825 protein-coding genes, 7 tRNA genes, 2 rRNA genes, 16 pseudogenes and 3 riboswitches (2 of these 853 running past the window's edge) are annotated in these 895,966 nt (G+C 64.7%); of the genes and pseudogenes, 372 read left to right on the top strand and 478 right to left on the bottom strand.

All coding sequences use genetic code 11. From position 1 onward, the window contains the following. From OKQ63_RS04820 to glpD, 4 genes are all read left to right on the top strand, one after another. Positions 1 to 650: the 3' portion of an imelysin family protein gene (locus OKQ63_RS04820; protein WP_264212833.1), read on the top strand. 346 nt of this gene lie to the left of the window's left edge; only the last 650 of its 996 coding nucleotides appear in the window; its start codon lies beyond the left edge, outside the window; it ends in the stop codon at positions 648 to 650. Next, the gene (locus OKQ63_RS04815) at positions 650 to 1,729 is read left to right on the top strand and encodes a DUF1513 domain-containing protein (RefSeq protein WP_264212832.1); all 1,080 of its coding nucleotides are present in this window, start codon (positions 650 to 652) and stop codon (positions 1,727 to 1,729) included. Before OKQ63_RS04820 ends, OKQ63_RS04815 begins: the two co-directional genes overlap by 1 nt. 139 nt (positions 1,730 to 1,868) lie before the next feature. Beyond that, on the top strand, positions 1,869 to 2,654 hold the full coding sequence (locus tag OKQ63_RS04810) for a DeoR/GlpR family DNA-binding transcription regulator (protein WP_264212831.1): 786 nt from the start codon (positions 1,869 to 1,871) through the stop codon (positions 2,652 to 2,654). Next, positions 2,647 to 4,224 carry a glycerol-3-phosphate dehydrogenase gene (gene glpD, locus OKQ63_RS04805; RefSeq protein WP_264212830.1) on the top strand — a complete coding sequence of 526 codons (1,578 nt, stop codon included), beginning with the start codon at positions 2,647 to 2,649 and terminating at the stop codon, positions 4,222 to 4,224. The genes OKQ63_RS04810 and glpD overlap by 8 nt, the downstream gene beginning before the upstream one ends. Positions 4,225 to 4,315: 91 nt before the next feature. On the opposite strand, the gene cobO is transcribed toward glpD, so the two are convergent. After that, on the bottom strand, positions 4,316 to 4,951 hold the full coding sequence (gene cobO, locus OKQ63_RS04800; RefSeq protein ID WP_264212829.1) for a cob(I)yrinic acid a,c-diamide adenosyltransferase: 636 nt from the start codon (positions 4,949 to 4,951) through the stop codon (positions 4,316 to 4,318). 51 nt (positions 4,952 to 5,002) lie between these two features. Continuing rightward, positions 5,003 to 5,217, top strand: a riboswitch (cobalamin riboswitch). A gap of 97 nt (positions 5,218 to 5,314) precedes the next feature. On the opposite strand from cobO, the gene OKQ63_RS04795 reads away from it, so the two are divergent. The 7 genes from OKQ63_RS04795 to cobJ all read left to right on the top strand — a co-directional run bounded on the left by OKQ63_RS04795 (position 5,315) and on the right by cobJ (position 13,449). Beyond that, positions 5,315 to 5,725, top strand: coding sequence for a DUF1636 domain-containing protein (locus tag OKQ63_RS04795; RefSeq protein ID WP_264212828.1), 411 nt, complete (start codon positions 5,315 to 5,317; stop codon positions 5,723 to 5,725). 2 nt (positions 5,726 to 5,727) lie between these two features. Continuing rightward, positions 5,728 to 6,762 carry a cobalamin biosynthesis protein CobW gene (cobW, locus tag OKQ63_RS04790; RefSeq protein WP_264212827.1) on the top strand — a complete coding sequence of 345 codons (1,035 nt, stop codon included), beginning with the start codon at positions 5,728 to 5,730 and terminating at the stop codon, positions 6,760 to 6,762. Between the two features lie 169 nt (positions 6,763 to 6,931). Further along, on the top strand, positions 6,932 to 10,177 hold the full coding sequence (gene cobN / locus OKQ63_RS04785) for a cobaltochelatase subunit CobN (RefSeq protein WP_264212826.1): 3,246 nt from the start codon (positions 6,932 to 6,934) through the stop codon (positions 10,175 to 10,177). Beyond that, positions 10,174 to 11,337: a precorrin-3B synthase gene (gene cobG, locus OKQ63_RS04780; protein ID WP_264212825.1), complete on the top strand. Its 1,164-nt coding sequence runs from the start codon at positions 10,174 to 10,176 to the stop codon at positions 11,335 to 11,337. Before cobN ends, cobG begins: the two co-directional genes overlap by 4 nt. 1 nt (position 11,338) lies before the next feature. Beyond that, positions 11,339 to 11,968 (top strand): precorrin-8X methylmutase, encoded by a 630-nt coding sequence (locus OKQ63_RS04775; RefSeq protein WP_264212824.1) that lies wholly within the window; start codon positions 11,339 to 11,341, stop codon positions 11,966 to 11,968. Between the two features lie 3 nt (positions 11,969 to 11,971). Then, a complete protein-coding gene (gene cobI / locus OKQ63_RS04770; RefSeq protein ID WP_264212823.1) occupies positions 11,972 to 12,688 on the top strand; it encodes a precorrin-2 C(20)-methyltransferase in 717 nt (238 codons plus the stop codon). After that, positions 12,685 to 13,449 (top strand): precorrin-3B C(17)-methyltransferase, encoded by a 765-nt coding sequence (gene cobJ, locus OKQ63_RS04765; RefSeq protein ID WP_264212822.1) that lies wholly within the window; start codon positions 12,685 to 12,687, stop codon positions 13,447 to 13,449. The genes cobI and cobJ overlap by 4 nt, the downstream gene beginning before the upstream one ends. Here cobJ and OKQ63_RS04760 read toward each other — a convergent pair. Next, entirely contained in the window at positions 13,446 to 14,186 is a 741-nt protein-coding gene (locus OKQ63_RS04760; RefSeq protein WP_264212821.1) for a cobalt-precorrin-6A reductase, read from the bottom strand. The genes cobJ and OKQ63_RS04760 overlap by 4 nt on opposite strands. Between OKQ63_RS04760 and cbiE the strand changes: the two genes are divergently transcribed. The 10 genes from cbiE (at position 14,185) to cobF (ending at position 21,580) form a co-directional block, all read left to right on the top strand. Further along, entirely contained in the window at positions 14,185 to 15,384 is a 1,200-nt protein-coding gene (gene cbiE, locus OKQ63_RS04755; RefSeq protein WP_264212820.1) for a precorrin-6y C5,15-methyltransferase (decarboxylating) subunit CbiE, read from the top strand. The genes OKQ63_RS04760 and cbiE overlap by 2 nt on opposite strands. Then, entirely contained in the window at positions 15,381 to 15,758 is a 378-nt protein-coding gene (locus OKQ63_RS04750) for a cobalamin biosynthesis protein (RefSeq protein WP_264212819.1), read from the top strand. The genes cbiE and OKQ63_RS04750 overlap by 4 nt, the downstream gene beginning before the upstream one ends. After that, positions 15,755 to 16,549, top strand: a complete 795-nt coding sequence (gene cobM, locus OKQ63_RS04745; protein ID WP_264212818.1) for a precorrin-4 C(11)-methyltransferase — start codon at positions 15,755 to 15,757, stop codon at positions 16,547 to 16,549. Before OKQ63_RS04750 ends, cobM begins: the two co-directional genes overlap by 4 nt. A 4-nt stretch (positions 16,550 to 16,553) precedes the next feature. Beyond that, positions 16,554 to 17,873 carry a cobyrinic acid a,c-diamide synthase CobB gene (locus OKQ63_RS04740; RefSeq protein WP_264212817.1) on the top strand — a complete coding sequence of 440 codons (1,320 nt, stop codon included), beginning with the start codon at positions 16,554 to 16,556 and terminating at the stop codon, positions 17,871 to 17,873. Continuing rightward, the gene (gene cobA, locus OKQ63_RS04735; RefSeq protein ID WP_264212816.1) at positions 17,870 to 18,592 is read left to right on the top strand and encodes a uroporphyrinogen-III C-methyltransferase; all 723 of its coding nucleotides are present in this window, start codon (positions 17,870 to 17,872) and stop codon (positions 18,590 to 18,592) included. Before OKQ63_RS04740 ends, cobA begins: the two co-directional genes overlap by 4 nt. Beyond that, positions 18,589 to 18,930, top strand: a complete 342-nt coding sequence (locus OKQ63_RS04730) for a DUF1636 domain-containing protein (RefSeq protein ID WP_264212815.1) — start codon at positions 18,589 to 18,591, stop codon at positions 18,928 to 18,930. Before cobA ends, OKQ63_RS04730 begins: the two co-directional genes overlap by 4 nt. An 87-nt stretch (positions 18,931 to 19,017) precedes the next feature. Further along, a riboswitch (cobalamin riboswitch) is annotated at positions 19,018 to 19,235 on the top strand. 34 nt (positions 19,236 to 19,269) lie between these two features. Further along, a complete protein-coding gene (locus OKQ63_RS04725) occupies positions 19,270 to 19,440 on the top strand; it encodes a CbtB domain-containing protein (protein WP_264212814.1) in 171 nt (56 codons plus the stop codon). Between the two features lie 4 nt (positions 19,441 to 19,444). After that, positions 19,445 to 20,143 carry a CbtA family protein gene (locus tag OKQ63_RS04720; RefSeq protein WP_264212813.1) on the top strand — a complete coding sequence of 233 codons (699 nt, stop codon included), beginning with the start codon at positions 19,445 to 19,447 and terminating at the stop codon, positions 20,141 to 20,143. A gap of 65 nt (positions 20,144 to 20,208) precedes the next feature. Beyond that, positions 20,209 to 20,712, top strand: a complete 504-nt coding sequence (locus OKQ63_RS04715; protein WP_264212812.1) for a hypothetical protein — start codon at positions 20,209 to 20,211, stop codon at positions 20,710 to 20,712. Positions 20,713 to 20,785: 73 nt separating this feature from the next. Then, positions 20,786 to 21,580 (top strand): precorrin-6A synthase (deacetylating), encoded by a 795-nt coding sequence (gene cobF, locus OKQ63_RS04710; protein ID WP_264212811.1) that lies wholly within the window; start codon positions 20,786 to 20,788, stop codon positions 21,578 to 21,580. A gap of 5 nt (positions 21,581 to 21,585) precedes the next feature. Here cobF and OKQ63_RS04705 read toward each other — a convergent pair. Continuing rightward, a tRNA-Ser gene (locus tag OKQ63_RS04705) sits at positions 21,586 to 21,675 on the bottom strand. 241 nt (positions 21,676 to 21,916) lie between these two features. Here OKQ63_RS04705 and OKQ63_RS04700 point away from each other — a divergent pair. The 7 genes from OKQ63_RS04700 to OKQ63_RS04670 are packed head-to-tail and all read left to right on the top strand — an operon-like array spanning position 21,917 to position 28,432. Then, on the top strand, positions 21,917 to 22,834 hold the full coding sequence (locus tag OKQ63_RS04700; RefSeq protein WP_264212810.1) for an SPOR domain-containing protein: 918 nt from the start codon (positions 21,917 to 21,919) through the stop codon (positions 22,832 to 22,834). Between the two features lie 16 nt (positions 22,835 to 22,850). Continuing rightward, complete coding sequence (locus tag OKQ63_RS04695) at positions 22,851 to 24,032, top strand: D-alanyl-D-alanine carboxypeptidase family protein (RefSeq protein WP_264212809.1); 1,182 nt, start codon at positions 22,851 to 22,853, stop codon at positions 24,030 to 24,032. Next, entirely contained in the window at positions 24,029 to 24,676 is a 648-nt protein-coding gene (gene tmk, locus OKQ63_RS04690) for a dTMP kinase (protein ID WP_264212808.1), read from the top strand. The genes OKQ63_RS04695 and tmk overlap by 4 nt, the downstream gene beginning before the upstream one ends. After that, entirely contained in the window at positions 24,673 to 25,791 is a 1,119-nt protein-coding gene (locus OKQ63_RS04685; protein WP_264212807.1) for a DNA polymerase III subunit delta', read from the top strand. Before tmk ends, OKQ63_RS04685 begins: the two co-directional genes overlap by 4 nt. A 40-nt stretch (positions 25,792 to 25,831) precedes the next feature. Then, positions 25,832 to 26,653: a TatD family hydrolase gene (locus OKQ63_RS04680; RefSeq protein WP_264212806.1), complete on the top strand. Its 822-nt coding sequence runs from the start codon at positions 25,832 to 25,834 to the stop codon at positions 26,651 to 26,653. Then, positions 26,653 to 27,450 (top strand): MBL fold metallo-hydrolase, encoded by a 798-nt coding sequence (locus OKQ63_RS04675; RefSeq protein WP_264212805.1) that lies wholly within the window; start codon positions 26,653 to 26,655, stop codon positions 27,448 to 27,450. Before OKQ63_RS04680 ends, OKQ63_RS04675 begins: the two co-directional genes overlap by 1 nt. Positions 27,451 to 27,499: 49 nt before the next feature. After that, on the top strand, positions 27,500 to 28,432 hold the full coding sequence (locus tag OKQ63_RS04670; protein ID WP_264212804.1) for an AEC family transporter: 933 nt from the start codon (positions 27,500 to 27,502) through the stop codon (positions 28,430 to 28,432). Positions 28,433 to 28,556: 124 nt separating this feature from the next. On the opposite strand, the gene OKQ63_RS04665 is transcribed toward OKQ63_RS04670, so the two are convergent. The 3 genes from OKQ63_RS04665 to OKQ63_RS04655 all read right to left on the bottom strand — a co-directional run bounded on the left by OKQ63_RS04665 (position 28,557) and on the right by OKQ63_RS04655 (position 30,991). Continuing rightward, entirely contained in the window at positions 28,557 to 29,291 is a 735-nt protein-coding gene (locus OKQ63_RS04665) for an aspartate/glutamate racemase family protein (RefSeq protein WP_264212803.1), read from the bottom strand. A 9-nt stretch (positions 29,292 to 29,300) separates the two neighbouring features. Next, positions 29,301 to 29,993 (bottom strand): GntR family transcriptional regulator, encoded by a 693-nt coding sequence (locus OKQ63_RS04660; protein ID WP_264212802.1) that lies wholly within the window; start codon positions 29,991 to 29,993, stop codon positions 29,301 to 29,303. Between the two features lie 95 nt (positions 29,994 to 30,088). Further along, positions 30,089 to 30,991: a LysR family transcriptional regulator gene (locus OKQ63_RS04655; RefSeq protein WP_264212801.1), complete on the bottom strand. Its 903-nt coding sequence runs from the start codon at positions 30,989 to 30,991 to the stop codon at positions 30,089 to 30,091. 102 nt (positions 30,992 to 31,093) lie between these two features. On the opposite strand from OKQ63_RS04655, the gene OKQ63_RS04650 reads away from it, so the two are divergent. From OKQ63_RS04650 to OKQ63_RS04625, 6 genes are all read left to right on the top strand, one after another. Then, on the top strand, positions 31,094 to 32,221 hold the full coding sequence (locus OKQ63_RS04650) for an enolase C-terminal domain-like protein (protein ID WP_264212800.1): 1,128 nt from the start codon (positions 31,094 to 31,096) through the stop codon (positions 32,219 to 32,221). Then, a complete protein-coding gene (locus OKQ63_RS04645) occupies positions 32,218 to 33,471 on the top strand; it encodes an NAD(P)/FAD-dependent oxidoreductase (RefSeq protein ID WP_264212799.1) in 1,254 nt (417 codons plus the stop codon). The genes OKQ63_RS04650 and OKQ63_RS04645 overlap by 4 nt, the downstream gene beginning before the upstream one ends. 49 nt (positions 33,472 to 33,520) lie before the next feature. Continuing rightward, a complete protein-coding gene (locus OKQ63_RS04640) occupies positions 33,521 to 34,495 on the top strand; it encodes a TRAP transporter substrate-binding protein (protein WP_264212798.1) in 975 nt (324 codons plus the stop codon). A 74-nt stretch (positions 34,496 to 34,569) separates the two neighbouring features. Then, positions 34,570 to 35,103 (top strand): TRAP transporter small permease, encoded by a 534-nt coding sequence (locus OKQ63_RS04635; RefSeq protein ID WP_264212797.1) that lies wholly within the window; start codon positions 34,570 to 34,572, stop codon positions 35,101 to 35,103. Positions 35,104 to 35,109: 6 nt separating this feature from the next. Further along, positions 35,110 to 36,420: a TRAP transporter large permease gene (locus tag OKQ63_RS04630; RefSeq protein WP_264212796.1), complete on the top strand. Its 1,311-nt coding sequence runs from the start codon at positions 35,110 to 35,112 to the stop codon at positions 36,418 to 36,420. Positions 36,421 to 36,424: 4 nt separating this feature from the next. Beyond that, on the top strand, positions 36,425 to 37,363 hold the full coding sequence (locus OKQ63_RS04625) for a hypothetical protein (RefSeq protein WP_264212795.1): 939 nt from the start codon (positions 36,425 to 36,427) through the stop codon (positions 37,361 to 37,363). On the opposite strand, the gene OKQ63_RS04620 is transcribed toward OKQ63_RS04625, so the two are convergent. The 7 genes from OKQ63_RS04620 to OKQ63_RS04590 form a co-directional block, all read right to left on the bottom strand. Further along, complete coding sequence (locus OKQ63_RS04620) at positions 37,347 to 38,249, bottom strand: hypothetical protein (protein ID WP_264212794.1); 903 nt, start codon at positions 38,247 to 38,249, stop codon at positions 37,347 to 37,349. The two genes, OKQ63_RS04625 and OKQ63_RS04620, sit on opposite strands and share 17 nt — an antisense overlap. Before the next feature lie 55 nt (positions 38,250 to 38,304). Beyond that, complete coding sequence (locus OKQ63_RS04615; protein ID WP_264212793.1) at positions 38,305 to 39,678, bottom strand: hypothetical protein; 1,374 nt, start codon at positions 39,676 to 39,678, stop codon at positions 38,305 to 38,307. 108 nt (positions 39,679 to 39,786) lie between these two features. Next, positions 39,787 to 41,355 carry a class I SAM-dependent methyltransferase gene (locus tag OKQ63_RS04610; protein WP_264212792.1) on the bottom strand — a complete coding sequence of 523 codons (1,569 nt, stop codon included), beginning with the start codon at positions 41,353 to 41,355 and terminating at the stop codon, positions 39,787 to 39,789. A gap of 110 nt (positions 41,356 to 41,465) precedes the next feature. Next, positions 41,466 to 43,742, bottom strand: a complete 2,277-nt coding sequence (locus OKQ63_RS04605; RefSeq protein ID WP_264212791.1) for a glycosyltransferase family 2 protein — start codon at positions 43,740 to 43,742, stop codon at positions 41,466 to 41,468. Between the two features lie 207 nt (positions 43,743 to 43,949). Then, a tRNA-Leu gene (locus OKQ63_RS04600) sits at positions 43,950 to 44,036 on the bottom strand. 172 nt (positions 44,037 to 44,208) lie between these two features. Continuing rightward, positions 44,209 to 45,789 (bottom strand): caspase family protein, encoded by a 1,581-nt coding sequence (locus OKQ63_RS04595; RefSeq protein WP_264212790.1) that lies wholly within the window; start codon positions 45,787 to 45,789, stop codon positions 44,209 to 44,211. A 206-nt stretch (positions 45,790 to 45,995) separates the two neighbouring features. Then, on the bottom strand, positions 45,996 to 47,612 hold the full coding sequence (locus OKQ63_RS04590; protein ID WP_264212789.1) for a peptidoglycan-binding domain-containing protein: 1,617 nt from the start codon (positions 47,610 to 47,612) through the stop codon (positions 45,996 to 45,998). A gap of 129 nt (positions 47,613 to 47,741) precedes the next feature. On the opposite strand from OKQ63_RS04590, the gene lipB reads away from it, so the two are divergent. Then, entirely contained in the window at positions 47,742 to 48,392 is a 651-nt protein-coding gene (gene lipB / locus OKQ63_RS04585; protein ID WP_264212788.1) for a lipoyl(octanoyl) transferase LipB, read from the top strand. On the opposite strand, the gene OKQ63_RS04580 is transcribed toward lipB, so the two are convergent. Further along, positions 48,389 to 50,080, bottom strand: a complete 1,692-nt coding sequence (locus tag OKQ63_RS04580) for an alpha/beta fold hydrolase (protein ID WP_264212787.1) — start codon at positions 50,078 to 50,080, stop codon at positions 48,389 to 48,391. The two genes, lipB and OKQ63_RS04580, sit on opposite strands and share 4 nt — an antisense overlap. Positions 50,081 to 50,437: 357 nt before the next feature. After that, positions 50,438 to 50,863, bottom strand: coding sequence for an HIT family protein (locus tag OKQ63_RS04575; protein WP_264212786.1), 426 nt, complete (start codon positions 50,861 to 50,863; stop codon positions 50,438 to 50,440). A gap of 236 nt (positions 50,864 to 51,099) precedes the next feature. Between OKQ63_RS04575 and ctaD the strand changes: the two genes are divergently transcribed. Both ctaD and OKQ63_RS04565 read left to right on the top strand, forming a co-directional pair. After that, on the top strand, positions 51,100 to 52,773 hold the full coding sequence (gene ctaD / locus OKQ63_RS04570) for a cytochrome c oxidase subunit I (RefSeq protein WP_264212785.1): 1,674 nt from the start codon (positions 51,100 to 51,102) through the stop codon (positions 52,771 to 52,773). Positions 52,774 to 52,926: 153 nt separating this feature from the next. Then, complete coding sequence (locus tag OKQ63_RS04565) at positions 52,927 to 53,409, top strand: DUF2244 domain-containing protein (protein WP_264212784.1); 483 nt, start codon at positions 52,927 to 52,929, stop codon at positions 53,407 to 53,409. A 108-nt stretch (positions 53,410 to 53,517) separates the two neighbouring features. Here the strand turns inward: OKQ63_RS04565 and OKQ63_RS04560 are convergent, their stop codons facing one another. After that, entirely contained in the window at positions 53,518 to 53,991 is a 474-nt protein-coding gene (locus OKQ63_RS04560) for a GatB/YqeY domain-containing protein (RefSeq protein ID WP_264212783.1), read from the bottom strand. Between the two features lie 180 nt (positions 53,992 to 54,171). Here OKQ63_RS04560 and carA point away from each other — a divergent pair, with 180 nt between their 5' ends. Beyond that, a complete protein-coding gene (gene carA, locus OKQ63_RS04555; RefSeq protein WP_264212782.1) occupies positions 54,172 to 55,332 on the top strand; it encodes a glutamine-hydrolyzing carbamoyl-phosphate synthase small subunit in 1,161 nt (386 codons plus the stop codon). A 206-nt stretch (positions 55,333 to 55,538) separates the two neighbouring features. Further along, the gene (locus tag OKQ63_RS04550; RefSeq protein ID WP_491546752.1) at positions 55,539 to 57,374 is read left to right on the top strand and encodes a glycosyltransferase; all 1,836 of its coding nucleotides are present in this window, start codon (positions 55,539 to 55,541) and stop codon (positions 57,372 to 57,374) included. Here the strand turns inward: OKQ63_RS04550 and OKQ63_RS04545 are convergent. Further along, on the bottom strand, positions 57,337 to 57,978 hold the full coding sequence (locus tag OKQ63_RS04545) for a GntR family transcriptional regulator (protein ID WP_264212780.1): 642 nt from the start codon (positions 57,976 to 57,978) through the stop codon (positions 57,337 to 57,339). The two genes, OKQ63_RS04550 and OKQ63_RS04545, sit on opposite strands and share 38 nt — an antisense overlap. Before the next feature lie 142 nt (positions 57,979 to 58,120). Between OKQ63_RS04545 and OKQ63_RS04540 the strand changes: the two genes are divergently transcribed. From OKQ63_RS04540 to OKQ63_RS04530, 3 genes are all read left to right on the top strand, one after another. Further along, positions 58,121 to 58,765 carry a pyrimidine 5'-nucleotidase gene (locus OKQ63_RS04540; RefSeq protein ID WP_264213876.1) on the top strand — a complete coding sequence of 215 codons (645 nt, stop codon included), beginning with the start codon at positions 58,121 to 58,123 and terminating at the stop codon, positions 58,763 to 58,765. A gap of 162 nt (positions 58,766 to 58,927) precedes the next feature. Next, positions 58,928 to 59,176: a hypothetical protein gene (locus OKQ63_RS04535; RefSeq protein WP_264212779.1), complete on the top strand. Its 249-nt coding sequence runs from the start codon at positions 58,928 to 58,930 to the stop codon at positions 59,174 to 59,176. 98 nt (positions 59,177 to 59,274) lie between these two features. Next, complete coding sequence (locus tag OKQ63_RS04530) at positions 59,275 to 60,471, top strand: UbiH/UbiF family hydroxylase (RefSeq protein ID WP_264212778.1); 1,197 nt, start codon at positions 59,275 to 59,277, stop codon at positions 60,469 to 60,471. Positions 60,472 to 60,541: 70 nt separating this feature from the next. On the opposite strand, the gene OKQ63_RS04525 is transcribed toward OKQ63_RS04530, so the two are convergent. The 3 genes from OKQ63_RS04525 to OKQ63_RS04515 all read right to left on the bottom strand — a co-directional run bounded on the left by OKQ63_RS04525 (position 60,542) and on the right by OKQ63_RS04515 (position 62,775). Continuing rightward, positions 60,542 to 61,666, bottom strand: coding sequence for an aminotransferase class V-fold PLP-dependent enzyme (locus OKQ63_RS04525; protein WP_264212777.1), 1,125 nt, complete (start codon positions 61,664 to 61,666; stop codon positions 60,542 to 60,544). 198 nt (positions 61,667 to 61,864) lie between these two features. Then, entirely contained in the window at positions 61,865 to 62,323 is a 459-nt protein-coding gene (locus OKQ63_RS04520) for an Lrp/AsnC family transcriptional regulator (protein WP_264212776.1), read from the bottom strand. Next, on the bottom strand, positions 62,320 to 62,775 hold the full coding sequence (locus OKQ63_RS04515; RefSeq protein ID WP_264212775.1) for an Lrp/AsnC family transcriptional regulator: 456 nt from the start codon (positions 62,773 to 62,775) through the stop codon (positions 62,320 to 62,322). Before OKQ63_RS04515 ends, OKQ63_RS04520 begins: the two co-directional genes overlap by 4 nt. Positions 62,776 to 62,907: 132 nt before the next feature. On the opposite strand from OKQ63_RS04515, the gene ilvC reads away from it, so the two are divergent. The 4 genes from ilvC (at position 62,908) to OKQ63_RS04495 (ending at position 66,441) form a co-directional block, all read left to right on the top strand. After that, positions 62,908 to 63,930 (top strand): ketol-acid reductoisomerase, encoded by a 1,023-nt coding sequence (gene ilvC, locus OKQ63_RS04510; protein ID WP_264212774.1) that lies wholly within the window; start codon positions 62,908 to 62,910, stop codon positions 63,928 to 63,930. 157 nt (positions 63,931 to 64,087) lie between these two features. Continuing rightward, positions 64,088 to 64,996 carry a DMT family transporter gene (locus OKQ63_RS04505; protein WP_264212773.1) on the top strand — a complete coding sequence of 303 codons (909 nt, stop codon included), beginning with the start codon at positions 64,088 to 64,090 and terminating at the stop codon, positions 64,994 to 64,996. 93 nt (positions 64,997 to 65,089) lie between these two features. Next, on the top strand, positions 65,090 to 65,533 hold the full coding sequence (locus tag OKQ63_RS04500) for a hypothetical protein (RefSeq protein ID WP_264212772.1): 444 nt from the start codon (positions 65,090 to 65,092) through the stop codon (positions 65,531 to 65,533). Beyond that, the gene (locus OKQ63_RS04495) at positions 65,530 to 66,441 is read left to right on the top strand and encodes a DMT family transporter (RefSeq protein WP_264212771.1); all 912 of its coding nucleotides are present in this window, start codon (positions 65,530 to 65,532) and stop codon (positions 66,439 to 66,441) included. Before OKQ63_RS04500 ends, OKQ63_RS04495 begins: the two co-directional genes overlap by 4 nt. A 16-nt stretch (positions 66,442 to 66,457) precedes the next feature. Here OKQ63_RS04495 and glmM read toward each other — a convergent pair whose 3' ends face one another. From glmM to OKQ63_RS04455, 8 genes are all read right to left on the bottom strand, one after another. After that, entirely contained in the window at positions 66,458 to 67,804 is a 1,347-nt protein-coding gene (gene glmM / locus OKQ63_RS04490) for a phosphoglucosamine mutase (RefSeq protein ID WP_264212770.1), read from the bottom strand. A gap of 24 nt (positions 67,805 to 67,828) precedes the next feature. Further along, on the bottom strand, positions 67,829 to 68,824 hold the full coding sequence (gene folP / locus OKQ63_RS04485) for a dihydropteroate synthase (protein ID WP_264212769.1): 996 nt from the start codon (positions 68,822 to 68,824) through the stop codon (positions 67,829 to 67,831). Next, complete coding sequence (locus tag OKQ63_RS04480) at positions 68,821 to 69,741, bottom strand: dihydroneopterin aldolase (protein ID WP_264212768.1); 921 nt, start codon at positions 69,739 to 69,741, stop codon at positions 68,821 to 68,823. Before OKQ63_RS04480 ends, folP begins: the two co-directional genes overlap by 4 nt. Positions 69,742 to 69,870: 129 nt before the next feature. Then, the gene (locus tag OKQ63_RS04475; RefSeq protein WP_264212767.1) at positions 69,871 to 70,524 is read right to left on the bottom strand and encodes a cell wall hydrolase; all 654 of its coding nucleotides are present in this window, start codon (positions 70,522 to 70,524) and stop codon (positions 69,871 to 69,873) included. Between the two features lie 172 nt (positions 70,525 to 70,696). Further along, complete coding sequence (locus OKQ63_RS04470) at positions 70,697 to 73,273, bottom strand: pyruvate, phosphate dikinase (protein ID WP_264212766.1); 2,577 nt, start codon at positions 73,271 to 73,273, stop codon at positions 70,697 to 70,699. A 175-nt stretch (positions 73,274 to 73,448) separates the two neighbouring features. Continuing rightward, positions 73,449 to 75,590, bottom strand: coding sequence for a glycine--tRNA ligase subunit beta (gene glyS, locus OKQ63_RS04465; protein ID WP_434086053.1), 2,142 nt, complete (start codon positions 75,588 to 75,590; stop codon positions 73,449 to 73,451). A gap of 121 nt (positions 75,591 to 75,711) precedes the next feature. Continuing rightward, positions 75,712 to 76,266 carry a DUF6446 family protein gene (locus tag OKQ63_RS04460; protein WP_264212764.1) on the bottom strand — a complete coding sequence of 185 codons (555 nt, stop codon included), beginning with the start codon at positions 76,264 to 76,266 and terminating at the stop codon, positions 75,712 to 75,714. A 17-nt stretch (positions 76,267 to 76,283) separates the two neighbouring features. Beyond that, positions 76,284 to 77,225 (bottom strand): glycine--tRNA ligase subunit alpha, encoded by a 942-nt coding sequence (locus tag OKQ63_RS04455; protein ID WP_264212763.1) that lies wholly within the window; start codon positions 77,223 to 77,225, stop codon positions 76,284 to 76,286. Positions 77,226 to 77,481: 256 nt separating this feature from the next. Between OKQ63_RS04455 and OKQ63_RS04450 the strand changes: the two genes are divergently transcribed. Further along, positions 77,482 to 79,257 (top strand): trypsin-like peptidase domain-containing protein, encoded by a 1,776-nt coding sequence (locus OKQ63_RS04450; RefSeq protein WP_264212762.1) that lies wholly within the window; start codon positions 77,482 to 77,484, stop codon positions 79,255 to 79,257. A 289-nt stretch (positions 79,258 to 79,546) separates the two neighbouring features. Here the strand turns inward: OKQ63_RS04450 and OKQ63_RS04445 are convergent, their stop codons facing one another. From OKQ63_RS04445 to OKQ63_RS04430, 4 genes are all read right to left on the bottom strand, one after another. Next, complete coding sequence (locus OKQ63_RS04445; protein ID WP_264212761.1) at positions 79,547 to 80,188, bottom strand: SDR family oxidoreductase; 642 nt, start codon at positions 80,186 to 80,188, stop codon at positions 79,547 to 79,549. 13 nt (positions 80,189 to 80,201) lie between these two features. Beyond that, complete coding sequence (locus OKQ63_RS04440; protein WP_264212760.1) at positions 80,202 to 80,711, bottom strand: DUF1178 family protein; 510 nt, start codon at positions 80,709 to 80,711, stop codon at positions 80,202 to 80,204. A 67-nt stretch (positions 80,712 to 80,778) separates the two neighbouring features. Next, positions 80,779 to 81,549, bottom strand: a complete 771-nt coding sequence (locus OKQ63_RS04435; protein ID WP_264212759.1) for an EcsC family protein — start codon at positions 81,547 to 81,549, stop codon at positions 80,779 to 80,781. Between the two features lie 47 nt (positions 81,550 to 81,596). Continuing rightward, positions 81,597 to 82,103, bottom strand: coding sequence for a GNAT family N-acetyltransferase (locus tag OKQ63_RS04430; protein ID WP_434086036.1), 507 nt, complete (start codon positions 82,101 to 82,103; stop codon positions 81,597 to 81,599). Positions 82,104 to 82,192: 89 nt separating this feature from the next. Here OKQ63_RS04430 and OKQ63_RS04425 point away from each other — a divergent pair, with 89 nt between their 5' ends. Further along, entirely contained in the window at positions 82,193 to 82,798 is a 606-nt protein-coding gene (locus OKQ63_RS04425) for a flavin reductase family protein (RefSeq protein WP_264212757.1), read from the top strand. 8 nt (positions 82,799 to 82,806) lie between these two features. Beyond that, entirely contained in the window at positions 82,807 to 83,448 is a 642-nt protein-coding gene (locus OKQ63_RS04420) for a CatB-related O-acetyltransferase (RefSeq protein WP_264212756.1), read from the top strand. Positions 83,449 to 83,553: 105 nt separating this feature from the next. Here OKQ63_RS04420 and OKQ63_RS04415 read toward each other — a convergent pair whose 3' ends face one another. Further along, entirely contained in the window at positions 83,554 to 85,197 is a 1,644-nt protein-coding gene (locus OKQ63_RS04415) for a SulP family inorganic anion transporter (RefSeq protein ID WP_264212755.1), read from the bottom strand. Positions 85,198 to 85,453: 256 nt separating this feature from the next. On the opposite strand from OKQ63_RS04415, the gene OKQ63_RS04410 reads away from it, so the two are divergent. The 3 genes from OKQ63_RS04410 (at position 85,454) to OKQ63_RS04400 (ending at position 88,869) form a co-directional block, all read left to right on the top strand. Then, on the top strand, positions 85,454 to 86,410 hold the full coding sequence (locus OKQ63_RS04410; RefSeq protein ID WP_264212754.1) for a PRC-barrel domain-containing protein: 957 nt from the start codon (positions 85,454 to 85,456) through the stop codon (positions 86,408 to 86,410). A gap of 356 nt (positions 86,411 to 86,766) precedes the next feature. After that, positions 86,767 to 87,630, top strand: coding sequence for an S-methyl-5'-thioadenosine phosphorylase (locus OKQ63_RS04405; protein ID WP_264213875.1), 864 nt, complete (start codon positions 86,767 to 86,769; stop codon positions 87,628 to 87,630). A 699-nt stretch (positions 87,631 to 88,329) separates the two neighbouring features. Continuing rightward, on the top strand, positions 88,330 to 88,869 hold the full coding sequence (locus OKQ63_RS04400) for an adenine phosphoribosyltransferase (RefSeq protein WP_264212753.1): 540 nt from the start codon (positions 88,330 to 88,332) through the stop codon (positions 88,867 to 88,869). Between the two features lie 217 nt (positions 88,870 to 89,086). Here OKQ63_RS04400 and OKQ63_RS04395 read toward each other — a convergent pair whose 3' ends face one another. From OKQ63_RS04395 to coxB, 11 genes are all read right to left on the bottom strand, one after another. After that, the gene (locus OKQ63_RS04395) at positions 89,087 to 90,505 is read right to left on the bottom strand and encodes an FAD-binding oxidoreductase (RefSeq protein WP_264212752.1); all 1,419 of its coding nucleotides are present in this window, start codon (positions 90,503 to 90,505) and stop codon (positions 89,087 to 89,089) included. A gap of 41 nt (positions 90,506 to 90,546) precedes the next feature. Beyond that, positions 90,547 to 91,371 (bottom strand): MBL fold metallo-hydrolase, encoded by an 825-nt coding sequence (locus OKQ63_RS04390; RefSeq protein ID WP_264212751.1) that lies wholly within the window; start codon positions 91,369 to 91,371, stop codon positions 90,547 to 90,549. 285 nt (positions 91,372 to 91,656) lie between these two features. Continuing rightward, entirely contained in the window at positions 91,657 to 92,247 is a 591-nt protein-coding gene (locus OKQ63_RS04385) for a GNAT family N-acetyltransferase (protein ID WP_264212750.1), read from the bottom strand. Next, positions 92,247 to 93,509, bottom strand: coding sequence for a M16 family metallopeptidase (locus tag OKQ63_RS04380; protein WP_264212749.1), 1,263 nt, complete (start codon positions 93,507 to 93,509; stop codon positions 92,247 to 92,249). The genes OKQ63_RS04385 and OKQ63_RS04380 overlap by 1 nt, the downstream gene beginning before the upstream one ends. After that, positions 93,506 to 94,894 (bottom strand): threonine synthase, encoded by a 1,389-nt coding sequence (thrC, locus tag OKQ63_RS04375; protein WP_264212748.1) that lies wholly within the window; start codon positions 94,892 to 94,894, stop codon positions 93,506 to 93,508. Before thrC ends, OKQ63_RS04380 begins: the two co-directional genes overlap by 4 nt. Positions 94,895 to 94,913: 19 nt before the next feature. Then, positions 94,914 to 95,582, bottom strand: coding sequence for an SURF1 family protein (locus tag OKQ63_RS04370; RefSeq protein ID WP_264212747.1), 669 nt, complete (start codon positions 95,580 to 95,582; stop codon positions 94,914 to 94,916). A 115-nt stretch (positions 95,583 to 95,697) separates the two neighbouring features. Further along, positions 95,698 to 96,507, bottom strand: coding sequence for a cytochrome c oxidase subunit 3 (locus OKQ63_RS04365; protein WP_264212746.1), 810 nt, complete (start codon positions 96,505 to 96,507; stop codon positions 95,698 to 95,700). Between the two features lie 24 nt (positions 96,508 to 96,531). Continuing rightward, positions 96,532 to 97,119 carry a cytochrome c oxidase assembly protein gene (locus tag OKQ63_RS04360; RefSeq protein WP_264212745.1) on the bottom strand — a complete coding sequence of 196 codons (588 nt, stop codon included), beginning with the start codon at positions 97,117 to 97,119 and terminating at the stop codon, positions 96,532 to 96,534. Further along, positions 97,119 to 97,283: a cytochrome c oxidase system small membrane protein gene (locus OKQ63_RS04355; RefSeq protein WP_264212744.1), complete on the bottom strand. Its 165-nt coding sequence runs from the start codon at positions 97,281 to 97,283 to the stop codon at positions 97,119 to 97,121. The genes OKQ63_RS04360 and OKQ63_RS04355 overlap by 1 nt, the downstream gene beginning before the upstream one ends. 1 nt (position 97,284) lies before the next feature. Further along, on the bottom strand, positions 97,285 to 98,226 hold the full coding sequence (gene cyoE / locus OKQ63_RS04350; protein ID WP_264213874.1) for a heme o synthase: 942 nt from the start codon (positions 98,224 to 98,226) through the stop codon (positions 97,285 to 97,287). Between the two features lie 96 nt (positions 98,227 to 98,322). After that, a complete protein-coding gene (coxB, locus tag OKQ63_RS04345; protein ID WP_264212743.1) occupies positions 98,323 to 99,168 on the bottom strand; it encodes a cytochrome c oxidase subunit II in 846 nt (281 codons plus the stop codon). Positions 99,169 to 99,362: 194 nt separating this feature from the next. On the opposite strand from coxB, the gene tldD reads away from it, so the two are divergent. The 3 genes from tldD (at position 99,363) to topA (ending at position 105,006) form a co-directional block, all read left to right on the top strand. Then, positions 99,363 to 100,784 (top strand): metalloprotease TldD, encoded by a 1,422-nt coding sequence (gene tldD / locus OKQ63_RS04340; protein ID WP_264212742.1) that lies wholly within the window; start codon positions 99,363 to 99,365, stop codon positions 100,782 to 100,784. Between the two features lie 241 nt (positions 100,785 to 101,025). Continuing rightward, positions 101,026 to 102,204 (top strand): DNA-processing protein DprA, encoded by a 1,179-nt coding sequence (dprA, locus tag OKQ63_RS04335; protein ID WP_264212741.1) that lies wholly within the window; start codon positions 101,026 to 101,028, stop codon positions 102,202 to 102,204. A 195-nt stretch (positions 102,205 to 102,399) separates the two neighbouring features. Beyond that, a complete protein-coding gene (gene topA, locus OKQ63_RS04330) occupies positions 102,400 to 105,006 on the top strand; it encodes a type I DNA topoisomerase (protein WP_264212740.1) in 2,607 nt (868 codons plus the stop codon). On the opposite strand, the gene OKQ63_RS04325 is transcribed toward topA, so the two are convergent. Further along, on the bottom strand, positions 105,003 to 105,623 hold the full coding sequence (locus OKQ63_RS04325) for a TetR/AcrR family transcriptional regulator (protein ID WP_264212739.1): 621 nt from the start codon (positions 105,621 to 105,623) through the stop codon (positions 105,003 to 105,005). The genes topA and OKQ63_RS04325 overlap by 4 nt on opposite strands. Before the next feature lie 32 nt (positions 105,624 to 105,655). Here OKQ63_RS04325 and OKQ63_RS04320 point away from each other — a divergent pair, with 32 nt between their 5' ends. The 3 genes from OKQ63_RS04320 to OKQ63_RS04310 all read left to right on the top strand — a co-directional run bounded on the left by OKQ63_RS04320 (position 105,656) and on the right by OKQ63_RS04310 (position 107,574). Beyond that, positions 105,656 to 106,081 carry a VOC family protein gene (locus tag OKQ63_RS04320; protein ID WP_264212738.1) on the top strand — a complete coding sequence of 142 codons (426 nt, stop codon included), beginning with the start codon at positions 105,656 to 105,658 and terminating at the stop codon, positions 106,079 to 106,081. A gap of 141 nt (positions 106,082 to 106,222) precedes the next feature. After that, on the top strand, positions 106,223 to 106,945 hold the full coding sequence (locus OKQ63_RS04315; RefSeq protein ID WP_264212737.1) for a CoA transferase subunit A: 723 nt from the start codon (positions 106,223 to 106,225) through the stop codon (positions 106,943 to 106,945). Further along, positions 106,945 to 107,574, top strand: coding sequence for a 3-oxoacid CoA-transferase subunit B (locus OKQ63_RS04310; protein ID WP_264212736.1), 630 nt, complete (start codon positions 106,945 to 106,947; stop codon positions 107,572 to 107,574). Before OKQ63_RS04315 ends, OKQ63_RS04310 begins: the two co-directional genes overlap by 1 nt. Before the next feature lie 63 nt (positions 107,575 to 107,637). Here the strand turns inward: OKQ63_RS04310 and OKQ63_RS04305 are convergent, their stop codons facing one another. Further along, the gene (locus OKQ63_RS04305) at positions 107,638 to 108,114 is read right to left on the bottom strand and encodes a hypothetical protein (protein ID WP_264212735.1); all 477 of its coding nucleotides are present in this window, start codon (positions 108,112 to 108,114) and stop codon (positions 107,638 to 107,640) included. 140 nt (positions 108,115 to 108,254) lie between these two features. Further along, positions 108,255 to 109,058: a lytic transglycosylase domain-containing protein gene (locus OKQ63_RS04300; RefSeq protein WP_264212734.1), complete on the bottom strand. Its 804-nt coding sequence runs from the start codon at positions 109,056 to 109,058 to the stop codon at positions 108,255 to 108,257. Between the two features lie 357 nt (positions 109,059 to 109,415). Here OKQ63_RS04300 and OKQ63_RS04295 point away from each other — a divergent pair, with 357 nt between their 5' ends. The 16 genes from OKQ63_RS04295 (at position 109,416) to OKQ63_RS04220 (ending at position 125,626) form a co-directional block, all read left to right on the top strand. Further along, a complete protein-coding gene (locus OKQ63_RS04295; RefSeq protein WP_264212733.1) occupies positions 109,416 to 109,595 on the top strand; it encodes a hypothetical protein in 180 nt (59 codons plus the stop codon). Positions 109,596 to 109,996: 401 nt separating this feature from the next. Next, a complete protein-coding gene (locus OKQ63_RS04290; RefSeq protein WP_264212733.1) occupies positions 109,997 to 110,176 on the top strand; it encodes a hypothetical protein in 180 nt (59 codons plus the stop codon). Positions 110,177 to 110,585: 409 nt separating this feature from the next. After that, complete coding sequence (cpaB, locus tag OKQ63_RS04285; protein ID WP_264212732.1) at positions 110,586 to 111,443, top strand: Flp pilus assembly protein CpaB; 858 nt, start codon at positions 110,586 to 110,588, stop codon at positions 111,441 to 111,443. Positions 111,444 to 111,658: 215 nt separating this feature from the next. After that, positions 111,659 to 113,065, top strand: coding sequence for a type II and III secretion system protein family protein (locus tag OKQ63_RS04280; RefSeq protein WP_264212731.1), 1,407 nt, complete (start codon positions 111,659 to 111,661; stop codon positions 113,063 to 113,065). 15 nt (positions 113,066 to 113,080) lie between these two features. After that, positions 113,081 to 113,710: an OmpA family protein gene (locus OKQ63_RS04275; protein WP_264212730.1), complete on the top strand. Its 630-nt coding sequence runs from the start codon at positions 113,081 to 113,083 to the stop codon at positions 113,708 to 113,710. Positions 113,711 to 113,864: 154 nt separating this feature from the next. Next, positions 113,865 to 115,094 (top strand): CpaE/TadZ family protein, encoded by a 1,230-nt coding sequence (locus OKQ63_RS04270; protein ID WP_264212729.1) that lies wholly within the window; start codon positions 113,865 to 113,867, stop codon positions 115,092 to 115,094. Positions 115,095 to 115,118: 24 nt separating this feature from the next. Next, on the top strand, positions 115,119 to 116,555 hold the full coding sequence (locus OKQ63_RS04265) for a TadA family conjugal transfer-associated ATPase (RefSeq protein WP_264212728.1): 1,437 nt from the start codon (positions 115,119 to 115,121) through the stop codon (positions 116,553 to 116,555). Further along, positions 116,555 to 117,523 (top strand): type II secretion system F family protein, encoded by a 969-nt coding sequence (locus OKQ63_RS04260; protein WP_264212727.1) that lies wholly within the window; start codon positions 116,555 to 116,557, stop codon positions 117,521 to 117,523. The genes OKQ63_RS04265 and OKQ63_RS04260 overlap by 1 nt, the downstream gene beginning before the upstream one ends. Positions 117,524 to 117,533: 10 nt before the next feature. Beyond that, positions 117,534 to 118,514: a type II secretion system F family protein gene (locus tag OKQ63_RS04255; protein WP_264212726.1), complete on the top strand. Its 981-nt coding sequence runs from the start codon at positions 117,534 to 117,536 to the stop codon at positions 118,512 to 118,514. Between the two features lie 2 nt (positions 118,515 to 118,516). Beyond that, positions 118,517 to 119,107 (top strand): tetratricopeptide repeat protein, encoded by a 591-nt coding sequence (locus OKQ63_RS04250; RefSeq protein WP_264212725.1) that lies wholly within the window; start codon positions 118,517 to 118,519, stop codon positions 119,105 to 119,107. A 29-nt stretch (positions 119,108 to 119,136) separates the two neighbouring features. Further along, complete coding sequence (locus OKQ63_RS04245) at positions 119,137 to 119,985, top strand: tetratricopeptide repeat protein (RefSeq protein ID WP_264212724.1); 849 nt, start codon at positions 119,137 to 119,139, stop codon at positions 119,983 to 119,985. A gap of 3 nt (positions 119,986 to 119,988) precedes the next feature. Then, a complete protein-coding gene (locus OKQ63_RS04240; RefSeq protein ID WP_264212723.1) occupies positions 119,989 to 120,486 on the top strand; it encodes a prepilin peptidase in 498 nt (165 codons plus the stop codon). Between the two features lie 171 nt (positions 120,487 to 120,657). After that, positions 120,658 to 121,965: a DUF8689 domain-containing protein gene (locus tag OKQ63_RS04235; protein ID WP_264212722.1), complete on the top strand. Its 1,308-nt coding sequence runs from the start codon at positions 120,658 to 120,660 to the stop codon at positions 121,963 to 121,965. 76 nt (positions 121,966 to 122,041) lie between these two features. Further along, positions 122,042 to 124,459 carry a ligase-associated DNA damage response DEXH box helicase gene (locus OKQ63_RS04230; RefSeq protein ID WP_264212721.1) on the top strand — a complete coding sequence of 806 codons (2,418 nt, stop codon included), beginning with the start codon at positions 122,042 to 122,044 and terminating at the stop codon, positions 124,457 to 124,459. 37 nt (positions 124,460 to 124,496) lie between these two features. Continuing rightward, positions 124,497 to 125,147 (top strand): ligase-associated DNA damage response endonuclease PdeM, encoded by a 651-nt coding sequence (gene pdeM, locus OKQ63_RS04225; protein ID WP_264212720.1) that lies wholly within the window; start codon positions 124,497 to 124,499, stop codon positions 125,145 to 125,147. A 71-nt stretch (positions 125,148 to 125,218) separates the two neighbouring features. Then, entirely contained in the window at positions 125,219 to 125,626 is a 408-nt protein-coding gene (locus OKQ63_RS04220; RefSeq protein WP_264212719.1) for a PaaI family thioesterase, read from the top strand. A gap of 89 nt (positions 125,627 to 125,715) precedes the next feature. Here the strand turns inward: OKQ63_RS04220 and folD are convergent, their stop codons facing one another. The 18 genes from folD to ruvC all read right to left on the bottom strand — a co-directional run bounded on the left by folD (position 125,716) and on the right by ruvC (position 142,561). Beyond that, complete coding sequence (gene folD, locus OKQ63_RS04215; RefSeq protein ID WP_264211508.1) at positions 125,716 to 126,606, bottom strand: bifunctional methylenetetrahydrofolate dehydrogenase/methenyltetrahydrofolate cyclohydrolase FolD; 891 nt, start codon at positions 126,604 to 126,606, stop codon at positions 125,716 to 125,718. Positions 126,607 to 126,702: 96 nt separating this feature from the next. Further along, positions 126,703 to 127,008: a chorismate mutase gene (locus OKQ63_RS04210; RefSeq protein ID WP_264211509.1), complete on the bottom strand. Its 306-nt coding sequence runs from the start codon at positions 127,006 to 127,008 to the stop codon at positions 126,703 to 126,705. 59 nt (positions 127,009 to 127,067) lie between these two features. Continuing rightward, on the bottom strand, positions 127,068 to 128,744 hold the full coding sequence (locus OKQ63_RS04205; protein ID WP_264211510.1) for a formate--tetrahydrofolate ligase: 1,677 nt from the start codon (positions 128,742 to 128,744) through the stop codon (positions 127,068 to 127,070). A 188-nt stretch (positions 128,745 to 128,932) separates the two neighbouring features. Continuing rightward, the gene (locus OKQ63_RS04200) at positions 128,933 to 129,508 is read right to left on the bottom strand and encodes an MOSC domain-containing protein (RefSeq protein ID WP_264212718.1); all 576 of its coding nucleotides are present in this window, start codon (positions 129,506 to 129,508) and stop codon (positions 128,933 to 128,935) included. 235 nt (positions 129,509 to 129,743) lie between these two features. Continuing rightward, entirely contained in the window at positions 129,744 to 131,657 is a 1,914-nt protein-coding gene (gene ftsH, locus OKQ63_RS04195; RefSeq protein ID WP_264212717.1) for an ATP-dependent zinc metalloprotease FtsH, read from the bottom strand. A gap of 78 nt (positions 131,658 to 131,735) precedes the next feature. Continuing rightward, positions 131,736 to 132,887, bottom strand: coding sequence for a tRNA lysidine(34) synthetase TilS (tilS, locus tag OKQ63_RS04190; RefSeq protein WP_434086052.1), 1,152 nt, complete (start codon positions 132,885 to 132,887; stop codon positions 131,736 to 131,738). A gap of 98 nt (positions 132,888 to 132,985) precedes the next feature. Next, a complete protein-coding gene (gene ybgF, locus OKQ63_RS04185) occupies positions 132,986 to 133,819 on the bottom strand; it encodes a tol-pal system protein YbgF (RefSeq protein ID WP_264212715.1) in 834 nt (277 codons plus the stop codon). A gap of 4 nt (positions 133,820 to 133,823) precedes the next feature. Then, positions 133,824 to 134,330: a peptidoglycan-associated lipoprotein Pal gene (gene pal / locus OKQ63_RS04180; RefSeq protein ID WP_264212714.1), complete on the bottom strand. Its 507-nt coding sequence runs from the start codon at positions 134,328 to 134,330 to the stop codon at positions 133,824 to 133,826. A 90-nt stretch (positions 134,331 to 134,420) separates the two neighbouring features. Next, positions 134,421 to 135,746, bottom strand: a complete 1,326-nt coding sequence (gene tolB, locus OKQ63_RS04175) for a Tol-Pal system beta propeller repeat protein TolB (RefSeq protein WP_264212713.1) — start codon at positions 135,744 to 135,746, stop codon at positions 134,421 to 134,423. Further along, positions 135,743 to 136,888: an energy transducer TonB gene (locus tag OKQ63_RS04170; RefSeq protein ID WP_264212712.1), complete on the bottom strand. Its 1,146-nt coding sequence runs from the start codon at positions 136,886 to 136,888 to the stop codon at positions 135,743 to 135,745. The genes tolB and OKQ63_RS04170 overlap by 4 nt, the downstream gene beginning before the upstream one ends. 15 nt (positions 136,889 to 136,903) lie before the next feature. Then, positions 136,904 to 137,389, bottom strand: coding sequence for a protein TolR (gene tolR / locus OKQ63_RS04165; RefSeq protein ID WP_264212711.1), 486 nt, complete (start codon positions 137,387 to 137,389; stop codon positions 136,904 to 136,906). A 3-nt stretch (positions 137,390 to 137,392) separates the two neighbouring features. Continuing rightward, on the bottom strand, positions 137,393 to 138,088 hold the full coding sequence (gene tolQ, locus OKQ63_RS04160) for a protein TolQ (RefSeq protein WP_264212710.1): 696 nt from the start codon (positions 138,086 to 138,088) through the stop codon (positions 137,393 to 137,395). A 106-nt stretch (positions 138,089 to 138,194) separates the two neighbouring features. Then, positions 138,195 to 138,578: a tol-pal system-associated acyl-CoA thioesterase gene (gene ybgC / locus OKQ63_RS04155; RefSeq protein WP_264212709.1), complete on the bottom strand. Its 384-nt coding sequence runs from the start codon at positions 138,576 to 138,578 to the stop codon at positions 138,195 to 138,197. Between the two features lie 61 nt (positions 138,579 to 138,639). Then, positions 138,640 to 139,182, bottom strand: a complete 543-nt coding sequence (gene thpR / locus OKQ63_RS04150) for an RNA 2',3'-cyclic phosphodiesterase (RefSeq protein WP_264212708.1) — start codon at positions 139,180 to 139,182, stop codon at positions 138,640 to 138,642. Beyond that, positions 139,182 to 139,850: a hypothetical protein gene (locus tag OKQ63_RS04145; RefSeq protein WP_264212707.1), complete on the bottom strand. Its 669-nt coding sequence runs from the start codon at positions 139,848 to 139,850 to the stop codon at positions 139,182 to 139,184. Before OKQ63_RS04145 ends, thpR begins: the two co-directional genes overlap by 1 nt. 338 nt (positions 139,851 to 140,188) lie before the next feature. Then, positions 140,189 to 141,220 (bottom strand): Holliday junction branch migration DNA helicase RuvB, encoded by a 1,032-nt coding sequence (gene ruvB, locus OKQ63_RS04140; protein WP_264212706.1) that lies wholly within the window; start codon positions 141,218 to 141,220, stop codon positions 140,189 to 140,191. Positions 141,221 to 141,363: 143 nt separating this feature from the next. Further along, entirely contained in the window at positions 141,364 to 142,050 is a 687-nt protein-coding gene (gene ruvA / locus OKQ63_RS04135; RefSeq protein WP_264212705.1) for a Holliday junction branch migration protein RuvA, read from the bottom strand. Positions 142,051 to 142,063: 13 nt separating this feature from the next. Beyond that, positions 142,064 to 142,561, bottom strand: coding sequence for a crossover junction endodeoxyribonuclease RuvC (gene ruvC / locus OKQ63_RS04130; RefSeq protein ID WP_264212704.1), 498 nt, complete (start codon positions 142,559 to 142,561; stop codon positions 142,064 to 142,066). 326 nt (positions 142,562 to 142,887) lie between these two features. Here ruvC and OKQ63_RS04125 point away from each other — a divergent pair, with 326 nt between their 5' ends. Further along, entirely contained in the window at positions 142,888 to 143,106 is a 219-nt protein-coding gene (locus tag OKQ63_RS04125; protein WP_264212703.1) for a DUF1127 domain-containing protein, read from the top strand. 173 nt (positions 143,107 to 143,279) lie between these two features. Here the strand turns inward: OKQ63_RS04125 and OKQ63_RS04120 are convergent, their stop codons facing one another. From OKQ63_RS04120 to OKQ63_RS04110, 3 genes are all read right to left on the bottom strand, one after another. Further along, complete coding sequence (locus OKQ63_RS04120) at positions 143,280 to 143,624, bottom strand: hypothetical protein (protein WP_264212702.1); 345 nt, start codon at positions 143,622 to 143,624, stop codon at positions 143,280 to 143,282. A gap of 103 nt (positions 143,625 to 143,727) precedes the next feature. Further along, positions 143,728 to 144,600 (bottom strand): 50S ribosomal protein L11 methyltransferase, encoded by an 873-nt coding sequence (locus OKQ63_RS04115; RefSeq protein ID WP_264212701.1) that lies wholly within the window; start codon positions 144,598 to 144,600, stop codon positions 143,728 to 143,730. A gap of 99 nt (positions 144,601 to 144,699) precedes the next feature. Further along, on the bottom strand, positions 144,700 to 145,935 hold the full coding sequence (locus tag OKQ63_RS04110) for an MFS transporter (RefSeq protein WP_264212700.1): 1,236 nt from the start codon (positions 145,933 to 145,935) through the stop codon (positions 144,700 to 144,702). A 165-nt stretch (positions 145,936 to 146,100) separates the two neighbouring features. Between OKQ63_RS04110 and OKQ63_RS04105 the strand changes: the two genes are divergently transcribed. Further along, a complete protein-coding gene (locus OKQ63_RS04105; RefSeq protein WP_264212699.1) occupies positions 146,101 to 147,162 on the top strand; it encodes a YeeE/YedE family protein in 1,062 nt (353 codons plus the stop codon). A gap of 136 nt (positions 147,163 to 147,298) precedes the next feature. Here OKQ63_RS04105 and OKQ63_RS04100 read toward each other — a convergent pair whose 3' ends face one another. After that, entirely contained in the window at positions 147,299 to 149,494 is a 2,196-nt protein-coding gene (locus OKQ63_RS04100) for a primosomal protein N' (RefSeq protein WP_264213873.1), read from the bottom strand. A gap of 81 nt (positions 149,495 to 149,575) precedes the next feature. On the opposite strand from OKQ63_RS04100, the gene fsa reads away from it, so the two are divergent. From fsa to OKQ63_RS04080, 5 genes are all read left to right on the top strand, one after another. After that, positions 149,576 to 150,229: a fructose-6-phosphate aldolase gene (fsa, locus tag OKQ63_RS04095; protein WP_264212698.1), complete on the top strand. Its 654-nt coding sequence runs from the start codon at positions 149,576 to 149,578 to the stop codon at positions 150,227 to 150,229. A 305-nt stretch (positions 150,230 to 150,534) separates the two neighbouring features. After that, complete coding sequence (locus OKQ63_RS04090) at positions 150,535 to 151,242, top strand: DUF484 family protein (RefSeq protein WP_264212697.1); 708 nt, start codon at positions 150,535 to 150,537, stop codon at positions 151,240 to 151,242. Continuing rightward, positions 151,239 to 152,159 (top strand): tyrosine recombinase XerC, encoded by a 921-nt coding sequence (locus OKQ63_RS04085; RefSeq protein ID WP_264212696.1) that lies wholly within the window; start codon positions 151,239 to 151,241, stop codon positions 152,157 to 152,159. Before OKQ63_RS04090 ends, OKQ63_RS04085 begins: the two co-directional genes overlap by 4 nt. Before the next feature lie 17 nt (positions 152,160 to 152,176). After that, a complete protein-coding gene (locus tag OKQ63_RS26035) occupies positions 152,177 to 152,389 on the top strand; it encodes a GDCCVxC domain-containing (seleno)protein (RefSeq protein WP_350356294.1) in 213 nt (70 codons plus the stop codon). Positions 152,390 to 152,687: 298 nt separating this feature from the next. Next, positions 152,688 to 153,398: a CDP-alcohol phosphatidyltransferase family protein gene (locus tag OKQ63_RS04080; RefSeq protein WP_264212695.1), complete on the top strand. Its 711-nt coding sequence runs from the start codon at positions 152,688 to 152,690 to the stop codon at positions 153,396 to 153,398. Positions 153,399 to 153,510: 112 nt separating this feature from the next. On the opposite strand, the gene OKQ63_RS04075 is transcribed toward OKQ63_RS04080, so the two are convergent. Then, on the bottom strand, positions 153,511 to 153,963 hold the full coding sequence (locus OKQ63_RS04075; RefSeq protein WP_264212694.1) for a methylated-DNA--[protein]-cysteine S-methyltransferase: 453 nt from the start codon (positions 153,961 to 153,963) through the stop codon (positions 153,511 to 153,513). A 190-nt stretch (positions 153,964 to 154,153) separates the two neighbouring features. Here OKQ63_RS04075 and OKQ63_RS04070 point away from each other — a divergent pair, with 190 nt between their 5' ends. Then, the gene (locus OKQ63_RS04070) at positions 154,154 to 154,537 is read left to right on the top strand and encodes a hypothetical protein (protein WP_264212693.1); all 384 of its coding nucleotides are present in this window, start codon (positions 154,154 to 154,156) and stop codon (positions 154,535 to 154,537) included. A gap of 21 nt (positions 154,538 to 154,558) precedes the next feature. Here OKQ63_RS04070 and OKQ63_RS04065 read toward each other — a convergent pair whose 3' ends face one another. The 6 genes from OKQ63_RS04065 to OKQ63_RS04040 form a co-directional block, all read right to left on the bottom strand. Further along, entirely contained in the window at positions 154,559 to 155,581 is a 1,023-nt protein-coding gene (locus tag OKQ63_RS04065; protein ID WP_264212692.1) for a transporter substrate-binding domain-containing protein, read from the bottom strand. Between the two features lie 14 nt (positions 155,582 to 155,595). After that, positions 155,596 to 156,675 carry a transporter substrate-binding domain-containing protein gene (locus OKQ63_RS04060; RefSeq protein WP_264212691.1) on the bottom strand — a complete coding sequence of 360 codons (1,080 nt, stop codon included), beginning with the start codon at positions 156,673 to 156,675 and terminating at the stop codon, positions 155,596 to 155,598. A gap of 146 nt (positions 156,676 to 156,821) precedes the next feature. Beyond that, positions 156,822 to 157,565: a hypothetical protein gene (locus OKQ63_RS04055; protein WP_264212690.1), complete on the bottom strand. Its 744-nt coding sequence runs from the start codon at positions 157,563 to 157,565 to the stop codon at positions 156,822 to 156,824. A 234-nt stretch (positions 157,566 to 157,799) separates the two neighbouring features. Continuing rightward, a complete protein-coding gene (gene ileS, locus OKQ63_RS04050; protein ID WP_264212689.1) occupies positions 157,800 to 160,802 on the bottom strand; it encodes an isoleucine--tRNA ligase in 3,003 nt (1,000 codons plus the stop codon). Positions 160,803 to 161,029: 227 nt separating this feature from the next. Continuing rightward, positions 161,030 to 161,518, bottom strand: a complete 489-nt coding sequence (locus OKQ63_RS04045) for a DUF2269 family protein (RefSeq protein WP_264212688.1) — start codon at positions 161,516 to 161,518, stop codon at positions 161,030 to 161,032. Between the two features lies 1 nt (position 161,519). Then, positions 161,520 to 162,827: an SDR family oxidoreductase gene (locus tag OKQ63_RS04040; RefSeq protein WP_264212687.1), complete on the bottom strand. Its 1,308-nt coding sequence runs from the start codon at positions 162,825 to 162,827 to the stop codon at positions 161,520 to 161,522. A gap of 156 nt (positions 162,828 to 162,983) precedes the next feature. Here OKQ63_RS04040 and OKQ63_RS04035 point away from each other — a divergent pair, with 156 nt between their 5' ends. Beyond that, positions 162,984 to 163,406 (top strand): group III truncated hemoglobin, encoded by a 423-nt coding sequence (locus tag OKQ63_RS04035; RefSeq protein WP_264212686.1) that lies wholly within the window; start codon positions 162,984 to 162,986, stop codon positions 163,404 to 163,406. A gap of 103 nt (positions 163,407 to 163,509) precedes the next feature. On the opposite strand, the gene OKQ63_RS04030 is transcribed toward OKQ63_RS04035, so the two are convergent. The 3 genes from OKQ63_RS04030 to OKQ63_RS04020 are packed head-to-tail and all read right to left on the bottom strand — an operon-like array spanning position 163,510 to position 166,363. After that, positions 163,510 to 164,499, bottom strand: coding sequence for a YcjF family protein (locus OKQ63_RS04030; RefSeq protein WP_264212685.1), 990 nt, complete (start codon positions 164,497 to 164,499; stop codon positions 163,510 to 163,512). Then, complete coding sequence (locus OKQ63_RS04025; RefSeq protein WP_264212684.1) at positions 164,496 to 164,951, bottom strand: GNAT family N-acetyltransferase; 456 nt, start codon at positions 164,949 to 164,951, stop codon at positions 164,496 to 164,498. Before OKQ63_RS04025 ends, OKQ63_RS04030 begins: the two co-directional genes overlap by 4 nt. Then, the gene (locus tag OKQ63_RS04020) at positions 164,948 to 166,363 is read right to left on the bottom strand and encodes a YcjX family GTP-binding protein (RefSeq protein ID WP_264212683.1); all 1,416 of its coding nucleotides are present in this window, start codon (positions 166,361 to 166,363) and stop codon (positions 164,948 to 164,950) included. The genes OKQ63_RS04025 and OKQ63_RS04020 overlap by 4 nt, the downstream gene beginning before the upstream one ends. A gap of 112 nt (positions 166,364 to 166,475) precedes the next feature. Between OKQ63_RS04020 and truA the strand changes: the two genes are divergently transcribed. The 3 genes from truA to OKQ63_RS04005 all read left to right on the top strand — a co-directional run bounded on the left by truA (position 166,476) and on the right by OKQ63_RS04005 (position 169,224). After that, the gene (gene truA, locus OKQ63_RS04015; RefSeq protein WP_264212682.1) at positions 166,476 to 167,243 is read left to right on the top strand and encodes a tRNA pseudouridine(38-40) synthase TruA; all 768 of its coding nucleotides are present in this window, start codon (positions 166,476 to 166,478) and stop codon (positions 167,241 to 167,243) included. A gap of 206 nt (positions 167,244 to 167,449) precedes the next feature. Beyond that, positions 167,450 to 168,184: an NYN domain-containing protein gene (locus OKQ63_RS04010; RefSeq protein ID WP_264212681.1), complete on the top strand. Its 735-nt coding sequence runs from the start codon at positions 167,450 to 167,452 to the stop codon at positions 168,182 to 168,184. A gap of 104 nt (positions 168,185 to 168,288) precedes the next feature. Then, positions 168,289 to 169,224: a 2-hydroxyacid dehydrogenase gene (locus OKQ63_RS04005; protein WP_264212680.1), complete on the top strand. Its 936-nt coding sequence runs from the start codon at positions 168,289 to 168,291 to the stop codon at positions 169,222 to 169,224. 188 nt (positions 169,225 to 169,412) lie between these two features. Here the strand turns inward: OKQ63_RS04005 and OKQ63_RS04000 are convergent, their stop codons facing one another. From OKQ63_RS04000 to OKQ63_RS03990, 3 genes are all read right to left on the bottom strand, one after another. Beyond that, positions 169,413 to 170,129, bottom strand: a complete 717-nt coding sequence (locus tag OKQ63_RS04000) for a flavodoxin family protein (protein ID WP_264212679.1) — start codon at positions 170,127 to 170,129, stop codon at positions 169,413 to 169,415. A gap of 126 nt (positions 170,130 to 170,255) precedes the next feature. Next, entirely contained in the window at positions 170,256 to 170,615 is a 360-nt protein-coding gene (gene gcvH / locus OKQ63_RS03995) for a glycine cleavage system protein GcvH (protein WP_264212678.1), read from the bottom strand. Between the two features lie 202 nt (positions 170,616 to 170,817). Further along, the gene (locus tag OKQ63_RS03990) at positions 170,818 to 172,266 is read right to left on the bottom strand and encodes a glutamine synthetase family protein (protein WP_264212677.1); all 1,449 of its coding nucleotides are present in this window, start codon (positions 172,264 to 172,266) and stop codon (positions 170,818 to 170,820) included. Between the two features lie 215 nt (positions 172,267 to 172,481). On the opposite strand from OKQ63_RS03990, the gene OKQ63_RS03985 reads away from it, so the two are divergent. From OKQ63_RS03985 to OKQ63_RS03975, 3 genes are all read left to right on the top strand, one after another. Continuing rightward, positions 172,482 to 173,258 carry an IclR family transcriptional regulator domain-containing protein gene (locus tag OKQ63_RS03985; protein ID WP_264212676.1) on the top strand — a complete coding sequence of 259 codons (777 nt, stop codon included), beginning with the start codon at positions 172,482 to 172,484 and terminating at the stop codon, positions 173,256 to 173,258. A 68-nt stretch (positions 173,259 to 173,326) separates the two neighbouring features. Continuing rightward, positions 173,327 to 173,641 carry a hypothetical protein gene (locus OKQ63_RS03980; RefSeq protein ID WP_264212675.1) on the top strand — a complete coding sequence of 105 codons (315 nt, stop codon included), beginning with the start codon at positions 173,327 to 173,329 and terminating at the stop codon, positions 173,639 to 173,641. A 120-nt stretch (positions 173,642 to 173,761) separates the two neighbouring features. Further along, complete coding sequence (locus OKQ63_RS03975; RefSeq protein WP_264212674.1) at positions 173,762 to 174,745, top strand: type I glyceraldehyde-3-phosphate dehydrogenase; 984 nt, start codon at positions 173,762 to 173,764, stop codon at positions 174,743 to 174,745. Between the two features lie 52 nt (positions 174,746 to 174,797). On the opposite strand, the gene OKQ63_RS03970 is transcribed toward OKQ63_RS03975, so the two are convergent. Next, on the bottom strand, positions 174,798 to 175,406 hold the full coding sequence (locus OKQ63_RS03970; RefSeq protein ID WP_264212673.1) for a hypothetical protein: 609 nt from the start codon (positions 175,404 to 175,406) through the stop codon (positions 174,798 to 174,800). A gap of 60 nt (positions 175,407 to 175,466) precedes the next feature. Next, entirely contained in the window at positions 175,467 to 175,733 is a 267-nt protein-coding gene (locus OKQ63_RS03965) for a hypothetical protein (RefSeq protein ID WP_264212672.1), read from the bottom strand. Positions 175,734 to 176,278: 545 nt separating this feature from the next. On the opposite strand from OKQ63_RS03965, the gene OKQ63_RS03960 reads away from it, so the two are divergent. Beyond that, positions 176,279 to 178,081 carry an autotransporter assembly complex protein TamA gene (locus OKQ63_RS03960; RefSeq protein WP_264212671.1) on the top strand — a complete coding sequence of 601 codons (1,803 nt, stop codon included), beginning with the start codon at positions 176,279 to 176,281 and terminating at the stop codon, positions 178,079 to 178,081. Further along, positions 178,078 to 181,704 (top strand): translocation/assembly module TamB domain-containing protein, encoded by a 3,627-nt coding sequence (locus OKQ63_RS03955; RefSeq protein WP_264212670.1) that lies wholly within the window; start codon positions 178,078 to 178,080, stop codon positions 181,702 to 181,704. Before OKQ63_RS03960 ends, OKQ63_RS03955 begins: the two co-directional genes overlap by 4 nt. Before the next feature lie 30 nt (positions 181,705 to 181,734). Here the strand turns inward: OKQ63_RS03955 and OKQ63_RS03950 are convergent, their stop codons facing one another. Further along, positions 181,735 to 182,685, bottom strand: a complete 951-nt coding sequence (locus OKQ63_RS03950; protein WP_264212669.1) for a glucokinase — start codon at positions 182,683 to 182,685, stop codon at positions 181,735 to 181,737. 152 nt (positions 182,686 to 182,837) lie between these two features. On the opposite strand from OKQ63_RS03950, the gene OKQ63_RS03945 reads away from it, so the two are divergent. Together OKQ63_RS03945 and OKQ63_RS03940 are read left to right on the top strand one after the other, a co-directional pair. After that, positions 182,838 to 183,887: a glycosyltransferase family 2 protein gene (locus tag OKQ63_RS03945; RefSeq protein ID WP_264212668.1), complete on the top strand. Its 1,050-nt coding sequence runs from the start codon at positions 182,838 to 182,840 to the stop codon at positions 183,885 to 183,887. Next, the gene (locus OKQ63_RS03940) at positions 183,884 to 184,834 is read left to right on the top strand and encodes a glycosyltransferase family 2 protein (RefSeq protein WP_264212667.1); all 951 of its coding nucleotides are present in this window, start codon (positions 183,884 to 183,886) and stop codon (positions 184,832 to 184,834) included. Before OKQ63_RS03945 ends, OKQ63_RS03940 begins: the two co-directional genes overlap by 4 nt. 99 nt (positions 184,835 to 184,933) lie before the next feature. Here the strand turns inward: OKQ63_RS03940 and OKQ63_RS03935 are convergent, their stop codons facing one another. After that, positions 184,934 to 185,686 carry a WecB/TagA/CpsF family glycosyltransferase gene (locus OKQ63_RS03935; protein WP_264212666.1) on the bottom strand — a complete coding sequence of 251 codons (753 nt, stop codon included), beginning with the start codon at positions 185,684 to 185,686 and terminating at the stop codon, positions 184,934 to 184,936. A gap of 193 nt (positions 185,687 to 185,879) precedes the next feature. Between OKQ63_RS03935 and OKQ63_RS03930 the strand changes: the two genes are divergently transcribed. The 8 genes from OKQ63_RS03930 (at position 185,880) to OKQ63_RS03895 (ending at position 204,571) form a co-directional block, all read left to right on the top strand. Continuing rightward, complete coding sequence (locus tag OKQ63_RS03930; RefSeq protein WP_264212665.1) at positions 185,880 to 187,343, top strand: hypothetical protein; 1,464 nt, start codon at positions 185,880 to 185,882, stop codon at positions 187,341 to 187,343. Positions 187,344 to 187,589: 246 nt separating this feature from the next. Beyond that, complete coding sequence (locus tag OKQ63_RS03925; RefSeq protein WP_264212664.1) at positions 187,590 to 194,036, top strand: type I polyketide synthase; 6,447 nt, start codon at positions 187,590 to 187,592, stop codon at positions 194,034 to 194,036. 4 nt (positions 194,037 to 194,040) lie between these two features. Continuing rightward, on the top strand, positions 194,041 to 195,057 hold the full coding sequence (locus tag OKQ63_RS03920; RefSeq protein ID WP_264212663.1) for a glycosyltransferase family 2 protein: 1,017 nt from the start codon (positions 194,041 to 194,043) through the stop codon (positions 195,055 to 195,057). After that, positions 195,054 to 199,616: a MupA/Atu3671 family FMN-dependent luciferase-like monooxygenase gene (locus tag OKQ63_RS03915; RefSeq protein WP_264212662.1), complete on the top strand. Its 4,563-nt coding sequence runs from the start codon at positions 195,054 to 195,056 to the stop codon at positions 199,614 to 199,616. The genes OKQ63_RS03920 and OKQ63_RS03915 overlap by 4 nt, the downstream gene beginning before the upstream one ends. After that, positions 199,613 to 200,302, top strand: a complete 690-nt coding sequence (locus OKQ63_RS03910; RefSeq protein ID WP_264212661.1) for a 4'-phosphopantetheinyl transferase family protein — start codon at positions 199,613 to 199,615, stop codon at positions 200,300 to 200,302. The genes OKQ63_RS03915 and OKQ63_RS03910 overlap by 4 nt, the downstream gene beginning before the upstream one ends. Continuing rightward, the gene (locus OKQ63_RS03905; protein WP_264212660.1) at positions 200,299 to 201,237 is read left to right on the top strand and encodes a hypothetical protein; all 939 of its coding nucleotides are present in this window, start codon (positions 200,299 to 200,301) and stop codon (positions 201,235 to 201,237) included. Before OKQ63_RS03910 ends, OKQ63_RS03905 begins: the two co-directional genes overlap by 4 nt. Next, complete coding sequence (locus OKQ63_RS03900) at positions 201,234 to 203,738, top strand: hypothetical protein (RefSeq protein WP_264212659.1); 2,505 nt, start codon at positions 201,234 to 201,236, stop codon at positions 203,736 to 203,738. Before OKQ63_RS03905 ends, OKQ63_RS03900 begins: the two co-directional genes overlap by 4 nt. Next, positions 203,735 to 204,571, top strand: a complete 837-nt coding sequence (locus tag OKQ63_RS03895) for a glycosyltransferase family 2 protein (protein ID WP_264212658.1) — start codon at positions 203,735 to 203,737, stop codon at positions 204,569 to 204,571. The genes OKQ63_RS03900 and OKQ63_RS03895 overlap by 4 nt, the downstream gene beginning before the upstream one ends. Positions 204,572 to 204,736: 165 nt before the next feature. On the opposite strand, the gene OKQ63_RS03890 is transcribed toward OKQ63_RS03895, so the two are convergent. Then, complete coding sequence (locus OKQ63_RS03890; RefSeq protein WP_264212657.1) at positions 204,737 to 205,942, bottom strand: glycosyltransferase; 1,206 nt, start codon at positions 205,940 to 205,942, stop codon at positions 204,737 to 204,739. Between the two features lie 237 nt (positions 205,943 to 206,179). On the opposite strand from OKQ63_RS03890, the gene OKQ63_RS03885 reads away from it, so the two are divergent. Continuing rightward, a complete protein-coding gene (locus OKQ63_RS03885; RefSeq protein WP_264212656.1) occupies positions 206,180 to 207,550 on the top strand; it encodes an oligosaccharide flippase family protein in 1,371 nt (456 codons plus the stop codon). Positions 207,551 to 207,684: 134 nt separating this feature from the next. Here the strand turns inward: OKQ63_RS03885 and OKQ63_RS03880 are convergent, their stop codons facing one another. From OKQ63_RS03880 to OKQ63_RS03865, 4 genes are all read right to left on the bottom strand, one after another. Next, positions 207,685 to 208,926 carry a GumC domain-containing protein gene (locus tag OKQ63_RS03880; protein WP_264212655.1) on the bottom strand — a complete coding sequence of 414 codons (1,242 nt, stop codon included), beginning with the start codon at positions 208,924 to 208,926 and terminating at the stop codon, positions 207,685 to 207,687. Positions 208,927 to 209,048: 122 nt separating this feature from the next. Then, positions 209,049 to 209,966 (bottom strand): CpsD/CapB family tyrosine-protein kinase, encoded by a 918-nt coding sequence (locus OKQ63_RS03875; RefSeq protein WP_264212654.1) that lies wholly within the window; start codon positions 209,964 to 209,966, stop codon positions 209,049 to 209,051. A gap of 75 nt (positions 209,967 to 210,041) precedes the next feature. Beyond that, on the bottom strand, positions 210,042 to 210,845 hold the full coding sequence (locus tag OKQ63_RS03870; protein WP_264212653.1) for a sugar transferase: 804 nt from the start codon (positions 210,843 to 210,845) through the stop codon (positions 210,042 to 210,044). 398 nt (positions 210,846 to 211,243) lie between these two features. Then, positions 211,244 to 212,260, bottom strand: a complete 1,017-nt coding sequence (locus OKQ63_RS03865; RefSeq protein WP_264212652.1) for an AraC family transcriptional regulator — start codon at positions 212,258 to 212,260, stop codon at positions 211,244 to 211,246. A 378-nt stretch (positions 212,261 to 212,638) separates the two neighbouring features. Here OKQ63_RS03865 and OKQ63_RS03860 point away from each other — a divergent pair, with 378 nt between their 5' ends. Beyond that, entirely contained in the window at positions 212,639 to 213,472 is an 834-nt protein-coding gene (locus OKQ63_RS03860) for a 2-dehydro-3-deoxygalactonokinase (RefSeq protein WP_264212651.1), read from the top strand. A 246-nt stretch (positions 213,473 to 213,718) separates the two neighbouring features. Here the strand turns inward: OKQ63_RS03860 and OKQ63_RS03855 are convergent, their stop codons facing one another. Then, positions 213,719 to 214,519 carry a TIGR03084 family metal-binding protein gene (locus OKQ63_RS03855; RefSeq protein WP_264212650.1) on the bottom strand — a complete coding sequence of 267 codons (801 nt, stop codon included), beginning with the start codon at positions 214,517 to 214,519 and terminating at the stop codon, positions 213,719 to 213,721. A gap of 88 nt (positions 214,520 to 214,607) precedes the next feature. After that, the gene (locus tag OKQ63_RS03850) at positions 214,608 to 215,621 is read right to left on the bottom strand and encodes a hypothetical protein (RefSeq protein ID WP_264212649.1); all 1,014 of its coding nucleotides are present in this window, start codon (positions 215,619 to 215,621) and stop codon (positions 214,608 to 214,610) included. Between the two features lie 363 nt (positions 215,622 to 215,984). On the opposite strand from OKQ63_RS03850, the gene OKQ63_RS03845 reads away from it, so the two are divergent. Next, entirely contained in the window at positions 215,985 to 217,409 is a 1,425-nt protein-coding gene (locus OKQ63_RS03845; RefSeq protein ID WP_264212648.1) for a hypothetical protein, read from the top strand. Positions 217,410 to 217,475: 66 nt separating this feature from the next. Here the strand turns inward: OKQ63_RS03845 and OKQ63_RS03840 are convergent, their stop codons facing one another. Continuing rightward, positions 217,476 to 218,594 (bottom strand): THUMP domain-containing class I SAM-dependent RNA methyltransferase, encoded by a 1,119-nt coding sequence (locus OKQ63_RS03840; protein ID WP_264212647.1) that lies wholly within the window; start codon positions 218,592 to 218,594, stop codon positions 217,476 to 217,478. Positions 218,595 to 218,871: 277 nt separating this feature from the next. Here OKQ63_RS03840 and OKQ63_RS03835 point away from each other — a divergent pair, with 277 nt between their 5' ends. The 9 genes from OKQ63_RS03835 to OKQ63_RS03795 all read left to right on the top strand — a co-directional run bounded on the left by OKQ63_RS03835 (position 218,872) and on the right by OKQ63_RS03795 (position 228,546). Further along, the gene (locus OKQ63_RS03835; protein ID WP_264212646.1) at positions 218,872 to 220,605 is read left to right on the top strand and encodes an ABC transporter substrate-binding protein; all 1,734 of its coding nucleotides are present in this window, start codon (positions 218,872 to 218,874) and stop codon (positions 220,603 to 220,605) included. Positions 220,606 to 220,762: 157 nt separating this feature from the next. Beyond that, positions 220,763 to 221,839, top strand: coding sequence for an ABC transporter ATP-binding protein (locus OKQ63_RS03830; protein WP_264212645.1), 1,077 nt, complete (start codon positions 220,763 to 220,765; stop codon positions 221,837 to 221,839). Between the two features lie 7 nt (positions 221,840 to 221,846). Next, positions 221,847 to 222,941: an ABC transporter ATP-binding protein gene (locus OKQ63_RS03825; protein WP_264212644.1), complete on the top strand. Its 1,095-nt coding sequence runs from the start codon at positions 221,847 to 221,849 to the stop codon at positions 222,939 to 222,941. Next, complete coding sequence (locus tag OKQ63_RS03820) at positions 222,941 to 223,804, top strand: carbohydrate ABC transporter permease (RefSeq protein WP_264212643.1); 864 nt, start codon at positions 222,941 to 222,943, stop codon at positions 223,802 to 223,804. Before OKQ63_RS03825 ends, OKQ63_RS03820 begins: the two co-directional genes overlap by 1 nt. 11 nt (positions 223,805 to 223,815) lie before the next feature. Beyond that, the gene (locus OKQ63_RS03815) at positions 223,816 to 224,613 is read left to right on the top strand and encodes a carbohydrate ABC transporter permease (protein WP_264212642.1); all 798 of its coding nucleotides are present in this window, start codon (positions 223,816 to 223,818) and stop codon (positions 224,611 to 224,613) included. Next, positions 224,613 to 224,891 carry a DUF2160 domain-containing protein gene (locus tag OKQ63_RS03810; RefSeq protein ID WP_264212641.1) on the top strand — a complete coding sequence of 93 codons (279 nt, stop codon included), beginning with the start codon at positions 224,613 to 224,615 and terminating at the stop codon, positions 224,889 to 224,891. The genes OKQ63_RS03815 and OKQ63_RS03810 overlap by 1 nt, the downstream gene beginning before the upstream one ends. Before the next feature lie 334 nt (positions 224,892 to 225,225). Beyond that, a complete protein-coding gene (locus OKQ63_RS03805) occupies positions 225,226 to 225,642 on the top strand; it encodes a BlaI/MecI/CopY family transcriptional regulator (protein ID WP_264212640.1) in 417 nt (138 codons plus the stop codon). Next, positions 225,632 to 226,774: a M56 family metallopeptidase gene (locus OKQ63_RS03800; protein ID WP_264212639.1), complete on the top strand. Its 1,143-nt coding sequence runs from the start codon at positions 225,632 to 225,634 to the stop codon at positions 226,772 to 226,774. Before OKQ63_RS03805 ends, OKQ63_RS03800 begins: the two co-directional genes overlap by 11 nt. A gap of 419 nt (positions 226,775 to 227,193) precedes the next feature. Next, entirely contained in the window at positions 227,194 to 228,546 is a 1,353-nt protein-coding gene (locus OKQ63_RS03795; protein WP_264212638.1) for a hypothetical protein, read from the top strand. Between the two features lie 47 nt (positions 228,547 to 228,593). On the opposite strand, the gene OKQ63_RS03790 is transcribed toward OKQ63_RS03795, so the two are convergent. The 10 genes from OKQ63_RS03790 to OKQ63_RS03745 all read right to left on the bottom strand — a co-directional run bounded on the left by OKQ63_RS03790 (position 228,594) and on the right by OKQ63_RS03745 (position 240,558). Beyond that, entirely contained in the window at positions 228,594 to 229,691 is a 1,098-nt protein-coding gene (locus tag OKQ63_RS03790) for a GNAT family N-acetyltransferase (RefSeq protein ID WP_264212637.1), read from the bottom strand. Between the two features lie 13 nt (positions 229,692 to 229,704). Further along, positions 229,705 to 230,640, bottom strand: coding sequence for a sulfotransferase family protein (locus OKQ63_RS03785; RefSeq protein ID WP_264212636.1), 936 nt, complete (start codon positions 230,638 to 230,640; stop codon positions 229,705 to 229,707). Continuing rightward, on the bottom strand, positions 230,637 to 231,749 hold the full coding sequence (locus OKQ63_RS03780; RefSeq protein ID WP_264212635.1) for a lipid II:glycine glycyltransferase FemX: 1,113 nt from the start codon (positions 231,747 to 231,749) through the stop codon (positions 230,637 to 230,639). Before OKQ63_RS03780 ends, OKQ63_RS03785 begins: the two co-directional genes overlap by 4 nt. Continuing rightward, a complete protein-coding gene (locus OKQ63_RS03775; RefSeq protein WP_264212634.1) occupies positions 231,746 to 232,921 on the bottom strand; it encodes a GNAT family N-acetyltransferase in 1,176 nt (391 codons plus the stop codon). The genes OKQ63_RS03780 and OKQ63_RS03775 overlap by 4 nt, the downstream gene beginning before the upstream one ends. Further along, positions 232,914 to 234,077, bottom strand: coding sequence for a glycosyltransferase (locus OKQ63_RS03770; protein ID WP_264212633.1), 1,164 nt, complete (start codon positions 234,075 to 234,077; stop codon positions 232,914 to 232,916). Before OKQ63_RS03770 ends, OKQ63_RS03775 begins: the two co-directional genes overlap by 8 nt. Then, entirely contained in the window at positions 234,074 to 235,297 is a 1,224-nt protein-coding gene (locus OKQ63_RS03765; protein ID WP_264212632.1) for a glycosyltransferase, read from the bottom strand. Before OKQ63_RS03765 ends, OKQ63_RS03770 begins: the two co-directional genes overlap by 4 nt. Before the next feature lies 1 nt (position 235,298). Further along, complete coding sequence (locus OKQ63_RS03760) at positions 235,299 to 236,735, bottom strand: O-antigen ligase family protein (RefSeq protein WP_264212631.1); 1,437 nt, start codon at positions 236,733 to 236,735, stop codon at positions 235,299 to 235,301. Beyond that, the gene (locus OKQ63_RS03755) at positions 236,732 to 238,018 is read right to left on the bottom strand and encodes a polysaccharide deacetylase family protein (RefSeq protein WP_264212630.1); all 1,287 of its coding nucleotides are present in this window, start codon (positions 238,016 to 238,018) and stop codon (positions 236,732 to 236,734) included. Before OKQ63_RS03755 ends, OKQ63_RS03760 begins: the two co-directional genes overlap by 4 nt. A gap of 16 nt (positions 238,019 to 238,034) precedes the next feature. Beyond that, on the bottom strand, positions 238,035 to 239,492 hold the full coding sequence (locus OKQ63_RS03750) for a GumC domain-containing protein (RefSeq protein WP_264212629.1): 1,458 nt from the start codon (positions 239,490 to 239,492) through the stop codon (positions 238,035 to 238,037). 61 nt (positions 239,493 to 239,553) lie between these two features. Next, positions 239,554 to 240,558, bottom strand: coding sequence for a sugar transferase (locus tag OKQ63_RS03745; RefSeq protein ID WP_264212628.1), 1,005 nt, complete (start codon positions 240,556 to 240,558; stop codon positions 239,554 to 239,556). Positions 240,559 to 241,190: 632 nt separating this feature from the next. Here OKQ63_RS03745 and murJ (OKQ63_RS03740) point away from each other — a divergent pair. After that, positions 241,191 to 242,696 carry a murein biosynthesis integral membrane protein MurJ gene (gene murJ, locus OKQ63_RS03740; RefSeq protein WP_264212627.1) on the top strand — a complete coding sequence of 502 codons (1,506 nt, stop codon included), beginning with the start codon at positions 241,191 to 241,193 and terminating at the stop codon, positions 242,694 to 242,696. Then, positions 242,693 to 243,790 carry a DegT/DnrJ/EryC1/StrS family aminotransferase gene (locus tag OKQ63_RS03735; protein ID WP_264212626.1) on the top strand — a complete coding sequence of 366 codons (1,098 nt, stop codon included), beginning with the start codon at positions 242,693 to 242,695 and terminating at the stop codon, positions 243,788 to 243,790. Before murJ (OKQ63_RS03740) ends, OKQ63_RS03735 begins: the two co-directional genes overlap by 4 nt. Before the next feature lie 9 nt (positions 243,791 to 243,799). Here the strand turns inward: OKQ63_RS03735 and OKQ63_RS03730 are convergent, their stop codons facing one another. Further along, a complete protein-coding gene (locus OKQ63_RS03730) occupies positions 243,800 to 244,567 on the bottom strand; it encodes a hypothetical protein (protein ID WP_264212625.1) in 768 nt (255 codons plus the stop codon). A gap of 86 nt (positions 244,568 to 244,653) precedes the next feature. Here OKQ63_RS03730 and OKQ63_RS03725 point away from each other — a divergent pair, with 86 nt between their 5' ends. Both OKQ63_RS03725 and OKQ63_RS03720 read left to right on the top strand, forming a co-directional pair. Next, positions 244,654 to 245,817 carry a glycosyltransferase gene (locus OKQ63_RS03725; protein ID WP_264212624.1) on the top strand — a complete coding sequence of 388 codons (1,164 nt, stop codon included), beginning with the start codon at positions 244,654 to 244,656 and terminating at the stop codon, positions 245,815 to 245,817. A 41-nt stretch (positions 245,818 to 245,858) separates the two neighbouring features. After that, positions 245,859 to 247,829: an SDR family NAD(P)-dependent oxidoreductase gene (locus tag OKQ63_RS03720; RefSeq protein WP_264212623.1), complete on the top strand. Its 1,971-nt coding sequence runs from the start codon at positions 245,859 to 245,861 to the stop codon at positions 247,827 to 247,829. Between the two features lie 37 nt (positions 247,830 to 247,866). Here OKQ63_RS03720 and OKQ63_RS03715 read toward each other — a convergent pair whose 3' ends face one another. Beyond that, a complete protein-coding gene (locus tag OKQ63_RS03715) occupies positions 247,867 to 249,096 on the bottom strand; it encodes a polysaccharide biosynthesis/export family protein (RefSeq protein WP_264212622.1) in 1,230 nt (409 codons plus the stop codon). Positions 249,097 to 249,123: 27 nt separating this feature from the next. After that, positions 249,124 to 250,254, bottom strand: a complete 1,131-nt coding sequence (locus OKQ63_RS03710) for a GNAT family N-acetyltransferase (protein WP_264212621.1) — start codon at positions 250,252 to 250,254, stop codon at positions 249,124 to 249,126. A gap of 374 nt (positions 250,255 to 250,628) precedes the next feature. Between OKQ63_RS03710 and OKQ63_RS03705 the strand changes: the two genes are divergently transcribed. Then, positions 250,629 to 250,877, top strand: coding sequence for an EF-hand domain-containing protein (locus tag OKQ63_RS03705; RefSeq protein WP_264212620.1), 249 nt, complete (start codon positions 250,629 to 250,631; stop codon positions 250,875 to 250,877). 118 nt (positions 250,878 to 250,995) lie between these two features. Here OKQ63_RS03705 and OKQ63_RS03700 read toward each other — a convergent pair whose 3' ends face one another. The 6 genes from OKQ63_RS03700 to OKQ63_RS03675 are packed head-to-tail and all read right to left on the bottom strand — an operon-like array spanning position 250,996 to position 255,880. Further along, positions 250,996 to 251,220 (bottom strand): NnrT protein, encoded by a 225-nt coding sequence (locus tag OKQ63_RS03700; RefSeq protein WP_264212619.1) that lies wholly within the window; start codon positions 251,218 to 251,220, stop codon positions 250,996 to 250,998. Further along, positions 251,217 to 251,390 (bottom strand): hypothetical protein, encoded by a 174-nt coding sequence (locus tag OKQ63_RS03695; protein WP_264212618.1) that lies wholly within the window; start codon positions 251,388 to 251,390, stop codon positions 251,217 to 251,219. Before OKQ63_RS03695 ends, OKQ63_RS03700 begins: the two co-directional genes overlap by 4 nt. A gap of 1 nt (position 251,391) precedes the next feature. Then, entirely contained in the window at positions 251,392 to 253,269 is a 1,878-nt protein-coding gene (locus tag OKQ63_RS03690) for a nitric oxide reductase activation protein NorD (RefSeq protein WP_264212617.1), read from the bottom strand. A 4-nt stretch (positions 253,270 to 253,273) separates the two neighbouring features. Then, on the bottom strand, positions 253,274 to 254,068 hold the full coding sequence (locus tag OKQ63_RS03685; RefSeq protein WP_264212616.1) for a CbbQ/NirQ/NorQ/GpvN family protein: 795 nt from the start codon (positions 254,066 to 254,068) through the stop codon (positions 253,274 to 253,276). A gap of 3 nt (positions 254,069 to 254,071) precedes the next feature. Beyond that, the gene (locus OKQ63_RS03680; RefSeq protein ID WP_264212615.1) at positions 254,072 to 255,415 is read right to left on the bottom strand and encodes a cbb3-type cytochrome c oxidase subunit I; all 1,344 of its coding nucleotides are present in this window, start codon (positions 255,413 to 255,415) and stop codon (positions 254,072 to 254,074) included. A 12-nt stretch (positions 255,416 to 255,427) separates the two neighbouring features. Then, positions 255,428 to 255,880 (bottom strand): c-type cytochrome, encoded by a 453-nt coding sequence (locus OKQ63_RS03675; RefSeq protein WP_264212614.1) that lies wholly within the window; start codon positions 255,878 to 255,880, stop codon positions 255,428 to 255,430. A gap of 124 nt (positions 255,881 to 256,004) precedes the next feature. Between OKQ63_RS03675 and OKQ63_RS03670 the strand changes: the two genes are divergently transcribed. The 4 genes from OKQ63_RS03670 to OKQ63_RS03655 all read left to right on the top strand — a co-directional run bounded on the left by OKQ63_RS03670 (position 256,005) and on the right by OKQ63_RS03655 (position 257,287). After that, a complete protein-coding gene (locus tag OKQ63_RS03670; protein ID WP_264212613.1) occupies positions 256,005 to 256,217 on the top strand; it encodes a hypothetical protein in 213 nt (70 codons plus the stop codon). Positions 256,218 to 256,398: 181 nt separating this feature from the next. Next, positions 256,399 to 256,605: a cold-shock protein gene (locus tag OKQ63_RS03665; RefSeq protein ID WP_264212612.1), complete on the top strand. Its 207-nt coding sequence runs from the start codon at positions 256,399 to 256,401 to the stop codon at positions 256,603 to 256,605. 97 nt (positions 256,606 to 256,702) lie between these two features. Further along, a complete protein-coding gene (locus tag OKQ63_RS03660) occupies positions 256,703 to 256,978 on the top strand; it encodes a DUF982 domain-containing protein (protein WP_264212611.1) in 276 nt (91 codons plus the stop codon). 108 nt (positions 256,979 to 257,086) lie between these two features. After that, the gene (locus tag OKQ63_RS03655) at positions 257,087 to 257,287 is read left to right on the top strand and encodes a hypothetical protein (RefSeq protein ID WP_264212610.1); all 201 of its coding nucleotides are present in this window, start codon (positions 257,087 to 257,089) and stop codon (positions 257,285 to 257,287) included. Positions 257,288 to 257,442: 155 nt separating this feature from the next. On the opposite strand, the gene OKQ63_RS03650 is transcribed toward OKQ63_RS03655, so the two are convergent. Further along, positions 257,443 to 258,138, bottom strand: a complete 696-nt coding sequence (locus OKQ63_RS03650) for a Crp/Fnr family transcriptional regulator (RefSeq protein WP_264212609.1) — start codon at positions 258,136 to 258,138, stop codon at positions 257,443 to 257,445. Positions 258,139 to 258,380: 242 nt separating this feature from the next. Between OKQ63_RS03650 and OKQ63_RS03645 the strand changes: the two genes are divergently transcribed. From OKQ63_RS03645 to OKQ63_RS03615, 7 genes are all read left to right on the top strand, one after another. Then, positions 258,381 to 259,619 carry an NnrS family protein gene (locus tag OKQ63_RS03645; RefSeq protein WP_264212608.1) on the top strand — a complete coding sequence of 413 codons (1,239 nt, stop codon included), beginning with the start codon at positions 258,381 to 258,383 and terminating at the stop codon, positions 259,617 to 259,619. A 77-nt stretch (positions 259,620 to 259,696) separates the two neighbouring features. Then, a complete protein-coding gene (locus OKQ63_RS03640; protein WP_264212607.1) occupies positions 259,697 to 260,698 on the top strand; it encodes a cytochrome-c peroxidase in 1,002 nt (333 codons plus the stop codon). 25 nt (positions 260,699 to 260,723) lie between these two features. Next, positions 260,724 to 263,102 carry a hybrid sensor histidine kinase/response regulator gene (locus OKQ63_RS03635; protein WP_264212606.1) on the top strand — a complete coding sequence of 793 codons (2,379 nt, stop codon included), beginning with the start codon at positions 260,724 to 260,726 and terminating at the stop codon, positions 263,100 to 263,102. A gap of 188 nt (positions 263,103 to 263,290) precedes the next feature. Then, complete coding sequence (locus OKQ63_RS03630; RefSeq protein WP_264212605.1) at positions 263,291 to 265,378, top strand: peroxidase family protein; 2,088 nt, start codon at positions 263,291 to 263,293, stop codon at positions 265,376 to 265,378. A 242-nt stretch (positions 265,379 to 265,620) separates the two neighbouring features. Continuing rightward, complete coding sequence (locus OKQ63_RS03625) at positions 265,621 to 267,552, top strand: acyl CoA:acetate/3-ketoacid CoA transferase (RefSeq protein ID WP_264212604.1); 1,932 nt, start codon at positions 265,621 to 265,623, stop codon at positions 267,550 to 267,552. Positions 267,553 to 267,850: 298 nt separating this feature from the next. Then, positions 267,851 to 267,925, top strand: a tRNA-Gln gene (locus OKQ63_RS03620). Between the two features lie 259 nt (positions 267,926 to 268,184). Further along, positions 268,185 to 269,624: a hypothetical protein gene (locus tag OKQ63_RS03615; protein ID WP_264212603.1), complete on the top strand. Its 1,440-nt coding sequence runs from the start codon at positions 268,185 to 268,187 to the stop codon at positions 269,622 to 269,624. Here the strand turns inward: OKQ63_RS03615 and OKQ63_RS03610 are convergent. Together OKQ63_RS03610 and OKQ63_RS03605 are read right to left on the bottom strand one after the other, a co-directional pair. Further along, positions 269,608 to 270,150, bottom strand: coding sequence for a hypothetical protein (locus tag OKQ63_RS03610; RefSeq protein ID WP_264212602.1), 543 nt, complete (start codon positions 270,148 to 270,150; stop codon positions 269,608 to 269,610). The genes OKQ63_RS03615 and OKQ63_RS03610 overlap by 17 nt on opposite strands. 9 nt (positions 270,151 to 270,159) lie before the next feature. Next, positions 270,160 to 270,303: a hypothetical protein gene (locus OKQ63_RS03605; RefSeq protein WP_264212601.1), complete on the bottom strand. Its 144-nt coding sequence runs from the start codon at positions 270,301 to 270,303 to the stop codon at positions 270,160 to 270,162. Positions 270,304 to 271,347: 1,044 nt separating this feature from the next. Between OKQ63_RS03605 and OKQ63_RS03600 the strand changes: the two genes are divergently transcribed. The 9 genes from OKQ63_RS03600 (at position 271,348) to OKQ63_RS03560 (ending at position 277,914) form a co-directional block, all read left to right on the top strand. Further along, on the top strand, positions 271,348 to 271,752 hold the full coding sequence (locus OKQ63_RS03600; RefSeq protein WP_264212600.1) for a YegP family protein: 405 nt from the start codon (positions 271,348 to 271,350) through the stop codon (positions 271,750 to 271,752). A 68-nt stretch (positions 271,753 to 271,820) separates the two neighbouring features. Then, on the top strand, positions 271,821 to 273,068 hold the full coding sequence (locus OKQ63_RS03595; protein WP_264212599.1) for an IS256 family transposase: 1,248 nt from the start codon (positions 271,821 to 271,823) through the stop codon (positions 273,066 to 273,068). After that, positions 273,068 to 274,084: a hypothetical protein gene (locus OKQ63_RS03590; protein ID WP_264212598.1), complete on the top strand. Its 1,017-nt coding sequence runs from the start codon at positions 273,068 to 273,070 to the stop codon at positions 274,082 to 274,084. Before OKQ63_RS03595 ends, OKQ63_RS03590 begins: the two co-directional genes overlap by 1 nt. A 152-nt stretch (positions 274,085 to 274,236) precedes the next feature. Next, positions 274,237 to 274,359, top strand: a complete 123-nt coding sequence (locus OKQ63_RS03585; protein WP_264212597.1) for a hypothetical protein — start codon at positions 274,237 to 274,239, stop codon at positions 274,357 to 274,359. After that, positions 274,359 to 274,544 (top strand): hypothetical protein, encoded by a 186-nt coding sequence (locus OKQ63_RS03580; protein WP_264212596.1) that lies wholly within the window; start codon positions 274,359 to 274,361, stop codon positions 274,542 to 274,544. Before OKQ63_RS03585 ends, OKQ63_RS03580 begins: the two co-directional genes overlap by 1 nt. Before the next feature lie 42 nt (positions 274,545 to 274,586). Next, entirely contained in the window at positions 274,587 to 274,949 is a 363-nt protein-coding gene (locus tag OKQ63_RS03575) for a DUF6538 domain-containing protein (RefSeq protein WP_264212595.1), read from the top strand. Positions 274,950 to 275,039: 90 nt separating this feature from the next. After that, positions 275,040 to 276,287: an IS256 family transposase gene (locus tag OKQ63_RS03570; RefSeq protein ID WP_264212594.1), complete on the top strand. Its 1,248-nt coding sequence runs from the start codon at positions 275,040 to 275,042 to the stop codon at positions 276,285 to 276,287. A gap of 180 nt (positions 276,288 to 276,467) precedes the next feature. Further along, positions 276,468 to 277,289, top strand: a complete 822-nt coding sequence (locus OKQ63_RS03565) for a site-specific integrase (RefSeq protein ID WP_264212593.1) — start codon at positions 276,468 to 276,470, stop codon at positions 277,287 to 277,289. A 406-nt stretch (positions 277,290 to 277,695) separates the two neighbouring features. Beyond that, entirely contained in the window at positions 277,696 to 277,914 is a 219-nt protein-coding gene (locus tag OKQ63_RS03560) for a hypothetical protein (protein ID WP_264212592.1), read from the top strand. A 138-nt stretch (positions 277,915 to 278,052) separates the two neighbouring features. Here OKQ63_RS03560 and OKQ63_RS03555 read toward each other — a convergent pair whose 3' ends face one another. Further along, a complete protein-coding gene (locus OKQ63_RS03555; RefSeq protein WP_222506855.1) occupies positions 278,053 to 278,274 on the bottom strand; it encodes a helix-turn-helix domain-containing protein in 222 nt (73 codons plus the stop codon). A 166-nt stretch (positions 278,275 to 278,440) separates the two neighbouring features. Here OKQ63_RS03555 and OKQ63_RS03550 point away from each other — a divergent pair, with 166 nt between their 5' ends. The 4 genes and pseudogenes from OKQ63_RS03550 to OKQ63_RS03535 all read left to right on the top strand — a co-directional run. Then, positions 278,441 to 279,046, top strand: a complete 606-nt coding sequence (locus OKQ63_RS03550; protein WP_264212591.1) for a DUF805 domain-containing protein — start codon at positions 278,441 to 278,443, stop codon at positions 279,044 to 279,046. A 797-nt stretch (positions 279,047 to 279,843) separates the two neighbouring features. Beyond that, on the top strand, positions 279,844 to 281,940 hold the full coding sequence (locus OKQ63_RS03545; RefSeq protein WP_264212590.1) for a tyrosine-type recombinase/integrase: 2,097 nt from the start codon (positions 279,844 to 279,846) through the stop codon (positions 281,938 to 281,940). Between the two features lie 162 nt (positions 281,941 to 282,102). After that, positions 282,103 to 282,378, top strand: a complete 276-nt coding sequence (locus tag OKQ63_RS03540) for a hypothetical protein (RefSeq protein WP_264212589.1) — start codon at positions 282,103 to 282,105, stop codon at positions 282,376 to 282,378. 62 nt (positions 282,379 to 282,440) lie between these two features. Beyond that, positions 282,441 to 283,290: pseudogene (locus OKQ63_RS03535) on the top strand (IS3 family transposase); the annotation flags it as partial. A 202-nt stretch (positions 283,291 to 283,492) separates the two neighbouring features. On the opposite strand, the pseudogene OKQ63_RS03530 reads toward OKQ63_RS03535, so the two are convergent. Beyond that, positions 283,493 to 284,821 (bottom strand): annotated as a pseudogene (locus OKQ63_RS03530) (IS110 family RNA-guided transposase). Between the two features lie 137 nt (positions 284,822 to 284,958). Between OKQ63_RS03530 and OKQ63_RS03525 the strand changes: the two are divergent. Both OKQ63_RS03525 and OKQ63_RS03520 read left to right on the top strand, forming a co-directional pair. Further along, a pseudogene (locus tag OKQ63_RS03525) lies at positions 284,959 to 285,231 on the top strand (integrase core domain-containing protein); the annotation flags it as partial. A gap of 177 nt (positions 285,232 to 285,408) precedes the next feature. Continuing rightward, positions 285,409 to 286,796 (top strand): annotated as a pseudogene (locus OKQ63_RS03520) (IS3 family transposase). Positions 286,797 to 287,004: 208 nt separating this feature from the next. Here OKQ63_RS03520 and OKQ63_RS03515 read toward each other — a convergent pair. The 3 genes and pseudogenes from OKQ63_RS03515 to OKQ63_RS03505 form a co-directional block, all read right to left on the bottom strand. Continuing rightward, positions 287,005 to 287,139, bottom strand: a pseudogene (locus OKQ63_RS03515) (transposase); the annotation flags it as partial. 271 nt (positions 287,140 to 287,410) lie between these two features. Beyond that, the gene (locus OKQ63_RS03510; RefSeq protein WP_264212588.1) at positions 287,411 to 288,508 is read right to left on the bottom strand and encodes a DegT/DnrJ/EryC1/StrS family aminotransferase; all 1,098 of its coding nucleotides are present in this window, start codon (positions 288,506 to 288,508) and stop codon (positions 287,411 to 287,413) included. Continuing rightward, positions 288,505 to 288,915 (bottom strand): sugar 3,4-ketoisomerase, encoded by a 411-nt coding sequence (locus OKQ63_RS03505; protein ID WP_264212587.1) that lies wholly within the window; start codon positions 288,913 to 288,915, stop codon positions 288,505 to 288,507. The genes OKQ63_RS03510 and OKQ63_RS03505 overlap by 4 nt, the downstream gene beginning before the upstream one ends. 109 nt (positions 288,916 to 289,024) lie before the next feature. Between OKQ63_RS03505 and OKQ63_RS03500 the strand changes: the two genes are divergently transcribed. Genes OKQ63_RS03500 through OKQ63_RS03485 form a run of 4 tightly spaced genes read left to right on the top strand, consistent with a single transcriptional unit; the run spans position 289,025 to position 292,545 of the window. Next, a complete protein-coding gene (locus tag OKQ63_RS03500) occupies positions 289,025 to 289,699 on the top strand; it encodes an acetyltransferase (protein WP_264212586.1) in 675 nt (224 codons plus the stop codon). 1 nt (position 289,700) lies between these two features. Beyond that, entirely contained in the window at positions 289,701 to 290,627 is a 927-nt protein-coding gene (locus tag OKQ63_RS03495) for a hypothetical protein (protein ID WP_264212585.1), read from the top strand. A 4-nt stretch (positions 290,628 to 290,631) separates the two neighbouring features. Further along, positions 290,632 to 291,573, top strand: a complete 942-nt coding sequence (locus tag OKQ63_RS03490) for a GNAT family N-acetyltransferase (protein WP_264212584.1) — start codon at positions 290,632 to 290,634, stop codon at positions 291,571 to 291,573. Positions 291,574 to 291,609: 36 nt separating this feature from the next. Continuing rightward, a complete protein-coding gene (locus OKQ63_RS03485) occupies positions 291,610 to 292,545 on the top strand; it encodes a glycosyltransferase family 2 protein (RefSeq protein WP_264212583.1) in 936 nt (311 codons plus the stop codon). A gap of 92 nt (positions 292,546 to 292,637) precedes the next feature. On the opposite strand, the gene OKQ63_RS03480 is transcribed toward OKQ63_RS03485, so the two are convergent. From OKQ63_RS03480 to pcaQ, 5 genes are all read right to left on the bottom strand, one after another. Then, on the bottom strand, positions 292,638 to 295,301 hold the full coding sequence (locus tag OKQ63_RS03480; protein WP_264212582.1) for a methyl-accepting chemotaxis protein: 2,664 nt from the start codon (positions 295,299 to 295,301) through the stop codon (positions 292,638 to 292,640). A 241-nt stretch (positions 295,302 to 295,542) separates the two neighbouring features. Further along, positions 295,543 to 296,001 (bottom strand): hypothetical protein, encoded by a 459-nt coding sequence (locus OKQ63_RS03475; protein WP_264212581.1) that lies wholly within the window; start codon positions 295,999 to 296,001, stop codon positions 295,543 to 295,545. Between the two features lie 161 nt (positions 296,002 to 296,162). Beyond that, positions 296,163 to 297,821 carry a transcriptional regulator gene (locus OKQ63_RS03470; RefSeq protein ID WP_264212580.1) on the bottom strand — a complete coding sequence of 553 codons (1,659 nt, stop codon included), beginning with the start codon at positions 297,819 to 297,821 and terminating at the stop codon, positions 296,163 to 296,165. Positions 297,822 to 298,195: 374 nt separating this feature from the next. Further along, positions 298,196 to 299,107 carry an MBL fold metallo-hydrolase gene (locus tag OKQ63_RS03465; RefSeq protein ID WP_264212579.1) on the bottom strand — a complete coding sequence of 304 codons (912 nt, stop codon included), beginning with the start codon at positions 299,105 to 299,107 and terminating at the stop codon, positions 298,196 to 298,198. A gap of 131 nt (positions 299,108 to 299,238) precedes the next feature. Next, positions 299,239 to 300,147, bottom strand: a complete 909-nt coding sequence (gene pcaQ, locus OKQ63_RS03460) for a pca operon transcription factor PcaQ (protein WP_491546751.1) — start codon at positions 300,145 to 300,147, stop codon at positions 299,239 to 299,241. A 106-nt stretch (positions 300,148 to 300,253) separates the two neighbouring features. Here pcaQ and pcaC point away from each other — a divergent pair, with 106 nt between their 5' ends. Genes pcaC through OKQ63_RS03440 form a run of 4 tightly spaced genes read left to right on the top strand, consistent with a single transcriptional unit; the run spans position 300,254 to position 302,848 of the window. Beyond that, positions 300,254 to 300,646, top strand: coding sequence for a 4-carboxymuconolactone decarboxylase (gene pcaC / locus OKQ63_RS03455; protein WP_264212577.1), 393 nt, complete (start codon positions 300,254 to 300,256; stop codon positions 300,644 to 300,646). A gap of 10 nt (positions 300,647 to 300,656) precedes the next feature. Beyond that, positions 300,657 to 301,385 carry a protocatechuate 3,4-dioxygenase subunit beta gene (gene pcaH, locus OKQ63_RS03450; RefSeq protein WP_264212576.1) on the top strand — a complete coding sequence of 243 codons (729 nt, stop codon included), beginning with the start codon at positions 300,657 to 300,659 and terminating at the stop codon, positions 301,383 to 301,385. Then, positions 301,385 to 302,005, top strand: coding sequence for a protocatechuate 3,4-dioxygenase subunit alpha (gene pcaG / locus OKQ63_RS03445; RefSeq protein WP_264212575.1), 621 nt, complete (start codon positions 301,385 to 301,387; stop codon positions 302,003 to 302,005). The genes pcaH and pcaG overlap by 1 nt, the downstream gene beginning before the upstream one ends. A gap of 12 nt (positions 302,006 to 302,017) precedes the next feature. Beyond that, positions 302,018 to 302,848, top strand: a complete 831-nt coding sequence (locus OKQ63_RS03440) for a 3-oxoadipate:acetyl-CoA acetyltransferase (protein ID WP_264212574.1) — start codon at positions 302,018 to 302,020, stop codon at positions 302,846 to 302,848. 51 nt (positions 302,849 to 302,899) lie between these two features. On the opposite strand, the gene cueR is transcribed toward OKQ63_RS03440, so the two are convergent. Then, entirely contained in the window at positions 302,900 to 303,289 is a 390-nt protein-coding gene (gene cueR, locus OKQ63_RS03435; protein WP_264212573.1) for a Cu(I)-responsive transcriptional regulator, read from the bottom strand. Continuing rightward, entirely contained in the window at positions 303,286 to 305,796 is a 2,511-nt protein-coding gene (locus OKQ63_RS03430) for a heavy metal translocating P-type ATPase (protein WP_264212572.1), read from the bottom strand. The genes cueR and OKQ63_RS03430 overlap by 4 nt, the downstream gene beginning before the upstream one ends. Positions 305,797 to 306,140: 344 nt before the next feature. Between OKQ63_RS03430 and OKQ63_RS03425 the strand changes: the two genes are divergently transcribed. After that, on the top strand, positions 306,141 to 307,253 hold the full coding sequence (locus OKQ63_RS03425) for an S-(hydroxymethyl)glutathione dehydrogenase/class III alcohol dehydrogenase (RefSeq protein WP_264213872.1): 1,113 nt from the start codon (positions 306,141 to 306,143) through the stop codon (positions 307,251 to 307,253). Between the two features lie 114 nt (positions 307,254 to 307,367). On the opposite strand, the gene OKQ63_RS03420 is transcribed toward OKQ63_RS03425, so the two are convergent. Genes OKQ63_RS03420 through OKQ63_RS03410 form a run of 3 tightly spaced genes read right to left on the bottom strand, consistent with a single transcriptional unit; the run spans position 307,368 to position 312,159 of the window. Further along, positions 307,368 to 308,882, bottom strand: a complete 1,515-nt coding sequence (locus OKQ63_RS03420; RefSeq protein WP_264212571.1) for a SpoVR family protein — start codon at positions 308,880 to 308,882, stop codon at positions 307,368 to 307,370. Further along, a complete protein-coding gene (locus tag OKQ63_RS03415) occupies positions 308,869 to 310,206 on the bottom strand; it encodes a YeaH/YhbH family protein (protein ID WP_264212570.1) in 1,338 nt (445 codons plus the stop codon). Before OKQ63_RS03415 ends, OKQ63_RS03420 begins: the two co-directional genes overlap by 14 nt. Positions 310,207 to 310,224: 18 nt before the next feature. Beyond that, positions 310,225 to 312,159, bottom strand: a complete 1,935-nt coding sequence (locus tag OKQ63_RS03410; RefSeq protein WP_264212569.1) for a PrkA family serine protein kinase — start codon at positions 312,157 to 312,159, stop codon at positions 310,225 to 310,227. 733 nt (positions 312,160 to 312,892) lie between these two features. Between OKQ63_RS03410 and OKQ63_RS03405 the strand changes: the two genes are divergently transcribed. From OKQ63_RS03405 to OKQ63_RS03390, 4 genes are all read left to right on the top strand, one after another. Then, the gene (locus OKQ63_RS03405; RefSeq protein ID WP_264212568.1) at positions 312,893 to 315,424 is read left to right on the top strand and encodes an Ig-like domain-containing protein; all 2,532 of its coding nucleotides are present in this window, start codon (positions 312,893 to 312,895) and stop codon (positions 315,422 to 315,424) included. Between the two features lie 72 nt (positions 315,425 to 315,496). Beyond that, positions 315,497 to 316,789 carry a TolC family protein gene (locus OKQ63_RS03400; RefSeq protein ID WP_264212567.1) on the top strand — a complete coding sequence of 431 codons (1,293 nt, stop codon included), beginning with the start codon at positions 315,497 to 315,499 and terminating at the stop codon, positions 316,787 to 316,789. After that, positions 316,786 to 319,098 carry a type I secretion system permease/ATPase gene (locus OKQ63_RS03395; protein ID WP_264212566.1) on the top strand — a complete coding sequence of 771 codons (2,313 nt, stop codon included), beginning with the start codon at positions 316,786 to 316,788 and terminating at the stop codon, positions 319,096 to 319,098. Before OKQ63_RS03400 ends, OKQ63_RS03395 begins: the two co-directional genes overlap by 4 nt. Further along, positions 319,095 to 320,273 (top strand): HlyD family type I secretion periplasmic adaptor subunit, encoded by a 1,179-nt coding sequence (locus tag OKQ63_RS03390; protein WP_264212565.1) that lies wholly within the window; start codon positions 319,095 to 319,097, stop codon positions 320,271 to 320,273. The genes OKQ63_RS03395 and OKQ63_RS03390 overlap by 4 nt, the downstream gene beginning before the upstream one ends. Positions 320,274 to 320,338: 65 nt before the next feature. Here OKQ63_RS03390 and OKQ63_RS03385 read toward each other — a convergent pair whose 3' ends face one another. Beyond that, positions 320,339 to 321,052, bottom strand: a complete 714-nt coding sequence (locus tag OKQ63_RS03385) for a trypsin-like serine peptidase (protein ID WP_264212564.1) — start codon at positions 321,050 to 321,052, stop codon at positions 320,339 to 320,341. Positions 321,053 to 321,657: 605 nt separating this feature from the next. Here OKQ63_RS03385 and OKQ63_RS03380 point away from each other — a divergent pair. The 5 genes from OKQ63_RS03380 (at position 321,658) to OKQ63_RS03360 (ending at position 329,781) form a co-directional block, all read left to right on the top strand. Further along, positions 321,658 to 324,030, top strand: a complete 2,373-nt coding sequence (locus OKQ63_RS03380; RefSeq protein WP_264212563.1) for a methyl-accepting chemotaxis protein — start codon at positions 321,658 to 321,660, stop codon at positions 324,028 to 324,030. A gap of 1,110 nt (positions 324,031 to 325,140) precedes the next feature. Beyond that, complete coding sequence (locus OKQ63_RS03375) at positions 325,141 to 325,872, top strand: response regulator (protein ID WP_264212562.1); 732 nt, start codon at positions 325,141 to 325,143, stop codon at positions 325,870 to 325,872. A 93-nt stretch (positions 325,873 to 325,965) separates the two neighbouring features. Further along, positions 325,966 to 328,227, top strand: a complete 2,262-nt coding sequence (locus OKQ63_RS03370) for a sensor histidine kinase (protein ID WP_264212561.1) — start codon at positions 325,966 to 325,968, stop codon at positions 328,225 to 328,227. Further along, complete coding sequence (locus tag OKQ63_RS03365; protein ID WP_264212560.1) at positions 328,224 to 328,718, top strand: response regulator; 495 nt, start codon at positions 328,224 to 328,226, stop codon at positions 328,716 to 328,718. The genes OKQ63_RS03370 and OKQ63_RS03365 overlap by 4 nt, the downstream gene beginning before the upstream one ends. Further along, complete coding sequence (locus OKQ63_RS03360; RefSeq protein ID WP_264212559.1) at positions 328,690 to 329,781, top strand: sensor histidine kinase; 1,092 nt, start codon at positions 328,690 to 328,692, stop codon at positions 329,779 to 329,781. The genes OKQ63_RS03365 and OKQ63_RS03360 overlap by 29 nt, the downstream gene beginning before the upstream one ends. A gap of 770 nt (positions 329,782 to 330,551) precedes the next feature. On the opposite strand, the gene OKQ63_RS03355 is transcribed toward OKQ63_RS03360, so the two are convergent. Together OKQ63_RS03355 and OKQ63_RS03350 are read right to left on the bottom strand one after the other, a co-directional pair. Next, positions 330,552 to 331,220 carry a GntR family transcriptional regulator gene (locus OKQ63_RS03355; RefSeq protein ID WP_264212558.1) on the bottom strand — a complete coding sequence of 223 codons (669 nt, stop codon included), beginning with the start codon at positions 331,218 to 331,220 and terminating at the stop codon, positions 330,552 to 330,554. Between the two features lie 102 nt (positions 331,221 to 331,322). After that, positions 331,323 to 331,937, bottom strand: a complete 615-nt coding sequence (locus OKQ63_RS03350; RefSeq protein ID WP_264212557.1) for a helix-turn-helix domain-containing protein — start codon at positions 331,935 to 331,937, stop codon at positions 331,323 to 331,325. 173 nt (positions 331,938 to 332,110) lie between these two features. On the opposite strand from OKQ63_RS03350, the gene lpdA reads away from it, so the two are divergent. The 7 genes from lpdA to OKQ63_RS03315 all read left to right on the top strand — a co-directional run bounded on the left by lpdA (position 332,111) and on the right by OKQ63_RS03315 (position 341,432). Next, positions 332,111 to 333,493 carry a dihydrolipoyl dehydrogenase gene (gene lpdA / locus OKQ63_RS03345; RefSeq protein ID WP_264212556.1) on the top strand — a complete coding sequence of 461 codons (1,383 nt, stop codon included), beginning with the start codon at positions 332,111 to 332,113 and terminating at the stop codon, positions 333,491 to 333,493. A gap of 18 nt (positions 333,494 to 333,511) precedes the next feature. Continuing rightward, positions 333,512 to 334,462, top strand: a complete 951-nt coding sequence (lipA, locus tag OKQ63_RS03340; protein WP_264212555.1) for a lipoyl synthase — start codon at positions 333,512 to 333,514, stop codon at positions 334,460 to 334,462. A gap of 19 nt (positions 334,463 to 334,481) precedes the next feature. Beyond that, positions 334,482 to 335,852, top strand: coding sequence for an alanine/glycine:cation symporter family protein (locus OKQ63_RS03335; RefSeq protein WP_264212554.1), 1,371 nt, complete (start codon positions 334,482 to 334,484; stop codon positions 335,850 to 335,852). Between the two features lie 69 nt (positions 335,853 to 335,921). After that, positions 335,922 to 337,019 (top strand): glycine cleavage system aminomethyltransferase GcvT, encoded by a 1,098-nt coding sequence (gene gcvT / locus OKQ63_RS03330; RefSeq protein WP_264212553.1) that lies wholly within the window; start codon positions 335,922 to 335,924, stop codon positions 337,017 to 337,019. A gap of 22 nt (positions 337,020 to 337,041) precedes the next feature. Continuing rightward, complete coding sequence (gene gcvH, locus OKQ63_RS03325) at positions 337,042 to 337,407, top strand: glycine cleavage system protein GcvH (protein ID WP_264212552.1); 366 nt, start codon at positions 337,042 to 337,044, stop codon at positions 337,405 to 337,407. Between the two features lie 60 nt (positions 337,408 to 337,467). Next, positions 337,468 to 340,326 (top strand): aminomethyl-transferring glycine dehydrogenase, encoded by a 2,859-nt coding sequence (gene gcvP / locus OKQ63_RS03320; protein WP_264212551.1) that lies wholly within the window; start codon positions 337,468 to 337,470, stop codon positions 340,324 to 340,326. 101 nt (positions 340,327 to 340,427) lie between these two features. Further along, positions 340,428 to 341,432 (top strand): helix-turn-helix domain-containing protein, encoded by a 1,005-nt coding sequence (locus OKQ63_RS03315; RefSeq protein WP_264212550.1) that lies wholly within the window; start codon positions 340,428 to 340,430, stop codon positions 341,430 to 341,432. A gap of 69 nt (positions 341,433 to 341,501) precedes the next feature. Here the strand turns inward: OKQ63_RS03315 and OKQ63_RS03310 are convergent, their stop codons facing one another. From OKQ63_RS03310 to OKQ63_RS03280, 7 genes are all read right to left on the bottom strand, one after another. Beyond that, positions 341,502 to 342,797 carry an ABC transporter permease gene (locus OKQ63_RS03310; protein ID WP_264212549.1) on the bottom strand — a complete coding sequence of 432 codons (1,296 nt, stop codon included), beginning with the start codon at positions 342,795 to 342,797 and terminating at the stop codon, positions 341,502 to 341,504. Continuing rightward, positions 342,794 to 343,714 (bottom strand): ABC transporter permease, encoded by a 921-nt coding sequence (locus tag OKQ63_RS03305; protein ID WP_264212548.1) that lies wholly within the window; start codon positions 343,712 to 343,714, stop codon positions 342,794 to 342,796. Before OKQ63_RS03305 ends, OKQ63_RS03310 begins: the two co-directional genes overlap by 4 nt. A gap of 13 nt (positions 343,715 to 343,727) precedes the next feature. After that, positions 343,728 to 344,840, bottom strand: coding sequence for an ABC transporter ATP-binding protein (locus OKQ63_RS03300; protein ID WP_264212547.1), 1,113 nt, complete (start codon positions 344,838 to 344,840; stop codon positions 343,728 to 343,730). A 171-nt stretch (positions 344,841 to 345,011) separates the two neighbouring features. After that, the gene (locus OKQ63_RS03295) at positions 345,012 to 346,136 is read right to left on the bottom strand and encodes an extracellular solute-binding protein (RefSeq protein ID WP_264212546.1); all 1,125 of its coding nucleotides are present in this window, start codon (positions 346,134 to 346,136) and stop codon (positions 345,012 to 345,014) included. A 344-nt stretch (positions 346,137 to 346,480) separates the two neighbouring features. Next, positions 346,481 to 347,545, bottom strand: a complete 1,065-nt coding sequence (locus OKQ63_RS03290; protein WP_264212545.1) for a quaternary amine ABC transporter ATP-binding protein — start codon at positions 347,543 to 347,545, stop codon at positions 346,481 to 346,483. A 9-nt stretch (positions 347,546 to 347,554) separates the two neighbouring features. Further along, positions 347,555 to 348,586 (bottom strand): ABC transporter permease, encoded by a 1,032-nt coding sequence (locus OKQ63_RS03285; protein WP_264212544.1) that lies wholly within the window; start codon positions 348,584 to 348,586, stop codon positions 347,555 to 347,557. Between the two features lie 69 nt (positions 348,587 to 348,655). Next, the gene (locus OKQ63_RS03280) at positions 348,656 to 349,618 is read right to left on the bottom strand and encodes an ABC transporter substrate-binding protein (RefSeq protein WP_264212543.1); all 963 of its coding nucleotides are present in this window, start codon (positions 349,616 to 349,618) and stop codon (positions 348,656 to 348,658) included. A 178-nt stretch (positions 349,619 to 349,796) separates the two neighbouring features. On the opposite strand from OKQ63_RS03280, the gene OKQ63_RS03275 reads away from it, so the two are divergent. After that, positions 349,797 to 350,771, top strand: a complete 975-nt coding sequence (locus OKQ63_RS03275) for a LysR family transcriptional regulator (protein ID WP_264212542.1) — start codon at positions 349,797 to 349,799, stop codon at positions 350,769 to 350,771. 27 nt (positions 350,772 to 350,798) lie between these two features. Here OKQ63_RS03275 and OKQ63_RS03270 read toward each other — a convergent pair whose 3' ends face one another. Continuing rightward, positions 350,799 to 352,316: a trimethylamine methyltransferase family protein gene (locus OKQ63_RS03270; protein ID WP_264212541.1), complete on the bottom strand. Its 1,518-nt coding sequence runs from the start codon at positions 352,314 to 352,316 to the stop codon at positions 350,799 to 350,801. Between the two features lie 189 nt (positions 352,317 to 352,505). Here OKQ63_RS03270 and OKQ63_RS03265 point away from each other — a divergent pair, with 189 nt between their 5' ends. Next, entirely contained in the window at positions 352,506 to 354,941 is a 2,436-nt protein-coding gene (locus tag OKQ63_RS03265; RefSeq protein WP_264212540.1) for a GcvT family protein, read from the top strand. Between the two features lie 149 nt (positions 354,942 to 355,090). Here the strand turns inward: OKQ63_RS03265 and OKQ63_RS03260 are convergent, their stop codons facing one another. The 3 genes from OKQ63_RS03260 to OKQ63_RS03250 all read right to left on the bottom strand — a co-directional run bounded on the left by OKQ63_RS03260 (position 355,091) and on the right by OKQ63_RS03250 (position 358,233). After that, positions 355,091 to 356,356, bottom strand: a complete 1,266-nt coding sequence (locus OKQ63_RS03260) for an ABC transporter permease (protein ID WP_264212539.1) — start codon at positions 356,354 to 356,356, stop codon at positions 355,091 to 355,093. Then, entirely contained in the window at positions 356,353 to 357,159 is an 807-nt protein-coding gene (locus OKQ63_RS03255; protein WP_264212538.1) for a taurine ABC transporter ATP-binding protein, read from the bottom strand. The genes OKQ63_RS03260 and OKQ63_RS03255 overlap by 4 nt, the downstream gene beginning before the upstream one ends. A gap of 78 nt (positions 357,160 to 357,237) precedes the next feature. Continuing rightward, positions 357,238 to 358,233 carry a taurine ABC transporter substrate-binding protein gene (locus tag OKQ63_RS03250; RefSeq protein ID WP_264212537.1) on the bottom strand — a complete coding sequence of 332 codons (996 nt, stop codon included), beginning with the start codon at positions 358,231 to 358,233 and terminating at the stop codon, positions 357,238 to 357,240. Positions 358,234 to 358,404: 171 nt separating this feature from the next. Between OKQ63_RS03250 and OKQ63_RS03245 the strand changes: the two genes are divergently transcribed. Next, complete coding sequence (locus OKQ63_RS03245) at positions 358,405 to 359,385, top strand: LysR family transcriptional regulator (RefSeq protein WP_264212536.1); 981 nt, start codon at positions 358,405 to 358,407, stop codon at positions 359,383 to 359,385. Between the two features lie 155 nt (positions 359,386 to 359,540). Continuing rightward, the gene (hisD, locus tag OKQ63_RS03240) at positions 359,541 to 360,818 is read left to right on the top strand and encodes a histidinol dehydrogenase (protein ID WP_264212535.1); all 1,278 of its coding nucleotides are present in this window, start codon (positions 359,541 to 359,543) and stop codon (positions 360,816 to 360,818) included. A 29-nt stretch (positions 360,819 to 360,847) separates the two neighbouring features. Here the strand turns inward: hisD and OKQ63_RS03235 are convergent, their stop codons facing one another. The 11 genes from OKQ63_RS03235 to OKQ63_RS03185 all read right to left on the bottom strand — a co-directional run bounded on the left by OKQ63_RS03235 (position 360,848) and on the right by OKQ63_RS03185 (position 372,168). Then, positions 360,848 to 361,366: a nitrous oxide reductase accessory protein NosL gene (locus OKQ63_RS03235; protein WP_264212534.1), complete on the bottom strand. Its 519-nt coding sequence runs from the start codon at positions 361,364 to 361,366 to the stop codon at positions 360,848 to 360,850. Beyond that, positions 361,363 to 362,184 (bottom strand): ABC transporter permease, encoded by an 822-nt coding sequence (locus OKQ63_RS03230; protein WP_264212533.1) that lies wholly within the window; start codon positions 362,182 to 362,184, stop codon positions 361,363 to 361,365. Before OKQ63_RS03230 ends, OKQ63_RS03235 begins: the two co-directional genes overlap by 4 nt. Further along, positions 362,181 to 363,083, bottom strand: coding sequence for an ABC transporter ATP-binding protein (locus OKQ63_RS03225; protein ID WP_264212532.1), 903 nt, complete (start codon positions 363,081 to 363,083; stop codon positions 362,181 to 362,183). Before OKQ63_RS03225 ends, OKQ63_RS03230 begins: the two co-directional genes overlap by 4 nt. Then, positions 363,076 to 364,344 (bottom strand): nitrous oxide reductase family maturation protein NosD, encoded by a 1,269-nt coding sequence (locus tag OKQ63_RS03220; RefSeq protein ID WP_264212531.1) that lies wholly within the window; start codon positions 364,342 to 364,344, stop codon positions 363,076 to 363,078. The genes OKQ63_RS03225 and OKQ63_RS03220 overlap by 8 nt, the downstream gene beginning before the upstream one ends. 1 nt (position 364,345) lies before the next feature. Continuing rightward, positions 364,346 to 366,256 carry a TAT-dependent nitrous-oxide reductase gene (nosZ, locus tag OKQ63_RS03215; RefSeq protein WP_264212530.1) on the bottom strand — a complete coding sequence of 637 codons (1,911 nt, stop codon included), beginning with the start codon at positions 366,254 to 366,256 and terminating at the stop codon, positions 364,346 to 364,348. 11 nt (positions 366,257 to 366,267) lie between these two features. Beyond that, complete coding sequence (locus OKQ63_RS03210; protein WP_264212529.1) at positions 366,268 to 368,460, bottom strand: NosR/NirI family protein; 2,193 nt, start codon at positions 368,458 to 368,460, stop codon at positions 366,268 to 366,270. Continuing rightward, complete coding sequence (locus OKQ63_RS03205) at positions 368,451 to 368,915, bottom strand: hypothetical protein (RefSeq protein ID WP_264212528.1); 465 nt, start codon at positions 368,913 to 368,915, stop codon at positions 368,451 to 368,453. Before OKQ63_RS03205 ends, OKQ63_RS03210 begins: the two co-directional genes overlap by 10 nt. A 139-nt stretch (positions 368,916 to 369,054) precedes the next feature. After that, a complete protein-coding gene (locus tag OKQ63_RS03200; protein WP_264212527.1) occupies positions 369,055 to 369,816 on the bottom strand; it encodes an ABC transporter permease in 762 nt (253 codons plus the stop codon). Then, entirely contained in the window at positions 369,813 to 370,559 is a 747-nt protein-coding gene (locus OKQ63_RS03195; protein WP_264212526.1) for an ABC transporter permease, read from the bottom strand. The genes OKQ63_RS03200 and OKQ63_RS03195 overlap by 4 nt, the downstream gene beginning before the upstream one ends. 9 nt (positions 370,560 to 370,568) lie before the next feature. Beyond that, positions 370,569 to 371,333 carry a transporter substrate-binding domain-containing protein gene (locus tag OKQ63_RS03190; RefSeq protein WP_264212525.1) on the bottom strand — a complete coding sequence of 255 codons (765 nt, stop codon included), beginning with the start codon at positions 371,331 to 371,333 and terminating at the stop codon, positions 370,569 to 370,571. Between the two features lie 37 nt (positions 371,334 to 371,370). Then, complete coding sequence (locus tag OKQ63_RS03185) at positions 371,371 to 372,168, bottom strand: ABC transporter ATP-binding protein (protein WP_264212524.1); 798 nt, start codon at positions 372,166 to 372,168, stop codon at positions 371,371 to 371,373. Between the two features lie 96 nt (positions 372,169 to 372,264). On the opposite strand from OKQ63_RS03185, the gene OKQ63_RS03180 reads away from it, so the two are divergent. The 4 genes from OKQ63_RS03180 to OKQ63_RS03165 are packed head-to-tail and all read left to right on the top strand — an operon-like array spanning position 372,265 to position 376,481. Continuing rightward, positions 372,265 to 372,912: a TetR/AcrR family transcriptional regulator gene (locus tag OKQ63_RS03180; RefSeq protein WP_264212523.1), complete on the top strand. Its 648-nt coding sequence runs from the start codon at positions 372,265 to 372,267 to the stop codon at positions 372,910 to 372,912. Continuing rightward, complete coding sequence (locus OKQ63_RS03175) at positions 372,909 to 374,093, top strand: pyridoxal phosphate-dependent aminotransferase (protein WP_264212522.1); 1,185 nt, start codon at positions 372,909 to 372,911, stop codon at positions 374,091 to 374,093. The genes OKQ63_RS03180 and OKQ63_RS03175 overlap by 4 nt, the downstream gene beginning before the upstream one ends. Continuing rightward, entirely contained in the window at positions 374,090 to 375,694 is a 1,605-nt protein-coding gene (locus OKQ63_RS03170) for a 5-guanidino-2-oxopentanoate decarboxylase (RefSeq protein WP_264212521.1), read from the top strand. The genes OKQ63_RS03175 and OKQ63_RS03170 overlap by 4 nt, the downstream gene beginning before the upstream one ends. Before the next feature lie 4 nt (positions 375,695 to 375,698). Next, positions 375,699 to 376,481 carry an arginine deiminase family protein gene (locus OKQ63_RS03165; protein WP_264212520.1) on the top strand — a complete coding sequence of 261 codons (783 nt, stop codon included), beginning with the start codon at positions 375,699 to 375,701 and terminating at the stop codon, positions 376,479 to 376,481. Between the two features lie 155 nt (positions 376,482 to 376,636). On the opposite strand, the gene OKQ63_RS03160 is transcribed toward OKQ63_RS03165, so the two are convergent. Then, positions 376,637 to 376,933 carry a hypothetical protein gene (locus OKQ63_RS03160; protein WP_264212519.1) on the bottom strand — a complete coding sequence of 99 codons (297 nt, stop codon included), beginning with the start codon at positions 376,931 to 376,933 and terminating at the stop codon, positions 376,637 to 376,639. A gap of 171 nt (positions 376,934 to 377,104) precedes the next feature. On the opposite strand from OKQ63_RS03160, the gene OKQ63_RS03155 reads away from it, so the two are divergent. Further along, a complete protein-coding gene (locus OKQ63_RS03155; protein WP_264212518.1) occupies positions 377,105 to 377,275 on the top strand; it encodes a DUF1328 domain-containing protein in 171 nt (56 codons plus the stop codon). 125 nt (positions 377,276 to 377,400) lie between these two features. After that, on the top strand, positions 377,401 to 377,898 hold the full coding sequence (locus OKQ63_RS03150; protein WP_264212517.1) for a Dps family protein: 498 nt from the start codon (positions 377,401 to 377,403) through the stop codon (positions 377,896 to 377,898). Between the two features lie 152 nt (positions 377,899 to 378,050). Here the strand turns inward: OKQ63_RS03150 and OKQ63_RS03145 are convergent, their stop codons facing one another. Next, positions 378,051 to 378,866: a response regulator gene (locus tag OKQ63_RS03145; protein ID WP_264212516.1), complete on the bottom strand. Its 816-nt coding sequence runs from the start codon at positions 378,864 to 378,866 to the stop codon at positions 378,051 to 378,053. Between the two features lie 91 nt (positions 378,867 to 378,957). On the opposite strand from OKQ63_RS03145, the gene OKQ63_RS03140 reads away from it, so the two are divergent. Genes OKQ63_RS03140 through OKQ63_RS03125 form a run of 4 tightly spaced genes read left to right on the top strand, consistent with a single transcriptional unit; the run spans position 378,958 to position 382,942 of the window. Then, positions 378,958 to 379,161, top strand: a complete 204-nt coding sequence (locus OKQ63_RS03140; RefSeq protein ID WP_264212515.1) for a NepR family anti-sigma factor — start codon at positions 378,958 to 378,960, stop codon at positions 379,159 to 379,161. Then, positions 379,154 to 379,711, top strand: a complete 558-nt coding sequence (locus tag OKQ63_RS03135) for an RNA polymerase sigma factor (RefSeq protein WP_264212514.1) — start codon at positions 379,154 to 379,156, stop codon at positions 379,709 to 379,711. The genes OKQ63_RS03140 and OKQ63_RS03135 overlap by 8 nt, the downstream gene beginning before the upstream one ends. Then, on the top strand, positions 379,708 to 381,480 hold the full coding sequence (locus tag OKQ63_RS03130) for a sensor histidine kinase (RefSeq protein ID WP_264212513.1): 1,773 nt from the start codon (positions 379,708 to 379,710) through the stop codon (positions 381,478 to 381,480). Before OKQ63_RS03135 ends, OKQ63_RS03130 begins: the two co-directional genes overlap by 4 nt. Then, on the top strand, positions 381,458 to 382,942 hold the full coding sequence (locus tag OKQ63_RS03125; RefSeq protein WP_264212512.1) for a phospholipase D family protein: 1,485 nt from the start codon (positions 381,458 to 381,460) through the stop codon (positions 382,940 to 382,942). Before OKQ63_RS03130 ends, OKQ63_RS03125 begins: the two co-directional genes overlap by 23 nt. A gap of 115 nt (positions 382,943 to 383,057) precedes the next feature. Here OKQ63_RS03125 and OKQ63_RS03120 read toward each other — a convergent pair whose 3' ends face one another. From OKQ63_RS03120 to OKQ63_RS03095, 6 genes are all read right to left on the bottom strand, one after another. Then, complete coding sequence (locus OKQ63_RS03120) at positions 383,058 to 383,249, bottom strand: PLDc N-terminal domain-containing protein (RefSeq protein ID WP_264213871.1); 192 nt, start codon at positions 383,247 to 383,249, stop codon at positions 383,058 to 383,060. A gap of 211 nt (positions 383,250 to 383,460) precedes the next feature. Continuing rightward, positions 383,461 to 383,586, bottom strand: a complete 126-nt coding sequence (locus OKQ63_RS03115) for an entericidin (RefSeq protein WP_264212511.1) — start codon at positions 383,584 to 383,586, stop codon at positions 383,461 to 383,463. 10 nt (positions 383,587 to 383,596) lie between these two features. Then, positions 383,597 to 384,085, bottom strand: a complete 489-nt coding sequence (locus OKQ63_RS03110; protein WP_264212510.1) for a hypothetical protein — start codon at positions 384,083 to 384,085, stop codon at positions 383,597 to 383,599. Positions 384,086 to 384,515: 430 nt separating this feature from the next. Continuing rightward, positions 384,516 to 385,073 carry a PRC-barrel domain-containing protein gene (locus OKQ63_RS03105; RefSeq protein WP_264212509.1) on the bottom strand — a complete coding sequence of 186 codons (558 nt, stop codon included), beginning with the start codon at positions 385,071 to 385,073 and terminating at the stop codon, positions 384,516 to 384,518. Between the two features lie 315 nt (positions 385,074 to 385,388). Continuing rightward, positions 385,389 to 386,411 (bottom strand): AI-2E family transporter, encoded by a 1,023-nt coding sequence (locus OKQ63_RS03100; RefSeq protein ID WP_264212508.1) that lies wholly within the window; start codon positions 386,409 to 386,411, stop codon positions 385,389 to 385,391. 11 nt (positions 386,412 to 386,422) lie between these two features. Further along, on the bottom strand, positions 386,423 to 386,761 hold the full coding sequence (locus tag OKQ63_RS03095) for a hypothetical protein (RefSeq protein ID WP_264212507.1): 339 nt from the start codon (positions 386,759 to 386,761) through the stop codon (positions 386,423 to 386,425). A gap of 189 nt (positions 386,762 to 386,950) precedes the next feature. On the opposite strand from OKQ63_RS03095, the gene OKQ63_RS03090 reads away from it, so the two are divergent. From OKQ63_RS03090 to OKQ63_RS03080, 3 genes are all read left to right on the top strand, one after another. Next, a complete protein-coding gene (locus tag OKQ63_RS03090; protein ID WP_264212506.1) occupies positions 386,951 to 387,148 on the top strand; it encodes a CsbD family protein in 198 nt (65 codons plus the stop codon). Positions 387,149 to 387,818: 670 nt separating this feature from the next. Continuing rightward, on the top strand, positions 387,819 to 388,343 hold the full coding sequence (locus OKQ63_RS03085) for a GNAT family N-acetyltransferase (protein ID WP_264212505.1): 525 nt from the start codon (positions 387,819 to 387,821) through the stop codon (positions 388,341 to 388,343). 188 nt (positions 388,344 to 388,531) lie between these two features. Next, a tRNA-Arg gene (locus OKQ63_RS03080) sits at positions 388,532 to 388,608 on the top strand. 171 nt (positions 388,609 to 388,779) lie between these two features. Here OKQ63_RS03080 and OKQ63_RS03075 read toward each other — a convergent pair. Further along, entirely contained in the window at positions 388,780 to 389,067 is a 288-nt protein-coding gene (locus OKQ63_RS03075) for a hypothetical protein (RefSeq protein ID WP_264212504.1), read from the bottom strand. Between the two features lie 248 nt (positions 389,068 to 389,315). Here OKQ63_RS03075 and OKQ63_RS03070 point away from each other — a divergent pair, with 248 nt between their 5' ends. Then, positions 389,316 to 390,068, top strand: a complete 753-nt coding sequence (locus OKQ63_RS03070) for a Crp/Fnr family transcriptional regulator (RefSeq protein WP_264212503.1) — start codon at positions 389,316 to 389,318, stop codon at positions 390,066 to 390,068. A 338-nt stretch (positions 390,069 to 390,406) separates the two neighbouring features. On the opposite strand, the gene OKQ63_RS03065 is transcribed toward OKQ63_RS03070, so the two are convergent. The 3 genes from OKQ63_RS03065 to OKQ63_RS03055 form a co-directional block, all read right to left on the bottom strand. Further along, on the bottom strand, positions 390,407 to 391,039 hold the full coding sequence (locus tag OKQ63_RS03065; protein WP_264212502.1) for an alpha/beta family hydrolase: 633 nt from the start codon (positions 391,037 to 391,039) through the stop codon (positions 390,407 to 390,409). Between the two features lie 170 nt (positions 391,040 to 391,209). Then, a complete protein-coding gene (locus tag OKQ63_RS03060; protein ID WP_264212501.1) occupies positions 391,210 to 391,521 on the bottom strand; it encodes an ETC complex I subunit in 312 nt (103 codons plus the stop codon). Between the two features lie 80 nt (positions 391,522 to 391,601). After that, positions 391,602 to 392,288 (bottom strand): glutathione S-transferase family protein, encoded by a 687-nt coding sequence (locus OKQ63_RS03055; protein WP_264212500.1) that lies wholly within the window; start codon positions 392,286 to 392,288, stop codon positions 391,602 to 391,604. 86 nt (positions 392,289 to 392,374) lie between these two features. Between OKQ63_RS03055 and OKQ63_RS03050 the strand changes: the two genes are divergently transcribed. Continuing rightward, positions 392,375 to 392,824, top strand: a complete 450-nt coding sequence (locus tag OKQ63_RS03050; protein ID WP_264212499.1) for a MarR family winged helix-turn-helix transcriptional regulator — start codon at positions 392,375 to 392,377, stop codon at positions 392,822 to 392,824. A gap of 91 nt (positions 392,825 to 392,915) precedes the next feature. After that, the gene (gene uvrB / locus OKQ63_RS03045; RefSeq protein ID WP_264212498.1) at positions 392,916 to 395,114 is read left to right on the top strand and encodes an excinuclease ABC subunit UvrB; all 2,199 of its coding nucleotides are present in this window, start codon (positions 392,916 to 392,918) and stop codon (positions 395,112 to 395,114) included. A gap of 52 nt (positions 395,115 to 395,166) precedes the next feature. On the opposite strand, the gene OKQ63_RS03040 is transcribed toward uvrB, so the two are convergent. Beyond that, the gene (locus OKQ63_RS03040; RefSeq protein ID WP_264212497.1) at positions 395,167 to 395,787 is read right to left on the bottom strand and encodes a hypothetical protein; all 621 of its coding nucleotides are present in this window, start codon (positions 395,785 to 395,787) and stop codon (positions 395,167 to 395,169) included. 500 nt (positions 395,788 to 396,287) lie between these two features. Here OKQ63_RS03040 and OKQ63_RS03035 point away from each other — a divergent pair, with 500 nt between their 5' ends. Beyond that, positions 396,288 to 396,647, top strand: coding sequence for an SPW repeat protein (locus tag OKQ63_RS03035; protein ID WP_264212496.1), 360 nt, complete (start codon positions 396,288 to 396,290; stop codon positions 396,645 to 396,647). A gap of 213 nt (positions 396,648 to 396,860) precedes the next feature. After that, positions 396,861 to 397,328 carry an aminoacyl-tRNA deacylase gene (locus OKQ63_RS03030; protein WP_264212495.1) on the top strand — a complete coding sequence of 156 codons (468 nt, stop codon included), beginning with the start codon at positions 396,861 to 396,863 and terminating at the stop codon, positions 397,326 to 397,328. Positions 397,329 to 397,388: 60 nt separating this feature from the next. On the opposite strand, the gene OKQ63_RS03025 is transcribed toward OKQ63_RS03030, so the two are convergent. After that, positions 397,389 to 397,646 carry a TFIIB-type zinc ribbon-containing protein gene (locus OKQ63_RS03025; RefSeq protein WP_264212494.1) on the bottom strand — a complete coding sequence of 86 codons (258 nt, stop codon included), beginning with the start codon at positions 397,644 to 397,646 and terminating at the stop codon, positions 397,389 to 397,391. A 153-nt stretch (positions 397,647 to 397,799) separates the two neighbouring features. Between OKQ63_RS03025 and OKQ63_RS03020 the strand changes: the two genes are divergently transcribed. Beyond that, positions 397,800 to 398,405 carry a hypothetical protein gene (locus tag OKQ63_RS03020; protein WP_264212493.1) on the top strand — a complete coding sequence of 202 codons (606 nt, stop codon included), beginning with the start codon at positions 397,800 to 397,802 and terminating at the stop codon, positions 398,403 to 398,405. A gap of 12 nt (positions 398,406 to 398,417) precedes the next feature. Here OKQ63_RS03020 and OKQ63_RS03015 read toward each other — a convergent pair whose 3' ends face one another. Next, positions 398,418 to 398,825, bottom strand: a complete 408-nt coding sequence (locus OKQ63_RS03015) for a universal stress protein (protein ID WP_264212492.1) — start codon at positions 398,823 to 398,825, stop codon at positions 398,418 to 398,420. 107 nt (positions 398,826 to 398,932) lie between these two features. Beyond that, entirely contained in the window at positions 398,933 to 399,256 is a 324-nt protein-coding gene (locus OKQ63_RS03010) for an antibiotic biosynthesis monooxygenase family protein (protein WP_264212491.1), read from the bottom strand. A gap of 154 nt (positions 399,257 to 399,410) precedes the next feature. Here OKQ63_RS03010 and OKQ63_RS03005 point away from each other — a divergent pair, with 154 nt between their 5' ends. Next, positions 399,411 to 400,070 carry a hypothetical protein gene (locus OKQ63_RS03005; protein ID WP_264212490.1) on the top strand — a complete coding sequence of 220 codons (660 nt, stop codon included), beginning with the start codon at positions 399,411 to 399,413 and terminating at the stop codon, positions 400,068 to 400,070. Between the two features lie 27 nt (positions 400,071 to 400,097). Further along, a complete protein-coding gene (locus OKQ63_RS03000; protein WP_264212489.1) occupies positions 400,098 to 400,583 on the top strand; it encodes a HugZ family pyridoxamine 5'-phosphate oxidase in 486 nt (161 codons plus the stop codon). Positions 400,584 to 400,586: 3 nt separating this feature from the next. Here OKQ63_RS03000 and OKQ63_RS02995 read toward each other — a convergent pair whose 3' ends face one another. From OKQ63_RS02995 to OKQ63_RS02985, 3 genes are all read right to left on the bottom strand, one after another. Further along, entirely contained in the window at positions 400,587 to 402,872 is a 2,286-nt protein-coding gene (locus OKQ63_RS02995) for a glycosyl hydrolase family 28-related protein (protein WP_264212488.1), read from the bottom strand. Between the two features lie 160 nt (positions 402,873 to 403,032). Then, the gene (locus OKQ63_RS02990; protein ID WP_264212487.1) at positions 403,033 to 403,512 is read right to left on the bottom strand and encodes a DUF4864 domain-containing protein; all 480 of its coding nucleotides are present in this window, start codon (positions 403,510 to 403,512) and stop codon (positions 403,033 to 403,035) included. A gap of 21 nt (positions 403,513 to 403,533) precedes the next feature. Next, entirely contained in the window at positions 403,534 to 405,177 is a 1,644-nt protein-coding gene (locus OKQ63_RS02985; protein WP_264212486.1) for a lysine--tRNA ligase, read from the bottom strand. Between the two features lie 453 nt (positions 405,178 to 405,630). Here OKQ63_RS02985 and OKQ63_RS02980 point away from each other — a divergent pair, with 453 nt between their 5' ends. Continuing rightward, on the top strand, positions 405,631 to 406,053 hold the full coding sequence (locus OKQ63_RS02980) for a tellurite resistance TerB family protein (protein ID WP_264212485.1): 423 nt from the start codon (positions 405,631 to 405,633) through the stop codon (positions 406,051 to 406,053). A gap of 63 nt (positions 406,054 to 406,116) precedes the next feature. Here the strand turns inward: OKQ63_RS02980 and OKQ63_RS02975 are convergent, their stop codons facing one another. Next, positions 406,117 to 406,614: a lactoylglutathione lyase family protein gene (locus OKQ63_RS02975; RefSeq protein ID WP_264212484.1), complete on the bottom strand. Its 498-nt coding sequence runs from the start codon at positions 406,612 to 406,614 to the stop codon at positions 406,117 to 406,119. 101 nt (positions 406,615 to 406,715) lie between these two features. Between OKQ63_RS02975 and OKQ63_RS02970 the strand changes: the two genes are divergently transcribed. Then, entirely contained in the window at positions 406,716 to 407,606 is an 891-nt protein-coding gene (locus tag OKQ63_RS02970; protein WP_264213870.1) for a LysR family transcriptional regulator, read from the top strand. 15 nt (positions 407,607 to 407,621) lie between these two features. Here the strand turns inward: OKQ63_RS02970 and OKQ63_RS02965 are convergent, their stop codons facing one another. Further along, the gene (locus OKQ63_RS02965; protein ID WP_264212483.1) at positions 407,622 to 408,344 is read right to left on the bottom strand and encodes a GNAT family N-acetyltransferase; all 723 of its coding nucleotides are present in this window, start codon (positions 408,342 to 408,344) and stop codon (positions 407,622 to 407,624) included. A 104-nt stretch (positions 408,345 to 408,448) separates the two neighbouring features. Next, complete coding sequence (gene dacB / locus OKQ63_RS02960) at positions 408,449 to 409,936, bottom strand: D-alanyl-D-alanine carboxypeptidase/D-alanyl-D-alanine endopeptidase (RefSeq protein ID WP_264212482.1); 1,488 nt, start codon at positions 409,934 to 409,936, stop codon at positions 408,449 to 408,451. Between the two features lie 132 nt (positions 409,937 to 410,068). Between dacB and OKQ63_RS02955 the strand changes: the two genes are divergently transcribed. Next, the gene (locus OKQ63_RS02955; RefSeq protein ID WP_434086032.1) at positions 410,069 to 410,875 is read left to right on the top strand and encodes a DMT family transporter; all 807 of its coding nucleotides are present in this window, start codon (positions 410,069 to 410,071) and stop codon (positions 410,873 to 410,875) included. On the opposite strand, the gene OKQ63_RS02950 is transcribed toward OKQ63_RS02955, so the two are convergent. Beyond that, on the bottom strand, positions 410,855 to 411,469 hold the full coding sequence (locus OKQ63_RS02950) for a nicotinate-nucleotide adenylyltransferase (protein WP_264212480.1): 615 nt from the start codon (positions 411,467 to 411,469) through the stop codon (positions 410,855 to 410,857). The two genes, OKQ63_RS02955 and OKQ63_RS02950, sit on opposite strands and share 21 nt — an antisense overlap. 157 nt (positions 411,470 to 411,626) lie before the next feature. Here OKQ63_RS02950 and OKQ63_RS02945 point away from each other — a divergent pair, with 157 nt between their 5' ends. The 5 genes from OKQ63_RS02945 to OKQ63_RS02925 all read left to right on the top strand — a co-directional run bounded on the left by OKQ63_RS02945 (position 411,627) and on the right by OKQ63_RS02925 (position 416,305). Beyond that, positions 411,627 to 412,694, top strand: coding sequence for a peptidoglycan-binding domain-containing protein (locus OKQ63_RS02945; RefSeq protein WP_264212479.1), 1,068 nt, complete (start codon positions 411,627 to 411,629; stop codon positions 412,692 to 412,694). A 410-nt stretch (positions 412,695 to 413,104) separates the two neighbouring features. Continuing rightward, positions 413,105 to 414,760 (top strand): energy-dependent translational throttle protein EttA, encoded by a 1,656-nt coding sequence (ettA, locus tag OKQ63_RS02940; protein WP_264212478.1) that lies wholly within the window; start codon positions 413,105 to 413,107, stop codon positions 414,758 to 414,760. Positions 414,761 to 415,176: 416 nt separating this feature from the next. Further along, positions 415,177 to 415,548, top strand: a complete 372-nt coding sequence (locus tag OKQ63_RS02935; protein ID WP_264212477.1) for an eCIS core domain-containing protein — start codon at positions 415,177 to 415,179, stop codon at positions 415,546 to 415,548. A 116-nt stretch (positions 415,549 to 415,664) separates the two neighbouring features. Then, positions 415,665 to 415,898, top strand: a complete 234-nt coding sequence (locus tag OKQ63_RS02930; RefSeq protein WP_264212476.1) for a hypothetical protein — start codon at positions 415,665 to 415,667, stop codon at positions 415,896 to 415,898. Positions 415,899 to 416,053: 155 nt separating this feature from the next. After that, positions 416,054 to 416,305, top strand: a complete 252-nt coding sequence (locus tag OKQ63_RS02925; protein ID WP_264212475.1) for a hypothetical protein — start codon at positions 416,054 to 416,056, stop codon at positions 416,303 to 416,305. A 31-nt stretch (positions 416,306 to 416,336) separates the two neighbouring features. On the opposite strand, the gene trxC is transcribed toward OKQ63_RS02925, so the two are convergent. Beyond that, positions 416,337 to 416,762 (bottom strand): thioredoxin TrxC, encoded by a 426-nt coding sequence (gene trxC / locus OKQ63_RS02920; protein WP_264212474.1) that lies wholly within the window; start codon positions 416,760 to 416,762, stop codon positions 416,337 to 416,339. A gap of 208 nt (positions 416,763 to 416,970) precedes the next feature. Between trxC and OKQ63_RS02915 the strand changes: the two genes are divergently transcribed. Together OKQ63_RS02915 and OKQ63_RS02910 are read left to right on the top strand one after the other, a co-directional pair. Continuing rightward, a complete protein-coding gene (locus OKQ63_RS02915; RefSeq protein WP_264212473.1) occupies positions 416,971 to 417,543 on the top strand; it encodes a L,D-transpeptidase in 573 nt (190 codons plus the stop codon). A gap of 209 nt (positions 417,544 to 417,752) precedes the next feature. Continuing rightward, positions 417,753 to 417,962, top strand: a complete 210-nt coding sequence (locus OKQ63_RS02910; protein ID WP_264212472.1) for a cold-shock protein — start codon at positions 417,753 to 417,755, stop codon at positions 417,960 to 417,962. A 59-nt stretch (positions 417,963 to 418,021) separates the two neighbouring features. Here OKQ63_RS02910 and OKQ63_RS02905 read toward each other — a convergent pair whose 3' ends face one another. Further along, positions 418,022 to 418,663: an arylesterase gene (locus tag OKQ63_RS02905; protein ID WP_264212471.1), complete on the bottom strand. Its 642-nt coding sequence runs from the start codon at positions 418,661 to 418,663 to the stop codon at positions 418,022 to 418,024. A gap of 48 nt (positions 418,664 to 418,711) precedes the next feature. Here OKQ63_RS02905 and OKQ63_RS02900 point away from each other — a divergent pair, with 48 nt between their 5' ends. Continuing rightward, positions 418,712 to 419,416 (top strand): ABC transporter ATP-binding protein, encoded by a 705-nt coding sequence (locus OKQ63_RS02900; protein WP_264212470.1) that lies wholly within the window; start codon positions 418,712 to 418,714, stop codon positions 419,414 to 419,416. Further along, on the top strand, positions 419,413 to 421,938 hold the full coding sequence (locus OKQ63_RS02895) for an ABC transporter permease (protein ID WP_264212469.1): 2,526 nt from the start codon (positions 419,413 to 419,415) through the stop codon (positions 421,936 to 421,938). The genes OKQ63_RS02900 and OKQ63_RS02895 overlap by 4 nt, the downstream gene beginning before the upstream one ends. Positions 421,939 to 421,955: 17 nt before the next feature. Here OKQ63_RS02895 and OKQ63_RS02890 read toward each other — a convergent pair whose 3' ends face one another. Beyond that, entirely contained in the window at positions 421,956 to 422,405 is a 450-nt protein-coding gene (locus OKQ63_RS02890; RefSeq protein ID WP_264212468.1) for an RrF2 family transcriptional regulator, read from the bottom strand. 101 nt (positions 422,406 to 422,506) lie between these two features. On the opposite strand from OKQ63_RS02890, the gene OKQ63_RS02885 reads away from it, so the two are divergent. Then, on the top strand, positions 422,507 to 423,079 hold the full coding sequence (locus OKQ63_RS02885; protein WP_264212467.1) for a gamma-glutamylcyclotransferase family protein: 573 nt from the start codon (positions 422,507 to 422,509) through the stop codon (positions 423,077 to 423,079). Next, positions 423,076 to 424,269 (top strand): DUF2254 domain-containing protein, encoded by a 1,194-nt coding sequence (locus OKQ63_RS02880; protein WP_264212466.1) that lies wholly within the window; start codon positions 423,076 to 423,078, stop codon positions 424,267 to 424,269. The genes OKQ63_RS02885 and OKQ63_RS02880 overlap by 4 nt, the downstream gene beginning before the upstream one ends. Before the next feature lie 260 nt (positions 424,270 to 424,529). On the opposite strand, the gene gltX is transcribed toward OKQ63_RS02880, so the two are convergent. The 4 genes from gltX to OKQ63_RS02860 form a co-directional block, all read right to left on the bottom strand. Further along, positions 424,530 to 425,855, bottom strand: coding sequence for a glutamate--tRNA ligase (gene gltX / locus OKQ63_RS02875; RefSeq protein ID WP_264212465.1), 1,326 nt, complete (start codon positions 425,853 to 425,855; stop codon positions 424,530 to 424,532). Between the two features lie 115 nt (positions 425,856 to 425,970). Beyond that, positions 425,971 to 426,399: a DUF1801 domain-containing protein gene (locus OKQ63_RS02870; RefSeq protein ID WP_264212464.1), complete on the bottom strand. Its 429-nt coding sequence runs from the start codon at positions 426,397 to 426,399 to the stop codon at positions 425,971 to 425,973. Positions 426,400 to 426,535: 136 nt separating this feature from the next. Further along, the gene (locus tag OKQ63_RS02865; RefSeq protein ID WP_264212463.1) at positions 426,536 to 427,867 is read right to left on the bottom strand and encodes an NAD(P)/FAD-dependent oxidoreductase; all 1,332 of its coding nucleotides are present in this window, start codon (positions 427,865 to 427,867) and stop codon (positions 426,536 to 426,538) included. Between the two features lie 180 nt (positions 427,868 to 428,047). After that, a complete protein-coding gene (locus OKQ63_RS02860) occupies positions 428,048 to 429,706 on the bottom strand; it encodes an NAD+ synthase (protein ID WP_264212462.1) in 1,659 nt (552 codons plus the stop codon). A gap of 182 nt (positions 429,707 to 429,888) precedes the next feature. Between OKQ63_RS02860 and OKQ63_RS02855 the strand changes: the two genes are divergently transcribed. Continuing rightward, positions 429,889 to 431,292 carry an MORN repeat-containing protein gene (locus OKQ63_RS02855; RefSeq protein WP_264212461.1) on the top strand — a complete coding sequence of 468 codons (1,404 nt, stop codon included), beginning with the start codon at positions 429,889 to 429,891 and terminating at the stop codon, positions 431,290 to 431,292. A gap of 43 nt (positions 431,293 to 431,335) precedes the next feature. Here the strand turns inward: OKQ63_RS02855 and OKQ63_RS02850 are convergent, their stop codons facing one another. Next, complete coding sequence (locus tag OKQ63_RS02850; protein ID WP_264212460.1) at positions 431,336 to 432,001, bottom strand: pyridoxamine 5'-phosphate oxidase family protein; 666 nt, start codon at positions 431,999 to 432,001, stop codon at positions 431,336 to 431,338. A gap of 96 nt (positions 432,002 to 432,097) precedes the next feature. Here OKQ63_RS02850 and pdxR point away from each other — a divergent pair, with 96 nt between their 5' ends. Both pdxR and OKQ63_RS02840 read left to right on the top strand, forming a co-directional pair. Beyond that, positions 432,098 to 433,471 carry a MocR-like pyridoxine biosynthesis transcription factor PdxR gene (gene pdxR, locus OKQ63_RS02845; protein ID WP_264212459.1) on the top strand — a complete coding sequence of 458 codons (1,374 nt, stop codon included), beginning with the start codon at positions 432,098 to 432,100 and terminating at the stop codon, positions 433,469 to 433,471. Between the two features lie 243 nt (positions 433,472 to 433,714). Next, positions 433,715 to 435,301 carry a 2-isopropylmalate synthase gene (locus OKQ63_RS02840; protein WP_264212458.1) on the top strand — a complete coding sequence of 529 codons (1,587 nt, stop codon included), beginning with the start codon at positions 433,715 to 433,717 and terminating at the stop codon, positions 435,299 to 435,301. Between the two features lie 72 nt (positions 435,302 to 435,373). On the opposite strand, the gene OKQ63_RS02835 is transcribed toward OKQ63_RS02840, so the two are convergent. Then, positions 435,374 to 437,110 (bottom strand): adenylate/guanylate cyclase domain-containing protein, encoded by a 1,737-nt coding sequence (locus OKQ63_RS02835; protein WP_264212457.1) that lies wholly within the window; start codon positions 437,108 to 437,110, stop codon positions 435,374 to 435,376. Between the two features lie 125 nt (positions 437,111 to 437,235). Beyond that, positions 437,236 to 438,030: a 23S rRNA (adenine(2030)-N(6))-methyltransferase RlmJ gene (locus OKQ63_RS02830; RefSeq protein ID WP_264212456.1), complete on the bottom strand. Its 795-nt coding sequence runs from the start codon at positions 438,028 to 438,030 to the stop codon at positions 437,236 to 437,238. 119 nt (positions 438,031 to 438,149) lie between these two features. Here OKQ63_RS02830 and OKQ63_RS02825 point away from each other — a divergent pair, with 119 nt between their 5' ends. The 7 genes from OKQ63_RS02825 to OKQ63_RS02795 all read left to right on the top strand — a co-directional run bounded on the left by OKQ63_RS02825 (position 438,150) and on the right by OKQ63_RS02795 (position 445,771). Beyond that, complete coding sequence (locus tag OKQ63_RS02825; protein ID WP_264212455.1) at positions 438,150 to 438,938, top strand: lysozyme family protein; 789 nt, start codon at positions 438,150 to 438,152, stop codon at positions 438,936 to 438,938. Between the two features lie 219 nt (positions 438,939 to 439,157). Further along, the gene (locus OKQ63_RS02820; protein ID WP_027257685.1) at positions 439,158 to 440,204 is read left to right on the top strand and encodes a rod shape-determining protein; all 1,047 of its coding nucleotides are present in this window, start codon (positions 439,158 to 439,160) and stop codon (positions 440,202 to 440,204) included. 53 nt (positions 440,205 to 440,257) lie between these two features. Continuing rightward, positions 440,258 to 441,199, top strand: coding sequence for a rod shape-determining protein MreC (mreC, locus tag OKQ63_RS02815; protein WP_264212454.1), 942 nt, complete (start codon positions 440,258 to 440,260; stop codon positions 441,197 to 441,199). Beyond that, on the top strand, positions 441,192 to 441,731 hold the full coding sequence (locus OKQ63_RS02810; RefSeq protein ID WP_264212453.1) for a rod shape-determining protein MreD: 540 nt from the start codon (positions 441,192 to 441,194) through the stop codon (positions 441,729 to 441,731). Before mreC ends, OKQ63_RS02810 begins: the two co-directional genes overlap by 8 nt. Next, positions 441,728 to 443,674 carry a penicillin-binding protein 2 gene (gene mrdA / locus OKQ63_RS02805; protein ID WP_264212452.1) on the top strand — a complete coding sequence of 649 codons (1,947 nt, stop codon included), beginning with the start codon at positions 441,728 to 441,730 and terminating at the stop codon, positions 443,672 to 443,674. The genes OKQ63_RS02810 and mrdA overlap by 4 nt, the downstream gene beginning before the upstream one ends. Further along, positions 443,671 to 444,822, top strand: coding sequence for a rod shape-determining protein RodA (gene rodA / locus OKQ63_RS02800; RefSeq protein ID WP_264212451.1), 1,152 nt, complete (start codon positions 443,671 to 443,673; stop codon positions 444,820 to 444,822). Before mrdA ends, rodA begins: the two co-directional genes overlap by 4 nt. A 16-nt stretch (positions 444,823 to 444,838) precedes the next feature. Then, positions 444,839 to 445,771 carry a 2-hydroxyacid dehydrogenase gene (locus tag OKQ63_RS02795; protein ID WP_264212450.1) on the top strand — a complete coding sequence of 311 codons (933 nt, stop codon included), beginning with the start codon at positions 444,839 to 444,841 and terminating at the stop codon, positions 445,769 to 445,771. A gap of 134 nt (positions 445,772 to 445,905) precedes the next feature. On the opposite strand, the gene OKQ63_RS02790 is transcribed toward OKQ63_RS02795, so the two are convergent. From OKQ63_RS02790 to OKQ63_RS02760, 7 genes are all read right to left on the bottom strand, one after another. Then, on the bottom strand, positions 445,906 to 447,921 hold the full coding sequence (locus tag OKQ63_RS02790) for a M3 family metallopeptidase (protein ID WP_264212449.1): 2,016 nt from the start codon (positions 447,919 to 447,921) through the stop codon (positions 445,906 to 445,908). A 507-nt stretch (positions 447,922 to 448,428) separates the two neighbouring features. Further along, a complete protein-coding gene (locus OKQ63_RS02785) occupies positions 448,429 to 448,779 on the bottom strand; it encodes a hypothetical protein (RefSeq protein ID WP_264212448.1) in 351 nt (116 codons plus the stop codon). Positions 448,780 to 448,800: 21 nt separating this feature from the next. Then, positions 448,801 to 449,850, bottom strand: coding sequence for a HesA/MoeB/ThiF family protein (locus tag OKQ63_RS02780; RefSeq protein ID WP_264212447.1), 1,050 nt, complete (start codon positions 449,848 to 449,850; stop codon positions 448,801 to 448,803). Next, a complete protein-coding gene (gene dut, locus OKQ63_RS02775; protein ID WP_264212446.1) occupies positions 449,850 to 450,305 on the bottom strand; it encodes a dUTP diphosphatase in 456 nt (151 codons plus the stop codon). Before dut ends, OKQ63_RS02780 begins: the two co-directional genes overlap by 1 nt. 31 nt (positions 450,306 to 450,336) lie before the next feature. Further along, a complete protein-coding gene (gene coaBC / locus OKQ63_RS02770) occupies positions 450,337 to 451,539 on the bottom strand; it encodes a bifunctional phosphopantothenoylcysteine decarboxylase/phosphopantothenate--cysteine ligase CoaBC (protein WP_264212445.1) in 1,203 nt (400 codons plus the stop codon). Between the two features lie 226 nt (positions 451,540 to 451,765). Beyond that, entirely contained in the window at positions 451,766 to 452,602 is an 837-nt protein-coding gene (locus OKQ63_RS02765) for a ChaN family lipoprotein (protein ID WP_264212444.1), read from the bottom strand. Further along, complete coding sequence (locus tag OKQ63_RS02760) at positions 452,599 to 453,477, bottom strand: RNA polymerase factor sigma-32 (protein WP_264212443.1); 879 nt, start codon at positions 453,475 to 453,477, stop codon at positions 452,599 to 452,601. Before OKQ63_RS02760 ends, OKQ63_RS02765 begins: the two co-directional genes overlap by 4 nt. Before the next feature lie 277 nt (positions 453,478 to 453,754). On the opposite strand from OKQ63_RS02760, the gene cobU reads away from it, so the two are divergent. The 4 genes from cobU (at position 453,755) to OKQ63_RS02740 (ending at position 457,215) form a co-directional block, all read left to right on the top strand. After that, a complete protein-coding gene (gene cobU / locus OKQ63_RS02755) occupies positions 453,755 to 454,273 on the top strand; it encodes a bifunctional adenosylcobinamide kinase/adenosylcobinamide-phosphate guanylyltransferase (RefSeq protein WP_264212442.1) in 519 nt (172 codons plus the stop codon). Continuing rightward, a complete protein-coding gene (locus tag OKQ63_RS02750) occupies positions 454,273 to 454,851 on the top strand; it encodes a histidine phosphatase family protein (RefSeq protein WP_264213869.1) in 579 nt (192 codons plus the stop codon). Before cobU ends, OKQ63_RS02750 begins: the two co-directional genes overlap by 1 nt. 58 nt (positions 454,852 to 454,909) lie before the next feature. Then, the gene (locus tag OKQ63_RS02745) at positions 454,910 to 455,593 is read left to right on the top strand and encodes a glutathione S-transferase (protein ID WP_264212441.1); all 684 of its coding nucleotides are present in this window, start codon (positions 454,910 to 454,912) and stop codon (positions 455,591 to 455,593) included. A 113-nt stretch (positions 455,594 to 455,706) separates the two neighbouring features. Further along, entirely contained in the window at positions 455,707 to 457,215 is a 1,509-nt protein-coding gene (locus OKQ63_RS02740; protein WP_264212440.1) for a YifB family Mg chelatase-like AAA ATPase, read from the top strand. Here the strand turns inward: OKQ63_RS02740 and OKQ63_RS02735 are convergent. The 4 genes from OKQ63_RS02735 to rsmI all read right to left on the bottom strand — a co-directional run bounded on the left by OKQ63_RS02735 (position 457,204) and on the right by rsmI (position 460,354). After that, positions 457,204 to 458,112 carry an alpha/beta hydrolase gene (locus OKQ63_RS02735; protein ID WP_264212439.1) on the bottom strand — a complete coding sequence of 303 codons (909 nt, stop codon included), beginning with the start codon at positions 458,110 to 458,112 and terminating at the stop codon, positions 457,204 to 457,206. The two genes, OKQ63_RS02740 and OKQ63_RS02735, sit on opposite strands and share 12 nt — an antisense overlap. Next, the gene (gene gshB, locus OKQ63_RS02730; protein WP_264212438.1) at positions 458,112 to 459,047 is read right to left on the bottom strand and encodes a glutathione synthase; all 936 of its coding nucleotides are present in this window, start codon (positions 459,045 to 459,047) and stop codon (positions 458,112 to 458,114) included. The genes OKQ63_RS02735 and gshB overlap by 1 nt, the downstream gene beginning before the upstream one ends. A 71-nt stretch (positions 459,048 to 459,118) precedes the next feature. Continuing rightward, on the bottom strand, positions 459,119 to 459,493 hold the full coding sequence (locus OKQ63_RS02725; RefSeq protein ID WP_264212437.1) for a YraN family protein: 375 nt from the start codon (positions 459,491 to 459,493) through the stop codon (positions 459,119 to 459,121). A 3-nt stretch (positions 459,494 to 459,496) separates the two neighbouring features. Continuing rightward, positions 459,497 to 460,354: a 16S rRNA (cytidine(1402)-2'-O)-methyltransferase gene (gene rsmI / locus OKQ63_RS02720; protein WP_264212436.1), complete on the bottom strand. Its 858-nt coding sequence runs from the start codon at positions 460,352 to 460,354 to the stop codon at positions 459,497 to 459,499. A gap of 87 nt (positions 460,355 to 460,441) precedes the next feature. Here rsmI and OKQ63_RS02715 point away from each other — a divergent pair, with 87 nt between their 5' ends. Genes OKQ63_RS02715 through murJ (OKQ63_RS02705) form a run of 3 tightly spaced genes read left to right on the top strand, consistent with a single transcriptional unit; the run spans position 460,442 to position 465,955 of the window. Beyond that, the gene (locus OKQ63_RS02715; RefSeq protein WP_264212435.1) at positions 460,442 to 461,608 is read left to right on the top strand and encodes a penicillin-binding protein activator; all 1,167 of its coding nucleotides are present in this window, start codon (positions 460,442 to 460,444) and stop codon (positions 461,606 to 461,608) included. Further along, positions 461,568 to 464,408 carry a [protein-PII] uridylyltransferase gene (locus tag OKQ63_RS02710; RefSeq protein WP_264212434.1) on the top strand — a complete coding sequence of 947 codons (2,841 nt, stop codon included), beginning with the start codon at positions 461,568 to 461,570 and terminating at the stop codon, positions 464,406 to 464,408. Before OKQ63_RS02715 ends, OKQ63_RS02710 begins: the two co-directional genes overlap by 41 nt. Next, positions 464,405 to 465,955: a murein biosynthesis integral membrane protein MurJ gene (gene murJ, locus OKQ63_RS02705; protein WP_264212433.1), complete on the top strand. Its 1,551-nt coding sequence runs from the start codon at positions 464,405 to 464,407 to the stop codon at positions 465,953 to 465,955. The genes OKQ63_RS02710 and murJ (OKQ63_RS02705) overlap by 4 nt, the downstream gene beginning before the upstream one ends. A 14-nt stretch (positions 465,956 to 465,969) precedes the next feature. Here the strand turns inward: murJ (OKQ63_RS02705) and OKQ63_RS02700 are convergent, their stop codons facing one another. After that, a complete protein-coding gene (locus OKQ63_RS02700) occupies positions 465,970 to 466,656 on the bottom strand; it encodes a rhomboid family intramembrane serine protease (RefSeq protein WP_264212432.1) in 687 nt (228 codons plus the stop codon). 102 nt (positions 466,657 to 466,758) lie between these two features. Here OKQ63_RS02700 and trpS point away from each other — a divergent pair, with 102 nt between their 5' ends. Continuing rightward, positions 466,759 to 467,787 carry a tryptophan--tRNA ligase gene (gene trpS / locus OKQ63_RS02695; protein WP_264212431.1) on the top strand — a complete coding sequence of 343 codons (1,029 nt, stop codon included), beginning with the start codon at positions 466,759 to 466,761 and terminating at the stop codon, positions 467,785 to 467,787. A gap of 143 nt (positions 467,788 to 467,930) precedes the next feature. Beyond that, the gene (locus OKQ63_RS02690) at positions 467,931 to 469,832 is read left to right on the top strand and encodes an OmpA family protein (RefSeq protein ID WP_264212430.1); all 1,902 of its coding nucleotides are present in this window, start codon (positions 467,931 to 467,933) and stop codon (positions 469,830 to 469,832) included. A 58-nt stretch (positions 469,833 to 469,890) separates the two neighbouring features. On the opposite strand, the gene OKQ63_RS02685 is transcribed toward OKQ63_RS02690, so the two are convergent. The 5 genes from OKQ63_RS02685 to paaG form a co-directional block, all read right to left on the bottom strand. Next, complete coding sequence (locus OKQ63_RS02685; RefSeq protein ID WP_264212429.1) at positions 469,891 to 470,103, bottom strand: hypothetical protein; 213 nt, start codon at positions 470,101 to 470,103, stop codon at positions 469,891 to 469,893. 62 nt (positions 470,104 to 470,165) lie between these two features. Continuing rightward, positions 470,166 to 470,762: a TetR/AcrR family transcriptional regulator gene (locus OKQ63_RS02680; RefSeq protein WP_264212428.1), complete on the bottom strand. Its 597-nt coding sequence runs from the start codon at positions 470,760 to 470,762 to the stop codon at positions 470,166 to 470,168. Between the two features lie 16 nt (positions 470,763 to 470,778). After that, the gene (paaK, locus tag OKQ63_RS02675; protein WP_264212427.1) at positions 470,779 to 472,089 is read right to left on the bottom strand and encodes a phenylacetate--CoA ligase PaaK; all 1,311 of its coding nucleotides are present in this window, start codon (positions 472,087 to 472,089) and stop codon (positions 470,779 to 470,781) included. 15 nt (positions 472,090 to 472,104) lie between these two features. Next, complete coding sequence (gene paaI / locus OKQ63_RS02670) at positions 472,105 to 472,530, bottom strand: hydroxyphenylacetyl-CoA thioesterase PaaI (RefSeq protein ID WP_264212426.1); 426 nt, start codon at positions 472,528 to 472,530, stop codon at positions 472,105 to 472,107. Positions 472,531 to 472,532: 2 nt separating this feature from the next. Beyond that, a complete protein-coding gene (gene paaG, locus OKQ63_RS02665) occupies positions 472,533 to 473,318 on the bottom strand; it encodes a 2-(1,2-epoxy-1,2-dihydrophenyl)acetyl-CoA isomerase PaaG (protein WP_264212425.1) in 786 nt (261 codons plus the stop codon). Between the two features lie 128 nt (positions 473,319 to 473,446). Here paaG and paaZ point away from each other — a divergent pair, with 128 nt between their 5' ends. The 4 genes from paaZ to OKQ63_RS02645 all read left to right on the top strand — a co-directional run bounded on the left by paaZ (position 473,447) and on the right by OKQ63_RS02645 (position 477,108). After that, positions 473,447 to 475,477 (top strand): phenylacetic acid degradation bifunctional protein PaaZ, encoded by a 2,031-nt coding sequence (paaZ, locus tag OKQ63_RS02660; RefSeq protein ID WP_264212424.1) that lies wholly within the window; start codon positions 473,447 to 473,449, stop codon positions 475,475 to 475,477. A gap of 84 nt (positions 475,478 to 475,561) precedes the next feature. Beyond that, positions 475,562 to 476,362, top strand: a complete 801-nt coding sequence (locus OKQ63_RS02655; RefSeq protein ID WP_264212423.1) for a PaaX family transcriptional regulator C-terminal domain-containing protein — start codon at positions 475,562 to 475,564, stop codon at positions 476,360 to 476,362. 191 nt (positions 476,363 to 476,553) lie between these two features. Then, positions 476,554 to 476,630 (top strand) — tRNA-Met (locus OKQ63_RS02650). Positions 476,631 to 476,889: 259 nt separating this feature from the next. Continuing rightward, on the top strand, positions 476,890 to 477,108 hold the full coding sequence (locus tag OKQ63_RS02645; RefSeq protein WP_264212422.1) for a helix-turn-helix transcriptional regulator: 219 nt from the start codon (positions 476,890 to 476,892) through the stop codon (positions 477,106 to 477,108). A gap of 544 nt (positions 477,109 to 477,652) precedes the next feature. On the opposite strand, the gene OKQ63_RS02640 is transcribed toward OKQ63_RS02645, so the two are convergent. After that, a complete protein-coding gene (locus OKQ63_RS02640; RefSeq protein WP_264212421.1) occupies positions 477,653 to 479,143 on the bottom strand; it encodes a hypothetical protein in 1,491 nt (496 codons plus the stop codon). 185 nt (positions 479,144 to 479,328) lie between these two features. Between OKQ63_RS02640 and OKQ63_RS02635 the strand changes: the two genes are divergently transcribed. Further along, complete coding sequence (locus OKQ63_RS02635; RefSeq protein ID WP_264212420.1) at positions 479,329 to 479,514, top strand: hypothetical protein; 186 nt, start codon at positions 479,329 to 479,331, stop codon at positions 479,512 to 479,514. A 143-nt stretch (positions 479,515 to 479,657) separates the two neighbouring features. Further along, positions 479,658 to 479,777 (top strand): annotated as a pseudogene (locus OKQ63_RS02630) (IS3 family transposase); the annotation flags it as partial. 179 nt (positions 479,778 to 479,956) lie between these two features. On the opposite strand, the gene OKQ63_RS02625 reads toward OKQ63_RS02630, so the two are convergent. The 5 genes from OKQ63_RS02625 to OKQ63_RS02605 all read right to left on the bottom strand — a co-directional run bounded on the left by OKQ63_RS02625 (position 479,957) and on the right by OKQ63_RS02605 (position 488,828). Then, positions 479,957 to 482,029 (bottom strand): AIPR family protein, encoded by a 2,073-nt coding sequence (locus OKQ63_RS02625; RefSeq protein ID WP_264212419.1) that lies wholly within the window; start codon positions 482,027 to 482,029, stop codon positions 479,957 to 479,959. A gap of 14 nt (positions 482,030 to 482,043) precedes the next feature. Beyond that, a complete protein-coding gene (locus OKQ63_RS02620) occupies positions 482,044 to 482,994 on the bottom strand; it encodes a PD-(D/E)XK motif protein (RefSeq protein ID WP_264212418.1) in 951 nt (316 codons plus the stop codon). Next, positions 482,978 to 485,692 carry a Z1 domain-containing protein gene (locus OKQ63_RS02615; RefSeq protein WP_264212417.1) on the bottom strand — a complete coding sequence of 905 codons (2,715 nt, stop codon included), beginning with the start codon at positions 485,690 to 485,692 and terminating at the stop codon, positions 482,978 to 482,980. Before OKQ63_RS02615 ends, OKQ63_RS02620 begins: the two co-directional genes overlap by 17 nt. Next, complete coding sequence (locus tag OKQ63_RS02610) at positions 485,689 to 487,077, bottom strand: ATP-binding protein (RefSeq protein ID WP_264212416.1); 1,389 nt, start codon at positions 487,075 to 487,077, stop codon at positions 485,689 to 485,691. The genes OKQ63_RS02615 and OKQ63_RS02610 overlap by 4 nt, the downstream gene beginning before the upstream one ends. Positions 487,078 to 487,235: 158 nt before the next feature. After that, positions 487,236 to 488,828: a DNA cytosine methyltransferase gene (locus tag OKQ63_RS02605; RefSeq protein WP_264212415.1), complete on the bottom strand. Its 1,593-nt coding sequence runs from the start codon at positions 488,826 to 488,828 to the stop codon at positions 487,236 to 487,238. A 69-nt stretch (positions 488,829 to 488,897) separates the two neighbouring features. Here OKQ63_RS02605 and OKQ63_RS02600 point away from each other — a divergent pair, with 69 nt between their 5' ends. Continuing rightward, positions 488,898 to 489,365, top strand: coding sequence for a very short patch repair endonuclease (locus OKQ63_RS02600; RefSeq protein ID WP_350356293.1), 468 nt, complete (start codon positions 488,898 to 488,900; stop codon positions 489,363 to 489,365). Positions 489,366 to 489,897: 532 nt separating this feature from the next. Here the strand turns inward: OKQ63_RS02600 and OKQ63_RS02595 are convergent. Together OKQ63_RS02595 and OKQ63_RS02590 are read right to left on the bottom strand one after the other, a co-directional pair. Next, positions 489,898 to 491,373, bottom strand: coding sequence for a tyrosine-type recombinase/integrase (locus tag OKQ63_RS02595; RefSeq protein ID WP_264212414.1), 1,476 nt, complete (start codon positions 491,371 to 491,373; stop codon positions 489,898 to 489,900). A 357-nt stretch (positions 491,374 to 491,730) separates the two neighbouring features. Beyond that, positions 491,731 to 492,294 (bottom strand): TetR/AcrR family transcriptional regulator, encoded by a 564-nt coding sequence (locus tag OKQ63_RS02590; RefSeq protein ID WP_264212413.1) that lies wholly within the window; start codon positions 492,292 to 492,294, stop codon positions 491,731 to 491,733. Positions 492,295 to 492,500: 206 nt separating this feature from the next. On the opposite strand from OKQ63_RS02590, the gene OKQ63_RS02585 reads away from it, so the two are divergent. Beyond that, on the top strand, positions 492,501 to 492,974 hold the full coding sequence (locus OKQ63_RS02585; protein ID WP_264213867.1) for a nuclear transport factor 2 family protein: 474 nt from the start codon (positions 492,501 to 492,503) through the stop codon (positions 492,972 to 492,974). A 69-nt stretch (positions 492,975 to 493,043) separates the two neighbouring features. Here OKQ63_RS02585 and OKQ63_RS02580 read toward each other — a convergent pair whose 3' ends face one another. The 3 genes from OKQ63_RS02580 to OKQ63_RS02570 all read right to left on the bottom strand — a co-directional run bounded on the left by OKQ63_RS02580 (position 493,044) and on the right by OKQ63_RS02570 (position 498,119). Continuing rightward, positions 493,044 to 494,027: a GlxA family transcriptional regulator gene (locus OKQ63_RS02580; protein WP_264212412.1), complete on the bottom strand. Its 984-nt coding sequence runs from the start codon at positions 494,025 to 494,027 to the stop codon at positions 493,044 to 493,046. Between the two features lie 22 nt (positions 494,028 to 494,049). Then, complete coding sequence (locus tag OKQ63_RS02575) at positions 494,050 to 496,524, bottom strand: GcvT family protein (RefSeq protein ID WP_264212411.1); 2,475 nt, start codon at positions 496,522 to 496,524, stop codon at positions 494,050 to 494,052. Between the two features lie 74 nt (positions 496,525 to 496,598). Further along, positions 496,599 to 498,119, bottom strand: coding sequence for a trimethylamine methyltransferase family protein (locus tag OKQ63_RS02570; protein ID WP_264212410.1), 1,521 nt, complete (start codon positions 498,117 to 498,119; stop codon positions 496,599 to 496,601). Between the two features lie 85 nt (positions 498,120 to 498,204). Here OKQ63_RS02570 and OKQ63_RS02565 point away from each other — a divergent pair, with 85 nt between their 5' ends. Next, entirely contained in the window at positions 498,205 to 499,128 is a 924-nt protein-coding gene (locus OKQ63_RS02565) for a LysR substrate-binding domain-containing protein (RefSeq protein ID WP_350356292.1), read from the top strand. A gap of 1 nt (position 499,129) precedes the next feature. On the opposite strand, the gene OKQ63_RS02560 is transcribed toward OKQ63_RS02565, so the two are convergent. The 4 genes from OKQ63_RS02560 to OKQ63_RS02545 all read right to left on the bottom strand — a co-directional run bounded on the left by OKQ63_RS02560 (position 499,130) and on the right by OKQ63_RS02545 (position 502,787). Beyond that, positions 499,130 to 499,990, bottom strand: coding sequence for a metal ABC transporter permease (locus OKQ63_RS02560; RefSeq protein ID WP_264213865.1), 861 nt, complete (start codon positions 499,988 to 499,990; stop codon positions 499,130 to 499,132). Continuing rightward, positions 499,990 to 500,868, bottom strand: a complete 879-nt coding sequence (locus tag OKQ63_RS02555) for a metal ABC transporter permease (protein WP_264213864.1) — start codon at positions 500,866 to 500,868, stop codon at positions 499,990 to 499,992. Before OKQ63_RS02555 ends, OKQ63_RS02560 begins: the two co-directional genes overlap by 1 nt. After that, a complete protein-coding gene (locus OKQ63_RS02550) occupies positions 500,868 to 501,785 on the bottom strand; it encodes a manganese/iron ABC transporter ATP-binding protein (protein WP_286672688.1) in 918 nt (305 codons plus the stop codon). The genes OKQ63_RS02555 and OKQ63_RS02550 overlap by 1 nt, the downstream gene beginning before the upstream one ends. A 99-nt stretch (positions 501,786 to 501,884) precedes the next feature. Next, a complete protein-coding gene (locus OKQ63_RS02545) occupies positions 501,885 to 502,787 on the bottom strand; it encodes a metal ABC transporter substrate-binding protein (protein WP_264212409.1) in 903 nt (300 codons plus the stop codon). Between the two features lie 285 nt (positions 502,788 to 503,072). On the opposite strand from OKQ63_RS02545, the gene OKQ63_RS02540 reads away from it, so the two are divergent. Further along, complete coding sequence (locus tag OKQ63_RS02540) at positions 503,073 to 503,477, top strand: hypothetical protein (protein WP_264212408.1); 405 nt, start codon at positions 503,073 to 503,075, stop codon at positions 503,475 to 503,477. A gap of 27 nt (positions 503,478 to 503,504) precedes the next feature. Next, the gene (locus tag OKQ63_RS02535) at positions 503,505 to 506,417 is read left to right on the top strand and encodes a M57 family metalloprotease (RefSeq protein WP_264212407.1); all 2,913 of its coding nucleotides are present in this window, start codon (positions 503,505 to 503,507) and stop codon (positions 506,415 to 506,417) included. Positions 506,418 to 506,507: 90 nt separating this feature from the next. Here OKQ63_RS02535 and OKQ63_RS02530 read toward each other — a convergent pair whose 3' ends face one another. The 18 genes from OKQ63_RS02530 to miaB all read right to left on the bottom strand — a co-directional run bounded on the left by OKQ63_RS02530 (position 506,508) and on the right by miaB (position 525,981). Next, complete coding sequence (locus OKQ63_RS02530) at positions 506,508 to 508,079, bottom strand: alkaline phosphatase family protein (RefSeq protein ID WP_264212406.1); 1,572 nt, start codon at positions 508,077 to 508,079, stop codon at positions 506,508 to 506,510. Between the two features lie 140 nt (positions 508,080 to 508,219). Beyond that, on the bottom strand, positions 508,220 to 508,978 hold the full coding sequence (locus tag OKQ63_RS02525; protein ID WP_264212405.1) for a maleate cis-trans isomerase family protein: 759 nt from the start codon (positions 508,976 to 508,978) through the stop codon (positions 508,220 to 508,222). A gap of 13 nt (positions 508,979 to 508,991) precedes the next feature. After that, positions 508,992 to 510,158 carry a M24 family metallopeptidase gene (locus OKQ63_RS02520; RefSeq protein ID WP_264212404.1) on the bottom strand — a complete coding sequence of 389 codons (1,167 nt, stop codon included), beginning with the start codon at positions 510,156 to 510,158 and terminating at the stop codon, positions 508,992 to 508,994. Beyond that, complete coding sequence (locus tag OKQ63_RS02515; protein WP_264212403.1) at positions 510,151 to 511,341, bottom strand: diaminopropionate ammonia-lyase; 1,191 nt, start codon at positions 511,339 to 511,341, stop codon at positions 510,151 to 510,153. The genes OKQ63_RS02520 and OKQ63_RS02515 overlap by 8 nt, the downstream gene beginning before the upstream one ends. Before the next feature lie 2 nt (positions 511,342 to 511,343). Next, positions 511,344 to 512,489: an amidohydrolase gene (locus OKQ63_RS02510; RefSeq protein WP_264212402.1), complete on the bottom strand. Its 1,146-nt coding sequence runs from the start codon at positions 512,487 to 512,489 to the stop codon at positions 511,344 to 511,346. Between the two features lie 166 nt (positions 512,490 to 512,655). Further along, complete coding sequence (locus OKQ63_RS02505) at positions 512,656 to 513,180, bottom strand: polysaccharide deacetylase family protein (protein ID WP_264212401.1); 525 nt, start codon at positions 513,178 to 513,180, stop codon at positions 512,656 to 512,658. Positions 513,181 to 513,491: 311 nt separating this feature from the next. Further along, the gene (locus OKQ63_RS02500; protein ID WP_264212400.1) at positions 513,492 to 514,121 is read right to left on the bottom strand and encodes a (d)CMP kinase; all 630 of its coding nucleotides are present in this window, start codon (positions 514,119 to 514,121) and stop codon (positions 513,492 to 513,494) included. Positions 514,122 to 514,619: 498 nt separating this feature from the next. Beyond that, positions 514,620 to 515,972: a 3-phosphoshikimate 1-carboxyvinyltransferase gene (gene aroA / locus OKQ63_RS02495; protein WP_264212399.1), complete on the bottom strand. Its 1,353-nt coding sequence runs from the start codon at positions 515,970 to 515,972 to the stop codon at positions 514,620 to 514,622. Between the two features lie 272 nt (positions 515,973 to 516,244). Continuing rightward, on the bottom strand, positions 516,245 to 517,021 hold the full coding sequence (trmB, locus tag OKQ63_RS02490) for a tRNA (guanine(46)-N(7))-methyltransferase TrmB (protein WP_264212398.1): 777 nt from the start codon (positions 517,019 to 517,021) through the stop codon (positions 516,245 to 516,247). A gap of 69 nt (positions 517,022 to 517,090) precedes the next feature. Beyond that, complete coding sequence (locus tag OKQ63_RS02485; protein WP_264212397.1) at positions 517,091 to 517,756, bottom strand: COG3904 family protein; 666 nt, start codon at positions 517,754 to 517,756, stop codon at positions 517,091 to 517,093. Between the two features lie 263 nt (positions 517,757 to 518,019). After that, on the bottom strand, positions 518,020 to 519,201 hold the full coding sequence (gene metK / locus OKQ63_RS02480; protein WP_264212396.1) for a methionine adenosyltransferase: 1,182 nt from the start codon (positions 519,199 to 519,201) through the stop codon (positions 518,020 to 518,022). A 7-nt stretch (positions 519,202 to 519,208) separates the two neighbouring features. Continuing rightward, a riboswitch (SAM-SAH riboswitch) is annotated at positions 519,209 to 519,258 on the bottom strand. A 61-nt stretch (positions 519,259 to 519,319) separates the two neighbouring features. Then, positions 519,320 to 520,819 carry an apolipoprotein N-acyltransferase gene (gene lnt / locus OKQ63_RS02475; RefSeq protein ID WP_264212395.1) on the bottom strand — a complete coding sequence of 500 codons (1,500 nt, stop codon included), beginning with the start codon at positions 520,817 to 520,819 and terminating at the stop codon, positions 519,320 to 519,322. Continuing rightward, a complete protein-coding gene (locus tag OKQ63_RS02470; RefSeq protein ID WP_264212394.1) occupies positions 520,816 to 521,715 on the bottom strand; it encodes a hemolysin family protein in 900 nt (299 codons plus the stop codon). Before OKQ63_RS02470 ends, lnt begins: the two co-directional genes overlap by 4 nt. Before the next feature lie 22 nt (positions 521,716 to 521,737). Further along, the gene (gene ybeY / locus OKQ63_RS02465; RefSeq protein WP_264213862.1) at positions 521,738 to 522,250 is read right to left on the bottom strand and encodes an rRNA maturation RNase YbeY; all 513 of its coding nucleotides are present in this window, start codon (positions 522,248 to 522,250) and stop codon (positions 521,738 to 521,740) included. 80 nt (positions 522,251 to 522,330) lie between these two features. Then, a complete protein-coding gene (locus OKQ63_RS02460; RefSeq protein ID WP_264212393.1) occupies positions 522,331 to 523,341 on the bottom strand; it encodes a PhoH family protein in 1,011 nt (336 codons plus the stop codon). A 141-nt stretch (positions 523,342 to 523,482) separates the two neighbouring features. Beyond that, positions 523,483 to 523,788 (bottom strand): hypothetical protein, encoded by a 306-nt coding sequence (locus OKQ63_RS02455; protein ID WP_434086031.1) that lies wholly within the window; start codon positions 523,786 to 523,788, stop codon positions 523,483 to 523,485. Positions 523,789 to 523,801: 13 nt separating this feature from the next. Continuing rightward, a complete protein-coding gene (locus tag OKQ63_RS02450) occupies positions 523,802 to 524,386 on the bottom strand; it encodes an OmpA family protein (RefSeq protein ID WP_264212391.1) in 585 nt (194 codons plus the stop codon). Between the two features lie 272 nt (positions 524,387 to 524,658). Then, positions 524,659 to 525,981, bottom strand: a complete 1,323-nt coding sequence (miaB, locus tag OKQ63_RS02445; RefSeq protein WP_264212390.1) for a tRNA (N6-isopentenyl adenosine(37)-C2)-methylthiotransferase MiaB — start codon at positions 525,979 to 525,981, stop codon at positions 524,659 to 524,661. A 127-nt stretch (positions 525,982 to 526,108) separates the two neighbouring features. Between miaB and OKQ63_RS02440 the strand changes: the two genes are divergently transcribed. Both OKQ63_RS02440 and hutC read left to right on the top strand, forming a co-directional pair. Continuing rightward, positions 526,109 to 526,978 carry a glycosyltransferase family 2 protein gene (locus OKQ63_RS02440; RefSeq protein WP_264212389.1) on the top strand — a complete coding sequence of 290 codons (870 nt, stop codon included), beginning with the start codon at positions 526,109 to 526,111 and terminating at the stop codon, positions 526,976 to 526,978. A gap of 144 nt (positions 526,979 to 527,122) precedes the next feature. Continuing rightward, positions 527,123 to 527,827, top strand: a complete 705-nt coding sequence (gene hutC / locus OKQ63_RS02435; protein WP_264212388.1) for a histidine utilization transcriptional repressor HutC — start codon at positions 527,123 to 527,125, stop codon at positions 527,825 to 527,827. Positions 527,828 to 527,866: 39 nt separating this feature from the next. Here hutC and OKQ63_RS02430 read toward each other — a convergent pair whose 3' ends face one another. From OKQ63_RS02430 to OKQ63_RS02415, 4 genes are all read right to left on the bottom strand, one after another. Further along, positions 527,867 to 528,568: a hypothetical protein gene (locus OKQ63_RS02430; protein ID WP_264212387.1), complete on the bottom strand. Its 702-nt coding sequence runs from the start codon at positions 528,566 to 528,568 to the stop codon at positions 527,867 to 527,869. Between the two features lie 15 nt (positions 528,569 to 528,583). Further along, positions 528,584 to 529,588, bottom strand: coding sequence for an LLM class flavin-dependent oxidoreductase (locus tag OKQ63_RS02425; RefSeq protein ID WP_264212386.1), 1,005 nt, complete (start codon positions 529,586 to 529,588; stop codon positions 528,584 to 528,586). A gap of 62 nt (positions 529,589 to 529,650) precedes the next feature. After that, positions 529,651 to 530,646, bottom strand: a complete 996-nt coding sequence (locus OKQ63_RS02420) for a 3-oxoacyl-[acyl-carrier-protein] synthase III C-terminal domain-containing protein (RefSeq protein WP_264212385.1) — start codon at positions 530,644 to 530,646, stop codon at positions 529,651 to 529,653. Next, positions 530,643 to 532,169 (bottom strand): class I adenylate-forming enzyme family protein, encoded by a 1,527-nt coding sequence (locus OKQ63_RS02415; RefSeq protein WP_264212384.1) that lies wholly within the window; start codon positions 532,167 to 532,169, stop codon positions 530,643 to 530,645. The genes OKQ63_RS02420 and OKQ63_RS02415 overlap by 4 nt, the downstream gene beginning before the upstream one ends. A gap of 159 nt (positions 532,170 to 532,328) precedes the next feature. Between OKQ63_RS02415 and OKQ63_RS02410 the strand changes: the two genes are divergently transcribed. Beyond that, positions 532,329 to 532,976 carry a 4'-phosphopantetheinyl transferase superfamily protein gene (locus OKQ63_RS02410; RefSeq protein ID WP_264212383.1) on the top strand — a complete coding sequence of 216 codons (648 nt, stop codon included), beginning with the start codon at positions 532,329 to 532,331 and terminating at the stop codon, positions 532,974 to 532,976. On the opposite strand, the gene OKQ63_RS02405 is transcribed toward OKQ63_RS02410, so the two are convergent. Both OKQ63_RS02405 and OKQ63_RS02400 read right to left on the bottom strand, forming a co-directional pair. After that, positions 532,973 to 536,593: an SDR family NAD(P)-dependent oxidoreductase gene (locus OKQ63_RS02405; protein ID WP_264212382.1), complete on the bottom strand. Its 3,621-nt coding sequence runs from the start codon at positions 536,591 to 536,593 to the stop codon at positions 532,973 to 532,975. The two genes, OKQ63_RS02410 and OKQ63_RS02405, sit on opposite strands and share 4 nt — an antisense overlap. Beyond that, positions 536,590 to 537,423, bottom strand: coding sequence for a thioesterase II family protein (locus OKQ63_RS02400; RefSeq protein WP_264212381.1), 834 nt, complete (start codon positions 537,421 to 537,423; stop codon positions 536,590 to 536,592). The genes OKQ63_RS02405 and OKQ63_RS02400 overlap by 4 nt, the downstream gene beginning before the upstream one ends. 222 nt (positions 537,424 to 537,645) lie before the next feature. On the opposite strand from OKQ63_RS02400, the gene OKQ63_RS02395 reads away from it, so the two are divergent. Then, positions 537,646 to 537,924: a hypothetical protein gene (locus OKQ63_RS02395; protein WP_264212380.1), complete on the top strand. Its 279-nt coding sequence runs from the start codon at positions 537,646 to 537,648 to the stop codon at positions 537,922 to 537,924. Positions 537,925 to 538,012: 88 nt separating this feature from the next. Here OKQ63_RS02395 and OKQ63_RS02390 read toward each other — a convergent pair whose 3' ends face one another. The 14 genes from OKQ63_RS02390 to OKQ63_RS02325 form a co-directional block, all read right to left on the bottom strand. Continuing rightward, positions 538,013 to 538,936 (bottom strand): beta-ketoacyl-[acyl-carrier-protein] synthase family protein, encoded by a 924-nt coding sequence (locus OKQ63_RS02390; protein WP_264212379.1) that lies wholly within the window; start codon positions 538,934 to 538,936, stop codon positions 538,013 to 538,015. Next, complete coding sequence (locus tag OKQ63_RS02385) at positions 538,926 to 539,768, bottom strand: beta-ketoacyl-[acyl-carrier-protein] synthase family protein (protein WP_264212378.1); 843 nt, start codon at positions 539,766 to 539,768, stop codon at positions 538,926 to 538,928. The genes OKQ63_RS02390 and OKQ63_RS02385 overlap by 11 nt, the downstream gene beginning before the upstream one ends. Then, positions 539,752 to 540,879 (bottom strand): acyl-CoA dehydrogenase family protein, encoded by a 1,128-nt coding sequence (locus tag OKQ63_RS02380; RefSeq protein WP_264212377.1) that lies wholly within the window; start codon positions 540,877 to 540,879, stop codon positions 539,752 to 539,754. The genes OKQ63_RS02385 and OKQ63_RS02380 overlap by 17 nt, the downstream gene beginning before the upstream one ends. Continuing rightward, positions 540,872 to 542,161, bottom strand: a complete 1,290-nt coding sequence (locus OKQ63_RS02375; protein WP_264212376.1) for a type III PLP-dependent enzyme domain-containing protein — start codon at positions 542,159 to 542,161, stop codon at positions 540,872 to 540,874. Before OKQ63_RS02375 ends, OKQ63_RS02380 begins: the two co-directional genes overlap by 8 nt. Before the next feature lie 11 nt (positions 542,162 to 542,172). Beyond that, a complete protein-coding gene (locus tag OKQ63_RS02370; RefSeq protein ID WP_264212375.1) occupies positions 542,173 to 543,150 on the bottom strand; it encodes a 3-oxoacyl-[acyl-carrier-protein] synthase III C-terminal domain-containing protein in 978 nt (325 codons plus the stop codon). After that, positions 543,147 to 544,526, bottom strand: a complete 1,380-nt coding sequence (locus tag OKQ63_RS02365; protein ID WP_264212374.1) for an MATE family efflux transporter — start codon at positions 544,524 to 544,526, stop codon at positions 543,147 to 543,149. Before OKQ63_RS02365 ends, OKQ63_RS02370 begins: the two co-directional genes overlap by 4 nt. Next, complete coding sequence (locus OKQ63_RS02360) at positions 544,523 to 545,044, bottom strand: hypothetical protein (RefSeq protein WP_264212373.1); 522 nt, start codon at positions 545,042 to 545,044, stop codon at positions 544,523 to 544,525. The genes OKQ63_RS02365 and OKQ63_RS02360 overlap by 4 nt, the downstream gene beginning before the upstream one ends. Position 545,045: 1 nt before the next feature. Then, a complete protein-coding gene (locus tag OKQ63_RS02355; RefSeq protein ID WP_264212372.1) occupies positions 545,046 to 546,155 on the bottom strand; it encodes an acyl-CoA dehydrogenase family protein in 1,110 nt (369 codons plus the stop codon). Then, positions 546,152 to 546,787 carry an acyl-CoA dehydrogenase family protein gene (locus OKQ63_RS02350; RefSeq protein WP_264212371.1) on the bottom strand — a complete coding sequence of 212 codons (636 nt, stop codon included), beginning with the start codon at positions 546,785 to 546,787 and terminating at the stop codon, positions 546,152 to 546,154. Before OKQ63_RS02350 ends, OKQ63_RS02355 begins: the two co-directional genes overlap by 4 nt. Before the next feature lie 9 nt (positions 546,788 to 546,796). Next, positions 546,797 to 547,057 carry an acyl carrier protein gene (locus OKQ63_RS02345; protein ID WP_264212370.1) on the bottom strand — a complete coding sequence of 87 codons (261 nt, stop codon included), beginning with the start codon at positions 547,055 to 547,057 and terminating at the stop codon, positions 546,797 to 546,799. A gap of 98 nt (positions 547,058 to 547,155) precedes the next feature. Beyond that, positions 547,156 to 548,352: an ABC transporter permease gene (locus OKQ63_RS02340; protein ID WP_264212369.1), complete on the bottom strand. Its 1,197-nt coding sequence runs from the start codon at positions 548,350 to 548,352 to the stop codon at positions 547,156 to 547,158. A gap of 5 nt (positions 548,353 to 548,357) precedes the next feature. After that, positions 548,358 to 549,497, bottom strand: a complete 1,140-nt coding sequence (locus tag OKQ63_RS02335; protein ID WP_264212368.1) for an ABC transporter permease — start codon at positions 549,495 to 549,497, stop codon at positions 548,358 to 548,360. After that, a complete protein-coding gene (locus OKQ63_RS02330; RefSeq protein WP_264212367.1) occupies positions 549,494 to 550,201 on the bottom strand; it encodes an ABC transporter ATP-binding protein in 708 nt (235 codons plus the stop codon). Before OKQ63_RS02330 ends, OKQ63_RS02335 begins: the two co-directional genes overlap by 4 nt. A gap of 5 nt (positions 550,202 to 550,206) precedes the next feature. Beyond that, positions 550,207 to 551,385: an efflux RND transporter periplasmic adaptor subunit gene (locus OKQ63_RS02325; RefSeq protein ID WP_264212366.1), complete on the bottom strand. Its 1,179-nt coding sequence runs from the start codon at positions 551,383 to 551,385 to the stop codon at positions 550,207 to 550,209. A 357-nt stretch (positions 551,386 to 551,742) separates the two neighbouring features. Between OKQ63_RS02325 and OKQ63_RS02320 the strand changes: the two genes are divergently transcribed. Next, positions 551,743 to 552,009 (top strand): acyl carrier protein, encoded by a 267-nt coding sequence (locus tag OKQ63_RS02320; RefSeq protein WP_264212365.1) that lies wholly within the window; start codon positions 551,743 to 551,745, stop codon positions 552,007 to 552,009. After that, on the top strand, positions 552,006 to 553,577 hold the full coding sequence (locus OKQ63_RS02315) for an AMP-binding protein (RefSeq protein ID WP_264212364.1): 1,572 nt from the start codon (positions 552,006 to 552,008) through the stop codon (positions 553,575 to 553,577). Before OKQ63_RS02320 ends, OKQ63_RS02315 begins: the two co-directional genes overlap by 4 nt. A 10-nt stretch (positions 553,578 to 553,587) precedes the next feature. Here OKQ63_RS02315 and OKQ63_RS02310 read toward each other — a convergent pair whose 3' ends face one another. The 9 genes from OKQ63_RS02310 to OKQ63_RS02270 all read right to left on the bottom strand — a co-directional run bounded on the left by OKQ63_RS02310 (position 553,588) and on the right by OKQ63_RS02270 (position 563,480). Beyond that, positions 553,588 to 554,640, bottom strand: a complete 1,053-nt coding sequence (locus OKQ63_RS02310) for a helix-turn-helix domain-containing protein (protein ID WP_264212363.1) — start codon at positions 554,638 to 554,640, stop codon at positions 553,588 to 553,590. A gap of 378 nt (positions 554,641 to 555,018) precedes the next feature. After that, entirely contained in the window at positions 555,019 to 555,939 is a 921-nt protein-coding gene (locus OKQ63_RS02305; RefSeq protein ID WP_264212362.1) for a nucleoside hydrolase, read from the bottom strand. A 16-nt stretch (positions 555,940 to 555,955) separates the two neighbouring features. Beyond that, positions 555,956 to 556,633, bottom strand: a complete 678-nt coding sequence (gene pth / locus OKQ63_RS02300; RefSeq protein WP_264212361.1) for an aminoacyl-tRNA hydrolase — start codon at positions 556,631 to 556,633, stop codon at positions 555,956 to 555,958. Between the two features lie 75 nt (positions 556,634 to 556,708). Then, entirely contained in the window at positions 556,709 to 557,950 is a 1,242-nt protein-coding gene (locus tag OKQ63_RS02295) for an NAD(P)/FAD-dependent oxidoreductase (protein ID WP_264212360.1), read from the bottom strand. A 134-nt stretch (positions 557,951 to 558,084) separates the two neighbouring features. Continuing rightward, the gene (locus tag OKQ63_RS02290) at positions 558,085 to 558,723 is read right to left on the bottom strand and encodes a 50S ribosomal protein L25/general stress protein Ctc (RefSeq protein ID WP_264212359.1); all 639 of its coding nucleotides are present in this window, start codon (positions 558,721 to 558,723) and stop codon (positions 558,085 to 558,087) included. Between the two features lie 149 nt (positions 558,724 to 558,872). Next, positions 558,873 to 560,615: a di-heme-cytochrome C peroxidase gene (locus OKQ63_RS02285; protein ID WP_264212358.1), complete on the bottom strand. Its 1,743-nt coding sequence runs from the start codon at positions 560,613 to 560,615 to the stop codon at positions 558,873 to 558,875. A gap of 98 nt (positions 560,616 to 560,713) precedes the next feature. Further along, positions 560,714 to 561,880, bottom strand: a complete 1,167-nt coding sequence (locus tag OKQ63_RS02280; protein ID WP_264213861.1) for an alpha-hydroxy acid oxidase — start codon at positions 561,878 to 561,880, stop codon at positions 560,714 to 560,716. A gap of 227 nt (positions 561,881 to 562,107) precedes the next feature. After that, entirely contained in the window at positions 562,108 to 562,899 is a 792-nt protein-coding gene (trpA, locus tag OKQ63_RS02275; protein WP_264212357.1) for a tryptophan synthase subunit alpha, read from the bottom strand. Positions 562,900 to 562,982: 83 nt separating this feature from the next. Then, complete coding sequence (locus OKQ63_RS02270; RefSeq protein WP_264212356.1) at positions 562,983 to 563,480, bottom strand: acyloxyacyl hydrolase; 498 nt, start codon at positions 563,478 to 563,480, stop codon at positions 562,983 to 562,985. A gap of 205 nt (positions 563,481 to 563,685) precedes the next feature. On the opposite strand from OKQ63_RS02270, the gene ychF reads away from it, so the two are divergent. From ychF to OKQ63_RS02245, 5 genes are all read left to right on the top strand, one after another. Further along, the gene (gene ychF / locus OKQ63_RS02265; RefSeq protein WP_264212355.1) at positions 563,686 to 564,783 is read left to right on the top strand and encodes a redox-regulated ATPase YchF; all 1,098 of its coding nucleotides are present in this window, start codon (positions 563,686 to 563,688) and stop codon (positions 564,781 to 564,783) included. Between the two features lie 204 nt (positions 564,784 to 564,987). Continuing rightward, positions 564,988 to 565,365, top strand: a complete 378-nt coding sequence (locus OKQ63_RS02260) for a DUF2237 family protein (RefSeq protein WP_264212354.1) — start codon at positions 564,988 to 564,990, stop codon at positions 565,363 to 565,365. 454 nt (positions 565,366 to 565,819) lie between these two features. After that, on the top strand, positions 565,820 to 565,966 hold the full coding sequence (locus OKQ63_RS02255) for a hypothetical protein (RefSeq protein ID WP_264212353.1): 147 nt from the start codon (positions 565,820 to 565,822) through the stop codon (positions 565,964 to 565,966). A gap of 181 nt (positions 565,967 to 566,147) precedes the next feature. Next, positions 566,148 to 567,761 carry a thiamine pyrophosphate-binding protein gene (locus tag OKQ63_RS02250; protein WP_264212352.1) on the top strand — a complete coding sequence of 538 codons (1,614 nt, stop codon included), beginning with the start codon at positions 566,148 to 566,150 and terminating at the stop codon, positions 567,759 to 567,761. A gap of 145 nt (positions 567,762 to 567,906) precedes the next feature. Continuing rightward, a complete protein-coding gene (locus OKQ63_RS02245) occupies positions 567,907 to 568,140 on the top strand; it encodes a DUF6429 family protein (RefSeq protein ID WP_264212351.1) in 234 nt (77 codons plus the stop codon). Between the two features lie 72 nt (positions 568,141 to 568,212). Here the strand turns inward: OKQ63_RS02245 and OKQ63_RS02240 are convergent. Then, positions 568,213 to 568,379 (bottom strand): annotated as a pseudogene (locus OKQ63_RS02240) (IS66 family transposase); the annotation flags it as partial. A 250-nt stretch (positions 568,380 to 568,629) separates the two neighbouring features. After that, positions 568,630 to 569,835, bottom strand: a complete 1,206-nt coding sequence (locus OKQ63_RS02235) for an MFS transporter (RefSeq protein WP_264212350.1) — start codon at positions 569,833 to 569,835, stop codon at positions 568,630 to 568,632. Positions 569,836 to 570,133: 298 nt separating this feature from the next. Here OKQ63_RS02235 and OKQ63_RS02230 point away from each other — a divergent pair, with 298 nt between their 5' ends. The 3 genes from OKQ63_RS02230 to speB all read left to right on the top strand — a co-directional run bounded on the left by OKQ63_RS02230 (position 570,134) and on the right by speB (position 573,448). Beyond that, a complete protein-coding gene (locus OKQ63_RS02230; RefSeq protein WP_264212349.1) occupies positions 570,134 to 571,570 on the top strand; it encodes a DUF6880 family protein in 1,437 nt (478 codons plus the stop codon). A 45-nt stretch (positions 571,571 to 571,615) separates the two neighbouring features. Then, a complete protein-coding gene (locus OKQ63_RS02225; protein WP_264212348.1) occupies positions 571,616 to 572,080 on the top strand; it encodes a hypothetical protein in 465 nt (154 codons plus the stop codon). Between the two features lie 426 nt (positions 572,081 to 572,506). Then, positions 572,507 to 573,448, top strand: a complete 942-nt coding sequence (speB, locus tag OKQ63_RS02220) for an agmatinase (RefSeq protein WP_264212347.1) — start codon at positions 572,507 to 572,509, stop codon at positions 573,446 to 573,448. A 615-nt stretch (positions 573,449 to 574,063) separates the two neighbouring features. Here speB and trpB read toward each other — a convergent pair. From trpB to OKQ63_RS02190, 6 genes are all read right to left on the bottom strand, one after another. Continuing rightward, positions 574,064 to 575,323, bottom strand: coding sequence for a tryptophan synthase subunit beta (gene trpB, locus OKQ63_RS02215; protein WP_264212346.1), 1,260 nt, complete (start codon positions 575,321 to 575,323; stop codon positions 574,064 to 574,066). 505 nt (positions 575,324 to 575,828) lie between these two features. Beyond that, positions 575,829 to 576,482: a phosphoribosylanthranilate isomerase gene (locus tag OKQ63_RS02210; RefSeq protein ID WP_264212345.1), complete on the bottom strand. Its 654-nt coding sequence runs from the start codon at positions 576,480 to 576,482 to the stop codon at positions 575,829 to 575,831. Between the two features lie 7 nt (positions 576,483 to 576,489). Further along, positions 576,490 to 576,840, bottom strand: coding sequence for a LapA family protein (locus OKQ63_RS02205; RefSeq protein WP_264212344.1), 351 nt, complete (start codon positions 576,838 to 576,840; stop codon positions 576,490 to 576,492). Then, on the bottom strand, positions 576,840 to 577,124 hold the full coding sequence (gene ihfB, locus OKQ63_RS02200; protein WP_264212343.1) for an integration host factor subunit beta: 285 nt from the start codon (positions 577,122 to 577,124) through the stop codon (positions 576,840 to 576,842). Before ihfB ends, OKQ63_RS02205 begins: the two co-directional genes overlap by 1 nt. A gap of 333 nt (positions 577,125 to 577,457) precedes the next feature. Further along, a complete protein-coding gene (gene rpsA / locus OKQ63_RS02195; protein WP_264212342.1) occupies positions 577,458 to 579,137 on the bottom strand; it encodes a 30S ribosomal protein S1 in 1,680 nt (559 codons plus the stop codon). Positions 579,138 to 579,411: 274 nt separating this feature from the next. Continuing rightward, positions 579,412 to 580,053: an NAD(P)H-dependent oxidoreductase gene (locus OKQ63_RS02190; protein WP_264212341.1), complete on the bottom strand. Its 642-nt coding sequence runs from the start codon at positions 580,051 to 580,053 to the stop codon at positions 579,412 to 579,414. 124 nt (positions 580,054 to 580,177) lie between these two features. On the opposite strand from OKQ63_RS02190, the gene OKQ63_RS02185 reads away from it, so the two are divergent. Then, positions 580,178 to 580,558, top strand: a complete 381-nt coding sequence (locus OKQ63_RS02185; RefSeq protein ID WP_264212340.1) for a winged helix-turn-helix transcriptional regulator — start codon at positions 580,178 to 580,180, stop codon at positions 580,556 to 580,558. 39 nt (positions 580,559 to 580,597) lie between these two features. On the opposite strand, the gene OKQ63_RS02180 is transcribed toward OKQ63_RS02185, so the two are convergent. After that, complete coding sequence (locus OKQ63_RS02180) at positions 580,598 to 581,461, bottom strand: LysR family transcriptional regulator (RefSeq protein WP_264212339.1); 864 nt, start codon at positions 581,459 to 581,461, stop codon at positions 580,598 to 580,600. Positions 581,462 to 581,587: 126 nt separating this feature from the next. Between OKQ63_RS02180 and OKQ63_RS02175 the strand changes: the two genes are divergently transcribed. Further along, complete coding sequence (locus OKQ63_RS02175; RefSeq protein WP_264212338.1) at positions 581,588 to 583,066, top strand: sulfatase-like hydrolase/transferase; 1,479 nt, start codon at positions 581,588 to 581,590, stop codon at positions 583,064 to 583,066. A gap of 230 nt (positions 583,067 to 583,296) precedes the next feature. Here the strand turns inward: OKQ63_RS02175 and OKQ63_RS02170 are convergent, their stop codons facing one another. Beyond that, a complete protein-coding gene (locus tag OKQ63_RS02170) occupies positions 583,297 to 586,494 on the bottom strand; it encodes a 2Fe-2S iron-sulfur cluster-binding protein (RefSeq protein ID WP_264212337.1) in 3,198 nt (1,065 codons plus the stop codon). Positions 586,495 to 586,511: 17 nt separating this feature from the next. Further along, positions 586,512 to 586,964: a MarR family winged helix-turn-helix transcriptional regulator gene (locus OKQ63_RS02165; RefSeq protein ID WP_264212336.1), complete on the bottom strand. Its 453-nt coding sequence runs from the start codon at positions 586,962 to 586,964 to the stop codon at positions 586,512 to 586,514. Between the two features lie 234 nt (positions 586,965 to 587,198). On the opposite strand from OKQ63_RS02165, the gene OKQ63_RS02160 reads away from it, so the two are divergent. The 9 genes from OKQ63_RS02160 (at position 587,199) to OKQ63_RS02120 (ending at position 594,697) form a co-directional block, all read left to right on the top strand. Beyond that, entirely contained in the window at positions 587,199 to 589,487 is a 2,289-nt protein-coding gene (locus tag OKQ63_RS02160; protein WP_264212335.1) for an arginine/lysine/ornithine decarboxylase, read from the top strand. A 136-nt stretch (positions 589,488 to 589,623) separates the two neighbouring features. Continuing rightward, entirely contained in the window at positions 589,624 to 590,043 is a 420-nt protein-coding gene (locus OKQ63_RS02155) for a group III truncated hemoglobin (protein ID WP_264212334.1), read from the top strand. A 97-nt stretch (positions 590,044 to 590,140) separates the two neighbouring features. Continuing rightward, positions 590,141 to 590,878 (top strand): DUF2189 domain-containing protein, encoded by a 738-nt coding sequence (locus tag OKQ63_RS02150; protein ID WP_264212333.1) that lies wholly within the window; start codon positions 590,141 to 590,143, stop codon positions 590,876 to 590,878. Next, positions 590,879 to 591,169 (top strand): TehB-like domain-containing protein, encoded by a 291-nt coding sequence (locus OKQ63_RS02145; protein ID WP_264212332.1) that lies wholly within the window; start codon positions 590,879 to 590,881, stop codon positions 591,167 to 591,169. It begins immediately after the preceding gene. After that, a complete protein-coding gene (gene ccoN, locus OKQ63_RS02140) occupies positions 591,159 to 592,781 on the top strand; it encodes a cytochrome-c oxidase, cbb3-type subunit I (RefSeq protein WP_264212331.1) in 1,623 nt (540 codons plus the stop codon). Before OKQ63_RS02145 ends, ccoN begins: the two co-directional genes overlap by 11 nt. A 6-nt stretch (positions 592,782 to 592,787) precedes the next feature. Further along, on the top strand, positions 592,788 to 593,519 hold the full coding sequence (ccoO, locus tag OKQ63_RS02135) for a cytochrome-c oxidase, cbb3-type subunit II (RefSeq protein ID WP_264212330.1): 732 nt from the start codon (positions 592,788 to 592,790) through the stop codon (positions 593,517 to 593,519). Further along, a complete protein-coding gene (locus OKQ63_RS02130; RefSeq protein WP_264212329.1) occupies positions 593,516 to 593,683 on the top strand; it encodes a cbb3-type cytochrome c oxidase subunit 3 in 168 nt (55 codons plus the stop codon). Before ccoO ends, OKQ63_RS02130 begins: the two co-directional genes overlap by 4 nt. Continuing rightward, positions 593,674 to 594,546, top strand: a complete 873-nt coding sequence (gene ccoP / locus OKQ63_RS02125; RefSeq protein ID WP_264212328.1) for a cytochrome-c oxidase, cbb3-type subunit III — start codon at positions 593,674 to 593,676, stop codon at positions 594,544 to 594,546. The genes OKQ63_RS02130 and ccoP overlap by 10 nt, the downstream gene beginning before the upstream one ends. Next, a complete protein-coding gene (locus tag OKQ63_RS02120; RefSeq protein WP_264212327.1) occupies positions 594,533 to 594,697 on the top strand; it encodes a hypothetical protein in 165 nt (54 codons plus the stop codon). The genes ccoP and OKQ63_RS02120 overlap by 14 nt, the downstream gene beginning before the upstream one ends. Before the next feature lie 65 nt (positions 594,698 to 594,762). Here the strand turns inward: OKQ63_RS02120 and OKQ63_RS02115 are convergent, their stop codons facing one another. Beyond that, positions 594,763 to 595,218, bottom strand: coding sequence for an RrF2 family transcriptional regulator (locus tag OKQ63_RS02115; RefSeq protein WP_264212326.1), 456 nt, complete (start codon positions 595,216 to 595,218; stop codon positions 594,763 to 594,765). Positions 595,219 to 595,324: 106 nt separating this feature from the next. On the opposite strand from OKQ63_RS02115, the gene OKQ63_RS02110 reads away from it, so the two are divergent. From OKQ63_RS02110 to OKQ63_RS02095, 4 genes are read left to right on the top strand one after another with little or no spacing between them, the layout of a single operon-like run. Continuing rightward, complete coding sequence (locus OKQ63_RS02110) at positions 595,325 to 595,834, top strand: cupredoxin domain-containing protein (protein WP_264212325.1); 510 nt, start codon at positions 595,325 to 595,327, stop codon at positions 595,832 to 595,834. Then, positions 595,835 to 597,295, top strand: coding sequence for a cbb3-type cytochrome c oxidase subunit I (locus OKQ63_RS02105; protein ID WP_264212324.1), 1,461 nt, complete (start codon positions 595,835 to 595,837; stop codon positions 597,293 to 597,295). Then, positions 597,295 to 597,894 (top strand): SCO family protein, encoded by a 600-nt coding sequence (locus OKQ63_RS02100; protein WP_264212323.1) that lies wholly within the window; start codon positions 597,295 to 597,297, stop codon positions 597,892 to 597,894. The genes OKQ63_RS02105 and OKQ63_RS02100 overlap by 1 nt, the downstream gene beginning before the upstream one ends. Beyond that, positions 597,891 to 598,451, top strand: coding sequence for a hypothetical protein (locus OKQ63_RS02095; protein WP_264212322.1), 561 nt, complete (start codon positions 597,891 to 597,893; stop codon positions 598,449 to 598,451). Before OKQ63_RS02100 ends, OKQ63_RS02095 begins: the two co-directional genes overlap by 4 nt. 49 nt (positions 598,452 to 598,500) lie before the next feature. On the opposite strand, the gene OKQ63_RS02090 is transcribed toward OKQ63_RS02095, so the two are convergent. From OKQ63_RS02090 to OKQ63_RS02060, 7 genes are all read right to left on the bottom strand, one after another. Next, positions 598,501 to 599,853: an NAD(P)/FAD-dependent oxidoreductase gene (locus tag OKQ63_RS02090; RefSeq protein ID WP_264212321.1), complete on the bottom strand. Its 1,353-nt coding sequence runs from the start codon at positions 599,851 to 599,853 to the stop codon at positions 598,501 to 598,503. Positions 599,854 to 599,881: 28 nt separating this feature from the next. Next, the gene (locus OKQ63_RS02085) at positions 599,882 to 601,309 is read right to left on the bottom strand and encodes an aldehyde dehydrogenase family protein (protein WP_264212320.1); all 1,428 of its coding nucleotides are present in this window, start codon (positions 601,307 to 601,309) and stop codon (positions 599,882 to 599,884) included. Between the two features lie 29 nt (positions 601,310 to 601,338). Next, a complete protein-coding gene (locus OKQ63_RS02080) occupies positions 601,339 to 602,157 on the bottom strand; it encodes an ABC transporter permease (RefSeq protein WP_264213860.1) in 819 nt (272 codons plus the stop codon). Continuing rightward, positions 602,157 to 603,053: an ABC transporter permease subunit gene (locus OKQ63_RS02075; protein ID WP_264212319.1), complete on the bottom strand. Its 897-nt coding sequence runs from the start codon at positions 603,051 to 603,053 to the stop codon at positions 602,157 to 602,159. The genes OKQ63_RS02080 and OKQ63_RS02075 overlap by 1 nt, the downstream gene beginning before the upstream one ends. 10 nt (positions 603,054 to 603,063) lie before the next feature. Beyond that, positions 603,064 to 604,227, bottom strand: a complete 1,164-nt coding sequence (locus OKQ63_RS02070; RefSeq protein ID WP_264212318.1) for an ABC transporter ATP-binding protein — start codon at positions 604,225 to 604,227, stop codon at positions 603,064 to 603,066. A gap of 92 nt (positions 604,228 to 604,319) precedes the next feature. Further along, positions 604,320 to 605,411, bottom strand: a complete 1,092-nt coding sequence (locus tag OKQ63_RS02065) for an extracellular solute-binding protein (protein ID WP_264212317.1) — start codon at positions 605,409 to 605,411, stop codon at positions 604,320 to 604,322. Between the two features lie 42 nt (positions 605,412 to 605,453). Then, a complete protein-coding gene (locus OKQ63_RS02060; protein ID WP_264212316.1) occupies positions 605,454 to 606,866 on the bottom strand; it encodes an aminotransferase in 1,413 nt (470 codons plus the stop codon). 193 nt (positions 606,867 to 607,059) lie between these two features. On the opposite strand from OKQ63_RS02060, the gene OKQ63_RS02055 reads away from it, so the two are divergent. Beyond that, on the top strand, positions 607,060 to 607,686 hold the full coding sequence (locus OKQ63_RS02055) for a TetR/AcrR family transcriptional regulator (RefSeq protein ID WP_264212315.1): 627 nt from the start codon (positions 607,060 to 607,062) through the stop codon (positions 607,684 to 607,686). A gap of 17 nt (positions 607,687 to 607,703) precedes the next feature. Here OKQ63_RS02055 and OKQ63_RS02050 read toward each other — a convergent pair whose 3' ends face one another. The 12 genes from OKQ63_RS02050 to OKQ63_RS01995 all read right to left on the bottom strand — a co-directional run bounded on the left by OKQ63_RS02050 (position 607,704) and on the right by OKQ63_RS01995 (position 618,932). Beyond that, positions 607,704 to 608,609 (bottom strand): RDD family protein, encoded by a 906-nt coding sequence (locus OKQ63_RS02050; protein WP_264212314.1) that lies wholly within the window; start codon positions 608,607 to 608,609, stop codon positions 607,704 to 607,706. Continuing rightward, on the bottom strand, positions 608,606 to 609,634 hold the full coding sequence (locus OKQ63_RS02045) for a stage II sporulation protein M (protein ID WP_264212313.1): 1,029 nt from the start codon (positions 609,632 to 609,634) through the stop codon (positions 608,606 to 608,608). Before OKQ63_RS02045 ends, OKQ63_RS02050 begins: the two co-directional genes overlap by 4 nt. Continuing rightward, positions 609,634 to 610,923 (bottom strand): DUF58 domain-containing protein, encoded by a 1,290-nt coding sequence (locus OKQ63_RS02040; protein WP_264212312.1) that lies wholly within the window; start codon positions 610,921 to 610,923, stop codon positions 609,634 to 609,636. The genes OKQ63_RS02045 and OKQ63_RS02040 overlap by 1 nt, the downstream gene beginning before the upstream one ends. A gap of 19 nt (positions 610,924 to 610,942) precedes the next feature. Next, positions 610,943 to 611,899, bottom strand: a complete 957-nt coding sequence (locus OKQ63_RS02035) for an AAA family ATPase (RefSeq protein ID WP_264212311.1) — start codon at positions 611,897 to 611,899, stop codon at positions 610,943 to 610,945. After that, the gene (locus OKQ63_RS02030) at positions 611,886 to 613,184 is read right to left on the bottom strand and encodes a hypothetical protein (RefSeq protein ID WP_264212310.1); all 1,299 of its coding nucleotides are present in this window, start codon (positions 613,182 to 613,184) and stop codon (positions 611,886 to 611,888) included. Before OKQ63_RS02030 ends, OKQ63_RS02035 begins: the two co-directional genes overlap by 14 nt. Continuing rightward, on the bottom strand, positions 613,177 to 613,932 hold the full coding sequence (locus OKQ63_RS02025; RefSeq protein ID WP_264212309.1) for a hypothetical protein: 756 nt from the start codon (positions 613,930 to 613,932) through the stop codon (positions 613,177 to 613,179). The genes OKQ63_RS02030 and OKQ63_RS02025 overlap by 8 nt, the downstream gene beginning before the upstream one ends. Before the next feature lie 18 nt (positions 613,933 to 613,950). Further along, positions 613,951 to 614,400 carry a DUF805 domain-containing protein gene (locus OKQ63_RS02020; protein ID WP_264212308.1) on the bottom strand — a complete coding sequence of 150 codons (450 nt, stop codon included), beginning with the start codon at positions 614,398 to 614,400 and terminating at the stop codon, positions 613,951 to 613,953. A 168-nt stretch (positions 614,401 to 614,568) separates the two neighbouring features. Further along, the gene (locus OKQ63_RS02015) at positions 614,569 to 615,342 is read right to left on the bottom strand and encodes an IclR family transcriptional regulator (protein WP_264212307.1); all 774 of its coding nucleotides are present in this window, start codon (positions 615,340 to 615,342) and stop codon (positions 614,569 to 614,571) included. A 7-nt stretch (positions 615,343 to 615,349) separates the two neighbouring features. Continuing rightward, entirely contained in the window at positions 615,350 to 615,643 is a 294-nt protein-coding gene (locus OKQ63_RS26225; protein WP_434086030.1) for a hypothetical protein, read from the bottom strand. Positions 615,644 to 615,883: 240 nt separating this feature from the next. Further along, a complete protein-coding gene (locus OKQ63_RS02005; protein WP_264212306.1) occupies positions 615,884 to 616,915 on the bottom strand; it encodes an ABC transporter substrate-binding protein in 1,032 nt (343 codons plus the stop codon). Beyond that, positions 616,885 to 618,270, bottom strand: coding sequence for a sensor histidine kinase (locus tag OKQ63_RS02000; protein WP_264212305.1), 1,386 nt, complete (start codon positions 618,268 to 618,270; stop codon positions 616,885 to 616,887). The genes OKQ63_RS02005 and OKQ63_RS02000 overlap by 31 nt, the downstream gene beginning before the upstream one ends. Then, positions 618,267 to 618,932: a response regulator transcription factor gene (locus OKQ63_RS01995; RefSeq protein WP_264212304.1), complete on the bottom strand. Its 666-nt coding sequence runs from the start codon at positions 618,930 to 618,932 to the stop codon at positions 618,267 to 618,269. Before OKQ63_RS01995 ends, OKQ63_RS02000 begins: the two co-directional genes overlap by 4 nt. 128 nt (positions 618,933 to 619,060) lie before the next feature. Between OKQ63_RS01995 and OKQ63_RS01990 the strand changes: the two genes are divergently transcribed. The 4 genes from OKQ63_RS01990 to OKQ63_RS01975 all read left to right on the top strand — a co-directional run bounded on the left by OKQ63_RS01990 (position 619,061) and on the right by OKQ63_RS01975 (position 623,414). After that, positions 619,061 to 620,044, top strand: a complete 984-nt coding sequence (locus tag OKQ63_RS01990; RefSeq protein ID WP_264212303.1) for a tripartite tricarboxylate transporter substrate binding protein — start codon at positions 619,061 to 619,063, stop codon at positions 620,042 to 620,044. A gap of 278 nt (positions 620,045 to 620,322) precedes the next feature. After that, positions 620,323 to 620,817 carry a tripartite tricarboxylate transporter TctB family protein gene (locus OKQ63_RS01985; protein WP_264212302.1) on the top strand — a complete coding sequence of 165 codons (495 nt, stop codon included), beginning with the start codon at positions 620,323 to 620,325 and terminating at the stop codon, positions 620,815 to 620,817. 1 nt (position 620,818) lies between these two features. Then, on the top strand, positions 620,819 to 622,336 hold the full coding sequence (locus OKQ63_RS01980) for a tripartite tricarboxylate transporter permease (RefSeq protein ID WP_264212301.1): 1,518 nt from the start codon (positions 620,819 to 620,821) through the stop codon (positions 622,334 to 622,336). A gap of 58 nt (positions 622,337 to 622,394) precedes the next feature. After that, positions 622,395 to 623,414, top strand: a complete 1,020-nt coding sequence (locus OKQ63_RS01975) for an AbrB family transcriptional regulator (protein ID WP_264212300.1) — start codon at positions 622,395 to 622,397, stop codon at positions 623,412 to 623,414. A gap of 82 nt (positions 623,415 to 623,496) precedes the next feature. Here the strand turns inward: OKQ63_RS01975 and OKQ63_RS01970 are convergent, their stop codons facing one another. Continuing rightward, complete coding sequence (locus OKQ63_RS01970; RefSeq protein WP_264212299.1) at positions 623,497 to 624,894, bottom strand: ammonium transporter; 1,398 nt, start codon at positions 624,892 to 624,894, stop codon at positions 623,497 to 623,499. A gap of 692 nt (positions 624,895 to 625,586) precedes the next feature. Between OKQ63_RS01970 and OKQ63_RS01965 the strand changes: the two genes are divergently transcribed. The 8 genes from OKQ63_RS01965 to OKQ63_RS01930 all read left to right on the top strand — a co-directional run bounded on the left by OKQ63_RS01965 (position 625,587) and on the right by OKQ63_RS01930 (position 634,602). Next, entirely contained in the window at positions 625,587 to 627,020 is a 1,434-nt protein-coding gene (locus tag OKQ63_RS01965) for a mannose-1-phosphate guanylyltransferase/mannose-6-phosphate isomerase (RefSeq protein WP_264212298.1), read from the top strand. Between the two features lie 122 nt (positions 627,021 to 627,142). Beyond that, a complete protein-coding gene (locus tag OKQ63_RS01960) occupies positions 627,143 to 627,400 on the top strand; it encodes a spike base protein, RCAP_Rcc01079 family (protein ID WP_264212297.1) in 258 nt (85 codons plus the stop codon). Then, positions 627,400 to 628,755: a hypothetical protein gene (locus OKQ63_RS01955; protein WP_264212296.1), complete on the top strand. Its 1,356-nt coding sequence runs from the start codon at positions 627,400 to 627,402 to the stop codon at positions 628,753 to 628,755. The genes OKQ63_RS01960 and OKQ63_RS01955 overlap by 1 nt, the downstream gene beginning before the upstream one ends. A gap of 267 nt (positions 628,756 to 629,022) precedes the next feature. Then, complete coding sequence (locus OKQ63_RS01950) at positions 629,023 to 630,189, top strand: nucleotide sugar dehydrogenase (RefSeq protein ID WP_264212295.1); 1,167 nt, start codon at positions 629,023 to 629,025, stop codon at positions 630,187 to 630,189. 78 nt (positions 630,190 to 630,267) lie between these two features. After that, positions 630,268 to 631,317 (top strand): SDR family NAD(P)-dependent oxidoreductase, encoded by a 1,050-nt coding sequence (locus OKQ63_RS01945; protein WP_264212294.1) that lies wholly within the window; start codon positions 630,268 to 630,270, stop codon positions 631,315 to 631,317. Next, positions 631,314 to 632,051: a sulfotransferase family protein gene (locus tag OKQ63_RS01940; protein ID WP_264212293.1), complete on the top strand. Its 738-nt coding sequence runs from the start codon at positions 631,314 to 631,316 to the stop codon at positions 632,049 to 632,051. Before OKQ63_RS01945 ends, OKQ63_RS01940 begins: the two co-directional genes overlap by 4 nt. 19 nt (positions 632,052 to 632,070) lie before the next feature. Then, positions 632,071 to 633,135: an acyltransferase family protein gene (locus tag OKQ63_RS01935; protein ID WP_264212292.1), complete on the top strand. Its 1,065-nt coding sequence runs from the start codon at positions 632,071 to 632,073 to the stop codon at positions 633,133 to 633,135. 3 nt (positions 633,136 to 633,138) lie between these two features. Beyond that, positions 633,139 to 634,602: an oligosaccharide flippase family protein gene (locus OKQ63_RS01930; RefSeq protein ID WP_264212291.1), complete on the top strand. Its 1,464-nt coding sequence runs from the start codon at positions 633,139 to 633,141 to the stop codon at positions 634,600 to 634,602. 45 nt (positions 634,603 to 634,647) lie between these two features. Here OKQ63_RS01930 and OKQ63_RS01925 read toward each other — a convergent pair whose 3' ends face one another. The 9 genes from OKQ63_RS01925 to OKQ63_RS01885 form a co-directional block, all read right to left on the bottom strand. Next, a complete protein-coding gene (locus tag OKQ63_RS01925; RefSeq protein ID WP_264212290.1) occupies positions 634,648 to 635,649 on the bottom strand; it encodes a sulfotransferase in 1,002 nt (333 codons plus the stop codon). An 80-nt stretch (positions 635,650 to 635,729) separates the two neighbouring features. Continuing rightward, positions 635,730 to 636,722: a sulfotransferase family protein gene (locus tag OKQ63_RS01920; protein WP_264212289.1), complete on the bottom strand. Its 993-nt coding sequence runs from the start codon at positions 636,720 to 636,722 to the stop codon at positions 635,730 to 635,732. Positions 636,723 to 636,780: 58 nt separating this feature from the next. Then, positions 636,781 to 637,872: a glycosyltransferase family 4 protein gene (locus tag OKQ63_RS01915; protein WP_264212288.1), complete on the bottom strand. Its 1,092-nt coding sequence runs from the start codon at positions 637,870 to 637,872 to the stop codon at positions 636,781 to 636,783. Then, the gene (locus tag OKQ63_RS01910) at positions 637,869 to 639,044 is read right to left on the bottom strand and encodes a glycosyltransferase (protein ID WP_264212287.1); all 1,176 of its coding nucleotides are present in this window, start codon (positions 639,042 to 639,044) and stop codon (positions 637,869 to 637,871) included. The genes OKQ63_RS01915 and OKQ63_RS01910 overlap by 4 nt, the downstream gene beginning before the upstream one ends. A gap of 135 nt (positions 639,045 to 639,179) precedes the next feature. Next, positions 639,180 to 640,487, bottom strand: a complete 1,308-nt coding sequence (locus OKQ63_RS01905; RefSeq protein WP_264212286.1) for an oligosaccharide repeat unit polymerase — start codon at positions 640,485 to 640,487, stop codon at positions 639,180 to 639,182. A gap of 69 nt (positions 640,488 to 640,556) precedes the next feature. Beyond that, positions 640,557 to 641,690, bottom strand: coding sequence for a GumK N-terminal domain-containing glycosyltransferase (locus OKQ63_RS01900; protein WP_264212285.1), 1,134 nt, complete (start codon positions 641,688 to 641,690; stop codon positions 640,557 to 640,559). 137 nt (positions 641,691 to 641,827) lie between these two features. After that, positions 641,828 to 643,243, bottom strand: a complete 1,416-nt coding sequence (locus OKQ63_RS01895; RefSeq protein ID WP_264212284.1) for a polysaccharide biosynthesis/export family protein — start codon at positions 643,241 to 643,243, stop codon at positions 641,828 to 641,830. Continuing rightward, on the bottom strand, positions 643,233 to 643,874 hold the full coding sequence (locus OKQ63_RS01890; protein WP_264212283.1) for a YjbF family lipoprotein: 642 nt from the start codon (positions 643,872 to 643,874) through the stop codon (positions 643,233 to 643,235). The genes OKQ63_RS01895 and OKQ63_RS01890 overlap by 11 nt, the downstream gene beginning before the upstream one ends. Next, positions 643,871 to 645,943, bottom strand: coding sequence for a YjbH domain-containing protein (locus tag OKQ63_RS01885; protein WP_264212282.1), 2,073 nt, complete (start codon positions 645,941 to 645,943; stop codon positions 643,871 to 643,873). The genes OKQ63_RS01890 and OKQ63_RS01885 overlap by 4 nt, the downstream gene beginning before the upstream one ends. A gap of 372 nt (positions 645,944 to 646,315) precedes the next feature. On the opposite strand from OKQ63_RS01885, the gene OKQ63_RS01880 reads away from it, so the two are divergent. Further along, positions 646,316 to 646,579 (top strand): hypothetical protein, encoded by a 264-nt coding sequence (locus OKQ63_RS01880; RefSeq protein WP_264212281.1) that lies wholly within the window; start codon positions 646,316 to 646,318, stop codon positions 646,577 to 646,579. 85 nt (positions 646,580 to 646,664) lie between these two features. Here OKQ63_RS01880 and OKQ63_RS01875 read toward each other — a convergent pair whose 3' ends face one another. The 9 genes from OKQ63_RS01875 to OKQ63_RS01835 all read right to left on the bottom strand — a co-directional run bounded on the left by OKQ63_RS01875 (position 646,665) and on the right by OKQ63_RS01835 (position 656,507). Beyond that, complete coding sequence (locus tag OKQ63_RS01875; protein WP_264212280.1) at positions 646,665 to 648,830, bottom strand: GumC family protein; 2,166 nt, start codon at positions 648,828 to 648,830, stop codon at positions 646,665 to 646,667. Positions 648,831 to 648,943: 113 nt separating this feature from the next. After that, positions 648,944 to 649,630, bottom strand: a complete 687-nt coding sequence (locus tag OKQ63_RS01870; protein WP_264213859.1) for a sugar transferase — start codon at positions 649,628 to 649,630, stop codon at positions 648,944 to 648,946. Positions 649,631 to 650,059: 429 nt separating this feature from the next. Next, positions 650,060 to 650,791 carry a metallophosphoesterase gene (locus OKQ63_RS01865; RefSeq protein WP_264212279.1) on the bottom strand — a complete coding sequence of 244 codons (732 nt, stop codon included), beginning with the start codon at positions 650,789 to 650,791 and terminating at the stop codon, positions 650,060 to 650,062. A gap of 119 nt (positions 650,792 to 650,910) precedes the next feature. After that, entirely contained in the window at positions 650,911 to 651,414 is a 504-nt protein-coding gene (locus OKQ63_RS01860; RefSeq protein WP_264212278.1) for a hypothetical protein, read from the bottom strand. A gap of 382 nt (positions 651,415 to 651,796) precedes the next feature. Next, positions 651,797 to 653,080 carry a TRAP transporter large permease gene (locus tag OKQ63_RS01855; RefSeq protein WP_264212277.1) on the bottom strand — a complete coding sequence of 428 codons (1,284 nt, stop codon included), beginning with the start codon at positions 653,078 to 653,080 and terminating at the stop codon, positions 651,797 to 651,799. Further along, on the bottom strand, positions 653,077 to 653,631 hold the full coding sequence (locus tag OKQ63_RS01850) for a TRAP transporter small permease subunit (RefSeq protein WP_264212276.1): 555 nt from the start codon (positions 653,629 to 653,631) through the stop codon (positions 653,077 to 653,079). Before OKQ63_RS01850 ends, OKQ63_RS01855 begins: the two co-directional genes overlap by 4 nt. A gap of 22 nt (positions 653,632 to 653,653) precedes the next feature. Continuing rightward, positions 653,654 to 654,691, bottom strand: coding sequence for a TRAP transporter substrate-binding protein (locus tag OKQ63_RS01845; protein ID WP_264212275.1), 1,038 nt, complete (start codon positions 654,689 to 654,691; stop codon positions 653,654 to 653,656). Continuing rightward, positions 654,688 to 655,533 (bottom strand): putative hydro-lyase, encoded by an 846-nt coding sequence (locus OKQ63_RS01840; protein ID WP_264212274.1) that lies wholly within the window; start codon positions 655,531 to 655,533, stop codon positions 654,688 to 654,690. Before OKQ63_RS01840 ends, OKQ63_RS01845 begins: the two co-directional genes overlap by 4 nt. 86 nt (positions 655,534 to 655,619) lie before the next feature. Further along, complete coding sequence (locus OKQ63_RS01835; protein WP_264212273.1) at positions 655,620 to 656,507, bottom strand: LysR family transcriptional regulator; 888 nt, start codon at positions 656,505 to 656,507, stop codon at positions 655,620 to 655,622. A 519-nt stretch (positions 656,508 to 657,026) separates the two neighbouring features. On the opposite strand from OKQ63_RS01835, the pseudogene OKQ63_RS01830 reads away from it, so the two are divergent. After that, positions 657,027 to 657,463 (top strand): annotated as a pseudogene (locus OKQ63_RS01830) (integrase core domain-containing protein); the annotation flags it as partial. 296 nt (positions 657,464 to 657,759) lie between these two features. On the opposite strand, the gene OKQ63_RS01825 reads toward OKQ63_RS01830, so the two are convergent. The 8 genes and pseudogenes from OKQ63_RS01825 to OKQ63_RS01790 form a co-directional block, all read right to left on the bottom strand. Continuing rightward, complete coding sequence (locus tag OKQ63_RS01825) at positions 657,760 to 658,359, bottom strand: ATP-binding protein (RefSeq protein WP_264212272.1); 600 nt, start codon at positions 658,357 to 658,359, stop codon at positions 657,760 to 657,762. A 92-nt stretch (positions 658,360 to 658,451) separates the two neighbouring features. Next, entirely contained in the window at positions 658,452 to 658,622 is a 171-nt protein-coding gene (locus OKQ63_RS01820; RefSeq protein ID WP_264212271.1) for a hypothetical protein, read from the bottom strand. Between the two features lie 7 nt (positions 658,623 to 658,629). After that, positions 658,630 to 658,857, bottom strand: a pseudogene (locus OKQ63_RS01815) (IS3 family transposase); the annotation flags it as partial. A 212-nt stretch (positions 658,858 to 659,069) separates the two neighbouring features. Next, a pseudogene (locus OKQ63_RS01810) lies at positions 659,070 to 660,317 on the bottom strand (AMP-binding protein); the annotation flags it as partial. A gap of 4 nt (positions 660,318 to 660,321) precedes the next feature. Further along, entirely contained in the window at positions 660,322 to 661,122 is an 801-nt protein-coding gene (locus tag OKQ63_RS01805) for an enoyl-CoA hydratase (protein ID WP_264212270.1), read from the bottom strand. A gap of 22 nt (positions 661,123 to 661,144) precedes the next feature. After that, positions 661,145 to 661,594, bottom strand: coding sequence for an OsmC family protein (locus tag OKQ63_RS01800; protein WP_264212269.1), 450 nt, complete (start codon positions 661,592 to 661,594; stop codon positions 661,145 to 661,147). A 32-nt stretch (positions 661,595 to 661,626) separates the two neighbouring features. After that, the gene (locus OKQ63_RS01795; RefSeq protein WP_264212268.1) at positions 661,627 to 662,769 is read right to left on the bottom strand and encodes a glycine cleavage T C-terminal barrel domain-containing protein; all 1,143 of its coding nucleotides are present in this window, start codon (positions 662,767 to 662,769) and stop codon (positions 661,627 to 661,629) included. A gap of 162 nt (positions 662,770 to 662,931) precedes the next feature. Next, positions 662,932 to 663,423 carry an Lrp/AsnC family transcriptional regulator gene (locus OKQ63_RS01790; RefSeq protein WP_264212267.1) on the bottom strand — a complete coding sequence of 164 codons (492 nt, stop codon included), beginning with the start codon at positions 663,421 to 663,423 and terminating at the stop codon, positions 662,932 to 662,934. A 318-nt stretch (positions 663,424 to 663,741) separates the two neighbouring features. On the opposite strand from OKQ63_RS01790, the gene OKQ63_RS01785 reads away from it, so the two are divergent. Further along, positions 663,742 to 664,773 (top strand): IS110 family RNA-guided transposase, encoded by a 1,032-nt coding sequence (locus OKQ63_RS01785; protein WP_264212266.1) that lies wholly within the window; start codon positions 663,742 to 663,744, stop codon positions 664,771 to 664,773. 358 nt (positions 664,774 to 665,131) lie between these two features. Here the strand turns inward: OKQ63_RS01785 and OKQ63_RS01780 are convergent, their stop codons facing one another. The 4 genes and pseudogenes from OKQ63_RS01780 to OKQ63_RS01765 form a co-directional block, all read right to left on the bottom strand. Then, positions 665,132 to 665,377 carry a hypothetical protein gene (locus tag OKQ63_RS01780; RefSeq protein ID WP_264212265.1) on the bottom strand — a complete coding sequence of 82 codons (246 nt, stop codon included), beginning with the start codon at positions 665,375 to 665,377 and terminating at the stop codon, positions 665,132 to 665,134. 12 nt (positions 665,378 to 665,389) lie between these two features. Further along, the gene (locus tag OKQ63_RS01775; protein WP_264213858.1) at positions 665,390 to 665,926 is read right to left on the bottom strand and encodes an aminotransferase class I/II-fold pyridoxal phosphate-dependent enzyme; all 537 of its coding nucleotides are present in this window, start codon (positions 665,924 to 665,926) and stop codon (positions 665,390 to 665,392) included. Between the two features lie 107 nt (positions 665,927 to 666,033). Further along, positions 666,034 to 666,558 (bottom strand): annotated as a pseudogene (locus OKQ63_RS01770) (pyrroline-5-carboxylate reductase family protein); the annotation flags it as partial. A 165-nt stretch (positions 666,559 to 666,723) separates the two neighbouring features. Next, on the bottom strand, positions 666,724 to 667,761 hold the full coding sequence (locus tag OKQ63_RS01765; protein ID WP_264212264.1) for a zinc-dependent alcohol dehydrogenase family protein: 1,038 nt from the start codon (positions 667,759 to 667,761) through the stop codon (positions 666,724 to 666,726). Between the two features lie 141 nt (positions 667,762 to 667,902). Here OKQ63_RS01765 and OKQ63_RS01760 point away from each other — a divergent pair, with 141 nt between their 5' ends. Together OKQ63_RS01760 and OKQ63_RS01755 are read left to right on the top strand one after the other, a co-directional pair. Continuing rightward, positions 667,903 to 668,382, top strand: a complete 480-nt coding sequence (locus tag OKQ63_RS01760; protein ID WP_264212263.1) for an Lrp/AsnC family transcriptional regulator — start codon at positions 667,903 to 667,905, stop codon at positions 668,380 to 668,382. A gap of 305 nt (positions 668,383 to 668,687) precedes the next feature. Further along, the gene (locus tag OKQ63_RS01755; RefSeq protein ID WP_264212262.1) at positions 668,688 to 670,715 is read left to right on the top strand and encodes an NADH:flavin oxidoreductase; all 2,028 of its coding nucleotides are present in this window, start codon (positions 668,688 to 668,690) and stop codon (positions 670,713 to 670,715) included. Positions 670,716 to 670,878: 163 nt separating this feature from the next. Here the strand turns inward: OKQ63_RS01755 and OKQ63_RS01750 are convergent. Beyond that, positions 670,879 to 671,640, bottom strand: a pseudogene (locus OKQ63_RS01750) (IS91 family transposase); the annotation flags it as partial. 82 nt (positions 671,641 to 671,722) lie between these two features. On the opposite strand from OKQ63_RS01750, the gene OKQ63_RS01745 reads away from it, so the two are divergent. Next, a protein-coding gene (locus OKQ63_RS01745; RefSeq protein ID WP_434086029.1) for an IS3 family transposase occupies positions 671,723 to 672,876 on the top strand; the annotation gives its coding sequence in 2 pieces (ribosomal slippage) (positions 671,723 to 671,984 and positions 671,984 to 672,876; 1,155 coding nt in all). Positions 672,877 to 672,947: 71 nt separating this feature from the next. On the opposite strand, the pseudogene OKQ63_RS01740 reads toward OKQ63_RS01745, so the two are convergent. After that, positions 672,948 to 673,157, bottom strand: a pseudogene (locus tag OKQ63_RS01740) (tyrosine-type recombinase/integrase); the annotation flags it as partial. Between the two features lie 78 nt (positions 673,158 to 673,235). Between OKQ63_RS01740 and OKQ63_RS01735 the strand changes: the two are divergent. After that, positions 673,236 to 674,167, top strand: a pseudogene (locus OKQ63_RS01735) (transposase); the annotation flags it as partial. 202 nt (positions 674,168 to 674,369) lie between these two features. On the opposite strand, the pseudogene OKQ63_RS01730 reads toward OKQ63_RS01735, so the two are convergent. Then, a pseudogene (locus OKQ63_RS01730) lies at positions 674,370 to 675,698 on the bottom strand (IS110 family RNA-guided transposase). A gap of 137 nt (positions 675,699 to 675,835) precedes the next feature. Between OKQ63_RS01730 and OKQ63_RS01725 the strand changes: the two are divergent. Continuing rightward, positions 675,836 to 676,108: pseudogene (locus OKQ63_RS01725) on the top strand (integrase core domain-containing protein); the annotation flags it as partial. A gap of 712 nt (positions 676,109 to 676,820) precedes the next feature. Here OKQ63_RS01725 and OKQ63_RS01720 read toward each other — a convergent pair. From OKQ63_RS01720 to OKQ63_RS01695, 6 genes are all read right to left on the bottom strand, one after another. Further along, the gene (locus tag OKQ63_RS01720; RefSeq protein ID WP_264212260.1) at positions 676,821 to 678,239 is read right to left on the bottom strand and encodes an SNIPE associated domain-containing protein; all 1,419 of its coding nucleotides are present in this window, start codon (positions 678,237 to 678,239) and stop codon (positions 676,821 to 676,823) included. A 331-nt stretch (positions 678,240 to 678,570) separates the two neighbouring features. Next, on the bottom strand, positions 678,571 to 683,175 hold the full coding sequence (locus OKQ63_RS01715; RefSeq protein ID WP_264212259.1) for an NACHT domain-containing protein: 4,605 nt from the start codon (positions 683,173 to 683,175) through the stop codon (positions 678,571 to 678,573). 1,036 nt (positions 683,176 to 684,211) lie between these two features. Then, positions 684,212 to 684,288: transfer RNA gene (locus tag OKQ63_RS01710), tRNA-Arg, on the bottom strand. 100 nt (positions 684,289 to 684,388) lie between these two features. Further along, positions 684,389 to 685,774: a sensor histidine kinase gene (locus OKQ63_RS01705; RefSeq protein ID WP_264212258.1), complete on the bottom strand. Its 1,386-nt coding sequence runs from the start codon at positions 685,772 to 685,774 to the stop codon at positions 684,389 to 684,391. Between the two features lie 15 nt (positions 685,775 to 685,789). Further along, positions 685,790 to 687,208, bottom strand: coding sequence for a dihydrolipoyl dehydrogenase family protein (locus tag OKQ63_RS01700; RefSeq protein ID WP_264212257.1), 1,419 nt, complete (start codon positions 687,206 to 687,208; stop codon positions 685,790 to 685,792). 2 nt (positions 687,209 to 687,210) lie between these two features. Then, the gene (locus OKQ63_RS01695) at positions 687,211 to 687,987 is read right to left on the bottom strand and encodes a TVP38/TMEM64 family protein (protein WP_264212256.1); all 777 of its coding nucleotides are present in this window, start codon (positions 687,985 to 687,987) and stop codon (positions 687,211 to 687,213) included. 340 nt (positions 687,988 to 688,327) lie between these two features. Between OKQ63_RS01695 and rpmH the strand changes: the two genes are divergently transcribed. Genes rpmH through yidD form a run of 3 tightly spaced genes read left to right on the top strand, consistent with a single transcriptional unit; the run spans position 688,328 to position 689,200 of the window. Then, a complete protein-coding gene (gene rpmH, locus OKQ63_RS01690) occupies positions 688,328 to 688,462 on the top strand; it encodes a 50S ribosomal protein L34 (RefSeq protein WP_008554144.1) in 135 nt (44 codons plus the stop codon). Positions 688,463 to 688,485: 23 nt separating this feature from the next. Beyond that, positions 688,486 to 688,911: a ribonuclease P protein component gene (rnpA, locus tag OKQ63_RS01685; protein WP_264212255.1), complete on the top strand. Its 426-nt coding sequence runs from the start codon at positions 688,486 to 688,488 to the stop codon at positions 688,909 to 688,911. A gap of 55 nt (positions 688,912 to 688,966) precedes the next feature. Beyond that, the gene (gene yidD, locus OKQ63_RS01680) at positions 688,967 to 689,200 is read left to right on the top strand and encodes a membrane protein insertion efficiency factor YidD (protein WP_264212254.1); all 234 of its coding nucleotides are present in this window, start codon (positions 688,967 to 688,969) and stop codon (positions 689,198 to 689,200) included. 315 nt (positions 689,201 to 689,515) lie between these two features. On the opposite strand, the gene OKQ63_RS01675 is transcribed toward yidD, so the two are convergent. Beyond that, complete coding sequence (locus tag OKQ63_RS01675; protein ID WP_264212253.1) at positions 689,516 to 690,436, bottom strand: LysR family transcriptional regulator; 921 nt, start codon at positions 690,434 to 690,436, stop codon at positions 689,516 to 689,518. 85 nt (positions 690,437 to 690,521) lie between these two features. Here OKQ63_RS01675 and OKQ63_RS01670 point away from each other — a divergent pair, with 85 nt between their 5' ends. The 9 genes from OKQ63_RS01670 to OKQ63_RS01630 all read left to right on the top strand — a co-directional run bounded on the left by OKQ63_RS01670 (position 690,522) and on the right by OKQ63_RS01630 (position 700,605). Beyond that, the gene (locus OKQ63_RS01670) at positions 690,522 to 691,697 is read left to right on the top strand and encodes a CaiB/BaiF CoA transferase family protein (protein ID WP_264212252.1); all 1,176 of its coding nucleotides are present in this window, start codon (positions 690,522 to 690,524) and stop codon (positions 691,695 to 691,697) included. Next, complete coding sequence (locus OKQ63_RS01665) at positions 691,694 to 692,830, top strand: acyl-CoA dehydrogenase family protein (RefSeq protein WP_264212251.1); 1,137 nt, start codon at positions 691,694 to 691,696, stop codon at positions 692,828 to 692,830. The genes OKQ63_RS01670 and OKQ63_RS01665 overlap by 4 nt, the downstream gene beginning before the upstream one ends. A gap of 626 nt (positions 692,831 to 693,456) precedes the next feature. After that, a complete protein-coding gene (locus OKQ63_RS01660; protein ID WP_264212250.1) occupies positions 693,457 to 694,440 on the top strand; it encodes a TRAP transporter substrate-binding protein in 984 nt (327 codons plus the stop codon). Next, on the top strand, positions 694,440 to 694,976 hold the full coding sequence (locus OKQ63_RS01655) for a TRAP transporter small permease (protein ID WP_264212249.1): 537 nt from the start codon (positions 694,440 to 694,442) through the stop codon (positions 694,974 to 694,976). Before OKQ63_RS01660 ends, OKQ63_RS01655 begins: the two co-directional genes overlap by 1 nt. After that, complete coding sequence (locus OKQ63_RS01650) at positions 694,973 to 696,253, top strand: TRAP transporter large permease (RefSeq protein WP_264212248.1); 1,281 nt, start codon at positions 694,973 to 694,975, stop codon at positions 696,251 to 696,253. Before OKQ63_RS01655 ends, OKQ63_RS01650 begins: the two co-directional genes overlap by 4 nt. A 79-nt stretch (positions 696,254 to 696,332) precedes the next feature. Further along, entirely contained in the window at positions 696,333 to 697,085 is a 753-nt protein-coding gene (locus OKQ63_RS01645) for an aspartate/glutamate racemase family protein (RefSeq protein WP_264212247.1), read from the top strand. Then, entirely contained in the window at positions 697,069 to 697,812 is a 744-nt protein-coding gene (locus tag OKQ63_RS01640) for a GntR family transcriptional regulator (RefSeq protein ID WP_264212246.1), read from the top strand. The genes OKQ63_RS01645 and OKQ63_RS01640 overlap by 17 nt, the downstream gene beginning before the upstream one ends. Then, a complete protein-coding gene (gene hydA, locus OKQ63_RS01635) occupies positions 697,805 to 699,220 on the top strand; it encodes a dihydropyrimidinase (RefSeq protein ID WP_264212245.1) in 1,416 nt (471 codons plus the stop codon). Before OKQ63_RS01640 ends, hydA begins: the two co-directional genes overlap by 8 nt. 194 nt (positions 699,221 to 699,414) lie before the next feature. Beyond that, the gene (locus OKQ63_RS01630; RefSeq protein ID WP_264212244.1) at positions 699,415 to 700,605 is read left to right on the top strand and encodes a pyridoxal-phosphate-dependent aminotransferase family protein; all 1,191 of its coding nucleotides are present in this window, start codon (positions 699,415 to 699,417) and stop codon (positions 700,603 to 700,605) included. A gap of 64 nt (positions 700,606 to 700,669) precedes the next feature. Here the strand turns inward: OKQ63_RS01630 and OKQ63_RS01625 are convergent, their stop codons facing one another. Then, positions 700,670 to 701,401, bottom strand: a complete 732-nt coding sequence (locus tag OKQ63_RS01625; protein WP_264212243.1) for a GntR family transcriptional regulator — start codon at positions 701,399 to 701,401, stop codon at positions 700,670 to 700,672. A gap of 169 nt (positions 701,402 to 701,570) precedes the next feature. On the opposite strand from OKQ63_RS01625, the gene OKQ63_RS01620 reads away from it, so the two are divergent. Beyond that, on the top strand, positions 701,571 to 702,332 hold the full coding sequence (locus tag OKQ63_RS01620) for a 2-keto-4-pentenoate hydratase (RefSeq protein ID WP_264212242.1): 762 nt from the start codon (positions 701,571 to 701,573) through the stop codon (positions 702,330 to 702,332). A 52-nt stretch (positions 702,333 to 702,384) separates the two neighbouring features. Here OKQ63_RS01620 and OKQ63_RS01615 read toward each other — a convergent pair whose 3' ends face one another. From OKQ63_RS01615 to OKQ63_RS01595, 5 genes are all read right to left on the bottom strand, one after another. Beyond that, positions 702,385 to 703,779, bottom strand: a complete 1,395-nt coding sequence (locus OKQ63_RS01615) for an amidase (RefSeq protein WP_264212241.1) — start codon at positions 703,777 to 703,779, stop codon at positions 702,385 to 702,387. Between the two features lie 3 nt (positions 703,780 to 703,782). After that, positions 703,783 to 705,090, bottom strand: coding sequence for a TRAP transporter large permease (locus tag OKQ63_RS01610; protein WP_264212240.1), 1,308 nt, complete (start codon positions 705,088 to 705,090; stop codon positions 703,783 to 703,785). A gap of 54 nt (positions 705,091 to 705,144) precedes the next feature. Continuing rightward, positions 705,145 to 705,699 (bottom strand): TRAP transporter small permease subunit, encoded by a 555-nt coding sequence (locus OKQ63_RS01605; protein WP_264212239.1) that lies wholly within the window; start codon positions 705,697 to 705,699, stop codon positions 705,145 to 705,147. Positions 705,700 to 705,760: 61 nt separating this feature from the next. After that, complete coding sequence (locus OKQ63_RS01600; protein WP_264212238.1) at positions 705,761 to 706,792, bottom strand: TRAP transporter substrate-binding protein; 1,032 nt, start codon at positions 706,790 to 706,792, stop codon at positions 705,761 to 705,763. A gap of 79 nt (positions 706,793 to 706,871) precedes the next feature. Next, positions 706,872 to 707,603: a maleate cis-trans isomerase family protein gene (locus OKQ63_RS01595; protein WP_264212237.1), complete on the bottom strand. Its 732-nt coding sequence runs from the start codon at positions 707,601 to 707,603 to the stop codon at positions 706,872 to 706,874. 474 nt (positions 707,604 to 708,077) lie between these two features. Here OKQ63_RS01595 and OKQ63_RS01590 point away from each other — a divergent pair, with 474 nt between their 5' ends. Both OKQ63_RS01590 and OKQ63_RS01585 read left to right on the top strand, forming a co-directional pair. Beyond that, on the top strand, positions 708,078 to 708,560 hold the full coding sequence (locus OKQ63_RS01590) for a GlcG/HbpS family heme-binding protein (protein ID WP_264212236.1): 483 nt from the start codon (positions 708,078 to 708,080) through the stop codon (positions 708,558 to 708,560). Between the two features lie 65 nt (positions 708,561 to 708,625). Then, on the top strand, positions 708,626 to 709,297 hold the full coding sequence (locus OKQ63_RS01585) for an ankyrin repeat domain-containing protein (protein ID WP_264212235.1): 672 nt from the start codon (positions 708,626 to 708,628) through the stop codon (positions 709,295 to 709,297). A gap of 183 nt (positions 709,298 to 709,480) precedes the next feature. Here the strand turns inward: OKQ63_RS01585 and OKQ63_RS01580 are convergent, their stop codons facing one another. The 9 genes from OKQ63_RS01580 to OKQ63_RS01540 form a co-directional block, all read right to left on the bottom strand. Continuing rightward, on the bottom strand, positions 709,481 to 710,923 hold the full coding sequence (locus OKQ63_RS01580) for an amidohydrolase family protein (protein ID WP_264212234.1): 1,443 nt from the start codon (positions 710,921 to 710,923) through the stop codon (positions 709,481 to 709,483). Next, positions 710,920 to 712,410 (bottom strand): amidohydrolase family protein, encoded by a 1,491-nt coding sequence (locus tag OKQ63_RS01575; RefSeq protein WP_264212233.1) that lies wholly within the window; start codon positions 712,408 to 712,410, stop codon positions 710,920 to 710,922. The genes OKQ63_RS01580 and OKQ63_RS01575 overlap by 4 nt, the downstream gene beginning before the upstream one ends. Then, positions 712,410 to 713,609, bottom strand: a complete 1,200-nt coding sequence (locus tag OKQ63_RS01570) for an amidohydrolase family protein (RefSeq protein WP_264212232.1) — start codon at positions 713,607 to 713,609, stop codon at positions 712,410 to 712,412. The genes OKQ63_RS01575 and OKQ63_RS01570 overlap by 1 nt, the downstream gene beginning before the upstream one ends. Positions 713,610 to 713,616: 7 nt before the next feature. Beyond that, positions 713,617 to 714,240: a flavin reductase family protein gene (locus tag OKQ63_RS01565; protein WP_264212231.1), complete on the bottom strand. Its 624-nt coding sequence runs from the start codon at positions 714,238 to 714,240 to the stop codon at positions 713,617 to 713,619. Then, positions 714,240 to 715,337: an ABC transporter ATP-binding protein gene (locus OKQ63_RS01560; protein ID WP_264212230.1), complete on the bottom strand. Its 1,098-nt coding sequence runs from the start codon at positions 715,335 to 715,337 to the stop codon at positions 714,240 to 714,242. The genes OKQ63_RS01565 and OKQ63_RS01560 overlap by 1 nt, the downstream gene beginning before the upstream one ends. Next, positions 715,334 to 716,326, bottom strand: a complete 993-nt coding sequence (locus OKQ63_RS01555; RefSeq protein WP_264212229.1) for an ABC transporter ATP-binding protein — start codon at positions 716,324 to 716,326, stop codon at positions 715,334 to 715,336. The genes OKQ63_RS01560 and OKQ63_RS01555 overlap by 4 nt, the downstream gene beginning before the upstream one ends. An 11-nt stretch (positions 716,327 to 716,337) precedes the next feature. Then, the gene (locus OKQ63_RS01550) at positions 716,338 to 717,270 is read right to left on the bottom strand and encodes an ABC transporter permease (protein ID WP_264212228.1); all 933 of its coding nucleotides are present in this window, start codon (positions 717,268 to 717,270) and stop codon (positions 716,338 to 716,340) included. Between the two features lie 12 nt (positions 717,271 to 717,282). Then, the gene (locus OKQ63_RS01545; RefSeq protein ID WP_264212227.1) at positions 717,283 to 718,251 is read right to left on the bottom strand and encodes an ABC transporter permease; all 969 of its coding nucleotides are present in this window, start codon (positions 718,249 to 718,251) and stop codon (positions 717,283 to 717,285) included. Positions 718,252 to 718,338: 87 nt separating this feature from the next. Then, positions 718,339 to 719,919: an ABC transporter substrate-binding protein gene (locus tag OKQ63_RS01540; RefSeq protein ID WP_264212226.1), complete on the bottom strand. Its 1,581-nt coding sequence runs from the start codon at positions 719,917 to 719,919 to the stop codon at positions 718,339 to 718,341. A gap of 193 nt (positions 719,920 to 720,112) precedes the next feature. Here OKQ63_RS01540 and OKQ63_RS01535 point away from each other — a divergent pair, with 193 nt between their 5' ends. Then, on the top strand, positions 720,113 to 720,841 hold the full coding sequence (locus tag OKQ63_RS01535) for a GntR family transcriptional regulator (protein WP_264212225.1): 729 nt from the start codon (positions 720,113 to 720,115) through the stop codon (positions 720,839 to 720,841). Positions 720,842 to 721,127: 286 nt separating this feature from the next. Here the strand turns inward: OKQ63_RS01535 and ttcA are convergent, their stop codons facing one another. Then, on the bottom strand, positions 721,128 to 721,997 hold the full coding sequence (ttcA, locus tag OKQ63_RS01530) for a tRNA 2-thiocytidine(32) synthetase TtcA (protein WP_264212224.1): 870 nt from the start codon (positions 721,995 to 721,997) through the stop codon (positions 721,128 to 721,130). 312 nt (positions 721,998 to 722,309) lie between these two features. Between ttcA and OKQ63_RS01525 the strand changes: the two genes are divergently transcribed. The 6 genes from OKQ63_RS01525 to OKQ63_RS01500 all read left to right on the top strand — a co-directional run bounded on the left by OKQ63_RS01525 (position 722,310) and on the right by OKQ63_RS01500 (position 729,098). Beyond that, on the top strand, positions 722,310 to 723,854 hold the full coding sequence (locus OKQ63_RS01525) for a putative bifunctional diguanylate cyclase/phosphodiesterase (protein ID WP_264212223.1): 1,545 nt from the start codon (positions 722,310 to 722,312) through the stop codon (positions 723,852 to 723,854). Between the two features lie 204 nt (positions 723,855 to 724,058). Beyond that, positions 724,059 to 725,864 (top strand): membrane protein insertase YidC, encoded by a 1,806-nt coding sequence (gene yidC, locus OKQ63_RS01520; RefSeq protein WP_264212222.1) that lies wholly within the window; start codon positions 724,059 to 724,061, stop codon positions 725,862 to 725,864. Beyond that, complete coding sequence (locus OKQ63_RS01515; protein ID WP_264212221.1) at positions 725,861 to 726,613, top strand: MOSC domain-containing protein; 753 nt, start codon at positions 725,861 to 725,863, stop codon at positions 726,611 to 726,613. The genes yidC and OKQ63_RS01515 overlap by 4 nt, the downstream gene beginning before the upstream one ends. Beyond that, the gene (gene yihA / locus OKQ63_RS01510; RefSeq protein WP_264212220.1) at positions 726,613 to 727,260 is read left to right on the top strand and encodes a ribosome biogenesis GTP-binding protein YihA/YsxC; all 648 of its coding nucleotides are present in this window, start codon (positions 726,613 to 726,615) and stop codon (positions 727,258 to 727,260) included. The genes OKQ63_RS01515 and yihA overlap by 1 nt, the downstream gene beginning before the upstream one ends. Before the next feature lie 5 nt (positions 727,261 to 727,265). Then, the gene (locus OKQ63_RS01505) at positions 727,266 to 727,631 is read left to right on the top strand and encodes a DUF2946 family protein (RefSeq protein ID WP_264212219.1); all 366 of its coding nucleotides are present in this window, start codon (positions 727,266 to 727,268) and stop codon (positions 727,629 to 727,631) included. 69 nt (positions 727,632 to 727,700) lie between these two features. Further along, positions 727,701 to 729,098 (top strand): PepSY-associated TM helix domain-containing protein, encoded by a 1,398-nt coding sequence (locus OKQ63_RS01500; protein WP_264212218.1) that lies wholly within the window; start codon positions 727,701 to 727,703, stop codon positions 729,096 to 729,098. A gap of 207 nt (positions 729,099 to 729,305) precedes the next feature. Here OKQ63_RS01500 and OKQ63_RS01495 read toward each other — a convergent pair whose 3' ends face one another. Then, positions 729,306 to 730,034, bottom strand: coding sequence for an SDR family NAD(P)-dependent oxidoreductase (locus OKQ63_RS01495; protein ID WP_264212217.1), 729 nt, complete (start codon positions 730,032 to 730,034; stop codon positions 729,306 to 729,308). Positions 730,035 to 730,169: 135 nt separating this feature from the next. On the opposite strand from OKQ63_RS01495, the gene argB reads away from it, so the two are divergent. The 6 genes from argB to OKQ63_RS01465 all read left to right on the top strand — a co-directional run bounded on the left by argB (position 730,170) and on the right by OKQ63_RS01465 (position 734,535). Next, positions 730,170 to 731,030, top strand: a complete 861-nt coding sequence (gene argB / locus OKQ63_RS01490) for an acetylglutamate kinase (protein WP_264212216.1) — start codon at positions 730,170 to 730,172, stop codon at positions 731,028 to 731,030. A gap of 183 nt (positions 731,031 to 731,213) precedes the next feature. Then, positions 731,214 to 732,008: a sterol desaturase family protein gene (locus OKQ63_RS01485; protein WP_264212215.1), complete on the top strand. Its 795-nt coding sequence runs from the start codon at positions 731,214 to 731,216 to the stop codon at positions 732,006 to 732,008. Positions 732,009 to 732,116: 108 nt separating this feature from the next. Then, the gene (locus tag OKQ63_RS01480) at positions 732,117 to 732,818 is read left to right on the top strand and encodes a ferredoxin (RefSeq protein WP_264212214.1); all 702 of its coding nucleotides are present in this window, start codon (positions 732,117 to 732,119) and stop codon (positions 732,816 to 732,818) included. Then, positions 732,815 to 733,312, top strand: a complete 498-nt coding sequence (locus OKQ63_RS01475; protein WP_264212213.1) for a SixA phosphatase family protein — start codon at positions 732,815 to 732,817, stop codon at positions 733,310 to 733,312. The genes OKQ63_RS01480 and OKQ63_RS01475 overlap by 4 nt, the downstream gene beginning before the upstream one ends. 205 nt (positions 733,313 to 733,517) lie before the next feature. Continuing rightward, positions 733,518 to 733,946 carry a GNAT family N-acetyltransferase gene (locus tag OKQ63_RS01470; protein WP_264212212.1) on the top strand — a complete coding sequence of 143 codons (429 nt, stop codon included), beginning with the start codon at positions 733,518 to 733,520 and terminating at the stop codon, positions 733,944 to 733,946. 136 nt (positions 733,947 to 734,082) lie between these two features. Next, positions 734,083 to 734,535, top strand: coding sequence for a DUF411 domain-containing protein (locus OKQ63_RS01465; protein WP_264212211.1), 453 nt, complete (start codon positions 734,083 to 734,085; stop codon positions 734,533 to 734,535). A gap of 55 nt (positions 734,536 to 734,590) precedes the next feature. Here the strand turns inward: OKQ63_RS01465 and OKQ63_RS01460 are convergent, their stop codons facing one another. The 8 genes from OKQ63_RS01460 to crcB all read right to left on the bottom strand — a co-directional run bounded on the left by OKQ63_RS01460 (position 734,591) and on the right by crcB (position 742,155). Further along, on the bottom strand, positions 734,591 to 735,382 hold the full coding sequence (locus OKQ63_RS01460) for an amino acid ABC transporter ATP-binding protein (protein WP_286672687.1): 792 nt from the start codon (positions 735,380 to 735,382) through the stop codon (positions 734,591 to 734,593). Between the two features lie 12 nt (positions 735,383 to 735,394). After that, positions 735,395 to 736,714 carry an amino acid ABC transporter permease gene (locus OKQ63_RS01455; protein WP_264212210.1) on the bottom strand — a complete coding sequence of 440 codons (1,320 nt, stop codon included), beginning with the start codon at positions 736,712 to 736,714 and terminating at the stop codon, positions 735,395 to 735,397. A gap of 1 nt (position 736,715) precedes the next feature. Next, positions 736,716 to 737,984, bottom strand: coding sequence for an amino acid ABC transporter permease (locus OKQ63_RS01450; RefSeq protein WP_264212209.1), 1,269 nt, complete (start codon positions 737,982 to 737,984; stop codon positions 736,716 to 736,718). Positions 737,985 to 738,110: 126 nt separating this feature from the next. Beyond that, positions 738,111 to 739,127, bottom strand: a complete 1,017-nt coding sequence (locus OKQ63_RS01445; RefSeq protein ID WP_264212208.1) for an amino acid ABC transporter substrate-binding protein — start codon at positions 739,125 to 739,127, stop codon at positions 738,111 to 738,113. A 231-nt stretch (positions 739,128 to 739,358) separates the two neighbouring features. Beyond that, on the bottom strand, positions 739,359 to 740,063 hold the full coding sequence (locus tag OKQ63_RS01440; RefSeq protein WP_264212207.1) for an ATP12 family chaperone protein: 705 nt from the start codon (positions 740,061 to 740,063) through the stop codon (positions 739,359 to 739,361). 3 nt (positions 740,064 to 740,066) lie between these two features. Beyond that, the gene (locus OKQ63_RS01435; RefSeq protein ID WP_264212206.1) at positions 740,067 to 740,735 is read right to left on the bottom strand and encodes an HAD-IA family hydrolase; all 669 of its coding nucleotides are present in this window, start codon (positions 740,733 to 740,735) and stop codon (positions 740,067 to 740,069) included. Next, the gene (locus tag OKQ63_RS01430; protein ID WP_264212205.1) at positions 740,732 to 741,778 is read right to left on the bottom strand and encodes an RluA family pseudouridine synthase; all 1,047 of its coding nucleotides are present in this window, start codon (positions 741,776 to 741,778) and stop codon (positions 740,732 to 740,734) included. Before OKQ63_RS01430 ends, OKQ63_RS01435 begins: the two co-directional genes overlap by 4 nt. Then, positions 741,775 to 742,155, bottom strand: a complete 381-nt coding sequence (gene crcB / locus OKQ63_RS01425) for a fluoride efflux transporter CrcB (protein WP_264212204.1) — start codon at positions 742,153 to 742,155, stop codon at positions 741,775 to 741,777. Before crcB ends, OKQ63_RS01430 begins: the two co-directional genes overlap by 4 nt. A 118-nt stretch (positions 742,156 to 742,273) precedes the next feature. On the opposite strand from crcB, the gene OKQ63_RS01420 reads away from it, so the two are divergent. After that, the gene (locus OKQ63_RS01420) at positions 742,274 to 743,317 is read left to right on the top strand and encodes a serine hydrolase domain-containing protein (RefSeq protein WP_264212203.1); all 1,044 of its coding nucleotides are present in this window, start codon (positions 742,274 to 742,276) and stop codon (positions 743,315 to 743,317) included. Between the two features lie 71 nt (positions 743,318 to 743,388). Here OKQ63_RS01420 and OKQ63_RS01415 read toward each other — a convergent pair whose 3' ends face one another. From OKQ63_RS01415 to rpsL, 44 genes are all read right to left on the bottom strand, one after another. Then, positions 743,389 to 744,714, bottom strand: a complete 1,326-nt coding sequence (locus OKQ63_RS01415) for a replication-associated recombination protein A (protein ID WP_264212202.1) — start codon at positions 744,712 to 744,714, stop codon at positions 743,389 to 743,391. Then, complete coding sequence (locus OKQ63_RS01410; RefSeq protein ID WP_264212201.1) at positions 744,714 to 746,105, bottom strand: trypsin-like peptidase domain-containing protein; 1,392 nt, start codon at positions 746,103 to 746,105, stop codon at positions 744,714 to 744,716. The genes OKQ63_RS01415 and OKQ63_RS01410 overlap by 1 nt, the downstream gene beginning before the upstream one ends. Before the next feature lie 246 nt (positions 746,106 to 746,351). Beyond that, positions 746,352 to 747,431, bottom strand: coding sequence for a 3-deoxy-7-phosphoheptulonate synthase (locus tag OKQ63_RS01405; protein WP_264212200.1), 1,080 nt, complete (start codon positions 747,429 to 747,431; stop codon positions 746,352 to 746,354). A gap of 282 nt (positions 747,432 to 747,713) precedes the next feature. Next, entirely contained in the window at positions 747,714 to 750,122 is a 2,409-nt protein-coding gene (locus tag OKQ63_RS01400) for a CHASE3 domain-containing protein (RefSeq protein WP_264212199.1), read from the bottom strand. Positions 750,123 to 750,291: 169 nt separating this feature from the next. Continuing rightward, positions 750,292 to 750,714 (bottom strand): 50S ribosomal protein L17, encoded by a 423-nt coding sequence (rplQ, locus tag OKQ63_RS01395; protein WP_264212198.1) that lies wholly within the window; start codon positions 750,712 to 750,714, stop codon positions 750,292 to 750,294. A gap of 136 nt (positions 750,715 to 750,850) precedes the next feature. Then, complete coding sequence (locus OKQ63_RS01390) at positions 750,851 to 751,867, bottom strand: DNA-directed RNA polymerase subunit alpha (protein ID WP_264212197.1); 1,017 nt, start codon at positions 751,865 to 751,867, stop codon at positions 750,851 to 750,853. A 113-nt stretch (positions 751,868 to 751,980) separates the two neighbouring features. After that, the gene (gene rpsK / locus OKQ63_RS01385) at positions 751,981 to 752,370 is read right to left on the bottom strand and encodes a 30S ribosomal protein S11 (RefSeq protein ID WP_264212196.1); all 390 of its coding nucleotides are present in this window, start codon (positions 752,368 to 752,370) and stop codon (positions 751,981 to 751,983) included. 15 nt (positions 752,371 to 752,385) lie between these two features. Continuing rightward, the gene (rpsM, locus tag OKQ63_RS01380) at positions 752,386 to 752,754 is read right to left on the bottom strand and encodes a 30S ribosomal protein S13 (protein WP_264212195.1); all 369 of its coding nucleotides are present in this window, start codon (positions 752,752 to 752,754) and stop codon (positions 752,386 to 752,388) included. Positions 752,755 to 752,979: 225 nt separating this feature from the next. Beyond that, a complete protein-coding gene (locus tag OKQ63_RS01375; RefSeq protein ID WP_264212194.1) occupies positions 752,980 to 753,375 on the bottom strand; it encodes a hypothetical protein in 396 nt (131 codons plus the stop codon). A gap of 71 nt (positions 753,376 to 753,446) precedes the next feature. Next, a complete protein-coding gene (locus OKQ63_RS01370) occupies positions 753,447 to 754,094 on the bottom strand; it encodes an adenylate kinase (protein WP_264212193.1) in 648 nt (215 codons plus the stop codon). Then, a complete protein-coding gene (gene secY / locus OKQ63_RS01365; RefSeq protein WP_264212192.1) occupies positions 754,091 to 755,455 on the bottom strand; it encodes a preprotein translocase subunit SecY in 1,365 nt (454 codons plus the stop codon). Before secY ends, OKQ63_RS01370 begins: the two co-directional genes overlap by 4 nt. A 111-nt stretch (positions 755,456 to 755,566) precedes the next feature. Next, complete coding sequence (gene rplO, locus OKQ63_RS01360; protein ID WP_264212191.1) at positions 755,567 to 756,037, bottom strand: 50S ribosomal protein L15; 471 nt, start codon at positions 756,035 to 756,037, stop codon at positions 755,567 to 755,569. A 588-nt stretch (positions 756,038 to 756,625) separates the two neighbouring features. Continuing rightward, positions 756,626 to 756,847: a DUF1127 domain-containing protein gene (locus OKQ63_RS01355; RefSeq protein WP_264212190.1), complete on the bottom strand. Its 222-nt coding sequence runs from the start codon at positions 756,845 to 756,847 to the stop codon at positions 756,626 to 756,628. 269 nt (positions 756,848 to 757,116) lie between these two features. Then, on the bottom strand, positions 757,117 to 757,329 hold the full coding sequence (locus tag OKQ63_RS01350; protein WP_264212189.1) for a DUF1127 domain-containing protein: 213 nt from the start codon (positions 757,327 to 757,329) through the stop codon (positions 757,117 to 757,119). 224 nt (positions 757,330 to 757,553) lie between these two features. Continuing rightward, positions 757,554 to 757,742 carry a 50S ribosomal protein L30 gene (gene rpmD, locus OKQ63_RS01345; RefSeq protein ID WP_019298002.1) on the bottom strand — a complete coding sequence of 63 codons (189 nt, stop codon included), beginning with the start codon at positions 757,740 to 757,742 and terminating at the stop codon, positions 757,554 to 757,556. Between the two features lie 13 nt (positions 757,743 to 757,755). After that, positions 757,756 to 758,325: a 30S ribosomal protein S5 gene (gene rpsE / locus OKQ63_RS01340; RefSeq protein WP_259968213.1), complete on the bottom strand. Its 570-nt coding sequence runs from the start codon at positions 758,323 to 758,325 to the stop codon at positions 757,756 to 757,758. 130 nt (positions 758,326 to 758,455) lie between these two features. Then, on the bottom strand, positions 758,456 to 758,815 hold the full coding sequence (gene rplR / locus OKQ63_RS01335; protein ID WP_264212188.1) for a 50S ribosomal protein L18: 360 nt from the start codon (positions 758,813 to 758,815) through the stop codon (positions 758,456 to 758,458). Between the two features lie 11 nt (positions 758,816 to 758,826). Next, on the bottom strand, positions 758,827 to 759,360 hold the full coding sequence (gene rplF, locus OKQ63_RS01330; RefSeq protein ID WP_264212187.1) for a 50S ribosomal protein L6: 534 nt from the start codon (positions 759,358 to 759,360) through the stop codon (positions 758,827 to 758,829). A gap of 12 nt (positions 759,361 to 759,372) precedes the next feature. Further along, positions 759,373 to 759,765: a 30S ribosomal protein S8 gene (rpsH, locus tag OKQ63_RS01325; RefSeq protein WP_264212186.1), complete on the bottom strand. Its 393-nt coding sequence runs from the start codon at positions 759,763 to 759,765 to the stop codon at positions 759,373 to 759,375. A 13-nt stretch (positions 759,766 to 759,778) separates the two neighbouring features. Beyond that, entirely contained in the window at positions 759,779 to 760,084 is a 306-nt protein-coding gene (rpsN, locus tag OKQ63_RS01320; RefSeq protein WP_019297997.1) for a 30S ribosomal protein S14, read from the bottom strand. Between the two features lie 20 nt (positions 760,085 to 760,104). Next, positions 760,105 to 760,668 carry a 50S ribosomal protein L5 gene (gene rplE / locus OKQ63_RS01315; RefSeq protein ID WP_264212185.1) on the bottom strand — a complete coding sequence of 188 codons (564 nt, stop codon included), beginning with the start codon at positions 760,666 to 760,668 and terminating at the stop codon, positions 760,105 to 760,107. Next, positions 760,661 to 760,972, bottom strand: a complete 312-nt coding sequence (gene rplX / locus OKQ63_RS01310; protein ID WP_264212184.1) for a 50S ribosomal protein L24 — start codon at positions 760,970 to 760,972, stop codon at positions 760,661 to 760,663. The genes rplE and rplX overlap by 8 nt, the downstream gene beginning before the upstream one ends. 2 nt (positions 760,973 to 760,974) lie before the next feature. Further along, complete coding sequence (gene rplN / locus OKQ63_RS01305) at positions 760,975 to 761,343, bottom strand: 50S ribosomal protein L14 (RefSeq protein ID WP_005621870.1); 369 nt, start codon at positions 761,341 to 761,343, stop codon at positions 760,975 to 760,977. A gap of 99 nt (positions 761,344 to 761,442) precedes the next feature. Then, positions 761,443 to 761,673 (bottom strand): 30S ribosomal protein S17, encoded by a 231-nt coding sequence (gene rpsQ / locus OKQ63_RS01300; RefSeq protein WP_005621877.1) that lies wholly within the window; start codon positions 761,671 to 761,673, stop codon positions 761,443 to 761,445. 11 nt (positions 761,674 to 761,684) lie between these two features. Then, entirely contained in the window at positions 761,685 to 761,885 is a 201-nt protein-coding gene (rpmC, locus tag OKQ63_RS01295; RefSeq protein ID WP_264212183.1) for a 50S ribosomal protein L29, read from the bottom strand. Between the two features lie 197 nt (positions 761,886 to 762,082). Continuing rightward, positions 762,083 to 763,126: a succinylglutamate desuccinylase/aspartoacylase family protein gene (locus OKQ63_RS01290; protein WP_264212182.1), complete on the bottom strand. Its 1,044-nt coding sequence runs from the start codon at positions 763,124 to 763,126 to the stop codon at positions 762,083 to 762,085. Between the two features lie 479 nt (positions 763,127 to 763,605). After that, on the bottom strand, positions 763,606 to 764,226 hold the full coding sequence (locus OKQ63_RS01285) for a TIGR02466 family protein (RefSeq protein ID WP_264212181.1): 621 nt from the start codon (positions 764,224 to 764,226) through the stop codon (positions 763,606 to 763,608). Between the two features lie 148 nt (positions 764,227 to 764,374). Further along, on the bottom strand, positions 764,375 to 765,016 hold the full coding sequence (locus tag OKQ63_RS01280) for a sulfotransferase family 2 domain-containing protein (protein WP_264212180.1): 642 nt from the start codon (positions 765,014 to 765,016) through the stop codon (positions 764,375 to 764,377). A 186-nt stretch (positions 765,017 to 765,202) separates the two neighbouring features. After that, the gene (locus OKQ63_RS01275; protein WP_264212179.1) at positions 765,203 to 765,532 is read right to left on the bottom strand and encodes a hypothetical protein; all 330 of its coding nucleotides are present in this window, start codon (positions 765,530 to 765,532) and stop codon (positions 765,203 to 765,205) included. A 247-nt stretch (positions 765,533 to 765,779) separates the two neighbouring features. Then, positions 765,780 to 766,193, bottom strand: coding sequence for a 50S ribosomal protein L16 (gene rplP, locus OKQ63_RS01270; RefSeq protein ID WP_027235542.1), 414 nt, complete (start codon positions 766,191 to 766,193; stop codon positions 765,780 to 765,782). 12 nt (positions 766,194 to 766,205) lie between these two features. Beyond that, a complete protein-coding gene (rpsC, locus tag OKQ63_RS01265) occupies positions 766,206 to 766,916 on the bottom strand; it encodes a 30S ribosomal protein S3 (RefSeq protein ID WP_264212178.1) in 711 nt (236 codons plus the stop codon). Next, positions 766,916 to 767,296 (bottom strand): 50S ribosomal protein L22, encoded by a 381-nt coding sequence (gene rplV, locus OKQ63_RS01260; protein ID WP_264212177.1) that lies wholly within the window; start codon positions 767,294 to 767,296, stop codon positions 766,916 to 766,918. Before rplV ends, rpsC begins: the two co-directional genes overlap by 1 nt. Positions 767,297 to 767,299: 3 nt before the next feature. Continuing rightward, positions 767,300 to 767,578, bottom strand: a complete 279-nt coding sequence (rpsS, locus tag OKQ63_RS01255; RefSeq protein ID WP_008554066.1) for a 30S ribosomal protein S19 — start codon at positions 767,576 to 767,578, stop codon at positions 767,300 to 767,302. 3 nt (positions 767,579 to 767,581) lie between these two features. Further along, on the bottom strand, positions 767,582 to 768,424 hold the full coding sequence (gene rplB / locus OKQ63_RS01250; RefSeq protein WP_019297986.1) for a 50S ribosomal protein L2: 843 nt from the start codon (positions 768,422 to 768,424) through the stop codon (positions 767,582 to 767,584). Positions 768,425 to 768,679: 255 nt separating this feature from the next. Further along, positions 768,680 to 769,597 (bottom strand): hypothetical protein, encoded by a 918-nt coding sequence (locus OKQ63_RS01245; RefSeq protein WP_264212176.1) that lies wholly within the window; start codon positions 769,595 to 769,597, stop codon positions 768,680 to 768,682. Positions 769,598 to 770,041: 444 nt separating this feature from the next. Further along, on the bottom strand, positions 770,042 to 770,338 hold the full coding sequence (locus OKQ63_RS01240) for a 50S ribosomal protein L23 (protein WP_058285583.1): 297 nt from the start codon (positions 770,336 to 770,338) through the stop codon (positions 770,042 to 770,044). After that, entirely contained in the window at positions 770,335 to 770,952 is a 618-nt protein-coding gene (gene rplD, locus OKQ63_RS01235) for a 50S ribosomal protein L4 (protein WP_008553333.1), read from the bottom strand. Before rplD ends, OKQ63_RS01240 begins: the two co-directional genes overlap by 4 nt. Continuing rightward, positions 770,949 to 771,674: a 50S ribosomal protein L3 gene (gene rplC / locus OKQ63_RS01230; RefSeq protein ID WP_264212175.1), complete on the bottom strand. Its 726-nt coding sequence runs from the start codon at positions 771,672 to 771,674 to the stop codon at positions 770,949 to 770,951. The genes rplD and rplC overlap by 4 nt, the downstream gene beginning before the upstream one ends. A 19-nt stretch (positions 771,675 to 771,693) precedes the next feature. Next, the gene (gene rpsJ, locus OKQ63_RS01225; RefSeq protein ID WP_019298501.1) at positions 771,694 to 772,008 is read right to left on the bottom strand and encodes a 30S ribosomal protein S10; all 315 of its coding nucleotides are present in this window, start codon (positions 772,006 to 772,008) and stop codon (positions 771,694 to 771,696) included. A gap of 267 nt (positions 772,009 to 772,275) precedes the next feature. Beyond that, entirely contained in the window at positions 772,276 to 772,758 is a 483-nt protein-coding gene (locus tag OKQ63_RS01220; protein WP_264212174.1) for a hypothetical protein, read from the bottom strand. A 383-nt stretch (positions 772,759 to 773,141) separates the two neighbouring features. After that, positions 773,142 to 774,317 carry an elongation factor Tu gene (tuf, locus tag OKQ63_RS01215; protein ID WP_264212159.1) on the bottom strand — a complete coding sequence of 392 codons (1,176 nt, stop codon included), beginning with the start codon at positions 774,315 to 774,317 and terminating at the stop codon, positions 773,142 to 773,144. Between the two features lie 63 nt (positions 774,318 to 774,380). After that, the gene (fusA, locus tag OKQ63_RS01210) at positions 774,381 to 776,498 is read right to left on the bottom strand and encodes an elongation factor G (protein WP_264212173.1); all 2,118 of its coding nucleotides are present in this window, start codon (positions 776,496 to 776,498) and stop codon (positions 774,381 to 774,383) included. An 18-nt stretch (positions 776,499 to 776,516) separates the two neighbouring features. Next, on the bottom strand, positions 776,517 to 776,987 hold the full coding sequence (rpsG, locus tag OKQ63_RS01205) for a 30S ribosomal protein S7 (RefSeq protein ID WP_264212172.1): 471 nt from the start codon (positions 776,985 to 776,987) through the stop codon (positions 776,517 to 776,519). A 15-nt stretch (positions 776,988 to 777,002) separates the two neighbouring features. Beyond that, positions 777,003 to 777,374 (bottom strand): 30S ribosomal protein S12, encoded by a 372-nt coding sequence (gene rpsL, locus OKQ63_RS01200; RefSeq protein ID WP_005621086.1) that lies wholly within the window; start codon positions 777,372 to 777,374, stop codon positions 777,003 to 777,005. Positions 777,375 to 777,739: 365 nt separating this feature from the next. Between rpsL and OKQ63_RS01195 the strand changes: the two genes are divergently transcribed. Beyond that, entirely contained in the window at positions 777,740 to 778,546 is an 807-nt protein-coding gene (locus OKQ63_RS01195; RefSeq protein ID WP_264212171.1) for a putative rhamnosyl transferase, read from the top strand. Positions 778,547 to 778,553: 7 nt separating this feature from the next. Here OKQ63_RS01195 and OKQ63_RS01190 read toward each other — a convergent pair whose 3' ends face one another. The 11 genes from OKQ63_RS01190 to secE all read right to left on the bottom strand — a co-directional run bounded on the left by OKQ63_RS01190 (position 778,554) and on the right by secE (position 793,987). Beyond that, complete coding sequence (locus tag OKQ63_RS01190) at positions 778,554 to 779,429, bottom strand: DMT family transporter (protein ID WP_264212170.1); 876 nt, start codon at positions 779,427 to 779,429, stop codon at positions 778,554 to 778,556. After that, a complete protein-coding gene (locus OKQ63_RS01185) occupies positions 779,426 to 780,241 on the bottom strand; it encodes a glycosyltransferase (RefSeq protein WP_264212169.1) in 816 nt (271 codons plus the stop codon). The genes OKQ63_RS01190 and OKQ63_RS01185 overlap by 4 nt, the downstream gene beginning before the upstream one ends. A 132-nt stretch (positions 780,242 to 780,373) precedes the next feature. After that, positions 780,374 to 784,618 carry a DNA-directed RNA polymerase subunit beta' gene (gene rpoC / locus OKQ63_RS01180; RefSeq protein ID WP_264212168.1) on the bottom strand — a complete coding sequence of 1,415 codons (4,245 nt, stop codon included), beginning with the start codon at positions 784,616 to 784,618 and terminating at the stop codon, positions 780,374 to 780,376. A gap of 52 nt (positions 784,619 to 784,670) precedes the next feature. Beyond that, positions 784,671 to 788,804: a DNA-directed RNA polymerase subunit beta gene (rpoB, locus tag OKQ63_RS01175; protein WP_264212167.1), complete on the bottom strand. Its 4,134-nt coding sequence runs from the start codon at positions 788,802 to 788,804 to the stop codon at positions 784,671 to 784,673. A 249-nt stretch (positions 788,805 to 789,053) separates the two neighbouring features. Continuing rightward, complete coding sequence (rplL, locus tag OKQ63_RS01170; RefSeq protein ID WP_259967561.1) at positions 789,054 to 789,428, bottom strand: 50S ribosomal protein L7/L12; 375 nt, start codon at positions 789,426 to 789,428, stop codon at positions 789,054 to 789,056. Between the two features lie 80 nt (positions 789,429 to 789,508). Then, a complete protein-coding gene (rplJ, locus tag OKQ63_RS01165; RefSeq protein ID WP_264212166.1) occupies positions 789,509 to 790,027 on the bottom strand; it encodes a 50S ribosomal protein L10 in 519 nt (172 codons plus the stop codon). A 368-nt stretch (positions 790,028 to 790,395) separates the two neighbouring features. Continuing rightward, positions 790,396 to 791,094 carry a 50S ribosomal protein L1 gene (gene rplA / locus OKQ63_RS01160; RefSeq protein ID WP_264212165.1) on the bottom strand — a complete coding sequence of 233 codons (699 nt, stop codon included), beginning with the start codon at positions 791,092 to 791,094 and terminating at the stop codon, positions 790,396 to 790,398. Position 791,095: 1 nt separating this feature from the next. Then, positions 791,096 to 791,521, bottom strand: a complete 426-nt coding sequence (rplK, locus tag OKQ63_RS01155) for a 50S ribosomal protein L11 (RefSeq protein WP_264212164.1) — start codon at positions 791,519 to 791,521, stop codon at positions 791,096 to 791,098. A 308-nt stretch (positions 791,522 to 791,829) separates the two neighbouring features. Next, positions 791,830 to 792,684 carry an alpha/beta fold hydrolase gene (locus OKQ63_RS01150; RefSeq protein ID WP_264212163.1) on the bottom strand — a complete coding sequence of 285 codons (855 nt, stop codon included), beginning with the start codon at positions 792,682 to 792,684 and terminating at the stop codon, positions 791,830 to 791,832. A 357-nt stretch (positions 792,685 to 793,041) separates the two neighbouring features. Beyond that, complete coding sequence (gene nusG / locus OKQ63_RS01145) at positions 793,042 to 793,575, bottom strand: transcription termination/antitermination protein NusG (protein WP_264212162.1); 534 nt, start codon at positions 793,573 to 793,575, stop codon at positions 793,042 to 793,044. Between the two features lie 214 nt (positions 793,576 to 793,789). Then, a complete protein-coding gene (gene secE / locus OKQ63_RS01140) occupies positions 793,790 to 793,987 on the bottom strand; it encodes a preprotein translocase subunit SecE (RefSeq protein WP_019298606.1) in 198 nt (65 codons plus the stop codon). Between the two features lie 208 nt (positions 793,988 to 794,195). Between secE and OKQ63_RS01135 the strand changes: the two genes are divergently transcribed. Then, positions 794,196 to 796,352 carry an O-linked N-acetylglucosamine transferase, SPINDLY family protein gene (locus OKQ63_RS01135; protein WP_264212161.1) on the top strand — a complete coding sequence of 719 codons (2,157 nt, stop codon included), beginning with the start codon at positions 794,196 to 794,198 and terminating at the stop codon, positions 796,350 to 796,352. Positions 796,353 to 796,418: 66 nt separating this feature from the next. Here OKQ63_RS01135 and OKQ63_RS01130 read toward each other — a convergent pair. Beyond that, positions 796,419 to 796,494: transfer RNA gene (locus tag OKQ63_RS01130), tRNA-Trp, on the bottom strand. Positions 796,495 to 796,669: 175 nt separating this feature from the next. On the opposite strand from OKQ63_RS01130, the gene OKQ63_RS01125 reads away from it, so the two are divergent. After that, positions 796,670 to 797,380: a lysophospholipid acyltransferase family protein gene (locus OKQ63_RS01125; RefSeq protein ID WP_264212160.1), complete on the top strand. Its 711-nt coding sequence runs from the start codon at positions 796,670 to 796,672 to the stop codon at positions 797,378 to 797,380. Between the two features lie 201 nt (positions 797,381 to 797,581). Here the strand turns inward: OKQ63_RS01125 and tuf (OKQ63_RS01120) are convergent, their stop codons facing one another. The 3 genes from tuf (OKQ63_RS01120) to OKQ63_RS01110 form a co-directional block, all read right to left on the bottom strand. Further along, a complete protein-coding gene (tuf, locus tag OKQ63_RS01120; protein WP_264212159.1) occupies positions 797,582 to 798,757 on the bottom strand; it encodes an elongation factor Tu in 1,176 nt (391 codons plus the stop codon). Positions 798,758 to 798,881: 124 nt separating this feature from the next. After that, on the bottom strand, positions 798,882 to 799,481 hold the full coding sequence (locus OKQ63_RS01115) for a hypothetical protein (RefSeq protein WP_264212158.1): 600 nt from the start codon (positions 799,479 to 799,481) through the stop codon (positions 798,882 to 798,884). Between the two features lie 127 nt (positions 799,482 to 799,608). Further along, positions 799,609 to 801,957: a DNA topoisomerase IV subunit A gene (locus tag OKQ63_RS01110; RefSeq protein WP_264212157.1), complete on the bottom strand. Its 2,349-nt coding sequence runs from the start codon at positions 801,955 to 801,957 to the stop codon at positions 799,609 to 799,611. Positions 801,958 to 802,194: 237 nt separating this feature from the next. Between OKQ63_RS01110 and OKQ63_RS01105 the strand changes: the two genes are divergently transcribed. The 6 genes from OKQ63_RS01105 to OKQ63_RS01080 all read left to right on the top strand — a co-directional run bounded on the left by OKQ63_RS01105 (position 802,195) and on the right by OKQ63_RS01080 (position 806,514). Then, complete coding sequence (locus tag OKQ63_RS01105; protein ID WP_264212156.1) at positions 802,195 to 802,818, top strand: SH3 domain-containing protein; 624 nt, start codon at positions 802,195 to 802,197, stop codon at positions 802,816 to 802,818. A 34-nt stretch (positions 802,819 to 802,852) separates the two neighbouring features. After that, a complete protein-coding gene (locus tag OKQ63_RS01100) occupies positions 802,853 to 803,683 on the top strand; it encodes an SDR family NAD(P)-dependent oxidoreductase (RefSeq protein WP_264212155.1) in 831 nt (276 codons plus the stop codon). Positions 803,684 to 803,758: 75 nt separating this feature from the next. Continuing rightward, positions 803,759 to 803,962, top strand: coding sequence for a twin transmembrane helix small protein (locus OKQ63_RS01095; RefSeq protein ID WP_264212154.1), 204 nt, complete (start codon positions 803,759 to 803,761; stop codon positions 803,960 to 803,962). Between the two features lie 6 nt (positions 803,963 to 803,968). Further along, positions 803,969 to 804,541 carry a cob(I)yrinic acid a,c-diamide adenosyltransferase gene (locus OKQ63_RS01090; protein ID WP_264212153.1) on the top strand — a complete coding sequence of 191 codons (573 nt, stop codon included), beginning with the start codon at positions 803,969 to 803,971 and terminating at the stop codon, positions 804,539 to 804,541. Between the two features lie 285 nt (positions 804,542 to 804,826). Beyond that, on the top strand, positions 804,827 to 805,585 hold the full coding sequence (locus OKQ63_RS01085; RefSeq protein WP_264212152.1) for an electron transfer flavoprotein subunit beta/FixA family protein: 759 nt from the start codon (positions 804,827 to 804,829) through the stop codon (positions 805,583 to 805,585). Next, entirely contained in the window at positions 805,585 to 806,514 is a 930-nt protein-coding gene (locus tag OKQ63_RS01080) for an electron transfer flavoprotein subunit alpha/FixB family protein (RefSeq protein ID WP_264212151.1), read from the top strand. The genes OKQ63_RS01085 and OKQ63_RS01080 overlap by 1 nt, the downstream gene beginning before the upstream one ends. A gap of 74 nt (positions 806,515 to 806,588) precedes the next feature. On the opposite strand, the gene OKQ63_RS01075 is transcribed toward OKQ63_RS01080, so the two are convergent. Further along, positions 806,589 to 807,413: a DUF6473 family protein gene (locus OKQ63_RS01075; RefSeq protein ID WP_264212150.1), complete on the bottom strand. Its 825-nt coding sequence runs from the start codon at positions 807,411 to 807,413 to the stop codon at positions 806,589 to 806,591. Between the two features lie 153 nt (positions 807,414 to 807,566). Between OKQ63_RS01075 and OKQ63_RS01070 the strand changes: the two genes are divergently transcribed. Then, complete coding sequence (locus OKQ63_RS01070) at positions 807,567 to 808,442, top strand: 3-hydroxybutyryl-CoA dehydrogenase (protein ID WP_264212149.1); 876 nt, start codon at positions 807,567 to 807,569, stop codon at positions 808,440 to 808,442. A 93-nt stretch (positions 808,443 to 808,535) separates the two neighbouring features. On the opposite strand, the gene OKQ63_RS01065 is transcribed toward OKQ63_RS01070, so the two are convergent. From OKQ63_RS01065 to OKQ63_RS01035, 7 genes are read right to left on the bottom strand one after another with little or no spacing between them, the layout of a single operon-like run. Continuing rightward, on the bottom strand, positions 808,536 to 809,429 hold the full coding sequence (locus OKQ63_RS01065) for a lysophospholipid acyltransferase family protein (RefSeq protein WP_264212148.1): 894 nt from the start codon (positions 809,427 to 809,429) through the stop codon (positions 808,536 to 808,538). A 33-nt stretch (positions 809,430 to 809,462) separates the two neighbouring features. After that, on the bottom strand, positions 809,463 to 809,732 hold the full coding sequence (locus OKQ63_RS01060; protein ID WP_264212147.1) for an HPr family phosphocarrier protein: 270 nt from the start codon (positions 809,730 to 809,732) through the stop codon (positions 809,463 to 809,465). Next, positions 809,733 to 810,140 (bottom strand): PTS sugar transporter subunit IIA, encoded by a 408-nt coding sequence (locus tag OKQ63_RS01055; RefSeq protein WP_264212146.1) that lies wholly within the window; start codon positions 810,138 to 810,140, stop codon positions 809,733 to 809,735. Positions 810,141 to 810,149: 9 nt separating this feature from the next. After that, the gene (gene rapZ, locus OKQ63_RS01050) at positions 810,150 to 811,028 is read right to left on the bottom strand and encodes an RNase adapter RapZ (RefSeq protein ID WP_264212145.1); all 879 of its coding nucleotides are present in this window, start codon (positions 811,026 to 811,028) and stop codon (positions 810,150 to 810,152) included. Further along, positions 811,021 to 811,458 (bottom strand): HPr kinase/phosphorylase, encoded by a 438-nt coding sequence (locus tag OKQ63_RS01045; protein WP_264212144.1) that lies wholly within the window; start codon positions 811,456 to 811,458, stop codon positions 811,021 to 811,023. The genes rapZ and OKQ63_RS01045 overlap by 8 nt, the downstream gene beginning before the upstream one ends. A 2-nt stretch (positions 811,459 to 811,460) precedes the next feature. Continuing rightward, positions 811,461 to 813,176: a sensor histidine kinase gene (locus OKQ63_RS01040; protein WP_264212143.1), complete on the bottom strand. Its 1,716-nt coding sequence runs from the start codon at positions 813,174 to 813,176 to the stop codon at positions 811,461 to 811,463. 51 nt (positions 813,177 to 813,227) lie between these two features. Next, positions 813,228 to 813,932 carry a response regulator transcription factor gene (locus OKQ63_RS01035; protein WP_264212142.1) on the bottom strand — a complete coding sequence of 235 codons (705 nt, stop codon included), beginning with the start codon at positions 813,930 to 813,932 and terminating at the stop codon, positions 813,228 to 813,230. 341 nt (positions 813,933 to 814,273) lie between these two features. Between OKQ63_RS01035 and OKQ63_RS01030 the strand changes: the two genes are divergently transcribed. Beyond that, a complete protein-coding gene (locus tag OKQ63_RS01030) occupies positions 814,274 to 815,872 on the top strand; it encodes a phosphoenolpyruvate carboxykinase (protein WP_264212141.1) in 1,599 nt (532 codons plus the stop codon). 174 nt (positions 815,873 to 816,046) lie between these two features. Continuing rightward, positions 816,047 to 816,724 carry a methyl-accepting chemotaxis protein gene (locus OKQ63_RS01025; RefSeq protein WP_264212140.1) on the top strand — a complete coding sequence of 226 codons (678 nt, stop codon included), beginning with the start codon at positions 816,047 to 816,049 and terminating at the stop codon, positions 816,722 to 816,724. On the opposite strand, the gene dgt is transcribed toward OKQ63_RS01025, so the two are convergent. From dgt to OKQ63_RS01010, 3 genes are all read right to left on the bottom strand, one after another. After that, positions 816,721 to 818,076 carry a dGTP triphosphohydrolase gene (gene dgt / locus OKQ63_RS01020; RefSeq protein ID WP_264212139.1) on the bottom strand — a complete coding sequence of 452 codons (1,356 nt, stop codon included), beginning with the start codon at positions 818,074 to 818,076 and terminating at the stop codon, positions 816,721 to 816,723. The genes OKQ63_RS01025 and dgt overlap by 4 nt on opposite strands. Positions 818,077 to 818,139: 63 nt before the next feature. Then, positions 818,140 to 819,036: a cation diffusion facilitator family transporter gene (locus OKQ63_RS01015; RefSeq protein ID WP_264212138.1), complete on the bottom strand. Its 897-nt coding sequence runs from the start codon at positions 819,034 to 819,036 to the stop codon at positions 818,140 to 818,142. A 24-nt stretch (positions 819,037 to 819,060) separates the two neighbouring features. Beyond that, complete coding sequence (locus OKQ63_RS01010) at positions 819,061 to 819,828, bottom strand: sulfite exporter TauE/SafE family protein (RefSeq protein ID WP_264212137.1); 768 nt, start codon at positions 819,826 to 819,828, stop codon at positions 819,061 to 819,063. On the opposite strand from OKQ63_RS01010, the gene OKQ63_RS01005 reads away from it, so the two are divergent. The 3 genes from OKQ63_RS01005 (at position 819,728) to OKQ63_RS00995 (ending at position 822,521) form a co-directional block, all read left to right on the top strand. Continuing rightward, positions 819,728 to 819,970, top strand: a complete 243-nt coding sequence (locus OKQ63_RS01005) for a hypothetical protein (RefSeq protein WP_264213971.1) — start codon at positions 819,728 to 819,730, stop codon at positions 819,968 to 819,970. The genes OKQ63_RS01010 and OKQ63_RS01005 overlap by 101 nt on opposite strands. A gap of 3 nt (positions 819,971 to 819,973) precedes the next feature. Next, positions 819,974 to 821,659: an acyl-CoA dehydrogenase family protein gene (locus tag OKQ63_RS01000; protein WP_264212136.1), complete on the top strand. Its 1,686-nt coding sequence runs from the start codon at positions 819,974 to 819,976 to the stop codon at positions 821,657 to 821,659. Between the two features lie 187 nt (positions 821,660 to 821,846). Beyond that, a complete protein-coding gene (locus OKQ63_RS00995) occupies positions 821,847 to 822,521 on the top strand; it encodes an SGNH/GDSL hydrolase family protein (RefSeq protein WP_434086051.1) in 675 nt (224 codons plus the stop codon). Positions 822,522 to 822,901: 380 nt separating this feature from the next. Here the strand turns inward: OKQ63_RS00995 and recO are convergent, their stop codons facing one another. The 3 genes from recO to era form a co-directional block, all read right to left on the bottom strand. After that, positions 822,902 to 823,627: a DNA repair protein RecO gene (gene recO / locus OKQ63_RS00990; RefSeq protein WP_264212134.1), complete on the bottom strand. Its 726-nt coding sequence runs from the start codon at positions 823,625 to 823,627 to the stop codon at positions 822,902 to 822,904. A gap of 70 nt (positions 823,628 to 823,697) precedes the next feature. Continuing rightward, positions 823,698 to 824,027, bottom strand: a complete 330-nt coding sequence (locus OKQ63_RS00985) for a DUF1491 family protein (RefSeq protein WP_264212133.1) — start codon at positions 824,025 to 824,027, stop codon at positions 823,698 to 823,700. A gap of 88 nt (positions 824,028 to 824,115) precedes the next feature. Then, positions 824,116 to 825,021 (bottom strand): GTPase Era, encoded by a 906-nt coding sequence (era, locus tag OKQ63_RS00980; protein WP_264212132.1) that lies wholly within the window; start codon positions 825,019 to 825,021, stop codon positions 824,116 to 824,118. 202 nt (positions 825,022 to 825,223) lie between these two features. Here era and OKQ63_RS00975 point away from each other — a divergent pair, with 202 nt between their 5' ends. After that, a complete protein-coding gene (locus OKQ63_RS00975) occupies positions 825,224 to 826,606 on the top strand; it encodes a multicopper oxidase family protein (protein WP_264212131.1) in 1,383 nt (460 codons plus the stop codon). Positions 826,607 to 826,611: 5 nt separating this feature from the next. Here the strand turns inward: OKQ63_RS00975 and rnc are convergent, their stop codons facing one another. The 9 genes from rnc to folK form a co-directional block, all read right to left on the bottom strand. Further along, positions 826,612 to 827,289, bottom strand: a complete 678-nt coding sequence (gene rnc / locus OKQ63_RS00970) for a ribonuclease III (RefSeq protein ID WP_264212130.1) — start codon at positions 827,287 to 827,289, stop codon at positions 826,612 to 826,614. Further along, a complete protein-coding gene (gene lepB / locus OKQ63_RS00965) occupies positions 827,286 to 828,122 on the bottom strand; it encodes a signal peptidase I (protein ID WP_264212129.1) in 837 nt (278 codons plus the stop codon). Before lepB ends, rnc begins: the two co-directional genes overlap by 4 nt. Before the next feature lie 58 nt (positions 828,123 to 828,180). Then, positions 828,181 to 828,612: a holo-ACP synthase gene (acpS, locus tag OKQ63_RS00960; protein WP_264212128.1), complete on the bottom strand. Its 432-nt coding sequence runs from the start codon at positions 828,610 to 828,612 to the stop codon at positions 828,181 to 828,183. Then, positions 828,609 to 829,028, bottom strand: coding sequence for an ABZJ_00895 family protein (locus OKQ63_RS00955; RefSeq protein ID WP_264212127.1), 420 nt, complete (start codon positions 829,026 to 829,028; stop codon positions 828,609 to 828,611). Before OKQ63_RS00955 ends, acpS begins: the two co-directional genes overlap by 4 nt. A 7-nt stretch (positions 829,029 to 829,035) precedes the next feature. Next, a complete protein-coding gene (locus tag OKQ63_RS00950) occupies positions 829,036 to 829,782 on the bottom strand; it encodes a pyridoxine 5'-phosphate synthase (protein ID WP_264212126.1) in 747 nt (248 codons plus the stop codon). A 105-nt stretch (positions 829,783 to 829,887) separates the two neighbouring features. Further along, a complete protein-coding gene (locus OKQ63_RS00945; protein WP_264212125.1) occupies positions 829,888 to 830,529 on the bottom strand; it encodes a DUF2062 domain-containing protein in 642 nt (213 codons plus the stop codon). 42 nt (positions 830,530 to 830,571) lie between these two features. Then, the gene (locus OKQ63_RS00940) at positions 830,572 to 832,704 is read right to left on the bottom strand and encodes a RelA/SpoT family protein (protein WP_264212124.1); all 2,133 of its coding nucleotides are present in this window, start codon (positions 832,702 to 832,704) and stop codon (positions 830,572 to 830,574) included. A 36-nt stretch (positions 832,705 to 832,740) separates the two neighbouring features. After that, positions 832,741 to 833,094: a DNA-directed RNA polymerase subunit omega gene (gene rpoZ, locus OKQ63_RS00935; RefSeq protein ID WP_019296607.1), complete on the bottom strand. Its 354-nt coding sequence runs from the start codon at positions 833,092 to 833,094 to the stop codon at positions 832,741 to 832,743. Between the two features lie 93 nt (positions 833,095 to 833,187). Further along, positions 833,188 to 833,757, bottom strand: coding sequence for a 2-amino-4-hydroxy-6-hydroxymethyldihydropteridine diphosphokinase (gene folK, locus OKQ63_RS00930; RefSeq protein WP_264212123.1), 570 nt, complete (start codon positions 833,755 to 833,757; stop codon positions 833,188 to 833,190). 137 nt (positions 833,758 to 833,894) lie between these two features. Between folK and OKQ63_RS00925 the strand changes: the two genes are divergently transcribed. The 6 genes from OKQ63_RS00925 to OKQ63_RS00900 all read left to right on the top strand — a co-directional run bounded on the left by OKQ63_RS00925 (position 833,895) and on the right by OKQ63_RS00900 (position 838,093). Then, the gene (locus OKQ63_RS00925) at positions 833,895 to 834,464 is read left to right on the top strand and encodes a LabA-like NYN domain-containing protein (RefSeq protein ID WP_264212122.1); all 570 of its coding nucleotides are present in this window, start codon (positions 833,895 to 833,897) and stop codon (positions 834,462 to 834,464) included. A gap of 241 nt (positions 834,465 to 834,705) precedes the next feature. Continuing rightward, entirely contained in the window at positions 834,706 to 835,656 is a 951-nt protein-coding gene (gene ispH, locus OKQ63_RS00920; protein WP_264212121.1) for a 4-hydroxy-3-methylbut-2-enyl diphosphate reductase, read from the top strand. Positions 835,657 to 835,753: 97 nt separating this feature from the next. Next, positions 835,754 to 836,368, top strand: coding sequence for a LysE family translocator (locus OKQ63_RS00915; protein WP_264212120.1), 615 nt, complete (start codon positions 835,754 to 835,756; stop codon positions 836,366 to 836,368). A gap of 28 nt (positions 836,369 to 836,396) precedes the next feature. Further along, a complete protein-coding gene (locus OKQ63_RS00910) occupies positions 836,397 to 836,996 on the top strand; it encodes a class I SAM-dependent methyltransferase (protein ID WP_264212119.1) in 600 nt (199 codons plus the stop codon). Then, on the top strand, positions 836,989 to 837,453 hold the full coding sequence (gene rnhA / locus OKQ63_RS00905) for a ribonuclease HI (protein ID WP_264212118.1): 465 nt from the start codon (positions 836,989 to 836,991) through the stop codon (positions 837,451 to 837,453). Before OKQ63_RS00910 ends, rnhA begins: the two co-directional genes overlap by 8 nt. A gap of 16 nt (positions 837,454 to 837,469) precedes the next feature. After that, a complete protein-coding gene (locus OKQ63_RS00900) occupies positions 837,470 to 838,093 on the top strand; it encodes a trimeric intracellular cation channel family protein (protein ID WP_264212117.1) in 624 nt (207 codons plus the stop codon). On the opposite strand, the gene OKQ63_RS00895 is transcribed toward OKQ63_RS00900, so the two are convergent. Further along, a complete protein-coding gene (locus tag OKQ63_RS00895) occupies positions 838,090 to 839,004 on the bottom strand; it encodes a LysR family transcriptional regulator (RefSeq protein WP_264212116.1) in 915 nt (304 codons plus the stop codon). The genes OKQ63_RS00900 and OKQ63_RS00895 overlap by 4 nt on opposite strands. Positions 839,005 to 839,093: 89 nt before the next feature. Here OKQ63_RS00895 and OKQ63_RS00890 point away from each other — a divergent pair, with 89 nt between their 5' ends. Further along, complete coding sequence (locus OKQ63_RS00890) at positions 839,094 to 839,930, top strand: TauD/TfdA dioxygenase family protein (protein WP_264212115.1); 837 nt, start codon at positions 839,094 to 839,096, stop codon at positions 839,928 to 839,930. A gap of 41 nt (positions 839,931 to 839,971) precedes the next feature. On the opposite strand, the gene OKQ63_RS00885 is transcribed toward OKQ63_RS00890, so the two are convergent. From OKQ63_RS00885 to def (OKQ63_RS00860), 6 genes are all read right to left on the bottom strand, one after another. Beyond that, positions 839,972 to 840,964, bottom strand: coding sequence for a glycosyltransferase family 2 protein (locus OKQ63_RS00885; RefSeq protein WP_264212114.1), 993 nt, complete (start codon positions 840,962 to 840,964; stop codon positions 839,972 to 839,974). 130 nt (positions 840,965 to 841,094) lie between these two features. Then, entirely contained in the window at positions 841,095 to 841,331 is a 237-nt protein-coding gene (locus OKQ63_RS00880; RefSeq protein WP_264212113.1) for a GlsB/YeaQ/YmgE family stress response membrane protein, read from the bottom strand. A gap of 10 nt (positions 841,332 to 841,341) precedes the next feature. Next, positions 841,342 to 841,578, bottom strand: a complete 237-nt coding sequence (locus OKQ63_RS00875; protein WP_264212112.1) for a hypothetical protein — start codon at positions 841,576 to 841,578, stop codon at positions 841,342 to 841,344. Positions 841,579 to 841,591: 13 nt separating this feature from the next. Next, the gene (gene fmt, locus OKQ63_RS00870; protein WP_264212111.1) at positions 841,592 to 842,497 is read right to left on the bottom strand and encodes a methionyl-tRNA formyltransferase; all 906 of its coding nucleotides are present in this window, start codon (positions 842,495 to 842,497) and stop codon (positions 841,592 to 841,594) included. A 44-nt stretch (positions 842,498 to 842,541) separates the two neighbouring features. Beyond that, entirely contained in the window at positions 842,542 to 843,039 is a 498-nt protein-coding gene (gene def, locus OKQ63_RS00865; RefSeq protein WP_264212110.1) for a peptide deformylase, read from the bottom strand. 13 nt (positions 843,040 to 843,052) lie between these two features. Then, the gene (gene def, locus OKQ63_RS00860; RefSeq protein ID WP_264213856.1) at positions 843,053 to 843,571 is read right to left on the bottom strand and encodes a peptide deformylase; all 519 of its coding nucleotides are present in this window, start codon (positions 843,569 to 843,571) and stop codon (positions 843,053 to 843,055) included. A gap of 99 nt (positions 843,572 to 843,670) precedes the next feature. Here def (OKQ63_RS00860) and OKQ63_RS00855 point away from each other — a divergent pair, with 99 nt between their 5' ends. Together OKQ63_RS00855 and OKQ63_RS00850 are read left to right on the top strand one after the other, a co-directional pair. Next, positions 843,671 to 844,843 carry a MalY/PatB family protein gene (locus OKQ63_RS00855; protein ID WP_264212109.1) on the top strand — a complete coding sequence of 391 codons (1,173 nt, stop codon included), beginning with the start codon at positions 843,671 to 843,673 and terminating at the stop codon, positions 844,841 to 844,843. Next, complete coding sequence (locus OKQ63_RS00850) at positions 844,844 to 845,374, top strand: L,D-transpeptidase family protein (protein ID WP_264212108.1); 531 nt, start codon at positions 844,844 to 844,846, stop codon at positions 845,372 to 845,374. Between the two features lie 9 nt (positions 845,375 to 845,383). Here the strand turns inward: OKQ63_RS00850 and OKQ63_RS00845 are convergent, their stop codons facing one another. Continuing rightward, on the bottom strand, positions 845,384 to 845,752 hold the full coding sequence (locus OKQ63_RS00845; protein ID WP_264212107.1) for a hypothetical protein: 369 nt from the start codon (positions 845,750 to 845,752) through the stop codon (positions 845,384 to 845,386). A 215-nt stretch (positions 845,753 to 845,967) separates the two neighbouring features. Between OKQ63_RS00845 and OKQ63_RS00840 the strand changes: the two genes are divergently transcribed. The 4 genes from OKQ63_RS00840 to OKQ63_RS00825 all read left to right on the top strand — a co-directional run bounded on the left by OKQ63_RS00840 (position 845,968) and on the right by OKQ63_RS00825 (position 850,179). Next, a complete protein-coding gene (locus OKQ63_RS00840) occupies positions 845,968 to 846,942 on the top strand; it encodes a glutathione S-transferase family protein (RefSeq protein WP_264212106.1) in 975 nt (324 codons plus the stop codon). A 150-nt stretch (positions 846,943 to 847,092) separates the two neighbouring features. Continuing rightward, positions 847,093 to 848,055 carry a threonine-phosphate decarboxylase gene (locus OKQ63_RS00835; RefSeq protein WP_264212105.1) on the top strand — a complete coding sequence of 321 codons (963 nt, stop codon included), beginning with the start codon at positions 847,093 to 847,095 and terminating at the stop codon, positions 848,053 to 848,055. Beyond that, entirely contained in the window at positions 848,052 to 848,963 is a 912-nt protein-coding gene (cbiB, locus tag OKQ63_RS00830; RefSeq protein ID WP_264212104.1) for an adenosylcobinamide-phosphate synthase CbiB, read from the top strand. The genes OKQ63_RS00835 and cbiB overlap by 4 nt, the downstream gene beginning before the upstream one ends. 46 nt (positions 848,964 to 849,009) lie before the next feature. Then, positions 849,010 to 850,179 carry a lytic murein transglycosylase gene (locus OKQ63_RS00825; protein WP_264212103.1) on the top strand — a complete coding sequence of 390 codons (1,170 nt, stop codon included), beginning with the start codon at positions 849,010 to 849,012 and terminating at the stop codon, positions 850,177 to 850,179. Here OKQ63_RS00825 and OKQ63_RS00820 read toward each other — a convergent pair. The 4 genes from OKQ63_RS00820 to OKQ63_RS00805 form a co-directional block, all read right to left on the bottom strand. After that, the gene (locus OKQ63_RS00820; protein WP_434086028.1) at positions 850,176 to 850,520 is read right to left on the bottom strand and encodes a hypothetical protein; all 345 of its coding nucleotides are present in this window, start codon (positions 850,518 to 850,520) and stop codon (positions 850,176 to 850,178) included. The two genes, OKQ63_RS00825 and OKQ63_RS00820, sit on opposite strands and share 4 nt — an antisense overlap. A gap of 70 nt (positions 850,521 to 850,590) precedes the next feature. Continuing rightward, positions 850,591 to 851,058 (bottom strand): YbjN domain-containing protein, encoded by a 468-nt coding sequence (locus tag OKQ63_RS00815; RefSeq protein ID WP_264212101.1) that lies wholly within the window; start codon positions 851,056 to 851,058, stop codon positions 850,591 to 850,593. 63 nt (positions 851,059 to 851,121) lie between these two features. After that, positions 851,122 to 854,577: a chromosome segregation SMC family protein gene (locus tag OKQ63_RS00810; protein WP_264212100.1), complete on the bottom strand. Its 3,456-nt coding sequence runs from the start codon at positions 854,575 to 854,577 to the stop codon at positions 851,122 to 851,124. 154 nt (positions 854,578 to 854,731) lie between these two features. Next, complete coding sequence (locus OKQ63_RS00805) at positions 854,732 to 855,940, bottom strand: aminotransferase-like domain-containing protein (RefSeq protein WP_264212099.1); 1,209 nt, start codon at positions 855,938 to 855,940, stop codon at positions 854,732 to 854,734. 158 nt (positions 855,941 to 856,098) lie between these two features. Here OKQ63_RS00805 and OKQ63_RS00800 point away from each other — a divergent pair, with 158 nt between their 5' ends. Both OKQ63_RS00800 and OKQ63_RS00795 read left to right on the top strand, forming a co-directional pair. Then, positions 856,099 to 856,869, top strand: a complete 771-nt coding sequence (locus OKQ63_RS00800) for a FadR/GntR family transcriptional regulator (RefSeq protein WP_264212098.1) — start codon at positions 856,099 to 856,101, stop codon at positions 856,867 to 856,869. A 152-nt stretch (positions 856,870 to 857,021) separates the two neighbouring features. Further along, positions 857,022 to 857,438: a VOC family protein gene (locus OKQ63_RS00795; protein WP_264212097.1), complete on the top strand. Its 417-nt coding sequence runs from the start codon at positions 857,022 to 857,024 to the stop codon at positions 857,436 to 857,438. 138 nt (positions 857,439 to 857,576) lie between these two features. On the opposite strand, the gene OKQ63_RS00790 is transcribed toward OKQ63_RS00795, so the two are convergent. From OKQ63_RS00790 to OKQ63_RS00765, 6 genes are all read right to left on the bottom strand, one after another. Continuing rightward, positions 857,577 to 858,134: a F0F1 ATP synthase subunit B gene (locus OKQ63_RS00790; RefSeq protein ID WP_264212096.1), complete on the bottom strand. Its 558-nt coding sequence runs from the start codon at positions 858,132 to 858,134 to the stop codon at positions 857,577 to 857,579. 4 nt (positions 858,135 to 858,138) lie between these two features. Next, a complete protein-coding gene (locus OKQ63_RS00785; RefSeq protein ID WP_264212095.1) occupies positions 858,139 to 858,687 on the bottom strand; it encodes a F0F1 ATP synthase subunit B' in 549 nt (182 codons plus the stop codon). An 82-nt stretch (positions 858,688 to 858,769) separates the two neighbouring features. Beyond that, the gene (locus OKQ63_RS00780) at positions 858,770 to 859,006 is read right to left on the bottom strand and encodes a F0F1 ATP synthase subunit C (RefSeq protein WP_008553903.1); all 237 of its coding nucleotides are present in this window, start codon (positions 859,004 to 859,006) and stop codon (positions 858,770 to 858,772) included. Positions 859,007 to 859,093: 87 nt separating this feature from the next. After that, on the bottom strand, positions 859,094 to 859,894 hold the full coding sequence (locus tag OKQ63_RS00775; RefSeq protein WP_264212094.1) for a F0F1 ATP synthase subunit A: 801 nt from the start codon (positions 859,892 to 859,894) through the stop codon (positions 859,094 to 859,096). Between the two features lie 40 nt (positions 859,895 to 859,934). Then, positions 859,935 to 860,279: an AtpZ/AtpI family protein gene (locus tag OKQ63_RS00770; RefSeq protein WP_434086050.1), complete on the bottom strand. Its 345-nt coding sequence runs from the start codon at positions 860,277 to 860,279 to the stop codon at positions 859,935 to 859,937. Positions 860,280 to 860,474: 195 nt separating this feature from the next. Next, positions 860,475 to 861,371 carry a DMT family transporter gene (locus tag OKQ63_RS00765; protein WP_264212092.1) on the bottom strand — a complete coding sequence of 299 codons (897 nt, stop codon included), beginning with the start codon at positions 861,369 to 861,371 and terminating at the stop codon, positions 860,475 to 860,477. Positions 861,372 to 861,457: 86 nt separating this feature from the next. On the opposite strand from OKQ63_RS00765, the gene OKQ63_RS00760 reads away from it, so the two are divergent. Next, on the top strand, positions 861,458 to 861,802 hold the full coding sequence (locus tag OKQ63_RS00760; RefSeq protein ID WP_264212091.1) for an ArsR/SmtB family transcription factor: 345 nt from the start codon (positions 861,458 to 861,460) through the stop codon (positions 861,800 to 861,802). Here OKQ63_RS00760 and OKQ63_RS00755 read toward each other — a convergent pair. The 3 genes from OKQ63_RS00755 to OKQ63_RS00745 form a co-directional block, all read right to left on the bottom strand. Continuing rightward, a complete protein-coding gene (locus OKQ63_RS00755; RefSeq protein ID WP_264212090.1) occupies positions 861,799 to 862,209 on the bottom strand; it encodes a universal stress protein in 411 nt (136 codons plus the stop codon). The two genes, OKQ63_RS00760 and OKQ63_RS00755, sit on opposite strands and share 4 nt — an antisense overlap. Before the next feature lie 93 nt (positions 862,210 to 862,302). Beyond that, positions 862,303 to 863,199, bottom strand: a complete 897-nt coding sequence (locus OKQ63_RS00750) for a DMT family transporter (RefSeq protein WP_264212089.1) — start codon at positions 863,197 to 863,199, stop codon at positions 862,303 to 862,305. After that, on the bottom strand, positions 863,196 to 864,074 hold the full coding sequence (locus OKQ63_RS00745; protein ID WP_264212088.1) for a LysR family transcriptional regulator: 879 nt from the start codon (positions 864,072 to 864,074) through the stop codon (positions 863,196 to 863,198). The genes OKQ63_RS00750 and OKQ63_RS00745 overlap by 4 nt, the downstream gene beginning before the upstream one ends. A gap of 125 nt (positions 864,075 to 864,199) precedes the next feature. Between OKQ63_RS00745 and OKQ63_RS00740 the strand changes: the two genes are divergently transcribed. Both OKQ63_RS00740 and OKQ63_RS00735 read left to right on the top strand, forming a co-directional pair. Next, on the top strand, positions 864,200 to 864,781 hold the full coding sequence (locus OKQ63_RS00740; protein ID WP_264212087.1) for an FMN-dependent NADH-azoreductase: 582 nt from the start codon (positions 864,200 to 864,202) through the stop codon (positions 864,779 to 864,781). A 122-nt stretch (positions 864,782 to 864,903) separates the two neighbouring features. Next, positions 864,904 to 865,656 (top strand): aspartate/glutamate racemase family protein, encoded by a 753-nt coding sequence (locus OKQ63_RS00735; RefSeq protein WP_264212086.1) that lies wholly within the window; start codon positions 864,904 to 864,906, stop codon positions 865,654 to 865,656. Here OKQ63_RS00735 and OKQ63_RS00730 read toward each other — a convergent pair. Together OKQ63_RS00730 and OKQ63_RS00725 are read right to left on the bottom strand one after the other, a co-directional pair. Continuing rightward, complete coding sequence (locus OKQ63_RS00730; protein WP_264212085.1) at positions 865,653 to 866,180, bottom strand: prolyl-tRNA synthetase associated domain-containing protein; 528 nt, start codon at positions 866,178 to 866,180, stop codon at positions 865,653 to 865,655. The two genes, OKQ63_RS00735 and OKQ63_RS00730, sit on opposite strands and share 4 nt — an antisense overlap. A 142-nt stretch (positions 866,181 to 866,322) precedes the next feature. After that, on the bottom strand, positions 866,323 to 868,230 hold the full coding sequence (locus tag OKQ63_RS00725) for an elongation factor G (protein ID WP_264212084.1): 1,908 nt from the start codon (positions 868,228 to 868,230) through the stop codon (positions 866,323 to 866,325). Positions 868,231 to 868,836: 606 nt separating this feature from the next. Between OKQ63_RS00725 and ffh the strand changes: the two genes are divergently transcribed. The 10 genes from ffh (at position 868,837) to OKQ63_RS00675 (ending at position 875,855) form a co-directional block, all read left to right on the top strand. Beyond that, positions 868,837 to 870,360, top strand: a complete 1,524-nt coding sequence (gene ffh, locus OKQ63_RS00720; protein WP_264212083.1) for a signal recognition particle protein — start codon at positions 868,837 to 868,839, stop codon at positions 870,358 to 870,360. Positions 870,361 to 870,363: 3 nt separating this feature from the next. Then, complete coding sequence (locus OKQ63_RS00715; protein ID WP_264212082.1) at positions 870,364 to 870,915, top strand: GNAT family N-acetyltransferase; 552 nt, start codon at positions 870,364 to 870,366, stop codon at positions 870,913 to 870,915. Positions 870,916 to 871,061: 146 nt separating this feature from the next. Continuing rightward, positions 871,062 to 871,628 carry a GNAT family N-acetyltransferase gene (locus OKQ63_RS00710; protein ID WP_264212081.1) on the top strand — a complete coding sequence of 189 codons (567 nt, stop codon included), beginning with the start codon at positions 871,062 to 871,064 and terminating at the stop codon, positions 871,626 to 871,628. 61 nt (positions 871,629 to 871,689) lie between these two features. Beyond that, positions 871,690 to 872,292, top strand: a complete 603-nt coding sequence (locus OKQ63_RS00705; RefSeq protein WP_264212080.1) for a GNAT family N-acetyltransferase — start codon at positions 871,690 to 871,692, stop codon at positions 872,290 to 872,292. Positions 872,293 to 872,418: 126 nt separating this feature from the next. Beyond that, on the top strand, positions 872,419 to 872,727 hold the full coding sequence (locus OKQ63_RS00700; RefSeq protein WP_264212079.1) for a chorismate mutase: 309 nt from the start codon (positions 872,419 to 872,421) through the stop codon (positions 872,725 to 872,727). A 60-nt stretch (positions 872,728 to 872,787) separates the two neighbouring features. Continuing rightward, positions 872,788 to 873,156 (top strand): 30S ribosomal protein S16, encoded by a 369-nt coding sequence (gene rpsP, locus OKQ63_RS00695; protein ID WP_264212078.1) that lies wholly within the window; start codon positions 872,788 to 872,790, stop codon positions 873,154 to 873,156. Positions 873,157 to 873,214: 58 nt separating this feature from the next. After that, complete coding sequence (bluB, locus tag OKQ63_RS00690) at positions 873,215 to 873,799, top strand: 5,6-dimethylbenzimidazole synthase (protein WP_264213855.1); 585 nt, start codon at positions 873,215 to 873,217, stop codon at positions 873,797 to 873,799. A 153-nt stretch (positions 873,800 to 873,952) separates the two neighbouring features. After that, positions 873,953 to 874,456 (top strand): ribosome maturation factor RimM, encoded by a 504-nt coding sequence (gene rimM, locus OKQ63_RS00685; protein ID WP_264212077.1) that lies wholly within the window; start codon positions 873,953 to 873,955, stop codon positions 874,454 to 874,456. 133 nt (positions 874,457 to 874,589) lie between these two features. Next, on the top strand, positions 874,590 to 875,396 hold the full coding sequence (gene trmD / locus OKQ63_RS00680) for a tRNA (guanosine(37)-N1)-methyltransferase TrmD (RefSeq protein ID WP_264212076.1): 807 nt from the start codon (positions 874,590 to 874,592) through the stop codon (positions 875,394 to 875,396). A gap of 123 nt (positions 875,397 to 875,519) precedes the next feature. Further along, positions 875,520 to 875,855, top strand: a complete 336-nt coding sequence (locus OKQ63_RS00675) for a YegP family protein (protein ID WP_264212075.1) — start codon at positions 875,520 to 875,522, stop codon at positions 875,853 to 875,855. Between the two features lie 99 nt (positions 875,856 to 875,954). Here OKQ63_RS00675 and OKQ63_RS00670 read toward each other — a convergent pair whose 3' ends face one another. Together OKQ63_RS00670 and OKQ63_RS00665 are read right to left on the bottom strand one after the other, a co-directional pair. Continuing rightward, the gene (locus OKQ63_RS00670) at positions 875,955 to 876,458 is read right to left on the bottom strand and encodes a hypothetical protein (protein WP_264212074.1); all 504 of its coding nucleotides are present in this window, start codon (positions 876,456 to 876,458) and stop codon (positions 875,955 to 875,957) included. Beyond that, positions 876,452 to 876,841, bottom strand: coding sequence for a hypothetical protein (locus tag OKQ63_RS00665; protein WP_264212073.1), 390 nt, complete (start codon positions 876,839 to 876,841; stop codon positions 876,452 to 876,454). The genes OKQ63_RS00670 and OKQ63_RS00665 overlap by 7 nt, the downstream gene beginning before the upstream one ends. A gap of 353 nt (positions 876,842 to 877,194) precedes the next feature. Here OKQ63_RS00665 and rplS point away from each other — a divergent pair, with 353 nt between their 5' ends. From rplS to OKQ63_RS00645, 4 genes are all read left to right on the top strand, one after another. Continuing rightward, a complete protein-coding gene (gene rplS / locus OKQ63_RS00660) occupies positions 877,195 to 877,569 on the top strand; it encodes a 50S ribosomal protein L19 (RefSeq protein WP_264212072.1) in 375 nt (124 codons plus the stop codon). Between the two features lie 11 nt (positions 877,570 to 877,580). Continuing rightward, the gene (gene rpmE / locus OKQ63_RS00655) at positions 877,581 to 877,802 is read left to right on the top strand and encodes a 50S ribosomal protein L31 (RefSeq protein WP_027257237.1); all 222 of its coding nucleotides are present in this window, start codon (positions 877,581 to 877,583) and stop codon (positions 877,800 to 877,802) included. A gap of 112 nt (positions 877,803 to 877,914) precedes the next feature. Further along, complete coding sequence (locus OKQ63_RS00650) at positions 877,915 to 879,960, top strand: DEAD/DEAH box helicase (RefSeq protein WP_264212071.1); 2,046 nt, start codon at positions 877,915 to 877,917, stop codon at positions 879,958 to 879,960. 110 nt (positions 879,961 to 880,070) lie between these two features. Continuing rightward, on the top strand, positions 880,071 to 880,880 hold the full coding sequence (locus OKQ63_RS00645; RefSeq protein ID WP_264212070.1) for a division plane positioning ATPase MipZ: 810 nt from the start codon (positions 880,071 to 880,073) through the stop codon (positions 880,878 to 880,880). Positions 880,881 to 880,896: 16 nt separating this feature from the next. Here OKQ63_RS00645 and OKQ63_RS00640 read toward each other — a convergent pair whose 3' ends face one another. Both OKQ63_RS00640 and OKQ63_RS00635 read right to left on the bottom strand, forming a co-directional pair. Beyond that, positions 880,897 to 882,129 carry an adenylate/guanylate cyclase domain-containing protein gene (locus tag OKQ63_RS00640; protein ID WP_264212069.1) on the bottom strand — a complete coding sequence of 411 codons (1,233 nt, stop codon included), beginning with the start codon at positions 882,127 to 882,129 and terminating at the stop codon, positions 880,897 to 880,899. Positions 882,130 to 882,180: 51 nt separating this feature from the next. After that, on the bottom strand, positions 882,181 to 882,621 hold the full coding sequence (locus OKQ63_RS00635; protein WP_264212068.1) for a MarR family winged helix-turn-helix transcriptional regulator: 441 nt from the start codon (positions 882,619 to 882,621) through the stop codon (positions 882,181 to 882,183). A gap of 71 nt (positions 882,622 to 882,692) precedes the next feature. Here OKQ63_RS00635 and hmgA point away from each other — a divergent pair, with 71 nt between their 5' ends. From hmgA to maiA, 7 genes are all read left to right on the top strand, one after another. Beyond that, positions 882,693 to 884,048, top strand: coding sequence for a homogentisate 1,2-dioxygenase (gene hmgA, locus OKQ63_RS00630; RefSeq protein WP_264212067.1), 1,356 nt, complete (start codon positions 882,693 to 882,695; stop codon positions 884,046 to 884,048). Positions 884,049 to 884,155: 107 nt separating this feature from the next. Next, a complete protein-coding gene (gene fahA, locus OKQ63_RS00625) occupies positions 884,156 to 885,412 on the top strand; it encodes a fumarylacetoacetase (RefSeq protein ID WP_264212066.1) in 1,257 nt (418 codons plus the stop codon). 83 nt (positions 885,413 to 885,495) lie between these two features. Next, positions 885,496 to 886,446 carry an MBL fold metallo-hydrolase gene (locus OKQ63_RS00620; RefSeq protein WP_264212065.1) on the top strand — a complete coding sequence of 317 codons (951 nt, stop codon included), beginning with the start codon at positions 885,496 to 885,498 and terminating at the stop codon, positions 886,444 to 886,446. 149 nt (positions 886,447 to 886,595) lie between these two features. Continuing rightward, a complete protein-coding gene (locus tag OKQ63_RS00615) occupies positions 886,596 to 888,206 on the top strand; it encodes an FAD-dependent oxidoreductase (protein WP_264212064.1) in 1,611 nt (536 codons plus the stop codon). Positions 888,207 to 888,211: 5 nt separating this feature from the next. Then, positions 888,212 to 888,430: a DUF2783 domain-containing protein gene (locus OKQ63_RS00610; RefSeq protein WP_264212063.1), complete on the top strand. Its 219-nt coding sequence runs from the start codon at positions 888,212 to 888,214 to the stop codon at positions 888,428 to 888,430. Then, on the top strand, positions 888,427 to 888,969 hold the full coding sequence (locus tag OKQ63_RS00605) for a VOC family protein (RefSeq protein ID WP_264212062.1): 543 nt from the start codon (positions 888,427 to 888,429) through the stop codon (positions 888,967 to 888,969). The genes OKQ63_RS00610 and OKQ63_RS00605 overlap by 4 nt, the downstream gene beginning before the upstream one ends. Before the next feature lie 61 nt (positions 888,970 to 889,030). Then, on the top strand, positions 889,031 to 889,663 hold the full coding sequence (gene maiA / locus OKQ63_RS00600) for a maleylacetoacetate isomerase (RefSeq protein ID WP_264212061.1): 633 nt from the start codon (positions 889,031 to 889,033) through the stop codon (positions 889,661 to 889,663). A 20-nt stretch (positions 889,664 to 889,683) separates the two neighbouring features. On the opposite strand, the gene OKQ63_RS00595 is transcribed toward maiA, so the two are convergent. The 4 genes from OKQ63_RS00595 to OKQ63_RS00580 form a co-directional block, all read right to left on the bottom strand. Further along, positions 889,684 to 890,379, bottom strand: a complete 696-nt coding sequence (locus tag OKQ63_RS00595; protein WP_264212060.1) for a hypothetical protein — start codon at positions 890,377 to 890,379, stop codon at positions 889,684 to 889,686. Positions 890,380 to 890,462: 83 nt separating this feature from the next. Then, positions 890,463 to 892,862, bottom strand: coding sequence for a calcium-binding protein (locus OKQ63_RS00590; RefSeq protein WP_264212059.1), 2,400 nt, complete (start codon positions 892,860 to 892,862; stop codon positions 890,463 to 890,465). 515 nt (positions 892,863 to 893,377) lie between these two features. Then, positions 893,378 to 893,492 (bottom strand): 5S ribosomal RNA (rrf, locus tag OKQ63_RS00585). A 199-nt stretch (positions 893,493 to 893,691) separates the two neighbouring features. After that, a 23S ribosomal RNA gene (locus tag OKQ63_RS00580) occupies positions 893,692 to 895,966 on the bottom strand; it runs 556 nt beyond the window's last position.

Here is an 895,966-nt window from a genome sequence, read left to right as displayed (position 1 = left end):
ACCCGGCGCAATTCGCCGGCTACTCGATCGCCGCACGCGGTTTCTACGCGCTGGAGTACCTGCTTTACGATCCGCAGCTTTCTGCTGCAGGCAGCGCGGACTACCGCTGCACCCTGACCCGCGCGATCAGCACTGATATCGCGGCCACAGCAGCGGCCATCAGCCAGGACTGGACAGAAGACTACGCCGCCGAAATGCGCAGCCCTGCCAGCCGCTATCAAAGCGAGGGCGAAATCGCCCAGGAACTGCTCAAGGCCCTCACTACGGGCCTGCAGGTGCTGGACGACGTCCGCCTCGGCCGCCCGCTGGGCACCTTCGACACGCCGCGGCCCAACCGTGCCGAGGCCCGCCGCTCCGGCCGCAGCCTTCATCACGTGCTGGTCTCGCTGCAGGCGCTCGAGCGGCTGGCGCTGGCTCTGGCGCAGGAGGACGCCGATCTCGCAGCTGACCTCTCGCATGGGTTCGAAAAGGCCCGCACCCGCGCGGAGGCGCTGGACGACCCCGTCCTTGCCGGCGTCGCAGAGCCGGCCTCCCGCATCCGCATTGAAGCGCTGCGCCAGGATGTCAGGGACCTGCGCGCACTGATCTCCGAACGGCTCGGCCCGGCACTTGGCGTCGCCGCGGGTTTCAACGCTCTGGACGGGGACTGATGACCTGCCGCCGCGGATTTCTGGCAGGCCTGCTGGCCAGCTCTCTTGCCCCGCATGCCACCTGGGCCAGCGCAGGCAGCCCGTCCTTTCTGTCGGCAGGCAGGGACCGCAGCGGAAGCTTTATCCTTGCCGGCCTCTCGGACACAGGCGGAATCCTGTTCCTCCACCCGCTGCCCGGCCGCGGCCATGCGGCAGCCGCGCACCCGGTCCGGCCCGAAGCCGTCGCCTTTGCCCGCCGCCCGGGCCGCTTTGCCGATGTGATCGACTGCCGCACAGGAGCTGCCATCGCCCGGCTGCAGCCCCCGGCGGGCCATCACTTCTATGGCCACGGCACATTCTCTTCCGACGGCAGATGCCTTTTCACCACCGAAAATGACTTCGAAGGCGCCCGTGGCGTGATCGGCGTCTGGGACGCGGCAGGCGGCTACAAGCGCATCGCGTCTTTCCCGTCGGGCGGCATCGGCCCGCACGACATGATGCTGCGCCGCGATGCGCCGGGGCTGGTCATCGCCAACGGCGGGATCGAGACCCACCCCGACAGCGGCCGTGCCAAGCTGAACCTGCCGGACATGCGCCCGAACCTCAGCTACCTGAGCGTTGACGGCACCCTGCAGGAGCAGGTGGAGCTGCCCCCGGAACTGCACCTGAACTCGATCCGGCACCTTGCCATGCGCGATGACGGCACCGTCGGGTTTGCCATGCAATGGCAAGGCGATCTGGGCGAACAGGTCCCCACTGCCGGCCTGCACCGCCCCGGTAGCGCCCCGCGCCTGCTGGCGGAAGACGACGCGCGGGTGCTGAACATGCAGGGCTACGGCGGCTCCATCGCGTTTTCCGCCGATGGCTCGCAGATCGGCGTCACCTCCCCGCGCGGCGGGGTGCTGCAAGTGATGGACACGGTGTCCGGCGCGCTGCTGCAGGAGCACCATATGACTGATGTCTGCGGCCTCTCCGCCTCCGCCGGCGGCTTCACTGCCAGCACTGGCAACGGCCAGTTTTTCGCAATCTCGGACAAGGGCAATCAGCCGCTGCTCCGCGCAGGCCCCGCCTGGGACAACCACCTGATCCCGCTCACCTGAGCCCTGCCGGATAGTGTCGTCCAAGGCGCGCCTCGAAGGGCGCGCCTTTTTCGTTTTAAGTGCTGACGAAACAGTTACGAAAACATATCGTGACTCTCCGCGCGCATTACGCTATTGAATCGCACCGAAAGGAAAGCAAATGGATGCCTCCAGCCGTCAGAACGAAATTGTCTCGCTGCTGAACCGGCAGGACCGGGTCGAGGTCGAGGATCTCTCCCGCCGCTTTGGCGTGTCCTTGCAGACGGTGCGGGCGGACCTGCGGGACCTGTCGGCGCGCGGCGCGCTGTCCCGCGTGCATGGCGGCGCGGTCCGGCTCAGCTCCGCGGCCAGCCAGGATTACGCCGACCGGCGCAAGCTGAACGCAAGCGGCAAACAGATGATGGCCGCCGCGGCCGCCGAGCTGATCCCCGACAACTGCTCGCTCACCCTCAATATCGGCACTTCCACCGAACAAGTGGCGCGGGCACTCTCCGGCCACCGCGGGCTGACGGTTCTGTCCAACAACATCAACATTATCAGCATGATGATGGGCGGCCAGGCCAAGGAGCTGATCCTGGCCGGCGGCACCGTGCGGCAAAGCGACGGCGCCATTGTGGGCGAGGACGCGGTGGAGTTCATCTCCCGCTACAAGGTCGATTTTGCGGTCATCGGCGCCTCTGCGCTGGATGCCGACGGTGCGGTGATGGACCACGACGCCCGCGAAGTCTCGGTCGCCCGCGCGATCCTGAAGAACGCCCGGCAAAAAGTGCTCGTCTGCGACGGCAGCAAGTTCTCCCGCTCCGCCCCGGTGCGCATCTGTGACGTGGCAGAACTGGACGTGGTGATCACCGACCGCCCGGTGCCGGACGAATTCGCCGAGGCAGCGCAGGCCGCCGGCACCCGGATTCTAACCGCCGCGCAAAACGAAAGCAGCGAAAATGACTGACACGCCCGTTACGGATCTTTTCATCATCGGCGGCGGCATCAACGGCTGCGGCATCGCCCGCGACGCCGCCGGCCGCGGCCTTTCGGTGATGCTGGCCGAGATGAACGATCTCGCCTCCGCCACCTCCTCCGCCTCGACCAAACTGTTCCACGGGGGGCTGCGCTATCTGGAATATTTCGAATTCCGGCTGGTCCGCGAGGCGCTGATCGAGCGCGAGGTGCTCTTGAAGGCAATGCCGCACATCTCCTGGCCGATGCGCTTTGTGCTGCCGTTTCACACGGACATGCGGTTTGACAGCGAAACGCCGACGTCGAAACTCCTGACAACCTTCATGCCCTGGATGAAGGGCCGCCGCCCGGCCTGGCTGATCCGTCTGGGGCTGTTTCTGTATGATTCCCTTGGCAAACGCGGCATCCTGCCCGGCACCGCCAAGCTGGACCTGGCAGCCGATCCGGCAGGCAGACCGCTGAAAGACAAGTTCAAAACCGCATTTGAGTACTCTGACTGCTGGATCGAGGACGCCCGCCTGGTGATGCTGAACGCCCGCGACGCGCAGGCCCGCGGCGCCGAAATCCTGACCCGGACCGAGGTGCTGTCAGCGGAGCGCCATGCAGGCCACTGGGTGATCCGCACCAGGGACCACGCCAGCGGCGAGGAGCAGGAACACCGCGCGAAGATGCTGGTCAACGCGGGTGGTCCCTGGGTGGCCGACGTGCTGCATCAGAAGCTGGGCCAGAACAGCCGCGAAAACGTGCGCCTGGTGCGCGGCAGCCATATCGTGGTGCCGAAACTTTTCGACCACGGCCGCTGCTATTTCTTCCAGGGAACGGACGGGCGGATCATCTTTGCCATTCCCTATGAGCAGGATTTCACCCTGATCGGCACCACTGACGCCGACCACCCGGATCCGGAGACAAGACCGCAGTGCACCGAGTCCGAGCAGGATTATCTGATTGATTTTGCATCGCAATATTTCGAGAAGCCATTGAGCCGCGAAGATATCGTATGGACCTATTCCGGCGTCCGCCCTCTGTATGACGACGGTGCCAGCTCCGCCACCGCGGCCACCCGGGAATACGTGCTGACGCTGGATCAGGCGCAGGCGCCTTTGCTCAACGTCTTTGGCGGCAAGATCACCACCTACCGCAAACTGGCCGAGGCGGCACTGGCCAAGATTGGCGAGGTATTCCCGCAGCTGCCCGGCGACTGGACCGCAGGCGTCGCCCTGCCCGGCGGCGATTTCGCGGTGGCGGATGTGGAAACGTTGAAGACCAGACTGGCTGCGGACTACCCGTTCCTGACGCCCTATTGGGCGGGCCGGATGATCCGCGCCTATGGCACCGAGGCCTGGGAGGTGCTGGGCGATGCCAAAACCGCCGCTGATCTGGGGCAGGACTTTGGCGCGACCATCACCGCGCAGGAGCTTGACTGGGCCATTGCCCGCGAATGGGTGCGCGCGGGCGATGACTACCTGTGGCGGCGCACCAAGCTGGGCCTGCGACTGGATGAGGCCCAGCGCGCAGCGGTGGATGCCTACATTCAAGGCAAGGCCGCACAGCTCGCCGCATAAATGATGAGCTGCCCGGCGGCACCGCCGGGCGGCGCCTGCCTGCCCCCGGCAGGCGCTTTTGCGCCTACCCAGGCAGGCTTCGCCCTCAGCTTTAAAACTCGACGCCCTTCTGCGCCTTTACTCCGGCGCGGAACGGATGCTTGATCTGGCCCATCTCTGTCACCAGATCGGCGATCTCGATCAGCTCTTCCTTGGCGTTGCGGCCGGTCAGCACCACATGGGTCATCGGCGGCTTCTGCTCCACCAGGAACTCCAGCACCTCCTCGAGATCCAGATACTCATAGCGCAGCGCGATGTTGATCTCGTCCAGCAGCACCATGGTGTTGCGCTCGTCCAGGATCATCTCCTTGGCCTTTTCCCAGCCTTTCTGGGCGGCGGCAATGTCACGCGCCTTGTCCTGCGTCTCCCAGGTAAAGCCTTCGCCCATCGCATAGAACTGGCACAGATCGCTGAAGTTCTCCTCGATCAGCGTGCGCTCGCCGGTCTGCCAGGCGCCCTTGATGAACTGCACCACGGCGGACGGCATCCCGTGCGCGATGCAGCGCATGATCATGCCGAACCCGGACGAGGATTTCCCCTTGCCCGGCCCGGTGTGGACGATGATCAGGCCCTTCTCGCCTTCCTTCGTCTTCATCATCCGGTCGCGGGCGGCTTTCTTCTTGGCCATCTTCGACGCGTGGCGGGCGGCTTCCGCTTCCGAAATGCCGGTTTCGGGCTTTTCGCTCATAAGGGCTCTCCAGCTGTTTGACCCCATGTCTTGACAAAGAAGGGCACGATAGCGCAAGGGGGTTTCGCTGGTTCCTGCAAATGCAGGCGAAGAGGGAATGTGAAGGCCCCCATATCCGATGGGTGCTCAAGCACAGCCGCCCCCGCGACCGTGACCGGATGAGGCCGCCATGCCACTGGGAGAGACCCCGGGAAGGCAGGATGGCCGGCAAGGCGCTGGCCTTGGCATCCGCAAGCCGGGAGACCTGCCAGCGTGTGAGAGATCAACGGGCGGGCGGGGTGTTCCGCGACCGGTTGAGGGGCTGGCACGCTGCCGCCCCTTTTCGGCCATCCCGCACGCCCTGCCGCGACAGGAGACGCGCCGATGGCTGACGATCAGGCGGTTACCCCCGCCAGCACCCCGGGACCGGTCACGCTGACCGTATGCCTCACCTGCCGCCGCGACGGCGCCGATCCCGAGGCTGCCCGTCCGGGCGCTGTCCTGCACGCCGCGCTGGAAGAGGCCGGAATGCCCGCAGGCGTCGCCTTGCGCGGTGTTGAATGCCTGTCCTCCTGCAAACGCGGCTGTGCCGTTGCACTGGTCGGCGGCGCGGAGCGCTGGACTTATGTCTACGGCGACCTCGACCCGGACCAGCATGTTCCCGAAATCCTGGAAGGCGCTGCAGCCTATGCCGCCACCGCCGACGGCCTCGTGCCCTGGCGCGAGCGGCCGCAGACCTTCCGCAAGCAATCCGTTGCCCGCATCCCGCCGGCCAAGTTCTTCTCCGAGGAGTAATCATGAGCGACCTCAACAAGATCCCCGTCACCGTCATCACCGGCTTCCTTGGCGCAGGGAAAACCACGCTGATCCGCCACCTGATGCAGAATCCCCAGGGCAAGCGCCTGGCGGTGGTGGTGAACGAGTTCGGCACTGCCGGAGTCGACGGCGACATCCTTAAATCCTGTGCCGACGACAACTGCCCGGCGGAGAACATCATGGAGCTGGCCAACGGCTGCATCTGCTGCACAGTGGCGGATGACTTCATCCCCACCATCGAGCAATTGATGGCGCTGCCGGAAAAGCCCGATCACATCGTGATCGAAACCTCCGGCCTGGCCCTGCCCAAGCCGCTGCTCAAGGCCTTTGACTGGCCCGCGATCCGCTCCCGCATCACCGTCGACGGCGTGATCGCGCTGGCGGACGCTGAAGCGGTCGCCAAGGGCCAGTTTGCCCCCGATCTCGACGCCGTGCAGGCCCAGCGCGAAGCGGATGACAGCATCGACCACGAAACCCCGCTCAGCGAGGTATTCGAGGACCAGATCTCCTGCGCCGACATCGTGCTGCTGTCCAAGGCCGACCTGGCCGGCGACGAAGGCGTCGAGAAGGCCCGCGCCGTGATCGAAGCCGAGGCGCCGCGCAAGCTGCCGATCCTGCCGATGAGCGAAGGCGTCATCGACCCGCGCATCATCCTGGGCCTCGGCGCGGCGGCTGAGGACGATCTCGACGCCCGCCCCAGCCACCACGACGGCCACCACGACCACGAGCATGACGATTTTGAAAGCATCGTTGTCGAATTGGGCGAAGTCTCCGACCCGGAAGCGCTGCAGAATGCCATCGTGAAACTCGCCCGCGAACGCAATATCCTGCGCGTCAAAGGCTATGTCGCGGTGGAAGGAAAGCCGATGCGGATGCTGGTTCAGGCCGTGGGCGAGCGTTTGCGCGCCCAGTACGACCAGCCCTGGGGCGCGCAGCCGCGCAAGACCGCCCTGGTGGTCATCGCCGAGCATGACAACATCGACGAACAGGCCATCCGCGCCGAGCTGGGGGCGTAAGCAGATGCGCCAAAGCGAAACTTCAAACGTTTCGCCCGGCGGCAACGCCGGGCAGCGCCCGACCTCCCCGTTTTGCCAGGGGCAAACCTTTGGTTTGACGGGAGGGCGCTTCGCTTCCTCCCGAGGCCGGGCGCTGCCCTCTGCTCTTCTTTCCGAAAGGGCCTGACCCATGCACGTCGTCTTCCGCGAAAGCCACGGCCTTGACGAGACCGACACCCCGCAGGACCTCGGGCAGACGCCTGCGGACCTTGTGGTGCTGTCCTTCTCCGACAGCGACCTCGGCGCCTTCGCGGCGGGCTGGCACCGCGCGGACGGCAAGCTGCCCTCCCTGCGCCTCGCCAATCTGGTGGCGCTGAAGCACCCGCTGTCGGTCGACGTCTACGCGGAACAGACGCTGGAGGGCGCCAAGGGCATCCTCGTCCGCCTGATCGGCGGTGAAAGCTATTGGTCCTACGGCCTGGCCACCCTGCAGGATCTGGCCCGCCGCAAGGGCATTGCACTGGCCATCCTCCCCGCCGACGGGCGCGAGGACGCGCGGCTTGATGAGCTGTCCACCCTGCCCGTTTCCACCCTGCGCCGGCTGCAGGCGCTCTGCGATGCAGGCGGTGCGGTTGCGGCGCAGGCTGCACTGGCGCAGCTGTCGCTGGCAGCCGGCCTTTACGCAGGCCCGGTGCTTGGCCTCAAGTCCATGCCCGAGCATGGCTTCTACGACCCATCCAAGGGCGTTCTGGCAGACCTGTCCGCACAGGACAAACCGCTGGTGCTGGTGAGTTTCTACCGCTCCTACCTCACAGCTGCCGATACCGCCCCGGTCGATGCCCTGATCGCGGAACTGCGGGGCCGCGGCTACGCGGCTTACGGCGTTTTTGCCGCCAGTCTCAAGACGCCCGCCGCCGCAGACTGGCTGCGCGCAAAGCTCCCGGAACTGGCCCCGGCCGCCATCGTCAACGCCACCGCGTTTTCAGCGCAGGGCACCGACGGCAGCACCTCGCCGCTCTCCGCCACCGGCTGTCCGGTCTTTCAGATCGCCCTCTCCACCGCCCGCAAGAAGGACTGGGCCGAGGCCGGCCGCGGCCTCTCTCCGGCTGATCTGGCCATGCATGTGGTTCTGCCCGAGGTCGACGGCCGCATCTTTGCAGGCGTCGTCAGCTTCAAATCGCCGGGCAGGAAAGACCCGGACCTGCAATACTCCCGCTTCGCCCACCGCGCCGATGCGGACCGCATCAAGGCTGCAGTCGACCGCGTCGAGGGCTGGCTGCGTCTGGCAAGACTGCCGAATGCGGATAAGCGCCTCGCCCTGATCCTGTCGACCTATCCAGGCCGCGACCACAACCTCGCGCATGCCGTGGGGCTGGACGCGCTGGCCTCCTGCGACGAGATCCTGCGCGCGCTGGCGGCACAGGGCTACGCTGTAGGCGCACTCGAAAACACCGGGCTGCGGCTGATGGAGGAGACGCTGAGCGTCCCCCTTTCTGACTACAAGGCTGCGCTCGCCGCCCTGCCGCAAGACCTTCAGGGCATGCTGGCCGAAGCCTGGGGCAGCCCGGAAGAAGACGCGGACTGCCGCGATGGCGCCTTTCATTTCAAGGCCCTGCGCGCAGGCAACGCATTGGTCGCGCTGCAGCCAGAGCGCGGCGAGGTGAAAACCCGCGTCGATGACTACCACGACCTCGACCGCACCCCGCGCCACGCCTATGCGGCCTTTTACCTGTGGCTGCGCTCCCAGGCAGACGCCCTCGTCCACATCGGCGCCCACGGCACGCTGGAATGGCTGCCGGGCAAAGCGGTGGCGCTGTCGGGGCAATGCTGGCCCGAGGTGCTGACCGGGCCGCTGCCCGTTGCCTACCCCTTCATCGTCAACGACCCGGGCGAGGCCGCCCAGGCCAAGCGCCGCATCGGCGCCGTCACCCTCGGCCACCTGCCGCCCCCCCTGGCGCAGACCAGCCTGCCTGAGGGCATGGCGCGTCTTGAAAGCCTGCTCGACGAATACTCTACCGCCGACGGCCTTGATCCGGCCCGCCGCGACCGCCTGATCGGCGATATCCGCGCCGAGGCGCAGGGCACCGGCGTCGAGGCCGACCTCGGCCTCACTCCCGATGCCTCCCCTGCCGAGGCGATCACCCGCATCGACGCCTTTGTCTGTGACATCAAGGAAAGCCAGTACGGCGAGGGCCTGCACATCTTCGGCACCGGCCAGTGCGGGGCGGAGGAACGCGCCGGGCTGATTGCGGCCTTAGACGGCAAGATCGTCCCCCCCGGCCCCTCCGGCTCGCCGTTCCGCGGCCGCTCGGACGTGATCCCAACGGGGCGCAACCTCTTTACCACCGACCCGCGGGCGGTGCCGTCGCGGGCGGCGCATGCGCAAGGGGTCAAACTGGCAGAAGAGCTGCTGCGCCGCCACCTTCAGGACCACGGCGACTGGCCCAAGGGGCTGGTGATCGACCTCTGGGGCTCCGCCACCATGCGCACGGCGGGCGAGGAATTTGCGATGGCGCTGCACCTTGCCGGGCTGGCGCCCAAGTGGGACGAAGGCTCCGAACGCGTCTCCGGCTTCGAGGTGCTGCCGCTCTCGATGCTGAACCGCCCGCGCATTGACGTGACCCTGCGGGTGTCCGGCCTGTTCCGCGACGTCTTCCCCGGCCTCGCCCAGATGTTCGAAACCGCCGCTGCCGCCCTCGCCCGGCGCGAGGAGGCCCCGGCGGACAACCCCTACCTCACCGAGACCCCGCGCGTGTTCGGCCCCAAGCCGGGCCAGTACGGCCTGTCGATGAACCCGCATCTGGACGACTACACCGACGAGGCCCGCGCCGCGGCAGGGGAAGCCTGGCTCAATGCCTCTTCGCACGCGATCGACGCCAAGGGAGCAATCAGCGATGCGCGCGAGGCGCTGGAAACCCGGCTGCAAGGCGCTGACAGCTTCGTGCACCTGCAGGATCTGCCGGAAACCGACCTGCTGGTCGCCTCGGACTACGCCGCGCATGAGGCCGGCTTTGCCGCCGCCATGGCCCGCATCGGCCAGGCTGCGCCCGCGCTCTATCACCTCGACGCCACCCGTCCGGACAAGCCGCAGGCGCGTTCGCTGGGCGAGGAAATCGCCCGCGTCACCCGCGCCCGCGCCGCCAACCCGGCCTGGGCCACCTCGATGATGAACCACGGCTTCCGAGGTGCTGCCGAGATCGCCGCCACCCTCGACCACATGGCCGCCTTTGCGCATCTGGCGCAGGTGGTGCAGCCGCATCTGTTCGACCTCTACTTCGAGGCCACTTTGGGCCGCGGCGATCTGGTCGACTTCATGGAGCGCGAAAACCCGGCGGCGCTGCAAGCGATGCGCGACCGCTTCCGGGCGCTGTTTGATGCGGGCCTCTGGAGCACCCGGCGCAATTCGATCATGGCCGATCTGGAGGGCGCCGCATGAGTGGCGCCGCTGAACCCAAGGTCTACGGCTGGTGCCCCGGCGCCCTGCGCCCGATGATGTCCGGCGACGGACTGGTTGTGCGGATTCGTGCGCCGCTTGGTAAATTGTCGGTTAACCAAGCGCGCGGTGTGGCAAGGCTTTCGCAGGAATTCGGTAACGGCCTCCTCGACATCTCCGCCCGTGCAAACCTGCAAATGCGCGGTATCCGCGAGGACGCCCATGAGGAATTGATCGCAGGGCTGCGCGATCTCGGCCTGATCGACCCGGATGCAAATGCCGAAGCCCGGCGCAACGTGCTCCTCGCCCCCTTCTGGACCGGGCATGATGACACCCGCGCCGTGGCCACGGAGCTCAGCGCCGCATTGACCGCGGACACCGGCCTGTCCCTGCCGGGAAAATTCGGACTCGCCGTGGACTGCGGTGAAACACCCGTGCTGCAGGACACCTCCGCCGATATCCGCATCGAACGCACAGGCGGAACCCTGATCCTGCGCGCCGACGGTGCGGAAACAGGCAAGCCCGTCACACGTGAATCCGCCGCCGGCGAAGCCCTCGCACTGGCCCGCTGGTTCCTTGACCAGGGCGGCGCGCCCGAAGGCCGTGGCAGGATGCACCGTCTCATCGCGCGCCGCGGCCCGCCGGCGGCGCATGCCGCACCGGTGGCAAAGGCCAGCTTCCGCGCAAAACCGGGCGCTGTTGCCGCTGGAACACTCGCCGCTTTGGAGTTCGGCCAGATGCCCGCGGCCACGCTCGAACAGCTGGCGGACCACGGCGGCATCCGGCTCACCCCGTGGCGGATGCTGCTGGTGGAAGGCGCCGGAACCCTCCCGGCCCTGCCCGGCCTGATCCTTGACGCCACGGATCCGCGCCTGCAAGTGGTCGCCTGCACCGGAGCCCCCGGCTGCCTGCAGGCGCTGTCCGCCACCCGCGACCTCGCCCGCGAACTCGCGCCGCATGTCCCGGCAGGCACCAAGCTGCACCTGTCCGGCTGCGCCAAGGGCTGCGCCTGCCCCGGCCCCGCCCCGCTCACCCTGACCGCCACCGGCACAGACGACTTCTCCCTGATCCGCAATGGCACAGCCGCGGATCAGCCGCTAAAGACCCACCTGAGCGCCGCTGACCTGCGCGCCGCTCCCGAACTTCTGACAGAGGGCAGCTGACATGCTCCACACCTATGAAACCAACGGCGCCGCGATCTACGCCGAAAGCTTTGCCACCATCCGCCGCGAAGCCGACCTCGCCCGCTTCAGCAAGGACGAGGAAAGCGTCGTCGTGCGCATGATCCACGCCGCCGGCATGGTGGGGCTGGAAGAGCACGTGCGCTTTTCCGAGGGCATGGCCGAAACCGCCCGCGCCGCACTCGCCAAGGGTGCGCCGATCCTGTGTGACGCCTATATGGTTTCCGAAGGCATCACCCGCCCGCGCCTGCCCGCGGACAACGAGGTGATCTGCACCCTGCGCGACCCCAAGGTGCCGGACATGGCCAAGGAAATGGCCAACACCCGCTCGGCGGCGGCGCTGGAACTGTGGCGCCCGAAACTGGACGGCGCCGTGGTCGCCATCGGCAATGCCCCGACCGCGCTGTTCCATCTTTTGAACATGCTCAAGGATCCCGCCTGCCCCCGCCCCGCCGCCATCATCGGCTGCCCGGTGGGCTTTGTCGGCGCGATGGAATCGAAAGAGGCGCTGATGGAAGACCTGCCGGTACCGTCGATGATCGTAAAAGGCCGCCTTGGCGGGTCCGCCATCACCGTCGCCGCGGTCAACGCGCTTGCGAGCTGGAAAGAGTAACCCATGGGCACAGTCATCTGCGCAGGGCTTGGCCCCGGGGATCCCGACCTGATGAGCGTCCGCTCGCACCGGCTGATCGGGGCTGCGCGCCACATCGCCTATTTCCGCAAGGCCGGCCGCCAGGGCCAGGCCCGCGCCATTGTCGAGGGCATGCTGGCCGAGGGCGTCACCGAACACGCGATGGAATACCCGGTCACGACCGAGATCCATTTCGCGGACCCCGAATACAACCGGGTGCTGGCAGAATTCTATGACCAGTGGGCCGATACGCTCGCCGAAATCGCCAAATCCGAGGACGTGGTGGTGCTGTGCGAGGGCGACCCGTTCCTCTATGGCTCCTACATGCATCTCTACACCCGCCTGCAGGGCCGCGCCGCGCAGGAAATCATCCCCGGCATCACCGGCATGTCGGGCTGCTGGACTGCCTCCGGCCAGCCGATCACCTGGGGCGACGATGTGCTGACCGTGGCGATGGCCACCCTCAGCGAGGATGAGCTGGCCGAGCGCGCAGCGAACACCGATGCGCTGGTAGTGATGAAAATCGGCCGCAACCTGCCCAAGCTGCGCCGCGCGCTGGAGCGGGCGGGCCGCGCCGAAGACGCCTGGCTGGTCGAACGCGGCACCATGCCGGGGCAGACCGTGCAGAAGCTCTCGGAGATCACAGGCGAGGTGCCCTATTTCTCCATCGTACTGGTTCACGGACAGGGACGCCGGCCATGAAGCTATCGCAAAACGGATGGGTGGTGATTGCGGGCCTCGGCCCCGGCAACGAGGCGCTGGTAACGCAGGAAGTGCGCGATGCCATCGGGGACGCAACCGATATCGTCGGCTATATCCCCTATGTGAAACGCATCGAACCGCGCGAGGGCCTGACCCTGCACGCCACGGACAACCGGGTCGAGGTGGACCGCGCCACCCACGCGCTGGAAATGGCCGCCGAGGGCAAGCGCGTGGTCGTGGTTTCCTCCGGCGATCCCGGCGTGTTCGCCATGGCCTCAGCCGTGTTCGAGGCGCTGGAGACCAGCGCCGCAGCCCACCCGGACTGGCTGAACCTGGAGATCAAGGTGCTGCCCGGCATCACCGCGATGCTGGCCGCCGCGGCTGCTATCGGCGCGCCGCTGGGGCATGATTTCGCGGCCATCAACCTCAGCGACAACCTGAAGCCCTGGAGCCTGATCGAAAAGCGCCTGCAGCTGGTGGGTGAGGCCGGACTGGCAATGGCGTTCTACAACCCGCGTTCCAAATCGCGGCCGCATCAGTTTGCCCGCGCGCTGGAAATCCTGCGCGAAGCCTGCGGCGCTGACACGCTGATCACCTTTGCCCGCGACGTGACCAAACCGGGACAGGAGCTGCTGACAGTGCCATTGAAGGACGCCACGCCCGAGATGGCTGACATGCGCACCGTGGTGATCGTCGGCAACCGCGACACGCGAAGGGTTGGCAGTTACGTCTACACCCCCCGCTACGCCGCCGAAGCCTAGGCCGCGGGATGAGACAGCCAGGCCATAACCTCTGCCACGCTGCCCAGAACGGGCCGCGCGGGCACCTGCGGCCTGCCGATCATGATGACCGGCAGGCCGAGGCTGCGTGCGGCGGTGAGTTTGGCCGCGGCACCCGCGCCGCCTGCGTTTTTGGCCACCACATGGGTAATGCCCTGGCGCTGCATCAGCGCGGTATCTCCCGCAACATCAAACGGCCCGCGGGCAATCTCGACCGTGGCGTGCGGCAGCGGCAGGGGCGCTTGCGGTTCGTCCACCAGCCGCAGCAGGTAGTGATGCTGGGGCTTGGCGGCGAACTGGGCGAGGTTCTGCTTGCCGATCGCCAGGAACACCCGCGCCGGAGCGTCCGGCAGAGCCTTGGCGGCATCTTCAATGCTGCCCGCATGCACCCATTGGTCTCCCTCCTCCGGCTGCCAGACCGGGCGCTCAAAGGCGCAGAGCTTCACGCCCGCCGCTTCACAGGCATGCACCGCGTTGGTGCTCATCTGCGCCGCGAACGGGTGAGTCGCATCGACCACACGGGCAATGCCTTCACCTCTCAAGTAGGCTTCCAGCCCTTCGACGCCGCCAAAGCCGCCGACGCGGGTGGGCAGCGGCTGGCTGACGGGCTTGGCGGTGCGGCCCGCGTAGGAAAACACCGCATCCGCACCCGCCTCCGCCAGCGTTCTCGCCAGCGCCGAGGCCTCGGTGGTGCCGCCCAGCAAAAGGATGCGTGTCATGTCTGATGGCCTCTCGGAACACTGGCTTACAATCATCGGTCTGGGCGAAAATGGACTGGAAGGTGTGAGCGATGCAAGCCGGAAGGCGCTGGCAGAGGCCGAGGCAGTATTCGGCGGCCCGCGGCATCTGGAGCTGGCAGGTGCAGGCAGCAAGGGCCAGCCCTGGCCGGTGCCGTTCTCGATCAACCCGGTGCTGGAAATGCGCGGGCGGAAGGTTGCGGTTCTGGCCTCTGGCGATCCGTTCTGGCACGGCGCCGCCGGCTCTCTGGCGCGTCACCTGGAGGCAGGCGAGTGGATCTCGCACCCGGCGCCCTCCACCTTTGCGCTGGCGGCCAACCATCTGGCCTGGAAGCTGGAAGAGGTGCTGTGCCTCGGCCTGCACGCGGCGCCTTATGCGCGGCTGCGCCCTCTGCTTGGGAACGGCACGCGCGTCATTTGCACCATGCGGGACGGGGCTGCCCCCGCGGAGCTGGCGGAGTGGCTCTCCGCTGAGGGTTTTGGCGCCTCGCAACTGACCGTGATGGAATGCCTCGGCGGGCCGCGTCAGAAAGTGCGCTCTGTGCGGGCGCAAGGCTTTGATCTGCAGGACATTCAGGCGCCTGTTGCCGTGGCAGTCGAAGCCGCGGGCCACAAGGGGCTGCCGCAGGCCTCCGGTCTGTCCGATGATCTCTTTGCCAGCGACGGGCAGATCACCAAACGCCCCGTGCGGGCGCTGACACTGTCGGCGCTGGCACCGCGGGCTGGCGAGCTGCTGTGGGACATCGGCGGCGGCTCCGGATCGGTCTCAGTGGAGTGGTGCCTGGCGGCCCGTGGGGCACGGGCGATCACCTTTGAGCCGCGCGAGAGCCGTCTGGAGAACATCCGTGCGAACGCCGCGGCCTTCGGGCTGGATCACCGGATGACGCCGGTTCTGGGCAAGGCCCCGCAAGTGCTGGAGGGTCAGCCCCGGCCCGACTGCGTATTCATCGGCGGCGGCGGCTCGCAAGAGCTGCTGGACCACCTGTGGGATATCCTGCCCGAGGGCACGCGGCTGGTTGCCAATGGCGTCACGCTGGAGACCGAGACGCTGCTGATGCGCGCCCATGCAGCGCGCGGCGGCCACTTGCTGAAGGCCGAAATTGCCGAGGCCGGCCCCTTGGGCAGCATGCGCGGCTGGGAACGGGCGCGGCCTGTCATCCAGTGGAGTGTCACGCGATGAAGGTGGCAGGCATCGGCTTTCGCGCAGCTGCCACTGATGCAGACCTGCAAGCGGCGCTGGCGCTGACCGGCGTGCAAGTGGATGCACTGGCCTCCATCGCGGAGAAAGCTGCGGCGCCCGCCATGCAGGACTTGGCGCGCAGCACCGGCCTGCCGGTGATTTCCTTGCAGGAACAGGACATTGCCGGGGAGCAGACCCTGACCTGCTCCCCCCGGATCAAGGCGCGGTTCGGAACCGGGTCGCTGGCGGAAGCCGCGGCGCTGGCCGGGGCGCGCCACGGGGTGCCGGGCGCAAGATCGCGCCTGCTCGCCCCCAGAGTTGTCACCGCGGATGGGCTTGCCACCGCGGCCATAGCAGAAAGACTTGAGCCATGACCGTTCACTTCATTGGCGCCGGACCGGGCGCTGCCGACCTTCTGACCCTGCGCGGGCGCGACATCATCGCGTCCTGCCCGGTGTGCCTCTATGCAGGCTCATTGGTGCCGGAGGAGATCCTGAGCCACTGCCCCGAGGACGCAAAGATCGTAAACACCGCGGCGATGGACCTCGACGCCATCGTGGCGGAGATCAAGGCCGCGCATGCGGCAGGCCAGGACGTGGCGCGGCTGCATTCGGGTGATCTGTCGGTGTGGTCGGCGATGGGCGAGCAGATCCGCCGCCTGAAGGCCGAGGGCATTCCGGTCAGCGTCACCCCCGGCGTGCCGTCCTTTGCTGCCGCCGCGGCGGCGTTGGGCACTGAACTCACCCTGCCCGGCCTCGGCCAGTCGGTGGTGCTGACCCGCACCCCGGGGCGCGCGTCCTCGATGCCCGAAGGCGAGTCGCTGGAGAACTTCGCGCGCACCGGCACCACGCTGGCGATCCACCTGTCGATCGGCAATCTGGACCATGTGGTCGAGAGCCTGACACCGCATTACGGCGCCGATTGCCCGGTGGCCGTGGTCTACCGCGCCAGCTGGCCGGACCAGCAGATCATCCGTGCGACCCTCGAAACCCTGAAAGAGTCGCTGGACGAGAAGATTTCGCGCACGGCGCTGATCCTGGTGGGCCCGGTGCTGAAGGGCGAGGGCTTTGACGAAAGCTGCCTCTATTCCACCGACTACGACCGCCGCTACCGGCCGCAAAGCGCCGACAGCCCGTGGTCCAGCTGGAGCCACGGGGACGACTAAGGCCATGACAAACTTGACCCCTCCCGGACTGATGATTTCGGCGCCGTCCTCGGGCACCGGCAAGACCACCGTGATGCTGGGCCTGCTGCGGGCACTGGCCGAGGACGGTCTGACCGTCCAGCCCTACAAAAGCGGCCCGGACTACATCGACCCCGCCTTCCACCTGGCAGCGGCCAGGCGGCCGAGCTTCAATCTCGACACCTGGGCGATGGACGGCGGGCTGCTGGACGCGGTCGCGGGCCAGTCGGCAGGTGCGGAAATCTGCATCGGCGAAGGCTCCATGGGGCTATTTGACGGCGTGGCGACACGCGGCCAGTCGGGCTTCGGCTCCTCCGCCGAGACCGCCAAGCGCATGGGCTGGCCGGTCGTTCTGGTCGTCGATGTGGGCGGTCAGGCGCAGTCGGCTGCGGCAACCGCGCTGGGGTTCAAAAACTACGACCCGGAGCTGCCCTTTGCCGGCGTCATCCTGAACCGGGTGGCCAGCCCGCGGCACGAACGGCTGACCCGGCTGGGGATGGAGAAGGCCGGCATCAAGGTGCTTGGCTCCCTGCCGCGGCGCGGCGACCTCACCCTGCCGGAACGCCATCTGGGCCTCATTCAGGCAGTGGAGCATCCCGATCTGGAAGCTGCGATTGCGGGCTATGCGGCCTTCCTGCGTGAACATGTGGATCTGGAAGCGATCAAATCCGCAGCCCTGGCGGGCCCGGCACCTGCTGCGGCCAGCCTGCCGGAACCGCCCGCCCAGCGGATTGCGCTGGCGCGCGATGCGGCGTTTTCCTTCACCTACCCGCACCTGCTGACCGGCTGGCGCGCGGCCGGCGCCGAGATCCTGCCGTTCTCGCCGCTGGCGGATGAAGCCCCGGCGGCGGACGCTGATCTGGTCTGGCTGCCCGGCGGCTACCCGGAGCTGCACGGCGGCACCCTGGCGGCGGCGGAAACCTTCCGCAGGGGCCTGCGCAGACATGCGGAAACCAAACCGGTGCATGGCGAATGCGGCGGCTACATGGCCCTGGGCGAGGCGCTGATCGACAAGGACGGCAACCGCCACCGGATGCTCGGGCTGCTGGGCCTTGTGACCTCTTACGAGAAGCGCAAGTTCCACCTCGGCTACCGCCGCGCGGTGCTGCAGGCCGGTATGCCCGGTTTCGCTGCGGGCACCGCCCTGCGCGGGCATGAGTTCCATTATTCCACCATCCTCGAAGAACCCGACGCACCGCTGGCCAATGTCATGGATGCCGACGGCGGCCCGGTGCCCGAGACCGGCTCCATCAAAGGCAATGTCACCGGCACCTTCTTCCACCTGATCACCGGAGAGCGCGCATGAGCGGTTTCGTCAGCTTTGTCTCTTCCGGCCCCGGCGACCCGGAACTCTTGACCGTCAAGGCGGTCAAGCGGCTGGAGGCGGCGGATGCGATCCTTTTCGATGATCTGTCCTCCGGCCCGATCCTGAGCCACGCCCGCGCCGATGCGGATCTGGTCGGCGTCGGCAAGCGCGCCGGGCGCCCCTCGCCCAAGCAGGACCACGTGAGCCAGCTGCTGGTCGATTACGCGTCTTCCGGCCTCAGCGTGGTGCGGCTGAAATCCGGCGATTCCGGCGTTTTCGGCCGTCTGGAGGAAGAAATCACTGCCCTGCGCGAAGCCGGCATCGGGTTTGAAATCGTGCCGGGCGTCACCGCGGCCTCGGCAGCAGCGGCGGCGGCCAACATCCCGCTCACCCGGCGCCAGACGGCGCGGCGGCTGCAGTTCATCACCGGCCATGACGTGACCGGCGGGCTGCCGGACGACCTCAACATGGCGGCGCTGGCGGACGGCGAGGCCACCACCGTGGTCTACATGGGCAAACGCACCTTTGCCGACCTGTCGGAAAAGCTGATGGAGGCCGGCCTGCCTGAAACCACCCCCGCGCTGGTGGCGCTCGGCGTCTCGACACCCGAACAATCGCTGCACCGGCACACCGTCGGCGAGCTGCCCGCCCTGCTGCGGCAGATGGAGACCACGGCGCCTGTGCTCATCCTCTACGGGCCGCTGGCCGAGCCGGAATGAGCCTGCCCACCCTCACCCTCACCCTCTGCCGCACCTGCCGCGGCGCCGACCCTGCCCTGCCCGGGCAGGTTTCGGCGGCGCTGGAGGCGGCAGGGGTGGACGCCCGGCTGCAACAGGCGGACTGCATGTCCGGCTGCACCCGGCCGCAGACGCTGGCGGTGCGCCAAACCGGCAAGACCGCCTATCTGTTCGGGGAGATCAGCGCCGCGGACCTGCCGGACCTGCTGACCTTCCTGCAGATGTATCACGAAAGCCCGGACGGCAATTTCGCCGATGCCCGTCCCCTGGGGGGGCTGCGGTTCAAGGCGATCGCCCGGATACCGGCCGGTCTGTCCTGATCCGCCAGCAGCGGGATTTCCCGCCGGTCATGACGCGGAAGGACCGGAACTTGGCGGTTTCTTCCTTGACCGGACGCTCCCGCGCGGGGCACAACACTCCGATATGGTGTCTGATAGTGCCTAAGCACTGGGACTGAAACGGGAATGAGGACGGTGGACCAAATCGCGGCACCGAAGCCTCAACCGCCCCCGCGACTGTGAGCGGCGAGCGGCCTTCCACTATCCACTGGCGCGCAAGACGCCGGGAAGGAGGAAGGCAGCAGCGACCCGCGAGTCAGGAGACCGGCCGTATGGGAACGCAAACTTACGCCGTCGGGTGTGACGGCAAGGAGGACGACAATGACGACCAAGACGCTTAAGGCTTCTGCCGCCGGCACCACTGTAATTCCGGCGCTGTTTGCCGTGGTTCTGGGCCTGGGGATCATCACGCTGACCGGCCATGTGCAGGCATCCGCCCTGCATGACGCCGCTCATGACGTGCGCCACGCAACCGGCTTCCCCTGCCACTAAGGCCATGTTCAGTCGCATTCTGACCAGCGGCCTGTTCGCTGGCGCTGCAGCAGGGCTGATTACCGCCCTGCTGCAGCTGTATTTCGTGCAGCCCGTGCTGCTCCACGCCGAACTCTACGAGGGCGGCGAGCTGGTGCATTTCGGCGCTGCCCCCGTAACTGCCCACCCCGATCTGCCCGGCCTGTTCGCCGAGCCCATGCGCGACGGTCTCAGCATCATCTTCACCATGCTGACCTATACCGGGTATGCGCTGGTGATGGCGGCGCTGATGTCCGTGGCCGAGCGCCAGGGGCATGTGATCAATGCCCGCACAGGCCTTCTGTGGGGATTGGCGGGGTTCATCACCTTCCACTTCGCGCCCGGCCTGTCGCTGGCGCCGGAAGTGCCGGGTGTCGCGGCCGCAGACGTCGGCGTGCGCCAGGTCTGGTGGACCGTCACCGTCGCAGCGGCCGGTGTTGCCATGTGGCTGATTGCCTTTGGCGGCAATCTGGTCAGCTACCTGGTCGCGGCGCTCCTGCTGATGGCCCCGCATATCGTCGGCGCACCTGAGCCGGAAACGTTCTCGGGCCCGGTTCCGACCGAGATCGGCGCGCTGTTTGCCGCCCGTGCATTCGGCATCGGCATGGCCGCCTGGGTGCTGCTGGGCAGCTTTGCCGGCTACTTCTGGCAGGCCGAAGGCAAGCGCGAAGCCGCGGCAGCCTGATCCCGCTCCGCATTGCTCCCCGCCGGCTCTGTCCGGCGGGGGTTTTCTTTTCCGAGGATGACAAGATGTCCCGCTCTCTCGCTCTCTTCGCGATCGGCCTGATCTTTGGCGGCGGCGCCGGTTTTGTGATTGCCGCCGGCAATGGCGTCACCTTTGACGGCCACGACCACGGCGACCCGGCCCATCACGGCGGCACTCATGCCGAGGCCATGGCCCATGATCACTCCACTGCTGTCGACCTGCCCGCGGGCAGCGATGCGCCCAGCGTTGCGATTCAGCTGATCAAGGATCCGATGGCCGGCTGGAACCTGCAAGTGCTGCCGCAGAACTTCCGGTTTGCCCCCGAAAACGCCTCCGCCGCGGATGTGCCGGGCGAAGGCCATGCGCATATCTATGTGAACGGTGAAAAACTCGCCCGGCTTTATGCCGGCTGGATGCATATCCCATCGCTGCCCGAAGGGGCCGAGGTGAAGGTCTCGCTCAACACCAACAGCCACAGCCCGCTGATGGTCGCGGGCGAACCGGTCGAAGCCAAGACCACCGCTCCCGCGGACGGCGGAGGCTCCTGACCGCAACTGCACACTTGCAAGACCCTCAGCGCGGCCCCATAGGGGGCCGTGTTTTCACGTGAAAGGCCCCGTCATGATTGAGCTTTCCCTGATCGGCATCGGCACCGGCAACCCGCAGCACATGACACTGCAGGCGATCGACGCGCTGAACGCGCAGGATTTGATCCTGATCCCCAACAAGGGCGCGGGCAAGGACGACCTGGCGGGCCTCAGGCGCGCGATCTGCGACCGGACGATCAAGGGCGATGGCCCGAAGATCGTCGAATTCGCCCTGCCGGTGCGGGATGAGGCCACCAAAAGCTACCGCCAGCGGGTCGACGACTGGCACGACGCCATCGCGGAGATCTGGTGGCAGAACATCACCGCACACCTGCCCGCGGGCGGCAAGGCCGGGTTCCTGGTCTGGGGCGATCCCTCGCTCTACGACAGCACCATGCGGATCGCCGAGCGGCTGAAGAAACTGGCGGAGATCAAGCTGACGGTCATTCCCGGCATCACCTCGATTCAGGCGCTGACCGCGGCGCATGCGATCCCGGTCAATGAAATCGGCGCGCCGTTCACCATCACCACAGGACGGCGCCTGCGTGAAGACGGCTGGCCGGACAGTGCCGATACGCTGGTGATCATGCTGGACGGGGAATGCTCGTTTCAGTCCATCGATCCGGCTGGGGTAGAGATCTTCTGGACCGCCTATGCCGGCATGGAAAACCAGATTTCCGTTGCGGGACCGCTGTCCGAGGCCGCCGAGCAGATCATCGAAGCCCGGGCCAAGGCGCGGGCCGCGCATGGCTGGATCATGGATATCTACCTGCTGCGCAAGGGCGGAAACGCGGGCCATCCAGCAGACGGCGGTTCTGAGGCCGGCTGAGTGAGTGGCGGGGAGACAGGGATTCGAACCCTGGGAACGCTCTCACGTTCAACGGTTTTCAAGACCGCCGCATTCGACCACTCTGCCACCTCCCCGGTCCGACCAGCGGTTTAGGGCGCAAAAACGGGCGAGGCAAGGGGAAATCCGTGCCGCAAGGGAAATCTGCGGACCGCGGTCCGCCGCGCGGATTTATGCCGCCGCTGCGGGTTTCCCTTGTGCCGCTGCCCCACAGGGTTTTCATGGCCGGATGCGCAGGCTATCATGCCGCCAAATCAAGAAGACCGGGCATTCCGGCGGGGGCGCACAGGCGCCGCGGGCACAGGCAAGGATGAAAGCATGACAGATACCGTGTCGAGAGCAATGACGGCCCCGCGGCTCGCCGCGGCGGTCGCAGGACTGCTGGTTCTGGCCGGCTGCGAGGACGGGCCGAAACTGGGTTTTCTGGAACCAAAACCAAAGACGGAAGGCGCCGTTCAGGCCTCCAGCAGCACCAAGCTGGTGGAGCGCGACGTGGAAGCGCCCGATGTGTTCCAGGTGACCGAAGCGGGCCTTTGGGACGGCCGCCCATCGATCGGCGGCGTCTGGGTGGCGCACCCGGACACCAAGGATCCTGAGCGGGTGATCATCCGCAACAACGCCAATGGCCAGTTCGTGATCGGTGCCCTGTTCCGGCGCGAGCGGGAAATTCCCGGGCCGCGCCTGCAGGTCTCCTCGGATGCTGCTGCCGCGCTTGGACTGCTGGCAGGCGCGCCGGTGGAACTGAACGTGACCGCCCTGCGGCGTGAAGAGGTCAGCAACGAGCTGCCCGCCGCGGATCAGGCGGCTGAACCATCCGCGGAAGACACGGATGCAGTGCAGGTCCTGGCCTCCGCCGCTGGCCAGGACATCTCGGAAACGGCACTTGATCCAATTGCCGGCGCTGCAAGCGCGATCGAGGCATCGGCCGCTGCCGCCGCCCCGGCACAAGCGGCTCCGGCCAAGGCAGAGCCCGCCGCGGCCCCGGCGCCTCGGAATTCCGCACTGGGCAAACCTTTCATCCAGATCGGCATCTTCAGCGTCGAGGCCAACGCCAAGCGCACCGCCAACATGATGCGCAGCGCCGGCATGGTGCCCGTGGTGCGCGAGCAGTCCTCCAGCGGCAAGACGTTCTGGCGGGTGCTGGTCGGCCCGGCGCAGAACAAGTCCGAACGCAGCCAGCTGCTGAAAAGCGTGAAGGAAACCGGATTTGCGGATGCCTATGCTGTCACCAACTGAATTTGAAACCCGTCGCATGGGCCATGCCCTGAGATCCGCATTGCGGCTGGCCCTGGCTGCCGGTCTGGCGGTCAGCCTTTCAGCGCTCTCCGCCGCCGCCTTTGATACCAAGGCGCGTGCCGCCTATGTAGTGGATGCGGGCACTGACACGGTGCTTCTGTCCAAGAACGCTGATGTGCCGCTGCCGCCGGCCTCGATGTCCAAGCTGATGACGCTCTATGTGGCGTTCGAAGCGCTGCGCGACGGACGGCTGACGCTGGACGAACGGCTGCCGGTCAGCGAGCACGCGATGAGCTACAAGGGCTCTACCATGTTCCTGGACACCCAGGACCGGGTCCGCGTCGAGGACCTGCTGCGCGGCATCATCGTCTTGTCCGGCAATGACGCCTGTGTGGTGATTGCCGAGGCGCTGAGTCCGGACGGCACCGAGGCCGGCTTTGCCCGCTACATGACCAAGCGGGGGCAGGATCTTGGCATGACGGCCTCGACATTCGCCAATTCCAACGGCTGGCCTGCTGCCGGACACCGGATGTCGGTGCATGACCTGGCCGTTCTGGCTGAGCGGATGATCGAGGATTTCCCCGAGTATTACCCGCTGTTCGCCGAAACCCAGTTCGAATTCGACGGCCGCGCACCCTCCAACATCCGCAACCGCAACCCGCTGCTGAAGCTCGGGATCGGCGCCGACGGGCTGAAGACCGGCCATACCGAGGAAGCGGGCTATGGCCTCGTCGGCTCTGCCAAACAGGGCGACCGGCGGGTGATTTTTGTGGTGTCCGGCCTCGACAGCGAGCGCGGGCGCGCAGAGGAGGCAGAAGCCCTTGTTAACTGGTCGTTTCGCCAATTTACCAAAAAGACCGTCGCCAAAGAGGGTATTGCCATCGCCGAAGCCGAAGTTTGGCGGGGCGCGGAACGATCGGTAGGGCTGGTGCCGTCCAAAGACCTGGAAATCCTGCTGCCATCGCTGGCGGCCAGCACCATCCAGGGCGAGGTTGTCTATAACGGCCCGATCGAGGCGCCGGTGAAACAGGGCCAGCGCCTGGCAGAGCTGGTGCTGCAGCCCGATGAGCTGCCGGAAGTGCGGCTGCCGCTGGTGGCGGAAAGCGACGTGCCCGCGGGCGGTTTCGTGGTGCGCGTGAAGACCGCGGCGCAGGTGCTGATCAAGCAATTCCTGACCGGTCCCGAGGGGGCGCTGTGACGGCAGACGGCAAGCGCGGCCTGTTCATCACCTTCGAAGGCATCGACGGGTCCGGCAAATCGACGCAATGCCGCCTGCTGGCGGAAGCCCTGCGCAGCGCGGGCCGCGACGTGGTGCTGACACGGGAGCCGGGCGGCTCGCCGGGCGCCGAGGAAATCCGCCGCCTGGTGCTGGAGGGCGATCCCGACCGCTGGTCGGCAGAGACCGAGCTGCTGCTGTTCATGGCGGCGCGGCGCGACCACCTGGAGCGCACCATTGAACCTGCCCTGGCAGCGGGCAAGGTGGTGATCTGCGACCGCTTTGCCGACAGCACCCGGATGTACCAGGGCCTGTCGCGCGGCGATCTGCGCGCGGCGGTAGACCAGATGCACAGGCTGATGATCGGCCGCGAGCCCGATCTGACCCTGCTGATCGACATGGACCCGGCCGAGGGCCTGGCCCGCGCCAAGGGACGGCAGGGCAAGGAAGAACGGTTCGAGGACTTCGGCGTCGGGCTGCAGGAGAAGATGCGCGCGGGATTCCTCGCGCTGGCGCAGGAATTCCCGGACCGCTTCCGGGTGGTTGACGGCGCCCGCCCCATCGCGGCGGTGACGGCTGACGTGCGCAGGCTGGCGGACGAAGCCTTAAGGGGAACCGGGGCATGAGCGCTGACGAAGACCTGCCCCGCGCCGACCAGGCCGAAGGCGCCCCGCATCCGCGCGAGACCCTGCGCCTCATCGGCCAGGAGGCGGCGGAACGCGATTTCCTGACCGCTTATAACTCCGACCGGCTGCACCACGGCTGGCTGCTGACCGGCCCGCAGGGCGTGGGCAAGGCCACGCTGGCCTGGCGGATCGCCCGTTTCCTGCTGGCCACGCCGCCGGCAGAGGACGGGCTGTTCGGCGCGCCGCTGCCGCCGGACACGCTGGACATCAGCCCCGAACACCCGGTCTCGCACCGCGTGCAGGCGCTGGCAGAGCCGGGACTGGCACCGATCACCCGCTCCTACGACGACAAGGGCAAGCTGCGCAGCCAGATCGTGGTGGATGACATCCGCAAGCTGAACCGCTTCTTCGGGCTGTCGGCGACCGATGGCGGGCGCCGGGTGGTCATTGTGGATGCTGCCGACGACATGAACATCAGTGCTGCGAACGCGCTTCTGAAAATGCTCGAGGAGCCGCCGGCGCGGACCACCCTGCTGCTGATCTCGCACCAGCCCTCGCGGCTGCTGCCCACCATCCGCTCGCGCTGCCGCACCCTGCGGCTGGGGCCGCTGGCGGCGCCGGACATGGAGGCCGCGCTGGCGCAATCCGGTGTTGGGCTGCCGGAGAACACGGAACACCTTGCCGCCCTGGCCGGCGGCTCCGTCGGCGCCGCGCTGCGGCTGATCAATCTGGGCGGGCTCAAGATCTACGCCGAACTGGTCCGGATCCTCGATTCGATGCCGCGGCTGGACCGCCAGCGCGCCATGGCGCTGGCCGAGGCGGCCGCCCAGCGCGGCGCGGCGGAGCGCTTTGAGCTGCTGCTGTCGCTGACCGAGATGGCGCTGGCCCGGCTGGCGCGCACCGGCGCAACCGGTGCGCCGCCAGCGCCGGAAGCGGCACCCCAGGAGGCGGCGATGCTGTCGCGGCTGTCGCCTGACCCGCGCAAGGCGCGCGCCTGGGCCGACCTCGCCGCAGAAGTGACAGCGCGCGCCCGCCACGGCCAGGCGGTGAACCTTGACCCCGCAGCACTTGTCCTAGATACGGTTTTCAAGATGCAGGAAACCGCGTCGCGCTGAGGCCCGAAGGCCCGCGCGGCACAGTGGCACCAGAGGATTCATGACCGAGACCGCTTCCCAGACTACGCCTCAGATCACGGACAGCCATTGCCATCTGGACTTCCCCGATTTCGAGGGACGGCTGGATGAGGTGATCGCCAGCGCGGCTGAGGCCGGCGTGACCCGGATGGTGACGATCTGCACCAAGATGAAGAACGAGCCGTCCGTGCGCGCCATTGCCGAGGCGCACGCGCCGGTGTTCTATGCCGCGGGCACCCACCCGATGAGCGCCGCGGACGAGCCGCTGGTTTCGGTGGACGAACTGGCGGCACTGGCGAAACACCCGAAATTCGTCGGTATCGGCGAGACCGGGCTGGACTACCACTACACCGCCGACAGCGCCGCCGTGCAGCAGGAGTCCTTGCGCATCCACATCGCCGCCGCCCGCGAGACAGGCCTGCCGCTGATCATCCACGCCCGTGCCGCCGACAGCGACATGGCCCGCATCTTAAGCGAAGAGATGAAGAACGGCGCATACAGCTGCGTCATGCACTGTTTCTCCTCCTCGGCGGAACTGGCCAGGGCGGCGCTGGACCTGGGCTTTTACCTGTCGATGTCCGGCATCGCCGCCTTCCCCAAGAGCCAGGAGCTGCGCGATATCTTCGCCGCCGCCCCGGTGGAGCGCATCCTGGTCGAGACCGACGCCCCCTACCTGGCGCCGCCGCCCTACCGCGGCAAGCGCAACGAGCCCGCCTATACCGCCTTTACCGCCAAGATTGGCGCCGAGGTGTTCGGCATGGACTACGCCGATTTTGCGGCGCAGACGCAGGCGAACTTCGACCGGCTGTTCTGGAAAGCCGCCCAGTATGAGGCGGCGGCCTGATGGCGGAGATACGTTTCACCATCCTCGGCTCGGGGTCCTCGGGCGGGGTGCCGCGGATTGGCGGCCATTGGGGCGATTGCGATCCCAAGAATCCCAGGAACCGCCGCCAGAGATGTTCGATGCTGGTGGAGCGCGACGGGCCGGACGGCACCACCTCGGTGCTGATCGATACCACCCCGGACATGCGCAGCCAGCTTCTGGATGCAGAGGTCAGCCGGCTGGACGCGGTGGTCTACACCCATTCGCACGCAGACCACCTGCATGGCATCGACGATCTGCGCATGGTCTATTTCAACATGCGCGAACGCATCCCGGTCTACGCTGATGGCCCCACTCAGAACGACCTTCTGAACCGCTTCGGCTATGCCTTTGCGCAGCCGGACGGCTCGCCCTATCCGCCGATCCTGGATTTGAAAACCATCGACGGGCCGTTCTCGGTCGGCGGCCCCGGCGGCGAGATCCCGTTCCGCCCCTTCGAGGTCAGCCATGGCTCCATTGATGCGCTGGGGTTCCGCATCGGCGGGCTCGCCTATCTGCCGGATGTGTCCGCCATACCCGACAGCGCCCTGCCGGAGCTGGAAGGGCTCGACATCTGGATTCTGGACGGTCTGCGCCGCACCCCGCACCCGACCCATTTCAGCTATCAGGAGGCGCTGGAGTGGTTCGGCAGGATGGCGCCCAAACGCGGCATCATCACCAACATGCATATCGACATGGATTACGCCACGGTCGAGGCCGAAACCCCGGACCATATCACCCCCGCCTATGACGGCATGGTGATCCGGATGGAGGTCTGAGGGGCGCGGTTCAGCGCCCTTTTTCTTTTGCGCGATTTGAGGAAGCACCGTGTTTCAGAGCCTTATTGACGTCATCCTGCCGGTGTTCCTGGTTGTCGGCGCGGGCTACGCAGCCACGGCACGGGGGGTACTGGGCCAGGACCATATCGAAGGGGTGATGAAGTTTGCACAGGGCTTCGCCATTCCCTGCCTGCTGTTCAAGGCGATGGCGGAATTGGACCTCTCTGCCAGTTTCGATCCGCGCTTGCTGGCGAGTTTCTATACCGGTGCCTTCACCTGCTTCCTGATCGGCGTATTCGGTGCCCGCACCCTGTTCAAGCGGGACTGGGAAGACTGCATCGCCATCGGCTTCTGCTGCCTGTTCTCGAATTCAGTCCTGCTGGGCTTGCCCATCACCGAGCGCGCCTTTGGACCGGAGAACCTGACCGGCAATTACGCGATCATCGCCTTCCACTCGCCGTTCTGCTATGGCGTCGGGATCACCGCGATGGAAATTGTGCGCAACCGCGGCGCGGGCGGGTTCAGGACCGTGACCTCGGTCCTGAACGCGATGTTCCGCAATGTGCTGATCCTGGGCATTGCACTGGGGTTTGCGGTGAACCTCTCAGGCTTTTCCATTCCCCTGGTGGTGGATGAGGCGCTGTCGCTGATCATTCGTGCCGCCCTGCCTTGCGCGCTGTTTGCCCTGGGCGGGGTGCTGGTGAAATACCGCCCCGAAGGCGACATGCGGGCGATCCTGTTCGTCTGTTCCACCTCGCTGATGATCCACCCCGCGATCGTCTGGACCATGGGGTCCGCACTGGCGCTGCCGCTGGATCTGTTCCGCTCCGGCGTGCTGAACGCGGCGATGGCGACCGGGTTCAACGGCTATATCTTTGCCAATATGTACGGGCGGGCCAAGCGGGTGGCGGCGTCCTCGGTGCTGATCGCCACCGCGTCGAGCATTTTCACTGTCTGGTTCTGGCTGCTGGTGCTGAGCTGAACCGGGCTGCGTAAAAAAGGTCAGACCTTCTGCCCAAATGTTTCGCGCGCGAAACATTCCGGCAGCAATGCTGACCTTAAACTTAGGGTTTCATTAATGAATTTTCAGGTGCTTCGATAGCGCCTCACCACCGCGGATCATCCAATTCCAGCGGGAACCCTTGGGGCAAGAGGCCGGCCTGGAACCAGGTGATAAAGGAATGGATCGAGAACACCGGCAGGCCGGTGGCTTTGCGCACGTCACGGGCATAAGGCACCATATTGGTGCATTCCAGCACGATGGCGCCGAGGTCCGGGGTGTCCGCCACCATCGCCCGGGCGGCGTCGATCATATCCAGCCGGCAGGACTCGAAGTCGATGTCCGGCGCGTCGCCCAGGATATCGCGGGTAAAGCAGCGGAGGCCGTCGGTGCCGGCAACCGGCGTGTCCTGCGGCACCCCTGCGGCCTGCAGATGGGCAGGTGTCAGGGTGGCCTTGGAGATGGTCAGGATGCCGCAGCGCTTGCCCGCGGGCAGCAGGGTCTGCACCATCGGCACCTGCATCAGCGACGACGTTGCCACCGGCACCCCCAGCGCTTGTTTCACTTCGTCCTGGATCAGCGCCAGGAAACCGCAGTTGGTGGTGATCCCGTCAGCGCCCATGGCAACCAGATCGCGGCCCGCCTCGACAAACAGTTCCACCAGCTCCTTGGGGTTGCCGCGCACCACGTTGTCGGGATTGGCGCCGCGCACCACCTTGTAATGCACCGGGAAATCCCAGGTCATCGCGTTGCCCATGTCGCCTTGGATGCGGGGGAAACGCGTTTCCAGCATCAGGATGCCAACCGTGGCTCCAAAAACTGTCTTGCCACCGTGTTCCATGGGGTCCCCCTACTCGTCCGGAACGTAGAGCTGGGAGAACGCGATGCGGACGGCCTCCGTCGCCTCCTCCCGGCGTTTTTCGATATGGCTGCGCATCGCGGCTACCGCTGCGTCCGTATTGCGGGCGGCGATGCCTTCGACGATCTGGAGGTGGGCCGAGATATCGCCCGGCGCCTTGCCCCCTGCCCGGTCGCCCATGCGTTTGAGGTCGATCAGCCGGATATAACGGATCCGGCCATTGAGGTTGTTGAGAATGCGCTGCAGCTCGCTGTTGCCCGAAAGCTGCGCCAGACGGGTGTGGAAGCTTTCATCCATCGCCAGCAGCGCCTCCGGGCCGGTGGCGCTTTGATACTCCGGCTCCGTCCGGTGGAGGTAATCCGCCAGCGCCGCGATATCCTCGTCAGAGGCACGGGTACAGGCCAGCCGCGTGGCCTCGCATTCCACCGCCACCCGGGCCTCGTAGAGGTCCATGATGTAGCTCGGGGTCAGCGGGCGGCAGAAAAAGCCGCGGTTGTTCTGGAAGGTCAGAAAGCCCTCGGCCACCAGCCGGTTCAGCGCTTCGCGCAGCGGCGTGCGGCTGGCCCCCAGCACCTCGGACAGGGCGCTTTCGTTGATCCGCTGGTCGGGCTTGAAGGCAAAATCCGCCGCCATCCGGCGCAGCGCCTCATAAACCCGGTCCACATTGCTCTCGCGTTTGGCCATTGCCCTGCCATCTGTTCAATCCGCCGTGCAGACTAGGCGAGCCGGCAACCCTGCGCAAGATTGAATTCGGAACTGCATACGATTTCCCGGAATGGTCAATCGTTCGTTATCGAATAAGGGGCCAGCTCCTGTTTCAAGAGCGCCAGGAACTCCTGCCCCACGACCGACAGCGGGCGGGACTTGGAGGTTATCACCGCCATTTCCATCGTGATCCGGGGGCGGAACGGGCGCGAGACAAAACCGCCGCCACCCTCGAAATCCAACACGAAGGGGTCGAGGATCGAAACCCCCATCCCCTCCTGCACAAAACTGAGGAGGTTCTTGAACAGATGCGAATGCACCCGGGTCTTGAGCGGAATACCGGCCTGCTGGAACACCTCGCGGGTGCGGCGGTGGGTCATGTGCTCCGGCCCCATCACGATGAATGGCACGCCCTCCAGCAGTTCCGGCGTCAGTACCTCGTGGTCTGCCAGCGGGCTGTCTGCCGGAATCGCCAGCCGGGTTTCGACGGTGATCGGGTGCGCCTCCAGCCCGTCATGGATCAGCGGCATTTCGCAGATGCCGATTTCGAACAATCCCGAAATCACCCACTCCTGGATCTTCAGCGAATACTGCGCCTGAAAGGAGATCGACAGATCCGGGCGGGTGCGGGCAAAGCGGGCAATCAGCGCGGGCATGAAACCGAAGGACAGGGAATGCTGCGAAGCCACCTGCAACTGGCCCGCCTGCTTGTTCTGCAGGTCGGTGACCGCCTGCGCCACATGGTCGAGGCCGCGCACCACGGTGTCGACCTCCTGAAACAGCACCCCGGCCTCGGGCGTCGGGATCAGGCGGCCCTTGCTCCGCTCGAACAGTTTGAGGCGGGTCTGGCGTTCCAGCTGGTAGAGCAGATTGGAGATGCCCGGCTGGGAAATGCCCAGCTGCTCTGCCGCGCCGGTGACGGTCCCGGTCTCGACAATGGCGTGGAAAGCCTGCAGCTGGCGGAAGCGGAGAGACATCGGTAGCTCATCACTTTTCATGATACTCTATCGAATTCTTTGTATTGGTAATGATAATCAAGTCAAGGCAGGCTTCCGCTCGCACCTGTGAGGAAGATCAAAGTGCTGGAAGAAAAGATTGCCGCAATGGACCTGTGGCATCTCGCGTTGCCCGTTTTGTCGCGCCGCGACCACGGGATCGGGTCTGTTGAAGGCTCCTGCGAGGTTGTGATTGTGCGGCTGCGCAGCGAAGGCGGTGCCGAGGGGTTTGGCGAGGCCTCGACCTGGTCAGTGTTCACCGGCACGCCGGAAGCCAGCCTGGCGGCGCTGGACCGTTACATCCGCCCGCTGGTGGAGGGGCGCCGGGTGGCGGATCGCGCGGCGATCATGGAGGATGCGTCCAAGGCCGTGGCCCATTGCACCGAGGCCAAGGCGGCGCTGGAGAGCGCCCTGCTGGATCTGACCGGGCGGATTGCCGGAGTGCCGGTCTGGGCGCTGCTCGGCGGCAAGTGCCGTGACACCATCCCGCTCAGCTGTTCGATTGCCGATCCGGATTTCGGGAAGGACATTGACCTGCTGCACCGGCTGCGTGCCGACAAGGTGGGGCTGATCAAGCTGAAGACCGGCTTCAGGGATCATGCCTTTGACATCATGCGGCTGGAGCGGATTGCCGAGGATTTCCCCGAGTTCCGGGTGCGGGTGGACTATAACCAGGGCCTGAGCATCGAGGATGCGCCTGCGCAGGTGCGCGATGTGGCCCGGTACAAGCCGGATTTCATCGAGCAGCCGGTGCGGTTCCATCACTTCGGCATGATGGCCAGGCTGCGGGAGATGATCGACGTGCCGCTGCTGGCGGACGAAAGCGTATTCGGCCCCGAGGACATGGTGCGTGCCGCGCGCGAGGGCATTTGCGACGGCGTGTCGGTTAAGATCATGAAGTCCGGCAGTTTGACCCGCGCCCAGACGGTGGCGCGGATTGCGGCGGCAAACGGGCTGTCAGCCTATGGCGGCGACATGTTCGAGGCGGGGCTGGCGCATCTGGCGGGCACCCACATGATTGCGGCCACGCCGGAGATCAAGCTGGGCTGCGAGTTCTACCAGGCGAGCTATTTCCTGAAGGAGGACATTCTGGAGACCCCCTTTCAGGTCGTGGACGGCCAGGTGGTGGTGCCGGAAGGGCCGGGGCTGGGCATCAAGCCGGACGTTGGAAAACTGGACCGTTACGCGGTCGCCAAGAAGGTCGCGGCATGACGGCCGGGAAGAAAACCGTCGCCATCATTGGCACTGGCATAGTCGGCGTCTCAACCGCCATCGAGCTGCAGCGCGACGGGCATCAGGTGATCCTGATCGACGGCAAGGGGCCGGGCGAAGGCACCAGCCACGGCAACGGCGGTATTCTGGCGTCCTGCTCCATCGTGCCCGTCACCGGCCCGGGGCTGTGGAAGAAGGCGCCGAAGATGCTGCTGGACCCGGAGCAGCCCTTGTTCCTGCGCTGGGGGTATCTGCCCAGGCTGGCCCCCTGGCTGATGAAATACATGGGCCATGCCAATGCCGAAGACACTGCCCGGATAGCCGCGGCACTGGCGCCCATCGTGGGGGACTCGCTTGCCGATCATCAGGCACTGGCGGCAGGCACCGGGGCGGAGCGGCATCTGAAGCCCTCGGATTACCTGTTCCTCTACAATGACCGGGCGCATTTCGGCGAGGATGCATTCGGCTGGGGCCTGCGGAGGAAACACGGGTTCCAGTGGGATGAATTGGAGGGCGCGGAGGTCCGCGCTTATGACGGGATTTATGCTGAGGAATTCGGCTTTGCCGCGCGGTTGAAGAACCACGGCATCATCACCGACCCGGGCCGGTATGTGAAGGATCTGGCCGCCCATGTGACGGCCAATGGAGGCCGGCTGATCCAGGCTTTTGCCGAGGATGTCGCCCGCGAAAACGGCCAAGTGACCGGCGTGCGCGCAGGCGGCGAGACCATCCCTTGCGACGCTGTCGTTATCGCGACTGGCGTCTGGTCCAAACCGCTGGCGGAGAAGTTGGGAATTTCCGCACCACTGGAAGCAGAACGCGGTTATCATCTTGAATTGTGGGAGCCTTCGGCGATGCCGAAAGCGCCTGTCATGGTGGCGGCGGCCAAATGCGTGGTGACCCCGATGCAGGGACGGATCCGGATTGCGGGCATTGTCGAATTCGGCGGGCTGGAGGCCGGGCCGTCCAAGGGTCCGCTTGAACTGTTGCGCAGGAACGCGCGGCGTATCCTGCCCGGCGTCGCCTGGAAGCATGAAGAGGAATGGATGGGCCACCGTCCGGCGCCTGCGGATTCAATTCCGGTGATTGGCAAGGTGCCGGGCCTGTCCGGTGCCTATGTTGGTTTTGGCCACCATCACATCGGCCTGACGGGAGGGCCAAAGACGGGCCGCCTCTTGGCGCAGATGATTTCGGGCCGCAGCCCGAACATGGACGTGAGCGCCTATGACCCGGCGCGCTATGCGATTTGAAAACAACCAGTGCCCCATAAGGGGCCGAAACTGAAACAGGGAGAAGACCATGAAGAACCTGACCAGACTGCTGGCCGCCACTGCACTGACTGCGGCTGCCGCCCTGCCCGCCACGGCGGAAACCTGGGATATGCCGATGGCCTATTCGGCCTCCAATTTCCACTCGGCCACCGGAGCGGAGTTTGCCGAATGCGTGACCACCGGCACCGGCGGCGAGGTTGAAATCAAGACCCACCCGTCGGGCTCGCTGTTCAAGGGCGCCGATATCAAGCGCGCGGTGCAGACCGGCCAGGCGCCGATCGGCGAGCGGCTCTTGTCCGGCCACCAGAACGAAAACCCGCTGTTCGGCTTTGACTCGATCCCGTTCCTGGCGACCTCGTTCGATGACAGCGACAAGCTGTGGAAGGCCGCCAAACCCGCCATCGAGAAGCTGCTGGCCGAGCAGAACCTGACCCTGCTTTATGCCGTGCCGTGGCCGCCGCAGGGGCTTTATTTCAAGAACGAGGTGAACTCGGTCGCCGAGATGAAGGGCATCAAGTTCCGCTCCTACAACAACGCCACTTCGCGGCTGGCGGAGCTGACGGGCATGCTGCCGGTGACCATCGAAGCGGCTGAAATCAGCCAGGCCTTTGCCACCGGGGTGGCGGAGTCCATGGTCTCCTCCGGCTCCACCGGCTATGACCGCAAGGTCTGGGAAAGCCTGAACTATTTCTACGAAGTGGATGCCTGGCTGCCGCGCAACTATGTGTTTGTGAACACCGAAATCTGGAACGGCACTTCCGAGGCTAGCCGGAACGTGATCAAGGGCTGTGCCAGGCTGGCCGAATACGCGGGCAATTGGCGCGCCAAGGAATACACCGGGTTCACCCTGCAAGGGCTGCGCGATGGCGGCATGACCGTCGGCCCGGCGTCGGAGCAGATGACCGGTGAGCTCAAGGAAATCGGCGTCACCATGACCGATGAATGGCTAGAAGCGGCCGGTGACGAGGGCAAGGCCATCGTCGATGCATTCCGCGCAGAATAATCAGCATGCCTGATACGGGCGGCGCGACAGGTACCGCCCGTATTCTCATACTAAAATAAGCCGATGGGGATGCTATGACTGTGCTCAGGGGGCTGCGCTCCGGTCTCGATTTTCTGTACCTCGCGGCGGGGGTGCTGGCCGCCCTCTGCCTGATTGCCATATTGGGCCTGATCGTTGTCCAGATGCTGGCCCGCTGGACCGGTGAAGTGTTTCCCGGTGCGCCGGATTACGCAGGATATGCAATGGCGGCGGCGTCGTTCCTGGCCTTTGCCAATGCGCTGAACCGCGGCAGCCATATCCGGGTGTCGATCCTGCTGAATGCCGTGCCCGAAGGTTTCCGCCGGATGCTGGAGATCTGGTGCTTTGGCATCGGCACTGCGGTGATGTGGTACTTCACCTATTACGCCTACCGCTTTGTCTACTGGAGCTGGAAGTTCAATGATGTGAGCCAGGGCCAGGACCGCACGCCTTTGTGGATGCCGCAAAGCGTGATGCTCATTGGCGCCGCCGTTCTGGCCATCGCCCTCACCGACCACCTGATCCATGTGATTTTCCGCGGCGGCCACCGCATCACCCGGGATCTGGAAGACCAGAGCCACGCGGAGTAAGGGCACATGGAAAATATCTCAGTCATCATTCTCTTTCTCTTTGTGCTATTCACCCTGCTGGGCAGCGGCGTCTGGGTTGGCCTGGCGCTGATGGGCGTGGCATGGGTCGGCATGGAGCTGTTCACCACAAGGCCTGTCGGCGATGTGATGCTGACCACGGTCTGGTCGGCATCGTCCAGCTGGACCCTGACGGCGCTGCCGATGTTCATCTGGATGGGGGAGATCCTGTACCGGACCCGCCTGTCCGAGGACATGTTCAAGGGGCTGTCGCCCTGGATGGCCCCCCTGCCCGGCGGGCTGGTGCATACCAATATCGTCGGCTGCACGGTGTTTGCCGCGGTTTCCGGTTCTTCCGCTGCGACGCTGACCACGGTCGGCAAGATGTCGATCCCGGAGCTGCGCAAGCGCAACTATCCCGAGCGGATGGTGATCGGCACGCTGACCGGTGCGGCCACGCTGGGGCTGATGATCCCGCCGTCGCTGACGCTGATCGTCTATGGCGTCACCATCAATGAATCGATTACCAAGCTGTTCTTTGCCGGCATCCTGCCGGGGCTGGTGCTGGCGGCGATGTTCATGGGCTATGTGGCGATCTACTCCAAGGTGGGCAAGGACTGGAACCCAACCCCCGAGGCCAAGCTGAGCTTTGCCGAGAAGGTGAAGAACTCCCGCTTTCTGGCGCCGGTGATTGCGCTGATCGTGGTGGTGATCGGCTCGATGTACCTGGGCTTTGCCACCGCGACCGAGGCGGCAGCGTTTGGCGTCATCGGCTCGCTGCTGCTGGCATTGGGGCAAGGCTCGCTGACCTGGAAGACCTTCACCGAAAGCCTGATGGGCGCCACCCGCACCAGCGCGATGATCGCGCTGATCCTGGCAGGCGCGGCCTTCCTGTCCTTGTCGATGGGCTTTACCGGCCTGCCGCGCGGGCTGGCGGACCTGATCGCGGGCTGGGAGCTGAGCCGGTTCGAGCTGCTGATGGTGCTCTTGGTGTTCTACGTCGTGCTGGGCTGTTTCCTCGACGGCATCTCCTCGGTGGTGCTGACCATGGCGGTGGTGGAGCCGATGATCCGCCAGGCGGGCATCGACCTGATCTGGTTCGGCATCTTCATCGTGGTGGTGGTGGAAATGGCGCAGATCACCCCGCCGATCGGCTTCAACCTGTTTGTGATGCAGGGCATGACCCGCCACGAGATGAGCTATATCGCCCGCGCTGCGGTGCCGATGTTCCTGATCATGGTGCTGATGGTGTTTGTGCTCATCGCCTTTCCGGACCTGGCGACCTATCTGCCCAACAACCTGCGGCCGGGCCCGGTCTGACCCCATGCTGCGCGCGCTCGCATTTGCGGCCCGGCACGGGCGGGCCGCCTTGGTGACGGGGCTGCTGGCCGGGCTGCTGCTGCCCGGGGCAGCCGCCGCTCTGCAGCCCTGGCTGCCGGAAATGGTGGCCGGGCTGTTGTTCCTGAACGCCTTCCGGATCGGCCTGCACAAAGCCGCGGGCGGGCTGGCAGACGGGATCGGCACGCTCAAGGCAATTGCCCTCTTGCAGATGGGATTGCCGCTGCTGGCACTTGGGCTGGCGTCAATGCTCGGCGTCGCCCAGACGCCTGCCGCGGTGGCGCTGATCCTGATGCTCAGCGCACCATCCGTCACCGGCAGCCCCAACATCACCGCGCTGATGGGGCACGCGCCGGAGCCTGCGTTCCGCCTGCTCATCACGGGGACCGCATTGATGCCGCTGACGGTGATCCCGGTGTTCCTGCTGGCCCCCGGCCTCGGCGACCTCGGCGACGTGCTGCGCGCTGCCGGACGGCTGATCGGAGCGATAGGCATCACCGTGACGGCGGCCTTCCTGCTGCGCCGCCTGACATTGCCGGAACTGCGCGAGGATCAGGCCAGGGCCATCGACGGGCTGACGGTGATTGCGCTGGCGGTGATTGTGGTGGGGCTGATGGCGGCGCTGGGACCTGCGCTGCGCCAGAACCCGATGCTGGTTGCGCAGTGGCTGGGCTTTGCGCTGGCCGCCAATCTCGGCCTGCAGGTGCTGGCCTTTGCGGTATTGCGCCGCCGCGCGGGCAGTGGCGCCGTGCCGTGTGCCGTTGTCGCCGGCAACCGGAACTTCGCCCTCTTCCTGATCGCCCTGCCCGCAGCCACCACCGATCCGCTGCTGATATTCCTCGGCTGCTACCAGATTCCGATGTATTTGACCGCGATCCTGATGAAGCCGCTCTACGGCCGCGCGGCGTTCAGCACAGGAAGGTGACCCCGGGCATCCCACGGATCAGCTCGGTATCGGCCAGATAGGCTTCGCTCATCTTATCCACCAGCCCCTGCGACCAGCCCGGCAGATCGATTTCCTCTTCCACCGCCTCTTCGGAGTGGAAATAAGTCAGGAACAGCGCCCGTACCCGTTCGCGCTGGTCCTCGGACAGGCCTGGGCGGCTTGCCAGATAGGCCTCCAGCCGTTCATAGCCGGACTCGGAAATGATGCCGCGGGTAATGTCCAGCTCACCGCTGAACCGGAAGCCGCCGCCCAGACCGGTCACATGGCCCAGAATGCCGGGCCAGATCACCGGAGTTTCCTCGTTGCACCAGACGGTGATGCGGCAGCCAGGGTTGCTCTGCAGGATGTCCGCGACCACGTCGGACCAGCGCAGGTTCAGGAAATCCGCGCCCGCGGCGAACTGCTCCCAGCTCCTGCTGGACTGCGACTTGAAAACCGGCCCGATCAGGGTCGCCGGGTTGCGCAGGCCAAGGAAGAACTCACAAGGGTTGCCGGGAAACAGACCCCGCAAGGCCGCTGTGTTGCTGCCGGCATTGCGGAACAGCCGTCCGCCGCTGAGCATCCAGCCCGGAACGCCGAGAAAACCGGAATTGGTCAGGATGATGCGGCTAACATCCTGATCCTTGACCATACCGGACAGCAGCGCCCCGCGCTCCTGATCGCCCGCGAGTTCCTGCTCCTGCTTGCGCAGGAGCTGGTTGATCGCCTTCATGTAGGTGCCTGGGCGGCGGATCATGACCCCGCGCTCCAGCAGCGGCAACGCGTCCTTGCGCAGTGACCAGGTCAGCTGGCCGTTGTCGGTGTTTGGAGCCCCGATGTGAAAGGCGAGAGTTATGTCCCGCATGCTGCTGTCTGTCTGTTTCATCGTCCTGTCCGGCCTCTGACCGGGCTCCGCCCCGCCGCGCAACCGCCTGCGCCGGTCACAGCCGCGCCTTCATCCGACGGAAGAACCGGTCTTCCCGCTGGCGCAGAATATAGTCGCAGACCTGTTTCGCAAGCCGTGGATGGCCGCGGTCCAATGCCAGGTTGGCAAGCTCTCGCTGGAACCGCGGGAAACTGTGCCGCCGGCGCAGCAGACGGTGGAACTGCTGCGGCAGAAGCTCACCGGCTATTGCGCCGCGGGCGATCTCCTGCAGGACGCCCATCTGCTGCAGTGATGAGCCCAGACGGTGCCCCAGCAAGGGGCAGCGCCAGAAAGTGACATTGGCACCGCCGAAACGGGCCGCATGGGCGGCATCGGGAGCCACGTAGGGGTCGAACAAGATGTGCACATCGCCTGCGGCCTGGCTGGCCTGCGCGGCATCGCCGAACGGCCCGGAAAAATCACGGTCCCAGACTTTCTTGTAGCGCATCTCCCAAGGCACAAGGGTCTTGTCGAGGGTCGACTGCGGGCTGATCGCAAAGACCGTCGCCCCCGGCGCCGCCGCAGCATAGGCCGCTGCCGCATAGCCGCCCATCGAGGCGCCGTAGAAGACCACACGAGAAAACTGCGCAAAGAACCCTTCGTCGCGCAGCTCCTCGAACTTGCGGCTGACCTCCTGGTGCCGGAACCAGGTCCAGCCGTTGGCCATCACGCCCAGCATCGACCAGCCCTGCGCCTCGATGAAGCTGAACCCCCAGGGGCGCCGGTCGTCCCGCTTGGTCATCGCGATGTCGAGATTGTCGAAGGTGACCACCAGCGTGCCGCCGCGCGGCATGAACAGAAAGGAATGCTCCTCCAGTTCGTCAAAGAAGCCGGCCTTGCCGGCCAGCCGGCGGGCCACTTTGGACCATTCGCCCGAGGGCGGCAGCATCTCCTGCGGCTCGGCTGAGAGGATCGCCAGGCCGTTCCTGCCAGCCTCGGGCGGCACCAGGGTGTTGCAGCTGCCATAGGCCTTGAGGAACGGGTAGCTGCCCGACCCCTTGCGAATCTCGATAACAAGGCGGCTGAGCGGATGCAGTACGCGGTCCAGCACCGGTTTGAAATTCTGGATCTTGTGGCGGGCGCCATAGCTGTTCAGCGCCAGGATCACGTCGTAGCTGTCCAGGCCGCGAGACTGATCCGCGACCCGGATCGCGTCCCGGTCCACACCGCCCTGTTCAAGCCGGGTCAGCCAGTTCTGCAGCCCCGTCTCATCCGGGCGGGCCTGCTGTCCCTTGCGGTCAAGGCTGATCAAGTCAATGCTGCAGCCAAAGCGCTGATGCAGCAGAATGCAAAGTTCAGGGGCCTGACCGTTGACATCGGCGACCGTGCGGACTTCGTCCACATCCAGCACTGGCAGAATAGCCTTGAAATCAAACTCTTGACTTAGCATGCGCCTTCAATTTCCTTCCACGGGCCTGCCGGTTGCGGCAAACTCCGGGGCCAGACAGCCCCCCGCGGCCCTGCCCTACCCGAAAAGGGTTAAGGATCCGGCTACCGGTCACGGCTCCTGCCCGGCCCGGGTAAGAACCGTGGAGTATTTTCCGTGCTTGGCCAAGACGTCGACGGTGCCAAAGCTCTTCATGGCACCAATGCCGCCGGAGCCCTTGCGGATATCCAGGACGATGCCGCCGCCGCTGCTGATCTGATGGCGGAACAGATCCTCGTATGTGCCGACAGGATAATGGAACCCGCAGGACGCCAGACTGATCACAAGATCGAAACTCCCCAGCGCCGCGGTATCGCCGGTCTTGGGGTTGACGGTGGTGATCTTCTCTGACGCCACGCCGTTCCTCTCCAGAAACGCGCGGGCGGTTGCCAGACTGGTGTAGCCTGCACCCTCCCCCTGAAAGCCGAAGTGGCGGCCGTTGCCCTCTTCGATATCGATCAGCACGATCTCGCATCCATAGCGGCGGTGCAACAGCAAGCTGGCAAAGGCATAGCCGCAGCCGATATCCGCCGCCCGCTTGGGGGCGATGGCATCGGTGGACTTCAGGAAGAAATCGCACTCCCGTTCGGCAATCCGGACCGACTCCTGCAGGATATGGTCCCGCTGCGCCCGGGCCTCCTGCAGCAGGAGTGCCTCGTCGCCCGCCATCCAGTCCTTGATGGTCTGGCCGGAGCTTGCCAGTTCGGAGCGCTGCAGCAGGATGTTGGCAACATCCTGATCGCTGAACATCGAATAATCCAGCGCGGCCGGATCAATTTTCTCCGATGCCGCTTCTTCCTGCCCGGCGGCGGGCTGCAGCAGGTGCCGGGTCTTCTCCGCATTGATCCCGTGCTTGGCCAGCAACGCGTGCACATAGCAGCCCGCCGCCGGCACACCGCCGTATTTGGCGGCGATATTGCGGAAGCGGCGCCCCCAGAAATGGATCGACAGCGTATCACTGCGGATATAGCCGTGCGCTTGGTTCGGGCGGTTCGGGTTCAGCACGACGCCAGCCCGTTTGAATGGCACCGGATAGATCACGTGACCGGGGCGGGAATTGGACACCTCGCCAGTTTTCTGCAGGAACCAGGTCAGCGCGTCCGGCCCCCAGACGCCCCACGGCAGGAGCGACACATGAACCCCCTGCCCGCTGTCCTTCAGCGCCTGCAATTCGGCCTGTTTTTCCGCGCTGTACCAGGGCGGTATGGGATATTCATCACTGGTGAACCGCAGCATTTCCGCCAGCGTCTTGGATGTCTTGGGCAGCCGCAGCACACCGTTGTTGACCATCGGTTTATCGTCGGAAATCCAGCCGTGGAAATGCTTGCCCTTGATATCCCAGGGCTGGCAGCAATAAGCATCGGTATCCGCCCAGATGTAATTGGTCCGGCGCAGCAAATGCAGCCGGAAAACATCGGCGTGATAGGCCGGGCTGCCCGTGCGTGCGTGGCGGATGATGCGGTCGGCCGGCAGGATTTCATTGGCATCCGCCAATTGCACCCCATCAGGCACCCCGCTGACCCTGTCATAGGTGAACAGGACCACTTCGTGACCGTTATCGAGAAAGGACTGCAGACAGAGCTGTTCCAGCCAGCTGAGCTCCGCGCCCACCCATAGCGACGCAATAGCCGGAAGTGCCATGATTTCTGCCCCTCAAAAAACCAATTAATGCAGCTGTTTAACCGCGCTTTTTTGTTAACGAATTTTAACCCGGCCTCTTGAGTCCTGTCAATGTGCAGGGCCGCTGAGCGTCAATGAGTGGTCTCGCCCCGCTCAACAGTGAACCAGAAGTCGCTGCCAGGCTCCTTTTCGGCAATTTCATCCGGGATCACGCCGGGACCGCTCAGGAAGACATTGGCGCCGAAATGCGCATGCATCCGCGACAGCTTGCGCAGTTTGTCCCCGGTCAGCTCGCGGAACAGCGCCAGCATGTCATCGCGGGTCTTCAGCTCCCCGATCTTCTCGCGGTGCTTGCGGCTGGCGAATTCATGCGCGGCGGCGATCTCCGGGTCGGCCAGCAGCCGCGCCATCTCTGCCTCCAGCGCCGGGATCATCCGCTGGATCGAGCGCTCCTCCTCGGCGTTGTTGTTCATGCGGAACCAGTAGGACAGTCCCTGATCCCGGTCGACGTGGTTCACCCGGCCGCGGTCGCGCTTGACCAGAAAACTCTCGGCGCTGCGCACCGCGTAATGGTTGAGCTGCACGAGATCATAGCCGTAGGTGCTCATCGACGAGCGCCAGCCGTTTCGGAACATCCCGCGCGGCATGTCCCGGCCGGAGCCGTTGACCCAGCGGATGTCCTCCCACAACTGCGGCTTCAGCCCCTTGGGCCGGTGGACCCCCAGCTTTTTGAAGATGCCGCTGTTGCGGAACAGGGTCTTGAACCCCCAGGCCTGATGCGGCTTGCGGGTGACCTCAAAGGCGCAGCGGGTGAATTCGCGCAGAATCAGATCGCCGGTGAAATCACGCACATCATTGTTGCCGAACAGCCGCCAGGTCATCGAGATCATGTTGGCGCCGCCCACTGCCTGGAACAGGTCCTCCAGCCGGCCCGCGCCGCATTTGATGTTGATGAATTCATCCACATCCATACAGACCAGCCAGTCGGCGTTCTGAATGACCGGCTCTTCCTCCGCTGCCTGCAGTGCCGCGTGCTGCGGCTTCAGCCCGGTGCCTCGGAACGGGTTTTCCCGGTGCTGGACAATGCCCTTCTCCTGCAGCATCTGCAGCATGGTGTCGGTGCCGTCGGTGCAGTCATTGGTGTAGACGAGGAAATCATCCACCCCGATCGCCCGGTGATACGCCAGCCATTCCAGGATGAAGGGGCCTTCGTTTTTCATCGTGGTGACAATAGTGGTCTTGGGCTTGCCGCCGCTTCGCTTGATGGCTTGTTCTTCGGGAATGCGCACTGGCTTGGCCTTGAAATAGCCCGTGGCCAGCGCCAGCAGTTCCGGCGTTTCCACCAGGCTGGTTTTCGGCACGATCTTGGAGACGGTGTCAGCCGGGTGGCGCAGTGCCATGCATCGGTAGAACCTCGCGTCAGACGCTGGATCGGGGTCCGCCCCGACCACCCGGATCAGCCGCCAGATACAGTCCTCCGCGGCCTTGGCCGGCGCCAGGCACCAGCGCGGCCGCAGCCCGGCGGCGTCGAATTGCGTGCAGATGTGATCCGCAAAGGATACCTGATCCCCCTTGCGCACCCGCCAAGGGTACGCCTGCACCCCGCCCAGGCGGAGACAACCGGAGGGCGCCTCGACGGCGCGGTCAAAGACATTCGGACCCTCGCCCGGTGCCAGCAGATCGAACAGGTCGATATTGGCCACCGCCCGGGCGCGGCCCAGGAAGCGGGCGCGCAGGATCTCGTAGACCAGGAATTCCCCCAGCGGCGCGCGCCAGGGATCGGCTGGCGGGATTTCCATCCGGTCCTTGCCCGGCGCCCCGGGAGCATTGAAAGGGTGCGCCTCCTCTGGCAGGCCCTCCTTGCCCAGCGGCAGCTTGCAATGCACCACCACAACCCGTTCGAGTCCCTTGATCGATCCAGCCTGCTCCTGCAGGTCCTGGAAAAAGCGGCGGCTGTCCGGCGGCGGCGCCCGGTCAAAGATGACTGCGCCTTGCGCACCGTGCTGTGTCACATGATAACGCAGCCAGTCAGCCGCAGATTGGGCCGTTTCGCCATTGCGAACCGCCGCCAGCGCATTGAGACCGGCGAACAGCCCCGTTTCATCCGGGTGCAGCGGCACATTGTAAAGCGCGCCATCAACGGATACCGCAACCGCAGCACGTCCTTTTTCGATCGCCGTCTCCAGAACCGGCGCCCCGCCGTAATTGCGCCAAACTGTTCTGCCATCCGGAGAAGGGACATCAAGCCGTTCGCGCGGCGTACCGGATTTGAAGAAGAGGCGGGCAAAGCGGCCATTGCTGCCAGGCATATCCACGGCATCCAGCAGCGCAGCCTGTGCAAGGGACAGCGCGCTGAACTCGCGTTCAAGGATCTTGCCGTCGCAACTGCCGGGGTCTGGATTGGGCATACTGCTGCTTCACGTTATGGCATTCTTGGTCCCGGATGCCGCGCACCCGGAGCAAATGCCCTTATAGCCGGCCGGCAGATGCGCCGGAACCGGGAAACACCAGGGCCTGCCGGCAAAGCCTGCGGCCGCTGATATTCCCGCAACAGGGCAGCGTGGCGCGGTGCCGCAAACGGCTGCTCAATCTGCACTTGGATTTTCGGGAAAGTATGGTGCGGTCGAGAAGACTCGAACTTCCACTCCGGTTAAGGAACAGCGACCTCAACGCTGCGCGTCTACCAATTCCGCCACGACCGCACTGTCTTAGGCTTGGTGTAGGGGCGTATAGACCAGCCCGGAAGCGATGTGAAGATGAAAATCATCTTTTTTGGGCCGAATGTTTGCCGCCGCGGGAAAGCGCTCTTAAGCGCAGGAAAACAGCCGGTTAATCCGGCTGTTTCTGTATCAGGCCCGGCGGCATCAGGTGGGATCAGTTGCCCTGGGCAGCCATTTGGCGGCGCAGCACCATCTCCCCGGACATCTGGTCGTAATAGGCCGGGAACTGATCGTGGTTCACCGTTGCCGCCAGGTCCTGCACATCGCGGCGCACCTGCTTGGCAAGCTGGTGCAGTGTCATGCCGGGTTCGTTCAGGCGCGACAGCAGCGCACGGGTGAAGACCGAATTCGGATCGGCGTCATTGTCCGACAGCCGGTCCAGCGCGGTCTGGCCTGCGCCCGCGGAGTAAAGGATGAAGGCGCCCTCGGGCGGCTCCATCCGCACCAGGCCGCGGCTGCCGCCGACCGAGCGCTGGCCATCCTGCGGGAACGGGTTGTTGCGGCAGGCGTCCAGAATCATGATGGTCGAGCGCGCACCCTTGCGCTGGAAGGTGCCCAGCACCCGGTCGGCAGCGATGCTTTCGCCGGTCAGGAAGCTTTCATCGCCGAAATTCACCATCGGCACGTCCGACGGCAGCAGGTAATTGCGCCCGTCCACCTCGACCCCGTGGCCGGCAAAGTAGAACAGCACCTCGTCCCCCGGCTTGATCTGGTTGGCAAAGGTGGAGACCGCGCCGTTGATGTCGCGGCGGCCGGCGTCATAAAGCGTCGTCACCTCAAAGCCAAGCGCCGCCAGGGTGCTGCTGACCGCCTGGGCATCGTTGCGCGCCTTTTGCAGCGCCGCGAGGTTCTGGTAGCCGTCGACCCCGATCACCAGAGCACGGCGGCTGATCTGCGGGGCGGCGATGTCGTTCTGCTGCAGCAGCACCGGCGTTGCCGCGGCGCCGCTGCCCTGGATGAAGGTGCCACTCTGGATCGGTGCCTGCCCTTGCGCAGCCGCCGCCATCTGGCCCTGCGGCACAAACTGACCCTGCTGCGGAAGCCGGCCCTGAGGGAGCTGGCCCTGCGGCAGGAGCTGGCCCGGCTGGCCCTGGTACTGCTGCTGCGGCACGCCGTAGGCCTGGGGCGCGGCGGCAAATCCCATCTGCTGCTGGCCGTAGGGCTGCTGCGGCGCCTGCCCGTACTGCTGCGGCACCCCGTAGGTGCCCGCGCCCGCCCCGGCCATCACCGCCTGCGGCGTGCCGTAGGGCTGCGGCTGCGGCGCCATCCGTTCCGCCAGGTAAATTTTCAGCAGGCCGCGCGGGCCGTCTGGATGCGCCATCGCCTGCTGGCTGGCCAGGTAACCGCTGGCTTGCGCCCGCTGGAACGAGCTGATCAGCAGATCCTTTTCGAAATCGTTCAGCTGGCCGGTGACGGGATAGCCCATATAGGCCTGATAGGTTGAGACCGCCTCGCGCGATTTGCGGCCCAGCTGGCCGTCCACCGTGCCCGCCGGAAAGCCGAAGTAGTTCAGCGATTCCTGGATCTGGCGCCCCTCTTGCGTTGAGGGCAGCCGGGAACGCCGGGGAGCCTTGCTGCCGGAGCGGCGCTGCTGATTCTTGGTCAGAGCGCCGCCGATGATGCCGCCGATTATCGCTCCGGCGGCAAAATCGCCCGCGTCAGCAGACACGCGGGCCGCCGGCGCCATGGCCAGCGACAGACTCAATGCGAATGTGGAAAGCAGCTTGAACCGCATGAAACCCCCTAAGAGAATGCACTTTCTGATTGCGCCGAATTTACCTGGAAACACGCCGCGTCAAAGACTGGATTCCAGCACTTAAACGTAAAAATTCTGCCAAAACCGCCGGGATGCCGCACAATTTCAACTTTTTTCCGGCCACAAAAAAAGGCAGCCGGCAATTCAGCCGGCCGCCTGACTGGTCTGAAACCAGGTCTGCGCCGTCAGTCAGTGCTGAAGGAGGGCAGCGCCGCCGCGCCGCCGGACGCCTGCACCGGCTGCACCCGGCCGCCCGCCAGCTTGGCCGAGGCGGCCTTGATCAGCTCTGCGCGCCCGGGCTGGCCGGGGGCAAAGACCGGCGGGGTGCCGCTTTCCAGCGAGATCACCGCCATGCCGTACCACTCCTGCGCCCTTGCGGAGGCAACCGGAGCGCCAAAGCCCAGCGCCAGGTGGTGGCCGATCAGCTCGGCATAGGGCCGCTGGCCGGTGCCGGTCAGGATCAGGGCAGCCCCCAGCGCCACATCCATGTCATCGCGGCGGTACCCCGAAAACAGGCAGATGCCTGCGGTATTGGCCAGCTGTTCCAGCGACATGCCGGATTGCAGCACGAACTTCTGCACATCCCCCATCACCTCGCCGCTGCCGGCGGTGCCGAGCTTGGCCAGGAACGGCGCCACCGCCGGGCCGAAGGCATCGCACTGGCTGTCGATCTGCGCCTGGCTGACGCCCTGCACCTTGCCGGCCCGGGTCTCGCCCGCGTTGATGGCATAGGTGCGCGCAAGGCAGAACTGCTCGCCCAGCGCCAGTTCCGGGTCGGTCATGCTGTCCGTCGTCATGAAGCCGCCGTTCGAACTGGTCAGCAGGCTCACCTTGCTGCAATAGCTGGTGAGCGAGGCGCTTTGCTCAGGCTGGTCGAACAGGGTGATACCGCCCAGCGAAGTATTCTCCTGCCCGGAAAATGCAGCCACCGTGCTGCGGTTCTGCTGCACCGCCTGCACCGGAGCGGCTTCACCGGGGTCCGCCATGCGGCAGGCGCCCTGGTCGCAGGCAAAGCTGGCCGGGGTCACGCCGCGGGCCAGAAAGTCGTTGCGCTGGTACCCTTGCGGGGTGGAGGCAAAAACCATCACTGAGCAATTCGACGCGCCGCACCAGAACGAACTGCCGGAAACCGAGGTGTCCAGCACATAGTCATTGCGGCCGTCACCGTTGAGATCGGCCAGCTGCATGAAGCCGGTGCGCTGCAGCAGCTGCTCGCCCGAGGGTTCGGAGCTGGCGGCGACCTCGTCCACCGCGTGGCTCACCTCGGGCGGCAGGCCGCCATAGGTGTTGCCGCCGTAGCTGCTGCCGGCGGTGCGCAGGCCTGCGGCCTCATCGCGCCAGGCATGCAGCAGGCCGCGCACGCCGTGCGGGCCCTGCATCGCCTTGATCACCTGCGGGCCGCCGATTTGCGCCCGGTTGTAGGAACTGACCAGGAAATTGCGCTCATAAGGCGCCAGGTAGCCGGTGGCGGGATAACCCATGTGGACCTGGTACTGGGTGATGGCCCCGCGCGAGCGGCGGCCCAGCACCCCGTCCGCAGTGCCCGCAGGGAAGCCGAAATAGTTCAGCGCCACCTGGGTCTCGCGGTTCTCGGCCCTTGCGGCGGAATAGACCGGCGCCCGCCGGTAGGTCCGGGTGGTGCTGCGCTGGCGCTGCTTGTTCTTGTGAATTTCATTGACGATCACGCCGCCAATGACGCCCCCGACAATTGCGGCGCCCAGATCGTCCGCGATGGCAGGGCCTGTGGCCGAGGTTGCCAGAAATACGGCAGTCAGGGCCGGCTTGAGCGGCTTGGTAAACATGATACTCGCCCCCTATGGATACTCGTTACGGAATCAGGATACTCCACAGGCAGCGCAGGCACCTAGGAGTTTTACGGCCGTTTAACCGGGCCGGCTCCGCCGGAAGGACGGAAAAGGACAGCAACGGCCATGGTTGAGTGGATCACATCGGACGGTCTTGTTGAATATGATCAAGCGGTTGCCTTCATGGAGGAGCGCGCCGCAGGGATTTCTGCGGGCACCGCGGAAGAATGCATCTGGCTGGTCGAGCATCCGCCGCTTTACACCGCCGGCACCTCGGCCAGGCGCGAGGATCTGACCGATCCGGACCGGTTTCCGGTTTTTGAGAGCAAGCGAGGCGGCCAGTACACCTACCACGGCCCGGGCCAGCGGGTGGTCTATGTGATGCTGAACGTCGGCCAGCGCGGCCACGACGTGCGCCGGTTCGTGCAGCAGCTGGAAAACTGGGTGATTGCCGCGCTGGACGAGTTCAACATCAAGGGCCATATCCGCGACGGCCGGGTCGGCGTCTGGGTCGAGCGCCCGGACAAGCCGCGCACCGCCAGCGGCGCCATGGCCGAGGACAAGATCGCCGCGATCGGCATCCGCCTGCGCAAATGGGTGAGTTTCCACGGCATCTCGATCAACGTGGAACCGGAGCTGGAGCATTTCACCGGCATCGTGCCCTGCGGCATCACCGACTACGGGGTGACCAGCCTGGTGGACCTGGGGCTTCCGGTCAGCATGGCGGATGTCGATGTCGCCCTCAAGCGCAGCTTTGAGCAGGTGTTCGGCAGCTAGGCCACATCCCGCGCTGCAGCGGCGCAATCCTGCAGCGCGGTCAGAACCAGCTCCGGGAAGGTGTAGAACAGCAGCGCGCCGGCTTCCTGGCTGACGCACAGCTGGGCGTTGCGCATGCCGCTGAGGGCCTCGCGCACCACCGGCAGCGGAGCCACATGGTCCTCGCCGCCATGCACGAAGACCGCGCGGGTGTCATGGGCCAGCGCCATTTTCTGAAACCCCTGCCGCAGCATCTGCACATCGGCCAGAAACCCGGTGCCGCCCTGCTGCAGGAACAGCGCCTGGCTTTGCCGCAGCAACGGCAGCAGCTCCATCCGGCCGAGCATCTCCCGCTCGCGGCTGCCGCGGGCGGTCTGAACCTGCAGCAACGCCTTGTGCCCGTACCAGTGCAAGGCGCCGGACCAGACCCTCACCAGGGCAGGCAGCAGCCAGCGGGCGCGGGCGGCGGCAAAGGCCACCATCCAGGCATAGCCGCTGAGGCCGGAAAACTGCCGCGGCGAGCTGATAGCGCAGTTGGACGCCGCCGCCACCAGGCCGGAGATCCGGCTGTGCAGGCGGTTGGCTGCCAGGCAGCCATAGAGCGCGCCGCCGCGGTGGCTGAGCAGAACCGGCCGCTGCAGGTTCTCCCGGGTGATCAGCGCATCGAGCTGCCGCACAAAGGCATCCGCCGGGTCCTGCCCGCGCGGCAGCGGCGCCGATCTGCCGTAGCCGGCCCGCATCGGCGCATAGACCCGGAACCCCAGCCTCCGCAGCTGCGGCTGCAGCCTCTGCAGCGGCGCAAGGCCGTCCAGGATCCCGTGCACATAGATGACCGGCTGGCCGGTCTCTGCTCCGAACCGGAAATACTGGCAGCGCTGCCCGCTGCTGTCGCGGAATTCCTCCGCGGGCGGCAGCAGTGCGCCCCGGGCGATTTTCAGATCCCGGGTGTGCTCGGTCATCAAGAAGGCGGTCAGGCGGATCAGCTCGGCGGTGCCCGGCGCCCCGGTCCTGGCCGCCACCTGCTGCAGCCCGGCGGGCACCCGGCCGCCGGCGCCGCTCATCACCGCCATCAGCGGCTCGATGCCGGAGTTCTGCAGACCCAGGGCTGCTGCAACCGGGCCGCAGGCTTCGCTGGTCCATTCCCAGTCCAGCCGCTCCGCCATAACCGCCGCCGTGCTGCCGCTGCCCTCCAGCCGGACCGGCCGGACCAGGAACCGCTCGCCGGAGCGGCGGGTGCCCAGGAGCAGGACATCCGTCCAGCAGAAAGCCCCCCCGCGCACCTGCTCCAGAAAATTGCGCCACCGGTCCGCTGCCCCGCGGGTCAGCCCCATCGCAGCAGGCAGGTCCGCACCGCCGCTGAGCTGCCGCGCCGCCCGCGGCGAGGCATTGAGCAGCCCGCCCGCCGGCCCGGCACCGGCCAGCAGCCAGAACCGGCTGCAATTGCCGGAGTATCCGCATGGATGCGGCCGCCCTTCACGATCCCACTGCTGCTCCTGGATTTCACCCGCGCGGGCGAAATGCGCCTGCAGCACCGGCGCCGTCCTGAGCCGGTCCAGCGGCTGCCCGGCACCGGACGCCTCTGCCCCGCCGGCTCCTGCCTGCGGCCCGGTGCAGAACCGGTCGAATTGCTCCGGCCGGATCATCGTCTCGTAAATTGCGGCGACGACCTGGTCCTGCGACAAGGCCTGCGCGCGGCACAAGAGCGTCACTGCGCCCCTCCAATACTGCTTTCCACGTCAAAGAGGCAGCGTGCCCTGCAATCCTGCGCAGAGGTGCGGGCCATCCGGCCCGGATGTTTCAGGCAGCCAGCCTGTCAACTGAAAATTCCCGGCTGATGCCACCCTGAGCAGAGCTGGCATACCATGCCGGATCACCCCCAATTCTTGGGGCCCCATACGCTTGGGCGCGCGCGCCCTCTTTGACCTACAACTAATTTGGGAAACAGCTATGATCAAATTCAACTAAAATTCAACATTTAATTCAAAAGCCCATATTCATGGGTGGGAACGCCGCCTTCTGCAAAGGCGGCGTTTGCCGGTTATCCGCAAAGCAATGCGGAGCGGGCATTACTCTTCGGAAAGGGCTGCGCGGATCTTTTCCGCCTGTTCCCCGATCAGCGCCATGTCCCCCATCTGCCCCGGCGGGCGCAGGCGGTCGCCTGCGCGGCGCGGCAGCACATGCATGTGCAGGTGGAACACTTCCTGCCCGCCTGCTGCCTCGTTGAACTGCTGCACGGTGACACCATCGGCACCAAACGCCTTGACCACCGCCTGCGACAGTTTCTGCACCGTCAGCATCACTGCCGCCAGCTGCGCAGGGCTGGCATCCAGCAGATTGCGGCAGGGTGTCTTTGGAATCACCAGGAGGTGCCCGTCGGCACGCGGCATGATATCCATGAAAGCCAGCGTCTCGCCGTCCTCATAGACGCGGGTCGCGGGGATCTCGCCGCGCAGCAGCTTGGCAAAGATATTGTCGGGGTCATAAGCGGGCATGCGCCGGGCCTCCTTTTTCTGGCGTTCCCCCGGTTGTGCGCGCGCCGCCCGGCCAGGTCAAGCACCCCCCTCCGCAGGGCCCGGAATGGCGTTCAAGTCCCTGCGGCAATAAATCTTGATCCAGATCAAACTCCGCCATTGAAGGCCCCGGCGGGCCGCTCTAATACTCCCAAGGAATCCAGGCCGCCCGGAGTCCGTCTCCGGGGGCCTTTCGTTATGCAGCAGGAGGCACCTAAATGGCAGACGCAGCCATTCATGGTCACGGCCACGAGGACGAGCGGAGCTTTTTCACCCGCTGGTTCATGAGCACGAACCATAAGGATATCGGCATTCTTTACCTGATCGTCTCGGCGATTGCAGGTCTCATCTCCGTCATCTTCACCGTCTATATGCGGCTCGAGCTGATGGAACCCGGCGTTCAGTACATGTGCCTGGAGGGTGCGCGCCTTGTCGCCGATTCCGCCGCGGAATGTACCCCGAACGGCCACCTCTGGAACGTGATGATCACCGCCCACGGCATCCTGATGATGTTCTTCGTGGTGATTCCCGCGCTGTTCGGCGGTTTCGGCAACTATTTCATGCCGCTGCAGATCGGCGCACCGGACATGGCCTTCCCGCGCATGAACAACCTGTCGTTCTGGATGTATGTCGCAGGCACCTCGCTGGCGGTCCTCTCGGTTGTCTCCCCGGGCGGCAATGACCAGCTGGGCTCCGGCGTCGGCTGGGTTCTGTACCCGCCGCTCTCCGTGAACGAGGGCGGTTACTCGATGGACCTGGCGATTTTCGCCGTGCACGTCTCGGGCGCTTCGTCGATCCTGGGTGCGATCAACATGATCACCACCTTCCTGAACATGCGCGCGCCGGGCATGACCCTGTTCAAGGTGCCGCTGTTCTCCTGGTCGATCTTCGTCACCTCCTGGCTGATCCTGCTGAGCTTGCCGGTTCTGGCCGGCGCCATCACCATGCTGCTGATGGACCGCAACTTCGGCTTCACCTTCTTTGACGCAGCCGGCGGCGGCGACCCGATCCTGTATCAGCACATCCTGTGGTTCTTCGGCCACCCGGAAGTGTATATCGTGATCCTGCCCGGCTTCGGCATCATCTCCCACGTCATCGCCACCTTCGCACGCAAGCCGGTGTTCGGCTACCTGCCGATGGTCTGGGCGATCATCGCCATCGGCGTGCTCGGCTTTGTCGTGTGGGCGCACCACATGTACACCGTCGGCATGTCGCTGAACCAGCAGGCCTACTTCATGCTGGCCACCATGGTGATCGCGGTGCCCACGGGCGTGAAGGTGTTCTCGTGGATCGCCACCATGTGGGGCGGCTCGATCGAGTTCAAGGCACCGATGATGTTCGCCTTCGGCTTCCTGTTCCTGTTCACCGTTGGCGGCGTGACCGGCGTGGTTCTGTCTCAGGCCTCCGTGGACCGTGCCTATCATGACACCTACTACGTTGTGGCCCACTTCCACTACGTGATGAGCCTCGGTGCCGTGTTCGCGATCTTCTCGGGCGTCTACTTCTACTTCGGCAAGATGACCGGCCGCCAGTACAACGAGCTGGGTGCCCAGATCCATTTCTGGATGTTCTTCATCGGCGCCAACCTGACGTTCTTCCCGCAGCACTTCCTGGGCCGCCAGGGCATGCCGCGCCGCTACATCGACTACCCGGAAGGCTTTGCCTACTGGAACAAGATCTCCTCCTACGGCGCGTTCCTGTCCTTTGCCTCGTTCCTGCTGTTCTTCGGCGTGGTGATCTATTCGCTGCTGCGCGGTGCCCGTGTCACCCAGAACAACTACTGGAACGAATACGCGGACACCCTGGAGTGGACCCTGCCCTCTCCGCCGCCCGAGCATACCTTTGAAATCCTGCCCAAGCAGGAAGACTGGGACCGCTCGCACTCGCACTAAGCGGCTGAGATCGTGACATCGGCAAAAGGCCCCGGCGCAGATGCTCCGGGGCCTTTTTCATGCGGCCTGCCTGCGGTAATGGCCCGCAGTGGAAATCCGCCATTTCCGCCACATCTTTCACTAAGACCACTCTTCTTCCGCAGGCGCAATCCAATGCCCTACAACTGGACCCGCCCTGAAACCGGCGCCGAGCGCGAGCTGCATCTCTGGCCGCATCAGTCGCTGCCTGCCCAAGGCTATGCACGCTTCCTCGGACTGACCGCGGCGCTGATCTGCGTGCCGCTGGTACCTGTGCTGGGCTCGACCCTGCTGTGGGGGGTGCTGCCGTTCCTGCTGCTGGCGCTGTTCGGGATGAAGTTTGCCCTCGACCGCAGCCGCCGCGACCACCAGATCCTCGAAGTGCTGACCATCGGACCCGAGGAGGCCCGGCTGGAGCGCATCAACCCCGACGGCGGGCGGCAAAGCTGGCACTGCAACCGCTATTGGGCCAGCGTCGAGATGCATGACGATGACGGGCCGGTGCCGCATTATGTCACCCTGCGCGGCTGCGGCCGCGAGGTGGAGATCGGCGCCTTCCTGTCAGAAGACGAACGGGTGGCGCTGTACGGCGATCTCAAAACCGCCTTTTCCCGCTGAGCAAATGGAAAAGGCCCGCCAAAGCGGGCCTGCTCTCTTCATCTTTCCGGCAATACTTCCGCCGGAGGCACCGCGCATCAGCGCGGTTCCCGCCCGCCGGAAAAGACCTCAGCAGCCGCCCTTGCTGCAGAGCTGGTCCTTGACCATCGGGCCTGCTTTGCCAAAGTCCATCTGGCCGGTGTATCTCGCCTTCAGGGCGCCCATCACCTTGCCCATGTCGCGGATCGATTCGGCACCGGTTTCCGCCACCGCCGCGGTGATCGCCTCATCGACTTCATCGTCGCTCAGCTGCTGCGGCAGGAATTCCTCGATGATGGCAATCTCGCCCAGTTCCCGCTCCGCCAGGTCCAGCCGCCCGCCTTCCTCGTAGGCGCGGGCGCTTTCCTTGCGCTGCTTGGTCATCTTGCCCAGGATGGCAAGGATTTCTCCTTCATCGATGCCGCCCTCCTCGCCATCGGCGCGGGCGGCAATCTCCCGGTCCTTGATCGCCGCATTGATCAGCCGCAGCGTGCACAGCCGCTCGGCCGCCTTGTCTTTCATCGCCTGCTTCAGGGCCTGATTGACCCGTGTGCGCGTATCCATATTCAAAAGCATCCCCATGGTTGCCGGACACTGATGGTTATCCATTCTGCGGCCCCTGTGCAAGTTTGCTGTAAATTTTCAATTCCGGACCCCGCGTCAGCCCGTCCCGCCTTGCAGGCTTGACCCGCTACTGCGCTCCCCTTACAAGCCCATGAATTTCACCGCATGGAGACTCGCGCAATGGCCGCTTCCGCCCCGTCCAAGCCCACCGCATGCCTGGCGCTCGCAGATGGCACCGTCTTTTACGGCACCGGTTTCGGCGCCACCGGCGACACCGTGGCCGAGCTCTGCTTCAACACCGCAATGACCGGCTATCAGGAGATCATGACCGACCCCTCCTATGCCGGCCAGATCGTCACCTTCACCTTCCCCCATATCGGCAACACCGGCGTGACGCCCGAGGATGACGAGACCGCCGACCCCGTCGCCGCAGGCATGGTGGTGAAATGGGATCCGACGCTGGCCTCCAACTGGCGCGCCACCGAGGAGCTGAAGGACTGGCTGACCCGCACCGGCCGCATCGCCATCGGCGGCATCGACACCCGCCGCCTGACCCGCGCGATCCGCCAGCAGGGGGCACCGCATGCTGCCCTGGCCCACGACCCGGAGGGCAACTTCGACGTCGAGGCGCTGGTTGCCAAGGCGCGGGAATGGTCCGGCCTGGTCGGTCTCGACCTGGCCAAGGAGGTTTCCTGCGCCCAGAGCTACCGCTGGGACGAGATGCGCTGGGCCTGGCCGGAGGGCTATGCCCGCCAGGAAGCGCCCAAGCACAAGGTTGTGGCCGTTGACTATGGCGCCAAGCGCAACATCCTGCGCTGCCTCGCCTCCGCCGGCTGCGACGTGACCGTGCTGCCCGCCACCGCCACCGCGGAAGAGGTGCTGGCCCACAGCCCCGACGGCGTGTTCCTGTCCAATGGCCCGGGCGACCCGGCCGCCACCGGCGAATACGCGGTGCCGATGATCCAGGAAGTCCTGAAGACCGGCCTGCCGGTCTTTGGCATCTGCCTGGGCCACCAGATGCTGGCGCTGGCCCTGGGGGCCAGGACCGTCAAGATGAACCACGGCCACCACGGCGCCAACCACCCGGTCAAGGAACACGCCACCGGCAAGGTCGAGATCACCTCGATGAACCACGGTTTTGCGGTTGACGCGCAGACCCTGCCGGAAGGCGTGGAAGAGACACACGTGTCGCTGTTCGACGGCTCCAACTGCGGCATCCGCGTTTCCGGCCGCCCGGTCTATTCGGTTCAGCACCACCCCGAGGCCAGCCCCGGCCCGCAGGACAGCTTCTACCTGTTCGAACGCTTTGCCGAGGCGATGGCCGCGCGCAAATCTGCGTAAAAAATCTGTTAACCATGCCGTCCAGCGGCATGGTTAACACTGAATTTACCAATTCTTAAAGCACCGCCGCCAGCCTGAGCGCCTGTAGGGTTCCTAGGTGCGGGCAGCCAATGGGTTTTGTGTCACAACCGTTGCGGCAGTTTCGGCAGCCGCAAACTGCCGGGAAACGGACTCCGGCTTTGCCGCAGCCGGTGGATGGCGGCAGCATGATGAAGGCGCTGGTGCTGCGCCAGCACCAGAAGGCGGCGCTGGGACGGGTGCTGGTGGCCGAAGGGCTGGCCAGCGAAGACCAGGTCCAGGACACGCTGGCCCGGCAATACCGGATGCAGCGCGCCGACCTGAACGGCCAGGTCGCCAATGCCCGGCTGCTGGCCCGAAAACCCGCTCAGTTCTGGCTGCGCCACTCCGCGCTGCCCTGGATGCAGCTGGGCCAGACCGTGACCGTCGCGATTGCCCATCCGGACCGGTTCGAAGAGTTGCTGAGCGAATTGCACGGCAGTTTTGCCAGCATCACCCCGGTACTGGCCAGCGAGGCGCAGATCACCGCGCTTCTGACCGCACATTTCAGCCCTGCCCTGGTGCGCCAGGCCAGCTGCAGCGTTATCCCGAGGCTGAGCTGCCGCACCCTGCAGCCCGCCAGGGGCCGTGCGCTGCTCGCCGCCTGCACCCCGCCCGCGCTGTACCTGGCTTGGACTGCACCGGCAGCAGTCTTCACCACTCTCAGCCTGCTGGCGCTGCTGTCGGTGCTGCTGTTCACGGTGCTGAAACTCTGCGGGCTTGCTGCCTACTGGTCCACCCGGTTCCGCCGCCGCGGCTTGCCCCGATGGCGGCCTGCCACCTGTCCTGCGCGGCCCGTCCGGCCAGTCATTTCGGTCATGGTCCCGCTGTTTAAGGAAGCCGAGATCAGCCGCGCGCTGCTTTCGCGCATTCGCAAACTCAGCTACCCGCGGGCATTGACCGACGTGATCCTGGTGCTGGAGGAACATGATGCTGTCACACGCGCTGCGCTGGCCGCCACCCGTTTGCCGCCCTGGATCCGGGTGGTGGAGGTTCCGGCGTTCGGCGGGCTGACCACCAAACCAAGAGCCATGAACTATGCGCTGAACTTCTGCCGCGGCTCGATTATCGGGGTCTGGGACGCGGAGGACGCACCGCAGGCGGATCAGCTGGACCTTGTGGCCGAGGCCTTTGCCCGTGCGGACAAGAGCACCGCCTGCTTTCAGGGCGTTCTCGACTATTACAACCCCGGCACCAACTGGATTTCCCGCTGTTTCACGCTGGAATATGCCAGCTGGTTCCGCATCGTGCTGCACGGCATCGCCAGCCTGGGCCTGGTGGTGCCTCTGGGCGGCACCACCATGTTTGTCCGCCGCTCGGTGCTGGAGGACCTCGGCGGCTGGGATGCCCACAATGTTACCGAGGACGCGGATCTGGGCGTCAGGCTCTACCGCGCGGGCTACCGCACCGAAATGCTGCCCAGCACCACATTCGAGGAAGCCAACTGCCGGCCCTGGCCCTGGGTCAAGCAGCGTTCACGCTGGCTGAAGGGGTTCATGGTGACCTACCTTGTGCATATGCGGCAGCCGCTGCGGCTGCTGGCGGAACTCGGCTGGAGGCGGTTCCTGGGGTTCCAGGCGTTTTTCCTTGGCACGGTCGGGCAGTTCCTGTTTGCACCGGTGCTGTGGTCCTTCTGGCTGATCGCCCTGGGACTGCCGCATCCCAGCGCAAGCACCGTGCCGCCGCTGCTTCTGTCACTGGCGGCGGCGGCTCTGGTGTTTTTCGAACTGCTCGGACTGGTCATCAGCATCACCGCGGCCTCTGCGATGGGGCGGCCCTGGCTGGCGGCCTGGGCACCTGCGATGATCTTCTATTTTCCGATGGGGGCAATCGCCGTGGCCAAGGCAGCGCATGAACTGCTCGCCCGCCCCTTCTTCTGGGACAAGACGGCGCATGGCGTGAAACCCGCGGCGAAACGGTGCCGCAAGCGCCGCCTGCTGCACAGCGTCACCGCCCTCTGGCGTCCTGCTTCAACCGGGTCATGAAGGCGATGGAGATGTGTTCCTTCAGCGCCTCGCCCGCAGCCCCCTCATCGCGGCGGCTGATCGCTTCGACAATGCCCTTGTGCTCGGACTGGGCAATCTCGCTGCGTCCCTCGGCGGCCAGAGAGGTGGTCGCCATCAGCGCCATCGTACGGTGCACCAGGTCCAGCTGCTGCACCAGGTAGCGGTTATGCGAGGCCAGGTGGATCTGCTCGTGAAAGCGGCGGTTGGCCTTGGACAGTGCCGCCGGATCGCCGATCAGCTTGTCATCCGCCTCGACCATCTCCTTCAGCACCTTGATCTCTTCCTCGGTGGCATGGCGCGCCGCCAGCCGCGCCGCCAGCCCCTCCAGCTCGCGCCGCACCACATAGAGCTCGGCCATCTGGTTGTGGTCCAGCGAGGCCACGATCAGCGAGCGCCCGTCGCGTTCCAGCAGCGATTGCGTCTCCAGCCGCTGCAGCGCTTCGCGGATCGGGGTGCGCGAAACGCCAAAGCGTTCGGCCAGGTCGCTTTCCACCAGCCGGTCGCCGGGCTTGTAGATCCCCGAGTCGATCGCCTCGAGGATCAGCGCATAGGCATCTTTCTGGTTGCTGCGGCTCTGGCTCATGGTCGTTCCTGTCTTTTCCGGTTTGCCAATCTCTACAGCCCGGCGGGCAGCAATCAACCCTGATGGCGCCAATGTGCTGAAAACCCGCAGGCAAAATGCGCTTTTGATTGCAATCGCGGCACGCCCGTCCTACTCCGGCACCATGCCCAAGCAGTCCTTTTCGCATGTCACCCAATGGGTGTTTGATCTCGACAACACCCTGTACCACCCATCCGCGCGGCTGTTCGACCAGATCGAGGTCAGGATGACGGCCTATGTGATGGACGCCCTCAAGGTGGATCGGGCCGAGGCCGACCGCCTGCGCAGCCATTACTGGCGCACGCATGGCACCACCCTGGCTGGGCTGATGCGCGAGCATGACCTGGACCCGGAACCCTATCTGGCGGCGGTGCATGACATCTCGATGGACCACCTGCAAAAGGACGCGCCGCTGGCCGCCGCCATCCGCAGCCTGCCGGGCAAGAAGATCGTCTACACCAACGGCTCCGCGCCTTATGCCGGGCGGGTGCTGGCCGCGCGCGGGCTGTCGGGGCTGTTCGACGGGGTCTTTGGCGTTGAGCACGCGGATTACCACCCCAAGCCGGAACGCCGCGCCTTTGACCGGGTCTTTGCCCGCGCCGGCGTGATCCCGCAGCAGGCGGCGATGTTCGAGGATGACGAACGCAACCTCGCCGCCCCGCATGCGATGGGGATGCGCACGGTGCATGTGGCGCCGGAGCCTGTGACAGCGGACCATATCCACCATCACTCCGATGATCTGGCCGGTTTCCTGGCCGCTCTGACCTGATTTCGCCCCTTGCCGGCGGCGCGTTCAGACGCCATCCGCCGCATATCCGAATGTGCACAACCGCATGCCGGCATTTCTTTGCACCTGCGGCAAAATGGACCTGTTTGCTGCATGTTTTCCTCCCTATATGCGCCGCGGAACCGTTCTTCTGGAGACCGACTCATGAGCGCATATGCCCTTCCCGAACGCCTGACTCTGTGGCAGCGGATGCTGTTCGCCGTGCCGCTGCTGGGGCGGATGATCAAGGAGGTCGCCTACGGCCCGGAAGAGAACCTCTATTATGCCATTGCAACCCTGGTCAGCCTGTGGGGCTGCTCAATCCTGCTGTTCGGAATTCCCGGCCTCTACATCCCTGCGGTCTGCATGGTGCCGGTGGTATTCACCCTGCTGATCACCATCACCCGCGGCTAAGGGGCACGCAGCCCGCGCCGGCCCCCTGCGGCCAGGTATCCGCTTGTCTTCCCCCTCCTTGCGGGCCTATTTCTGGCGGCAGAACGGAGGGCTGAAACATGGCCGAGACCTGCGACATCCTGATTTCCGGCGGCGGCATTGCGGGATTGACCGCAGCCGCCGCTTTTGGCTCCAGCGGTTTTTCCGTGATCTGCGCCGACCCGGCCCCGCCGGTGACAGAGCGCGACGCCGAAGGCTCCGACCTGCGCACCACCGCCTTTCTGCAGCCTGCTAAAGGACTGCTGGAACGCTGCGGCATCTGGGCGCGGCTGGCGGACCACGCCGCCCCCTTGCAGATCATGCGCATTGTCGATGCCGGAGGCGCCCGGCCGGAGCCGCGGGTAATCAAGGATTTCAACGCCGCCGATATCTCCGGCCAGCCCTTCGGGTGGAACCTGCCCAACTGGCTCTTGCGGCGCGAGATGATTGCCCGGCTGGCAGAGCTGCCCAATGCGGAGCTGCGGTTCGGCACCGGCACCACCACCCTGTTTACCCGCACCGGCGAGGCACGCGCCGGCCTCAGCGACGGCAGCCAGGTGACGGCCAAGCTGGTGATCGCCTGCGACGGCCGCAATTCGCCGATGCGCGAAGCCGCGGGCATTGCAGTCAAGACCACCCGCTACGGACAGAAGGCGCTGGCCTTTGCCGTCACCCACCCGGTGCCGCATGAGAATGTCTCCACCGAGATTCACCGCTCCGGCGGGCCGTTTACACTGGTGCCGTTGCCCGACTATCAGGGGCAGCCGTCGTCGGCGGTTGTCTGGATGGAACGCGGCCCGAAGGCGCAGGAACTGCTGAACCTGGCGCCGGCAGCGTTTGAGGCCGCCATGACCAGGCGCAGCTGCGGGTTGTTCGGGGATCTGAAGCTGGCCTCGCGCCGCACCATCTGGCCGATCATCAGCCAGTCGGCGGAGCGGCTGATCGGAGAGCGGCTGGCGCTGATGGCCGAGGCCGCCCATGTGGTGCCGCCGATCGGCGCGCAAGGTTTGAACATGTCGCTGGGCGACCTGCGCTGCCTGCTCGACCTGGCAGAGGCCCGCCCCGAGGGCCTGGGCGATGCGCAGATGCTGGCGGTCTATCACAAGGCCCGCCACAGCGAGATCCTGCTGCGGGTGAAAGGCATCGACCTCTTGAACCGCACCTCGATGCTGGCGCCGCGCCCGCTGCGCGATCTGCGCGCCTTTGGCCTCAACGCGCTATATTCGCTGGCGCCGGTGCGCAAGACGCTGATGCAGATGGGGTTGGGTGTGAAGTAAAAGCGGCTTTCCCAAGGGAAAGCCGCTGCCTCCGGCGGGAGTATTTTTACAAAGAAGAAGACTGGTGCCTTTACAGCACCTGATCCGCGACGGTTTTCAGCCGTGCGATGGTGGCATCCACATCATACAGCTTGTCCAGGCCGAACAGGCCGAGGCGGAAGGTGCGGAAATCCGCGGGCTCGTCGCACTGCAGCGGCACGCCGGCCGCGATCTGGGTGCCCAGCGCGAGGAACTTCTTGCCGTTCTGCACGTCCGGATCGCTGGTATAGCTCACCACCACACCCGGCGCGCCAAAGCCCTCTGCGGCGACCGAGGTGATGCCCTTGTCCTTCAGCATCGCCCGCACGCCGTTGCCCAGCGCCCATTGTGCGTCGCGCAGCTTCTCAAAGCCGTACTCCCGGGTCTCCAGCATGGTGTCGCGGAACGCCTTCAGCGCATCGGTCGGCATGGTGGCGTGATAGGCGTGTCCGCCGTCCTCATAGGCCTTCATGATGGTGCGCCACTGTTTCAGGTTGAGGGCGAAGCTGTCCGAGGCGGTCTCTTCCAGCCGTGCCAGCGCGCGCTGCGAGAACATCACCAGACCGGCGGAGGGCGAGGCGCTCCAGCCCTTTTGCGGGGCGGAGATCAGCACGTCGACGCCTGTCGCCTTCATGTCGATCCAGGCGCAGCCGCTGGCGATGCAATCGAGCACCATCAGCGCGCCGGCCTCATGCGCCGCTTCGGCCATCGCGGTCACGTAGTCGTCGGGCAGGATCACGCCGGCCGCGGTTTCCACATGCGGGGCAAAGACGATGTCCGGCTTCTGCTCCTTGATCGCGGCCACAACATCGGCAATCGGCGCCGGTTCGAACGGCGAGGCGGATTCATTGCCGGTGCGGCGCGCCTTCATCACGGTGGAGGAGGACGTAAAGCCGCCCGCCTCGAAGATCTGACTCCAGCGGTAGGAGAACCAGCCGTTCCTGACCACCAGCGCGCTGGCGCCGCGGGCGAACTGGCGCGCCACCGACTCCATCGCATAGGTGCCGCCGCCGGGCACAAGCGCCACCGCTTCGGCGTTGTAGACCTCTTTCAGCATCTCATTGATGTCCAGCATCACGGCCTGAAAAGCCTTGGACATGTGGTTGAGCGAGCGGTCGGTGAAAACCACCGAAAATTCATCCAGACCCTGCGGGTCGACGGTATCGAGCAATGCCATTGCGGCCTCCCTGAAATGTCTCATGAAACGGCTAGCCGGTGCTGCAGGCTTTGGCAAACCCTGACTTGGCATCCACCGGAGCGGCCGTTCTCCGAGGGGTGATATTGACGGCAGCCCGGCAAAAAGACAGCCCAGTCACGACAGAAACCACCCGTATTTGCGCCAAGCCGGTTTCACATCGGCAACAAAAGGGCTGCTTCAGCCCAGCGGCCCGGGACGGCGCTCCTCGCTCAACAGAACATTGGCCTCCACATTGCCGACGCCTGGCAGGGTCATCACCCGGCGGCGCAGCACGCGCTCGAAGTCGGAGATGTCCCGCGCTGTCACCCGCAAACGGTAGTCATACATGCCCAGCACATGCTCCACCGTCTGCACTTCCGGGATGGCCGAGACCGCACGTTCGAAATCCTCTAAGGAAACGCGGCCCTTGGTGGCCAGTTTCACGCCGAGAAAGACGGTGACGCCGAACCCCAGCTTCTCCTTGTCGAGCTCAAGTTTGCGGCCTGCGATGATGCCCGCCTCCTGCAACCGCCTGATCCGCCGCCAGGCGGCGGGCTGGCTGAGGCCCAGCTGCCGCCCCAGAGCACCCGCCGACCGGGTAGCATCCTCCGACAAGGCCCGCAGCAGGGCAAAATCGAGATCATCCAGGGAGGTCATACCGGCAGCACCTCATCCGACTTGATCCGCGCCACATGCATCAGCGCCTCGATATCGGTGATATGCGGCAGGTTCAGAATGCCCGCGCGGTAGATCTGCTGGTAATGCGGCATGTCGCGGGAGATCACCGAAAGCCGCACATCGACCTGGCCCAGAAAGGTCTGGATCTCGATCACTTCGGCAATGCCGCGGGCGGCCTCGATGAACTCGTCAAAGGCCCGCGGGTTGGTCTTGTCCAGCGTTACCCGCAGCGAGACCTCGACCTCATATCCCAGAGCGCGCCAGTCGATCACCGCGCGCTGGCCCAGGATCACGCCGGTATCGCGCAGCTTCTCCAGCCGCCGCGACAGGCGCGAGGCGGTCATACCCAACCGTTCGGCCAGATCCGGAATCGGTTGCCCCGGCTCGCTTTGCAGATGGCGGAGAATGCGCCGGTCGAGATCATCAAGCATGAATTTGTCACTATCATGTAAAAACACGAATAACTATCACAAAGATACCGCGTAATTCATGCGGAATGGCAATCGCCTTCCCTGCCCGCTTCCCTATGATGCCCTCAAACACCTAACGAAAGGACGTGGATCATGCGCGTTTATTACGACCGCGATTGCGATGTGAACCTGATCAAGGACAAGAAAGTGGCCATCCTGGGCTATGGCTCCCAGGGCCACGCCCACGCGCTGAACCTGCGCGACAGCGGCGCCAAGAACCTTGTCGTCGCGCTGCGCGAAGGCTCCCCCTCGGCGAAGAAAGCCGAAGGCGAAGGCCTGAAGGTCATGGGCATCGCGGAAGCCGCGGCCTGGTGCGACGTGATCATGTTCACCATGCCCGACGAACTGCAGGCTGAGACCTACAAGAAATACGTCCACGACAACATCCGTCCGGGTGCCGCCATCGCATTTGCCCACGGCCTGAACGTGCACTTCGGCCTGATCGAGCCGAAAGAAGGCGTTGACGTCATCATGATGGCGCCCAAGGGCCCGGGCCACACCGTGCGCGGCGAATACACCAAAGGCGGCGGCGTGCCCTGCCTGGTCGCGGTGCACACCGACGCCACCGGCAAGGCGCTGGAAACCGGCCTGTCCTACTGCTCCGCCATCGGCGGCGGCCGCTCCGGCATCATCGAGACCAACTTCCGCGAAGAATGCGAAACCGACCTGTTCGGCGAGCAGGCAGTTCTGTGCGGCGGCCTGGTTGAGCTGATCCGCTGCGGTTTCGAAACCCTGGTCGAAGCCGGCTACGCCCCGGAAATGGCCTACTTCGAGTGCCTGCACGAAGTGAAGCTGATCGTTGACCTGATCTATGAAGGCGGCATCGCCAACATGGACTACTCGATCTCCAACACTGCCGAGTACGGCCAGTACGTCACCGGCCCGCGCATTCTGAAGTACGACGAGACCAAAGCGCGCATGAAGGCGGTTCTGGAAGACATTCAGCAGGGCAAGTTCGTCCGCGACTTCATGCTGGAAAACCAGGTTGGCCAGCCGACCCTGAAAGCCTCGCGCCGTGCCAACGACGAACACCTGATCGAAGAGACCGGCGCCAAGCTGCGCGGCATGATGCCCTGGATCTCGGCCGGCAAGATGGTCGACAAAGAGAAGAACTAAGGCGCCCGCGGAAACTTCTGCTGACCTTACCTCTGCAGGGCGCTCCACATTGGGGCGCCCTTATTCATTTCAAATTGTGCAACTTCTGCCCGGCCGAAAGGCCGGGCAGCGCAGTCTTTCAGCAACCGGAATAGCTGCGTGTGATTGAGGAATTGTGATGCCCGACTCCCCCGGCACCGCCAATTGGGCCAAGCTTCTGTTCCTCGGCGTGATCTGGGGCGCCTCTTTCATGGCGGTGTCGCTGGCGCTCCGGGGTTTCCCGCCGATGACCATCGCCGCGCTCAGGATCTCGATCGGCGCCATCTGCCTGCTGGCCGTGGTCTATGCCATAGGCATCGGCCTGCCCTCCCTGCGCACGCGTGATGGCCGGATTATCTGGGCCTGCGCCATTGGCATGGGGTTCTTCACCAACGCCCTGCCCTTCACCCTGCTCAGCTGGGGGCAAACTTATGTGACCAGCGGCTTTGCCGGGGTCTGCATGGCGGTGGTGCCGCTGTTTGTGCTGCCGCTGGCGCATCTGCTGGTGCCGGGCGAGCATATGACCCTGCGCCGCACCATCAGTTTCCTGATCGGCTTTGCCGGCGTGGTGGTGCTGATCGGGCTCGATGCCTTCCGCTCCGCCGGCACCGACTTTGAATCTCTTGCCCGCCTGGCCTGCCTTGGCGCCTCGCTCTGCTACGCCATCGGCTCGATCATCACCCGGCTCTGCCCGCAGGTGAACATGCTGTCGCTCTCCGCCGCCGCCCTGCTGTGCGGTGCTGGCATGATGACCCCCGCCGCGCTCTGGGCCGAGGGCGTGCCGGAGCTGCCCGCCGCCATACCGCTGGGGGCCGTCATCTACCTCGGCCTGCTGCCCACGGCCCTCGCCCAAGTGCTGCTGGTCCAAGTCGCCCGCAGCGCCGGCCCTGCGTTCCTGTCCACCGTTAATTATCAAGTGCCGGTCTGGTCGGTGATCTTCGGCGCGGCCCTCCTGGGGGAATCCCTGCCGCCGCAGCTGTTTGCCGCGCTGGCACTGATCCTCGGCGGCCTCCTCCTCAGCCGCAGCCGCCGCCCGCGCATTGCCTGAGGCAAAAACACTTCGATAGGTAACAAAGCAATTCCCATTGACCCCGCCCGCCCGGCGGGGTCTTGTCGCGCGGAGACCCGGCACGAGGACCCCATGCCCGATATCGCACCTCGCGACACTCCCAAGCAATGGCTGAAGGCAATTGTGATCTGGGCCTTTCTGGGCTTTTGGATCTACTTCTTCTCCTTCAGCCTGTATGCATCCGGGTGCCACAAGTTCACTCGCCCGGCGGAGGAACGGCTACGCAAGTGCGAGAACAGCCTGCGGTTTACAGGTTTTTTGTATACCAGCTACCAGCGCGCCACCAACCTGATCAACCAAGGTATAGCACAGGCCGATCTTGGCGAAGATGCAAAGGCCATATCCCTGTTCACCAAGGCCATTCCCCTCCTCACAGGTGGCTCCTCGTCTCAACACCATCGCTTGCAACCGCAGCTTGAAGCACTGGAGCGCGTATTAAAGGACCCGGCAGTCCTGCCGCGAGCGCATGGCCTTTTCCAAACTGCCATTGATCAATGGGCCAAGGAGCAGTCATGACCAATAGCAGCGTCGCACCGCGCTACTGGCTGATGATTGCCACGCTGGGCTTTGTCTGGGGCGCGACCTTTCTGCTGATCAAGCTGGCGCTGGACGGGATCACCCCGTTCTGGCTGGCCGCCGGGCGGATCGGATTTGCCGCGCTGCTGCTGTGCGCGGTGTGGGGCTGGCGCGGGTTCAAGCTGTTTAAGGGCGAGGCCAACTGGCCCTCGCTGGTGATCATCGGCATTCTCAGCACCGCCCTGCCCTTCATGCTGATCTCCTGGGGACAGCAGTATGTCTCTTCCGGCTTTACCGGCGTCAGCATGGCGGCGATCCCGCTGATGGTGCTGCCGCTGGCGCATGTCTTTGTGCCGGGCGAGCAGATGACCCTGCGCCGCCTGATCGGCTTTGCCATCGGCTTTGCGGGCGTCGCACTGCTGATCGGCGGCAAGGCGTTTGAGACCAGCGGCGCCGCGCTGGAGGCCTATGGCCGCGCCGCCTGCCTGTCGGCGGCGGCCTGCTACTCGGTCAGCTCGATCCTGACCCGCCGCCTGCCGCCGGTGGATCCGGTAGGGCTGGCTGCCATCCTGCTGGTGATCGGCTGCTTCATCATCTTCCCGGCCGCCTGGGCCGCCGAAGGCCCGCCGGTGATGCCGGACACCCGCACCTTAATGATAGCCGCCATCCTCGGCCTGATCCCCACCGCCGGCGCCAATCTGCTGCGCGTCATAGTGGTGCGGGAAGCCGGGCCGACCTTCATGACCCTCACCAATTACCAGGTGCCGGTCTGGGCGGTGGTGCTGGGCGCGGTGTTCCTGGGAGAAGATCTGCCGCCCTCGATGCTGCTGGCAATGGCGATGATCCTGGGCGGCCTTGGCCTCAGCCAGCTCGGCAGGCTGAAGCGGCTGTTCGGCAGAGGCGGCTGACCAGCTCCCTGCCGGGCTATTCGGCGACCGCCGCCTCGACGGCGGCGACCACGCTGTCCACCGCCAGCGTCATCAGACCCGCATCCTCGCATTCCGCCATCACCCGCACCAAAGGCTCGGTGCCGGACTTGCGGATCAGCAGCCGCCCCTGGCCGTTCAGCGCCTTCTCAGCGGCAGCGATGGCGTCCTGCACCCGGGCATCCTCCAGAGGCGCCTGACCGGCCTCGAACCGCACGTTGCGCAGCCGCTGCGGCACGGTCTCGAACTGATGCGCCAGCGCGGAGGCTTTGTTGCCGGTCTGCACCATCTCGGCCAGGAAATGCAGCCCCGCCATCAGCCCGTCGCCGGTGGTGGCATAATCCGTCATCACGATATGGCCCGACTGCTCGCCGCCCAGGTTGAAGCCGCCCTCGCGCATCCGCTCCACCACATAGCGGTCGCCCACCGCTGTGCGCTCCAGGCCCAGGCCCTTGCGGTTCAGAAAACGCTCCAGCCCGAGGTTCGACATCACCGTGGCCACCAGCGCACCGCCCGCCAGCAGGTCCTGCTCGGCCCAGCGGCTGGCCAGCAGTGCCATCAGCTGGTCGCCATCGGCCACAGTGCCGGTCTCGTCGATCAGGATCACCCGGTCGGCATCGCCGTCCAGGCAGATGCCGACATGGGCGCCGTGTGCGACCACCGCCTCAGCCGCCGTCTGCGGTTGGGTCGAGCCGCAGCCGCGGTTGATGTTCAGCCCGTCCGGCGCCACGCCGATCGGGATCACATCCGCCCCCAGCTCCCACAGGACTTCCGGTGCCGCCCGGTGGGCCGCGCCATTGGCGCAGTCGATCACCACCTTCAGCCCGTTGAGGCCGAGATTGCGGGGCAGCGAGCTCTTGACCCGCTCGCCATAGCGGAAGCGGGCATCGTCGATCCGTTTGGCACGGCCGATATTGGCAGCCTGGGCCGGCTCAACGCCTTCCTCGACCAGCGCCTCGATCTCCATCTCGGCGCTGTCCGACAGCTTGAACCCGTCGGGGCCGAAGAACTTGATGCCGTTGTCCTCGGAAGGGTTGTGGCTGGCCGAGATCATCACGCCCAGATCCGCCCGCATGGAGCGCGTCATCAGCCCCACCGCCGGGGTCGGCACCGGCCCCAGCAGCAGCACGTTCATGCCGGTCGAGGTCAGCCCCGCCGTCAGCGCGTTCTCGAACATGTAGCCGGACAGCCGGGTGTCCTTGCCGATCACCACCCGGTGCACCCCGGTGCCGTCGCGCCGGAAATAGCGCCCGACAGCGGCGCCGATCCGCAGGGCCATCTCGGCGGTCATGGGGTGGGTATTGGCGGTGCCGCGCACGCCATCGGTGCCAAAGAGTTTCCGCATTATGCTTTTCCTGCCCAAAAGGCGTTAACGGACGGCCTGCCAAAGGCGCAGCGCCTGGACCGTCTCGGCCACGTCATGCACCCGCAGGAATTGCACGCCTTGCGCCAGCGCCGCAAGCCCCACCGCGATCGAGCCCGGCGCACGGGCATCAGCGCGCGGCTCCCCGCCGATCCTGCCAATGAACCCCTTGCGGGACACGCCCAGCAGGATCGGGCAGCCCAGCCCGTGGAACAGGCTGAGATTGCGCAGCAGAGTCAGATTGTGCTCCTGCGATTTGCCAAAGCCGATGCCGGGGTCGATCACGATCTGCTCGCGGATCACCCCGGTCGCCTCCAGCCGGTCGATCTGCTGTTCGAGGAAATCATAAACATCCAGCAGCACGTTGGCATAGTGCGGATCGTCCTGCATGGTGGCCGGGTCGCCCTGGGCATGCATAATGCAGACCGGCACGCTGGCCTGCGCGGCCAGCGGCGCCAGCGCCGGATCAAAAGTGAAGCCCGAGACGTCATTGAGCAGATCCGCCCCCGCCTCCAGCGCCTCCAGCCCGACAGTGGCCTTGCGGGTGTCGATTGAGATCGGCACGCCGCTTTCGGCCCGGATCGCTGCAATCAGCGGCGCGGTGCGGGCGATTTCGTCGGCTTCGGAAACCTCGGCTGCACCGGGCCGGGTCGATTCGCCGCCGACGTCGATGATCGTCGCGCCTTCGGCCACCATCCGCAGCGCAGCCGCCTTGCCCGCCTCGGCACCGGCATGCCTGCCGCCATCCGAAAAACTGTCAGGGGTCGCATTCAGAATGCCCATGATCTGCGGCTGGGTCATGTCCAGCCCGGCAATCGAAGCCCGGCGCGCGCTCAGGCGGCGGCGCAGCGGTTCCGGCACCAGTCCGGCCGGGGCAATCCGCGGCGGTGCGTCGCGGCTCAGGATCTCAACCTCGGTGAACCACAGGGCACTGCCCGCCAGCGGAACCGCGCCCTCTGGGCGCGCCTCGCCATGCTGAACCAACGGCCGGTAATATGTCACAGTTGTGCTTGCTCCACGCTGACGGCCCGCAAGGGGACGCCGGGATTATCAGGCAAATCCCCGCCAAGCACAATCATTTCACCCGCCTCGAAGGTGGAGGCGAACCAGGCCGCCAGCGCCACCGAATTCGACGGCGGCGCCGAGGGGCCTTCCACCGCATCCAGCACGATCTTGGAGGGCGCCCAGACGCAGATCTGGCCGTTCTTCATCGCCCAGTGCAGCTCGGTCCGGGTCGAGACCACCACGCAGCGGTCGTCCTTGGCCGCCAGCCGCCAGGCGTTCTGTTCGATCGCCAGCAGGTCGATGCGGCGCTGGGTCCATTTGTGGCCGGTGGTGGGCACTTGCAGAAGGTGGGTGCCGACGCACAGGATCAGCGGCCGCTTGCGGCATTGCATCTGATCGATCCAGGTGGTCAGGTTTTCGCTGTCGATGGCGTCATTGGACAGGTACATCAGCCGCGGGTGCGGGCGCTCTTCCTCATCCACCGGATGGGTGATCTGATCCTTCGACCGCACCACCTCGACTCCCAGCGCACCGGGACCGCGGTCCAGCTTCTCGATCCGCACAAAGGCGCGCACCGCCTGGTGCTCCAGCAGGATCCGCTCGGCCACGCGTTCGGCCAAGGTCTCCAGCAGGTTCAGCCGTTCCGCTGCCAGCTCATGGGCTATCGCCTCGGTCACCTTGTCATAAGACAGGATCCGGTCGACGTCATCGTCGAGGTCCTTGGGCAGCGGTGCCACTTCGACCACCACGTTGAAACAGATCCGCTGGGTAGTGCCGCGCTCGGCCTGAAAGGCACCGATCTCCACTTCGACAGTGTGATCGCGCAGGGAAATGCGGTCCAGCGGGCCCGGTGCGGCCGTGGCCACGGAACGTTCGGACGGGTGCGCAAAGGCAAGGCGGATTTCAGAGGGCATGGGAAACGGGCCTTTGGCTGGCTGTGTCGAGTGATGGGACCCAACAATAGTCTTTCGGCACCTTCATAACAGGCCCGCAAACGCCACGCCAGCAGCTGAAAGCGGCACTGCGATGCCGCGTTCAGGCGGTCAGTTGCTCATCGCAGTCTGATAGCGATCGTCACGGTAGAACAGGTGCACACCGATACGCGTGGTGTTTGTGAATGTACGGCTCCAGCGCGGGCGCACCGCGGTGGTATGATAATAGGTCGCGCCCTCTGTCAGCTCGGTCCTGAGCCCGTCCAGCGCCGCACGCGCCACCTTGGCCACCCGCTGATAGGCCTTCTTCTCGTTGATCACTTCCTTGTAGCCGTCGCAGGTATAGGTGAATTGGCACTGGTACTTGCGCCCGGTCCCCTGCTTGATCACCCCGCACAGCGTATTCGGGAACTGCGCGCTCTTGACCCGGTTCAGAATTACCTCGGCCACGGCAAACTGGCCTTTGACAGTCTCGCCGCGCGCCTCGAAGTACAGCGCCTCGGCCAAGCAGGCAAACTGCTCTCCGCCTTCGGCCTTCGGCTGGGTATCCAGCCAGGTCTTGGAGTACTCCACCTGCGGGTCGGACCTGCGGCTCTTGAACGGATTGGTGCGGAAACCGAAGAATCCGCTGAATTTCCGCGCAGGCACCGCGCTCAGACTAGCCTGTTCACGCTCGATCAGCGAATCCAGACCGGTTTCGGCAGCAACACTCTTACCCATCGTGATGGTGGCAGCCATCACGGCAATCATAGTCAACAATTTCATTCAGGGTTCCCCCGTCCTAGCAGCCCGCGCCCGGTTACCCCTGGCACATGCGGTCGCATCCCTTAATGGATAAGGCCCGAAACGTCCAGCTTTGGGGCAAGCCCATCAACCCGGAGACGCACACATAGGCCGCCGGCCTTGCACCGGCAGCGGCTGGATGCCCTGAATTTTCTTAATATTTTGCGTACGTTGGCGCGATCTGCCCGGTTCGTCCGGAAATTGCCAGCTGGGCGGCGGCCAAACGCGCAACCGGCACACGAAACGGCGAACACGAAACGTAGTCAAAGCCCGCATCGCGGCAGAATGCAATCGATTCGGGGTTGCCGCCATGCTCGCCGCAGATCGACAGGGTGATGTCCCCGTTTTCCGCCCGGCCGCGCTGCACCCCCAGCTTCAGCAGCTCCCCGACCCCATCGGTATCCAGCACGTGGAACGGGTCCTCCGGGAAGACCCCCTGATTGACGTAATCCGACATGAACCGCCCCGCGTCATCGCGCGACAGCCCATAAGTCATCTGGGTGAGGTCATTGGTGCCAAAGCTGAGGAAGGCGGTGTGCGGCGAGATCTCCCCCGCCCGCAGGGCCGCCCGCGGGGTTTCGACCATGACGCCCAGCCGGTAGGTGAAATCCTCGCCGCGCTCCGATTTCACCGCCGCCGCCACCGCATCAATGCGGGCCTTGACCAGTTCCACCTCGCGCTTGGCAGAAACCAGCGGAATCATGATCTCAGGCACCACCGGCTCGCCCCATTTGGAGGCTTCCAGCGTGGCCTCGAAGATTGCCCGCGCCTGCATGTCATAGATCTCCGGCACGGTGACTCCCAGACGGACGCCGCGCATACCCAGCATCGGGTTGTATTCGTCCATCTCTTCAACCCGCCGGGTCACATCGCTGACCGGAATGCCCAGCGCCTCGGACAGCTCCCGCTGACCGGTTCTGGTCGCCGGCAGGAACTCGTGCAGCGGCGGGTCGAACAGCCGGATGCAGACAGGCATCCCTTCCATGATCCGGAACAGCTCGCGGAAGTCGTCGCGCTGCATCGGCAGCAGCCGCTCCAGCACCGCCGCCCGCCCGGAAGGCGTCTCGGCAAAGATCATCTCCCGCATCACCGTCAGGCGGCCGGGTTCAAAGAACATGTGCTCAGTGCGGCAGAGACCAATGCCTTGGGCATTGAATTTTCGCGCCATTTCAGCATCTTCAGGCGTGTCGGCGTTGGCGCGGATACCAATGTCGCGGGCTTCGTCGGCCCAGCTCAGCAGGGTCAGCAGCGCCCCATCCTCGGCGGCCTCCAGCATTTGCGGCTGGCCCGCCAGCACCTGTCCGCTGCTGCCGTCGATGGTGATGATGTCGCCTGCCTTGAACACCCGGCCGTCCGCCGCTTCCAGCATCTTGCGCTTGCTGTGGAACTTCATGTTCAAGGCGCCGACGATGCAGGGCAGCCCCAGGCCGCGGCCGATCACCGCAGCATGGCTGGTCATGCCGCCCTTCTCGGTCAGAACCCCGGCGGCGGCATGCATGCCGCGCACATCCTCCGGCGAGGTTTCCCGCCGCACCAGAATGCAGGGCTCACCGCGCGAGGCGCTGGCCTGCGCCCCGGCCGCGGTGAACACCAGCTTGCCGGTGGCGGCCCCGGGGCTGGCGGCAATGCCTCGGCCGATCACATCGCGCCGCGCGTCCGGCGCCACCTGGCGGTGCAAAAGCTCATTCAGGATATGCGCATCCACCCGCATCAGCGCTTCTTCCTGCGGGATGATGCCATCCTCCGCCAGCGCCACCGCAATCCGCACCGCAGCCTGCGCCGAGCGCGCCACCCGCACCCCGTCCAGGATGTGCACGCGGCCGTTCTCGATGACGAATTCCAGCTGCATTTCCTCGCGCAGCTTGCAGCGCATCAGCGCGGCGTGGGTCTGGAGTTCCTCGAATGCCTCAGGCGCCAGTTCTTCCAGCGACAACCCCCGCGTGTCCCGGGCCAGATACAGCGCCTTGGCCCCGGCCCCCAGCGCATCGCGGCCCTGGCTTTGGCTCAGGTAGCGGCCGGTCAGCTGCCGCATGCCGGTGGTCGTGTTCACCAGCTGCAAAACGCCCGATCCGCATTCCCCCTGGCCGACACCGGGGATCATCTCCTGCACCACCAGCCCAAGGCCTGCGTCGGCCGGTGCGCCTTTGGCCTGGCGCAGGATCCGTGCGGAAGTCCCCTCCCAGGCCCGCGCCATCGACCGCAGCACCGCCGCCAGCTGCTCGCCCGGGTCCTGCGGGAACGGCTCGTCGGTCTCCGCCTCGTAGGCATGCAGGATCTCGCTCAGCGCATCCGGGCCGCCGTCCTCGACATCGTCGAACACATCCGGGTCCAGCCGCGCCACATGCACCGCGTAGGACTGCACGAACCGCAGGTACAGCGCGGCGGCGGCATCGCGCCCCAGGCTGTCGCACAGATCCACATAGCGCGCGTCATTCATGCCGATGTTCAGAATCGCCCCCGGCCCGCCCCAGTCGGGGTCCTCGGACGAGGGCCGCACGCACAGCAGCGCCTCAGGATCGAACTGGCTCAGCACCGCGGACAGATCCGGCATCTGCCCTTCGGCAATGGCATGCACCGCCGCAAAGGACAGCGCGACTGTGTGCGGCACCGGCAGGTCCAGCCGCACCAGCCGCTGCAGGCATTTCGCCCGCCCGCCGTGGGTCGCGGTGGCAATGGGGGCGGTGGCGGTGATCAGCGACGCCGGCGGGATCTGTTCGAAATCTTTCTGCACTGCAGCACGTCTCCTTTGAAAGTCACCATAAGGAGAAGACGCGCCCACGCAAGGGTCTTGTAACAGCCCGGTGACGCCAAGGACCCGTCCGGAAATGAAAAACCGGCCTTTCCTCGCGGAAAGGCCGGTGCTTCCGGCGGGTGTCGTTTCCGGAACGATGAAAGCGTGCCGGAAGTCAGCCTTCGACCCTGGTGAGGTCGGCAACCTGGCCGCAGACCTGGCGGATCTGGCTGAGAAGGTTCAGCCGGTTGCGGCGGACAATTTCGCTCTCCGCATTCACCTGCACCGCCTCGAAGAACGCATCGATGGGCGCGCGCAGGGCGGCCATGCCGCGCATGGCTGCCGCGAAATCCTCGGCCTCGATAGCCGGGGAGATCGCCGCCCCGCCTGCCTCCAGCGAATCGAACAGCGCCTGTTCCGCGGGATCCTCGGCAAACTTGCGGTCGGCGCCGTATGAGTATTCGACCCCGTCCTTTTCCTCTTCTTTCGAGAGGATGTTGTTGGCGCGTTTGAAGCCCTGCAGCAGGTTTTCGCCATCCTCGGTCTTCAGGAAGTCCTCCAGTGCGCGGGCGCGTTTCACCAGCAGGGTCAGGTCGTCGTTGCCCTCCATCGCGATGCAGGCGTCGATCACGTCGTGGCGGATGCCCTGATCGCGCAGAAAGACCTTGAGGCGGTCGTGGAAGAAGGAGAGGAGGTCTACCGGGATTTTCAGCGCATGCTCCAGTTCTTCGGAGGCTTCGCTATCCGCTGTGGGCAAATCCCTAGAAAGAAGTTCATTGAGACGCTCTTTGAACCTAGCAAGCAAATCAGACTCAGACCCGTCCTTGACTACGTGCTGAGAAAAGCCACGCAAGTTTAGCTTCCAAAGCGAACCACGTACATCATTCTCCAGCACCAGCCGGATCACCCCCAGCGCGGCGCGGCGCAGGGCGAAGGGGTCTTTCGAGCCGGTCGGCTTTTCATCAATCGCCCAGAAGCCGGTCAGCGTGTCCAGCTTGTCGGCCAGCGCCACCGCTACCGAAACCGGCTCCGACGGCACGTCGTCGCCCGGCCCCAGCGGCGAATAATGCGCTTCGCAGGCGTTCGCCACCTCTTGCGGCAGGCCAGCCGCCTCGGCGTAGTACCGGCCCATCAGCCCCTGCAGTTCCGGGAATTCATAGACCATTTCAGACGACAGATCGGCCTTGGCCACCCGGGCGGCCTGCTCTGCCAGATCCGCATCGGCCCCCACCACAGGCGCGATCTCGCGGGCCAGTGCCGCGATGCGGTCAATGCGCGCCGCCTGGGTGCCCAGCTTGTTGTGGAAGGTCACGTTGCCGAGGTTCTCCACCCAGGCGCTCATGCCCGCTTTGGACTTCGCCGTGCGCAGGTCGTTCTCCCAGAAGAACTTGGCATCCGCCAGACGCGCCGACAACACCTTTTGATTGCCCGCCAGGATGGTCGCGCCGTTGTCGGCGGTCTCGCGGTTGGCCACGGTGATGAACTTCTCGATCCGGCCGGTCTTGGGGTTCTTCACCGAGAAGAACTTCTGGTGTTCCTTCATGGAGGTCTGCAAAACCTCCGGCGGCAGCTGCAGGAACTCTTCATCAATCGCGCCCATCAGCACCACCGGCCATTCCACCAGACCCGCGACCTCGGCCAGCAGGCCCTTGTCCTCGACCACGTCCAGCCCGCTGGCAAAGGCCTGATTGGTCGCCTCCTGCCAGATCGCCTCGGCCCGTTCGCGGGGGTCCAGCACCACAAAAGCGCGTTTCAGCTTGGCGGCGTAGTCATCAAAACCGGTGACGGTTATCTTTTCCGGCGCCATGAAGCGGTGGCCGCGGGTGGTGTTGCCCGCCTTGATCCCGTCGATGTCCAGATCCACCACGGACGCGCCCGCCTCATCCGACAGGATGCACAGGATCGAATGCAGCGGCCGAACCCAGCGCAGGGATCCTGCGCCCCAGCGCATGGATTTCGGCCAGGGAAAGTTGCGGATACAGTCTTCCAGCACCTCGGCGATGATTTCGGCCGCCGCCCGTCCCGGCTTTTCGATCATCGCGAAATAGACCGCGCCCTTGGGGGTGTCGCGCTCCTCCAGCTGGTCGCGGCTCAGGCCAGCGCCGCGCAGGAAACCCTCGATCGCCTTGTCCGGCGCACCGACCTTGGGGCCCTTGCGCTCTTCGCGGAGGGTGGGGCTTTCGCCCAGCAGGCCATCCACCGCCAGAGTCAGGCGGCGCGGTGTCGACAGCGCCGCGGCGCCGGCATAGGTGAGGCCCGCCTCGACCAATCCGTCGGTCACGCGCTTTTTCAGGTCCTCGGCGGCGCGCGCCTGCATGCGGGCCGGGATTTCCTCGGAAAACAGTTCAATCAGCAGATCGGGCATCAGGTGTCCTCACGGGTGGCCGCGCGGGCGGGCGCAGCAGAAATTCGGGAAAGAGCCGGTGCAGCGGAGAATGTCATTCTTCCGCCTGCCCGGCTTCGGGTGCCTCGCCTGCCCCGGGACGGGGCGGGCATTCCTCGCCCACCACGGTGCCGTCATAGGCTTTCTGGCCGCAGTCGTTCAGCTCGTGCCAGACATAGCCGCGGCCGTCGCCGGTGACGGCAACAATCCGGTCAACGCCATAGGAGATGTTCTTGACCGACAGGAAGGACTTGGCGGTGCCCTCCGCCAGTTTGCCGCCGATTGCTGCGGCATCAAAGCAGGTGAACCAGTCCGGAGCATTGCGCGGCTCGGTCTTGCCGGACAGGGTAAAAACCTGTGCCAGCTCGTCCGGTGTGACCTTGGTCTGGAAACAGGCCCGGTAGCGGATCGGCGAGCTGTCCGCGTCGATGGCTTCAAAGCCGGAATAGGCAATCGGCTGCGCTTCACCGCCGCCCAGCGGCACCAGCACCACGTCGCGGCCCGGCTGCAGCTCGACCTCGTCGTAGAAGCCATAAACCTGCAGATAATACATTGCTCCCCCAGCGGCGAGGGCGGAGACGATCAGGATCAGAGCGAGGAACTTTCCCATAACTATCAGCTCCCTGCTCAGGCAGCACTTTCGGCCGCATGGCCGCCGGCTTCGGTCAGCACGAATGCATCGGCGCATTGCTTGGCCAGTGCGCGGACCCGGCCGATATAGGCCTGCCGCTCGGTGACCGAAATCACCCCGCGCGCATCCAGAAGGTTGAAGATGTGCGAAGCCTTGATGCACTGGTCATAGGCGGGATGCGCCATGATGATGCGCTTGCCTGTCTTGGGATCCATGTGCTCCTGCGCCAGAATGGCGGCGCATTCGGCCTCGGCTTCCTCGAAATGGCGCAGCAGCACTTCGGTGTTGGCCACGTCAAAGTTCCAGCGGGCGTATTCTTCCTCGGTCTGCCTGAACACATCGCCATAGGTCAGCGGGATCACCGCGTCCGGATCGTTGAACGGCATATCCATGACGTGATCAACGCCAAGGATGTACATCGCCAGACGCTCCAGCCCATAAGTCAGCTCGCCGGACACCGGATGGCAGTCATGGCCGCCGACCTGCTGGAAATAGGTGAACTGGGAAACTTCCATGCCGTCGCACCAGACTTCCCAGCCGAGACCCCAGGCCCCCAGCGTCGGCGACTCCCAGTCATCCTCGACAAAGCGGATGTCATGCATCGCCATATCGACGCCGATTGCCTCCAGCGAGCCAAGGTACAGCTCCTGCAGGTCCGGCGGGCTGGGTTTGATCAGCACCTGGTACTGGTAATAATGCTGCAGCCGGTTCGGGTTCTCGCCATAGCGCCCGTCGGTGGGGCGGCGCGACGGCTGCACATAGGCCGCAGCCCAGGCCTTGGACCCCAGCGAGCGCAGCGTGGTTGCCGGGTGAAAGGTCCCGGCGCCGACTTCCATATCATAGGGCTGCATCACCGCGCAGCCCTTGGCGGCCCAGTAATTCTGAAGCCTCAGGATAATCTCTTGGAAGGAGCGCGGCGCGCCATTGGTCTGGGTCATTTCTCATCCCTTTAGGGGCAGCTGGGGCAGCAATTGCGGGGATCTTCCTATGCAAGCCTATGGTCAGGGTCAACGCCCTCTGGCCCCTGCGCCGCCGCCTCCGGGCCCCTGCCCGCCCTGCATCGGCGCAAAAGTTGAGGAAATGCGGCAACGGGCCGGCAATTCCCCCCGTGATGAGGAGTTCCCTTTGCCGCCGCAAAATGCTTAACCTCCGCGGCAAAGAACAAGAGTACTTCCGGGATACGAGGCCCTGACAATGAAAAAACTGATTGCCGCTCTGGCCCTGCCGCTGATTGCGCTGGCCATAGCGTTCACTGCGCCGGTTGCGGCGCAAAGCAGCCGGGACGCGGTCTGGATCCAAATCGCCGCCCGTCCCTCGCTGCGCGAGGCCGAAGGCGAAGCCCGCACCTATGCGGCGCGCCTGCCTGACGTGTCGGGCTATGCGCTTGGCGGCGGCTGGTACGGGGTGGTTCTGGGCCCCTACGCCCGCGACGACGCCGAACGGGTGCTGCAGGTCTACCGCGCCGAGGGCCAGATCCCGCGCGACAGCTTCATCGCCTTTCAACGCAACCTGCGCGGCCAGTTCTACCCGGTGGCCGCAGATGCTGCTGCATCGGCGCAGCCAGCCCCTGCCCCGCCGGAACCTGCAGCCCCGGCAACGGCAGAGCCCGCACCGCAGCAACAGGCGGCCTTGCAGTCGAACCTGCCTGATGAAACACCCGCCCAGGCACGGCGCAGCGAAAGTGCGCTCAGCCGCGAGCAGCGCATGGATCTGCAGGTCGCACTGAAGGCGGCAGGCTTTTACGACTCCGGCATCGACGGCGCCTTCGGCCGCGGCACCCGCGCTTCGATGAGCGACTGGCAGGCTGCCCGCGGCTTTGAGCCGACCGGTGTGCTGACCACGGCTCAGCGCCAGGTGCTGATGGATGAATACAACGCCCCGCTGATCTCCGTCGGCATGGCCCGTGTGGAGGACGCCAAGGCCGGCATCGGCCTGCAGATCCCCGCAGATGAAGTGGCTTTCGACCGTTATGAATCGCCCTTTGCCCACTACGCCAGTTCCGGCGAGTTGGGCGCCCAGGTCCTGCTGATCAGCCAGCCCGGCGACAAGCGCACCCTGTTCGGCCTCTACGACATCCTGCAAACGCTGGAGATCGTGCCGCTGAACGGCCCGCGCCAGCGCGGCAACGACAGCTTCACCATCGAAGGCCGCAACAGCAAGATCGTCTCCTTCACCCAGGCCAGCCTGAAGAACGGCGAGGTCAAAGGTTTCACCCTGATCTGGCCCGCCGGTGACGAAGACCGCCGCGCCCGGGTGCTGGCCGCCATGCAAGCCAGCTTCGCCCGTCTGGATGGGGTGCTGGACCCGGCGGCAGGCGGCGATGCGGTGCAAAACATCGATTTGGTCTCCGGTCTGGAAATCCGCAAGCCGAAACTGTCGCGCTCCGGGTTCTTCGTGGACGGCGAGGGCAGCGTTCTGACCACTTCGGACGTGGTGGCCGGCTGCACCCGGATCACTCTGGACCACGGTTATCAGGCAGCAGTGGCGGCCAACAACACCGCGGACGGCATCGCAATCCTGCGTCCTGCCGAGCCGCTGGCGCCTGCTGCGGTTGCCGAACTCAGTGCCGCCTCGCCGCGGCTGCAATCCGAAGTGGCGGTCTCCGGCTTCTCCTACGAGGGCGTACTGGGAGCCCCCAGCCTCACCTGGGGCCGGATCGCTGACGTCAAGAGCCTGGATGGCAGCACCGGCGTGGCCAGGCTCGAACTGGCACCGCAGCCCGGCGACGCCGGCGGCCCCGTGCTCGACAGCACCGGCACCGTTCTGGGGATGCTGCTGCCGCGCCAAATCGAGGGCAAGCAACTGCCCGAAGGCGTGAGCTTTGCCGTCAATGCCGAAGCCATCCGCAGCGCGCTGAGCGCCGCCGGCCTGACCCCTGCGGCACAGAGCGCACCGGCAGGCAGCCTGCCCAATGCGGCGATGGCCCGGCTGGCCTCCGGCATGACCGTGCTGGTCAGCTGCTGGGAGTAACCGGCCGCCGGCTCTTGATGGGCCTGATCAGACAGCCAGCAGCCGGCGCGGTACCCGCGCCGGCTGTTCCATGCGCCGCGTCCGCAACGCCCGGCAGCTTGGGAACAGGCAGGCACTCCCGCCCGGCTTCAGGCATTGCTGTGCCTTCAGCCCGTTGGGCATGGCACCGTGCCTGCGCACGGTGCCGCGCCGCGCATCCGCGCGGCGCCCGGCCCAAGACAGCCAATGGGACAGGCGCAGCCCGGCCCCTGCGGGCGCGGGAGCCTCTGCCTGCTGTGCTTCAATCACTTCAGTAGGGGTGAATGCGGCCGTCCCAAGTGTGGAAACAGCCGGTGGTGTCCAGGTTCAGCACCGCAAACTCATCGATCAGCCCGGCGACGGACTCTGCCACCGTGATATCGCCATCGCAACCGCCCATATCGGTGCGCACCCATCCCGGATGGTAGATGCCCACGGCAATTCCCTCGGGCTTCAGATCCGTGGCCAGGTTGCGCCCGATATTGAGCGCCGCCGCCTTGGAGGCGCGGTAGGCATAGCTGCCGCCCGGTGCGCGCGACTGGCTGGCCATCTGCGACGACAGAATGGCAATCTTCGGCTCTTCCGCCAGCCGCAGATTGGGCAGCATCGCCTGCACGGTCAGGAACACGCCGGTCACATTGGCCGCCAGGGTCTTCGCCCAGACCTCGGCCGAGTAGTCCTCAAGCCCCATCGCCTTGTCGATATAGACCCCGGCATTGCAGACCAGCAGATCCACCGGCCGGTTCCGGATCTGGGCAGCGAAACGCGCCTGCTGGCCGGGGTCGGAGACATCCAGCTTCACCCCGGAGGAATGATCCCGGGACGTGCCCGTCACCTCATACCCCGCCTCCTGCAGCCGTTTCACCAGCTCTTTGCCGATGCCGCGGCTGGTTCCAGTCACAACTGCATGCATTTTGCCCTGCCCTTCAGTTCGATTTGCGCCCGGGCCGGAACGGCAGCGGCATCACCGGCACGCCGTCCTCGATCAGTTCCCGCGCGTCTTCCAGCTTTGCCTCGCCATGGATCGCCCGCTCCGGCGCTTCGCCGAGGTGCATGGCCCGTGCCTCCTGCACAAAACGGCCGCCGACGTATTCGGAGTTTTCCTCGACCTTCCTGCGCAGCTCTGCGATCGCTTTTTCCACCTCTCCCGAGGGGCGGCTCAGCATGCCGGGTTCCCGGCGCCCTGCCGCGACAGCTGCCGGAACCGGAGCCGGAACGGCAGGCGCGGCTGCCTGCGGCTCTGGTTCCCCCACCGCAGACACTGCCGTGCGTCCCGGCCGCACCCGTGGCGCCATGACGGCTTTCTCCACCCGGCTGCCGCCGCAGACCGCACAGGACACCATCCCGGCCGCCGCCAGCTTGTCAAAAGCCGCAGCCGACTGGAACCAGCTGTCAAAGCTGTGGCCATCGGCGCATTTGAGGCTGTATTGAATCATGCTTTCCCTCTTAGCAGGAAGCGATGATTAAATCTCCCTTCCCGGCAAGTGCAAGCGGTCTCTGCATCTACCCGCTGTCCGCGCGCTGCAGCCGCTGCCGCAGCCGGGCGGCCAGTTCGTCCTGCGGCCGGTCCGCCTCGATGGCCAGGCGGCGCAGCCCGAAATGCACATGCGCCATTTCCCGGTAATATCCCGCAAAGACGTAATTCACCGCAGCCCCGGCAACCGCGCCGGCAATCGGCACCGCCTGGGCTGCCAGCTTTTGCCCCAGCACCGCGCCCAGTTTGGGTGCGACCTGGGCAATCAGCTTGTGCAGCCCGCCCGGCAGCCCCAGCCGCACCGAGACAAAGCCCAGATCCGCGCCATCGTCCTCCGCCAGCGGGCCCGCCGCCGCAAACACCTGGATGCAATCGAAAACCACGCTTTCGGCCTCCGGGTCAAACCCCTCAGCCGCAGCAGCGCCCTGAATGGTCCGCAGCAGAAAGGCCGTGGTCGCAGGCAGTTCCACCAGCGCCCCCGGCAGACCTGCCGCCCCGCCGGCGGCCCCCATGGCGGCACTCAGCACCCGGTCGACGCCGGGTTTCTGGTCCGGCACCAGGCGGCGTGACCGGCTGGCGCCCTTCATTGCCAGCCGCAAGGCGGTTTCCGTGGCGCCGGTCAGCCCGGCGCGCACCGGCGCCGGCAGCCGCTCCAGCAGGCTCTCGCCGCTGCCGCCCAGCCGGTTCAAAAGGCCGACGCCAGCCCCTCCCGCTGCGCGGTGCCGCTGTGCCAGCGCGTCCAGTTCGGTATCGATTTCCTGCGCGGTGATCTTCCGCGCGCCTATCAGTACATCTGCCACAACCGTCTCCTCTGCCCTTTCAAAGATCGGCAGCAGGATCAGCGATTTCAACCCTGCCAGCGGCTGACCTGGCCCTGAATGCCCTCCCAGGCGCCCGCTTGCAACGCAAGCCCCAGCACCCGGTCGGGGTTGGTCGGCGGCGGCATCTCCGCACCATCAAGCCGGGAGAATCCGAACCGCTGGTAATAGGGCGCATCGCCCACCAGCATCACTCGCGCCCAGCCGGTTTCCGCCGCCTTGGCCAGGCTGTCGCGAATCAGAGACCCGCCCAGCCCCTCGCCCTGGCGGGTCGGGTGCACCGCAACCGGCCCCAGCAGCAGCGCCGGCGCGGTGCCGACCAGAACCGGCCAGAACCGGATCGCCGCGGCCAGGATGCCGTCGCTGTCGCGCGCCACCTGGCTGAGGCCCTCAACCGGAAGCACCCCGTCGCGCAGACGGTAGGACGACAACGCCTCGCGGCCCGGCGCAAAGCACAGGTCATACAATGCCTCAACCTCCCACCGGTCGTCCGGCTGCTCTGCCATCAGTTCGATCACGCTGCCCTGCCTCCGCATTCTTCCCCTGCAGGCTGGCATTCGGCCTAACACGCGCGTAAGCCTTGGGCAAACACCTAAGACCCTGACCCCCAGAGCAGGAAGCACGAATGTTCTACCGACCCGAAGACGGCCACGGCCTGCCCCACAACCCGTTCAACGCCATTGTCACGCCGCGGCCGATCGGCTGGATCTCCTCGCGCTCCGCTGCCGGGGTGAACAACCTGGCGCCCTATTCCTTCTTCAACGCTGTGGCCTACACGCCGCCGCAGGTGATGTTTGCCTCCACCAGCGCCAAACCGGACCAGGACGGCACCAAGGACAGCGTGGCCAATATCGAGGATACCGGCGTGTTCTGCGTCAACGTGGTGTCCTATGCGCTGCGCGATGCGATGAACGCCAGCTCCGGTGCGCTGCCCAAGGACGTGGACGAGTTCGCCCATGCGGGCCTGACTGCCGCCGAATGCGAGACCATTGCCTGCGCCCGCGTCGCCGAAACACCCGCTGCCTTGGAATGCAGGCTGACCCGAATCGTGACCCTGCCGGGCGAAGCGAACAAGGTGGTCTTCGGCGAGGTTACCGGCGTGCATCTGCGCGACGACTGCCTGCGCGATGGCGTCTTTGATGTCACCGCCTTCCAGCCGCTTGCCCGCCTCGGCTACCGCGACTATTCGGTGGTGCGCGAGCTGTTCCCGCTCACCCGTCCCGACGACTGAGGTCCGCCATGCCCCTGCCCGACCCTTCCATACGCCACCCGATCATCCTGCCGGACGGCACACCGCACGCCGGCACCGTGATGCTGAGCCAAGCGCTGGATCACCCGAACATCCAGGCGGGCGATTACAGCTATGCCTCCGATTTCGACCCGCCGCGGGACTGGGCGCAGCACCTGGCCCCGTATCTGTTCCCCGGCGCCCGCGAGCGCCTGGTGATCGGCCGTTTCTGCCAGATCGCCCACGGCGTCCGCTTCATCACCTCTTCGGCCAATCACGCGCAGGAGGGGCTGAGCTGCTACCCCTTCCCGGTGTTCGACCCGGCGCAGATGGCAGGCTTCCAGCCAGACACCCGCGATACGGTGATCGGCAACGATGTCTGGATTGGCTACGGCGCGCTGATTCTGCCCGGTGCGCGCATCGGCGACGGCGCCATCATCGGCGCCGGCGCCGTGCTGCGCGGTTCGGTGCCGCCTTACGCCATCGTCACCGGCAACCCCGGCACGGTGCAAAGCTACCGCTTCTCCAAACCGCAGATCGCCCGTCTGCTGGCACTGAAGTGGTGGGACTGGCCGCCCGAGCTGATCTCCCGCGCCGAACCGGCGCTGCTGTCCGGTGACCTCGACATGCTCGAAACCCTCGCCCCCGACTGAAGCCCGCCCGAAGCATCCGCTGCTCTGGCGGGCCAGAAGCCCCTCCAAAACAAGGAAGCCCGCGGCTCACCGGAACCGCGGGCTTCTTCTTCTAACCGTCAGGCGTCAGTGGCCGCCCAGAATTCCGGTCCTGACCGAGTAATCCACCGCCAGTTCGTATTCCGGGTCGTCATCGCTATCGACCATCAAATGCCCGGCTTTGGTCAGCAGCTGGTGGCAATCGCGGCTCAGGTGGCGCAGCACCAGCTTCTTGCCCTCGGCCTCATACTTGCCGGCCAGAGTTTCGATCGCCTGCAGCGCCGACTGGTCGACCACCCGGCTGCGGGCAAAGTCGACGATCACCCGGTCCGGATCGCCGGCCACGTCGAACAGCTCGATGAAACCGTCGGTAGAGCCGAAGAACAGCGGCCCTTCGATCTCATAGACCTTGGCCCCCTTGTCGGTTGCGGACTCGCGGGTATAGGCATGGATGCGGCGCGCGTTGTTCCAGGCATAGGCCAGCGCCGAAACAATGACGCCAACCACCACTGCAATCGCCAGGTCGGTCATCACCGTGACCACGGTCACCAGCACAATCACAAAGGCATCCATCGGCGGCACCTTGGTCATGATCTTGAGCGAGTTCCAGGCAAAGGTGCCGATCACCACCATGAACATCACGCCGACCAGAGCGGCCAGCGGGATCTGCTCGATCAGCGGCGAGGCCACCACGATGAAGGCCAGCAGGAACAGCGCCGCGGCAATGCCGGCAATCCGGGTCCGGCCGCCGGATTTCACGTTGATCATCGACTGGCCGATCATCGCACAGCCGCCCATGCCGCCAAAGAAGCCAGTCACCACGTTGGAGGCGCCTTGCGCAATGCATTCCTGCGAAGCACCGCCGCGCTTGCCGGTGATCTCGCCGACCAGGTTCAGCGTCAGCAGGCTCTCGATCAGGCCGATTGCGGCCAGGATCACCGCATAGGGCAGGATGATCCACAGGGTTTCCAGCGTGAACGGCGCCAGCGCCGTGCCATAAAGCCCTTCACCGGATCCAAAGGGGTTATGGAACGCCGGGAAGCCGCCCTCGATCGAGGCCATGTCGCCGACCCTCGGCACATCCAGCCCCATGGCAATCACCAGCACCGCAACGATGCCGATCCCCGCCAGCGGCGCCGGGATGACGCTGGTGATCTTCGGCGTTCCCCAGATGATCAGCATGGTCAGCGCCACCAGCCCCAGCATCATAAACAGCGAGGCGCCGCTCAGCCATTCCGCGCCATCGGTGCCCGGCACCTTGAATTGGGTCAGCTGCGCCAGGAAGATCACGATCGCGAGGCCATTCACAAACCCCAGCATCACCGGATGCGGCACCAGGCGGATGAACTTGCCCCAGTGCATGACGCCGGCAATGATCTGCAGGATCCCCATCAGGACCACGGTGGCAAACAGGTACTCGACCCCGTGCTGCGCCACCAGCGCCACCATCACCACAGCCAGCGCACCCGTCGCGCCGGAAATCATGCCCGGACGGCCGCCGAACACCGCGGTGATCAGCCCGACCATGAACGCCGCATAAAGCCCGACCAGCGGATGCACCCCGGCGACAAAGGCAAAGGCCACCGCCTCCGGCACCAGCGCCAGCGCCACCGTCAGGCCGGACAACAGCTCGGTGCGCACACGCGCGACGGTAAAGCCCTCGTCCTGCATGATGGAAAGATTTGGCGGGGAAATCTGCTTGGCCAGCAAAGCCATGGCTGCGCGTCTCATTGGTGTACCTGTGCTCGGGAGGAGGTGTGTTCGCTGCCCGCCCCTAGCGGAAATACGCCGATGGGGCAAGGGTGACGTCTCTCAGCCCGCAAACCCGCGGCCCGGCCAATGGCAGCCCTGCAGGCCTTGCGCCGCCCCCGGGCGGCTCATTGCCGCCCGCCAGCATTTGCACCCGTGCGGGAACCGAAACCGGGTTCGGACGTTTACACCATGAGTACTCACGCACAAGCCACGACTTAACTGAGGAGAGATTGCCATGAAGACGTTGCTGCTTTCCACGGCGCTTGCCGCCGTGACAGCCTTCCCTGCGCTTGCGGCCGATGCCAAAAGCATGTTCCGCACCGAAGCCGGACCGCAGGAAATTCACGCATCCGAATTCATCGGGATGCGCGTCTACCGCGCTGAAGCTGCCGATGCCGACGAGTATGAAGGCGTTCAGGAGGGGTGGGACGATATTGGCGAGATCAACGATGTTGTTCTCAGCCGTGACGGTACAGTCGAAGCCGTGCTCGTCGATATCGGCGGGTTCCTCGGCATGGGCGAAAACCAGGTAGCGGTCGAGATGGACGCAATCCGCTTTGTGTCCGACAGCGCGACCCAGGAGGATGTCTCCGATTTCTTCCTGGTGCTGAATGCCCCGCGTGACGTGCTGGAGGAAGCTCCGGCTTACGAGATGTCCAGCAGCCATGACCAGACCGGCGCCGGCGCGGAAGCTGTTGCAAGCAGCGAGACCGCTGGTGCATCGGCCAAAACCGATACAGAAATGTCTGCGGAAGCCGAAATGTCTTCCGAAGATTCTGCCGCTGCCGGGTTGGATACCACGGCCACAGCGGACACGTCTTCAGAGTCGGAAAATATGTCTGACGCCGGAACCGTCGGCGATACGGCCACGGCAATCCGGACGCCGGTCCAGCGTGACGGTTACGTGACTGCGGAAGAGACCGATCTCACCGCGGAAACGCTGACAGGCGCGGCGGCCTATGACGCCAACGACGAATGGATCGGCGAGGTGTCCGAACTGCTGCTCACCGACGATGGCAAGGTCAAGGCGGCCGTTGTGGATGTCGGCGGTTTTCTCGGCATCGGCGAAAAGCCGGTGAAGCTTGAGCTGTCGCAGATGGACATTCTGCGGGCCGGCGATGGCACTGACATTCGCGTCTACATCTCGATGACCGAAGAGGAACTGAAATCCCTGCCGGACTACGAGGGCTGAGGACTGCTTCTTCGCAAGACCGGAAAACCCGCCAGCCGGCGGGTTTTCCCATGCGTGCCTGCCGGAACCTATCGTTGCAGGCACCTCGCCGGTCCAGAAGTTTGCCCGTCTGCCCGGGCTGACCGAACTCTTCCGCCACGGGCACGTCCGCACAATTTCATCTTTGCAAAAAATACTCCCGCCGGAGACCACCGGCCAGCCGGCATCCGCCCGGCGCACAGGGGTGCACAGGCGGTGTACGGATGCCAGCCGCTCAAATCACAGCTTGGGCTTGCCAAATCCCGCCCCGCTTGCGCATATCCCAAGCAACAGCATCAGGAGGGCAGCACGTGACCGCACCAGAACCCCGCGAAACCATGATTGCCGTGATCGGCGGCTCGGGCATTTACGAGATCGACGGGCTGGAGGGCGCCGAATGGGTCTCGGTGGAAACCCCCTGGGGGGCACCGTCGGACCATATCCTGACCGGCACCTTGGGCGGCGTGAAGATGGCCTTCCTGCCCCGCCACGGCCGCGGCCATGTGCATTCCCCGACCGAGGTCCCCTACCGTGCCAATATCGACGCGCTGAAGCGGATGGGGGTGACGGACGTTTTCTCGGTCTCCGCCTGCGGATCGTTCCGCGAGGAAATGGCGCCGGGAGATTTCGTCATCGTCGATCAGTTCATCGACCGGACCTTCGCGCGCGAGAAAAGCTTCTTCGGCACCGGCTGCGTCGCCCATGTGAGCGTCGCACACCCGACCTGCGAACGGCTGTCGGACGCGGCGGAAACGGCAGGCAGGGATGCCGGCATCAAGATCCACCGCGGCGGCACCTACCTGTGCATGGAAGGGCCGCAGTTCTCCTCGATGGCAGAGTCGAAACTCTACCGCGAGCAATGGAGCTGCGACGTGATCGGGATGACCAACATGCCCGAAGCCAAGCTCGCCCGCGAGGCTGAGCTCTGCTATGCCTCGATCGCCATGGTGACCGACTACGACAGCTGGCACCCGGACCACGGCGCCGTGGATATCACCGACATCATCGCCACGCTGCAGGGAAACTCCGCCAACGCCCGCGAGCTGGTGCGCCGCCTGCCTGCCCTGCTGGGCCAGGAGCGCGCGGATTGCCCGCATGGCTGCGACAAGGCGCTGGAACATGCGATCATGACTGCACCGGCAAAGCGCAGCCCTGAGCTTCTGGCCAAGCTGGACGCCGTGGCAGGCCGGGTTCTGGGCTGATCGCAAGCGGCATTTCCGGGGCGGGCCTGCGGGCGCGCCTCTTGCCTTTTGTGAGCCCCGTGCCGCTATCGGCCCTGACCTGCCCGCCGCAGCCTCCCCCACCATTGAGCAGAGCCTGCCCGACCTCTGCAAGCGCAGGCGGATGCGTAAGAGCCATCTCACCGCGGCGCAAACCATCCGCTGCCCCGCAGAGCCGCATAGGCCCCGGGAACGCGGTATCCCCTCTACCGGGAAGAAGACCTGGCGGTGAAGCTGCGGCGGAGCCGCAAGCGGGCGCAGACATCCTGCATATCCCTGCGTTCATTTCCCGGTGGCGCGGCGGTTCCGGGCGGCGCCCAGCCGTGCTTTGTTCCGCGCCGGCGGAGACCAGGGGCCAGCTGGACGGCTCCCCCAGTGTTGAGCAGATCGTTGGCTGTTCTCTCTGGTTCCGTACCCTGCCGATGGTGCCGGCCCGGCTCCGGACCACCTTTGCAAAACGCGGCCCGCCGGAGGCGCTGATGTGCCGGCGCAAAAGTTTTCCCCGGTGACGTCCCGCGGCAGAGGTGCGTGGCCAACGTTTTGGTCCGGCGGCTGCCCCGTGGCCGAGGAGCCGTGAAATCATTGTTCCCCTTGCATGGAAGCGCCGCTTCGGCCAAACCGCCGGAGACCCGGCGGCGCTGCCGGGCTGCAGTCTCAGTTGCGCCAAGGGGAGCCAAACCGATGCCCAAAAAGCCCGCCGTCAAGGATTACATCCGCACCATTGTCGACTTCCCGCATGAAGGGATCATGTTCCGCGACGTGACCACCCTGTTTGCCGACCCGCGCGGCTTCCGCATGGCGATCGACCAGATGCTGCACCCCTATGCGGGCGAGCGGATTGACAAGGTGGTCGGGCTCGAGGCGCGCGGCTTCATTCTGGGCGGCGCCATTGCGCACCAGCTGAGCGTCGGCTTTGTGCCGATCCGCAAGAAAGGCAAGCTGCCCGGCACAACCATCAGCCAGGACTACAAGCTGGAATACGGCGAGGCGATCGTCGAGATCCATGACGATGCGATCAAACCGGGCGAGAAAGTGCTGATGGTCGATGACCTGCTGGCCACCGGCGGCACCGCAGGCGCCGGCATCAAGCTGATCGAGCGGCTGGGCGGCGAGATCGTCTCCTGCGCCTTCATCGTCGATCTGCCCGAACTGGGCGGCCGCAGGCTGCTGGAGGATATGGGCATGGACGTGCATGTGCTCTGCGAGTTCGAAGGCCTTTGAGAGCCGCACAGGCCTGGGCCCCGGGACTCCCCGGGGCTCCCGCCGGTCACACGCCTTTCTTCCGAAAGGCTCTGCCCGTTGGGCATGGCCCTTTCCGGCCCCGCAGGGCCGGAAAGGGCGCGCCGCGCGGATGCGCGGCGCCGGGCCCAAAGCCGCCAGGCGGTCCGGCGCAGCCGGGCAGCCGCGGCTGCGGGAGCCCTCCCCCCTATAAGGTAAATCAGACGGTCCTGAGCACCGCGCCGGGATTCATGATCCCGTTCGGGTCCAGCGCCTGCTTGATGGCGCGCATCGCGGCCAGCTTGGCCGGACCGCCGTAGCGTTCCAGATCGCCGGTCTTCATCCGCCCCACCCCGTGTTCGGCGCTGAACGAACCGCCGAAGGCATGAACCAGATCATGCACCGCTTCCGCCACCGCCCCGCGCAGACCGTCGAAATCCTCACGCCTCCGGCCCAAGGGCGGAAAGACATTATAGTGCAAGTTGCCATCTCCCAGATGACCGAAGCAGTTGATGCGGAAGGCCCCCAGACCCGCCACCGCTTCGCGGCCCCGGTCGATGAAAGCAGGAATCTCAGAGACCGGCACCGAGATGTCGTGGCTGGACACCGAGCCGATGGCCTTGTTGGCCACCGGAATGTGCTCGCGCACCGACCACAGCGCCTGCCGCTGGGCTTCGGACTGGGCAATCACGCCATCCGGCGCCAGCCCTGCGCCATGGGCTGCTGCAAACAGCTCCTCCAGAGCCTCTTCCGCATTCAGCCCGCGCGGCAGCCCCAGCTCGATCAGCACACACCATTCCGGTGCCGGATCAAAGGGCTGGCGAACCTGCGGCAGGGCTTCTGCCAGGAACTCCAGCCCCTGCCGGTGCATCAGCTCAAAGGCGCTGACAGCCTCGCCGGCCTGGTCGCGGGCCAGCGCCAGCAGTGAAATGGCGGCTTGCGGATCGCTGACGGTGAAGACCGCGGTGCCCGTCTGAGCCGGGACCGGCGACAGTTTCAGCGCGGCGGCGGTGATCACGCCCAGTGTGCCCTCGGCCCCAACCAGGAGGTTTTTCAGGTCATAGCCGGTGTTATCCTTCCTCAGCCGCGACAGCCCGTGCCAGATCTGCCCTGACGGCAGCACTGCCTCCAGCCCCAGGCAGAGGTCGCGGGCATTGCCGTAGCGCAGCACACCGACCCCGCCGGCATTGGTCGAGAGGTTGCCGCCGATCCGGGCCGAGCCTTCTGCCGCCAGCGAAAGCGGGAACAGGCGGTCCGCCGCCCGCGCCGCTGCCTGCACATCCGCCAGAATCGCGCCGGCCTCGGCGATCAGGACATTCTCCTGCGGGTAAACCGACCGGATTGCGGCCATCCGCTCCAGCGACAGCACCAGCGGCGCAGGGCCGTCCGGCATCACCTGGCCGCCGACCAACCCGGTGCCGCCGCCGTAGGGCACCACCGGCACAAGGGCAGCATTGGCCTCGCGGATCAGGATCGAGACCTGCTCCACGTTCTGCGGCAGCGCCAGCACCCCCGCCTGTCCATGAAACCGCCCGCGCGGCTCCTCCAGGTAGCGCGGCTCGGGCACGCGCAGCACGCCCTCGGGCAGCAGGGCGGAGAGACGGGCGGCAAAGGCGGGATCGGCGGGATTGAGGCTCATGCCCTATCCATGCCGCATGGCCCTGCGGCTGGCAAGGCGGCTCACTCTTCCTCCAGCAGGTGCCTTGGCCGCAGCACATGGATGGTGGGGCGGCTGGGCAGGCTGCGCAGCGAGACGCTCAGCGCGCTGCCGCCGGTGTCCACCACATCGAACGCGGGGCCGGTCCGGGCCAGGAAGCGCTCCAGCGAGGTGTCGCTGAACCAATGCATCGGAATGATGACCGAGGACCGCAGCCGCCCCAGCACTTCGAGCATCTGATCCAGCGGCAGGGTGATGCCGCCGTCCACCGCCGCCATCACCACGTCGAGCCGCCCGAGTGCGGCGAATTGCTCCGGTGTGGGCACGTGGTGCAGATGGCCCAGATGTCCGATGCACAGGCCTGCGGCCTCGAACACGAAGATCGAGTTGCCGCGCGCCTCGACGCCGCCGAACATGTTGCGGATATCGGTGGAGACATTGCGGATCAGCATCTCGCCGAGGTCGAGGTGGTGCTCGATCCCGGCGCCGGCCGGGCCCCAGCCGGGCAGCACATGCGGAATCGCGGGATCCGGATGTGCGGTCCAGTGGGTTTCATGGGCATGATTCATGGTGACGACATCCGGGATCAGCGGCGCGGCGCCGGTGAAGCCGGTGAAATCGGTAACGACCTTCAGCCCGCCTTCGGTGCGCAGCAGAAAGGAGGCATGGGCGATATAGCGGATATGCACGCTGTCCTGAGCAACCGGCTCCTGCCAGGCGGCCTTGTTCAGATACTCCAGGCCGGGGGTTTGCCGGGCCAGTGCAATGCAATGGCTCTGACGCCGCTCCTGCGCCTGCAAGGCACCGGCACAGAGGATCAGCCAAAGGAGACAGAGGAACGCGCGCATGAAGCAGGTTCTAGGGCGCAATTCTCCCCTGTCAGCCCCTATGCCGAAAAAACACCTGGCAGCGCTCCCGCCTGTTCCGGCAGAATTGAAAATTCCGCCACACAGTTGGGCCGGGCGCCGTGCCTGCGGCACGACGCGGGCACGGTGCGTATTGCAGCCTCTCTCCTGGCTGCAAGGCCAGGGGGCGCTGCACCGCAGGTGCGGCGCCACGCCCAACGGGAGCGGCGCATTGAAAATGCGCCGGCGACGGGCGGGAGCCGTCCCGTTGCGCAGCCTTGCCGGTGCCTAGGCCTGGCCCGTCAGGGTCTTGCCGCGCCGGTCGTGGCGCAGGGCGGCATAAAGCACATGGGTGCGCCAGCGGCCATTGATCTGCAGATAGGACTGGGCAACGCCTTCATACTTGAAGCCGGATTTCTCCAAGAGCCCGCGGGAGGCCTGGTTTTCCGGCAGGCAGGCAGCCTCGATCCGGGAAAGGTCCAGTTTGGAAAACGCGTGATGCACCACTGCCCCGATCGCCTCGCGCATGTAGCCCTGGCGGGCAAAGGGAAGGCCCGTCCAATAGCCCAGCGTGCCGGCCTGGGCAGGGCCGCGGCGGATGTTGTCCAGCGTGATCGCCCCCACCAGAACCTGATCCGACCGGCGGATCAGGAACAGCGGCAGGGCCGACCCCGAAGATACCGAGCGGCGCGCCCAGTAGACCCGGTTGGTGAAGCTCTTGCGGCTGAGGTGATCCGCCGCCCAGCCCGGCTCCCAGGGCGTCAGATACGCCTGGCTTTGCAACCGCAGTGCCGCCCAGCCGTGAAAATCCGCATGCACCGGCGGCCTGAGTGTCAGGCGCTCGGTTTCGATGCGGACCTTGCGGCGGCTCAAGAGCATCAGGCGGCGCGCCTCTCCTGCAGCCTCTCCAATGCGGGCGCGCCCGCCACTGGACCGTAGAGCGCCAGGGCTGCCGGGGCGCTGACCGCCATGGTCTCCGCCAGCTCCCGCACGTCTTTGGTGGTCACTGCGTCAATCCGTTCGACAGTGCGTTCCAGCGACGGCACCTTGCCCCAGATCTGAACCAGACGCGCCAGGCGTTCGGCCCGGTTGGAGGGGCTTTCCAGCCCCATCAGCATACCCGCCTTCATCTGCGCGCGGGCGCGTTCGACCTCGGCTTCGGTCATGTCATCCGCGGCACGTTTCATCTCGTCGATTGTGATGTCCGCCAGTTCTGCCAGCTGCTCGCCCGAGGTGCCGGCATAAACCGTCATCGACCCGGTATCGGCATAGGACCCCGCCTGCGAAAAGATCGTGTAGCAAAGCCCGCGCTTTTCACGCACCTCCTGGAACAGCCGCGAGGACATGCCGCCGCCAAGGGCACTGGCATAGATCTGCGCGGTGTACATGGACTGGTCGCGGTAGCCGGGGCCTTCGAAGGCCAGCGCGAAATGCGCCTGCTCCAGGTCCTTCACTTGCCGCGCCTCTCCGCCGGTGAAGGTCGCGCCTTCGGCGGTGAACTCCGGCTTGGCCGCCATATGGCCGAACAGCCGCTCCGCCAGCTTGACGAGCGCGTCGTGATCCACACCGCCCGCCGCCGCCAGGATCATCTGGCCAGGGCCGTAGTGCTCAGCCACAAACCCCTGCAGATCCTCGCGGCTGAAGCTGCGGACCCTTTCGGCCGGGCCCAGAATGGTGCGGCCCAGCGGCTGGCCGCGGTAGCTTTCCTCCTGCAGCCAGTCAAAGATCACGTCGTCGGGCGTGTCCAGCGACTGGCCGATCTCCTGCAGGATCACCCCGCGCTCGACCTCGATCTCGCGCGCATCGAACACGGGGTTCAGCAGGATGTCCCCGATCACATCCACCGCCAGCGGCACGTCGTCCTTGAGCACACGGGCATAATAGGCCGTCACCTCGCGCGAGGTGTAGGCGTTGATATAGCCGCCCACATCCTCGATCTCCTCGGCGATCTGCAGCGCCGTGCGGGTCTTGGTGCCCTTGAAGGCCATGTGCTCCAGGAAATGGGCAATGCCGTTCTGCTCAATCCGCTCGTGGCGGCCGCCGGCGCTGACCCAGATCCCGACCGCCGCGGATTCCAGACCCGGCATATGCTCGGAGACGATGCGGAACCCGTTGGCGAGTGTGTGCTGCTGAACTGTCAATTCGCGATGTTCTTTCTGATGTGATCCTCGAGGGCGGCCAGATCGTTGGCGATCCGGGTCACCCGTTCCGGCCTGTCATACAGGTCCGCCATGCGCGGGGGAAGAGGCGGATGAATGCCGCTGGCCTCTTCGACCGCGGCAGGGAATTTCGCCGGATGCGCGGTGGCAAGCGTGATCATCGGCACCTCCGCCGCGCGGTGCTCATTGGCGACCTTCACGGCAACGGCGCCATGCGGGCACAGCAGCTCGCCCGAGGCGGCCAGTTCGGATTTGATTGTCGCCAGCGTCTCTTCTTCGGAGGTGCGGCCCGAGGCGTAGGTCTCGCTCAGCGCCTGCATCGCACCTTGGGAGACATCAAAGCCGCCGATCTTCAGTTCATCCATCAGCAGCGCCACGGCCTTGCTGTCCTGGCCATAGGCGTAGAACAGGGCGCGCTCGAAGTTCGACGACACCTGAATGTCCATCGACGGCGAGATCGAGGGCCGGGTATCACCCTTGTAGTAGCCCTGCCCCGACAGGCAGCGGTGCAGGATGTCGTTCTGGTTGGTGGCGACCACCAGCTGGTCGATCGGAAGACCCATCTGCTTGGCAATGAAGCCCGCGAAGATATCGCCGAAGTTGCCGGTCGGCACGGTGAAGCTCACCTTGCGCTGCGGCGCGCCCAGCGACACCGCGGAGGAGAAGTAGTAGACCACCTGCGCCAGCACGCGAGCAATGTTGATCGAGTTGACGCCCGCCAGTTTCACACCGTCGCGGAAATCGAAGTCGTTGAACATGTCCTTCACGCGCGCCTGGCAGTCGTCGAAATCGCCATCTACAGCCAGCGCATGCACATTGGCGTCCTGCGGGGTGGTCATCTGGCGGCGCTGCACTTCGGACACCCGGCCATGCGGGAAAAGAATGAAGACATCCACATTGCTGAGGCCGCGGAATGCCTCCATCGCGGCGGAGCCGGTGTCGCCGGAGGTGGCGCCCGCGATGGTCACCCGGTCGCCGCGGCGCTCAAGTGCGGTCTGGAACAGCTGGCCGATCAGCTGCATGGCAAAATCCTTGAACGCCAGCGTGGGGCCGTGGAACAGCTCGAGCAGGAAATGGTTGGGCGCCAGCTGCTTCAAGGGCGCACGGGCGGCATGGCCGAAACCCTCATAGGCGCGGGCGATGATGCCGCGGAACTCGTCATCGGTGAAGCAGTCGCCGAGAAAGGGGCGCATGACGCGGAAGGCGGTTACCTCATAGGACAGCCCCGCCAGCGCCGCGATGTCGTCATGGGACATCTGCGGGATTTCGGCCGGCACATAGAGGCCGCCGTCACGGGCCAATCCGGTCAGCATCGCATCTTCAAAGGTCAGCTCGGGCGCTTGGCCCCGGGTCGAGATATATTTCATCGCCTTCAGCTCTTCAGGTTCAGGGGCGGCTGCGCCGCAGGAAGTAGATGGTCATCGCCGCCCAGATAACGGCCAGCGAAAACCAGGTGATCGCATATTGCAAGTGGTCATTGGAGATACCGGCGGTGGAGACCGGAAGAGGCCGCAGCCCCGCCTCCCCTTCCGGGTTCGCGCGCAGGACAATCATCACCGGTTCTGTGCCGAGGCGCTCTGCCATGCGCTGCGCATCGCGGGCGTACCAGATGTTACCATTCAGGTCCGGCTCCGGCGTGTAGCTGTCGGTTTCCTGCGGCCAGTGGATGTTGCCTTCGATGGCGGCGGGACCGCTGAGGCGCTCTGCCTGCTTGTGCTTGACCGGGACAAAGCCGCGGTCGATCAGCACCCGGCGCCCGTCTGCAAGCGTGAAAGGGGAAATCACCCGGTAGCCGGGTCCGGCGTCCTTGACCGAGGTGAGGACATGCAGCTCATCCGCACTGATTTCGCCTTGCAGGCGCACGGGGCGGTATCTGTCGGTTTCGGACTCCGGCTGCGCAGGCAGGCCGGCGGCGGGTTCACCTGCAATGCGCTCCTCGATGGTGGCGAGGATGCCTTCTTTCCAGGCCTTGCGCTGCAGCTGCCAGGTGCCAAGCCCGATCAGCACGGCCAGGCCCGCGCCGCTGATGATCAACAGGAAGATGACACGCCGCATTTGTGCCGCTCCGCTTCAAAACTTGAGGCGCGCAAGGTGTCCCCTGCGCGCCCCGTGTGTGACTTCATGCCTGCGGATAATCAACCGCAAACATGTAACCATTACAAACCGCCCGTTACAGACCGGAAGTGCCCCAGATGTAGACGGCCACGAACAGAAACAGCCAGACGACGTCCACGAAGTGCCAGTACCAGGCCGCGGCCTCGAAGCCGACGTGCTGCTCGGGGGTGAAGTCGCCCTTGATCGCGCGGATCAGGCAGACGGTCAGGAAGATGGTGCCGATCACGACGTGGAAGCCATGGAAGCCGGTTGCCATGAAGAAGTTCGAGTAGAACTCGTCACCGCCGAACTGCCAGCCTTCGTGCAGCAGGTGGGCGTATTCGTAGCCCTGCAGGAAGGTGAAGGCGATGCCGAACGCGATGCCGATGGCCAGGCCCTGGATCAGTGCCTTGCGGTCGTTGTTATGGACCAGCGCGTGGTGCGCCCAGGTCACGGCACAGCCCGACAGCAGCAGGATCAGGGTGTTGATCAGCGGCAGGTGGAACGGGTCGACCGGCAGGATCTCCGGCGCCACGTATTCGGTGCCGATATAGGTCTCCATTGGGTAGATCGCGTGTTTGAAGAACGACCAGAACCAGGCGAAGAAGAACATCACCTCGGACATCACAAACAGGATGAAGCCGTAGCGCAGGCCGATGCGGACAACCGGAGTGTGGTCGCCGACCTTGCTTTCGGCAACAACTTCGGACCACCAGGCAAAGGCGGAGTAGAGAACAGCCACAAAGCCGATCCAGAAGGCCCAGGCCGTGATGCCCTTCATCCAGAAGACTGCGCCAACCAGCATGACAAAGGTGCCCAGAGCGGCAGCCAGCGGCCAGATCGACGGCGGCAGAATATGATAGTCGTGATTTTTAGCATGCGCCATTTAAGTGTCCCTCACCAAAGCGGCCTAGTTCGTGGTTGCGCCTGCCCCGGTGTTCACCCCGGTGTCGAGGGCGGCATAGCCCTCGGGCAGATCGATTTCATGGAACGTGTACGACAGCGTGATCGTATGCACGTATTTTGCGTCCCGGTCGTCAATGATTTCGGGATCCACATAGAAGGTCACGGGCATCTGCACCCGCTCCCCCGGCTGCAGCACCTGCTCGGTAAAGCAGAAGCAGTCGATTTTTTCAAAGAAATAGCCGGCCTGATAGGGCGTCACATTGTAGGACGCCTGGCCCGCAACCGGGCGGTCGGTCGGGTTGTAGGCCTCATAGAAGGCAAGACCGGTATCGCCCAGCTTGATCTCCATCTCGCGCTGGACCGGCTTGAATTCCCACGGCATGCCGCGTTCCTTGGAACCGTCAAAGCGCACCTTGATGGTCTGGTCCAGAACGGTGCCGGAACCGCCGCTGGCAACCTGGGTGACGCCGCCAAAGCCGGTGACCCGGCAGAACCAGTCGTAAAACGGCACCGAGGCCCAGGACAAGCCGCCCATCACGACGACCACGCCGACAAGCTGGAGCACGGTTTTCTGCGGACCTTGCAGCGCCATCAGTCCTGCTCCGCCTGTGCGTCCGGGAACTTGAAGCTGGCAGAGGTCACCTTGACCATGGTCAGCGCCAGCACCAGCACCACAAAGGCACCGAGCAAGATGCCCACACCCAGGTTGCGGCCCGAACGGCGCTTGTGAATTTCGTGTTCCTTGCGCAGCGCCATGTTACCAGCCTCCCAGCCCGTAGGGCTTCAGCAGGGCTTCGGCCAGGATCGCACCGAAGTGCAGGAACAGGTAGAGCAGCGACAGTTTGAAGAAGCTGCGCTCCACCTTGAAGTTGTCAGCCTCGGAATCGTCCTCGTCGCGGCGGGTGATCTTCCAGGCGCCATGCAGGAACAGCGTGTTCATCACCAGCGCAGCGGCCAGGTACAGCGGGCCGCCGATGCCCGAGAAGGCGGTGCCAACGGCCAGCACGGCCAGCAGTGCGGTGTAAACCAGGATATGGACGCGGGTGGCGCGGCGGCCGTGGGTCACGGTCAGCATCGGCACGCCGGCATCGTCGTAATCCGAGCGCATGAACAGCGCCAGCGCCCAGAAATGCGGCGGCGTCCACATGAAGGTCAAGAGGAACATCAGCCAGGGCTCGACCGACATGGTGCCGGTGGCCGCAATCCAGCCGATCACCGGCGGGAAGGCCCCGGCGGCACCGCCAATGACGATATTCTGCGGCGTCGCCCGTTTCAGCCACATGGTGTAGACCACCACGTAGAAAAAGATGGTGAAGGCCAGGAAGGCACCGGCAAAGACGTTGGCGGCCAGCGCCAGCATGATCACCGACAGGCCGGACAGCGCCAGGCCCAGCGCCAGCGCCTCGCCCGGCTCAACCTTGCCGGCGGGGATCGGGCGGCCCCTGGTGCGCTTCATCACCTTGTCGATGTCCGCATCCCACCACATGTTGAGCGCACCGGAAGCACCGCCGCCGATGGCGATGAACAGGATGGCGCTGAAGCCGATAACTGGATGCACCCCCACGGGGGCTGCCAGCAGCCCGACCAGAGCGGTGAACACAACCAGCGACATGACACGGGGTTTCAGCAGGGCGAAGTAATCGCCAAAACTGGCCTCGTCCTCATAGGCCCGGCTTGCGTTGATGCTTGCGTCGCTCATCTTGGGTCCTTTGGCGGCAACAGGTGCGCATTCCTGCGCACCCCGGTCTTGGTTCTGTTCCATATGGAGCTCCCTCAAGCTCCATATAGCCAGCTATCAGTTGGAGGCGACCTGGTAGGCCTGCGGGATGCCCGCGAATTCTTCCTTGGCGCCTGCCAGCCAGGCGTCATACTCTTCCTGGGTCACAACCTTGACGGTGATCGGCATATAGGCGTGGTCCTTGCCGCACAATTCGGAGCACTGGCCGAAATAGATGCCTTCCTTGCCCTCATCGACATTGAACCACAGCTCGGCCAGACGGCCCGGAACGGCGTCCTGCTTCACGCCGAAGGCCGGGATGGTCCAGGCGTGGATCACGTCAGCCGCGGTCACCTGCATCACGACGGTCTTGCCCGAGGGCACCACGACCGCGGTGTCGGTGGCCAGCAGCCATTCGTCCTCGGCATAGCCTTTCGCCGCCAGCTGGTCCTTGGGCAGCAGGAAGCTTTCGAAACCGAATTCCTCGTCGACATATTCATAGCCCCAGTACCACTGGTAGCCGGTCACTTTGATGGTGATGTCGCCTTCCGGGATTTCCTGCTGGGCAAACAGCTGCGGCAGCGAGAACGAACCGATGAACACCAGCACCAGGATCGGAACGACGGTCCAGGCGATCTCAACCGGGGTGTGATGAGTGAATTTTGCCGGGGTCGGGTTGGCGCGCTTGTTGAAGCGCAGAATAGCATAAAGCATCAGACCAGCAACAAAAACGCAGATCACGGTGATGATCACCAGGATCATGTAGTCCAGTTTCTGCAGGCCATCCGCCAGCGAGGTTGCCGCCGGCTGGAAGTTCAGCCCGCCGTCCACCGGCTTGCCAATGGTTTTCAGGCCTTCTTGCGCCATTGCTGGAAGGCTCGAAAGGCCGGCGAAAAGGCCCGAAAGCATCAAAGCGTTTTTCATGTTCTGTCCTGATCGGTTGATCGCATTGTTCCTGCGGCAGCACGAATGCGGGGAATCAATGATTCCACAAAACGCACCTGCCCCGTTGTCTTTGACGCCGCTTAAAATCATATTCGGGGGCACAGATAAAGAGGCAGCCAAGCGTCAAACCGTCGCTTTCTTGATTTAGATCAAAAAAATCTGAGGACCGTGCCATGGAAAACCCAGCCTTCCGTCCCTTCGAAACCGCGCTTCCCGAGGCTGAAGCGCTGGCCTGCTTGCGCGATGCGCTGAACGGTGCGGAGGATGGCGAGATCTTTGCCGAGCGCCGAAAGTCCGAGGCGCTGTCCTTTGATGACGGGCGGCTGCGCAGTGCCAGCTATGATGCCTCCGAAGGGTTTGGTTTGCGGGCGGTGAACGGCGATGTGGCGGGCTACGCCCATTCCACCGATGTCTCCATCGCCTCGCTGAAACGGGCGGCAGAGACTGCGAAACTGGCGGTGGGGACAGGCGGCGGCACCTATTCGGATGCGCCGCAGGCCACCAACGCCAGGCTTTACACCGATGCCGACCCGATCAGCGCCCTGCCGTTTCCGGTGAAGGTGGAGACTTTGCGGGAAATTGATGCCTATGCGCGTGATCTGGATCAACGCGTGGTGCAGGTGTCGGCGTCACTGGCTGCTTCGCTGCAGGAAGTGGAAATCCTGCGTGCGGACGGCGCGCGGGTACGCGACATCCGCCCGATGGCCAGGCTCAACGTTTCGGTGATCGTGGAAAAGGACGGCCGCCGCGAAAGCGGCTCGGCGGGCGGCGGCGGGCGGCTGGGCCTGGACGGGCTGGTCGATCCCAAGCACTGGCAGGCCCAGGTGCAGGAGGCGCTGCGGATAGCCCTGGTCAACCTGGACGCGGTCCCTGCCCCTGCGGGCGAGATGGACGTGGTGCTTGGCCCCGGCTGGCCCGGCATTCTGCTGCATGAGGCGATCGGCCACGGGCTGGAGGGAGACTTCAACCGCAAGGGGTCTTCGGCCTTTGCCGGGCTGATGGGGCAGCAGATCGCGGCCAAGGGCGTTACCGTGCTGGATGACGGCACCATTCCGGACCGGCGCGGCTCGATCACCGTGGATGACGAAGGCACGCCCAGCCAGAAGACCACGCTGATCGAGGACGGGGTGCTGGTCGGCTTCATGCAGGACCGCCAGAATGCCCGGCTGATGGGGGTCTCCCCGACCGGCAACGGGCGGCGGCAGAGCTATGCCCATGCGCCGATGCCGCGGATGACCAACACCTACATGCTGGGCGGCGATGCCGTTCCGGGCGATCTGGTGGCGGGCATCAAGGACGGCATCTGGGCTGTGGGTTTTGGCGGCGGCCAGGTGGACATCACCAACGGCAAGTTCGTGTTCTCCTGCACCGAAGCCTACAGGGTGAAGGACGGCAAGGTCGGAGCACCAGTCAAGGGCGCTACGCTGATCGGCGACGGCGCCACCGCGCTCAAGCAGATCCGCGGACTCGGCAACGACATGGCGCTGGACCCCGGCATGGGCAATTGCGGCAAGGCCGGGCAGTGGGTTCCGGTCGGTGTCGGCCAGCCCTCGGTGCTGATCGGCGGCCTGACCGTGGGCGGCTCAGCGGCCTGAGACAGGGCGCAAATTTTCTGCAAAACCATGTCTCAGCCATGATTTTCCGGGCCGCAAAACAGTGTTTCCGGCCCGGATTGCAACGAACCGCTTCGAGCAACATATTGGAAGGGCGGCATTTTTTCGGCCAGCATGGCAACTTCGGACAATTTTCGAAGGATCTCCAAAAAACCGCTCCGCGTTCACCACCTGTTAACCCCCTTAAGGTTAATTCTGGTTCTGCAAACAGGCGGAGCTGCGGATGACCGAAGAAGCACATTCTTCCACTCACCCCCCACTCCCACCCACCACGGAAGATACCCGGTATTCCTGGCTTCGCCTTTTGCGCTCCAAGCGGGTCGGTCCGGTGACGTTTCACCGCCTGCTCGCCGAATACGGTTCAGCGCAGAATGCGCTGGATGCGTTGCCCGAAGTGGCACGCTCCGCAGGCATTAAAGGGTATGAAACATGCCCCGTCGAAGCGGTGGACGCCGAAATTAAGGCCGCAAAAGCCGCAAAAGCGCGGCTTTTGTGCATTCTGGACCCTGAATACCCCGATCTTCTTGCCGGCTTGAAGGATGCGCCTCCGCTACTGTGGGCGATCGGCGATCTTGCCGTGCTGGCGCGTCCGATGGTTTCCCTCGTCGGGGCACGCAATGCGTCCTCCCTCGGCCTGCGCATGGCCAGGTCGCTGGCGCAGAACCTGGGCGAGGCGGGATGTGCCGTGGTCTCCGGCATGGCCCGCGGCGTGGACACTGCGGCCCACCAGGCGGCGTTGGAAACCGGAACAATTGCGGTGCTGGCTGGCGGCGCCGATGTGGTTTACCCGGCGGAAAACGCGCGGCTGGCACAGGAAATTTCTGAAACCGGACTGCGGCTGTCGGAACAGCCGCTGGGCCAAACGCCCCGGGCCCGCGACTTCCCCAAGCGCAACCGCATCATCGCCGGCATGTCCCGCGCCGTCGTGGTGGTGGAGGCGGCGGCGAAATCCGGCAGCCTGATCACCGCCCGGGACGCGCTTGATTACGGGCGCGAGGTGCTGGCGGTGCCCGGCCACCCGTTCGATGCCCGCAGTTCCGGCTGCAACCGGCTGATCCGCGATGGCGCCCTGCTGATCCGCAATGCCGCCGATGTGCTGGAGGCGCTGCCGCCGCATGACCCTGCCCCGGCGGCCCGTTCATCGCGAAGCCTGCCGCAGGCCCTGGCAGACCTGCCCCCGCCGCCGCCCGAGCGGCGCAGCCTGGCGCAGACTCATGCCCTGCATCAGCAGATCCTCGGCAGGCTCGGTCCCACTCCCACACCCGAAACCGACCTGCTGCGCGATCTCTCCCTGCCGCCGCAGCAGCTGGCCCCGGCCCTGACAGATCTGGAGCTGGAAGGCGCAATCCGCCGCCAGCCGGGCGGGTTTCTGTCCAAGGCCCTTCGGGAAGCCGATGACTGAATCCCTGCGCCCTGCCCCGGTGGAACCGGCCAGGGCGGCCCGCCGCTGACCGGCGCCAACGACCGCCGCAGCGCCACAGCAAACGGCCCGCTTCGCGCCGCGTCCAATGCACCCGGATTGACATTCTCCCCTTGCGCCCCACATCCTGCCCCGCCATAGAACCCGATGAAGCGGTCCGAAGAGGTATCAGAATTTATGCCAGTAGTTGTTGTCGAATCCCCGGCCAAAGCAAAAACAATCAATAAGTATCTTGGCTCTGACTATACGGTTCTGGCGTCTTACGGGCATGTGCGCGATCTGCCGGCCAAGGATGGCTCGGTCGATCCGGAGGCGGATTTCGGCATGACCTGGGAGGTCGGCAATGATTCCCGCAAGCACGTCAAGGCGATTGCCGACGCGCTGAAAGACGACAATGCGCTGATTCTCGCCACCGACCCCGACCGCGAGGGAGAGGCGATCAGCTGGCACCTGCAGGAGGCGCTGACCAAGCGCCGCTCGATCAAGAAGGACACCGCGGTCAGCCGGGTGACCTTCAACGCGATCACCAAGGAAGCCGTGACCGAGGCGATGCAGAACCCGCGCCAGGTCGACATGCCGCTGGTGGAGGCCTATCTGGCCCGCCGCGCGCTGGACTATCTGGTGGGCTTCAACTTGTCGCCGGTCTTGTGGCGCAAGCTGCCCGGCGCGCGCTCCGCCGGGCGGGTACAGTCGGTCTGCCTGCGTCTGATCGTCGAGCGCGAGATGGAGATCGAGGCCTTCAACCCGCAGGAATACTGGTCTGTCCGAGCCCAGCTGGCGACCCCGCGCGGCCAGGAATTCGAAGCCCGTCTGACGGTGCTGGGCGGTGAAAAGCTCGACAAGTACAGCCTCAAGACCTCCACCGCCGCCGAGCTGGCGGTGCAGGCGGTTGCCTCGCGCAAACTCAAGGTGCTGTCGGTCGAGGCCAAGCCTGCGGCGCGCAACCCCTCTGCCCCCTTCATGACGTCCACCCTGCAGCAGGAGGCCAGCCGCAAGTTCGGCATGGGCGCGCGCCAGACGATGAACGCGGCCCAGCGGCTTTATGAAGCCGGCTACATCACCTATATGCGGACCGACGGCATCGACATGGCGCCGGAGGCCGTGCAGGAGGCCCGCGCCGAGATCGAAAAGCGCTATGGCGCCGAATATGTCCCCTCCAGCCCGCGGATCTACAAGAACAAGGCGAAGAACGCCCAGGAAGCGCACGAATGCATCCGCCCCACCGACATGAGCCGCGATGCCAAGGCGCTGAAGGTGACGGACGACGACCAGCGCAAGCTCTATGACCTGATCTGGAAGCGCACCCTGTCCTGCCAGATGGAAGGCGCGCGGCTGGAGCGCACCACCGTCGACATCGGCTCCGATGACCAGCAGGTCGTGCTGCGCGCCACCGGCCAGGTGATGCTGTTCGACGGCTTCATGCGCGTCTATGAAGAAGGCCGCGATGATGTTGCTGACGAGGACGACAAGCGCCTGCCGCAGATCATGGAAGGCGAAGCGCTGAAGTTTGCCTCCTCCCTGGCGGCGCAGGCCGAGAAGGCGGGCAAGGAGGCATCTGTGCTGTCCCAGGACGGCGCCGTGCTGGCCCTGCAGCACCACACCCAGCCGCCGCCGCGTTATACCGAGGCAACGCTGGTCAAGCGGATGGAAGAGCTGGGCATCGGCCGCCCCTCGACCTATGCGTCAGTGATCACCACGATCCAGGACCGCGAATATGTCCGCAAGGAAAAGAACCGCCTGTTCCCCGAGGACAAGGGCCGGATCGTCACCATCTTCCTCCTGAACTTCTTCCGCAAATACGTCGGTTACGAGTTCACCGCCAACCTGGAGGAAGAACTCGACGACGTGAGCGCAGGCGAGCGCGACTACAAGGATATCCTGGGCCGGTTCTGGCGCGATTTCTCCGCCGCCATTGCCGAAACCTCCGAGCTGCGCATTACCGAGGTGCTGGACGTGCTGGACGCCGCACTTGCACCGCAGCTGTATCCGCCCCGCGAAGACGGCACCGACCCGCGGATCTGCCCGAAATGCGGCCAGGGCCAGCTGCATCTGAAGACCTCGCGCACCGGCGGATTTGTCGGCTGCGGCAACTATCCGGAATGCACCTACACCCGGCCGATCGCCGGCGAAGGCGCCGATGGCGACGAGCGCCTGCTGGGCATGGACGGCGAGGATGAGATCCACCTGAAATCCGGCCGCTTCGGCCCCTATGTGCAGCGCGGAGAGGCAACGCCCGAGAACAAGAAGCCGCCGCGCGCCAGCCTGCCCAAGGGCTGGAACAAGGACGACATGGACCTCGAAAAGGCGCTGACGCTGCTGAGCCTGCCGCGCCAGATCGGCGAGCATCCCGAGGGCGGTGTGATCTCCTCCAACTTCGGCCGCTTCGGCCCCTACCTGATGCACCAGCTGCCGGAAGAGGAAAAGCCGGTCTATGCCAACCTCAAGGACCCCAATGACGTCTTTGAAATCGGCATGAACCGGGCGGTGGAGCTGCTGGCGGAAAAACGCGCCAACCCGGGCCGCCGCGGCAGCCGGGCCGCTGCCAAGCCGCTGAAGGAACTGGGCGACCACCCGGACAGCGGCGGCGCCATCAACATCATGGACGGGCGCTACGGGCCGTATGTCAAATGGGAGAAGGTGAACGCCACCCTGCCCAAGGACGTGGAGCCGAAGGACGTGACCATGGAGATGGCGGTGCAGCTGATTGCCGAGAAATCCGCCAAGGGCGGCAAGAAAAAGGCAGCGCCCAAGAAGAAGGCCGCCGCCAAGAAAGCCTCGACCTAAGGCATCGGGCGGATGGCGGCGCGCATCAGTGCCGCCATCGCCGCCTCAAAGGGCGCAGCAGCTGCGCCTTCGGCAATGGCAAGCGCGCCCCTGTCAAAGGCCGCCGACAACACCACCGCCAGGGCATCGAGCGCGGCCGCATCAAGACCGGTGCCGGCAGCCGCCAGCCCGGCCCGCAAGGCGCCGCGCCCCCCGCCCGCATCAATGCCGTCCATAACGGCGGCGCCCAGCACGGCCGGCCCGTCCACGAGCAATATGCGCGCGCGTCCCGGCACGGCCATTGCGCCGAAAAACGCCCGGCTGCCGGCCTCCAGCCCCTCCCCGCCCGGCATCTGAGCCGCAGCCTCAATCGCTTGGGTAACCGCTTGGGCCTCAGCCTCGGCAACGGCGCGGAACAGCGCCTCCTTGCCATCAAAATGGTGATAGAGCGCGCCGCGGGTGACATCCGCCGCCCTGACGATTTCGGGTGTCGATGTCTCTGCGTAGCCTTTTTCTGCGAACAGGATCCGGGCAGCGGCGATCAGCCGCTCGCGCATGGCCGCGCGGCGCGCGGCATTTGAAACGGGGGCATTTTCCTCTTGCATACATGCAGCCTGTATGTTTAATTTCACATACATACAGACTGTATGCTTTTCAGGAGAGGTGCAACATGAAAGTGACCCAATACTACCCGGTACTGCAGACCAGCGACGTCGCGGGCACCGCCGCCTTTTACCAAACCCATTTTGGGTTCCGGCCGGCGTTTGACTCTGACTGGTATGTGCATCTTCAGTCTGCCGCCGATCCCGCCGTGAACCTGGCCATTCTGGACGGCAGCCATGAGACGATCCCCGAAGCCGGGCGCGGCAACAGCGCCGGCGTAATCCTGAATTTCGAGGTGGCGGACGCCGCCGCCGAATACACCCGGCTGACTGGCGCTGGCCTGCCGGTGCTGAAGCCGCTCACCGACGAGGCCTTTGGCCAACGGCACTTCATCACCGCGGACCCGAATGGCGTGCTGATCGACGTGATCACCCCGATCCCGCCCGGCGCGGAGTTCGCGGCGCAATATGCCGAAGACGCCCTGCCCTCGTGAGACCGCCAAATACCCGCCAGGCCGCCGTTCCGCACCGGCTGCCTGGCGCTCAGTAGAAATACGCAAACTTCTCCGTATCGTTGACTTGTGCCCGCCCCGGCGTCAGAACCACATCCAAACGGTAGTTGTTGGGAGAACTCCATGAAGAAGGTATATTCCAGCGCCGCTGAAGCGCTCGACGGGCTGCTTCACGACGGCATGTTCATTGCCGCGGGCGGCTTTGGCCTCTGCGGCATTCCCGAACTCCTCCTGCAGGCGATCAAGGACGCAGGCACCAAGGATCTGACCTTTGCCTCCAACAATGCGGGTGTGGATGATTTCGGTATCGGCATCCTGCTGCAGACCCGGCAGGTGAAGAAGATGATCTCGTCCTACGTGGGCGAGAATGCGGAATTCATGCGCCAGTATCTGAGCGGCGAACTGGAGCTGGAGTTCAACCCGCAGGGCACCCTGGCCGAGCGCATGCGCGCAGGCGGCGCGGGCATCCCGGGCTTTTTCACCAAGACCGGCGTGGGCACCGTGATTGCCGAGGGCAAGCTTGAAAAGCAGTTCCCCACCGGTCCGGACGGCGCGATGCAGGACTACATCATGGAAGAAGGCATTTTTGCCGACCTCGCCATCGTGAAGGCCTGGAAAGCAGACGAGACCGGCAACCTGGTGTTCCGCAAGACTGCGCGCAATTTCAACGCGCCGGCCGCGACCTGCGGCAAGGTCTGCGTTGTGGAAGTGGAAGAGATCGTGCCGACCGGTTCGCTGGACCCGGATTCGATCCACCTGCCCGGCATCTATGTCCACCGGATCATTCAAGGGCAGCACGAGAAACGCATCGAACAGCGCACCGTCCGTCAGAAGGAGCAAGCATAATGCCTTGGGACCGCAATCAGATGGCGGCACGCGCCGCGCAGGAACTGCAGGACGGCTGGTATGTGAATCTGGGCATCGGCATCCCGACGCTGGTCTCCAACTACATCCCCGAAGGTGTGGAAGTCACCCTGCAATCGGAGAACGGCATGCTGGGCATGGGCCCCTTCCCCTATGAGGGCGAAGAGGATGCCGACCTGATCAACGCGGGCAAGCAGACCATCACCGAACTGCCGCAGACCGCCTATTTCGACTCGGCACAGTCCTTTGCGATGATCCGCGGCGGCAAGATTGCCATGGCGATTCTGGGCGCGATGGAAGTCGCGGAGAACGGCGATCTGGCGAATTGGATGATCCCCGGCAAGCTGGTCAAGGGCATGGGCGGCGCCATGGATCTGGTGGCCGGCGTCGGCCGCGTGGTGGTGGTGATGGACCACACCAACAAGCACGGCGACAGCAAGGTGCTGAAAGACTGCACCCTGCCGCTGACCGGCAAGGGCGTGGTCGACCGGATCATCACCAACCTGGGCGTTCTGGATGTTGTGGACGGCGGGCTGAAGATCGTCGAGCTGGCCGAGGGCGTCAGCGAGGACGAGCTGCGCGCGTCGACCCTGGCCACGATCGTGGACTGATCCTGTTCACTTTCCGAAACAGGAATAGGCCCGCCCGTTCTCAGGCGGGCCTTTTTTTGCGGCTCAAACCCCTGCGGCAAACCCTGGCCTGGGCTGAGGCCGAAGCGTGTGCCACACGGCGCCTTCCGGCGGGTTGACGATTTCATACATATACACGCGCTTGTCGTACCAGTTGACAACCTTCTCCTGCCCGTCCTCGAATACCACGACGCAATAGCTGCCGCTGGCCGGATCGCAGCTGTCGCGGCCCAGCCAGGTGACAACGACCGGATCGACCAGGTTGCGCTTGAACAGGACCGTGGCCTTGGTCATCTTGCCCGAGGCATAAAGCCCGCCGGCAAACAGCGCCGCCGCCAGCAGGATGAAACCGGTCCCCGAGAAGTTCCGGAACGGGTTGGCCTTTGCAAGTCCCGGCGCAAAGGCAACAAAGACCATCCGCCCGAAAAACCCAACAAATGCGATGGTTCCGATCAGGGCAATATTGCCGGTCATCTCCTGCGAACCCGCGGCCACTGCCGCCGGATCAATACCTATATCCAAAATCTGCCTCCAATGGCTTAAAACCTGTGAATACCCGCCAGAAACCAGCCGATTCAGGCGAAAAAATGGTCCGCCGGCGGTGACAGCGGAAATTTACCGGAAAAACATGATATCAAGAAGTTGGCAGGCTGGTTGCGGCCCTATTTCATCACCCGGAAGACACAACCGTCCGAGATCAGTTGAGGCGGTGTCATGCACAGGCCGCGCGCCACATTATAGGCCGCCAGAACCTTCGGCACGTAATCGCGCGTCTCGGCAAAGGGCGGCACCCCCTTGTGGCTGCGCACCGCGCCTTCGCCCGCGTTATAGCCTGCCAGCACCAGCATCGGATCGCCGCCGAATTCGCCCATCAGCCAATCGAGATACCGGATGCCGCCGGAAATGTTCTGCTGCGCCTCCAGGGCATCCGTCACCCCGAAGCGCGCGGCCGTGTCGGGCATCAGCTGCATCAGGCCTTGGGCGCCGGCCGCACTGGTTGCGTCCGCCCGGCCTGCGGATTCGATGGCAATCACCGCCAGTACCAGCGCAGGCGACACATTGGTGCCGGCGCTTTCGGTCAGTATCTGCACGCCGCGCTGTTGGGCGATCTCCTGCATCAGCTGCAGCCGCGGCGCTGCCGGATTCTTGGCCCCGGTCAGCGCCTGCAACGCATCGTCCAGACGGCCGGGACCGGCGTTCTCGAGTCCAGGCGCGATCTTGTCCCAGAACCAGCCATAGCGGCCGGCCGCCGGCACGGCTTCTTTTCCGGGCGTGTCCAGCGGCAGCGCGGCAGTCTCCGGTTCCGGCTCGATCTGCACGGTAATGCGGTTGCCGGTTCCGGGAGCCGGCGGCTTGATCCGCTTTGCCTCGAACTGGGGAAAGGGTTTCGGCGGAGCCTCCTGCCCCAAGGCAGCCAATGGCATAGCACCGGCTGCCAGTGCCAGAACTGCGTTTCGGAAAGCCATTGCTCGGTCTGCCTGCGGTTTCAGTTTTCATCAGACTCGGAGACTTGGTCCCTGAAAGCCAGCTTTTCCGCCCCAGAATCTGGCGCATTCGCCATATTTCCCCTCAGCTGGCGCGGAAATGCCACGGGGCGGCACAGGGTAATAGAAAATTAATCCAGCAGAATCAACAGAGTGAGGCGTTTCTTGCCGAAAAGTAAAAATTGGGCGGCGATTTCCGGCTTTCAGCCCAAATCCTGCCACGCTGCACTGGCTATATGAACTCATCCAAGCCGGACAGTGGTCAAGCAGGTGAGAGAGCGGACCCTGGCGAGATGGCAGGATAGTGCAAATTCTGAGATCCTTTGGAGGGACCAAACCATGATCAAATTCTTCAAAAACTTCCGCAAAGACGAATCCGGCGCCGTGACTGTCGACTGGGTTGTGCTGACCGCCGCGGTTGCTGCTCTGGCAGGTGTTGTCTACACCGCCATCGAAGACGGCGCTTCGGACCTGACCAGCAGCACCGGCGACTTCCTGTCCGATCAGGCCCCGACCTGATAACGCGAAAGCGGTTTCCTACTGCCGCTTGCCAGGCCGCCCCGACGTGGGCGGCCTTTTCTGTTGCACGCAGCTGCATTCCTCGTTGCAAAGATCCGGCCGTTTCCCTGACTGCTGGCCGGCGAGTCGCCAGGGCGGCCATGCCAATGTGCAGCCGCACCCCGGGAACACCTCAAAAGCAACCCGCCGGGAACTGTTTTATCATTTATAATCAATTGGATATTAGAAACCTTCCCTTTCCTCGCTTTAGGGCGAAAAACACAGGATTACGCCCCATTAACGCCCCATTCACAAAGCTTAATAGGCTTATCACCCGGCGGGCAGGCCAGAAGGAGAGAGCTGGCCAGATCCCCCGGCGGGGCAGATTGAAATATTCCAGTTTCCTTTGGAGGGACCAAACGATGATCAAATTCTTCAAAAACTTCCGCAAAGACGAATCCGGCGCCGTGACTGTCGACTGGGTTGTGCTGACCGCCGCGGTTGCCGCTCTGGCAGGTGTTGTCTACACCGCCATCGAAGACGGCGCTTCGGACCTGACCAGCAGCACCGGCGACTTCCTGTCCGATCAGGCACCGACCTAACCGCGGGCTAAGATCGCAAGCGGCACCGGGATCTGCCGGTGCCGCCCCTGCCCCCGAAATCGTTTTGGCAGCGAGGTTCAGAACATGAAAAAGCTACGGTCATATGTTGCAAACGATGACGGTGCAGTAACCGTCGATTGGGTTGTTTTGTGCGCTGCAATCGTCGGAATGGCTGCTCTGATTGCGGCCGCCATGGAAGATGGCGCCCTGGGCGCGGCAGAGGCGATAGCCGCCTATATGTCCAATTGGTCTTTCGGCTGACGCCGACGGAAACGGCTGTTCACAGCCCGGCCGGTCCCAGGCCTTGCGGCTGACCGGCAAAAGGCCGTCGGCCCCGCAGCGCTTTGAATAATCCTGCAGCCGGTTCTGCCCCGCAGAACGCCGGCTCCAGTTGATGAGAGGTAACACAATGCGTGCAGTTTTCGGACTTGTGCTGATTGTCGGTGTCGCCCTCGCAGGCGGCGCCGTGATGATGGCCAAGAACTATATCTCGGCCTACCAGAATGAATTGGCGCGCGAACGCGCCGCCCGCGCCGAAGCGGTGCCGACGGTGGATGTCTTTGTCGCCACCAAGGCCCTGAAATACGGCGAGCGGCTGGCCAAGGACGCGGTCCGCGCCGTGCGCTGGCCGGAAAACGCAATTCCGGAGGGGGCCTTCACCTCCCTCGAGGCCCTTTTCCCGCCGCATGAGGGCGACAAGCTGCGCGTGGTGCTGCGCGCCATGGAGGCCGATGAGGCCATCATGGCCATCAAGGTCACCGCCCCGGGCGAGGACGCGGGCATCACCTCGCGGCTGCAGCGCGGCATGCGCGCCTTTGCCATCAAGGTCGACGTGTCGTCCGGCGTCTCGGGCTTCCTGCGCCCTGGCGACAAGGTGGACGTCTACTGGACCGGCATGATGCCCGGCGCCGGCAGCGCCCGCGGCGAGGTCACCCGCCTGATCGAAACCAATGTGGAGCTGGTGGCCGTCGACCAGAGTGCGGGCGGCGACATCAATGAAGCCGTTATTGCCCGCACCGTCACCGTTGCGGCCAAGCCCGTGCAGGTGGCCGCACTGGCCCAGGCGCAGACCACCGGCCGGTTGTCGCTGGCGCTGGTCGGTGCCGGGGATGACACCATCGCAACCATGGTCGAAGTGGACCAGCGCACATTGCTGGGTCTGGGCGCCCTCGAAGCGCCGCAAGAGGTGGAACAGGAAAAGGTCTGCACAATCCGGACCCGGCGCGGAGCCGAAGTTGTAGCAATCCCGATCCCCTGCGCCAACTAGGAAATCCATTTCCGCACAGACCGTTACATGGTTCAGCCGTCTCTTTTCAGCAAGGGGCGGCTGAAGTGCCTGTTGCGCAGGCCCCACAATGGCGCCTGTGCAGGAACAGCCCGGAAGCCATTGATTCTTGCAATAATTCGGGATCTGCACCACAGTGCCTGAAAGAGCGGGCAAGAAGACCCGGATTTTGAGGCGTGATCGGAAAGGCAGGTCACATGGGAATGAGACGGTTCGTGGCGGCGGCCTTGATGGGGCTATCGCTTATTGGCATGCCGCAAGCAGATGGGGCATCGGCGCAATCCTTGCGGGTGGTGAAAAAGGGCACGGCGGCAACGCTGGACGTGCCGATGAACCGCGCTGTGGTAGTGGAAAGCGAGACGCCTTTTGCCGAGCTCAGCATCGCCAACCCCAGCATTGCGGATATCTCGTCGCTGTCCGACCGCACCATCTATGTGCTCGGCAAATCGCCGGGGCTGACCACGCTGACGCTGCTCGACGGCTCCGGTCGGCTGATCACCAACGTCGATGTGCGGGTCGCCGCGGACGTGACCGAGTTCAAGCAGCGCCTGCGCCAGATCCTGCCCAACGAGAAGATCGAAGTGCGCACCGCCAATGACGGCATCGTGCTGTCCGGCACCGTGTCCAGTTCGGCACGGCTGCAGCGGGCGCTGGACCTCGCGGAACGCTACGCGCCCGAACGGGTCAGCAACCTGATGTCGGTGGGCGGCGTGCAGCAGGTGATGCTCAAGGTCCGCTTTGCCGAAATGCAGCGCTCGGTCTCGAAATCGCTGAGCGCCTCGCTGGGCTTCAACGGCGGCACCGGCAACGGCCGCACCGGCGGCTACAACACCCTGAACACCTCCGGCGCGCTGGCCAATTCGCTGGCGGGCAATATCCCGGCCGCCAATGAAAACACCGGCGCCTTCCTGTTCGGCTTCAACGCGGGTTCCGTGCAGGTCAGCCTGCTGCTGGAAGCGCTGGAGCAGAAAGGGGTCGTGCGCACACTGGCAGAACCCAACCTCTCCGCCCTGTCGGGGCAGGAGGCCAAGTTCCTGGCCGGCGGCGAATACCCGGTTCCGGTGGCGCAGGAAGACGGCGTCATCACCGTTGAGTTCAAACCCTTCGGTATCGAGCTGAACTTCATTCCGCGGGTGATTGACGGCGATCTGATCAATCTGGAACTGAACGCGGCGGTGTCGGCCATCGACCCCTCCAACTCGCTGGAGCTGGCAGGCCTCACCATTGACGCCTTCTCGCGCCGGGAAACCTCCACCACCGTGGAAATGCGCGACGGCGAGAGCTTTGCCATTGCCGGGCTGATCCGCGACGAATTCCTCGACAACTCCTCGCAGCTGCCCTGGCTGGGCGATGTGCCGGTGCTGGGTGCGCTGTTCCGCAGCGCCGATTACCAGCGCGAGCAGACCGAGCTGGTGATCATCATCAGCGCCCATCTGGTGACCCCGACCCGCGGCGAGGCGCTGACGCTGCCGACCGACCGGGTGGCACCGCCGAGCGAAAAGGACCTGTTCCTGTTCGGGCGCACCTCCCGCACCAAGAACGGCCCGGCTGCCGAAGTGGCCAAGCAGGATTTCAACGGCTCTTACGGCTACGTGCTGGACTGACAAGGAGTGGCACAGATGATCAGAACCGCTGCAATTCTCGGCCTTCTCCTGACCGCAGCCGCCTGCGAGAAGGAAGCCGGGCGCGAACTGAACCGCCAGGGCACCTTTGGCGAGGCGACCCTCAACAACGCGGCGGTGATGAGCGGCGAGCGCAGCTTTGCCATCCAGCTGGCCAGCCGGTTCGCCAAGGAAGTGCCCGCAACGATCAATTTCGACTTTGACAGCGCCGGGCTGGATCAGGCGGCCCGCACGGTGCTGGACCAGCAGGCACATTGGATCAAGCAGTTCCCCGAAGTGCGTTTCCGGGTCTTCGGCCACACCGACGCAGTGGGCAGCAACGCCTACAACAAGGCCCTCGGCCTGCGCCGGGCCCGCGCGGCGGTCAACTACCTGGTGTCACGCGGCATCAGCCGCAGCCGGCTGGAAGCTGTGGTGTCCCACGGCGAGACCCAGCCGCTGATCCCGACGCCCGAGCGCGAACGCCGCAACCGCCGGACGGTGACCGAGGTAAGCGGCTTCCTCAAGCGCCACCCGTCGGTGCTCGACGGCAAATATGCCCAGATCATCTACCGCGAATATCTGGAAAGCGCGATTCCGGGCACCACGCTGACGGAACAGAAGGCCCTGGAGCGCTCGCTGCAGTAGGCGGATCGCGCCGTACCGCAGTTACGAAATAGCAACAATTCCCCATATTTGGGGATTTTTGGCCCCAATATCGCCTAGATTGCCACCGACATTGTTTCCAAGAGGCGGACTGTGCCCATGGCCCGGTCCGCCCATGTGAACAAGGATGATGGCGATGAGCAGCGGTATGCCGCAAACAGAAACACCTGCAATTGTTGCCTGTACAATCAGCCGCGACGTGCAGAACTTCGACCTCCTGATCGAGGACATGGAATCCGCTTTGGGAGAGGCCTGGGGAGATCTGGGCTTCACCGAGGCGCTGGCCTTCTTCAGTCAGACCGAAGCTGAACCGCTGCAGTTTGTTGCCCTGGCCATCGACAGCGCCGACGAGGGCGATCTGCCGCTGATGGGCGAAATCATCACCCAGGCCAAGGCCCGCGGCATCAAGGTGATCCTGATTGCCGAGGACGTGACCCCGGCCGCATTGCACACGCTGCTGCGCCAGGGCGCGGATGAGTTTGTCCCCTACCCGCTGCCCGAGCAGGAACTGCAGGCCGCCATCGAACGGCTGCAGGCACCGAAACCCGCGGCAGAACAGAACCCGCATCAGCTGCAGTCCGGCAGCCAGCGCGAAGGCGCGGTGGTCGTCTGCCACGGGCTGGCCGGCGGCACCGGCTCCACCACCATGGCGGTCAACCTCGCCTGGGAGCTTGCCGCGCTCAGCGAGCGGGACGAGCCCAGCGTCTGCCTGCTGGATCTGGATCTGCAGCATGGCTCGGTCTCGACCTACCTTGACCTGCCCCGCCGCGAGGTGGTGATGGAGATGCTCAGCGAATCCGAGAACATCGACGAGGATCTGTTCGGCCAGGCGCTGCTGCCGTTCCAGGAAAAGCTGCAGGTTCTGACTGCCCCGGCCGAAATGGTGCCGCTGGACCTCTTGTCGCCCGAAGACATCACCCGGGTGATTGAGATGGCGCGCAGCCACTTCGATTTTGTCGTTGTCGACATGCCGCACACACTGGTGCAATGGTCCGAAACGGTGCTGAGCCTGGCCCATGTCTATTTTGCGATGATCGAACTGGACATGCGCTCCGCCCAGAACGCCTTGCGCATGAAGCGGGCGCTGCAGTCCGAGGACCTGCCGTTCGAAAAGCTGCGCTTTGCCCTGAACCGGGCACCGAAATTCACCGATCTCACGGGGAAAAGCCGGGTCAAACGGATGGCGGAATCCCTGAGCATCTCGATCGACCTGCAGCTGCCCGATGGCGGCAAGCCGGTTCTGCAGAGCTGCGACCACGGGCTGCCGCTGGCCATTTCGGCGGCGAAGAACCCCTTGCGCAAGGAAATCGCCAAGCTCGCAGCATCGCTGCATGAGCTGGGCCGGAGTGAAGCAGAAGCCGCCTGAGCGGTTTGAAACGGGGGTGAGTTGATGTTTTCCAAGTACAAGAAGCAAGCCGCGAAACCTGCCGCACCGGCACCGGAGCCGGCAGCGGCACCGTCAGCGGCTGCCGCACCCGCTGCCAGCCTGCGGCGGCCGGTGCAGCGCAAGGCGGCCGAAGCGCAGCCGATGGACAAGGACCGCAAGCGCAAGGAGCGGCTGAGCGAGATCAAGATCCAGCTGCACCGGGACCTTCTGGAGAACCTGAACCTGGCCGCGTTGGAGCGCGCGGGCGAATCGGAACTGCGCTCCGAGATCGCCACCATTGCAACCGAGATCCTGGCCGAGAAAAGCATCGTCCTGAACCGCGAGGACCGCCAGCAGCTGAACAAGGAGCTGTACGACGAGGTGACCGGCCTTGGCCCCCTGGAAGCGCTGCTGCAGGACGAGACGGTCAGCGACATCCTGGTCAACGGCCCGCATCAGATCTTTGTCGAGCGTGAAGGCAAGCTGGAGCTTTCGGACATTGCCTTCAAGGATGAGAAGCACCTGATGCGGATCATCGACAAGATCGTCTCCGCCGTGGGCCGCCGGGTCGATGAATCCAACCCCTATGTGGACGCCCGCCTGGCCGATGGCTCGCGCTTCAACGCGATGGTGCCGCCGGTTGCGGTGGACGGCTCGCTGGTATCGATCCGGAAGTTCAAAAAAGACAAGCTCGGCATCGACGACCTGGTGCAATTCGGCGCCTTCACCGAGGAGATGGCCGCCTATCTGCAGGCCGCGGTCTCGACCCGGCTGAACGTCATTGTCTCGGGCGGCACCGGTTCGGGCAAAACCACCACGCTGAATGCGCTGTCCAGCTTCATCGACAATGCCGAACGCATCCTGACCATCGAGGACACCGCGGAACTGCAGCTGCAGCAGACCCATGTGGGCCGGATGGAAAGCCGCCCGCCCAACGTCGAGGGCAAGGGCGAGGTCAGCCCCCGCGACTGCCTGAAGAACGCCCTGCGGATGCGTCCCGACCGCATCATCGTCGGCGAAACCCGCGGCGAGGAAGTCATCGACATGCTGCAGGCGATGAACACCGGCCACGACGGTTCGATGACCACGATCCACGCCAACTCCGCCCGCGACGGGATTTCGCGTCTGGAGAACATGATCGCCATGGCCGGGATCGAGATGCCGATCAAGGCGGTGCGCAGCCAGATTGCGTCAGCTGTGAACCTGATCGTGCAGGCCTCGCGCCTGCAGGACGGCTCGCGCCGGATGACCTCGATCACCGAGATCACCGGCATGGAGGGCGACGTGATCTCGATGCAGGAAATCTTCCGCTTCCAGCGTGTCGGGCTGACGCCGGACAACAAGATCATCGGCCATTTCACCGCCACCGGCGTGCGCAGCCACTATTCCGAGCGCTTCCGTCTCTGGGGCTTCGACCTGCCGGCCTCGATCTATGAACCCACCGTGATGGAGAAGCGCTGATGCAACTGAGTGCCGAACCGCTCATCTACGGCCTGATCTTCTTCGGGGTTCTGGCGCTGGTCGAAGGCCTGTATCTGTTCACCTTCGGCAAATCCATCAGCCTCAACAGCAAGGTCAACCGCCGGCTGGAGATGATGGAGAAGGGCAGCAACCGCGAGCAGGTGCTGGAGCAGCTGCGCAAGGAGCTGGGCCAGCATGCCCGGTCGCAGTCGATCCCGCTTTATTCGCTGTTGTCGGAGCGGGCGCAGAAGGCGGCCATCGCCTTTTCCCCCAAGCAGCTGATTATGATTATGGCCGGCCTGGCAGCGATTGCCTTCGTCGGCCTCAGCATCGGCACCTCGGCCCCCCTGCCCGTCCGCATCCTGGGATCCGTCATCATCGGGGTCGGCGCCGTGTTCTTTTGGGTCAACAAGAAGGCCGCCAAGCGGATGTCGATGATCGAGGAGCAGCTGCCGGACGCGGTCGAGCTGATGGTGCGCAGCCTGCGCGTCGGCCATCCCTTCACCTCGGCGGTGCAGATCGTCGCCAATGAGGTCGAAGACCCGCTGGCCACCGAATTCGGCATCATTTCCGATGAATGCGCCTATGGCCGCGATGTGGGCGAGGCGCTCAAGGAAATGGCCGAGCGCCTGGACATGCAGGACATGCGCTTTCTTGCGGTGGCCGTGACCATCCAGCAGCAATCGGGCGGCAACCTGGCCGAGGTTCTGGCAGGCCTCGCCAAGGTGATCCGCGCCCGCTTCCGCCTGTTCCGCCGGGTGAAGGCAATCACCGCCGAGGCACAGTGGTCGGGCAAGTTCCTGTCGGGTTTCCCGCTGTTCTGCCTGATCGGCATCCTGGTCAAGGACCCCAACTACTATGACACCGTTCTGGACCACCCCTGGTTCATCCCGGCCTGCTTTGCCGTGGGCGTGATGCTGACCGCCAACCTGTTTGTCATGCGCATGCTGACCAACATCAAAGTCTGAGGAGGGGCCCGTGGATTTTCTGACCGGAATAAACGATTACCTGACTTCGCAGTTCGGCGAGCTCGGCCCGCTGCTGGCGCTTGGCATAGCCGGGCTCTTCATGATCCTGCTGGCAGTGCCGCTGCTGCTGAACCAGCCTGAGGACCCGCTCAAGAAGCTGCAAAAGAACATCGCGCCGGAAACCCGGAACAAGCCGCAGAAAGAGCGGCTGCGCCAGTCCAACCGCAACGAGCAGCTGCAAAAGTTCGCGGGCTTCCTGGAACCGCAGAACGCCGATGAGCTTTCGGCGATGGAGCTGAAGCTGCGCCAGGCGGGCTATCACTCCAAGGACTCGGTGCGCCTGTTCCACTTTGCGCAATTTGCGCTCGGCCTGCTGGGCCTGCTGGGCGGGCTGTTCTTTGTCTATGTGCTGAAGGCCGATACCGATTTTGACAGCCAGCAGATGGCGATCCGCATCGTCGGACCCGGCGCGGCCGGCTACATGCTGCCGAAATACTGGATCACCCGCCGCATCGAGGAGCGCAAGCAGAAGATCACCGAAGGTTTCCCGGACGCGCTGGACATGATGCTGGTCTGCGTCGAGGCCGGCCAGTCTCTGGACCAGGCGATTGTGCGCGTCGCCAAGGAGCTGCACGCCTCCTTCCCGGACCTGGCCGAGGAATTCGAGGTTGTCGCCTATGAGATGAAGGCGGGCAAGGAGAAGGACAAGGTGCTGCGCGACATGGGCACCCGCTGCGGGGTGCAGGATGTCTCTTCCTTTGTCACCGTGATGATCCAATCCGCCAGCTTCGGCACCTCGATCGCCGATGCGCTGCGGGTTTATGCCGGGGAAATGCGTGACAAGCGTGTGATGCGCGCCGAAGAGGCCGCAAACAAGTTGCCCGTGAAGATGACCCTTGCCACAATGGGGCTGACAGTCCCGCCGCTGCTGATCATCCTGGTCGGCCCGTCGGTGCAGGGCATCATGAATATGGGCAACGCAGGCAACTGAACATGACATCAAGAGGACGGGCCGCGCCTGTCCGCCTCAGCCGCGCTCTTGCCGCCGCCAGCGTTGTTGCGCTGGCGGCGGCATGTGCGCCGGGCGGTCTGAAGCAGGACAAGGGCAGCCCCTGGGCACCCGGCGCCGATCACCGCCAGCAGGCGGCAAGCGGGCTGGTGGTGGGCCACAGGCTGATGGCCGCCGGCGAATATGAACTGGCGCTGGAGGCCTTTACCCGCGCCGCCCTCGGTCAGGGGCTGACGGCCGAGGTGCTGTCGGGCATGGGGTCCGCCAAGCTGGGTCTGCGGCGGCTGGGTCAGGCGGAGGAGCTCCTGCGCCAGGCGGTGGATGCGGATCCTGCCTGGCCCGAGCCGATGAACAACCTTGGCGTCGTGCTGATGGAGCGCGGCAAGACCCCGGAGGCGGTGCAGGTCTTCCAGCGCGCCTATGCGCTTGACAATGGCGAAAGTGACGCAATCCGCGATAATTTGCGCCTGGCACTCGCAAAACTGGAAAATCCCACGCATACTGAGCCGCAAAACCAAGATTATAAATTGGTGCGGCAGGGCGGCGGCAGCTACCTGATTCGCCAAGCACCATGACAGAGGCAGAGCAGTAAAAGGACGCACCAATGCGCCAGCAGTTTTTCCTATCCGCTTCTCTGGCAGGGGCGCTGGTCCTGTCGGCCTGCGCGGACAAAGCCGATGAAACCGTGGAACGGGCCTTTCAGGAAGTGAACGTCATCGACGAGAGCAATCTCAATGACGTCATGCTGACAGTGGCCGACCCGAACGAGGCGGTCGCTCATTTCCAGCGGACGCTGAAATCCGCCCCGGAGCGCATCGACCTGCAGCGCGGCCTGGCGCATTCGCTGATCCGCGCCAAGCGCACAACCGAAGGCACCGCCGCCTGGAAAAAAGTGGTGTCGATGAAAGGCGCCAACAGCGAGGATCATGTGCAGCTGGCCGGCGCGCTGGTGCGCGGCGGCGAATGGGACGCGGCGAAGGCCGAGCTGGATCAGGTTCCGCCCACCCACGAAACCTATGAGCGCTACCGGCTGGAGGCCGTGGTGGCTGACGCCAGCAAGGACTGGAAACGCGCCGACAGCTTCTATGAAATTGCCGCCGGGCTGACCACCAAGCCGGCCAAGGTGATGAACAACTGGGGGTACTCCAAGCTGACCCGCGGTGATTTCGCCGGCGCCGAGCGGCTGTTCGGTGAAGCGATCCGGCAGGACCAGACCCTGTTCACCGCCAAGAACAACCTGGTGCTGGCCCGCGGCGCGCAGCGCATTTACACCCTGCCCGTGATCCCGGTTGACCAGTCCGAACGCGCGCTGCTGCTGCATACGCTGGCGCTGTCTGCGATCAAGCAGGGCGACGTGACCACCGGCGAAAACCTGCTGCGCGAGGCGATTGAAACCCATCCGCAGCACTTCGAAGAAGCCTCGCGCTCGCTGGCGGCGCTGGAAAACGGCTGATCCATGCAGTTCCCGGCCCATGCCGCCCTGTGGTTCCTGCCGTTGGTGCTGCCGTTGTGCTACACGGTGGCACTGACAGACCTGCGCGGCATGCGCATTCCCAATTGGGCGGTGGACGTACTGGCGGTGATCTATGTCGCGGCCGGCGCCCTGGTGATGCCCAGCTGGGCGGATTACGGCTGGCACCTGCTGCATCTGCCGGTCGGCATCGGCCTCGGGTTCCTGTTCTACTCGGCCGGCGCCATCGGCGCCGGTGACGCCAAGTTCGCCGGTGCCGCCGCCCCGTTCTTTGCGCTTGGCGACCTGCGGCTGCTGATGATCGTCTTTGCCGCCACCCTGCTGGCCGGCTTCACCGCGCACCGGATTGCCAAGCATACGCCGCTGCGCCGGCTGGCGCCGCATTGGCAAAGCTGGGAAACCGGAAAAAGCTTTCCGATGGGGCTGTGTCTTGGCGCCACGCTGGCGCTCTACCTGATCCTGGCGGCGCTCTTCGGGCGCTGAGGCGGCCGCGGGCGGTCTGCGCCGGTCCTCAAAACTTTCCCGGTTTTATGGCCGCCTCCGCGGAAATGCTGCAGCTCTGCCCCGCTGTTGCCACAGTGCTGAATAATCTGTTTGCGTAGCCGCCCCGCACGTTCCGGGGCCGAAATCCGCAAATCAGGGACAGGCACCGCCATGAACATGCAGAACCTCACCGTGATGGCCCCTCCCCCGCCCAGGGGGCTGGAGCAGATGCAGCTGCCGCTGGTGATGATGCGGGATATCCTGCTCAAGACCATCTTCCGCAAGAACGTGGAAACGGTGACCGAGATCGCCGAGGCGGTCTGCCTGCCCGGCGCCGTCACCCAGGAGCTGGTGGATATCGCCCGCGAGCAGAAGCTGCTGCAGGCGACCGGCACCCTCAACGCCAACAGCGGCAACGAGATGGGCTATCAGCTGACCGATGCGGGCAAGGCGCGGGCGCTGGATGCGCTCAGCCAGTCGGAGTATTTCGGTGCCATGCCGGTGCCGCTGGCGGTCTACCGCGAACAGGTCAAGCGCCAGTCGATCCGCAACATCCAGGTGACCCGCGACCAGCTGACCAATGCGATGGGGCACCTGGTGCTGCCGAACAGCCTGCTGGACCATCTCGGCCCCGCAGTCAGCGCCGGACGCTCGATCCTGATGTACGGCCCGCCCGGCAACGGCAAATCCTCGATTTCCAACGGCATCCGCGACGCGCTGGGGGATCATGTCTATGTGCCGCGGGCGATCGAATACGCAGGCCAGGTGATCACCGTCTACGACCCGATCGTGCACACCATGGTCGAGCAGGAGCCCGAAGACCCCAACGCCCTCCGCCGCCGCCGCCGCTTCGACGAGCGCTACGTGATGTGCGAGCGCCCCACCGTGATCACCGGCGGCGAGCTGTCGCTGGACATGCTGGACCTGGTCTACAACCCCACGGCCCGCACCTATCAGGCGCCGCTGCAGCTGAAATCCACCGGCGGCATCTTCATCGTCGACGACCTTGGCCGCCAGGCGGAACCGCCGCAGTCTCTGGTCAACCGCTGGATCGTGCCGCTGGAGGAAAGCAAGGACATCCTGGCGCTGCAGTCGGGCGAGAAGTTCGAAGTGCCCTTCGATACGCTGGTGATCTTCTCCACCAACTTCCACCCGAACGAGATCTTCGACCAGGCCGCGCTCCGCCGGATCTTCTTCAAGATCAAGATCGACGGGCCGAACCAGGAAAACTATCTCAAGATCTTTGCCATGGTGGCCCGCAAGAAGGGCATGCCGCTGGACGAAGGCGCGCTGGTGCATCTGCTGAAGAAAAAATACCCCACGATCAGCAACGTCTATGCCAACTACCAGCCGGTGTTCCTGATCGACCAGATGATCGCAATCTGCGAATTTGAGGGCATCCCCTACCAGATGACCCCAGAGCTGATCGACCGCGCCTGGGCCAATATGTTCGTCAAGGATGAACAGATCGTGAAATAACCCGGCCCCAAAGTTTTTTGAAAACTTTGGGCAAAACTATTTAGAAAAGTTTTGCCGCATCACTTACATGGAACGGATGAGCGTTCTGCCATCCGTCATCCAAGAATGGTTCACCTCCCGCGGCTGGTCCATTCACCCGCATCAGCAGGCGATGCTTCAGCGCGCGGCGGCCCCCTGCACGCTGCTGATCGCGCCCACCGGCGGCGGCAAGACGATGGCGGGGTTCCTGCCCACGCTGGCTGATCTGGCAGACGGCCGCCGCGAGGGTCTGCACACGCTCTATATCTCCCCGCTCAAGGCGCTGGCTGCCGACATCAAACGCAACCTGCGCACACCGGTTGCAGAGATGGGCCTGCCCATCCGCATCGACGACCGCACCGGCGACACGCCCGCCAGCCGCAAGCGGCGCCAGCGCGCCGACCCGCCGCATATCCTGCTGACCACGCCCGAAAGCCTGGCACTGCTCACGTCCTACGAGGATGCCGCGCACACCTTCAAAGGGCTGAAGCGGGTGGTGGTCGACGAAATCCATGCGCTGGCCGAAAGCAAGCGCGGCGACCAGCTGATGCTGGCGCTGGCACGGCTGCAAACCCTCTGCCCCGGCCTGCGCCGGGTCGGGCTGTCGGCCACCGTGGACGACCCGCAGGCCATCGCGTCCTATCTCGCCAGCCATCCGGACCCCTGCGAGATCATGCTGGCCGATCCCGGCCCGGCCCCCGATATCCGGATGCTGGAAACCGCCGAACCGCCGCCCTGGGCCGGCGGCGGCGCCGCCTATGCGATCCCGGCAGTGATGGAGCAGATCAAGGCGCACAGAACGACGCTGATCTTCCACAACACCCGCGCCCAGGCCGAAATCTTCTTCCGCAACCTCTGGCTCGCCAATGAGGGCGCGCTGCCGATCGGCATTCACCACGGCTCGCTCGACCGCACCCAGCGCGAGCGGGTCGAGGCCGCCATGGTGCGCGGCGAACTGCGCGCCATCGTCTGCACCGGCTCGCTGGACCTCGGCATCGACTGGGGCGACGTCGACCTGGTGATCCAGATCGGCGCGCCGAAAAACGTGAAACGCCTGGTCCAGCGCATCGGCCGCGCCAACCACCGCTACAACGCGCCGTCCAGAGCGCTGCTGGTCCCCGCCAACCGCTTCGAGGTGGTCGAGTGCCGCGCCGCGCTGGAGGCCGTGCGCGCCGGCGATCTGGATGGTGCGCCGCGCGGCCCCGGTCCCCGCGACGTGCTCTGCCAGCATATCCTGATTGCCGCCTGCGCCGGTCCGTTTGATGCCGCCGCGCTCTACGCCGAAATGACCCGGGCCGGACCCTATGCTGCCCTCGCCCGCGCCGAATTCGATGCCTGCCTCGCCTTCTGCGCCACCGGCGGCTACGCGCTGAAAGCCTATGACCAGTGGCAGCGCCTGCTGCAGCGCCCGGACGGCAATTGGCAGCTGCGCGACCCGCGCGCGGCCGCCCGCATCCGCATGAACCTCGGCACCATTCAGGACAGCGATCTGGTCAAGGTCCGCCTGAAACGCAGCCGCGGCGGCAAGCCCTTGGGCGAGGTTGAGGAAGCCTTTGCCGCCACCCTCACCCCCGGCGACACCTTCCTGATCGGCGGCCGGACCGTGCGCTACGAGGGCTTGCGCGAGATGACTGTGGAAGTCAGCCGCAACCCGGGCCGCAAACCCAGGATCGCCGTGTACTCCGGCACGAAATTCGCCACCTCCACCCAGCTCAGCGCCCGCATCCTGGCGATGTTCAGGCAGGACAGCTGGCCCGGCCTGCCGCGCCACACGGCGGACTGGCTGCAGCTGCAGCGCGAGGTCTCCGAACTCCCCCGCGCGGGCCGCCTGCTGGTCGAAAGCTTCCCGCACGACGGCCGCGAACACGCCTGCATCTACGGCTTTGCCGGCCGCAACGCGCAGCAGACGCTGGGCCTGTTGCTGACCAAGCGGATGGAGGAGCTCGGCCTCGATCCCCTGGGTTTTGTCGCCACCGACTACGCCACCCTGATCTGGGGGCTCGGGGCGCTCACGGACCCGGCGCCGCTGTTCGGCATCACCGCCCTGCGTGACGGGCTGGAGGGCTGGCTGGCTGGCAATGCGGTGATGAAGCGCGCCTTCCGCGGCAGCGCCACCATCGCCGGGCTGATCGAGCGCAACACGCCAGGGCAGCGCAAGAACGGGCGGCAGGCAACGTTTTCCTCCGATATCCTCTACGACACCTTGCGCAAATACGACCCCGACCACCTGCTGCTGGACATCACCCGCGAGGAGGCCCTGCGCGGCCTGGTCGATTTCGGCCGCATCGAGGAGATGATCGCCCACATCGGCGGCCGCATCACCCTCAGGCGGCTGGACCGCATCTCCCCCCTCGCCGCGCCGCTTCTGCTGGAGGCCGGCAAGGTCCCGGTCAAAGGCGCCGCCGAAGAAAAGCTGCTGCAGCGGGAGGCCGAAGCGCTGATGCGGCACTCCGGGCTGGACCAGCTGCCGCGTTGACCCTTGCCTGCGGCGCAGGGACCGCTAAGACCGCAGCATGAACGGCTTCGACTTCTTCCTGGCTGGCGCCCGCCTGACGGCCCTCGGCTCCGGCGCGCTTTGGTGGGCAGAGCAGCGCCTGCTCTGCGTCTCCGATCTGCATCTCGGCAAGTCCGAACGCCACGCCCGCCGCGGCGGCGCTGCCCTGCCGCCTTACGAGGGCCGCGACACGCTTCACCGCCTCGGCACGCTGATCGCTGGCCTCGCTCCGGCCACTGTGGTCTGCCTGGGCGACAGCTTTGACGACGCGGCCGCGGCGGATGCGCTGCCCGGCGCCGAAAGACACACGATCCGCGAGTTGTCGGACGGCCGCCGCTGGATCTGGATCGAGGGCAACCACGACCCCGCCCCGGACGGCTTCGGCGGTGAACGGCACGCCACGCTCCGGCTCGGCCCGCTCAGCTTCCGCCATATCGCCGAACCTCGGGCCACGGCCGAAGTCTCCGGCCATTACCACCCCAAGGCGCGGCTGCGCAGCATCTCCCGCCCGGCGTTCCTCGTAGACACGGACCGCCTGATTCTGCCCGCTTTCGGCACCTACACCGGCGGCCTGCGCAGCAGCGATCCCGCCTTTGCCCCGCTGATGGGCCCCGGCGCCCTGGCCATTCTCACCGGCCCGCGCCCGGTTCCGGTGCCGATGCCGCGCTGAATGGCGCAGCGTCACAGCCGCGGACGGCGCCTGCTCCGCTATGCTGCCCGAAGCAGCAGAAGGACCCCGCAATGGAAAACCGCATCCGCCAGAGTTTCGCCCGGCAAACCATGATGCAGACCCTGGGCGCTGAAATCGTCAGTGTCGCGTCCGGAGAAGTGGCGATCACCGCCCCGATCCTGCCCGGCAGCCGCCAGCAGCATGATGTGGCCCATGCGGCGCTGAGCTTTGCCATCGGCGACACCGCCGCGGGCTACGCAGCACTCACGATGATGCCCGAGGACCGCGAAGTGATGACGGCCGAGATGAAGATCAACCTCCTGGCCCCCGGCGCCGGAAAACTTCTGCGCGCCACCGGCAAGGTTATCAAACCGGGCCGGCGCCTGGTGATCGTCACGGCCGAGGTCCACGCGGTTACAGGTGACAGCGAGACCCTGGTCGCCCTCCTGCAAGGCACCATGGTGCCTGTCTCCGCTTAAACCCCCTCTTTCTTCTTTGAAAAAATACTCCCGCCGGAGGCGTTCCGGCGGGAGTATCTAACCTGAGCGTTGCTGGTCTGCGGCGCCGCTTAGGCGGTCAGCCCTTCCGGCTCGGCCAGGCCGTTGGCACGGCAGCAGGCGGTGACGGTGTTGGCCAGCAGGCAGGCGATGGTCATCGGGCCGACGCCGCCCGGCACCGGGGTGATGGCGCCGGCGCGCTCGGCAGCCGAGGCAAAATCGACATCGCCCACCAGCTTGGTCTTGCCGTCGCGCTCGATGCGGTTGATGCCGACGTCGATCACCGTGGCACCCTCCTTGATCCAGTCGCCCGGCACCATTTCCGGGCGGCCCACCGCGGCCACCACGATGTCGGCGCGGCGCACCACATCGGGCAGATCCCTGGTGCGCGAATGCGCAATCGTCACGCTGCAGCTGTCGCCCAGCAGCAATTGCGCCATCGGCTTGCCGACGATGTTGGAGCGGCCGATCACCACCGCATCCATGCCCGAGAGGGAGCCGTGGTGGTCGCGCAGCATCATCAGGCAGCCCAAGGGCGTGCAGGGCACCATCGACTTCTGGCCGGTGCCCAGCAGGCCGACGTTGGAGATGTGGAAGCCGTCCACGTCCTTCTCCGGCGCGATCGAGTTGATCACCAGGTCCTCGTCCAGGTGCTTGGGCAGCGGCAGCTGCACCAGGATGCCGTGCACGGCGGGATCATTGTTCAGCTGATCGATCAGCCCCAGCAGCTCCTGCTCCGAGATGGTCGGCGCCAGCTTGTGCTCGAAGGAGTTCATCCCCACCTCGACGGTGCTCTTGCCCTTGGAGCGCACATAGACCTGGGAGGCCGGATCCTCGCCCACCAGCACCACCGCCAGCCCAGGGGTGATGCCGTGCTCCGTCTTCAGCCGCGCCACATGCTCGGCCACCTGGCCGCGCACCTTGGCCGCAAAGGCCTTGCCGTCAATCAATGTTGCTGCCATTTGCTCTCTTCCTTTTGCGGGCGCCCCGCAGGCCCTGCGCGCGCCATCAGTCCTTACCTTTGGCCGTGATGCCCCCGCGCAGATCCCGGCCCGGCATCACTCTTCCCGGATCACCCGCGATTCGCGGGCAATCGACCACTCCACCAGCTGCCGCCACAGATCTTCTGCCAGAGCGGGGTCCAGCCCCTGCCCTTCCGCCGCGGCGCGGGCATTCATGACCACTTCCTCGACCCGTTCCGGGATCCGCGCCGGCCAGCCGTTCTGCTGCTTCAGCGCAATCGCCCGGTCGATGTAGCCCGCCCGCTGCGCCAGCATCTGCACCAGCACCCGGTCCAGGTGGTCGATCTGCGCCCGCAGCTCCGCCATCGACTGGCAATCCTGCGGCGGTGTCACTTTGGTCATGTCTTCAAACTCTCACGGCCCGGGGATGGTCCCGGGCCGTGAATTGCGCATATCGCGGCTCAGAACAAGCCTTCGATCTGGCCGTCGTCATTCAGGCGGATGGTTTCCGAGGCCGGCTTGCGCGGCAGGCCGGGCATCGTCATGATCTCGCCGCAGACCGCCACGATGAAGCCGGCACCGGCCGACAGCCGCACTTCGCGCACCGGCACCGAATGGCCCACCGGCGCACCGCGCAAGGACGGGTCGGTCGAGAAGGAGTACTGGGTCTTGGCCATGCAGACCGGCAGATTGCCGTAGCCCGCCTCTTCCCATTCCTTCAGCTGGTTGCGGATCTTGTTGTCCGCCAGCACCTCGTCGGCACGGTAGATGCGCTTGGCGATGGTTTCGATCTTCTCGAACAGCGGCATGTCGTCGGGGTAGATCGGCGAGAAGTTGGCCTGGCCCGCGTCGACGATCTCGACAACCTTCTGCGCCAGATCGGCAGAGCCTTCCGACCCCAGCTCCCAGTGGCGCGACAGCACCGCCTCGACGCCGTGGGTGGCGCAGTAGTCCTTCACCGCCTGCACTTCGGCATCGGTGTCGGTGACGAAGTGGTTGATCGCAACCACCACCGGCACGCCGAAGGATTTGACGTTCTCGATGTGGCGGCCGAGGTTGGCGCAGCCGTTGTTCACCGCGTCGACATTCTCGGCGCCGAGATCCGCCTTGGCGACGCCGCCGTTCATCTTCATCGCGCGCACGGTGGCCACCAGTACCACCGCCGACGGCGCGATGCCTGCCTTGCGGCACTTGATGTTCATGAACTTCTCGGCGCCCAGGTCGGCACCGAAGCCGGCTTCGGTGACCACGTAGTCGGCCACTTTCAGGGCGGTCTTGGTGGCGATCACCGAGTTGCAGCCATGCGCGATGTTGGCGAACGGGCCGCCGTGCACGAAGGCCGGGTTGTTTTCCAGCGTCTGCACCAGGTTCGGCTGCATCGCGTCTTTCAGCAGCACGGTCATCGCGCCTTCGGCCTTGATGTCGCGGCAGTAGACCGGGGTCTTGTCGCGGCGGTAGGCCACGATGATGTCGCCGAGGCGCTTTTCCAGGTCCTTCAGGTCGTTGGCGAGGCACAGGATCGCCATCACTTCCGAGGCCACGGTGATGTCAAAGCCGGCTTCGCGCGGGAAGCCGTTGGACACGCCGCCCAAGCTGGCGGTGATCACCCGCAGGGCGCGGTCGTTCATGTCCACGACCCGGCGCCAGGCGACGCGGCGGGTGTCGATGTCGCACTCATTGCCCCAGTAGATGTGGTTGTCGATCATCGCGCTGAGCAGCGAATGCGCCGAGGTGATCGCGTGGAAGTCGCCGGTGAAGTGGAGGTTCATCTCCTCCATCGGCACCACCTGGGCATAGCCGCCGCCCGCGGCGCCGCCCTTCATGCCGAAGTTCGGGCCGAGGGAGGCTTCGCGGATGCAGATCATCGCGTTCTTGCCGATCCGGTTCAGCCCGTCGCCCAGGCCCACGGTGGTGGTGGTCTTGCCTTCGCCCGCCGGCGTCGGGTTGATCGCCGTCACCAGGATCAGCTTGCCGTCGTCCTTCGACTGCACCGAGTTGATGAACCGCTGCGACACCTTCGCCTTGTCGTGGCCGTAGGGCAGCAGATCGTCATTGGAAATCCCGATCTTCGCACCAATCTCCTGGATCGGTTTCTTCTGCGCTTCCCGCGCGATCTCAATGTCACTCTTGTAGCTCATGGCAAGGTTCCTGCTGAGTTTGCATACGATCGCCGGCACAAGGATGCCGGTTTCGCGATAGACTTAGCCAATATGCGGCAAAACACGCGCGTGATTTCCGACATTATCCTGCCTCGAAGCGGCGTGGGCTCTTTCCCCGCGCCGCTCCCGGTTCCTTAAAGGAAACGCATTCCCCTAAAAGAGGGATGTCAGGGTGCCCAGGCCCGCTGATCCGGCACAAAAAGCGTGCATTCGTTACCCAGGGACAGGGTGCCGGGCCGCTCCACCCAGGCGGTGATTCCCCGGCGGTTCTGCGCCGCCGGTTTGAACCGGGCGCCGAAGCCTGCATGGTCCTTCTCGATCTCCCGGCCCGGCAGCACGCACGGGCGGTTTTCCATATCCACCGTCAGGGTCACCCCGTCCGGCCCCTGCAGGCGCGATGAGGGCGGCACGAAGGTGAAATCCGGGATGCCCCGCAGGACGATGGTGGCGCCGAGATGGGCCGGATCGACACGCTCCATTCCCATCCCGGCGGCGATCTCGGCCAGCTCCTCCTCTGACAGGATCGTAAGCTGGCGCACGTTGCGGATTTCAGTGCCTTCCGGGTAGAGGTTGCGGACCCGCACGCAGGCGCCGCGGTTCTCCCCCTCATGGCGCTCCCCGGCAATGCCGCCGAACCCCATTTCCAGCCGGTCTGCCGGCTCAGCCTGCAGCCCGCCGCCCGCCGGGACCAGGCCCAGCCATATGATTTCCCCCTTGAATCCGCTGTCCCGCAATACTGGCATTCCACGCCTCCACCCTGGTTTGTTGCTGTTCCGGCGCGACGCTACACGCTTTCAAAAGGTGTGCCATCCCGAAAAGGCGCAGCAGATGAAATGCCCGCAATTGCAGGAAGGCAGCAGACGCCCTGCGCCTGCCGGTCCGGCCCCGCGGCCCCGCGGCCCCGCGGCCCGCCAAAAAGGCAAACGCCCCGGAAACCGCAACTGGTTTCCGGGGCGTTTCAATGTCCGGTCAGAAAGCTCAAACCGTCGGCTCAGGCTCCATGCCGCCTTCCGGCGGAGATTTCTTCGGCTTGGCCTTGGGGATTGCGGTCACCGAAGCATTGCCTTCGTCCTCGCCGCCGTCTTCGCCATCATCCGCTTGCGGCGGCTCGCCGTTCATGACGCGTTTGATCTCGTCGCCGGTCAGCGTCTCGTATTCCAGAAGGCCCTGTGCCAGGCGTTCCCACTCGTCATGATGGTCGGTCAGGATCTGGAACGCGCGGTCGTACCCCGCCTGGATGAAGCTCTTCACCTCTTCCTCGATCATCTCCTTGGTATTTGCGGAGACCGAGAAACCGGCCGTGTTGCCCGAGTAGCCTTCATGCGCTTCGGCATAGTCGATATTGCCGACCTTGTCCGACATGCCCCAGCGCATCACCATGGCGCGGGCCAATTGGCTGGCCTGCTGGATGTCGCCGGCCGGGCCGTTGGACACATGGTCCTCGCCGTATTTGATCACTTCAGCCGCCTTGCCCGCCATCGTCATGGCCAGTTTCTGCTGGCATTCATCGCGGTGCCAGTTCAGCCGGTCCATTTCCGGCAGGGACACCACCATCCCCAGCGCGCCGCCGCGCGGAATGATCGTGGCCTTATAGACCGGATCGCATTCCGGCAGAATGTGGCCGACAACCGCGTGTCCGGCCTCGTGATAGGCGGTTTTTTCCTTCTGGTCCTGGGTCAGCACCATCGAGCGGCGCTCGGCCCCCATCATCACCTTGTCCTTGGCTGATTCGAAATCCTCCATGGTGACAAAGCGGCGGCCGACGCGGGCGGCCATCAGCGCCGCCTCGTTGACCAGGTTGGCCAGATCCGCGCCCGAAAAACCGGGGGTGCCGCGGGCGATGATGCGCAGATCCACATCCGGGCCCAGCGGGGTCTTGCGGGCGTGCACGCCGAGGATCTTCTCGCGGCCCTTGATGTCCGGGTTGCCGACGGTGACCTGGCGGTCGAAGCGCCCCGGGCGCAACAGCGCCGGGTCCAGCACGTCCTTGCGGTTGGTGGCGGCCAGGATGATCACGCCCTCGTTGGCCTCGAAGCCGTCCATTTCGACCAGCAGCTGGTTCAGGGTCTGTTCGCGCTCGTCATTGCCGCCGCCATAGCCGGCGCCGCGATGGCGCCCCACGGCGTCGATCTCATCGATGAAGACGATGCAGGGCGCGTTCTTCTTGGCCTGTTCGAACATGTCGCGCACCCGGCTGGCGCCGACGCCGACAAACATTTCCACGAAATCCGAACCGGAGATGGTGAAGAACGGCACGCCGGCCTCGCCCGCGATGGCGCGCGCCAGCAGCGTCTTGCCGGTGCCCGGAGGGCCGACCAGCAGCGCACCCTTGGGGATCTTGCCGCCGAGACGCGAGAATTTCTGCGGGTTGCGCAGGAATTCGACGATCTCTTCCAGTTCTTCCTTGGCCTCGTCGATGCCCGCGACATCGTCAAAGGTCACGCGGCCGTGCTTTTCGGTCAGCATCTTGGCCTTGGACTTGCCGAATCCCATGGCGCCGCCTTTGCCGCCGCCCTGCATCCGGTTCATAAAATAGATCCAGACGCCGATCAGCAGCAGGAACGGCAGCAGCGTGATCAGGAAGGACTGAAAGCCCGACTGCTGCTGCTTTTCGGCCTGAACCGGGATATTCTTTTCGATCAGAAGCGCAGTGACTTCTGCATCGGCCGGCTTGATGGCGACATAGTTCTGGCCGTCCGAGGTCGTGTAGCGCACCTGCTCCCCGTCCAGGACGACACGGCTGACCTTGCCGGTCTCCACCGAACTGACGAAGTCCGAGAAAGTGCGTTCACGGCTCTGCATCGTGCTGCCGGAACCGCTGAACAGATTGAACAGCGCCAGGATCAGCAGAAACAGAACAACCCAAAAGGCGATATTGCGAGCGTTGCCCAAGGAAAGTTCTCCCTATCAGATAGGCGCGCCGCACGGGCCGCCTGCGTTGTGCTTAAAATAAGGATCATTCGGGCAGGTTCAATGCGATAAAAGGGATGCAAAGAACTCTTCTTCGTTTCCCGCCGGAACTGCCGACCATCCGTTCGCCATTCCGGCAGCCGGAGCGGCAATCAATCCGTCTCCGCACCACAGGGCCGGAGTGGCTTCCAGCACGGCGCCCGGAACCCCGGTCGCGCGCCAGTCAGGGCATGCCTGCAGCCCGTGCTGCCCCAATGCCCGCACCTCGCAACCCTTTGCGTCGCCCCCGAAAATCTTCCATCTGCCGTCCCAGACCTGGCCTGGAAGGACGGCCTGGCCGCTTACCGCATTATACTCGCGGCAGATCCAAATCTGCTTGGCAGTGGTCAGCAGCCGGCAGCCTGCCAGGGTGACGGATCCGCCGGTGCGCGCCGCCAGAACCGCTTTTTCCATCGGCACCCGGCGCGGCGGGTAGGAGGCGCCGGAAATCCACTGGATGGCCCGCACCAGCAGCCGGTGGCTGATTTCGCTGGGCAGGGTGCGGAACTTGCGCTGGCACAGGACAACGGCGCCGGCCTGCACATGCGCCAGGTCGCGGGCGGCCAGAAAGACATACCAGTCAAGCGCTTCGCGGGCCTTGGCCATGTTGCGCGCGATCTTGGCAAACACCGCGGGTGTCAGCCCCAGCGGCGCCAGCTCCTGCAGCGCCTTGCGCACCCTTACCCGCTCGAACCGGGTGTCCTCGTTGCTCGGGTCTTCGGCCCAAGCAATGCCGCGGTGCTCCAGATAGGCCCGCAGCTCGCTGCGGGTCACGTCCAGCAGCGGCCGCAGCAAGGTCACGCCATTGTGGGTGCGCCGCTCCGCCATGCCGGACAGACCGGTCACTCCAGAGGCCCGCGCCATCCGCATCAGCACCGTCTCGGCCTGGTCGTCGGCAGTGTGGCCAAGCGCAAGAACCGGGATTTCATGCCGCCGCGCCCAGCGGGTCAGCAGGTCGTACCGCGCCTCGCGGGCCTGCGTCTGCAGGTTGCCCTGCTGCGGGCCCGCCTCCCAGCGCAGCACGTCATGGCTGATTCCCAGCGCCGCGGCGGCCTGCCCCGCGGCGGCGGCCTCCGCCGCCGCCTCCGGACGCAGCCCGTGATCCACGGTTGCCGCAAACAGCTGCACCTCTCCGTCGGCAAAACTTTCGTGCAGCAGATGCAAGAGCGCCATCGAATCACCGCCGCCCGAAACGGCGATTCCCAGCCGGGAAGGAAGAGCGGAACGGAACTGGCCGCGCACCAGAGCCGGGATATTGCGTTCCGCCGCGCTCAAGAACAGCCCAGCTTGGCCATTTCGGCACCCGCCTCTGCTTCAGGCCCTGCCCCGGGAAACCGCACGCCGACCTCGGACAGCGTCACGCAGGCCTGATCAGTCTGGCCCAGGCGGCCAAGGGCCGCACCAAGCTCGAACAGGGCCCTGGGCGCCACCGGTCCCGATGAGTTGCCGGTGAAGGCCGCCAGATAAGCCCGCGCGGCCTCGCGGGTGTCGCCCAGCCCGTCCAGCGCCTTGCCGCGGCTGAACTCGGCTGCGGGCGCCAGCGGGCTGCCCGGATAGGCCTGGTTGAAGGCGGCGAATTTCTCAGCCGCATCCTGATAGAGCCCCTCAGCCAGCAGCTTTTCGGCGGCATCGAAATCCGCCTGCTCGCCGACTGCCAGCTCGCCGGCCGCGGGGGCGCCCGTATCCGCCTGAGCCGTCTCACCACCCGCGGACGGCAGTTCGCCGCCGCCCAGCGTCGTGGTTTCCTTCAGCGCGCCAAGGTCGCCGCCCTCCAGCTCGACCAGACGGAACTCCAGATCGCCAACCCGGTTGGTGCCGTCGGCGACGATGCGGTCGATGCGGTGGCCCAACTCCTCGGTCTGCAGCGTCAGCCGCTGCAGCTCGTTTTCAATCGCGCCGACCCGGTCCAGCACCGTGTCGCCGCCCAGATCCGCAGACGGCGCGCCGGTGGTGGACAGCTCGCGCTTCAGCCGCTGGATCTCCACATGCAGAACGGTCAGCTCCTGACGGATGTCCGCCAGGGTCTGCTTGTCCTGCGCCGCCAGCGGCAGCGGCAGCGGCAGCGCCATCACGGCAGCCAGAAGTGCAGTGCGGAGATGTTTCATGCCGTTATCCTACCAGACCGCCTGCCAGCACAGTCACCGCGCGGCGGTTCTTGGCATAGCAGCTCTCCTCCGAGCAGATCTCCAGCGGGCGTTCCTTGCCGTAGCTCAGCACCTTGATGCGGCTGCCGGCAATCCCCTGCGAGATAAGGTATTCGCGCGCGGCATTGGCGCGCCGGGCTCCGAGCGCAAGGTTGTACTCGCGGGTGCCCTGCTCGTCTGCGTGCCCCTCGATGGTGACCACGTAGTCGGCGTTCCGGGCCAGCCATTGCGATTGGCCCTGCAGCGTCGCCTGAGCCGCCGGAGACAAGGTGGACTGGTCCACCGCAAACAGAACCCGGTCGCCCACGGTCTGCTGGAAATAGGCCGGGCTGGCCGGATCCAGCGCGCCGGCGCCGGCGGCGGCACTTCCGGCCCCGGCGGCACCGCCCAGATCGTCGTCCCACCGGTTGTTGCTGCAGGCCGCCAGCCCCAGCACGGCCACAGCCGCCATTGCTAATTTCATACCGCTCATGTTGTCTGCCTATCCCTTTGCGTTTCTTGACCCGAAATTAACACAAGCCCGGGTTTGGTTCCATGCAGGTATCCCTGCCTGGCAGCTCTTTTACTGCTGCAGCGGCGACCAGGCCGGATCCGAGGCCCCGTCCGGGGTCTTTACCGGCTTCAGGTTGCGCCCGGTGATGTCCACCGAATACAGCAGCGCCCGCCCGGTGCTGCCCTGGCTTTCGCGGGCGAACATGATCACCCGGCCATTGGGCGCCCACGTCGGCCCCTCGTCCAGGAAGGAGGCCGTCAGCAGCCGCTCCTCGCTGCCGTCGGTGCGCATCACCCCGATATGAAAGCGGCCCTTGTTCTGCTTGGTGAAGGCGATCATGTCGCCGCGCGGCGACCACACCGGGGTGCCGTAGCGGCCCTGGCCGAAGCTGATCCGCCGCGCCTCGCCGCCGCCTGCCGGCATGACGTACAGCTGCTGGCTGCCGGAGCGGTCGCTTTCGAACACGATCTGCGCCCCGTCGGGCGAAAAAGACGGCGCGGTCTCGATCGACGGCGCCGAGGTCAGCCGGGTCTTGGCACCGGTTGCGATATCCATCGAGAACAGGTCGGTGTTGCCGCCCTGGGTCTGCGAATAAACCACCGTGCGCCCGTCCGGGGCAAACCGCGGCGCAAAGCTCATGGTGCCGTCGCCGCTGGACAGCACCTTGCGCTGCACCTGGCCCACGTCCAGCACATGGATCTGCGGGAAACCGCTTTCGTAGCTGGTGTACAGCACCCGGTCGCCGGTGGGCGAGAACCGCGGCGCCAGCACGATGGAGGCGCTGTTGGTCAGATACTGCACATTGGCGCCGTCGTAATCCATGATCGCCAGCCGCTTGCGGCGGTCGTCCTTGGGGCCGCTTTCGGAGACATAGACCACCCGGCTGTCGAAATAGCCGCTTTCGCCGGTGATTTCGCTGTAGATGGCATCGGCCACCTTATGCGCCATCCGCCGCCAGCCGTCTGTCGTGCCGGAGAATTCGAGCGCGCTTTCCAGCGCCCGTTCCGCAAACACGTCATAGCCGCGGAAGCGCACCGTCAGCCGGTTGCCGTTGACGCTCACTGCGCCGGTGATCAGCGCCTGCGCATTCACCGCCTTCCAGTCGGCATACTTCACCGCATTGTCAAACCCGGTCACCTTGGAGATATGGGCGCTGGCCGGCACTTCGCGGAACAGGCCGGTGCCGCTGAGATCGGCAGCAATGACCCGCGCGATCTGGGCGGCATATTCCGCAGCCGCCGGGGTTTCCGGCACAAAATCCGGCACCGCGTAGGGCAAGGGCTCGATCACGCCCTGGTCGATTTCAATGCGAAGCGGGCCATCCTGAGCCATGGCCGCGCTTGCTCCTGCCGCTGCCGCGGCACCGATCAGAAGAGCTGCCAGAATTTTCCTCATTTGATCCGCATCCTTTCGGGATTGAATGTCATTTCAATATCGCGCCATTGCGCGTATTTTTCAGGGGGAAGCTGAAACCCCTTGGCCCCGCAGCGGATAACCGCCCGCCGGGCGGCCCCGAAGGCGTCCTGCGCCGCCGAGGAAGATCCTCCGGTGCTGGACAGCAGCCGGATGGACCCTGTGTCCGGAGTGCCGTCCTGGTTCAGCGACACGGCCACCACGACGGTGGTCTTCAGCGCATCCGTCGACAAAGACCCGACATTCCAGCACCGCGAGACCTCGACCCGCAGCGCGTCCTTTTCGCCCAGCGTCAGCGGCGGGCCGGAGGGCTCCGGCGCCTCCACGTCCGCGCCGCCCGCCAGCGCCTCGGCCAAGGCGTCCTCCACTGCAGAGGAGGTGTCAGCCTGCGGCGTTTCCGCCGCCGGTGCCGGGTCGGCGGGCTGGGCCGCTTCGCTCACCTGCGGTTCCGGCTCCGGTTGCGGCCGGGCGGGCCGGGTCTGGGGGCGCTTGGACACTGCCGGCGCTGCTGAGGCCGCCACATCCTCGCCCTCGTTCTCTTCGGTCACGATCCGGTCGCTGGCCGCTGCGCGGGCGGTGGCGTCCTGCACTTCCTGTTCGGTCTCTGCGCCCTCTTCCGGTGCCACTTCAGGCTGCACGATATCGTCGATCCGGGTGTCCGGCTCCGGCGGCGCAACCGGCTCCGGCGCCACCCGGTCGACCGGGCGCGGCGCCGCCTCGGGCCGCACCTGCGGCACCAGCGCGGCAACATCCGGCTCTTCCGCAGCAGAGGGCAGTTCAACCGGCACATCCGGTTCAGGCCGCTGCTCCGGGCGCTCTGCCACCTGCGGGTCCGGCCCGGCGGGAGTGACCGGCTCCGGCCGGGAGATCTCCGGTTCCGGGTCAGGCTGCGGCGCAGGCTCCGGCGCGGGCTGCACTTCCGCAGGCTCGTTCAGGGGCGCAGGCTCCGGCGACACCTGCGGCGCCTGGCGCTGCTGGCTCAGCTTTTCGAACGCCTCGGAAGAGATCAGCGCCACCTGCTGCACATTCGACGGCAGGGGTTCGGACGGAAACCAGGCGCCGAAGACGACCCACGTCATCAGCAGCCCGTGGCCGGCCAGAGAGATCTTGGTTCCGGTCTGCACCGTCCGCGTCCCCGCTTACTGCCCTGAGCCCTGTGCCTGCCGCCCGTCCAGCGCCGGGCCGCCGGTATCGGTGACCAGCCCCACATTGGAAAAACCGCCCGCATTCAGCGCGCCCATCACCTGCATCACGTCCGCATAGGCAATCCTGCCATCGGCCCGCAGGAACACCCGGTCCGAGCTGCGCTCGGCCGCAATCGCCCGCAGCTTGGCCACCAGCTCCTCGCGTGCCACCGGCGTGGTCTGGATCTCCACCCCGCCTTCTGCCGTCATGGTGACTGTCAGCGGCTCCTCCTCGTCGCCCGGCAAGGCGCCTGCAGCGGTCTTGGGCAGCTCCACCGGCACCCCGACCGTCATCAGCGGTGCCGCCACCATGAAGATGATCAGCAGCACCAGCATGACGTCGACAAAGGGGGTGACGTTGATTTCCGACATCGGCCGCCCGCGGCGGCGGCCCCGGCGGCGGTTACCGCCCCCTGAAGGCTGCTGGACAGCGGCACCCATGGCCTAGGAGTCCAGCTGGCGGCTGAGAATGGTGGCGAATTCATCGGCAAAGGCCTCGTAGCCGCCGATGATCCGGTCGCTGTCCGCGCTCAGCTTGTTGTAGAACACCACCGCCGGGATCGCGGCCAAGAGGCCCAGACCGGTCGCCATCAGCGCCTCGGCGATGCCCGGCGCCACCACGGCAAGGTTGGTGTTCTGCTGCTCGGCAATCTCGATGAAGGCGGTCATGATGCCCCAGACGGTGCCGAACAGGCCGATGAATGGCGCGGTGGAGCCGACGGTTGCCAGCACCGACAGCCCGCCCTGCAGCCCTTCGGTTTCCTTGGCGATGGCCACATCCATCGACCGGTCGATGCGGGCCTGCGCGCCGGGGATCAGCCCGCCGTCGCTGCGGTGGCTGCGCCGCCATTCGGTCATGCCGGCCGAGAAGATCCGCGCCGCCTGCCCCGGCGGCTCCGACCCCACCTGGTCGAACAGTTCATCCAGCGGGTTGCCCGACCAGAACGCCCGGTCGAACGCATCCGCTTCCCTGCGGGCAAGGCGGTAGTTGATCATTTTCTGAATGATAATGCCCCAGGACCAGATCGAGGCCCCCACCAGCATCAGCATCACCAGTTTCACCGTCACGGTGGCCCGCGCGAATAGGCCCCACATGGAGAAATCAATCTCCTGCGCCAGCGCTAGAGTTTCTGCTTCCATTAGCCTGCTCTATAGATGTTCCGGCCGTTTATCCGGCCTTATTTGGCGAGAGGCTAGCGCAGTTCAATGGCAAAGGCCATGAAAACAGGCGGACCGGCGCCAATTGTTACCGCAATGCGCGAATCTCTGCCGGAAGCCGCGCCGGTTTCCCTTCGGTGGTGATGCAAACAATGGTGACCTGGGCGCGGAACAGCGGCCGGCCATCCCGCGCGACCTCCTGATTCAGGACCATCCGGGCGGGTGTCGCATTGTGCATGGACGTGGTGACCAGAAGTTCTTCATCGAATTTCGCAGGCGCCAGGTAATCCGCCTCGATCCTGCGCACCACATAGATCAGCCCGCTCTCGCGCATGGCGTTCTGATCCACCCCGATGCCGCGCACCCAATCGCTGCGGGCCCGTTCGATGAACCGCAGGTAGTTGGCGTGATAGACGATCCCGCCCATGTCGGTGTCCTCGTAGTAGACCCGGACAGGGAACTCGTGGATCATATGCTGCTCTCCTGCATCTTTGCGCGCAGCCTAGGGGCAGCGCCGGGGCGCCGCAAGCGGATCACCCCTCCAGCGGGTATCCGGCCAGCAGGTCATAGCGTGCGCCTTCGGGGGCCAGAGTGGACTGGTACAGCGCGAAGCAGTCAGCCTCGGCATCCAGCCGGAAGCCGGCCGCAGCGGCCAGGAAGCGCGCAATCTTCTCCACCTGCCCGGCTTCCAGATGCCGGGGAAAGCGCGCCAATGTCACATGCGGGCGGAAGCGCTCGCGGGCCAGTTCTATGCCGGCCGACCGGCAGGCGCTGCGGACCCGGTGCCGCAGATGGCTCAACTCCGGCGTTTTCCGCACCGCTGCCGCCAGGAGCCGGGGCAGCTTGCCTCCGAAGGTCTCCAGACCGGTGAAATGGAGCTCCAGCGCCGGCGCTCTGATCCCGGCCAGCTCCTGATGCAGGGTTTCCAGCACCGGCTCCGGCTGGTCGTCCAGAAAGGCCAGCGTCAGGTGCAGGTTCTCCGGCGGCACCTGACGCCCCGCGGCCAGCCCCTCCTGCACGCGTTCCAGCGCGTCCAGGGCTGCATCGGGCAGCGGCAGGCCGACGAAGGCGCGCATCAGGACCGCGGCGGCACTGCCGCCGGCGCCTGCAGGCGCGCAAACAGGCGCAGGGCATGGGATTTGTCCTCTGCCGCCACCGGCATCAGCCGGTCATAACCCGCAGCAATCACACCGGCGATCTCGGGGCGCAGAATGGTGGCGCCGGTTTCCGGCAGCACCGCCAGCGGCGAGGTTTCGGCAAAGGCCCTGTCGCCCCACATCAGCGCCACCTGGACCGCCTGGGTCAGCGCCAGGGTCTCGGCCGGCATCTGCGCCAGTGCGCCTTTCATCCGCAGGAAGACAAAGGCCGCCTTGATGCCGCCCTGATCGTCAAACCGGAAGGCGCGGTACTGGCTGGCATCTGCCTCTTTCAGCCGTGCGACCAGCGGCGCCAGCCCGGGGATCAGCCGGTCCAGGTCCGGCACCGCCAGCAGCTCGTCCCAGCCGCGGAAGAAAAAGAACATCAGGTTGGAGCCCAGTTCCGGGTCGGTCTCGGCCATCCGGTGGCCCGCCAGAGTCATCACCGCCTCCAGCGCGCCCTTGATGGTCTTCAGCGTCTCGTCCTGCACCCCGAACACGATCGGCGCCACCGGCCGCCCCCAGCGGGCAAAGGCGTAAGCGCCGTCGTTGCGGGTGAACAGGGCTTCGATCTGCTCCGGCGTCAGGTCAGGCAACTGGGCGGTCATATGCATCTCCTTCGTCTTGCCCCGTCTATGCCGTCTGCGCCGGACGGCGGCAAGGGGGAGGCTCCCGCGCCTGTCCGGCCTCCTGGCTGCGCCAGGCCGCCGGAAGCAGCCTTGGGCCCGGCGCCGCTGACGCGGCGCGGCCCGGGTCAGGCGCGCCCGCGCGGCGCCCGGCCCAACGGCGCCAAGTGCATCTTTGATGCGCCGGGCGCGGGCGGGAGCGCCTTGTTTGGAAGAGGATCCGGCGCCTCGCCATTAGGTCAGCCTTGCTGCCGCAATGTTTCGCGCGCGAAACAATTGGACAGCAAGGCTGACACAACTTATGGTAGTGCACCCTGTTTTCAGCCGAACAGGTCGTTCTGGCTGCGCGGCGGCGCCATGCCGAGATGGGTCCAGGCCTTCTGCGCCAGCATCCGGCCCCGGGGCGTGCGCTGGATCAGCCCCTGCTGCAGCAGGTAGGGCTCGATCACCTCTTCCAGCGCGTCGCGGCTTTCGCTGAGCGCGGCCGAGATCGTCTCGATCCCCACCGGGCCGCCGCCGTAGTTTTCGGCCAGAAGCCTGAGATACCGGCGGTCGGCGCCATCCAGCCCCAGCTGATCCACCCCCAGACGCGTCAAAGCGCCGTCGGCCAGTTCGCGGGTGATGGTTCCATCGCCCTCCACAACCGCAAAGTCCACCACGCGGCGCAGGAGCCGCCCGGCGATCCTTGGGGTGCCGCGGGCGCGCCGCGCGATCTCGCGGGCACCCTGGTCGTCGGCGGGCGCGCCCAGCTTTCGGGCATTGCGGCGGACGATCTCAAACAGCTCGTCGATGGTATAGAACTGCAGCCGGGTCGGAATGCCGAAACGGTCGCGCAGCGGCGTGGTCAGCAGCCCCATCCGGGTGGTGGCCCCGACCAGGGTGAAGGGCTGCAGCTCGATCCGCACGGTGCGTGCGGCCGGGCCGTCGCCGATCACCAGGTCCAGCTCGAAATCCTCCATCGCCGGATAGAGCACCTCCTCCACCGCCGGATTCAGCCGGTGGATCTCGTCGATGAACAGCACGTCGCGGGATTCGAGGTTGGTGAGGATCGCCGCCAGATCGCCCGCCTTGGCCAGCACCGGGCCGGAGGTCATGCGGAAGTTCACCCCCAGCTCGCGGGCGACGATCTGCGCCAGCGTGGTCTTGCCGAGGCCGGGGGGCCCGTGAAACAGCGTGTGGTCCATCGCCTCGCCGCGGCGGCGGGCGCTTTCGATGAAAACGCTGAGGTTGGCGCGGGCCTCGGCCTGGCCGATGAACTCGGACAGGCCCTGCGGGCGCAGGGCGCGGTCGTTGTCCGCGGCGCTGTCCTCGGGCAGCGGTTCGGGCCGCAAGGCGGGGTCGGCGTCAATCAAGGGAATTCCTCTTCCTGCCTAATGTGTTTGCCCGCCGGGCGGCGGCCGGCCGAGGGTGGAAGCGAAGCGCCCGCCCGTGGGGGCGGTCGGGCGCTGCCCGGCCTTGCGGCCAGGCGGAGCATCGCGCTTCAAACCTCACCTTATCACCCCTTCGGCGCCAGCAGGCGCAGCGCGGCGCGGATCAGGTCCGGCTCATCCGCATCCGGATACATCGCTGCCGCCTCTGCCACCGCCGCTGCCGCATCCGAGGGACCATAGCCGAGATTGCCCAGGGCCGACAGCGCCCCGGCCGAGGCCGCAGCGGCGCCGCTCGGCTTCTTCGGCGGCACCTTGCGGGCCGGCTTGGCGGCGGATGGCTCTGCGTCCTCGATGACCTCCAGCCCCGGGCCGTCCATCGCGTCCGCCACGGTGCCGCCCATCGCCATCACCCCGGGCGCCTTGTCCTTGAGGTCCAGCACGATGCGCTGCGCGGTCTTGGGGCCGACACCCTTGGCCGCCTTGACCGAGGCCCAATCGCCAAGCGCGATCGCCCGGCTCACCCCGTCCGGCCCCAGCGCGCCGAGGATGGCCAGAGACACCTTGGCCCCCACCCCCTGCACCGAGGTCAGCAGCCGGTGCCATTCCTTCTCCATCAGCGAGGGGAAGCCGTAGAGCTGCATCAGGTCTTCGCGCACCACCATGTCGGTATAGAGCGCCACCGCCTCGCCCTGCCCCGGCAGCGCCGCCAGGGTGCGGTCGGAGCAGTAGACGATGTAGCCGACCCCGCGCACGTCGATCAGCACGTGATCCTGCGCCCGATAGTCGAGACGGCCCGTCAGCTTGCCAATCATGCCAGCCAGCCAGTCATGCGCGTTTCTCCTTCAGTTGCCGCTGCTGCGTGCCCCCGTAATAGGCGTGGCAGATGGCAATCGCCAGCGCATCCGCCGCATCGGCGCCTTTGGGGTCGCAGCCGGGCAGCTGCAGCTTGACCATATGCATGACCTGCTCCTTTTCGGCATGGCCCACGCCCACCACCGTCTTCTTGACCCGGTTGGGCGCATATTCGCCCACCGGCAGCCCGGCCTTGGCCAGCGTCAGCAGCGCCACCCCGCGCGCCTGGCCCAGTTTCAGCGTGCCGGCGCCGTCCTTGTTCACGAAGGTCTGTTCGATCGCCGCCTGATCCGGCGCAAAGGCTGCGATTATCTCGGTGACCTGATTGTGAAGCGACAGCAGCCGCTCCCCCAGATCATCCCCATCAGACTTGCAAAGACCGTTGGCCACATGGGACAGCCGCGCGCCATTTGATTCGATGACCCCCCATCCGAGGGTGCGCAGCCCCGGATCGATACCCAAAATCCGCATGATGTGCCCGGTCCCTGCCCGCGTGTTCGGAATTATTTTTTCCACGATTAGCACAAAAGGCGAACATGTCCAATTGCTTTCCCTGGCCGTGGAAACGCCAGAAGCCGGCGGCAGCGCCTGAAACCGACCCTCCGCAGCGGCGGGAGCGACATTTCCCGCCGTTTTCCGAAACCCCGCAAATGGCCTTTGCTTATAAGGCGTCAAGCTATGCAGGAATTGCATATGACACATGCAGTTTCGGGCCTTGCTGCGCAGTTTTTTCCTTACTAGATGCCCGCCATCGCAATCACGCGACGGATGCTAACAGCTAATCAGAGGACACGGATATGGCCGCATTTGACACCACCCGCACCACCTATGGTTCCACCGGCCTGATTGGCCGTATCGGCGCTTTGGCCGCCACCGCCGCCGGCGCCTTTGCCGCCTGGAACGACGCCCGCGCAACCCGCAACGCCCTGTCGGGCCTGACCGACCGCGAACTGGCCGACATCGGCATGAGCCGCGGCGATATCGAAAACGTCGCCAATGGCAAAACCGTCTTCTGAGACCCCCTTTTTCCGCCCTGCCTCCTCCCTCGGGGCGACTGGGGAAACGCCGCGGACCTGAACAGGCCGCGGCGTTTTTTATTGCCTGCCCGGCGCCGCAGCCCGGGCACGGAAAAAGGCCGCCGGCTCCCCCTGCCGGCGGCCTTTCCGCAGCCCGTTCGCTGACTGTGCCGTCAGCGAAGCATCGGCCGGATCTTCTGTGCGGCAAAGACGGATACCGGGTCGGCCTGCATCAGAAAGGCACCGGCGCGCTCAAGCGCGGTGCCGCCTGCCAGCGTCTGCACGCGTTCGTCGTAGCTGCCGAACCCCAGCGCTGCCATCAGGATGCCCTTGAACAGCAGAAACGCCGCCGCAAAGAACACCAGCGTGCGCCCCGAGATCCGGGACTGCACCCTGCGCGGCTTTACCACCAGCAGCCCGTCCGGCCGCAGTTTTGCCGAATAGCCCCCGGACAGGGCCTCATGTTTGCGGTTGATCTGCTTCAAACGCGCCTGGAACTGATCACGATGTTCGCCCATTGCGAGCCTCCGAACTGGCCCCCACCAGCGGATGGCCCATCTTTGGTTCGGAATGCGGCGAAAATGCGGCAAACCATTCAAATTCGCCGCAAACTTAAATCAATCAGCCCGCTTTGCGCAGAAGCAGCGTTGTCCATTCACCAATTTCGTCGCGGCGCTCCGGATTGATGCCGTTCTGTGCATAAACTTCGGTCACGCCATCGGCCTGCTCGTTCAAAATGCCGGAGAGAATCGCATAGCCGCCGGGACGCAGATTCGCCGCCAGGTCCGGGGCCAGCGCCACCAGCGGACCCTTCAGAATATTGGCGAAGATGAGATCGAAGGGCGCCTGCGCCCGCAGATCCGGGTGGTCGAATCCGGCCGCCTCCAGGCAGATGACCTGGCCTTCCATGCCATTGGCTTTAAGGTTTGCTTCGGCCACTTCAACCGCCACCTGGTCGATGTCGCTGGCCAGGATGGTGCCGTCCCAGACCCGGGCAGCCGCCATCGCCAGCACCGCGGTGCCGCAGCCGATATCCGCCACTTTTCCGCCACGAAAGCCCTGGTCCAGCAGATGGTCCAGCGCCTTGAGGCAGCCCAATGTGGTGCCATGGTGGCCGGTGCCGAAGGCCATCGCCGCCTCGATCAGCAGCGGAACCCGGTCCGCGGGCAGCTTGTCCGCGTCGTGGGAGCCATAGACAAAGAAGCGGCCCGCCTCGACCGGCGCCAGCTCGCGGCGCACATGGGCGACCCAGTCGGTTTCCGGCACCTCGGAGACGGCAAAGGGCCTGGCCTTGTGCATTGCCGCCAGCAATGCCAGCCCTGCCTCGTCCGGGCTCTCGGTGAAATAGCCGCCGACCTCCCACAGGCCGGAGCCGTCTTCCATTTCAAAGACGCCGACGCCGGTGGGTTCCGGGTTCAGCCGCTCCATGGCTTCGCCCAGCGCTTCGGCCTGGGCTTTTCCGGGGAGCGTGGTGAGGGCAGTGAAAGTGGGCATCGCGTCTCTCCTGAAACTGTTGCCCTGCGCCTAGGCTGCCGCGCCGCCCGCGTCAAGCGCCCCGCCCGGCCCGCGGCTGGTGCCACGGGGCGGGAAGGCTCATTCGGCCGGCGCCGGGCTGGCGTATTTGCTGAAGATGGTCTCGTTTCCCGGCTCCGGATGGCGCGGGATCAGCAGCGACAGCGACAGGGAGATCAGCGCCATGCCCGCCGCCAGAGCAAACACCATGCCCGGCGAATAGACCCACAGCAAGCCCAGCAGCACCGGCAGAAACACCGCCGCGATATGGTTGATGGTAAAGGCCACCGCGGCGGTGGGCGCGATGTCGCCCGGATCGGCGATCTTCTGGAAATAGGTCTTGAGCGCCAGCGCCAGGGCAAACAGCACATGGTCGATCACATAGAGCACCGCTGCAATCACCACTCCCCAGCCGAACCAGTAGATGCCGCCGTAAGCCGCAAAGACAATCGCCAGGCCGGCGTATTCAAAGATCAGCGTGCGCCGCTCGCCGAACACCGACACCGCCTTGCCCAGCATCGGCGCCACCGTCATGTTGATCACCAGGTTGATGAGGTAAAGCCCGGTCAGCTCGTGCACCTCGAAGCCGAACTTCTCGACCATCATGAAGCCGGCAAACACCACGAAGATCTGCCGCCGCGCACCGGCCATGAACTGCAGCGCGTAATAAAGCCAGTAGCGCTTGCGCAGGATCAGCTTCTTGGTCTGCGGATGCGGCGCGTCGAACTGCGGGTAGGCAAAGAGCGCAAACAGCGCGATCAGCGCCGTCGCGCCGCCTGCAGCCAGGAACACGGTGTTATAGGCGAGATCGAACCGGTCCCAGGTCAACACGATCAGCCCGTAAACCACCAGCGTCGCGGCGGACCCGGCCGCGACCAGCCAGCCCAGCGTCTGCGGCGCCTTCTCCTTGGACAGCCATTGCAGCTGCAGCGACTGGTTCACCGTCTCATAGTAATGAAAGCCGATCGAGCTGAGCAGCGTCACCATCAAAAGACCGCCCAGCGACGGGAACCAGGCCGTAACCGCCGTGGCCACCCCCAGCAGAGCAAGCGAGATCAGCCCCAGCACCTGCTCGCGCACAAACAGGATCACGGCGATTACCCCGACGGCCAGAAAGCCCGGGATCTCCCGCACCGTGTGCAAGAGGCCGATGTCGGCACCATCGAACTGCGCCGCCTCGATCACGAAGTTGTTGAGCAGCGCGCTCCAGGCGTTGAAGGCAATCGGCATCGCCAGCGCCATCAGGAACAATAGCGTCACGGGACGGCGCCAGAACGGGAGGCCTTGCGCCTCATGCAGGGGCATCGGTTTGAACATGCATTGCATTTACGCCTCCGCACCGCATTTGGCGAGAGGCAAGATGCGGTTGCACATGCACCTTCGCACCAGCGCGCAGATGCGCCCGCAGGCGGCTCTCTGATCTGCATCAAGACACTGCCCTTGCGCATGACATATGCAGCTTCATGAATTTGGAGGTGCGCAATGGATCTGGTTCCCCTGGCTGACCGCCTTGGCGAGGCGCCTGCGGCGGCGCTGCTGGGCCTCGTGACGGGCATCGTCTTCGGCGTGGCGGCACAGCGCTCGCGGTTTTGCCTGCGGGCGGCCACGGTGGAATTTGCCAGCGGCCGGCTGGGCGGCAGGGTGGCGGTCTGGCTGCTGACCTTCTCCACCGCGGCAGTCTGGGTGCAGGCGGCGCAGCTGCTGGGCCTGATGGCGAGCGCCGATGCCCGGATGATGGCGGTGCCGGGCAGCTGGTCCGGCGCCATCCTCGGCGGGCTGATGTTCGGCTGCGGCATGGTGCTGGCGCGCGGCTGTTCCGGGCGGCTCCTGGTGCTGGCGGCCACCGGCAACCTGCGGTCGGTCGTTTCGGGTCTGATCTTTGCGGTGGTGGCGCAGATGAGCCTGTCCGGCCTGCTGTCGCCGTCCCGCGACTGGCTGGCCCGCCTGTGGATCACCGAAGGCGGGCGCAATCTGGACCTGCTGGCGGCGCTTGGGCTGCCGCAGGCCGCCGGGCTGGCGCTGGGGCTGGCCACCGCCGCCCTGGCCCTGGTGCTGGCGCGCCGCAGCCGGATCGGCGCGGTCCGGCTGGTCTTTGCCTCCGGTGTCGGGTTCGCCGTTGCGCTGGGCTGGGTGCTGACCTACGCGCTGAGCCGGGTCGCCTTCGATCCGGTGCAGATCGAAAGCGCCACTTTCACCGGGCCTTCCGCCCATACGCTGATGTTCTTCCTCGACCGGGACGCGGTGCTGGACTTCGACATCGGCCTGGTGCCGGGCGTGTTCGCCGGCGCCATGATAGCCGCTGCTTTGGCCGGGGAAATGAAACTGCAGGCTTTTGACGGCCCGGCCGCCATGCGCAAGGCGATGACCGGTGCCGCGCTGATGGGGTTCGGCGGCATGCTGGCCGGCGGCTGTGCCATTGGCGCCGGCGTCACCGGCACCTCGATCTTTGCAGGCACCGCCTGGGCGGCGCTGCTCTGCATGTGGATCGGGGCGATGGCCACCAGTGCCCTGACCCGCGCTCGGCCCGGAAGCGCCGCAGCGTGATACGGATTTCATGCGAGGTTCCGCCTCGCGCTCCGGGATCTTTGGGGCCAGATGAACAAGGGATCCGTACTTCATCTGGCCCCAAGTATCACGGGGGAGGCCGCAGGCCGGGGGCAGAGCCCCCAGCTGCAGGGCCTCAATAGAAACTTTGCGGATCGATATCGACGCTGAGGCGCAGATCGCCCTTCAGCCGCAGCGGCGCAATCCAGCGGCCGATCGCGTCCTGCAGCGGCACACCCTTGGCGGCCTTGACCAGCAGCCGCACCCGGTGGCGGCCGCGGACACGGGCAATCGGTGCGGGGGCCGGGCCAAACAGCTGGGCGCCGATCTGGCGCAAGGGACCGTCATTGCGGGCCATCGCATTGCCAAGGTCGAAGACCGCCGCCAGATCCGGGCCCGACAGGATGATCCCGGCCATGCGCCCATAGGGCGGTACGCCGGCGGCCTGACGTTCCGCGGCTTCAGCTTTCCAGAAGCTTTCCTCATCCCCCGACAGGATGGCGCGGATCACCGGGTGCTCGGGCTGGAAGGTCTGCATCAAAGCCTCGCCCGGCCGTTCGGCGCGGCCCGCCCGGCCCGCCACCTGGCGCATCAGCTGGAAGGTCCGCTCCGCCGCGCGCAGGTCCGAGCCCTGCAGCCCGAGGTCGGCGTCGATCACCCCGACCAGCGTCAGGAGCGGAAAATTGTGCCCCTTGGCCACCAGCTGAGTGCCCAGGATGATGTCGGCCTCGCCCTTCGCAATTTCCTCGATCCGGCTTTTCAGTGCGCGGGCAGAGCCGAACAGATCGGAACTCAGCACCGCAATCCGCGCTTCGGGGAACAGGGAGGTGGCCTCTTCGGCCAGCCGCTCGATGCCGGGGCCGACCGGGGCCATCTTGCCTTCCACCTCGCAGGAGGGGCAGACTTCCGGCACCGGCTTGGTCTCGCCGCACTGGTGGCACATCAGCCGCTTCATGAAGCGGTGCTCCACCATCCGCGCATCGCAATGGTCGCAGGCCACCTGCGCGCCGCAGGCGCGGCAGATGGTGACGGGCGCAAAGCCACGGCGGTTCAGGAACAGGAGCGACTGCTCGCCGCGTTCCATGCGCAGTTTCATCGCCTGCTTCAGCGTTGGCGAAATCCAGGTCGAGGGCAGCAAGTCCTCGGAGCGCATATCCACCGCACGCATGTCCGGCAGCACCGAGGCGCCAAAGCGCGAGGTCAAATCCAGCCGCGTGTATTTCCCGGCCTCCGCATTGGCCCAGCTCTCCAGGCTCGGCGTGGCCGAGGCCAGCACCACCTGCGCCGAGCACATGGCCGCCCGCAGCACCGCCATGTCGCGGGCGTTGTAGAGCACCCCGTCCTCCTGCTTGTAGGAGGTGTCGTGCTCCTCATCGACGATGATCAGGCCGAGGTCGCGGAACGGCAGGAACAGCGCCGAGCGGGCGCCGATCACCAGCTGTGCGGCCCCCTGCCCGACCATTTTCCAGACCCGGCGGCGCTCGGTCATGGTAGCACCGGAGTGCCATTCGGCGGGTCTCGCGCCGAACCGCGCCTCAACCCGGGTCAGGAATTCCGCGGTCAGCGCGATCTCCGGCAGCAGCACCAGCGCCTGGCGCCCGGCGCGCAGACATGCGGCAACCGCCTCCAGATAGACTTCCGTTTTGCCCGAACCGGTGACGCCCTTCAGCAAGGTGGTGCCATAGCGGCCGCTTTGCACCGCCTCTTCCAGCACCGCCGCTGCCCCGGCCTGGTCTTCGGTCAATTCCTTGCCCGGAAGCTCCGGATCGAGATGCGGATAAGGCAGGTCGCGCGGCGCTTCCTCCTCGCGCAGGGCGCCTTGTTTCACCAGCCCTTTCACCACCGAAGGCGTCACATCCGCCATGTCCGCCAGCTCGCGGGGGGTGAAAGCCAGACCGCCATACTGCGCCATCACCTCCAGCACCCGGGTGCGGGCCTCGGTCATCCGGTCGGGCACGCCTTCGCCGCGGCGCAGGATCTTGCGCATCGAGGGCGGATCGCCGAGCCCCGGCGCCCGGGTCGCCAGCCGCAGCATCGCGGGCATCGGCGTCAGGGTGTAATCGGCCGCCTTGCCCAGGAAGCGGCGCATCTCGCTGCGCATCGGGGCCACGTCCAGAACCCGGATCACCGACCGCAGCCTGGCCGAATCGAAATCCCCCGCTCCCGGTCCCCACACCACGCCCAGAACTTTTCGCGGGCCCAGCGGCACCTCGACATAGGCGCCGAGGAAGCAGCCGCCCTCAGGCGCGCGGTAATCCAGAAGCCGGTCAAGGGGTTGCGTGGTCAGCACCCCGACCCGTTCGCCTGCCTGAAAGAACTCCTGCCCGCTCATGCTGCTGCCCATGTTGCCGCCCGTAATCCCATGAGGTAAAGGCTGGGACGACCGAGGCCAACCCATCCAAAGGACTGCCCCATGAAATTCTTCGTAGATACTGCCGAGATCGGCGCGATTGCCGAGCTGAACGACCTGGGCATGGTGGACGGTGTCACCACCAACCCGTCGCTGATCAAGAAATCCGGCCGCGACATCATCGAAGTGACCAAGGAGATCTGTGATCTGGTCGACGGCCCGGTGTCGGCGGAAGTGACCGCGACCGACGCGGAAACCATGATCGCCGAAGGCCGCAAGCTGGTGGAGATCGCCGGGAACATCGCCGTCAAGGTGCCGCTGACCTGGGACGGCCTGAAGGCCTGCAAGACGCTGACTGACGAGGGCCACATGGTGAACGTGACCCTGTGCTTCTCTGCCAACCAGGCGCTGCTGGCGGCCAAGGCGGGGGCGACCTTCATCTCTCCCTTCATCGGCCGTCTGGATGACATCAACCTCGACGGCATGGAGCTGATCGAGGACATCCGCACCATCTATGACAACTATGGCTTTGAGACCCAGATCCTGGCGGCCTCGATCCGCTCGGTGAACCACGTGCTGGACTCGGCCCGCATCGGCGCCGATGTGATCACCGCGCCGCCCGCCGTGATCAAGGCGATGGTGAACCACCCGCTGACCGACAAGGGCCTGGACGCCTTTCTTGCCGACATCAAGGCGGCCGAGATCAAGATCCTCTGATCCGGCAAGCAGATCAGAGCTGTTGAAAGGCGCTCCGCTTCCGGGGCGCCTTTTTCCTTGCGGAGCCGTTGTCCGGAAGGCAGTGCCTTCCCGCGCCTCCGTGCTCCCCGGATTGCGGCGCAGCGCCGGGCATTTGCCCGGCGCCCGGCCCAACGGGAGCGGGGCATGCCAATGCACCGGCGACGGGCGGGAGCCCCCGCCGCAGCAATTTCCGCCACAGCTGCATTTTTCCGCAGCATTGCCTGCATCCCGTGTTATACACAGGTCCAAACCCGCCAGAGGTCCGGAGCCGCAAGAGTTCACGCATGAGCAGTTCAAGCAATTCAATCAGCCTGGAAGACCAATTGCGCGAGGCGATCCTCGCCAAACCCGACGCCGTGCTGGAGGACCAGCACCTGATGAACGCGCTTGTCGCCGCCAATGAGCGGGCGATGGGCTCCAATGTCGTTGATCTGCGCGGCATCGCGATGGAGCGGATGGCGGCCCGGCTCGACCGGCTGGAGGATACCCACCGCTCGGTCATTGCCGCGGCCTATGACAATCTGGCCGGCACCAACCTGATCCACCGTGCCGTGCTGCGGCTGCTGGAGCCGCGGGACTTTGCCGCCTTTCTCGCGTGCCTGGAACAGGACCTGCCGGAGATCCTGCGCGTCCACGCCCTGGCACTGGTTCTGGAAACCGCCCAGCCCGGCGGCGCCGAGGTGGAGCGCAAATCCGGCTCCCTGAAACTGGCCGGTCCCGGCTTCACCGAAAACTATGCCGGGCAGCCCGGCAGCCTGCGGAAGGTGACCCTGCGCCAGACCCAGGCCGGCAGCCCGCGGATCTACGGCCCCAAGGCGGAGTGGATCCGCTCGGAAGCCTGCCTGATGCTGGACCTCGGCGACGGGCGCCTGCCCGGCATGCTGGTGATGGGTTCGGAAGACCCGCACCAGTTCTCGCCGATGCAGGGCACCGATCTCCTGACCTTCTTCGGCGGCGTGTTCGAGCGGGCGATGCGCTGCTGGCTGTCATGACCATGATCTCCCCGGCCTGCCGCGACGCCCTGCAGCTGTGGCTGCAGCGGCTGGCCGGGCTGGAGGAGGCCTCTGCCAATACCCTCGCCGCCTACCGCGGCGATGTCACCGCCTTCCTCGCCTTCATGACCGCCCATGCCGGCGGCCCGCAGGGGCTGGGCGCGCTGGCGCGGATCACCACCGCCGACATGCGCGCCTGGATGGCTTCCGAGCGCAACTCCGGCACCGGCGCCCGGTCGCTGGCGCGCAAGCTGTCGGCGGTCAAGAATTTCTACCGATGGCTGGCCGGGCGCGAGGGGTTCGAGCCGGCCGCGGTGCTGCTGGCGCGCTCGCCCAAGTTCCAGAAGAAGCTGCCGCGCCCGCTGGCGCCGGAGGCCGCCAGGGCGGTGCTGGAAACGGTGGAGCTGCAATCGCAGACCACCTGGGTGGCGGCGCGCGATGCGGCGGTGGTGACGCTGCTGTACGGCTGCGGCCTCAGGATTTCCGAGGCGCTCGGCCTCAAGGGCCGCGACGCGCCGCTGCCTGCGGTGCTGCGCATCCTGGGCAAGGGCCGGAAAGAGCGGGTGGTGCCGGTGCTGCCAGCCGCCCGCGATGCGGTGGCGCGCTATCTTGAGCTGTGCCCGCATCCGCAGGAGGCGGACGCGCCGCTGTTCCGCGGGGTGCGCGGCGGCGCGCTCAATCCGCGCCAGATCCAGGGCGTGATGGCCCGGACCCGGGCCCAGCTGGGGCTGCCCGCAACCGCAACCCCGCATGCGCTGCGGCACAGTTTTGCCACCCATCTGCTGGAGGCCGGCGGCGATCTGCGCGCCATCCAGGAGCTGCTGGGGCATGCCTCGCTGTCGACCACCCAGGCCTATACCGCGGTGGACACGACGCACCTGATGGAGGTCTACATGCGCGCCCACCCGAAGGCGTGACATGAGCGGCGGAAGAGATGCCGCCGGACGCCTGCCAGCGGTTCTTTGACTGCCCGGGCTGCCACGCGCTGCTGCGGCCGAAACCCGGCGGCTGCCGCGCCTTCTGCTCCCGTGGCATTGCGCCCTGCCCCGCCGGTGCAGGCCGGCGGCAGCTGCCGCGGCTGACCGGTTTCCCTCCGGTTTCATTAAAATGCAAGGCAATCCGGCAGCTTGCGGAAAGCCTCTGTTAAGGCAGCACAGGCTTGATGGGGCAAATGATCCAGAAGGGATTCTGCCATGACTGCACCTGGTTTTGCTGCCTTGTCCGCCGACGGCGCGCCTGCCGCCCCTGCCCCGCCGCCTGGCGGCCTTCCGGGAGAGACGGTGGGCAAGCTGCCAGCCCAGCCGCCATTTTCCTCTCCCGGTATTACCGACCCCGCTCGCCATGGCCGCCGCATGGCCCGCATCCAGTTTGCGGCAGATACGGATTTCCGCTCAAAGCTGCATTGAGCGCTTGCGGCCACGGGGCAAAATTGCCATCAGGGACGGATGACACCTCAGATCCGCGCATTGACCGTTCACCTGCTGACTGCAACCGGTGCCGTGTTTGCCATGCTGGCGATGCTGGCCGCCACCGAAGGCAAATGGAGCCTGATGTTCGTCTGGCTGGTGGTGGCCTTTGCCGTTGACGGCATCGACGGCCCGCTGGCCCGGCATTACCACGTCAAACGCTATTCTCCGGAATTTGACGGGGTGCTGCTCGACCTGATCATCGACTATCTCACCTATGTCTTCATCCCGGCCTTTGCCCTGTTCCAATCGGGGCTGATGGCGGGCTGGACCGGCTGGTTTGCGATCATCGTGATCACCTTCGGCAGCGCGATGTATTTTGCCGACACCAGGATGAAGACCAAGGACAATTCCTTTTCCGGCTTCCCCGGCTGCTGGAACATGCTGGTGCTGGTGATCTTTGCGCTGGAACCCAGCCATTGGACCAGCCTGGTGCTGGTGACGCTCCTGTCCATTGCCATGTTCCTGCCGCTGAAATTCATCCATCCGGTGCGCACGGAACGCTGGCGCAAGGTCTCGCTGCCGGTGGCGCTGGCCTGGACCTTCTTTGCCGGCTGGGCCGCCTGGGTTGATTTCCACCCCGCCAGCTGGGCGCATTGGGGGCTGGTGGCGACCTCGGTCTATCTGCTGTTTGTCGGCATTGCCCAGCAGATCGTGCCGGAACGGCAGCGCAAGTCCTCTGCGGTGTGAGCCGCCCGGCGGCAGGGGCGCTGCCCCTCTGCGCCCCTCGCGGCGCGCATTCACCCCGGAGTATTTTCCAGCCAGAAAGAAGCGCGCACCCGGGGCTTGAGAGCCGGGCCGGTCAAATCAGGAGGCTGGCAGCGCCTTCATGTTTCAGCAGCGCCACCTTGGTCTCCACACCGCCGGCACCGGAAAAGCCGCCAAGGCCGGAGGCGCCCAGCACCCGGTGGCAGGGGATGAGCACCGGAATCGGATTGCCGCCGCAGGCATTGCCCACCGGCTGCGGCGCGGCATCCAGGCTGCTGGCAATTTCGCCATAGGTGCGGGTTTCACCAAAGGGGATCGCCAGCATGGCCGCGCAGACCGCCCGCTGAAAATCCGAGCCCTCCACCTGCAGCGGCAGGTCGAACGCCGTCAGCTCACCGGCAAAATAGGCCCGAAGCTGGTCCAGCGCCCGGGTCAGCAGCGCCGATTGCCCGGAGGCCTCTGCCGTCCAGGCCAGCCGCACAATGGCACCGTCGCGCTCAACCACGCTCAGCGGTCCGACCGGCGTTTCCAGGCTGGCTGAAATCATGAATCCTCCCTGAGTCGGCCTGCCGCGGCAGCATCTGCCTGATTGGCGCGAACGGCAAGACCGCAACCGGCCAAGCTCCGCCCCATACACCCGCCGTTAACACTTTGTTAACCAGCCCCGGGAATTCCCCGCCATGTTACGTAAAATTATAATAAAGTGAGTTTCAAGATCGAAACGAAGGGTAATCGAAATGCTTTCCGCAGTCTCCAGCACCGCCAGCCTGTACAACAGCATGAAGCAGATGCAGGCTGCTTATCAGAAGCAGCCTGCAATCGCGGAAGCAGGCGGCCAGCCGGTTGATGCCCCTCTGACTGAGGGCACTTCCCGTGGCCTGGCCCGGAACGTGGCGCGCGAACAGGCGCTGAGCGGCGAACGCCCGCAGGCCCTGTCCCCCCAGCATGCCGGTCCGGCCCGCGCCGCAGCCCGGGCCGAAGCGCTGAGCCTGAAGCAGATGACCGGCGCCGGCCTGGCCGCCTACTACCTGGACCTTGCAAACGGCTGCCAGGCAGGCCCCAAGACTGCCAGCGCACTGGCCGCCGAGGCCGGCTATCTGGCGGCCCGCAAGGCGTTCTGATCCAGCCGGGCAGCGAAGGCGTTACTGCAGCTGGGCCCAGAACAGCTCCAGATGGCGCGACATGATCTCTTCGAACCGGCCGCTTTCGCGCAGCTTCTGCAGGCCTGCGTTGATCCGGTAGAGATGCGTGGTGCCGCGCCAGTGGCGCTTGGAAATCACCACATGCAGGCCTTCCTCCGACAGCGGTTTCTCCAACGGCACAACGGTGTCGCGCAGGTTTTCCAGGACGATGGTATTGGCCCCCAGGAACAGGTTCACCGCCGCCGCATCCACCTGCCCCTCTGCCACCATGCGGAAACAATCCGCCGGGGTTGCGGGCTGCACCAGGGTGATCTTGCCGCTGTCCAGCCAGCGCCGCCCGCTGCGGTCCAGATCATGGGTGAAGTAACCGGCCGGGCGGCACAGGGTCTTGCCCTCGACGTCGGCGTCCCCTTTGTACTCGAAACCGCTGCCTGCCCGCACGAACAGCATCACCGGCAGGGTCATGACCGGATCGGAGAAGTGAAAATTGGCGCAGCGCTCATTGTCCGGATCCGCCGTGCAGTCGGGCTTCAGCCAGGGGAAGCCCATGTCGAATTCCTTCTTGTCCAGCATCGGGAACAGGTGCTTGGACCAGTCATCCTCCCAGCTGACCGAATAGCTGACCGGTGCCGGTGCCAGTTCCAGCGCCGCGTTGATCAGCTCTGTCACCATGCCCTGCCCCGGCAGGCTTCGGTCGGTGAAGGGCGCATAGCCGCTGCCGGTCAGCAGCGTCAGCTCTGCCTTGTCCTGGCGCAGCGGCGTTGCATCCGGCGCGGTGGCGCCGGTGATGCAGGGGATGAACAGCTTGCGGCCCGGCAGCACGGTGGCGCCCGCCAGCAGTTTCTGGTTGCGGTAATAGACCATGGTCCAGCGGTTGCGGTCGCCGTAGTGGGTTTCCGCAATGGAGAACAGCGTGTCCCCCGGCTGCGCCGCATATTCGACATCGCAGATCGCCCAGGCCGCAGCCGGCGCCACCGCGAACAGGGCGGCAAGCTGCAGCAGGCGGGAGAAGAACCGTTTCATGCAGGCATCCTCCCTCAGAACCCGGCCCAGATCCGGGCCATGTGGTCTTCGACAATGGTCTGGTAGCTGCCGTCCTGCTGGATATTGCGCAGCCCCTTGTTGATCATTGCCAGCATTTCCTCCGCGCGCGGGTGGGTTTTGTGGACCACCACATGGATGCCCAGCACCGACAGGGGCTGCGGCAGCACGGTGAACTGGTCCGTGATGCCGTGTTCCTTCATCACGCTGCGGCCGGTGAATTCGTTGATGGCAACCGCATCGGCCTCGCCCGCGGCGACCATATCGAAACAATCCTTGACCTTGTGCGGCTGCTTCAGAGTGATCTTCTTGCCGGCGATCCAGCGGCGGCCGCGCTCGTCCAGGTCGAAGGTCAGGTAGCCGGCGGGGCGGCACAGGGTCTTGCCCTCGATGTCGCTGTCGCTCTCGAAGGCGAAAGGCCGGTCCTTATCCGCAAAAAGCAGCATCAGGGTTTCGAACATCGGCTCGGAGAAGTGGAAGTTCTGGCAACGGTCGCTGTCCGGCATTGTCGCGCAGTCCGGTTTGTACCAGGGGAAACCCAGGTCCAGCAGCGCATTGGACAGGAGCGGGTCGAAATGCGAGGACCAGTCGTTCACCCAGTGAATGGCATAGCCTTCGGACGGCGCCGCCCTGGTCATGGCCGCATTCACCACGTCGGTGATCAAGCCGCCGTTGTGCGCAGCCTTGGAGGTGAAGGGCGCGTAATCGTCTCCGGTCAGCAGGTTGATCCTGCTGCGCACCGCGGCGTTGCCGGGTGCCACCTTGACCGGCACTGCCGCAGCTGGGGCGGCTGCAGTGACCGCCTTGCCGCCCGGCAGGCCCAGCGGCAGCCCCTCGAGGCAGGCCAGCGACAGTTTCATGCCGGCCCGGATGGCACCCGGCTTGGGGCCGATCTGGTCGATATTGCGGTTGTGGATGGCGCTCCATTTGCCCGCATCCTTATACATCTTGTCAGCAATCACCGACAGGCTGTCACCAGGCTGCACCGTGTAGACACCGCCGCAGGTGTCGGCAGCGGCAGACGCAGCAAAAAGGCCGGACAGCCCGATGGCAGCGGCAGCAAATATGGTTTTCATGGTTCCCCCCCGGAAATATGCAGCGCCTGATCCGCAAAAAGAGCGTGCGGCGCCTGTTGTTCTGATTTTCTATTGGCAAGGTTGCGCGGGGCAGAGCTGCTGCCCGAAAGGCAGCGCCATTCCGGCACCGCCGCAGTTCTGGCTGCTCAGTTGCCGACGAACAGCGCCATCAAGGTGGCGGTATCGACCCGCCCGTCAGCACCGATCAGGCTGGCCGGAACAGAAATCTCCTGCCGCTCGTAGGCGCCGTTCACCAGCTGGTCGATATAGGCCTCCGACTGGCCCTGCGCCGCAGCGGTCAGGACCATCTTGTACAGCGCCGGGCCTTCGCCTGGTGCAGCGGGCGCGGCCTGTACGGCTGCTGCGGGCTGCGTCTGCTTGCTGCGCAGTGCCGCCAGCGTGCCTTCGGTGATACGGGCCACCAGGGCGTCTTCGCCGCTGGCTTCGGTTGTTTCCAGCCCTGCTGCGGCGGCTGCACCTGCCGGAACCGCGTCCGCGCCATGGTCCGCCTGCAGCGCCGCAACCGGCGTGTCTTCTGCCGGCGCTGCGCCGCCGAATTGAAAGTAGAGCAGCATCGCCGCGGCCACCGCCAGCCCGGCAGCGGCAAGGCCCAGCTTCGGCAGAGCCGATCCAGCCTCGGCCGGCATCGGCGCAAATCGCTGCGGCTCCGGGGCCGCCTCTGGCGCCACGGCAGCGGGTTTCGCAGCCTGCAGCGGCTTGGCCCCGGGTGCAGGTCCGCCAACCGAGGGCTTTGCCTTCGCTGGCCCGCCGCTGGCCACCAGCCCGATTTTCATGTTCTTCGGCGCCGACACACCTTCAATCCGGACAGACGCACCGCGCGGCTTGCCCGGCTCGTCTGCCGGTTGCGCGCCCGCTTTCAGCTTCAGCATTGGATAATGTCCCCCTGCCCCATGCCATATTTTGAATATCACGGCTAAAATCTACATGGAATTAACGAATTCTTAACCAATTGTGGAAAACCGGTCAACATCTAGAGGAATCCAAATTTCCCATACACAAGGGCGCAGCGCGGAAAACGCCGGAAACACCGTAACAATATCAAAAATAGACAACGCCCGGCAATTAAGCCGGGCGTTGCGTACAATTCTAAGATGCAGTTCAGGCTAAGCCAGAGCGCTGTCGCAGCGGCCGCAAAGACCCTCATGGTTGTGGCTGCCGACATCCGGCAGGATCTTCCAGCAGCGCTGGCACTTGCCGCCGTCGGCCTTCTCGAACACCACCGACACACCCTCCACTTCCGGCATCCGGAAAGCTTCCGACGGGGCGGGATCATTGGTCAGCGCAATGTCAGAGGTGATGCAGATATCGGCGAAGTTCACCGATTTCAGCGCCGCCAGCGCTTCCACGTCGCGCACATGCACCACCGGCGCCGCCTCCAGCGAGGCACCGATCACCTTGTCGGTGCGCTGCACCTCCAATGCGGCGGTCACCACCCGGCGGGCCTGCCGGATCTTGGCCCATTTGGCCGCCAGCGGCTCGTTCAGCCAGTCGGCGGGGGTTTCGGGAATGTCCTGCAGATGCACCGAGCTGCCCGCGCCCGGGTATTTCTCCAGCCAGACCTCCTCCATGGTGAAGACCAGGATCGGCGCCAGCCAGGTGGTCAGGCGGTGGAACAGAATGTCCAGCACCGTGCGCGCGGCGCGGGCGTTCAGGGTGTCGCCATCGCAGTAGAGCGCGTCCTTGCGGATGTCGAAGTAGAAGGCCGACAGGTCCACGGTGGCAAAGTTGAACACCGCCGAGAACACGCCCTGGAAATCAAAGGTCTGATAGCCGCTGCGCACCTTGTGGTCGAGCTCGGCCAGCCGGTGCAGCACCCACTGCTCCAGCTCGGGCATATCCGCCGGCGCGACGCGCTGGTCCTCTTTGAAGTCGCTCAGCGACCCCAGCAGGAAGCGCATGGTGTTGCGCAGGCGGCGGTAGCTGTCGGCGGTGCCTTTCAGGATCTCCGGCCCGATCCGCTGGTCGGCGGTGTAATCGGTCTGCGCCACCCACAGGCGCAGGATATCGGCGCCGTACTGTTTGATGACCTCTTCCGGAACGATGGTGTTGCCCAGCGACTTGGACATCTTCATGCCCTTTTCGTCCAGCGTGAAGCCGTGTGTCACCACGTTGCGGTAGGGCGCGCGGCCCTTGGTGCCGCAGGCCTGCAAGAGCGAGGAGTGGAACCAGCCGCGGTGCTGGTCGGTGCCTTCCATGTAGACGTCGGCGATGCCGTCTGCGGTGCCGTCCTCGCGGTCGCGCAGCACGAAGGCATGGGTCGAACCTGAATCAAACCACACGTCCAGCACGTCGAACACCTGGTCATAGGCGTCTGCATCGGCGATGCCATCCAGCACCTTGGCCTTGAAGCCGTCCTGATACCAGACGTCGGCGCCATGCTGGTCGAATTCCGCGACGATGCGTTTGTTGACCTCTTCGTTGCGCAACAGGAAGTCCGCATCGGTCGGCAGGGCGCCCTTCCTGGTGAAGCAGGTCAGCGGCACACCCCAGGCCCGCTGGCGGCTCAGCACCCAGTCGGGGCGGCTTTCGATCATCGAATGCAGCCGGTTGCGCCCGGTCCGGGGCCACCATTTCACCAGCTCGTCGATCGAGCGCAGCGCGCGGGTGCGGATGGTATCGCCCATTCCGCCCATGCCGTCGTCGATCTTGCGGTCAACGCTCGCAAACCACTGCGGCGTGTTGCGGTAGATGATCGGCGCCTTGGAGCGCCAGGAATGCGGGTAGCTGTGCTTGATCTTGCCGCGCGCCAGCAGTCCGCCCATCTCCACCAGCTTGTCGATCACCGCCTTGTTGGCATCGCCCTCGCCGCCCTTGCGGTTCAGGATGTACTTGCCTCCGAAGAACGGCAGATCGGCGCGGAAGGAGCCGTCGTCCATCACGTTGTAGGTGATGACCTGCTCCAGCATGCCCAGATCACGGTAGAGCTCGAATTCCTCCATCCCGTGGCTGGGCGCGCAGTGGACAAAGCCGGTGCCCTCGGTGTCGGTCACGAAGGGGGCTGCGCGGAAGTCGCGGATTGCGTCCCATTCTCCGTTCGAGCCGTCGGCGCCTGCGAGGGGGTGCTTCAGCGACAGGCTGGACAGCTCGTCAGCCGAAACTCCGCGCAGACGCTTGTACTGATCCCCGCCGAGACGGGCGCGCTTGAACACATCCGCGGCCAGGTTGTCGGCCAGCAGGAAGCGGTCGCCGGTGCTGGCCCAGCATTCCTCGGGCGTGCCGGTCACCTCATAAAGGCCATAGGCAATCTCGGCGCCGTAGACCACCGCCTTGTTCGACGGGATGGTCCAGGGGGTGGTGGTCCAGATCACCACATGGGCGCCTTCCAGATCCTGCGCCACCAGCGCAGAGTCCGCGCCGGCAAAATCGGCATCCTCGCCGTCGGCGGCCACAAAGCCGCCCGCCTCGGCCACCTTGAACTTCACCCAGATGGTGAAGCTTTCCTTGTCGTGGTATTCGACCTCGGCCTCGGCCAGCGCGGTCTTTTCGACCGGCGACCACATCACGGGCTTGGAGCCCTGGTACAGCGTGCCGTTCATCAGGAACTTCATGAACTCATCCGCGATCACCGCTTCGGCGTGGTAGTTCATGGTAAGATACGGATCATCCCAGTTGCCGGTGATGCCGATGCGCTTGAATTCCTCGCGCTGGATGCCCACCCATTCATCCGCAAAGGCGCGGCATTCCTGGCGGAATTCGACCACCGGCACCGCGTCCTTGTTCTTGCCCTTCTTGCGGTACTGCTCCTCGATCTTCCACTCGATCGGCAGGCCGTGGCAGTCCCAGCCCGGCACATAGCGCGCATCAAAACCCATCATCTGGTGCGAGCGCACGATCATGTCCTTGATGGTCTTGTTCAGCGCATGGCCGATGTGCAGGTGGCCGTTGGCGTAGGGCGGGCCGTCATGCAGGGTGAAGGGCTTGCGCTCCGCGCCGGTGCCCTTGGCCGCGGCGGCCTTGTCGCGCAGTTTTCCGTAGACGCCGATCTGCGCCCAGCGCTCCAGCCAGCCGGGCTCGCGCTTGGGCAGGCCTGCGCGCATCGGGAAATCGGTTTTCGGCAGGTTGAGGGTGTCTTTGTAATCAGGCGTCTGGGGCGTGTCGGCGCACATCGGGGGCGTCCTTTGGATGATCAAGGTCGGGAATTGGGATATTCGGTTCGGCGCGATGGCTCAAGCGCCTTTGCCCGGCGGCTCACGTGTTCAGAGCGCCGGGGACATAATTCGAATAATGATGGCCGCGTATAGGGACATGAGAGGCCTTATAGGATGGTCCCGCAAAAGGGTAAAGCGGCAGATGCGCCGCAGCCCGGCGGCGGTGCCGGGCGATGGTGAATTCATTACCGCACCAGCCACACCCCGAGATCCGGCCGCGCCAGCATCAGCCAGACTATCGCCAGCACCGCCGCAAAAGCGGGAATGCCGCAGGCAAACCAGATGGCGAACAGCCGGTGATAGCGTTCAGGCAGCGCCTTGCCGGCCTCCGCTGCCGCCCGGGCCAGATCACGCAGCCGCAGCTGGATCCAGACCACCGGCAGCCAGAAGGCACCGGTCAGCACATATAGCAGCAGCGACAGCGACAGCCAGCCCTCGCTCAGCGGCCAGCCCAGCCGCCAGGCCAGCACACCGCCGGTGACGGGCTGCACGATCACTGCCGCCGTGGTGAACAACAGATCTCCCAGCACCACCACGCCTGCGGTATGGGCGATCAGATTCGGATCGCGGGTGCGATGCGCCATCAGCATGAAGAAGGCAATGCCGGCCCCGGTTCCAAGCAGCACGCAAGCGCCAACCACATGCAGCCAGCGCAGGATCAGGTCCGGATCCATCTCAGCGCTCCTCCAGCAACTGATGGGTCATCAGTGCAAGCAGGATCCCCGGCAGCACCTTCACAAGCGGTCCCAGCGGATCCGCCCACAACTGCGGCGCGGCCACACTGGCCGACATCAGATAGACCAGCGAAACCGCCGCCATCCCCAGGCAGGCCCGCGCCGCCCAGGGCCGCCACAGGACCGCAAGCCCCAGGGCAATGTCGGCAAACGCCCAGAACACCACACTGGTCTTGGCCGGAAAGATGCTCCAGCCTTCGGCCATCAGCACATTGGCGGCGGCCTCCAGCTGCCACAGGCCGATCAGACCGGAGGCAAGCCAGAACAGGCTGAGCACCGCAACGGCAAAGGGCATCACCAGCGCCATCCGCGCATCCAGCCGCTGTTCACGGCCCGCGGGCAGTGATCGGTAAATGGATGGCAAAGTCGCCATCCCCCGCCCCGTAACCGCGCGGCAGGGTTCCGGATCGCCGCGCACGCCGCTCTGGATTTCGGCAATCGCCGTACTGCGCAAAGGCGAACGCCAGCCAAGGCGGCCCAATGCATCCGCACCCGCCGCCACCGGCCACAGCAGCCAGCCCGGCAGCCGCAACACCATCCGGGCAGATGTAAACCCCAGCCAGGACCGGGTCTCTGCCAGCACCTCCTCCAAACTGTGCGGCTGGTCCTCCACAAGATCATAGGTGCCGGGCGGCAGCACCCCATTCAGCGCGGCAGCCACAGCAGCCGCCAGATCCGCCATCCCGATGCACTGCACCGGCGCCTTTGCCAGCGCCACGGGCTGCACCAGCGGCACTGCCGCCAGCATCCGCAGCAACCGAGTGCCGCCAAAGGCCCCCTGCCCGATCACCAGCCCGGGCTTCAGGATCCAAGCCGCGGCACCGGAGGCCCGCAGGGCCGCGTCGCCGCGCGCCTTGCTGCGCATGAACTCTGTCGCGGCGTGCGGCGCCGCGCCGGCAGCCGAAACCTGAACCACCTTGATGCCGCGATCCGCACAGGCAACCGCAAGCGCGGTGACGGCGGTGTGATGCACGGCCTCCAGCTCTCCCGGCGTCATGTCCTGCAGCACGCCGGCGCAGTTCACGACCGCATCCACGCCCTGCAGCAGCGGCATCCAGTCTTCGGGCTGCAGCAGATGACGAAGGTCCCCCCTGGCAAACGGCACGCCCGGAAGAACCCGCGCGGCCTGCTCAGCACAGCGGCCAAGGCCCGCCACGGCAAACCCCGCGGCCTGCAGTGCACGGACAACCTCAGCGCCGATAAAACCATAGGCACCCAGAACCAGAATCCGCTTGGTGTTCACCGCCATAAATCAATACCTTTGGCAAATTCTCCACCCACCATAGCGGCAGGGACGCCGGGCGCCAGCGGTGCCGCACAGCCGCGCTGCGGCAGATGCGCCTGCCCCCTTCCGCTGGCACCGCCTTCGCCCTATCTAGCGGGCGCAGGCAGACCGGAGCAGATGATGACCCAGACCGAAACGCAAAACCCGCTGGCGCGGTTCGAAATCTCCGCAGCGGAGATCGCCCGCGTGGTCAGCGTCTTCTATGCCCGCGTGCGCGCGCATGCGGTGCTGGGGCCGGTGTTTGCCGCCCATGTGGAGGACTGGCCGGAGCATGAGGAGAAAATTGCCGGCTTCTGGCGCAATGCGATTCTGCGGGAGAAAAGCTACAGCGGCAATCCGATGCGGGAGCATGTGTCGCGGCCGGATGTGAAGGCAGAGCATTTCCCGCTGTGGCTGGGCCTGTTCCACGAGGTGCTGCGCGCCGAGCTGCCGGAGCGCACCGCGCTGCAATGGGGGGCGCTGGCCGACCGGATCGGCGAGGGCTTCCGCACCGGCGTCGTGGCGATGCGCCAGCCCAAGGACCAGCCGCCGAAGTTGTTCTGACCCGGCAAGGGCAGCACTCCCGCGCCTGCCGGTGTTCTGGCCCTGCCACAGCACCGGCAGGCTTGGGCATGGCTCATGCTGCGCATGAGCCTGAGCACGCCGCCTACTTCGTCTTGGAGAACAGGCCGGTCAGCGCCCGCTGCACCACTTTGCGGGTGCTGGGCTTGTGCTGCGGGGAGAACGGCATCGGGCGACAGACCTCCATTGCCGCAATCCCGACACGGGCGGACAGCGCGCCGTTGACCAGCCCCTCGCCGAAGCGGCGGGACAGTTTCGACAGCACTGAGCCGCCCAGCACCGGCTCCAGCAGGTCATCGCCGGCCGCCACCGCGCCCGTGGCGGCCAGATGCGCCAGCACCGCGCGGGTCAGCCGCCAGGAACTGAAGAGCCCGGGCCGCCCGCCATAGACCCCCGCCACCCGGCGGATCATCCGCAGCGAGGAGACCAGCGCCGTCAGCACATCCGCCAGCGCCATCGGCACCAGCGCCGTCACAGCAGCGACTTGCCTGGCCGCGGCTTCGACCTCCCGCAGCGCCAGCGCATCCAGCGGCACCAGCAGCTCCGCCTCCGCCAGCAGCAGCAGCGTATCAGCATCCAGGACCTCTGCCCGGCGCTCCGCCAGCCGGGCCTGGTGCCAGGCGAGTTCGTCGCGCCCCTTGTAGAACGCCTCCAGCCGGTCGGTGAAGGCGCGGGCTGCGGCCAGGTCTGCGGCCTCAGCCGCCTGATGGCGCAGGGCATCCACCCGCCGCAGCCGCGACAGCGCCGCCAGTTCCCGCAGCGCCATCGCCAGCGCAAGCAGCAGCAGAAGCGCCAGCCCAACGCTGACCGCCCAGCCCAGCACCGGCACCCGGTCAATCAGCCCGGTGGCAAAGTCCCAGGCCGCCACCGAGGCCATGGCGCCGACCACCGCAACCAGCAGCGCCCAGAACCAGCGGGCCAGCCGCGACGGCCTGCGGGCGGCGATCCGGGCCGCCTGCTCCATCGCCGCGGGCTGCGCCGCCAGCGGTGCCGGATCCGGCACCGGCGGCGCCTCTGCCACTGGCGGAGCCTTTGCTTCATCCTCCAGATCGAACAGCACCGGTTTCTTGCTCATGCCGCCGCCTCCCGGGCCGCGCGCCATTCATAGGCGATGTCGGGCAGCCCCTCCTCGTTGTCCGCGCCATCGCCGCGCCCGGTCTCGGCAAAGCCTTCGCGCCGGTAGAACTTCTGGGCGCGGATGTTGGCGGAAAAGGTGCGCAAGGTCAGCCGCGGCGAGGCCGATTTGGCTGCATCCAGCAGCGCCTTGCCCGCCCCCTGCCCGCAGGCGCCGGGGGCGAGGTAGAGCGAACAGACCTCCGCGCCGTCGCGGGCCAGGAACCCCTGCACACGGCCATCCCGCACCGCCACGGTGACCCAGCCGCGATCGATCATCATGCCGCAGAATGAGATCGCCTCAGCCGAGGTGTAGAGCTTGGGCATCCATTTGGTGTCCTGCTGGAACCGGTAGAGGATGTCCCCCGCGGCACCGGCATCGAGGGGGGCAGCGGGGCGCAGGGAGAGGATCACAAGGCGTCTCCGATCAGGAATTCGGCGGCCCGGTCGAGGCGGATGTGCGGCGGGCCGCTGTCATGTTTCAGAGTGAGCGGCGCCGGGGCAAAAGCCATCGCCTGATAGTCGCCCTCGAGCCAGCGCTCAGCCCCCTGGCGGGCCGGGGCAAGCAGCTGCGCAGGGTCTTCGGGCAGCGCGCCGGGATAGAAAGCCGCCTGCTTGCCGCTCTCCAGCAGGGTGCCGCGCACGCAGGGGAGTTCGCCGCCGTCATGGGCGCGCATTTCCTCGGTGGTGGTGCGCAGGGAGGCCATCGCCAGCGCCGCGGTTTCAGCGCCGGCAAAGCGGGCGCGGTCCTGCGCCTCGCGGGTCAGCGCCTCGATGATGGCGGTCATCCGGCCGTGCTGGGCGTGGTGCAGATGGTCGGCCTTGGTGGCCGCGAACAGGATCTTCTCCACCCGCTTGCCGCCCAAGAGCCGGGTCAGGAAATGGTTGCGGCCCGGCTTGAAGGCACTGAGGATGTCGGCCATCGCATGGCGCAGATCCTCCACCGCCTGCGGGCCGGAGTGGATCGCCGACAGCGCATCCACCAGCACCACCTGGCGGTCGATGCGGGCGAAGTGGTCGCGGAAGAAAGGTTTCACCACCTTGGACTTATAGGCCTCGTAGCGGCGCTCCATCTCGCGCCAGAGGCTGCCGCGCGGCGGGCTGGCCTCAGACGGCAGCGGTGCGAAGGTCAGCACCGGCGAGCCCTCTAGGTCGCCGGGCAGCAGGAAGCGGCCCGGGGTGCAATCGTAAAAGCCGGCGGCGCGGGCGGCGCGCAGGTACTCCGTGAAGGCGGCGGCAAGCCCCTGCGCCTGCGGCTCGTCATGTGCCCCCGCGGGGACAGCCTTGGATTTCTCTGCCAGAAACTGCTGCGCTTGCGGGCGGGATGCAAGACGGGCGAGCACGTCCCCGGACCATTCGGCATAGCTTTTGTCCATGAGCGCCAGGTCCAAGAGCCACTCGCCCGGATAGTCGACGATATCGAGATGCAGCGTGCGCAGGCCCTGCAGCCCGGACAGAAGGCCGGCGGGCCGCACCTTCAGGCTGAGACGCAGCTCGGAGACCGCGCGGGTGCTGTCCGGCCAATGGGGTGACGGCCCGGTCAGGGCCGCGAGGTGGGTTTCATAATCGAACCGCGGCACGGTGTCGTCGGGCTGGGGCTGCAGGAAGGCGGCCTCGATCCGCCCCTCGCGCGCAGCGGTCAGCTGCAGCATCCGGCCCCGGTCCATCAGGTTCGCCACCAGCGCGGTGATGAACACCGTCTTGCCGGAGCGCGCCAGTCCGGTGACGCCCAGCCGCAAGGGCCGGCCGAACAGCGCCGAGGAGAGGCCGCTGGCGGCACTCTCCACTCCGCTCATCACCCCGTCTGCAAGGGAGGTTATCACCAAGGCCCTGATCCTGCTCTGTTCTTGCCCGCACAAAGATAGGCAGCCCGCCTGCGGCTTACCAGAGTGCACAGGGGACTTGCCCCGGCCCTGTTGCATTGCTACTTGCCCGCTCATGCCGCGTTTTGCTTTGAAAGTCGAATACCACGGGAAGCCTTTTGCCGGCTGGCAGAGGCAGAAGGACCTGCCCTCGGTCCAGGGGGCGGTCGAGGCTGCGCTGGCGCGGCTGGAACCCGGGGAGCACACCATCGCCGCCGCCGGGCGGACCGATACCGGGGTGCATGCGCTGGGACAGGTGGCGCATTGCGATCTGGCCAAGGCGTGGGATCCGTTCCGCCTGTCGGAGGCGTTGAATTACCACCTGAAACCCGATCCGGTGGCGATTGTCGGCTGTGCGCGGGTCGAGGATGACTGGCACGCCCGGTTCTCGGCCGTTGAGCGGCAGTATCTGTTCCGCATCCTGATCCGCCGCGCACCGGCCACCCATGACGCGGGCCAGGTCTGGCAGCTGAGCCATGATCTGGACGCCGATGCCATGCAGGACGCCGCCAGCTATTTGATCGGGAACCATGATTTCACCACCTTCCGCTCCTCGATCTGCCAGGCGGCCAGCCCGGTCAAGACGCTGGACGCGCTGACGGTGGAGCGGGTGCAGGGCTTTTCCGGGCCGGAAATCCACTTTCATGTCCGCGCCCGCAGCTTTCTGCACAATCAGGTCAGGAGCTTTGTCGGCACGCTGGAGCGGGTTGGTGCCGGGGCCTGGGAGCCCGCCGATGTGAAGGCCGCGCTGGAGGCCCGCAACCGTGCCGCCTGCGGGCCGGTGTGCCCCGGCCACGGGCTCTATCTGGCGCGGGTTGGATATCCGGAAGACCCTTTCGCCTGAGATGCTGCCGGGACAGGAAACCGGCGCCCTCCCGTACACCCCCCCGAGCACCGGCTGGCAGCCGCTGCCGGGTTCCGGTGCAGCAGGCCGCCCTTGCATCTTGGCGGGCGCTGCACATACTCACCCCAACCACACCCGCAGGGTCCGATGGCAGGCAGCGCGCTGCCGTCCCCTCCGGGCACACTCAAAAGAGGCACGACTCCGCAATGGCAAACACCACAAAACCGCCGCTTCTGGCCGTCCTGATCGACGCCGACAATATTTCGGCCAAATATGCGGAGGCGATGTTCGAGGAGATCGCCTCCTTCGGCGAGGCCAGCATCCGCCGCATCTATGGCGATTTCGCCGGCGGCAGCCCCCAGGGCTGGAACAAGGAAAAACTGGCGGCGCTGGCGATTGTGCCGCACCAGCAGTTTGCCAATACCACCGGCAAGAACGCATCGGACATCGCGCTGGTGATCGATGCGATGGACATCCTGCATTCGGGCCGGTTCGACGGCTTTGTGCTGATCTCCTCGGACAGTGATTTCACCCGTTTGGCCAGCCGCATCCGCGAACAGGGGGTGGATGTGTTCGGCATGGGCATGCGCAAGACGCCGGCGGCTTTCGTGCAGGCCTGCAAGCGGTTCATCTATGTCGAGAACCTGCTGGAGGAGCCGGGCAAACCCAAGCCGAAGCCCAAGAAGGAAGACGGCAACGGCAATGCGCCGGCGGAGCTGGCGGATCCGACCAAGCTGGTGGTGCGCGCGATGGATGCGATCGACCAGGACGACGAGTGGTTCACGCTGGGCCAGATCGGCCAGTACATCACCGCGGCGGCGCCGGATTTCGACACCCGCAGCTATGGCAAGCGCAAGCTGAGCGATCTGATCGCCTCGCTGCGGCTGTTCGAGACCAAGCGCGGCGAGGGCAACCAGATCCTGGTGCGGCGGCTGGACTGACGCGCCAGAGGCCCGCAGCGCCGCATGAAAAACGGCTTTCGCTTTGCGCCGAACCGTGGCTTAGTCCGCCACCAAGGACAGATGCGGCAAGGAGGAGGGCACCCATGGCAGTTCTGATCAGCATCGGCCACGACGGCTGGTACACGGAGGAACAGCTGGCGGAAGAGCTGCGGGCGATTGCGCCCGGCACCGACATCCGCCCGATTTCGGCCCCCGGCAATCTGGCAGAGATCACGGTGCTGGCGGCCTCGGCGCTGACGGGCGACCTGGCGGCACGGCTGCCGAACCTGCAGCTGGTGCAGAAGCTGGGCGCCGGGGTGGATACCATCGTGGCGCATCCCAGCCTGGCGCCGCATGTGCGGGTCGCCCGGCTGAAGCCGCAGGAGCCCGCGCATGAGATTGCCGAATACTGCCTGGCTTATGTGCTGCGCGGCCAGCGCAACATGGCGGCGCATGCGGCCGCGCAGGCCCGCAGCGCCTGGGAGCCGCTGGCGCCGCGGCGTCCGGCGGAAACCACCGTGGGCGTGCTGGGCCTGGGCCATATCGGCGGCATGACGGCGCGGCTGATGCGGGACATGCGGTTCCGGGTGCTGGGCTGGAGCCGTTCGCCCAAGGAGATCGAGGGCGTCGATTGCCGCCACGGCGGGGCGGCGCTGCCGCAGATGCTGGCGGAGTGCGATTATGTCTGTTCGATCCTGCCCTCCACCCCCGCCACCCACGGGCTGATGGATGCGGAGATGCTGGCGGCGATGAAGCCCGGTGCTGTGCTGATCAATGCGGGCCGCGGCGATCTGGTGGACGAAACTGCGCTGCTGGAAGCGCTGGACACGGGCACGCCCGGCCACGCGGTTCTGGATGTGGTCAATCAGGAGCCGCTGCCCGCGGACAGCCCCTTGTGGGCGCACCCGCAAGTCACCATCACCCCGCATGTGTCGGGCTGGCACCTGGGCGATGCGTTACGGGACGTGGCGGAGAATTACCGCCGGCTGGAGGCTGGGGAAAACCTGTTGCACGAAGTGGACCGTGAACGCGGGTACTGAGCAGACGTCCGTAAAACACCCGGCTTGCTTCATCCGGCCTGATCTGGCCCGGGGCGTCGCCCGGTCTGCGCTGAAACCGTCCCCCGGGCGGTTTCCTGGACGCGCATCACGCCCCGCCGGAGGCACCGTCTTGTTTCCGGCAGGAAACAGGACGGATATCTGCGCCAGCCTCGGACGCCCCCTTGCGGCTATGAGCGGTAATCGGGATTTTCGTAGTCGAACCGGCAGCCCGCGGACCAGGCGTTGCGGTCGTTGCCCTCGTTCGGGTAGCCGCCCGCATCGCGCAGAATGGCGGCCAGGTGCATCAGGTTCCAGGTCATGATGGTGGTGTTGCGCTGGGTGAATTCGTTCTCAAAACCGGCCGGCTTGCCGTCCACCTCGTCGCCGTAGGACGGCCCCGGTCCGGCCTCGCCGATCCAGCCGCAATCGGCCTGCGGCGGGATGGTGAAGCCCAGATGGCTGAGCGCGTAGCAGATCGTCATCGCAGTGTGCTTGATGCCGTCCTCGTTGCCGGTGATGACCGTGCCGCCTGCCTTGCCATAAAAAATCGACTGCCCCTTGTCGTTCAGCCCGCCGCTCATGCCATATAGCCGCTCGATGAGGATGCGGCAGACCGAGCTTTCCTCGCCCAGCCAGATCGGGGTGCCGATCACCAGGATCTGTGCCGCCTTCACCTTCTCCCAGATCCTGGGCCAGTCGTCGCGGTCCCAGCCCTGTTCGGTCATGTCCGGGTAGACGCCGGGCGGCACCTGGTGGTCGAGCATGTGCAGATGCTCCACCGAAACGCCGTTCTTTGACATGATGGCGGAGGACGCCTCCATCAGCAGGCGGGTGTGGCTTTTGCTGCCGTCCTTTTTCAGCGATGTATTGATGAACAAGGCCTTGAGGCCGGAAAATCCGGTCATGGCGCACCTCCCGGGTATTGCGGCGATGACCGGATGGTAGCCCGCAACCGGCGGGTGCATAGGGCGCTGGCGGGATCGTGATCGCCAGGGCGCAAGGCCCGCCGCCGCCGCGGCGGACCGGAAAACTCAGCTGATGAAGTCCTTGTAGCCCGCTTCATCCATGTAATCGTCCATCGGCGACAGGTCGGAGGGCTTGATCTTGAAGAACCAGGCGCCGCCTTCGGGGTCGTCGTTCACCTTGCCAGGGTCATCGGCCAGCGCCTCGTTCACCTCGACGATCTCGCCGTCGAGCGGGGCCAGGATGTCGGAGGCCGCCTTGACCGATTCAATCACCACGATCTCGTCGTCCTTGGAGACTTCGGTGCCCGGCTCCGGCAGCTCGACATAGACCACCTCGCCCAGCTGCTCGGCGGCGTGGGCGGTGATGCCGACGGTGATCAGGTCGTCCTCGGGCAGCAGCCACTCGTGTTCCTCGGTATATTTCATGGGTTTGGTTTTCCTTAGAAGAGGCTTGGAATTTGCATGTGGGTTTGGCCGCCGCAATTGGTGCCGGTAGCGGGCGGGAACCGGCGGTGCCGGCCCCTGCATGCGCGGGTATACGCTATCAATGGGCGGGGCCGGCGATCAAGACGGCAAATCCCCCGGAGGATGAGTTTTTCACCCGGTCCGGACCTGCCCCGCCGGGGGCTCAGAACAGGTTGAAATACTCCGCCTGCTCCCATTCGCTGACGGTGTCGAGGTAGCGCTCCCATTCGAATTGCTTGAGTTGCAGGAGGTAATCCACGGTGTCCTCCCCCAGCGCAGCGCGGCACAGGGCCGAGCCTGCGAACCCCTCCAGCGCCTGGCCCAGCGAGCGCGGCAGGCGCTCAGCCTCTTCGCTGTAGGGCGACAGGGTGGGTTTCGGGGCCTCCAGCCCTTCCCTGATCCCGGCGGCGCCTGCGATGATCTGGGCGGCCAGCGCGTAATAGGGGTTGGCGGAACTGTCGGGGGCGCGGTTCTCGATCCGGCTGGCAGGGTCTTGGGGATGCATCAGCGCGCGCAGCATGGCGCCGCGGTTGTCCTCGCCCCAGCCGATCCGGCTGGGGGCCAGCTGGTAGGGCAGATAGCGCTTGTAGCTGTTCACCGTGGGGGCGATCAGCAGCGAGGTCTCGGACGCGTATTTCAGCAGCCCCGCCATCCAGGCGCTGGCGGGCGGGGACAGCATCCCGGCGGTTTCCGGCACGAACAGGTTGCGTCCCGTGGCCAGATCCAGCAGCGACTGATGCACATGCCAGCCGTTGGCCATCACGTGGTCCAGCCGCGGCTTGGCCATGAAGCTGGCATGCAGGCCGCTTCTGGTGCAGACTTCCTTGACCATGGTGCGGAACATCACCATCGCGTCGGCCTGGGCCATGGCGCCGTCGGGGGCAAAGGTGAATTCTACCTGGCTGGGGCCCATTTCAATTTCCACGGAGCGCACCGGCAGGCCAAGCTTCTGGGCGTTGCGGCGCAGCAGGTCCAGCACCCCCTCCGCCTCGCCATAGCGGGTTTCGGTCAGATACTGGTACCCTTGTGTCAGGTTGCGGGTCTGCACCGGCGCACCGGGGCGGCCGGCCTGATCGTGGGCGGCGGATTTGTCCGCCAGCTCGAAGATGTGGAATTCCACCTCCAGCCCGAAGGTTGCGGCCATGCCCTGCGCTTCCAGCTGGTCCACCTGGCGCTGCAGCACATTGCAGGAGGCAAAGGGGATGGCGCGGCCGTCCGGGCAGACAGGCGTGCAGAAGATCCAGGCGGAATGGCCCGACCAGGGCAGCGCCCGGAAGGTCTCGGGGCGCGGCACCAGCAGCACGTCGCCCGCGCCCTGCATCGGCCCCGCCAGGCCGGTGCCACCCTCCCAGACCGGAAAGGCGTTGCGGTGCGATGTGTCCTTGAGCAGCAAAGTCGCGGGCACGTTGAGGCCGCGGTCAAAGACGCTGGCAAAAGCATCGGCCATCACCGTCTTGCCGCGCAAGAGCCCGTGCTGGTCGGGGAACAGCACCCGCACCGTCTCGATCCCGTCGAACTGCGCGCGGGAGGTGATCTCTGCCGCCTTGCGGCAGTCCTCGGGCGTCAGCAGCCCCAGGCGGGCCAGTTTGCCGGATGTGAAATCTTGTGCCATGGGCGGCCTCCTGGCTAGCGAGCTGATTGAAATTGCACCGGAAATGGCCCTTGCGTCCAGCCTGAGGCAAAGAATTCCCGCAAACGCCTGCGCAATGCGGATATTGCGGAGGTTTTGCGGCTTGACAGCGTGCGCAAAGCGAACATGGTGTGCAGCATTCGCACAAACCCGCCGCGACCGGCGGCAGTTTTTCTGGATCAGCACAGGCGGCGCAAATGACATCGGTGGAACAGGACAGGAATATTTCGTCGAGCTTTGCCAAGGGGCTGGCGGTTCTGGCGGTGTTTGATGCGGCCACTCCCAGCCTGACCCTGGCAGAGATTGCGCGGCGCACCGGCCAGGACCGTGCCACCGCCCGCAGGGGCGCGCTGACGCTGGTGCAGGCGGGGTATCTGCGACAGGACGGGCGGATGCTGTCGCTGACCCCGCGGGTGCTGGCGCTGGCGGGCGGTTTTTTGCAGGCCAATCAGTTCGGCCGCCGGGTGCAGCCGGTGCTGAACCGCCACGCCCGGCAGATGGAGATCGAGGTGACGCTGGCGATGCTGGACCAGGGCCGGGTGCTGCTGCTGGCGCAGTCCACCGTCGATCATGGCCATATCACCTATGGCTTCACGGCCGGCTCGCATATTCCGCTGGCCCATACCAGCCTGGGGCGGATGCTGCTGGCCGGGCTGCCGCCAGAAGACGCCGCGGCGGTGCTGGCAAAAACCAGTATCCCGCGCCACACCGGCCAGTCGCTGACCGACCCCGGCGCCATTCTGGAGCGCGTCACGCAGGCGCGTGACCAGGGCTATTGCCTGACCGACAGCGAGTTCGAGGCCGGGATCACCGGCTATGCGGTGCCAGTGTCGCGCCCCGGACAGACGCCGATTGTCGCAGGCTGCTCGGCCCCGCGCGGGTTGAATCCGGACGCCGATGGAGAACGGCTGCTGCGCGGCCTGCAGCTGTGCGCCGCCGAGCTGCGCCAGGCGGAGGCGGTGGATCATCTCTGAAGGCGCATCTTGCTTTGTGCCGGTGCTGCGTTAGGCTGAACGCAGGTATTTCCCGCAGGAGCATTTCGATGATGAGACAGACTGCACTGGCGGCGGCCCTGTGCGCCGCGCTTGCCCCGCCCGTAACGGCCAAGGACGTGGAAGGCACCAGGGTCACCGTGCTGGGCCGCGACTGGCTGGTGGCGCCTGTCGAGGGCACGCCGCAGCGCTACAGCGCCACGCGGATGAACCTGGAGCATCTGGCCTTCCGCCCGCCCGCGGTCCTGACCGCCCGTCAGGCGGTGCGGGCAATGCGGGCGGCCACCGGCTGCAGCGTCAATCTGGACACGATGGTGCGCAATATCACCGGCACTTATTATGCCCAGGTGATCTGCCGCAAATAGCGGCGCCTCTGGCGGTTGCGCGGTTTTACGGTTTTTTCTGAAACATCCTCCCGGTGAAATGTGATCATTTTCCGGGGTGCATGGATTGAGCCGTCCCGGCCCGCCTGCCATAGATTGCGCATGAAACTTGCTATCAACGGATTCGGCCGTATCGGCCGCGCCATCCTGCGCCAGATTCTGACCACATCGCGCGGAGACGGCATCGAAGTGGTGCGGATCAACGATATCGCGCCTTTGGACATGTGCGCCTATCTGTTCCAGTACGACAGCACATTCGGCCCCTTTGCCCATCCAGTAGAGCATGGCGGCGACGCGCTGCAGGTGCTGGGCCGGTCCATTCCGGTGAGCCATGAGCCCGACCTGACACGGGTGGATCTGTCCGGCGTCGATCTGGTGCTGGAATGCACCGGCATCGCCCGCACCTCGGATGTGGCGGAGCGCGGCATCAAGGCGGGTGCGGCCAAGGTGCTGATTTCCGGCCCCTCCCCCGCCGCCGAGCTGACCATGGTGCTGGGCGCCAACGAGGACGCTTTGGGGGAGACAAGGATCGTCTCCAACGCCTCCTGCACCACCAATGCGCTGACGCCGCTGGTCAAGCTGCTGGACGGCATCGCCGGCATTGACACCGCGCATATGACGACGATCCACTGCTATACCAACTCGCAGCCGATGGTGGATGCGCCGCGCGGCGATTTCGCGCGCTCCCGCGGCGGCGCCCAATCGATGGTGCCGACCACCACCTCGGCGACGCATCTGATCGACGAGGTGCTGCCGCACCTGAAAGGCCGGATCAGCGGTGCTGCAGTGCGGGTGCCGACCGCCAGCGTCTCGGCGGTGGATCTGGTGGCGCAGCTGAAGACGCCGATGAGCGAGGCAGAGTTCCTTGCTGCGCTGCGCGAAGGCGTGGCGGCCTCAAAGGTGCTGGGCTGGACCGATATGCCGCTGGTGTCCTCCGACCTCAGGGCGCGGCCCGAGTCGCTGGTGATTGCCGGGCCGGAGACCCGCATGGCCGGAGACAGGCAGGTGCGGGTGTTCGGCTGGTACGACAATGAATGGGGCTTTTCCGCCCGGATGCTGGATGTGGCGCGGCTGATGGCGGGCTGAGTCCCGCCTCAGCCGGTTGCGTTTGCCGCGGGCCAGCCGTTGGCGGGCTTGGCTATTCCTGCGGCTTGCGGGACTTTCCCGCCAGCCGGAGCGCGCGGAAGATCAGCATCAGCGCAACCATGCAGACCGCAAGGCCGATCAGATCCCCCGCCGCGTAAACCGCCATCACCGGCAGCTGGTCGCCGGGGAAGATCAGGCCGGAAAACACCACCGACTGCCCCATGGAATTGATGACCGACGCCAGCGCACCGATGGCCAGCAGCCCGGTCCAGGCAATCCGGCGCGACTGGCCGGAATAGAGGTTCCAGCCGAAAAGCCAGGCGATCTCGAAAGCCGCAAAGGCGGAGACGGCGCCCACCGCGACCGACTCCAGCAGCACCGGCTCCATCAGCTGCCGCACATTGGCCGCAGTGAACAGCGCCTCCGACAGAAGCGCGCCCGCAGCGAGGGGCAGGATGGCTTTCCAGCCGAACAGCCAGACGCTCAGCACCCGCACCCCATGCGGCAGGTAGGCCAGGCTGGCAAAGACGGTGATGTCCGGCAGGAACAGGTTCTGCACCGGGGTGACCGCCCAGGCGGTCAGACCGTGGCAGATGACATAGACGGCGATGATCACCGCGAAACCCTGAAATCGGGAAATGAACTTGGCTGCTACTGACATGCCGCCCCTTTAGACAGCGGCGGCGGCAGCTGCAATCCGATGATGCCCTTGCCCGGTGTGCTACTTTGCCGCCGCTTCAAAGCGGACCACGTAGTGCTTGGCCTTGCTGCCGCCCGCCCGTTCGAGCAGCCCCAGATCCAGCAGCGATTTCAGCGTGCGGTGAAAGGTGGCCTGGGCAATGCCCTGAACCAGGCGGTGGCTGCGGATCTGCTCGGACTGCACCGGCGCCCCCGGGGCGGCGGTCACCGCGTGGGCGGCGAGAAGAACATCCCGCTCAACCCGGCTGAGACGGTCAAGGCCGATATCGCGCTCCATCTGGTGGAGCATATCCCTAAGTTCGAAAATTGACCTTAACCGATCCACAACCAAATCCCTGGTTACCTAATACCTATGCCCTGGCACCATTTCTTACCCTGCAGACATTTAATGTCACCACGGGGAAATTATCAATCCGACAATTATCTGGACAGTAACCTTCCGAGTGGTATCATTCTTGCCAGGTTTGGCTGCTTTGTGAGTGGTGGCTGCGCCTGACGTTGACTCTATGTAGCTTTGTTAATCAGTGCCAGCTCCGGCAGGTTTGCCTGCCGGAGCTGATGCGGACACTACAGCCTCCCTGCCACTTTCCAATCATCTTTGCCGCCATTTTCCGGCGCCCCCCGCCAAACCGGCGGAAAAATGCCGGCAGCCCCCGCCGGCCCGCCCGGGCGGGCCCTCTGCCCCATGCGCAGCAATCCGCCGCTGCCGCAAGCGGGCGGAATCCTGCTGCTTTGCCGGTTCCATCCCGCAATTTCCCCGTGCTAGGCTGGCCGCAAGCGTTTGGAGCCCTGCGGAGTTCCAGATGGAATTTTACGCCCGCTGCCGGAGCAGACATGAATTTTCCCTTCCGCCCGCGCCCTTTGGCGTGCGTCATTGCCTTCAGTCTCCTGGCCTTGCTGCCGCCTGCCGCCTTTGGCGCCGAGACCACGCTTGAGGCCCCCGGCGCGGACGCAGCATTGGCAGAGCGGCTGCGAGGCGCCTCGGCGTCAGTTGCCGCCAGCGGCGAGACCAATGTGCAGGAACTGCTGGCCGCGGCCCTGTCGGATTATCGGACACTGGTGCAGGTGCTCTATGATGGCGGGCATTTTTCGCCGGTGGTGAACATCCGTCTGGACGGGCGCGAGGCGGCCGGGATCCAGCCGCTGAACCCGCCGCGGACCGTCAGCAAGGTGGAAATCACCGTCCAGCCCGGCCCGCGGTTTGCCTTTGGCAAGGCGGAGATGGCACCGCTGCCCCGGCAGAGCGACGTGAAGTTTCCCGAAGAATACGCTTCCGGACAGCCTGCCAGCACCGGTGCGATCCGGGATGCGGCGGCTGCCGGCGTCCGGGCCTGGCGGCGCAGCGGCCATGCCAAGGCCACGGTGTCAGACCAGACCATCACCGCCAATCACCTGCAAGCCCGCCTGGATGCCCAGCTGCGGCTGGCCCCGGGGCCGCGCCTGCGCTTTGGCCGGATGCGCGTGACCGGCGACACAAACGTGCGCGAGGAGGCCATCCGCCGGATCGCGGGTTTCCCGGCGGGGGATCGGTTCCACCCCGATCTGCTTGCCAAATCCGCCACCCGGCTGCGCCGCACCGGCTCGTTTTCCAGCGTGGTGCTGCGCGAGGCCGAGCAGCCGAACCCGGACGGCACCCTGGACTATACCGCAGTGGTCGAGGACCTGCCGCCGCGCCGCCTGACCTTCGGGGCCGAGATCAGCTCCACCGACGGGCTGGAGCTGTCGGGCAGCTGGATGCACCGCAACCTGTTCGGCGCCGCGGAGAAGCTGCGCATCGAGGCACGGCTCAGCGGCATCGGCAGCAGCAATGACATTGACGGCCGCATCGCAGTACGGCTGGACCGGCCCGCGGCGCTGGGGCCGGATGACCTGATCTTCTACCTGGCCGAGGCCGAACAGCTGGACGAGGAGCACTACAAGGCCACCCGCGTCTTTGGCGCCGCAGGTGTGCGGCGGACGTTTTCCGACGATTTCTTTGCCGAGGCGGCGCTGGGGGTGTCCTCGATCCTGGCCGAGGACGTGTTCGGCAAGCGCCGGTTCAAGTATGTTGCGGGCCGCCTCCGGGCCGAATACGACAAGCGCGACAGCCGGGTGAACCCGGCCAGCGGCTACTACCTGCAGGGCGGGGCCACGCCCTTTATCGGTATCGGCGGCAGCAAATCCGGGCTGCAGATGAAGGCAGACGGGCGCGCCTATTACGGGCTGGGCGCAGACGACCGGATCGTGCTGGCCGGGCGGCTGCAGATGGGCTCGGTGATCGGGCCGTCGCTCAGCGGCATCTCCCCCACCCTGCTGTTCTTCTCCGGCGGTGCGGGAACGGTGCGCGGGCATGAGTTCCAGTCGCTGGGTGTGCCCGCAAACGGCGGCACTGCCGGCGGCCGCGGGTTTCTGGCGCTGTCCGGCGAAGTGCGGGGCAAGATCACCGGCAAGATCTCCTTGGTCGGGTTCTATGACATCGGCTTTGTCGATGCGGACAGTTTCGTCTCCGGCTCCTCGGCGCGCCATGCCGGCGCCGGCTTCGGCCTGCGCTATGACGTGGCGGGGATCGGCCCGATCCGGCTCGACCTCGCCTATCCGGTGGACGGCGGGTCCGAGGACGGGCTGCAATTCTATATCGGGATAGGACAGGCGTTTTGAGACAGCTACTTGCCTATAGCCTGGCCCTGGGCCTCAGCGTGGCGCCGGTTGCCGCGCAGGACACCGCCAAAGAGGATGCCGGCGGGCTGCTGGTCGATTTCCTGGAGGACACGCTGTCGGGCGACAGCCGCTATATCAGCGTCAGCGGGCTGGAGGGGGCGTTTTCCTCGGTAGCCAGGATCAGCAAGATCACAGTGGCCGACGAAGACGGCATCTGGCTGACCATCGAGGACGCGGAGCTGGACTGGAACCGGCTGGAGCTGCTGCGCGGCCGGTTCTCGGTCAATGAGCTGTCGGCCAAGCGTATCGCGGTGGAGCGCGCGCCCAAGCCGCTGCCGCCGGACCCGGAGCTGCCGGAGGCGGAGGCCACGCCCTTTACCCTGCCGGAACTGCCGGTGGCGATAGAGCTGGGCGTGGTCAAGGCGGAACGGATCGAGCTGGGCGAGGCGCTGGCCGGAACCGCTGCCAGCCTGTCGGTAGAGGGCTCGCTGCAGCTGGCGGACGGCGCTTTGGACACCAAGCTGGAGGCGGTGCGGCTGGACAGGCCCGGCGACCATTTGCGGCTGGAGGCGGCTTATGCGAACGAGACCCAGCAGATCACCCTGGACCTGGCGCTGGAGGAAGCCCCCGGCGGGCTGATCTCGCGCAGCCTGGACTTGCCTGGCAATCCCGATCTGCAGCTCACCGCCAAGGGCAGCGGGCCGGTGACGGATTTCACCGCCGATATCGGCTTCAGCTCCAACGGGACCGAACGGCTGGCGGGCAAGGTGGTGCTGGCGGCGCAGCCCCTGCCGGCGGAGGCGGCGCCGGAAACGCCGCGCGACATCCGCTTCTCCGCCGACCTGGGCGGCAATATCGACGTGCTGCTGCCGCTGGTGCACCGGCCCTTCTTTGGCCCCGGGCTGCGGCTCAGCGTCAAAGGCACACGCGCGGGCAGCGGCGCAATGACGCTGGACATGCTGGCTTTGCGCACGCGGGCGCTGCAGGTAAGCGGCGCTGCGGCGCTGGCGGCGGGCGGCAGGCTGGACACTGCCAATCTGAAGGCCGCGATCACCCCGCCCCCGGGCCAGGCCGCGGTGACCCTGCCGGTGGGCGGCGGCCAGACCACGCTGGCGGCGGCGGATCTGCAGCTTAGAAAAACGTCGGACGGCAATTGGACCCTGGACGGGGTCCTGAACCAGCTGAGCCACCCGGGTGCGCTGGTGGATCAGGCGGAGGTCACCGGCCGCGGCACCCTGGACCAAGGCAGCGGCTTTGCGCTGGAGGGCCGGCTGTCGGCCGCGCTCAGCGGGTTTCAGCCGCGCGACCCGGCGCTGGCCAAGGCCACCGGCAGCGACATCCGCTTTGACGGCACCCTCAGCACCGAAGGCCCCGGCGCGCTGCGGATCACCGGCATGGAATTGCGCGGCAGTGATTACCAGGCCGCGGGCGATGCCGCCTTTGACGGGCTGGAAGAGGGGCTGAAGATCACCGCGGACCTGACCGCAGAGGCGTCGGAACTGGCGCGGTTCTCGGAGCTGGCCGGACGTCCCCTGGGCGGCGCGGTGCGGGCGGACATCCAAGGGTCGTTCACCCCGCTGTCCGGCGCCTTCGACACCGAGCTGGAGCTGATCGCCGAGGACCTTTCAGCCGGGATCGCCAAGGCGGATGAGCTGCTGGCAGGCACCACCACGCTGGCGCTCAAGGCGTCGCGGGACGAGGCCGGCATCGCCATTGACCGGTTCGCGCTGGCCGGCAGCGCGCTGGAGGCTTCTGCCGCAGGCACGCTCAACAATGATGCCGGGCAGATGGAGATCTCGGCCCGGCTGACCCGGCTGGAGGTGCTGCTGCCGCAGGCCCCCGGCACGCTGGAGCTGACCACCAGTCTCACCCGGACCGGACAGCGGCTGGACGGGGTGGCCGAACTGACCGGCCCGCATTCCTCCAGCGCCAGGCTGGACGGGTCGGTCACGCTGGAGGGCGATGCCGATTTCACCTTTGCCGCCGCCTTCAACGAGCTGGAGCGGTTCGTACCGCAGCTGGCGGGCCGGCTGACGGCCGAAGGCACGGCGGAGCGCCGCAACGGCGAATGGCAGGTGGCCGCCCAGGCCGGCGGTCCGGCGGACCTTGCCCTGGAGGCCGAGGGCCGCTTTGCCGAAACCAATGGCGACACCGACCTGCGGTTTGATGCCGTCATCGGCCGGCTGCAGCAGCTGGTGCCCGACCTGCCCGGGCGTCTGGCCGCCAAGGGCACCGCCGCCCGCCGCGATGGCACCTGGACAGTGGACAGCACCGCCAGCGGCCCCGCGGGCATTGACAGCCGGATCGCGGGCAGCTGGAACGAGGCCGAGGGCACCGCTGATGTGACCGCCAAAGGGACTTTGCGGCTGGAAGGGTTGAACCCGTTCATCTCGCCCAACCTGTTGCAGGGTCCTGCAAACTTCAACCTGGCTTTGCGGGGCGCGCCGGCTCTCGAGGCCCTGAGCGGCACCGTCACGGCCCCCGGCGCCTCGCTTGCCATCCCTGCCGCGGCGCAGCGGGTCGACGATATCAATGCCACGGTCTCTTTTGCCCGCTCCAGCGCGCAGGTGCAGGTCTCGGCCCGCCCGCGCGACGGCGGCACGGTGCGGATCAGCGGCCCGGTCGGGCTGCTGCCGCCCTTCAACGGCAACCTGCAGATCGCCATCGGCGATGTCGTGGTCACCGATCACCTGTCGTATGAAACCCTTCTGAACGGCAGCCTGGCGATGTCCGGGGCGATGGCGGGCAACAACCGGATCGAGGGGCGGATTGATGTGGGCGAGACCAATATCAACCTCAACACTGCCGGCGGTTCGGTCTCGGCGGCGCCGATCCCGCCGGTCCGGCATGTCGGCGCGCCGCGCGACGTGCGGCAGACCCTGGCCCGCGCCGGGCTGACCGGCAGCGGCGGCGGCGGCGGCGGCTCGGCCCGGACCGAACTGGATATCCTGATCAGCGCGCCCTCGCGGATCTTTGCCCGCGGCCGCGGCCTGCGCGCGGAGCTGGGCGGCGGGATCCGCCTGCGCGGCACCACCGCGCGGCTGTCGCCATCGGGCCAGATCAGCCTGATCCGCGGCACCTTTGACATCCTCGGCCGCCGGCTGGAGCTGGATGAGGGCCGCATTACCCTGCTGGGCGACCTGAAACCCTATCTGGAGTTCAAATCCACCGCCGCCACCGGCGAGGGCACGGCAACGCTGGAAATCTCGGGCCGTGTCGATGCACCGGAAATCAAGGTGACGTCGGACCCGCCGCGGCCCTCTGAAGAGGCGCTGGCGCTGCTGCTGTTCGGTGACAATATCCAGGATATCTCGCCGCTGGCGCTGGCGCGGCTGGCGGGATCGGCGCTGACGCTCAGCGGGCGCGGCGGCCTGGCGCAGAGCAAGCTGCGCCAGGCCACCGGTGCCGATGATGCCGATATCGGGGCCGACAACCTGGGCGCCGGGCAGCTGGGACTGGGCGGCTATGTGGCCGAGAACGTCTATACCGACTTCAACGTCAACACCCGCGGCGACAGCGAGCTGAGCATCAATCTGGATGTGACCGGCAGCCTGACAGTGCAGGGCACCGTCGACAGCGAGGGCGAAACCGGCTTTGGCCTGTTCTTCAAACGGGACTACTGACAGCGGCAGCCAGCAGGCAGACGGGGAAATTCACCCCTGCTCCTCGGCTGCTGCCAGCGCCACCCGGGCAGCGCCGCTGACCCCGGCGGCGTCATCTGTGATCAGCCACAGCGGCACCTCGGCACAGGTTTCTCCCAGCCGTCCGCCGGGGGCCGTGTAACTGGCCAGAAAGTTCTCCCGCGCCGGCGTGCTGAGAATGCCGCGTGCCACGCTGCCGGCAAAGAAGAGCCCCTGCCCTGGCAGGTAAGCCGCCGTCAGCTCCCGTGCCAGCAGCCCCAGGAGATGCGCCCACTCACAGACTGTCCGCGCCTCGGGCGCGGCGGGATCCGCCAGATAGGCCGCCTCGATCCCTTCGGCACTGCCGGCCGCGGTCCCGGTCAGCAGCTGGTGAAAGCGTACCAGCCCGGGGCCGGAGAACAGCGCTTCGATGCAGGCGAACTCATCCGGCGCGCCGTCCAGAACCACTTGCAGGCGGCGGCACAGAAGCTGCGGCAGCCCGGCATGGCCCATCTCGGCCTCCAGTGCCGCGCCATTCAGCGAAGCCGAGACGTTGAACCCCGTTCCAATGCCCGCCACCAGCGCCTGGGTGCCGTTCTGGCGGCCGGGCCGCAGGCTGGAGAGCTGTCCGGGGATCAGCACCGGCAGCGCATGGCCCAGTGCAGCCAGGTCATTGACAATTTCCACCCTGCCACCGCCAGAGAGGCCCAATGCCGCAGCAACAGCGCCGGCATCGCCGTGCCAATTGCGGTTGCTGAGCTGGAAGGCACCGCCCCGGACCGGACCTGCCACCGCCAGGCAGGCGCCCTGCAGCGGCGGCAGGCCCGGCTGCGCGCAATAGGCGTGCAGCACATCCTGCAGGCTGGCGAAGCTGTCATTGGAGAAACTCTGCAGCGCGGTGACCCCAATGCCGGGCGCGGCGAGCGCCAGGCGGGTCCGGCTGGCGCCAACATCTCCAGCCAGAACAGTCAGTTCAGCCGCCATGTGCCGCGGTTCCTTCTGATCATTTCCCCAGCCTCGAGACTGCAGCATTCCCGCCGCATTTGCAATTGAGCACACCTGCAGCGCTTGCGGACGCCGGCAGAAGCCTGCAACTTGGAAAGGAATTGCCAGGCAGGCGCAAGACGGAGCCCCGCGTGCAGAAACCTTTCGCCCAGAGGCTGGCCGCCCGCGCCGGACGCATGGTGCAAGACACCTTGCACAGCGCCAGGTTCCGCGCGTCGCTGCGCCATCTGCACGGGCCCGCGCACCGCTTTGCCGCCCCGGAAGAGGTGGTGCTGATCGCACTGGTGCGCGACGGCGAGTATTACCTCGACGTGTTTTTCGAGCATTACCGCCGCCAGGGTGTCTCTGCTTTCGTGTTCTTCGACAATGGCTCCGCCGACGGCACGGTTGACCGGATCCGGCAGCAGCCGGGCACGGCGGTGCTGCGCTCGACCCTGCCCTGGCTGGCGTTCGAGAACACCTTCCGCGCCTATGCCGCCAGCCGCTATGGCCAGGACCGCTGGTGCCTGTTTGCCGACATGGACGAGCTGTTTGATTTCGAGGGCAGCAAAACGGCCGGGCTGGCCGGGCTGACCCGTTATCTGTCGCTGCAGGGCTATACCGCGTTGCAGGCGCAGATGCTGGAGATGTTTTCCAAAGGCCCCCTTTCCGCAGCCCGGGGGCTGTCCTACGCCGAGGCGGTGACCGGCTTCCGCTACGCGGACATCAGCGCCGTGCGGGCGGTGGACTACAGGTCGCCGGAAACCGGCCTCTCCTATTACCTGCGCCGGAACAGCCTGCCGCCCGGCGGCGCCCGGATGCTGTACGGCGGTGTGCGCGGCAAGGTCTTCGGCGAGCGCTGCTGCCTCAGCAAGCACCCGCTGGTGTTCAATGGACCGGGCGTGCAGGCGGCGGTGCATCCGCATGTGTCCGCAGGCGTGCGGGTGGCGGACACCGAAGGCCTGATCCGCCATTACAAATTTGCCGGCGACAGTCTGGCGCGCGACATGCAGACCCAGGCAGAGGCGGTTTCCGAGCATGGCGAGGACAGGCTGCGCACCGCTGCTCTGACCGCGCAGCCGGGGCTGAGCCTGTGGTCCGAAGATGCCGTGAGAGACATCAGCATTGCCGGCCTTCAGCAGCAGGGATTTCTGCGCCGCTCCCCCGGCTACAGCGCTTTCCTGTCTGGTGCGGGCACATGACCACCCGGTCCATCGCCGCAGTGGTGATCGGCCGCAACGAGGGCGAACGGCTGCTCCGCTGCCTGCGCTCGCTGCAGGGGCAGGTGCAGCAGCTGGTCTATGTGGACAGCGGGTCGGGTGATGGGTCGCCCGAGGCGGCCCGTGCTTTGGGGGCCGAAGTGGTCGAATTGGACCTGGCGCTCCCCTTCACCGCGGCCCGGGCGCGCAATGCCGGGCTGGCGGCGCTGCGGAAAGGCATCGAGTTCGTGCAGTTCGCGGATGGCGATTGCGAAGTGGACCCTGGCTGGATCGCCGCAGCGGCTGCTTTTCTGCAGAGCCATCCCCAGGCGGCCGTGGCCAGCGGAAGGCGCCGGGAGCGGTTTCCGGACGCTTCGGTCTACAACCGGCTGTGCGATGCCGAATGGGACACGCCTGCAGGCGAGGCCAGGGCCTGCGGCGGCGATGCGCTGATGCGGGTCGCCGCCATCTATACCGCGGGCGGCTACCGCGAAACCCTGATCGCCGGCGAGGAGCCCGAACTTTGCCTGCGGCTGCGGCGGGCCGGCTGGCAGATCTGGCGGCTGGAGGCCGAGATGACCCTGCACGATGCACAGATGCTGCGTTTCGGCCAATGGTGGCAACGCAGCCGCCGCGCGGGCCATGCCTTTGCAGAAGGCGCCGCGCTGCACGGGGCCGGGCCAGAGCGCCACTGGGTGGCCGAGACCCGCCGCGCATTGCTTTGGGGCGCGGCGCTGCCGGCGGCCATCGTTCTGGCCTCGCTGGTGCATCCGTTGCTGCTTCTGGCGGCATGCATCTATCCGGCACAGGTTCTGCGCCTGTCGCGCCGCATGGGAAATGAGCAGGCGCTGTTTTCAGTGCTGGGGAAATTTCCCGAAGCCTCCGGAGCACTGGAATTTTACTGGCGCCGCTGGCGCGGCAAGGCGCGCGGCATCCTCGAGTACAAGTAGAGCCTCGAGGGGCTTCGGCCCTCCTGGCCCGCCCCTCCTGGTCCGGAGTGCAAGGCGGGGAACCTGCGATAACAGCACCAGGCAGAGCGGTCCTGGGACTCAACGCATCCGGATGCGCCAGGCTCTGGCCATCTGCCCGGGCAGGATCATCAGGCACTTGGCATAGCGCGGCAGCAGCCGGGCGGGGTTGGACAGCGCCCGCCACAGCCATTCCATCGCCGTTGCCCGCACCCAGGCAGGTGCCCGCTTCTGGTGCCCGCCGAGGAAATCGAGCCCCGCCCCGATCGAGGCAAACCCGGTGCGCGGCGCCAGACGGCGGCCGCGCTGCGCCAGCCGCTCCTGCTTGGGCGCACCGAGCGCCAGGAGACACAAGGCGATGCCGGTCTCCTCCAGCCGGTGCAGGATCCGGTCCGCTTCCTCCCCTTCCGGATCGAACCGGCCCGAGGGGGCGTGGCACCAGGCGATCTCCAGTCCCGGCACTTCTGCCGTCAGTGCCGCCTCGGCATCCAGCAGCGCTTCTTCCGTGCTGCCCGCCAACGCCACCGGCACCCCGGCCTCGGCCGCCAGACGGCACAGCGGCAGCACCATGTCGGACCCCGGCACCAGCTCCACCGGGCGACGGGCAATGCGGGAGAGCCAGACAATCGGGCGCCCGTCCGCGACCACCAGGTCCTGGGCCTGGTATGTGGCCAGAAAGGCGGGCGATTCCGCCAGCTTGACCAAATGATCCAAGTTGACCGTGGCCAGCGCAAATCCTTGGCGGGCTTTGAACCGCGCGCGGATTTCGGCGTCCAGCAGATCACGCCTGGGAATATTCACTGCGACCCGGCGGCCGTGGAATTCAAAATACATGGCCCCCTCCGGCGCTGCCCTGTCCCCTGATACCGCCACCCGCCGCTGCAGGCCAGCGCCAGCAAGCACGCCCCCTCACCACCGTGGCTTCGCTGCACGCCGTTTACCTCTTCTTGCAATTCTGCGGGACAGCCTCGTGCGCAGCGGGTAAACTTTGACATAAATACCGGGGAAGTGAAGGGACACCAGGGCTTTGCCCAATGCTTTGGCCTATCTGATGCTGCTGGCCTGGCCGCTGGCCAGCCTGATCCTGTTCCGGCGCCTGCCGCTGGAACGGGCGATCCTGTGGTGCATCATCGCAGGCTATCTGCTGCTGCCGCCGCTGGCCGAATTCGACCTGCCGCTTGTGCCCGACATGGACAAGTTCGCCATCCCTTCGGTGATGGCCTTCCTGCTGTGCCTGTTTCTGCTGCGCAAGCCGGTGCCGCTGCTGCCGCGGCATCCGGCGGTGCGGCTGCTGACGCTGCTGTTCGTGTTCGGGGTCATCCCTACCGTGCTGACCAATGGCGAGCCGGTCCTGTTCCGAAAGATCGCCAATTCAGATCCGATCATCTTTCTCACCGATCAGCTGCCCGGCTTGCGCTGGCGGGATCTCGGCTCGGTTGTGATCAATCAGGTGATCGTGCTGATGCCCTTTCTGCTGGCGCGCCGCTACCTGTCCACTCCGGAAGCCCAGCGCGAACTGCTGCTGGCGCTGATGATCGGCGGGCTGGCCTATTCCATCCCGTCGCTGATCGAAATCCGGCTCAGCCCGCAGATCAACATCTGGGTCTATGGCTTCTTCCAGCATGACTTCAGCCAGATGATGCGCCAGGGCGGCTTCCGCCCCATCGTGTTTCTGCCGCATGCGCTGTGGCTGGCGTTTTTCATGCTTTCGGCACTGCTGGCCGCCACCGCCCTGGCCCGTGCGTCGTCCCGCGGGCACCGGGTCCGCCTGGCACTGGCGGCGGGTTATCTGTTTGCGGTGCTCGTGCTGTGCAAGAGCCTGGCCTCGCTGGCTTATGCGCTGGCCTTTACGCCGGTGGTGGCGCTGGCGCCCCTGCGCTGGCAGCTGCGGGCGGCGCTGCTGCTGGCGGTGATCGCGGTGGTCTACCCGATGCTGCGCAACACCGGCCTGGTGCCGACCGATGCACTGGTGGCCCAGGCCGAGATGATCAGCACCGAGCGGGCGCAGTCGCTGAATTACCGGTTTGAAAATGAGGCGCAGCTGCTGGCACGCGCTGCTGAGAAGCCCTGGTTCGGCTGGGGCGGCTGGGGCCGCAACCTGGTGCGCCATGAGGAAACCGGCCGGATCCTGTCGATCCCGGACGGCCGCTGGATCATTGTGTTCGGCACTTTCGGCTGGCTGGGCTACATCGCCGAGATGGGGCTGCTGGCGGCACCGCTGGTGCTGCTGGCCCGCGCGGCGCGCCGGGCGCCGAAGGGCAGCGTCCCGCCTTATGCCGCGCCGATTGCGCTGATTCTGGCCGCCACCATGGTCGACATGCTGCTGAACGCAACGCTGATCCCGATTACCTGGATGTGCGCCGGGTCGGTGCTGGGCTATGCCGAGCGATTGCTCTACCCGGACTTGTTCCGCGCCAAACCCGCATTATTTGGCGGTGCGCAGGCGATGCTGCCTGATACCGCCGGGCCAGAGCGGCGCAGCATCCTGTGATGCCGCAATCTTTCCGCTTTTCCGGCTCAATTTGACACAATGCGTCCACAGGCTGGCCCTATGGATTGACGACTGTAAACAGGATGACACCGGCCCGCGGCGCAGATGGGGATCTGGCGCCGCGGAACGGAACAACAGCCGGGGAGAACCCCGGCATCTCAAATCAACCGGTCCGGCGGGCTTATGCCAGTTCTGCAAAGCAGGCGCCGGGCTGTTCTTGAAGGGCCAGTGGGTCAGGTATTGACGATGCAGGATGGGAAACCCGCAGCGGGGGGCGCTGCAGAAAAGACTGCGGCCGCAGATATTGCCATTGTCGGGCTGTCGGTGACGGTGCCGGGCGCGGGCTCGGCCGAGGCGTTCTGGCAGAACCTGCGCGCGGGCATTGAATCGATTGAAGTGCTGGACCGGGAAACCCTGCTGGCGGGTGGCGAGCGGGCATCTGTCCTCGCCGATCCGAACTATGTGCCTGCAGCCGCCCGGCTGCAGGGGTTTGACGAATTCGATGCCGAGTTCTTTGGCTTCAGCCCCAAGGAAGCCGCCATTCTCGACCCGCAGCACCGCAAGTTCCTGGAGGTCGCCTGGGGGGCGATGGAAAACGCGGGCCGCCCGCCCGAGAGCATCAGCGGCCCCATTGGCGTCTATGCCGGCTGCGGCATGGGCAGCTATTTCTATTTCAACATCTGCTCGAACCCCGCCCTGGTCGATGACGTCGGCATGTTCCTGCTGCGCCACACCGGCAACGACAAGGACTTCCTGTCGACCCGCGTCAGCCATGTGTTCGACCTGAAGGGACCATCGGTCAATGTGCAGACCGCCTGCTCCACCTCGCTGGTGGCGGTGCACTACGCCTGCAAGGCCTTGCGTGAGGGCGAATGCGAAATGGCGCTGGCGGGCGGTGTCACCATCGAACTGCCGCAGGGCCGCGGCTACCTCTACAAGGAAAACGAGATCCTCAGCCCGGACGGCCATTGCCACGCCTTCGACCACCGGGCGCAAGGCACGGTCTTCGGCTCCGGCGCCGGCGCGGTGGCGCTGCGGCGGCTGGAGGATGCGGTGGCTGATGGCGACCACATCTGGGCAGTGATCAAGGGCTCGGCGATCAACAACGACGGCGCGGACAAGGCGGGCTATCTGGCGCCGTCGGTCGGCGGCCAGTCGGCGGCGGTGCAAGCCGCGCTGCAGGCCGCAGGCACCCCGGCGGAGACCATCGGCTACGTCGAATGCCACGGCACCGGCACCTATCTGGGCGACCCGATTGAGGTCTCGGCGCTGACCGACGCCTACCGTGCCAGCACGCAGGACAGCGGCTATTGCCGCATCGGTTCGGTCAAGACCAACATCGGCCATCTGGACACGGCGGCGGGCGTCGCCAGCCTGACCAAGACAGCACTGGCGCTGCACCACAAGGAAATCCCGCCCTCGCTGGGATTTGAGGCGCCGAACCCGGCTATTGATTTCGAAACGTCGCCGTTCCGCGTGAATGCGGAGCTGACACCCTGGACACCGCCCAAGGGACCGCGGCGGGCGGGCGTCAACTCATTGGGCGTCGGCGGCACAAATGCCCATGTGATCCTGGAGGAAGCGCCGGAACGTGCAGCCTCCGAAGAAAGCGATTTCCCGTTCCAGGTCCTCTGCGTCTCCGGCCATGGCAAGGCCGCGCTGGACGCCAACACCCAGGCGCTGGCGGACTATCTGCGCGCCAACCCCGGGGCTGATCTGGCTGACGTTGCCTATACGCTGAAAGAAGGCCGCCGCGGCTTTGCCAAACGGCGGGTTCTGGTGGCGGAAACCGCTGACGAAGCCATTGCGCTGATTGAGGAAAACGATCCGCGCAGGGTCTTTACCCACGACCGCCTGGGCGATGCGCCGAAGGTGGTGTTCATGTTCCCCGGCGGCGGTGCGCAATATGCTGGCATGGCGCGCGACCTTTATGAGACCGAGCCGGTCTTTGCCGACTGGATGGACCGCGGGCTGCAGCATCTGCAAAAGAGCCTGGATTACAACATCCGCGCGGTCTGGCTGCCGGAAGACGGCCAAGAAGAGGCGGCCAATGCCAAGCTGCAGCAGCCCTCGGTGCAGCTGCCGCTGATCATGATCGTGGAATACGCGCTGGCGCAGCTGTGGATCAGCTGGGGGGTGAGGCCCGCCGCGCTGGTCGGCCATTCCATGGGCGAAAATACCGCCGCCTGCCTAGCCGGAGTGATGTCCTTTGAGGACTGCATCGACCTGGTGCTGCTGCGCGGACGGCTGTTTGACACAGTGCCCGCAGGCGGCATGCTGTCCATCGCCCTGCCCCTGGCGGAGGTGGAAGCTCTCATCGGCGATGAACTCGACATTGCCAGCGTCAATGCGCCTGCGCTCACCGCGGTGTCCGGCCCGCAGGAGGCGCTGGACCGTCTGTCAGAGCAGCTGACCGCCCGCGAGGTGGAACACCAGCGCATCCCGATCGACATTGCCGCCCACTCCCGGATGCTGGACGGCATCCTGCAGGACTATGGCGATTTCATCCGCTCGCTGCCCCTGTCGGCGCCGACCCTGCCGGTGATCTCCAACCGCACCGGCGCGCCGCTGACCGCCGATCAGGCCGCCAGCGCCGACTACTGGGTGGAACAGCTGCGCAACACCGTGCGCTACGCCGATTGCATCGAAACGCTCGCCAGGACTCCGAACCGCGTGTTCCTGGAGGTGGGTCCCGGCAAGGCATTGAGCGCGCTGGCGCAGATGTCGCCTGCCGTGCAGCCGGGCCAGGTGCTCAGCTCCCTGCGCCATCCGGACCAGCAGGTGATGGACGACAGCTATTTCTTCGGCGTCATCGGCCGGCTCTGGGCCTGCGGGGTCGAGGCCGACTGGCCGCAGATCTGGGGCGGGGCGCGCCGCAACCGGCTGCCGCTGCCCGGCTACGCCTTCCAGCGCAGCCGCTATTTCATCGAACCGGGCCAGCCCGCGGTCCGGGAAGAGGCTGACGCCCCGGCCCGGCACGAAGACCTGACGGACTGGGGCTACCGCCCCGCCTGGCGCCCGCGGCTGGCCGATTGCAGCCTCGACGTGGAACAGGATCTGGACCAGGAACTCCATAACTGGCTGATCTTCGAGGACGAGACCGGCCACGCCGCCCGCGCGGCAGACCGGCTGGAGGCCGCAGGCCATACCGTTGCCCGGGTGCGGGCAGGCGACACCTATGCGCAGCTGGCGCCAGGCTCCTACATGCTGCCGCCGGAGCAGGGCCGCGCCGCCTATGGCGCGCTGCTGGCGGATCTGGCGGCGGCTGGGCTGCTGCCGGACCGGATCGCCCATTTCTGGCTGGTGACAGAGGGCGAGAGCTTCCGCCCCGGTTCCTCCTTCTTCGACCGCAATCTGGAGACGGGCTTTCACTCCCTGACTGCCTTGGCGCAGGAGCTGGGCAATGCCGGTCTGCCCGGCCCGGTGCACATTACTGTCTTCACCACCGGTGCCGCGCAGGTGCGGGACGAAGCGCTGCCCTACCCGGAAAAGGCGATGATCGCAGGCCCCGCCGGGGTGATCCCGCGGGAGCTGCCCGGCCTCAGCTGCGCCACCGTGGACATCGAACTGCCGCAACAGCCGCAGGGCCTGTTTGCCCGGCGAAAACCGGCGCAAACAGACATCACCCCCCGCCTGCTGGAAGAACTCATGGCGGAACCGGCCAATGCCACTGCCGCCTGGCGCGGGGAAAAACGCTTTGAGCTCGGCTGGCGCCCGCAGCCCCTGCCCGCGCCGGAAACGCCGGTGTTCAAGCAGGGCGGCCACTACCTGATCACCGGCGGATACGGCGGCATCGGCCTGACCATCGCGGGTTACCTGATGCGCGAATACGGCGCCAAGATCTCGCTGATCTCGCGCGAAGGGCTGCCGCCGCGCACCGACTGGGCGCGTTGCCTGCGCAGCCAAAGCCCGGCCAGCCGGACCGCCCGGCGCATCCGCGCGGTAATGGCTTTGGAGGAAGCCGGCAGCGGTGCCGTGCTGCCGCTGGCCGCCGATGTCTGCCACGCCGGCGAACTGCGCAGCGCCAGGGAACAGGCCGAGACGCAAAACGGCCCGCTCACCGGCGTCCTGCACGGTGCAGGCGTCATCAGCGATGGCCCGCTGCTGGCCAAGGACGAGGCCCAGATCGCCCGGGTCCTGGCCCCCAAGGTCAGCGGGCTACGGGCGCTCGACGCGGTGTTCCCGGACGGCAGCCTGGAACTGATGGTGCTGTTTTCCTCCTCCTCCACGGCGGCCCGGCCCGCAGGCCAGGTGGATTACATTGCCGCCAATGAATACCTCAACGCCTGGGCCAGGCACCGTGCAGGCGGGCAGACCCGCGTCATCTCAGTGGACTGGGGCGTCTGGGCGGACACCGGGATGGCCGCCGACGCCATGAGCGCCCGCACCAGCGCCGCGGACGCCAGCGCGCCGGAGCCCTGCCCGCAGCCGCTGCTGCAGCAACGCGCCTTTGACGCCGGCGGCAACCCCGTCTTCACCCCCCGCTTCAGCACCGCCGATTGGCTGCTGGACGAGCACCGCACTGCAGACGGCACGGCCCTGGTGCCCGGCACAGGCTACATAGAAATGGCCGCCGAAGCATTGGCCGCGGCCGGCATTGACGCGCCGTTCGAAATCCGCGACCTTTATTTTTTGCGCCCTATGATTGTGCAAGAGGGCAGCCCCAAGACCGTTCAGGTTAATCTAGAAGCTAACGAAAATGGTTATGAACTGTTTGTTTACGCGGCGTGTACAAATGGTTACTCTCTGAATTGTCAGGCAATGCTGGCCTCAGCGGCGGCGGCAGAACGCCCCGCCGCACTCAACCTCCAGAAGATTTTCACCCGATGCCCGGAGGAGCAGGCGCCAATCGGCGGGCGCCTGCGATCCCCGCAGGAGGCGCACCTGCGCTTCGGCCCGCGCTGGCATGTGCTGGAGCGCGCGGCACTGGGGGATGGCGAAGGGCTGGCTTGTCTTTCGCTGCCCGGCGCTGCGGCGCGGGACGGCACCCTGCTGCATCCCGGACTGATGGACCTGGCCACCGGCTGGGCGGTGAACCTGATCCCCGGGTATCAGGCGGATGCCCTCTGGGTGCCGGTGTCCTACAGCTCCATCCTGGTATTTGCGCCGCTGCCCCCGAAGATCTGCAGCCACGTGCGGCTGGCCGGGACGCCGGACGGCAGATCCGCAGCCTTCGACGTGACCCTGACTGATCACGAAGGCACCGTGCTGGCCGAAATCGAAGGCTTCAGGATGCAGCGCCTGGCCGCCGGCTTTGACGTCTCTGCCCGTGCCGCAGAGCCCGGCGCCAGCGCCGCGCAGCCGGGATTGCAGCCCGCCCGCGCTGCACAGCCCTTGTCGCCCGAGGAACGCCGCCTGCAGCTGAACATCTCCAATGGCATCAGGGCCAGTGAAGGCGGCGAGGCCTTGGCCCGGGCGCTGGCCGCCGGCTTGCCGCAGGTGGTGGTCTCCTCGCTCGACCTTCCTGCGCTGATTGCCCAGGCCGCGCAATCCGCCGCCCCCGCCGCGGGTGAGGTCCAGACCTTTGAGCGCCCGCAGCTTGACACCGATTACATCGCCCCCCGCAACCCGGTGGAAGAGGATCTGGCCCAGCTTTTTGCCTCCCTCCTGGGGGTGTCACAGGTGGGCATCGAGGACAGTTTCTTTGACCTTGGCGGCCACTCGCTGATTGCCGTACGGCTGTTTGCCCAGGTGAAACGCAGCTTTGGAGTGGAATTCCCGATGTCGGTGCTGTTCGAGGCACCCAGCGTCGCGGCACTGGCGGAGCGGATCATCGAGCGCACCGGCGGCGGGACCGCCGCGGAGCCGGGCGGCGCGCCCGCAGCGCTGCAGGAGACACCGCACTACCGCCACCTGGTGCAGCTGCATCCGGGCGACGGCACCGGGCGGCGGCCGTTCTTCCTGGTCGCCGGCATGTTCGGGAATGTGCTGAACCTGCGCCACCTGGCGCTGCTCCTTGGCGAGGACCGCCCGGTTTTCGGCCTGCAGGCCAAGGGGCTGGTCGGCGGCGAAGCCCCGCACATTTCGCTGGTGGACGCTGCGCGTGACTACCTCCGGGAGGTGCGCCAGGTGCAGCCACAGGGCCCCTACTTGCTGGGCGGCTATTCCGGCGGCGGCATCACCGCCTATGAGATGGCGCAGCAACTGAAAGACACCGGCGCGGACACCGCGGTGGTCGCCATGCTCGACACGCCGCTGCCCCTGCGCCCGGAGCTAAGCCGGAAAGACAAGGCGCTGATCAAGATGCGCCAGTTCCAGGAACGCGGTCCCGCCTTCCTGGGGGAATGGGCCAGAACCCGCATCGCCTGGGAGGTCGCGCGGCGCAAGGCACCGCCACCCGCACCGGGCAAGGCCGAATTTGACAATATGAAGATGGAGGCCGCTTTCCGCACAGCGATCGGTGCCTATGAAATCCGGCCCTGGGACGGTTCCGTTGTACTGTTCCGGCCGCCGCTCGACCAGCGCTGGCGGGTCTCGGGCGGGCAGTGGGTCAGCACCGCCCGGGAGTATGTCCATGCCGACAACGACTGGTGCAAATGGGCGCCTGACACACGCGTGTTAGAGGTGCCGGGCGATCACAACAGCATGGTGCTGGTGCCCAATGTGGCGGTGCTGGCCCAGCAGCTGAAATCGGTTCTCGACGCCGCCGACGCCACTGCCGCACCGCACCGCTACGCCGAAGCCGCAGAGTGACCCCATGAAAGACCAGCGCATCCTCGCCATCCTTCTCAACTTCCGCACGCCGGAGATGACTCTGCAGACCGCCGAGGCGGCCCTGCGCGAAATGGAGGAGCTGCCGGGCGGGCTGCTGATCATCGACAACGGATCGGGCGACGGCTCCTTTGACCGCATCCGCGCACAAGCGGAAGCCCGCGGCTGGCTGGACAGCGGCCGGCTGCAGCTGCTGGCCTCCCCTGTCAACGGCGGCTTTGGTGCCGGCATGAACATCGGCATCAAGGCCGGGCTGCCGGACGGCAGCGCGCCGGATTTCTACTATCTCCTGAACTCCGACGCCTTTGTGCAGGGCAGGACCATCCGCTCCTTGCGCGATTTTCTGCAGGAACGCCCCGGCGCCGGCCTGGCCGGTTCCTACGTGCGTGGAATGGACGGGGAGCCGCACCGCACCGCCTTCCGCTTCCCCTCCATCGCGGCGGAGTTCGAGGCCAGCGTGCGCACCGGCATCTTCACCCGGCTGCTGAAGCACTGGGTGGTCGCCATGGACATGCCGCAGAACGAGCAGCAGGTCGACTGGACTGCCGGTGCCAGCCTGATGATCCGCCGCGAGGTGATCGAAGCGGTGGGCGGCTTTGACGAGTCCTTCTTTCTCTACTTCGAGGAAACCGACCTCTGCCGCCGCGCTGCCCGCGCCGGCTGGCGCACCCATTACGTGCCGTCCAGCGAGGTGGCGCATGTGGGGTCCGCTTCGACCGGCATGAAGACCTGGGACCGCACGCCCCGGTACTGGTTCGACTCGCGGCTGCATTACTTCGTGAAACACCACGGCCGCGCCTATGCCGCGGCCGCCACGCTGGCGCGCATCGCAGGCAGCCTGATCTACGGGCTGCGCCGCCTGATTTCTGACAAGCCGCAGGCTGATCCGCCGCATTTTCTGCGCGACCTGATCCTGCACGGCCTGCGCGCCGCAGCCGCGCCCCGCCGCAAACCGTCCCTGGAAACGCGCCCCCTCTCTCCGCAAGCGAAGGAGCAGAAATGATCCCTTTTTCCTGTGCCCTGATTGGCAGTGAATCCCTCCTGATCGGCTGCGCCGAGGCTTTGCTGGCACGCGGCCACCAGATCCGGGCGGTGGTCTCGCAAGACACCGATATCCGCACCTGGGCCGCGGACAAGGGCCTGCTTCTGCTGGACCACCAGCGCGATCTGCCGGACGGGTTCGACTGGCTTCTGTCCATCGCCAACCTGACGGTGATCCCGGATCAGGTGCTGGCGCGCGCCGCCAAGGGCGCGGTGAACTTCCACGACGGCCCGCTGCCCGCCTATGCGGGCCTCAACACACCGAACTGGGCGCTGATCCACGGCGAGGCGCAGCACGGCATCACCTGGCACCTGATCGAAGGCGGCGTTGACGAGGGCGATATCCTGGCCCAGCGGATGTTCGATGTGGCAGGGGATGAGACCGCCTTCAGCCTCAATTCCAAATGCTACGCCGCGGCGATGGACAGCTTTGGCGAGGTGATGGCGCAGCTGGAAACCGGCACCCTGAACCGCCTGCCGCAGGACCTGAGCCAGCGCCGCGTGTTTGCCAAATCCGACCGCCCCGCCGCTGGCGGAGTGCTGGATTTCTCCCGCCCTGCCGCCGAGCTGGCCCGTCTGGTCCGCGCCTTGGATACCGGTGGGTACTGGAACCCGATGTGCGCTGCCAAACTGCGGATTGGAGAGCGCGTGGTTCTGACCGGCGCCGCCGGCTTGGCCGAAGGCTCCGGCGCCCCTGGAACGGTGCTTGGCGTCCGCAAAGACAGCGTGACAATTGCCGCCGCGGACGGTGCGCTGACGCTTGCGCGGCTGACCACGCCTGCCGGAAAACAGCTGGACGCCGCGGCCCTGTTCAAAGCCGGGGACATGCTGCCTGTGCTGCCTGCCGAGGACGCCCGGACGCTCACTGCGCGGATGGCTGCCACCCAAGGCGGCGAGAGCCATTGGCGCAAGGCGCTGGCCGCGATGCAGCCGGTGCAGCTGCCGCTGGCCGCTGACACGGGCGGCACCGGGTCCGCCCGCCGGGAAATTACCCTGCCGGAGGGTCTTGGCGAGGCACAGGCCGCTGCCGGGGTGCTGGCCTGGGCGCTGCTCGGCAGCGGCCAGGACGCTGCCGATGTGGCGCTCTCCGCTGGCGGCATGAACGCGCTGCCAGGGTTTGTCTCCCCTTGGGTGCCGCTCCAGGCCCGGCGCCAGGAGACTGCGGAAGACCTCCTGGCGCGCACCGCCCAGGGCATTGAAAATGCACGCAGATACGGCGGGTTTGCCGAGGATCTGACGGCCCGGGCGCCGGAGATTTCCGCGCAGCCCCAGCCCGCAGTGGGCCTTGCACTCGGCAAGGATGCGCCGGTGGCAGGCTGCGCCGCCACCGTCACCTTCACCGCCGGCACAATGGCGCTGCACACGGACAATGCCCGGTTGGATGCCAGGGCCGCAGGGCTGCTCGCCGCGCGGCTGGAGCAGGTGCTGGGCGCCATTGACGGTGACGGCAGTCTGCCGGTCTCTGCCCTGCCGATCCTGCCCGAAGCGGAACGCAGGATGCTGCTGGAGGATTGGAACCAGACCGCCGCGGACTTCCCCGCGGACCTGACCATCCACGCCGCCTTTGAGGCGCAGGCCGCCAGGACCCCGGACGCCACGGCACTGGTGTTCGAGAACCAGAGCTTTACCTACGCCGAGGTCAACGCCCGCGCCAATGCGGTTGCCAGGCGCCTGCGTGAAATGGGCGTGAAACCGGGCGTGCATGCGGGCATCCATATCCGCCGCGCGCCGGAGCTGGTCTTTGCTGCCCTGGCGGTGATGAAGGCCGGCGGCGCCTATGTGCCGCTGGACCCCGCCTATCCGGCGGACCGGATCGCGCATTACATTCGCGACAGCCAGGCGCAGGTGATCGTGACGCAAGGCGCGCTGGCCGGCAGCCTGCCGGCATCGGATGCGCAAGTGCTTGAGATTGAGAGTGTTTCCGCCGCAGACACAGACGCCATCGACGGCGGAGCCACAGGCCGGGACCTGGCCTATCTGATCTACACCTCCGGCTCCACCGGCCTGCCCAAGGGGGTGATGGTCACCCATGCCAATGTGTCGAACTTCTTCACCGGCATGGACCAGCGCATCCCGCATCAGCCCGGCGATGCCTGGCTGGCAGTCACCAGCCTCAGCTTTGACATCTCGGTGCTGGAGCTGTTCTGGACGCTCACGCGCGGTTTCAAGCTGGTCTTGTCGAGCGACGAAAGCCGGCTGGAACTGTCCAAGGGACCGGTGGCGCTCAGCGGCCGCAAGATGGACTTCAACCTGTTCTACTGGGGCAATGACGACGGACCGGGGCCGCAGAAATACCATCTGCTGCTGGAGGGCGCCAAGTTTGCCGACAGCCACGGCTTCAATGCGGTCTGGACGCCGGAACGGCACTTCCACGCGTTCGGCGGCCCCTATCCGAACCCGTCGGTGACCGGGGCCGCAGTGGCGGCGGTGACGCAGAATATCGGGGTGCGCTCGGGGTCCTGCGTGGCGCCCTTGCACCACCCGGCGCGGATTGCCGAGGAATGGGCGGTGATCGACAACCTGACCGCCGGGCGCGCAGGCATCGGTTTTGCCTCCGGCTGGCAGCCGGACGATTTCATCCTGCGGCCTGAAAACACCCCGCCCGCCAACAAACCCGCGCTGTTCGAAACCATCGAAACCGTGCGCAAGCTCTGGCGCGGCGAGGCAGTCGCCTTCCCGCGCAAGGATGGCGGCGAGCATAGTGTTCTTACGCAGCCCCGCCCGGTCTCCAAGGAGCTGCCGGTCTGGGTCACCACGGCGGGCAACCCGGAAACCTGGCGCGAGGCCGGGGCGATTGGGGCAAACGTGCTGACCCATCTTCTGGGCCAGAGCATTGACGAGGTGGCGGGCAAGATCCGCATCTACCATGATGCCCTGCGCGCAGCGGGCCATGACCCGGCGGCGTTCAAGGTCACCCTGATGCTGCACAGCTATCTGGCAAAGACCCGCGAGGAGGCCCGCAAGGTCGCGCGCGAGCCGATGAAGGACTACCTGCGCTCCGCCGCCGGGCTGATCAAGCAATACGCCTGGGCCTTCCCCGCCTTCAAGAAACCCGAAGGTGTCAAAAACCCGTTTGAGATGGACCTCGGGATGTTGTCGGAGGAAGAGCTGGAAGCGATCCTCGACTTCGCCTTTGAACGCTATTTCGAGGAGTCCGGCCTGTTCGGCACCATTCCGGACGCCTGCCAGCGGGTGGAGCAGCTGAAGCGCATCGGGGTGGATGAGATTGCCTGTCTGATCGACTATGGCATCGCGCCTGACGTGGTGCTTGAAGGGCTGAAGCCGCTGGCCGAAGTGCTGCGCCTGTCGAACGCGCCGCAGGAGCTGGCGGCGGATGACTTCTCGCTGGCGGCGCAGATCGTGCGGCATGGGGTGACCCACATGCAATGCACGCCATCGATGGCGCGGATGATTGCGGCCGATGAAAACGCCAGCGCCTGTCTGGGCCGGCTGCAGCATCTGCTGGTGGGGGGCGAGGCACTGCCCGGGGATCTGGTGCAGGCCTTGCAGGGCGCGACAGGGGCGGAGCTGCACAACATGTACGGTCCGACCGAGACCACGATCTGGTCAACGGTGGAGAAAATCACCTCTGTCCCCGCGGGGACAGCCGGGATCGGCTCGCCGGTTGCCAACACGCAAGTTTACGTGCTGGACGAAAAACAAGCGCCTGTCCCCGCGGGGACTCCCGGCGAGTTGCACATCGGCGGAGCGGGCGTCACGACAGGGTATTGGCAGCGGGAAGAGCTGACTTCTGAACGGTTTGTAAACGCACCGTTCGCTGAGGGCCGCCTTTACCGCACCGGCGATCTGGTGCGCTGGACAGCGGCAGGCACGCTTGCCTTCCTGGGCCGCACCGACCACCAGGTGAAGATCCGCGGCCAGCGGATCGAGCTGGGGGAGATCGAAGCCGCCATGGCCGCCTACCCCGGTGTGACCGGCGCAGTGGCGGTGCCGCGCGGCGACAGCGGGGCGGAACAGCTGGCCGGCTATATCACCGCCTCCGCGCCGGTGTCCGAAGACGCGCTGAAACAGGCGCTGGCCGGCAAACTGGCGGAAGTGATGGTGCCCGCCCACATCGTCACGCTGGAGGCTTTCCCGCTGACGCCGAACAAGAAAATCGACCGCAAGGCGCTGCCTGATCCGCAGCCCGCCCGCACCGAGGCTGCCTCGGCTGCCCCGCTTGCGGACGGCGCGCAGGCGCGGATCGCCACGGTCTGGAGCCGCATCCTGGGCGTCAGCGGCATCGGGGCGCAGGACAACTTCTTTGCCCTTGGCGGCCATTCGCTGCTGGCGGTGCAGGCGCACCGGGAGCTGCGGCAGGAACTGAACACCGCGAAGCTGTCGATCACCGATATCTTCCGCTTCCCGACGCTGGCCGGGCTGGCGGCGCATATCGAGGGGCTTGCAGGCACCCCGGCAAATGCGGAACAACAGCCTCAGGACACCGCAGGGCCGGACCGCGCCGACACCATGTCGAAGCGCCGGGCCATGCGGGCAAACCGCAGGGCAAAGGCCGGATGACCGAAGATAACAGCAAACTTGCCGAGCGGCTGGCCCTGGTCCGGCCGCTTTTTGCCGCCGATGCGGCCTTGGCCGGGGCGGACCCGCTGGGCAGCCCGCCGGCCCCCTTGGCGGCCGAGGCCGCAGGGTTGTCGCCCAATGCGGTTGAGAAGCGGCGCAACGAATTTGCCGCAGGCAGGGCCGCGGTGCATCAGGCAATGCGGCAGCTGGGGCTGCCCCCTGCCCCGGTGCAGGTCGGCAGCGACCGCGCACCGGTCTGGCCGGAGGGGCTGGTCGGCTCCATCACCCACACCAAAAGCTGCGCCATGGCGGTGCTGGCCCGGGCTGGCGAGGTGCAGGGCCTGGGGATCGACCTGGAGGAAGACACGCCCCTGAAGGACGAGCTGCTGCCCGCGATCTGTTCGGAGCGCGAACAGGCCTGGCTGCGGCGGCAGGACAATCCCGGGCAGATGGCCAAAGTGGTCTTTTCCGCCAAGGAAGCCGCCTACAAAGCCCAGTACACGCTGAGCCGGGCGTTTTACGGCTTCGACGGGATGGAGCTGGAATTCGACCTGGCGGCAGGCGCCTACCAGGCCTTTTTCACTGCCGACCGGCCGCCGTTTGCGCGCGGCGAGGCGGTTGGCGGGCGGTTTGCGGTTGGCGCCGGGCTGATCATCACCACGGCGGAAATCCGGGGGCGCGGATGATGGGGCGCCGCGGGTTTCTGGCCCTGGGCGCGGCAGCCGCAACGCTGGGGCTGATGGTGTTTGCAACCCGCGGCCGTTCTGTGCCGGTGCCGCCTCCCCTGACCCGGCCCGAAGGCCCGCTGAAAGTGTTTCATCTCGGCCATTCGCTGGTCGGCCCGGACATGCCGCATATGCTGGCGCAGCTGGCGCCGGCAGGGCACGGCTACAACAGCCAGCTTGGCTCGGGCACGCCATTGCGGGCGCACTGGGAGCCGGAGGAAGAGATCCTCGACTTCGGCATTGCCAACCAGCCGCCCGCCTTCCGCGATGCGAAAGAAGCCGTCGGCTCCGGCGAGTATGATGCCGTGGTGCTGACGGAAATGGTCGAACTGCGCGACGCCGTCCGCTATTTCGGCTCGGCTGAATACCTTGGGAAATGGGCAGGCCTGGCCCGTTCGGCCTCCACGGCGGCACGGATCTATCTCTACGAAACCTGGCATTGGATCGATGACCCGGATGGCTGGCTGAACCGGGTCGACGCGGACCTGGAGGATCTCTGGGTGGGCAAGGTGCTGGCGCCGCACAGCCGCCGTGACCCGGACAGCCCGGTCTATCTGATTCCCGGCGGCCAGGCGATGGCGGCGGTGGCGCGGGCGGGAGCGCGCGGTGAAATCGAAGGCGTCACCAAGCCCGCGCATCTGTTCGGGCGGGCGCCGGACGGCAGTCAGGATCCGATCCATTTCAACGATCTGGGGGCATATGTGGTGGCGCTGACCCATTACGCGGTGCTCTACCAGCGCCCGCCTCTGGGCTTGCCGCACCAACTGACCCGCACCGATGGCAGCCCGGCAGAGGCGTTCAGCGCCGAAGCCGCAGCCGCGGTGCAGCGGATCGTCTGGCACGTGGTGCGCGCCCTGCCCCGCACCGGATTGCCTGCGGCTGGAGAAACGGGATGAATTTGGAGACGCTGATCACCTCGGTTGTGATGATCGGCCATTCGCTGTTCGGGCCGGACAATCCGCAGATGCTGGAGCAGTTGCTGGATACCCGCGCAGAAGCCACCGTCGAAGCGCAGATCATCAATGGCGCGCCGCTCAGCTACAACTGGCAGCACAGCAGCACCGCCGAGGGTGCCGATTCACGTGAAAGGCTTCGCCGCCCGGCCGATGCGGTGATCGTGACCGAGGCCATTCCGCTGGCCAACCACCTGAAATGGAGCGGCACCGAAGACGCCGTCACCCGGTTTTATGAGCTGGCCCGGGCGGCAAACCCGGATGTGGACTTCTACCTGCAGGAAACCTGGCACAGCCTGAACAGCGGCACCGGCGCCGCAGTGCCCTTTGACGACGGCGCGGATGTGCCCTGGCGGCAGCGGCTGGAGCAGGATCTGCCGCGCTGGCAGGCGGTGGTGGAGGCGGTCAATGCCGCAACCGGCGGCACCGTGAAACTGCTGCCCGCCGGCCAGGCGATGGCACGGCTGGACGATGCGATCCAGGCAGGCACGATGCCGGGCCTTGGCAGTATCGCCGATGTGTTTGCCGACGACATTCACCCCAACGCCACCGGCTTCTACTTTCTGGCGCTGCTGCAATATGCGGTGCTGACCGGGGAGGACCCTGCGGGTCTGCCGCACCGGCTGAGCGGCCGCTGGGGCTCGCCCTATCCCGCGCCTTCGCCCGAACTGGCCGCGCGGCTGCAGGACATCGCCTGGGCGGCGGCACAGGGTTCCGCCGTGCGCTCGGCGGCGCTGCCGGAGGACCCGGCGGCACTGCCGCAGGAACCGGCCTTGCCCGTGCTCAACGCCGCGTTGCTGGATGACCCGCCGGTTCCGGCGGAGAAACCCGCCCGCCAGCCCATTGCCATCAATCTGGCGGCTATTGCGGATTGGAGCAGCCAGGCGCCGTTCCTCGACCATTTCAAATCCGCGCGGCCCTGGATCGGCCACCTTCCCAAACGCTGGGGCGGCGCGGATCATGGCGATCTGCTGGCGGCGGGCTATCTGGACCCGGACGGCTGGCCCACCGCAATCCCGCCGGAGCTGGGCTCGATCGGCACGGTGATCCTGACCGACCTGCCGGAGGAGGCTGTTTCCCTCAGCGGCCGCTATGTGCTGCGGTTTGAGGGCCAGGGCATTGTCGAAGTCTCGGGCCGCGCCAGCAACGTCCGCTATGGCAAGGGCGAGGTGCGGTTTGATTACACTCCCGGCCCCGGTCCGGTGGAGATCCGCATCCAGCGCATGGGCCGGGATGGAAACTACGTCCGCAACATCACCGTGGTGAAGGAAGAGCATCTGGCGGCGTTTGAAAACGGCGCCCTGTTCAACCCGCTGTGGCTGCAGCGGCTGGACGGGTTTGCCGCGCTGCGGTTCATGGACTGGATGGCCACCAATGACTCAACCCAAACCGGGTGGGAGGACCGCCCCCTGCCCCAGGACTACACCTGGGCGCTGAAGGGCGTGCCGGCCGAAGTGATGCTGGCACTGGCCAACACGCTGGGCGCCGATCCCTGGTTCAGCATGCCGCATATGGCGGATGACAGCTTTGTCCGCCAGTTCGCCCGGCTGGCGGAGCGCGGACTGGACGAGGATCTGCGCGCCTATGTGGAATATTCCAACGAGGTCTGGAACTGGCAGTTCCAGCAGGCTGCCTGGGCCGACGCCCAGGCGCAGGCGCACTGGGGCGGCGAGGGCCTGTGGATGCAGTTCTACGGCGGCCGCGCCGCGGAGATCGCGCAGATCTGGACCGGTGTCTTTGGCGAGGACAGCGGACGGCTGGTGCGGGTGGTCTCCTCGCAGACCGGCTGGCTGGGGCTGGAGGAGCAGGTGCTGGCGGCGCCGCTGTGGAAGGCGGAGCAGCCGGACCGCCAGGTGCCCGCGGCCTATTTCGACGCTTATGCGGTAACGGGTTACTTCGGCGGCATTCTGGGGCTGAAGGACCGCACCGGACAGGTCCGTTCCTGGATTGCCGACAGCCGGGATCAGGCCCGGGCAGTTGCAGCCGAACGCGGGCTGAGCGGCGCCGCGGCGGCGGAATTCCTCGAAAGGCACCAGTATGATGCCGCAAGCGCCCAGGCAGGCGCCGAGCTGCGCGACGGGCTGATTTCGGGCGACAGCGCCGACACGCTGGCGGATCTGCTGGGCCGGGTGCTGCCCTATCATGCAAGCGTCGCGCGACAGCACGGGCTGGAACTGATCATGTATGAGGGCGGCAGCCATGTGGTCGGGATCGGGCCGATGGTGGAGGACGGCGCGCTCACCGGCTTCTTCACCCATTTCAACTATACGCCCGAGATGGGCGCGCTCTACCGCGAGCTGCTGGCGGGCTGGGCCGCCCTGGGCGGGTCTCTGTTCACGGCTTATGCGGATGTTGGCGTGCCCGGGAAATGGGGCAGCTGGGGCGCCCTGCGGACCTTAAGCGACGGCAACCCGCGCTGGGACGCGCTGGAGGCGGTGAAATGACCCCGCGCGTCTCGGTACTGATCCCGGCCCACAACGAGGCCAGGTACATTGCGGAGTGTCTCCGGGCGGTCTTCGCGTCGGCGCCGCTGCCCGCAGGCGTGACTGCTGAGGTTCTGGTGCTGGCCAACGGCTGTTCGGACGGGACAGCTTCGCTGGCCCGGGCATCCGAGCCGCCGCCCGGCTGGCCGCTGCGGGTGCTGGAGCAACCGGAGGGCGGCAAACTGCGGGCGCTGACTGCAGGCGATGCCGCCGCCCGGGGAGAGATCCTGATCTATCTGGACGCCGATGTGCGGGTCTCGCCCGCGCTGATCCCGCAGCTGGCCGAGGCCCTGGCGGGGAAGGCGCCGCGCTATGCCAGCGGCCGCCCGCAGGTGGCGCCCGCCCGCAGCGCGGTGACCCGCGCCTATGCCAGGCTCTGGATGCGGCTGCCGTTCTTCACCCGCGGCGTGCCCGGGTTCGGCGTCTTCGCCATGAACCGCGCCGGGCGGCAGCGCTGGGGAAGCTGGCCGGATATTATCGCTGATGACACCTTTGCCCGGCTGAATTTCACTCCGGAGGAGCGGGTGCAAGTGGCAGCGGAATACAGCTGGCCGATGGTGGAAGGAGCCCGCAACCTGGTGCGGGTGCGGCGGCGGCAGAATGCCGGGGTGGCGGAAGTCGCCGCCAAGTTCCCTCAGCTGCTGAGAAATGACGACAAGCTGCCGCCGGCCAAACGGACGGTTCTGAGCCTGCTGCTGGCGGATCCAGCCGGGTTTCTTGCCTATGCCCTGGTTGCCCTGGCGGTCAAATCCCCGCTCTTTGCCTCCCGGTCCCGCTGGACCCGCGGCCGCTGACAGCTTCCCGCAAAACGTGGCGCTCCCGCGCCCGCAGGATGCCCTGGCTGCGCCAGCCCACCCTTGGCGGCCTTGGGCGTGGCCCGGCGCAAAGGCGCCGGGCCACGCCCAACGGGAGCGGAGCATCTGCAGATGCGCCGGTGACGGGCGGGAGTACGCCGGTTGCTATTGGTCGATGGCCTGGCGGAAATGCTGTGCAAGCTTGGCCGCTTCAACGTCACTGCCGTGCCGCTGCAGAACCCGGGCGCGGCCGGTCCGGCCCATGGTCCCGACAGCATCCGGCGGTGTTTGCGCAAGCGCCGCCACCGCCTCTGCCAGTGCCGTTTCATCCCCGGCAGGCACCAGCCATCCGGTCCGTCCCGGCATCACTAGTTCCGGTGTGCCCGCAACAAAGGTCGCAATCACCGGACGCGCGGCGGCCATTGCCTCCATCACCACCATCGGCAGGCCTTCGGCGAAGGAGGGCATCACCAGCGCATGAGAGCGGGCCAGTTCCGCCCGCACGCCGTCTTCCGGCAGCCAGCCGGTCAATGTGATATGCTTCTGCAGCCCGCGCCTGGCAATCTCCGCCTCCAGATCAGCACGCATCTCCCCGTCGCCGATCAAGGCCAGATGCAGATCCGGCATCTCCTGCACCAGCCGCGTCATGGCGCGCACCAGAACCATCTGGCCCTTCTGCTCGACAAAGCGCCCGATCGCCGCCAGCCGCAAAGGCCCTTCCGGCAGCGGCGCGGGATTGGCAAAGCGGTCTGGCTCGATGCCGCAATGCACCACTTTCAGGCTGTCCCACTTGCCAAACGCGGCCCAGCGGCTGAGCTGGCTTCTGCCGAAGCTGCTGACCGCCACCGCAAACCTGGCCCGGTTGATCTTCTCCCCCAGCGACAAGGCATGCGGTGCGTCGAATTCCTCCGGCCCGTGCACGGTGAAACTGTAGCCCGGGGCCCCCAGAACATGCGCCAGCATTGCCACCGCGGCGGAGTTGGTGCCGAAATGCGCGTGCATGTGCTGCACCCCTTCTGCCGCGCAGCGCTGTTTCACATGGGCGGCCTCGGCCAGATAGACCAGGTGCCGCAAGATACCCTTGTCCGAGGCCCGCGCCAGTTTCAGCGCCAGCTTCAGCGCCCGCCCGAAGCGGACCGGCGCCACCGCTTCCCGCATCAGCGCCGCCAGCAGCCGCCCGGCCCCGGCCTGCAGCACATATTCCGTGCGGGCCGCCTCGGCCTGGTCGCCCGGATCCGTCAGGACCGCCCCGGACCGGCGCATCGCCAGGCGGGTGATCTCCACGCCCTGGCGCTCCAGCGCCTGCAGCTCGCGGCGGATGAAGCTGTGCGAGGGCTGCGGATAGGTGTTCAGGACATAGGCGATCTTCAACGCTGAGCATTCCATGCAAAAGACAAGTGTCCGCGGCAGGTTAGCGGCGGTTTGACGGCTTGCCCAGCACCCCCTGCCGCTTGTTGCGCAAACGTGGGGAATGCAGCACAGGCGCCATGATTGTGCAGGAAATCCAGGCCGCCGAGGCACAGTCCGCGCCGCAGGCAGCCGCATGATTGACGCCCCTTCCCCGCCTCCCTAGCCTGCGGTACCGGACGATTGGAGACCAGCAAGGACATGCAGCGGGTTGCCTCATTATTTGCCGGCCAGGGGATGATGGCGCGGGTGCTGCGTTCGGCCTCCTGGCTGATGATCGGCTATGGCGGCAGCCAGGCCCTGCGGCTGGCTTCCAACCTGATCCTGACCCGCATCCTGTTTCCCGAAGCCTTTGGCCTGATGGCGCTGGTTACCGTGGTGACGGTGGGGCTGTCGCTGTTCTCGGATGTGGGCATCGGGCCGTCGATTGCCCAGAACAGGCGGGGGGACGATCCGGAGTTCCTCAACACCGCCTGGACCATCCAGGTGATCCGCGGCTTTGGCCTGTGGGGCATGACGGCGCTGCTGGCCTGGCCTGCGGCGCGGTTTTATGGCGCGCCGGAGCTGCTGGTCTACCTGCCTGTTGCCGGCGCCGGGCTGGCGATTGCCGGCTTCAACCCGACACGGATCGAGACCGCGCACCGGCACCTGCTGGCGGGCCGGGTCACGGTGCTGGATCTGGGGGGGCAGGTTATCGGGCTGGCGGCGATGATCACGCTGGCGCTGGCGACGCAATCGGTGATTGCGCTGGTTCTGGGCGGGGTGATCCAGGCAGCGGCCAAGCTGCTGCTCTGCCACTGCGGGCTGCCGGGCGCGGCCAACCGGTTCCGCTGGGAGAAAGCCGCCGCCAGCGAGCTCATTCATTTCGGCAAGTGGATTTTCCTGTCGACCGCCTTCTGGTTCCTGACCTCGCAAGGGGACCGGGCGATCCTGGGGAAATTCGTCTCCCTTGAAGTGCTGGGCATCTACAATATCGGCTATTTCCTGGCGAGCTTTCCGATGCTGCTGGGCCATGCGGTGAACCAGCGGCTGATGATCCCGGTCTACCGGGACAAGCCCGCGCGGGAAGCGCCGGAAAACCTGCGGCGGCAGCGGCAGCTGCGCGGCGGTCTGACGGCGGCGATCCTGGGAATGCTGCTGGCGATGGCCTGGGCCGGTCCTTGGCTGGTGCAACTGCTGTACGATGAGCGCTATGTGCAGGCCGGGCCGATGATCGTGCTGATTGCGCTGGCTCTGGCGCCGGCGGTGATCACCATGACCTATGACCAGGCGGCATTGGCGGCGGGCGACAGCCGCGGCTTTTTTGTCTTCTCGGCGGCACGGGCCTGCCTGCAGACGGCGCTGTTCCTGGGCGGCGTGGTGTGGTTCGGGCTGGCGGGCGGCATTGCGGCACTGGGGCTGGCGATGCTGGCCGCCTACCCGGTGCTGGTGCGGCTGGCGCGCCGGCATCATGTCTGGGATCCGCTGCACGATGCGGGTTTTGCGCTGCTGGCCGTTGCGGCAGGCGGCGCGGCGCTGAACTGGCACTGGGACGGGATCACGGCAATGGCGGCGGCGTTGAGTGCACCCTGACCAAGAGCCAGCATCCGCAATCTTCGAAAAAACCGGTGAGGGCAACGCCCGGCCCTGGGCGGGTGGGACAGCGCCCTCCCGCGGGGAGGGTCGGGCGCTGCCCGGCCTATCGGCCGGGCGAAGACGTCTGGTTCCTACGTCTTTCGCCTGAACAGCCCGCGGCGCGGCGGGCGGGTGTCCATCACCGGGATCGAAACCACCGGCACCAGGCCGGTCTCCCGCTCCATCTGCGCAGCGGTGCGCAGCACCGGGCGGCGCAGTTCCTGCAGGAAGGCGGCCAGCAGCGCCGCAATCAGACTGGCAGCCGCCCCCATCAGCGCCTTGGTTTTGCGGGCGCCGGTCACCGGGTAGTCCGGCAGGGGCGCGGGTTCGATCACCATCAGCCGCTCGGACTGGCGGCCGGTTTCCAGCCGGAAGCCGACCTCGGCCTCATTGCGGCGGGCTGTCATCAGGGCCAGCTCGCCTTGCACTTGCTCCATGCGGCGGTCATAGGCGCCCAGCCGGCGCTCTACCTCCGGTGTGGTCTGCAAGGAGGCCTCAAGCCCGGCCTTGCGTTCGCTCAGCAGTGCTTCCTGCGCGTCCAGCGTTGCCAGCTTCTGCTCCGCCTCCGCCAGCATGCGGCGGGCGGTTGCGGGACGTTCGCTGGCCTGCGCCTGATCGGCGGCACGGCGGATTTCGATCCGTTCACGGGCGATCTCCAGAAGCCCCTCGTTCATCGCCGCAATCTCGGCACGGCGGAATTCGATGGTACCGGGCAGGGTCACGTCATTGGCATTGCGGTAGGCCGCGATTTCATCTTCCAGCGCGCTGACCTGATCCGCCAGAGCGGCTTCCTTTTCGGCGAAGAAGCTGAGGGTTTCGCGGGCCTGGTCGATCCGGGTGGCAACGCTGAGCTCGATCGTGCGGCGGCCGAATTCGCTGGCCGCCTGCTGTGCCTGTTCGGCGGTGGGCATGCGGGCGGTGATGGTCAGCACCGAGATGGTGCCGTCATCAGCAAAGCCTTCGCGGGCGGCTGCAACACCGGTGATGCGCACCGACTCGCGCAGCAGCGCCACTTTCTGCAGTTGGGTCAGCGCCCCCATATCCGCATAAAAACCGAACTTTTCAATAATCTCCAGAACCGTGCCGCGCGCCATCAGACGCTGTTCAATCAGCTGCATGCGCCGGGCAGAGGAGCCTTCGACGGTGGATTTTGCCAGCTCCCCGGCGATCTGCGGCTGGGTGATCTGCAACACCTCGGCGGTTTCGTATTCATGCTGCTGGCTGGCGGCGAACCAAAGTGAAACGAGGCAGCCAAGGACAAACACGCCGGAAATGGTGAACAGCCTGCGCCGCACCATGTCCAGGAAATCGCCAAGCGAGTAAATCGGCCCCATCTGTCTGTTCTCTTGTTCCGGCCTGTTGCCGGTGTCCTGTGTCCTGCATTGCGGTCGCACGCGGGCCGTCACTGCCCGGTCCCACTGACCACAGCAACCGGGCAAAACTAAGGCGTCAACGCCTAGTTCAGCGGGTGGTCCGTTCTGCCCGCCCGGTTCAGCACCACCCCCAGCAATTGGGTCTGGCCCGCCAGCATCTTCTCGCAGGCAGCCAGCTGCGCGGCGGTGGTGCTGGTGCCGTCCGAGATCAGCAGCACCGCGTCCACCTGCGGCAGGAAGGCGGCGGTGTCGTCATGCTCCAGCACCGGCGGCAGGTCGAACAGAGCAGTATCGGCCCCCGAACGCAGCATCATGCCGTCCAGTGCCTCAGCGCAGCTGCAGCCATGCAGCAGCTCCGCCGCGTCCTGATCCACGGTCCCGTTGAGGCCGACCGCCAGCGCGGGCAGCGGACGCAGCAGCCGGTCCTCCATCCGCACGGTCCCGGACAGGAAATCCGCCAGATCCCAGGGCGCCTGCATCCCCAGCGCCTGTGCCACGCCGGGGCGGCGGAAGTTCATGTCCATCAGGATGGTGCGGCTGCCCGGAACCCGGGCCAGGCTCAACGCAAGGTTCACCGCCGTAAAGGTGGTTCCGCAGCCCGCCGCCGGGGCGGTCACCGCAACCCGTTTCCAGCCGCGGGCCTTCAGGGTGTGCAAAAGCCGGGTGCGCAAGAGGTCAAAGGACTTGGCCGCAGGCGCGGTGCGGAAACGGCTGACCAGCGGCAGGCGCGCCTTTGCCTGTGCGGCGGCATCGAAAGGAAGCTGGCGGATCCGGTCCCAGGGCTCCGGCAGGGGTGCGGGCAGCTGCGCGGCCGTGCCCGCCGCCGGCCCGGCCAGCTGCGGCACCTCCGCGGCGCCAACCGCAGAAGGCATGGCAGCCGCCGGTGCCCGGCGGCGGCGGAACCGCTTGAAGCCTTGCTCGGTCATGCCGTCCTCTTTTTCCTCCTGCGGGCTTTGCGCCGGGCTGGCGGCAAATGCCCCTGATACCGCAAAATGCTTCACAACCACGCTCCCTGCAATGGCTGGCTGACCTGCCGCCGGCACCGGATGACGGGCCCGCAGCGGATCAGACAGAGATTAATATCCCGTCCCTTTCAGCACCACACCGACCGTCCGCCAGATCAGCTGCAGATCCCGGCCCAGCGACAGCCCGAGCCGGTAGTCGGAATCAGCCTGCACGCGGCTGGCAAAGCTGCCCTCGTTGCGGACAGAGACCTGCCAGACGCCGGTGATCCCCGGGCGCAGCGCGAAATAGGCGCCCGCATCGCCGTACAGCGGCAGCTGTTCCGGCATCATCGGGCGCGGGCCGACCAGACTCATATCGCCATTGAGGACATTCCACAGCTGCGGCAGCTCGTCCAGCGAGGCCATGCGCAGCAGGCGGCCGACCCGGGTGACGCGCGGATCGTTCTTGAGCTTCTGGGTGTCATCCCACTCACGGCGCAAGGCTGGATCCGTGTCCAGATAGTGCTGCAGCAAAGCATCGGCATCACGCACCATGGTCCGCAGCTTGAGAATGCGGAACACCTGGCCGCCGCGGCCCAGCCGCGCCTGGGTGTAAAAGGGCCGCCCGCCCTCCAGCCAGAGCGCCGCGGCGCACAGTGCCGTCAGCGGCAGCGTCAGCGGCAGGCTCAGGAGCACCAGCAGCAGGTCCAGCCACCGCTTGCCCGCCGCGGCATAAGTGCCGCCGCCTGCGCCCCGCTTCGCCCGGCTGTCCCGCCGGGCCAGACCGGCGTGCACGATCCCATTCAGAGCCGCATTCATGTTGGCCGGCTGCATGCGCAACGGCTGCACGGTTTGAACGGCCTCCGCAGACAGCCCTCCCTGCAGTTCACCCTGCACAAAAGACAGCCCCGCCCCACCGGGAACCATGTCTTTCATTTCAATACCCCCGTTCATCCAGCCGCAGAATTGGCTGGACAGCCGCCCCCCCGGAGCTGGCTGTTCACACTTATTACTGGCGCGCCGCCAGCCTTGGGCCGCGATTCGCCACACCTGATTTTCAGTTTCAAAACGGGGCGCGCCCCCACGCGCCCGCGCCAATTTCAATGGCCGCCTTATCCCCTGGCAGCAGTGCATTGCTGCACCCTGCCCTAATTAAGACAAATTTAGGAAAATGCGCGCAAATAATGGAAAAATTCTGGCACATGCCCAAAACCGCGCAATTGGCAGGCTGCGGGCGGAAACAATTCCGGGAATGCGCGGAAATTGTTTCGAGTCCGGGGCAAACGCGCCTTGGAATCAGGAGAATTGCAGCGCTCTTGCAAGCAGCCTTGCGGTTAGCGTGACCGGAAGTGCCCCGGGCTTTGCCCCGTCCAGCGCCGGAAGGCTTCGCTGAAGCTGCTCAGCCCGGAATACCCCAGCAGAAAAGCGATTTCGGCCAGGGCCAACCCGCTCTCCCGCAAATAGCGGACTGCCAGGGCTTTGCGCAACTCCTCAAGAATGGTGAAGTAGCTGGTGCCCGCCTGCGCCAGCTTGCGCGACAGGGTGCGCGGGCTCATACCCAGGTCGGCCGCCACATTTCCGAGCGTGGCCGAGCCGCTGGACAACCGGGCGGAAACCGCATCCTCGACCTGGGCTGCCAGTCCGGAGCTGCCGCGCCGCTGCCCTTGTCCCTGCAGCAACTGGTCGCCATAGGCACGCAGCAGCCGCAGCAGGATGCGGTCGGCACTGGCCAGAGGCAGTTCCAGGTCCTCCGGTTTGAAAACAAAACAGCCGGCAGGCGCACCAAACGTCACCGGGCAGCCGAAGTAGGCAGCCATTTCATCGGCTCCGCTGCTGCGCAGATGGGTGAACCCGGCTTCCTGAGGCTCGATTCCTGTTTCAGTTGCCTTGCGCAGGGCGGTAAAGAACACCGCCGCCAGAAATTCCGTATACTGATGCGCCTGCTGACCGGAAACAGTCTTGCACGCCCAGGAAATTTCCCCGTGGGACGCAAGCCGGGAGGTTCCCAGATCCCAGGCGTCGCTCATCACGCCGGCATAGCGGGCTGTATTGCGCAGGAAGCAGCCCGCGGTCGGGGAGCTGCAGGCAATATACCCGAGCAGCCCGGCCGAGCGCAGGTCAGTGCCACAGCCGAGATGGAAGCCGAACAGGGGATCGCCGGTCAATTCCGCAGCGCGCCCGAAGACGCCGGAGATTGCGGCAAATGGTGCGGTGGGTTCCTCCTGGTTCAGCAGACCCCGGCCAAGCCCGGTTCCGGCGAACACCGCGGCCGGCGTGCAGCCCTGCGCCAGCAGATGGCGTGCCGCCAGCTGGGCAAAGATCGCATTTTGCGGGGCCGGAGTGCGGGGCATGTCTGCAGTGTCTCCTGTCGTGCATCAGTCGCGGTGCGGGCGTCCGGCGCCAGGGTCCAGCCTGGGACTTGCCGCCCGGAATGCGGATTGCTGCGTCTGGCAGCTGGTGTTCTGCGCGGCTGCCGGGCCTGGCGCTGGCGCCGGGCGGGACCGTCCGCAGCTTTACAGTAGTGGAAATTGCATCCCGGGCGCAGGGCCGTCCGGGCTGTCTTTCGCACAAATCCCGGGCGCTTTAGCCTATGACGCGCATACGTGCGGACAGGCCCCTCCCCTAACGGGTATAGGCGCCTATGCCAGCACGCGGCCGGCTCTCTTGCCGCCGCCGGGAATCACCGCCATAAGCTGTTGCGAAGCATTGGCAGAGGAAGTGAGGACATCATGCGCCCTCCCCGCAGCGGCGCCGGCTGGCTGGCCGCCAATCTGGACGGAACGGCACTGACGGCCTGGGAGATGACCGGCGGCCCGGCCCGGAAGCTGCTGCTGCCCGACAGCAGCCCGGCCGCGCTGGCCGCGGGGCTGCGGCAGCTGCTGGGCGGCCGGGCAGGCCCGGTGGTGCTGGGCGGCAGCGCTCTGGCGGCGCCGCATCCGGTGCCGGTGCTGCCGGCGGAATTGCCGCTCAGCGAGACCCTGCTGGAAGGCCTGAAAGTTTGCGCCCTGCCCGGCCTCTGCCAGGCGGCGCCCTGCGGGGTCATGCAAGGCGCAGTGGCCCGGCTTGGCGGTTTCCTGCGGCTGAATCCGGATTGGGACGGGGTGGTCTGCCTGCCCGGCGCGGTGACCCACTGGGTGCAGGTAAGCGCGCGGGAAGCCGTCAGCTTTCAAAGCACGCTGACAGCGCAGCTGGCCCGGGCTGCGGCGCAGGCCATGGGGCTGGAGGCAGTGGGCGATTGGGACAGGACCGCGCAGGCAGAGGCGGTGGCGGACGGAATTTCCAGGCCGGAGCAGACAGCGGCGCGGCTGGCCTCGGTCCAGGCGGCGGCGGCTTTGGGGCATATGCCCGCGGACGCGGCGCGCGCGCGGCTCTGGGGCCTGCTGCTCGGCGCGGAGCTGGCCGCGGCCCGGCCCTATTGGCTGGGTCAGAATCTGGCCTTGATTGCGGATGCACCGCTGCAGGCGCTGTACGCAGCAGCCTTGGACGCGCAGGCGCTGCCGGTCACCCTGGCCGACCCGACCCGCATGACGCTGGAAGGCCTGACCCGCGCCTGGGCCGGCTAGTGACCCGGCAAAACGGCCCGTCAAGCCGGACCGCCCGGCCAGGCGGCCGCTCTTCACCCCTGGTCGGCCGCAGCGTATTCAGAACCCGGAGCACTCCCGCGCCTGCAGGTGCCCCGGCGTAGCCGGCCCCCCTTGGCAGCCTTGGGCGTCGCGCCGCGCAAGGCGCGGCGCAACGCCCAACGGGCACAGGCCTTCCGCCAGGAAGGCCGAAGCCGGGCGGGAGCACCTGCTCCGGTGTCCGGCGGGTCAGGCTTTCGCCGTGAAACGGCTTCCCTTCACTGGCGGCGTCTCCGGCGGACCGGCAAAGCACTGGGCGATGCGCATCCAGTCCTGCGCGGCGGTTCCTGCAGCCTGCAGGCCGGTATCGGCAAAATTGCGGGTCTGCGTGACCACTTGCGCGAACTCTGCTGCTGTGCCCTTAACGAAATTGCCGGCCTGAGGCGCATTCCACTCCCAGACCGCCCCCGACGGTCCTGCAAGCTGCACGAAGGGCGCCGGCTCCGGCACCTCCAGCCCGCGGTTGCGGAAGCTCCAGCCATAGGTGGCCACCCCAAGATGCGCGATATTGCGGATGCGGTCGTGTTCCTGCCGCTGCAGCCCCAGCAGGTCGAACACCTCCTGGCCATGCGCCCAGGTCTCCATCTGCCGGGCGGTGATGGCGCTCAGCGCGCTCATGTCCGGCCCGATCCACTTGACCCGCAGCTTGGGATCCGCGGCGGCATAGGCATCGGCGCAGCGCTCCGCGCCCTGCCGCCAAGCCCGGTACAGCGCCCGGCCCGACAGGCCGTCCAGCCAGGGGAACTGGCACTCCAGGATGGACTTGCCCGCCTGCATGTCCTGCAGCACCGGCGCGATGAAGGCGGCAAACTCCGCCTCCCTGCGCAGCGATGCCTCCGCCGCGGCGTTGAACAGATGCAGATGCCCCAGCACATGATCGATGGTCCAATCCTTGAACTGGGTCGCCCGGTGGAACCCCGCCTCCGGCAGGTCCTCCAGAATGGCCGCCAAGGCGCGGCTCTCGGCGCGGAAATCTTCGGCCTGCTGCATGTTTCCTCCCCCGATTGCGACCGGCACCAGGATAGCTGCACGGGGCCCATCGCTGAAACCCGGACGGCACGTCACATAAGAGGAACTCTCAGCCTTCGGACATCGCCTTGAACGCGCGCCCGGCAGCCTCGAAGTTGCGGCTGAGCGGCGCGGTCAGCTTGGACTGTGCCGCATAATAGGCGCCGGTCCGGCACAGCTGCGCGGCAAATTCCGGATGCACCCCGGCATCATCATACTTGCGCACCCGTTCCTGGCTCAGCCAGCCGCGGTTCTTGACCTCTTTCTGGATCAGCTCCAGCCGCTGGATGCAGTGCAGGGCGGTATAGGCCGAGAGATACTCCAGATAGGCGCCGATCTCATGGCCGCAGCCGGGGTCGAAGGTCTCGATCATCACATCGGCCATCTTGTCGGGGGCAACGGGCCAGGTCTCGTCGCCGATGAGCCAGGCAAAATCCTCGGCACCGTGGCGCAGGCCGGCATATTCGAAGTCAAACCAGCGGACAAATCCGTCGTCACCGATCGCGGCATTGCCGGAGCGGCAGTCCCATTTCAGGAACTGCACCCCCGGATGTTCCATGTATTCGGCCACTGCGGGGTAGTCGAAACTCTCCGGGATGCCCATGGAGTAAGCCTCCAGCGCCTCCACCGAGCTTACGAAATTGCGGATCCAGCTGCGGTTGGCGCCAAGGTGCGGCAGCACGCTGTGCAGCTCTGTCTTGCGGGCCGCCGCCTGAATGCGGAAGATCGCGGCGCAGGCCTCGGCCGCGAGGTCCAGCTGGTCGGCGTCCTCGTGCTGAATGATCTCCTCGCTGAGCCGCGTCTCCCCCGTGTCGGACTGGAACAGCACGTCCTTATGCAGCCCCAGCACCCGCGGAATGTCGTCGCAGTGCGGTGCCAGCTGTTCCAGCACAAAGGCCTCCAGATGGGTGCGGCGGAAATTGGCGCGCAGGGTGGCAATCGCGGTGCGGTCCTTGAAATGCAGCCGCAGCGAGGAGCGCGACTTGCCGCCCGGGGCAGTGATCTCCACCGGTTCCTCGCCAAGCACCTCCCAGGCGGCGCCCGCGATATACGCGGTGCGGTCGTCGAATTTCCCATCAGCCATAGCCTGCCCCCTTTCCCGGTATGCCGCCCGCATCCCGGACAGTTCACCCCATTCCGATTAACGCCTTAGGGGGCAAAGACGGCATTTTTCGGGACAGACTGGGGCAATCCCCGCAGGCCGTCCGTCGATTCGGAGGGAAACGCCCCCAGCCAATTGGGGCAATTGAACCAGTCGGCCGCACAATCCAAATGCAGCACGCCGGATTGTTTCCGCTTCACACCCCTGAACCTGGGAATTTGACTAAAATACGTCGAAAATTTGGCCCTCCTCACACGCCCCTTTAATCTTTCCGGATGGGCGTGCGCGGCCTTTGCCCAAGGCAGCGCGGCAGCTGCAATTCAGTGTTTTTCTGGGGGGAAATTTATGGGCCGGGGACATTATTCACAGGGCTGGGGCGGCAAGCAGGCTTGCGGCGGCAACAGCTATTACAACGGTGGCGTGCAAGGCGGCGATTTCGGCCGCTGGTACGACAGCCACCTGTCGGACCGCTATGGCTGGAAAGGCAAAGGCTATAAGGCATGGCGTGAAGACAGGGACGACGACGAAGACGGCTCCGGCGGCACCAAGGGCTCCGGCGGCACCAAGGGCTCCGGCGGCACCAAGGGCTCCGGCGGCACCAAGGGCTCCGGCGGCACCAGGGGTTCCGGCGGCACCAAAGGCTCCGGCGGCACCAGGGGCTCCGGCGGCACCAAGGGCTCCGGCGGCACCAAGGGCTCCGGCGGCACCAAGGGCTCCGGCGGCACCAAGGGCTCCGGCGGCACCAAGGGCTCCGGCGGCACCAAGGGCTCCGGCGGCACCAAGGGATGCGGCGGCAAGGACCATCACGGCAAATCCCACTGGTGGTACCGTGAGGACGATGACTGGAACAGTTCTGGCGGAACCGGCGGGTCAGGCGGCACCAAAGGTTCAGGAGGGACTGGAGGGACTGGAGGCTCCGGCGGCACCCATGGATGCGGCTCCGGCACCAGAGGCTCTGGCACTGGCGGCTCCGGCTCCGGCGGCACCAATGGGTCCGGCGGCACCAAAGGCAGCGGCGGAACCAAAGGGTCTGGCGGAAGCGGCGGAACCAAAGGCTCCGGCGGCGGCAATGACGGCGGCGATAGCGGCAAGACCTCGGTGTTTTTCGAGATTGGCGGCAACGGCGAACCCAGTGTCACCGTCGAGGTTCTGCAGACACCGGAAAACCAGCTGTTCATCAAGTTGGAGCCGGCCTCTTGGGACGGCGAGGTGGCCGATATCGACGGGCTGTTCTTCAACATGGCGGATGACGCCAGCGTCGGCGGGCTGAATTTCTTCCCGGACGAAAACGCGCTGCCGGTGACCGGGCACGAAGCCAGTGCCAACTCCGTCAATGCGCTGGACACCGGCACCACGGTGCCCGGCAATTTCGACGCCATGGTGCAATTCGGCCAGGTTCCGGACAGCACCGACGGCACCGTCACCAATGCCAATTTCACACTGTGGTCCGACGCCGGGCTGACGCTGGACGACATCGACCTCAGCAGCATGTCGCTGGTGGTCAGCAACCCGGACGGCTCGCAGAGCGTGCTGGAAGGCGGCTATGATCCGGCGGCGGCGGCCAGCAGCGGCAGTTCTTATGCCAATGGCGGAGTGACCGGCGGCGGGTTGAGCAACTGGTATGACGCCAATCTGGCCGGCCAGTTCCAGGACGGCGGCAATGAGCCCGGTGCCGAGGACTTCATGGCGCTGATGAACCAGCCGGTGGGCGGCACAATGCCCGGAGGCGGCACCGAGGGCAGCCTGGACGATTTCTACGACATCGGCTGAGCCTGCCTGCCGGATCAAACGGACGGGAGGGCGCCGCAGGGCGCCCTCTTGCTTTTCCGGGGCTGCTCAGGGCAGCGGATCTGTCTTGAACAAGCGGATTTTCAGGCCGCCGTGAGCAACCGGGGCTCCGAACGGCAGGAACGGCAGACCGGCTGCCTTGGCCAGTGCGGTTTCCGAGGTGACGATGCCCACGCGCCAGCCGGAGAAGCGCTCCTGCAGCACCTGCCCCAAGGCGCCGTAAAGGGCAAAAAGCAGTTTCTTGTTGCCGATCCGCGCACCGTATGGCGGGTTGACGATGACCAGGCCGGCCGGGCCGTCCGGGCGCTGCAGATCACTGACCGCGGCCTGCGCGAAGCGGGCATGCTCGGCCACGCCGGCGCGTTCGGCATTGGCGGCGGACATTTCGACCGCGCCTGCATTGCGGTCGGAGCCGTGGAACAGAAGATCCGTCTCGCGCGCTTGCCCCTGCTGTTTCAATTCTGCCCAGGCATCCGCATCAAATGCGGCCAGCTGTTCAAAGGCAAAGCTGCGGCTGCGGCCGGGCAGCAGGCCCCTGGCGATCTCTGCGGCCTCGATCACGAAGGTGCCGGAACCGCACATCGGGTCCACCACCGGCTCTGTCCCGGCATAGCCGCATTCGCGCAGGAACAGGGCGGCCAGGTTTTCCCGCATCGGCGCCTTGCCGACGGCGGATTTGTGGCCGCGCTTGTGCAGCCCCTCGCCCGAGGTGTCGACGCTGAAGACGCAGAGGTTGTCCTCGATCCGGAGTTTCACCGTCAGCTCCGCATCCTTGGTGACGGGGGCGCCGAGGGTCTCGGCAATGGCCTTCTCCACCCGCTGCGCCGCGGCGCCTGCGTGGTAGATCTTGGATTTCTTGTTGGTGGCGACCTCGACCTTGACCGGCACATCCGGGCGCAGAACCCCGCCCCAGGGGAACTTGCGCGACCGCTTGTCGAGCTGGGCCAGGTGGAAGGCGCGGAATTCGCCGATCCGCGCCAGCACCCGGGCGGCGCCGCGCACCGACAGATTGGCGCGCCAGACCTCGGACCAGTTGCCCTGTACCGTCACCCCGCCCGGAACCGCCTTGGGGGCGGCAAAACCCAGCTCCTTGGCCTCAGCCAGCAGCGCCTGTTCCAGCCCCGGCGGTGCGGTCAGGAAGATCTCGAATGTTCTCTCTTGCGTCATGCCGCCTCTGTAGCGGGAATGCTTTGGCGCGGCGACTGTTTTTTCCGCTGCCGCCAAGGCGAAAAATCCCGTTGCGTCACAACCGGGGATGCTGCGCCGCGGCATGCTCCGCGCTTGCAAAATGCAATCATCAGGAGATGTGATTTTCCATCATAAACAGATAGTTACCACTTACTAAAAAATTAGTTTGACAAAATAATCCAACCTATGAAAGCTCTATGGCAGTCAGATGCAGCCAATGCACAGCTGGCTTTAAGCGACTTTCAGGGAGGAAAAGATGCGGAAGTATCTTTTGTCCGCAGCCGCCGTTTGCGCGATGGTTGCGGGATCGATTGGTTATGCCGATGAGACGGCGGCCAAGAAATGGATTGATGAAGAATTCCAGCCTTCGGTGCTGACCAAGGACGAACAGCTGTCGGAACTGCAGTGGTTCATCCAGGCGGCAGAGCCGTTCAAGGGCATGGAGATCAACGTGCTGTCGGAAGGCATTCCGACGCATTCCTACGAATCCGAGGTGCTGACCAAGGCGTTCGAGGAAATCACCGGCATCAAGGTGAACCACCAGATCCTCGGCGAGGGCGAAGTGGTTCAGGCCGTGCAGACCCAGATGCAGACCAAGCGGAACCTCTATGACGCCTACGTCAATGACTCCGACCTGATCGGCACCCATTCGCGTCTGCAGCTGGCCTACAACCTGACCGACATGATGGCAGGCGAGTTCAAGGACGTGACCAACCCGGGCCTCGACCTGGATGACTTCTTGGGCACCCAGTTCACCACCGGCCCGGATGGCGACCTGTACCAGTTGCCCGACCAGCAGTTCGCGAACCTCTACTGGTTCCGCAAGGACTGGTTCGACCGCGAAGACCTGCAGGCCGCATTCAAGGAAAAATACGGCTATGACCTGGGCGTTCCGGTCAACTGGTCCGCGTATGAGGACATTGCCGAGTTCTTCAGCGAGCACGTCAAGGAAATCGACGGCACCGCGATCTATGGCCACATGGATTATGGCAAGCGCGCGCCGGACCTTGGCTGGCGGATGACCGATGCCTGGCTGTCGATGGCCGGTGCTGGCTCCAAAGGTGAGCCGAACGGCGTGCCGATCGACGAATGGGGCATCCGCATGGAAGAAGGCTCCTGCAACCCGGCCGGTGCCAGCGTCACCCGCGGCGGTGCCGCCAACGGCCCGGCGGCGGTCTATGCGATCCGCAAGTGGGACGAATGGCTGCGCAAATACGCGCCTCCGGGTGCGGCGTCTTATGACTTCTACCAGTCGCTGCCGGCCCTGGCACAGGGCAATGTGGCGCAGCAGATCTTCTGGTACACCGCCTTTACCGCCGACATGGTGAAGCCGCAGTCCGAAGGCAACAACACCGTTGACGCCGAGGGCAACCCGCTGTGGCGGATGGCGCCCAGCCCGCACGGCCCCTACTGGGAAGAAGGCCAGAAGGTCGGTTATCAGGACGTGGGGTCCTGGACCTTCCTGAAATCCACCCCGGTGGACCGTGCCCAGGCAGCCTGGCTTTATGCCCAGTTCGTGGTGTCGAAAACCGTGGACGTGAAGAAATCCCATGTGGGCCTGACCTTCATCCGCGACTCGTCGATCAACCATGCAAGCTTCACCGAGCGCGCGCCGAAACTGGGCGGCCTGGTCGAGTTCTACCGCTCGCCCGACCGTGTGGCATGGTCGCCGACCGGTGTGAACGTGCCTGACTATCCGAAGCTGGCCCAGATCTGGTGGCAGCAGATCGGTGACGTGAACTCCGGCGCCTTCACGCCGCAGGAAGCGATGAACCGTCTGGCCGAGGAAATGGACATCACCATGGCCCGCATGCAGCGCGCAGACGAGCAGGCGAATGTCTACGGCGGCTGCGGCCCGCGCCTGAACGAAGAGAAGGACGCGGAGTGGTGGTACGCCAACGGCGGCGCCAAGCCGAAGCTGGAGAACGAGAAGCCGGAAGGCCAGACCGTCAACTATGACGAGCTGGTGGCCCGCTGGGCAACCAACTAAGCCTCTCCTCCCGGTCCGGCCAGGCACCCCATCGCCCGGCCGGGCTGAACCCAGGCCCCGGAGACCCTTTCCCGTCGTCCGGGGCCATCTTCCCGAAAAGACTGCGCGCCCCCTGCCCCGCGCGCAAACAGGCCGCCTGCCGGAAAGTCAAAGCAAGATGGCACTCGAACTCAAGGGTGTGACCAAGCGCGTCGGCGCCATTCAGCACATCAAGGAAACGTCCCTGCTGCTGGAGCCCGGTCACTTCAACGTCCTCCTCGGCGCCACCGGCTCCGGAAAGACCTCACTCATCAAACTGATGGCGGGCCTCGACCCGATGGCCAGCGGCCAGGTAATCCTGGACGGCCAGGACGTCAGCCGCCTGAGCACCCAGAAGCGCAGGATCAGCCTGGTGCATCAGTTCTTCATCAACTACCCGCATCTGACGGTCTACGACAACATCGCCTCGCCGCTGAAGGTAGCGGGCATGGCGAAGTCGGAGATCGCCGGCCGTGTCGAGGAAGCTGCCGAGATCCTGCAGCTGAAGCCGATGCTGCACCGCCGCCCGCATGAGCTGTCCGGCGGCCAGCAGCAGCGCTGCGCGCTGGCCCGCGCGATTGCCAAGGAAAGCCGCGCGGTGTTCCTGGACGAGCCGCTGGCCAACCTCGACTACAAGCTGCGCGAGGAGCTGCGCGACCAGCTGCCCGAGCTGTTTGCCGGCCGCGGCGCGGTGGTGGTCTATGCCACCTCCGAACCGGAAGAGGCGCTGCTCCTGGGCGGCAAGACCGCGCTGATGCGCGACGGCCGCGTCACCCAGTTCGGCCCCACCGCCGAGATCTACCGCAACCCCGGCAATGTCGATGCGGCACGGGTGTTTTCGGACCCGCCGATCAACACCGCCGAAATCACCAAACAGGGCAGCAAGGCCCGCCTTGGGGCAGGCGTCACCTGGGAACTGAGCGGCGCCGCCGCGAACCTCAGCGATGGCACCTACACCATCGCCATCCGCCCGCACCACGTGCTGCCGGTCGCCCGCAACGGCGCCCAGGTACAGCTGTCGGGCCAGGTGCAGGTGACTGAGCTCTCGGGCTCCGAAAGCTCCGCCCATTTCGACATGGGCACAGGCTCGGAAACGGGCAGCTGGGTCTCACTGGCCCACGGTGTTCACCCCTACCGGGTGGGTGAGCTGCACGACTTCTACATGGACCCCGCGCAGGCATATTTCTTCGCCCCCGACGGCAGCCGCGCGGCGTGAGGCATCAATGGCTAAAATAACTCTCTCCAAACTGCGCCACAGCTATCTTTCGACGCCGAAGTCCGACTCGGATTACGCGCTGAAGGAAATCGACCTCGACTGGACCGACGGCGGCGCCTACGCGCTGCTCGGCCCCTCGGGCTGCGGCAAGTCCACCCTTCTGAACATCATCTCGGGCCTGCTGGTGCCGTCCGAAGGCCAGATCCTGTTTGACGGCCAGGACGTGACCGCCCTGCCCCCGGATCAGCGCAACATCGCCCAGGTGTTCCAGTTCCCGGTGATCTACGACACCATGACTGTGTACGACAACCTGGCGTTTCCACTGCGCAACCGCGGACGGGACGAGGCCACCGTGCACGAGCGGGTGATGGCGATTGCCGAAATGCTCGAAGTCACCGAGATGCTGGACCAGAAGGCGGCAGGATTGTCACCGGACAATAAACAGAAGATCTCCATGGGCCGCGGCCTGGTGCGCGAGGACGTGAACGTGGTGATGTTCGACGAACCGCTGACCGTGATCGACCCGCACCTGAAGTGGAAACTGCGCTCCAAGCTGAAGGAGCTGCACCAGCGGGTCAAGGCGACGATGATCTACGTCACCCACGACCAGACCGAAGCGCTGACCTTTGCCGATCAGGTGGTGGTGATGCAGCTGGGCGAAGTGGTGCAGATCGGCACGCCGGTGGAGCTGTTCGAACGCCCCGCGCACACCTTTGTCGGCCACTTCATCGGCTCGCCGGGGATGAACATCCTGCCCTGCGAACTGCACCAGGGGTCTGCCGTGTTTGCAGGCCAGTCCGTTGCCCTGGAAGGCCCCGTACAGGGCGCCGCAAACGGCCGGACCGAGATCGGCATCCGCCCGGAGTTCGTTTCGCTGGCGGATCACGGCCTGCCCGCGACCGTCACCAAGGTCTCTGACATCGGCCGCCACACGGTGGTGGAATGCGAGGCCGGCGGCCACCGTATCAACGCCATCACCGATGGCGCCGCCCCGGAAAAAGGCAGTGCCGTGCACCTCGCCTTCCGCCAGGACATGACCCGGCTTTACGTGGACGGCTGGCTTGCCACCTCCCCCGCTGCAGACGAACAAGGAGCGGCCTGATGAAAACCGAAAACCAGAAAGCCTGGTTCTTTGTCCTGCCGGTGCTGGCGCTGGTCGCCTTCAACGCGCTGATCCCGATGATGACGGTGGTCAACTACTCGGTGCAGGAGACCTTTGGCGATAACGTGTTTTTCTGGCAAGGATTGGACTGGTTCCAGCAGATCCTGCGCTCGGACCGGTTCCACGCGGCGCTTGGGCGGCAGTTCATGTTCACCTTCCTGATCCTGATCATCGAAGTGCCGCTGGGCATCGCGATTGCGCTGTCGATGCCGCGCAAGGGCTTTTGGGTGCCGGTCTGCCTGGTGCTGATGGCGCTGCCGATGCTGATCCCGTGGAACGTGGTCGGTGCGATGTGGAACATCTTCACCCTGCCCGACATCGGCCTGCTGGGCTATTTCCTGAACCACACGCTGGGCATCAACTACGACATGACGCAGGATCCGGTTGCGGCCTGGGTGACCATTGTCACCATGGACGTCTGGCACTGGACCTCTCTGGTGGTGCTGCTGAGCTATGCCGGCCTGGTGTCGATCCCCGACGCCTACTACCAGGCGGCCAAGATCGACGGGGCCTCCAACTGGGCGGTGTTCCGGTTCATCCAGCTGCCGAAGATGAAGACGGTGCTGACCATCGCCATCCTCCTGCGCTTCATGGACAGCTTCAACATCTACACCGAGCCGTTCGTGCTTACCGGCGGCGGCCCCGGCAACTCGACCACGCTCTTGTCGATCGACCTGGTGAAAATCGCACTCGGCCAGTTCGACCTCGGCCCCGCCGCCGCCATGTCGCTCATCTATTTCGCAATCACGCTCCTGGTCTCCTGGCTGTTCTACACGCTGATGACCAAGGACGATCTGAACTAAGGGAGGGGAACATGCAGAAACGATCCATCGTCCCCATTATCTATATCCTGTTCCTCATGCTGCCGATCTACTGGCTGGTGGCGATGAGCTTCAAGACGACCAATGAAATCCTGTCGGGCTTCTCGCTGTTCCCGCAGACCTTCACGCTGGAGAATTACGCCACCATCTTCACCGATCCCAGCTGGTACTGGGGCTATATAAACTCGATCGCCTACGTGTCGATCAACACGGTGATCTCCATCGCGGTGGCACTGCCAGCGGCCTATGCCTTCAGCCGCTACCGGTTCCTGGGCGACAAGCAGCTGTTCTTCTGGCTCTTGACCAACCGGATGGCGCCTGCCGCGGTGTTTGCCCTGCCGTTCTTCCAGCTGTATTCCGCGGTGGAGTTGTTCGACACCCATCTGGCCGTGGCGCTGGCGCATTGCCTGTTCAACATCCCGCTGGCTGTATGGATCCTTGAGGGCTTCATGGGCGGCATCCCCAAGGAGCTGGACGAGACCGCATTTGTCGACGGCTATTCCTTCCCGCGCTTCTTTGCGACGATCTTCATCCCGTCGATCAAGGCAGGCGTGGGCGTGGCAGCGTTCTTCTGCTTCATGTTTTCCTGGGTGGAACTCCTGCTAGCCAAGACGCTGACCGCGGTTGCCGCCAAGCCGATTGCCGCCACCATGACCAAGACCGCGTCCAGCGCGGGCTATGAACTGGGGCTGCTGGCGGCTGCGGGAACTCTGACAATCATTCCGGGCGCCATCGTGATCTGGTTTGTCCGCAACTACATCGCGAAGGGTTTCGCGATGGGGAGGGTGTAATGCTTTCATGGATGGCCTGGACCTGGCCCACTGCCCTGTTGTTCATCGGCATCTTCAGCGCCATCGGCGTGCTGATCGTGGCCGAAATCCGCTCCCCCGGCGGCGCGGCCCGCAAGGGCGTGCTTGGCCTCACCACCACCCGCGGCGACCGGCTGTTCATCAGCCTCCTGGGCACCTCCTACATTTTCCTGGCCTGGCTCGGCCTGGTGGGGATGCCGCTCTGGTGGCCCTTGGGCCTGTCGATCGCCTGGGGCGTCTTCTGCTTCTGGAAGGTCTGACGCCGGCGCGGGGCCTGCGGGTCAGTTGCAATGCTGACCCTGCGGGTCAAGGAGGCCGCAGGCCCCGCGCAAGCGGCTTGTCCTTGACGCGCAAACCCCAAACACAATGGAGACAGGCCTTGAAGGCAAACCTGACCTTCAAGGCCTTCTCAGCCATACTCCCCACAGACGCCACAACCACTGCCCCCAGAGACGGCACGGCGCCTGGCAACCCACAGAATAAGAGCGCGCGGAAGCGCACATTTTTGCAACCTCTCCCGCTGCCTCCGCGCCTTCTCCTAAAAAAATAGTTTTCACGAAGACCGCCATCCCCTAGCATGACTGGAACGATGAAATGAGCCGGACAGCCGAGGCGATGCGCAAGAAACACGACAATTCCCTGCTGACCGAAGTGGAGCTGGAATTCATGACCGTCGTCTGGGACATCGGCGGCGGCACCGTGCGCGATATCCTGGCCGAGCTGAACAAGATGCAGGAACGCGCCTATACCTCGGTGGCCACGGTTCTCAAGATCATGGAGCAGAAGGGCTTCCTGACCAGCGAGCGCAAGGACCGCTCCCTGGTCTACCGCCCCGCCGTTCCCAAGGCAGAGTATCAGAAAACATCTCTGAAAAACCTTTCGAGCAAGCTTTTCAACGGCGCGCCCGCCGCATTGGTGGCGCGGCTGGTCGATGATGAGGATGTGACCGACGAGATGCTCGAGGAGATGCGGGCGCTCTTGGAGGAAAGGCTGGGGGACAATGCCAACTGAGGTTCTGCTGAACGCCTATATCGACCTGAATATCCTGCTGCTGGCGGGCGCCGCCCTGTGGCTGGCCGCGCGCAGGACGCTGCGGCGCAGCAGGCTGGGCCGCGCCTACCGCCCGCAGCTGCAGCTGCTCAATGGGATGACGGTGCTGCTGGCCGCCTGCCCGGCGCTGATCCTCGCCTTCACCCATTTTGTCATCGCCCATCCGCCGAATTTCTCCGACATGCTGGTCTCGCAGTACCTGCAGGGCCATGTCAGCCTGAGCGCGGGCACCTTCGAATCCCTCCTGGGCCTGCGCGAGGACGCCGTGCGCGGGCTCACCAGCCTGCAGCCGTACTGGGCCCGGGCCCTCGCGGCCGCTTTTGCCGCCGGGGCGCTGATCTGCCTGGCGCATGTCGCTGTCTCCGTCTTCCGGCTGCGCCAGAATCTGTGCGCCGCCTTTGCCTGGAAGCGGATCGGCCGGGTGCAGCTGATGGTTTCGGACAGCATCCGGGTCGCCTATTCCACCCGCGGATTGTTCCGCCGCTACGTGGTGCTGCCCTCCGCCCTGCTGCAGGACCCGCGCGATCTGCGCCTCACCGTCGCGCATGAACTGCAGCATTTCCGCCAGCGTGATATAGAATGCGAGTTCCTGCTGGAGATGCTGCGCCCGCTGCTGTTCTGGAACCCCGCGTTTTACCTGTGGCGGCGCGAAGTGCGGCTGCTGCGCGAGTTCGCCTGCGACCAGGCCCTGATGGCGCGGCCGCAGTTCGATGTGCGTGCCTATTGCGAATGCCTGATCCGCGCCTGCGCCCATGCCGCGCGCGGCCCTGCACTGTTCACCCGCCGCAGCCCTGCGGTGGCACTGGTCGACCGCCGCGAAACCCGCCGCGGCGCCGCCCTGCAGCGGCGCATCATTGCGGTGACCGCCGCCCAGCCGCAGGGGCGGAACTCTCTGGGCTGGGGCCTTGTGTCCCTGGCCATGGCTGGGGCTGTGCTGGCAACGGCCATGCTGCTGCAGCGTCCCAGCGACTGGAGCCATGACCGCATCATGCTGTCGACCATCGTCAACCTGGAGCGCATGGCCAGCCGCAACAGCACGCCGGGGTTCGCCGTCAGCGCCCTCAACGGCGGCTTTGCAGTCGCCGGCCAGTAGTCGCGCCCCGGCCAATCCGGCCGGCATTTCTCCCTGCAGCCGCTCATCTCTCCGCAGCCCTCTGCGGGTCGGAGTGATTCAGCCGCGGCGCAGGACCGGATATTCCCTCTTCGTTCCCCGCCTGCGCCCTGCACGCCGCGCCTGACTCGCGCCACTGGCAGGTTCTGCCGGCAGGGGCTCACACCCCTAAGGCGTCACAAGTCGGGACGCGCACAACCTCAGGATCAGGAAAATTGACGCCAATGCGCTTCACCTTCCGGTCTTTGAGACATTTTCAGCGAATTTTCACCATTTCCGCCGCCACCACTTGGCAGTTTCCCGCTGTGAAAACGGCTCGGCGGAACCGCGGGGTTTCCTTCTGCTAAGTGTCAAGTCCACAAGAAGCGCGAATATGAACTTGTGTGTATGAGGTAACAGGCATGTACCAGACTGACTACAAATCGATTGGCGGCTACGGCCAATTCAACACCATCCTGCAGCTGCAGGACGGACGCGTCGACATCTCGGAGGACGGCAACGTCACCCTGATGCGGGCTGGCTCGGCCGGCTCGAAAGTCGGCAAATCGACCTACAGCACCGCGATCAACCCGACCGACGAGTCGGGCGTGATCACCGCCGAATTCGACTTCATGATCCCCGACGGCTACCCGCTGAGCCACATCTATCTGGCTGACCTGGAGAGCAACGCCTCCAGCAGCGGCTTCAACCCCGGTGTGCGCATCCAGGTGCGCGATGGCCTGATCCGGGTGGAACGCGGCAAGATCGGCATCAAGGAACTGTGGCCCGCCGACCAGGACGAGCTGCTGCAGACCGGCCAGTGGTACTCGCTGAAAGTGGTCATGCGCCCCGGCAACGAGAACAATGGCGAGATCCAGCTGTATCTGGATGGCAAGCTTGTTGTCGACGAGCAGGGCCAGACCATGGACACCCGCTCTGCCAACGGCGACATTGACCGGGTGCAGATCGGCCTGACCGCCAACGTCAACGACTATGATGCCGCTTTGGCAGTCCGCAACGCGGAAGTCACCGTTGACAAGCCGGGCAGCAACAATGATGGCCAGTACACGCTGGACCCGCTGGACGCGCTTCAGCACGCAATCGAGATCTACCGCAATGGCACGGAAGCCAACCCTGTTTATGTGGACGAAATCGATCCGAACCAGCCGCCGGTCACGGAACCCCCGGTCACCGAGCCGCCTGTGACCGAGCCCCCGGTCATCGAACCGCCGGTGGATGAGGACGACTACAACACTATTGGCGGGACCGCGAATGACGATGTCCTGAAAGGCACCGGCGCAGCTGACGCCATCCAGGCCTACAGGGGCAACGACGATATCGCCGGCTACAAGGGCAACGACATTCTGCGCGGCGGCGGCGGTCACGACACCATCAAGGGCGGCAACGGCCAGGACACGCTGAAAGGCGGCAACCGGGGCGATGAGTTGAGCGGCGGCGGCGGCAATGACGACCTGCGCGGCGGCAACGGCAATGATGATCTGCATGGCGGCGCTGGCAATGACACGCTCAAGGGCGGTAACGGCAAGGACACCTTTGTGTTTGACGCCGGCACCGGACAGGACATCATCACCGACTTCGAAATCGGCGTCGACAAGGTGTACCTGGATTTCTCTGCCTCGGAGCTCAATACTTTGCGGTTCCAGAACGTCGGCGGCGAGGATGGCGGTGTCCTGGTTACCCAGGGTGACGATTCCATCCTGCTTCAGGGTGTGAACTTCTCCGAGCTGTCGTCCAGCGACTTCCTGCTCAACTGATCCGGAAGGCCCCCGGGCCGCTTCCGAATTCCCGCCCCGCCCGCGGCTCAGGCCCGCGGGCGGGGTTTTTCTGTCCGGGCAGCCTGACGGAGCAGGCGCAGCTGCTCCGCGGCGGCCAGGCGCAGGCGCGCGCCCAGACCGGCACGGCTGATGTCCAGGCTCACCGTCTGCAGCCGGCTGTTCGTCATGCGTTTGATGTTGTGACGGACCGACCACAGATTGAACATCGCTGCGCCTTCATCGAGACTGTGCTTGAGGCTCAGGTACATCAGCGCGGTCCCGGCCCCCAATTCGCAGCCTTTCCCGGTAAGTGCCGTGAAATAGCCGTGATACGGCCCGCCCGGCTCGGCCAGAATAAAGGCAAAGGCCACTGGCTCCGACTGATGGGACACCCACCAGAACCGCAGCGTTCCGTCCCGGGCACAGCCGCGGATCTGTTCCTCGTACAGCCGCAGCCCGATCATGCGCATGCGCGGGCTGTTCTTCCAGCTAGACGCAACCACCTTGCGCAGAACGCCCACCGCCGTTTCCGGATCATCGTCAGACGTGCAAAGATCGATCTCGCAGCTTGCGGCCGTTTTCCTCTCGGCAGCGCGCAGGTTGCGGCGGTTCTTGCTGCTCAGCTGCGCCTCCAGCTCCGCACCGCCCGCCACGCCTTCCACGGTAAAGTAGGCTAGGCCGGGACTTGTCCTGACACTGTACCCACGCCGCTCGAAAGCACGGCTGAGGCAGCGGCCCAGACGGTTGTCTTCCGGAAGGTTTTCAAAGGAAAGGTCAAGCCACCGCATCCGTTCCAGCGCCTGCACCATTGCCGCGGTCAGCTCCGCTTCGTTCTCCTGTGGCGCAAACAGCAGATCGAAGGCCGGCGAAGAGCCGAACAGCGGCGGACCGCCGCGCCAGGCCAGCGCCGCCTTCCAGTCCCGGCGGCGGAATACCGGCACAAACCCGGCCAGCTCCGGCCCGCGCCAGAGGCAAAGGCAGGCCGGCCTCTGGCCCGTGGCAACAGCCGCCCGCGCCCACGGAAGGAAGAAGCCGGGCCGGTCATAGGCGCCGGCCCCGGCAGCCGCAGCCAGCGCCGCCAGCTGATCCTCCAGCGCCAGCAAGGCCGGCAGGCTGTCCGCGATCTCAACGCGCAGGGACTGCATTCCTGTCTCCTCTCTATTTCAGCGGTTTCCGCGGCAGGTGTCCGCGGACGGAGCCGCCTGCTGCGGCTGGCCAGACCCAGGCCGGAAACACTGGCGGCCTGCGGCGGGCAATGCGCCGCTGCATTGCGGAAAGCAGCACCTGCGGCACCGCCCTTGCCATAGTTTCCGACACTCTGGCCGCCGCCAGATCTGCGACCGTCAGTGCCTGCCTGCGCTGGCTTTGGCTGGAAAAGCTTGAATTCGGCGCATATTCAGGCGGCTGCAGGGCACCTGCCTCCAGCCCGGCCGCCGCAAGCAAAGGCTCCAGCGCCGGACCAGGGCGTGCGCGCAGGCTGTCGAAGTCCACGGCAAACACCCGCTGCGCCCCCAGTTGCCGGCGCAGGCGGCGCATATAGCGCTCGTGGAACACGTTCGAGGCACAGGCTCGCCCGATCAGCACCGCCCGGCGCGGGTATGGCGGCGGAGAGCGGCCATAAGACCAAAGCCGTGAGCGCAGAAACCCCGGAATCCGGCGGCTCACACAGAGGAACAAAGCCGTCGGCAGCGCCTTGGCAATGGTTTCCGCCAGCAGTGTGTGATGCGGCGATTTCTCGACCCAGGCAGTGGCCCCTTCGCGCAGCGCCACCGCATCCATCACCCGGCAGAACAATTCAGCCGGGCTGGCGCTCGCCTTTGCCGCGTCTTCGCCCCAGCTGCGTCTCAGCCCGGTCAGCCGGTAGTATTCGCTGGCCAGGAAATCCCCCGCCGCATCCGCGCGCCAGCCGGCGGCCGGCCAGGGTTCCATCGAAGGCGCGAAATGGGAGAAAAAGACGCTTTCATGCACACCGTGGTGATGGTCCGCGGCCACTGCTGCAATGCCTGGCTGAGCCGCCAGCAGATTGGCCGCAAGCGTCGTCCCGGAGCGCTGCAGCCCCAGCACAAAGATGGGAATGGCCCGCGCCGCGCTCATGCCCTCAGCCTCGCTTCCGCCCGCAGCGCGCGATAGGCGCGGCGCAGGTTGAACAGCACCGCATGGCCGGGCTGGCGCAAGGGCAGCACATAGGCGGGCACCAGAGGCACGATGCCGGGGTTGAAGGCCGATTTGAACTGAGCCCGGTTTCTGGCGCCGGCCGGGTCCGCTTCGGCCCCGTCGCCGGACAGCGCTGCTGCCCCTGCCATGTCATACTGGGCAAACCCCTGTGCCTGTGCGGTTTTCATCGCCTCCCAAACCAGCGGATACCCGGCGGCGGCGCTGGACTTGTCTTCGCTGCGGGCCAGAACAAGCCAGAACGCCCGGCTGCCATCGGCAATCATGACATGGCCCGCCACCAGCCTTTCCTGCTGCCAGGCCAGCAGGAAAGCGCCCTTGCTGCGGGTCATCTGCCATTGCGCCGCCACAGGCGGAACCGCTTCAAGCCCCAGCCCGCGGGCGCGGAAGAATGACTGCATCAGCGGTTCGAACCGCATGGCCTCTTCCAAAGATCCGGCCGGGCGCACCGCAATCCCCGCTTTTTCCGCTTTGCGGATCTGCCGTCGGCAGCGTTGTTTCAGCCGGGCCAGCAGCTGCTCCGGTGATCCGCCCAGATCAACCAGCGCCGTGTACCGGTGCTGCGCCTGACCGCTCGCAGGCAGCTGAACCCCGCCCGCCGCTTCCAGAATTGCGCAGACTTGCTGCGCGGCTTCCCCGCCGCTCCAGCGTGGGTTCAGCTGCATCGAGCAGCAGCCGGCCTGCCGCAGCCGCGCCGCGATTCCCGGCAGGATCCGGGCCAGGCATTCCGGCGTGCGGGTGACCGGCCCGCGCCGGAAATTCGCCAGGTAGCGGCCCGGCGCCAGCCGGGTCAGGCGCGCGACGCCAAATCCGGCAATGCCGCCGTCCGGAAAGCAGGCTGTCAGCATCAGGTAGCGGTGGCGCGGCGGCGGCGGGCAGTTTGCGGTGAAATCCGGGTGCTGCAGCCAGCCCGCCGGCGGGCAGGTTTCCAGAAAGGCCTCCAGTTTTCTGCGGATCCTTTGCGGCGGCACCTGATCCATGCTGATGCGAATTCCCGCAGTGCCGGCGCTGAACGGCTGCAGCACGGTCACAGCCTCTCTCCGTCATTTGCCAGAACGTCCGCGCGCCGCGGCTTCCTTCTTGGCAGCAGGCCGCGCAGCCCGGTCAGCTCGCGCAGCAAGTCCTCAAGTTTCAGCAGCCAATAGACGCGGCTGCCCCGCCGCACGCCCCGCACCCGCCGGAGCTGGTAAGATCCGGTTTCAAAATCCTTCAGGAAGTGGGTCCGGCGTCCGAACTCGAAACGCACGGGCTCGCCTTTCCCGATCACCGTCTGCAATCCCAGATACAAAATGGAGCGGCCCGGCGACAGGTCCGAATATGCTTCGTCAAATTCCGTGAACAGTCCGTACCAGGTGTCCTGGCAGCGCACCGCGCAGAAGGACGCGATGTCCTTTTCCTCAGCACGCATCAAAACCAGGCTGCCGCATTTCCGCCCGGCAAACCTGCGCCAAAATTCGCACAGGAACGCATCGCCGCCGTCCAGCGCAGCCAGCCCGGTGCCCGATTTCTGCTTCCAGGAGCGCCGCGACAAGGCAATCATCCTTTGCACCGGCGCCTCTGCCGGCCCGGTATAGGCTTCTGTTTCCGCCTTGGCCTGTTTCAGCTGCTTGCCGCTGACGCGGACCTTCTTGCGGAAAGACCGGCTGCGGGTCTGGCAGTAGCTGTCCCAATCGGCAAGGTTTTCCGCCAGCGAGCTGTCCTGCTCCCGGTCCTGCCACAGTTCCAAGCCGCTCAGGCGCAGGCAGCGGGTGGTGAACACATCCCGGGTGCAGACCCGGAACATGGGCAGTTCGATCCCGGCCCGCGGCGCGGCCTTGCATACCGCTGCCAGCAGCACCCGCAGGGTTTCGCGGCTGCTGGCCAGAAACTCGAAGAAACCCGAATAATTGCACAGCCAGCCGGTCAGCACCCGGGGACGGTAGAAGGGCAGCAGCTTGCTGGCCCGCTGCCGGACCAGGCACATCGGCGCGGCCGCCACCATCATCCCGGCCTGCCAGACCGTGACAACCCGCAGCTCGCCGGGCACCCCGAATCCCGCATACTGCGCGGCCAGCCAGTCAAAGGAGGAGAAAAGCCGCCCGCGGCAGCTTTCGTGCATGGCGCGCCAATCCGCTTCCAGAGCGGCAAAATCCTCCCAGCAGGTCAACACCCGGGTGTCCAGCGCCTCCGGCTGCGCGCTGCGGATGACCGAACAGCTATTCATCCGCCATCCTCCGCGCGGGTGCCCAGCGCACGCTGTGCACCCCGGCCATCGCCCGCAGAATGCCAAAGCCCATCGCCGCATGGCCCATCACGAAAAACCGGGCCGGACCTGTCCCGGGCAGCCGCCCCAGCGCGGGCCACAACAGCGGCCCGGCGCCAAGGCCGTAGACCAGCAGCTGTGCCAGCAAGCCAACGGTGTAAATGCCTCCGGACTCTGCGGCAGCGGCGAGGCTCAGCAGCAGCAGCAGCGGCAGCAGGAAGGCCACCATCCGCCGCAATCCCTTGTGAAACAGCAGCTGCAGCGCGTAAATCCCGTGCCGACCCGGATTCATCAGACGGCGCATCCGCATCAGGGCGCGCCAGCCGCGCTCGGTGGAGCGCACCCGGCGCATGAACTCGTCGCCGGTATGGCTGCTCACCTGCTCCTGCGCCACCGCACGCGGCTCAAACACCAGCCGCCGGTGCCGGGCCGGGGCCTGCACCGAAATATAAAAGTCATCCGCCACATCACCGGGCACCCGCTCCGGCACCAGCTGCCGCCGCATGGCATATAGCGTGCCTTGGGCTGAGACCGCCCCGCCGAGCCGGTTCTCCGCCGCCTTCAGTAGGGAATCGTAGGTCCAGAACAGCCGTTCGGCACGGGCCAGCCAGCCGCCACGGCTCTTGCAGCGCTGCGGCAGCAGCCGTCCGCAAACCCCGCCGGTGTCCGGCCGGGCAAAAGGCGCCAGCAGGTGCCGGAGGGCGCCCGGCGCCAGCATGCTGTTGGCATCGGAGAAAATCACCACATCCGCCTCGATCCGCGCCAGTCCGGCGGTCAGCGCCTGCGCCTTGCCGCCATGCTCCGCCGTCTGGAAGGCGCGGATACGCGGGCTGTTCAGCGACAGCGCCTGCGCCAGCGTTGCATCTTCCGAGCCATCGGAGACCACCAGAACATCCACCCGATGCGGCCCGCAGTCCTGCTTCAGGATGGTTTCCAGCTTGGCCCGGATCGCGGCTTCCTCGTTGCGGGCGGCAATCAGCACCGTGGCGCGCACCGGCTGCTCCGGCGGCAGCTGCACCCGGCACCCCGCCACCGCAGCAATCGCGCACCACAGGACCCCGTACCCCGCAAGCGAGAAAGCCACCAGCCCGGCGCATATCCAGAACAGCAGCATCATTCCGCCGCCCTCCCCAGCGCCGCCGCGGAATGAGCGCGGAACAGGTCGAACTGGCGGCGCGCATTGACCGCCAGCGAGAACTCCTCCTCCACCAACGCCCGCCCCTGCCGGGCAATGGCATAGGCCGCCGCGGGATCGGCATGGACCGCCTCCAGCGCCTGCACCAGCTCCGCGGCCGAACCCGGTTCGATCAGGAAGCCGGTCCGGCCGGGGCGGATCAGTTCAGGAATGCCCGAAACATTGGTGGAGATCACCGGCCGCTGGAACGCCAGCCCCTCGATCGCCACATTGGGAATGCCCTCGGTACGCCCCGACGGGCCGATCACCGACGGTGCGGCAATCACATTGGCGCATTCGTAGAGCCGGCTCACCGCCGCAAAATCCTGCTTGCCCAGAAAGGACACCCGGTCTCCCAGGCCCAGCTCTGCCGCCAGCGCCTGCAGCCTGTCGCGTTCCGGCCCGTCCCCGGCCAATGAGCAGCGCCACTCCGGGATCTTCATCGCCGCCAGAGCCCGCAGCAGCAGGTCCACGCCCTTGCGCACCTGCAAGGAGCCGACATAGACCACGTGGAACGGCCCCTCCTGCGGCGGCGGGTCCAGCTGCGGGATCGCCTCCACATCGACGCTGGAGTGGATCACCTGGATCTCTTCGGCGCGCAGGCCGCGGACATGATTGGCCAGAAAGTCGCGCCCGTACTTGCTGATGGTGCGCACAAACGCCGCCTCGCCCAGCTTTTCCGCCAGCAGCCGCTGGGTGCGGAAGATATCATGGGCGCGGCAGCTGACCGAATAGGGAATGCCGGTCAGCCGATGGATCACCCAGGCCGCTGTCGCCGGGTGGCCGGCAAATTCCGCGTGTACATGATCGGCGCCCCATTCCGCCAGTTCCCGCGCAATTGCACTGGCGGCAACCGAGACCACAGCGGACTTCCCGGCCAGCACCGGCCTGCCGCCCTGCTGCGCGCCGATCACGGCCAGCGGACCGGCCATGCGGCCCAGCCTTGCGCCGAAACTGGCCAGGGTGCGCGGGCTGACCAGCCCGACATGGCGGGCAACCGCCTGCGTCGGCCTGGCGAAGTCATGCAACACTTCATCCGTGTTGTAAGGCGAGAGGTGGTACAGCCGCACCTCTGCCCCGAACTCCAGAAACTTCAGCACATCCCGCAGGATGAAAGTTTCGGTGAATTTCGGGTATTCCGTGACGATGACCGCCAGCCGCATGTCAGATTCCCCCATCCCCGCTGCCCGCTTTGCCGGTGTTTGCCGGGCCGGCGCCGGCATCGCCTGAGCCTTCCCCAAGGCTGAGCTGCCGTGCCGCCACGCAAAGCGCGGGCAGGATCCACATAAACTTAGTGTCCTCATTGGGCATGAACAGCGACGCGATCAAAAAAGCAGCAAAGCCGTAAGCCAGCGCCTTGGCAAAGACCGACAGTCCCGGCACCCTGGCGCGGACAGCCTGCAGCGCCGCCTTCATCGCGCTGAGCATCACGCCGAGGAACAGCGCCAGCCCCACCACGCCCAGTTCCGCCGCGATCTCCATATAGCTGTTGTGCAGCTGCCGCGGTGCAGGTTCGCGGCCCGGGTACCAGCGGAATTCATCCCCCGCGTAGAAATGCGGGTAATTGCCGGGGCCGACGCCGAACACCGGGTTTTCCCACAGCAACTGCAGCCCGATCAGATTGTAGGAAAACCGCCGCAGCAGGGTCCGGTCCGAACCCTGCTCAAAAATCGTGCCCATCCGTTCCCAATAGACTTCGGGAACAAAGGGCACCGCAGCGGCGGCGGCGGCAGCAAGGCAGACCAGCATCAGCGGGAACAGACGGTGCTTGCGGTTCTGCCACATGTAGACCAGCGCAATCAGCGCAAAAGCAATCGCCGCCGAACGCGCCAGCGTCAGCACCAGCCCGGCCATGCCGATCAGCACCACCGCACCGCTGAACCATCGCAAGGGTTTATGCTCAAAGAACAAAACCGCGGCCATCACCACGGTGCACAGCAGCATATGCGCCGCCGTGGTCGGATTGTAGTTGGAGGCGCCGGCACTGCGGGCCTGGCCTTCGAACTGGGCGGTGGTGGCGGCGGCCTCAGTTGCCACCAGCCGCACGCCAAGCACGCCTTCCGCCAGCACAAACAGGCCGGAGACCAGACCGGTGCCGACCAGCACCCAGACCAATCCGCGCAGCCGTCCGGGGGTGTCCGCCAGGGCTACGATCAGGAAGAACAGGACAATCACGCTGGCAAAGCCGATCACGTGGTCCTTGCCCGCCTCGGGGAATTTACAGGTCAGATAGGAAATGCAGAGCCAGATCAGGAACAGCATCACCAGCGACTTGGTCCGGCTGGCCGGCCCCAGGCGCAGCTGCCGCGGTTTGCGGTAGCCTTGCAGCAGCATTCCCCCCAGCGCCGCCACGGTCAGCAGCTTGAAGGCCGACAGCGGCAGCGCCTGCGACAGGATGCTGGCCAGCGCATCCAGATGCGAGAAGGTGACCAGCAGCAGCAAGGCGGCAAAGGGGTTCAGGGTGACCAGCCCGCCGATGGCCAGGCCCGGCACCAGCATCACACCCATTTTCGGCGAGACGGCGGAGAAGGCAATCAGCAGCAGCGCCAGAAAGCCGAGGCCGCCCATCAGCAGCAGGTATCCGGTCAGCCGCCAGATCATGCCGGGCGGGCGCCCCGGCGCCGCTGCGTCCGCCGCGCGCGCTGTTGCAGGCGCTTGTGCAGTTTCTTGCTGAGGCCCGCGGCCAGGATCACCAGGTACCAGTAGTGATTGCCCTGAAAGCAGCGCACCGTGGCGCGGAAGTGCCAGGCGTCGATGCGGGCGCTGGCAAAACCGGCTGCGTTCTCGCCGACGTGCACCCGGCTGATCACCGCCGGATCCTCACCGGCGCGGTTGGCGCCCTGCCCGGCGGTGGTGGCCAGATAGCCTTCCTCTGCCGCAATCCTGCGGGCCAGCGCCGAGGTCCGGTTCTGCGGCCAGCAGAACAGCTCCGGCGCCTTGCCAAGGCGGGCCTTGAATTCGGTCCGGCAGCGGGCCAGCTCGGCGCGGACCCTGGCGGTATAGTCCGCCTCGCTCTCGCGGCGTCCGCCGGCGTAGGCGGGGGCGGCCAGGGCCGCTTCGCTTTCGGGGATCACGGTCCCGGCGGGGACAGCGGGCGGGTTTTCCGGCAGATACCAGTCATGCTTGCTACCGCGCATCGCCGCCCACTGCATCCAGGCGTGGCGCTTCCAGTTCTCGCCGGTGAGCCGCCCCACGGCCCGCGGGCCGACCGGCACCCGGATGTGGTCCACCCCGTGCGGCTGAACGTCAAACACCTTGCCCGGACCGGCCTGGTCCAGCGCCCGGATCTCGCCCCAGCTGAGGTAGCCATCCCAGCGGGCCGGGCGGGCGGTGTCGTCCAGGGTCTGCGGTGCAGGGCGGTCCGGGGCGGCAAATTCCAGCGAGACAAACAGGGTGGCGCGCATGCCGTGGCGGCGCAGGATCGGCGCGGCAGCGACCCAATTGTCGAGATAGCCGTCGTCAAAGTGCAGCAGCACCGTCCCCGCCGGAACCGGCTGGCAGGCCCGGCGGCGGCGGATGAAGTCTCCGGTGTCCATCACCGTGCAGCCCATCTGCCGCAGCAGGCTCAGCTGGCGGTCCAGGGTTTCAGGCCGCACCGAGGTCTCAGCCGCCCAGGGCAGCCAGGCAGCATCCTCGCTGACGCTGTGCCAGGTGAGGCAGGGCAGGCCGCCGCGCCGCCGCATCCAGCCATCGGCAACCCACAGCCAGCCGGCCAGCACCGGCAGCCCGCACCAGCCGGGCAATGTCCCGGCGGGGACAGCCGACCGGGCCAGCAAGGCCCAGGAGATCAGAATGGCGGCAATGCCGCCGCCCCAGAGTGCCAGCGCCCAGCGCCGCTCTGCCGTGCGGCGGCTGCGGATCAAGGATGTTCTGTGCTGACGCACCCCCGGTAACCTCCTGTCATCCTTTCAGAAACACGCCAAAGATGTTTTCAACCCCCTGCGCCTGCAGCCGGGCGGCCGTGCCCTGCAGCGCCTCCTCGGAGACCGCACCGGGCCGGATTCCGATCACCACCCAGTTGAAGCCGGCGGCCTTGCTCATGGAGAAGCTTTCGTCGGCGCCGCCCAGATCGGTCACCTTGACGCCATTGCTGGGCGCTGCGCCGCCGCGTCCGGCCAGCGGGCGGCCAAGCTGGATCACCGGCCGGCTGCCGCCGCCCGGCACCGCCTGCAGCGCGCTCTCACCGCTTTGACCCTCGGCCACCGTAACGGTGTCCTGCAGGCGCCGCACCTTCAGCTTCTGCCAGCCTTTGAGGCGGCGCAGGGCGACCTCTATCACCGCAGTCAGGCGGCGGCTCTCCTCATCGCTCCCCACTGCCGTGACCGCGCCCTGGCAGGGCATCGCATTGCACTGCAGGTTCATGGTCTTGGCCAGTTCGGCGAGCTTGGCCCGCTTGGGCCGCCGCAGCAGCATGGTGCCGAGCGCGCGCGGTCCGAACAGGCGCTGCAGGTCGGCATCGGTCTTGACGGTGCTGGAGAAAGTGTCGGCGCTGATCACCACGAAGGCAGAGGCCATGATCCATCCGACCAAGGCAAAAACGGTGTAGACAATCACCCGCGGAAAGCTGGGATAGACCGGCTCCACCGCCGGGTCGATCACCCGCAGGGCGGCGAAGTTATTGGCGCGGGCCAGCCGCAGAGAGTTGATCTGATCCTCCAGCTCGGTGAAATTGCCATCGCCCTTGGCAATTTCCTGGCGCAGGGCGGCTTCCATCTGGCGCGAGGCGGTGTCGGCCTGGGCACGGGCATGAGCAACATATTCCTCGGCCACGAAATTGGCCGCCGCAGCGGCCAGACTCGGTTTGTCCCAAAGCACCTTGATCTTCAGGATGTAGGTGCCTTCGATCATTTCCACTTCGATGGAATCCTGCAGCGTCAGCACTGCATCGGTGCGCGGGTCCAGCGGCACATGCTTGCCCGAGTTTATCGTATTGTAGATCCGCCGGGCGTTGCGCCGGAAACTAGTAAACCGCTGAATGATCTGGCGTTTGAGCCCTGCCGGGTCCTCCGCCTCAGCCCCGGGGCCGGTCCCGGCCTCAGCGGACGGCGGCTGCCCGGCGGGCAGCTCTGCCGCAATCCGGTCCACGGTCTTGGCGGCGATTTCACGGCTCAGGAGATATTCGATATGGGTTTGCGTCAGCAGATTTGCCGGGTTGATCGTGGTGGAGCGCACAAAGTTCTGGCTGAACGACAGCTCCGTCTGCGTCGGCAGCAGCGAAACCTTGGCGGAGGCGGTGTACACCGGAGATACAAACAGGAAGAACGTGCTGATGGCTGCGGTGCCGCCGACCAGAACAAGAAAGATGAAGGCAATCAGCCCCCGGTAGTAACGCAGCAACTGCCGGTAATGCGCGGTCACGGTCGGCCTCCCGCTTGCTGCGCTGTGCGGGCGGCTGCCCCCCGCTGCCGCCTGCCCCCGGTCATGACGAGATCACCGACGATTGCAGCAGATAGCGTTCGACAAAATGCTTGGCCGCCCTGGTGGTGGTGGAATAGGTCGCGTAGTTGGCAAAGCCGCTGCGCCCGATCCCGACCGGTTCGCAATGCGAGATCTTTGCCCGTACCCTGAGGCGGCAGACACGGCCGGATTTCCGTTTGCGCACCAGCATCACGAAGTGTTCGCCTTCGGGGAACGGACGGGTCGAGACAAATTGCAGGACCTCATCCGAGATGCCGCAGATCGCGCCGACATGGGTGCTGTTGCCAGCCGACAGTTCCACCTTGCTGTCGGGCGGGCAGTTGAACCCGGTGCGCAGCCATCTGTGTTCCGCCAGCGGGCGGAACTGGTCGGCGATCCCCGAGACCGCCAGGCGGGCCGACTTGCTCAGCACGCAGACGCCGACATAGGCAAGAAAGCCGAAAGCCGCCCCATACCGGATCGGGGTGCGGCAGCACATGCGGTTGAACCTGGCCCGCAGTTTTTTCGGGGTTTCATGGGTCATCAGCGCCTGGGCAAAGCCGACCAGGCCGGGACGGATGCGGAAGCGCTCCTCGTAGCCGGGCACTTCCGCGCGGTAGATATCCTCAATCTCCGGCCGGATCGGCCGCGGCCCGACAAACACCATGTCGCCGAGCAGGATGTTGATCAGCTGCGGCAGCTCATCCAGCCGCGAGCGGCGCAGGTAGATGCCGATGCGGGTTTCCGTCATCGAGCGGCGCGGCAAAGTCTGGTCGCGGGTGACAGTGCCTGCCTTGAAGCTCAGAGTGCGGAACTTAAGAATGTTGAACTCCTTGCGGTCCTTGCCCAGGCGGCGGCCCGCATAGAACACGGGTCCCCGCACCAGCAGTTTCTGCAGCAGCACGATCAGCAGCATCAGCGGGCTGACCAGCGGCAGCAGCAGCAACGCCAGCCCGCGGTTGATCACGGCATCAAGCAACGGATTTGCGGGCGCGTAGCCGGTGCGCAGTTCGGCACCGCTCAGCAACCCTCTGGCTGCTGTTGCGGCCTCCGCTGTTGCGGCCTCCGCTGTTGCGGCCTCCGCTGTTGCGGCCTCCGCTGTTGCAGCCCCCTTTGTTCCAAAGCATTCTGCATCCGGCCTGTCCTGACGGGCCGTTTGTGCGGCTGGCCTGGACGCCACGCGTCTTTCACCGTCAAGGCGTTGCGCGGCATCAGCTCTCCCGGCTGTGCCGCGAACAAAAACCCGGTTCATTGTATCCCCCCGTACAATTCCCAGTATGTGCGATATTTCCGCAGAAACGGTCACGGCCCTCCCCAAAAACGGGCCAGTGACAGCTGCGTTGTCCCCTAGGGTTAATGGAACGAGAGGGGATGATTCGTGTCAATTGGCCAACCGGCATACGCCGAAGGGCTTAGTTTGCCGCAAATCGTTTCCTGCAAAGGGAAATCTAAGATTTGACAGCTTGGAAAATCACCGCTCCACGCAAAAGAATCTGGACCGCCGCGGATAAAATTTGCGCAAAATCATGGCCGCGTTGAGGAATGAAGCTAAGCTGAATAACTGGTGAATAATAATCTGATTTCCGGAAAGCGCCGTACATGAAGCAGCGGGGGACTCTGCGCGATATTATCTCTGTCACTTTCTGGAAATCCGCCGGAATGGGACTGAGCCTGATCATTGCCCTGGCAATTGCAAATCTGTTCGGCGCAGGCCACGTAACGGACGCGTTTTTCTTTGCCCGCCGCCTGGTGTCAAATTGTGCCGCCGGGCTCGACCGGGCGTTTCAGCTGCTCCAGGTTCCGCCGCTGGTGCGGCTGGCGGAGACACAGGGGCTGGCAGTGCTGTCAGCCCATTTGCGCAAGCGCCTGTGGCAGGTGTTCCTGATCGCTTCGGCGCTGTGTGCTGCCGCCTATGCGATGGCCGGAGAGATCGTCGATGTCCTGGCTCCTGGATTTTCCGAAGAGCAATGCCGGACCGCCGAAACCTATTTCCGGATCCTGCTGGTTGTGCTGCCTCTGTCCGCGGCAACGGCATTGGCGGGCGCGACGCTGAACGCGCTGCGGCTGTTCCGCCTGCCGGTGATTGCCCGGCTGCTGCCACGGCTGTGTGCGCTGGTGGCGCTGGCGATGGTGCCGGTCTTTGCCTTCGGGCTGGGCGCAGTTGCCCTGGCCATTGCCGCGGGCACCGTGGTGATGGCGGTGTTTTTTGCCATTTGCATCCGGCACGCCGTGTCGCAGGATTGGACAGCGGTCAATACGTCTGCCCCGCAGCAAACCTTTTCGCGGGGACGCGTCTGGGCAATGCTGCTGTCGCAATTCCACCTGATCGGTGCGATCTGGATCGATATGGCAATGGCCTCGCTGACCGGCGAAGGCGGGGTGGCCACGCTGGAGTTCGCCCAGCGGATGACCAATATGGCACCCGGCGTGGTCACCAACAGTGTTGTCATTGTCTATTACACGGAATTCGCCAGCCACCTGGCGCGGGGCAATCAGGAAGCATTCCGCAAAAGCGTGCAGGAGTCGCTGCGGGCAACGCTGCTGTTCGTCATGCCCGCCGCCGTCACGCTGTTCATGCTGAACAAGCCGCTGGTCGCCGTGCTGCTGGGCCACGGCGCATTCGAGCCTTGGGCGGTTGAACAGACCGCCAGCATCATTGCCTGGCTGGCGCCGCTTCTGGTGGTCAATGCGCTGCTGGGCACCCTGGCCTCCGCCCTGTTCGCCGACCCCAAATTGCCGCATGTCAGGATCATTGTGACGTCGATCACTACTGCCCTGGCCGCCCGGCTCTGTCTCAATTGGCTGTTTCTGCCGCATTACGGCGTTCTGACTGTGCCCGCCGCCTCTCTGGCCTCGATGACATTGCTGATGGTCATTCTCTATGTCTGGCTGGCCTATGCGCTTGGCCCCCTTGTGCGGCTCCGGGAAATCCGGCCGTTTGCCGCAATGGCGCTGGCCTCTGCCGCGGCGGCGGCCGCAATCTGGTCAGTGCAGGCAGCGGCTGCGCGCGAAATGGCCGGGCGCTTGGAGATGACTGCCGTGGCCGCGCTTGCCACCCTGTGCGGCGGCTTGGCCTTCCTTGCCGTGGCGACGCTTCTGAAAGTGCCGGAAACCAGGCGTATCCGGCAGGCCCTGCGCAAAGCGGCGCGCCGGGGCGCGGCATGACCGCCCGAACCCTTGTCCGGAAATCACCGCCGCTGCAATTGCCGGCGCATCGGGCGGCGCTGCCGTTTCCATTCTGCAGCCCGCACACCCACCTGACCCGCAGCGGCCGGTTTGCGATCCGCGAGGGTTTGCGCGCGCTGGGGCTGCCGCAAGGCGCCAAGGTGCTGCTGCCGGCCTGGCATTGCGGATCCGAGGCCGATGCGGTTCTGGCCGCCGGATTGCAGACAGGGCTGTACCGCCTGCACCCGGACCTGACTGCTGATCTGGAGGATATCCGGCGCCAGATGCAGGGCGGCGGTATCGCGGCCCTTTATGCCATTCACTATTTCGGCTACCCGCAGCCTTCCGCCGCCTTGCTGGGGCTGGCGCAGGAGTTCGGCGTGGTGCTGATCGAGGATGTGGCGCTGGGGCTGTTTTCCTGCATGCCGGACGGTGCCCCGCTCGGCCGACAGGGAGACATGTCGGTATTCAGCCTGGTCAAGACCTTGCCCTTGCCGGATGGCGGCGCGCTGTGGCTGCGCCAGGCCCGTCCAAATGCGCTGGCGCGGCTGTCGGCGGCTCCGCTGCGGCCGGTGCTGGCCGGGTTCAAAGGTGTTCTGAGGCGGACATTTTCTGCGCGGCCGCCTGCCCGGCCCGCTGCGGAGGTTCCGGCGGCCCGGCTGGAAGCCTGGCACATGGGGGCCGGTATCGATCCCGCTGACATGGCCGGCCGGATGCCGCTGCTGACCCGGCTTCTGCTGCGGATGGCGGATGCGGAAACAGCAACGGCCGCTCACCGGGCAAACTACCTGGCGCTGCAGCAGGGAGTGCCGCGCCGGGGGGGGATGCGCCCGCTGCTGCCGGATCTGCCTGACGGCGCCTGCCCGGCCTTCTTTCCGCTGTTCACACCGGACGCGGACCGGGTGCATGCTGCCCTGCAGGCGGCAGGCATCCAGTCGGTGCGGTTCTGGCGGCAGTTCCACCCGGCGGTGGATCTATCCGGCCATCCCGAAGCGCAGCAGCTGAAACGGTCGGTGCTGCGGCTGCCCGTGCATCCGGGCATCCGGGCGGCGGATGCAGCGCGGATCTGCGCAACGCTGCATCAGGCCTGCTGAGAGCCCCCGTCAAAGCTGGCAGAAGCGGACATCGTCCAGCAGCATTTCGGCGGCTTGCGGATTGGAATTGGCGGTCAGCCCGATCTGGAAACGGTCAGCCTGTTCCCGCACCGTAACGTCCATGTGGCGGGACACGATCTCCTGCGTCAGCATGGTGGTGCCACGGGCATCGCTGATGACTTCTCCATCCAGCGTTACCAGCGAGCGGCCATCCTCGCCTGCGCCCAGCGTCACCTGCCAGGACAGTTCATGCCAGACGCCTGCAGTCATCACGCGCGGGACGGTGGGCAGAAACGGCTGTTTGATGCCGACCTTGGAGCGGTCCACCCGCAGCAGCCCGCGGCGCAGGTAAAGGCGGATGCCGGGATTGGTCTCCAGCCCGCAGGAAGCGCATTCGAGGTCCATCAGGATCACGCTGTTGAGCGGCATGCCCGGCGGGAAATAGATCCGCGCCTGCATCAGGATCACACTGCCTGCAGGCAGCGGTTCAAAGCGGTGCACGTAGTCAGCCTTGCCGACCTTGCCCTTTTTCTTGGGCCCTGCCGTCAGCCGCGCCACGCGGTTGCCCGGCTGCAGCGGGTCTTCCGCCAGGACCGCCTCGCCGCGCTGCAGCTGCACATGGGCAAAACCGCCCTGCCCGCCGGCCTCGTCAAATGGCCAATGGCGGCTGTCCGGGGGGCATTGCTCTGACGCGGAGCCGTTGCTTGCCCACAGGACAGCGGCAAGGGACAGAATGGACAGCACCCGCCCGCGCGGGCTGCACTTGAGCAATGGCATGGCAGACCTACTCTCAATAAACAACAAGCTAAGGATATAGGGCCCGTTTCCGGAATGACCCGGAGATCGTCCTGCCGGGACAGAACATGAGTGCATCACAGCCGCAAACCATCGCCTTTGCCCTGCCGCATTTGAAGGCCGGCGGGATCGAGGTGGTGGTGAAATCGCTCCTGTGCAGCCTGGACCGCAGCCGCTGGTCGCCGCTGCTGATCCTGAACCGCCGCGAGGGCGAGCTTCTGGCCGCCCTGCCCCCGGATGTGCCGGTGCTGAGCTGCGGCGGCGGGGGACTGCTGCTGCGGGCCCGGGCGCTGGCGCGGCTACTGCGCCGGCACCCGGCGGCGCTGCTCTATTCCGGCACCAACGCGATGAATCTTTCGGCAGTGATGGCGGTTGCGATGCTGCCGCGGCGGCAGCGGCCGCGGCTGGTGATCTCGGAACATACCACGGCCAGCGACTACCTCGCCAAGGCACGGCATCCCTGGCTGCGCGGGCTGCTGATCCGCGGGCTTTATCCGCGGGCGGACCGGCTGGCGGTGCCGCTGGAGGCGATCGGCACCGGCTGGCAGGCCGCGCTGCATCTGCCCGGGCCGCCCCTTGCCTGCTTGCCGAACCCGGTACTGGACCGTGCCGGACTGGACCGTTTGCGCGATGATCCGCCGGCGCGCGTGCCCGGGCGGATCGTGGCAGCCGGGCGGCTGATCCCGGACAAGGGGCATGATGTGCTGCTCCAAGCCTTTGCCGGGGTGCAGAAAACGCTGCCGCAGACAGAGCTGCTGATCTACGGAACCGGACCGGAGGCACCGGCTCTGGAAGCGCTGGCTCAGCAGCTGGGCATTGCCGGAAGGGTGAGGCTGATGGGTTATTCCGCAGATCTGCTGCGCGATTTTGCCCGCGCGGAACTGGCGGTGCTGCCGTCGCTGCGCGAAGGGTTCGGCAATGTCGCGGTCGAGACGCTGGCAGCCGGCACGCCGCTGGTCGCCACCCGCTGCCTCGGTCCGGAAGCAATCCTGCAGGGCGGCAAGCTGGGAACACTGGTGCCGCCAGGGGACGCAGAGGCGCTCGCCCATGCGATGACCAAAGCCCTGCAGACCCCGCCTGACAGCCGCCAGCTGGCCATGGGCCGGGCGGCAGCGGCCAAGTATCAAGTAACATTTGCGGCACTGGCGTTTGACAGTTTTGCAAGCGGGCTATTGTCCCCTGTTGAGTCCGCGCAAACTGCGGCGGGCCGGAAGGCGGCAGGAATCCGGTAGTTGGGGGCCGGACCCGGCCGCCTCGTTGGGGGAGACGAGAAATGGTGAAACTATTCCGGCGCCGGATGCTGCGCCTGGCGGCTGTCGGCCAGGAGCTGGCCTCCAAGGCCTTGAACCGGGTGCGTGAATCCGGCTCGGACCGGGCGCAGCCGGTGCCGCTGCTGCCCGCTGCAGACGGTCTGGAGGGGGCGCGGGTGATGATTACCGGCGGCACCCGCGGCATCGGCCTGGCGGTGGCCAAGGGGTTTGCCGCAGCCGGCGCCAGGGTTGCCATTACCGGGCGCAGCAGCAGCAAGGTGCAGGCAGCCGCGGCGGAGATCGGCCATGATGCGCTGGGACTGACCACCGGACTGAATGGCGACGGCTCGCTGGAAGCCGCCTTTGCCCGGGTCGAGGCGGCCTGGGGCGGGCTCGACATTCTGATCAACAATGCCGGCATGTCCGGCCCCGCGGCAGAGGTGCTGTGGGAACTGCCGCCGGAGGCATTTGACGAGGTGATGCATGTCAATGCCACAGGCGCCTTCCGCGCCGCTTCGCAGGCGGCGGCGCTGATGCAGCGGCAGGGCACTGGCGGACGGATTATCCATGTCAGCTCCGGCGCTGTGGAAAGCCCTGCGCAAAGCACCGGAGCCTATGCAGTTTCCAAATTTGCGCTGGAAGGTCTGAGCCGCCAGCTGGCGGCCGATGCGGGTGCGGCCGGGATCGTCTCCTGCACCCTGCGCCTGACCGGGATCCATACCGACATGACCGAACAGGCGCTGGGAGCGGTGCGGGCCAGCATGCTTCCGGAACCGGACACCGTGGTGCCCGCCTTTCTGCGGCTGGCCGAAGCGCCTGCCGGCGCGGTCAGCGGACGCAGCTTTTCCGCGCCGAGGATGCTGGACGCCCCGGAAACCGAACTGGCCGCGCAATCCCCGCTGGCCGCGTCAGTGCCCTTCACCTACAAGAAGTACACCCACAATGGCCGCGATGTCGTGCGCGGCGATCCGGACTTCCGGATCTTCGACCGGGCCGAGAACCAGTATGGTGCCTCGCCGAAAGTGATTGAAGCGGTCACCCGCGAATTGCAACTGCGCCCGGCCTCGATCTACCCGGACGAAAGCCATGCAGGCCTGACCGCTGCGCTGGCTGCGGAATACGGGCTGACGCCGGCGCATTTCGCCATCGGCAACGGATCCTGGGAAGTATTGGACCGGTTTCTGGAAATCTTCACCCAGCCCGGAGACGAGGTCATCGGCGGCAAGCCGGGATGGTTCGGCTTCAACATGCTGTGCCGCAAGCGCGGGCTGACCGTCCGCAAGGTGCCGATGCGGCTGCGGAACGGGCAGCCGGAGCATGACCTGAATGCGGTTGCTGCAGCCGTCACCCCGGTGACACGGCTGGTCTATCTGATTTCCCCCAGCAATCCCGAAGGCGCGGTGCTGAATCGCAACGCGCTGCTGGCGTTTCTGGACAAGCTGCCGGCAGGTCTGCCGGTGCTGCTGGATGAGGCCTATTTCGAGTATTGCGATGACCCGGAAGCAATCAGCGCCGCCGGACTGCTGGAACGCCGGGAGCGGCCTATCTTCGGCCTGCGCACCTTTTCGAAATTCTATGCGCTGGCCTCTATGCGGGTCGGCTACGCCTATGGACGGCCCGAGCACATCCAGCTGCTGAACTGCGCCGAACGGATCTTCAGCATCTCGCATCTGTCGGAGAAAGCGGCGATTGCCGCCCTGCAGGATCAGGCGCACCGGAAGCTGGTGCGGGACAGCACCCTCGCCCAGCGCCGCCGCATGGAGGAAGAACTGCAAGCCATGGGGTTGTCCTACTTCCCCAGTCAGGCGCCGTTCATGCTGGCCGAGCTGCCTGCGCCGCTGAAGGACGTGGTGGCAAGGTTCGCGCAGGAAGGCGTCATATTGGGCGAGAAAGCGTTCTACAAATCGAAATTCACCATGCTGCCGGTGTCCACCGAGGCGGATACCACCCGCATCCTGGACCTCATGAAGTGCTGTATCGACGAGTTGGGATAAAGGCAGGACTCGCCGGCCGCTGTGCCCCGGGCGGGATCTAGCCCGGCTCCGCGACAGCAAACCCGCCGCGGCGGATCTCCAGCAGATCGCCGGGGAGGAGTTCGGAATTCAAGGCCGCCGGCAGGACCTGCTCGCCCTGCTCCGTGTTGCGGCGGATGCGGAACTCCGGCGGCAGCAATGGGCCGGTGGCGGGCACCTCGCCCAGCGCCGCGGACAGGGCCCGGATCAGCTCGCGGGAAGCCGTGATTTCAGCCTCCTCGGTGCGGATGCCGGACATTACCGTTGCCAGTTCCGAGGCAATTTCCTCCATCCGGACCCGGCGGGCATCCTCCACCGAAGCCAGCAGGTTGACTTCGGTCTGGCGGGCGCGGGCTTCGTAGCTGGCCGAGAGCATCAGTTCGATGTTTTCGTCATTGTATATGGTGCGCAGCTGGCGCACCCGTTCGGTGCTGGTCAGACCGCGGTCCAGCAGGCCTTCGAGATCCTGCAGCGCCTTGGCGCTGGTTTCGATCTGTTCGCGCAGGATCGCCTGCTGCTCGGACAGAGCACTGGCTTCCTGCGAGGCCAGTTCGGCCTGAACCTGCGCCGAGGCGGCGCGGACCTGATCGCGGTCGGCGCGGCTGCGCAGAATCGCCAATTGTTCGGAAATCAGAAGCTCTGCCTCCGGCCCGGCCAAGGCCGAGAATTCCGCATCCGGTGCCAGCGCCACCGCGCCCGAGCTTTCCGCCAAAAGCCGCAGCCGCTGCGCGTGCAGCTCCACCATGGCAGACTGGCGCACTGCTATCTTCGCCCGTTCATCGGCGATCCGGATATCCAGCTGGCTGGAGGCCGCTTCGCTTTCACGCGGGTACAACCCGCCGGAAACCGCCAGGATCCGCCCAACCGTGAGGCCCTCGCGAAAGGCAATTTCACCAGGTGTGACCACATCGCCAAGCGCATAGACCGGTCGCCAGCGGGTGACGCTGACCGCAACCGAAGCCGGCAGGCCGGTCCGCTCGCTCAGCAGTGCCTCGAGATCGGCTTCCAGCGCCGCCGGAGTCTGCCCGGCCGCCGTCACTTCGCCTACCACATGCATGGACAGCCTGCCGTCCGGGCGGACCCTGTAGTCCTGGGACAGGTCATCACGGTTCAGGACCGAGATATTCACCTCATCCCCCGGCCCCAGAAATGGAGACCCTGCCGCCGCCGTGAAGGCCGCCGCACAGGTCAGAACTGCAGCGCCGGCCAAACGGGCCTGCATCCGGCGGGTGATGATGCGGCGGGCCATAGGCGGTCCCTCCCTTTGCTGTTGCGGTCAGCCGACGAAAGCCGACCGTTTCCGGGTGCGCAGCTGCTTGAGCTTGCGCGCTTTCTTTCCCACCGGGCGCAGCAGGTCCTGAGCTGCCAGCCACAGATCGGCCTGCCGGTAGCGGCGGCAGATGCGCAGCCGGTGGAAGGTTTCGAAACTGTCGCCCAACCGGTCCAGAAACGGCGTGGAGCGCAGGGTGTTGGACCGGTCCATTCCGCGGGCGATGGCGGATTCGATGCCCCTCCAGGCCATGATCCGTCCCGGCGATATCTTGCCGTAGCTTTCGTCGAAATCGAGGACCAGCCCGTAGGCGGTGCTGCCCGCCTCGACACAGAGGCTGCTGGCAGCCGGACGGCCGTCAATGGTCAGGAGGTGCACCACCATTGTGCCGCTGGCCGACATCCGCCGCCAAAGCTCCTGAAAGAAGACGCGGGTGCGGGTGTCAGTGCCGATGTCGGTACCCAGGCGGGCCTTCCAGGAGCGGGCCGACAGCACCAGCGCACCTTCCAGAATGCGGTCCGCCTCTGCATCCGGGCGGTCTGCCGTCAGCAGCTCGTGGTCCCGCGTTTCAAGCGCCCGGTGCCCGGCGCGCAGAGAACGGCGGAATTTCTTGCTGCGCCGGGCCAGGCAGGCCTCCAGCCCGTCGTCGTGGCGGCAGACGGCAGCGCTGATCTCCTCCCGCTGACGGCTGCGGAAGCGGCCGCCGCCGGCTGCACCGCTGATCCGGCCGCAGGCCCTGCCCGTCCGCATCGGCGACAGATCGGCAACATCGCAGTCCCGGGCCGCCAGCATCTCTGCCATAAGGACGGCAGCATCCTCTTCATGCCCTGGTGCGGCCAGCGCGTCGTGGAAGCCGGCCCGGTCGCTGCACAGCATCGACAGCTTGCGCAGCCGGGGGCCGCCCGGCCATAGGGCCTCGCGTTTCAACCCCAGAGGGAGCGCCGCCGTCAGCTGGCCGTCGCGCCAGGCGCAGCCGATCCGCGGCACGGCATCCTGGCCGAAGGCTGCGGCCCAGGCCAGGATCCAGTCCATCGAGGAAAACGGCCCGCCCGCGCAGGCGCCATGCAGCTCCGTCCAAGCGGGCTGCAGCGCCTCCAGCGCGGCCAGATCCGTGATGATTTCAAACTTTGCAGCCACAACCCCCGCCGCCTAAATGAACACACCCCTATGCTACCTAGAAGGCATTCCGGCCTTGTCCACGCGGGCGGCCAAAAAACTCCGTGCGGGCTTGCACCCGGACCGGGAATTTCAAGGTGCCGCTGCCAGCGGTACGGAGTGCAGGCAGAAATCTGCAGGACCGGCAGCCACGCCTGAGCGGAGAAAGGATCAGCCGGCCTGCAGGGCGGCAAAGCGCCGAGGCGGGCCCGCCTTTCCGGCAGCCCGGCGCCGGAAAATGCCGTCCGGGCTCAGGAGGATAGCACCCGGCGCATGCACCGACTAGCTCTATGCCACGGCATGCGGAACACCGTGGCCGCAGGTAGAAAGCCAAACAAATGAATGGAGTGTCTCACATGAAAAAATTCACGCTGACCGCCGTCGCCTTTGCTGCTCTGGCCGCTTCGCCGCTGGCGGCGATGGAATCCATCACCGAAGCCGACGTGGACGGCAACGGCACCTATTCGCTGGAAGAACTGCAGGCGGCCTTCCCGGACCTGACCGCGGAAACCTTTGCCACCATCGACGCCAATGCCGATGGCGAGGCCGATCTGGCCGAGGTTCAGGCAGCGGAAGAAGCCGGGCTGCTGGCAGCAGCCGGCTGATCCCGCGGCAAGGCGGCTCCCCCGAACACCGGGCCGCCTTGCCACCTTGTGTCCCCCCGGATGTTAAATGGTGCCAAGGCCCTGCTTCTGCAGGGCCTTTTTCAAATCCCGGAACGGATCAGCCGCCATCGGCCTGCTGCATCAGCCGGGCGATGTGGCGGCCGAAGGCATAGGTGGCCGGCAGGCCCAGCAGCAGCCCCCAGGCCACGGCTTCATAAGGAGAAAGCACCCGCCAGCCCAGCCAGCTGGCGATCAGCGAGGCAAAGAACAGGTTGACCGCCGCTGCGCCCGCCCCGAACGGGTAGAGCGCCGCCAGCAGGCGCCAGGAGGGCTGCGGGGTCATCTGCGGCTCACCAGATACTGCACCAGGCACAGGCTGGCGATCAGCGCAATGGAGGCGGCCAGGAACCAGAACTCCGCAGTTTCGGTCTGCGGCTGCGGAACGGGGCGCTCGAATGCGGCGGCAAAGGCGCCGGAGGGGGCCAGAAGGGCCAGAGAGAGGATGCGTTTCATCTCAGTGCTCCATGGTCAGGGATTGATAGATTTCCGGCAAGGCGCGCGGCAGCCGGCAGGGGTCCGGCAGCAGGGTGAAACCGGCGCGGCCGAAGATGCGGGCAAACCAGTCCTGCCCGTCGGCGTCGATCACCACGCCATGCACAGACTGGCCCAGCGCGCGGGCCTCGCGCACCGCCATGCGGCTGTCTTCGATGCCGTGAACGCCTTCGTAGTGGTCCAGGTCATTGGGCTTGCCGTCGGTCAGCACCAAGAGCAGGCGGCGTTCCGCGCCTTCGTCGGCCAGCTGGGCGGAAGCATGGCGGATCGCAGCGCCAAGCCGGGTGTAGTGCCCGGGCTTGAAGCCGCCGATGCGGGCGGTGACCGCCTCTGACATCGGATCCTCGAAGCCCTTGGCGCGGGTCACAAACACCCGGTCGCGGCGCAGCGAGGAAAAACCCCAGATGCCCAGCCGGTCGCCTGCAGTGGCAATGCCGCCGGCCAGCGCCGCGAGGGATTCCCGGGCGGTCTCGATGACCGGGCGGTCGCCGACCGTGGCCTCGGTGGAGCGGGAGCAGTCCATCAGCACCGCCACGCTCAAATCGCGGGCCATCGGGCGGCTGGCCTGCCAGACCCGGTCGCTGCCCTGCTGGCCGCAGGCGAGGTCGACATGGGATTTCACCACCGCTTCCAGATCCAGCTCCTCGCCATCCAGCTGGCGCGGCAGCATGACCCGGCGCGGGTGCAGCGGCGCGAACTGGCGGCGCACGCGGGCCACCAGCCGCGGATCGGGCTGGAAGCTGTCGGCGGGCTTGCCTTCGGCCTCCAGCACGCAGGTATGGGCAGGCATGTGCTTGCCCAGCCGGTGGTTCCATTCGGGATAGGTGAACTGCCCCGCCAGCCGTTCGTGCTCCGCATCCTGCGGCGACAGGTCCAGCGAGATCCGCAGGCGCGAGGCCGCGCGTTTCATGTGCTGCGTGAGAGTAAGGTTGTCCTGATCCTCCGCCGCTTTCTGGGCGTTCTCGTTGTCATCGTCATCGACCATCCGGTTGATGTTCAGGCTTTCGGCCCAGGACAGGATGGATTCGAACCGGTGGACGATGAAGCTGTCCTTGCGGGTTGTCTGGTCCTGATCCTGCCGCTTGGCCGTCTTGCGGGTGGACACGGCGAGGCCCGGGGTTTTCATCTCTTCCGCCTCGGGGGCTGCCCCCCTGCCCGCCTGCGGCACCGGCAAACGCAGCCAGAAGGGCACCGGCTGATAGCTCCGGTAGCCGCGCGGCGCGGTGCAGGTGCAGGGTTCGGCGATACGGCAGTCAGAGCCGATCTGATCCAGCACCATCCGCTCGATCCGGGCTTCGGACCGCGGCAGGCCGTTGCGCTTGCGGGTCGCGGCGGTATGGGCACAGAACGCGCCGTAGCCGGACCGCAGTCCCGGACAGGCGGCAAACACCTTGTCCGCAGCCCGGGCATTGGCAGCGATCTCCAGCTGATCGGCCTGATAGCGGTCGTCGTTGCGCGCCGGCAGGTCAATCGTGGCGGCCATCGCGGCCAGCCACAGATAGGCCTTGCGGTTCAGCGCACGGCTGGGAAAGGCCGCCATTTCCGGCGGCAGGCGCAGGCGTTCCCCGTCGAAACTGGCGACATGAACCATTTCGCGCGGCGTGCCGATGCGGCGCAGCCGGTCCGGGCGGTGGTCCGACAGCACCGCAGGCGCCACCTGGATTTCCACGCCCCCGGCCCCGCCCAGCGCCCGGAACAGCGCCGCCACGCTGGCGCGCATGTCCTCGAACCGGACGGTGTGTTCGGTTCCGTCCTCAGCGGCACCGATCCGCGAGGCCATGCCGTGCCACAGGTTGCCAACCGTTTCTTCGGGTTCCAGAAGGTCGAGAGCGTGGATCATGGCATCACCCGTAGACGCTGGCGGCAAGGTCGCGCAGCGCTTGGCTCACGTCACTCTCGTCGCTGAGAGGTTCGATGATGGCGGCCTCCACCGCGCGCTCCACGCCCATGCCCTTGGCAATCAGCGTGGCGGCATAGATCAGCAGGCGAGTGGAGACGCCTTCCTCAAGATCCATGCCGGAGAGCTTGCGGATATGGCCCGCCAGCCGCACCAGCGCGGCGGATCGGTCCTCGTCCAGCCCGCTCTCGGCGGCAACCACCGCGGTCTCGGCAGAGGCCTCCGGGAAGTCGAAACCGATCGACAGGAAGCGCTGCCGGGTCGACGGCTTCAGCTTTTTCAGGATGTTCTGGTAGCCGGGGTTGTAGCTGGCTACCAGCATGAAGGGCTTGGGCGCGGCCAGCTCCTCGCCGGTGCGGTCGATCACCAGGCGGCGGCGGTCGTCGGTCAGCGGGTGCAGCACCACGGCCACGTCCTTCCTCGCTTCGACCACCTCATCCAGGTAGCAGATGCCGCCCTCGCGCACGGCGCGGGTCAGCGGGCCGTCGACCCAGACCGTTTCGCCGCCCTTCAAGAGATAGCGGCCGATCAGATCGGCGGCCGACAGGTCGTCATGGCAGGCCACGGTGTGGAGGGGCAGCCCGAGCCGGGCTGCCATATGTTCCACGAACCGCGTCTTGCCGCAGCCGGTGGGCCCCTTCAGAAGAAGGGGCAGACCGTTGGCTTGGGCCATCTCGAAGACGGTGCATTCATCGCCTGCGGGACGGTAGAAGGGAACGGAAGGCATATTCATCGCGTTCATGGCTTACTCTCCCGGTACGGCCACGGGGCCGGGTTTGATGACTTCGCGGCGGACCGCGACGGTTGCGTAGATGAACAAGAGCGCGCCCAGGACCACCACCGCGCCGGAGCCGAGGCGCATCAGGTAGAACAGTCCCAGCTGGTCCTGCACATCCATGTAGTAGTCGCCGACGATGCGCTGCATGTGGGTCTGGATGGTGCCGGCAAAGGTCAGCACGAAGGTCATGAAGGCCATGCCGCCGGTCATCAGCCAGAAGGACGCCATGTTCAGCACTTGGTTATAGGGATCGCGGTTCCGGAGCTGCGGCATGGCATAGGTGAACATCGCCAGGTTCATCGCCACATAGGCGCCGTAGAAGGCGAGGTGCCCGTGGGCGGCGGTGATCTGGGTGCCGTGGGTATAGTAGTTCACCCCGTGCAGCGTGTGCAGGAAGCCCCAGACGCCGGCCCCGAAGAAGGCCACGGTCGATGCCCCCAGCGACCACAGCAGGGCGGCCTTGTTCGGGTGGTTCTTGCGGCCTTTCCAGACCATGATGAAGGCAAAGCTCATCATCGCGAAGAAGGGGATCACTTCCAGCGTCGAGAAGATCGAGCCGACCCACTGCCAGTACCCCGGCGTGCCGATCCAGAGGAAGTGGTGGCCGGTTCCCAGGATACCGGAGAACAGAGCCAGGGCGACGATGACATAGAGCCATTTCTCCACCACCTCGCGGTCAACACCGGTCAGTTTCAGCATCAGGTAGCCAAGGATGGCGGCCATCACCAGTTCCCAGGTGGCTTCCACCCAGAGGTGGACGACAAACCACCAATACATTTTGTCCAAGCTGAGATTGTCCGGGTTGATGAAGGCGAATATCCACAGCAGGGACAGCAGCCACAGGCCCATCAGCAGGATGTTGGTGATCGCGGTCTTGCGCCCGGCCAGCACCGTCAGCGAGATGTTCACAAGGAAGATCACCGCCGCGACCAGAATGCCGAACTTGACCCACAGCGGCTGTTCCAGGAACTCCCGCCCGCCGTGGATGCCGACGAGGTAGGAGCCCACCGCGCCCAGCGTGCCGACGACCAGGATCGCCAGCTGTATATAGGCCAGCTTGACCGAAAACAGCTCACGCTCGGATTCCTCGGGGATCAGGTAATAGGCGGCGCCGAAGAAGCCCAGCAGCAGCCAGACGATCAGCGCGTTGGTGTGCAGCATCCGCACGATATTGAACGGCAAAAGCTCGCTCAGCGTGTTGGGCCAGACATAGATCCAGCCGGCCAGAAGCCCGCCAAAGACCTGGATGGCAAACAGGCCCATCGCCACCATGAAATAGGCATAAGCCACTTTTTGCGATTGGTATTTCATTGTTTTTCTCCCTCAGCCAGCGTCGTTCGGCGGCCAGTTCTGGGTATCGGTCTGATCCGCCCAGCGCAGGAATTCGGCAAGGCCGCGCATTTCTTCTTCGGTGATCTCGAAATGCGGCATCTGGCGGCGGCCTTCGACGCCGGAAGGCTGGGCTTCCATCCAGCCGTTCAGCATCTCATAAGCGCCCTCGGGGTCGTCCAGCACGCCCCAGCGGGTCATCACGTTGCCCACTTCGGGGGCAAAATAGGCGCCCTCGCCGTGCAGCGTGTGGCAGTTGATGCACGAGTGGCGCTCCCACACGTGCTTGCCCAGACGCACCTCGTCGGTCAGCTCCATGCCAGCGGTGGACGTGTTTACGATGAAGCGGTGGCTGTGCGCGGTCATGGCCACGAACACGACGACGAAGAACAAGGAGCCCCCGTAGAACACGTTCCTGGCCCGCGACTTGGTAAGTATCTCTGACATATCGCGGTCCTGAGTACAGTTGCGGATGGGTTCTGCCTAAACCCGCCCACCGCCGCGCATGTTGTCGAAGCGCAAAGACCGCGATCATTGCTGCACGCAAGATGCAGGAAAAGGAGGATGCCGCATGCGACGCCCGGATTTCGACGATCCCGACCTGCCCCTGTCAGAGCTGTTCCACCACTGGCCCGCCTGCGCCGCCGAGTTCATGCGCCGCCAGATGGTCTGCCCCGGCTGCCCGATTGCACCGTTCCACACGCTGATCGATGCCTGTGAGGAATACGGGCTAGAGGAGATGGATTTCCGGGAGCAGTTAAGAGAGGCGGCGGCGGCCGTATAAGAACTTAATTGCAAGATACCGCTGCAGGTCTCTTGCAATCACGGACCGCATGCCCCATCTCAGTGGAGCAAAGCTTCTTCCTACGACCTTCTGTTTCCTAACGGCCCCAGTTGTTCCTATGTCGACACTGGGCCGGGCTGTCGCATGTTGCGGATGGCAAATATTCAAAGGAGACGACACGATGGCCAATGGCACCGTGAAGTGGTTCAACTCTCAAAAAGGTTTTGGCTTTATCGCTCCCGAGCATGGATCACAGGACATTTTTGTCCACATTTCCGCTTTGGAACGCGCTGGCATCCAGCAGCTTGACGATGGCCAAGCTGTGACATTCGACATCGAGAGCGGCCGCGACGGGCGCGAGTCCGCAACCAACCTCGCACTTGCTTAAGCCTCCGCAGGCTTGAAACATCAGGCGGGAGCATTCTTGAAATGCTCTCGCTTCCTGCATCTGCCGCAATCGGCCTTCAGATGCGGTTCTTCCCATAATGACCGAAAGAACAATCTTGATAGAAATCTCTTGGGGCACCCCCATAACCATTTTCCTGCCCTCAGAGGGCCGGACACGAAAAATCACGACAATTGAACAAGCCCACTTCTGGCTGCAGAGAGCCTGGCCGGTTTCGGATCGCAGCAGAGACGTAGCGCTTGAGAAAATCGATGCGGTCATGGACTGTCTCGCCCCTGTCGGCGCCGCCCGCGCAGCTTTTCTCACGGCCGTCGGCACCGCAGGATTTCAAGCAGACCACCGCACGGCCGCGTAGACCGCCGCGCTTCAGCCATAGGCCCCTGCCGCACCAGGGAATATCTGAACTGAACTTTCGCCCGCCAGACGGGCACCGCCCCAATATCAGCCTCGCAGGAGTGAGAAGATGACCAAGCTTAATGTCGAGAAATTGGGTCTGGCCGGTCTGACTCGCAAAGAAACAGCGATGGAAAAGACCACGCGTGCAGCGCGGGAAATCCTGGACGACGAAAACGAGCTTCGGCGCAGCAAAATTGAACGTCTCAAACGGACCCGGCTTCAGTATGAGCACGGCAATCCGCGCGCCAAAGACCCTCAAAAAGAGTGAGCCAGGCCCGAAAGGGTCAATCGCGCTGAACGCCTGGCGCAGCTGCGGGGCGCAGGAACAGCCTGCACAATTAGGAACCCTGGCCCGCGCCGGTTCTCCGGTCTTCCCGGAACCCGCCAGCCAGCGGGTCGCACCATCCGGACTGTCAGCCGTCCCTACCCCTGCGCGCCGCTCAGCACCACCAGCCGGTGCGGGTCGGTGACCACGATATGCTTGCGGGTGGAATGCACGATGCCGTCTTTCTCCCAGGCTGACAGCAGACGGCTCACCGTGTGCAGTGTGGTGCCGGTCATCTCCGAGATATTGCGGCGGGTGACCGGGAAGGCGATCTCGATCCCCTCCTCCACCTTGCGGCCCGATTGGGTCACCATCCGCAAGAGCGCCGCCGCCACCCGCTGTTCCACGGCCTGGGTGGCCAGCTCGGTGATCCGCGTCTGCATCTCCCCCAGCCGCTGGCCCAGGGTACTGTAGCTTTCGGTGGCGAACCCTTCGTACCTGGCGGTGAACTCCGGCCACAGCCGCGCCGGCCAGGACAGCGCCAGGGATTCCGAGGCGGCAATGGCGGTCGCCGGGTAAGTGTCGCGGTTCAGCGCGGGCGCAATGCCGAACAGCTGGCCCGGCGAAATATGCAGCGCGATGATCTGCTCGCCGCCCTCGGTGGTTTTCACCACCCGGATATAGCCGTCCAGCAGCAGGTGGAACCGCTCGGCATCATGGCCTTCGTGAAAGATTTCGTTGCCCTCGTCATAGCGCTTGGGCAGCGCCTGATCGAGGATTTCGCGGATCTGGCCGCGCTCCAGGCGGCTGAAGGGCGGCAGCCCGGTCAGGAGGCTTTCGTCGAGCTTGGACAAGAATGCACCGCAAGTTTGCTGAAGGACAAAGAGATGACCCCGCCGTTATCGCATAGTGGCGGCAGAGGAAACAACCGTGCGGGAAAAACGGGAAAATCCGGACTTGGGAGCCCCTCCCTCACCCCCGCCCGCCGGTGCTGATCCGGACGGTTCGGCGAAAGATTGCGTCCCTTGCGCTGAACCGGCGGGCGGCACCTGACCAGTGCCGCCCGCATTTCATTGACTGGACACAGGAGGCCGACATGGCTGCGCGAACCGACTATTCTGGACCTGTTCTGTTCTCCTTCGGCTTCCGGCCGTTCTTTCTGGGGGCCTGCTTGTTTGCGCTTGCAGTGATCCCCGCCTGGCTGCTGATCTGGCAGGGCAAGCTGGAGTACCGCGGCCCGTTCGTGGCAACCGACTGGCATATCCACGAGATGCTCTTCGGCTATGGCGCCGCCGTTGTCGCCGGGTTCCTGTTCACCGCGGTGCCGAACTGGACCGGGCGGATGCCAGCGCGCGGCTGGCCTCTGGCGCTGCTGTCCGGGCTTTGGCTGCTGGGGCGGCTGGCTGCGGCGGGCTGGCTGGGGCTGCCGCCACTGGGAGTGATGGTGGTGGACTGCGCCTTTCTGGCCGCCGTCATCGCAATGATCGCGCGCGAAATCATCGCGGGCGAGAATTGGCGCAATCTCAAGGTCCTGGTTCCGGTCACCCTGCTGGGCGTGGCCAATGCCTGCTTCCACATTGAGGCGATGACCGAGGGGGCGGCGGATGTCTCGCGCCGCCTGGGCATTGCGGTGCTGATCTTCCTGATCATGCTGATCGGCGGCCGGATCATTCCCAGCTTCACCCGCAACTGGCTGGCCAAACAGGGGTCGGAAAAGCGGCCCGTGCCCTTTGGCAAGTTTGACGCCGTGACACTGGTGTCCGGCGCGGCGGCGCTGCTGGCCTGGACCGCGGCGCCCTGGTCTGCCGTCAGCGGCGCGCTGCTGCTGCTGGCCGGGCTGCTGCATGCCCTGCGGCTGGCGCGCTGGTGCGGGCTGGCCAGCCTTCGCGAACCGCTGCTGTTCATGCTGCATGCAGCGTATGCGATGATACCAGCCGGGCTCGCCGCCGCCGGGGCGGTCCCCTTTGGCCTGCTGGCCCCCGCCGCCGCAGGCCACATTCTGGGCATTGGCGCCATCGGCGGCATGACTTTGGCAGTGATGATGCGCGCCACCATGGGCCACAGCGGCCGTCCGCTGGTTGCAGGCCCATTGCTGGCCACGTCCTTTGCGCTGGTGCTGGGCGCTGCCGCGCTGCGCCTTGCGGGCAGCGCGGAACTGGCCGCGGAATGGGATGGGATCAGCGTTGCTGCGGGCCTTTGGACGGCAGGGTTTGCTCTCATGCTGGCCAAGACCGGTCCCTGGCTTGTCACGAGACGCCTTGGCCCCAAAAAAGCGGGTGGAAAACAGGAGCCTGGCCCCGAACATGCTCCTGCTGCATCGGTCAAACCCGTTTAGATCACGCATTCTTAACGGCCTTCTCAGAGACTGCCATTCCGGGTAACTAGAGCTTGGATTGCAAGAGGAGATCCTGAATGCGGTGGAAAGCTGCTGCAGCCGCTGTGGTGCCGCTGCTTTTCTGGACCGTTCAGAGCCTGGCGCAACCCGCCGGGCTCGACGCGTTTTTGCGCCCGGCAGCCGTCCCGTTCCCGGCCTCCGCCCCCTACAACCGCGAGATAGCGACCCTTGGCAAGATGCTGTTTTTCGACCCGCGCCTCTCCGGCGGGCAAAACATCAGCTGTTCGAGCTGCCACAACCCCTCCTTTGGCTGGGAATCGCCGGTGCCCCAGACCATCGGTGCCGCCAATACGCCGGTGCGCCGCCATGCGCCGACCATCCTGAATGCGGCCTGGATTACCCCGTTGTTCTGGGACGGGCGGGCCGGCAGCCTGGAGGAACAGGCCATCGGTCCGATTACCGCCCCGGATGAAATGAACGCAAGGTTCGACGATATCGCCATCCGCCTGTCTGCGGTGAAGGAGTACAAGATCTGGTTCGAGCGGCTGTTTCCCGGCCGCGGCATCCGCAAGGAGACCATCCTGACGGCGCTCGCCACTTATGAGCGGACCATCGTCAGCGGCGTTGCCAGATTTGACCGCTGGGTGAACGGAGACGGGACCGCAGTGCCGGAGGCGGCCAAACGCGGCTTTGCGCTGTTCACTGGGCGGGCGAACTGCGTGTCCTGCCATTCCGGCTGGATGTTCACCGACAACCAGCTGCATGATATCGGGCTGCTCACCAGCGATCCGGGCGCCGGCGGCCTGGCGGCGCAGGATCCGGCCATGTTATACCGCTTCAAAACCCCGGGGCTGCGCAATATCGCCATGCGGGCCCCGTATATGCATGACGGTTCGCTGCTGTCGCTGCCGGAGGTCATCCGCCACTATGCGCGCGGCGGATCGGCCAAAGGCGCACGGCAGGCGGATATCGAAGGTTTCACCGTTTCCGAACAGGAGATTTCGGACCTGATCGCCTTTCTCGAAACACTCACGGACAATGAAACCAATGTGCCAACCCCCATCCTGCCGGCCAACTGACGTGCGCGGCTGAAGGCATCCGGACATGAACATCAAACGGTCCATTGTCCTGCCGGTCCTGATCATTTCGGTTGCGGCACTGTTCGCTACTCTGCTGGTCGGCGGCATGGCCATATATGCCTCCAGCCGCAAGGACGCTGTTCTGGAAGCCTCGCTGGAAGTGACCCGGCGCGCCAGCAGCGTCAGCACCGGCATCACTGCGGCTGAGGCATATGCACAGGACGTGCTCGCCATGACCCGGCTGATCCCTCAGGATGAAGTGGCCAGCCGGTTTCAGGCGCATCTACGGGAAATCAACCGGGATCTCAGCGCCTTGCTGAAACTGCCGCTGCCCGGTCCGCTGCGGGCCGAAGCCGAAGCGCTGAACAATGCGCTGGCTGATTGGTGCAAAATGGCGGTTGTGCTGCTGGGAATTGAACCCGCCCGGGACATTCCCACGCTCAGCGCGCTGATCATGAGCAGCGAGGCCGTCACGAGCCAGGCCGGTACAGTAACGGATCTGGCAGCGGTTCATGCGGAACGGGCTGTGGCGGCGGCGAACCAGGTACTGTCGCGCATTTTCGTGCTGGGGCTGTCGGGCACCGCACTGCTCATGGCCGCGGCGTTGATCTTTGCCATGCGCAAGGCACACGGCATCTCGGCGGCTATGCAGTCTGCGGCCTCCAAGCTGCGGCAGCTGGCCAGCCGGGAACAATCTGCCCCTTCGCAGGAAGCAGATGAGATTGCAGCCGTATTCACGGCGCTCGATACGCTGGAAACCAGCCTGCAGGAGAAAAAGCAGATCGCCGAGCGGCTGTTGCAGGAAAAAGCCCGGGCCGAGGCCGCCACAGAGACGAAATCCCGCTTCCTGGCAACGATGAGCCATGAAATCCGTACTCCGATCAACGGGGTTCTGGGGATGGCGGAGGTGCTGAACGAGACCAATCTGACACCCGAGCAAAAATCCTGCACCGGCACCATACTGGCCTCCTCCGAGGCGCTGCTGCGCATCGTCAACGATATTCTCGACTTCTCCAAGCTGGAAGCCGGCAAGACGCAGATGCTGGAGCAGCCCTTCAACCTGCGCGACGTGATCTACGACGTTGCCACGCTGATGTCGCCAAGCGCCACCGCCAAGGGAGTCGAGATTTGCATCGACATCCCGGAAAGCACACCCGCCATCTACATCGGCGACAGCGGCAGAGTGCGGCAGATCCTGATGAACCTGGTGGGCAACGCCGTCAAGTTCACTCTCGAAGGCCACATCAGCATCACTCTCAACTACGATCCCTCCCACACCATTCCGATGTGCATTGATGTCCGCGATACCGGTGTCGGCATCCCCGAGGACAGCGTCGGCCAGATCTTTCACGCATTCGAGCAGGTGGAAAGCACCACCGCCCGGCGCTTTGAAGGCACCGGGCTGGGGCTGGCAATTTCCTCACGCCTGGCCCAGGCCATGGGCGGACGGATCGATGTGGTGTCGGAAATCGGCAAGGGATCCTGTTTCACGGTCTGTCTGACGCTGCCGGTTGCCGCGCCGGCGCCATTCCCCTCCCGGCCGCTTGCCGGCATGCGGGTGGCGGTCGCAGCGGACCTGGCGATTGCCCGCGACGTGCGGCTGCGCCAATTGGCTTACTGGGGGGCCGAAACAATTGCTCCGCACAGCATGTCGGATCTGCTGGAACGGGTCGAAGCAATGGCCGCAAGGCAGCAGCAGCCGGATTTGGTTCTTGTGGAAACCAATCTGCCGCTGGATCAGGCCAGAGACCTGTGCCACAGCCTCCATGGCCTGCCGGGCTGCCGGAAGTTGCCGGTTGTTTTTTGCGCCGGCAGCCAGGTGATTCCGGACTACCAGGCGCTCAAGGATTTCACGTCGCTGCGCGTGCTGATGAAACCAGCCCGCAACAAGCTGCTGCTGCGGACGCTGCAGGACGCGCTCAGCACTGCCCCGGAGCCTGCTGCCCCTGCGGCTCCCGGCGGCACGGACCGGTCTGCAGACAGGTTCAGCCATCTGCGCCTGCTGGTTGCAGAGGACAACCGCACCAACCAGATGGTTCTGAAGAAAATGCTTGAACCGTCCGGCATCCGAATGACCATTTGCAGCAACGGGCAAGAGGCAGTGGACAGCTTTACCGCGCAGCGTTTTGACCTGGTGCTGATGGACATGTCGATGCCGGTGATGGACGGGCTTGAAGCGACCCGGCGGTTACGGGCCTGGGAGCATGAAAACGGTCTCCGGCCCTGCCCGATTCTGGCCTTGACTGCCAATGTGCTCAGCACCGATGAGGCGGCTTGCAGAGCAGCGGGGATGGTGGGCTTCCTATCCAAGCCCGTGCGCAAGACCCAACTGCTTGAACAGATTGCCGAATGGGCGGATGGCAAGGACTTCAGCCCAGAGGGCTCGCAGGCCAGGCAGGCCTGACACACTGACCGAGCCTCACTAATTCGCACAATTCGACACAAAAACGTGATACACTGGCGCTGCGCCTGAGTCCCGGCACGGTTGCATTTTCGGGAGCTAACAGGCGTTTGCCGGCGCAATTCGCACAGGGGGCTGCGAGCTGCGCACCGCGGCATTTTAGTGAAAGTAATGAGTGGTTGGGGGATCACATGTCCAATTTGCAGATTGGGGCCGCACGGCCCGACGATGGCTATTCCACACATCCGGATAATCCAGAATGGGGCGCAACAGGCACAGGGCTGCTGAACTTGGCGCCAAGCGGGCTGGGGCCCTATGGCGAGATGGCCGGATCCGACCGGCCCAATCCGCGCGAAATTTCCAACATTCTGTCCAAACAGGACGGCGAAACGCATAACGCCGCCTGTGCATCGGATTTCCTGTGGATCTGGGGGCAGTTCCTGGACCACGACCTGTCGCTGACCAGCGCCGGGACATACACCCGGGCAGACATTCCGGTTCCGGCGGGGGACCCGTATTTCGACCCTTACGGAACCGGCGATGCCGTCATTCCTTTTACCCGGGTGGATCAGCAGGATGGCGAATACATCAATGAGATCACCACCTACATCGATGCTTCCATGATCTATGGCTCGGATGCGGATACCCTGTATGCCATGCGGGATGAGGGCGGCAAGCTCAAGATGACCAAGGACGGATACCTGTACCGGGAGGGGGACGGCTTCCTGACCGGGGATGTCCGCGCTGCAGAGAACGTGGCGCTGTCCTCAATGCACACGATTTTCACCCGCGAGCATAACCGTCAGGTCGAGAAGCTGGCGGAGCGGGATCCGTCGCTGACGGATGACCAGCTGTTCGATGCTGCCCGTGCAAGGGTTGAAGCGCTGGTGCAGGCCGTCACCTACAAGGAATTCCTGCCGATCCTGATCTGCGACGACGCGCTCAGCACCTATCAGGGCTATGACCCGGAGGTGAACCCCGGCATCTCGATGGAGTTCTCGACAGCGGTGTTCAGGCTCGGGCACACGCTGTTGTCCGCTAATCTGCAGCTGGTCGCTGAGAACGGAACCCGCTACGATCCGCTGGCGCTGAGGGATGCGTTCTTTCAGCCTGACCTGCTGGGCGATTCCGGCATGATCGAAAAGATAATGCGCGGCGCGGCCACCCAGTCATCCGAGGCCATCGACACACTGGTAGTGGAAGACGTGCGCTCCTTTCTGTTCGGCCCTCCCGGCGCCGGGGGGCTGGATCTGGCAGCTCTGAACATCCAGCGCGGGCGCGATCTGGGCATCGCCAGCTACAACGATCTGCGCGAGGCGCTTGGCCTGGACCGGGCCAGAAAATTCTCCGATATCACCTCGGACGCGGATCTCGCCGCCAAGCTCAAGGAGGCTTACGGCAAGACCGACCTCGTCGATGCCTGGGTTGGCGGACTGGCCGAAGACGCCTTTGGCGACGGGCTGCTGGGCGAAACTTTCACCGTCGTGATGGTGGATCAGTTCACCCGCCTGCGCGATGGGGATCCGTTCTGGAGCGAAGGCCGGGAGGGCATTCCGGACAAGGAGCTGAAGGCGTTGTGGGATACCAAACTTTCCGACATCATCCTGCGCAACACGGATATCGATCTTCTGCAAAAAGACGTCTTCGCGGCGATGGACAGGACCATCGGCACCAAGGGCGAAGACGCTCTCAAAGGCGGCAGCGGGCGTGATTTCATGCACGGCCGCGATGGTGCGGACATGCTGGCGGGCCATGCCGCCTGCGACGACATGCGGGGCGGGAAAGGCAACGACACCCTGGAAGGCAACCGGGGCGACGACTGGATGAAAGGCGGTGCCGGCCATGATTTCCTGGATGGCGGTCTGGGGGACGACTTCATTTTCGGAGGCAGCCACTGGGACCATCTCGCAGGCCGCAGAGGCGCAGACGAGATGGCTGGCGGGCGCGGACGGGACCACCTGAGCGGCAACAAGGGCAATGACAGCCTCAATGGCGGATTGCATGCCGACACGCTTGCCGGCGGCATGGGGGATGACCTTCTGACCGGCGGCGCGGGCGGCGACTGCTTCCTGTTCCGATCCCGGCACATCGGAGACGACACGATCAGCGATTTTGAGCTTGGCCTCGACTGGATCAAGGTGACCGGCCCGATGCGCCACAGGCTGCAAATCGAAGAAACGGATGGCGGGCTGAAAATCTCTGATGGCGCTGCGTGGTCTGTACTGCTGGAAAACATCAGCCTGGAGGACTGGCAGAAAGCCGGTGACAGCCTGCTTTGAGACCAGCCGGTGCGGGCAGGTTGCGGGCGGCACTGGAACCGCCGCCTGCAGCATCGGGAACGGGCAGCCGCCAATCGGAAACTTCCGCCCAGCCGGCCGTCCGGGATGTCGTAACTCCCCCCTCTGCTGACGCAATCAAAGGACAGCCACCCCCTGCCCCCCGCCTAAAATGCCCGATCAGAATTCCGTGAGGCTGCGAGCCCCAAACGGACGGCAACCGGCATCGGGGAGGACGCGCCGCCATGAAAGACAAGACAACAACCACCGAACAGGCGATGGCGCTGATCCGCGATGGCGATGTCGTGACAACCACCGGTTTTGTGCAAAGCTGCATCCCGGAAATGCTGCATGCGGCACTGGAAAAGCGGTTCCTGGAACAGGGCGCGCCCCGCGACCTCACTCTGATCATGTGCGCGGGTGCAGGCGACAGCAAGGGGCTGGGCACCGGGCGGCTGCATCATGACGGGCTGCTGCGGCGGGTGATCGCCGGCAATTTCGGCCGCATGCCCAAGGTGGCTCAGGCCGCGCAGGAGAACAAGATCTGCGGCTACAACCTGCCGCAGGGGGTGATTTCGCAGCTCTACCGTGCCTGTGCCGCAGGTCAGCCGGGGCTGTTCTCCAAGGTCGGCCTGCACACCTATGTCGATCCGCGCCACGGTGGCGGCAAGGTCAACAAGGTGACCGAGGAGGACATAGTCCGCTACCATGAAGTCGATGGCGAGGAATGGCTGTTCTACAAGGCCACCAAGATCGACGTCGCCTTCATCCGCGGCACCAGCGCCGACCGCTCCGGCAATATCAGCATGGAACGCGAGGCTCTGACGCTGGACTGCCTGGCCCAGGCGATGGCCGCCCACAACAACGGCGGCATCGTCATTGCCCAGGTCGAGCGGATCGTCGAGGACGGCTCGATCAAACCCAAGGACGTGAAGATTCCCGGCCTGCTGGTGGATTGCGTCTGCGTCGCCGACGATCCCGAAATGCACCGGATGAACTATGGCGTGCAGCATAACCCGGCCCTGTCCGGTGAAATCCGGGTGCCGGTCGAGGGCATCGCCAAAATGCCTCTGGACCAGCGCAAGATCATCGCCCGCCGTGCCGCCTTCGAACTGCCGCCCAATGGCGCCGTCAACCTTGGTGTTGGTGCTCCGGATGGCGTGGCCGCGGTTGCCAACGAGGAAAAAGCCACCCAATACATCACCCTGACCACCGAAGCCGGCGCGGTCGGCGGCGTGCTGGCGGGCGGCTCCAGCTTCGGCTCCTCGGCCAATGCCGATGCCATCATCGACCAGAACCAGATGTTCGATTTCTACGACGGCGGCGGGCTCGACCTCACCTGCCTCGGGATGGCCGAATGCGATGCCGAGGGCAGCGTCAACGCGTCCCGCTTCGGCGGCCGCCTGAACGGCTGCGGCGGTTTCATCAACATCTCCCAGAACTCCCGTGCGGTGGTGTTTGCCGGCACCTTCACCGCAGGCGGGCTGAAGGTCGCGGTCGAGAACGGCGAGCTGCGCATTGTCCAGGAGGGCCGCAACAAGAAATTCGTGCGCCTGATCGAGCAGATCACCTTCTCCGGGCCGTATGCGTCGAAACGCTCGCAGCCGGTGCTCTATGTGACCGAGCGCTGCGTGCTGCAGCTGACGCCCAAGGGGCTGGAGCTGATCGAGATCGCCCCAGGCATCGACCTGCAGCGCGACATCCTGGATCAGATGGAATTCAGGCCGATCATCGAGAATGTTACCCAGATGGATCCCCGCATCTTCCGGGATGAGCCGATGGGTCTGATGAACGACCTTTTGAACCTCAATCTGTCGGAACGGGTCACCTATGACGCCGCCCGGCACACGATGTTCCTCAACCTCGAAGGCTGGAGCGTCAAGAAGAAGCGCGACGTCGAGGATCTGACCCGGGTGCTGCAAGAGGCCTTTGCCAAAAGCGGCCGGGATGTGAACATGGTGATGAACCAGAACGGCTTCCGCATCGCCGAGGACCTGCAGGACGACTATGCGGCCACGGTCGTGCAGACGCTGGAGAAAAACAGCGCCTCGATTGCCCATTACACAACCAGCGCCTTCATGCGCCTGAAGATGCAGGGCACGCTCGCCAGCCGCGGCGTGCAGCCGCATATCTTCGAAAGCGGCGAGGAAGCGCATCAGGCCATCTGGGGCTCCTGAGGCCCTGTTTCCGCCGCCGGCCCGCAACGGGCTGGCGGCTCGTTGGCGTGCCGGCTGCAACGGCTGGCACCTGCCCACAGCAGACGGCTTTTCCACTCCTGCCAGCGCCCGTTCTTCTTTGACCGCAAAGACTGCAACCCTTTCTTATCACGTCTCTTTCCAGTCCTTGTCACCATTGGCCGGCCACTGCCCTATCGAGCTTGGCCGCGAGTTTCAGAGGAAGATGGAAAGGAAGTCGATTTTTTTCAAAAACCCTCTTGCACCCCCCCGCAACAAACTTTAGACAGCGCCTCACCGATGGGGTGTAGCCAAGTGGTAAGGCAGCGGTTTTTGGTACCGTGTACCGTAGGTTCGAATCCTACCACCCCAGCCAGTCCTCCTGACATCAAGCAGCTAAGGCACTCCCGGGACCCGTAGCACCCGAAATGCCCCTAGTTTATGCCCCCGCTGGGTGGCACGCTTGCTGGTCGCTGACGAGGCCGGTCTCCCATGGTTAGCGTCCCCTTCCATAGCTTTCCTCTTCCCTTGGCCTAGGGTAGGAGGGAATAGGTATAAGTAATGAATAGAAAGCGGAGGATGGAGCCCCAGGTTCTTCCTCCCTTCCCATCCAGAACAAGAAGAAAGGGAGACCTATGGGAGACATTGAGAACCCCTGGCACTCCCGCCCAATCGACGTCCACCGCTGGTCAGACCATCCCGAGGTTGCCGAACTCTGCGACCGGATCTGGGACGGGTATCTGCCGAACGATCAGACGTCTGGGCCAAAGCCGAAGACTGCCTTTCGCCATCAGCTGCGTGTTTTGATCCTCGACCTCTACGTAGCCTGGTTGGAAGACCCGGAACTATGTATCGGTGTTTCGATGTCCTCGAACTACTGGGACACGTCATCCCGCTACAACGCCATTCATATCTCCAAGAAGATCATCCCAATTATCCACGCCCTTGATGATGCTGGCCTGATCGACCTAGCTAAGGGGAGCTATTCAGGCGCTTATGCACGGGGAAACAGAACAACGAGAATACGGGCCTCTGAGGTGCTGCAAGGATGGTTTGCTGAGGCGGCCTTCCAGAGAGATGATGTTGGCCGGGTCGAAAACGAGGAACTGATCATTCTTCGGGGCGCTGATGACGGCGCTCTCGTCGAGTACGAAGACAATGAAGAAACGATCAGGATGCGAGAGGAGCTGCGCCGCTACAACGAGGTGATCTCAGCGGCCTTCATTGACATCCCGGTTCTTGAAGAGCCCAAGGTTGATGATGTCGCCACTGACCATCACCACAAGCGCACCCGCCGCATCTTTAGCAGGGAGAGCTGGAACCTGAACGGGCGCTTTCATGGCGGCTGGTGGCAGCTGATCAATAGCGAATGGCGGTCCAAGATATTCATCAACGACACGCCGGTGGTCGAGGTGGACTTCAGGAGCCATCACGTTGCTATGCTCAGCATAGAGGCAGGTGTCGAGCTAACCTACGACCCCTACGATATTCCTGAGGGCCTTCTGCCTGGAGTCCCAGCGGCGCTCCAGCGTAAGCTGATCAAGCGGCTGGTGCTTACTGCTATCAATGCAGGGTCGAAAGACGCTGCCTTTAGGGGGCTCAGAGACGGGTTCCCGACTGGGCATGTCGGCAAAACCCTGACCAATGAACAACTGGAGACACTTCTCGCTGCGTTCCTTGAGCGAACCCCTCACTTGCATGACTTCCTGTTCATGGATCATGGGATCAGACTAATGCACTTGGACGGTCGGATCTCAGAGTGGGTTCATCGCCACTTTAGCGAGCAAGGCGTCCCGGTCCTGTCAGTGCATGACAGCTACCTGATCGACTACACTCGGGTTGGGGAATTGAAGCGGGTGATGGAGGAGGCCTCTGAAGCCGTGATCGGGGTCGCGCTGCCCGTGGATCATCAGCTCTTTGGCCTGGACGAAGTGAATCCTGACGCTGAGCACGTCCAAGACTACGTGATCTGGCGGCAAACTCCCCGGTCAGATAGTTATCTTCGACGGATGGCCGAGCATGAGCAACGGACTGGGCGAGCAGTTGAGCCTTTTGAAATCAACCAAGTTCGATAGCGAAGGCCGACAGTGTCTCGGTAAGTACTAGCGTTGCATAGGCTAGGTTCTCATACTGATCGCCAAGGCCCCAGGCCCACTTGGTGCCATGAAATAGGTTGTTCCTGAGGCAGTAAGCGATCAAGAGGAGGCCGATCAACTTGGCGGTACCTGAACTTTCCCGCTCCAAAAGCGCGTCTTCGATTAGTGTTGCGCATTTGCTGTTCCCACTGACGAGGCTGGCAAATCTATGATTTGTCTTGTGACCCTCGATATACCTTGCCCTGAAGTAATCGAAGGCGGGCTGAAACTCCCGGATCTGCTCGTGAGACGGGTCACACTTTGTGACGAAGGCAACAATCGCCTCTTGGTTGGCGTCTGTATTAGTTGCCCTGAACTCGAACAGGCTCCAGACCGCTGAGAAGTACAGCACCCCGATCATTACGGGGCCTGGTGTCTCTCCAAAATCGGGAAACTGATCTCTTAGCGCCTCTTCAATGGCCCTTTTAAACTTAGCAGGGGTATTGGGTAGAGTTGTTGCTGCCAAAACAGCCTCCTAGTGACATTTCGGCCCAGACGTCTGATCGTTCGGCAGATACCCGTCCCAGATCCGGTCGCAGAGTTCGGCAACCTCGGGATGGTCTGACCAGCGGTGGACGTCGATTGGGCGGGAGTGCCAGGGGTTCTCAATGTCTCCCATAGGTCTCCCTTTCTTCTTGTTCTGGATGGGAAGGGAGGAAGAACCTGGGGGCTCCATCCTCCGCTTTCTATTCAATACTTATACCTATTCCCTCCTACCCTAGGCCAAGGGAAGAGGAAAGCTATGGAAGGGGACGCTAACCATGGGAGACCGGCCTCGTCAGCGACCAGCAAGCGTGCCACCCAGCGGGGGCATAAACTAGGGGCATTTCGGGTGCTACGGGTCCCGGGAGTGCCTTAGCTGCTTGATGTCAGGAGGACTGGCTGGGGTGGTAGGAAGCCTTGCGTCCCGATCCGCTTCATCGCCTTAGCCGTCCCGCTAGCAAATCTGGGGCAGTATCTGGGGCAGAAACAGCTTTGCGCAGCACGTTCAGCCATCTAACCTGCTCACGTGTTTTGAGGAGAAAAGTATTGGCTAAAGACGGCAAAGAATTGGTGTCCGCGACTGGTGGCGCCCTGGCTGGTGGTAGCGCAGCGCTAGTGGGGGTTTCGCAACTGGGGGCGGTAACCGGACTGGGGGCGACCGGCATTACTTCTGGCCTTGCCACAGTTGGAGCGGCTGTAGGAGGGGGAATGGCTGCTGGCTTGGCTCTTACTGCTGCTGCGCCCATCCTCGGCGGTGCTCTAGCCTACGCCGGGTACCGCTATCTCACGGCGGAAGACGAGGAAGGCTCGAAGGAGTGAACTCGTCCTCCGCTAGCCCACTCTCCCCTATGCTTCCGCAACTCTGGGCCTAGGCGTTAGGGTGGTGACCAATGACAGTTTCCTCGACTGGGCAGACCAGTATCCTGAGACTTGGCAACCGTACAAGCCGACTAAGTGGCTCGCCCACTAACCACCCGCCAGCAGACCTCTGGAGGCCCGCTAGCAGTTGATTTCGACCGCGGACATGGCGCGGTGGGGACCCGGCGGTGGCGTTGACCGGTGATGTGGCGATATGCGCTTGAAGCCCAGAGAGAAGATGCTAGGCTTTGGCAAGCCATTGATGAAAAAGTAGAAAGCCTACTCTGTTTTTGTCTTGTTCCCTTTCGTCGGAAGTTTGCCAATGCCAGGAAAATTCGAACTCTACACCGACAACGCGGGCGAATTCCGCTTCCGCCTGAAGGCAGGTAACGGCGAGAACATTCTGGCCAGTGAAGGCTACAAGCAGAAGGCCAGCGCCGAGAACGGCATCGAGTCGGTCAGGAAAAATGCCGGAGATGATGCGCGCTATGAGAGCAAAGAGACCGCGGCCGGAAAGCACATGTTCAACCTCAAGGCCACCAACGGCCAGGTAATCGGCACCTCGCAGAGCTATGCCAGCGCCTCCGGCCGCGATGGCGGTATCGAGTCAGTCAAGAGGAACGCGCCGGATGCGGCCGTAGACGATCAGACCAGTGAACTGAGTCAGAATCGAATTTCTCAAGTCAGGTCCCCAGCTATGGCTGAATCTGGTGTTTGGGCGGTTTGAAAGCTGGCGGTGCATCTGGTTGGTTTGATGTCGCCAAACAAACCACCAACCATCGAGGACGCACCACCATGAATGACGCTACCATCATCGAATTTGCCGGTCGAGACACCGTGTCGGACCCGCTGACGGATCTTCTGCGCAAGGGCGCGCGGGAGCTTCTGCAAACGGCGGTCGAGGCGGAGCTGGACGCTTTCCTGGCCGAATTTGCGAAACACCGCACCCCGGAGGGCCGGGCCGCGGTTGTTCGGAACGGACACCACCCCGAACGCGCCGTGCAGACCGGGATCGGCCCGGTCACGGTGCAGATCCCGAAGGTGCGCTCGAAGACGGGCGCGCCTGTGGCGTTCCGCTCGGCGCTGGTCCCGCCTTACGTCCGCAAGGCGAAGTCGATCGAGGCGGCGCTGCCCTGGCTGTACCTCAAGGGCATCTCTACGGGCGAGATGGGCGCAGCACTCAAGGCGCTCCTGGGCCCGGACGCGACCGGCTTCTCGGCCAAGACAGTGGCGCGGCTGAAGGCGCAATGGGCGGAGGAGTACGACGCCTGGCGCAAGGCCGATCTTGGCCGTGATGAATGGGTCTATGTCTGGGCCGACGGGATCTACAGCGGCTTGCGCGGCACAGATGACCGGCTCTGCGCCCTGGTCGTGATCGGCGTCAATGCGCGCGGCGAGAAGCATTTCCTGGCCATCGAGGACGGCGTGCGGGAAAGCACCCAAAGCTGGCGCGAGGTCCTGCTGGGGCTCAAAAGCCGCGGCCTCAACGCTCCGAAACTGGCGGTCGGCGACGGGGCCATGGGATTTTGGGCGGCTCTTGAGGAAGTCTATCCCTCCACCCGGCAACAGCGCTGCTGGGTGCATAAGACGGGCAACGTTCTGAACTATCTGCCAAAGCGCAGTCAGCCCAAGGCAAAGAAGGCGCTGCACGACATCTGGCAGGCCGAGACCCGTGAAGATGCCCGCAAGGAGTTTGACTTGTTCGTCGGCACCTACGAAGCGAAATACCCCAAGGCGGTCGAATGCCTGGTCAAGGACCGCGACGAACTGCTGACCTTCTACGACTTCCCCGCCCAGCACTGGCAGAGCATCAGGACGTCAAATCCCATCGAGAGCGCGTTCGCCACCATCCGCCACCGCACGAAACGCACCAAGGGATGCCTGAGCCGGGACGGGATGCTCCACATGATGTTCAAGCTCGGCCAATGCGCTGAGAAAAGCTGGCGCAAGCTGCGCGGCTTCGCTCATCTCGCAGACGTCATCGAAGGCGTCGATTTCATCAACGGCATCAAGCCATCAACACAAGATCAGGCCGCCGCTTGATGACCGCCCAAACACCAGATTTGACAATAGCTCTCAGGTCCCTCGCACAAGCCCTTCCCGATCAAAGCGACATCGTCAAATTTGGGCTAACCAAGTATGGCAAGGTAGAACTCGTTGCGGTGCCGAATACGGCTGATGATGTGGACAGGATCATCGCCATTCGCGAAGAGCTGATTTCAGCAGATGGTCCCATAGCTGTCTTAAGCAATCGCTATTCTCGAAATCCCAATGCACCCCAATCCGCCTTGCTCGAGAGGGTCATAGGGAGCTATGCAAAGGAGCTCAGCAAAGACATAGGCGACATCAACTTTGCTGTTCTGTTTGCAAGAGGTACTCGTCTGGTGTCCGCTTCAAGGACAGCTCAGCACAACATTCAGACTGGAGAATGGCCTGACTTCGAGCCCGAGGAACAAGAAGCGCTAGATTCCCTGATCGCTCTTCATGGCCCTTTGATGATGGCGACGCCAGTCGGCAGGGAACTTGTAGCAGCTTCTGATGAGTTTGATGACACGCCGGAAAAAAGAAAAGAAGAAGAAAGGCTTTTCCAAGAACTTGCTGAAACGGTCGCTGACGAGACCGAAATATTTGAAGCCGAAACGGTGGATGCCATCCTTGACATCACAACTCCCGTTGAATTCGACCTTCATCCTGCGAGAACCCGCCTTCTCCGCATCCTGCTCACTGGGTCTTTACTAACTTCTGTTGTTGGGGCCTCTGCTTGGCTCGCATCTCTGGGACCCTCTTTGGCAGTGATACCAGCCGCAGCGGGAGGGATGTTCATTTGGGAGGTGGTCAAAAAAACAGAGGATTTTAAGTCTGTTACAGAGCTGCTTGCGAAGGGCTATGATGGCATGCCTGATCAATTTGCGGAACAGCTGAAAAACCTTAAGAGAATGTCGCGATTGCTTACAAAAAGGCGTGCGATGTTCAGGAAGCTGGCGGACCTTCGCCCGGAGTTTGGATGGGCAAAACGTTACATCAAACCCGAAGAAACAGTTGACGACGGCGAAGGGTGAGATTTCACCAGCCGCTTTCAACTGCTAACGCCTCTCTCTGGTGCAACTGGGGAGACCTGCTAGGCACTATGTTTGCTTGCCTGGGGAACTGAAAGCCCCTGAAATCGAGCACCCCTCCGTATCTAAAACGATAGCAACTACGGAGGTTTATCATGCTGTCTCATATACTTGCGAAGTACCTGCTAGCATCCAAGCCGACAAAGGCCAGACGGTCCAGCAGCGGTGAAATCGTCATCGGCAAGATCATCATCGTCCTGTTCGCCAGGATCGACTGATGGTCGAGTATCACCCCGACGACATAGTGGTTATCCGCGCATCTGAGGACTGGCCGGAGCATCTGTTCCGGGTCACTGAAGTCTTTGACGACTGCGTGGGCGGCTACTCACTGAACGGACCACTGGAAGGCGAATACGGCGAGCCGGACTTCGACCTGATCCTGAGGGTCTACGAGGGCGACTGAAGCCCTTTCTTCCCAAACTCAAAACTAGAAGGAGGAGACGCAATGTCTGCTCAGATCAAGTATGCGTACTTGAAAGGCCATACGTGGCTTTATCGGCGCAACTACCCCAAGGATGTCGCCGTTGTGCTCGGTCAGCAAGCCTTGAAGCAATCGTTGAAGACTCGGGACACTTCGACAGCCCGCGTCCGGGCAGCGGAGATAAACGCCCGCTACGAGACGCTGGTGGCAAGGATACGATCAGAGGCCGAAGACGCACTCTCTGCCCCGGAGAGCCGCGTAAACGCCCCGGGATGGGTAGCGAAGCCGGAGACCGCTCTTGACCGCCTGCGGGCCACTCTGGAGCACTCAGGTACCGTTCTGGAGCGCCCTGAGTTCAACCGATTGGTATCCCGCAGCTATGGCTGAATCTGGTGTTTGGGCGGTTTGAAAGCTGGCGGTGCATCTGGTTGGTTTGATGTCGCCAAACAAACCACCAACCATCGAGGACGCACCACCATGAATGACGCTACCATCATCGAATTTGCCGGTCGAGACACCGTGTCGGACCCGCTGACGGATCTTCTGCGCAAGGGCGCGCGGGAGCTTCTGCAAACGGCGGTCGAGGCGGAGCTGGACGCTTTCCTGGCCGAATTTGCGAAACACCGCACCCCGGAGGGCCGGGCCGCGGTTGTTCGGAACGGACACCACCCCGAACGCGCCGTGCAGACCGGGATCGGCCCGGTCACGGTGCAGATCCCGAAGGTGCGCTCGAAGACGGGCGCGCCTGTGGCGTTCCGCTCGGCGCTGGTCCCGCCTTACGTCCGCAAGGCGAAGTCGATCGAGGCGGCGCTGCCCTGGCTGTACCTCAAGGGCATCTCTACGGGCGAGATGGGCGCAGCACTCAAGGCGCTCCTGGGCCCGGACGCGACCGGCTTCTCGGCCAAGACAGTGGCGCGGCTGAAGGCGCAATGGGCGGAGGAGTACGACGCCTGGCGCAAGGCCGATCTTGGCCGTGATGAATGGGTCTATGTCTGGGCCGACGGGATCTACAGCGGCTTGCGCGGCACAGATGACCGGCTCTGCGCCCTGGTCGTGATCGGCGTCAATGCGCGCGGCGAGAAGCATTTCCTGGCCATCGAGGACGGCGTGCGGGAAAGCACCCAAAGCTGGCGCGAGGTCCTGCTGGGGCTCAAAAGCCGCGGCCTCAACGCTCCGAAACTGGCGGTCGGCGACGGGGCCATGGGATTTTGGGCGGCTCTTGAGGAAGTCTATCCCTCCACCCGGCAACAGCGCTGCTGGGTGCATAAGACGGGCAACGTTCTGAACTATCTGCCAAAGCGCAGTCAGCCCAAGGCAAAGAAGGCGCTGCACGACATCTGGCAGGTCGAGACCCGTGAAGATGCCCGCAAGGAGTTTGACTTGTTCGTCGGCACCTACGAAGCGAAATACCCCAAGGCGGTCGAATGCCTGGTCAAGGACCGCGACGAACTGCTGACCTTCTACGACTTCCCCGCCCAGCACTGGCAGAGCATCAGGACGTCAAATCCCATCGAGAGCGCGTTCGCCACCATCCGCCACCGCACGAAACGCACCAAGGGATGCCTGAGCCGGGACGGGATGCTCCACATGATGTTCAAGCTCGGCCAATGCGCTGAGAAAAGCTGGCGCAAGCTGCGCGGCTTCGCTCATCTCGCAGACGTCATCGAAGGCGTCGATTTCATCAACGGCATCAAGCCATCAACACAAGATCAGGCCGCCGCTTGATGACCGCCCAAACACCAGATTTGACAATAGCTCGTATCCCGCGAGAAAACCCTGATCCGTGATGCGAGCAGAGTATATACTAACAGGAGGAGCAATGAGCTTCGGCCCGGCGGGTTCAAGTCGGTCAGGTACTCAGTTGGGCTGTTCGCTAGCCAATACGGTGACCGGTCCCTTTGCAGTTTGTCCCGGGCGGAGGGGCGAGAGTTCCTCGGGGCGATTGCCCGGCTCTCACCGCTGATCGGCAAGTCGGAGAAAACCCGTGGCTTGGGGCTCAACGCTCTGCTCTCGTTCTCAGAGAACTGTGCCGTCAAGATCACGGTGCGAACCCAGAAGCGTATCTGGTCGCAGGTAAATCATTTCCTCGACTGGTGCGTCTACGAGGGTCATCTGGAAGCTAATCCCTTCAAGTCGGTGTTGTTCGACCAGAAGATCAAGCCTCGGCCCTACGCGGTTTTGACCGATCAGGAGGTGGTCCAACTGCTGCGGGTTCAGGACCCTGATCTGCATCCTGCTTTGGTAACTTGTTTGCTGACCGGGATGCGGGCGGGGGAAGCGGCGGGACTGCTTCGGGAAGACCTCGTAACCAAGGGCAATCTCGGGACGTTCATCCACGTTCGCCCCAATGAGTTGCGCCTGCTGAAGACCGATGCTGCGGAGAGACAGGTTCCGGCTCACCCGGTCCTGGATGATCTGTTTCGGGAGTTACCGGGCCACGGGCCGCTGTTTCCTGATCTAACCGTTAACCGGATCACAAAGGGGTTCGCTGTTCTTGGTCGGCAGCTGAAGCTTGAGCGTTCAGGTCTGGTGTTTCACTCCACCCGGAAATGGTTCATCACCCAGTGCGAGCGAACAGGCGTTCCGGAGCATTTCACGGCGTCTCTGGTGGGCCATAAGTCTGCACGGTCAGAGAACGGGATCACCTACGGCATCTATTCCGCAGGGATCAGTGACGAGCAGAAGCGGGCAATAGTTGACCAGATACGGCTCCCGGTGCCGGGATGAGACCACCAAACATTGAGGAGTTCGAGGAGAGGGCCGCTATCGCTGAATACGATGGCGGTCTTTCTCGTAGGGCGGCTGAAGATCTGGCGGCCCGGTCACAGGGCTTCGCTGACGCTGAAGACTACTGGCGTTGGCTGGCCGAATACGTGCTGACCCGCAAGATACCGTAGAGACACCCCGGCTGGCTTCGTGCTGGCCGGGGAGCACTCTGCTTTTTTCTTCAGAGCCGGAGGCTAACCATAAACCCCTTGCAAACAGATAGGCTAACTGTAGGAAGGCCTCCCTCCCTGCTTGGAGGATCAACGATAACAATAACAAGGAGCCCGTACCGATCTTGGATTTCACCGTCTGCCTTTGTGATCCACTCACCGAGGCAATCGCTACGGGGCCAAAGAGAGGAAATTTCATGACCACTCAACTTGATGCCGCATTCGAAATCATTGCCGTCGACGGTAGCCGTGCGTTCTTTCTGGACACTACCCACAGTGGGGCTGATGTCTTCGAAGAATTCGAGACCCACTCAGGCGTGAGTCTGGCTGACCTCGAACACGCAAATCGAACCGAAAGCACGGTGTTCATCCCCGCCGATGATCGCCATTACACCGTCGGTCGAATGCAAAGTTGATAGCTGAAGGGAAACTGAAGCTCTTTGCCGCTTAATCTGGCTAACTAGTCTTTTGGCTCACCTCTGTCCTCAGGATGGCGGTGGGCCTTTCTAGTCTGGGCGTAGGCAGCCGGGTGGGGCCGACCGCTTCCTGCGCACCTAAGCCTGCTCGTCCTCAGGCACCAACAGCCTCCACGCCGGAACGCCAAGTGGGACCGCTAGCTTTTCGAGCACCACGATAGTCGGGTTCCTTACCCCGCGTTCGACACCGCTGACATAGGTCCGGTGCAGGCCACACTCAAAGGCCAGAGTCTCCTGCGAGAACCCTGCTTCTTCCCTGAACCGCTTCAGATTTCGTCCAACTAGCCTGCGAATTGCCATGGTCGGAGAGAGCAGGCTTGTAGACTTATAATCTACAGACTATGAGTCTCATTTGCGGGTGCTAGAAATGCGCGCGAGTGTGGCCGCGTCGAAACTACGCGGTGCGTGCTTACACTGCTCGAGGCATGATTTGACCGGATAGTTCATCAAATGAAATGAGTAGCTTATGGATCGATTTATACTTCTTTGCTTAGTTATTGCACTCGGGTGTATTCCCGCAGGCTTCTGGTATCAGCACGAGTACCAGGAACTCCCAATTTGGATCATTGTCATCGCCTGTGCGGCGATCGCGTTGATTTTTATCCGCATAGTTGAACTCGCTTTGAAGGGAACCGTTGCAAAGCTGACCAACCCCGACACCCAGAAAAAGCTTAAAGCGGCTTCTGACGATGCAGCCGAAAAAGCCGTTGAAGCAGCCAAGCAAGGGACACAAACTGCCCAGGAAGTTGGCAACAGCTTAGTTCCGCGGCTGCAGTACCTGTTTAGCTTCTCGGGTCGATCAACCCGGGGTGAGTATCTGCTATGCCAGATCGGAACCGGGGTGGCTATGTTCCTCAGTTTGGTTCTTTTGCTATCGGAGGCTGGGATATTGCCGCTGATTGTGCTCCTCGCTAGCGCAGTAATCCTCCTCGCTTTCGGTGTTCGGCGAACCCGTGACACAGGAGTAAGTCAATGGTGGTTCTTGCTTATCCTCGTTCCGCCAGCGAACCTTGCCATGTTCGTGTTTCTCCTTCTCGTCCCGACCGACGAGTTCAAGGGTAAGGGGTTCTAACCACCGCGCCATGTCCGCGGTCGAAATCAACTGCTAGCGGGCCTCCAGAGGTCTGCTGGCGGGTGGTTAGTGGGCGAGCCACTTAGTCGGCTTGTACGGTTGCCAAGTCTCAGGATACTGGTCTGCCCAGTCGAGGAAACTGTCATTGGTCACCACCCTAACGCCTAGGCCCAGAGTTGCGGAAGCATAGGGGAGAGTGGGCTAGCGGAGGACGAGTTCACTCCTTCGAGCCTTCCTCGTCTTCCGCCGTGAGATAGCGGTACCCGGCGTAGGCTAGAGCACCGCCGAGGATGGGCGCAGCAGCAGTAAGAGCCAAGCCAGCAGCCATTCCCCCTCCTACAGCCGCTCCAACTGTGGCAAGGCCAGAAGTAATGCCGGTCGCCCCCAGTCCGGTTACCGCCCCCAGTTGCGAAACCCCCACTAGCGCTGCGCTACCACCAGCCAGGGCGCCACCAGTCGCGGACACCAATTCTTTGCCGTCTTTAGCCAATACTTTTCTCCTCAAAACACGTGAGCAGGTTAGATGGCTGAACGTGCTGCGCAAAGCTGTTTCTGCCCCAGATACTGCCCCAGATTTGCTAGCGGGACGGCTAAGGCGATGAAGCGGATCGGGACGCAAGGCTTCCTACCACCCCAGCCAACTTTCTCTGAAAACTCAGAAAAACAAGGGAAAATCGCTCCCTTGCACTCGCCGTGTATCCCAGTCCGCTGACGATGGGATACAGGGTGGGATACACCCCTCCAGTTCCAAAATCGGATACCGCGCCCGGGGACGCACCCGCGCCGGCCCTTATCTCATGCGCCGCGGCCGTACGTTTTATTTCATGAAGCGCCTGCCCCGAAAAATTTCTGGCGGCGTATCAAACCGGTTTTTGCGTCTCTCTTTACGAACCGAGTTCCCGCTCGACGCCGTGGTGCGGGCCGGAAGCCTGCTCGCGGTCTACGAGCAGAAGGAACCGGAAATCGTGGACGCCCTGAAACAAAATGAGATTTCGCCGAGTGAAGCAGAGGCTCTGCTGAAAGCAATACTGCGAAAGGATCTCAATCGCATCCTGCAGGAGCAGAATTCAGAGACAGCCCTGTCCGATCAGGAAATCGATGAAAGAATTGCGGCCCTCAAGGCCGAGAACCAGGCATTGCGTGACGCTATGAAGTTCAAGGACTGGTCTCTCGTGCAGCCTGCCCTGTGCGCGGCCGGGGAAAAAACCTCGCTGCCCCTCTCGCTTCCGGTTTCGCCGGATCTCGGGCGCCGGGCCGCTTCCCTGCAACGGCAGATCAATAAAGCCGAAATCAAAACCCTCAATGGCGAAGATGTACGGGTAGCTGCAGCAAAACTGCTCTCGAAAGAAGACAATGCGGATTTTGACCAGTTTATCAAAGGTGAGATCATGTTGTCCGGCGCGGTTCAAGACGCAGTCCAAAGAGCAAGCTCCCGCGACATGGCGCGCAAAATTGCGGCCACAGGAGAGATCGCTCTCGAATTCTTCGGGGACATTCCCTTGAGCACGATAACGACGGACAAGGTCAAGGACCTCATGTTTTTTATTCAGCGCATACCCTCACTTCACGGGAAGAAACACGGCAATAACCGCTTCGTTCATGACCGGGAGAAGGCCACAAAGCGGGAAGAGGTTGAACGCGCCGACCTGCATGACGCCAGCGTCCGCGCCAAAATCGAGGCAGACGAAACGCTGGCCCTGCCTGAGATGCGGGCCCGCCTTGCCGAACGCCTCATTCCCCGGCTCACGATGACAACAGTCGGCCATCACCTCGACCGCCTGCACGGCATCTTCAGAAATGCCCAGAAAAATCTCGACTATACCGGCCAGACCCGGTTCCTGACGCACTCGGATATGAAGGAGCACATCAAAGGAAACAGCAATGAAAAGTCGGATCCGCTTTTTGTCCGTAAGGACAGACCAAAAGACCGGGAAGCCTGGTCGCAGGAGCGGCTCAAAGCCTTGCTCATGTCACCGATCTATACCGGATGCGCGTCAAACGGGCGCCGCTGGCAGCCCGGCTCTATGATCATCCGGGATGCGAAATACTGGGTTCCACTGCTGGTGATGACGCTGGGATCCCGGATCCTGGAAATTCTGCAGCTGAAAAAGACAGATCTGATCTTACACAATGGCGTTTTGTGCCTGACAATCGGAATCACGTCAGAACACCGGGTTAAGAACAGCGACTCGAAGAGAACGCTGCCACTTCCTCAGCTCCTGATCGATCTGGGCTTCGTGGAGTGGGTCCATTCGCAGCCGGTGGACCAGCGCCTGCTGTTTCCCTCTCCGGCTGGAGGCACTGACATCGCCGCCACTGCCGGGAATTTCGGGAAACAGCTGAAAACACTGTACCGCCGCCTCGGCATTGCGGATTGGAGTGAAGATTTCTATGCGCTACGCAAAACACTGAGCAGCGCGCTTGACGATGCCGGCGTTCCCGAAAACCGCCGTCAGGCAATCGCCGGTCATGCCGGAGGAACCACCCTCAACAAGTTTTACACCAAGCGCAATGTCTCCACCCTGAAATCGGAGCTGGAAAAATTCGACCTCAAAGTAACCGTGGCTTTCTCGGACGCACACGATCACCCGGTCATCGAGGACTGCAATCTTATCGCCAAACCGGTTGCCAGGGTCGAGGTTGAACTTGGGAAAGATGAAACGGCGAGCCTTGTTCGGGTGAAATCGATGCAAACAGGTGAAATCCTGGTGAACGCCAAAATTGCGCAAAATGAACCGCACTCCAATCCCGCCGGGAAGGGTAGGTTCTGGACACCGCAGGATGTGGCCGTTCAACTTCGCAGTATCGGTACGGCGTATGAGCTCTCCATGCCGCAAACCCTGCAACGCCGGCAAGCCGTTGAGAACCTGATGACCTATGGGTACAAAACGTGATCGCCTCAGACGGGCAGCGCTCTGGGCTGCAGTAGTCTACTGGTGTGAAAACAGAGGGATCAGTGGGACGGCGTGATGCGGGCATTCTAACCGGCACAACTAACTGGCGCTTCCCGGCGCAGGCCTGCAAGGCCGCCCCCCCCGGCAAGAGCTGGTCCGGCGATGAACGCGGCTTGGTTAGGCCAGATCAGCATTCCGAAACTGGTCCAGTCGCGATATGCTGGTTCAGCTCAGGAGACCGATATACCAGATAACAAAGCCCTTTTGTGTCCCGTAACGGGAAATGAACTTTTCCGGGATGTCCGGCCCGTCGAGGCGAAATTAAAAACAGAGTCGGTAAAGGTAAACCTGACCGGCTGGTATGCGCGGATGACGCTCTGCAATCGTTACACCGAGGAAACCGCAATCACGGTGGCCGACCTGCTGAGTGACAGGTGACGTGCTCCCCTGAAAAGTCCGCGATTTGAAGTTAGCCTGTTCTCCAAGCGAGGAGACAGACGATGCGGAAAAGCCGTTTCAGCGAAGAGCAGATCATTGGCATCCTGAAGGAGCACCAAGCCGGAATGGGGGCGAAGGAACTGTGCCGGAAGCACGGCATCAGCGATGGCACTTTCTACAAATGGCGTTCGAAGTATGGCGGCATGGAAGTGTCCGAGGCCAAGAGGCTGAAGGCTCTGGAGGTCGAGAACGCCAAGCTCAAGAAGATGTTGGCCGAGCACATGCTTGATGTGGCAACGCTGAAAGAGATGCTGGGAAAAAACTTTTGAAGCCCGGTGCAAGGCGGAGAGCCGTGGACTGGGCCATGACAGAGAAGAACTACAACCAGCGGCGGGCCTGTGCCCTGGCCGGGATAGATCCGCGCGTCTATCGGCGTGGATCAACCAGGCCTGCGGACGCCGAGTTGCGAGAGAGGCTGAAGGAGCTGTCCAGCGAACGGCGGCGCTTCGGCTATCGTCGGCTGCACCTGCTGCTCGGCCGCGAGGGCTGGAAGGTGAACTGGAAGAAGCTCTAACGGATCTACCGCGAAGAGGGGCTGAGCGTGCGCAAGCGCGGCGGGCGAAAACGCGCCATTGGGACGCGTGCGCCCTTGGCGATCCCGCAAGGGCCGAACCAGAGATGGTCGCTGGACTTCGTCTCGGACAGCTTGTCCCCCTTCCGGGGCATTGCTGCGCAATGCCCTGCCGGGCAAGGGATGGCCGCCGTTTCCGGGTGCTCTGCGTCATTGACGACTTCAGCCGGGAATGCCTGGCCGCGGTCGTGGACACCTCACTCTCCGGCCAGCGGGTTGCCCGTGAGCTCGACAATATCGCCCGAACGCGTGGCTATCCCTGCATGGTGGTCAGCGATAACGTCCTATGTCGGGAAATTCCGGCTGCTTAGGTCAGCAGGTCATGGAGCATCCGGAGCCCCGGACGCCCTGACAGGTTTGCCCAGACGGGCTCTGCCGTCAAGAAATGATCTCTTCCATAGCAAACACAGGGTACGCGCTCCGGCGGCCCTCACCGTCCTTAATACGAGATCCCAAATCCCAAGCAGAAAGCCCGAACATTATCTACGAGGTCAGCGAACTGCCTCCACGGCCATTACAGAGAGAGGTCCTTCCGCCTGGGCTCACCCCTCGAAGAAGGGGCGATAAGGTTCACCGTGTTTGACCACGGCGTGAACGGTGCGCGCCATCTTGGCAGCAATCGCGGTATAGGCCTTGCGGCGCAGGTGAGCATTGTGCCGGTCCTTCGAAATGTAACGCTCAAACTTGTCGCGGAAGCTGTTTGTCTTCTTCAACGCGGCCGTCTGACCCGCCATCCAGAGCGTGCGCCGGAGCCGGGCATTGCCATACTTGGAGATCTTGCTTTGTCCGCGGAACATCCCGGATTGCACGGTGGCGAGATCCCTCTCGGCAGATTGCTACGCAATCGCCTTCCGGGCAATGCATGCCGCAGAACTTAAGGAACTGGCGGTGATGCCGGAAGCGGCGCAGATCACCCGCCTCAGCCAGGATGGTCATTGCGTTGATCGGGCCGATGCCGGGGATGGTCGTCAGCAGCTGATAGTCAGGCAGGCCGGACAGAAGTTCGACGGATCTGGCCTCAATCTCATTGCGCTGTCGGATCAGGCTGCGGCCTTCGGCGAGAACGAGGCGGAACATACGCACGGCGTCGGAATGCGGGCCGACAGGAAGCCCGACTGAACCCGCAGCAGTCGTGTAAATGTCTGAAAGCAGGCGTTCTTTGGCAACCTTGCGGCCGACGACTTGCCAGGCATCGGCGATGAATGCCTGCCGGCTCATGGCCGAGATCATGTGAGGGGACGGGTACTTCTCGAGAAACGCCAGGAACCAATCCGTCCGGGAGCTTCTGTGAAACCGCTCGGCTTCGGGAAAATACAGAGGCAGGTAATGGGTCAGGATGCGATGCCAGAGTTCGGTCTTCGACCGCGAAACGATTTCATGGGTCTTTGACAGTTCCTGAATGTCAGCGGTTCCGGTGGCCAGCGGATCGTGGAAGAACTGCACGGCCCCAATTTCCAGCATGTGAAGGATGACCTGGGCGTCCTTCGGGTCGTTCTTGTCCCAGCTGTTGTGCAGGGCCTCCCGCGTCCGGGCCAAGCCCACGGAGGACACGAGCTTCAGCTCGAACCCCGCCTGGCCGAGATGATGTGCCAGTGCCCGATGATAGTTGCCGGTTGCTTCGAACCCGATCCTAACCGGCAGGCCGTAACCGGAAAGAGCTGCCACCAAACGCCCGAAGTCATCCAGAGTATTGGTGATGGTCATGCGGCGGCGGCGTTTCTTGCCGGGAGCACCGATCAGAACTTCGTGGCGGTGTTTGGAAATGTCGATGGCGACCAGTAAGGTCGGCGCAGTAGAATAGGTGGCGGTCATAGCCGGTCTCCTCAGCGGTGTGGTTTATGCAAAACCACTGTTGAGACCTGAGACCCGGTTATGGCCACCCGCTGCGCGATTTGAGGGCTGCGCGCGTGGCCATAACCTCTCAGCGGCTAATCTTCCCGACGTGCTACGGCCCGGAATACATCAGCGGCACTTTGATGGAATGGGCCGAACACAAGGGCATAGCCCTGGCCCACATCCAGCCGGGAAAGCCGCAGCAGAACGCTTATGTCGAGCGCTACAACCGGACGGTCCGGCACGAAGGGCTGGACCTCCATATCTTCGAAACCATCGACGAGGTGCAGCAGATTGCCACCGAGTGGCTATGGTCCTACAACAACGAGCGCCCCAACATCGGCAACGGCGGCATAACGCCCGCCCTGAAATTGAAAATGGCCGCGTAAATTCTACGACCAAGCCCCCGAAAAACGGGGGGATTACCGCTCGAGGGGGCTTTTTCCAAGGGATGCGACGAAAGCTTCAGCCGAGAGTTTAGGTGCTCTGACAGTTCGTCATTGACGTGCTCCCCTGAAAAGTCCGCGATTTGAAGTTAGCCTGTTCTCCAAGCGAGGAGACAGACGATGCGGAAAAGCCGTTTCAGCGAAGAGCAGATCATTGGCATCCTGAAGGAGCACCAAGCCGGAATGGGGGCGAAGGAACTGTGCCGGAAGCACGGCATCCACCGCCCGGCAGGGCATTGCGCAGCAATGTCCCGAGAGGGGGCGATGGCACTTTCTGCAAATGGCGTTCGAAGTATGGCGGCATGGAAGTGTCCGAGGCCAAGAGGCTGAAGGCTCTGGAGGTCGAGAACGCCAAGCTCAAGAAGATGTTGGCCGAGCACATGCTTGATGTGGCAACGCTGAAAGAGATGCTGGGAATGGCAGCAGGCGAACGCCATGCGTTCGAGTGAGCCTGCGAACCCTTTTGAAGCCCGGTGCAAGGCGGAGAGCCGTGGACTGGGCCATGACAGAGAAGAACCACAACCAGCGGCGGGCCTGGGCCCTGGCCGGGATCGATCCGCGCGTCCATCGGCGTGGATCAACCAGGCCTGCGGACGCCGAGTTGCGAGAGAGGCTGAAGGAGCTGTCCAGCGAACGGCGGCGCTTCGGCTATCCACTGCCCGGCAGTGGTTTGCTTGCAAACCATGAGAGGGGCGGCTGCACCTGCTGCTCGGCCGCGAGGGCTGGAAGGTGAACTGGATCGAAGCCCGTAAGGCAGACGATCCGGGGGATCGTTTGTAGGGTGTAGCGCTCTACCGGATCTACCGCGAAGAGGGGCTGAGCGTGCGCAAGCGCGGCGGGCGAAAACGCGTCATTGGGACGCGTGCGCTCATCACTGCCCGGCAGGCGCATGCGCAGCATGCTGCCGAGAGGGGCGATCCCGCAAGGGCCGAACCAGAGATGGTCGCTGGACTTCGTCTCGGACCGCTTGTCCGCCTCTCGGGACATTGCTGCGCAATGCCCTGCCGGGCAAGGGATGGCCGCCGTTTCCGGGTGCTCTGCGTCATTGACGACTTCAGCCGGGAATGCCTGGCCGCGGTCGTGGACACCTCGCTCTCCGGCCAGCGGGTTGCCCGTGAGCTCGATAATATCGCCCGAACGCGTGGCTATCCCTGCATGGTGGTCAGCGAGCGAGCTTTGTCCGCCATTGGTCCGAGGACAATGGCGAGCGGGACCGAACTGACGTCGAATGCCATTCTGAAATGGCAGGAAGACCGGAAGGTCGAGTGGCACTACATCGCGTCAGGCAAGCCCATGCAGAACGGCTTTGTCGAAAGCTTCAACGGCCGCCTCCGGGACGAGTGCCTCAACGAGCACTTGTTCGTCAGCCTGCGCCACGCCCGAGAGTTGATCGCGGCCTGGCGTGACGATTACAATCACCATCGCCCACATACGAGCCGCGACGGGCTCACCCCGTGGGAGTATCACCACGGTCAGTAGAGGACCAAACCCTGAACAGAGCGAACTAATAACCGCGGACTCTGCGGGGAGCACGTCACTACCTACCAACCCAAGCACCCTAGGAAGATACCCTAACCAACTCCCCTAGCCCCTAAGGATGTTCGGTACTCACTTCAGGGATAAGCCCAGTTTTCTTCCTGAACTCCTCAACCATCACCTCCTTGGCTGTTTGCTCGCAGTTGGCATTCACCAGGATAGGGTCATGGACAGGGAGGGCTGTGATCCCTCGGGCACCGTCATGCCGCCGAACTTGGCCTTCCAGTTGCAGAAAGTGCCTTCCGGCATACCGTGCTTGCGGCACAGGTCAGCGCACTTGGCGCCTGCCTCGTGCCCGCCCAGAATGCCGATGATCTGCTCGTCCGTGAACCTTGTCCGCGTCGTTGTCCGTCCTCAGATTGGGCCGGACTCCAATCGAAGGTGGAGGAAAATCCCCTTGGCAGGTCACCCGTAACAAGCGTCATCCGTGCTGTTGATGGCAACCACGGCCCCGCCTTTACCCCAGGCGGGGCTGCAGGCCAGACCGGATCGGTGATGCCGGGACACGCTCAATCCGGCCCGCCGGCCTGTGCCGTTCACCGAGCGGGACTGCCGAAGCCGGGCCGGCCTTGCCGTTGCGGGCAGGTCACGCGAGTTTCAGAACCTGGCCGATAACATATTCGGTCTGCGCTTCAGTCTGGGCCGGGCCGACCGGCAGGCTGATGACTTCCGAGGCCAGGGTCTCGGCCAGGGGAAATGCGCCCCGGGCATGGCCTTGCGAAGCAAAGGCGCCCTGCAGATGCGGCGGCTTGGGATAATGGATGACGGTGCCGATCCCCGCCTCTTCCAGCCGGGCGCGGAACCCGTCCCGCTGCGGGTGGCGCACCACAAAGAGATGCCAGACCGGATCCGCCCATTGCGGCACCGCAGGCAGCACCAGGCCCGAGGCAGACAGGGCGCCCAGATAACGGGCGGCAATGGCCTGGCGGCGGGCGTTCCAGTCATCCAGAACCTGCAGCTTCACTTGCAGCGCAGCCGCTTGCATCGGGTCCAGGCGGCTGTTCTGGCCGGCCAGCTCATGCTCATATTTGACCGCTGAGCCGTAGTTGCGCAGCATCGATACCCGCGCCGCCAGCTCCGGCGAAGTGGTGGTGAAACCGCCGCCGTCGCCCAGTGCGCCCAGGTTCTTGCCCGGATAGAAACTCCAGCAGGCGGCCTCGCCGAAACTGCCGATCCGCTGGCCCTTGTATCTGGCGCCATGGGCCTGGGCGGCGTCTTCCAGCAGGTGCAGACCGTGCCGCTCCGACAGCTGCAGCAGCGGGTCCATATCGGCCGGCTGGCCGTAAAGATGGACCGGGATGATCGCCTTGGTGCGGGACGTGATGGCGGCGGCGGCCGCTTCGGGGTCGATGTTGTGGGTGGCCTCCAAAGGCTCTACCGGCACGATCGTTGCGCCGCAGAAACTGACCGCAAGCCAGGTTGCAATATAGGTATTGGCGGGTACGATAACCTCATCGCCCGGGCCGATCCCCATCGCCTTCAGCGCCAGGACCAGCGCATCCAGCCCGTTGCCGGTGCCAAGGCAATGAGGCGCGCCGGTGAACCGGGCGAAATCCGCCTCAAACGCCTCCACTTCGGGGCCCAGGATGTAGCTCCCGGACCGCGCGACCCGCAGCACGGCTTCATCCAGCTGGTCCTGGATTTCGGCATGGGCGCCAGCGATATCGAGGAAAGGGACTTTCACGCCGCACCTATGGCGGCTTTGAATTCGTCGTAGTCGCGGATGTAGTCACCTTCGTCATAAGCCTCGGAGGTCAGCACCATGCAGACCGCGCCGGAGGAGAAGTTGTCGAGGTAGCGCCACATCATCGGGCAGACATAAAGCCCGTAGTAGGAGCGGTTCAGATGGAAGCGCTTGGTCTCGAAGCCGTCATCCAGCAGGATGTCGAAACTGCCGGACATGCAGATGATGAACTGATGCAGCGCCTTATGCGCGTGCTCGCCGCGGTCGGCCCCGCCGGGCACATCGTAAAGGTAATATACCCGCTTGATATCAAAGGGGATATGATTGCCGCCTTCGACAAAAGTCAGGTTGCCCCGCACATCGGTGATCTTGGGCAAATCAATGATTTTGCAGTCAGTCAGAGGCACGGAAACCGCCTTCGCATTTGAATGTCCCTTGTGTATATGCATATCTGAACCGGACCAGCAAGCAGCGCCGGCCGCCAGGGCCGCCTCAATCAAGGACAGAGTCCCTCCCATGAGCAAAAAGCTACTGATCATCGGTGCGGGTGAATTCGCCGACATCGCCTATGAATATTTCACTGTCGACAGCGGTTATGAAGTTGCCGGTTTTGCGGTCGAGGCCGAGTATCTGACCGAGGAAGAGAAATTCGGCCTGCCGGTGGTGGCCCTGGAGACCGTGGAAACCGTATTCCCCGCCTCCGAGGTCGACGCCCATGTGGCGGTGACCTCGACCAAACTGAACCGGATCCGCGTGCGGCTGATCGAGATTGCCCGCAGCAAAGGCTATGCGCTGGCCAATTTCATCAGCCCCCGCGCCATGGTCTGGCGCACGGCAGAGCTGGGCGACAATGTGTTCATCTTTGAAAACAACGTGGTGCAGCACGGGGTCAAGATCGAAAGCGGCTGCGTGCTGTGGTCGGGCAACCATATCGGCCATCAGACCCGGATCCGCGAGCACTGTTTCCTGGCCTCGCATGTCGTGGTTTCGGGCTATTGCGATATCGGCGCGCGTAGTTTTGTCGGAGTCAACGCGACCTTTGCCGACAATGTGAAAATCGGCGAGGACAGCTTTGTCGGCATGGCGGCGGCCGTGAACAAAAGCTTTGACACCGCGGGCCAGATCCTGAACGGCAACCCGGCGGAGCCTGCCAAAGTGTCCTCCTACCGCTATTTCCGGATCAAGCAGTAACATGGGCTGGGTCAAGAAAGGGCGGGTGTTCAACCCGGACGGAAGCCAGGACTGGGCCAGGCATTCCTTCATGACCCCTTGCCCCTGGCAGCGGGACGAAAGCACCATCCGCCTGTTTGGCGGCATGCGCGATGATCACGGGATCAGCCGGATCGGCTGGGTGGATGTGGAGGCCTCCGACCCGCTGCAGGTCAAGGCGGTGTCCGAAAGGCCCGTGATCGGGCTGGGCGCGCCGGGCATGTTCGACGATAACGGCGTGATCCTGGGGGATGTTCTGGAAGTCTCCGAGGATGAGCTGCGGCTCTATTATGTCGGTTTTCAGCTGGTGGAAAAGGCCAAGTTCCTGGCCTTCAGCGGCCTCGCCGTGAGCCGCGACAGGGGCAACAGTTTCGAGCGGGTGCAGCAGACGCCGGTCATCGACCGCTGCCCCGAAGGGGCCTTTATCGGCGCCCTGCACTCCATTGCCGCGCTGCCTGACGGCACCTACCGGGCCTGGATCTCCCGCGGTTTCGGCTGGCAGGACATCGGCGGGCGGCTGTTCCCGGCCTACGACTGCTGGACCCTGACCAGCGAAGACGGCGTCAGGTTCGACAATTCCACTGCGCAGCGGATCATCCCCCCTGCCCCCGAAGAATACCGGATCGGCCGCCCCCGGGCGAACCAGCTGCCGGACGGGTCCTGGGAACTGCGCGCGACCTCCGACACCCTGACCAAGCAATACGCCAGCTTCCGCTTCACCTCGCCGGACGGGGTGGATTTCACCCGCACCAGCGACGCGGAACTGCCGCGCGGCGCCGCGGATGCCTGGGATGGCGAGATGACCTGCTACCCGGCGCGGATCGATACGGCCCAGGGCCGCAGCTATCTCTTCTACAACGGCAACAACATGGGCGCGACCGGCGTCGGCGTTGCCGTGCTTGAGGACTGAACCCGTGACGGTTGAGGTACGGCGCTACACGGCGGAGGACGCCAGCCCGTGGGATGCGTTCCTGAAGACATCCAAGAACGGCACTTTCCTGCTGCAGCGCGGGTTCATGGATTATCACGCCGACCGGTTTCAGGATCATTCGCTGCTGATCTTTGAAGACGGCAGGCTGCTGGCGGTGATGCCGGCCAACGCCGACGGCACCGTGCTGAACTCCCATGGCGGGCTGACCTATGGCGGGGTGGTCTCTGGTGCGAAGATGAGCGCCGAGCGCATGCTTGCGGTGTTCGATGCACTTTCCGCCTATCTGCGCGCGGCCGGGTTCAGCGAGGTCAATTACAAGGCCGTGCCTTATATCTACCACAGCCAGCCCGCCGACGAAGACATCTACGCGCTGTTCCGGCACGGCGCGCAGGCTGTGCGCACGGATGTGTCGGCCACTATCGCCATACCGCACCGCCTGCCCTTTGGCAGCGGCAAGAAGGACGGGCTGCGCAAAGCGCGCAAGGCCGGGCTGGAAATCCGCGAAAGCACCGATTGGAGTGCCTGCTGGGCGCTGCTCACCCGGGTTCTGGGCGACCGCCATAACGCCCGGCCCGTGCACAGCGAGACGGAAATCCAACTGCTGGCCAGCCGCTTTCCGGACCGGATCCGGATGTTCGGCGCCTTTGACAGCGATCAGATGGTCTCCGCCCTGGTGATCTTCGACTGCGGCCGGACCGTGCATGTGCAGTATATCGCTTCCTCCGAGCAGGGCCGCCGGAAGGGCGGCGTCGATATGATCGTCCACCACTTGCTGGAGGAGGTTTTTGCGGACCGGGCATGGTTTGATTTTGGCATTTCCACCACTGATCAGGGGCGGGAGCTGAACGCAGGCCTGGCCAAGCAGAAAGAGATGTTCGGCGCCCGCAGCACAGTGTATCAGCAGTTCCGCTGGCAACTCGCCTGACAAAAGGCGTTTTCCGGCCGAACAAAAGGACATGCTATGACACAGACACCCGCTGCCAGTTTCATCCTGCTGTCCTACTGCCAGGAAGACAGCATCTCTGCCTCTGTTCAGTCCTTGCTCGATCAGGACTGCGAACCGATCGAGATCATCATCTCGGATGACGCCTCCACCGACCGGACGTTTGAAAAGATCAGGCAGCTGGCGGACGGCTATGCCGGCCCGCACCGGGTCGTGGCCCGGCGCAACGAAGCCAACATGGGCGTCAACCGGCATATCGAACTGGCGATCTCCCTCGCCTCCTGCGACCTGATGATCTGGACCGCCGGCGATGACCGCAACGCGCCCGACCGGGCCCAGCGGATTATCGACAGCCACAGGCAGAGCGGTGCCAAGCTGATCTACTCGGATGCGGAAACCATCGGCCCTGACGGAGAGCCCGGCGAGGACGCCTACCGCCGCGCCCTGTTCTACAGGGACTTCGGCGCAGAGGATGCCGCCACCGCCTTCTCGCTCTACCTGGGCGCCACTGCCGCCTGGCACAAGGATCTGTATCGCAAATACGGCGGCTTTCCCAAGGACCGCGCCTATGAGGATCTGATCCTCGGCTTCCGCGCCCTGCTGGAGAACCGGCTGCACTACATCCCCGAGAAGCTGGTGACCTACCAGGAAAATGTCGGCATCTCCACCAGGCTGACCAAGAAGATCAGCACGCTCTCCAACCAGGAGCGGCGCACCCGGATGCTGAAAGGGCAACTGGCGGTTCTGGAACAGCGCCTTGCCGATGCCCGCACCTTCGGGCTGGAGGACAACGCGCCTCTGGTCCGGAAGATGACACAGGCCGCCGGCAAGATCCGCGCCCGGCTGGAGTCCTATGACGGTATCGGCGCGGTGCTGGGCAGCAAGGACTACGGCTGGAGCGCCAAGCTGCAGGGTATCGCCAGCGAAGGCATGCGCAGGCTGCGCAACAGGTAGCGGTGCAGCGGCCCGGCGACTGGCTGGTCCGGCCTGATCAAAGCCAGGCTGATGCATCTGCGCAAAGACCCGGCGGTCCTTGCAGGCGGGATTCAGGCCTGCAGGCGCCAGGGGTCTTCCTGAAGGTCATGTTCCGGACCGCCCGCCTCCTGCCCGGTTTCCGTCTCTGCGGCATTGGTTCGGAAGGCGCCGATGGCGCTCGCCATCGCCTGCGCCTCCTTGGAGAGGCCCAGGCTGGAGGAGGTGACCTCCTCGAACAAGGCCGCGTTGCGGGTGGTGGCATCGTCAAGGTTTGCCATCGCCGAATTGATTTCCTGCAGGCTGCCGGATTGCTCAGTGGAGGCCGTGGAAATGGTCTTCATCAGGTCGGCAGCGCTGGCAACAGAGGCGGATATCTCGCCGATTGCTGTTTGCGTCTGCTCCACCAGATCCGCCCCAAGCTCGACATTCCGGCCGGCTTCATCAACCAGCGCGGCGATTTCGGTGGCGGCCTCCTTGGACCGGTGCGCCAGGGTGCGCACTTCCGAGGCAACCACTGCAAAGCCCTTGCCGACAGTGCCCGCACGGGCCGCCTCGACGCCCGCGTTCAGCGCCAGCAGGTTGGTCTGCTGGGCAATTGCCTCGATCATGCCGATGATCTGGGAAATCTTTTCAGAGCTTTCCTTGATCGCCTCCATCGCACCATAGGTCCGTTTCACCACTTCGATGCTGTTGCTGGCATTCTGGCGTGCGGCCTCGACTGACGCAGAGGCCTCACCCGACGCCTGGGCAGTGCCGGTGATGGACACCGACAACTGGTTCACCGCGGCCGCGGTGCCGGCCAGAGTCTGCGCCGTTTGCTCCGACCGTTCCGACAGGTTGCGGGAGGCAGAGGAGATTTCGGTGCTGCCGCCGGCGATCGACTGGCCGCTGGTGCTGAGGCTGCGGACAGACGCTTCCAGCTTGTCCAGCGCCGCGTTGAAATCGTCGCGCAGCTTGGCATAGCCCTCGCCCATTCCGCCTTGGATACGGTATGTCAGATCGCCCTGCGACAGCCGCTCCAGCCCATTGCCGATCGCCGTCACCGCGGCAGTCTGCTCCGCCAGCCGGGCCGTGCGCTCCACTTCGGCCGCAGCCTCGACCTCAGCCTTTTCCACCAGCCCGTCACGGAACACCGACAGCGCCGTGGCGATGCGGTAGATTTCGTCGCTGGAGCGCTCATACCCCGTCACCGGGCGCAGATTGCCTGCGGCCAGCCGCTCGGTGGTGCCGCTGATATCGGCCAGCGGACGCAGGATCAGGATCCGGGTCAGCACAAGCGCTGCCAGAAAGACCCCCGCCGCCACAGCCGCCAGGATCTGCAGCTGCCGCTGTGCGGCCTTGACGTCGCTGGCAAGCCCGCCCGCAATCGAAGCGATTTCCAGCTGGCTTTCGGCGCCCAGCCCGGTGGCGTGATGGGCAAATTCCAGCACCGCATCCACAGTCGCCTGAGACGCCGCAGCTGCCTCGGCAGCAGCCTCCAGAGCCGCAACCTTGAACACGGGCAGGCCTTGGGCGGGGTCTGCCAGCGCGATCATCCCCTCCAATTCCTGCGCAAAGACACCGTCATTGAAGCCGGCATACCCCTGCAGCGCCCTGGCGGCCTCCTGCAGCGGCCCGGCGGCGGCTTTGGCGGCGGAGATCTCATGCGCGGCGGCCATATCCAGCGCCGCGACCTGGAAGGCGCTGATCCAGCCGTTGATCTCCAGCAGCTGCTGCAGAACGCCGACCTGGTTGTCCAGCAGGCCCTGGATGGCGGTGCGGTTGTCGGAACTGGCCTGGGTTGCCGCAACCGACAGGGTGAATACCATCCTCTCCATCTCCTGGGTCAAAGGGCGCACGCTGGCATTGCGGGCGCTCAGCACGTCCTTGCGGCTATCTTTCAACTCCTTGCGGCTGGCTGTCAGCGTGTAGCGGAACAGTTCGACACCTTCGCGAACCTTCTTGGCCCGGAACGCATCCAGGCCCAGCTCCTCGAGCTGCCCCATTACCGGCTTCAGCCGTTGCAAGGCGTCAGTGGCCATCTTCTTGAGCGCCCGTTTGGTGGGCACGTCGCGCACATGGCCCAGCGCCAGCGCCGCGCCGGACAGAACGCTGATGTCGGCGCGCGCCTCCAGCAGCGTCTGCAGACCGCCAAACTGCTTCTCGACCAGGTTGTTCAGAACCTCATCGACCTGGATGATGGTCTCCTCGCCGCCCGCCATCAGACTGTCGCGGGCCTCGGATGCAACCAGGACAAGCTTGCCCTGCACCGCCTGGCTGAGAGTCTGCAGGCCGGCGGTCTGGGTGTCGATCCAGGTCTGGTTTTGAAAGGCGCCCTTGCGCGCCGTGATCAAGTTGCTAAGCATTTCCGAGGCCGCCGCAGCCTCCGGCGCAAACAGCGCCTGTTCTGCGGCGGGCAGACCGGCAACACTGCCGTCGAGACTGGTGAGGGCGGCAGCCGCCTCTTCCTCTGCCCGGGCCAGTTCCGCGGCGGACCCGGCCTGCAGAACGCCAATCATCGCATTCTTGGTCCGGCTCGCGGCGTTGACCAGTTGGCTACTGAGCTCCAGTTGCGGCACCTTCGCCTGCGTCAGAACTTCCATCTGGCGGCCGGTCTGGGCAAAGACCAGGGTGACCAGGATACCGCCAACGGCCGTGGCAGCCCCCATAGCCAGCAGGATCAGCGTGATCTTGGCACCGATGCTGGAAAACAGCCGGAATTTCCGCTTCGCCGGAACGTCTTTCTTTGCAGTCATTGTATCACCCAAGGCATCCGCCCAAATTCTGTCCCCAGGCCGGACAGGGACCCGGCCCCGCCGCCGCAAAGGCTGGCCAGGCAATGAATGGCGCAGGACCACTGCCGCACAGCTGCCTGCATCTCCCCGGTATTAGGGCCGCGACAACGTAAAAAAAGCATGAGCGGCGGACGGAAAGTCCGTTGGATTTTAAGGAGCAGCACGTGCCGCGGAGCCGGTATCCGGGCGTTGCCCTGGCCTCTCAGACCGCGTCAGAAAGCCTGCGCGCAGCGTGCAGCGGCAGGTTTACGGCTTCGGCGTCGGGACGGTAGCCGGTCAGCGGGTCAAAGGCATGGCGGATCTGACCGCCTGCGCGGCAAGTGGTCAGCAGGACCGGGCGGTTGTTCACCTGCTCGCTGGAAACCGTGACCGGTAAGGTGCCCGTCAGCCAGCCTCCATAGCTGACAGCGCCATTGCGGCCGCGGATGACAATCTCGAAATAATCCAGCGCTGACATCCGGAATATCAGGTCCGGCACTTCTTCCGGCCTGCTGCCAAGATGTTCGACCGTCAGCTCGGCACCGATCAGATTGCGCACCGAATACCCCCAGCGATGCATGAAATCGTCCACGACATCGAGGACCTCGTGTGCCCGCTCTTCAGGCAGCACCCCCTGCCCGAATTCAATGAACCGCCGTTCAAATGCCTGATGCTCTGTCACACTGCCCCCAAAAGACCTTTGCAGGCCGGTTTTGCCCCGCCCGCTGCCAGGTTCCGCCAAAACGTAACATGCCCGGCCTGTTTCTTCGGCTCATAAATTGTTTCTTGGATGCATCTTACCCGGCGTCACATTTGCCTGCACCCGGTGGCGCCAGGCGCTGACTAGTCCGGCACGCCTGCCTCCCGCAAAGCGGTCGCCCACTCCTGCCCGGACGGGCTCATCGCTGCCGGGTTGTCACGCTGGAATTGCGACAGGCAGAAACGCGGTGCCGCTTCCAGCAGTTTCTGGACCGTGCTGCGCGCCTCCTCACCCCGCCCCGACATCTGCAAGGCAATTGCCTTGGAGCGCAGAGGCACCGGGAAGGCGCCCTTCGCTTCAAGCGACCGGTCGGCAAGCTCGATGGCGCGGCCATAGTTGCGGGCGGACAGGTTTGCCAGGGCCGAAATCGCGTCGAAGTAATACCGCTGCGGGCCCAATGGTGTCAGCCGCCGGGCCGCATCCGTCATTTGCACCGCTTCGTCGGCCATGTCCTGATAGGCCAGCGTCGCCCCTTTCAGAAGCAATGCCAACGCCTCGTTCGGGTTATCCCGCAATGCCAGATCATAGGCGTCCTGCGCCAGGTCGAAGCGGAACATCAGATGGCTGGAAATGAGCCCCTTGAGCGTATGGGCCAGCGAAAAACCGGGAGCCGCCTCGATGGCTGCCTCCGCCATCCGGCTGGCCAGGCGGCTGTCTTCCTCACGGTTCGGCGACAGCCCCTTTTCGACCCGCATCACATGCCAAAAACCCATCCACGTCAGCGGCAGCACATGGTCCGGCTCGCGGTCCAGAAGATGGGAGAGGACTTCATGCGCCTGCTGGAATTTCTGCACGTCCATTTCCTGCATCAGCGAAATCGCCGCCATCAGCAGCGCATGGCTCTTCAGGCTCGCAAGCGGCTTGAAACTGGCCAGCCGGACCGCCTCGCCCGCCGCAGTTTGACCGATCTGCAAGGTGGCGTTGCGCAGCACCGCGCTGCGGCCCTCCATCAGGCTTTTGTTGTCCCCTTCAAAGCTGCGCGACCAGATCACCTTCTCGCGGACGGCATCATGCAGATCGATTTCGGCGCGGAACCTCCCGCCTTCGCTGGAGACGGCACCCGAAACCAGGTAATCGACGCCGGCCACCGAAGAAACCTCGGCCGGGCGCACGGTTTCCGGATCGAACTGGCGAGATGCCAGATAGGAGGTGACCGAGAATGCCCAGCTGCGCGACAGATGCCGCGACAGTTCCTCGGACATCAGCGATCCAAGCGGCGCGGCAGCCTCGCCCGGAGAGCGGTGGGCAAAGGGCAGGACAGCGATCGACGGCAGCAGCCCGTCCAGGATAACCCGTCCTGGCGACGCACTGGCATGACGCACAGGGTTTGCGGGCCCGCGGGCGTATTCCGCCCGGTTCTCTGCCAGCCACGTATTGAAGACGGTTTCATGCGGCAGTTCAAAGCCTTCCATGAACTCGGCGCTGCCCGTGCAGCTGTCCAGCTCCACCCGGGTCAGATCCAGGATGACCCGTTCCCGGTTGGCGAACAGCAGCCTGGCCGCTTCCGGCCCCAGATGCCGGCGCAGTGTCGACAGCGCCGTGCGCAGGCTGGCCTTGGCCTGCTCGGGCTGCGCCAGGCACCACAAGGTCTTCTCCAGAAACGCCCGTGTTCGGATTCCGCCTTCGGCGGTGGACAGCAGCGCCATCAATGCCTGATGCTTGGCCCCAAGCTGCACGTTCGACCCATCCGCATGGAAAACGCCAAAAGCACCAAACCGGCATATCTTAAGAAAGACAGTCATCCGTTAACCCCACTTACCGCGTGTTGCATCCGAGATTAAATCACCGTCATATTGCGATAACTATATTTGTTTTGCAATTACTGATTGTAAAATTTTCAAAAGCAATCCCATGCATCGCACAATCATCACGCGAGTAAAACTGTTCGCCTCATTATAGTTGCCCCCTCTTCACTCAGCAACCTGCCTGCTTGGGAAGAGGCTGGTGCATCATGCACTGCAAAGCTTGCACAACAGACCATGCGGGGACGCGGCGCAGGACATTCAGCACACGCCAAACGTGCACTTGCGGCCTTCCCGGCAATCCGTGCCTGCCCGCCGCTGCACTACAACCTGAAGATTTTCCGGATCGGTTTGCCTGCTTGGAAACCCTGGCCCTAAGCCCCTGCCACAAATCGGTAGCCACTGCCGGAACGCTCCGCCCGCCCGATGCCGCCGCCAGGCAAATGGTAACCGATCAGCCGCATCTTTTCGGCAGCGAGCATATCCAGCAGACGCAATCGCGTCGCCGCCGCGGCGTGCGGGTCCTGATCGGCGCCCAACGGCCAAGCAGGCTCGGAAAAGCTGACATGGTGATTAGCGACCGCATCGCCCAGTATCAGCACGCTTTCGCTGCCGTTGCGGATTTCAAACGACATGTGGCCCGGCGTATGGCCCGGGGTCGAGCGCGCGGCAACACCGGGCAGGATTTCCTCGCCATCTGCAATCAGCTGCACCCTGTTCTCCAGCACTTCCATCCGGCGGCGGGCGCCGGCGGCCATAGCGGCGCGGCTGCTGCCGATGGCCTGCGCGGTTTCAGGATCAAACCAGTAATCCCACTCTCTCCTGCCCATCAGATAGGCTGCTTCGGGGAACATCAGATCGTCGAAATCATCCAGCACCCCCCAGAGGTGATCGGGGTGGCAGTGGGTGAACACCACATGGGTCACATCTTCCGAAGCGACTCCGATGGCATCCAAGGCCTCGGGCAGACCGCCCGCGCTGTCCTGGAACCCTGGCCCGGCGCCTGCGTCGAACAGAACAACCCTGTCTTCGTCCCGCAGCAGGGTCACGTTCACTTCCGGCCTGAGCGGCCCGGCCGGGATCCCGTACCGCTGCAGCACCCGCTGCAGCGCGTCAGGGGCAAGCCCGTCAAACACAAACTCCGGCGGCAGGGTGAGATACCCATCAGAAACCGTGTCAATCTGTTTGCCGCCCAGTATGATCCGGGCTGATGCCCATTCAGGAGCTGCAGCCGCCGCCAGCCCCGCTATGGCCGCAAGGCCAGCTTGACGTCTAGTGAATGCCATGACTTCCCGCCTGATCCGATTGCAACCGCATCAACTGCACACATTACCTTAAGTGAATTACATTGAGCCCCGGAAGGCAAGGGGAACACAGCTGTGCCGCAGCCCGGTTGAACCGGCCTGCCCTGCAGCGGTCAGGTCAGCCCCCGCGCAGCACAGTTGGCGCGCAGCGCCGCGCAGAACCGCCCGGCAGCCGCAGAAAGCTGATGTTCGCGCCGGATGCACAGGCCGACCGGTCCAAGGGTGCTGGCGGTTTCCAACGGCAGCACCGCCATGAGGCCCGCCTCCAGGTCCGGCCGCACCACGCCATGGCTGATGATCCAGATGGCCTGATGCGCCAGCACAAAGCGCCGCCCCAAGGTCGATGAGACGGTCTCCACCGGAAACCGGGGCATCGCCAGCCCCTGCTCCAGAAACATCCGCTCGACGAAAGGCCGGATGACCGAGCCCTCAGAGGGCAGCAGCACCGGGTATTGCTCAAACACGGCGGGCGGCAGATGGGAAAGCCCGGCCAGCGGATGGTCCTGCGCGACAACTGCGGCCACCCGCTCGCGGTACAAAGGGTCGAACTCCACCCCCGCCATGGTCTCGGGCGCGGGCAGCCTGCCCACCACAACATCCAGCTTGCCCCGGCGCAGCTGGTCGATCAGGAACTGATTGTCCCCCGACATCACCATGAACCGCCCGGGCGCGCTTCCCGCACGCAGCTGAGCCAGCGTATCGGGCACCAGATCCGCCGCAACGGTCGGCAGCGCGCCGATCGCCACCAGCGGCCCGTTTTCCTCCCCCAGCCGCTGCAACAGCGCGACCCCGTCGCGGGCCAGCGCCAGGCTGCGCCCGGCGTGGTCCCGGAACAGCTCGCCATATCCGCTGAGCCGGATACCGCGGCCATGCTTCTCCACCAGCGGCTTGCCGCAAACCTCTTCCAGTTCGCGCAGCGCCCGGGTCACCGCAGGCTGTGTCATGCCCAGCGCCTCCGCCGCCTGAGTGACGCTCATCTTGCGCGACACCTCGACAAAGACCTCAAGATGGCGAAGTTTCAATGATGACGATAGCCGCATATCTCTGTGGTTATGATTTCATACCTTCTTCTGCATTATACAGATCACTTCCGGCATGCGATACTGGTCATGGCAAAGGGAGGTCAGCATGGCTCAAGACCGTTACAGCCGCGGCATGGAGATGCGGCGCCAAGTACTGGGGAACGCCCACGTGGACGCCGCTGAGGCCGCCAAGACCGCGCTGGACCAGCCGTTTCAGGAGCTGATCACCGAGGCCGCCTGGGGCACGGTCTGGGCTTCGGACCGGATTTCCCTGCGCGACCGCTCGATGCTGACTCTGGCACTGCTGGCCGCGACCGGTAATTTCGACGAGATCCCGATGCACATCCGCGCGACCGCCCGCACCGGAGCCAGCCAGGACGACGTGCTGGAAGCCTTCCAGCATGTCGCCATCTATGCCGGAGTGCCCCGTGCCAACCGGGCGCTGAAACTTGCGCGGCAGACCTATGCAGAAATGGCAGCCGAAAAGACCGATGGATAAGGAGCGCACGATGGCGAAACCGGGAGATTTCTATCAGCGGGACCGGCGCTGGCATCCGCCCGCACTGGCGCCGGATTACAAGACCTCGGTCACCCGCTCGCCCCGCCTACCGCTGATCAGCCTGGAAAACAGTGCCAGCGAAACCACCGGACCGGTGTTCGGCCACAACGATATTGCCGCCGCGGACAACGACCTTCTGACCAATTTTGCCAACCCCGGCGAAAGCCCCGTGGGCGAGCGGATCATCCTGCATGGCCGGGTTCTGGACGAAAACGCCCGCCCGGTGCCCAACACGCTGGTCGAGATCTGGCAGGCCAATGCCTCGGGCCGCTACCGGCACAAGAAGGATACCTACCTGGGGGCGCTGGATCCGAACTTCGGCGGCTGCGGCCGCACCCTGACGGATGAGGACGGCGGCTACCGCTTCCGCACCATCAAGCCCGGCGCCTACCCCTGGCGCAACGGAATCAACGATTGGCGGCCTGCCCATATCCATGTTTCGGTTTTCGGCTCCGGCTTTACGCAACGGCTGATCACGCAGCTGTACTTTGAGGGCGACCCGCTGATCCCCCGCTGTCCGATCGTCAACAGCATTTCTGATCCGGACGCTGTGAACATGCTGATCGCCCGGCTCGACATGAACGCAACCATCCCGCTGGACACCATCGCCTACCGGTTCGACATCGTGCTGCGCGGGCGCCGCTCGACCCTGTTCGAAAACCGGATGGAGGGAAACTGATGACGCACCGCCTCGGCTATCTCAAGGAAACCCCGTCGCAGACCGCCGGCCCCTACGTTCACATCGGTCTTGCCCCCGGCGCGGCCGGATTCGAGATCTACGACCAGGAGCTTGGCCGGGACATCGCCGGGCCCAATGCCGCCGGAGAGCGCATCCGGGTGGAGGGTGTCGTCACCGACGGCACCGGCGCGCCGGTCAAGGACGTGCTGCTGGAAGCCTGGCAGGCCAACGCCGCAGGCATCTATGCGCACCCCGAACATGCGGGAGAGGTTGAGGATGGTTTTCGCGGCTGGGGCAGGGTGATCACCGATTTCGCCACCGGCGAATGGGGGTTCGACACCGTGAAACCCGGCCCGGTGGCGGGGCGCAACGGACAGCCGATGGCGCCGCACATCAGTCTGTGGATCGTTGCCCGCGGCATCAACGTGGGGCTCAGCACCCGGCTCTATTTCGATGACGAGAAAGACGCCAACGCCGCCGACCCGGTGCTGAACCTGATCGAATGGGAACAGCGCCGCCAGACCCTGATTGCCAGACGCTCCACGCGGGACGGCAAGGCGGTCTACCGCCTCGACATCCGCCTGCAAGGCGGAGATGAAACCGTATTCTTTGACATCTGAAGGGGATCCGCCATGCGCAAACCCTGCATCATCTGCGTGGCCATCACCGGCTCGGTGCCGACCAAGGAAAACAACCCGGCGGTGCCGGTCACCATCGAAGAGCAGATCGAAAGCACCCAGGAAGCTTTTGAAGCCGGCGCCGCAATCGCCCATTGCCACGTGCGCAATGACGATCAGTCCCCCACCTCGGACCCGGAAAAATTCGCGCGGCTGATGGAAGGGCTGCAGAAACACTGCCCCGGCATGATCGTGCAGCTGTCCACCGGCGGCCGCTCCGGCGCCGGGCGCGAGCGCGGCGGCATGCTGTCCTTGCGGCCCGATATGGCGTCGCTTTCGGTCGGCTCCAACAATTTCCCGACCCGCGTCTATGAAAACCCGCCCGACCTGGTCGACTGGCTCGCCTCGGAAATGCGCAACCACGCGGTGAAGCCGGAGATCGAGGCCTTCGATCTGTCGCACATCCACCAGGCGGTGAAGATGAACCGCGAAGGGCGCATTCCCGGCAAGCTGTATGTTCAGTTCGTGATGGGGGTGAAAAACGCGATGCCTGCCGACAGGGACGTGTTCGATTACTACGTCAAGACCATGCAGCGGCTGGCGCCGGAGGCCGAATGGTGCGGTGCAGGTGTCGGCCCCGGGCAGATCCTGCTCAACGAATGGTCCATCGCGGCCGGCGGCCATACCCGTACCGGTCTGGAGGACAACATGCGGCTCGACCGCGAGACCCTGGCGCCCTCCAACGCCGCCCTGGTCAAACGCGCGGTGGAGCTGTGCGGCAAGTATGAACGTCCCGTCGCGACCTGGCAGCAGGCCCGCGAAATCCTTGATCTGCGTCCGGCCTGACCGGCCAGCAGGGCTGCCGGAGGCGCGGGCGTGCCCGCCCCCAGCCCGGCTTCACTCCCCGCCGGACAGGTCCCTGAGGATCGGACAGTCCGGGCGGCTGTCCCCCGCACAGCTGCGCACCAGCTCACCCAGCGTGCCGCGCATCGCTTCCAGATCGGCGATCTTGGCCTCGATCTTGGCCAGGTGCTCCAGCGCCAGCTGTTTCACATCGGCGCTGGCGCGGGTTTCATCCTCATACAGCGCCATCAGCGTCCGGCAGTCCTCGATGGTGAACCCGAGCGCCCGGGCGCGGCCCAGAAAGGCCAGCTTGTGCAGGTCGGTCTCGGCAAAGCAGCGGTAGCCGTTGGCGCTGCGGTGCGGCTTGATCAGGCCGATGTCCTCGTAATAGCGGATGGTCTTCGAGGGCAGGCCCGAACGGCTGGCCACATCTCCGATATTCATGCGCGCACCTCCTGTCCGTTTGCAGCCCGCTCGGCCGTACCATCCTCCCCCGCATCCATCGCGGGTTTCAGGCGGCGCAGGCGCAGCGCGTTGGTCAGTACAAACACGCTCGACAGCGCCATCGCACCTGCCGCCAGCGCCGGCGACAGCAGCGGCCCGCCAAAGGGATACAGCAGGCCCGCGGCCACCGGGATCAGCAGCACGTTGTAGCCGAAGGCCCAGCCCAGGTTCTGGCGGATGTTGCGCATGGTGGCGCGGCTGACGGTCAGCGCATTCACCACGCCCCGCAAGTCTCCCGAAACCAGCACCACATCCGCGGCCTCAATTGCCACGTCGGTCCCGGTGCCGATGGCAATGCCCGCATCCGCGGCAGCCAGTGCCGGGGCATCGTTGATGCCGTCACCGATGAATGCAAGGGTGCCGAACTCCTGCTGCAGCGCCCGGATCGCGTCGACCTTATCGGCCGGCAGGCATTCGGCCTTGACCGCATCGATGCCCAGCCGCGCGGCAATCGCCTGCGCCGTGGCCGACGCGTCGCCGGTGATCATCGCCACCTTCAGCCCCTGTTCATGAAAGGCCCTGATCGCGGCAGGGGTGCCGGGCTTGACCGGATCGGCCACCGCGATGACCGCCGCCGCCTGCCCGTCCAGCGCAACATACAGCGGGGTTTCGCCGCGCTGCGCCAGTCGGCGGCCTTCCGCCTCCAGCGCCCCCAGGCCAACACCCTCGCGCACCATCAGGCGGGCGGCACCAGCCAGAACGTCACGGCCTTCGACCCGCGCCCGCAGCCCGTAACCGGGAATGGCCTCGAACTCTTCGGCTTGCGGCAGTCCCGTGCCGGCAGCCGCGACAATGGCCCGGGCGATGGGATGTTCGGACGCGGCCTCGGCGGCACCGGCAAGGCGCAGCACCTCTGCACGGTCAAAGCCATCCGCACAGACCAGTTCCGTCAGGGATGGGCGGCCCTCGGTCAGGGTGCCGGTCTTGTCCAGCGCCACCACCCTGACCTCCTGCAGCCGCTGCAGCGCATCCCCCTTGCGGAACAGGACACCCATCTGCGCGGCGCGCCCGATCCCCACCATGATCGACGTGGGGGTTGCCAGACCCATCGCACAGGGACAGGCGATGATCAGCACCGAAACCCCCGCCACCAGCGCCAGCGGCAGCGACGGCGCCGGTCCGAACAGCGCCCAGGCCAGCACAGTCAAAGCTGCCGCCGCAATCACCGCAGGCACGAACCACAGGGTGATCCGGTCCACCAGCCCCTGCACCGGCAGCTTGGCGCCCTGCGCCTGCTCCACCATGCGGATGATCTGCGCCAGCACCGTGTCGCGCCCCACCCGGGTCGCGCGGAATTCCAGCAGGCTGTTGCCGTTGACCGTGCCCGCCGTCACCTCATCCCCTGCCGATTTGGCAACCGGCACCGGCTCGCCCGAGATCATGCTCTCGTCGATGTAGGACCGGCCCGAGACCACCTCGCCGTCCACCGCAATGCGCTCCCCCGGCCGGACTCGGATCAGATCGCCTGCCGCGATCTCCGCAACGGGCGTTTCCACCACCTCTTCTCCGCGCAACAGCATCGCGGACTTGGGCTGCAGCCCGGCCAGCTTGCGGATCGCAGCGCCGGTGCGCCCCTTGGCGCGCGCTTCCAGCCAGCGGCCGGTCAGGATCAGCACCACGATCACCGCGGCCGCCTCGTAATAGACATTGGCAGTGCCAGCGGGCAGCAGCTGCGGCGCAAAGGTCGAGATCACCGAAAAGCCGTAAGCCGCGGTCGTACCCAGGGCCACCAGCGCGTTCATGTCCGGCGCGCCGCGCAGCAGCGCCGGATAACCGGTCAGGTAGAACTGCCGCCCCGGCCCGGCCAGCACCAAAGTTGTCAGCACAAACTGCAGCAGGTGGCTGTTCTGCTGGCCGATACTGGCCGCCACCCAGTGATGCAGCGCAGGCAGCATGTGGCCGCCCATTTCGATCAGAAAGACAGGCAGGGTCAGCAGCCCCGCCAGCAGCACCTGCCGTCCCAGCGTCCGGATTCCTTCCGCCTTGCGCCTTTCGGCCTGGCCGGCGTCCTCACCCGCGGCATTCGCTGGCAGCTGCGCTGGATACCCGGCCGCAGCAGCAGCTTGGACCAGGCTGTCCGCATCGCTCATGCCGGTCAGATACGTAACCTGTGCGGTTTCCGACGCCAGGTTCACCGCCGCCGTCAGCACCCCCGGCACTGCCGCCAGGGCCCGCTCCACCCGTCCGACGCAGGAGGCGCAGGTCATGCCGCTGACCTGCAGGATGGCAGTTGCCTCGGCCGCCGGATAGCCTGCTTTGGACAAAGCCTCGGTCAGCCGTTCCAGCGGCAGGCCTGGCGCCGCCTCAACCTGGCCGGTTGCATTGGCCAGGTTGACACTGGCAGAGGCGACGCCGCCAACGGCAGCCAATGCGCGTTCCGCCCGGCCTGCGCAACCGGCACAGCTGAGGCCGGTGATCTGCAGGGAAATATTCTGGTTCTTGGACATGGGACACCCATCCGGTTTGATCCTATGCCAGCCCATATGAGGCTTCCAGTCACTGGAGGGTCAAGGCCTTTTGCGCAAATTCCTTCCAAAAACTGGAATCCTTTGGGCAAGCCGCTGGAAAATACAGTTTTCTGCGCTGCACCGATGGCGCGGACAGCGGGCTGTCAGTCGCATTCGGAGCAATTGGCGGCGGCCGGACACTGCTAGGATATGGAGGCACCGCTTGCGTGCCCCCGCCGGCAAATGTAACGCTGGGCCGGCCAAGGCCACTGGCAGAGATTTCACTTCCGGACCCGCCCGCGGCGGCCCGGCCCCGAGAATAACGACGAAGGACCCTCATCATGATCCGTACCCGCGCCGCTGTTGCGGTTGCCCCCGGCAAACCGCTCGAAATCATGGACGTGAACCTGGAAGGCCCCAAGGCGGGCGAGGTTCTGGTGGAGATCAAGGCCACCGGCCTGTGCCACACCGACGAATTCACCCGCTCCGGCGACGACCCCGAAGGCATTTTCCCGGCGATCCTGGGCCACGAAGGCGCAGGCGTCGTGGTCGAGGTCGGCGAAGGCGTCACCAGCCTCAAGCCGGGCGACCATGTGATCCCGCTCTACACGCCGGAATGCCGCGAGTGCGAATATTGCCTCAACCCGAAAACCAACCTGTGCCAGGCGATCCGCTCGACCCAAGGCCAGGGCCTGCTGCCCGACGGCACCACCCGCTTCTCGATGCTGGACGGCACCCCGATCCACCACTACATGGGCTGCTCGACCTTCGCCAACCACACCGTGGTGCCGGAAATCGCGCTCGCGAAAATCCGGCCGGACGCGCCCTTTGACAAGGTCTGCTACATCGGCTGCGGTGTCACCACCGGCATCGGCGCGGTGATCAACACCGCCAAGGTGGAGATCGGCTCCCGCGCCGTGGTGTTCGGCCTCGGCGGCATCGGCCTCAACGTGATCCAGGGCCTGCGGCTGGCCGGCGCCGACCAGATCGTCGGCGTCGACCTGAACCCGGGCAAGGTCGAGATGGCCAAGCAGTTCGGCATGACCGACTTCGTCAACCCGGCCGAGGTCGAGGGCGATCTGGTTGCGCATCTGGTCGAAGTGACCAAAGGCGGCGCCGATTACACCTTTGACGCCACCGGCAACGTGAACGTGATGCGCACCGCGCTGGAATGCGCCCACAAGGGCTGGGGCGAAAGCATCATCATTGGCGTGGCGCCTGCCGGGGCCGAGATCTCGACCCGCCCGTTCCAGCTGGTCACCGGCCGCAGCTGGCGCGGCACCGCCTTTGGCGGCGCCGCAGGCCGCACCGATGTGCCGAAAATCGTCGACTGGTACATGGACGGCAAGATCGAGATCGACCCGATGATCACCCACAAGCTGACGCTGGACCAGATCAACGAAGGCTTCGAGCTGATGCACGAGGGCAAGTCGATCCGCGCCGTGGTGGAATTCTGAGCCTCAGCCAGACTGCAAACAGCAAAACGCAGGCCCTTGGGCCTGCGTTTCAATTCCACCGATCCGGCTGGCGTTCCGCCCTTCGCGGAACCGGCCGCAGCCCCCGGTCAGCGATCAGTTTTCGCTGGAGGTCTCCACCGCATCAAGGCTGACATCATAGCCCCAAAGGCGGCGCAAGTGCTTCAGCACTTCATCCTGATCTTCTTCATCGAGATGGATGCCGTCCCGCACAGTATGGGTCAGCTTCAGTTCCCGGTCGCCGCGCAGATCCGCGTCCGTGACCTGGATATCCGGCTCCAGATAGGCCAGGTCGTACTGTTTCGCCAGGTCGCGGCGGATCGCCTTGTAGCCGGCCCGGTTGTGGATCTGACTCACCACCAGATTGGGCAGATCAGCGTCATTGGTCAGCGTGAACAGCTTGAACTTGCGGATCAGATGCGGCGACAGGAATTGCTGGATGAAGCTTTCGTCCCGGTAATTCGCCCAGGCATCGCGCAGCACCTTGCGCCAGTCGGGATCGCCGGCGAAATCCGGGAACCACTCGCGGTCCTCCTCTGTGGGGTCCTCACAGATGCGGCGGATATCCTGCATCATCGCAAACCCAAGCGCATAGGGGTTGATCCCCGAATAGCGCGGATCGTCATATTCCGGCTGCATCACCACATTGGTATGGCTGTGCAGCATCTCCATATAGGCGCCTTCGGTGATCTGGCCCTGCTCATAGAGCTTGTTGATGATGTAGTAGTGCACAAAGGTTGCACAGCCTTCGTTCATCACCTTGGTCTGCTTCTGCGGATAGAGATACTGCGCCAGCATCCGCACAATGCGCAGGATCTCGCACTGCCAGGCCTCCAGCACCGGGCTGTGTTTCTCCAGGAAATACAGCACGTTCTCCTGCGGCAGATTCATCAGCTTGCGGCGGGCGCTGAAGGACGCATCCTCGACCTCTTCCAGCGTATCGCGGCCCATGGTTGAATCGGTCCAGATATCCAGCACGCTTTGGCCGCTTTCATAGCCCTCGCGCACCTTCTGCATCGCGACCAGCTCTTCATTGGTCGGTTTGGGCGGACGGCCGTAGCGGAACACACCCTGGGACTGCAGGGCATGAGCGGCATCGAGAACCTCTTCCACGGCGCTGAGCCCATACCGCTCCTCGCAGGCGGCGATGTAGTTCTTGGCAAAAGCCAGGTAGTCGTGAATGCCGGAGGCATCGGTCCACTGCTGGAACAGATAGTTGTTCTTGAAGAAATGGTTATGGCCAAAGGCCGCATGCGCCATCACCAGCGTCTGCATCGCCATGGTATTTTCTTCCATGTTGTAGCTTATGCAGGGGTTGGAGTTGATGACGATTTCATAGGCCAGCCCCTGGCGGCCGGTGCGGTAGAGCGTTTCGTCGCGGGCAAAATGCTTGCCGAAAGACCAGTGCTGATACATCAGCGGCAGGCCGACGCAGGAATAGGCATCCAGCATCTGTTCCGCCGAAATGATCTCGATCTGGTTGGGGTAAACGTCCAGTCCAAGGTCGCCCAGCGCGATCTTTTCGATCGCGTCGCGCGCTTTTTCCATCAGCTCAAAGGTCCATTCCGGCCCGTCGAACAACGGCTTGCGCGCCTTTCTAACTGCCTGCATTCTGCGCCCCTTTCACCTTGGGAAGGAAGAACTCCCGGAAAATCGGATAAATATGGCCGGGCTGCGACACCCGCTGCATTTCAAAATGCTGGGCCTGCTCCTTCACTTCGCGGTAGTTCTGCCACAGGTCTTCGCCTGCTTCCGGATTGTTGAGCAGCATTTCCGCCGCCTCATCAACGATCTCCACGTAGGCGTAGAACTGGCTGACCGGCAGCAGCTCCTTCAGCAGCAGGTTCTTGCAGCGCACCGAGTCATTGCCGAAATTCTCGCCGTCAGAGGCCTGGGCGCCGTAGATATTCCATTCATCCGGCGGATAACGCTCTTCGATGATCTCCTTCATCTTCTCCAGCGCGGTGGACACGATGGTGCCGCCGGTTTCACGTGCATAGAAGAAGGTTTCCTCATCCACTTCCTGGGCGTGATGGGTGTGGCGCACGAACACCAGCTCGGTGTGCTCGTAGCAGCGCTCCAGGAACAGGTGCAGCAGCAGGAAGAAACGCTTGGCCAGATCCTTTTCCCGTTCCTGCATGGAACCGGAGACATCCATCAGGCAGAACACCACCGCGCGCGAGTTGCGGATCTTCTCCGGCACAAAGGTATCGTAGCGCAGATCCAGCGGGTCGATATAGCCGACCACCTTGCGCTTGCGGATGATCCCTTCCAGCCGCTTCTTCAGCTCTTCCAGAAATGCCTCCTGCGGCGGGGTGCGCTCTTCCAGCGCTTCCAGTTCGGCGATCTGCTCCTCCAGATCCCGCTGGGATTTTGTCGTGGGCCGCTGCAATGCGATCCGGCGGCCCAGAGAGTTGCGCATGGTGCGCACCAGGTTGAGGTTGTTGGGCGTCCCGGCCGTGGTCAGACCGGCGCGGCGGGTGCCGATGGTTTCGGTCTCCACCGTGGCCTTCTCGACCAGGTCCGGCAGTTCCAGCCCGTCGAACAGGATTTCCAGGTATTCCTCCTGGGTCAGGGTGAAGGAAAACTCGTCCTCGCCATCGCCGTCCTCGGAGGCCTTGCGGCCGCCCTCGCCGGCTCCGCCCTGCGGGCGCTTGATGGTGTCGCCGACAACAAAATCCTTGTTGCCGGGCAAGACATGGCGGCGGAGCCCGCCCTTGGAGGAATGAAAGAACCGCGGCTCCTTCAGCCCCCGTGTCGGGATGGTGACCTTTTCGCCTTCGTCCGGGACACCGCTTCCGCTTTGGATCGATTTTCCCCGGACCGACTGGTCGACGCGCTCCTTAATGTTCTCCCGGGCCCGCCGCAGGAACCGCTGGCGGTTCCCGAGGCTCTTGCCCTTCGGATTTGCGCGCCTGTCGATGAAATGATGCATGTGCCACAGCGCTCCTCTTTAGCCCGCCTTGTTGACGCGCATGTACCATTCGACCAGACGCCGCACCTGGCGGTCGGTATAGCCATGGCCGCGCATCCGCTCGACGAACTCCTGATGCTTGCCTTCGGTCTTGCTGTCCTTCTTGGACCCGAAGGAAATCACCGGCAGCAGTTCCTCGACCTGGCTGAACATGTGCTTCTCGATCACGTCGCGCAGCTTCTCATAGGAGTTCCAGGCCGGATTCTTGCCGGTGTTTGCGCGGTGGCGCAGGGCAAATTTGACGACCTCGTTGCGGAAATCCTTGGGGTTGGCGATGCCGACCGGCTTTTCGATCTTGCTGAGCTCCGCATCCAGAACCTCGCGGTTGTAGAGCTGGCCGGTATCGGGGTCCTTGTAGTCCTGCTCCTCGATCCAGGCGTCGGCATAGGAGATGTAGCGGTCAAACACGTTCTGGCCGTATTCGGTATAGCTTTCGAGGTACGCCTTCTGGATCTCGTTGCCGATGAACTCCTCATAGCGCGGCGCCAGCTCGGTCTTGATGAACTCAAGGTACTTCTGTTCCGTCTCCTGCGGGAACTGCTCGCGCTTGATCATCTGCTCCAGCACATACATCAGGTGCACCGGATCCGCCGCCACCTCGTTGGTGTCGAAGTTGAAGGTGGTGGAGAGCACCTTGAAGGCGAAACGGGTCGAGATGCCGTTCATGCCCTCGTCCACGCCGGCCCGGTCCTGGTATTCCTGCACCGTCTTGGCCTTGGGATCGGTGTCCTTCAGGCTCTCGCCGTCATAGACCCGCATCTTCGAGTAGAGGTTCGAGTTTTCATGCGGCTTCAGGCGGGTCAGCACCGAGAACCGGCTGAGGATCTTCAGCGTCTCCGGCGCACAGGGGGCGTCGCGCAGCTCGCTGTGCTCGATCAGCTTGTCATAAATCATCGACTCGTCGGAGACGCGCAGGCAATAGGGCACCTTGACGATCGACACCCGGTCGATGAAGGCCTCATTGTTCTTGTTGTTTTTGAAGGACTGCCATTCGCTTTCATTGGAATGGGCCAGGATCAGGCCATTGAACGGGATCGCACCAAAGCTTTCGGTGCCCATGTAGTTGCCTTCCTGGGTCGCCGTCAGCAGCGGGTGCAGCATCTTGATCGGCGCCTTGAACATCTCGACGAATTCCAGAACCCCCTGGGTCGCCCGGTTCAGGCCACCGGAGAAGCTGTAGGCATCCGGGTTGTCCTGGCTGAAATGCTCCAGCTGGCGGATGTCGACCTTGCCGACCAGGGTCGAGATGTCCTGATTGTTCTCATCCCCCGGCTCGACCTTGGCGACACAGATCCGGCGCAGCCGCGACGGGTACAGGCGCACAACCGAAAACTTGTTGATATCGCCGTCAAATTCATCCAGCCGCTGCACGGCCCAAGGCGACATCAGCCCGGGCAGCCGGTGCTGGGCGATGCCGTATTCCTCTTCCAGAACCTTGCCCATGCGGACCGGGTCGAACAGGCCCAGGGGGCTTTCGAAGATCGGCGATACCTGATTGCCGGCCTTCAGAACATAGATCGGCTGGTCCTCCATCAGGCGCTTCAGCCGTTCCGCCAGCGAGGATTTGCCGCCGCCGACCGGCCCCAGCAGATAGAGGATCTGCTTGCGCTCTTCCAGACCTTGCGCGGCGTGGCGGAAGTAGCCGACGATCCGCTCAATCGTGTCTTCCATGCCATAGAAGTCGTGGAAGGCGCTGTAGCGCTTGATCGTTCGGTTCTGAAAGATTGGCCCGAGCCGGGAGTCCTTGGACGTGTCCACCAGCTCCTCTTCGCCAATTGCCTTCAGCATCCTCTCGGCGACGTTCGCGTACAGGCTTGGATCGTCGCGGCAGGCGTTCAAATACTCCTGCAGCGGCATCTCCTGCTCGCGGGTTTCGCCGTACTGCTCTGCAAAAAGTTCGGCAATGTCTTTCATCTTGGATCAAGCCTCCTGGTTAACTGGCGCCGTTCCTCCTGGCGTATGAATTCGCGCACGGACAGAGAGTGCCCAGCACGTGGGCAAGGGTGTCCGCGTCAGTGTTGAGTTCTGATTTCTGCTCGGCGCCGCTGCTGGCGTCATACGTCCGGCTGGCCGCTCTTGGCGGCGGCCTGCGCCCGGAGTCCAGGGCTGTCGGCGTCGTGTTACTTACTCTCGAGCTTACACCAATTACGAACTTCTTCCTATCTGAAAGTGGTGTACTTTTAATTAATTGCCAGAAACTTTTGCGGGAAATTTTCTTCACATCGCGGCGATCCCCCTCTCGGAACGGCCCTTCTGCAACGCGGCATTTCAAGGGCTTCCGCATATATTTCCATCAAGGATAGAAGGGGCGCGGATCAAGTCGCCCTTGCAGTGTTCCGCAGCTTGAAAAACCTGCGCTTCCAATGCTCGGTCTGCCGGAACTGCCGTCACATCCCGGCATGACGGGCGGAGGCGCTCCATCACAGTGTCGTGAAAAACCTTAAAATATATGCGGCAGACAAGACACGGTCGCCACCAAATCTGCTTCAACCGCGGCGCCCATGTACTGGACAGCTTAACTAAAATTGTCACAGTATGGCCCCAAAATGGCCGCGAAAGACGGCCGCTTGGCAAAACTACAGGCAACGGAACCACGCAGCGCGCGCCGGATTATGGCACCGCCGCGAACAGATAAGCGGTAACACTAATGAGCACGGTCGCATTTATTACCCGCGATATGGCGGGCACTACACAGCATGGGAATTTCTCCGAAGGCACACCGGCGCGCATTGATGCCGCCCAAGCCAAAGATATCTCGCTGAACCTCAGCCCGGCAGATGTCGAAAGTTACGCCCGTCAGGGCGGCGACCTGCACATTGCCCTGGCGAACGGCCAGGAGCTGGTGCTGGAAAACTACTATTCATACGACGCCGCGGGCGGCAAGAACCTGTTCCTCAGCCAGGAAGGCGAATTCATCGAAGTGGTGCTGGAAGATAAATCCAGCGGCATGCTGTTTGCCACCTATGAACCGCTTGATCTGACGGGCAAGTGGAGCGCCTATGACGAAATGGTGTTCCTCGACGTCGACCGGATCGAGCCGGTGGTGGCACCGCTGGCCGCACCGCTGTTCGGCGGGCTGGGCGCGGCCGGGGCTGCCGCAGGGGTGGTCGGCGCCGCGGTTGTTGCCGGCGGCGGCGGTGGAGACGGCGGCGGCGGCGGCGGCACGAACGGCATCGTTCCGACAGTTGACAACCCGGATGCAACGTACCCGGTTTCCGGCTCGACCACGGAACCGGTGGAAATCACCGGCACCGGCGCGCCGGGCTCCGAGGTCACAGTCACAGTCGGCACCTCAACCGCGACCACGACAGTGGATGATGACGGCAATTGGGAAGTTGCCTTCCCGGTGGATGACCTGCCCGCAGACGGCAACTACGATTCCACCGTTCACGTCACTGATCCGAATGGCACCGAGTTCGACCTGGACGGGCCGGCAGTGGTGATCGACACTGTTGCGGATGTCGCGCTCGACGACGGCCAGGCTGGCGGCGACGACATGATCAACGCCGAAGAGGCCGCCGATGGCGTAACGCTGACCGGCACCGCCGAAGCAGGTGCAACCGTCGAAGTCACCTTCCAAGGCGTTACCCGGACGGTGACCGCAACTGACGCAGGCACTTGGAGCGCGGACTTCGCCGCATCTGAAATTGCCTCCGGTGAATACGACTCCGAAGTGACGGCGACGGCGACCGATGCCTTTGGCAACACGGATACTGTCACCGGGACCATCCGCGTGGATACCACGACATCGGTGGAGATTGATTCCGGCCAGGCCGGCGGCGACGATCTGGTCAACAACGCCGAAGCCGCAGCCGGTCTGACACTGACCGGCACCGGCGAGCCGGGCGCAGCAGTCAGCGTCACCGTTGAGGGCGTCACCCGTTCCGCCACGGTTGATGCAGACGGCAACTGGGCCGCCGAATTCGAAGCGGGCTCGCTGCCGGCCGGGGAGTACGGCACCACGGTCAGCGTGACCTCGACAGACGAGGCCGGCAACACTGCGACGGCAACCGCCGATCTGCAGGTGGACACATTGGTTGACCCCCTCACCCTTGAGTCCGGCAGCATCGAAGGCGACAACACCGTCAACAAATCGGAACGCAGCGACGGCGTGACCCTGACCGGCACGGTGGAACCGGGCTCGACCGTAGTGGTGCAACTGGGCGATGCGACGCAAACCGCCACGGTGGACGCGGACGGCAACTGGAGCGCGGATTTTGCGGCCTCCGACATTGCCAAGGGCAGCTATGACGCGGACATTGTCGTGACGGCCACGGATGCCGCGGGCAATACTGCGGAAATCACCGACAGCGTGGCAATCGACACGGAGGTTTCACCCTTCACCGCAGACAGCGAGCAGACCGATGATGACGTGGTGAATCTGGCGGAACGCACTGCCGGCCTCACCATGACCGGCACGGTGGAACCCGGGTCGGTTGTCGAGGTCACGGTCGAAGGGGTGACCCGGACCGCCACCGTGGATGCCGATGGCAACTGGAGCGCCGCATTCGAAGCCGGCGACCTGCCCGGCGGCACCTACACCAGCCGGGCGGAGATCACCGCGACCGATGCCGCCGGCAACACGCAGACCCTGACCGAAACCTTTGAGGTCGACACCGAATACGACGCACCGGACATCGGCGATGTAATCAGCACCGGCGCAGGCGTCAGCGGCTTTTTCAGCGACGACTTCGAAGCCGGCGACACTGCGCATGAGCTGACCAGCGCCGGCGGTGTGTCCGATGTGACCGGCACCGAAACCGACCTCGGCAACGGCAGGACCCTGTTCGACTTCGACGCCGACGTGCCGGACGGATCGCATCTGGTCGTCAACCGGGTGGATGACGCCGGCAACAGCTCCGGCACCATGGTGGTCCTTGAGGACGGCGCGGACGCGGATGTTCTGGATCACGCAGGCCTGTCGCAGTTCAACATCGACGAGCTGAACCTGGTGCATGCGGATGCCGTCGACCTGACCCTGACCGAAGCGGACATCAAAGCGCTGTCGGGCAACTCCGACACCCTGACCGTGCACGGCGGGGCAGATGACACGCTCACCATAACCGGGGCAACTGCCGACGGCACCGAGACCATCGATGGCGAGACCTACAACGTCTACACCATTGGCGACGACGGCACCTCTCTGGTTGTCGACGAAGACGTCAACGTCGTGATCTGATCTACCGGCCCGGCGGTTTCTGCTGCCGGGCCCAATACATCAGAAGCCTTGAACAAAAGGGCATAGGGCAGAATGCAACCGGCACGCTTTCTTTGCGCCATCGCAGCGATGTGCAGCCTGTCGGCATGCGCCCAGACCCTGCCGTTCGGCGGGTCCGAAAGCACTGCGGCCACTGCTCCGCGCAGCAATTTCGCACAATCAGGCGAGACCTCTTCCGAGGTAATCCGCCAGCTGATGGAGCGCCGCTCGCTGCTGGCACGGGACAGCGCCTACGGCCAGGTGGCCGAAGCCGCCATTGCCGCTTCCTCCCGCGCGGCCGAAGCGGAGCTGATCAGCGCCAAGCTGCGCGCCGAGGCCGCCTCCAAGAACTGGCTGCCGACACTGGGCCCGTCGGTCAGCCTGACCGACTTGGGCGACCTGGTCGCGGGGCTGCTGATAGAACAGGTTCTGTTCGACAACGGCCGCCGCAAGGCCGAACGCGCATTTGCCGCCGCCGATGTCGAGGTGGCCGCAGTCAGCCTGTCTGAGGACATGAACAGCCGGGTCGAAACTGCAGTCGGCCTTTATGCCGCGGCGCTGCGCGGTGACGAAAAGGCCGCCTATGGCAGCCGCGCGCTGCAGCGGATGCAGGAATTCCGCCGGATTGTGCAGGGCCGGGTCGATGGCGGCGTCTCCGACCGCGCCGACCTCAATGTGGTGGACAGCAAGATCAGCGGCATCCGCACCGCCTCGGCCACCGCCCGGGACGCCGCCGCCACCGCGCGTGCAGAGCTGCAGGCGATGACCGGCCGGTCCTTCCCGCAAAAACCCGCGCATCTGGAAATCGGCACCCCGCCGGAGCAGGTGCAGTTCCTCTCCGTGCTCAGGGCCGGTGCCGAAGCGGACCGCACCATAGCCCAGGCCAAGTCCGGCCGCGCCGGCCTGCTGCCGCAGGTTTCGGCCGCAGGCAATGTGACCACCGACGGCTCAGGCGCCGGCCTGACGCTGGGCGTTGGGCAGCCGCTGGGTCTGGGCACGCCCGCCGCCATTCAGGCGCTGGAAGCCACCAAGGAGGCCGCCACCCGCCAGATCGGCGAGGCCGAGGAGGCCGCCCGCCGCACCTACAGCCGCCAGGTGCAGCAGATCGCCTCCTACCGGCGCCAGGAGGCTGAGACGGCCGCGCTGGTGCGCCGCAGCCGCGAGACCTACACCCTGTTCCAGAAGCAGTTCGAGGCCGGCCAGCGGCCGGTGATGGAGGTGATCCAGGTCTATGAGGAGCTGGTGCGCCGCGAGCAGGCCTATATCGAGGCAAAATATGAAGTGGTGCTGATCCAGCTGCAGCTGGCGCGCGGCCTGGGGCTGCTGGCCGATGGGGACAAGATTTGAACGATACGACGCAAAAGCCGCCCCGTCCGCTGCCCGCCTCCGGCAAAAAGCCGGTGCTGCGGGCCGTGCCCGCTGCCGGCAGCGCCGGATCAGTCCCGGACATCAGACCGGCGGCAAACTCCCCTGCTCCGGCACCAGCCCCCAAGCCGAAAGCAAAGCCGCAGCCGCAGGAGGCCCAGCCCGAAGTCGGCTCGCTGCTGGAGGGCGCCGCCGCGCGCATTCAGCACCGCGCCAGCCTGGTCGCCACTCTCGCCGCGCTGAAGGGCTGCGAAGTGCCGGTCAGCGACATCGCCGCGTTCCTGTGGAGCGAGACCCCCGGCGATCTGTCCCTGCACACGCTGGCCAAGGCAGTGCATTCGGCCGGGCTGCAGCCCAGGGTCCTGGAAAAGCAAGCGCTGAACCCGGCCCTGTGGCCGGCACTGGCGGTCATGTCCGGCGGCCAATGCGTGCTGGTGCTGAGCCAGGCCGAAGACGCGCTGACCATCTACGACACCTCCTGTGCGGACAACCGCACTGAGGTGCCGCTGGCAGAGTTCAGCCCCTATTTCACCGGCACCGTGCTGTCGGCCCGCCCCTCGCTCAAGCAGATGGCGGCAAAACACACGCCGCAGATCGATCCGGGCCATTGGTTCTGGAGCGAGTTCCCGAAATACCGCCGCCAGGTGGGCGAGATCATGCTCGGCTCGTTGGTGGCCAACATCCTGGCGGTCTCGGTCGCGCTGTTCAGCTTGCAGGTCTATGACCGGGTGGTGCCGCATCAGTCGCACGCCACGCTGTGGGTGCTGGCCGTCGGCGCCTTCCTCGCCATTGCTCTGGAAGCAATGCTGAAACTGGCCCGCGCGCGCCTGACCGATGCCGCAGGCCGCCAGATCGAGCTGTCGGTGCAGCACAACCTGATGCGCCGCCTGATCGGCATGCGCTCGGACAAGAAGCCGCTGCCGCCCTCCGGCCTGTTTGCCGCCATGCGCGACTTCAGTTCGGTGAGGGAGTTTTTCACTTCCTCCACCATCTCCACGCTCGCCGATATTCCCTTTATCGCTGTCTTCCTGCTGCTGGTGGCCTCGATTGCGGGCCCGGTAGTCTGGGTGATCATCGCCGGCGGCATCCTGATGCTGCTGCCTGCCTATTTCATGCAGAAGAAGATGATCGCGCTGACCCGCCAAACCCAAGGCGCAAACGCCAAAGCGGGCCGGCTGCTGCATGAAGTGGTGACCGAGCTCGACACCGTGAAGACCCAGCGCGGCGAAGAACGGGTGCTGCGGCTGTGGGATGAGCTGAACACACTGTCGTCGCATTCCGCAACCGAGCAGCGCAAGCTGTCCAGCGCCCTCACCTACTGGTCGCAAGGGGTGCAGCAGGCCACCTACATCACCGCCGTGGTGCTGGGCACGCTCTTGGTGTTTGCCGGCGAATTCACCGTCGGCACCATCATCGCCACCGGCATCCTGACCAGCCGCACGCTGGCGCCGCTGACCCAGTTCGCCGCCACGCTGGCGCGCTGGAGCAACGTCAAGGCGGCGCTGGAAGGACTGGACGCCATCGCCCAGGCGCCGCAGGAGAAAGAAAAGGAACGCACCTACCTGCGCCGCCAAAAGGTCGAGGGCCGGTTCGAACTGCGCGACATCCTGTTCCGCTACGACGACGACGCCGCCCCTACCGTGGATGTGCAGGCGGTTGCGGTCACGCCCGGCCAGCGGGTCGCGGTACTGGGTGTCAATGGCTCTGGAAAATCCACCCTGCTCAAGCTGCTGTCAGGTCTTTATGCGCCCGACCGGGGGCGGATTCTGCTGGACGGCACCGACATGGCGCAGATCGACCCCCGCGACCTGCGCGCAAACATCGGCTACCTCAGCCAGGACGTCCGCCTGTTTGCCGGCACCCTGCGCGACAACCTGAACCTCAACCAGCTGGAGCGCGATGACGAGCGGCTGATGGAGGCGCTGGAATTCGCAGGCCTCGGTGCCCATGTGCGCAGCCACCACAAGGGGCTGGACCTGGAGATCAGCGACGGCGGCCACGGGCTGTCGATCGGCCAGCGCCAGTCGATCGGCTGGGCGCGGCTGTGGTTGCAGGACCCGTCCGTCGTGCTGCTGGATGAACCCACTGCCGCACTGGATCAGACCCTGGAACGCACCCTCGTCAGCCGTCTGGAGACTTGGCTGGAGGGCCGCACCGCGGTAATCGCCACCCACCGGATGCCGATCCTGTCGCTCACCAACCGCACATTGATCCTGCAGTCGGGCCGGATGGTGGTGGACGGGCCGCGCGATCAGGTTCTGGCCCATCTGGCCGCAGGAGAAGGCAAATGACCATGGCCCTGCATGACCCCTACGGAAACGCCGAAACCCCTCGCAGCGCCAGCCGCATCATCTACCTGGTGCTTGCCGCCCTGCTCGCCTTCCTGATCTGGGCCGCCTTTGCCTCGATCGATGAAATCGTCCGCAGCGAGGGCCAGATTGTCTCCTCGTCCCGTGCGCAGATCGTGCAGAACCTCGAAGGCGGCATCCTGGCCGAGCTGCATGTGCGCCAGGGCGACATCGTCACTGCCGGTCAGATGCTGGCCAAGCTGCAGGACACCAAATTTCGCACCGCCGCCGACGAGCTGCAGAACCAGATCGACGCGCTGGAGATCAAGCGCTACCGGCTGGAGGCGCAGATGAAGGGCGCCTTTGAATTTGCTGTGCCGGAGATGCTGGCGCTGCGGTCGCCTGGCATCCTGGCATCTGAACGGGGGCTGCTGGCCGCGCGGCAGACCGATTTCACCAGCCGGCGCGACAGCGCCCGGCAGATCCGGGACCAGCTGAATGCGGAGCTGGCCAATATGGAGCAGCTGCACAAGCAGAAGATCGTGGCGCTGATCGAAGTGAACAAGGCACGCAATGCGGCCACAGATGCCCGCGCCAAATACAATGAGATCGGCACCCTGGCGGAGCTGGAACAGGCCGAGGAATACGCGCGCACCCTGCGTGAACTCACCACACTGCGCCAGGAGCAGAGGCTAGCGGTGGACCAGCTGAACCGCACCATCATAACCTCCCCCATGGCCGGCATCGTCAACAGCCTGGCCGTCACCACCATCGGCGGCGTGGTCCGCCCCGGCGAGGAGATCCTCGAGATCATCCCCCTGGGCGAGGAGCTGTTCGTCGAGGCGCGGGTGAAGCCCGAGGACATCGCCAGCGTGCAGCCCGGCCAGGCCGCCACCATCAAGCTGTCGGCCTATGATTACACCATCTACGGCGCGCTGCGCGGCAAGGTGGACTTCGTCTCCGCCGACACCTTCGAGGACGAGCGCAGCCCGCGGGCTGAACCGTATTACCGGGTGACGGTGCGGGTGGATAAATCCAGCTTTACCGAACGCCAGCAATCGATCCAGATCCGCCCGGGGATGCGGGCCACGGCAGAGCTGCAGACCGGCGCCAAGACCGTGCTGCAGTATCTGCTGAAGCCGCTCTACAAATCCCGCGAAGCCCTGCGCGAGCCTTGAACCAGAAACCGCTGCCCCTGTTCGGCGGCCGGCGGAATGTTGCCCGGGCCGACGGGAACAGGGGCTCAGCCCGCCCGCCGCAGCAAGTCCCGCAGCGACGCATCCAGCGCTGTTCCGATCGACACCCGGCGGCTGCCCATTGCAGCCTTGGCGGAAATCACCGAAACCAGCCGCGGCGGCAAGCCCGGGCGCATCTCCAGCACCGGCGAGCCCGAAGCGCCGAAGTCCACCAGGCAGGACATCACCAAGGTCCGGCTCTGCCGTGCCAGAACACTGCAGGACCGTTCCAGATTGGGCCGCGTCGCGTGCCTCCGGGTATAAGACAGGACCCCCAGGATATCACCCCGCGCCGCGCCGCTGGACATTGTCAGCGGCTGGATCTGACTGCCGCTGATCGGCCGGTCCAGCTTCAGCACCGCCAGATCGCTGCCGACCTGATGCACGCCTGCGGGACGATAGCGGTATTGCGGATGCATCACCGCCTTCACCACCTGCCGCAAGGCCACGGCCTGCCGCCCCGACAGCCCCGCCTCGAACCAGATCGACGCAGGGTCGACCCGTCCTCCTGTCCGCGGGTCAAACAGGCAATGCGCTGCCGTCAGCACCAGATCCGGCGCCACCAGCGCGCCGGTGCACATGTTTCTGTTGGAGATGTTCAGCCGCCCGACGGCCTCCCATCCTTCTATTGAATTGACGCCTGACCGCGTGTCATCCGCAGCCGCGCCAATGGGCATGCCCAATGTCAGGCATGCCGCAATTGCAGCAATAAAAGGTCTCATAATCCACTCCAGCTTCCCACAGTCGCATCGTCATTCAGGCGTGCGGCTGGAATGAGGCCCAAATTTGCCAGGCCAGGACAGAATCATGGACAGAACGTGGCAGCGTTAACAATTCCCTAACCCCCCGGTTATTGATGCTTAACCATGGCAAAAAAATACTTCGCATTACCAGAAAAACCCGAACAGTCCGGGCAGTTTTTCAGAAAGCCCTCGTAATGCTGAGGAAATTTCCGCCCAGCAGGCCGGATTGCCGGGGCCTGCCCAGCGCCGACGGGCCGATTCGCAATGAGGAATGCGTTAACAATTGCAGCCGCCTTGCCCTGTCCGGCCGGGATGCAGGGCCGCGGTCCGCTTCCCGAGGCTCAGCCGCAAGTCTTAACGTCCTCCGGTCCAAGACCTGCATAATTGGCCCATGCATGCGTCCGGCCTGCTTCGCGCGGGATAACACCGGCGGGCGAACGGTGCCGGGAAAATCGTAAAACCATCGCTAAACCGTACAGGGATTAACCGATCAAAAATCTATCTGACGTTGTATTTGCAGAACTTGCGTCACCAGCATCCGCCAGATGGCACCGCTGCGGGATGCCTCTCCCCTGGAGGTTAGGTTGAAAGTGCTCAAATCATTGAAGATCGCCCACAAACTGCCATTGCTGATCGTCAGCACAACTCTGGCGCTGACCCTCGTGCTGATTGCCGTCAGCACGAACAGTTTCCGGCGCGGGGTACTCCATGACAGCGAAGTCTTCCTGCAGTCGCTGGTGCGCGACCGGGAACTGGCGCTGAACGCCTATCTGGAGGGTATCAACGCCGCCATTCTAACGATCGCATCGGTCCCCTCCACCGCCAAGGCGATGAAGGATCTGGCCGTGACCTGGCCCGCCAGAAGCGGCGAGGCGCAATCGGATGTGCAAAACCTGTCAATGTTCGCCTCCGCCGCTTCCCCCTATGACGTGCATTTTGAGCGCAACCACCCTTCCTTCCGAAGAATGATGGAGAGGATGGGATTTCACGACATCTTCCTGATCAGCCCTGCAGGCGACGTGGTGTTTTCGGTCGCCAAGGAAAGCGATTACGCCACCAGCATGGTCTCGGGCCCCTACCGCGGGACGGATCTGGCCAAGGTGTTCCAGCAGGCCGTATCCGGAGAACCCGGCCGGGTCTATTTCTCCGACATCGCGGCCTATGAACCCAGCGCAGATGCCCCGGCGGCTTTTGCAGCAACCCGCATCCATGACGAAAGCGGCCGGTTTGCGGGCGTATTCGCCCTGCAGGTAGCGATTGACGAAATCGCCGAAATCACCACCAATTTCGGCGGCGAGCTGGAGACACTGGACGTCTACCTGATTGGCGGCGACTTCAAGGCCCGCACCCCGTCGCGCCTGGACGGCGGGCACGGCGTTCTGGAGGAATTGCCGCATGTGCCCTACATCGAAGCAGCCTTCTTTGGCGGCGCGCCGGAGGACGCGGGCGGAACGTCGCAGGCCGGCCCTCCGGTAAGCTTCCACCCCTCCGTCGAAAAGCCGGATGGCCGCACGGTTGCCGCTGTCACGGGGCCTTTCATGGTCCACGGCATCAATTGGGCAATCGTCGCGGAACTGGACCGCGAAGAAATTCTGGCTCCCGCAATCCAGCAGCGCCGGGTCATGCTGCTGATCTCGCTTTCCTGCGCCGCCGCGGTCTCCTTGCTCGGCTGGCTGTTCGCCCGCTCGGTGACCCGGCCGATCGACAGGCTCTGCACCCACATGGAAGCTGTCTCCTCCGGCAACCTCGACACAGTCGTCGAAGCCGCCGGCCGCTTCGACGAAATCGGCAAGATCGGAAAGACGCTGGTGTCGATGCAGGACGACCTGAAACAAGCGCGCGCGGCTGAAGAAGAACGCGCTGAAATGCAGCGGCAGCAGCAAATCATCGTCGAAAGCCTCAGCGCCGGCCTGGTGCGCCTGTCGGCAGGAGACTTTTCGCAACCCATCACCGAGGCCTTTCCGGAGGATCACGAGCAGCTGCGCCATGATTACAACCTGACCTTGGAAACCCTGAACGAAACCGTGCAGCAGGTTGTTGAAGCTTCCGGCAGTATCCGCAACGGCGCTGCCGAGATCAGCCAGGCTTCGGACGACCTGTCGCACCGCACCGAAAGCCAGGCAGCCACGCTGGAGGAAACCGCCGCTGCGCTGGACGAACTGACCGCCTCGGTCACCGCTGCAGCCGAAGGCGCCCGCAGCGTCGAAGCCACCATGGCTGAAGCGCGGGCCGAGGCCGAGGCCAGCGACTCGGTGGTGCAGCATGCCGTGTCCGCAATGACCGAGATCGAGCAGAGCTCGACCCACATCAGCCAGATCATCTCGGTGATCGACGACATCGCCTTCCAGACCAACCTTCTGGCCCTGAACGCGGGTGTCGAGGCGGCGCGGGCAGGCGAGGCCGGCAAGGGATTTGCGGTGGTCGCCTCCGAGGTGCGTGCCCTGGCGCAGCGCTCGTCGGATGCGGCAATGGAGATCAAGACCCTGATCAGCGACAGCACAAAACAGGTGGAGCGCGGTGTCGATCTGGTCGGCAAGGCCGGCCAGGCGCTGCAAAGCATTGTCGAGCGGGTCACTCATATCTCGCAGCTGGTTTCGGGGATTGCCGAAGGCGCTGCCGAGCAGTCGACCGGCCTCGGCGAGATCAACACCGGTGTCACCCAGCTGGATCAGGTGACCCAGCAGAATGCGGCCATGGTGGAACAGGCCACCGCAGCCGGCCACATGCTGAACACCGATGCGAACAAACTTGCTGACTTGGTGGCGCATTTCACAATCAAAGCCCACCCTGCTCCTGCGCCAGGCGCGGCCGCGCCCCGAACACCGGCACAGGACAGCATTGCCTCGCCCGCGCCGCTGGAAGAGATCCGCGGCGGCAAATCCAGCGCACCGGCAGACGAGCCTGGCCAGTCCGCTGCCACAGGCACGGATGATCTGGTCAGGTGGGAGGATTTCTGAAGCCTGCTGAAGCAACTCTCTGCCGAGGGTCGCTTTTTTCTTTCGCCTGGGTGTTGCCAAGCCGCCTATGGTCTAAGGGTTACTGACGCGAGACAAGACCCGTTCCGTCCGCGCCACCGGCGCCAGTACGCAAAAATTCCTCAGCTCGGTTCGCCCCAGGCTGAGGAGCGGAGTTGCCGCCTGACGGCGTTTCGTGGCTTGAAAAGAAACTTGTTTCCCTGTGCCTGATCCGACAGGAGAACTGCCAAGCCAGCGGTGATCTGCTTGTGGTCGTTAGGCGGCGTGCTCAAGCGGAAAACCGTCTTTTCCAGCCCCGGACAAGCAACATACGCGTACTGAGGCAATCTAAACCTGCCAGCCGGCGGCCGCGGCATGCTGTACCCTGCAACTTCCGCGGCATCTGTCGGGACGGCTGCGGCAGACGGTTGCGGAACATCCCTGCCGAATGCTTGGGCCGTGAATCTGATGGCCTCAGCAATCCGCCTGCAGCCGAATCTGCAGAATGAAGCCAAGCAACTACTTTTTCAGCAAGGCTGCGGGTGTACAGAGCCCGAGAGAAGGTATGCTATCCAGCTTCCCCAATCGCCACAGCCTCTTTGCGCGACCGCAGCGTTTTTCCGCAGGCGGGGTCAGGCGTGCAATCCTTAACGGCCATCAGCCGCCGCTGGAGGTCCGCACTGCGGCTGATGTTCTCCCGGCCCGCTGCCCGCATGACAGGCAGCTTCAGCAGCAGGAATCACCAAGGCAATGCTTCTGCCATGTTGCGCCATGCACTGGCTTCCGGCTGTGACGGGCGCTGCCCTGCCGCCTTCCTTCCTGTACAGGACCGTCCAGCAGACTGGAGCTCAACCCGAAGCGGCCTTTGAATTTCCCTCCCTGCCATGTGCGATCCTCAGCCCCCTCCCAAAATCGCAAAGTCATCGAAAATAGCAGGCCGCCTACGCATCTTTAACGTAAAATCAAGGAACCCCTTGCGGAAGCTCAGTTTTCTTTAATCAAATCCCTCAAGATAATAACCCAAGAGAGAGTGGTTTGGTGTTAAAGTATCCTTATGGGTGAATGCCCGGATCTTCGCCGTGTTGTGCAGTGTAGTTAGTAAAGGGGAACAGAATGAGAAATGCCGCGTTTTCAGATATGGCTGCCCCGCCGGTTCTACAGCCAGTCATGCTCAACATCCTGTCGGTCGACGATGATGAGATCGACAGGCTGCGCTTGAACAAGCTGTGCAGCAAAGCCGGGATGAGGGCCGAATTTTTCGAAGCTGCCAACCTGGATGAAATGCGCCAGCAGCTGGACAAGGAACACTTTGATCTTGTGTTTCTGGATCACAACCTGGGCATGGACACAGGACTGGACGCCCTGAAACTGCTCGTGACTCATGAAGAACAGGTTCAGGCCGTTCCCATCATGCTGACGAGCGCGACCAGTTACCAGATCGCTGTTGAGGCCATGCGCCGGGGCTGTGCCGACTACATTGTCAAGGACGAGCTGACGACGGATTCCCTGATCAAATCCATCGCTTCAGCAATCGAACGGCGAGCGCTGTACGGCCAGCTGTCCAGCGCCCGGGCCTCGGAACAGGAGCTGAAACGGATCTTCCGGCGTTTCATCGTTGGCTGCGGCCCTGACCTGCGGCTGCTGCTGAGCCGCACGCTTGCCGGGGTCCGGGTGATCAAGTCGCAGGCCAGGCAGGATGGCAGCGTACCGCCAGCCACGCTGTCGGACGTCTCGATGCTTGAGCGCAGCTGCAAGGATCTGGTTGTGTTCATGGACGACCTCGAAAGCGTGATTGACGAAACCCGGCAGGTCACTGGAAAAAATACGCCCAGTCTGCTCCAGTAGCTGTTTGCTTCGACGGGCCGGCGTCATGCCTTCGCCGGGCCGCTGCCTTGGCCCGTATCCGGGCAGACGGGACACAAACTTTTCGGAGCACGGATGAAACTGAAGACCAAAGTTGCATTGACTGTCTTCTGCGTCATGGGGTTCTTTCTGACGCTGTTTTTCACCGTCGACTACTTGAATGCCAAGCAGCGGGTCCAGAAACTGGTAACCGGGCAGATACTGAGCAATGATGAAATCTATTCGCATTACGCACGCGAGGTGTTTGCCGGCCTTGAAAAGGACTTGAACGCCTTCAGCTCTTTCCCGGCGATTGCCGCAATTATACGCAGCTATAACAGTGGCAGTCAGGTGGATCCGCTCAGCGGCTTGTCACTGGAACAGTCGCGCGAGCAGCTTGAAAAGGTTTTTGCCAGCCTGATCACCAACCGCACCGGCTACACTCAGTTGCGCTTGCTGCTCAATGACGGGAACTGGCAGGAGTTCGTACGGGTAAATGCACGCGATGGCACTGCGGAAATAGTTCCCCCGCATGCGCTGCAGTCCAAGGACGGGGAGCCGTATCTGAAGAACATAGCCGAAAGAGCGGGGAGCAAAGGGTTCTATTATTCCCGATTGACCCGGAACAGAGAGCACGGCCAGGTTTCGGGTCCTCCCACGATCCGCATTGTTCACCCGGTACTGGATGCCGACGGCGCAGTGTTTGGCGCAGTTGTCGTCAATACATCCGCGGAAGTGTTGCTGACACATGCACGCCCCGACATTGCGTCACACTACACGGTCTACCTGGTTACAAACCAACAGGCCGACCCGGACGGCTCCGCCGCGGAACCGGCATTCCTGTTCCATAGCGAACCTGAACGGACGACCCTCCTTCCGCAGGACGTCATGGCGGCTCCGGAAGGTGTCCTCCAACGTTTCGGTGACGCAGGCGACGCCTTCTTCATCTATCCAGTGCGGGGACTTCCGGACAGCCTGCCCTTACGGATCAGAATGGTTACACTGGTGGACCTGGACGGCCTTTTGTCTCCTGCGGTTCAGGAACTGAAGCTCAAGGTTCTTGGTGCGGGTGTGCTGATCCCATTCGCGACCCTGGTCGGCTATTTCGCGACCGCCCGCCTGCTGCGGCCTCTGGAGCATCTGCTCGCGGAAGTCCGTACCAAGGCCAATTCCATGCAGCCCTTGGAAAACAGCTACGCCGGCACAGGGGAGATCCAGGACCTGGCCGCGAGTTTCGCCATTGTCATCACCCAGCTGCAGCGGCAGAGAAACCGCTTGGATGCGATACTGGAAAACGCCGCCGAAGGGGTCATGGCGGTTGATGAAAGCGGCCTGATTGAAGAGGCCAACCCGGCTGTCCAGGAAATCTTCGGCTATTCCGCCGAAGAGCTGCTGGGCAAGCCGCTGGTGCAGCTGATGCGGGACAAGGATGCCTGCGCGCACATGTCATATATCCGGAACGCAGATCTCGGCGGCCGTTCGAAAACCATGTCCGAAACCCGTGAAATCTGGGGCGTGCGCAAAGACGGTTCGCTGGTGCCCCTCGACATTTCGGTCAGCCAGGCACACTATCTGGGCGAGCGCCATTTCATCGGCGTTCTCAAGGATGTTTCGCTGCGCAAACAGGCCGAAGAACAGCGGCAGGCCCTGATCGAGGCGCTCCGGCGTTCCAACAGCGAGCTGGACCAGTTTGCCTATATTGTCTCTCATGACCTGAAGGCGCCCCTGCGGGTCATTCAGAACGCCTCGAATTGGCTCCAGGAAGATCTGGAAGACACGTTGACGCAAGACACCCGCGAAAGCCTCGAACTGCTGCGGAACCGGGCAATGCGGATGGAAAAGCTGCTGGATGACCTCCTGCGCCATTCGCGCATCGGCCGCGTAAGCACCTCGGAGGCCACTGGGACCGGGGCGGAAATTCAGGATGAAATCCTTGCACTGCTGGAAATCCCGAACGGCATGCAGGTGCATTTTTCCAGCCGTTTCAAGGACCTCAATTTCCGGAAGCTTCCCTTGCAGACGGTGCTGCTGAACCTGATAGCAAACGGCATCAAGCACCACGACAAAAGCGAAGGCAACATCTGGGTGGATGTGTCCGAACATGAGGCCAGCTACCGCTTTGCGGTCTGTGATGACGGGCCGGGAATTGCCGAACAATTCCACTCAAGGATATTTGATATTTTCCAAACGCTTAAGCCGAAAGATCACACCGAAGGCAGCGGCATGGGGCTGGCCATTGTGAGAAAGCACATCGAAGTGATCGGCGGTGAAATCTCAGTTCACTCCGATGGCTCCTGCGGAACCTGCTTCCGGTTCACCTGGCCCCGTGCCCCTCTGAAAAAGGAATTGGCAGCATGAACAATCTTTCTGGAACAGCCAACCGTCCGGCGCTGAACATTATCCTTGTCGAGGATGACGACGGTGACGCAAAAGCGCTGCGCCGGGCGTTCCAGCGGGCCAAGATAGCCAATCCAGTGGTCCGGTTTGTCGACGGCGTCGAGGCCCTGGCATTCCTTCGCGGCGAAATGCAGCAGATGCCGCCGCCCAATTTCGTGGTGCTGAGCGATATCAACATGCCGCGCAAGAACGGGATTGAATTGCTGAGGGAAATCCGCGCCGATCCGGTACTGCGCAAGATCCTGTTCATCGTGCTGACAACATCGGAAGACGAACGGGACATCTCCGCGGCCTATGCCAACAACGTGGCCGGCTACATTCTCAAGTCCAAGGCCGGCGACATGTTTGTCGACCTGATGGCCACGTTCGACACATACTGGCGCATTGTCGAGCTGCCCGATATCCACATCAGAAAGGTTTCCGATGACAGCTCTCAACATCCTGATCATTGATGATGATGCGGGCGACCGGAAACTTGTGCGCAGGCTGCTGCAGCAGTTGCACCCGGAGGCCGGGATCGCCGAGGCCGACAGCGGTGAAAACGCTCTGACTTTTGCCGGGCGTCCGGTGGACGTGATCATTCTGGACTATCTGCTGCCGGACGGCACCGGGCTCGACCTGATTGCCCAGCTGCACGAAACCTGGCCGCGGGCGGTTCTGTTCATGACCACCGGCCAAGGGGATGAGGAAATCGCCAAGAGCGTCATTCTAGCCGGTGCCAGCGATTACATCCCCAAATCCGCGATCACCGCCGAAGCACTGCAGCGGATGGTTGCCAACGGGCTGAAAGTTGCGGAAATGCGCTGGCGGATCCAGGAGCAGCAGAATGAGCTGAGACTGTTCACGGATGTGCTGATCCATGACATGCGCGCGCCGCTCAGAGCCATCAAGTTTCTCAGCGAGCAGATTCAAGAGAGTTATCAGAACGGTGAGTTTGACGAGGTAGCCCGGCAATTCGAACTGATGCAGAAATCGGTCCGCAAGACCTCCGACCTCATTGAACGGCTGGCCAGCCACACCAACCCGCATAGCAGCGGCACCGCCGAACATGTCACTGTCGAGAGCTTGTTCGACAGCCTGCGTGCCGTTCTTGCGCAGGATCTGGCGGAATCCGGAGCCAGGATCGAATGGGATTCCGGCGGGCTGAGTGTCTGGTGTTTTCCGCCGGACATCGTCCAGCTGCTGCAAAACCTGATAGGCAATTCGATCAAGTACAGCGGCGGCAGAACGCCCGAGATTTCCGTTGCCGCCGAACCTTCCGGCAACGGCCTGCTGATTTCAGTTGCTGACAACGGCATCGGTGTTCCGCTGGAATACCGGGATAAGATCTTTGAGCCGTTCAAACGTCTGCAACGCGGCAGCGAGCAGCCGGGCACCGGGCTTGGGCTCGCCACCTGCACCAAGATCGCCAAGCGCCATAACGGCACCATCTGGTGCGATCCGCAAACGGAAACCGGAACGACGATCCGTTTTACGATCGGGCTGGAAGCCGGACGGGCACGGCAAACGGCCTGATCGGGCGGCAATCTCAACCTGCCGCACCGCGCAGGGGACCGCGCGTCAGGGCCGATACCTCATTTCCCTTGCCGCGCCGACAGCTGCCAGGTGTCCTGCCTCGGAACGTTCAACGCGGCAAGAGGCCGGGGGATGCCCTGTTCCGAGCTTTGGCGGCAAAGGGAAGGCCGGACGCGACCGGGCAGGCGCGGGGATCCAGCATTACGCAGCCGCGCTGCCCGGCAACGGGTGTTTTGCCCAGGACCGCAGCCGGCCTGTCCAAGACCACCGCCGCATTGGCCGGTTCAAAGAGCTGTTACCGGTGTGTTGAACCCCGCTTTCGCCGCCGCCCGCACATGCCCTGGCGCCGGCGGGCACCCTGCTTCCGCACGCGCCTTTGCGCCTGCCAGATCAATGGCTGCCTTGCTGTTGATTGCATCGGTGAATTCCACGTGAAACGTGCCCTTGGCCGCCCGATCCGGCCTGAGACCACGCACCGCTCCCGCGCCAGCCACGGTCACAGGACAAGCCGCCCGCCGGCGTTGCTGCGCGGCTTCCTTTCGGGTCAGGTGCTTCAGGATCCCGATAAAGCCAACCCGGCCCCGGCAATGGCAATCTGCAGTGCACGGTGCAGGCAAGGCATTTCTCGGGGTGCGGCCGCGGCGCTGCGGTCCAGCCAAGGGGGCCAATCGAGGCTGGCCATGCCAGTTCGGCCAACCGCCGCCGTGCAGTCTGCCTGCAATGCCCCCTTGGCCGGCAAGCGTCCCGCGGCCTGGGTCCGGCACGTCCTGTCACGGTCTCGTCAGAACCGGAAAATGCGCCAGTAGCGAAGCTTTCGCTTCCAGGATATGCGCTCTGGTCAAGCCGGATGCCAGGCGCGCATCCCCTGCCTCGCAGGCCTCCAGGATGGCTAGATGCTCGCGGTCTGCGCGCTCCATTCCGTTGCTCATCACCAGCTGCGCCCGGATGTAACGGTCGATACGGTCCATCGCACCGCTGGCGGCCTCGCGGAAGAATGTCAGCCTGCTGGCACTGTACAGCCTGTCATGGAACGCCCGGTTCAGCAGCCCCCATTCCATCGGGTTCCGCGAGGCGCCGAAGGCGGCGAAATCCGCCCGCGCCTGCACCAGCAGCTCCTGCGGCATCCGTGGCACCGCATCGCGGATGATCTCGGGTTCCAGCAGCGCGCGGAAATCGAAGATTTCCGCGGCCTCATCCGCGGACAGCCCGGCCACGACCGCCCCCTTGAAACGCTGGGTCTTGACCAGCCCGTGCTCTTCCAGCCGGTTGATCGCCTCCCGCACGGGCAGCCGGCTGGTCTTGAAATTGCGCGCGATTTCGTCCTGGCGCAGCGGCTCGCCCTCTTCCAGCCGGCCTTCGATGATGGCCTTGCGCAGCGCCTCGAACACCGCAGCCGAGGCCGAGGCGGATTTCGAGATATCAAAAGGATCCAGTTTCATGACAGCAGCACTCCTTTCACGCAGGTTTATGGGAACCTGCCCGTCCGGAAAAGCGGGTTGACCGGCAGCCCGGCGCTGCAGCCCCTGGGGGCGGCATCGCCGTCACACCTCCAGAGACACCCAAAGAACCCTGGCGTCTTCCTCGCTGATCGACACGCAGCCATGGCCCATACCGCTGTCGTAATAGACGGAATCACCCGGCCCCATGCGCAGCGGCCGGTAATGTTCCGTGTAGAGGATCACCTCGCCGCTCAGCACAAACATGAACTCTTCACCCTGGTGGCGCACCCAATTGTCGAACTCGGTGACGTCACGTGCCTTGATGGTGCTGATATACGGCACCATCCGCTTGCTGGTCAGCTCATTGCACAGCAATTCGTGATCGTAGGTAGCGGTGTCCTTATGCTCGCCCTGCCCGGTGCGGGTGAAGTCCCGCCGCCCGGTCACACCGCTTTGCCCGGACTGCAGGAACAGCTGCGGCGTTTCCAGCTCCAGCGTCTGCATCAGACGGCGGATAATTTCGAAACTCGGGCGGGTCTGATTGTTCTCGATCTTCGATAAAGTGGACCTGCCAATGGCCGCGGCCTTGGCCGCTTCCTCCAGCGTCAGCCCCTTATCTTTGCGGGCATCGCGAATCATTTTTCCCAGGACTTCCCCGTCCGGGGCCTCCATGACCTCGGGGCCGAGCCCCGTTTCTTCTGAGGGAATTGGTTCCATTTCTGCGAATTCTCCTGATCCGCAAACAGCTTAGCTTTGATGTATCCGCGGGTCAAAATTTCCGTGATCGTACTTTTTGTTTGCAAAAGGGGAAAAGTTTCCTATAGGAGACGCAACGTCGTATACGGCTGAATACGTGCCGGTCCTGGACCGCATTTCGGAGGAGAAATCACATGAGCGCATTTGATCTGATCGTGATCGGAGCCGGTCCGGGCGGTTATGTCGCAGCAATCCGCGCAGCTCAACTGGGTATGAAGGTCGCCTGCGTCGAAGGCCGCGGTTCCCTCGGCGGCACCTGCCTCAACGTCGGCTGCATCCCCTCCAAGGCCCTGCTGACCTCCTCGGCCAAATATGCCGAACTCTCGCATCTCTCCTCCCATGGCATTGCGGTCGAGGGGGCCAGCGTTGACTTTGGCGCGCTGATGGCGCGCAAGGACAAAATCGTCACCGATCTGACCAAAGGCATCGGTTTCCTGTTCAAGAAGAACGGCGTCGACCTGATCGAGGGCTGGGCCAGCATACCCGCCCCCGGCCAGGTGCAGGTGGGTGAAGAGACCTATACCGCAAAGAATACCCTCATCGCCACTGGCTCGGAGCCCAGCCCCCTCCCCGGTGTGGAAATCGACGAGGTGGACGTGCTGAGCAGCACCGGTGCTCTGGCGTTGGACGCCGCGCCGGAACATCTGGTGGTGATTGGCGCCGGCGTGATCGGGCTTGAACTCGGTCAGGTCTGGTCACGCCTTGGGTCCAAGGTAACGGTCGTGGAATACCTCGACCGCATCCTGCCCGGCATCGACGGCGAGATTGCCAAGCTGTCCCAGCGGGCGCTGACCAAGCGCGGGTTGAAATTCCAGCTGGGCCGCGCATTGAAGTCAGTCGAAAAGGGTGGAAACGGCCTGACCCTGACCCTCGATCGCGTCGGCAAGGACAAGCAGGAGCAGATCGAAGCCAACAAAGTGCTGGTCGCCATCGGCCGCCGCCCGGTGACCCGGGGGCTGGGCCTTGAAACGCTGGGCGTTTCCCTCAACGCCCACGGCTTTATCGAAGTGGATGAGCGCTTCTCCACCTCTGTCCCCGGCATCTATGCCATCGGTGACTGCGTGCCCGGCCCGATGCTGGCGCACAAGGCCGAGGAAGACGGCGTCGCCTGTGTGGAAATGCTGGCAGGCGAGCACGGCCATGTCGATTACAACACTGTTCCGGGCGTGGTCTACACCGATCCCGAAGTCGCCTCTGTCGGCCAGACAGAAGAAGCGCTGAAGGAAGCCGGCACCGAATACATCAGCGGCAAATTCGCTTTCATGGCCAATTCCCGCGCCCGCTCCACCGGCGAGACCGACGGTGCCGTCAAGGTGCTGGCCACCCCGGAGGGCAAGATCCTCGGCGCCCATATCTGCGGCGCGCATGGCGGTGATTTAATTGCAGAATTGGTGCTTGCCATGACCGAAGGTGCTACTATCGAGGAAGTTGCACGGACCTGCCACGCACACCCGGCGATGGGGGAAGCGGTGAAAGAAGCCTGCCTGGATGCGCTTGGCCGGGCGATCCACGCCTGATCCGGAGGGAGCTGCCAGATGACGATCCAGTTAAGACCCCGCCACCCGGAAAAGGCCCACAAGGCCGACAGCGCCATCCCGCGCAAGCCCCGGTGGATCCGCAAGAAGAAGATCGAGAGCGCGGAATATTACGAAACCCGCAGGCTGATGCGGGAGCATGACCTGGCAACCGTCTGCGAAGAAGCCGCCTGCCCCAACATCGGCGAGTGCTGGTCCAAGCGCCACGCCACCATGATGATCATGGGCGAGGTCTGCACCCGCGGCTGCTCCTTCTGCAACGTAACCACCGGCAAGCCGGACACGCTGGACGCGTTCGAGCCGGGCCGGGTTGCGGCGGCAGTCAGGAAACTGGGCCTGCGCCATGTGGTGATCACGAGCGTGGACCGCGACGATCTGCAAGATGGCGGCGCCGATCATATCGCCCAGACCATCCGCGCCACCCGGCACCAGAACCCGGGCACCACCATCGAGGTGCTGACCCCGGATTTCCTGGGCAAGGGCGCGGCGGCACAGGCGGTGTTCGAGGCCGCACCGGACGTGTTCAACCACAATCTGGAAACCGTGCCGCGCCTCTATCCGCGCGTGCGCCCCGGCGCGCGCTATTACACTTCGCTGCGGCTGCTGGACGATGCCAAGCGCGCCAATCCGCAGCTGTTCACAAAATCCGGCATCATGGTCGGCCTGGGCGAGACCCTGGACGATGTGCGCCAGGTGATGGATGACCTGCGCGCCGCACAGGTCGATTTCCTGACCGTGGGCCAGTACCTGCAGCCCACCCCCAAGCACCATCCCGTAGACCGTTTCTGGTCGCCGGAAGACTTCGCGCAGCTGGAACAGATTGCCCGCGCCAAGGGCTTTTTGCACGTGTCGGCGACGCCGCTGACCCGGTCCTCGTTCCACGCGGATGAGGATTTTGCCGCCCTGAAAGAGGCCCGTCAGATGGCCTTGGCAAAGGGCATTCAACCTTAACGCAAGCGGGAGGAGACCCATGGAAGCGTTAAATTCAATCGTAGGAGCCGTAAACGGCGTGGTTTGGGGGCCGATGATGCTGGTCCTCATTCTCGGCGTCGGCTTCTTCCTTCAGGTCGGCCTGAAGTTCATGCCGATCCGGAAACTGGGCATGGGCTTCGGCCTGATGTTCAAGGGCCGTGAAGGCACCGGTGAGGGACAGATCACCCCGTTCAACGCGCTGATGACCGCCCTGTCGGCCACCATCGGCACCGGCAACATCGCGGGCGTCGCCACGGCCGTGTTCCTCGGCGGCCCCGGTGCGCTGTTCTGGATGTGGATGACCGCACTGGTCGGCATGGCCACCAAATATTCCGAAGCCGTCTGCGCCGTGAAATTCCGCGAACGCGACGAAGAAGGCAATTATGTCGGCGGCCCGATGTATTACATCAAGAACGGCCTCGGCGCGAAATGGGCCTGGCTGGGCGTCGCCTTTGCCGTGTTCGGCTCCATCGCGGCCTTTGGCATCGGCAACGGCGTGCAGGCCAATGGTGTGGCGCAGGTGCTGGAAACCAACTTCGGCTTCAACCCCTCGATCACCGGTATCGTGCTGATGGTGCTGACCGGCGCCGTGATCCTGGGCGGCATCACCCGCATCGGCGCGGTGGCTGGCAAGCTGGTGCCGTTCATGGCCGTCAGCTACATCGTTGCAGGCCTGATTGTGCTGGTCATCAACGCTGACGCCATCGGCGCGGCCTTCGGCCTGGTATTCACCCATGCCTTCACGCCGTCGGCAGCCGAAGGCGGCTTTGCCGGTGCGGCGGTCTGGGCGGCGATCCGCTTTGGCGTGGCGCGCGGCGTGTTCTCCAACGAAGCGGGCCTCGGCTCCGCCCCGATCGCCCACGCAGCTGCGAATACCAAAGGTCCGGTCAACCAGGGCCTGATCGCGATGCTGGGCACCTTCATCGACACCATCATCGTCTGCTCGATCACCGGCCTGGCGATCATCGCCTCCGGCGCCTGGACCTCGGGTGAATCCGGTGCGGCGCTGACCTCGCTGGCGTTTGAGACTTCGCTGCCGGGTATCGGCGGCTACCTGATCGCCATCGCGCTGTCGATCTTTGCCTTCACCACCATCCTGGGCTGGTCCTATTATGGCGAGAAGTGCATGGAATTCCTGTTCGGCGTCAAGGTCATGCTGCCCTACCGCATCCTGTGGATCATCGCGATCTACTTCGGTGCCACCGCTGACCTCGGCTTTATCTGGCTGCTGGCAGACACGCTGAACGCGATGATGGCCATCCCGAACCTGATCGCCTTGGCGCTGCTGAGCCCGATCGTCTTCAAGGTGACGAAACAGTTCTTCGCCACCGGCGGCAAGTCGGAAGAAGCCGGCCGCGCCGCGGAATAAGCTCCCCGGGAGGGTGCACATTGCGCCCTCCCCCACCCCGAAACCAGAATAATTCAAAGGCTGCACAGGATGACCGACGCCCCCAAACGCACCCCGCTTTATGACCTTCACGTCGAACTCGGCGGCAAGATGGTCGACTTTGCCGGCTGGGAAATGCCGGTGCAGTACCCGATGGGCATCATGGGCGAGCACAAGCAGTGCCGCGAAAAGGCCGCGCTGTTCGACGTCTCCCACATGGGCCAGGTGATCCTGCGCGGCGATAACGTGGGCGAAAAACTGGAAACGCTCTGCCCGCAGGCCTTTGCCGGTCTGAAAGAAGGCAAGGCGCGCTACGGCTTCTTCACAAATGACGATGGCGGCATCATGGACGACCTGATCGTCTCCAACGCCGGCGACCATTATTTCGTGGTGGTGAACGCCGCGCTGCGCCACCAGGACATCCCGCACATGCAGGCCAACCTGGACGGCGTCGACGTGACCGAGATCTTCGACCGCGCACTGGTCGCCGTTCAGGGCCCCAAGGCCGAGGACGTTGTCGGCGCGCTCTGCCCCGCCGCCCGTGAGCTGAAGTTCATGGAAACCACCGTGGCGGATATCGGCGGCGCCGAGTGCCGCATCTCACGTCTGGGCTACACTGGCGAGGACGGCTACGAAATCTCGATCCCGGAAGCCGACGCCATCCGCGTGTCCAAACTGTTCCTGGCCCATGACGACTGCGAACCCGCAGGCCTCGGCGCCCGCGACAGCCTGCGGCTGGAAGCCGGCCTCTGCCTCTACGGCAATGACATCGACCAGGCAACCTCGCCGGTCGAAGCGTCGCTCACATGGGCGATCCAGAAACGCCGCAAGGAAGAAGGCGGCTTCCCCGGTGCCGCCCGCATCCAGAAGGAACTGGCCGAAGGCCCGTCCAGGAAACTGGTCGGCATCAAGCCCGAAGGCCGCGCCCCCGCCCGCCAGGGTGTGGAAGTTCAAAGCCAAGGCGGCGATACTCTCGGCGCGATCACCTCGGGCAGCTTCGGCCCCACCGTCGGCGGCCCGGTCGCCATGGGCTATGTTTCGGCCGGCCACGCCGAGCCGGGCACCAAGGTGAACCTCATCATCCGAGGCAAGGCGCAGCCGGCTGAAATCACCGCGCTGCCCTTCGTCACCCAGAACTACAAACGCTAAGACATCATCAGGAGAGTCGAACATGGCCACCTATTATTCCGAAGACCACGAGTGGATCACCGTTGAAGGCGACATGGCCACCCTGGGCATCACCCAGCACGCCGCCGACCAGCTGGGCGAAGTGGTCTTCGTCGAGCAGCGCGAAGCCGGCGACGAGTTCGAAAAGGGCGGTGAGATCGGTGTGATCGAATCCGTCAAGGCCGCCTCCGAAATCTACGCGCCGCTGGACGGCGAAGTGGTCGAGGTCAACGAGGCCCTGGCCGACAATCCCGGCGCCCTGAACGACAGCCCGGAAGGCGACGCCTGGATTTACAAGATCAAACTGTCGGATGCCTCCCAGCTGGACGATCTGATGGATCTGGACGGCTACAAGGCCCTGATCGGCTAAGCACCCCTTCCCGCCGGGACCGCCCGGCGGGACCCATTGCCCCAGACAAGGACCTCTGAAATGGCCTTCAAACTTACCGATTACGAAGCCTACGACTTCGCCAACCGGCGCCACATCGGCCCGTCGCCGCGCGAGATGGCCGACATGCTGCAGGTGATCGGCTTCAAAACCCTGGACGAGCTGATCGACGCCACCGTGCCGCCCGCCATCCGCCAGAAAGAGGCGCTGGACTGGGGCCCGGCGATGACCGAGCGCGACGCCCTCTTCCACATGAAAGAGGTGGCTTCCAGGAACAAGGTGCTGACCTCGCTGATCGGCCAGGGCTATTACGGCACCACCACCCCGGCGCCGATCCTGCGCAACATCCTGGAAAACCCGGCCTGGTACACCGCCTATACCCCGTACCAGCCCGAGATTTCCCAGGGCCGCCTCGAGGCGCTCTTGAACTTCCAGACCATGGTCAGCGATCTGACCGGGCTGGATGTGGCGAACGCTTCGCTGCTGGACGAAGCCACCGCTGCCGCCGAAGCCATGGCGATGGCGCACCGCGGCTCGCGTTCCAAGGCGAACAACGCTGCCTTCTTCGTCGACAAGAACTGCCACCCGCAGACCATCGCCGTGATCCAGACCCGCGCCGAGCCTCTGGGCATCGACGTGGTGGTTGCCGACCCCGATGATCTGGACCCGGGCGCGGTATTCGGCGCCATCTTCCAATATCCCGGCACCTACGGCCATGTGCGCGATTTCACCTCGGAAATCGAAGCCATCCACGAGCACAAGGGCATCGCCGTGGTCGCCGCCGACATCCTGTCGCTGGCGCTGCTGAAATCGCCCGGCGAAATGGGTGCCGACATCGCCATCGGCTCCACCCAGCGCTTTGGCGTTCCGATGGGCTATGGCGGCCCGCACGCGGCTTATATGGCGACCACCGACAAGCTGAAGCGCGCCATGCCCGGCCGCATCATCGGTGTGTCGGTCGATGCGCGCGGCAACAAGGCCTACCGCCTGGCGCTGCAGACCCGCGAACAGCACATCCGCCGCGAAAAGGCCAACTCAAACGTCTGCACCGCACAGGCGCTGCTGGCGGTCATCGCGTCGATGTATGCGGTCTACCACGGCCCCGACGGCATCAAGGCCATCGCCCAGTCGGTGCACCGCAAGACCTCGCGCCTGGCTGCGGGTCTGGAAGAGCACGGCTTCAAGGTGGAACCGGAAGTCTTCTTCGACACCATCACCGTCGAAGTCGGCCCGCTGCAGAAAACCGTCATGGAAGCGGCGGTTGCCCGCGGCGTCAACCTGCGCAAGGTGGGTGAAGACCGCATCGGCATCTCGCTCGACGAGCAGACCCGGGCTGAAACCATCGAAGCCGTCTGGGGTGCCTTCGGCATCGCCAAGAAGGACGACAGCGTCAAGAACCGCGCTTACCGTCTGCCCGACTACGCGCTGCGCGAAAGCGAGTATCTGACCCACCCGATCTTCCACAAGAACCGGGCCGAGGCAGAGATCACCCGCTACATGCGCCGCCTCGCCGACCGCGACCTGGCACTGGACCGTGCGATGATCCCGCTCGGCTCCTGCACCATGAAGCTCAACGCGACCATCGAGATGATCCCGGTCACCTGGCCGGAATTCGGCAACCTGCACCCCTTCTGCCCGGAAGACCAGGCGCAGGGCTACCACCAGATGATCGCCGATCTGAACGACAAGCTGTGCCAGATCACCGGCTATGACGCGATCTCCCAGCAGCCGAACTCCGGCGCGCAGGGCGAATACGCGGGCCTGCTGACCATCCGCAACTACCATGCGGCCCGGGGCGAAGCGCACCGCAACATCTGCCTGATCCCGACCTCCGCGCATGGCACCAACCCGGCGTCGGCACAGATGGTGGGCTACAAGGTGATCCCGGTGAAGGCAGACGACAAGGGCAACATCGACACCGCCGACTTCCGCGCCAAGGCCGAGCAGCACAGCGGCAACCTCGCCGCCTGCATGATCACCTACCCGTCGACCCATGGAGTGTTCGAGACCACCGTGCAGGAGGTGTGCGATATCACCCATGAGCACGGCGGCCAGGTCTACATCGATGGCGCCAACATGAACGCCATGGTGGGCTTGTCGCGTCCGGGTGACATCGGCGGCGACGTCAGCCACCTCAACCTGCACAAGACCTTCTGCATCCCGCATGGCGGCGGCGGCCCCGGCATGGGTCCGATCGGCGTCAAGGCGCATCTGGAAGAGCACCTGCCGGGCCATCCGGAATACGGCACTGCCGTGGGCCCGGTCTCGGCTGCGCCATTCGGCTCGCCCTCGATCCTGCCGGTCAGCTGGGCCTACTGCCTGCTGATGGGCGGCGCGGGCCTGACGCAGGCGACCCGGGTGGCGATCCTCAACGCCAACTACATCGCCGCGCGGCTCAAGGAGGCCTACAAGATCCTCTACACTTCGGAGACGGGCCGTGTGGCACATGAGTGCATCCTCGACACCCGCCCGTTGGCGGACGAGGGCGGCGTTACCGTTGATGACATTGCCAAGCGGCTGGTCGACTCCGGCTTCCACGCTCCGACCATGTCCTGGCCGGTGGCCGGCACGCTGATGGTGGAGCCGACCGAATCCGAGCCCAAGGATGAACTGGACCGGTTCTGCGAAGCGATGCTGTCGATCCGCTCCGAGGCGCAGGACATCATCGACGGCAAGATCGACGCCGAGAACAACCCGCTCAAGCACGCGCCGCACACGGTGCGCGACCTGGTCGGCGACTGGGATCGTCCCTACAGCCGCGAACAGGCCTGCTTCCCGCCGGGCAACCTCGGTGTCGACAAGTACTGGCCGGCCGTGAACCGGGTCGACAACGCCTATGGCGACCGTCACCTGGTATGCACCTGCCCGCCAATGTCGGACTACGAAGAAAACGAGGCCTGATCCTCCAGGCTCCTTGCCCCGCCGGCCTGTCCGGCGGGGCATCCCGGCAGCCCTCCTGCATGGCTGCCTTCCTTTGCATGACCCGCTCAGAGGAGAGAATGATGTCCCGTCTCGAACCGCTGACCGTGCCAGCCTCCCGGCCAACTGCTGACAGCGCCGCACAGACCCGCTTCCACGATATCGAGATCATTCTGCCGCAGGCAGAGCCGCCCGCGGCGGCGCAGATGATCTGCGAAGTCTTCCGCGCCGCCAATGACCTGTTTCCCGGCAGCGGCTACCGCACCGCCGTGCGCACCCTCGGCCCGCAGATGCGCACCGCGCCCGCCGGCTGGAAGCCGCAGACCGTCATTTTCCTCGGCGGCATCGCTAGCCGCTGGCCGCTCAATTCCGGCGAGAAGGCCAGCCTGCAGCGGATCTGCCGCCAGGCGCAGCGCTGCCTGTTTGCCGGCAGCGCCATATTCCTGCTGCCCGAATGCGGCCTCAACGCCGCGATTGAGACCGCCGTGCATTCGAATTTTGCCGCCGCCGCGGAGGAAGAGCGGCTGACCTGCGCCCCGGCAGGCACAATGACCACCACCTCCGGCCGCATCTGCACTGCCGTCAGCAGCTTTGCCGCCCTGCGCCTGCTCGCGGGTTTCCTGCGCGCCGACCGCGGCCCTTTCATGGCCGATGCGGTCTGCGACTACCTTGGCCTGGCCTTTGGTCCCGCCTCGGAACAGTCCAAGGTCTCGCTGCAGCTGCGCCAGACCGCCGGCGGCGACGCGCTGGTGGTCAAGATCCTCGACCTGATGCAGCAGAACCTCGAGGAGCCTTTGCTGATCCGCGACATCGCCCGGCAGGCGGGCGTTTCCCCGCGCAAACTGGAGCGCCGCTTCCAGCAGAAGGCCCGCACCAGCCCGCTGGCCGCCTACCGCAAGCTGCGGATCGAAAAAGCACGCCAGCTCTTGCTGCACACCACTCTGCCGCTTGCCGAAATCGTCGCCGCCACCGGCTTTGGCTCGCGCAGCAATCTGACCGAATGGTTCAAGCGCGAATACAAAACCAGCCCGCAGGCCTTCCGCAAACAATATTACGCGGACCGCCACCCGGCAGGCTCCGCGGCCTGACACCCGCCTACCGCCAAAATGATAAAGGCGGCCCCAGGGCCGCCTTCTGTGTTTGTGACTTTGACCAGGTCAGTTGCCGGAGCCACTGTCCTCGTCTCCCGACAAAGTGCCGGGATCGAACACATTGCCGAAGCCGGAGCTGTTGCCCGCCCCGTTGCCCTGCGGTTCCTTCTCCGCTTCCGCCCCGTCATCGCTTTCCCCGGAGAGGTTGCCGGGGTTGAAGACGCTGCCGAAGCCGGAGCTGTTACCGCCGGACGGCACGCTTGGGGCCGGGGCTTCGCCCTGCTGCTCCAGCTGCTCTTGGCGGCGCAGTTCGCGCTGGCGGCGCAGCTCCTGGATGCGCTCCGCGGTCTCCAACCGCTTCTGCTCCTGCACATTGGCAATACACTGCGCCGGGCTGTAGACCGCGGCGGTGCCGACCACCGCCACCGTCGCACAGGCCACAGCCACCAGCGCCACCGCCGCGGCATTGGAGCTGAGGAAGCCGGGCAGCCGCAGCCTGCCGCTTTCCAGCTCCGCTACCGTGGCCTTCCTGCGCGCCGCCGCCACCAGCTCCTTGCGGCGCAGGGCGGCCTCATTGGCCAGCGCCGCAAAGACCGTCAGCACCACGATAATAAAGGCCAGCGCCGAGATCGCCGGGGTGATGCCGTAACGCACCTTCTGCGCCAGTTCGATAGTCAGCGTCGGGTATTCGCCAAAAGTGAAGGTGGTGGTGTTGTAGTTCTCGAAGCTTGCGAGGAAGGCCAGCACCGCAGCCGAGGCAATCGCAGGCCGCATGAACGGCAGGAGCACCTTGCGGAAGGCCTGGGCATGGGTGGCGCCGAGGTCCAGCGCCGCCTCGGTCAGCGCCACGTCATAGCGCTGCAGCCGCGCCACCAAGACCAGCATGCAGTAGCTGGCAATGAAGGTGGATTGGCCGATGATGGTCAGGAACAGCCCGTTGGACAGCCAGCTGTCCGCCCCCAGCCCCAGCATCCGGTTAATCCGGTCCCAGAACACCAGAGTCGAGATCCCCAGCACCACGCCCGGGATCAGGATCGGCGCGATGATCACGGTGTAGTAGGTCGCCCTGAGCTTGGGCCAGATCTGGGTCAGCATCAGGGCGCCCGCCAGCCCCATCGCCACCGACAGAACCACCGTGCCCGCCCCCACCAGGATCGAGTTCCAGATCCCGTTCAGGATCCGCTCGTCCCGGAACAGCGCCGAGAACCACTCGAAGGTCAGGCATTCCCAGGGTGTCATCCGCGGGAAGGAGGGCGAGTTGAAGGCGGTCGCCGACATGATCACCAAGGGGCCCAGCAGATAGGCAAAGAACACGCCCAGATAGACCCAGAGGCTCAGGCGCATGAAAGTGAGGCGTTTCATTTGCCGATATCCCCCATGTTGACCTTGAAGAGGCGCATGATGGCCAGAACAAGCAGGATACAGGTGACCAGCAGCACCACCGCATAAGCCGCGCCCTGCGGCCAGTCGGAGTTGTCATTGAACTGCTGGTAAATCAGCTGGGTGAACCACAGGGAAGACGGCCCGCCCAGGATCTGCGGTGCCGCGAGCGCGCCCGCCGACAGCATGAACACCATGGTGCAGCCCGAGGAGATGCCCGGCTTGGCATAGGGAATGACCACCCGCTGGTGGATCTTCAGCCAGCTGGCGCCCATGTCGCGCGCCGCCTCGATCTGGTTGCGGTCGAGGCTTTCGATCACATTGTAGATCGGGAAGATCATCAACAGGATGTAGGCATAGCCCAGACCCGCATAAAGCGCGATGTCATTGCGGATAAAGTCGAAAGGTGTGTCGAAAACCCCCAGCCCCACCAGCATGTTGTTCAACACCCCGGTCTCGCCGAAAATGATCCGCAGCGCAAAGGCGCGCAGGATTTCGTTGATCCAGTAGGGGATGATCAGCATCAGCGCGAAGATGCGGATGTGATTGCCCTTGGTCTGGGCCAGGTAATAGGCGATCGGGTAGCACAGGATCAGGTTGAAGACGGTCACGCAGACCGCCGCCACCAAGGTGCGGAAGAACACCTTGAGGTCGACCGCGTTATAGTCCTGGCTACCGCCCTCCGGGCCGTAGATCAGGTATGTGTAGTTTTCCAGCGTGTAGACGTCCCTTGGGCCGCCGATCTCCGGCGGCGGCAGGTTGGGACGGAACGAGAAGTCGAGCATCGACAGCTGCGGCAGGATAATGAGGCCGATGGTCCAGAACAGGACCAGACCCAGCATCAGGCTGCCCATGCCGGTGCCGTTGCGTTTGAAGAACTCCCTCAGGAAGCTTGGCATGGCGTGGCCCTCCTCATTCCGCGGCCAGCTCACCGGCCGGAACACAGACGGCGTTTTTCGTCTCGTATTCCAGGGTGATGTTCTGGCCGGTGTGGTCGCCGAAGGACTGGCCCAGGTTGGGGATCGAGACCTTCAGCGCCTTGCCGCCGTCGCCTTCCATGAAGATGTTGAAGGCATTGCCCTCGAACTCCTCGTGGTTGACGCGGGCGGTGACGAAATGGCCGCCGGTGGCCCCCTTGGGCGCCAGCGCAAAGGCCTCGGGGCGGATGAACATCATCGCCTCGTCGCCTTCCTTCATCCGGCCCTGGTTGGCGGTGGAGATCCGTGCCACCAGCTCGCCGGAGCGGTTGGTGGCAATCAGCGCCTCATCGCCCATGACGCGTTTGATTTTGCCGCGGAAGACGTTGTTTTCACCCACGAAAGAGGCCGCAAAAGCGGTGGCGGGATCGTTGTAGATGGTCTTGCCGTCACCGATCTGATCGATCACCCCCGCCTTCATCACCGCGATATTGTCGGACATGGTCAGCGCCTCGCCCTGGTCGTGGGTGATGTAGATGAAGGTGATGCCGACCCGCTGCTGGATTTCGCGCAGCTCGGTGCGCATGTGCTGGCGCAGCTTCAGATCCAGCGCCGACAGCGGCTCATCCAGCAGGAGCACATCCGGCTCGGCGCACAGCGCCCGCGCAATCGCCACCCGCTGGCGCTGGCCGCCCGACAGTTCCGACGGCAGCTTGTCGCCCTGCCCCGGCAGCGCGATCATCTCCAGGAGCTCGTCAGCACGCTTGCGGCGCTCGCGGGAGGAGGCGCCCCTGATCTCCATTGAGAAGGTGATGTTCTCCCAGACCTTCATCAGCGGAAACAGCGCCAGGTTCTGGAAGATCAGCGCGGTCGGGCGTTTGTTCGGCCCGATCCCCCGCATATCGCTGCCGCCGATCAGCACCCGTCCGCCGCTGGGTTCCAGAAAACCCGAGACCGCGCGCAGAATCGTCGTCTTGCCGCAGCCCGAAGGCCCCAGGAACGAGAAGAAATCCCCCCCATTGATGTTCACATTGGCATCGCGCACGGCAACAAAGTCACCGAAGCGGATCCAGAGGCTTTCGAGATCAACGCCGACCCCTGCACTCATTTGGCTTCTCCCCAGGGTGCAGGTCCCCAATCCGGTGGCGCGCCACCGGCCCCGCCAGGCCTGCTGCCCTTGTTCTATTGTTGATGGTTCCGCACCGCTCCGGCGGCCTGCCGGCGGCACGGCCGGCCCCCGGGGATGTCCCGGGGGCCGGTGTGAACAGGTGCTCAGGCGTCAGGCGCTCTTGAACTTGTTGACGAACTCGGTGCGCACGTCGGCGTACCACGGCGCCTCGGCCGGCCAGGGGTTCAGATTGGCCAGCGAGTTGCCCGGGTAGGCCTCTGCAAAGTTCTTCTTGTAGACATCGCCGGAGAAGCTGTCGGCGCCCAGCACCGGCGAGTTGTAGCCGTGGCTGTCGATCGCCTTGCCCGCGGGTTCCTGCTCATAAGCATAGTCGAGGAAGGCATAGACCTGCTCCTCGTTCTTGGCGCCCACCGGCATCGAGATGCCGTCGACCCAAGCCATCGCGCCTTCGACCGGCGCCTGGTAATGCACGGGTTCCCCTGCGGACTTCAGCGCCAGCGGCGGTCCGTCCCAGGTCTGGCCGACCACCACGCCCTCGTTCAACAGGCCGTTCTTCTGGGTGTCGGCGTCGTTCCAGATCAGCTTGATGCGGTCCTTGCGCGCCACGCACCAGTCGGTGACCTGGCCCCAGACCTTGCGCATGGTCTCCTCGTCCTCGTAAGCCGCCCAGATCGAGCCCGGCTCCATCTCGCCCGAGGCTTCCATGTAAAGCCCTGCGCCCAGCATCATCGAATGCGCCCGGCCCATGGTCTTGCCGGCGTTCTCCTCACTCCAGACATCGCCGTAAGAGGGCGCATCGCCCGCTGGCAGCCATTTGTCGGTGCGGTAGGCAATGCCCTCGGTGCCCCAGATATGCGGCAGCCAATGCACGCCCGAGCCGCCGAAACTCCAGGCATCGGTGCCGATCTTGGCCATCGCCGGGTTCACCGCGTCGATGTTGACCTTGCTCATGTCGAAGGGTTTCAGCAGTTCCAAGGGCCCCCACTGCAGCGAGCGGTTGTTGGTCGGCGAGACGATGTCAAAGCCCTGGCCCTTGGTGGCCTTCATCTTGTTGATGATTTCCTCGTTGGAGCCGATGCCGGTGTAATTCACCTTGATGCCGGTCTTGGCCTCAAAGCCGGAGATGAACTCCGGCGGCAGGTAGTCCGACCACATCAGGATGTTCACTTCCCCCGAAGACGCCAGCGCGCTTTTCGAATACAGCGGCGCCGCCAAAGCCGCAGCACCTGCGACCCGCAGCATTGAACGCCGTGAAATACTTGTTTTTTCAGCCATTTTACAATTTCTCCCTTTGGACTGGTATTTGTTATTCTTGTTGTTTGAACAGTGAAACCTTGCGGAGGCCCGGCGTTCTCCAACAGTGACAGTTTTAAAAAATGATAAGTCCAGTTTTTCTGCCACTTTTCCTCGCATGACGCCAGATTCGGCATGATTGGAGAGCTTCCGCGGCATATCCCTGTGTTGCAAGCCTCACCGCTGCCCCGGCAGTGTGCGCCTGACAGGGCGGGCCGTCAACGGCCACGCAACCTTTGCCGGATAGGGAGATTTTCCGCTCGCCTCTGGCCCGCACCAACGTGCGGTCCTTGGACACGGTGGCCTCAGGGCCGGATGCTGCCCGCTCAGGAAGCGATGGCGGTGTTCCGTCCGAGCGGCGGCGCGGAGGTGCAGGGCAGCAGGGCTGCCAGCAAATCACCGGTTTCGATGATACCGGAAACTTTGCCGTTCCGCATCACCGCAATGACGGCATCCGGCTGGCGGTTCACCCGTTCGATGACCGTCTCCAGCGTGTCGTTCCAGTCCACCTGCCCGGACACGGAGCCGGCCGCTGCCGCCTGCCGTGCGATGGCTCCGGCCCGCAGCACCCGGGCGCGGTTAATGCCGCGGACAAATTCCTCGATATAGGGACCGGCCGGACTCATCACGATGTGCTGCGGAGCGCCCTGCTGCACGACGGCGCCGTCCTTGAGAATGACCAGGTGATCCGCCAGTTTCAGCGCCTCGTCCAGGTCGTGGGTGATGAAGATGATGGTTTTGTGCAGCTCGGCCTGCAGCTCCAGCAGGAGATCCTGCATATCGGAGCGGATCAGCGGGTCGAGCGCCGAAAACGCCTCGTCCATCAGCAGGATACCGCTGTCCGCCGCCAGCGCCCGGGCAATGCCGACACGCTGCTGCATGCCGCCTGACAGCTGGCTGGGGTAGCGGCCTTCGAACCCTTCCAGCCCCACCCGGGCCAGCCACTTGCGGGCCTCCGCCTCATACGCTTCCCGCCGCATGCCGCGGATTTTCAGGGCGGTTGCCGCATTCTCCAGAACGGTCTTATGCGGCAGCAGGGCAAACTTCTGGAACACCATCGACATGGCGTTCTGCCGCAGGGCCTGCAGCTCTGCCGCCCCCATCGCCATGACATCGCGCCCGTCCAGCAGGATCTCTCCGGCGGTGGGTTCGATCAGCCGGTTGAGATGCCGGATCAATGTCGATTTACCGGAGCCGGACAGCCCCATGATCACCGTGATTTCGCCCGCCTGCATGCCGATGCTGATGTCCTGCAGCCCCAGCACGTGCTGATGCTGTTCCAGCAGATCCGCCTTGCTCAGGCCATGATCGCGGACCAGGGGCAGCGCCTCGCCCGGCCTGGCGCCGAAGATCTTGTAAAGGTTGCGGATGCTGATCTTTGGGGTGCTCATCGGCCGCTCCTATTGGGATTTATGTGCAGGATCGATGCGCTGCAGCGCCGCCTTGGAGCAGCGGTCCAGCACCACTGCCAGCAGCACGATGCCGAACCCCGCGACAAGGCCGACGCCCAGTTCCAGATTGCGGATGCCGCGCAGGACAAGCACCCCCAGCCCCGGCGCCGAGACCAGCGAGGCAATCACCACCATCGCCAGGCTCATCATGATGGTCTGGTTCACACCGGCCATGATATTGGGCAGCGCCAGCGGCAGCTGCACGCCGAACAGTTTCTGCCGTTCCGGCATGCCAAACGCATCGGTGGCCTCGATCACGTCGCGGTCCACCAGGCGGATGCCCAGATCGGTCAGCCGGATCACCGGCACGATGGCATACAGGATGATGGCAATGCCGTAGAGTTTCGGCTCGGTCACCGAAAACAGGAAGATCAGCGGGATCAGATAGACAAAGCTCGGCAGCGTCTGCAGCATGTCGAGCACCGGCAGCATCACCCTTTGGGTGCCATCGGACCGGGACATCAGAATGCCGATGGGCACCCCGAGCAGCACGCACAGCCCAGTACAGACAAAGATGATCGACAACGTCTGCAGCGCGACATCCAGATGATCGATCACCCCGAAGAACAGGAACACCAAGGCCACAAAAGCCGTCACCGCGCGGTGGCGGGTGGCGGCCCAGGCCGCATAGATCAGCACCGGAATCAGCACCCACCAGGGCACCGTGGTAAAGAGATAAAGCGCGGCTTCCAGCATCCAGGACAAGGGCTGCGTCAGCGGGTCCAGCACGAGTTTCAGCCCGTCCTTGACCGCCAGGAAACCCGCCTCGACGCCCGCCGTCATGTCGCGGGTCTGCGGGATGGCCGCGCAAGCCTCATGCAAGGTGTCCAGTGACGGGAATGGCAGCGCCGCGCCGCTTTCGCCGTTGCCGCCCTGGGTTTTGGCCAGCAGCTGCGCCATGCTCATCGGCGTGTCTGCTGCCCCGGTCTCGCACCAGTCGCGCAGCCCCAGCCGGTCTATTGCGGTGTCATAAAATGCCATTGCTGCCGTGCCCGTTGGATCTTCTGCGAACGGCCCCGCCCGGAAAGGCAGGGCTGTCCAGGGTTCAGGTCATTTCAGCAGAGCCGAGACGTTTTCCCGCGCGCCATCGCTCAGCCACTCCGGCCAGACGTCCTGATGCGTGGTCAGGAAATAGACCGCACCCTCCTCGGCGGAGGCGTTGTTGTCCTCCATCCAGGCCAGGATGCCGTTCATCTGCGCATTGGTGAAGGACACCTTGGACATCAGCTCGGCAATCTCCGGCTCGCGCTGCTGGAAGCTGGCGGTTGCGGCGGTTTTCACCGCAGCGCTGGGATAGGCGGATACGCCGGGGTTTGCGCAATCCTTGGCGCCGTTGCAGGTGTGGGTTTCCGGGTCGTGCCCGCCCACATCCACCAGCACCATCGGGTATTTCCCCAGGATGGCCGTCGGCGCCCAGTAAAAGCCGAACCAGGGCTTTTCGTCGGCATAGGCCGAGGCCAGCGCAGTTGCCAGGGTCTCACCCGAGCCGTGGTTGAACACCTCGATCCCCTTGCCCTCCAGACCGATGATTTTGTTCATGTTGTCATTGACGGTGCGGCAGCCCCAGCCGTCGGGACAGTTGTCGAACCGGCCGCCCACCAGCGCCGGGTTGGCCAGGATCCCGTCCAAAGTTGCTGCTTCAGGGTTGGCATCGACCACATACTGCGGCACCCACCAGCCCTCGATGCCGCCATCGGACAGCACGTCGGCCAGCTCCACCAGCTTGCCTTCGGCCACCAGGTTCGCATAGGCGGGTGCGGTGTTCACCCACAGCTCGGTCAGAATGTCCGGCGTGCCGGTCTCCGCCACCGAGGTCAGCGCGGTCGGCGTCGACGACGGCACCGTGGTTACCTTGCAGCCGTAGCCCTGCTCCATCAGGAACTTGGAGACCGAAGTCACCACATTGGCCGAGGCCCAGTCCATCTGGGTGATCGTCACCCCGCCGCAGCCTTCCGCCCAGGCGGGGGCTGCAAAGCCCAAGGCACAAACCGATGATAACAGCAGTCTTTTCATTCTGATCTCCCTGCACAGCTGGCGGCATCTGACGGCCGCAGAGTGTTGTGGGTCTGACGCTTCCATATTTCGCTGCACCGCCAGAGACAGAACGCACTGCTCCAAATTTTTGCTATCATTATTCTGATTTTTTGCGAAACCTCATGACGCCGCCCTTCGACTGTGAAAGAGATCCGCTATGCCGAGCCACTCCGCCCGCAAAGATCTGAGCCTCAAGGGGCTGGAACTGTTTCAGATCACCGCCCGCAAAGGGTCGCTGCAGGACGTCTCCGAGGAGACCGGCCTGTCGGTCAGCACCATCTCGCATCACTTGCGCAATCTCGAAGAGCATCTGAGCGTCGAACTGTTCAACCACAGCCGCCGACCGATGGTTCTGACACCCAAGGGCCAGGTGTTCCTGCGCAATATCGACGACGCTCTGCACGCGATCCGCAAGGCCAAAGCCGAAGCCTCGGCCGGCAATATCGCCGAGGCCAGCTATCTGCGGCTGGGGACCGTCGAAGATTTCGACAGCGACATCACTCCGGAGCTGGCAGTGTTTCTCTCCACCAGCATGCCGCGCTGCGATTTCATGTATCACACCGATTCCAGCCACGCGATTCTGGCGATGCTGCGCGACCGGCAGCTGGATCTGGGCATCACCACCACCCCGGCCGAGCGCCTGCGCGACCTGCAGGACAAACCGTTGCTGCGCGATCCGTTTGTCGTGGTTCTGCCCCGGGCAGGCGAACATCTGCTGCAGGAGGTGATCGAAGGCCGCAGCAAGCTGCCGTTCCTGCGGTTTTCCGGCAGCCTGATCATCGCCCGGCAGATCGAATCGCAGCTCCGCCGCATGGGACTGGCGCTGCCGCACCGGTTCGAATGCGGCAGCAATCAGACGCTGATGGCCATGGTCGCGGCGGGCGCCGGCTGGACCATCACCACGCCGCTGCTGTTTTCCCGGGCCAAGCGGTTCCAGCCCAAGCTGAAAATGGTCGCCTTTCCGGGCAAGAGCTTTTCCCGCACCCTGGCGATCATCTCCACCCCGGATTGCTCGCGATCGATCCTGGATCTGGTGGACGCCCGGATGCGCATGCTGATCACGCAGCACGCGATCAAACCGTTCCAGGAAACCGCCCCCTGGCTGGAGAAACGGTTTACCCTGCTGTCCTGATGCCCGGCCACGCGCCGGTCGGCTTGGTCAAAGGATCTTGAACCGCGCCCGGATCTCCCTGTCCTGCTCCTGGCTCAGATACTCCGGCTGATGCCCGCGCAGGATTTCCCCTGCCCGCACCCGCGCCTTTGCCCAGGCATCCGGCGCGCCCTTTTCGGCCCAGGTGCGCGGCGCATCCCGGTCCGCCAGCGCCGGGTAGAAATAATCCCGCTCCATCGCCGCAAAGGTATGCTGGCCGCCCAGGAAATGCCCCTCGCCCAGAACCGCGTCGCAGATCGCCTCAAAGCCGAGGTTCTCGTCGCTCACCTCGATCCCCCGCAGGGCGCGGTAGGTATGCGAATGCATCTCGTCATCCAGCACAAACCCCTCGAAACTTGCCCCCAGCAGCGACGCCGTCATGCCGGAGCTTTCATAGATCAGGTTGCCGCCCGCCAGCGCCGCCGCCAGCGAGGTCAGCCCCTTTTCCATGCCGTATTGCGCGTCAATCGCCTTGGCATCCGTCATCGAGCAGGCCACGCCGGAGGGCAGTCCCAGCCAGTTCGACAGCTGCGCCGAGGCCGCATTCAGCACCGCGGTTTCGCCGCTGCCGCCGGAAAACGCCCCGGTGCGCAGATCAATGACCAGCGGCCAGTTGGAAAACACCATCGGAAAGCCTGGCTGGATCGCATGCACCATCACCAGGCTGGCCAGGGTCTCCGCCAGCGATTGCGCCAGGAAGCCCGCCAGCGTCGCCGGTGCCGTGGCGCCCGCCTGCGCTGCGGTGATGCAGGACATCGGAATATTGTGCCGGATGCACTCATAGACGACATCCACCGCGTCCTCTCCGTACCGCATGGGGGAGATAACCGGGCTGATATGCGCCTTGAGGAAGGGGCGTCTGGAAAACGCCCCCGCCCCGCCCGCGGCGATATCCAGCATGTCCACAATCGGCGCGACATGTTCGGCCAGCGTGAACGATGTCGCCACCGGTTTTGTGGTGTTCTTCAGCAGCGCATAAACCGTGTTCACGTCGAGGTCGAAATTGTCCGGCACATCGGTTGCCACGCAGCAGCGGGTGAACCAGCTGATATTGGCCAGCGTGTCCTGCAGCCGGGTGAAATCATGCAGGTCAGCCAGGGTCGATGGCCGGTACAGCCCGCTTTCCATATCCAGCGTCTGCACCGCTGCACCGCCGGTGCCGAAATGCACCGCGTTGCCGCCGACCGTGATCGACCGGCGCTCATCCCGCCCGTGCAGCACAAAGGTTTTGGCCGCCTGATCGATCGCCTGTTCCACCATGACCGGGGGAAACAGCACGCGTCCCGCACCATTGTCCGTTGCCCCTGCGGCCAGCAAGTCGGCACGCAGCCGCGGCGGCACCTCTCCCATCCCCAGTTTGGCCAGCAGATCCAGCGCGGTGGTGTATATCCGCTCCAGCTCGGCCTGGGTCAGCGGCTTGTAGGCACCGCCGATCTGGCCTGGCGGACAGGGATCAATGGCCGGCTTTGCCGCCCGCTGCGCCAGTCTTTCCCTGCGTCCGCCCCTCTTAACCCGCTGCTCTGCCATATCCGTGCCCTCCTGCGGCAATCCCTCGGAGTTGACTGTTCTGGCTGCAGCCTCCGGCTGGCAATCACCGAAGACTGCCTCCAACGTCTTCGCAATAAATTTTCGAATTCTTGAGAAAAGCAAGGATCGCATTGCTGCCCTGCCCGGAGCGGCGCTTAGTCAGGCAAATTCCATCCGGAGGGTCTTTCCATGAAATCGCGTACCAAAGTTGTGGTCATCGGCGGCGGCATCGCCGGCTGCTCGACCCTGTACCATCTCACCCAGGAGGGCTGGTCGGACGTCGTACTGGTCGAACGCAACGAACTGACCAGCGGCACCACCTGGCATTCGGCGGCGCAGGTCACCAACTTCGGCATGAACCAGACCATGGTCGGCCTCAAGACCCATTCGATCAACCTCTACAAGGAGCTGGCCGAAAATCCGGAATACCCGATCAACTATCACCATGCCGATGGCGGCATCCGCTTGGCCAATACCGAAGCGCAAATGCAGGGCTACCGCCACTTTGCCTCGATGGCGCGCGGCATGGGGGTGGAGTTTGAGGTCATCGACGCCAAGGAATGCGCCCGCCGCCACCCGCTGATCTCTACTACCAACCTGCTGGGCGGGCTGTGGGACCCGCTGGACGGCGACATCGACCCGGCCCAGCTGTGCCAGGCGCTGGCCTATCACGCCCGCAAGGCCGGCGCCGAGGTCTACCGCAACACGCCGGTGACCGCGCTGACCCAGCACAAGGACGACACCTGGACTGTGCACACCGAGCATGGCGACATCGACTGCGATATCGTGGTGAACGCCTGCGGCTACCGGGTGAACGAGGTCGGCGCGATGATGGGCGTGCACCACCCCGTCGCCTCGATGGAGCACCAGTATTTCCTGACCGAGGACATCCCGGCGATCAAGGAAGCTGGCCACCGGATGCCGCTGCTGCGCTGCCCGATCTCAGACTATTACAGCCGTCAGGAAAAAGGCGGCCTGCTGGTCGGGTTCTACGAGCAGGACTGCAAGACCTGGGGCATGGACGGCATCGACCCGAATTTCGTGAACGCCCTCTGCCCGGACGATCTGGAACGGGTGATGGATGTGCTCGAAGGCGCCTTCGAACGGATGCCTGCGCTGCAGGAGACCGGCATCCGCTCGATCGTCAACGGCCCGATCACCTATACTATTGACGGCGCGCCGCTGGTCGGCCCGATCCCGGGCGGGCGCAACGCCTTCTGCATCATCGGCCTGCGCGCGGGCCTCGGCGAGGGCGGCGGCCACGGCTGGCTGCTGGCGCAGCAGATCGTGCACGGGGAAGCGCAGTATGACACCTGGTGCATCGACCCGCGCCGTTTCACCACCCACACCAATGTCGAGCTGACCGCGCTGAAGGCGATTGAGGACTACCAGAACGAATTCCGCTTCCACTTCCCGCATGAGCACCGCCCGGCAGGCCGCCCGGCCAAGACCACGCCGCTGACGCCGGTGCTGGCAGCAGAAGGCGCCGAGTTCACCGTGGTGAACGGCTGGGAGCGGGTCGACTACATCAAGCCGTCGGCGGACTTTCATCCCTCTCTCACCTTCAACTTCGACGAGGCGTTCGATGTGGTCGCGGCAGAAGTGAAGAACCTGCAGGTGAACGCAGGCCTGGCAGAGGTGAACGGCTTCAACCGGTTCGAAATCACCGGCACGGACCGCCACGCGTTTCTTGACCGGATGTTCTGCGGCACCGTCACCAAGCGCGCGGGCCGCGTCGGGCTTGGATACCTTCTGAACCATCACGGCATGGTCAAGGGCGAGGCCACGGTGGCCAACCTGCCCGCCTCCGACCGCGGGCCGGAACGGGTCTGGTACGGCTCTGCCGCCGCCAGCGAATATCACGACATGGACTGGCTGCAGACCCACCTCCGCGATGATGAGGACGTGCAGATCCGTTCGCTCACCAACGACCAGACCATTCTGGTCCTGGCCGGCCCCCGGGCAAGGGACGTGCTCTCAGCCTGCGCCCGGGGCGACTGGTCGGCAGCCGCCTTCCCCTGGCTGTCGGTGCGCGAGTGTTTCATCGGCTTTGCCCCGGCCACGGTCATGGGTGTCAGCTTCTCCGGCGAGCTGGCCTATGAAATCCACGTTCCCAATGCCTCGCTCTATGCCGCCTATCTGGCGTTGCGCAAGGCAGGCGAGGTGCATGGCCTCAAACTCTTTGGCGCCCGCGCCGTCGAGTCGATGCGGATGGAGAAAGGCTTTTTGCACTGGAAGGCCGACCTGATCACCGAATTCGACCCGTTTGAGACCGGGCTGGACCGTTTCGTGAAGCTGGAGAAAGGCGAGTTCATCGGCAAGGAGGCCCTGTTGAAACGGCACTCCGAAGGCCCGCGCAAAAAGCTGGTCACACTGCAGGTAGACGCCGCACATGCCCCGGCCCACGGCGGCGCCTCGCTGATGCAAGGGGGCAAAGTCGTCGGCACCGTGACCTCCGGCGACTGGGGCCACCGGGTGGGGATGAACCTGGCCTATGCCTTTGTCGAGCCGGAGCTGGCGGCGGAAGGCTGCAGCATGCAGCTGGATCTTTGCGGCGAGCTGGTGGCGGCCACGGTCATTGCGCCCTCGCCCTATGATCCGGGATTTGACCGCATCCGAGGATAACTCTTCGCCCGGCCGACAGGCCGGGCAGCGCCCGCTCCTCCCCACGGGAGGGCACTGCCCTCAGTGACTTCCTTCAATTGCCAGATACCTGAAACGCAGAGCGCCCGGGGACATCCCCGGGCGTTTTCTTTACACATCTCAGCCTCAGATCAGCTGCGGCCTTTCCACGGCACCAGCCAGCTCTCGGCCCTGCGCATCAGAATGTCGATGCCATATCCGATGATGCCGATCAGCACGATGCCCATGATCACAATATCGGTCAGCTGGAACTTGGACGCGGCGATGATCATCATGCCGGCGCCCTTTTGCGCGGCAACCAGCTCAGCGGCCACAACCGTGCCCCAGCAAACCCCCATGGCAACCCGCGCGCCGGTGAAAATCTCCGGCAGCGAATTCGGCACAATCACATAGCGCATGATCTGCCACTTGGAGGCCCCCAGCGAATAGGCCGCGTGGATTTTCGAGATGTTCACCCCCGAAACCCCGGCCCGTGCCGCGATGGTCATGATCCACAGCGCCGCTAGGAACAAGAGCACGATCTTGCCGGTCTCCCAGATGCCGAACCAGATGATCACCAGCGGGATCAGTGCCAGCGGCGGCACCGGGCGCATGAATTCCACAATCGGGTCGAACCAGCCGCGGAACCAGCCGGAAAGGCCCATCGCATAGCCCAGCGGAATGCCGACAATCGCCCCGGTCACAAACCCGGCGATCACCCGCGCCAGCGACCAGCCCAGATGCTGCCACAGCGAGAAGTTCTGATAGCCTTCGGAAGCAATCTCAAAAAACCGCGCCACCACGGTTTCCGGCGCCGGCAGCCAGATCGGGTTCATCTGCAACCCGCCATGCGGAGTAAAGCTGATTGCCCCCTTGCCGGTCAGCGCCACCGTGCCGTCGCCGGTGTCCACTGGCGAGCCGGGACCGATCGGCTCGCCATTGATCGCAACAATACGGGCGCCCTCCTTGCGCTTGACCTCATCATTGCGGTCAAAGATCAGCGTCGTGGATCGCCCGGCCTGCGCCGCCAGGGCATCGTTTTTGGCGAACCCTTCGCCCGGCTCCACGTCGAAGTCGGGGCTTTCTTCGCCGAACCCTGCCACCCGGACGGTGATCTCCGCCTCATCGGTGGCTCCATCCGCGTTCTCCAGGGTGTAGGTGAACTGGGTTTCACCGGTGAACGGTCCGGGCACATGAATGGGAAACAGCTTGGAGCCGGTGAAGGCCGCCCAGATCACAAAGATCGCCAGAACCGAGATGATCGAGGCCGCCCGGTCCGGGGTGACAGCGCTTTCGTCCCCGAAGGTCACAGTCTTGAGGCTGGTGAAGTCCTGCCGCGACTGCATCCCCTTGCGGATGATCTGCACCAGAAAGAACGCACCGGCGAACAGCGCGATATAGAACAGCAGAACCGTCATGCCACTTGCTCCGTCCGGCCCATGATTTCCTCTTCCATCTCCCAGATCATCGACAGGATCTCATCCCGGGTCTCGGCAAAGCCTTCGGATTTCTTGACGTCTCGCAAATCGGCATTCACCCCGCGTTCGGCAAAGGGCAGCTGGTATTCGCGGTGGATGCGGCCCGGCCGCGGCGCCATCACGATCAGCCGCTCGCCCAGCAGCAGCGCTTCCTCCACCGAGTGGGTGATCAGGATGATGGTCTTGCCGGTCTCCTTCCAGAGCTTCAGAACCAGCCCCTGCATCTTCTCGCGGGTCAAAGCGTCCAGCGCCCCCAGCGGCTCGTCCATCAGGATCACATCCGGCTCATTTGCCAGGCAGCGTGCCAGCGCCACCCGCTGCTGCATGCCGCCGGAGAGTTCGTAAACCGCCTTTTCCTTGAAATCCTGCAGGCCGACGATGTCCAGCAGATGGTCCGAGATCCTCTCCCGCTCCGCCTTGCCCCTGCCCTTCATACGGGGACCGAATTCCACGTTGTCGCGCACGTTCATCCACTCAAACAGCGCGCCCTTCTGAAACACCATCCCGCGTTCGGCGTCAGGTCCTGTCACCAAGTGGCCGTTCAGTTCGACCACCCCGCCGGTGGGAGCGAGAAACCCGGCGAGGATGTTCAGCAAAGTGGTCTTGCCGCAACCCGACGGGCCCAGAACCGACATCAGCTCACCCGCTTTCAAATTCATTGAGACGTCTTTCAGCGCCTGTACCGAACTGCCATTGGGCAGATCAAAGCGCATCGAAACACTCTTGATGTCCAATCCCGACATTTTTTCCCCTTCCTGATTGAACCGCGAACGGGGACGGCCCGGGAACCGGGCCGTCCGCCTTGATCAGATGAATGCGGCTCAGTTCTGCGCGGCTGCCAGCGGCGCGCTGTCCACGGCACCTTCATAGGAGTCCAGCGCCGCCTCGATGCTGCCCGCATTCACGAACACATCCGCCACGCCTTTCATGAAGCTTTGCGCCCCCCCGCCCAGCCATTTCCCGGTCAGCTGATCTTCAGCGGAAGGGAAATTGAAGGTGGCGATGGTGGCCTCGGCATCCGCCAGATCCATACCGGCATCTTTGGCAATGACCGGCAGCATCTCGTCCTTGTGATCGCCGGAATTCCACATCGCGTTGGCATCTGCGGTCACTTTCAGGAATTTGCTCAGCAGCGCGCCTTCCTCGGCGATGAAGCCCGCCGGGGCGCTGGTCACGTCAAAAACCAGGATACCCAGCTCTTCCTTCTCGGCGCCGGTCAGCAGCACGTTGCCATGCTCCAGCATCCGCCGCAGCGCGCCGCCCCAGCCGCAGACCATGTCCAGGTTGCCCTGAGCAAAAGCTGCGGCGCCATCAGCAGGCGCCATGTCGACGATTTCCATCGAACCGATATCAACCCCGAAATGCGCCATCTGCGACAGGAAGTTGTAATGCGCGGCGGTGCCGATCGGCACACCGACCTTCTTTCCGGCCAGTTCGTCCGCGCTGGCCTTGTCGATCTCCAGCGCCTCGGCCACCACGCAGTTGTCATTGTCGGAATAGCTTACTGCCACATCAACAATCTGAATGTCCTGGCCTGCGGACGTGGCCACCACAAACGGCGGCACGCCCTGGCTGACGGCAATCTGCACGTCGCCCGAGGCCATCGCCGCCGACATCGCCGTGCCGGTATCGAACGACACCCAGTTGATATTGACGCCCAGTTCTTCCTCATAGGTGCCGTTGGCCTTGGCAAACTGGAACGGCATCGGCCATTCAAGAAAATAGGCGACGGTGATCTCGTCCAAAGCAGAAGCTTGCGTGGCCGCGGTCGCAGCGGCTGCGGCACAGACTGTTGAAAGCAGGTACTTCTTGATCATATTGGTTTTCCTCCCAGGTAAATCCCGGGCCCGTTCCTTGCGGGCCTCGGTCAGATATTTTTGCACGTCAAACCATATCCGGGAAGCAAATCCACAGTAGAATAAAGTTGCCTTTGCGGCCAAAGTAAAACTTAGTTTGGCTTTTTACGGAATAACGTCGCCAATCGGGAGATGCCGCCAGTGCAGAAATCTTTGAGTCTGAGATGGCTGGAAGTGTTCCAACTTATCGCAAAATCCGGGTCGATACAAAAGGCCGCGACAGAGACCGGCTTGTCGATCAGCACCGTGTCCAACCACCTGCGCAGCCTGGAAAGCGCGCTTGGCGTCGACCTGGTCGATCACACCCGCCGCCCGATGGGGCTGACGCCTGCCGGGGTGGTCTATGCCCGCTACGTCTACGAAGGGCTGATGACGCTGAAGCGCGGCGAGGCGGAAATCCGTTCCGGCAGCTGGCAGCACGCAACCGACCTGCGGATGGCCCTGCTTGATGATTTCGACAATGAGGTGGGGCCGGAGCTGTTCCAGTTCCTCTCCACCGCCCTGCCCCGCTGCAACTTCCGCCACTATACCCGCCCCAGCCACGAGATCATCGGAAAACTGCAAGAACAGAAGCTGGATGCCGGTGTCGCCACCCGCCCGGCCGGGCTGCTGCCGGATCTGATCGAATACCCGCTGATGCGCGATCCGTTCATTCTGGTGCTGCCTGCCGGATACACCGGCAGCGTCGAGGAGCTGACCAGACCGGACGCGCAGCTGCCCTTCCTGCGCTACTCCCGCGACCACACCATCGGCAAGCAGATCGAGACCCAATTGACCCGGCTCAAGATTTCCCTGCCCAACCGGTTCGAACTGGAATGCAACCAGTCGATTATCGGCCTGGTGGCGGAAAGCAGCAGCTGGACCATTACCACCGCCGCCAGCTACCACCGCGCCCAGCGCTTTCATGACAAGGTCAAGGTGGTGCGCTTTCCCGGCAAGAGCTTTGCCCGCACAGTGTCGCTGTTCACCACCAACGTCTATCCGGCGGCAACCTCAATGCTGATCCACGAGGCGTTGCAGAAATCCCTGCGCCACCATTTCACCGACCCGATCAGCGCCCGCTTTCCCTGGCTGGCCGAGGAATTCCGGACACTGCCGGCAATAGACGCCTAGGCACGCGGGGCAATTCGAAACAAACATCCGTGTTTTTCGAAACCAACGGGCCACGGCTTGACCGCCCGGCCTGCCGGGCGCTGATTTGGGCGCACCCCGCGCCGTGCCCTTTCTTGCGCATCCGGCGGCCCTCTAACCGAAAATGAGCTGACCCCATGGCAATCACCTACCTGAAACAGGCCCAGCCGCGCCCAGCCGCCGAGAACAGCGACATCCGCGATACCGTTGCCGTGATGCTGGCCAATATCGAGCGCGAGGGCGAAGACGCCGTGCGCCGCTATGCGGAGAAGCTCGACGGCTGGACCGGACCCATCGTGGTGACAGACGCGCAGCGCCGCGCCGCCTGCAACCGGGTCTCGGATCAGCTCAAGGACGACATCCGGTTCGCCCATGCAAACATCCGCCGCTTTGCCGAGGCGCAGAAGGCCACCATGGGCGAATGCGAGGTCGAGGTCATTCCCGGCCTGATCGCGGGCCAGAAGCAGATCCCGGTCTCCAGTGCGGGATGCTACGTGCCGGGCGGCCGCTACAGCCATATCGCCAGCGCGCTGATGACCATCACCACCGCCAAGGTGGCCGGCGTGCCGCACATCACCGCGGTGTCGCCGACGCGCCCCGGCACCGGCATTCCCGATGCCATCATCTATGCCATGGACCTGTGCGGCGCCGACCTGATCCTGAACCTGGGCGGCGTGCAGGGCATTGCCGCCATGGCCCAGGGCCTGTTCGGCGCCCAGTCCGCCGACATTCTGGTCGGCCCCGGCAACTCCTTTGTTGCCGAGGCCAAGCGGATGCTGTTCGGCGCAGTTGGCATCGACATGTTCGCAGGTCCCACCGACTCACTGGTGATTGCCGATCACACCGCCGAAGCGGAAACCGTCGCCTGGGACCTGGTCAGCCAGGCCGAACACGGTGCCGACAGCCCGGTCTGGCTGGTCACCACCAGCGAGGCGTTGGCCAAGGGTGTCATGGCCCGGGCGCAGGCGCTCATCGACCAGCTGCCGGAACCCAACCTCTCCGCCGCCCACCGCGCCTGGCACGAGCGCGCCGAGGTGGTCCTGTGCGGCAGCCGCGAGGAAGCGGCGCAAGTGGCCGACCGCTACGCGCCCGAGCATCTGCAGGTGCAGGCCGAGGACCTGGACTGGTGGCTGGACCGCCTCACCGCCTATGGCTCGCTGTTTCTGGGCAAGGAAACCACAGTGTCCTTCGGCGACAAGACCTCAGGGCCCAACCACGTGCTGCCGACCAGCGGCGCTGCGCGCTATACCGGCGGGCTGTCGGTGCACAAGTTCACCAAGACCGTCACCTGGCAGCGCTGCTCCGCCGCGGCCTCGCACGAACTCGCCCAGCGCACCGCCCGCATCAGCCGGATGGAGGGCATGGAAGGCCATGCCATCGCCGCGGAATTGCGGCTGCAGCCGGAAACGGCCTGAGGCTCTCTGACGCCGCGGCTGCACTGCGCTCAGGACGGCGTTTCCAGCTGCTGGTCCAGATCGACCGGTCCCAGGACCGCGTCGTCGGGAATGTCGTCGAACCCGGCGACGGTGCCGCCAAAGCGGCCGGCAAACCGCGCCGCTTCCTCAGGCGCGGCAAACGGCACAACTTCCGGCGCGCCCATGCCGCCGGCCACGTTGGAGCCGACCACAAAATGCGCAGCCCGGGCGTCAATCCAGTTATTTGGACCGGGATGCGCCCAGCTGGCGGCCGCGCCCATGTCGCTTACATAGATGGCGGTGATCTCCGCATCCCGCTCGGGACCTTTCACATAGGCCGCCAGATCGCGCACCTGGGCAAAGAACAGCGGAGCGGGAAAGCCGTCCAGATGAATCTGCCCCTTGGGGCCTCCGTGCTCCGCCACGTTCATCTGGCAGAAATAGCTCAGCGCAACCTCAGTCAGCTCCACCGGCGCGGGCGGCGCCTTCGCCTCCTCCTCCTGACAGGCGGACAAAGCCAATGCGGATGCAAGGATCAGGCGTTTCAAGGCTCCACCCTCCGGAACGCGGCGCAGGCCAGCAGGAAGCCCAGCGCGGGCCACAACAGCAGCGACAACGGCGCCGCCCAGCCGGGCAACGCACTCGCCGCGCCCGCCATGCCGCTGGACAGGGCCACGCTTTCCGAGGCCGCCACATTCCACAGACGGAACGCATCGGCCGGGTTCGCAACCATCACCCAGGGAAAAATCTTCTGTGTGAACACCCCGCCGCTGTCCATCACCACGGCCCCCAACAGGCCCAAGTCAAAAAGAACAACAAACACCAGCCACACGCCCGCCGACAGGCCGGCCGCGGCGGTGGCGCCGCTGGAAAGCGCCGACAGCGCATAGCCCAGCACCAGGAACACCGCGCCCAAGAGGATCGAGGTCAGCACCAGCCGCCCCAGCGCCATCAGGCTCTCTGCCCCTGCACCGCCGAACCAGGCGGCAACCGCACCCGCCGCGCCAAAACCGATGCACATCGCCACCGCCAAGGCCGCCAGATGCGCCATCAGCTTGCCCAAGAGGATCTCTGCCCGCCACGCCGGATAGGCCAACAGCAAGGCGAGGCTGCCGCGGTCGCGGTCGCCCGCCACTGCATCAAACCCCATCATCAGCGCCAAGAGCGGCGCCAGATAGACCGACAGCGTGGTCATCGACGCCACGGACACCGTCAGCATGTCCACCCCCAGCGTCCCGGTCGGTGCGGAGCCGGCAAAGGACAGCGCCAGCGCAAAGGCCAGCATGATCAGCGTAGCCATGACCAGCCAGCGGTTGCGGCGCAGGATCAGCATTTCGGCGCGGGCAATCGCAAAGGCGCGTCTCATTGGGCTCCCTCCCCGGAATAATGGCGGTACAGGTCTTCCAGCCGTGGCGGCACCATGTCGATGTCAGCCACCGCATCTCCCATCGCGGCGATCTTGCGCAGCTCGGCCATCTTGTCCTGCGGGCGGCACAGAATCTCGACCGCGGCGCCGTTGATCCGCCGCCCGCCGGTCTCAATCGCAATCCGGCCGGCTTGCGTGCCGCTTGCCTGCACGCGCAGCTTGACCGGCAGCCCGGCCTGCGCCGACAGCCCCGCCAGCGTGTCATCGGCGACCTTCACTCCCTTGCGCAGGATCGCGATGCGGTCGGTGCGCGCCTCCACCTCGGTCAGCGCGTGGCTGGCGATCAGCACCGCCGCGCCCTGTTCGGCCAGCTCGTTGATGATGGCATAAAGATCCTGGCGCGAGATCGGATCCAGCCCGCTGGTCGGTTCGTCCAGCAGCGCCAGTTTAGGGCGTCCCAGCAGCACCTGCGCCAAGCCCAGCCGCTGCCGCATCCCTTTGGAATAGGCTCCGATACGGCGGTGCATGGCCTCGCCCAGGCCAACGCGTTCCAACAGTGCGTCAATGTCCGCGTGCTCCCCGGCAAGGCGGGCAAACAGCGCCAGCTGCTCATGCCCGGTCAATGCTGGGTGAAAGCTGACCGCCTCAGGCAGAAAGGCGGTGGCGGAGCGCGCCGCCGCACTGCCGGGCGCCGCGCCGCAAATGCGGATGCTGCCGCCCTCGTGGCGGATCAGGCCCAGCACCGCCTTGATCAGCGTCGACTTGCCCGCGCCGTTGTGGCCAAGGAGTGCCAGCCGCTCACCCGGTGCGATGTCCAAATCGATGCCATGCAACACCTGTGTCCTGCCGCGGAACTTGTCCAGCGCGCGGATCTGCAGCGGGCTGTTTGCGTTATCCATCTTGTTCAACCTTTCTGGCGGCATCGGGCCGCTCCGGCCGCATCAGCGGGTGGCTGTCGATCACCCCGCCCGGCAGCAGCGCCGGGAAGGCCGACTGCGACCAGCGCACCAGCTGCACCGCAGGCGAGCCCATCAGGAGTTTCGCCGCCGGCTGGGTCCACAGAACATGATCCATGCTGTCATTCGGACGGTAGGGCGCATCGGCGATGCCATCCCCGTCCACGTCAAAACCTGCGAAATCGGACCAGTAGTTGCCCTGGCCGTCCTCGCTCCATTCCACCCATTTGGTGGAGACAAATTTCACCTGATGCCGGTTGCCGACAAAGGCGTTGCCGACCATCCGGTTGCCGGCACTGCCTGCGGTGAAATGGATACCGATGCCGCAGCCCTCGAACCAGTTGCCGGAAAAATCATTCTTGTGCGCGTTATAAAGGAAGGTGCATTTGTCCTTGGCGCCCTTCACATAGTTGCCGCGCACCTCGCCCTGATTGGCATAGTTCAGCATCACCCCGTGATCGCGGTCATTCAGCGAGACATTCCCGGTCACCTTGACCCGTTTGGAGAACATCACCGCATAGCCCAGGTGATTGCCGATCGAGACATTGCCCAAGACCTCGGAATTGTCGGCGTACATGTAATGCACGGCAAAACGCAGGTCGCGGAAGGTATTGTTTATGAATCTGTTCTTCTTGGAGCTGTTCACAAATATCCCGTCGCGGCCAAAGCGGATGTCATTGCCGTCCACCACCGCACCCGGCGCGTTCCAGACATAAACCCCGTTGCCGCGGGCGTTCATGTGCCGGTCCAGGCGGCCCTCGATGCGGTTGCCCTGCACCAGGCTGTCCTTGGCCCCGTGAATGTCCACGCCGTAAAGGTTGCCCAAAAGCACGTTGTTCAGGATCCGCGGCGCGTGGGCCGTCTTGGTCAGCTTGATGCCGCTGTCGATCTCCTGATGCGAGGAGCCGGAGCCAATCACCCTCAGGTTTTGCACGGTAACGCCAGGGCCGGTCACGGTGATGACCGACCCCAGCCCCCGGCCGTCCAGTGTGGCCTGCCCCTGGCCATCGATGATGACAGGGCGGCCCAGCACCAGGGTTTCGGCATATTCGCCGGGAGCGAGGCGGAGGGTGTCGCCATCCGCCGCCTGCGCCAGTGTTTCGGAAATGGCCCCTGCCCGGTTGGGCACGTCCCAATCCGCCGCCCAGGCCGGTGCCAGGCAGGAGAGAGCCGCAACCAGAGATATGGGCAGGAGCCGTTTCATGTTACGCGCTCCGCGGCTCGACCAGCATCCGGCCGCGCATTTCCATGTGCAGCGCGTGGCAGAACCACTGGCAATAGTACCAATGCACACCCGGGCGCTCTGCCTTGAAGGTGACCGAAGCGGTGGCCTGCGGCCCGACCTCCATCGCGACGCCGAAGTTGGACAGGCAGAAACCGTGGGTCAGGTCGTCGATGTCATCGAGGTTGGTGACATAGACGGTGACCTCATCGCCCTGTTTGACGGTGAACTTCTCCAGGCTGAAGTTCGGCGCCTGGCTGGTCATGTAGACCCGCACCTTGTCGCCGTCGCGCACGATGGTGTCCTGCCAGTCGTCCAGATCCACCCCGTCCGCTTCAGCCTGCGCCCGCGCCTCGGCCCACATCGGGTCGTTGCGGTCCCAGATGCTGACCGGGTTCACCTTGGAACGGTGCACGATGATCGAGTCATGCGGCTCGGCAAAGGTCGGGCCGTCGTGCACCACCTTCATCTTGTCGCCGGAAATATCGATCAGCTGCTCGTTCTCGGGCTTCAGCGGGCCGACGTTCAGGAACCGGTCCTTGGAGAACTTGTTCATCGAGATCAGCCACTTGCCGTCCGCCTCGGCGGTTTCCCCCATGGAGGTGGAGTTGTGGCCCGGCTGATACTGCACATCCAGCTTGTCCAGGATCGGGTCGACATCGGCGCCCGCATAGGCCTCAATCGCCTTGGCGATGTCCCATTTCACCACCTGGCTGTCGAGAAACAGCGTGGTGTAGGCATAGCCGCGGTTGTCGAAGGCGGTGTGAAGCGGCCCCAGCCCCAGCTGCGGTTCCGCCACGATGGCCGAGCGCGGATCGGCGTCGGCATCAAACAGTGCGTCCAGTTTCTCGACGTCGATCACCGAAACGGTCGGCGACAGCTTGCCGTTGACGCAGACGTGCTTCTTGTCCGGCGCGGTGTTGATGCCGTGCGGCGAGTTCGGGATCGGGATATAGCGGGTCAGCTTGCCCGGCGCGCCCTTGCGCCCGTCCACCACCTTGGCGCCGTTCAGCTCCTGATACTCGCCAGCCTCAATGGCCGCCTCAATGGCCGCGATGTTGAAGACAACCACGTGGTCCAGCTCGTTCTCGGTCATCTCGGCCAGGGTCATGCCCATTTCCGAGTTGTAGGAGGTCGAATAGGCGTATTTGCCCTGATAGTCGCAGTCGGTGTTGTCCAGGTTGCCCGAGACGATCACCTGCCAGGCAACTTCCATGCTGTCGCCGTCGATGGCCGAGAAGATGTTCACATACTGCGACGGATCATCCAGGATCTGGCCGTCATTGATCAGCGGCGCCTCGTGCTCGCCATTGGCAAAGACATAACCGGTGCGCGGGAACTTCTGCGGGCGCAAGCCGTGGATGTCCTTGGCGTTGGGGATCTCGATGATCTTGTCGCATTTCATCACGTCGCAGCGCACCCGGGCCACACGGGTATTTGCCTTGTCGTTCATGAAAATGAAGCGGCCGTCATAGGTGCCGTCGGTGAACGACATATGCGGGTGGTGCAGGTCGCCGTTGTCATAGGTGACCTTGCCGTTGGCGGCCAGGAACTCCTTGGTTTCCGGCAGCAGCCCTTCGGTCAGGATCTTCAGCGACTCGTTGGTCTGGCCCCAGCCGGTGGCCGAACAGCGGTTGAACACCGGAATGCGCATGAATTCCCGCATCGACGGCACGCCCAGAATGCGCAGCTCGCCGGACTGGCCCGAGGACCAGAAGCCATAGTATTCGTCCAGCTCGCCCGGCGCCAGATTGACGCCCTCTGCCGCCTGCGCGGGCTTTGCGCCCAAGAGCGCGGAGCCCGCACCCGTGGCTGCCAGCACGGCACCGGTGGCAGTGGCCCCCAGCAGGCCGCGGCGGGTGACGGGGAGTTTGTTTGTCAGATCTTCAGACATGATGTCCTCCTTCAGGAAACTTTTGTCCTGTTCGCGTTGGGGTGATTGGCCGGCGGGCGGCCCAGAGCAATCTCCGGTCCCGGGCTGCCGGTCTTTGCCCGGCGTTTCAGCTGTTTGATGACAACCGGGCATTTGGCTTCGGATTGGTACAGCACCTGGCAATGCAGGCAGTTCACGCATTCGTTCGGATTGATCTCACCCGTGGGGTGGATGGCCTGAACCGGGCATTCGTTGGCGCAGGTCTGGCAGGGGCTGCCGCATTCCTTGTAGCGGCGCAGCCAGTCGAACATCCGTACCCGCGCCGGGATCGCCAGCGCTGCCCCCAGCGGGCACAGGTAGCGGCAGTAAAAGCGTTCGATGAACAGCCCGGCCATCAGCAGCGCCACGGCAAAGACCACAAACGGCCAGTCGCGCACGAACTTCAGGATAATCGCGGTCTTGAACGGCTCCACTTCGGCATAAGTCTCCGCCAGAGGAATCGACACCATGGAGATGCCGAACAGGCCAAGAAAGATCATGTATTTCGCAGGCCACAGCCGCTCATGCAGACTCCACGGCAGGGTGATCTGCGGCACCTTGAAGGCACGGGCGATCTTGTTGGTCAGCTCCTGCAGCGCGCCGAACGGGCACAGCCAGCCGCAATAAGCGCCCCGGCCCCAGAACAACAGCGCAGCAGCAACGGCAAACCACTGGATGAAGACCAGCGGGTCCAGCAGGAAGGCATCCCAGGAAAACCCGCTGCGCAAAGACCCGGCCAGCGCCATCAGGTTCACCACGCTCAGCTGCGCATTGGCGTACCAGCCCAGGAACACCAGGGTAACGGTCAGATAGCCGATGCGGAACCAGTAGAAGGTGCGCGCGTTCGCAGTTGCCTGGAACTGGAAGAAGAACACCCCCGTCAGCACCAGCAGCATTACGCCCAGACCGCCGATTTCCAGCGTGCGGTCCTTCCAGATCCGCTGCCACAGCGCCGCTTTTGCCGCGGCCTCGCCGGTGTCATCCTCCACCACCTTGGGCGCAGGTGCTGCGGGCAGCAGGTACTGCTCCGGCAGATTGTAGCCCAGATCGAAGGTCAGAAAGGCCCGCTCCAGCGCCCCCACCGACCGCTGCACCAAGAGCTGCAGGCGGAAAGGCTCAGCCGGGTCGAATTCCGCATCTGCCGGGATCTTGAACAGGTCCAGCTCACCAAAGCTGGGGCTGTCACCGGTGGCCAGCGCGCCCAGCCGCCTGTGCTGGCGGTCAAAGAACCGCACCGAGGCATCGCCCTGGATCAGCTGGATCCGGTCGAAGATGCCGCCGCGCACATAGCCCGAGCCCTTGAAGCTGTAGCTGCCCCGCCCCAGCACCAGGATGGCGTGCTCGCCTTCCTTCAGCCAGGACCGCAGGTTCTGGTACTCCGCCTCGCCCAGCAGCGATTTGCCGATGGAGGGCACCGAAACCAGCGCCATATGCATGTCGATGAAAGTATCATCCGGCGCCCCGGCCTCCGGCCGCTTGATCGCGCGCTGATCGCCGGTTGCCTCAAACGCCGCGTTGATCTGGCCGACATCCAGCGTCATCCGCCGCACCGAGCCGTCGCCCGCCAGCGTGGTCCAGTCAGCCACGTCCTCGCGGGCCATGTCGACTTCGCGCTTCGGCCCGTCCGCCTGCACCGGCGACAGCCCGCCCAGCCCCAGCGCGCGGGCCACCTTGATGCCTGCCCGCACCAGGCTGTCGTCGATCACCATGATGGTCACCGTCGCGCCCGAGATGATGTCGAGGTCATGGGCATCGCCGCCCGCCGCCGCCTCGGCCTTCAGATCCAGTCCGGAATAGCTTTCGGTCAGCTTGACCATCTTGGCGTTGGGAATGCCGATCAGCACGATGGGTTCAGAGTGCTTGACCAGCTTGACACCGGTCAGCACCGCATCGGTGTCAATTGCGGCCACCACATGGATCGGCTTGCCGCTGTACCCCGTTGTGCCGACGAAATCGGAGGTCAGAAAGGCATAGGCGACGGTCTCGCCCGCCTTCAGCACCGGCGCCACCGGCACATCGCTGCGCACCGGGCCAAAGGCTTCGGCACCGGGCACCAGATCCGCAGGGGTCAATTCTGTCAGGAAGGAATCGAGGCTGTCCGCCTCAGCGGCCACCGCGGCAAGTAGGGTGGCTAAAGTCATCACAAGGGCTGTCAGCCAGCCCCGGCAGGCGCGTGTCAGGTCCATGGCGCCTCTCCTTTGTCTTGAGTGGCTGCCACGGACGCGCGCAGGGCGCGTTCGGATTCTGTCTTGGCCGCCAGCGGGGGCCCGCGGCCGTCATGCCAGTATTGTGCCGGATTCGGCTGCACCGCAGTCCCCGCAGGCAGCAGCACATTGCCTTCGGCCGCCCGGCTGATGCCGGGCCGCAGCACGTTTACCGGCCCGGCCCCGTTCTCGGCCGCGCACAGGGCGCAGGTGCTGCATTTCGGGCAGTCCTGCTCCCCGCCGCTGTCTTCAGCGGCAACCTGGATCGCCACCACGCCAAACTCGCCGCAGATCTCGATCCACTCGCCGCCAGCCGCGGCCTGCGCCGCGCCGGGGAAGGCTATTTGCAGCACCAGCACGAAGATGGCGCACACCCCCGCCAGCCGCCGGATAATCCCGGCGCGGCAGGCGGAAGATATGAAAGGCGTGCGCGGCATCTGTTACAAGAGTCTCTTGCTGCATTCGCCGCTGACACTAGAGGGAACCGCCGTGCCGCAATTTGATGTATGTCAGATAAATCAGAGATTTCCGGACCATCTTTCTGCGGTCCGGAATACAGGCTAAACGCCGCCCGGATCAGCCTTTCTCAAGCCGCCGGAAGGCATAGGCAATCACGCCGGCAATCGCCATATAGACCACGGCCAGCAGCAGCAGCGGCTCGTAAACGATAAAGGTATCGGAGCGCACGCGCGAGGACACCGCGTAGATCTCCACCACCGTGATCGTTGCCACCAGCGGCGTCGCCTTCAGCTGCAGGATGGTCTCGCCGCCCAAGGTCGGCAGCACGTTGCGGATCGCCTGCGGCAGCCAGATCCGGCGGAACATGGTGAAGCGCGGCATGCCAAAGGACTTCGCGGCCTCCAGCTGCCCCTTGGCGACGCTGGAAAACGCGCCCCGCATCACCTCGCCCTCATAGCCCGCATAAGACAGCGTCAGCGCCAGCACCGCATAGGGCCAGGCCTGCCGCAGATAGGGCCACAGCTCGGACGAGCGAATCCAGGGAAACTGCGGAAACAGCGAGCCCAGCCCGTAATAGAGCAGCCAGATCTGCAGCAGCAGCGGCGTGCCGCGGATGATGGTGCAAAAGGTGCGGGCGGGAAGGGACAGATACCAGGGGCCGACGGCCTGCGCCAATCCCAGCGGCACCGCCAGCAGGAAGCCGAGGACAGTGGACACCGCCAGGATCCAGATCGTGGCCCACAGCCCCTCCAGCGCCAAGGGCGCGTATTTCGGGATCCAGTCCCAGCGCAGCGCAAAAGCGCACCAGATCACCAGCGCCGCAAAGACCAGCATCATCACGATGCGGTGCGGCTGCATCAGGTCCTTCAGCCCGGTCATGACGTGCCCCCCTTCAGCGAGGGCTGGCCGCGCCGCGCCCATTTCTCAACCCGGGCAAACACCGCGCCGGAGCACAGCGTCACCATCAGATAAAGGAACCCGGCCGCCAGGAAAAAAGTGAAATAGGCCCGCGTGCTGCTGGCCGCCTGCCGGGTCTCCAGCGTGAGCTCGTTGAAGCCGACCACCGCCAGCAGCGCCGTGTCCTTGGTGGCGATCAGCCACAGGTTCGCCAGCCCCGGCACCGCAAAGCTCATCATCGCCGGGATCGTCACCCGCCGCATGATCATCAGCCCCGGCATGCCATAGGATTTCGCCGCCTCGATCTGGCCCACCGGCACCGCCTGGATGGCACCGCGCAAGACTTCGGTGGCATAGGCCCCCTGCACCACGCCCAAGACCCAGATGCCGGCCGCAACGCCGTTGATCTCGACCCGGCCGCCGCCCAAGCCTTCAGAGATCTTGTTGATGATATCGCTGCCCACGTAATAGAGGATCAGGATCAGCACCAGTTCCGGCACCGCCCGGATCACCGTGGTGTAAATGGCGAGAAGGTCGCGCGTGACCTTCCCGCCATAAAGCTTGCCATAGGCTCCGAACAGCCCGATCACCAGCCCCATGCCAAAGGCGCCAAAAGCGATCTGCAGTGAATTGGCCAACCCGCGCAGCAGGTTGCCGCCCCAGCCCGACAGCGACAGCAGCTCTGCGCTGGCGCCGAGGCCCAGTAATTCGAACAGTCCGGTCACGTCAGCGCCTTAGTAGATGCTGGTGGTGAAGTATTTGGCGGTGATCTGCTCGTGGGTGCCGTCGGCCAGGATCGCCGCGATGCCCTTGTTCAGCGCCTCGCGCAGAGCGTCGTCGCCCTTGCGCACGCCAGCGCCGACGCCGCGGCCCAGAATGGCCGGGTCATCCGCCACCGCACCCTTGATCTCGCAGCAGCTGCCGGTGTCGGAGTTCACAAAATCCGCCATCGCAATGCTGTCCGCCTGGGTTGCATCGATGCGGCCCGCAAACAGGTCCTGGTTCGCCTCATCCTGGGTCTGGTAGACCTTCAGCTCGGCGTCCTTGAAATACTCCTGCGCATAGGCCTGGTGGATGGTCGAGGCCTGGATGCCGACGATCTTGCCCGCCAGCGACTCCGGTGTCGGCTCAATGTCCATCGATTTGTCCGCCACGATGACCGCCGGGGTGTTGTAGTACGGGTCGCTGAAATCGATGGTCTTCAGCCGCTCCTCGGTGATCGACATCGAGGCCATGATGGCGTCGATCTGCTGGCCGGTCAGCGACGGGATGATGCCGTCCCAGGCCACCGGGGTAATCACGCAATCCAGCTCCGCCGCGGCGCAGACCGCGTTGATCACCTCGACCTCCCAGCCGACCCAGTTGCCCGAGCTGTCAAGCGAGGCAAACGGCGGATAGGGCTCGGCGGCGATGCCGATCTTGACCTGCTCGGCGGCTGCGGCACCGGCGGAAAGGGCTGCGGCAGCAACCCCGGCAGCGAGCAATGCTTTCAGTTTCATCTTCTTCTCCCAGTTGTTATTTTTTGATGGTAGTGGATCAGGCGACAGAGCTCAGAAATTGCTTCAGCCGGTCTGATTGCGGATTGCCAAAGACCTCGGCAGGCGGTCCCTGCTCTTCAATGCGGCCTTGGTAAAGATAGACAACGTGGTTCGCGACTTCGCGCGCGAATTTCATCTCGTGGGTCACCAGCAGCATGGTGCGCCCTTCGGCGGCCAGGTCGCGGATCACCGTCAGCACCTCCCCCACCAGTTCCGGGTCCAGTGCCGAGGTCGGCTCGTCGAACAGCATCGCCGACGGATCCACCGCCAGGGCGCGGGCAATCGCCGCCCGCTGCTGCTGGCCGCCGGACAGATAGGCGGGATAGGTATCTTCCTTGCCGCCCAGGCCCACCCGGTTCAGCAGCTCATGCGCCCGCGCGACCGCCTCGGCCTTGGGCACCTTCAGCACATGCACCGGCACCTCGATCACGTTTTCCAGCAGGGTGCGGTGGGTCCACAGGTTGAACTGCTGAAACACCATCGCCAGCCGGGTGCGGATCCGTTCGATCTGCTTCTGGCTGGCCGGGGTGCCATCGCTGCGCATCGCCACATCCTCGCCGCCGATCACGATCCTGCCGGAACTCGGCGTTTCCAGAAAGTTGATGCAGCGCAGCATGGTCGACTTGCCGGAACCAGAGCCGCCGATGATCGCAACCACATCCCCCTGCCGGGCCGTCAGCGACACCCCCTTCAGCACTTCCAGATTGCCAAAGGACTTGTGCAGATCCTCCACCCGGATGGCCTCGCGGCGCGTGTCGGTCTCCGGAGGGGAGGCGGCGGCAGTGGCTGTGTCCATAGTTGTGTCATCCCGAAATTTCCGATTGCAGTAAGCCGCGACTCGCGTAATTATGCAAGTGTATAATTCCTCCGTCAGGCAAAAACAGGAGCTGAGGTGAGCGACGATCGCCGCAAATTCAAACGCGAATCCGCTGAAGCGCGGAAGGAAGCGCTGATTCTCGCCACGCTGGAACTGGTGGCGGAGAACGGCGTGCGCGGCGCCACGGTGCGGCGAATCGCCGAGCGCGCCGACGTGACCCAGGGGCTGATCCGGCATTATTTCAGCTCCAAGGAAGAGCTGATCACCGCCGCGTATGAGCATCACATGACCGCCATGACCGACCAGACCTTTGCCCCCGCGGCAGGGGGGGACGGCACGGCGCTGGCGCGGCTCACCGCCTTTGTGAACGCCTCGCTGACACCGCCGGTGGTGGATCCGCGGTCCATCGGGCTCTGGGCCAGTTTCCTTAACAAAGTGCAGCAGGACCCGCAGATGAAGGCCACGCACGAACGCACCTATGCGTATTTCCGCGACCAGCTTGAGGGGCTGATCTCCGCCGCGCTGGCAGAAGCAGCCCGCCCCACGCCGCCTGCCCGGCTGCGCCGGCTGGCGATTGCCTGCAACGCGGTGATTGACGGGCTGTGGCTGGAAGGCGGCGCCCTGCCTGATGCCTTCGCGCCGGGCGAGCTGGCTGAAATCGGGCGGCAGTCGGTTGCCGCCATCACTGGATTGAATTTGGAACAAGGGGCTGGAACGTCATGAGGCTGACAGCAATCACCGAGCGTCTGGCCGGACTGGGCGGCGGCAAATGGGAAGTGCATCTGAAGGCACGGCAGATGGCCGCGGCCGGTGCCGACCTGATCGAGATGACCATCGGCGAGCCGGATGTGCCCACCCCGCCGGAACTGACCGGCGCCGCTGCGCAGGCGATGCAGGCCGGCCGCACCGGCTATTCCGACGGCCGCGGCGAGGCGCATCTGCGCGCCGCCCTGGCCGAGGCCTATACCGACAGCCGCGGCCGCGGCTTCGGGCCGGAAAACATCCTCTGCTTCCCCGGCACCCAGACCGCGCTTTATGCGGTGCTGCAGGGGGTTGCGGAACCCGGCACCGAGGTGCTGGTGGGCGACCCGATGTATGCCACCTACGAGGGCGTGATCCGCGCTTCCGGCGCGGACATGGTGCCGGTGCCGCTGCGCCCCGAGGCAGGGTTCCGCATGCAGGCCAGCGACCTGGCCGCCCGCATCACCCCGCGCAGCCGTGCCATTCTGCTGACCACCCCGCACAACCCGACCGGCGCCATTCTCACGCCGCAAGACCTGCGCGACATCGGCGCGCTGGCCAGACAGCATGACCTGTGGATCATCTCCGACGAAGTCTACGAGCACCTGGTGTTCGAGGGCGCGGAATTCGTTTCGCCGCTTTCCGATCCGGCACTTTCAGACCGGGTGGTCGCGGTCTCCTCGATCTCCAAATCCCATGCCGCACCGGGCTTCCGCAGCGGCTGGTGCGCCGCACCCGAAGCCTTCTGCACCGCGCTGCTGCCGGTGTCGGAGACCATGCTGTTCGGCAACCAGCCCTTCATCGCCGACATGACCGAAAAGGCGGTGCGCGAGGGCTCCTCGGTGGCATCCGGCATGGCGTCCCGCTTTGCCGCCCGTGCGGATCTGCTGGTGCAGCGGCTGCACGCCGAGACCGACCTGCGCGTCCACCGCCCCGAGGCCGGCATGTTCGCCCTGATCGACGTTTCCGCAACCGGGATGGATGGCGATGCCTATGCCTGGGACCTGCTGGAGCACGGTGCCGCGGTGATGCCCGGCTCAGCCTTTGGCGACAGCCTCAAGGACTGGGTGCGGGTGGCGCTGACCATCGACGACCAGAGCTTTGCCGCGGCGATTGACCGGATCGCGGCCCACGCAAACCGCAAGACAAGGAGCGTTGCATGACCAAGGCAACAGTTGGCGAGGCCCTGGTCGCCGGGCTGAAGGCGCGCGGTGTCACCTGCGTATTCGGCATTCCCGGCGTCCACACGGTCGAACTCTACCGCGGCCTGGCCGCCTCCGGCATCCGCCACGTCACCCCGCGCCACGAACAGGGCGCGGGCTTCATGGCCGACGGCTATGCACGGGTCTCCGGCCAGCCCGGCGTGGCCTTTGTCATCACCGGCCCCGGCCTCACCAACACGCTGACCCCGATGGCCCAGGCGCGGGCGGATTCGGTGCCGATGCTGGTGGTCTCCGGCGTCAATGCCAGCCCCACACTGGGCAAGGGCCACGGCCACCTGCACGAGCTGCCCGACCAGCACACGCTGGCAAAGACGGTGGCGCTGGTCTCCGAACACGTCTCACAGCCCGAACACCTGGAGGCAGCGCTGGACCGCGCCTTTGCCCCCTTCACCGCAGGCCGCCCCGGCCCCGCCCACATCCAGATCCCGCTGGACGTGGCCGGCACCGCCGCGCAGGACGGCCCGGCTTGCCCCGCGCCCGCCCAGCCGCCGCTTGATCCGGTTCAGATCACCCAGGCCGCAGCCCGGCTCTCCGCAGCGGCCAAGGTGGTAATTCTGGCGGGCGGCGGCGCCAGAACCGCAGATGCAGAGCTCCAGGCCCTGGCCGAACGCCTCGACGCCCCGGTGGTGCAGACCGTCAACGCCCGCGGCCTGATGCACGGCCACCCGCTGACCGTCCCGGCCAGCCCGAGCCTGCAGGCCGTCCGCGGCCTGATCGAAGACGCCGACTGCGTTCTGGCGCTGGGAACCGAACTGGGCCCGACAGATTATGATATGTATGCCACCGGATCCGCGGCGGCCATGGCCGGGCTGATCCGGGTGGACATCTGCCCCCAGCAGCTGGCCCGCCGCCAAGCGGCGCTCGCCATCCAGGGCCGCACCAGCGAGGCCATCCCGGCGCTGCTGGCCGCCCTGCCCGGCACGTCAAACCAAGGCCAAGGCGCCCGGCGTGCCGGACAGGCCCGCGCCGCCGCCTTTGAAGAGATCGGCCCGGAATACCGCGCCCAGGTCGAGGTGCTGAACGCCATGCGCGCGGCAGTGCCGAACGCGCTGTTTGCGGGCGATTCCACCCAGCCGATCTACGCCGGCAATCTCTACTATGACCACGACCGCCCCGGCGGCTGGTTCAACGCCGCCACCGGATACGGCGCGCTCGGCTATGGCATCCCCGCCGCCATCGGTGCCGCCATCGCAGCGCCTGGCACCCCGGTGATCTGCATCGCCGGCGACGGCGGCGCCCAGTTCTCCCTGCCCGAGATCATGGCCGCCGCGGACGAAAACCTGCCCGTCACCTTCGTGATCTGGAACAACCGCGGCTATGGCGAGATCGCCACTTCGATGGAGGCCGTGGACGTCAAGGTGGTCGGCTGCGATCCCACCCCGCCGGACTTTGCCGCCACCGCCCGGTCCTTCGGCATCCCCTTCACCCGCGTCCCGATGGAGCCGCAGGCGGTTGCCGAAGCCCTCCGCGCAGCCAGCCGCAGCGGCGCGCCCTCCATCGTCGAAATCGAAATCACCGGACCTGTGCCGGGCCAGGAGTAACCCCATGCGAAACCCCACATTCGAATTCACCCGCGCCATCACCCGCCGCCCGGCCTCCTCCATCGCGCAAGGACTGCGGGCCGAGGACATCGGCAACCCGGATCTTGACGGCATGCTCGCCGCCCATGCGGCCTATGTCACTGCCCTGCGCAGCACCGGCGCCGAGGTGATCGAACTGGACCCGCTGGAAGCCTACCCCGACGCCCAGTTCGTCGAGGACACCGCCCTGTGCCTGCCCCAGGGCGCGATCCTGATGCGCCCCGGCGCACCCTCGCGTCTGGGCGAGGTGGCGGAAATGGCCCCCGCCCTGCGGGCCTGCTGCGATGATGTCCGGGAAATCACCGGTCCCGGCCACATCGAGGGCGGCGACATCCTGGTGACCGGCAAGGAAATCCTGGTCGGCCGCTCCGACCGCACCGATGCTGCCGGCGTTGCCGAACTGGCAGAGATCGCGGCGGAGTGGGGCCACGCCCTGCGCGAGGTCTTCACCCCCGAGGGTGTGCTGCACTTCAAGACCGACTGCTCGCTGATGGACGCCGAGACGATCCTCTCCACCAAGCGGCTGGACGCCTCCGGCTGCTTCACAGGCTACCGGGTGCTGCATGTGGCCGAGGGCGAGGAAGCCGCCGCCAATGCCATCCGCTTCAACAATCTGGTGCTGATGGCCGCAGGCTTCCCGCGCACGGCGGAGATGCTGGACAAGGCAGGCTACGAGATCGTCGAGATCGACAACACCGATTGCGCCAAGCTGGACGGCGGCATGTCCTGCCTGTCCCTGAGGTTCTGACACCGGCAGCGGCAGGCCGCAAAGGCCTGCCGCACGGCATGAGGCTGACCAAACACCAGCCACTGCGCCTCTGCTGCAGCCAAAGCTGCCTGGCGCCCAACCGGTTGTTCCGGGCAGCTTGCGCCGGCTAGCGGATCACAAGATGGGCGCTGCCGCTAGCTGCGATGCCTGACCGCCAATCCGATCAGCATGCCCACCCCCAGTGCGGCGGCCAAAGACAGCCCCGGGTTCTTCTGCACAAAGCGGCGGCTGTCAGTTGCGAGGCCATCCAACGACTGAACCGCGTCCTGTGCGCGGGCTGCCGCGGCAACGCGGACCTGTGTGCCCGCTTCTGCAATTTTTTCCGCGGTCATCTGGGCCGCATCGTTCAGCGCTGCGGCGGCGCCTTCCGCCCGATCACCCGCTTTGGCTGCATTTTCCTGGACGTTTTTCTTTGTCTGGGTCTCTGCCATTTGATTTCTCCTTTCCACGGCTCAACAACCCGGCGCCGCCAAAGGTTCCACGCCACGGTCTTTCAGGCGAGGGCACGGAAAAGACCCGTCCGGCATTCCGGACAACTGCTCCGGAACTTTTTCCGGGCTTGAGGGTTGGATCTGTACAACTCGCAACCGAAAGGACATGGCATGCTCTATTGGGCCCTCACCTTCCTGGTCGTTGCCATCGTTGCCGGCATCTTCGGATTCGGCGGCATCGCTTCGGCCTCCGCCGGGATCGCACAGATCCTGTTTGTTATTTTCCTGGTGCTGTTCGCCGTAGCGCTCATCCTGCGCGCAGTGCGCGGCGCCTCGCGCTGACGGCCGGGGCTGGCGGCGGCGCTTCCGGCCGCCGCCAGCAAACAAGCCTGATAGCCGGATTGCACTTCCCTGCCGGTCCGGCGTTTCCCCCAATCTTCAACCGCAGAAAAGCCAAGGAGTTTCCCATGACTGGACCGCTTACCGCCGTTCCCAGCCCTGACAATGTGAAAACCGGAGTCCGTGACACCAGCGCAATCGCCGGAGGCTTGGCGGATGTGCTGGCGGACACTTACCGTCTGGTTTTCAAGACACACGCTTACCACTGGAATGTGGAAGGTCCGGCCTTCTACTCGATGCACAAGCTGACAGAAGAGCAGTACGAAAACATGTTCACCGCCGCCGACACGCTGGCCGAACGCATCCGGGCGCTGGGGCATCTGGCGCCGTCGCGGATGGACGAAATTCTGAACCGTTCGAAGATCCAGGATGCCAGCGGCGAGCTGACCGCGGGCGGCATGGCTCAGGATCTTGCCGGCAGCCACGAGCGGATCGCTCTCCGCCTGCACGCCCTTGCGGAACTGGCCGGCGCGCGCCGCGATATCGTGACCGAGGATATGGCAACGGCACGCTCGGCCTTCCATGAGCAGGCCGCCTGGATGCTGCGCGCCTTGGCCAAGTCCTGAGGCCGCCCGGCTTGGTGCCTTCCGGATCCCGTCCCCTCCGCCTGCAGGAAAGCACCAAGCCCCATCCGGCTGCTGCCGGTTGATACCGCCCGAAAAGACCCGGACCGCAGCTGCGGCCCGGGTTCTGCCATTCATGCCGGCCAGGCCGGCTGTCAGGCTTTCAGCGTTTCCGTCGAGGAGAAGAACATCGCCTGGCTGACGGCTGAGCGCACTTGCTCTTCGGTGTAGGGTTTCGAGATCAGGAATGCCGGCTCCGGCCCTTCGCCGGTCAGCAGGCGTTCGGGGAAAGCGGTGATGAAGATCACCGGGCGCTCTCCGTGCTTGGCCAGAATGCCGTTCACCGCATCGATGCCGCTGGAATTATCCGCCAGCTGGATGTCCGACAGGATCAGATCCGCAGGCGCCTTGGCGGCCAGATCCATCGCGCCGGCTTCGGTGCGGGCGATGCCGGTCACACTGTGGCCCATCCCGGTCACGATAGCCTCGAGATCCAAGGCAATGACCGCCTCGTCTTCGATGATCATGACCCTGCCGGACGTGGCGCGCGACATCTCCTCGTAAGCGATCGAAATCAGCTCGGAGGCTTCGCTTGCGCTCACCCCCATGATGGTGCCGGTGTCGGCCGCGCTGAATTCTTCGATGGTGTGCAGCAGCAGTGCCTCGCGGGTGTTCGGCGTGAGGCGGCGCAAGTGCTCCTGCGCCTTGGCAGCCAGGCCTGTATCCTCTTCCGTCTCCCCCGAGGGAGCGCCGGAAGAGGACCAGATCGCATGAAAGACGCGGAACAATGCCACTTTGGCCGGCAACCCGCTGTCATAGTCGGCCTCCCCCGCCAGAATAGCCTCCAGCGAGGCCAGCGCATATTTATCGCCGCTGCTCTGGCTGCCGGTCAGCGCCCGTGCGTAGCGGCGCAGATGGGGCAGGTTTGCACCAATCTGGCTGGCGATCAGTTCTCCCGATTGAGCGGTCATTTTGCGACGTCCCTTTTTTGCAATATACATGGAACTATACGCGCTGCCGTGCGTTTGGTTCCAGAAATCGCGCAAAAAACTGATGGATTGCATGACACAGCCACAAAGCGCCCGGCCGCGCAATGAACAGGCCGACCGTCACATAGACGAAAACCTGAAGCGGGCCTTCGAACAGATCGCGAGCGAGCCGGTGCCGGACCGGTTCACCGATCTGCTGAAGCAGCTGAAGGAAAAAGAGGCCGCTGATCGCGCCTCCGCTCCCAAACATGCTGAGGAGGCCCGCTCCGATGACTGATGCCTTGCCCGATCCGAGAGACGAGCTGGTCAATCACTTGGGCGCCCTGCGCGCCTTTGCCATCAGCCTCGCCCGCAACAGTGCCACCGCCGACGACCTGGTGCAGGACACGCTGGTCAAGGCTTGGACCAATATCGATAAGTTCAATCCCGGCTCGAACATGCGGGCCTGGCTGTTCACCATTCTGCGCAACACCTATTACTCGCTGCGCCGCAAGCGCAGACGCGAGGTCGAAGACACTGATGGGGCGCTGTCCGGCGCCTTGGCGCAAAAGCCCGATCACGACGGCCGGCTCCACATGCGCGATTTCAACACCGCCTTTGCGCAGCTGAACGACGAACAGCGCGAAGCCCTTGTCCTGGTCGGCGCAAGCGGTTTTTCCTACGAGGAAGCGGCAGAGATGTGCGGCGTGAAAACCGGCACCATCAAAAGCCGGGTGAACCGGGCCCGTGCCCGCCTGGCCGAGCTGATGGAGTTGGGCGACGACAGCCGGATGGAGCTGACCGACAGCGTCACCGCTGGGATTGTCGCCCAGCAAAGCGCCGCATGATCGCATTTCCGCGGCTGCAGGCCGGCAGTCTGCTGATACGCCTGGCAGCGCTGATGACCATCGCGCTGCTGCCGCTGGGGCTGATCGCGCTGTACCAGACCAACGCGGTGGTGGAGGAAGCCACCCGGCTGTCGCATGCATCCCTGCTGGACCGCACCGAACGGGCCGCGGCCAGGGAACGGGAACTGCTGCAGCGGGCGGGCGGTGCCACCGAAGGCCTGGCCGCGGCCATTCTGCCCGTACTGGATGACGAGCGCGGCTGCTTTAAACTGCTCAAAGCCTTCACCGACGGCCAGAACCCGTTTACCTTTGCGGCCTTCACAACACCGGCTGGCAAAATGGACTGCGCATCAGACGGCCGGCCGCGGGACGTGTCCGGCAGATGGATGTATCTGAAGGCCCGGCAAGCGTCCCAATTGTCCTTTGCCCTGGGCCGCGACCTTCTGGGCGAAGGCAGCACGCTTCTGCTGGCCACCAGCCCGGTGCAGCGCGATGGGATTCTGCTGGGCTACGTGTCTCTTGCAATCCCGCACAAGGTCACCACCACCCTGTCCGGCACCAATTGGGCCGAGCAGGGCATTCAGTTTGTCACCGTGGACGCGCAGGGGGAAATCCTCTCTGCAAGCGTGCCGGAACAGCAGGCCCCCCTGTCGCTGCCGGTATCGGTGCCCCGGAGGGAGCTGGTGAACCATATGGGGGAAACATTCTTCGAAGACGCGCGCTCGGGCCACGAGCGTTTTTTCGCAGTGAGTGAAATTCTCCCGGGCCAGGTTGCAGTCGTTGGCAGCTGGCCAGTGGGAAATGCAATATCAATGACGGCCAGCCCGACCTCCTGGCTAACGCTGGCATTTCCCGGCCTGATGTGGCTCGCGGGGATTTCTGTCGCCATTTTCGGCCTGCAGCAGATGGTGATCCGCCACCTCAGCGCGCTGCGCTCGGCCATGCGCCGCTATGCGCTGGGGGAACGCGAGGCCCCGAAGCTGGAGCTGACCAATCCGCCGCGGGAATTCGAGGAGGCACAGCAGTCCTTCAACCGGATGGTGGCGATCCTCAGCGAAGCGGAGCGGCGGCGCGAGCTGGACCTCGAGGAAAAGACCATCCTGCTGCGCGAGGTCCATCACCGGGTCAAGAACAACCTGCAGCTGATTGCGTCCATCATGAACATGCAGGGCCGCGGCGCGCAAACCCCCGAAGCCCGGCGGATGCTGGCCCAGCTGCAGCGGCGGGTGCGCGGCCTGGCCACCATTCACCGCAACCTGAACACCAACCCCGATGTGACCACAGTGGACAGCCGGCAGCTCCTGGAGGAGCTGACCGCCGAGATCGCTACGATGAGTGCCGGCACCGGCCAGGACGTGGTGATCGGTACGGACCTCGTGCAGGTGCCGCTCAGCCAGGATCAAGGGGTGATCCTTTCGATGCTGGTCTCGGAGGCGATGACCAATGCGGTCAAATATGTCGGCGTGCCCGATGGCGGGCGGCCGGAGATCCGGATCTGCCTGCGGGAAACGGCGGAAAACTGGCTGGAGCTGGAGATCACCAATACCAAGGGCCAGCCGTTGCTGGGTCCGGAGGAGGTCCTTGCCGGCACAGGCATTGGCACCCGGCTGATGACGGCATTTGCCACCCAGCTTGACGGCCAGGCCGAAACGCATGAGACCAGCGACAGCTTTTGCTACCGGCTGAGCTTCCCCGCCGTTGCCGGGGCGGAACCGCCTGCGGCAGCCTCACAGGGTCAGGAGCACCATGCCGCAGAAACCGCCACCTGACCAAAGCTGCAGCGACTTTTCGGTACTGATCACCGCCGAACAGGCCTGGCCTGCCTTCGAGCGTGCGGTGCTGGCCGCCAAGCACGAGATCACGGCCAGTTTCCGCCTGTTCGATTTCGCCACTGCCTTGCTCAGCCCGGAGGCGCAGGAGGCGGGAACAACCTGGGCCGATCTGATTGCCGATGCGCTGCAGCGCGGGGTCCGGGTCCGGCTGGTGGTGAGCGACTTTGATCCTGTCATGGCTGCGCCGCTCCATGCTGCTGCGCAAAAGACGCTCGCCCAGGCGCAGGAAATCAGGGCAAGGCTTGCCCCCGGCGCGGCTGACCGCCTGTCGGTCACCGCCGCGCTGCATCCGGCACGGGCCGGGTTTTTGCCGAGGCTTGCGTTCTCTCCCTTCGTGCTGCGCAAACTGCGGGCCCTGCCAAGGCGCCTGCGGCCCGCTGCGGCCAGACGGAAAGGGCTGCCGCAGCTCTGCCCGGTCTCCCACCACCAGAAGATCGCCGTGATCGACCGTGAGGTTCTGTACATCGGCGGGCTGGACCAGAACAGCCGCCGCTACGACACGCCGGCGCATGACCAGCCCGCGCATGAGACCTGGGCCGATGTGCAATTGCTTCTGCGCGGCCCCGAAGCGAAGGAAGCCGCAGGCCATCTGGAGCGGTTCCAGGATGAAATTGCGCTGCGCAAACAGCCGCCCGAGGGCAAGCATATCCGCCGCACGATGTCGGCACCGCGCCGGGCCGGGTTCTGGGCATTGTCGCCCCGGACGACGCTGAAGGAGATCGAGGAGGATCACCTGGCAGCCTTCGGGCAGGCGCGGCATCTGATCTATCTGGAAACCCAGTTCCTGCGCTCCAGCGCCATCGCCCGCGGGCTGTCCGCCGCTGCCCGCCGCAATCCGGACCTGTCCCTGATCCTGATCCTGCCTGCATTGCCCGAGGATGTTGCCTTTGACGGCAGCCGCGAACTGGATGCGCGTTACGGCATGGCGCTGCAGGCTGAGGCGCTGAAGCAGGTGACCGGCGCCTTCGGGCAGCGCGCCTGCATTGCCAGCCCGGTCCAGCCCCGCATGGCAGCCCGCGTCTCACCTTCAGTGCTGGCAGGTTCGCCGATGGTCTACCTGCACAGCAAGGCCCTGATTGCCGACCGGGATTTTGCCATGGTTGGCTCCGCCAACCTGAACGGGCGGTCGCTGCGCTGGGATACCGAAGCGGCCTTGCGGATCACCCGGCGGGACCGGATCGAAACACTGTGGCGGGCGCTGGCGCGGCATTGGTGGCAGCAGGATCTGCCCGCAGAGGCACTGGACCCCGCCGGTGCTGCAGCCTGGTGGCAGCGGGAAATCCGCCGCAATCAGGTGCGCCGCCCCGAAACCCGCCGCGGGCTGCTGGTGCCGCATGACCCGGACAGAATGGCAGATCTGCAGCAGCCCCTTCCCGGGGCAACCGAAGACATTGTGTGACCCTCCGGCGGCGGACCGGCGTGCATGGATGGCGGCGCCGGCCTGGTGATCCGCGCACCAAAAGACACCCGGAGACCGGTTCCGGGTGCCTTCGGCACAGCGCCGCTCTGCTCCGTCAGACCGCGCGCCGGGAGGACTTGGGGCCAAACAGAAACCAGCAAATAAAGCCTATCACCGGCAGCAGAAGAACAAGCACCACCCACAGGGCCTTGGTGCCGTTGCCGGCGGACGAACCGACGATGGAGACAATCGCCCAAACAGCGGTAATCAATAGAATAAAACCGCCGATACCTGCAAATTCAATAATGGATGAACTCCCATTCTGCCGGGAAGCCCCCCGCCGCGCGCATCAGGCGATTCCGGTTTCCTTCCGGTGCGGCCTTCCGGCCGCGGCAGGGCCATTCCCGTTTCCGCGGGACCAGCGCATCAGGCGCCTGAAGGTTCCGCGCAGCCGACGCGGAAAGGCCCGGCGGTGCGTAACCGCCGGGCCAAGGGGACAACCGGGAATCCTGGCGCAATTACTGCGCTTCCTGGGACTCTTCGGTGATTTCGCCGCCAAGTTTCGACACGTCCCTGCCGAAGCCTTCGGCGGTTTCACAGGCCGCCAGCCCAGCCAGCGCCAGAAATGCGATCATGATACGCATATCACTCTCCTTATTTCAGTTTCGAGGCAACATTGCCCGCAAAGGCCTCGATGATGGCGTTGTAGAAGATTTCGCTGTCGACGCTCACCATGGCCGGGTCGGTGCCTGCGGGGTAATAAGCATTGACCTGATCCGCCGAGACCGTGAGGTCATAGCGCATATCCTTGGAGGCGTCGGGCATGTTGATGTCCACATCGCCTTTCAGCATCCATTCACCGACGCCCAGCGCCTGTTCGAAGTTGCTGGCCAGCGCGACGGAATCGATCTCGACATGGATTTCCGCGGTTTCTTCGGCGTTTTCATCAGCGATCTGGCCAACCAGACGTTCGGCCAAGGCAGTTTCCAGGTCGGCTTCCAGGCTGGTCCAGACTTCAGCCGCCTTGAAATTCTCGATTGCGCTCAAGTCTGCCGTCACGTCGATTTCGGAAACCATGGGGCCGGCCGCAGCTGCTGTGGCCATGGCGGCGACCAGGGCGGTGGTGCGGATCAAATGAGTCATTTGCAATGCTCCTTTCCATTTCTGCCCCTCGCGGGGATGTATCAGGAGAACGCGCGCCCCTTCCAAAAAGTTCCTGATTTTATTGGCAAAATGAATACCCGGCGGTTTCCGGCCGATTTCCCGCAAACCGCCGGGCGTGATTTCCGGAACTTGCACGCCGGGGCTATGCCCGCTCGCAGCGGGCAGACCCTCCGGCCGGCCCTGTGCAGGCTTGGCGGTGCCGGTGCGGCGCAGGCAGCAGGGCCGATCCGATTTCAGTCTTCTGCCCCGGATTGCCAAAAAGGCCGGGCTCCTACCCGGAACCCGGCCCTGAAGGGCCGCCTTGGCAGTGGTGTTCGCCCCGGGTGCCGGTACGAGGCAGGAAACCGGCAGCAGGACGGAACAGGCGGCAGTCAAAGGGGCCCGCCGGCCCCTTTGAATTCGGGATCAGTTATCCCGGCTGATAGTCAGGCAGCGCTTCCATCTGCTCGCGGGTCAGGTGGGTGGTCACCCGGATATCGCCTTCCAGCTTCCGGACATCGAGATCCCCCATGCTCAGCTCAACCGGCTTTTCACCGATGCCGAGAAAGCCGCCCACGTCAATGATCACCGCTTCAACACCGCCGCTGGTGTTCACAATCACCTGCGACACCTCGCCAATGTGCTCGTCATTGGCATCATAGGTCCGGGCGCCGGTGAGGGCATCTGCAGTCAGCTCCACTTCTCCCAGCGGCTCCATCACCGGTGCGTCCGCGTCAGGATCGATCGCATCCGAAATGCTGTCCGCAGCATTTGCCGCATCATCCATCAGTTCTTCGGTTTCCGGCTGCAGCGGTGCGGTTTCAGCCTTGGCTTCTCCCATTGCGCTGGCTTCGCCGGAGGCTTCGGCCGCAGGGGTTTCCAGCTGGACGCCGGCCTCGGCGCTGCCCGAAAGGTCCGCCTCTGTGCCGGCAAAAGCAGGCATGGCGGCGGCGGCAATCAGCGAAGTCGAAAGCAAAAGATGTTTCATCGGTTTGATCTCCATATTGTTTCACTCATCAGCGCGCTTGAGTTACAGCCATTCAACTCGCGCAAGACCGGCATGGTTCCCTTGCTGCAGAACTTTTTGCAGCGAACCGGCAGGCGCGGTCTGCACAGGCAGAAACCCGCCCACCCCGGCCTGCGGGCACGCGGCGATGTCCGGCCGGCAGCCGTTCTGACGGCCGCCAGCAGGCCAAGGGCGGGCATCTGAAAGGCGGCGGGTCAGCCCCGCAGCGACAACCACGGAGCAAGACGGAACTGCCGGAAGACACCAGGGCTGCAGCCCGCGTTTGCCGCAGGCTGCCTATTCGGTCCCGCGGGTGTCCGGGGTGCCGGGTCCTGCTGTCTGCGGCGGCGGCACCAGCATCCGGCCGCACCACAGCAGCACCGGCAGTGCGACAATGGCGCCCACCGGACCCCAGATCCACAACCCCAGAACAATAGCCCAGAAGACGACCAGCGGATTGAGATGCAGCTGGCGGCCGACAAAGGCAGGTGTAACGAATTGCGCTTCGGCCAGGTTCAGCCCCAGAAACAGCAAGGGCGGCAGCAGCGCCCCCGCACCGCCAATCTGGGTCAGTCCGGCCACTGTCAGCCCGGCCAGCATAATCAGCGGGCCCAGATACAGAATGAAATTCAAGGCGGCGGCCGCCAGCCCCCAGATCCAAGCCCCCGGCAAACCGATCACGGCCAGCCCGGCAGCGGTGAGCACGCCCAGCCCGCCGTTGACGATCGTGACCGCTGCAAAATAGCGCGCCACTGCCCGCTCGGCACGATAGAACCGGGCAGCATGGCTGCCCGCTTGCCGGTACAGGTCGTTCCGGGTCAAAACGAAAAAGAACAACGTGCCCGCAAAGACGAACATCTGGGCGCCGAAGTTCGGCGCCAGCCAAAGCGCATCCATCAGCGTCGGCAGGCTGCTGCCCGCCTCTTCATCGGCGCTGCCGCCCATTGTTGCCTCAAGTTCGCTGCTGATGCTTTCAATGCCGCGCAGCAGCCCGGACAGCATCTCGAGCCAGCCGCGGATCTCATATTTGATCTGGGGGATTTTGCTGGCCAGCGCCGTCAGCAGCGGATCAAGCGACAGGATCAATATGGCAAGAAGCGCGGTGGACAGCACCAGCAGGCTGCCGGCCACGGCAACCCGGCTGATCCGGAACCGCTCCAACCGGTCCGCAAGCGGCGAAACCACCACCCCGATCACAAGCGCAAATACAGCCGGCGCCAGAACCGGCTTGGCAAAGTACAAGGCTGCGCCCAGCAGGATCAGGGTGATCATCAGAACCATCACCCGGACCGAGCTCCTGGCGGTAATTGTTTGCCACATGTTCCTAAGCCCTAAGGTCCTGCACCGCCGCGCGGGTCATGCTTCCGGCCGCCCCTGCGGTCAGCTGCGGCCAGCATCGCCAGACCGGCGCCCGCCACAGCCGGAACGGCAGGATTGCCACGTGCCAGACCCAATGCGCAACCCGCAGCACCTTGCCCTGCATCCTTGGCTGCTGCAACGGCTTTGGAGAGCGGCAGGCTTTCCCTCAGCCCCCGCAGTGGCTGTTCCAGCCCGGCACGGGCGCGCGACAGGGTGCGGGCGAGTTCAGCGCGGATCAAGGCGGTTTCGGCACGCAGCAGCCCGGCCGCAAGGCGCAGCACTGCAGCAAGGCGGGCAGGCTTGCGCCTCAAATGCGGCCCGCATTTCTTGCCTGCCTGTGCTGGAGGCACCTGGCACCGCATCGCTCCCCTGTTTTCAATACCGTTCTGCTCCCAACACCCGCCGCATTCGTTTTGTTCCCTGCCATCGCGCGGCTTCGGCAAGGAACTTTGCAGACGCCTGCACGTTGTGGCCCGGCAGCAACCCGAAAGGAGACCGCCATGAACTGGGATCAAATCGAAGGCAACTGGAGCATCGTCAAAGGCCGCTTGCAGCAGACTTACGCCAAGCTGACCAACGACGAACTGGAAAAGGCACGCGGGAACCGCGAGGAATTGCTCGGCCTGCTGCAGGCCCGCTATGGCAAGGCGCGCGCCGCACTGGAGCAGGAACTGGACGACCTGATCAGAAGCTTGTGATCGAACTGGCCATCGCCCCCTGCGCCGGCGCCGAAGCCTGCGCCCTGGGAGCTCCAGCGCAAGAAGGGATCACTGGGCGGAATCGAACGCCGCCATCCGGGCTGTCTCGGCAGCCCGGGCACTTATGATGCGGGCACGGTGAAGGGCGCCGGACGCATCTGCCGGCAAACCTTACCGGCACCTCGTCACGGGTGAAGAAACCCCATGTGCTGGCCTTCGATGAACGCCATACCGGGCAAACCGGTCGATACTCTGGCGGCCGGACGCGGGCGTTCGGGACCCGGGCACCCAAAGCGCTCCCGCAGCCGCTCCCGGCAAGCCGCCTCTGCGGCAGGCGTCGTCCCTGCCCCGTGCTCGGGCAGACCCAGGCAGAACCCCATCCGGCGCAGGCTTTCCACGTCCTCAACCCGAGGCTTCCTAGGCGAAGTGCTGCGGGCGGTCCGCAAGAAATACGCGGCCAAGGGCAGCATGAAACCTGCAAAACAGGATTCCGGACCAGGGCGAGGCAAATGAAACCGTTTCGGCGGCGGCTTCCAGCACGGAGGGTCACCAGGCAGCCGACCGCCCTTTTTTCTTTTCACACTGTCAACTGCGCGTTAGCTTCCGGGCAGAACTGGTGCAATGCCGCGCCGTTCGCACCTGGATGCGCCTCGCAACATGTTGATGCCCGATGACAAATTTTGACAGCCGCCTGAACCCGGACAAGCCTTTCGGACCTGTGCCTGACTTCGAGATCAGCCCCGCAAGCCCGGCCGGACCGGAGGCTGCCGCGCTGATCCGGCGGCATCTTTCGCAGATGGCGGCGCAGTCGCCAAAGGACAGCTGCCATGCGCTGGACAGCAGCGGGCTGGAGGGGCCGGATGTGCAATTCTTCCTGCTGCGCCAGGGCGGCACAGCCATTGCGATGGGCGCGCTGAAAACCCTGGGTGATGGAACGTGCGAACTGAAATCGATGCATACCGCGGCCGAGGCCCGCGGCAGCGGAGCGGGACGCGCCATGCTGGAATTCCTGCTGGGGCTGGCCCGCAGCGCGCATGCTGCCGGTATTTATCTGGAGACCGGCTCCACGGATGATTTCCTGCCCTCGCGCAAGCTGTACGAATCCTTTGGGTTCGCGGAATGCCCGCCGTTTGCGGATTATGCCGAGGACCCCTGGTCCATCTTTATGCACCTGGATCTGCGTCCCGCGGACTGATCCCCGCCAGGGGCCATGCCTGGCGCCGCACGGCCCGCGGGCTCAGCCGGATAGCGCAGGAACCGCCCTCTGCCCCGCATTTGCGTGCCTGTAAGGATCCGTTGCACAAGGGCTGATTGGATAGCAGCTGCGCTGTTCGCCTACCAAGTTGACATGGCTGCAGGCTTCGTCCAAAACCGCAGAAGTGCGCCCACGTAATTCAACTGGATAGAATATCCGACTTCTAATCGGGCTGTTGGGGGTTCGAGTCCTCCCGTGGGCGCCACTTCCTATTTTTGTGCCGATGATCCTTAAGCCTGCACGTTCGGGCGGTTTTCATGCGCCCCCCCTGTCAAGACTGCCCAACAGACCTGAATCCACGACGTCTTAGCTGGTGGCGCATTTTCATTGCGCGCGCCGACCAGACAGACGATCAGGCACAGAAAAGCCTGCCCGGCTACACCACCGCCCCACCTGTTTCCGCCCATATGGAGGCGAGCGGCCAGCAACGCGATGGCAACCAGTGCTGTGCAGAACGCGTAAATACCAATATCCACCAGAACGCAAAGCGCCCGGCAGCAAGATCGCAGATCGTGCCGGCCATCCGGTCATGTTCAGCGACCACGAAGTCCGCGGCCAAGTTGGTTACGACGAACGTCGCACACCCGAAAATGGCGAAGCAACCCGGTGCGGTCATCAGGATCGGCAGCTCTTCGATCGCAGCTGGTGCAATATCGTCGCGCATATCCCCCCTGCGGAAAGAAATGCAGTGCCCGGCTTCAACCGCGCCGCCCTCACCCATAGCAGGCCACTAGCCAAACAGTTGTACCAGCCCCGCACCCGCGCCCGGCCGGAGCTTGCGGTCAGCCGTTGGAACCTGGCTCTTTTCAATCCCGCGCCCGACAGCAAGATTAAGCGGCGCCGATACGGAAAATGGTATAACATAGGTTAAACTCAGGCCCCGTGTCTGCGAATATTGAGGAAAGCGGCCGAATGCAGACCGGGATAGCGACAGACCTGAAGCCGGCAGCCTCCTCCAGCCCGCTCGTCCGCAAACTTGGTGCGCTTTGCTTGCTCTCCGAGGAGGAGATTGAATTTCTAGAAGGGCTGCAGAACAACACGTTAGACGCCGATCGAGGCCGGGACTTCATTGTGGAAGGCAACGACCTGCGGACAACGTTCATTGTCATTGAAGGCTGGGCAATACGGTACGGCTTGCTGTCGAACGGCCGCCGCCAGATCCTCAGCTACGCACTTCCCGGCGACATTCTGGGATTGCATGTGAATTTCCGGGCGACGGCGACATACAGTGCATCAGCGCTGACACCGCTGAAGCTTGCCGCTGTCGATCCCCGTCGTGTCATAGAGATCTCCCAGAAGTTTCCCATCATCGCCGCCGGGTTGAGCTGGTGCACTGCGCGGGAGTTCGCAATTCTTGGCGATCAGGCGATACGGCTGGGCAGATTGTCGGCCCGGCAGAGGCTCGCGCATCTGTTCCTCGAACTCTGGCACCGGTTTGCCTTGATCCAGGACGAAAACGGGAACTGGCTCGAGATCCCCATGACCCAGCAAGACCTGGCGGATACGCTTGGCATGAGCCTGGTGCATACCAACCGGTCGTTGAAATCCCTTCGCGATGCCGGTCTCATTTCGGTTGCGAAGGATCACGTGCGTCTGAACGATGTCAAAGCACTCATTGAAATGTCTGAGTTCAATCCCGAACACCTGAGCGAATTCGAGATTTGACGCAAAGGCCGCCGCCGGCCTGCCGACAGCTGCAAGACTTGGATGCTGCCGTCGGCCATGTGCCGGCCGGCCCCTGTTTTCCCGGCCTTCCAATGCGCTCCAAGCTAGTGCTCTGCCCACCTGTTACGGCGTTCCGCGAGGGCGCCAGGCTTTCCCTTGCAACTCTCAGTGCACATCCACATGCCATCAACACAGATGTCCAGCCAACCGGTACAGCAGTGACGCCAGGAAAATCTGGAAGAGACGCAAGCTCAGATACAGTCCAAAGCCCCGCCCCGCATGCCAAACCGATGCTGCAAATATGCACCGCCCGGCGACCGGCGTCTTGCTGCCGGCGCTCAGCCCTGCGCTGCGGTCCAGGAGCAGGTCCGCTCCGCCACTGTCGCGAGGTGGCCGTCAAGACTCCTGCCCGTAAGGCGCTTGCGCGGCTTCAGATCATGGTCGCCGTCCTCCAGCCAGAACAGATCGACCGCGGGCGAGAGGGGATAACCCTCGACCTCCTCGCGTGATCCAAACTGGTCCCGGGTGCCCTGGCAGATGAGCGTGGGGCACGTGATCCCGGTGAGATGATCGTAGCGCGTCTTCTCGGGCTTGTTCGGCGCGTGGAAGGGAAACCCGAGGCAGATCAGCCCCTTGATGCGGCCTGCATCGTAAAGGCTCTGAGCAACGAGACTGGCGACACGGCCGCCCATGCTCTTGCCGCCGATCAGGAGCGGCCCGTCGCAGGGAAGGGCGTCGACGGCGGCAAGGTATTCGGGCACATAGGTCCCGGCCTTCGCGGGCGGGCGTTTCGAGCCGCCGGTGCGGCGGGCAGCCATGTAGCTGAACTCGAAGCGGGCAACTCGAAAGCCGCACTCCGCCAGCGCTCCAGCGGTGGTTGCCATCCAAGGCGTGTCCATCGCAGCACCAGCCCCATGCGCCAGAAGGATGGTCGTTCGGCCGGGTTCATCGCCGTTCAGCAGAAATTTCATGGCACCCTCCAGATGCAGTAAAGGCGCCCGATAGGCGCCCTGCATACAGCTCAATTCCCGGCCTCGCGGTATCCTCATCCCGATTCCGAGACAGCTTTGCCCCTGTTTGCCATATGCGCCGGCCGGATCTTGCGGCCTGTCCGGCCGCAACTTGATCCCGATTTACAGCCTCAGTGTGTCCAGGGGCCGCGGCGGTTGGTGGCGAAATTGTCGCCGTAGCCGCCCGGGCGGATGTTGGGTTTGCGCTCCTTGGGCTCGACCACCAGAGCGTCGATGCCGTGATCCTTGGCGTACTCCAGCGCCGCCTCCTTGCTGGCGAACCGCAGGCGCACCTGGCTTTGCGTGTCCGAAGACGAAGTCCAGCCCATCAGCGGGTCCACCTCGCGGGCGCTGACGGGCGCAAATTCCAGAACCCATCGCCGCGTCTTCGCCATGCCCGAGGTCATGGCATTGCGTGCCGGCCGGTAAATCCGCGCTTGCATGGGCTGTCTCCCGCTGAATCTCAATCCAGCGCATTTATGCGCCGGATGCGGCCCTGCGGCAAGGTGCGTTTTGCACTGGATCAAAGCGGATTGGCCGCCTGGCCGAAAGCCTCCCGGGCCAGCACCCCCAGATGCGAACTGCGGGCGCAGAAGAAATCCATCAGCCGGGCAGAATAGCCCGCGGGCGGCGCTTCGCGCACCGAAGGCCGCGCCGCCACGGCAGCCCGCCAGGCGGTCATCGCCGCATCTTCCGGCATCAGGCCGAAGCCGCCGATGGCGTCGAGCGTATCGAAATAGCGGAACACCGTGCCCCAGACCCCGTCCACCAGGTGAAACGCACCGCCGGCAAAAAACGGGCCTTCCACCTCTGCCGCAACCCGCTCCAGCCGGCCGCGCAGCGCGGTGGCGGCGTCGGCAAAGGCAGCCGCGTCCGGCGCATTGTAGAGCCGGCCGATGGCGGCCAGCGTCTCCGAGCCGAATGCGATCCAGGCCCGGTGCCGCGCCCGCTCCAGCGGATCGGCAGGGAGCAGCGAACCGGGCGTGGTCTCGTCCAGGTATTCCGCGATCACCTGGCTTTCGAACAGCACCCGGCCGCCGGTTTCCAGCACCGGCACCCGGCCCAGCGGCGACAGGGTGCGGAACCACTCCGGCTTGTCCGCCAGATCGACATAGGTGCGGCGGTGGGCAATGCCTTTCTCGCTCAGCACGATCACCGCGCGCTGCACATAGGGGCACAGGTGGTGGCTGATCAGATGCAAGTCGCTCATGGGGCTCTCCTGTAGATGCAGTTGCATCTTTTTCAGATGGGTGGCCCGCGCTTGCATGTCAATGCATATGCATCTAATTTCATCCCATGCAGACTCCCCTCCCCGATCCTTTTGATGTCTGGCTGCCGCTGGCACGCAGCCACAGGACCATTCTGGACAGCGTGGAAACCGCGCTGAAACAGGCCGGCCTGCCGGGGCTGGACTGGTACGACCTGCTGTGGGAGCTGGAACGCGCGGGCGGGGCCGGGCTGCGGCCCTATGAGCTGCGGGAAAGGCTGCTGCTGCCGCAGTACGGCGTCTCGCGCCTGGCAGACCGGCTGGCCAAGGCCGGGTATCTGGAGCGCCAGACCTGCGACGGCGACGGCCGCGGCCAGGTGCTGGTGCTCACACCGGAAGGGGCCGCAATGCGGGCGCGCATCTGGACGGTCTATTCCGCCGCCATGCAGCAGGCCATCGGCGGCCGTCTCGCCGCGGGTGAAGCCCGGCGGCTGGCAGAACTGCTGGCAAAACTCCTCCGCCCGCGGCAGAACCGGTAAAAACACCGCTTTTTCCCCGATTGGCGGCCTGCCCCCTTGAACAAGAACAAAAACAGACCAAAATCAGCGCAGCCGCCAACGGAGTCGCCTGATGCCCTATGCCCATTCCGACAAATCGATGCCGATGATGACCCAGCGGGCGCCGCAGCAGCTGCCCAAGCTGGAGGGCGGCAAGCGGTTCGTGATGCACACCACCTTCGATCCGGCTGGCGACCAGCCCGCTGCGATCAAGGAACTGTCCGCGGGCGTACAGGAGGGCGAGCGCAACCAGGTTTTGCTGGGCGCCACCGGCACCGGCAAGACCTTCACCATGGCCAAGGTGATCGAGGAAACCCAGCGCCCGGCCATCATCCTCGCCCCGAACAAGACCCTCGCCGCGCAATTGTACGGCGAATTCAAGGGCTTCTTCCCGGACAACGCGGTCGAATACTTCGTCTCCTTCTACGATTACTACCAGCCCGAAGCATACGTTCCGCGTTCCGACACCTTCATCGAGAAGGAAAGCCAGATCAACGAGCAGATCGACCGGATGCGCCACTCCGCCACCCGCGCTTTGCTGGAACGCGACGACGTGATCATCATCGCGTCCGTGTCCTGCATCTACGGCATCGGCTCGGTCGAGACCTATTCGGCGATGACCCAGGACCTGAAAGCGGGCGAGATGTACGACCAGCGCCAGATCATGGCCGACCTGGTCGCCCAGCAGTACAAGCGCAACGACCAGGCCTTCCAGCGCGGCTCCTTCCGGGTCCGCGGCGACACGCTGGAAATCTTCCCCGCCCACCTCGAGGACCGCGCCTGGAAACTCTCCTTCTTCGGCGAGGAGCTGGAGCAGATCACCGAATTCGACCCCCTCACCGGCGAGCGCACCGGCAGCTTCGAGCAGATCCGCGTCTACGCGAACTCCCACTACGTGACGCCGAAACCGACGCTGAACCAGGCCATCATCTCAATCAAGCAGGAGCTGAAGATGCGGCTCGATCAGCTGACCGGCGAGGGCAAGCTGCTGGAGGCGCAGCGGCTGGAACAGCGCTGCAATTTCGACCTCGAGATGCTGGAGGCCACCGGCCACTGCAACGGCATCGAGAATTACTCGCGCTACCTCACGGGACGCGCGCCGGGCGAGCCGCCCCCCACCCTGTTTGAATTCATCCCCGACAACGCCATCGTCTTTGCCGATGAATCCCACGTCTCCGTCCCGCAGATCGGCGGCATGTACAAGGGCGACCATAGGCGCAAGTTCACCCTGGCCGAACACGGGTTCCGCCTGCCCTCCTGCATGGACAACCGCCCGCTGAAGTTCGAGGAGTGGGACGCCATGCGCCCGCAATCGGTGTTTGTCTCCGCCACCCCCTCCGCGTGGGAGCTGGAGCAGGCCGGCGGCGTCTTTGCCGAACAGGTGATCCGCCCCACCGGCCTTCTGGACCCGGAGGTCGAGATCCGCCCGGTCGAGATGCAGGTGGACGATCTCCTGGACGAGGTGCGCAAAGTGACCGCCAACGGCTTCCGCACCCTGGTCACCACGCTCACCAAACGCATGGCCGAGGACCTGACGGAATACCTGCACGAACAGGGCATCAAGGTGCGCTACATGCACTCCGACATCGACACGCTGGAGCGGATCGAGATCCTGCGCGACCTGCGCCTCGGCGCCTTTGACGTGCTGATCGGCATCAACCTCCTGCGCGAAGGCCTCGACATTCCGGAATGCGGCCTCGTCGCCATCCTCGACGCCGACAAGGAGGGCTTCCTGCGCTCGGAGACCTCGCTGATCCAGACCATCGGCCGCGCGGCGCGGAATGCCGAGGGCCGCGTCATCATGTATGCCGACCGCATCACCGGCTCGATGGAGCGCGCGCTGGGGGAAACCAACCGCCGCCGCGACAAGCAGATCGCCTACAACCTCGAGCACGGCATTACCCCGGAGACGGTCAAGAAGAACGTCGAGGACGTTCTGGCCGGCCTCTACCAGGGCGATGTCGACATGAACCGCGTCACCGCGCAGATCGGCAAACCGATGCACGGCGCCAACCTCGAGGCGCATCTGAACGGGCTGCGCGACGAGATGCGCAAGGCGGCCGAGAACCTGGAGTTCGAGGAGGCCGCCCGCCTGCGCGACGAGGTCAAGCGGCTGGAAGCGGTGGACCTCGCCATCTCCGACGACCCGCTGGCCCGGCAGTCGGCGGTGGAGGCCGCCTCCGATGCCGCCGTCAAATCGCGGGGGCGGTCAACGGCGGGCAAGGCCGGGACACGGGCGTATAGGGGGAAATCGCAGAAGAAGTTTTCGTGAAGAAGGAATAGTAATGCGCGGAGCCTTCCTGCTAAGTTAAAACTTGGCCCAATCAGAGTCTTTCGCCAGCTTCCAGAAGGCTGCATCTTTTCCTTGTGGAATATGCTTTCAAGCGGTCCCGGAATCGCTCCAAGGGTTCCGCAGAGCTGTAGCTCAACTCAAAACTAAGCTCTGGGCGCGTGGTTTCCCCAAATCTGGTATATTCGATCGTCCTGTTCATCGACCAAATTTCTGGGAACTCTCGTTTGAGCTCTGTCTCAATTTCGGGAGAGAAATCCCCCTGAATATGTGGATAATCATGCGGCCAGTTTGAGGCTGGGAACCGCCTCATGATGTGTCTTCGAGTTCGCTGGATTTGATCCAGTTTCGGCGAATAGGACTCGCGAAACTTCAAATCCAGAACGTGGAACTTAAAGTTCTTCCGCGTTTCAAGCCTGACTGGCTCCGCAGCGAAATATTGCAAGGTTTCGATATGCAGGATGCGTTTGTAGCCGGTGAATTCGCTGTTTTGCTGCGTCGGTTCAATAGTTCGGGAAAAAGTCAGCTTGCAGTGGTGAAGACTGACTTCGGAATAACCCATCACCGCTAGAGCGCCACGTAGCGCCAATGTTTCGTTGCTTTCCGCACTGGCAGCAGTCGCAAAAACTGAAAGTAAAACTGTAAAAATGCGCAAAATTATATGTTCCTTAAGGCCGCACAAGAATTGGGGCCAAACGCCTGCGCCGATTTCAGGGAAGAAATTGAGGGCGTTTGTTTCCCCGCAGTTGTAAGTGGGAAAGCTAACTTTCTCAACAACCCAGCGCCCTGGGGGCGGATCGGGCGCGATGCACGGCTCCGCCGTTCAATAGGCTCCGCAAAATCACCGAAATAAGTTAACCACCTGTTAAACAACGAGGTTTCGCAGCGAAACCCCTTTTCATTCACGCCCGCCCGCTCAAGCCGTCCGCTCCGCCGCGCGGCCGCTTCCCCGGCGCAGGACCGGCGAATGCGGGCCAGCCGTCCGCCCTGCCAAGCTCCCATGGCGCTTTTGCGCGGGGATACGGCATCTTCTTGAAATAAGGCGGGTTTTTCTGTATAGTGGCAGCTGCACCCAACACCTGGACACAGGCGCGGTGCGCCCGGTCCGTTCCGGGCCGGGAATTGCTGCAGACACCTGAGACAGGAGGATGTGCAATGACTGATCTCTGGAAAAAAATGACCGGCGACTGGCAGGACAGCGTGAACGTGCTGCTCGGCCTGTGGCTGGTGCTGTCGCCCTGGATCCTGCAATTCCAGGACAGCAGCCCGGCACTCGCCAACGCGGTGCTGGTCGGCGCCGTGATCGCGGTGATGTCGCTGGCCGCGGTGCTCCGCTTCCGCTACTGGGAGGAATGGATCGACATGGCGATCGGCGCCTGGCTGGTGGTCTCGCCCTGGGTGCTCGGCCTCGCCGCGCTGACCCTGGCCACCTGGAACTTCGTGGTCGTCGGCGCGCTGGTCTTTGCGATGGCGGGCTGGTCGCTCTACGAGCACGACGCCCATCATCCGGCCTGACCCCCGCGGCCGGTCCCGGCGGGCAGCCCCTGGCCGCCGGGACCGGCAAGGCTTGCCCGACTCACCCGTTCGGGCGCATGCTGGCGGGCACCTGAAACATCGGAACTGAAAACCAGGGCGCCCCGGCTTGCCGCCTGCCGCGCCCGGGCCGCAGCATCGCATCCCTGGGCCAACGGCGGCCGGGGGGCTCTCCCAGACCAGGAGGACCCCACGATGATCGCCTCACGCCTGAAACATCATCTGGAGGCACAGGGCCTGCCTTTCGGCACTGTCCGCCACCCCTATACCGCCACCGCGGCCGAATGCGCCGAAAGCGCGCATGTGCCGGGCGGCCATCTCGCCAAATCGGTGCTGATCCACATGGAGGAAGGCCCGGTACTGGCGGTGATCCCCTCCAACCAGTCCGTCGACCTGCACGCGCTGCAGTCGATGATGGACCGCCGTCTGGGCCTCGCCCCGGAATATGAGCTGAACCAGGTCTTCGACGATTGCGACCCCGGCGCCGCCCCCTGCGTCGGGCAGGCCTACCATGTGCCGACCGTGATCGACGACAGCCTCAGCGGGCTCGACAAGGTCTGGTTCGAGGCCGGCGACCACAAGACGCTGGTGGAAATGAAGGGCAATGATTTCGACACCCTGATGAAGGACGCCAAACACGGCTCCTTCTGCACCATGCACTGACACTGGCGCGCGGCAGCGCCGGCCTGCCGCCCCGCTTCAGGGGCAGCGGGCCGGCCGGTGTCAGAAATCAAACAGGTCTTCCAGGAAGCTCTTCTTTTTCTTCTTGTAGGGCTTGCTGTCGCGCGGGTCATGATGGCCGCCCCGGTCATCATACCGCTGCGGCTGCGGGGCGGCCTGGACCGGCTGCGCCGAACGCTCGATGATCTTGTCCAGCTCGCCCCGGTCCAGCCACACGCCGCGGCACTTCGGGCAATAGTCGATCTCGACACCGGCACGGGCGGCCATCTCCAGCCGGGTTCCGTCAATCGGGCACTGCATCTGCTTCTCCTTGCACAACTTCTGCAGTCCACGTGGGCAGCCCCCCTGCCCCGGACAAGGCAACCGCACCGCAAAAATGGCGGATTTGCGGGTTTCCGCCGGTTTCCAGACGGCTGGCGCATGGTAAGCTGGCGGCAAACCAGGGAGGCACTTATGAGCAGCAGAACCATTCTCTCCGGGCTTGTGGCCCTGACCCTTGCCTGCAGCCCGGCCTATGCCGACGGCGGCGGCGGCTCCAGGGACAGCGGCACGAGCTCCGGCGGCGGCCAGCGCAGCGGCCTCAGCTCCAAGGCGACCAAGGCGGTTGCCACCACCCTGACCCGCGGCTTCGACCGCTGCGGCACCTTGCCCAGAGTCTACAAGTTCGACTGTTTCCGGCAGACCTACAAACTGGCGGCGCAGAAGCTGAACAGCAACCAGTCCTACACCGAAGCCTACAAGGCGCTGCGGCTGGTCGAGGACACCCTGACCCGGTCCGTGAAGCAGAATCTGGATCCCGCGCAGCAACCGGTGCGCAAGGGGCTGAACTATTACCGCGCGGTGAAGCCGGCAGCGGTGCCGCAGATCAAGCAGCAGGCCGAACGCGCCATGCGGCAGGCGGAAACCATCCTGCTGCGCTCCCCCGCCGACAAGCAGGTGCATTATGCCCGGATCGCCGAAGCGGTGAACTCCAACAAGGTGCTGCTGCGCTCCGCCGCCCTGCCGGGCGCGATGATCCGGCTGGCCTGGCAGCTACTGAAACAGGTGGTCCCGGCCTGAGCCGCCGCGCCGCTAGCGCACCACATGCACCGCGCAGGCGGCGTGGCGCACCACGTGGCCGGAGGTCGACCCCCACAGCAGATCCTGCATCGACGGGCGGTGCGAGGCGAGGATGATCAGATCCGGCGCGTTCTGCTCTGCCCAGTCCAGGATGGTGCGGCCGGAGTGGCCCTCTATCAGCACGCCCTCGGCGTTGGGCAGGGTCTGCGCCAGCCCGTCCAGTTCCGCCTGCAGCGCCCTGCGGGTGCCGTCCATGAAATCCGCCGGGATATAGGAGATCGCATAGGACGGGACCTGTTCAATCACATGCAGCAGCGTCACCTTGGCCCCCGGTGCGGACAGAAGACGCGCCACTTTCAGCGGTCCGGTCACATCCCGTTCCGGATCAAATGAGATTGGCACCAGAATTGTGTGATACATGGCAGGCCTCCTTGGTCTGATGTTCCAGTCGATGGTATCCTTGCCGCCGCCGGCCTGCCTTGACCCGGGTCAAGGCAGGCCGGCGTTTTCAGTGCCGGAGCGGACGGTTATGAGCCAAACACCTCCGCCACGTCATACATTACCGGCTCGAAGCTGCGGCACAGCTCGTTGATCTTGCGGTTGCGCTCGCGCATCTCCGGGCTGCGCAGCATCGCCATGAAATCCTCGCGGCGGCGCCATTGCGAGTAATTGGCGATGCGGGTCTGGGCGTCATTCACATGCAGGCCGGCGGAAAGGAAGCCGGGCTGCTTGGAAATGAACTCGGAATAGGCATCCTGCAGCGCCTCCAGCAGGTCCTGGCAGGTTCCGGGCGTCATCTCGAATGTGGTGATAACGGTCTGGATATCAGCGGTTTTTGCGATTGTCGGCATTGGCTCCTCCGGTGACTCCCCCCAGCCTACGCCCGTTCGCGCACAAAGCGCACCACCTTTTTTCAATCGCATCCCCATAAGGTGCGCAAGGCCAGCTTAACACAACCTTAACCATAAAGCGGAACCCTAGCCACACCTGCCCGGAGGCTTTCGGATGAACCCTGCCCATGCCGCCTGCCTTGCCCTGGCGCTGGCTCAGCCGGCGGCCGGCGGCGCTTGGCTGGAGGATCCGGGCAAGGGCTTTGCCGCGGCCAGCGCCACCTACCGGACATCCCGCGGCGGGGCCGCGCATGAGCTGGGCTATTACGCTGCCTACGGGGCCGCGCCCAAGCTTACCCTGGGCGTGGACCTGAACCGGAATGCGGATGTTTCCGGCCATGCGCTGATCTTTGCCCGGCTGCCGCTGCGCCAGGGATCCCGCAGCCGGCTGGCGGTCGAAACCGGAATTGGCGGCAATCACTACCGGGGGTATTGGCAGATGATGCAGAAGACCACCCTGTCCTACGGGCGCAGCCTGGAAACCCGCCACGGCAGCGGCTGGCTGGCCATCGGTGCGGCCTATGAGCTGCGCAACGGCGGCCTCGACGCGATCTGGAAACTCGACGCCACCCTGGGCCTGCACCGGCCCGGCAAGGCAGCGCCGATGCTGCAGATCGAGACCGCCAGGCCGGAGAGCGGCCGGCTGTCCTATGCGCTGACCCCGGTGATGCGCTACCCGATGAAGGACGGGCGGGAGCTGCTTCTGGGGCTGGAGTACCGCAAGGCGGGCCGGGACAGCCTTGGCCTGAAGCTGAGTCTGTGGCAGAAATTCTGAACCCTGCCCAAGCCCCCGGAGACGCCGATGGCCAGCCCGATCCGCCCCGCCGATGACGACGCCCGCGCCCTGGCGCGGGACCTGATGGGGCAGGCCCGCTTTGCCGCGCTTGGAGTGCTGCTGGAAGACGGCGGCCCGCTGGTCACGCGGGTGGCATTCGGATTGGACCCGCAAGGGCGCCCGGTCAGCCTGATATCGGAACTGGCGCAGCACACCCGGGCGCTGCGGCAGCGTCCGGCGTGCTCGCTGCTGGTGGGGGAGCCGGGGGCCAGGGGCGACCCGCTGGCCCATCCGCGCCTCAGCCTGATGGCGCGGGCGGAATTCATCCCCCGCGCGGCCCCGGAACATGCGGCCCTGGCCGCGCACTACCTGTCCCGCCGGCCCGGGGCCAAGCTTTATCTGCAATTCTCCGACTTTTCCTTTGTGCAGTTCCGGGTGACGGCGGCGCATCTGAATGGCGGGTTCGGCAAGGCGTTCGATCTTGCCGCCGCCGATCTGCTGCCGCCCGGCTGAGCCTCAGCTGTCCATCCGCAGCAGCACCTGGACCTCGCCCTTGACCGCTTCCTGCCAGCGCAGGCGGATCTGGTCCTTGCCGGCGCCCTGCTGCACTTCGGCATAGGGCATGCTGTAGCGGTTGCTGTTGCCGCTGGTCCGGATCGGCCCGTGCGGCACCACGCTGTCGACGTAGCGGGCATAGCCCTGGAACGGCAGCGCCCCGTCTGCCTTGACGGACCAGCTGGAGGATGCCGAGGACTGATCGTGCCGCACCCGCAAGGGGTTGGCGGATTGAATGCTGACGTTGTGGAACATGTTGCCTGCAAAGACCACATGCTTGGACCGGCCGAAGTCGAGGTCCGAGAAGCTTGTATCTACCCGTTCCGCCCGGTCGATGCTGCCATTGAGCGAGCGGAACTTGTTGCCGGAAACGGAAAGCCCGTTCAGGAAATGACCGCTGCCATAGGGTTTGATCACGATGTAGCTGAACCAGGGCGCGACATCGCCGGACAGGAACACATTGGCGGTCACCGACAGCGCGCTGAAGGAGAACCCGCTGGTGAAATCCGGCGTCGCGTCCCGCTCGTTGGTCCATTCGATGAAGCAATTGTCGATGTAATTGTCCGACACGGTCGAGGTGCAATTGTTGGACGCCAGCACCAGGCCGGCGGTGCGCACCCCGTTGGGCACGCTGTCGCCCTGGAAGAAATGGTTGCCGGTCACCGTGTTGTTGCCGCCGGCGAGGATGGCGAAATGGCGGAACCTTGTGGCCCGGTTGCTGCGCAGCTTGGCATCATTGTTGTTCACGTTGAGGCCGATGCTGACCCGGTCCTCCACATCCAGCGGATCCTCGTCCGACAGGAACTGGCAATTGTCGACCAGAATGCCCTGGCAGCCGGATCCGATCGACGTGATGCCGCGGTCCTTGGGACGCGAGATGAAGCAGCTGTCGATTGCAAAAACAGAACCGGAAGGCGCCAGGCGCAGGGCGCTGCAGCGGCCGTTGCACTGGAATTCGATGCCTTCCAGGCCGAATTTGCTGAGTGAGCTGAAGCCGCTGAAATCGACCAGATACTTGAAGTCCCTGAAGGTGAAGTTCTGGGTGCCTTCGGCGTCATACAGCGCGCCGCTGAGGGTCAGCTCTCCGGCTCCGGTATTCTTGGATTTCACGTAGATCTCGCGGCCGACCCCGGCGCCTTCGACCAGCGAGCCGACCTTGATGCTGGCGATTTTCGCAACATCGGTCAGCTTCTTGGCATCCGAGGCGCTGTAGGTCGCCTTCGAGGTCACCGAGTCCGTGTCCCAGGCGGCGCTGCTGGCGGCCTCCAGCTGGCCGTTGCGGATGATCCGGCGGGTGGCATAGGAGTTTTTGTTGGGCACCGCCGCCTGCATGTCGATCGGCCCGGTCACGGTGATCTTGCGGCCCATCAGGTCCAGCGATTCATGGTCCGCATTGTTGATCAGCGCCTGAAACGCCTTCTTGAAGCCCAGCTCTTCGTTGCCGAACGCCGCGGCATAAGAGGGGAAATCGAAGTTTTTCGTCAGCAGCAGCATCTTGTTGTCCGGCATCGAAACCGTGCCTTCGAACACCGCCTCGCTGCCCAGCGACACGGTGCTGTCCAGATAGAACTCGCCCGCGGGCACCAGGATGCGCCGCCCGTCCGCGGCCGCATCCGCCGCCTCGAACGCCGCGGTGCAGTCGGTGCTGCCGTTGCCCACCGCGCCATAGTCGGTCACGTCCACCAGGCTCAGCATATCGCGCAGGAAGGCGCTGGTGATGTCGGTGATCTCGATATCGTCGATCCGCACCACACCGCCGTTGGCGCCGGTCAGATCCAGCCCGAAATGGCCGTATCCGGCGCTGCGCCCCCAGGGCATGTCCACCCCGCCGCGGCTGCCGCTGCCGACGATGCCGGTGACCTCCACCACGTCGCCGTAGGCGGCCAGCGCGGTCTGCGGCGCGGCTTCGGTGACACCGCCGATATGGCTGCCGTTGCTTTGAGCCGCCCAGCCGGCGATGCGCACCGAGGGCAGCGCGCCGCTGACTGCCTTCACCCTTGCCTTGATCTGCAGGTAGCAGCCCGGTTCCAGCGGCGTCTGCCCCATGAAGCGGAGTTTCTGGGTGTTGGCGGTCTTCTGCAGCTCCAGACAACCGCCGAAATCCGCATCCGCGGCCACAAAGACGGCATTGGCGGCGCCGTCATAGGTATCGGAGCCGGGGGTGCCGTCGCCGCTGGACCAGACGTCCAGACCATCCGTAAATGCCGGCGGCATCAGCTGCAAACCTTCGGTGATTGCCTTGTTCATGGGAGTTCCTTTTCCTGCTGCGCATGTCGCGTTCGGGAAAAGGATGTACAATTTCCGCGTTAACATCGCCCGAGAGCAGCGTACGCAGGTCCGGGCTCAGGGGCCGTCACCCTGCCCCATGAGAAGCTGTACAACATTGATTTTCAAGACGATTCCCGGGTTAACCATTTGGCAACCCAAGAGATGCACGCGGGCTTCGGCGTCCGTGATCATTCCCCGCCGCCAAAGGCGGGACGCCGGACCATCGCGCAATCTTGCGCGCCATCGCGCCGGTCTGCTGGAAGGTATCGGAAATCTGCCGGGTGTCCGGGGCGGCATGGCCGACTGCGGTTCCGGCATCCCCCTTCAGGAAGGCCGCGGTCCGGGAACCGATCACCCCGGTGACCGGTTCCTTTTGAGCGGCGGCCGGGAAGGCCAGAAGAAAAACACTCACCCCCGCAAACAGAACACTGCGCATCTGCGCCTCCCGGCTCACCCGACTCCAGCTAGGGTGAAGCTGCGTCGCGTCAAAATTATTTTTTGAGCGGCTCAGGACCGGCTGGCCCAAGGGCAGCGTGCGCTGAGCGGCGGCACGCAGGCGCGCGGTGTTTCCGGGCCCGCCGGGGGACGAAAAAAGGCGCGGAAAACCGCGCCTTTTCATTAACTTGCCTGCGGAGGCCGCTTACGCCAGCTCGCCCGCCAGCGCCTTTTCGATCAGCGCGATGGTCTCGCCGACACCGTACAGCGCGATGAAACCGCCGAACCGCGGGCCTTGGGAGGCGCCCAGCAGCACCTCGTAGATCGCCGAGAACCAGGCCCGCAGCGGTTCGAACCCGTGGATCTTGCCGATGGCGAAAACCACCGACTGCAGGAATTCCTCATCCGCGAAATCGGCTTCGGGCAGCGGGTCGTCATTGCCGGCCAGCTCATTTTTCTTGGCGATGGCCGCCAGCGCCGCCTCCGGCGATTTCAGCGCATCGGCCAGATCCTGCAGCGCTGCACGCTCCTGATCGGTGGGCAGGCGGAACACTTTGGCCGGTTTCACGAAATCGTTGAAATAGGCCACGGCAAAGCCCGCCGCCTGGTCCATCGCGGGATTGCTTTCCGGGGTCGCGTCGGGTGCGTATTTGTTGATGAAGCCCCACAGGGTGGCCTTGTCCTCGGCGCTGGACGCGGAGGCGAGGTTCAAGAGCATCGAGAACGGCACCACCATGTCGGACTGCGGCACGTCGCCGCCGTGGATGTGCCAGACCGGGTTGTTCAGCTGCGCCTTCAGGTCCTGGGTGTGATAGGCGCGCAGCTGCTGGTGGTATTCATCCACCGCCTTGGGGATCACGTCGAAATGCATCCGCTTGGCGGTCTTGGGCTTCTGGTACATGAAATAGGCCAGGCTCTCGGTCGAGGCATAGGTCAGCCATTCGTCGATCGACACGCCGTTGCCGGAGGTTTTCGAGATCTTCTGGCCGTTCTCATCAAGGAACAGCTCATAGGTGAAATGCTCCGGCGCGCGCTGGCCCAGCACCCGGCAGATGCCGTCGTAGATCGGCGTGTTGGTGGAGTGGTCCTTGCCGTACATCTCGAAGTCGACCTCGAGCGCCGCCCAGCGGGCGCCGAAGTCCGGCTTCCACTGCAGCTTCACGTTGCCGCCGGTGACCGGCAGGGTCCATTCCTTGCCGTCCTCGTCGTCAAAGGTGACGGTGTAGGTCTCGGCGCAGACCTTCTTCATCGGCACATAGAGCACCCGGCCGGTGTCCGGGTGGATCGGCAGGAAGATCGAATAGGTCTGGCGGCGCTCCTCGCGCAGGGACTTCAGCATGATGGCCATGATGTCGTCGTATTTCTCGACGGCGCGCTTGAGGACCGCGTCGAACTGGCCGGAGCCATAGAACTCGGTCGCCGAATAGAACTCGTACTCGAACCCGAAGGTGTCGAGGAAGCGGCGCAGCATGGCGTTGTTGTGGTGGCCGAAGCTCTCGAATTCGCCGAACGGGTCGGGGACCGAGGTCAGCGGTTTCTGCAGGTGCTCCTGCAGGCCGCCGGCATTGGGCACGTTGCCGGGAATCTTGCGCATCCCGTCGAGGTCGTCGGAGAAGCAGATCAGCCGGGTCGGGATGTCCGAGATCACCTCGAACGCGGTTTTGATCATGGTGGTGCGGGCCACCTCGCCGAAGGTGCCGATGTGCGGCAGGCCGGAGGGGCCATAGCCGGTCTCGAACAGAACAAATCCCTTCTCCGGCGCGCCCTTGGCGTAGCGTTTGAGAATGCGGCGTGCTTCTTCAAACGGCCAGGCTTTGCTCTTCAGAGCTTCTTCGCGAAGTTCAGACATTGTGTTCTCCATCGGCGGCGTCAATCCGGGTTTTGCAGGTGCCGCAAGATCAGTGCGGATGCCCCATGCATCCAGCCCATTCCTCTATTGTGCTGATGCAGCATGAGTCAACAATCACTGGCGGCAGCAATACGTCCCGGGCGGCGTTTTCGGTGATCCAGGCGGGAACGTCCTGCGCATTGCGCCCTGCGGCGGCATGCGCACAGGCCTGCGGCGGCGGCGGCCGGACAATTCGCAGCGCGGCAGCGGTCATGGCACCGCGGCGGGCCGGGACCGCCGGCGCTGTGCCTGTGGCGCTGGCGAACCGGGCTTTGAGCGGATTCAGCACCGGTTTTCCGCACAAGCTTGAATTTGAGGCTGAATTCTGCCGCTTTGGCGCAGGCGGCAGTTGAACCTGCCCCGCCGCATACCTATCCTGACGGCGGCAACACGCAGCATGAAAAGGATGCCTCGATGAGCGAGCAAACCCCGCACCCGATGACCCCGCAGGACTGCCTGGTGGCCCTGATGGTGGCGGTCTCGGCCTCGGACGAGAACATCCGCACTGCCGAACTGGTGAAGATCCAGTCGGCGGTCAACATGCTGCCAGTGTTTGCAGATTACGACATCGACCGGGTGAGCCGGGTGTCGCGGACCGTGTTTGACCTGTTCGAGCAGGAAGACGGGCTGGAGGCGCTGTTCGGCCTCATCCGCGGCGACCTGCCGGAGCGGCTGTTCGAAACCGCCTATGCGCTGGCCTGCGATGTCGCCGCCGCCGACGGCATCCTGGGCGAGACCGAGCTCGAGTTCCTGGCCGAGGTCCGTTACGAGCTGAACATCGACCGGCTGCACGCCGCCGCGATTGAGCGCGGCGCCCGCGCCCGCCATATGGTGTGAACACCGGGCAACCCCTGAAACAGAGCGGAATTGCCCGGGCAGGAACCCGGGCACTTCCAGCGCTCAGCTGTATGCGCCGGCTGAGTAGGTCAGCTCATAGCTGTGGCTGTAAAGCTCGAAGATGATCCCGAACGGGTCCTCCGCATAGACCATGCGGTAAGGCTTCCCGCCGGGGAAATATTCCCGCACCGGCATCCGCTGCTTGCCGCCGGCCGCGACGATCTTCTTCAGCAGCCCCTCGACATCCGGGTCCTGCACGGCAAAGTGAAAGGTCCCGTGCTTGCGGTACTGGAAGTTGTCCTCCGGTGCTTCGTTGCCGTTGAATTCGAACAGCTCGATGCCGATGCCGTCCGCAGTTGAAAGATGTGCAATGCGCAGGCTTTTCCATCCGGGACCAAACACATCGGTGCACATCTGGCCGATGGCGCTGCCATCTTCAGCAACCTCGCTGGGCTGCATGAGCACATAGAATCCCATGACGTCAGAATAGAATTTCACGGCAGCCTCAAGGTCCGGAACCGACAGGCCGATGTGCGAGAAGGTTCTGGGTGTGGTGGTCATTTCTGGTCTCCTGTTGCGTGGCATGACAGAAGGGTAGACACTCACCCGCCCTCTGTGAAATTATCATTTTACATGAAAATGATAATAGAATGGCATATCTGATGCTGAACGCCACCTGGCTCGAAACCTTCACGACGCTGGCTGAGACCGGCCATTTCACGCGCGCGGCTCAACGCCTGAACATGACCCAGCCGGGCGTCTCGCAGCACCTGCGCAAGCTGGAGGCGCAGCTGGGCCGGAAGCTGATCGCACAGGACGGCAAGAGTTTTTCGCTGACCCCGGCAGGAGAAGCGGTGCGGACGCTGGGGCAGGCCCGGCGCGGCGAGGAACGGCGCCTGAGAGAGGCTATCGCCGCCGACTCTCCCAATGCCGGAGAAGTGCGGATCGCTTGCTCCGGCAGCTTTGCAACGCTGCTCTATCCCCGCATTCTGGACCTGCTGGAGGCCGCACCGGATCTTACGGTGCATCTGGAAGCGGCGCCGCAAGCCGCCATCAAACGCGGGCTGCTGGGCGGTGAATTCGACCTTGGCATTCTGGACCACAACCCGGGCCATCCCCGGCTTGAGGCGGAACACTTGGGGGAGGAGGAGCTGTGTCTTGTGCTGCCAAGCCGCGACGCAGGGGCGGAAGTCACGTTCGAAACTCTGGAAGCGCGCGGCTTTGTCGCCCATCCTGATGGCTTCGCCCATGCGGATGAGCTGCTGTCACTGAATTTCCCGGGTGTGTATCAGGGTGCCGACCGGTTGCGCGTCCGGACCTATGTCAATCAGATCGGCCAGATCCTGAACCCGGTTGCGCAGGGCATCGGGTATACGCTGCTGCCGCGCAGCGGGGTCGAGGCTTATGCTGAACGGGACCGGCTTGCGGTGGCCCCGCTCCCCAAGCGGCGGCGTCACGGGCTGTGGCTCACCTTCCGCAAAGGCCGCCCGCTGAGCGCCCGGCTGCAGCGGATACAGCGCCTGGCACAGGACGTGGCGGCAGAGCTGGCGTAGAGGCGCCCGGACCGCTTATTCTATCGCTTGCGCCGCTCTGAGCTGGCGCAGGCTCTGCCTCTGCTGCCCGTCAGCATCGAAATTCGCCGGGTCAAGCCAGGTCTGAAAGGCCGCCTCCAGCCGCGGCCACTCCCCGTCCAGCACCGAATACCACGCCGTATCGCGGTTGCGGCCCTTGCAGACGATGGCCTGCCGGAACAGCCCCTCATAGGTGAACCCCAGCCGCTCCGCCGCGCGGCGGGAGGGCGCATTCAGGGCGTCGCATTTCCATTCATAGCGGCGGTAGCCCAGATCGTTGAACACCCGCGCCATCATCAGGAACATAGCCTCGGTCGCGGCGGGCGTCCGCTGCAGGGCGGGCGCATAGGTGATGCCGCCGACCTCGATCACGCCGTGCTCCGGCTTGATCCGCATGTAGCTGGCAACGCCTTCGGCCCGGCCGCTGACGCCGTTGACGATGGCGAAATACGGCTGCGCATCAGCGCCGCCGGCACCCTGGATCCAGGCACGAAGCTCCTGCTCCGTGCTGAAGGGGCCCCAGGGGATATAGGTCCAGATCGCGCCGCTGCTGTCCTGGCTGAAGGCGGCAAACAGATCCGCGCCGTGGCGCGCGGCATCCAGCGGTTCCACCCGGCAGTAGCGCCCCGCCATGCCGGTGCGGCCGGGCAGGCGCGCGCCCTGCCAGTCCGGCAGCGGCGCACCGATGGGCTGGCCGTGTTCGTTGGTGCGGTCGGTCATGGTCTGGTCCTCTGCAATCCCGGCAGGCAGCCCTGCCGCTGACGGTCTGCCTGCAAACTGGTCCGCGGGAAACGTCCAGAAAACGGAATTTGCGCCAGACCAGTTCAGCTGCCGTAGACGGCGCCCCAGCGTTCGATCAGCTGCTGCTGCAGCTGCTTGGCGCGGCGGTTCCAGCTGCGGGCGCCGGGCGGGCGTTCGCGCTGCGCCCGGGTCAGGCGCCCGCGGGTCTTCTCGTCGGCGGTGAAGATGGCAAAGGCCAGCTCGGTTCCGTCGGCGGCGGTCATGAAGCCGCCAAGGCCGGAGACAAAATTCAGCGTGCCGGTCTTGGCGGCCACCCTGATCGGGTGGCCCTTGACCGGGCGGCCATTGGCATCGCGCATCGGGAAGGACTTCAGCAACGGCTTCAGCTGGCCGGACCGGTACGCGGCCACCAGCGCGCCGGTGAGATCCCCCGGCGTCATCCGCGAGTCCCCGCCAAGGCCGGAATGATCCACCAGCCGGGTGCCGGACATGCCGTATGCCTCCGCCGCCCAGCGGCTCATCTCAGCGGCGGAGGCCTTGAGCGAGGCAGGCCGCCCGGCACGAGCGGCACTGGCGGACATGCCGATCATCTCGGCCATCAGGTTGTTGGAGTATTTCAGCATCGCCTTGAGCATCACGTCCATCGGCGGGCTGTGATGCTGCGCCAGCAGCTGCGCCTGCGGCAGCGACCTGGCCTGTTCGGGCTTTTCCAGCGTGATGCCGTTGGCCCGTGCCAGGGTGCGGAACACATCGCCCGCATAGGCGCCCGGATTGCGCACCGGCAGCCAGCGGGCGCCGCCCTTGCCCAGCGCCTTGCCGGCCACGGTCCAATGGTCCACCCCGCCCTTTTCCGCATACGTGTAGACCGGGACCGCACGGGCGGCGATCTTCATCCGGGCGGTGGCGACTTCGGGGCGGTATTTCTCGGTCCTGGCATCCATGGTGATGGCCCAGCCGCCGCCGGAGGCCCGCTTCCATTCGAAATGCACCCGGTTGAAGTTCAGCGCAATGCCGGAAACCGCCGGCGAATAGCCGACATGGTCGGGCTGGTCCGGGTCGATCGAGCGCACCTCCGGCAGCGCGCCGTCCCAGACCAGGAACCTGCCCCGCACCTCGCGCACGCCGGCAGTCTTCAACGCCTTTGCCAGCAGCGCCAGGTGGTCGGTGTTCAGCACCGGATCGCCGCCGCCGGCCAGGATCAGGTCGCCCTTGACCACACCGCCTGCAACACCGCCGGTGGCGAGGACACGGGTTTCGAACCGGTGATCCGCGCCCAGCACGTCCAGCGCATAAAGCGCGGTCAGCGCCTTGGCGACGCTGGCGGGCGGCAGCGCCTCGGCGCCGCCGGAAGATTCCAGCAGCCTGCCGGTCTTCGCATCCGCCACCGCGCAGACCGCATGGCCCGGCAGCTTGGCCCGCGCCAGCAGCGCCTGGAGCCCGTCGGACCCGGCCGCCAGCGAGCTGACCTTGCGCGCCACGGGGCGCAGCGAAACGGCAGGCGCATTGGCCAGCGCGGCAGAGCCCGCCAGCGCGGCAAGCCCGGAAAGGAGGAATGTCCGGCGTGAAGTCATCTTGTTCATTTTTAAGGTCGGGCGCTGCTCTTGTTCAATCCCCGATCCACGGCAATGCGCCGCAAGGTCCGGGCTTTTTCCTTGTGGCAAGTCCTGCTACCGCTGGCAGCCATGTTTCAGGCAGTCATCCTCATGTTCGCGGCCATGTCAATGATCCCCGCGGGCGACCTGTGCGGGAAGCTGCTGACCGGCGGCGGGCTCGCCACGCCGGCCTTTGTTGCCTGGTCGCGGTTTTCCATCGGCACCGTGCTGATCCTGCCCTTTGTGCCGCGCCGGGCCTATGCGCTCCTGCGCGACTGGCGGCTGTGGCTCCGGGCCGGGCTGCTGACCGGCGGCATCTTCTCGATCCAGCTGGCGCTGATGACCGAGCCGCTGGCCGATGTCTTTGCCGCCTTCTTCATCGGCCCGGTGGTGAGCTATGTTCTGTCGGTGCTGTTGCTGCGCGAACAGGCGACGGCTGCGCGCAGCCTGCTGATGGCCCTGGGGTTTGCCGGCGTGCTGATGGTGGTGCGGCCGGGCTTTGGCGGCTCGGCGAACCTGCTGTGGGCAGTTCTGGCGGGCTGCTTCTACGGCGGGTTCCTGACCAGCTCGCGCTGGCTGGCGCATGCCGGAACGCCGCTGGAGCTGAGCCTGGCGCAGCTCCTGCTTGCCGCCATCCTGATGCTGCCTCTGGGCCTTGCCAGCCTGCCGGAGTTTTCCCCCGCCACCGCGGCGCTGACGGCCGGCAGCGCGGCGTTCTCGATGACGGGAAACCTCTTGCTGCTCATTGCCTATGGCCGGGTGCAGGCGGTGAAACTGGCGCCGATGGTCTATTTCCAGCTGGTGGCGGCCGTGGGGCTGGGCTGGGCGGTGTTCAGCCAGCTGCCGGACGCCTGGACCTGGGCCGGGCTGGCGGTGGTGCTGAGCGCCGGCCTGGCCTCAGCCCTGCTGCGCCGCTGACCATTCGCCGCGGGCGCGCAGTTCGGTCGAGCTGACATCCACCATCGGCACGTTGACAAAGCACCAGGCAGGCGCCGTGGCCTGTGCCAGCAGGTGGCTTTCACTGCCCTTCAGCAGAGCGTGGCGGTAGATCCGGGCGGCCGGCGAAAACCGCGCCGAGATCCTGTCATTCGGCCGGGCCAGAACGCCGACCGGCACCGTCTCCAGGATCTGCTGCCAGTCCTTCCAGCGGTGGAAATGGGTGAGGTTGTCGGCGCCCATCAGCCAGACAAAGCGCACGCCGGGATGGCGGCGGCGCAGATGGCGCAGGGTCTGGGCGGTATAGCGGGTGCCGAGCTCCGCCTCGATGCCGCTAATATGGATGCGCGGATGCCGGATCAGGTCCCTGGAGGCGCTGATCCGCCGCTCCAGCGGCGCAGGCTGGCGCGCCTTCAGCGGATTGCCGGGGGAGACCAGCCAGAACAGCTGGTCCAGCCCGAACCGTTTCAGCGCAGCCTGCGAAATCGCCGCGTGGCCGCTGTGCGGCGGGTCAAAGGACCCTCCCAACAGCCCGACGCTCTGGCCCGGGCGGATATGCGGCAGCTTGCAAACCATAACCGCCTTGATGCGCACAGTTTTCCGGGGAGATCAATCGCCGGCCTTGCGGGTTCTGCCGCCGCCACCCTGCCGATTGCCTGAAACCGCCCGGCGTAGTAAAATTTTCTTGCGCGGTCGTTTTTGGCCAGCGCTGTTCATTGATTGCGAGTTTACCATGGTTACCAAACTTTCCGCCTCTGTCGGGCGCAAGGGCAAGAACCTGCCCGAAGATGTCAAAGCCGTGCAGCAGCTGCTGAATGCCTTTGCGGCCAATGCCGGTTTCAAGAAGCTCAAGGTTGATGGCACCCCGACGCCGGTGCTGGAAAAGACCATCGGCCTGTTCCAGCAGGAGGTCTGCGGCTTCAAGCCCGACTGCCGGATCGACCCGGGCAAGAACACCATCAAGAAGCTGAACGCAGGCCCGGCCAAGGCCAAGGCCGAGCAGAAAGCCAAGGACAAGAAGGACGAAAAGGCCAAGGAAGAAGCCAAGGCCCAGGCCGTGAAAGCCGCCAAGGAAGCGGTGATGAAGGAAGCCAAGTCCAAATCCCTGGATCAAAGCGGCTGGGCCGCGCTGCTGACCGACATCGAAGACTATGCCAACTCGCTGTACGACAGCTATTTCGCAAAGGGCGAGAAAAAGGGCGAAGACCCGCAGAAGGCGGCCAAGCTAGCGGCGGAAAAAGCCGCCAAGGAGGCCAAAAAGAAGGCGGCCGAGGATGTCATCAAGACCATCGACACCGGCGGCCTGTGCAAACCCGGACGGCTGGAAGGCAAAACCCAAGGCGTGAAAAAAGTCATCCTCAACGTGCTGTTCGAGGTGTCCTCCTACTACGGGCAGACCATCAACGTGGTGTCGGGGCTGCGCGACAAGACCGGCCAGGCCAACGCCATGTACAAGGGCTGGAACGGCCATCTGGAGCACGGCAAGATCTACATATACCTGCGCAACAACGAGGATTTCCGGCTGGAGCTGGACGGGTTTGTGCAGGCCGGCGACAAGAAGGGCTTTGTTGCCTGCATGTTCAAGAAGGCCAAATGGGACCAGATATCACGGCACCTCTCGGGCCAGGCGGTGGATATCTCGACCAAGACCGACGCCAAGATCATCGAAGCGCTGAAGACCTGCATGAAGTATGTGCGCGAGCCGCGCAAGAACAGCGAAGGCATCAAATGCCACCATTTCGACGACCGCAAACTGGTTTACCCGGTGCCTGACAGCGTCAAGAAGAAGTGGAAGCTGTGAGGGGCTGAAATCCCTCGCAACGCCAGGGCCGGGCCGGACGGTGTGTGCTTCCAGGCGGCGGCCGTCCTTCGCAGCCCTCCCTGCGGGCGCGGTACGGCAGCGGCGCGGACGCGGAGCGCTGCCGGCGGCAGGCCTGCCCCCTGGCAGGTTTCCCCGGCCATCGCAGGAAGCCAGCAGCCTTGTGTTCAAAAAGAAGACTGCCGCGCAAGTTCCGAGGGGTCTTGCGGCCGGCGGCCCTGATACCTTGCCCCCTGCCGAACACGGGCGGGCAGTCTTTGCCGGTGCATGGGGGATGTGTGCGGGTGATGTACTGGCAGCCCCTTCCTGCGGCGCCGCATCCCGCATTGCCCCGCCGCCGCCCTTCCGCTATCACACCAGCCAGCAAATCCCCCCCTTAACGGAGCAATCACATGGCCTCCTACCAGTACGTCTACCACATGCAGGGTGTCTCCAAGACCTACCCGGGTGGCAAGAAATGCTTTGAAAACATCCACCTGTCCTTCCTGCCCGGCGTGAAGATCGGTGTTGTCGGCGTCAACGGCGCCGGCAAGTCCACGCTGATGAAGATCATGGCCGGCCTCGACAAGGATTACACCGGCGAGGCCTGGGCCGCCGAAGGCGCCAAAGTCGGCTATCTGCCGCAGGAGCCGAAGCTGGACGAGAGCCTGACGGTGCGTGAAAACGTCATGCTGGGCGTCAAGGCCAAGAAGGACATCCTGGACCGCTACAACGAGCTGGCGATGAACTACTCGGACGAGACCGCCGAGGAAATGGCCGAGCTGCAGGACAAGATCGACGCCGAGAACCTGTGGGACCTGGACAGCCAGATCGACGTCTCGATGGAGGCGCTGCGCTGCCCGCCGGATGACGCCGAGATCGCCAACCTGTCGGGCGGTGAACGCCGCCGCGTGGCGCTGTGCAAGCTGCTGCTGGAAGCCCCCGACATGCTGCTGCTCGACGAACCGACCAACCACCTCGATGCCGAGACCATCGCCTGGCTGCAGCAGCACCTGATCGACTACAAGGGCACCATCCTCTGCGTCACCCACGACCGTTACTTCCTGGACGACATCACCGGCTGGATCCTGGAGCTCGACCGCGGCCGCGGCATTCCCTACGAGGGCAACTATTCCGCCTGGCTGGAGCAGAAGGCCAAGCGTCTGGCGCAGGAAGCGCGCGAAGACAAATCCAAGCAGAAGACGCTGGAGCGCGAACTGGAATGGATGCGCCAGGGCGCCAAGGCGCGTCAGGCGAAATCCAAGGCCCGGATCAACGCCTACAACGATCTGGCCAGCCAGTCCGAGCGCGAGAAGCTGACCCGCGCCCAGATCGTCATCCCCAACGGCCCGCGCCTGGGGTCCAAGGTGATCGACGTCGAAGGCATCTCCAAGCACTACGGCGACAAGCAGCTGGTTGAGGGCCTGACCTTTGACCTGCCGCCCGGCGGCATCGTCGGCGTGATCGGCCCCAACGGCGCCGGCAAATCGACCCTGTTCCGCATGCTGACCGGCCAGGAGCAGCCCGACCAAGGCACTGTGACCTACGGCGACACCGTGAAGCTGTCGTATGTCGACCAGTCGCGCGATGACCTGGATGACAATGAAACCGTCTGGGAGGCGATTTCCGGCGGCGCCGAGATCATCGAACTGGGCGACGCGCAGGTGAATTCCCGCGCCTATTGCTCCTCGTTCAACTTCAAGGGCGGTGATCAGCAGAAGAAACTGTCGCTGCTGTCCGGCGGTGAGCGCAACCGCGTGCACATGGCGCGGCTGCTGAAAGAGGGCGGCAACGTGCTGCTGCTTGACGAACCGACCAACGACCTGGACGTGGAAACCCTGCGGGCGCTGGAAGACGCGCTGGTGGATTTTGCCGGCTGCGCCGTGGTGATCTCGCACGACCGTTTCTTCCTCGACCGGATCTGCACCCACATCCTGGCGTTTGAGGGCGACGCCCATGTGGAGTGGTTCGAGGGCAACTTCGAAGACTACGAAGAGGACAAGAAGCGCCGCCTGGGTCCCGACGCGCTGGAGCCCAAGCGCCTGAAGCACAAGAAGTTTGTCCGGTAACGGATTGGCTTCCACACTTGGGAGCCTTCGGTCTGGGTTCCGCAGCGGCAGCCATCGTGCAAAACTGGCTGTCCCTGCGCGCCCAGGCAAAAGCACGCTCATTTCAAGAGCGAAAGGAGGCCCGCGCCGGCCTTCTTGAAGCCTGGGCAAGGCAAGAAAACCCCATTTTTTTCCGGGCCGTTGCTTTCGGACGCGGGCCAATGGGTTCTTTGCGCGGATCCTGCCGCATCAGCAATAGTGTTTTCACTGCGAAAGAAGTGGCAAGAAACGGTTCCTGGCTCCGCCGCACGCCTCCGGCGTGACCGGAAGGCCAGACGCGGGCCGGTGCGAACTCGCCTTTTCCCCGTCCGGCGCTACCATCGCCTCAGGCGCGCCCTCGCGCGCATTGTCGGCTCAAGCGTTGGAAAGGATCCCCCATGGCCCTGAATCCGGAAGAGGTGAAGGCACATATCGAGGCGCTCAACGGCAAAAAGGCCAAGCGCAAGAAGCTGAAGACCCAGCCGGAAGGCACCACGGAAAAGAAGCTGCCCAGCGACCTGCGCAAGGGTCTGGAGGCGCATTTCGGCGGCAATCTGGGCAAGGTGCGGGTGCATGTGGACGGCAATGCCAAGGACGTCTGCAGGGAGCTGAAAGCCAAGGCCTTTACCGTCGGCAACAACATCTACGTGATGAAACCCGCATTCGCCAAGGATACTGAATTGCTGGCGCATGAACTGGCGCATGTGCTGGAACAGGGCAAGGGCAAGATGCCCAAGGCCAAGGACGGGGTGGCGCTGACCTCGAAATAGCCCCGGAATGCCATTTTTCGCGGCAGTAAACGCCCGCCGCCACAATCTTAACCTTTTTCTAACAAACTTGGCCGGAAGATTGGGGGTGAGCAACGGGTCCCCCGGGGGGGCACCGAATGCTGGAAAGCGGAGGCGTCATGGCTTGGGCCGGTATAGTTCTGGGAATGATTGCAGGCATGGCTGCGGCGGTGCTGGGCTGCGTGGCGGCCGGCCTGCCGCTGTGGGCGGGGCTGCTGATCTATCCGGCGGCCGGCACCGCAGTGGCGCTGCTGGTGATCACGGCTCTGGCCTGGCGCGGCGCAGCCCGTGACCGGCAGCAGCCGGAGCACCAGGCCCCTGCCACGGCCTGAGCCGGGGCGCGTGCGGCTGGGAACATGCCGCCTTTGGCGCAGTGATGCTGCCGCCGCTCTATCCGGAAGGCTTGCAGCCTGACCCTTTGCGCAGTTGTTTCGCGGCCCCCATGTCCGTACTCTGCCCCGAGGGAGCAGGAACGAAGGGAACGCAAATGGCTTGGGTGAGCGCGGTGTTCGGAGCCTTGGGCGGCCTTGTGCTGGCCATTGCCGCAGGCCTTGCCGGCAGCTGGCCGGTATGGCTGATCCTGCTGCTCTATCCGCTTGCCGCTGCACTGCTGATGCTGATCATGCTTGCGTTCCTTTTCTGGCTCAGCAGCGGTCCGGGCGGCACCGGCAAACGCTCGGAAAGCGAGACCGGCTCTGCGTCCGGCTCCCCCCGCAATCTGGGACCGCGCCTGTTCTGACCTGCAGCCCGCGGGCAGGACAACCGGCCTCCTAGCTGCGCAGCCAGCTGACGATCCGGGCCTGAGGCATCGCCCCTGCCTGCCGCTTCTTCTCCTTGCCGCGCTCAAAGGCGACCAGAGTCGGGATGCCGCGGATGCGGTACCGCGCGCCGGCGGACGGGTGCGTCTGGGTATTGAGCTTGACCAGCCTGGCCTTGCTGCCCAGTGCTTTGGCGGCGCTGGCAAATTCCGGCGCCATTGCCCGGCAGGGGCCGCACCACGGGGCCCAGAAATCCGCCACCAGCGGCAGGTCATCGTTCTGAACCGCCTTCTGCAGAATGGCAGGATCCACGTCCACCGGCTTGCCCGGCAACAGTGCCGCGCCGCAGACGCCGCACTTGGCGCCTTTGCCCAGCTTGTCTTCAGGCACCCGGTTCAAGCGGGCGCAGGCCAGGCATGTCAGGGTCTTGGCGCCCATGGCGGCTCCTCCGATTGCGGTGCCGCCCGGTATAGCGGGCGCAGGCGGCGGCGCAAGGCACCCTGTGCCGCCGCCGCAAATCCGCAAACGGGACTGGCGGCAACGGCTCGTGCAACACTTGCCGGCCGGTCTGCGGAAACCCGTTGACCGGCTGCGCTTTGCGCCGGAAGATGACAAGGTGGTGCAACGAACGTTCAGGGGTATTGCCATGATTTCACGCCGGAAGATTCTGAGATTTGGCCCTGCGGCTGCCGCGGCTGTGCTGCTGCCGCTGCCCGCCCTGGCCCGGAAGAAAGACCCAGCCCCCTTTGATCCCACGCCTCAGGAAGTCCGCATCAGAAAGGATTTCGCGCCCGGCCAGATTCTGGTGCTGCCGAGGTCCTATTACCTTTATTTCGTGACCGACACGCGCAAGGCCGTGCGGTACGGCGTCGGCGTCGGCAAGGCCGGGCTGGAATTCACCGGCCGCGCGGTGATCGAGCGCAAGAAGGTCTGGCCCACCTGGCGCCCGACCGACGAGATGATCGAACGCGACCCGCGGGCCTATGCCAAGTTTGTCGACAATGACTATATCCAGCCGGGCGGACCGGACAACCCGCTGGGCGCGCGGGCGCTGTATCTGTTTCAGAACGGGATCGATACCTACTTCCGCATCCACGGGACCAACCAGCCGCAGACCATCGGGCATTCGGTTTCCAACGGCTGCATCCGGATGATGAACGATCACGTGATGGACCTGTATGAGCGGGTTCCTCTCGGCACGGTTGTGACAGTTCTTTAGGCACAGTCATGCCGGAATCGGCCCGGAAACCCCGCGTCATTCAGTATTTTTCTTGCACCAGGGGTGATTCATACTCAAATTTGTCACCGCAGCGTTACGCGAATGCGATTACTGCCGCTTTACCGGCGCGGTCATGACCATCTGCAGAACCTTGCCGGACTGCCGCATGAAGCGGGCAGGGAATTGAGACGACTTAGGAGTACACGACGATGGCGACAGGCACCGTCAAATGGTTCAACACCACCAAAGGCTATGGTTTTATTGCACCCGATGATGGCGGCAAGGACATTTTTGTTCACATTTCCGCAGTTGAGCGATCGGGGCTGACCGGCCTGGCGGACAATCAGAAAGTGACCTACGAGCTGCGCGCGGGCCGGGACGGCCGCGAGTCCGCGGTGGATATCGCACTGGTCTCCTGATCCGGATCTTCTGATCACGCCTGAGAGATTTCAAACAGCCCTGCCTGCCGGGGCTGTTTTTACCGGCGTATCGCCGCAACCAGCCGCAGGGCTGCCGGCCCCAGCGCGGCGACGTTCAGCGCCACGCCCAGGGCATTGGGATGGATGCCGTCGTCCTGCATATAGGCCTGCGCCGCAGCCGGGTCTCCGCCGGCCTCAACTGCAATGCCGGCAAATGCGTCCGGATGCAGCACCGCGCCGAACTCGGCAGCCAGCTCCGGGTAGATCGCATCAAATGCGGCCTTGTAGTCCGGCCCGTAATTGCCCGGCGCCTTCAGACCGATCAGCAGGGTCTTGATCCCCCTGCCCTCGGCCGCCTGCAGGATGTACCGCAGATTCGCGCGCGCCTCTGCGGGCGGCAGCCCGCGCAGCAGGTCATTGCCGCCGAGCAGCACGATCAGCCCGTCGGGATTGTCCGACAGCGTCCACCCGGCGCGTTCGGCGCCGCCGGCGGTGGTATCGCCGGACACACCTGCGTTCTGCAGTTCCACTTCGGCGCCGTTTTCGGTGAGCCAGCGCTGCAATTGCGGCACCAGACCTTGCCCCTGCGGCAGGCCGTAGCCCTGCACCAGACTGTCCCCCAGCGCGGTGATCCGCAGCGGTTCCGCCCAGGCGGCGCCCGCAAAAAGCAGCAAACTCAACAGTGCCAGTACCTTGTGCATCGCGGCAAACACTCCATATCCGATAGGTGGATCCAACAGGCAGGCCCGATGACAGACAACAGCAGCCCCGTTCTGCATCTGAAAGATGCGTCCTTGACCCTGAATAGCAATACCGGCCCGGTGGAGATTCTGCACGGAATCTCGCTGGACGTGCGCCGGGGCGAGACATTGGGGCTGGTGGGGCCTTCCGGATCCGGCAAATCCTCGCTCCTGATGCTGATGGGCGGGCTGGAGCAGGCGACCGGCGGGTGCGTGTCCGCTTTGGGCCAGGATCTGACCGCGATGGACGAGGACGCGCTGGCCCGGTTCCGCCGCAGCAGCATGGGGGTGGTGTTCCAGAGCTTTCACCTGATCCCCACCATGACCGCGCTGGAGAATGTCGCAACGCCGCTGGAACTGGCGGGCGTCAAGGATGCCTTTGACCGCGCCCAGGCAGAGCTGGAGGCGGTGGGCCTCGGCCACCGTGCTGGCCATTTCCCGGCGCAGATGTCGGGCGGCGAGCAGCAGCGGGTGGCGCTGGCGCGCGCCCTGGCGCCGCGCCCCGCCATCCTGCTGGCGGATGAGCCGACCGGCAACCTGGATGAGGCCAATGGCGAAGCGGTGATGGAGCTGCTGTTCGGCCTGCGCGACCGGTACGGTGCCACCCTGGTGATGGTCACCCACGCGCCGGAGCTGGCCGCGCGCTGCGACCGGGTGGTGCGCCTGCGCGACGGCCGGGTGGACACAGCGGCCGCGCGCGAGGCCGCCGAATGAATGCCGCCGCCCTCCGCCTCGCCTGGCGCTTTGCCCTGCGCGAGCTGCGCGGCGGGCTCAGGGGCTTCCGCATCTTCCTGGCCTGCCTGGCGCTGGGGGTCGGGGTCATTGCCGCCATCGGCTCGATCCGCGCCTCGATCGAAACCGGGCTGTCGCGCGAAGGCGCGACCATTCTGGGCGGCGATGCCGAGTTGAACTTCACCTACCGTTTTGCCAATGAGGACGAACGCGCCTGGCTGGACCGGACCGCGCTGCGCTATTCCGAGATTGCCGAGTTCCGTTCGATGGCCACGGTGGGCGAGGAGCGCGGGCTGACCCAGGTGAAGGCAGTGGACGGGCTGTATCCGCTGAAAGGCGAAATGAAGCTGTCGCCGGATATCCCGCTGCACACGGCATTGGAGGGCGCGGACGGCTTGCCCGGCGCGGTGATGGACCGGGTGCTGGCGGACAGGCTCGGGCTGCAGCCCGGCGATACCTTCCGGCTGGGCACCCAGGATTTTGCGCTGACCGCGGTGATCGCGCTGGAGCCGGATGCCGCGGCCTCCGGTTTCGAGCTGGGGCCGCGCACCATGGTGCGGACCGGGGATCTGGCAGACTCCGGCCTGCTGGTGCCAGGCACGCTGTTTGATACCAAATACCGGATGGAGCTGCCCGCGGGCAGCAATCTGAACACGCTGCAGGCCGAGGCCGAGGCGCGGTTTGAAACCACCGGCATGCGCTGGCGGGATGCGCGGAACGGCGCGCCGGGGATCACCTCCTTTGTCGAGCGCCTGGGCGGATTTCTGGTGCTGGTGGGCCTCTCCGGGCTGGCGGTGGGCGGGGTTGGTGTCTCCGCTGCGGTGCGCGCCTATCTGGCCACCAAGACCGCGACCATCGCCACCCTGCGCACGCTGGGGGCGGAGCGGCAGACGATCTTCCTCACCTATTTCCTGCAGATCGGCGCACTGACGCTGATCGGGGTGGGGATCGGGCTGGTGCTGGGCGGGCTGATGCCAATGCTGCTGGGGCCGCTGATCGCGGCGCAGCTGCCGTTCCCGGCGGTGTTCTCGATCTACCCGACTGCCTTGGCCGAGGCCGCCATATACGGCGTGCTGACCGCCTTCATCTTTGCGCTCTGGCCGCTGGCCCGGGCCGAGCGCATCCGTGCGGCCTCCCTGTTCCGCGATGCCTTTGCCAGCCGCACGCGGCTGCCGGCGCCGCGCTATCTGCTGGCCACCGCGCTGGCGCTGGCCGCACTGGTGGGGCTGGCCGCCTGGTTCAGCGGCTCGGCACGCCTCACCCTGTGGACCGCGGGCGGGCTGATGGGGGCGCTGATGGTGCTGCTGATCGCCGCCTTGGGCATCGGCTTGCTGGCCCGCCGGGGCGCCCAAGCCTCCCGCGGGCGGCCTGCCCTTCGCTGGGCGCTGTCCTCCATCGGCAGTGCGCGCGACGGCGCGGTGCCGGCTGTGCTGGCGCTGGGGCTGGGGCTGACGGTGCTGGCGGCGATCGGCCAGATCGACGGCAACATGCGCCGCGCCATAGCCGGCAACCTGCCGGACGTGGCGCCGAGCTATTTCTTTGTCGACATCCAGCGCAGCCAGATGCCCGCCTTCCTGGAGCGGGTCGAGAATGACCCCGCCGTGACCCGGGTGGAAAACGCGCCGATGCTGCGCGGGGTGCTGACCCGGATCAACGGCGTGCCGGCTACCGAGGTCGCAGGCGACCACTGGGTGGTGCGCGGCGACCGCGGCATCACCTATGCCGCGGCCCGGCCCGCCAGTACCGAGGTCACGGCCGGGAAATGGTGGCCCAAGGATTACACCGGCACGCCGCAGATCAGCTTTGCCGCCGAGGAAGCAGAGGAAATGGGCCTGAGCCTGGGCGACACGCTGACGCTGAACATCCTGGGCCGCGATATCACCGGCACCATCACCAGTTTGCGCAATGTGGATTTCTCCACCGCGGGCATGGGATTCGTGATGGTGCTGAACGAGGCCGCGCTGGCCGGGGCGCCGCACAGTTTCATTGCCACCGTCTATGCCGAGGAACAGGCCGAGGCGGCGATTCTGCGCGATCTGGCGCGGGAGATGCCGAATATCACCGCGATCCGAATGCGCGACGCCATTGACCGGGTGTCGGACATCCTGCGCCAGCTGGCCGCCGCCACCGCCTATGGCGCCGCGGCAACGCTGCTGACCGGTTTTCTGGTGCTCTTGGGAACGGCGGCAGCCGGAGAGCCTGCACGGCGGTATGAGGCGGCGCTGCTGAAGACGCTGGGCGCGCCGCGCAGGCAGATCCTGGCAAGCTTTGCCCTGCGCTCTGCCCTGCTGGGCGCGGCGGCGGGGCTGGTGGCGCTGGCGGCCGGCATTGCCGGGGCCTGGGCGATCAACGCCTATGTGTTCGAGACCGGGTACACGGTGATCTGGCCCAACGCGCTGATGGTGATTTCAGGCGGGGTGCTGACCACGCTGCTGGCCGGGCTGGCCTTTGCGCTGCGGCCGCTGGCGGCCAAGCCCGCCCGCGTTCTGCGCGCCCGCGAATGACCGGAGCGGCGGCAGCCTTAGCGGACGCCGCAGGACACCGGCTGCAGGATGCGTATCAGGTCGTGGTTGCCGCAGACCAGCGCTTCCAGGGAGATGTCGTCCAGCGAGGCATAGAAAGCCTGGGCCGCGTCCGCCAGCGCCACTTTCAGGCGGCAGGCACCGGACAGCGGGCAGGTATTGTCGGCATCGGCAAAACACTCCACCATCGGCAGGTTGCCCTCGACATCCCGGAACACGTCGCCGATCCGGATCTCCGCCGCCGGCTTGCCCAGGTTCATGCCGCCGTTGCGGCCGCGCTGGGTCGCCAGATAGCCAAGCTGGCTCAGCTGGTTGATCACCTGCGCCAGGTGGTTTTCCGAGATGTTGCAGCATTCGGCGATCTCGGCCTTGGTCACCAGGCGGTCTTCATGGGCGGCGCAATACATCAGCAGCCGCACCGCAATGTTGGTCCTTTTGGTAATCCGCATGGGTTGCTCCCGCAGCTTCACTGCATCGCTTATTGCATGAACCGGCAAAAAGCGGTTTGACATACATCAATAACCGGAAATACGGCGGAAGGACGCAGCGGATGACAGCCCCCTATTTCTTTGGCTACGGCAGCCTGGTGAATACGGCAACGCATGGCTATGGCGGCGCCCGCCCGGCCCGGCTGCGCGGCTGGCGGCGCGCCTGGGTGCATACGGACCTGCGCGAGGTGGCGTTTCTGTCGGCGGTTCCATGTGAAGCCAGCACGATCGACGGGCTGATTGCCGAGGTGCCGGGGGCCGACTGGGCGGCGCTCGACGAACGCGAGTTCGCCTATGAGCGGCTGCTTGCCTCGGACAGGGTGCAGCACGGGCTGGAGGGGGCTCCGGAGATATCCGTCTATGCGGTCGCAGCGGCCAAGCAGAACAGCGCCACCGGCGAACACCCGATCCTGCTCAGCTACCTGGATGTGGTGCTGCAGGGCTATCTGCGGGTGTTCGGCGCGGCAGGCGTGCGGGATTTCATCGCCACCACGGACGGCTGGGACGCCCCGGTCCTCGACGACCGGGCCGCGCCGCGCTATCCGCGCCATCAGCCGGTCACCGCGGCGGAGCGCAAATTGTTTGATGATCTGATCGACAGCACAGAGGCGCGCCGGATAGTCTTGGGGGCATGATGGAAAAGGCGCTATTGCACCTCGGCCGGATTGCGCGGCAGCTCTGGTTCAGGGTTGTTCTCATATCCCTTGGTTCCCTGCTGGCCCTGCTGCTGGCACCGCTGGCGAAACCGCTGCTGCCGGACAATCTGAGCGAGGACTTCGGGCGCGAGGCGGTACTGCCGGTGCTGACGATCCTCGCCTCCGGCATGCTGGCGGTCACCACGTTTTCGCTCAACGTCATGGTCAGCACCTACCGCACCGCGGCCTCCATGGCGACGCCGCGGGTTTACCGGCTGCTGCTGGAAGACACCGTCACCCATCGGGTGCTGGCGACCTTTGTCGGCGGGTTCATCTATTCGCTCAGCGGCGTGATTCTGTTCCGGGCGGGTTACTACACGGTGGAAGGCGCGTTTGTGGTGTTCGGCCTGACCATCATCGTGGTGATCCTGATTGTCGGCGCCATCCTGCGCTGGATCGATCACCTGTCGAGCCTCGGCAGCATGGACCACACCCTGCGGCTGATCGAAACCCGCGCCCGCACCAGCCTGCGCGCCCGGATGAAGAAACCCTGCCTGGGCGGGCTGTGCGCGCGCCAGGATGCCAAACCCGAAGGCGCTGTCGATATCCCCGCCGCCAAAAGCGGTTTTGTGCGCTTTGCGGGGCTGGCTCAGCTCAATGACCTGGCCGCGGAGGCCGGCACGCAGATCACCCTGGCGCGGGCGCCGGGCGAATATGTCCTGCGCGGCCAGCCGGTGGCCTGGGCCGGCTCCGGGGACAGCGAGTTCTGCAAGGCCGCTTCTGCCGCAATCGACATCGGGGATGTGCGCAGCTTCGACCAGGACCCGTCCTTTGGCCTGTCGCTGCTGGCAGAGACCGCGCAGAAAGCGCTGTCGCCGGGGATCAATGATCCCGGCACCGCAATCGAGGTCATGGGACGGCTGGAACGGCTGCTGTGGGAGAACACTCCCGCTGACGAAACCAGCAGCCCCCGCGAGGCCGCCTATCCCAATGTCAATGTGCCGCCGGTGACCGCGCGGCAGCTGCTGCACTGCGCCTTTCCCCCGATTGCCCGCTCCGGCAGTGATGCGCCATCGGTCATGCGCTGGATGGAAAAGTCCCTGGATGCGCTTGGCGAGCATACGAACCCGGACATGGCAATGGCTGCCAAGAACATGCGCCAGGAGCTGAAGAGCGGCACCTGGGGCTGAGCCGGCCGCGCAAAGCAGCTGCGCCGGCCGGGGTCCTCCCGCCGGTTCCGGCGCAGGCGAGCTGCACCATGCCCCGTTGGGCCTGGCACCGCGCAGGGCGCGGTGCAGCGCCGCGCCCTGCGCGGCGCCCGGCCCAACTGCTGCTGCGGCATCTTTGATGCAGCTTCAGCGGGCGGGAGCCGCCCGCACAAGGAAAAGGCGGCGCCTTCCGGCGCCGCCTCTGTCACTTCCTGGCAGTGTCACGTCCCGGCAATCGCCAATCATCCGCGGGCGCGGACCTTTTCCATCAGCGCCAGCAACGCGCTCATGTCCGGGCCGCGTTCCATGCCGGTGACGGCCTTGCGCAGCGGCATGAACAGGCCCTTGCCCTTGCGGCCGGTCGCCTCCTTTACGGCGGCGGTCCATTTGCCCCAGCTTTCGGAATCATAGGGCGCCTCGGGCAGCAGCGGCATGGCCGCGGCGATGAAGTCCTTGTCCTCGTCGGCGATCAGCGGCTCGGCGCCGTCGCGGCACAGTTCCCACCAGCCGGCCAGATCCTTGAGCGTGGTGATGTTTTCCTTGGCCATGGCCCAGAACGCCGCGTGCTTCTCTGCCGGCACGCCCAGCGCGTCCACATGCGGCTGCACGGCCTCCAGCGGCAGCGACTGCAGGTGGCGGGCGGTCAGCGGATACAGATCCTCGACATCGAATTTGGTCGGCGCAGCGCCGAAGCGGTTGATATCGAAGCCGTCGATCAGCTCCGCCATTTCCGACCGCAGCTCCACCGGGTCGGACGAGCCCAGCCGCGCCATCAGGCTCAGCAGCGCCATCGGCTGCACGCCGGCTTCGCGCAGGTCGCGCAGGGCAAGGGTGCCCAGGCGCTTGGACAGCGCCTCGCCCTGCGGGCCTGTCAGCAGCGAATGGTGCGCGAACGACGGCACGGTGCCGCCCAGGGCCTCGATGATCTGGATCTGGGTGGCGGTGTTGGTGACGTGGTCGGAGCCGCGCACCACATGGGTCACGCCCATTTCGGTGTCATCGACCACCGACGCCAGCGTGTAGAGGAACTGGCCGTCGCCGCGGATCAGCACCGGGTCGGAGACCGAGGCCGCGTCGATGGAGATATCGCCCAGGATGCCGTCGGTCCATTCGATGCGCTGATGGTCCAGCTTGAAGCGCCACACGCCGTCGCCGCGCTCCGCGCGCAGCTTGGCCTTTTCTTCGTCCGGGAGCGCCAGCGCGGCGCGGTCATAGACCGGCGGCTTGCCCATGTTGAGCTGCTTCTTGCGCTTCAGGTCCAGCTCGACCGGGGTCTCGAACGCCTCATAGAAGCGGCCGATGTCGCGCAGTTTATCCGCAGCGGCGACATAGCGGTCGAGCCGCTCGGACTGGCGCTCCACCTTGTCCCAGGCCAATCCCAGCCAGTCCAGGTCCTGCTTGATGGCATCGACGTATTCTTCCTTGGACCGCTCCGGGTCGGTGTCGTCGATGCGCAGGATGAAGGTGCCGCCGGCCTTGCGGGCGATCAGATAGTTCATCAGCGCGGTGCGCAGGTTGCCGACGTGGATATAGCCGGTCGGCGACGGGGCAAAACGGGTGGTGGTCATCACGAGTCTCCTGTTGCCGTTGCCTTGTCACACGGGCCACGGTTTGTCCAGTTTCGGCTCGGCTGACGCGCCTGGCGGCGCGGGTCTATTCCGGAAAGATGAAAGCCCCGGTGCGTCAAGCCGGCTGCACCGGCCAGATCGCGTCCAGATCCCTGAGCCCGGCCCGGACTAGTTCCGCCAGAACCTCCAGGTCGATATCGGCGAGCTTGTTCACGTAAAGGCAGCTTTTGCCCAGCTTGTGCTTGCCCAGCCGGGCCAGGAGGGCGCCGTAGTCCTGGTAGCCCGGCATGATGTAGATCGAATGGCGCGCCTTGCGGGGGGAGAAGCCGGTGGCGAGAAAGTCGCCTTCGCGGCCGGTCCGGTAGCGGTAATGATAGCGTCCGTAGCCGACAAGGGAGTCGCCCCACATCTGCGGCTCGAACCCGGTTGCCCGGCGGAACAGGGCATCCAGGTCCTGCGCTTCCTGCGCCTTGCGGGCAGGTTCCACACCGGCAAGGAAGTCTGCAACGCTGGCCCCTGTCGGGACGGTCTTGTTCTGGTTCATGGCGGGCACGCCTCCTGCCGGATCCTACCCCGCATTCTGATGGTGTTCCTAGCCCCCTCTCTGCGCTTGGGCCGCTGGCGGCGGGACGGGTGCCGCTTTGCCGCGGCAGGCGATCAGCCGCGGCGGCCCCGCTTGGTCAGTATCCGGTCTGCGGCCCGTACCGTGTCCCGTCGGAGAACCGCGACAGGCGGAAGGGCCGCGGATCCACCAGCGGCCGGTCGCCGGTGACCAGATCGGCAGCCAGCCTGCCTGCCGCCGGGCCGATGCCGAAGCCGTGGCCGGAGAACCCGGTGGCGATGAACAGCCCCGGCAGCGTGTCGGCCTGCGAGATCACCGGCAGCGCGTCCGGCGTCACGTCGATCAGCCCGCCCCAGCTTTGCACCACGTCAGCGGTCTTGAGCAGCGGAAAGGCTTTCTGGGCGGCCGCCCAGCCGCTTTTCAGGGCCTTTTGCGAAGGCGCGGGGTCCAGCACCCGGCACAATTCGAACGGGGTGGTCTGATGCGGCTGCCAGCGGCGGGCCTGGGCCGCTTCCTCGCGCCAGCGGTTCGACAGCCGGAATTGCAGCGCCCGCCATTCCTGCCGGTAGCTGGGCAGGAATTTCCACCCCAGGCGCAGGCTGTCGGGCACGATGTCGACGATGTTTTCATGCGCATCCGCCACCGTGTAGCCGCCGTCGGCACGCTTGCGCAGACCCAGGCTGGCGCTGCGGACCGCGGTTTCCGGACCGCCCTGCACCGGCGAGGTGCGCAGCACCGAGTTCAGCACCTTCAGCTGCGGCAGTGCGATCCCGGCATTCCCGAGGAACAGCCGCGACCAGGCGCCGCCGGCCACGATCACCGCCGAGCAGGCGACGCGGCCGCGCTCGGTCATCACGCCGCTGATGCGGCCTGCGGCGGTCTCGAGGCTGCGCACCGCGCATTCGGTCATGATCCTGGCGCCCGCGGCCTGCGCGGCGCCGGCGATGGCATGGGTGGCCATCTGCGGCTCCGCCCGGCCGTCCATCGGTGTCAGCAGCGCGCTGCATGTCCGGGTCTGGTGGCCCGGCATCAGCTCTGCCAGCTGGCGGCCGCGCACCATGCGGGCGCCCTGCCCCAAACCGTCGAGATTGCGCAGCCAGCGTTCCAGCTGCGCCTCGCGCCTGGCGGTTTCCGCGGTATAGAGAATGCCGGAGCGGGTGAATCCGGTCTCCCGTCCGGTGCGCTCCGCCAGCCCCGCCCACAGGTGCAGGGATTCCGCCATCAGCGGGATTTCCCGCGGATCGCGGCAAGCGAGGCGCACCCACCCCCAGTTGCGCGAGCTTTGCTCCCCGGCGATCTGGCCCTTTTCACACAGCAGCACGGAAACGCCGCGCTCGGCCAGCTCCAGCGCCGTTGCAGCCCCAATGATGCCGCCGCCGATCACCACGGCGTCAACGGCCTTGGGCAAGGCCAGATCGGATTGGAAATGGGGCAGTCTGGGTCCGGGCATAACTGCCTCTATGCCCGTTGCGGAATCGGCGGTCCAGCGTCCAGGCGACGCCTCATGCGCCGCTTTCCGGCATTGTGTTTTTTCCGCCGCATATCAGCGCGTTACCGCTGCGTCACGGGCCGCGGAATTCAGCCGTGCAAGCATGGAAAGACCTGCGGCTTCAATGAGTTAACGCCAGCTTCAGGACGGGTCGCGCCAGCGGTTCACAATCGGGTAGCGGCGGTCCAGCCAAAACGCGTGCGGCGTCAGCCGGGCGCCGGGCGCGGACTGGAAGCGCTTGTATTCGCTGATATAAACCAGATGCTCGATCCGCTTGGCCACGTCCCGGCTGAATCCGGCCGCCACACAATCAGCGATTGAACCGTCCCTGTCGACCAGGATTTCCAGGATTGCGTCCAGCTCCGGGTAATCCGGCAGGCTGTCGCTGTCCTTCTGATCCTCGCGCAGTTCGGCGGTCGGCGGCTTGTCGATCACGTTGGGGCGGATCACCTCTCCCGCCGGACCCTTCATCCAGGGACGGTGATTGGCGTTGCGCCAGCGGCAGGTCTCAAAGACGCGGGTCTTGTACAGATCCTTGATCGGATTGTAGCCGCCGCTCATGTCGCCGTAGATGGTGGCATAGCCCACCGCGACCTCGGACTTGTTGCCGGTGGTCAGCAGCATTTCCCCGAACTTGTTGGACATCGCCATCAGCAGAAGGCCGCGCAGGCGGGACTGGATGTTTTCCTCGGTGATATCGGCGTCAAGGCCGGCAAACAGCGGCGCCAGCGTGTTGGTGATGGCGGCCCGCCCCTCGCGGATCGGCACATAATCGTAATGCACGCCCAGCGCCTTGGCGACGGCCTCGGCATCGTCGAGCGACTCCTGGCTGGTGTATTCGGACGGCAGCATGACGCAGCGGACGTTTTCGGCGCCGATAGCATCCACCGCGATGGCCGCCACAATCGCCGAGTCGACGCCGCCGGACAGGCCCAGCAGCGCCTTCCTGAAGCCGGTCTTGCCCATGTAGTCGCGCAGCGATTCCACCATCACCCGGTAGTCCTGCTCCCATGCGTCCGGCAGATGCGCCTTTTCGCCCTCAACCGCGCGCCAGCCGTCCCCGGTGCGCTCAAGGTCAAGATGGGCACAGGCCTCGTCGAACACCGGCATCTGCAGGGCCAGCGCGCCGCCCGGGTTCAGCACAAAGGAGCCGCCGTCGAACACCTGGTCATCCTGGCCGCCGACCATGTTGAGGTAGATCACCGGCAGATGGGTCTCCACCGCGCGGGCCACCATGTGGTTGAAGCGCACGTCCATCTTGTTGCGGTAATAGGGCGAACCGTTGGGGATCAGCAGGAATTCGGCCCCGGTCTCGGCCAGGGTTTCCGCCACGTCCTCGTGCCAGCCGTCTTCGCAGATCGGGGAGCCGATGCGGGTGTTGCCAACCGCATAGGGACCGCCGAGGGGTCCGGCGTCGAAGATGCGGACCTCGTCAAAGACGGTCTCGTTCGGCAGGTGGTGCTTGAGGCTGCGCGAGGCGATCTTGCCGCCCTTCAGGATCAGATAGGCATTGTAAAGCCTGCCGCCCTCGACCCAGGGTCCGCCGACCGCCAGCGCCGGGCCATCGGCGCAGTCTGCTGCCAGCTTCTCCACCTCCGCAATGGCGGCCTGGTGGAAGACCGGCTTCATCACCAGGTCCTGGGTGTTGTAGCCGGTGATGAACATTTCCGGCAGCGCCACCAGGTCGGCACCCGCGGTGCGGCCCTCCTCCCAGGCGGCCCTGGCCTTGGCGGCGTTGCCTGCCAGATCGCCCACCGTGGGGTTCAGCTGCGCCAGTGTCACGCGGAAACGGTCTGCCATGCTGCTTGGGCCTTTTGCAAAAAATCCTTTCTCAGCCATTTACCAGATTGACAGCCAAGGAAAAGAGCAAGCGCCGGGGACAGGGGAAAAGACATTGCGGCCCCGCCTGCGGTAGCTTAGTTTCCGGGCGAGCAACCCAATATGGCAGCAGCACCGTAATTCCTGGGCAGGCAGAGGTTTCAATGACCCGTTTCGGCACCGCATTCGCGCTTTCCACACTTCTGGCACTGGCCGCACCGGCACTGGCCCAGGAGGGAGACGTTATTACCACGCAGGATGACATCGGCGGCGTCTATGAAGGCACTTTCCGCAACGGGCTGCAGCATGGCACCGGCACCTACCGGCTGCCCAACGGCTATGAATACACCGGCGAGTGGGCCGACGGCGAGGTCCGCGGCCAGGGCGTGGCGCGGTTCCCGGACGGCTCGGTCTACGAGGGCGGGTTCGCACAAGGCAAGCCGCACGGGCTGGGCAAGCTGACCCGCGCAGACGGCAGCACCTACGAGGGCGGCTGGCAGGACGGCCAGATCCATGGCGACGGGCTGTCGGTCTATGCCAGCGGCGTGCGCTATCAGGGCAGCTTTGCCGATGGCAAGCGGCACGGCAAGGGCAAGATGCAATCGCCGGACGGCTATACGTATGATGGAGACTGGGTTCAGGGCCGCCAGGAGGGCCAGGCCAAGATCACCTACGCCGAAGGCACCGTTTACGAAGGCACCGTGGCCGATGGCCAGCTGCAGGGGCAAGGACGGCTGGAGACCTCGGACGGGCTGGTCTACGAGGGCGAATGGGCTGCCAGCCAGATGCATGGCACCGGCCGCCTGGCCCAGCCCAATGGCGATATCTACGAAGGCGAGCTGCAGAACGGCCGCCGCCACGGCACCGGCAAGCAGACCTACGCCAATGGCGACATCTATGCCGGCGACTTCCTGAACGATCAGCGCCACGGCACTGGCACCTTCACCGAGAAGGACGGCTACAGCTACACCGGCGAATGGGCGAAGGGGCAGATTGAGGGCAAGGGCAAGGCCATCTATCCCGACGGCTCGGTTTACGAGGGCGATTTCCGCGACGACCTGGCCGACGGCCAGGGCAAGATCACCTACCCCGACGGCTCCACCTACGAAGGCGGATGGGTGGCCGGGGTGATCGAAGGCGAAGGCACCGCCACCTACCCCAGCGGCATCACCTACACCGGCGGCTTCAAGAACGCCAAGAACCACGGCCAGGGGGTAATGACCTATGCCGACGGCTACCGCTATGAAGGCGGCTGGCAGGACGGGCAGCGCCATGGCGATGCCAAGGTGACCTATGCCGATGGCTCGGTCTACACCGGCCAGTTCGCAGACAGCCAGCGCCACGGGCAGGGCAAGATCGTGATGCCCGACGGCTTCTCCTATGAAGGCGGCTGGCAGGAGGGCAAGATTTTCGGCGAAGGCGTCGCGGCCTATGCCAATGGCGATGTCTACGAGGGCAGTTTTGTCAACGGCAAGCGCCAAGGGCCGGGCACGATGAAATACGCCAGCGGCCAGCAGGCGGACGGCACCTGGGAAAACGGCGCGCTGGTCAGCAGCGGGACCGAGTAACCGGCGTTCACAGGGCACGCCAGCGGGCGCACCCTGTGCCGTTTCAGCCGATGCGGATGCGGCTCAGGTGGTCGGGCATCACCACCCCTTCCAGGTTGGCCGGATCGGGCTGCGGCGGCTGCAGCTCCAGCGCCATCGGCACCACCCCGGCCCAGATCGGCAGCGCGTAATCCTCCTCGTCATCCTTGGGCGGACCGCTGCGGATCTTGGCGGCGCCTTCCTCGATCGGCATTCGCAGCACGGCCGTCGCCTTCAGCTCCTGCGCAGTCATCGGACGCAGAGCCTCCCAGCGGCCGGGGAAGATGCGGTCCACCATGGCCTTGAGGCTGGCTGCCTTGGTGTCTTCATCCGCAACCTTCTCCGCGACCCCGAACAGCATGGCGGAGCGGAAGTTGACCGAGTGGTGAAAAGCCGAACGCGCCAGCACGTAACCGTCCATGCAGGTGACGGTCAGGCAGACCTCGGCCGCCTCCATGGCGCGAATGGCGCGGCTGGCCGCAGAACCGTGCCAATAGACGTAATCGCCCTCGCGCCATTGCAGTGTCGGCAGCACGGAGGTGGACCCGTCGAACTGATAACCGATATGGGCCAGCGGCATGGCATCAAGCACCTGATAAACAGACTCGCGGCCGTACAGCCCGCGTTCATGCGCGCGGCGCAAACGGCTGCGGTCGGATTTCAGGGCGGTTTCCGGTTCGGGCTGACGCATAAGCTGACCTCTTGTTCCCAATTGTCTTTCCACGACAGCTATGCGCAAACTGGACTACAATTAAGCTCCAGTTTCTTGCAAAAAGAGCAGTCCACTATGATTGACCTGTCCGGCATGGTGTCCGCAAACAGCGCCGAGCCGCTGTACCAGCAGATCGTCGCCGCGCTGCGCCGCCGGATCAGTGAGGGCAGCCTGGGTATTGGCGCCCGGCTGCCCTCGTCCCGCGCCTTGGCGCAGGATCTGGGGGTGGCCCGTACCACCGTGGTGACGGCCTATGACCAGCTGGTTGCGGAAGGGTTTGCCGAAACCCGGCGCGGCGCGGGCATTTTTGTCTGCGATGTTGCACCGATCCGCCCGCCGCAGGCTCCAGCCCGGCCTCCGCCGGCCCTGGCACCGCCTGCCCCGGGGATGCTGCTGCCCGGCGCGCCGGACCCGGAGGTTTTTCCTGCCCGCTCCTGGGCGCGCTGTGTTTCACGTGTGGCACGGATGGATCCGCTCAGCCTGAGCCATCAGGCAGATGCCTTTGGCGACCCGGAGCTGCGGCGCGAGATCGCCGCCTATGCCGCGCGCTGGCGGGGAATCGGATGCAGCGCGGAACAGGTGCTGGTGACCAGCGGCGCGCGCGAAGCGCTGGAACTGGCGATGGATTTCCTGGTGGAGGGCGAGGACATCGCGCTGGAAGTGCCCGGTTTCACTCCGACGCAGCGCTTTGCCGCCGCCCGCGGCTGGACCGTGCGCTGGCTGCAGGCCAAGGAGCGCGGCGCGGAGGTGCCGCGGCAGATGGCCAAGGTCACGCTGCTGACGCCTTCGCACCAGTTTCCGCTGGGCGGCACCTTGCCGGTTCCGCAGCGGCAGGCGTTTCTGCAAGCGGCCAAGGAACGGGACGGCTGGATCATCGAGGATGATTTCGACAGCGAGTTCCGCTATGCGGGCCAGCCGGTCCCTGCCATGGCCGCGCTCGATCCGGACGGGCGCTGCATCTACGTGGGCACCTTCTCCAAGACGTTTTCCCACGCATTGCGGCTTGGATATGCGATCCTCCCGCCGGCGCTGGTGCCGCAGTTCCGCGCCCTGTTCATCCACCCCAGCGCCGGGGCCGCCATCACCGCGCAGCGGCCCTTGGCCGCGTTCATGGCCTCGGGGCAATACGACCGCCACATCCGCCGTGCCCGCAGGCTCTATGCCGAACGCTATGCCGCTGCGGCGGAGGCGCTCGCCGCCTGGCCGAAGAGGCTGGGCTTCTTCCGCCGCCACACCGCCGGAATGCAGATTGCCTTTCATCTGACGGGCGCACCGGCAGACACGCGGATCTGCCGCCGCGCAGCTGAAGCGGGCTATGGCGTGCGGCCCTTGTCACCGCTTGACCCGGCCCGGCACTCCCAGGGTTTGCTGATCGGATTCTGCCAAAGCCGCCCCGATGCGCTGCCGGACGAGATTGCCGGTCTGCGCCGGATCGTGGAGGAAAGCTGAATTTCTCTGCCTATGGGCTTTTCATTTGCACTTGCCTCTGTATAAATCCCTGCCATGACCATTTGCGCAGATATCCCCTTTGCCGCCGCCGCCTCCCGCGGTGCCGCTCTGCGCGCCCTACTGATCCTAGCCCGCCTCTGAGCGTGCCCTTCCGGCGCGCCCGCTCAGAGGATTGCCGCACGCGCGCCATAGAAGGCTTATGATGCCCCTTAAGGGCCTAGGACAGAGACAAGAGATACCAGCATGACCAACGACTCCCCGATTTCCGGCGATAAATCCCGTGTATTGATTTTCGACACCACCCTGCGCGACGGCGAACAGAGCCCCGGCGCCACCATGACCCACGACGAGAAGCTGGAGATTGCCGGTCTTCTGGACGAGATGGGCGTGGACATCATCGAGGCCGGTTTCCCGATTGCCTCCGAAGGCGACTTCCGCGCGGTGTCCGAGATTGCCGAACGCTCGAAGAACGCGATGATCTGCGGGCTGGCGCGCGCCAATTTCAAGGACATCGACCGCTGCGCCGAAGCGGTGCGCAAGGCCGCCAAGCCGCGCATCCACACTTTCATCGGCACCTCGCCGCTGCACCGCGCCATCCCGAACCTGACGATGGACGAGATGGCCGAGAAGATCCACGAAACCGTGACCCACGCCCGCAACCTGGTGGACAACGTGCAATGGTCGCCGATGGATGCGACCCGCACCGAGTGGGATTACCTGTGCCGGGTGATCGAGATCGCGATCAAGGCGGGTGCGACCACCATCAACATCCCCGACACCGTCGGCTATACCGCGCCGATGGAGTCCGCCGACCTGATCAAGCGCCTGATCAAAACCGTGCCGGGTGCTGACGAGGTGATCTTTGCCACCCACTGCCACAACGATCTGGGCATGGCGACCGCCAACGCCCTTGCCGCGGTGGCCGGCGGTGCGCGCCAGATCGAATGCACCATCAACGGCCTCGGCGAGCGCGCGGGCAACACCGCGCTGGAAGAGGTGGTGATGGCGCTGAAGACGCGCAACGACATCATGCCCTGGCACACCGGCATCGATACCACCAAGATCATGCACATCTCGCGCCGGGTCTCGACCGTGTCCGGTTTCGTGGTGCAGCCGAACAAGGCGATCGTCGGCAAGAACGCCTTTGCGCATGAAAGCGGCATCCATCAGGACGGGATGCTGAAGAACCGCGAGAACTTCGAGATCATGCGGCCCGAGGACGTGGGCCTCTCCGGCACCTCGCTGCCGCTGGGCAAGCATTCCGGCCGCGCCGCATTGCGCGACAAGCTGGAGCATCTGGGCTATGAGGTCGGCGACAACCAGCTCAAGGACGTCTTTGTCCGCTTCAAGGAACTGGCCGACCGCAAGAAAGAGGTGTTCGACGACGACCTCATCGCGCTGATGCGCAGCGGCGAGGATGCGGAGAACGATCACCTCAAGATCGTTTCGATGAAGGTGGTCTGCGGCACCGGCGGACCGGCGGAAGCCACGGTCGAGATGGAGATTGACGGCAAGGACGTGACCGAGACCGCCGAAGGCGACGGTCCGGTGGACGCAACCTTCAAGGCGATCCGCAAGATCTATCCGAACGCGGCCCGGCTGCAGCTTTATCAGGTGCATGCGGTGACCGAGGGGACAGATGCGCAGGCAACGGTGTCGGTCCGGCTGGAAGAAGACGGCATCATCGCCACCGGCGAAAGCGCCAATACCGATACGGTGGTGGCCTCGGCCAAGGCCTATGTGAACGCGCTGAACCGCCTGATCGTGCGCCGCGGCCGGGTCGGCGAAGGCGCCGATACGCGTGAGATTTCCTACAAGGATCTGGCTTGATCCGTTTCTTCCAGGCCAAACCGGAAAAGGGCGCCCGTGCGGCGCCCTTTTTTCGTTTTCCCGGCAGGCAGCCTAATCAAATCCGGCCTTGCGAAGCCCTTCGCTGAAGTGTTCGGCATCCTCTCTGCGGCCATAATGCAGCCCGGCCAGCAAGGCGGGAATGTCCGCCGCCGGATCCTGCTCGCGGACTTGGCCTGCGTATGCCGCCGCCTGTTCCAGGTTGCCAAGCCAGCCATGGCTGGCGGCCACCAGTGCCGATTGAACGGCATCCAGCGCCGGCAGCCGCATGAAATCGGACAGCGCCTGCTCATAGAGCCGGGCGGTGAAATGCGCCTTGCCCAGATGGCTCCAGAAGCGGGCCGGAAAATGCGGATTGAGACGCATCGCCTTTTCGATCCACTCGGCGCCCTCTTCCGGCCGGCCGGTCCAGGTCAGCAGTTCGCCCATCTGGACCACCGACAGGTCATAATTCGGGTTCAGCGCCAGGGCCCGCTCCTGGTGGTAGCGCGCCCGCTCCAAATCGTTGCGGACAATCCCGAGCGCCGCCATCAGACGATGCACATCCGCGTCATTGTCATCCATTGCCGCGGCCTTTTCGATCGACTCGCTGGCCAGCGCCAGCATGGCGTCGCGGTCGTCGCACCAGCCATAGCCCCAAGCCTGGCCGCGGATACAGCCGCGCCAAGCGTGCGCATGCGCGTATTCCGGATCCAGCTCAATCGCCCGGTCGATCAGCTTCATTGCCTCGGCATTGTCCTCGCGGGTGCTGCGGTGATGCAGCACCTTGGCGGCCAGAACGCAGTCATAAGCCGCAAGGCTTGAAGGTTTCTTGCGCGACACTTCATCCTGCTGCGAGGCTTCGATCCGCCCTGGCAAGGTCGCCACGATGGAGGAGGTCACCTCATCCTGTATCGCAAAGATGTCATCCAGGCCGCGGTCGTATTTCTCCGCCCAGATATGGGAGTCGTTGCGGCTGTCGATCAGCTGCACGGTAACCCGCAGGCGGTTGCCCGCCTTGCGCACACTGCCTTCGACGATGTAGCGGGCACCAAGCTTCTCCGCCGCCTCGCGCACATTCACCGCCTGCCCCTTGTAGACAAAGGTCGAGTTGCGCGAGATCACGAACAGCTCATGGCGGCGGCTGAGTTCGGTCAGGATGTCCTCGGTCAGCCCGTCGGCAAAGAACTCCTGATCGGGATCTCCGCTCATATTGGCAAAGGGCAGCACCGCAATCGAAGGCTTCACCACCGACGCCGGCGTGCCGGCGCCCTCCGGTGAAGCGGCGGACACCTCCTCGTCCAGCAGCAAACGGTAGATCCGCACCGGCTCGGAGATGTTTTTCAGGGTCTGCTCGCCCAGATCCTCAAACAGCAGCCCGGACGTGTTGCGCACTTGCCCGTAGACCGCGGCGGACACGCAGATCTCCCCCGCGCCAGCCGTCTGCTCCAGCCTGGCCGCCACATTGACGCCGCTGCCGTAGATGTCGCCGTCCTCAAAGATAATGTCACCAAGGTTGATTCCGACCCGAAACTGAATGCGCTGGTCCGGCGCCACGTCCGCATTGCGCTTGCGCATCCGGCCCTGCACCTCGGCGGCACAGGCCACTGCATCCGACACGCTGGCGAATTCCACCAGCATCCCGTCGCCGGTCGTCTTGATGATGGAGCCGCGGTTTTTGGCGATCGAAGGGTCGATCAGTTCGATCCTGTGGGTCCGCAAACGGGCAAGCGTGCCTTGCTCATCCGCGTCCATCAGGCGGCTGTAGCCGACCATATCCGCCGCCAGCACGGCGGCCAGCCTGCGTTCCATTTGGCACTCCTTCTGCCAGGATTCTAGCCTGCGGAGGTCCGAAATCCACATAAATGCCGCAGCCGGCCTTCAACAAAGAGGCCGGCGCCGGAGCTGGCCGCGCTGGTGAAGCGGGCGGTGCGCGGCTACTTGCGGGAAACGCCTTTGAACAGCGCCGTCAGCCGCGCGGCTTCCTCTTCGATGCCAAAGGGGGCATTGACCACGAACATGCCGGACCCCACCATCCGGTGGCCATCGCGCACCGGCGGAAAAGAGACCTCATGGCGCAGGGCGCCGGGCAACGCCTGTGCCTCCAGCGCCTTGAGCATCTGCGTGTGGGCGCCGTCCTTCAGGATCGGGTACCACAGCGCCAGAATGCCGACGTTCCATTTCCTGTGCAGCTGGCCGATGATGCCCGGGATGCGGGCATAGTCGGATTTGATCTCGTAGCTCGGGTCGATCAGCAATAGGCCGCGGCGGGGCGTGGGCGGCGCCAGCGACAGGGCCAGTTCGAACCCGTCCTGCTGATGCACCTTGGCCCGCCAGGGCTTCAACGCGGCGCGCAGGGCGGCGTTTTCCTGCGGGTGCAGCTCGGCAAAATGCATCGCATCGCCCGGACGCAGCAGCGAAGCGGCGACCAGCGGCGAGCCGGGATAGGCCGCCTCCCCGTGCTGCTTGCGGGTTTCCGAAAGGGCGCGGTGCAGCGGGTGGCCAGCTGCCAGACCGTGGTCCGCCAGCACCCGGGTGATGCCCTGCTCCGCCTCGCCGGTCTTGACCGCCTCGGGCGCGTCCAGCTGATAGAGGCCGCGGCCTGCATGGGTCTCGATATAGCTGAGCGGTTTATCCTTGCGGGTGAGGTACGCCAGCATCCAGGCAAGCAGCGCGTGCTTCTGGACATCGGCCAGGTTCCCGGCGTGGTATATGTGCTGATAGGAGAGCATGCGCCCCCTCTAGCCGCAATTGCCCGACGGCGGAAGGGGGCGCGGCCGCCGGGTAAACGGAATCTCAACCCCGGAGCGGCAGACTGCGGCAACTCATGCCCCGCAGAATGCAGGTTCCGATGCCCCTTAGAACAAGCGCCCTTGTCCTTTTTTTGTCCATTCTGGCCCTGCTGCTGTGCGCTGCGGCGGCGGTCAGTGCCCAAGGGTATTCGCTGGTGGGCAATCAGTTCTTCCTGCACCAGGCCTCTGCCCCGCAGCCCGGCCCGGCGCCATCACGGGCCACGGCGCCGCAGGCCGTGGCCAGCCTGCTGCCAGACACCCTGCCCGGCGCGGAACCTGGACGCGGGGCCGTGCCGCTTGATCCCGGCGCGGCCAGCCTGTTCCGCGGCCGCAGCGGCGGCGGTCTGTTCGCCCCGCTCCTGAGGGCGCCGCCCAGCGTCAAGCAGCTGCTGAACCTGATTGCCAGCGCCGAGGCCGGCAAAGCGCAATATGATGCGGTGCAGTATGGTGCCACGCGCAAACCGCCAAAGAAACCGACCCAGATGACAATCGCCGAAATCAACGCCTGGATCGACGCAACACCGGGCCAGCCGCACGCCATCGGCCGCTACCAGCTGATCCCGGCCACGTTCCGGCGTCTGGTCCGGAACCAGGAAGTGAAGCCGCAGGCCCGGTTCTCGCCGGAGCTGCAGGACCAGCTGGCGCATCAGCTGATCGAGGAGGCCGGCTACAGCGCTTTCCTGCGGTCCGAAATGCCGCGCAAGACCTTCATGCTGAACCTGGCCAAGATCTGGGCCGGTCTGCCGACCTCCAGCGGCAAATCCTATTATGAGGGGTATGCCGGCAACAGTGCGAGCCTGACCTGGACCCATTTCGATGCCGAAATGAAGCGGATTTTCCCCAGCTGACGGCCGGCATTCCAGCCCAGGTCCGGCAAAGCCGGCAAGCCCCCTCGCCAGCCAGCGCGGGGTTGCTCGGGTTTGACAGCCCCGTCTTGGCGGAAAGGCGCTGTTTCACCATAATACGCCCTTTCGCGGCCACCCGCCGCCGCTTATAAGGTTGGTGCAGGCGGCTCCTCCGGGGAGTCGCCCAAGGTACAATGGCAGCACTCACAGGATCCCTTCTATATGGCGCTTTTCGGAAACTTGGGCGGTCTGTTCTCTTCGGACATGGCCATCGACCTCGGCACTGCCAACACGCTGGTTTACGTGAAAGGCCGCGGCGTGATCCTGTCCGAGCCTTCGGTGGTGGCCTACCACGTCAAGGACGGCGTCAAGAAGGTGCTGGCCGTGGGCGAGGATGCCAAGCTGATGCTGGGCCGCACCCCCGGCTCGATCGAGGCGATCCGGCCGATGCGCGAGGGCGTGATTGCCGACTTCGACACCGCCGAGGAAATGATCAAGCATTTCATCCGCAAGGTGCACAAGCGCTCGACCTTTTCCAAGCCCAAGATCATCGTCTGCGTGCCGCATGGCGCCACCCCGGTTGAAAAACGCGCGATCCGCCAGTCGGTGCTGTCGGCAGGTGCGCGCCGCGCCGGACTGATTGCCGAGCCGATCGCAGCCGCCATCGGCGCCGGCATGCCGATCACCGATCCGACCGGCAACATGGTTGTCGACATCGGCGGCGGCACCACCGAGGTGGCGGTCCTGTCGCTGGGCGACATCGTCTATGCGCGCTCTGTCCGCGTCGGCGGCGACCGCATGGACGAGGCGATCATCTCCTACCTGCGCCGCCAGCAGAACCTGCTGGTGGGCGAAGCCACGGCGGAGCGCATCAAGACCTCCATCGGCACCGCCCGGATGCCCGACGACGGCCGCGGCCAGTCGATGCAGATCCGCGGCCGCGACCTGCTGAACGGGGTGCCGAAAGAAATCGAGATTTCCCAGGCCCAGGTGGCCGAGGCACTGGCCGAGCCGGTGCAGCAGATCTGCGAGGCGGTGATGACCGCGCTGGAGACCACGCCGCCGGACCTGGCGGCCGATATCGTCGACCGCGGCGTGATGCTGACCGGCGGCGGCGCGCTGCTGGGCGATCTGGACCTGGCTCTGCGCGAACAGACCGGCCTCGCGGTATCGATCGCGGACGAAAGCCTCAACTGCGTGGCCCTGGGCACCGGCAAGGCGCTGGAATACGAAAAGCAGCTGGCCCACGCCATCGACTACGACAGCTAACAGCCCCTGGCCGCCGGAAAGGCGCCAGCTGACTGAAAGCTGGAAGGAGAGACGTGGCAAAGGACAAGTCACAGCGCGACGATTACGCAACCCCGCTGCGGCGTCTCCTGACGGCGGTTCTGTGCTTGTGCCTGGCCGTAATCTTTATCGTCTGGCGCATCGACAGCCCGCGGGTCGAACGGTTCCGCGCGCAGGTGGTGGACCGGGTCGTGCCGGGCATGGACTGGGCGATGGTGCCGGTCACCGCCGCCATCAACCTTGTGCGCGATTTCCAAAGCTACCAGCGGCTGGCCGAGCAGAACCGCGAGCTGCGCAGCGAGCTGCGGCAGATGCGGGCCTGGAAAGAGGCGGCGCTGCAGCTGGAGCAGGAAAACGCCCGGCTGCTGGACCTCAACAACGTGCGGCTGGATCCGCAGCTCACCTATATCACCGGGGTGGTGATGGCCGACAGCGGCTCGCCCTTCCGGCAGTCGGTGCTGCTGAACGTGGGCAGCCGCGACGGGGTGCATGACGGCTGGGCGGCAATGGACGGGATCGGGCTGGTGGGGCGGATTTCCGGCACCGGCCGCGACACCGCGCGGGTGATCCTGCTGACCGATGCCGCCAGCGCCGTGCCCGCCACCATCCAGCCTTCGGGCCAGACCGCGCTGGTGACCGGCGACAACAGCGCCGCACCGGTGCTGAGCTTTCTGGAAGATCCGGACCTGGTCCGCCCCGGCGACCGGGTGATCTCCTCCGGCGACGGCTCGGTCTTTCCTGCCGGGCTGCTGATCGGCCAAGTGGCCAAGGACCGCTCCGGCCGGATGCGGGTGCGGCTGTCGGCCGACTACAGCCGGCTGGAGTTCCTGCGGGTGCTGCGCCACCACGGAACCGAAGTGATCCAGGACCCGGGCGGGCTGGTGGGGGCGGCACCTGACGACCCGATGCCGCAGCCGCGGCCCCAGGACCTGGGCGGGGAGACCACGGAAGGCACGGCTGATGCCGGCAATGGCTAACACTTCGCCCGCCCGGATCTGGACAATGCGCCTTGCCTACGTGGCACTGGCGCTGCTGGTCATGTTCTTCCACCTGCTGCCGTTGGACACCGAGCCGCGCTATTGGGCGCCGCCGGATCTGCTGCTGGCGATGGCCATGGTTTGGTCGCTGCGGCGCCCGGATTTTGTGCCCGCGCTGTCGATTGGCCTGGTGATGCTGCTGGCGGACCTCCTGTTTCACCGCCCGCCGGGGCTGCTGGCCCTGCTGACGGTGCTGGGCTGCGAGTTCCTGAAAACGCGGGCGGCCGCGCATCGCGAGAACACCTTTGCCAGCGAGTGGCTGGCTGTGGCCCTGGTGCTGGCTGGAATTGCGGCCATGAACCGGCTGATTCTGGTCCTGTTCGGGGTCCAGCAGGCGCCGCTCAGCCTGACGGTGATCCAGGTTGTCATGACCATTGCCGCATATCCGCTGGCAGTTTGGGTCAGCCAGACTATTCTGGGCGTGCGCAAACTGTCCCCTTCCGAAGCCGAAACGCTGGTGAGCCGCCGATGAAACGCAATTCCAAGGACCTGGATGCCGCGCACGGCAAGATGACGCGGCGGGCATTGTTCCTGGGCGGGCTGCAGCTGGCCTTTGCCGGCGGGCTGGCGGCCAGGATGCGCTATCTGCAGGTGGATCAGGCTGATGAATTCCGCCTGCTCGCCGAGGAGAACCGGATCAACATCCGCCTGCTGCCGCCCGCCCGCGGGCAGATCTTCGACCGAAACGGGCTGATCATCGCGCAGAACTCGCCCTCATACCGGATCACGGTGGTGCCGGAGGATGCCGGCGACGTGGAGGCGGTGATTGCCAAGCTGTCCAGCCTGCTGCCGCTGGATCCCGAAGACCTGGAGCGCGCCCGCACCGAAATGCGCCGCTCGCCGCCGTTCCTGCCGATCACCCTGGCCGACCGGATCGGCTGGGAGGACATTTCCAAGGTGGCAGTCAACGCCCCTGCCCTGCCCGGCGTGACACCCGAGGTCGGCCTGACGCGGGTTTATCCGCAGCTGGGCGATTTTGCCCATGTGGTGGGATATGTCGGACCGGTCTCGGATTATGACCTGAGCAAGATGGAAGACCCCGAGCCGGTGCTGCTGATCCCGCGCTTCCAGATCGGCAAGGTCGGATTCGAGGCCAGGCGCGAAGATGTGCTGCGCGGCACGGCGGGCGCCAAACGGGTGGAAGTCAACGCCACCGGCCGGGTGATGCGGGAACTGGACCGCCGCGAGGGCATTTCCGGTGCTGACATGCAGCTGACCATCGATGCCGGGCTGCAGAATTACGTGCAGGCGCGGCTGGGCTTGGAGAGTGCCGCCGCCGTGGTGATCGATTGCGAGGATGGCGACATCCGCGCCATTTGCTCCTCGCCCAGCTTTGACCCGAACCTGTTCGTGCGCGGCATTTCGGTGGCCGATTACCGGATGCTGACCGAAGACAATTACCGCCCGCTGTCCAACAAGTCGGTGCAGGGCACCTACCCGCCCGGCTCCACCTTCAAGATGATCACCGCGCTGGCGGCGCTGGAACAAGGCGTGATCGGACCGGAGGAAACCGTCTGGTGCCCCGGTTACCTGAAAGTTGCAGGCCGCCGCTTCCACTGCTGGAAACGGGCAGGCCACGGGCATGTGGATCTCAACACCTCGCTGAAACGCTCCTGCGATGTCTATTACTACGACGTGGCGATCAAGACCGGGATCGACAATATCTCGGCCATGGCCAATAAATTCGGGCTGGGCATCAAGCACGACCTGCCGATGTCGGCTGTGGCTCAGGGGATCACCCCGACCAAGGAATGGAAAGCCCGGTCCTATGGCAAGGACTGGCTGATCGGCGACACCGCGAACTCTTCCATTGGCCAGGGCTTCATGCTCGCCTCTCCCTTGCAGCTGGCTGTGATGACTGCACGGATTGCCACCGGCCGCAGCGTCACGCCGCGGCTTCTGAAGTCCATCGGCGGCATCGAAGAGCCCAGTGGCGCCGGGGCTGCCCTGGATGTCAGGGAAAACAACCTGCGCATGGTGCGGCGCGGCATGTATTCAGTCAGCAACGACCGCAGGGGCACCGGCTACCGCTCCCGCATTATTGCTGAAAACATGCGGATGGCCGGCAAGAGCGGCACCAGCCAGGTACGCAACATCACCGCCGCCGAACGGGCTGCCGGGGTGATCCGCAACGAGGACCTGCCCTGGAACCGGCGCGACCATGCGCTTTACGTCTGTTTTGCGCCGTTCGACAACCCGAAATACGCCGTGGCCGTGGTGGTTGAGCATGGCGGCGGCGGGTCCAAAGCGGCCGCGCCGATAGCGCGCGACGTGCTGCTGCAAGCGCTTTACGACGGCACCCCGCCGCTGGAGGCCTACCCCAAGGCCGACCGCAGCCGGATCAAGGCGCAGCAGGAGCGGCTGGAGCGCGAGCGCGTCAAGCGCCCGCTGGGCAGCAGGAACAGCCGGGCATGAGCTATCTCGAGTACCACGCCAAATCGACGCCCTCCGGCCTGCGCAAGGTCCTGTACCTGAACTGGGGGCTGACGCTGCTGCTGATCACCGTGTCCAGCGTCGGCTTCCTGATGCTCTATTCGGTGGCAGGCGGTTCGTTCAGCCCTTGGGTCGAACCGCAGGCCAAGCGCTTTGCTCTGGGCCTTGGTGTCATGTTTGCGGTGGCGATGATTCCGATCTGGTTCTGGCGCAATGTCTCGGTGCTGGCCTATCTGGCCTCGCTGGCCCTGCTGGTGGCGGTGGAGCTGTTCGGCACCGTCGGCATGGGCGCGCAGCGCTGGATCGACATCGGCTTCATGCGGCTGCAGCCCTCGGAAGTCACCAAGATCGCCCTGGTGATGCTGCTGGCCGCCTATTACGACTGGCTGCCGGCCGAAAGAACCTCGCGGCCCCTCTGGGTCCTGCTGCCGGTGCTCCTGATCCTGCTGCCGACAGCACTGGTGCTGAAACAGCCGGATCTCGGCACTTCGATCCTGCTGATGGCGGCCGGCGGCGGGGTCATGTTCCTGGCGGGCGTGCACTGGGCCTATTTCGCTGTGGTGATAGCGGCCGGCATGGGGCTGGTCAGCGCGGTGTTCCAAAGCCGCGGCACCGACTGGCAGCTTTTGAAGGACTACCAGTTCCGCCGCATCGACACCTTCCTCGATCCTTCGCAGGACCCGCTGGGCGCCGGCTATCACATTACCCAGTCCAAGATTGCCCTGGGCTCCGGCGGCTGGTCAGGCCGCGGCTTCATGCAGGGCACGCAGTCACGGCTGAACTTCCTGCCGGAAAAGCACACCGACTTCATATTTACCACCCTGGCGGAGGAGTTCGGCTTCATCGGCGGATTTACCCTGCTGTTCATCTACATGCTGATCATCCTGTTCTGCATCGCCTCGGCGATTGCCGCCAAGGACCGGTTCTCGTCGCTGGTGATCATGGGCATTGCCCTCACCTTCTTCCTGTTCTTTGCCGTGAACATGTCGATGGTGATGGGGCTCGCGCCGGTGGTCGGCGTGCCGCTGCCGATGGTGTCTTACGGCGGCTCGGCAATGCTGGTGCTACTGGGGGCCTTCGGCATTGTGCAGAGCGCCCATATCCACCGCCCGCGGCAATCCCCGCGTTAGAATTCAGGGAGTTTCCATGACCGCCAATGTTCTGTTTGCCGGCCGCGCCGACAGCTGGCCCGTGTACGGCCCGCTCTTGAAGGCAGAGTGTGCCCGGCTGGGCGTGAAAGCCGACCTGCGCAATGAATTTGCTCCGGAAGAGGTTGATTACATCGTCTACGCCCCCAGCGGGCCAATCCGCGATTTCACCCCTTTCACCCGGCTGAAGGCAGTGCTGAGCATGTGGGCCGGGGTCGAGAAGATTGTGCCGAATGCGCCACCATCCGTGCCGCTCGCCCGGATGGTGGACAGCGGGCTGGAGCAAGGAATGACCGAATGGGTGGCGGGCCACACGCTGCGCTACCACCTGGGAATGGATGCGCATATCCACGGGCAGAACGGCCGCTGGGACCCCCGGACCCCGCCGCTGGCCAAGAACCGCAGCGTGACGGTTCTGGGCCTGGGGGCACTGGGCACCGCATCCGCCAAGGCGCTGGCCGCCCTGGGATTTCAAGTGTCGGGCTGGAGCCGGTCGCAAAAGGAGGTCGAGGGCATCACCTGCCACGCCGGGCCTGAGGGCCTGAAGGACGCGCTGGCAAAGGCGGAAATCCTGATCCTGCTGCTGCCCGATACGGCCGCCACCGAAAACACGCTGAACGCGGATACGCTTGGCTGGCTTCCGAAGGGGGCAAAGATCATCAATCCGGGCCGCGGCCCGCTGATTGATGACGATGCGCTTCTGGGCGCGCTCGATCGCGGCCAGGTGGGCCATGCCACACTTGATGTGTTCCGTGTCGAACCGCTGCCGCCGGAACACCCCTACTGGGCGCATCCCAATGTGACGGTCACCCCGCACATCGCCTCGGAGACCCGCGAAAGCACCGCCGCGGAAGTGATCGCCGAAAACATCCGCCGCGGCGAGGCCGGCGAGCCGCTGCTGCATCTCGTCGACCGCAGCCTCGGCTATTAGGCCGGGGCTTTGCCCCCTGCGCCTGACGGCGCATTCCCCCAGAGTATTTCAAACCAGAAAGAAGCCGGACCGTCTCCCCGCTTCCTTCCGGTCTCAAGCACCCGTGTCCAGGCCGGCGTGCCGCGCCGCTCCGGCTATTCCGCGGCCAGGCCGCGCCCTTTCAGCAGCGCGTCCACGCCCGGCAGGCGCCCCCGGAAGGCCGTGTAAAGCTCGGCGGGGTCGGCAGAACCGCCCGCGGACAGGATATGCTCCTCCAGAGCCCTGGCGCGTTCGGTGTCAAAGGCCCCGCCTGCTTCTTCAAACGCCGCAAAGGCATCGGCGTCCATTACTTCGGACCACATGTAGCTGTAATAGCCCGAGGAGTAGCCGTCGCCGGAAAACACATGGGCGAAATGCGGGGTCGCGTGGCGCATGACGATGGCGCGCGGCATGCCGATACCGGCAAGCACTTCCGCCTGTTTCGCCATCGGGTCGGCCGGGGCCGCGCCATCGTGAAAGGCCAGATCCACCAGCGCGGAGGCAACATATTCCACAGTCTGGAACCCCATGTCGAAATTGGCCGCGCCCAGAACCTTGTCCAGCATCGCCTTGGGCATCGGCCTGCCGGTCTCCGCGTGGGTGGCAAATTCCTGCAGCACTTCCGGCACTTCCAGCCAATGTTCGTAAAGCTGGCTGGGCAGTTCCACAAAATCGCGCGCAACCGATGTGCCGGAGATGCTCTCGTAGGTCACATTTGACAGCATCTGGTGCAGCGCGTGGCCGAATTCGTGGAACAGGGTGCGGGCATCGTCCCAGGACAGCAGCGCCGGGTTGCCTTTGGCGAAGTTGCAGACGTTGATCACCACCGGCGCCTGGGTTTCAGGGAACTTGGCCTGCTGCCGCATTGCCGAGCACCACGCGCCGGACCGCTTCGAGCCGCGGGCGAAATAGTCACCGATGAAGACCGCCACATGCTGGCCGTCCCGGGTCACCTCCCAGGCACGGCAATCCGGGTGGTACAGGGGCACATCCAGCGGTGCGAACTCCAATCCGAACAGGCGGTTTGCGCAGGCAAAGGAGGCCTCGATCATCCGGTCAAGCTGCAAGTAGGGTTTCAGCGCGGCCTCGTCGAGATCATGCTCGGCCGCGCGGCGCCGGGCGGCGTAGTAGCGCCAGTCCCACGGCTCCAGGTCGCCGTTGATGCCATCGGCCTGCATCATCTCAGTCAGCACTTCGGCGTCGGCATCGGCCTGTGCCTTTGCAGCCTCCCAGACGTCCATCAGCAGCCCGCGCACCGCTTCCGGCGTCTTGGCCATCTCGGTTTCCAGTTTGTAGGCGGCGAAATTCTCGTACCCCAAAAGCCGCGCACGCTCCTCGCGCAGCTGCAGAACCTCCGCTGCGATGGCCCGGTTGTCGGTCTCCCCGCCATTGGCGCCGCGGGCCGCCCAGGCATTGAAGGCCTTCCTGCGCAGGTCCCGGCGCGGGGAGAATTGCAGGAACGGCGTGATCAGAGAGCGGGAAAGCGTGAGCACCGGGCTGTCCTTGCCCAGTTCCTGCCCGGCGGTGCGGGCGGTGCTGATCACGAAATCCGGCAGGCCCTCCAGATCGTCTTCAGACAGCTCCAGGAACCAGCCGCGCTCATCCGCCAGCAGGTTTTGCGTGAACTGGGTGCCAAGGGTCGCAAGCCGTCCCTTGATCTCCTGCATCCGCGTATCGGCCCTGCCTTCCAGCGCAGCACCGCCGCGGACAAAGCCGCGGAAGGTCAGCATCAGGACGCGCTGCTGTTCCGCCGTCAGGTCCAGTGTCCCGCGCTGATCCCAAACGGCCCTGACCCGTGCAAAAAGCGCCTTGTTGGCGGTAATGGCCGAGAAATGCGCGGCAAGCTTGGGGGAGAATTCCCGCTGCAGCTCCTGCCGCTTGGGGTTGCTGTCTGCACCGGCCACAGTGAAGAAAACCCCAAGCACCTGCTCCAGTTCGCGGCAGGGGGTTTCCAGCGCCTCGATCACATTGGCAAAGCCCGGCGGTTCGGTGCTGTTTGCAAGCGCCTCGATCTGTTCATTGTGGACTGCCAGCGCCTGTTCCAGCGCGGGGGCAAAATCCGCGTCGGATATGCTGGCGAACGGAGCAATTTCGAACGGCGTGTCCCAGCGGGACAGAAGCGGGTTGGGCATATGCTGATCTCCTTTGATTGCGACGCTAACGGGAATGCGGGGGGGCCGCAATCGGACTTGAAACCTCCGGGGAGACACGGCCGGGACCTGCGGAACGCCGGGGGAATTCAAAGGCACCGGGAGGTTCTCCGCCTGGCCGGCCCCTTGGCAGATTCGTGACGATTTCCTCCGGCTTGTGTCTTCGCTGCCATTCCGATCTGCCGATCTCCGAAACATGACGGCGGACCGCTTCTTCGGGGATCAGGACATTGCGATGGCCGCCGCACCCTATGCCGGGGCGGTCGAGTTGGGACAGGTGCGCTGCCGCGGATGCGGACCGCGGGTCCAACGTTCATTCCTTCGGAACCTGAGGCGGGTCCAGGCGTCATCCGCCCCGGCACTCAGCTGATCCGCGCGGAAAGGCCGGTGCCCCCGATCCTCCGGCTGACGGACCTGACGGCAATGGCGGAGGCCGCCGAAGACCTGATCGCTGCGCTCGGCCAAGTGCCTTGCTCCGGAAAGGGTAAGCTAGCCGCCCGTCCCCAGGCCATCCGTCAGCGCCGCCGGAATGATCCGGATCGGCACCCCGGCCGCATTGGCAGCGCGGGCGATGCGCCACTCGTACCGGCCCATCTTGCCATCGGTGTCGATAAGAACAACCACCGCTTCCTTGCCGGTGACGTCCGCCGCGAACATCGCCTGCTGGATGCTGTCCAGGCTGCTGCGCTTGTCGAGGCCGAATTCAACGACCCGGTTCTTGCCTTCGCAGTCAACCCGGATGGATGCCGCGCCGCCGGGATAGGAGAAGCCATGCACCGTCTCCGGCGTGCCGCCGAACAGGGCACCGCAAAGCAGCGTGATGTAGTAGGCTTCATTCACGGGCCCGCAGTTCTCTCTGTGTCAGCTGTTCTGGTTGCTGCCGCAAACCGGGCAATCCGCACGGGATGCCAGACGGATCTTGCGGGTCTCGCCGAAAAGCCCGTCGTAGATCAGCATGTCGCCCCGCAGAACCGCCCCGGCGCCGGTGATCAGCTTGACCGCTTCCACCGCCATCATCGCGCCAACAACCCCGGGCAGCGGCCCGATCACCCCGGCCTCGGAACAGCTGGGCGCAAGGCCCGGCGCCGGGGCCTCGGGGAAAATGCATTGATAGCAGGGGCCGCCTTCGGCCGGATGAAAGACGCTCAGCTGGCCTTCCCACTGCGACAGCGCGCCGGAAATCAGCGGCTTGCCCAGCGCCACGGCCGTGCGGTTGGCCAGATAGCGGGTCTCGAAATTGTCGGTGCCGTCGAGGATCAGATCATGTTCCGCAAACAGCTCTGCCGCGATGTCTGCGGTCAGACGGCGGTTGTAGGGGCGCACCTCGGCATAAGGGTTCTGCGCTTGCATCGCGGCCTGGGCCGAGAACACCTTGGGGGTGCCGATGTCCTTGTCGCGGTGAATCACCTGGCGCTGCAGGTTGGCGTTGTCGACCACGTCGTCGTCGATCACCCCGATGGTGCCAACGCCGGCCGCCGCCAGGTACTGCAGCGCAGGCGCGCCCAGCCCGCCCGCGCCGATCACCAGCACCTTGGCGTTCTTCAGTTTCTTCTGTCCCGCCCCGCCCAGTTCGCGCAGGACGATATGGCGGGCATAGCGGTCGAGTTCGGTTTCGGAGAAGGTGCCGGCGGGCTGGGTCATCTGCGTATCCTGGGGCTGGGCGCGGGTCTTCAAAGCCGTCACGATACGCGCATAGAAACCGGCCACAAGGGCAAAGCCGCCCAGCAGCAGCCAGGGCGCGGCCGAGCCGCCGGTGCCTTCCCGCAAGGCATGCCCGTCCGGCAGCGTCAGCTGCACCGCCAGCACAGCGGCAAACAGCACCGCCAGCAGGCCAAGGCGCAGGTTGCGCGGCAGGCCGAGAAACCGCCCGCCCCACCAGACCAGCGCTGCCAGGATCAGGATCCGCAGCATCAGGCCTGCCCGGTGGAGCCAAAGCCGCCCGCCCCGCGGTCCGTGCCGGAAAGTGCATCCGCCAGTTCAAACCGCGCCTGCAGGACAGGCGCCACCACCATTTGCGCAATGCGGTCGCCATGGGCGATCTGAAACGGTTCCTGCCCGGCGTTCAGCAGGATCACCCCCAGCGGCCCGCGGTAGTCGCTGTCAATGGTGCCCGGCGTATTGGGCAGGGTGATGCCATGTTTCAGCGCCAGCCCGGAGCGCGGACGGATCTGCACCTCATAGCCCGCCGGGATCTCGATGCGCAGCCCTGTCGGCACCAGCCTGCGCTCCCCGGGCTGCAGCAGCAGGCAGCCGCGGTCCGGCAGGTCGGCGCGCACATCCGCCCCGGCGGCCCCGGCAGTTTCATACGACGGCAGCGGCAGATCCCGGTCCGCACCCTCATCATGGATCACACGGATCGTGACCATCCCCGCATCCCCTTCATCTTTCCATAAATACTCAAACTGACCCGGCCAGCGCCGCAGCAATCCGCTCTGCCAGCCTGCGCGCGACCGCGTCCTTGCCCATCCGCGGCCATTCCTCGGCGCCGTCCCCGGAGATCAGAATCACTGCGTTCTCGGTGCCGCCCATGATGCCGGTCGCAGGAGAGACGTCATTGGCAACGATCCAGTCACAGCCCTTGCGCTTGCGTTTTGCGGTGGCGTTCTCGACCACGTCGTTGGTCTCGGCGGCAAAGCCGACCACCAGGCCGGGGCGGCCGTCTTTCATCTGCGAGACGGTCTTCAGAATGTCGGGGTTTTCGGCGAATTCCAGCACCGGCAGCCCGTCCTTGGACTTCTTCAATTTCCGGTCCGAGGCGCTGGCCACCCGCCAGTCCGCCACCGCCGCGGCAAAGATCCCGGCATCGGCGGGCAAAGCCGCCTGCACCGCAGCCTCCATTTCGCGCGCACTTTCCACCGCCACCACCTGCACCCCCTCGGGAGGCCGGACCGCTGCCGGGCCCGTGATGAACACCACGTCCGCGCCAAGATCGCGCAGAGCACGGGCCACCGCTGCCCCCTGCGCCCCGGAGGAGCGGTTGGCGATGTAGCGCACCGGGTCGATCGGCTCATGCGTCGGGCCGGAGGTCACCAGGATGCGCTTGCCCTTCAAGGGCCCATCCGCAAGTTGTGCGGCAATTGCGGCCAGGATCTCCGCCGGTTCCGCCATCCGGCCGGGACCGAATTCGCCGCAGGCCATACTGCCGTCGTTGGGGCCCGCAAAGGACACGCCATCGCCTTTCAGCACCTCGAAATTGCGCCGGGTTGCCGGATGCTCCCACATGCGCACGTTCATGGCGGGCGCCAGCAGCACCGGCGTATCGGTGGCCAGCAGCAGCGTCGAAGCGAGGTCGTTGGCATGGCCCTGCGCCATCTTCGCCATCAGATCCGCGGTGGCCGGCGCCACCACCAGCAGATCGGCGCTGCGCGACAGCTGGATGTGGCCCATCTCGGCCTCTGCCGTCAGGTCGAACAGCTCCTGATGCACCGCCGTGCCGGCCAGCGCCGAGACCGACAGTGGGGTGACAAATTGCGCGCCGGATTTGGTCAGCACCGGTGTCACCCGGGCGCCCTGATCCTGCAGGCGGCGGATCAGCTCCAACGACTTGTAGGCCGCGATGCCGCCGCCGATGATCAGAAGAATATGTTTGCCAGCCAGCATTTGCGCGTCCTCGTCCGGATTTCCGCGACTGTACTGCGCCGCACGGGAAGTGTGAAACGGTTTTCCCGGCTCCGCCCCGCTGCCCCTGCCGCACCCCAGCCGGAGGCTCCCGCCCCCGCGCGGCACGGGCCTGCGGCCCCTGCCGCTGGCGGCGTTGGGCCGGGCACCGTGCTGCGCACGGCGCGGGCCGGGGCACAACCGCCGTCAGGGGCTTGCGCAAAAAGCGTCAGTTGTTGTTCTGAAACACAAGACAGGGATCCGGGCGGGCTGCGGCCGGGGCCTCCAGCACCAGGTCGAAAGTTCCGCTGATCTGCCCGTCCTCGGACTGGCCCAGGCTGCGAATCTCCGCATCCGGACGGGCCCTGGCGAGGTAGACCGCAAGCCCGCGGTCGATACGGGCGTGGCCGTTGCCGGTGATGACAGCCACCGGCCCGCCGGTCTCCGCCAGCGCCTTGTCGGTTGCGGCTGCCAGGCTGGCATCCCGCAGGCGCTGGAAATCCACCAGAAGCGGCAGCATCTCTGCCGGCATCGCGTTGCAGTGATTGGCCTGCTGGTCCGCTTCGCGCGCCGCCTGCTCTGCTTCCGGCAAGGGCTGATCCAGACCAAAGCGGGCAGCGGCCTTTGCCCCGAAATAGGCCGCCACGCCTTGTTCCAGCGCCGAGGACGCTTCCGCCCGCGGCACCAGGGCGCCGTATTGGCCGGCGCCGGAGGCCGCGGCAAAGGCTGGCGCATATAGAGAAAACTCCGGCCAGCCGGAATTTGCCCAGTCAAGGTCCCGCGCAACCTGTTCCGCATCCGTGAGCGATGCCGGATCCAGCCCGGCAGCCTGCTCCGCCGTGATCATTTCCCAAACCACCGCCTTGGGCTGCAGCGCTGCCAGCAGCTCTGCCTGCCGCTGATGATGGATCGCGTTGTCATGCACCTCGCCCAGGATCACCACATCCGCGCCGCGCAGCCGCTCAACGGCCGCGGACAGGTCGCCGGCAAAAGCGCCGGACAAGCCAAGCGCCGCCAGTCCGGCGGCGCCTGCTGCTGCTTTCAGGATCCTGATCCGCTTTCTCATGAAAGCAGTTTGTGCACCTCGCGCGATTGGCCTTCAAGGCATTTGCGCATTTTCTGGAACGCCCCGGCCTCCAGCTGGCGCACCCGCTCCTTGGAGAGGCCAAGCTCTGTTCCCAGGCTTTCCAGCGTGCGCGGCCGTTCGCGCAGCTTGCGTTCGGTGATGATGAACCGCTCGCGGTCATTCAAGGCCTGCAGCGCAGAGACCAGCCATTTGCGCAGCTGGCGGCGGTCATGCTGTTCCTGCACCAGCTCCTCGGCCTGGGAAGCCTCATCCTCCAGCGCGTCGATCCATTCGCGGCCTTCTTCGTCTGCAGACTGGATCGCATTGAGCGAGAAATCCGCGCCGGACAGGCGCCCTTCCATCATCTCGACATCGCGCAGCGGAACACCGATTTCGGTGGCGATCTTCTGATGCAGCTGATGCCGGTCCAGCCGCGCGCCAGTGGCGCGCGCCTCGCGCTCCAACTGCGCCTGCACCCGGCGCATGTTGAAAAACAGGGATTTCTGCGACGACGTGGAACCGGTGCGCACCATTGACCAGTTGCGCATCACGTAGTCCTGGATCGACGCTTTGATCCACCAGACCGCATAGGTCGAAAAGCGCACCCCGCGGTCCGGATCAAACTTGTCCGCAGCCTTCATCAGACCCAGGCCCGCCTCCTGGATCAGGTCGTTCATCGGTGCCCCGTACCGCTTGAACTTGGCCGCCATCGAAATCGCCAGGCGCATATAGGCGTTGATGAGCCGGTGAAGCGACTTTACATCGCGTTCATCGCGCCAGGCATATGCCAGCCGCCGCTCGGTTTCGGCGTCCAAAAGCTCCGCCTTCATCGCCTGTCTCGGCAATGGGTTTTCTATTGTATGATCAAGTGCCATGTGTTTTCCCCCCGGAAACTAATTAACAAACTGCCGTCTGGGGACGCGCATGGAACAAATGGGGACCCGGATCGTCCGCAGGTCCGCAGCATCAGCGCATTGGATATGACTCTTGGCACATCCACAGGCCAAAATCGGAAAAGTAAATTGTGTCTTGGCCCCTGCGCAGACTTTCCCGGCCTTAATAAGTGGAACCCCGGGGTACTGCGGTCTCTTGTCTTAACCGGGTCCTGCGGCTACCCACAGGTACGGCTTCGTACTTACAGGTTAGCAAAAAATGCCTGCAAATGTAACTTTAATTCTGGGGGGTGCCGCCTCGGGCAAGTCGGCTTTTGCCGAGCGGGTTTGCGTAAACTCAGGAAAAGACAGAGTTTACTGGGCAACTGCGCAAATTTTTGACACAGAAATGCGCGAAAAAGTGTCCAGACACCTCAAACAAAGGGGCGAGGGCTGGACGACTGTCGAGGAACCGGAAACAGCCGCCCGGGTTCTGGGAGACCTGGCGCCGGGACAGATCTGCCTGATGGATTGCGCCACCATGTGGCTGACCAACCATCTTTTGGCCGGGCACGATTTGGCGGCAGAGCAGGATGGGCTGCTGGCAGCCGTGGAGCGCTGCCGGGCGGATCTGGTGATTGTCTCCAACGAAACCGGCCTCGGAATCGTGCCCGAGAACAAGCTGGCCCGCCGTTTCCGCGAGGCACAGGGGCGGCTCAATATCGCGCTGGCGGCGCAGGCGGATACCGCGGTGCAGGTGACGGCCGGGCTGCCGCTGGTGCTGAAAGGGACGCTGTGATCACCCGGCTGTTCCTGATCCGGCACGGGCCGACCCACGCCAAATCCATGGTGGGCTGGTCCGACCTGCCCGCAGACCTGTCCGATTCGGCAGCACTGGCACGCCTGTCGGACTATCTGCCAGCCGGCGCGCTGGTTGTGTCCTCCGACCTGTCCCGCGCCGTTGAAACCGCAGATGCCATCCAGCGAGACCGCCAGCGCCTGCCGCATGTGCATGCACTGCGCGAGATCCATTTTGGTGCCTGGGAGCTGAGGACCTGGGCCGAAGTGGACGCAGAAGACCCCGAACGCATCCGCGCCTACTGGGAGGCACCAGGGGATGTGACCCCGCCGGGCGGCGAAAGCTGGCATCAGGTCTGTGCGCGGGTAAACGCCGCCGTTGACCGCTTGATTGCCGCGCACCAAGGCCGGGATCTGATCGTGGTGGGCCACTTCGGCCAGATCCTGACCCAGATCCAGCGGGCGGAAATGCTGACCGCGGAAGAAGCCTTTGCCCATCGCATCGACAACCTCTCGGTGAGTGAAATCGCCTTGGGTCCCGAAGGCTGGCAGGCGGGCGCAATCAATCACCTGCCGTGAAGGATTGCATCACAAACATTCCATTTCACAATGTATCGCACCGCGCTAGCCTGGCCGCATGGCTTATGACATTTATATCGGCGACCGCATGTTCTCCAGTTGGTCTTTGCGCGGCTGGCTCATGCTCGAAAAATTCTCCCTGCCCCATACGGTGCATATGGTGGGGCTTTATTCCGGCACCATGGCGGATGACATGGCGCATCTGGCCCCGGCCCGGCTGGTGCCCGCGCTGCGCACACCTGAGGGCACTGTAATCGGCGAAAGCCTGGCGATAGCTGAAACCCTGGCCGAGCGGCACCCGCAGGCAGGCCTGTGGCCGTCAGGCCAGGCGCAACGGGCCACCGCCCGCTGGCTGGCTGCGGAAATGGCGGCGGGGTTTGGCGCCCTGCGCGGCGACTGCCCGATGCAGCTGGCCCATGTGTACGAGGATTTCGAAACATCCGGCGCCGTCAAAGCGGACCTGGACCGGATCGAAACCCTGTTTGCCCATGCCCGCAAGGTTTCGGGCCAGGGCAGCGGCTGGCTGTTCGGGGACTATTCGCTGGCGGATGTCTTCTATACCCCGGTGGCGGCCCGGATCATCGGCTACCGGCTGCCGGTGTCCGCTGCGACCCGCGCCTATTGCAAACTGCTGCTGTCGGACCCGGCTGTTCTGCGCTGGCAGGAGCAGGCACATGAAGTCCGCTATGCCCCGGAACCGTACAAGCTGGATCTGCCGCGGCGCCCCTGGTCCCTGGATTGAACCGGCAGGCAGCGCGAATTCTGCGTGAATTCGCTGCTGCCGCCCGCTCTCGTTAACGACTCGGAAACCACGATTGCCAAGCATTTCCCCCTGCACCAGGAGGGTTGGGTGAGATGACAGCACGGTCCTACACAGTTGCGTTCCAGGGCGTCGAGGCGCGGCTGGTCGAAGTGCAATGCGCCGTCGCCCCGGGCCTGCCCGCCTTCTCGGTGGTCGGATTGCCGGACAAGGCGGTGAGTGAGGCGCGCGAGCGGGTGCGGGCGGCCTTTGCGGCGATGTCCATCGCCCTGCCCTCGCGGCGGATCACCATAAACCTGTCGCCCGCAGACCTGCCCAAGGAGGGCAGCCATTTCGATCTGCCGATTGCGCTGGCGCTGCTGGCCGCCATCGGCATCATTCCGCCCGAAAAGGCCGAGGAAACCATCGCCCTGGGAGAGCTGTCATTGGACGGCCAGCTGATGCCCGTGACCGGCGCCCTGCCCGCGGCGGTGACCGCCGCGGAGGAAGGCCGGATGCTGCTCTGCCCGAAACCCTCGGGACCGGAGGCGGCCTGGGTCGATGCAGCACAGGTGATCGGGGCTGCCACACTGACGGAAGTGGTGCAGCATTTCACCGGCCAGCGGCGCATTGAACCTGCCGCGCCCGGGGAGGCGGTCAGCGGATTGGGCGGCAAGGACCTGCGCGACGTGAAAGGCCAGGAGACAGCCAAGCGGGCGCTGGAAATCGCCGCCGCCGGGCGCCATCACATGCTGATGATCGGCCCGCCCGGCTCCGGCAAATCGATGCTGGCGGCAAGACTGCCCTCGATCCTGCCGCCGCTGTCGCCCGCCGAAGCGCTGGAAACCTCGATGATCCATTCCTTGTGCGGGCTGATCGACGAGGGCGGGATCAGCCGTGCCCGCCCGTTCCGCGAGCCGCATCACACCGCCTCCATGGCGGCGATTGCCGGCGGCGGGCGGCGCGCCCAGCCCGGCGAGATCAGCCTGGCCCACAATGGCGTCCTGTTCCTGGACGAGCTGCCGGAGTTCGGCCGTTCCGTGCTGGAAACCCTGCGCCAGCCGCTGGAAACCGGCGAGGTGATGGTGGCGCGCGCCAATGCGCATGTGAAATACCCCAGCCGCTTCATGCTGGTGGCTGCCGCCAACCCCTGCAAATGCGGCTATCTGGCCGATGCCAACCGCGCCTGCTCCCGCGCGCCCATCTGCGGTGCCGATTACCTGGGGCGGATCTCCGGCCCGCTGCTGGACCGCTTCGATCTGCACCTGGACGTGCCGCCGGTGGCTGTCGCCGACCTGGAGCTGCCGCCCGGCGCCGAAGGCTCTGCCGGCGTGGCGCAGCGGGTGGCCATCGCCCGCGAGATGCAGGCGGCGCGGTTCCGGGACCATCCCGGCCTGCGCCAGAATGCCGATGCCGAGGGCAGCCTGCTGGAAGAGATTGCCGCGCCCGACACTGAAAGCCGCGGCCTGCTGGTGCGCGCCGCCGAACGGTTCGGGCTCAGCGCGCGCGGCTACCACCGGGTGCTGCGGGTCGCCCGCACCATTGCCGACCTGGCCGGTGAAGAGCGCGTGCAGCGCCAGCATTTCGCCGAGGCGCTGAGCTTCCGGCTGCCCTCACCCCGCTGAGCCGCCGTCCAGGGCTGAAACCGCAAAGGCTGCGGCCTCTTCCAGCGCCGCCTGCCCTTCCGGCAGATGTCCGGCCATGAACTGCCAGACATGCGGCACATTGCGCCACAGGCTGAGGCGCACCGTGCCGCCCGCGGCCTGCAGCCGCTCTGCCATGCGCTGCGCATCCGACAGCAGCACCTCGGTATCGCCTGCCTGGATCAGCACCGGCGGCGGACCGGGAAACTCAGCGAATAACGGAGATGCCCGGGCATCAGCGGGATCCGCACCCGCCAGATACTGCTCCACAACCTCTTTCATCCGCCCCGTCGGGATGATCGCATCCTTGACCCGGTTGGCCTTTATGCTGGCCCCGCTCAGCGTCAGATCGCACCAGGGCGAGAAGGCAATCAGACCTGCCGGGCGTTCGCCCCGGGCCAGAAGGGCGGCCAGCAGCGCCAGCGCCAGCCCGCCGCCGGCACTGTCGCCTGCCAGCAGAATGTCAGCCGCCGCATACCCCCTGCGGCGCAGATATTGCCATGCCGCCAGGGCATCGTCGCAGGCGGCCGGAAACGGGGCCTCCTGCAGCAGCCGGTAATCGGGGACTGCCACCTCCATGCCAGAGGCGAAAGACAGGCGGGACAGCATCCCCTGATAGGCACGGGCACTGCCTGCCAGATAGGCTCCGCCATGCAGAAACAGGATGATCCGCCTGCCGCGGGTCTGCCCGGCAGAGACCAGAGTGAGCGGCACCGGCGCAGGCCGCCGCAGCATCCGGGTAAAGGGCAGCGCCGGGCAGAACAGCGGCGCGGCAAGTTCAAAGACCCTGCGTGCCAGTTCCGGGCTGCCGGCCACCTGCAGCGCCGGTTTCATGCCATAACGCATCCAGGCGTTCAGGACCCGGCGCTGCCAGCTCATCAGCCGATCTTGGCCTCGATCGCCTGCCAGACCTTTTCGGCGATGTTCACGCCGTCAAAGCGTTCCAGCTCCTGAATGCCGGTGGGCGAAGTCACATTGATCTCCGTCAGGTAGTCGCCGATCACGTCGATGCCGACAAAGACCTGCCCCTTTTCGCGCAGCAAGGGGCCGATGGCGGCGCAGATTTCCAGATCCCGCTCGCTCAGCCCGATCTTCTCGGGCCGTCCGCCCACATGCATGTTGGAGCGGGTCTCGCCCGCAGCGGGCACCCGGTTGATGGCGCCAACCGGCTCGCCGTCGACCAGGATCACCCGCTTGTCCCCGTTGCTGACGTCGGGCAGGAATTTCTGCACGATCAGCGGCTCGCGGCTGAAGCCGGTGAACAGCTCGTGCAGCGACGTGAGGTTGCGGTCATTGGCATCCAGGCGGAAGACGCCGGCGCCGCCGTTGCCATAAAGCGGTTTCAGGATCACATCGCCATGCTTTTCCTTGAACGCCTTGATGGTCTGCAGGTCGCGGGCGATGGTGGTGGGCGGGGTCAGCTCCGGGAAGTTCAGAACCAGCAGCTTTTCCGGATAGTTGCGCACCCAGAACGGATCGTTCACCACCAGCGCCCTGCCCTTCAGCATGTCCAGCAGATGGGTCGAGGTGATGTAATGCATGTCGAACGGCGGGTCCTGGCGCAGCCAGACCACGTCGAAATCCGCCAGATCCACCTCGCGCTCCTCTCCCAGAACCGCCGGCGTGCCTGCCACCCGCTGCACGGTCATGTCATGGCCGCGGGCGGTGATGCGGCCCTCCTGATAGGCCAGCTGGTCGGGAGCGTAGTAGAACAGCTCATGGCCGCGCGCCTGTGCCTCTTCGGCCAGACGGAAGCTGCTGTCCGCGTTGATGTCCACGCCCATGACCGGGTCCATCTGGAAGGCGATTTTCATGGCAGTATCCCTTGTAAGCTGGGCAAATACATGGCCTACCGCGGGCCGGGGTTCAATGGGTGAGGCGCGGTTCAATCCATCCCGAAAGCGTTTTCGATGATCTCCACCGCGCCGGTTCCATCCACCAGCGCCGCATCGAACCGCACCGGTGTCAGCTGCCCCTGCGGCGAGCTCTCCAGATACTGCCCGGCGCTGGCATAGATGCGTTCCGCCTGCCGCGGAGTGATGCGCAGGGCCGCGCCTGCACTGGTGGCGCTGTGCTTCACTTCGACAAACACTAGTTCTTCAGGGCCGCGCAGGATCAGGTCAATCTCGCCGCCCGGCCCGCGCCAGCGGCGTTCGGCCACGGTGTAGCCGCGGGTCTCGTAATGGCGCGCGACGATCTCCTCCGCCGCTTCGCCCGCCAGATGGGCCCGGTGTCCGCGGTGGCGGCGGTCACGGGACATGGGTCAGCCGCCCTTGGCCAGCTGCAGCGCCAGCTGGTAGACCTTGCGCCGGGGCAGCCCGTGCAATTCGGCGACGATCCCGGCGGCATCCTTGACCGAATTGTCCTGCAAGGCCGCCTCCAGGTCGCTCTGCAGATCGCCCTCGCTGACCTCCGCCTCCTGCGCGCGGTCGACCAGCAGCACGATCTCGCCCTTGACCGGGGCCTCCTCCAGACCAGCGGCCAGGTCTGCCAGCGGCGCGCGGCGCACTTCCTCGAATTTCTTGGTCAGCTCGCGGCACAGCGCGGCCGGGCGGTTGCCCAGAACAGCCGCCATATCCGCCACCGAGGCGGCAACACGCTTGGGCGATTCATAAAAGATCAGCGTGCCGGGGATTTCCCGCAGCTCCTCCAGCCGCTTGCGGCGGGCACCGGAGGCATTGGGCAGGAAACCGGCGAAGAAAAACGCATCGGTGGGCAGGCCCGCCAGCGTCAGCGCCGTTGCCGCCGCCGAGGCGCCGGGCGCGCAGGTGATCTTGTGACCGGCCTCTGCCGCGGCGCGGCTGAGGTCATAGCCCGGGTCCGCGATCAGCGGCATCCCGGCCTCGGAGGCATAGGCAACCGATTTGCCCTCTGCCACCGCCTCCAGCAGTTTGGCGCGGGCGCCGGCGCCGCTGTGGTCGTGGTAAGCGATGATCCGCCGCCCGCCCAGCGGCACCCCGTGAATCTCCATCAGCTTGCGCAGCGAGCGTGTATCCTCGGCGGCAAGCACATCGGCCGAGGCCAGCACGTCCAGCGCCCGCAGGGTAATGTCGCGGGCGGTGCCGATCGGCGTGGCAACAAAGTACAGCCCGGGGGACAATATGACATTCTGGTGATTCAACGCTGGACCCGCCTTTTTGGTCGTTTATGATCCGCCCTTAAACCCACGCGGCGCAGCGGCGCCGGGAGAACGGAGTTTCAAGCCATTATGTTTGCTGTTTTCAAACGCGCCCGCAAGGCGGCACTGACAGCCGCCGCGGCCCTGTCCGCGATTGCCCTGACCGCCTGTGATCCGGTTGCCATTGGCAGCGGCCCGACAATCAACACGTCCAAACCGGTTCCGGTGGCGCTGCTGGTGCCGCGCGGCTCTGCCCAGCAAGGCGACAGCGTGCTGGCGCGAAGCCTGGAAAACGCGGCCCGGATGGCGATTGCCGATCTGCAAGGGGTGCAGATCGACCTGCGGGTCTATGACACCGCGGGCAGTCCCGAAATTGCCGCCGGCGCGGCGCAGCAGGCGCTGAACGACGGTGCCCGCGTCATTCTTGGCCCGGTTTACGCCGAGGCTGCCAACGCGGCAGGCATTGCCGCCCGCCAGCGCGGCGTGAACGTGCTGGCGTTTTCCAACAACCCGGCGATTGCCGGCGGCAACGTCTTCATTCTGGGTCCGACCTTCGACAACACCGCACGGCGGCTGACCAGCTTTGCCGCCCGCAACGGCAAGCGTAACATCCTGATTGTCGGCGGCAACGATTCCGCCGGTGTCGCCGGCCGCTCCGCCATTCAGCGCGCAGCCAGCCAGACCGGCGCCAATATCACCGGCAGTGTCGGCTATGAACTGTCCCAGCAGGGCGTGATCAACGCGATTCCGGCCATCCGGGCAGAAGCCGCCAGTGCGGACGCGGTGTTCCTGACCTCGACCACCGCAGGCGCGCTGCCGCTGCTGGCCCAGTTGCTGCCCGAAGCCGGCGTCGACCCGGCGGAGAAGCAGTATATCGGCCTGACCCGCTGGGACATCCCGGCCCAGACCCTGGCCCTGCCCGGTGTGCAGGGCGGCTGGTTCGCGATGCCCGACCAGGGCAAGGCGCAGCAGTTCAGCACCCGCTATCAGGCAAGCTACGGCGCCGCACCGCACTCGATCGGCAGCCTGGCCTATGACGGCATTGCCGCCATCGGCGCGCTGGTTGCAGCGGGCAAATCCGACGCATTGACCGGCGGGGCGCTGACCCAGGGGGCTGGCTTCCAGGGGGCCGGCGGCATCTTCCGCCTGCGTCCCGACGGCACCAACGAGCGCGGCCTGGCGGTTGCCACTATCCAAGAACAGAAGGTCGTGATCATTGACCCAGCCCCAAGCAGCTTCACCGGCGCCGGATTCTGAGCCGGCCGCTGGCGCCGCGCCGCACGCGGCCAACGGCTTTCCCGAACCGCTGGGGCCGCTGATTTGCGAACCGGCGGACATCTTTGACGCCGCGGCGGTGCAGGCACAGATCAAAGCGCTGGCCGGGGACACCGCCGCCGCGGAGCTGCGCGGCGAGACCGTGAAAATCCTGCGCGCCGCCAACAAGGCCGGGCGGGCGGCGATTGCCCAGGCGTTTGCGGACAAACCCTTTGCGGCGCGGGACCTGACCCGCTCCTACACTTTCCTGACCGACGGTTTGGTGACCACGGCGCTGTATGTGGCCAGCAGCCTGCTGCATCCGCTGGCCACGCCGACCCGGGGCGAGCGCATCGCGGTGATGGCGGTCGGCGGCTACGGCCGGGGCGAAATGGCACCGGCTTCGGATGTCGATCTGCTGTTCCTGACGCCCTACAAGATCACTGCCTGGGCCGAAAGCGTGATTGAATCGATGCTCTACATCCTGTGGGATCTGCGGCTGAAGGTCGGCCATGCCAGCCGCACCATCAAGGACTGCATCCGGCTGGGCGGCGAGGATTACACCATCCGCACCGCGATGCTGGAGCAGCGCTTCCTGGCGGGCCACGCGCCGCTGGCAAAAGAGCTGGACAAGCGGCTGAAGGCAGAACTGTTTTCGCAGGACGCCCAGGAATTCATCGAGGCCAAACTGGCAGAACGCGACGCCCGCCACCTGAAGCAGGGCCAGCGCTATATGGTCGAACCCAACGTGAAGGAAGGCAAGGGGGGGCTGCGCGATCTGCAATCCCTGTTCTGGATAGCGAAATACCTCTATCAGGTTCAGGATGCGGAAGAGCTGGTGCCGCTGGGCCTGTTCCGGCCGGAGGAGATGGAGCTGTTTGCCAAGGCCGCAACCTTTCTGTGGGCCGTGCGGTCGCATCTGCACCTGGCCACCGGCCGCGCCACCGAACAGCTGACCTTTGACCTGCAGGTCGAGGTGGCCGGCCGCATGGGCTACGAGGACAAGGCCGGCCGCCGCGGTGTGGAAATCTTCATGCAGGAGTATTTCCGCCATGCCACCCGGGTCGGCGACCTGACCCGGATCTTCCTGACCAAGCTGGAGGCCAGCCAGCAGAAAGGCGCACCGCTTCTGGAGCGGATCTTCCGCCGCCGCCCCCGGATCAAGCCCGGATACAAGGTGGTTCACAACCGGCTGGACGTGACCGACCCCGGGGCATTTCTGGAAGACCGGGTCAACCTGCTGCGGATTTTCGAGGAAGCGCTGCGCACCGGCATGCTGATCCACCCGGACGCGATGCGCCTGGTTACGGCCAACCTGCATCTGATCGACGAGGACATGCGCAACGACAAGGAAGCCCGGCGCATTTTTCTGGACCTGCTGCTGAAACACGGCAACTCCGAACGCGCGCTCAGACGGATGAACGAGCTGGGCGTGCTGTCGGCCTTCCTGCCGGAGTTCGAGCCCATCGTGGCGATGATGCAGTTCAACATGTACCACTCCTACACGGTGGACGAGCACACCATTCAGGTGATCGCCAACTTTGCCGCCATCGAGCGCGGCGAGCTGGAGGATGAGCTTCCGCTGTCCTCCTCGATCCTTCGCAAGGGGCTCAGCCGGAAGATCCTGATGGTGGCGATGCTGCTGCATGACATCGGCAAGGGGCGCGAGCAGGATCATTCGATCCTGGGCGCCCAGATTGCCCGCAAGGTGGCGCCGCGGCTGGGGCTGAAACCCTCCGAATGCGAAACCGTGGAGTGGCTGGTGCGTTATCACCTGCTGATGTCCGACATGGCGCAGAAACGCGACATTGCCGACCCGCGCACGGTGCGCGATTTCGCCAAGGCGGTGCAGACGGTCAAGCGGCTGGATCTGCTGCTCCTGCTGACCGTCTGCGACATCCGCGGCGTCGGACCGGACACCTGGAACAACTGGAAGGCGGCGCTGCTGCGCGCGCTTTACGGCCAGACCCGGGCGGCGCTGGAGGGCGGCATGGAGGCGCTGAACCGCGAGCACCGCGGCGCATCGGCCAAAAAAGCCCTGCGCGAGGCGCTGCCGGACTGGCCCAAGGCCGACCTCAAAACCGAGACGGCCCGGCACTATCCGCCCTACTGGCACGGGCTGCATGTCACCGCGCATGTGGACTTTGCCGAAATGCTGCGCGACTACACCGCCAAGGGCGATCCGGGCGAGGTGATGATCCGGCTTTACCCGGACGTGGACCGCGACGCCACCCGCGCCTGTTTTGTGATGGACGACCATCCCGGCATCTTTGCCCGCATTGCCGGCGCGCTGGCGCTGGTCGGGGCCAATGTCGTGGACGCGCGCTCCTACACCACCAAGGACGGCTATGTGACCGATGCCTTCTGGATCCAGGACAGCGAGGGCCACCCGTTCGACCCGATCCGGCTGCACCGGCTGAAGCAGATGATCGAAAAGACCCTCAAGGGCGAGGTGATCACCCGCGACGCGCTGAAATCCCGCGACAAGATCAAGAAGCGGGAACGCGCCTTCAAGGTGCCGACCCATATCACCTTTGATAATGAAGGCTCCGAAATCTACACCATCATCGAAGTGGACACCCGCGACCGGCCCGGGCTGCTGTATGATCTGGCCCGCACGCTGGCCTCTGCCAATGTATATATCGCCAATGCGGTGATCGCGACCTATGGCGAACAGGTGGTGGATGCGTTTTATGTCAAGGACATGTTCGGCTTGAAATACTACGCAGAGTCGAAACAGCGGACGCTGGAAAAGAAACTGCGCGAGGCCATCGCCGAAGGCGCCAAACGGGCGGATACATGAAGCCGATCAAACTGCTTTCGGGCTTCCTGACCGTCGGGTTCTGGACGCTGGCAAGCCGCGTGCTGGGGTTTGCGCGCGAGATCCTGATTGCCGCCTTCATCGGGCCGGGTCCGGTGCTGGATGCCTTCATCGTGGCCTTCCGCCTGCCCAACATGTTCCGCCGTTTCTTTGCCGAAGGCGCTTTCAACGCGGCCTTTGTGCCGGCCTTTTCCAAGCGCTACGAGGCCGGAGAGGATGCCCGGAAATATGCCCAGGACGCCTTCAATCTCCTGGCAGCGGCGGTGCTCGCGCTGGTGGGGATGGGAATGGTGTTCATGCCGGGTCTGGTCTGGCTGACGGCCGGCGGATTTGTGGGCGATGCGCGTTTCGACATGGCCGTCGGGTATGGCCATATCGCCTTTCCCTACATCCTGTTCATGTCGCTGGCGGCGCTGTTTTCCGGGGTGCTGAACGCCACCGGGCGGTTTGCGGCTGCCGCCGCGGCGCCTGTGCTGCTGAACATCTTCGCCTGCGCCGCCATGGCTGCCGGTGCCGTACTGGGGGGCAGCGTTGTGGACTGGCTGGTCTGGACCATCCCGGTGGCAGGCGTGGCCCAATTGGCGCTTGTCTGGGTTGCCGCGGCCCGCGCCGGCATCGCGCTGCGCCCCGGCCTGCCGCGCTGGAACAGCGAAATGCGCAGCCTGGTGCGGGTCGCCGTGCCCGCCGCGCTGGCCATGGGGGTGACACAGATCAATCTGGTGGTGGGGCAATACGTGGCCTCGGATATCGAAAAGGCCGCCAGCTGGCTGTTCATCGCCGACCGGCTGTATCAGCTGCCGCTGGGGGTCGTCGGCATTGCCGTCGGCATCGTGCTGCTGCCCGCCTTGTCGCGCCGCCTGCGCGCCGGAGACAGCGCAGGCTCGCAGGACGCCCTGTCGCGCGCCGGGGAGTTCTCGCTGCTGCTGGCGGTCCCCTCCGCCGTGGCCTTCATCACCGTGCCCCTGCCGCTGGTGTCTGTGCTCTATGAGCGCGGCGCAACCGGCGCCGGAGACGTGGCGGCCATTGCCGTCGCCGTCGCCATCTATGGCGCAGGCTTGCCCGCTTTCATGCTGCAGAAAGTGCTGCAGCCGCTTTATTTTGCCCGCGAGGACACCAGAACGCCGTTCCGCTATGCGATGGTGGCCATGGCGGTGAATGCCGCGCTGGCCTTTGGCCTGAAGCCCGTGCTGGGCTGGATCGCCCCCGCCATTGCCGCCTCAGCCGCGGGCTGGGCAATGGTGCTGCTGCTGGCGTTCGGTGCCCGCCATATGGGCGATGAGGCGCGGTTCGATGCCCGCTTCCGCACCCGGGCCTGGCGCATCCTGGCCGCCGCCGCGCTGATGGGCGGCGTGCTTTATGCAGTGTCTGCCGCTGCGGGCTGGCTTTTCCAGCTGGACTATTGGCGCTACCTCGCCCTGCTGGGCCTGGTTGCTTTGGGCTGCGTGGTCTATTTCGCCGCGGGACAGGCACTCGGAGCATTCCGCCTGTCTGAATTCCGCAGCGCGCTCAGCCGCAGGAAACAGGCGTAGGCAGCGCCCCGCAGTCAATCGCGCCGGATACGGCTGCGGATCCGCGCCCAGCCGCCGGGCGCCAGGAAGAATGACAGGCCGAACCCGGTCGCAAAACCCGCCAGATCGGCCACCCAGTCCTTCTGGCCGCCGAACAGCAGCCCGAACAGCAGCTGCGCGCCCATCAGGAAGGCAATCAGCGAAAACGCCCGGCTCTGCTGCGCCCCGACCGAGGCCAGCGACCTCCACAGCAGGTAGGTGAAGGCCCCGATCAGCCCGTAGACCGCCGGGAAGCCGCCGATCAGGGGCTGGCCGCCGCTGATCAGCAGAGCATAGCCCAATGCGCCGCCGGCGCCGGACAGGACAAAGATCACCACCATCATCAGGTCGCCCATCACCTCGCCCACCATCTTGCCCATTGCCAGGACAAAGACGCAGACAAACAAAGCGTGGCTGAAGGCACCGTGCACAAAAACGTAGGACAGGAACCGCAGCAGGTGTTCGGGCAGCCAGCGCCCGCTCTCCTGCATCCACCAGAAGATCTCGCTGGAGAACGCATAAGACTGGATTGCCTCCAGCCGCCAGCCGATTGCCTCCGGCCCGCCCAGGATACCGCGCGCCCCAAGCGAGAACACCGTCTCGATCCCCATGATGACAAGCACCAGCGCCACCACGGCAGCAGGCAGCGGATTGACGGGGGCGGTGTGGTTAGGGTTGCTCATCAAAGCTCCTGACGGTACGGGTCGAAGCCGCACCAGTTGACGTATCCTGGCCCCATGGGTAAGCCACCGGGGTTGCTATTTCCAGACGGGAGTTACGCCCATATGAGCGAAACCACATTCACCCCGCGTGTGTTCTCGGGGATTCAGCCCTCCGGCAACCTGCACCTTGGCAACTACCTGGGGGCGCTGAAGCGTTTCGTCGACTGGCAGGCCAAGGATATTGAAACCATCTTTTGCATGGTCGACCTGCATGCGATCACCGTCTGGCAGGACCCCGCCGATCTGAAGACATCCACCCGCGAGCTTTGCGCGGGGTTCATCGCCTCGGGCATCGATCCGGAAGAATCGATCCTGATCAACCAGTCCCAGGTGCCCGAACACGCGCAGCTGGCCTGGGTGTTCAACTGCGTCGCCCGCATGGGCTGGATGCAACGGATGACCCAATGGAAGGACAAGGCCGGCAAGAACCAGCAGAACGCCTCGCTGGGCCTGCTGGCCTATCCGGCGCTGATGGCTGCCGACATCCTGGTCTACCACGCCACCCATGTGCCGGTCGGCGAGGACCAGAAGCAGCATCTGGAGCTGACCCGCGATATCGCCATCAAGTTCAACCACGACTATGGCGTCAATTTCTTCCCGGAGACCGAGCCGGTGATCGAAGGCGCGGCCACCCGGGTGATGAGCTTGCGCGATGGTTCCAAGAAGATGTCGAAATCGGATCCGTCGGACGCCAGCCGCATCAACCTGACCGATGACGCCGATGCCATCGCCAAGAAGATCCGCAAGGCCAAGACCGACCCCGAGGCGCTGCCGTCGGAGGTGAAGGGCCTGGAGGACCGCCCCGAGGCGCGCAACCTGGTGAACATCTATGCCGCGCTGAGCGAGCAGACCGTGGAACAGGTGCTGGCCGATGCCGGCGGCAAGCAGTTCTCGGAGTTCAAGCCGATGCTGGCGGATCTGGCGGTGTCGAAACTGGCGCCGATCTCGACCGAGATGGCACGGCTGATGCAGCATCAGGACGAAATCGACAAGATCCTGTCCCGCGGTTCGGAACGCGCCCGCGAGATCACCGCGCCGATCCTGCGCAAAACCTATGACATCGTTGGCATGGTCCCGCCGGTAAGCCTCTGAAACGCGTCACGCTGAGCCAAAAACAGCCGGATCAAGGCCGCTCCTGACAGGAGCGGCTTTTTTTACCGGGCGGCCGTGCAACTTTTCTGCGGCCCGGCGGTTATACTTGTGCGGCTGTGTGCCGGAACAAGGAAGGAACCGTGATGAAACCGGGAATTTTCAAATCAACCACGGCGCTGGCAGTGATGGTCTCGCTGGCAGCACCGCTGCCCGCCCTGTCCCAGGGCCAGGGAAACAAGAAGATTGACCTCGCCCAGATGAGCGCCGCCGAAATCGGCGATCTGGTCGAACGCTGCAGGAAACGCGCCGAACGGCGGCAGAAGAAGCTGGACGCAGGCGCGGAAATCGAAGAGAAGACCGGCCGGATTGCCAAGTTCTGCCAGGCATACGGCAGCGGCGCCTTTGACGCGGATCTGCCGGGCGACTTGCAATCCGCCAGCGTGCTGGCCGGCATTGCAGGGATGGCTGCCGGCGCAGAGGCCGGGGCCGAAACCGAGACTGAGGCAACCGCCGAAGCAGAGGCCGCAACCGGGGATCAGACCCAGCAGCAGGCGGACGCCGCAGAGGCGGCGGAGACTGAGGCCGAGGCTGCACCCGGGGCAAGCGCCGAAGCAAAGGCAGAAGCTGCAGCCGGGCAAGACACTGATGCCGCCGCGGCCCAGGCCGAGCAACAGGCCGGCGCTGAGGCGGGCCAGCAGGCCGAGGCCGAAGCCGTGGCCGGGGCTGAACCGCAGCCTGAGGCCGACACCGGCCAGCAGGCGGAAGCCCAGGCCGGGCAGCAGGCAGAAGCGCAATCGGATCAGCCCGCGGATGATGCCGCCGCTGAGGGGGCCGGAACCAGCGCCGAAGCCATTGCCGCCGATCTGGCCCAGTCGCAGGGCGCTGCCGGCGAAGAACCGGACAACCCTGAGCTGACCGAGCTGGACAGCCAGGCGCAGGCCGACGCCCAGGCCGAAGCCGAGACTGAGACCGCAGCGGCTGCCGCCGCCGATGGCGATGCAGGCGACGCCGAGGTGACCGAGGAAACGGTGACCGAGGACACCGTGCGCAGCTCGGACGAGGAATTCGAGACCGAAGTCGGCGAAAACACCGAAACCGCGGCAGAGGCCCCTGCCCCGCAAGCCAATGCCGCCCCGGAACAGGATGACAACGGCCTGTCCGACCAGCAGCGCAATGCGCTGCTCGGGCTTGGCGCCCTGGCCATCGGAACGCTGCTCAACAACGGCGGCAAGGTGGTTGCCAACAGCGGCGACCGGGCCATCGTGGAGCAGGACGGCCAGTACCGTGTCCTGAAGGACGACGATGCGCTGCTGCGCCAGCCGGGGTCGAATGTGACTACCTACCGGTTCCAGGACGGCTCCACCCGCACCGTTGTGGTCCGCAAGAACGGGGTTGAGGTGGAAACCATCCGCTCTGCCGAGGGCCGCGTGCTGCGCCGCACCAAACTGCTGCCGGACGGCCGCAGCGTGGTGCTGTTCGACGACACCCGGGAAAGCCGGAAAGTCGTGGTCAACGAGCTGCCGCAGATCCGGGACAACCGCCGGGCGCTGACCGGCGCCGGAACCGTCTCATCCGAGGATCTGGCCGCAGCTCTGGCCGCGCAGCAGGCGCCGGACGTGGACCGCAGCTTCTCGCTGGCGCAGGTCCGCAATATTGATGCCGTGCGCCGCCTGGTGCCGGTGATCAACGTGGACTCGGTGAACTTCGACACCGGCTCGGCGGTGATCCGGCCGCAGGAAGCCGAAGAGCTGGCCGCCCTGGGCAATGCGCTGCGGGACATCATTGACCGCAACCCCGGAGAGGTTTTCCTGATCGAAGGCCATACCGATGCGGTTGGCGCCGCCACCTATAACCTCGCCTTGTCGGACCGGCGCGCCGAAACCGTGGCGCTGGCGCTGACGGAGTATTTTGACGTGCCGCCGGAAAACATCGTGGTGCAGGGCTATGGCGAAAGCGATCTGGCGGTGAATACGCTGGCTGCCGAACGCGCCAACCGCCGCGTCGCCGTGCGCCGGATCACGCCGCTGCTGGGCAGCTCCGGCTAACCGGCAAACTTGAACAGCCGCACCCGGCGGGACCGTCCCGCCGGGTGCCTGCGCCCAGCTATTCCACTGGTGTCCTGCGCCGGGACAAGAGCCCGTATTTCAGCGCAAAGGATCGCCAGGAAAACCGGCGGCGGCCGGGTTTCGCGCCCGTCTGCCTGCCCGCGGTCCGGTCGAACTCATACATGTCGATGGCGCGCTCGGCGCAGCCGCAGGCCTCGCCCAGGCCGACCTTCCTGTAATAGAAGCTCTCAAAGCTCTCTGGTTTCCGCATCGCATCCTCCCATCGCGGAGCAGGCTAGCGCAGAAACGCCGGAATTCAAAACGGCCGCGCCGTCAGATCCCCTGCACCCCATGCAGGGTCAGATCCGCCACCAGCCGGGCGTAATCCTCGCGCGCCTTGGAGCCGGCGCCGGTATTCCACATGTAATACCAGTTCAGCATCCCGAAGACGGACATGGTGGCGCCGCGCAACTTGGCACTGTCGCCATCGAAAACCTCGGGCGCCACGGCCTGCAGGGCATCGCTCATGAACTGGACCATTTCGCGCTGATAGCCGCGCAGGTGCTTCTGCTGCGCCTCGGGCAGCGCCCCCATCGCGCCCAGCTGCACCTGATGCTCGTGATCCGCGCCCTGATAGGCCAGCAGGATTTCCGAGACGATGCGGCGCAGCCGCTCCTGCGGGCCAAAGCCGTCCAGCTCCACCTCGCAGACCCGGTCGCGCAGGTCGCAGAGGTAGGTATCAAGGACGCCGAACAGCACGGCGTCCTTGCTGTCGTAATAGTGGTAGATATTCGCCTTGGAGATCCCGCACTCGCGCGCAAGCTGGGTCATCGACGCGCGGTCGTATCCTGCCTCCGCAAACACCTTGGCGGCGGATTTCAGGATCTGCGTGCGTTTGAGATCATGGTCTTTTGCGATCGTGCGGGCCAAGGCTCACTTCCCCGGTTCAGGACTTGCTGCGGTGGTCGACGACGCGCTTGGCCTTGCCCTGGCTGCGCTCGACGGAACCCGGGTCGCCTACAATGATCTCGGTGGAAACGCCAACAATATCCTTGATCCGCTTGGTCAGCATCCGCGCCGCGGCGGTCCTGCTCAGCTCGTCGGCGGCGTCCGGATTGGCCTCCACATAGACCCGCATCGCATCCATGCGGCCGGATTTGTAGAGCTCGATCTGGTAATGCGGCGCCAGGCCGCCGGTCGCCATCAGCTGCTCCTCCACCTGGCTGGGGAAGACATTGACGCCGCGCAGGATGATCATGTCGTCGCTGCGCCCGGTGATCTTCTCCATCCGCCGCATCGTGCGCGCGGTGCCCGGCAAGAGGCGCGTGAGGTCGCGGGTGCGGTAGCGCACCATCGGCAGGCCTTCCTTGGTCAGCGTGGTGAACACCAGCTCGCCCAGCTCGCCATCGGGCAGCACCTCGCCGCTTTCCGGGTCGATGATCTCCGGCAGGAAATGATCCTCCCAGATCACCGGGCCATCCTTGGTCTCGACGCATTCATTGGCCACGCCCGGGCCCATGATCTCGCTGAGGCCGTAGATATCGACGGCATGCATGTCAAAGGCGTCCTCCACCTCCTTGCGCATCGCGTCGGTCCAGGGCTCGGCCCCGAACACGCCGACCTTCAGCGAGGTTTCGCGCGGGTCCATGCCGACCTTGTGGTACTGCTCCAGGATGTTGAGCATATAGGATGGCGTCACCATGATCCCGTCGGGTTTGAAGTCGGTGATCAGGCTCACCTGCTTTTCGGTCTGCCCGCCCGACATCGGCACCACGGTCGCGCCCAGCCGCTCGATCCCGTAATGCGCCCCCAGCCCGCCGGTGAACAGCCCGTAGCCATAGGCGTTATGCACCATGTCGCCCTTGCGCAGGCCCGAGGCGCGCAAGCTGCGCGCCACCAGATCGGCCCAGTTGCTAATATCATTTGCGGTATAGCCCACCACGGTCGGCTTGCCGGTAGTGCCGGAGGACGCGTGCAGGCGGATGATGTCGCTGCGCGGCACCGCAAACAGGCCAAAGGGATAGTTGTCGCGCAGGTCGTTCTTGTAGGTGAAGGGGAACCTGGCCAGATCCTTCAACTCCTGCAGGTCGTCCGGATGCACGCCCGCGTCATCGAACCGCTGCTTGTACATCGGCACGTTATCATAGGCGTGGCGCAGCGACCATTTCAGCCGCTGCAGCTGAAGGGCGCGGATTTCGTCAATCGAGGCGATCTCGATCGGGTCCAGATCAGCCTTGTTCGGGGTCAGGTCTTCCATTGCGTCCTCCACGCCTTATTCGTCAAACAACTGGCCTTTGACCGCCCGGGAAAACCCCCGGAATTCGGCGATTTGCCGGCCGTCCTGATTGGTCACTGTCACGTCATAGATGCCGCTGCGCCCGGTCAGGGAAATCTCGCGGGCCTGCGCGGTCAGCCTGTCGCCCAGCCGCCCGGGCGCGGTAAAGCTGATCACGTTGTGCTGCGCCACGGTGGCCTGGTTGCGGCTGTTGCAAGCAAAGGCAAAGGCGCTGTCGGCCAGCATGAAGGTCACACCGCCATGGCAGATGCCGTGGCCGTTGCAGTGGTGCTCGGCGATGGTCAGCTCCAGCGTCGCCTCGCCCTCATCCACATGGGTGATCTCCATCCCCGCCCACTTGGACGCGTGGTCATCGGCCCACATGGCGGCGGCGGATTTTTCAGCGCGTTCTGTCGGGGTCATGGTCATTTGCCTTTGAACTCGGGCGCGCGCTTTTCCAGGAAACTGGCAACGCCTTCCGCGTAATCCGCGCTCTCGCCGCAGGTCTTCATCGCGTCGGCCTCGATCTCCAGTTGATCGGACAGCGTGGTGACCGCCGCCGCCTGAATGCATTGCTTGGTCAGGCCCAGACCCAGGGTCGGGCCGTTTGCAAATTTCTCTGCCGTGGCGCGGGCCTCAGGCATCAGTTCCTCATCCGGCAGCACCTTCCAGATCAACCCCCACTCCTCGGCTTTCTTCGCGGGCAGCGGCTCGGCCGTCAGCGCCAGACCCTTGGCCCGCGCTTCGCCCAGCAGCCGCGGCAGGTGCCAGCTGCCGCCGGTGTCGGGGATCAGGCCCACCTTAGAGAACGACTGGATGAATTTGGCGCTTTCCGCCGCCAGCACCATGTCGCAGGCCAGCGCCAGATTGGCCCCGGCGCCGGCGGCCACACCGTTCACCGCGCAGATCACCGGGAAGTTCAGCTCGCGGATCAGCCGCACCAGCGGCGCGTAGAATTTGCGCACGGTCTGGCTCAGATCCGGCGGCCCGTCCATCTTGCGCGGATCGCGGTCGCCCAGATCCTGTCCGGCGCAAAATCCGCGCCCGGCGCCCGTCAGCAGCACCGCACGGGCGCCGCCATCACGCGCCGCCTCAAGTGCTGCGCGCAATGCGTTGTGCATCTCTTCGTTAAAGCTGTTCAGCCGGTCCGGACGGTTCAGGGTGATCTCCACCCAGGTGCCGTGATCCTCCACCAGAATTGTATCGCTCATCGCTCCCTCACCCTGTCAGCGGCGCTTTTGACAAATTCCTTGCATAAACCGACCGGACGGTCAATATATCTCAGCATCGGATTCCAGCCAGCCGACCTCGGCGTCGGCCTGACGAAAAGGACAGCATCATGAGCCTTCTTGAGATTTCCAGCTTTGCAGCGGGTCAATGGGTCGCACCGGGTGCAGGTGCGCGCAACATCGCCAGCGCCATCACCGGCGAGGTGATCGCCAGCGCCGGCAACGACGCGCTCGATGTGCAGGCGATGCTCGATTATGCCCGCACCACCGGCGGCCCCGCCCTGCGCAAGCTGACCTTCCACGACCGCGCCCGGATGCTGAAGGCGCTGGCGGGCCATCTGAACCAGCACAAGCAGGCGCTCTACGATCTCAGCTTCGACACCGGCGCCACCCAGTCCGACCACATGATCGACATCGACGGCGGCATCGGCACCATGTTCGTGTTTGCCTCCAAGGGCCGCCGCGAGATGCCGGACGGCCATGTCTACCTCGACGGCGATGTGGAGCAGCTCTCCCGCAACGGCACCTTCCTGGGCCAGCACATCTGCACCCCGCTGCGCGGCGTCGCGGTGCATATCAATGCCTTCAACTTCCCGGTCTGGGGCATGCTGGAGAAACTGGCCCCCACCCTGCTGGCCGGCGTCCCCGCCATCGTGAAGCCCGCCACCAACAGCTGCTATGTCACTGAACTGGCGGTAAAGCTGATGCTCGACAGCGGCATACTGCCCGAGGGCGCGCTGCAACTGGTCTCCGGCGGCCTCGGTGACATGCTGGATCATCTGACCATGCAGGACGTGGTCAGCTTCACCGGCTCCGCCAGCACCGCGCTCAAGCTGCGCGCCAACCCGGTGATCCTGGAAAACTCGGTGCGCTTCGTGGCCGAGCAGGACAGCCTCAACGCGTCTATCCTTGGCCCCGACGCCCAGCCCGGCACGCCGGAGTTCGACCTGTTCATCAAGGAAGTCAGCCGCGAGATGACCACCAAGGCGGGCCAGAAATGCACCGCCATCCGCCGCATCATCGCCCCGCAGGCGCAGGTGGAGGCAGTCATCGAAGCGCTATCCGCACGACTTGCCAAAACCACCATCGGTGATCCGCGTCTGCAAACCACACGCATGGGCGCGCTGGTCTCCAACAGTCAGAAGCGCGATGTGCTGGAAAAGGCCGCAATCATCGGCCAGGAAGCCGAGCGCGTCTTTGGCGATCCGTCGAACTTCACCGTCGAGGGCGCCGACGCCGACAAAGGCGCCTTTGTGCCGCCGATGCTGTTCCACTGCGCCGACCCGGACACGGCAAGCCGCGTGCACGACACCGAGGCGTTCGGCCCGGTTTCCACCATCATGGGCTACCGCGATCTGGATCACGCCATTGATCTCGCCAACCGCGGCCAGGGCTCGCTGGTGGCCTCCGTCATCACCCATGACGCAGGGGTTGCCCGCGAGGTTGCCATTGGCGCCGGCGCCTACCACGGCCGCCTCTACTTCAACAACCGCGACTCGATGAAGGAATCGACGGGCCACGGCTCCCCCCTGCCCCACATGGTGCATGGCGGCCCCGGCCGCGCCGGCGGCGGCGAGGAAATGGGCGGCGTGCGCGGCGTCAAACACTACATGCAGCGCACCGCCATCCAGGGCTCGCCGGATATCCTGTCGGCGATTGGCGAGAAATGGGTCCCCGGCGGCACCGAGATCGAAGGCCCCGCACACCCCTTCACCCGCAAGTTCGGCGAGCTGGCGATCGGCGAGACCCTGCACACCGCGCCGCGCACCGTCACGCTGGAAGATATCGAGACCTTCGCCCATTTCACCGGCGACACCTTCTATGCCCATATGGACGACGAGGCCGCCAAGCGGAACCCGTTCTTCCCGGGCCGCGTCGCGCATGGCTACCTGCTCCTGTCCTTTGCCGCCGGCATGTTCGTGCAGCCGGACGAAGGCCCGGTTCTGGCCAACACCGGCCTCGACTCCTTGCGCTTCATGAAGCCGGTTTCGGCAGGCGACAGCATCAAGGTGCGCCTCACGGTCAAGAAGAAGACCCCGCGCAACGAGGAGTACGGCGAGGTGCGCTGGCACGTGACGCTGACCAATCAGGACGATGAGATCGCAGCGGAATACGAGCTGCTGACCATGAATGCCTTCTGAGCCTGTGCAAAAGTGGTAGGCAGCCGTACCGCTGCCGCCCGCCCGGACTGGTCTAACCGGTCCGGGCGGACTATGTTTATCCTTATGAACGAACAGCGTAACCCATGGTTTGAAACCACCGTCCAGCAACTGAACGATCCGCAAAACCAGCGGGTCTGGTCGGTGATTGTTTCGCTGTTCGGCGATCTGGCGCAGCAGAAGGGCGCGCAGGTCAGCGGCGGCGCCCTGACCCGGATCATCACCCCGATGGGGATCAAGCCGGAGGCCATCCGGGTGGCGCTGCACCGGCTGCGCAAGGATGGCTGGATCGAAAGCGCGAGGTCCGGGCGCGCCTCTGTCCACTATCTCACCGAATACGGCCGCAGCCAGTCGGCTGCCGTCAGCCCGCGGATCTACGAGCGCCGCGCCGCAACCCCGGGCAACTGGCATCTTCTGATCGCCCAGGACGGCGCCGGCCAGGCAACGCTGGACGAGGTGCTGCTGCTGTCCAACTACGTCGCGGTGAACCGGACAACCGCCCTGGGCCATGGGCCGGTGCCGCGCAGCCTGGACGACCTGATGGCGGCCGAGGTCAGCAGGATTGCCGTGCCGGGCTGGCTCAAGGCACGGCTGTTCCCTGAGCCCCTGCGCGACGCCTGTGCAGCCCTGCAGCACGATCTGGCGCGGATCCCCCCGCCGCCCGCCGGGCTGACGCCGGCCCAGACCGGCACCCTGCGGACCCTGATCGTGCACCGCTGGCGCCGCGTTGTGCTGCGCCATCCGGACCTGCCGCCCAGCTTCCACCCGGCGGATTGGGCGGGGGAGACCTGCCGCGACCTGGTATTCCAGCTGCTGGACCAGCTGCCGCTGCCGGAACTGTCTGCCCTGGACACCCCGCCCGAATAGCCGGCGGTCAGCGCGGCACGGCAGCCGCCCCGCCGCCCGCAACCGCGCCCTGCCCTCACGTGGGCTGCAACCGGTTGTTTTCAGGATCCTTTTCCCGCCCGCCGGAAAAACTTGGGAAGAATCTTCATTTCCTCCGCTTTTCCGCTTGACCCAAACCGCGGCATTCCGTAAATCGCCTCCACACAGCGAGCGGCGGAGTAGCTCAGTTGGTTAGAGCAGCGGAATCATAATCCGCGTGTCGGGGGTTCAAGTCCCTCCTCCGCTACCACTTTTCCCCAATGTTTTCGGCGACTTCCTCCTATATAGGGGTGATATCCGCATTGCGGAAACTCTTCTGGGGTGGCGCCGGGGTGGCAAAATCACGCGACTGCCGCCACTTGCCTGACGCCACTCGTCCGATGATCCACGTACGGGTTGGCCACGGCAACCTCGAAGGCGAAGGCAGGATTCAAAAAAACTTTCCCAAATATCGACTGAGATGTTTTGGGTCACCGAGAAACGAACCGATCTCCCGTTAGCATAGATAAATGGAGATCATCATGCACACGACATCGCCCACCCCCGAGTCCCTGGTCGGTATCTCTACTCTCGTAGAAATACTCCAGCGGTCGCGCGCCAGCATTTACCGCGACATCAAGAACAAGACGTTCCCAAAGCCATTAAAGCTGGGCAACTCCTCTCGCTGGAAATTGTCGGAGGTGCAGGCTGTCATCGAGCGCCTTTCGCAGGAGCGCTTGGAGGATTGATGTTATCTTCAGGTTGCGGCGAGGCGGGGGCAGAGGTCTGCTCTCCCCGCGCCGGATCAACGGGCGGCCAGAGACATCAATGGCCATGTGCCCCTACACGGTCAACGCATTAATCTCCCGGAACGGCAGCTTTTTCAGGAAAATCACGACCTCCGCCAGTTCGGCCATCACGGCCATTCGATCAGGCAGAGGCGAACCAACTTTGCCACTGCTGCGGCCCGAGAAACATGTTCATACCGGCCTCCTGGACGACTGTCCAAAGCGATGGCCGCGCATCCAATACTGTCGGTCAAGAGGCGCGCCGCTCGGTGCAGAAAGAAGTTTCCGGCACGCCTGCTTGCGCTGATCCTGTCGCAAGCTTGGGCGCACCGAAAGACGGTGCCCTTGCTCGTCACGTCGGGCATGATATCGGACTCTTACTGAAAGCTCCCCATTTCACTCGTACCGCAAGCACTCCACTGGGTAGCGAGTCCGGCGAAATACGAAATCGACTTCGCCCTGGAGCTGCGCACGCCGCGCGAATAGGCTGGTTTCGACAACGATTTCATTCAGCCCATTCCCTTGGGGGCGCTGCGGTCCTTCCTTTCCGCGTCGTTTCTGTCGGCTGGGTGCGGCGGCGCGGGCGTTTGGTGGGGGTGCAGTCTTTGGCGGAGGGGCTATGCCGCTCCGCCGACGCCTTCGGCAAGGCAGAGCCCCCCTGTTGCGGACACGGACCAGTCTCAACCTCGGTGGCCGTTGTAGGCTTCGGCGGTTCGACGATCTGGCCAGCCCTCAGGCGGCGGTAAAAGGTGCTTCTCGAAATACCGAGTTCGATCCATGGTTTCTGTCGCTCCTGACTGTTCTTTTGGAGCCACTCTTGCCGAGACATCACCCCCGCCGTCCGCCGGCGAAGTCGCTCCCGCTCCGCCTTGCGCTTCGCGCGCTCCTCTTTCGGCATTACCTGCTCAAGGCCGAGCGCCCGCGCCCCCGCCGCCGTCACGTCCAGCAGTTCTGCGACCGTGGCACCTGAGTAGTGGTATCGGCCATCGGTGAGGGGCGTGCACCCGCTCGGCAGCGAAGCATGGCGAGCCGCGATCTTTGCGATGCCCGCTACCTCGGAGAGAGTCAGGCCCGGGGTAGCTTGCGCCGCCATCGTCTCCACGAGGCCGGGGATCTTCCGTTCATCGGACGTGTGGGACAGGCAGGTGGCGTAGAGGTGCAGCCATGTGTTCCGGAAACCCACCGGCACCTGCCCGCCCCAGGAAAGAAGAAGGCGCTCAAGGTCCCTTGCGATAGCCTGGAAGCGGCCGCTTACCGTCAGCCCCCCGGAATGCGCCTTCCTCTCCACCCGCCCCTTCTTGCGTTCTTGATGCAGATGGAGTTCCTCCCGGGTTGGACGCCCGGCAGCGATGTAGATTTCGTCGGCGAGCTTGTCGAAACCGAAACGCTCGAGTGTGCCGCCGATGATCGTGGCGATGGTCCTGCTCTTGGAATTGAGTGAGCCGGGCAGACGCGTCACCCGCGCGGCATCCCGGCAGCTTGGATCGGCCCCGAGGCATCGGAAGAGGTCGATCAGCGCGTTCTGCGCGGGCTGCCAACGCGGGAGGGCCTGTGGCGGCAGCGGATCGAGCAACCAGATCGCGGCAAGGCCCCGCCCCGTCGACATTAGCACGGTGGGTTCGGGCAAGTTCATCGACACCAAGCGCATGAGCACGTCGAGCGACCAAGGCCCGGCCGCCCGGGTGGCGCCGACAGGAAGGCGGTCGGCATCCAGGTCGAGGAAAAGCCCGTTCAGAGCCGCAAGTCGACCGACCCTGCGCGCACCGTGGAACCGATGGAGGGAAATGTAACCGTCGCCATCAAGGAAGTTGTCGACCAAGGCGGAAGCAGTGGCCAGATCATAGGTCTTCGAATGGACCTGATCAGAGCCGTCCTTGGACATGAGTGTTGTTTTACCGATAGCCTCCTCAGGATGCAGGAGGCGAACGTAGTCGCCCGGAGTGAGGGTAGTCGCTTGGGAGGCCGTGTCGAAGTGGGTTTTTTCGTAGTGTCTCATTGAGAGGAACTGGTGCGAAAACCACGCCTCTCAAAACGGCAGCGAACCCCCATTTCCCGTAGACGAAAGCCGGTCGAAGCCCCCCATGATGGCGTTGGGACAACGCCGCTTCCGGCCAAGTCCGAATCGACTCATTTTCCGTTCGGGCCGGGCATCCCGTCCGATCCGCTACTCATGAAAACGCAATGATCTACGAGAACGACAACCTGCCTACCCCGCTGAATGAACCGGGCCGCCCGGACGCGGAAGCCTGCCGGTGTGTCTTGGCCAACCAACTCTTCGTAGAGAATGCGCTCGCTGATCTCTCTACCCGCGAGGCCTTCGCCGTGGCCCTGGCGTTACCAACGGCGACATGGTCCGAGAGACACTGAAACTGCACTCGATCAAGCAAAGGGGCACGAACGGCGGTTGCAGCGATCCTAAGAATTCTGTGCAAGAGACCGCATATCAACAATCCGAGCGTCTGCTTCTGGAGCGGGGCCAAGTAGAATTGCTGTGGCAGAGATAGTAGCCAACGCGCCTCTCTGCCGAACTGGCTATCTTCGAATACATCAACGGCTTCTATAATCCACGCCGCAGGCACTCAGCCCTCGGCTGGAAAAGCCCGTTGGCCTTCGGAGCCCAGGCCGCATAAATGAGAACTTGGGGCGGCTCGCAAACGTGACAGGTCCATGCACACAGCCAGGGCGATGAGTTCCCATTCGCTGCGCTTCTTTTATAGAACCACTCTGAACCCGAAAGCGAGTCAGCAGACGCGAGAAGAGCAACCTTTCCCAATTATCGGTAACTGACTTCTTGCCATCCTCAGCCCTGCTACGTTGTGCCCTCGGGCTGATATCCTTCACCCGACATCCGTTGCAACACGTCCAACGCCTGCTTGGCCTGCCAGTCCGAGGGTATCTGACGAGGCATGCTGGCACAGACGCCAAGCGTCTGGGCTTCTTTCGGTGTCAGTTTCCGCTGGGACCGTGCCCATTCGAGAAGAGACGCCCAATGCGCTGCGCCAAAGTTGGTGACCTCGATCAAAGCGGTGGCGGCATCCGTGACCGAGCGGTCCGCGCGAGCTTCCTTGACCGTCTCCCGCGCCTCGGCCTTGGTCTGTACGGCGCCCTCGAGGTCTTCGTAGGAAATCTCGACCTTCTGGAGATTTGCCCAGCAAGCCTGCTTCTTCGCCCATTCGGTGATGTTCCTGACACCTTCCGGCGGCGAGGTTATCACCAATGTCGCTTCGGCCGCCGCGCTGAGCAGAGCGGATTTTAACTCCCCCGGCACGGTCTGCTGCCGCCAGACCGCGTCGAGATCAACGAGTTTTCCCATCGCCCGGGCATCATGGAAGACCTTCGCGATCGCGTAGGTCACAATGTTCGCGCGATACCCCCCAGGATACCATGGTTGCTTCGGAACCTCCCGCTCCAGGTCGCGGAAAATGATGGCCTTCCCAACCAAGCGACGAAACCAGGTTTCATCGAATTTCGCGTCACCCTTTTCCCAGGCTTCCCCGATCGTCTTCGCGAAGGAGGAAAAGTTCTTCTGGGCGCCGGTCGACACGACGTGAGGCTGTTCCTGAGAAGACATCTCGTACTTCGCCAGATCGGTTTTGGTGAAGAGCTGCGACTTCGGGAATTCGAGCTCGAATTTCTTCTGCTGAGCCGGTGTGCGTCTCGCCTTTTCGTCAAGGTACTGCCCTCGGGTTCGCTCGTAGAACCACCGCGTCTCGAGTCGTCCCTCGCCCTTCGGTGCCAGCAGTTGCCTGGAGAACTGTTCCATCCGGATGTGGAACGGATGGTTGGAGAAAAAATCGGCAGCGTTGACCTTGTTCTGTGTATTGGCGAACTTCGAAATGTTAGGAACGATCTGCTCGGCCTCCTCCGGCGGAACGATCGTCAACTTCATCTGGACGAACGCCGACTCGAGCTGTTCCTTGGCATTGCGGAGCGCGGCATGGATCGAGCCTGTGGTCTGCCCACCGTTCACAATCTGAAGGTCTCGCAGCCGGACCACCTCGAGGCCGTCCGGACCGGGCCTGGTCTCCACTTCGCTGGCGGTCGCCGAGAGGCCGTTGTTGTAGGGAAAGAAGAATTCCGGTGTCTCGCGAATTGTCTTGGCAATCCCCTTGTTCGTAGCCGCTCGGGCTTGGAGGAAGCTCCGTACATTCGCCTCCAGCAGACGTGCGCCCCATCGGTCGTAGATTGCCGCCAACTGGGCACCGGGGATGATCATCAGGTAGCTCTCGAGATTCCCGCCAGTACGCGAGGCTCTAAGCGCAGGAATTCCACCGCCAAAATCGCCATCCAAGTCAATGTCGATCTCCTCGCGACCGGCGCTGGCGCGTTCGTGACGCTCGATCCGCGCGAGGTCCCAAACATTGTAAGTGACCGGGACGCCATCGTTATTGCCTGCCGACATTCCGTCGACGCGGCCGACGTAGTGCCGGTTCGAAAGCAGGATGAGCTTGATCTTCTCGACATACTTCCACGTCGTGATCAACAGGTCCGAGACCTGGAAGCCGGGGCTCACCTCGTTCAGAGAATTCCGAAAATCCTCGTCACGGGCCTGCTTCATGAAGCGGATCAGCGGGTTGAACAGGCGCGGCAGATCGGCCTTTCCGATGGTCTTCAGCTCGTCGTCGTCATGGAAATCGCAGATGATAAGCGAAAGAATACCATCGCAATCGCGGGGATCACCTCCATAGCCGTCGACACGCAATCTCTGCGCGCCATTGCCTTGCTCAAAATACGCGATGTCTGCCGTCTCTACCTCGCCGGCTTCCGACAGGCGTTCCTTCACGCGATCGAACCAGGCTTCGATGGTCAGAATACCACGCGAGTCTGCTTCGATCCGGGCATCGGCCAGTTGAGAGCGGTGGAATTCGGCAAGATCGGTCATGTAATGAGCCGCTCCTATTCGGGGGGGGTGAATGGGGCATCGCGTTCAAAGGACTGGCACGTGGACAGGTCCACCGAATACGTAAGGTCGCTGATGCCCCTTGGCAGGGGAGGTAAGAGACGTGGAAAGCCACCGACAACGTCGTAGTAGCGTAGCATGCCTGCCTTCCAAGTGAAGGCACGTAGCGTTTCGTCTTCTTCGCAGTATCCCGAGGCGGCCAGTGCATGATCCCAGTCGTTCTGCCGGCCGTGTTCCTCGATCTTTAGAGATGCGGCCGTTTGTTTCACCCAAGTATGAAGATCGGCGCCTTCGGGCGCCGCCACTCGATCGACGGCCAGAGCCGCAAGAACGAAGTCCCGATCAGGAACATCTGAAAGCTGATGCTCCGAGGCGATCCTGACCTTGGGTTTCCCAGCAGATCGGGTAGTCTTCACTTCGATGCAGAACTGGCCGTCATCGAAGTCCTTCTGAGCGCCCAACGGGCCGCCCCACGCTATTAGCGCCGCCGAAGGACCGATTGCTCGGGCGAGTTCCTTGAGCAGGCACAGTTCGCCGATTAGGCCCTTCTGTCGCTCCTCGCTCATTCCCGGGCCGCCACCACGCAGTAGATGATGCCAGCGGGCACACCTGGCGACGAAGCGTGTGACGGCCTGCCCCTCGTCGGTCGCATCCCGAGTGGCTGAGATGATGTCGCGGCACAGCGTCTCGAAGAGCGCAGCCTGAGCGCGATCCTTCAGGATCAGGATGATCGCGGGAATTACGCTTTCGGAATAGCGGAGCTCGATAGCCTTCAGGCGCGGTGGTTCCGGTCGTCTTTCGGGGAGCGCCGTCGCGCGAAGGGCAAGTGCCAAGCACCCATCCACCGTGACAGTCCACCAGAAACCCCAGCGACCGGCGCTATCGACACGGCGACTGTCGATCCCACCAGGAGCGAGGCCGGCCCAGGCTTCAGGCGTATTCGGCATCTTCGTCCACCTCGTCAGCATCGCCGAACAGTTCACGCAGCATGACCTTTCCGACGATGTATTCGACGGTGCCGCCCTCGATCGAGGACGGCGGGAAGCTGATACTCCAAGCCGGCACCAGAGGAAGGCTTCTGGCATCGTTCTGTATCCGCGGTGCAAGCACGCGGACGATCAGGAGCGGCCGCCTGCGTGCTGACCGATAGATGTGGTCGGGAAAAGTCTTCTTCGGCTCCTTCGTGCGGAACTTGGCCTCGGCGTCCTGAATCGTGGCTTCGTTCAGTCCTGCCTTTTCATCGCCGGGCTGGCCGACGCGTGCGCTACCGCTGCCGATGTTGAAGAACCCGCTGTCAACATCCCGTTTTGCCACTGTTCTCGCGTAGGTGCCCAATGTCGGCCCAAGCAGACCATCCTGATTATCGTTACCCTTGGCAGATGCTACCAGGATATCCCACAGCTTCAACTCAGTAGCCGCCCTTTCCAAGATGTAGTCGCCGATCAGGCGGGGATCGGTCGCCGGATTCGAACCGTGAGGCCTGAAGGTTCTCAGGAATTCCAAGACGTGCTCGACGGGAACGCCGGACGCAAGCGTTCCGAAAGGGCTGCTCTCGCGCAGCTCGATACTCTCTGCCGTGCCGGGATCGAGACTGATCTCGACGAGACGACGGGCGGCGGCGACATTCCGCTCGATGATAGTGGTGTCCGCCGACAGGCGCGTCGTTTCGATCAACCTATTTGCCAGACCAACCTTCATCGGAACTTCCTGGCCAGAACCCATCTTGTTGCGCGCTGTGACGATCAAGTTCTGCGGGTGGCTGCGAACCGCAAGGCCGAAGTCCTCTGGTGTTCCGCCGTCCAGTTCCATCCGCTTCAAGTCGCGCTGGAGTTCGTCCATCGCCTCGGCGATATGCGCATACCAACCGACGCTTTCGGTCGGCATCCATACTCGGCAAAGATCCTCGTAGTCGGGCCGATAGCCGAACCAACGGCCCATCTGCATCAGCGTGTCGTACATCATCGAGTTACGCAGGAAATACGAGACCGTCAGTCCTTCCAGTGTAAGACCCCGCGAAAGGGAGAAACCTCCGATCGCGATCACGGTCTGTCCGAAATCGCCCTTTCTGTCATAGTCCAGCGACGAGGCCTGGCGGCTGGCATTAACCTCCACGATCCGCGCCGCCGCGAGGACGTCATGCAGGCTGCTCTGAATCGGCTCCCACCGGTCGGCGTTTTCGAGCCCTGCGAATTCCTCTGTCCAAACCTGCCGCAACGCCGCGATTTGCGCGTTCTGGAGCGCAGCCGTGCCCTTGCCCCCATCAACGGTCACGGCTGACCGGATGCGTTCCACGAAATCAGTAATCCGTCGCCTCAATTGGCCTTGGACGCCGGTGAATCGCGACGCGTTGACGAGCATAGAGGCATGGTCACCCTGCTGACCCCGCAGGTTCCGGATGGCGCGCGCGACTATGAAGGCCCGCACGGCCTTTTCCAGGCTGGCAGGCAGCCCGTCCAGACTGAGGTCGATCGTATGCTTGAGCGGGAGGATGTCCTCGTTGTCGTCAATGTCCCGGATATGCTTGTCCCGGTTCTCTATGAACACCTTCTGGGCGCCGAAGTAGTTCGATGGTGCATCCAGACCAATGATGAAGTGCCGTGGGAATAGGTCCTGGCCTATTGTAGCGTCATCTGTATCGGGGTCGATGAAGATATTCGCGAAAGGGGTCGCGGTATAACCAACGTAGCAGCTCCGGCGGAACAGGCCCAGGAGCTCGCGGATCTGACCATTGATGCGCGCAATCTCGTCCTTGCCATGCTTGATGTTGATCGAGGCGTTGTCGGCCTCGTCGTCGATCAGGAGCATCGGCTGCTCGACCATCTGGCTTGCCGTGCCGGCCGAATGTTCCTTGAGCCACTCGATGAGGTTCTTCAGCGTGCTGGCGTTCTTCTTGATGACGAGGACGACGGGGACACTGTACTGCCCGATCTGGCTGGTGTTAGTGGTTGCAGTGGCCTTGTTGAAGTCGCGCAGCGAAGTCGTGAGCGAGACCGGGAAGCGCGTCTGATCGAAGCGCCCGACGCCAATGATCTTCTGCGCCTCCGCCCGGTCCTTCCGGGCCAGACGTGCGGTGTCGCGACCGATGAAGCCTTCGTCGATCCGGGTTTGCGTTTGGTTGCGCAGGTTGTTGTGGATACCGGCGATTACCACGATCAGACGATATCCGGCATCCGCGGCCTTGCAGACCAGACCGGTGTAGTTTGCTGTCTTGCCGCTCTGGACGTAGCCGACGACCATGCCAAGACGGCTCCATTCGCTGTTGTCGCGAGGATTACCCAAGTAGCCGAGGACACGATCCGTGACCTCGTCCATGCCGGAAACCACATCCGGTGGCATCTTCTTCTCGACAAGAAGCCGCCGGTATCGGTCCCAGTAGTAGCCGTCGATCTCGCCTCGAATCTTCGCGTCAGCAAGCCAGGGCTCGAAATCCTTCGACGCTACGCCGGCTCCGAGGCCCATGCTGATCCCATGACGCTCCTCGATCCGCCGAGCCAGGATCTCGCAGTCGGCATCTGTGATGCCGGTAAGAAACGGCAGGTCGCGCATCTGGGCAATCAGCTCACGAACCCTGTCTTCGGTAGGGCGAACTTCCTTGGCGAGCATCGCCGTGACCATTGTCTCCAGATTGTCCAGTTGGTCGCTCATACTTCGCTCCTGACTTCTTGATGGCCGACGATGATACGCTCGACCAGCTCACGATGCGACGCGAAAGGTTCGACATCGCGCAGGATCGTCCAAACATCCCCAGGGGCCAGACCGCGCTTGAACATCGCCTCTACGCCCTGGATGACGGTCGCCTCGCCGGCGGAGGCGCCACGGATTTTTTCGGCGTGGCCGGCCATGTCGGAATGTAGCGTATCTACGGGCAGTGAAGAGCCGACGAGCCGGATGCAGTTCATGAAGGCTTCCCGCAGATCGGGATCAAGTCGATCGGCAAAGTCCAGAAATACGGGGTGTTCCTCGTTTGGACAGTAGCTGATCTGCTCCCCGGTCTGGATGCGAGACCACATGGGCATCCTTGCTTCGTCAACCAGCTTCTGGCCGCGCTTGCGGTAGGTTCGCCTCGATCCGAGTGAGATCCGGTCCAGCAGCTTCCGGAGCCGGTCCCTGACGACCGGTGGCATCTGAGCGGACGACTTCTTGACATCGATCTTCCAGAGCGAATCCATGCTGTTCGGTATGTCGATGCGCACGCGGGATAGCTTGGTTAACTCGGTTTGACGCGCCAAGCCGAACCAAGAGCCGTATTGAATCAGTCGTCGGCCGCGGTAGAGATAGAAGCCCTGCGATTTCAGATGCCCTTCCGGCCCACCGAGTTCTTCCCAAGCCTGCTGAGACATTTGGCGATGATGCGGAAGAGTGATGCTCTGAATCACGACGTCACCTTGCCGAAGATGCAGAACGTCTTCCTGATCGCGCATCGTTGCCGCATTCGATTCCGCAAAGGGATCGATCGGCTTCAGAGTGCGACCATTCAGCGAAATGGAAAGAGCCTTTCGACCGGACACCGACATGAATCGATGAAACACGAGCCGAATGTGATACTCGGCATTGGAAATCCGCTCATTCGCAATCTCGGCGATCCTGTCTTTGTCATGCGTCACCCCGTCGGCAATCCGGTCGATCTTTTCCCATATGACCAGCGTTCCAGACCCACGCAACTGTCTGAACCATGGCAGAGGCGATGGATCTTGCATTACCTCGATTGCCCATGTGTTGGTCCTGACCACCTCATCAAGGTCCCATATCGCTGCTGAGACAATGCCGTCGCGTCTCGAAACCACAGTCAATCTGCGACATTGCGAAAACGAGGCACTCTTCAAGCCAAGGCCGAAACGTCCAAGATCAGGAGTGTCGCGTTCTTCCGTGGGACTACGGCTGCCCGGACGCATGGCCGCGATCAGTTCGTCCTCGGTCATCCCCGCTCCATCGTCCAGGATGCCGAGCAATGGACCTTCAGGGCCGATATCCGTCAGCAGACGAATGTTGGTTGCACCAGCAGTAATCGAGTTGTCGATGATATCCGCCAAAGCGGTCTCAAGAGAGTATCCAAGGTCACGGAGGGTTTCGACAAGTGCAGATGCGTGCGGTGTGGCGTCTGCCGAACGAAGGGTCGAATTTGGAGGCACAGTGAAACCGATTTGGAGCAGCTATTCGGGCCTCACGGTTGCACATTGTCATCAAGGGATCAACCACCGACCGTTCCTTCCAGACAGTCTTGACGTTCCTCGCCGGCAGGATCTGTCACCCGGGTTACTCCGCGATCGAATATTGCGGAAATTTCCTTTGCGATCTGAAATGCAAGAAATGGTGGAACGGCATTTCCAACCTGCACGAATTGCTCAGTTCGGTTACCCAGAAATACATAATCATCTGGAAATGTCTGAAGTCGCGCAGCTTCGCGAACAGTCAGGCTGCGGCATTGCGTCGGATCAGGATGGATGAAGTAGTGGCCGTCCTTCGAGATATGGCTCGTTATGGTGCTGGACGGCGAATCGAATGTCTGAACTCGGAAACGGTCTGCAAATTTGCCGGATTTCCAGTTGGCATGCCTCGGGGCGAGGGTCGATGGAAAGTTCCCGGCCTTCGGGCTATGACCATGCACCTCAGCGAAGATCGCAGCGAACAGATAGCGGCCCAGATCCTCTGGCATGTGTCCGCGCGTTTCCATGTTCGGAAGCCGCGATATGGCAGGCGCCGTCATCCAGGCGGCGAGTGCAGGCGGACAGTCATCACTGACCAAGGAAGGCTCTCGACCGGTGCGGCCTCTGGCGGCAAGCGTGTCAGTCCGGCTTTCCACTCGGAGAAGCAAGTCCCGGAAGCGCTCGGCAACCCTGTCATCCATTGCATTCGCTGCGAACCGGACACGATGGCACGCGTTCTGGACAGCCTCCTTCCATGATCCTGCATCGTCCTTGCGGCTGAGGCCGCTGCGAAGGCCACCGATGGCGCCAAGGACATGCCGCACGGTCGCCTGCTGTTTTCCCCGAGAAAGGTAGGGCAGATACTCCGGGGCGTGCGCGGATTTGCGTATCCCGACAATGATCACTCTGTGTCGGGCCTGCGGCACTCCATGATCCTCAGCCCGGATTACGAAGTCCGCGGGCTTGAGTTGGGCGCCGCTCCGGTCAATTTCTTCCTGACCACCCCGGGTCAAGGCAACGAGACGATAACCGGAATCCTCGAGGTCTGCCTGCACGTTCTGAAAGATTCTCTTTCCCGCGACCGATGCGGACAACATGCCCTTGACGTTCTCCATCACGAATACGTCCGGCTCGAGTTCCCGAAGGATGCGGACATACTCCTCATAGAGGAAATTCCGATGGTCGAGTTCCGGCGTGTAGCCAGCCGTTCCGCGATTGCGAGCGCGACCGACCAGCGAATAAGCCTGACATGGCGGCCCCCCGATCAGGACCGAGCGATGCCCGACCTTGGAGCGCAGGTGGCGGATACGATCCGATAGGAAATCTGTGGTCGATGCCTCCCCGAGCCGCATGCAACGCGCCTCATCCTCGGCAGCCCGCCATTGCGTCGGATACAATCTCTGCCAATCCGGTTGCACAGTACCCTCATTGATCCAGATCAGGTATTCAGGAGGTGGGCTCGGGAACAACCGGAGGAATGCCCTGAGACGTAGCGTGCGATGAGCAGACGGATCGCATTCAATGGAAACATTGATCCGGAAGCGACGATTTCCGTCCTCGCACCTCACCTGCGCAAAGCCTTCGCCAAGGCCGCCGGGGCCAGAAAACAGATCGACGATGTCAATGGGCTCTTGCATCAGTATCCCGACTCCTTTTCGTTCTGGGTACATTCCAGGACCAGTCCAGTTAGTAAAGGAAAAAAGCATTTGGATGTCGTTCCGCCACATGTCCGGTCGAAAATGATGTCGACTATTCGCGGCCGAGACACCAAGCCCGAACTCGTCCTCCGGAAGGCGCTTCACGGCCAGGGCTTCCGCTACAGGCTTCACGCGAAGCACCTGCCAGGGCGCCCCGACCTGGTCTTGCCGAAGTGGAACGCGGTCATCTTCGTCCACGGGTGCTTCTGGCATCGGCATCCTGAGTGCCGCTTCGCGACAACCCCGGCCACCCGGCCAGATTTTTGGCGGAAAAAGTTCGAGGCGAACGTTCTCAGAGACGCGCGCGCCGAGGCAGAAATCCGAAAAAGAGGCGTCAGGATCGCAATCGTCTGGGAATGCGGACTACGCCGCCCGGACAGGGCCTTGGAAACTCTGGATGCGGTTCGCGAGTGGCTTACCGGGCCGACGGATCGCTTCGAGTCCCGGCTGGTCGAGCCGATCCGGACGGAAGGCTGATCCGACAAGAACGACGCGTAGCTGCGCATCGTGGCCGGTGAGACTGGGAAACATGTACCACTAAAAACCATTCAAAAGCGCCCGGAGTGCACCGCCGCCTTGAAACCCTTAATTTACAGAGAGTTATTAAAGTGAGATATTCGGACTGAGTCCCTCCTCCGCTACCATCATACCCCCATTTGAAAATCAGGGTTCAAGATTGAAGCACTCAAGCGCCCCCTGACTTCGACGGGGACTCCATCATACTCGGCCGGAGACAAGATGATGTCCGAGACCAGAGTCCGAAACGCATCCCGAGTCTTGTTGTCGGGCTTACCGTCAGCGGAGGTGAGCGACGTCGCCAGGTCGCGAAGAGCGGACGCATATCCAAACTATTAGTTCATCTGATTTTTTTGCTCATGAGCTTGCAGTTATCGAAGCCAATCATCGCTTTCAGAATGCCGCGGCTATTGAATGCCGGTTGAGGGCTGATCAATAGCAGGAAGCGGCGCATTTGTTCGCACCGCTCCCAGTCTGCATCTGCAAGGCTATCCTATGCGAAGGTGGCCCAAGGCGACGGATGCCGCTCAACGCGCGGTGACGACGCAGCTTCCCCCATTCGCGCAAGCTCAGAGCCCGAGCATGGCTTGCAGATCGACGCCAAGGCATCCGCAAGCATGTTCACCGCCTCACGCTCAAAGTCGACGGCGTCGCGCAGGATCTTCGTGTCGATCATATAGCTCGCCGCCGCCGACGACACTTGCTCCCTGTTGTAGGGGTTTCGGTGGCACAAGAGGGTGTCGGTCACGGCTGGCTTTACCCCCAGCTGTCTCAGGATGGTTGCCGCAGTCCGCCGGAGATCATGGCGATGCCAACCAGATGTTCCACTGTCGCGATTTATGGCGTCCTGTGTTCGGTCCCAGTTGCACAGAGGGCCACCGCCTGAGGACGGAAAGACCAGATCTTCCGGCTGCCCCTCGACAAAGCTTGGGAGGGAGAGCAGCAGTTCGATCGCAGTGTCCGACAGGGGGATCGCGACGATGCGACGCTCCGCTGGACCATGAGAGCCGGGCTTGCGGCGTGTCTTCACCTTTTTGGTCCAGGTGCCGCTCTGGAGATCGAAGTCCTTGCGCCGGGCTTCTACAACCTCCTCACGGCGGGACAGGGTCAGGAAAAGAAAACGGAAGGCAACGGGTCCGTAGTCTTCTCGTGGGTCGAGACCTGACCGCAGTCCTGGGGGTGCAGGGTAGACCAGCAGGGGCAAGACACTAACCAATTCGTCTTGGCTAAGGACGCGTTCCCGCTTCCCTTCGAGAGTAGGATCATCGATTGACGGGTCCACGATGTTACCAAGATCCGGCAGGTCGAGCTTCGAAGCACGGCCGGCATTTTCCTTGGTGAAACGACCACGGTGGGCTGCCCAGTCGAACACTGTACGCAAGTATGCCAAGGCGCGCGCCACGGCACCGTTCGCACTCGTCTTTCCCTTTTTGGGTCTTTTTGGCGTATAGCCCTTCACCATCTTCGAGACGTCGGACTGGCGCAGCTTGCCCAGCGGCCTTTGGAGTAGTTCAGAGAAGACATTCTCGATCGCCGCCCGCGCCTCAGGTTTCGTTCGGCCGAACCGATTACTTTTGCGCCACATAGATTTGGTCAATCCGAAAATCGGTTCGACCTCATCGAGAAGCGCTGTCAGCGTAAGGTTGTGGGCTTCGGCATGTGCCTTTATCTGGCGAACTTGCTCACGAGGGTCGTGTCCACGCGCGATCTCGGCGAGGTGTTTCAACGCAATGGCACGGGCATCTTTCAGTGCGACGGCCGGATACGAACCGATCGTGATTTGCACCTTTTCCTGGTCTACCGTTCGCGTTTGGAGCGTGAATGTTTTCTTGTTTTTTGGCGTGATCCGCAACACCAGGCCAGTAACCTTGGTGTCCCGAATTTCGAGCCTCTTACCGGCGCCATTCTTGAAACCGCGTACGAACACGTCGGTGAACTCACGGGGGGCTGTATGGTTGTCAGTAGTCATTTTGTGCTCCTCATTGTCAGCGAGGAGGAGATCGGTCCGATGAAATTTTCTCGGTAGAAGTTTCTTTTGGGGGTGGCGTTGGGGTGGCGAAAACGCTGCGCTGTAGTGAGAAACACCAAGACGGGGTGAGACGGGGTGAGAATTTCCACTCATACTCTACCAAATTGAGATAAAAGGACATTTCTTCCCTTTGACGTCTCACCCTATCTCACCTAATAGCAGTTGGCTCTACGACCATCGCGGCATCATAATCCGCGTGTCGGGGGTTCAAGTCCCTCCTCCGCTACCACCCTTCCCAAAAACGACGAACATCCACCCGGCCCGTCAGGGCGGGCAGAGGCCGTTGCGGCGCGGGCGTCAGTCAACAGCCTGCGCGATCAGCACCAGGCCCGCCTGCCGCGCGTCCCGTGCCGGGGCGCTGCTGTGCCGCATCGCCGCCAGAACAATTGCCCCCTCCTTCAGAACCATCAACTGGCGGCCCAGCCCGGCCGGGTCCCGGGCACCGGCCCTGGCGGCCAGGCCGGTGAAATGCTCCTGCAGCAGCCGCTTGTGCTCTGCCGACTGCACGTTGACCGGATCCTGGCCGGATTGGTATTCGGCACTCGCCTTGATGAACATGCAGCCCTGAAATCCGGGCTGCCCGAACCACTCCTCCAGCACGTCAAACAGCGCCTCCAGCTGGCCCCGCGGGGTATCCGCCCGCTCCTCCAGCCGCCGGTACAGCCAGTTGCGGAAGTCCTCGTCCCTGAGCCGCAGCACCGCCAGGATCAGCTCCTCCTTGGAGCGGAAATGCTTGTAGATCGAGGTCTTCGACACTCCGGTCTCCGCCGCCACCAGGTCCATGCCGGTGGCGTGAAAGCCGTTCCGGTTGAACAGTTCCAGCGACTTTCGAATCAGCTCGGCACGTTTATTCGGGCGCATGGCAGCTCCTGCGGAGACATTTCCGTACCGATCAGTAAACATTATTCACCCCGGCACCGCCAACAGAAATGCCTTATTTTTGGGATATTCTCACCGAATCCTGCCCCGCCCAATCCTATCCAACCTGACAATCCGCATTTCTCTCCTTGCTATTGTTTACCGATCTGTACACTTTCAGCGTATTGTTAACAGATCGGTAAATGAAAATGTCAGAATCTCCCCGCCCCCCGCTGCCGCCCTTCTCCCGCGAAACCGCCATCGCCAAGGTCCGCGCTGCAGAAGATGCCTGGAACAGCTGTTCGCCTGATACGGTGGCGCCGGCCTACACACAGGACACTGTCTGGCGGAACCGGGCCGAATTTCCGCGCGGCCGCGAACAGGTCCGCGCCTTCCTCGCCGCCAAATGGGACCGCGAACAGGACTACCGCCTGATCAAGGAGCTGTGGGCCTTCACGGCGAACCGCATCGCAGTGCGCTTTGCCTACGAGTGGCGCGACGGCAGCGGCCAATGGTACCGCTCCTACGGCAATGAGAACTGGGAGTTCGCCGAAGACGGCCGCATGGCGCACCGCTTTGCCTCGATCAACGATCTGAAGATCAGCGAGGCAGACCGGCTGTTCCACTGGCCGCAGGGGCCGCGGCCTGCGGATCACCCCGGCCTCAGCGAACTGGGGCTCTGAGCCAAACGCCCGGAGCAGGCCCGCGCGCCGCCGGCCTGCTCCGGTTCATCACCAGACCCGCCGCGGCGCTCAGAACGGGCGTTCCTGATGCGGCGACTTGCCGAAGTACCGCCGGTAGACCTTTGCGAAATGGGTCTGGCTGTTGAACCCGGACGCCAGCGCCACATCTATGATCCGCATGTTGGTCTGCAGCAGCAGGCTGCGCGCATAATCCAGCCGCAGCCTTGTGTAATAGACCTTGGGCGTGGTCTGCAGGTATTTGGAGAACAGCCGTTCCAGCTGCCGCACCGACAGGCCGACCAGGCCGGCGATGCCGCCCGGGGTCAGCGGCTCCTCCAGATTGCTGCGCATCAGGCTGAGCGCGGCAGCCAGCTTTTCGTGCCGCACGCCGGTCCGGCCGTATTCCGATACCGTCTGATCCTGGCTGCCCTTGCGGGCAGAGGAACAGACCATCAGATCCGCGGCCCCGGTCGCGACGGCCGCCCCGTGGTGGTCCGAGATCAGGTTCAGCGTCATGTCGACAGTCGCGGTCCCGCCCGCACAGGTGATCAGCTTGCTCTCCATGGTGAACAGCGAGCTTTTGACCTCCACGTCCGGATGCGCCTCCGCCAGGATTGCCCGCAGCGCCCAATGGGCCGAAACCTGGCGCCCGGACAGCAGCCCGGCGCGGGCCAGCGCCAGGATGCCGCCGCCCAGCGCGCCGAGTGTTGCGCCCATCCGGTGCGCCTTGCGCAGCCAGCCCAGAACCTTCAGCGAGATGCCCGGCTCCTGCCCCTGGCCGCCGCAGACAAAGATCATGTCGCCGCGCATCAGGTCCGGAAGCCCGCCATTCACCGCCACGCTGAGCCCGTTGGGCGCGGTGACCGGCAGGCCGTCCTCGCTGACCACGCGCCAGTCATAGCGCGCAGTCCCGTCGTGTGCATTTGCCGCCTCCAGCGCCGCCACCGCGCTGGTCAGGTCCAGCGGCGAAAAGGTCGGCAGCAGCAGGAAGATGCAACGGCAGACAGGCATGGCCTGGACCGCCTCGGGGAGCTTCCGCATCGCTTTGGTCATGGAGTCCGCTCCCCTTGCCGGATCAGGCGCGCATGTTGGCGCCGTTGGCGTCATAGATCGGTGCGCCCAGCACCTCGGCGTCGTACATCTCGCCCAGGATCTCGACCTGCAGCCTGGTGCCCGCTTCGGCATGCTCGGCGGAGACATAGCCCATCGCCATCGAGGCCTTTGCGTGATGCCCGTAACCGCCGGAGGAGATGTATCCCACCGCCGCGCCGTCCTTCAGGATCGCCTCGTCGTTTGAGACATCAATGCCGTCCACGCCGATGGTCATGGTGACCAGCTTGCGGCGGGGACCGGCTTCCTTGGCGGCCAGCGCGGCTTCCTTGCCGACAAAATCCTTCTTCCAGTTGATGAAGACATCCATGCCGCTCTCGGCCGCGTCGAAATCGGGACGGAAGTCCAGGGTCCAGACGCCCCAGCCCTTCTCCAGCCGCATCGACATCAGCGCCCGCGCGCCGTACCAGCGGTAGCCGAGATCCCCCCCGGCCTCTTCGATCGCTTCCGCGAGGCGCAGCAGATACTGCGGCTTGCAGTAGATCTCATAGCCCAGTTCGCCCGAGAAGCTGATCCGGTTCAGGATCACCGGCACCCCGCCCACGAATGTCTGGCGCAGGTCGCGGAACTTGAACGCTTCACCCGACACATCCTCGCGGGTGATCCGCTGCAGCAGTTCGCGCGATTTCGGACCCGACAGTGCAATGCCGTGCCAGTCGTCCGAAACGTTCTGATAGGCCACATCCGCAGGCAGGTCCTTCTCGAACCAGCGGCGGTGCGCCTCCTGCATCGCGCCAGAGCCGAACAGCATGAAGTGCTCTTCGCCCAGGCAGGCCACGGTCAGATCGCCATAGAGCTTGCCCTTGGGCGTCAGCATCGGCGTCAGCGTCAGGCGGCCCGGTTTCGGCACATAACCCGCCAGCACGTGGTCCAGATAGGCCCGCGCGCCTGCGCCCTTGAACTCATGCTTGGCAAAGTTGGCAACCTCGATGCCGCCCACCGCCTCGCGCACGGCCTTCACCTCGCGCGCCACGTAATCGTGCGAGCGGTTGCGCTCGAATGTCGGCTCCTCATGCGCGTCCTCCGGCCCGTCGGCAAACCACAGCGCGTTTTCCAGGCCAAAGCCCTGCCCCATGCGCGCGCCCTTGGCGACCAGCCGGTCATACAGAGCAGTGGTCTTCTGCATCCGCCCCTTCGGCAGGGTCTCGTTCGGGAAGGTCATCACGAACCGGCGCTCGTAGTTCTCGGTCGATTTCACGGTGCCCCAGTCGGGCGTCGCAAACTCGCCGAACCGCGCCACGTCCATCGCCCAGACGTCGATCGAAGGCTCGCCGTCGATCATCCACTCCGCCATGGTCAGGCCCACGCCGCCGCCCTGGCAGAACCCGGCCATCACGCCCACCGCGCACCAGTAGTTCTTCATCCCCGGCACCGGCCCGATCATCGGGTTGCCGTCGGGGCCGAAGGTGAACGGCCCGTTGATCATGTCCTTGATGCCCGCTTCGCCGATGGCCGGGATGCGCTCAAACGACATCTCCAGCCGGTCGGCAATCCGGTCCAGATCCGGCTGCAGCAGCTCGTGGCCGAAATCCCACGGCGTGCCGCCGACCTTCCAAGGCGTGCCCTTGGGCTCATAGGTGCCCAGCAGCATGCCCTGCCGTTCCTGGCGGAAATAGATGTTGGCCTCGTAATCGATCCCGGCCGGCAGGCGGGTCGGGTGGTTGGCCACGGCGTCGATCTTGTCGGTGATCAGGTAATGATGCTCCATCGGCTGCACTGGCAGGTTCACGCCCTGCATGTGGCCGACTTCGCGCGCCCAAAGACCGCCGCAGTTAACGATATGCTCGGCATTGATCACCCCGCGCGGCGTCACCACATCCCAGCTGCCGTCGGCGCGCTGGGTGGTGCCGGTCACCGGCGTATGGGTGAAATACTGCGCCCCGTGCACCCGCGCCGACTTGGCAAAGGCATAGGTGGCGCCCGACGGGTCCAGATCGCCGTCCTGATCATCCCACAGCGCCGCATGGTAATGTTTCGGATCGATCAGCGGGTGGCGCTCGGCCACTTCCGTGGGACTGATGAACTCCTGGTTCAGGCCCATGTACCGCGCCTTGGACCGTTCCCGCTTCAGGTAGTCGTACCAGGTCTTGTTCGATGCCAGATAGAAGCCGCCGGTGATATGCAGGCCGACGCTGTGGCCGGAAGTTTCCTCGATCTCCTTATAGAGGTCGATGGTGTAGGACTGCAGCCGCGAGATGTTCGGGTCCGACGAGATGGTATGGATCTGCCCCGCCGCATGCCAGGACGAGCCGGAGGTCAGCTCATCCCGCTCCAAGAGCACCACGTCCTTCCAGCCGAACTTGGCCAGGTGGAACAGGATCGAGCAGCCGACCACACCGCCGCCGATAATAACGGCCTTGGCATGGCTCGGCAGCTTCTTGTCGCCGCTGCTCTCCTCCTTGTGGATGTTGAGCGTCGATTGGGCAAAATTGTCTGACATGGGTCTGTCCTCAGGTCTGGGGCAAGCGGCAGCCGGGCCGCGAGGTGTATTGCGTTTCGGGCCTGGACGGCCAATCAGTACCAGGCATCGGGGATTTCTTCCTTGCGGCGGGCAACATAGGCCGCGAGCTCGTCCTTCACCGCGTCATCCATCGGCGGCGCCTGATACTCGTTCAGCATCTGGTTCCAGCGCTCATAGGCGCGCTGCCGCATGTCCTTGGAGCCGCCCTCCTCCCAGCTTTCAACATTCTCGCTGTCGCTCAGCTTGGGCTCGTAGAACGCGGTCTGGTAGTTGCGCATGGTGTGGGCCGAGCCGAGGAAATGCCCGCCCGGCTCCACCTCGCCATAGGCATCGCGGGCAAAGGCCTCGTCGCTGGTATCCAGCCCCTGGCTCAGCACCTTCTGGTACGAGCCCAGCCGGTCGGCATCCATCACCAGCTTCTCAAACCCGGTGCACAGCCCGCCTTCCAGCCAGCCCGCCGCATGCAGCACATAGTTGGCGCCCGCCAGCATGGTGGAGTGCATCGAATCCGCGCTCTCATAAGCCGCCTGCGCATCCTCGATCTTGGACGCGGTCAGCGAGCCGCCGCAGCGCAGCGGCAGACCTGCACGGCGCGCCAGCTGCCCGATCGCATAGTTCGAGACCACCGGCTCCGGCATGCCAAAGGTCGGCGCCCCGGACTTCAGCGACATCGAGCTGAGGAAGTTGCCCAGCACAAACGGCGCGCCGGGGCGGATGATCTGGGTGAATGCACAGACCATCATCGCCTCGGCCATTGCCTGTGCAACAGATGCGGCGGTCGACACCGGCCCCATCGCCCCGGTCAGGATAAAGGGCACCACGATGATCCCCTGCCCGCGCGCCGAATAGACCCGGATCGCTTCGGTCACCACCTTGTCGACCAGCAAGGGCGAGTTGGTGTTCACATTGCCCATGATCACGCAGTTATCGTCCATGACATCCTTGCCGAAAACGATCTCGGCCATGTCGACGCTGTCCTGCGCCCGGGACATTTCGGTGATCGCCCCCAGATGCGGCTTGTCGCTCAGCGTCATATGAGCATAGAGCATGTCGAAATGGCGCTTGCTCACCGGCACGTCGCAGGGCTCGCAAATGACAAAGCCGCCGTGATGCAGGTTCGGATGCATATAGGTGAGCTTCACCAGCTTCTCGAAGCTCGCCATATCGCCATAACGCCGCCCGCCTTCCAGGTCGCGCACAAACGGCGCGCCGTAGATCGGGGCAAACACCTGGTTGCTGCCGCCGATGGTGACCGACCGCGCCCGGTTGCGGGCCAGCTGGGTGAATTCCCGCGGCGCCTTGGCACACAGGGCGCGGATCCATTGCGCATCGGCGCGCACGGTGTCGCCATCAATCCGTGCACCGGCTTCTTTCCAGATCCTGAGCGCCTCCGGGTCATCGCGGAAAGCAATGCCGACCTCCTCGAAGATCCAGTCGACCTGGGCTTCCAGCCGGGCCAGTTTTTCCTCGTCCAGCACGTCGAAGAACGGCAGGCTGCGCTGGATGAACGGCGATGCAGGCGCGCCCGCGGGGGTGGTGTTTCTGTCGCGGGATGCGCGGGCGCGTCGGGCCATGGGGCTCTCCAATTCTCGAATAATGACTGAACCTATCTCCGTCCCCGAGGTTTGTGACGCTTGAAAAATCTGATCGTTTGGATAAATGAGAGTTATGCAAGAACTGTGGAAACTCCTCACCAGCCCGCGCCACCTGATCGTTTTTGAGGCCGCCGCACGGCACGGCTCCTTCACCCGGGCGTCGGAAGAATTGAACGTGCAGCAGCCCGCCGTCAGCGCGGCGATCAAGCAGATGGAAGCGTCTCTGGGTGTGGTTCTGTTCCGCCGCAGCCACCGCAAGGTGGAATTGACCGGGGCCGGCATGCGGCTTTACACCGATGTGTCCAAGGCGCTGGCGGACATTCTGTCCTCGGCCAAGGCGGTGCGGCAGTTCGGGCGCAACGACCATGTCACGCTCAATTGCTCCTCTGCCTTTGCATACTACTGGGTGATGCCAAAACTGACCCGGCTGCATGTCGCGCACCCCGATATCGACCTGCGCCTGCAAAGCTCCGACCGGGAGCCGGACATCAATACCGAAGGCATCTCGCTGGCGGTGCGCCGCGGCGACGGCAACTGGCCGGACTGCCACTCGGCCCTGATCGCACCGGAGGTGATCTATCCGGTGGCAAGCCCGCGGGTGATGGCCTCGGCGGTCAACCTGGCGACGGTGCCGAACCTGCTGCACGAGCGGCTGATCCATCTGGAGGAACCGATCCGCGAACGCCCCAGCTGGCAGCAATGGTTTGCCCATTTCGGCGTCACCGGCCGGCTGCCGGCCGCGGGGCTGCGGCTCAACGACTATGCGCTGGTGCTGCAGGCGGCGATTGCCGGAGAGGGTTTTGCATTCGGCTGGCAGCATGTGACCGAGCCGCTGATCCGGCAGGGGCTGCTGGCCGCGCGCAAGGATTGGTCCTGGACCACCGGCGCCGGTTTCTATCTGGTGTGGTCCAAGAGCCAGGATCTGATCGACAACGCCAAGCTGGTGCGCCAGTGGCTGCTGGAGATGGCCCGGCCCGGAACCGCGTGACTCACGCGATCCCGGAGGTGTCCCTGGCCCGCTGCATCGAGGTCTTGCGGGTCAGGTACAGCCGCCGCAAAAAGGCCAGGATAAACAGCGCGGTCAGGATCAGCACAATGGTCGGCGCCGGCGCGCTGTCGAGGAAGAAGCTGGCATAGGTGCCCGCCAGCATCGAAAACATGCAGATCAGAACGGAAACCCACAGCATGGTGCTGAACTTGCGCACCACCAGAAAGGCGATGGCGCCCGGCGCAATCAGCAGCCCGATGGCCAGGATCAGCCCCGCCGCCGACAGGGTCGCCACAATGGTCAGCGACAGCGCCGCCAGCAGCCCGTAGTGCAGCACTCTGACCGGCAGGCCGGAGGCCTGCGCCTGCGCCGGATCGAAGCTGTGCAGCAGCAGGTCCTTCCACTTCAGCACCAGTGCTGCGCCGACCGCCAAAGAGATGATCCCGGCTGTCCACAGCTCGTCCGGCTCCACCCCCAGCATGTTGCCGAACAGGATATGGTCCAGATGCGCGTTGGTCTCGACCGAGACATAAAGCACGATGCCGGCACCGAACATGCCGGAGAAGACCACGCCCATCACCGTGTCCTGCTTGACCCGGCTGTTGCCGGACAGATAGCCGGTCGCCACAGCGCAGAGCATCCCGGCAGCAAAGGCGCCAAGGATCAGCGGCAGCCCGACGATATAGGCCAGCACGATCCCCGGCAGCACCGCATGGCTGACCGCATCGCCCATCAGCGCCCAGCCCTTCATCACCAGAAAGCAGGACAGCAGCGCGGTGGGGATGGAGACAATGAGAGAAATCCAAAAGGCGTTCTGCATGAACGCAAACTGGAACGGCATCAGCAGCGTATCGAGCTCCATCACGCAGCCCCTTCTTGTGCAATGGGGCCGCGCTTCAGCGCTTCACGCGCCTTGCGTTTGGCCGCCAGCAGCCCGTGTTTCGGGGCAAAGATGAACACCATCAGAAAGATCAGCGTCTGCAGTGTCACAATGATGCCGCCGGTGGCGCCGTCGAGGAAATAGCTGGCATAGGCGCCGAAGAAACTGGTCAACGCACCGATCAGCACCGACACCATGATCAGCCGCGGAAACCGGTCGCACAGCAGATAGGCCGTGGCACCCGGCGTCACCACCATGGCGATCACCAGAAACGCGCCGACGGTCTGCATCGCCGCCACCACCGAGGCCGACAGCAGCACAAAGAACACCGCCTTCAGCAGCCCGGGCCGGAGGCCGATGGTGCGGGCGTGGTTTTCGTCAAAGAAGGTGACCATCAGGTCCTTCCACTTGGCCAGCAGCACCGCCAGCGAGACAAAGCCGATGATTGCCAGCTGCAATGTGTCTTCCGGCGTGATTGCCAGGATATTGCCCATGGTGATGGTCTGCACCGAGACCGACATCGGACTGACCGAGACGATGAACAGGCCCAGCCCGAAGAAGGAGGTGAAGATCAGCCCAATGATCACATCCACCTTGAGACCGGAGCGTTCCGACAGAAACAGCATCGCCCCCGCCGCAAGCCCGCCGGCAATGAAAGCGCCCAGCGCAAACGGCAGCCCCAGGATGTAAGCTCCGGCAACGCCCGGCACCACCGAGTGGGACAGCGCATCGCCGATCAGCGACCAGCCCTTGAGCATCAGATAGGCCGACAGGAAGGCACAGACCCCGCCAACCAGCGCCGAGACCCACATCGCATTGGTCATGTAGCCATAGGTGAACGGCTCCAGCAGGTATTCCATCATTGCTGGCTCCCGCCCTCGCCGCCGCCTTCGCTGGTCTGGGTCTTTTCGCCGTATTGCACAAACGGGCGCTCGTCGTCGGTCAGGATGGTGACCTCGCGGGTGTCGCCATCGTCATGCAGCGCCTGGCCGCCCAGGGTGAAGTGGCGCAGCACCCCGCCAAAGGCGTGTTCAAGGTTTTCGCGGGTAAAGGTGGTCTCGGTCGGGCCAAAACCCAGCACGGTGCCCTTGACCAGCACCGTGCGGTCGCAGAATTCCGGCACGCTGCCCAGGTTGTGGGTAGAGACCAGCATCACCCTTCCTTCCGCGCGCAGTTCGCGCAGCAGCGAGATGATCTGTTCCTCGGTCTTCACATCGACGCCGGTGAACGGCTCGTCCAGCAGGATCACCTGCCCGTCCTGCGCCAGCGCGCGGGCCAGGAACACCCGCTTGCGCTGGCCGCCGGACAGCTCGCCGATCTGGCGGTGACGGAAGTCCTGCATGTTGACCCGGCGCAGCGCCTGATCGACGGCCTCGTGATCCACAGCCTTGGGGCGGCGCAGGAAGCCCATGTGGCCGTAGCGGCCCATCATCACCACATCCTCGACCAGCACCGGGAAGGCCCAATCGACCTCCTCGGACTGCGGCACATAGGCGACCAGATTCTTGCGCAAAGCCTCCTTGACCGTCATGCCAAGGATGCGGATTTCGCCCTGCGCGGCCGGGACAAACCCCATGATTGCCTTGAACAGGGTCGATTTGCCGGCGCCATTCACCCCAACCAGCGCCGTAACGGTGCCGCGGGGAATGCCAAAGCTGGCGTTCCACAGCGCGGTATGGCCGTTGCGGTAGGTGACCGTGACATTTGTTGCGGCAATCCCGCCGTCCGCGGGCGCAGCGCTGGTGTTCAACATGTGGGTCTCGCTGGCATCAAGCATTGGGCTTCCCGCAGAGTTACACACAGAAATTGTGCTTTGTGAAATGAAACGCCCCGCAACTTCCGTTGCGGGGCAATTTGATATGAAACCCGGGGCGCCTTAATTGGTCACTTCGGTCAGACCGCGGGCCACGGTCTGGGAGGTGACCTTGAGCAGATCCAGGTAGGTGGGCACCGGGCCGTCCGCCTCGCTGAGCGAGTCGACATAGAGCTCGCCGCCATAGGCCACGCCGGTTTCGCGGGCCACCTGCTCAGCCGGGGCGGTGTTCACGGTGCTTTCGCAGAACACCACCGGGATGTCATTGGCGCGCACCCCGTCGATCACCGCGCGCACCTGCTGCGGCGTGCCGACCTGATCGGCGTTCATCGGCCACAGGTACAGCTCCTTCATGCCGAAATCGCGGGCCAGGTAGCTGAAGGCGCCCTCGCAGGTCACCAGCCAGCGCTTGTCCTCGGGGATTTCTGCAATCGCACGGCGCAGCGGCTCGATGGTGGCGCGCAGCCTGTCCTTGTATTCGCCCGCGTTCTTGACATAGACGGCGGCGTTTTCCGGATCGTGCTCGGCAAAGGCCTCGACGATGTTGTCGATATAGATCAGCGCGTTGTCCAGTCCCATCCAGGCATGCGGGTTGGGCTTGCCCTCGTAAGATCCGGCAGCGATCGGGATCGGGTCGATGCCGTCGGTCAGGGTCACCGAGGGCACGTCCTTCATGTTGGACAGGAATTGTTCGAACCACAGCTCCAGGTTCATGCCGTTCCACAGGATCAGATCGGCATCAGACGCCCGCACGATGTCGCGCGGCGTCGGCTCATAGCCGTGGATCTCCGCCCCCGGCTTGGTGACCGAGACGACCTCGGCGGCATCGCCCGCCACGTTTGCCGCCATGTCGGCCAGCACGGTGAAGGTGGTGACGACCTTCATCTTGTCTTCGGCCATGGCAGCACTGGCAGCAACGGCCGCGATGGCAGCGGCGGAAACTGTCTTGAGCAGGTTCGAAATCATCCGATTCTCCGTTTTGAAGATGTCTTTGACGCATCGTTATTGCAAGTCATTCTCAACTGTCAATGAAATTGAGAATGATTTGCAAAAACACAGCTCCGGGCCGGAGCAAGGGCGCGCTTTCGCACAGGCCGGGCCGGCAAAGGGTTAACACCGGTTAACGCCGTCTAAATGTTGCCCGGATCGCAACCGCCATTTCGCCCAAATCGGCACCTAAACCTGTGTCTGCAGCCAGAACGGCGCGGGACTGAACCTGATCCTTCAATCGTCTGAGCGAGCACATTCCCCATGACTACATCTGGAAGACTTTCCAGCTGCTCTGCCGCAATCTGGCTGCTTGTCACCGGCTCCGCAGCACTTGGCAGCCCGGTGCAGACCATTCAGCTGCAGTGCGGCGACGCCCTGCGGCAGCCCCTTTGCGATGCGCTGGCTGGCGATCTGCGCATGAGATTTCCCGGTGCTGCGGTTACCGCTGCAGGCGGGCAGGACAGCGAAGCCGTCCTGATCCTGCGCTACGTCGGGCAGACCTGGGCCGCAGACTGGATTTCCGGCCACCTGGCCTGGCAGCACAGCGACGGCCGGACCGGCCAGGGCCCGGTGATCGAGCAGTCGGTCATGGACGGGCAGCTCACTCCGGACATCCTTGCGGACTTCGCCGGCCAGCTGGTCAGGCACACAGAATTTCCCTTGTAATTCAGCGATCTAGGATGGAACACAATTATGTGTGAATATTGCGGTCAAGCCAATCACAGAATTCCCGAAAGCACCGACGGCAGCGGCTCCGGCTCCGGCGGCGGCGATGCTGCCGGCAAGCCGACCTATACGGTCGACCAGATTGCCCAGTATCTGTACCAGGGCTACTGGGAGGATACCGGCCGGACCCAGCGCTCCTTTGACGTTGAAACCGGCGGTCAGCTGACGGTCAACCTCAGCGGGCTGAATACAGCCGGCAAGAACGCGGCCCGCAAGGCACTGGAAAGCTGGACCGCCCTCAGCGGGATCGAATTTGTCGAAACCACCGGCAGCGCCAAGATCACTTTCGACGACAACAACTCCGGCGCCTATGCCAGCTCCACGGTCAGCAACGGCACCATTCTGAGCTCCAGCATCAACGTGGCCACCAATTGGGCATCCGGCAACAGCGACTACTACTACCAGACCTACATCCACGAGATCGGCCATGCCCTGGGCCTGGGCCACACCGGCAACTACAACGGCAGTGCCAGCTATGGCGCGGATGCCGGCTTTGCCAACGACAGCTGGCAGATGTCCGTGATGTCCTATTTCCACCAGCAGCAGAACACGAGCATCGATGCGTCCTTCGCCTATCTGGCGACCGCGCAGATAGGCGATATTGCGGCCATCCACCACCTCTACGGCGCTCCGGTGAACGTGGAAACCGGCAACACCACCTATGGCGACGGCGAGACCACCGGCCGCTTCGGCATGGATCTGAACGGCGGCTATGCCGTTGCGATTGTCGACAGCGGCGGCATCGACACGATCGACCTGAACAGCCGCAGTTCGGCGCAGATGCTGAACCTGAACGAGGGGACCCACTCCAACCTCAACGGCAAGATCGGCAACTTCTCCATCGCCAGCGGCACCGTGATCGAAAACGCCGCCACCGGCTCCGGCAACGACACCATCACCGGCAACAGCGCGAACAACCGGCTGGAAAGCGGTGGCGGCAACGATCAGATCAACGCCGCGGAAGGCAACGACATCCTGATCGGCGGCACCGGCGCGGATACCCTGACCGGCGGCACCGGCGCAGACCGTTTTGTCTTTGCCACGCTGGGCGAAGCCGGCGACACGATCACCGACTTCGATCTTGCGGCGGGCGACCGGATCGACATCACCGCCCTGCTCCAGGACATCGGCTATGGCGGCGAGGATGCCGCAGGCGACGGACTCGTGTCGCTGCAGGCAGGCAGCGGCGGCTCCTGGCTGAAAGTGGCCTATAACGGCACCAGCACTTTGCTGGTCTTCCTGGCTGGCGTATCGGACAGCGCCGATGCGGCGGAGATCATTGACAGCGGCGACACCCCGCCGCCGCCGCCGCCGCCATCGCCGGACAACACCTACACTTTCACCGACAGCTTCGTGCCGAACTGGACCACTTTGCTTGGCACGGTCACCGACACCAATGGCGGCACCGACACGCTCGACCTCAGCGCGGTGACCCTGAAATCGACGATCACGCTGGAAAGCGGGGCCTCCGGCAAGATCGGTTCCAAAAAGCTGACCGTCAGCAATGGCACGATGATCGAAAATGTCATCCTGGGCGGGTCTTCGGACAAGGGGTATGGCAACAGCGCCGGCAATGTGATCGACGGCGGCGCCGGCAGTGACCAGCTCTACGGCAAGGACGGCAACGACACCCTTGCCGGCGGCACCGGCAAGGACAAGCTGTATGGCGGCCTGGGCAATGACAGCCTGGAGGGCGGCGGCGGAAACGACTATGCCGACGGCGGCGAAGGAGATGATTTCATTGATGGCGGCGACGGCAAGAACCAGCTGAAAGGCGGCAATGGCAACGATACCCTGCTGGCCGGCGCAGGAAACGACAAGATCACCGGCGGCGATGGCAATGACAGCCTGAACGGCGGCGATGGCAGCAACAGGCTGGACGGCGGCGCGGGCGATGACGTGATCATCAGCGGCAGCGGCAAGGACCAGATCAAGGCGGGCGTCGGCAACGACACGCTGCATGCCGGGGACGGCGACAACAAGCTGGACGGCGGCGACGGGAATGACTCGATCACCAGCGGCAGCGGCAAGGACCAGATCAAGGCCGGCGACGGCGACGATACGCTGCACGCCGGGGACGGCGACAACAAGCTGGACGGCGGCGACGGGAATGACTCGATCACCAGCGGCAGCGGCAAGGACCAGATCAAGGCCGGCGACGGCGACGACACGCTGCACGCCGGCGATGGCGACAACAATCTGGACGGCGGCGACGGGAATGACTCGATCACCGGCGGCAGCGGCAAGGACCAGATCAAGGCCGGCGATGGCGACGACACGCTGCACGCCGGCGATGGCGACAACAAGCTGGACGGCGGCGACGGAAATGACTCGATCACCAGCGGCAGCGGCAAGGACCAGATCAAGGCCGGCGATGGCGATGACACGCTGTCGGCCGGGGATGGCAACGACAAGCTGGACGGCGGCAACGACCATGACTCCCTGAGCGGCGGCAACGGCGACGACCAGTTGAAAGGCGGCAATGGCGACGACACGCTCGACGGCGGCGGCGGCATTGACAAGCTGGACGGCGGCAACGGCAGCGATTGGATAGCGGGCGGGGAAGGCGCCGATATCCTCAAGGGCGGCAAATCCGCAGATGTCTTTGTCTTCAACTCAGCCGCGGATGCCGGCGATACCATCCTCGACTTCAAGGCGGCTGACGGCGACTTGCTGGATATCGACGGGCTGCTCCTGGACCTGGGCACCGATCTTGACGCCGCATTGGCCGGCGGCCACCTCAGCCTCAGCCTCGGCGACAACCGGGCGGTCTGGCTGGAATATGACGCCGACGGCAACGGCGGTGAAGATCCGCTGCAGATCGCCTGGCTGAAGGGGGCCAAATCAAGCGACCAGCTATCCGACGACTGGTTCGTGTAGCCACCGGCACACCCTGCATGGCCCGGTTTTCGGACAGGAAACCGGGCCGTTCCGTCCGCGGCAGCAGCTCCGGTTCCCGCCAGCCGGCGGTCAGGAACTCCGGGCCGTGAAACGGGGCCGGCCGCGCGCCCCGTCCGGCGTGATCGACACCAGCGACAGCGTGTGGTCCATGTTCTTCATCCGGTGCCGCAGCATCAGCCGCGTCAGCCGGTTGAGATCGGCGGCATACTCCGGCTGCCCGGCGACGTTCTCCAGCTCGCCCCGCGCCTGGCCGTCAAACAGCATCGGCGGCAGATCAGCGGCAAATTCCACCAAAGTGAAGCGCTCCTCGCGCAGAATGCCCAGGCAGCTGTCGCTCGGCGAGGTGCCCAGCGCCTGCTGCCACAGCGTCGGCGTCAAGGGTTCCGAGAAATCCAGTTCCGAAAAGGAATACTGCCGCCAGTCCTGCGGCACCTCCCCGCGCAGCAGCGGCAGCAGCGACCGCCCGTCCATCGAATTCGGGATCTCCTGCCCGATCCAGTCCAGAATGGTCGGGGTCACATCGATCGACTCGGTGATCTGGCCGAGGCAGGCCCCGGCATTGTCCTCGTTGCCGGGCATCCGGATGATCAGCGGCGTGTGATAGGCGGCGTCATAGACCGTCATCTTGCCCCAGGAATGCCTATCGCCCAGCATCTCGCCGTGGTCGGCGGTGATCACCACCATGGTGTTGTCATATTGCCCTGTTTCCTTGAGGAACCGGATCACCCGCCCGACGTGATGGTCCACCTCGCTCGCCAGGCCGAGGTAGACCGAACGCAGGGTGCGGATGTTCTCATCCGTCGGCTCCAGATCCGGGAAGCCCTCGGCCATCCCTGCAATGGTTCTCTTGCGCAGCAGCGGATCAAAGAACGGATGCTGGCTGCCCTCCGCCTCCTCCGTGTCCAGCCGCTCCGGCAGCGGCAGGCCGGCCGGGTCGTACATGCTGTTATAGGGGGCCGGCGCCACCAGCGGCGGATGCGGGCGGATATAGGTCAGATGCGCAAACCAGCTTTCCTTGCGGTAGGCGGTCATCGTGCCCAGGAAAGAGTCGGTGAGGAACGCGGTATCGCTGTCCTCCGCCGCATAAAGCGCCGGATCGTTCAGCCGGGGCGCGCCGCCATCGGGCGACACCGGCCTGTACACATCCCAGTAGTTTTCGAATTCATAGCCCCGGTTCATCAGATGCGACTGCCACGGATAAGACATCTCCATCCGCATCTCGGTCATCTCATGGAAGCCGTTCATTGGGTATTCATAGGTCCGCAGCGCCGGATCGTTGGCGTCAAAGGCACGCGGGTCCTGCGAGGTGTCGGTATAGCCGAACAGCATCGGCAGATATCCCGCCTTGCGCATCTCGGTGGCGATATTGGGCGTGTCATGGCGCAGGGGCGTGCCGTTGCGGACAGAGCGGTGGTTCATCGCATACTGCCCGGTCAGGATCGAGGCCCGCGACGGCCCGCAGGGGTTGGTCACCGAGAAATGCCGCTGGAAGGACACCGCCTCCTGCATGAAGGCGCGGATATTGGGCAGCTCCACATGCTCTGCCATGGCCCCGGACACGCAATCCGCGCGCAGCTGGTCGATGATGATGAACAGGACGTTGCGGGGTGTGGGGCGGTTCTCGGGGCGGGTGGCAGGCATCCGGGGGTCCTCGCGCGGCGCAGATCAGGTTTCGGCTGCCAAACTGTGATGATCCGCGCGCGGATTACAAGCGCAGACTGCGCCGCCCGGCGGCGCAGCCTGGCGCAAATTGTCAGATGGCAATTCCCGTAAACTTTTACCTATCCGGCCGCCAAGCCCCGGGCGAACAGCCGGCCGAACTGCGGCTGCGGATCGTCTATTCCGGCCAGCCGCAGCATATGCCAGGCCAGCGCCTGGTTGCTGGAGACCACCGGCACCCCGGTCGCGTCCTCGATCTCCGGGATCACCCGCAGGCAGCGCAGGTTGGTGCAGGAGATCACGATTGCGTCGCAGTCCCCGGCCTTGGCCACCTGCTTGGCCGCCGCCGCAATTGCCGCTTCGGTGATCCGTGCCACCACCCGGTCGTCCATTTCCTCAAACGAGCCGAAACCGGCGATTTCAAACCCCGCCTCCTCCAGCTTCTGCCGCATCTGCGCCGAGACCTCCGGCAGGTAAGGCGTGACAAACCCCAGCCGCGCGGTGCCCAGCGCCCTGCCCGCGGCGATGATCGCCGCCAGCGGATCGCTCACCTTGGCCCCGGGCAGCACGGTCCGCACCGCCTCCGCCACCTGGGCCGAGCCGATCACCGTCGACGCCGAAGTGCAGCCATAGCCGATCACGTCGAAATCCAGCGACGACGGCAGCAGCCGGGCCGAGGCCGGCAGGTCCGCCAGCATCCGCGCCAGCGTTTCCGGGCGGATCTCCGGCACCATCGGGATGCGGCTATGGTACAGCGCCACGCCGTCGCGGGCCATCATCCGGGAGAATTCCGGCTCCAGCGTCTCGTCGGTTTCCAGCACGATCACGCCCAGCGTGGCGCGGGTGCCGATGCCTGCATCCGTCTCAAAGCAGAGCTTCATGCCAAGGCCTCCTTCAGATCACCGGCAGTTCAGGCGCGGCGCGGGTTGTCAGCAGCTCAGCGCCATCCGCCCGCACCACGATGTTTTCCTCATGCACCATGATACGGCCATCGCCGTAGCCGAGCGAGGGTTCCAGGGTCAGCACCATGTTCTCTTCGATCACGGTGCCGTCAAAAGCCGCGTGCGAGGGCCATTCGGTCAGCTGCATCCCCAGCCCGTGGCCCAGGCGGCCGACATCGCCGCCCTGACCGTCCATCTCCGCGATCACCGCCTGCATCGCCTGGAACAGCTCGCGGCAGGTCGCCCCCGGGCGCGCGGCGGCCATCCCGGCCTCCGTCGCCCGCCACAGCACGTCATAGGCCCGGCGCGACAGGTCATCGGCGCGGCCAATGGCAAAGTTGCGGTCGAAGTCGCAGAAATACCCGTCCCAGGTCGCGCCGGTGTCCAGCATGACAATATCCCCGGCCTGCAGTGGCCGGCTGGTGGGCGGCGAGATCACGTCGCTGTAGCCGCCCTGATCGGCGCCGCCGACCAGATAAGGCACGTCATCCGCCCCCTGCGCCAGCGCCTCACGCCGGAAGCTGCGGAACAGATCGTCAAACGGCTGGCCCTCATGGGCGATCTGCGGGACCTGCGCAAAACTGCGCGAGCCGATGGCGCAGATATGGCTCAGCTTTTCAATCTCCGCGGCCGATTTCACCATCCGCAGGCTGCGCACCAAAGGCGTCGAATCCGCCACCTTCAGCCCCGGCAGGCCCGCCATCAGCCGCTCGTAATCGCCCAGCGGCATGCGCAGAGCGGTCTCATGGCCCTTCATGATGCCGATTGATCCGCCCCGCGACGCGATCGGAGACAGCAGCCCGGTCAGCAGGCTGAGACCGTCGTCCTCGGGCGCCGGCGCGCTCCAGGTGCGGATGTCCTCGACCCAGGTGCGGCGCATCAGGTCGGCGCCGATCTCCGGGATGACGGCAATCGGCTTTCCTGCGGGCGGCACAAACAGGAACCAGGGCCGGGTCGGGCTTTGCCAGAACAGCGTGTGGAAGCCGCTGAAATAGCGCACCTCCGGCTCGGTCAGCAGCAGGAGCCCATCAAGCCCCTGCGCGGCCATCAGCGCCTGCGCCTTTTGGGTCCGGGCAGCGAACTCGGCTTCGGAAAACCCGCGCTGCGGCGCCTCAGCCATGGTCTTTCCCTGCCATGATCGCAGCAAAGATCGCCGGATCGGTGACCCCTTCCGAACCGATCAGCAGCACCCGCGAGCCCTCATCCAGCCCCAAGGTCTTCTTCATCTCCGCAGATTGGCAGGCGGCGATCAGGGCGGCCAGCCCCGCCACGGCGCTTTCGCCGGCCTCAACCGCCGGATCACCGGTTTCCGCATTGGCCAGCAGCCGCACCGCGGGCGCCACGATGCTGTCGGGAATGGTCAGGAAATCGGCGGCTTCCTCGGCCAGGATCTCCCAGGCCATCCCCGATGGCTCGCCGCAGGAAAGACCGGCCATGATGGTCTCTTCCCGGATGGCGAAATTGGTGGCCTTGCCATTGCGCGCACTGTCGAACAGGCAGGCCGCCAATTCGGGTTCAACAATCACAACCCGCGGTGCCTTTGCCCCGTAATACTGCCGCAGACCCGCCGCGACCGACGCCGCCAGCCCGCCGACACCGCCCTGCAGGAACACATGGGTCGGCGCCTGTTCCAGCGCTTCGCAGACCTCGCGGGTCATCACGCCATAACCCGCCATCACATCGCGCGGCGGTTCGGTGTAGCCTTCCCAGGAGGTGTCGGAAACCACGAACCAGCCGTTTTCCTCCGCCTCCTTCTTGGCCAGCAGCACCGAGTCGTCATAGTCGCCCGCGATCCGGATCACCTCGGCGCCCAGATCGCGCATCGCCTCCGCACGGCCTTCGCTGACCTCGGCGTGGATGTAGATCCGGCAGGGCGCGCCAAAACGCTGGCAGCCCCAGGCCAGCGAGCGGCCATGGTTGCCATCGGTGGCAGACACCAGGGTGATCCCCGCGCAGGCCGCCTTGTGGGCGCCCTTGCGGATGTCCTCCAGGCTGACCTCCTGCCCCAGCTGGCGGCTCAGCTCCCGCTGCAGCACCCGCAGCGCCGCATAAGACCCGCCCAGCGCCTTGAAGCTGCCCAGCCCGAACCGCGGCCCCTCGTGCTTGTAGTCGATCCGCCCGGCACCGATCCGCTCGGCCAGCCCCGCCAGAGACACCAGAGGCGTTTCGGCATAGCCGTCCCAAGCGGTGATTTCCGCGCAAGCGTTGGAGAAATCCAGTTCGGACAGAACCCGGCGGGCCGCCTCGCCGGTTTTCGGGTTTCCCGCCGTGTGGCGCAGGGCAACAGCAAATTGTTCAAACATGGTCAGTCCTTTCCCGCTGGCAGCCGGTCACGCACCAGCTGCACCCAGAACTCCGCGCCGATGGGCAGCAGAGCGTCGTTGAAATCATAATCAGTCGCATGCAGCGGCTGGCCGTGCGGCCCCTCCGCGCCATTGCCCAGCAGCAGGAAGCAGCCGGGCACCGCGTTGGCGAAATGGGCAAAATCCTCCGAAAAACTCATCGGCGGGCGGTTGCGGATCACCGCGCAGCCCGCCGCCTCCCCGGCACGGCAGGCGGCCTCGGCCGGTCCTGGCGCGTTGATGGTCTCGACAAATTCGGTGTTGAAGCTCACCTCCACCTCCACCGCGTGGGCGGCGGCGACACCGGGTGCGATCTGGCGCATGAAGCGCTCGACCGCTTCCCGGTCGGCAGGCACCCGGGCGCGCACGTCGCCCTTCAGCACCGCGTGCCCCGGCAGCACGTTGCGCTGGCCGTCGGTCAGGAACTCGGTCACCGACACCACAGCCCCCGCCCCCGGCGCCAGCTTGCGCGCGACGATGGTCTGCAATGCCAGCACCATCTCCGCCCCGACCGTGATCGCATCCACCCCGGCCTGCGGCATCGAGGCATGGCCGCCCTGCCCCTTGATCGAGATTTCAAACAGGCTTTCGCTGCTGCAGATCTGGCCGGGACGGGTCGAGACCTGCCCCGCCGGCGCACCCGGCAGATTGTGGATGGCATAGACCTCCTCGATCGGGAACTGCTCCAGCACCCCTTCGGCAATCATCGCCTGCGCGCCCAGCCCGTGCTCCTCGTTGGGCTGAAACAGGAACACCACGGTGCCGTCGAACCCTTGCTCCTGCGCCAGCCGCTCGGCGGCCCCCAGCAGCATCGTCATATGGCCGTCGTGGCCGCAGGCGTGCATAACGCCCGGCGTTTCAGAGACATACGCATGGCTGGAAGCCTCAACGATCGGCAGCGCATCCATGTCGGCCCGCAGCCCGATGGCCCGGTTGCCCCGGCCCGCACGCAGCAGCCCGACCACGCCCGCACCCTCATGCACCTCCAGCCCCAGGCCGCGCAGATGCGCCGCCACCTTGGCCCTGGTGCGGTCTTCCCGGAAGCCAAGCTCCGGGTGCCGGTGGAACTCCCGGCGCAGCGCGGTCAGGCGGTCTTCAAAGCTGGTCATTTGCGCTCTCCAAGCCGTTTGCAGCGACCTTAGGCTGCAGCTTGCGATTTGGCGCGTATTAATCCGGCGCAGGCATGACGAAATTCGTTGCCGCACATGGAAATCTTGCGGAAATTCGTACCCGTGGAATCAGGTTCCCTGCAGGCCCCGGATCACCGGTCTGCGGCTAGATTTCCTCCCCCTTTTCCAGCAGTTCCTCAATCAGCTGCCGCTGGATCCCCGGGCTGTCGCCGCCGCCGAACTGCAACGCCCCGCCGGTGTAAAGCGTGCCATAGGTGCGGGCGATATTCACCGTCTGCCCCAGGCCCGAGATCAGCTGGTCCTTCTGCAGCTGCGACAGCGGGTGGATGAACACCGCCCACAGCTGCCCGCGCGCCACCGCATAGCGGGCATCCAGCGCGCTGTCGAAATTGGCCTGCATCATCCGCATCAGATCTTCCGCCGTCAGCGCCTCGGCCGGGCGCAGCGGCACCATCGCCCGCATCCGGTCCGCTGCCGGGTCCGTGACCACCAGCACCGGCACTCCGGAAACCGACAGCTGAAAGCCGCGCCCCACCGGCTGCGCGTTTTCGTCCAGGGCAAAGAGGATGCGCCCCAGGCGTTCATAGGTCATCGGCGGCTCCGGCGGGTCCTGCGCCAAGGCAGGTGCTGCCAGTACGCACGCAATCGCAATTGTCCGCAGCCAGGCCATGACGGCTCCTCCCTTTTGACACGCGCTTTCAGGCTACTGTGCCGCCGCCCGCGGCTCCATGCACAGATCGGTGAGCTGCCGCGGGAGGCACATGCAAATGCGCGGAACGATCCGCAAAATCCTCGGGACGATCAGGAATCAAACGTCCGGCATCCCGGGCCGGGCTTCCAGCCGCCGGGCCGCACGGCGCGCCCTGGACACACTGAAACCGCCCGCATCCCTGATGGGGACCAGCAGAGAACACTTCTGACAACCGCCCTGATCCCGCTGCCTGCCCTGCGGCCGCAGCGGCCGGACCGGCTGCGGGTCCTTCAGCTCTGCGGCACCGCCTGCCTGCGCGCCTCGATCACCGTCAGGGCCGCCGCCAGCGCCTCGTCGATGCTGAGCTCGCTGGTATCGATCAGCACCGCATCCGCGGCCGGTTTCAAAGGCGCCTCGGCCCGGTTCATGTCGCGCTCATCCCGCGCCTTCACATCGGCCAGCACATCCTCGAGCGAGACCACCTTGCCCGCCGAAGTCAGCTCCAGGAACCGGCGCCGGGCGCGCACCTCGGCGCTGGCGGTGACAAACAGCTTCACCTGCGCATAGGGGCAGATCACGGTGCCAATATCGCGCCCGTCCAGCACCGCCCCGCCCGCCCGGCGGGCAAAGGCCCGCTGGAAGTCCACCAGGGCCGCGCGCACCTCGGCAATCACCGCCACCTTGGAAGCCGCCTGCGCCACCTCCGGCCCGCGCAGGTCGTCCCGCGCCAGATCTTCCGGGGTCAGGTTCCGGGCAGCCTCGGCGGCGGCAGTGCCCTCCATCATCTTCGCCCCCACAGCCCGGTACAACAGCCCGGTATCCAGATGGCCGAAGCCGTAATGGGCGGCAACCGCCTTGGAGATCGTGCCCTTGCCTGCGGCAGCCGGGCCATCCACGGCTATGGTAAAGCTCTCGCTCATGTGCGCTCCGGTCTCATATTTCTTCCGGGGATGTCTACAGCACCCGGCTGCGTTCGGAAAGCCGGTTGCAGCCGGCGCAGGCCGCCCTGGCCAAGGCTCCGCAAGCGGTGCTGACCGGCCGTGCCGGATCCAGTTCCGCCCACCCAGCCGCGGCGGCACCGGCCCGGCGCCTGAAGGCTGCGCAGCCAGCGCTGCTGATCCTCCGTGGCGGCGCCGATCCCAGCTATCACTGGCAGGAGGTGCTGCGGGAGGGTCCGGACATTGATTTCATCGTGCGCAGCGAGAGGGGCAGAAACCGCACCGGCCTTGATCGCGGCACTGGAAGACGGCGGCGGCCCGGCCCGATTTCGCGGGACTGCGCTGCGCGGGCGGGACGGCCAGCCTATCGCCACCGCGCCCTGGTGACGCTGGCAAGGGAAATCGACTGGCTGGTGCAGCAGCAGCCAGTTGCCGGAAGAGGCCATGGCCCGCCCGGCGCGCCATGGCAAATTGGGGGCGTTACCCGGCGGTGCGCTCCAGCTTGGCGCCCAGGCTGCCCATCAGGCTCTCGAAGATCGGGAAGGAAGTGGCGATCGGGCTGCCGTCATCGACTGAAACAGCGTTCTGCGCGCCCATGCCCATCACCATGAAGGACATGGCGATGCGGTGGTCCAGAAAGCTCTCGCAGGTGCCGCCGCCCGGCACGCCATCGATGCCGAGGCCAGCGACCTCCCACCAGTCCTCGCCTTCCTCGACCGTGACGCCGTTGGCGCGCAGCCCCTTGGCCATTGCGTCGATCCGGTCGCTTTCCTTCACGCGCAGCTCCTTGACGCCCGCCATCAGGGTCTTGCCTTCCGCAAAGGAGGCAACCACCGACAGCACCGGGTATTCGTCGATCATCGAGGCGGCGCGCTCCGGCGGCACTTCGATGCCCTTCATGTCCGGGGAATATCTGGCGCGCAGATCGGCAACCGGCTCGCCGCCCTCCTCGCGCATGTTCTCAAACGTCAGATCCGCGCCCATGTCCTGCAGGGTGTAATACAGCCCCGCCCGGGTCGGATTCAGGCCGATGTTCGGCACCAGCACGTCGGATCCGGGGGTGATCAGCGCAGCGCAGACCGGGAAGGCGGCCGAGGACGGATCGCGCGGCACCGCGATCACCTGCGGCTTCAGCTCCGGGCGGCCGGTCAGGGTGATGACCCGGCCCTCTTCGGTGTCCTCGGTGGTGATCTCGGCGCCGAAACCGGCCAGCATCCGCTCGGTATGGTCGCGCGTGGCCTCTTGCTCGATCACCACGGTCTTGCCGGGCGCGTTGAGGCCCGCGAACAGCACCGCGGATTTCACCTGCGCCGACGGCACCGGCACCTCATAGCGCACCGGAACCGGGTCCGCCGCGCCGACAATGGTCATCGGCAGGCGGCCGCCGGAGCGGCCCACGGATTGGGTGCCGAACAGCGCCAGCGGATCGGTGACGCGCGCCATCGGGCGCTTGTTCAGCGAGGCATCGCCGGTAAAGGTCGCAGTGATCGGAGAGGTCGCCATCACCCCCATGATCAGCCGCACCCCGGTGCCGGAATTGCCGCAGTCGATCACATTGTCCGGCTCGGCAAAGCCGCCGACACCGACGCCGAAGACTGACCAGCTGCCGCCGCCGTGGTTCACCACTTCGGCGCCAAAGGCCTGCATCGCCTTGGCGGTGTCCAGCACGTCCTCGCCTTCCAGAAGGCCGGAGATTTTCGTCTCTCCGACCGACAGCGCGCCCAGGATCAGCGACCGGTGCGAAATCGACTTGTCGCCGGGCACCTCGGCCACGCCGGTCAGCGGGCCAGAGCGGTGCGAGGTCATCGGGATGGGCGTGCCGTGTCCGGACATGAGGCTTCCTCTCTGCTTGCTCGAAGAAGGCTGTTAGCGCATGACGGCGCGCGCGTCCACGCTGAAGCGCCGGGATTTCCGCCAAAGCGCGCGATCATCCAGTCAAAGCTGCGCCGCCCGGTCCGGTGCAGGAGGTTTTGCGCCCCGCTGCGCGGGTCGCCGGGGGGCAGGCCGCGCCTTCGGCGCGGCCTGCCCGGCCCAAGGGGACGGGGTGCTTTTCCAAAGCACGCCGGACGCGCGGGAGCGCCCTGCCCCGGATCCGGCCTCAGTGGTCAGCCCAGGCGGCGGAACGTCAGGTAATCCGGGGTGCGGCCTTCACGCAGGGCTTTCTGCTCATAACGGGTGGAAATCCAGTCCGCCCAGGGCTGGCGCCAATCGCCGGGGCCTTCGGCCAGCCATTCGAATCCGGCCTTCGGCACCTCTTCGAGGGTCTGGCGCACATAGTCGGGAATATCCGTCGCCACCCGGAAGATCGCGCCCGGCTTCAGGCAGCGGGCCAGCGGCTCCAGATGCTCTTGCGTCACGAAGCGGCGGCGGTGATGGCGCGTTTTCGGCCAGGGATCCGGGTACAGCAGGAAGGCGCGCGCGATCGAGGCCGCGGGCAGCACATCCATCAGGTCGCGGGCATCGCCGGGATGGATCGCGATATTGTCCGCCGCCGCCGTGCGGATCTTGCCCAGCAGCATCGCCACCCCGTTGATAAAGGGTTCGGCGCCGATGATCCCGGCCTCCGGGTTGCTGACCGCCTGATGCACCAGATGCTCGCCGCCGCCGAAGCCGACCTCGAGCCAGACATCCCGGCCGCCGAACAGCGCTTGCAGATCCAGCGGCGCGCGGTCCGGGTTTTCCTCCCAGCCGACGGCGCCGGGGCTGAGCTTAGCCAGATCCTCGTCCAGATAGCGTTTCTGGCTGTCCTTCAGCGTCTTGCCCTTGAAGCGGCCATAGAAATTGCGCCAGGGCGCGCCGCTGGCGTGTTTCTCGGCCGCATTGGTGGCGGCGGGCTGGGCATCCGCGGATCGGCCGCCGCGGGGGTTCTGGTCGCCGGACATGCGTCAGGCCTCCTCATTTCGGGCAATTTTCTAGGCTGGCCGCTCCTCTGCCGCAAGCGCGCCGCCGGGTCAACCCGGGGCAGGCCGCCGCCCCGGCCGCACCTCGCGCAGAACTCCGGCCGCGATCAGCCGCAGCCGGCTGGGATACCACTCCCCGCCCGGATCGGTGCGCAAGGTCTCGATGGCGAAGCCGGGATCAACGCCGCGGGCCACCATGTAGCTCAGATGATCGTAGATTTCCCGCTGGGTGTCCTCGTAGATCCACGAGCCGAACTCAAACGGCGTCGCCCAGCGCCGCTCCTTGCGCTCGCTGCGGTAATATTTGTGCACTGCCGCTGCCGGCCAGTTGCGCTGATGGAAACCGATGCGGGAGCCAAGCGTCATCCGCCGCCGGCTGCCCGCCAGAAAGACATCCACGCAGGCGCTGATGCATTCGCCGTCAATCAGGGTGTCGAGCCCGTGCTCCAGCACCAGCCCGGCAATTTCCTCGCCGGCATAGACACTGCCGCCAATGCTGTTGAGCTGCAGTTCGGATATCTCCGGGTTCTTCGCCAGGATGTCCTGCAGCCGCTTGATGTCCTCATCGGTGATCTCGGCGGGCCCGCCCTCGGCATCCGTTTCGGTGTCATAGACAAGCCGTTGGCCCTGCAGGCTGAATTTCTGCGGCAGCCCGTCTTTGGCGGCCGCCGCCAGCGGCAGCGCCAGGCAGAGAAAAGCAGTCGTCACTCGCAGCATGGCACTCCCGGCAGCTGATTGGATCCACCGGCTCACTATGGCGCAGCACGGCGCCCGGCTCCAGTCCCAACGGGTCAGCCCTTCTGCCCCAAAATTTCGCGCGCGACACAGCCGCTCAGCCCTGCTGAGCGCCGCGCCGCAGCGCGGCGCCGGGCCCAACGGGAGAGGCGCAGTCCGCGAATGCGCCGATCCGGGCGGGAGCGCCCCCGGAAACGGAAAAGAGCGGACCCTGCGGCCCGCTCCCCTGTTGTTGCCCGTTGGCTTCAGACCGCTTTCTTCAGCGCCTCGGCCAGATCGGTGCGCTCCCAGCTGAAACCGCCGTCTGCCTCCGGCTCGCGGCCGAAATGGCCATAGGCCGCGGTGCGCTGGTAGATCGGCCTGTTCAGCCCCAGATGCGAGCGGATGCCGCGCGGGGTCAGGTCCATCACCTTGTCGATCGCCTTTTCAATGGCCGCCGGCGCCACTTCGCCGGTGCCGTGGGTGTCGGCATAGATCGACAGCGGCTTGGAAACGCCGATCGCATAGGACAGCTGGATGGTGCATTTCTCTGCCATGCCCGCGGCCACCACGTTCTTGGCCAGGTAGCGCGCGGCATAGGCGGCCGAGCGGTCCACCTTGGTCGGGTCCTTGCCCGAGAACGCGCCGCCGCCATGCGGGGCCGCGCCGCCATAGGTGTCGACGATGATCTTGCGGCCGGTCAGGCCGGCGTCGCCGTCCGGGCCGCCGATCACGAACTTGCCGGTCGGGTTCACGTGCCAGACGGTGGCATCGGTCAGCCAGCCCTCGGGCAGGGTTTCGCGGATATACGGCTCGACAATGGCGCGGATGTCATTCGAGGTCAGCGATTCATCAAGATGCTGGGTCGACAGCACCAGCGAGCTGATGCCCACCGGCTTGCCGCCCTCATAGACCACCGACAGCTGCGATTTGGCATCCGGTCCCAGCGCAGGCTCGGTGCCGTTCTTGCGCACTTCCGCCAGGCGGCGCAGGATCGCGTGGGAAAACTGGATCGGCGCCGGCATCAGCGCCTTGGTTTCATTGGTGGCGAAACCGAACATGATGCCCTGGTCGCCGGCGCCCTCGTCCTTGTCGCCGGAGGCATCCACACCCTGGGCAATATGGGCGGACTGCTCGTGCAGCAGGTTGGTCACCTCCACGGTTTCGTGGTGGAACTTGTCCTGCTCGTAGCCGATGTCCCTGATGCAGGCACGGGTGATCTCGTCGATCTTGCCCATGTAGTCCTTGAGCTTGTCCTGATCGGAAAGGCCGACTTCGCCCCCGATGACGACACGGTTCGTGGTGGCGAACGTTTCGGCTGCCACGCGCGCTTCGGGCTCTTCCGCCAGGAACGCGTCCAGGACGGCATCGGAAATGCGGTCGCAGACCTTGTCCGGATGGCCTTCGGACACCGATTCCGAAGTGAAAGTGTAGTTCATGCGGGTCATGAAAATGTGCTCCATTGGGGTTAAGCCCGCCACGCCAGGAAGCCGTTGTGGCAGGTATCACGCCGCAGTACGCGGCAAGGCCGCGCGGGTCAATCTATATTCGGAAAGAGTTAAGCAGCTATGACTGCGGCGCAAGAGCGCGGCGGCGGAAGAATGCGGCAAATACACCGAAAAGACACAGCAGAAACACCGGCCAGTCGCCGGTGCGGCTGTACAGCGTCGGCGGCAGCGGCGCAGGCAGGCCCGCATCGATGTACCCCGCCTGCCCCAGCGGCAGGCTGTCCAGCATGCCCCCGTCCGGCGCGATCATGGCGGACACCCCGGTATTGGCGGCGCGGATCATCGGCAGCCCCTGCTCCAGCGCCCGCATCCGGGCCTGCACCAGGTGCTGGTAAGGGCCGGAGCGGGTGCCGAACCAGGCGTCGTTGGTGATCTGCACCAGCATTTCCGGCCGGCGGTCTGCAGCGTTCACATCCTGAGGAAAAACAGCCTCATAGCAGATCAGCGGCAGGGCGCTGCCGATCGGCAGGCCCATCACCTGGGCGCCGGGTCCGGCGGCATAGCCGGCGCCGGCCTGGGAGGCGAACCCGGAGACGCCAAAGCGGGCCAGGACATCGCCGAACGGCACATACTCCCCGAACGGCACCAGATGCGCCTTGTCATAGGTGGCAGCGGCCATGCCATCACCGTCCAGCAGCACCGCGGAATTGTAGTAGGCGCCCGCCTCCTCGCGCTGGATGCCCAGCAGGACCGGCACGCCGCCGGCGCTGTCCGAGATGACCCGCAGCGTGTCATCTGCATAGTTCAGCAGCTGCGGCACCGCGGTTTCCGGCCAGACGATCAGGTCCGGGCGCGGCGCCTCAGCGGAAAACGCAACGGAGCGGCGGACAAATTCCCAGCGGTGCTCCGGGTGCCATTTCAGATCCTGCGGCGCGTTGGGCTGAACGATTCGCACCGTCTTGCCCGTTTGCGCGGCCTGCTGCGGGGCGGGAATGGCAAGGACCGCCGCAGCGGCCAGGGCGAGCGGCGCGGCGGCGGCAAGCGGGCGCTGCCGCAGCAGCGCCAGCGGCAGAAAGGCGGCAAGCGTCAGCAGCGCCAGACCCTGCGGCCCGGCCCAGGGCAGCAGGTTTGCCGCGGGCGTATCGATCCAGAACTGGCCGAAGGCGGCCCAGGGGAAGCCGGTCAGCAGATAGGCACGGGCGAATTCCGCCAGGGACCATGCGGCCACCAGCACCGGAATCCGCCAGGCGCCGCGGCTGATCCGGGCGCTGAGGCCAAAGGCCGCCGCCCAGAACAGGGCCAGGCCCGCGGCCAGGAACAGCAGCGCAAACGGCGCCATCCAGGCGTGGCGCTCCGGGTCAATTTGAAAAGGTTCGATGATCCACGACAGGCCGAAAGCGAAATACCCCAGCCCGAACAGCCAGCCCGCCAGCGCGGCAGAGCGGGCAGAGGCGGCCTGCACAGCCACCCAGCCCGCGGCCGCCAGCGCCGCCGGCAGCCCGAGGAGGAGATGCCAGGGGGCAAGCGCCAGCGACAAAAGCGCGCCGCTGCCAAAGGCCAGCGCCGCCGGCGCCAGCCTGAGCTGGCGGGCGCTCCGGCGCAGCCCCAGTGAGATCATGCGGCGGCGTCCGGCAGCCGCACCCGCAGCCGCTTGATCCGGCGCGGATCGGCGTCGATGACTTCGAATTCGGCGCCTTCGGGGTGCTCGATCACCTCGCCGCGGGCGGGCACCCGGCCCGACAGCATGAACACCAGGCCGCCCAGCGTGTCGATCTCTTCCTCGTCCACCGCGTCATGGCTGGTGAGCGACTGGCCGATCTCCGACTCGAACTCAGGCAACGGCGTGCGGGCCAGGGCAATGTAGCTGCCCGGCTTTTCCTCGTACCAGGTCTGGTTCTCGTCGGCGTCGTGCTCATCCTCGATTTCACCGACAACCTGTTCGATCAGATCCTCGATGGTCACCAGCCCGTCGACGCCGCCGTATTCGTCGATCACCAGCGCCATGTGGCGGCGTTCGGCCTGCATCTTGGTCAGCAGCACGCCGATCGGCATTGACGGCGGCACAAACAGCAGCGGGCGCAGCATCCGGGAGAGGTCGAAGTCGGTGGTGCCGCCGTTGAAGCCATGGGTGAGCGAGAAATCCTTGAGGTGGATAAAGCCGAGCGGCGTATCCAGCGTGCCCTCGTAAACGGGAATCCGGGTAAAACCGCTTTCGCGGAAGATGCTGACCAGGTCGTCCTTGGCGACGGTCACCGGAACGGCAGCCACTTCGGCAGAGGGGATGGCGACATCTTCGACCCGCATCCGGCGCAGGTTGATCATGCCGTGCGGCCCGGCCCCCGGCGCAGGCTGTTCGCTGCCGGGCTCTTCTCCGGCGGGCACCTCGGGGCTGAATGCGCCGAACAGCCGCGCCCAGAACCCGGTTTTCTCCGCGGCCGGCGCTTCTGCTGCCGTGCCATTGATGTTCTGCAGCGCGCCCTGCGCCGCGTTAGAACTGCCTTCTATGTCGCCCATCTATCCATTCCAAAAACCCCGGTCACGGGGCGTCCTCACTCATATATGGGTTCGCGACACCCATTTTGCCAAGTAGTTCGGCCTCAAGTCTTTCCATCAATGCGGCATCGCGGTCACGGATGTGATCATAGCCGAAAAGATGCAAGATTCCGTGAACAATCAGATGACGGGTGTGATCCGCCAGCGGTTTGCCCGCTTCTGCCGCCTCGCGGGCGCAGGTGTCATAGGAAATCGCGATGTCGCCCAGCGGAATTTCGCCGGTGAAATCGGCCTCGGGCGGCAGCGGATCGCCGCCGTCCTCCGCCGCGGCCAGTTCTGCGGCGGGCCAGCTGAGCACATTGGTCGGCCCGGCCTTTTCGCGGAAGTCGGCATTGAGCTGCGCAATCCGCGCATCACCGCAGGCCAGCAGCGAGATTTCGCAGTCCTCCGGGTCCAGCGCAAACCGGGCCAGCACCGCGGCGGCGGCCTGTTCGGCCAGCGGCGCAAGGCCGGCCTCCTGCCAGCGGCTGTCTTCGATGGTGATGTCGAGCGTCATGGAACGGTTGCACATGCGGGGGCCGCCCCCCGCACCCCCGGAGTGTTTTCAGAAAGATGAAGCCTGAAGCGGCGGGCGCTTCAGGCCGGCTGGGCGTCCGCGTCATAGGCCTCGATGATCGCCGCCACAAGGGGGTGGCGCACCACATCGCGGGCGGTGAAGTAGTTGAAGCTGATCTTGGGGATCGATTTCAGCAACCGCTCGGCGTCGGCCAGGCCCGAATGCACCCCGCGCGGCAGGTCGATCTGGGTGCGGTCGCCGGTGATCACCATGCGCGAGCCCTCGCCGAGGCGGGTCAGGAACATCTTCATCTGCATGGTGGTGGCGTTCTGCGCCTCGTCCAGCACCACGAAGGCATTGGACAGCGTGCGGCCGCGCATGAAGGCCAGCGGCGCGATCTCGATGCGCTTGTCCTCGATCAGCTTGGCCAGCTGCTTGCCCGGCAGGAAATCGTTCAGCGCGTCATACAAGGGCTGCATGTAGGGGTCGACCTTGTCCTTCATGTCGCCGGGCAGATAGCCGAGCTTTTCGCCCGCCTCGACCGCGGGGCGCGACAGGATGATCTTGTCGACATGGCCGGTGATGAACATGGAGACGCCCACCGCCACCGCCAGATAGGTCTTGCCGGTGCCCGCCGGGCCGATGCCGAAGGCCAGTTCGTTCTCGAACAGCGAGTGGACATAGGCCTTCTGCGCCTCGGTGCGCGGTTCGACCAGCTTCTTGCGGGTCTTGATCTCGACCCGGCCGCCGCGGAACATCTGCAGCTGGCCGTCGGGTTCGGCCTCGTCCGTTTCCGGCCCCATCCGCAGTTCGCGGTCGATATCGCCGCTTTCGACGCTGCGGCCGGTCTCCAGCCGGTCGTAGAGGGCGGCCAGCACCCCGGCCGCCTGTTCGCGTGCCGAATCCTCGCCCATCACCGACAGCTGGTTGCCGCGGCGGACGATCTGCACGCCCAGTTTCTGTTCGATGTCAGCCAGGTTGCGGTCGTATTCGCCGCACAGGTCGATCAGCAAGCGGTTGTCGGGAAATTCCAGAAGCACTTCGTGGGTTGCGGTCTGGTCTTGCGGGTCATTCAGGGCACTGATGGCCAAGCTGATCTCCTCAATCTGGCGTTGCCCCTTCAGTTTGCCGCCGCGGCTCCGTTTGCGCAAGCAGACGCTGCGCAAAATCACTTTATTGAAACAAAACAGCCGCCCCGGAGGGCGGCTGGTGCGAGCGGGCCGATGCCCGGCTCAGATCGGGTCCGAGAAAGTCGAGCCTTTCTTGAACGGGCCGGTCGCGACGTTGCGCGGCAGGTCGCTGTTGCAGACCGGCATTCCATCCGGTGTGCGGCGCAGGTCAGCGTAGCCTTCCAGGCCATCGTCGATGATCCAATGCTCGCAGCCCTGCGGATCGACCCAGATCCCGGCCTCAAGGTTGGACAAATGCTGGGATTTGCCATCCGCGATATGCCCGTCCGATGTCTTGTTGACTGCCGGAGTGCAGGCAGAGATCCCTGCAGCAGCGGCAAGGAGAACGGCTGTACTTACTGTTTTCATCATCCCTCTTCCTTCAGCGCAGGCAATAGATTTCGACACGGCGGTTCTGCGCCATGTTGGCAGCGCTGGTGTTGGGCACCCGCGGATCGCGCTCGCCGTAGGCGCGCACATCGCTGATCCGTGCGCCAACCGAGCGGGCCACCTGCGCCACCGCATTGGCGCGGCGTTCGGACAGGCCGATATTGTATTCATCAGAGGCCCGGCTGTCGGTGTGGCCGGCGATCACAAAGGAACGGGCGCCATTGGTCTTCGCCTGCTGGAAGAATTCGCCCAGGCGCTGGCGGCCCGCGGCATTGATGAAATGCTTGTCGGTGGCAAAGAACTGGTCCGCCGGCATCACGCCGCAGATATTGCCGCGGCGGCAGACCGGCTTGCCGTCAGGGGTGATGTGCGGGGTCATGTAGCCTTCGGCCCCGTCGTCCATCACCCAATGCTCGCAGCCGTCCGGGTCCACCCAGATGGTGGGCACGTAGCGTTCGCCCTTGATGATCCGCTGCTGGGATTGCGCGCTGGCAGGCGCGGCGGCGATGCTGAGCACGGCCGTGGCAGCGGCGGCCAGTGCAATCGCCTTGTTCAAATCGAATATCAACACAACCAAATTTCCTTCACCTAAGTTCCCCCCGGGTGTTTTCCGCATAGGTACCCACCGCTCAGGCCATAAGAGTAAAAATACCTGAAATTGATGCGGAATACCTGCAAAATTGTTTGTAAATTCATTCAGATTGGCCGTGCCCGCCAAACACTCCGGGCGTTTGAGGGGCAATTGTCGCCGAAACCCGGGCAATCAGGACGCGCCCGCCGGTTCCGCCCAGCCGTCCGGAGACCGCCCCGGCCACCGGCGGCCTGCAGATTCGCCCTGTGCCGGCGGTCTTAGCCGATCACTTCGCCAGCCAGGGAATTTGCGCCGGAGGCGACGATGCGCACCCGCGCCAGTTCGCCTGCTTCGCAGCTGCAATCGGCAACATGCACAGCGTGCAGATAGTCGGATTTGCCGACCATCTGGCCCGGCAGACGGCCGGTTTTTTCAAACAGGACACCCACCTCGCGGCCGACCATGCTGTCCTGCACCTCGCGCTGCTGGCGGGTCAGCAGGGCCTGCAGCCGCTGCAGCCGGTCGTCGGCGGCGGCGGGATCGACCTGCGGGCGCTCCGCCGCCGGAGTACCGGGGCGGGTCGAGTATTTGAAGGAATAGGCGGTGCCGTATTTGACCTCTTCCACCAGATCCATGGTGGCCTGGAAATCCTCTTCGGTCTCTTCCGGGAAGCCGACGATGAAATCGCCCGAGATCAGGATGTCGGGACGCGCCGCGCGGATGCGCTCGATCAGGCGGATGTAGCTTTCGGCGGTATGCGCGCGGTTCATCCGTTTCAGGATCCTGTCGGAGCCCGCCTGCACCGGCAGATGCAGATAGGGCATCAGCTTCGCGCAGCTGCCATGCGCCTCGATCAGGTCATCCTGCATGTCGTTGGGGTGCGACGTGGTAAAGCGGATGCGCTCCAGCCCGTCGATCTTGTCCAGCTCCCAGATCAGCTGCGCCAGGGTCAGCTCGCCGTTGGCGCCCGCGCCGTGGTAGGCGTTGACGTTCTGGCCCAGCAGGGTGATTTCGCGCACGCCGCGCTCCACCAGGTCCTGCGCCTCGCGCAGGATGCGGTCCGCCGGGCGCGAGACCTCGGCGCCGCGGGTATAGGGCACCACGCAGAAGGCGCAGAACTTGTCGCAGCCCTCCTGCACCGTCAGGAAGGCGGTCGGGCCGCGCTTGGCCTTGGGACGGTTCTTCAGTTTCTCGAACTTGTCCTCCTCGGGGAAATCGGTGTCCAGCACCTTCTCCCCTGCCCGCGTTTTGGCTTCCATTTCCGGCAGGCGGTGATAGCTCTGCGGGCCGACCACCAGATCGACCAGCGGCTGGCGGCGCATGATTTCCTCGCCCTCGGCCTGGGCGACGCAGCCCGCCACGCCGATCTTGAGATCCGGCTTCTCCGCCTTCAGCCCCTTGAAGCGGCCCAGCTCGGAATAGACTTTCTCAGCGGCCTTTTCCCGGATGTGGCAGGTGTTGAGCAGGATCATGTCGGCGTCGTCCGCCGATTTTGTCTCGACATACCCTTCACCGCCCAGCGCCTCGGCCATGCGTTCGCTGTCATAGACATTCATCTGACAGCCATAGGTCTTGATAAATAGCTTCTTGGGCGCGCTCATGAGTCTCAGCCTTCCAGCCTGATCCGGGGTCAGCGGCCTGCCTTACAGCCAAATGCCGCCGCTTGCAATGAGGCCGGAATTACCCGATTTTGACCGCAAAGGCCAGCAAGGCAAAGGGCAGACGGGCATGATGTACACTTCGCTGCAGGATTTCCTGAAAGAGGGCAAGCCGCTGCTGGCCAAGGGGCCGGTGGCGCTGGTCTTTGCCGAGGACGAGGTGGAGATCGCCACCACCCTGCGCCACCACCTGCAATGCGGCTTCAAGGCGGTGGCGGCCCTGATGCCGGATGCCTTCGACCTGCCGCAGGACATCCGCGCCAAGGTGCACCGGGTGCCGTTCGACTGCGGCCCCGAGGGGGCTGTGACGGCGGCGGTCAATGCGGTGATCGCGGCGGCGCAGCCGGGCTGCTGGCTGTATTACTGCTACAATGCGGAATATCTGTTCTATCCGTTCTGCGAGACCCGCAGCGTCGGCGAGATGCTGGCCTTTCACACCGAAGAGCGGCGCGATGCGATGCTCAGCTATGTGATCGACCTTTATGCCGGCGATCTGGAAGCCTGCCCCGGCGCGGTGTCGCTGGAGGCGGCCTGTCTCGACAAGTCCGGCTATTACGCCCAGTCACGCACCGATCCGGAAACCGGCCATCCGCGCGAGCGGCAGCTGGACTTCTTCGGCGGGGTGCGCTGGCGGTTCGAAGAGCACATTCCCGACAAGAGCCGCAAGATCGACCGGATCTCGCTGTTCAGGGCCAAGCCGGGGCTGGAATTGCAGCCGGACCACACCTTCAACGATCAGGAATACAACACCTACGCCTGCCCCTGGCATCACAACCTGACCGCTGCCGTCTGCTCCTTCCGCACCGCCAAGGCGCTGAAGCGCAACCCCGGCTCCACCTTTGATATCGACACCTTCCGCTGGCACAATTCGGCGCCGTTCGAATGGCACTCGCGCCAGCTCTTGGACCTCGGCCTGATGGAGCCCGGACAGTGGTTCTGAGCAGGTGATCGCCTGCCCGCCGCGCCGCAGAATCCGACGGCCCCGCCCGCATTTCTGAACCGCCGGCCCGGATGCCGCTTTCCCGCCCGGAGATTATGTGTATTCTTATAGTCAATAAATTTTCTTATGACACTGAGAGGCAAGATGGCAGAACCGCGCCGGAACATGAGCTACCGGGATATCAAGCAGGTTGTGCTGGACCGGATTCAAACCCGGATCTGGGCGCCGGACAGTCAGCTGCCAAGCGAAACCGAGCTGGCCGAGGAGTTTTCCAGTACCCGCACCACTGTGAACCGGGCGCTGCGGGAGCTGGCCGAAGAGGGCTTTCTGGAGCGCAAGCGAAAGGCGGGCACCCGGGTGCTGAATGCGCCGGTCCGCAAGGCCCAGTTCTCCATCCCGCTGGTCAGGGATGAAATTGCCGGTTCCGGCGCAGGGTACAGGTATGCCCTGGTCGAACGGACGGTCATAACTGCCCCGGCCTGGCTGTCCGCCAGGCTTGATCTGCCGCAGGATCCGGAGGTGCTGTATATCAGGTGCATGCACTACGCGGATAATTCGCCCTTTCAGTACGAAGTCCGCTGGGTGATCCCCAGCAGCATACCAGAGGTTCTGGATGCGGATTTCTCTCAGTCGGGGCCCAATGACTGGCTGGTGCAGAAAGTGCCGTTCACAAACCTGGAACTGAGCTTCATGGCAACCAAGGCCGATCAGGCCGTCGCCGAGTTTCTGGAGGCACCGGCGGGCGACCCGGTGTTCACCGCCGAGCGGATCACGTGGCTGCGCGGCAGCCCAGTGACACTGGCGAGGCTGTTTTTCGCACCGGGCTACAAAATGACCACGCATCTTTGACTCCGGCTGGCGTCAGCCGGCCGCAGCCCGCCGCCGCGGTCAGGTTGGCGCCGCCACCGGATAGACGGACCCCTTCAGAACTTTCGAATTGATCCGCATTTTCCCGGCGGCCCCCGGTGTCTGCGGAAAACGGTGCGAGAACATCGCAACCGGTGCCGTCACCCGGTAATCCAGACCTGCACCATCGGTGAAACCCACATTCGCCACCAGTTTGGCAACGTCGATGTCGATGGAGGCAGCCGCACCGGAACCTGTTGCAAAAACGGCGTCGATCACCCCCATGTCGCCCTTGACGCCAAACTGCGCCGCATGGCCCTCGAAGGTCACGGTCAGCTTGGCCGCATCGATGTCGACCGCCTTGAAGGCGCCGGTCAGTTCCAGGACCGCCATCGGCTGGTCCACCGCAACGGCGACCGGCTGCGGGATCACCAGCTCGACTGTCAGATCGCAGCGCACCCCGAGCGAAAGCCCCTTGCGGCGCACATCCACGGTCAGCACCCCATCCTGCTGGGACAGCTCCGCCGTCATCGCGCACAGCAGCCCATTGGCGCCTTCATCCCGGATCGTGACACCGGGGCTGCGGCCGGGATCGGTGACAATCACTGTTTTGCTGCCCTTGCCGGTGATGTGCACCGCAGTCAGCTCGGAGAATCCGGAAGTGTCGAAATCCTGGGCGAGAGAGGGCATGGCAAAGGTTCCCAATGGCAGGGCTGCGGCAAGAATTTTCACGAGTTTCAGCATGTTTGTTCCGTGCTCCTAGATAACAAGCGGTTCAGGGGCGGATGTGCCGGCCAGGCTGATGACATGCGCGGTGCAGCGCAGGTCATCCTCGGTGGCGGGAACGTCGAGGATCAGACCGGTCACCCCCTGCGCGGCGTAGCCGCGCAGGGCGGCGGCAACCTGATCGAAGGAGCCGACCAGATACGGGCAGAAGGTCTTGTAGGTCTTGAAGGGGCGCAGCCAGTAGATACCGCGCGCCGCGCAGCCGCCGGCCGCCATTTCCGACAATTGCCGGTGCCAGGCCGAGTCGCTGGTAGCCATTGCCATCCGGTGCATCATGCTGCCGCGCGGGTCCTCGGGAAAACGGGCCTCGGCCAGCGCCCAGGCCTCTGCTGCCGTGTCGCGGGCCAGAATGCCGATCCGCACCACTGCGGCGGGGTGTTCCGCCGGATCTTCCGGACGCTCCCCGGGCGGCGCCGGGTAGCTGACCGGCGTTGCCGCCAGCGCGCCGGCGGCCGCGCGCCCGGCGGGAGAGGAGGACGACAGGAACACTTCGGGCAGCAGGGTCTGCGCCAGTTCGGGCAGCAGCCTGAGTCCGTCCACCTCGAAGTGCTTGCTTTTCAACGAGACGGTTTCGCCGCGCAGCAAGGATTGGAAAATCTGGCAGTATTCCTCCAGCCGGGCGTAGCGGTCATCATGGGCGGTGCGGTCCCCCAATGCCTGCAGGTCCCGCGGGAAACCGCCGGCCACCATGTTCAGGGCAACTTTGCGCCCGGTCAGCATTGCAAGGGTCGCGATGCGCTTGGCCACGGCATAAGGCGGCATATAGACCGGCTGGACCGCAATCATGGGGATGAAATTGCCGGTCTCGGCCAGCATCATCTGGGCAATGGCCCAGGGATCGGCAAGCCCGTTGTCGGTATAGATCAGCGCGCCTTCAGCGCCTGCCGCTTCGCTCCATTGCGCAATCTGCCGGACACGCGCGGCATAGGTCCCGGGGCTGTAGGCCGAGGACGCAGGGCATGTGGTGTAAAAGCGCATAGGCTGAATTCCTTTCGAATGATGGCGGCGCCGGCCCCGGCAGGCGGCCAAGCGGCTTGGCTTCAAACTGGCTCGGTTCGGGCGCGCATACGTCCTATTTGCCGTATCGGGACGTGCGGTTTCGCGATTTCAGACTTTTCCAGCACCAGGGCGGAAAAGGTCGCGCCCATGCCGGCCGCAAAACACAGCACGCGGCGGGCTTGGGTTTCGGGCAGGACCTGCGCCAGGTTGTAAAACACATCCGCACAGAAGAGATGCCCGACAGTGGCCAGCGAGCGGGTATAGGTGATGTTCTGCCAGCCCATCCGCTGCGCCAGGCTTTCGAGCAGCGGCAGGTTGAGATTGTAGGGCACCACCAGATCGATCTCCTCCGGCGCCAGACCGAACCGGCCGAGGCTGTCCTGCAGGAAATCCTCCAGAAAACCGCCAAAGCCCTTTTCCCAGGATTTGCGCAGTTCCGGCGCCATGCGGTCAGGATTGGCGTGGAACCGGGGCAGATGCATCGTGTGCCGGTGCGAAACCGCCCAGCCCGGCCGCCCCGGCACCCTTTGCGGTGCGAGCAGCGCGGCGGCAGGGGCTTCGCCGAGCACCGCACCGGACTGGTTGGCGGTCACCGGGTGAAAGCATTTTTCCCCGGTCAGGATGATCGCCGGATGCCGCCAGCCGATGCGGTGCAGCAGGTCGACCGCTGCCAGGCCGCCGGCGCAATGGGTCTGGCTTTGCGCCATCACCTCCCATTGATGCAGCCCCGCCTCAGCCGCCAGGTCGTTCAGCCAGTCGTCGGCGGCGTGGCTGGCATGGGTCTGGGTGCGCACATAGAGCAGCAGCCCGGGGCCGTCGCGCAGCCCGGGATGCCGCCGGGCCAGCTGCTGCACCGGCTGGCGCAGCATGTCGCACTGGTGGTCCGCATGCTGCGCGGCGCTTTCCAGCCGGAAATAGCGTTGCAGCAGCCGCAGTTTGGAGGATGGGATCCTGCGGCATTCGGCCAGCTCCGCCAGCGGCACCAGGGTCATGCTGCCTGCGGGTGCAGTGGCGATATCCTGCAGAAACAGGGTCACGCAGCCGGCTCCGCCAGCCGGATGGCGCGTTTGTCGATCTTTCCGTTGCCGTTGCGCGGCAGCGCCCGTTCGATCTGGACCCGCACCGGGCGGGCGTGAACCGGCAACCCCTGCGCGGCGAAGGACAGCACCTCGGCTGCGGTCAGCTGCGCCCCGGGCACAGGTTCGATGCACGCGATGAGGGCGGTGCCCAGCACCGGATCAGGCCGGCCCAGCACGGCCGCCTGCGCAATTTTGGGATGGCTCAGCAGGTGGCGTTCGACCTCCAGCGGGGCAACCTTCTGCCCCCGCACCTTGAGGATGTCGTCCACGCGGCCGATGAAATAGCAATAGCCCTCGGCATCCAGCCGGCAGATATCGCCTGTGTGAAACACGGTTTCGCCGGTTTCGGGCAAACGGTGCAGGCGCTGGCGGGTGGCGTCCGGGCGGCGCCAGTAGCCCTGCATGACGGTGCCGCCCGCGATCACCAGTTCCCCGGTTGCGCTGTGGCTGCGGCGCTGGCCCTGCTCATCCACGACCCACATGCGGGTGAAGGGGATGGCCTTGCCGACAGAGGTCTTGCGCCGGTCAAGCTGGTCCGGCTCCAGATAGGTGCAGCGGTGGCATTCGGTGAGGCCGTACATGGAGAACAGCCGGGCCTGCGGGACCAGCTCCCGCAGGTCCTCGATCAGGCCGGTGCTCAGGGCGGCAGCGGTGTTGGTCAGGATGCGCAGCGAGGACAGGTCGAAACGCCCGCCGATCTGCGTGACCAGCGCCCCGAGCGTGGGCACCAGCGGCAGCACCGTGGCGGCGGACAGTGCCAGCCGGTTGAGGCTGAGAAACGGCTGCGAGAAATCCCGTTCCGCAATCACGCAGGCCCCGGCCAGCGCCGCGGTGGTCAGCTGGTGCAGCCCGTAGTCGAATGTAAAGGGTATGGCGCAGAAAATCCGGTCGCTGGATTGATAGCCCAGATAGGTTGCAACCGAGCACGCAGCGGTGATCACGTTTTTCTGGCTCAGCATGACCCCCTTGGGTTTGCCGGTCGACCCGGAAGTGTAGATCATCAGCGCCAGATCATCCGGGGCCGCCGCGCCTGGCAGCAACAGCGCCGGCCCAGGCGGCCGGGCAGCGGCACCGCCGCTACCGGCATCCGCGAGGCCAACCGCCAGCACCGCCACTCCGGACGCGCCGGGCAGCGTGCGGGCTGCATCGGACAAGATCAGGCGCGGTTCGCAATCCTGGACCATCCAGTCGAGCTGCTCGCCGCTGACTTCAACCGGCAAAGGCACCGCCACCGCCCCGGCAAGCTGCACCGCCCAGAACGCGGCAGCAAATTCCCGCGAATTGCCGAGCAGCAGGAACACCCGGTCCCCGGCCCGGATGCCCCGCGCCGCAAGCTCCAACGCCAGACGGGCGGCCTGGGTGTGCAGCTCCGCATAGGTCAATGTCCCCGAGGCATCCTCCACTGCCAGCCGGTCAGGAGAGATTTCAAAGCGGTGGCTGAGGATTTCGGAAACGCGGTGATAACCTGCAGGATCATGCATCTTGGGAGGTCCCTGATGGTTTGGGTCGCCGCCAGCAGACCCCAAACACGTTCCCAACACATCCTGAATCACAATCTTGGACGGCGCGGAATGCGATCTGAGAAGCGTGCCGCCGCCGCCGCGTCTAAACTGGCCGGGCAAGATCGCCCGGGAGCCGCCATGCTAGATTTTCCACGCCCGTTCGGGGCCGCGCTGGTTCACATCGAGGACACGCATCCGGTTCCGCCCGGCTATGCCCGCAACGCTGAATTCAAGTCACCCCGCCGGCGCATGGAATTCCTCGCCGGGCGGCGTGCCGCCGGGCGGGCCCTGGCCCGGGCGGGCGCGCCGCAGGTAACGGTTCCCAAAGGTCCCGGCGGCGCGCCGGTCTGGCCGGAGGGCTGGAGCGGATCTATCTCGCACGACCGGGGCCGCGCGGTTGCGGTGGTGACGACGGCAGACCATCATGTCGGCATCGACCTGGAGGACTTGACCCGGCTCTCGCGGGCTAGGGCCGTGTCGCGGCTTTGCCTGTCAGAGGCCGAGCGGGTCCTGTTTCCCGATCCGCGCGCAGCGCTGTGCGCGTTTTCCGCCAAGGAAGCGGTGTTCAAGGCGATGGCCCCGGCAGCCGCATCCCGGTTCTGGCTGTCCGCCATCCGCTTTCACGCCCGCGAGGACAACAGGATATTCTGGCATATCCCGCAGCTGGAGCAGACCGGGCAGGTGCATGTTTTCCAAACCGCGCGCCAGGTGCTGAGTGTCTGCCGCATCCCGGCCAGGCACCGCTTGACCGGGACGGGATGCGGGCCTGCCGGCCCCTCCCCTTAGGCGAGCGAGGCGGCAAAATCGCCGATCACCGGGTGGTCGAAAAGGTCGAGCAGATCGAAGTCCCGCCCGGTCTCCTGCGCAATCCGTTCCTGCGCACGCGGCAGATCCAAAGACGTCGCGCCCAGATCAAAGATGCTGTCGGCGCAACTGGGCAGGCCGGTCAGGTTCAGGATCTGCTGCCAGATGGCGCAAAGGCCGGCAGCAAGGGAGCCGGCCCCGGATGTGCCGTCCGGTTGCGCCCGGTGCGGTTGCGCGCCGGTGTCCTGCAGCGGAACCGCTGGCGCCTGCAGGTGGGGCGTCATGGCAAGGCTTTGCGCATCGACACCGATATCAACCGTGTCCAGGCCGCTTTGCAGAGCCTGTTCCATTGCCGCAAAGGCGGTTTCCGCTTCCAGCATGGTATACCCGTGCTGCGCAGCCAGCCCGGCTCCGGCAATCCCCGCGCTCAGGCCGGTGTTTTCCCACATCGACCAGTTCAGCGTCATCATGCGGACGCCGCCGGGGCGGCCGGCACGGGCCTGCTGGTAACGGTTGGCCATGGCATAGACGCCGTAGCGGGCGCCGCCGAAACTGCCGGCCACCGACCCGAAGGCCACGATCCAGCCGGCCCCCGCCTGCGCGGCACTGTTCACCAGGGCTTCGGTGCCGCTGATTTTGACCTGTGCCATTTGCATCTGCCCGGCCATATGCGCAGGGGAAAGCTCCGAGACCGGCACCGCCGCCGCGAGACCGGCCAGATGAAAGATCCCGTCGCAGGCCAGTTTGCCCAGCACCGCTCCGGCGGCGGGATGCGTCAGATCGCAGGCCTCATAACGGACATCCCCCTGCAGCCGGAGTGCCTTCAGTGCGTCCCGGGCGGGTGGCGCCAGCTCCTGTTCGCCGCGGCGCCCGAGAATTGTCAGCCGCGCTCCGTAGCGGTCCTGCAGATAGCGGCACAGGAGCTGCCCGATCCCGCCCAATCCGCCGGTGATCAGGTAGCGGCCGCCGCGCCGGATCCCGACACCGGGGCCCTGCGGCTGCTGGACCGGATGATGCTGCAGCAGCTCGCGGCCCTCCGCCGTCCAGCGGATTTCGGTCTGGCAGGCCGGATCGCGGATTTCATCGCGCAGCCGTTCCAGGTCCAGCCCGGCCCGGCCGGGATCGACGATGCGCACGGCCAGGCCCGGCGTTTCGGCTTCGGCTGAGCGCAGCAGCGCGGTCAACATGGACACCGGCGCGCAGCAGCCGGCGCCCAGCCCGCTGCCCGGCGCAATCCAGATCAGGCGCATGGGCTGCAGCAGGCAGATCCGCGCCACCTCTTGCAGGATCGGAACCGCCTGTTCCGGTCTTTGCAAAAGCCCCGGCAGCAGCACCAGCGTATTGGCGGAGACGATCCCGATTTCGCGGCCGGCAAGGGCCTGCGGCGAGACCTCGCCGGCCTCCAGTCCAAGTTCTGCCAGACGCTGGGCGCAGCTGGCGCTGCCAGGCCCGCAAAGCGTGGCAGCCGCGGGTCCGGGCAACGGTGCCGCGGGGCATTTGACCCAGCCGGGCGCGACCAGCGGCGGAATGGTCCGGGGACCGCGCCGGCTGCTTGCCCAGACCGGCAGCAGCGCGCCATTCTGCACCGCCTGCCGCAGTTTCTCCTTCTGGATCTTGCCGATCGAGGTTTTTGGCACCTCTGTCTCCTGCAGGGCGAAAATCAGATCCGCGGACAGGCCCAGTTCGGCGGACAGGACCCTCCGGATGGCCTGGGCCACGGGCTGCGCGCCGTGCGTGTCCTGCGGGACAAAGAAGACCGCGATGCGGTCCGGCCCGCCAGTCTGGCCAGCGACCGACAGGACCGCGGTGCAGGAGGGCCGGACACCGGCAATGCGGCTGACCCGGGTTTCGATTTCAGCCGGGCTCTGGTTCAGCCCATTGACGATGATCACGTCTTTCCGGCGCCCGGTCAGAAACAGCTTGCCGTCTTCGATGCGGCCCAGGTCACCGGTGTCGAACCAGCCGGGCCCGGCAAAGCTTTCGCGGGTTTTTTCCGGGTCGCGGTCATACTCCCGCAGCACCATCGGCCCCGAGACCTGGAGCAGGCCGGTTTCCCCTTCGCAGAGCAGTTTGTCCGGCCTGGCGGGATCGGTGATCCGGACACGCAGGCCCGGACAGGGGCGCCCCACGGGAATCGGACCTTCGGCAGCGCCGAGCGGGTCAAAATCGGGATTGAACACGCAGCCGGAGCTGGTTTCAGACATGCCCCAGGCCGGGCGCACCACCGTCCGGCCGATGCCGAACGCCGACAGGCTGCGCAGGAAAGCCGCCGCGGTGTCGCGAATGACCGCTTCGCCGCCGTTGTGCAGAAACCGCAGCGCTGACAGGTCCCAGCCGCGGGCACCGCTCTGCTTCATCGCCGAGATCACCAGCTCAAAGGCAAAATTCGGCGCCCAGCCGTTGGTGACGCGGTATTCCGACATCCAATCCAGCCAGATCAGCGGATCGCGGAGCACATCGGCGCCCGCCGCCCGGATCTGCCGGGCGCCAAGATAGGCATCCCGCATGTGCAGCATGATGAACGAGCCGACATGATCCATCGGCAGCCAGTTGAGCGAAATGTCCTCGGACCCCAGATCATTGAGCCCGGCACAGCCTGCAACAAGCGTCAAAATGGCCTGGTGGGTCTGCGGCACCACTTTCGGCCTGGCGGTGCTGCCCGAGGTCAGGAAATACGCCGCCGGGGCGTCCGGGTCACAGGGCACCGGGGTGATTGCGCGGCCTTCGGGCAGCACTGCAAGGTCCAGAACCGTGCGGCCCGGCAGCAGCGTGCCGATCTCCGCCCTGGCCCGCCCCGCGAGGATCACGGCCTCTGGCAGCAGTTCGGAGGCATCGCGCAGCCGCCGCGCCTGCGCCTCATCGGTGTCATAGCGGCGCGGGGCCAGCAGCGGCACCGGCCGCAATCCGGCATAGATTGCCCCCCAGATCGCGGTCAGAGCCGCGGCATCCTCATTGTCCCGGAACACGCACAGGACCGCAGCGCCCGGCTGCATGCCCGCCGCCTGCAGCGCGCCTGCTGCCCGGCGGGCGCCGGCGTCCAGCGCCTGATAGGTCAGGCAGTGGGGCGCAGCGTCCCGCGACAGCAGAGTGACACCGCGCGCAGGCACCCGCACGGCGGCATCCGCCAGAATATCCGCAAGTGTCCTGATCCCCGCGCGCAGCGCCGCAGCCGTGCCGCCGTCGAGCAGCGCGGGCCGTCCGGATTTCTGCTCCGGCGGCTGCTGCGACGCGGAGCTTCCGAGCCAGCCGGGGCCAAGGACCGGCACGTTTTTGACAAGGCGCATGGGGCCTGCGCTGTCAGGTATGTGCAATGCGGCCAGGGCCTGCTGGTCGACCTGCCCGGAGCCGGTCCGCGGCAAGCGGTTCAGCGGCACCAGGATGGCCGCCTGCGGCCCGGGCAGGCTGATGGCGCGGCGGGTCGCGACAAAAGCCACGCGCCGCGCTTGGCCGTCCTCGCAGCGGCGGCGGCGGACCCAGGCATCGGCGGCGCCTTCCTTGAGCAGGGCCGCGCGCAAGGCGCTGTCTTCCGGCTGTTCGGGCAGAAAAACGTTGGCCGCAACCGGTGCCGCATCCGATAACGGGCTGACAATAGTGTTCATGAGAATCCCCCAAGAGTTGATTTGACCAGCCCGGCCAGCCGTGCTGGCCGGGCCACCGGAAAGAAATGGCTGCCGTTCAGGCGGATATGGCGGAACCCGCCTGTGGTGGCCTGCTGCCAGTTGGCCATCGCCAGCGGCGGGGCCAGCGGGTCATGCACGCCGCTGAAGGCGGTGACCGGGCACTGCAACGGCTGTTCATGGCAATGGGCGTACTGCGCGTTCTGCCGCAAATCGTGGCGCAGGCTGCCAAGGAACAACGGACCGAGGGCCGGGTGATCCAGGATCTGTTGATCGTCCAGCCCGATCCGGCGCATTCTGGCGGTCAGGGCGGCATCGGGCAAATCCGCTGCCAGAGACGAATGCGGCGCCATATGCGGCGCGGCGCGCGCGGCGGCAAACAGATGCGCCGCACGGGCCGGCGTGCGGCGCAGAGCCTGCGCGGTCTCATACGCCAGCAAGGCACCGAAACTGTGGCCGAACAGCACAAGACTCTGGCCCTCCGGCTGGCTTTTCAGGATGGCAGATGCCGCTTCCTGCACGCTGTGGCGCAATGTTGGCCGTTCCCGGTGCCACCGGCTTTCGCGGCCGCGCGGCTGAAAGGCTTCTACGCTGATCGCGGTGCCGCCGAAGCAGCGCCAGAACCGGAAGAACCCCGCAGAGGCGCCCGCCCCGGCAAAGCAGACCAGCCGGAACACCGGTGCCTGTGCCGTGTATACGGGTGTTAGCGGCAGCCCGGTGCGCCGCGGCGCGGCAGCCGGCGGGGCGGTGCTCTCCGGGAATGCTGACGGCATGGCGAACTCCTGTAAGTCGGTAGAACCAGCAAAGGCCATTTCAACCAGCCATCACGACCGGGATGACGATCTTGGCCCTGGCCGGCGCGAAATCGGACCTTGGGCGTGTGCGCTTGCCCCCCGGGCGGCACCGCGGTCCCGCCGCCGCGGTCCGCGGCCTGCGTCCGGGATTGTGCAAGAGGGACTGAATTGTCATTCAGGACGACCCGCGGGCCGGGAACCGGCAGGCTGAGGCCACATTGATCGGAACGGAGCCCCTGCATGACGGAAACCCCTGAACAGAAGATCGCCCGGCTGGAAAAGCGGCTGAACCGGCTGAAGACAAGCATGCTGTCTTCGGACACCCGGCCGCGCATCATTGCCGGTGCGGTGGCCATGGAAGAGGCGCGCAGAAACCGCGAATTCGCCAGCATGCTGCTGGCCGCGATGGACCGCGGCCAGGACCGCATGGTGGACCGCAAGACAATCACCCCCTTTATCGAGGAGCTGACGGAAACCTGGGATCTGGAAAGCCGCCCGTCGCTGTCTCACCCAGCCTGAAACAGCGCCTTGCGCCGGAACCGGCCAGATCAGGAAAGGCGCCGTGGATGCGGTCTCCACGGCGCCTTCGGCCGGACCGGCGGCCGGCTCAGGCCGCGTGCTGCCGCAAGTCTCCGCGGATCGCCGCGGCGCCGGCAAAACCCGCCATGCCCACCGAGATCAGGGTGCCGTTCACCGGCTGCTCCCTCAGGACGGGATCCAGCACCAAAAACGGGTCTGCATTGCAGCAATGCCCGGTTCCGGCCACCAGCCCGTCATGGACCTGCGCCGCATTCTGATTGTGCTGGCGGCAGTAAAGGCGCCAGGCCAGACCGTTGATGTTGTGGGGGAACAGCATCGCGGCCTGCGGATCATGGCCGATGCGCGCAAGACTGTCCGAGATGATTTCCAGATGGGCGCGGTTATAGCGCTCCATCTGGGCGGCGCCCCCGTCGAGACCGCCTTCGAAACCGGGAAAATGCCGGGTTGCAACCGGCCCGATCTGCACCCCGCCGTCGCGCGCGGTGAGGCGCAGCAGCGCATAGCCGTCGCCAAGCACCGTGCAGGACGGCACATAGCGGGCCGCCAGCGGCCAGTCCGACAAGCAATCCCCGGCAAATACGAACACCTCGCCGGCAGCGCCCGCGCCGAGCAGCCGTTGCGCCATCTGCAAGGCATGGAACATGCCCGCGCAGTTGAACTGATCGATATCGCAGACCGCTGTCAGGCGGCGCAGCACCGGATGCCGGCGCAGCGGCTGCAGTTGCAGCCTGCGCGCGTGCGGCATCGGCAGGGAATGGGCGTGCAGCAGGATCTGCGCGCCGCTGCACACCGGCGCTGCAGGCAAGCGGCTCAGCAGGGTCTGCAAATAGCCGTCCACTCCGGTGTCCGGGTCAGCCACTGCCACTTGGTGCATGCCGAACAAGGCCGTGAACAGCTTGATTTCCTCGGCCTTGCCGCCTGCACTCCGGATGATGTCAGCGGTGCCGGCCCGGGCTTCGGGGATCAGGGTTTCCAGCGCCTCAAGCCGCATCGCCTGCCTCCCGGCCGGCAAAACCCAGCACGCTCAGCCCGCCGAACTGCCATGTCGCCAGCAGCACATCCCGTCCGGGGTTCAGCTGGGACAGCGCCACGAAAGGCGCCGCGCAGACCAGGCTGGGCTCCACCGGAACTGCCCCGGGCAGGCCGGGCGGCCCGATCAGGACCGCGTCGCGGGACAGGCCGAACCCGGCACGGATTTCCGCCAGGGCCGCGGTCAGCCCGCCGCGGCCGACATGGCGGCGGCGGGCGTAGCCGCGGTAGGTCAGGCCGGAGCCTCCTGCCCCAAGCACCATCGCGGCGGCTGCGTTCTCCGGCTTCAGCTCCGCGATCATCGGATCCCGGTACAGCATGTTCTTTTGGTCCATCACCAGCAGCAGCACCTTGCGGCAGCGCCCGCAGGCCAGGGCCTTGGCAGCAAAATCAAACGCAAAGAGCGGCGCCGACAGCCCCCGGTCGGAAATCGCGAAGCCAGTGCAGTCTTGCAGGCCCAGATGGTGCATTGCGAAATTCGTCACCGAGCTGCCGAGATGCAGATCCGGCAGCCAATGGGCCAGAATGACCATATCCACCTGATCCAGATCCGCCTGCGCAAGCCGCGGCGCCAGGGCCGCCACCATGTCGGTAAACGACGCGCGGTCCTCTGCCGTTGCCCATCGGGCGACATTGCTGTCGCGCTGAGGGTCATAGCTGCGGCCGTTGGCGGCGAAGAAGGCGGCGTTGAAGCCCTCCCAGAAACCGGCATCATCCTGCCAGGCCGGATCGGGGGTCTCCAACCCGCCGAAACGGTCCCAGACAAGCTTTGCGGGATCAAACTGCAAGGTCATTCAGCACATCTCCGGATAGATAGTCACGGTAGGCATTGAGGCGGTGGATGGCAGAGGTGCCTTCCATGTATTCAAACGCGGCTGCATCGCGCCACAGCCGGCGGCTGCGCGGGTCCTGCAGAATCAGGTCCGGCGCCCGCCGGGCAATGCGCAGGCGGATGGCATCCGCCAGCGCGGTGGCCTGCCGTTTGAACTGGCTGACGGCGTGAATGGGCAGCGGCCCGTGATCGGCCTGCCGCCCCAGCCGGATCATGCGCCCCAGCAGGGCCGCATGGTCCCGGACCAGATCGTCGAACCCCTGCAGCAGCCGGTGCTGCTGCAACCGGTCCAGCATGGCGCGGCCGGTGCCAAGCGCCATGGCCCCCACCATCGGCCGGTGCTTTTCGAACACATCGCTGAGCGTCAGCATCACCGGCCGCCTGTCCCCGGCCGCGAGGATATCGCCGGGCCCGGCCTCGAACCCGTCGAACTGCAGCTCGGAAATCCCGGCCCCCATCAGCCCTGCGGCCGCCAGTTTCCTTGCCCGGAACCGGGTCCCGTCCGCCGCCTGCGCAATCATCACCAGGCGCAGGACGCCCGTCTGCTGCTCCCGGGCCAGCACCAGCCCGCGCCGCGCCAGGGTGGCGCCGCCGATCAGGGTCTTGCAGCCGCTGAGCCGCCAGCCGGCCCCATGCGGCTGCAGGACGCTGCGCACCTGGCCCGCATCCGAGCCAACCGCCGGTTCCGTGACCCCGAAGAACGTCCAGGCCTCGCCCTCCGCAAAAGGCTGGAAGAAATGCGTGATCTGTTCGGCAGTGCCCAGCCGCAGCACCGCCCGGGTGGACAGGGCCGAGGCAGGCAGGGCCATCATGGCGCTGGCGGCACCGCGCGACAGCCGCTCTACCAGCGCCAGATGCAGCGCGTGGCCGCAGTCCGGGCCGAGGCCGGCCTCGCGGAACGGGTAAGGATTGATGCCCTCGGGGACGCCGGCAAAGGAAACCGCCCGCATGCGCGGATCCTTCCAGACCTGGCGCCAGGCTTCGGGGTTGGTTTCCATTTCATCCGCTGCCGCGGCCAGCGCCGGCAGCAGATCGTTCAGACTGTCCAGCTGCCGGAGCTGCGCATCAGGCATGGGCGGGATCCTTTTCCGGCTGCTGCGCCATCAGGGGCTCCCAGGTCTGCTGCGGGATTTCGCGGTCCACCGGATCCGCATGGCGCACCAGCACCGGGCCCTGATCGGTCACCATCACCTCTGCCGGGTGGCCGAAACTGAGAAACCCGGTCGGCGAAGCCGACGGGCCGTAGGCTCCGGCACGTTCGAAACAGATCCGGTCGCCCGCCGCCAGCGCAGGCAGCGGGACCTGGTCGCCGATCGTGTCGGAGGGCGTGCACAAGGGGCCGGTCAGCATATGCGGCACCACCTCCTGCGACGGGGCTGTGCCGATACGGCGCAGCCGCCAGTTCTTGCGGAAGGCGGAGCCATAGCCCGCCGCCGCGGCAAAAATGTTGGAGCCGCCGTCGCAGATGGCAAAACGCCTGCCTTTGCTGTGCTTCACATAGCGCACAGAGGCAACCATGACGCCGGCCTCTGCCACCAGGTAGCGGCCGAGCTCAATCACCACACGTGTCCGGCGGTGCTTCCGGCGGAAGCCGGCAACCGCATCCGCCAGCCCGCGCCCCAGGACATCCGGATCCAGATCCCGTTCCTTGTCGAAATAGGCAAGGCCGAACCCGCCGCCGACATCGACAAAGGACAGCGGCCGCCCAAGATGGGCCGCGACGCGGTCCGCCAGGCCCAGGATATTCCGGGTGTTGTCGAAAATGGCCTCTTCATCCAGGATCCGGCTGCCCAGATACACGTGGATTCCCACCGGGACCACATGCGGGTCCGAAGCGGCGAAATCCAGGGCCGGCCGCAGTTCGGCCTCGTCGATGCCGAACTGGCTGGCAATGCCGGTCATCTTGATGCGCACCGCGGCGGAGCGGAACTCGGGATTGATGCGCAGCCCGACCGGCTGCACGATATTGCGCGCGCTGGCAATCTCCGCAATCAGGCGCAGCTCGTCCAGGCTCTCGGCGATGATCGCCTTGATGCCCAGATCCATGGCACGGCCGATATCCGCCGCGCTTTTTGCCGGGCCCACGAAAATGATCCTGCGGCGGTTGCCGCCGGCGGTCACGGCGGTTTCCAGTTCCGCGCGCGAGCAGACTTCGCATCCCGCCCCTTGCGCCGCCAGCGTCGCAACAACCGCCTTGCAGGGGTTGGATTTCAGCGAGTAGTAGACATCCGCCCCCTCCGGCAAGTGGCGTTTGAGACTGTGAAACCTGTCCCGCAGCCCCTGCTGGTCGTAGGCGAAGAACGGTGTCGGCACCCGGGCGGCGATTGCGGTCAGCTGGTCATCGGTCAGTGGCATTTCAGGCTCCCTCAGATGGTCGTGTTCAATGGCGAAGCGGCAGGGGTGAGTGGCGGTATTTCGATCAGGCTGGAGGCGGCGGTCATCCCCATGCCGACGCTGACGCACAGCGCCTTGTCCCCCGGGGCCAACTGTCCGTCTGCATCCGCATCCATCAGGTTCAGAAACGGATCGGCGCCGAAACAATGGCCGAAGCGGGGAATGTTGCGGGTGTAGACCGCCGCATTGGGCACCCCCAATGCCTTGGCGATGGCCTGCCAGGAAATCATGTTCACGTTGTGCGGAAGGATCATGCGCAGTGCCGCCACGCTGCAGCCGAACCGCTGCAGCGCGCTGTGGATGTGGCTGACGACAAAACCGACGTAATCGGCCGTCAGGCCGGGTTCCTCCCGCGGATGGCCGCGCGACAGCGCATAAGCCCCGTCATGGGTGGAATGGGTGCCCAGCACCTGCCAGCGCCCGCTCCCCTTGCCGACCAGCAGCGCCGCCACGCCATCCGACATCAGCGTATTGTCCCTGATGACGCGCACCCGCGGGTGAAAGGCTTTCTCGCCCACCAGCACCACCGCGGTTTCGCCGGGCGCCAGCAGGGTCTGCAGCATGTCCAGAGCCACCAGGCCGGAGGCGCAATGGGCCATGGTGACGCTGATGTCTTCTGCCGCCTCCAGGTTCAGGCCGAGCCCGTCTGCAGGCGGGCGCACCATCGGGATGGTGTGGCAATGCAGGACATACCGTGCGTTGGCCACATCGTCCGGCGCCTTGGCGGCCAGTGCGTCCAAAGCGGCCTGCAGCAGCCCGCCGAGGCTCTGCTCCGGGTCGAAGGGCAGCCGGTTCAAGCCGTAAAGCCGGCTGAACATCTTGACCTGCATCGCATTCAGCCCCAGATCGCCCGACGCCTGCGCCACGGTCTGCACCTTGTCCGGCACCGCGGCGGCCATGGCGCGAATAGCCAGCCCGTCCGCGCCATTGGCCTGCCGCCGGCCCTTCATGCCTGTGCGGCCCCGGCGCCGTCATGCGCCGGCGTGCGGGCCTGCACCCGGACCAGCAGCGCAAATTCCAGGGCAAAGACCGTCCCATAGACCACCGCCGAGGCGATCAGGATGTGCAGCGCCGCCGCGATGTCCGTGCCATAGGTCCACAGCGCGTAGACGGTTGCCGTCTCCAGCAGCAGGCTCCAGGCCAGCACCCGGGGTCCGCGGCCAAGGTTTTCCAGGATCACATGGGCAAAGACGACAAAGGCAACCAGCAGATAGGTCGGCAGCAGCAGGCGCAGCATGCCGTTTGCGGCCTGGCGGATTTCGGGCGCCTCGGCCATCAGCGCCACCAGCGGCGGGTAGGCTGCATAAAGCCCGGCCACCAGCGCGCCATAGATCGCCAGAACCGCCATGCAGCCCTGGCTCAGCAGCAGGCTGCGCCGCGCCGGGGACTCGGTTTCGGCCTGGTTGACCATCACCGCCAGCGCGGTGGCCAGAGCGGTGGCCGGGATCAGCAGGAAGAACCGGAAGCGCACCGACAGCAGGAACCCCGCCGCCTGTTCCTGGCCGAACTCGGCCATCCGGTCGAACAGGACGGCAGAGCTGAAGAACGACACGATCATGGAAAAGAACACCGGCGCGCCGACAACCGCAAGCAGGGTCGCGGTGCGGATCACGCTGGGCACCAGCGGGGCCGGCCCGGCGCCGCGCATCTGCAGCAGGAAAACGCCTGCAATCAGCACCGCCGCCACGGCGCCGGACACAAGATTGGCGGCAAACAGCGCTTCGATCCCCAGCCCCTGTTCGTTCAGCAGGTACCATGCGGTTGCCAGGTTGATCACGACGGCAGCGGCCAGCACCGCAAAGCCCGGCAGGGTGCGGCCCTGGCCGCGCAGCGACCCGTTCAGAATTTCAAACAGCAGAAAAGGCGCCAGGCTCAGCAGGTACTGCGGCAGCACCGCAAAGGCGGCTTCGTCCAGCAGCGCAAAGCGGGACACCAGCAGCCCCTGGCCCAGCTCAACCAGCCCCAGCAGCGCGGCAAGGACCGCCAGCGCCAATACGGACAGCACCGGAACCGAGACTTTCAGCCCGCCCCTGGGCCACAGCGACTTGGATTTGGCTGAAAACACCTGCCCGGTAATCGCCAGCGCCTCGAGAAATGCAAAGAACAGCAGATACCAGGGCTGCAGCATCGACAGCAGATACAGCGGCTGCCGGTCTTCGATGTTGCCGAGCAGCCCGGCCTGGCCCGTATGCAGCAGCGCCATGACGGCGGCGCCCAGCATGATGGGCCAGCTCATGGCGGCGAGCCGGGAGACGGTCGCCATGAAACGCGGGGCGGCCTGCGCGTCGCTGGCGCCGCTTTCAAAGGATGTGTCTAGGGCGGTCATGCGTCGGCTCCTTTACGGGGAACAGGTGTGAAAATTTGAAAGCGCACTTCACCGGCGGGCCGGTTCCCGGCGGTCGCCGCGATCAGCCGGCGGGACCGGTCGCGGACCAGCAGGCAGGCCTGCCCGTCCTGCAGCAGGGACCGGAGCAGGGCCGGCACCACCGGCTCGATGGCCTCCGGGCTGTCGCGCAGTGCAAAGACGCTGCTGAATTCGGGCAGCGGCCCCAGCAGATGCGGCAGGACCGGGCTGCGGTACTCCGGCTGGTGGCCGACGGTGATGTAGATCAGCGCCACCCGCGTGTCCGCAAGCGGCGCCAGCGACCGCTGCAGCGCCTGCAGGAAGGCCGGTTCAAACGGTTGCCCCTGCGGCATGCGGGTCAGCGCCCCTGCCCCCTGCGCGTGATGCTGCCGCCAGGCCTCGATGGCCGGCGCGCCGCCAGCGTCCTGCAGCGGATGGTCCGCCCAAGGGCGGTGAACGTCCTGCACGCGGCAGACCGCCAAATCGGAAATGCCGGACATTTCAAACACCGGCCGGCCTGCCACTTGCGCGAAACTCGCCGGCCGCGTTGACCCGGTGGATGGCGGACAGGCCCTCCATGTATTCAAAGGCGCCCGCATCCCGCCAGGCGCGGCGCAGCCAGGGGCGGCTCACCAGGGCCTCCGGTGTCAGCCGTGCCCAGAGCGCGCTGACAAGTGCTTCTGCTGCAGCGGTTGCGGACTGCTTCATCAGCCCGGCCTCGCGGGCCAGGACGGTGCCCGCATCCCTGGCCGCAGCAATGCGCAGGGCCCAGTTCAGCAGCGCAGCCAGCCGCAGCTTGTACGGTGCGGCCCATTCACGGCTGACAAGCTGTTCCGCCTCGGCGCGTTCCAGAACCGCCCGCCCGTGGCCAAGGGCCACCGCCCCCAGGCAGGGGCGCATCGCATCCAGCGTTGCCGAAACAGAGCGCCGCGCCCGTTCCGACGGCTTCAAATGCGCCCCCAGCCGGGCGCTGTCAGGCAGCAGGACGCCCTGCAGCGAAATCTGCGACAGATTGGTTCCGGCCAGCCCGGTCAGCGGCAGGCGGCTGGCGGAAAATCCGGGCTGGGCCGTGGGGCAGAAGCCAAAGGCCTCCACCCCGAGCGGGCCTGGTCCGGTGCGGGCAAACACCACGATGTAGTCCGCTACAACCCCCTGCCCGACCATATATTTGTGCCCGTCCAGCTTCCAGCCGCCGTCAACGGCAACCGCGGTGGTCTCCAGCGCCGTCGCGTCCGTGCCGCAATTGCGTTCGGTCAGCGCAAAGCAGCTCCAGCTGGGCGCGGCGGCAAACAGATCCTGACAGGCGGAAAGCTGAGACCGGTCCGCCAGCGCGTGCAGCACAAACCCTGTCATCACCGGACCCGGCACCGCGGCGGCCAGGTTCGGGTCGGCATGGCCTAGCGTTTCATAGATGGCAACACGCTCTGCCATACTGTCATCGGCAGCCAGGCCCAGCCGGCTGATGCGGGTAATGCAAGGCAGGCCGGACAGCGTCCTTGTGGCGTCCGGATCCTCGGAAATCGCCTGCCCGATGGCACGGCCCGGCACATGCAGCGCAGCGAATTCCTCGCGGACCCGTGCCAGCAGCTGCGGGTGGGTTTCCACGCTCATTGCCGCGGACCGTAAATGACGTGCAGCAGCATCGAGAGATACCCGATCGGATGGGTGCCCCCGATCAGATACCCGTGGCCGCCCATCAGCTTTTCGGCCTCGATCGTGGCGGCGGTCAGACGGGCGTGGTCCTCGGCCAGCCCCGCCATGTCGCCGCTTTCCGCGCGCAATTGCGCGGTTTCGCTGATCAGGCGCAGCGTGCCATAGGCATCGGCGAACCCGACCTTGACCAGCTGGTGGGACAGGGTTTTCCGGCCCATGCTTGCCCGGCCCTTCAAATGGGCATGGGCCAGATCGAGAATCCGCCCCAGCAGGCCCGCCCGCAGCATGAGGGCGGGAACCGCCACATCCTCGGCGGCGGCGCAGGTGCCATCGACCTGAACAAGCTGCAGGTGCAGCGCATCGAGGACCGGATCGGCAACCGCTGCCAGTGCCGCCGGTGCGACCGGGCGGGCATCGGCGCCAAGCACCGGCAGCCCCGGCGCGCAGATGGCCGCGCCCTGGCAGGCCGGGCATCCGTCCAGGCCGTAAGCCGCCTGGCCCAGCGCAGCCAGGGCCGCCGCCAGGGAGCCCGCGCGGCCCGATTGGGCCGGTTGGATGATTTTGGCTGAAGCGGAAAGGTCAAGCGCCATTGGACCGCCTCAGGCCGCCGCCGCGCCATCGCTGTTTTCAGCGATGAAACCGGCCAGGCAGCCAATGGTGGTGAAATTGGCTTCGGCGAGGGTCTCCTGGCTGAATTCCAGCCCCGGCACGACGTCTTCCAGCGCCAGCAGGAATTGCACAAACAGGATGGAATCGAGGTCCAGATCATTTTCCAGATCGGTGCTGGCAGTGACCGCGTCCATGTTTTCACCGGTAACCTGGCACAATACATCCTGAATTTTCGCAAGAAGGTCGGTCATTTGTTTTCTCCGTGTTCGGGGGGGTGGTGTGAGGGGGGCCGGCCGGGGGCGGAGCGCCCCCGGGGTGTCAGCTGTGCTTGCGGGCTTCCGTGCGGGTGTCAGGACACCGAGCGCATCGCCTGCATCAGCGGCATCCGGGCTGCCTTCAGCGCTGGCAATGCGCCGCCGAACAGACCGATGATCAGCGCCAGCCCGCCGGCCTGGGCAACAATCTGCGCGGTCACCTGCAGGTCGAAGGCGATCTGGCCGCCGCCTGCCTGCGTCGATGCCGTGAACCCGGTAAAGACAACCAGCGAAACCGCCACGCCGGCCGCCGCCCCGGCCAGGGTCAGCAGCAGCGCCTCTGCCCAGGTGCCGGTGAAGGCTGCCGCAGCGCTGAAGCCGATGGCCCGCAGCGTCGCAATTTCAACGGCGCGGTCGGAGACGGAACTCAGCATCGTGTTGAGCGCGCCCGCCGTGGCGCCAATCGCCATCACAATTGCAATCGGCCAGCCGAACAGGCGGATCAGGCGGCTCATCCGCTGCGACTGCGCCGAGAAATACTGTTTCTCGGTGACGACGGCCACAGGCGTGGCCACCGCGCTTTGCAGGTAGGCGGCCAAGGCGGTTTCATCGGCACCCTGGCTGAGACCGATGCGCAGGGATTGCACGTCGCCCTCTTTCTTGAACAGCGCCTGCACTGCGGAAAGATCGGCCCAGATTTCCGAGCCGAAGGCGCTGCCGCCGGCGTCGAACCGGCCCACAACCGTCCAGCGGGTGGTGCCGAAGGAAACGGTTTCGCCAAGGCCGAAACCCATGTAGCGGTCTGCGATTTCAGCACCCACCACCAGCTCGGCGCTGCCCGGCTGCGCCATCCGGCCGGCGCTGAGCTGCACGTTCGGCCGCAGGGTTGCGCCGGCGGGATCCATGCCGCGCAGGCTCAGTGTCTGCATCTCGCCGCTCGATTTCAGCGGTGCGTCGACCGCCACCACCAGCTCGCGGGAGATCATCGCCGCACCGCCGGCTTCGGCAATGCCCAGACCGGCCGGCGCCGCGGCCAGCTGGTGCAGGACCGCCGACGGGATGTCCGACCCTTTCTCGTCCCGGGTGCCGCCGGCCAGCACCACGGCGACCTTGTCGCTGCCGGCGCTTTCCAGGGCGGTTTCGAAACCGCGGGCCATGGCCAGAAACCCGATCAGCACCACCACCACCAGCGCAATGGAAACAACCATCGAGACGGAGATCCACAGGCGGCGGTACAGGCTCTTGATATTGGCTTTGACGACAACGCTGGACTGATGGAATTTGGACGCCATCGGAATTACCTCGCTTGGAAGGTCTGCACGATGGGCAGACGCATGGCATTAACTGCGGGGATCAGGCCGCTGATCAGGCCCAGCGCCAGCACCAGCAGCGCTGCCTGCAGCGCAACAACAGGAGTGAAGGCCAGGCCGATCGACGGATCCGCCAGCAGACAGACCAGCCAGCCCAGTGCGCTGCCGATGGCGCCCCCGATGAGAAAGACAAACACGCTCTCGAAAAGGATCATCGTCATGATGCGGCGGCCGGATACTCCGATGGACTTGAGCACACCGATTTCGAATGTCCGCTCGCGCACCGCAAAGGCCATGGTATTGACCACGATCATCAGGATCGTGACCAGTGCTGCGCTCACCACCATGCCCACGACCGTCTTCAGATCCGCGATCTGGCGCATGAAGCCCTGCAGGAACTGCTTTTCCGCCTGCGTCCGGGTCGGGCTGGGCGAATTGGCAAACAAGGCGTCGATCTTCGGCGCCAGCGCCTGGGAGGACACGCCGGTGTCGGCAACCACGATGAAATTGTTCACCTGATCCCGGCCGCTGCCGCGCGCGGCGTTGAAGTAGTCGTACTGCATGATGGCGAAATAGGTATCCACATTGGCGCTTTCGCCCTGGAAGATCCCTGCGACCTCAAAGCTCCAGTCGCGGCTGCCATCCGCCTGCGCGTCGCGGAAAGCGGTGACCGCAACCCGGTCGCCGACGCTCCAGCCCATGGCGCGCGCCAGCATCCGGCCGACCAGAATGCGCTGGCGGTCCTGCTGCAGCGCGGCGACCAGGGGGGCGGTGAGGCCCAGCTCGGTTCCAAACACCTGCCGGCTGCGCTCCGGGTCGACGGCGGTCACAACCGCGATGTTGTTTTCGGTCTCCACAAAGCCCCGCATCCGGGCCGTAAAGGCGACCTTGGCCACCCCGTCCAAGGTATCAAGCTGCGCCAGATACCGGTACGGCAGGCTTTGCGCCGCACTGGCCTGGTTGACCACGACCAGCCGGTCCGGCGCGCTGCTGCTGCCCATCGCCCCGGCCAGAAACGCCTGCAGCACGACAAAGATCACAAAGGCAATCGCCACCGAAACCAGAAGCAGGATCGTCCGCCCCGGTTTGCGCCAGGCGTTTTTATAGGCGAGTCCGGAAAAGGTCATGCCGCCAGCCCCTGTTCTTCGAAATGCCCCTTGTTCAGGTGCAGGGTCCGGCCGGCATAAGTTGCCGCCTCGGGATCATGGGTGACCATGACGATGGTCTTGCCCAGCTCCTTGTTCAGGAAGCGCAGCATTTCCATGATCTCGGTCGCCGATTTGCGGTCAAGGTCCCCGGTGGGTTCGTCGCACAGCAGCAGCTGCGGGTCCGACACCAGCGCCCGGGCAATTCCGACCCGCTGCTGCTGGCCGCCGGAGAGCTGCGACGGCAGATGCGCGCTGCGCTCGCTGATGCCGACCAGCCGCATGACCGTCTCGATCCGGCTCCGGCGCGCGGTGCGCCCCAGGTCCTTCAGCAGCAGCGGCAGTTCGATGTTCTGCGCGGCTGTCAGCATCGGCAGCAGGTTGTAGAACTGGAACACGATGCCGACATGGGTGCCGCGCCAGTGGGTCAGCGCCGCTTCGGACATGCTGTCCAGCCGTGCCTGGCCGATGCACAGCCGGCCGCCGTCGGGGCGGTCGATCCCGCCCAGCATGTTGAGCATCGTGGATTTTCCGGAGCCGGACGGCCCCATCACTGCAACAAAATCGCCCTTGGCAATTTCCAGGTCGAGGTCTTCGAAAATGGCGACGCGCTGGCCGCCCTTGCCATAGCTCTTGCGAATGCCCGTCATCGAGATGAACGGCTGGAAATCATTAAGATCAGACATCATTGTCACCCTTGTTTCTCGTCAATCTGGTTGGTTGGCTCATCGCCCGGCCCGGCAATGCGCAGGATGGCGCGCGCCGCCATGTTGGGGCGCAGCTCCGGCGGAATCCTGTCCAGTGCAATCACCACCCGCAGGGTGCCCCGCTCGCGCGACAGTATCGGGGTGATTGCGCTGACATGGCCGGCAAAGCTCTGGTCCGGCCAGGCATCAAACACCACTTCGGCAGCCTGCCCGTCGTGGATCTGGCTCAGGCTGCGCTCGGCGATGTCGACATCGACGACCAGGCTCGACGGATTGAAGAGCCGCAGCAGGGCGTCATGCTGCTCGCCTTCGGCGACCATGCCGGGCTGGGCGCTGAGCGCGGCAACGGTGCCGGAAAACGGGGCGGAAAGCACATAATCCGCCAGATCGGCACGCGCCGCCCGCAGGGCGGCCTCGGCCGATTGCACGGCCAGGTCCGCGATCTCCTGATCCAGCACCGCGGCAGAGACTTCATGTGCCGTGGTGCGCAGCTGCACGACCGGCGCCGCGCCGCGGTCCGCCAGCTTTTGCAGCCGCGCCTGGTCTTCCTGCAGCTGACGCAGGCTGAGATCAGCGGCCTTGGCTGCCAGCTGCGCCTGCTTCAGATCCAGCAGCGCCCGTTCCAGCGCCTCCTGCGCGGCCCGGTCCTCCATCCGCAGCAGCGGGGTGCCCGCACTGACCTGATCCCCCTCTGCCGTGTCGACCGCAAGGATGCGCCCGGGCAGGGGCGCGCTGAGCACCACGTCCATCTCGGCACGGCTGTAGCCGGAGCCGATGATCTGCCGCCGAACCGGAACCGCCGGCGCCGCTGCGGCAGGAACGGCGGCAGGCATGGCGGCGGGCGCGGGGCCGGCCGCCGGCGCGGCGGCGGGCTGCCCGGACACCACCTGCGGCGCATCCGCCGAGGGCAGGAACCGCGCCAGCACCCGGCCCGGGCCGATGTCAGAGGCCAGGAGCCCGCCAGCAGCGCCGGCGAGCCCCAGAACCGCTGCGGCAGCCCAGCGCCAGCGGCGCGCGTGCGGCCGACCGCCGCCTTCTGCATCGCCGCTTCCGTCACGGGCCGCCGCGGCGGCGGGTTCCTTGTCCGGGTCCAGGGACAGGGACCTGAGCTGTGCGGCCATCTCGGTCATTTGGGTGATGTTTTTGGTTTGCTCTGTCATCATGGCCCGACCATGACCGTTCGGACCGCCGCCCGCGTCCTCGAAGCACCTGCGCAGGGTCCTAGAACGTGAAATGGCACCCCGGGCCTGCGGAGCACGCTGATCCGCCCGTCCCGGAGGCTGCGGCGGCGCAGGATAACCTGTTACTCTCCAAACAAAACTTTCCGGCCCTTGCCATTGCGCCGCAAAGCGGCCCCGCCCGCAGGTCCAATCGGTCCGATCAGGGCCTAAGACACGATCAAGGCACTGGCGCCGCGTATCAAGGTCGCCCCGGCAGGGTCCGGCATGGTGGATTTGGGACGTGCCCGCGCACGGCACAGGCTTCGCGCTGCCCCGCAACGCCCGTTTCAGGAGAATCCAATGACCGGACACATTAATGAGATCATCGCAGCGATCTGCGAAATTGACGAAACCCAAACCCCCGGCAGCATCACCCCGGAGACCCGGTTCGAGGCGGATCTGGGATTCGACAGCGGCAGCTTCATCGAGCTGTTTCTGATCCTCGAAGAAACCATTCCGGGTTTCACCCTGGGTGCGGCGCGTCTTGCGCCGGAAGATTTCGAATCCCCCCGCAAACTGTCGGACTTCGTGGCCCGGCGCTTGTCGGCGCTAGAGGATGCCGTATGAGCGCTGCAGGGGCCGCAGGCGCGCATGCCGCGCTGCGCCGGGTGTTCAGCCGGTTTGCGGAAACCGGCGCGCCGGCCTACCTGCATACCGACGGCGACCTCAGCTTCAAGGCCTTGCATGCCGCCGCCTTGGCGCTTTCGGCGCAGCTTGCCGCCGCCGGACGCGGCCCGGTTCTGATCTACGGCCACAAGCACCGCCGCTTTCTGATCGCCTATTGGGCGGCTCTGCTGTCGGGCCGCGCCGCGGTTCCGGTGGAAACCGGCACCAGCCCGGAGCGGATCCGGCAGATTGCCCGCACCTGCGGCGCGGGGCTTGCCCTGATCGCCTGCCCCCGGCATGCGGGAGATGAGCTTGCCGGCGTCCCGGCCTGGCCGGTGTCCGAACAGGGCTGCAGCCGGGGCAGCGCGGCGGCGGATCACGGCGTGTCCGGGGCCGCGGCAGCCCTGCCCCCGGAGGCCGCGGACGGCGCCGCCGCCTATGTGCTGTTTTCTTCCGGCACCACAGGCCGGCCCAAGGGCATTGCCGTGTCTTACGCCAATCTGGCGGATTTCGTGGACTGGGCGCAGGACCTGCTTGCCGGGATGGACCCGGCCCGCTGCATCAGCGGCAACGTGCGCCACTGCTTTGATGTGTCGCTGTTCGAATTCTGGTTCTCCTGGCTCAGCCTCCGCCCCATCAGCGCGCTGGACCACCGGGATCTGTTCAACACCGCAATGCTGATCGAACGCTACCGGAACCACCGGCTCGGCACATGGGTGTCGACCCCGGCGCTGGCGCTGCATTGGACGCGCGACAAGGCATTCAATGCGGCAGCGCTCCCGGATCTGAAATCCATGGTCTTCTGCGGCGAGGTGCTGTCGAAATCGCTGGTTGAGACCCTGTGGGACCGGTTCCCGGGCCTGCGCATCTTCAACACCTACGGCCCCACCGAATGCACTGTTGCAGTGACCTCCGTCGAGATCTGCCGGGCCCATCTGGAGGCACCGCAGCCGCTGCCGATCGGGCGGGCGCGCAGGGGAACCCGGCTGGCAACTGCCGCCGGCGGCGGCGCGGGCCCGGGCGAGCTGACGATCACCGGGCGCTCGGTTGGTCTGGGCTATCTGGGCGATCCGGACAGACAGGCCCTCGCCTTTCCCGGCAGCAGCTCCTACCGCACCGGGGACTGGGCCCGGAAGATGGGTGATCTTTGGTATTTCGAAGGCCGCAAGGACCGGGAAATCAAGCTCCACGGCCACCGCATCAACCTGGCCGATGTCGAAACCGCCCTGCAATCGGTTGCAGGCATCGAGGAGGCAGTGGTTGACCTGCATCCGGCAAAGCGCGGCCTGCGCGCCTTTGTGCTGGGCGGCTCCGCGCCGGACGCGCTCCGCAGCGCGGCGCAGCAATTGTCCCGGCAGTTGCCTGCCTATATGGTGCCGCGTTTCTGGTTTGGCACCGATGCCTTCCAGATCAATGCGAACTGCAAGCTGGACCGGCGCCGGTTTGTGACCGAATTGTCCTCCCGGCGCCCGTTTGTCTATTCAGCGGAATCCTCTGCCGCCCCTGTTCCGCCGGTCCCGGCAGGCTGAAACACCCCGGTCAGGCGCTTTCGGCCAGTGCCTGCACCGGCTCCCAGGCCAGATCGGTCGAAACGTCTTCCTGGAATTTCTCCAGGGGCGAATTGCCGCCGCTGTCATGGCCTTTGCGCCATTCGCTCGGGCTGACACCGACGATACGCTTGAATTCCCTGTTGAAATTGGACTTGGTGTTGAAACCGACCTCATAGATCACTTCCGTGATCGAGCATTTTTCCGCTTTGACAAGATAGGCGGCCTCGGCGACCCGGAACAGGTTGATATACTGCGAGACATTCATGGCGCGCTGGCTGTTGACGGCCAAGGAAATCTGCCGCGACGGGATCATCAGCTTGCGCGAGAGGCGGTCCAGGCTCAGGTCGGGATCGCGGTAGAGCTTCCGTTCGGCAATCACCGCATCCATCTTTTCCAGCAGCGCCGCCCGCGCCTGCTGCAATTCCTCGGCGTCTTCGGGCTCCGCCGCAGTGTCCGCTTCCAGCCCGGCCGGTGCAGGCGTGTCCTGCAGCCTGCCCGGATCGGTGCGGCGGTTCAGCAGCAGCACCCCAAGCACAAGGCACAGCAAGACGATCAGATTGGCGATGCCAACGATCTGCGCTGCCATCTGGCCGCTGTTCTGGGCGATATCATAGTAGACGGCCACATCCACCAGCGCCGACATCAGCAGCGCGCACCCCGACACGATAAAGGCGATGCTCGCCTCCAGCACGCCTGCAAAAGGCACCCGGTCACGCCATTCGATGTCCTTCGACATGCCCAGATAGACAAGCGCGATCCCGAAACCGATCACGACCGCTTCGATGATCCAATCCACAAAAGTCAGGTTGAGCAAGGGCGACACCAGTACGACCAAGGCCGGTATGCAATACAGCAGGACACGTTCCAGCGGCTCCTTCGCAGCCTGCGTTGACACCATCTGCCGCATGCTCAGCAGAACCAGAGGCGGGATCAGCGTGGCCAGTGTCGCTTGGATCAGCAATGAATCGCGGAAATCATAGGTCCAGCGCAGCCCGATCAGCACCGATTGCAGCGCCAGAAGGCTGAGTGTCAGTTTCGGCAAAAAACCGACCCGCCGCCGGTGATCCGTTACAATCCAGACAAGAATTGCAGCCAATGCAAAAGAAAAAATAAATGCAACAGGGACACTTATCATGCCACGCTCCTCTGGCCCACCCTCCAATGGCTACATATTGAGAATTGGGCAGTCAACAGATTCATCCCGCAAAAGGAGTATTGCGTTAAATCAACTCGCCTCATTTGACGCCTTCGGGAATTCACCGCCACCGCCCGAATGAAACGGCGGGGATTTTATGGCCGCGGGTCTGAAAATGGCGGCCGCCCGGGTCCTGGCCCGGCACGCCCGCAGCAGCGCGGTGCCATCCGAACCAGCGCCCTCGATGCCGGCTGCAGGTGCCCGGCCGCGACCAGTGCCAACCCCCTAGGGCAGCAGCGCCAGGCGTTTGAGGAACAGCGCCTTCACCGCCTCCGCCTCCACCGTCATGCAGACCTTGACCGGGGCGCGGGTGCCCTCTGCCGCAGCCAGGACAGCCCCGGTGGTCTCGCCCTCGCAGGACACTTCCAGCGGCACCTCGCGCATCCCGAACAGCTCCGGATGGGTGCAGGCAATCACCGCTGCCGGATCATGCAGCGAACAGCCGTTGAGGCCCGCGACCTCCAGATAGAACCTGATATAGAAATGCGACATTTCCTGCAGCATCCCGCCCAGCTTCGGCGATTTGGACGCCATCGCCTCGAAATCCTCCGGCCGGCACAGAATGCGGTGGGTGACGTCCAGCCCCACAAACACCACCTTGGAGCCGCCCTGGCAGACCACGTCCGCGGCGTGGGGGTCGTGATAGATATTGGCCTCGGCATGTTCCGTGATGTTGCCGCCTTCCTCCAGGGAGCCGCCCATGACCACGATGGACTTCACATTCTGGAGGAACTCCGGGTCGCGCCGGATCGCCTGCGCGATGTTGGTCAGGGGGCCGATCGGGCAGACCACCAGCTCGCCCTTGTGCGCCCGCGCCATGCGGCAGAGGAAATCCGCGGCGTCTTCCTCCAGCGGTGCGCCGCGGGGGGCCGCGGCCGGGATGCCGCCAAAGCCCTCTTCCCCATGCACATGGGCCGATGGCTTGAACGGCGGCAGCACCAGCGGCTTGGCGGCCCCGGCGGCGACCGGCACATCCAGCCCGGCGGCCTCCAGCAGCCGCAGCGCATTGCGGGTGGCGGTGGCGGTGGTCACATTGCCGAAGATGGTGGTCAGCCCCAGCAGCTCGATGTCCGGCGCCGCAGCGGCATAGAAGATCGCCATGGCATCGTCGATGCCCGGATCGGTGTCGATAATCAGTTTCACCATCTGCCTGCCTCCCGGCCTATTTGAACTTGTCCATCAGCTTTTCCAGGGCCGAGCGGCTGTCCGGCGCCGGCTCTGCCTTGGCTGTTTTCGGCGCCTCCGGCTTGGGCTTGGTGGCGGAACTGCGCGGCGGCGCCACCCTCAAGGCCACCGCATTCATGAACTTGCCGCCGTCGCCGCGGGCCAGCTCCGCCGCCCCGTCCGAGATGCCGCGCATCAGGTCATCGAGCCAGCCTTCATCGGCCTTGGGGAAGTCGCGCAGCACATAGCCCGCCACCGCGTCCTTATGGCCGGGATGGCCGATGCCCAGCCGCACCCGGCCGTAGTCGGCGCCGATATGCGAATGGATCGAGCGCAGGCCGTTGTGGCCCGCGTGGCCGCCGCCCTGCTTCATGCGCGCCTTGCCCGGCGCCAGGTCCAGCTCGTCGTGCAGCACCACGACGTCGGCAGGGGTCAGCTTGTAAAACCGCATCGCCTCGCCGACCGACTGGCCGGAGAGGTTCATGAAGGTCTGCGGCTTCAGCAGCAGCACCTTTTCACCGCCCAGCACCCCCTCGCTGATCAGCGCCTGGAATTTGGACTTCCAGGGGGAGAACCCGTGATCCGACGCGATCCCGTCCAGCGCCATGAAGCCGATGTTGTGGCGGTTGCGCTCGTATTTCGGGCCGGGATTGCCCAGCCCCACAAAGAGTTTCATGGCCTCTGCCCGCTTGCGTTTCCGTAGCCCCGAGTGATGCCCTATTTGGGCCGCGGAATCCAGAGGCCGGCTGTCTCAGGCATACCCCCGGTCCGCCGCAAAGGGCGCCAGATCGATATTGGGCTGGCGGTCCTCTGCCAGATCCGCAATCAGCCGCCCGGTGATGCCGCCCAGCGTCAGCCCCAGATGCTGGTGCCCGAAAGCATAAAGCAGCCGGTCCGACTGCGGGCTGCGGCCGATCACCGGCAGCGAGTCGGGCATGGTGGGGCGGAAGCCCAGCCAGTCGCTGTCCGGCTCCGGCAGCTCTCCCAGCATTTCCGCGCCCTTGCGGGCGATATAGGCCAGGCGGCGCCGGTTTGCCGGGGCCTCCAGCGATGCGATCTCCACCGTGCCGGTCAGCCGCAGGCCTTTTGCATGGGGCACCGCATAGAACCCGGCCTCCGACCAGCCGACCGGCCGCGTCACCCGCTGCGCCTCCTCCCGGAACATCAGGTGATAGCCGCGCTCGGTCCCCAAGGGCAGCTGTTCCGTCCCTGCCCCCTTGATCCGCCCGGAAAAGGCGCCGCCGGCAATCACCGCGCGGTCCGCGGTCAGGCTTTGGCCCTCCGCCCGCAGCTCCACCCCGGTGGCGGAGGCCTTTACCGCATCAACAGCCGCGCGCAGGGTTGTGCCGCCAAGATCCGCAAACGCCTGGTGCATCCGGGAAATGAACTCCTGCGGATCGCGCAGGTGCCGGGCGGCATGGAAGTGCACCGCCCGCCGGACCGGCAGCCGCAGCCCCGGCTCCATCTCCCGCGCCTCCTCGGGGCCGACCTCGCGCCAGGGCACGCCCAGCGCGCGGCGGCGGTCCAGACCGGCGGTGGCGGCCTTGGCCGCCGATGCCGTGGACCAGACCGACAGCTGGCCGCGCGCCACCACCAGATCCTGCGCGCCCGCGGCCTCGATCAGCGGGTTGATCCCGGCATCGGCATGGGCCAGCAGATCCGCCAGATGCCCGGCGATGCGGCGCGAGGCCGCGGGGCGGCAATTGGCGAGGAACGACAGCATCCAGCGCGGATTGCGCAGCGCATGGCCATAAGACAGCGACAGCGGGCTGTCCCTGGAGAACATCAGACTGGGCAGCGAGGCCAGCACCGACGGGTCGTTCACCGGCAGGCAGGCATAGGTCGCCAAAGTGCAGGCATTGCCGAAGCTGGTGCCGGATCCCGGCTCCTGCGGATCGGCCAGCAGCACCTTATGCCCGCGCATCTGCGCCCATAGCGCGGTGCTCATGCCGACGATGCCTGCGCCCGCGATGGCAATATCGTAATCGGCCATGCCCGTCTCCCCTGTCCTCAGACGGAAATGGGGCACCAGAGCGGCGGAAAGTCAATCATGTGCAGACCGCCTGCCGCCCAAAAGAAAACGGGCCCCGCACGGGAGCCCGCCAACCGTCCCGCAAGGGGCAGGTCTTATGCTTCTGCAGTTTCCACTGCTTCATCGTCTTCGCCTTCACCGTCTTCGTCATCCGACGCGGTCAGGCCGCCCGGGGAAGCGATGTTGGCAATCACGAAGTCGCGGTCGATGGTCGGCTTGGCGCCGGCCGGCAGTTCGATCGACGAGATGGTGACAACGTCGCCGATGTTCAGGCCGGCCATGTCGACAACCAGCTTCTCGGGGATGTCGCCGGCGGTCACAACCAGCTCGACCTCGGGACGGGTCACGTTCAGCATGCCGCCCTTCTTGATGCCGGGGGCTGCTTCCTCGTTGATGAACTCAACCGGGATGAACAGGTTGACCTTCGAGGTGCGGCGCAGGCGCATCAGGTCGAGGTGGGTCGGCAGGTCCTTCACCACGTCGCGCTGAACGTCGCGGCAGATCACGCGCACGTCGTCATGGCCTTCGACCTTCAGGTTCCACAGGGTGGACTTGAACTGGCCGGCCTTCAGCTTTTTCAGCAGAACGTTGAACGGGATCTGGATCGCAACGGGATCCACGTCGCCACCGTAAACAACGCCCGGTACCATGCCTGCGCGGCGCGCAGCGCGAGCGGCGCCCTTGCCCGTCCCCGCACGTACTTCGGCGACGAGATCAGGAATCTCTTTTGCCATGTCTATTCTCCAATATGTCCAGGGCGGGGTGCCTCCAAGGCTGTCACCCCGCGTGAAGCCGTGCCTATAGACCGGATGCCGTGTTTTGGAAAGGGCTTTGTGCAGCCGCAGCCCTTCTGCGCAAGGGGCTGCAGCCGCTTTTGCGGTGCTCAGATCGACTTCAGATACTCCAGCAGCGCCTTTTTGTCTGCCTCCGGCAGGCTGGTGCCGTACTCATGGCCGCAGCGGCTGTTGCCCGAATCAAGCTGATCGCAGCCGGTGGTCTCGATCACATGGCTGAACTCGGTCTGTTCCGCCGCCATGCCCACCGCCTCGATATCGTAGCTGGGACCGGGGGTGAAGGACGCGGGACGCTCGGCCGCGGGCTTCAGCAGGTCGGTCAGGGTCGGCACCGATCCGTTATGCAGATAGGGCGCCGCGGCCCAGATCCCGTCCAGCACGCGGGCCTCGTACTTGCAGCCCGGTCCGGCCGCGGCCTTCAGCCTGCCGTCATTGTCGCCGGTCGGGAAGGCCTTGCGCAGATCCTCGAACTGCGACAGCGCTTCGCGGTCGTCGGCATTGCCCGGCGTCGCCTCGGCCGCCTGCGCTGTCTTGATGGAATCCTCGCCGAAGGCACCCAGCGAGTGCTGCACGATGGCGCCGATCACCGACACCGCCAGCACATCGAACGCCTTGGCCTCCGCGCCCAGCGTGGTGCCGGTCAGCGGGATCGATGCGCCTTCAAGCACACCGGTCTTCACCGTCCGCGTCAGCACCCCGCATTCGCGGGTATCGGTGCCTGCATCCACGATCGGCGTCTCAAAGGTGGTGTGGAAGATCGAGCGGAACTGGCCCTTCTTCTTGCCGTGGCAGGCGACGCAGCCGCCCTCCGCCGAGGGCCGGTTGAACACCGCCTCGCCCTGCGCCGCCAGATCATGGTCCAGCTCCCACGGCCATTCCGGCGCGCCGATGTCCCAGATCCACTGTTCCAGCTCCTTCAGCCCCTCCCAATTGGCCGAGTTCCGGGCAATGTAGTCCCGGTTGAACAGCAGCCCGGACTGCGGCTGCGGGTGGAACTCGGCAAAAACGCCGTAAACCTCGCCGAGGTTGCGCGACAGCCCCAGCAGGTCGTTGCCGTTGGCGGCAAATCCGGGCCATTGGGTGAAATCCTGCCGCGCTGCATTCCACAGGAACGGATAGCGCGTCGGCGCATCCGCCACGGCGATGTTTTCCGGGATCAGGAAATCATCCTCTTCGGCGCCAAGATCCAGCCCCGCCAGCCGGTTGAAGATCATCGACACCGCGTCCAGCCGCGCAGGCCCCCAGGCCGGGTCCGGCAGCGACCGGTCGATCAGCGTGTGGAAGCGGTTGCTCCAGACCTCCACCGCCGCTTTCAGCGCCTTGCGCTCCGATGCGCCGGCGCCGCTGCCCAGCACCTTGTCCGCAAAGCCGTCAAACGCCGCCTCATTGGCAAGCACCGCCAGCACCGCGTCGTCAAGATCCTTGAGGAAGCTCTGGAAATCGACAATCCCCGGCCCGCCGTCGATCCGGTAGGCGGTGCCGCTGACCTCGATCTGGCGGGTGTGGCAGGCCGAACAGGTCATGCCCACCGCCATGTCCGCCCCGCTGCCATTGGTGGTGAAGCCCGCCGGCAGGTCCGCCTCGCTGCGCCCGGCCATGGGCAGGTAGCCGTAGCGCGCCAGCGCATCGTGCAGGAACGCGCTGCCATCGGGCAGCTGCAGCGCCCGCATCCAGCTGATGGGCATGATGCGGGCACCCTGGTCCTGGGTATAGAACTGCTGGCGCAGGCTGGGGGTCCAGTCGCTGCCCTGGTTGACATAGACCGTCTGCGCCGCAGCAGGCGCCGCCATCGCTGCCGCGCCAATGGCGCAGGTCGCTAAAAACGTCCGCATCAAATCCTCCCGATGCCAGTTAACACAACCCATGGTTGCTCACTTGCGGGAAGCTTTGACAGCAAAAACTCCGTTCGTTTGTCTTTATTTCGCTGGCTTCACGCTTGCCAGCACCCGCCGAAATCCTGCGGCACCAGCAGGTTGTGGCGGCCCAGGTCAGCAACCGAGCGTTCGCCGCACAGCGCCATGGTGGTATCCAGCTCCTTTTGGATCACCTCCAGCGCCGCGGTGACGCCCTTCTGCCCCATGGCGCCAAGCCCGTAGACAAAGGCGCGGCCGATCATCGTGCCCCTGGCGCCCAGCGCCAGCGCCTTCAGCACGTCCTGGCCGGAGCGGATGCCGCTGTCCAGATGCACCTCCACATCACTTCCCACCGCATCCAGGATTTCCGGCAGCATCCGGATCGAGCTCAGCGCCCCGTCCAGCTGGCGCCCGCCGTGGTTCGACACCACGATGGCATCCGCCCCCAGCTTGGCGGCCATGCGGGCGTCCTCGGCATCCAGGACCCCCTTCAGGATCACCTTGCCGCCCCACATCTCCATCAGCTTTGCGACCTTGCCCCAGTCCAGCGACGGGTCGAACTGCTCGGCGGTCCAGACGCCCAGCTGCGAGGTGTCGGAGACGCCCTGCACATGGCCGACGATATTGCCGAAATTGCGCCGCTTGGCGCCCAGCATCCCGATGCCCCAGGCCCATTTGGTCATCAGGTTGGCGATGGTTTTCGGCGTCAGCTTGGGCGGCGCTGACAGGCCGTTCTTCAGATCCTTGTGCCGCTGGCCCAGGATCTGCAGATCCAGCGTGATCACCAGCGCCGAGCATCCGGCCTCCTTGGCGCGCTGGATCAGGCGGCGGATGTAATCCTCGTCCCGCATGGTGTAAAGCTGGAACCAGAACGGCTTGCTGGTCGCCTCCGCCACCTCCTCGATCGAGTTGATCGACATGGTCGAGAGGGTAAACGGCACCCCGAAATCCTCCGCCGCGCGGGCCGCCTTGATCTCGCCATCGGCATGCTGCATGCCGGTCAGCCCGACCGGCGCCAGCGCCACCGGCATCGCCACGTCCTGGCCGATCATCCGGCTGGCGGTGCTGCGCCCGGACATATCCACCGCCACCCGCTGGCGCAGCCGGATCTGCCCGAAGTCCGAGGTGTTCTCGCGGAAGGTCTGCTCGGTCCAGCTGCCGCTTTCGGCATAGTCATAGAACATCCGCGGCACACGGCGTTCATAGATGCGCTTCAGGTCGTCGATATTGGTAATCACCGGCACCGGAGTCTCTCCCGCTTTCATCTGGTAAAGTTTCTTTACCAATTTCAGCAACGCAGTGCAACGCCGCCTTTGCCGCACCCCTTGAGATGCAAAAAACCGCGCTGGAAGGCGCGGTTTCTTCAATAATTGATGCGCTTTGCATCCGTATCGCCCGGCAGCACCGCCGGGCAGCGCCAGCCCCTCCCCACGGGAGGGCGCTGCTCTAAGTGTGTTCTGGGTCTGAACGCTCAGCCCTTGTGCGCGCCATCCGCAAGAGACTTCACAAAGGCCAGCACCTCATCCGGCGACTTCCCGGAGGCAATCTGGCTGACGATGGCGCTGCCGACCACCGCGCCGTCGGAGATCGAGGCGATGTTCTGCGCCTTCTCCGGCGTGTTGATGCCGAAGCCCACGATGACGGGCAGATCGGTGGCCGCCTTGATCCGCGCCACCTCGGGGCCGACATCGCCCGCTTCGGCCTCGGCGGCGCCGGTGATGCCGGTGATCGACACGTAATAGACAAAGCCCGAGGTGTTCTGCAGCACCTTGGGCAGGCGCGCATCGTCGGTGGTGGGGGTGGCCAGGCGGATGAAGTTCAGCCCCGCCTTCTGCGCCGGGATGCACAGCTCGTCATCCTCTTCCGGCGGCAGGTCCACCACGATCAGCCCGTCGATGCCGGCCGCCTTGGCGTCCTCCAGGAACTTGTCGACGCCGCGGTTGTAGATCGGGTTGTAGTAGCCCATCAGCACGATCGGCGTGCTGTCGTCGCCCTTGCGGAAATCGGCGGCCAGCTGCAGCGTCCGCTCCAGCGTCATGCCGCCGTCCAGCGCCCGCTGCCCGGCCAGCTGGATGGTCGGGCCGTCGGCCATCGGATCGGTGAACGGCAGGCCCAGCTCGATGATGTCGACACCGGCGCCCGGCAGCCCCTTCACCACTTCCAGCGAGGTGTCGTAATCGGGGTCCCCCGCCATCACATAGGTGACAAAAGCTTTCTTGCCGGCGGCATTCAGGTCGGCGAATTTGGCATCGATACGGGTCATGGGCGGGCCTTTTGAAATATGTCCGCCATGGTGTGCCGAATGTTGCGCGGGAAATCAATCCCGCGCGGTTTCTGCGGCCCGCCTCAGCCGCCCAGCGGAATGTGCCAGCGCAAGGCCAGCGCGTTCACGCCCGGGTTCTCATCCGCGGTCGAGGCGTTGGATTTGTGGCTGAACGCCAGCGACACCGCCTTGCCGTTCCGGAACCGCTTGCCCACCGCCAGCAGGGTGCGGATTTCAAAGGCGGAGCCAAGATCATTGCCCGCCGAGCTTTCGTGGTAAGCACCCGGCATTACGCTGTTCTCGATGAACCAGTCATTGTTCAGATCGATCACCGCGCTGATGCCGACACCGGCAAACACATCTCCGGTTTCCTGAACCTCCAGCGCGGCGCCGAAACGGGCTGACAGCCGCCCTTTCTGGTGGAACGGCGCGTGCATGTAATCCACCGCAAACATTGCACCGTCTTCCGCTGTCTGGCGGTGATAGTCGGCATAGCCCAGTCCCAGCGCCACCTCCTGCGCCGCCGCAGGCAATGCCATCGCAGTCGAAAGTGCAGCCGCCAGCATCGCTGTCTTGTTCATTTCCAGCCCCTCGGAGAAATTTTTCTTTGCACAAAGGTATTTTCTTGCGGCGGTTTTCCAAGGCCGCTCGGCAAAAAGCAATATGCGGGGAGGCTGTGCGGCCCCGCACAGAAGGCAATTGTGGCCCATTTGCCAGCCATACTTGGCTTGCGCGGGGGGCCAATGCTGCCTAGAAGCAGCTCCCAAGTGGTATCAGGAGGCCGGCATGGGCTTTAAAATGGGAATCGTCGGCCTGCCGAATGTTGGCAAATCGACGCTGTTCAACGCGCTCACCAAAACCGCCTCGGCGCAGGCGGCCAATTTTCCGTTCTGCACCATCGAGCCGAACGTCGGCGAAGTGGCGGTGCCGGACGCGCGGCTGGACAAGCTGGCGGCAATTGCCGGCTCCCGGCAGATCATCCCGACCCGGATGACATTCGTCGACATCGCGGGCCTGGTGAAGGGCGCCTCCAAGGGCGAAGGCCTGGGCAACCAGTTCCTCGCCAACATCCGCGAGACCGACGCCATTGCCCATGTGCTGCGCTGCTTTGAAGACGGCGACGTGACCCATGTGGACGGCCGTGTCGACCCGGTGGCCGACGCCGAGGTGATCGAGACCGAGCTGATGCTCGCGGACCTCGAAAGCATCGAGAAGCGCCGCGCCAACCTGGTGCGCAAGCTCAAGGGCAACGACAAGGAAGCGCAGCAGCAGGACCGCCTGCTGGCCGCCGCCCAGGCGATGCTGGAAGACGGCAGGCCCGCCCGCCTGGTCGAGGTCGACGCCGAGGACGCCAAGGCCTGGAAGCTGCTGCAGCTCTTGACCACCAAGCCGGTGCTGTATGTCTGCAACGTCGGCGAGTCGGAATCGGTCGAGGGCAATGCGCATTCCGCCAAGGTCGCGGACATGGCCGCGGCGCAGGGCAACGCGCATGTGATCATCTCCGCCCAGATCGAGGAAGAGATCAGCCAGCTGGAAGCGGACGAAGCGCAGATGTTCCTGGAGGAAATGGGCCTGGAGGAGGCAGGTTTGGACCGGCTGATCCGCGCCGGCTACGAGCTTTTGCACCTGGAAACCTATTTCACCGTCGGCCCCAAGGAGGCGCGCGCCTGGACCATCCGCACCGGCACCGCGGCGCCGCAGGCGGCGGGCGTGATCCACGGCGATTTCGAGAAGGGCTTCATCCGCGCCGAAACCATCGCCTATGACGACTTTGTCGCCTGCAATGGCGAACAGGGCGCCAAGGAAGCCGGCAAGATGCGGGCCGAGGGCAAGAGCTACATCGTCAAGGACGGCGACGTGCTGCACTTCCTGTTCAACACCTGACACCCGACACCTGGCCCCGGTCCGGAGGCAGCGGCCCGCCATCCCCGTGGCGGGCCGCTGGCCTTTGGGCGCCGGCGGGATTGACCTGACCGCGCGCATGGAGATCATGGGCCCATCCCGCACCGGAAAACCCGGGACGGGCGGCGCATTTGCGCTACCATTATGCCGGAACGCGGCCCCGAAATGCGGCAAGGACAGGCCCCCATGGAAAGAGACAACAGCATCAATGTTCTGGGCGGCCCGCTGGTGCCCTGCTCCACCGCGCCGGTGACCGGCTATTTCCGCGATGGCCACTGCAACACCTGCGCCGAGGATCAGGGCAGCCACACCGTCTGCGTGGTGACCACTGCCGAGTTCCTGGCGTTCTCCAAATACGTCGGCAACGACCTCACCACCCCGCGGCCCGAGTTCGGCTTTTCCGGCCTGCAGCCCGGCGACCGCTGGTGCCTGTGCGCCGCCCGCTTCCTGCAGGCCGCCGACGAGGGCTGCGCCCCCAGGGTGCATCTGGAAGCGACCCACCAGCGCGCGCTGGACATCGTGCCGCTGAGCATCCTGCAGTCTTACGCCGCCGACCCGGCCTGAGCGGCGCGCTGACGGCCGCCAACAAGAAAGGCGCCCCGCAGGCCAGCTCTTTCCAGTAAATGTGGCACGCGCGAACAGCGAACGGGTTGGAAGCGCAATCACCGCTTCGAGCCCATTTTACTGAGCGAGCGGTTGCAGCATTTCGCAGCCGCAGCGAATTCCCGCAAGAAAGTCGCGGCCCTTTGCGGACACTCGTCACCATCCAGCTGCCGCATTGCAGCGGTCGCCAGAGCGGCCATTGGCAACCAGGTGCAGCATTTCATCCCAAGCAATGCCTCCGCGGAACGTTGCTGCGGTTCGCCACACATGCAGCCTGGCCGCCTCCATAGGACCGCTTTATGCAAACCGGTATTACCGGGTTACGCGGACGGCGGAGACCTGCTGTTTGTGCATTTCGTAGCCGAGAGCTGTTTCGGGCTCGAAGCGAACTCGCAGCCGGATTTTGAAACTCGCCATGAATATGGCGGAAGCGATGATTTTCATCGGCAATCAAACAGACTGGTATTCCGCAGAACTGGCTTTGATCGATTTTCGTTCGATTATGAAGGAAGATCGATCAAAGTCATTTTCGATGCCGCCGATGGAACTTGCTGAATTATGAGATGTTCCCTTCAAATCGTTTTACGCAGCCAACTTGCGATTATCACGCATCTTTGGCCAAAGTGATGCGTACTTCACCGGGAAATCCCCTTTGGAACGCTCAATTTTGCGCAAAATTCGCGCGGGTGAGCAGGTACTAATACGAAGAAGCGCAGACGAAGAGACAACCGAGGAACTGCAACATGTACGTTTACCAATCCATCGCCCAATCCCTCTTCGACCATGGGCAGGGCACAATGTTCGGGCTGATGGGGGATGCGAACCTGTTCATGGTTGACCATTACGTGCGCGAGGGCGGCGGCACCTTTGTGCCGGTGGCCTATGAGGGCAGCGCGGTTCTAATGGCGCTTGCTTACGGCCGGGTGGCAGGCCGGGTCGGTGTGGCCACCGTGACCCACGGGCCGGCGCTGACAAACTGCGTCACTGCGTTGACCGAAGGCGCGCGGGGCCATGTGCCGATAGTGCTTCTGGCCGGTGACACCCCCGTGTCAAACCCGCACAATCTGCAGAATATCGACCAGCGCGAGACGGTGAAGGTGACTGGGGCGGGCTTCGAGCAGATGCGGTCGCCGGAGACGGCTTCGTATGACGTGGCCCATGCGTTTTACCGCGCCCAGGTCGAGAAACGGCCCATTGTGCTGAACATGCCCGCAGATTTCATGTGGCAGGAGGTTGAGCACGTGTCCCATGTCTTCCCCGCCTTCAATGCCCCCGCGTATGTCCCTGCGGGCGATGACCTGGACGAGGCGGTGGGCATGATCGCCAGCGCCAAGCGACCGATTATTCTGGCGGGCATCGGCGCCAAGGATTCCGTTCCGCAAATTATTGAGCTTGCCGACCGGCTTGAGGCCCCGCTGGCCACCACGCTCAAGGCGAAGGGGATGTTCAGCGGCCACCCCTATAATATCGACATCTTCGGAACGCTTTCCACACCTGCCGCCTACGAGGCGATTGACAAGGCCGATTGTGTGGTTGCGTTCGGCACAAGCCTGCACCAGTTCACCACCGACAAGGGGGCGCTGATGAAGGGGAAGCGGGTGGTGCAGATCAACGACACCGTCACCGAGGTCTCGAAAAACTATCATCCCCACGCGGCGCTCGTGGCCGATGCCGGGTTGACCGCCAAGAATATCATCTGGTGGCTGGACGAGGCCGAAATCCCCGGCAGCGGTTTCACAGCCGAGTTGGACATGGAGGTGCTGACAGCCCATCCCAAGGGCAACCCTGAAAAAGCAAAGCCCGGATACGTCAATTTCGAATATGCGCTCGACCGGCTGGAAGAGGCCCTGCCCAAAGACCGCTTTCTCACCACTGATGGCGGACGTTTCATGACCGAGGTCTGGTGCCGTCTATCAGTGCCCGACGCTGAAAGCTTCATCGCGACAACCAATTTCGGCTCTATTGGGCTGGGCCTGCAAGTGGCTATAGGTGCGGGCTTTGCCATACCCGGCCGGTCCGTCATTCTCTTCACCGGCGATGGCGGCTTCATGATGGGCGGGATCAACGAATTCAACACCGCTGTCCGGATGAAACAGGACCTGATTGTAATCGTGGCAAACGACAGCGCCTATGGCGCCGAGCATATACAGTTCCTCGACCGCAAGATGGACCCGGGTCTGTCCATGTTCGATTGGCCCTCCTTTGCGGACGTTGCAACCGCTCTTGGCGGTCAGGGGGTTCAGGTCAATTCTGCAGAAGACCTGGAAACAGCGATCCAGGCCATCGCAACCCGGGACGGACCGCTCTTGATCGAGCTGCGCCTCGACCCGAACGACGTGCCGCGAATGAGGCTCTAGCCTTTTGGCGAGGCATGCCCTCGGTTCGTCCACGTTCGGCAACTTCATTCCTTCGGTGCTGCTTGGTGGCTGATGAGGCTATTTTTGTATGCTTTCGGTGAAGACCGCGGTGCTTGCTGATTTCTAATGTGGTATTCGATGGACCATGGAAATCGACGAGGACAAGGTCGACGATGCGGTTCTAGCGCTGCTTTGGCTGACGCTGCATGAGGAGCGCCGGGCCTGGAAAAGCTTCGACTGGTCTGTGACGGATCGGCTATACCAGAAAGGCCTAATCCACGACCCGGTTAACCGCGCCAAGTCTGTCATACTAACTGATGAGGGCCTGCGGCGAGCGGAAGTCCTGTTTCAGAGGTTATTCACGCGACCGCCTGAGTAGCTTCGTCTCGCGCCTTTCAGTTCCGTGAGAGGAGATCCGGCGCCTGCGGTGTGCTCGTTCGGGGCACGGCCAGGCGAGGATATCAGACAGCCATGCCTGAGGTTAGTATCATCCAGTTTTGCCGTGAAGATCGGGGTATACATGAAGGCCGCGCGGGCGCCGTCGCGCTCGGAGCCAGCACAAAACTACGACTTCCGGCCGAGGGCCACTCCTCGCAGGGCCCGTTCCGGCCAGGTGTTCGCCGCCCTATGACCTCGGATGCAACGCAACATCAGGGCCGCGGCGTAGATATCCACCGACAAGATCGGCCCTAACAGCCATTTTCACAGACGGCCCTGAGCTGCCATTCGGCCAAAAAGCTTTCCTCAGCAATGCGTTCACTGAAGCGGTCATTTGTGCATCGCGCAGCGTTTCTTTGGTGCGAGCGATTGCAATCAGGACTTACCTGCCACAACCCGCTGCGCAAAGTCATTCTGACATAATCGTTGCTCAAACCGAAGCATGCCCCCGCAAGCGCACCACGAGAGGCATCATTGCCAATACTAAAACCGCTGCGAAGAGGAAGGGAGCTCCCGGCAAGTAAAAGCCTTGATCGTCAACAGAGGCCTTGAACAGGCCGGTCATCACGAGGGGCGCCAGGATTGCCGCGACGGATGACAGCGACGCGATAACGCCCTGCACCACCCCTTGCCGATCTTCATCCACCTGGTTCGATGCCATGGCCGTCAGCAAGGCAGGCACAAGATCAGACAGCGCTGCGAGCATAAGAAAGACGGCCAGAGCCGCAACCGACCCGGTAAAGCCAAAACCGATCATTCCGGTCAGTGCCGATATCATGCCGAGCATCAAGGTGCGGAAGTCCCCGATCCATCTGATAAGGATTGGCATCAGCCCACCCTGGACCAAAGCCAGAAGCACGCCGTAGGCCGCAAGCGAAAGCCCGATGTAAAGCGTCGGCCAATCGAATACTTCGCGGGTCCAGAAAGCCCAAAGCGTCGGGTAGACCATATTGGCAAACTCGAAGATCAAAATGCACAGCAGCGGCACTGCAAGCCCCGGCAGCCGGAAGGCATCGAAGATCGATTTAAACGGGTTGAGATCTCGCTTGCCAAAGGGGCGGCGTTTCTCCGGCACCAGGCTCTCAGGCAGCACAAAAACTCCGAAAAGGGCATTGCCGGCCGACAGAACCGCCGCGATCCAAAACGGCGCCGCGATGCTGATTTCTGCCGCAACACCGCCGATGGCCGGACCAAGCACGAAACCGATCCCGAACGCGGCGCCGATGAGGCCGAAATTCGCGGCTCTTTCCCGCGGTGAAGATATGTCCGCAATATAGGCGGTGGCGGTGATGTAGGTCGCCCCGGCAAGGCCCGCGAGCGTCCGGCCAAGCAAGAGCAGCCAGAAACTGTCCGCCAAGGCCATGATCACATAATCAAGCGCCAGCATGGCAAGCGCGGCGATCAGGACCGGCCTGCGTCCAGCCGCATCGGAGATGCTGCCGACAATGGGGCCGCATAGGAACAGCGCGCCTGCATAGGCGGCCATCAGCAGCCCACCCCACAGCGCGCCTTTGCCGGTGTCCGCTGCACCCACGCGCTCCATCAGGTCCGGCATGATTGGGAAAACGATACCAATGCCGATAGCGTCGATCATCAGCGTAATCAGAATAAAGACGATGGCCCGGTTCTTGAACATACAGCCCTATCGGTCGGCCGCTGAGGCAAAGCAAGCCGAAAGAGGCGCCATAGCGGGACACCGGACACGGCAGGCAGCGAACAACATTCTGACGTATGCGCCTGCATCAGCTCTGACCCGCCTTCGAATACGGGGCTGCTTCCGTTGCAATCTGCTGAATAGTAACGAGCTTTGCGGCACAGACCTGTCGTTCGATAGTTTCGGGCAGCTTCCTGGAAGCGGCCTTTGGTGCTTGCCGCAGCAAGACCTGTACGACATTGTCCGCGGCATTCATTGCAAAGGAGCCCGGCGCCTCACCATGTCCAAGAAAACCCTGAACCAAGCCAACCTTGAAAAGCTGGGCGCGGAGAAGCTCGCCGCACTGGTCATGGATCTTGTCCAGGGAAGCGCCGCTTTACAGCGCCGCGCGAGAATGGAGCTCAGTGCGGCCCAAGGTCCTAAGGAAGTTGCTGCCGATCTCCGCAAACGCTTCGCCTCTCTGCGCCGCGCGACCAGCTTCGTCGATTGGCGCAAGCAAAAAGCGCTGGTCAAGGATCTGGAGGGGCTCTTGGCAATGATCGAAAACACCATCGCCCCCCATGACCCGAACGAAGCGTTCGAACTGCTCTGGTCGTTCCTGCACCTGGCCCCCTCGGTCCACGAGCGCACGGATGACAGCAACGGCGCGATTGGCGGCGTTATGAGTGAGGCGGTGGACCTGATCGCGAAACTATCGCCCACTGCTTCCCAGGACCGCACCGCCCTGGCGGAGCGCGTTCTCGACGCTGTTGCCGATGCGGGCTACGGCGAGTTCGACGGGATCATCCCCGCGACGGCGGAGGCGCTGGGGCAGGAGGGGCTCGAGCATCTCAAGCAGATCACGCAAGTATGGGCGGACGCCCCGCCGACCGAGCAGGAACTCGTGCAATACCGGGGCTACGGCCTCATGTCTTCTGCCGAAGACAGCGTGCGGCGCAACAAGCAGGCGACGCGGTCGATCATCCTTGCGGATGTGGCGGACGCCCAGGGGGATGTCGATGCCTACATGGCACGCTATTCCGAAGAACAGCTGACCTACGGCACCATCGCCCCCGACGTCGCGCGCAGATTGCTGGATGCGGGGCGCGTTGACGAGGCGTTCGACATCGTCACCCGTGCCCGCACCGCCGAGGATGGTAAGTCAATCCGGATGTTCCGTTACGATCTCGACGCGGTCTATGAAGAATGCCTCGAAAAACAGGGCAAGACGGAGGAGTTGACGGCGCATCTGCGGAGGACCTTCGAGCAGACCCTCAGCGCGTCCTGCCTTCGAAAGTATCTGAAATTGCTTCCCGATTTCGACGACATCGAGGCAGAAGAGGCTGCCCTGGACTTTGCCGAGGCCTATCCGCATCTGGGTGCGGGGATCAGTTTCCTGGTGAACTGGCCATCTCTCGGCCGCGCGGCGCGGATCGCGGTTGCTCGGGCCGAGGAACTGAACGGGGATTCCTATCACACCCTCACGAGCGCGGCAGACGCTCTTGAGGCCCAGCACCCGCTCGCCGCCACACTGATGCGCCGTGCCATGGTGCTGGACACGCTAACCGGCGGAAAATCCACGCGCTACCGCCACGCGGCGCGCCATCTGACTGAATGCCGGTCCTGCGATGCGACCATCACGGATTATGGTGACCACCCCTCCCACGCGCAGTTCCTCGAGATGCTCAGGAAGGAACACGGTCGAAAACATGGGTTTTGGCGCTTGGTCGATTCGTGACTCCGGCCCTGACCTGCCGTTCCGCTTCCGAAAGACGCGCTGCCGTTGCTGGAGGCATCGCAAAGCCGCGCGGTCACCGAGGAAGAGGCTGCCCGGATAATATCGCATTTCGAGTTGACCCGGGATGACCTGCTGGCGGAAATCAAAGCCGCGGGCCGTGAGCCTGTCGTCGAAAACGGCGGTTCGCTGATGACTTCCGAGCCGGATGGCGCGCCTTACCCCAAACTCTATGACATGAAGGCGATGGATACGGGAACCCGGGTTTGGGTGCAGAGCAAACTTGGTCCGCTTCACATTAACCACACCGACGAGGGTGTGGGTATCGACGAGGTCATGACCATCGTTTCCGGCGGCCCCTGGACCTGGTTCGTCGAGCTGCCCGGAGATGTGGTGGGCAAGCTGACACTGGGCTATGTCAGCCTGGACGATGACGCATGGCGTCTCAGCTACCCCGGATTGCAACCGCATGGCGGTTTCTTGGATTCGGAGGCCAGCCTGATTGTCGCTTAGGCGCATGGTTCGGAGCAGTTTACGATACACTTCGATGCTGACAACATCGCAGGTTCCAAGCTCGTTGGCAGCAACCCCTGGATCGAGAAATCCGGCGGAACACCGAAGTTGCCCGACCAGCCGCTTGAGGCAAACTGATTGAGCGCAAGGGCCCGCCAAACGGCGAGAGGGTCTTTCCGCAAAAACAGGGAACGGGGCATTGGCCCCGTTCCAGCGCAGCCTGCACCCAAGTAACATGGCATGAAAGACTGCCAGTTCGGGCAGCAAGGCAGCGACTTGCGATTAGGCCTTACCTGATCAAGGGTTTCATTCTTTCGATTTGCGCCAGCTCACGCATGATGCGCATTTTTGAACCGCAACGGACTACCCGATACGCTTGGAAATCATTCTTCAACGCTGTCGCCTTCTGATTTGGGAGACGAAATCATGGTAGATGCAACCGACCGCGCCTTTGTAGGACATCATCAGTACGGCATGGGATATGAGCCCACCTATAGCGGTGCAAACAGCTTGTTTCGCAGACAATATTCGCGTGACCTCGAAGGGGCCGACATCGTCGTCTGGGGGGTGCCCTACGATCTGAGCGTTACTAACCGGCCCGGCTGCCGGTTTGGACCGCGCGGCATTCGCACCGCGTCGACCAATGTCGCCTGGGACGGCGGGCCGTGGCATTGGAACTTTGATCCTTTTGAAAAGCTGCGGATGGTTGATTACGGCGATTGCACGTTTGACCCAGGCTTCCCGGTAGACATCCCTGAAACGGTTTACCAGGAAGCTAAGGGTATTCTGGGATCAGATGCGTTCCTGCTGACGATGGGCGGGGACCATTCCGTCACCGCCCCCATCTTGCGGGCACAGGCCGAGCGGCACGGGCCGGTCTCCCTCATCCAGATCGATGCTCATTCCGACACATGGGAAGAGCAGCCTAAGCGGTTTGACCATGGGTCGATGTTCTATCACGCCGCACAAGACGGCATCGTGGACCCGGAGCATTCAATTCAAGTGGGCCTGCGGACATACAACGCCAAATCGCACGGCTTCAACACGCTGACCGCCGAGTTTGTGCATGAGCAGGGCGTTGAAACAACCGTGGCAAGGATCAAAGAGGCCGTCGGCGGCCGCCCGGCATACCTGACCTTTGACATTGACGCGCTGGACCCTGCCTTTGCGCCAGGCACTGGCACACCGGTGTGCGGGGGGCTTACCACATGGCAGGCGATATCGCTGATCCGCAAGCTTGGCGGCGTGAACCTGATCGGTGCCGACGTCGTCGAGGTCTCTCCGCCTTATGACAATGCAGAAATCACCGCATTGGCCGGAGCTACGCTGCTTCTAGAAATGACCTGTCTCGTGGCATCGCAGAAATGAATTTGAAAGGCGGGGAGTTCTCCGCCTTTCTCTTAAGAAGCATCAAAGCGAACCGGAATTTACCGTTTCCTGATGTTGCTACTTTCGCGCCTCTACCGCAACCAACCCTTCAAAAGGAACCACCCAGCCGGTGGAAAGGCAGCTTACGCCATTCGATCAATGGCTATTCCGCCAATCACACATCTCGAAATTGCGTCTGGTCCAGGCACAACCGCCACAGTGGAACAATCCGTCCCCATGAGTTTTGGAACAACCAGCTTGCCTACTTTCACCAGATCCCTCTACCTGAGGGAGCGATAATGCCGACGAAGGTCTGAGATTTGAAAGTCCGCTTTGATCGCAAACGAAAGGCGTCTTCGCATTTGCGGAGAAAGACAGCTTCCCCGCCCGACCTCCCGGCGCCCGCGCAGACGCAGCGAAATCCAAGCAGGCGCAGCGAAAGGCGGGATTGTCCGCCAAGTCGACATCAATCACAGCCAGCTCCCGAAGATTTCTTCGGGAACTGGCTGTTCGTCATCGTGTTGTCCTGAACGGCTCTATGCCTTGGGCCGCATCACTTACTGCAAAGGGCTGGCCCCGCAGAGCGCCTGTATTTTTTTCCCGGGCTGTCCGGTCTCACTCCTCGAAGGTGCGGCCTTCCTCGGTGTCGGACATGTCAAAGCCCAGGTGCTTGGCGACGGTGAACACGTCCTTGTCGCCGCGGCCGCACATGTTCATCACGATGATGTGGTCCGAGGGCAGCTTGGGCGCGATCTTCATCACATGGGCCAGCGCGTGGGAAGGTTCCAGCGCCGGGATGATGCCCTCGGTGCGGCAGCTGACCTGGAAGGCTTCCAGCGCCTCCTTGTCGGTGATTGAGACATATTCGGCGCGCCCCGATTCATGCAGCCAGGAATGCTCCGGCCCGATGCCCGGGTAATCCAGCCCGGCGGAGATCGAGAAGCCCTCCTGGATCTGGCCGTCCTCGTCCTGCAGCAGGTAGGTGCGGTTGCCGTGCAGCACGCCGGGGCGACCGCCGGTGAGGGAGGCGCAATGCTGCATCCGGTCGTCGACGCCCTTGCCCCCGGCCTCGACGCCGATGATGTTCACCGATGGATCGTCCAGGAACGGGTAAAACAGGCCGATGGCATTGGAGCCGCCGCCGATCGCGGCAATCACGGTGTCCGGCAGGCGGCCTTCGCCCTCCTGCTCGGCCAACTGCCAGCGGACTTCCTTGCCGATGATCGACTGGAAGTCGCGCACCATCGCCGGATAGGGATGCGGCCCCGCGGCGGTGCCGATGCAGTAGAAGGTGTCGCGCACGTTGGTCACCCAGTCGCGCAGCGCGTCGTTCATCGCGTCCTTCAGGGTGCCGCGGCCGGAGGTGACGGGAATGACCTCGGCGCCCAGAAGCCGCATGCGGAACACGTTCGGGGCCTGGCGGCGGACGTCATGCGCGCCCATGTAGACCACGCATTTCAGGCCGAACTTGGCGCAGACGGTGGCGGTGGCGACGCCGTGCTGGCCGGCGCCGGTTTCGGCGATGATCCGGGTCTTGCCCATGCGCCGCGCCAGCAGGATCTGGCCCAGCACGTTGTTCACCTTATGCGCGCCGGTGTGGTTCAGCTCGTCGCGCTTCATGTAGATCTTGGCGCCGCCCAATTCGGCGCTGAGGCGTTCGGCATGGTACAGCGGGCTGGGACGGCCCACATAATGCTTCCACAGATCCTCCATCTCGGCCCAGAAGGAAGGGTCGTCCTTGGCGCGGTTGTATTCCTCTTCCAGGCTCAGGATCAGCGGCATCAGGGTTTCCGAGACAAACCGCCCGCCAAAGATGCCGAAGCGGCCGTTTTCATCCGGACCGTTCATGAAGCTGTTGAAAAGATCGTCGGCCATGGGTGTTCCCTCTCTCTCGCAGCGCCCGCAATGACTATAGCGCGGCGCTGCCTTGGTAAAGAGGGCTTCGTGCAGGCCGCTCGGGCCGGCCGGGGCCCTGCCCTGCCGGTCCTGCCTGCCTGAACTGTGCTGTGCTGCCTGTCCTGAAGATCAGGAGAATAAGGATGGCGGCGCCGCCAAAAGGCGGAGGCGGGCGGGCGTATCCGCCCGGGTGCTGAACGTTGTCTCTGCACGTCCCCAAGGACTGGGGCCCTGTTCCTGGTTGCCGGGGGTGTCAGGCCCGGCGGTGACCGCGATCGGGAAGGAGCATCGCAAAAGCCGCTTAAGATCAGGTGAGGCCAGCGCGCGCAGGGGGCGCAACACCCTGGCCGGTGCGCCCCGGGACTGCGGTTGCGCAGTGAGTATTTATGCAAAGAAGAAGACACAGGTGGGCGCTTCTTCTTTGTCCAAATACTCAAATTCTGCCCTCTGCGTCATGCGCGGAAGGCCGCGGCGGTGCGGGCCGTCAGCCGCGGGCCGACTGGGCGGCCGTGGTGAAGGCTTCGATCAGACCCGCATCCTTCTCTCCCGGCGCGCTTTCGACGCCGGAAGAGACGTCGACCTGGCGGGCGCCGGTCATGCGGATGGCGTCCGCCACGTTCTCAGGCGTCAGGCCGCCCGCCAGCATCCAGGGTTTCTGCCAGTATTTGCGCCCGGCCAGCAGCCGCCAGTCGAAGGCGAGGCCGTTGCCGCCGGGCAGCTCTGCCTCCTTGGGCGGCTTGGCGTCGATCAGCAGTTGGTCGGCCGCCTGTTCAAACAGGGCGATCTGCGGCAGGTCGGCGGCATCGGCGATGCCCACTGCCTTCATCACCGGCAGGCCGTAGCGGGCGCGCACCTCTGCCACCCGCTCCGGGGTCTCCCTGCCGTGCAGCTGCAGCATGTCGAGCGGCACGGCGGCGGTGATGGCATCCAGATCCGCGTCGGTGGCGTTCACGGTGAGCGCCACCTTGCACAGGCCGGCGGGCGCCGCGATGGCCAGCGCCGCGGCCTGGTCCAGGCCCACGTTGCGCGGCGATTTCGGGAAGAAGACAAAGCCCGCGTAGGCCGCCCCCGCCGCAGCCGCGGCCGCGACATCCCGCGGCGCCGACAGCCCGCAGATCTTGACGCGGATATCCGTCATGGCGGCGTCAGCCTGCATCGTCCAGAAGCGCCAGAACCTCGTCCCTGCCTTCGTTCTTCTGTTTCTTCAGCCGCGCCACTTCGCGGTTCAGCCTGCGGGCCTCGCGCGCCTTTTGGGCGGCTTCGCTGCGGTGCTTGTGCTCGCGCAGCCATTCCCACAGGAAGCCGATCACCAGGCCGGCGCCAACCCCGCCCAGCACCACCGCAAACAGCGGCAGCGCGATGCTGTGGTTGAAGCCGAACAGCTCACCCAGCGCCTCGGGCATCAGTTTCAGCTCGACAAAGGCGCTGTTGGCCAGGCACACCGACACCAGCACGATGGCCAGAGCCGCAAGAACCGCGTAGCGAATGTAACGCATCAGGCTTTCCCGTTCAGGCGGTCCCTCAAGAGCTTGCCAGTCTTGAAGAACGGCACGTGTTTTTCATCGACGTGGACCGTCTCGCCGGTGCGGGGGTTGCGGCCGACCCGCGAGTCCCGCTTCTTGACCGAAAAGGCGCCGAAGCCGCGCAGCTCCACCCGGTCGCCGCGGGCCATCGCATCGGTCACTTCCTCGAACACCGTGTTCACGATCCTCTCCACATCCCGCTGATACAGGTGCGGGTTTTCATCTGCAATCTTCTGAATCAACTCAGAGCGGATCATGTTCTTTTTCCTCCCAGGCCGCCGGAATGTTTTGGCTATTATTCTGAGAGTATAGGGAAAATTCCGTGAATGGGAACAAAATGCCGCGGCTGCGGCAGGCAAATCGGCGGCTGTTCACCCGGTTTTTCGGCCGCAAACGGCCATTCCCGGCCGGCCGGGCGCCGCCGCGGCGCGGCATCGGCGGCAGCGCGGCCAGGGCGGCGCGGTTTGATTCGGCGCCGGTTGCGGCAGAAACCGGCCCGGCGCCGGGCGCCCGCCGCAGCCTCCAATGACAGAAAAAAGGCCCCGCAGAAACCTGCGGGGCCTTCCGGGTCTTCGCCGTGAGGCCGGAGCTTAGTCGCCCGACTTCAGCGCGGCGCCCAGGATGTCGCCCAGCGATGCGCCGGAATCCGAGGAGCCGTACTGCTCGACAGCTTCTTTTTCTTCCGCGATCTCGCGCGCCTTGATGGACAGGCCCAGGCGGCGGGTCTTGGAGTCGACGTTGGTGACGCGGACGTCGACCTTGTCGCCAACCGAGAAACGCTCGGGGCGCTGGTCGGCGCGGTCGCGGGCCAGGTCGGAGCGGCGGATGAAGGACTTCATGCCTTCATATTCCACTTCGATGCCGCCGTCTTCGATTGCGGTCACGTTCACGGTCACGATCGAGCCGCGCTTCACGCCGCCAACCGCTTCAGCGAACTTGTCGCCGCCCAGAGCTTTGATCGACAGCGAGATACGCTCTTTGTCGACGTCCACTTCGGAGACAACGGCCTGAACCACGTCGCCTTTGCGGTAGTTCTGGATCGCATCTTCGCCGCGCTCGTCCCAGGACAGGTCGGAGAGGTGAACCATGCCGTCGATGTCGCCTTCGAGGCCGATGAACAGACCGAATTCGGTGATGTTCTTGACTTCGCCTTCGACCTGGGTGCCCTCGGGGTTGTTTTCCGAGAAGACTTCCCACGGGTTGCGCATGGTCTGCTTGAGGCCCAGGGACACGCGGCGCTTGGCACCGTCGATTTCCAGAACCATGACGTCGACTTCCTGCGAGGTCGAAACGATCTTGCCCGGGTGGACGTTCTTCTTGGTCCAGGACATCTCGGAGACGTGCACCAGACCTTCGACGCCCGGCTCCAGCTCAACAAATGCACCGTAATCGGTGATGTTGGTGACACGGCCCTTGTGGACCGAGGAGAGCGGGTACTTGGCGCCAACCAGATCCCACGGGTCTTCCTGCAGCTGTTTCATGCCGAGGGAGATGCGGTGGGTTTCCTTGTTGATCTTGATGACCTGAACCTTGACGGTTTCGCCGATCGACAGGATCTCGGAAGGATGGTTCACACGGCGCCATGCCATGTCGGTGACGTGCAGCAGGCCGTCAACGCCGCCGAGGTCAACAAACGCACCGTATTCGGTGATGTTCTTGACGACACCGTCCACTGCCTGGCCTTCGGTCAGGTTGCCGATGACTTCGGCACGCTGCTCGGCGCGGGACTCTTCGAGGATCGCACGGCGCGACACCACGATGTTGCCGCGGCGGCGGTCCATCTTCAGGATCTGGAACGGCTGCTTCAGACCCATCAGCGGGCCGGCGTCGCGCACCGGGCGGACGTCAACCTGCGAACCGGGCAGGAAGGCAACAGCGCCGCCGAGGTCGACGGTGAAGCCGCCCTTGACGCGGCCGAAGATCGCGCCTTCGACGCGCTGATCGTCTGCGTAGGCTTTTTCCAGGCGGTCCCAGGCTTCTTCGCGGCGGGCCATCTCGCGGGAGATGACGGCTTCGCCGCGGGCGTTTTCAGCCGAGCGCAGATAGACTTCGACCTCGTCGCCAACGGCGATTTCGGGCGCTTCGCCGGGATTTGCGAATTCTTTCAGATCAACGCGGCCTTCCATCTTGTAGCCGACGTCGATGATGGCCTGGCCGGCTTCGATTGCCAGCACTTTGCCTTTGACAACCGAACCTTCGTCCGGAGTGTCCATTTCGAAGCTTTCGTTCAGGAGGGCTTCGAATTCCTCCATCGATGTGTTTTGAGCCATGAGGTCTCAGGTTTCCTTTACTAAAGTTTTCCGGCCGGGCGGTTGTCTCCGCCGGTCTTGGTTTCGCCCTACAGAACGTGGCCCGAAGCACATCTGATCAACAAACACAAAGGGCCGAGGTGGTCCTCAGCCCTGCTCAGATATGCCACCCGGGCGTTGGCCGCCCCTGTATTGACAGCGCGCGTATAGGCGGATTCCCGGCTGCGCGCAAGGGGAAGCTGGCGGCAGCAGCGGCAAGCGGCCGGTCCGCCGCCTGCCGCCCGCGCCGTCCGCCTCAGGCGATCTCGGTCACGATGGTGTCGCGGGATTTGCGCACCTTCTTCATCGGCAGGAGCCAGTCGCCTTCCTCCTGGCGGTAGCCCAGCGGCAGCAGCACCACCGAGCGCAGACCCTTGTCCCGGAGGCCCAGGATGTCATCGACCTTTGCCGGGTCGAAGCCTTCCATCGGCGTGCTGTCCACTTCCAGCTCTGCCGCGGCGGCCAGGGCAAAGCCCAGCGCGATATAGGCCTGGCGGGCGGCGTGATCGTGGTTGGTGCGTTCCTCGCGCGGCAGGTAAGTGGCCTTGAGGTTGTCGTAATACTGGTTCAGCATCGGGATCTCGCCGCGTTCCTCGGTCATCTGGCGGGTGACGGCGTCGATGCGGTCTTCGGAGTAGTTGTCCCAGGCGGCAAAAACCAACAGATGCGAGCCGTCGGTGATCTGGGCCTGATCCCAGGCGTGCGGGCGGATCCGCGCGCGGACCTCGGGGCTGGTGATGACAAACACCTCGAACGGCTGGGTGCCGGAGGAGGTCGGCGCCATGCGGACCGCCTCGAGGATCTGCTCCACCTTTTCCCGCGGCACGGATTTGGCGGGGTCCATCTTCTTGGTGGCATAGCGCCAGTTCAGCTTCTCGATCAGGGTGCTCGTGCTCATCTCTTTGATCCTTTCACGGCAGGTTTCCAAGGGTGGTATAGATTTGTGACTGGCTATATAAGGGGCACTGGAAGGGGCGCAAGAAGGCACAGGTCTGAGCCCCGGTAACACGGAAGGAACCGCCATGGCAGACGCCGCCAAATGCCCGGACTGCAGCCGCATAAACGAGGTGCTGTCGCGGGTCGGGGACCGCTGGAGCGTGCTGGTGGTGATCTCGCTGGCGCAATACGGGGTGCTGCGGTTCAACGAGCTGAAGCGGAATTTGGGGATTTCCCAGCGGATGCTGAGCCTGACCCTGCGCAGCCTGGAGCGTGACGGGCTGGTCAGCCGCACCTATTACCCGACGATCCCGCCCAAGGTGGAATACGCGCTGACGCCGCTGGGGGAGTCGTTCCGCGAGCCGCTGCGCGCGCTGGGGCATTGGGCGCTGGAGCATCTGCCGGTGATCGATGCGGCGCGGGCGGAATATGACGCGGCCGCGGAGGCGGAGAAGAAAACCACCTGATAGTGCGGCTTGGCTATCAGCCGCCGGAGTCTGCCTTCCTTAGCCGGCTCCCTGCCCGGCCTGCGCCATCTCCCCGGCGATCCAGTCGCGGAAGGCTTCGGCGGCTGCGCTGGGGCTGTCTTTCAGTTGCATCCAGTAGGCACGCTTGGGGGACGTTATCCCGGCGGCGGCGGTGCAGAGCCGGCCGGCCTGCACATCTGCCTGCACCAGGAACGAAGGGCTCAGCGTCCAGCCGGCACCGGCGGCGGCCAGGCTTACCGCCGCGTGCACACTGTCCACTTCGATGTCCTGACGGACCGTGCGGCCTGCAAAATACGGCGTTTTGAGCCATTCCTCGAAAAGGCTCTCCTGGCCGCTGATGCGGATGACCGGCAGCGGCGCGTCCCCGGGGTCCTCGGGGCTGGCGGCGGCCCGGACCGCCACCAGCTGGCACCGCACGATCGCCCTGGCAGGCGCCGGCCGGACCGGGCCGCCAAGAAAAATCTCCGCATCCGGGCCGTAGCCGTGATGCTCCGGGCGCCACAGGGCGGTACGGACTTCCACCTGAATGGCGGGGTGGCCGGCCTGGAAGCGGGGCAGATTGGGAAACAGCCAGCGCAGCGCGAAACTGGCGTTCGACAGGATGCGCAGGCGGCTGCTCCGGGGCTGCCGGTAGCGTTTCAGGGCATTGCCGATCTGTTCCAGTCCGGGGGAAATGTCGCTGTAGAACCGGGCGCCGGCGGGGGTCAGCGAAACGCCGCGGGGCTCCCGGTTGAACAGCTGCAGCTTCAGCTGGGTTTCCAGCGCCTGCATCTGCTGGCTGAGCGCCGCTTGGGTCAGGCCCACCTCCTGCGCCGCAAGCGTCATGCTGCCCAGCCGTGCGACGGCTTCGAAGCTGTGCAGCCATTTCATCGGTGTCGCCATGCCGGGCCATAAATTTTCTTATTGGACGATAGGAAATTTATCTATTGGATTGCGGCGCGGATTTCCAGAACAGTATGCCCTGCAGCCCTGGCCATGGTGGTTCGGCCTGCCAAACGGGAGGTCAGCATGAACAGCGCTCAAACGGCACCGGTCAATTTCCTCATTATCGTCGCCGACGAGCACCGCAAGGATGCGATGGGATGCGCCGGCCATCCGATCGTGCGGACTCCGGCCCTGGATGCGCTGGCGGCGCGCGGCACCATGTTCACTTCGGCCTATACGCCGTCGCCGATGTGCGTGCCCGCGCGGGCGGCGCTGGCCAGCGGCGACTGGGTGCACAGGACCGGCCACTGGGACAGCGCGACGCCCTATGCCGGAAGCCCGCGCAGCTGGATGCATCAGCTGCGCGACGCAGGGCGCGAGGTGGTGTCGATCGGCAAGCTGCACTTCCGCTCGGGCGAGGAGGACAACGGGTTCAGCGAGGAGATCCTGCCGATGCATGTGGTTGGCGGTGTCGGCTGGGCGATCGGGCTCCTGCGGGAGAACCCGCCGCCCTATGACTCGGCGGCGGAACTGGCGGGCGATGTCGGCACAGGCTCCAGCACCTATACCGATTATGACCTGGCCATCACCCGGGCGGCAGAGGACTGGCTGGCGGACCCCAAGCGCCGGGACCGGCCCTGGGCAGCCTTCGTGTCGCTGGTCAGCCCGCACTACCCCCTCACCTGCCCCGAGGAATGGTACAGCCTGTACGACCCGGCAGAGATGGACCTGCCGGTGGGCTATGGCGAGGGGCTGCCGGACCATGCGGAGCTGCGCAATATCGCCGCCTTCTTCAACTACGATGACTATTTCGACGAACGGAAGATGCGCGAGGCCAAGGCCGCCTACTACGGGCTCACGTCCTTCATGGATCACTGCGCGGGGCGGGTGATCAAGGCGCTGGAGGCGGGCGGCCAGTTGGAGAACACGGTGATCCTGTATGTTTCGGATCACGGCGACATGATGGGGGACCAGGGGTTCTGGACCAAGCAGGTGATGTACGAGGCCAGCGCCGGCGTGCCGATGATCGCCGCCGGGCCGGGCATTCCGGCAGGGCAAAGAGTGGCGACCTGCACCAGCCTGACCGACATTGCCGCCACCGCGCGGGAGATCTGCGGCGCGGCAGACGGCACGGGGCTGCCGGGCGTGTCGCTGCGCCATATCGCCAGCGCCCCGTATGACGAGACCCGCACCGGGTTCAGCGAATACCACGACGGCGGCTCCAAAACCGGCGCCTTCATGGTGCGCTGGGGCAAATGGAAATACGTCCATTACGCCGGGCTGCAGCCACAGCTGTTCGATCTGGAAGCCGACCCGCACGAACAGGCGGACCGGGCGGCGGACGGTGTGGACGACCCGGAAACCAGGGCGGCGCTGGCAGAAGGCCTGCGCCGGCTGCATGCGATCTGCGATCCGGAGGCGGTCAATGCCCGTGCCTTTGCCGATCAGCGCCGCAGGATCGGGGAACTGGGCGGCGAGGAGGCCTGCCGCACCGCCTATGTGTTCAACCACACGCCGACCCCGGCGGAGCAGGACAAGATGCGCGAAGGATCGCCGCTGTAGGTCTTGCCGCCCGTTGGCCTGCCGCCGGGAGGGCAGCACAATGGCACTGCTGATCTGGAGGCCGCGCCGGGCCGCGGGATGGAGGGCAGCCCCGGCGCATCATGCTGGCGGCTTGTGCGGTTGCCGCAGTGCCGCGGGCCTTCGGCTGCGGGGCGTCTGCCCCGCGCGCAAAAGTTTTCATAAAACTTTTGGCAATTTTCTTAACTTAAGAAAATTGCACCGCCAGTTGCTCACAGGTCGATTTCCAGCACGCCCTCCGGTTCCAGCGCGCGGGACTGGCAGAGGATGATGGCGCCTTGGCGCTGCTTGTTCGACAGCACGAAGTCACGGTGATCCGCCTCCCCCGAGACCAGCCCGCATTTGCAGACACCGCAGATACCGTCGGAGCATTTCACGTCCACATGGATGCCGCTTTCCGCCAGCACGTCTGCCGCCGTCTTTTCTGCGGGCACCCGGATTTCCCGCCCCGATTTCGCCAGCTTCAGGGTGAAAGGATGGTTTTCATATTCGGGCTGCTCAGGAACCGAGAAATACTCCATGCGGCAGTTTTCCTCCGGGAAGCCGTTGGCCCGCGCGGTGTCCAGCACCGCCTGCATGTAGGCATCCGGACCGCAGGTGTAGACATGGCTGCCTTCCTGGTAGCGCAGCACCTCCTTCAGGTCCGCGCGGGTGCCCTGATCCGAGAAATGGAGATGCACTTTATCAGCCCACGGCACCCTTTTCAGATCCTCAAGAAACCCTGCGCCTGCCAATTCCGAGCATGAATAGCGGAACTCGAAATCGCGGCCCAAGGCGTGCAGGCGGTGGGCCATGGCGATCATCGGCGTCACCCCGATGCCGCCGCCCATCAGGTAGGATCTGGCGGCGTCCTCAACCAGCGGGAAATGGTTGACCGGTTTGGAGATGAACACCATCCGCCCCTCCTCGAAGATCCGGTGCAGGAGGCGCGAGCCGCCGCGGCCTGCGTCCTCGCGCAGCACCGCGATCTGGTATCTGGAGGTGTCGGCGGGATCGCCCGACAGCGAATACTGGCGGAAGTATTCCGGGGCCACCACCACGCCGATATGGGCGCCTGCGGCGGCGGGCGGCAGGGGCGATCCGTCCGGCATCGAGAATTCGTACTTTGTGACGGCGTCCGTCATGTGTTCGACCTTGGACAGGCGCACCCGCATCACCGGCGCGGAACCCTGATCTGCGGCATACACATGCTCCGGCGGCAGGCCCGCGGCGCGGCGGCGCTTGTGCTCGGCGGCGGGGATCATCGCCTGATAGGCCGCGATGCCCGCCTCGCGGTCCATCGGCGCAGGCCAGGCATAGGGCGGCGGTGCCAGCGGCGCCGGGTAGACCGCCAGGGTCTGATCCTCGTATTTCAGATCCAGATCCCTGGCCAGCTTGCGGGCGTTGACCGGATGCCGCGAGGGGGCATAGGGGCCGTCGTCCTCCATCTCCAGATCCCACCACCATTTCTTGGCCGCGTTCACCTCGCCGTTGCCCAGCGCGTCGTCGAGTTTGGCCAGAAGAGGCGCGCTGCCAGGGATGTTCATCGCGGCCCAGCGGAAGGGGGCTTCGGCAAACAGGCCTTCGAGGTTCCAGGGGCAGGTCTTCATGCAGCGGCCGCACATCGCGCCGCCCGGCACGGTGACCCGGTAGGTGGTGCATTTCTGGCTGTCGGATTTCCAGATCTCGTAGCCGTTGAACATCAGCTTCGGCCCGGCGGTGATGGCACCCGAGGGGCATTCACGGGCGCATTTGTTGCAGGCCTCGCAAAACCGCTGCAACCCGAAGTCCACGGGCTTGTCGTGGGTCATCGGCAAGCTGGTGGTGATGGCGCCGGATTTCAGGCGGGGGCCGAGGAAGGGGTTCAGGATCACCTCGCCAATGCGGGAGACCTCGCCGAGGCCTGACAGAAGCAGCAGCGGCGGCTGCAGCACCTCGCCGTCCATCACTGAATGGACGCGGGCGGTATAGCCGAGGTTGCGGACTTGCTGCGCGATGACCCCGCCCAGGAGCGAGAACCGCAGGTAGGCGCGCATCGACTGGGCACATGCGATCCAGTCGTCGCCGGAGGCGCCCTCCATCGTCTCGTGCCCCTGGTCGATGATGATGCTGATGGCGTTCTCGTGATAGGGATCCAGTTTTTCCCCCGCCGCATCATGCGAGTAATAGGCCCAGTCCGGGCAGCGCGAGATGCCGACCGCATCGCAGCCGAGGAAATAGGCCGCGGCCTTGATATTGGCGGCGTTGCGGGCGGCGTCGGCGGCGCCGGGGGCGGCCTGCGGCGCGGCTGCGCCGTCCTGCAGCAGCACGAAGGCCGCGAGCGAAGAGCGGAAGGCAAAGGCAGAGGAGGATTTGCGGACGTAGTTGCCGTTCTTTGCCGCCTCCTGCGGGGCTTTGCCGAGGTCGCCGAACAGGGCGCGGGCAAACATGTCGGCGCGTTTCGGAACGCGCGCGACGTTCACCTCGTCGATATAGGTGGTGGGATCCTCCACCCTTTTCAGGGTCTCGAACGGGTGCGGCCCGTCCCTGAACCGGCGCTTGGCATAAGGGTCGCGGGTGGCGGCGCTTTTGGCATGGGCGCCGAGCCCGTAGCGGTAGCCCGGCCCCGGTTTCTGCCCCGGAACCAGCGGCAGATCAGGCGCCAGTTCCAGCGTGGTGGTGACGGCGGCGATGCCGAAGCGGCTGCCGAGGAAGGGGTTCCTCAGCGCGCCGTTTTCCCACGCCGCCAGCCCGGCCTGCACCGCAAGCCCGCCCAGGTGCACGTCACTGGCCGCGCCGGTGTGGGCACGCGCGTCCCAGCCCAGCAGGCGGATGTAATTTGCCAGCGTCACCGCGGTTTCCGCCGCCCGCAGGCAGGCCCGCTGCGCCTGTGCGTCTGCCAGCCACCCGGTGCCGTCCTCCCCCGGTTCGGGATCACGGGGGAATTCGTAGACATAGACCAGCGCATGGGTGTGGTGGCGGCAGTCCGCGGGCGGGGCCTGCATCGTGTCGCGCAGGCCCGCCATCACCGCGTCGATGCCGGAGGCAAAGGTCTTGGCCTGTTTCCTGCGCAGGGTGTCCGCCAGCGCCGCCACGTCCGGATTGGCCAGCGGCGCGCCCAGCCAGGCGGCGGCGGGCACCGTGCAGGTTCCGGCCAGCGAGGCATCGCAGAAATAGCCGAACGCCTTCAGGTGATCGGCGCGGTCCTGCGGGCCGGCAGGGATGTCTGCCCGTTCCTGCTTTACCAGCCCGTCGCGGGTGGCATCCAGCATCGCCTGATAGTCGCGCATCGCGTTGACGATCGACAGTGGTGCGCCGGGCCGGCGGAAGCTGACCTGCGCCGGCGGCGGCACTGTGTCGAGGCCCGCAGCCTCGGCCTGCCGCGCCAGGGTCTCCATCGGGTACGGGCCCAGATGCACGGGCCGGTTGCGGTAGGAAAACAGTTTGCCCATGATCGGTTCCCGTCCTGTTACAGCTTGGCGACGATGCGCGGCTCGTCCTGCAGCAATTTGGCCGCGGCCTGGCGCAGCCCTGCCAGTTCGATCTCTGTCAGCTTGGCTTCGAAATGGGCCGCGTTCTCCTGCGCGATGGGCAGAACCGCCTGCAGGGCCGCCTGCCCCGCAGCGGTCAGCGCCACCCGGATCGAACGGCCGTCGCCCGTGCCGCTGCTGCGGGTGATCAGGCCCTGCGCCTCCATCTGGCGCAGGGCGCGCGAGGCGGCGGTTCTGTCGATGCCGATGAACGCCGCGATCTCCGACGGGGTGGCCAGCCCCTCCCGGCCCGCCGCCAGCAGCACGCACCAGGTGACCCGGGTCAGGCCGAATTCTGCGATCCGCTGCTCGAAGCGGCGTTCGATCACCCGGGCCAGCATGGTGATCCGGTAGCCGAGGGACTGGTGAAGGCGGAAGGGGTCATCTGTCATAATAATTGACACTGTCAACCAGTTGATTGACAGAGTCAACTATATTCACGTTCAGCCCGCCCGGCGGCGCAGCCGCGGTGATCCGGCGGCACGGGCAATCGCACACGGGGCCGGTGCAGGCCGCCCCTGCTGCATCCGCGCAGCAGAAAGCCGCCCTGATGCGCAGCGGGCGTTGGCATCGCCGCGGCCAATCTGTAATCTCCGAACGGGCTGGATGCCCGCTAGGAGAATTGCATGAAATTCCGCTTCCCCATTGTGATCATTGACGAAGACTTCCGATCCGAGAATATCTCCGGGTCCGGCATCCGCGCCATGGCGCAGGCCATCGAGGACGAGGGCTTCGAGGTGCTGGGTGTCACCAGTTATGGTGATCTGTCGCAGTTTGCGCAGCAGCAGTCCCGTGCCAGCGCCTTTGTCCTGTCGATCGACGACGAGGAGTTCACCCCCGGCCCGGACCTGGACCCGGCGGTGCTGAACCTGCGCGCGTTCATCGAGGAGGTGCGCTGGAAGAACGCCGATGTGCCGATCTACATCTACGGGGAAACCAAGACCAGCCGCCACCTGCCCAATGACATCCTGCGCGAGCTGCACGGCTTCATCCACATGTTCGAGGACACGCCGGAGTTCGTGGCCCGCCACATCATCCGCGAAGCGAAAAGCTATCTCGAGAGCATCCAGCCGCCGTTCTTCCGAAAGCTCCTGGACTATGCCGAGGACGGGTCCTATTCGTGGCATTGCCCGGGGCATTCCGGCGGCGTCGCGTTTCTGAAAAGTCCGGTGGGGCAGATGTACCACCAGTTCTACGGCGAAAACATGCTGCGGGCCGACGTCTGCAACGCGGTGGAGGAGCTGGGCCAGCTTCTGGATCACAACGGCGCCATCGGCGCCTCGGAGCGCAATGCGGCACGGATCTTCAATGCCGATCACTGTTTCTTTGTCACCAACGGCACCTCGACCTCCAACAAGATGGTCTGGCATCACACGGTGGCGCCGGGCGACGTGGTGGTGGTGGACCGCAACTGCCACAAGTCGATCCTGCATTCGATCATCATGACCGGCGCCATTCCGGTGTTCCTGAAGCCGACCCGCAACCACTGGGGCATCATCGGCCCGATCCCGCATTCGGAGTTCGAGATCGACAGCATCAAGGCCAAGATCCGCGCCAACCCGCTGCTGCAGGATACCGATGCCGAGGCGGTGAAACCGCGGATCATGACGCTGACCCAGTCGACCTATGACGGCGTTCTCTACAATACCGAAGCGATCAAGGGGCTGCTCGACGGCTATGCCGAGAACCTGCATTTCGACGAGGCCTGGCTGCCGCATGCCGCCTTTCATCCGTTCTACGGCAGCTACCACGCGATGGGCCGCAAGCGCGGCCGCACCAAGCATTCGGTGACCTATGCCACCCAGTCGATCCACAAGCTGCTGGCCGGGATCAGCCAGGCCAGCCATGTGCTGGTACAGGACAGCGAGGAGACCAAGCTGGACCGGCACCTGTTCAACGAGGCCTACCTGATGCACACCTCCACCAGCCCGCAGTATTCGATCATCGCCAGCTGCGATGTGGCGGCGGCGATGATGGAGCCGCCGGGCGGCACCGCGCTGGTCGAGGAAAGCATCATCGAGGCGCTGGATTTCCGCCGCGCCATGCGCAAGGTCGACGAGGAATACGGCGACGACGACTGGTGGTTCAAGGTCTGGGGGCCGGACGATCTGGCCGAGGAAGGCATCGGCAGCACCAAGGACTGGGTGCTGAAGAAGACCGACGCCGACGGCGTGCAGGCGGGCGGCGAGGACAGCTGGCACGGCTTCGGCGACATGGCGCCGGGCTTCAACATGCTGGATCCGATCAAGGCGACGATCATCACCCCCGGCCTGAACCTCGACGGCCGGTTCGAGGACTGGGGCATCCCCGCCTCGATCGTCACCAAGTACCTGGCCGAACACGGCGTGGTGGTGGAGAAGACCGGGCTTTACTCCTTCTTCATCATGTTCACCATCGGCATCACCAAGGGCCGCTGGAACACCCTGCTGACGGCGCTGCAGCAGTTCAAGGACGACTATGCGAGGAACCTGCCGATGTGGCGGGCGATGCCCGATTTCTGCGGAATGCAGCCGCGCTATGAGCAGATGGGCCTGCGCGACCTGTGCGCGCATGTGCATGCGCTCTATGCCGGCAGCAACGTCGCGCGGCTGTCGACCGAGATGTACCTGAGCGACCTGACCCCGGCGATGAAACCCAGCGAGGCGTTCAGCCACATCGCCCGGCGCACCACCCAGCGGGTGCCGATCGACGAGCTGGAAGGACGCATCACCACCAGCCTTGTGACCCCCTACCCGCCCGGCATTCCGCTCTTGATCCCGGGCGAAGTGTTCAACCGGAAGATCGTGGAATACCTCAAGTTCAACCGCGAATTCGGGCGCGAATGCCCGGGGTTCGAGACCGATATCCACGGTCTGGTGCAGGAAACCGGCCCCGATGGCGTGACGCATTTCTTCGCCGACTGCGTCGCGGAGTAACCCGCCCGGCGTCCCGGCCCCCCGCTGCGCGGCGCCCCGTGGCTGCGCAGCGCGGCGGCTGCCGCTCCAATAATAGGACTTGTAGATGCGTATTTTATTAAATATAGATTCCGCAGTCATGTTTGGAGTGGAACTGATGGCCCATGCCCCGCCGGAACGGCCCCGGAAATTTGACATCAGCACGGCAGAGATCCGCAGGCTGGTCGCCAGCTTTTATGCCCGGGTCCGTGCGGATGCGGTGCTGGGGCCGGTGTTTGATGCAGCGGTCGGCGACTGGGCGGCGCATGAGGAAAAGATCGCCGCCTTCTGGCGCGGGGCAATCCTGCGGGAGCCGGGTTATGACGGCAATCCGATGCAGATGCATCTTGCCAACGCAGATATCCGGCCGGAGCATTTCCCGGTCTGGCTGGCCCTGTTCCGCGACACCGCCGAGCGCGAGCTGGCACCGGAAACCGCGCGCGCCATCGCCGATCTGGCGGACCGCATCGGCAAGGGGCTGTCTTACGGCATCGAGACCTTCCGGCGCGGCGGCAGCCTGCCGCCGGTGCTGGCATGAGCCAAGCAGCACAATCCGGGGCCGGAACGCGGTATACTGCCCGGAGGGCGGCGGCCTTTGCCGCCGGGCCGGAACGCTGGAGCGAGGCACGACAGGCATGACGGATACGGTTTATTCCAAGGCCCGGATCATTGCAGAGCCCCCTGCCTCCGTTGTGCGGCGCTGGCTGGCGGCAGGCTGGGCCGACCTGCGGCGCAATCCCGGATATTCGCTGGGCTACGGCGCCGCGCTGGTGCTGCTGGGCTGGCTGACGGTCTGGCTGCTGGCCGCCAGCGGCATGGGCTGGATGCTGCTGCCGCTGCTGGCCGGCGGCGTGCTGGTCGGGCCGGTTGCGACGGTGGGGCTGTATTCTGTGGCCCGCGGGCGGCGCGAGGTGGCCTCGAAAACGCAGATCGCCCTGGTGGGCGCCATCCTGATGGTGTTTGCGCTGACCTGGATCCGGGCGGCGACGGTGCTGTTTGCCATCGTCTACGGGCTGCGCCCCTTTGCCGGCTTCGCTGACACGCTCCTGCTGATGGTCAGCACCCCGGCGGGCTGGATGCTGCTGGCGGCCGGGTCGCTCACCGGCGGGCTGTTTGCGGCGCTTGGGTTCGCGGTCTCGGCCTATTCGCTGCCGATGCTGGTGGAGCGCAGGATCGACGGGTTCTCCGCCATGGCGCTGAGCTTCAATGCCGCCACCCATAATTTCCGGCTGTCGGTCTGGTGGGGCGCCGCCATCACCATTCTGACCGCGCTTGGGGTGCTGACCGGCCTGCTGGGGCTGGCGGTGATCTTTCCGCTGCTCGGCTATGCGACCTGGCACGCCTACGCGGACCTGTTTCATGGAGAGAGTTGAATGACTGAGGCACTTCCCGAAGACGCCGTGCAGTACGCCACCTCGCGGTTTACCGACCGGACCCTGCCGGACGCGCTGCGCAAGGATCACCGCACCAAGGCGGGTGTATGGGGCCAGCTGGCGGTGCAAAGCGGGCAGCTGCTGCTGCGCCGCGACGGCCGGAAAGACGCGGTTGTGAAACCGGGTGAAACCGCCGTCTTTGCGCCGCAGGAGGCCCATTCGGTCGAGGCGCTTGGCGAAGCGGACTTCGAGGTCCGGTTCTACCGGCAGGAGGCCCCCGATGCTGCATAGAGTGAACATAGAAGCAGCCGTACTCCTCTGCGTGCTGTTTCTGGTCATGGCGGGCGGGCTTGCCATCCTCGGCTGGGGCGTGCCGCTGGGATATGTGCTGCATGGCTGGCTGATCGCCCTGGCCGCCGGCGGCGGCATCATGTGGATGCTGAACCGCCTCAGCGATGGCCCGGCGGAGGTGCCGCAGGCCTACAATGACAGGGTGATCCGCTTTGGCGTGATTGCGGCGCTGATCTGGGCCATCGCGGGCTTTGCCGCCGGCGACATCCTGGCCTGGCAGCTGGCCTTCCCGGCGCTGAACGGCGATATGTCCTGGTCCAATTTCGGGCGGCTGCGGCCGGTGCATACCTCGGGCGTGATCTTCGGCTTTGGCGGCAACGCGCTGATTGCCACCTCGTTTTACGTGGTGCAGCGGACCTCGCGGGCGCGGCTGGCCAGCGAGACCCTGCCCTGGCTGGTGTTCTGGGGCTACAACCTGTTCCTGACGGTGTCGGCCAGCGGCTATCTGCTGGGCATCACCCAGTCCAAGGAATACGCCGAGCCGGAATGGTATGCGGATCTGCTGCTGCTGGTGGTCTGGATCGGCTACCTGACGCTGTACCTCAGGACCCTGGCCCGGCGGGCGGAGCCGCATATCTATGTGGCCAACTGGTATTATCTGGCCTTCATCGTGGTGATTGCGATGCTGCACACGGTGAACAACCTGGCGGTGCCGGTCTCCATCGCCTACCCCAAGAGCTATGCGCTGTTTGCAGGCACCCAGGACGCGATGACGCAGTGGTGGTACGGCCATAATGCGGTGGGCTTCCTGCTGACCGCAGGGTTCCTGGGGATGCTTTACTACTTCCTGCCCAAGGCGGTGAACCGGCCGATCTATTCCTACCGGATGTCGATTGTCGGCTTCTGGGGGATCACCTTCCTGTATCTCTGGGCCGGGTCGCACCATCTGCATTACACCGCACTGCCGGATTGGGTGCAGTACCTGGGCATGACCATGTCGATCATCCTGCTGGTGCCCAGCTGGGCCTCGGTGTTCAACGGCATCCTGACCATCAACGGCGCCTGGGACAAGGTGCGCACCGACCCGGCGGTGCGGTTCATGATGGTGGCGGTCCTGTTTTACGGGCTGTCGACCTTCGAGGGGTCGTTCATGGCGATCCGCCCGGTCAATTCGCTGAGCCACTATACCGACTGGACCGTGGGCCATGTGCATGCCGGTGCTTTGGGCTGGGTTGCCTTCATCACCTTCGGCGCGATGTACAAGATGGTGCCCTGGGTCTGGAAACGCGACGGCGTCTATTCCCTCAGGCTGGAGGCCTGGCACTTCTGGCTCGCCCTGTCGGGAACGCTGATCTACGTCGGCGCGATGTGGAACAGCGGCATCACCCAGTCGCTGATGTGGCAGACCTATGATGCCGATGGCGCCTTTCTCTATTCCTTCCTCGACAGCGTGGTTGAGATGCACCCCTACTATGTGGCGCGCGCCGTGGGCGGGCTGCTGTATCTGATCGGAGCCTGCATCGGCGCCTACAACATCTGCATGACGGTGAGCGGGCCGCGGAAGGCCCGGAGCGGGCAAACCGGGCCATTGGCCCAGCAGCCGGCGGAGTAACGGGATATGAGCACGCAGCATCAAAAGCTGGAACGCCACTCGCTGGGGTTTGCCATGGCGATCCTGCTGGTGGCCTCGATCGGCGGCATCGTCGAGATCGCGCCGCTGTTCACCATCGAGAACACCGTCGAGAAGGTCGAGGGCATGCGCCCCTATACGCCGCTGGAGCTGGCCGGGCGCGACATTTACATCCGCGAGGGCTGCTATGCCTGCCACAGCCAGATGATCCGCACCCTGCGCTCGGATGTGGAGCGTTACGGCCATTACAGCCTGGCGGCTGAAAGCATGTATGACCATCCGTTCCAATGGGGATCGAAACGCACCGGGCCGGATCTGGCGCGGATCGGCGGCAAGTATTCGGACGCCTGGCATGTGGCGCATCTTGAGGCGCCGCGGGAGCTGGTGGAAGGATCGGTGATGCCCGGCTATGCCTTCCTGTCGCAGACCCGGCTGGCAACGGATTACCTGCCCGCGGCCCTGCGGGCGCTGAGCCGTGCCGGCGTGCCCTATACCGAGGCGCAGATCGAAACCGCCGGGAAGGACGCTGTCCGGCAGGCGGATTTCGAGCAGAATTTCGAAGGCGAGCTGCAGGAGAGCTATGGCGGCAACGTGCAGGTGCGCGACTTTGACGGCCAGCCCGGACAGCTGACGGAAATGGACGCGTTGGTCGCCTATCTGCAGATGCTGGGCACCCTGGCCGATCTGGACACGCTGGACCCCGAGGAGAGCTACCGATGACCCATGATGCCGTTCTGGTGTTCTCGAAGACCTGGGGCGCGGTCTACCTGCTTGCGGTTTTCGTGGCGGCCGCGGTCTGGACCTATTGGCCGTCCCGCCGTCGGATGTATGACGATGCGGCGCAGTCTCCGCTCGACGGGCGGGAGGACCAGCCATGGCAGTAAGGGAAAAGGATCCGGTCTCCGGTACCGAGCTGACCGGCCACGAATGGGACGGCATCAAGGAAATGGACACGCCGGTGCCCTGGGCCTCCCGCTGGGCGCTGTGGATCAGCATCGCTGTATCGGTGCTGTTCTGGGTTCTGTATCCCTCGTTCCCTGCTGTCACCGGCTATGCCAAGGGGCTGCTCGGGTATTCCTCGCGGGCCGAAGTGGCAGCGGCGGTCGAGCAGGCGGACACCGGCCGCGCGCAGGCCTTTGCGCCCTTTGCATCCGAAGACATCGCGGCACTGGCGGCGGACCCGGCGCTGCAGGCGCGCTATGGCGCTGCCATCTCCAAGCTTTATGCCGACAATTGCGCCGCCTGCCATACCGCCGCGCTGACCGGCCAGCCCGGTTTTCCCGATCTGACCGACGGCCACTGGCTGTGGTCGGGCACGCCGGAAGAGATCGAATACAGCATCCGCTACGGGATCAACGCCGCGCATGACGACACCCGCAGCGCGCAGATGCTGGCCTTTGGCGCCGACGGGATGCTGGAGAAACCGCAGGTCCGGGAGGTGACGGAATACGTGCTGTCGCTGGCGGGGCTGGAGCATGACGCCGCCGCTGCGGCGCGCGGAAAGACGGTTTTCGAAGACAACTGCACCGCCTGCCACGGCGATGACGGGCGCGGCGGGCTGGAGGTTGGCGCGCCGGATCTGGGCGACGGGCGCTGGCTTTACGGCGGCAGCCGCGAAGAGATCTACCGCAGCATCTATGCCGGCCGCCAGGGGGTCATGCCGGCCTGGGAGGGCCGCCTGAGCGGCGCCCAGATCCGGATGCTGACGCTTTACGTCCTCTGGAACGGCGCAGATGCCCCGGGCTGAGGAGAACCCGCGCTTCCGCAGGGCCATGTATCTGCTGATGCTGGCGCTGCTGGCTGGCTACATCGGCTTCAAGGCCTGGCACCTGTCGGTGGCGTTTGAGGCCTGGGACGGGCAGCGGCTGGAGGAAGAGGCTCCCGGCGCCGCCAAGTGAGGCAACTGGCGGCGGATTGCCGGGGCCGCACGGACGGAGGCGCCCCCCCGTTGCGCATTAGCAGCCTATTCGGCGCCTCTGCCGGCTTCCAGCGCGCGGATCAGGTTCTTCATGCCGCGGTTGCCGTCCAGCACATCCCGCAGGGTCCGGCTGTCGAGCGCGGCAAAAAAGGCCTCCTGCGCCTCGTTGAGGATCGGCAGCAGCCCGCAGGCCGGGGTCATCACGCAGCAGCCGCCACCTTCCTTCATGCATTCCACCAGCGGCGTGCCGCGCTCGGACTTTCGCAGCAGCCCGCCGATGGAAATTGCCTCGGGCGGCAGCGCCAGGCGCATGCCTCCGTTCCGTCCGCGGGTCGAATCCACATAACCCTCGTGGGTCAGCCACTGGGAAATCTTGGCCAGATGGTTGAACGGCAGCTGCTGCATCCCGGCAATTTCCCGTGTCGACATCAGCCCCTCCTCGTGGGTGGCCAGATGAATCAGGATGCGCAGGGCGTAGTCTGAGAACTTGGTGATCTGCATAAGAGTTCATCCCACAAAATATATGCATTGGAAAGACGTATTTTATTGACAGCTATTGCCGCCGATCTTAATAGGCATTCCAAATACTTATTAAAGGGGGCGATGAATGCAGCCTGTTGTTCTTTTGATCTCACTGGTCCTGATGGCGGCGCTGTCAGCGGCCTTCTGGCTGGCGGCGCGCGCCGCGCACGGCCCCGCGCCGGGGCCCGGCGCCAATGGCAAACGCACGGGGCTGATCTGGGCGATGACGATCCTGGGCGTGCTCGTCTCTGCCGGCTCGTTGCGGCAATGGCCGCACGCCCTGGCCGCCCCCGGCGATGCGCTGGAGGTGAACGTCAGCGGCGGCCAGTGGTGGTGGGATATCGACACCACAGAAATCCCCGCGGGCACGCCCGTGCTGTTCAATGTCACCACCGAGGACGTCACCCACGGCATGGGCATCTATGACAGCAATTTGACGCTGCTGACCCAGGTACAGGCGATCCCCGGCTACACCACCCGGATCACCTACACGTTTGAAGAGCCGGGCAGCTACCGGATCCTGTGCATGGAGTTCTGCGGCGTGGCGCATCACGACATGGTCAATGAATTCGAAGTCGTTGCGGGAGAGGAATGAATGAGCACTGCATCCGAAAACTTCACATCCGGATACGCGGCGGCTGAGCCGCAGACCGGGGCGGTCAAGCTGACGATGATCCTGTCCGGCGCGGTGTTTGCGCTGATGATGGTTCTGGGGCTGGCCATGCGCGCGGCGCAGAGCCAGTGGATCGGGCTGGACCCGGACTTGTTCTACCAGATCCTGACGGCGCATGGCGCCGGCATGGTCGGCACCGCGGCGCTGTCGGGGGCCGCCATCATGTGGTATTTCTGCGGCCGCTACCTGGTGCTGGGCGCGGCTATCTTCTGGGCGTTCCTGGGCCTGTTCCTGCTGGGGGTTGCGCTGATCCTTGGCGCCATCTTCATCGGCGGCTACGGCGGCGCCTGGACATTCCTGTTTCCGCTGCCCGCGCTGTCCGGCGGCGCCTGGGAGGCCAGTGCCGCGGCGGCTTTCATGCTGGGCTACACCGTGATCGGGGTGGGCTTCCTGCTTTATTACCTGGAGCTGGGGCGCCGGATCCATGCCCGCTACGGCAGCCTGGCGCGGGCCCTTGGCTGGAACCTGATCCTGGGGCGCGAAGACAATGATCCGCCGCCGCCTGCCATTGTCGCGGCGGCTGCTGTCACCATCTTCAACTCGATCGGCATCATCCTGGGCGCGGCGGTGCTGGCGGCAAGCCTGGTGCATCTCTTGGTGCCGGGGTTTGAGGTCGACGCGCTGCTGGCAAAGAACCTGATCTATTTCTTCGGCCATGTGTTCATCAACGCCTCGATCTACATGGCGGTGACGGCAGTGTATGAGATCCTGCCGGAATACACCGGCAGGCCCTGGACATCGAACCGGGTGTTCGCGATTGCCTGGAACGCGGTTCTGATCTTTGTGATGGCGGTCTACTGGCACCATCTGCTGCAGGATGTGGCGATGCCGCCCTGGATGCTGGTGGTGGGCCAGCTGGTCTCCTATTTCAGCGGCATTCCCCTGATCGCGGTGACGGCGTTTTCCACATTCCTCTATGTGCGCGGATCGAAGATGACCTGGGATCTGGCCTCCGCGCTGCTGGTGCTGTCGGTGGCCGGCTGGTCGGTGGGATCCATCCCGGCCTCGATTGACGGGATGATCAGCGTCAACAAGGTGATGCACAACACCATGTGGGTGCCAGGGCACTTCCACACCTATCTGCTGCTGGGCGAAGTGGCGATGGCGTTCGGCTTCATGGCCTGGCTGGTGCGCGGCAGGACCATTGCCCGGATGGGCGGGCTGGACCGAGCGGCCTTTGCCACCTACCTCGCGGGGGCGGCCGGATTTGTGACGGTGTTCCTGTTCTCCGGCGCCGCTTCGATCCCGCGCCGCTGGGCGGTGCATTACGAGGAATGGCTGGCCCATGACCGGATCGGCACCCTGTTCAGCCTGCTGGTGGTGCTGGGAACGCTGATCATTGTCCTGCGGTTCGCCGCCCGCCTGCGCCGGAGTCAGGGCTGATGCCCGCCCGTGTCTTGCCCTCGGTTCTCGCCGCCGTGTGCGGCGGCGGGATCCTGTGGCAGGCCACCGACGGGGCGCAGGCCTTCACCAGCGAGGCCGCGCGGCGGCTGGAGGTGGCGATGTCCCCGCGTCCGGTGCCGCAGGTGCAGCTGGAGGACATGGCCGGTGCCGCAGTCGAGCTGCGGCCGCAGCAGGGCGAGGTGGTGCTGGTCGAGTTCATCTACACCGTCTGCGGCGATATCTGCCAGATTGCCGCCGCGGACTTTGCCGAGGTCCGGGACCGGCTGCGGGCACGGGGCGTGCCCGCCCGGCTGATCTCCATCAGCTTCGACCCCGCGCGCGACACGCCGGAGCAGATGGCGGTTTACGGCGATGCCCATCAGGCGGACGGGGGCATGTGGACCGTGGCGCGGCCCCTGCCCCGCGACCTGCCGAAGCTGCTGGAGCTGTTCGATGTGACCGTGATTCCGGACGAATGGGGCGGGTTCCAGCACAATGCGGCAATCCATGTGATCAACGGCGCCGGGCGGTTTGAAGCGGTGTTCGACACCGATGCGGTGGGGACCGTGCTTGCCCATCTGCAAAAGGCACCGTCATGAGGATGCCTTGCCTGGCCCTGCTGGCGCTGGTGGAGGCGATTGCCCTGCGGGAGGCCGCGGTGGCAAGCCCGGTCCAGCATGTGCTGCTGCAGATGCCGCTGCTGGTGCTGGCAGGCATGGTTGCGGCCTGGTCCCTGACCGGCCGGCGGGCCTGGGCGGTGCCGCTGCTGCTGACCGCCCTCACGGCTTTCCTGTTCTGGATGCTGCCGCGCAACGTGGACTGGGCGCTGAGCCCGGCAGGAGAGCTGGCCAAATACCTCAGCCTGCCGCTGCTTCTGGGGGTGCCGCTGCGGCTGTCCTGGCCCTGGCTGGGACCGGTCCTGCGCGGGTTTCTCAAGGCCAACGCGCTGTCGATGCTGGGGGTTCTGGGGTTTCTCTACATCCATGCGCCGGTCAGACTCTGCAATTCCTACCTGGTCTCGGCCCAGCAGGACCTGGGCTTTGCCTTTCTCTATCTTGGCGCCGCGCTGGCCTGCCTTTGGGCGGCCCCGCTGCTGTTCGGAGACCTGCGCCGGGTCCTGCCGCCCCCGCCGGGCCGGATTGGCTGCGGAGCTTGAAATCAAATGACCTCTGCCGGAACCGCTCCGGGCTTGGCGGGCTGCCGGCCTAGAGCCGGTCTTTGATCCCGTAAAACGCATAGGCGGCAGGCAGGCAGTGGCGCCGCAGCCGCGGCAGGGGAAAGGGCCGTGGCACCGCTTGCATCAGTCCGGGCAGCGGCGAGTCATAGGGGCGTCCGGCCGCCAGCCCCGCCAGAAGCCGCCCCGTGTAGGTGGCCATGGCCACGCCGCCGCCGTGATAGCCAAGACCGGTCCAGGCCCTGTCCCACTCGCCAATGCGCCCGGCATAGGGGGTCAGGCCGCGGGTCAGGCAGACCAGGCCGCTCCAGTGGTATTCGGTCTCCGCCTGCGCCAGCACCGGGAACATCGCCTCGAAGTCGCGGCGGATCCGGCGCCGCATCTGCTGCACGGAACCGGGCGTGATATTGCTGGTGCCGCGCATTCCGAACAGCACCCGGTTGTCCGGCAGCAGGCGGAAATAATGCAGCAGGTTGCGGGTGTCATAGGCAATGCGCCGGGTGGTCCAGCCCTGCGCCTGCTTCTCCGCGTCCGTCAGCGGCCGGGTCACCATGATATGCGAGACCACCGGCAGGTAGCGCCCCCGCAGCCAGCCAGGCAGGTTGTCGCTGCTGTAGCCGTTGCTGGCGACGATCAGCCGGTCGGCCTGGATGCGGCCCGAGGGGGTCTCGATGGTATAGCTGCCGCCGGGATCTTCCTGCACCGACAGCGCCGGGGTGCCGCCATGGATCACCGCGCCTGCCTGCTGCGCCTGCCGGGCAAGGCCCGCCGCATATTTGCCCGGGTTCAGGCCGAAGCCTTCGGGCAGCAGCAGCCCGCCGTGGAAACCGTCCCCGTGCAGCCCCTCCTGGCGCATCTCCTGCGCCGTCAGCACCGGGCAGTCCACCCCGGCATAGCGGCTGAGGCCCGCGGCCAGTTCCGGCAGCGCGCGGGCCGCCTGGGCGCTATGGGCCAGACAGTATTCGCCCTCCGCCTGCGCCTCTGCCGCGATGCCGCCGGTGGAAGTGAGGCCCCGGACCAGGGCCACCGCCTCTTTCTGGGCGCTGTAGAAGGCGCGCAGGTCCTGCTCGCCGAAGCGGCGGATGATCTCCGCGTCGCCGAGCTTGGCACCTCCGAAACCGCAGAAGCCGGCATTGCGCCCCGACGCGCCCCAGCCGGGCTGGGCGGCATCGATCACCAGCGGCGCCTCGCCGTGGTCGCGGGCCAGATGCAGCGCCGCGCTGAGGCCGGTGTAGCCCGCGCCGATAATGGCCACGCCCGTGCGGCGGCCGCCGTCCAGCGCCGGATAGGCGGGCGCGGCAGGCAACGTGGCGTCCCAGTAGCTGCCCACGGGAGCATCAGTGTCATAGGCGTGGGCGTTGTAAATACGGCGAAGGTTTGGCATTGCGTCAGTCCGTTCCGGCTGCGCCCCGTCAGGGCGCTGCGATCACCTTGGTTTCGAGGAATTCGAGAATGCCGTCGCGGCCGCCCTCACGGCCGATCCCCGACATCTTGACCCCGCCGAATGGCGAGCCCGCGCCGAGGAAGGCGCCGTTCACGTTCACCATGCCGGACTGAAGGGCCCGGGCAACCCGCGCCGCACGGGCGCTGTCGCCGGTCTGCACATAGGCCGACAGGCCATAAGGCGAGTCATTGGCGATTTCGATGGCCTCTTCTTCGCTGCCGAAGGGGATCATCACCAGCACCGGGCCGAAGATCTCCTCCTGCGCAATGCGCATCGCGTTGTCCGCATCGGCAAAAATGGTGGGACGGGCGTAAAAACCGGTCTCGAACCCTTCCGGTCTGCCCGGCCCGCCGGCCACCAGCCGCGCGCCTTCGGCGATGCCGGCTGCGATCATCGCCTGCACGCGGGCGTATTGCTGCGCGCTGGACAGCGGCCCCATGTGATCGCCGGGCTCAGCCGGGTTGCCCACCGGCATCTCCGCGCATTTCGCCTGCGCCAGCTCGACCGCGCGGGTATAAACGCTGCGCTCGACCAGCATCCGGGTGGCGGCGTCGCAGCTTTGCCCGGTGTTGATGAAGCAGGCCTCGACCCCTTCGGAAATGGCGGTTTCCAGGTCGCAGTCTGCAAACACCAGGTTCGGGGATTTGCCGCCCAGTTCCAGCGCCACCTTCTTGACGGTTTCCGCCGCATCCCGCGTCACCGCAACGCCGCCGCGGGTGGAGCCGGTGAAGGACATCATCGACACATCCGGGTGGCGCGACAGTGCGGCACCCGCCACCGGGCCGTCGCCGTGGACGAGGTTGAAGACACCCGCGGGCACGCCGGCCTCCTGCAGCACTTCGGCATAGAGGATCGCCGACAGCGGCGTCAGTTCCGAAGGTTTCAGCACCATGGTGCAGCCTGCGGCCAGTGCCGGCGCGACCTTCAGCACGATCTGGTTGACCGGCCAGTTCCATGGCGTGATCAGCCCGCAGACGCCAACCGGCATCCGCACCAGCGTGTCGCCGTTGTCCAGTGTCTCCTCGAAATCGAGCGCCTTCAGGCCGGCGATGACGGCCTCCAGGTGATCGATGCCTGCCTGGGCCTGCATGTCGCGCGACATGGTGATCGGGGCGCCCATCTCCAGCGAAATGGCTTTCGCGAAGTCATCCGCACGGGCGGTATAGACCTCCAGCACCCTTTCGAGCAGCGCGATGCGCTCCTCGCGGCTGCTGGCGGCAAAGCCGGGCAGCGCGGCTTTGGCTGCGGCCACAGCGGCATTGACATCCGCCTCGCTGCCCAGCGCGAGCAGGCCGAGCGGCTGTTCGGTGGCGGGGTTGATCACATCCGCGGAACCGCTGCCGAGGGGATCCGTCCAGCGGCCGCCGATGAAGAACTGGGACATGTTGTAGGGCATTGCTGTATCCAATCTGGTTTGAGAGCGTGTCACGCAGCGGCCGCCGCCGCGCGGGTGTCTTGCTGCTGGCGCCGTTCTTGCCGCCGGTTGATCAGCGAGGCGGCAATGACGCCGAAGGTGACGATGCCGATCAGCATGGTCGAAAGCGCGTTGATCTCGGGCGAAACGCCCAGCCGGACAGAAGAATAGAGCTTCATCGGCAGGGTGGTGGAGCCGGGTCCGGAGGAGAAGGTGGCGATCACCAGGTCGTCGAGCGACAGGGTGAAGGACAACAGCCAGGCCGAGATCACCGCAGGCGCGATTACCGGCAGGGTCACCTGGCGGAAGGCCGAGACCGGCGTGCAGCCCAGATCCAGCGCCGCGTCCTCCAGCGCGCGGTCGAAGCTGGCCAGCCGGGAGGAGACCACCACCGAAGCATAGCACATGGAAAAGGTCGCATGGGCAATGGTGATGGTCCAGAAGCCGCGGTCAAGGCCGATGGCGACAAACAGCAACAGCAGCGACAGGCCGGTCACAACCTCGGGCATCACCAGCGGTGCAAAAATCATGCCGGAAAACAGCGTGCGTCCCGGAAAGGACCCCGCGCGCACCATGACAACCGCGCTGAGCGTGCCCAGCACCGTGGCCAGCGTCGCCGAGACAAAGGCGATGCGCAGGGTGATCCAGGCGGCTTCCAGATAAGCCTCGTTGTTCAGCACGATGCCATACCATTTGGTGCTGAAGCCGCCCCAGACGGTGACCAGCCGGGAGTCGTTGAAGGAGTAGATCACCACCAGCAGGAGCGGCAGGTAGAGGAAGACAAAGCCGAAGGTCAGCGATGTCAGGTTGAACATGTTGAAGCGGCGGATCATCCCAGTTCCTCCTGGTGTTTCTGCTGGTGGCGCTGGAACAGCACGATCGGCACGATCAGGATGGTCAGCAGCACGATGGCCACCGCCGCCGCCACGCCCCAGTCGCGGTTGGAGAAGAATTCGAGCCACAGGGTCTTGCCGATCATCAGCGTGCCGGAGCCGCCCAGCAGGTCAGGGATCACGAACTCGCCGATCGCCGGGATGAAGACCAGGAAGCAGCCCGCAACCACCCCCGGCAGCGACAGCGGCAGGGTGATCTGGCGGAAGGCGGCAAAGGCGCCGCAGCCGAGGTCCTCGGCCGCTTCCAGCAGCCGCCCGTCGATCCGCTCCAGCGAGGCGTAAAGCGGCAGGATCATGAACGGCAGGTAGGAGTAGACGATGCCGACATAGACCGCGATTTCGGTGTGGATGATCGCCAGCGGCTGGTCGATGATGCCGAGCTTCATCAGGGCGAGGTTCAGGAAGCCCTCGTTCTTGAGGATGCCGATCCAGGCGTAGATGCGGATCAGGAAGCTGGTCCAGAACGGCAGGATCACCAGCAGCAGCAGCGTCTTGCGCCAGTCCTGCGGCGCCTTGGCCATGGCATAGGCCACCGGGTAGCCGATCAGCAGGGTGATCAGCGTCGCGATTGCGGCGACCTTGACGCTGTTGAGGTAGGCCTTGAAGTAGATGCCGTCCTCGGCCAGCCAGGTGAAATTCTCGAAATCCAGCGCCGCAAGGGAGGCCCGCAGGCCCGCAAGCCCCTCATCGAGGCTGAAGGTCGGGGCATAGGGCGGGCTGGCGGTGACGGAATCCGACAGCGAAATCTTGATGACGATCAGGAAGGGCACCAGGAAGAACAGGCCCAGCCACAGGTACGGCGTAAGGATCAGAAGCTTGCGGGACGCGTTCATGGCCATGCCCTCACGCGTCGACCAGCACGCAGGCGCCGGCGCGCCAGCTGAGCCAGACCCGGTCGTTCCAGTCCACCTCCCGGCGCGAGGTCAGCAGCCGGTTTGCCTCCTGCGCACGGATCAGCATGCCGCCGTCGAGCCGCACCAGGAAGGTGGAGGCGCTGCCGGTATAGGAGATCTCCTCGACCGTGCCCTGCACCATGTTCACGTTGGCAGCTGCCGCCGGCTGGTCCTTGGTGACGTGGATCTTTTCCGGGCGCAGCACCAGTTTCTTGCGCGCGCCGGGCACCAGCACATCCTCGGGCTGCGGGCGGATCGCCAGCCGGGTGCCGCCATCCCAGCGGGCCAGCGCCAGATCGCCCTCCATGCCTGCGAGCTCAATATCGATCAGGTTCACGTTGCCAATGAAATCGGCGACATAGCTTGACGCCGGATGTTCATAGATCCGTGCGGGGGTATCGGTCTGCAGCAGCCTGCCCGCCTTCATCACCGCAATGCGCGAGGAGACGGTCATCGCCTCCTCCTGGTCGTGGGTGACGATGATGAAGGTGAGGCCCAGCCGGTCCTGCACGTCCATCAGCTGGAACTGGGTCTCCTCGCGCAGCTTCTTGTCGAGCGCGCCCAGCGGCTCGTCCAGCAGAAGCACCTTGGGCTTCTTGGCCAGCGAGCGCGCCAGCGCCACCCGCTGCATCTGGCCGCCGGACAGCTGGTGCGGCTTGCGGTCGGCAAAGCCTTCGAGCTGCACCAGCGCCAGCATTTCGTCGACGCGGTCCTGGATGTCGCGCTTCTTCCAGCGCTCCTGCTTGAGGCCGAAACCGATGTTTTTCGCCACCGACATATGCGGGAACAGCGCATAGGACTGGAACATCATGTTGATCGGGCGCCGGTTCGCGGGAATGCCGGTCAGGTCCTGCCCGTCCAGCAGGACACGGCCCGACGTCACCTCCTCGAACCCGGCCAGCAGCCGCATCATCGTGGTCTTGCCGCAGCCGGAGGGGCCGAGCAGCGAGAAGAACTCGCGTTCCTGAATGTCCAGATTCAGATCCGAGATCGCGGTGAAGCTGCCAAAGGTCTTGGTTACGTTCTCGAACCGGATCAAGGGTGTGCGGGCTGCCGCTTGCGGACTGGCCGGGCCGGCCTGGGCGGCGGCGCTGGCCGGATCATGGAAGTTCATTGGTGCAGGTTCCCTGTTGCAGATCCCTGCCGCGGCTTGAGCGGGCGCCGCGGCAGGGCTAAGGATGCGCGGCCCGCAAGCCGCGCGTCTGGTCACTGGCCGGTGCGGACCTTCGACCAGGTGCGGGTGTAAAGGCGCTCGGTCTTGCGGTCCTGCAGCACCGGGGTGGTCAGCATCTCCATCGTTTCCTCGGTCGGGTAGACGGCGGGGTTGCCGGTCAGCGCCGGGTCGATTTCGGCCTGCGCGGTCAGATTGGCGCTGCCGTAGCGGATGTAATTGGCGTTCTGTGCCGACACCGAGGGCTGCAGCAGGTAGTTCAGGAAGGCGTGGGCCTCGTCCACGTTCCTGGCGTCGGCCAGAATGGCGAGGCCGTCAAAGTCGAGCAGCGTGCCCTCTTCCGGAATGATGTATTCCAGGGTGACGCCATTGCCGGCCTCCTTGGCGCCGTCCGCCGCCCAATAGGCATCGCCGCTCCAGGTCAGGCCGAGGCAGGCATCGCCGTCCGACAGGGCGCCGATCATGCCGTCGGTGGAGATCTGGGCGATATTGTCCCGGATCGCGCCGATATGCGCGCCGGCCGCCGCGATCTGCTCCTTGTCGCTGGTGTTCGGATCCTGGCCCATGTCGATCAGCGCGGCACCGATCACGTCAACCGGCGAATCCGCGATCATCACGCTGCAATCGGCCAGCTTGCCGGAAATCTCCGGGTCGAACAGCAGGTCCCAGGATTTGGGGTGGTCCGCGCCCAGGCGCTCGGCCAGCTTGCCGGAGTTGTAGGCGATGCCGAAGGTCCACCAGTTGTAGGGCACCAGGTATTCATTGCCCGGATCGAAAGTCTCGATCAGCCCGGCGATCTTGGGCCAGATGTGCTGCAGGTTGGGGATCTTGGACTTGTCGATCTTCTGCAGCACGCCGGCCGAGATCAGCCGCGCAGTGCCGGTGGAGGACGGCACGATGATGTCATAGCCGGAACTGCCTGCCAGCACCTTGGTTTCCAGCATCGCGTTGGAATCATAGGTGTCATAGGTGACGTCGATCCCGGTTTCGGCCTCGAAGGATTCGATGATCGCAGGATCGAGGTAGTCGCTCCAGTTATAGATCACCAGTTCGCCCTCCGCCGCCGCGGCAGCCCCCCAGACGGCGGCCGTCCCGGCCAGCAGGCTGATTGTCAGCTTGGTTTTCATAATTCCCTCCCGTGTTGGTGTTTTGCTTGCCCGCTGGGGGCCTCAGCCCCGCTCGGTTTCCAGCTCAAGCCCTTGGCCCAGCAGTTCCCGGGTTGCGCGCTGCACGCCTTCGGTCAGCATGTCGAACATCTCGTCGATCTGCGCCTCGGTGATCACCAGCGGCGGCGAGAAGATCGCCATGTTGCCGTAGGGGCGGACCATCAGGCCCAGTTCCTGGCAGCGGGCGTCGATCACGGCGCCGATGGTGGCGTCGATCTCGGCGCTGGCCTGGCCGTCGCGGGTCAGCGAGCATTCGATGCAGCCGACCAGCCCCATGCCGCGCACATCCACGATCAGCGGCAGGTCCAGCATCTGGTGCAGGCGTTTCTGGAAATGCGGAGTCACCTTGCGGACATGCTCCAGAATGCCGTCGCGCTCGAAGATCTCGATGTTCTTGAGGCCCGCGGCAGCGCAGACCGGATGGCCGGAATAGGTGTAGCCGCTGGTGAAATAGACGTCCTTGGAGACATCGCCCTCGATGTCCTTGAACAGCCGGTCGGAGAAGATCGCGGCCCCCATCGGCGCATAGCCGGAGGTCAGCCCCTTGGCGCAGGTGATGATGTCGGGGGTGATGCCGAACAGCTCTTCGGAGGCGAACCAGTGGCCCAGGCGGCCGAAACCGGTGACGACCTCATCCGAGATGTACAGCACGTCATGCTTGCGGCAGATCTCCAGGCAGCGCTGGTGGTAGCCCGCGGGCGGCACGATTACGCCGCCGGAGCCCAGCACCGGCTCAGCAATGAAGGCGGCGACATTGTCCGCGCCCAGCTCCAGAATGGCGTTTTCCAGATCCGCGACCTTCTCGTCGAGGAAGCTCTCGATGCTCATGCCCTGGGGGCGGCGGAAAGCGTTCACGTCGGGCAGGAAATGCGGGATGGACTGGTCGGTGTCGAACCACTGGCGCTCGCTCGGCTTGCCGCTGAGCGAGGCGGTCAGATAGGTGCCGCCGTGATAGGCATGGGCCCGGGTGATGATGCGCTTCTTGGCCGGCTTGCCCAGCAGGTTGTTGCGGAAGTGGACAAAACGGATGGCGGTATCGACCGCGGTGGAGCCGCCGGTGGTGAAATAGACCCGGTTGAGGTCGCCCGGTGCCCGTTCGGCAATCGCATGGGCGAACGCGGCGCTCACCGACGTGGCCTCGCTGAAAGGGGAGCAATAGGCCATCTTGCGGGCCTGATCGGCCATCGCATCGGCAATCTCGGTGTTGCCGTAGCCAAGCTGCATGCACCACATGCCGCCGGGGCCGTCGATCACCTTGTTGCCGTGCTCATCATAGACATAGATGCCCTCTGCGTATTCGCTGAACGTCCTGTCCTGCTTGCCGGCGCCCTGAACCTCCAGCCCTTCCCACGGATGGAAGTAGTTCGCCTTGTCCCAGGTTTTGAAGTTTTCGAAATCGTTTGCAAATTTGGTCATCTCGGGCCTCTGTCCGGGGTTGATTCATCCATGAATGAACGTTCATACATTAATGCTTAAGTGAATGATCGTTCATTGTCGATGGAAATTTGTTGCAATCCCGGGCAAGGTACCGGAAAGGCGGCAGGCCAGTCGGATACGGAAAAGGGGCAGGCAGATGGCAAGTGCCGGAGATGCAAAGAAAAAGCGGAAGGTGGACAAAGACCTGCACCGCGAAGTGCTGCTGGACGCCACCGCAAGCGTGATCCTGAGGCATGGTGTCAGCGGCACCACCATCAGCCGCATTCAGGAAGAATCGGGCCTGTCCCGCGGCATGATCAACCTGCATTTCAAGTCCAAAGAAAATCTGATTCGCGAACTCGCCGCCCACATGACACGGGAATACAATTCAGCCTGGCAGAGCTTCTCCAGCCAGGCCGCGGACGAGGAGGCATCGCCCGAGGGGGCCGCCGCCCGCCTGCAGGCGCTGTTCAAGACAGATTTTTCCGAAGCTGTGCTCAACAAGCGCAGCGCGCGGCTGACCTTTGCGTTCCGCGCCGAACCCGGCCTGCAGGCGCTTGGCCCGGATTACATCGAAACCCGCGGCACTGCGCTTTATGATCATGTGCGCCGCTGCTGCAGGGTCCTGTGTGCAGAAAGCGGCACCCATGGCGGCCCCGAAAAGGTGGCAATGGCCATCCTGTCATTGCTGGAAGGGTTGTGGACCGATTTCCACGCCCATCCCGATGAATTTGACCGGCAGGCCGCAATAGAGATTTGCACGATCACCGCTCGGGCGTTCTTCCCGGCGTATTTTCAGGTGCCTGGCGAAGACCAATAGCCCCGGCCGCAGCGTCTTCAGGCGGCCCCCTGCCCCGGCGGCTTGGGCGCCGCCGCATGATGCTTGTTCTCGCGGCTGTCGCCCAGCAGATGGCGGCTTTCGAGAAACGCGCGCTGCTGGCGGTAGAATTCCAGCAGGAAATCCCATTCGGCGCCGGCCGGCAGGCTGTCGAGGCCGCCGATCTTGCGGCGGATCGTCTGCGCCACCTCCGACACATGCCTGCGCGCCTGAGGCGATTTCGGCGGATCGCGCAGGATCGCCTCCAGCGTCTGCAGCTCATAGCGGCCGTAGACCGCCAGCTGCTCCGCATCGAACACGAACTGCGCGGCGGCACCGGCGGCGCTGTCGGTCAGGTCCGGCAGCAGTACTGCGCGCGGCTGCTCCACCACCAATGTCCCCGCGATCATGTCGCCCAGCCGCTGCCGCCGCCGGTTCAGGAACGGCACCGACAGCACGCTCAGGGACCAGGCCAGCGCCGCCAGGCGTTCCCAGCCGGAAAAATCCCCGGCACCGAACAGCAGCGTGGCAGGCATGAAAACCTCCACCTCCTTCATCAGGTTGCGGGCGGTGACCTGATAGGGGGTAAGGCCGGCGCCATCAGCGCTGATCACCCGGATGCCGGTGATCCGCTTGCCCAGGGTGCGGCCGTTCCAGACCAGCTCGGAGAAGATGTAATAGGGAATGCGGACAAAGAAGACGAACAGCAGAAAGAACGAGACCAGCGCCGACCCGGCCAGCAGATCGCTGAAGGCGAGCAGCAGCAGCAGGACCGCACCGGTTCCGTAGGTGATCAGGATATCCAGCGTCTGCGCCCCGAACCGGGTGCCGAGCGCGGCAATCGCGAACTGGATCGGCACCCCCTCGGGCGGCAGGAAGTTCTTGAGGAACCGCTTGCCCAGCGCCTTGTCGACGGTCACGCTCATGGTCCGGCCGCCGCGCCGCGCCCGGCCAGCGTCAGCCACAGCAGCCAGCACAGCCCGATGCCCCAGCCGATCGCCAGGCGGGCTTCCGTCGACTGCACCAGCTGGCGCAGGAAGCCTTCCAGCAGGGCTGCCGCAATCAGCATCAGCCCCGCCAGGATCATCAGCTTGACCGCGTCCGGGCCGTTGCTGTGCAAGGCCGCGCGGCGGGTCCGGTTGCCGGGCAGCAGCACCGCCAGCCCCAGCCGGGCGCCGCCTGCGCAGGCGATGCAGATCGCCGACAGCTCGGTGACGCCGTGGATCGACAGCCAGCCCAGCAGCTCATAGCCCAGCCCGGCCTGGACGAACATCCCGGCAAAGGCCCCCAGGATAAGGCCGTTGTAGTAGGTCAGCACGAAACTGGGCACCGCCGCAAAGACCCCCAGCGCAAAGATCAGGATCGCGATCTGCGTATTGTGCGAAAACAGGTAGGAGGCAAAGACCGTGAAGGTCTCCCCCGACCGCTCGCCGCTGCCGAACAGCGTGCGCCTCAGGTACTCCGACGTGGCTTCGGGCGTGCGCCCGTCCGACAGGCCCGGCGGCACAAAGGTAAAAAACCAGGAAGGATCATCGGCAAACAGCGCATAGCCGGTGAAGGCGCCCAGCAGCATCGCCAGGAAACCGATCAGCAGCGGCACCGCAGAACGGCGCACCGCCTGCGGGATGCCGCGGGCCAGCAGGCGGCCGAGCGTGCCCGGAATGCTTTCCTGCGGGGCGTAGACCACCAGATAGGCGCGGGCGCACAGCGCCTCCAGGTAGGTGAGCAGCGCCTTGTCCATCGAAATCGCGCGGGCGGCGCTGAGCGAGTTCATCGCCTGCCGGTAGAGATTGGCCAAGGCCAGCACGTCGCCATAGCTCATCGCGGCGGTGCCGGAGCTCTCGGCCTGCTTCACCAGCTGTTCCAGCCTGGTCCAGCCCGGCTCGCGCTCGCGGCGGAAGCGGGCGGAGCGGATGGCGTCGGCGGCGGGATCGGTGCGCGGTTCTGCCATCAGATCAGCCCCTGCAGTTTGATGTCGGTGTAGCGCGCCAGCAGCGCCGGCGTCAGCGTCTCAGGTCCGGTGTCCAGGCACAGCACCCCCAGCCGGTTCAGCCGGTCCAGCACGCCGGCCCGCTCCTGTTTGAACCGGGCCGCGGAAACGGCATGGGCAATCGTCTCCATGCTCAGCGTTTCCGGATGTGCCAGCCGGTCCAGCGCGCTGTCGCGCAGGGCGACATACAGAACCAGGTGATGGCGGCTCATCACCGCCATGTTCTCGACCAGCAGCTCGGCGGTGACGCTGTCGGAGAAATCCGAGAACACCACCACCAGCGAGCGGCGGTTCAGCGCGCCGTACAGGCGGCTCATCGCCAGGGTGTGATTGGTTTCCGCATCGCTCTGCTGCAATTCGGAGCAGGCCGCGCGCATCCGCGCAAAGGCGGTCCGGCCGGGGCCGGGCGGGATCATCAGGCCGGGTTTCGGGCCGAAGGTGTAAAACCCCACGGTATCGCCGCCCAGCCCGCCGGCCCAGCACAGCGCCAGCGCGTTGTTGATCGCATGATCCAGCTTGCTGAGCGTGCCAATGGTTTCCGACATCAGATGGCCGTGATCGACGCAGATCATGATCTGGTGGTTGCGTTCGGCCCGGGTTTCCCGGGCAACAAGGTCCAGCACCCGGGCCGAGCGTTTCCAGTCGATCTTGCGCGGGTCCATGCCGGGCACGAAGTCGCGCAGCTGGTGGAACTCGGACCCCTCGCCGCGCACATGGGCCGAGCGGTGCCCATCCAGCAGCGGCAGCATCCGGGTGTGAACCTCGCCCGACAGCACCGGCTGAATGTTCGGCAGAACGGTGATGGACTGCTCCAGCCGCCGGCGCGGCAGGATTTCGAACATCCCCAGCCGCGAGCGGTAGCGCAAAGCCACGGCGCGCACCGCCTGCAGTCCCCGCCGCCGCAGGCCCAGCGGGACGGTTGCCCGGGCGCCGCCGTCCCGCGGCTCAAGCAGGATCTCCGCCGGTGCCGAAAGCCCGTCGTCCAGGGTCAGGCGCAGCTCCATCCGCGGCGGCAGGGCACCGCGGCGCGCGGTCAGATGCACCGTAAACGGCGCCGTAAGGCCCGAGAACCCGCTGTCCGGCAGATCCGTCTCCAGCACCAGATTGCGGCTGGAGACCGACAGCAGCAGATCGCAGGCCGCCGCCAGGGCAAGCCCGCCCCAGATCACGCCCAGCGCCAGCGCACTGTCCTGCAGCAGCACAACAGCCAGCACGGTAACAGCGGCCAGCCCCAGGCACAGCCAGGTCATATGACGCGATGGCCGCATATCAGCGCGGCGCGTCCAGCCGGTTCACAATCGCGCTCAGCACATCATCGGCGCTGCGGCCCTCGATTTCGGCGGTCGGGCCCAGCACAACGCGGTGGCGCAGAACCGGAACGATCAGCGCCTGCACGTCGTCAGGAATGGCATAGTCGCGCCCCTCCAGAGCAGCACGGGCACGGACAGCCGCGCTCAGCGCATCCGCCGCACGGGTCGAGCCGCCGTGCAGCAGCTCGCTGTCGGTGCGGGTCGCCCGGACCAGGTCGACGATGTAGGTCAGGATGGTCTCGTCCAGCCGGATTGAATCCACCAGCGCCCGGCCCGCCCGCAGCACCTCGCGGCTCATGATCTGCGACAGTTCGGTGCGGCCATTGTCGGTGTCCACCGGCAGGCCCGCCTTGCGGGAGAGGATTTCGATCTCGGTGGTGCGGCCGGGGAAATCCACCAGCAGCTTGAACAGGAACCGGTCAAGCTGCGCCTCCGGCAGCGGATAGGTGCCGTGCTGTTCGATCGGGTTCTGTGTTGCAATCACAAAGAACTCTGCCCCCAGCGGGTGACTGGTGCCGTCGATGGTCACTTCCCGCTCGTTCATCGCCTGCAGCAAGGCCGATTGTGTCTTGGGCGGCGCCCGGTTGATTTCGTCGGCCAGCAGGATGTCGGAGAAGACAGGCCCCTTGGTCAGGCGGAACTCGCCGGTCTGGAAGTTGAACAGGTTCACCCCCAGAACGTCGCCCGGCATCAGATCCGGTGTGAACTGCACCCGGCCAAAGTCCAGCGACACGACCTGCGCCAGGCAGCGGGCCAGCAGGGTCTTGGCGGTGCCCGGCGGCCCCTCCAGCAAAACGTGGCCGCGAGCAAAAACCGAGGTCAGCAGAAAGTCGAGCAGCGGCTTCTGCCCCTGCACGACCTGGCTGATCTGATTGCGGACGCGGTCCGCCAGCTCCTGAAATTCAGTGAGATCCATGACTGCTCTCTACTTTCTCGAGAAGGGATTTGTAGGTGTTGAGGTGCTGGTGCAGCTCTGCGGGCGGCATCGCGGCGCCCCGGCTGATCAGCGCGCGTGCCGTTTGTTCGAAACTGCCGGCCAGCGCTGCATCGCGCCGGGCCAGATGGGCAAAGTAGCGGGCCTGCCCGTGCTGGCCCAGATCAGGTCCGAAGGTGCGCACCGTCAGCTCCTGCAGCTGTTCCTGCACGAAGTCCGCAACCATCTGCCCGTCATTGCCGGACAGCCGCAGCAGCCGGGCCTGCGCAGCAATCGCGGCGGATTTGGTATGGGCGTGCCCTGCCCCCGCACCCTGCGTCTCCAGCGGCCCGAACCGCACCGCGCCACGCCAGAACAGAATGCCGGTCACCACCAGCAGCATCGCCCAGAGCACCGAGAAGGGGAATGCAAAGAAGCGGCTGAGATCATCGCCGCTGCGTTCATAGTCGCGGCGCTCAGACTGGTCCTCCTCATAAGCAGTCAGCACGTTGGAGCTGGTGTCGATGTAAACATCGCCGCCGTCTGCGCCCGCCTGGTCCTTGAACCACTGCGCTGCAAATCCCGCATTGTCCGCAACGGCAAGCCCGTGGTTGTTCAGCAGGTCCGGATCCGACAGGACCAGCATGCCACGGCCCTTCTTCTTCTCGCCGCAGGCCATCAGCAGCACTCCGCTGTCCAGCGTCACCAGGGGCCGGCAGGATCCCGGCAGGCTTTCCCGGCTGAACAGCTGCGCGTGAAACAAGGCGATGGCGTGCCCCGCGGCCTGCTCTTGCAGGAAATCGGGGCCGCGGCGCCGAAGCTGCAAACTGTGCAGCCCGAGCTGCTGGAACAGCCGCGGATAGTCTTCAAGACCGATCAGCGCCGCGGCACTGGCGGTGCCGGTTTCGGGAAACCCCGTCCGCCATTTCGGCAACACCACAAGGGTCTTCAGATCCTTCAGTTTGACGTCAAAACTCTCCTGGGCCATGTCCCGCTGAACCGTTTGCCGGTACCAATCGCGTTTCGTTTCCGGCGGCTCCGCTGCCTGTGCAAGATCCATGTCGTAAAGCGGCAGCACCCGCAGGCTCAGGTCGCGCAGATGCGGCGACAGGCGCGGATGCGCCTGGCGGGCCGCGACACCGCTCTCCCCAAGCCAGACCGCCAGACCGCTGAAACCGATCAGCGAACGATCAAGCCTGCGGTCACTGTTGCCGCCCAGCAGCAGCAAGCCGCCCAGGCCGGCCAGCACCAGGCCCCCGGCAATCAGAAGGCCGGCCTTGTCACGCATGCTCGCCTCCGCGCCCGGCGGCAAGAATGGCCCGGCCTTTGTCCAGCGTCTCGGCAAAGGCCGCGTCAGTGACCTCCCGGCCGCCATAATGCGCCAGCTCTGCCTGTTTCAGGATGGCCGCCAGCGCGTCGTGGTGCTGCCAGCCGGAGGGCAGCCGGGCAAAGGCTTCGCGTTCGGTATCGGCGCGGGCGAACCGGGTGCCGCTGCTGTGCGCGGCGGCCAGCAGCGCATGGCGCAGCAGCCGCACCAGTGCCGCGCGCCGGTCGCGCATGCCGCGCAGCTGCGCCAGCAGGGGCCCCGCGTCCAAGGCGGCCTCATCTGCAGCCATCTGCCAGCGGGCAGGCGGGCTGGCGCTTTCCTTGATCTCCCGCGGTTCCCGCCGCAGCAGCGCACCGGTGCCGCCGAACCGGAGCCACAGCAGAAAGACCGCCAGCAGCAGCGCAATCATCGCGGCCGGTGCCCAGCCGCCCTCCAGCCGGACCGGACCGCCGCTGCGTTCGGACCAGCGGGACCTCCGGACCGGCACGTCCTCCAGCACCTCGGTGCTGCCGCTGGCCGAATAAACCGCTTCAGCCTTGATCCGGCGGGCGCGCGCGGCCTTGCGGTAGGCGTCTGCGCTGCCCCCGGCAGGCGGCTCGACCGCCTCAATGTCCAATGGCCGCAAGGCCTGCGACAGGGCCTGCGGTGCGGGGATAGCGACCGTCAGAAACAAAACCGCCCCGCACAGCAGCCTGGCGGAGCGGGTCATGCCCGGAAACATCGGCGGTCAGGCAAAAACTTCGGCGCTGGCGCTGCCCCGCAACGGGTCCGGGCCAAAGCGGTTGTCGCCGTCGGTGCCCTTGAGGGCAAAAATGACCAGAAATGCGATGGAAACAATGATCCCGACGTAGGGCACCATGCCTACAACTACAAAGCCAAGATACCACCAGCCCGACATATTGCGATCATGCAGACGGCGGATCGTGACCGAAATCATTGGAATAATAGCTGCTAGAAAGAAAACGATCAGCACGCCGACGGCACCTGCGGCTGCGCCCGAAAGCTCACCGGTTGTGGTATAGGCCATCGCTCCAAATGCAACCACGACACCAAATAATACACATTCGACAAGCATCACAAACAAAAAGGAAAACCAGTACTCAGACCGGGACGCCCGTCCCGAGAATGTGGCATATTTTTTCTTGAACACGGTGCGGACCGCTTCACCAAATCCCATATCAAAAACCCTTTTCGGAAAAACTTCCAACGTTCTAGGAAGAAACCCGCCAGCGTGCAACTGACGCGGAACCGCAACCGGAGAGTGAGGCCAGTTTGACAGGCGGGTGTGCTCAAAGCGAAACAGATGCGGCCCGGCCGCCGGCCCCGGCCGGGCAGGACAAGCTGATCAGGCCAGTTCCGCCAGCTCCTTGGCGGCCTTTTGCAAAGACGGCAGGAATGCCGTCAGGTCCTGCAGGCTGCGGCGCTGCACGGGCGCATGAATGGACAGCGTTGCCATCAGGCGGTTGCGGGCGTCCCGCACCGGAACAGCCACCGCCACCATGCCGGCGATGAATTCCTCATCGTCGGTGGAATAGCCGCGGTCGCGGATGGTCTTCAGTTCACCGGCCAGCGCATCGGGGTCGGTGCAGGTCTGCCGGGTTGCCGCCTCAAGCGGGCAGGCACGCAGCACCGCCTCCAGCACGCTGGGCTTCAGGGAGGACAGATACATCTTGCCGCTGGCAGTGCAATGGAAAGGCACCTGGCTGCCGATCGGCAGCTGGATGCGCAGCGGCCATTTGGTTTCCACCCGGTCGAGATAGATCATCCCCTCGCGGTCGGGGATGGCGAGGTTGCAGGTCTCGCCCAGTTCCTCGGCCACGCTTTTGAGAATGCTGAGACGGGCGGTGCGCAGATGCTCGGACGACACGATGCTGAGCGCCAGCTGGCGCAGGCGGGGGCCGGCCCCGTAGGCCCGCCCGTCGAGGTCGCGCTGCAGGAAGCCCTCGGCCTCAGCGGTTTGCATCAGCCGGTGCACGGTGGGCTTGGGCAGGCCCATCGCCTCGATCATCTCGGCCGGCTTCACCGCCACGCCGCGGCGGGCGACCTCCTCCAGCAGCACCAGAAGGCGCAGGTTGGTGGGGATCTGCCCCTCTTTCTTGTCCGGCGCATCCGCTGCCATCGCCGCGTCATCCCTGCTTGCTGGGCCGCAGCACCAGCGCGGAATCGGGCACCGGATAGACCAGCACCGAGACCCCGGTCAGGGCTGCAAGGTAAGGGACGGTATAGCGAAGCCGGCGGCAATACGGAACACCGGTGACGCCGGACGCGGCAGAGAGATCCCGTGGCGTGTCTCCAGCGGGCCGCGCAGGGTTTTCCGGCTCTGGCGGACAAGGGAAATGGTCCTGCGAGGCGCGGCCGGTGCACATGCGGGCGCAGTCCAGCGCGTTCAGATAGGCTGCGCCGTCAGCAGGGCCGGGCACATCCCGTAGATGCCTGCAATTCGGAACAGATCCCGCCGCGATCTGCGGTTCAGTCTGCCCGTGGCCCCTTCACCGTCCCCTGCAGTCCCTTCATCGGGACGTTTCGCACCGGAAACGGCTGGTGCATTCCGTCCGGCCAGCATGATCGGCGAGAAGACCGGCGGTCCGGTCGCGGGCACAGCGGAGTGGTGTCCCGGCGCTGCCCCTGTTGCAGATGCGCAGGCGCGCCGGGACGCCGCATCACGGCTTGCGCACCGCGCTGAACCATTCCGACATGAAGCGCCTGCGCTTTTCCGCATCGAGGTAGACCAGCAGCCCCGGCCCCAGCTGGATCGGCCGTTTCGGGCTGGCGCTGTCCGCCTGCCGGGCCGCGGGCGGGCGGAACGGGTAGCCTGCCGCCGGGGGCTGCGACCAGGCGGCGGCGATCAGGTGGTCGGCAAAGGCGCCGGCCAGATCCGGCTGCGTCCCGCCCTTCAGCAGCACCGCGGTGCGCATCATCAGGTGGGTATAGTCTTCGGGGTCGATCACAACGATCCTGTCCGCCAGGTCCTGCCGCGCCCGCGCGTAGCTGCCAAGCACGTTGTAGGCCACCAGCAATTCGCCCGAGGCCACGCTCTCGATCATGCTGGCCGAACAGCAGTAGAGCCGCGGCTCCAGGCTGCCGATGACCTCCATCAGCCGCCAGTAGGTTTCCGATGTGCGCGCATCCTGGGTGGCAAACAGATACCCCAGACCGCTGAGCGACACGTCATAAGTGCCCACCTTGCCGCGGAACCGCTCCGGCTCTGCCCGCAGCAGCGCGATCAGGTCCTGGCGGGTGCGCGCGCCGGAGCCGCCAAGCCCGGCGGCAGACACCACGATGGAAGCAGGCTCCAGCGAAAAGGCGAACACATGGCCGCGCCACTCGCCCCAGTCCGGCACCAGCGCGGTTGCCGCGGACTGATGCGGCCGGGTGTATCCGTCATTGGCCAGCTTGGTCTGCAGGTCCATCGCCGAGGACAGCGCGACGTCGAACCGGTGCTCGCCTTCCAGCACCGCCTTCATCACCTCGCTGCTGTTGGCGACCGTGTAATCCACCGCCGCGCCCGGATGCTTCTGCAGAAAGCTTTCGATCAGCGGCGCCAGGATCGCGGTGTCGGTGCTCGAGATCACCCGCAGCGGCGTGCCGTCCTGCGGCCCGATCCAGCGCCTTTCCTCCACCTCGAACCCCGCGGCGGCAGCCGCCGCAAAGGCGAGGATGGTCAGGGCAACGGAAAACACAGCGTGACGCATGCGCCTGCTCCTGTCTGGCTGTTTTCAATGTTCAGAGTGCCGCCGTGGGCTTCGGCCACCTCGCGGGCAATGGTCAGCCCCAGCCCCGAGCCGATGGTGTCCCTGGCATTGGCGCCGCGGACAAAGCGCCGGGTCAGCGCCTCGGTATCCTCGCCGCCGAACCCGCCGGCCCGGTCCTCGACCGCGATGCAGGCCCGTCCGCCGGCGCAGAGGGTGCGGACCCAGACCGCGCTGTCGTGGCCGGAATACTTGATCGCATTGTCCAGAATGTTGCGCACCGCGTTCTGCAGCAGGATTGCATCGCCCAGCGTGCGCACCTGCCCGCCGCCGTGGAAATGCAGGGTGATATCCTTCAGCTCCGCCACCGGCTGCAGCCGCTCGGCCAGATCGCGGGCCAGCTCCGTCAGGTCGACCTCCTGCCGTTCCAGGCTGTCGGTGCGGAACGACACCATGGCGTGGTCCAGCAGCTGCCCGGCCGCGCGCGAGCTTTCGTCGATCGCCCGGATCATTTCCCGCAGGCTGGCCCGGTTGATCTCCTTGTCCACCCGCATCAGGGTGACCTCGGCCTGGGTGCGCACCGTCGCCAGCGGCGTGCGCACCCGGTGCGCGGCTTCGGCGATGAAATCCTCGGAGCGGGCCAGCGAGGCCTGCAGGCGGCTGATGAAACTGTTGAGCGAGGACACCAGCGGCGACATCTCGGCCGGGACCGGGCGGGTCACCGGGCGCAGATCCTTGGGGCCGCGCCGCGAGATCGCCTCGGTCAGGGACCGCAGCGGCGTGATGCTGGATTGCGCCGACCAGACCGCAAGGCCGGTGGCCAGCACAAAGAACCCGAGGCCGAGATACAGCGCCGAGCGGAACAGCTGCCGCAGCTGCGCCTCCTGGCCGGAGCGTGTCTGCGCGACCGACACCTGCACCGCCACCGGCGCGCCGCGGACCGACAGGCGGCGCGACAGGGTCACCGTCCGGATGCTTTCATCCCTGTAGCTGCCGGTTTCGAACACCGGCTGGCCCGGCCGGGCGGGCTCTGCGCCCGCCGCGAGGTCCGGATAGCCGGTAATGACCCCGTCAGGGCTGGCGACGCGGTAGAACACCCGGTCGTCGCTCACATTGCCCAGCATCGACAGGGCGGCATAGGGAATGTCGGCGGTGAGCTCTCCCGACTGCACCGACACCGACTCCAGGATCGAGGCCGCCGAGGCCAGCAGGATCCGGTCATGGCTTTCCTCGGCGACAGTGCGGACAAATCCCAGCACCGCAAAGAACAGCAGCGCCGCCAGCAGCGCGGCACTGCCCACCAGCTGCAGCAGCAGGCGGCGGCGGATCGAGCCGCTGACATTGACGGCGGCTGTCATTCCAGGCTCAGCCGGTAGCCAAGACCGCGCACGGTGGTGATCTCCACCCCGGACCCGGCCAGATGCTTGCGCAGCCGGGCGACATAGACCTCGATGGCGTTTTCTGACACCTCCTCGTCATAGGAAAACAGCCTGTCGACCAGCTTGGCCTTGGGAAAAATCTGCCCGGGCGCGTTCAAAAACACCTCCAGCAGCCGCAGTTCCCGGTTGCGCAGGGTGATGGTCCGGCCGCCGGAGGAAACAGTGCCCGCCATCGGGTCGAACTGCAGGTTTCCGAATCGCCGCACGTTGGAACTGCCGCCGCCGCGGCGCCGCAGCACCGCCCGGCAGCGCGCCTCCAGCTCGGAAAAATCGAACGGCTTGGTGATGTAATCATCGGCGCCAAGGTCCAGCATCCCGACCCTGTCCGACACTTCCGAACGCGCCGTCAGGACGATGACCGGGGTCTCCTTCGCATTCTCCCGGTGGGTCTTGAGGAAACTGCGCCCGTCCCCGTCCGGCAGCATAATATCCAGCAGAATCAAATCGTAATCCGTGGTGCCGGAAAACGCTGCCGCGGTCGCTGCATCCGGCGCATGATCCACGACATGCCCGTCCAGCCGCAGCCGGTCCAGGATGGCGTTCGCCAGTCCCTCGTTGTCCTCAACCAGAAGAAAGCGCATGGCCGCGGATCCTTTCCAGGCGGTTCATGACAGGCCCGTGACAGGCCCGTGACAGGTCCGTGTCAGCTTGCTGTGCTCTTTTCCAGTCATGAGCGGCGGAACCGCGATTTGTCAAATGGGAGGACAAGATGAGTAAATGGAACCTGACGCGCCGGACGGCGGCGGCGGCGGTGGCGGCAGCCATGGCGCTTGGCGCACCGGCCCTTGCCGCCGAGAAGGTGGTCGACAGCATCCACTTTCTGATTCCGGGCGGCGCAGGCGGCGGCTGGGACGGCACCGCCCGCGGCACCGGCGAGGCGCTGACCGGGTCCGGGCTGGTCGGCAAGACCTCCTATGAGAACATGTCCGGCGGCGGCGGCGGCAAGGCGATCGGCTACCTGATCGAAAACGCCGCCAGCCAGCACGGCACCCTGATGGTGAACTCCACCCCGATCGTGATCCGCTCTCTGACCGGGGTGTTCCCGCAGAACTTCCGCGACCTGACGCTGGTGGCCGGCACCATCGGCGACTATGCCGCCATCGTGGTCGGCAAGGACAGCCCGATCAACTCGATGCAGGATCTGCTGGACGCCTACAAGGCCGATCCGCGCGGCACCGCGGTGGGCGGCGGCTCGGTTCCGGGCGGCATGGACCACCTGGTCGCGGCGATGGTGATGGAGGCCGCGGGCGAGGACCCGACGGCGGTGAAATACATCCCCTATGACGCCGGCGGCAAGGCGATGGCGGCGCTGCTGTCGGGCGAGATCGCGGCGCTCAGCACCGGGTTTTCCGAAGCCATCGACCTGGCCAATGCCGGCGAGATCAAGATCATCGGCGTCACCGCGGATGAGCGGGTGGACAGCTACCCGGACGCCCCCACCATGAAGGAGCAGGGGCTGGACACCACATTCGTCAACTGGCGCGGCTTCTTTGCGGCCCCCGACCTGCCCGAAGACAAGCTGGCCGCCTACCAGGAGGCGCTGGCGAAAATGTACGACACACCGGAGTGGGAAGAGGTGCGCAGCCGCAACGGCTGGGTGAACATCCATAATTCGGGCGACGATTTTCGCGCCTTCCTGGAGGACCAGGAGCAGGTGATCGGCAACCTGATGAAGAAACTCGGCTTCCTCTGATCCCGCACCCCGCGGCCGTGCGAGGGCTCTGCCCTCGCGCTCCCGGGGCAGTTCCGGCAAGAGGAAGGGAAGATGCCTGCCTTCCCTTCCCGGACAAGGCACAACCTTCCCCTTGCGCGGTCATCGGCTCCCCAGCCTGTGCCGCACCGCAAGGGCCGCGGAACGCGGTCAGCAAATCCTTTCTTCTTGCCGGAAATACCCAGGGGGAGCCGCGCCGCGCGCGGCGGGGGCAGCGCCCCCGGCCCGACTGAAACCACACTAGACACCCGGAGGAGCACATGGCCCTCGACAGATGGATTGCCCTGGTCATCCTGATGATCTGCCTTGCCTATGGCTATGCGGCGTTCTTTACCATGGACGCCGCCCTGCCCCCCTTCATGAAACACAACCCGATCTGGCCCAGCACCTTTCCCAAGATCCTGTCGGTGATGGCGGTGCTGGCGGCGCTGTTCGTGCTGCTCGGGTTCGAGAAAGGCGCGGAGGACCCCAAGCCGATGGACATCAACTACCGCCGCCTGACGGACTACAAGCTGGGCCAGGCGCTGGCGCTGCTGGCGCTGATGACGGCCTATGCGCTGCTGCTGCGGCCCGCGGGCTTCCTGCCGGCCACGGCCGGCTTTCTCGCCGCCGGCGCCTGCATTCTGGGCGAGCGCAAGCTGCACATCCTGCTGCCCGTCGCGGCGCTGGCCGCGGGGGTGGTCTGGTATCTGGTCCAGGAAGTGCTGGGGATCTTCCTCAGCCCCTGGCCCGCACTTCTGACAAACGGAGGCTGACATGCTGGACGGCATCCTGATCGGCCTCGGAACGGCCTTCTCCCTCACCAATCTGCTGATGGTCATCGGCGGCTGCCTGATCGGCACCTTCATCGGCATGCTGCCGGGGCTGGGGCCGATGTCGATCATCGCCATCATGATCCCGGTGGCGATCTCGATCGGCGACCCCTCCGCGGCGCTGATCCTGCTGGCGGGCGTCTACTACGGCGCCATCTTCGGCGGCTCGACCTCTTCGATCCTGATCAACGCGCCCGGCGTCGCCTCCACCGTAGCGACCAGTTTCGACGGCTACCCGATGGCCCGCCAGGGCAAGGCCGGCAAGGCGCTGACGGTGGCCGCCATCGCGTCGTTCTGCGGCGGCACCATCGGGGCGGTCCTGCTGATGATCTTTGCCCCGGCGCTGGCCACGGTGGCGCTGCTGTTCCACTCTGCCGAATACTTTGCGCTGATGGTGGTGGGGCTGTCTGCCATTGCCGCCTTTGCCGGATCCGGCCAGGTGGGCAAGGCGCTGCTGATGACCCTCCTGGGCCTCATCATGGCGACGGTGGGCGAAGGCGCGCTGTTCAACATGCCGCGGTTCACCATGGGCATCATGGACCTGCAGTCGGGTTTCGGCTTCATCACCCTGGCGATGGCGATGTTTGCCCTGCCGGAGGCGATGTACCTGATACTGGACCCGTCGCGGTCCAATTCCGGCAGCGGCAGCGGCGAGATCAAGGACCTGCGCATCACCCGCGAGGAAGCCAGGGCGATCGCGCCGGTGATCGGCCGCCAGTCGGTCCAGGGCTTCCTGATCGGCGTGCTGCCGGGGGCCGGCGCCACCATCGCCTCCTTCCTCGGCTATGCGGTGGAGCGCAACATCGCCAGCAAGGCAGAGCAGGAGCAGTTCGGCAAGGGCTCGGTCAAGGGGCTCGCCGCGCCGGAAAGCGCCAACAACGCCGCCTGCACCGGCTCCTTCGTGCCGCTGCTGACATTGGGCATTCCCGGCTCCGGCACCACCGCGATCCTGCTGGGGGCGCTGATTGCGCTCAACGTCTCGCCGGGGCCGCGGCTGATGGTGGATGAGCCGCAGATCTTCTGGGCGGTGATCATCTCGATGTATCTCGGCAACCTGATCCTGCTGATCCTGAACCTGCCGCTGATCCCCTATATCGCCAAGGTGCTGGCGGTGCCGCGCACCTACCTGATCCCCTTCATCCTGTTCTTCACCCTGATGGGAGCCTACATCGGCCAGAACAACGCGACGGAGCTGCTGATCCTGGTGGGGCTGGGGATCTGTGCCACCGTGCTGCGGTTTGCCGACTACCCGCTGGCGCCGCTGCTGATCGGCTTCATCCTGGGCTCGATGCTGGAGAACAACTTCGCCCGGTCGATGCAGCTGTATGACGGGCTGGGGTTCCTGCTGGAGCGGCCGATGACGGTTGGCCTGCTGGCCCTGGCGGTGCTGCTGGTGGTGCTGCCCAGCTACCGCGCCCGGCGCGCCCGGCTGCGGGCCGCAGGCGCCGCCGACGCCGACTGAACCAGCAAATGGAAGGCTGCGGCCTTCCATTTTTCTTCTCCCCAGCCCCGGACAACCGATGAACCTGCGCCGCCGTCTGTTTACCGCCTGCATTGCCCTCCTGGGTGCCGGCACCTTCCTGTGGCTGAAGCTGCCGCTGCCCTTCCTGCTTGGTCCGATGTTCCTGTGCCTCGCCTTTGCCCTCGGCGGTGCCGCGATGGAGGGCATGGGGCGGCTCGGCACCGCCTTCCGCACCATTCTGGGGGTCGCCGCCGGCGCGTCGATCACGCCGGAGGCGGTGGCGGCGATCCCCGGGCTGGCGCTGTCGCTTCTGTTCGTTCCGGTGTTCGTCGCAACCGTCGCGCTGGTGTCCTTTCCGCTGATGCGCCGGGGCTTCGGCTTTGACCGGGTGACCAGCTATTATTGTGCGATGCCGGGCGGGCTGCAGGATCTGATGGTGTTCGGAGAGCAGGCCGGCGCCAATGTCCGGGTGCTGTCGCTGGTGCATGCCACCCGCATCCTGCTGATCGTCAGCATGGCCCCGTTCCTGCTGAACTGGTTCTGGCAGGTGGACCTGCTGGCCCGTCCCGGCCGTCCCTCGGCAGAGCTGCCGCCCGCGCAGATCGGCTGGATGCTGTTTGCCGGCCTGGCCGGCTGGGGCATCGCGCAGCGGCTGGGCGTGTTCGGCGCCTCGATCATCGGGCCGATGGTGCTGGCCGCAGGCCTGAGCCTCACCGGCGTCATCACCGGGCGGCCGCCTGCGGAAATGATCTGGGCCTGCCAGTTCTTCATCGGCATGGCGGTTGGTGCCAAATATGCCGGCGTCACCTGGGGCGAGCTGCGCAGGGTGGTCCTTGCAGGCTCCGTCAACGGGGTGCTGCTGGCGGCGGTCAGCGCCGTCTTCATCCTGTCGGTCAGCGCTTCGGGCATCGCCGCGCCGCTCGACGCCTTCCTGGCGTTTCTGCCGGGCGGCCAGGGAGAGATGGTGGTGCTGGCAATCATCGCCGGGGCGGATCTGGGCTATGTGGTGCTGCACCACATCATCCGGGTTGCGCTGGTGGTCACCTGCGCCCCGCTGGTTCTGAAGCGGGCAAGGTGAGGGGCGGCGGCCCCGGGCGCGCTGCCGCAGAACGGAAAAGGCCCCGGCATCTGCCGGGGCCTTTCCTGCGCACAGCCGGGGATCAGGCCCGCTGCGCGGTTTCCGCGTGGGTAATCACAACGCTGTCGGCGTGGGTGACAACGTCCGGCTCCAGCTCCCAGTTCTTGGCGTCGAGGCCTTCGATCTGGTCGTCCTCGGACACCCGCAGGCCCACGGTCCACTCCAGGATGTAGGACAGGATCAGCGCGGTGACCACGCCGGTGCCGACGCAGACGGCAGTGCCGGCCAGCTGCATCACCAGCGAGATTTCACCGTGCTGGAACGCATAGGCGCCTTCCTCGATGCCCAGGAAGCCGCCGCGCGGGGTGCCGGCCTTGACCAGGCCCAGCGCCACCAGCCCGAAGATGCCGGAGCCCAGGAACAGCGGGAACAGCTTGTGCTCGTCGATGCCGCGCTTCAGCGTGAACTCGTAGACCGCATAGGCAAAGAACGGCGCCAGCAGGCCCAGGACGAAGGCCTGCCAGGGCAGGTAGACGTCAAAGCCCGACGCCCCGGCCACATAGCCGGCCAGCGGACCCAGCAGGGTATAGGCGTATTTGCCGGTGGCATAGGCGATCAGCAGGCCGGTGACGGCGCCGCCGGCCCAAACCAGGGCGTAGTTGTTGATCGCCACGCCGACACTGGTGTCGGCCATGGTGATGCTGACGGCCAGCGCTTCGGGGTCAAAGAAGAACAGGCAGGACAGGATCACCATCGGCAGGCCTGCAAAGATCAGCAGCAGGCCGGGCGCGCACAGGCCGATGCTGGGCGCCAGATAGGCCGACACCCGCGGGTGCGGTGCCATCATGCCGGGACGCGCGCCCAGTTTCGGCGTGAACACCAGCGCCATGCCGGCCGGGAACAGATACACGAAGCCGACGCCGAAGAAGTCATGGAAGCCCGCGTTGGTCAGCGGGCCGACCGAACCCCAGGTGGCCCAGCTCAGCGCCGAGGACACCACCGCGGCGACGATGCAGGTGATGAAATAGGCCGAAGCCTTCATCCGCTCGGACACCGCGAAATGCAGCAGGATGTTGATGATGCCGGCAAACACCGCCAGGAAGAAGACGAAGATCTGGAAGGTGTTCAGACCCGGAAAGACCGCCGGATCGGTGTGATGCGCCAGCGCGTTGGTCATGGCGCCGCCAAGCCACCAGTCATTGATCGAATCCATCATGGTCGCGCCTTCCATGATGTAATACTGGCCGGCCCACAGGCCGAACCCGATCACATAATAGGTGGCAAAGCCCAGAAAGAAGCCGAGCGTCTTTTCGATCGTCGAGTTGAACAGGTTCTTGCGCCGGGCGGTGCCGGCGTCGATCAGCAAAAGTCCGACGACCACCAGGATCGCCCCGACGACGCCAGAAGCGTACAGAATGTTCTGCACCAGCGCGTTCAGTGTGACTTGCTGAGCAAATATTGTGCTCACGTCCAATGGCATTTGAGTTTCCTCCGTGTTGTTCCGTTATCATGCCGATTGTGTTCATCGGCTTTGGCTGGCCGGACCTGCCTGCCATCGAAGGCAGGACACGCCGGATTGAAGCGCACCGGATCAGGTCACATTTGCAGACTTGCCCGGTTCAGTGGAATGATGGTGGATTTAAGGCGTATTACAAAGGCATTTTTCATTTTGTGGAAATTTTGTTTACTCCAAGGGCGCATTTGGGGAAGTGCATGCCGCATCCCGCAACGGGTCCGCGTCAAGCCGCGTGATTTTCGGGCACATCCACCGGGATTTGGCTGCGGAATCCGGACTGCGGAAATGGGCGGCGCACTGCGGATGAGGCGGGCGGCGTCCGCTGCGCCTGCCTTTCAATGCACCTCTGCACAGTTGCCAGCTGGCCCTTGCGGCCGGCCCGGGACAGGCAGTAGTCCCGCGGGCGCCTCGTGAGTTGCCACGCTTGCAACCAGGCCGCTGCACACCGTCCGCCTCAACTGACGGGACAGCTCTGCCATCTCGAGAAAACTGCCCCTGCGCATTTGCGGGCGGCCGGAAACCTGCCGGAAAGACCGCCGTCAGGAACTTTGTCCGCAGGGTGGAATCCGACCGCTGGTTTCACCCCCGGACTTGTCAGCGGGGCGCTCATTCAATAGGACCTAGACGCGACTTAACCTTTGATCGAGTTTTTAATCATGTTGATTACACCCGTCCTCCTCTGCGGAGGTTCCGGCACCCGTTTATGGCCCTTGTCGCGCAAGAGCTATCCCAAGCAGTTCGTGCCGCTCATGGGCGAGGAAACCCTGTTTCAGGCCTCGGCGCGGCGGTTGGCCGGCAGCTCGGGCGGCATGCGGTTCCTGGCCCCCATGGTGCTCACCAATTCCGATTTTCGCTTCATCGTGACCGAGCAGCTGCAGGCGATCGGCATCGATCCGGGTGCCATCCTGATCGAACCGGAAGGGCGCAATACCGCCCCTGCGGTGCTTGCCGCCGCATTGCGCGCCTTTGGCGAGGACAAATCCGCGGTGCTGCTGGTTGCACCGTCGGATCACGTGGTTCCCGACACGGACGCTTTCCACGCGGCCGTTGCACGCGGGCTTGAGGCCGTGGCACAGGGCCAGCTCGTGACATTCGGGATCACGCCCGCCCATGCCGAAACCGCCTATGGCTACCTCGAACTCGCCGCCGCTGCGGAGCCGCAGGGCGCGGCAGTGCCGCTCAAGCAGTTCGTGGAGAAACCCGACGCCGACCGCGCCGCAAAGATGCTGGCGGCCGGCAATTTCAAGTGGAACGCGGGTATCTTCCTGTTCCGCGCCGCGGACATCATCGCAGCCTTCCAGGCCCATGCGCCCGCACTGATCGAGCCCGTGCAGGCCGCGCTGGACGAGGCCGAACCCGACCTCGGCTTTCTGCGCCTCGCGCCGGAGCCGTGGGGCCAGGCAGAGGACATCTCCATCGACTATGCGGTGATGGAAAAGGCTGCAAATCTTTCCGTGGTGCCATTTGATGCGGCCTGGTCGGACCTGGGCGGCTGGGATGCGGTCTGGCGCGAAAGCGGACCGGACGCACAGGGCGTCGTCGCCAGCGGCGCCGCCACCGCGATCGACTGCCGCGACACGCTGCTGCGCTCGGACAGCGAGCGGCTGGAGATTGTCGGCATCGGGCTCGACAATATCATGGCGGTGGCAATGAATGATGCGGTGCTGGTCGCTGACAAGTCCCGCGCCCAGGACGTCAAGAAGGCGGTCGAGGCGCTGAAGGCAAAGGGTGCCGCCCAGGCCACGCAGTTCCCCAAAGACCACCGCCCCTGGGGCTGGTTCGAAAGCCTTGCTGTGGGCGACCGCTTCCAGGTGAAGCGCATCCAGGTGCATCCCGGCGCCGCTCTGTCGCTGCAGAGCCACGTGCACCGTTCCGAGCACTGGATCGTGGTGGAAGGCACTGCAAAGGTGACAGTGGATGACGCCGTGAAACTCGTGACCGAGAATGAAAGCGTCTACATCCCGCTGGGGGCAAGACACCGGCTGGAAAACCCGGGCAAGGTGCCGATGGTGCTGATCGAGGTGCAGACCGGTGCCTATGTCGGCGAAGACGACATTGTGCGGTATGAAGATGCCTATGCGCGGGGCTGAGCCGCGCCGGCAGCGCAAAGCCTGACGCTTTCCTAACCGGCCGCCCGCCGAACGCCCGGCCCCGGCAACACCGGGTCCTCCTGTGGTAGATTGTGTTCTCTGCACAGACCAAGGAGGCTCCTATGCCAAACCCTTTCAAGAACCACCAGCGGGGCCTGGAAAGCCCCGCAACCGAGCATTTCCAGATCACCCCGGCGGACGGCGCCGATCTCGATCCCTGTCCGCGCGTTCTGCGGGTGACAGGGTCGGGCGATCTGGCCCTTCGCGACGCCGCGGGCCAGGTGCTGATCTACAATGTGGTGGCGGGCGAAACGCTGTGTTTTTCGGCCCGCGGCATCGAAGCCACCGGAACCACCGCATCCGTTGTGGGGTGGCTGTGATGCTTGGGGTCGGTTTGGGACTGACCGCGTCCGGCGGCGCGCCGCTGCCGCCGCTGCTGCCGCAGGGCCTGGGCTGGGACGAGGCCCGGTTTCCCCTGCCCCTGCAACGGGCGGCAGAGGGCTACAGGCTGGATATGGATCCGCGCTCCCTGATCGATCCGGCGGTCTGGTCGGGACCGGCTATCCATGTTGATATCGGCTCCGGCGATGACGGCAACAGCGGGCTGGGCGCGCAGGACGGCGATTTCTCCGCCGCAAAACGCACCATCCATGCAGCCTTCACCGCGGGAAACGCCACCGGCGGCGCCTATCGTGTTCTCGTCAAGAGCGGTTTCTACAAGGAAAACCACTTTACCGCGAATGGCACCGTTGAACCGGATCAGCCCGTTGCGGTTCTGGCCTGGGGCGGCAGGGTTCATTACCGCACCGGGCCGGAGAACCCCGCGTTTGCGCCGGACCAGGGCACGGCTTACGTGACAACGCTCAGCGCCGTTCTGCGGGTGTTCCGCACCGATACAGCGGATGCGCGGGGCCGGTACCAGGAACTCTCAGCCGCGGCGGATCTGGAGGCCTGCCGTACGACGGCGGGAACCTTCTTCAAGGACGGCAGCAATATCCATGTCAACATCGGCATCGACCCGAACGGCAGGATTGCCCTGATCCGCAGCCTGCATGGCGCGCGTTTCCTGACCCATGCCAATGACTTCTATCTGGAAGGCTTCGATATCGAGGGCGGCATTTCCGGCGCCTTCCACATGGACGCCGCAGCTGCCCGCAATGTTGTCTGCGTCGGCAGCAGCTTTCGCTATTCGGCCCACGGCACCCCAGGTTCCGAACAGGACGCCTTCCGTGTCCTGCGCACCAGCGGGCTTGTCTGGGCCAGGGATTGCGATGCGGCCGGCGGGGCAAAAGACAACTGGAATTTCCATGAAAACGGCAGCCCCGGAATGCATGTGCTGATGGAACGCTGCAGCGGCGCGCGGCCGGGTGCGGGACTGGCGTCCTCCTGCAATGACTTCACCACCCATGACGGGGTGCGCGCGGCAGTCATCAGCTGTGAATTCGAAGGCGGCGGCAGTCATGGCGGAAGCTCGGTTCACTGCATCGAAACCACCCGGACCTGGTTTCTGGACTGCCGGATTCAGGCCGATGACAGCGACGGCGACGGCCAGGCGGCAGCCCTGACCTGCTCCAATGACGCCATCGTATGGATCGAAGGATCCCAGGCGCAGGCGCATGGGGCGGCACAGGAAAATGCCGCGGTCCGTGCCAATGGCGGCACGGTCTTCCTGCGGCGCACGATCACCGCCGGCACCCGGGCGATCTCCGGCGGGGGCACTGTTTCCAGCTATTGATCCGCCCATCGATCCCCGGAGAGCATGAAGTGCACGGCCCTTCCTGGAGATTGATTGCGAGGGCGGAAATTTCCCGCAGAACAAGAATTCATGCGGCCTCTGCAATTGCGAAGCCGGGGGTGATTATCTATAGATTGCCCCCGTCGGGACCGGGTCGCGAATCAGGCCGCCGGCGCCATTGATTAAAAGTTTATTTTTGTGCGGGCCGCTTCGCGGCGCCTTGCCGGCCACCCGGTCTCAGCACCGCTGGATCAAGGAAGGGTAGTGATGAAAATTTCGGTTGCGGGCCTCGGCTATGTGGGTCTTTCAAATGCCGTCCTGCTGGCACAGCACAATGCGGTCACAGCCGTCGACATATCCGAATCCCGCGTGGCGATGGTCAACGACCGCCGATGCCCGATCCTGGACCCGGAGCTGGAAGAGTTCCTCGGCAACCAAAAGCTGGCCCTTTCGGCCACAACCGATGCGGCGGCGGCTTACGCCGGGGCCGACTACGTCATCGTGGCGACGCCCACGAACTACGATCCGCGGACCAACGGCTTCGACACCTCCAGCGTCGAGACGGTGATCCGGCAGGTCACCGAGGTGAACCCGGACGCCACCATCGTCATCAAATCGACGATCCCCGTTGGCTTTGTCTCCGAGGTGCGGGCGCGGCTGAACACCGGCCAGGTGATCTTCAGCCCCGAATTCCTGCGCGAAGGACGGGCGCTTTACGACAACCTGCATCCCTCCCGCATCATCATCGGCGAACAGTCGGAGCGGGCGCAGGTCTTTGCCGGCCTGCTTCTGCAAGGCGCTGCCGCGGAAGATGTGCCGGTGCATTTCACCGGCCCGGACGAGGCGGAAGCGATCAAGCTCTTTGCCAACACCTATCTCGCCATGCGGGTGGCTTTTTTCAACGAGCTGGACAGCTACGCCATGGCCGGCGGCATGGACACCCGCCAGATCATCGACGGCATCAGCCTGGATCCGCGGATCGGCGGCCACTACAACAACCCGTCGTTCGGTTACGGCGGCTACTGCCTGCCCAAGGACACCAAGCAGCTGCTGGCGAACTACAACCACGTGCCGCAGAACCTGATCCGCGCCATTGTCGACGCCAACCGCACCCGGAAGGACTTTCTCAGCGACCAGATCCTGATGAAGGGCCCCAAGGTCGTCGGCATCCACCGGCTGGTGATGAAGGCCGGGTCCGACAATTTCCGCCAGTCCTCGATCCAGGGCATCATGAAGCGGTTGAAGGCGAAGGGGATCGAGGTCATCGTCTATGAGCCGGTGCTGGAGGAGGACCGCTTCTTCCATTCGCGGGTGATCCGGGATCTTGCGGCCTTCAAGCAGGAGGCCGACCTGATTGTCGCCAACCGCATGACCGACGAGCTCCGGGACGTGGCCGCCAAGGTCTTCACCCGCGACCTGTCCGGGACGGATTGACCGGCCGCCGCGCGCCATTGCCAGCCGCCGCCATTGCGGCCGGGCCGGGAAAGCTGTTGAGGACCTGAAGGACAAATTATGAACGAAGCACACCAAAACACCGCGCTTGTCACCGGATCCTCCGGCTTCATCGGCTTCCACCTCTGCCAGCGGCTGCTGGAAGCCGGCATGCGCGTGATCGGCATCGACAACCTGTCCGATTACTACGATGTGGCTCTCAAGCAGGCGCGCCAGCAGATCCTGCTGCAGCATCCGGGCTTCTCCGTCGTCAACGACAGCATCGAAAGCCCCGGGCGGCTGATGCAGATGTTTGCGGACCACCGGCCGGATTACGTGATCCATCTCGCGGCCCAGGCGGGCGTGCGCTACTCGATCGACAATCCGCGCTCCTATCTCGAAAGCAATCTTGTCGGCACGTTCGAGCTGCTGGAAGCGGCCCGCGCGCATCCGCCCCGGCACATGCTGCTGGCCTCCACCTCCTCGGCCTATGGCGCCAATACCGAGATGCCCTACCAGGAGACCCAGAAGGCCGATCACCAGATGTCCTTCTATGCCGCCACCAAGAAGGCCAATGAAGCGATGGCGCATTCCTATGCCCATCTCTACGGGCTGCCGACCACCATGTTCCGCTTCTTCACCGTCTACGGGCCCTGGGGCCGGCCCGACATGGCGCTGTTCAAGTTCACCAAGGCCATTCTGGAAGGCAAGCCGATAGACGTCTACAACTACGGCGATATGCGGCGCGACTTCACCTATGTCACCGATCTGGTCGAAGCGATCCGCCTGCTGCTGGACGCGGTGCCCGAACGCCCCGAGGACGGGGTGGTGCCCGAAGGCGACAGCCTGTCGCCGGTGGCGCCCTGGCGGGTGGTCAATATCGGCAATTCCGGCAGCGTCCGGCTGACCGCTTTCATCGAGGCAATCGAGGCCGCCACCGGTCTCAAGGCCGAGCAGAACCTGATGCCGATCCAGGCCGGCGACGTGCCCGCCACCTGGGCCGATGCCGCGCTGCTGCAGCGGCTGACCGGCTACACGCCCGAAACCGCCGTGCCGGAAGGTGTGGCGCGCTTTGTCGAATGGTATCGGAGCTACTACGATCCTGCCCCGGGCGGTGATGTGCCGGAATGACGCCGCGGCTGCTTTACATTCACGTTCCGAAATGCGGCGGCACCAGTTTCGGCTCCGCCGTGCGGCTGGCCTATTTCCATTCCCAGGCCACCATCAGCCTGGGCAGGTCCCGCGCCATCCGCGAGGCGCTTCACCCGGGGCTTGAAGGCGCGGACAAAGCCCTCCGCGAAGCGGAGATCCGCAAGGTGATGCTCGGCAGCCTCATGACGCAAGGGGTGAAATGCATCTCTGCCCATGTGCATTACAGCGCCGGGCTGCACCAGCGCATCGACCCCGAACGCAAGGCCGTCACCCTGCTGCGGGATCCGGTGGCGCGATTTCTGTCCCACTATGCCTATGTCCAGCGCAACCACCCGGACCCGGACCGGGCGGACACGCTCGCGGCCTTCCTCGAAAGCGACTCGGCGCTGCGCTACGGCTCGACCTACCTGTTCTTCTTTGCCAGCGCCTATCAGCACACCACCGGCAATTTCGACGCGGCAATGCAGACCGCGCGCAGCAACCTGGCCAGGTTCAGCCTGATCGGGGACCTGTCGCGCACGGCGGCATTCCGCAGCGCCCTGCGCCAGGTGGTCGGGCGCCCGCTGATCAGCTGGGAGCGCAACAGACGGCCGGGCCGCCGCCCCTCCTCGCCCGCGGATATCCCGCCGGACCTGCGGGCACGGATCGAGGAGATCTGCGCCCCGGACATCGCCCTTTACGACTACGCGCAAAGCCTGCCCGCCTGCGTCTGAGACCGCAAAGGACCTTTCCATGCCGCAAACCGGATCAAAACTCGTTGGCGTGCAATACATGCGCGCGCTGGCGTCGGGCATGGTGCTGATCGGCCATGTCATCGCCGAGGCCGAGCATTATTTCGGAACCGGGCTGACCGCCGGCCTCATCCCCTGGACCCGCGGTGTCGATATCTTCTTCGTGATCTCCGGCTGCATCATCATGGTTTCGGCGCAGAAGTATTTCGGCTGCGCGGGCGGGATGCGGCACTTCCTGCGCAACCGCTTTGTCCGGGTTGCCCCGCTTTACTGGTTCTTCACGACGCTGATGCTGCTGGCCCTTCTGGCGCTGCCGGGCGGTGCCAAGGATACGGTGCTGGACTGGGGCCAGGTGGCGACCTCCTATCTGTTCATCCCCTACGAGCGCTATGACGGGCGGATCGCACCGGTTCTTTCGCTCGGCTGGACGCTGAATTACGAGATCTATTTCTATGCGCTGTTCTCGCTGGCAATCCTGCTGCCGCAAAAGACCGGGCCGCTGGTGCTGGTTGCGGCAATGGCCGCCGTCAGCCTGGCCGGCTGGGCGGCGGCGTTCGACGCGGCGCCGCTTGTCATCTGGTCCAATCCGCTGATCCTGGAGTTCTGCTTCGGGGTGCTGCTGGGCCATGTCTACCTCCACCATTGGCAAGGCCGCACAGGGTGCAACGGGCTGGCGCTGGCGCTGCTGGCACTCGGCTTCGCACTGATGACCGCCCTCAATGCGGTGGAGGGGCTGCACCGCACGCTGTCAAGCGGGCTGCCGGCCGCGCTGATGACCGGTTCGATGGTCTTCCTGTGGCACCAGCCGCGGACAGCGGACAGGCTGTCGCGCCTGGGGCTGCTGCTTGGCGATACCTCCTATGCGCTCTACCTGTCGCACCGGTTTGCGCTGCGGCTGCTGACGCTGGGGCTGCTGCCGCTGCTGCCGGCCGGAACCGCAGGCGGCTGGATCTTTGTCTTCACCGCCTGCGCGGCCGCGGTGGCCGCCTCGGTCCTGGTGCATTTCCGGATCGAGAAACCGATGCTGCGGTGGTGCACCCGCCGGCCGCAGACCGTGGCGGCCTGAACGATGGCACAGGGCAAGCTGAAGGGGCAGGCGTTCTGGTCCGTCGTGCTGCAGTTTTCCCGCTTCGGCGGCAATGCCGTGGTGTTTCTGGCCATGGCGCGGTTTCTCACCATTGAGCAGATCGGCGCCTTCGGCATGGCCTATGCGCCGATCCGCTGGACCCAGGCACTGCACAAGGCGGGGATCTCCAACAGCGTGGTGGCAACCATCCGTGACAAGGGCCGGGAAACCGCCGGAACGGAAGATGGTCCGGTCTTCACCGCGCTGTTCTGGCTGTCGCTCGGGCTGAGCCTGCTGGTCATGGCAGGGCTTGGCGGTCTCGCTCTCCTGCTCGCAGCGGTCCAGGATCAGGAGCAGCCGATCGCAGAGATGATGCTAGCCATGCTGGCGGTGCCTGTGGCCCTGGGCCTTGCCGCCGTGCCCGAGGGGCTGCTGCAGAAACGGCTGGAGATCCGCTCGCTGGCGCTGCGGACCGTCACCGCCCAGTTGCTGGCCGCCGGGCTCGCTGTGGGGCTGGCGTTCGCAGGGTACGGAGGCTGGGCGCTTGTCGGTTTTGCCACGCTGAATGCGGTCCTCAGCAGCGCGGTCTCGATCATCATGGCGGGCTGGAGGCCACTGTCCGGCCCGAAGTGGCACATGATCCGGCAGGAGATGCCGCGGGCGATGACGATTGCCGGGCGCGCGCTCATTGCCGGCGGCACACGCCCGCTGATGCAATTCTGCATTGGCCTTTTCCTCGGGCTTGAGGCGTCGGGCGCGTTCCAGATCGCCCAGCGGATCTACCAGATTATCGACGCGCTGTGCCTCGCGCCGATCCGGTTTCTCGTTCTGCCGCTGTTTGCGCGCGCGCGGGAAAGAAACGGCGGCGCGCTGCCCGGCGATGCCGTGCTGACAGGCCTGAAGACCGCTGGCGCCGTGACCGCGCCTTTCTATCTCGGCACGATTGTTATTGCCGCACCGGCGCTGAACCTGATCATCGGACCCGAGAACGCGGCCCGCAGCATCCTGCCGCTGCAGATCCTCTGCCTGATGGGGTTCAACATCACTCTGGTCACGATCCTGACGCAGGCGGCCACCGCAGCGGGCCACCCGGGCATCCCGCTCCGGCGCGCGGTGATGGCCCTGCTGCTCACCGCGGCACTGGGCCTGCCCGCGCTGGCGGTCTCGGCCGAGGCAGTGACGCTGTGCTTCGTCCTCGCGGCCTATGCCGCGCTGAGCGGCTACCTGAAGAGTCTCAGCCGGGTGCTCGGCCTGCCGGTCCGGGCCATGCTGGGCGCGGTGGCGCGCCCCTATCTCGCCGGCCTGCTGGCCGCCCTGCCCCTCGGCGCGGTCACGATGACGGCGGACCTGCGCCCTGCTCCCTGGGCCTGGGCGCCGTTGCTGCTGGGGGCCGCCGGGCTTTATGCGCTCTGCCTGGGGATTTTCGTGCCGCAGGTCCGGAACCGGTTCCTGGCCCGCAAGGGGTAACAGCCAATGGGCGCCCTCCGGACCGGGCACCGGACGGCGGCGGCTTCAGCAGTTCCGCATATGCAGCAGCCGGCCCGTTTCTGACAGCTCTGCCGTGCCGGCCCCGGTGTACCAGCGCTCCAGCAGCGGCGCCGTCACCCGGGCAACGGTGGCGGCCTCCCCGGCATCCAACTGCGCAATGCTGTGCTGGAAAATGGAAGAGGAATCCCGGAAAAAGTCGTGCACGACCCCGGTCCTGGCACCCGCCTTGCCCGAGGCCGTGGAAGTGGCAATGACATGATTGCGCGTCCGGGGCGTCCAATCCAGTCCGAGATGGCGGTAGATCCGTTCATAGTGCGCTACCGGATCGGTGGAGATCTGTTCATGAAACACAGGAATGGCGGGAATGCCCTGCGCCAGCAGGTGTTCCATCTGCCGTCCGATGGCCAGCCAGATGTAGGCGGCATGTTCGGCCCAGCTGAGACTGGCCGGATCGGCGTCCATCAGTTCCGGCAGGAAGGCGGCACACAGGTCCTTCTTCCCGGTCAGGGGAGCCACGGTGAAATTCCACCCCAGACGCTTGAGGCTGCCGACGAAGGACACCGGATGCCGGACCAGGAAGAAGATATCCATCTCGCGCATGCGGTAGAGCGCTTCCGACAGGAAGACGGCAATAGGATCCTTGATCAGCGAATACTCCGCGCGCGCGTTCAGGCGGGCTTTCATCAGGGCCAATTGGTTGCCGCCGAAGAACAGCGTCTTGAAGATCGTCTCCGGCAGCTTGTCCCGCTTGCCGTGAACCGTCTTGAGGGTGAACTCATAGCGGAAAAGCCGGTCCAGGATCTCCCGGTCCGGCGCGGGCATCGCGGCGGGGTCCGATCCGTACATGTAGCGCTCGGTCACGGCCGGAATGCCCGCATCAGGATTGAAAGGCTCAATCAGGCTGTTGACCCGGCGGTCCAGCGCCAGGATCTCGCCGAAATAACTGGTCCCGCTTCGCGGGGCACCGGTCACCGCCAGCCAGCGGTGGCGGGCCGGGTTGCTACGCATCAAGCTGCGGTGCATCATCTGCAGCGCCTCCTAAATAATATGCGGGACCGGACCGGCAGCGCGGGGCGCTTGGCGGACGGGAACCGGCAACAGAATGATCACGCGGCCTTTTTCCGCAAGGACTCGCGCAGAAGATGGGCCAGTTTGCGCGGGACGCCCGCCAGAGCCCATTGGACCCCGCCCAGCGCCAGGCTGGGCAGCACCGCCATCAGCCGGTAACCCGTGCGCCGGCCGTCGGAATACTGTCCCAGATGCGCCCGGCACAGGAAGTTGATGCAGGCGATCTCCGTGCCCGTCAGCTCGCCGAGGTAGGCGGACAGGCGCTCCGGGCTGGGCGGGGCCTTGGTCAGGGCGTGCTGCCACAGTTCCTGGCGGGGCGTATCCGTCCCCTTGTAATAGTCCAGCATTTGCGGATCGAACGGCAGCTCCAGCCCGGCACAGAGCGCCCGCAGGCTGTCTTCGGTGCCAGTGACCAGATCATGGTAGCGCAGCACCAGCAGCCGGCTGTCGGCGCCGGCGCGCGCCTGGGCCCGCACCGCCTTGTTCCAGCGCCGGGCAACGCGGATGGTGTTGAGCAGACTGTTGAAGCGGCCGTCGCGCCTGGTGAGCTTCTTCTTTTCCGAGGCCAGCACCGCGCGCGGGTCGCGGATGATATGCACTACCTGGCCGCGCGGGAACAGCGTCCAATAGGCCGCCAGATGCTCGATCGAATTGGGGTTCTTGACCCCGCAACGGACGGCCCCGGGCTTGTGCTTGCGCCGGTAGGCTTCACAGACAAGCCGGATGGCATCGGCAAATCCGACCGGCGCCTGCATGGTCCCGAAAACGGCGCGGATATCCTCCGGTGCGATCTCCCAGAATTCGAACCGGGTGACGGCCATGAGATCGGCGAGGAAGCGGTCCAGATGCTCCCGGATGTCCCGGGTCTGCCCATAGGTTCCGGCCAGGGCCTGGAAAAAGTCGCACTCATATCCCACCGCCAGCCCGGAATGGGCATTCAGGATGGTGCGCAGCAGCGTGGTGCCGGAGCGCTGGCAGCCCACGACCAGAAGCGGATCTTGAAGGGCGGGCAGTGTGGTGTCGCCGGTCATAATGTTCTTTCGCTACGGTTCCGGAACCCGCGGCTCCGGCAATCTGAAACAATCTGGTTCAAAGAATATGCCCCAGCAGCCGGTCTGCACTGGCGGCCCAGGAGTACTGTTCTGCCCGCAGTTTTCCGGCCCTGGCAAGCGTTTGCCGCTCCGCCGGGCTGCGGGCCAGGAAGCTGCGCAGGCTGCGCGCGATATCGCCCGCGTCTTCGGGATCGAAATACTCAACCGCATCGCCCAGCACTTCGGGCATGGCGGTGCTGTTGGAGGACAGCACCGCAGTGCCGAGTGTCATCGCCTCCAGCGGCGGAATGCCGAACCCCTCGTAAAGCGATGGCCACAGGAAGGCTGCGGCATTGCTGTAAAGGCTCTGCAGCTCGGCGTCCGAAACCCGGCCCAGCAGCCGGACGCGGTCCGAGGCGGCGATGCCGGCCTGGGCGACGCCGGGCGCGAAACCGCCCGCCACCACCAACGGCATTGCCACGTCGTCCAGCTGTGCCAGGGCGTCGATCAACCGGGCGATGTTCTTGTTGGGGCTCTGGTTGCCGGCCGCAAAGAGATAGCCGCCGGCCTTCAGCCCGTGCCGGGACAGCACCGCCGCGTCGCCCGCCGCCGTGACCATGTGTTCGGCGCTGTTGTAGATAACGTCAAAGCGTTCCGCGGGCACCCCCAGGCAGCGGCCCAGCTCGCCGGCGGAGAAACGGCTGACGGTGGCCAGCTGCCGCACCCGCCGGGCCAGCAGCGGCCGCATGGTCTTGTGGAACAGCCGGTAGCTTTTCGGGAACGCGTCGGGGAAAGCCCAGATGTTGGCGTCGTGAATCACCAGGACCTGATCGCGGCAGAGCAGCGGGCCGGAGCCGCAGAGGCTGACCAGGGTGCCCTTGCGGGCACGCAGTCCCAGCGTCATCTGCTCCCAGGCGTGACCTGTTCTGCCCGCCAGCGGCGCGGGTTTCAGAACGCGCCAGTCCGGCGGCGCAACCAGCTCCGCCCCGGCCGGGTACCAGACCGGCAGCGGGCCGAGGCGCGCAGCCAGCTGCGGCTCCTGCGCCAGCCTCTGGTCGAGCGCGCCAAGCACTTCCCGCGCATAGCGCTGCACGCCGGAGACCGGCTGCACCAGGAAGCGGCCGTTGATGTGAATGTTCCGGCGGCTCATCGGGCGGCCTCCGCATCAGGGACGGAGGCGTGTTTTGCCGCCATGGCCCGGTAATAGTGCTCCGTGGTGCGGGCGCCGAGGCGGTCCAGTTCCCAGTCGGAGACATCCGTCGCGCGCGCGCCCTGCGCCAGATGCTGCAGCGCGGCCCGGTCCAGCAGCAGATCCCGCAGCTTGGCCGCCGTATCCTCCATGACGTCGGGATCGGAGACCAGGCCGTTGACCCCGTCCGCCACGATCTCTTCGATGCCCGGCAGATCGGCCACGATCACCGGGCGGCCGGCGGCGATATACTGCACCACCACCCGCGGCAGCCCCTCGCGCTCCGAGGTCAGGACACACAGGTCGGCCAGAGCGATCAGCGCCTCCGGGTCGGTGCGGAAACCGCAGAAGACCACATTCTTTTCCAGTCCCAGCCCGGCCGCGGCCGCGCGCACCGCCGCCTCATGCGGCCCCTTGCCGGCGAACAGGATGCGGGTGTCGGGGATGTCGGCGCGCACCTTGGCAAACGCATGCAGGAACGCCTCGTGGCGCTTGCGCGGCTCGAAGGCAGCCAGCATCAGCACCACCGGCGGGCGGGTGCGGGTTCCCGCCGCCGTGCCGAGCAGCGCGGGCCAGTCCTGCGGCAGATCGGGATCGCGGAAGGGCGACAGGTCCATGCCCGAGTAGACAGCTTCGGCGCTGCCGCAGATCCCGGCCTCGACATATGCCTGGCCGACGCTGCGCGACACCGCAAGGAACAGGTCGGTGCGCCGGGCGGCGATTTTCTCGCTGGCAATATAAAGCGCTCGTTTGAGAGGGCTGACCCCGTCGAAGGGAATGATGTGGATGCCATGCACAACCAGCGCCTCCGGGGTGGCCGCTGCGGCCAGCCGGCCAATGATGCCGGCCTTGCTTTGGTGCGTGTGGATGACATCCGGCTGCAGGCCGCTCAGCAAATTCCTCATCTGCCGTACGGCGCGGAAATCCTGCAGCGGCTTGATGGGATGCAGCAGCCCCGGCAGCTCGGCAAAATCAATCAGGCTGCCGAATCTGTCCTGCCAGTACGGATCGGGATCCGGGCCGTGAACAACGGTGACACGATGGCCGCGGCGGGCCTGCCAGAGGCACGTTGCGATTGTATTTTCTTCGGAGCCTGCGCGGAGCAGGCGGGTCAATATGTGAACAATATGCATGAGCACCCTGACATGCTGTAAATAAAACTCGAATTCGTCCTGGCCTTGTTCTTGTTCCGAAGAACATGTCAGGCGCATGAAACCCGCCCCCCTGGCCCGCGCTGGCGGACAGCCGGGCAAGCGGCGCGGAAACGGTCAGCTCCCGGGCTGTGAAAACTTGAAATGGCTTCCCCGGCGCGGGGCCTGTGGCGATGGCTTGCGTTTTGTCCACCCGGCTATGAGCCATGTGAACAGCAGAATGGCGGTGAAATTCGCATTGGCGAAGTAGGTCGTATGAGTGGACAGGGCAAAGGCGGCGGCGAAATGGCTGTAGGCGGCCGCCCAGAACACGCTTTCCGCGCCCTTGTGGAACACGAAACGGCTGAGCGCCCCCAAAGCCGCAACATAGACGGCCGCGCCGACGGCGCCGAAATCCACATAGGGCATTACGAAAATCGACCAGGTGCCGCCGCCCCGCACCGTATTGATGCGCTCCAGCTTGTCCGCCAGCAAGTTTTGAAAGAACCCGTCTGTCTGCGTGAAGAACAACAGAAACCGGAAGGAAAAGTACCCGTAGGAATGCTCGGACTCCGGCCCCTGGTTCAAGGGCAGGAAGGAATTCATCAGGTCATTGGTAAAATAGAACACAAGCTTCTGCAGGCCGATGGCCGTGGCGCTGGCGTCGATGGATGCATTGGAGAGCGCTTCGCGCAGCGTCCAAGTGGTCAGGAACAGCCCGATTCCAAGCGGAATGTACTGCACGCCAACCAGCCGCCGGTGCACCATGCAGGCCGAAAAATAGGCCCCCATGATCAGCAGCACCAGCAGCAGGCGCTGCGACATCACTATGGGCAGGACCGTCAGCAGAGCCAGGTCAAGCATCAGGGTGAACAGGCACAGGCGGCGGGCCGTCCGAGACATCCCGCCAGCCCTGGAGTTGGCCGCCAGCAGCGCGGCGGCCAGTGTCCCGGTGCTGGGCAGGGCACCGTACAGCAGCCGCATCCCGGTGAAGAGCTTGTTGCCAAGCAGCTGTTCGCGTGCCTCCAGAACGTCGAGCTGCACCATGATGACAAGCGCCCTGAAACCGCCCAGCTGCCGCGCTGTCAGAAGAACCCAGAGCAGGACAATGGCGACGATGGCAAGATTGATGGCAAAAGTGGCCCGGGCCGCCTGGTCGAAGTCCGTGCGCAGGTCAAATGCCCTGGGCCGGGCCGGCAGTGAGACCGCGGCAAGCTTGCTGCCCAGCACGAAAACCAGCAGCATGAGCAGAAGCCAGAGCGAGGCGAGCGGGGTAATCGCTTCGGCGATGCCTCCGGACAGGGCGTTCTGGCGGCGGATGAAATAGAGCGCCAGCTCCATGCTGTCGGGAAACGCCAGGGGCAGCAGCCCTATGACAAGCGTAACCGCCCAGATCAAGACCACCAGGGACACAGGCGAGATGATGCGGAGCGTGCAATGTGTCATTCTTTACCTTGCCTCTCTCCTCGGGGGGCATGTTGAGCCGCCAACGGATGGCGGCAGGCGGCAGCGGCGTCAGGCGGGTTTTGGCGTCGATACGATCCGTTCGCAGAGGACGGACCAGTCCTGCACCGAAGGATCGGAGGGGGTGCGCTCCATCGTGGCGAGCTTGTCCAGAGCGCCGGCCATGCTGTCCCTGGACCCTGGGGTATATCCTACGAGGCCCGGCACATCCGGGTCGCAGATGCGGGCCGGACCTGCCATGGGCAAGCCGTAATACCGGTATATCAGCATCCGGTTCGACTGGGCGGTCTGGTACTCCACCCCGGGCTTGTCGAGATAGGGCGCCAGGCCGAAATCGGCGTGTTTCACAAAGGCGGCGGCAGTGCTGAACGGCACTTCGCCATGAAACACAAGATTGGGCGGTGCATCTGCAGGAACGCTCCGCAGCCGCCCGAGAATGTGGAATGTCCAGTCCGGCCGCAGCTCTGCCATCATGCGCATGCTGTCAGCATCGAACTGGGTGGTGCCGGAGCAGACCGCCTGGCGCTTGCCGGGCACCCGCGCCGGAAAAGGATCGGGCAGATCGCCGTCCAGAACATCCTTGGCGACCCCCATGGGATCGATGCGCAGGCTGCCCAGATGCGAAAACCGGCGCGCCAGGAACTTGCTGGCGACACTGATGCGGTCAAACAGGGGGGCATGTTTCATCTCGGCCCTGGCCAGGAACCCCGGCACGCCGTGCACCTTGATATCGTCGCTTACGCGGTAGACCATGGCCGCATCCGGCGCCATGCGCCGTACCATCGGCGCGAGCATAACCTGCGGCCCGCTTTCGATGACCACCAGATCTGCGCCCCTGAGGTAGCGCGGCAGCCTGCGCGCCCAGAACCACGGGAAGCTCTGATGCAGCGGCCGCAGAAGCTCGTCAATCAGCGGTTTCCTGACGCTGAAGGGGTGCAGCGGCGAGAACGCGAAAAAGGACGTCAGGCTGTCATCATGCACAACCTCCCCCACCGTCGGGCTGCCGGTCTCGAGCTGCTGGAAACGGCGGTCGCCCCGCAGCTTCGACACCCAGCTGTAGCCGGTGGTCACCATGGTGACATGCCAGCCGTCTGCCCGCAGGTTGTCGCTCAGCCACAGGATATTGCCGCGCCGCTTCTGGATCGGGAAATGGCCCGTCAGGATAACCGCGCGCGGTTTAGGCATGCTGCGCCCCCCGGTGCTGAAAGGATGAAAGAAATGTCTGCCAGCCGTCATGAATATCCGTCCCAAAACCCGAAACCGTCAAAAGAACCCCAGGGCACCGCCCGCGGCGGTGCCCTGGGCAAGCCTCGCCATGCCGCTTAATCGGTCACCGCATTGATGGGCGTTGCGATCAGCGAAGGCGTGATCTGGGACACCACGCGGTCCCAGCGCGTTACCGGGTTCTCGGCAACAAAGATGATATCGTCCGGACGCAGTTCGAACCTGGTCGCAACTGTCAGATTTGCGGCATTTCTGGCGTCCATATGCCACGCTGTCACCGCGCCGAATTCGCGGACGTGATCGGAGGCCCGCAGCACATAGACCTCGGAGACATCGCCGGTTTCCTTGGCAATGCCGCTCCCGGTCTCGAACAATGCATCTGCCAGCGTCGCCTTGCGGTTGAAGGGCAGCGTATACCGGCCCTGGCTGCGGACTTCGCCGCTGAGATAGACATAATCCCGCTCCACCGCGTCCAGGTCCAGCGCCTGGGTGAAGTTGCCGCGCCGCTCGTCGAGGTCGGCCCGGCGCAGATTGACTGCTGCCGTAAGCTCTGCCAGCGCCGCCTGCCTGCCTGTCAGCGTTGTCTGCCGCAGCTGGATCTGCTGGGCAAAGTAGCGTTCGGCACGGCCGAGATCGAAGTCGGTGTCGACAAACACCGAGTCGCCCGCCAGCAGGTTGAGGCGCTGCAGGTCGGAGCGGGAGTAGAGATCTTCCAGCGGGATCTGGTACATGGTGCCGTCGCGGTAGATCCGTACCGAGCTGACGTCGATGTCCGCAACCGAGACGGACCCTGAGGTCGCCAGCGCCTCGCCCAGAGTCAGCGGCGTCAGGGTGATCGGCAGCACCCCCGGCTGGCCCACGGATCCGCCGATGGAGACCCGGCGTGAGTTGAATTCCGTGATCTCCAGGCTGAAGGTCGGGTCGATCTGGTTTTCCACCAGGCGCTGGAACAGGATGGCCTCCGCCTCGTCCACGGTGAGGCCTGCAATCCGCACCCGGCCGACGTCCGGGATATTGATCGAGCCGTCATCCTGCACGGTGTAGCCGTTGCGGCTGTTCTGGGCCGCCAGCAGCCCCGAGAGTTCGGCCACGGTGCCTTGCGTCGAGGGGGTGGACAGCACCACCACGTCACCGGTGCCGATGGTATAGGGCCCCGGGTCCACGTTGGGCGGCGGGTCCAGCCGCAGCCCCTGGCGGCTGCCATCCTGGGTCGAGGGCGGGCTGGGCAATGCTCCCGCTCCGCGCGGGCTGGCCCCGGCGCCGGTGCCTGCGGAGATCTGGAAGACGGCGGGCAGCGTCCGGGGCTGGTAGACCGCGCGGTTGGCGACCAGAACGGTTTCCGCCGTCATCGCAACCACCCGGACCTTGCCTGCCTCAGACACGCCGGCCTTCACCGAAGAGCTGCGGTAGATGGTGGAGCAGCCGGAAATCAATCCGGCCAGCGCCAGAGCGCTGAGGGCAATGGAAAAACGGCGCACGATGCGTCCTCCAATAACTTTAAATTCAAATCTCATCCGGCACCGCCTTCATGAAAAGGTTGCCAAGGAAACTGCCGGTCCACTGCGACGACTGCGCAAGGCCGGGTGCGTCCTGCCGCACCCAATAGGTATTTGTGAAGCTTTCCGCCACCCCGTGGCAGCGCTCTTCCAGCTTGTCTGTTGCAACCGGCAGGCCGCGCAGGAAAATGTCCTCCGTCCCGAGCCGTTCCACCTCGCATTTGTAGGCGTGCAGCTCAATCTGGTCATTGCCGTTCAGAAAACTGTGGAACCGTTCCGCGACGCCCTCCCGCCCGGCCAGTACCAGATCCCTGCTCTGGCCCGCGTCCGAGGCCGCAAGACCGGAGCCGAACCCCTTTGCCGAGGTGAGAAAGCCCTCCTCCAGCGTGATCGATGCCCCATCGGCGCTGAGCCAGGTCTGCACACCGTCCCGCTCCGCCTCCAGGAGCATGACACCGCTCAGGTCCCGGCTGGGAAAGCCGACCTCCAGCCGCGGCGGGATCGGGCGCACCGAAGCCAGCGCATGGGCGCGCGGATGGAACCGCGGCGCGTCAGGCTGCAGCGCCCCGCGCAGCAGGTCGAATTCATCCTGCGCCTCGCCGCAGGACAGCAGCATGAGGCAGATCAGGGCTGGCAGGCGTGGTTTCATCGCAGGAACCTCCCCCATCCCCGGACCAGCTGCTGCGCGCGCGCCTCTCGGGTCACGCCATACAGCCGGTTGCGCACATTGAGCCGCGCGCCGCCGTCCCGCAGAACCGGGCGGATCACCTGGGCCAGCTTGTCGCGCGACGGGCGGCCGGTCAGCCAGGAAACCGGGATTTCCAGCCGGATCCCCTTGTCAAAGGAGCCCTCGCCGAAGTCATCGAAACTGACCGAGGTCAAGGTGAAGAAGGCCCCGACCTTGAAGCCATTGGAAAATTCCCGGTCAAGCGTGACCGTGGCACCGTAGTCGCCGGCAAGGTACCTGCCTGCATCCACCTGCACATGGTATTCCCCCGGCAAGTCGTAATAAGCCGACACATGGCCAGTTGCGACGGCGTAATCCTGAAAGCCGAACAGCACATCGAAATCGCGCTGCCTCACATAATTCGCCTCCGCGCCCAGCGCGATGCGGCTGTCGGCGGGAAACCAGAGCAGCTCGGCCGACAGGCCGCCATACATGGTTTCCAGATACCCCAATGTGGTGCGCGCATAGAGATCGGCCCCGGGCCGCCAGAGGTATTCGGCAGTCAGATGTTCGACCCGCATATCGGACTGCTGGGCATAAAGCCCCCAATCCGAACGCACCCGCTGGATCACCGAATTCGACGGCCGCTGGCTGTCATCCAGATTGCCGGCCGCAGGCTGGCGCAGGCTGGCGGACAGGCTCAGCCCCGGAGCAACGGCGTAATCCAACCCAAGCCGGACACCGATCTCATAGCGCAGCGGCGCGTCAGGATCAAAAAACGAGGCCTGCAGGTACGGGCCGAAACGGTAGCTGAAATGCGGGAAGGCATCGGTTGTGAAACCACCCGCCACCAGCGGGATGCTGTCGGAGATCTCGGCCCGGGCAAAGCTGCGCCAGGCACCGTCCGGGTCATGCTCCAGCTCGTAAAGATCCTCGCGGGCGATGCGCACGGAGCTGAGCGGCACCCCGTTTGCCATCAGCGCTATGTCAAAGCTCTGCACCTGCGGCGGCTGGCTGTTGGCCAGCACCCGCGCGGTGCGCCCGATCGCCTGCGCTGCCTGGCCGTAGGTGCCGTTTTCCACTCCGGCGCGCAGAGTTCCGCCCGTTTCCTCGAGGTAAACGAGCCGCAGGCCTTCCTGCTCGAGAGCGTGTGCCACGGCCTGCTGCCTGCGGCGCGGGCTGCCGGTCTCCTCCGGCAGGTTCCAGCTGGCCAGCGCCACCCGGTCGATGGGCAGCAAGGGCGGCGGCGCGGCTCCCTGCCCGCCCGGAGCCACGCTTTGGCGCGGGTCGGCAAAATAGGTATAGCTCAGCCCCAGGGTTGTTCCGTACATATAGGCGGCGGTCAGCTGTGAACCGTTCCTGAACCGGTATTGAGCACCGAAGTTGAGCGGCGAGCGGGCGTCGAAGCCGATGTTGGCTTTTTCCCGCGTGTACAGGTCCGGCGAAAGTTCAGCCAGCAGAAGCAGACGGTCATTGTATTGCCAGCTCAGCCCCCCGAACAGAGCCGCATCGCCGCGGAACCAATTGCCGAAATCAAGCTGGCCGGTTTCGGAAATCCCCCCGGCATTCGACGCGTCGCGCGACTTGAACCGGCTGGACAAGATCCCCAGCGGGTTCGAAAAACTGCCCCTCCCTGCCAGGCGGCCCCAGCCGATGCCGCCTGAGACCTGCAGCCGGTCCCGGACGGTCTTGGTGGCAACAAGATATTCTGAGGCGTAGACTCCGGTACCGCCAAAGTCCCGCAGGCCAAGAGCCAGCGCAGGGGATTTGCGGCCCTCCTCGCGCAGCAGGAAGTGGAGGTCGAAGCTGCGGTCATAGCGGTTGCGGGCGCCGTTGCGGTCGAAATCCTCGATGACAGCATACCGGAAACTGCCGTGCACCCATGGCAGCATCTGGAAGGTCATGGTGGCCCGCAGGGTCCGGTCCAGCATCCCGCTGGTAAAAACCAGCGTGCCGTCAGGATACATGCCGGCCGCAGGCGTCTCGATCAATCCCGGCGTGCCATAGGTCGACGTGCTTTGCGCTTCGGCCTGCAGCGGAGCAGCAGTCATCAATGCCGCCAACAGCAAATGCCACCCCTGAAACATCAATTTTCTCATAACGTTTAAAGAAATCAACTTTTGCTGCTCCCCATTACCCCCTTTTCCGCGGGCTGTCCCGCAGACAGGCGAAAATGGACAAAATGTCTCGCCTCTGTGGCGAATCTGCCGGTCTCATTTCGCTTTTGCGGCGGCGGTGCAACCCCTGCCGGGCCGAAAATCCGCACCGGAGAAGGTTGCAGCGTCCGGCGGCGGCGCTTCCGCCGTAAAGCCACCAAAAAAGGGAGAAATTCCGGAGGATGGATGCTGCTTTTGCGCAGTGCAGCATTCTCAGCGCGAACAGGGCATGTTAGATTGCCGCTGAATAGGTTTAGGAGATTGACGATGATCAGGATTACCCTTCTGGCACTGGCCCTTTCGGCACCCGGCGCCTACGCTCAGGAAACCGTCGAACCAACCGCACCGGCCGGCGGCGGGACTGCCGGAGCAGGCGGCGCGGCGGCAGCTGCGGAAGCGGCAGGCGTCACCGGCTTCGTGCCGCTCGTGGCGCCGGCGCTGGGCACTGTTGCGGCGGCCGCCGGACTGGCAGCCGCTGGCGGCGGCGGCGGCTCGACCCCCTCCACCACCAGCACTGTCAGCACCAATTGACGCAGCTCCGGTTCGAGCAAATGCAAAACAGGCGCGGCCCATGCGGGACGCGCCTTTTTTGCTGCCTGCCGCTGCCGGAGGAGCTTCAGTTGGCGTAGTACTTGGACGTGTAATCGCCGTAACTGTAGCCGTATTGCTTCATCCGCCGGGTGTTGATCTGCCCCAGGATCATTCCGGTCAGGCGCTGGTTGTCGGTATGGAACAGGCGCAGTGTTTCGGCCACCTCCTGCTCGGACGTGGCATTCCACTTCACCGCCAGCAGCACCGCATCCGCATTGCGGGCGATCAGGCGGGCGTCGGACACGACCAGCACCGGCGGCGTGTCGATAAGAATGACGTCATAGCTCTGCCGCAGATCGCTCAGCATGTCGCGGAACCGGTCGGAGGCAAACAGATCGGCCGCATTGGCTGACGTTCGTTCCCCTGCCAGGATGTCGCAGCCCAGCAGTTCATCCTTGAAGATGGCGTCTTGGGCCAAGGTCTCTCCCGCCAGCACCGAGACAATGCCCTTGGGCGGCAGGCTGCTGAGCTGGGCAGTCATTGTCCGGCGCCGGATGTCCCCCTCGACCAGCAGCACCTTCTTGCCGATGCCAACGAAATTCTGCGCCAATGCCAGAGAGTTGGTGGTCTTGCCTTCCCCGGGCAGAGAGGAGGTCATGACCACGACCTGCGGCGGATTGTCGACATTGGACAGCATCAGCGAGGTGCGCAGATTGCGCACAGCTTCCGCTGTTGCGGAAGACGGTTTGTCTGCCAGATACTCCAGAACCTTGCGGCGCCCGCGTGCCGGAAAGACCGGGATTTGGCCCAGCACGCTGTAGCCGGTGCGCGCTTCCAGTTCCTTGACCGAGCGGAACCCGCGGCGCCTGTACTCCTGCAGCAGCACGATGCCAATACCTGCAAGCGTGCCGAAAATCCCGCACATGGCGAGGATCAGGGACTTGTTCGGGGAAGACGGCCGGCTCGGGACAACAGCGTTTGACAGCAGGCGGCTGTCGGCTTTCTGAATGCCCTCCTGAGCCGAGGTTTCCTTGAGACGCGTCAGGAAATACTCGTAAAGCAGGCGGACCGCCTCAGCCTCCCGCGCATGCTGTTGCAAAGTGATGAGGTCTTTGTTCTGCCGTGCGATTTGCGCCGTCAATTCGGCTTCCGAGGCGCGCAACGCAAAAACCTGCTGCGCCTGGCGCGCAACCTCCAGCTCCGCCCGGGTCAGCAGGCGGGCAAAGGCAGTGTCAAAATCCGCGCCGGAACCGGGCAGCCGGCCGGTCCCGTCCCGGCTCCGCGCCAGCAGGCGCTGCAGCTGAGGATCCTCGCTGGCGGCTGCCTGTGCATCGCGCCCGGTGGCTGCTGCCAGCGTCTCCAACCGTGTCCGCGCTGCCTGCTGTGCCGCTTCTGCGGTCGCAATACGGTCACGCAGTTCCTTGAGCTGCACTTCCTGGAGCTGCAGCGCCTCGGCAGAAATCAGATTTGTGGACGCGTTGAACTGGGTAAGCTTGGCCTCGGCTCTCTCCAGTTCGCCCTGCAGTTCGGCGACCCGGCCGGACAGCCACCCGGTGGCTTGTTCCGACGCTTCGAATTTCACCGCAATCTGATTCTTTATGTACAATTCCACAATGGCATCCGCGATGCGTGCGGATTTCCGCGGGTGCTGGGTTTCCACCGTAACCTGCAGCACAAGGCTGCTGGGAATATTGCGCACCCGCACCGCATCCAGCAGCGCCGAAATCACATTGTCGCGGGTCAGTTTCTGCTGAAAGCCGTCGTCACTGCCGCCGGGCAGCGGGTCATTGCCGCCGAACACCGAGATGACGGCGGCTTTGACCTTGGCCTTGGCCGCGTCCAGGCCGGACGGCACACGCAGGCTGGCATTGAATTCCGGGTCCTGGACGAGATTCAGACTGTCGGCAACCTTGCCCATCAGGCGGCGCGACCGCAGAACCTCCAGTTCAGAGTTGATCTCGTACACGTCTCCGGACAGGCCGGTCACGACGCTCTCCAGGCCGGCCACGTTCTGCTGGTCGGTTTCCAGGATCACCACCGCCGAAGACCGGTAAAGCGGCGTAAGGACGCCATAGGCATAATACCCCCCCAGAAGAATGCTGAGAGCGGCGGCCAGTGCAACGATCCATTTCCCGCGCCAAAGCGCCCACAGCAGAGCGCCGAAGGAAGGGCTGCCATCGTGCTCCGCCTCCTCCCGTGCTGCCCCTTGCGGCATAACAGGAGAAGGATCGTTCAGAATAATTCGGTTCATAATCTCAATAGTCCTAGTACCGGGGCACCCGTCATCGCCGTCCTTAACCCTGCAGGCGATCCTTCGAAAGCGATTTCCACCTCCCGCTGCACCCGGGACGTTTGTCAGCCGGCCTACTTGCCCGTGCCAACCAGCACGGCCGACGCTGTTTGAGCAATGATCTTCAGATCCAGCCAAAAGCCGCAGCTGGTCAGGTAAGCCGCATCCATCTCCACCCGCTCGTCGTAACTGATGTCATTGCGGCCGGAGACCTGCCAAAGCCCGGTGATGCCAGGCTTTTGCGCCAAATAAACCGGCAGCCTTCTGCCGTATTTCTCCAGCTCCTTGGTGACAACCGGGCGGGGTCCGACAAAGCTCATCTCGCCCTTCAGCACGTTCCAGATCTGGGGCAGCTCGTCGAGGCTGGATTTGCGCAGGAAATTTCCAAAACGGGTGATCCGCGGATCGTTGGTCAGCTTGTGATCGCGGGCCCATTCGGCGGCAGCCTCCGGGCTGGCTTTCAGATGCGCTTCCAAACGCAATTCGGCGTCGGCCACCATGCTGCGGATTTTCCAGCATTTGAACGGTTTTCCGTTCCGGCCGACCCGCACGTGCCCGAAAAAACCGGGCCCGCGGTCCCGGCGGACAATGACCCACAAAACCAGAACGACCGGTGCGAGGACGGGCAGCAGAAACAGAGCGAAGACAATATCAAAGCCCCGCTTTGCAACTCTGGCGTAAAAGCCTGCCCGCGCGCGGCCCGGCGTCCCATACGCAACTGCGTTTTCGATAGGATGAGAGGTCAGCGCTAGATCTTGCATCATCAAATACCTTTAAATTTTAACAATCATGAAGCCAGCACCCCTAAAGAGGTAGTTCATGAGGCTCAAATATACCCACGGTGTAATAAACTTAAGTGTAATTTTTACGAATATTGAAACTTTGCTAACGTTTAACGATCGCAGTGGCAAGGCAGGAAGCCGCACCCGGCGGCGGGACGCCGCACCTTGCTCAACGGCCCTGGCCAGCCCGCTGGTGCAGGGGCGCGGCCAGTCCAGCGGCCTTTGCCCTGCGGATCCGCGTCCCCAAAAAGATCAAATCCCTGCGGCAGTCCTGCCACTTGGGCGGCAGCATGCGCGAAACGGCCCGGCGTCAATTCACGACAGGCCGCATGTCCGCAAATCGCAGCGCGGCCAAAGGCGGCGGCCCGCCCCTTGGAACCGCCGTGCGGTCCGAGGCTCCCTGGCCCGCTACAGCTGCACCGTTATGAACCGCGGCGCACCGCCATCCAAACAGACCGCAGACAGTATCCCGGTGGCATATGCGCCGGTATCGATGGAGATCCGGCCGTGCCCCGAGGCCGCGCGGTCCACGATGGTGTGGCCGTGCACCACCCAGATGCCGTCACGCCGCGGCGTCCTCAGAAACTCCGGATGCCCCCACATCAGCGTATCCCCGGCCTGCTGATCCGGTGCGGCGCCCGGGTCCGCCGCGGCATGGACCGCCAGGACAGTGCCCGACAGCACCGAGGTTTCCAGCCCGGCCACCCAGGCCATCAGCTCTTCCCCCATGGCCTCCTGCAGCTGGTCGCGGCAGGCGCAGAGCTCGTCTCTTGCCATCTGCGGGCGCACGCCACGGATCCCAAAGGAGGCCAGCGTCTGCAGCCCGCCGTTGCGGATCCAGCGTCCGCCCTCGCGGCCGGGATGCTGCAGAAAGCGCAGCAGCATGTCCTCGTGATTGCCCATCAGGCAGGTCAAGTCCTTGCGCGCGCTCAGGCAGTGCAGCACACCGGCGCTCTGTTCGCCCCGGTCGATGTAATCACCTGCCAGGACAATCCGGTGATCCTGCGGGACTTGCGCCAGCATTTTCTCCAGCAGCGGCAAGCAGCCATGCACATCCCCGATCACGCAAAGCGGCGTCTGTGGCGCCGGATCCGCAAAGGATGCAGCTTTCCCGAACTTCCCGAACAAGGATGACAGCATAGTGAGCAGCTCTCCCATTGGCCTGCTGGATGCAGCGGCCCCCGGTGCGGGGCGGCGCGCCGGGGGTCGATGGCGGGGCTGTGATAACGGCCTGCCCGCAGCAGGGCAAGCCGGAGCGCTCAGGCCGAGCGGCAGGCGGGAATACCCATCTGGATGATTTCGCTGCCTCTCACCTTGTAGACGCCGGAAATCCGGTTGCGGCCCGTTTCCATGAACCAGACCTTCAGCGGCTCCGGATAGTAATCCGCCATCACCTTGCTGAAGTAGTCGAAATCCTTTTGCGCCAGGCGGCGGCCGCTGCGGGACGGTCCATGAAAGCCAAAGACGGTGTCAGGGTCTACGCAAGTGTCCGGCAGGCCGAGGAACATCGTGCAGGTGGAAAAGCAGACCCGCCCGCGGATTTCGACCCGCACGCCGCTGCGCTGCAGGTTGCCCAATTCAATCAGGCGGTCGTGCAAAAAACCGCCGCGGTCGGTGCCCACAACATAGGTTTGCTGCGCTGCTGCTGCTGCGGGCAGCAGCGTGGCCAATGCCAGGCCGATGACAGTCACGGCCTTGCGCAGGAAAGAGCGGGCAAACCCCGGAATGGACGCTGACAGAAGTGCAGTATTCGATGCCGGCATGATCTGATCTCCAAAGCAAATGACAGGCGTTGGAGACTGAGTAAGAAACCGGTGCGGGCTGAGCGGGTTCCGGTTGTGGCAAAATTGCGCAGCTTTTCAACATTTTAACAGGAAAATTAGCTAAATTAGGCTAGCCTTTGCCGAAAAATTGAGAGGTGCCTGACATAGGTCGCCGCGCAGGTCATGATCACTGCGCAAGGCGGCATGAAGCACGAAGGGGCACGTGGCCGAAGCGCCGGCGCACCGGCTCAATGGTGCGCCCTGCTGCTTGCACAGTGTTTCTGCCCTGGCCTGCGCGGCACGGCAACTACGCTCGGCGAAGCGGAGAATTGGCCGGCCGGTATTGCCTGATTGACGTGCTGCAACCTGCTGGCTGCGGTGGTTATTGCAGCGATGACGGAAGGAAGAGCGCGATCTGCGGGAAGGCGATCAGTGCGGCGGCCATCAGCAGCATGACAGCCACGAAGGGAATAGTTCCCAGCATCACCTCGCTCATTTTCCCGTTCTTGCGGGCCCCTTGCACCACATAAAGGTTCAGACCGACAGGCGGTGAGATCAATGCCATCTCGATCAGCACGATCATCAGAATACCGAACCAGATCACGTTGTAGCCCTGTTCGATGATCAGCGGCACGATGATCGGAATGGTCACCACCATGAGAGACAGGGTTTCGATGAAGAAGCCCAGCACGATGTAGATGCAGACGACGACCAGGATCGTCATCAGCGGCGACAGGCCCAAGCCGTCGAGGATCGACTTCAGTTCGGCGCCCAGGCCAGCCGAGGCCAGCGTGAAGTTCAGGAAGGACGCGCCGATCACCACCAGCATGATCATCGAGGTGATCTTGATGGTGCCCACGACGCTTGCGCTGATCATCTGAACCGAGACACCGCCAAAGAGCGCCGCAATCAGGACCGCCCCTGCCACCCCCACGGCAGCGGCCTCGGTCGGGGTGGCCCAGCCCTTGTAGATCGTGCCAATGATGGCACCGAACAGAATGACGATCGGAACCAGCTGCACCAGTGCGCGGATCATTTCAGCAACCGGAAAGACCCGCCGCACGCCGCCCAGTCCGGGACGCACGATGCAGATCAGCACCGTCACCAGCATGAAACCCAGGGCCAGCAGCAGGCCGGGCAGCAGGCCGGCAAGGAACAGCTGCGGGATCGAGGATTGGGTCAGGAAACCATAGACGATCAGGTTGATCGACGGCGGGATCATGATGCCCAGCGTGCCCCCGGCGGCAATGGCGCCGGAAAACAGCTTGGGGTCATATCCCAGCTTTTCGGCCTGCGGCATGGCCACGGTTGCCACGGTCGCAGCGGTTGCCACCGAGGATCCGGAGATTGCCGAGAACATGGTCGACGTCGCCACATTGGCGTGCACCAGCCCGCCCGGAAGCCACGACACCCAGCGGTCAAGCGCCGCATAGGTCCGGGTGGCGATGCCGCTGCGCACCAGGATCTCGCCCAGCAGCACAAAGAACGGAATGGCAATCAGCGTGGCATTGTTCGAGGTGGACCAGACCAGATTGCCCAGTCCTCTGGTCAATGGAAAGGGGCTGAAGAAGGCATCAATCCCAAACCCGAGAAGGAACAAAACGATGCCCACGGGAATCGAAAGGGTCAGAAGGGCCAGCAGCCCGATGGAAACAGCCGGGATCATGTGTGGACCTCCGCCTCGTCTTCGCCGAAGGTGCCGATGGCGGCCTCGGATTGCGCGAACTCGCCGCGCAGCACCAGCAGGACAGCCGCGAACAGGGTAAGCCAGGCCACAATGGCGAACCAGAGCCATCCGGCAAACCACGGCAGTTGCACCAGCGCCAGCGGGGTCTCCAGCGGCGTGTTGGCACGCGAGCCGTTGCTGAGCGACCGTTCGGCCACCGGCCAGCAGCGGACCGCAATCACGGTGATCGTGCCGGACAGGATGAACATCGAAAACAGGTCGAACAGGGACCGTCCCAGGGCGCCCGCGCGCCCCCGGAGAAAGTCGATGCGGACATGGCTGAGTTCAAGAAGCGCAAAACCCATGCCCCAGGATGTCACCAGCGCCATGACATAGCCGCTGATCTCATCGGTACCGCCGAGAGAGGCCCCCAGTTTCCTGATGACAATCTCGACCAGAATGAACACGACGCAGACCAGCAGCAGGAGGCCGATCAGCACCGCCACGCCTTTGTTCAGCCGCTTCATCAGTGCCAGTATCTTCTCAGGCATCGGAGCGCCTCCCTGTTTTCCGTTACTCGACGGCCACGTTGACCCCAACGGTCTTGCCGACCGAGGCATTCCAGCGTTCTGCCCACTCGGGACCGGCACGATCGGCCCATTCGAGCAGAACTTCACTCACCAGGATCTCACGGGCCCTGCTGAAGTCCTCCTCCGAAACTTCGACAAGCGTCATGGAACGGGCATCCCCCGCCGGGCATGCGCCATTGCCGGTCAGGCAGGCGATGTCATTGACCAGCGCATCCTGCGCCGCAGCCCATGCGGGCGCTTCAAACTCGGCTTTGATCTGACTCTGAATCAGCTCCTGCGTTTCCGCGCTCAGGCTGATCCACTTATCCATGTTGATGGCGGTGACAACCGAATCCCAGCCGCCCAGCGGGATCGCCAGAAGATGGGTGGACACTTCCCACCAACCCGCGTTGTAGCCGGAACCGGCACCGGTCACGGCGCAGTCGACAACGCCCTTTTGCAAAGCGCCCGGCACTTCCGCAAAGCTCACATTGATGCCCTCTGCTCCCAGGGCTTCGAGGAACTTTGCGGTCATGCGGCCCGACGCACGGACTTTCAGCCCCTTGAGGCCGTCCAGATTGCTGACCTCTGCATTGCAGAAGACCACCTGCGGCGGATACGGCGCGATGGCCAGAACATGGCTGTTGAACCGGTCGCGGAAAATGTCGCTGACCATCGGGCGCGCTGCATCGACCATCGCGCGGGCTTCATCGGCAGACAGGGCAACCAGCGGCACATCCAGGCCTTCCAGCTCAGGCGCATCCGCCACCGCGTAATCCGCCACGGTCATGCCGACATCATAGACGCCATCCCCAAGCAGGCGGAACACGTCGCCGACACCCAGATTCATCTGATTGTGGGTGGTCAGTGCCACATTGATCCCGCCTCCAGAGGCCGCCGGCAGCTTCTCGGACCAGAACGGGGCCTCGAACTGCTTGTGCAACGGGAGGCTTGACCAGCTGCCGACAACGGACAAGTCCTCGGCAATGGCGGGTGCCGCCGCCAAAGCCGCCGCCGCCGCAAGTGCGCGTGTGGGTTTCATGTCATTCTCCTTGTTGGGTTTCGGGGCTGTTCCGGAGCGAGGACAGGTATTTCCGCGCTGTCGTCCACATCGGTGATCAGCATGTACCCCGGTTTATGTGTGATGCAGATGGGAAGTCCGGCCTGCTCGATGGCCGCCTGCGGTGTCACCCCGCAGGCCCAGAAGACGGCCGTCTGATTGTCGTCTACCGGGCTTGCGTCGCCCCAATCGGGGCGGGCCACATCCCGAATGCCGATGTCCGCGGGATCGCCCCAATGGACCGGCGCGCCATGTGCCAGCGGGAACCTGCGGCTGATTTCGACAACATCATCGATCCGGTCCTTATTGACCGCACGCATGCTGACGACCATCGGGCCCCTGAACGGGCCGGCAGGCACAGTTTCGATATTTGAGCGGAACATCGGGACGGTCTTGTCTTTGTCGATATGCCACAGGGGAATGCCCGCAGCCTGAAGCGCATGTTCGAAGGTAAAGGAGCACCCCAATGCAAATGCGACCATATCGCTCCGCCACAGGTGCTTCAGATCCGTAACCGTTTCACTGAGAACGCCGTTCCTATACACGTAATAGGCGGGGACATCCGTTCTGATATCTATGTCCTGCCCCAAGGTGAACATTTGCGGATTTCCCGTATCCGACACTCCGACCAGCGGGCATGGCTTGGGGTTGCGTTGGCAAAAGCGCATGAAATCCAATGCGTGCCGCTCCGGCATTATGGCTATGTTCGCCTGCAGCTTCCCCTTCCCCAGACCAGCCGTATGCGAGGTATAGCCACCGGCTCGAATAAGCTGGCGCACATCTTCGGCAGCAAGTGGAAGACTGTCAGAGAAATTGTCCTGCATGTCTGAAACCTCCGGTTAACGAAAGGGTCGGGCAGCAGGGGCATAAAATCAAATCAAAAGAATCTGTTAGAATATATAGAGAAAATTTATATCGCGCGTTCGGAAGTCTGCAGTGCCAAACCCGCTGCCATCTCGATCAGGTGGCTTTTCGGCTCACCTAGAAACGAGGCGGAAAACCTCAGCGGCCCGGGACACCAGCCAGGATTGAATTCGCGTATCCTGCCTTCGGAGACATACCGCCGGCCAATCGACCGCGGCAGGGCAGCGACGCCCAGGCCGACCTCAACCAATCGGAAGCAGGCCGACAGGGAGGACGAGGGGAACAGGGAAACCTGAGGACCGACACGTTTGAACAGCTCCGCTTTCAGCTCCCGGAACGGGCGTGTGTTCTTGGCATAGGAAATCACCGGGGTACTGCCGAAATCGACGGGTTCCGCGGTGCTGCTGTCAGCAGGAACCGCACTGTACCAGGCCAGCTCGACTTCGGGCAGTCCGACATTTTCCACCGTATATTCCGAAACCGGCCCCAGCAGGATGGCCAGATCGATTTCCCGCTTCAGCAGGTTTTCCCGCAACACCGTTGAAATATCGACGCTGATTTCAATTTTGACCTTCGGATAGGTCCGGTGGAATACAGAGACGAATTCCGGCAGCCAGCTCTGGGCAATGGTTTCCGATACGCCAAGCCGCAAATGCCCTTCGACGCCTTCAGCGCTCATGATGTTCTCTTCAACCAGTTGGGAAAGCTGCTGAAACTGCTCAGCATAGCTAACCAAAAGATCGCCTTGCTTCGTTAGCCTTACACCCGCTCCGGTGCGTTCGAACAACTGTGTTCCCAGTGTGCTTTCCAGACTTTTGATCCGCGAAGTGACCGCCGGCTGGGTAAGGTTCATCATGTCCGCGGCTCTGTTGATGCCCCCGGCCCGGACAACCGCCAGAAAGGCCTTGATCTGTTCGAGCTTGAGTTGAGCCATGGAGTGCTTCGTTTCCGGATCCAATCAAAGATCCGCACATGATACGCCCCGCCCGATAAAGCCTGCAAGGCTGAGCTCATAGATGCCGGATTTGGACGCTGCCCGGATTGGCGGGGTTTGCGTTGCGTCCGGTCCAACGGTCAATTGCGCGGCGCGGAGGCATGAGCGGTCCGCGGGGCGACGCTGCACAAAGCTGCCTGAAGGCTGATTGCGCCCTTTCCCGCCAGACGCCAGGCGGCAGCTCTGATCCCGGCCTGCCCGGCGGTGCCATTTGCGGGCGGGAATCATGGAGCTAATGACCAACGCCTCGCGTTAGGGTCTGTCCCCGCTGGTCAGCCACAAGGGAACTTTCAACGGCTCCCCCTGGTTGCCGCCGCCACCTGCGCGGCAATGCCCTTGCTGGCAACCGGAGACGCGCAGGCGCAGGCCGATGCCATGACCGAGCGGCTGGCCGTACGGCTTCGCTCATCACCAAACGGAGTTGCCCATTGAGGCGCCATTGGTTCTAGCCCAATGGGCGACGGCAGGGCTTTCGGAACATTGAACATTCCGGACGAGTACAGCCGGGAATGCCTTGCAATCCGGGTGCAGCGGAAGCTGAACGCAAACGAGGTCATCGATGAACTGGCAGACCTGTCTATCCTGCGTGGCGTGCCAGCATATATCCGGCCGGAAATGGGCCCGAACTCATTGCCGAGGATGTCAGAAGCCGGATCAAAGCTGTCGGGGCCAAGCCCGCATGCATCGAGCCTGGATCGCCCTGGGACAACGGATACTGCGAGAGTTTCAATGGGCGGATGCGGGAGGAAGCGCTGAACGGTGAAACCTTCCATTCGCTGCGCGAGGCCCGGATCATTATCGAAAGCTGGAGGAAACACTGCAACACCAAGCGGCCCCACAGTGCTCTGGGCTGCCGCCCGCCTGCGCCAGAGGCCATCGCCCCGACGGGCCAACGCCAACCATGCACTAACTTTCAATTCGAACCACTCAAACGGGGCTGCTCAGGTGAGGGCGCTGCCCTCCCCCTCGGGCACCCCTATTGGATAGGGCCGCGTCCTCAGCTGCGCCTGCGGGCCGCACCTACCCTGTCGAACAGCATTGCCGCGCCCCCTCCCGCGTTCGCCACGTGGCGGATCAGCAGGAACAGGCGCCTTCGGCGTCTGACCTGCAAATCAGCCCTGATTTTCCGGAAAAGGAAGACAGATCAAACGCAACAGAGCGCGCGAGCCGAAAACGGGAAGTGGGTCAGCAATCAGACGGAAACACGGCGCTGCAGCTGCCGGTCAGCGTTGATCATGTGAAGCAGGTCGGGCGTACCGGAAAGGATCAGCCCAACGGGCCAATCCTTGTTGTTCATGATCGATTTAAGCGTGTTTAACACCTCGCTTCGCGCTTGATCGCCCTTTGACAAATAAATGTCCTGCACCTCATCCAAGTGGACAAACAACGTTCTGCGCTCTTTCAGCAGCTTGCGCGCATGCTGCCAGATCAGGGCCGCTGATTTGTCGCGCATAAGCTCATAGCCAAGCGCATCGGACAATGTTCCGCCACCGGTTTTCAATGTTGCCGGGGATGGCACCTGTATCTGGACGACTTCGCAAGTTTCCATCTTGTGTTTAGGCAGGATCAGATCATTGCGCATGCTGATGGCGTGATCGACGGCAGTGGTTCTGCCGCTGCCTGGTGCGCCGGTCAAAGCGATTGCCCCGGCTTCGAATGCCATCCCTGCTTCCAACGCAGCGCGGCGCCTGCAGAGTTGGAGATCGAACTGTTCTCTCAGCTCACGATAGGCGCGATGCCGGATAAATTTGGCCCGCGGATTCGCCATATGGATGTGAGTTTCATTTGTCATCGTCAAAACTCCAGTCACCGCTTCTGCCGCTTTGCTGGCGGTTGTTCTCAAGCAGGTTCTCAGACGTTTGTGTTCCCTGGCATTCCTGTGCCTCAGCGGCGGGAATGATGTGCCCAAATCAAGCCGGCAGGCGTCTGTGCGGCTAAAGCCGTTCCAAAGCGCGATTGTTCTTTGGCATTGATTTCAATGATCTTGGACAGAGCGTCGGCAACCACATGTTCGTGAAGCTGCCCCTCGGCCTTATATTTCAGGTGACCTGCCACTGAACGTTCATCCAGCCGCGACCGGAGCCCGGTTGCTTTTTATGCCGATCAGCGCAGGTTGAGCAATCGCCCGGCGCGCGGAGCTTTCATCTCGCGCAGCGGGGCGGGCGGTTGCGGTGGCCAGGGGGCGCGCATAATCGGCCGGGGTCAGGCAGTCCAACGCCGAATGCGGGCGTTCCGTGTGGCAGCCGGCCGCCCAGGCAGCGATCACGGCACGCGCATGGGCCAGGCCGCGATCAGCTCCCGGGCGTGGCGCAGGTTGGCGAACAGGTGCTCACTCAGATGGCGTAATCGGGGCTCAGTCCCCGGATTCGCCGGTAGTCTTCTTGCCGGTAAATCCATGACCGGGAGAACGACCATGACCAGAGTATTGTATGTGGGCCTCGACGTTTCACTCGAGATGACCAGCATCTGTGTTGTCGATGCCGAGGGCGGAATGATCCTTGAGGCAAAGGCTTCCTCGGTCGCCTTGGGGTTGCGGAAGTAGCCCTTCATCACGACGTTTCCGCGGAACATGACCTCGCCTATGGTCTGGCCGTCGCGCGGCACCGGCCGCATCGTCTCCGGGTCCAGCACATCCAGCTGTTCCAGCGGCAGGTAGCGCACGCCTTGGCGCGCCTTCAGTGCGGCCTGTTCGGCAGGCGGCAGATCCGACCAGCTGTGGTGCCAGTCATTGACCACCGCAGGACCGTAGGTTTCCGTCAGCCCGCAAAGGTGGGTCACCTCAAAGCCTGCGGCCTTCATGTCCGCCAGCAGGCTTTCCGGCGGCGGCGCGGCGGCGGTGAAGAACTGCACCTGCTGGTCGAGATTGCGCTTGGCCTCTTCCGGCGCCGAGACCAGCAGCGACATCACAATGGGGGCGCCGCACAGGTGGGTCACGCCCTCGTCCGCCAGGGCGTTCCAGATGGGTTCTGCCCGCACTTGCCGCAAGCACACATGGGTGCCTGCGATGGCGGACAGTGTCCATGGGAAGCACCAGCCGTTGCAGTGGAACATCGGCAGGGTCCAGAGATAGACCGCGTGCTTCTGCATCGAGGTGGTCAGCGCTTTGCCCTGCGCCAGCAGATAGGCGCCCCGGTGGTGCGAAACCACGCCTTTGGGGTCGCCGGTGGTGCCGGAGGTGTAGTTGATCGAGATCGCATCCCATTCGTCCTCCGGCATCAGCCAGGCGAAATCCGGGTTGCCGCGGGTCAGAAACACCTCGTAGTCGGCGGCCTCTGCATCTGCCGACACACCGTCATACTCTGGGTCATCATACTGGATCAGAACCGGCGAGACCGTGGCAAGCGCCAGCGCCTCCTGCATCAGCGGCATGAATTCCCGGTCCACGATCACCAGTTTCGACATCGCGTGGTCGAGCTGGAACGCAATGACCGCTGCATCCAGCCTTGTGTTGATCGAGTGCAGCACCGCGCCGCACATCGGCACGCCCTAGTGGCATGCCAGCATGGCCGGCGTATTGGGCAGCATGACAGACACGGTGTCGCCGCGGCCGATCCCGTTCTTGGCCAAGGCCGAGGCAAGCCGCCGCGACCGCGCAAAAAACTCCGCATAGCTGCGCCGCAGGGACCCATGCACGATCGCCGTGTGGCCCGGAAAGACGCTGGCGGCGCGTTCCAGGAAGGTCAGCGGCGTCAGCGGCTGATAGTTCGCGGGAGTGCGGTCCAGACCGGTGTTGTACGGGTTTTCCGTCATGGTCTCAGTGATCCTGCCATTGGGGGCGGCGTTTTTCGAGGAAGGCGCCGATGCCCTCTTCGGCATCGCGGGCGAGCATGTTGTCGACCATCACGCCGGAAGCATAGGTATAGGCGTCGGCCAGGGGCATCTCGCGCTGCGCATAGAAAGCGCGTTTGCCGGTGGCCAGGGTCATCACCGACTTGGACGCGATCTTGCGGGCCATCTCCATCGTGGCCTGCCGCAGCCCTGCGGGTGGAACGGCGCGGTTGATCAGGCCGATCTCCTCTGCCCGCCGGGCCGGGGTCATGTCGCCGGTCAGCAGCATTTCCATTGCATGCTTGCTGAAGACATTGCGTGACAGCGCCACCATCGGCGTCGAACAGAACAGGCCGATATGCACCCCCGGCGTGCTGAACTGCGCGGTGTCCTCGGCAAGGGCCAGATCACAGCTGGCTACCAGCTGGCAGCCTGCCGCGGTGGCAATCCCTGTGACCTCGGCAATCACCGGCTTGGGGCAGTTCATAATGGCTTGCATGGTGGCAGAGCACATCGCCATCACCTTGGCAAAATAGGCCCGCCCGCCGTCCGTGGCTGCGCGTCCGGCGGTCATTTCCTTCAGATCATGCCCCGCGCAAAATGCCGGACCGTTTGCGGCCAGGATGATGACACGTACCTGCGGGTCTTCCCCTGCTACAGCAAGGGCGTTGGCCAGGGTTTCCAGCATCGTCTCGGACAGCGCATTGCGCCGCCCGGCATCGTTCAGGGTCAGGCGCAGGATGCCATCGTCATCCAGGTCACGCAGCAAAATGTCTTGCTGTTGCACAGGGCATCTCCTTTTCCGGGGCTCAGCGGATGTTGATCTCGACGCTGTCGGCAAGCGTATTGGCAATAAAGCAATAGCGGTGGGCGCGGTCCTGCATCTCCTCCAGCTCCTTGGGACTGACGGAGAAGCCGGTGTCGAAGCGCACCACCGGGTGCAGATCAATGCGTGTCACCGACATCTGGCCCTTGGGGTTCTTGCCCAGATGCGCCTCCGCATAGTCGTGGTAAGTGGCCACCGGCCAGCCGGCCTTGGCCGCCAGAGCCAGGAAGGTCATCATGTGGCAGCTGGACAGGGCCGAGGCCAGCGCCTGTTCCGGGTTGGTGTTGCCCGGATCTCCGCCCCAGTCGGGGGCGGAGTCCACTTGGACATCATAGCTGTTGTTGTACTGCACCGTGTGGGCGTTCGAGTAACGGCCGGTTTGCAGTACGGGTTCGGCCCGCTGCCAATGCAGCTGGATGGAAAGATCGGACATCGCGGAATCCCTGTTCGTGAACTCTGTCTGCGTCAGGCAGCGGCGAGGGTCTTTTTCGGGTCGAAGAATGGCCGCTCCACGACGGTGGCGCGGGCCTGGCCGGAACCGGTCATGACCTCAACCGCAGATCCGATGACGGCGTCCTCTGCAGCAACCATCGCCAGGGCGATGTTCTGTTTCAGACGCGGCGAATAGACGGCAGAGGTGACCTTGCCGATGGCAGTGCCATCCTTGCTGACCGGCCAGAAGGTGGTGTTGGGCCCGGTCAACGGTGCGCCTTCAATGATCAGGCCCACTTGCTTGCGGCTGACGCCTTGCTCCTTGATTTCCCGCAGGGCCGTCTTGCCGATGAAGCTGGCTTCCATATCGAGGTTCACCAGCCGGTCCAGCCCAAGCTCATAGGGGTTGGTGTTGATATCGGCGTCAGCGTGGTAAGACAGCATGCCGCCCTCGATACGGCGGATCGAGGAGGTATGGCCGGGCTTCAGCCCGAACGGCTCCCCCGCTGCCATGATCTTTTCCCACAGCTCATCACCGCGCGACCCGTCCTGTAGGTACAGCTCATATCCCAGTTCGCTGGACCAGCCGGTGCGGGACACGATCAGCGGAATACCGTCCAGATCAACCTCGCGCAGCCAGTAGTATTTCAGATCCATGATGCTGTCGCCGAACAGCGCGCGCATGATCTCACCCGATTTCGGCCCCTGCAGCTGCAGCGGCGAAACATCGGGCTCGCCGATGGTGACATCCATGCCGGAATGCACCGCCACGCCCTGCGCCCACAGCAGAATGTCGCTGTCTGCCAGCGAGATCCAGAAGTGGTTCTCCGCCAGCCGCAGGAGGATCGGGTCGTTCAGGATGCCGCCATCGGCATTGGTGATCAGGATGTATTTGCACTGGCCCACCGCCATTTTCGACAGGTCGCGCGGGGTCAGCATCTGCACGAATTTCGCCGCATCCGGACCGGTGATCTCCACCTGGCGCTCGACCGCCACATCGCACAGGATCGCGTCGTTCACCAGGTTCCAGAAGTTCTGCTCCGGATCGCCGAAATCGCGCGGGATGTACATGTGGTTGTACACCGAGAAACTCTTGGCGCCCCAGCGCACGGTGGCGTCGAAATAGGGGGATTTGCGGATCTGTGTGCCGAACCCGAAACTGTTTGATTGCGTCATGTCTTTCACCCTTTGCACCGGCGACCCGATCTGCCGCGGACTGTTTGAACTGGGTGAAGGATTACCCACACAGGCGGGCCGGGAGCGGACTGAAAAACAAGACCTGGGCAGACCAAACGGACTGATGTCAGACAGGCTTGCAGACCGTTCAGACGCTTCCGGTCATTTGCCGGACCTGGCCGCCAACCCGGAAAGATTCGGCTGGGCGGATTTGACGTGGCGCGTCACGATGTAAGTCATGTAGCGGTCAATCCCCAGTTCGGCCGCCAGCAGGGTTTCCATCAACTCCTGAAATGCTGCCAGGCTTGGTGTAAAGACCTTCATGACGTAATCCATGCCACCGCCTGTGGCGATGCATTCGGTGACCTCGTCCAGCTTTCGGATATGGCCCTCGAAACGGTCAAAATCAGACTTGCGGTGATGTGTGAGAGAGACGGTCACGACCACCTGCGTGAAATCACAGACCCGGTCGAGTGCAACGTCGGCGTGATAGCCGCGGATGAACCCGGCTGCTTTCAATTTCGTAAGCCGGGCCCAGCACGGGGTTGGCGACAAGTTGACGATCTCCGCAAGCTTGGTTTTGCTAAGCTGGCCGTGCTTCTGGACTGCGCTGAGGATGCGGATATCGGTCGCATCAAGGCTGAACTTGTCCATGCATCGGGGCCTTTCAAAGCAAGGGTTTGGCAGTCCAATACAATCACCCGCAATAGCCCGGAAGCAACATTTTGCTCCAGCAGGCGGTTTGAGGCGCAGGCCACTGGCTGATTACCGTCTGGCGAAATTTGCAACAGAGCGTATTGCTTGAAACCGATAGCAAGCCACTGCCACTGCGCCTTGGTAAGATACCGGCATAAAAATTCCGGGGGGCTCTGCAACTGACTATTCTGAATGTCTTGCTCTGCAGGAGCAATGGTATGGGCCCCGCCGCCCTCGGGCGGCGTATCTTCGAATGGAGAATTGGAGGATCATAACATGCAAATCAAAAGGATCGGCCTGGATCTGGCCAAGTACGTTTTCGAAGTTCACGCAGTGGGCACGACTGAAGAAGTGGTTTTCCGGAAGACCCTCCGGCGAGACGCTGTTGCGCAGTTCTTCGCAGAATTGCCGCCCTGTATTGTCGGTATGGAAGCCTGTTGCGGATCGCATTTTTGGGCACGGGTTCTGACCGATTTGGGCCACGAGGTGCGGCTGATCTCTCCACAGTTCGTGAAACCTTATGTGAAATCGAACAAGAACGATCGCAACGATGCCGAAGCGATTTGCGAGGCTGCCGGCCGGCCATCAATGCGGTTTGTCCCCCCTAAGTCGGCTGAACAGCTTGAAATCCAGGCGGTCCACCGTATCCGCCAGCGCGTGGTCGCAAACCGCACCCGGCTGGCAAACCAAGTCCGCGGTTTGCTTGGGGAACATGGTGTCGTGGTGGCGCGGGACATCACCCGCATCCGGCGTGCCCTCAGTGAAATCGTCGATAGCAATCAGGGCGAATTTGGGGAGATCTTCATTGATATGTTGCGCGACATGCGTGAGGAACTGGCCGAACTCGACAGCCGTCTTGCAGGCTACAACCGGCGGATCAAGAACCTCTTCCGCGCCAATGAGATGTGCCAGCGCATTGGTCAAATCGAAGGTGTTGGCCCGATTACAGCAACGGCATTGGTAGCAGTAGTCGGTGATAAATCCTGCTTCAAGAATGGTCGTCAATTTGCCGCGTGGCTGGGGCTCGTTCCAAAACAACGGTCAAGCGGTGGAAAAGCACACTTGTTCGGGATCAGCAAGCGCGGCGACCGATACCTGCGCACACTGATGATCCACGGCGCACGAGCTGTGCTTGGAAAGGCGGCCGGGAAAACCGATACGCGCAGCCAATGGATCGCGCGGATGCGCGAACGGCGGCATCCGAATGTCGTCTCGGTGGCACTGACTAACAAGAACGCTCGGATAGTCTGGTCGCTCTTAGCGAGAGATCAGAACTACCGCCCAGAACCCGCCGTGTCGTTCGCTTGAACGGCACCTCGGAAAGTCAATAAAGGAGAGCTACCCAGAATATTGCAACATCTGCCAGGAGATGGAAAAGGGTCACGCCCGTTGCTTCTCGAACCTGATGTGTGGATCGGCAAGGTCAGCACCGATGCCTTAGGGGCGATGAGGTAGAAGCAAGCGGAATTCCATCGGGGCTCGCGGCAACGAAATATCGGGCCGCCCTAAGAAGCCGGATATACATCAGCAATCGCGACCTCGAAGCCGGAACCAAACAGACCGTTGCAATCAGGCGGGGTCCAATAAATCCACACATGACATTCGCTTCACCGAAGTTCCTCGACAACTTAGCCGACGTCAGGCTGGCGAAATGCACGTGCGTGTTTCATCGGGAGGGCCTCGACATGATCCCGCAAACGGCGCCAACCAACCAACGGACATCTTCATTCCCGAGGCGCGCGACGTTGATCCGACCGCCTTCAATGACGTGAATGCCGTGGTCCTGGGTCAGCGCTATTTCCTGCGCGACGCCTAGCGGCAGGAGCGAAAACATCCCGACCTGCCGCCCGAGAAATGCCAGCCGGTGGGTGCCGAACATATTTTGTTCTATCGCCACGATCTGCTCGCGCATGCGCGCCACGCGCTAGCGCATTTGGTCGAGTTCGCGCAACCAGAGAGCCTTCATGTCCACATTCTGCAGGATTGTCCGCACCACCGCCGGACCATGGTCCGAAGCGTGCGAAGCCCCCGAACGGGCGGTGGCCGTGACGGCTCGGGTGATACCCGCCTGGTCGCGGGTGCGGGTCTTGACGAACAGCGCCCCCGCGCGGTCGCGGTAAATGCCGAAGGACTTTGACAGGGTGATGCAGACAATGCATTCGGGAAAGCGTTCTGCGATCTGGCGTGCCATGGCGCAATCCGCGTCGAAATCTTGCGCGAAGCCGAGGTAGGCCAGGTCGACCCAAGGCACGATCCCAAGGGCTTCAAGCGTGTCGAGAAGCGCTGTGAACTGGTCTTCGCTCATGTCCGCGCCCGTCGGGTTGTGACAGACGCCCTGCATCAGGAAGACATCGCCGGGGCGTGCGGCCTTCGGTCCGTCCAGCATCTGGTCAAATGTGAGTTCGCTGCACAGCGGGTCGTAGTAGGGCAGCGCCTGATGGCGCGCACCGGCGGCCGCCAGGGTTGGAACGTAATTGCCGTAGGTCGGGGCTTGCAGCCAGACGGTCGGCGGCTCCGGCAGGCGGTCATCGCGCGCGAGATCATGTCCGTCAAGCCATCCTGCTGTATCGAGGTAATGGCGGCGTGGGTCGTGCCATTGGGCGAGGTCACCCTGCGGCGCAGTTCCTCGGGCGGCACGTTGCCCTGAGCGGCCATGGAGGCCGCGCCAAGCGCGGTTTGCAGGGTCAGCGCGGTGGCATCTTCGCGCATAAGGCCGAGGGTGACGCCGGCGCGGATCATCTCTTCGACCAACAGGAAAAAATAGGCCGGGCCGCTGCCGGAGACGGCTGTGACCGCATCCAGCAGGTCTTCGCGCGGGAGGCCGACGCAAAGACCAAAGGCTTCGACGATGGTCCGAGCGCGGGCGCGCTGCGCCGCATCAACGCGGTCATTGGCGAAGCTCCCCGTCGCGCCGAGCCCCAGCAAGTCCGGGGTGTTCGGCATGGTCCGGACGATGGCCATGGGCCCGAAGAGCGCCTTGAGCCGGGCTATCGGCACCCCCGCCGCGATGCTGATCAACAGCTTGCCCTTCAGCGCGCCCACGACCCGCTCGGCCACATGCGGGATGACCTGCGGCTTGACCGCAAGGTCCACGGTGTCCGCTTCGGCGCATCCCGCTGCTACACCGACCGTGGTGCGAACACCCTAGCTCGCCTGCAAGTGCGCCCGCTGGTCCGCGCCGGGATCGATGACGGTGATCTGCGCCGGTGCCATGCCTTGGACGATCAGCCCGCCGATGAATGCGATGGTCTCCATGTCTCAGAACCGGGTGATGACGGTGGCGCCGACCGACTGGAACCTGTCCATCTCCATCAGGGCCTGTGGCGCCTCTGCAAGGCTGATCTGCTGCCCCACCAGCCGCGCCGGATCGAGCCGTCCGCTCGCCACCATGTCCAGCATTGCGCCGTAGCGATGCGCCTGCATCCCGTGCGAACCGAGAAGTTCGATTTCCTGCCCGACGATCTTCGGCATCGGGATCGCGGGGGCTGCGTGCTCGCCCAGCATCAGCCCCACCTGCACGTGCTTTCCGCGCGGCCGCAGGCAGAGGATCGAGTTCGTCATGGTCACGGGGTGCCCCAAAGCGTCGAGGGAGACATGCGCGCCACCCTTGGTGATCTCCCGGATGGCGGCGGGCACGTCTGCTTCCTTGCCGTTGATGACCGTAACGGCGCCAAGCTCCTTCGCCAAGGCCAGCTTGGCCGGGTCGAGGTCCACGCCGATTACATTCGCCCCCGCTGCCGCCGCAATCATCACCGCCGAGAGGCCCACGCCGCCACAGCCATGCACCGCCACCCACTGGCCCGCGCTGACCTTGCCTTGATCAATCACCGCCCGGAACGAGGTGGCAAAGCGACAGCCGAGGCTGGCAGCGGTGGCAAAATCCATCGTCTCGGGCAGCGCCACGAGGTTCAGGTCTGCCTGATGGATCGGCACATATTCCGCAAACGACCCCCAGTGGGTAAAGCCCGGCTGTTCCTGGTGCAGGCAGACCTGCTGGTTGCCGGAGTGACATTCCGAGCAGCTGCCGCAGCCGCAGATGAAGGGCACGGTGACCTTGTCGCCGGGCTTCCAGTTCTTCACGTCCTTGCCGACGGCCTCGACCACTCCGGCCAGCTCGTGCCCCGGCACATGCGGCAGGTCGATGCCGCTGTCATGGCCCATCCAGCCGTGCCAGTCGCTTCGGCAGACTCCGGTCGCGGCCACCTTGAGCACCACGCCATGCGGCTCGGGCGTCGGATCGACTACGGTCGTGAGCTTGGGGGCTTCCTGGAACTTTTCGAAAAGGACGGCTTTCATGGCAGGGACTTTCAGCTTGCGGGGATTTCGAGGGCAGATTACCGCCCGGCACGTGGAATACCTTTGCCATTCTTCTTCACTGGAGCAATATTTGGGGCAGCACCCCCTATGAACGCCCCGCATCGAGAAAGAATCCGCCCCATGCCCGAGATCGACGGCGTCAACGCCGCGCTTCTGACCCTGCTGCAAGACGACGGCCGAATGACCAATGCCAAGCTCGCCGAACGCATCGGGATGAGCGAAACTCCCTGCTGGCGAAGGCTGAAGCGGCTCGAGGAAAGCGGCATCATCGAAGGCTACCAGGCCAATCTGAACCGCCGGAAACTGGGCCTCGGCGTCATGGCCTTCGTCCAGCTGCGCTGCTCCGAGCACGACCAGGCGGCCACCGCCGAGTTCCAGCGTATCGTGCAAACGACGCCGAACATCCTTGCCTGCCACAACACCACTGGAGCGGACGATTTCCTGCTGATCGTGGTGGCGCGGGACCTCGACGATTACAGCGTCTTCGTCGACAGCACGTTGCGGCGGCTGCCCGGGGTGACCAGCATCCGCTCCAACCTGTCGCTGAAGGAGATGAAGGCGTCGAGCAAGTTGCCAGTAACGTCAGCTGCCGGCAATTGAGGAGCCTGCTGTTCAGTCGAAAATCGGAGAGCCTGTTTGGCGTCCTTGACGCTTTCGGCCCTTTGCCGCGCTTGGTGGATCGTGCGGCGAGTGTCAAGTCTCCGTCTCTGTCTAACGAAGCTTCCACATTTGTGCCACTTGGTCTGGTCGTCTTTTTGTGGCTCCGTGTCGGAAGCGGTGAAATCTCATACGAGCTTCACAAGTAGCATACCTTCAATAACGTACCTCTTCAGGCATTGCAGCGGGTCAGCGGCCCCGACGCAGAGCGGCTTTTAAACTGATGGTGTGACCGAAGGGAAATAATCGTGGCCAAACTACTTGATCCGTTTCAGCTCAAGCACCTGACGCTGCGCAACCGTATCGTAAGCACATCTCATGCGCCCAACTATGTCGAGGACGGCCACCCGCGGGACCGCTACAGGCTGTATCACGAAGAGAAGGCCAAGGGTGGCGTTGCCCTGACCATGGTCGGAGGATCGACCAATATCGCCCCCGACAGCCCCTCTGTGTTCGGCCAGCTCTATGCTGGCGACGACAGTATCATTCCCTGGTTCCGGAAGCTTACGGATGGCGTTCACGCGCACGGGGCCGCTGTCATGTGCCAGATCACCCATATGGGCCGCCGAACCGCTTGGGACGATGGGCATTGGCTGCCGGTTCTGGCACCCTCCGGAGTCCGCGAACGCGCACACCGCGCCTTTCCCAAAGTGATGGAACAAGAGGACATCGACCGGGTGATCGGCGATTTTGCCGCCGCGGCGCGGCGCTGTCAGCAAGGCCGGTTCGATGGGATCGAGCTTCTGTCCCACTCGCACCTGCTGGGCCAGTTTCTGTCCCCCCTGACCAACCAACGCGACGATGACTATGGTGGACCGTTGGAGAACCGCATGCGCCTCACCCTGCAGGTTCTGGACGCCGTGCGCGCAGAGGTCGGCCCGAAGTTCATACTGTCCATGCGCATCACCGGCGATGAATTGACCGAGGGCGGGCTGAACGCCGAGGACTGCGTCGCCGCCGCCCGGATGCTGGAGGACAGTTGCCATGTCGACCTGCTCAACATCCTGGCCGGGGCGCCCTACGATGACCTTGGTCTTGCGGAATGGGTGCGTCCTATGGGCCTGCCCGCCGCCCCGCATATCACCGTGGCCGGACGCATTCGCGAGGCCGTCAGCCTGCCGGTTCTGCACGCAGGCGGCATCGCCGACATTGCAACCGCCCGCCACGCGGTTTCCGGCGGCCATGTCGATCTGGTGGGCATGACGCGCGCCCAAATGGCGGATCCCTATCTGGTGGCGAAACTTTCACGCGGGGAGGAGGAACGCATCCGCCCCTGCGTCGGCCTCGGGTATTGCGTGGACCGGGTCAATCAGGGCAAGCCCGCCGTATGCGGGCACAATGCCGCCACCGGGCGCGAACAAGCTTTGCCCCATGTCATTCCGACCAGCGGCACACAAAGGAAGGTGGTTGTCGTCGGCGGCGGGCCTGCCGGGCTGGAGGCCGCGCGGGTCAGTGCCCTGCGCGGTCACGATGTTGTTCTGTTCGAGGCGTCAGACCGGCTGGGCGGGCAGCTCGTTCTGGCCGCCAAGGGCATGACGCGCAGGCAGGTTTGGGGGGTTGCCGACTGGCTGATTTCCGAGGTGACCGCCCTCGGCGTCGGCCTCCGCCTGAATACCTATGCCGAAGCCGGTGACGTGCTCGCGGAGGCCCCCGATCTGGTCATCATTGCCACCGGCGGCTGGCCCGGGCCATTGCTCATCCCCGGCGGCGAACTGGCGCTCTCCAGCTGGGAGGTGCTTTCCGGAGAAGCGCGTGTCTCGGGCGAGGTGCTTTTGTTCGACGAGGTCGGCGACCACCCCGCCGCGGTCACGGCCGACACGCTCGCAGGCGCCGGTCACAGCGTCGAGCTCGTGACCCCCGACCGGGCGCTTCTGCATGACCTTGGCCCGACGACCTCAGCCGTCGCCTTGCGCGATCTGGCCGCCAATGGCGTTACCTTCACCTGCCTTCAGGAACTCCACACTCTGACACGCGAGGGAAACCGGGTTCGCGTCTGCCTGCGCCATGTATTGACGGGCGAAATCACCGAACGTTTTGTCGACCACGTGGTCGTCGAGCATGGCTTGACCCCGATAGATGAGCTCTATCATGACCTTAAGCCAAGCTCGCGAAACCTTGGACAGATCGACCACAAAGCGCTGATCAATGGCGTGTTCCCGTTCAAGGACGAAGAGCAGACCGGCCAGTTTCATCTGGCTCGCATTGGTGACGCAGTTGCAGGTCGCAATATGCACGCCGCAATTCTCGACGCCTTGCGTATTTGCAATTTGGTCTGAACAAAGCCACGCGCATCTATTGCTGAAGGTGGGGAGCGGACGTTCAGGCAGAACGCAGCGAATGGCCGGAAACCTGAAGGTTTTTCGATGCGGGCCGCTGCGTGACGGCGGGGTGCCTGCGGGCGGCAGCTGGTGAGTTTCGCGCGTTTAGACGGGCGTTGCGTCATGCGGCCTGCTCCCGGGGGGGTGCTCGAGATGACGGCTTCTGACCGCGGCGGAAGATCTCGACGATGCGCATTGTCCCGCCACAGCAGGGGCATGGCTCACGCAGGGTGAGCGGGAGGACCTCGGCGGCTTCTGCCGGTTCTTGTGCCGGGCTCATTGCTCCGAGCAGGGCACGGCACCGCGCGATGTTGGCCTTGCGCTGCGCTGAGGCGAGCAAGCCGTAGTGCCGGATGCGGTGGAATCCATCGGGCAGGACGTGGATCAGGAAGCGGCGGATGAACTCGGGCGTGGCCAAACGCATGACCTTCTGCCGGTCGCCGGACTTGATGCGGTAGTCCTGCCAACGGGATGCCACGGTGCCCGCGTCGGCGCTGACGAGGCGGTGGTTCGAGATGGCCACCCTGTGGGTGTACCGGCTGAGATAGGCGAGCACGGCTTCCGGGCCTCCGAAGGGCGGTTTGGCGTCGTGTCGAAGACGCGCCTCCGGCACGATGACCATTCATTCGGACTTGCGCAAAGGAGCCAGCCACCCTGCGCAGGCATCGGCCTGCGCCAGCGGTTCCAGGCCGCCGAATAAGGCCAGTTCCCCGGCGCGGTGAAGCGCCATAAGCCCCTCCAGAAACAGCTGCCGGAACAAGCGCGACAGGACCCGCACATGCAGGAAGACCCCAGGCCGGCAGGCGATCCCTCTTGTGCCGCCCGGCAACAGGCCGCCGCCGGGCACGATCATAGGGATGTGGGGGTGATGGGTCAGCGCCGATCTGAGCTACCCCCTGAATTTCGGACACTGACGTAAGCTACGAATTGCTGTCTGTTGATCTTCGACGCAGAGGAGATCAGAGATGTCGAAACGGAAGAACCATTCGCCTGAGTTCAAGGCCAAGGTCGCGCTTGAGGCTTTGAAGGGCGAGCGGACTGTTGCAGAGCTGGCAAGCCAATTTGGCGTTCATCCGACGATGATCCACAGCTGGAAGCGGGCGCTCCTGGAGGGCGCGTCCGGCGTGTTCGAGCGTGGCGGCAAGAAAACCCCGGAGATTGACGAAGAGCAGGTCAAAGAGCTGCACGCTAAGATTGGGGAGCTGGCCGTTGCCAACGATTTTTTGTCACGAAAGCTCAAACCGTGGATCGGCAAGTGAGGCGGAAAATGATCGAGCCTGCCAATGCCAATCTGCCCATTGGCAAGCAGTGCAAGCTGCTGTCGATCTCGCGGTCGTCGTTCTATTATCAACCCAAAGGCGAGACGGCTCTGAACCTGATGCTGATGCGTCGGATCGACGAACAGTTCCTGGAAACGCCGTTCTTCGGTGTGCGGCAGATGACTTGGCATCTGCGCAATGAGGGTCATTTGGTGAACGAAAAGCGGATCAGGCGGCTGATGAGGGTGATGGGGCTCATGTCGATCTACCAGAAGCCCAACACCAGCAAGGCAGCGAAGGGACACAAGACCTACCCCTATCTGCTGCGTGGTCTGCGGGTGGGGCGCCCGAACCAGGTCTGGGCGGCAGACATCACCTATCTGCCAATGCGCAAGGGGTTCCTGTATCTGGTGGCGATCATTGACTGGCACACCCGCAAGGTGCTGGCCTGGCGCATCTCGAACACGCTGGAAGCGGACTTCTGTGTCGAGGCGCTGAACGAGGCCATCCACAAGTTCGGTCCGCCCGAGATCATGAATACAGATCAGGGCAGCCAGTTCACGTCCTTCGCCTGGACGGACAGGCTGCGGCGATCCGGTGTGCGCATCTCGATGGATGGCAAAGGCCGGTTCCTCGATAACATCTTCGTCGAGCGGCTCTGGCGGAGTCTGAAATACGAGTGCGTCTACCTGCACGCTTGGGAGACTGGATCAGAGGCGAAGGCAGGCGTCGGCAGATGGATCGAGTTCTATAATCGAAAACGCCCACATTCCGCCCTTGGCGGCAAGCCTCCTGCCGTGGTCTATTGGCTGAGAAAAGACGAAACCCAACCTGGTCAGCAGCGGCAGAAAGTAGCTTAAATTACGCCAGATCCTGTCCAACGATCGGGGAGTAGCTCAATCCCCAGGTATGCAGCACGCTGGTCATGCCCATCCGTTCCCGCCTCCAGCAGATGCGTCGCGAAGCTTTGGCGGAGTGTGTGCAGGGTCGCGGGCTTGTTGATCCCTGCCATGTGTTTTGCGGACGTGAACGCCCGGTTCAGTTGCCGCGGTGACAGCGGGTTGATCTTCGGCTTGCCCGGGAACAGCCAGCCCTCCGGCCGCGCCTCGCGCCAATAGTCGCGCAAAAGCTCCAGCAGCCCCGCGACAGGGTAATCCCCCCCGATCTTAGGGGGATGCGAAAGTAGAATTTTCTCGGCAGGATGAACGAGGAGATTCCGATGAAGAAGACACGGTTCACAGAAGCGCAAATCATGGGCGTGCTGCGCCAGATGGAAGGCGGTGTGCCTGCCGCCGAGCTGTGCCGAGAGCACGGGAGTGAGGTGGAATAGGAATTGATCCAGTGGATCAATTCCCCGCCGAACCAGCGCGGCCCTGTACAAATGGCGGGCGAAGTATGGCGGCATGGACGCCAGCCTCATCAGTGAGAGCGAGCCTTTGTCCGCCATTGGTCCGAGGACAATGGCGAGCGGCAATGGCCGAGGAGAACCGGCGGCTGAAGCGCATGTTTGCCGACGTCAGCATGCAGAACGACCTGCTCAAGGAGGCGCTTGGATAAGTAAGATCCTGAACGCCGCTGGTTCGAGAGAAGGATCGAACGATCCGGCCAGCTCAACGCCGAGAGTTGGCCGTGAAAGCGGTGGCGATGAAGGGCGTCAGCATTGCGCTGGCCTGCCGAGCATTCGATGTCAGCGAGACCTGCTATCGCTACAGCCCGAAGCTCGACGACGAGAACGAGCAGATCGCCAATCTGCTCCTCGGGCTGACGACTGCGAAGAAGACCTGGGGCTTCGGCCTGTGTTTCCTGTACATGCGCAATGTCCAAGGACATGGCTGGAACCACAAGCGGGTCTACCGGATCTACCGCGAACTGGAGCTGAATCTCAGGATCAAGCCGCGCAAGCGGTTGAAGCGGGACAAGCCCGAAACGCTGGCGGTTCCGCAGGCTGCGAATGAGGTCTGGTCCATGGATTTCATGGCGGATCGCCTTGGAGATGGCCGCCAGTTCCGGCTGTTGAACGTCCTGGACGACTTCAACCGCGAAGGCCTGGGCATCGAGATCGACTTCTCGCTACCCGCCGAACGCGTCGTCCGGGCGCTGAACCAGATCATCGAATGGCGCGGTTCACCGAAGACGATCAGGGTGGACAACGTCCTATGTCGGGAAATTCCGGCTGCTTAGGTCAGCAGGTCATGGAGCATCCGGAGCCCCGGACGCCCTGACAGGTTTGCCCAGACGGGCTCTGCCGTCAAGAAATGATCTCTTCCATAGCAAACACAGGGTACGCGCTCCGGCGGCCCTCACCGTCCTTAATACGAGATCCCAAATCCCAAGCAGAAAGCCCGAACATTATCTACGAGGTCAGCGAACTGCCTCCACGGCCATTACAGAGAGAGGTCCTTCCGCCTGGGCTCACCCCTCGAAGAAGGGGCGATAAGGTTCACCGTGTTTGACCACGGCGTGAACGGTGCGCGCCATCTTGGCAGCAATCGCGGTATAGGCCTTGCGGCGCAGGTGAGCATTGTGCCGGTCCTTCGAAATGTAACGCTCAAACTTGTCGCGGAAGCTGTTTGTCTTCTTCAACGCGGCCGTCTGACCCGCCATCCAGAGCGTGCGCCGGAGCCGGGCATTGCCATACTTGGAGATCTTGCTTTGTCCGCGGAACATCCCGGATTGCACGGTGGCGAGATCCCTCTCGGCAGATTGCTACGCAATCGCCTTCCGGGCAATGCATGCCGCAGAACTTAAGGAACTGGCGGTGATGCCGGAAGCGGCGCAGATCACCCGCCTCAGCCAGGATGGTCATTGCGTTGATCGGGCCGATGCCGGGGATGGTCGTCAGCAGCTGATAGTCAGGCAGGCCGGACAGAAGTTCGACGGATCTGGCCTCAATCTCATTGCGCTGTCGGATCAGGCTGCGGCCTTCGGCGAGAACGAGGCGGAACATACGCACGGCGTCGGAATGCGGGCCGACAGGAAGCCCGACTGAACCCGCAGCAGTCGTGTAAATGTCTGAAAGCAGGCGTTCTTTGGCAACCTTGCGGCCGACGACTTGCCAGGCATCGGCGATGAATGCCTGCCGGCTCATGGCCGAGATCATGTGAGGGGACGGGTACTTCTCGAGAAACGCCAGGAACCAATCCGTCCGGGAGCTTCTGTGAAACCGCTCGGCTTCGGGAAAATACAGAGGCAGGTAATGGGTCAGGATGCGATGCCAGAGTTCGGTCTTCGACCGCGAAACGATTTCATGGGTCTTTGACAGTTCCTGAATGTCAGCGGTTCCGGTGGCCAGCGGATCGTGGAAGAACTGCACGGCCCCAATTTCCAGCATGTGAAGGATGACCTGGGCGTCCTTCGGGTCGTTCTTGTCCCAGCTGTTGTGCAGGGCCTCCCGCGTCCGGGCCAAGCCCACGGAGGACACGAGCTTCAGCTCGAACCCCGCCTGGCCGAGATGATGTGCCAGTGCCCGATGATAGTTGCCGGTTGCTTCGAACCCGATCCTAACCGGCAGGCCGTAACCGGAAAGAGCTGCCACCAAACGCCCGAAGTCATCCAGAGTATTGGTGATGGTCATGCGGCGGCGGCGTTTCTTGCCGGGAGCACCGATCAGAACTTCGTGGCGGTGTTTGGAAATGTCGATGGCGACCAGTAAGGTCGGCGCAGTAGAATAGGTGGCGGTCATAGCCGGTCTCCTCAGCGGTGTGGTTTATGCAAAACCACTGTTGAGACCTGAGACCCGGTTATGGCCACCCGCTGCGCGATTTGAGGGCTGCGCGCGTGGCCATAACCTCTCAGCGGCTAATCTTCCCGACGTGCTACGGCCCGGAATACATCAGCGGCACTTTGATGGAATGGGCCGAACACAAGGGCATAGCCCTGGCCCACATCCAGCCGGGAAAGCCGCAGCAGAACGCTTATGTCGAGCGCTACAACCGGACGGTCCGGCACGAAGGGCTGGACCTCCATATCTTCGAAACCATCGACGAGGTGCAGCAGATTGCCACCGAGTGGCTATGGTCCTACAACAACGAGCGCCCCAACATCGGCAACGGCGGCATAACGCCCGCCCTGAAATTGAAAATGGCCGCGTAAATTCTACGACCAAGCCCCCGTAAAAACGGGGGATTACCTCTGGCCTGGGCCGCTGCGCGTCAGCCTCCACGGAGAAATCCGGTTCCTCCCGCGCCAGACGCGGGCCCCTCCCGATTTCACCGCTCCGCCCCGTGTATCCGATCACCGTCCGGCCGAAGGCCGGGCTGCGCCCACCCTGCTTTGCCCTCCGGCAGACACGAGGTCTTCCGAAGTGAAATCAGGGAAGGCTTCGCCACTGGCGGAACAGGAGGCGCGAGCGGGGATGTTGGAGACACGAAAAAGGAAAGGGTCTGCCGCAAATGGCAAAACTATGTGTCGCCCGACAATTTGTGTTGGGCGACACATAGTTTTTCCTTCCAGGCTCCGCTAAGCCTTTGATTTTAGGCCAGTGGAAAACTCGTGATCGCACCTGTCTTTCCTTTTGCGACTCATAGACTTGCCATCGGTAGAAGCGGATCTTTTCGGCCGGCGCCGTTCAAACTTGGTCAGGAGCATATTTTGCAATGCTGAGTGCCAGGCGCGAGCGACAGCTCAGCGCAGGAAGCTGCCGCTGCAAAGTTGCGAACCGTCTTCGCCCTTCGAAACCTGACCGGCCCTAACCAGTCATTCAACCTGCTGTTCCTTACGGCGGTGCAGCTTTCTGTTAGCCGTCATTCGCCGTAATGGCTTGCCATACAACTTGCACCACTTTGATCATGGCAATCCGTCACGCTCATATCTCGGCGGGGAGCAACTGGCCTTTGTCCTGCTGGATCTGTGCTTCGAGAGTCTCGCGACGGCGCGCCAGCGTCTCTTGGTACTCCTGCGCTTCGCGGCCGGTGAAGAAGCTCGCGTCCGGCGCCAAGCGGCCAACCGCTTCTTCGACCTCCTTGAGGCTAACCCGAAAAAACTCTTTCCGCATATTCGACATGTTGATGCGGCGTTCGGCAAACTCTCGATGAAGCGCATTCTCGAGCGCAGGCGCTTCCTCCGAATAGATCATCGCGTGGGTGTCGAAGCCGAAGGGCACGCTGGCATCGCCCAGTTCCTTGACCCGGTCGTCCGGCTCGAGGCGTCGCGTGAGCCCGATCTTCACAACATCCTCGCCGAAGGAGCCGATGTTCGAGATGATGTAAACGTAGCCAGACTTCGTCATTTCGGCCATGGCACGGGCCCGCTCGGAAGCCGCGTGCGCCTCGGCCAACTGCGCTTCCAGTTCCGCGATCCGCGCCTCGTCTGTTCCGGCTTCAAGGCGCGCCTTGTCGAGAAGATTCTGATATTCGGCCTCTTTTTTCTCCGCTGCTGCCGCCTCGGCCAGGAGTTTCTTCTCCTCCCGCTCAGCGCGAGCCATCTCAGCGCGCTCCTCCTTCTCAATCTTCAGCTGCTCGCGGTACTCATGGGTGAGGCGGAGCTCCTCGACCTTTAGCTCCAGGTACTTGGGATTGATGGTGAGGTTCATCGAGGCATTGGCGCTGTCGATCTGCTTGGCGGCATTGCGGACACGCTTCTCCATAGCCACCACGTTGTTCCAGCGGGTGTTCGCGATGGCCGCCTCACACTCACCGTTGAAGGCGCGCAGCGTCAGCCGGGATTGTCGGTTGATCATCGTCTGCCCCTTCGACTTGCTCCCATCCACTGTCCAATCGGTCGGGCATTGCGTCGCAATCTTGTTCGAAACATAGTCCTTCTGACGCGCCCGCACGGCGGTGATCGCATCCTTGTAGGCCTTGCTGTCACCGAAATCAAAATGAGGCTCGTAGACCCCGAGTTCGGCGAATGCCAGGCGCTCATCGTAGACTGCGATCTGCTCTTGGAGCGCGGTCAAGTGCTTGCGTTTCTCGGCGTAGGTTGCGCGGACCTGGACGATTTCAGCCTGCACCGCCTCGGTCTGCTGGATAATCTCGTGCATCTTGCGCTCCGCCTCGAGGCGCGCCGTGACGATGCCCTCGGCAGCCTCCGCTTTTTCGCCTGCGATCTTTGCCTCGACCTTGGCCAGCTCTTCCTCAACGGAAACGACAGGCCCGAAGCGCTCCTTGAGCGCCGCGGTCTCCTCCCGCGCCCGCTTCAGCTTTCTCAACACAACGATGGTGGTGATTAGAAACGGGATTGGCAGGGCCAACCAGACGAGCAGAAGAATAGTGCTAGTATCCATAAAACCACATACCTCAGGAGCTAATCTCGAGTTGCAATACTCGCCGAGATTGCATGGGGCAGGAGTGGCGTGCAACCGAGTTGTTGGCGGCGCCCTCGGGATCGTTTCGATCGGCCTCCGTAAATTTCCTCGTGGTGGAGCACTACAGGCCAAGGACAAAGTTGGAGCAAGTCAGTATTCATCTCGCCTGCACTACGCGAGTGATCGGCCCAAACCTACCGTTGGCTACGACATCTGAATGCTGCTGCCGCAGCCCGCTTTGCCGTCATTCGCATCAGGTGTGGCATCTGAATCTGATCCAAGACACAGTCTACGGATTAACGGTCGTTGGTTATCGTTTGGTATCATTGTTCCAGCCGACCTGTTGCCATTCAGTGCCATCGAACCAAACAGCGCCTTCAGACCTTCTCCAACAGGCCTCTTCGTTTGCACCCTTAGGCCAAGTGTTGCGTTCCGCGATCATTATCCAAACTGGTTCAATTTTGCTCTCATCTGCATACCGTCGAAGCGCAGCCTCATCTATGACCACTGCTGTCTGATGGCTCACGGGCCGTTGGGATTGAACAACTGTCTTTCCAGCATTGTCGATCCAGCGCTGAGGTCCCTCTGAAGACATGGTCAGACCTAATTCTTCGGCTAACCATTTTTGTGGCATGTAGCTTGTGAAGCCTTCGGGCAGCGTTTTGTCGAGATGGCTTTCCCAATGGTAGTGCGCAACCGGGATGGCAAACTCACAATCGGGTGGTGCCCTCCAAATGTGCTGGTCGAATTTCGCTGAATTCCAAGTGTCGCGCCAGAATGCTTCTCGCAAAAAGGGGCCATCAGTGAATTCTCGGGGTTGAAAGTCGTTAACACTCAGGCTCGCTTCAGCAGCAAGATATTCTGTGAAGTCAGAGGCTTTCCCTTTCCTTACAAACACACAGTAGAAGAACCTGAACTCTTCGTATCGCTTGCCATGGTCTCCAGGCCGCGGCTCTGCGTAGTTCGCTTCCGCCAGATTAAATTCGTATAGCACCAGCCATCGTCTCTTGTTTTCATCCTCTCGCACCAGTTTGTCCGACATTGCTTGAGTGGGATCTTCGGTGAACGGCCACTCTTTCAACTTTTCTTCGGCCACTTCCGGTAGCACGATCTGAGGTTCGGACATCCAGTCAATGTCAGCCTGCGGTGAGGAGGGGTAGCGGGTTGCAATAGGCAGGATGGTGGGCTCGATGTTTCGGCGGCACTCATGATGGCTATACCGATACTGGTGTGGCCGCTCTGGCCAACCTTCGAGGACCCAAAAATTGTCCGCCAACCTAGCTTGCAACTCATCTAGAGCAATGCGCTGATACTTCTTCCCTATACGCTCAAGGTCGTTCTCATGGCGTGAGTAACTTCCTCCGTACCCATCCTTTGGGAATAAATCTTCTGTCCATCCAAGCTCGTAGGCTCGCTTGGTAATCCAGAGACGGCACTGTTGAACGCTGATTGTCTCGTAATCACCGTGGCCCGCTGCATCGTTGAAATACTCATCAACTAATCGCCTCTGTTCTTCCGCATTTAGCAGTTTGTTCAGTTCAGCAAGAGCGTCTTCCTTGCTGATTTCAATGCCTTTTCCCTCTACCTCTAATTCGATGACTTCCTCTTCCGCCTCATTGCTATCTTTATCGATAATCGTCCTTAGAATGATTTCGATTGGAACGATTGATACCTGTTCGTAAGACTCAAGCGCCGCCACTCTTTCTGGGTAAGGATCAATGACTTCAGCTTTGAAGCGGTCTTTCACTTCTGAAGCTGCGACGGGTTTGGGGTCCGAAAGTCGTGTGGTTAGGAAGCCACGCACTCGGCCCGGGATGCTATACTTGCCGTAGTCACCCCACTCACTCGACGCCGACCTGAAGATTGCCTTGCCGCCACGACTATCTGCGATTTTCTCAACTTGCTCTTTTGTCAGGTCGAATTTCGGCTCTTCTGAGCCGAAGGGGTGGCAACAATTTTCGAGGTTTGCTCCCACTTCCAGGGCGTTTTTGTGCGATGCGAGCTCGACGATCCCCAGAGCGTAATCCCTGGTCATCAGCGACACCGGCGGCGCACCTTCAGCAAAAGCCTTTGCGAAGACGAGGCTCGAGTATGCCCTGAGCCGCTCCACACTGGGATCGATGCAACAGGCTCCAAAAGCTGCTGCATAAAGCCTTTCAACCACGTAGGGATCATTGCAGGAGTTCATCTCCTCAAAGACAAAGTCGAATACATCCGACCTGCTTAAGAAAAGTGAGGTCAGCGCTTTAGTCGACCGATCCCGCAAAGTAATGTGGGATGACGACAAGGACCATGCCAAGACTAAAGATGCTAACTCCATGTGCCTGGCGTCGGTTTTCCGGTCTTTTGTCGACATTGCCCAGGAGATGATGCGATCGATCTGGCTGAACTCTTCTCTGGACGCCCAGTTGATCCAGCGGGTCCAGTGACTATCTCGTTCTGCCATCCCAAAGCTTTGCAGGTGCGCGTTCAGAAACTTCGCATTGTAGGGATGATCGATTGTGATGGACACTTCCAGTAGCAAGCCTTGAGGGTCGATAGAGTAACCGTCCAAAGCGTTCAGAAGGTCTTCGGCGTCATTTGTGAATGCGTCCAACTTTCTCCATTTGAAGCTTTCGGCAAAACCCTGTTGGAGCGGGCCGTCTTCCCAGTGTCTTTCCCATTCAGGCACCTCGGTGGCGAACTCCGTGCCGAGTTTTTCTGGGTAGATCGTCGACAATGCGCCTACAAGTCCAGCGTATTCATAGCGAATCGGGCTCGAAAGTTCGCCGTTATAAAACAGGAAGTTCAGCGGCCCTCTTGCCTGAAATTCCGCCCCCAATTGCGACGGGGCCTTCTGAATGCCCGTCCACTCAAGAAGGATCCGCCCCAGCCTAGTGATCGACCACAAATTGGTGCGAACGGCAGCCCTAGCGGCAACTACTTTTTCGGCCAACGCGTCGGCCATAAGGTAGTCTTGAAAACGTTGAAATGAGAACCTGATCAGTTCAGAGGGAGGGTTCAGCGGATCGATGTTCTTCGAGTAAGGAGGCGGATCACGACGGAGCAGGCTTGATTGAATGAAGACATCGAGCCATGATTTTCCTTCGGGTGCTTGGCGACTGCCAAACTGCTCGTGTGCAAGGTCACGGGCAACTTCAAGTTCAACGAAATCTTGCCCATTGTCCGCCATGGTAGTCGCGATGCGTTGCACAAACCTTTTGAGCGACGATGACAAATCCTCAGGTAGAACAGAGCGCACACCAGTTCTGGAGGCGATCCCATCGAGGTAAAATGCCATCAACTCTGAAACGCCCTGCAAACCTCTAGGAAATTCTGACTCACCTCGTTCAAGCAGTGCTTCGCTTGTGCTTTTTAAGAAGAGAGGGTTGGTGAACTCGGGGGAGAGCCAGGGCGTGTTTGGGCGAGATATGCCCTTGTTGTCCAGGTATTGGATTGCGGCGCGTTCCCGTTCTTCAAGGCTGAAGAAGCCTTGCATGCTGAAGGCGGGCACGGTCTTCAAAAGGTTTTCTGGAATTGCATACCTCGAGTAAACATCCCGGCAAGAAAATACGGCAGCGATGTACGGATATGGGCGCAGTGCATCGACGACTTGAGGTATCCAGTGCATCCAGTAGGTTGAGCCTGCTCCTTCGTTGATTGCGTCAAAGAAGAGAAGAGTTCTTTGCCCTTTCCTTGAACCGGCTGCGTCCAGAATACCAAGAATTTCGTCTGAGGTTTTTGCTTCAAGCCCCAAGATGCCGCCGAGTTGCGGCCAAAATGGAGCGTCAGACAAGTCTTGACCCAGAATAACGACGGTCGGCAAACCGTCTTGAACACGTTGTGATGCGGCTTGTCCTAGAGAGTGGGATTTGCCTGAACCGGCTTCGCCAAGCACTATCGCAGACTTAGCGGCCTCGGCAGACCAGTCACGTTGCCTGAGCGCTTCGTCGAGCGTGGCAAGAGCCGCCTGAAGGTCTCTCAGGCTATCTTTAACAACCGTGAACTTCTGTTTCTCGGTTTCCTCTAGGTTTTTGCTATCGATATTTGAGAAAGGTCGTACTAGGTTCCACGCAAGTCTGTGTAGTTCATCCAGCGTTCCTTTGGCCTTTGCCAAATTCCAGTCTATCGTTGGTTCCTGATCGATGAGCGCTTGCATCTCAACAAGTTCCGACCAGAGCGAATTCGCTTCTGCTAAAACCTTGGGATCTGGTTTCAACGAAGTTGTGGTAAACTCGATTGACGGAACTCTGTTGCTCGCCAAGAAAGAAAAAGCATCTTGAAGACGCGCACGCGATTTTGGCCCTCTAACAATAGCGTCGAACATTGCTTCAATTGAAACTTCGACATGGTCTTCAGGGTTGAAACGATCGTCTAATTTAAGTGTTGCCGCCTCGACTTGGCGTTTGAACCACGCGTCGTCGAGGACATCGCCGCCGAACCAAAAACGCTGCAAGGCGAGATTTTCGTTGACCAGAAGCTTGTCATTGATGACCGTCGCCCCCCAGCACTCGAACTCAATCGAAATAGAACTTTTGGCAGCCAGAGCTTTCCAAGCCGCAACGTGATCGTCCCACTTTTCTTGTTGTGACTTGCCTTTCGCCTTTGGGCCCCGCTTAGGAGTGAAGTCGAGCGGCAGCGCAAACACATATCTCGTGAGCTCTGGATGGGTCTTCAGCGCTTGCTGGACAGACTTTTCCATTTGTTTCCATTGAGCGTCGCCAAGAGTTTCAAAAAACTTCGACTGATAACCAATCTTGTCGCCGTTATTTAGTAACCAGATAGCCTCAACACCGCCATCGCCGCCCCGCCCATCATTGGGCTGGAATTCATGAGCGTTTTCTGGTGGCTCCCTTCGCGCGAGAACCTTTACCAAAGCTTCAAACGAGTCCCGTCGTCCGGTTTCGAAACCATTAATCTCTTGAAGGTTTATCATTTAAATTAATGCCGATTCCGCTGATTATAAACACAATGTGAGGGTGGGTTCCCAAATGATCCAGCTAGAAGCGCCAAATTCCAGTCCCAGTCCATCTTTCATTAGAACAGTATCGGTCTAACCGCCAAGCGGCTTCTTGGATATCTTTTTGGTGCATTCGATGTAGACTGCCCGATGCTTTGGAATGTCCGCTCTGCCCGATGTGCATGATAGCTTTGCGAACGCAGCTAAAGTCCGGTTTCCGCCCGACCTGCTTGCGCTGGCCCGCCTGACTGATCACCAGGCAGGCGGCCGCTTTGGGCTGTCCGGGCCTTTTCGATGCTCGTCTTGAACACCCGTTCTTGGGTGGGCAAATCCCGAGCTTTCAGCTCGTGATCGGGCTCTATCCGGATACCGACTGCATCGGCATCCGGACGGAACCTGGACAGATCAAACTCCCTGCGGCCCGGGAGCGGCGGAACGCGTCTCGTTCCGAGCCACTTTCCACCGCGGCCACAAGTCGTTTGAACTACCCAGTTTCCGCCTCAGAAGGTAACGATCCCTTTTGCGGTAGCAGGACTTGACTGTCTGGCCGGGGCGGCTGGCCTTCTGTAAGAGACAGTAGAAATCCGCGCGGGGCGCGCGGATTGCATATCCCAGGAGTCGTGGCAGGGCATCGACGGGCTGCGCCCGCTCCCCCCTGCCCCGGCATTTTCCGTTTGATTGGTCCGCCTGCCATCCGGCCGGCAATCTGAACACGGGTTCTGATGCCGCTGCGCGTCAGCCTCCACGGAGAAATCCGGTTCCTCCCGCGCAGGCGCGGGCCCCTCCCAATTTCACCGCTCCGGCCCCGTGTGTCAGATCACCGCCCGGCCGCAGTCCGGGCTGCGCCCACCCTGCTTTGCCCTCCGGAAGACACGAGGTCTTCCGAAGTGAAAATCAGGGAAGGCTTCGCCACTGGCGGAACAGGAGGCGCGAGCGGGGATGTTGGAGACACGAAAAAGGAAAGGTTCTGTCGCAAATGGCAAAACTATGTGTCGCCCGACAATTTGGGAAGTGGCGGACCGAGGAGGATTCGAACCCCCGACCCCTTGATTCGTAGTCAAGTACTCTATCCAGCTGAGCTATCGGTCCACTGCGGCGGGGTTTAATCATAGCACCGCAAAGGCGCAACCCCAAAAACAAAAATAGTTTCCACCGGCTGCTGCCCTTCAGCCGGCCTGCGTGCAAGAGCTCAGATCGTGCCGTCGCCCTGCGGCAGGCAAATCTCAAACACCGTGCCGTCGGGGCCGGTTGTTTTCAGTGTGACCGAGCCGCCATGGCCGCGGGCCAGTTCGCCGGCAATGGCCAGCCCCAGCCCGGTGCCGCCCTTGCGCGCACCGCCCTGGAAAGGAGTGAACAGATTGTCCTGCGCCTTTTTCGGCAGGCCGGGGCCGGTGTCGGAAACGGTGATGTACCAGGCCCCCTCTTCCTCGCGCGCACCGACTGTGATCTGTCCAGGCTTGCCAGTGGCCGCAATCGCCTGGCGGGCATTGCGCACCAGGTTCATGACGATGCGGAACAGCTGCTCGGGGTCGGCCCGCAGCATCATCGGCTTGGGCACCGCGTTGACGATCTCCACCGCCCCGCTGTCCTCCGCCAGCAGCTCGCTTTCGGCGATATCGGCGACAATTTCATGCAGGCAGACCACCCCGAATGTCGGCGCCGGCTCCTCGGCGCGGCCGAACGCCAGGGTGCCCTCGCACAGCGACACCGCGCGGGTGATCGAATTCACCAGCTTCGGCGCCAGCCGCCGCACCAGCGGGTCCTCGCTCATCTCGATGCGGTCGGTGAACAGCTGCGCCGAGGTCAGGATGTTGCGCAGATCATGGCTCACCTTGGCCACCGCGCCGCCCAGCTGCGCCAGCCGCTCGCGCTGCTTCAGCGCATGGGTCAGTTCGGTCTGCAGCTGCATCAGCGCCTCTTCCGCCTCGCGCAGCTCGACCACGCCGGAGCTGGGGTGGATGATGCCGCGCGCATCCTCCGGCGCCGCCGCGTAGCGCTGCATATAGCCGACCACGCTTTTGATCGGCTTCACCAGCACGATCCGCACCGCGACGAACAGCAGCACCGCGGTGAACACCGAGATCACCGCCGACAGGATCAGGATCCGCACCCCGTAGTCGATCATCGCCGCGCGCAGCGGCGCGGTTTCCATGGTGACCTCGATCAGCAGCCCCGCATCGCGCACCGGCGCGCCGATCACCCGGATGATCTCGTTCTCCCGGGTCGCCAGCCGCAGCATCGCGTCGCGGATCAGCGTCATCGCCCCGGCCATGCGCAGGTCATAGGTGCCGGTGATCGGCCGCGGGATCGGCGAAGCCAGCATCAGCTGGCGGATCTCGTCGCGGCGCAGCACCACGTTGAAGACGCCCGCGTTTTCCAGCAGCTCCGCTTCCAGCTCGGTGTCCAGCATGTCGTCGGCCAGCAGCGCAAGCGAGGCGATCTGCGCCCGCTGCAGCCGGTCCGACAGGTAATCCTCGCGGAACCGGGCGATCGACGGCACGAAGATCAGCACCTCGGCCAGCATCACGAAGACCGTGGTCAGGATCAGGAATCTGCCCGAAAGCGTGTTGAGCATGAAGCGGCCTTCAGTTCATGAAATCCAGCGCTGAACAAAGCGCACTGCGCGTTTAACAAGGCTGCTGCCGAACAGCCGCGGGGAGAAATAGGCCCCCGCCACCCGTTTGTTAACCTCGCCGATGCTGGGATAAGGCGCAACCATGGCTGCAATCTGGCTCATTTTCAATCGGTTGGCCAGTGCCATGGACCACAACCCGATCAGTTCGCCCGCCTGGTGGCCCGCAATGGTGACGCCCACGGGACGGCCCTTGAAGACCATCACCTTGATGAAGCCTCCGGTCTTGCGCTCGGCAATGGCGCGGTCGTTGTGGTGGTAGCCGAACCGCGCCACCTCCAGTTTCACGCCAAAGCGGTCGCGCGCCTGTAATTCGGTCAGCCCCACCTGCGCCAGCTCCGGGTCGGTGTAAGTGACCCAGGGGAGATGGCCGGTCTTTGCCTTGGAGGGCAGGCCGAACAGGGCGGAGCGGATGATGACGCTGGCGTGGTAGCCCGCCACATGGGTGAACTGCATTCCCCCCGCCACGTCGCCGATGGCGTATACCTTCCTGTTGGTGGTCAGCAGGCTCCCGTCCACCTTGATGCCGTTGCCTTGTGTTTCGATCCCCGCCGCCGCGAGGTTCAGCCGCTCCATATTGGCCTTGCGCCCCACCGCCATCAGCAGGTGGCTGCCCTTGAACACACTGCCGTCCCTGGTTTCGACCTCAACCGCTCCTGCCTGGCCGCCGATGCGGGAGACCATGGCGCCCTCGGCAATCTCCACGCCTTCGGCGCGCAGGGCATCCAGCACCAGCGCCGCGGCCTCGGGATCATCCTTGCCCAGCGCTTTCAGCCCTTCGATCACCGTCACCTTGCAGCCCAGCCGCACATGCGCCTGGGCCATTTCCATGCCAATCGGGCCGCCGCCGATAATCAGGAGATGCTCCGGCTTCACGCGCAGATCGAACAGCGTCTCGTTGGTTTCATAAGGGACCTTGCCGAGCCCCGGGATCGGCGGCACCAGCGGCGACGAGCCGGTGGCAATCACCACCCGCCGCGCGGTGATGCGGTAATCGCCGGCGGCGACTTCGGTTTCCGACACGAAATGGCCGAACTCCCGGATCACCCGCACACCAAGGTCTTCGAACCGCTCCTGGCTGTCCACCGGGGCGATGGTGCCGATCACCTCATGCACATGATCCTTGGCCGCGCCGTAATCCGCCTGCGGCACCTGATCCGCCACCCCAAACGCCGCCGTGTGCGCCTGGGCGTAGGCCGCCTTGCCGCTGGCCAGCAGCGCCTTGGAGGGCACGCAGCCGTAGTTCAGGCAGTCGCCGCCCATCTTGTGGCCTTCCAGCAGCACCACATCGGCACCCATCTGGCTGGCCCCGGCGGCCACCGACAACCCGCCCGACCCGGCCCCGATGACCAGCAGATCGCATGTGATTCTGCTCATGTTCAGCTGTCCTTGTTCCGTTTTCCGCGCAGGGTGCCGCGGAAGTATTTCACCACGATCGGCATCGCCGCCAGCACGCACAGCCCCAGAATCGGCCCGATCACATGCGGTTCCCACAGCAGGCTGAGATCCGGCTCGCCGCCGCGGTCGAACACCGCCCCGACCCCGACGCCGATCCAGGTAAAGACGATGGCGCCCGGAATGATCCCGACCGCGGTGGTCCACAGGAAGTTGCGGAACTTCACCCCGACCAGCGCGGGCAGGAGATTGGCCACAAAGAACGGCACCGCCGGCACCAGACGCAGCAGCAACAGAACCTCGACCTCATTCTCCCGCAGCGCCTGTTTCAGCATCTGCACCCGGCCCTCTGCCGCCTCGATCCTGGCGGTCAGCATCGCCCCCAGCCCCCAGCGCGCCGCCAGAAAGATGCCCGCCGCGCCGATGGTTGCGGACATCACGTTGAGAGCGGTTCCGGCCGCCAGCCCGAACAGGAACCCGCCGGTGACAGAGGCCACCGCCGCACCGGGCAGCGAGAACACCACGACAGCAACATAAATGCCGATGAACAGCGCTGCGAGCCCTGCGAAGTTCTGATCCCGGAAAGCCAGCAAGACCTCGCGGTTGTCGCGCAGCGTGTCGAATGTCAGATGGTCCTTCAGCGTCACCGCCCCGATCACCGCCACAACTGCCAAGGCGATCAGCGGCAGATGGCGGGCCAGGCCGGGATTGGAGCCGGACTGGTCCTTGGACCGGGACTCGGTATTCGGTGTTTCGCTCATGTCACTTGTTGGTCCTGTTGATCCGTCTCTGCAGCAGTGCCTTTTAGCTACGTGTTAAATGGTCCGCAGGCGAGGCCGGGCAGCCCTGCCTCACGGCTGCTTGATCACCTGCCCCGGATTCGTGAGATTTATGGCGGAATCACCGCCCGGATGTTACATCTGCCCTGTCCGGTGGCCGCCCCGGCACGGTTTTTGGCAGAAATGTTGCACATCTCCCCGAAAACCCGTGCCACAGGGTTTGACTTACACGCCGTTCCCTCCTAAAGACCGGGCTTCGAGATAGACCCCCGGGAGGCCGATTCCGCGCCCTGCCCGAAGACACAATGTGGAGACCGGAGCGATGAAACGCACCTATCAGCCTTCGAACCTGGTTCGCAAACGCCGCCACGGCTTCCGTGCGCGCATGGCCACCAAGGCAGGCCGCAAGATCCTGAACGCCCGCCGCGCCCGCGGCCGCAAAGAACTGAGCGCATAAGCTCAGTTCCCGCATCGACGGACATGACACCGCCGGAGGCCCCCAAGGACGGCAGCGCTGCCTGCGGGGACACGCCTCCGGCGGTGTCCGTTTGCGCATCTGATGCACCGAAGATCGGGATCATGGCCAAGCGCCGTGATTTCCTCGCCTGCGCCCGCCCGCCTGCCCGCAAGCAGGGCACCAAGGCGATGATGGTGCAGGGCCGGAACCGCCAGGATGAGGGCGGCATCCGCATGGGCTTCACCTGTTCCAAGAAAGTCGGCAACGCGGTGGCCCGCAACCGCGCCAAGCGCCGCCTGCGCGAGGCCGCGCGGATGATTCTGCCCGCGCATGGCCGTCCCGGCTGGGACTACGTGCTGATCGGCCGCGCGGAGGAAACCGCCCAGCGCCCCTTCGAGGAGCTGAAGCGCGACCTGATCTATGCGCTGAGGAAAATCCACGGCCAGTAACTGCCCGGCTTTTGGCCGCATTGCCACATCGGCGCCCTGCCCCTATCTATCTGCCATGACCCCGCTGGCCCATATCATCGCAATCCCTGTGCGCGCCTACCGGCTGCTGTTCAGCCCCTGGGTCGGCTTCAACTGCCGCTACCAGCCCACTTGTTCGGCCTACGCGCTGGAAGCGCTGGACAAGCACGGCGCCTTCAAGGGCGCCTGGCTGACCGCCCGCCGCATCGGGCGCTGCCACCCGTTGGGCGGCGACGGCTACGACCCGGTTCCGGACAAACGCAGCAGATAGCAGAACACCTGTTTCCTTGGCAAAACGCCCGTCCTCAGCTGTGGGACACGCATTGCACCGCGGCACCTTCAGCCGGCAGAAACCAGGTCCGGTCGATGCAGTCCTCCCGGAACCTTGCCGTTGAATGCCTTTCGCGCAAGCGTTGCCAGCCGGCTTTCCCGGCAGGCTGAAATCGCCCCCCTTTCACGCACTCCCGGAGGCCGAGGTTTTTCGGGCTGGGCTCCGGCTTCTAACCGGCCCGGATCCGACGAAGACTAACCGCGATACGGCGGGCTGATGCATCACGCGGCAGGATGCCGCTCCTTTGGCCGCTGATCAGGTGCCGGAACCGCCGGCGGGCTGGGGCGGCGGCGTGAAGAAGGCGCCGGCAAAACCGGTGAACGCCTGGATCACCGGCCGTTTCAGCGCACCGCCGCGGTGGGCAAGGGCGATCTGGTGCAGCGGCGGCTGGCCGGCGAGCGGCACCCGGACAACCGGCATGCCGTCATAGCACATGCCGTCCGGCAGGTCGGTGGCCAGCAGCCCGGCGCCGAACCCGTTGGCCACCATCGACCGCAGCATCTCGATCGAGCCGGTCTCATGCGCCACCCGCACCGGGAAGCGGGCATTCTGCAGCAAGGACAGGAAATAGCCGCGGCTGTGGGGCAGGTTCATCAGGATGATGGGTTCCTGCGCCAGGTCTTCGGCGCTGACGCCGGGCAGCCCTGCCAGCCGGTGCCCGGCGGGCAGCAGGGCATAGGGTTCGGCGGCCATCAGCGGGGTGATCGCGAAATCCGACGGAACCCCGAAATCATAAAGCAGCGCGAGGTCGATCCGGCCTTCGCTGAGCCAGTCGAACAGCGTTTGCAGGTCGCCTTCGAGGATGCGGATCTCGGCGCCGGGGCGGGTGTCCATGAAGCGGCGCACCAGCTGCGGCGCATAGCGGGGGCCGAGGGTGGAAAACACCCCGAGGTTCAGGAACTCCGGCGTGCCTTCGCCGCCGCTCAGCACCCAGCGCGCCTGTTTCTCCAGTTCGCGCAGCTGGGCGGTCTTGTGCTGCCCGAACGGCGTCAGCTCCATCCCGCGGCCGGGGATGCGGACAAACAGCTTCTGGCCGAACACCTCCTCGCAGCGGGCGATGGCCAGTGACACCGAGGGCTGCGAGGTGTTCAGCGCGCGGCTGGCCCCCGCGGTGCTGCCGGTGTCGGCCACGGCCAGCAGGACTTCGACCTGGCGGAAGCTCAATGGTATATTCAAATTGGAATACCCTTTATATGAATCCTGTATTTCCTGATATATCCCAAAGGACGCTATCCTGCAGCAAGCAATTGATGGGGGAAGCATGTTCGACAATGACGAAACCGCAGGCCGCAGGCCGCTGGAGGGGGTCCGGGTGCTGGATTTTTCCCGCGTTCTGGCGGGACCCTACTGCACCGCGCTGATGGCCGACCTGGGGGCGGAAGTGATCAAGGTGGAGCCGCCCGCGGGCGATGACTACCGCCACATCGGCCCGTTCAGGGAGGGCGAAAGCCTGCTGTTCCAGTCGGTGAACCGCGGCAAGAAATCCATCGTTCTGGACCTGAAATCCGCGGAGGGCGCGGCGGCGGCCCGGGCGCTGGCGGCGGAGAGCGATGTTCTGATCGAGAATTTCCGCCCCGGCGTGATGGAGCGGTTCGGGCTGGGCCCGGAGGCATTGTGCGCGGCCTGTCCGCAGCTGGTCTATGTCTCGGTGTCCGGGTTCGGCCAGACCGGCCCCAACCGGATGCTGCCGGCCTATGACATCATCATCCAGGCGATGAGCGGGCTGATGGACGTGACCGGCGCCGAGGACGGCCCGCCGATGATGGCCGGGGACGCCTTTGCCGATGTGGCGGGCGGCATGTTCGCGGCCTTCGGGGCGATGGTGGCGCTGTTCGACCGCGCCCGCAGCGGCCGGGGGCGGCATGTCGATCTGGCGCTGTACGATTCGCTGGTGTCGATGATGCCGGTGCTGGCCTGCCGGGCGCTGATGGCCGGGGAAACGCCGAAGCGGACCGGCAGCAAGCACGCGCTGTCGGCGCCCTTTGGCACCTACCCGGCCAGGGACGGCAGCTTTACCGTTGCGGTGCTGAACGACCGGCTGTTTGCAAAGTTCGCGGCGGCCATCGGCGCGCCGGAACTGGCGGAGGATCCGCGGTTCGCCAGCGACAGCCTGCGGCGGCAGAATGAGCCGGCGCTGGCGCAGCATATCGAAAGCTGGGCCGCGGTCCGGGACGTGCAGAGCGTCGCCGCGCTGCTGTCCGAGGAGGGCATCCCGGCAGCGGCCCTGAGTTCGGTGCCGGAGGCCTGGGCGTCGCCGCAGGCGCAGGCGCGGGAGCTGGCAACGCCCGTCACCCACCCCGCGCTCGGCACGCTGAGCGTGCCGGAACAGCCGGTTCATTTCAGCGGCGCGCCGCGCGGCGGCCGTCAGGCAGCCCCGGGACTGGGGGCGCATACAGAGGAAATCCTGCAGCGGCTGCAGAAAGGAGAGACCAAATGAGCGGTGATCTGAACAGTGAAGAACAGGCCGTCATCGGCCAGATCGAGCGGTTTTCGAACGAGGTGCTGGCGCCTGCCGCTGCCGCGATCGATGCCGAGGGGACATTTGCAACCCTGCACCGCCCGGCGCTGGCGGAGATGGGCATCATGGGGATGAACCTGCCCGAAGCCTATGGCGGCATTGGCCTGTCCGGTCCTGCGCTCTATTGCGCGGTGGAGGCCATCGCCGGCGCCTGCGGCTCAACCGCGTCGATGCTGACGGCGCATTTTCTGGCCACGGACTCGCTGCTGCTGGGCGCGGATGAGGCGCTGAAGCAGCGGCTGCTGCCGGCCGCCGCATCGGGCGAGGCGCTGGGGGCGTTTGCCTTGACCGAGCCGATGGCCGGCTCCAACCCGGCCGACATGCGCACCACCGCCATCCGCGACGGGGACGGCTACCGGCTGAAAGGCTCCAAATGCTTCATCTCGAACGCGGGCGGCGCGGATTTCATCGTGGTCTATGCCAAGACCGACAGCAGCGCAGGCGCGCGCGGGGTCAGCGCCTTTGTGGTGGAGCCGGGCAAGACGGACGGGGTGGAGATCGGCAGGCACGAGGAGACCATGGGGCTGCGCGGCGGCCATGTGTTCCCGGTCTCATTTGACTGCCATGTGCCCGCGGAAAACCGGCTGGGCGACGAAGGCACCGGATTCCGCACCGCGATGAAGGTGCTGGACAACGGCCGGATCGAGGTCGCGGCGCAGGCGACCGGCATTGCCCGCGCGGCACTGGATGCGGCGGTGTCCTATGCCAGGGAACGCGAGGTCGGCGGCCAGCCGATCGGCAATTTCCAGGGGCTGCAATGGATGCTGGCCGACAGTGCCACCGAACTGGCGGCGGCGCGGGCATTGGGGCTGCAGGCGGCCCGCAAGCGGGGCACGGGTGAGCGGTATTCCTCGGACTCGGCCTTTGCCAAGCTGTATGCCAGCGAGGCGGCCTGGCGCATTGCCGACCGGGCGCTGCAGATCCACGGCGGTTATGGCTATACCCGTGACTTCCCGCTGGAACGCTACCTGCGCGATTTGCGGATCTTCCGGATCTACGAGGGGTCTTCGGAAATCCAGCGCACCATCATTGCCCGCGACCTGCTGAAATAACCGGTCCAGTGTGGCAGGGGCTGGTTGTTTCCAGCCCCGTTTTCAAAATGGCGTCTTCGCAGTGAAACTGCGGAGTGCCACCACCGGAGCCGCGCCGGAAAAAGGGGAACTGCAACCCTCAACCGATTTGCGCAGCAGAACCCCTGGCGGGCCTGCCCATAGGCATTTCCAGCAATTGGCGGCAAGCCGTCCGGGCGCAATCAGTGCTGTTCCGCCCCCCGTCGTGCAGTCTTTCGAACAGAGCAATCGGCACCGCCGCAAGCCGGGATACCCTGCCCGTCACCAGGCTGCCGTATGAAAGCCGCTCTGCTGCAACTTCAGACCAATTCACAGACGCAACCCAAGCAGTTTCGGCCGACCCGCCAGGCAAGGGAATCACCGCGCCAACGGCCGGCTCTGGCCATGCATTGCACCAGCCCCCTGCCCTGCCAGAGCCGGCTTCAGAGCCGATCGACCTCCAGCACGAACATCCATAAAGCAACATACTTTACACTTTCTTCGTTAGTTTTCACATGCTTACTATATATATAATAAAAAACAAAAAATAATCTTGAGATTCAAAGCGGCCTCCAGAATACTCGTCCCATCACATGACTTCACGGGGATCGAGGGAGGAGCCCAAAGCCATGAATCTCAAGAACACATGCATTGCAGCCATCATCACGGCCTGCGCGGCGGCGTCACCGCTGCTGGCGGAAACGCTGCGGATCGGCGGCAATTTTCCAGCCGACCATTCCAGTTCCCAGGCCATCGGGCGGTTCGCCGCAAGCGTTGCAGAAGCCACCGGCGGCGATCTGGACATCGCCAGCTTTCCGGCCATGCAGCTCGGCGGCGCCAAGGAGAACGTCGATCAGGTCCGCACCGGGGTGATCTTCGGCACCTGGATCGGCACCGCCTACCTGTCGCGCACCGTGCCGGAGCTGGAGGCGGTGTCGCTGCCCTTTGCCTATCCGGACCGTGAAACCGCCTTCCGGGTGATAGACGGCAAGGTCGGCACCCTGCTGGCCGAAGAACTCGCCGAGCAGGGCTTCGTCGCGCTTGGCTGGATGGAACTGGGCTCGCGCAACGTGACCAACAGCACCCGCCCGATCGAATCCGTGAAGGATTTCGGCGGCCTCAAGATCCGCCTGCAGCCGAACGAGACCCATCTCGCCACCTTCCGTGCCATCGGTGCCAGCCCGGTGTCGATGGGCATCTCCGAGGTCTACTCGGCCCTGCAGCAAGGCGTGCTTGACGGCCAGGAGAACCCCTATTCGATCATCAAGAGCCGCCAGTTCGAGGAGGTGCAGACCTACCTGTCGGACAGCAACCACTTCTTTGACTACATCGCTCTGGTCGTGAACAAGCGCAAGTTCGACCGGCTGAGCGAGGAGCATCAGGCAGCCCTGCGCGAGGCTGCGGCGGAAGCCGTCGCCTGGCAGCGCGCCCAGGCCGCAGCCGAAGACACCGCAGCGCGGCAGAAGCTGGTCGAGGCAGGCATGACCTTTACCGCAATCCCGGAAGAGGTCCGCGGCGAATTGCGCAGCCTCACCGCACCGGTGATCGAGGAACTGAAATCCCGCATCGACCCGGCCATCATCGACGCCGTGCTTGAGGAAGCGAACAGCTGATGTCTGCTCAGGTACAGCAGGGGCCCGCGCAGGCGGGCCCCCTTTTCGGCCGCTGCAAGGCGGCCCTCTGCCACATCGACACCCTGTCCAAGGGCGCCGTCATTACCGCGATGGCCGTGATGACCGGGCTGGTCATCATCCAGGTGGTGTTCCGCTATGCCTTCTCCAGCGCCATCGACTGGTCGGAGGAAGTCGCCCGGCTGGCCTTTGTCTGGGCCATGTTCCTGGCCATTCCGCACGGCATCCGCCACGGTGTCCATGTCGGCATCGACGCGCTGGTGGTGCGGTTCTCCGAGCGCGTGCAAGAGACGCTGTTCCGCCTGTCCGCGGTGCTTGGCGCCATTCTCATGGTGGTGATCTTCCGCGTCTGCGTTGATGTCACGCTCTACACCTGGCCCGAGATGATGCCGACCCTGCCGCTCACCAATGCCGTCTACTACATCGCCGTGCTGATCGCCGCGGTGCATTCGGTGCTGCATCTGATGCTGCTGGCCTGGGGCGGCCGCGGCACCTGGTCCGGGGAGACCGCGCAATGACCCTTACCGTTATTCTCATCTTCTTTGGTCTTGCCCTTCTGGGCATGCCGCTGGCCTTCGCGCTAGGCTTTGCCTCGCTGGGCGGGCTGCTGGCGGGCGGCATCGAGCTGTCGGTGCTGCCGCAGCGCATGATGCACTCGGTCAACTCCTTCCCGCTGATGGCGATCCCGCTGTTCATGCTGGCGGGCGAGCTGATGGTGCGCGCGGGCATCATGCAGCGGCTGGTCGATTTCTCCAATTCCATCGTCGGCAAGCTGCATGGCGGCATGGCGCATGTGGCGATCGTGGCCGGCATGATGCTGGCGGCGGTCTCCGGCGCTGCCGTGGCTTCGGCCTCGGCGCTGGGATCGACGCTAGTGCCCGCCCTGCGGCAGAACTACGACGACGGCTTCTCCAGCGCGGTTGTGGCCTCGGCCGCCAACCTCGGCGCCATCATCCCGCCGTCGAACGCGATGATCGTCTATGCGCTGATGGCCGGCTCCACCGTCTCGGTTGGCGGGCTGTTCATGGCCGGCATCGTGCCCGGCCTCCTGCTCACCGTCGGCTTCATGGCGCTGGGGTCCTGGGTCAGCTGGCGCAAGGGCTATCAGCTGACCGGCGAGAGCTTCCGCCTCGGCCACGCCCTGCGCGAGACCTGGCGGGCACTGCCGGTGCTGCTGATGCCGATCGTGGTCGTGGGCGGCATCGTCGGTGGCGTCTTCACCGCCACCGAAGGCGCGGGCATCGCCGTGGCCTATGCGATGGTGATCGGTTTCTTCGTCACCCGCAAGCTGACCGTCGCGGACCTGCTGCCGTCGCTGTTCAATGCCGCGGTGGGCGCGGCCATGGTCGGGGCGCTGATCGCCTTTGCCGCCGGCGTCACCTTCCTGTTCACCATCGACATGGTGCCCGCAGCGCTGGCCGGGTTCCTGGAGAACGTGACCTCCAGCCCGATGATCTTCCTTCTGATCGTGATGGTGATCCTGATCGTGGTCGGCATGTTCATCGAATCCAACGCCGCCTACATCATGCTGGTGCCGCTGTTCGCGCCGGTTGCCCTCAGCTTTGGCATCGACCCGCTGCTGTTCGGCTTCCTCTTCGTGTTCAACCTGATCATCGGGATGATGACCCCGCCGGTCGGCGTGGTGCTGTTCGTGATGAGCGGCGTGACGCGGGTGCCGATGACCAAGCTGATCGCCAGCGTCTGGCCCTTTGTGGCGCTGCAGTACGCGGTGCTGGCGCTGTGCCTGGCCTTCCCGGGCATCGTGACCTGGCTGCCGCGCACCCTCGGCTACTGATCCGATGAACAAACACGACACGCAGAAACAAACATGCCGGCCCCGCTCCGGGCCGGCCCAGGACGAGCAAGGAAAACAGATGCGTATTCTGATGATCAACCCCAACACCTCGGAAGGGGTGACAGCGCGGCTCGAACAGGCGGCCCGCGCGGTGATGTCTCCGCAGACAGTGCTGGACAGCGTCACCGCGCCCGCGGGCGTGCCCTATATCTCAACCCGGACCGAGTCGCTGATCGGCGGCGTCTCGGTGCTGGAGATCCTGTCGGAGCGCCACCAGGATTATGACGCCGCCATCGTCGCCGCCTTCGGCGATCCGGGTCTTGGCGCCGCGCGCGAGCTGTTCGACCTGCCGGTGGTCGGGCTGGCCGAGGCGGGCATGCTCACCGCCTGCATGCTGGGCGGGCGCTTTGCCATCGTCACCTTTGCCGCCGCGCTGGAACCCTGGTACCGCGAATGCGTCGCCTGGCACCGGCTCGAGGCGCGCTGCGCCGGGGTGCATACCCTGTCCGGCGCGTTCCGTTCGATCAATGACGTGCAGGAGGAAAAAGCCGGCCATCTGGTCGAGCTGTGCAACCAGGTGGCGGCCAGCGGCGAAGCGGATGCGATCGTGCTGGCGGGTGCCCCCCTGGCCGGGCTGGCCGCGCAGGTGCGCGATCAGGTGCCGGTGCCGCTGGTGGATTGTGCCGAAGCCGCGATCGGCCAGGCCGAGACGCTGGCGCGGCTGCGCCCGGCCAAGGCGCAGGCGGGCAGCTTCCGCCGCCCCGCCGCCAAACCCTCCACCGGATTGAGCCCGGCGCTCTCGGCCCGGATCGCCCATGACGCCGCACAGTGATACCGCCGCCGCCGTGACGAAGCCGCGCCGCAGCAGCTCCGTCAGCCGGACGCCGCTGCATGAGCAGGTGGCGGATCTGCTCCGCAGCCAGATCGTGTCCGGCCGCCTGGCACCGGGCGAAAAGCTGCAGATCACCCTGCTGGCCCGGCAGCTGGACGTGTCGCTGACCCCGATGCGCGAAGCGCTCAAGATCCTGGCCGAAGAGCAGCTGATCGAGCTGACTCCGAACCGCCCGACCCGGGTGACGCCGGTCACGGTGGCCGATACCCGTGCGCTGTTCGAGGTCATGGCAGGGATTGAATCCCAGGCTGCCGAACTGGCCGCACAGCGCATGACACCGGCGGACCTGGCCCGGCTGGAGGCGCTGCACGCCGAGATGCTGCAATGCTTCCGCCAGCGCGACAACGAGGCTTATTTTACGCTTAACAGCCAATTGCACGATCTGATCGCGGACAGCGCCGGCAACCCGATCCTGTCCCATGTGCGGGCCAAGCTGTCGCTGCTGGCCCGGCGGGTGCGCTTTGTCGCGGTGAACGACGGCAGCCGCCGCGAAGCAGCCCTGCAGGAGCATGAACAGGTGATGGCGGCGTTCCGCGCGGGCGACCCTGATGCCGCCCGCCGCGCCTGGCGCATCCATCTGCTGAACTCCGGCGACGAGGTTTGCCGCATCCTCGCCGCCGCCGACCAATCCCCCCCAGACCAGAAGGACCGCATCCGGCATGCCTGAATTCGACCTTGCCATCCGCGGCGGCACCATCGTCACCGCCGCCGACCGCTTTACCGCCGATATCGGCATCCGCGCCGGCCGCATCGAACAGATCGCCAGCCGCATCACCGGCGCCGCCGAGGAAATCGACGCCACCGGCCTCCTGGTGATGCCGGGCGGCGTCGACGCCCATGTGCATCTGGCCCAGCCCACCAGCGACGGCACCGTGATGGCCGATGATTTTGCCAGCGGCACCCGCGCCGCGGCGGCCGGCGGCAACACCACCGTGCTGCCGTTCGCGCTGCAGGAAAAGGGCAAGTCGCTGCGCGCCTGCGTGCAGGACTACCACGCCAAGGCCGAGGGCAACTGCGTCATCGACGTCTCCTTCCACCTGATCGTCAGCGACCCCACCCCGCAGGTGCTGGGCCAGGAGCTGCCCGCGCTGGTGCGCGACGGCTATACCTCCTTCAAGGTGTTCATGACCTATGACGACCTCAAGCTCGACGACGGCGAGCTGCTGGAAGTCTTCGAGGTGGCGCGCCGCGAGCGGGCGCTGGTGATGGTCCACGCCGAGGGCCACGACGCGATCAAGCACATGACCCGCAGGCTGGAAGCGCAGGGCAAGACCGCGCCTTATTACCACGCCATCGCCCATTCCGAGATCGCCGAGCGCGAGGCCACCCACCGGGCGATCAGCCACGCGCAGCTGACCGACACGCCGATCATGATCGTGCATGTCTCCGGCCCCGACCCGATGGAGCAGATCCAATGGGCCCGCCGCCGCGGCCTCAAGGTGCTGGCGGAAACCTGCCCGCAGTACATCGCGCTGACCAAGGACGACCTTGCCGGGCTCAACATGGATTTCGAGGGCGCCAAATACGTCTGCTCGCCGCCGCCGCGCGACCGCAGCAGCCAGGAGGCGGTCTGGCAGGGGCTGCGCGACGGCACCTTCGACGTGTTCTCCTCCGACCACGCGCCGTTCCGCATTGACGCACCCGACAACACCGGCAAGGACAACCCCAACGCCCGCACCTCGTTCAAATGGGTGCCCAACGGCATCCCGGGCATTGAAACCCGGCTGCCGATCCTGTTCTCCGAAGGCGTCAGCAAGGGCCGGATCACCGCCGAACGCTTTGTCGCCCTCACCGCGACCAACCCGGCCCGCACCTATGGGCTCTATCCCCGCAAGGGGTCGCTCATGGTCGGGGCGGATGCCGATATCGTGCTGTGGGATGCGCAGAAGACCGCGCCGATCCGCCAGCAGGACCTGCATCACGGCGCCGACTACACCCCTTACGAGGGGATGGAGATCACCGGCTGGCCGGTCCGCACCATCCTGCGCGGCAAGACCGTGGCGCTGGACGGCGCGGTCACCGGCGCGCTCGGCGGCGGCACATACCTGCCGCGCGGGCCGTCCGAATTCGCCTGACCTCCCCCGCCTCGCCTCAATCAGCGGCCGCCGTCAGGCGGCCGCTTTTTTGATTCTGTGCCAGCCGCCGGCCGCGGCCAATCCAAAACCACATTTTATAAGCATTTTCTGAGCGTTACATAGTATTTGATTATTTATCATATTTGGTGCAGCCTGCTGGAATACAATAATTTTCCAAACAGGGAGCCTTCACCATGTTCAAGCCAGGCAGGCATTTTCTGCAAATCCCCGGACCCACCAATGTGCCCGACGACGTGCTGCGCGCGATGGATCACCCCACGATGGACCACCGCAGCCCGGAATTCGGCGAGCTGGGCCTGCGCGCCCTTTCCGGCCTCAGGACCGTGTTCAAGACCCGCGGCGATGTCATCATCTACCCGGCCTCCGGCACCGGCGCCTGGGAGGCGGCACTGGCCAACACGCTGGCGCCCGGCGACACCGTCCTGATGTGCGAAACCGGCCAGTTCGCTTCGCTCTGGCTCCGGCTGGCGCAGCGGCTGGGGCTGGAGCCGCAGATGATCGCAACCGACTGGCGCAGCGGTGCGGATACGGCGGCCATTGCCGAAGCTCTGCAGGCCGACAAGGAGCACGCGATCAAGGCCGTCTGCGTGGTGCACAACGAAACCTCGACGGGCTGCACCTCGGACGTTCAGGCCGTGCGCCAGGCGCTGGACGCGGCAGGCCACCCGGCCCTGCTGATGGCGGACGTGATCTCCTCGCTCGGCTCGATCGACTACCGGCACGACGAATGGGGCGTGGATGTCACCGTCGGCGGCTCGCAAAAGGGTCTGATGCTGCCGCCCGGCCTGTCCTTCAACGCGGTCAGCACCAAGGCCAAGGCCGCCGCCGAAGGCGCCATGCGCCACGCCTACTGGAACTGGGAGGAGATGCTGAAGGCCAACAGCACCGGCTTTTTCCCCTATACGCCTGCCACCAACCTGCTCTACGGGCTGGTGGCCGCGGTGGACCGGCTGCATGCCGAGGGTCTGGACAACGTGTTTGCCCGCCACCAGCGCCACGCCGAGGCCACCCGCCGCGCGGTGCGGGCCTGGGGGCTGGAGGTTCTGTGCCGCACGCCCGAGCATTATTCCGGTGCGCTTACCGCGGTACGGATGCCCGACGGCCACTCCGCCGACGCCTTCCGCAAGGTGGTGCATCAGCAGCTGAACATGTCGCTGGGCAACGGGCTGGGCCGGCTGGCGGACCGGGTGTTCCGCATCGGCCACCTAGGCGACTTCAACGACCTGATGCTGGCCGGCACGCTCGGCGGCGTGGAAATGGGGCTCAGGCTGGCGGGGGTGCCGCACCAGTCCGGCGGCGTGCAGGCGGCGCTGGACTGCCTGGCGGACGCCGCGTCCGGCACACGCGGTGCGCAGGCTGCCTAGCGCCGCCCCTCCGCACCTGCACGGCGGCCGCATTGCCCGGCCGCCGTGTCCTTGCCGGCGGCCTTCAGCCCTGCGCGCGTTCGCGGTCCGCTTCCCAGTTCTTCAGGATCCGGCAGGTCTCCTCGCCGGAGCTGAGCAGATGCCGCCGCCAGACCGCATGCGCCGCCTTGGCATCACGCGCCCGCAGCGCCTGCATCAGCTCATCGTGGTCCTGCATCGCCTCGATCCGGTGCGGCCCGGAAGACACCGAAATGAACCGCGCCCGCTCGGCCCGGCGGGCCAGCTGCGCCCGCATTTCCTGCAGGGTTTCATTGCCGGCGAATGCCACGATGTTGTCGTGGATTTCCCGGTTCAGCTCAAAATACGGCGCGGTCTCGCCGCGCTCGTGATGCCCCCGCATGGTCTGGTGCAGCTGCTCCAGCCCGGCCAGCTGCTCGTCGGTGATGCGGGCCGCGGCCAGCTCTGCCGCCAGCGCCTCGATCCCCGCGATCACCTCGAACAGCTCCTTGGTGCCCGCAACCGTGATCGGCGCCACCCGGGCGCCGCGGTTCGGCATCAGTTCCACCAGCTGCTCGCCCGCCAGCACCTTGAGCGCCTCGCGCAGGGGCGTCAGCGACACCTGCAGCTCCTCCGCCAGCTCATTGAAACGGATCTTCTCGCCGGTCGGCAGAATGCCCGAAACGATCATCTCGCGCAGCTGGTTGACGACCTGTTCATGCAGGGACAGGCGGCTGATGGTCAGCTTGCCCTGGGCATTGTATCCTCTGCGCTTTTTCGGCGCCGGCTTTCCATCCATACCGTGTCTTCCCTGTTCCGGCCCCGGGCACACCGGGGCACGCTGACATTTACGCATCTGCGTCCTGCCGGGTCAATTAAGCTGTTTGTCCCGGCTTATCAACGCAGTGCCCCCAATCGTATCACTAATCAAATCCCCACGGCTGCAGCCGGAAACCAGAAAGGCAAACATGACAGACTCCCTTACAGACAAGGCACAGGCGCTGGCCGCCGCGTTGATCCGCAGCCGCGAAAGCGGCCCCAAAACGGACCTGAGCTTCGACCGTTCCGGGCCAGTCACCGCCGCCGAAGCCTACCAGGTTCAGCAGACGCTTGCCCGGCGCTTCGGCCCTGCCGGCGCTTTCAAGGTGGCGTGCAAGCCGGGCCAGCCGGTGATCATGGCGCCAATCTATGCGGCGGACATCCGGCCCTCAGGGCAGAGCTTCCCCGCGCCGGAGGGCGAGCGGATCGGCATCGAGCTGGAGATCGGCTTCAAGATCCTGCGCCCGCTGCCGCAGCCCGGCACAGCTGATTACCGCCAGCGGCTGCGGGACTGCGTCTCGCTGGTGCCGGTGATCGAGGTGGTGCTTACCCGGCTCGCGGATGCCGAGGCCGCCTCGCCGATGCTTCGGCTGGCAGACAACCAGCTGAACGGCGGGCTGGTGGTGGGGCCGGAACGGGCGGACTGGCACGATCTGGACCTCACCCGCGCCACCGCCACGCTGGATTTCGGCGATACCCGCGTGCTGGACGGCACGGTGCCGGTGCCCGGCGGCGATGCGTTTGAAAACTTCTGCAAGCTGGCGGAAATGACCGGCAGCCATTGCGGCGGGCTGCAGCCGGGCCATGTGGCGATCACCGGCTCATTGAACGGCCTGCCCTATATCGAGGCCGGAACCAGGGTGAAAGGCTGGATCGAAGGCCTGGGCGAAGTGTCCGCCGCCTTCCCCTGAGCAAATTCGGCCGCTGCCGCCGGAGGAAGCGGCAGCGGCCCGGCGCCCGGCGTCAGCCGAGCGCGTAGCGCGGCCAGCGCCAGCCGCCGCCCGCCTGCTCCATTTCCTCGGCCAACGACAACAGAAGGTCCTCGCTGTGCAGATCTCCGACCAGCTGGATGCCAATGGGCAGCCCGGCGGCATCCGGCTGCACCGGCACCGCCAGCCCGGGATGGCCGCTGGCGTTGACCCAGCCGGTATAAACGGCGTGGCCGCGCGGCCCGGCTGCCTGCCCGTCGATCACCGGCGGGTAGGCTTCGGCGGCCGGCCAGGGCTGCGCCGCCGCCGAAGGCGTCACCATCACATCCCACTCCCCGAACGCCTGCGACACCGACGAGCGCAGCCTGCGCACCTCCTCCAGCGCCGCAAACAGGTCTGGCGCCGGAATGCCGCTGCCCCGGGCCGCCATCTCCAGGTACTGCGGCGAGGCACGCTCTGCCATCGCCGGCACCGTGGCGGCCAGATGCGCGAGCCCGATCTGCGCAAAACTGCCCCAGAACCGGTCCAGCGGCGCCAGATCAAACGGCAGCGGGCCCGCCGTCACCTCATGCCCCAGCGACGCCAGCACGTCCGCCGCCGCCCGCGCGGAGTGCCGGATCGCCGGGTCGCAGGGGTTGTCCCCGAAGGTCTCCACATACAGCACTTTCAGACTGCGTCGCGCCGGAGACACCGGAAGCCGCCCGCGCGAGGCCGGGTCGGCCCGACCGGCTCCTGTCAGCACCCCGAACATCAGCCGCAGGTCGCGGGCCGAGCGCGCCAGCGGTCCCGCCACCTCGAAATCCATCAGGATCTGCGGCAACCCGCCGTGCCGGGGGACGGCGCCGATGGTAGGCTTCAGCCCGAACAGCCCGGTATGCCCGGCCGGCCGCCGGATCGAGCCGCCGCCGTCGGTTCCCAGCGCCGCCGCCGCCAGCCCGGCCGCGACCGCCGCCACCGCCCCGCCCGAGGAACCGCCGGGCGTCAGCTCCGGGTTCCACGGGTTGCGCGTCACCCCGAACGTGCGGCTCGCGGTATAGCCCTCCACCGCGAACTCCGGGCAAGTTGTCTTGCCGATGAGGATCGCACCCGCAGCGCGCAGCCGCTGCACCGGCAGCTCATCGCGGGTCTGCACCGCGTCGAACACCTCGCCGCCCCAGGCGGCGGGCAGCCCGCGCATCACCAGATTGTCCTTCAGCGCAACCGGCACGCCCTCCAGCGGCGACTGCGCCCGGCCCTGCCGCAGCCGCTCCGCGCTCTCTTCGGCCTGCGCCTCCAGGTCCGGGGCCAGCGCCGCATAGGCGTTGATCCCGGGGTTGAGCCGCGCGATCCTCTCGCGCAGCTCTGCAATCACCTGCACCGGGCAGGCCTCTTGCCGAACATAGGCATCGCTCAAGCCGCCCGCGCCAAGGCGCCAGAAATCACCCGCCATGGCTCAGTGCCCCATCATCGAATTGGGCAGCCACAGCACCAGATCCGGCACCGCGATCAGCAGCAGGGTGAACAGCACCATGATCAGCGCATAGGGGATCGCGCCCTGCACCACGTCGCGGAACGGCCCGCCGTCCTTGCGCACCCCCTGCACCACATAAAGGTTCATCCCCACCGGCGGAGTGATCATGCCCAGCTCGCACATCAGCACGATGAAGATGCCGAACCAGATCGGGTCGATGCCCGCGGCGGTGATGATCGGCAGCGCCACCGGGATCGTCAGCACCTGCATCGACAGCACGTCCATGAACATGCCCAGGAACAGGTAGAAGACGATCAAGGCCATCAGCAGGCCCGCCGGCGACAGCCCGAAGGAGGCCACCCATCCGGTCATCGTCTGCGCAATGCCGCCCAGCGCCAGCGTCACGTTCAGCATGAAGGCAGCGGTGATGATCAGCAGGATCATGCCCGTCGTCTTGGCGGTCTGGCGGAAGCAGTTGTCGAAGAACTCGACGCTCAGCTTGCCCTCGCGCCAGGCAAACGCCAGCGCCGCCACCACGCCAAGCGCTGCGGATTCGGTCGGCGTCGCGATGCCGAAATAGATCGAGCCCATGACGATGGCAAAGATCACCGCCGGCGGCACCAGATGCACAAGTGCTGCGATGCGCTCGGACAGCGGCACCTTCTGTTCGGCCTGCCCCTCGGCCCCCGGCAGGAACTTCGACTCCACCGCGATATAGACCATGAACAAGAGCGTCAGCGCCAGCCCCGGCACGATGCCCGCGATGAACAGCCGGCCGATCGATTCATTGGCCAGCGAGCCATAGATCAGCAGGTTGACACTGGGCGGGATCAGGATGCCCAGCGTGCCGCCTGCCGCCAGCGAGCCCAGCGCCTGGCGGGCGCCGTAACCGCGGCTCTTCAGCGCCGGCAGCGCCACCGTGCCGACCGTCGCGGCCGTTGCCACCGACGAGCCCGACGTGGCCGCAAACAGCGAGCAGCAGCCGATGTTGGTGTGCAGCAGCCCGCCGGGCAGCCGTCCCAGCCACAGCGCCAGCGCGCCGTACATCCGGTCGGCGATGCCGCTGCGCAGCAGCAGTTCGCCCAGCAGGATGAACAGCGGCACCGCCGTCAGGATGTTCTCATTCTGCACGCCCCAGATCACCGGACCCATCGAGTTCAGCAGCGGCCAGCCGTACAGCATGACCCCGCCGATCACTCCCAGCACCACCATGATGACGGCGATGGGGAAGCTCATGAGGAGCAGGCCCATCATGCTGAAGAAGCCCGCAAATACCGATACGATTCCCATAGTTCTCCCTTTCGCGGAAAATGTCCCGCCGGCCTCCCCGCCGGCGGTGTGCCGTCAGCGGCGTTCGAGGTCGCTCATTTCCTCTTCGAGCTCCTCGATGGCGCCTTTCGGGTGGAAGGCGGCAGAAACCTGGCCCAGACGGCCGGTCGCCACCATCAGCGTGGCCTTGCCGGCCAGCCAGATGGCACAGAGCGCAAACAGGCAGAGCGCTGCGTACCAGGCCGCCTGCGGATAGATCAGCGGCGTCGCCCAGGGGGTCGGCGCGGTGCTGCCGTAGCTGAGCGTGTCATCGATCACGATGCGCCCGACATAGAGGATGAACAGGCCGAAACCGGCGATCGACACGATCGAGATCCAGTCCATGATGGCCTGCAGCCGGGCCGGAAACCGCGCGTGCAGCACGTCGATGCGGATATGCGCCCGGTCCACCAGCGCCACTGCAAAGGCGAGGCTGGAGCCGACCGCCAGCACGTAGCCGCCCAGTTCATCGGCGCCTTCAAAGGAGAAGTTGAACAGTTTCCGGGACAGGGTTTCGATCGAGACGAAAATAGAAAGAGCGACCAGCGCAGCGCCGAACAGGCGGCTGGCCAGCTGAGCAAGATAATTCATTGGGGGACGTCCTCTTGGGATGCGCCGGAAGGCGGCGCCGCGGCCGCCTTCCGGTCCTTGATCAGTTGGACTGGCCCAGAGCAGCCTTCCAGTCGGCCGAGCAGCTGGCGTTGGTGGCATCGCAGACTTCCGCCCAGGCCGGGAAGGAAATCTCTGTCACCGCGTTGCCGATGATCTTGCGGTCGCCGTCGCTGACCGGCACCAGTTTCAGCTCATAGGATTTGACCGTCTCGCAGGGGCTGTCGCCGACATTGCAGCGCACCGCATCATCGAACAGTTCCTCCGAATAGGCCCAGATCTCATCCACCAGCCCGTCAAAGGCGGCTTCCAGCTTCTTCTGGTCCTCCGGCGCCATCGCGTTGTAGGTGTCCAGATTGATGCCATAGCCGTTCAGCGCCAGCTGGAAGGCGACCGGCAGCATGTAGCCTGTGACCTCGGGCCAGCCGGCCGAGTTGGCAGAGCTGGGGCCGGTGATGGCGCAATCCACCACCCCGCGGGCCAGCGACTGATGCACGTCCGGGAACCCGATCGGCACCGGGGTGCCGCCGACCGAAGCGACGAAATTGGCCAGGTTCTGGTCATAGACCCGCACCTTCTTGCCCTTCAGATCGCTCAGCTCGCCGATTTCCGGCTTGCAGAAAAGCACCTGCGGGCCGAACGGCCACACCCCCAGCAGCTTGGTGTTGAACTTGGCCTGCAGCTGCGCATCCACCGCGTCCTCAAAGGCCGCAACCGTCTTGCGGCCGGTCTCGTAATCCGGGTTCAGCCCGACCAGATCAAGGCCCAGGATGGTCGGTTCATCGCGCGATATCTGCGACATCCGCAGCGACACGATGTCGAACAGCCCGGCCTTGAGGATGCGCAGCTGTTCGGTGTCCTTGATGCCGGTCACGTCCAGCGGCTTGTAATCCGCGGCGGCATCCAGGCCTGAGCGTTCCGCGAAGTTCTCGAAGAACGGCTGCTCCACGTTCTTCTGGATCAGCCCGGTCGCCACCGGCTGCCCCAGCACCTTGAGATCATAGGTTCCGGCCACGGCTCCGCCGGCGGCCGCGGTCAGCACCGCAGCCGTTGCCCATTGCATGGTCTTCTTCATTTTCATCTCCTTGTTGGATTGCAATTGCCCCGCCGGCCGCTTCTGCGGCGGCCGTGCCGGACCGTCGGAACGGCGGCGCCTAGGCCCCGCCGTCGCGGAACAGGCGCCCCCATCCCGTGACCTGGCGGGGGTCCGCCCCGGCCAGTTTCATGCAGTGCCAGATCGTGAAGGCGACGCTGTCCAGCACCGGAATGCCCAGCTCCTCCTCCAGCGCCGGCGCGATCCGGGTGCCGTTGAAATTCGTGCACTGGATGGCAATCGCGTCCGGCTTGCCCTCTGCCACTTCGCGCACCATGTCGGCAATCTGCGCCTCGCCGTATTCGGCAAAGGAATAGTTGCCGGGATCCTCCAGCCGCCGGTCGCCGGTGCAGCGGTATCCCTCGGCCGCGAAATTCCTCAGGATCGGCTCCTGGATTTCCGTGAGATAGGGTGTCACCAGCCCGTAGCTCTTGACCCCCAGCGCCTCGAAGGCGGCGAACAGCGCCAGCGTCGAGGTGGTCGACGGCACGCCGCAGCGGGCCTCGATCTGGCGCACCAGCTCCTCGTCATTGGCCCGGCCCAGCCAGCTGCCGGAGGTGCCGCCCCAGGCGATCACATCCATCCGCGCATCGGCCAGCAGCTCCGCCGCGGCCAGCTGCGGGGCGAACTTGAACTGTCCCAGCGCATCGCCGCTCATCGAGATTTCCGTCACCCGGAACCGCCCGAAATGCACCGACACATGGTCCAGCCCGGCCAGAACCGCCGCCGATTGCGGCTCCATGATGGTGTTGGAGGATGGGGTCAGAAGACCCAGTTTCAACTGTTGTGCCATAGGCTCGCCTTTCCTGCCCATTCGATGACAAGCAGAGTACCGGTCCTAAATAAAATATCAAATTATTTATTATATTCTTTCTAATAGCTTGTAATATATGATTAAACAGAACAAATACATCATGCCAATACCTTCCCGCTGGTGAGGCAGGCCGCACTGCCTAAGACAGATTCGCCTGCCCCTGGCTGGCAATGGCTCGTTTCGGCCGCAAGGCGCGGAAGGCGGCGCCGCTGGCCGGTCGCCATGCTGCAGGACGCATCTGAAAGGGCAGGAAACGAACTGAACAGCGGGATGGCAGGTCATGAAGAACAGGGGGGCAATTGCTGCTCCAGCAGCCGCGCGCCGATCTGATCCGGCTGCCGCCGGAGATGCCCGGCACTCCGTAGAACTACCGGGACCGCTGCAAGCCCTACCAATACCCGGCCCGCGGGCCTGCCGCTAGGGTGCCCCCATCAGACAAGAAGGAAAACCGCAATGATCCGCAAACTGACCCTGGCCGCCGCCCTGCTGGCCCCCGTTTCCGCTGCCGCGCAGGCGCTGCCGACCGCCCCCTACCTGCCGCTGGAGATGGCCCGGACCGCCGCCCAGGCCGCGGTTGAGGCCTGCGCCGCCGACGGCCACAATGTCAGCGTCGCCGTCGTCGCCCGCAGCGGCGTGACCAAGGTGATCCTGCGCGCCGACAACGCCGGGCCGCACACCGTCGGCAGCAGCACCGGCAAGGCCTTCACCTCGGCCAGCATGGGCCGCGACACCGCCGGCCTGGCCGGTTTCATCGGCAGCAACCCGCAGAATGACGGGCTGCGCGACATGGACAGCCGGCTGGTGATCCAGGCCGGCGGCCTGCCGATCCGCATCGGCGGCGCGCTGGTCGGCGGCATCGGTGCCGGCGGCGCGCCCTCGGGCGACATCGACGCCGCCTGTGTCCGCGCGGGCCTGGACGCCATCGGCGCCGAGTGAGCCATTTGCAAAAAACCGCGGCCGGCCCGCCCCGGGCCGGCCGCCTCTGAAGAAGGACCCCGTCAATGCTGCGCATATTCCTGAGCCTCCTGCTGCTGGCCGCTGCCGCGCAGGCGCAGACCCCGCCCTCCGCCGCCGATCTGGCGGGCTACGAGGGGCTTCACCTCGCCGCGCAGGAAGGGGACGCCGCCGCCATCCGCCGCCTGGCCGCTGCCGGGGCGGATCCCGATGCCCGCGACCGGGCCGGGCGGACCCCGGCGCATGTCGCCGCCTTTGCCTCCAATGATGCGGCGCTGCGGGCCCTGGCGGAGGCCGGCGCCGACATGAACGCGCTGGAAAACCGCGTCTATGACGTGCTCACCATCGCCGCGGTTGCGGATGATCCGGAACTGGTCTCGCTGGCGCTGGAACTGGGCAACCGCCCCGACCTCGTCACCAGCGTCTATGATGGCACCGCCCTGATCGCCGCGGCCCATCTGGGCCACCATGAGGTGGTCCGCCGCCTGATTGCCGGCGGCGCGCCGCTGGACCACGTCAACAACCTGGGCTGGACCGCGCTGATGGAGGCGGTGGTGCTGGGCGACGGCGGGCCGGATCACACCGCCACCGTGCGCGCCCTGACCGAAGCCGGAGCCGATACCGGGATCACTGACTATGACGGCGTCACTCCGCTCCAGCACGCCGAAGCCCGCGGCTTTGCGGACATCGCCGGTCTCATCCGCGCCGCGGGGCATTAGCAGACCGGCCAGGGCCGGCTGACCCGCCGGCGGTGCTGACGCCGCGCCGTCCGTCCGCTCTCTGCGCTTTACCTGCGGTACACCTGCCGCGCCGCATCCTGTCAGGGCACGGCAGCAAGATCTTGCGGTGTCCCGCGCGCATCTTGCCGCTCCGGTCGCGCGGACCGGATGCGGCCGCCTCATTCACAACGGGGGTGTCCCTGCCGGATTTCGGACATTGCGCCACAGGCCTTGGGGTTCGCGCCGCAGCGCCGTAAGCCCGGCCGCGTTTACTGCCGCCCGTGCGGCTTCTGTTGCCTCGGCGATGACGGTCTGCGGGTCCAGCGTCCGGGAAACACGCCCGCGCAAAACAACCCGCCCGTCGGCAATAACGGTGTCTGCATCGGCGGCGTTTGCAAAATGGGTGATCGCGTGCAGCGGCATGTCCGGCGGCGTCAGATGCGGCTTGCGCATGTCCACCAGCACGATATCGGCCTTCTTTCCCGCCTCCAGGGAGCCGAGATCCTGTTCCAGGCCCAAGGCGCGGGCCGCATCGATGGTTGCCATTTCCAGCACCTTGCCCGGCGGCAGCACCGAAGGATCCGCAAAATGGCGGCGGTGGTAATGCATGGCCTGCGCCATATGCCGGAACATGTCATAGCCCCGGTCCGGCGCCGCCGCATCCGAACCAAGCGCCACCCGGATGCCCCGCTCGATCAGCTCGGGCGCGGGGCAGCGGCCAAGAATGGACATGATGGCGCTGGGGTTGTGGGCGACCGCGGCGCCGGTTTCCTCCAGCGCCGCGATATCCGCGCCGGTAAGGTCCACGCAATGCGCCAGCAGGGCATGCGGGCCAAGCAGGCCAAGGTCGCGGGCATAGGCGATGGACCCGTTCCGGTGCCCGTCCTGAGTCAGCAGAACGCTGTGCTGTTCCCGCAGTGCCGCCACCGCACCCGCCATGCGGCGCACTTCCGCCTCGCTTGCAGCCTCATCGCCGCCCGGCGCGTAGACTGGCATCACCAGGCAGACGCCGGTTCCGGTCTCCAGAATGCCGTCGTGCCGGGAAATCAGATCCGCGCTCACCGCCAGCTGATGCGCAAAATCCACGTCGATCTCCGTTCCGCGGCTGCCGCGGTAGCGGCGGGGAAACGGCGGGCGCCCCGGTCCCACGGCCAGCATCGTGCGCAGCCCGCTTTCGCGCACCGCGGCGCAATAGGCATCGCCAAAGGCCGGATCATCGCTGCGGTAGATATCCGCCCCGCCGCCCAGCAGCGTGACACAGGTGGTGACCCCGGCCATCAGCCGTTCCAGCAGCGTCAGCCGGGCCTCGGCGGCCCAGAAGGCAACATCGGTTCCGCCTGCATACAGCGTTTCGCAGGCCTGAAACCAGGCCTCGGTGTCGCCGGCCCCAAGCGCCCGGACAAGCCCGTGCCCGGCGTGGGCGTGACTGTCGATCAGCCCGGGGATCGCAGCCATGCCGGTGGCGTCGATCACCTCGGCCGCGGCATCGGCCAGCGGCGCCAGCTCGGCGTCGCGCCCGATTGCAGCGATCCGGTCGCCCTCGATGGCGATGGCGGCGTCCTCGATCACCCGGCGGTCCGCGTCAACGGTCAGGGCGGTGGCGTGGCGGATCAGGATGCTGGTCATGCAGGCGCCTTCCGCAGCGGATAGGCCGGGGCAAAGATTTCCTCCACCGGCGGATGGCCAAAGGTCCGGTCGGGGTATTGCGCCACCAGCCCGTCAAACCGGCTTTGCGCACCCGCCCGCAGCGCGCCGTGGTCGACGCCGGGAATGTCTCCGTCCTGCAGGACGATGCGGCCGTCGATCACCACCGTGCGCACGTCGCGGCCGGAGCCGTTCAGCAGAACCGTCTGGATCGGGTCGATGACCTGCCCCATGGCGGGATCGTCCAGGCCGATAACCGTGATGTCGGCCCGCGCACCGGGGGCAAGGCGGCCCAGGTCGCTGCGGCCCAGTGCCTTGGCGCCGCCAAGGGTCGCGGCATCATACATGTCGGCGGCACTGACCGCCTGCGGATTGCTGTCGGCCATCCGGGCGGTGATCAGCCCCAGTTGCATGTTCAGGATCATGTCCGGGGGATGGGTGTCGGTCCCCATGCCAATGGTCAGACCGGCATCGCGGTAACGCGCAAAGGATCGCAGCACCGCACCGCTGCGCGCCATCACCAGCGGGCAATGCGCCAGCGCCGCGCCGCCCTCTGCCAGGATCTCAAGGTCCGGCGCCTCGTATTCGATGCCGTTGACACCCGACAGGAAGGTCAGATGCGGCAGGATCGCCCGCGGCGACAGAAAACCAAGGTCGCGCAGCCATTCCGGCGGGCTCTTGCCATGCATCCGCACGACGCTCTGGTATTCAAAGGCGGACTGGCAGCAATGCAGCCGCACCGGCACATCCAGATCCCGCACCGCCTGTGCGGTCCGCGACAGCAGTGCTTCGGTGCAGGTTTCAATCCGGTCCGGGGCCAGCATGGTCCGGACCAGCCCCCCGGCACGGCCTTCAAAGCGCTCGCAAAAGCGCACCGCATCAGAGAGGCCCTGAAGCCCCCGCTCCTCGTCGAAATGGAATCCGATGCTGCCATCTTCGGCGACATAGGTATTGCCGCTGCGGTAGGCGGGACCCAGATAGACCCGCAGGCCAAGCTCCTCTGCGGCCTCTGCCGCGCCGGCGAATTCGTCCCAGGTCTCGCCCCACTCGCGGTAGAACAGCGAGGCGATCGGCAGCGCGGTGGTGATGCCGTTGCGGATCAGCCGGGTAAAGGCATAATGCTTCTGCCAGCGCAGATCCTCCGGCGCGTACATCTCGCGCGGGCCTTTTTCCATGTAGCTTTGCGGCCAGATGCGGCCCTTCTTCCAGGCCGGCTGGTTGTCGAGGCCCAGAACCGTGGTGTCGAGATCCGACAGCGCATCGAGGTCGATGAATCCCGGCCCGATCAGCGCGCGGCCGCAATCGATGCGCCGGGCCACCTCGCCTTCGAACCCGTGCCCGGCAAACAGGATGGCGCCATCCTCGAACACGACTTCGCCGCGCGGCAGTAGCACATGCTGGCCGTCTTCATGGCCGACCACCCAGTCGGCGGTCATCAGGGTACGGCCCTGCTCCCTGCCCGCCGCCATCACGGCGCCTCCCGCAGGCTGCGGCCCTCGCGGGCAACGATGCGGCCCGCCTTCAGCACCAGCTTGCGCGGCGGGTGCGCAACCACCGCATGGGGCACGGTCTCAGCCTCGACCAGCACCAGATCCGCCTGGCAGCCGGTTTCGAGCCCGTAATCCTCGAGCCCCATGACCTTGGCGCCGCCCCAGGAGCAGCACCACAGGGCATGCTCGACATCGCTGTCGGAGCGCAGGTTGTTGCGCTGCCCCAGCAGCATGGCGCGTTCCAGCATGTCGGCGTTGCCATAGGGGCCCCAGGTATCGCGGATGCCGTCGGACCCTGCGCAAAGCGTCACCCCCGCCGCCCGCAGATCCTCCGCCAGCGGCACCGGCCGGAACGGGGTCGCAACCGTCGCGATGTGGATCTGCACCTCCGCCAGCTGCGCCACCAGCGCGCGGGCGCGGTCGCGGTCGGGCATGCCCAGGCAAAAGGCATGGCTGACTGTCACCCGCCCCTGCATTCCCAGTGCGCGGGTGCGTTCAATGATCATTTCCATGCTGAACGCCCCCAGTTCGCCGGGTTCGTGCAGGTGGATATCGATGGGCTTTCCGTGCTTTTCAGCCAGAGCGAAAACCGCGTCGAGGTGCCCTTTCGGGTCGGAATCCATGCCGCAGGGGTCAAGGCCGCCGACCACATCCGCCGGCCCGCGCAGCGCCGCATCCAGCAATTCCAGCGTGCCGGGCCGCGTCATCAGCCCGGACTGCGGAAAGGCGACGATCTCGATGTCAACCAGCCCGGCCAGTTCGCTGCGGGTGCGCGCAACGCCTTCGATGCCGGCCAGGCCGGTTTCGGTGTCCACATCCACATGGCTGCGGATCGCGGTCGAGCCGTGGCCCAGCGACAGCAGCGCCTGCCGCATCGACTGGCGGTGCGCATCGATGTTCCACTCCCGGCGCAGGCGGCGTTCGGTATTGATCTTGTCGCGCAGACTCGGCCCCGCCTGATGCGGGCGCCAGCCCATGCCCCACAGGGATTTGTCCAGGTGGGTATGGGCCTCCACCAGCCCGGGCAGCAGGATCGCCCCGCCGCAGTCCTCCTCCGGCACATCGGGCCGGGCCGGCAGATCCGGGCCGGTTTGCACAATGCGCCCGCCCTCGATCAGCATGTCGGCTGGGTCCGCCCCAAACGGGCGCAGATTTCTCAGAAGTATATCGCCGGTCATATGCGCCTCAGCTCCCCGTTGCAGCAGTCAGTGAATCGGTTGCGGTCAGCTCGAACTGCCGGTCCGATACGATGTAGTTATCCGCATGCAGCCGCGCGACCGGCTGATAGGCCTCGGGCCGGACATAGCGCCCAGCCGCGTCGAGGCACGTGTCGCGCACATGCATCTGCACCACCTCGCCCAGAACGATGGCGCGGCGCGGGTAATCGATGATCTGCGACACCCGGCATTCCATCGACGCAGGCGACTCCGCCACCCGCCCGGGCCCGATCTTGAGCGACGGCGCATGGCTGAGACCCGTCAGTGCGACCTCGTCCACATCATCCGGAAAACTGATGCCGCAGTCCACCATCTGCTGGGCAATGGCCATGTCGCACAGGTTGACGACAAACTCCTGCGACCGCCGGATATTGCGCATCGTTTCCTTCTCCGCGCCGTCGGGCCGGGCCTGGATGCCCAGGATCACGATTGGCGGATCCTGTGAGAAGACGTTGAAAAAGCTCATCGGCGCCGCATTCGGCGTGCCGTTTTCGCTGCGGGTGGTCACCAGCGCGATCGGCCGGGGCGCCACGAAACTGCACAGCAGCCGGTAGCGGTCCTTCGGCGGCAGCGCCTCGAAATCGAACTCCATCAGGCCGCCCCCCTTTTGGTCTCCAGCCGCTCGCCCGCATCCGCGCCGGGACCGGCGGTGCTGCCTGCGCCGGGGCGCTGCCCTGCCTCCTGCCCGCCGGTGACGGCATGGCAGGCGACGACGGTGCCGCCGCTGCGGGCGGCCAGTTCCGGGGACTGCTCGCGGCAGCGTGCCGTGGCCAGCGTGCAGCGCGGGTTGAAGGAACAGCCCGGCGGCGGGGTGATCGGGTTCGGCACTTCGCCGATTGCAGGCGCCCGGTCGCGCCGTCCCAGGCTGATATCCGGAACCGTGTCCATCAGCAGTTGCGTATAAGGGTGTTCCGGAGCCGCAAAGATCCGCTCGGCCGGACCGGCCTCAACCAGGCGACCGAGATACATCACGCCCACGTAATCCGACATGAAATCCACCACAGCCAGATCGTGGCTGATGAACAGATATGTCAGCCCCAGCTCGTCCTGCAGGTCCCGCATCAGGTTCAGCACCTGTGACTGCACCGACACGTCCAGCGCCGATGTCGGCTCATCGCAGACCAGGAACTCCGGCCGCGACGAGATCGCCCGCGCGATCGAGATCCGCTGGCGCTGGCCGCCGGAAAACTCATGCGGGAATTTCTCGCCGTCGCGGGCCGACAGACCGACCATCTCCAGCAGCCGCCCGACCTCGGCCTGCTCCTCTTCGCGGCTTCCGGTGATGCCGAAGCTGCGCAGCGGCTCGGCAATGATATCCCGCACCCGCCAGCGCGGGTTCAGGCTGGCATAGGGATCCTGGAAAATCATCTGGATCCGGCGGCGGAAGTCGCCCCGCGCAGCCGCCGGCAGCGCGGTCAGATCGGTGCCGTCAAAGCGGATCTCCCCCGAGGTGGCGGCATGCAGACCAACCACCAGCTTGGCGACCGTCGACTTGCCGCAGCCGGACTCGCCGACCAGGCTGAAGGTCTTGCCGCGCGGAATGTCGATGTTGAGCCCGTCGACTGCGCGCAGATGACGATGGCCCTTGCGCTCAATCAGCCGGTTCAGCAGCGGCGGCGACAGATCAAAGGTTTTCGACAGCCCCCGCAGGGACACGAGGGGTTCGGACCCGGTAGCGTGCAAGGTCATGCCGGTTCTCCCTGGTAAAGGTGGCAGGCGACGTGGCCGCCCTTGACCGGCTGAGGCGCCGGCTTGGTGCTGCTGCACTCGGCAAAGGCCCGCGGGCAGCGGGGGTGGAACGCACAGCCCGTTGGCAGGTCCGTCAGCCGCGGCATGGCACCGTTGATCTGGGTCAGCCGCTTGGCTTTGGAACCGACGCGCGGGATCGATTGCATCAGCCCCTTGGTGTAGGGGTGGCGCGGATCGCGCACCACCTTCTCCACCGGGCCAAGCTCGACAACCCGGCCCGAGTACATCACCGCAACGCGGTCGGCGGTCTCGGCGATCACCCCCATGTCATGGGTCACCAGGATCACCGCCGCACCGCGCTCCCGGCACATCCGCTTGAGCAGATCCAGGATCTGCGCCTGGATCGAAACATCCAGCGCCGTTGTCGGCTCATCGGCGATCACCAGAGAGGGTTCGGCGCAGAGCGCCAGCGCGATCACCACCCGCTGGCGCATGCCGCCGGAAAACTGGTGCGGATACTGGTCAACCCGGGCTTCCGGGGCCGGAATGCCGACCTCGGCCAGACAGGCGATGGCCCGCGCCCGCGCCGCCGCCCGGTCCAGATTCAGGTGGGTGCGGATGGTCTGGGTCAGCTGCTGGCCCACCGTCATCAGCGGATTGAGGCTGGTCAGCGGATCCTGAAAGATCGCGCCGATCTTGCGCCCGCGCAGCCGCCGCATCTCTTCCGCGGACAGCGTGTCGATGCGCTGCCCCTCAAAATGTATTTCGCCGCGGTCGATGCGGCCGGGCCGCTCCAGCAAGCCGGTGATCGCGGTGCCGGTCAGCGATTTGCCAGCGCCCGACTCGCCCACCATGCCCAGGATTTCGCCGGGGGCGAGATCAAAGCTGATGCCATCGACCGCACGCAGCGGCCCGTGCCGTGTGTCAAAGCAGATCGACAGGCCGCGCACACTCAGAAGCGGCGATTTGGGGAAGGTCGTGGTATTCATCGTCATTCCTTTCAGCGCAGCTTGGGATTCAGGGCGTCGCGCAGCCAGTCGCCGAGCAGGTTGACTGCCAGAACCAGCGCCACCAGCGTCAGCGACGGGAAGATCACCACCCACCAGATGCCCGAGAACAGATACTCGTTGCCGACGCGGATCAGCGTGCCGAGCGACGGGTTGGTGGGTGGCATGCCGACGCCGAGGAACGACAGGGTCGCCTCGATCAGGATCGCCATCGCCAGGTTGATCGTCGCGATCACCAGCACCGGACCCATCACGTTCGGCAGGATGTGGCGGAACAGGATCGCCAGCGGCCGCCGTCCGACCAGCTGCGCGGCATAGACATACTCGCGGCGGCGCTCGACCATGGTCGAACTGCGCACCGTGCGCGCGTATTGCACCCAGGTGGTGACGGTGATGGCAAAGACCAGCACGATCAGGGCCGCGCTGTCATGCATCTCCCGCGGCAGCGCGCCGCGGACGATGCCGCTGACCAGCAGCGCCACCAGGATGGTCGGAAAGCTCAGCATCACGTCGGCGATGCGCATGAAAACCGCGTCGACGGTGCCGCCGAAGTAACCGCTGACCAGGCCGGCCACGATGCCGATCACCATCGCCAGCGCCACGCTGACGAAGCCGACCGCGAGGGAGATGCGCGACCCGTAAAGGATGGCCGACAGCACATCGCGCCCCTGGTTGTCGGTGCCGAGGATGAACCGCGGGTCGCCGCCTTCCGCCCACACCGGCGGCAATTCGCTGTCCCACAGGCTCAATGTGGAGACATCGAACGGGTCATGCGGCGCAATCCAGGGCGCCAGCAGCGCCGCCAGCAGGATGAACAGGGTGACGGCCGAGGCAATCACGGTCACATAGGAGGTGCGGAAGCGGTAGAACAGATCGCTTTTCAGGATCGCTGCGAGACGGGATTGGGGGAATGCTTCAAGAGCCATGTTTAGTCTCCCTCACGCCCGCACCGAAAGGCGCGGATCAATTGCAAAGTAAAGAAGATCGACAACCATGTTGATCGTCACGAAGACCAGCGCGACCATCACCAGGTAGGCGGACATCACCGGAATGTCGCCAAAGCTGACGGCCTGGATGAACAGCAGCCCCATGCCCGGCCATTGGAATACGGTCTCGGTAATGATCGCAAAGGCGATCATCGATCCCAGCTGCAGGCCGACAATGGTGATCACCGGCATCAGCGTGTTGCCGAGCGCATGGCCGAAATTCACCGCCCTGTTGGTCAGGCCGCGGGCGCGGGCGAACCGCACGAAATCCGAGCGCAGCACTTCCATCATCTCGGCCCGCACCAGCCGCATGATCAGCGTGACCTGGAACAAACCCAGCATCACCGCCGGCAGGACCAGCGATTTCAGCCCGTTGACGGTCAGGAAGCCGGTGCTCCACCAGCCGATCTGCACCGTGTCCCCGCGCCCGAACGACGGCAGCCAGTTCAGCCAGACCGAGAAGATCAGGATCAGCAGGATGCCGGTCACGAAGGTTGGCACCGATATGCCGATCAGCGAGACGACATTGAGCAGGTTGCTCAGCACCCCCTTTGGATGAAGCGCGGCATAGATGCCCATCGGCACCCCCAGCAGCAGGGCAAAGACGGCAGCGGCAAGCACCAGCTCCAGCGTCGCGGGCAGGCGCTCGGCGATCATTTCGGCCACCGGGCGTTTGTTGCGGTAGGAAATGCCGAAGTCGCCCTGCACCGCGCCGGTCACAAAGCGCGTGAACTGGACTGTCACAGGCTGGTCGAGGCCAAGCTGTCCGCGCAACTCCTGCCGGTCTTCGGCGGAGGCGTTTTCCGGCAGCATGCTGTTCACCGGATCACCGATGAAACGGAACATCGAAAAGGCGATCAAAGCAACGGCAAGCATCACGATGACCGATTGGATCAGCCGCTTCAGAATGAAAGCGATCATTGGAGGGTCCTCCATTTGTCGGCTGTGGGCCTTGGGAAAAAGGCGGACCTGCGCGCAGCAGAGCGCAAGTCCGCCAGGCGGGGAGGATCAGTTGATCTTCGCGTACCAAAGCCGGGGTTTGTTGTCGGCGGTGATCGGCAGATCGACGCCATCGCGCACCGCCCAGGCCAGCGGCTGCTGATGCAGCGGGATGATCGCCACGTCATCGCGGGCAATCTTCAGCGCCTCGCTCATCATCGCGGTGCGCTTTTCCGGGTCGAGCTCGACCGCCACCTTGGAGGTCAGCGCGTCGATGTCCGGGTTGGAATAGCGGCCCGGGTTCCAGGCGCCCATCCGGTCATTCGGCGTGTGCAGCAGCGACGACAGCACACTGTAGCTGTCCAGCATCGGCAGCGTTGCCCATCCCATCATGTAGATGTCCGACGATCCCGCCAGCAGCTTCTCGAAATGCTTGGACTTGGTCTGCGCCGTCAGCTTGGCAGTGACGCCGATCCGCGACCACATCGAGGTGATCGCCTGGCAGATTTCCTCGTCATTGACATAGCGGTCGTTGGGGCAGTCCAGCCCGACCTCGAACCCGTCGCCGTAGCCGGCTTCGGCCAGCAGCGCCTTGGCCGCGGCCGGATCAGCCGGCGTCAGCACGTCCAGCGCCTCGTCGTAGCCCGGCACCGGCGGTGCCACCAGCAGCGCTGCGTTGCGGGACCGGTCGCGCATGATCTTCTTGCGGATCAGCTCCATGTCGATCGCGCGCCACAGGGCTTCGCGCACGCGGCGGTCCTGCAGCGGGTTCCGGTCGGTCAGGTTGGAGTTGTGCAGTGTGTCCTTCTGGTTCATGCCCAGCATGATGGTGCGCAGCGCAGGCATCATAATGACCGATGCGCCGTCGGAACGGTCGATGCGCTCGACATCCTGCAGCGGTGCCGGCGTGATGAAATCCAGCTCACCGGACAAAAGCGCCGCAATCCGCGTCGCATCCGAGCTGATCGGGCTGAATTCGATACGGGTCAGATTGTGCTGCGGCTCATCCCACCAGCCTTCATGCACCGTCAGAACGGTGCGGGCGTCGGGCTGGCGGCTTTCCAGCTTGAACGGCCCGGTTCCGTTGGAATTTGCCACGGCATAATTCTCGCGGCCGCTGCGCACATCGGCCGGCATCAGGGCGCCATGCTCCTCCATCCACTCCCGGTCGAGGATCAGCATGTTCGTCAGGTAGTTCAGAACGATGGGATCCGGCCCCGCCAGCACCATGTCCACGGTATAGTCATCAACCTTCTCGACCGCTTCCATGCCGGGAATGTTGCTTTTCACCGGCGAGCTGTCATGCGCCGCGCGCTCCAGCGACGCGACGACGTCGTCCGCCGTGAACGCATTGCCGTTGTGGAACGTCACCCCCTCGCGCAGCGTGAAGCGGATGCGCGTCGGCTCGATGAATTCCCAGGAGGTCGCAAGCGCCGGCTCAACCTCGAGATCCTGGTTGTAGCGCACCAGCCCCTCGTAGACGTGGTTGAGGAAACCGATGGTGTTGCTTTCGGTCATCGAATGCGGGTCCATCGCCGCGATATCGGTTGAATCTGCCATCCGCAGCGTATTGGCGCCCGCGGCCCCGGCCAGGACAGCCGCCAGGGCGCCTGCCGCCAATCCGGCTTTGAGTCGGGATGTGAAGGTCATGTCTATCTCCGTGTTGTGTTTGGGTTCGCCTGCTTCTTGCGGCAGTGCTAACAATTATCGTATACAATGATCGTATACATTCAACCTTTTTGTTTCCGGACAAAAAAGGTATACGTTTCCGGCGGATGGTACGGTATCAGGGACAATGCCCCCCGTGTCCTGCCGCACGGCATCCGCTCAGAAAGGACAGGCCATGAAAGCTCGGAACGGGACGGAAACGAACTCTGGAGAGGCTGATTCGGGCAGCCCTGCCCGGATTGACAGCGGCCTGATCTACTCGCGCATCTTCGACGCCATCGTCGATCACAGGCTGGTGCCCGGCACCCATCTGAAGGAAGACGAGCTGTGCGATCTGTTCGGCGTCGGCCGGACCCGCATCCGCACGGCGCTGTCGCGGCTGGCGGCCGACCATGTCATTGAACTGGTGGCAAACCGCGGCGCCTTTGTCTGCCGCCCGTCAGTCGAGGAAGCCCGCGAAGTCTTCCGCGCCCGGCGGGTCATCGAAGGGCATCTCATCCGCCGTGCCGCCGAACGGCGCAATCCGCCGATGCGGGAGGCGCTCACCGCACACCTGCATGGCGAACATGCCGCCAGGGAAGCAGGCGACACCGCGCGCGTCATCCGCCGCTGCAGCCGGTATCACCAATTGCTTGCCGATCAGGCGGACAGCCCGATCATGGCCGGCTTCATCCGCGAACTCATCGCGCGCTCTTCGCTGATTGTGGCGATCTACGAGAAATCGAAACCGGACAAATGCGAAATCGACGAGCACCGCCTGCTGTCGGATTACGTTCTGGACGGCCGCGCAGATGACGCGGCGGCCCTTATGGACCGGCATCTGCAGGGGATCGAGGACCGCTTGGATCTGAACGATAAAAGCGGACCGGTCAGCGACCTGCGCCACAGCCTCGGTTTTCTCTGAACGCCGCCATCGGCCGCGGAGCCGGCCGGTCAGCGCCGCTCAGGCAAGGCTGGCAGGCGGCACTCCCAAAACAGCCTGGCAAGCCCGGGCACGGCCTTCCATCGGTGCCTGAGCACCGTGCGGCCGCAGCCCCCGCGGTGGAGAACAGGCCCCATCGCCGCGCCTTGGCGGCAGGGAATGCTCCTGCCGCTGGGAAAACCGGAAACGACCGGGCCTGCCTGCCGGTGCTGAGCTCTGCCCCGGGCCTGACCCCTGGATCACCGGGCTCCGGAGGGTCCGGCTTTGATCACGATGGCAGCCTGAACACGCCGTCGGCAGGGAGCGCAGCATCCTTGTCCAGGGCAAGCCCTGCGAAATCCCAGAGCTTGGGATCCAGCAGATGCGAGGGCCGCGCATTCATCAACGCCCGGAACATCACCTGGCGGCGCCCGGGACTGTTCTTTTCCCAGCCGTCAAGGATCTGCTTCACCTGCTGCCGCTGCAGCCCGTCCTGGCTGCCGCACAGGTCGCAGGGAATGATCGGATAGTTCATCGCCTGTGCAAACCGCTCGCAATCCTGCTCGGCAACATGGGCAAGCGGACGGTAAACAAAGAGATCGCCTTCCTCATTCACCAGCTTCGGCGGCATGGTCGCAAGCCGCCCCCCGTGGAAGAGATTCATCAGGAACGTTTCCAGAATGTCATCCCGGTGATGGCCGAGCACAACCGCCGAGCAGCCCTCTTCCCGCGCGATGCGGTAGAGATTGCCGCGGCGCAGGCGGGAACACAGCGAGCAGTAGGTCCGCCCCTGCGGCACCTTGTCCATGACGACCGAATAGGTATCCTGGTATTCGATGCGGTGCGGCACACCCATCTTCTCGAGGAACTCCGGCAGCACCGTCGCCGGAAAGCCGGGCTGCCCCTGGTCGAGGTTGCAGGCCAGCAGCTCGACAGGCAGCAGGCCGCGCCACTGCAGCTCGTGCAGGACTGCCAGCAGCGTGTAGCTGTCTTTGCCGCCGGAAAGGCAGACCAGCCATTTGGCGCCGCGCTCGATCATGCCGTATTGCTCAACCGCCTCGCGCGCCTGGCGCACGATGCGCTTGCGCAGCTTGCGGAACTCCGTGGAGCCGGGCGCTCCGGCAAAGAGCGGGTGGATGTCGTCAAGGTCAACTGTCATGGAGGAGGGCATAGAACAAAACCCGCTCAGCGGAAAGAGGTCAGGAATGCAAATCGGCCGCGCGCTCCGGCCTGTCCCGCGGCCAGCGGGAATCAAACAGCCCGGCCGCCGCCAGCGGTGTTCCGGGCGCTGACGAATGCCGGGCCCTGCCTCGGCTGGATCCGGAAACCGGCCGGTTCTGCCGGTTTGCAGCCGAAGAATCCCGCTTCCGGGCCGGAAATACCGGGAATTCCCTGGCCGCGTTAACTCCCGGGTTAGATCAGCGCCTTAGTCTCATGCCGGAATGACTTGCGGCAGACGAAAGGTCTGAGAATGAAAAACACGGGATCAGGTCTCCTGGCACGGCTCCGGCAATCCCTTGCCCCCGCCCTTTTCGGGCCGCCGGTGCTTGCCTTCCTGCCGGCCCTGACCCTGGCCACCTACTGGCTCGGCGGCGAGGTTGCGCTGCTGTCGGTGGCGCTTGGCCTGCCCATTCTGATTGCCGCCGCCGGCGGGTTCGGCAAACTGGGCGGCGGCGGGCTGCCGCGCGACAGCATCACCGGCATGATGCTGCGCGACGGGTTCGAGCACGAGACCGCCCGGATTTACGGGGAATGCGCCGATTCAGACCTGCGTTCCGCCATCTTCATCCTGGAACTGGACGAATACAAGGAACTGGCGGACCGGCACGGCCAGGAAGCCGCCGACCGGATCATGCAGCATTGCGGGACGCAGGTTCTGTCGGTCCTGCGCCAGAACGATACAATTGCCCGGATCGGCGACAGCCGGTTTGCCGTCTGCCTGGCGCCGACCCTGCAGCTGGACCTGGAACTGTGCATCCAGCTGGCCGGGCGGATGCAGACCGCCGCCGAGGAACCGGTGCCGCTGGATGGCACCACGGTCTACATGACCTCCTCGATCGGCTTCTGCCAGCGCAACCGGGCACCGGACGGCAGCGCCGCCGAATGGATCAGCGCCGCGGCTGCCGCCCTGTCCGAGGCACACAGCAACGGCCCCGGCGGCATCCGCGCGTTTTCGGCGGACATGACCGGCTACGGCGGCCGCCGCGCCAACCTGCGCGAGGAAGCCGCGGCAGCGCTGGAAGCCGGGCAGATCCAGGCCTGGTTCCAGCCGCAGATCTGCACCGATACCGGCCGGGTGTCGGGGTTCGAGGCGCTGGCGCGCTGGTCGCATCCGGTGCAGGGGCTGATTCCGCCGTCGACGTTCCTGCCCGCACTGGAAGAGACCGGGCTGATGGACCGGCTGAGCCAGGTGATGCTCTACAACGCCCTGGTTGCCATCAAGGCCTGGGATGCGGCAGGCGTGCATGTGCCGTGCGTCGGGGTGAATTTCGCCACCCAGGAATTGCGAAATCCCGGCCTTGCCGGACGCATCAAGTGGGAGCTTGAGCGGTTCGAACTGCCGCCCGAGCGCCTGTGCGTGGAAATTCTGGAAACCGTGATGACCGATCAGCCCGACGATGTGGTCACCCGCAACATCCTGGCCCTCAGCGAGCTGGGCTGCCACATCGACCTCGATGACTTCGGCACCGGCCATGCCTCGATCGCCGCGGTGCGCCGGTTCAACATCTCGCGCATCAAGATCGACCGCTCCTTTGTGATGAAAGCGGATCAGGACCCGGAACAGCAGAAACTGATCTCCGCGATCCTGACCATGGCCGAACGGCTGGAGCTGGACACCCTGGCCGAAGGGGTGGAAACCGCGGGCGAGCATGCGCTGCTGGCGCAGCTGGGCTGCGGCCATGTGCAGGGCTTCGGCATCGGCCGCCCGATGCCGTTTGACCAGACCCTGGACTGGATCACCGCGCATGAGGCCAAGCTGCAGGATGCCCCGGTCATCGGCCGCCAGACCCCCTGACCCCAAAAACCAGCCCCGGACCTCCGCCCCCGCCCCCGGACCTCCGCCCCCGCCCCCCCTGCCCCCCAAATCTGCGCAATTCCCCGGAGTTTCTGCCGCACCGGGGCCCGATGCCGCCCCCGCCCGCCGCGATTCTGCTTGACCTTTGCGGCCCACCTCTGTTGAACCCCACGTGTCCTTCCCTACACGAGGTGGCAGTCCCCAATGGACGATCAGAACAAAAATCTTATTCTCGCAACCGTGCTCAGCTTTCTGGTGATCCTCGGGTGGTATACTTTCTTCCCGCCCCCGGAACCCGAACAGGCGCCGGAAACCGCGATCAGCAGCACCGCCCCTGCGGGAGACGCCGCGCTGGCCCCCAGCGCTTCGGCAGATGCGGTGGCAGAAACCGCCCCGGAAGGCGCCGAAGCCCCGGATGCGCCGCGCGTGGCCATCGACACGCCGCGGATGGCCGGCAGCATCTCGCTGCAGGGCGGCCGGATCGACGATCTGTCGCTGAAGGACTACCGCGAGACGCTGGACCGCAACTCCCCGATCGTCAAACTGCTGAAACCCGTGGGCGAGGCCGGCGCCTATTACGCGCTCTACGGCTGGGCTCCGGGCGCCGGCCTGTCTCTGGAGGACGTGCCGGGCGCCAACACCATCTGGTCCGCCCCGGCAGACGCCGCCCTGACCCCGGACAGCCCGGTGACGCTCACCTGGGACAACGGCAAGGGCCTCACCTTCTCCCGCACCATCGCGGTGGATGAGGATTACATGTTCTCGGTCACCCAATCGGTGGCCAACGCCTCCGGCGGCAGCGTGTCCCTGGCGCCCTACGGCACCCTGGCCCGCCACGGCCAGCCTGCGGGCCTGAAGAATTTCTTCATCCTGCACGAAGGCCTGGTCGGCATGTCCGACGGCGAGCTGGCCGAGACCGATTACGACGACATGACGGATTTCGAGCCCGATCCGCGCGACGGCTCCCGGGCCGAGGTCCGCCAGGTCGCAGAGAACGGCTGGATCGGCTTCACCGACCACTACTGGATGTCGACCCTGATCCCGGAACCGGGCCAGGCCTTCCGCTCGATCGCCAAATTCGACGAGCGCCGCGAGATCTACCAGACCGACATCGTGCTGCCGACCGTGACCGTGGCCGCGGGGCAGTCCGCTGACGCCACCACCATGCTGTTTGCCGGCGCCAAGGAATGGGAGGCCATCCGCGGCTACGAAAAGGCAGGCATCGAAGGCTTCCTGGACGTGATCGACTGGGGCTGGTTCTTCTTCCTGACCAAGCCGATGTTCTGGCTGCTGCACAATCTGAACGTGCTGATCGGCAACATGGGCTGGGCGATCATCGGCCTGACCGTGGTGATCAAGATCCTGGTGTTCCCGCTGGCCTATAAATCCTATGCCTCCATGGCCAAGATGAAAGAGCTTCAGCCGGAGATGGAGAAGCTCAAGGAGCGCGCCGGCGACGACCGCCAGAAGATGCAGAAGGAGATGATGGAGCTCTACAAGCGGGAAAAGGTGAACCCCGCCGCGGGCTGCCTGCCGATCCTGATCCAGATCCCGATCTTCTTCTCCCTCTACAAGGTGATCTTTGTCACCCTGGAGCTGCGCCATGCGCCCTTCTTCGGCCCGTTCCAGGACCTCAGCGCGCCGGATCCGACCTCGATCATGAACCTGTTCGGCCTGCTGCCGATCGCGCCCCCGGCACCGGAAAGCATCCTGGCGCTGGTCTTCATCGGCATCCTGCCGATCCTGCTCGGCATCTCGATGTGGCTGCAGCAGAAGCTGAACCCGGCGCCCACCGACCCGACCCAGCAGATGATCTTTGCCTGGATGCCCTGGGTGTTCATGTTCATGCTCGGCGGCTTTGCCTCCGGCCTGGTGGTCTACTGGATCGCCAACAACACGATCACCTTCACCCAGCAGTACCTGATCATGCGCAGCCACGGCTACAAGCCGGACGTGTTCGGCAACATCAAGTCGAGCTTCAAGAAGAAGCCGAAGGCTGAGAAGGAATGACCCACGCGGTCACCGGCATCTGGCGCCACCCGCTCAAATCGCACGGGCGGGAGGCACTGGAAAAAACCACCGTGAGCGCCGGGCAGACCATGCCCGGCGACCGCGTTTGGGCGGTTGCAAACGAACAGTCCAAGGCCGACGGCAGCAAATGGGTGGTCTGCGGGAACTTCTCCCGCGGGTCGCAGTCCCCTGCCCTGATGGCCATCAATGCGCGGCTGGATGACGCCACCGGGCTTCTCACGCTGACCCACCCCCAGCGGTCCGAAATCACGTTTGACCCCGAAAACCCGGCGGACCTGCAGCGCTTTCTCGATTGGGAAAAGCCGCTGCTGCCCGGTACCGCCCGCGCCTCAGCCCGCATCATCCGGGTGCCGGGCCGCGGCATGACCGACACCGGTTTCCCCTCTGTCACCCTGTGCAACTGGGCTTCCCACCGCGCGGTGGAACAGGCCATCGGCCACGGCCTGTCGCCGCTGCGCTGGCGCGGCAACATCTGGTTCGACCTGGGTGAGCCTTGGGCCGAAAACGACTGGCTGGGCCGCGAAGTGCAGATCGGCGAGGCCGTTTTTGCGGTCCGCGAGCGCGTGGTGCGCTGCCTGGCCACCACCGCCAACCCCGAAACCGGCGAACGCGACGCCGATACGCTGAAGGTCCTGAAAGACAACTGGGGCCACCAGGATTTCTCTGTCTACGCCGAAGTGGTGCGCGGCGGCGGGATCCGCCTTGGCGACGCGGTAAAGGTATTGTGATGCAGATGCAATTTTCCCTGGCCGACGCGCCGGATGACCTCTCCGCCGAAAAAGGCCGCAAGCTGTTTGCCGGCGAGACCGAATTCCTGAAAGGCGTGGTCGCGATGAACGGCCTGCCCGATGCCGACCGGGTCGAGGTCTGCTTTGCCGGCCGCTCCAACGTCGGCAAGTCGAGCCTGATCAACGCCCTCACCGGCACCAAGGGGATCGCGCGGGCGTCGAACACGCCGGGCCGCACCCAGGAGATCAACTTCTTCACCCAGGGGCCGGAGCTGTATCTGGTCGACCTGCCCGGCTATGGCTACGCCAATGCGCCGCTGAAGATCGTGGAGCAATGGCAGAAGCTGCTGAAGCGCTACCTCAGCGGCCGCCAGAACCTGCGCCGCGCCTTTGTGCTGATCGACAGCCGCCACGGGGTGAAATCCGTGGATGCGGAAATCATGAAGCTCCTGGACAGCGCGGCCGTCACCTTCCAATGCGTGATGACCAAGGCCGACAAGGTCAAGGAAAAGGACCGCGCCAAGGTGCTGGAGCAGGTCAAGGGCGCGCTGGCCAAACATCCCGCCGCCTATCCGGAGATCGTGCTGACCTCCTCCGAGAAGGGCGACGGCATCGCCACCCTGCGCTCGATCATCGCCGGGCTGTAACTAACGTGCTGCGCCGCCTGCCCTCCCTGCTGGTTGTGATTGCCCTGGCCGTGGCCGGGCTGATCCCGTCCGGCTGGATGCCGGCCTCGGCGCAGGACGGCAAGGTGCTGCTGGTGATCTGTACCGGCAGCGGCCCGGTTGAAGCCTGGGTCGATCTGGACAGCGGCGCGCCCCATGCCCCCGCTGACCAGATGGAAGACCGCAGCTGCCCCTTTGCGGCGCTTGGCGCGGTGGCATTGCTGCCGGGCAGCCTGATTGATCTGAACATTGAGCCCCCGCTGACTGACCGCTGGTCGCGCGAGGCCTTCACCCACCATACCGCCGGCTTCCACTGGCGCTATGACGCCCGCGGCCCGCCCGCGCTCTCCTGACTTTCTGAACACCCAATGATTTCCGCCGGCACATTCGTGCCCGGCCCCGTTCCGATATGGAGAGACCCAATGGCGACCAGCCAACCGCATCCCGCGGGCCCATCGCGCCCGCTTGCCGAGAAATTCTACTTCGCCGCCTGGCGCTGGCACTTCTATGCCGGCCTGTTTGTGGTGCCCTTCCTGATCATGCTGGCCGTCACCGGCCTGATGATGATGTTCATCACCCAAGTGGACGGCCGCGACGGCGAGAAGATCAGCGTGACCCAAGGCGCAGCCGAGCTGAGCATCCCTGAGCAGGAGGCCGCCGTCCTAGCTGCCCAGCCCGGCACCATTGCCGAATGGATCGGCCCCAAGGCGCCTGATCTGGCCGCCGTGTTCCGGGTGAAAACAGATGACGGCCAGCGCCTGGTCGCCCTGAACCAGTACAGCGGCGAGGTGATCGGGGTCTGGGACCGCCGCGCCGGCTGGTACGATCTGGCCGACAGCATCCACTCCACCCTGCTGATCGGCGACATTGGCGACCGGCTGATCGAAGTGGCCGCGGGCCTGGGCATCGTGCTGGTGCTGACCGGGCTGTACCTGTGGTGGCCGCGCGGCAATGCCGCCAGCGCCTTTGTCCCCAACCTGCGCGCCCGCGGCCGCGCCCTGTGGAAGAACCTGCATGCGGTGACCGGCTTCTGGATGTCGGCGCTCCTGGTGGTGTTCCTGATCTCGGGCCTGTCCTGGACCGGCATCTGGGGCGGTCAGCTGGTGCAGGCCTGGAGCACCTTCCCGGCGGCAAAATGGGACAGCGTGCCGCTGTCGGACGACATCCACGCCAGCATGAACCACGGGTCCACCAACGATGTGCCCTGGGCGCTGGAACAGACCCCGATGCCCGCCTCCGGCTCTGACGCAGGGATCACCGGCGTAGCCGAGGGCGCACCCGTGGATGCCGCCAGCCTGATCGCCCTGGGACGGAGCCTGGGGATGGAGGGCCGCTTCCGCCTTGCCTATCCGGGCGGCGGGTCCGGTGTCTGGACCCTCAACCGCGACAGCATGAGCGGCGACGGCGAAAGCCCCTTCATCGACCGCACCGTGCATGTGGACCAGTACAGCGGCAGGATCCTGGCGGATGTGAAATACGGCGACTACTCGCTCGCGGGCAAGGCGATGGCCGTCAGCATCCCCTTCCATATGGGGCTGATGGGCACCTGGAGCTTTATCCTGAACGTGGTGTTCTGCCTCGCGGTGATCTTTACCTGCGTCTCCGGCCTGGTGATGTGGGTCAAGCGCCGCCCCGCCGGTGCCGCCCGCCTGGCCGCACCGCCGGAACCGGCGGAAATGCCGTTCTGGAAAGGGGCTGCGCTGATCGCCGTGCTGGTCTCGCTGGCCTTCCCGCTGACCGGCCTGGCGCTGTTGGCGGCGCTGGCCTTTGACGTGCTGCTGCTGGGCAACCTGCCGCCTCTGAAACGCGCGGTGAGCTGATCACGCGGAGGCGCAGCATAAATACAGGGCAACGCCCGTCCGCCGGGCGGGCGTCCCGGCCTCGAGTGTGGCAGTTTTTCCCGCGAACCGCATCCCAGGCAGCGTATGGCGAACCCGTTGCAAAACGCCCGTCGTGCTGAAAGCACGCCTCCGGCGTGACGGGGCGGACGGGCGTTGCCCGGCGCGCTGCGCGCTTGATTCCGGGCTTTAGACGTGCTGCGCCCCGTTCACCTCGATCTCGGTGCCGGAGATATAGGAGCTTTCCTGCGAGCACAGGAAATAGATCGCCGCCGCCACCTCCTCGGGCTGGCCCAGCCGCTGCATCGGCAGCTTCTCGACGATCTTATCGGTGCCGGGCGACAGGATCGAGGTCTCCACCTCCCCCGGCGCAATCGCGTTCACCCGCACGCCCAGGGGGCCGAAGTCATGCGCCATCTCCCGCGTCAGCGCCGCCAGCGCCGCCTTGGAGGTGGCATAGGCGGCCCCCGCAAAGGGATGCACCCGGCTGCCCGCGATCGAGGTCACGTTGACAACCGACCCCCTGGCTGCCGCCAGCTCATCCTTCAGGCCCCGTGCCAGCACCACCGAGGCAAAGAAATTCACGTGAAACACCTTGCCCCAGTCCATCAGGTCGGTGTTGAGCGTATTGAGGCGCCCGCCGTCCGGGCCCTTGGGCGAAATCCCGGCGTTGTTGACCAAGGCATCCAGCTGGCCGTCCAGCAGCTCCTGGATCTGGCCCACCGCGTTGATCGTGTCCGACGGGTCCGACAGGTCCAGCTGCACATGGTTTTCCTGGCCGCCGCCCCAGGGGCATTCCACGGGAAACGGATGGCGCGAGCAGGTGATCACCCGCCAGCCCTCGGCATTGAAGCGGCGCACGGTGGCATGGCCGATGCCGCGGCTGGCGCCGGTCAGCAGTAGTGTCTTCTGGCGCATGGCGCTTTCCTCATGAGAGAATCTGGCGTGAGCCTAGCATCCGCGCTGCCATCTGCAACGGGCAGCGCCCAAAGCCGGCCCTTGGCAGCGGCGGCGGAACCTCGTAACACATTCATGCCAAGGGATGATGCAGCAATGAAGAAACAAGATATGAACCGCGATTGGATTGCCACCGCCGAAACCCTCTCCAGCGCGCTGCCGTATTTCCAGCGCTTTGCCGGGGCCATTGTCGTCATCAAGCTGGGCGGCCACGCCATGGGCAGCGACGAGGCGATGGAGACCTTTGCCCGCGACATCGTGCTGATGCGCCAGGTCGGGGTGAACCCGGTGATCGTGCACGGCGGCGGCCCGATGATCAATGCGATGCTGGACAAGCTGCAGATCAAATCGGAGTTCGTGAACGGCAAGCGGGTCACGGACGCCGCCACCATGGAAGTGGTGGAGATGGTGCTGTCCGGCGTCGTCAACAAGCGCATCGTGCAGGCCATCAACAGCCAGGGCGGCCGCGCGGTGGGGCTGTCGGGCAAGGACGCCAGCCTGATCACCTGCGATCAGGCCGACCCGGATCTGGGCTTTGTCGGCGCGCCCGCCGAGATGGACCCCAAGGTGCTGCACGGGCTGTTCGAGAAGAACATGATTCCGGTGATCGCCCCGATCGGCGGCGGCCGCAATGGCGAGACCTACAATATCAACGGCGACACCGCCGCCGGCGCCATCGCCAAGGCGCTGACCGCCGACCGGCTCTTGCTGCTGACCGATGTGGCCGGGGTCAAGAATGCCGACGGCGACGTGGTGACCGAGCTGACGGCGGCCGATGTCGAGGAGATGACCGCCAGCGGCGTGATCGCGGGCGGCATGATCCCCAAGACCGAAACCGCGCTGGACGCGGTCCGGGGCGGCGTGCGCGCCTGCATCATCGTCGACGGGCGGGTGCAGAATTCGGTGCTGCTGGAGCTGTACACCGATCACGGCGCGGGCTCGATGATCCGCGCCTGAGGCTTCCGGGTCCGGGCGGGCTGAGGCGGCCGGCGGAGGGGCGCTGCCCCTGTTGGCCCCTTGGGCCAATTCACCCCGGGATATTTCCGGCCAGATGAACAGGGGATCCTTGTCTCCGGCGGCGCGCCGGGGGCCGCGCGGTGCCGGCTTGCTTTTTGGCCGTATATGCGCATCGCTGCATGCATGGAGCATGAAAGCCTGATCCGCCTGGCCGTCTTCCTGGGCCTGTTTGCGCTGTTTGCAGCGGCCGAGGCCCGGGCGCCGCGGCGGGCCCGGACCCTGCCGCGGCAGCGGCGCTGGCTGACCAACCTCTCGATCACCGTCCTGAACACGCTGACCCTGCGGGCGCTGGCGCTTGGCCTGCCGCTGCTGGCGGTGGGGGCGGCGCTGGATGCCGCCGGGCAGGGGTGGGGGCTGCTGAATGCGCTGCGCTGGCCGGTCTGGCTGGAGGGGCTGCTGGCGGTGCTGGTGCTGGATTTCGCGGTCTGGCTGCAGCATCTGGTGACCCACAAGGTGCCGCTGTTGTGGCGGCTGCACCGGGTGCATCACGCTGACCGCGACATGGATGTGACCACCGCTGTGCGCTTTCACCCGCTGGAGATTGCCCTGTCGATGCTGCTGAAGATCGGGCTGGTCTATCTGCTGGGGCCCTCGGCGCCGGCGGTGCTGCTGTTTGAGCTGCTCCTGAACGGCACCGCGCTGTTCACCCACGCCAACCTGGCGCTGCCGCCGCGGCTGGAGCGGATCCTGCGGCTGGGGCTGGTGACGCCGGATATGCACCGGGTGCACCATTCGGTGCGGCGCGCCGAGCATGACAGCAACTACGGCTTTGCGCTGTCGGTCTGGGACCGGATCTTCGGCACCTATACCGCAGAGCCCGGCCGGGGCCATGCGGGCATGACCGTGGGGCTGCAATGGCAGGACGGGCGGCCTGCGCGGCTGGGCTGGAGCCTGCGGCTGCCGTTCCGCCGCTTCTGAGCCGGGCGGCAGGAAGACGCCGGCAGGCCATTGCGGGACGCTTTTCCGCTCCGGCAGGCAGGCTTGCGCTGCTAGGCTCGCCGCATGCCAGCTGACCGGACGCCGCCCATGCCCCTGACCGACCTGCCCGCCGCCCGTGCCCGGGGCGTGCCTTCCTATCCCTTGATCGCAGCCGCGGCCGCGCAGGCCGGGCTGGTGATCCAAGGCGCGCTGCAGCCGCGGCGGCAGCCGGTGCAGCGGCTGGACGGCGGCACCCTGGTCCTGCTGGGCACCGCCGAGGGGTTCTGGCCGGCATTCAAATCCAGCCCCGAGTTCACTGACGGCAGCCCCGATCCGGTGGACCGCTGGTCGCAGCGGGTGGTCGGCACCCTGGCCGGGGAACTGGACGGCACGGCGTTCTTTCCCTTTGGCGGGCCGCCCCATACCCCCTTTATCAACTGGGCGCTGGCCTCGGGGCGGTTCTTCACATCACCGTCGCAGATGCTGGTGCATGATCGCAGCGGCATGCTGATATCCTTGCGGGGGGCCCTTCATTTCAAACAGGAATTTGACATCCCCCCTCCGCCTTTGGCAGACTCTCCCTGCCGCAGCTGCGGCACCCGCCCCTGCCTCAGCGCCTGCCCCGCCGGCGCCCTGGCAGACGGGGGCCCCTACGATCTGGCGGCCTGCCACGCATATCTCGACACCAGCGCAGGCGCCGGCTGCATGACCGGCGGCTGCCTTGCCCGGCGGGCCTGCCCGCTCAGCAGCGGCGCCGGCCGCGACCCCGAACAAACCGCACATCACATGAGGCATTTTCATCCGCAATGACCTGCACCCTGATCCTGACCCGCCACGCCAAATCCGCCTGGGACACCAATGTGCCCAGCGACCACGCCCGTCCGCTGAACAAGAGAGGACGCCGCTCTGCCCCCGCCATCGCCGCCTGGCTGCGGGACATCGGCGGCCTGCCGGATCAGGTGATCTGCTCCTCGGCGCAGCGGGCCCGCGAGACCTGCGAGCTGATGGAGCTGGGGGTGCCCGCCACCTTCACCGAACGGCTGTACCACGCCAATTCGGAGATCATGTTCAAGGTGCTCAGCGAGGCCGGCCAGCAGCGGGTCATGCTGATCGGCCACAATCCCGGCATTGCCGCCTTTGCCCATTCCATCGTGTCCTGCCCGCCGGACCATTCACGGTTTGACGACTACCCCACCGGGGCCACGCTGGTGGCGGAATTTGCAATCGACCGCTGGAAGGATCTCGGCTGGAGCAGCGGCAAGGCGATCGATTTTGCGGTGCCGCGGGAATTGCTGGGCGAGTAAGCTTGCAGGGCCTGTGCGCGCAGGCTATCCTGCGCGCACGGAACCAGGAGATTTTATGTCCCGTTGATCTGCGGCGCCACGGCGCCGCGCGCACTGACCGAAACGCGAACACCAGCCTCTTCGGGCTGGCGGCGTGATGGTTGTTGCTTGACAAAACCGGACACATGCTGCCGAAAGCGCAGCACAACCTGGGATACCCCTGACAATGATCAGACCCTATGAGGCTCCCGACAAGGAAGCCGTTCTTTCCATCTGGCGGGACGCCAATGCCCTGGCCCATCCGTTTCTGAGCCCGGAACTGGTGGTTCAGGCCGAGACCATGATCCGCGACACGTTCCTGGACATGGCCGAGACCTGGATCAGCGCGCCGGCAGGCACGCCGGCAGGATTCATCTCGCTGCTCGGCGCCGAGGTCGGCGGCCTGTTCATCCGGCCCGCCTGGCAGGGCCGCGGCCTGGGCCGCGTGCTGCTGGACAAGGCCTGCGCATCGCGCCCGCGGCTGGAGCTTGACGTCTTTGCGGAAAACACGCGCGCGCAGCGGTTCTACCGCCGGTACGGCTTCACGGAAGCCCGCCGCCAGGTGAATCCGTTTTTCGGCCATGCGGAAATCCGCATGATCCTGGACCCGCGCTAGGCGATGCAGGAGGCCGGGCACTGCCCCGGCCTCCTGCGGCACGCCGCCGCATCCCGCGCGGGAGGGTTCTGGAATTTGCGCCGCCGCAGGCCTAGATTTTGCGGCGGACCGAAGTTTTTCAGGATTGGAAACCTCCATGCACCGCCGTTCCCTGCTGCTGGCCGCAGCCGCCCTGCCGCTTGCCTCCCTCCCCGCCTTCGCGGCGCAGGAAGAGGCCATCCGGATCATGAAATCGCCGGCCTGCGGCTGCTGCACCGCCTGGGCCGATCATCTGGCCGCCGCCGGGCTGGAGACCGAGGTGCGCGAGGTTCCCGATGACCAGCTGTGGCAGATGAAGGAGCAGCTGGGCATCACCGGTGAGCTGGCCTCCTGCCACACCGCGCTGGCCGGCGCCTATGTGATCGAGGGCCATGTGCCCGCCGCCGACATCCGGCGGCTGCTGGCAGAGCGCCCTGATGCGCTGGGGCTGACGGTGCCGGGAATGCCGGTCGGCTCGCCGGGGATGGAAATGGGCGAGGAGCGCGAGGCCTTCGACACGCTGCTGATCAAGCCGGACGGCCGCACCGAGGTCTTCGCCAGCCACGGCTGAGACGAAAAAAGGCCGGGCGCTGTGCCCGGCCTTTCCGATCTGCGGTGCCGCGGCCTCAGTGGCCGAGGATCTGGCTGAGGAACAGCTTGGTGCGGTCGCTCTTGGGGTTGTTGAAGAACTCCTCGGGCTCGTTCTGCTCGACGATCTGGCCCGCGTCCATGAAGATCACCCGGTTCGCCACCTGCCGCGCAAAGCCCATCTCGTGGGTGACGCAGAGCATGGTCATGCCTTCCTCGGCGAGCTCGATCATGGTGTCGAGCACCTCCTTGATCATCTCCGGGTCCAGCGCCGAGGTCGGCTCGTCGAACAGCATGATGCGCGGCATCATGCACAGGCTGCGCGCAATGGCGACACGCTGCTGCTGGCCGCCGGACAGCTGGCCGGGGTATTTGTCGGCCTGCTCGGGGATCTTCACCTTTTCCAGGAAGTGCATCGCCCGCTCTTCGGCTTCCTTCTTGGGCGTCTTGCGCACCCAGATCGGCGCCAGCGTGCAGTTCTCCAGGATCGACAGATGCGGGAACAGGTTGAAGTGCTGGAACACCATGCCGACCTCGGAGCGGATCTTGTCGATGTTCTTGAGGTCGTTGGACAGCACCGTGCCGTCCACCTCGATCCTGCCCTGCTGGTGCTCTTCCAGCGCGTTCAGGCAGCGGATCAGGGTGGATTTGCCGGACCCGGAGGGCCCCGCGATCACGATGCGTTCGCCCTGGTTCACCGTCAGGTTGATGTCGCGCAGCACGTGGAAGGACCCGTACCACTTGTTCATGTTGGAGATTTCGATGGCGACCTTGTCGCTCACCTGCATCTTGGAGCGGTCGATTTCGCGGTCGGTCATAAGTTCAGACATATGTTGAACTCCTTAACGGTGGCCAGTCTGAAGCTTGCGCTCCAGGTACATGGAGTAGCGGGACATGGAGAAGCAGAAGACGAAGAACATCAGGGCGATGAAGCCGTAGAGTTCCCAGACAATGCCGTTCCAATTGGCGTCCGCGCGGATGGCGTTGGAGAGGCCCAGCGGATCGAGAAGCCCGATGATCGAGACCAGCGTGGTGTCCTTGAACACCCCGATGAAGGTCGAGACGATGCCGGGGATCGAGATCTTCAGCGCCTGCGGCATGATGATCAGCCGCTGCGCCTGCCAGTAGTCGAGGCCGAGCGAATCGGCGCCCTCATACTGGCCGCGGGGCAAGGCTGCCAGGCCGCCGCGGACCACTTCGGCCATATAGGCCGCGGCAAACAGCGTCACCATGATCAGCACCCGCAGGATGATGTCGAAGTTGGTGCCGGGCGGCATGAAGATGTTCAGCAGGGTCGAGGCCACGAACAGCAGGGTGATCAGCGGCACCCCGCGGATGAACTCGATGAAGCCGACGCAGATGTATTTGACGATCATCAGGTCCGACTGGCGGCCCAGCGCCAGCACGATGCCGATCGGCAGCGAGCAGGCAATCGCCACCACGCCGATGGTCACCGACAGCATGAAGCCGCCGAACTTGCGGCTTTCCACCGCCTCGATGCCGATGGGCAGGATCGCATCCAGCGCCGCGGCCACCGGAGCGGCCAGAAACAGCCACCAGACAACGGCGGCCGCAACCGCCACGATGATGCCAACCAGCGTGCTCACCTGCTCCGCCAGCAGCTTGAACAGCACCCCGCCGATCACAAACCCCGCCAGCGCGGCGATCGGCAGCCAGATGGTGCCGCCCCACAACAGCCAGGGGAAGATGAACGGGTAGAGCACCGAGAAGATCAGGAGCTTCGACGGCACCTTGTCCGAGAACAGCACCGGCGCCAGCGCCACGCCCAGCAGCACAAAGGCGGCAATCGGGCGCCAGTACAGATGGCTCGGATAAAAGCCGAAGATCAGCTGCAGCCAGCGTTCCTTGATCACCCCCCAGCAGGCGCCATGGGCATCGCCATGGCCCGCCGCAGCCAGCGTTTCGCGGCAGTTGGACAGCGAGGTGCCGTCCCAGGTCGGCGACAGGATCCACGGGATCACCGCCGCCAGCACAAAGTAAATCGCGGCCAGCGAGGCAAGGGTCAGGATCGCGTTGAACCAGTTGGAGAACAGGTTGTGCCGGGCCCAGCCGATGGCACCGACTTCAGAGGCAGGCGGCTCCTGCTGCGGAAGCATGGTGTCGCGGACAAAGGCGACGGTATGGGAATGGGTACCGCTCATCTCAGCGCTCCTTCAGCTTCACGGCTTCGTTGTACCAGTTCATCACCGCCGAAATGGACAGCGAGATGGCCAGATACACCAGCATCAAGAGCAGAACGCATTCCAGCTCGCGGCCGGTCTGGTTCATGGTGATGCCGCCCAGGGTGCCGGTGATGTCCATGTAGCCCACGGCAATCGCCAGCGACGAGTTCTTGGTCAGGTTCAGATAGTTGGAGATCAGCGGCGGGATGATCACCCGCAGCGCCTGCGGCAGCACGACCAGGCGCATGATCCGGTTGGAGCGCAGCCCCAGTGCGGCGGCGGCCTCGGTCTGGCCCTTGGAAATGGCCATGATGCCGGCCCGCACGATCTCGGCGATGAAGGCGGCGGTGTACAGCGACAGCGCCAGCCACAGCGCGATCAGCGAGTTGCGCAGATGGGTGCCGCCCTGGAAGTTGAAGCCCTTCAGCTCGGGGTAGCCGAGGTGGAACCCCAGAGCGGTCAGCACCAGCAGCGTCGGCACCACGATGATGCCGGTGCGGGTATGCCAGGTCCTCGGGCGTTCGCCGGTGGCCTCCTGAATGCGGTTGGCCCGCAGGGTGACCCGGTGGGCGCCCCACAGGCTGAGCCCCAGCACCGCCAGAATGACCATCAGGTCCAGGCTGACGTCAAAGCGCAGCGAGGAAGTGCCGAACAGGTGGACATCGCCCAGCGACCGCGTGAACAGCGGCTCGGGGATATAGACGCCGCGGTTGGTGACGGCGACGCTGTCGGCCAGGCTCATCGTGGCTTCGGGGTTTTCGCCCCGGAACGCCCGCGGGGCCGGCAGGGTTTCGATCAGAATGGCCATCACGAAGACGATCCACAGGAGCACCGGCACGTTGCGGAACATCTCGACATAGATTGTCATCAGCCGGGCGATCAGCCAGTTCGACGACAGCCGCAGCACGCCGATCACCACCCCCAGGATGGTGGCGGTGATGCAGCCCAGGACGGCCACCACCAGCGTGTTCAGCAGCCCCATCAGCGCCGCCCGCAGATGGCTGTCGCGCGAGGTATAGTCCAGCAGCCGCTGGTTGATGTCATAGCCCGCGGACTCGGTGAAGAACCCGAAGTCGAAGGCCTTGTCCTGCGCGGCCAGGTTGCTCAGCGTGTTGTTGATCAGCCAGGCGGCCAGAAGCATGAACCCGAACATGGCGATGACCTGGATGGTCGCCGACCGGTAGCGGGTATCGTAAAGGAGCATAGACAGCCGGAACTGCTCCTTCGGAGGGTCAGTAAGCGTTGACATATATTGTGATCCCCTGGCTCCGGGTATCTGTCCTGGCGGGGTTGGCCCCGCTCCGCAGCGCGCCGGAGCTTTTTTTCAGATAGGAAAAGGGCGCAGGAATGTCCTGCGCCCCTCCCGGTGGTGTGATTAGCGGAACGGCGGCGAGTACAGCAGGCCGCCTTCGGTCCACTGTGCGTTCAGGCCGCGGGCCAGGCCGACCGGCGTGTCTTCACCGATGTTCTTGGCAAAGATCTCGCCGTAGTTGCCCTGTGCGGCAATCGCGTTCTGTGCCCAGGCGGCATCCAGGCCCAGCATCTCGCCCAGGGTGCCTTCGCTGCCCAGCAGGCGGTTGATTTCCGGGTTGTCGGTGCCGGCGGCCATTTCGCTCAGGTTGGCCGAGGTGATGCCCAGCTCTTCCGCCGCGACCAGCGCGTTCAGGGTCCAGCGGACCACATCGCCCCATTCGTGGTCGCCGTGGCGGACCAGCGGGCCGAGCGGCTCTTTCGAGATGATTTCGGGCAGGATCACGTGGTTCGCCGGATCGTCGAAGGTGGCGCGGGTCGCGGCCAGGCCGGAGGCGTCGGTGGTGTAGACGTCACAGGCGCCCGCCAGATACTGCTGCTGCGCTTCGGCGTTGGTCTCGATCGGGACCGGCTCGTAGGAGATGTTGTTGGAGCGGAAGAAGTCCGCCAGGTTCAGCTCGGTGGTGGTGCCGGTCTGGATGCAGACGGTGGCGCCGTCCAGTTCCTTGGCCGAGGACACGCCCAGCTCCTTCGGCACCATGAAGCCCTGGCCGTCGTAATAGTTGACGCCGACGAATTCGAACTTCAGGTCGACATCGCGGCTGAAGGTCCAGGTGGTGTTGCGGGCCAGCATGTCGATCTCGCCCGAGGCCAGCGCGGTGAAGCGGGTCTTGCCGGTGGTCGGCACGAATTCCACGGCGGTCGAGTCGCCCAGCACAGCTGCAGCCACAGCCCGGCACAGCGCCACGTCAAAACCTTCCCATTCCCCGTTTGCATTCGGAGCCGCAAAGCCGACCAGGCCGACGGTGACGCCGCAGTTCAGCTTGCCGCGCGCCTTCACGTCGTCCAGAGTGGCCGCAGATGCTGCGCCAGCCGCAAGACCGGCAAAGGCCATTGCGCCCAAAAGTACGGTTTTTTTCATTTTTACCTCTTCCTGATAGCCCGCCATTCGGCGGTTCTTATTACCCGGCGATCCCCCGCCGGAAATGAGACTGAAAAAGGGTTTAGCCCTTTTTCGCAACCAAGTGTGGGCGCATTCATCAGCAAACGTCAAGTGCGGGATCAGGAATTTCGATGCGCGGCATGCGCACGAATTATTCCGCCGTATAATTTTCTGCCAATCCAGGGCCTGAAAAGGTAATTTTTTGAAGTCTCAGGAGAAATCGAAGAATCGCTTGGCGTGCAGAAACTCCTGCCGTTTGACTGCGGCCGCGGCCTGGGCCTCTTCGTCGACGCCCCACTGCTCTTCCTGCCAGCGCTCGTCCAGCCGCGACAGCTGCCAGATCGCGTCAGCGCTCCGCCAGCCCTGCGCCGCGGCAAAGCCAAGGATCAAAGAGCCGGAAATCCCTACCAAATCATGGAACGCCGCCAGCTGGAACGGGGTCAGCGCATGCACCCTTTCCGCCAGAACCGCCAGCGCCGCGGTGTGCTGGGGCTGGTGCAGAACACCCTCGCGCAGCTGCAGCCGCGCGCCCAGCGCCTCCGCGGCCCAGTCCAGAACCGGGTCCCATTCCTGCGCCTGACGCAACGTCAGCTCGGCGGGTGCGGCGGCGCGGTAGCACAGCAGGTCGGAATCGCCGTATTCGGCCAGCATGGCGGCCACTTCCCTGTGCTGATGTGTCACCTTGTCAATTGCGGCGTTGGCGGACCGGGTGCAGGGCATCGACAATGGGTCAACTGATTCGGTCTGCGCCGCCCACTCCGCGGCAATGGCCTCGCCCATCTCCCGGGTCGGCACCACCAGCGGCGCCTTGGCCGGCGTCTTGACCCGGCGCCCGTCCAGTTCCACCGCAAACCCGCCGTCGGTTTCCGCAACCGAAACCTGTTTCCAGAACCGCTTCTGTGCCCAGCCGCTCATCTCTTACCCTTTCCAGATCTCTGCCAGCAGCGGGCGCAGCTCCGCGAAACCGCGGATCAGGTAGTCGGCGCCCAATGTCTCTGCCGCATGGTAGCCCCAGGGCACCGCAATGGTGGTAACCCCCGCTGCGCGCCCCATCTCAATATCGTACCGCGTGTCGCCGATCATCACGGTGCTGTCCCGCTCCACCCCGGTCTCCGCCATCGCCGCCAGCACCATCGACGGATGCGGCTTCGAGGGGTGGTGATCGGCCACCTGCCGGGTCACAAAGCACTCCAGCCCGTGCGCCGCGATCAGGGCGTCCATGCCGCGCTGCGATTTGCCGGTGGCCACGCCCAGCAGGTACTCCGGCACCGCGTTCAGCTCGGCCAGCGCCTCGCGGGCACCGGGATAGAGCGGCGAATGCGCCGCCCCCGCCGCCTGGCGGGAGGCCATGTAGGAAGACTTGTAGCCCTCCACCAGCGCCTCCAGCGTGGCCGCATCCTGATCCGGCGCCAGCTCGGCCATCGCCAGCGGCAGCGACAGGCCGACGATCGACAGGACCGCGTCCCGCGGCGGCACCGGCAGGCCGGCCCCCTGGAACGCCTCCGCCATGGCGCCGGTGATCGCGCCCTGGCTGTCGGCCAGGGTGCCGTCCACATCAAACAGGATCAGCCGCAGCGGTTTGCTCACTTCAGGTCCTCGAACGGGTCATCGGCAGCCAGATCCTCGGTCCAGCCGAAGGTGTCCCAGCTGTCCTTCATGTGCTCCGGCAGCGGCGCCACCACCGAGATGTCTTTCCGGGTCACCGGATGCTCGAACACCATCCGGCGCGCGTGCAGGTGCAGTTTTTTCGAGATCACCCCGCCGAACTGCGCGCCCCAGCCGTCGCCCAGGTTCTCCTGGCCGGAGCCGCCGTATTTGCCGTCGCCCGCAATCGGGTGGCCCATGCCGGACATATGCGCCCGCAGCTGGTGGGTGCGGCCGGTAATCGGCTCCATCGCCACCCAGGCGGCACGGGAGGCCACCCGGTACAGCGTGGCATAAAGCGTATGCGCCCGCTTGGCGCCCGGCGTGTCGTCGATGTCGTGCGGATGCACGTTGATCATCTTCTCGCCCTCGCCGCTCTTGCCGTGGCCCGGCGCCTTCACCAGCCCGTTCTTGATCTCGCCGAGGTAGGGCGTCGGCACGCCGGCGACCAGCGCCCAATAGATCTTGCGCGTGTTCTTGTGGCGGAACGCGGCGGTCAGCCCCTGCGCCGCCTTGCGGTTGCGCGCCAGCACCAGCACGCCCGAGGTGTCCTTGTCGATCCGGTGCACCAGCTTGGGCTTTTCCTCCAGCCCGAACTTCAGCGCCTCGGCCAGACCGTCCACATGTTTGGTGGTGCCGGAGCCGCCCTGCACCGCCAGCCCGGCGGGCTTGTTCAGCACGATCACGTCGTCGTCGCGGTAGATCACGCAAGCCTGGATCATCTTGGCATCCGCATCCGAAATCCGCATCGCGCGCGGCTCGGCCGGTTTCAGGTCGCTGTCCGCCAGCGGCGGCACCCGCACCACCTGCCCGGCCTCGACGCGGCTGCTGGCCTTGACCCGGCCGCCGTCCAGCCGCAGCTCGCCCTTGCGGCACATCTTCTCGATGCGGCCCTGGCTCACATGCGGAAACAGCCGCCGCAGCCAGCGGTCGATGCGCTGGCCGCCGTCGTCTTCGCTGACGGTAATCATCTGAACGCCGCTCATGCGAACACTCCCCTTGCGGCCATCAGGCCGAGAAACAAGCCGCCGACCGACAGGCCCACGGACAAACAAACGTAAAGCGCCGCCTGCCCGAAGGCGCCGCGCTCGATCAGGTTGGCGGTCTCCAGCGAGAACGCCGAGAAGGTGGTGAACCCGCCCAGCAGCCCGGTCATCACCAAGGGGCTCAGATGGGTCAGCCCGCGCATCGCGGCGGCCACCACAAACATCCCCATCAGGAAGGAGCCGATCACATTGACAGTGATCACCGCCACCGGGAAATCGTGATGGCCCAAGAGCCGGATCACCCCCAGCCCGGCCAGATAGCGGCACACCGCCCCGGCAGCGCCGCCCAGGGCAACCATGGAAACCGAAGTCATCATCCCCGTCCTGTCGCGCGGGTGCGCCGGGATGTCAAGTTTTCCCCGTATTGCGGTGCTTGCAACGCTGCGCCCGCTGCCCCACTGATGCGGCAAAGGCATGTTCAAAGAGGATTGCACGATGACCCTGCTGCGCCCGCTCGCCCTGACCGCCGCCATGACCGCAACCGCCGCCGCCGGCGGAGAGATCGAAGACTCGCTGCAAACGTCCGTTGACGCCGGAGACCTGCCCGGCCTGCACGGGGTGCTGGTGCAGCGGCAGAACGAAATCCTGGCGGAGATCTATTTCGCCGGTGAGGATGAGCGCTGGGGCAGCCCCCTGGGCAGCCGCCGGTTCGGCCCTGGCGAACTGCACGACCTGCGCTCGGTCAGCAAGAGCATTGTCAGCCTGCTCTACGGCATCGCACTGGCCCAGGGGCTGGTGCCGCCGCCCAGCGCCCCCTTGCTGGCGCAGTTCCCGGAACATGCGGATCTCGCCACACCGGAGCGGGAGGCCATCACGGTAGAGGATGCGCTGACCATGCAGCTGGGCCTGCAATGGGACGAGAGCCTGCCCTACAGCGACCCCCGCAATTCCGAGATCGCGATGGAACGCTCCGGCGACCGGATCCGCTACGTGCTGTCGCGCCCGCTCGTCACGGCCCCGGGGGAGCATTGGGTCTATTCCGGCGGCGCCACCACGCTGCTGGCGGAGCTGATCACCCGCGGCAGCGGCATGGCGCTGGATGATTTTGCAAGGGAAAACCTGTTCGCCCCTCTGGGTATCGAACGGATGGATTGGGCAAACGGGCTGGACGGCAGGCCGGCCGCCGCCTCCGGCCTGCGGCTGACGGCCCGGGGCCTGGCCCGGATCGGAGAAATGATTGCCAATGGCGGCAGGTCCGGCGGCAAACAGATCGTCCCGGCCGGATGGCTGGAGCAGAGCTTGACCCCGCACGCCGATACCGGGGATCTGCGCTACGGCTACCAGTGGTGGCTGGCACCGGAGGGAAATCCGCCGGTTTGGGCCGCGGGCTTTGGCAATGGAGGCCAGCGGCTGACCATCAGCCAGATGACCGGCACGGTTGTGGTGATCCAGGCCGGCAACTACAACCAGCCGGACGCCTGGCAGATGCCGGTTGCGGTTCTCACCAAACACATCCTGCCGAACCTGCCGCGGAAGTAAGGGGCCCGCCCCTTCTTCTTTGCCCGAAAATACTCCCGCCGGAGGCCGCGGCTTTGCCCCGCAAAGCCGCTTTACTTGTTCCGCTTCAGCCGCAGATTGGCGAAGTAGTCCGTGCGCCGCTTCAGTTCGCGCTCGAACCCGCGCTCCACCGGCTGGTACAGCACCGGGCGCTTCACCCCGTCCGGGAAGTAGTTCTGGCCGGAGAACCCGTCTTCGGCGTCGTGGTCATAGGCATAGCCGTCGCCGTATCCCTGCTCCGACATCAGCTTGGTCGGCGCATTGAGGATATGCTTGGGCGGCGGCGCGCTGCCGGTCTGCTTGGCCAGGCGGCGCGCCGCCTTGATGCCGACATAGACCGCGTTGGATTTCGGCGCCAGCGCCAGGTAGACGGCGGCATTGGCCAGCGCCAGCTCGCCCTCCGGGCTGCCAAGCCGCTCATAGGTCTGCCAGGCATTGAGGCAGACGGTATTGGCCTGCGGATCCGCCATGCCGATGTCCTCGGTCGACATCATCGTCAGCCGCCGGGCCAGGAAGCGGGGATCCTCGCCGCCCTCCAGCATCCGCGCCAGCCAGTAAAGGGCTGCATCGGGGTCGGAGCCGCGGATCGATTTGTGCAGGGCGGAGATCAGGTTGTAATGCTCGTCGCCGGACTTGTCGAACTTGGCGGCCCGGCGCATCAGCCGCGCCGACAGCGCCTCGCGCCCCAAGGGCGCTGCCACCTTCCAGGCGGCAACCTGCTCGATCAGGTTCAAAAGCGCCCGGCCGTCGCCGTCGGCCATCTCATGCAGCGCGTCGCGGGCATCGCCCGAGAGCGGCAGGGCGCGGCCCAGCTCCTTCTCGGCGCGCTGGGTGAGGCGCTCCAGATCCGCCAGCGACAGCCGCTCCAGCACCAGCACCTGGCTGCGGGACAGCACAGCGGCATTGAGCTCGAACGAGGGGTTCTCGGTCGTTGCCCCCACCAGAAGGATGGTGCCATCCTCCATATGCGGCAGGAAGCCGTCCTGCTGGGCCTTGTTGAAACGGTGGATCTCATCCACGAACAGCAGCGTTCCCTGGCCGTTCTGGCGGCGGATCTTCGCGGCCTCGAACACTTTGCGCAGCTCCGGCACGCCGGTGAAGATTGCCGAGATCTGCACGAAATGCAGGTCGGTCTCCTGCGCCAAGAGCCGCGCGATGGTGGTCTTGCCCACCCCCGGCGGCCCCCAGAAGATCAGCGACGACAGCGACCCCGAGGCCAGCATCACCCCCAGCGGCGCCTCCGGCCCCAGCACCTGCGCCTGGCCGATCACCTCGGCCAGCGACTGCGGCCGCAGCCGGTCGGCCAGCGGCCGGTTGACACCGGACGGCTGCGCATCGCTGCCCGCGGGCGTGGCGGGGCTGCCGAACAGATCCGCCATCAGAGCCGGAACCGCAAGGAAACATGGCGGCCGCGGCGCTGCAGGTCCAGCTGGATCCAGCGGCCGCTGCCAGCGAGGATCGCATAGACATCCTCGGTGCCGGCCACCGCCTCGCCGTTCACCGCCAGCAGCAGATCGCCCGGCTGCACCCCGCCGCGGAGCGCATAGGGCCCCGGATCGGTCACCACCACGCCTTCGGCCGACAGCGGCAGGCCAAGACGGGAGATCACCTGCGGATTGATCCGCGCCACCGTCAGCCCGGGCAGTGCGGTTTTCTCATCCAGCTGGATCGGATTGGCCGGCGGCTGATCCGGCGCGGCAATCATCGGCACGGCGGTCTCTTCCCGTTCGCCGCCGCGCAGGCGGGTGATTGCGGACATGCTGTCCAGCCCGGCGACCGACATCCGGAACACCATTTCCGAGGGTGAATTCACCACCTCGCCATCGACATGGGTGATCACATCGCCCACCTTGAACCCGGCCTTGGCAAAGGGGCTTTCAGCATGCAGATCGGACACCACCATGCCCTCGGGAACCTCCATCCCCAGGGAGGCGGCCAGATCCGCATCCACCGGCTGCCCGGCCATGCCGGCCCAGGGGCGCTGGAATTCCTCCGCGCCGTTGCGGGCCTGGGCGACGAATTCCCGCACCAGGTTGGCGGGGATCGCAAAGCCGATGCCGTTGGAGCCGCCGGAGCGCGACAGGATGCGGGTGTTGATGCCGATCAGATCGCCATTGACGTCGATCAGCGCGCCGCCCGAGTTGCCGGGGTTGATCGGCGCGTCGGTCTGGATGTAATAGCCAAAGCCGTCGCCCGCGCCCATGCCGGTGCGCGCCAGGCCGGAGATGATGCCGCTGCTGACGGTCTGGCCGACCCCGAACGGGTTGCCGATCGCCAGCGCCAGCTCGCCGACCTCGACCCGGTCGCTGTTGCGCAGCTCCAGATGCGGCAGGTCTTCGGCGCCCTCCAGCTGCAGGATCGCCAGATCGCTGGCCTTGTCGCCCAGAATCACCCTGGCGCCGTATTCGCGCCGGTCCGCCGTCACCACCCGGATCTCGGTGGCGCTGCCGACGACGTGGTAGTTCGACACCACGATGCCGTCGCCCGACAGGATCACCCCGGAGCCCAGCGAATTCTCCACCCGCGGCTGCGGCTTGGCGAAGCTGCGGAAGAAATCGTCGAAGAACGGATCGTTCATGAACGGCGAGCGCTGCCGCTGCTGCACCTGGCGCACCACCTTGGCGTAGATGTTGACCACCGCCGGGGCCGCCTCCCGGACCAGCGGCGCAAATCCCAGGGCGATTTCCGCCTGGCTTTGCGGCACCCGGGTTTCGGCGGCGGCCGGCAGGGCAAGGACGATGGCAAGGGCAGTGAGTGCGGGACGGATCATGCAGGCTCCAGCAGTTGTTGCCCGAAGGATATGCGGAGTGCGCGCGCGGAATGCAAGACGGGAGAGGCCCCGGGGGGCGGAGGGGCGCTGCCCCTCTTGGCCTGACGGCCAATTCACCCCGGGATATTTGGAGCCAGAAGAAGCAGGCGGCCGGACAGAGCCCCGGTGCCTCGTCTTTCCCGCAATACGCCCCGCCGGAGGCACGCACCGCAAGGCGCGTCCCCTTCTGGCAGGGCTTGGCAGGCCTCAGGCCTGCGCCAGTTCCCGCTGCGCGGCAGCATTGCGCCGCGCCGCCACCGCATCGGCCAGATGCTCCAGCTCCGCGACCGTGTCCTCCCAGCCGAGGCAGCCGTCGGTGACCGACTGGCCGTAGGTCAGCGCCCCCTGCCCCAGGTCCTGGCGGCCCGCCACCAGGTGGCTTTCGATCATCACCCCGGTGATGCGGCCGTCGCCGGCGGCGATCTGGCCCGCCACATCGCGCAGCACCGCAGGCTGGCGCATCGGGTCCTTGCTGCTGTTGGCGTGACTGGCGTCAATCATCACATGGCCGCGGATGCCGTCCTTGTCCGCCAGCCTGCAGGCGGCATCGACCGAGGCGGCGTCATAGTTGGTGCCGCCGCCGCCGCGCAGGATCAGGTGGCAGTCCGGATTGCCGCTGGTCGCGGCAATCGCCGCGCGGCCCGATTTGGCCAGCGCCATGAAATGATGCGGATGGGCGGCCGAGCGCACCGCGTCCACCGCGATCTGGACATTGCCGCGGGTGCCGTTCTTGAAGCCGACCGGGCAGCTGAGCCCCGAGGCCATCTCGCGGTGGATCTGGCTTTCGGTGGTGCGGGCGCCGATCGCGGCCCAGGCCACCAGGTCGGAGATGTACTGCGGCACCGCGGTATCGAGGAACTCGGTGCCGACCGGCAGGCCGAGGCCGTTGATGTCCAGGCACAGGCGGCGGGCCAGGCCCAGCCCCTCGTTGATGCGGAAGGAGCCGTCGAGGCCGGGGTCGTTGATCAGCCCTTTCCAGCCCGAGATGGTGCGCGGTTTCTCGAAGTAGACCCGCATCACGATTTCGAGCTGTCCGGCCAGGCGCCGGCGCAGCGGCGCCAGCCGTTCGGCGTACTCCATCGCGGCCTGCGGGTCATGGATCGAGCAGGGGCCGACCACGGCAATCACCCGGTCATCGCGGCCGTGCAGCACGTCCTGGATCGCGGCGCGGCTGGCCAGCACGGTGTCCGTGGCGGCCGGGGAGCCGGGCAGCTGCGCGGCCAGGTCTTCGGGAGAGATCAGTTCCTGCATGCCGGTGATGCGGAGGTTTTCGGTCTGGGGGGTCATGGGTCTGTTTCCTTGGCGGGGGCCCTGGCGCTGCGGCGGATACAAAAAAACCGCCTGCGTCTTGCGGGCGGTTTGGCGGTATCCTGCTGCGTTCCGGTTGTTCACCTCAGAATGCGCTGACCCCTCCGTCCGCCATGTGGCGCGGATAAAAGAAATACCAGAATGCGGCATAGCTACGGGTCATGCAGCGGACGCTAGCGGAGAATCGCAGGGCTGTCACCCCGGAAAATGGCCGTCGGCCCTCCGCAGGGGAGGGCCGGCTCAGCGCGCCGCGGGCCGCGGTCAGAAATCCTGCCGCAGGTCACGCGCGGCGTTGCCCTCAGCCGCGGGAACGGCCGCTCGCGGTGCCGGGCGGGCCGCACCATCCCAGCCATCGCTGCCATGCGCGCTGGCCACCGGTTCCGCCGCGGCCGCGAGGTCCGGGGCAGCGGTGCCGCCGGCCACCTGGAACCGGGCCACCAGCTGTGCCAGCTTGGCGGCATCGGTGTTCAGCATGTGGCCGGCCGCGGTGGCCTCCTCCACCATCGCCGCGTTCTGCTGGGTCACCTGGTCCAGCTGGGTGACGCCGGTGTTGATCTCATGCAGGCCGGTGGATTGCTCCACCGCGCCTTCGGCGATTTCCGACACCAGCTGCGAGATATTGCTGACCCGGCCGGCAATGGACTGCAGCGCCGCGCCGGCCCGGCCCACCAGATCCACGCCCTCCTCCACTTGCTTCGAGCTGTCGCTGATCAGGGTCTTGATCTCCATTGCCGCCTCCGAAGACCGCTGTGCCAGCGCCCGCACTTCGGAGGCGACCACGGCAAAGCCGCGGCCCGCTTCGCCCGCCCGCGCCGCCTCGACGCCGGCATTCAGCGCCAGAAGATTGGTCTGGAACGCGATGTCGTCGATCACCGAGATGATCTGCGCGATTTTGTTCGAACTGGCCTCGATCCCGCCCATGGCGGTCACCGCGTTCCGCACCACGTCGCCGCTGTTCTCGGCTTCCTGGCGGGCCTCCTGCACGGTGTTCTCCACATTCCGGGCGCCTTCGGCGGCGGATTTCACGCTGGCGGTCAGCTCATCCAGCGCGGCGGCGGTTTCCTCCAGCGTGGCGGCCTGGCTTTCGGTGCGGTGCGACAGATCCTCGGAGGCGCGGCTGATCTCGGACGCGCCGCCGCGGATGCTGGCGGCGGCGTCGATCACCTGCTGCACGGTGGCGTTGAGATTGTCGATGGAGCCGTTGAAATCCGCCCGCAGCTGTTCGTATTCCGCCGGGAATTCCTCGGCGATGCGGATCGTCAGATCGCCGTGGGACAGACGCGACAGACGCTCGCTCAGCTGCTGCACCACGCCGGCCAGCTCGGCGTCCTTGCTTTGCGCCTTCTGCTTTTCCGCCGCCTGCATCTTGACCAGCTCGTCGCGGAATGTCTCCAGCGCGCGGGCCATGTCGCCGACTTCGTCGCCGCGCCCCTGGCCCTTGATCTCCACCGCGTTGTTGCCTTCGGCCAGACCGCGCATCGAGACCACGGTCTGGCGGATGCCCGAGGCGATGCCGGAGGCGATCACAAGCGCCAGAATGCCGCCGATCAGGATCGCGCCGCCGATGGCTGCGGGGATCATGGCGCGGGTCCGGGCGCCAAGCGCCTCATTGGCCGCGCGGCGGCTGGCCATGGCCTCGGCACCAGCGGCCTGCAAGGCGGTCATGGTGGCGCGGAAGCTGTCGAAATACGCCTTGCCCCGGCCCTCAGCCACCAGGTCGGCCATATCGTCCATTGTCGCCGCGCTGCCGATCACCCGGCGCAGCTGCAGCATCGGCACGACCACCTCGTTGCGCCATTCATCAATGATTTTGGCCACCTTGTTCAGGCGGTTTGTCTGCATCAGGTTGTCCGCCAGCGCCAGGCGCAGGTCGGCCATCACCTCGTTGAAGCGCCCGTTGCCCTCCATATACGGATCGAGAAATTCCCGGTCGCCCGCCAATAGAAAGCCGCGCATCCCGGTTTCCATGTCCACTGCCGCGGCCAGGAGGTCCTTGGCCCGGCTTATCACCTTGTGGGTCTGCTCCACCGCCTGCAGCGAGGTGTTCAGGTAATCCGGGTCGGCAATCCCGGCATTGACCAGCGACGAAAAGGTGTTGCGCCGGTTGTTGAGCTCGACTTCCTCCTCCTCGATGACGCTTGTCATCTCGGTGCGGAATTCCTCGAAATAGACCCGGCCCTTGGACTTCTTCACCTCGTCCGCCATGTCGTTCATGGTCATCGCGTCGCCGATCTCGCGGCGCAGCTCGATGGCGCCCGCGGCGACGTTCTCCTGCCAGCCGGCCAGCGTCTGCTCGGCCTCCTTCAGGTCGGCCAGCAGCTGTTCGTCGCCGGCGGCCAGGGCGGTCAACGCGGCCAGCGCCGCGGCCACCTCGGTCTTGCCCTTCTCGTAGGGCTCGAGATACTCCTCCCGGCCCGCCAGCAGGTAGCCGCTCAGCCCGGCCTCCATCTCAAAGGCGGCAACTTCCAGCGCCTGCGCCTCGCTCAGGATCTTCTGGGTCTGGCCGACCGCGGCGGCGGAGTCCTCCATGCGGCCGAGATTGACGACGGTCAGCACCCCGACGCCGAGAACCAGCAGCAGCGGAAACAGAGCCACCGAAACAACTTTTGCTTTTGTGCCGAGATTTGCCAGTGAAAACCGCCTGGCCGCGGAGGTCTTGTTCTGTTTCATCACATCCGATCCGAAGCTAAAGGGATGCGGCAGTGAAATCAGAATAAAATTACGATTCCCTTTCGCAAAAAAGTGAATCCTGAACGTCTTGCGATTGCCGTGGCGTCACGAAAAACCCCCGCTCCGGGCGGAGCGGGGGCCAGTGCGGGACCCGGAAGTCCAGCGCGTCTTATTCGTCTTCAGCCGCTTCCAGCTCGGCCAGGCGGGCCTTGTCGGCGGCGCCTTTGGCAGAGGTGTCGCGGTCGACGAACTCGATGATCGCCATCGGCGCCATGTCGCCGTACCGGAAGCCGGCCTTCAGGATGCGGACATAGCCGCCCTGACGGTCCTTGTAGCGCGGGCCCAGAACCTCGAACAGCTTCGCGACGTCCTTGTCCTCTTTCAGCTTGGACGCGGCCTGACGGCGGGCGTGCAGGTCGCCGCGCTTGGCCAGGGTGATCATCTTTTCGATGATCGGGCGCAGTTCTTTTGCTTTGGGCAGGGTGGTCTTGATCTGCTCGTGCTCGATCAGCGAGCCGGCCATGTTGGAGAACAGGGCCTTGCGGTGCTCATGAGTACGGTTCAGGCGGCGGTAACCACGTGCGTGACGCATTTTGATAGTCCTTCTTCAGGTTTTGCTTTGTCTGCCGGCTGATGCGTGTCAGCCGTTCTCCTTGGGGCGGAATTGCCCGTATGTCCCCGGCAGGCCCGGGCATTGAAGAGGAGGGCCGCAGCCCTCCCCTGAAGTCTTAGAAGCTGTCTTCGAACTTCTTGGCCAGATCTTCGATGTTGTCCGGCGGCCAGTCCTCGACGTCCATGCCGAGGTGCAGGCCCATGCCCGACAGAACCTCTTTGATCTCGTTCAGCGACTTGCGGCCGAAGTTGGGGGTGCGCAGCATCTCCGCTTCGGTCTTCTGGATCAGGTCGCCGATATAGACGATGTTGTCGTTCTTCAGGCAGTTTGCCGAACGCACCGACAGTTCCAGCTCGTCCACCTTCTTCAAGAGAAGCGGGTTGAATTCGAGACCGTCGTCCTCGTCCTGGCGGCCGGCCGATTCCGGCTCGTCGAAGTTGACGAAGATCGACAGCTGGTCCTGCAGGATGCGGGCGGCATAGGCCACGGCATCGTCAGGCGAGATGGAGCCGTCGGTTTCCACCTTCATGGTCAGCTTGTCATAGTCCAGCACCTGGCCCTCGCGGGTCGGCTGAACGTCATAGGAGACCTTCTTGACCGGCGAGTAGATCGCGTCGATCGGGATCAGGCCGATCGGTGCGTCTTCCGGCTTGTTCTTCTCTGCCGAGACATAGCCTTTGCCGGTGTTCACGGTCAGTTCCATGAACAGGTCGGCGCCGTCGTCCAGGTGGCAGATCACGTGATCGCGGTTCAGAACCTCGATGCCGGCGGTTTCGGCAATGTCGCCGGCGGTGACAACAGCCGGGCCCTTGGCATTGACCGACAGCCGCTTGGGGCCTTCGACTTCCATGCGCAGGGACACGCCCTTGAGGTTCAGAATGATGTCGGTGACGTCTTCACGCACACCCGCAACAGACGAAAACTCGTGCAGCACGTTGTCGATCTGCACGCTGGTGATGGCGGCCCCCTGCAGCGAGCTCATCAGCACGCGGCGCAGCGCGTTGCCCAGGGTCAGGCCGAAACCGCGTTCCAGCGGCTCTGCGACGACAGTTGCCTGGCGTGCAGGATCGTTGCCCGGCTTCACTTCCAGCTGTGCCGGCTTGATCAGCTCTGCCCAGTTCTTATGGATCATGCGTTCCCTCCATTCCTGTCCCTGCCCCATGTCCGGAAGGCCAAGGACGCCCGAGGTTTAAATGACGCACTGGGGCCCTGCGAATCAAGCGGGGCCCCAGCAAAAAATTCGAATTAGACGCGGCGGCGCTTCGGCGGGCGGCAGCCGTTGTGCGCGATCGGGGTCACATCACGGATCGAGGTGATGTTGAAACCGACGGCAGCCAGTGCGCGCAGGGCCGATTCACGGCCCGAACCGGGGCCCTGAACTTCAACTTCCAGCGTCTTCACACCGTGTTCCTGTGCCTTCTTGCCTGCATCTTCTGCAGCCATCTGTGCGGCATAGGGGGTCGATTTCCGCGAGCCTTTGAAGCCCATGGTGCCGGCCGACGACCAGGAGATCGCATTGCCCTGCACATCGGAGATCAGGATCTTGGTGTTGTTGAACGACGAGTTCACATGCGCAACACCGGAGGCGATGTTCTTGCGCTCTTTACGCTTAACGCGAGTCTTATCACGTGCCATTGATCGAACCCTCCCTTACTTCTTCTTGCCGGCGATCGGCTTCGCCGGGCCCTTGCGGGTGCGGGCGTTGGTGTGGGTACGCTGACCGCGGACCGGCAGGTTGCGGCGGTGGCGCAGGCCACGGTAGCAGCCGAGGTCCATCAGGCGCTTGATGTTCATCTGGGTTTCGCGGCGCAGGTCGCCTTCAACGGTGAAGTTGGCGTCGATGTGCTCGCGGATGGCCAGAACTTCGGCGTCGCTGAGTTCGTTCACACGGCGGGCGGAGTCGATGCCCACGGCGTCGCAGATCGCTTGCGCCGAGGTGTTGCCGATACCGGTGATATAGGTGAGGGCGATGGGAACCCGCTTTGCAGTCGGGATGTTAACGCCGGCAATACGTGCCACGTGTCACTTTCCTTTTCGTTGCGGTTCCGTAACGCCGGAACCTTTTTTCACAACACTTGACCGTGGCAGTGTGGCCAGAGGGTCCAGCATTTCGAGGTGATGAGGCAGACAGACCGAATCCGCCCGCCGGGAATCATTCCCAGAAGGGATGGGGTTGCCTATGTGGAATTGCCGCAAGGGTCAACCCGTCATCTGCGAAAACCCGGCCCGCTGCCCCCTGCCCCGTCAGCTGCTGCAGGCGTGGAACCGCAGCGGCTCGGGATCGCCCATCCAGATGGTGACGGTGCCCGGCTCCTCCGGGTCCATCACAACCGTGAACAACTGCGGAAAATACTGCGGGCCGGGCAGTTCGCAATGGCCGGTGTGATCACTTGCGCGGTAGGTGCTCCATCCGAACCGGATCGCGGGCTGGAAGCTGCAGAAATACTCCATCGAGTTGAAGCCGGTGCTGCCGAGGATCAGCCCGCCCTGATTGGCGTAGTCATTTATTCCGTCCTGGCTGATCAGCACCCGGTCGCAGGCCGCGGCGTCATCAAGATAGAGCTGCTGTGCGGACAGCGGGCCGGTCAGGGCAATCGCCGCGGCGAAGGCGGCAGGCAGTTGCAGATGGTGTGCGGGCATCGGAACCTCCGGAAATGAAAATGCCCCGCACTGATGCAGCACGGGGCACTTCGATCCGGTAAACGGGCGGATTATTCGCCCATGATCCAGGCCATGTTCTGGCGCACCTCGTCGATCGAGGCAAGACCGTCGATGCGCTGCAGGTTGCCCTTGGCGTAGTAGTAGCCGATCAGCGGCGAGGTCTTCTTGTAATATTCCATCAGGCGGGTCTTGAGGCTGTCCTCATTGTCGTCCGCCCGGCGCTGCACGTCGGTGGAGCCGCAGTTAGCGCATTTGCCGTCCGCGGGCCAGGGCTTGGTCTGGTCGTGGTAGACCTCGCCGCAGCCGCCGCAGGTGGAGCGGCCGGTGATGCGGGCGACCAGCGCCTCGTCATCGACCTGCATCTCGATCACCGCGTCCAGTTTCAGATCCATCTCGTCCAGCAGCTTGGCCAGCGCATCGGCCTGGGCCAGGGTGCGCGGGAAGCCGTCGAAGATGAAGCCGCCCGCGGCGCCGCCCTGCAGCTTCTCGCGGATCAGCCCGATGACGATCTGGTCGGTGACCAGCTTGCCCTCGGCCATGATCGCGGCAACCTTCTTGCCCATTTCGGTGCCGGAGGTCTGCGCCTCCCGCAGCATGTCGCCGGTGCTGAGCTGCACCATGCCGCGGCTTTCCACAAGGTAACGTGCCTGCGTGCCTTTGCCCGCCCCCGGCGGGCCAAGGAGAATAATGTTGGTCATCGGCGAGAGGGTCCCCGTTTCGTGCGTTTCTTGTTGCGCCCGCGCAGCTGGCTCTTCTCGATAAGCCCCTCATACTGATGCGCGAGGAGGTGGCTTTGCACCTGCTGAATGGTGTCCATGGTGACGGATACCACAATCAGAACGGAAGTGCCGCCGAAATATACCGGGATGGCGAATTGGCCGCGGAGCACCTCGGGCAGCAGGCAGACCAGCGCCAGATAGCCGGAGCCCAGAACCAGGATGCGGTTGACCACGTATTCGATATATTCCGCGGTCTTCTTGCCCGGGCGGATGCCGGGGACAAAGCCGTTCTGGTTCTTCAGGTTGTTCGCCACGTCATCCGGTTTGAAGGAGACGTTGAAGGTGTAGAAATAGGCAAAGAACACGATCATCGCGACGAAGAACAAGAGGTACAGCGGCTGGCCGGGGCCGAAGTTGGCCAGCAGCCAGGACATCACCGGGCCGGTGGCCGCGCCCGAGGAGAACGCCGAGATGGTGGTTGGCAGCAAGAGCAGCGAGGAGGCGAAGATCGCCGGGATCACGCCCGCCGGGTTCACCTTGACCGGCAGATGCGAGGAGCCGCCGTCATAGACCTTCATGCCGACCTGGCGGCGCGGGTACTGGATGTGGATCTTGCGCAGGGCGCGTTCCATGAACACCACGAACATGATCACCGCGACCACCATCAGGATCACGCCGATGATCACCGCCGGGCTGATCGCGCCGGAACGGCCGGAAGCGAAGAACTGGGCAATGGCGGCCGGAACCTCGGCGATGATGCCGACAAAGATGATCAGCGAGATGCCGTTGCCGATGCCGCGCTGGGTGATCTGCTCGCCCAGCCACATCAGGAACATGGTGCCGCCGACCAGGGTGATCATGCAGGCCAGGCGGAAATACATGCCCGGATCGGTCGCCAGATCGCCCGATTCCAGCGACACGGCGAGGCCGTAAGCCTGCGCGGTTGCCAGCGCCACGGTGCCGTAGCGGGTGTACTGGTTGATCTTCTTGCGGCCCTGCTCGCCCTCTTTCTTGAGCTGCTCAAGCGAGGGCACCATCGAGGTCAGAAGCTGAACGATAATGGAGGCGGAAATGTAGGGCATGATGCCGAGGGCAAAAATCCCCATCCGGCCAAGCGCGCCGCCGGTGAACATCGACACCATGCCGCCGATGCCCTGCCCCGCCTGCTCCATGAACTGGCGCAGCGCGGCTGCGTCGATGCCGGGAACCGGAATGAAGGTGCCCAGGCGGTAGACAATCAATAGGCCGATGGTGAACAGGATGCGGTTGCGCAGATCCGTGGCCTTGCCCAGGGCTGCCCAGCTGGTGTTCGCCGCCATTTGTTCTGCTGCTGATACCATGAAAAGGTCTCTTCTTTAGCGGAAACGCCGCCCGGAACCGTTTTCCGGCTCGGGCGGCGTTCTAGGAAAACTCGGGACTATGTAAGCGGCATTGGCGCCGCTCACAAGCCGTTACTCTGCGGCGGCTGCAGTTGCCACAGTCAGAGCGCCGCCAGCCTTTGCCACGGCTTCAACGGCAGCTGCCGATGCGCCGGTGACCGAGATGGTGGCTTTGGCGGTGATTTCGCCCTTGGCCAGGACCCGGACGCCGTCCAGTTTGCGGCGCACCAGGCCGGAGGCAACCAGCGACTCCTCGGTGATCGAGGCGGCGTCCAGCTTGCCTGCGTCGATGAACTTCTGGATCAGGCCCAGGTTCACAACGGCGTATGCCTTGCGGTTCGGCTTGTTGAAGCCGCGCTTGGGCAGACGCTGGTACAAGGGCATCTGGCCGCCTTCGTAGCCGTTGATCGACACACCCGAACGGGATTTCTGGCCTTTGATGCCGCGGCCGCCCATTTTGCCTTTGCCGGAACCCGGGCCACGGGCCACACGGGTGCGTTTCTTGGCGGCGCCGGGATTGTCGCGCAGTTCGTGAAGTTTCATGTCGCTTCTCCTTGCCGGATGTGGCCCCCGAAGCGTGATGGGCCAACCGCGGCGTTTCTTGATTGGTGATTCCGTGGCGCAGAACGCCACCGGGTGCCTATAGACCTGATGGGGGACGGGATCAAGCCCCGCGGGCTGTGTCCAGCGCAAGGAACGCGGCTTGCCCGCCAAGGCCCCTGCCCTGCCGGTTGCATACCCTGCCGTCTGTCTCTCGTGTCCGTTCCGCTGCTGGCCGTCCGTTGAAGGGTGGCGGCGCCGCCGGGGTGGAGATGGGATGGGGTTGCCCCCATGCGAATACGCGTATCGCGCGCTCCGGGTGCCAGACCGGAGCCCTGTTCCAGGTGCCGGGGGTGTCAGGCCCGGCGGGTGATCATGACCGGGAATGATCCTGCCAGACACTGGTTAAATCCCCGTGGGCGGGGCGTGCGGCGGGTGCGCAACGGCTGCTCCAGGTCCTGCAATTTCTGAGGGCAGCGCCGGGCGGTGGCTTCTCTGTCCCGAAAACAAAAAACGCCCCTGCCGGGACGGCAGGGGCGTATTGGGGCCTGGCGTTGGAGAGGGAGGAGGATCCGCAGCCGGCCGGGGAGATCACTTGCCGTAGACATGCTCGCGGGCAATGCCGGGGATGGCGCAGCGGCTGAGGCCGATGTCGGCCAGGTCGCGGGCGGACATCGCGCGCAGGGCGCTGACGGTAGCCTTGTAGTCGCGGCGCAGCTTCCAGTTCCGGATCAGCCCGGCAGCGATGCTGCGCAGGCGGTCGGCAAAGCCGGCGGCGGCGGGGGCGGGGGCGGTGAGAGTTGAATAGGCCATTGTTCTTGTTCCTTCACATCGGTGCCGGGGCGTGCGCCCGGTACGGTGCCTGATCTGTTCGTCTGAAGTGACCGGGACATAAGAACGCTCCGCGCCGGCAGCAACGGCTGCTTTGGTCTGGCCGCTATGCGGCCGCCGCATAACACGATTGCGTGAGGCCGCTTGGAAACGGGGCGCACAAGAAAACGCCCCCGCCCGGACGGGCAGGGGCGCTTTGGCCCGGGCATGAAGGAGGAGGAGGAGAGGAGTGCCCGGGAAAAAGGGAATTTTCAGCCGTAGACGTGCTGGCGCGCCAGGTCGGCGATATCGCTGCGGCGCACGCCGATGTCGGACAGCTCGTGGTCGGACAGCGCGTCCAGCTCATTGTAGGTGCGCTGGAATTCGCGGGCCTGGCCCCAGGACTCAATCAGGCCATCCACGGATGCGCGGATGCGGGCGGCGAGGCTGTGGGGGGTGTGTGCGGTGCTGATAACATGTGCCATCGTGACGTTCCTTGTCTCTGAGACCGGGCCTATTCCCGGTGGTCTGTGTGCTCACTTGCTGTGACACCGAGATAGGAGCGCGCTGCGATTCCAACAACTGACGGATCGGTCTGCCCGCTATGCACGCGCTGCAAGGGGCCGTGCCCGCGGGCGGCCGCCGCCGCAACGAAAAACGCCCCCGGCGGACCGGAGGCGTTTTCCAAAGTCAGGGATCGAAAAGGGGCTTAGCCGCGCTCTTCGATGATCTGAACCAGATGCGGGATCGAGTTGACCATGCCGCGCACGGAGGGGGTGTCCTCCAGCTCGCGGGTCTTGTGCATCTTGTTCAGGCCCAGGCCAACCAGGGTTGCGCGCTGTTTGGCGGGGCGGCGGATCGGCGAGCCGATCTGCTTGACGACGATGGTTTTTGCCATGTCTCTCTACTCCTTACGCTTCAGCTTCGGCAGCTGCCGGTGCGTCGTCCCGCTTGGGCAGGATGTCGGCGACCTTCTTGCCGCGGCGCTGAGCCACCGAACGCGGGCTCTGCTCTTTCTGCAGGCCGTTCAGGGTGGCGCGGATCATGTTGTAGGGGTTCTGCGAGCCGATCGACTTGGACACAACGTCCTTGATGCCCAGCATCTCGAACACGGCGCGCATCGGGCCGCCTGCGATGATACCGGTACCTTCCGGCGCGGTGCGCATCACAACCTTGCCTGCGCCGTGGCGGCCGGCCATGTCGTGGTGCAGGGTGCGGCCCTCTTTCAGCGGCACCCGGATCATCTGGCGCTTGGCCTGCTCGGTCGCCTTGCGGATCGCCTCGGGCACTTCTTTCGCCTTGCCCTTGCCAAAGCCCACACGGCCCTTCTGGTCGCCGACGACAACCAGGGCAGCAAAGCCGAAGCGCTTGCCGCCTTTTACGGTTTTCGACACGCGGTTGATCGCGACCAGGCGGTCGGCGAATTCCGGGGTCTCGTCACGGTCGCGGCGCGGGCCGCGGCGGTTTTCACGTTCTGCCATCAGGCATTCCTTTCAGTGCGGCGCATTGCAATAAGCATGTGGCGCCTTTTTGTCCGATCCTTGGTGAACCCGGACCAGGTCCGGGCTCCCGGATCATCGGGGCGGCCCCGAAAGGCCGCCCGCATGGGAGTTAGATCTTCAGGCCGCCGTCACGCGCAGCGTCGGCCAGAGCCTTCACCTTGCCGTGGAACAGGAAGCCGCCGCGGTCGAAGTAGGCCTCGGTCACGCCGGCCGCTTTCGCGCGCTCGGCGATCAGAGCGCCAACCTTGGCCGCTGCTTCGACGTTGTTCTTGCCGACAACGCCGAGATCTTTTTCCAGAGTGGATGCGGCAGCCACGGTCACGCCGCGCAGGTCGTCGATCAGCTGAACAGAGATGTTCTTGTTCGAACGGTGCACGGAGAGACGCGGACGGCCCGCATTCACTTTGCGAAGCTTGTTCCGGACGCGCAGCCGGCGCTTCAGAAACAGGGTACGTTTGCTGTTTGCCATTTTGCTGGTCCTTACTTCTTCTTGCCTTCCTTGCGGAAGATGAACTCGCCCTTGTAGCGGATGCCCTTGCCCTTGTAGGGCTCGGGACGGCGCCAGTCGCGGATTTTCGCCGCCACTTCGCCCACCTGCTGCTGGTCGATACCTTCCACAACGATTTCGGTCTGCTTCGGCGCGGTGATGGTGACACCGTCCGGAGCAACGAAGTCGACATCGTGGCTGTAGCCCAGGTTCAGCTTCAGGGTGTTGCCCTGCATCTGCGCCCGGTAACCCACACCCTGGATCTCAAGCTCTTTCTTGAAGCCCTGGGTGACGCCGGTCACGAGGTTGGCCACCTGAGTGCGGGACATGCCCCACTGCTGACGGGCACGCTTGGACTTGCCGCGCGGCTCGATGGTGACCACGTTGTCGTTGACCACCAGGGTCACGTCGTCGGTGGCGGTGAAGGTGCGGGCGCCTTTCGGGCCTTTCACTTCGATGGTCTGGCCGGAGACCGAAGCGGACACGCCGCTGGGCAGTTCGACCGGTTTTTTACCAATACGGGACATTGCGAGGCCTCCTTAGAAGACGGTGCAAAGCACTTCGCCGCCAACGTTGGCTGCGCGTGCGCTTGCGTCCGACATCACACCCTTGGGGGTGGAGACAATCGACACGCCCAGGCCCTGGCGGACCGACGGGATGTCATTGACGCCCATGTAAACGCGGCGGCCGGGCTTGGAAACCCGCTTGAGCTCGCGAATGACAGGTTCGCCGTCGAAGTATTTCAGGCTGATTTCGATGGCCGGGTGGCCATTGGCACCAGTCATCTTCTCATAACCGCGGATGTAGCCCTCGTCAGCAAGCACGTCCAGAACCCAGGCGCGCAGTTTCGACGCCGGAGTCAGAACGGTGGACTTGCCGCGCATCTGAGAGTTACGGATACGGGTGAGCATATCGCCGATAGGATCGTTCATATCAGTCTCTCCCTTACCAGCTCGATTTCACCAGGCCGGGGATCTGGCCAGCAGACCCCAGCTCGCGCAGCGCAATACGGCTGACCTTCAGCTTACGGTAGTAAGCGTGCGGACGGCCGGTGAGCTGGCAGCGGTTGTGAAGACGGGTTGCCGACGAGTTGCGCGGCAGTTTCGCCAGCTTCAGGCGCGCCTTGAAGCGCTCTTCCATCGGACGGCTTTCGTCGTTTGCGATTTCTTTCAGCTCGGCACGCTTTGCGGCGTATTTGGCCACCAGGCGTTCGCGCTTCTTCTCGCGTTCGATCATGCTTTTCTTAGCCATGGTCTCTATCCTTCCCGCGCTTAGCTGTTGAAGGGCATGTTGAAAGCTTTCAACAGCGCCTTTGCTTCCGCGTCGGTTTTCGCGGTGGTGGCGATCACGATGTCCATGCCCCAGGGCTCATCGATCTTGTCGAAATCGATTTCCGGGAACACGATGTGCTCTTTCAGGCCCATGGCATAGTTGCCGCGGCCGTCGAAAGAGGTGCCCGAAACGCCGCGGAAGTCGCGGATACGGGGCATCGCGATGGTGATCAGACGGTCGAGGAATTCGTACATCCGGTCACCGCGCAGGGTCACCTTGGCGCCCATCGGCATGCCTTCGCGGACGCGGAAGCCGGCGATGGAGTTCTTGGCCACGGTGGTCAGAGCTTTCTGGCCCGCGATGAGGGTCAGATCGGCCTGGGCGGACTTGGCTTTCTTGCTGTCCTTGACGGCCGCACGGCCGCAGCCGATGTTCAGAACGATTTTCTCCAGCTTGGGGAGCATCATGTCGTTCTTGTAGCCGAACTCTTCTTTCAGGGCGCCGCGGATGGTGTCCTTGTAGAGAGTTTTCAGACGCGGGGTGTAGGTTGCGTTATCAAGCATCGATCACGTCCCCCGTGGTTTTGGCGAAGCGCACTTTCTTGTCGCCTTCCATGCGGAAGCCAACGCGGGTTGCTTTGCCGTTCGCGTCCAGCAGAGCCAGGTTCGACAGGTCGATCGGCAGTGCCTTGGGCAGGCGGCCGCCCTGGCTGTTCTGGGTCTGGCGGGTGTGGCGGATCGCCATGTTCACGCCTTCGACAACGGCTTTGCCGGCTTTCGGGTCAACGGAGGCGATGGTGCCTTCCTTGCCCTTGTCGCGGCCGGACAGCACGACGACCTTGTCGCCTTTGCGGAGTTTAGCAGCCATGATTACAGCACCTCCGGAGCAAGCGAGATGATCTTCATGAAGTTTTTCGCGCGCAGCTCACGAACAACCGGGCCGAAGATACGGGTGCCGACCGGCTCGTTGTTGTTGTTCAGGATAACGGCCGCGTTCCGGTCGAACCGGATTGCGGTGCCGTCTTCGCGGCGGACTTCTTTGGCGGTGCGCACGACAACGGCCTTGCGGACGTCGCCTTTTTTCACGCGGCCGCGCGGGATGGCTTCCTTGACCGAAACGACGATGATGTCGCCTACGGATGCGTATTTACGCTTGGAGCCACCCAGAACCTTGATGCACTGAACTCGGCGGGCGCCGGAGTTGTCAGCAACATCCAGATTTGTTTGCATCTGGATCATGTGGTTTCTCCCGACCTTTGGGGCGCCGATGCGTGGCGTGATCCCCCAGGGTTTCGACTGACTGTTAAGTCTAGCCGCCAGGAGTCTCTGTCGAGACTCTTAGGCTTCCAGAACTTCCCAGCGTTTCGTTTTCGATTTCGGCGCGCATTCGATGATGCGTACGGAATCGCCGACCTTGAAAGCGTTCTTCTCATCGTGAGCCCGGTATTTCTTGGACTTACGGATGGTTTTCTTCAGAACCGGGTGCGTGAAGCGGCGTTCAACCGAGACGGTGACGGTCTGGGCGTTTGCGTCGCTGGTCACAACGCCTTGCAGGATACGTTTGGGCATTGTGGCGCTCCTTATTCAGCCGCTGCGGCGGCTTTTTCGTTCAGGATGGTCTTGACGCGGGCAGCATTGCGGCGGGCCGCCTTGATGCCGGAAGTCGATTCCAACTGACCGGTTGCCTGCTGAAAGCGCAGGTTGAAGCTCTCTTTTTTCAGGGATGCGAGGGTATCGCGGAGTTCATCCACGGTTTTCTCGCGCAGATCATTGGCGTTCATCGCCTTTGTTCCTTGTCCAAAGCACCAGAAGGCCCCGGCGGGTAACCTTTGACCTGGTGGGTTATGTCACCCGCGCCGGCGGCGCGGAAAAAAAGAATCACCCGGCCCGGATCCGTGGCGGACTGGGGACAGGCGATGGGTCCCTATAGAGGAGACCGGGTACAGGGGCAAGGGAAAGATTGGCGCCGCGGCGGGGCTCAGATAATCTCATCCTCGTCAAACATCGCCGCGCCGTCCAGCTGGGCGCTCAGGCTTTCGATGCGGCCTTCAGCCTCCTCCGGCGCGGACACTTTGGCGATGTGGAACAGGGCGTCGCCCTCGTTGACGATGGGCATGTTGGCGCGGCCGATGATCAGGCCCGGCTGGCTGGCGGTCAGCTCCATCTCCTGCTCGCCGAAGGGGTCGGCGACGATGCCCAGCACGTCGCCTGCCTCGACCATCTCGCCGGTGGTCTTGTAGGCGCGCAACAGCCCGCCGGCAGGCGCGCGCTCCCAGCTGCTGTCGCTGGCCTTGACCGGTGCGGCTTCCGCCAGCGGCACGCCATCCTCGGGGATCATGCCAAGCGCATGCATCACCCGCAGGATGCCGGCGACGCCAACGCGGGCGGATTGCTCGTCGAACCTGAGCCCCTCCCCCGCCTCGTACAGCAGGATATCGACCCCGCGCGCCTGCGCCTCCTTGCGCAGGGAGCCGTCCCGCAGCCCGGAGCGGATCACCACCGGCGCGCCGAAGGCATCGGCATAGGCCAGGGTCTCCTTCCGTTTAGGGGAAACCCGGATCTGCGGCATGTTGGTGCGGTGGATCGCGGCCGAATGCAGATCGATGCCCAGATCGCAGCGGGCGACGATCTCGGTCATGAACAGATTCGCCAGGCGGCTGGCCAGCGACCCGCCCTCGGTGCCCGGGAAACAGCGGTTGAGGTCGCGCCGGTCCGGCAGGTAGCGGGAATGGTTCAGAAAGCCGAAGGTGTTGACGATCGGCACCACGATCAATGTGCCCTTGAGGCGGGAGAACTTGCGGCTGCGCAGCAGGCGGCGGGCGATTTCCACCCCGATCACCTCGTCGCCGTGGATGGCGGCGGAGACAAACAGCGCAGGCCCCTCCTCCGCGCCGTGGATCACATGCGCGGACATGGTGACCGGCGTGTGATCCGACAGCACGCTGACCGGCAGATCCACCGTGCGGCGGGTGCCGGGCGGGATGTGGAAGCCGCCGATTTCAAAAGGGGAACGCCGCGCCATAAATACCTCCCGCCGTGCCGTTCCGGAAGGCTAAGCGGCTTTGCGGGCTTTTACAATTGCGGCAGGGCGGAACCGCTGACCCAATTGCCGCACCCTGTTGAGAGTGGTTTCGAACTTCCAGCCGTCCGGAAGCCGGGGGGCCAGAGACGGGTCTCTGCCGCATGGATCATCAGGGCACCGCGGCGGGTCCTGAGACGCCGGATGTCCTTGACCGCGATTTCCCTGCAAGCGCCCTGCCTGTCCACTGCCGGAACACGCGGCGTGGCAATCACGCAGGTGGCTGAGCGGAAGGCGCGGTGAACAAACAGCCAGATCACCAGAGCAACCGGCGCGCAAAGGGCAATGACCAGAATTCCGGTCAGCGCCGGCGCAATGCGCGCAGGCACTGCGTGAACAATCTGCTCGCCTTCCCGGAGCAAGACCGGCGCACGGTCCTGCATTCGCGGCGCTCGTTGAGCACAGCCGAACCGGAGAACAGATCAGTCCCAACGGTAGTTGAAACTGACCGAAATCCGCTCGTCCTCGGCCATGTTCAGCGGCACCTCGTGGCGGATGAAGCTTTCCCACAGCAGCACGTCGCCCACGCCGGGCGCTTGGTAGACAAAGGTCTTCAGCTCCTGCCGGCAGTCCTTCCGGCGCGGCGGATGCGCCATCATCATCGCGTGGCGCGGGTCCTCCAGCTTCAGCGCCGAGGCGCCCTCGGGCATCGACACATAGGTGGTGCCGGAAATCACCGAATGCGGGTGGATGTGGCTGGCATGGGTGCCGCCCTCGGGCAGGATGTTGATCCACAGATCCTCCAGCACCAGCGCGCGCCCGTCCAGATCCAGCTCCAGATCCCTGGCAAACGCCGCCACATGGGCGTCCAGCGATTTCACCAGATCGGCAAAGATGGGAAACCGCCAGGGCAGATCGGTCAGCGAGGCATAGGAGGTATAGCCGGGATAGCCGTTCGCCTCGCACCAGTCCTGGCCCGCATCGTCGTCGCCGGCGATGACAAGGCAGGAGTTTTCCAGTTCCTGCGCGTCAACCGATGGTCCGTGTTCGGACAGCTGCGCGCGGTAGAGGCGGGTCACAAAGAGCGATTCAATCTGGGCCATGGCGGCCTGATAGCGCAGCAGCACACCCTTGGCGAGATGCTTCCGCCTGCGCGGCCGCTTCTTTCCGGTCCGATATGCGCGGGAAAACGTCCGGCGGCGGCTGTGCGGGCCTATGCCTCATGGCGGCAGCCCCCGGTGCCCATCCGCTTCAGGCGTCTGGATCAGCTCCCGGAATTATCTCCGGATCATAGCCGAGGAGCACGAAATCCGCCTTGAACCGCTGCTGAATGATGGCCACGCTTTCCGCGTCCAGGGCCGTTTCCGTATTCCCCGCGGTGCGGGACGTGGCATTCGAATGTCCCAGCGGCACACGGAATCCGATGAGCTCCTCGACCCTCGGCCATTCCTCTTCGAGCTGTTCCAGCTTGATCACCAGATCCACCATGATCCTGCCCTGCTTATCGAGAAGCCAGGCGGTACAGGGGGCAAACAGGTAGGGATTGTCAAAGACCAGCGGATCACGCTGTCCGATGGCACGCCGGACCCATTCATTCAGCTCCAGCTCCCCGCCCATTGTGGCCGGATGGCTGCGCGCGACCCTGTAACGGTACAGGGAGGTCAGCCGCGAATACGGATTGCGGACAATCGAAAACGAAGGCAGCTGCTGCCAGCGCGCGGCACCGATCACCTCCCGCCGCGTGAGTGCGGTGTAGTGAAGCGTGGGCAGCCCCAGCGCCTCGCAGACCGACGTGCCGCCGCATTTGTTTATGTGAACGAAGCTGAACGGCAGCGCGTCCCACCCCGCTTCCGCCGGGAAGAACTGTGTCAGGTCCGGTAGTGATAGTCCCATTTTGGTAACGCCCTTTCTTGAACTCCACTCCGTTCTGGCTGCACCTCACCTGCCTGTATGGGTGAATCTCCTTTCAGAAAGGTAAAACGCCCCGCCGCACCGGCCCCGGGCTTGGCGCCGCGGCGCGCGCGGCGGGCGAATCCCGCCGCAGCCAAGGCGTCCGCCGCGGCGCGCGCGGCTTCGCCGTCAGCCTTCCACCATCGTCATCGCGCAGCCGCGGTGCGCATTCGGCATGCCCACATGATGCGGGTTCTGGACCAGATACCAGACCGGCGCGTGACCGGGAGCCTGCGTGCGCGAATAGGTGCAGCCGTCGGGCGAAGTCCAATGCGCGGCATTGCCGCTGCGCGACACGCTTACCTGCGGCAGGAAGCTCTTCACCATGACCCGCTGCGCCACCGGGTTCCGGTAGTTGGTGGCGGGCCCGTACATTTTCGACAAATCATTGCGGTCGAATTCCACCGCGCCGCAGGCGGCCAAGCCAAAACACAAGGTTGCAGGGATTATAACGCGCATCACTGGTTTTCCTTTCTCAACACCGCACACAAGCCGCACCAGCCGGGTTCGAACACGCGCCGCTCCCCCGATGGGAGATTGGCCGGGGCCGGAACAACCATGAGGTCAAGGATTGGAACAAAGGCTGTACATCAGGTTAACAATGCATGTTCCCCTAAAAAGCAAACCACTTTGCCGGCCGCCCGGAAACGGAAAAGCCCCCGCCGGTTTCCCGGCGGGGGCTTCAAATTTCAGAAGACGGCAGGTCTTACCAGTCTTCGCGGACCACGACGCGGGTCTTGACCGGCAGCTTCATCGCCGCCAGGCGCAGGGCCTCGCGGGCGACTTCGTCGCTGACGCCGTCGATCTCGAACATCACGCGGCCAGGCTTAACCTTGGCTGCCCAGTAGTCCACGGAGCCTTTACCTTTACCCATACGGACTTCGGTCGGCTTCGAGGTCACCGGAGTGTCCGGGAAGATCCGGATCCAAACACGGCCCTGGCGCTTCATATGGCGGGTCATGGCACGGCGGGCAGCCTCGATCTGGCGTGCGGTCACACGCTCAGGGGTGGTTGCCTTCAGGCCATAGGTGCCGAAGTTCAGGTCGGAACCGCCTTTTGCCAGGCCGTGAATCCGGCCCTTATGCATCTTGCGGAATTTAGTGCGCTTTGGCTGAAGCATCTCAATTCCTCCTTAGCGGCGGCCGCCACCAGCACCACGGGGTGCAGGGCCGTCCTGGATTTCCTGAGCCTTACGGTCACGCGCCTGGGGGTCATGTTCCATGATCTCGCCTTTGAAGATCCAGGTTTTGATCCCGATGATGCCATAGGCAGTCTTGGCTTCGACGTGTGCGTAATCGATGTCGGCACGCAGGGTGTGCAGCGGCACGCGGCCTTCACGGTACCATTCGGTACGCGCGATTTCCGCACCGCCGAGACGGCCCGCAACGTTCACGCGGATGCCCAAGGCACCCATGCGCATGGCGTTCTGCACGGCGCGCTTCATCGCACGGCGGAAGGAGACGCGGCGCTCCAGCTGCTGTGCGATGGACTCGCCGACCAGAGCAGCGTCGAGTTCCGGCTTGCGGACTTCGACGATGTTCAGGTGCAGTTCGCTGTCGGTGATGTTCGCCAGCTTCTTGCGCAGGGTTTCGATGTCTGCGCCCTTCTTGCCGATGATCACGCCCGGACGCGCGGTGTGGATGGTCACACGGCACTTCTTGTGAGGGCGCTCGATGATCACGCGGGCAATACCGGCCTGCTTGCACTCATCCTTGATGAACTCGCGGATCTTGATGTCTTCCAGCAGAAGATCACCGAAATCCTTGGTGTCGGCGTACCAGCGGCTGTCCCAGGTGCGGTTCACCTGCAGGCGCATGCCGATCGGATTAACTTTGTTACCCATTAGGCTTGCTCCTCAACTTGACGCACCTTGATGGTGATCTCCGCGAACGGCTTCAGGATTTTGCCGAACCGGCCACGGGCACGCGGACGGCCGCGCTTCATGGTCAGGTTCTTGCCAACCCATGCCTCGGCGACGATCAGTTCATCGACGTCCAGGTTGTGGTTGTTCTCGGCGTTCGCGATGGCGGACTGAAGGCATTTCTTCACGTCTGCTGCAATCCGCTTGTTGGAGAAGGTCAGGTCGGTCAGCGCCTTCTCGACCTTCTTGCCGCGGATCATCTGAGCCACCAGGTTCAGTTTCTGCGGCGAGGTCCGGAGCATGCGCAGCTTTGCCATTGCTTCGTTGTCTGCCACGCGGCGGGGGTTCTTTTCCTTGCCCATGACTTACTTCCGCTTCGCTTTTTTGTCGGCGGCATGGCCATAATAGGTCCGGGTCGGCGAGTATTCACCGAACTTCTGACCGATCATGTCTTCCGAGACGTTGACGGGGATGTGCTTCTGGCCGTTGTACACACCAAAGGTCAGGCCGACGAACTGCGGCAGGATGGTGGAACGGCGCGACCAGATCTTGATCACTTCATTGCGGCCCGATTCACGCGCTGCTTCGGCCTTTTTCAGGACATAAGCATCAACGAAGGGGCCTTTCCATACGGAACGTGCCATGGATTAGCGGCCTTTCTTCTTGGCGTGGCGCGAGCGGACGATAAGCTTCTGCGACGCCTTGTTTTTGTTGCGGGTCCGTTTGCCCTTGGTCGGTTTGCCCCAGGGGGTCACCGGGTGGCGGCCACCGGAGGTCCGGCCTTCACCACCGCCGTGGGGGTGGTCGATCGGGTTCATCACGACACCACGCACGGAAGGACGCTTGCCCTTGTGGCGCATGCGGCCGGCTTTACCGAAGTTCTGGTTCGAGTTGTCCGGGTTCGACACGGCACCGACGGTGGCCATGCATTCCTGGCGCACCAGGCGCAGCTCGCCCGAGCTGAGGCGGATCTGGGCGTAACCGCCGTCACGGCCAACGAACTGAGCGTAGGTCCCGGCTGCACGGGCGATCTGGCCGCCTTTGCCGGGCTTCATTTCGATGTTGTGGACGATGGTGCCGATCGGCATGCCCGAGAACGGCATTGCGTTGCCCGGCTTGATGTCGGCCTTTGCAGACGCGACGACCTTGTCACCGACAGCCAGGCGCTGGGGTGCCAGGATGTAGGCCTGTTCGCCGTCTTCGTATTTGATCAGCGCGATGAATGCGGTCCGGTTCGGGTCGTATTCGATCCGCTCAACGGTGGCCGCTACATCAAATTTGTTCCGTTTGAAGTCAACGATCCGGTAGAGGCGCTTTGCGCCGCCGCCACGGCGGCGTGCAGTGATCCGTCCGGTGTTGTTCCGGCCGCCCGATTTGGTCAGGCCCTCAGTGAGGGATTTGACCGGACGCCCTTTCCAAAGCTCCGAACGGTCGATCAGAACCAGCCCACGCTGGCCCGGCGTCGTCGGCTTATACGACTTGAGTGCCATGCTTTCTGTCTTCCGTTTAGCGTGCAGGCCCTTAGGTTCTTGTCTTTGGACCCGCTATGTTTAAGGCCCCCGTAGGTGCCTGAGTTATAGGGCCCCGAAGGTCCCCAGGTTCGAACATCCTGACAAACGTAACGACCCCGGAACGAATCCGGGGTCTGCAGGATGGATGGCGTGTAGCAGAGGTGTTTGGGGGAGTCTAGGGGTAAGCATCAAGCCCCCTACAAACAAAAGTCCTCCTCATGAATCGCAAGGTCACTAATGCATTCGTTTTTCGAAGTCGGCGAGTTCAAAGATCCACTCCGAGACGGCCTGAAGATCTTCATCAGCAACATTCATTGACCTCCTGATGTAGTAGTACACTCTCAGGAAAAAGATATCCGCCAATGTTGCCTTGTTATAGTTGAAGTCCACATTCAGTGCACTCGGCACAACTCCTTTAAAGGGGTGCAGCCCTGCCACCAAGAGAAGTTGCTTTGAAAGACAAGCATCTAAATCCTCATATGGAGTGAAGATATACGCCCTTCCCTCTGTCTTTCTGCCTTTTAAAGAGACTGTACAGTTAGTATCGGAAAACAGCTGAGCATAATAATCTTTGCTCACGCTGCTTTCCTGCTCATCCATTCGCCTGGCCAAATACAAACGGGTCACCTTTGGATCCGCTATTTCACGCGCCTTCCTTAGAAGGAAGTCGCGATCACCGACGAACATAACCAAGTTCGCTCTTTCAATTTTCTCTTCAGGGTCTGAATCAATCCCCGCCTCACTGAAGACATCATAGAATTCTTCCCCACTCTTAAAGATAAGGAAGGGAGTTTTTGCCTCCTCAGTCACCACAACGTGGAAAGTTAACTTTGCCTCCGGCCAATAGAACGGTGAGAATTCGCAGATCTCACACCCCAAGACAGCTTTCACAAAGTCCTTAGCCAGTGCTACATCACTCAGTAGAGGCGAGTAATCAACCGGCTCTTCTCGTGCCCGCCTGTATCCACCCTCTATGTTTCCCGAATCATCAATCGAGAAGCGCTTATAGCCATAGCTGGCGACTCTTTCCCTGGAAAACAGTTCCGAATGAATGTTCACTGAGGCTTGATCGCTAACTTCCAGAGCAACAACCTTCCCTTCAGAAAGAAAGATCAAAGAAAGAGCTGTTGCAGCAAATCTGTGCATCCGCATCACGCAAGTTCCCCTCAATGCAAAGTTTAGTAGTGGGAGGATTCTATGGCGACTTCAAGCGTCAGCGCCGTCCCGCGGGATGGCGCTCTCAACCTGGCGTTTAGCAGTTTATCCCGGCCAAATCCGTAGGACCTCACCGACACGCAGAACATCAGCCATAGCGCTGCCCCATGGGGGCGGGTCATGCCAGAGGCATGCTTTCAGCATGACGCTGGCGCGGCGGGCTGCGCCCTTGATTCCGCGCCGGGAGCAAGATCACAGCTCACCGCTTGATGGCTGTTGCGTGAGGTGCGCACGCAGGGCTTCGCGAATCTTAACCGGCTGCGGCTATACCTCAGGGCAAAGCTGCCTTTAGGACCCCGCCATGCCCCACAAGCCCCCTGCCCAGACAAAAAAGGCCCCCGCTTCCGCGAGGGCCTCTCAATCTTGTCAAAAAGGCAGATCTCAGAGTCCGGTGGACACGTCGATGGTGTTGCCTTCTTCCAGGGTCACATAGGCCTTTTTCACGTCTTTCCGGCGGCCCATCTGGCCGCGGAAGCGCTTGACCTTGCCCTTGGTGACGGTGGTGTTGACCGCTTTCACCTTGACGCCAAAGAGAGCTTCGACGGCTTCCTTGATCATCGGCTTGTTGGAGTCGATTGCCACTTCGAACACCACTGCGCCGTTTTCGGACGCCATGGTGGATTTCTCGGTGATGATCGGCTTGCGGATCACGTCGTAGTGTTCTGCCTTCACGCTCATTTCAGACGAGCCTCCAGTGCTTCGACACCCGCCTTGGTGATCACCAGGGTGTCACGCTTGAGGATGTCATAGACGTTGGCACCGATGGTCGGCAGGATGTCCAGACCTTCGATGTTGCGCGACGCTTGCAGGAAACCTTCGTTGACCGAAGCGCCGTCGATGATCAGCGCGCGTTTCCAGCCCAGGTTCTTCACCTGCTTGGCCAGAGCGGCGGTTTTGCCTTCGGCGGCTGCATCCTCGATGATGACCAGTTCGCCCGCTTTCGCCTTGGCGGACAGCGCGTGGCGCAGGCCCAGCTTGCGGAACTTCTTGGTCAGCTCGTGGCCGTGCGACCGGACAACGGGGCCTTTGTAGATGCCGCCCTTGCGGAAGATCGGCGCGTTGCGGTCACCGTGGCGTGCGCCGCCGGTGCCCTTCTGGCGGTAGATCTTCTTGGTCGAGTAGGAGGTCTCGGAGCGGGTCTTCACCTTGTGGGTGCCCTGCTGCGCATTGTTGCGCTGCCAGCGGACCACGCGGTGCAGGATGTCCGCACGCGGCTCCAGGCCGAACAGGTCTTCGGACAGCTCGATGTCGCCAGCCTTGCCGCCGTCGAGTTTGATCACGTCAAGTTTCATGCTTCACCACCTTCCGCGGGGGCTTCTGCAGCCGGTGCTTCGGTTGCTGCTGCTTTCAGGGCGGCCGGGAACGGCAGACCTTCGGGCGCTTTCTTCTTCACGGCGTCCTTGACGGTGACCCAGCCGGATTTCGGCCCCGGTACGGCGCCTTTGATGAAGACCAGGCCGCGCTCGGCGTCGGTTTTCACCACTTCCAGGTTCTGGGTGGTCACGCGGGCAGCGCCCATGTGGCCGGCCATCTTCTTGCCTTTGAAGACCTTGCCCGGATCCTGGCACTGGCCGGTGGAGCCGTGCGAACGGTGCGAGATCGACACGCCGTGCGAGGCGCGCAGGCCGCCGAAGTTGTGCCGCTTCATGGCACCGGCGAAACCTTTACCGATCGAGGTGCCGGTGACGTCCACTTTCTGGCCTGCCAGGAAGTGTTCGGCCGAAATCTCGGCGCCGACTTCGATCAGCGCGTCTGCGGGCACGCGGAATTCCGCGAGCTTCCGCTTCGGCTCGACCTTGGCGGCTGCGAAATGGCCGCGCATGGCTTGGCTGGTGCGCTTTGCCTTGGCGGAGCCTGCACCCAGCTGAACGGCGGTGTAGCCGTCCTTGTCCTCGGTGCGCTGTGCCACGACCTGCAGGCCGTCCAGCGACAGAACGGTCACCGGGATCTGCTTGCCGTCTTCCAGGAACAGCCGGGTCATGCCGACTTTCTTTGCGATAATACCAGAGCGCATGTTTCTATACCCTCCGATCTTACGACTGCAGCTTGATTTCGACGTCCACGCCAGCCGCCAGGTCGAGCTTCATCAGCGCGTCCACGGTCTGGGGGGTCGGATCAACGATGTCGAGCAGGCGCTTGTGGGTCCGGATTTCGAACTGGTCGCGCGATTTCTTGTCAACGTGGGGGCCACGCAGAACAGTGAATTTCTCGATCTTGTTGGGCATCGGGATCGGGCCACGGACCTGAGCGCCGGTGCGCTTGGCTGTGTTGACGATTTCCTGCGTGCTGGCATCCAGGACGCGGTAATCGAATGCCTTCAGCCGGATACGGATGTTTTGGCTTTGCATTACATCTGCCTTTATTGAGGCGTTGGGGTTGAGAGGAGGGCCTGCGACCACCGCGGAACCCTCATCGAACCCAAAAGGCGGGAATCATCCCGCCTCTATCCGCACTTGGCGAACTCGCGCCCTATACGCCCTGCGGCCCCGGGTGGCAAGGGGTTTCGCCGCGAAACGGTTGCGTTGGGGGCGTGCGGCGGGTTTGGGGTTTGTTTGGGAGTGTTAAGAAGTGGTTGCGGTGGATAGATTACCAGCCACACCTACAATGCGCAGCCTTCATAGACGTTGCAATGCATCTCTATAGCCCTGAACGATGTTCCGAATTTCCTCCACATGCAATTCCGCCTGTTCGCCGAACCTATCCAGATATGCAAGCAATGTAAATTTTTGTCCTTCGTTCATACTTCTCCACAACGTTTCGATACGTGACGAAAACCGCCTACGCTTTCTGATGGAAAACCCTGCCGAATCCAGCCCCATAAGAAGCCGCTCCATCGCATAAGTGTGGAACTTGCGGGAGCGGCACTCCCAGTACATATTTGCTCCTAGATAGTAGAGTGCACAATGCTCGGGGAAAAACGTGTGGCAGCAGGTGTAAATTTCGAAATCCGATATTTGTAGTTCATTCCATGTCTTTCCATCAAAATAGGCTGTTTCCTCATACGCTTCTGAAGTTTTCCATTCCGGTCTCCATTCCGGGAATTTTGGAGGCTTCGGAGATCCGAAATTCTCCTGAATGTTCAAAATCAACTTATCCATGCGGAAAAGTTAGCCGGCACTTCGCACCCATGCAAAGGTTTGCATTCACTAGCTCGAAATGACCTAGACTGCGACCAGAGTGGAGCAACCCCGCCCGGACGCCCCGCGTTCGGGCCGCGCCCGGCCTGCGTCAAACCGGAGGTTTGCCTCCGTCAAAACGGGCGGGCGCGATTGCATCACCGCCGGATCTGACACTCCCTGCGGCCTCAAAAGCTCCACTGGAGCTTTTGCAAGACGGCCTCCGGCCCCTGGCCGGTCCCTGCCCTGCTCACGGGTTGGCGCAATAGAAAAGGGCCTCCCGAAGGAGGCCCTTTCTGTATTCAGAACCGTGTGGCTCCCGGCGATTTTCTAGCGAAAACCGCCTGCCGCCACTGTTTCCAAAATTATTCAGTAATTTTGGAAACGACGCCAGCGCCGACGGTGCGGCCGCCTTCGCGGATGGCGAAGCGCAGGCCGTTTTCCATCGCGATCGGCGCGATCAGCTCGACGTCGAACTTCAGGTTGTCGCCCGGCATCACCATCTCGGTGCCTTCCGGCAGGGTCACGGTGCCGGTCACGTCGGTGGTGCGGAAGTAGAACTGCGGACGGTAGTTCGCGAAGAACGGCGTGTGGCGGCCGCCTTCTTCCTTGGTCAGGATGTAGGCCTCGGCCTCGAACTTGGTGTGCGGGGTCACCGAACCCGGCTTGCACAGCACCTGGCCGCGCTCGACGCCGTCACGGTCGACGCCGCGCAGCAGCGCGCCGATGTTGTCGCCGGCTTCACCGCGGTCCAGCAGCTTGCGGAACATTTCCACACCGGTGCAGGTGGTGGTGGCGGTGTCGCGGATGCCGACGATCTCGATCGAGTCGCCGACGTTGATCACACCGCGCTCGACACGGCCGGTCACAACGGTGCCGCGGCCGGAGATCGAGAACACGTCTTCGATCGGCATCAGGAACGGCTGGTCGACGGCGCGCTCCGGGGTGTCGATGTAGTCATCAACAGCCGCCATCAGCTCTTTGATCTTCTCGGAACCGATGTTGTCGTCGCGGCCTTCCATCGCCGCCAGAGCGGAGCCTGCGATGATCGGGATATCGTCGCCCGGGTAATCGTAGGAGGACAGCAGCTCGCGGATTTCCATTTCGACCAGCTCGAGCAGCTCTTCGTCGTCGACCTGGTCCACCTTGTTCATGAACACCACCATCTTCGGGATGCCGACCTGGCGGCCCAGCAGGATGTGCTCGCGGGTCTGCGGCATCGGGCCGTCAGCGGCGTTCACCACCAGGATGGCGCCGTCCATCTGCGCCGCGCCGGTGATCATGTTCTTCACATAGTCGGCGTGGCCGGGGCAGTCGACGTGGGCGTAGTGGCGCGCTTCGGTCTCATACTCGACGTGGGCGGTCGAGATGGTGATGCCGCGGGCTTTTTCTTCCGGCGCGCCGTCGATCTGGTCGTAGGCTTTGAAGTCACCGAAATATTTGGTGATTGCCGCGGTCAGCGTGGTCTTGCCGTGGTCAACGTGGCCGATGGTGCCGATGTTGACGTGCGGCTTATTGCGTTCAAACTTTTCCTTAGCCATGATGGCCTCCTTTTGTTTCGAGAGGGGCCCGCTCGGTCCGCGAACCCCTCAATGTCTTGACGCTTACGCGTATTTCGCCTGGATCTCTTCCGAGATGTTCTGCGGCACCGGATCGTAGTGATCGAACTGCATGGTGAACTGGGCGCGGCCCGAGCTCATCGAACGCAGGGTGTTGATGTAGCCGAACATGTTCGCCAGCGGCACAAACGCGTCGATGGCGATTGCGTTGCCGCGGTTCTCCTGGCCGGACACCTGGCCGCGGCGCGAGGTCAGGTCGCCGATGATGCCGCCGGTGTATTCTTCCGGGGTGATCACTTCGACCTTCATCACCGGCTCGAGCAGTTTCGCGCCAGCCTTGCGCATGCCTTCGCGCATGCCCATGCGGGCGGCGATTTCAAAGGCCAGAACCGAGGAGTCCACGTCGTGGAACTTGCCGTCGATCAGGGCAACCTTGAAGTCGATCACCGGGAAGCCTGCCAGCGGACCGGAGTCCATCACCGACTGGATGCCTTTTTCGACGCCCGGGATGTATTCCTTCGGAACCGCACCGCCGACGATACGGGATTCGAAGGAGTAGCCTTCGCCCGGCTCGGTCGGAGAGATGATCAGTTTCACCTCGGCGAACTGGCCCGATCCACCCGACTGCTTCTTGTGGGTGTAGGAATGCTCGACCTCTTTGGAGATGGTCTCGCGGTAGGCCACCTGCGGCGCGCCGATGTTGGCTTCGACCTTGAATTCGCGCTTGAGGCGGTCCACCAGGATGTCCAGGTGAAGTTCGCCCATGCCCTTCATGATGGTCTGACCGGACTCGATGTCGGTCTCGACGCGGAAGGACGGGTCTTCGGCGGCCAGACGGGCCAGACCCTGGGACATCTTCTCCTGGTCGGCCTTGGTCTTGGGCTCGACCGCGATCTCGATCACCGGATCCGGGAAGGTCATGGTTTCCAGCACGACCGGGTCGTTGACGGCGCAGAGCGTGTCACCGGTGGTGGTGTCCTTCAGGCCTGCCAGCGCGATGATGTCGCCCGCGAACGCTTCCGTGATTTCCTCACGGTTGTTCGAGTGCATCATCATCATCCGGCCGACGCGCTCTTTCTTGCCTTTGGTCGAGTTCAGGAGCGTGTCGCCCTTGTTCAGGACACCGGAGTAGATCCGGGTAAAGGTCAGCGAGCCGACGAAGGGGTCGTTCATGATTTTGAACGCCAGGCCGGAGAACGCCATGTTGTCGTCCGCGCGGCGGGCGATGTCACGGGTCTCGGTCTCGTCGCCGGGTTTGAAGCCCATGTAGTCGACAACGTCCATCGGGCTGGGCAGATAGTCGATCACCGCGTTGAGCAGCGGCTGAACGCCTTTGTTCTTGAACGCGGAACCGCCCAGAACCGGAACAAACGCCAGCTCCAGCGTGCCCTTGCGCAGCAGTTTGCGCAGGGTCGGCACGTCAGGCTCTTCGCCTTCCAGGTAGGCTTCCATGGCGTCGTCGTCCATTTCGACGGCGGCCTCGATCATCTTGCCGCGCCATTCGTCAGCCATGTCTTTCAGGCTGTCGCGGATCGGTGCCTTGACCCAGGAGGCGCCAAGGTCTTCGCCCTGCCACAGCCATTCTTCCATGTTGACCAGGTCGACCAGGCCTTCCAGCTCGGTCTCTGCGCCGATCGGCACACCAACCGGAACCGCGCGGGCGCCGGTGCGGTCTTCGATCATGCGGACGCAGTTGAAGAAGTCGGCGCCGATCTTGTCCATCTTGTTGACGAACACCATGCGCGGAACCTTGTAGCGGTCAGCCTGGCGCCACACGGTTTCGGTCTGCGGTTCAACACCGGCATTGGCGTCCAGAACACAGACGGCACCGTCGAGAACCGCCAGCGAACGCTCGACTTCGATGGTGAAGTCGACGTGGCCGGGAGTGTCGATGATGTTCAGGCGGTGCTTGGGCGAGTCGGCGGTCTGACCGTCTTCGGTGCGTTCCCAGAAGGTGGTGGTCGCAGCCGAGGTGATGGTGATGCCGCGTTCCTGCTCCTGCTCCATCCAGTCCATGGTGGCTGCACCGTCGTGCACCTCACCGATGTTGTGGGATTTGCCGGTGTAAAACAGGATGCGCTCGGAGCAGGTGGTCTTGCCTGCATCGATGTGCGCCATGATACCGAAGTTGCGGTAAAGTTCGAGCGGATATTCGCGTGCCATAGGTCTAGGTCCTCTAGCTTACCAGCGATAATGGGAGAAGGCTTTGTTCGCCTCTGCCATCTTGTGGGTGTCTTCGCGCTTCTTGACCGCGGTGCCACGGGACTGGACGGCGTCCAGCAGCTCGCCGGCGAGGCGCTCTTCCATGGTGTTTTCGTTGCGTTTGCGGGCGGCGGTGATCAGCCAGCGGATGGCCAGCGCTTCGCGGCGCTCGGGGCGGACTTCGACCGGAACCTGGTAGGTTGCACCACCAACGCGGCGCGAACGGACTTCGACCGACGGCTTGATGTTGTCGAGTGCTTCGTGGAACACTTCAACCGGAGCGCGCTTGATCTTAGTCTCGACGCGGTCAAAGGCGTTGTAGACGATACGCTCTGCGACCGACTTCTTGCCGTCGATCATCAGGTTGTTCATGAATTTGGTCAGAACGCGGTCGCCGAACTTGGCGTCGGGCAGGACTTCGCGTTTTTCGGCGGCGTGACGACGTGACATATCAGCCTCTCCTTCTTACTTAGGACGCTTCGCGCCGTACTTCGAGCGGCGCTGCTTACGGTCTTTGACGCCCTGGGTATCCAGAACACCGCGCAGGATGTGGTAACGGACACCCGGAAGGTCTTTCACACGGCCGCCGCGGATCAGAACCACGGAGTGCTCCTGAAGGTTGTGGCTTTCACCGGGGATGTAGGAGATCACTTCGAAGCCGTTGGTCAGGCGGACCTTGGCCACTTTCCGCATTGCGGAGTTCGGTTTCTTCGGAGTGGTGGTGTACACACGGGTGCAGACGCCGCGTTTCTGCGGGCACTGTTCCAGGTGCATGGACTTCGAGCGTTTAACTTTCGGCTGCCGCGGCTTGCGGATCAGCTGCTGGATCGTTGGCATTCCGGTTTATTCCCCGTTTTGCAACACTGTCATGCACGCCGGCGCGTGCGGGTGATTTCGCTGCACTTGTGCGTCCACAAGCGCAAAAACCGCAATCGCTCCCATTCCGAGGTGAGACGACGCGGTGAGTTTACAGAGGGCCCGGGTGAGAAAAGTGCCCAGGCCTTGAGCCACTGCAATTTTGAATTCGGCTTTCGAAGAACACACTCCGGGTGCCGGATAGGCGCGCGTATATGGGGAGTCGCGCAGGTTGTCAACAGCAGCCGCCCCCGCACCGCCGTCCGGCACCCGCCGCGCGCTTGCCAGGGAACCGCAGCCCCGGCATAGTCGCCCGCGCAGCCATTGGCAACAAAACGGATTTCAGAATGCAAGTCATCGGATTGTGCCGGTTTTCCTACCCGGCGGTCGGCGGGTTCCAGGTCGAGCATGAAACCATCGCGGAGCGCATCGCCTATCTTTATGCCGAGGAGCGGATGGAGGAGCGGTTCCGGCTGCTGGAGACCATCGCCCTGCCCTGCCTGCGGGAGCAGACCGACCCGGATTTCGACCTGATCGTGGTGACCGGCGACAGCCTGCCCCGCGCCCACCGCGACCGGCTGCAGGATCTGACAGCGGACATGCCGCAGGTCCGGATCCATGCGGAGCCGCCGCGCCGGCACCGCGAGGTGATGAAGGAGATCCTGAACAGCGCCCGCCGCGACCCCGGCAAGCCCTGTCTGCAGTTCCGGCATGACGACGACGATGCCGTGTCGGTGGATTTTGTCGAAAGGCTGCGCGCCACGGCAGAGGACTGCCGGCCGCTGATGCAGAAGAACAAGAGCGTGGCCATCGATTTCAACCGGGGCTACCTGGCCGAAGCCGGGCCGGAGGGGATTTCCGCTGCTGAAGGGGTGCACCCATATGTGGTGGCCGCCCTCGGCATGCATGTGCGCGGCGGCTGCCCGCTGACGATCATGAATTTCGCCCACAACAAGATCAACCGCTTCATGCCCACCGTCACGGTGACCGATGCGCCGATGTTCGTGCGCACCCATAACCGCTTCAATGACTCGCGCAGCCAGGCCGGGCCTGGCACGCCGTTCGAACCGCTGACGCCGGAGCTGGAAGGCGCGTTCGAAGCCCGGTTCGCGATCCGGGCCGGCCGGGTCAGGGAGGTTTTCGCGCAGAGCTGAGCCGGGCTCAGCGCGGCAGCCTGCGCGCCTGCCGCCGTTCGCGGTAGAGCGTGAACATTCCCGCCCCGGCCACCACGGCGGCGCCCGCAAGCGTCAGGAGGTCCGGCCAGTCGCCGAACACAAGCCAGCCCAGGACCAGCGCCCACAGCAACCCGCTGTACCGGAAGGGCGCTATTGCGGCGACCTCCCCCACCCGCATCGTCATCACCGAACACAGGTAGCCGACAAAGATGAACAGGGCCGCGCCGGTCAGGGCGAGCCATTCGGCGGCGCCCATCGGCTGCCACTCCACGGTTGCCGAGGTGGCAAGGCCGAAGGCCAGCACCGACACCGAGGCGGAGAGCGTCACCGTCATCGACGGCACCTCCGGCGGCAGCCGCCGGGTCACCAGGTCGCGGGCGGTGATGCAGGCCACCGCGGCCAGCGCATAAAGGCTGCCTTCGCTGAAGCCCTCCGGCCCCGGCCGCACGATCAGCAGCATGCCCGCAAACCCGGCGGCAACCGCCGCCAGCCGGCGCCAGCCCACCGGTTCGCGCAGGAACAGCGCGGCACCCAGGGTCACGGTCAGCGGCAGCACCTGCAGAACCGCGGTGACATTGGCAATCGGCATCCGCATCAGCGCGGTCAGAAACAGGTATGTGGCGGCGACCTCGCACAGGCCGCGCAGCGCCAGCATCCTCCAGGCCCGCCCGGTCAGGCCGAGCCGCAGGCTGCCGAGCTGCCGGGCCAGCAGATAGATCAGGAAGCTGGCCGCCGCTCCGCGGATGGTCAGGATCTGCGGCAGCGGCAGCGTGCCGCCGATCAGCTTGACCAGCGCGTCGTTGAACGTATAGGCCGCCATGCTGGCGGTCATCAGCAGCGCCCCGGCCTGGTTGGCGGTCACGGCAGCAGCCCCGCCAGCTCCGCCATCGTGTAGCCGAAGTGCTGCTCCAGGGCGGCTTCGGCCTCCGCCCGGGTGCCCTTGCGGGTGAGCCCCATCTGGGCCGGCTTCGACTTGTTGTCGCCGTGGATGCTGCGCAGGAAGGCCGGCACCGAAATGTCGGAGACCGTGTTGTAGTGCTGCGCGATTTTCCGGTGGTTGCAGGAATAGGGGTTGCCCTTGTGCGAGACCGGGGCAACCAGCGACAGCCCCGTCGACAGCGGCGCCCATTCGCAGGTGTCATAGATCTCCGGGCCCGCGGCGGTCTTCTCCAGGTACAGGCCGCGGTTATGGGCAATTGCGAAAGGGGTCCGGCCGCCGCCCTGCACGGGGATCATGCCGCGGGCAAGCGCCTTGGTCCGCTTGACAAAGTCCGTGTCGACCGCGTCATCGTCATCCAGCCGGAACAGCACCCGGTGGGTGGCGCGCCTCAGCTGCACCCGGCCGTAGGCGTCCTTCATCTGCTGGTAGTGGGGATAGGCGGCTGCAGCGTGGCAGAGAACGTTGCCGTAAGGCTCGGTCAGCGCCAGCAGCCGGTCCAGATAGCGGGCGGGCAACTCTTCCGACGTCAGCACGATCAGCCGGAAACTGCTGTCGCTCTGCCGGGTCAGCGAGCGCAGGCACAGAGTCTCGAAATAGCGCAGGCGCAGCTCCATCCGTTCCGGCGAGAACAGATACGCCGCCCTTTCCTCCAGCGTCGGGAAGCGGTCGGTGTAGAAATTCGTGCTGAGCACGGAGAACCGCACCAGACCGATCATCCGCAGCCTTATGTCCATATCTGCTCCCTGCCTGCCGGCGCGCTGGTCATGCCGACCGTTCACGCCTCCACAGATAACCGCTGCAGCAGACATGAAAAAGCCCCCGCATGGCAGCATGCGGGGGCTTTTCCTGAAATCCGAGGCCGTGGCTCAGTCGCGGCTTTCCGGGGTTTCGACCAGGATATCCAGGTCGTCGCCGCCGATCGCGTCGTCGTCCATCACCGGTGCGGCCAGGGCTGCAGCGGCTTCGGCTTCCTCGCGGCGGGCTTCCAGCACCACGTTGTCGCGGCCCTGGGCAATCGAGCGCACCGCCTGGGTGGCGCCGCCGGTGCCGGCCGGGATCAGGCGGCCCACGATGACGTTCTCCTTGAGGCCGACCAGCTTGTCCTTCTTGCCCTGCACCGAAGCCTCGGTGAGCACCCGGGTGGTCTCCTGGAAGGAGGCCGCCGAGATGAAGGAGCGGGTCTGCAGCGACGCCTTGGTGATGCCCAGCAGGATCGGTTCGCCCTGTGCCGGACGCTTGCCGCGGGCCAGCGATTTCTCGTTGGCGGCGTCAAACTCCTGCTTGTCCACGTGCTCGCCTTTCAGCAGCGTGGTGTCGCCGGAGTCGGAGATCTCCCACTTCTGCAGCATCTGGCGGACGATCACCTCGATGTGCTTGTCGTTGATCTTCACGCCCTGCAGGCGGTAGACGTCCTGGACCTCGTCGATCATGTAGTTCGCCAGCGCCTCGACACCCATGATGGACAGGATGTCATGCGGCGCCGGGTTGCCGTCCATGATGTAGTCGCCCTTCTGGACAAAATCACCTTCCACGACGGGAATGTGCTTGCCCTTGGGCACCATGTATTCGACGGGCTCCATCGTGTCGTCCGACGGCTCGATCGAGATGCGGCGCTTGTTCTTGTAGTCGCGGCCGAAGCGCACGTAACCATCGATTTCGGCGATGATCGCGTGGTCTTTCGGACGGCGGGCTTCGAACAGTTCCGCAACGCGCGGCAGACCACCGGTGATGTCCTTGGTCTTGGCGCCTTCGCGCGGGATCCGCGCGACAACGTCACCGGCCATGATCTGCTGGCCGTCTTCGACCGACAGGATCGCGTCCACCGACATCGGGTAGGTCAGCGGGTTGCCGAGGTCGTTGCGGACCGGCTCGCCGTTGCTGTCCACCAGAATGATTTCCGGCTTCAGGTCGGAGCCCTTCGGAGCCGCACGCCAGTCGATCACGATCTTCTGGGTCATGCCGGTGGCTTCGTCGGTCTCGTCGCGGACGGCGAGGCCCGAGACCAGGTCCACGTATTTCGCGGTACCCGGCTTCTCGGCGATGATCGGCAGGGTGTAGGGATCCCATTCGAACAGCTTGTCGCCGCGGCTGATCTGCTGGCCTTCCTTGACGAACAGCTTGGAGCCGTAGCCCAGCTTGTGGCTGGCGCGCTCTTCGCCGTGCTCGTCCTGGATGATCAGCTTCATGTTGCGGCCCACGACCAGGATCTCGCCGTTGGCGTTCTCCAGGGTCTGCGGCATCTCGAACACGATCGTGCCGGACTGCGAGGCTTCCTGGAACGACTGCTGGCCGCCCTGGGCAACGCCGCCGATGTGGAAGGTCCGCATGGTCAGCTGGGTGCCCGGTTCGCCGATCGACTGCGCCGCAATGATGCCGACAGCCTCGCCGGTGTTCACCCGGGTGCCGCGGGCCAGGTCGCGGCCGTAGCACATGGCGCAGACGCCTTCTTCCGACTCGCAGGTCAGCGGCGAGCGGATGCGGGTCGACGGGACGCCGGCCTCTTCCACGGCATCCGCCATGCGCTCGTCGATCAGCTGGCCGGCGGCGACGATCACCTCTTCGGTGCCGGGGCGCTTGATGTCATCCGCAGCCACACGGCCCAGGATGCGTTCGCCCAGGCTGGCCACCACTTCACCGTCGTTGACCGCCGCTTCGGCAGTGATCGCGCGCTCAGTGCCGCAGTCGTGCTCGCGCACGATGCAGTCCTGCGCCACGTCCACCAGACGGCGGGTCAGGTAGCCCGAGTTCGCCGTCTTCAGAGCGGTGTCGGACAGACCCTTACGGGCGCCGTGGGTCGAGTTGAAGTACTCGAGAACGGTCAGGCCTTCTTTAAAGTTCGAGATGATCGGGGTCTCGATGATGTCGCCGTTCGGCTTGGCCATCAGGCCGCGCATGCCGCCCAGCTGCTTCATCTGGGTGACAGAGCCACGCGCACCGGAGTGGGCCATCATGTAGACCGAGTTCGGCTCCATCACGGCGCCGTTCTCGTCCCGCTTGTCAGCGGAGATGGTGCCCATCATCGCTTCGGTGACCTTGTCGTTGCACTTGGACCAGGCATCGACAACCTTGTTGTACTTTTCGCCCTGGGTGATCAGGCCGTCCATGTACTGCTGTTCGAAGTCCTTCACCTGATCGCGGGTCTCGTCGACGATGGTCCACTTGGTGTCCGGGATCACCATGTCGTCCTTGCCGAACGAGATGCCGGCCTTGAACGCTTCGCGGAAGCCCATGGTCATGATCTGGTCGCAGAAGATGACCGACTCCTTCTGGCCGCAGTAGCGGTAGACGGTGTCGATGACCTGCTGAACCTCTTTCTTCCGCAACAGGCGGTTGACCAGCTCGAACGGTGCCTTGGCGTTCTTCGGCAGCAGCGCGCCCAGACGGACACGGCCCGGGGTGGTCTCAAAACGCTTGAGAACCTCGTTGCCTTCCTCGTCGATCTGGGTGATCCGCGCAGTGATCTTGGTGTGCAGATGCACTTCGCCGGCGTCCAGCGCGTGCTGAACCTCGTCGATGGTGCCAAAGATCTTGCCTTCGCCCGGCATGCCTTCGCGCTCCAGGGTCACATAGTAGAGACCCAGGATCATATCCTGCGAGGGAACGATGATCGGCGCGCCGTTGGCGGGCGACAGAACGTTGTTCGTGGACATCATCAGGACGCGCGCTTCCAGCTGGGCCTCAAGGCTCAGCGGAACGTGCACAGCCATCTGGTCGCCGTCGAAGTCCGCATTGAACGCCGAGCAGACCAGCGGGTGCAGCTGGATTGCCTTGCCTTCGATCAGCGTGGGTTCGAACGCCTGGATACCCAGACGGTGCAGCGTCGGTGCGCGGTTCAGCATCACCGGGTGCTCGCGGATCACCTCGTCCAGGATATCCCAAACTTCGGGACGCTCTTTCTCGACCAGCTTCTTCGCCTGCTTCACGGTGCTGGACAGGCCCTTGGCCTCCAGACGCGAGTAGATGAAGGGCTTGAACAGCTCCAGCGCCATCTTCTTGGGCAGGCCGCACTGGTGCAGCTTGAGTTCAGGACCGGTCACAATCACCGAACGGCCGGAGAAGTCGACGCGCTTACCCAGAAGGTTCTGACGGAAGCGGCCCTGCTTGCCTTTCAGCATGTCGGACAGCGACTTCAGCGGACGCTTGTTGGCGCCGGTGATGACGCGGCCGCGGCGGCCGTTGTCGAACAGCGCGTCAACCGATTCCTGCAGCATCCGCTTTTCGTTGCGGACGATGATGTCAGGCGCGCGCAGCTCGATCAGCCGCTTCAGACGGTTGTTCCGGTTGATAACGCGGCGGTACAGGTCGTTCAGGTCGGAAGTCGCAAAGCGGCCGCCGTCCAGCGGGACCAGCGGGCGCAGTTCCGGCGGGATGACCGGGATCACGGTCATGATCATCCATTCCGGACGGTTGCCCGATTCCAGGAAGGATTCCACGACTTTCAGACGCTTGATGATCTTCTTGGGCTTCAGTTCGCCGGTCGCTTCGGCCAGTTCGGCGCGCAGCGTTTCGGCTTCCGATTCCAGATCGATCTGGGCCAGCATGTCACGGATTGCCTCAGCGCCGATGTTGGCGGTGAAGGCGTCCATGCCATAGGCGTCCTGGGCGTCCATGAACTCTTCTTCGGTCATCATCTGGCCGTAGGAGAGATCAGTCAGGCCCGGCTCGATGACAACGTAGTTCTCAAAGTACAGAACCCGCTCCAGGTCGCGCAGGGTCATGTCCAGCATCAGGCCGATGCGGCTGGGCAGCGACTTCAGGAACCAGATGTGGGCAACGGGTGCCGCCAGTTCGATGTGGCCCATGCGCTCGCGGCGCACTTTCTGCAGGGTGACCTCGACGCCGCATTTTTCACAGACGACGCCGCGGTACTTCATCCGCTTGTACTTGCCGCACAGGCATTCGTAGTCCTTGATCGGGCCGAAGATCCGCGCGCAGAACAGGCCGTCGCGCTCGGGCTTGAAGGTCCGGTAGTTGATGGTCTCGGGCTTTTTGATCTCGCCATAGGACCACGACAGGATCCGTTCCGGCGACGCCAGCGAGACCTTGATTTCATCAAAGACCTTGGGCGGCGTCAGCGGGTTGAACGGGTTGTTGGTGATTTCCTGGTTCATTTTGATACCTCAAATTCGTGCGGAAGGGAGAGACGGGTAAGGGCCGCAGCCCTTACTCTTCTTCCGCATCCAGGAGTTCCATGTTCAGGCCGAGGCCGCGGACTTCTTTGACCAGAACGTTGAACGATTCCGGAACGCCCGCCTCAAAGTTGTCCTCGCCCTTGACGATCGACTCGTAGACCTTGGTCCGGCCGGCGACGTCATCCGATTTGACGGTGAGCATCTCCTGCAGGGTGTAGGCGGCGCCATAGGCTTCCAGAGCCCAGACTTCCATCTCACCAAAGCGCTGACCGCCGAACTGCGCCTTGCCGCCCAGCGGCTGCTGGGTGACCAGCGAGTACGGGCCGGTGGAACGCGCGTGGATCTTGTCGTCCACCAGGTGGTGCAGCTTCAGCAGGTACTTGATGCCAACGGTCACGGGGCGCGCGAACTGCTCGCCGGTGCGGCCGTCGAACAGGATCGACTGGCCGGACTGGTCGAAGCCCGCACGCACCAGGGCGTTGTTGACGTCGTCTTCCTTGGCGCCGTCAAAGACCGGGGTGGCGATCGGCACACCGCGGGTGACGTTGCCTGCGGCCTCGACCAGCGCGTCCTCGGACATATTGGCGATGCCTTCGTCATAGACGTCGTCGCCATAGGCATGGTGCATCGCGTCACGGACCGGGGTCAGGTCGCCCGAGCGGCGGTATTCCTGCAGCGCATCGTCCACCTTGATGCCGAGGCCGCGTGCGGCCCAGCCCATGTGGGTCTCCAGGATCTGACCGACGTTCATCCGCGACGGAACGCCCAGCGGGTTGAGGCAGAAGTCGACCGGGGTGCCATCCGCGAGGAACGGCATGTCCTCCATCGGCACCACTTTCGAGATCACGCCCTTGTTGCCGTGACGGCCGGCCATCTTGTCGCCCGGCTGCAGCTTGCGCTTCACCGCGATGAAGACCTTGACCATCTTCATCACGCCCGGCGGCAGGTCGTCGCCGCGGCGGACCTTCTCGACCTTGTCCTCGAAACGGGCGTCCAGGGCGCGCTTCTGCGCCTCGTACTGCTCGTTCAGGGCCTCGACGATCTGGGCGTCCTGCTCATCCTCGAGGGCGAGCATCCACCACTGGCCGCGGGACAGCGAGTCCAGCAGTTCCTCGTTGATCGGGGACCCGGCGCGCACGCCCTTCGGTCCCTTGACCGCCACCTTGCCCAGCAGCATGTCGCGCAGGCGGGCATAGATGTTGCGGTCCAGGATCGCCAGCTCGTCGTCCCGGTCGCGGGCCAGACGCTCGACTTCCTCGCGCTCGATCTGCAGCGCACGCTCGTCTTTTTCGACGCCGTGGCGGTTGAAGACGCGCACTTCCACGACCGTACCGTAATCGCCCGGTTTCACGCGCAGCGAGGTGTCGCGCACGTCGGAAGCCTTTTCGCCGAAGATGGCGCGCAGCAGCTTCTCTTCCGGGGTCATCGGGCTTTCGCCCTTGGGAGTGATCTTGCCGACCAGAATGTCGCCCGGCTCCACATCGGCGCCGATGTAGACGATGCCCGCCTCGTCGAGGTTGCGCAGGGCTTCCTCGCCGACGTTGGGGATGTCGCGGGTGATTTCTTCCGGCCCGAGCTTGGTGTCACGGGCGGCGACTTCGAATTCCTCGATGTGGACCGAGGTGAAGACGTCGTCACGCGCGATGCGCTCGGAGATCAGGATGGAGTCTTCGTAGTTGTAGCCGTTCCACGGCATGAACGCGACGACCACGTTCTTGCCCAGAGCCAGTTCGCCCATATCGGTCGACGGGCCGTCGGCGATGACTTCGCCCTTGACCACGGTGTCGCCCACCTTCACCAGCGGACGCTGGTTGATGCAGGTGTTCTGGTTCGAACGCTGGAACTTGCGCATCCGGTAAATGTCCACGCCGGCATCGCCCAGTTCCAGGTCCTCGGTGGCCCGGATCACGATACGCTGCGCATCGACCTGGTCGATGATGCCGGCCCGCTTGGCCTGGATGGCCGCGCCGGAGTCGATCGCGACCTTTTCCTCGATGCCGGTGCCGACCAGCGGCGCCTCGGCGCGCAGGAGCGGAACCGCCTGACGCTGCATGTTCGAGCCCATCAGAGCGCGGTTGGCGTCGTCGTTTTCCAGGAACGGGATCAGCGAGGCGGCAACCGAGACCAGCTGCTTCGGCGAGACGTCGATCAGGTCGACGCTTTCGCGCGGTGCCAGGGTGTAGTCGCCGGACTGGCGGGTCGAGACCAGGTCGTTGATGAACTTGCCGTCTTCGTCCAGGGTCGCGTTCGCCTGCGCCACGGTGTGGCGCATTTCCTCGGTCGCGGACATGTAGTGGACTTCGTCGGTCACCTTGGCGTCGTTGACGACGCGGTAGGGTGTTTCGATGAAGCCGTACTTGTTCACGCGGGCAAAGGTGGCCAGCGAGTTGATCAGACCGATGTTCGGGCCTTCCGGCGTCTCAATCGGGCACATCCGGCCATAGTGGGTCGGGTGCACGTCGCGCACCTCGAAGCCGGCGCGCTCGCGGGTCAGGCCGCCCGGGCCAAGCGCCGACAGGCGGCGTTTGTGGGTGACTTCCGACAGCGGGTTGGTCTGGTCCATGAACTGCGACAGCTGCGAGGAGCCGAAGAATTCACGCACCGCCGCCGCTGCGGGCTTGGCGTTGATCAGGTCCTGCGGCATCACCGTGTCGATCTCGACGGAGGACATGCGCTCCTTGATTGCGCGCTCCATCCGCAAGAGGCCGACGCGGTACTGGTTTTCCATCAGCTCGCCAACCGAGCGCACCCGGCGGTTGCCGAGGTGGTCGATGTCGTCGATGTCGCCGCGGCCGTCGCGCAGGTCGACCAGCGCCTTGACGCAGGCGACGATGTCTTCCTTGCGCAGGGTGCGCTGGGTGTCTTCGGCATCCAGGGCCAGGCGCATGTTCATCTTCACGCGGCCAACGGCGGACAGGTCGTAGCGCTCGGAGTCGAAGAACAGCGTGTCGAACAGGGCCGACGCGGCTTCGACGGTGGGCGGCTCGCCCGGGCGCATCACGCGGTAGATGTCCATCAGCGCGCTTTCGCGGCCCATGTTCTTGTCCGCCGCCATGGTGTTGCGCATGTAGGGGCCGACATTGACGTTGTCGATGTCCAGCACCGGAATGTCGGTGATGCCGGCATCCAGCAGCTCTTTCAGCGAGCCGCCGATCAGTTCGCCGTCCTTGTCGTATTCCAGGGTCAGCTCATCACCGGCTTCGACGTAGATCGCGCCGTTGTCCTCGTTGATGATGTCCTTGGCGACATACCTGCCGACGATATGCTCGAAGGGCACCAGCAGCTCGGTGATGGTGCCTTCCTCGATCATCTTCTTGACGGCGCGCGGGGTGACCTTCTTGCCGGCCTCGCAGATGATCTCGCCGGTGGCGGCGTCGACCAGATCGTAGGTCGGACGGGTGCCGCGCACGCGCTCGGGGAAGAACGGGGCAACCCAGCCGCGCGACTTCTCGAGCTTGAAATGGATGGTGTTGTAATAGGCATCCATGATGCCTTCCTGGTCCAGGCCCAGGGCGTACAGCAGGGTGGTCACCGGCAGCTTGCGGCGGCGGTCGATGCGGGCAAAGACGATGTCCTTGGCGTCGAATTCAAAGTCGAGCCACGAGCCGCGGTACGGGATGATGCGGCAGGCGAACAGCAGCTTGCCCGAGGAATGGGTCTTGCCCTTGTCGTGGTCAAAGAACACGCCCGGCGAGCGGTGCATCTGGGAGACGATCACGCGCTCGGTGCCGTTGACGACGAAGGTGCCGTTCGGGGTCATCAGGGGCATGTCGCCCATGAAGACGTCCTGTTCCTTGATGTCCTTCACGGACTTGGCGCCGGTGTCCTCGTCGACATCAAAGACGATCAGGCGCAGGGTGACCTTCAGCGGCGCGCTGTAGGTCATGTCGCGCTGCATGCACTCTTCGACATCGTATTTCGGCTTCTCGAAGGAGTATTTCACGAACTCCAGAACCGAAGTTTCGTTGAAATCCTTGATCGGGAAAACCGACTGAAACACGCCTTTGATGCCTTCGCCGTCAAGCGGCTCAACGTCATCGCCGGAGCGCAGGAAAAGGTCGTAAGAAGATTTCTGGACCTCAATGAGGTTCGGCATTTCCAGCACTTCGCGGATTTTGCCGTAATATTTGCGTAGACGTTTCTGGCCAAGGAACGATTGAGCCATGTCAGATGTCACCTTTCGAGTTCTCACCGGTCAAGGATGCCGCCGGGCCCCGGCACCTTGCCCATACGAGACAGCGCGTTCGGATCAATTCATGGCCACCGTCCCGAATGGCGGCCTCCCGATCCTTTGAACCTCGCCTGAAAAAGCGCCCCTGGCTTGAGGCCCTTTCTAAGACAGGTTCGGCTGGACCCGGAAAACTCCGGGCCCAGCCAAATTTCCGATGCATCAGAAATGCACCAGGAGCCGGACTTAGGCCAGCTCGACTTCGGCGCCAGCTGCTTCCAGCTTGGCTTTGACGTCTTCGGCTTCGTCCTTGGACACGCCTTCTTTGATCTTGCCGCCGGCTTCGACCAGTTCCTTGGCTTCTTTCAGGCCCAGGCCGGTGATGCCGCGGACTTCCTTGATCACGTTGATCTTGGACGCGCCGGCGTTCTTCAGAACGACGTCGAATTCGGTCTTTTCTTCTTCGGCTGCACCGCCGGCGTCGCCGCCAGCTGCCATGACAACCGCGCCGCCTGCTGCGGGCTCGATGCCGTATTCGTCTTTCAGGATGGTTTTCAGTTCTTGTGCTTCCAGCAGGGTCAGACCCACGATGCTTTCTGCGAGTGCTTTCAGATCAGCCATTGTATCAGCTCTTTCCGTTTACAGTATGTGTGTTCCAACGTGCGGGCCATGCCCCACGCCAGTCATTCAGTGCCAACCGCTTACGCAGCTTCCGCCTTCTCTTCGATGGTCGAAAGAATGCTTGCGATGTTGCTTGCAGGTGCGCCAATTGCGCCGGCGATGTTGGAAGCGGGTGCGCCAATGCAGCTTGCGATCTGAGCAATAAGCTCGTCGCGGGACGGCATTTTCGACACGGCTTCGACGCCTGCGCGGTCCAGAGCGTTCTCACCCATTGCACCGCCAAGGATCTCAAACTTTTTGTTTTCCTTGGCGAAATCCTCGGCCACCTTGGCGGCGGACACGGGATCTTCGGAGTAGGTCAGAACGGTCATCCCTGTCAGCAGGTCAGACATGCTTTCACACGGCTTTCCCTCAAGGGCGATTTTGGCGAGCCTGTTCTTGGCAACACGCACGGAGCTGTTCGCATCGCTTGCACGCGCGCGCAGATCCTGCATCTCGGCAACTGTCAGACCGGCGTAGTGAGCAACCACCACGACGCCAGAGCTTTCGAAGATCTGGCCGAGTTCCTCGACCACTTTCTCTTTCTGGGCTCTATCCACAGTTCTCTCCAAGTTTGGGATGCTTGCGCATCCCGGCTCATGTTTGCCGGTCCCGAAGAACCGGCGTTCAGGTCCGTTTTACGGGATGAGCCAAATCCGCCCGAGGGAATGAAAACCCTCGATCTTCTTGGTCTTACCCGTCTCAGGAGGGAAATTAAGGCCCGATCGGAAGGCCACCCACCATCTTGGACGAAATGAAATAAAGCGCACGACGAATCGCACGCTTTATCTCAAGGCCGTAGTTAGTCCCATTTGACGGGTTTTCCAAGGGGCAATTCGGAAAATAAACCCGCCGCAGCCCGGCACCGGAACCAGAAAGGGCGGCGCCCGGCAGGCACCGCCCCTGAACTGTCCGGCAGTCTGCCCGATTACTCGGTGACAGCGTTGTCCACGTCAACCGTGACGCCCGGACCCATGGTCGAGGACAGGTTGATCTTCTTCATGTAGGCACCCTTGGCGCCCGACGGCTTGGCCTTGGCCACGGCCGACACGAAGGCGCGGACGTTCTCGACCAGCTTGGCTTCGTCGAAGGAGGCTTTGCCGACGCCTGCATGCACAACGCCGCCTTTTTCCGCCTTGAACTGGACTTCGCCGCCCTTGGCTGCTTCCACGGCCGCTTTCACGTCCATGGTCACGGTGCCGACCTTGGGGTTCGGCATCAGGTTGCGCGGGCCGAGGATCTTGCCCAGACGGCCGACGACCGGCATCATGTCCGGGGTGGCGATGCAGCGGTCGAAATCGATCTTGCCGCCCTGGATCGCTTCCATCAGGTCTTCGGCGCCGACGATGTCCGCACCGGCTGCCTGCGCTTCCTCAGCCTTGGGGCCGCGGGCGAAGACCGCAACGCGCATGTTCTTGCCGGTGCCGTTCGGCAGGCCGACCACGCCGCGGACCATCTGGTCTGCGTGGCGGGTGTCGACACCCAGGTTCATGGCGATCTCGACGGTTTCGTCGAACTTCGAGGTTGCGTTGGCCTTGATCAGGGCAACGGCTTCTTCCACCGACAGGTTTTCCTTGCCAGCGACAGCTTCGCGCGCGGCGCGGGTGCGTTTACCGAGCTTTGCCATCTTACTTCACCTCGATGCCCATGGAGCGGGCGGAGCCCAGGATGATCTGCATTGCCGCTTCGATGTCGTTGGCGTTCAGATCTTTCATCTTGGCTTCGGCGATTTCTTTCACCTGGGCCGCGGTCACGGTGCCGACGGTTTCGCGCGACGGGGTTTTTGCCCCCGACTTCACCTTGGCCGCCTTCTTCAGGTAGTAAGACGCGGGCGGCGTCTTGATGTCCATGGTGAAGGACTTGTCCTGATAGTAGGTGATCACGGTCGGGCACGGCGCGCCGGGCTCCATGTCTGCGGTCTTGGCGTTGAACGCCTTGCAGAATTCCATGATGTTGATGCCGCGCTGACCCAGCGCCGGGCCGACGGGCGGAGAGGGGTTTGCCTGACCTGCAGGAACCTGCAGCTTCATCGAACCAACAAGCTTCTTAGCCATTTGGTTGTCCTTTCAACGAGGACGGAACGCGTTCCGCCCGGAGAATGTTGCGTGGTCGGATGTCAGGATCGCGATCCGTCCATCTCCCACGGGAGAATCTCGCCCGAAGACGATAGAGGCGGCATGTACAGGGGAACGCGGGGGTTGGCAAGTGGACTCCGGGCCAGCTTTTGCAATGGCCGCTTCGAGCCCGAAGTGTCAAGTGCTACGGTCCGTTTCAATGGCGGGATCTGTCAGGGAGCGGACTCGGCAGAACTGGCCAGCTCCCGAATTGCCCCGCGCGGTTCATACCCGCACGGGGCCATGCTTCAGGTCAGGAAATTCAGAAGGGTTTCGTCAAACCGCTCCGCTTCTTCCAATTGCGGAGTGTGCGCGCTCCGCTCAAAAAGCGCAAAAACCGGCTGGCGGTTTTCCGCGATGAGCGGAAGCCAGGTTTCCAGCGGGGCAACCAGGTGATCATGCCGCCCCATGCAGATCAGAAGCGGGGATTTAATCTCCTGCAGCACTGTGGCGGGATCAAAATCGCGAAACACGTCCCCCCACAAACTGTCGAAAACCGGCATGTTAACGTGGACACCCTGCCAGAGATCCGAGGCATCAAAACATGGGTTAAACCAACTGCGGGCGGCCAGCCCCAGGCACATCCAGATGAACTTATTTTGCGGTTCAGCTTCGATCTTCGCAGCCATCCACTCCAGATCCTGTGCCAAACGGCGCTTGCGCTCCGGAGCTGCAAGCATATCCCAGATACGCTCCCCATATGCCATGTACGCTGGCGAATGGCTTGGTCCGGTCGCAACAACAACGGTCTTCCGGACCAGATCCGGTCTGCGGCGGGCGAACTCCAGTGCCATGTAGCCGTGGCCCGAGTGTCCCAGCACATCCAGGCGTGAAAGGCCAAGCGCGCTGCACATCGCAGAGATATCACAGGTAATGGTCTCCAGTGAGCAGTCACGCGCCTCGACGCCGCGGTCGGCCTGAGCGAAGCCGCGGTGATCAATGAAGATCAGCGTTCTCTTGCCGCGCAGGCCTGCTGAAAATGTGCGTGGATAGAAGACATGGCTGCCAATGATCAGCAGCGGATCTCCCTCCCCCTCGATCGAGTAGCCGAGCGTGTAGCCATCCTGGTAGATGCGCCCGTGGACACTGTCATAGTTTTCCATCGAAATTTACCCGCAAGAGGTGCCCTCTTGCGCTCCGTTTTAAGCAGATAAACGTTCGGCCGGTCCGCTGCCGGACGGCCGGGAATGATCGGTCTGCAATCTTTGCTAACGGATAAGTTTCATGGAAACCCTGCTGCTGTTTCGGGTCGCTCATATTGCCTGCCTCCTTACCGGTCAAGCCGCTGAGCTTTCCGAACCGGCAGCAATAGGTTGCGGAGGTGTCGTTGCCAGCGATGACGCGAATGCAAGCAAAGTCCGGCAATGCTGCCGCCCCACCGCAATAAAGAAAAACGCCGCGGTGCATCAGCAGCGCGGCGCCTCGAATTCCACAGTGCGGGCACCCTGCCCGTCGCCCAATCACCCCTGCTTGGTGACCTGGGTGAAGTCCAGTTCCACCGGGGTCTCGCGGCCGAAGATCGACACGGTGACCTTGAGCTTCTGGTTGTCGTCGTCGACCTCTTCGACCATGCCGTCGAAATCCTCGAACGGGCCGTCGTTGACCTTGACCTTCTCGCCGATCTCGAAGTGGATCAGGGTGCGCGGCGCCTCGACGCCTTCCTCGACGCGGCCCAGGATGCCCTGCACCTCGGCGTCGCGCATCGGCATCGGGCGGCCCTGCGGGCCGAGGAAGCCGGTGACCCGGTTGATCGAGGAAATCAGGTGGTAGCCGCGGTCGGACATTTCCATGTGCACCAGCACATAGCCCGGCATGAACCGGCGCTCGGTCGAGACCTTCTTGCCGCGGCGGACCTCGATCACCTCTTCGGTGGGCACCAGCACCTCGTCGATCTCGTCCTCAAGTCCCTGCTCTGCGACCGAGGTACGGATCTGCTCTGCGATTTTCTTTTCGAAGTTCGAAAGAACGCTGACCGAATACCACCGTTTCGCCATGAACCATCGTCCTTGTTTTGCCAGGCGGGCCATTGCCGCGCCGCCGCTTCATCATTCCGATGCAGCCGAAGCTGCGCTCTCCAACAAAAAGCGGCGTGCAAACCGAATCGCCGCACGCCCGCCTCAATAGTTCCCGCTCACGTACCGCCCATTGCCGCCGAGATCAAGGGCAGCGCAGCAACATGGGCCGCGGAGCCGTCGCACTGCCGCAGGCTCAGCCGAACATCCCCAGAAGCCCTTGCAGGCCAAAGCGGATCAGCAGATCGACCAGCGCGAAGAACAGCGCCGTCAGGGCCGCCATGATGAACACCATGACCGTGGTCAGCAGCACCTCGCGCCGGGTCGGCCATACGACCTTGGACACTTCGGCGCGGACCTGCTGGATGAACTGTACTGGGTTGATAGTCGCCATGCTGGGGGTGTCTCTCTGCTAGCAGTCACGGCGATGTAACCGGTGGCGCCCGTGAATTCAAGCCCTGCACCGCCCCTCCTGCTGCACGGGCTGCGCCCGCAGGGTCAATCCAATTTTAATTCATTTCCGGCAAAAATGGATCAGGCGCTCCCGTGCGGCCGGCTGCGCCGCCGGGCCGGATTGCGCGATTACAGTGAGATAGGACGCCATGACCCCTGCTTTTTCCTTGTCCCAGGCCGAACAATTGGAACGCGATGCCAAACTTGAAGATGCCGCCCTGATCTATGCCGGCATCCTGACCCGCAACCCCAAGAACACCCGCGCCCAGAAAGCGCTGGAGGGGCTGCGCAAGCGGCTGCAGTCGCAGCGGGACCCGTCCCCCGTGCACCAGGCCAATCTCGAGGCAACCCTTGCAGACGGCCGCCACTTCGAGGCCGCGGAAAGCTGCGGAGCCCTGCTGCAGACCTTCCGGGAATCGCATTTCCTGTGGGATTTCCTGGGCCGCTGCCACCTGTCCGCCGGGCATCTGGACAACGCCGCCACCTGCCTGAACAAGGCCTGCGGGCTCAATCCCCGCGCTGCCGGCACCTATGCCGCCATGGGCCGCGTGCAGGCCGCGCGCGGGGCGTTTGACAACGCCATGGCCCTGTTTGAAAAAGCCCTGACGCTCAACCCGGGCTGCCTGCCGGCGCTGCGCGGCAAGGCCGAAACCCTGTCCCTGCAGGGCCGCAGCCGCACAGCAGCCGCGGCCTTGCGCAAAGCGGTTGCACTGGCCCCCGGCGATGCCGCCCTCCACCTCGCCCTGGCCGGCCTTCTGGACCAGCTCGGCGCCGCGGCCGAGGCCAAGGAGCACTATACCCATGCCGCCGGCCTGGACCCGGACCTGGCCGAAGCGCATTACCAGCTCGGCCTGCTGCTCAAGGCCGAAGGCCGCTTTGCCGACGCCCTGCCCTGCTTTGACCGGGTCTTGCAGATCTCCCCGGCCGACGACCGCGCCCGGACCCAGCGGCTGCATGTGCTGGCAGAGCTCAGCGACTGGCGCTGGGTCAGGGAATACAGCGGGTGCCGGCGCCAGCTGGGCCTGCGCGGCAGCGGCTGCGACCCCAGCGCTCTGATGCTGCTGGAAGACAACCCGGACTTGCTGCGCGCCCGCGCCCAGGCCTTTGCCAGCGACCTGTTCCCGGCCGCTGGGCCGCAGGCTACGGCGGCGGCGCCCGACAGGCCCGCCCGGCTGCGGATCGGTTACTTTTTCTCGGCCGCCAGCAGCACGGCGGTGCTGAGCCAGCACGCCGCCATGCTGGCCGCCCACGACCGCAGCAGGTTCGAAATCCGCGCCTACGTCACCGGCCCGGGGCTTGCCGAAAGCACCGCCGCAGACATCCGCCGGACAGGATCAGTGCTCAGGCAGCTTGACGGGACAGCCTCGGACCAGGAGATTGCCGCGGTCAAGGCCGACCATCTGGATATTGCCGTGGACCTCTCGGGCTACGCGCAGGGCAATCGGATGCATCCGTTTTCTGCACGGCTGGCGCCCCTGCATATCGCCTGGCCCGGCTACCCTGGCACCATGGGAACCGCCGTGTTCGACTACCTGATCAGCGATGCGGTCACCTGCCCGCCCGGCAGCGAGCGGTATCACAACGAGCACCTGCTGCGTCTGCCCCACGGCCTCTCGGCCATGCTGCCCGCCGCATCCGAGCCGGCCGGCGCACCCAGCCGGGCTGACTGCGGCCTGCCGGCGGACGCCTTCATCTTCGGCTGCTTTGCGGCCGCAAGCCAGATTACGCCCCGCGAGTTCGGCATCTGGATGCGCCTGCTGCACCGCGCCCCGGGCAGTGTGCTCTGGCTTCTCGACCACGGGGAGCATTCGGTGTCGAACCTGCGCCGTGCCGCTGCCGCTGATGCGATCGATCCGGACCGGCTGGTCTTTGCGCCGCCCGCAGCCAGGGCCGGCCATCTCGCCCGCCTGCCGCTGGCGGACCTGTTTCTCGACACGTTCACGGTCAATGCCTGCGCCGCCGCCCGGGACGCGCTGTCCGCCGGGGTGCCGGTGCTCACGCTGCCAGGCCGGCAATTCGCTGCCCGCACCGGGGCGAGCCTGCTGCAGGCCGCCGGGCTGCCCGGGCTGATTGCCGCGGACACCGAAGACTATGAGGCCAAGGCCGTTGAGCTGGCAACCGATGCCGAAGCCGCCGCAAGGCTCCGCAGCCTGCTCCTGGAACGGCAGCAGCAGGCGCCGGTGTTCAGCCCCTCGCGGTTCGCACGGCAAGCAGAGGAGGCCTATGACGCTGCCTATGGCCGGTATCTGCAAGGGGCGGAACCGGACCACCTGGCCCCCGGCCCGGCAGGACCGCAGCACAGCTGAGACCGGTGCCCGGGCTCTGCGCCCTGCCCGGAACGGCGGCGCCGGAATTTCATGCTGGCCGGGAAATGGCAGGGGCAGCAGGGTTCGAACCCGCGACCTACGGTTTTGGAGACCGTCGCTCTACCAACTGAGCTATACCCCTGTGGTGCGGCATGTCCTACGGCAGCCGCGCCGCGCTGGCAAGAGGTAAAAACCGATTTTCTGCGCGCTGCACGGCGGTTTGCAGGCGGCGGGCTTTGCCCTGCCGGAACCATACGGTATGACGGGCCGGAAACGGGCCGCGTGTCCAGCAATTCCTTGAAAACGAGCGTGAGACCGTGAGCCTGAGAAAGAAAATCGCCGACAGCCGCCGGGTGAACCGTGCCATCGAAGGGCTGTTTGCAGCCTATATCCGCTTCGCGTTCCGCACCTCGCGCTGGAGCCGCAGCGGGTTTGAGGAGATGGACGCCTGCGTGCGCCGCGGCGAGCCGGTGATCTTTGTGCTGTGGCACCAGCGGCTGATCATGGCGCCGTATCTGTTCGACACGTCCCTGGGCCGGATCTGCGCGCTGACCTCGGCGGCCCGCGCCGGGCGGCTGGCCGGGCAGATTCTGGTGCGGCTGGGATTTGAGACCATCCCGATGTCGAGCCACAAGCGCCATGTGGCGCTGTCGCGCGAAGTGCTGCGCCGCACCCGGGAAGGCTGCTCGATCGGCATCGCCGCGGATGGGCCGCGCGGGCCTGCGCGGGTGTCCTCGACGGTGCCGGTGGTCTGGGCCCGGATGACCGGCTGCCGGGTGTTCACCGTGGCATTTGCCGGGAAAAAGGTGATCAGGCTGCCGACCTGGGACCAGCAGATGCTGCCGCTGCCGTTTTCCCGCGGTGTGCTGATGTGCCGGGAATGGACGGATGAGGTTCCGAAAAAGCCGACCGATGCAGAGGCCGAATCCCTGCGGCTGCGGCTGGAAGCCTCGCTGGACGCGATCACCGACGACGCCGACACGGCAGCCGGGCGCCGCATTGAAAACCGGAAAGCAGATGCCGGCTGAGGCGCCGTTTCCCCGCAGGTGAAACGGTGCGCAGATCCGGAATTCCGGCACGTGGGACCTGGGACCGGGGGCCTGGGACCGGGGCGGTTTCCGGTCTCTGCAGCAAAAAGGGCCTCCCGAGGGAGGCCCTTTCTGTATTCAGAACCGTGTGGCGCCCGGCGATTTTCTAGCGAAAACCGCCTGCCGCCACTGTTTCCAAAATCACTCGGTGATTTTCGAAACGACGCCAGCGCCGACGGTGCGGCCGCCTTCGCGGATGGCGAAGCGCAGGCCGTTTTCCATCGCGATCGGCGCGATCAGCTCGACGTCGAACTTCAGGTTGTCGCCCGGCATCACCATCTCGGTGCCTTCCGGCAGGGTCACGGTGCCGGTCACGTCGGTGGTGCGGAAGTAGAACTGCGGACGGTAGTTCGCGAAGAACGGCGTGTGGCGGCCGCCTTCTTCCTTGGTCAGGATGTAGGCCTCGGCCTCGAACTTGGTGTGCGGGGTCACCGAACCCGGCTTGCACAGCACCTGGCCGCGCTCGACGCCGTCACGGTCGACGCCGCGCAGCAGCGCGCCGATGTTGTCGCCGGCTTCACCGCGGTCCAGCAGCTTGCGGAACATTTCCACACCGGTGCAGGTGGTGGTGGCGGTGTCGCGGATGCCGACGATCTCGATCGAGTCGCCGACGTTGATCACACCGCGCTCGACACGGCCGGTCACAACGGTGCCGCGGCCGGAGATCGAGAACACGTCTTCGATCGGCATCAGGAACGGCTGGTCGACGGCGCGCTCCGGGGTGTCGATGTAGTCATCAACAGCCGCCATCAGCTCTTTGATCTTCTCGGAACCGATGTTGTCGTCGCGGCCTTCCATCGCCGCCAGAGCGGAGCCTGCGATGATCGGGATATCGTCGCCCGGGTAATCGTAGGAGGACAGCAGCTCGCGGATTTCCATTTCGACCAGCTCGAGCAGCTCTTCGTCGTCGACCTGGTCCACCTTGTTCATGAACACCACCATCTTCGGGATGCCGACCTGGCGGCCCAGCAGGATGTGCTCGCGGGTCTGCGGCATCGGGCCGTCAGCGGCGTTCACCACCAGGATGGCGCCGTCCATCTGCGCCGCGCCGGTGATCATGTTCTTCACATAGTCGGCGTGGCCGGGGCAGTCGACGTGGGCGTAGTGGCGCGCTTCGGTCTCATACTCGACGTGGGCGGTCGAGATGGTGATGCCGCGGGCTTTTTCTTCCGGCGCGCCGTCGATCTGGTCGTAGGCTTTGAAGTCACCGAAATATTTGGTGATTGCCGCGGTCAGCGTGGTCTTGCCGTGGTCAACGTGGCCGATGGTGCCGATGTTGACGTGCGGTTTATTACGCTCAAACTTTTCCTTAGCCATGCGTTAGGCGCCCTTTTGAAATGAGGGGTCAGCGTTGACCCGGTTTCCTCTGCGCGGGCGGATTATTTGGTTTGAGCGGAAAAATCAACCCGTTCCTGCTTGACAGGGGCGGATTTCGCAAGGTTCAGGCCGCTGCGCCGGACGCGGCGGCATCCGGGGCGGCGCTGCCGCCGTTTTCCGCCGCCGGGCGCGGCGCAAACCAGCCCTCCTGCTTGTGCTGCTTTGCCATCCATTCCTCGACTTTGTCGGCAATGTTGACCGCCAGCCCCTGGATCTGCTGTTCCTTGGTGCGGGCATGGCCGGAGCCCAGGAGGGCGCTTTCGCCGGTGGTGCTTTCGAAGATCTCCATCTGGTGCTTCCTGGCGAGGAATTTCTTTTCCGCAACGTCATAGACAAAAACGTTCACCACAACCGCGCTTTTGGGAGAGAACAGCACCGGCACGCCGGGCGGGGCCAGCATGAACCCCTCCAGCGTCACCGCCACATCGTATTCCTGCGCCCCCGCGTACCGCCGCAGGCGGGTGTCCAGCGCGTTCTTGATCGGAACGGTCCATTCGCTGTGTTCCGCATTCCGCGACAGCGGCCATTGCAGCGCTTTTTCGGTATAGACATGCGTCACCCGCGCCTGGAAGGCCCCCAGGTCCTCGGGCGCCTCATCCAACCGGGTTTCGCCGCAGGCCGCAAGCAGGGCAAGAGAGGCAAGCAGGGCAAGAATGCGGATCATGGGCGTCCTCTTCCGGAAATTGGTCCCGTTCAGATAGCCGGGTGTGCAGCACAGGGTAAAGGGGCGGAAGCCGCATCCCCCGCGCGGGTGGCGCGGGGGGCACAGGCTGGCAGCAGGCACCTGCCGCCTATTTGAACTTGTAGCCGCGCGGGAACCCATGCGGCGGGCGCTTGCCGATACCGGCGCGTTTGCCCAGCCACTGGCTGAGGTCGGCCTCGTGGCGGGTCTTGCCGCCGCCCATTTCCCACTTGAGGCCCTCGTCCCAGTTGAACGTGGTGATGTCGGAAAGGCCGCCGTCCAGTTCCAGCGAGCCCTGCTTGCCGCGCGCCATGTTGTACTTCTGCAGGCGCACGCCCTTGCCGCGGGTGAGTTCCGGCATTTCCTCAACCGCAAAGACCAGGAACTTGCCGTTTTCCGAGACGATGGCAACGTGGTCGCCTTCCACCGGTATGCAGACCTTGGCGCGCTCGCCGTCCTTGACGTTCAGCACCTGCTTGCCGCTGCGGGTCTGGGCGACGATTTCCCTTTCGGCGCAGATGAAGCCGTTGCCCGCATCCGAGGCAACCAGCAGCCTGCCGTCCGGGTTGTGGATGATCAGGTCGACGATCTCCACCTCGTTGGGCAGGTCGACCATCAGCCGCAAGGGTTCGCCCATGCCGCGGCCGCCGGGCAGATTCGCCGCCGACAGCGTGTAGAAGCGGCCGTTGGAGCCGAACACCAGCAGCCGGTCGGTGGTTTCCGCGTGGAAGATGAAGCGCGGGCTGTCGCCGTCCTTGAACTTCAGCTCGCGGTTGAGGTCGATATGGCCGGTCATCGCGCGGATCCAGCCCATCTGGCTGCAGACCACGGTGACCGGCTCGCGGTCGATCATCGCTTCCAGAGGAACCTCTTCCACCTCGCCGGCCTCGGCAAAGCGGGTGCGGCGGGCGCCGCCGGAGAAATCCTTGCCGAATTGCTTCTTGGTCTCCCGCAGCTGCTCGGTGATGCGGGTCCACTGCAGCTCTTGCGAGCCCAACAGTTCCACCAGCCCGGCGCGCTCCTCGCGCAGGGCGTCGCGCTCGCGGACCAGCTCGATCTCCTCCAGCTTGCGCAAAGACCGCAGGCGCATGTTGAGGATGGCTTCGGCCTGGACCTCGGTCAGCTCGCCCGTTCCTTGCGCCGGCGTGATGTACTCGGCCTCGGTAAGGGCGCGCGGGTGGTCCCTGCCCCAGTCCTCGCGCATCAGCGCCGCCTTGGGGTCCTCGTCATAGCGGATGATGTCGATCACCCGGTCGAGGTTCAGGAAGGCGATGATGAAGCCTTCCAGCACCTCCAGCCGGTGGTCGATCTTTTCCATCCGGTGCTGCGAGCGGCGCTGCAGCACGTCGCGGCGGTGGTCGAGGAAGGCGCGCAGCACTTCCTTCATCGAGCAGACCTTGGGGGTGACGCCGTCGATCAGCACGTTCATGTTCAGGCTGAAGCGGATTTCCAGGTCCGAGTTGCGGAACATCATGTTCATCAGCACCTCGGGGTCCACGTTCTTGGACTTGGGCTCGAGGATGATGCGGATGTCGTCCGCCGATTCGTCGCGCACATCGGCGAGGATCGGCACCTTCTTGGTCTGGATCAGCTCGGCGATCTTTTCGATCAGCTTGGATTTCTGGACCTGGTAGGGGATCTCGGTGACCACGATCTGCCACTGGCCGCGGCCCAGGTCCTCGACCTCATGGGTGCAGCGCAGGCGGAAGGAGCCGCGGCCGGTGCTGTAGGCCTTGGCGATGTTTTCCTTGGGCTCGACAATGACGCCGCCGGTGGGAAAATCGGGCCCCGGCACATAGTTCAACAGGGTGTCGTCGCGGGCATCCGGGGTCCTGATCAGATGGATGCAGGCGTCGATCAGCTCGGCAATGTTGTGCGGCGGGATGTTGGTGGCCATGCCCACCGCGATGCCTGCGGCGCCATTGGCCAGGATGTTCGGGAAGGTCGCGGGCAGCACCGCCGGCTCGGTCAGGCGGCCATCGTAGTTGTCGCGGAAATCAACCGCGTTTTCATTCAGCCCTTCCAGCATCGCCTCGGCGACGAAGGTCATCCGCGCCTCGGTGTAGCGCGAGGCTGCCGGGTTGTCGCCGTCGATGTTGCCGAAGTTGCCCTGGCCGTCGACCAGCGGGTAGCGGACGTTGAAGTCCTGCGCCAGGCGCGCCATCGCGTCATAGATCGCGGCGTCGCCGTGGGGGTGGAAGTCGCCCATGGTGTCGCCGGAGATCTTGGCCGATTTCAGAAAGCCGCCCGAGGAGCTGAGCCGCAGGCGGTTCATCGCGTACAGGATCCGTCTGTGCACCGGCTTCAGCCCGTCGCGGGCATCGGGCAGCGCCCGGTGCATGATGGTGCTGAGCGCATAGGTCAGATAGCGCTCGCCGATGGCGCGGCGCAGCGGTTCCAGGATTTCGCCTTGTTCGGGGGCGGACGGCATGTCGGGGTCTTCTACCAGGTCGGTCATGGATTGGTGATACTGCCGCCGCCCGGATTGGTAAAGCGGGCGCGCGCGAAATTCGCACGGCACGGCACGGCGGCGGCGGCGCAGCTTGCGGGGAGAAGCCGGCCGGCTCTCCCCTGTTTCCCGCGCATTAACTTGCACTAGATAGAGTGGAACCAGGCAGCCGCGCCGCGCGTTTATTTCCAAACCAATGCAATTCTGTGCAGCTGCCGTGTGGTGGTGATTGGGGGGGACCGGGTTATGCCGCGTTTTATTTTTGTATCTTTCGCCTTTCTTGGGTGGGGTTTTTACGAGCTGAGCGGAGGCGCCGGCTTCGAGCCCCCGAAACGGCCTGAGCCTGCCGTTGCCGCCAAAGCTGCTGCCCCTGCACCGCTGCCGGAAAGAATCACCGCGGCCTCCTTGACCGCGCAGCCGGTCCTGACCCGCCGCACCGAAACCGCTGCGCCTGACCGTCCGGCCGCAGATCCGTCCCTGCGGCGGCGTGCGGCGGCCGAGCAGCTGGCGGACGCATCCGGCGTGCTGGCGTCGACTCAGACCGCGTTTTCAGGCGCGCCGGAAGCCGCCCCCTTGCAACTTGCCTCGCTGGACGGCGGGCTGGCGGCAATCACGGCAGCACCGGCGGCAGCCGCGGTTCCGGACCGGCCTGCGCCGGAAACCCATGCGGACCGCCGCACCATCCGCGCCTCGCGGGTGAACATGCGCCAGGGGCCGGGCACGAATTATCCGGTGATCGCCCGCCTGCTGGGCGGTGACGAGGTTATCGTGATTGAGGACAGCGGCACCGGCTGGCTGCACCTGCGCGCGCCCGCGAATGGCCGCGTTGGCTGGATTGCCGCTTCCCTGGTGAGCAAGAAACGCCCATAACTGCACCGGAGGTTTCCGGCAGAAGGGCGCTGAAGTGGAAAAATCCATCCTGATTACGGGCTGTTCCTCGGGGATAGGCCTGGATGCGGCCCGCGGCATGCGCGAGCGCGGCTGGCGGGTGTTTGCCTCCTGCCGCCAGCAGCGCGATTGCGACCGGATGCGGGCCGAAGGCTTTGAAAGCCCGCGGATCGACTACACCGATCCTGCCAGCATGGACTCAGGCCTGGCCGAAGTGCTGGACGCCACCGGCGGCACCCTGGATGCACTGTTCAACAACGGCGCGCACGGGCTGCCCGGCGCGGTGGAGGACCTGCCGACGGAGGGCCTGCGCACGATCTTCGAGGCCAATTTCTTTGGCTGGCATGAGCTGACCCGGCAGGTGATCCCGGTGATGCGGGCGCAGGGTCATGGCCGGATCGTGCAGAACTCCTCGATTCTCGGCTTGGTCTCCTTTCCCTGGCGCGGGGCCTATGTGGCGACGAAATATGCGCTGGAAGGGCTGACCGACACGCTGCGGGTCGAACTGCAGGGCACCGGCATTCACATGGTGCTGATCGAACCCGGGCCGGTGACCTCGAAAATCCGCGAGAAATCGATCCCGCATTTCGAGCGGTTCATCGACTGGCAATCCTCGCCGCGGCGGGATCTCTACGAATCCCGCCTGCTGAAGCGGCTCTATGAAAGCAGCGGCCCCGACCGGTTCGAGCTGCCGGCCTCAGCGGTGACAGCCAAGCTGGCCCATGCCTGCGAATCCCGCCGGCCGCGCGCGCGGTACTACGTCACCACCCCCACCCATATCGCCGGTTTCCTGCGCCGGATCCTCAGCACACGGGCAATTGACCGCATCCTGGTGCGGCTCGGCTGACGGATTCGCGGTCGCCAACTGCCGCCGCGCAGGATAGACGGGGGCCAACGGAATTGATGCGCTTTGGGGGACAAGATGAGCGATCCGCTGTATTATCTGGCACTGGCTGCGGTGGCCGCCGTGGTTGTGGCGCTGGTCATCGGCATAGGCGGTTTTGGCAAGGGCGGCGACTTCAACCGCAGGAATGCAAACAAGATGATGCGCCTGCGCATCCTGTTTCAATTCATTGCAGTGGTGCTCTTGCTGTCCTACGTCTACCTGCGCAGCCAGGGAGGATAATCGGCAATGGTCGTTCTGAACAAAATCTACACCCGCACCGGCGACAAGGGCGAAACCGCCCTGGGCAACGGCGAGCGCGTGGCCAAACACTCGGCCCGGGTCACTGCCTATGGCACCTCGGATGAACTGAATTCCTTTGCCGGCGTGGCCCGGCTGGAGGCGGAGGGCGAAATGGACGCGGCCCTGGCGCGCATCCAGAACGACCTGTTCGATCTGGGCGCCGACCTGTGCCGCCCGGAGATGGCAAAGGACGCCGAGGCGGACTACCCGCCGCTGCGGATTGCGGCGGCGCAGGTCGAGCGGCTGGAGGCCGAGATCGACGTCATGAACAAGGATCTGCAGGCGCTGCGCAGCTTCATCCTGCCGGGCGGCTCGAAACTGGCGGCGCATCTGCACGTCTGCCGCACCGTGGCGCGCCGCGCCGAACGCCTGTGCACGGACCTGAGCACTGCCGAAGACGTGAACCCGGCAGCCGTGAAATACCTGAACCGGCTGTCGGACTGGTTCTTTGTCGCGGCCCGCGTGGCCAACAACGGCGGCAAGGACGATGTTCTATGGGTGCCCGGCGCCAACCGCTGAGCGGCCCGCCGCCGGGTTGATTCGGCATTTCATGCCGGTTTTTGGCCAATCCCGCAGGCAACGCGTCATTTCCGCGCTTGCGGCGGCCTGACACCGGCGGGCAGATTTCCCTCTGGAAACATTCTTGCCAAAATGATGTTCCAAAAGCGCGAACGCGACGTCGGCGTGCGCTAACGTGACGATTTTGCCCTGTTGCAAGCGCACACCAGCCGGTATCAACGCTGCGAGAGCATGGAGGGGAGTCGCCCAAAGGCGGCTTGCCGTTTGTTAAGGAGAGAACGCAAAATGAAGGTACTCGTGCCTGTCAAGCGCGTGATTGACTACAACGTGAAGGTCCGCGTCAAAGCGGACGGCAGCGGTGTCGATCTCGCCAACGTGAAAATGTCGATGAACCCCTTCGACGAAATCGCCGTCGAAGAAGCCATCCGCCTGAAGGAAGCCGGCAAGGCTGACGAAGTGGTTGCGGTTTCGATCGGCGTGAAGCAGGCCCAGGAAACCCTGCGCACCGCGCTGGCCATGGGCGCGGACCGCGCCATCCTGGTGGTTGCTGCCGACGACGTGCACACCGACATCGAGCCGCTGGCGGTTGCCAAGATCCTCGCCAAAGTGGTCGAGGAAGAGCAGCCCGGCGTCGTGCTCTGCGGCAAGCAGGCGATCGACAACGACATGAACGCAACCGGCCAGATGCTGTCGGCGCTGCTGGGCTGGTCCCAGGGCACCTTCGCGTCCGAGCTGGACATCGAAGGCGACACCGCCAAGGTGACCCGCGAAGTCGACGGCGGCCTGCAGACCATTTCCGTGAAGATGCCCGCCATCATCACCGTGGACCTGCGCCTGAACGAACCGCGCTATGCGTCGCTGCCGAACATCATGAAGGCGAAGAAGAAGCCGCTGGACGAGAAAACCGCCGCCGATTACGGCGTCGACGTCACGCCGCGCCTGGAAATCGTCAAGACCGAAGAGCCGCCGGCCCGCGCCGCAGGCATCATCGTCGGCTCCGTCGACGAGCTGGTTGAGAAACTCAAAGAAGCGGGGGCTGTGTAATGGCTGTTCTTCTCCTTGCTGAAGTGACCGACGGCGCGCTGGCGCTGGACGCAACCGCCAAGGCCGTGGCCGCAGCCTCCAAGCTGGGCGACGTGACCGTTCTGGCGGCCGGCGCCTCCGCTGCCGCGGCCGGCGAAGAAGCCGCCAAGATCGCAGGCGTTGCCAAGGTTCTGGTTGCCGAGGACGCATCGCTGGGCCACCGCCTGGCGGAGCCGACCGCAGCCCTGATCGCCGGCCTGGCCTCCGATTTCGAGCACATCGTGGCCCCCGCCACCACCGACGCCAAGAACGTGCTGCCGCGCGTCGCCGCGCTGCTGGACGTGATGGTGATCTCGGACGTCTCCGGCGTTGTCGACGGCGACACCTTCGAGCGCCCGATCTATGCCGGCAACGCGATCCAGACCGTGAAGTCCCGCGACGCCAAGAAAGTCGTCTCGATCCGCACCGCGTCCTTCGACGCAGCCGGGACCGGCGGCTCGGCTTCGGTTGAGACGATCTCTGCTGCGGCCAACCCGGGCCTGTCCGAGTGGGTCGAAGACAAGGTTGCCGCCAGCGACCGTCCCGAGCTGACCTCGGCCGGCATCGTTGTCTCCGGCGGCCGCGGCGTCGGCTCCGAAGAAGACTTCAAACTGATCGAAGGCCTGGCCGACAAGCTGGGCGCCGCTGTTGGCGCATCGCGCGCCGCGGTCGACTCGGGCTATGCCCCGAACGACTGGCAGGTGGGCCAGACCGGCAAGGTTGTTGCCCCGGATCTCTACATCGCCGTGGGCATCTCCGGTGCCATCCAGCACCTGGCCGGCATGAAGGACTCCAAGGTCATCGTGGCGATCAACAAGGACGAAGAGGCCCCGATCTTCCAGGTTGCGGACTTCGGCCTGGTTGCCGACCTGTTCGAGGCCGTCCCGGCGCTGACCGAAAAGCTGGGATAAGCCCGGCTGAACCGCGCATCAATAGGAAGGCCCGCCGGAAGGCGGGCCTTTTTCTGGTTCCGGGGCCGCCGCCGCTACTTTTTCCGAAGCATCGGGGACATCCGGCCTGCCAGCGCTGCGGCTATCCGCAAATGCTCCTTGGGGCCGATCATATGGCGCGCCGCAGGCAGTTCCATCTGGCCAAAGATCATGCCCGCAATGTCCTTTGCCGCGGCGGCGGACGAGGCCTTGATTTCGAGAACGCCCTGCACTTTGGGGCGCAGGGCCTCAGCCATTGTGCGGTCGACCAGGACCGGCTCGTCCGGAAAGCCCGCACCGGCGTCCAGCTGATAGCGCAGCCACAAGAGCAGAACACGGCCGTCAAGCTCTTCGATCAGCCTGCTCATCCGCTCGACCCAGCTGCGCTGCAGCTGTTCGCGCACCTTCTCGAACCGCTGTCCGGAAATCTCGCGCAAGGTGCAGAGCAGGTGCTTGTTGAAATGAAACTCTGTGAAGTCTACCTCCGGGTACAGCGTCTTGAGTGCCGGATGGGCCTGCAGAAACCGGTCATTGCGGCGCGGGTGGACACGGTAGTAGGGGTTCGAGATATTCTGCGCCCCCAGCATCTGCAGCACCGAAACATGCGCCTGCCTGGCGATCCTGATCAGGGTCTCGTCCTGCACGAAACTGTCCAGCCCGGCATTGACGCTGCCCAGATTGATGCAATCCATGCCAAGCTGGTTCTGCAGGGAGTCCACAAAGGGAAACTCAACGAATCGCCCGTAGACTTCGGTTCCGCCGAGAAAGGCAACATAGGGCGCGTCCAGAGACCGCTGCGGCCCCCGCACCAGCAGTCTGGACTGCCCGTATCTGCACGATTCTCCCGAAAGCGCCCCGGCGCTTTTGAGTTCATAGCTCATGTCACCACCAATTTTTCACCCGAGACTCACTTTGCTGCGCAACCATTGCAATTTCCCTAAAGTGAGAATTTGCCTCAAATCGGCTCAAGCTGCCCTTGTGCCCGCCCTTCCCCCGCCAGTAAGGTTGCGGCAGATATTTCAGGAGCCTGAGGCATGGGAATTCAGAAGGTTGGTGTGATTGGTGCCGGACAGATGGGCAATGGCATCGCCCATGTTCTGGCGCTGGCCGGGTATGACGTGGTGCTGAACGACGTCAGCCAGCAGGCGCTGGACGGCGCGCTGAGCCTCATTCACAAGAACATGGCCCGGCAGGCGAGCAAGGGAAAGATCTCCGAGCCGGACATGAAGGCGGCCCTGGCGCGCATTGTGCCGTCGCTGACGCTGGCCGATGTGGGCGCAACCGATCTGGTGATCGAAGCCGCCACCGAGCGGGAAACCGTGAAACAAGCCATTTTCGAAGATCTGCTGCCGCATCTGAAACCGCATACCATCCTGACTTCGAACACCTCGTCGATCTCGATCACCCGGCTGGCCAGCCGCACCGACCGGCCGGAACGCTTCATGGGGTTCCATTTCATGAATCCGGTGCCGGTGATGCAGCTGGTCGAGCTGATCCGCGGCATTGCCACCGATGAGCCCACGTTCAGCGCCTGCCAGGAAGTTGTGGCACGGCTGGGCAAGACCTCTGCCAGCGCCGAGGATTTTCCAGCCTTCATCGTCAACCGCATCCTGATGCCGATGATCAACGAGGCGGTCTATACGCTGTATGAAGGGGTCGGCTCGGTCAAATCGATCGATGAATCGATGAAGCTGGGCGCCAACCATCCGATGGGGCCGCTGGAGCTGGCGGATTTCATCGGCCTGGACACCTGCCTGGCGATCATGAACGTGCTGCATGACGGGCTGGCGGACACCAAATACCGCCCCTGCCCGCTGCTGACGAAATATGTCGAGGCCGGCTGGCTGGGCCGCAAGACCCAGCGCGGGTTTTATGATTACCGCGGCGAAACCCCGGTCCCAACACGGTGAACCAGGCTGCCGGGCGGGGGCGCTGCCCCCTCTTGGCCGTCCGGCCAATTCACCCCCGGGATATTTTCAGCCAGATGAAGACGCAGACCCGGGTCAGGGCTGTTTGCCCAGGCGGAGCGTGTGCTCGCGCAGCCAGGCCATGAAGCCGCGCGGGTCGCTGTGCAGTTTCTCCATCTGCTCGTCCGTCAGCGGTTCGCCGACAACCGGCGCCTGCGGCTTGTTGCAGGAGCGCACGATCTCATGCAGCAGCAGCCCCTGGCGCAGGACCGGCGAGATCCGGCAGGCGATCTGGTACCAGCGCGAATTGCGGCCGGGGAAATAGATCGGCACCACCCGAGCACCGGAGCGCCGGATCAGCTGGGCGGTGAACACGTTCCATTCCCGCTCGATGGCCGGGCCGAACCAGCTGTCCGATGACATCACCACGCCGGAGGGGAACAATGCCACGGCGCCGCCGTCCTTGAGGAAGGCCATGGTCTTGGCCCGCATGTCCACCATTTTGCGCTGCGCCTCGGGGTCGTGCGGAAACGGGACCGGGATCATGAAGGAGGTCGCCGCCTCGTCGAGCCCGGTCAGCACCGAGCGGGTCAGGATGCGGTAATCCAGGCGGCGGCGGCCGATCAGGTCGGCAAAGATCATGCCGTCGACCATCCCGTGCGGATGGTTGGCGACAATCACCACCGGGCCGTCCTTGGGGATGTTGCTGATCTGCTCTGCGGGCGTCTGCAGGTCGATGCCCATCACGTTGAGCGCCCCGCGCCAGAACTTCTGGCCGCGGTATTCCGAGTTCTGCTTCTCGAACTTGCTGACCATGCGCAGGATGGTCAGTTTCCCGGTCAGCCATTCGATGGTCTTGATTGCCAGCGACGTCCAGCGGTCATCAAAGGAGTTGGCATAGGTCAGCGTGCGGCGGTCATAGACCTCGCCCGTCTGATCAGCGGCTTCCGGCGCAGCGCCGGTATTCCTGTCGTGTGCGGTATCCGCCAAATCGCCCATTCCCGTTCCGCTGCCGGCGCAGGCCTAGTAGCCTTCGCCGAACCTGCCGGCCACCAGGGCTTCCAGCGCATGCGCCAGCGCATCAGCATCAGGCCCCGAAGTTTCGACGTCAATAGTCGTTCCTTTCGAGGCTGCCAACATCAAAAGGCCCATTATGCTGTCGCCGGAGGCGGACATGCCGTCCTTTATGACTTCTGCCGTGGCGTCAAACCCTTCGACCACCTCCACCAGCTTGGCCGAGGCGCGGGCGTGCAGCCCTTTTTCATTGATGATTTTCAGCGTCTTCAGAGCCATTTAATGTGCCTGCTCCCCATCAGGGTTTACGTTTTGCGCGTTAATGTATTTGCGCCCGGCCTCCATAGCCTGCCGGACCGCATCGGCAACCGGCAGGTGGCGGGATTTCGCCAGTTTGATCAGCATCGGCAGGTTTGCCCCGTACAGGATACGGCGGTCCGCCGGCGCGCAGGCCTTGAGGCTGAGATTGGAGGGGGAGCCGCCGAACAGGTCGGTCACCACCACCACACCGCCGCCGGTGTCCACGTCGTTGGCGGCCGCGCAGATCTCGTCCTGCTTGCCGTCCCGGTCATCGTCCGGGGCGATGGCGATGGCCATCAGGCTGGGCTGCGGACCCACAACGTGTTCCACAGCGGCGAGGTATTCCTTCGCCAGCCCGCCATGCGCTACGATCACAATCCCGATCAACCCAGCCTCTCACTTCTTTTGCTGGCCTTGCAGCTCGCGGTGTCTAATTGACACTTGCAAGCCGTCTTCTGCAAGGGCCTTGGCCAGGGTTTCCGCCATCGTCACCGACCGGTGCTGCCCGCCGGTGCAGCCGAAGGCGATGGAGAAATGCGATTTCCCCTCCTCCCGGTAGGCCGGCAGCAGCAGCCGGGTGAGGTCCAGGACGCGGGAGAAGAAGGGGCCGAACCTAGCGTCGGACCTGACGTAGTCCTGCACCGCCTGCTCGCGGCCGTTGCGCTGGCGAAGCTCCGGCTGCCAGTAAGGATTTGCGAGGAAGCGGCAATCGAACACCATGTCGATGCCATGCGGCATCCCGCGCTTGTAAGAGAAGCTTTGCACCGACAGCGCCAATGCGCGGCCTTCCGGCGCGAACCACCGTTCGATCTCCGCCTTCAGCTGGTGAACGTTCATCGCGGAGGTGTCCAGCAGGATATCCGCCCGTTCGCGGATCGGCACCATCAGGTCCAATTCGCGGCGCACCCCTTCGCCCGGGGATTCCGCAGGCGCCAGAGGGTGGCGGCGGCGGGTCTCGGAATAGCGGCGCAGCAGCACATCCGGCTGCGAATCGAGGTACAGCACGGTCAGCTCGGCTTCCCGGCGGCCGGACAGCATGTCGATCACATCCAGCAGCGCCCGCGGCGAGAAATCCCGGTTGCGGCTGTCCAATCCCAGCGCCATCGGCCGCGGCAGCGCCGCGGCATCGATCAGCCCGGGCAGCAGCCTGAGCGGCAGGTTGTCGATGGCCTCGAAACCGAGGTCCTCCAGCACGTTGATCGCGGTGGTCCGTCCCGCCCCGGAGGGGCCGGTGACCAGGACAACCGGGATTGCCTTTTGATCGGGTTCAGGCATCGGGATCCAGGGCTCCGCATCTGAGATACTGCATCAGGGCCGGGGCAAAATGTGCGCCATCCACACGCTTTACCCGGGCGACCTCCTGCCCGAGAAGCCGCGTGAAATGGCGGATGGGCAGGCGTTCTGTTTCCGCGTCATCCAGATCCACCAGCGCCGCCACCGGCACCGGGCTGCGGATCTGCGCGTGCAGCAGGCCCATGCACCGCGCCTCTATCAGCCCGCGGATCGGTTCCGGCGCGCTGGCAACCACCTGCCCGTCCAGAAGCTGCAGCAGCACCCGGTCATCGGCGACCAGCTGGGCGCCATAGGCCATCAGCTGCAGGGCCAGCGCTGACTTGCCCTGCCCGGAGGTGCCGGTGATCAAAAGCCCCCGCCCCTCCAGCGCGACGCAGGAGGCATGCAGGATGAGGCTTTCCGGTTCAGGCATGGCTACACCGGCAGGCCGACCACAAACCGCGCGCCGAGCGGCTCGGATGTCACATCCGCCTCGGTGGGGCGGATGTTTTCGGCCCAGATCACCCCGCCATGCGCCTCGACGATCTGCTTGGAGATCGCCAGCCCTAGGCCGGAGTTGTTGCCGAAATGCTCCACCGGGCGCTGCGAGTAGAACCGCTTGAAGATCTTGGACAGGGCCTGGTCCGGGATGCCGGGGCCGGTATCCTCGACCACCACCAGCACCCGGTTGGCGCGGCGGCGGGCCCAGACGCGGATCGCGTCGCCCTCCTCGCAGAAGGAGATCGCATTGGTGATCAGGTTGACAAAGACCTGCGCCAGCCGCGCCTCCAGCCCCTGAAGCTGAATGGGCTGGGCAGGCAGATCGGTGATGTAATCGATCCCCTTGGCGCGCGCGTCCTCGCCCAGATACTGGTTCAGGTTGCCCAGCATCGCCAGCAGGTCAAAATCCTCTTCCTCTTCCTTGACCAGTTCCGCATCAAGCCGCGAGGCATTGGAAATATCGCTGACCAGGCGGTCCAGGCGGCGCACGTCATGCTCAATCACATCCATCAGCTTCTCGCGCTGATCGTCCCGCCGGACCATCCGCAGGGTGCCGACGGCCGATTGCAGGCTGGCCAGGGGATTCTTGATTTCATGCGCCACATCGGCCGCAAACTGTTCGTTGCTGTCGATCCGGGAGTAAAGCGCCTTGACCATGCCGCGCAACGCGCGGCTGAGGCGGCCGATTTCATCGGGGCGGGCAGAGAGGTCCGGAATGCGGATCCGGCCCGGGTTCGACCTGCGGCCGCCGCGCTCCCGGCCAAGTTCTGCGGCTTCGGCGAGGTCGGCCAGAGGATTGGCAATCGTCGACGCCAGCACCAGGCTCAATCCGACCGAAACCAGCAGGGCAACAACGAACATCTGCAGCACCCGCTCCTGCTCGCCGCGCACCAAGGCATCCACTTCTCCGGTGGGCGAGGTCAGGGCAATGACGCCGACGGCCTGGCCGTTGTGCATGATCGGGGTCGCCGCCGAGATCACCCGGCTGCCGCTGGTATCCACCACCGTCTCGACGCCGGTGCCGCCGTTCACCGCCCTGTCGACGAGGCCGCTCAGCCGCAGTTCCAGGGCAGGGGTGGAGTCGTCCGCCCCTGTGCCGGCCGCAGCACCGCCATCGGCAAGCCCCCATAGGGCGGACAGCCCGTCGCTGATCAGCGTGCGGCTCCCGCCGCTGTCATTCAGCACGTTCAGAGCGTCGCTGCGGTCCACCCCCTTGATGCTGGAAATCAGATTGCCCGTGGTATCGAACACAAACGCCTCGACGCCGCCGCGCAAGCTGAGCCGGGCCAGCGTATCCTCGACCTGGATACCGTCGCCGGCGGCAAAGCTGACGGCACCTGCGCCGGGCATCTCCGCCTCGAACACGTCGGCTGCCAGCATCGCCTCGGACACCAGCGTGCCCGCGCGCTGCTGCACAAGGCTCTGGCGCGAGGAGTTCAGATACAGGATGCCGGTGACCAGGATGATCAGCGCGATCAGGTTGAAAGTGATGATCTTGCGGGTCAGCGGCGAGCCTTTGAGCGACAGCAGCCCGCGGCGGGCGCGCTTGACCTGCATTTCCCGCGCAACGGATTGATCGGGGGTGACCCAGTCTTCCCCCAGAACAACATCGCCGTCCTGCCGGCGCTGCGTTATGCTGGTATCGCGCATGCGCGCCTTCTCCTCCGGCCGGGGGCACACCGCCCCGCTCGGGCGTGCCGCTTATTCTTCATTATAACGGTAACCGATTCCGTAAAGGGTTTCGATTGCCGCGAAATCAGAATCCGCACTGCGCATCTTCTTGCGCAGGCGCTTGATGTGGCTGTCGATGGTGCGGTCATCCACATAGACCTGGTCATCATAGGCCACATCCATCAGCTGGTCGCGGCTTTTGACAAAACCCGGCCGCTGCGCCAGCGCCTGCAGCAGCAGGAATTCGGTCACGGTCAGCGACACATCCTTGCCCTTCCAGCTGACCGCATGGCGCAGCGGATCCATCCGCAGGTTGCCGCGCTCCATCACCTTGGTCTCGGGGCTGGCGGTTCCGGCCGCGTCACTGCTGATCGCCTCCTGACGCCGCAGCAGAGCCCGGATCCGCTCGACCAGAAGCCGCTGGGAGAACGGTTTCTTCACGTAGTCGTCCGCGCCCATCCGCAGGCCCAGCACCTCGTCGATCTCGTCATCCTTGGAGGTGAGGAAGATCACCGGCATCTGGGATTTCTGGCGCAGCCGCTGCAGCAGGTCCATGCCATCCATACGCGGCATTTTGATGTCCAGCACCGCCATGTCCGGCAGCTTCTTGTTGAACGCGTCCAGCGCCGCCTGCCCGTCATTATAGGTTTCTACCTCAAAGCCTTCGGCCTCAAGTGTCATGGAAACGGATGTCAGGATATTCCTGTCATCGTCAACCAAAGCAATCTTCGACATCGGAATTGCCCCTAATCTGCTCTGTTCTGATTATTTTTACCACTTTCATCGCCGTTATGGTGCGCCGAATCAATCCCATTTGAAGAATCCGGACGATCTTTGGGCGCAATTGGGGCAAAAATACCTTAGCATCTGCTGAACAGGGAGGCACGTGCCGCAGCGCAGAATAATGGTTGCGCTAAACATCGCCTTGATGGCGCTAACTGGGGGAAACCGGCCTGTTCACCCCCCGAAACGCCATGTTATGACCCCGCCACCGGCAGCCTTGCCGTTTTCTATTGCCCCATTGGCGCAGCCGCGCAGCCTGCGTGCAGCCCGCGCCGCCACAGGAGAAAAAACGCATGACATCTGGACGGGTTAACCCGCAATTCCGCCTCGAGGATCAGGGCATCGAGGGTCTGGGAAATGTCTACTACAACTTCATGGAGCCGGCGCTGATCGAAGCCGCACTGAAACGCGGCGAAGGCACGCTGGGCAATGGCGGCGCCTTTCTCGTCACCACCGGCAAATTCACCGGCCGCTCGCCCAAGGACAAGCATGTCGTCAAGTCCGACAGCGTCCGCGACACGATCTGGTGGGACAACAACGCAGCGATGAGCCCCGAAGGCTTTGACGCGCTGCATGCCGACATGCTGGAGCACATGAAAGGCAAGGACTACTACGTCCAGGACCTGGTGGGCGGCGCCGACCCCGCGCATGCGATCAACGTCCGCATGGTCACCGAACTGGCCTGGCACAACCTGTTCATCCGCACCATGCTGCGCCGGCCCGACCGCGAAGACCTGGATGACTTCATCGCCGATTTCACCGTGATCAACTGCCCCAGCTTCCAGGCCAACCCCAAGAAGCACGACTGCCGGTCCGAGACCGTCATCGCGATGAACTTCGACCGCAAGATGATCCTGATCGGCGGCACCGAATACGCTGGCGAGAACAAGAAGTCCGTGTTCACCCTGCTGAACTACCTGCTGCCGGAAAAAGGCATCATGCCGATGCACTGCTCCGCCAACCATGCCAAGGGCAACCCGGTCGACACCGCCGTGTTCTTCGGCCTCTCGGGCACCGGCAAGACCACCCTGTCCGCCGACCCCGACCGGGTGCTGATCGGCGACGACGAGCACGGCTGGGCCGACAACGGCACCTTCAACTTCGAAGGCGGCTGCTATGCCAAGACCATCAGCCTGAACCCCGAGGCGGAGCCGGAAATCTATGCCACCACCTCCAAGTTCGGCACCGTGATCGAGAACATGGTGTTCGATCCGGAGACCAAGGAGCTGGATTTCAACGACGACAGCCTGACCGCCAACATGCGCTGCGCCTACCCGCTGCATTACATCTCCAATGCATCGTCCAGCGCCCGCGGCGGCCATCCGAAGAACATCATCATGCTGACCTGTGATGCCTTCGGCGTGCTGCCTCCGATCGCGCGGCTGACCCCGGCCCAGGCGATGTACCACTTCCTGTCCGGCTTCACCTCCAAGGTGGCCGGCACCGAGCGCGGCGTGACCGAGCCGGAGCCGACTTTCTCCACCTGCTTCGGCGCCCCCTTCATGCCGCGCCGTCCGGAAGTCTACGGCAACCTCTTGCGTGAAAAGATTGCCCAGCACGGCGCGACCTGCTGGCTGGTGAACACCGGCTGGACCGGCGGCGCCTATGGCACCGGCTCGCGCATGCCGATCAAGGCAACCCGCGCGCTGCTGACCGCCGCGCTGGACGGTTCGCTGGCCGAGGCCGAGTTCCGCAAGGACGGCAACTTCGGCTTCGACGTGCCGGCCGCCGTGCCGGGCGTGCCGGAGCTGCTGCTGGACCCGCGCCGCACCTGGGACGACAAGGCCGCCTATGACGCGCAGGCGGCCAAGCTGGTGCAGATGTTCTCCGACAACTTCGAGCAGTATCTGCCGTTCATCGACGAGGACGTGAGAGCCGCCGCCATCGGCTGATCCCCCTCAGCCGCCCGTGAAAAAGGAAAGCCCCGGCCGTGCGCCGGGGTTTTTCATTTGGGGAAATTTTGTTTCCAGTTAACGATTTCTCAACCCTTCCACCGCAAAGCTTCCGCAAACACTGCTTTGCGGCTGTTTTGCCGAGTTTTACGCCATGCCCGGGGAGGGGCCAGAATGGACAAAGAGGCTTTGACGGTTTTCAACAGCATTTTCAGTTCCGGCAGCGCCTTTGTGTACCGCTGTGCCAATGACGAGAATTTCACGATGAAGTTCATGGCCGGACAGGTTGAGAAACTCTGCGGCTGCCCGAAATCGGATATCCTTGGAAACTCCAAAGTATCTTATGTCGGATTGACCCATGCAGACGATATTGACCGCGTTTTTGCCGATGTGGATGCAGCCATCGAAGCACGGGAAAACTGGGATGTGGCCTACCGGCTCAGCCGTTCTGATGGTTCGCATGCCTGGGTGCGCGAGCGCGGCAATGCGGTCTATGACGACAGCGGCGAGATGGTCTATCTCGAGGGTCTGGTGGTGGATGCGTCGGCGGAGGTCACCCTGCGCAGGGAGCTGCAGGAGACGCTGAACCGGACCGAAGAGGCCAATGCCGAGATCATCAAGCTGGCGGAGAATATCCTGCGGTCGGTCCAGAAACTGTCCATCCTGGCAATCAATGCGGGCATCGAGGCCGCGCGGGCGGGCAAGGCGGGCCTTGGATTCGCCTATCTCGCCCGGGAGATCAAGGCGCTGGCGGATGAGAACAACCTCTGGGCCAGCCGCATCACCGACACGATGGCCCAGCGCAAGCGCGAAGAGGCGCGGGAGGCGGCCAGCCAGTCAAAGGCCGGCTAGCGGGCCACCGATCCCGTCACCATGTCCCGCACCTTGAGCGCGTAGCGGTCGGTCATGCCGGAGACGAAATCGGCCAGCGAATGCATCGCGGTGTATGCGTCCTCCACCCCGCGCAGGTCCAGATCCACCGCACGGATCAGCTTGGCCCAATAGCCATGCCGGGCTTTCAGCTCTTCCACGTCCCAGCCGCAGCCCTGCAGGCCGGCATAAAGACCGTGGAAATGGTCCAGCACCGAATGCAGCACCTGGCGCCCGGTGATCTCCAGCTCGGTCTTGCGGCGGGCGACGAAGATCCGCTGCTCTGACAGCTCCTTCAGCCGGGCAAAGGCCTGCGCCTTGGACGAGACTTCCATCAGGCCGTCGTTGAATTCGCCCATCATGATGGCGTCATAGTTTTCCATGAAGGCCGCAACGGCCGCATCGATGGACTGGCCGATGGCAAAGGCGCGCAAGAGGACGATACGGTCGCGCATCGGCAGGCCGCGGTCCTCGTTCGGCTTGCCGATGATCGCCTCCAGCGCCTCGGCGACTTCGGCGCGGTCCAGGTCGCCCATGCTGGCGGCGTCCTCGATATCCAGAATGCGGTAGCAGATGTCGTCCGCCGCCTCGACCAGGAAGGCCAGCGGGTGCCGGCGGCGCCAGCCGCCCGGCTCGGCGGGCAGGCCCAGCGCATCGGCGGTTTCCTCAAACAGGTTTGCATCAGACTGGAAGATCCCGAATTTCTTCAGCCCCACGTAGGGGGCCGGGCCTGTGCCCGCCGTCTCATCCCGCACAAGACGGGTGCAGGGGTATTTCATGAAGGCGCCAAGCGTCGCATAGCTGAGCCGCAGCCCGCCTTGCTGCTGGGCAAACTCCAGCCGCCCGACGATGCGGAACCCCTGCGCGTTTCCTTCGAAGTGCTCGAATTCCGCCTGCAGGTGCTGCGGCACATCGGCCGCAACGCCCCGGCCGGCACGGAACTGGGCCGCGAACCAGTCGCCGATGCTGTCCTCGCCGGAATGGCCGAACGGCGGGTTGCCGATGTCATGCACAAGGCAGGCAGCCTCGGCATGGCCCGCCAGCCGGGCGATCTGCTCCACCTGCAGGCTGCCGCGCTCCGCCAGCGCAGCCCCGACGCCGGCGCCCAGGGAGCGCCCCACGCTGGCGGTTTCCATGCTGTGGATCATCCGGTGGTGCACGTGGTCATGGTCATGCAGCGGGTGCACCTGGGTTTTCTGCGCCAGGCGGCGGAAGGGTTCTGAAAACAGGATCCGGTCGTAGTCCTGCAGATAGGCCGGGCGGCCCGGTTTCTCGGCATAGTCCGGCCGGCACAGCCGCCCCGGGTTCAAGAGCCTGTTCCACTCCATTGCCATCTGCCTGCTCCTTTGCCTGTTTGAAAGCGGTTAAACGGGAGGCCGGGCGGAATTGCAAACGGTTCAGCGCGGCTTGATCCCGGCAGGCTCCAGCTTGTGTTCGGGCTCCACGTGAATCACCGGCTCTGCGTTGGCGAAGGCTTCGCGCAAGGCGGCCTCCACCCGGTCGCAGATGTCATGCGCCGCCCGAACCGACATGGCACCGTCCACCACCATGTGGAATTCGACAAACAGCGCCCGTCCCGCCCGGCGGGTTTTCAGCCCGTGGACCTGCATCGCGCCGGCTGCGGACCGATGGATGATCTCCTCCACCCGGACACGCTCGCTCTCGGGCGCGGCGGTATCCATCAGCCCGTTGACCGACGCGGCAATCACCAGCCAGCCCTCCCGCAGGATGTTGACGGCCACCAGCAGGGCAAGCAGCGGATCGAGAATGGCCCAGCCGCTGGACAGGGCCAGCACCAGCCCTGCCAGAACGCCGGCCGAGGTCCAGACGTCGCTCATCAAATGCCGCCCGCCCGCCGACAGCGCCGGTGAGCTGAGGCGCCCGCCGGCCCGCAGCAGAACCCGCGCCCAGATCAGGTTGACCGCCATCGCCGCCGCGTTGACCAGAAGCCCGGCGTATCCCCAATCGGCCACCGACGGGCGGTTCAAGGCACCGATTGCTTCGTTCAGGATCAGCAGCGCGGCGATAACAATCATGATGCCCTCGGCCACGGCCGAGAAATACTCGGCCTTGTGGTGGCCATAGGGATGGCCTGCATCCGGCGGCCGCTGGGCATAGCGCACGGCAAACCAGGCCATTACCGCGCCGCCGATGTTGACCAGCGACTCCAATGCATCCGACAGCAGCGCAACCGAGCCGGTCATCATCCAGGCCGCAGCCTTGAGCCCCATGACCGCCAGCGCGATCAGAATCGAGCCTGTTGCCAGCTGCTCAGCAGTAAACCTCTGGTGCATGGACTCTCCCAGCCTCCGCCGCAGTTACATCAGCAAGCCGCGGCGCAGCAGGTTCAGGCCTGCAAGCAGCAGCACCAGCAGCGTCGCCCGGCGGAACAGCACCTGATCGATCCGGTCATGCAGCTGCCCGCCAATCCACATGCCCGCCACTGCCGGCACAATCAGCAGCAGCGAAAACGGTGCGGTTTCCGCCCGCATCACCCCCGATCCGATGTGCGCAAACAGCAGCGCCACCGCGCCCAGGCCATAGATCACGCCCTGAACCCGGATCTGTTCGGTTTTTTCGGTGCCCAACGCGGTCAGATAGGCCACGGTCGGCGGCCCCCAGACGCCCGACACCCCGCCGATCAGCCCGGCGACGCCCCCCACTGCGGCCTCGCTGCGGCGGGTCTGGCCGGCAATGGAGAAGGTTTTGCCCATCAGCTGCATGACGGCAAAAACCGTCACCGGCAGACCGATCACCAGCAGCAGCGCCTGCTGCGGCAGCAGACGCACCGACTGGGCACTCAGCAGCAGGCAAATGAGGCCAATCATCAGAAACACCCGGAACTTCCGGATCGAGGCAACTGCCGCTGCCGGGCCCTGGCGCAGCGCCTGCATCCCGTTGGTGACCAGCGTCGGCAGAATCAGCCCGGCAAGCGCCAGGTCAGGGGCCAGGAACAGGCTGAGGCCGGAAATGAGGATCATCGGCATGGCAAAGCCGACCAGGCCTTTGACCGCGCCCGCCAAAAGAGCAATGCCGAAAGCCGCCGCCGCCTCCGACGGTGAAAGGAGGGAAAACAATGCTGTCATAGCCCCGCATTATCATATCTCTGCCGCGCTGCACGGGCAAAATGCACACGCAAGATTTGATCCAAATGCCGCACCTGCGCGTATTTTTGTTGCGCTGCACCTGCAAAGTGATTTACCACCGGGCGACCGGAAAAGGATCTGATTCATGGCCCACGACGGACAGGACTTGCATATGAAACCGACACTCATCCCCGACCTGCTGGCGCTGACCGCCGCATCCCTGGAACCGCTGGACCAGCTGCTCGAGGCCGCCCGTGCCTCGGTCACGGCAATGGTGAGCGAAGAGGGCCGCGTGTCCGGCCGCCTGATCGAGGAAAACCAGGTGGCGGCGCATGGGCTGTCGTGGCTGGCGACCTATGTCTATTCCTTGCGGCAGATGCAGGCCTGGGCCGAGAAGCTGCAGGGCGAGGGCAAATTCGGCGCGATGGAGCAGCTGATCCACCAGATCGGCTTTGGCGAATACCTGTGCCAGATCCGGGGCGGCATCCAGATGAACCAGGGCGAAATCATCCGCCTGCAGGATCTGGGCCTTGACGAGAACGCCCAGCGCCTGCTGATGGCGCCCGCGGTGATGACGCTGTGCGAGCAGGGCAACAGCCAGTCCGCCCGCACCCGGCTGGTCGAGCTGATGGAGGCGCAGGCCGGGTCCACCATGTTCGGCCACTCCGGCCTGGAAGAAGAGCTGGAGATGATCCGCGACCAGTTCCGCCGCTATGCGGTGGAGAAGGTTGAGCCTTATGCCCATGACTGGCACCTGAAGGATGAGCTGATCCCGCTGTCGGTGATCGAGGACCTGGCCGAGATGGGCGTCTTCGGTCTTACCATCCCCGAGGAATACGGCGGCTTCGGCCTGTCGAAGGCCTCGATGGTGGTGGTCTCCGAAGAGCTGTCGCGCGGCTATATCGGGGTTGGCTCGCTGGGCACCCGCTCGGAAATCGCGGCGGAGCTGATCCTGTGCGGCGGCACCGATGAGCAGAAGGCCAACTGGCTGCCGAAGCTGTCCAGCGCCGAGATCCTGCCGACGGCCGTGTTCACCGAGCCGAACACCGGCTCCGACCTTGGCTCCCTGCGCACCCGCGCGGTCAAGGATGAGAATGGCGATTACAAGATAACCGGCAACAAGACCTGGATCACCCATGCCGCCCGCACCCATGTGATGACGCTGCTGGCGCGCACCGACCCGAACACCACCGACCACCGCGGGTTGTCGATGTTCCTGGCGGAGAAGACCCCGGGCACCGACGAGGCCCCCTTCCCCACCCCCGGCATGACCGGCGGCGAGATCGAAGTGCTCGGCTACCGCGGCATGAAGGAATACGAGCTGGGCTTCGACAATTTCCACGTGAAGGGCGGAAACCTGCTGGGCGGCGAGGAGAACAAGGGCTTCAAACAGCTGATGGAGACCTTTGAATCGGCGCGCATCCAGACCGCCGCCCGTGCCATCGGCGTGGCGCAATCGGCGCTGGATATCGCCATGCAATACGCGCAGGAGCGCAAGCAGTTCGGCAAATCGCTGATCAATTTCCCGCGTGTGTCCGGCAAACTGGCAATGATGGCGGTGGAGATCATGATTGCCCGCCAGCTGACCTATTTCTCGGCCTGGGAAAAGGACCACGGCCACCGCTGCGATCTGGAGGCCGGCATGGCCAAGCTGCTGGGCGCCCGCGTGGCCTGGGCGGCAGCTGACAACGGCCTGCAGATCCACGGCGGCAATGGCTTTGCGATGGAGTACAAGATCTCCCGCGTGCTGTGCGACGCCCGGATTCTCAACATCTTCGAAGGCGCTGCCGAGATTCAGGCGCAGGTGATCGCCCGCCGTCTGCTCGGCTGATCCGCAGCCGCAGCGGATGCCGGAAGAACACCCGGTCAGGCCCGGCGCCCGCGCTGGGCTTTCCGTTTTGCGGGGGCGGCGCGCTTTGCCTGCGGCCTGGCTGCAATGTCCGCCAGGAATAAGTCTGTTTCCAATCCGTGTTGTTCGATCCTTAACGATTCGTGGTTAATAAGGGGGCATGTCCATTTTGCGCCTCTTCCTGTTTCCGCTCCTGATGCTGCTCTCGGCCTGCGCTTCTGCGGTCCCGTCCGAGCAATCGCCCCGCATTCTGGCAATGGGGGATTCTCTGCTGGCCTGGCACAGTCTGGCCGGCAAATCCATTTCCGACACGGTGGCGCGGGAACTGCAGGAACCGGTGGTGGACCGGTCGGTTTCCGCCGCGCGGATCATCTACAAGCTGCCGATTTCCGGTGCCGCAGGGATGAACATCCGCAAGCAGTACACCCCCGGCAAATGGGATTGGGTGATCGTGAACGGCGGCGGCAACGACCTGTGGCTCGGCTGCGGCTGCTTTGCCTGCAACCGCAAGATGGACAAGCTGGTCTCTGCCGATGGCCGCAATGGGGCAATTCCCGGCATGCTGTCGGAGCTGCGCGCAACCGGCGCCAAGGTGATCTACGTCGGCTATCTGCGCAGCCCCGGTGTCGGCTCGCTGATCGAGCATTGCCGCGACGAAGGCAACGAGCTGGAAGCCCGCATCGAAAAGCTGGCGGCACTGGACGAAGGCATTCACTTTCTGTCGCTCAAGGACATGGTGCCCTTCGGCGACCGTTCCTACCACGCACTCGACATGATCCACCCGTCGGTCAAGGCCAGCAGCGAAATCGGCCGCAAGATAGCCGGGATCATCCAGGCAAACTAGCCGCCCGCCCGCCCCTTCCGGCGCCGTCACGGACTGCAGTATCGGCAGCGGGCCGCACGCTGGGCGTCCGGAACGGCGCACGCCGCGCACAGCGCGGCGCCCGGCCCAACGGGAGCAAGGCATTTTCAATGCCGCGGCGACGGGCGGGAGCCGGCCTGCGCCCGCGTCCGTGCCAGCTGCTCCGGGGCGGCCCGTTGCAATTGTCCGCGCCCTCTCCCCCAGTGCGCAAGAGCCCTCTGCCGGCACAGGCGGCGAGTCCTCCTCAGCCTACGGAGCGGAAGGCAGAGGCCGCAATTCTGCGGGGCCTGCAGGAAATGCGCCGGCCGGGGTGTCCGGCAATGTGCTGATTCCCGGCAATGATCCGGGGCGGGAGATGCTGTTCACAGGCGGCGGCTGAGCAGCTCCGCCAGCCGCCCGCGCGCCTCCGGTACGGGCCGGTTGCCCAGCGAGGGCGCCAGATGCGCTTCCAGGAAGTAGCCGGTGGTGCGCAGCGCCTGCACGATCTCCGCGTCCCCGGCATCTCCTTCCCCCCGCAGCACCGGCGGCAGCGGCAGCAGCCGGTCCCTCCAGGTCCCGGCGCCTTCACGTGAAACAGCCCGCCCTGTCTTGGGCGACACAAAGGCAAGCTCTTCCTGCCTGCCGGTCACTGCGCAGACGGAGAGATCCAGCCCGAACCCCATTTCCTCCAGCAGCGCCAGTTCCCAGTGCAGATAGGCAAGCGGCCAGAGGTCCTCATTGTCCAGCAAGTCCAGCAGGCGTTCGCTGCGGGTGTAGAGGCCGGGGTGCGGTTCGCGTTCCGGCAGGCTAAAGGACAGCAGCGCCGTAACCGCGTTGAGGCCGGCCAAGGACAGCCGTCCCGACAGCGCTGCCGCAGTCCGGCTGCGCAGAGGTTCCGCATGGTAGCTGCCGAGGTGATCTTCCAGCCGTGCCCGCCAGTTCAGGTCCAGCTGCGCGCCCGGCTGCAGGATGGGGGCCATCCTGCGGCCCGCCCCGCCGCGCACAACGCCTGCGTGGCGGCCGTGCTGTTCCGTGAACACATCAATAACCGCCGCGCTTTCGCCGTGGCGGCGCATCGAGAGCAATATGCCGTGATCACGCCATTCCACCGGCGGGTCTCCCTGTCATCCGGGGTAATCCCAGCAGACCGCATTGCGGAGCGGCCTGCAAGCCGCGGGATCATTCCAGCCCTGGCTCGTCCAGCAGATGGCGGCCTGCCCGGTCCTCGACCTCGATCACCCAGAGATCGGGGTCGAACTCCCGCTGGCGGCGGATAGAGGCATCGACTTCGGTTTCCGCCCCGTCAGCCAGCGCATCCCATTTCCGGGCGCCGCTCATCAGGTCATAGGTGCGGTGCAAAGCGCAGGCCCGGCCGTCCAGCGTGTTGAGCTTGACCAGCACCGCGCCTGCCGTGTCGTCGCCATGCGAAGTCACGAAGGCGGGAATGCCCAGCAGCCGCAAGCGGGCCAGATAGGCCTGCACCCAGAATTCAGCGGTGAGGCGGGTCATGCCGCACCTTCGCCGGCGGGAGTGCCGGCCGGCAGTGCGGGAGCCTCCGGCGGGAGTATTTGCACAAAGGTGAAAGGCATGGCCGGCTTCAGTTGCCGTCTTTGAAATCAAGGCCCATTTCGGAGTAGCGCTCAGCCTCTTCCAGCCAGTTCGGGCGCACCTTGACCTGCAGGAACAGGTGCACCTTGCGGCCCAGGAACTCTTCCAGTTCGGCGCGGGCCGCCTGAGAGACCGCCTTGATGGTTTCGCCGCGCTTGCCCAGCACGATGCCCTTGTGGCCATCGCGGATCACATAGATCATCTGGTCGACGCGGGCGGAGCCGTCCTTGCGCTCTTCCCATTTCTCGGTTTCGACCGTCAGCTGGTAGGGCAGTTCCTGGTGCAGCCGCAGGGTCAGCTTTTCGCGGGTCATCTCTGCCGCGATCATCCGCATCGGCAGGTCGGCGATCTGGTCTTCGGGGTAGAGCCAGGGGCTTTCCGGCAGCTTGCCCGCCAGCCACTGGCGCAGGTCGTCAACGCCATGGCCGCGTTCGGCAGAGATCATGAAGGTTTCGGCAAAACCGTAGCGGCTGTTCAGGTCCTGGGCGAGGCCCAGCAGCTTTTCGGCGGGCACCCGGTCGATCTTGTTGATTGCCAGCGCCACGGTGCGGCCGGTGCCGACTTCGGCAAGCCCTTCCAGGATGGTCTCGACGCCCTCGGTGATGCCGCGGTGCGCCTCGACCATCAGCACCACCACATCGGCATCCGCAGCGCCGCCCCAGGCGGCGGCCACCATCGCGCGGTCCAGGCGGCGGCGCGGCTTGAACAGGCCGGGGGTGTCGACAAACACCAGCTGCGCGTCGCCCTCCATCGCCACGCCGCGGATGCGGGCGCGGGTGGTCTGCACCTTGTGGGTCACGATCGAGACCTTCGCCCCCACCATGCGGTTCAGAAGGGTCGATTTGCCCGCGTTGGGCTCTCCGATCAGGGCAACGAATCCGGCGCGTGTGGTCATCAGTACTGGTCCTGTTTGCAGAGCAAATCCCCTACAGGAAATTACCCACAGGGGCCAGAGGTGTTTTCTTCGGCCTTGCTGCCACCTTCACACAGCCTTGCTCTATGTCAAAGACCTGTGGCAGGTGCCATGGAACAACCGCAGCGCCGAGCCAGACCCGCAGCCAGGCCTTTCCTCAACCGCGCATCCGGAGGCCTTGCCAATGAACCGACGTGATTTCCTGCTTGGGACTGCTGCATCCGCAGGCGCGCTTGGCGCTGCCGGCTGGGGTGCGGCCAGCGCCGCGGCTGCGCAGCAGCTGACCATCCAGCCTGCCCGCTTTGCGTTCCGGGAGAAACCCACCGAGGGGCTGGTGAGCCTGTTGCCTGATGCGCCGCCTTCGGTGCTCTATGGCGAGCAGGGCAAACCGATGCGGCTGCGGGTGCGCAACGGCACTCCGGATTACACTGCGATGCACTGGCATGGGCTGCGGGTCGCAAACGCGATGGACGGGGTGCCCTACCTCACCCAGATGCCGATCGCCGGCGGCGGGTCGTTTGACTACGCGTTCACCCCGCCGGACGCGGGCACCTACTGGTATCACCCGCACTGCATGACGATGGCGCAGATGGCGCATGGGCTGACCGGGGTGATGGTGATCAAGGAAGCGGAAGACCCTGGCTTTGACAGCGACCAGGTGGTCAACCTGCGCGACTTCCGGCTGGATGACCAGGGCGCCTTCCTGCCGCATTACACCGCCCGTGGCGCCGCCCGGGCCGGGACGTTCGGCAATGTGCTGACTGCGAACTGGCTGCAGGCGCCGGTCTATGACCACCCCGCGGGCGGGCTGGTGCGGCTGCGGGTGGTGAACTCGGACACCACGCGGATCTACAAGCTGCATCTCAGCACCGATCAGGCGCGGATCATCGCGTGGGACGGGCATCCGGTGGAAATGGATCTGCCCCTGCCCTCTGCGGGTGCGCCGCTGCTGGTCGGCCCCGGCCAGCGGGTGGATTTTGCGGTGCGGATGCCCGCGGGCGAAGGCCAGACCGCCAGCCTGCTGGCAGAACTGCCGGGCCAGTCCGCCCGCACCATGGCGCAGCTGCGTTCGGCTGGCGCAAACCTGGGGCGGGATCTGCGGGAGCTGAAGCGGCTGCCGGCCAACCCGGTGTCCCGGCCGGACCTGGCCAAGGCCGACGTGCATGACTTCGTGTTTGGCTGGACCCCCGAGGGCGGACCGCCGAACGACGGCTATTGCGGCTCGATGGGCTACAGTTTCTGGTCAATCAACCGCACCCCCTGGGCCGGCGACGCCGCCAAGGGCACCGGGCCGCTGGCGGTGCTGGAGCGCGGCCGGACCTACGTGCTGCGGCTGAGGAACGAGTCGCCGAACCTGCACCCGATCCACCTGCACGGGCTGGCCTTTGTCCCGATCCGCTCCAACCTGCGCAGGCTGCCGCCGCTGGTCACCGACACCATGCTGCTGCTGAAGGACGAAGTGGCCGAGATTGCGCTGGTCGCCGACAACCCGGGCGACTGGGCCTTCCACTGCCATGTGATCGAGCACCAGAAAACCGGCCTCGCGGGCTATATCCGGGTGGTTTGAGAGGCTTAGCCGAGCTGGTCCAGCAGTGCCTTGGCCGCGGCCTGTTCGGCCTGACGCTTGGAGCCTGCGGTGGCCTGGGCCTCGGTGCCGTCCTGCAGCCGGGCCGCAATGGTGAAGACCGGTGCGTGATCCGGACCGCTGCGGGAGACCTCGACATAGGATGGAGGCTTCTGCCCGCGCGCCTGCGCCCATTCCTGCAGGGAGGTCTTGGCGTCGCGCGCGTCGGTCTCGACCTGATGGATGCGGCTGCCCCACAGGCGCAGGATTATCGCGGCTGCGGCTTCAAAACCTGCGTCCTTGTAGACCGCGGCAATCACCGCCTCCATCGCGTCGCCCAACAGCGCCTGCTTGCGCCGCCCGCCGGACATCATCTCGGAACGGCCCAGCTTCAGCACCGCGCCCAGATCGATCTCCAGCGCGACATCGGCACAGGCCTCCTTGCGCACCAGCGCGTTGAAGCGCGGCGCCAGCTGGCCCTCGGTTGCGGTCTTGTCGTGCTCCAGCAGCGCGGTGGCCATCACCAGCCCCAGAACCCGGTCGCCCAGGAATTCCAGCCGCTGGTTGTCCTTGCGGTTGGGCGAGGACACAGAGGCATGTGTCACGGCGCGCTGCAGCAGGTCGGGACGGGCAAAGCGGTGCCCGATCCGCTCCTCGAAGGCGCGCAATTCCTTGGACAGTTTCACTCGATCCCCTTGAAGAAACGGTCGCTCCGCCAGGTCCAGAAAAAGAGCATCGAGCGCCCGGCAGAGGAGAACATGATCCGATCGGCGCGGCCGATCAGGTTTTCAAACGGCACGAACCCGACGCCGCCAGCGGACTGCGGCAGGCGGCTGTCCGAGGAATTGTCGCGGTTGTCGCCCATGAAGAAGTAGTGGCCTTCCGGCACCTGGTAGACGCCAGTGTGGTCCATGCCCTGGTTGGTGATGTTGAGCACGATGTGCTCGTTGCCGCCCGGCAGGGTCTCCAGCTTGCGCGACTTCTTGCAGATGGCGCCCTGGCCCACCGGCGCGTTTTCGCAGCGCGGCAGCGACCCTTGCGGCCCCTGGCGCTCCATCACTTCCTCGAACTGGCCTGCATCCTGCAGCTTGACCGGCGCGCCATTGATGAACAGCACGCCGTTCTTCATCTGGATTTTATCGCCGGGCAGGCCGACAAGCCGCTTGATGAAGTCATTGCCGTTGACCGGGTGGCGGAACACCACCACATCGCCGCGCTCCGGCTCGCCGCCCATCAGGCGGGTGTTGCCGCCATCCAGAAAGCCGCAGATGTCCTTGGCGTCGATGTTCAGCCCGACCGCCGGAATGCGCACGCTGGGGCAGGAGGCATAGGAATAGCCATAGGCCATCTTGTTCACGAACAGGAAGTCCCCGATCAGCAGGGTCTCCTTCATCGATCCGGAGGGAATCCAGAAGGGCTGGAAGAACAGGGTGCGGAAGACACCGGCGATCAGCAGCGCGTAGACGATGGTCTTCACCGTCTCAAGGATCGAACTGCCGGTCTTTGCTTTGGCCGTCATCGGGCTCTCCGGTTTGGAAACAGGGTCCGGGGCTACATGCGGGCCTGAAGGGGGCAAGTCAAGTTCCGGAAGGCGATTCCGCCGGGACGCCGGCGAGAGGGCGCGCCTCGATCACCACAAAGGCCTGCGCCCAGGGGTGGTCGTCGGTCAGGGTCACGTGGATCACCGCCTCATGCCCCGGCGGGGTCATCCCGCGCAGCCGCTCGGCGGCCCAGCCGGTCACATGCATCACTGGCTGGCCGGTCGCCAGGTTGGATACCGCCATGTCCTTCCAGGCGATTCCCATGCGCAGGCCGGTGCCCAGCGCCTTGGAGCAGGCCTCCTTGGCGGCCCAGCGCTTGGCGTAGGTGCCCGCCGCATCGCGGCGGCGCTCGGCCTTGCGCTGCTCCAGTTCAGTGAACACCCGGTTGCGGAACCGGTCGCCGAAACGGTCCAGCGTGCGCTGGATGCGCTCGATGTTGGCAAGATCGGTTCCGACACCCAGGATCATTCTTCCAGCCGCTTCAGCCCCAGTCTGATGCCATGGCCCAGGAACAGGCGGTTGATCATCAGGATGACCGCCAGCAGGAGCATGAATATCCCTGCGAGGTAAAGGACCGGAATCGTTTCCCGCGCCTCGACAACCATCGGGCTGTTCCAGTAGAGCGGCAGCTGGATGATGGTCAGCACCGCAACAACCCCTGTCATCGCCGCGGCGCAAATCCAGGCGTCCCTGCCGGGCAAGGGCGCGCGGGTGGCTTGGGCGATGCGCATGCCTTCCGCAACCGAGGCAACCATCGGCGGCAGCACCGTTGCCAGCCCGGCCGGCATGCCGGTCCCGAATTGCGCCAGCAGCAGGCCCGCCAGCAGCATTGCGGCGGTGGCCCCCATCCACCAAAGCCCGTAACGGATCAAGTTGACTTGCATGGCCGCATCACCCCCGCGCTTGGTCCATCAGCCGGCGCATCTCCTGCACCGCCGGGGTCAGACCGCGGAAGACTGCCTCGCCGATCAGGAAGTGGCCGATATTCAGTTCTTTCACCTCCGGGAAGACCGCAACCGGCTGCACGGTGTCATAGGTGAGGCCATGGCCCGCATGCACCTCCAGCCCCAGAGAATGGGCAAAGGCGGACATCTCCCGCAGCGCTCCCAGTTCGCGGTCGCGGTCTTCAAACCTGCCTTCGGCGTGATAGTCGCAATAGGCGCCGGTGTGCAGTTCGATCACTTCGGCGCCGATCCGGTGGGCGGCTTCGATCTGTTTCCTATCGGCGGCGATGAAGATCGACACCCGGCAGCCTGCGTCGCGCAGGGGCGCGATGAAATGGGCCAGCTTGTTTTCCTCGCGCGCGACTTCCAGCCCGCCTTCGGTGGTGCGTTCCTCGCGCTTTTCAGGGACGATGCAAACCGCATGCGGCTTGTGGCGCAGGGCGATCCTCTGCATTTCCTCGGTTGCCGCCATCTCGAAGTTCAGCGGCACGCTCAGCGCGTCCATCAGCCCGTCGATATCGGCGTCGGTGATATGGCGGCGGTCTTCGCGCAAGTGGGCGGTGATGCCGTCGGCCCCCGCCTCCTCGGCCAGCTTTGCAGCCCGGACCGGGTCCGGATAAGCGCCGCCGCGGGCGTTGCGCACGGTGGCCACATGGTCGATATTCACGCCCAGGCGCAATTGGTTCTGTGTCATGACAGCTGTCTCATCCGTCTGAAGTCAATGCTTTAGCACAAAGACTAGACAGACAGCCGGCAAGAGCAAGCCTGCAGGCAATAATGGTACAATCCGCAGAACGGCTCAGGAGCCGGTTCCGACCTCGGCGCGCTGTTTGATGGCTTCGAATTTGGCCTTGATCTTGGCCCTGCGGCGCTGCTGGTAGACCCGGATCACCGGCAGGCTGAGCATATAGCAAACCGTCGCTGAGATGATGCCGGGGAGGATGCCGCCGATCATGTAGGGGTAGAACACCTCGTTATAGAACAGATGCAGGCCCTGCCAGTCGGCGGGCTTGTCCATGAACAGGGCAAACAGGTTGTCCTTCAGATCGCCGCCGGCCGCCATGAACTTGCCGACCAGGGACTTGTCGACCTCCTCGTCGAACTCGGTTCCCAGCAGCCAATGGCCGGTCTGCAGGCTGGCGACCCCGATCGGCACATAGGTCAGCGGGTTGCCGAAGAAGGTGGCGCTGAGCGAGGCGAGGATATTGCCGTTCATCACCCGGGCGATGATGGCCGCCACCAGAAAATGCAGCCCGTAGAATGGCGTGAAGGTGGTGAACACGCCGGCCCAGATGCCGCGGGCAATGCGTTCGGGCGAATCGGGCAGCCGCCGGACCCGATGCTTCACATACAGGAAGGCACGGCCCCAGCCGCCGCGCGGCCAGAGAAAATCCGCCAGCGCCCGGAGGGGCGGACGTCTGTCCCGGCGCCTGAATACCAAAGCTGTGCGTCCTTCCCAGTTCCGGCTCAGAGTTTCAACGGCTTACCCCGGAAAATGGCGCTCTTCCGGCTTGTCCCGGAACCGCGCCACCGCGGCAACATCGCTTTCAGCCTCTAGCGTCAGCATCAGCGAGTGCAGCTGCTCCACATCCCGCAGTTCCACATTGATCATAAGCCGGTAAAAGTCTGGTTTCCTGTCGACAAATTCCAGATCCGAGATATTGGCCTTTTTCTCGCCAATCAATGTGCAAATGCGTCCCAGCACACCGGCGTCGTTGCCGATGGTCAGCTCCAGGGTCGTGCCGTAGGCGGCCGGATGGGTGCCGCTGTGCCAATGCACGTCCATCCAGCGCTCCGGCTGATCCTCGAATTCGCCCAGCTTGTCGCAATCCGCCGCATGCACCACCACGCCGCGGCCGCGGTAGGTGATGCCGATGATACGCTCGCCCGGCAGCGGCTGGCAGCAGGGCGCACGCTCAAAGCTCTGCCCCGGCTCCAGGCCGATCACCGCCCGGCGCGGCGAGATTTCGTCACCGTCGCCGGTGGTCAGTTCAGGATAGACCGATTGCACCACGTCATGCGCGGTAATCTCGGCCGCGCCCAGTCTTGCGAGGAGTTCGTTCACGCCGCTGGCGCGCAGCGCACGGGCAGCGGTTTCCAGCGCCTTGTCGGTGGCTTTCTTGCCGACGTGATCAAATGCCGAGCGGGCCAGCTCATGGCCCAGCTTCACAAACCGCGCCCGGTCCGCTTCGCGCAGGGCGCGGCGGATGGCGGTGCGGGCCTTGCCGGTGGTGGCGATTTCCAGCCAGCTGACCTGCGGCGTCTGGCCCTCGGCGGTGATCACGTCCACCGACTGGCCATTGCGCAGCCGGGTCCACAACGGCACCCGGATCCCGTCCACCTTGGCGCCGACGCAGGCATGGCCGATCCGGGTGTGGATGGCATAGGCGAAGTCGATCGGCGTCGCCCCCTTGGGCAGCTTGATCACATCGCCCTTGGGGGTGAAGCAGAACACCTGGTCCGAATACATCTCCAGCTTCACCGCTTCGAGGAATTCGTCGTGGTCGTCCTCGGCGTCGAACTGCTCGGTCAGCGAGGCGATCCATTTGGCCGGGTCAACCGCAAAGGGGTTTTCGGAGCGCACCCCGTCCCTGTAGGACCAATGCGCCGCAACGCCGGTTTCGGCCACATCATGCATCTGGCGGGTGCGGATCTGCACCTCCACCCGTTTGCCGTCACGGCCCGAAACGGTGGTGTGGATGGAGCGGTAGCCGTTGGATTTCGGCTGGCTGATATAATCCTTGAACCGCCCCGGCACCGCCCGCCAGCGCTGGTGAATGGCGCCCAGCGCCCGGTAGGCGTCTTCTTCCGACATCGTGATGACCCGGAAGCCGTAGATATCCGACAGCCGCGAAAAGCCCTGATCCTTGGCCTGCATCTTGCGCCAGATCGAATAGGGTTTCTTGGCGCGGCCGAATACCTCGGCCTCGATCCCGGCCTTTTCCAGCTCCAGCCGCATGTCGCCGGTGATCCGGTGGATCACATCGCCGGTTTCCCGCTGCAGCGTCACGAAACGGCGGATGATCGACTGGCGGCCCTCGGCGTTCAGCACCCGGAACGCCAGATCCTCCAGCTCCTCCCGCATCCACTGCATGCCCATGCGGCCCGCCAGCGGCGCATAGATATCCATGGTCTCGCGCGCCTTCTGGGCCTGCTTTTCCGGGCGCATCGCCTTGATGGTGCGCATGTTGTGCAGACGGTCGGCGAGTTTCACCAGGATCACCCGCAGATCCTTGGACATCGCCATGAACAGCTTGCGGAAATTCTCCGCCTGCTTGGTCTCGCGGCTGCTGAGCTGCAAGTTGGTCAGCTTGGTGACGCCATCGACCAGCATCGCCACCTCATCGCCGAAACGGCGGGCAACTTCCTCGTAATTGGCTTTGGTGTCTTCGATGGTGTCGTGCAGCAGCGCGGTGATGATGGTCGCATCATCCAGCCGCTGTTCGGTCAGGATGGCGGCCACCGCCACCGGATGCGTGAAATAGGGCTCGCCGGAGTGGCGGAACTGCCCGTCATGCATCTGCTCGCCAAAGGCATAGGCCTCGGCGATCCTCTCCGCATTGGTCTTGGGATTGTAATTGCGGACCAGAGCAATCAGGTCGTCAGGGGAAATCATGTCCGGTCCGCAGCCTCAAATTCGCAAGCGCACGCCTCAGCCCTGGCCCTGGGCCTCCATCAGCGCGCGCAGCAGTTTCTCTTCCGACATGTCGTCATCAGCGGGCTTATCGTTGTCCGCACCCATCAGCAGAGCCATGGAATCCTCTTCCGGCTCGTCCACCTCGATCTGGGTCTGGTTGCTCTCGATCAGGCGCTCGCGCAGGTCATCCGCGCTTTGGGTCTCATCGGCGATTTCGCGCAGGGACACGACCGGGTTCTTGTCGTTGTCACGCTCAACGGTGATCGGGGCACCCGCCGAGATCTCGCGGGCGCGGTGCGCCGCCAGCATCACCAGCTCAAAGCGGTTGGGCACCTTGTCTACGCAATCTTCAACCGTCACGCGGGCCATCAGCGACTCTCCAATTCATTCCTGGTCCAGAGGGCAGACATTTACGCCCTAATCTTTCTCTTGACAAGGGCGGAAAACGCCGCATCGCACGGGTTACAGGGGCTTTACTTCCGCCACATCTTCCGGCGGCAGTTCGGACAGCATCTCTGCCGCGGTTTTCCGCAGCACCGGGTGGCGCCAGCGCGGCGCAATATCGGCAAGCGGCACCAGCACAAAGGCACGGTCCTGAATGCGCGGATGCGGCAGGATCAGCTGCCCCGGAGCCTCCTGCATCTGGCGCTCCAGCGGCAGCCCCAGCCAGCGGCCAAAGCCCGCTTCATCCGGCAGCACCTGCCCTCCATGATCGACCAGATCCAGATCCAGCGTCCGCATCCCCCAGCGCTGCTCCCGCACCCGGGCAAACTGCGCCTCGACCGCGTGCAGCCGCGCCAGCAGTTCTTCGGCCGCCAGGGAGGTTTCAACTGCCACCGCGGCGTTCACATAATCCGGCCCGGCCCCGGCCGGGAAACAGGGGGTCTGGAAGAACCGGGAGACACAGCGCAGCGTGATGTCTTCCGACTGCAAAGCATTGATAGCTTTTGACAAGGTGACTTGCGGCGCATTAGCGTCAGCTGGCAGGTTGCCGCCAAGTGCGATGAGCGACGTTTTCCGGTTTCCGGCCATTTTTGACCCTATTTCAGAATGGCAGTATACTTGCGGCAGATGACAAATAACTTACATTAAGTCCACCCGTTTCGCCGATTTCAAGCATTCACTCACGGAACACCCGGCCGAGGCGGAAATACCGGAAGGAACATTTGATGTTTTACAAAGACGAACGGCTCGCGCTGTTCATAGACGGGTCAAACCTTTACGCCGCGGCCAAGGCGCTTGGGTTCGACATCGACTATAAGCTTCTACGGCAGGAATTCATGCGCCGCGGCAAGCTTCTGCGGGCCTTTTATTACACCGCTCTGCTGGAGAATGACGAGTATTCACCGATCCGGCCGCTGGTCGACTGGCTGCATTACAACGGCTTCACCATGGTCACCAAACCGGCCAAGGAATACACCGACAGCCTGGGCCGCCGCAAAGTCAAAGGCAACATGGATATCGAGCTGACTGTCGATGCCATGGAACTGGCGCCGCGGGTGGACCATATCGTGCTGTTCTCCGGCGATGGGGACTTCCGCCCGCTGATTGCCAGCCTGCAGCGCCAGGGCGTGCGCGTCTCGGTGGTCTCGACCATCCGCAGCCAGCCGCCGATGATCTCTGACGACCTGCGCCGCCAGGCCGACAATTTCATCGAGTTGGAAGAACTGCGCGACGTGATCGGCCGCCCGCCGCGCGAGCAAAGCGAACCGCGTTCGGCTACGGTTGCACACGGCTGAGCCTGGACCGCCGGAATACGGACCGGAATAAGGCACCCGATGGGGCGGTGCCTGTTCCGGCAACAGCCGGTTGCCCGGGTGGCGGCCCTCCTGTCAGCCAGGCACATCTCCCTTTCATGACCGCTGCCTCCGGAAATACGGCACCCCGTTTCCGACCAGCACTTTGCCGCTGCAGCTGTGCCGTCCGGGCACTGGACCTTGCCGCCTGAACCGCTTACCTCTGGCCAGCAAGGAGACGCCCATGACCAAGCCAGCCCTGACCCTCTATCTTGCCGCGCCGCGCGGCTTTTGCGCCGGTGTCGACCGCGCCATCAAGATTGTCGAAATGGCGATCGGGAAATGGGGCGCGCCGGTCTATGTGCGCCATGAGATCGTGCACAACAAGTTCGTGGTCGACAGCTTGCGCGACAAGGGCGCGGTGTTTGTCGAGGAGCTGGACGAATGCCCCGATGACCGGCCGGTGATCTTCTCCGCCCATGGCGTGCCCAAATCGGTGCCCGCCGCCGCGGAGGCGCGCGAGATGATCTATGTCGATGCCACCTGTCCGCTGGTCTCCAAGGTGCATATCGAGGCCCAGCGCCACGCCGAAGCCGGGCTGCAGATGATCATGATCGGTCACAAGGGCCATCCCGAAACCATCGGCACCATGGGCCAGCTGCCCGAGGGCGAGGTGCTGCTGGTGGAAACCGCCGGGGATGTGGCCACGGTGGAGGTGCGCGACCCGGACCGGCTCGCCTATGTCACCCAGACCACCCTGTCGGTGGATGACACCAAGGGCATTGTGGCGGCGCTGGTGGAACGCTTCCCCAATATCATCGGCCCGCACAAGGAAGACATCTGCTATGCCACCACCAACCGCCAGGAGGCGGTGAAATCGGTGGCCCCCAAGGCGGATGCCCTGCTGGTGGTCGGCGCGCCGAACTCTTCCAACTCGCGCCGTCTGGTCGAGGTCGGGGCCAAGAACGGCTGCGAGTATGCCCAGCTGGTGCAGCGCGCCGAGAACATCGACTGGCGCGCGCTGGAGGGCATCCGCTCGGTCGCCATCACCGCCGGAGCTTCCGCCCCGGAGCTGCTGGTCAACGAGGTGATCGACGCCTTCCGCGCCCGCTATGACGTGACGGTCGAGGTGGTTGAGACCGCGGTGGAAACTGTGGAATTCAAAGTGCCCCGCGTCCTGCGGCAGCCCGCCTAACATCCGCCGGGTGCAATCCAGGTTGCAGAAAACACTCCCGCTTTGGGCTAACCGTGTTACGCATTAGTCCCCGGGCATTATTTCTGGAGCCGTATTCATGATCACCCTGCACTTTCTGATTACCGCCTTTGTTGTCGTTCTCGCGCCCGGCACCGGTGTCATCTACACACTGGCCCTGGGCCTTGGCCAAGGCTGGCGCGCCTCCATCTGGGCCGCGGTTGGCTGCACCTTCGGCATCGTTCCGCACCTCGCTGCCGCCACGCTGGGGCTGGCGGCGGTGCTGCACAGCTCCGCCCTGCTGTTCCAGATCGTCAAGGCCGCAGGCGTTGCCTATCTGCTGTATCTGGCCTGGCAGGCCCTGCGCAGCGGCGGCGCCCTGGCGATCCGCTCGGACCGCTCCAGCCTGCCGGGTTGGAAAATCGCCTGGCGCGGGGCCTTGATCAATATCCTGAACCCCAAGCTGTCGGTATTCTTCCTGGCGCTGCTGCCGCCTTTCCTGAGTGGCACTCCCGCCAGCGCGACGCTGGAAATGTCGGTGCTGGGCCTGGTGTTCATGGCGATGACCTTCGCTGTCTTCGTGCTCTACGGTCTGTTCGCTGCCCAGGCCCGCACCTATCTTCTGAACAGCGAGCGGGTGCTGAAGTGGATGAGCCGCGGCTTTGCCGCCGTGTTTGCAGGCCTCGCTGCCCGGCTGGCGCTGGAACGCGCCTGAGCCGTCCAGTGCAGGAGAGAGGTGCGGCATGAGCGACCGGCAAACACTGGAGGTCTACACTGAGGCGGCGCAAGCCTACGCGGACGGCTTTGCCCGCGCCGACGACAGTTTCCACGATCCGGATTTCGAGGCTTTCACATCCCTCCTGCCGGCCGGTGCCCGTATCCTGGATCTGGGCTGCGGCCCGGGCCATTGGGCGGCCCGCTTCAAGGCCAAGGGGTTTGAGGTTTCGGCCATGGACGCCTCTGCCGGGATGGCCGCACTGGCAAAATCGGATTTCGGGATCGATGTGGAGGTCGCCGCATTTGAAGCACTGGAGAGTGGAAATGGCTTTGATGGCGTCTGGGCCAACTTCAGCTTGCTGCACGCGCCGCGCGCTGATCTCCCCGGGCATCTGGCCCGCATCCATCGTGCCTTGAACCCCGGCGGCATCTTCCATATTGGCATGAAGCTCGGAGACAGCGAGGGGCGTGACAAACTGGGACGTTTCTATGCCTACTACAGCGAGGATGAATTGAAGAATCTACTGAAAGACGCAGGCTTCAGCGTAACACGGTCCCGCCGCGGCAATGGCCAGGGGCTCGCCGGCGGCGTTGAAACCTACGTGATCCTGACCGCCCATGGCTGAGCTGTTTGCCTATACCGACGGCGCCTGCTCCGGCAATCCCGGCCCCGGCGGCTGGGGCGTGCTGCTGCGCGCGATGGACGGCGGGGAGATCGTCAAGGAAAAGGAACTCCAGGGCGGCGAGGGGGAGACCACCAACAACCGGATGGAGCTCCTGGCGGCGATCAACGCGCTGGAAAGCCTGGCGCGCCCGTCCACGATCACCGTGGTCACCGACTCGGCCTATGTGAAGAACGGCGTCACCGGCTGGATCTTCGGCTGGAAGAAAAACGGCTGGAAGACCTCCAGCAAGAAGCCCGTCAAGAACGTCGAGCTGTGGCAGCGGCTGGACGAAGCCCAGCGCCGCCACAAGGTGACCTGGGAATGGGTCAAGGGCCACGCCGGCCACCCGGAGAACGAACGCGCGGATGAACTGGCCCGCGCCGGCATGGCGCCCTACAAGAAAAAGAAAAGCGCCTGATGCTCGGGACCCCTGAATGACCTTTCTGGCATTGCTGGATTATGCCTCGGTCCTGGTCTTTGCCCTGACCGGCGCGCTGGTGGCCAGCCGCGCACAGCTGGATATCGTCGGCTTTGCCTTTGTTGCCTGCCTGACCGCGCTTGGCGGCGGCACGATGCGGGATCTGCTTCTGGACCGCAACCCGGTGTTCTGGATCGGCAACCCCAGCTACATCCTGCTTGCGGCGCTTGCTGCCATAGCCGTGTTCTTCACGGCGCACCTGCTGGAAAGCCGCCTGCGCTGGGTGGTCTGGCTCGACAGCTTCGCACTGGCGGTGGCAGTTCCTGCCGGCACCGGTGCGGCTCTGGCGCTGGACAGCCCGCCGGTGATCACCGTCCTGATGGGTATGGCGACCGGCACCATGGGCGGGCTGATGCGCGACGTGGTCTGCAATGAGGTGCCGCTGGTGCTGAAACAGGGAGAGCTCTACATCACCTGCGCCATGGCTGGCGCAATCACGGCGGTGGCCGCCATCTGGCTGGGCATTGAACTGCAGTTTGCACTGCTGGCCTGCGCAGGCGTCTGCTGGGTGCTGCGTGCCGGGTCCCTGCTGTTCGGCTGGCACCTTCCCGTTTACAAGAGCCGCCCTCCACGCAGTTAATGCACGCAAGCTGCGCGCAGCACATCACGGCAGGTTGCCGCAAACGCGCTGGCGAGCGGTCCCTTCATCACACCGGGCCGCGCGGCCAGAACAATCGGGATCTCCTCCAGCCCATCCGCCAAAGGCACTGCCACAACTTTATCATTATGGTAGGTTCTCGGGTTTGGCGGCTGAAAAGCCATCAGTGTAAAGCCTGCGCCTTTGCCGACACAGGACCGGGCCAGTTCATATGACCGTGTGGTCAGCGCAACCGTCGGATCCAGCCCCGCCCGCCGGAGCATATCGAGATAGGACCGCCCCGGCCCGGACTCCTTGACCAGAATATAGGGGATATCCGTCAAGTCCGTCAGCCGCAGCGCCTGGCGGCTGGCAAAAGGGTGCATGGCCGGCAGCAGCACTTTCGGCCGCACCCGCATCAGCAGTTCGATTTCCAGCCCCCTGGCCTCAAACCCCTGATCATAGGCCAGCGCCAAGTCCGCCTCGGCGGTTTCCAGCTGCCGCTGTATCTGCTCGAAACTTCCTTCGAACACCTCAAGCGCCACCTTGGGCCAGCGCTGCCGGTGCTGCAGCAGGATCTCCGGGGCAAAGACATAGGCCAGCGCGTGGTAGCAGGCAAAGCGCAGATGGCCGCTGCTGCAGTCCTCCAGCCCGCGCATCTGCACTTGCAGCGCCTGTCCCAGCGACAGCAGGCCCTCTGCCGTTTCCAGTACCGCGCGTCCCGCTGCGGTCAGCCGTACCCCCTGGGCAGGAAACCTGTCGAACAGTACCAGGCCGCTGGCTTCCTCCAGTTTGCCAAGAGACGCCGCAACCGCAGCAGCGGTCACGCCAAGCTCCCGGGCAGCAGCGGCAATGCTGCCGGTGCGGGCCGATGCCGCTAGGTGTTCAAGCTGGCGCAAAGTGAAGTTAAGCAAAAATTACTTTCCTTTTAGCCAAATATAACAAGTTTTTCCTGATAAGCGTCAACCGCTAGACTGGGCTGGAAAACAATTGGAGCTCAACCATGCAAGTACTTCCCTTGACCGGCGGGCTAGGCGCGGAACTCACTGGGGCCGATATCTGCGACCCCGGCCAGTTCCCGGCGCTGCAAGAGGCCTTTGCCCGCTATTCTGTGATTGTCATCCGAGGCCAGGATCATGTGACACCGGAAGACCATTTGGCGTTTGCCCGCCGGTTCGGCCCCATTGACGTCAACCGGTTCTTCAAATCCGTGGACGGATATCCGGAAATCGCAACAGTGCTGAAGGAAGCAGATCAAAAGGAGGCTGTCGGCGAAGGCTGGCACACCGATCACTCCTATGATCAGGAACCGGCAATGGGGTCCATTTTGCGGGCCGTCGAGATGCCCCCCTATGGAGGCGACACCGTTTTTGCCTCGACCGCGCAGGCCTATGACACGTTGTCGCCGCCGATGCAGGCGTTCCTGGAAACTCTTTCAGCCTGGCACAGCTCCAGCCACGTCTTTGGAGCTGCGGCCGCGGACAGCGAAGCAGTCCGGTCCGGCCGCCTGGGCAACGCAGACGCCGCAACCCAGACCGTCTGCCATCCGGTGGTGATCCGCCATCCGCTCTCCGGCCGGAAATGCCTGTTTGTGAACCCGGTCTTCACAACCCGGATCAGGGAGCTGTCAGAGGCGGAATCGGATGCGTTGCTGCACATGCTCTATGCGCATTGCCAGCAGCCTGAACTGCACTGCCGGGTCCGCTGGCAGCAAGGCGATGTAACGATGTGGGACAACAGGGCCACTTGGCACAAGGCCATCAATGACTACCATGGCTTCCGCCGCTTCATGCACCGGGTTACCGTTCAAGGCTGCGCGGTCGCCGGCAGCATGGGCTGACACACGCCGCTGCCATTGGCAGCGGCACTAAACAACCGTAATCACGCGGTTTTGCGGCTGCTTTCGAGCTGCCCGAGAAAGGCTTGGCCCTCTTCGCTGATCCTTGCCTTGCGGCCCTTCCGCCGGTGCCAGACCTGCGCCATTTCATGGAATTCGCGCAGGCTGGCATCCCGCAGCAGATCCTCCTTGATCTGCAATGCGGTTGAGAAGTTATCCGCCAGCCGCCGGTCTTCCTCCTCGTTCCGGTCGAACTTGTGCCAGTAGCCCGGCTCAAGCGCAGAAGTGAAATGGTTCGCCCGGCCGCGGGCTTTCTTGTTCAGGAACCCGTCACGCGACCGCAGCGCATAATGGTTGAGCTGCGCCGCGGAATATCCGTAGCTGCCGCGCACATACAGAGCGCCTTCCAACTCGTCCTCCGGCAGGCGTGTGCCGTCGGCAAGCTGCCAGTTCACCTCATCGGGCTTCACCGCCAGGAACGGGCGGTGGACCCCCATGCGGTTGAATTTTCCATTGTTGCGGAACGCGGTTTTGAAGAAACGATGCTCTCCCGGCTGGCCTGCTGCGGGCTCCGCCAGAGCAAAGGCCTGCGGCACCGGAGGATGGTCCACGGCACCGATCCCTGCATTGCCGAATATGCGCCAGACAAAGGACACCGCATCGGCATCCTGCCGCTCTGCCAGCAGTCCCGGCAAGGTGCCGTCGCCGCCGTTGATCTGCAGGTATTCGTCGACGTCGATCACCAGAACCCAGTCGGCCTCGCTCACCTTGGGCTCGTATTCCGCCCACATCAGCGCACTTTTGTGCGGCCCGCGCCGCATCACCCGGCTGAAGCGGTGCTCGATCACACCCTTCCGGTGCAGGCAGCGCAGAATGTGGTCCGTGGGATCTGAACAATCATTGGTGAAGATGACAAAGTCGCTGACCCCGATCGACTTGTAATGGCTGATCCAGTCGAGAATATAGGCGCCTTCGTCCTTCATGGTGGTCACAACCACCACCTTCGGCGCGCCGCTCCGGCCGCTGTCCTGTGTCATCTGCAAATGCTCTCTGCCTCGGTTTCCGCCGCTTTTTGCGGCAGTTAACCCACCTTAACCTTTCAGCGCCACGGTGCAGCAAAAATCGCATCTTCTCCTTCAGGCTGTGACTTGCAGGCCGCAGACAGGGTCACTTGCCGAGATACCGCTGCCAACACCAGATCAGCACCAAGGCGCCCAGAACCGCGCCGACGAACCCGGCCATGAACCCCATCACCGCCAGCAAAGCACGCAGCACCAGCCCGCCAATGATCGCCCCGGCGATTCCGATACAGACTGTGGTGATGATATCGGTCTCCAGCCGCATCAGCCGGGTTGCAAGGAACCCTGCCGCGGCGCCGATAATGATCAGAGCAATGATGGGCATGCCGGTCTCCCTATCTGCGCCAATGTGTCGGCACGATCACCAGCGCCCCGATGGAGGAGGCAATGGCATTCCAACCCGCCGCACTGAAGCCGATGCCGAACATCAGCCGCACGAAATAGAACAGGAAGGCCCCGCCGGTGCAAATGATGATCGAAGGCACATAGCCGTTGCTGGTAAATCCGCTGCGCTCGGAAGCATAGCCAACCATGCCCGCAATCACCACGGTGCCCATCAGGGTCAGGATCATCCGATGCCTCCGGTTACAGGCGGCTGCCCTTGGGAACCGGGAAGCCGCGCAGGAATACATCCGGATCCTGCGCGCTTTTGCCCGCCCGTTGCAAGCGCAACAACTGGACCGCGCCGCCGCCGCAGGCAACCGTCAGGCTGTCATCCAGCACTTCGCCCGGTGCGCCCTGCCCCTCCGCCAGGCGCGAAGCCAGCAGCTTGACCCGCTGGCCGCCGATTTCGCACCAGGCGCCGGGGAAGGGCGACAGCCCGCGGATCTTGCGGTCGACTTCCGCCGCCGGCAGGCTCCAGTCGATCTGCGCCTCGCCCTTGCCGATCTTTTCGGCGTAGGTGACCCCTTCGCGGGGCTGAACCTCCGGTGCCAGTTCCGGCAGGCGGCTCAGGGCCTCCACAATCAGCCCCGCGCCCATTTGCGACAGCCGGTCATGCAGCCGGGCGGTGGTCTCCTCGGCGCCGATGGCAGTGGCCTCGCGCAGCAGTACCGGGCCGGTGTCGAGCCCGGCTTCCATCTGCATGATGCAGATGCCGGTCTGCGCGTCGCCCGCCATGACCGCCCGGTGGATCGGCGCCGCGCCGCGCCAGCGCGGCAACAGGCTCGCGTGGATGTTCAGGCAGCCGTGTTTTGGCGCATCCAGAACCGCCTGCGGCAGGATCAGCCCGTAGGCGACAACAACCGCCACATCCGCCTGCAAGGCCGCAAAGGCCTCCTGCTCTTCCGCGCTTTTCAGCGAGACCGGGTGGCGCACCTCCAGCCCCAAGGCCGCGGCGCGGGTGTGGACGGGGGTGGGACGGTCCTTCTTGCCGCGGCCCGCAGGCCGGGGCGGCTGGCAGTAGACGGCGGCAATCTCGTGCCCGGCCTCCGCCAGCGCATCCAGCACCGGCACCGAAAAGTCGGGCGTTCCCATGAAGATGATGCGCATCAATGCCTCCGTAGGGCGGGCAATCTGCCCGCCATTCCCTGCCGTCAGCCGGTCAGCTTCTTTGCCTTGCGGATCAGCATGTCGCGCTTCACCTTGCTCAGGTGGTCGAAATACATCCGGCCGTTCAGATGGTCGATCTGATGCTGCACCGAGGTCGCCTCGATCCCGACAAAATCCTTGCGGTCAACCATGCCCTGCTCGTTGATGAAGCGCACAGTGACAGCGCGCGGGCGTTTGATCCTGGCCGAAACGCCGGGCAGGTTGGGGCTGGCCTCGTCATGCTCGCGCAATTCGACCGAGGCATGCAGGATCTCCGGGTTGGCGAGCTTCACGGCGCGGCCGCGCTCAGTCGAGCCGTCCACCACCGCCAGCCGCAGCATCACGCCGATCTGGCTGGCAGCCAGCCCGACGCCCGGCATTGCCTCCATCGTGTCGACCATGTCTTTCCAGATTTCGCGGATCTCATCGGTGATCTCTGCCACCTCTTCAGCCCTGGAGCGCAGGCGCTTGTCAGGCCAGGGCAGGCAGGTGCGGACGGTCATGGCTCGGGTCCCCTCAGGCGCGGGCGCGTTCGCGCTTCAGCTTCTGCATCTTGCGGGTGATCATCTGGCGCTTCAGCGGCTTCAGGTAATCGATGAACAGCTTGCCGTCCAGATGATCGATCTCATGCTGCACGCAAGTGGCCCAAAGCCCGTCAAACGTCTCGCGCTGCGCATTGCCGTCGCGGTCCATCCACGCCACCTCCACCACCCTGGGGCGGGTCACTTCGGCATATTGGTCCGGGATCGACAGGCAGCCTTCCTCATAGACGTTGGTCTCCTCCGAGGACGACAGGATCTGTGGATTGAACATCACCAGCGGACGCGCATCGCCGTCTTCTTCCTTGACGCAATCCAGCACGATCAGCCGCCGCAGTATGCCTATCTGCGGTGCCGCCAGGCCGATGCCGGGTGCGGCATACATGGTCTCCAGCATGTCATCCGCCAGCGTGCGCAGCTCGTCGCTCAGGTCCGGCACAGGCACGCAGACCTTCTTCAGGCGGGGGTCGGGATGGATCAGGATCGGTCGTTTCATGGGGTCCATGTATGCGATCAGCAGCGCCATCGCAACGCCCCCCTTGCGCACGCCGCTGCAGCGATTAGCTTCGCAAACAAAGATACGGGAGTTCACCACATGGATTTTGACACGATCATCGACCGCCGCGGCACCCACAGTTCGAAATGGGACAAGATGGAGACGCTGTACGGCGTCTCCGCGCAGGACGGTTTGGCGATGTGGACCGCGGATTCCGACTACCCGACCGCGCCCTGTGTGATCGACGCGGTCAAACAGGCCGCCGAGCATGGCGTGTTCGGCTATTCCTGGCAGCACCCGGAGTATCTGCAGGCGGGGCAATGGTGGATGAAAAACCGCCACAGCTGGGACATCGAGACGGATTGGATCCTGACGTCCCAAGGCCTTGGCAACGCCATTGCCCTTTGCATTGATGTCTGGAGCCAGCCGGGTGACGGCGTGGTGATCTTCTCGCCCGTCTACCACGAGTTTGCCCACAAGGTGAACAAGGCCGGGCGCAGGGTCACCGAATGCCCGCTGGCGCGTGCGGGAGACACCTACAATCTGGATCTAGACGACGCGCAATCGCGCCTGGACGGCACCGAGAAGCTGCTGCTGTGGTGTTCGCCACAAAACCCCTCAGGCCGGGTCTGGACCCCGGAGGAACTGCGCGCGGTTGCGGCGTTTGCCAAGCGCAACAACCTGCTCCTGGTCTCTGATGAGGTCCACCACGATCTGGTCTACCCGGGCAGCACCTTTGTGCCGATGGACGTTGCCGCGCCCGAGGCGCGTCCATGGGCCGTGACCCTGACGGCCCCCTCCAAGACCTTCAACATTGCCGGCCAGCGCACCGGCAACATGATCATCCCCGATCCGGACCTGCGGTCCGCGATGCGGCACAAGCTGGATACGCTGGACTACGCGCCCAGCGGACTCGGCGTCAGCATGATCACCGCAGCCTATTCCCCGGCAGGCGCCGAATGGGTGGATGCCCAGATCGCCCATCTGGAAGGCAACCGGAAGCTGTTCGATGAGGCGGTGAATGCGCTGCCGGGGCTGAAATCCCTGCCGCTGCAGTCTACCTACCTGGCTTGGGTCGATTTCTCCGGCACCGGCATGAGCCGCGGGGAATTCCTCAAGCGCCTGCGCGAGGACGCCAGGATCGCCACCTCGCCCGGGGACGGTTTCGGCACCGGCGGCGAGTTCATGGAACGGTTCAACCTGGCCACCCAGCGCGCCCGCGTCGAGGAAGCCTGCCGCCGCCTGACCAAGGCGTTCTCGGACCTGCAATAAATGAAACGCCTGCTGCGCCTGCTGGCGCTGGTTGTCCTGACCGGCGCTGCCTGGGCCGCGTGGCAGGCCCTTGCCCCGCGCCCCGGTCCGCCGCCGCAGTCCGCGGCGGCGGACCGGATCGACCGTATCCTGATCGAGAAGTCCGCCCGCCGCCTGACCGCCAGCCGCGGCGGCGAAACGGTGCTGGAATTTCCTGTCGCGCTTGGTTTTGAACCGGCGGGCGACAAGTTCCAGGAAGGGGACGGCAAAACGCCCGAAGGCACTTTCCAGATCGACAGGCGCAACCCCAACAGCGCCTACCACCTGTCGCTGGGGATCAACTACCCGCAGCCCGGGGACCGCGCCCGCGCCCAGGCCGCAGGGGTCAGCCCCGGCGGAGATATCTTCATTCACGGGCAGCCGAATTCAGTGGGCAATCTGATCACCCTGCCGGGCGATTGGACCGCCGGCTGCATCGCCGTCAGCAATGAACAGATGGAAACGCTCTGGCGCCTGACACAGATCGGAACCGAGGTGGAAATCCGCCCCTGAACTGGGGCCTCAGATCTTGCCCTGGGACTGGTCAAAAGGGATCAGCCCGGCAGGCGCGTCCGGCGATTTATAGAAATCCAGCGGCGCCTTGTCTGCAGCGGGGGTTGAGCGCTTGAACTCATACCGCATCTCGCCGCCCTCTTCCTCGCTGGCGACGATCAGGCATTGCGACAGGTGGCGGGTGCCGTCATACAGATCGACCAGGCCGCGCAGCATCGGCGCGGTTTCCGCCTCAACCGAGAAGCCGGTCTTCCATATCCGCAGGACCGGGATCAGCTCCTCGCCCGCCATCACCCGCAACCGGCTTTTCCTCCGCATTCCCTGAAGGCGGGCGGTGTCCAGTGCTTCCTGCACGGCTTTGGGCACATAGGTGTTCATCGTTCCGGCCTTCCAAATCCTTGGGTTTCCTCGGGTCCACTTAATCAACGGTGCGTCGCAAACAGATAAAATCAAGTGAACATTTTCGGAAATTTGACGGACGCGCAACATTGTTGCTGTTGTGCAGTGGCGCAGAGGGCTTGCGCGCAGCGTTGCATAGGCGCGACGCCCGTGCCCGCCTATGTTGGTTCTGCAAAGCAGCAGGAGCAGACGCGATGGGTCTTTTGATCGACGGTAAATGGCACGACCAGTGGTATGACACCGGCGCCACCGGCGGCGCCTTCAAACGCAGCGAATCGCAGTTCCGCAACTGGATCACCGCCGATGGCAGCGCAGGCCCCTCGGGCCAGAGCGGTTTTGCCGCGGAAAGCGGGCGCTACCACCTTTTTGTGTCGCTGGCCTGCCCCTGGGCGCACCGCACCCTGATTGTCCGCAAGCTGAAGGGGCTGGAAGAGCATATCTCCGTCTCTGTCGTGCACCCCGACATGCTCGGCGAAGGCTGGACTTTTGAAACCGACGGGCACGGCGCCACCGGCGATCCGCTGTTCGGCAGCTCCCATTTGCACCAGATCTACACCCGCGCGGATACGGGTTACACCGGCCGGGTGACGGTGCCGGTGCTGTGGGACAAGGCCCAGGACACCATTGTCTCCAACGAAAGCTCCGAAATCATCCGGATGTTCAATTCGGCCTTCGACGGGATCACCGGCAACACGGATGACTACTGGCCCGAAGAGCTGCGCGAACCGATCGAGGCGGTGAACGCCCGCGTCTACAGCACCATCAACAACGGCGTCTACAAATGCGGCTTTGCCACTTCGCAAGAGGCCTATGACGCCGCGGTAGAGCCGCTTTTCGAGAGCCTGGACTGGCTTGAGGACCTGCTGTCGCAGCACCGCTACCTGCTGGGCGACAAGGTGACCGAGGCCGACTGGCGGCTGTTCACCACCCTCCTGCGCTTTGACCCGGTCTATCACCTGCATTTCAAATGCAACCGCAAGCGGCTGGTGGATTACCCGAACCTCTGGGCCTATACCCGCGAGCTGTACCAGTGGCCCGGCGTGGTAGAGACAGTGGGCATGCAGCACATCGTGCGCCACTATTATTACAGCCACGACACCATCAACCCGCACCGGATTATCCCGGTCAATCCGGATATCGATTGGCTGGAGCCGCACCGGCGCGGCTGACCCCGCACCGCCTGACGCCGATCAGCGTCAGATCAGCCGATCCCGTATCAAATAAGGAGTTCACGCACGGCCCCGGTTGCTTTATTAACCGCCTTGTCTCATATGGCATCCGACCAGTTCGGAGAGAATTATCCACCGGTGGCTACCGCGATGCTTGAACTCCCGCTTGATAATGCACCCCTGCCCCGGGATCACGGCGGCAACCTGAGCGCTGCCATGGCCGAATTCGGCGGTGCGCGCGGCGGCTGGATGGACTTGTCCACCGGCATCAACCCGCATCCCTACCCGCTGCCGCAGTTCACCGCCGGCGATTGGGGGGCGCTTCCGGATGCCGATGCCCTGGCCGGGCTTGAACAGGCGGCGCGCGCATTCTGGAACATCCCCGGAGAGGCGGCCCTGCTGGCCGCCCCGGGCGCCTCGGCCCTGATTGCCGCCCTGCCGGCCCTCGCCGCACCGCGCTGGGTACAGATCACCAAGCCCACATATAACGAGCACGCCGCCGCATTCGAGGCCCGCGGATGGAAGATCCGCGTTGACGGCCCGGCCGAAGCCCGCGTTGCGGTGCACCCCAACAACCCCGACGGCCGCCTGTGGAGCGAAGACCAGCTCACCGCGCCGCTTACCATCATCGACGAAAGCTTCTGCGATGTCTGCCCGGAGGAAAGCCTGATCCGCATGGCGGGCCGGCCTGGCGTCATCGTCTTGAAGAGTTTCGGAAAATTCTGGGGACTGGCCGGCCTGCGGCTGGGTTTCGCCATTGGCGATCCGCAGCTGATTGCCAAGCTGTCCAGCTGGCAGGGGCCCTGGGCCGTCTCCGGCCCCGCCCTGCGCACCGGTGCGCAGGCGCTGCAGGACCGCCAGTGGGCCGAAGCCGCCCGCACCCGCCTCAAACAGGATGCCGCCCGGCTGGATGAGCTGGTGCTGGCCAGGGGTGCCAGCCTCGCAGGCGGCACCGACCTGTTCCGGCTTTACGATGTGGAGGATGCCGCCGCCTGGCAGCGCCAGCTGGCCCGCGCCCATATCTGGAGCCGCATCTTCCCCTATTCCCGAACCTTTCTGCGCCTGGGCCTGCCGCCCGCCGATGGCTGGGACCGGCTGGAGGCCGCGCTATGACCACCGCTGCGATGCTGGCGATTGCCCTCTTGCTGGATGCTGTCTTTGGCGAGCCGGAATGGCTGTGGTCCCGTCTCACGCATCCGGCGGTGCTGATGGGCAAGGCGGTTGGTGCCCTGGACCGCAAGCTCAACAACGGCAGCAACCGCCGCGGCAAGGGCGTTCTGGCGGCACTGGCGCTTGTCCTGTGCGGATACATTGCGGGCAAGCTGCTGTCGCTGCCCGGCGCGCTGGTCGAAATTCTGGTAGCCGCCATTCTGATCGCCCAGCGGTCGCTGACCGAACATGTCGCCGCCGTCGCCGCCGGCCTGCGCAGCAGCCTGGAGGAAGGCCGCGATGCCGTTGCGATGATCGTCAGCCGCGATACCGCCGGCATGACTGCTCCGCAGGCCGCCCGCTCCGCCATCGAAAGCGGGGCGGAGAACCTGTCGGACGGGGTCATCGCACCTGCCTTCTGGTTCCTGATTGCCGGGCTGCCCGGGCTGATCATCTACAAGATGGTCAACACCGCCGACAGCATGATCGGCTACCGCAACGACCGCTATCAGGACTTCGGCTGGGCCGCTGCCCGGCTGGATGACCTCCTGAACCTGATCCCGGCGCGGCTGACCGGCCTGCTGATCGCGCTGGCCGGCGGCCAGCTGCGCCAGTGGGGCGCCATCGCTTCGGACGCCCGCAGGCACCGCTCCCCGAATGCCGGCTGGCCCGAGGCCGCCATGGCGCGGGCGCTGGATGCCTCGCTTGCCGGCCCGCGCTCCTATGACGGGCAAATGCGCGACTTCCCCTGGGTCCATGCCGCCGGCACCAAGAGCGCCAATGCCGAGACCATCAACCGTTCTGTTGGCCTGCTGTGGCAGACATGGGCAGTTGCCCTGGCCCTGACCATTGCCATTGCGGCGGTTTTCTAGCACATAAGATCCCGTGGGAGCGGTCAAACCAAGGAGCGCCATAGCCATGCGCCTATTGCCCTTTGTCCTCGCAGCCGGACTGCTGCCTGCGGCGGCAGCAGCCCAATGCGGCGGCAGCTTTCAGAATTTCGTCAATCTGATGAAGGATGAGGCGGTGCAGGCCGGTTATGACACTGCCACGGTCAGCGCCTTTTTCTCGGGCATCCGCCAGGATCCCCGCGTGCTCAAGGCCGACCGCGGCCAGGGCGTGTTCCAGAAACCCTTCGTCGATTTCTCCCGCCGCCTGATCTCGCAGAACCGTCTCAAGCGCGGCCGTCAGATGGCGCAGAAACATGATGCCACCTTCCAGCGGATCGAAAGCACCTATGGCATCGACCGCGGTGTGCTGCTGGCTTTCTGGGCGTTCGAGACCGATTACGGCGGCTATCAGGGCGATTTCAACACCCGCGATGCACTGGTCACGCTGGCCCATGACTGCCGCCGCCCGGAACTGTTCCGGCCACAGGTGTTTTCGGCCCTGGAAATGTTCCAGAAGGGCAATTTCGACCCCAAGCGCACCACCGGCGCCTGGGCGGGCGAGATCGGAATGGTGCAAATGCTGCCCGGCGACATTCTGAAACACGGTGTCGACGCGGATGGCGACGGCAAGGTCAACCTGAAAACCTCCGCCCCGGATGCGCTGATGTCAGGCGCCCGGATGCTGTCGCACATGGGCTGGCAGCCGGGCCAGCCATGGCTGCAGGAAGTCACCATCCCCGAAGATCTGGACCTGTCGCTGAGCGGCACCGCCCGCAAGAAGAGTGTCGCCCAGTGGCGCAATCTGGGCGTCACCGCACGCAACGGCGGGCTGCCTGCGCCATCGATGCGTGCCTCGCTGCTGCTGCCGCAGGGCCACAAGGGGCCCGCCTTCCTCGCCTATCCCAACTTTGACATCTATTTCGAGTGGAACCAGAGCTTCACCTATGTGCTGACAGCTGCCTATTTCGCCAACCGGCTGCAAGGCGCGGAGGTTTATGACGCCGGCCAGCCCGAAGGCGGGCTCAGCGGCCAGCAAATGAGGCAGCTGCAGCAAAAACTGCAGGCCCGCGGCCATAACGTCGGCGACATCGACGGCATCCTCGGAGCGCGCACCCGGCTTGCCGTGCAGAAAGAGCAGGCCCGCCTCGGCCTGCCCGCAGACGCCTGGCCCACACCGGCCCTTCTGAAGAAGCTTTAACGCACCGGGAACCGCTCGCCCTTTTCGGTGATCAGAATCACCCGGCTGCCGTTGCGGACGTACAGGTCGCAGCGGGCAAACCCGTTGGCGAAATCCACGCAGATGCTGCCGTCCCCGGCGATCCTGTAGGTGCCCCAGGCGGTGCCGCCGCCGTTGTCCATCGAATAGGTATAGGCGTATGCCCCATCGCGGCCGTAAAGCGACTCGCCGCCGTCAAAAAAGCGGAAGGACCGGCCCGGCAGCGCCTCCAGCTCATGCCGGGCAAACGGCGTGTCACCAGGCCGCAGCCCCCACTCTCCGGCCAAGGCACTGCCAGCCATCAGGCATAGGAAAAGGGGCATGATCCATTTCATGCCCCTACAATAGCGGTTGATTTTCCGGCCTGCCGTCACGATCCGGTGACAGCCAGAGTCACCAGTCGATGAACTCTTCGAATTCAGCCATGCGCCGTGTCCAAATGCCCACCGTCTGAGCGAAATCGTCCGGGCTCATGCCTTCGCTGCCAAGGAACACATCCATCTCGATCCGCGCCGAGCCTTCTTCGGAGACATAGCCGCGGGCAAAACGGTTTTCCCGGTTCCACTCGTTGATCTTGGCAAGGCGCACGCCGCCGTCGGTCTGATAGCCCGAATAGAACTGGATGGCGTCGCAGTTGATGTTGCCGTCGCAGCCGTAATAATAGACCGAGAAGTCATTGCCGTAATATTCGACCTTGAGGTTCGGATCGCCCACGCTGTCAGTGGTCACCTCGACCTTGGCGCCTTCATCCTTGAAGAAACCGGCGACGCTGTCGCCTGTTTTGGCCACCACATTCTGGGCTGCCGCGGCAACCGGCATCACCAGCACCGCGGATGCAGCAATTGCTTTGAGCATATTCATTTGTCACTCCACCAAATTGATTTTCTCCAGACAGCAGCACCAGCCCCCGCAGCACCGCGTGCCTCAGGCCACCATCGCCTCTGCCTTCTTGAGGTCAACAGATACCAGCTGGCTCACACCCTTTTCCTGCATGGTGACACCGAACAACCGGTCCATCCGCGCCATCGTCACCGCGTGGTGGGTGATGATCAGGAAGCGGGTGTCGGTCTGGCGGCACATCTCGTCCAGCAGATCGCAGAAGCGGGTGACGTTGGCATCATCAAGCGGCGCGTCGACCTCGTCCAGCACACAGATCGGCGCCGGGTTGGACAGGAACACCGCAAAGATCAGCGCCATCGCGGTCAGCGTCTGCTCGCCGCCGGACAGCAGCGACAGCGTTGACAGTTTCTTGCCCGGCGGCTGGCACATGATCTCCAGCCCCGCGTCCAGCGGATCGTCGCTTTCGACCATCACCAGATTGGCCTCGCCGCCGCCGAACAGATGGGTGAACAGCATGGCAAAGCTGTTGTTCACCTGCTCGAACGCGGTCAGCAGCCGCTCGCGGCCTTCGCGGTTCAAACTGGCGATCCCGTCGCGCAGGGTCTTCACCGCGCCTTCCAGGTCCAGCTTCTCCGCCACCAGCGTGTCATGCTCGTTCTGCACCCCGCGGGCATCTTCCTCGGCCCGCAGATTCACCGCCCCCAATGCATCCCGCTGGCGCTTGCAGCGGTCCACCTCGTGTTCGAGATCGTCCGAGGCCGGCATCTCGTCCGGCGACACGCCCAGCTTTTCCAGCAGCGCCTGCGGAGTAATCTGCTGCGCCTCGATGATCCGGCCCGCGGCCTGGGTGACAGCGTCCTTGGCCGCATCGCTGCGCGCCTCGGAGCGCGCCCGCGCCTCGCGCGCCTCGGAGGCCAGCCGCTCGCACTCGCGCTCCTTGTGGACCGCCTCGCGCAGCGCGGCCTCGGCTGCTATCAGCGCCTCTGTGGCCGCTGATTTGCGCGCCTCGGCTTCGGAAATCGCCTCGTTCAGCTCTTCCCGCTTCTCGGCAATCTCGGCGGGAACCGCATTGGCCTCTTCCAGCTCCTCCTGCGAGGCTTCGCGGCGTTCCGCCAGCTCCTCGATCCGCTGCTTGGCGCTGTCCAGCCGGTGGCGCCAGCCCGACAGCTCCTTGGTCACCTCCTGCGCGCGCCTGGTGCGCGCCTCGCCCTCGCGGCGCAGTTCGTCGTGGCTGGAGCGGTGGGTCAGCATGGTGATCCGCGCCGCCTCGACCGACTGCTTGATGTCCTCAACAGCGCTGCGGGCCTGGTCCAGATCGCCCAGCTCCCCCAACCCTTTCTCCGCCTCTTTCAGCTGCAAACGGGCGCTCAGGGCGTCTTCCTCATGGCGGGAGACCGCAATCCCGAGAGTTTCCAGCTTGGCCTCGGCCAGATTCCGGTCTGCCTCGGCACGGCTCAGCGCGCGGGCCGCGTCGGCCACCCGCTGATCCGCCACCCGCCGGGCCTGGCGGGCGTTCTGGTCTGCCAGCGTCACTTCTTCCAGCTTGCGCAGCAGCATTTCGTGCGCGGACCGGGCGCCATCCGCCCTGGCGCTGACGTGTTCCATTTCCTGCTTCAGCGCTTCCAGCTTGTTCAGCTGCTCCAGCCGCAGCGCAGCAGCGCTTGGCGCATCCTCGGCCCAGGCGCGGTAGCCGTCCCAGCGCCACAGATCGCCCTCAACCGTCACCAGCCGCTGGCCCGGCTGGAGCTGCGGCTGCAAGGCCGCCGCGGCATCGCCATCCACCAGCCCAATCTGCGCCACCCGGCGCGACAGGGCATCGGGGCCGGAGACAAACAATGCCAGCGGCTGCACGCCCTCCGGCAGCGTTGCGTCGCGGTCATAACCTGGCAATGCCACCCAGCCGGTTGGCCCGTCCGTCTCCGCCAGCGGCGCGCGCAGGTCATCGGCCAGCGCAGCCCCCAGCGCCTTCTCATACCCCGGCGCCACGGTCAGCTCGTCCAGGATCTGGCCGCCCTCGGCGGTGTCGCGCTCGACCAGCTTGGCCAGCGCCGTCACTTCGGCACGCAGCGCGCCCAGCCCGCCCTCGGCTTCAGACCGCTGCGAACGCGCCTCGGCTTCGCGGCTTTGCGTCTCGGTGCGTGCGTCATCAGCAGCCGCCAGCGCTTCTTCCGCCATTTCCGAAGCCTCTCGGGCCTCTTCTTCAGCGGTCACAGCCGCTTCAAACTTCTCCGCTGCCAGCTCCAGCGCTTCCTGTGCTTCGTCCTGGGCCGCCCGGGCTTTTCCCGCCTCGCCCTCAGACCGGCCAAGCGCCCTCTGGCAGTCCTCGACCGCACGGCGCGCCGACTGGTGGCGGGCAGCCAGACGGGCCACATCCTCGGTCACCTGCGCCAGATGATCCTCGCGCGCCTGCAGGATCGAGCCCGCATCCCGCGCCAGCTCCGCCGCCTCGGCCAGCTTGGCATCATGCCCGCCGCCGGCCTTGGACAGCTCGCGCTGTTCCCACTCCAGCCGTTCGATGGTTTCACCGGCGTCGTTGTTCAGTCCGGACTCGCGCTCGATATCGTTGCCCAGCTGCACAATCCGGCTGCTGAGCCGTTCAATGGCCTGGCGCGCCTGCGCCTCCTGATCACCCAGCGAGTCGCGCTGCACCGCCAGCCGCTGCAGGATGGCAGCGGCAATCGCTTCCTCCTCACGCAGGGGCGGCAGTTTTTCCTCATGGGTTCCGCGCTGCGCCGCCGCCGCACGCACCAGCGCCTCGGCCTTGGAGGCCTGCTCGACCCGCACCCGCATCTCGTCCTCCGCCGCCAGCCGCGCCTCGTCCGCCTCGCGCCAGCGGCGGTACAGCAGCATGCCCTCCGACAGCCGCAGCTTCTCGCCGATCTCGCGGTAGCGCTGCGCCTGCCGCGCCTGCTTGGCCAGCTGCGCCAGCTGCCCGGCCAGCTGTTCGATCACATCATCGACGCGCAGCAGGTTGGCTTCGGTGTTCTTCAGCTTCAGCTCCGCCTCGTGGCGCCGCTGATAGAGGCCGGAGATCCCCGCCGCCTCTTCCAGGATCCGCCGCCGCGCCTTGGGCTTGGCGTTGATCAGCTCGGCGATCTGCCCCTGCCGCACCAAGGCCGGCGAATGCGCGCCGGTGGAGGCATCGGCAAACAGCATCTGCACATCGCGGGCCCGCACATCCTTGCCGTTGGACTTATAGGCGCTGCCGACATCGCGGGTGATCCGGCGCACGATCTCCAGAATGTCGCTGTCGTTGAACCCGGAGGGCGCGAGCCGTTCAGAGTTGTCGATCTGCAGGCTGACTTCGGCAAAGTTGCGGGCAGGCCGCGACGAGGTGCCGGCAAAGATCACATCCTCCATGCCGCCGCCGCGCATCGCCTTGGCGCGGGTCTCGCCCATCACCCAGCGCAAAGCCTCCAACAGATTGGATTTGCCGCAGCCGTTTGGCCCCACAACCCCTGTCAGCCCGTCGGCTATGACCAGTTCGGTGGGATCGACAAAGCTTTTGAAGCCGTTCAGCCTGAGCTTGGAAAACCGCAAAGCTGCCCCTTCGTGATTCCGTATCGAGAAAGTTCAGCGGTTCCTATCGCGTGAGTCAACGCTCCGCACCCCAAATCGGGGCGAATTCGCCTCAACGCCCACCATATCTTGTGGATAACCCGTGCGTACCGGCGGTCTTTCGCCAAATCCGTCCTCAGGCGGAGCCCAGCAGCCGTCCCAGCCGGGCAATCCCCTCCTTTATGGCGGCATGATTGGAATTGGAAAAGCTCAGGCGGATTGTGTTCTGACCGCTGCCATCGGCAAAAAACGCTTGTCCGGGGACAAAGGCCACCCGTTCCGTCTCCAGCGAACGCGCCAGCAAGTCTGCGCCGCTCATGCCATCCAGCAGGGTCACCCAGATGAACATCCCGCCTTCAGGCCGGGTCCACTCCACGCCCTCCGGCATAAGTTCCGCCATTGCCGCTAGCATCACATCGCGGCGGCGCTGATAAACCGCACGCAACTTCTCAACATGTTCGCCGAAACAGGCCTCTGCAACGCCATGGACAGCTATCTGGTTGATCGACGAGGTATGCAGATCCGCCGCCTGTTTCAGCAGCACCATCTGCGCAATCACCGGCTTGGCCGCCACTGCCCAACCGATCCGCACGCCCGGCGCCAGAGTCTTGCTGAAGGTGCCGCAGTAAATCGTCCGGCAGTCCTCGATCGAGCCCTTCTGTTCAATCTCCAGCGCCAGCACCGGCGGCACCGGTTCCCCATCATAGCGCAGCGACTGATAGGCCGCGTCCTCGATGATGGCACAGTCCAGCGTGTCCGCGATGTTCAGCAGCCGCAGCCGCCCGGCGCGGCCCAGCGTATCGCCGGTCGGATTGGCAAAGTCCGGTGACAGATAGGCGAATTTCACCGCACTCCCCGCCTCTGCTGCGCCTTCGGCATAGCTTTCCGCGGTGCGGTTTCCGTTCAGCGACAACCGGTCATAGCGCGGCTCATAAGCGTTGAAGGCCGCCAGCGCCCCCAGGTAGGTGGGCCAGCCGACCAGCGCGGTATCGCCAGGCGACAGGAACAGCTTGCCCAGGTAATCCAGCGCCTGCTGGGAACCGGAGGTGATCAGCACGTTGTCCGCGCTGCAGGCGACACCGATCTTTGCCATTTCGCCCGCAATCCATTCGCGTAGCGGCAGATAGCCTTCGCTCACCGAATACTGCAGCGCCATCGCCTGGCGCTCCGGTGCCAGCGCATGTTTGAAGGCTTCCGCAAATTCATCCGCCGGAAACAATGCCGGATCCGGAATGCCGCCGGCAAAGGAAATGATGTCCGGCTGGTCCAGCAATTTGAGCAGCTCACGGATTTCCGATGCCTTCATCCGCGTGTTCCGGCTGGCAAAGATCTGGTCAAACTGCATGCTGGCTCTCCTGGCGTATGATCTAGGGTCACGGTAGGAGAGCGCAAATTAATGTCAATAATACTGACCTACTGTTACAGCCATCGTGATCCCCGCCTGCCCTTGCAGCCGACGGGCCTGCGTGGTCATATGTTTTGACCAATTCACAAGAGCACGAGATGCCGTTCCAGAAAGTCCAGCCCGAGAAACTCTCCGCCTCCGTCGTCAAGCAGATCGAGCAGCTGATCCTGCGCGGTGTTCTTTCGCCCGGCGAGCGCCTGCCCGCCGAACGCGAACTGGCAGACCGATTGGGCGTCTCCCGCCCGTCGTTGCGCGATGCCATCGGTGAATTGCAGGCGCGTGGCCTGCTGGCCTCCAAGGCCGGCTCCGGCGTGTTTGTGGCCGATGTCCTGGGTTCCGCCTTCTCCCCCGCCCTGATCCAGTTGTTCGCCACCCATGACGAGGCGGTGTTCGACTACCTCTCCTTCCGCCGCGACATGGAGGGGCTGGCCGCCGAACGCGCCGCCCGCTTCGGCTCCGACTATGACCTGCAGGTGATCCAAGCGATCTTTGACAAGATGGAAGCGGCGGGCAATCCGGCCGTGTCCGAAGCGGCGGCCAAGCTCGACGCCCAGTTCCACTCCGCCATCATGGACGCCAGCCACAACGTGATCATGCTGCACATGATGCGGTCGATGTTCGATCTGCTGCGCGAGGGCGTTTTCTACAACCGCCGGATCATGTTCCAGCAGCACACCACCTATGAAGCGCTTCTGGAGCAACACCGCGCCATCAACGCCGCCCTGCAGGCCCGCGACCCGCAGGCCGCCCGCACGGCGGTCGAGGCGCATCTGGATTATGTGAAGCAAGCCCTCACCGACCACCAGCGCGCCGAACGCAATGCCGAGGTCGCCCGGCAGCGGCTGGAGCATGAGACCGGGAAGGGATGAAGTGCGGGACAATGTAAGCAATCGTTGCAATTGCATCAATGCCGGCGTCGGGGATCGACAAGGGGCCGTTTATTGATCCGAATTCTGTGCTGGCCCACAAAAGTGCAGCAATCTCGTTTGAATGGCCAATCTTCCGGAAGGAAACGCGAAGCATGATTGCCTACGTCACAGTCGGTGCGGATGACATCACGCGGGCGAAACGGTTTTATTCCGCATTCCTGCCAGCCCTTGGTTACGAACTGGAGGAAGGGCCTGAGGGCCTCAGTTACGCACTGCCCGTACAACCGGGGCAATCTCCCGTTCTGCCTGACTATTACGTTAAACCAACCTTCGATGGACGTCCGGCCTTGGCTGGCAACGGCTCCATGGTCGCATTCGAGGCGCGCAATCAAAAGCAGGTTCGTGATCTCCACGCCGCCGCGCTTCTCGCAGGCGGTTCCGACGAGGGCCAACCGGGCTTTCGTGCCGCTTATGGACCTCAATTCTATGTTGGCTACCTTCGCGACCCTCAAGGCAACAAGATCGCACTATTCTCCAGCGACCCGAACGAACCAAGACGAGACGGATAGCGCGGGTTGCACGGGCGGCAAAAGCCATTCGCCGCAACACGGAAGATCCGTATTATAGGCTCAGTGCTCCCTGCTCCGAAGCAAAAAAACCCGGCCGCTTATGGCCGGGTTTTTAGTTTCATCCGTGTTCGCTCAAGCTTAGTGCAGCTTGGCGTCCACATCCGCGATGGCGGCGTCGATCAGCTTGTTGGCCTCGGCGGCGGTCATCTGCTTGGAGATCACCTGGTCCGCAGCGGCAACAGCGATGGAGATCGCCCGGTCGCGCACTTCCTTCACAGCCGAAGCTTCTGCCGAGGCGATCTGCTCCTGGGCAGCCGCCAGACGGCGGGCGATGGAAGTTTGCAGATCCGCTTTCGCAGCTTCAGCTGCACGGGCAGCGTCGTCACGGGCGGCAGCAACGATCTGATCGGCCTGAGCCTGAACTTCCTGCTGCTTGCGCTCATAGGACGCCAGAACGGTCTGGGCCTCTTCGCGCAGCGCACGGGCTTCTTCCAGTTCCTTCTGGATTCCCTCCGCACGCTTGTCCAGCTGCCCAGCGATCAGCGACGGAACCTTGGCATAAAGCAGAATGCCGATGAACAGCACGAATGCCAGCGCTACCACCAGATTGGTGTTGGACAGATCCATGCCGCCGCCGGCCGCAAAGGCGGGCGAAGCCGCAGCAAAGGTCAGGGCAAGAGCGAGAATATTGCGCATGTCCTTATCCTTTCGTCCGTTCGGCAACTGCCGCGGCAACTGCGTTTTTATCTGCCGAACCGCCCAGTGCTGTCACCAGCGCCTCTGCGGTATCAGTGGCAACTGCCTTCACGCTCTCCAGCGCGCCGGCCTTGATTTCGGCGATCGCCTTTTCCGACTCGGCAGCCTTGGCGGAGATCTGTTCGTCCGCTTTGGCGATTGCCTCGTCCAGCCCGGCCTGAATTTCCGCGCGGGTCTCAGCAGCGATGCGCTGAGCTTCGGCACGGGCATCCGCCAGAGCTTTGTTGTATGCGTTTTCGGCCTCGACAGCCTTGGCTTTCAGGTCTTCAGCCGCGGCGAGGTCGTTGGTGATGGTCCCCTGGCGCTCGGCCAGCACCGCACCGATGCGGGGCAGCGCGACACGCGACAGAATGAGGTAGATCACGACCAGGGCGACCACGAGCCAGAAGATCTGGTTCCCGAAGGTCGAGAAGTCCAGTTGCGGCATGCCCGGAGCAGACCCGTGCGCTGCGTCTGCGGCGCCGTGTGCTGCGTCTTGCGTATTTGATGCCATGTCGTCCTCCTTGGGAACTTGCCGTTACACCGGGCAGTGCGGTCCGCACCGCCCGGCCGTAAGGAAATAGGTTCCTAAGGTCTTAGACGGCGAACATCAGCAGCAGAGCGACCAGGAACGAGAAGATGCCCAGTGCTTCTGCAAACGCGATGCCGATGAACAGGGTTGCGGTCTGGCCGGCGGCTGCCGACGGGTTGCGCAGAGCGCCTGCCAGGAAGTTGCCAGCCACGTGGCCCACACCGATTGCGGCTGCGCCGGAACCGATTGCTGCCAGGCCTGCGCCGACGAACTGACCGAGTTGTGCGATATCGCCTTCCATGATGTCTCTCCTTACGATGGAATGTGGTGATTTCTAGTGTGGGCGGGGCCGTTCCGGCCGCGCCCGGTAAGCTTTCAGATCCTGGCCTTAGTGGCTCGGGTGCAGTGCATCCTTCAGGTACACGCAAGTCAGGATGGTGAACACGTAGGCCTGGATGAAGGCCACCAGGACTTCGAGCGCATAAACCGCGGTGATGGCAAAGATCGGCAGGAAGCTGAACATGCCCAGTGCTGCGGCAAAGCCTGCAAACACCTTCAGAACCGCGTGGCCTGCCATCACGTTGCCAGCAAGACGGATGCTATGGCTGACAGGACGCACGAAGTAGGAAATCAGTTCGATGATGGCCAGGATCGGGCGGAGCGCCAGCGGCGCGCTCGACACCCAGAACAGGCCGAGGAAACCGGCACCATTCTTGACGAAGCCGAGGATGGTCACGGTGAAGAACACCAGCGCCGCCAGAACCGCAGTCACCGCGATATGCGAGGTAGTGGTGAACGAGCCGGGGATCAGGCCCAGGAAGTTGGCCATTACGATGAACATGAACAGGGTCATGATGTAGGGGAAGAACTTGACGCCGTCCTTGCCGGCCACGTCCTCGACCATCTTGTAGATGAAGCCATAGGCCAGTTCCGCAACCGACTGGGTGCGGCCCGGCACGATGGCGCGGCGCGAAGAACCCAGCACCAGCAAGGCAAAAACAGCCAGAACCGCCAGCCCCATCCACAGGGTCACGTTGGTCGGGGTATACCAGGAGATGTGATCGCCGAACAGAGGCGCCACAATGAACTGGTCCATCGGATGAATTGCCAGCTCTGCTTCCGCCGGAGCGAAAATCAGCCCCGACACGACAACCAGTGCCAGAGCTGCGAAAAAGAATATTTTGCCCATCGGTCCGCTTCTCCTGTCGCCGGTCGCTGATCCCGTCGGATCAATCCCGGTCTTGCGCATTTTTCTTGGCCTCATCGGCCAGTTTCTGTTCCTGGATCTCTTGCGCGGTGCGAAGCATCGTCTTCACTCCAGCCGCCAGGCCCAGCATTACGAACAGCACCATGAAGATGGGCAGGGTTCCAAACAGAAGGTCCAGCCCGTATCCGATGCCAAATCCGATCGCGAGACCGGCCACCAATTCGATCACCATCCGCCAGGCCATGTTGGCCATCGAATAATGCTCATCCGCGCGCGGCTTGGGCTCCTGGGCCTTACGCGCCGCCGCCAGCTTCTCCTCCAGCTGCGCCATGCGCTGCTTTTGGTCGTCGTCGGTCACGGGCGCCATCCTCACGCGAATTTCTGTGAAGGGTGCTAAGGCCAAGGGGCTTAGGAGTCAATTGCCAGGAATGCAGCCCGAAACTTTCACTAAGACGTTGAAAATAATACGATAAAACTGAAACACCTGCCGCCGCGCCAATCTTTCGCGCGGCCCGTTAGCGGCAGAAGCAGGCGGAATCCATATTCAACCAAAAGGTTGATCTTAGCGGACCGGCCGCTTTGCCGCCCCCCAGCGCACGATCCGTCCGTCGATCAGCAAGAGCCCCAGCAGGATCGCCGTCATGCCCCACAGGTGTTCCGCCAGCAGCTGCTCCTCCAGAACATAGGTGCCCAGGAATAGCGCCGAGACCGGCGCGATCAGCGTCGGCAGGGTGATATTGGTCGGCCCCACCTTGGGCAGCACCCAGTAAAAGGCGATGAAGGCCGCCGAGGTCAGCACAAAGCCGATCACGAACAGGGAGGCCCAGGTCTCCATCCGAGTCACATGCGGCAGGCCTTCGCTCCAGACCGCCAGCGGCGCAATCGCGGCGGTCGCCCCGGTCAGCGCAATCGCCACCAGCACCACCGGCTCCATATCCCGGAAGCTGCGCGCAAAGTTGACCGAGAAGGCATAACACAAGGGCGCGCACAGGGTGATCAGCACGGCCCAGGCCTCGGAGGACTGGCCGCCCTGCAACAGCGGCAGCGACAGCAGCACGATCCCGAGGAAGCCGCACAGCACCCCCAGCGACTTCAGCAGCGTCGCCCGCTCGCCGCTTGGCCAGAAATGCGAGACCACCACCGCCATTGCCGGGGTGGTGGCATTGACGATCCCGGCCACGCCGCTGGCAATATGCTGCTGGCCCAGCGCGTAAAAGGCAAAGGGGCCGGCATAGCTGAGAACACCGAAGCCGAACAAACCCAGCCAGCGCCCAGCGCCCGCAGGCACTCGTTTGCGGGCCGCCAGCACATAGATCCAGCAGCCCAGCGCGCCAAACCCCACCCGCCCCATCGAGACCGACAGCGGCCCCAGCTCGCGCAGCAGGATGGCGTTGAACATGAACGACATGCCCCAGCCGATGCCGAGAATGAAAATCACCAGCCAGTATTTCAATGCCATGCCATCAATCCCCGCGTGCAAAGAGCGCCACCATGACGGCTCAGGACAGATTGTCAAACCCGCAGGCTGTGGATAGGAGTGAAGGCATGAGCGATCCCCTCGACACCGTCTTTGCAGCCCTGGCCGACCCGACCCGCCGGGCGATCCTCACCATGCTGCTGGAGGACGACATGGCGGTGACCGATGTGGCGGAGCCGTTCGAGATGTCGCTGGCGGCGATTTCCAAGCATCTGACGATCCTGACCCGCGCCGGGCTGATCGCGCAGGAAAAGCGCGGCCGGGTCAAATGGTGCAAGCTGCAGCCCGATGCGATGCGCAGCGCATCCGTCTGGATGCAGGGTTTCGGCCAGTTCGAGCCGGTCAACCTGGATGCCTTCGAACGCTTCCTCGAAGCGGAGCTCAACGCCGAAGACACTCAGGCCGGCAGCTAGCGGACCACAAACACCGACGCTTCGGAATGCAGCACCAGATGGCTGGCATGGGACGAGAACACATAGTCCAGGATTCCGGGCATATGAGTGCCCATCACCACCAAGTCGACTTCCAGCTCTTTCGCGGTCCGGGGCAGGATGGAGTCGATCTCTGCCCCGACATCCACGGAATAGATCGGCAGCCCCTCGACCCGTGCACCGGTCTGCTCTGCCATCTTGCTCGCCAGAGCGGCCAGCTCATCGCCGGACGGCCCCACGGTATGGGCTCCGTGAATCTGCTGGTCGGTCACATGCACCAGCGTCACGCGCGAGCCGTGGTTCTTGGCGAAATCCGCCGCCACATCCATTGCTTTCACAACCGTTGGGGGCAAGTGCAGGTCGACGGGCACCATGATGTGATGAAACATATCTCCCTCCTTTTCCTGACGCGTCCCTCAGGACCAGTATAACGGAAAACAAGGGATTATTGTTGACTTGCCGCAAGCCCCCAGGGGCGGCGCTCAGGCGCGCACCGTCTTGGCATCTCCTTCCAGCAGCATCACCAGCGCCACAACCGACATCGCCACGCCGATCAGCACCATGCCCGGCGGGGCGCCGCGGCCCAGCGCGATCTCCCACAGGATCACCCAGCTGGGGGTGAGGTAGGTATAGGCCATCACTTTGGCCGAGGGCAGCCGCATCGCCGCGTATTGCAGCAGCACAAAGGTGGCAGAGCTGGCACAGACCGCCAGGTAGAACAGCCCGATCCAGACGATGCCGGGCAGCTGGGCCCAATCGGTGGCCTGGATGTCCCGCCAGCCAAACACGGCCAGCAGCGCGCCGCCCGCCAGCAGCATTCCGAAGGTAAACACCACCGCCGGCTCGCCGCGGTTCAGTTTGCGCACCATCGGCGTATAGATGGCGTGCAGCACGCAGCCCCAGAAATAGATGATCTCGCCCTGGCCGATCTCAAACGCTGCCAGCGCACCCAAATCGCCGCGCACGATAACCCACATGGCGCCGCCCGCACCAATCGCCAGCGCCAGCGCCATCCAGACCGAGGTCACCTGCCGCAGCAGCAGCCAGCCGAACAGCGCGCTCATCACCGGCACCAGCGTAAACACCGCCGCAGCACTCACCGGCGCCGCCGTCTGCAGCCCGTAGAACATCAGCACGAAATAACCGCCGAACAGCCCGCCCAGCACCGCAAACCGCCAGGGCGCCCGGAAATGCGCCCGCTGCAGCCCGGTGGTGGCCATCGCCGCCACACCAATGACCACGGCGGCAATGCCAAAGCGTGCCGCATTCAGCGCCGCGGGCGCGATCTCGTTCGCCACCATCACGCCCAGCGAGAACGAACCCGCCACCAGTGCCGAAAACATCAGCATCGCCAGATGCCCGCGCAGTGCCTCGCTCACAGCTGCCAATCCTTCACCTGCTCCTTCAGGAACTTCAGGAAGGCCTGCACCTTGGTCGTGCGGTGCAAATCCACATGAGTGACCAGCCACAGGGTCCCTTCCCAATCCTCCTGCGGCGGCATCATCTCCACCAGATCCGGCTGCTGCCGCGCCTCCCAGGCCGCCATGAAGCCGATCCCCGCACCGCTTTGCACCGCCGCCTTCAGGGTAAAGCCGTCGGTACAGCGGAAAGCGATCGCCTCCGCCGGGGCATTGGCCCGCAGCCAGCGCGAATACGGCGCCCGGCTGGCCTCATCGTCCTGGCCGACAAACCGGTGGTTGGGAATATCCTCCAGCCCTTTCAGCGGCCCGTATTTCTCGGCATAGGACTTGGCGGCGTAAAGCCCGATCTGCTGCTTCATGAAAGGCTGCACCACGTTGTCGGGCTGATCCGGCGCATTGCCCGCGCGGACCGCCACATGCGCCTCGCCGTATTCCAGCCGGAACAGCCGGTCGCCGGTCAGGTAGCGGATGATCAGCCCAGGATGCATGTCCTGGAATTCCCGCAGCGCCGGCACCATCATCGGCGCAAAAGACGCCAGCGAGGTCACCACCAGCTCCCCCGAGACGTCGTCCCCCTGGCCCTTGAGCCGCCCGACCAGCTGGCTGAACTGATCATCCGTGGCCTGCGCCACCCGCAGCAGGTCCTGCCCGGATTCCGTCGGGGTATAGCCGCGGGCGTGGCGCTGGAACAGCTTCACTCCCAGCCGCGCCTCGATCGCGTCGATGTGGCGGATCACGGTGGCATGATGCACCCCCAGCACTTCCGCCGCGCCGCTGACCGTGCCCATGCGGGCGACCTGATACGCAGTACGGACTTCATCCCAATTGTCCATGGCAGCCTCCTTGCCAGCCGGAGTCGCAATGCGCACAGATGCACAACTCATGTGAATTAAGCGGCGTTGCGTTCGAATTTGCAATACCCCAAATTCGTGACAGCAACAAGCACAGGAACACGAAAATGACCCGCACAGTTCTCCATATCGACTCCTCCGCCCGCACTGAGGGCTCTGTCACCCGCGACCTCTCGGCCCGGATCGTCCGCCGCCTTGGCGCCGGGCAAGTGATCCGCCGCGACCTGGCCGCGCCGCTGCCGCTGCTGGACGGCGCCTGGGTGGGGGCCAACTTCACCCCGGCGGACCAGCGCAGCGAGGAGCAGAAACAGCTGCTCGCCCTCTCCGACTCGCTGGTCGAGGAGCTGAAGCAGGCCGATACCATCGTGATCGGTTCGCCGGTCTACAACTTCTCGGTGCCCTCCACGCTGAAAGCCTGGGTCGACCTGGTGGCTCGTGTCGGCATGACTTTCCAGTACCGTGAAACCGGCCCCGTCGGCCTCTTGGAAGGCAAGCGCGCCATCATCGTCATGGCCTCGGGCGGCACCCAGGCCGGCTCCGACATCGACTTTGCCACCACCTATCTGCGCCACGTGCTGGGCTTCATCGGCATCACCGACGTTGAGGTCGTCGCCGCCGACGCCATGTCTATCGACGCCGACGGCGCCCTCGCCAAGGCGAAAGGCCAGATCGAGGCACTGGCCGCCTGATCCCCGGCGTCCCGGCAATGCCGCCAGCCCTCCCCCGGAGAGCTGGCGGCATTTTTGCGTTTGGCAGTCTCCCGCTGCCGTGCCAGTCTGCCTGCATCAGCTTTTCAGGGGCGGGTCATTTGATGAAGAAGATCGGCATTCTCGGCGGTGTCGGCTGGGCCTCCACCATCGACTACTACCGCGCCATCTGCGAAGGCGCCGGGCGGTTCTTTGCGGAGCGCGGCGCGGGCTCTCCGCTGCCGGTTCCGCCGATCACCATCGAATCCGTGGTGCAGGCCCAGACACGTGCTTTGCGCGGCCGCCCCGGTGACGAGGCCAGTTGGGCCGCCTTCGACGCCATCTTCCGCGATGCCATGCTGACGCTGGAACGGGCGGGCTGCGACTTTGCCATCATCGCCTCCAATACCCCGCATGCCCGGCTGCACGCGATCCGCGACGGGGTGATGATGCCGGTCCTCAGCATTTTCGACGCCACCGCCCAGGCTACCGCGGCAACCGGGGCCACCCAGGCGCTGGTGCTCGGCACCGCCGTCACCATGCAGGCCCGCAATTATGCCAATGTTCTTGCCGGACACGGAGTCAGCGCAAATGCCCCCCTGCCGGAGGCCGAAATTGCCGAAATGCAGGCCATGATCGACGAGGACTTTTATGGCGGCGCCTCTGCCGCCGCGCGGAACCGCCTGCTGCGGTTCTGCGCCAAACATGCCCGGCCCGGCACCGCCATCCTGCTGGCCTGCACCGAACTGCCGCTGGCCTTCCCCGATCACATTGACGACGTCAGTTTCGAGGCCGACGGCTTCCTGTTCGTGAACTCCTCCGCCGCCCATGTGGCTGCGGCGCTGGATCTGGCGCTGGAGCAGGAAAAGGCAGGTTAGACCCAGCGCACGTCAACGCCGATGCGCGCAAGGAACGCCATCACATCATTGCGTTTCATTGCCACCGTGCGGTCATTGACCAGCGGGTGCATGTAGATCACGTCGGCCTCTTGCGCCTGCGCGTCCATATAGAAAATGACGCCTTTCTCCGCCCCGGTGATCATCGCCAGCGGGCTGACCGCACCGGGCCGGATGCCGAGGTTCTCCAGCAGCCGGTCGGCTGAGCCGAACGACAGGTTGCCCGCCCCCAGCTCTGCGCCCAGGCCTTTCAGGTCGATCTCGCGGTCCTGCTGCAGCGTCACCAGGTAGTTCCGCTTCTTCTTGTCGCGCAGGTACAGGTTCTTCAGCCGCAGCGCGTTCTCGCCCGGCACCATGAACTGCTCCTCGACACCCTTGGCATCTTCCACCGTGCGCAGCGGCACATGCTCGTGCAGCACATACGCCAGCCCCCAGTCATCCAGCTGCTTCAGCAGCGCGTCCGAGGAGACAGGCAGGCTGTCCTGATAGGCCGAGGAGGCATCCATGGTCTTACTCCGCAAGTCAGTGTCGAATTGCTGCGCAGATCACGCAAATTGGCGGCGGGGCGCAAGAGGTGTTCCGCCCCCTGCGCCCCGTTTTGCGCCATAGCACCGCTGGGCGGGCGCTTCCACCCGCCGCCCCGTCGCATCACGCCTCGGCGAAATCGGCCCGCCGGGCCTCCTCATAGTGGTCGAAATCGGTGCTGAACCAGCCGGTGCCGCGGGTGGCGCTGGCCAATGTGTTGCACAGATCATCCTGCGCCGACATCGGCAGCAGTGTTTCGAACACATCCCAGCCGGCGACGCCGTCTTCGGCCTCGAAGCCCAGGATCTGGCCTTTCATGCCGCTCACCACCGGCACCAGCCCGCCGGTGAACACCGACGGCACATGGATATGCACCCGCATGATCGGCTGCAAAAGCACCGCTCCGGCCTCCGCAAGCGCTTCCCGGACCGCATTCTTGCCCGCGGTGCGGAAGGCATAGTCGGAACTGTCGACCGAATGATGCTTGCCATCCTTCAGTATCACGCAGATATCCACCACCGGATGGCCGTTCAGCCCCTGCGCCAGCGCCTCGCGCGCGCCCGCCTCTACCGAGGGGATGTAGTTCTTGGGCACAGCGCCGCCCTTCACCGTTTCCTCGAACACAAAACCGCTGCCGCGCGGCAAGGGCTTCACCTCGATCACCACATCGGCAAACTGCCCGGCGCCGCCGGACTGCTTGCGGTGCCGGTGATGCACCTGCACAGATTTCTTGATGGTCTCGCGCAAGGCCGGCGGCACCGGCCCCTCCTCCACTTCGACGCCGAACTCGTCTTTCAAGGCCTGCTTGATACGGCGCATGTGCAGCGGGCCCTGCAGGTTCAGCAGCACATGGCCGCTGGCCTCATCCTGTCCCAGCACCAGCGCCGGGTCGATTTCCGCCAGCCGCTCCAGCGCCCCGGAAAGCCGGGCATCGTCACGCTCGTTCACCGGGGTAATCACCCGCCGGAAGGTCGAGGGCCGCGGCTGCGCCCAGTCCGGCAGCGGCGCCGCGCCATCCGGCCCGTAGGCAAAGCCCAGATTCAAATGATCTGATTTCACCGCCTGCCCCATGTCGCCCGGAGACAGTCTGGCATGTGCCGCCGACCCGACGCCAGTCAGCGATCCAAGCGCAGCGCCGCCAACCGGAGCGCCATTGCCGACACTGCCATCCATCGCCCGCACCACCACGGTCTTGCCCAGATGCTTGACCAGATCGGCCATGCAGCCGACCGCGACCACCTTGCCATCTTGCGACAGCCGCTCCAGCGCCACGCCTACATCCGGCGCTTCATGGCGCAGCGACTTCATCAGCCGCAGGATGCCGTTCTTGTGTTCGGCAGAGCCCATCAGCGCCGGAATCAGGTCATTGTGCTGCAGCACCTTGGTCGCCACGTCATAGACCTCCTCCGGCATCACCTTCTGATCCTCGATCAGCTCTTCCAGCAGCGTGTCGTCAAAATCCGCCAGCGCCTCTAAGAGCTCGGTCCGCGCCTCCTGCTCGCGCGCATACATCGCCACCGGCAGCTCGATCAGCGCCGAGGGCTTGCCCTCCTGATACTGCCAGGCACGCTCCGAGATCAGATCCACAGCACCCACAACTTCACCGTCCTCGCGGATCGGCACCTGCCGCAGGATGATGTTGTGGCTGCAATAGGCCTGCAGCGCGGCAACGATTTCCGCCACCCTGTCCGCCGCCTGGTCCATGCGGTTGACAAAAATAAAGGCGGGAATGCCCGCCTCCTCCAGCTTGCGCAGATACGGCGCGCTGAGCACCGCAGCCCCGGCGTCAGCCGGCACGCAGAGGACGGCAGCGTCACTGGACGCCAGCGCCGGCCCCGCCTGCGCCAGGTTGTCGGCGCCGCCCGCGATGTCGATCGCAGCCCAGTCCTCGCCCATAAATGAAAAAGGCTGCAAAGCGGCGACGCCTGCAACCTCCTGCCTCTTGCCGGCGGCGCTGTCCAGATTGGCGAGCGCCGTGGCCAGCGTTGATTTGCCGGACTGCGACGGTCCCAGAATAGTGAAAACGCGCATGGTCTAAGATCCTCCCTTGGCTGATGCGGCTGCCCGCTGAGGACCGCGGACTCTAAGGTTCGCGTTGCAAGCCTGTGCTGAAGATCTGCCTCGGTGCTCATCCAAGCGGCCCGCACCGCTGAGTGGACGGCAACGGACCAGCCTTCCGATGTTGGCCAAGCCCACCCCTCCGAGTCAAGCGCGCAGACGGCTTAGCCGCGCTGACACGCCCTGGCTGACCGGGTTCATGCTCACCCTTCCCCCGGCTTTTGGCGGCGCCGGCCCAGGCATCTCAGCCAGGGCGGTGAACCAATCCCGCCCGGTGGTATCAGCGCCGACCGCCACCCGGTGGTTAAGGCCTGCGCCAACCGAGGCGGCCTGCAGCATCTGCCCGATGCAATAACCGCATGGCTGCCCGCCGGCCTCCCCGCAAAGGTTGACTCCGGCGGCCAATCGGCGTAACGCCTGCCCCAACATCCGGAAGAGCCCGAGTCTTCCGGTCCCTGCCCGTGCCAGGGATCGCCCCCCACCAGCGTGTTACGCCCGTGGGGGCATTTGCGCATGGATCGCTTGTCGCCTACATACGGGGACGCCACAACTGGAAACCGGCACAGGAGGCCGCAAGGCATGTTTGAAAATCTATCCGAACGCCTTTCCGGCGTCTTTGACCGGCTCACCAAGCAGGGCGCCCTGAACGAAGAAGACGTCAAATCCGCCCTGCGCGAGGTGCGCGTGGCGCTGCTGGAGGCCGACGTCTCGCTGCCGGTCGCGCGCGACTTCGTCAAGAAGGTGCAGGAACAGGCCACCGGCCAGGCGGTCACCAAATCGGTGACCCCGGGCCAGCAGGTGGTGAAGATCGTCCATGACGCGCTGGTCGACGTGCTGCGCGGCGACGAGGACCCCGGCAAGCTCAAGGTCGACAACCCGCCTGCCCCGGTCCTGATGGTCGGCCTGCAGGGTTCCGGTAAGACCACCACCACCGGCAAGCTCGCCAAGCGGCTGAAAGACAAAGAAGGTAAGAAGGTCCTGATGGCCTCGCTCGACGTCTACCGCCCGGCGGCAATGGACCAGCTGGCGGTGCTGGGTGCCCAGATCGGCGTCGATACCCTGCCGATCGTGCCCGGCCAGAAGCCCGTCGACATCGCCAAGCGCGCCAAGCAGCAGGCAACGCTGGGCGGCTATGACGTCTACATGCTCGACACCGCCGGCCGCCTGCACATCGACGAAGTGCTGATGCAGGAGGTCGAGGACGTCCGCAACGTGGTCTCCCCGCGCGAGACTCTGCTGGTGGTCGACGGCCTGACCGGCCAGGTCGCCGTTGAAGTGGCCGAGGAATTCGACGCCAAGATCGGCATCTCCGGCGTGGTCTTGACCCGGATGGACGGCGACGGCCGCGGCGGTGCGGCGCTGTCGATGCGCGCCGTCACCGGCAAGCCGATCCGCTTTGTCGGCCTGGGCGAGAAGATGGACGCGCTGGAGACCTTCGAGGCCGACCGCATCGCCGGACGCATCCTCGGCATGGGCGACATCGTGGCGCTGGTCGAAAAGGCCCAGGAAACCATCGAGGCCGAACAGGCCGAAAAGATGATGAAGCGCATGATGAAGGGTCAGTTCAACATGAACGACCTGAAGATGCAGCTTGAACAGATGATCCAGATGGGCGGCATGGAGGGCATGATGCAGATGATGCCCGGCATGGGAAAAATGGCCAAGCAGGTGCAGGACGCGGGCATGGACGACAAGGTGCTGAAGCGCCAGATCGCCATGATCCAGTCGATGACCAAGAAGGAACGCGCCAACCCCGCCCTGCTGCAGGCCTCGCGCAAGAAACGCATCGCGGCCGGCTCCGGCATGGAAGTCAGCGACCTCAACAAGCTTCTGAAGATGCACCGGCAGATGGCCGATGTGATGAAGAAGATGGGCAAGATGGGCAAAGGCAAAATGCTGAAGCAGGCCATGAAGGGCATGTTCGGCAAAGGCGGCGGCATGCCCGGCATGGACGGCATGGATCCCTCGCAAATGGACCCCAAGGCGCTGGAAGCGGCGGCCAAGGCAATGGGCGGCGGCAAGGGCCTGCCCGGCGGCCTCCCCGGCCTCGGCGGCGGCATGGGCCTGCCCGCGGGCCTCAGCGGTTTCGGCAAGAAGAAGTAAGCCATGCAGCTCCCCGCCATCCCTCAGCTGGAAACCGAACGCCTGGTCCTGCGCGGACCGGAGGCGGCGGATTTCGGGCCGGTGGCAGCGTTCTTCGCCGATGAAGCGCGCTCCTGGGGGTTTGGCGGGCCGATGGACCGCAACGAAGCTTGGCGCTGGTTCACCATGTCGGTGGGCCATTGGGCGATGCGCGGCTTTGGCTTCTGGACCATCACCAGCAAAGACACTGGCGAGGCGCTCGGTATCACCGGCATCTGGCAGCCCGAAGGCTGGCCGGAGCCCGAGCTGGGCTGGGTGGCCTTCCCGGCAGGCGAAGGCCGCGGCATCATGGCCGAGGCTGCCCTGGCCGCCCGCACCCATGCCTATGAGGTGATGGGCCTGCCGGCCCTCTGCTCCAACATCTTCCCGGGCAATACCCGCTCGGTGGCGCTGGCCGAACGGCTGGGCGCGGTGTTCGAGAAAGACTTCGACAACCCCAAACACGGGCGTGAGCTGGTCTACCGCCACCCCGCGCCTGCCGCGCCCTGCGACGGCGGGATGGAGGCCTACGCATGAGCCTCCGTCAAATCTGCGCGAACCACGCCCACCCGGCACTGGCAGCGGCCTGTTTAACCGAATATTACGCAGTCTCCCCGATACTCCTTCACCGGATGGGTGAAATTCATGCCGGGCGGCCCGCCGCCCGGTCAGAGGGGTATAAGATGACTGACGTGCAAAAGCCGTATCCGAGGCTTGTTTCCAATCGGCTTATGCTGATTTCTCCGGCCGATCCGGAGTTTGACGCCAATGCGGCGTTCCTGAACCCGGGCGCACCGCGCTTTATCGACGCGGCGGACGATCCGGATTCGCTGTGGTGGTCGATTGCCACCATCATCGGCCATTGGCGGCTGCACGGCTACGGCCTGTTTGCGGTGGTCGAGCGCAGCAGCGGCTTGACCGTTGGCCTGGTTGGCCCCTGGTTTCCCAAGGGCTGGCCGGAACCGGAATTGTCCTGGCACCTGATGGAACCAGGAGAGGGCAAGGGCTATGCCAGCGAAGCCGCACAATGCGTTCTCGACTGGCTGTTCGCCGACGCCGGCTGGGACAGCATCGTTTCCTACGTGCCCGAGGAAAACGATGCTTCCATCGCGCTGGCCCGCCGCGTCGGCGCCCGGCCGGAAAAGCCGGTCTCTTTCCGCCTGCAGCCTGCGCCCAATATCCGCGCCTGGCGCCACATCCCGCCGGCCCGCGTGTCCGGCCCGCAAGCCGCCCGGGGCCTGCTGCACTGATGCGCCTTCCCGGGATCATATCCTGGCGCCGCCGCGCCCTTCCGCTGGAAGGAGCGCGCTGATGCCGTTCGACATCCCGGTGATCGAAACAGAACGCCTGATCCTGCGCGGCCCCGCGCCGCAGGACTACCCGGACTTCAAGGCCACCTTCAGTTCCTACCGCTCACGTTTCATGGGCGGGCCGCTGAACACCTACGAGGCCTGGATGCTCTATGCCGCCGAGATCGGCCACTGGCAGATCCGCGGCTTCGGCATGTGGATGATCCACGACAAGGCGACCGAAGAGACCTACGGCATGGCCGGAGGCTGGCAGCCCGCAGGCTGGCCCGAACGCGAGATCGCCTGGATCATCTGGCCCGGTGCCGCGGGCAAGGGCTATGCGCTGGAGGCCGTACAGGCCGCACGCGGACATTTTTATTCAAATCTGGGCTGGAAGACCGCGGTCAGCTATATCGACCCGAAGAACCTCGACTCGATCCGGCTTGCGGAACGGCTGGGCGCCCGGAAGGATCCTGAGGCCGCCACCATCGACGGCAATGATGCGGTCTACCGCCACCCCGTGCCGGACGCCCTGAAGGACAGCCCGATTGCGCATGGCATCGACATGGAAATCGCCCATTACGCCGACCCTCTTTTCAAGCCGGAGGGCTGGGCTCTTGACTGAAGTGCTGACTGCTCTGCGCCTGGCAACGCTTGTGCTGCGCCGCAGCGGTGCACACATGGTGCACGGCCGGTGCACGCATGGCACCCCCTCGCTGACACCCCCGCCTGCTGCTTTGCGGAGAACCCGATGACGACCGAAAGCCAAGATCCCGCCGCCCGCGCAGCCCAGCTGCTGAAGGGCCACCGCGAAAGCATCGACCGCCTGGATGCGATTCTCGTCTATACTCTGGGCGAGCGGTTCAAACACACCCAGGCGGTGGGCCGGCTCAAGGCCGAACACGACCTTCCCCCGTCCGATCCCACCCGCGAAGCGGCGCAGATCGCACGGCTCGAAGACCTGGCGGAACAGGCCGATCTGGACCCTGAGTTCGCCAAGGCTTTTTTGAACTTCATCATCGATGAAGTCATCCGCCACCACAAGAAACACCAAGAATAACAAAGACAACAGGAACAACGGGGGCATACCCCGGACAACGCCATCAAAGGAGATGTACCCATGGCAATGAAAATCCGTTTGGCCCGCGGCGGCTCTAAAAAGCGTCCTTTCTACCGCATCGTGGCTGCTGACAGCCGCATGCCGCGCGACGGCCGCTTCATCGAGAAGCTGGGCACCTACAACCCGCTGCTGCCGAAAGACTCGGAAGAGCGCGTGAAAATGGACATGGAGCGCGTGCAGCACTGGCTCGACCAGGGCGCGCAGCCGACCGACCGCATCGCCCGCATGCTGGAAGCCGCCGGCGTCCGTGAAAAGGCCGCGCGCAGCAACCCGAACAAGGGCACCCCGGGCAAGAAAGCCCAAGCGCGCACCGAAGAGAAAGCTGCGAAGGCTGCTGAAGCCGCCGAAGCAGCTGCAGACGCGGAATAATTCCGTGGAGCTGCGGGGCGCTTTTCCCGAGGAGTTCCGCGGCCAGCTTGATCTGCTGATGCGGCTCCGGCGCGACGTGCGCCGGTTCCGCAGCGATCCGGTGGAAGAGGCAGTGCTGATGCGCTGCCTCTCTGCCATTCCGCTTGCCCCATCGGTGGGCCTGAGCGAACCCTGGCGCATCCTGCGGGTGGACAGCGCTGCCGCCCGCGCCGCTGCGCTGAAGAATTTTGAAGCCACCAATGCCGAGGCATTGTCCGGCTACACCGGCGAGCGCGCCACCCGCTATGCCGGGCTGAAGCTGTCCGGCATGCGCGATGCCCCGGTGCAGCTCGCCATCTACTGCGATGACGAAACCGCCCAGGGCCACGGCCTTGGCGCGGCCACCATGCCGGAAATGCGCCGTTATTCGGTCGTCACTGCAATTACCCTGTTCTGGCTTGCCCTGCGGGCCGAAGGGCTGGGACTGGGCTGGGTATCGGTCTTGGATCCTGAGCAGCTGAACCAAGACCTGAACGCACCCGAAGGCTGGCAGCTCATCGGCTATTTCTGCATTGGCTACCCGGAGCGGCACTCAGACACGCCGGAGCTGGAAGAAACCGGCTGGGAAAGCCGGATGGCCTGCCTGCCGCTTGAAACACGCTGAGACCCGGCATGGGACGGTTGATAAGGCTTGTGTTTTTTGTTGCAGTGGCCTTTACCGCGGGCATCTTTTTCGAACGCAACCACCAAACCGAACTCTGCGAACAATCCGGCGGCCACTGGCTGCGCGCGGGGTTCTGTGCAAAGGAATGACACCATGAGCGACCTGATCTGCGTGGGAGTGGTGGCCGGCGCCTTCGGCGTGCGCGGCGAGGTGCGGCTCAAGAGCTTCTGCGCCATCCCCGAAGAAATCGAGGACTATTCGCCGCTCAGCAACGAGGACGGCAGCAAGAGCTATTCGCTGACCCTGACCCGCCCGGTCAAAAACGGCTTTGCCGCCCTTCTGGGCGGGATCGACACCAAGGAACAGGCGGATGCCGTCAAGGGCCTGCGCCTGTTTGCCCGCCGCGACCAGCTGCCCAAGCTGCCGGATGATGAGTATTACCACACCGACCTGATCGGGCTGGAGGTCTATGACACCGGCGGCACTCTGCTGGGCACGGTCAAATCGGTCCAGAACCACGGTGCGTCGGACCTGCTGGAGATCCACGGGCCGGGGCTGAAGGCAACGGTGCTGCTGCCCTTTACCCTGGCCGCCGTGCCAACCGTCGATCTCGGCCAGGGACGCATCATTGCCGATCCGCCCGACGGGCTGTTCTGAAACGGGTCAAAGGGAGCTTTGAGCAAGAGGACGAGACCGGCATTGCCTCTTGCCTGCAATATCCCCGAACGCGAGGCGGGAGCTTCGCACAACTCTGCTTTCTTCGCAGCCCTCCATCGCCTATGACAACGCCATGACCGATACTCCCTCCCGCTCCCACGGCCGCAAGGCTATCCGCCCCACGCTGAAGCCGCGCGAACTGATGACCCCAACGCCGGAACTTGCAGGCGTGTGGAAGGCCAAGGTCATCACGCTGTTCCCCTCGGCCTTTCCCGGCGTGCTGGGGGAAAGCCTGACCGGAAAGGCGCTGCAGGAGGGGCTTTGGCAGCTGGAAACCACTGACTTGCGCGAATTTGGCGCGGGCAAGCACCGCAATGTTGACGATACCCCTGCGGGCGGCGGCGCCGGAATGGTGCTGCGGGCCGACGTTCTGGGCGAAGCGGTCGAACACACCATGGCCGGCGCCAAGGGGAACTGGCCGCTTATATACCTGTCGCCGCGCGGCAAGCGGATGGACCAGGAGATGATGCAGAATTTTGCCCAATGCGACGGAATCACCCTGCTGTGCGGAAGGTTTGAAGGCGTCGATGAGCGGGTCCTGGAACATTTCGCTTTCCAGGAGGTCTCCTTGGGGGATTTTGTCATGACCGGCGGCGAACTGGCCGCGCAGGCGCTGATAGATGCCACCGTACGGCTGATCCCCGGCGTTCTGGGCAACCAGGCCTCGGCCGAGGAGGAAAGCTTTTCCTCCGGGCTGCTGGAGCATCCGCAGTATACCCGCCCGGCCGAATGGAAAGACCGGGGAATCCCTGATGTGCTGATGTCCGGTCACCATGGCAAGATAGCTGAATGGCGGCACGCGATGAGCGAGGATATCACCAAAGCCCGCCGCCCTGACCTGTGGGAAGCATACTGCCGCAGGAAAGACAGCGGGCGCTGACCGGCAGCCCGGCCGCAGTTGTCCTCGCAAGCTTACAGTGCACCTGCCGCGCCAAAACATTGCCGGATGGCTTGAGCCATGCTTTAGTCCCCTCATCTACATCAAGAATTAGGAGCGCACAGGGTGGCTGGAAAATTCGAACTTTATACCGATAACGCAGGTGAATTCCGCTTCCGCCTGAAAGCAGGAAACGGCGAGAACATTCTGGCCAGTGAAGGCTACAAACAAAAGGCCAGCGCCGAGAACGGCATCGAGTCGGTCCGCAAGAACGCCGGCGACGATGCGCGCTATGAGCGCAAGGAAACTGCTGCGGGCAAGCACATGTTCAACCTGAAGGCCTCCAACGGCCAGGTAATCGGCACTTCGCAGAGCTACGCCAGCGCTTCCGGCCGCGATGGCGGCATCGAGTCGGTCAAGAAAAACGCCCCCGGCGCAGCCGTCGACGACCAGACTGGGTGAGTTTTCCGTTTTAACGGTCCAGCCGTGCGCTGCGCAAAAGGCGAGGTGTCCCATTTTTGGGACACCTGCAGACTGCGGAAAGGCCAAACCTCGAACTAGTCAGCAGCGGAACCGATTGCGGTCAAAAGCAAACTCCGCAGGTGCGTCGCACTTCGCCCTCTTGTACGGTATCTGCCCAGACGACAACCCGTAGGGATCGCCTGCCACCCTCGCCACGATGGACCGCTGCGACAACGCGAGAGACTGGCAAGCAAATGGGCCGCCGGTCTGCTTGGTCACCGGGTTGTAGCTGTTTGACGGGTGACGCCAGCAGACAGCCTTTTGCCCTGCAACGGTGTCCAGCTTCCACTCTTCAGGAACCCCGGCCGAGTTTCCGGGATACCACAGCCAAGCGCGCCCGTTTGCAGCGAGATAGTTGACCTGAAAGCCATGGGCGCCGGAAAAGCTCAAATAGGTCCAGCCGCCCTGCGGATAATCCGGGAACGCAATTCCGCGCGAGGCAACCTCAGTGACGGCCGAGGCAGGCGGCGGCGCACATCCGGTCAGAACCGGAACCACGCCGCACGCCAACGCCAGAAGGGCGGTTTTGGCTCCGCTCAGCACGCCAGATCCGTACGCCAGTATTTGAAGTCTGTGACCTTGCCCTGGATAGGCCTTAGATCGGCGGTTTCCGAATAGCCGCCAAGAAGAGCGAGAATTCCGGCCCCATAGGTGGCCTGACAACCGGTTGCCGCCTTGGCTGCCGCCTCCAGATCCAGTGGAGTATAGGAGAATCCAGACGCTGCCGGAGCGATGAATGCGAATGACTTGTCGCTGGAAACCGCAATTTCATACGGCCGTCCGCCGTGGGCCAGCGGCTGGCGGGTTTTCCAGATAGCCGCATTCGCCGCCTTCCGTGCCCGGACTTCCGCACTGTTGCCGCCACCTGTGGAACACGCAGAAAGCACAGCTGCCGCCGCAGCAATCGCAATGAAATGCCTAATCATCAAATTCTCCTGTCAATTGCACGAGCACCCCTGTCACACACGCTTGAGAACTGCAATCGACAGAACGCCGCGGGAGCTGGTCATTTCCGCACACCGTCCCTTGATTCACAGCCCATCCGGGCGTATTAAGCGCCGGTCTGGATTCGCATTTGCGGCTCCGGGCCGCTGGCTGTTGGATCACTCATCTGAAAATCTTCTTCGGTTTTCGCTTTGGACCCTGGCGCCAGCAGCAAGGAACAGACGGCGTGATCTCTGGCGGGCTGCCATTTGGCGGGACCCGGTGAAGACCAGGAGCTCTCATGACGGCACAAACCTCTGCGGCATGAACCGCAGGCAGATTTAGGAGAGTTGCGATGGACCTGATCGCACAGCTGGAAGCGGAACAGATCGCCGCCCTGGGGAAAGAGATCCCCGATTTCAAAGCCGGTGACACCATCCGTGTCGGCTATAAAGTGACCGAAGGCTCGCGTTCGCGCGTGCAGATGTACGAAGGCGTTTGCATCAGCCGCAAGAACGGTTCGGGCATTGCCGGCTCGTTCACCGTCCGCAAGATTTCGTTCGGCGAAGGCGTGGAGCGTGTGTTCCCGCTGTTCTCGACCAACATCGACAGCATCACCGTCGTGCGCCGCGGCCGCGTTCGCCGCGCCAAGCTGTACTACCTGCGCGCGCGCCGCGGCAAGTCGGCCCGTATCGCAGAAGATGCGAACTACAAGCCCAAGAAAGCCTGAGGAGCGGTATCATGAAAAAAGACACTCATCCCGAATACCACTTCATCGACGTCAAAATGACCGACGGCACCATCATCAAGATGCGCTCCACCTGGGGCAGCGAAGGTGATCAGCTGGCGCTGGACATCGACCCGACTGTGCACCCCGCATGGACCGGCGGCACCTCGCGCCTGATGGACGCCGGCGGCCGTGTTTCGAAGTTCAAGAAGAAATACGAAGGCCTGGGCTTCTAAGCCGCCTGCCGTATTTTGCCAAACTCCCGAAGGCTGCCCCGGACGGGCAGCCTTCTTTCTTTTCTCCTGACGCTGAGGCGGTATGCGCCTTGCGGGAAAGACAGCCCTCCTCGTGAAACAAGCCCTGGCCAACGCACTGCAAGAGCGCGGATATGAAACCCTGACCCAAGTGCAGGAGGCTGTGACCCAGCCCGACGTGGAAGGGCGCGACCTGCTGGTCTCGGCACAGACCGGATCGGGCAAGACTGTCGGCTTTGGCCTGGCGCTGGCACAGGACCTGCTGGGAGAGGCAGAGGCATTTGACGACGCCGCGGCGCCGCTGGCGCTGGTGATTGCCCCGACCCGCGAGCTGGCCTTGCAGGTGAAACACGAGCTGAGCTGGCTCTACCGCGAGGCAGGTGCGGTGATTGCCTCCTGCGTTGGCGGCATGGACATGCGCGACGAGCGCCGGGCGCTGGCCCGCGGCGCCCATATCGTGGCCGCGACCCCGGGGCGGCTGCGCGACCACATCGCGCGCGGCTCCATCGACCTCAGCCAGGTGCGCGGCGTTGTGCTGGACGAAGCGGACGAAATGCTGGACCTCGGCTTCCGCGAGGATCTTGAGTTCATTCTGGGCGAGGCGCCCGAAGACCGCCGCACGCTGCTGTTCTCTGCCACTGTGCCGCCGGCGATTGGCAGCCTGGCCGAGACCTTTCAGCGCGATGCGCTGCGGATCAAGACCGCGGGCGAAACCAAGCAGCACAGCGATATCGAATACCGGCTGATGAGCGTGGCGCAAGCGGACGCGGAAAACGCCATCATCAACGTGCTGCGGTACTATGAGGCGCCCAGCGCCATCGTCTTTGCCAACACCCGCGCGGCAGTGAACCGGCTGGCGGCACGGCTGTCCAACCGCGGCCTGCCGGTGGTGACACTGTCGGGCGAGCTCAGCCAGACCGAGCGCAGCCACGCGCTGCAGGCGATGCGCGACGGGCGGGCCCGGGTCTGCGTGGCCACCGATGTGGCGGCGCGCGGCATCGACCTGCCGGGGCTGGAACTGGTGATCCACGCTGAGCTGCCCTCGAACCACGAAACCCTGCTGCACCGCTCCGGCCGCACCGGCCGCGCCGGCCGCAAGGGCGTCAGCGCGCTGATCGCCCCGCCCAAGGCCCGCAGCAAGGCGCTGCGGCTGCTGAAATGGGCCAAGCTGACGGCAGAGCATTGCGAAGCGCCCTCCGCCGACGACATTCTGGCCCGCGACGAAGAGCGGATGCTGGCCGATCCGGTCTGGCAGGAACCGGTCGCTGAGAACGAGCAGGCGGGCGTTCAGACCCTGCTGAACACATTCTCGGCCGAACAGATTGCAGCAACCTATCTGCGCCTGTTCCGCAGCCGCCACTCGGCGCCGGAAGACCTGCGTCCGGCCGGCGCGGAAGAGCCACGCAAAGAGCGCAAGGAACGCAAAGCCTTTGGCCCCTCCGTCTGGTTCTCGCTGTCCGGCGGCCATGAAGCAGGCGCCGACCCGCGCAAGGTGCTGCCGATGCTGTGCAAGGCCGGCAATATCGACCGGGACGCCATCGGGGCGATCCGGGTGCAGGACAACGAGACCTTTGCAGAAATCAGCGAGGCTGCGGTTGATGGCTTCCTGAAGGCGCTGGACGGCAAGACCGAGCTGGAACCGGGTGCTGTTCTGACCCAGCTGTCCGAGGCCCCCGAACTGGCCCCGGCACCGCGCCGCAGCCCCGGCGGGCCGAAGGGCGGTTTCAAAGGCGACCGCAAGCCCAGAACCCACCGCGGCAAAGAGGACGGCCCGAAACCTTACCACGCCAAATCCGGCGATAGCCGGGACTCCCGCCCTCCGCGCAAGGACTGGCAGGAAAAGCGCGCCTTTGACAAAACGCCGTCCGAGCGTGAGCCGCGCCGCAGCCGTCCGCAGGAAACCAGCCCGAAGCCCGATCCGGCTGTGGTGGCGAAACCCAAAGGCGCTTCGGATCCGTCCAAGCGGATGACAAGGCCCGGCGCCCCCGCGGCAAAACCGTTCAAGGCCAAAGGCCCCAAGCCGCCCGCCGGCAAGCCGAACAGCAAAAAGAACCAGGCCCGCGCCGCCGGTGGCAAGACTGGAAAACCCGGCGACGCCCGTCCCAAGCGCAAGCCGGCGGGTCCGGCAAAACACAGGTGAAACACTAATTTCACCAGTCTGCGCGCATTGCTTTTCTTGGCGGAATCCTGCGCATATACAGGGGCCCAAAGATAAAGACGTGCCAAAGGCACGAGCGAAGGGACCTGTACATGGCGCATATCATTGTCGTCGGCAACGAGAAGGGCGGCGCGGGCAAATCCACTGTTTCCATGCATGTTGCAACCACCTTGGCCCGGTTGGGCCACAAGGTCGCGGCGCTGGACCTGGACCTGCGGCAGCGCTCGATGGGGCGCTACCTGGAAAACCGCAGGGACTTCTGCAGCAAGGCAGGCCTGGACCTGCCGATGATCGAGATGCACGAGCTGCCGGACATTGATCCGGCCAGCCTGCAGCCTGGCGAAAACATCTATGACCACCGGCTGTCCGCTGCAGTTTCTGCGCTGGAGCCGGGCCATGACTTCATCCTGATTGACTGCCCCGGCTCGCACACCCGCCTTAGCCAGGTGGCGCATTCGCTGGCCGACACGCTGATCACGCCGCTGAACGACAGCTTTGTCGATTTCGACCTTCTGGCCCATGTGGACCAAAAGGGCGAGAAGATCACCGGCCCCTCTGTCTATTCCGAAATGGTCTGGAATGCCCGCCAGCTGCGCGCGCAGGCCGGCCTGAAGCCGATCGACTGGATCGTGATCCGCAACCGGGTCGGCACTCAGCGCATGGTCAACAAGGAAAAGATGGAACGCGCCATCAACATGCTGTCCAAGCGGATCGGCTTCCGCGTGGCACCGGGGTTTTCCGAGAGGGTGATCTTCCGCGAGCTGTTTCCGCGCGGGCTGACGCTGCTGGACCTCAAGGATGTCGGCGTCAAGCAGCTGAACATTTCCAACATCGCCGCGCGGCAGGAACTGCGCGACATGATGAAGGAAGTGAACCTGCCCGGTGTCGAGGTCAGCATCTGACCCCGCCCGAGGCAGGTCAGCAATCGCAGCTGCAATTGCCTCGGTAGATGGTGTAGAGCTCCATCGGATCAGCCACGCCGCGCAGCATGTAGCGGCCCAGCGACACCAGGTCGTGGTTGGTGCCCTTGGCCGCCTTCTGCACGTCTTCGGACATGATGATGTTCTGGCCGACGGAACGGTGCATGCCGGCTATCCGGGCGGTCTGGTTCACAGCCTGGCCGATCACGGTGAAGTCGAGCCGGTTCTCGGCCCCTATGTTTCCGTAAAGGATGTCACCTGCATGCAGCGCGAGGGTGAAGCCCGCCGTCGGCAACCCCTGCTCCTCGCGTTCAGTGTTAAACGCCCGGACCTTGCCGCACAGCTCATTCGCCGCGGCCAGCGCTGCGTGGGCGTCTTCCTCGATGCTGCCGAGGTTGAACATGGTCAGCATGCCGTCCCCCATGAACTTGAGGATGTTGCCGCCATGCGCCTGGATGGTTTCCACCGCCAGACCGAAATAGCCGTTCAGCATCTCGATCAGCTCGGTGCCCGGCAGCCGCTCCGACAGCCGGGTGAACCCCTTGAGGTCGAACAGGCAGATCACCGCGTCGATCTTTTGCGACGAGCCGCGCTGGATCTCGCCCGACAGCACCCGGCGGCCGGCATCCCGGCCCAGATAGACCTGCAACAGGTCGCTGGCCATCTGCCGGTTGGAGGAGGATTTCAGCGCCAGGCCCAGATGCGGCAGGGTGGTGCGGATCAGATCCAGCTCCCGGTTTGAAAAGCCGCCAGGGCGGTCAGTGGACCAGGAGACCAGCATGCCTTCCTGCGGGTGGCGGGGATCGTTCGGTTCGGCATCCGGCGGTGCAAAACGCACGCCCTTGGCGAAATACTCCGTAGCCCCCCGCTCCCTCAGTTCCGCAAGCAGCGGAAACTGCTCTGGAGCATCCTCTTCGATGTTCTCGCGGAACTCCTCCAACTCCTGGTCCAGAATGTGGAAGAAGGGGCTGCGCAGCCATTCCTCACGCGGGGACTCCCGGTATTCGTAATGCTGATGCGACAGGCCGTCCGCCCGGGTCCAGTTGAAGCCGATACCGCCGAACTTCGGATGAAACGCACGCTGTGCCAGATGGAAGCGCCACAGGGGCACCCCCGCATCTGCCAGCCGCTGGCAATAACCCTGCAGCAAGTCCTGCTGGTGCGCTCCCTGCAGGCCCTGCTCCATCAGCCAGGCAATCAGCGGGCCAGAATTGACATCAATCTGTATCATGTATCCACCTTCAATCCCGCTGCCTTATCTGGGTATTACTGCCTGAGATGTCTACGGTTCGATCCCTGCTAATTTGCGCAGCATATGCCGCAAAATCGCAACCTCGCCCGCGGTGAATCTGGCACACATTCCCGTGTCGAAATCCAATGCATGCTTGCGCAGGTCTTTGTAGGCTGCTTCTCCTGCCGCGGTCAGCGCCAGATGTTCTGCACGGCGGTCGTTTTCATCACGGGTGCGGGTCACAAACCGTTTCTGAGCCAGCTTCGCCACTGCGCGGCTGATCTTGGTCTTGTGGATCTTGGCACGCCCGCCGATCTCCTTGGCCGTCATCTGGCCATAATTGCCCAGATGGAACAGCACCCGCCACTCCGTGCGCAGCATTCCGTACCGGTTCTTGTAGTGCTTCTGGAACCCCAGCGAACTTTCCTCCGCTGCGCGATTCAGCAGATACGGCAGGAAATCCTGCAATGCGAAGTCATCTTTTTCTGTCATATGCGCCCCCTCACCCTTGTTAGTTACAAAACCAACTAATATTCCGCAAGCAGCAACAGGAGAAACGCGCCATGAATCGACCTGCTGATCCCCATGAAATGATCCAGGCCCCCTCGATTGCAGGGCCGAACGAGGGCTATATGCCCGGCTTTGCCAATGACTTTGAAACCGAAGCGCTGCCCGGCGCCCTGCCGCAGGGCATGAACTCGCCGCAGAAGTGCAATTACGGCCTGTACGGCGAGCAGCTGAGCGGCACCGCCTTTACCGCCGATCCGCCGGAGCGGACCTGGTGCTACCGGATCCGCCCCTCGGTCAAGCACTCGCACCGCTACGAGAAGATCGACCTGCCCTATTGGAAATCCGCCCCGCATGTGGTGGATGAGGTGACCAGCCTCGGCCAGTACCGCTGGGACCCGGTGCCGCATTCAGACGAAGGGCTGACCTGGCTCACCGGCATGCGCACCATGACCACCGCGGGCGACGTGAACACCCAGGTCGGCATGGCGAGCCATATCTACCTGGTCACCGAGTCAATGGTGGACAGCTACTTCTTCTCCGCCGACTCCGAGCTGCTGGTGGTGCCGCAGGAGGGGCGGCTGCGGTTTGCAACCGAACTGGGCATCCTCGACCTGGCGCCGCAGGAGATCGCCATCATCCCGCGCGGGCTGGTCTACCGGGTCGAGGTGCTGGACGGCCCCTGCCGCGGCTTTGTCTGCGAGAATTACGGCCAGAAGTTCGAACTGCCTGGCCGCGGGCCGATCGGCGCCAACTGCATGGCCAACCCGCGCGACTTCAAGGCGCCGGTGGCAGCGTTCGAGGACCGCGAGACGCCCTCGACCGTGACCATCAAATGGTGCGGCCAGTTCCACGAGACCAAGATCGGCCATTCACCACTGGACGTGGTGGCCTGGCATGGCAACTATGCGCCCTTCAAATACGACCTGCGCACCTATTGCCCGGTTGGCGCGATCCTGTTCGACCACCCGGACCCGTCGATCTTTACCGTGCTGACGGCGCCCTCGGGCATGCCGGGCACTGCCAACATCGACTTTGTGCTGTTCCGCGAGCGCTGGATGGTGGCCGAAAACACCTTCCGCCCGCCGTGGTATCATAAGAACATCATGTCGGAGCTGATGGGCAATATCTTTGGCCAGTATGATGCCAAACCGCAGGGGTTTGTGCCCGGCGGCATGTCGCTCCACAACATGATGCTGCCGCACGGGCCGGACAAAAATGCGTTTGAGGGGGCATCGAACTCCAACCTCGGCCCCGAAAAGCTGGACAACACCATGTCCTTCATGTTCGAGACCCGCTTTCCGCAGCATCTGACCGCATTTGCAGCCAAGGAAGCGCCGCTGCAGGATGACTACATCGACTGCTGGAACGACATTGAGAAAAAATTCGACGGCACCCCCGGCCTGAAATGAAATGGTGAGGGGGCGCTGCCCCCTCTGGGCCGGTCCGGCCCATTCACCCCCGGAGTATTTCCGGCAAAGATGAAAAGGATCCCTCGGATCCGGAAACTGGAGACACGATGCCTCTGCTGAAATCCTGGGTGGCCTCGGCCAACGATGCGACCCACCCGTTCCCGCTGAACAATCTGCCTTATGGCGTTTTTTCTATTGAGGGCGGCGAGCCGCGCTGCGGCGTTGCCATCGGCGACATGATCCTGGACATGCAGGCCGCCGAGGAGGCCGGGCTGGTTCAGCTGGGCGATGCGCCGCTGTTCGACGTGCCGTACTGGAACGACCTGATGGAGGAAGGCCCCGCCGTCTGGGCGGCCCTGCGCGACCGTCTGACCGCACTGCTGTCCGATGGGGCAGTTGAGCGAGAGAAGGTGGAACCGCTGCTGGTTCCGGCCGCTGATGCCGAGCTGCACATGCCCTTTGCGGTCAGCGAATACACCGACTTCTACGCGGGCAAGAACCACGCCTTCAACGTCGGCACCATGTTCCGCGGTCCGGAAAACGCGCTGCCTCCGAACTGGCTGCATATCCCGATCGGCTATAACGGGCGCGCCTCTTCGGTCGTGGTTTCGGGCACCGATGTGCGCCGCCCCTGGGGCCAGCTGAAGGGCCCGAATGATGCCGCCCCCCGCTGGGCGCCTTGCGCCCGCTTCGACATTGAGCTGGAAATGGGCGCGATTGTCGGCACGCCGTCGGACGACCCGATCAGCGTGCAGGAAGCCGACGACCATATCTTTGGCTACGTGCTGCTGAACGACTGGTCGGCGCGCGATATCCAGGCCTGGGAATACCAGCCGCTCGGCCCCTTCCAGGCCAAGGCGACCGCCACCTCGATCAGCCCCTGGATCGTCACCAAGCCGGCGCTGGAGCCGTTCCGCTGTGACACGCCGGAGCGCGAGGTGGCGCTGCTGGACCACCTGAAGGACTGCGGCCCGATGCTCTATGACATCGATCTGGAAGTCACCATGGCGCCAGAAGGCAAAGCGGCGACCACCATCGCACGGACCAACTACAAGGAAATGTACTATTCCGCCGCCCAGCAGCTGGCGCATCACACCACCTCGGGCTGCCCGATGAACGCAGGCGATCTGCTGGGTTCAGGCACGATCTCCGGTCCCGCCAAGGAAAGCCGCGGCTCTCTGCTGGAACTCAGCTGGGGCGGCAAGGAACCCCTGACGCTGGACAGTGGCGAGGAACGCTCCTTCATCGCTGACGGCGACACGCTAACCCTAAAAGGCGCGGCCAATGGGGACGGCTACACCATCGGCTTCGGTGATTGCACCGGCACCGTCCTGCCCGCGCTTGACGACCCCTTCAAGCGGTAAGATCCGCTTTTCCTCTTGCATCAAATACCCCCGCCGGAGGCTCCCGCACCCCGCCTCTGGCGCACCGTCGAAAGGATAGACACATGGCCAAGGCATTCGCGTCCCAAGGGGACATGAGCGAAAAGAAAATCTCCTTCACCGAAGTGGGCGAGGGCCTTTATGCCTTCACCGCCGAGGGCGATCCCAACTCGGGTGTGATCATCGGCGATGATTCAGTGATGATCGTTGAGGCGCAGGCCACCCCGCGGCTCGCGAACAAAGTGATCGAGTGCGTGCGCTCCGTCACCGACAAGCCGATCACCCACGTGGCATTGACCCACTATCATGCGGTGCGCGTGCTGGGCGCCTCTGCCTTCGGGGCGCAACAGATCATCATGGGCGACACCGCACGCGCCATGGTGGTGGAACGCGGACAGGAGGACTGGGACAGCGAGTTCCAGCGCTTCCCGCGGCTGTTCGAAGGCCATGAGAGCATTCCCGGCCTGACCTACCCGACCACCACTTTCTCCGACGACATGACCGTCTACCTCGGCAACCGCCGCGTCGACCTGATGCACCTGGGCCGCGCCCATACTGCGGGCGACATCGTGATCCATGTGCCGGACCAGAACGTGATGTTCACCGGCGACATCGTGGAATACCACTCGGCTTGCTATTGCGGCGACGGCCATTTCGGCGACTGGGGCAGCACCCTCGACAACATCAAGGCGTTTGACGTCGACGCCATTGCGCCGGGCCGCGGCGATGCGCTGGTGGGCAAGAAGATGGTCAATGCCGCCATCGAGAACACCCGCGACTTCGTCGAAAGCACCTACCGCCCGGCGGCCAAGGTGGCCGCCCGCAACGGCACCCTCAAGGAGGCCTGGGACGCGGTGCGCGCCGAATGCGATCCGAAGTTCGCGGACTACGCGATCTACGAGCACTGCCTGCCCTTCAACGTCGCCCGCGCCTATGACGAGGCCCGCGGCATCGATACCCCGCGCATCTGGACCGCGCAGCGCGATCTGGAGATGTGGGACGCCCTGCAGGGGTGAGACCCGGCCAGCATCGCTCCGGGGCGGTTTGATCCAGATCGTATCGCCCCGGCAGAACCTGTGAGACGCTAGACCATCCTCCCGGCGCACCCCTGCCGGGAAACGGTTAAGCTGTGCCTGACGGCACCCGGAATTTGGGAGGAGACCTGATGAACAAGATCTTTGAAGTCCCTTTGTACCCTTACGAGCGCCATGCGGATCAGGACGCCGCAACACCGGTGCGCCGCAAGGTGGTGATAATCGGCGCGGGGCCCGTCGGCCTGGCCGCCGCCATCGACCTGGCGCAGCAGGGCACCGAAGTCGTTGTGCTGGACGACAACGACAAGGTGAGCTTCGGCTCCCGCGCGATCTGCTTTGCCAAGCGGCCGCTGGAAATCCTCGACCGGCTGAGCTGCGGCCAGCCGATGGTCGACAAGGGCGTGCAATGGAACGTCGGCAAGGTGTTCTTTGACGACCGCCAGGTCTATGACTTCAACCTTCTGCCGGAAGAAGGCCATAAACGCCCCGCCTTCATCAATCTGCAGCAGTATTACTTCGAGGAATACCTGGTGAACAGGGTCCGCGAACTGCAGGAACAGGGCGCGCCGATCGAAATCCGCGGCCGCAACAAGGTTTCGGCCATCGGCACCCATCCCGGCCATGTGGTGCTGGAGATCGACACCCCCGAAGGCGCCTACAACCTGGAAGCGGACTGGCTGATCGCCTGTGACGGCGCAGGTTCTCCAACCCGGCGGATGCTGGGGCTGGATTTTGTCGGGCGGGTGTTCGAGGACAACTTCCTGATTGCCGATGTGATCATGGAGGCGGATTTCCCGACCGAGCGCTGGTTCTGGTTCGACCCGCCCTTCAACAAGGGCCAGTCGGCGCTGCTGCACAAGCAGCCCGATGGTGTCTGGCGCATCGACCTGCAGCTGGGCTGGGATATCGACAAGGAACGCGAGAAACGCCCGGAGAACGTGATCCCGCGCCTCAAGGCGATGCTGGGAGAGGACGTGAAATTCGAGCTGGAATGGGTTTCGATCTACACCTTCCAGTGCCGCCGGATGGAGCAATTCCGCCATGGACGGGTGCTCTTTGCAGGCGACGCCGCGCATCAGGTTTCCCCCTTTGGGGCCCGCGGCGCCAACTCCGGCCTGCAGGACACCGACAACCTGTGCTGGAAGCTGAAGCTGGTGATGGACGGCAAGGCGCCGGAAAGCCTGCTCGACAGCTATGACGTGGAGCGAGTCCACGGCGCCGATGAGAACATTCTGAACTCGTCCCGCTCCACCGATTTCATCACCCCGAAATCGGAGATCAGCCGGGTGCTGCGCGACGCGGTGCTCGACCTGTCGGAACAGTATGAATTCGCCCGCCCGCTGGTGAACTCCGGCCGCCTGTCGGTGCCCTGCACCTATGACGGCTCGCCGCTGAACTCGGCGGATGCGCTGGACGGGCCGGACCGGACCCGCCCCGGCTCCCCCTGCCCCGACGCACCGCTGGGCGACGGGTTCCTGCTGGACAAGCTGGGCGGCAGGTTCGTGCTGCTGACTATCGACGCCGACGCCCCCGATGTTATCGAGGAGGAAGGCATCGAGGTCACCCGCCTTGCGCTGTCGATCAAGGATGACAAGACTCTGGCACTGCAGGAGCGCTACCTGGGCAAGCTTGAAAGCGGCGTCTACCTGATCCGCCCGGACCAGCATGTGGCCGCCCGCCGCCCCAGCTTTGATGAAAACCAGTTCCGGCACGCGATCCGCCGGGCCGTCGGCAAGGAGTGACCGCCATGACTGAGACCGATCAGCTGATCCTGTCCGCAAACACAGAGCGCGCCGACGATTTCTATGCAGATCTCCTGGCGGCGCATGAGGGCCTCGGCAAAGCCGAAAGCGATGCGCTGAATGCACGGCTTGTGCTGGTGCTCGCCAACCACATTGGGAAACGCGCGATCCTGAAACAGGCGCTGGCCGCGGCCGCGCTGAAGCCTGAGGAGGACACCGCTTGAAAATCGAACAGATCCACCACGTTGCCTACCGCTGCAAAGACGCCAAAGAGACGGTGGAGTGGTACAACAAAATGCTGAAGATGGACTTTGTCCTGGCGATTGCCGAGGACCATGTTCCTTCCACCCACGAGCCGGATCCCTACATGCATGTGTTCATGGATGCAGGCAACGGCAACGTGCTGGCCTTCTTCGAGCTGCCGACCAAACCGGAGATGGACCGCGACCGCAGCACGCCGGTCTGGGTGCAGCATATCGCCTTCAAGGTGAAGGACCGTGAGACCCTGATCCAGTTCAAGGAGCATCTGGAGGCCAATGGCGTCGAGGTGCTGGGCGTCACCGACCACTCGATCTTCCACTCGATCTATTTTTTCGACCCGAACGGCCACCGGGTGGAGCTGGCCTGTCCCGATCCCAAGGAAGAGGCGCTGCTGCAGAAGCTGGACGCGGTGAAATGGGAGATGCTGGAGGAATGGTCGAAGACCAGGAAAGCCCCCAAACACGCAGACTGGCTGCACGCCAAGGAGCTGAACAAGGCCTGAGCCGGCTGGCACGCTCGAGGGCAGCCCCGCGGGCTGCCTTTTCAACACGGGGAGGACGCCGATGGGCGACGCAGTTCTTTATGACTATTGGCGGTCATCGGCCAGCTACCGGCTGCGCATCGCGCTGAATCTGGCCGGGATCGGATACACCGCAGTGCGGGTTGACCTGGTCAAGGGCGAACACAAAAGCCCCGAACACCTGGCCCGCAATCCGCAAGGCTTTGTGCCGGTACTGGAGATCGACGGGCTGCGGCTGACCCAATCGCTGGCCATTCTGGATTACCTGGACGAGACTCGGAAACTCGGCTTGTTGCCCCAGGACCCGGGCCGGCGCGCCCGCGCGCGGGCGCTGGCGCATTCGGTGGCGGTGGATGTGCATCCGGTCTGCAATCTGCAGGTGGCCAAACACGCCACCGCCCTCAGCGGCGGCGCTGAAGACATGCCCAGGGCCTGGATGCAGCATTTCATCCGCCCCGGCCTGCAAGCCTTCGAGGCACTGCTTGCCGGTTTCGGCCAAGCCCCCTATTGCACCGGCGCAACACCCGGTCTGGCAGATATCTGCCTGATGCCGCAGCTTTACAATGCCCGGCGCTGGGAGGCGGATTTCTCGGACCTGCCGCGGATCTGCGCAGTGGAGGCCGCCTGCGCCGCGCACCCTGCCTTTGCCGCCGGGCATCCGGATCGAGCCGACTGACCGCGGATCTCGCTGCCGCATCAAGAAGAACGCAGCAGAACCTTGCTGGAATTCAGAGCCTGCGCAATCCGCTGGTAGTGCAGCGCCACATCGCTGTTTCCTGCGGACGAGCGCAGCAGTACGGTTGTGGTTTCCTCAAGAATGGCCAGTGCCTTGGCATTGGTTTCAGCCGCGGTTTCCTGCTTCACGGCTGCCACCGGGCGGCGCGTGGTCTCGCTGTCAGCCTGAACAGTGATGCGCAGCCGGGGCTGGCTGTTGTCCCGGTTCTGACTGGACAGGCTGTTCAGATCAGCCGACGCCTTTGCCAGCGCCTCGCGGGCGGCCGCATATTCTCCACGGGCAGGCAGTTTCTTGGCCAGCGCCTGCAACTCCTTGGCCAGGCAGTCGGTCCGGTAGGCTGCTCCCACGGCCTGACAAGCCGCTGCCGAAATGCTGAGCTGCGACACCACGCTGCTGGTTACGGATGCCGATACCGAGGCAGGCCCAGCCGGTCCAGTGCTGCCGGCCGTCCCGCTGTCCGCTGCACCGCCGCCGCCGGTGCCGCCAGCCGTGGCAGAGGGTTCACCGCGCACCTGTGCCTTCTGCACATAGCCCTGGAAACCGCCTTTCACCACTGCCGCGCCGGGGGCCGCCGCCGCTGCCGCCATAACCGGCGACAGCAGGAGTGCGGCTTGAAATGACCAGGAAATGACCGCGGTGCATTTCTTGCTGTTCATCTGTGTCCCTTTCCCTTGCCTGCTGCGGGCAGGTATGCCCGCCTCCCGCCCGAGAACCAAGCCGAAATCGCCTGTCTTTAAACCTACATAGGGTCGATGGAAATTCCGACGAACTGATCTGATGTCAGTTCCGTCGCTCCCTGAAGCAGGATCTCGAAGTCAATCATGTCTTCATTGAAGTCTGCAGCAACCAGAAGTAGGCCATCCTCATGCTCATCGATGAAAATGTTGATGTCATAGGCTTCGTTTCCATTGGACGGTGTCAGGTCAAAGTCGCCATCATCCAGAGACAAGACGATATAGGCGTCACCTGACGTGATCGAGGTGAGGTCGATCTGATCCTGCGTATCATCGAAATCCGAAATGACATCGCGCTGCCCATCTCCCGCACGGCTTTCGTCGAAACTGCTGAAGATAAAGACATCAGCCTCTGCTCCGCCGGACAGGGTGTCGGACCCAAGGCCGCCTGTCAAAGTATCGGCACCGCCGCCGCCCGTCAGCGAGTCGCTGCCCGCTTCGCCGTTGAGCACATCCGCGCCGCCGCCGCCGTCCAGATCATCGCCGTTCGCGCCGCCCGCGAGTGTGTCCTGCCCGGTACCGCCGGTGAGGCTGTCCTGGCCGTCACCGCCGCTCAGATCGTCTGCTCCGCGTCCTCCAAGCAACGTGTCAGCTCCGTTGCCGCCAGAAAGCGTGTCGCTCCCGGCGCCGCCAATCAGCTCATCCGCACCGCCGTTGCCATCCAGCTGGTCGCCGTCTTCGTTCCCGCGAAGCGCATCGTTGCCTGTTCCGCCGTTCAAGGTGTCACTACCGGAGCCACCCGCAAGGTAATCATCGCCATGCTCTCCGTTCAGCGTGTCGTCGCCATCTCCGCCGTTCAGAGTGTCCGCCCCGGAACCGCCTTCCAGGACATCGCTGCCGTCATTGCCTGATAGAATGTCATCGCTGTCGCCGCCATCCAGCGTGTCGCTGCCGCCACCGCCGGTCAGAGTGTCATTGCCAGCCCCGCCCCAAAGGGCATCAGCCTGGCTGCCGCCGTCCAGATCATCGCTGCCGCCGGCACCGCGCAATGTATCCTGGCCGGCTCCGCCCACCAGCGTATCATCCGAACTGCCGCCATCGAGGCTGTCGTTGCCATCCCCGCCGTCAAGCATATCGAGGCCAGAGCCGCCATCCAGCGTGTCGCTGCCGCCACCGCCGGACAAAGTGTCATTGCCAGCCCCGCCCCACAGGGCATCCGCCTGGCTGCCGCCGGCCAGATCGTCGCTGCCGCCGGCACCGCGCAGTGTATCCCAGCCGGCGCCGCCAACCAGCGTATCATCCGAACTGCCGCCATCGAGGCTGTCGCTGCCATCCCCGCCGTCCAGCATATCGAGGCCAGAGCCGCCTTGCAGCGTATCGCTGCCGCCGCCGCCAGACAGAGTGTCATTGCCAGCCCCGCCCCACAGGGCATCCGCCTGGCTGCCGCCGTCAAGCGTATCCGTGCCTGCGCCGCCGCCCAGGTAGTCGCTGTTACGGCCACCTCGCAGCAAATCGCTGCCTTGCCCGCCGGTCAGACTGTCATCGCCCAAACCGCCCTGGAGCTCATCATCGCCGCCATTCCCTTTGAGCGTGTCGGCAGCCTGCCCGCCACTGAGACTGTCATCCCCCGCTCCGCCGCCAAGCATATCGGCATCCGTTCGGCCCAAGAGGATATCGGATCCAGCCCCCCCGAACAGGGTATCGGCCCCATCCTCCCCTTCCAGGGTGTCACCGCCGGTCCCGCCACTCAGGACATCCGCCCCTCTGCCGCCATTCAGCCTGTCGGCTCCAGCGTCTCCGGAAAGCCGGTCGCTGCCGGCTCCGCCGGACAGGCTGTCGCCTCCGAAGCTGCCCGTCAGTGAATCACTGCCCGCGTTGCCGGACAGAAAATCTCCGCCTTCCCCTCCGTTCAACGTGTCTGCTCCGCTGCCGCCCTGCAGATGATCGCTGCCGGTGCCGCCGCCCAGGACATCCGCCCCGCGGCCGCCGCCCAGGCTGTCGCTTCCCCTACCGCCATACAGGTTGTCCCGCCCGCTTTGGCCAAACAGCCGGTCATCGCCGCTGTTCCCGCGGATCAGGTCGGCTCCGGCAAAGCCGCCGATCGTGTCATCCAGATCCGATCCATTGTAGACGTCCGCGCCGCCGTAGAAGAGCTCCAAAAAATCTTGCGCGGTGATGTCAGGGTCCGCAATCACAGTGTTTGCGTCAAGCGACAAGCCCGTCACCGTGAACACCGGATCTGTCCAGCTGAACGGCTGGTACTGCAGGTAGGATTCAATCGTTCCAGTGACCGAGAAGGCGTCTCCCAGGCCTGGGACCAACTGGAATTCCGTGCCAGTCAGTGCCTTGTATTCCGCTCTGAACCCATCCGGCCCGGTAAACAGGATACTTGTGCTGCCGACCGTGAATTGCGCTTCAATTTCGGTGCCGATTGCAAACGGTTCGAAAAATGTAATCGTCGCCATCAAGGCCTCACCAAAGTTTTTTGCCGTATCAATAAAAGTCCGCCCGGCAAACCCGCGGCGTTCCGGGACCCCCCATCGTTAAACAGGGCCGGACGCGGTTTCCGTCTCTGAAAACAGTCTTATCTTACGTAACGAATGACCAACACGCCAGCCAAAGGGCTGACTGCGCCCGCCGAATAAGAGATGCAAAATTGGCACTGCTTAGATGTGATCCGCTGAGGCCACAGGACAGCTGCATAGCGATCTTCGGCGCTTGTATCCAGTATCGCTTCAAAAGTTCGGGGGACACATTTTCCAGCTGTCCGGTTGTCCGGGCCACTTCGATCAGCGCCACTTGGATCGTCTAATTACCAACAAAAGAGCGTTGAGCACCAGGCCCGAGGCCTTGCGCGATCCCGAATTTTCTGCCTGTCCGGCCGTCTCTGGAGAAACGCAGAACCGCCGCTGCAGGTGGTGCAGCGGCGGTTCTTTTTGCATTTTCGCATCGTTTTTGAGAGATATTTGGATTTTACTAGGTTTGGCGGTGACCTACTCTCCCAGGGCTTGAGCCCAAGTACCATCGGCGCTGCAGTGCTTAACTTCCGGGTTCGGGAAGGGACCGGGTGTTTCACTTGCGCTTTTGCCACCAAACCGAGAAAAATCCACTTGCCTCCGGCAGGTGGATTTGGCGGCAGGCAGCGTATTTGCAAAGCAAATGCGCGTTGCCGCACCTGGGTTGCGTCACGAGACGTTTCCACGAGCGGAAGGCAGTACAATCAACGTTTGTCCAAGTTTTGTTTTGGGATGTGTTTGCTTGTTTGGTTCTGAGTAACACTGTCTGTTACTGGATCAAATCAAGCCTGTCGGGCGATTAGTACCGGTCAGCTGAACGCATTGCTGCGCTTACACCTCCGGCCTATCGGCGTGGTGGTCTTCCACGGCCCTCAGGGATACCTTGTTTTGAGGGGGGCTTCCCGCTTAGATGCCTTCAGCGGTTATCCTGTCCGATCATAGCTACCCAGCACTGCTATTGGCATAACAACTGGTCCACCAGTGGATCGTTCACCCCGGTCCTCTCGTACTAGGGGCAACTCCTCTCAAGTATCCTACACCCACGGCAGATAGGGACCGAACTGTCTCACGACGTTCTAAACCCAGCTCACGTACCTCTTTAAACGGCGAACAGCCGTACCCTTGGGACCTGCTCCAGCCCCAGGATGAGATGAGCCGACATCGAGGTGCCAAACACTGCCGTCGATATGGACTCTTGGGCAGTATCAGCCTGTTATCCCCGGCGTACCTTTTATCCGTTGAGCGATGGCCCTTCCACGCGGGACCACCGGATCACTATGGCCGACTTTCGTCTCTGCTCGACTTGTCAGTCTCGCAGTCAGGCTGGCTTCTGCCATTGCACTCAACGAGCGATTTCCGACCGCTCTGAGCCAACCTTCGCGCGCCTCCGTTACTCTTTAGGAGGCGACCGCCCCAGTCAAACTACCCGCCACGCAGGGTCCCGGATCCGGATAACGGACCGCGGTTAGACATCAAGAGTGCGAAGGGTGGTATCTCAAGGGAGGCTCCACCGGAACTTGCGTTCCGGCTTCGATGCCTACCACCTATCCTGCACATCACAATCCTGATGCCAGTGCGAAGCTGTAGTAAAGGTGCACGGGGTCTTTCCGTCTAACCGCGGGAAGCCTGCATCTTGACAGGCAATTCAATTTCGCTGAGTCGATGTTGGAGACAGCGGGGAAGTCGTTACGCCATTCGTGCAGGTCGGAACTTACCCGACAAGGAATTTCGCTACCTTAGGACCGTTATAGTTACGGCCGCCGTTTACCTGGGCTTCAATTCGGAGCTCTCACCCCTCCTTTTAACCTTCAGGCACCGGGCAGGCGTCAGACCCTATACGTCGCCTTGCGGCTTCGCAGAGCCCTGTGTTTTTAATAAACAGTCGCCACCCCCTGGTTTGTGCCCCCGGATTCCACTTGCGTAGGACCCGGGCCTCCTTCTCGCGAACTTACGGAGGTATTTTGCCGAGTTCCTTCAACATCGTTCTCTCAAGCGCCTTGGTATTCTCTACCAGTCCACCTGTGTCGGTTTAGGGTACGGTCTGATGGAGGGCTATTTCCAGGGACTGATCAGCAGCCCATTCAATCCGATAAGGATGAACTACCGTCACAATCCGTCACATCCTCCTGGCCCACGAATATTAACGTGGTTCCCATCGCCTACGCCTTTCGGCCTCGGCTTAGGGGCCGGCTTACCCTGCTCAGATTAGCTTTAAGCAGGAACCCTTGGACTTTCGGCGAGAGTGTCTCTCACACTCTTTGTCGCTACTCATGTCATCATTCTCACTAGTGATCTCTCCACGGGATCGCTCACGCGCCCGCTTCATCGAAAGCTCCTTGCGTCCAATCTTTCCCGGAGGAAAGTAAGGACGCATGGACCTATGTCACACTACGCTCTGCTACCATGCACTATGTGCATCCTCGGCTTCGGCTCATGGCTTGAGCCCCGTTACATCTTCGCCGCAAGACATCTTGATTAGACCAGTGAGCTGTTACGCTATCTTTAAAGGATGGCTGCTTCTAAGCCAACCTCCTGGTTGTTTTGGACGTCTCACCTGCTTTCCCACTTAGCCATGAATTGGGGGCCTTAGCCGGAGGTCAGGGTTGTTTCCCTCTCCACGACGGACGTTAGCATCCGCCGTGTGTCTGCCATCCAGTACTCCCGGGTATTCGGAGTTTGGTTAGGATCAGTAAGCCTGTGGGGCCCCATTACCCATCCAGTGCTCTACCCCCCGGGGTATTCGGATGACGCTCTACCTAAATAGATTTCGCAGAGAACCAGCTATCTCCGAGTTTGATTGGCCTTTCACCCCTAGGCACAGCTCATCCCGATCTTTTTCAACAGATGTGGGTTCGGCCCTCCAGTGCGTGTTACCGCACCTTCAGCCTGGCCATGCCTAGATCACTCGGTTTCGGGTCTGATCCCACGAACTCATGCGCCCTATTAAGACTCGCTTTCGCTGCGCCTCCGCCTAGCGGCTTAAGCTTGCTCGTGAGACCAAGTCGATGACCCATTATACAAAAGGTACGCTGTCAGCCCTCAAGGGGCCTCCA

The sequence above is a fragment of the Leisingera thetidis genome (assembly GCF_025857195.1).
Lineage (GTDB): Bacteria > Pseudomonadota > Alphaproteobacteria > Rhodobacterales > Rhodobacteraceae > Leisingera > Leisingera thetidis.
The sequence above is the reverse complement of the archived record's forward strand: the minus strand, read 5'-3'. Positions and strand labels throughout refer to the sequence as shown.

What these genes read in the sequence shown, in the direction of transcription:
- OKQ63_RS01630 (WP_264212244.1), top strand. Translation starts at nt 699,415, where the DNA reads ATGTTCAAGCCAGGCAGGCATTTTCTGCAAATCCCCGGACCCACCAAT.
- OKQ63_RS01015 (WP_264212138.1), bottom strand. Translation starts at nt 819,036, where the DNA reads ATGCACCAGAGGTTTACTGCTGAGCAGCTGGCAACAGGCTCGATTCTG.
- OKQ63_RS02315 (WP_264212364.1), top strand. Translation starts at nt 552,006, where the DNA reads ATGAGCGCTGCAGGGGCCGCAGGCGCGCATGCCGCGCTGCGCCGGGTG.
- OKQ63_RS04685 (WP_264212807.1), top strand. Translation starts at nt 24,673, where the DNA reads ATGAGCGCTGACGAAGACCTGCCCCGCGCCGACCAGGCCGAAGGCGCC.
- OKQ63_RS02295 (WP_264212360.1), bottom strand. Translation starts at nt 557,950, where the DNA reads ATGGCCGATTACGATATTGCCATCGCGGGCGCAGGCATCGTCGGCATG.
- gshB (WP_264212438.1), bottom strand. Translation starts at nt 459,047, where the DNA reads ATGAAAATCGCCTTCCAGATGGACCCGGTCATGGGCGTGGACATCAAC.
- OKQ63_RS03500 (WP_264212586.1), top strand. Translation starts at nt 289,025, where the DNA reads ATGAGCAAAAAGCTACTGATCATCGGTGCGGGTGAATTCGCCGACATC.
- OKQ63_RS02655 (WP_264212423.1), top strand. Translation starts at nt 475,562, where the DNA reads ATGAACGAACAGCGTAACCCATGGTTTGAAACCACCGTCCAGCAACTG.
- OKQ63_RS04070 (WP_264212693.1), top strand. Translation starts at nt 154,154, where the DNA reads ATGCTTTCCGCAGTCTCCAGCACCGCCAGCCTGTACAACAGCATGAAG.
- OKQ63_RS02350 (WP_264212371.1), bottom strand. Translation starts at nt 546,787, where the DNA reads ATGGCGCTTGACCTTTCCGCTTCAGCCAAAATCATCCAACCGGCCCAA.
- OKQ63_RS00715 (WP_264212082.1), top strand. Translation starts at nt 870,364, where the DNA reads ATGCAGCTCCCCGCCATCCCTCAGCTGGAAACCGAACGCCTGGTCCTG.
- OKQ63_RS02355 (WP_264212372.1), bottom strand. Translation starts at nt 546,155, where the DNA reads ATGAGCGTGGAAACCCACCCGCAGCTGCTGGCACGGGTCCGCGAGGAA.
- OKQ63_RS04595 (WP_264212790.1), bottom strand. Translation starts at nt 45,789, where the DNA reads ATGCGGTTCAAGCTGCTTTCCACATTCGCATTGAGTCTGTCGCTGGCC.
- OKQ63_RS03870 (WP_264212653.1), bottom strand. Translation starts at nt 210,845, where the DNA reads ATGAAAGACATGGTTCCCGGTGGGGCGGGGCTGTCTTTTGTGCAGGGT.
- OKQ63_RS02975 (WP_264212484.1), bottom strand. Translation starts at nt 406,614, where the DNA reads ATGACCACCACACCCAGAACCTTCTCGCACATCGGCCTGTCGGTTCCG.
- OKQ63_RS03385 (WP_264212564.1), bottom strand. Translation starts at nt 321,052, where the DNA reads ATGAGACCTTTTATTGCTGCAATTGCGGCATGCCTGACATTGGGCATG.
- OKQ63_RS03605 (WP_264212601.1), bottom strand. Translation starts at nt 270,303, where the DNA reads ATGGGAGACATTGAGAACCCCTGGCACTCCCGCCCAATCGACGTCCAC.
- OKQ63_RS03845 (WP_264212648.1), top strand. Translation starts at nt 215,985, where the DNA reads ATGGGCCGGGGACATTATTCACAGGGCTGGGGCGGCAAGCAGGCTTGC.
- OKQ63_RS04750 (WP_264212819.1), top strand. Translation starts at nt 15,381, where the DNA reads ATGAAGGTGGCAGGCATCGGCTTTCGCGCAGCTGCCACTGATGCAGAC.
- secY (WP_264212192.1), bottom strand. Translation starts at nt 755,455, where the DNA reads ATGGTATCAGCAGCAGAACAAATGGCGGCGAACACCAGCTGGGCAGCC.
- OKQ63_RS03150 (WP_264212517.1), top strand. Translation starts at nt 377,401, where the DNA reads ATGACTGGACCGCTTACCGCCGTTCCCAGCCCTGACAATGTGAAAACC.
- OKQ63_RS02580 (WP_264212412.1), bottom strand. Translation starts at nt 494,027, where the DNA reads ATGACCAAAGCGATGCGGAAGCTCCCCGAGGCGGTCCAGGCCATGCCT.
- OKQ63_RS03885 (WP_264212656.1), top strand. Translation starts at nt 206,180, where the DNA reads ATGCAGCGGGTTGCCTCATTATTTGCCGGCCAGGGGATGATGGCGCGG.
- OKQ63_RS04575 (WP_264212786.1), bottom strand. Translation starts at nt 50,863, where the DNA reads ATGCCCGCTTATGACCCCGACAATATCTTTGCCAAGCTGCTGCGCGGC.
- OKQ63_RS02335 (WP_264212368.1), bottom strand. Translation starts at nt 549,497, where the DNA reads ATGACCTTTTCCGGACTCGCCTATAAAAACGCCTGGCGCAAACCGGGG.
- crcB (WP_264212204.1), bottom strand. Translation starts at nt 742,155, where the DNA reads ATGATGACTTCGGTTTCCATGGTTGCCCTGGGCGGCGCTGCCGGGGCG.
- OKQ63_RS02170 (WP_264212337.1), bottom strand. Translation starts at nt 586,494, where the DNA reads ATGGGCAAACTGTTTTCCTACCGCAACCGGCCCGTGCATCTGGGCCCG.
- OKQ63_RS01835 (WP_264212273.1), bottom strand. Translation starts at nt 656,507, where the DNA reads ATGGCTCAACTCAAGCTCGAACAGATCAAGGCCTTTCTGGCGGTTGTC.
- OKQ63_RS02130 (WP_264212329.1), top strand. Translation starts at nt 593,516, where the DNA reads ATGACCCATGATGCCGTTCTGGTGTTCTCGAAGACCTGGGGCGCGGTC.
- OKQ63_RS02810 (WP_264212453.1), top strand. Translation starts at nt 441,192, where the DNA reads ATGGCTAACACTTCGCCCGCCCGGATCTGGACAATGCGCCTTGCCTAC.
- OKQ63_RS00705 (WP_264212080.1), top strand. Translation starts at nt 871,690, where the DNA reads ATGCCGTTCGACATCCCGGTGATCGAAACAGAACGCCTGATCCTGCGC.
- OKQ63_RS04415 (WP_264212755.1), bottom strand. Translation starts at nt 85,197, where the DNA reads ATGAGACGCGCAGCCATGGCTTTGCTGGCCAAGCAGATTTCCCCGCCA.
- fusA (WP_264212173.1), bottom strand. Translation starts at nt 776,498, where the DNA reads ATGGCACGCGAATATCCGCTCGAACTTTACCGCAACTTCGGTATCATG.
- OKQ63_RS00840 (WP_264212106.1), top strand. Translation starts at nt 845,968, where the DNA reads ATGGGTCTTTTGATCGACGGTAAATGGCACGACCAGTGGTATGACACC.
- argB (WP_264212216.1), top strand. Translation starts at nt 730,170, where the DNA reads ATGAAGAAACAAGATATGAACCGCGATTGGATTGCCACCGCCGAAACC.
- dgt (WP_264212139.1), bottom strand. Translation starts at nt 818,076, where the DNA reads ATGGCAATGGAGTGGAACAGGCTCTTGAACCCGGGGCGGCTGTGCCGG.
- cbiB (WP_264212104.1), top strand. Translation starts at nt 848,052, where the DNA reads ATGACCACCGCTGCGATGCTGGCGATTGCCCTCTTGCTGGATGCTGTC.
- OKQ63_RS03835 (WP_264212646.1), top strand. Translation starts at nt 218,872, where the DNA reads ATGCGGAAGTATCTTTTGTCCGCAGCCGCCGTTTGCGCGATGGTTGCG.
- metK (WP_264212396.1), bottom strand. Translation starts at nt 519,201, where the DNA reads ATGACCCGCATGAACTACACTTTCACTTCGGAATCGGTGTCCGAAGGC.
- OKQ63_RS04440 (WP_264212760.1), bottom strand. Translation starts at nt 80,711, where the DNA reads ATGATTCAATACAGCCTCAAATGCGCCGATGGCCACAGCTTTGACAGC.
- OKQ63_RS02040 (WP_264212312.1), bottom strand. Translation starts at nt 610,923, where the DNA reads ATGACCTGGCTGTGCCTGGGGCTGGCCGCTGTTACCGTGCTGGCTGTT.
- OKQ63_RS03370 (WP_264212561.1), top strand. Translation starts at nt 325,966, where the DNA reads ATGAAACTGAAGACCAAAGTTGCATTGACTGTCTTCTGCGTCATGGGG.
- OKQ63_RS03130 (WP_264212513.1), top strand. Translation starts at nt 379,708, where the DNA reads ATGATCGCATTTCCGCGGCTGCAGGCCGGCAGTCTGCTGATACGCCTG.
- OKQ63_RS02060 (WP_264212316.1), bottom strand. Translation starts at nt 606,866, where the DNA reads ATGACCAAATTTGCAAACGATTTCGAAAACTTCAAAACCTGGGACAAG.
- fmt (WP_264212111.1), bottom strand. Translation starts at nt 842,497, where the DNA reads ATGCGCATCATCTTCATGGGAACGCCCGACTTTTCGGTGCCGGTGCTG.
- OKQ63_RS02485 (WP_264212397.1), bottom strand. Translation starts at nt 517,756, where the DNA reads ATGCTGCGAGTGACGACTGCTTTTCTCTGCCTGGCGCTGCCGCTGGCG.
- OKQ63_RS02585 (WP_264213867.1), top strand. Translation starts at nt 492,501, where the DNA reads ATGTCAGAATCTCCCCGCCCCCCGCTGCCGCCCTTCTCCCGCGAAACC.
- OKQ63_RS04280 (WP_264212731.1), top strand. Translation starts at nt 111,659, where the DNA reads ATGGGAATGAGACGGTTCGTGGCGGCGGCCTTGATGGGGCTATCGCTT.
- OKQ63_RS04715 (WP_264212812.1), top strand. Translation starts at nt 20,209, where the DNA reads ATGTCCCGCTCTCTCGCTCTCTTCGCGATCGGCCTGATCTTTGGCGGC.
- OKQ63_RS02855 (WP_264212461.1), top strand. Translation starts at nt 429,889, where the DNA reads ATGACCCGTTTCGGCACCGCATTCGCGCTTTCCACACTTCTGGCACTG.
- OKQ63_RS04760 (WP_264212821.1), bottom strand. Translation starts at nt 14,186, where the DNA reads ATGACACGCATCCTTTTGCTGGGCGGCACCACCGAGGCCTCGGCGCTG.
- OKQ63_RS02965 (WP_264212483.1), bottom strand. Translation starts at nt 408,344, where the DNA reads ATGACCGACCGCACCAACGAACACGGCCAGCCCATCGGTGCGCCGCTG.
- OKQ63_RS04080 (WP_264212695.1), top strand. Translation starts at nt 152,688, where the DNA reads ATGACACCTCAGATCCGCGCATTGACCGTTCACCTGCTGACTGCAACC.
- OKQ63_RS00890 (WP_264212115.1), top strand. Translation starts at nt 839,094, where the DNA reads ATGCAAGTACTTCCCTTGACCGGCGGGCTAGGCGCGGAACTCACTGGG.
- OKQ63_RS04795 (WP_264212828.1), top strand. Translation starts at nt 5,315, where the DNA reads ATGGCTGACGATCAGGCGGTTACCCCCGCCAGCACCCCGGGACCGGTC.
- OKQ63_RS04320 (WP_264212738.1), top strand. Translation starts at nt 105,656, where the DNA reads ATGAAAGTGACCCAATACTACCCGGTACTGCAGACCAGCGACGTCGCG.
- OKQ63_RS04310 (WP_264212736.1), top strand. Translation starts at nt 106,945, where the DNA reads ATGCCTTGGGACCGCAATCAGATGGCGGCACGCGCCGCGCAGGAACTG.
- rpsQ (WP_005621877.1), bottom strand. Translation starts at nt 761,673, where the DNA reads ATGCCCAAACGTATCCTGCAAGGCGTTGTGACCAGCGACGCAAACGCC.
- OKQ63_RS01570 (WP_264212232.1), bottom strand. Translation starts at nt 713,609, where the DNA reads ATGACCGGCGATATACTTCTGAGAAATCTGCGCCCGTTTGGGGCGGAC.
- OKQ63_RS02530 (WP_264212406.1), bottom strand. Translation starts at nt 508,079, where the DNA reads ATGCCTGCCACCCGCCCCGAGAACCGCCCCACACCCCGCAACGTCCTG.
- OKQ63_RS02115 (WP_264212326.1), bottom strand. Translation starts at nt 595,218, where the DNA reads ATGCAGATCACCAAGTTCTCAGACTACGCCCTGCGCATCCTGATTCAT.
- OKQ63_RS01045 (WP_264212144.1), bottom strand. Translation starts at nt 811,458, where the DNA reads ATGCCTGAACCGGAAAGCCTCATCCTGCATGCCTCCTGCGTCGCGCTG.
- OKQ63_RS03860 (WP_264212651.1), top strand. Translation starts at nt 212,639, where the DNA reads ATGCGCCCTCCCCGCAGCGGCGCCGGCTGGCTGGCCGCCAATCTGGAC.
- secE (WP_019298606.1), bottom strand. Translation starts at nt 793,987, where the DNA reads ATGGCGACTATCAACCCAGTACAGTTCATCCAGCAGGTCCGCGCCGAA.
- OKQ63_RS02020 (WP_264212308.1), bottom strand. Translation starts at nt 614,400, where the DNA reads ATGGGATTTGGTGAAGCGGTCCGCACCGTGTTCAAGAAAAAATATGCC.
- rplP (WP_027235542.1), bottom strand. Translation starts at nt 766,193, where the DNA reads ATGCTTCAGCCAAAGCGCACTAAATTCCGCAAGATGCATAAGGGCCGG.
- OKQ63_RS01605 (WP_264212239.1), bottom strand. Translation starts at nt 705,699, where the DNA reads ATGAATTATCTTGCTCAGCTGGCCAGCCGCCTGTTCGGCGCTGCGCTG.
- OKQ63_RS02895 (WP_264212469.1), top strand. Translation starts at nt 419,413, where the DNA reads ATGAATGCCGCCGCCCTCCGCCTCGCCTGGCGCTTTGCCCTGCGCGAG.
- OKQ63_RS02550 (WP_286672688.1), bottom strand. Translation starts at nt 501,785, where the DNA reads ATGCTTGATGCCAGCGAGACCCACATGTTGAACACCAGCGCTGCGCCC.
- OKQ63_RS01005 (WP_264213971.1), top strand. Translation starts at nt 819,728, where the DNA reads ATGGCAAAGCCGACCAGGCCTTTGACCGCGCCCGCCAAAAGAGCAATG.
- OKQ63_RS00790 (WP_264212096.1), bottom strand. Translation starts at nt 858,134, where the DNA reads ATGCGCAATATTCTCGCTCTTGCCCTGACCTTTGCTGCGGCTTCGCCC.
- OKQ63_RS04455 (WP_264212763.1), bottom strand. Translation starts at nt 77,225, where the DNA reads ATGACCCAGACCAATGGCGCGCCGCGCTCCTTCCAAGAGATTATCCTG.
- OKQ63_RS01860 (WP_264212278.1), bottom strand. Translation starts at nt 651,414, where the DNA reads ATGCCGGCATCGAATACTGCACTTCTGTCAGCGTCCATTCCGGGGTTT.
- OKQ63_RS02955 (WP_434086032.1), top strand. Translation starts at nt 410,069, where the DNA reads ATGTTCGCGGCCATGTCAATGATCCCCGCGGGCGACCTGTGCGGGAAG.
- paaG (WP_264212425.1), bottom strand. Translation starts at nt 473,318, where the DNA reads ATGAGCGATACAATTCTGGTGGAGGATCACGGCACCTGGGTGGAGATC.
- OKQ63_RS02605 (WP_264212415.1), bottom strand. Translation starts at nt 488,828, where the DNA reads ATGCAAGAGCCCATTGACATCGTCGATCTGTTTTCTGGCCCCGGCGGC.
- OKQ63_RS03260 (WP_264212539.1), bottom strand. Translation starts at nt 356,356, where the DNA reads ATGACGGTTCTGCTGTTCTATATCGCGCTGTTCGCCGGTGCGTTCTTT.
- OKQ63_RS00665 (WP_264212073.1), bottom strand. Translation starts at nt 876,841, where the DNA reads ATGATTAGGCATTTCATTGCGATTGCTGCGGCGGCAGCTGTGCTTTCT.
- OKQ63_RS01405 (WP_264212200.1), bottom strand. Translation starts at nt 747,431, where the DNA reads ATGACCCCCCAGACCGAAAACCTCCGCATCACCGGCATGCAGGAACTG.
- OKQ63_RS03050 (WP_264212499.1), top strand. Translation starts at nt 392,375, where the DNA reads ATGCAGACTCCCCTCCCCGATCCTTTTGATGTCTGGCTGCCGCTGGCA.
- OKQ63_RS04730 (WP_264212815.1), top strand. Translation starts at nt 18,589, where the DNA reads ATGAGCCTGCCCACCCTCACCCTCACCCTCTGCCGCACCTGCCGCGGC.
- OKQ63_RS02325 (WP_264212366.1), bottom strand. Translation starts at nt 551,385, where the DNA reads ATGATGACAGAGCAAACCAAAAACATCACCCAAATGACCGAGATGGCC.
- OKQ63_RS02865 (WP_264212463.1), bottom strand. Translation starts at nt 427,867, where the DNA reads ATGCCCGGACCCAGACTGCCCCATTTCCAATCCGATCTGGCCTTGCCC.
- OKQ63_RS02885 (WP_264212467.1), top strand. Translation starts at nt 422,507, where the DNA reads ATGACAGCCCCCTATTTCTTTGGCTACGGCAGCCTGGTGAATACGGCA.
- OKQ63_RS01105 (WP_264212156.1), top strand. Translation starts at nt 802,195, where the DNA reads ATGCCGCGTTTTATTTTTGTATCTTTCGCCTTTCTTGGGTGGGGTTTT.
- OKQ63_RS02370 (WP_264212375.1), bottom strand. Translation starts at nt 543,150, where the DNA reads ATGAAGGGCCGGCGGCAGGCCAATGGCGCGGACGGGCTGGCTATTCGC.
- OKQ63_RS03640 (WP_264212607.1), top strand. Translation starts at nt 259,697, where the DNA reads ATGCGGTGGAAAGCTGCTGCAGCCGCTGTGGTGCCGCTGCTTTTCTGG.
- rplC (WP_264212175.1), bottom strand. Translation starts at nt 771,674, where the DNA reads ATGCGCTCTGGTATTATCGCAAAGAAAGTCGGCATGACCCGGCTGTTC.
- OKQ63_RS04410 (WP_264212754.1), top strand. Translation starts at nt 85,454, where the DNA reads ATGAAGACGTTGCTGCTTTCCACGGCGCTTGCCGCCGTGACAGCCTTC.
- tuf (WP_264212159.1), bottom strand. Translation starts at nt 774,317, where the DNA reads ATGGCTAAGGAAAAGTTTGAACGCAATAAGCCGCACGTCAACATCGGC.
- OKQ63_RS02980 (WP_264212485.1), top strand. Translation starts at nt 405,631, where the DNA reads ATGAGCGAGCAAACCCCGCACCCGATGACCCCGCAGGACTGCCTGGTG.
- dut (WP_264212446.1), bottom strand. Translation starts at nt 450,305, where the DNA reads ATGGTCACGATCCGTGTGATCCATGATGAGGGTGCGGACCGGGATCTG.
- rpsP (WP_264212078.1), top strand. Translation starts at nt 872,788, where the DNA reads ATGGCAATGAAAATCCGTTTGGCCCGCGGCGGCTCTAAAAAGCGTCCT.
- OKQ63_RS03810 (WP_264212641.1), top strand. Translation starts at nt 224,613, where the DNA reads ATGCTTTCATGGATGGCCTGGACCTGGCCCACTGCCCTGTTGTTCATC.
- OKQ63_RS00755 (WP_264212090.1), bottom strand. Translation starts at nt 862,209, where the DNA reads ATGTTTCATCACATCATGGTGCCCGTCGACCTGCACTTGCCCCCAACG.
- OKQ63_RS02525 (WP_264212405.1), bottom strand. Translation starts at nt 508,978, where the DNA reads ATGAAGCTCTGCTTTGAGACGGATGCAGGCATCGGCACCCGCGCCACG.
- OKQ63_RS04605 (WP_264212791.1), bottom strand. Translation starts at nt 43,742, where the DNA reads ATGCCCAATCCAGACCCCGGCAGTTGCGACGGCAAGATCCTTGAACGC.
- OKQ63_RS04055 (WP_264212690.1), bottom strand. Translation starts at nt 157,565, where the DNA reads ATGCTGAAGCTGAAAGCGGGCGCGCAACCGGCAGACGAGCCGGGCAAG.
- rnhA (WP_264212118.1), top strand. Translation starts at nt 836,989, where the DNA reads ATGGCTGAGCTGTTTGCCTATACCGACGGCGCCTGCTCCGGCAATCCC.
- tldD (WP_264212742.1), top strand. Translation starts at nt 99,363, where the DNA reads ATGGAAAACCCAGCCTTCCGTCCCTTCGAAACCGCGCTTCCCGAGGCT.
- OKQ63_RS01930 (WP_264212291.1), top strand. Translation starts at nt 633,139, where the DNA reads ATGGCACAGGGCAAGCTGAAGGGGCAGGCGTTCTGGTCCGTCGTGCTG.
- rpmE (WP_027257237.1), top strand. Translation starts at nt 877,581, where the DNA reads ATGAAAAAAGACACTCATCCCGAATACCACTTCATCGACGTCAAAATG.
- OKQ63_RS04535 (WP_264212779.1), top strand. Translation starts at nt 58,928, where the DNA reads ATGAGCGCATATGCCCTTCCCGAACGCCTGACTCTGTGGCAGCGGATG.
- OKQ63_RS03975 (WP_264212674.1), top strand. Translation starts at nt 173,762, where the DNA reads ATGAAACTTGCTATCAACGGATTCGGCCGTATCGGCCGCGCCATCCTG.
- OKQ63_RS01650 (WP_264212248.1), top strand. Translation starts at nt 694,973, where the DNA reads ATGACCCTTACCGTTATTCTCATCTTCTTTGGTCTTGCCCTTCTGGGC.
- OKQ63_RS03770 (WP_264212633.1), bottom strand. Translation starts at nt 234,077, where the DNA reads ATGATGCTGCTGTTCTGGATATGCGCCGGGCTGGTGGCTTTCTCGCTT.
- OKQ63_RS01610 (WP_264212240.1), bottom strand. Translation starts at nt 705,090, where the DNA reads ATGGGAATCGTATCGGTATTTGCGGGCTTCTTCAGCATGATGGGCCTG.
- gcvT (WP_264212553.1), top strand. Translation starts at nt 335,922, where the DNA reads ATGACCGACGCCCCCAAACGCACCCCGCTTTATGACCTTCACGTCGAA.
- OKQ63_RS02930 (WP_264212476.1), top strand. Translation starts at nt 415,665, where the DNA reads ATGCTGGAAAGCGGAGGCGTCATGGCTTGGGCCGGTATAGTTCTGGGA.
- ihfB (WP_264212343.1), bottom strand. Translation starts at nt 577,124, where the DNA reads ATGATCCGCTCTGAGTTGATTCAGAAGATTGCAGATGAAAACCCGCAC.
- dacB (WP_264212482.1), bottom strand. Translation starts at nt 409,936, where the DNA reads ATGACTTCACGCCGGACATTCCTCCTTTCCGGGCTTGCCGCGCTGGCG.
- OKQ63_RS02570 (WP_264212410.1), bottom strand. Translation starts at nt 498,119, where the DNA reads ATGGCCCGACGCGCCCGCGCATCCCGCGACAGAAACACCACCCCCGCG.
- OKQ63_RS03070 (WP_264212503.1), top strand. Translation starts at nt 389,316, where the DNA reads ATGCAGACCGGGATAGCGACAGACCTGAAGCCGGCAGCCTCCTCCAGC.
- OKQ63_RS02330 (WP_264212367.1), bottom strand. Translation starts at nt 550,201, where the DNA reads ATGTCTGATCTTAATGATTTCCAGCCGTTCATCTCGATGACGGGCATT.
- OKQ63_RS03720 (WP_264212623.1), top strand. Translation starts at nt 245,859, where the DNA reads ATGGTGAAACTATTCCGGCGCCGGATGCTGCGCCTGGCGGCTGTCGGC.
- OKQ63_RS02380 (WP_264212377.1), bottom strand. Translation starts at nt 540,879, where the DNA reads ATGCCTGATGCGCAGCTCCGGCAGCTGGACAGTCTGAACGATCTGCTG.
- OKQ63_RS04660 (WP_264212802.1), bottom strand. Translation starts at nt 29,993, where the DNA reads ATGGCCAAACGCGAGAGCAATGTGGACCGGGTTTATGAGGCGCTGCGC.
- OKQ63_RS01870 (WP_264213859.1), bottom strand. Translation starts at nt 649,630, where the DNA reads ATGCAAGATCTAGCGCTGACCTCTCATCCTATCGAAAACGCAGTTGCG.
- OKQ63_RS03655 (WP_264212610.1), top strand. Translation starts at nt 257,087, where the DNA reads ATGACCAAGCTTAATGTCGAGAAATTGGGTCTGGCCGGTCTGACTCGC.
- OKQ63_RS00795 (WP_264212097.1), top strand. Translation starts at nt 857,022, where the DNA reads ATGATTGCCTACGTCACAGTCGGTGCGGATGACATCACGCGGGCGAAA.
- OKQ63_RS00855 (WP_264212109.1), top strand. Translation starts at nt 843,671, where the DNA reads ATGGATTTTGACACGATCATCGACCGCCGCGGCACCCACAGTTCGAAA.
- lipA (WP_264212555.1), top strand. Translation starts at nt 333,512, where the DNA reads ATGACGATCCAGTTAAGACCCCGCCACCCGGAAAAGGCCCACAAGGCC.
- pdeM (WP_264212720.1), top strand. Translation starts at nt 124,497, where the DNA reads ATGAACGGCTTCGACTTCTTCCTGGCTGGCGCCCGCCTGACGGCCCTC.
- speB (WP_264212347.1), top strand. Translation starts at nt 572,507, where the DNA reads ATGGTAGATGCAACCGACCGCGCCTTTGTAGGACATCATCAGTACGGC.
- yidD (WP_264212254.1), top strand. Translation starts at nt 688,967, where the DNA reads ATGACCCCGCTGGCCCATATCATCGCAATCCCTGTGCGCGCCTACCGG.
- OKQ63_RS03025 (WP_264212494.1), bottom strand. Translation starts at nt 397,646, where the DNA reads ATGCAGTGCCCGATTGACGGAACCCGGCTGGAGATGGCCGCCCGTGCC.
- OKQ63_RS01925 (WP_264212290.1), bottom strand. Translation starts at nt 635,649, where the DNA reads ATGATGCACCGCAGCTTGATGCGTAGCAACCCGGCCCGCCACCGCTGG.
- OKQ63_RS04315 (WP_264212737.1), top strand. Translation starts at nt 106,223, where the DNA reads ATGAAGAAGGTATATTCCAGCGCCGCTGAAGCGCTCGACGGGCTGCTT.
- maiA (WP_264212061.1), top strand. Translation starts at nt 889,031, where the DNA reads ATGGGCGACGCAGTTCTTTATGACTATTGGCGGTCATCGGCCAGCTAC.
- OKQ63_RS00925 (WP_264212122.1), top strand. Translation starts at nt 833,895, where the DNA reads ATGTTTTACAAAGACGAACGGCTCGCGCTGTTCATAGACGGGTCAAAC.
- OKQ63_RS02025 (WP_264212309.1), bottom strand. Translation starts at nt 613,932, where the DNA reads ATGACCCGCTCCGCCAGGCTGCTGTGCGGGGCGGTTTTGTTTCTGACG.
- OKQ63_RS03015 (WP_264212492.1), bottom strand. Translation starts at nt 398,825, where the DNA reads ATGTATCACACAATTCTGGTGCCAATCTCATTTGATCCGGAACGGGAT.
- OKQ63_RS01445 (WP_264212208.1), bottom strand. Translation starts at nt 739,127, where the DNA reads ATGAAAAAAACCGTACTTTTGGGCGCAATGGCCTTTGCCGGTCTTGCG.
- OKQ63_RS03280 (WP_264212543.1), bottom strand. Translation starts at nt 349,618, where the DNA reads ATGAAAAGACTGCTGTTATCATCGGTTTGTGCCTTGGGCTTTGCAGCC.
- OKQ63_RS04500 (WP_264212772.1), top strand. Translation starts at nt 65,090, where the DNA reads ATGCCCGATATCGCACCTCGCGACACTCCCAAGCAATGGCTGAAGGCA.
- OKQ63_RS01040 (WP_264212143.1), bottom strand. Translation starts at nt 813,176, where the DNA reads ATGCGCGATACCAGCATAACGCAGCGCCGGCAGGACGGCGATGTTGTT.
- OKQ63_RS01485 (WP_264212215.1), top strand. Translation starts at nt 731,214, where the DNA reads ATGGAGCATGAAAGCCTGATCCGCCTGGCCGTCTTCCTGGGCCTGTTT.
- OKQ63_RS03000 (WP_264212489.1), top strand. Translation starts at nt 400,098, where the DNA reads ATGGCCAGCCCGATCCGCCCCGCCGATGACGACGCCCGCGCCCTGGCG.
- OKQ63_RS02690 (WP_264212430.1), top strand. Translation starts at nt 467,931, where the DNA reads ATGAAACCGGGAATTTTCAAATCAACCACGGCGCTGGCAGTGATGGTC.
- ettA (WP_264212478.1), top strand. Translation starts at nt 413,105, where the DNA reads ATGGCCTCCTACCAGTACGTCTACCACATGCAGGGTGTCTCCAAGACC.
- OKQ63_RS02925 (WP_264212475.1), top strand. Translation starts at nt 416,054, where the DNA reads ATGGCTTGGGTGAGCGCGGTGTTCGGAGCCTTGGGCGGCCTTGTGCTG.
- OKQ63_RS01560 (WP_264212230.1), bottom strand. Translation starts at nt 715,337, where the DNA reads ATGACCTTGCACGCTACCGGGTCCGAACCCCTCGTGTCCCTGCGGGGG.
- OKQ63_RS02685 (WP_264212429.1), bottom strand. Translation starts at nt 470,103, where the DNA reads ATGCGGAAACCAGAGAGCTTTGAGAGCTTCTATTACAGGAAGGTCGGC.
- OKQ63_RS01665 (WP_264212251.1), top strand. Translation starts at nt 691,694, where the DNA reads ATGAGCGGTGATCTGAACAGTGAAGAACAGGCCGTCATCGGCCAGATC.
- OKQ63_RS02260 (WP_264212354.1), top strand. Translation starts at nt 564,988, where the DNA reads ATGGAAAGAGACAACAGCATCAATGTTCTGGGCGGCCCGCTGGTGCCC.
- OKQ63_RS01540 (WP_264212226.1), bottom strand. Translation starts at nt 719,919, where the DNA reads ATGACCTTCACATCCCGACTCAAAGCCGGATTGGCGGCAGGCGCCCTG.
- OKQ63_RS03250 (WP_264212537.1), bottom strand. Translation starts at nt 358,233, where the DNA reads ATGATCAAGAAGTACCTGCTTTCAACAGTCTGTGCCGCAGCCGCTGCG.
- OKQ63_RS02540 (WP_264212408.1), top strand. Translation starts at nt 503,073, where the DNA reads ATGACTACATCTGGAAGACTTTCCAGCTGCTCTGCCGCAATCTGGCTG.
- OKQ63_RS01660 (WP_264212250.1), top strand. Translation starts at nt 693,457, where the DNA reads ATGAATCTCAAGAACACATGCATTGCAGCCATCATCACGGCCTGCGCG.
- OKQ63_RS01905 (WP_264212286.1), bottom strand. Translation starts at nt 640,487, where the DNA reads ATGACACATTGCACGCTCCGCATCATCTCGCCTGTGTCCCTGGTGGTC.
- OKQ63_RS02145 (WP_264212332.1), top strand. Translation starts at nt 590,879, where the DNA reads ATGACTGAGGCACTTCCCGAAGACGCCGTGCAGTACGCCACCTCGCGG.
- cobO (WP_264212829.1), bottom strand. Translation starts at nt 4,951, where the DNA reads ATGAGCGAAAAGCCCGAAACCGGCATTTCGGAAGCGGAAGCCGCCCGC.
- OKQ63_RS02590 (WP_264212413.1), bottom strand. Translation starts at nt 492,294, where the DNA reads ATGCGCCCGAATAAACGTGCCGAGCTGATTCGAAAGTCGCTGGAACTG.
- OKQ63_RS01620 (WP_264212242.1), top strand. Translation starts at nt 701,571, where the DNA reads ATGACAGACTCCCTTACAGACAAGGCACAGGCGCTGGCCGCCGCGTTG.
- OKQ63_RS04405 (WP_264213875.1), top strand. Translation starts at nt 86,767, where the DNA reads ATGATTGCCGTGATCGGCGGCTCGGGCATTTACGAGATCGACGGGCTG.
- OKQ63_RS04700 (WP_264212810.1), top strand. Translation starts at nt 21,917, where the DNA reads ATGACAGATACCGTGTCGAGAGCAATGACGGCCCCGCGGCTCGCCGCG.
- OKQ63_RS01390 (WP_264212197.1), bottom strand. Translation starts at nt 751,867, where the DNA reads ATGATCCATAAGAACTGGGCAGAGCTGATCAAGCCGGCACAGCTGGAA.
- rpsJ (WP_019298501.1), bottom strand. Translation starts at nt 772,008, where the DNA reads ATGCAAAGCCAAAACATCCGTATCCGGCTGAAGGCATTCGATTACCGC.
- OKQ63_RS02825 (WP_264212455.1), top strand. Translation starts at nt 438,150, where the DNA reads ATGCCCCTTAGAACAAGCGCCCTTGTCCTTTTTTTGTCCATTCTGGCC.
- OKQ63_RS00615 (WP_264212064.1), top strand. Translation starts at nt 886,596, where the DNA reads ATGAACAAGATCTTTGAAGTCCCTTTGTACCCTTACGAGCGCCATGCG.
- OKQ63_RS02990 (WP_264212487.1), bottom strand. Translation starts at nt 403,512, where the DNA reads ATGAAAAGGCGCGGTTTTCCGCGCCTTTTTTCGTCCCCCGGCGGGCCC.
- fahA (WP_264212066.1), top strand. Translation starts at nt 884,156, where the DNA reads ATGCCTCTGCTGAAATCCTGGGTGGCCTCGGCCAACGATGCGACCCAC.
- rplS (WP_264212072.1), top strand. Translation starts at nt 877,195, where the DNA reads ATGGACCTGATCGCACAGCTGGAAGCGGAACAGATCGCCGCCCTGGGG.
- OKQ63_RS02160 (WP_264212335.1), top strand. Translation starts at nt 587,199, where the DNA reads ATGAAATTCCGCTTCCCCATTGTGATCATTGACGAAGACTTCCGATCC.
- OKQ63_RS04495 (WP_264212771.1), top strand. Translation starts at nt 65,530, where the DNA reads ATGACCAATAGCAGCGTCGCACCGCGCTACTGGCTGATGATTGCCACG.
- OKQ63_RS02760 (WP_264212443.1), bottom strand. Translation starts at nt 453,477, where the DNA reads ATGGCACTTGATCATACAATAGAAAACCCATTGCCGAGACAGGCGATG.
- OKQ63_RS00955 (WP_264212127.1), bottom strand. Translation starts at nt 829,028, where the DNA reads ATGCAAGTCAACTTGATCCGTTACGGGCTTTGGTGGATGGGGGCCACC.
- OKQ63_RS04625 (WP_264212795.1), top strand. Translation starts at nt 36,425, where the DNA reads ATGCTGCGCGCGCTCGCATTTGCGGCCCGGCACGGGCGGGCCGCCTTG.
- OKQ63_RS04460 (WP_264212764.1), bottom strand. Translation starts at nt 76,266, where the DNA reads ATGGGAAAGTTCCTCGCTCTGATCCTGATCGTCTCCGCCCTCGCCGCT.
- OKQ63_RS03100 (WP_264212508.1), bottom strand. Translation starts at nt 386,411, where the DNA reads ATGTGGCAAACAATTACCGCCAGGAGCTCGGTCCGGGTGATGGTTCTG.
- OKQ63_RS00645 (WP_264212070.1), top strand. Translation starts at nt 880,071, where the DNA reads ATGGCGCATATCATTGTCGTCGGCAACGAGAAGGGCGGCGCGGGCAAA.
- OKQ63_RS04635 (WP_264212797.1), top strand. Translation starts at nt 34,570, where the DNA reads ATGACTGTGCTCAGGGGGCTGCGCTCCGGTCTCGATTTTCTGTACCTC.
- OKQ63_RS03485 (WP_264212583.1), top strand. Translation starts at nt 291,610, where the DNA reads ATGACACAGACACCCGCTGCCAGTTTCATCCTGCTGTCCTACTGCCAG.
- OKQ63_RS02050 (WP_264212314.1), bottom strand. Translation starts at nt 608,609, where the DNA reads ATGAGCGTGACCGTCGACAAGGCGCTGGGCAAGCGGTTCCTCAAGAAC.
- rnpA (WP_264212255.1), top strand. Translation starts at nt 688,486, where the DNA reads ATGACACCGCCGGAGGCCCCCAAGGACGGCAGCGCTGCCTGCGGGGAC.
- OKQ63_RS00640 (WP_264212069.1), bottom strand. Translation starts at nt 882,129, where the DNA reads ATGATACAGATTGATGTCAATTCTGGCCCGCTGATTGCCTGGCTGATG.
- OKQ63_RS02565 (WP_350356292.1), top strand. Translation starts at nt 498,205, where the DNA reads ATGAGAGTTATGCAAGAACTGTGGAAACTCCTCACCAGCCCGCGCCAC.
- tolR (WP_264212711.1), bottom strand. Translation starts at nt 137,389, where the DNA reads ATGGGTGCCGCTGTCCAGCAGCCTTCAGGGGGCGGTAACCGCCGCCGG.
- OKQ63_RS01090 (WP_264212153.1), top strand. Translation starts at nt 803,969, where the DNA reads ATGGTCGTTCTGAACAAAATCTACACCCGCACCGGCGACAAGGGCGAA.
- OKQ63_RS01470 (WP_264212212.1), top strand. Translation starts at nt 733,518, where the DNA reads ATGATCAGACCCTATGAGGCTCCCGACAAGGAAGCCGTTCTTTCCATC.
- OKQ63_RS03310 (WP_264212549.1), bottom strand. Translation starts at nt 342,797, where the DNA reads ATGAAACGCCTCACTTTCATGCGCCTGAGCCTCTGGGTCTATCTGGGC.
- OKQ63_RS01080 (WP_264212151.1), top strand. Translation starts at nt 805,585, where the DNA reads ATGGCTGTTCTTCTCCTTGCTGAAGTGACCGACGGCGCGCTGGCGCTG.
- OKQ63_RS01995 (WP_264212304.1), bottom strand. Translation starts at nt 618,932, where the DNA reads ATGCGCTTTCTTCTGGTTGAGGACAACGAGGGACTGGCGAACGCCATC.
- OKQ63_RS03910 (WP_264212661.1), top strand. Translation starts at nt 199,613, where the DNA reads ATGACCGAAGATAACAGCAAACTTGCCGAGCGGCTGGCCCTGGTCCGG.
- aroA (WP_264212399.1), bottom strand. Translation starts at nt 515,972, where the DNA reads ATGTCCGGACACGGCACGCCCATCCCGATGACCTCGCACCGCTCTGGC.
- OKQ63_RS03300 (WP_264212547.1), bottom strand. Translation starts at nt 344,840, where the DNA reads ATGAGTGCAGGGGTCGGCGTTGATCTCGAAAGCCTCTGGATCCGCTTC.
- OKQ63_RS02405 (WP_264212382.1), bottom strand. Translation starts at nt 536,593, where the DNA reads ATGAACACTATTGTCAGCCCGTTATCGGATGCGGCACCGGTTGCGGCC.
- OKQ63_RS01800 (WP_264212269.1), bottom strand. Translation starts at nt 661,594, where the DNA reads ATGTCCGATCTTTCCATCCAGCTGCATTGGCAGCGGGCCGAACCCGTA.
- OKQ63_RS01135 (WP_264212161.1), top strand. Translation starts at nt 794,196, where the DNA reads ATGACCCCTGCTTTTTCCTTGTCCCAGGCCGAACAATTGGAACGCGAT.
- trmD (WP_264212076.1), top strand. Translation starts at nt 874,590, where the DNA reads ATGACCGATACTCCCTCCCGCTCCCACGGCCGCAAGGCTATCCGCCCC.
- OKQ63_RS01890 (WP_264212283.1), bottom strand. Translation starts at nt 643,874, where the DNA reads ATGAAACCACGCCTGCCAGCCCTGATCTGCCTCATGCTGCTGTCCTGC.
- OKQ63_RS04680 (WP_264212806.1), top strand. Translation starts at nt 25,832, where the DNA reads ATGACCGAGACCGCTTCCCAGACTACGCCTCAGATCACGGACAGCCAT.
- OKQ63_RS04000 (WP_264212679.1), bottom strand. Translation starts at nt 170,129, where the DNA reads ATGACCGGATTTTCCGGCCTCAAGGCCTTGTTCATCAATACATCGCTG.
- OKQ63_RS04400 (WP_264212753.1), top strand. Translation starts at nt 88,330, where the DNA reads ATGCCCAAAAAGCCCGCCGTCAAGGATTACATCCGCACCATTGTCGAC.
- OKQ63_RS01420 (WP_264212203.1), top strand. Translation starts at nt 742,274, where the DNA reads ATGACCCTGCTGCGCCCGCTCGCCCTGACCGCCGCCATGACCGCAACC.
- OKQ63_RS02505 (WP_264212401.1), bottom strand. Translation starts at nt 513,180, where the DNA reads ATGGCCTGGCTGCGGACAATTGCGATTGCGTGCGTACTGGCAGCACCT.
- OKQ63_RS03160 (WP_264212519.1), bottom strand. Translation starts at nt 376,933, where the DNA reads ATGGCAGAGACCCAGACAAAGAAAAACGTCCAGGAAAATGCAGCCAAA.
- OKQ63_RS03350 (WP_264212557.1), bottom strand. Translation starts at nt 331,937, where the DNA reads ATGGAACCAATTCCCTCAGAAGAAACGGGGCTCGGCCCCGAGGTCATG.
- OKQ63_RS01705 (WP_264212258.1), bottom strand. Translation starts at nt 685,774, where the DNA reads ATGCTCAACACGCTTTCGGGCAGATTCCTGATCCTGACCACGGTCTTC.
- OKQ63_RS01590 (WP_264212236.1), top strand. Translation starts at nt 708,078, where the DNA reads ATGATCCGCAAACTGACCCTGGCCGCCGCCCTGCTGGCCCCCGTTTCC.
- OKQ63_RS02015 (WP_264212307.1), bottom strand. Translation starts at nt 615,342, where the DNA reads ATGGCAGCGGATGCGCCGGACAAGAAAGAGGGGCAGATCCCCACCAAC.
- OKQ63_RS00805 (WP_264212099.1), bottom strand. Translation starts at nt 855,940, where the DNA reads ATGCAGTTTGACCAGATCTTTGCCAGCCGGAACACGCGGATGAAGGCA.
- OKQ63_RS03305 (WP_264212548.1), bottom strand. Translation starts at nt 343,714, where the DNA reads ATGCCAAGCTTCCTGAGGGAGTTCTTCAAACGCAACGGCACCGGCATG.
- OKQ63_RS01950 (WP_264212295.1), top strand. Translation starts at nt 629,023, where the DNA reads ATGAAAATTTCGGTTGCGGGCCTCGGCTATGTGGGTCTTTCAAATGCC.
- cobG (WP_264212825.1), top strand. Translation starts at nt 10,174, where the DNA reads ATGAGTGGCGCCGCTGAACCCAAGGTCTACGGCTGGTGCCCCGGCGCC.
- OKQ63_RS02210 (WP_264212345.1), bottom strand. Translation starts at nt 576,482, where the DNA reads ATGACGGATATCCGCGTCAAGATCTGCGGGCTGTCGGCGCCGCGGGAT.
- rapZ (WP_264212145.1), bottom strand. Translation starts at nt 811,028, where the DNA reads ATGCCTGAACCCGATCAAAAGGCAATCCCGGTTGTCCTGGTCACCGGC.
- gcvH (WP_264212552.1), top strand. Translation starts at nt 337,042, where the DNA reads ATGGCCACCTATTATTCCGAAGACCACGAGTGGATCACCGTTGAAGGC.
- OKQ63_RS03010 (WP_264212491.1), bottom strand. Translation starts at nt 399,256, where the DNA reads ATGCCGACAATCGCAAAAACCGCTGATATCCAGACCGTTATCACCACA.
- OKQ63_RS00950 (WP_264212126.1), bottom strand. Translation starts at nt 829,782, where the DNA reads ATGACACAGAACCAATTGCGCCTGGGCGTGAATATCGACCATGTGGCC.
- OKQ63_RS04550 (WP_491546752.1), top strand. Translation starts at nt 55,539, where the DNA reads ATGATGAAGGCGCTGGTGCTGCGCCAGCACCAGAAGGCGGCGCTGGGA.
- mrdA (WP_264212452.1), top strand. Translation starts at nt 441,728, where the DNA reads ATGAAACGCAATTCCAAGGACCTGGATGCCGCGCACGGCAAGATGACG.
- ffh (WP_264212083.1), top strand. Translation starts at nt 868,837, where the DNA reads ATGTTTGAAAATCTATCCGAACGCCTTTCCGGCGTCTTTGACCGGCTC.
- OKQ63_RS04525 (WP_264212777.1), bottom strand. Translation starts at nt 61,666, where the DNA reads ATGGCATTGCTCGATACCGTCGACCCGCAGGGTCTGGATGAATTTTCG.
- dprA (WP_264212741.1), top strand. Translation starts at nt 101,026, where the DNA reads ATGACCGAAGAAGCACATTCTTCCACTCACCCCCCACTCCCACCCACC.
- OKQ63_RS03200 (WP_264212527.1), bottom strand. Translation starts at nt 369,816, where the DNA reads ATGACCGGGCTGAAGGACCTGATGCAGCCGCACCGCATCGTGATGATG.
- OKQ63_RS03600 (WP_264212600.1), top strand. Translation starts at nt 271,348, where the DNA reads ATGCCAGGAAAATTCGAACTCTACACCGACAACGCGGGCGAATTCCGC.
- OKQ63_RS03665 (WP_264212612.1), top strand. Translation starts at nt 256,399, where the DNA reads ATGGCCAATGGCACCGTGAAGTGGTTCAACTCTCAAAAAGGTTTTGGC.
- OKQ63_RS01185 (WP_264212169.1), bottom strand. Translation starts at nt 780,241, where the DNA reads ATGGACATAAGGCTGCGGATGATCGGTCTGGTGCGGTTCTCCGTGCTC.
- OKQ63_RS00815 (WP_264212101.1), bottom strand. Translation starts at nt 851,058, where the DNA reads ATGAATATGCTCAAAGCAATTGCTGCATCCGCGGTGCTGGTGATGCCG.
- OKQ63_RS03680 (WP_264212615.1), bottom strand. Translation starts at nt 255,415, where the DNA reads ATGAAATACCAATCGCAAAAAGTGGCTTATGCCTATTTCATGGTGGCG.
- hmgA (WP_264212067.1), top strand. Translation starts at nt 882,693, where the DNA reads ATGAATCGACCTGCTGATCCCCATGAAATGATCCAGGCCCCCTCGATT.
- OKQ63_RS03805 (WP_264212640.1), top strand. Translation starts at nt 225,226, where the DNA reads ATGAGCCGGACAGCCGAGGCGATGCGCAAGAAACACGACAATTCCCTG.
- OKQ63_RS01450 (WP_264212209.1), bottom strand. Translation starts at nt 737,984, where the DNA reads ATGTCAACGCTTACTGACCCTCCGAAGGAGCAGTTCCGGCTGTCTATG.
- OKQ63_RS04480 (WP_264212768.1), bottom strand. Translation starts at nt 69,741, where the DNA reads ATGCCCTCTGAAATCCGCCTTGCCTTTGCGCACCCGTCCGAACGTTCC.
- OKQ63_RS03465 (WP_264212579.1), bottom strand. Translation starts at nt 299,107, where the DNA reads ATGGCATTCACTAGACGTCAAGCTGGCCTTGCGGCCATAGCGGGGCTG.
- OKQ63_RS00765 (WP_264212092.1), bottom strand. Translation starts at nt 861,371, where the DNA reads ATGGCATTGAAATACTGGCTGGTGATTTTCATTCTCGGCATCGGCTGG.
- rplN (WP_005621870.1), bottom strand. Translation starts at nt 761,343, where the DNA reads ATGATCCAGATGCAAACAAATCTGGATGTTGCTGACAACTCCGGCGCC.
- OKQ63_RS01415 (WP_264212202.1), bottom strand. Translation starts at nt 744,714, where the DNA reads ATGGCGGATCTGTTCGGCAGCCCCGCCACGCCCGCGGGCAGCGATGCG.
- OKQ63_RS00780 (WP_008553903.1), bottom strand. Translation starts at nt 859,006, where the DNA reads ATGGAAGGCGATATCGCACAACTCGGTCAGTTCGTCGGCGCAGGCCTG.
- OKQ63_RS01825 (WP_264212272.1), bottom strand. Translation starts at nt 658,359, where the DNA reads ATGACAAATGAAACTCACATCCATATGGCGAATCCGCGGGCCAAATTT.
- OKQ63_RS02410 (WP_264212383.1), top strand. Translation starts at nt 532,329, where the DNA reads ATGCTAGATTTTCCACGCCCGTTCGGGGCCGCGCTGGTTCACATCGAG.
- gcvH (WP_264212678.1), bottom strand. Translation starts at nt 170,615, where the DNA reads ATGAAATATACCGAGGAACACGAGTGGCTGCTGCCCGAGGACGACCTG.
- lnt (WP_264212395.1), bottom strand. Translation starts at nt 520,819, where the DNA reads ATGATCTCACTGGGGCTGCGCCGGAGCGCCCGCCAGCTCAGGCTGGCG.
- OKQ63_RS03915 (WP_264212662.1), top strand. Translation starts at nt 195,054, where the DNA reads ATGATCCCTTTTTCCTGTGCCCTGATTGGCAGTGAATCCCTCCTGATC.
- OKQ63_RS02305 (WP_264212362.1), bottom strand. Translation starts at nt 555,939, where the DNA reads ATGGTGAAACTGATTATCGACACCGATCCGGGCATCGACGATGCCATG.
- rpsN (WP_019297997.1), bottom strand. Translation starts at nt 760,084, where the DNA reads ATGGCTAAGAAAAGCATGATCGAACGCGAGAAGAAGCGCGAACGCCTG.
- OKQ63_RS03185 (WP_264212524.1), bottom strand. Translation starts at nt 372,168, where the DNA reads ATGGACACAGCCACTGCCGCCGCCTCCCCTCCGGAGACCGACACGCGC.
- rplX (WP_264212184.1), bottom strand. Translation starts at nt 760,972, where the DNA reads ATGGCTGCTAAACTCCGCAAAGGCGACAAGGTCGTCGTGCTGTCCGGC.
- cobI (WP_264212823.1), top strand. Translation starts at nt 11,972, where the DNA reads ATGGGCACAGTCATCTGCGCAGGGCTTGGCCCCGGGGATCCCGACCTG.
- OKQ63_RS02105 (WP_264212324.1), top strand. Translation starts at nt 595,835, where the DNA reads ATGAGCACTGCATCCGAAAACTTCACATCCGGATACGCGGCGGCTGAG.
- OKQ63_RS04355 (WP_264212744.1), bottom strand. Translation starts at nt 97,283, where the DNA reads ATGGCGCTGCGCAAGGAACACGAAATTCACAAGCGCCGTTCGGGCCGC.
- tolB (WP_264212713.1), bottom strand. Translation starts at nt 135,746, where the DNA reads ATGAGGAAAATTCTGGCAGCTCTTCTGATCGGTGCCGCGGCAGCGGCA.
- OKQ63_RS04395 (WP_264212752.1), bottom strand. Translation starts at nt 90,505, where the DNA reads ATGAGCCTCAATCCCGCCGATCCCGCCTTTGCCGCCCGTCTCTCCGCC.
- OKQ63_RS03390 (WP_264212565.1), top strand. Translation starts at nt 319,095, where the DNA reads ATGACCATGGCCCTGCATGACCCCTACGGAAACGCCGAAACCCCTCGC.
- OKQ63_RS02515 (WP_264212403.1), bottom strand. Translation starts at nt 511,341, where the DNA reads ATGTTTGAACAATTTGCTGTTGCCCTGCGCCACACGGCGGGAAACCCG.
- OKQ63_RS03595 (WP_264212599.1), top strand. Translation starts at nt 271,821, where the DNA reads ATGAATGACGCTACCATCATCGAATTTGCCGGTCGAGACACCGTGTCG.
- OKQ63_RS00785 (WP_264212095.1), bottom strand. Translation starts at nt 858,687, where the DNA reads ATGGCATCAAATACGCAAGACGCAGCACACGGCGCCGCAGACGCAGCG.
- OKQ63_RS04560 (WP_264212783.1), bottom strand. Translation starts at nt 53,991, where the DNA reads ATGGATACGCGCACACGGGTCAATCAGGCCCTGAAGCAGGCGATGAAA.
- OKQ63_RS01945 (WP_264212294.1), top strand. Translation starts at nt 630,268, where the DNA reads ATGAACGAAGCACACCAAAACACCGCGCTTGTCACCGGATCCTCCGGC.
- OKQ63_RS03190 (WP_264212525.1), bottom strand. Translation starts at nt 371,333, where the DNA reads ATGAAACTGAAAGCATTGCTCGCTGCCGGGGTTGCTGCCGCAGCCCTT.
- OKQ63_RS02245 (WP_264212351.1), top strand. Translation starts at nt 567,907, where the DNA reads ATGGAAATCGACGAGGACAAGGTCGACGATGCGGTTCTAGCGCTGCTT.
- OKQ63_RS03060 (WP_264212501.1), bottom strand. Translation starts at nt 391,521, where the DNA reads ATGCAAGCGCGGATTTACCGGCCGGCACGCAATGCCATGACCTCGGGC.
- OKQ63_RS03920 (WP_264212663.1), top strand. Translation starts at nt 194,041, where the DNA reads ATGAAAGACCAGCGCATCCTCGCCATCCTTCTCAACTTCCGCACGCCG.
- trxC (WP_264212474.1), bottom strand. Translation starts at nt 416,762, where the DNA reads ATGGGCGCCAAGACCCTGACATGCCTGGCCTGCGCCCGCTTGAACCGG.
- ruvC (WP_264212704.1), bottom strand. Translation starts at nt 142,561, where the DNA reads ATGCGGATTTTGGGTATCGATCCGGGGCTGCGCACCCTCGGATGGGGG.
- OKQ63_RS03105 (WP_264212509.1), bottom strand. Translation starts at nt 385,073, where the DNA reads ATGAAACATCTTTTGCTTTCGACTTCGCTGATTGCCGCCGCCGCCATG.
- OKQ63_RS02205 (WP_264212344.1), bottom strand. Translation starts at nt 576,840, where the DNA reads ATGCGTTACATTCGCTACGCGGTTCTTGCGGCTCTGGCCATCGTGCTG.
- OKQ63_RS01060 (WP_264212147.1), bottom strand. Translation starts at nt 809,732, where the DNA reads ATGGCTCTGAAGACGCTGAAAATCATCAATGAAAAAGGGCTGCACGCC.
- OKQ63_RS02715 (WP_264212435.1), top strand. Translation starts at nt 460,442, where the DNA reads ATGTTTGCTGTTTTCAAACGCGCCCGCAAGGCGGCACTGACAGCCGCC.
- OKQ63_RS01035 (WP_264212142.1), bottom strand. Translation starts at nt 813,932, where the DNA reads ATGTCGAAGATTGCTTTGGTTGACGATGACAGGAATATCCTGACATCC.
- OKQ63_RS02365 (WP_264212374.1), bottom strand. Translation starts at nt 544,526, where the DNA reads ATGACCGCCCTAGACACATCCTTTGAAAGCGGCGCCAGCGACGCGCAG.
- trpS (WP_264212431.1), top strand. Translation starts at nt 466,759, where the DNA reads ATGAGCGAAACCACATTCACCCCGCGTGTGTTCTCGGGGATTCAGCCC.
- OKQ63_RS01935 (WP_264212292.1), top strand. Translation starts at nt 632,071, where the DNA reads ATGCCGCAAACCGGATCAAAACTCGTTGGCGTGCAATACATGCGCGCG.
- OKQ63_RS01085 (WP_264212152.1), top strand. Translation starts at nt 804,827, where the DNA reads ATGAAGGTACTCGTGCCTGTCAAGCGCGTGATTGACTACAACGTGAAG.
- ileS (WP_264212689.1), bottom strand. Translation starts at nt 160,802, where the DNA reads ATGTGCGCCGACACGCCCCAGACGCCTGATTACAAAGACACCCTCAAC.
- murJ (WP_264212627.1), top strand. Translation starts at nt 241,191, where the DNA reads ATGGGACTGAGCCTGATCATTGCCCTGGCAATTGCAAATCTGTTCGGC.
- OKQ63_RS04125 (WP_264212703.1), top strand. Translation starts at nt 142,888, where the DNA reads ATGGCCGCATTTGACACCACCCGCACCACCTATGGTTCCACCGGCCTG.
- OKQ63_RS03880 (WP_264212655.1), bottom strand. Translation starts at nt 208,926, where the DNA reads ATGGGGCCGATTTACTCGCTTGGCGATTTCCTGGACATGGTGCGGCGC.
- OKQ63_RS01625 (WP_264212243.1), bottom strand. Translation starts at nt 701,401, where the DNA reads ATGGATGGAAAGCCGGCGCCGAAAAAGCGCAGAGGATACAATGCCCAG.
- OKQ63_RS01575 (WP_264212233.1), bottom strand. Translation starts at nt 712,410, where the DNA reads ATGGCGGCGGGCAGGGAGCAGGGCCGTACCCTGATGACCGCCGACTGG.
- OKQ63_RS02595 (WP_264212414.1), bottom strand. Translation starts at nt 491,373, where the DNA reads ATGACTACTGACAACCATACAGCCCCCCGTGAGTTCACCGACGTGTTC.
- OKQ63_RS03110 (WP_264212510.1), bottom strand. Translation starts at nt 384,085, where the DNA reads ATGACTCATTTGATCCGCACCACCGCCCTGGTCGCCGCCATGGCCACA.
- OKQ63_RS03695 (WP_264212618.1), bottom strand. Translation starts at nt 251,390, where the DNA reads ATGAAACGCATCCTCTCTCTGGCCCTTCTGGCCCCCTCCGGCGCCTTT.
- OKQ63_RS03005 (WP_264212490.1), top strand. Translation starts at nt 399,411, where the DNA reads ATGAACCCTGCCCATGCCGCCTGCCTTGCCCTGGCGCTGGCTCAGCCG.
- OKQ63_RS03820 (WP_264212643.1), top strand. Translation starts at nt 222,941, where the DNA reads ATGAAAACCGAAAACCAGAAAGCCTGGTTCTTTGTCCTGCCGGTGCTG.
- OKQ63_RS01640 (WP_264212246.1), top strand. Translation starts at nt 697,069, where the DNA reads ATGACGCCGCACAGTGATACCGCCGCCGCCGTGACGAAGCCGCGCCGC.
- OKQ63_RS01785 (WP_264212266.1), top strand. Translation starts at nt 663,742, where the DNA reads ATGCAAATCAAAAGGATCGGCCTGGATCTGGCCAAGTACGTTTTCGAA.
- OKQ63_RS03170 (WP_264212521.1), top strand. Translation starts at nt 374,090, where the DNA reads ATGACCAAGGCAACAGTTGGCGAGGCCCTGGTCGCCGGGCTGAAGGCG.
- OKQ63_RS01885 (WP_264212282.1), bottom strand. Translation starts at nt 645,943, where the DNA reads ATGACTGCTGCTCCGCTGCAGGCCGAAGCGCAAAGCACGTCGACCTAT.
- OKQ63_RS04295 (WP_264212733.1), top strand. Translation starts at nt 109,416, where the DNA reads ATGATCAAATTCTTCAAAAACTTCCGCAAAGACGAATCCGGCGCCGTG.
- OKQ63_RS02860 (WP_264212462.1), bottom strand. Translation starts at nt 429,706, where the DNA reads ATGGCAGACCGTTTCCGCGTGACACTGGCGCAGCTGAACCCCACGGTG.
- nusG (WP_264212162.1), bottom strand. Translation starts at nt 793,575, where the DNA reads ATGGCGAAACGGTGGTATTCGGTCAGCGTTCTTTCGAACTTCGAAAAG.
- OKQ63_RS03115 (WP_264212511.1), bottom strand. Translation starts at nt 383,586, where the DNA reads ATGCGTATCATGATCGCATTTCTGGCGCTGGCTGGGCTGGCGGCCTGT.
- OKQ63_RS02910 (WP_264212472.1), top strand. Translation starts at nt 417,753, where the DNA reads ATGGCGACAGGCACCGTCAAATGGTTCAACACCACCAAAGGCTATGGT.
- OKQ63_RS00910 (WP_264212119.1), top strand. Translation starts at nt 836,397, where the DNA reads ATGAGCGACCGGCAAACACTGGAGGTCTACACTGAGGCGGCGCAAGCC.
- OKQ63_RS04640 (WP_264212798.1), top strand. Translation starts at nt 33,521, where the DNA reads ATGAAGAACCTGACCAGACTGCTGGCCGCCACTGCACTGACTGCGGCT.
- OKQ63_RS04110 (WP_264212700.1), bottom strand. Translation starts at nt 145,935, where the DNA reads ATGTTCAAACCGATGCCCCTGCATGAGGCGCAAGGCCTCCCGTTCTGG.
- OKQ63_RS04290 (WP_264212733.1), top strand. Translation starts at nt 109,997, where the DNA reads ATGATCAAATTCTTCAAAAACTTCCGCAAAGACGAATCCGGCGCCGTG.
- OKQ63_RS03065 (WP_264212502.1), bottom strand. Translation starts at nt 391,039, where the DNA reads ATGAAATTTCTGCTGAACGGCGATGAACCCGGCCGAACGACCATCCTT.
- OKQ63_RS01280 (WP_264212180.1), bottom strand. Translation starts at nt 765,016, where the DNA reads ATGGGACTATCACTACCGGACCTGACACAGTTCTTCCCGGCGGAAGCG.
- era (WP_264212132.1), bottom strand. Translation starts at nt 825,021, where the DNA reads ATGACCACACGCGCCGGATTCGTTGCCCTGATCGGAGAGCCCAACGCG.
- rplO (WP_264212191.1), bottom strand. Translation starts at nt 756,037, where the DNA reads ATGAAACTTCACGAACTGCGCGACAATCCCGGCGCCGCCAAGAAACGC.
- OKQ63_RS00975 (WP_264212131.1), top strand. Translation starts at nt 825,224, where the DNA reads ATGAACCGACGTGATTTCCTGCTTGGGACTGCTGCATCCGCAGGCGCG.
- paaK (WP_264212427.1), bottom strand. Translation starts at nt 472,089, where the DNA reads ATGGAAGACCTGACCCCGAACAAGGCTGATCTGGACCCGATCGAGATC.
- OKQ63_RS02425 (WP_264212386.1), bottom strand. Translation starts at nt 529,588, where the DNA reads ATGCGCTTTTACACCACATGCCCTGCGTCCTCGGCCTACAGCCCCGGG.
- OKQ63_RS03895 (WP_264212658.1), top strand. Translation starts at nt 203,735, where the DNA reads ATGACCCCGCGCGTCTCGGTACTGATCCCGGCCCACAACGAGGCCAGG.
- OKQ63_RS04250 (WP_264212725.1), top strand. Translation starts at nt 118,517, where the DNA reads ATGACATCAAGAGGACGGGCCGCGCCTGTCCGCCTCAGCCGCGCTCTT.
- OKQ63_RS02090 (WP_264212321.1), bottom strand. Translation starts at nt 599,853, where the DNA reads ATGCCAAACCTTCGCCGTATTTACAACGCCCACGCCTATGACACTGAT.
- OKQ63_RS03355 (WP_264212558.1), bottom strand. Translation starts at nt 331,220, where the DNA reads ATGAAACTGGATCCTTTTGATATCTCGAAATCCGCCTCGGCCTCGGCT.
- rpmC (WP_264212183.1), bottom strand. Translation starts at nt 761,885, where the DNA reads ATGAACGCCAATGATCTGCGCGAGAAAACCGTGGATGAACTCCGCGAT.
- OKQ63_RS03375 (WP_264212562.1), top strand. Translation starts at nt 325,141, where the DNA reads ATGAGAAATGCCGCGTTTTCAGATATGGCTGCCCCGCCGGTTCTACAG.
- OKQ63_RS02620 (WP_264212418.1), bottom strand. Translation starts at nt 482,994, where the DNA reads ATGCCGAATACGCCTGAAGCCTGGGCCGGCCTCGCTCCTGGTGGGATC.
- OKQ63_RS02645 (WP_264212422.1), top strand. Translation starts at nt 476,890, where the DNA reads ATGGAGATCATCATGCACACGACATCGCCCACCCCCGAGTCCCTGGTC.
- OKQ63_RS04645 (WP_264212799.1), top strand. Translation starts at nt 32,218, where the DNA reads ATGACGGCCGGGAAGAAAACCGTCGCCATCATTGGCACTGGCATAGTC.
- OKQ63_RS01990 (WP_264212303.1), top strand. Translation starts at nt 619,061, where the DNA reads ATGAGTAAATGGAACCTGACGCGCCGGACGGCGGCGGCGGCGGTGGCG.
- OKQ63_RS02385 (WP_264212378.1), bottom strand. Translation starts at nt 539,768, where the DNA reads ATGACCTTGCAGTTTGATCCCGCAAAGCTTGTCTGGGACCGTTTCGGC.
- OKQ63_RS01915 (WP_264212288.1), bottom strand. Translation starts at nt 637,872, where the DNA reads ATGAGCCGCCGGAACATTCACATCAACGGCCGCTTCCTGGTGCAGCCG.
- OKQ63_RS04425 (WP_264212757.1), top strand. Translation starts at nt 82,193, where the DNA reads ATGTTCTACCGACCCGAAGACGGCCACGGCCTGCCCCACAACCCGTTC.
- OKQ63_RS02320 (WP_264212365.1), top strand. Translation starts at nt 551,743, where the DNA reads ATGACCGGACACATTAATGAGATCATCGCAGCGATCTGCGAAATTGAC.
- OKQ63_RS01070 (WP_264212149.1), top strand. Translation starts at nt 807,567, where the DNA reads ATGGGAATTCAGAAGGTTGGTGTGATTGGTGCCGGACAGATGGGCAAT.
- OKQ63_RS02900 (WP_264212470.1), top strand. Translation starts at nt 418,712, where the DNA reads ATGACAGACAACAGCAGCCCCGTTCTGCATCTGAAAGATGCGTCCTTG.
- OKQ63_RS02700 (WP_264212432.1), bottom strand. Translation starts at nt 466,656, where the DNA reads ATGAGCAACCCTAACCACACCGCCCCCGTCAATCCGCTGCCTGCTGCC.
- cyoE (WP_264213874.1), bottom strand. Translation starts at nt 98,226, where the DNA reads ATGAGCGACGCAAGCATCAACGCAAGCCGGGCCTATGAGGACGAGGCC.
- OKQ63_RS02780 (WP_264212447.1), bottom strand. Translation starts at nt 449,850, where the DNA reads ATGCTGCGGATCCTGATCCTGGCAGCGCTGGTCTGGTGGGGCGGGCGG.
- OKQ63_RS03285 (WP_264212544.1), bottom strand. Translation starts at nt 348,586, where the DNA reads ATGGCATTTTATGACACCGCAATAGACCGGCTGGGGCTGCGCGACTGG.
- trmB (WP_264212398.1), bottom strand. Translation starts at nt 517,021, where the DNA reads ATGTCCGGCGACCAGAACCCCCGCGGCGGCCGATCCGCGGATGCCCAG.
- rpsH (WP_264212186.1), bottom strand. Translation starts at nt 759,765, where the DNA reads ATGAACGATCCTATCGGCGATATGCTCACCCGTATCCGTAACTCTCAG.
- OKQ63_RS04565 (WP_264212784.1), top strand. Translation starts at nt 52,927, where the DNA reads ATGCCCTACAACTGGACCCGCCCTGAAACCGGCGCCGAGCGCGAGCTG.
- OKQ63_RS03900 (WP_264212659.1), top strand. Translation starts at nt 201,234, where the DNA reads ATGAATTTGGAGACGCTGATCACCTCGGTTGTGATGATCGGCCATTCG.
- cobW (WP_264212827.1), top strand. Translation starts at nt 5,728, where the DNA reads ATGAGCGACCTCAACAAGATCCCCGTCACCGTCATCACCGGCTTCCTT.
- OKQ63_RS04260 (WP_264212727.1), top strand. Translation starts at nt 116,555, where the DNA reads ATGCAACTGAGTGCCGAACCGCTCATCTACGGCCTGATCTTCTTCGGG.
- topA (WP_264212740.1), top strand. Translation starts at nt 102,400, where the DNA reads ATGCCAGTAGTTGTTGTCGAATCCCCGGCCAAAGCAAAAACAATCAAT.
- OKQ63_RS04810 (WP_264212831.1), top strand. Translation starts at nt 1,869, where the DNA reads ATGGATGCCTCCAGCCGTCAGAACGAAATTGTCTCGCTGCTGAACCGG.
- OKQ63_RS04010 (WP_264212681.1), top strand. Translation starts at nt 167,450, where the DNA reads ATGGCAAACACCACAAAACCGCCGCTTCTGGCCGTCCTGATCGACGCC.
- OKQ63_RS02340 (WP_264212369.1), bottom strand. Translation starts at nt 548,352, where the DNA reads ATGGCGTCCAAATTCCATCAGTCCAGCGTTGTCGTCAAAGCCAATATC.
- OKQ63_RS03855 (WP_264212650.1), bottom strand. Translation starts at nt 214,519, where the DNA reads ATGCAGCAGGCCGAAGATTTCCGCGCCGAGAGCCGCGCCTTGGCGGCC.
- OKQ63_RS03470 (WP_264212580.1), bottom strand. Translation starts at nt 297,821, where the DNA reads ATGACTGTCTTTCTTAAGATATGCCGGTTTGGTGCTTTTGGCGTTTTC.
- OKQ63_RS03625 (WP_264212604.1), top strand. Translation starts at nt 265,621, where the DNA reads ATGAAAGACAAGACAACAACCACCGAACAGGCGATGGCGCTGATCCGC.
- OKQ63_RS02180 (WP_264212339.1), bottom strand. Translation starts at nt 581,461, where the DNA reads ATGGCGACACCGATGAAATGGCTGCACAGCTTCGAAGCCGTCGCACGG.
- OKQ63_RS03685 (WP_264212616.1), bottom strand. Translation starts at nt 254,068, where the DNA reads ATGAACGCGATGAATATGCCTTCCGTTCCCTTCTACCGTCCCGCAGGC.
- OKQ63_RS03125 (WP_264212512.1), top strand. Translation starts at nt 381,458, where the DNA reads ATGCCGCAGAAACCGCCACCTGACCAAAGCTGCAGCGACTTTTCGGTA.
- OKQ63_RS03980 (WP_264212675.1), top strand. Translation starts at nt 173,327, where the DNA reads ATGATGAGACAGACTGCACTGGCGGCGGCCCTGTGCGCCGCGCTTGCC.
- OKQ63_RS01275 (WP_264212179.1), bottom strand. Translation starts at nt 765,532, where the DNA reads ATGCGCGTTATAATCCCTGCAACCTTGTGTTTTGGCTTGGCCGCCTGC.
- rplL (WP_259967561.1), bottom strand. Translation starts at nt 789,428, where the DNA reads ATGGCTGATCTGAAAGCACTCGCAGAAAGCATCGTGGGTCTGACCCTG.
- OKQ63_RS01000 (WP_264212136.1), top strand. Translation starts at nt 819,974, where the DNA reads ATGGCCCACGACGGACAGGACTTGCATATGAAACCGACACTCATCCCC.
- OKQ63_RS04385 (WP_264212750.1), bottom strand. Translation starts at nt 92,247, where the DNA reads ATGCTCTTGAGCCGCCGCAAGGTCCGCATCGAAACCGAGCGCCTGACA.
- OKQ63_RS02395 (WP_264212380.1), top strand. Translation starts at nt 537,646, where the DNA reads ATGACGGAAACCCCTGAACAGAAGATCGCCCGGCTGGAAAAGCGGCTG.
- OKQ63_RS03165 (WP_264212520.1), top strand. Translation starts at nt 375,699, where the DNA reads ATGCGAAACCCCACATTCGAATTCACCCGCGCCATCACCCGCCGCCCG.
- OKQ63_RS02390 (WP_264212379.1), bottom strand. Translation starts at nt 538,936, where the DNA reads ATGCGGCTTGAGGCGCTGGAAACCCTGATCCCCGAAGCCCGGGCCGGC.
- OKQ63_RS02120 (WP_264212327.1), top strand. Translation starts at nt 594,533, where the DNA reads ATGCCCCGGGCTGAGGAGAACCCGCGCTTCCGCAGGGCCATGTATCTG.
- OKQ63_RS00800 (WP_264212098.1), top strand. Translation starts at nt 856,099, where the DNA reads ATGCCGTTCCAGAAAGTCCAGCCCGAGAAACTCTCCGCCTCCGTCGTC.
- OKQ63_RS01985 (WP_264212302.1), top strand. Translation starts at nt 620,323, where the DNA reads ATGGCCCTCGACAGATGGATTGCCCTGGTCATCCTGATGATCTGCCTT.
- OKQ63_RS04520 (WP_264212776.1), bottom strand. Translation starts at nt 62,323, where the DNA reads ATGACCTCCCTGGATGATCTCGATTTTGCCCTGCTGCGGGCCTTGTCG.
- OKQ63_RS03245 (WP_264212536.1), top strand. Translation starts at nt 358,405, where the DNA reads ATGCCGCCAGTGCAGAAATCTTTGAGTCTGAGATGGCTGGAAGTGTTC.
- OKQ63_RS04390 (WP_264212751.1), bottom strand. Translation starts at nt 91,371, where the DNA reads ATGCGCGCGTTCCTCTGTCTCCTTTGGCTGATCCTCTGTGCCGGTGCC.
- OKQ63_RS03210 (WP_264212529.1), bottom strand. Translation starts at nt 368,460, where the DNA reads ATGGACCTGACACGCGCCTGCCGGGGCTGGCTGACAGCCCTTGTGATG.
- OKQ63_RS03645 (WP_264212608.1), top strand. Translation starts at nt 258,381, where the DNA reads ATGGCTGCGCGAACCGACTATTCTGGACCTGTTCTGTTCTCCTTCGGC.
- OKQ63_RS03730 (WP_264212625.1), bottom strand. Translation starts at nt 244,567, where the DNA reads ATGCCATTGCTCAAGTGCAGCCCGCGCGGGCGGGTGCTGTCCATTCTG.
- OKQ63_RS03775 (WP_264212634.1), bottom strand. Translation starts at nt 232,921, where the DNA reads ATGAATAGCTGTTCGGTCATCCGCAGCGCGCAGCCGGAGGCGCTGGAC.
- OKQ63_RS04145 (WP_264212707.1), bottom strand. Translation starts at nt 139,850, where the DNA reads ATGACCGCCCAGTTGCCTGACCTGACGCCGGAGCAGATCGAAGCCCTG.
- OKQ63_RS01920 (WP_264212289.1), bottom strand. Translation starts at nt 636,722, where the DNA reads ATGACCGGCGACACCACACTGCCCGCCCTTCAAGATCCGCTTCTGGTC.
- ctaD (WP_264212785.1), top strand. Translation starts at nt 51,100, where the DNA reads ATGGCAGACGCAGCCATTCATGGTCACGGCCACGAGGACGAGCGGAGC.
- carA (WP_264212782.1), top strand. Translation starts at nt 54,172, where the DNA reads ATGGCCGCTTCCGCCCCGTCCAAGCCCACCGCATGCCTGGCGCTCGCA.
- OKQ63_RS04090 (WP_264212697.1), top strand. Translation starts at nt 150,535, where the DNA reads ATGAGCAGTTCAAGCAATTCAATCAGCCTGGAAGACCAATTGCGCGAG.
- ccoP (WP_264212328.1), top strand. Translation starts at nt 593,674, where the DNA reads ATGGCAGTAAGGGAAAAGGATCCGGTCTCCGGTACCGAGCTGACCGGC.
- ccoN (WP_264212331.1), top strand. Translation starts at nt 591,159, where the DNA reads ATGCTGCATAGAGTGAACATAGAAGCAGCCGTACTCCTCTGCGTGCTG.
- OKQ63_RS00835 (WP_264212105.1), top strand. Translation starts at nt 847,093, where the DNA reads ATGCTTGAACTCCCGCTTGATAATGCACCCCTGCCCCGGGATCACGGC.
- OKQ63_RS00760 (WP_264212091.1), top strand. Translation starts at nt 861,458, where the DNA reads ATGAGCGATCCCCTCGACACCGTCTTTGCAGCCCTGGCCGACCCGACC.
- OKQ63_RS03735 (WP_264212626.1), top strand. Translation starts at nt 242,693, where the DNA reads ATGACCGCCCGAACCCTTGTCCGGAAATCACCGCCGCTGCAATTGCCG.
- OKQ63_RS03290 (WP_264212545.1), bottom strand. Translation starts at nt 347,545, where the DNA reads ATGAGCACCCCAAAGATCAGCATCCGCAACCTTTACAAGATCTTCGGC.
- OKQ63_RS04235 (WP_264212722.1), top strand. Translation starts at nt 120,658, where the DNA reads ATGAACATGCAGAACCTCACCGTGATGGCCCCTCCCCCGCCCAGGGGG.
- cobN (WP_264212826.1), top strand. Translation starts at nt 6,932, where the DNA reads ATGCACGTCGTCTTCCGCGAAAGCCACGGCCTTGACGAGACCGACACC.
- OKQ63_RS01460 (WP_286672687.1), bottom strand. Translation starts at nt 735,382, where the DNA reads ATGTCTGAACTTATGACCGACCGCGAAATCGACCGCTCCAAGATGCAG.
- trpA (WP_264212357.1), bottom strand. Translation starts at nt 562,899, where the DNA reads ATGACCCGTATCGATGCCAAATTCGCCGACCTGAATGCCGCCGGCAAG.
- OKQ63_RS00845 (WP_264212107.1), bottom strand. Translation starts at nt 845,752, where the DNA reads ATGAACACCTATGTGCCCAAAGCCGTGCAGGAAGCACTGGACACCGCC.
- OKQ63_RS00985 (WP_264212133.1), bottom strand. Translation starts at nt 824,027, where the DNA reads ATGACCCGCCTCACCGCTGAATTCTGGGTGCAGGCCTATCTGGCCCGC.
- miaB (WP_264212390.1), bottom strand. Translation starts at nt 525,981, where the DNA reads ATGAGCGCGCCCAAGAAGCTATTTATCAAGACCTATGGCTGTCAGATG.
- cobJ (WP_264212822.1), top strand. Translation starts at nt 12,685, where the DNA reads ATGAAGCTATCGCAAAACGGATGGGTGGTGATTGCGGGCCTCGGCCCC.
- OKQ63_RS01980 (WP_264212301.1), top strand. Translation starts at nt 620,819, where the DNA reads ATGCTGGACGGCATCCTGATCGGCCTCGGAACGGCCTTCTCCCTCACC.
- OKQ63_RS03225 (WP_264212532.1), bottom strand. Translation starts at nt 363,083, where the DNA reads ATGGATAACGCAAACAGCCCGCTGCAGATCCGCGCGCTGGACAAGTTC.
- OKQ63_RS02575 (WP_264212411.1), bottom strand. Translation starts at nt 496,524, where the DNA reads ATGTCAGACAATTTTGCCCAATCGACGCTCAACATCCACAAGGAGGAG.
- OKQ63_RS00590 (WP_264212059.1), bottom strand. Translation starts at nt 892,862, where the DNA reads ATGGCGACGATTACATTTTTCGAACCGTTTGCAATCGGCACCGAAATT.
- OKQ63_RS03960 (WP_264212671.1), top strand. Translation starts at nt 176,279, where the DNA reads ATGAATTTTCCCTTCCGCCCGCGCCCTTTGGCGTGCGTCATTGCCTTC.
- gcvP (WP_264212551.1), top strand. Translation starts at nt 337,468, where the DNA reads ATGGCCTTCAAACTTACCGATTACGAAGCCTACGACTTCGCCAACCGG.
- OKQ63_RS00850 (WP_264212108.1), top strand. Translation starts at nt 844,844, where the DNA reads ATGAAACGCCTGCTGCGCCTGCTGGCGCTGGTTGTCCTGACCGGCGCT.
- OKQ63_RS02290 (WP_264212359.1), bottom strand. Translation starts at nt 558,723, where the DNA reads ATGGCAAAAGAGATTCCTGATCTCGTCGCCGAAGTACGTGCGGGGACG.
- OKQ63_RS01855 (WP_264212277.1), bottom strand. Translation starts at nt 653,080, where the DNA reads ATGATCCCGGCTGTTTCCATCGGGCTGCTGGCCCTTCTGACCCTTTCG.
- OKQ63_RS03690 (WP_264212617.1), bottom strand. Translation starts at nt 253,269, where the DNA reads ATGATCCACGCTCTCGACCTTCTGGAACCCGAAGAAACGGTTGGCAAC.
- OKQ63_RS03020 (WP_264212493.1), top strand. Translation starts at nt 397,800, where the DNA reads ATGAGCAGCAGAACCATTCTCTCCGGGCTTGTGGCCCTGACCCTTGCC.
- OKQ63_RS03480 (WP_264212582.1), bottom strand. Translation starts at nt 295,301, where the DNA reads ATGACTGCAAAGAAAGACGTTCCGGCGAAGCGGAAATTCCGGCTGTTT.
- OKQ63_RS02795 (WP_264212450.1), top strand. Translation starts at nt 444,839, where the DNA reads ATGACCGCCAATGTTCTGTTTGCCGGCCGCGCCGACAGCTGGCCCGTG.
- OKQ63_RS03660 (WP_264212611.1), top strand. Translation starts at nt 256,703, where the DNA reads ATGACCGAAAGAACAATCTTGATAGAAATCTCTTGGGGCACCCCCATA.
- OKQ63_RS01150 (WP_264212163.1), bottom strand. Translation starts at nt 792,684, where the DNA reads ATGGAAAACTATGACAGTGTCCACGGGCGCATCTACCAGGATGGCTAC.
- cobU (WP_264212442.1), top strand. Translation starts at nt 453,755, where the DNA reads ATGCCTGCAAATGTAACTTTAATTCTGGGGGGTGCCGCCTCGGGCAAG.
- OKQ63_RS04245 (WP_264212724.1), top strand. Translation starts at nt 119,137, where the DNA reads ATGCGCCAGCAGTTTTTCCTATCCGCTTCTCTGGCAGGGGCGCTGGTC.
- OKQ63_RS03145 (WP_264212516.1), bottom strand. Translation starts at nt 378,866, where the DNA reads ATGACCGCTCAATCGGGAGAACTGATCGCCAGCCAGATTGGTGCAAAC.
- OKQ63_RS02075 (WP_264212319.1), bottom strand. Translation starts at nt 603,053, where the DNA reads ATGAACGCGTCCCGCAAGCTTCTGATCCTTACGCCGTACCTGTGGCTG.
- rpoB (WP_264212167.1), bottom strand. Translation starts at nt 788,804, where the DNA reads ATGGCTCAATCGTTCCTTGGCCAGAAACGTCTACGCAAATATTACGGC.
- OKQ63_RS01850 (WP_264212276.1), bottom strand. Translation starts at nt 653,631, where the DNA reads ATGCCTGAGAAGATACTGGCACTGATGAAGCGGCTGAACAAAGGCGTG.
- OKQ63_RS04220 (WP_264212719.1), top strand. Translation starts at nt 125,219, where the DNA reads ATGGAAAACCGCATCCGCCAGAGTTTCGCCCGGCAAACCATGATGCAG.
- OKQ63_RS01285 (WP_264212181.1), bottom strand. Translation starts at nt 764,226, where the DNA reads ATGGCCCAGATTGAATCGCTCTTTGTGACCCGCCTCTACCGCGCGCAG.
- OKQ63_RS04275 (WP_264212730.1), top strand. Translation starts at nt 113,081, where the DNA reads ATGATCAGAACCGCTGCAATTCTCGGCCTTCTCCTGACCGCAGCCGCC.
- OKQ63_RS04540 (WP_264213876.1), top strand. Translation starts at nt 58,121, where the DNA reads ATGCCCAAGCAGTCCTTTTCGCATGTCACCCAATGGGTGTTTGATCTC.
- OKQ63_RS03765 (WP_264212632.1), bottom strand. Translation starts at nt 235,297, where the DNA reads ATGCGGCTGGCGGTCATCGTCACGGAATACCCGAAATTCACCGAAACT.
- rplQ (WP_264212198.1), bottom strand. Translation starts at nt 750,714, where the DNA reads ATGCGTCACGCACGTGGTTACCGCCGCCTGAACCGTACTCATGAGCAC.
- cpaB (WP_264212732.1), top strand. Translation starts at nt 110,586, where the DNA reads ATGCGTGCAGTTTTCGGACTTGTGCTGATTGTCGGTGTCGCCCTCGCA.
- OKQ63_RS03795 (WP_264212638.1), top strand. Translation starts at nt 227,194, where the DNA reads ATGTACCAGACTGACTACAAATCGATTGGCGGCTACGGCCAATTCAAC.
- OKQ63_RS04240 (WP_264212723.1), top strand. Translation starts at nt 119,989, where the DNA reads ATGCAGTTCCCGGCCCATGCCGCCCTGTGGTTCCTGCCGTTGGTGCTG.
- lipB (WP_264212788.1), top strand. Translation starts at nt 47,742, where the DNA reads ATGGTTGAGTGGATCACATCGGACGGTCTTGTTGAATATGATCAAGCG.
- OKQ63_RS04040 (WP_264212687.1), bottom strand. Translation starts at nt 162,827, where the DNA reads ATGGCGGTGAACACCAAGCGGATTCTGGTTCTGGGTGCCTATGGTTTT.
- OKQ63_RS03140 (WP_264212515.1), top strand. Translation starts at nt 378,958, where the DNA reads ATGACACAGCCACAAAGCGCCCGGCCGCGCAATGAACAGGCCGACCGT.
- OKQ63_RS02095 (WP_264212322.1), top strand. Translation starts at nt 597,891, where the DNA reads ATGAGGATGCCTTGCCTGGCCCTGCTGGCGCTGGTGGAGGCGATTGCC.
- OKQ63_RS01975 (WP_264212300.1), top strand. Translation starts at nt 622,395, where the DNA reads ATGAACCTGCGCCGCCGTCTGTTTACCGCCTGCATTGCCCTCCTGGGT.
- OKQ63_RS01700 (WP_264212257.1), bottom strand. Translation starts at nt 687,208, where the DNA reads ATGAGCAGAATCACATGCGATCTGCTGGTCATCGGGGCCGGGTCGGGC.
- OKQ63_RS01965 (WP_264212298.1), top strand. Translation starts at nt 625,587, where the DNA reads ATGTTGATTACACCCGTCCTCCTCTGCGGAGGTTCCGGCACCCGTTTA.
- trpB (WP_264212346.1), bottom strand. Translation starts at nt 575,323, where the DNA reads ATGGCCGACGATCTTTTCAACAGCTTCATGAACGGTCCGGATGAAAAC.
- OKQ63_RS01865 (WP_264212279.1), bottom strand. Translation starts at nt 650,791, where the DNA reads ATGCTGTCATCCTTGTTCGGGAAGTTCGGGAAAGCTGCATCCTTTGCG.
- OKQ63_RS02625 (WP_264212419.1), bottom strand. Translation starts at nt 482,029, where the DNA reads ATGACCGATCTTGCCGAATTCCACCGCTCTCAACTGGCCGATGCCCGG.
- OKQ63_RS03850 (WP_264212649.1), bottom strand. Translation starts at nt 215,621, where the DNA reads ATGGCTGATGGGAAATTCGACGACCGCACCGCGTATATCGCGGGCGCC.
- OKQ63_RS03495 (WP_264212585.1), top strand. Translation starts at nt 289,701, where the DNA reads ATGGGCTGGGTCAAGAAAGGGCGGGTGTTCAACCCGGACGGAAGCCAG.
- OKQ63_RS02935 (WP_264212477.1), top strand. Translation starts at nt 415,177, where the DNA reads ATGGCCCTGAATCCGGAAGAGGTGAAGGCACATATCGAGGCGCTCAAC.
- rpsK (WP_264212196.1), bottom strand. Translation starts at nt 752,370, where the DNA reads ATGGCACGTGATAAGACTCGCGTTAAGCGTAAAGAGCGCAAGAACATC.
- OKQ63_RS03615 (WP_264212603.1), top strand. Translation starts at nt 268,185, where the DNA reads ATGGGAGACATTGAGAACCCCTGGCACTCCCGCCCAATCGACGTCCAC.
- OKQ63_RS03840 (WP_264212647.1), bottom strand. Translation starts at nt 218,594, where the DNA reads ATGACGCAAGAGAGAACATTCGAGATCTTCCTGACCGCACCGCCGGGG.
- glpD (WP_264212830.1), top strand. Translation starts at nt 2,647, where the DNA reads ATGACTGACACGCCCGTTACGGATCTTTTCATCATCGGCGGCGGCATC.
- OKQ63_RS04205 (WP_264211510.1), bottom strand. Translation starts at nt 128,744, where the DNA reads ATGAGCTACAAGAGTGACATTGAGATCGCGCGGGAAGCGCAGAAGAAA.
- OKQ63_RS01970 (WP_264212299.1), bottom strand. Translation starts at nt 624,894, where the DNA reads ATGCCATTGGACGTGAGCACAATATTTGCTCAGCAAGTCACACTGAAC.
- OKQ63_RS04430 (WP_434086036.1), bottom strand. Translation starts at nt 82,103, where the DNA reads ATGCGGAGGCAGGGCAGCGTGATCGAACTGATGGCAGAGCAGCCGGAC.
- OKQ63_RS01955 (WP_264212296.1), top strand. Translation starts at nt 627,400, where the DNA reads ATGCTTGGGGTCGGTTTGGGACTGACCGCGTCCGGCGGCGCGCCGCTG.
- OKQ63_RS03570 (WP_264212594.1), top strand. Translation starts at nt 275,040, where the DNA reads ATGAATGACGCTACCATCATCGAATTTGCCGGTCGAGACACCGTGTCG.
- cueR (WP_264212573.1), bottom strand. Translation starts at nt 303,289, where the DNA reads ATGAATATCGGAGATGTGGCCAGCCGTTCGGGCCTGCCCTCGAAGACC.
- OKQ63_RS03800 (WP_264212639.1), top strand. Translation starts at nt 225,632, where the DNA reads ATGCCAACTGAGGTTCTGCTGAACGCCTATATCGACCTGAATATCCTG.
- OKQ63_RS03220 (WP_264212531.1), bottom strand. Translation starts at nt 364,344, where the DNA reads ATGAAACGGCTCCTGCCCATATCTCTGGTTGCGGCTCTCTCCTGCCTG.
- ybgF (WP_264212715.1), bottom strand. Translation starts at nt 133,819, where the DNA reads ATGAAACATCTCCGCACTGCACTTCTGGCTGCCGTGATGGCGCTGCCG.
- OKQ63_RS02085 (WP_264212320.1), bottom strand. Translation starts at nt 601,309, where the DNA reads ATGCCCTACAACATGTCCCAGTTCTTCATCGGCGGCCGCTGGACGGAT.
- OKQ63_RS04210 (WP_264211509.1), bottom strand. Translation starts at nt 127,008, where the DNA reads ATGACCAAAGTGACACCGCCGCAGGATTGCCAGTCGATGGCGGAGCTG.
- OKQ63_RS04300 (WP_264212734.1), bottom strand. Translation starts at nt 109,058, where the DNA reads ATGGCTTTCCGAAACGCAGTTCTGGCACTGGCAGCCGGTGCTATGCCA.
- OKQ63_RS02030 (WP_264212310.1), bottom strand. Translation starts at nt 613,184, where the DNA reads ATGCGTGACAAGGCCGGCCTTCTGATTGCCGGGGGCCTGGTGCTGGCC.
- OKQ63_RS01960 (WP_264212297.1), top strand. Translation starts at nt 627,143, where the DNA reads ATGCCAAACCCTTTCAAGAACCACCAGCGGGGCCTGGAAAGCCCCGCA.
- OKQ63_RS03940 (WP_264212667.1), top strand. Translation starts at nt 183,884, where the DNA reads ATGACCACCCGGTCCATCGCCGCAGTGGTGATCGGCCGCAACGAGGGC.
- OKQ63_RS03760 (WP_264212631.1), bottom strand. Translation starts at nt 236,735, where the DNA reads ATGATCTGGCGGCTGACCGGATACCTGCTGCTGATGGGCGGCCTCGGC.
- OKQ63_RS01455 (WP_264212210.1), bottom strand. Translation starts at nt 736,714, where the DNA reads ATGAGCGGTACCCATTCCCATACCGTCGCCTTTGTCCGCGACACCATG.
- OKQ63_RS04655 (WP_264212801.1), bottom strand. Translation starts at nt 30,991, where the DNA reads ATGTCTCTCCGCTTCCGCCAGCTGCAGGCTTTCCACGCCATTGTCGAG.
- OKQ63_RS02255 (WP_264212353.1), top strand. Translation starts at nt 565,820, where the DNA reads ATGAATATGGCGGAAGCGATGATTTTCATCGGCAATCAAACAGACTGG.
- OKQ63_RS01115 (WP_264212158.1), bottom strand. Translation starts at nt 799,481, where the DNA reads ATGATCCGCATTCTTGCCCTGCTTGCCTCTCTTGCCCTGCTTGCGGCC.
- OKQ63_RS03035 (WP_264212496.1), top strand. Translation starts at nt 396,288, where the DNA reads ATGACTGATCTCTGGAAAAAAATGACCGGCGACTGGCAGGACAGCGTG.
- OKQ63_RS01355 (WP_264212190.1), bottom strand. Translation starts at nt 756,847, where the DNA reads ATGGCCTATTCAACTCTCACCGCCCCCGCCCCCGCCGCCGCCGGCTTT.
- OKQ63_RS02820 (WP_027257685.1), top strand. Translation starts at nt 439,158, where the DNA reads ATGGCGCTTTTCGGAAACTTGGGCGGTCTGTTCTCTTCGGACATGGCC.
- OKQ63_RS02175 (WP_264212338.1), top strand. Translation starts at nt 581,588, where the DNA reads ATGAACAGCGCTCAAACGGCACCGGTCAATTTCCTCATTATCGTCGCC.
- OKQ63_RS02500 (WP_264212400.1), bottom strand. Translation starts at nt 514,121, where the DNA reads ATGAGCGAGAGCTTTACCATAGCCGTGGATGGCCCGGCTGCCGCAGGC.
- OKQ63_RS01195 (WP_264212171.1), top strand. Translation starts at nt 777,740, where the DNA reads ATGCAAGTCATCGGATTGTGCCGGTTTTCCTACCCGGCGGTCGGCGGG.
- truA (WP_264212682.1), top strand. Translation starts at nt 166,476, where the DNA reads ATGCCGCGTTTTGCTTTGAAAGTCGAATACCACGGGAAGCCTTTTGCC.
- OKQ63_RS04665 (WP_264212803.1), bottom strand. Translation starts at nt 29,291, where the DNA reads ATGGAACACGGTGGCAAGACAGTTTTTGGAGCCACGGTTGGCATCCTG.
- OKQ63_RS02345 (WP_264212370.1), bottom strand. Translation starts at nt 547,057, where the DNA reads ATGACCGACCTTCTTGCGAAAATTCAGGATGTATTGTGCCAGGTTACC.
- OKQ63_RS03950 (WP_264212669.1), bottom strand. Translation starts at nt 182,685, where the DNA reads ATGGCGGCTGAACTGACTGTTCTGGCTGGAGATGTTGGCGCCAGCCGG.
- rpsE (WP_259968213.1), bottom strand. Translation starts at nt 758,325, where the DNA reads ATGGCAGAACGTGAAAACCGCCGCGGCCCGCGCCGCGACCGTGACGAG.
- OKQ63_RS02850 (WP_264212460.1), bottom strand. Translation starts at nt 432,001, where the DNA reads ATGCGTCAGCCCGAACCGGAAACCGCCCTGAAATCCGACCGCAGCCGT.
- OKQ63_RS03815 (WP_264212642.1), top strand. Translation starts at nt 223,816, where the DNA reads ATGCAGAAACGATCCATCGTCCCCATTATCTATATCCTGTTCCTCATG.
- OKQ63_RS03315 (WP_264212550.1), top strand. Translation starts at nt 340,428, where the DNA reads ATGTCCCGTCTCGAACCGCTGACCGTGCCAGCCTCCCGGCCAACTGCT.
- OKQ63_RS03590 (WP_264212598.1), top strand. Translation starts at nt 273,068, where the DNA reads ATGACCGCCCAAACACCAGATTTGACAATAGCTCTCAGGTCCCTCGCA.
- OKQ63_RS02765 (WP_264212444.1), bottom strand. Translation starts at nt 452,602, where the DNA reads ATGAGAAAGCGGATCAGGATCCTGAAAGCAGCAGCAGGCGCCGCCGGA.
- OKQ63_RS02555 (WP_264213864.1), bottom strand. Translation starts at nt 500,868, where the DNA reads ATGGAATACCTGCTGGAGCCGTTCACCTATGGCTACATGACCAATGCG.
- OKQ63_RS03365 (WP_264212560.1), top strand. Translation starts at nt 328,224, where the DNA reads ATGAACAATCTTTCTGGAACAGCCAACCGTCCGGCGCTGAACATTATC.
- OKQ63_RS04475 (WP_264212767.1), bottom strand. Translation starts at nt 70,524, where the DNA reads ATGAAATTGTTGACTATGATTGCCGTGATGGCTGCCACCATCACGATG.
- OKQ63_RS01880 (WP_264212281.1), top strand. Translation starts at nt 646,316, where the DNA reads ATGATCAGGATTACCCTTCTGGCACTGGCCCTTTCGGCACCCGGCGCC.
- OKQ63_RS00820 (WP_434086028.1), bottom strand. Translation starts at nt 850,520, where the DNA reads ATGCCCCTTTTCCTATGCCTGATGGCTGGCAGTGCCTTGGCCGGAGAG.
- pcaC (WP_264212577.1), top strand. Translation starts at nt 300,254, where the DNA reads ATGGCTCAAGACCGTTACAGCCGCGGCATGGAGATGCGGCGCCAAGTA.
- OKQ63_RS04545 (WP_264212780.1), bottom strand. Translation starts at nt 57,978, where the DNA reads ATGAGCCAGAGCCGCAGCAACCAGAAAGATGCCTATGCGCTGATCCTC.
- pcaG (WP_264212575.1), top strand. Translation starts at nt 301,385, where the DNA reads ATGACGCACCGCCTCGGCTATCTCAAGGAAACCCCGTCGCAGACCGCC.
- OKQ63_RS03550 (WP_264212591.1), top strand. Translation starts at nt 278,441, where the DNA reads ATGGATCGATTTATACTTCTTTGCTTAGTTATTGCACTCGGGTGTATT.
- OKQ63_RS00700 (WP_264212079.1), top strand. Translation starts at nt 872,419, where the DNA reads ATGACGACCGAAAGCCAAGATCCCGCCGCCCGCGCAGCCCAGCTGCTG.
- hutC (WP_264212388.1), top strand. Translation starts at nt 527,123, where the DNA reads ATGGCAGAACCGCGCCGGAACATGAGCTACCGGGATATCAAGCAGGTT.
- OKQ63_RS04075 (WP_264212694.1), bottom strand. Translation starts at nt 153,963, where the DNA reads ATGATTTCAGCCAGCCTGGAAACGCCGGTCGGACCGCTGAGCGTGGTT.
- rodA (WP_264212451.1), top strand. Translation starts at nt 443,671, where the DNA reads ATGAGCTATCTCGAGTACCACGCCAAATCGACGCCCTCCGGCCTGCGC.
- OKQ63_RS00610 (WP_264212063.1), top strand. Translation starts at nt 888,212, where the DNA reads ATGACTGAGACCGATCAGCTGATCCTGTCCGCAAACACAGAGCGCGCC.
- OKQ63_RS03205 (WP_264212528.1), bottom strand. Translation starts at nt 368,915, where the DNA reads ATGCCGCGCACGCCTTTCATATCTTCCGCCTGCCGCGCCGGGATTATC.
- folD (WP_264211508.1), bottom strand. Translation starts at nt 126,606, where the DNA reads ATGGCAGCAACATTGATTGACGGCAAGGCCTTTGCGGCCAAGGTGCGC.
- OKQ63_RS03555 (WP_222506855.1), bottom strand. Translation starts at nt 278,274, where the DNA reads ATGGCAATTCGCAGGCTAGTTGGACGAAATCTGAAGCGGTTCAGGGAA.
- OKQ63_RS02945 (WP_264212479.1), top strand. Translation starts at nt 411,627, where the DNA reads ATGGTTACCAAACTTTCCGCCTCTGTCGGGCGCAAGGGCAAGAACCTG.
- OKQ63_RS03630 (WP_264212605.1), top strand. Translation starts at nt 263,291, where the DNA reads ATGTCCAATTTGCAGATTGGGGCCGCACGGCCCGACGATGGCTATTCC.
- OKQ63_RS02035 (WP_264212311.1), bottom strand. Translation starts at nt 611,899, where the DNA reads ATGGATCTCACTGAATTTCAGGAGCTGGCGGACCGCGTCCGCAATCAG.
- gltX (WP_264212465.1), bottom strand. Translation starts at nt 425,855, where the DNA reads ATGACCACCACCCGTTTTGCCCCGTCGCCGACCGGCTATATCCACGTC.
- OKQ63_RS01695 (WP_264212256.1), bottom strand. Translation starts at nt 687,987, where the DNA reads ATGAGCGAAACACCGAATACCGAGTCCCGGTCCAAGGACCAGTCCGGC.
- OKQ63_RS02005 (WP_264212306.1), bottom strand. Translation starts at nt 616,915, where the DNA reads ATGCGTCACGCTGTGTTTTCCGTTGCCCTGACCATCCTCGCCTTTGCG.
- OKQ63_RS01795 (WP_264212268.1), bottom strand. Translation starts at nt 662,769, where the DNA reads ATGACGCAATCAAACAGTTTCGGGTTCGGCACACAGATCCGCAAATCC.
- OKQ63_RS00880 (WP_264212113.1), bottom strand. Translation starts at nt 841,331, where the DNA reads ATGCCCATCATTGCTCTGATCATTATCGGCGCCGCGGCAGGGTTCCTT.
- def (WP_264213856.1), bottom strand. Translation starts at nt 843,571, where the DNA reads ATGAAACGACCGATCCTGATCCATCCCGACCCCCGCCTGAAGAAGGTC.
- OKQ63_RS02400 (WP_264212381.1), bottom strand. Translation starts at nt 537,423, where the DNA reads ATGGCCTTTGCTGGTTCTACCGACTTACAGGAGTTCGCCATGCCGTCA.
- rplV (WP_264212177.1), bottom strand. Translation starts at nt 767,296, where the DNA reads ATGGGCAAGGAAAAGAACCCCCGCCGCGTGGCAGACAACGAAGCAATG.
- hisD (WP_264212535.1), top strand. Translation starts at nt 359,541, where the DNA reads ATGGCAATCACCTACCTGAAACAGGCCCAGCCGCGCCCAGCCGCCGAG.
- OKQ63_RS04630 (WP_264212796.1), top strand. Translation starts at nt 35,110, where the DNA reads ATGGAAAATATCTCAGTCATCATTCTCTTTCTCTTTGTGCTATTCACC.
- OKQ63_RS02270 (WP_264212356.1), bottom strand. Translation starts at nt 563,480, where the DNA reads ATGAACAAGACAGCGATGCTGGCGGCTGCACTTTCGACTGCGATGGCA.
- OKQ63_RS02165 (WP_264212336.1), bottom strand. Translation starts at nt 586,964, where the DNA reads ATGACAGATGACCCCTTCCGCCTTCACCAGTCCCTCGGCTACCGGATC.
- OKQ63_RS02890 (WP_264212468.1), bottom strand. Translation starts at nt 422,405, where the DNA reads ATGCGGATTACCAAAAGGACCAACATTGCGGTGCGGCTGCTGATGTAT.
- OKQ63_RS04085 (WP_264212696.1), top strand. Translation starts at nt 151,239, where the DNA reads ATGACCATGATCTCCCCGGCCTGCCGCGACGCCCTGCAGCTGTGGCTG.
- rpsA (WP_264212342.1), bottom strand. Translation starts at nt 579,137, where the DNA reads ATGGCTCAAAACACATCGATGGAGGAATTCGAAGCCCTCCTGAACGAA.
- OKQ63_RS02000 (WP_264212305.1), bottom strand. Translation starts at nt 618,270, where the DNA reads ATGACAGCCGCCGTCAATGTCAGCGGCTCGATCCGCCGCCGCCTGCTG.
- thrC (WP_264212748.1), bottom strand. Translation starts at nt 94,894, where the DNA reads ATGAAATATATCTCGACCCGGGGCCAAGCGCCCGAGCTGACCTTTGAA.
- OKQ63_RS04060 (WP_264212691.1), bottom strand. Translation starts at nt 156,675, where the DNA reads ATGAAAACCATATTTGCTGCCGCTGCCATCGGGCTGTCCGGCCTTTTT.
- OKQ63_RS03905 (WP_264212660.1), top strand. Translation starts at nt 200,299, where the DNA reads ATGATGGGGCGCCGCGGGTTTCTGGCCCTGGGCGCGGCAGCCGCAACG.
- OKQ63_RS04620 (WP_264212794.1), bottom strand. Translation starts at nt 38,249, where the DNA reads ATGAAACAGACAGACAGCAGCATGCGGGACATAACTCTCGCCTTTCAC.
- OKQ63_RS03175 (WP_264212522.1), top strand. Translation starts at nt 372,909, where the DNA reads ATGAGGCTGACAGCAATCACCGAGCGTCTGGCCGGACTGGGCGGCGGC.
- OKQ63_RS03965 (WP_264212672.1), bottom strand. Translation starts at nt 175,733, where the DNA reads ATGCTCCACCAGATGGAGCGCGATATCGGCCTTGACCGTCTCAGCCGG.
- rpmD (WP_019298002.1), bottom strand. Translation starts at nt 757,742, where the DNA reads ATGGCAAAAACCATCGTCGTCAAGCAGATCGGCTCGCCGATCCGCCGC.
- OKQ63_RS01025 (WP_264212140.1), top strand. Translation starts at nt 816,047, where the DNA reads ATGGACAAAGAGGCTTTGACGGTTTTCAACAGCATTTTCAGTTCCGGC.
- OKQ63_RS02110 (WP_264212325.1), top strand. Translation starts at nt 595,325, where the DNA reads ATGCAGCCTGTTGTTCTTTTGATCTCACTGGTCCTGATGGCGGCGCTG.
- paaZ (WP_264212424.1), top strand. Translation starts at nt 473,447, where the DNA reads ATGAGCCTTCTTGAGATTTCCAGCTTTGCAGCGGGTCAATGGGTCGCA.
- yihA (WP_264212220.1), top strand. Translation starts at nt 726,613, where the DNA reads ATGCAGATGCAATTTTCCCTGGCCGACGCGCCGGATGACCTCTCCGCC.
- rplR (WP_264212188.1), bottom strand. Translation starts at nt 758,815, where the DNA reads ATGGCAAACAGCAAACGTACCCTGTTTCTGAAGCGCCGGCTGCGCGTC.
- OKQ63_RS03575 (WP_264212595.1), top strand. Translation starts at nt 274,587, where the DNA reads ATGTCTGCTCAGATCAAGTATGCGTACTTGAAAGGCCATACGTGGCTT.
- OKQ63_RS01715 (WP_264212259.1), bottom strand. Translation starts at nt 683,175, where the DNA reads ATGATAAACCTTCAAGAGATTAATGGTTTCGAAACCGGACGACGGGAC.
- OKQ63_RS01670 (WP_264212252.1), top strand. Translation starts at nt 690,522, where the DNA reads ATGTTCGACAATGACGAAACCGCAGGCCGCAGGCCGCTGGAGGGGGTC.
- OKQ63_RS01400 (WP_264212199.1), bottom strand. Translation starts at nt 750,122, where the DNA reads ATGAAACAGAACAAGACCTCCGCGGCCAGGCGGTTTTCACTGGCAAAT.
- OKQ63_RS04120 (WP_264212702.1), bottom strand. Translation starts at nt 143,624, where the DNA reads ATGGGCGAACATCGTGATCAGTTCCAGGCGCGTTTGAAGCAGATCAAC.
- OKQ63_RS02185 (WP_264212340.1), top strand. Translation starts at nt 580,178, where the DNA reads ATGGCAGACGCCGCCAAATGCCCGGACTGCAGCCGCATAAACGAGGTG.
- OKQ63_RS04615 (WP_264212793.1), bottom strand. Translation starts at nt 39,678, where the DNA reads ATGCTAAGTCAAGAGTTTGATTTCAAGGCTATTCTGCCAGTGCTGGAT.
- uvrB (WP_264212498.1), top strand. Translation starts at nt 392,916, where the DNA reads ATGCCCTATGCCCATTCCGACAAATCGATGCCGATGATGACCCAGCGG.
- OKQ63_RS04115 (WP_264212701.1), bottom strand. Translation starts at nt 144,600, where the DNA reads ATGCCCACTTTCACTGCCCTCACCACGCTCCCCGGAAAAGCCCAGGCC.
- OKQ63_RS01615 (WP_264212241.1), bottom strand. Translation starts at nt 703,779, where the DNA reads ATGGCGGGTGATTTCTGGCGCCTTGGCGCGGGCGGCTTGAGCGATGCC.
- rplE (WP_264212185.1), bottom strand. Translation starts at nt 760,668, where the DNA reads ATGCTTGATAACGCAACCTACACCCCGCGTCTGAAAACTCTCTACAAG.
- OKQ63_RS02950 (WP_264212480.1), bottom strand. Translation starts at nt 411,469, where the DNA reads ATGGTTTGCAAGCTGCCGCATATCCGCCCGGGCCAGAGCGTCGGGCTG.
- OKQ63_RS03155 (WP_264212518.1), top strand. Translation starts at nt 377,105, where the DNA reads ATGCTCTATTGGGCCCTCACCTTCCTGGTCGTTGCCATCGTTGCCGGC.
- ruvA (WP_264212705.1), bottom strand. Translation starts at nt 142,050, where the DNA reads ATGATTGGCAAGCTGACGGGCCGTCTCGACTATCGGGCGCAGGATCAC.
- OKQ63_RS02230 (WP_264212349.1), top strand. Translation starts at nt 570,134, where the DNA reads ATGTCCAAGAAAACCCTGAACCAAGCCAACCTTGAAAAGCTGGGCGCG.
- OKQ63_RS04325 (WP_264212739.1), bottom strand. Translation starts at nt 105,623, where the DNA reads ATGTATGTGAAATTAAACATACAGGCTGCATGTATGCAAGAGGAAAAT.
- OKQ63_RS02635 (WP_264212420.1), top strand. Translation starts at nt 479,329, where the DNA reads ATGATCTACGAGAACGACAACCTGCCTACCCCGCTGAATGAACCGGGC.
- OKQ63_RS01515 (WP_264212221.1), top strand. Translation starts at nt 725,861, where the DNA reads ATGACCCACGCGGTCACCGGCATCTGGCGCCACCCGCTCAAATCGCAC.
- OKQ63_RS26035 (WP_350356294.1), top strand. Translation starts at nt 152,177, where the DNA reads ATGCCGCCGGACGCCTGCCAGCGGTTCTTTGACTGCCCGGGCTGCCAC.
- coxB (WP_264212743.1), bottom strand. Translation starts at nt 99,168, where the DNA reads ATGAAAAACGCTTTGATGCTTTCGGGCCTTTTCGCCGGCCTTTCGAGC.
- OKQ63_RS04360 (WP_264212745.1), bottom strand. Translation starts at nt 97,119, where the DNA reads ATGGCGCTGCAAGGTCCGCAGAAAACCGTGCTCCAGCTTGTCGGCGTG.
- OKQ63_RS01410 (WP_264212201.1), bottom strand. Translation starts at nt 746,105, where the DNA reads ATGATCCGTCCCGCACTCACTGCCCTTGCCATCGTCCTTGCCCTGCCG.
- OKQ63_RS02190 (WP_264212341.1), bottom strand. Translation starts at nt 580,053, where the DNA reads ATGAGCACGAGCACCCTGATCGAGAAGCTGAACTGGCGCTATGCCACC.
- OKQ63_RS02840 (WP_264212458.1), top strand. Translation starts at nt 433,715, where the DNA reads ATGACCAACGACTCCCCGATTTCCGGCGATAAATCCCGTGTATTGATT.
- OKQ63_RS03865 (WP_264212652.1), bottom strand. Translation starts at nt 212,260, where the DNA reads ATGCCCCGCACTCCGGCCCCGCAAAATGCGATCTTTGCCCAGCTGGCG.
- OKQ63_RS02285 (WP_264212358.1), bottom strand. Translation starts at nt 560,615, where the DNA reads ATGCGGACGTTTTTAGCGACCTGCGCCATTGGCGCGGCAGCGATGGCG.
- rplF (WP_264212187.1), bottom strand. Translation starts at nt 759,360, where the DNA reads ATGTCCCGTATTGGTAAAAAACCGGTCGAACTGCCCAGCGGCGTGTCC.
- OKQ63_RS04450 (WP_264212762.1), top strand. Translation starts at nt 77,482, where the DNA reads ATGAAAAAACTGATTGCCGCTCTGGCCCTGCCGCTGATTGCGCTGGCC.
- OKQ63_RS04675 (WP_264212805.1), top strand. Translation starts at nt 26,653, where the DNA reads ATGGCGGAGATACGTTTCACCATCCTCGGCTCGGGGTCCTCGGGCGGG.
- OKQ63_RS03545 (WP_264212590.1), top strand. Translation starts at nt 279,844, where the DNA reads ATGCGCCGCGGCCGTACGTTTTATTTCATGAAGCGCCTGCCCCGAAAA.
- ilvC (WP_264212774.1), top strand. Translation starts at nt 62,908, where the DNA reads ATGCGCGTTTATTACGACCGCGATTGCGATGTGAACCTGATCAAGGAC.
- rplA (WP_264212165.1), bottom strand. Translation starts at nt 791,094, where the DNA reads ATGGCAAAGCTCGGTAAACGCACCCGCGCCGCGCGCGAAGCTGTCGCT.
- pal (WP_264212714.1), bottom strand. Translation starts at nt 134,330, where the DNA reads ATGAGCGGTATGAAATTAGCAATGGCGGCTGTGGCCGTGCTGGGGCTG.
- OKQ63_RS03585 (WP_264212597.1), top strand. Translation starts at nt 274,237, where the DNA reads ATGCTGTCTCATATACTTGCGAAGTACCTGCTAGCATCCAAGCCGACA.
- OKQ63_RS00620 (WP_264212065.1), top strand. Translation starts at nt 885,496, where the DNA reads ATGGCCAAGGCATTCGCGTCCCAAGGGGACATGAGCGAAAAGAAAATC.
- OKQ63_RS01645 (WP_264212247.1), top strand. Translation starts at nt 696,333, where the DNA reads ATGCGTATTCTGATGATCAACCCCAACACCTCGGAAGGGGTGACAGCG.
- OKQ63_RS03700 (WP_264212619.1), bottom strand. Translation starts at nt 251,220, where the DNA reads ATGACCCCGCAGCCCTCCTGGCGCCTGCTGGCGGCGCTCTACCCGTTC.
- OKQ63_RS03085 (WP_264212505.1), top strand. Translation starts at nt 387,819, where the DNA reads ATGACAAATTTTGACAGCCGCCTGAACCCGGACAAGCCTTTCGGACCT.
- OKQ63_RS02375 (WP_264212376.1), bottom strand. Translation starts at nt 542,161, where the DNA reads ATGCCACTGACCGATGACCAGCTGACCGCAATCGCCGCCCGGGTGCCG.
- OKQ63_RS00595 (WP_264212060.1), bottom strand. Translation starts at nt 890,379, where the DNA reads ATGAACAGCAAGAAATGCACCGCGGTCATTTCCTGGTCATTTCAAGCC.
- OKQ63_RS02905 (WP_264212471.1), bottom strand. Translation starts at nt 418,663, where the DNA reads ATGCACAAGGTACTGGCACTGTTGAGTTTGCTGCTTTTTGCGGGCGCC.
- OKQ63_RS03335 (WP_264212554.1), top strand. Translation starts at nt 334,482, where the DNA reads ATGGAAGCGTTAAATTCAATCGTAGGAGCCGTAAACGGCGTGGTTTGG.
- OKQ63_RS03540 (WP_264212589.1), top strand. Translation starts at nt 282,103, where the DNA reads ATGAACGCGGCTTGGTTAGGCCAGATCAGCATTCCGAAACTGGTCCAG.
- OKQ63_RS04815 (WP_264212832.1), top strand. Translation starts at nt 650, where the DNA reads ATGACCTGCCGCCGCGGATTTCTGGCAGGCCTGCTGGCCAGCTCTCTT.
- OKQ63_RS00740 (WP_264212087.1), top strand. Translation starts at nt 864,200, where the DNA reads ATGACCCGCACAGTTCTCCATATCGACTCCTCCGCCCGCACTGAGGGC.
- OKQ63_RS00745 (WP_264212088.1), bottom strand. Translation starts at nt 864,074, where the DNA reads ATGGACAATTGGGATGAAGTCCGTACTGCGTATCAGGTCGCCCGCATG.
- cobM (WP_264212818.1), top strand. Translation starts at nt 15,755, where the DNA reads ATGACCGTTCACTTCATTGGCGCCGGACCGGGCGCTGCCGACCTTCTG.
- OKQ63_RS01580 (WP_264212234.1), bottom strand. Translation starts at nt 710,923, where the DNA reads ATGACCAGCATCCTGATCCGCCACGCCACCGCCCTGACCGTTGACGCG.
- OKQ63_RS01480 (WP_264212214.1), top strand. Translation starts at nt 732,117, where the DNA reads ATGCCCCTGACCGACCTGCCCGCCGCCCGTGCCCGGGGCGTGCCTTCC.
- OKQ63_RS01095 (WP_264212154.1), top strand. Translation starts at nt 803,759, where the DNA reads ATGAGCGATCCGCTGTATTATCTGGCACTGGCTGCGGTGGCCGCCGTG.
- OKQ63_RS01585 (WP_264212235.1), top strand. Translation starts at nt 708,626, where the DNA reads ATGCTGCGCATATTCCTGAGCCTCCTGCTGCTGGCCGCTGCCGCGCAG.
- glmM (WP_264212770.1), bottom strand. Translation starts at nt 67,804, where the DNA reads ATGCGGAAACTCTTTGGCACCGATGGCGTGCGCGGCACCGCCAATACC.
- OKQ63_RS00915 (WP_264212120.1), top strand. Translation starts at nt 835,754, where the DNA reads ATGATCACCCTGCACTTTCTGATTACCGCCTTTGTTGTCGTTCTCGCG.
- glyS (WP_434086053.1), bottom strand. Translation starts at nt 75,590, where the DNA reads ATGCAGGCGCGCGCCGCCGAGGACCTGAAAAAGCGCGTGACCGACGGA.
- OKQ63_RS01940 (WP_264212293.1), top strand. Translation starts at nt 631,314, where the DNA reads ATGACGCCGCGGCTGCTTTACATTCACGTTCCGAAATGCGGCGGCACC.
- cobF (WP_264212811.1), top strand. Translation starts at nt 20,786, where the DNA reads ATGATTGAGCTTTCCCTGATCGGCATCGGCACCGGCAACCCGCAGCAC.
- OKQ63_RS00885 (WP_264212114.1), bottom strand. Translation starts at nt 840,964, where the DNA reads ATGACACAGGACAGCGGCCGGAGCGGCGCGCCGAAGGTGGTGGTTGTG.
- OKQ63_RS04365 (WP_264212746.1), bottom strand. Translation starts at nt 96,507, where the DNA reads ATGGCGCATGCTAAAAATCACGACTATCATATTCTGCCGCCGTCGATC.
- OKQ63_RS00825 (WP_264212103.1), top strand. Translation starts at nt 849,010, where the DNA reads ATGCGCCTATTGCCCTTTGTCCTCGCAGCCGGACTGCTGCCTGCGGCG.
- OKQ63_RS01030 (WP_264212141.1), top strand. Translation starts at nt 814,274, where the DNA reads ATGACATCTGGACGGGTTAACCCGCAATTCCGCCTCGAGGATCAGGGC.
- rimM (WP_264212077.1), top strand. Translation starts at nt 873,953, where the DNA reads ATGAGCGACCTGATCTGCGTGGGAGTGGTGGCCGGCGCCTTCGGCGTG.
- OKQ63_RS04105 (WP_264212699.1), top strand. Translation starts at nt 146,101, where the DNA reads ATGGATCTGGTTCCCCTGGCTGACCGCCTTGGCGAGGCGCCTGCGGCG.
- OKQ63_RS01075 (WP_264212150.1), bottom strand. Translation starts at nt 807,413, where the DNA reads ATGAGCTATGAACTCAAAAGCGCCGGGGCGCTTTCGGGAGAATCGTGC.
- OKQ63_RS01110 (WP_264212157.1), bottom strand. Translation starts at nt 801,957, where the DNA reads ATGACCGACCTGGTAGAAGACCCCGACATGCCGTCCGCCCCCGAACAA.
- OKQ63_RS02520 (WP_264212404.1), bottom strand. Translation starts at nt 510,158, where the DNA reads ATGGCTGAGGCGCCGCAGCGCGGGTTTTCCGAAGCCGAGTTCGCTGCC.
- OKQ63_RS03055 (WP_264212500.1), bottom strand. Translation starts at nt 392,288, where the DNA reads ATGAGCGACTTGCATCTGATCAGCCACCACCTGTGCCCCTATGTGCAG.
- OKQ63_RS01010 (WP_264212137.1), bottom strand. Translation starts at nt 819,828, where the DNA reads ATGACAGCATTGTTTTCCCTCCTTTCACCGTCGGAGGCGGCGGCGGCT.
- OKQ63_RS02440 (WP_264212389.1), top strand. Translation starts at nt 526,109, where the DNA reads ATGATGTACACTTCGCTGCAGGATTTCCTGAAAGAGGGCAAGCCGCTG.
- OKQ63_RS04420 (WP_264212756.1), top strand. Translation starts at nt 82,807, where the DNA reads ATGCCCCTGCCCGACCCTTCCATACGCCACCCGATCATCCTGCCGGAC.
- OKQ63_RS04230 (WP_264212721.1), top strand. Translation starts at nt 122,042, where the DNA reads ATGAGCGTTCTGCCATCCGTCATCCAAGAATGGTTCACCTCCCGCGGC.
- OKQ63_RS02615 (WP_264212417.1), bottom strand. Translation starts at nt 485,692, where the DNA reads ATGAGCGACCAACTGGACAATCTGGAGACAATGGTCACGGCGATGCTC.
- OKQ63_RS01495 (WP_264212217.1), bottom strand. Translation starts at nt 730,034, where the DNA reads ATGCGCCAGAAGACACTACTGCTGACCGGCGCCAGCCGCGGCATCGGC.
- rplD (WP_008553333.1), bottom strand. Translation starts at nt 770,952, where the DNA reads ATGAAACTTGACGTGATCAAACTCGACGGCGGCAAGGCTGGCGACATC.
- OKQ63_RS01555 (WP_264212229.1), bottom strand. Translation starts at nt 716,326, where the DNA reads ATGAATACCACGACCTTCCCCAAATCGCCGCTTCTGAGTGTGCGCGGC.
- OKQ63_RS02830 (WP_264212456.1), bottom strand. Translation starts at nt 438,030, where the DNA reads ATGCTCTCCTATCAGCACATATACCACGCCGGGAACCTGGCCGATGTC.
- OKQ63_RS04725 (WP_264212814.1), top strand. Translation starts at nt 19,270, where the DNA reads ATGACGACCAAGACGCTTAAGGCTTCTGCCGCCGGCACCACTGTAATT.
- OKQ63_RS03270 (WP_264212541.1), bottom strand. Translation starts at nt 352,316, where the DNA reads ATGGCAGAGCAGCGGGTTAAGAGGGGCGGACGCAGGGAAAGACTGGCG.
- pcaH (WP_264212576.1), top strand. Translation starts at nt 300,657, where the DNA reads ATGGCGAAACCGGGAGATTTCTATCAGCGGGACCGGCGCTGGCATCCG.
- OKQ63_RS01465 (WP_264212211.1), top strand. Translation starts at nt 734,083, where the DNA reads ATGCACCGCCGTTCCCTGCTGCTGGCCGCAGCCGCCCTGCCGCTTGCC.
- lepB (WP_264212129.1), bottom strand. Translation starts at nt 828,122, where the DNA reads ATGACGGCCAAAGCAAAGACCGGCAGTTCGATCCTTGAGACGGTGAAG.
- OKQ63_RS03135 (WP_264212514.1), top strand. Translation starts at nt 379,154, where the DNA reads ATGACTGATGCCTTGCCCGATCCGAGAGACGAGCTGGTCAATCACTTG.
- ispH (WP_264212121.1), top strand. Translation starts at nt 834,706, where the DNA reads ATGACCAAGCCAGCCCTGACCCTCTATCTTGCCGCGCCGCGCGGCTTT.
- OKQ63_RS04610 (WP_264212792.1), bottom strand. Translation starts at nt 41,355, where the DNA reads ATGGCACTTCCGGCTATTGCGTCGCTATGGGTGGGCGCGGAGCTCAGC.
- OKQ63_RS02430 (WP_264212387.1), bottom strand. Translation starts at nt 528,568, where the DNA reads ATGCTGAAACTCGTGAAAATTCTTGCCGCAGCCCTGCCATTGGGAACC.
- OKQ63_RS01655 (WP_264212249.1), top strand. Translation starts at nt 694,440, where the DNA reads ATGTCTGCTCAGGTACAGCAGGGGCCCGCGCAGGCGGGCCCCCTTTTC.
- pdxR (WP_264212459.1), top strand. Translation starts at nt 432,098, where the DNA reads ATGATTGACCTGTCCGGCATGGTGTCCGCAAACAGCGCCGAGCCGCTG.
- OKQ63_RS03635 (WP_264212606.1), top strand. Translation starts at nt 260,724, where the DNA reads ATGAACATCAAACGGTCCATTGTCCTGCCGGTCCTGATCATTTCGGTT.
- OKQ63_RS03440 (WP_264212574.1), top strand. Translation starts at nt 302,018, where the DNA reads ATGCGCAAACCCTGCATCATCTGCGTGGCCATCACCGGCTCGGTGCCG.
- OKQ63_RS01370 (WP_264212193.1), bottom strand. Translation starts at nt 754,094, where the DNA reads ATGACCAACATTATTCTCCTTGGCCCGCCGGGGGCGGGCAAAGGCACG.
- OKQ63_RS00770 (WP_434086050.1), bottom strand. Translation starts at nt 860,279, where the DNA reads ATGGCGCCCGTGACCGACGACGACCAAAAGCAGCGCATGGCGCAGCTG.
- OKQ63_RS03580 (WP_264212596.1), top strand. Translation starts at nt 274,359, where the DNA reads ATGGTCGAGTATCACCCCGACGACATAGTGGTTATCCGCGCATCTGAG.
- rpoZ (WP_019296607.1), bottom strand. Translation starts at nt 833,094, where the DNA reads ATGGCCCGCGTGACGGTTGAAGATTGCGTAGACAAGGTGCCCAACCGC.
- OKQ63_RS03715 (WP_264212622.1), bottom strand. Translation starts at nt 249,096, where the DNA reads ATGGCCCGCCGCATCATCACCCGCCGGATGCAGGCCCGTTTGGCCGGC.
- OKQ63_RS03405 (WP_264212568.1), top strand. Translation starts at nt 312,893, where the DNA reads ATGAGCACGGTCGCATTTATTACCCGCGATATGGCGGGCACTACACAG.
- OKQ63_RS01910 (WP_264212287.1), bottom strand. Translation starts at nt 639,044, where the DNA reads ATGCATATTGTTCACATATTGACCCGCCTGCTCCGCGCAGGCTCCGAA.
- OKQ63_RS01600 (WP_264212238.1), bottom strand. Translation starts at nt 706,792, where the DNA reads ATGAAGAAGACCATGCAATGGGCAACGGCTGCGGTGCTGACCGCGGCC.
- OKQ63_RS01440 (WP_264212207.1), bottom strand. Translation starts at nt 740,063, where the DNA reads ATGAGCGGCTGGGCACAGAAGCGGTTCTGGAAACAGGTTTCGGTTGCG.
- OKQ63_RS02235 (WP_264212350.1), bottom strand. Translation starts at nt 569,835, where the DNA reads ATGTTCAAGAACCGGGCCATCGTCTTTATTCTGATTACGCTGATGATC.
- OKQ63_RS03935 (WP_264212666.1), bottom strand. Translation starts at nt 185,686, where the DNA reads ATGTATTTTGAATTCCACGGCCGCCGGGTCGCAGTGAATATTCCCAGG.
- OKQ63_RS04270 (WP_264212729.1), top strand. Translation starts at nt 113,865, where the DNA reads ATGAGCAGCGGTATGCCGCAAACAGAAACACCTGCAATTGTTGCCTGT.
- OKQ63_RS03970 (WP_264212673.1), bottom strand. Translation starts at nt 175,406, where the DNA reads ATGTCAGTAGCAGCCAAGTTCATTTCCCGATTTCAGGGTTTCGCGGTG.
- OKQ63_RS03075 (WP_264212504.1), bottom strand. Translation starts at nt 389,067, where the DNA reads ATGCGCGACGATATTGCACCAGCTGCGATCGAAGAGCTGCCGATCCTG.
- OKQ63_RS04370 (WP_264212747.1), bottom strand. Translation starts at nt 95,582, where the DNA reads ATGCGGCGTGTCATCTTCCTGTTGATCATCAGCGGCGCGGGCCTGGCC.
- OKQ63_RS02545 (WP_264212409.1), bottom strand. Translation starts at nt 502,787, where the DNA reads ATGATTTCGAACCTGCTCAAGACAGTTTCCGCCGCTGCCATCGCGGCC.
- thpR (WP_264212708.1), bottom strand. Translation starts at nt 139,182, where the DNA reads ATGCGCGCCTTCGTCGGCCTGCCGCTGCCCGATGCAGCCCTGGACGCG.
- OKQ63_RS03825 (WP_264212644.1), top strand. Translation starts at nt 221,847, where the DNA reads ATGGCTAAAATAACTCTCTCCAAACTGCGCCACAGCTATCTTTCGACG.
- cobA (WP_264212816.1), top strand. Translation starts at nt 17,870, where the DNA reads ATGAGCGGTTTCGTCAGCTTTGTCTCTTCCGGCCCCGGCGACCCGGAA.
- OKQ63_RS03790 (WP_264212637.1), bottom strand. Translation starts at nt 229,691, where the DNA reads ATGCAGTCCCTGCGCGTTGAGATCGCGGACAGCCTGCCGGCCTTGCTG.
- OKQ63_RS01765 (WP_264212264.1), bottom strand. Translation starts at nt 667,761, where the DNA reads ATGAAAGCCGTCCTTTTCGAAAAGTTCCAGGAAGCCCCCAAGCTCACG.
- OKQ63_RS01350 (WP_264212189.1), bottom strand. Translation starts at nt 757,329, where the DNA reads ATGGCACATGTTATCAGCACCGCACACACCCCCCACAGCCTCGCCGCC.
- OKQ63_RS03785 (WP_264212636.1), bottom strand. Translation starts at nt 230,640, where the DNA reads ATGAGCGCGGCGCGGGCCATTCCCATCTTTGTGCTGGGGCTGCAGCGC.
- OKQ63_RS04695 (WP_264212809.1), top strand. Translation starts at nt 22,851, where the DNA reads ATGGGCCATGCCCTGAGATCCGCATTGCGGCTGGCCCTGGCTGCCGGT.
- OKQ63_RS02360 (WP_264212373.1), bottom strand. Translation starts at nt 545,044, where the DNA reads ATGTCCGGCATTTCCGATTTGGCGGTCTGCCGCGTGCAGGACGTTCAC.
- OKQ63_RS03990 (WP_264212677.1), bottom strand. Translation starts at nt 172,266, where the DNA reads ATGGCACAAGATTTCACATCCGGCAAACTGGCCCGCCTGGGGCTGCTG.
- yidC (WP_264212222.1), top strand. Translation starts at nt 724,059, where the DNA reads ATGGACGATCAGAACAAAAATCTTATTCTCGCAACCGTGCTCAGCTTT.
- OKQ63_RS03360 (WP_264212559.1), top strand. Translation starts at nt 328,690, where the DNA reads ATGACAGCTCTCAACATCCTGATCATTGATGATGATGCGGGCGACCGG.
- OKQ63_RS01720 (WP_264212260.1), bottom strand. Translation starts at nt 678,239, where the DNA reads ATGGATACTAGCACTATTCTTCTGCTCGTCTGGTTGGCCCTGCCAATC.
- murJ (WP_264212433.1), top strand. Translation starts at nt 464,405, where the DNA reads ATGAAGCCGATCAAACTGCTTTCGGGCTTCCTGACCGTCGGGTTCTGG.
- OKQ63_RS02740 (WP_264212440.1), top strand. Translation starts at nt 455,707, where the DNA reads ATGACAGCACGGTCCTACACAGTTGCGTTCCAGGGCGTCGAGGCGCGG.
- OKQ63_RS00940 (WP_264212124.1), bottom strand. Translation starts at nt 832,704, where the DNA reads ATGATTTCCCCTGACGACCTGATTGCTCTGGTCCGCAATTACAATCCC.
- OKQ63_RS04530 (WP_264212778.1), top strand. Translation starts at nt 59,275, where the DNA reads ATGGCCGAGACCTGCGACATCCTGATTTCCGGCGGCGGCATTGCGGGA.
- fsa (WP_264212698.1), top strand. Translation starts at nt 149,576, where the DNA reads ATGAAATTCTTCGTAGATACTGCCGAGATCGGCGCGATTGCCGAGCTG.
- OKQ63_RS02745 (WP_264212441.1), top strand. Translation starts at nt 454,910, where the DNA reads ATGGCTTATGACATTTATATCGGCGACCGCATGTTCTCCAGTTGGTCT.
- OKQ63_RS04740 (WP_264212817.1), top strand. Translation starts at nt 16,554, where the DNA reads ATGACAAACTTGACCCCTCCCGGACTGATGATTTCGGCGCCGTCCTCG.
- OKQ63_RS00725 (WP_264212084.1), bottom strand. Translation starts at nt 868,230, where the DNA reads ATGCGCGTTTTCACTATTCTGGGACCGTCGCAGTCCGGCAAATCAACG.
- bluB (WP_264213855.1), top strand. Translation starts at nt 873,215, where the DNA reads ATGCGGCTCCGGCGCGACGTGCGCCGGTTCCGCAGCGATCCGGTGGAA.
- OKQ63_RS03420 (WP_264212571.1), bottom strand. Translation starts at nt 308,882, where the DNA reads ATGCAGGCAGTTAGAAAGGCGCGCAAGCCGTTGTTCGACGGGCCGGAA.
- rplB (WP_019297986.1), bottom strand. Translation starts at nt 768,424, where the DNA reads ATGGCACTCAAGTCGTATAAGCCGACGACGCCGGGCCAGCGTGGGCTG.
- OKQ63_RS03415 (WP_264212570.1), bottom strand. Translation starts at nt 310,206, where the DNA reads ATGCATCATTTCATCGACAGGCGCGCAAATCCGAAGGGCAAGAGCCTC.
- OKQ63_RS01845 (WP_264212275.1), bottom strand. Translation starts at nt 654,691, where the DNA reads ATGAAACCCACACGCGCACTTGCGGCGGCGGCGGCTTTGGCGGCGGCA.
- rpsG (WP_264212172.1), bottom strand. Translation starts at nt 776,987, where the DNA reads ATGTCACGTCGTCACGCCGCCGAAAAACGCGAAGTCCTGCCCGACGCC.
- OKQ63_RS02455 (WP_434086031.1), bottom strand. Translation starts at nt 523,788, where the DNA reads ATGAAAACAGTAAGTACAGCCGTTCTCCTTGCCGCTGCTGCAGGGATC.
- OKQ63_RS00710 (WP_264212081.1), top strand. Translation starts at nt 871,062, where the DNA reads ATGACTGACGTGCAAAAGCCGTATCCGAGGCTTGTTTCCAATCGGCTT.
- tilS (WP_434086052.1), bottom strand. Translation starts at nt 132,887, where the DNA reads ATGGCGCTCTTGCATCTGCTGCACGAAAGTTTTGCCGACGGAGAGGTG.
- OKQ63_RS04045 (WP_264212688.1), bottom strand. Translation starts at nt 161,518, where the DNA reads ATGGATCCGGACCTGATCCTGCGCTGGCTGCATGTGGTTGGCGCTTGC.
- OKQ63_RS02985 (WP_264212486.1), bottom strand. Translation starts at nt 405,177, where the DNA reads ATGTCTGAACTTCGCGAAGAAGCTCTGAAGAGCAAAGCCTGGCCGTTT.
- OKQ63_RS01550 (WP_264212228.1), bottom strand. Translation starts at nt 717,270, where the DNA reads ATGGCTCTTGAAGCATTCCCCCAATCCCGTCTCGCAGCGATCCTGAAA.
- OKQ63_RS04775 (WP_264212824.1), top strand. Translation starts at nt 11,339, where the DNA reads ATGCTCCACACCTATGAAACCAACGGCGCCGCGATCTACGCCGAAAGC.
- OKQ63_RS02790 (WP_264212449.1), bottom strand. Translation starts at nt 447,921, where the DNA reads ATGCCCAACCCGCTTCTGTCCCGCTGGGACACGCCGTTCGAAATTGCT.
- rpoC (WP_264212168.1), bottom strand. Translation starts at nt 784,618, where the DNA reads ATGAACCAGGAAATCACCAACAACCCGTTCAACCCGCTGACGCCGCCC.
- OKQ63_RS02560 (WP_264213865.1), bottom strand. Translation starts at nt 499,990, where the DNA reads ATGGAGCTCGATACGCTGCTGATGCCGTTCCAGTTTGCGTTCATGCAG.
- OKQ63_RS01525 (WP_264212223.1), top strand. Translation starts at nt 722,310, where the DNA reads ATGAAAAACACGGGATCAGGTCTCCTGGCACGGCTCCGGCAATCCCTT.
- OKQ63_RS03830 (WP_264212645.1), top strand. Translation starts at nt 220,763, where the DNA reads ATGGCACTCGAACTCAAGGGTGTGACCAAGCGCGTCGGCGCCATTCAG.
- OKQ63_RS02070 (WP_264212318.1), bottom strand. Translation starts at nt 604,227, where the DNA reads ATGAACTTCCATGATCCGGCCAGCGCCGCCGCCCAGGCCGGCCCGGCC.
- cbiE (WP_264212820.1), top strand. Translation starts at nt 14,185, where the DNA reads ATGTCTGATGGCCTCTCGGAACACTGGCTTACAATCATCGGTCTGGGC.
- OKQ63_RS04505 (WP_264212773.1), top strand. Translation starts at nt 64,088, where the DNA reads ATGCCCGACTCCCCCGGCACCGCCAATTGGGCCAAGCTTCTGTTCCTC.
- OKQ63_RS04515 (WP_264212775.1), bottom strand. Translation starts at nt 62,775, where the DNA reads ATGCTTGATGATCTCGACCGGCGCATTCTCCGCCATCTGCAAAGCGAG.
- OKQ63_RS01760 (WP_264212263.1), top strand. Translation starts at nt 667,903, where the DNA reads ATGCCCGAGATCGACGGCGTCAACGCCGCGCTTCTGACCCTGCTGCAA.
- OKQ63_RS03725 (WP_264212624.1), top strand. Translation starts at nt 244,654, where the DNA reads ATGAGTGCATCACAGCCGCAAACCATCGCCTTTGCCCTGCCGCATTTG.
- OKQ63_RS02150 (WP_264212333.1), top strand. Translation starts at nt 590,141, where the DNA reads ATGACGGATACGGTTTATTCCAAGGCCCGGATCATTGCAGAGCCCCCT.
- OKQ63_RS02045 (WP_264212313.1), bottom strand. Translation starts at nt 609,634, where the DNA reads ATGGCAGAACCGCGCACCGATCCCGCCGCCGACGCCATCCGCTCCGCC.
- OKQ63_RS01595 (WP_264212237.1), bottom strand. Translation starts at nt 707,603, where the DNA reads ATGGCACAACAGTTGAAACTGGGTCTTCTGACCCCATCCTCCAACACC.
- OKQ63_RS02640 (WP_264212421.1), bottom strand. Translation starts at nt 479,143, where the DNA reads ATGAGACACTACGAAAAAACCCACTTCGACACGGCCTCCCAAGCGACT.
- OKQ63_RS03295 (WP_264212546.1), bottom strand. Translation starts at nt 346,136, where the DNA reads ATGGCTGAAAAAACAAGTATTTCACGGCGTTCAATGCTGCGGGTCGCA.
- OKQ63_RS02915 (WP_264212473.1), top strand. Translation starts at nt 416,971, where the DNA reads ATGATTTCACGCCGGAAGATTCTGAGATTTGGCCCTGCGGCTGCCGCG.
- pth (WP_264212361.1), bottom strand. Translation starts at nt 556,633, where the DNA reads ATGAAACTCTTTGTGGGGCTGGGCAATCCCGGCCCGAAATACGAGCGC.
- OKQ63_RS03430 (WP_264212572.1), bottom strand. Translation starts at nt 305,796, where the DNA reads ATGTCCAAGAACCAGAATATTTCCCTGCAGATCACCGGCCTCAGCTGT.
- rpsS (WP_008554066.1), bottom strand. Translation starts at nt 767,578, where the DNA reads ATGGCACGTTCCGTATGGAAAGGCCCCTTCGTTGATGCTTATGTCCTG.
- OKQ63_RS02155 (WP_264212334.1), top strand. Translation starts at nt 589,624, where the DNA reads ATGGCCCATGCCCCGCCGGAACGGCCCCGGAAATTTGACATCAGCACG.
- rpsC (WP_264212178.1), bottom strand. Translation starts at nt 766,916, where the DNA reads ATGGGTAACAAAGTTAATCCGATCGGCATGCGCCTGCAGGTGAACCGC.
- OKQ63_RS04100 (WP_264213873.1), bottom strand. Translation starts at nt 149,494, where the DNA reads ATGAGCGGGCAGGAGTTCTTTCAGGCAGGCGAACGGGTCGGGGTGCTG.
- ccoO (WP_264212330.1), top strand. Translation starts at nt 592,788, where the DNA reads ATGAGCACGCAGCATCAAAAGCTGGAACGCCACTCGCTGGGGTTTGCC.
- OKQ63_RS04200 (WP_264212718.1), bottom strand. Translation starts at nt 129,508, where the DNA reads ATGCCAGTATTGCGGGACAGCGGATTCAAGGGGGAAATCATATGGCTG.
- OKQ63_RS01220 (WP_264212174.1), bottom strand. Translation starts at nt 772,758, where the DNA reads ATGGATAAGTTGATTTTGAACATTCAGGAGAATTTCGGATCTCCGAAG.
- OKQ63_RS03265 (WP_264212540.1), top strand. Translation starts at nt 352,506, where the DNA reads ATGAAATCGCGTACCAAAGTTGTGGTCATCGGCGGCGGCATCGCCGGC.
- rplK (WP_264212164.1), bottom strand. Translation starts at nt 791,521, where the DNA reads ATGGCTAAGAAGCTTGTTGGTTCGATGAAGCTGCAGGTTCCTGCAGGT.
- OKQ63_RS03925 (WP_264212664.1), top strand. Translation starts at nt 187,590, where the DNA reads ATGCAGGATGGGAAACCCGCAGCGGGGGGCGCTGCAGAAAAGACTGCG.
- ybgC (WP_264212709.1), bottom strand. Translation starts at nt 138,578, where the DNA reads ATGATCCACGAGTTCCCTGTCCGGGTCTACTACGAGGACACCGACATG.
- OKQ63_RS02835 (WP_264212457.1), bottom strand. Translation starts at nt 437,110, where the DNA reads ATGGAACGCAGGCTGGCCGCCGTGCTGGCGGCGGATATGGTCGGCTAC.
- OKQ63_RS01375 (WP_264212194.1), bottom strand. Translation starts at nt 753,375, where the DNA reads ATGCCCGCACACCATCTGCAACTGCCTGCCGCCTTCGCCGCGGCGATT.
- OKQ63_RS01790 (WP_264212267.1), bottom strand. Translation starts at nt 663,423, where the DNA reads ATGGACAAGTTCAGCCTTGATGCGACCGATATCCGCATCCTCAGCGCA.
- nosZ (WP_264212530.1), bottom strand. Translation starts at nt 366,256, where the DNA reads ATGTCTGAAGATCTGACAAACAAACTCCCCGTCACCCGCCGCGGCCTG.
- OKQ63_RS03090 (WP_264212506.1), top strand. Translation starts at nt 386,951, where the DNA reads ATGAACTGGGATCAAATCGAAGGCAACTGGAGCATCGTCAAAGGCCGC.
- OKQ63_RS02995 (WP_264212488.1), bottom strand. Translation starts at nt 402,872, where the DNA reads ATGAACAAGGCAATCACCGAAGGTTTGCAGCTGATGCCGCCGGCATTT.
- folK (WP_264212123.1), bottom strand. Translation starts at nt 833,757, where the DNA reads ATGGCCGGAAACCGGAAAACGTCGCTCATCGCACTTGGCGGCAACCTG.
- OKQ63_RS01535 (WP_264212225.1), top strand. Translation starts at nt 720,113, where the DNA reads ATGAAAGCTCGGAACGGGACGGAAACGAACTCTGGAGAGGCTGATTCG.
- OKQ63_RS03030 (WP_264212495.1), top strand. Translation starts at nt 396,861, where the DNA reads ATGATCGCCTCACGCCTGAAACATCATCTGGAGGCACAGGGCCTGCCT.
- OKQ63_RS02535 (WP_264212407.1), top strand. Translation starts at nt 503,505, where the DNA reads ATGTGTGAATATTGCGGTCAAGCCAATCACAGAATTCCCGAAAGCACC.
- OKQ63_RS01245 (WP_264212176.1), bottom strand. Translation starts at nt 769,597, where the DNA reads ATGCGGATGCACAGATTTGCTGCAACAGCTCTTTCTTTGATCTTTCTT.
- OKQ63_RS01840 (WP_264212274.1), bottom strand. Translation starts at nt 655,533, where the DNA reads ATGCAGGACAATTTCTCTGACAGTCTTCCACTTGCTGCCGAAGATGTG.
- OKQ63_RS00730 (WP_264212085.1), bottom strand. Translation starts at nt 866,180, where the DNA reads ATGGATGCCTCCTCGGCCTATCAGGACAGCCTGCCTGTCTCCTCGGAC.
- OKQ63_RS02250 (WP_264212352.1), top strand. Translation starts at nt 566,148, where the DNA reads ATGTACGTTTACCAATCCATCGCCCAATCCCTCTTCGACCATGGGCAG.
- rpsL (WP_005621086.1), bottom strand. Translation starts at nt 777,374, where the DNA reads ATGCCAACGATCCAGCAGCTGATCCGCAAGCCGCGGCAGCCGAAAGTT.
- OKQ63_RS01290 (WP_264212182.1), bottom strand. Translation starts at nt 763,126, where the DNA reads ATGGCGCGGCGTTCCCCTTTTGAAATCGGCGGCTTCCACATCCCGCCC.
- OKQ63_RS02510 (WP_264212402.1), bottom strand. Translation starts at nt 512,489, where the DNA reads ATGACCAGCTTTGAAGACCGCCTGACCGCGCTGCGCCGGGAGTTCCAC.
- lpdA (WP_264212556.1), top strand. Translation starts at nt 332,111, where the DNA reads ATGAGCGCATTTGATCTGATCGTGATCGGAGCCGGTCCGGGCGGTTAT.
- OKQ63_RS01780 (WP_264212265.1), bottom strand. Translation starts at nt 665,377, where the DNA reads ATGCGCGAGCAGATCGTGGCGATAGAACAAAATATGTTCGGCACCCAC.
- OKQ63_RS02870 (WP_264212464.1), bottom strand. Translation starts at nt 426,399, where the DNA reads ATGAACCAGAACAAGACCGTCCCGACAGGGGCCAGCGTTGCAGACTTC.
- OKQ63_RS00735 (WP_264212086.1), top strand. Translation starts at nt 864,904, where the DNA reads ATGAAGAAGATCGGCATTCTCGGCGGTGTCGGCTGGGCCTCCACCATC.
- OKQ63_RS04035 (WP_264212686.1), top strand. Translation starts at nt 162,984, where the DNA reads ATGACCCAGACCGAAACGCAAAACCCGCTGGCGCGGTTCGAAATCTCC.
- OKQ63_RS03705 (WP_264212620.1), top strand. Translation starts at nt 250,629, where the DNA reads ATGAAAAAATTCACGCTGACCGCCGTCGCCTTTGCTGCTCTGGCCGCT.
- OKQ63_RS04720 (WP_264212813.1), top strand. Translation starts at nt 19,445, where the DNA reads ATGTTCAGTCGCATTCTGACCAGCGGCCTGTTCGCTGGCGCTGCAGCA.
- ybeY (WP_264213862.1), bottom strand. Translation starts at nt 522,250, where the DNA reads ATGACGCTCGACATCACCATCGAAGACAGCCGCTGGCAGGAGGCCGGC.
- OKQ63_RS02735 (WP_264212439.1), bottom strand. Translation starts at nt 458,112, where the DNA reads ATGAGCTGGCAGCGCCGGGTCCTGAACGCCTGGATGCGTTATGGCATG.
- OKQ63_RS03560 (WP_264212592.1), top strand. Translation starts at nt 277,696, where the DNA reads ATGACCACTCAACTTGATGCCGCATTCGAAATCATTGCCGTCGACGGT.
- OKQ63_RS04005 (WP_264212680.1), top strand. Translation starts at nt 168,289, where the DNA reads ATGGCAGTTCTGATCAGCATCGGCCACGACGGCTGGTACACGGAGGAA.
- hydA (WP_264212245.1), top strand. Translation starts at nt 697,805, where the DNA reads ATGCCTGAATTCGACCTTGCCATCCGCGGCGGCACCATCGTCACCGCC.
- acpS (WP_264212128.1), bottom strand. Translation starts at nt 828,612, where the DNA reads ATGATCCTGGGTGTCGGAACCGATCTTGCCAACATCGAGCGCATCCAG.
- OKQ63_RS02880 (WP_264212466.1), top strand. Translation starts at nt 423,076, where the DNA reads ATGATGGAAAAGGCGCTATTGCACCTCGGCCGGATTGCGCGGCAGCTC.
- def (WP_264212110.1), bottom strand. Translation starts at nt 843,039, where the DNA reads ATGACCGTCCGCACCTGCCTGCCCTGGCCTGACAAGCGCCTGCGCTCC.
- OKQ63_RS01565 (WP_264212231.1), bottom strand. Translation starts at nt 714,240, where the DNA reads ATGGAGTTCGATTTCGAGGCGCTGCCGCCGAAGGACCGCTACCGGCTG.
- OKQ63_RS01240 (WP_058285583.1), bottom strand. Translation starts at nt 770,338, where the DNA reads ATGAGCGTGAAGGCAGAACACTACGACGTGATCCGCAAGCCGATCATC.
- OKQ63_RS03230 (WP_264212533.1), bottom strand. Translation starts at nt 362,184, where the DNA reads ATGAGACGCGCCTTTGCGATTGCCCGCGCCGAAATGCTGATCCTGCGC.
- OKQ63_RS03985 (WP_264212676.1), top strand. Translation starts at nt 172,482, where the DNA reads ATGACATCGGTGGAACAGGACAGGAATATTTCGTCGAGCTTTGCCAAG.
- paaI (WP_264212426.1), bottom strand. Translation starts at nt 472,530, where the DNA reads ATGACCCCGACAGAACGCGCTGAAAAATCCGCCGCCGCCATGTGGGCC.
- OKQ63_RS02725 (WP_264212437.1), bottom strand. Translation starts at nt 459,493, where the DNA reads ATGTCCCGTGACCGCCGCCACCGCGGACACCGGGCCCATCTGGCGGGC.
- OKQ63_RS03255 (WP_264212538.1), bottom strand. Translation starts at nt 357,159, where the DNA reads ATGTCGGGATTGGACATCAAGAGTGTTTCGATGCGCTTTGATCTGCCC.
- ychF (WP_264212355.1), top strand. Translation starts at nt 563,686, where the DNA reads ATGGGCTTTAAAATGGGAATCGTCGGCCTGCCGAATGTTGGCAAATCG.
- ttcA (WP_264212224.1), bottom strand. Translation starts at nt 721,997, where the DNA reads ATGACAGTTGACCTTGACGACATCCACCCGCTCTTTGCCGGAGCGCCC.
- OKQ63_RS03275 (WP_264212542.1), top strand. Translation starts at nt 349,797, where the DNA reads ATGCCGAGCCACTCCGCCCGCAAAGATCTGAGCCTCAAGGGGCTGGAA.
- OKQ63_RS00635 (WP_264212068.1), bottom strand. Translation starts at nt 882,621, where the DNA reads ATGACAGAAAAAGATGACTTCGCATTGCAGGATTTCCTGCCGTATCTG.
- OKQ63_RS02970 (WP_264213870.1), top strand. Translation starts at nt 406,716, where the DNA reads ATGCTGAACGCCACCTGGCTCGAAACCTTCACGACGCTGGCTGAGACC.
- rpmH (WP_008554144.1), top strand. Translation starts at nt 688,328, where the DNA reads ATGAAACGCACCTATCAGCCTTCGAACCTGGTTCGCAAACGCCGCCAC.
- OKQ63_RS02415 (WP_264212384.1), bottom strand. Translation starts at nt 532,169, where the DNA reads ATGCATGATCCTGCAGGTTATCACCGCGTTTCCGAAATCCTCAGCCAC.
- OKQ63_RS02470 (WP_264212394.1), bottom strand. Translation starts at nt 521,715, where the DNA reads ATGGGCGACATAGAAGGCAGTTCTAACGCGGCGCAGGGCGCGCTGCAG.
- OKQ63_RS02065 (WP_264212317.1), bottom strand. Translation starts at nt 605,411, where the DNA reads ATGAAAACCAAGCTGACAATCAGCCTGCTGGCCGGGACGGCCGCCGTC.
- OKQ63_RS04065 (WP_264212692.1), bottom strand. Translation starts at nt 155,581, where the DNA reads ATGAAACGGTTCTTCTCCCGCCTGCTGCAGCTTGCCGCCCTGTTCGCG.
- OKQ63_RS01895 (WP_264212284.1), bottom strand. Translation starts at nt 643,243, where the DNA reads ATGAGATTTGAATTTAAAGTTATTGGAGGACGCATCGTGCGCCGTTTT.
- OKQ63_RS01475 (WP_264212213.1), top strand. Translation starts at nt 732,815, where the DNA reads ATGACCTGCACCCTGATCCTGACCCGCCACGCCAAATCCGCCTGGGAC.
- OKQ63_RS01900 (WP_264212285.1), bottom strand. Translation starts at nt 641,690, where the DNA reads ATGCCTAAACCGCGCGCGGTTATCCTGACGGGCCATTTCCCGATCCAG.
- tolQ (WP_264212710.1), bottom strand. Translation starts at nt 138,088, where the DNA reads ATGGAAGCAGAAACTCTAGCGCTGGCGCAGGAGATTGATTTCTCCATG.
- OKQ63_RS01545 (WP_264212227.1), bottom strand. Translation starts at nt 718,251, where the DNA reads ATGATCGCTTTCATTCTGAAGCGGCTGATCCAATCGGTCATCGTGATG.
- OKQ63_RS01430 (WP_264212205.1), bottom strand. Translation starts at nt 741,778, where the DNA reads ATGAGCGGCGTTCAGATGATTACCGTCAGCGAAGACGACGGCGGCCAG.
- OKQ63_RS02100 (WP_264212323.1), top strand. Translation starts at nt 597,295, where the DNA reads ATGCCCGCCCGTGTCTTGCCCTCGGTTCTCGCCGCCGTGTGCGGCGGC.
- OKQ63_RS04265 (WP_264212728.1), top strand. Translation starts at nt 115,119, where the DNA reads ATGTTTTCCAAGTACAAGAAGCAAGCCGCGAAACCTGCCGCACCGGCA.
- OKQ63_RS03670 (WP_264212613.1), top strand. Translation starts at nt 256,005, where the DNA reads ATGCGACGCCCGGATTTCGACGATCCCGACCTGCCCCTGTCAGAGCTG.
- OKQ63_RS03410 (WP_264212569.1), bottom strand. Translation starts at nt 312,159, where the DNA reads ATGAAAGACATTGCCGAACTTTTTGCAGAGCAGTACGGCGAAACCCGC.
- OKQ63_RS04030 (WP_264212685.1), bottom strand. Translation starts at nt 164,499, where the DNA reads ATGAGCAAGAAACCGGTGCTGTTCGATCTGGAGGATGAAGCAAAGGCT.
- coaBC (WP_264212445.1), bottom strand. Translation starts at nt 451,539, where the DNA reads ATGCTGGCTGGCAAACATATTCTTCTGATCATCGGCGGCGGCATCGCG.
- OKQ63_RS04445 (WP_264212761.1), bottom strand. Translation starts at nt 80,188, where the DNA reads ATGCATGCAGTTGTGACTGGAACCAGCCGCGGCATCGGCAAAGAGCTG.
- tuf (WP_264212159.1), bottom strand. Translation starts at nt 798,757, where the DNA reads ATGGCTAAGGAAAAGTTTGAGCGTAATAAACCGCACGTCAACATCGGC.
- OKQ63_RS00900 (WP_264212117.1), top strand. Translation starts at nt 837,470, where the DNA reads ATGACCTTTCTGGCATTGCTGGATTATGCCTCGGTCCTGGTCTTTGCC.
- OKQ63_RS04590 (WP_264212789.1), bottom strand. Translation starts at nt 47,612, where the DNA reads ATGTTTACCAAGCCGCTCAAGCCGGCCCTGACTGCCGTATTTCTGGCA.
- OKQ63_RS00875 (WP_264212112.1), bottom strand. Translation starts at nt 841,578, where the DNA reads ATGATCCTGACCCTGATGGGCACCGTGGTGATTGCGGGCATGGTTGGC.
- OKQ63_RS01875 (WP_264212280.1), bottom strand. Translation starts at nt 648,830, where the DNA reads ATGAACCGAATTATTCTGAACGATCCTTCTCCTGTTATGCCGCAAGGG.
- OKQ63_RS03675 (WP_264212614.1), bottom strand. Translation starts at nt 255,880, where the DNA reads ATGTCAGAGATACTTACCAAGTCGCGGGCCAGGAACGTGTTCTACGGG.
- OKQ63_RS00775 (WP_264212094.1), bottom strand. Translation starts at nt 859,894, where the DNA reads ATGGGCAAAATATTCTTTTTCGCAGCTCTGGCACTGGTTGTCGTGTCG.
- OKQ63_RS01500 (WP_264212218.1), top strand. Translation starts at nt 727,701, where the DNA reads ATGGCGACCAGCCAACCGCATCCCGCGGGCCCATCGCGCCCGCTTGCC.
- OKQ63_RS03400 (WP_264212567.1), top strand. Translation starts at nt 315,497, where the DNA reads ATGCAACCGGCACGCTTTCTTTGCGCCATCGCAGCGATGTGCAGCCTG.